At 63.4% G+C, this 907793-nt stretch carries 826 protein-coding genes, 8 tRNA genes, 2 other RNA genes, 23 pseudogenes and 2 riboswitches (2 of these 861 running past the window's edge); of the genes and pseudogenes, 459 read left to right on the plus strand and 400 right to left on the minus strand.

The window, feature by feature from the left end; translation table 11 throughout:
- The 9 genes from AC1RUK_RS05320 to AC1RUK_RS05360 all read right to left on the minus strand — a co-directional run.
- Positions 1-21, minus strand: partial view of a 4-hydroxyproline epimerase gene (locus tag AC1RUK_RS05320; RefSeq protein WP_481836484.1) — the 5' end (the start) only. 978 nt of this gene lie to the left of the window's left edge; the window shows 21 of its 999 coding nt (coding positions 1-21); the start codon lies at positions 19-21; the stop codon falls past the left edge of the window.
- Positions 22-38: 17 nt separating this feature from the next.
- Positions 39-893: an ABC transporter permease gene (locus AC1RUK_RS05325; protein WP_436173935.1), complete on the minus strand. Its 855-nt coding sequence runs from the start codon at positions 891-893 to the stop codon at positions 39-41.
- Complete coding sequence (locus AC1RUK_RS05330; protein WP_481836483.1) at positions 893-1738, minus strand: ABC transporter permease; 846 nt, start codon at positions 1736-1738, stop codon at positions 893-895. Before AC1RUK_RS05330 ends, AC1RUK_RS05325 begins: the two co-directional genes overlap by 1 nt.
- Positions 1739-1752: 14 nt before the next feature.
- Positions 1753-2829, minus strand: a complete 1077-nt coding sequence (locus AC1RUK_RS05335) for a quaternary amine ABC transporter ATP-binding protein (protein ID WP_481836482.1) — start codon at positions 2827-2829, stop codon at positions 1753-1755.
- Positions 2830-2919: 90 nt separating this feature from the next.
- Positions 2920-3771 carry a glycine betaine ABC transporter substrate-binding protein gene (locus AC1RUK_RS05340; RefSeq protein ID WP_481836481.1) on the minus strand — a complete coding sequence of 284 codons (852 nt, stop codon included), beginning with the start codon at positions 3769-3771 and terminating at the stop codon, positions 2920-2922.
- A gap of 81 nt (positions 3772-3852) precedes the next feature.
- Positions 3853-5184: an NAD(P)/FAD-dependent oxidoreductase gene (locus AC1RUK_RS05345; RefSeq protein ID WP_481836480.1), complete on the minus strand. Its 1332-nt coding sequence runs from the start codon at positions 5182-5184 to the stop codon at positions 3853-3855.
- Positions 5181-6698: an aldehyde dehydrogenase gene (locus AC1RUK_RS05350; RefSeq protein ID WP_481836479.1), complete on the minus strand. Its 1518-nt coding sequence runs from the start codon at positions 6696-6698 to the stop codon at positions 5181-5183. Before AC1RUK_RS05350 ends, AC1RUK_RS05345 begins: the two co-directional genes overlap by 4 nt.
- Positions 6691-7602 (minus strand): dihydrodipicolinate synthase family protein, encoded by a 912-nt coding sequence (locus AC1RUK_RS05355; protein WP_481836478.1) that lies wholly within the window; start codon positions 7600-7602, stop codon positions 6691-6693. Before AC1RUK_RS05355 ends, AC1RUK_RS05350 begins: the two co-directional genes overlap by 8 nt.
- Complete coding sequence (locus tag AC1RUK_RS05360; RefSeq protein ID WP_436172744.1) at positions 7599-8309, minus strand: GntR family transcriptional regulator; 711 nt, start codon at positions 8307-8309, stop codon at positions 7599-7601. Before AC1RUK_RS05360 ends, AC1RUK_RS05355 begins: the two co-directional genes overlap by 4 nt.
- A 289-nt stretch (positions 8310-8598) precedes the next feature.
- Here AC1RUK_RS05360 and AC1RUK_RS05365 point away from each other — a divergent pair, with 289 nt between their 5' ends.
- The gene (locus AC1RUK_RS05365) at positions 8599-9639 is read left to right on the plus strand and encodes a proline racemase family protein (protein WP_481836477.1); all 1041 of its coding nucleotides are present in this window, start codon (positions 8599-8601) and stop codon (positions 9637-9639) included.
- Positions 9640-9707: 68 nt separating this feature from the next.
- Here AC1RUK_RS05365 and AC1RUK_RS05370 read toward each other — a convergent pair whose 3' ends face one another.
- From AC1RUK_RS05370 to AC1RUK_RS05390, 5 genes are all read right to left on the minus strand, one after another.
- Positions 9708-11384, minus strand: coding sequence for a GNAT family N-acetyltransferase (locus tag AC1RUK_RS05370; protein ID WP_481836476.1), 1677 nt, complete (start codon positions 11382-11384; stop codon positions 9708-9710).
- Between the two features lie 33 nt (positions 11385-11417).
- The gene (locus AC1RUK_RS05375; RefSeq protein WP_481836475.1) at positions 11418-12758 is read right to left on the minus strand and encodes an HlyD family type I secretion periplasmic adaptor subunit; all 1341 of its coding nucleotides are present in this window, start codon (positions 12756-12758) and stop codon (positions 11418-11420) included.
- A 14-nt stretch (positions 12759-12772) separates the two neighbouring features.
- Complete coding sequence (locus AC1RUK_RS05380; RefSeq protein WP_481836474.1) at positions 12773-15583, minus strand: type I secretion system permease/ATPase; 2811 nt, start codon at positions 15581-15583, stop codon at positions 12773-12775.
- A gap of 21 nt (positions 15584-15604) precedes the next feature.
- The gene (locus AC1RUK_RS05385) at positions 15605-17650 is read right to left on the minus strand and encodes a type I secretion protein (RefSeq protein ID WP_481836473.1); all 2046 of its coding nucleotides are present in this window, start codon (positions 17648-17650) and stop codon (positions 15605-15607) included.
- Positions 17651-17779: 129 nt separating this feature from the next.
- Positions 17780-19630 (minus strand): hypothetical protein, encoded by a 1851-nt coding sequence (locus AC1RUK_RS05390; RefSeq protein WP_481836472.1) that lies wholly within the window; start codon positions 19628-19630, stop codon positions 17780-17782.
- A gap of 606 nt (positions 19631-20236) precedes the next feature.
- Between AC1RUK_RS05390 and AC1RUK_RS05395 the strand changes: the two genes are divergently transcribed.
- Together AC1RUK_RS05395 and AC1RUK_RS05400 are read left to right on the plus strand one after the other, a co-directional pair.
- The gene (locus AC1RUK_RS05395; RefSeq protein WP_481836471.1) at positions 20237-21019 is read left to right on the plus strand and encodes a helix-turn-helix transcriptional regulator; all 783 of its coding nucleotides are present in this window, start codon (positions 20237-20239) and stop codon (positions 21017-21019) included.
- A gap of 7 nt (positions 21020-21026) precedes the next feature.
- The gene (locus AC1RUK_RS05400) at positions 21027-21509 is read left to right on the plus strand and encodes a hypothetical protein (protein WP_481836470.1); all 483 of its coding nucleotides are present in this window, start codon (positions 21027-21029) and stop codon (positions 21507-21509) included.
- 119 nt (positions 21510-21628) lie between these two features.
- On the opposite strand, the gene AC1RUK_RS05405 is transcribed toward AC1RUK_RS05400, so the two are convergent.
- The gene (locus AC1RUK_RS05405; protein ID WP_481840199.1) at positions 21629-23140 is read right to left on the minus strand and encodes a GNAT family N-acetyltransferase; all 1512 of its coding nucleotides are present in this window, start codon (positions 23138-23140) and stop codon (positions 21629-21631) included.
- Between the two features lie 429 nt (positions 23141-23569).
- Positions 23570-24094 carry a transglutaminase-like cysteine peptidase gene (locus AC1RUK_RS05410; RefSeq protein ID WP_425374492.1) on the minus strand — a complete coding sequence of 175 codons (525 nt, stop codon included), beginning with the start codon at positions 24092-24094 and terminating at the stop codon, positions 23570-23572.
- A gap of 441 nt (positions 24095-24535) precedes the next feature.
- Between AC1RUK_RS05410 and AC1RUK_RS05415 the strand changes: the two genes are divergently transcribed.
- Together AC1RUK_RS05415 and AC1RUK_RS05420 are read left to right on the plus strand one after the other, a co-directional pair.
- Complete coding sequence (locus AC1RUK_RS05415) at positions 24536-24967, plus strand: hypothetical protein (RefSeq protein ID WP_481836468.1); 432 nt, start codon at positions 24536-24538, stop codon at positions 24965-24967.
- An 88-nt stretch (positions 24968-25055) separates the two neighbouring features.
- Positions 25056-25541 carry a hypothetical protein gene (locus AC1RUK_RS05420; protein WP_481836467.1) on the plus strand — a complete coding sequence of 162 codons (486 nt, stop codon included), beginning with the start codon at positions 25056-25058 and terminating at the stop codon, positions 25539-25541.
- Here the strand turns inward: AC1RUK_RS05420 and AC1RUK_RS05425 are convergent, their stop codons facing one another.
- The 5 genes from AC1RUK_RS05425 to AC1RUK_RS05445 all read right to left on the minus strand — a co-directional run bounded on the left by AC1RUK_RS05425 (position 25542) and on the right by AC1RUK_RS05445 (position 30840).
- Positions 25542-25823 (minus strand): hypothetical protein, encoded by a 282-nt coding sequence (locus AC1RUK_RS05425; RefSeq protein ID WP_481836466.1) that lies wholly within the window; start codon positions 25821-25823, stop codon positions 25542-25544.
- A 365-nt stretch (positions 25824-26188) separates the two neighbouring features.
- Complete coding sequence (locus AC1RUK_RS05430) at positions 26189-27298, minus strand: alcohol dehydrogenase family protein (RefSeq protein WP_481836465.1); 1110 nt, start codon at positions 27296-27298, stop codon at positions 26189-26191.
- A 9-nt stretch (positions 27299-27307) separates the two neighbouring features.
- Positions 27308-28687, minus strand: coding sequence for an aspartate aminotransferase family protein (locus AC1RUK_RS05435; protein ID WP_481840200.1), 1380 nt, complete (start codon positions 28685-28687; stop codon positions 27308-27310).
- Between the two features lie 36 nt (positions 28688-28723).
- On the minus strand, positions 28724-30217 hold the full coding sequence (locus tag AC1RUK_RS05440; protein ID WP_481836463.1) for an NAD-dependent succinate-semialdehyde dehydrogenase: 1494 nt from the start codon (positions 30215-30217) through the stop codon (positions 28724-28726).
- Positions 30218-30348: 131 nt separating this feature from the next.
- Positions 30349-30840 carry an Lrp/AsnC family transcriptional regulator gene (locus AC1RUK_RS05445; RefSeq protein WP_120013821.1) on the minus strand — a complete coding sequence of 164 codons (492 nt, stop codon included), beginning with the start codon at positions 30838-30840 and terminating at the stop codon, positions 30349-30351.
- A gap of 83 nt (positions 30841-30923) precedes the next feature.
- Here AC1RUK_RS05445 and ehuR point away from each other — a divergent pair, with 83 nt between their 5' ends.
- The 10 genes from ehuR to doeB all read left to right on the plus strand — a co-directional run bounded on the left by ehuR (position 30924) and on the right by doeB (position 40709).
- Entirely contained in the window at positions 30924-32309 is a 1386-nt protein-coding gene (ehuR, locus tag AC1RUK_RS05450; protein WP_481836462.1) for a MocR-like ectoine utilization transcription factor EhuR, read from the plus strand.
- Positions 32310-32466: 157 nt separating this feature from the next.
- Positions 32467-33252 (plus strand): ectoine/hydroxyectoine ABC transporter ATP-binding protein EhuA, encoded by a 786-nt coding sequence (gene ehuA, locus AC1RUK_RS05455; protein WP_210328934.1) that lies wholly within the window; start codon positions 32467-32469, stop codon positions 33250-33252.
- A 131-nt stretch (positions 33253-33383) separates the two neighbouring features.
- A complete protein-coding gene (ehuB, locus tag AC1RUK_RS05460; protein ID WP_481839570.1) occupies positions 33384-34217 on the plus strand; it encodes an ectoine/hydroxyectoine ABC transporter substrate-binding protein EhuB in 834 nt (277 codons plus the stop codon).
- 167 nt (positions 34218-34384) lie between these two features.
- On the plus strand, positions 34385-35044 hold the full coding sequence (gene ehuC / locus AC1RUK_RS05465) for an ectoine/hydroxyectoine ABC transporter permease subunit EhuC (protein WP_481836461.1): 660 nt from the start codon (positions 34385-34387) through the stop codon (positions 35042-35044).
- A gap of 16 nt (positions 35045-35060) precedes the next feature.
- Positions 35061-35720 (plus strand): ectoine/hydroxyectoine ABC transporter permease subunit EhuD, encoded by a 660-nt coding sequence (ehuD, locus tag AC1RUK_RS05470; protein WP_481836460.1) that lies wholly within the window; start codon positions 35061-35063, stop codon positions 35718-35720.
- Positions 35721-35725: 5 nt separating this feature from the next.
- Complete coding sequence (gene eutA, locus AC1RUK_RS05475; RefSeq protein WP_481836459.1) at positions 35726-36499, plus strand: ectoine utilization protein EutA; 774 nt, start codon at positions 35726-35728, stop codon at positions 36497-36499.
- A 4-nt stretch (positions 36500-36503) separates the two neighbouring features.
- Positions 36504-37496: a hydroxyectoine utilization dehydratase EutB gene (eutB, locus tag AC1RUK_RS05480; protein WP_481836458.1), complete on the plus strand. Its 993-nt coding sequence runs from the start codon at positions 36504-36506 to the stop codon at positions 37494-37496.
- Positions 37493-38485 carry a cyclodeaminase gene (locus AC1RUK_RS05485; protein ID WP_481836457.1) on the plus strand — a complete coding sequence of 331 codons (993 nt, stop codon included), beginning with the start codon at positions 37493-37495 and terminating at the stop codon, positions 38483-38485. The genes eutB and AC1RUK_RS05485 overlap by 4 nt, the downstream gene beginning before the upstream one ends.
- Positions 38486-38523: 38 nt before the next feature.
- A complete protein-coding gene (doeA, locus tag AC1RUK_RS05490) occupies positions 38524-39702 on the plus strand; it encodes an ectoine hydrolase DoeA (RefSeq protein ID WP_481836456.1) in 1179 nt (392 codons plus the stop codon).
- A 5-nt stretch (positions 39703-39707) separates the two neighbouring features.
- Complete coding sequence (gene doeB, locus AC1RUK_RS05495; RefSeq protein WP_481836455.1) at positions 39708-40709, plus strand: N(2)-acetyl-L-2,4-diaminobutanoate deacetylase DoeB; 1002 nt, start codon at positions 39708-39710, stop codon at positions 40707-40709.
- Positions 40710-40808: 99 nt separating this feature from the next.
- Here doeB and AC1RUK_RS05500 read toward each other — a convergent pair whose 3' ends face one another.
- On the minus strand, positions 40809-42026 hold the full coding sequence (locus tag AC1RUK_RS05500) for an NAD(P)/FAD-dependent oxidoreductase (protein ID WP_481836454.1): 1218 nt from the start codon (positions 42024-42026) through the stop codon (positions 40809-40811).
- A 14-nt stretch (positions 42027-42040) separates the two neighbouring features.
- Positions 42041-42805 carry an HpcH/HpaI aldolase family protein gene (locus AC1RUK_RS05505; RefSeq protein ID WP_481836453.1) on the minus strand — a complete coding sequence of 255 codons (765 nt, stop codon included), beginning with the start codon at positions 42803-42805 and terminating at the stop codon, positions 42041-42043.
- 110 nt (positions 42806-42915) lie between these two features.
- Here AC1RUK_RS05505 and AC1RUK_RS05510 point away from each other — a divergent pair, with 110 nt between their 5' ends.
- The 20 genes from AC1RUK_RS05510 to AC1RUK_RS05605 all read left to right on the plus strand — a co-directional run bounded on the left by AC1RUK_RS05510 (position 42916) and on the right by AC1RUK_RS05605 (position 64601).
- Positions 42916-43806 carry a 2-hydroxy-3-oxopropionate reductase gene (locus AC1RUK_RS05510; RefSeq protein WP_481836452.1) on the plus strand — a complete coding sequence of 297 codons (891 nt, stop codon included), beginning with the start codon at positions 42916-42918 and terminating at the stop codon, positions 43804-43806.
- Entirely contained in the window at positions 43803-44624 is an 822-nt protein-coding gene (locus AC1RUK_RS05515) for a shikimate dehydrogenase family protein (RefSeq protein ID WP_481836451.1), read from the plus strand. The genes AC1RUK_RS05510 and AC1RUK_RS05515 overlap by 4 nt, the downstream gene beginning before the upstream one ends.
- Complete coding sequence (locus tag AC1RUK_RS05520; RefSeq protein WP_481836450.1) at positions 44617-45423, plus strand: SDR family NAD(P)-dependent oxidoreductase; 807 nt, start codon at positions 44617-44619, stop codon at positions 45421-45423. The genes AC1RUK_RS05515 and AC1RUK_RS05520 overlap by 8 nt, the downstream gene beginning before the upstream one ends.
- An 11-nt stretch (positions 45424-45434) precedes the next feature.
- Positions 45435-45782, plus strand: a complete 348-nt coding sequence (locus AC1RUK_RS05525) for a RidA family protein (RefSeq protein ID WP_481836449.1) — start codon at positions 45435-45437, stop codon at positions 45780-45782.
- 76 nt (positions 45783-45858) lie between these two features.
- Entirely contained in the window at positions 45859-46647 is a 789-nt protein-coding gene (locus AC1RUK_RS05530; protein WP_436172712.1) for a FadR/GntR family transcriptional regulator, read from the plus strand.
- 289 nt (positions 46648-46936) lie between these two features.
- Entirely contained in the window at positions 46937-47650 is a 714-nt protein-coding gene (locus AC1RUK_RS05535; protein WP_481836448.1) for an SDR family oxidoreductase, read from the plus strand.
- A gap of 10 nt (positions 47651-47660) precedes the next feature.
- A complete protein-coding gene (locus AC1RUK_RS05540; RefSeq protein ID WP_481836447.1) occupies positions 47661-48410 on the plus strand; it encodes an SDR family NAD(P)-dependent oxidoreductase in 750 nt (249 codons plus the stop codon).
- 77 nt (positions 48411-48487) lie between these two features.
- A complete protein-coding gene (locus AC1RUK_RS05545) occupies positions 48488-49438 on the plus strand; it encodes a LysR substrate-binding domain-containing protein (RefSeq protein WP_481840201.1) in 951 nt (316 codons plus the stop codon).
- 73 nt (positions 49439-49511) lie between these two features.
- Positions 49512-50549: an amino acid ABC transporter substrate-binding protein gene (locus AC1RUK_RS05550; RefSeq protein WP_481836446.1), complete on the plus strand. Its 1038-nt coding sequence runs from the start codon at positions 49512-49514 to the stop codon at positions 50547-50549.
- A gap of 57 nt (positions 50550-50606) precedes the next feature.
- A complete protein-coding gene (locus AC1RUK_RS05555) occupies positions 50607-51770 on the plus strand; it encodes an ABC transporter permease subunit (RefSeq protein ID WP_481836445.1) in 1164 nt (387 codons plus the stop codon).
- Between the two features lie 3 nt (positions 51771-51773).
- Complete coding sequence (locus AC1RUK_RS05560; RefSeq protein ID WP_481836444.1) at positions 51774-52853, plus strand: amino acid ABC transporter permease; 1080 nt, start codon at positions 51774-51776, stop codon at positions 52851-52853.
- A gap of 11 nt (positions 52854-52864) precedes the next feature.
- Positions 52865-53629, plus strand: coding sequence for an amino acid ABC transporter ATP-binding protein (locus AC1RUK_RS05565; protein WP_481839569.1), 765 nt, complete (start codon positions 52865-52867; stop codon positions 53627-53629).
- Positions 53630-53638: 9 nt separating this feature from the next.
- Positions 53639-55120 carry an FAD-binding oxidoreductase gene (locus AC1RUK_RS05570; protein WP_481836443.1) on the plus strand — a complete coding sequence of 494 codons (1482 nt, stop codon included), beginning with the start codon at positions 53639-53641 and terminating at the stop codon, positions 55118-55120.
- 175 nt (positions 55121-55295) lie between these two features.
- Complete coding sequence (locus AC1RUK_RS05575; RefSeq protein ID WP_481836442.1) at positions 55296-56966, plus strand: thiamine pyrophosphate-binding protein; 1671 nt, start codon at positions 55296-55298, stop codon at positions 56964-56966.
- Positions 56963-59059, plus strand: coding sequence for a hydantoinase/oxoprolinase family protein (locus tag AC1RUK_RS05580; protein ID WP_481836441.1), 2097 nt, complete (start codon positions 56963-56965; stop codon positions 59057-59059). Before AC1RUK_RS05575 ends, AC1RUK_RS05580 begins: the two co-directional genes overlap by 4 nt.
- Entirely contained in the window at positions 59056-60675 is a 1620-nt protein-coding gene (locus AC1RUK_RS05585) for a hydantoinase B/oxoprolinase family protein (RefSeq protein ID WP_481836440.1), read from the plus strand. Before AC1RUK_RS05580 ends, AC1RUK_RS05585 begins: the two co-directional genes overlap by 4 nt.
- Entirely contained in the window at positions 60672-61874 is a 1203-nt protein-coding gene (locus tag AC1RUK_RS05590; protein WP_481836439.1) for a pyridoxal phosphate-dependent aminotransferase, read from the plus strand. Before AC1RUK_RS05585 ends, AC1RUK_RS05590 begins: the two co-directional genes overlap by 4 nt.
- Before the next feature lie 3 nt (positions 61875-61877).
- On the plus strand, positions 61878-62693 hold the full coding sequence (locus AC1RUK_RS05595) for an NAD-dependent epimerase/dehydratase family protein (RefSeq protein ID WP_481836438.1): 816 nt from the start codon (positions 61878-61880) through the stop codon (positions 62691-62693).
- Complete coding sequence (locus tag AC1RUK_RS05600) at positions 62690-63895, plus strand: NAD(P)/FAD-dependent oxidoreductase (RefSeq protein WP_481836437.1); 1206 nt, start codon at positions 62690-62692, stop codon at positions 63893-63895. Before AC1RUK_RS05595 ends, AC1RUK_RS05600 begins: the two co-directional genes overlap by 4 nt.
- Positions 63896-64139: 244 nt before the next feature.
- Positions 64140-64601: an ABC transporter permease gene (locus AC1RUK_RS05605; RefSeq protein WP_481839568.1), complete on the plus strand. Its 462-nt coding sequence runs from the start codon at positions 64140-64142 to the stop codon at positions 64599-64601.
- A 56-nt stretch (positions 64602-64657) separates the two neighbouring features.
- Here the strand turns inward: AC1RUK_RS05605 and dhaL (AC1RUK_RS05610) are convergent, their stop codons facing one another.
- The 8 genes from dhaL (AC1RUK_RS05610) to AC1RUK_RS05645 all read right to left on the minus strand — a co-directional run bounded on the left by dhaL (AC1RUK_RS05610) (position 64658) and on the right by AC1RUK_RS05645 (position 73802).
- Positions 64658-65314 (minus strand): dihydroxyacetone kinase subunit DhaL, encoded by a 657-nt coding sequence (dhaL, locus tag AC1RUK_RS05610; RefSeq protein WP_481836436.1) that lies wholly within the window; start codon positions 65312-65314, stop codon positions 64658-64660.
- Positions 65315-65377: 63 nt separating this feature from the next.
- Positions 65378-67474 carry a bifunctional sugar-binding transcriptional regulator/dihydroxyacetone kinase subunit DhaK gene (locus AC1RUK_RS05615; protein WP_481836435.1) on the minus strand — a complete coding sequence of 699 codons (2097 nt, stop codon included), beginning with the start codon at positions 67472-67474 and terminating at the stop codon, positions 65378-65380.
- Between the two features lie 160 nt (positions 67475-67634).
- Positions 67635-68297, minus strand: coding sequence for a dihydroxyacetone kinase subunit DhaL (gene dhaL / locus AC1RUK_RS05620; protein WP_481836434.1), 663 nt, complete (start codon positions 68295-68297; stop codon positions 67635-67637).
- Between the two features lie 11 nt (positions 68298-68308).
- The gene (locus tag AC1RUK_RS05625; RefSeq protein WP_481836433.1) at positions 68309-69301 is read right to left on the minus strand and encodes a dihydroxyacetone kinase subunit DhaK; all 993 of its coding nucleotides are present in this window, start codon (positions 69299-69301) and stop codon (positions 68309-68311) included.
- A gap of 22 nt (positions 69302-69323) precedes the next feature.
- The gene (locus AC1RUK_RS05630; protein ID WP_481836432.1) at positions 69324-70094 is read right to left on the minus strand and encodes an SDR family oxidoreductase; all 771 of its coding nucleotides are present in this window, start codon (positions 70092-70094) and stop codon (positions 69324-69326) included.
- Positions 70095-70156: 62 nt separating this feature from the next.
- Entirely contained in the window at positions 70157-71143 is a 987-nt protein-coding gene (locus AC1RUK_RS05635; RefSeq protein WP_404278881.1) for a substrate-binding domain-containing protein, read from the minus strand.
- A gap of 135 nt (positions 71144-71278) precedes the next feature.
- Positions 71279-72283, minus strand: a complete 1005-nt coding sequence (locus AC1RUK_RS05640) for an ABC transporter permease (protein ID WP_481836431.1) — start codon at positions 72281-72283, stop codon at positions 71279-71281.
- Between the two features lie 40 nt (positions 72284-72323).
- On the minus strand, positions 72324-73802 hold the full coding sequence (locus tag AC1RUK_RS05645; protein WP_481836430.1) for a sugar ABC transporter ATP-binding protein: 1479 nt from the start codon (positions 73800-73802) through the stop codon (positions 72324-72326).
- A gap of 256 nt (positions 73803-74058) precedes the next feature.
- On the opposite strand from AC1RUK_RS05645, the gene AC1RUK_RS05650 reads away from it, so the two are divergent.
- From AC1RUK_RS05650 to AC1RUK_RS05660, 3 genes are all read left to right on the plus strand, one after another.
- Entirely contained in the window at positions 74059-75456 is a 1398-nt protein-coding gene (locus AC1RUK_RS05650) for an FAD-binding oxidoreductase (RefSeq protein ID WP_481836429.1), read from the plus strand.
- Between the two features lie 530 nt (positions 75457-75986).
- On the plus strand, positions 75987-78536 hold the full coding sequence (locus tag AC1RUK_RS05655) for a caspase family protein (RefSeq protein WP_481836428.1): 2550 nt from the start codon (positions 75987-75989) through the stop codon (positions 78534-78536).
- Positions 78533-78838 (plus strand): hypothetical protein, encoded by a 306-nt coding sequence (locus AC1RUK_RS05660; RefSeq protein ID WP_481836427.1) that lies wholly within the window; start codon positions 78533-78535, stop codon positions 78836-78838. Before AC1RUK_RS05655 ends, AC1RUK_RS05660 begins: the two co-directional genes overlap by 4 nt.
- A gap of 207 nt (positions 78839-79045) precedes the next feature.
- On the opposite strand, the gene AC1RUK_RS05665 is transcribed toward AC1RUK_RS05660, so the two are convergent.
- A complete protein-coding gene (locus AC1RUK_RS05665; RefSeq protein WP_481839567.1) occupies positions 79046-79627 on the minus strand; it encodes a DUF6931 family protein in 582 nt (193 codons plus the stop codon).
- A 181-nt stretch (positions 79628-79808) separates the two neighbouring features.
- Between AC1RUK_RS05665 and AC1RUK_RS05670 the strand changes: the two genes are divergently transcribed.
- Complete coding sequence (locus AC1RUK_RS05670; protein WP_481839566.1) at positions 79809-80345, plus strand: OmpA family protein; 537 nt, start codon at positions 79809-79811, stop codon at positions 80343-80345.
- A 48-nt stretch (positions 80346-80393) separates the two neighbouring features.
- Here AC1RUK_RS05670 and AC1RUK_RS05675 read toward each other — a convergent pair whose 3' ends face one another.
- The 8 genes from AC1RUK_RS05675 to tagH (AC1RUK_RS05710) form a co-directional block, all read right to left on the minus strand.
- Positions 80394-82040 (minus strand): caspase family protein, encoded by a 1647-nt coding sequence (locus tag AC1RUK_RS05675; RefSeq protein WP_481836426.1) that lies wholly within the window; start codon positions 82038-82040, stop codon positions 80394-80396.
- 212 nt (positions 82041-82252) lie between these two features.
- The gene (locus AC1RUK_RS05680; protein ID WP_481836425.1) at positions 82253-84616 is read right to left on the minus strand and encodes a M23 family metallopeptidase; all 2364 of its coding nucleotides are present in this window, start codon (positions 84614-84616) and stop codon (positions 82253-82255) included.
- A complete protein-coding gene (locus AC1RUK_RS05685; RefSeq protein ID WP_192182784.1) occupies positions 84613-85023 on the minus strand; it encodes a DUF1036 domain-containing protein in 411 nt (136 codons plus the stop codon). Before AC1RUK_RS05685 ends, AC1RUK_RS05680 begins: the two co-directional genes overlap by 4 nt.
- A gap of 165 nt (positions 85024-85188) precedes the next feature.
- Positions 85189-87588, minus strand: coding sequence for a serine/threonine-protein kinase (locus tag AC1RUK_RS05690; RefSeq protein WP_481836424.1), 2400 nt, complete (start codon positions 87586-87588; stop codon positions 85189-85191).
- On the minus strand, positions 87588-88367 hold the full coding sequence (locus AC1RUK_RS05695; protein WP_481836423.1) for a PP2C family protein-serine/threonine phosphatase: 780 nt from the start codon (positions 88365-88367) through the stop codon (positions 87588-87590). Before AC1RUK_RS05695 ends, AC1RUK_RS05690 begins: the two co-directional genes overlap by 1 nt.
- 153 nt (positions 88368-88520) lie before the next feature.
- Positions 88521-92069 carry a type VI secretion system membrane subunit TssM gene (tssM, locus tag AC1RUK_RS05700; protein WP_481836422.1) on the minus strand — a complete coding sequence of 1183 codons (3549 nt, stop codon included), beginning with the start codon at positions 92067-92069 and terminating at the stop codon, positions 88521-88523.
- Positions 92070-92094: 25 nt separating this feature from the next.
- On the minus strand, positions 92095-93597 hold the full coding sequence (gene tssL / locus AC1RUK_RS05705) for a type VI secretion system protein TssL, long form (RefSeq protein WP_481836421.1): 1503 nt from the start codon (positions 93595-93597) through the stop codon (positions 92095-92097).
- A 320-nt stretch (positions 93598-93917) separates the two neighbouring features.
- A complete protein-coding gene (gene tagH / locus AC1RUK_RS05710; RefSeq protein ID WP_481836420.1) occupies positions 93918-94961 on the minus strand; it encodes a type VI secretion system-associated FHA domain protein TagH in 1044 nt (347 codons plus the stop codon).
- Between the two features lie 289 nt (positions 94962-95250).
- Here tagH (AC1RUK_RS05710) and AC1RUK_RS05715 point away from each other — a divergent pair, with 289 nt between their 5' ends.
- The 3 genes from AC1RUK_RS05715 to AC1RUK_RS05725 are packed head-to-tail and all read left to right on the plus strand — an operon-like array spanning position 95251 to position 98355.
- On the plus strand, positions 95251-97578 hold the full coding sequence (locus AC1RUK_RS05715; RefSeq protein ID WP_481836419.1) for a type VI secretion system Vgr family protein: 2328 nt from the start codon (positions 95251-95253) through the stop codon (positions 97576-97578).
- A gap of 13 nt (positions 97579-97591) precedes the next feature.
- The gene (locus tag AC1RUK_RS05720; protein WP_436172677.1) at positions 97592-98014 is read left to right on the plus strand and encodes a DUF6484 domain-containing protein; all 423 of its coding nucleotides are present in this window, start codon (positions 97592-97594) and stop codon (positions 98012-98014) included.
- Positions 98014-98355, plus strand: coding sequence for a hypothetical protein (locus tag AC1RUK_RS05725; RefSeq protein WP_436172676.1), 342 nt, complete (start codon positions 98014-98016; stop codon positions 98353-98355). The genes AC1RUK_RS05720 and AC1RUK_RS05725 overlap by 1 nt, the downstream gene beginning before the upstream one ends.
- Here AC1RUK_RS05725 and AC1RUK_RS05730 read toward each other — a convergent pair whose 3' ends face one another.
- From AC1RUK_RS05730 to tssA, 17 genes and pseudogenes are all read right to left on the minus strand, one after another.
- Positions 98356-99267 carry a hypothetical protein gene (locus tag AC1RUK_RS05730; RefSeq protein WP_481836418.1) on the minus strand — a complete coding sequence of 304 codons (912 nt, stop codon included), beginning with the start codon at positions 99265-99267 and terminating at the stop codon, positions 98356-98358.
- 9 nt (positions 99268-99276) lie between these two features.
- The gene (locus tag AC1RUK_RS05735) at positions 99277-100248 is read right to left on the minus strand and encodes a DUF4150 domain-containing protein (RefSeq protein ID WP_481836417.1); all 972 of its coding nucleotides are present in this window, start codon (positions 100246-100248) and stop codon (positions 99277-99279) included.
- Positions 100248-101267 carry a beta-ketoacyl synthase N-terminal-like domain-containing protein gene (locus AC1RUK_RS05740; protein WP_436172673.1) on the minus strand — a complete coding sequence of 340 codons (1020 nt, stop codon included), beginning with the start codon at positions 101265-101267 and terminating at the stop codon, positions 100248-100250. Before AC1RUK_RS05740 ends, AC1RUK_RS05735 begins: the two co-directional genes overlap by 1 nt.
- Positions 101264-102361, minus strand: a complete 1098-nt coding sequence (locus AC1RUK_RS05745; RefSeq protein ID WP_481836416.1) for a DUF2169 family type VI secretion system accessory protein — start codon at positions 102359-102361, stop codon at positions 101264-101266. Before AC1RUK_RS05745 ends, AC1RUK_RS05740 begins: the two co-directional genes overlap by 4 nt.
- A complete protein-coding gene (gene tagF, locus AC1RUK_RS05750) occupies positions 102361-102888 on the minus strand; it encodes a type VI secretion system-associated protein TagF (protein WP_481836415.1) in 528 nt (175 codons plus the stop codon). Before tagF ends, AC1RUK_RS05745 begins: the two co-directional genes overlap by 1 nt.
- Positions 102885-106424, minus strand: coding sequence for a type VI secretion system membrane subunit TssM (gene tssM / locus AC1RUK_RS05755; protein ID WP_481836414.1), 3540 nt, complete (start codon positions 106422-106424; stop codon positions 102885-102887). Before tssM (AC1RUK_RS05755) ends, tagF begins: the two co-directional genes overlap by 4 nt.
- 1 nt (position 106425) lies before the next feature.
- A complete protein-coding gene (icmH, locus tag AC1RUK_RS05760) occupies positions 106426-107754 on the minus strand; it encodes a type IVB secretion system protein IcmH/DotU (protein ID WP_481836413.1) in 1329 nt (442 codons plus the stop codon).
- Between the two features lie 4 nt (positions 107755-107758).
- Positions 107759-109093, minus strand: a complete 1335-nt coding sequence (gene tssK, locus AC1RUK_RS05765) for a type VI secretion system baseplate subunit TssK (protein ID WP_481836412.1) — start codon at positions 109091-109093, stop codon at positions 107759-107761.
- 39 nt (positions 109094-109132) lie between these two features.
- Complete coding sequence (gene tssJ, locus AC1RUK_RS05770; protein WP_436172667.1) at positions 109133-109585, minus strand: type VI secretion system lipoprotein TssJ; 453 nt, start codon at positions 109583-109585, stop codon at positions 109133-109135.
- A 2-nt stretch (positions 109586-109587) separates the two neighbouring features.
- Positions 109588-110973, minus strand: coding sequence for a type VI secretion system-associated FHA domain protein TagH (tagH, locus tag AC1RUK_RS05775; RefSeq protein WP_481836411.1), 1386 nt, complete (start codon positions 110971-110973; stop codon positions 109588-109590).
- Positions 110970-112038 (minus strand): annotated as a pseudogene (tssG, locus tag AC1RUK_RS05780) (type VI secretion system baseplate subunit TssG). Before tssG ends, tagH (AC1RUK_RS05775) begins: the two are co-directional and overlap by 4 nt.
- On the minus strand, positions 112002-113876 hold the full coding sequence (gene tssF / locus AC1RUK_RS05785) for a type VI secretion system baseplate subunit TssF (RefSeq protein WP_481836409.1): 1875 nt from the start codon (positions 113874-113876) through the stop codon (positions 112002-112004). The pseudogene tssG and the gene tssF overlap by 37 nt, the downstream one beginning before the upstream one ends.
- A 1-nt stretch (position 113877) precedes the next feature.
- On the minus strand, positions 113878-114636 hold the full coding sequence (tssE, locus tag AC1RUK_RS05790) for a type VI secretion system baseplate subunit TssE (protein WP_481839565.1): 759 nt from the start codon (positions 114634-114636) through the stop codon (positions 113878-113880).
- The gene (locus AC1RUK_RS05795) at positions 114623-115078 is read right to left on the minus strand and encodes an Hcp family type VI secretion system effector (protein WP_436172663.1); all 456 of its coding nucleotides are present in this window, start codon (positions 115076-115078) and stop codon (positions 114623-114625) included. Before AC1RUK_RS05795 ends, tssE begins: the two co-directional genes overlap by 14 nt.
- 47 nt (positions 115079-115125) lie before the next feature.
- Positions 115126-116631 (minus strand): type VI secretion system contractile sheath large subunit, encoded by a 1506-nt coding sequence (gene tssC, locus AC1RUK_RS05800; protein WP_436172662.1) that lies wholly within the window; start codon positions 116629-116631, stop codon positions 115126-115128.
- Between the two features lie 3 nt (positions 116632-116634).
- Positions 116635-117174, minus strand: a complete 540-nt coding sequence (tssB, locus tag AC1RUK_RS05805) for a type VI secretion system contractile sheath small subunit (protein WP_436172661.1) — start codon at positions 117172-117174, stop codon at positions 116635-116637.
- A 6-nt stretch (positions 117175-117180) separates the two neighbouring features.
- Positions 117181-118353 carry a type VI secretion system protein TssA gene (gene tssA, locus AC1RUK_RS05810; RefSeq protein WP_481836408.1) on the minus strand — a complete coding sequence of 391 codons (1173 nt, stop codon included), beginning with the start codon at positions 118351-118353 and terminating at the stop codon, positions 117181-117183.
- A 333-nt stretch (positions 118354-118686) separates the two neighbouring features.
- Here tssA and tssH point away from each other — a divergent pair, with 333 nt between their 5' ends.
- The gene (gene tssH / locus AC1RUK_RS05815; protein WP_481836407.1) at positions 118687-121536 is read left to right on the plus strand and encodes a type VI secretion system ATPase TssH; all 2850 of its coding nucleotides are present in this window, start codon (positions 118687-118689) and stop codon (positions 121534-121536) included.
- 65 nt (positions 121537-121601) lie between these two features.
- On the opposite strand, the gene ftsZ (AC1RUK_RS05820) is transcribed toward tssH, so the two are convergent.
- Entirely contained in the window at positions 121602-122609 is a 1008-nt protein-coding gene (ftsZ, locus tag AC1RUK_RS05820) for a cell division protein FtsZ (protein WP_481836406.1), read from the minus strand.
- A gap of 531 nt (positions 122610-123140) precedes the next feature.
- On the opposite strand from ftsZ (AC1RUK_RS05820), the gene AC1RUK_RS05825 reads away from it, so the two are divergent.
- Positions 123141-123800, plus strand: a complete 660-nt coding sequence (locus AC1RUK_RS05825; protein ID WP_481840202.1) for a hypothetical protein — start codon at positions 123141-123143, stop codon at positions 123798-123800.
- A gap of 3 nt (positions 123801-123803) precedes the next feature.
- On the opposite strand, the gene AC1RUK_RS05830 is transcribed toward AC1RUK_RS05825, so the two are convergent.
- The 3 genes from AC1RUK_RS05830 to AC1RUK_RS05840 are packed head-to-tail and all read right to left on the minus strand — an operon-like array spanning position 123804 to position 128699.
- Positions 123804-125333, minus strand: a complete 1530-nt coding sequence (locus tag AC1RUK_RS05830; protein WP_481836404.1) for a hypothetical protein — start codon at positions 125331-125333, stop codon at positions 123804-123806.
- A gap of 60 nt (positions 125334-125393) precedes the next feature.
- The gene (locus tag AC1RUK_RS05835; RefSeq protein WP_481836403.1) at positions 125394-126533 is read right to left on the minus strand and encodes a glycoside hydrolase family 5 protein; all 1140 of its coding nucleotides are present in this window, start codon (positions 126531-126533) and stop codon (positions 125394-125396) included.
- 3 nt (positions 126534-126536) lie between these two features.
- Positions 126537-128699, minus strand: a complete 2163-nt coding sequence (locus AC1RUK_RS05840; protein ID WP_481840203.1) for a GumC family protein — start codon at positions 128697-128699, stop codon at positions 126537-126539.
- 313 nt (positions 128700-129012) lie between these two features.
- Here AC1RUK_RS05840 and AC1RUK_RS05845 point away from each other — a divergent pair, with 313 nt between their 5' ends.
- Together AC1RUK_RS05845 and AC1RUK_RS05850 are read left to right on the plus strand one after the other, a co-directional pair.
- The gene (locus AC1RUK_RS05845) at positions 129013-130356 is read left to right on the plus strand and encodes a lipopolysaccharide biosynthesis protein (RefSeq protein WP_481836401.1); all 1344 of its coding nucleotides are present in this window, start codon (positions 129013-129015) and stop codon (positions 130354-130356) included.
- On the plus strand, positions 130353-131447 hold the full coding sequence (locus AC1RUK_RS05850; RefSeq protein ID WP_481836400.1) for a glycosyltransferase family 4 protein: 1095 nt from the start codon (positions 130353-130355) through the stop codon (positions 131445-131447). The genes AC1RUK_RS05845 and AC1RUK_RS05850 overlap by 4 nt, the downstream gene beginning before the upstream one ends.
- Here the strand turns inward: AC1RUK_RS05850 and AC1RUK_RS05855 are convergent.
- Positions 131433-132911, minus strand: coding sequence for a glucosamine inositolphosphorylceramide transferase family protein (locus AC1RUK_RS05855; RefSeq protein ID WP_481836399.1), 1479 nt, complete (start codon positions 132909-132911; stop codon positions 131433-131435). The genes AC1RUK_RS05850 and AC1RUK_RS05855 overlap by 15 nt on opposite strands.
- A gap of 291 nt (positions 132912-133202) precedes the next feature.
- Here AC1RUK_RS05855 and AC1RUK_RS05860 point away from each other — a divergent pair, with 291 nt between their 5' ends.
- Positions 133203-134357 carry a GNAT family N-acetyltransferase gene (locus AC1RUK_RS05860; protein WP_481836398.1) on the plus strand — a complete coding sequence of 385 codons (1155 nt, stop codon included), beginning with the start codon at positions 133203-133205 and terminating at the stop codon, positions 134355-134357.
- 76 nt (positions 134358-134433) lie between these two features.
- On the opposite strand, the gene AC1RUK_RS05865 is transcribed toward AC1RUK_RS05860, so the two are convergent.
- The 6 genes from AC1RUK_RS05865 to AC1RUK_RS05890 form a co-directional block, all read right to left on the minus strand.
- Positions 134434-135660 carry an FAD-dependent oxidoreductase gene (locus AC1RUK_RS05865; RefSeq protein WP_481836397.1) on the minus strand — a complete coding sequence of 409 codons (1227 nt, stop codon included), beginning with the start codon at positions 135658-135660 and terminating at the stop codon, positions 134434-134436.
- Positions 135657-136394, minus strand: coding sequence for a WecB/TagA/CpsF family glycosyltransferase (locus AC1RUK_RS05870; RefSeq protein WP_436173929.1), 738 nt, complete (start codon positions 136392-136394; stop codon positions 135657-135659). The genes AC1RUK_RS05865 and AC1RUK_RS05870 overlap by 4 nt, the downstream gene beginning before the upstream one ends.
- Positions 136395-136786: 392 nt before the next feature.
- Positions 136787-138124 (minus strand): HlyD family type I secretion periplasmic adaptor subunit, encoded by a 1338-nt coding sequence (locus tag AC1RUK_RS05875; protein ID WP_481836396.1) that lies wholly within the window; start codon positions 138122-138124, stop codon positions 136787-136789.
- Positions 138125-138143: 19 nt separating this feature from the next.
- Positions 138144-139817, minus strand: a complete 1674-nt coding sequence (locus AC1RUK_RS05880; RefSeq protein ID WP_481836395.1) for a type I secretion system permease/ATPase — start codon at positions 139815-139817, stop codon at positions 138144-138146.
- 192 nt (positions 139818-140009) lie between these two features.
- The gene (locus tag AC1RUK_RS05885) at positions 140010-143603 is read right to left on the minus strand and encodes a beta strand repeat-containing protein (protein WP_481836394.1); all 3594 of its coding nucleotides are present in this window, start codon (positions 143601-143603) and stop codon (positions 140010-140012) included.
- A 625-nt stretch (positions 143604-144228) separates the two neighbouring features.
- Positions 144229-144378 carry a hypothetical protein gene (locus tag AC1RUK_RS05890; RefSeq protein ID WP_481836393.1) on the minus strand — a complete coding sequence of 50 codons (150 nt, stop codon included), beginning with the start codon at positions 144376-144378 and terminating at the stop codon, positions 144229-144231.
- Between the two features lie 454 nt (positions 144379-144832).
- Here AC1RUK_RS05890 and AC1RUK_RS05895 point away from each other — a divergent pair, with 454 nt between their 5' ends.
- The 4 genes from AC1RUK_RS05895 to otsB all read left to right on the plus strand — a co-directional run bounded on the left by AC1RUK_RS05895 (position 144833) and on the right by otsB (position 150829).
- Entirely contained in the window at positions 144833-145894 is a 1062-nt protein-coding gene (locus AC1RUK_RS05895; protein WP_481836392.1) for a glycosyltransferase family 4 protein, read from the plus strand.
- Between the two features lie 50 nt (positions 145895-145944).
- Positions 145945-148107, plus strand: a complete 2163-nt coding sequence (locus AC1RUK_RS05900; RefSeq protein ID WP_481836391.1) for an amylo-alpha-1,6-glucosidase — start codon at positions 145945-145947, stop codon at positions 148105-148107.
- A 161-nt stretch (positions 148108-148268) separates the two neighbouring features.
- Positions 148269-150056 carry an alpha,alpha-trehalose-phosphate synthase (UDP-forming) gene (locus AC1RUK_RS05905; protein WP_436172633.1) on the plus strand — a complete coding sequence of 596 codons (1788 nt, stop codon included), beginning with the start codon at positions 148269-148271 and terminating at the stop codon, positions 150054-150056.
- Positions 150053-150829, plus strand: a complete 777-nt coding sequence (gene otsB / locus AC1RUK_RS05910; RefSeq protein ID WP_481836390.1) for a trehalose-phosphatase — start codon at positions 150053-150055, stop codon at positions 150827-150829. The genes AC1RUK_RS05905 and otsB overlap by 4 nt, the downstream gene beginning before the upstream one ends.
- 2 nt (positions 150830-150831) lie before the next feature.
- Here otsB and AC1RUK_RS05915 read toward each other — a convergent pair whose 3' ends face one another.
- The 8 genes from AC1RUK_RS05915 to AC1RUK_RS05950 form a co-directional block, all read right to left on the minus strand.
- The gene (locus AC1RUK_RS05915; protein WP_481836389.1) at positions 150832-151908 is read right to left on the minus strand and encodes an ABC transporter ATP-binding protein; all 1077 of its coding nucleotides are present in this window, start codon (positions 151906-151908) and stop codon (positions 150832-150834) included.
- Positions 151905-152705, minus strand: a complete 801-nt coding sequence (locus tag AC1RUK_RS05920) for an ABC transporter permease (protein WP_481836388.1) — start codon at positions 152703-152705, stop codon at positions 151905-151907. Before AC1RUK_RS05920 ends, AC1RUK_RS05915 begins: the two co-directional genes overlap by 4 nt.
- Position 152706: 1 nt before the next feature.
- Positions 152707-153567: an ABC transporter permease gene (locus AC1RUK_RS05925; RefSeq protein WP_481836387.1), complete on the minus strand. Its 861-nt coding sequence runs from the start codon at positions 153565-153567 to the stop codon at positions 152707-152709.
- A gap of 66 nt (positions 153568-153633) precedes the next feature.
- A complete protein-coding gene (locus tag AC1RUK_RS05930; protein ID WP_481836386.1) occupies positions 153634-154638 on the minus strand; it encodes an ABC transporter substrate-binding protein in 1005 nt (334 codons plus the stop codon).
- Between the two features lie 81 nt (positions 154639-154719).
- Complete coding sequence (locus AC1RUK_RS05935; protein ID WP_481836385.1) at positions 154720-156192, minus strand: aldehyde dehydrogenase; 1473 nt, start codon at positions 156190-156192, stop codon at positions 154720-154722.
- On the minus strand, positions 156189-157241 hold the full coding sequence (locus AC1RUK_RS05940; RefSeq protein WP_481836384.1) for an LLM class flavin-dependent oxidoreductase: 1053 nt from the start codon (positions 157239-157241) through the stop codon (positions 156189-156191). The genes AC1RUK_RS05935 and AC1RUK_RS05940 overlap by 4 nt, the downstream gene beginning before the upstream one ends.
- A gap of 5 nt (positions 157242-157246) precedes the next feature.
- Positions 157247-159034, minus strand: a complete 1788-nt coding sequence (locus AC1RUK_RS05945) for an alpha/beta fold hydrolase (protein ID WP_481836383.1) — start codon at positions 159032-159034, stop codon at positions 157247-157249.
- The gene (locus AC1RUK_RS05950; RefSeq protein WP_481836382.1) at positions 159027-159614 is read right to left on the minus strand and encodes an amino acid synthesis family protein; all 588 of its coding nucleotides are present in this window, start codon (positions 159612-159614) and stop codon (positions 159027-159029) included. The genes AC1RUK_RS05945 and AC1RUK_RS05950 overlap by 8 nt, the downstream gene beginning before the upstream one ends.
- Positions 159615-159755: 141 nt before the next feature.
- Between AC1RUK_RS05950 and AC1RUK_RS05955 the strand changes: the two genes are divergently transcribed.
- On the plus strand, positions 159756-160436 hold the full coding sequence (locus AC1RUK_RS05955; protein WP_481836381.1) for a GntR family transcriptional regulator: 681 nt from the start codon (positions 159756-159758) through the stop codon (positions 160434-160436).
- 49 nt (positions 160437-160485) lie between these two features.
- Here AC1RUK_RS05955 and AC1RUK_RS05960 read toward each other — a convergent pair whose 3' ends face one another.
- Complete coding sequence (locus AC1RUK_RS05960; RefSeq protein WP_481836380.1) at positions 160486-161517, minus strand: hydroxyacid dehydrogenase; 1032 nt, start codon at positions 161515-161517, stop codon at positions 160486-160488.
- A 141-nt stretch (positions 161518-161658) separates the two neighbouring features.
- On the opposite strand from AC1RUK_RS05960, the gene AC1RUK_RS05965 reads away from it, so the two are divergent.
- From AC1RUK_RS05965 to AC1RUK_RS06010, 10 genes are all read left to right on the plus strand, one after another.
- A complete protein-coding gene (locus AC1RUK_RS05965; protein WP_481836379.1) occupies positions 161659-162726 on the plus strand; it encodes a LacI family DNA-binding transcriptional regulator in 1068 nt (355 codons plus the stop codon).
- A gap of 75 nt (positions 162727-162801) precedes the next feature.
- Entirely contained in the window at positions 162802-163791 is a 990-nt protein-coding gene (locus AC1RUK_RS05970; RefSeq protein WP_481836378.1) for a sugar ABC transporter substrate-binding protein, read from the plus strand.
- A gap of 125 nt (positions 163792-163916) precedes the next feature.
- Positions 163917-164909 (plus strand): ABC transporter permease, encoded by a 993-nt coding sequence (locus AC1RUK_RS05975; protein ID WP_481836377.1) that lies wholly within the window; start codon positions 163917-163919, stop codon positions 164907-164909.
- Positions 164906-165682, plus strand: coding sequence for an ATP-binding cassette domain-containing protein (locus tag AC1RUK_RS05980; protein ID WP_481836376.1), 777 nt, complete (start codon positions 164906-164908; stop codon positions 165680-165682). Before AC1RUK_RS05975 ends, AC1RUK_RS05980 begins: the two co-directional genes overlap by 4 nt.
- Before the next feature lie 4 nt (positions 165683-165686).
- Complete coding sequence (locus tag AC1RUK_RS05985; RefSeq protein WP_481840204.1) at positions 165687-166541, plus strand: sugar phosphate isomerase/epimerase family protein; 855 nt, start codon at positions 165687-165689, stop codon at positions 166539-166541.
- 207 nt (positions 166542-166748) lie between these two features.
- Positions 166749-167921: an ABC transporter substrate-binding protein gene (locus AC1RUK_RS05990; RefSeq protein WP_481836374.1), complete on the plus strand. Its 1173-nt coding sequence runs from the start codon at positions 166749-166751 to the stop codon at positions 167919-167921.
- Positions 167922-167998: 77 nt separating this feature from the next.
- Positions 167999-168859, plus strand: coding sequence for a branched-chain amino acid ABC transporter permease (locus AC1RUK_RS05995; RefSeq protein WP_481836373.1), 861 nt, complete (start codon positions 167999-168001; stop codon positions 168857-168859).
- Between the two features lie 3 nt (positions 168860-168862).
- A complete protein-coding gene (locus tag AC1RUK_RS06000; protein ID WP_481836372.1) occupies positions 168863-169864 on the plus strand; it encodes a branched-chain amino acid ABC transporter permease in 1002 nt (333 codons plus the stop codon).
- Complete coding sequence (locus AC1RUK_RS06005) at positions 169861-170625, plus strand: ABC transporter ATP-binding protein (protein WP_481836371.1); 765 nt, start codon at positions 169861-169863, stop codon at positions 170623-170625. Before AC1RUK_RS06000 ends, AC1RUK_RS06005 begins: the two co-directional genes overlap by 4 nt.
- A complete protein-coding gene (locus tag AC1RUK_RS06010) occupies positions 170606-171334 on the plus strand; it encodes an ABC transporter ATP-binding protein (RefSeq protein ID WP_481836370.1) in 729 nt (242 codons plus the stop codon). The genes AC1RUK_RS06005 and AC1RUK_RS06010 overlap by 20 nt, the downstream gene beginning before the upstream one ends.
- A gap of 91 nt (positions 171335-171425) precedes the next feature.
- Here the strand turns inward: AC1RUK_RS06010 and pcaQ are convergent, their stop codons facing one another.
- On the minus strand, positions 171426-172343 hold the full coding sequence (gene pcaQ / locus AC1RUK_RS06015) for a pca operon transcription factor PcaQ (protein ID WP_481836369.1): 918 nt from the start codon (positions 172341-172343) through the stop codon (positions 171426-171428).
- Between the two features lie 92 nt (positions 172344-172435).
- Between pcaQ and pcaD the strand changes: the two genes are divergently transcribed.
- From pcaD to pobA, 6 genes are read left to right on the plus strand one after another with little or no spacing between them, the layout of a single operon-like run.
- A complete protein-coding gene (pcaD, locus tag AC1RUK_RS06020; RefSeq protein ID WP_481836368.1) occupies positions 172436-173245 on the plus strand; it encodes a 3-oxoadipate enol-lactonase in 810 nt (269 codons plus the stop codon).
- Positions 173238-173648: a 4-carboxymuconolactone decarboxylase gene (gene pcaC / locus AC1RUK_RS06025; RefSeq protein ID WP_481836367.1), complete on the plus strand. Its 411-nt coding sequence runs from the start codon at positions 173238-173240 to the stop codon at positions 173646-173648. The genes pcaD and pcaC overlap by 8 nt, the downstream gene beginning before the upstream one ends.
- On the plus strand, positions 173641-174393 hold the full coding sequence (pcaH, locus tag AC1RUK_RS06030; protein ID WP_481836366.1) for a protocatechuate 3,4-dioxygenase subunit beta: 753 nt from the start codon (positions 173641-173643) through the stop codon (positions 174391-174393). The genes pcaC and pcaH overlap by 8 nt, the downstream gene beginning before the upstream one ends.
- The gene (gene pcaG, locus AC1RUK_RS06035; protein ID WP_481836365.1) at positions 174393-175007 is read left to right on the plus strand and encodes a protocatechuate 3,4-dioxygenase subunit alpha; all 615 of its coding nucleotides are present in this window, start codon (positions 174393-174395) and stop codon (positions 175005-175007) included. Before pcaH ends, pcaG begins: the two co-directional genes overlap by 1 nt.
- Positions 175008-175020: 13 nt before the next feature.
- A complete protein-coding gene (locus tag AC1RUK_RS06040; RefSeq protein ID WP_481836364.1) occupies positions 175021-176073 on the plus strand; it encodes a 3-carboxy-cis,cis-muconate cycloisomerase in 1053 nt (350 codons plus the stop codon).
- Positions 176073-177245: a 4-hydroxybenzoate 3-monooxygenase gene (pobA, locus tag AC1RUK_RS06045; RefSeq protein ID WP_481836363.1), complete on the plus strand. Its 1173-nt coding sequence runs from the start codon at positions 176073-176075 to the stop codon at positions 177243-177245. The genes AC1RUK_RS06040 and pobA overlap by 1 nt, the downstream gene beginning before the upstream one ends.
- 14 nt (positions 177246-177259) lie before the next feature.
- Here pobA and pcaF read toward each other — a convergent pair whose 3' ends face one another.
- The 3 genes from pcaF to AC1RUK_RS06060 are packed head-to-tail and all read right to left on the minus strand — an operon-like array spanning position 177260 to position 180123.
- On the minus strand, positions 177260-178465 hold the full coding sequence (pcaF, locus tag AC1RUK_RS06050) for a 3-oxoadipyl-CoA thiolase (RefSeq protein ID WP_481836362.1): 1206 nt from the start codon (positions 178463-178465) through the stop codon (positions 177260-177262).
- Complete coding sequence (locus AC1RUK_RS06055) at positions 178466-179269, minus strand: CoA-transferase subunit beta (RefSeq protein WP_481836361.1); 804 nt, start codon at positions 179267-179269, stop codon at positions 178466-178468.
- On the minus strand, positions 179266-180123 hold the full coding sequence (locus tag AC1RUK_RS06060) for a CoA transferase subunit A (RefSeq protein ID WP_481836360.1): 858 nt from the start codon (positions 180121-180123) through the stop codon (positions 179266-179268). Before AC1RUK_RS06060 ends, AC1RUK_RS06055 begins: the two co-directional genes overlap by 4 nt.
- Before the next feature lie 121 nt (positions 180124-180244).
- Between AC1RUK_RS06060 and AC1RUK_RS06065 the strand changes: the two genes are divergently transcribed.
- The 13 genes from AC1RUK_RS06065 to AC1RUK_RS06125 all read left to right on the plus strand — a co-directional run bounded on the left by AC1RUK_RS06065 (position 180245) and on the right by AC1RUK_RS06125 (position 192327).
- Complete coding sequence (locus tag AC1RUK_RS06065) at positions 180245-181015, plus strand: IclR family transcriptional regulator domain-containing protein (RefSeq protein WP_481836359.1); 771 nt, start codon at positions 180245-180247, stop codon at positions 181013-181015.
- A gap of 170 nt (positions 181016-181185) precedes the next feature.
- Complete coding sequence (locus AC1RUK_RS06070) at positions 181186-181911, plus strand: GntR family transcriptional regulator (protein WP_023687928.1); 726 nt, start codon at positions 181186-181188, stop codon at positions 181909-181911.
- A gap of 3 nt (positions 181912-181914) precedes the next feature.
- On the plus strand, positions 181915-182955 hold the full coding sequence (locus AC1RUK_RS06075) for an ADP-ribosylglycohydrolase family protein (protein ID WP_481840205.1): 1041 nt from the start codon (positions 181915-181917) through the stop codon (positions 182953-182955).
- Positions 182952-183926, plus strand: coding sequence for a PfkB family carbohydrate kinase (locus AC1RUK_RS06080; RefSeq protein WP_481836357.1), 975 nt, complete (start codon positions 182952-182954; stop codon positions 183924-183926). The genes AC1RUK_RS06075 and AC1RUK_RS06080 overlap by 4 nt, the downstream gene beginning before the upstream one ends.
- 38 nt (positions 183927-183964) lie before the next feature.
- Entirely contained in the window at positions 183965-185026 is a 1062-nt protein-coding gene (locus AC1RUK_RS06085; protein ID WP_481836356.1) for an ABC transporter substrate-binding protein, read from the plus strand.
- Between the two features lie 66 nt (positions 185027-185092).
- Positions 185093-185962, plus strand: a complete 870-nt coding sequence (locus tag AC1RUK_RS06090; RefSeq protein WP_436172598.1) for an ABC transporter permease — start codon at positions 185093-185095, stop codon at positions 185960-185962.
- Positions 185962-186750 (plus strand): ABC transporter permease, encoded by a 789-nt coding sequence (locus AC1RUK_RS06095; RefSeq protein WP_481836355.1) that lies wholly within the window; start codon positions 185962-185964, stop codon positions 186748-186750. The genes AC1RUK_RS06090 and AC1RUK_RS06095 overlap by 1 nt, the downstream gene beginning before the upstream one ends.
- A complete protein-coding gene (locus AC1RUK_RS06100; protein ID WP_481836354.1) occupies positions 186750-187817 on the plus strand; it encodes an ABC transporter ATP-binding protein in 1068 nt (355 codons plus the stop codon). The genes AC1RUK_RS06095 and AC1RUK_RS06100 overlap by 1 nt, the downstream gene beginning before the upstream one ends.
- Before the next feature lie 134 nt (positions 187818-187951).
- Positions 187952-189040, plus strand: a complete 1089-nt coding sequence (locus AC1RUK_RS06105) for a Gfo/Idh/MocA family protein (protein WP_481836353.1) — start codon at positions 187952-187954, stop codon at positions 189038-189040.
- 57 nt (positions 189041-189097) lie between these two features.
- The gene (locus AC1RUK_RS06110; protein ID WP_481836352.1) at positions 189098-190012 is read left to right on the plus strand and encodes a sugar phosphate isomerase/epimerase family protein; all 915 of its coding nucleotides are present in this window, start codon (positions 189098-189100) and stop codon (positions 190010-190012) included.
- Positions 190013-190029: 17 nt separating this feature from the next.
- A complete protein-coding gene (locus AC1RUK_RS06115; RefSeq protein ID WP_481839564.1) occupies positions 190030-191124 on the plus strand; it encodes a fatty acid desaturase family protein in 1095 nt (364 codons plus the stop codon).
- A gap of 51 nt (positions 191125-191175) precedes the next feature.
- A complete protein-coding gene (locus tag AC1RUK_RS06120; RefSeq protein ID WP_481836351.1) occupies positions 191176-191490 on the plus strand; it encodes a MocE family 2Fe-2S type ferredoxin in 315 nt (104 codons plus the stop codon).
- A gap of 33 nt (positions 191491-191523) precedes the next feature.
- On the plus strand, positions 191524-192327 hold the full coding sequence (locus AC1RUK_RS06125) for a 3-methyl-2-oxobutanoate hydroxymethyltransferase (RefSeq protein WP_481836350.1): 804 nt from the start codon (positions 191524-191526) through the stop codon (positions 192325-192327).
- A gap of 38 nt (positions 192328-192365) precedes the next feature.
- Here the strand turns inward: AC1RUK_RS06125 and AC1RUK_RS06130 are convergent, their stop codons facing one another.
- A complete protein-coding gene (locus tag AC1RUK_RS06130; protein WP_481836349.1) occupies positions 192366-193847 on the minus strand; it encodes an HAL/PAL/TAL family ammonia-lyase in 1482 nt (493 codons plus the stop codon).
- Complete coding sequence (locus tag AC1RUK_RS06135; RefSeq protein WP_481836348.1) at positions 193844-194845, minus strand: ornithine cyclodeaminase family protein; 1002 nt, start codon at positions 194843-194845, stop codon at positions 193844-193846. The genes AC1RUK_RS06130 and AC1RUK_RS06135 overlap by 4 nt, the downstream gene beginning before the upstream one ends.
- A gap of 115 nt (positions 194846-194960) precedes the next feature.
- Here AC1RUK_RS06135 and AC1RUK_RS06140 point away from each other — a divergent pair, with 115 nt between their 5' ends.
- Positions 194961-196394 (plus strand): DHA2 family efflux MFS transporter permease subunit, encoded by a 1434-nt coding sequence (locus tag AC1RUK_RS06140; protein ID WP_481836347.1) that lies wholly within the window; start codon positions 194961-194963, stop codon positions 196392-196394.
- A 101-nt stretch (positions 196395-196495) separates the two neighbouring features.
- Here AC1RUK_RS06140 and AC1RUK_RS06145 read toward each other — a convergent pair whose 3' ends face one another.
- From AC1RUK_RS06145 to AC1RUK_RS06195, 11 genes are all read right to left on the minus strand, one after another.
- Positions 196496-197383, minus strand: a complete 888-nt coding sequence (locus AC1RUK_RS06145) for an amidohydrolase family protein (RefSeq protein ID WP_481839563.1) — start codon at positions 197381-197383, stop codon at positions 196496-196498.
- Between the two features lie 11 nt (positions 197384-197394).
- A complete protein-coding gene (locus AC1RUK_RS06150; RefSeq protein ID WP_481839562.1) occupies positions 197395-198480 on the minus strand; it encodes a vWA domain-containing protein in 1086 nt (361 codons plus the stop codon).
- Positions 198481-198515: 35 nt separating this feature from the next.
- On the minus strand, positions 198516-199397 hold the full coding sequence (locus AC1RUK_RS06155; protein ID WP_481836346.1) for an AAA family ATPase: 882 nt from the start codon (positions 199395-199397) through the stop codon (positions 198516-198518).
- A gap of 8 nt (positions 199398-199405) precedes the next feature.
- Positions 199406-200410 (minus strand): xanthine dehydrogenase family protein molybdopterin-binding subunit, encoded by a 1005-nt coding sequence (locus tag AC1RUK_RS06160; protein ID WP_481836345.1) that lies wholly within the window; start codon positions 200408-200410, stop codon positions 199406-199408.
- A gap of 1 nt (position 200411) precedes the next feature.
- On the minus strand, positions 200412-201779 hold the full coding sequence (locus AC1RUK_RS06165; RefSeq protein WP_481836344.1) for a xanthine dehydrogenase family protein molybdopterin-binding subunit: 1368 nt from the start codon (positions 201777-201779) through the stop codon (positions 200412-200414).
- Between the two features lie 10 nt (positions 201780-201789).
- Positions 201790-202272 (minus strand): (2Fe-2S)-binding protein, encoded by a 483-nt coding sequence (locus AC1RUK_RS06170; protein ID WP_481836343.1) that lies wholly within the window; start codon positions 202270-202272, stop codon positions 201790-201792.
- Between the two features lie 59 nt (positions 202273-202331).
- Positions 202332-203126, minus strand: coding sequence for an FAD binding domain-containing protein (locus tag AC1RUK_RS06175; RefSeq protein WP_481836342.1), 795 nt, complete (start codon positions 203124-203126; stop codon positions 202332-202334).
- 31 nt (positions 203127-203157) lie between these two features.
- Positions 203158-203601: an SRPBCC family protein gene (locus AC1RUK_RS06180; RefSeq protein WP_481836341.1), complete on the minus strand. Its 444-nt coding sequence runs from the start codon at positions 203599-203601 to the stop codon at positions 203158-203160.
- 114 nt (positions 203602-203715) lie between these two features.
- Positions 203716-204543 (minus strand): helix-turn-helix domain-containing protein, encoded by an 828-nt coding sequence (locus AC1RUK_RS06185; protein WP_481836340.1) that lies wholly within the window; start codon positions 204541-204543, stop codon positions 203716-203718.
- Positions 204544-204813: 270 nt separating this feature from the next.
- A complete protein-coding gene (locus AC1RUK_RS06190) occupies positions 204814-205812 on the minus strand; it encodes an ABC transporter permease (protein WP_436172580.1) in 999 nt (332 codons plus the stop codon).
- Positions 205813-205888: 76 nt separating this feature from the next.
- The gene (locus AC1RUK_RS06195; protein ID WP_006202797.1) at positions 205889-206632 is read right to left on the minus strand and encodes an ATP-binding cassette domain-containing protein; all 744 of its coding nucleotides are present in this window, start codon (positions 206630-206632) and stop codon (positions 205889-205891) included.
- Positions 206633-207081: 449 nt separating this feature from the next.
- Here AC1RUK_RS06195 and AC1RUK_RS06200 point away from each other — a divergent pair, with 449 nt between their 5' ends.
- Positions 207082-208071, plus strand: a complete 990-nt coding sequence (locus AC1RUK_RS06200) for a sugar-binding protein (RefSeq protein ID WP_481836339.1) — start codon at positions 207082-207084, stop codon at positions 208069-208071.
- Positions 208072-208260: 189 nt separating this feature from the next.
- Complete coding sequence (locus tag AC1RUK_RS06205; protein WP_481836338.1) at positions 208261-209058, plus strand: FadR/GntR family transcriptional regulator; 798 nt, start codon at positions 208261-208263, stop codon at positions 209056-209058.
- A gap of 27 nt (positions 209059-209085) precedes the next feature.
- On the opposite strand, the gene AC1RUK_RS06210 is transcribed toward AC1RUK_RS06205, so the two are convergent.
- The gene (locus AC1RUK_RS06210) at positions 209086-210024 is read right to left on the minus strand and encodes an NAD(P)-dependent oxidoreductase (protein ID WP_481836337.1); all 939 of its coding nucleotides are present in this window, start codon (positions 210022-210024) and stop codon (positions 209086-209088) included.
- 117 nt (positions 210025-210141) lie between these two features.
- On the opposite strand from AC1RUK_RS06210, the gene AC1RUK_RS06215 reads away from it, so the two are divergent.
- Together AC1RUK_RS06215 and AC1RUK_RS06220 are read left to right on the plus strand one after the other, a co-directional pair.
- Positions 210142-211032, plus strand: a complete 891-nt coding sequence (locus tag AC1RUK_RS06215) for an NAD-dependent epimerase/dehydratase family protein (protein ID WP_481836336.1) — start codon at positions 210142-210144, stop codon at positions 211030-211032.
- A gap of 108 nt (positions 211033-211140) precedes the next feature.
- On the plus strand, positions 211141-211917 hold the full coding sequence (locus tag AC1RUK_RS06220) for a FadR/GntR family transcriptional regulator (protein ID WP_436173924.1): 777 nt from the start codon (positions 211141-211143) through the stop codon (positions 211915-211917).
- A 71-nt stretch (positions 211918-211988) separates the two neighbouring features.
- Here AC1RUK_RS06220 and AC1RUK_RS06225 read toward each other — a convergent pair whose 3' ends face one another.
- Entirely contained in the window at positions 211989-212921 is a 933-nt protein-coding gene (locus AC1RUK_RS06225) for a GlxA family transcriptional regulator (protein ID WP_481836335.1), read from the minus strand.
- Between the two features lie 221 nt (positions 212922-213142).
- Here AC1RUK_RS06225 and AC1RUK_RS06230 point away from each other — a divergent pair, with 221 nt between their 5' ends.
- Together AC1RUK_RS06230 and AC1RUK_RS06235 are read left to right on the plus strand one after the other, a co-directional pair.
- Complete coding sequence (locus AC1RUK_RS06230; protein WP_481836334.1) at positions 213143-215140, plus strand: oxidoreductase; 1998 nt, start codon at positions 213143-213145, stop codon at positions 215138-215140.
- 155 nt (positions 215141-215295) lie between these two features.
- Positions 215296-216948 carry an ABC transporter substrate-binding protein gene (locus AC1RUK_RS06235; protein WP_481836333.1) on the plus strand — a complete coding sequence of 551 codons (1653 nt, stop codon included), beginning with the start codon at positions 215296-215298 and terminating at the stop codon, positions 216946-216948.
- A 153-nt stretch (positions 216949-217101) separates the two neighbouring features.
- Here AC1RUK_RS06235 and AC1RUK_RS06240 read toward each other — a convergent pair.
- Positions 217102-217383, minus strand: a pseudogene (locus AC1RUK_RS06240) (DUF3175 domain-containing protein); the annotation flags it as partial.
- Between the two features lie 174 nt (positions 217384-217557).
- Here AC1RUK_RS06240 and AC1RUK_RS06245 point away from each other — a divergent pair.
- From AC1RUK_RS06245 to AC1RUK_RS06275, 7 genes are all read left to right on the plus strand, one after another.
- A complete protein-coding gene (locus AC1RUK_RS06245) occupies positions 217558-218790 on the plus strand; it encodes an MFS transporter (protein WP_481836332.1) in 1233 nt (410 codons plus the stop codon).
- 152 nt (positions 218791-218942) lie between these two features.
- Positions 218943-219971 (plus strand): HTH-type transcriptional regulator GntR, encoded by a 1029-nt coding sequence (gene gntR, locus AC1RUK_RS06250; protein ID WP_436172571.1) that lies wholly within the window; start codon positions 218943-218945, stop codon positions 219969-219971.
- 304 nt (positions 219972-220275) lie between these two features.
- Positions 220276-221400: a sugar ABC transporter substrate-binding protein gene (locus AC1RUK_RS06255; RefSeq protein WP_481836331.1), complete on the plus strand. Its 1125-nt coding sequence runs from the start codon at positions 220276-220278 to the stop codon at positions 221398-221400.
- A gap of 79 nt (positions 221401-221479) precedes the next feature.
- Positions 221480-223027, plus strand: coding sequence for a sugar ABC transporter ATP-binding protein (locus tag AC1RUK_RS06260; RefSeq protein ID WP_481836330.1), 1548 nt, complete (start codon positions 221480-221482; stop codon positions 223025-223027).
- Positions 223024-224004 carry an ABC transporter permease gene (locus AC1RUK_RS06265; protein WP_481836329.1) on the plus strand — a complete coding sequence of 327 codons (981 nt, stop codon included), beginning with the start codon at positions 223024-223026 and terminating at the stop codon, positions 224002-224004. The genes AC1RUK_RS06260 and AC1RUK_RS06265 overlap by 4 nt, the downstream gene beginning before the upstream one ends.
- The gene (locus tag AC1RUK_RS06270) at positions 224001-224987 is read left to right on the plus strand and encodes an ABC transporter permease (protein ID WP_481836328.1); all 987 of its coding nucleotides are present in this window, start codon (positions 224001-224003) and stop codon (positions 224985-224987) included. Before AC1RUK_RS06265 ends, AC1RUK_RS06270 begins: the two co-directional genes overlap by 4 nt.
- A 3-nt stretch (positions 224988-224990) precedes the next feature.
- On the plus strand, positions 224991-225551 hold the full coding sequence (locus tag AC1RUK_RS06275) for a gluconokinase (protein ID WP_481836327.1): 561 nt from the start codon (positions 224991-224993) through the stop codon (positions 225549-225551).
- Here the strand turns inward: AC1RUK_RS06275 and AC1RUK_RS06280 are convergent.
- From AC1RUK_RS06280 to AC1RUK_RS06325, 10 genes are all read right to left on the minus strand, one after another.
- Positions 225546-226694 carry a hypothetical protein gene (locus AC1RUK_RS06280; protein ID WP_481836326.1) on the minus strand — a complete coding sequence of 383 codons (1149 nt, stop codon included), beginning with the start codon at positions 226692-226694 and terminating at the stop codon, positions 225546-225548. The two genes, AC1RUK_RS06275 and AC1RUK_RS06280, sit on opposite strands and share 6 nt — an antisense overlap.
- 121 nt (positions 226695-226815) lie before the next feature.
- Positions 226816-227265, minus strand: a complete 450-nt coding sequence (locus AC1RUK_RS06285) for an RrF2 family transcriptional regulator (RefSeq protein WP_006202816.1) — start codon at positions 227263-227265, stop codon at positions 226816-226818.
- A 251-nt stretch (positions 227266-227516) separates the two neighbouring features.
- Positions 227517-228503, minus strand: a complete 987-nt coding sequence (locus tag AC1RUK_RS06290) for a sulfate ABC transporter substrate-binding protein (protein WP_481836325.1) — start codon at positions 228501-228503, stop codon at positions 227517-227519.
- Between the two features lie 263 nt (positions 228504-228766).
- The gene (locus AC1RUK_RS06295) at positions 228767-229807 is read right to left on the minus strand and encodes a sulfate/molybdate ABC transporter ATP-binding protein (RefSeq protein ID WP_481836324.1); all 1041 of its coding nucleotides are present in this window, start codon (positions 229805-229807) and stop codon (positions 228767-228769) included.
- A gap of 13 nt (positions 229808-229820) precedes the next feature.
- Positions 229821-230705, minus strand: a complete 885-nt coding sequence (gene cysW, locus AC1RUK_RS06300) for a sulfate ABC transporter permease subunit CysW (RefSeq protein WP_436172562.1) — start codon at positions 230703-230705, stop codon at positions 229821-229823.
- Entirely contained in the window at positions 230698-231549 is an 852-nt protein-coding gene (cysT, locus tag AC1RUK_RS06305) for a sulfate ABC transporter permease subunit CysT (protein ID WP_481836323.1), read from the minus strand. Before cysT ends, cysW begins: the two co-directional genes overlap by 8 nt.
- A 74-nt stretch (positions 231550-231623) precedes the next feature.
- A complete protein-coding gene (locus AC1RUK_RS06310) occupies positions 231624-232652 on the minus strand; it encodes a sulfate ABC transporter substrate-binding protein (RefSeq protein ID WP_481836322.1) in 1029 nt (342 codons plus the stop codon).
- Positions 232653-232879: 227 nt separating this feature from the next.
- Positions 232880-233611 carry a M15 family metallopeptidase gene (locus tag AC1RUK_RS06315; RefSeq protein ID WP_481836321.1) on the minus strand — a complete coding sequence of 244 codons (732 nt, stop codon included), beginning with the start codon at positions 233609-233611 and terminating at the stop codon, positions 232880-232882.
- A gap of 63 nt (positions 233612-233674) precedes the next feature.
- Positions 233675-235780 (minus strand): penicillin-binding protein 1C, encoded by a 2106-nt coding sequence (gene pbpC / locus AC1RUK_RS06320; protein WP_481839561.1) that lies wholly within the window; start codon positions 235778-235780, stop codon positions 233675-233677.
- 198 nt (positions 235781-235978) lie between these two features.
- Positions 235979-241462, minus strand: a complete 5484-nt coding sequence (locus AC1RUK_RS06325) for an alpha-2-macroglobulin family protein (protein ID WP_481836320.1) — start codon at positions 241460-241462, stop codon at positions 235979-235981.
- A 280-nt stretch (positions 241463-241742) separates the two neighbouring features.
- On the opposite strand from AC1RUK_RS06325, the gene AC1RUK_RS06330 reads away from it, so the two are divergent.
- From AC1RUK_RS06330 to AC1RUK_RS06355, 6 genes are all read left to right on the plus strand, one after another.
- On the plus strand, positions 241743-243671 hold the full coding sequence (locus AC1RUK_RS06330; RefSeq protein WP_481836319.1) for an autotransporter assembly complex protein TamA: 1929 nt from the start codon (positions 241743-241745) through the stop codon (positions 243669-243671).
- Positions 243672-243674: 3 nt separating this feature from the next.
- On the plus strand, positions 243675-249725 hold the full coding sequence (locus tag AC1RUK_RS06335) for a translocation/assembly module TamB domain-containing protein (protein WP_481836318.1): 6051 nt from the start codon (positions 243675-243677) through the stop codon (positions 249723-249725).
- A 286-nt stretch (positions 249726-250011) separates the two neighbouring features.
- The gene (locus AC1RUK_RS06340; protein WP_481836317.1) at positions 250012-251664 is read left to right on the plus strand and encodes an ABC transporter substrate-binding protein; all 1653 of its coding nucleotides are present in this window, start codon (positions 250012-250014) and stop codon (positions 251662-251664) included.
- Between the two features lie 227 nt (positions 251665-251891).
- On the plus strand, positions 251892-252926 hold the full coding sequence (locus tag AC1RUK_RS06345) for an ABC transporter permease (RefSeq protein ID WP_436172554.1): 1035 nt from the start codon (positions 251892-251894) through the stop codon (positions 252924-252926).
- Positions 252927-252938: 12 nt separating this feature from the next.
- The gene (locus AC1RUK_RS06350) at positions 252939-254096 is read left to right on the plus strand and encodes an ABC transporter permease (RefSeq protein WP_481840206.1); all 1158 of its coding nucleotides are present in this window, start codon (positions 252939-252941) and stop codon (positions 254094-254096) included.
- Between the two features lie 52 nt (positions 254097-254148).
- Entirely contained in the window at positions 254149-256353 is a 2205-nt protein-coding gene (locus AC1RUK_RS06355) for a dipeptide ABC transporter ATP-binding protein (protein ID WP_481836316.1), read from the plus strand.
- A 21-nt stretch (positions 256354-256374) separates the two neighbouring features.
- Here the strand turns inward: AC1RUK_RS06355 and AC1RUK_RS06360 are convergent, their stop codons facing one another.
- On the minus strand, positions 256375-256965 hold the full coding sequence (locus AC1RUK_RS06360) for a transglycosylase SLT domain-containing protein (protein ID WP_481836315.1): 591 nt from the start codon (positions 256963-256965) through the stop codon (positions 256375-256377).
- Between the two features lie 205 nt (positions 256966-257170).
- Here AC1RUK_RS06360 and AC1RUK_RS06365 point away from each other — a divergent pair, with 205 nt between their 5' ends.
- Complete coding sequence (locus AC1RUK_RS06365; RefSeq protein ID WP_481836314.1) at positions 257171-258709, plus strand: trimethylamine methyltransferase family protein; 1539 nt, start codon at positions 257171-257173, stop codon at positions 258707-258709.
- 64 nt (positions 258710-258773) lie between these two features.
- On the plus strand, positions 258774-261200 hold the full coding sequence (locus AC1RUK_RS06370; RefSeq protein ID WP_481836313.1) for a GcvT family protein: 2427 nt from the start codon (positions 258774-258776) through the stop codon (positions 261198-261200).
- A gap of 27 nt (positions 261201-261227) precedes the next feature.
- Here AC1RUK_RS06370 and AC1RUK_RS06375 read toward each other — a convergent pair whose 3' ends face one another.
- Positions 261228-261620: a DoxX family protein gene (locus AC1RUK_RS06375; protein ID WP_481836312.1), complete on the minus strand. Its 393-nt coding sequence runs from the start codon at positions 261618-261620 to the stop codon at positions 261228-261230.
- Between the two features lie 206 nt (positions 261621-261826).
- On the opposite strand from AC1RUK_RS06375, the gene AC1RUK_RS06380 reads away from it, so the two are divergent.
- A complete protein-coding gene (locus AC1RUK_RS06380; protein ID WP_481836311.1) occupies positions 261827-262315 on the plus strand; it encodes a hypothetical protein in 489 nt (162 codons plus the stop codon).
- Between the two features lie 128 nt (positions 262316-262443).
- Here AC1RUK_RS06380 and AC1RUK_RS06385 read toward each other — a convergent pair whose 3' ends face one another.
- Positions 262444-263220: a VOC family protein gene (locus tag AC1RUK_RS06385; protein WP_481836310.1), complete on the minus strand. Its 777-nt coding sequence runs from the start codon at positions 263218-263220 to the stop codon at positions 262444-262446.
- Between the two features lie 174 nt (positions 263221-263394).
- On the opposite strand from AC1RUK_RS06385, the gene AC1RUK_RS06390 reads away from it, so the two are divergent.
- From AC1RUK_RS06390 to AC1RUK_RS06420, 7 genes are all read left to right on the plus strand, one after another.
- The gene (locus AC1RUK_RS06390) at positions 263395-264123 is read left to right on the plus strand and encodes a gamma-glutamylcyclotransferase (RefSeq protein WP_481836309.1); all 729 of its coding nucleotides are present in this window, start codon (positions 263395-263397) and stop codon (positions 264121-264123) included.
- Between the two features lie 112 nt (positions 264124-264235).
- A complete protein-coding gene (locus AC1RUK_RS06395; RefSeq protein ID WP_481836308.1) occupies positions 264236-265600 on the plus strand; it encodes an NAD(P)-dependent oxidoreductase in 1365 nt (454 codons plus the stop codon).
- Between the two features lie 2 nt (positions 265601-265602).
- Entirely contained in the window at positions 265603-266916 is a 1314-nt protein-coding gene (gene preA / locus AC1RUK_RS06400) for an NAD-dependent dihydropyrimidine dehydrogenase subunit PreA (protein ID WP_481836307.1), read from the plus strand.
- A 130-nt stretch (positions 266917-267046) separates the two neighbouring features.
- Complete coding sequence (locus tag AC1RUK_RS06405) at positions 267047-267565, plus strand: RrF2 family transcriptional regulator (protein ID WP_481836306.1); 519 nt, start codon at positions 267047-267049, stop codon at positions 267563-267565.
- A 13-nt stretch (positions 267566-267578) separates the two neighbouring features.
- Positions 267579-268037 (plus strand): carboxymuconolactone decarboxylase family protein, encoded by a 459-nt coding sequence (locus tag AC1RUK_RS06410; protein ID WP_481836305.1) that lies wholly within the window; start codon positions 267579-267581, stop codon positions 268035-268037.
- A gap of 67 nt (positions 268038-268104) precedes the next feature.
- The gene (locus AC1RUK_RS06415) at positions 268105-268482 is read left to right on the plus strand and encodes a DoxX family protein (protein ID WP_481836304.1); all 378 of its coding nucleotides are present in this window, start codon (positions 268105-268107) and stop codon (positions 268480-268482) included.
- A gap of 97 nt (positions 268483-268579) precedes the next feature.
- The gene (locus tag AC1RUK_RS06420) at positions 268580-269074 is read left to right on the plus strand and encodes a DUF3592 domain-containing protein (protein WP_481836303.1); all 495 of its coding nucleotides are present in this window, start codon (positions 268580-268582) and stop codon (positions 269072-269074) included.
- A 36-nt stretch (positions 269075-269110) separates the two neighbouring features.
- On the opposite strand, the gene AC1RUK_RS06425 is transcribed toward AC1RUK_RS06420, so the two are convergent.
- Together AC1RUK_RS06425 and AC1RUK_RS06430 are read right to left on the minus strand one after the other, a co-directional pair.
- Positions 269111-269833: an SDR family oxidoreductase gene (locus tag AC1RUK_RS06425; RefSeq protein WP_481836302.1), complete on the minus strand. Its 723-nt coding sequence runs from the start codon at positions 269831-269833 to the stop codon at positions 269111-269113.
- Positions 269830-270675, minus strand: a complete 846-nt coding sequence (locus AC1RUK_RS06430; protein ID WP_481836301.1) for an SDR family oxidoreductase — start codon at positions 270673-270675, stop codon at positions 269830-269832. Before AC1RUK_RS06430 ends, AC1RUK_RS06425 begins: the two co-directional genes overlap by 4 nt.
- A 102-nt stretch (positions 270676-270777) precedes the next feature.
- On the opposite strand from AC1RUK_RS06430, the gene AC1RUK_RS06435 reads away from it, so the two are divergent.
- Positions 270778-271650 carry a helix-turn-helix transcriptional regulator gene (locus AC1RUK_RS06435; protein ID WP_481836300.1) on the plus strand — a complete coding sequence of 291 codons (873 nt, stop codon included), beginning with the start codon at positions 270778-270780 and terminating at the stop codon, positions 271648-271650.
- 13 nt (positions 271651-271663) lie between these two features.
- Here the strand turns inward: AC1RUK_RS06435 and AC1RUK_RS06440 are convergent, their stop codons facing one another.
- The gene (locus AC1RUK_RS06440; RefSeq protein WP_404275405.1) at positions 271664-272293 is read right to left on the minus strand and encodes a TetR family transcriptional regulator C-terminal domain-containing protein; all 630 of its coding nucleotides are present in this window, start codon (positions 272291-272293) and stop codon (positions 271664-271666) included.
- 254 nt (positions 272294-272547) lie between these two features.
- Between AC1RUK_RS06440 and aptA the strand changes: the two genes are divergently transcribed.
- From aptA to AC1RUK_RS06470, 6 genes are all read left to right on the plus strand, one after another.
- Entirely contained in the window at positions 272548-273876 is a 1329-nt protein-coding gene (gene aptA / locus AC1RUK_RS06445; RefSeq protein ID WP_481836299.1) for an omega-aminotransferase AptA, read from the plus strand.
- 70 nt (positions 273877-273946) lie between these two features.
- Complete coding sequence (locus AC1RUK_RS06450) at positions 273947-275197, plus strand: Zn-dependent hydrolase (RefSeq protein WP_481836298.1); 1251 nt, start codon at positions 273947-273949, stop codon at positions 275195-275197.
- Positions 275194-275610 (plus strand): contact-dependent growth inhibition system immunity protein, encoded by a 417-nt coding sequence (locus AC1RUK_RS06455; protein ID WP_481836297.1) that lies wholly within the window; start codon positions 275194-275196, stop codon positions 275608-275610. Before AC1RUK_RS06450 ends, AC1RUK_RS06455 begins: the two co-directional genes overlap by 4 nt.
- 47 nt (positions 275611-275657) lie before the next feature.
- A complete protein-coding gene (gene hydA, locus AC1RUK_RS06460) occupies positions 275658-277109 on the plus strand; it encodes a dihydropyrimidinase (protein ID WP_481836296.1) in 1452 nt (483 codons plus the stop codon).
- Between the two features lie 2 nt (positions 277110-277111).
- Entirely contained in the window at positions 277112-277483 is a 372-nt protein-coding gene (locus tag AC1RUK_RS06465; RefSeq protein WP_481836295.1) for a hypothetical protein, read from the plus strand.
- Positions 277484-277503: 20 nt separating this feature from the next.
- Positions 277504-277881 (plus strand): hypothetical protein, encoded by a 378-nt coding sequence (locus tag AC1RUK_RS06470; RefSeq protein ID WP_481836294.1) that lies wholly within the window; start codon positions 277504-277506, stop codon positions 277879-277881.
- A gap of 23 nt (positions 277882-277904) precedes the next feature.
- On the opposite strand, the gene AC1RUK_RS06475 is transcribed toward AC1RUK_RS06470, so the two are convergent.
- Positions 277905-278309, minus strand: a complete 405-nt coding sequence (locus tag AC1RUK_RS06475; protein WP_436172530.1) for a cupin domain-containing protein — start codon at positions 278307-278309, stop codon at positions 277905-277907.
- Positions 278310-278425: 116 nt separating this feature from the next.
- Between AC1RUK_RS06475 and AC1RUK_RS06480 the strand changes: the two genes are divergently transcribed.
- Genes AC1RUK_RS06480 through AC1RUK_RS06495 form a run of 4 tightly spaced genes read left to right on the plus strand, consistent with a single transcriptional unit; the run spans position 278426 to position 282263 of the window.
- A complete protein-coding gene (locus AC1RUK_RS06480) occupies positions 278426-279217 on the plus strand; it encodes an ABC transporter ATP-binding protein (RefSeq protein ID WP_481836293.1) in 792 nt (263 codons plus the stop codon).
- Positions 279218-279220: 3 nt separating this feature from the next.
- Entirely contained in the window at positions 279221-280099 is an 879-nt protein-coding gene (locus tag AC1RUK_RS06485) for an ABC transporter permease (protein ID WP_481836292.1), read from the plus strand.
- Positions 280096-281250, plus strand: a complete 1155-nt coding sequence (locus tag AC1RUK_RS06490; protein WP_481836291.1) for an ABC transporter permease — start codon at positions 280096-280098, stop codon at positions 281248-281250. The genes AC1RUK_RS06485 and AC1RUK_RS06490 overlap by 4 nt, the downstream gene beginning before the upstream one ends.
- 41 nt (positions 281251-281291) lie before the next feature.
- Positions 281292-282263: an ABC transporter substrate-binding protein gene (locus AC1RUK_RS06495; RefSeq protein WP_481836290.1), complete on the plus strand. Its 972-nt coding sequence runs from the start codon at positions 281292-281294 to the stop codon at positions 282261-282263.
- A 51-nt stretch (positions 282264-282314) separates the two neighbouring features.
- On the opposite strand, the gene AC1RUK_RS06500 is transcribed toward AC1RUK_RS06495, so the two are convergent.
- Complete coding sequence (locus tag AC1RUK_RS06500) at positions 282315-282773, minus strand: Lrp/AsnC family transcriptional regulator (RefSeq protein WP_436172526.1); 459 nt, start codon at positions 282771-282773, stop codon at positions 282315-282317.
- Between the two features lie 122 nt (positions 282774-282895).
- Between AC1RUK_RS06500 and AC1RUK_RS06505 the strand changes: the two genes are divergently transcribed.
- Positions 282896-284179, plus strand: coding sequence for a cystathionine gamma-synthase family protein (locus AC1RUK_RS06505; RefSeq protein ID WP_481836289.1), 1284 nt, complete (start codon positions 282896-282898; stop codon positions 284177-284179).
- Between the two features lie 147 nt (positions 284180-284326).
- Complete coding sequence (locus AC1RUK_RS06510) at positions 284327-284782, plus strand: CHRD domain-containing protein (RefSeq protein ID WP_481836288.1); 456 nt, start codon at positions 284327-284329, stop codon at positions 284780-284782.
- A 43-nt stretch (positions 284783-284825) separates the two neighbouring features.
- On the opposite strand, the gene AC1RUK_RS06515 is transcribed toward AC1RUK_RS06510, so the two are convergent.
- The 3 genes from AC1RUK_RS06515 to AC1RUK_RS06525 form a co-directional block, all read right to left on the minus strand.
- Entirely contained in the window at positions 284826-286475 is a 1650-nt protein-coding gene (locus AC1RUK_RS06515; protein WP_481836287.1) for a thiamine pyrophosphate-binding protein, read from the minus strand.
- Positions 286472-287647 (minus strand): CaiB/BaiF CoA transferase family protein, encoded by a 1176-nt coding sequence (locus AC1RUK_RS06520; RefSeq protein ID WP_481836286.1) that lies wholly within the window; start codon positions 287645-287647, stop codon positions 286472-286474. The genes AC1RUK_RS06515 and AC1RUK_RS06520 overlap by 4 nt, the downstream gene beginning before the upstream one ends.
- A 79-nt stretch (positions 287648-287726) precedes the next feature.
- On the minus strand, positions 287727-288659 hold the full coding sequence (locus tag AC1RUK_RS06525; RefSeq protein WP_481836285.1) for an alpha/beta fold hydrolase: 933 nt from the start codon (positions 288657-288659) through the stop codon (positions 287727-287729).
- Between the two features lie 188 nt (positions 288660-288847).
- Here AC1RUK_RS06525 and AC1RUK_RS06530 point away from each other — a divergent pair, with 188 nt between their 5' ends.
- From AC1RUK_RS06530 to AC1RUK_RS06545, 4 genes are all read left to right on the plus strand, one after another.
- Positions 288848-289858: a ribonuclease T2 family protein gene (locus AC1RUK_RS06530; protein WP_481836284.1), complete on the plus strand. Its 1011-nt coding sequence runs from the start codon at positions 288848-288850 to the stop codon at positions 289856-289858.
- Between the two features lie 181 nt (positions 289859-290039).
- Entirely contained in the window at positions 290040-291689 is a 1650-nt protein-coding gene (gene ettA / locus AC1RUK_RS06535) for an energy-dependent translational throttle protein EttA (RefSeq protein ID WP_006204177.1), read from the plus strand.
- Between the two features lie 47 nt (positions 291690-291736).
- A complete protein-coding gene (gene tam, locus AC1RUK_RS06540) occupies positions 291737-292504 on the plus strand; it encodes a trans-aconitate 2-methyltransferase (RefSeq protein WP_481836283.1) in 768 nt (255 codons plus the stop codon).
- 144 nt (positions 292505-292648) lie between these two features.
- Positions 292649-293770, plus strand: coding sequence for a beta-ketoacyl-ACP synthase III (locus tag AC1RUK_RS06545; protein WP_481836282.1), 1122 nt, complete (start codon positions 292649-292651; stop codon positions 293768-293770).
- Here AC1RUK_RS06545 and AC1RUK_RS06550 read toward each other — a convergent pair.
- Positions 293767-294333 (minus strand): methyltransferase family protein, encoded by a 567-nt coding sequence (locus AC1RUK_RS06550; protein ID WP_481836281.1) that lies wholly within the window; start codon positions 294331-294333, stop codon positions 293767-293769. The genes AC1RUK_RS06545 and AC1RUK_RS06550 overlap by 4 nt on opposite strands.
- Positions 294334-294542: 209 nt before the next feature.
- Here AC1RUK_RS06550 and AC1RUK_RS06555 point away from each other — a divergent pair.
- Both AC1RUK_RS06555 and AC1RUK_RS06560 read left to right on the plus strand, forming a co-directional pair.
- Positions 294543-294932 (plus strand): annotated as a pseudogene (locus tag AC1RUK_RS06555) (MOSC domain-containing protein); the annotation flags it as partial.
- 70 nt (positions 294933-295002) lie between these two features.
- Positions 295003-296535, plus strand: coding sequence for a recombinase family protein (locus tag AC1RUK_RS06560; RefSeq protein ID WP_481836280.1), 1533 nt, complete (start codon positions 295003-295005; stop codon positions 296533-296535).
- Between the two features lie 45 nt (positions 296536-296580).
- Here AC1RUK_RS06560 and AC1RUK_RS06565 read toward each other — a convergent pair whose 3' ends face one another.
- Entirely contained in the window at positions 296581-296895 is a 315-nt protein-coding gene (locus AC1RUK_RS06565) for a hypothetical protein (RefSeq protein WP_481836279.1), read from the minus strand.
- Positions 296896-297053: 158 nt separating this feature from the next.
- Here AC1RUK_RS06565 and AC1RUK_RS06570 point away from each other — a divergent pair, with 158 nt between their 5' ends.
- The 3 genes and pseudogenes from AC1RUK_RS06570 to AC1RUK_RS06580 all read left to right on the plus strand — a co-directional run.
- Complete coding sequence (locus AC1RUK_RS06570) at positions 297054-297374, plus strand: hypothetical protein (RefSeq protein WP_481836278.1); 321 nt, start codon at positions 297054-297056, stop codon at positions 297372-297374.
- A 606-nt stretch (positions 297375-297980) separates the two neighbouring features.
- A complete protein-coding gene (locus AC1RUK_RS06575; RefSeq protein WP_481836277.1) occupies positions 297981-298175 on the plus strand; it encodes a hypothetical protein in 195 nt (64 codons plus the stop codon).
- Positions 298176-298212: 37 nt separating this feature from the next.
- Positions 298213-298464: pseudogene (locus tag AC1RUK_RS06580) on the plus strand (MOSC domain-containing protein); the annotation flags it as partial.
- Between the two features lie 115 nt (positions 298465-298579).
- Here the strand turns inward: AC1RUK_RS06580 and AC1RUK_RS06585 are convergent.
- Both AC1RUK_RS06585 and AC1RUK_RS06590 read right to left on the minus strand, forming a co-directional pair.
- Positions 298580-299422: an SDR family oxidoreductase gene (locus AC1RUK_RS06585; protein WP_481836276.1), complete on the minus strand. Its 843-nt coding sequence runs from the start codon at positions 299420-299422 to the stop codon at positions 298580-298582.
- A 150-nt stretch (positions 299423-299572) separates the two neighbouring features.
- Positions 299573-300535, minus strand: a pseudogene (locus AC1RUK_RS06590) (aminotransferase class IV).
- 150 nt (positions 300536-300685) lie between these two features.
- Between AC1RUK_RS06590 and AC1RUK_RS06595 the strand changes: the two are divergent.
- Positions 300686-301198, plus strand: a complete 513-nt coding sequence (locus tag AC1RUK_RS06595) for a hypothetical protein (protein WP_481836275.1) — start codon at positions 300686-300688, stop codon at positions 301196-301198.
- A 132-nt stretch (positions 301199-301330) separates the two neighbouring features.
- Here the strand turns inward: AC1RUK_RS06595 and AC1RUK_RS06600 are convergent, their stop codons facing one another.
- Positions 301331-301645 carry a DUF2293 domain-containing protein gene (locus AC1RUK_RS06600; protein WP_481836274.1) on the minus strand — a complete coding sequence of 105 codons (315 nt, stop codon included), beginning with the start codon at positions 301643-301645 and terminating at the stop codon, positions 301331-301333.
- Positions 301642-302148, minus strand: a complete 507-nt coding sequence (tsaA, locus tag AC1RUK_RS06605; RefSeq protein ID WP_481839560.1) for a tRNA (N6-threonylcarbamoyladenosine(37)-N6)-methyltransferase TrmO — start codon at positions 302146-302148, stop codon at positions 301642-301644. Before tsaA ends, AC1RUK_RS06600 begins: the two co-directional genes overlap by 4 nt.
- 146 nt (positions 302149-302294) lie before the next feature.
- Here tsaA and AC1RUK_RS06610 point away from each other — a divergent pair, with 146 nt between their 5' ends.
- Positions 302295-303317, plus strand: a complete 1023-nt coding sequence (locus AC1RUK_RS06610; protein ID WP_481836273.1) for an ArsR/SmtB family transcription factor — start codon at positions 302295-302297, stop codon at positions 303315-303317.
- Positions 303317-304234 carry a methylenetetrahydrofolate reductase [NAD(P)H] gene (metF, locus tag AC1RUK_RS06615; protein WP_481836272.1) on the plus strand — a complete coding sequence of 306 codons (918 nt, stop codon included), beginning with the start codon at positions 303317-303319 and terminating at the stop codon, positions 304232-304234. Before AC1RUK_RS06610 ends, metF begins: the two co-directional genes overlap by 1 nt.
- A gap of 509 nt (positions 304235-304743) precedes the next feature.
- Here metF and AC1RUK_RS06620 read toward each other — a convergent pair.
- A complete protein-coding gene (locus tag AC1RUK_RS06620) occupies positions 304744-305661 on the minus strand; it encodes a DMT family transporter (protein WP_481836271.1) in 918 nt (305 codons plus the stop codon).
- A gap of 217 nt (positions 305662-305878) precedes the next feature.
- On the opposite strand from AC1RUK_RS06620, the gene AC1RUK_RS06625 reads away from it, so the two are divergent.
- Entirely contained in the window at positions 305879-307099 is a 1221-nt protein-coding gene (locus AC1RUK_RS06625; protein ID WP_481836270.1) for an alanine racemase, read from the plus strand.
- Between the two features lie 48 nt (positions 307100-307147).
- Here the strand turns inward: AC1RUK_RS06625 and AC1RUK_RS06630 are convergent, their stop codons facing one another.
- Both AC1RUK_RS06630 and AC1RUK_RS06635 read right to left on the minus strand, forming a co-directional pair.
- Positions 307148-308326 carry a lytic murein transglycosylase gene (locus AC1RUK_RS06630; RefSeq protein ID WP_481836269.1) on the minus strand — a complete coding sequence of 393 codons (1179 nt, stop codon included), beginning with the start codon at positions 308324-308326 and terminating at the stop codon, positions 307148-307150.
- Positions 308327-308456: 130 nt separating this feature from the next.
- Positions 308457-309257: a glycoside hydrolase family 25 protein gene (locus AC1RUK_RS06635; protein ID WP_481836268.1), complete on the minus strand. Its 801-nt coding sequence runs from the start codon at positions 309255-309257 to the stop codon at positions 308457-308459.
- 235 nt (positions 309258-309492) lie between these two features.
- Between AC1RUK_RS06635 and AC1RUK_RS06640 the strand changes: the two genes are divergently transcribed.
- Positions 309493-310872 (plus strand): serine hydrolase domain-containing protein, encoded by a 1380-nt coding sequence (locus tag AC1RUK_RS06640; protein WP_481836267.1) that lies wholly within the window; start codon positions 309493-309495, stop codon positions 310870-310872.
- On the opposite strand, the gene AC1RUK_RS06645 is transcribed toward AC1RUK_RS06640, so the two are convergent.
- Genes AC1RUK_RS06645 through AC1RUK_RS06655 form a run of 3 tightly spaced genes read right to left on the minus strand, consistent with a single transcriptional unit; the run spans position 310869 to position 316475 of the window.
- Entirely contained in the window at positions 310869-311537 is a 669-nt protein-coding gene (locus tag AC1RUK_RS06645; RefSeq protein ID WP_481840207.1) for a class I SAM-dependent methyltransferase, read from the minus strand. The genes AC1RUK_RS06640 and AC1RUK_RS06645 overlap by 4 nt on opposite strands.
- Entirely contained in the window at positions 311534-312832 is a 1299-nt protein-coding gene (locus tag AC1RUK_RS06650) for a BtaA family protein (protein ID WP_481836265.1), read from the minus strand. Before AC1RUK_RS06650 ends, AC1RUK_RS06645 begins: the two co-directional genes overlap by 4 nt.
- A 31-nt stretch (positions 312833-312863) precedes the next feature.
- On the minus strand, positions 312864-316475 hold the full coding sequence (locus AC1RUK_RS06655) for a hydantoinase B/oxoprolinase family protein (protein WP_481836264.1): 3612 nt from the start codon (positions 316473-316475) through the stop codon (positions 312864-312866).
- A 179-nt stretch (positions 316476-316654) separates the two neighbouring features.
- Here AC1RUK_RS06655 and AC1RUK_RS06660 point away from each other — a divergent pair, with 179 nt between their 5' ends.
- The 5 genes from AC1RUK_RS06660 to rnpB all read left to right on the plus strand — a co-directional run bounded on the left by AC1RUK_RS06660 (position 316655) and on the right by rnpB (position 319908).
- Positions 316655-316852, plus strand: a complete 198-nt coding sequence (locus tag AC1RUK_RS06660) for a hypothetical protein (protein WP_436172501.1) — start codon at positions 316655-316657, stop codon at positions 316850-316852.
- A 191-nt stretch (positions 316853-317043) separates the two neighbouring features.
- A complete protein-coding gene (locus AC1RUK_RS06665; RefSeq protein WP_436172500.1) occupies positions 317044-317763 on the plus strand; it encodes a TerB family tellurite resistance protein in 720 nt (239 codons plus the stop codon).
- Positions 317760-318527: an N-acetylmuramoyl-L-alanine amidase gene (locus tag AC1RUK_RS06670; RefSeq protein WP_481836263.1), complete on the plus strand. Its 768-nt coding sequence runs from the start codon at positions 317760-317762 to the stop codon at positions 318525-318527. The genes AC1RUK_RS06665 and AC1RUK_RS06670 overlap by 4 nt, the downstream gene beginning before the upstream one ends.
- Before the next feature lie 184 nt (positions 318528-318711).
- Complete coding sequence (locus tag AC1RUK_RS06675) at positions 318712-319422, plus strand: lytic transglycosylase domain-containing protein (RefSeq protein WP_436172498.1); 711 nt, start codon at positions 318712-318714, stop codon at positions 319420-319422.
- A gap of 64 nt (positions 319423-319486) precedes the next feature.
- Positions 319487-319908, plus strand: an RNA gene (gene rnpB, locus AC1RUK_RS06680) — RNase P RNA component class A.
- A 112-nt stretch (positions 319909-320020) separates the two neighbouring features.
- On the opposite strand, the gene AC1RUK_RS06685 is transcribed toward rnpB, so the two are convergent.
- On the minus strand, positions 320021-321136 hold the full coding sequence (locus AC1RUK_RS06685; protein ID WP_481836262.1) for a cystathionine gamma-lyase: 1116 nt from the start codon (positions 321134-321136) through the stop codon (positions 320021-320023).
- A 407-nt stretch (positions 321137-321543) separates the two neighbouring features.
- Here AC1RUK_RS06685 and mraZ point away from each other — a divergent pair, with 407 nt between their 5' ends.
- The 23 genes from mraZ to AC1RUK_RS06800 all read left to right on the plus strand — a co-directional run bounded on the left by mraZ (position 321544) and on the right by AC1RUK_RS06800 (position 348607).
- Positions 321544-322002, plus strand: a complete 459-nt coding sequence (mraZ, locus tag AC1RUK_RS06690; RefSeq protein WP_481836261.1) for a division/cell wall cluster transcriptional repressor MraZ — start codon at positions 321544-321546, stop codon at positions 322000-322002.
- Positions 321999-323015: a 16S rRNA (cytosine(1402)-N(4))-methyltransferase RsmH gene (rsmH, locus tag AC1RUK_RS06695; protein WP_481836260.1), complete on the plus strand. Its 1017-nt coding sequence runs from the start codon at positions 321999-322001 to the stop codon at positions 323013-323015. Before mraZ ends, rsmH begins: the two co-directional genes overlap by 4 nt.
- A 4-nt stretch (positions 323016-323019) precedes the next feature.
- On the plus strand, positions 323020-323415 hold the full coding sequence (ftsL, locus tag AC1RUK_RS06700; RefSeq protein ID WP_120012533.1) for a cell division protein FtsL: 396 nt from the start codon (positions 323020-323022) through the stop codon (positions 323413-323415).
- A 32-nt stretch (positions 323416-323447) separates the two neighbouring features.
- On the plus strand, positions 323448-325157 hold the full coding sequence (locus AC1RUK_RS06705) for a peptidoglycan D,D-transpeptidase FtsI family protein (protein WP_481839559.1): 1710 nt from the start codon (positions 323448-323450) through the stop codon (positions 325155-325157).
- 54 nt (positions 325158-325211) lie between these two features.
- Positions 325212-326666, plus strand: coding sequence for a UDP-N-acetylmuramoyl-L-alanyl-D-glutamate--2,6-diaminopimelate ligase (locus AC1RUK_RS06710; protein WP_481836259.1), 1455 nt, complete (start codon positions 325212-325214; stop codon positions 326664-326666).
- Positions 326663-328096 carry a UDP-N-acetylmuramoylalanyl-D-glutamyl-2,6-diaminopimelate--D-alanyl-D-alanine ligase gene (locus tag AC1RUK_RS06715; protein WP_481836258.1) on the plus strand — a complete coding sequence of 478 codons (1434 nt, stop codon included), beginning with the start codon at positions 326663-326665 and terminating at the stop codon, positions 328094-328096. The genes AC1RUK_RS06710 and AC1RUK_RS06715 overlap by 4 nt, the downstream gene beginning before the upstream one ends.
- Positions 328097-328120: 24 nt before the next feature.
- A complete protein-coding gene (gene mraY, locus AC1RUK_RS06720) occupies positions 328121-329203 on the plus strand; it encodes a phospho-N-acetylmuramoyl-pentapeptide-transferase (RefSeq protein ID WP_481836257.1) in 1083 nt (360 codons plus the stop codon).
- Between the two features lie 8 nt (positions 329204-329211).
- Positions 329212-330612, plus strand: coding sequence for a UDP-N-acetylmuramoyl-L-alanine--D-glutamate ligase (gene murD, locus AC1RUK_RS06725; RefSeq protein ID WP_481836256.1), 1401 nt, complete (start codon positions 329212-329214; stop codon positions 330610-330612).
- Positions 330612-331763, plus strand: a complete 1152-nt coding sequence (ftsW, locus tag AC1RUK_RS06730) for a putative lipid II flippase FtsW (protein WP_481836255.1) — start codon at positions 330612-330614, stop codon at positions 331761-331763. The genes murD and ftsW overlap by 1 nt, the downstream gene beginning before the upstream one ends.
- Position 331764: 1 nt before the next feature.
- The gene (gene murG, locus AC1RUK_RS06735; protein ID WP_481836254.1) at positions 331765-332889 is read left to right on the plus strand and encodes an undecaprenyldiphospho-muramoylpentapeptide beta-N-acetylglucosaminyltransferase; all 1125 of its coding nucleotides are present in this window, start codon (positions 331765-331767) and stop codon (positions 332887-332889) included.
- Positions 332886-334292 (plus strand): UDP-N-acetylmuramate--L-alanine ligase, encoded by a 1407-nt coding sequence (gene murC, locus AC1RUK_RS06740; RefSeq protein WP_481836253.1) that lies wholly within the window; start codon positions 332886-332888, stop codon positions 334290-334292. Before murG ends, murC begins: the two co-directional genes overlap by 4 nt.
- The gene (gene murB / locus AC1RUK_RS06745; protein WP_481836252.1) at positions 334289-335254 is read left to right on the plus strand and encodes a UDP-N-acetylmuramate dehydrogenase; all 966 of its coding nucleotides are present in this window, start codon (positions 334289-334291) and stop codon (positions 335252-335254) included. The genes murC and murB overlap by 4 nt, the downstream gene beginning before the upstream one ends.
- Before the next feature lie 309 nt (positions 335255-335563).
- On the plus strand, positions 335564-336490 hold the full coding sequence (locus tag AC1RUK_RS06750) for a D-alanine--D-alanine ligase (RefSeq protein ID WP_481836251.1): 927 nt from the start codon (positions 335564-335566) through the stop codon (positions 336488-336490).
- Complete coding sequence (locus AC1RUK_RS06755) at positions 336478-337419, plus strand: cell division protein FtsQ/DivIB (protein ID WP_481836250.1); 942 nt, start codon at positions 336478-336480, stop codon at positions 337417-337419. Before AC1RUK_RS06750 ends, AC1RUK_RS06755 begins: the two co-directional genes overlap by 13 nt.
- Positions 337416-338723, plus strand: coding sequence for a cell division protein FtsA (gene ftsA / locus AC1RUK_RS06760; protein ID WP_481836249.1), 1308 nt, complete (start codon positions 337416-337418; stop codon positions 338721-338723). The genes AC1RUK_RS06755 and ftsA overlap by 4 nt, the downstream gene beginning before the upstream one ends.
- Before the next feature lie 67 nt (positions 338724-338790).
- Positions 338791-340452: a cell division protein FtsZ gene (ftsZ, locus tag AC1RUK_RS06765; RefSeq protein ID WP_481836248.1), complete on the plus strand. Its 1662-nt coding sequence runs from the start codon at positions 338791-338793 to the stop codon at positions 340450-340452.
- A 281-nt stretch (positions 340453-340733) separates the two neighbouring features.
- Positions 340734-341681, plus strand: coding sequence for a UDP-3-O-acyl-N-acetylglucosamine deacetylase (lpxC, locus tag AC1RUK_RS06770; RefSeq protein ID WP_481836247.1), 948 nt, complete (start codon positions 340734-340736; stop codon positions 341679-341681).
- Between the two features lie 217 nt (positions 341682-341898).
- Positions 341899-342768: an outer membrane protein assembly factor BamD gene (locus AC1RUK_RS06775; RefSeq protein WP_006204873.1), complete on the plus strand. Its 870-nt coding sequence runs from the start codon at positions 341899-341901 to the stop codon at positions 342766-342768.
- Positions 342768-344441, plus strand: coding sequence for a DNA repair protein RecN (gene recN / locus AC1RUK_RS06780; protein WP_481839558.1), 1674 nt, complete (start codon positions 342768-342770; stop codon positions 344439-344441). Before AC1RUK_RS06775 ends, recN begins: the two co-directional genes overlap by 1 nt.
- Before the next feature lie 142 nt (positions 344442-344583).
- Positions 344584-346791: an NAD-dependent DNA ligase LigA gene (gene ligA / locus AC1RUK_RS06785; RefSeq protein ID WP_481836246.1), complete on the plus strand. Its 2208-nt coding sequence runs from the start codon at positions 344584-344586 to the stop codon at positions 346789-346791.
- Positions 346791-347477, plus strand: coding sequence for a DUF2461 domain-containing protein (locus AC1RUK_RS06790; protein WP_481836245.1), 687 nt, complete (start codon positions 346791-346793; stop codon positions 347475-347477). The genes ligA and AC1RUK_RS06790 overlap by 1 nt, the downstream gene beginning before the upstream one ends.
- 108 nt (positions 347478-347585) lie before the next feature.
- Positions 347586-348314, plus strand: a complete 729-nt coding sequence (locus AC1RUK_RS06795; RefSeq protein WP_481836244.1) for an AzlC family ABC transporter permease — start codon at positions 347586-347588, stop codon at positions 348312-348314.
- A complete protein-coding gene (locus tag AC1RUK_RS06800; RefSeq protein WP_481836243.1) occupies positions 348311-348607 on the plus strand; it encodes an AzlD family protein in 297 nt (98 codons plus the stop codon). The genes AC1RUK_RS06795 and AC1RUK_RS06800 overlap by 4 nt, the downstream gene beginning before the upstream one ends.
- A gap of 3 nt (positions 348608-348610) precedes the next feature.
- On the opposite strand, the gene AC1RUK_RS06805 is transcribed toward AC1RUK_RS06800, so the two are convergent.
- From AC1RUK_RS06805 to AC1RUK_RS06815, 3 genes are all read right to left on the minus strand, one after another.
- Positions 348611-350455 carry an aminopeptidase P family protein gene (locus AC1RUK_RS06805; RefSeq protein ID WP_481840208.1) on the minus strand — a complete coding sequence of 615 codons (1845 nt, stop codon included), beginning with the start codon at positions 350453-350455 and terminating at the stop codon, positions 348611-348613.
- Between the two features lie 97 nt (positions 350456-350552).
- Positions 350553-351425 (minus strand): 50S ribosomal protein L11 methyltransferase, encoded by an 873-nt coding sequence (locus tag AC1RUK_RS06810; RefSeq protein WP_481836241.1) that lies wholly within the window; start codon positions 351423-351425, stop codon positions 350553-350555.
- A gap of 86 nt (positions 351426-351511) precedes the next feature.
- Entirely contained in the window at positions 351512-352087 is a 576-nt protein-coding gene (locus AC1RUK_RS06815) for an SCO family protein (protein ID WP_481836240.1), read from the minus strand.
- A 207-nt stretch (positions 352088-352294) separates the two neighbouring features.
- Between AC1RUK_RS06815 and AC1RUK_RS06820 the strand changes: the two genes are divergently transcribed.
- The 3 genes from AC1RUK_RS06820 (at position 352295) to AC1RUK_RS06830 (ending at position 354206) form a co-directional block, all read left to right on the plus strand.
- Positions 352295-352783 carry a CreA family protein gene (locus AC1RUK_RS06820; RefSeq protein WP_481836239.1) on the plus strand — a complete coding sequence of 163 codons (489 nt, stop codon included), beginning with the start codon at positions 352295-352297 and terminating at the stop codon, positions 352781-352783.
- Between the two features lie 70 nt (positions 352784-352853).
- Complete coding sequence (locus AC1RUK_RS06825) at positions 352854-353495, plus strand: DapH/DapD/GlmU-related protein (protein WP_481836238.1); 642 nt, start codon at positions 352854-352856, stop codon at positions 353493-353495.
- A 282-nt stretch (positions 353496-353777) separates the two neighbouring features.
- The gene (locus AC1RUK_RS06830) at positions 353778-354206 is read left to right on the plus strand and encodes a low affinity iron permease family protein (protein WP_481836237.1); all 429 of its coding nucleotides are present in this window, start codon (positions 353778-353780) and stop codon (positions 354204-354206) included.
- Positions 354207-354209: 3 nt separating this feature from the next.
- On the opposite strand, the gene AC1RUK_RS06835 is transcribed toward AC1RUK_RS06830, so the two are convergent.
- Positions 354210-355076 (minus strand): SDR family NAD(P)-dependent oxidoreductase, encoded by an 867-nt coding sequence (locus AC1RUK_RS06835; RefSeq protein ID WP_481836236.1) that lies wholly within the window; start codon positions 355074-355076, stop codon positions 354210-354212.
- Positions 355077-355209: 133 nt separating this feature from the next.
- Between AC1RUK_RS06835 and AC1RUK_RS06840 the strand changes: the two genes are divergently transcribed.
- Positions 355210-355491, plus strand: a complete 282-nt coding sequence (locus tag AC1RUK_RS06840; protein WP_481836235.1) for a hypothetical protein — start codon at positions 355210-355212, stop codon at positions 355489-355491.
- Positions 355492-355497: 6 nt separating this feature from the next.
- On the opposite strand, the gene AC1RUK_RS06845 is transcribed toward AC1RUK_RS06840, so the two are convergent.
- Positions 355498-356073: a TMEM175 family protein gene (locus AC1RUK_RS06845; protein ID WP_481836234.1), complete on the minus strand. Its 576-nt coding sequence runs from the start codon at positions 356071-356073 to the stop codon at positions 355498-355500.
- A 152-nt stretch (positions 356074-356225) separates the two neighbouring features.
- On the opposite strand from AC1RUK_RS06845, the gene AC1RUK_RS06850 reads away from it, so the two are divergent.
- Positions 356226-357434 carry an MFS transporter gene (locus AC1RUK_RS06850; RefSeq protein WP_481836233.1) on the plus strand — a complete coding sequence of 403 codons (1209 nt, stop codon included), beginning with the start codon at positions 356226-356228 and terminating at the stop codon, positions 357432-357434.
- 3 nt (positions 357435-357437) lie between these two features.
- Here the strand turns inward: AC1RUK_RS06850 and AC1RUK_RS06855 are convergent, their stop codons facing one another.
- Complete coding sequence (locus tag AC1RUK_RS06855) at positions 357438-358910, minus strand: MATE family efflux transporter (RefSeq protein WP_481836232.1); 1473 nt, start codon at positions 358908-358910, stop codon at positions 357438-357440.
- Positions 358911-359118: 208 nt separating this feature from the next.
- Here AC1RUK_RS06855 and AC1RUK_RS06860 point away from each other — a divergent pair, with 208 nt between their 5' ends.
- Complete coding sequence (locus AC1RUK_RS06860) at positions 359119-359913, plus strand: L,D-transpeptidase (protein WP_481836231.1); 795 nt, start codon at positions 359119-359121, stop codon at positions 359911-359913.
- Between the two features lie 78 nt (positions 359914-359991).
- Here AC1RUK_RS06860 and AC1RUK_RS06865 read toward each other — a convergent pair.
- Together AC1RUK_RS06865 and AC1RUK_RS06870 are read right to left on the minus strand one after the other, a co-directional pair.
- Positions 359992-361459, minus strand: a pseudogene (locus AC1RUK_RS06865) (esterase-like activity of phytase family protein).
- A gap of 154 nt (positions 361460-361613) precedes the next feature.
- Positions 361614-362639, minus strand: a complete 1026-nt coding sequence (locus AC1RUK_RS06870) for a LacI family DNA-binding transcriptional regulator (protein ID WP_481836230.1) — start codon at positions 362637-362639, stop codon at positions 361614-361616.
- A 195-nt stretch (positions 362640-362834) separates the two neighbouring features.
- On the opposite strand from AC1RUK_RS06870, the gene AC1RUK_RS06875 reads away from it, so the two are divergent.
- From AC1RUK_RS06875 to AC1RUK_RS06895, 5 genes are all read left to right on the plus strand, one after another.
- A complete protein-coding gene (locus AC1RUK_RS06875) occupies positions 362835-363866 on the plus strand; it encodes a Gfo/Idh/MocA family protein (protein WP_481836229.1) in 1032 nt (343 codons plus the stop codon).
- Positions 363863-364771, plus strand: a complete 909-nt coding sequence (locus tag AC1RUK_RS06880) for a sugar phosphate isomerase/epimerase family protein (protein WP_481836228.1) — start codon at positions 363863-363865, stop codon at positions 364769-364771. Before AC1RUK_RS06875 ends, AC1RUK_RS06880 begins: the two co-directional genes overlap by 4 nt.
- Positions 364772-364876: 105 nt before the next feature.
- Positions 364877-365884 (plus strand): substrate-binding domain-containing protein, encoded by a 1008-nt coding sequence (locus AC1RUK_RS06885; RefSeq protein ID WP_481836227.1) that lies wholly within the window; start codon positions 364877-364879, stop codon positions 365882-365884.
- 64 nt (positions 365885-365948) lie between these two features.
- Positions 365949-366746, plus strand: a complete 798-nt coding sequence (locus tag AC1RUK_RS06890) for an ATP-binding cassette domain-containing protein (RefSeq protein WP_481836226.1) — start codon at positions 365949-365951, stop codon at positions 366744-366746.
- Positions 366743-367792 (plus strand): ABC transporter permease, encoded by a 1050-nt coding sequence (locus AC1RUK_RS06895; RefSeq protein WP_481836225.1) that lies wholly within the window; start codon positions 366743-366745, stop codon positions 367790-367792. Before AC1RUK_RS06890 ends, AC1RUK_RS06895 begins: the two co-directional genes overlap by 4 nt.
- A 40-nt stretch (positions 367793-367832) precedes the next feature.
- On the opposite strand, the gene AC1RUK_RS06900 is transcribed toward AC1RUK_RS06895, so the two are convergent.
- The 3 genes from AC1RUK_RS06900 to AC1RUK_RS06910 all read right to left on the minus strand — a co-directional run bounded on the left by AC1RUK_RS06900 (position 367833) and on the right by AC1RUK_RS06910 (position 373745).
- Entirely contained in the window at positions 367833-370517 is a 2685-nt protein-coding gene (locus AC1RUK_RS06900; protein WP_481836224.1) for an ATP-dependent helicase, read from the minus strand.
- Between the two features lie 138 nt (positions 370518-370655).
- Complete coding sequence (locus AC1RUK_RS06905) at positions 370656-371939, minus strand: flavin-containing monooxygenase (RefSeq protein WP_481836223.1); 1284 nt, start codon at positions 371937-371939, stop codon at positions 370656-370658.
- Positions 371940-372104: 165 nt separating this feature from the next.
- Positions 372105-373745: a helix-turn-helix transcriptional regulator gene (locus AC1RUK_RS06910; RefSeq protein ID WP_481836222.1), complete on the minus strand. Its 1641-nt coding sequence runs from the start codon at positions 373743-373745 to the stop codon at positions 372105-372107.
- Positions 373746-374010: 265 nt separating this feature from the next.
- Here AC1RUK_RS06910 and AC1RUK_RS06915 point away from each other — a divergent pair, with 265 nt between their 5' ends.
- Positions 374011-376323 carry a glucose/quinate/shikimate family membrane-bound PQQ-dependent dehydrogenase gene (locus AC1RUK_RS06915; RefSeq protein ID WP_481836221.1) on the plus strand — a complete coding sequence of 771 codons (2313 nt, stop codon included), beginning with the start codon at positions 374011-374013 and terminating at the stop codon, positions 376321-376323.
- 24 nt (positions 376324-376347) lie between these two features.
- Here the strand turns inward: AC1RUK_RS06915 and AC1RUK_RS06920 are convergent, their stop codons facing one another.
- Positions 376348-377142, minus strand: coding sequence for a methyltransferase domain-containing protein (locus AC1RUK_RS06920; protein ID WP_481836220.1), 795 nt, complete (start codon positions 377140-377142; stop codon positions 376348-376350).
- A 9-nt stretch (positions 377143-377151) separates the two neighbouring features.
- Positions 377152-378525, minus strand: coding sequence for a cytochrome P450 (locus AC1RUK_RS06925; protein ID WP_481836219.1), 1374 nt, complete (start codon positions 378523-378525; stop codon positions 377152-377154).
- Positions 378526-378767: 242 nt separating this feature from the next.
- Between AC1RUK_RS06925 and AC1RUK_RS06930 the strand changes: the two genes are divergently transcribed.
- Positions 378768-379670: a dienelactone hydrolase family protein gene (locus AC1RUK_RS06930; RefSeq protein ID WP_436172450.1), complete on the plus strand. Its 903-nt coding sequence runs from the start codon at positions 378768-378770 to the stop codon at positions 379668-379670.
- Between the two features lie 4 nt (positions 379671-379674).
- On the opposite strand, the gene AC1RUK_RS06935 is transcribed toward AC1RUK_RS06930, so the two are convergent.
- A complete protein-coding gene (locus tag AC1RUK_RS06935) occupies positions 379675-380580 on the minus strand; it encodes an EamA family transporter (RefSeq protein ID WP_481836218.1) in 906 nt (301 codons plus the stop codon).
- Between the two features lie 89 nt (positions 380581-380669).
- Between AC1RUK_RS06935 and AC1RUK_RS06940 the strand changes: the two genes are divergently transcribed.
- Positions 380670-381149 carry an Lrp/AsnC family transcriptional regulator gene (locus tag AC1RUK_RS06940; RefSeq protein ID WP_481836217.1) on the plus strand — a complete coding sequence of 160 codons (480 nt, stop codon included), beginning with the start codon at positions 380670-380672 and terminating at the stop codon, positions 381147-381149.
- Between the two features lie 143 nt (positions 381150-381292).
- On the opposite strand, the gene AC1RUK_RS06945 is transcribed toward AC1RUK_RS06940, so the two are convergent.
- From AC1RUK_RS06945 to AC1RUK_RS06955, 3 genes are all read right to left on the minus strand, one after another.
- Positions 381293-381823: a hypothetical protein gene (locus AC1RUK_RS06945; RefSeq protein ID WP_481836216.1), complete on the minus strand. Its 531-nt coding sequence runs from the start codon at positions 381821-381823 to the stop codon at positions 381293-381295.
- Positions 381824-381974: 151 nt separating this feature from the next.
- The gene (locus tag AC1RUK_RS06950) at positions 381975-382172 is read right to left on the minus strand and encodes a hypothetical protein (RefSeq protein ID WP_013531006.1); all 198 of its coding nucleotides are present in this window, start codon (positions 382170-382172) and stop codon (positions 381975-381977) included.
- Between the two features lie 143 nt (positions 382173-382315).
- Positions 382316-382801 (minus strand): thioesterase family protein, encoded by a 486-nt coding sequence (locus AC1RUK_RS06955; protein ID WP_481836215.1) that lies wholly within the window; start codon positions 382799-382801, stop codon positions 382316-382318.
- A gap of 101 nt (positions 382802-382902) precedes the next feature.
- On the opposite strand from AC1RUK_RS06955, the gene AC1RUK_RS06960 reads away from it, so the two are divergent.
- The 3 genes from AC1RUK_RS06960 (at position 382903) to AC1RUK_RS06970 (ending at position 388881) form a co-directional block, all read left to right on the plus strand.
- Positions 382903-384321, plus strand: coding sequence for an FAD-binding oxidoreductase (locus AC1RUK_RS06960; RefSeq protein WP_481836214.1), 1419 nt, complete (start codon positions 382903-382905; stop codon positions 384319-384321).
- Entirely contained in the window at positions 384322-384822 is a 501-nt protein-coding gene (locus tag AC1RUK_RS06965) for a hypothetical protein (protein WP_481836213.1), read from the plus strand.
- A 69-nt stretch (positions 384823-384891) separates the two neighbouring features.
- Positions 384892-388881 carry an AsmA family protein gene (locus AC1RUK_RS06970; RefSeq protein WP_481836212.1) on the plus strand — a complete coding sequence of 1330 codons (3990 nt, stop codon included), beginning with the start codon at positions 384892-384894 and terminating at the stop codon, positions 388879-388881.
- Positions 388882-388929: 48 nt separating this feature from the next.
- Here AC1RUK_RS06970 and AC1RUK_RS06975 read toward each other — a convergent pair whose 3' ends face one another.
- From AC1RUK_RS06975 to AC1RUK_RS06990, 4 genes are all read right to left on the minus strand, one after another.
- Positions 388930-389160, minus strand: coding sequence for a ribbon-helix-helix domain-containing protein (locus AC1RUK_RS06975; protein WP_481836211.1), 231 nt, complete (start codon positions 389158-389160; stop codon positions 388930-388932).
- A 10-nt stretch (positions 389161-389170) separates the two neighbouring features.
- Positions 389171-389368, minus strand: a complete 198-nt coding sequence (locus tag AC1RUK_RS06980) for a DUF4169 family protein (RefSeq protein WP_481836210.1) — start codon at positions 389366-389368, stop codon at positions 389171-389173.
- A gap of 18 nt (positions 389369-389386) precedes the next feature.
- Positions 389387-389920, minus strand: coding sequence for an SspB family protein (locus AC1RUK_RS06985; RefSeq protein ID WP_481836209.1), 534 nt, complete (start codon positions 389918-389920; stop codon positions 389387-389389).
- 118 nt (positions 389921-390038) lie between these two features.
- Positions 390039-390728, minus strand: a complete 690-nt coding sequence (locus AC1RUK_RS06990) for a TetR/AcrR family transcriptional regulator (protein WP_481836208.1) — start codon at positions 390726-390728, stop codon at positions 390039-390041.
- Between the two features lie 209 nt (positions 390729-390937).
- On the opposite strand from AC1RUK_RS06990, the gene AC1RUK_RS06995 reads away from it, so the two are divergent.
- On the plus strand, positions 390938-392143 hold the full coding sequence (locus tag AC1RUK_RS06995) for a multidrug effflux MFS transporter (RefSeq protein ID WP_481836207.1): 1206 nt from the start codon (positions 390938-390940) through the stop codon (positions 392141-392143).
- 137 nt (positions 392144-392280) lie between these two features.
- Here AC1RUK_RS06995 and ssrA read toward each other — a convergent pair.
- Positions 392281-392640: a transfer-messenger RNA gene (ssrA, locus tag AC1RUK_RS07000) on the minus strand.
- Positions 392641-392808: 168 nt separating this feature from the next.
- Here ssrA and AC1RUK_RS07005 point away from each other — a divergent pair.
- Together AC1RUK_RS07005 and AC1RUK_RS07010 are read left to right on the plus strand one after the other, a co-directional pair.
- The gene (locus tag AC1RUK_RS07005; RefSeq protein ID WP_481836206.1) at positions 392809-393120 is read left to right on the plus strand and encodes a DUF2853 family protein; all 312 of its coding nucleotides are present in this window, start codon (positions 392809-392811) and stop codon (positions 393118-393120) included.
- A 352-nt stretch (positions 393121-393472) separates the two neighbouring features.
- Positions 393473-394268 (plus strand): annotated as a pseudogene (locus tag AC1RUK_RS07010) (thymidylate synthase).
- A gap of 169 nt (positions 394269-394437) precedes the next feature.
- Here AC1RUK_RS07010 and AC1RUK_RS07015 read toward each other — a convergent pair.
- Positions 394438-394644 (minus strand): TOBE domain-containing protein, encoded by a 207-nt coding sequence (locus tag AC1RUK_RS07015; RefSeq protein ID WP_481836205.1) that lies wholly within the window; start codon positions 394642-394644, stop codon positions 394438-394440.
- Positions 394645-394805: 161 nt separating this feature from the next.
- On the opposite strand from AC1RUK_RS07015, the gene modA reads away from it, so the two are divergent.
- From modA to AC1RUK_RS07035, 4 genes are all read left to right on the plus strand, one after another.
- Complete coding sequence (modA, locus tag AC1RUK_RS07020) at positions 394806-395594, plus strand: molybdate ABC transporter substrate-binding protein (protein WP_481836204.1); 789 nt, start codon at positions 394806-394808, stop codon at positions 395592-395594.
- A 16-nt stretch (positions 395595-395610) separates the two neighbouring features.
- A complete protein-coding gene (gene modB / locus AC1RUK_RS07025) occupies positions 395611-396315 on the plus strand; it encodes a molybdate ABC transporter permease subunit (protein WP_436172435.1) in 705 nt (234 codons plus the stop codon).
- Positions 396312-397424: a molybdenum ABC transporter ATP-binding protein gene (modC, locus tag AC1RUK_RS07030; RefSeq protein ID WP_481836203.1), complete on the plus strand. Its 1113-nt coding sequence runs from the start codon at positions 396312-396314 to the stop codon at positions 397422-397424. Before modB ends, modC begins: the two co-directional genes overlap by 4 nt.
- An 85-nt stretch (positions 397425-397509) precedes the next feature.
- Positions 397510-397851 carry a winged helix-turn-helix domain-containing protein gene (locus AC1RUK_RS07035; protein WP_006204924.1) on the plus strand — a complete coding sequence of 114 codons (342 nt, stop codon included), beginning with the start codon at positions 397510-397512 and terminating at the stop codon, positions 397849-397851.
- A gap of 54 nt (positions 397852-397905) precedes the next feature.
- On the opposite strand, the gene AC1RUK_RS07040 is transcribed toward AC1RUK_RS07035, so the two are convergent.
- From AC1RUK_RS07040 to AC1RUK_RS07070, 7 genes are all read right to left on the minus strand, one after another.
- On the minus strand, positions 397906-398865 hold the full coding sequence (locus AC1RUK_RS07040; protein WP_436172433.1) for a D-ribose ABC transporter substrate-binding protein: 960 nt from the start codon (positions 398863-398865) through the stop codon (positions 397906-397908).
- 32 nt (positions 398866-398897) lie between these two features.
- Positions 398898-400055 (minus strand): ABC transporter permease, encoded by a 1158-nt coding sequence (locus AC1RUK_RS07045; RefSeq protein WP_481836202.1) that lies wholly within the window; start codon positions 400053-400055, stop codon positions 398898-398900.
- Positions 400018-401598 carry a sugar ABC transporter ATP-binding protein gene (locus AC1RUK_RS07050; protein ID WP_481836201.1) on the minus strand — a complete coding sequence of 527 codons (1581 nt, stop codon included), beginning with the start codon at positions 401596-401598 and terminating at the stop codon, positions 400018-400020. Before AC1RUK_RS07050 ends, AC1RUK_RS07045 begins: the two co-directional genes overlap by 38 nt.
- Positions 401595-402254 (minus strand): DUF2291 family protein, encoded by a 660-nt coding sequence (locus AC1RUK_RS07055; protein ID WP_481836200.1) that lies wholly within the window; start codon positions 402252-402254, stop codon positions 401595-401597. Before AC1RUK_RS07055 ends, AC1RUK_RS07050 begins: the two co-directional genes overlap by 4 nt.
- Before the next feature lie 321 nt (positions 402255-402575).
- Positions 402576-404321: a glycerol-3-phosphate dehydrogenase/oxidase gene (locus AC1RUK_RS07060; RefSeq protein ID WP_481836199.1), complete on the minus strand. Its 1746-nt coding sequence runs from the start codon at positions 404319-404321 to the stop codon at positions 402576-402578.
- Complete coding sequence (locus AC1RUK_RS07065; RefSeq protein ID WP_436172428.1) at positions 404318-405094, minus strand: DeoR/GlpR family DNA-binding transcription regulator; 777 nt, start codon at positions 405092-405094, stop codon at positions 404318-404320. Before AC1RUK_RS07065 ends, AC1RUK_RS07060 begins: the two co-directional genes overlap by 4 nt.
- Positions 405091-406626, minus strand: a complete 1536-nt coding sequence (locus AC1RUK_RS07070) for an FGGY-family carbohydrate kinase (RefSeq protein WP_481836198.1) — start codon at positions 406624-406626, stop codon at positions 405091-405093. Before AC1RUK_RS07070 ends, AC1RUK_RS07065 begins: the two co-directional genes overlap by 4 nt.
- On the opposite strand from AC1RUK_RS07070, the gene AC1RUK_RS07075 reads away from it, so the two are divergent.
- The gene (locus AC1RUK_RS07075; RefSeq protein WP_481836197.1) at positions 406625-406792 is read left to right on the plus strand and encodes a hypothetical protein; all 168 of its coding nucleotides are present in this window, start codon (positions 406625-406627) and stop codon (positions 406790-406792) included. The two genes, AC1RUK_RS07070 and AC1RUK_RS07075, sit on opposite strands and share 2 nt — an antisense overlap.
- A gap of 174 nt (positions 406793-406966) precedes the next feature.
- On the opposite strand, the gene cobF is transcribed toward AC1RUK_RS07075, so the two are convergent.
- A complete protein-coding gene (gene cobF / locus AC1RUK_RS07080) occupies positions 406967-407743 on the minus strand; it encodes a precorrin-6A synthase (deacetylating) (protein ID WP_481836196.1) in 777 nt (258 codons plus the stop codon).
- Between the two features lie 260 nt (positions 407744-408003).
- On the opposite strand from cobF, the gene AC1RUK_RS07085 reads away from it, so the two are divergent.
- The 5 genes from AC1RUK_RS07085 (at position 408004) to AC1RUK_RS07105 (ending at position 412601) form a co-directional block, all read left to right on the plus strand.
- Positions 408004-408522 carry a dihydrofolate reductase gene (locus AC1RUK_RS07085; RefSeq protein WP_481836195.1) on the plus strand — a complete coding sequence of 173 codons (519 nt, stop codon included), beginning with the start codon at positions 408004-408006 and terminating at the stop codon, positions 408520-408522.
- A 146-nt stretch (positions 408523-408668) separates the two neighbouring features.
- Positions 408669-409781, plus strand: a complete 1113-nt coding sequence (gene hflK, locus AC1RUK_RS07090) for an FtsH protease activity modulator HflK (protein WP_481836194.1) — start codon at positions 408669-408671, stop codon at positions 409779-409781.
- Positions 409781-410731, plus strand: a complete 951-nt coding sequence (hflC, locus tag AC1RUK_RS07095) for a protease modulator HflC (protein ID WP_436172422.1) — start codon at positions 409781-409783, stop codon at positions 410729-410731. The genes hflK and hflC overlap by 1 nt, the downstream gene beginning before the upstream one ends.
- 6 nt (positions 410732-410737) lie before the next feature.
- Positions 410738-410923, plus strand: coding sequence for a DUF2065 domain-containing protein (locus AC1RUK_RS07100; protein ID WP_006204937.1), 186 nt, complete (start codon positions 410738-410740; stop codon positions 410921-410923).
- Positions 410924-411083: 160 nt separating this feature from the next.
- Positions 411084-412601: a DegQ family serine endoprotease gene (locus tag AC1RUK_RS07105; RefSeq protein WP_436172421.1), complete on the plus strand. Its 1518-nt coding sequence runs from the start codon at positions 411084-411086 to the stop codon at positions 412599-412601.
- 47 nt (positions 412602-412648) lie between these two features.
- Here the strand turns inward: AC1RUK_RS07105 and AC1RUK_RS07110 are convergent, their stop codons facing one another.
- Positions 412649-413221, minus strand: a complete 573-nt coding sequence (locus AC1RUK_RS07110) for a GNAT family N-acetyltransferase (RefSeq protein ID WP_481836193.1) — start codon at positions 413219-413221, stop codon at positions 412649-412651.
- 143 nt (positions 413222-413364) lie between these two features.
- Positions 413365-414252 carry a phosphoserine phosphatase SerB gene (gene serB / locus AC1RUK_RS07115; RefSeq protein ID WP_481836192.1) on the minus strand — a complete coding sequence of 296 codons (888 nt, stop codon included), beginning with the start codon at positions 414250-414252 and terminating at the stop codon, positions 413365-413367.
- Here serB and miaA point away from each other — a divergent pair.
- Positions 414242-415210: a tRNA (adenosine(37)-N6)-dimethylallyltransferase MiaA gene (gene miaA, locus AC1RUK_RS07120; RefSeq protein ID WP_481839556.1), complete on the plus strand. Its 969-nt coding sequence runs from the start codon at positions 414242-414244 to the stop codon at positions 415208-415210. The two genes, serB and miaA, sit on opposite strands and share 11 nt — an antisense overlap.
- Before the next feature lie 130 nt (positions 415211-415340).
- Positions 415341-416132 carry a GGDEF domain-containing protein gene (locus tag AC1RUK_RS07125; protein WP_481836191.1) on the plus strand — a complete coding sequence of 264 codons (792 nt, stop codon included), beginning with the start codon at positions 415341-415343 and terminating at the stop codon, positions 416130-416132.
- A gap of 189 nt (positions 416133-416321) precedes the next feature.
- Here the strand turns inward: AC1RUK_RS07125 and AC1RUK_RS07130 are convergent, their stop codons facing one another.
- Positions 416322-418154, minus strand: a complete 1833-nt coding sequence (locus AC1RUK_RS07130) for an ATP-binding protein (protein ID WP_481836190.1) — start codon at positions 418152-418154, stop codon at positions 416322-416324.
- Between the two features lie 153 nt (positions 418155-418307).
- Here AC1RUK_RS07130 and AC1RUK_RS07135 point away from each other — a divergent pair, with 153 nt between their 5' ends.
- From AC1RUK_RS07135 to AC1RUK_RS07145, 3 genes are all read left to right on the plus strand, one after another.
- Positions 418308-418874: a helix-turn-helix domain-containing protein gene (locus tag AC1RUK_RS07135; RefSeq protein ID WP_481836189.1), complete on the plus strand. Its 567-nt coding sequence runs from the start codon at positions 418308-418310 to the stop codon at positions 418872-418874.
- A gap of 4 nt (positions 418875-418878) precedes the next feature.
- Positions 418879-419187, plus strand: a complete 309-nt coding sequence (locus AC1RUK_RS07140) for a hypothetical protein (protein WP_481836188.1) — start codon at positions 418879-418881, stop codon at positions 419185-419187.
- 67 nt (positions 419188-419254) lie between these two features.
- Positions 419255-419782: a GNAT family N-acetyltransferase gene (locus AC1RUK_RS07145; RefSeq protein ID WP_481836187.1), complete on the plus strand. Its 528-nt coding sequence runs from the start codon at positions 419255-419257 to the stop codon at positions 419780-419782.
- 2 nt (positions 419783-419784) lie between these two features.
- On the opposite strand, the gene AC1RUK_RS07150 is transcribed toward AC1RUK_RS07145, so the two are convergent.
- Positions 419785-420666, minus strand: coding sequence for a LysR family transcriptional regulator (locus tag AC1RUK_RS07150; RefSeq protein WP_481836186.1), 882 nt, complete (start codon positions 420664-420666; stop codon positions 419785-419787).
- Between the two features lie 104 nt (positions 420667-420770).
- Between AC1RUK_RS07150 and tmpA the strand changes: the two genes are divergently transcribed.
- Positions 420771-421922, plus strand: coding sequence for a 2-trimethylaminoethylphosphonate dioxygenase (tmpA, locus tag AC1RUK_RS07155; RefSeq protein ID WP_481836185.1), 1152 nt, complete (start codon positions 420771-420773; stop codon positions 421920-421922).
- The gene (gene tmpB / locus AC1RUK_RS07160; protein WP_481836184.1) at positions 421919-422503 is read left to right on the plus strand and encodes a (R)-1-hydroxy-2-trimethylaminoethylphosphonate oxygenase; all 585 of its coding nucleotides are present in this window, start codon (positions 421919-421921) and stop codon (positions 422501-422503) included. The genes tmpA and tmpB overlap by 4 nt, the downstream gene beginning before the upstream one ends.
- Before the next feature lie 8 nt (positions 422504-422511).
- On the opposite strand, the gene AC1RUK_RS07165 is transcribed toward tmpB, so the two are convergent.
- Positions 422512-422874: a hypothetical protein gene (locus AC1RUK_RS07165; RefSeq protein ID WP_481840209.1), complete on the minus strand. Its 363-nt coding sequence runs from the start codon at positions 422872-422874 to the stop codon at positions 422512-422514.
- A 348-nt stretch (positions 422875-423222) separates the two neighbouring features.
- Here AC1RUK_RS07165 and AC1RUK_RS07170 point away from each other — a divergent pair, with 348 nt between their 5' ends.
- A complete protein-coding gene (locus tag AC1RUK_RS07170; RefSeq protein WP_481836182.1) occupies positions 423223-424383 on the plus strand; it encodes a PcfJ domain-containing protein in 1161 nt (386 codons plus the stop codon).
- Between the two features lie 61 nt (positions 424384-424444).
- Here the strand turns inward: AC1RUK_RS07170 and AC1RUK_RS07175 are convergent, their stop codons facing one another.
- Entirely contained in the window at positions 424445-426247 is a 1803-nt protein-coding gene (locus tag AC1RUK_RS07175; protein WP_481836181.1) for an NAD(P)/FAD-dependent oxidoreductase, read from the minus strand.
- A 338-nt stretch (positions 426248-426585) separates the two neighbouring features.
- Between AC1RUK_RS07175 and AC1RUK_RS07180 the strand changes: the two genes are divergently transcribed.
- The 10 genes from AC1RUK_RS07180 (at position 426586) to AC1RUK_RS07225 (ending at position 438821) form a co-directional block, all read left to right on the plus strand.
- Complete coding sequence (locus AC1RUK_RS07180) at positions 426586-427773, plus strand: DUF6600 domain-containing protein (protein ID WP_481836180.1); 1188 nt, start codon at positions 426586-426588, stop codon at positions 427771-427773.
- 285 nt (positions 427774-428058) lie between these two features.
- The gene (locus AC1RUK_RS07185; RefSeq protein ID WP_246800937.1) at positions 428059-429810 is read left to right on the plus strand and encodes an acetolactate synthase 3 large subunit; all 1752 of its coding nucleotides are present in this window, start codon (positions 428059-428061) and stop codon (positions 429808-429810) included.
- 81 nt (positions 429811-429891) lie between these two features.
- Positions 429892-430464, plus strand: coding sequence for an acetolactate synthase small subunit (gene ilvN / locus AC1RUK_RS07190; protein WP_436172405.1), 573 nt, complete (start codon positions 429892-429894; stop codon positions 430462-430464).
- Between the two features lie 130 nt (positions 430465-430594).
- Positions 430595-431191: a LysE family translocator gene (locus AC1RUK_RS07195; protein WP_481836179.1), complete on the plus strand. Its 597-nt coding sequence runs from the start codon at positions 430595-430597 to the stop codon at positions 431189-431191.
- 226 nt (positions 431192-431417) lie between these two features.
- Positions 431418-432704, plus strand: coding sequence for an efflux RND transporter periplasmic adaptor subunit (locus AC1RUK_RS07200; protein ID WP_481836178.1), 1287 nt, complete (start codon positions 431418-431420; stop codon positions 432702-432704).
- Positions 432701-435865 carry an efflux RND transporter permease subunit gene (locus AC1RUK_RS07205; protein ID WP_481836177.1) on the plus strand — a complete coding sequence of 1055 codons (3165 nt, stop codon included), beginning with the start codon at positions 432701-432703 and terminating at the stop codon, positions 435863-435865. The genes AC1RUK_RS07200 and AC1RUK_RS07205 overlap by 4 nt, the downstream gene beginning before the upstream one ends.
- A 74-nt stretch (positions 435866-435939) precedes the next feature.
- Positions 435940-436545, plus strand: a complete 606-nt coding sequence (gene nthA / locus AC1RUK_RS07210; protein WP_481836176.1) for a nitrile hydratase subunit alpha — start codon at positions 435940-435942, stop codon at positions 436543-436545.
- Complete coding sequence (gene nthB / locus AC1RUK_RS07215; protein ID WP_481836175.1) at positions 436542-437201, plus strand: nitrile hydratase subunit beta; 660 nt, start codon at positions 436542-436544, stop codon at positions 437199-437201. The genes nthA and nthB overlap by 4 nt, the downstream gene beginning before the upstream one ends.
- The gene (locus AC1RUK_RS07220; RefSeq protein WP_481836174.1) at positions 437188-437544 is read left to right on the plus strand and encodes a nitrile hydratase accessory protein; all 357 of its coding nucleotides are present in this window, start codon (positions 437188-437190) and stop codon (positions 437542-437544) included. The genes nthB and AC1RUK_RS07220 overlap by 14 nt, the downstream gene beginning before the upstream one ends.
- A 149-nt stretch (positions 437545-437693) precedes the next feature.
- Positions 437694-438821, plus strand: coding sequence for an ATP-dependent DNA helicase (locus tag AC1RUK_RS07225; protein ID WP_481839555.1), 1128 nt, complete (start codon positions 437694-437696; stop codon positions 438819-438821).
- On the opposite strand, the gene AC1RUK_RS07230 is transcribed toward AC1RUK_RS07225, so the two are convergent.
- Positions 438822-439226 carry a SpoIIAA family protein gene (locus AC1RUK_RS07230; RefSeq protein ID WP_481836173.1) on the minus strand — a complete coding sequence of 135 codons (405 nt, stop codon included), beginning with the start codon at positions 439224-439226 and terminating at the stop codon, positions 438822-438824.
- A gap of 107 nt (positions 439227-439333) precedes the next feature.
- On the opposite strand from AC1RUK_RS07230, the gene AC1RUK_RS07235 reads away from it, so the two are divergent.
- The 3 genes from AC1RUK_RS07235 (at position 439334) to AC1RUK_RS07245 (ending at position 443170) form a co-directional block, all read left to right on the plus strand.
- Complete coding sequence (locus tag AC1RUK_RS07235) at positions 439334-440074, plus strand: pyridoxine 5'-phosphate synthase (protein WP_481836172.1); 741 nt, start codon at positions 439334-439336, stop codon at positions 440072-440074.
- Between the two features lie 103 nt (positions 440075-440177).
- Entirely contained in the window at positions 440178-442097 is a 1920-nt protein-coding gene (locus AC1RUK_RS07240) for a potassium transporter Kup (protein WP_481836171.1), read from the plus strand.
- Positions 442098-442129: 32 nt separating this feature from the next.
- On the plus strand, positions 442130-443170 hold the full coding sequence (locus AC1RUK_RS07245; RefSeq protein WP_481836170.1) for an SDR family oxidoreductase: 1041 nt from the start codon (positions 442130-442132) through the stop codon (positions 443168-443170).
- Positions 443171-443213: 43 nt separating this feature from the next.
- On the opposite strand, the gene AC1RUK_RS07250 is transcribed toward AC1RUK_RS07245, so the two are convergent.
- Entirely contained in the window at positions 443214-444107 is an 894-nt protein-coding gene (locus tag AC1RUK_RS07250; RefSeq protein WP_481836169.1) for an SDR family oxidoreductase, read from the minus strand.
- A 138-nt stretch (positions 444108-444245) separates the two neighbouring features.
- On the opposite strand from AC1RUK_RS07250, the gene AC1RUK_RS07255 reads away from it, so the two are divergent.
- The gene (locus tag AC1RUK_RS07255) at positions 444246-444650 is read left to right on the plus strand and encodes a winged helix-turn-helix transcriptional regulator (protein ID WP_481836168.1); all 405 of its coding nucleotides are present in this window, start codon (positions 444246-444248) and stop codon (positions 444648-444650) included.
- Between the two features lie 89 nt (positions 444651-444739).
- Positions 444740-445999, plus strand: a complete 1260-nt coding sequence (locus AC1RUK_RS07260) for an FAD-dependent oxidoreductase (RefSeq protein ID WP_481836167.1) — start codon at positions 444740-444742, stop codon at positions 445997-445999.
- A gap of 27 nt (positions 446000-446026) precedes the next feature.
- Here the strand turns inward: AC1RUK_RS07260 and AC1RUK_RS07265 are convergent, their stop codons facing one another.
- Positions 446027-446695 carry a hypothetical protein gene (locus tag AC1RUK_RS07265; protein ID WP_481836166.1) on the minus strand — a complete coding sequence of 223 codons (669 nt, stop codon included), beginning with the start codon at positions 446693-446695 and terminating at the stop codon, positions 446027-446029.
- Positions 446696-446833: 138 nt separating this feature from the next.
- Positions 446834-447622 carry a glutathione S-transferase family protein gene (locus AC1RUK_RS07270; RefSeq protein WP_481836165.1) on the minus strand — a complete coding sequence of 263 codons (789 nt, stop codon included), beginning with the start codon at positions 447620-447622 and terminating at the stop codon, positions 446834-446836.
- Positions 447623-447720: 98 nt separating this feature from the next.
- Between AC1RUK_RS07270 and AC1RUK_RS07275 the strand changes: the two genes are divergently transcribed.
- From AC1RUK_RS07275 to ilvC, 3 genes are all read left to right on the plus strand, one after another.
- Positions 447721-448179 carry a MarR family winged helix-turn-helix transcriptional regulator gene (locus AC1RUK_RS07275; RefSeq protein WP_481836164.1) on the plus strand — a complete coding sequence of 153 codons (459 nt, stop codon included), beginning with the start codon at positions 447721-447723 and terminating at the stop codon, positions 448177-448179.
- Between the two features lie 166 nt (positions 448180-448345).
- Positions 448346-448996 (plus strand): TetR/AcrR family transcriptional regulator, encoded by a 651-nt coding sequence (locus AC1RUK_RS07280; protein ID WP_481839554.1) that lies wholly within the window; start codon positions 448346-448348, stop codon positions 448994-448996.
- A 23-nt stretch (positions 448997-449019) separates the two neighbouring features.
- Positions 449020-450039, plus strand: a complete 1020-nt coding sequence (gene ilvC / locus AC1RUK_RS07285) for a ketol-acid reductoisomerase (protein ID WP_481836163.1) — start codon at positions 449020-449022, stop codon at positions 450037-450039.
- A gap of 283 nt (positions 450040-450322) precedes the next feature.
- On the opposite strand, the gene AC1RUK_RS07290 is transcribed toward ilvC, so the two are convergent.
- Positions 450323-450946, minus strand: a complete 624-nt coding sequence (locus AC1RUK_RS07290) for a BA14K family protein (RefSeq protein WP_481836162.1) — start codon at positions 450944-450946, stop codon at positions 450323-450325.
- 155 nt (positions 450947-451101) lie between these two features.
- Here AC1RUK_RS07290 and AC1RUK_RS07295 point away from each other — a divergent pair, with 155 nt between their 5' ends.
- Positions 451102-452214, plus strand: coding sequence for an endonuclease/exonuclease/phosphatase family protein (locus tag AC1RUK_RS07295; protein ID WP_481836161.1), 1113 nt, complete (start codon positions 451102-451104; stop codon positions 452212-452214).
- 11 nt (positions 452215-452225) lie between these two features.
- Positions 452226-453005, plus strand: a complete 780-nt coding sequence (locus tag AC1RUK_RS07300) for a hypothetical protein (RefSeq protein WP_481836160.1) — start codon at positions 452226-452228, stop codon at positions 453003-453005.
- Here AC1RUK_RS07300 and AC1RUK_RS07305 read toward each other — a convergent pair.
- The gene (locus AC1RUK_RS07305) at positions 452985-454106 is read right to left on the minus strand and encodes a 1-aminocyclopropane-1-carboxylate deaminase (RefSeq protein WP_481836159.1); all 1122 of its coding nucleotides are present in this window, start codon (positions 454104-454106) and stop codon (positions 452985-452987) included. The genes AC1RUK_RS07300 and AC1RUK_RS07305 overlap by 21 nt on opposite strands.
- A 148-nt stretch (positions 454107-454254) precedes the next feature.
- Between AC1RUK_RS07305 and AC1RUK_RS07310 the strand changes: the two genes are divergently transcribed.
- The gene (locus AC1RUK_RS07310) at positions 454255-454731 is read left to right on the plus strand and encodes an Lrp/AsnC family transcriptional regulator (protein WP_481836158.1); all 477 of its coding nucleotides are present in this window, start codon (positions 454255-454257) and stop codon (positions 454729-454731) included.
- Positions 454732-454767: 36 nt separating this feature from the next.
- Here AC1RUK_RS07310 and AC1RUK_RS07315 read toward each other — a convergent pair whose 3' ends face one another.
- From AC1RUK_RS07315 to AC1RUK_RS07330, 4 genes are all read right to left on the minus strand, one after another.
- Positions 454768-455010 (minus strand): hypothetical protein, encoded by a 243-nt coding sequence (locus tag AC1RUK_RS07315; protein ID WP_481836157.1) that lies wholly within the window; start codon positions 455008-455010, stop codon positions 454768-454770.
- Between the two features lie 135 nt (positions 455011-455145).
- Positions 455146-456363, minus strand: coding sequence for an ABC transporter permease (locus tag AC1RUK_RS07320; RefSeq protein ID WP_436172381.1), 1218 nt, complete (start codon positions 456361-456363; stop codon positions 455146-455148).
- Positions 456364-456463: 100 nt separating this feature from the next.
- Positions 456464-457216, minus strand: coding sequence for an ABC transporter ATP-binding protein (locus AC1RUK_RS07325; RefSeq protein WP_481836156.1), 753 nt, complete (start codon positions 457214-457216; stop codon positions 456464-456466).
- Positions 457173-458465 (minus strand): efflux RND transporter periplasmic adaptor subunit, encoded by a 1293-nt coding sequence (locus tag AC1RUK_RS07330; protein WP_481836155.1) that lies wholly within the window; start codon positions 458463-458465, stop codon positions 457173-457175. Before AC1RUK_RS07330 ends, AC1RUK_RS07325 begins: the two co-directional genes overlap by 44 nt.
- A gap of 113 nt (positions 458466-458578) precedes the next feature.
- Here AC1RUK_RS07330 and AC1RUK_RS07335 point away from each other — a divergent pair, with 113 nt between their 5' ends.
- Positions 458579-459490, plus strand: a complete 912-nt coding sequence (locus AC1RUK_RS07335) for a PhzF family phenazine biosynthesis protein (RefSeq protein WP_436172378.1) — start codon at positions 458579-458581, stop codon at positions 459488-459490.
- Between the two features lie 103 nt (positions 459491-459593).
- Positions 459594-459669 (plus strand) — tRNA-Lys (locus AC1RUK_RS07340).
- Positions 459670-460126: 457 nt separating this feature from the next.
- Here AC1RUK_RS07340 and cobT read toward each other — a convergent pair.
- Genes cobT through cbiE form a run of 7 tightly spaced genes read right to left on the minus strand, consistent with a single transcriptional unit; the run spans position 460127 to position 466449 of the window.
- Positions 460127-461137, minus strand: a complete 1011-nt coding sequence (gene cobT, locus AC1RUK_RS07345) for a nicotinate-nucleotide--dimethylbenzimidazole phosphoribosyltransferase (RefSeq protein WP_481836154.1) — start codon at positions 461135-461137, stop codon at positions 460127-460129.
- A 24-nt stretch (positions 461138-461161) separates the two neighbouring features.
- Entirely contained in the window at positions 461162-461938 is a 777-nt protein-coding gene (locus AC1RUK_RS07350; protein ID WP_481836153.1) for an adenosylcobinamide-GDP ribazoletransferase, read from the minus strand.
- 3 nt (positions 461939-461941) lie between these two features.
- The gene (locus tag AC1RUK_RS07355; RefSeq protein WP_481836152.1) at positions 461942-463252 is read right to left on the minus strand and encodes a cobyrinic acid a,c-diamide synthase CobB; all 1311 of its coding nucleotides are present in this window, start codon (positions 463250-463252) and stop codon (positions 461942-461944) included.
- Positions 463249-464067, minus strand: a complete 819-nt coding sequence (gene cobA / locus AC1RUK_RS07360) for a uroporphyrinogen-III C-methyltransferase (RefSeq protein WP_481836151.1) — start codon at positions 464065-464067, stop codon at positions 463249-463251. The genes AC1RUK_RS07355 and cobA overlap by 4 nt, the downstream gene beginning before the upstream one ends.
- A complete protein-coding gene (gene cobM, locus AC1RUK_RS07365; protein ID WP_481836150.1) occupies positions 464064-464828 on the minus strand; it encodes a precorrin-4 C(11)-methyltransferase in 765 nt (254 codons plus the stop codon). Before cobM ends, cobA begins: the two co-directional genes overlap by 4 nt.
- The gene (locus tag AC1RUK_RS07370) at positions 464825-465211 is read right to left on the minus strand and encodes a cobalamin biosynthesis protein (protein ID WP_481836149.1); all 387 of its coding nucleotides are present in this window, start codon (positions 465209-465211) and stop codon (positions 464825-464827) included. The genes cobM and AC1RUK_RS07370 overlap by 4 nt, the downstream gene beginning before the upstream one ends.
- Complete coding sequence (cbiE, locus tag AC1RUK_RS07375; RefSeq protein WP_481836148.1) at positions 465208-466449, minus strand: precorrin-6y C5,15-methyltransferase (decarboxylating) subunit CbiE; 1242 nt, start codon at positions 466447-466449, stop codon at positions 465208-465210. Before cbiE ends, AC1RUK_RS07370 begins: the two co-directional genes overlap by 4 nt.
- A gap of 1 nt (position 466450) precedes the next feature.
- Between cbiE and AC1RUK_RS07380 the strand changes: the two genes are divergently transcribed.
- Positions 466451-467218 (plus strand): cobalt-precorrin-6A reductase, encoded by a 768-nt coding sequence (locus tag AC1RUK_RS07380; RefSeq protein WP_481839553.1) that lies wholly within the window; start codon positions 466451-466453, stop codon positions 467216-467218.
- On the opposite strand, the gene AC1RUK_RS07385 is transcribed toward AC1RUK_RS07380, so the two are convergent.
- The 8 genes from AC1RUK_RS07385 to AC1RUK_RS07420 form a co-directional block, all read right to left on the minus strand.
- Entirely contained in the window at positions 467182-467946 is a 765-nt protein-coding gene (locus AC1RUK_RS07385) for a precorrin-3B C(17)-methyltransferase (protein WP_481836147.1), read from the minus strand. The two genes, AC1RUK_RS07380 and AC1RUK_RS07385, sit on opposite strands and share 37 nt — an antisense overlap.
- Entirely contained in the window at positions 467943-468701 is a 759-nt protein-coding gene (locus AC1RUK_RS07390; RefSeq protein WP_481836146.1) for a precorrin-2 C(20)-methyltransferase, read from the minus strand. Before AC1RUK_RS07390 ends, AC1RUK_RS07385 begins: the two co-directional genes overlap by 4 nt.
- Positions 468698-469330, minus strand: coding sequence for a precorrin-8X methylmutase (locus AC1RUK_RS07395; protein WP_481836145.1), 633 nt, complete (start codon positions 469328-469330; stop codon positions 468698-468700). The genes AC1RUK_RS07390 and AC1RUK_RS07395 overlap by 4 nt, the downstream gene beginning before the upstream one ends.
- Positions 469331-469332: 2 nt before the next feature.
- Positions 469333-470694 carry a precorrin-3B synthase gene (cobG, locus tag AC1RUK_RS07400; RefSeq protein WP_481836144.1) on the minus strand — a complete coding sequence of 454 codons (1362 nt, stop codon included), beginning with the start codon at positions 470692-470694 and terminating at the stop codon, positions 469333-469335.
- Complete coding sequence (cobN, locus tag AC1RUK_RS07405) at positions 470691-474089, minus strand: cobaltochelatase subunit CobN (protein ID WP_481836143.1); 3399 nt, start codon at positions 474087-474089, stop codon at positions 470691-470693. Before cobN ends, cobG begins: the two co-directional genes overlap by 4 nt.
- Before the next feature lie 17 nt (positions 474090-474106).
- A complete protein-coding gene (gene cobW, locus AC1RUK_RS07410; RefSeq protein WP_481836142.1) occupies positions 474107-475159 on the minus strand; it encodes a cobalamin biosynthesis protein CobW in 1053 nt (350 codons plus the stop codon).
- A 2-nt stretch (positions 475160-475161) separates the two neighbouring features.
- Positions 475162-475590, minus strand: a complete 429-nt coding sequence (locus tag AC1RUK_RS07415; protein ID WP_481836141.1) for a DUF1636 family protein — start codon at positions 475588-475590, stop codon at positions 475162-475164.
- A gap of 39 nt (positions 475591-475629) precedes the next feature.
- Positions 475630-475835: riboswitch (cobalamin riboswitch) on the minus strand.
- A gap of 29 nt (positions 475836-475864) precedes the next feature.
- Complete coding sequence (locus AC1RUK_RS07420; RefSeq protein ID WP_481836140.1) at positions 475865-477064, minus strand: winged helix-turn-helix domain-containing protein; 1200 nt, start codon at positions 477062-477064, stop codon at positions 475865-475867.
- 334 nt (positions 477065-477398) lie between these two features.
- Here AC1RUK_RS07420 and AC1RUK_RS07425 point away from each other — a divergent pair, with 334 nt between their 5' ends.
- The 26 genes from AC1RUK_RS07425 (at position 477399) to AC1RUK_RS07550 (ending at position 503561) form a co-directional block, all read left to right on the plus strand.
- Positions 477399-477764, plus strand: coding sequence for an NADH-quinone oxidoreductase subunit A (locus AC1RUK_RS07425; protein WP_006203254.1), 366 nt, complete (start codon positions 477399-477401; stop codon positions 477762-477764).
- On the plus strand, positions 477755-478336 hold the full coding sequence (locus tag AC1RUK_RS07430; RefSeq protein ID WP_006203252.1) for a NuoB/complex I 20 kDa subunit family protein: 582 nt from the start codon (positions 477755-477757) through the stop codon (positions 478334-478336). Before AC1RUK_RS07425 ends, AC1RUK_RS07430 begins: the two co-directional genes overlap by 10 nt.
- Before the next feature lie 4 nt (positions 478337-478340).
- Entirely contained in the window at positions 478341-478943 is a 603-nt protein-coding gene (locus AC1RUK_RS07435; RefSeq protein WP_481836139.1) for an NADH-quinone oxidoreductase subunit C, read from the plus strand.
- Positions 478944-479028: 85 nt separating this feature from the next.
- Entirely contained in the window at positions 479029-479355 is a 327-nt protein-coding gene (locus tag AC1RUK_RS07440; RefSeq protein WP_481839552.1) for a four helix bundle protein, read from the plus strand.
- A 65-nt stretch (positions 479356-479420) separates the two neighbouring features.
- Complete coding sequence (locus tag AC1RUK_RS07445; protein ID WP_192180959.1) at positions 479421-480611, plus strand: NADH-quinone oxidoreductase subunit D; 1191 nt, start codon at positions 479421-479423, stop codon at positions 480609-480611.
- Positions 480612-481889, plus strand: a complete 1278-nt coding sequence (locus AC1RUK_RS07450) for an NADH-quinone oxidoreductase subunit E (RefSeq protein WP_481836138.1) — start codon at positions 480612-480614, stop codon at positions 481887-481889. It begins immediately after the preceding gene.
- 10 nt (positions 481890-481899) lie between these two features.
- Positions 481900-483204: an NADH-quinone oxidoreductase subunit NuoF gene (gene nuoF, locus AC1RUK_RS07455; RefSeq protein ID WP_006203247.1), complete on the plus strand. Its 1305-nt coding sequence runs from the start codon at positions 481900-481902 to the stop codon at positions 483202-483204.
- Positions 483205-483279: 75 nt separating this feature from the next.
- On the plus strand, positions 483280-483993 hold the full coding sequence (locus tag AC1RUK_RS07460) for a helix-hairpin-helix domain-containing protein (RefSeq protein ID WP_481836137.1): 714 nt from the start codon (positions 483280-483282) through the stop codon (positions 483991-483993).
- Between the two features lie 3 nt (positions 483994-483996).
- Positions 483997-484308 (plus strand): pentapeptide repeat-containing protein, encoded by a 312-nt coding sequence (locus tag AC1RUK_RS07465; RefSeq protein WP_436172340.1) that lies wholly within the window; start codon positions 483997-483999, stop codon positions 484306-484308.
- A complete protein-coding gene (gene nuoG / locus AC1RUK_RS07470) occupies positions 484308-486389 on the plus strand; it encodes an NADH-quinone oxidoreductase subunit NuoG (RefSeq protein ID WP_481836136.1) in 2082 nt (693 codons plus the stop codon). The genes AC1RUK_RS07465 and nuoG overlap by 1 nt, the downstream gene beginning before the upstream one ends.
- Before the next feature lie 2 nt (positions 486390-486391).
- Positions 486392-487435, plus strand: coding sequence for an NADH-quinone oxidoreductase subunit NuoH (nuoH, locus tag AC1RUK_RS07475; protein ID WP_481836135.1), 1044 nt, complete (start codon positions 486392-486394; stop codon positions 487433-487435).
- On the plus strand, positions 487435-487926 hold the full coding sequence (nuoI, locus tag AC1RUK_RS07480) for an NADH-quinone oxidoreductase subunit NuoI (protein ID WP_481836134.1): 492 nt from the start codon (positions 487435-487437) through the stop codon (positions 487924-487926). The genes nuoH and nuoI overlap by 1 nt, the downstream gene beginning before the upstream one ends.
- Before the next feature lie 240 nt (positions 487927-488166).
- Positions 488167-488787, plus strand: coding sequence for an NADH-quinone oxidoreductase subunit J (locus AC1RUK_RS07485; protein WP_481836133.1), 621 nt, complete (start codon positions 488167-488169; stop codon positions 488785-488787).
- Between the two features lies 1 nt (position 488788).
- Positions 488789-489097, plus strand: a complete 309-nt coding sequence (gene nuoK, locus AC1RUK_RS07490) for an NADH-quinone oxidoreductase subunit NuoK (protein ID WP_023798863.1) — start codon at positions 488789-488791, stop codon at positions 489095-489097.
- A gap of 11 nt (positions 489098-489108) precedes the next feature.
- Positions 489109-491082, plus strand: a complete 1974-nt coding sequence (gene nuoL, locus AC1RUK_RS07495) for an NADH-quinone oxidoreductase subunit L (RefSeq protein WP_481836132.1) — start codon at positions 489109-489111, stop codon at positions 491080-491082.
- Positions 491082-492587 carry an NADH-quinone oxidoreductase subunit M gene (locus tag AC1RUK_RS07500; RefSeq protein WP_436172335.1) on the plus strand — a complete coding sequence of 502 codons (1506 nt, stop codon included), beginning with the start codon at positions 491082-491084 and terminating at the stop codon, positions 492585-492587. Before nuoL ends, AC1RUK_RS07500 begins: the two co-directional genes overlap by 1 nt.
- A gap of 18 nt (positions 492588-492605) precedes the next feature.
- Positions 492606-494042 (plus strand): NADH-quinone oxidoreductase subunit NuoN, encoded by a 1437-nt coding sequence (gene nuoN, locus AC1RUK_RS07505; protein WP_481836131.1) that lies wholly within the window; start codon positions 492606-492608, stop codon positions 494040-494042.
- A 4-nt stretch (positions 494043-494046) separates the two neighbouring features.
- On the plus strand, positions 494047-494868 hold the full coding sequence (locus AC1RUK_RS07510; RefSeq protein ID WP_481836130.1) for a biotin--[acetyl-CoA-carboxylase] ligase: 822 nt from the start codon (positions 494047-494049) through the stop codon (positions 494866-494868).
- A gap of 20 nt (positions 494869-494888) precedes the next feature.
- Positions 494889-496559, plus strand: a complete 1671-nt coding sequence (locus tag AC1RUK_RS07515) for a ribonuclease J (RefSeq protein WP_481836129.1) — start codon at positions 494889-494891, stop codon at positions 496557-496559.
- A gap of 122 nt (positions 496560-496681) precedes the next feature.
- On the plus strand, positions 496682-497086 hold the full coding sequence (gene mce, locus AC1RUK_RS07520; RefSeq protein ID WP_481836128.1) for a methylmalonyl-CoA epimerase: 405 nt from the start codon (positions 496682-496684) through the stop codon (positions 497084-497086).
- On the plus strand, positions 497083-497367 hold the full coding sequence (locus AC1RUK_RS07525; RefSeq protein WP_192180974.1) for a DUF1467 family protein: 285 nt from the start codon (positions 497083-497085) through the stop codon (positions 497365-497367). The genes mce and AC1RUK_RS07525 overlap by 4 nt, the downstream gene beginning before the upstream one ends.
- A 644-nt stretch (positions 497368-498011) precedes the next feature.
- Positions 498012-499340, plus strand: a complete 1329-nt coding sequence (gene proS / locus AC1RUK_RS07530; protein WP_481836127.1) for a proline--tRNA ligase — start codon at positions 498012-498014, stop codon at positions 499338-499340.
- Entirely contained in the window at positions 499337-500623 is a 1287-nt protein-coding gene (locus AC1RUK_RS07535) for a lipoprotein-releasing ABC transporter permease subunit (protein ID WP_481836126.1), read from the plus strand. Before proS ends, AC1RUK_RS07535 begins: the two co-directional genes overlap by 4 nt.
- Complete coding sequence (locus AC1RUK_RS07540) at positions 500620-501303, plus strand: ABC transporter ATP-binding protein (protein WP_436172326.1); 684 nt, start codon at positions 500620-500622, stop codon at positions 501301-501303. The genes AC1RUK_RS07535 and AC1RUK_RS07540 overlap by 4 nt, the downstream gene beginning before the upstream one ends.
- A 498-nt stretch (positions 501304-501801) precedes the next feature.
- Positions 501802-502281, plus strand: coding sequence for an endonuclease domain-containing protein (locus AC1RUK_RS07545; RefSeq protein WP_481836125.1), 480 nt, complete (start codon positions 501802-501804; stop codon positions 502279-502281).
- A 29-nt stretch (positions 502282-502310) separates the two neighbouring features.
- Positions 502311-503561, plus strand: a complete 1251-nt coding sequence (locus tag AC1RUK_RS07550) for a zinc metalloprotease (RefSeq protein ID WP_481836124.1) — start codon at positions 502311-502313, stop codon at positions 503559-503561.
- A 21-nt stretch (positions 503562-503582) separates the two neighbouring features.
- Here AC1RUK_RS07550 and lipB read toward each other — a convergent pair whose 3' ends face one another.
- Positions 503583-504326: a lipoyl(octanoyl) transferase LipB gene (gene lipB, locus AC1RUK_RS07555; protein WP_481836123.1), complete on the minus strand. Its 744-nt coding sequence runs from the start codon at positions 504324-504326 to the stop codon at positions 503583-503585.
- Positions 504327-504596: 270 nt separating this feature from the next.
- On the opposite strand from lipB, the gene AC1RUK_RS07560 reads away from it, so the two are divergent.
- Together AC1RUK_RS07560 and AC1RUK_RS07565 are read left to right on the plus strand one after the other, a co-directional pair.
- A tRNA-Leu gene (locus AC1RUK_RS07560) sits at positions 504597-504681 on the plus strand.
- Positions 504682-504962: 281 nt separating this feature from the next.
- Positions 504963-507401: a GcvT family protein gene (locus AC1RUK_RS07565; RefSeq protein ID WP_481840210.1), complete on the plus strand. Its 2439-nt coding sequence runs from the start codon at positions 504963-504965 to the stop codon at positions 507399-507401.
- A gap of 139 nt (positions 507402-507540) precedes the next feature.
- On the opposite strand, the gene AC1RUK_RS07570 is transcribed toward AC1RUK_RS07565, so the two are convergent.
- From AC1RUK_RS07570 to AC1RUK_RS07600, 7 genes are all read right to left on the minus strand, one after another.
- Complete coding sequence (locus AC1RUK_RS07570) at positions 507541-510225, minus strand: phosphoenolpyruvate carboxylase (protein ID WP_481836121.1); 2685 nt, start codon at positions 510223-510225, stop codon at positions 507541-507543.
- 64 nt (positions 510226-510289) lie between these two features.
- Entirely contained in the window at positions 510290-511189 is a 900-nt protein-coding gene (gene sucD / locus AC1RUK_RS07575; RefSeq protein ID WP_481836120.1) for a succinate--CoA ligase subunit alpha, read from the minus strand.
- 11 nt (positions 511190-511200) lie between these two features.
- A complete protein-coding gene (locus AC1RUK_RS07580; protein ID WP_481836119.1) occupies positions 511201-512385 on the minus strand; it encodes a malate--CoA ligase subunit beta in 1185 nt (394 codons plus the stop codon).
- A gap of 18 nt (positions 512386-512403) precedes the next feature.
- A complete protein-coding gene (locus AC1RUK_RS07585) occupies positions 512404-513366 on the minus strand; it encodes an HpcH/HpaI aldolase/citrate lyase family protein (RefSeq protein WP_006203222.1) in 963 nt (320 codons plus the stop codon).
- 14 nt (positions 513367-513380) lie between these two features.
- Positions 513381-514571: an aminotransferase class V-fold PLP-dependent enzyme gene (locus AC1RUK_RS07590; RefSeq protein ID WP_481836118.1), complete on the minus strand. Its 1191-nt coding sequence runs from the start codon at positions 514569-514571 to the stop codon at positions 513381-513383.
- Positions 514572-514696: 125 nt separating this feature from the next.
- Complete coding sequence (locus tag AC1RUK_RS07595; protein WP_481836117.1) at positions 514697-515428, minus strand: LuxR C-terminal-related transcriptional regulator; 732 nt, start codon at positions 515426-515428, stop codon at positions 514697-514699.
- Between the two features lie 352 nt (positions 515429-515780).
- Positions 515781-516377, minus strand: a complete 597-nt coding sequence (locus tag AC1RUK_RS07600) for a hypothetical protein (protein WP_481840211.1) — start codon at positions 516375-516377, stop codon at positions 515781-515783.
- A gap of 76 nt (positions 516378-516453) precedes the next feature.
- Here AC1RUK_RS07600 and AC1RUK_RS07605 point away from each other — a divergent pair, with 76 nt between their 5' ends.
- The 3 genes from AC1RUK_RS07605 to AC1RUK_RS07615 all read left to right on the plus strand — a co-directional run bounded on the left by AC1RUK_RS07605 (position 516454) and on the right by AC1RUK_RS07615 (position 518824).
- Positions 516454-516663 carry a phosphatase PAP2 family protein gene (locus tag AC1RUK_RS07605; RefSeq protein WP_481840301.1) on the plus strand — a complete coding sequence of 70 codons (210 nt, stop codon included), beginning with the start codon at positions 516454-516456 and terminating at the stop codon, positions 516661-516663.
- A gap of 215 nt (positions 516664-516878) precedes the next feature.
- Positions 516879-518297: a magnesium transporter gene (mgtE, locus tag AC1RUK_RS07610; RefSeq protein ID WP_481836115.1), complete on the plus strand. Its 1419-nt coding sequence runs from the start codon at positions 516879-516881 to the stop codon at positions 518295-518297.
- A gap of 140 nt (positions 518298-518437) precedes the next feature.
- Positions 518438-518824 (plus strand): MerR family transcriptional regulator, encoded by a 387-nt coding sequence (locus AC1RUK_RS07615; RefSeq protein ID WP_006203215.1) that lies wholly within the window; start codon positions 518438-518440, stop codon positions 518822-518824.
- A gap of 161 nt (positions 518825-518985) precedes the next feature.
- Here the strand turns inward: AC1RUK_RS07615 and AC1RUK_RS07620 are convergent, their stop codons facing one another.
- Positions 518986-519462 (minus strand): methyltransferase family protein, encoded by a 477-nt coding sequence (locus tag AC1RUK_RS07620; protein WP_481836114.1) that lies wholly within the window; start codon positions 519460-519462, stop codon positions 518986-518988.
- Entirely contained in the window at positions 519459-520463 is a 1005-nt protein-coding gene (locus AC1RUK_RS07625; protein WP_481836113.1) for an acetyltransferase domain-containing protein, read from the minus strand. The genes AC1RUK_RS07620 and AC1RUK_RS07625 overlap by 4 nt, the downstream gene beginning before the upstream one ends.
- A 257-nt stretch (positions 520464-520720) precedes the next feature.
- Between AC1RUK_RS07625 and AC1RUK_RS07630 the strand changes: the two genes are divergently transcribed.
- Complete coding sequence (locus tag AC1RUK_RS07630; protein ID WP_481840212.1) at positions 520721-521920, plus strand: MFS transporter; 1200 nt, start codon at positions 520721-520723, stop codon at positions 521918-521920.
- Here the strand turns inward: AC1RUK_RS07630 and AC1RUK_RS07635 are convergent.
- Positions 521912-523096, minus strand: coding sequence for an aromatic ring-hydroxylating oxygenase subunit alpha (locus AC1RUK_RS07635; RefSeq protein ID WP_481836111.1), 1185 nt, complete (start codon positions 523094-523096; stop codon positions 521912-521914). The two genes, AC1RUK_RS07630 and AC1RUK_RS07635, sit on opposite strands and share 9 nt — an antisense overlap.
- Positions 523097-523243: 147 nt before the next feature.
- Here AC1RUK_RS07635 and AC1RUK_RS07640 point away from each other — a divergent pair, with 147 nt between their 5' ends.
- The 6 genes from AC1RUK_RS07640 to AC1RUK_RS07665 all read left to right on the plus strand — a co-directional run bounded on the left by AC1RUK_RS07640 (position 523244) and on the right by AC1RUK_RS07665 (position 526781).
- Positions 523244-523936 (plus strand): gamma-glutamylcyclotransferase, encoded by a 693-nt coding sequence (locus AC1RUK_RS07640; RefSeq protein ID WP_481836110.1) that lies wholly within the window; start codon positions 523244-523246, stop codon positions 523934-523936.
- Positions 523937-524105: 169 nt separating this feature from the next.
- Positions 524106-524302, plus strand: a riboswitch (cobalamin riboswitch).
- 36 nt (positions 524303-524338) lie between these two features.
- Positions 524339-524518, plus strand: coding sequence for a CbtB domain-containing protein (locus AC1RUK_RS07645; protein WP_481836109.1), 180 nt, complete (start codon positions 524339-524341; stop codon positions 524516-524518).
- 15 nt (positions 524519-524533) lie between these two features.
- Entirely contained in the window at positions 524534-525316 is a 783-nt protein-coding gene (locus AC1RUK_RS07650; protein WP_481836108.1) for a CbtA family protein, read from the plus strand.
- Positions 525309-525824, plus strand: a complete 516-nt coding sequence (gene cobU / locus AC1RUK_RS07655; protein ID WP_481836107.1) for a bifunctional adenosylcobinamide kinase/adenosylcobinamide-phosphate guanylyltransferase — start codon at positions 525309-525311, stop codon at positions 525822-525824. The genes AC1RUK_RS07650 and cobU overlap by 8 nt, the downstream gene beginning before the upstream one ends.
- Position 525825: 1 nt before the next feature.
- Entirely contained in the window at positions 525826-526440 is a 615-nt protein-coding gene (gene cobO, locus AC1RUK_RS07660; RefSeq protein WP_481836106.1) for a cob(I)yrinic acid a,c-diamide adenosyltransferase, read from the plus strand.
- 26 nt (positions 526441-526466) lie between these two features.
- Positions 526467-526781: a hypothetical protein gene (locus tag AC1RUK_RS07665; protein ID WP_481836105.1), complete on the plus strand. Its 315-nt coding sequence runs from the start codon at positions 526467-526469 to the stop codon at positions 526779-526781.
- Between the two features lie 15 nt (positions 526782-526796).
- On the opposite strand, the pseudogene cbiB reads toward AC1RUK_RS07665, so the two are convergent.
- Positions 526797-527781: pseudogene (cbiB, locus tag AC1RUK_RS07670) on the minus strand (adenosylcobinamide-phosphate synthase CbiB).
- Between cbiB and cobD the strand changes: the two are divergent.
- Positions 527780-528835 carry a threonine-phosphate decarboxylase CobD gene (cobD, locus tag AC1RUK_RS07675; RefSeq protein ID WP_481836103.1) on the plus strand — a complete coding sequence of 352 codons (1056 nt, stop codon included), beginning with the start codon at positions 527780-527782 and terminating at the stop codon, positions 528833-528835. The pseudogene cbiB and the gene cobD overlap by 2 nt on opposite strands.
- Positions 528832-529341 (plus strand): tyrosine phosphatase family protein, encoded by a 510-nt coding sequence (locus tag AC1RUK_RS07680; RefSeq protein ID WP_481840213.1) that lies wholly within the window; start codon positions 528832-528834, stop codon positions 529339-529341. The genes cobD and AC1RUK_RS07680 overlap by 4 nt, the downstream gene beginning before the upstream one ends.
- Positions 529342-529460: 119 nt before the next feature.
- Here the strand turns inward: AC1RUK_RS07680 and AC1RUK_RS07685 are convergent, their stop codons facing one another.
- Together AC1RUK_RS07685 and AC1RUK_RS07690 are read right to left on the minus strand one after the other, a co-directional pair.
- Complete coding sequence (locus tag AC1RUK_RS07685; RefSeq protein ID WP_481836101.1) at positions 529461-530264, minus strand: creatininase family protein; 804 nt, start codon at positions 530262-530264, stop codon at positions 529461-529463.
- A gap of 52 nt (positions 530265-530316) precedes the next feature.
- Positions 530317-530700, minus strand: a complete 384-nt coding sequence (locus tag AC1RUK_RS07690) for a RidA family protein (RefSeq protein ID WP_481836100.1) — start codon at positions 530698-530700, stop codon at positions 530317-530319.
- A gap of 255 nt (positions 530701-530955) precedes the next feature.
- Between AC1RUK_RS07690 and AC1RUK_RS07695 the strand changes: the two genes are divergently transcribed.
- From AC1RUK_RS07695 to AC1RUK_RS07730, 8 genes are all read left to right on the plus strand, one after another.
- Positions 530956-531960, plus strand: a complete 1005-nt coding sequence (locus AC1RUK_RS07695) for an ABC transporter substrate-binding protein (protein WP_481836099.1) — start codon at positions 530956-530958, stop codon at positions 531958-531960.
- 2 nt (positions 531961-531962) lie between these two features.
- On the plus strand, positions 531963-532793 hold the full coding sequence (locus AC1RUK_RS07700) for an ABC transporter ATP-binding protein (RefSeq protein ID WP_481836098.1): 831 nt from the start codon (positions 531963-531965) through the stop codon (positions 532791-532793).
- Positions 532780-533631, plus strand: coding sequence for an ABC transporter permease (locus tag AC1RUK_RS07705; protein ID WP_481836097.1), 852 nt, complete (start codon positions 532780-532782; stop codon positions 533629-533631). The genes AC1RUK_RS07700 and AC1RUK_RS07705 overlap by 14 nt, the downstream gene beginning before the upstream one ends.
- A gap of 33 nt (positions 533632-533664) precedes the next feature.
- Complete coding sequence (locus AC1RUK_RS07710) at positions 533665-534966, plus strand: cytosine deaminase (RefSeq protein ID WP_481836096.1); 1302 nt, start codon at positions 533665-533667, stop codon at positions 534964-534966.
- Positions 534963-536363, plus strand: a complete 1401-nt coding sequence (locus AC1RUK_RS07715) for an FAD-binding oxidoreductase (protein ID WP_481836095.1) — start codon at positions 534963-534965, stop codon at positions 536361-536363. The genes AC1RUK_RS07710 and AC1RUK_RS07715 overlap by 4 nt, the downstream gene beginning before the upstream one ends.
- On the plus strand, positions 536363-536944 hold the full coding sequence (locus AC1RUK_RS07720) for an NAD(P)H-dependent oxidoreductase (RefSeq protein WP_481836094.1): 582 nt from the start codon (positions 536363-536365) through the stop codon (positions 536942-536944). Before AC1RUK_RS07715 ends, AC1RUK_RS07720 begins: the two co-directional genes overlap by 1 nt.
- The gene (locus tag AC1RUK_RS07725; RefSeq protein ID WP_481836093.1) at positions 536944-537531 is read left to right on the plus strand and encodes an NAD(P)H-dependent oxidoreductase; all 588 of its coding nucleotides are present in this window, start codon (positions 536944-536946) and stop codon (positions 537529-537531) included. The genes AC1RUK_RS07720 and AC1RUK_RS07725 overlap by 1 nt, the downstream gene beginning before the upstream one ends.
- A gap of 87 nt (positions 537532-537618) precedes the next feature.
- A protein-coding gene (locus tag AC1RUK_RS07730; protein ID WP_436173611.1) for an IS630 family transposase occupies positions 537619-538567 on the plus strand; the annotation gives its coding sequence in 2 pieces (ribosomal slippage) (positions 537619-537954 and positions 537956-538567; 948 coding nt in all).
- Positions 538568-538713: 146 nt separating this feature from the next.
- Here AC1RUK_RS07730 and AC1RUK_RS07735 read toward each other — a convergent pair.
- The 6 genes from AC1RUK_RS07735 to AC1RUK_RS07760 all read right to left on the minus strand — a co-directional run bounded on the left by AC1RUK_RS07735 (position 538714) and on the right by AC1RUK_RS07760 (position 547598).
- Positions 538714-539856 carry an NAD(P)/FAD-dependent oxidoreductase gene (locus AC1RUK_RS07735; RefSeq protein ID WP_481836092.1) on the minus strand — a complete coding sequence of 381 codons (1143 nt, stop codon included), beginning with the start codon at positions 539854-539856 and terminating at the stop codon, positions 538714-538716.
- A gap of 155 nt (positions 539857-540011) precedes the next feature.
- Positions 540012-542462, minus strand: coding sequence for a GcvT family protein (locus AC1RUK_RS07740; RefSeq protein ID WP_481836091.1), 2451 nt, complete (start codon positions 542460-542462; stop codon positions 540012-540014).
- Positions 542459-543640: a pyridoxal phosphate-dependent aminotransferase gene (locus tag AC1RUK_RS07745; protein WP_481836090.1), complete on the minus strand. Its 1182-nt coding sequence runs from the start codon at positions 543638-543640 to the stop codon at positions 542459-542461. Before AC1RUK_RS07745 ends, AC1RUK_RS07740 begins: the two co-directional genes overlap by 4 nt.
- Positions 543640-544539: a homocysteine S-methyltransferase family protein gene (locus tag AC1RUK_RS07750; protein WP_481836089.1), complete on the minus strand. Its 900-nt coding sequence runs from the start codon at positions 544537-544539 to the stop codon at positions 543640-543642. Before AC1RUK_RS07750 ends, AC1RUK_RS07745 begins: the two co-directional genes overlap by 1 nt.
- Entirely contained in the window at positions 544536-546989 is a 2454-nt protein-coding gene (locus tag AC1RUK_RS07755) for a GcvT family protein (protein ID WP_481836088.1), read from the minus strand. The genes AC1RUK_RS07750 and AC1RUK_RS07755 overlap by 4 nt, the downstream gene beginning before the upstream one ends.
- A 21-nt stretch (positions 546990-547010) precedes the next feature.
- Positions 547011-547598, minus strand: a complete 588-nt coding sequence (locus tag AC1RUK_RS07760; RefSeq protein WP_481836087.1) for a helix-turn-helix domain-containing protein — start codon at positions 547596-547598, stop codon at positions 547011-547013.
- A 240-nt stretch (positions 547599-547838) separates the two neighbouring features.
- Here AC1RUK_RS07760 and AC1RUK_RS07765 point away from each other — a divergent pair, with 240 nt between their 5' ends.
- Both AC1RUK_RS07765 and AC1RUK_RS07770 read left to right on the plus strand, forming a co-directional pair.
- Positions 547839-548540, plus strand: a complete 702-nt coding sequence (locus tag AC1RUK_RS07765) for a nitroreductase (protein ID WP_481836086.1) — start codon at positions 547839-547841, stop codon at positions 548538-548540.
- Positions 548541-548609: 69 nt separating this feature from the next.
- Entirely contained in the window at positions 548610-549446 is an 837-nt protein-coding gene (locus tag AC1RUK_RS07770; protein ID WP_481836085.1) for an arylamine N-acetyltransferase family protein, read from the plus strand.
- A gap of 111 nt (positions 549447-549557) precedes the next feature.
- On the opposite strand, the gene AC1RUK_RS07775 is transcribed toward AC1RUK_RS07770, so the two are convergent.
- Genes AC1RUK_RS07775 through AC1RUK_RS07790 form a run of 4 tightly spaced genes read right to left on the minus strand, consistent with a single transcriptional unit; the run spans position 549558 to position 554693 of the window.
- Positions 549558-550145, minus strand: coding sequence for a sarcosine oxidase subunit gamma (locus tag AC1RUK_RS07775; RefSeq protein ID WP_481836084.1), 588 nt, complete (start codon positions 550143-550145; stop codon positions 549558-549560).
- Entirely contained in the window at positions 550138-553131 is a 2994-nt protein-coding gene (locus tag AC1RUK_RS07780) for a sarcosine oxidase subunit alpha (protein WP_481836083.1), read from the minus strand. Before AC1RUK_RS07780 ends, AC1RUK_RS07775 begins: the two co-directional genes overlap by 8 nt.
- The gene (locus AC1RUK_RS07785) at positions 553128-553421 is read right to left on the minus strand and encodes a sarcosine oxidase subunit delta (protein WP_120012855.1); all 294 of its coding nucleotides are present in this window, start codon (positions 553419-553421) and stop codon (positions 553128-553130) included. Before AC1RUK_RS07785 ends, AC1RUK_RS07780 begins: the two co-directional genes overlap by 4 nt.
- A 12-nt stretch (positions 553422-553433) precedes the next feature.
- A complete protein-coding gene (locus AC1RUK_RS07790) occupies positions 553434-554693 on the minus strand; it encodes a sarcosine oxidase subunit beta (protein ID WP_436172284.1) in 1260 nt (419 codons plus the stop codon).
- Positions 554694-554923: 230 nt separating this feature from the next.
- Between AC1RUK_RS07790 and AC1RUK_RS07795 the strand changes: the two genes are divergently transcribed.
- The 11 genes from AC1RUK_RS07795 (at position 554924) to AC1RUK_RS07845 (ending at position 569512) form a co-directional block, all read left to right on the plus strand.
- Positions 554924-557407 carry a mechanosensitive ion channel family protein gene (locus AC1RUK_RS07795; protein ID WP_481836082.1) on the plus strand — a complete coding sequence of 828 codons (2484 nt, stop codon included), beginning with the start codon at positions 554924-554926 and terminating at the stop codon, positions 557405-557407.
- 172 nt (positions 557408-557579) lie between these two features.
- Positions 557580-557843, plus strand: a complete 264-nt coding sequence (locus AC1RUK_RS07800; protein WP_481836081.1) for a hypothetical protein — start codon at positions 557580-557582, stop codon at positions 557841-557843.
- 246 nt (positions 557844-558089) lie between these two features.
- Positions 558090-559523, plus strand: a complete 1434-nt coding sequence (locus tag AC1RUK_RS07805) for a UbiA family prenyltransferase (RefSeq protein WP_481836080.1) — start codon at positions 558090-558092, stop codon at positions 559521-559523.
- A gap of 2 nt (positions 559524-559525) precedes the next feature.
- Complete coding sequence (locus AC1RUK_RS07810) at positions 559526-560878, plus strand: FAD-binding oxidoreductase (protein WP_481836079.1); 1353 nt, start codon at positions 559526-559528, stop codon at positions 560876-560878.
- 122 nt (positions 560879-561000) lie between these two features.
- Positions 561001-561432, plus strand: coding sequence for an EamA family transporter (locus AC1RUK_RS07815; protein ID WP_481836078.1), 432 nt, complete (start codon positions 561001-561003; stop codon positions 561430-561432).
- Positions 561429-562436, plus strand: a complete 1008-nt coding sequence (locus AC1RUK_RS07820; RefSeq protein WP_481840214.1) for an NAD-dependent epimerase/dehydratase family protein — start codon at positions 561429-561431, stop codon at positions 562434-562436. Before AC1RUK_RS07815 ends, AC1RUK_RS07820 begins: the two co-directional genes overlap by 4 nt.
- Before the next feature lie 29 nt (positions 562437-562465).
- Positions 562466-563938 carry an aspartate aminotransferase family protein gene (locus AC1RUK_RS07825; RefSeq protein ID WP_481836076.1) on the plus strand — a complete coding sequence of 491 codons (1473 nt, stop codon included), beginning with the start codon at positions 562466-562468 and terminating at the stop codon, positions 563936-563938.
- An 8-nt stretch (positions 563939-563946) separates the two neighbouring features.
- Positions 563947-565173 carry a hypothetical protein gene (locus AC1RUK_RS07830; protein WP_481836075.1) on the plus strand — a complete coding sequence of 409 codons (1227 nt, stop codon included), beginning with the start codon at positions 563947-563949 and terminating at the stop codon, positions 565171-565173.
- Positions 565174-565485: 312 nt separating this feature from the next.
- On the plus strand, positions 565486-568047 hold the full coding sequence (locus tag AC1RUK_RS07835) for a GcvT family protein (protein WP_481836074.1): 2562 nt from the start codon (positions 565486-565488) through the stop codon (positions 568045-568047).
- Positions 568048-568169: 122 nt separating this feature from the next.
- Positions 568170-569018 (plus strand): DUF1194 domain-containing protein, encoded by an 849-nt coding sequence (locus AC1RUK_RS07840; protein WP_481836073.1) that lies wholly within the window; start codon positions 568170-568172, stop codon positions 569016-569018.
- 146 nt (positions 569019-569164) lie between these two features.
- The gene (locus AC1RUK_RS07845) at positions 569165-569512 is read left to right on the plus strand and encodes a peptidase inhibitor family I36 protein (RefSeq protein ID WP_481840215.1); all 348 of its coding nucleotides are present in this window, start codon (positions 569165-569167) and stop codon (positions 569510-569512) included.
- A 142-nt stretch (positions 569513-569654) separates the two neighbouring features.
- Here AC1RUK_RS07845 and AC1RUK_RS07850 read toward each other — a convergent pair whose 3' ends face one another.
- The 3 genes from AC1RUK_RS07850 to AC1RUK_RS07860 form a co-directional block, all read right to left on the minus strand.
- Positions 569655-570593: a GlxA family transcriptional regulator gene (locus AC1RUK_RS07850; protein ID WP_436173917.1), complete on the minus strand. Its 939-nt coding sequence runs from the start codon at positions 570591-570593 to the stop codon at positions 569655-569657.
- 339 nt (positions 570594-570932) lie between these two features.
- Positions 570933-571067, minus strand: coding sequence for a hypothetical protein (locus AC1RUK_RS07855; protein ID WP_081482193.1), 135 nt, complete (start codon positions 571065-571067; stop codon positions 570933-570935).
- 330 nt (positions 571068-571397) lie between these two features.
- The gene (locus AC1RUK_RS07860; RefSeq protein ID WP_436172271.1) at positions 571398-571583 is read right to left on the minus strand and encodes a hypothetical protein; all 186 of its coding nucleotides are present in this window, start codon (positions 571581-571583) and stop codon (positions 571398-571400) included.
- Between AC1RUK_RS07860 and AC1RUK_RS07865 the strand changes: the two genes are divergently transcribed.
- Positions 571568-571774, plus strand: coding sequence for a hypothetical protein (locus AC1RUK_RS07865; protein WP_481836071.1), 207 nt, complete (start codon positions 571568-571570; stop codon positions 571772-571774). The two genes, AC1RUK_RS07860 and AC1RUK_RS07865, sit on opposite strands and share 16 nt — an antisense overlap.
- Before the next feature lie 12 nt (positions 571775-571786).
- Complete coding sequence (locus AC1RUK_RS07870) at positions 571787-572686, plus strand: LysR substrate-binding domain-containing protein (RefSeq protein ID WP_436172270.1); 900 nt, start codon at positions 571787-571789, stop codon at positions 572684-572686.
- A 94-nt stretch (positions 572687-572780) separates the two neighbouring features.
- Here the strand turns inward: AC1RUK_RS07870 and AC1RUK_RS07875 are convergent, their stop codons facing one another.
- From AC1RUK_RS07875 to AC1RUK_RS07915, 9 genes are all read right to left on the minus strand, one after another.
- Entirely contained in the window at positions 572781-573728 is a 948-nt protein-coding gene (locus tag AC1RUK_RS07875; protein WP_481836070.1) for an alpha/beta hydrolase fold domain-containing protein, read from the minus strand.
- A gap of 237 nt (positions 573729-573965) precedes the next feature.
- Positions 573966-574151, minus strand: a complete 186-nt coding sequence (locus AC1RUK_RS07880; protein ID WP_481836069.1) for a hypothetical protein — start codon at positions 574149-574151, stop codon at positions 573966-573968.
- A 188-nt stretch (positions 574152-574339) separates the two neighbouring features.
- Positions 574340-576469 carry an ASKHA domain-containing protein gene (locus AC1RUK_RS07885; protein ID WP_481836068.1) on the minus strand — a complete coding sequence of 710 codons (2130 nt, stop codon included), beginning with the start codon at positions 576467-576469 and terminating at the stop codon, positions 574340-574342.
- The gene (locus AC1RUK_RS07890; RefSeq protein ID WP_006203333.1) at positions 576420-577394 is read right to left on the minus strand and encodes a methyltetrahydrofolate cobalamin methyltransferase; all 975 of its coding nucleotides are present in this window, start codon (positions 577392-577394) and stop codon (positions 576420-576422) included. The genes AC1RUK_RS07885 and AC1RUK_RS07890 overlap by 50 nt, the downstream gene beginning before the upstream one ends.
- A gap of 80 nt (positions 577395-577474) precedes the next feature.
- Complete coding sequence (locus tag AC1RUK_RS07895; RefSeq protein WP_481836067.1) at positions 577475-578566, minus strand: methylenetetrahydrofolate reductase; 1092 nt, start codon at positions 578564-578566, stop codon at positions 577475-577477.
- Positions 578563-579186, minus strand: coding sequence for a methylenetetrahydrofolate reductase C-terminal domain-containing protein (locus AC1RUK_RS07900; protein ID WP_481836066.1), 624 nt, complete (start codon positions 579184-579186; stop codon positions 578563-578565). Before AC1RUK_RS07900 ends, AC1RUK_RS07895 begins: the two co-directional genes overlap by 4 nt.
- Positions 579179-579481: a virulence factor gene (locus tag AC1RUK_RS07905; protein ID WP_481836065.1), complete on the minus strand. Its 303-nt coding sequence runs from the start codon at positions 579479-579481 to the stop codon at positions 579179-579181. Before AC1RUK_RS07905 ends, AC1RUK_RS07900 begins: the two co-directional genes overlap by 8 nt.
- A gap of 137 nt (positions 579482-579618) precedes the next feature.
- Positions 579619-580401, minus strand: coding sequence for a formyl transferase (locus AC1RUK_RS07910; RefSeq protein ID WP_481836064.1), 783 nt, complete (start codon positions 580399-580401; stop codon positions 579619-579621).
- 104 nt (positions 580402-580505) lie between these two features.
- Positions 580506-581081, minus strand: coding sequence for a DUF4893 domain-containing protein (locus AC1RUK_RS07915; RefSeq protein ID WP_481836063.1), 576 nt, complete (start codon positions 581079-581081; stop codon positions 580506-580508).
- 123 nt (positions 581082-581204) lie between these two features.
- Between AC1RUK_RS07915 and AC1RUK_RS07920 the strand changes: the two genes are divergently transcribed.
- The gene (locus AC1RUK_RS07920; RefSeq protein ID WP_481836062.1) at positions 581205-582119 is read left to right on the plus strand and encodes an NAD-dependent epimerase/dehydratase family protein; all 915 of its coding nucleotides are present in this window, start codon (positions 581205-581207) and stop codon (positions 582117-582119) included.
- Here the strand turns inward: AC1RUK_RS07920 and AC1RUK_RS07925 are convergent.
- Positions 582116-582742: a DUF1638 domain-containing protein gene (locus AC1RUK_RS07925; protein WP_481836061.1), complete on the minus strand. Its 627-nt coding sequence runs from the start codon at positions 582740-582742 to the stop codon at positions 582116-582118. The two genes, AC1RUK_RS07920 and AC1RUK_RS07925, sit on opposite strands and share 4 nt — an antisense overlap.
- A 64-nt stretch (positions 582743-582806) precedes the next feature.
- Here AC1RUK_RS07925 and AC1RUK_RS07930 point away from each other — a divergent pair, with 64 nt between their 5' ends.
- Positions 582807-582947, plus strand: coding sequence for an EncA/B family entericidin (locus AC1RUK_RS07930; RefSeq protein WP_436172260.1), 141 nt, complete (start codon positions 582807-582809; stop codon positions 582945-582947).
- A gap of 73 nt (positions 582948-583020) precedes the next feature.
- Here AC1RUK_RS07930 and AC1RUK_RS07935 read toward each other — a convergent pair whose 3' ends face one another.
- Entirely contained in the window at positions 583021-583719 is a 699-nt protein-coding gene (locus AC1RUK_RS07935; RefSeq protein ID WP_436172259.1) for a corrinoid protein, read from the minus strand.
- A 275-nt stretch (positions 583720-583994) separates the two neighbouring features.
- Between AC1RUK_RS07935 and AC1RUK_RS07940 the strand changes: the two genes are divergently transcribed.
- The 3 genes from AC1RUK_RS07940 (at position 583995) to AC1RUK_RS07950 (ending at position 587176) form a co-directional block, all read left to right on the plus strand.
- Positions 583995-585569, plus strand: a complete 1575-nt coding sequence (locus tag AC1RUK_RS07940) for a trimethylamine methyltransferase family protein (protein WP_481836060.1) — start codon at positions 583995-583997, stop codon at positions 585567-585569.
- 96 nt (positions 585570-585665) lie between these two features.
- Entirely contained in the window at positions 585666-586343 is a 678-nt protein-coding gene (locus tag AC1RUK_RS07945) for a hypothetical protein (protein WP_481836059.1), read from the plus strand.
- Between the two features lie 101 nt (positions 586344-586444).
- Positions 586445-587176 (plus strand): dienelactone hydrolase family protein, encoded by a 732-nt coding sequence (locus tag AC1RUK_RS07950; protein ID WP_481836058.1) that lies wholly within the window; start codon positions 586445-586447, stop codon positions 587174-587176.
- A gap of 25 nt (positions 587177-587201) precedes the next feature.
- Here the strand turns inward: AC1RUK_RS07950 and AC1RUK_RS07955 are convergent, their stop codons facing one another.
- The 6 genes from AC1RUK_RS07955 to AC1RUK_RS07980 form a co-directional block, all read right to left on the minus strand.
- Positions 587202-587609: a DUF1801 domain-containing protein gene (locus tag AC1RUK_RS07955; protein ID WP_481836057.1), complete on the minus strand. Its 408-nt coding sequence runs from the start codon at positions 587607-587609 to the stop codon at positions 587202-587204.
- A gap of 34 nt (positions 587610-587643) precedes the next feature.
- Positions 587644-588093 (minus strand): DUF1801 domain-containing protein, encoded by a 450-nt coding sequence (locus tag AC1RUK_RS07960; RefSeq protein WP_481836056.1) that lies wholly within the window; start codon positions 588091-588093, stop codon positions 587644-587646.
- A gap of 8 nt (positions 588094-588101) precedes the next feature.
- Complete coding sequence (locus AC1RUK_RS07965; RefSeq protein WP_481836055.1) at positions 588102-588323, minus strand: hypothetical protein; 222 nt, start codon at positions 588321-588323, stop codon at positions 588102-588104.
- Between the two features lie 37 nt (positions 588324-588360).
- Positions 588361-588753, minus strand: coding sequence for a VOC family protein (locus AC1RUK_RS07970; protein ID WP_481836054.1), 393 nt, complete (start codon positions 588751-588753; stop codon positions 588361-588363).
- A 79-nt stretch (positions 588754-588832) separates the two neighbouring features.
- On the minus strand, positions 588833-589243 hold the full coding sequence (locus AC1RUK_RS07975; RefSeq protein ID WP_436172251.1) for an SRPBCC family protein: 411 nt from the start codon (positions 589241-589243) through the stop codon (positions 588833-588835).
- Positions 589240-589563, minus strand: coding sequence for an ArsR/SmtB family transcription factor (locus AC1RUK_RS07980; protein ID WP_481836053.1), 324 nt, complete (start codon positions 589561-589563; stop codon positions 589240-589242). The genes AC1RUK_RS07975 and AC1RUK_RS07980 overlap by 4 nt, the downstream gene beginning before the upstream one ends.
- Positions 589564-589733: 170 nt before the next feature.
- Here AC1RUK_RS07980 and AC1RUK_RS07985 point away from each other — a divergent pair, with 170 nt between their 5' ends.
- From AC1RUK_RS07985 to AC1RUK_RS07995, 3 genes are all read left to right on the plus strand, one after another.
- On the plus strand, positions 589734-590294 hold the full coding sequence (locus tag AC1RUK_RS07985; RefSeq protein ID WP_481839551.1) for an RNA polymerase sigma factor: 561 nt from the start codon (positions 589734-589736) through the stop codon (positions 590292-590294).
- Between the two features lie 2 nt (positions 590295-590296).
- Positions 590297-592405: a vWA domain-containing protein gene (locus tag AC1RUK_RS07990; protein ID WP_481836052.1), complete on the plus strand. Its 2109-nt coding sequence runs from the start codon at positions 590297-590299 to the stop codon at positions 592403-592405.
- A 303-nt stretch (positions 592406-592708) separates the two neighbouring features.
- Entirely contained in the window at positions 592709-592891 is a 183-nt protein-coding gene (locus AC1RUK_RS07995) for a hypothetical protein (RefSeq protein ID WP_481836051.1), read from the plus strand.
- A 32-nt stretch (positions 592892-592923) separates the two neighbouring features.
- Here the strand turns inward: AC1RUK_RS07995 and bmt are convergent, their stop codons facing one another.
- Together bmt and AC1RUK_RS08005 are read right to left on the minus strand one after the other, a co-directional pair.
- Positions 592924-593940, minus strand: a complete 1017-nt coding sequence (gene bmt, locus AC1RUK_RS08000; RefSeq protein WP_481836050.1) for a betaine--homocysteine S-methyltransferase — start codon at positions 593938-593940, stop codon at positions 592924-592926.
- Between the two features lie 87 nt (positions 593941-594027).
- A complete protein-coding gene (locus tag AC1RUK_RS08005) occupies positions 594028-594870 on the minus strand; it encodes a helix-turn-helix domain-containing protein (protein WP_481836049.1) in 843 nt (280 codons plus the stop codon).
- A 228-nt stretch (positions 594871-595098) separates the two neighbouring features.
- On the opposite strand from AC1RUK_RS08005, the gene AC1RUK_RS08010 reads away from it, so the two are divergent.
- Both AC1RUK_RS08010 and AC1RUK_RS08015 read left to right on the plus strand, forming a co-directional pair.
- Entirely contained in the window at positions 595099-596109 is a 1011-nt protein-coding gene (locus AC1RUK_RS08010) for a fatty acid desaturase (protein WP_481836048.1), read from the plus strand.
- 84 nt (positions 596110-596193) lie between these two features.
- On the plus strand, positions 596194-596994 hold the full coding sequence (locus AC1RUK_RS08015) for a phosphate/phosphite/phosphonate ABC transporter substrate-binding protein (RefSeq protein ID WP_481836047.1): 801 nt from the start codon (positions 596194-596196) through the stop codon (positions 596992-596994).
- Positions 596995-596996: 2 nt separating this feature from the next.
- On the opposite strand, the gene AC1RUK_RS08020 is transcribed toward AC1RUK_RS08015, so the two are convergent.
- The 3 genes from AC1RUK_RS08020 to AC1RUK_RS08030 all read right to left on the minus strand — a co-directional run bounded on the left by AC1RUK_RS08020 (position 596997) and on the right by AC1RUK_RS08030 (position 602605).
- Positions 596997-598352 (minus strand): M24 family metallopeptidase, encoded by a 1356-nt coding sequence (locus AC1RUK_RS08020; RefSeq protein ID WP_481836046.1) that lies wholly within the window; start codon positions 598350-598352, stop codon positions 596997-596999.
- A 9-nt stretch (positions 598353-598361) separates the two neighbouring features.
- Complete coding sequence (locus AC1RUK_RS08025) at positions 598362-600932, minus strand: GcvT family protein (protein ID WP_481836045.1); 2571 nt, start codon at positions 600930-600932, stop codon at positions 598362-598364.
- A 95-nt stretch (positions 600933-601027) separates the two neighbouring features.
- Positions 601028-602605, minus strand: a complete 1578-nt coding sequence (locus AC1RUK_RS08030) for a trimethylamine methyltransferase family protein (RefSeq protein ID WP_481836044.1) — start codon at positions 602603-602605, stop codon at positions 601028-601030.
- A gap of 249 nt (positions 602606-602854) precedes the next feature.
- Between AC1RUK_RS08030 and AC1RUK_RS08035 the strand changes: the two genes are divergently transcribed.
- The 5 genes from AC1RUK_RS08035 to AC1RUK_RS08055 all read left to right on the plus strand — a co-directional run bounded on the left by AC1RUK_RS08035 (position 602855) and on the right by AC1RUK_RS08055 (position 609088).
- Positions 602855-604030, plus strand: a complete 1176-nt coding sequence (locus AC1RUK_RS08035; protein WP_481836043.1) for an MFS transporter — start codon at positions 602855-602857, stop codon at positions 604028-604030.
- A 75-nt stretch (positions 604031-604105) separates the two neighbouring features.
- A complete protein-coding gene (locus AC1RUK_RS08040; protein ID WP_481836042.1) occupies positions 604106-605266 on the plus strand; it encodes an MFS transporter in 1161 nt (386 codons plus the stop codon).
- A 106-nt stretch (positions 605267-605372) separates the two neighbouring features.
- On the plus strand, positions 605373-607448 hold the full coding sequence (locus AC1RUK_RS08045) for a prolyl oligopeptidase family serine peptidase (protein WP_481836041.1): 2076 nt from the start codon (positions 605373-605375) through the stop codon (positions 607446-607448).
- Positions 607449-607532: 84 nt separating this feature from the next.
- A complete protein-coding gene (locus AC1RUK_RS08050; RefSeq protein ID WP_436172215.1) occupies positions 607533-607655 on the plus strand; it encodes a capsid protein in 123 nt (40 codons plus the stop codon).
- 53 nt (positions 607656-607708) lie between these two features.
- Entirely contained in the window at positions 607709-609088 is a 1380-nt protein-coding gene (locus tag AC1RUK_RS08055; protein ID WP_481836040.1) for an aspartate aminotransferase family protein, read from the plus strand.
- A 318-nt stretch (positions 609089-609406) separates the two neighbouring features.
- On the opposite strand, the gene mmsB is transcribed toward AC1RUK_RS08055, so the two are convergent.
- A complete protein-coding gene (gene mmsB, locus AC1RUK_RS08060) occupies positions 609407-610291 on the minus strand; it encodes a 3-hydroxyisobutyrate dehydrogenase (protein ID WP_481836039.1) in 885 nt (294 codons plus the stop codon).
- A gap of 20 nt (positions 610292-610311) precedes the next feature.
- Complete coding sequence (locus AC1RUK_RS08065) at positions 610312-611478, minus strand: isobutyryl-CoA dehydrogenase (protein WP_481836038.1); 1167 nt, start codon at positions 611476-611478, stop codon at positions 610312-610314.
- Positions 611479-611625: 147 nt separating this feature from the next.
- On the opposite strand from AC1RUK_RS08065, the gene AC1RUK_RS08070 reads away from it, so the two are divergent.
- On the plus strand, positions 611626-612240 hold the full coding sequence (locus tag AC1RUK_RS08070) for a dimethylsulfonioproprionate lyase family protein (protein WP_481836037.1): 615 nt from the start codon (positions 611626-611628) through the stop codon (positions 612238-612240).
- Positions 612240-613715 (plus strand): cobyric acid synthase, encoded by a 1476-nt coding sequence (locus tag AC1RUK_RS08075; RefSeq protein ID WP_481836036.1) that lies wholly within the window; start codon positions 612240-612242, stop codon positions 613713-613715. Before AC1RUK_RS08070 ends, AC1RUK_RS08075 begins: the two co-directional genes overlap by 1 nt.
- A 4-nt stretch (positions 613716-613719) precedes the next feature.
- On the opposite strand, the gene AC1RUK_RS08080 is transcribed toward AC1RUK_RS08075, so the two are convergent.
- The 3 genes from AC1RUK_RS08080 to AC1RUK_RS08090 all read right to left on the minus strand — a co-directional run bounded on the left by AC1RUK_RS08080 (position 613720) and on the right by AC1RUK_RS08090 (position 615400).
- Positions 613720-614139 carry a VOC family protein gene (locus AC1RUK_RS08080; protein ID WP_481836035.1) on the minus strand — a complete coding sequence of 140 codons (420 nt, stop codon included), beginning with the start codon at positions 614137-614139 and terminating at the stop codon, positions 613720-613722.
- Positions 614140-614214: 75 nt separating this feature from the next.
- A complete protein-coding gene (locus AC1RUK_RS08085) occupies positions 614215-614985 on the minus strand; it encodes a helix-turn-helix domain-containing protein (protein ID WP_481839550.1) in 771 nt (256 codons plus the stop codon).
- 244 nt (positions 614986-615229) lie between these two features.
- On the minus strand, positions 615230-615400 hold the full coding sequence (locus AC1RUK_RS08090) for a hypothetical protein (RefSeq protein ID WP_481836034.1): 171 nt from the start codon (positions 615398-615400) through the stop codon (positions 615230-615232).
- A 221-nt stretch (positions 615401-615621) separates the two neighbouring features.
- Here AC1RUK_RS08090 and AC1RUK_RS08095 point away from each other — a divergent pair, with 221 nt between their 5' ends.
- Positions 615622-616053 carry a TerB family tellurite resistance protein gene (locus AC1RUK_RS08095; protein WP_436172208.1) on the plus strand — a complete coding sequence of 144 codons (432 nt, stop codon included), beginning with the start codon at positions 615622-615624 and terminating at the stop codon, positions 616051-616053.
- Between the two features lie 18 nt (positions 616054-616071).
- On the opposite strand, the gene AC1RUK_RS08100 is transcribed toward AC1RUK_RS08095, so the two are convergent.
- From AC1RUK_RS08100 to AC1RUK_RS08120, 5 genes are all read right to left on the minus strand, one after another.
- Positions 616072-617694: an ABC transporter ATP-binding protein gene (locus AC1RUK_RS08100; RefSeq protein ID WP_481836033.1), complete on the minus strand. Its 1623-nt coding sequence runs from the start codon at positions 617692-617694 to the stop codon at positions 616072-616074.
- Positions 617691-618560, minus strand: a complete 870-nt coding sequence (locus AC1RUK_RS08105; RefSeq protein WP_481836032.1) for an ABC transporter permease — start codon at positions 618558-618560, stop codon at positions 617691-617693. The genes AC1RUK_RS08100 and AC1RUK_RS08105 overlap by 4 nt, the downstream gene beginning before the upstream one ends.
- Positions 618557-619504: an ABC transporter permease gene (locus AC1RUK_RS08110; RefSeq protein ID WP_481836031.1), complete on the minus strand. Its 948-nt coding sequence runs from the start codon at positions 619502-619504 to the stop codon at positions 618557-618559. The genes AC1RUK_RS08105 and AC1RUK_RS08110 overlap by 4 nt, the downstream gene beginning before the upstream one ends.
- A gap of 253 nt (positions 619505-619757) precedes the next feature.
- Complete coding sequence (locus AC1RUK_RS08115) at positions 619758-621236, minus strand: ABC transporter substrate-binding protein (protein ID WP_481836030.1); 1479 nt, start codon at positions 621234-621236, stop codon at positions 619758-619760.
- 141 nt (positions 621237-621377) lie between these two features.
- Complete coding sequence (locus AC1RUK_RS08120) at positions 621378-622658, minus strand: acetylornithine deacetylase/succinyl-diaminopimelate desuccinylase family protein (protein WP_481836029.1); 1281 nt, start codon at positions 622656-622658, stop codon at positions 621378-621380.
- Positions 622659-622879: 221 nt separating this feature from the next.
- Between AC1RUK_RS08120 and AC1RUK_RS08125 the strand changes: the two genes are divergently transcribed.
- Positions 622880-623311 (plus strand): L,D-transpeptidase, encoded by a 432-nt coding sequence (locus AC1RUK_RS08125; RefSeq protein WP_481836028.1) that lies wholly within the window; start codon positions 622880-622882, stop codon positions 623309-623311.
- A gap of 124 nt (positions 623312-623435) precedes the next feature.
- Here AC1RUK_RS08125 and AC1RUK_RS08130 read toward each other — a convergent pair whose 3' ends face one another.
- The 9 genes from AC1RUK_RS08130 to AC1RUK_RS08170 form a co-directional block, all read right to left on the minus strand.
- The gene (locus AC1RUK_RS08130) at positions 623436-624431 is read right to left on the minus strand and encodes a lipid A biosynthesis lauroyl acyltransferase (RefSeq protein WP_481836027.1); all 996 of its coding nucleotides are present in this window, start codon (positions 624429-624431) and stop codon (positions 623436-623438) included.
- Positions 624432-624433: 2 nt separating this feature from the next.
- Positions 624434-625462: a zinc-binding dehydrogenase gene (locus AC1RUK_RS08135; protein ID WP_481836026.1), complete on the minus strand. Its 1029-nt coding sequence runs from the start codon at positions 625460-625462 to the stop codon at positions 624434-624436.
- Positions 625463-625498: 36 nt separating this feature from the next.
- Positions 625499-626770 carry a beta-ketoacyl-ACP synthase gene (locus tag AC1RUK_RS08140; protein WP_481836025.1) on the minus strand — a complete coding sequence of 424 codons (1272 nt, stop codon included), beginning with the start codon at positions 626768-626770 and terminating at the stop codon, positions 625499-625501.
- Positions 626771-626857: 87 nt separating this feature from the next.
- A complete protein-coding gene (locus AC1RUK_RS08145) occupies positions 626858-628048 on the minus strand; it encodes a beta-ketoacyl-ACP synthase (protein WP_481836024.1) in 1191 nt (396 codons plus the stop codon).
- A gap of 56 nt (positions 628049-628104) precedes the next feature.
- Complete coding sequence (locus AC1RUK_RS08150; RefSeq protein ID WP_126054139.1) at positions 628105-628386, minus strand: acyl carrier protein; 282 nt, start codon at positions 628384-628386, stop codon at positions 628105-628107.
- A 178-nt stretch (positions 628387-628564) separates the two neighbouring features.
- Complete coding sequence (locus AC1RUK_RS08155) at positions 628565-629704, minus strand: slipin family protein (protein ID WP_481836023.1); 1140 nt, start codon at positions 629702-629704, stop codon at positions 628565-628567.
- 375 nt (positions 629705-630079) lie between these two features.
- Positions 630080-630147 (minus strand) — tRNA-Asn (locus AC1RUK_RS08160).
- A gap of 1 nt (position 630148) precedes the next feature.
- Positions 630149-630222 (minus strand) — tRNA-OTHER (locus tag AC1RUK_RS08165).
- A 228-nt stretch (positions 630223-630450) separates the two neighbouring features.
- Positions 630451-630999 (minus strand): histidine phosphatase family protein, encoded by a 549-nt coding sequence (locus AC1RUK_RS08170; protein ID WP_436172197.1) that lies wholly within the window; start codon positions 630997-630999, stop codon positions 630451-630453.
- 166 nt (positions 631000-631165) lie between these two features.
- Between AC1RUK_RS08170 and AC1RUK_RS08175 the strand changes: the two are divergent.
- Positions 631166-632004: pseudogene (locus tag AC1RUK_RS08175) on the plus strand (ATP-dependent DNA ligase).
- Positions 632005-632048: 44 nt separating this feature from the next.
- Here AC1RUK_RS08175 and AC1RUK_RS08180 read toward each other — a convergent pair.
- Positions 632049-632318: a hypothetical protein gene (locus AC1RUK_RS08180; RefSeq protein WP_481836022.1), complete on the minus strand. Its 270-nt coding sequence runs from the start codon at positions 632316-632318 to the stop codon at positions 632049-632051.
- 1375 nt (positions 632319-633693) lie between these two features.
- Here AC1RUK_RS08180 and AC1RUK_RS08185 point away from each other — a divergent pair.
- The 3 genes from AC1RUK_RS08185 to AC1RUK_RS08195 all read left to right on the plus strand — a co-directional run bounded on the left by AC1RUK_RS08185 (position 633694) and on the right by AC1RUK_RS08195 (position 634412).
- Positions 633694-633948, plus strand: coding sequence for a hypothetical protein (locus AC1RUK_RS08185; protein WP_481836021.1), 255 nt, complete (start codon positions 633694-633696; stop codon positions 633946-633948).
- On the plus strand, positions 633945-634118 hold the full coding sequence (locus AC1RUK_RS08190; RefSeq protein ID WP_481836020.1) for a hypothetical protein: 174 nt from the start codon (positions 633945-633947) through the stop codon (positions 634116-634118). Before AC1RUK_RS08185 ends, AC1RUK_RS08190 begins: the two co-directional genes overlap by 4 nt.
- Before the next feature lie 78 nt (positions 634119-634196).
- Positions 634197-634412 carry a hypothetical protein gene (locus AC1RUK_RS08195; protein WP_481836019.1) on the plus strand — a complete coding sequence of 72 codons (216 nt, stop codon included), beginning with the start codon at positions 634197-634199 and terminating at the stop codon, positions 634410-634412.
- Positions 634413-635416: 1004 nt separating this feature from the next.
- Here AC1RUK_RS08195 and AC1RUK_RS08200 read toward each other — a convergent pair.
- The 3 genes and pseudogenes from AC1RUK_RS08200 to AC1RUK_RS08210 form a co-directional block, all read right to left on the minus strand.
- Positions 635417-635563: a hypothetical protein gene (locus AC1RUK_RS08200; protein WP_481836018.1), complete on the minus strand. Its 147-nt coding sequence runs from the start codon at positions 635561-635563 to the stop codon at positions 635417-635419.
- Positions 635564-635777: 214 nt separating this feature from the next.
- Positions 635778-636179, minus strand: coding sequence for a hypothetical protein (locus AC1RUK_RS08205; protein ID WP_481836017.1), 402 nt, complete (start codon positions 636177-636179; stop codon positions 635778-635780).
- A gap of 118 nt (positions 636180-636297) precedes the next feature.
- Positions 636298-636381: pseudogene (locus AC1RUK_RS08210) on the minus strand (transcriptional regulator); the annotation flags it as partial.
- A gap of 214 nt (positions 636382-636595) precedes the next feature.
- Between AC1RUK_RS08210 and AC1RUK_RS08215 the strand changes: the two are divergent.
- The 3 genes from AC1RUK_RS08215 to AC1RUK_RS08225 all read left to right on the plus strand — a co-directional run bounded on the left by AC1RUK_RS08215 (position 636596) and on the right by AC1RUK_RS08225 (position 640342).
- Complete coding sequence (locus AC1RUK_RS08215) at positions 636596-637546, plus strand: AEC family transporter (RefSeq protein WP_481836016.1); 951 nt, start codon at positions 636596-636598, stop codon at positions 637544-637546.
- Positions 637547-637748: 202 nt separating this feature from the next.
- The gene (locus AC1RUK_RS08220) at positions 637749-639206 is read left to right on the plus strand and encodes an NAD-dependent succinate-semialdehyde dehydrogenase (RefSeq protein WP_481836015.1); all 1458 of its coding nucleotides are present in this window, start codon (positions 637749-637751) and stop codon (positions 639204-639206) included.
- Positions 639207-639316: 110 nt separating this feature from the next.
- Positions 639317-640342: an aldose epimerase family protein gene (locus AC1RUK_RS08225; RefSeq protein WP_481836014.1), complete on the plus strand. Its 1026-nt coding sequence runs from the start codon at positions 639317-639319 to the stop codon at positions 640340-640342.
- On the opposite strand, the gene AC1RUK_RS08230 is transcribed toward AC1RUK_RS08225, so the two are convergent.
- Positions 640339-641253 (minus strand): sugar kinase, encoded by a 915-nt coding sequence (locus tag AC1RUK_RS08230; RefSeq protein ID WP_481836013.1) that lies wholly within the window; start codon positions 641251-641253, stop codon positions 640339-640341. The two genes, AC1RUK_RS08225 and AC1RUK_RS08230, sit on opposite strands and share 4 nt — an antisense overlap.
- A gap of 151 nt (positions 641254-641404) precedes the next feature.
- On the opposite strand from AC1RUK_RS08230, the gene AC1RUK_RS08235 reads away from it, so the two are divergent.
- Positions 641405-641848 (plus strand): FixH family protein, encoded by a 444-nt coding sequence (locus AC1RUK_RS08235; RefSeq protein WP_436172192.1) that lies wholly within the window; start codon positions 641405-641407, stop codon positions 641846-641848.
- 5 nt (positions 641849-641853) lie between these two features.
- A complete protein-coding gene (locus AC1RUK_RS08240; protein WP_481836012.1) occupies positions 641854-643056 on the plus strand; it encodes a cytochrome-c peroxidase in 1203 nt (400 codons plus the stop codon).
- Between the two features lies 1 nt (position 643057).
- Here AC1RUK_RS08240 and AC1RUK_RS08245 read toward each other — a convergent pair whose 3' ends face one another.
- A complete protein-coding gene (locus tag AC1RUK_RS08245) occupies positions 643058-643510 on the minus strand; it encodes an Lrp/AsnC family transcriptional regulator (RefSeq protein ID WP_008876371.1) in 453 nt (150 codons plus the stop codon).
- A gap of 162 nt (positions 643511-643672) precedes the next feature.
- Between AC1RUK_RS08245 and putA the strand changes: the two genes are divergently transcribed.
- Both putA and AC1RUK_RS08255 read left to right on the plus strand, forming a co-directional pair.
- Positions 643673-647284 (plus strand): bifunctional proline dehydrogenase/L-glutamate gamma-semialdehyde dehydrogenase PutA, encoded by a 3612-nt coding sequence (putA, locus tag AC1RUK_RS08250; RefSeq protein WP_481836011.1) that lies wholly within the window; start codon positions 643673-643675, stop codon positions 647282-647284.
- 60 nt (positions 647285-647344) lie between these two features.
- The gene (locus AC1RUK_RS08255; RefSeq protein ID WP_481836010.1) at positions 647345-648433 is read left to right on the plus strand and encodes a glycosyltransferase; all 1089 of its coding nucleotides are present in this window, start codon (positions 647345-647347) and stop codon (positions 648431-648433) included.
- 20 nt (positions 648434-648453) lie between these two features.
- Here AC1RUK_RS08255 and AC1RUK_RS08260 read toward each other — a convergent pair whose 3' ends face one another.
- From AC1RUK_RS08260 to AC1RUK_RS08295, 8 genes are all read right to left on the minus strand, one after another.
- Complete coding sequence (locus tag AC1RUK_RS08260; RefSeq protein ID WP_481836009.1) at positions 648454-648825, minus strand: bleomycin resistance protein; 372 nt, start codon at positions 648823-648825, stop codon at positions 648454-648456.
- 1 nt (position 648826) lies between these two features.
- Entirely contained in the window at positions 648827-649141 is a 315-nt protein-coding gene (gene hmuQ, locus AC1RUK_RS08265) for a heme-degrading protein HmuQ (RefSeq protein WP_481836008.1), read from the minus strand.
- Between the two features lie 66 nt (positions 649142-649207).
- The gene (locus AC1RUK_RS08270; protein WP_481836007.1) at positions 649208-650182 is read right to left on the minus strand and encodes an energy transducer TonB family protein; all 975 of its coding nucleotides are present in this window, start codon (positions 650180-650182) and stop codon (positions 649208-649210) included.
- A 148-nt stretch (positions 650183-650330) separates the two neighbouring features.
- Complete coding sequence (tolA, locus tag AC1RUK_RS08275; protein WP_481836006.1) at positions 650331-651656, minus strand: cell envelope integrity protein TolA; 1326 nt, start codon at positions 651654-651656, stop codon at positions 650331-650333.
- 45 nt (positions 651657-651701) lie between these two features.
- Positions 651702-652127 (minus strand): hypothetical protein, encoded by a 426-nt coding sequence (locus AC1RUK_RS08280; protein WP_481839549.1) that lies wholly within the window; start codon positions 652125-652127, stop codon positions 651702-651704.
- A 23-nt stretch (positions 652128-652150) separates the two neighbouring features.
- Positions 652151-653137 carry a TonB-dependent receptor domain-containing protein gene (locus AC1RUK_RS08285; protein WP_481836005.1) on the minus strand — a complete coding sequence of 329 codons (987 nt, stop codon included), beginning with the start codon at positions 653135-653137 and terminating at the stop codon, positions 652151-652153.
- 21 nt (positions 653138-653158) lie between these two features.
- Positions 653159-653776, minus strand: a complete 618-nt coding sequence (locus AC1RUK_RS08290; protein WP_481836004.1) for a TonB-dependent receptor — start codon at positions 653774-653776, stop codon at positions 653159-653161.
- Positions 653712-654260 carry a TonB-dependent receptor plug domain-containing protein gene (locus tag AC1RUK_RS08295; RefSeq protein ID WP_481836003.1) on the minus strand — a complete coding sequence of 183 codons (549 nt, stop codon included), beginning with the start codon at positions 654258-654260 and terminating at the stop codon, positions 653712-653714. The genes AC1RUK_RS08290 and AC1RUK_RS08295 overlap by 65 nt, the downstream gene beginning before the upstream one ends.
- A 201-nt stretch (positions 654261-654461) precedes the next feature.
- On the opposite strand from AC1RUK_RS08295, the gene hemP reads away from it, so the two are divergent.
- The 5 genes and pseudogenes from hemP (at position 654462) to AC1RUK_RS08320 (ending at position 658582) form a co-directional block, all read left to right on the plus strand.
- Positions 654462-654668 carry a hemin uptake protein HemP gene (hemP, locus tag AC1RUK_RS08300; protein WP_436172183.1) on the plus strand — a complete coding sequence of 69 codons (207 nt, stop codon included), beginning with the start codon at positions 654462-654464 and terminating at the stop codon, positions 654666-654668.
- 27 nt (positions 654669-654695) lie between these two features.
- A complete protein-coding gene (locus AC1RUK_RS08305) occupies positions 654696-655757 on the plus strand; it encodes a hemin-degrading factor (RefSeq protein ID WP_481836002.1) in 1062 nt (353 codons plus the stop codon).
- A gap of 11 nt (positions 655758-655768) precedes the next feature.
- Positions 655769-656670, plus strand: a pseudogene (locus AC1RUK_RS08310) (heme/hemin ABC transporter substrate-binding protein).
- 10 nt (positions 656671-656680) lie between these two features.
- Positions 656681-657786 (plus strand): annotated as a pseudogene (locus AC1RUK_RS08315) (FecCD family ABC transporter permease).
- Positions 657787-657793: 7 nt separating this feature from the next.
- Positions 657794-658582 carry a heme ABC transporter ATP-binding protein gene (locus AC1RUK_RS08320; protein ID WP_481836001.1) on the plus strand — a complete coding sequence of 263 codons (789 nt, stop codon included), beginning with the start codon at positions 657794-657796 and terminating at the stop codon, positions 658580-658582.
- 11 nt (positions 658583-658593) lie between these two features.
- Here AC1RUK_RS08320 and rirA read toward each other — a convergent pair whose 3' ends face one another.
- Positions 658594-659055, minus strand: a complete 462-nt coding sequence (rirA, locus tag AC1RUK_RS08325) for an iron-responsive transcriptional regulator RirA (protein WP_481836000.1) — start codon at positions 659053-659055, stop codon at positions 658594-658596.
- A gap of 204 nt (positions 659056-659259) precedes the next feature.
- On the opposite strand from rirA, the gene AC1RUK_RS08330 reads away from it, so the two are divergent.
- From AC1RUK_RS08330 to AC1RUK_RS08340, 3 genes are all read left to right on the plus strand, one after another.
- Positions 659260-660564, plus strand: coding sequence for a DUF445 domain-containing protein (locus AC1RUK_RS08330; RefSeq protein ID WP_481835999.1), 1305 nt, complete (start codon positions 659260-659262; stop codon positions 660562-660564).
- A 68-nt stretch (positions 660565-660632) separates the two neighbouring features.
- Positions 660633-661061: a phasin family protein gene (locus AC1RUK_RS08335; protein ID WP_481840216.1), complete on the plus strand. Its 429-nt coding sequence runs from the start codon at positions 660633-660635 to the stop codon at positions 661059-661061.
- 221 nt (positions 661062-661282) lie between these two features.
- A complete protein-coding gene (locus AC1RUK_RS08340) occupies positions 661283-661780 on the plus strand; it encodes a MaoC family dehydratase (protein ID WP_481835998.1) in 498 nt (165 codons plus the stop codon).
- Positions 661781-661784: 4 nt separating this feature from the next.
- On the opposite strand, the gene AC1RUK_RS08345 is transcribed toward AC1RUK_RS08340, so the two are convergent.
- Entirely contained in the window at positions 661785-663233 is a 1449-nt protein-coding gene (locus tag AC1RUK_RS08345; RefSeq protein WP_481835997.1) for an MFS transporter, read from the minus strand.
- A gap of 131 nt (positions 663234-663364) precedes the next feature.
- Between AC1RUK_RS08345 and AC1RUK_RS08350 the strand changes: the two genes are divergently transcribed.
- Complete coding sequence (locus AC1RUK_RS08350; protein WP_481835996.1) at positions 663365-664258, plus strand: LysR family transcriptional regulator; 894 nt, start codon at positions 663365-663367, stop codon at positions 664256-664258.
- A gap of 15 nt (positions 664259-664273) precedes the next feature.
- Here AC1RUK_RS08350 and AC1RUK_RS08355 read toward each other — a convergent pair whose 3' ends face one another.
- A complete protein-coding gene (locus AC1RUK_RS08355; protein ID WP_481835995.1) occupies positions 664274-665677 on the minus strand; it encodes an aminotransferase-like domain-containing protein in 1404 nt (467 codons plus the stop codon).
- Between the two features lie 102 nt (positions 665678-665779).
- Between AC1RUK_RS08355 and AC1RUK_RS08360 the strand changes: the two genes are divergently transcribed.
- Positions 665780-666670, plus strand: a complete 891-nt coding sequence (locus AC1RUK_RS08360; RefSeq protein WP_481835994.1) for a DMT family transporter — start codon at positions 665780-665782, stop codon at positions 666668-666670.
- A gap of 15 nt (positions 666671-666685) precedes the next feature.
- Here the strand turns inward: AC1RUK_RS08360 and AC1RUK_RS08365 are convergent, their stop codons facing one another.
- Genes AC1RUK_RS08365 through AC1RUK_RS08375 form a run of 3 tightly spaced genes read right to left on the minus strand, consistent with a single transcriptional unit; the run spans position 666686 to position 669116 of the window.
- On the minus strand, positions 666686-667729 hold the full coding sequence (locus AC1RUK_RS08365) for a zinc-dependent alcohol dehydrogenase family protein (protein ID WP_481835993.1): 1044 nt from the start codon (positions 667727-667729) through the stop codon (positions 666686-666688).
- A gap of 33 nt (positions 667730-667762) precedes the next feature.
- Positions 667763-668413: a maleylacetoacetate isomerase gene (gene maiA / locus AC1RUK_RS08370; protein WP_481835992.1), complete on the minus strand. Its 651-nt coding sequence runs from the start codon at positions 668411-668413 to the stop codon at positions 667763-667765.
- A gap of 4 nt (positions 668414-668417) precedes the next feature.
- Positions 668418-669116: a fumarylacetoacetate hydrolase family protein gene (locus AC1RUK_RS08375; protein WP_481835991.1), complete on the minus strand. Its 699-nt coding sequence runs from the start codon at positions 669114-669116 to the stop codon at positions 668418-668420.
- A 160-nt stretch (positions 669117-669276) separates the two neighbouring features.
- Here AC1RUK_RS08375 and AC1RUK_RS08380 point away from each other — a divergent pair, with 160 nt between their 5' ends.
- Positions 669277-669960, plus strand: coding sequence for a response regulator (locus tag AC1RUK_RS08380; RefSeq protein ID WP_436172167.1), 684 nt, complete (start codon positions 669277-669279; stop codon positions 669958-669960).
- Between the two features lie 59 nt (positions 669961-670019).
- On the opposite strand, the gene AC1RUK_RS08385 is transcribed toward AC1RUK_RS08380, so the two are convergent.
- Genes AC1RUK_RS08385 through AC1RUK_RS08395 form a run of 3 tightly spaced genes read right to left on the minus strand, consistent with a single transcriptional unit; the run spans position 670020 to position 673068 of the window.
- A complete protein-coding gene (locus tag AC1RUK_RS08385) occupies positions 670020-670433 on the minus strand; it encodes an Imm8 family immunity protein (protein ID WP_481835990.1) in 414 nt (137 codons plus the stop codon).
- A gap of 40 nt (positions 670434-670473) precedes the next feature.
- Positions 670474-671817 (minus strand): ATP-binding response regulator, encoded by a 1344-nt coding sequence (locus tag AC1RUK_RS08390; RefSeq protein ID WP_481835989.1) that lies wholly within the window; start codon positions 671815-671817, stop codon positions 670474-670476.
- Between the two features lie 12 nt (positions 671818-671829).
- Entirely contained in the window at positions 671830-673068 is a 1239-nt protein-coding gene (locus AC1RUK_RS08395; RefSeq protein ID WP_481835988.1) for an FIST N-terminal domain-containing protein, read from the minus strand.
- Positions 673069-673283: 215 nt separating this feature from the next.
- On the opposite strand from AC1RUK_RS08395, the gene AC1RUK_RS08400 reads away from it, so the two are divergent.
- From AC1RUK_RS08400 to AC1RUK_RS08410, 3 genes are all read left to right on the plus strand, one after another.
- Positions 673284-673784: a (2Fe-2S)-binding protein gene (locus AC1RUK_RS08400; RefSeq protein ID WP_481835987.1), complete on the plus strand. Its 501-nt coding sequence runs from the start codon at positions 673284-673286 to the stop codon at positions 673782-673784.
- A 129-nt stretch (positions 673785-673913) separates the two neighbouring features.
- Complete coding sequence (locus AC1RUK_RS08405) at positions 673914-676265, plus strand: xanthine dehydrogenase family protein molybdopterin-binding subunit (protein ID WP_481835986.1); 2352 nt, start codon at positions 673914-673916, stop codon at positions 676263-676265.
- A gap of 122 nt (positions 676266-676387) precedes the next feature.
- Positions 676388-677185 (plus strand): FAD binding domain-containing protein, encoded by a 798-nt coding sequence (locus tag AC1RUK_RS08410; protein ID WP_481835985.1) that lies wholly within the window; start codon positions 676388-676390, stop codon positions 677183-677185.
- A gap of 73 nt (positions 677186-677258) precedes the next feature.
- On the opposite strand, the gene AC1RUK_RS08415 is transcribed toward AC1RUK_RS08410, so the two are convergent.
- From AC1RUK_RS08415 to AC1RUK_RS08425, 3 genes are all read right to left on the minus strand, one after another.
- Positions 677259-677747 (minus strand): SRPBCC family protein, encoded by a 489-nt coding sequence (locus AC1RUK_RS08415; protein ID WP_481835984.1) that lies wholly within the window; start codon positions 677745-677747, stop codon positions 677259-677261.
- Positions 677748-677825: 78 nt separating this feature from the next.
- Positions 677826-678320 carry a GNAT family N-acetyltransferase gene (locus tag AC1RUK_RS08420; RefSeq protein WP_481835983.1) on the minus strand — a complete coding sequence of 165 codons (495 nt, stop codon included), beginning with the start codon at positions 678318-678320 and terminating at the stop codon, positions 677826-677828.
- Positions 678317-679075 (minus strand): copper homeostasis protein CutC, encoded by a 759-nt coding sequence (locus AC1RUK_RS08425; protein ID WP_481835982.1) that lies wholly within the window; start codon positions 679073-679075, stop codon positions 678317-678319. Before AC1RUK_RS08425 ends, AC1RUK_RS08420 begins: the two co-directional genes overlap by 4 nt.
- A 222-nt stretch (positions 679076-679297) precedes the next feature.
- Between AC1RUK_RS08425 and AC1RUK_RS08430 the strand changes: the two are divergent.
- Positions 679298-679752, plus strand: a pseudogene (locus AC1RUK_RS08430) (carboxymuconolactone decarboxylase family protein).
- Positions 679753-679839: 87 nt separating this feature from the next.
- Here AC1RUK_RS08430 and AC1RUK_RS08435 read toward each other — a convergent pair.
- Together AC1RUK_RS08435 and AC1RUK_RS08440 are read right to left on the minus strand one after the other, a co-directional pair.
- Positions 679840-680271, minus strand: coding sequence for a cupin domain-containing protein (locus AC1RUK_RS08435; RefSeq protein WP_481835981.1), 432 nt, complete (start codon positions 680269-680271; stop codon positions 679840-679842).
- A 425-nt stretch (positions 680272-680696) separates the two neighbouring features.
- A complete protein-coding gene (locus AC1RUK_RS08440) occupies positions 680697-681188 on the minus strand; it encodes a hypothetical protein (protein WP_481835980.1) in 492 nt (163 codons plus the stop codon).
- Between the two features lie 290 nt (positions 681189-681478).
- Between AC1RUK_RS08440 and AC1RUK_RS08445 the strand changes: the two genes are divergently transcribed.
- Together AC1RUK_RS08445 and AC1RUK_RS08450 are read left to right on the plus strand one after the other, a co-directional pair.
- Positions 681479-681709, plus strand: a complete 231-nt coding sequence (locus AC1RUK_RS08445) for a type IV toxin-antitoxin system AbiEi family antitoxin domain-containing protein (RefSeq protein ID WP_481835979.1) — start codon at positions 681479-681481, stop codon at positions 681707-681709.
- Between the two features lie 323 nt (positions 681710-682032).
- Positions 682033-682410: pseudogene (locus AC1RUK_RS08450) on the plus strand (LysR substrate-binding domain-containing protein); the annotation flags it as partial.
- A gap of 45 nt (positions 682411-682455) precedes the next feature.
- Here the strand turns inward: AC1RUK_RS08450 and AC1RUK_RS08455 are convergent.
- The 7 genes from AC1RUK_RS08455 to AC1RUK_RS08485 form a co-directional block, all read right to left on the minus strand.
- Positions 682456-683526 (minus strand): ABC transporter ATP-binding protein, encoded by a 1071-nt coding sequence (locus AC1RUK_RS08455; protein ID WP_481835978.1) that lies wholly within the window; start codon positions 683524-683526, stop codon positions 682456-682458.
- Positions 683526-685637, minus strand: a complete 2112-nt coding sequence (locus AC1RUK_RS08460) for an ADP-ribosylglycohydrolase family protein (RefSeq protein WP_481835977.1) — start codon at positions 685635-685637, stop codon at positions 683526-683528. The genes AC1RUK_RS08455 and AC1RUK_RS08460 overlap by 1 nt, the downstream gene beginning before the upstream one ends.
- A 22-nt stretch (positions 685638-685659) precedes the next feature.
- A complete protein-coding gene (locus tag AC1RUK_RS08465) occupies positions 685660-686493 on the minus strand; it encodes a carbohydrate ABC transporter permease (RefSeq protein WP_481835976.1) in 834 nt (277 codons plus the stop codon).
- Positions 686490-687335, minus strand: coding sequence for a carbohydrate ABC transporter permease (locus tag AC1RUK_RS08470; protein WP_481835975.1), 846 nt, complete (start codon positions 687333-687335; stop codon positions 686490-686492). Before AC1RUK_RS08470 ends, AC1RUK_RS08465 begins: the two co-directional genes overlap by 4 nt.
- Positions 687336-687388: 53 nt before the next feature.
- Positions 687389-688708 (minus strand): ABC transporter substrate-binding protein, encoded by a 1320-nt coding sequence (locus AC1RUK_RS08475; RefSeq protein ID WP_481835974.1) that lies wholly within the window; start codon positions 688706-688708, stop codon positions 687389-687391.
- A 37-nt stretch (positions 688709-688745) separates the two neighbouring features.
- The gene (locus AC1RUK_RS08480) at positions 688746-689762 is read right to left on the minus strand and encodes a LacI family DNA-binding transcriptional regulator (protein ID WP_481835973.1); all 1017 of its coding nucleotides are present in this window, start codon (positions 689760-689762) and stop codon (positions 688746-688748) included.
- Positions 689763-689946: 184 nt separating this feature from the next.
- Positions 689947-691506, minus strand: a complete 1560-nt coding sequence (locus AC1RUK_RS08485; RefSeq protein WP_481835972.1) for a winged helix-turn-helix domain-containing protein — start codon at positions 691504-691506, stop codon at positions 689947-689949.
- A gap of 188 nt (positions 691507-691694) precedes the next feature.
- On the opposite strand from AC1RUK_RS08485, the pseudogene AC1RUK_RS08490 reads away from it, so the two are divergent.
- Positions 691695-692383 (plus strand): annotated as a pseudogene (locus tag AC1RUK_RS08490) (alpha/beta hydrolase).
- 130 nt (positions 692384-692513) lie between these two features.
- Here AC1RUK_RS08490 and AC1RUK_RS08495 read toward each other — a convergent pair.
- The 3 genes from AC1RUK_RS08495 to AC1RUK_RS08505 form a co-directional block, all read right to left on the minus strand.
- Positions 692514-693401, minus strand: coding sequence for an SMP-30/gluconolactonase/LRE family protein (locus tag AC1RUK_RS08495; RefSeq protein WP_481835971.1), 888 nt, complete (start codon positions 693399-693401; stop codon positions 692514-692516).
- A gap of 36 nt (positions 693402-693437) precedes the next feature.
- Positions 693438-694208, minus strand: coding sequence for an SDR family oxidoreductase (locus AC1RUK_RS08500; RefSeq protein WP_481835970.1), 771 nt, complete (start codon positions 694206-694208; stop codon positions 693438-693440).
- Positions 694209-694408: 200 nt separating this feature from the next.
- Complete coding sequence (locus AC1RUK_RS08505; RefSeq protein WP_481835969.1) at positions 694409-695185, minus strand: SDR family NAD(P)-dependent oxidoreductase; 777 nt, start codon at positions 695183-695185, stop codon at positions 694409-694411.
- 170 nt (positions 695186-695355) lie between these two features.
- On the opposite strand from AC1RUK_RS08505, the gene AC1RUK_RS08510 reads away from it, so the two are divergent.
- A complete protein-coding gene (locus AC1RUK_RS08510; protein ID WP_481840217.1) occupies positions 695356-696837 on the plus strand; it encodes a flavin-containing monooxygenase in 1482 nt (493 codons plus the stop codon).
- Between the two features lie 9 nt (positions 696838-696846).
- Here AC1RUK_RS08510 and AC1RUK_RS08515 read toward each other — a convergent pair whose 3' ends face one another.
- Positions 696847-697926 (minus strand): helix-turn-helix transcriptional regulator, encoded by a 1080-nt coding sequence (locus AC1RUK_RS08515; RefSeq protein WP_481835967.1) that lies wholly within the window; start codon positions 697924-697926, stop codon positions 696847-696849.
- Between the two features lie 85 nt (positions 697927-698011).
- On the opposite strand from AC1RUK_RS08515, the gene betI reads away from it, so the two are divergent.
- The 6 genes from betI (at position 698012) to AC1RUK_RS08545 (ending at position 704154) form a co-directional block, all read left to right on the plus strand.
- A complete protein-coding gene (betI, locus tag AC1RUK_RS08520) occupies positions 698012-698644 on the plus strand; it encodes a choline-binding transcriptional repressor BetI (RefSeq protein ID WP_481839548.1) in 633 nt (210 codons plus the stop codon).
- A 124-nt stretch (positions 698645-698768) separates the two neighbouring features.
- Complete coding sequence (locus AC1RUK_RS08525; RefSeq protein ID WP_481835966.1) at positions 698769-699575, plus strand: SDR family oxidoreductase; 807 nt, start codon at positions 698769-698771, stop codon at positions 699573-699575.
- A 66-nt stretch (positions 699576-699641) separates the two neighbouring features.
- Positions 699642-700580 carry an ABC transporter substrate-binding protein gene (locus tag AC1RUK_RS08530; protein WP_481835965.1) on the plus strand — a complete coding sequence of 313 codons (939 nt, stop codon included), beginning with the start codon at positions 699642-699644 and terminating at the stop codon, positions 700578-700580.
- A 74-nt stretch (positions 700581-700654) separates the two neighbouring features.
- Entirely contained in the window at positions 700655-701761 is a 1107-nt protein-coding gene (locus tag AC1RUK_RS08535; RefSeq protein WP_481835964.1) for a quaternary amine ABC transporter ATP-binding protein, read from the plus strand.
- Positions 701762-701940: 179 nt separating this feature from the next.
- A complete protein-coding gene (locus tag AC1RUK_RS08540; protein WP_481835963.1) occupies positions 701941-703851 on the plus strand; it encodes an ABC transporter permease in 1911 nt (636 codons plus the stop codon).
- Between the two features lie 72 nt (positions 703852-703923).
- Positions 703924-704154: a hypothetical protein gene (locus tag AC1RUK_RS08545; RefSeq protein WP_481835962.1), complete on the plus strand. Its 231-nt coding sequence runs from the start codon at positions 703924-703926 to the stop codon at positions 704152-704154.
- A gap of 44 nt (positions 704155-704198) precedes the next feature.
- Here AC1RUK_RS08545 and AC1RUK_RS08550 read toward each other — a convergent pair whose 3' ends face one another.
- Both AC1RUK_RS08550 and AC1RUK_RS08555 read right to left on the minus strand, forming a co-directional pair.
- Positions 704199-704492, minus strand: coding sequence for an Atu4866 domain-containing protein (locus AC1RUK_RS08550; RefSeq protein WP_481839547.1), 294 nt, complete (start codon positions 704490-704492; stop codon positions 704199-704201).
- A 148-nt stretch (positions 704493-704640) separates the two neighbouring features.
- The gene (locus AC1RUK_RS08555; protein WP_481835961.1) at positions 704641-705201 is read right to left on the minus strand and encodes a hypothetical protein; all 561 of its coding nucleotides are present in this window, start codon (positions 705199-705201) and stop codon (positions 704641-704643) included.
- A 135-nt stretch (positions 705202-705336) separates the two neighbouring features.
- Between AC1RUK_RS08555 and AC1RUK_RS08560 the strand changes: the two genes are divergently transcribed.
- Positions 705337-706248 (plus strand): LysR family transcriptional regulator, encoded by a 912-nt coding sequence (locus AC1RUK_RS08560; protein ID WP_481839546.1) that lies wholly within the window; start codon positions 705337-705339, stop codon positions 706246-706248.
- Positions 706249-706727: 479 nt separating this feature from the next.
- Here AC1RUK_RS08560 and AC1RUK_RS08565 read toward each other — a convergent pair.
- Positions 706728-707027 (minus strand): annotated as a pseudogene (locus tag AC1RUK_RS08565) (alpha/beta fold hydrolase); the annotation flags it as partial.
- 314 nt (positions 707028-707341) lie between these two features.
- Here AC1RUK_RS08565 and AC1RUK_RS08570 point away from each other — a divergent pair.
- From AC1RUK_RS08570 to AC1RUK_RS08590, 5 genes and pseudogenes are all read left to right on the plus strand, one after another.
- A complete protein-coding gene (locus AC1RUK_RS08570; RefSeq protein WP_481835960.1) occupies positions 707342-707998 on the plus strand; it encodes a GntR family transcriptional regulator in 657 nt (218 codons plus the stop codon).
- Between the two features lie 247 nt (positions 707999-708245).
- Positions 708246-708368, plus strand: a pseudogene (locus tag AC1RUK_RS08575) (flavin reductase family protein); the annotation flags it as partial.
- Positions 708369-708465: 97 nt separating this feature from the next.
- Positions 708466-708669 (plus strand): flavin reductase family protein, encoded by a 204-nt coding sequence (locus tag AC1RUK_RS08580; RefSeq protein WP_481839545.1) that lies wholly within the window; start codon positions 708466-708468, stop codon positions 708667-708669.
- Positions 708670-708683: 14 nt separating this feature from the next.
- A complete protein-coding gene (locus tag AC1RUK_RS08585) occupies positions 708684-710171 on the plus strand; it encodes a 4-hydroxyphenylacetate 3-hydroxylase family protein (RefSeq protein ID WP_481839544.1) in 1488 nt (495 codons plus the stop codon).
- Between the two features lie 8 nt (positions 710172-710179).
- The gene (locus AC1RUK_RS08590) at positions 710180-710560 is read left to right on the plus strand and encodes a cupin (RefSeq protein ID WP_481835959.1); all 381 of its coding nucleotides are present in this window, start codon (positions 710180-710182) and stop codon (positions 710558-710560) included.
- A gap of 428 nt (positions 710561-710988) precedes the next feature.
- Here AC1RUK_RS08590 and kduD read toward each other — a convergent pair whose 3' ends face one another.
- The 8 genes from kduD to bglB all read right to left on the minus strand — a co-directional run bounded on the left by kduD (position 710989) and on the right by bglB (position 720805).
- A complete protein-coding gene (gene kduD, locus AC1RUK_RS08595) occupies positions 710989-711759 on the minus strand; it encodes a 2-dehydro-3-deoxy-D-gluconate 5-dehydrogenase KduD (protein WP_481835958.1) in 771 nt (256 codons plus the stop codon).
- Positions 711731-712816: an ABC transporter ATP-binding protein gene (locus AC1RUK_RS08600; RefSeq protein WP_481835957.1), complete on the minus strand. Its 1086-nt coding sequence runs from the start codon at positions 712814-712816 to the stop codon at positions 711731-711733. The genes kduD and AC1RUK_RS08600 overlap by 29 nt, the downstream gene beginning before the upstream one ends.
- A 10-nt stretch (positions 712817-712826) precedes the next feature.
- Complete coding sequence (locus AC1RUK_RS08605; protein ID WP_481835956.1) at positions 712827-713879, minus strand: carbohydrate ABC transporter permease; 1053 nt, start codon at positions 713877-713879, stop codon at positions 712827-712829.
- Positions 713876-714904, minus strand: coding sequence for a carbohydrate ABC transporter permease (locus AC1RUK_RS08610; RefSeq protein WP_481835955.1), 1029 nt, complete (start codon positions 714902-714904; stop codon positions 713876-713878). The genes AC1RUK_RS08605 and AC1RUK_RS08610 overlap by 4 nt, the downstream gene beginning before the upstream one ends.
- Positions 714905-715041: 137 nt before the next feature.
- Positions 715042-716310, minus strand: a complete 1269-nt coding sequence (locus tag AC1RUK_RS08615) for an ABC transporter substrate-binding protein (RefSeq protein ID WP_481835954.1) — start codon at positions 716308-716310, stop codon at positions 715042-715044.
- 81 nt (positions 716311-716391) lie between these two features.
- Positions 716392-718875, minus strand: a complete 2484-nt coding sequence (locus AC1RUK_RS08620) for a hypothetical protein (protein WP_481835953.1) — start codon at positions 718873-718875, stop codon at positions 716392-716394.
- On the minus strand, positions 718872-719708 hold the full coding sequence (kduI, locus tag AC1RUK_RS08625) for a 5-dehydro-4-deoxy-D-glucuronate isomerase (protein WP_481835952.1): 837 nt from the start codon (positions 719706-719708) through the stop codon (positions 718872-718874). The genes AC1RUK_RS08620 and kduI overlap by 4 nt, the downstream gene beginning before the upstream one ends.
- Positions 719705-720805: a beta-galactosidase BglB gene (gene bglB, locus AC1RUK_RS08630; RefSeq protein WP_481835951.1), complete on the minus strand. Its 1101-nt coding sequence runs from the start codon at positions 720803-720805 to the stop codon at positions 719705-719707. The genes kduI and bglB overlap by 4 nt, the downstream gene beginning before the upstream one ends.
- A 113-nt stretch (positions 720806-720918) precedes the next feature.
- On the opposite strand from bglB, the gene AC1RUK_RS08635 reads away from it, so the two are divergent.
- A complete protein-coding gene (locus tag AC1RUK_RS08635) occupies positions 720919-721980 on the plus strand; it encodes a LacI family DNA-binding transcriptional regulator (protein WP_481839543.1) in 1062 nt (353 codons plus the stop codon).
- A gap of 159 nt (positions 721981-722139) precedes the next feature.
- Here the strand turns inward: AC1RUK_RS08635 and AC1RUK_RS08640 are convergent.
- Positions 722140-722278: pseudogene (locus AC1RUK_RS08640) on the minus strand (JAB domain-containing protein); the annotation flags it as partial.
- A gap of 306 nt (positions 722279-722584) precedes the next feature.
- The gene (locus AC1RUK_RS08645) at positions 722585-724318 is read right to left on the minus strand and encodes an adenylate/guanylate cyclase domain-containing protein (RefSeq protein ID WP_481835950.1); all 1734 of its coding nucleotides are present in this window, start codon (positions 724316-724318) and stop codon (positions 722585-722587) included.
- A gap of 447 nt (positions 724319-724765) precedes the next feature.
- On the opposite strand from AC1RUK_RS08645, the gene AC1RUK_RS08650 reads away from it, so the two are divergent.
- Entirely contained in the window at positions 724766-725047 is a 282-nt protein-coding gene (locus AC1RUK_RS08650) for a hypothetical protein (RefSeq protein WP_481835949.1), read from the plus strand.
- 430 nt (positions 725048-725477) lie between these two features.
- Here AC1RUK_RS08650 and AC1RUK_RS08655 read toward each other — a convergent pair.
- The 7 genes and pseudogenes from AC1RUK_RS08655 to AC1RUK_RS08685 form a co-directional block, all read right to left on the minus strand.
- Positions 725478-726409, minus strand: a pseudogene (locus AC1RUK_RS08655) (DDE-type integrase/transposase/recombinase).
- 295 nt (positions 726410-726704) lie between these two features.
- A complete protein-coding gene (locus AC1RUK_RS08660) occupies positions 726705-726920 on the minus strand; it encodes a hypothetical protein (RefSeq protein WP_481835948.1) in 216 nt (71 codons plus the stop codon).
- 77 nt (positions 726921-726997) lie between these two features.
- On the minus strand, positions 726998-727162 hold the full coding sequence (locus tag AC1RUK_RS08665) for a hypothetical protein (protein WP_481835947.1): 165 nt from the start codon (positions 727160-727162) through the stop codon (positions 726998-727000).
- Between the two features lie 85 nt (positions 727163-727247).
- Positions 727248-727670, minus strand: coding sequence for a hypothetical protein (locus AC1RUK_RS08670; RefSeq protein ID WP_481835946.1), 423 nt, complete (start codon positions 727668-727670; stop codon positions 727248-727250).
- 658 nt (positions 727671-728328) lie between these two features.
- A complete protein-coding gene (locus AC1RUK_RS08675) occupies positions 728329-728559 on the minus strand; it encodes a DUF6894 family protein (RefSeq protein ID WP_481835945.1) in 231 nt (76 codons plus the stop codon).
- Between the two features lie 69 nt (positions 728560-728628).
- Complete coding sequence (locus AC1RUK_RS08680; protein WP_481835944.1) at positions 728629-728817, minus strand: hypothetical protein; 189 nt, start codon at positions 728815-728817, stop codon at positions 728629-728631.
- A 144-nt stretch (positions 728818-728961) separates the two neighbouring features.
- Positions 728962-729429, minus strand: coding sequence for a hypothetical protein (locus AC1RUK_RS08685; RefSeq protein WP_481835943.1), 468 nt, complete (start codon positions 729427-729429; stop codon positions 728962-728964).
- A 142-nt stretch (positions 729430-729571) separates the two neighbouring features.
- On the opposite strand from AC1RUK_RS08685, the gene metH reads away from it, so the two are divergent.
- Complete coding sequence (gene metH, locus AC1RUK_RS08690; protein ID WP_481835942.1) at positions 729572-733381, plus strand: methionine synthase; 3810 nt, start codon at positions 729572-729574, stop codon at positions 733379-733381.
- A 411-nt stretch (positions 733382-733792) separates the two neighbouring features.
- On the opposite strand, the gene AC1RUK_RS08695 is transcribed toward metH, so the two are convergent.
- Complete coding sequence (locus tag AC1RUK_RS08695; RefSeq protein ID WP_125007292.1) at positions 733793-734215, minus strand: CBS domain-containing protein; 423 nt, start codon at positions 734213-734215, stop codon at positions 733793-733795.
- Between the two features lie 441 nt (positions 734216-734656).
- Positions 734657-734911 (minus strand): hypothetical protein, encoded by a 255-nt coding sequence (locus tag AC1RUK_RS08700; RefSeq protein WP_481835941.1) that lies wholly within the window; start codon positions 734909-734911, stop codon positions 734657-734659.
- Positions 734912-735059: 148 nt separating this feature from the next.
- Between AC1RUK_RS08700 and AC1RUK_RS08705 the strand changes: the two are divergent.
- Both AC1RUK_RS08705 and AC1RUK_RS08710 read left to right on the plus strand, forming a co-directional pair.
- Positions 735060-735464 (plus strand): annotated as a pseudogene (locus AC1RUK_RS08705) (FAD-dependent oxidoreductase); the annotation flags it as partial.
- Between the two features lie 197 nt (positions 735465-735661).
- Complete coding sequence (locus tag AC1RUK_RS08710; protein ID WP_481835940.1) at positions 735662-736132, plus strand: phasin; 471 nt, start codon at positions 735662-735664, stop codon at positions 736130-736132.
- A 409-nt stretch (positions 736133-736541) separates the two neighbouring features.
- Here the strand turns inward: AC1RUK_RS08710 and AC1RUK_RS08715 are convergent.
- A pseudogene (locus AC1RUK_RS08715) lies at positions 736542-736868 on the minus strand (GYD domain-containing protein).
- 445 nt (positions 736869-737313) lie between these two features.
- On the opposite strand from AC1RUK_RS08715, the gene AC1RUK_RS08720 reads away from it, so the two are divergent.
- Positions 737314-738099 carry a GGDEF domain-containing protein gene (locus tag AC1RUK_RS08720; RefSeq protein ID WP_481835939.1) on the plus strand — a complete coding sequence of 262 codons (786 nt, stop codon included), beginning with the start codon at positions 737314-737316 and terminating at the stop codon, positions 738097-738099.
- Positions 738100-738420: 321 nt separating this feature from the next.
- Here AC1RUK_RS08720 and AC1RUK_RS08725 read toward each other — a convergent pair whose 3' ends face one another.
- Complete coding sequence (locus tag AC1RUK_RS08725) at positions 738421-738555, minus strand: ribbon-helix-helix domain-containing protein (protein WP_280110126.1); 135 nt, start codon at positions 738553-738555, stop codon at positions 738421-738423.
- A gap of 395 nt (positions 738556-738950) precedes the next feature.
- Between AC1RUK_RS08725 and AC1RUK_RS08730 the strand changes: the two genes are divergently transcribed.
- On the plus strand, positions 738951-739673 hold the full coding sequence (locus AC1RUK_RS08730) for a gamma-glutamylcyclotransferase (RefSeq protein WP_481835938.1): 723 nt from the start codon (positions 738951-738953) through the stop codon (positions 739671-739673).
- Positions 739674-740003: 330 nt separating this feature from the next.
- Positions 740004-740468 carry a lipocalin-like domain-containing protein gene (locus AC1RUK_RS08735; protein WP_481835937.1) on the plus strand — a complete coding sequence of 155 codons (465 nt, stop codon included), beginning with the start codon at positions 740004-740006 and terminating at the stop codon, positions 740466-740468.
- A 244-nt stretch (positions 740469-740712) separates the two neighbouring features.
- Here the strand turns inward: AC1RUK_RS08735 and AC1RUK_RS08740 are convergent, their stop codons facing one another.
- The 6 genes from AC1RUK_RS08740 to AC1RUK_RS08765 all read right to left on the minus strand — a co-directional run bounded on the left by AC1RUK_RS08740 (position 740713) and on the right by AC1RUK_RS08765 (position 746071).
- The gene (locus AC1RUK_RS08740; RefSeq protein ID WP_481835936.1) at positions 740713-741963 is read right to left on the minus strand and encodes an MFS transporter; all 1251 of its coding nucleotides are present in this window, start codon (positions 741961-741963) and stop codon (positions 740713-740715) included.
- Between the two features lie 10 nt (positions 741964-741973).
- Complete coding sequence (locus AC1RUK_RS08745) at positions 741974-742426, minus strand: MaoC family dehydratase (protein WP_481835935.1); 453 nt, start codon at positions 742424-742426, stop codon at positions 741974-741976.
- Positions 742423-743706: an NAD(P)/FAD-dependent oxidoreductase gene (locus tag AC1RUK_RS08750; protein ID WP_481835934.1), complete on the minus strand. Its 1284-nt coding sequence runs from the start codon at positions 743704-743706 to the stop codon at positions 742423-742425. Before AC1RUK_RS08750 ends, AC1RUK_RS08745 begins: the two co-directional genes overlap by 4 nt.
- 11 nt (positions 743707-743717) lie before the next feature.
- The gene (locus AC1RUK_RS08755; RefSeq protein WP_481835933.1) at positions 743718-744944 is read right to left on the minus strand and encodes a flavin-containing monooxygenase; all 1227 of its coding nucleotides are present in this window, start codon (positions 744942-744944) and stop codon (positions 743718-743720) included.
- 66 nt (positions 744945-745010) lie between these two features.
- Positions 745011-745589 carry an OsmC family protein gene (locus AC1RUK_RS08760; RefSeq protein ID WP_481835932.1) on the minus strand — a complete coding sequence of 193 codons (579 nt, stop codon included), beginning with the start codon at positions 745587-745589 and terminating at the stop codon, positions 745011-745013.
- A gap of 245 nt (positions 745590-745834) precedes the next feature.
- Positions 745835-746071 carry a DUF1127 domain-containing protein gene (locus AC1RUK_RS08765; RefSeq protein WP_481835931.1) on the minus strand — a complete coding sequence of 79 codons (237 nt, stop codon included), beginning with the start codon at positions 746069-746071 and terminating at the stop codon, positions 745835-745837.
- A 601-nt stretch (positions 746072-746672) separates the two neighbouring features.
- Between AC1RUK_RS08765 and AC1RUK_RS08770 the strand changes: the two are divergent.
- A pseudogene (locus AC1RUK_RS08770) lies at positions 746673-747422 on the plus strand (helix-turn-helix domain-containing protein); the annotation flags it as partial.
- A 976-nt stretch (positions 747423-748398) separates the two neighbouring features.
- On the plus strand, positions 748399-749115 hold the full coding sequence (locus tag AC1RUK_RS08775) for a pentapeptide repeat-containing protein (protein ID WP_481840218.1): 717 nt from the start codon (positions 748399-748401) through the stop codon (positions 749113-749115).
- A 713-nt stretch (positions 749116-749828) separates the two neighbouring features.
- On the opposite strand, the gene AC1RUK_RS08780 is transcribed toward AC1RUK_RS08775, so the two are convergent.
- Together AC1RUK_RS08780 and AC1RUK_RS08785 are read right to left on the minus strand one after the other, a co-directional pair.
- The gene (locus tag AC1RUK_RS08780; protein ID WP_436171927.1) at positions 749829-750023 is read right to left on the minus strand and encodes a hypothetical protein; all 195 of its coding nucleotides are present in this window, start codon (positions 750021-750023) and stop codon (positions 749829-749831) included.
- A 229-nt stretch (positions 750024-750252) separates the two neighbouring features.
- A tRNA-Asn gene (locus AC1RUK_RS08785) sits at positions 750253-750327 on the minus strand.
- 220 nt (positions 750328-750547) lie between these two features.
- On the opposite strand from AC1RUK_RS08785, the gene AC1RUK_RS08790 reads away from it, so the two are divergent.
- The 10 genes from AC1RUK_RS08790 to AC1RUK_RS08835 all read left to right on the plus strand — a co-directional run bounded on the left by AC1RUK_RS08790 (position 750548) and on the right by AC1RUK_RS08835 (position 762242).
- The gene (locus tag AC1RUK_RS08790; protein ID WP_481835929.1) at positions 750548-750805 is read left to right on the plus strand and encodes a hypothetical protein; all 258 of its coding nucleotides are present in this window, start codon (positions 750548-750550) and stop codon (positions 750803-750805) included.
- 137 nt (positions 750806-750942) lie between these two features.
- Positions 750943-751016, plus strand: a tRNA-Cys gene (locus AC1RUK_RS08795).
- A 105-nt stretch (positions 751017-751121) separates the two neighbouring features.
- A complete protein-coding gene (locus tag AC1RUK_RS08800; protein ID WP_481835928.1) occupies positions 751122-751793 on the plus strand; it encodes a protein-L-isoaspartate O-methyltransferase family protein in 672 nt (223 codons plus the stop codon).
- A 184-nt stretch (positions 751794-751977) separates the two neighbouring features.
- Positions 751978-753366 (plus strand): TolC family outer membrane protein, encoded by a 1389-nt coding sequence (locus tag AC1RUK_RS08805; protein WP_436172121.1) that lies wholly within the window; start codon positions 751978-751980, stop codon positions 753364-753366.
- Between the two features lie 247 nt (positions 753367-753613).
- Positions 753614-754465 carry a PopZ family protein gene (locus tag AC1RUK_RS08810; RefSeq protein ID WP_481835927.1) on the plus strand — a complete coding sequence of 284 codons (852 nt, stop codon included), beginning with the start codon at positions 753614-753616 and terminating at the stop codon, positions 754463-754465.
- A 151-nt stretch (positions 754466-754616) separates the two neighbouring features.
- Complete coding sequence (locus AC1RUK_RS08815; RefSeq protein ID WP_481835926.1) at positions 754617-754913, plus strand: hypothetical protein; 297 nt, start codon at positions 754617-754619, stop codon at positions 754911-754913.
- A gap of 116 nt (positions 754914-755029) precedes the next feature.
- Positions 755030-757813, plus strand: coding sequence for a valine--tRNA ligase (locus tag AC1RUK_RS08820; protein WP_481840219.1), 2784 nt, complete (start codon positions 755030-755032; stop codon positions 757811-757813).
- Positions 757814-758174: 361 nt separating this feature from the next.
- Entirely contained in the window at positions 758175-759416 is a 1242-nt protein-coding gene (locus AC1RUK_RS08825) for an OmpP1/FadL family transporter (protein WP_481840220.1), read from the plus strand.
- Between the two features lie 290 nt (positions 759417-759706).
- Complete coding sequence (gene ilvD / locus AC1RUK_RS08830; protein ID WP_481835923.1) at positions 759707-761431, plus strand: dihydroxy-acid dehydratase; 1725 nt, start codon at positions 759707-759709, stop codon at positions 761429-761431.
- Complete coding sequence (locus AC1RUK_RS08835) at positions 761418-762242, plus strand: tetratricopeptide repeat protein (protein ID WP_481835922.1); 825 nt, start codon at positions 761418-761420, stop codon at positions 762240-762242. Before ilvD ends, AC1RUK_RS08835 begins: the two co-directional genes overlap by 14 nt.
- Positions 762243-762369: 127 nt before the next feature.
- On the opposite strand, the gene AC1RUK_RS08840 is transcribed toward AC1RUK_RS08835, so the two are convergent.
- The 5 genes from AC1RUK_RS08840 to erpA all read right to left on the minus strand — a co-directional run bounded on the left by AC1RUK_RS08840 (position 762370) and on the right by erpA (position 764823).
- Positions 762370-762621, minus strand: coding sequence for a hypothetical protein (locus AC1RUK_RS08840; RefSeq protein ID WP_481840221.1), 252 nt, complete (start codon positions 762619-762621; stop codon positions 762370-762372).
- Positions 762622-762764: 143 nt separating this feature from the next.
- The gene (xth, locus tag AC1RUK_RS08845; protein ID WP_481835920.1) at positions 762765-763559 is read right to left on the minus strand and encodes an exodeoxyribonuclease III; all 795 of its coding nucleotides are present in this window, start codon (positions 763557-763559) and stop codon (positions 762765-762767) included.
- Between the two features lie 7 nt (positions 763560-763566).
- Positions 763567-763956 carry a VOC family protein gene (locus AC1RUK_RS08850; protein WP_481835919.1) on the minus strand — a complete coding sequence of 130 codons (390 nt, stop codon included), beginning with the start codon at positions 763954-763956 and terminating at the stop codon, positions 763567-763569.
- A gap of 2 nt (positions 763957-763958) precedes the next feature.
- On the minus strand, positions 763959-764471 hold the full coding sequence (locus tag AC1RUK_RS08855; protein ID WP_481835918.1) for a hypothetical protein: 513 nt from the start codon (positions 764469-764471) through the stop codon (positions 763959-763961).
- A gap of 4 nt (positions 764472-764475) precedes the next feature.
- Positions 764476-764823 (minus strand): iron-sulfur cluster insertion protein ErpA, encoded by a 348-nt coding sequence (gene erpA / locus AC1RUK_RS08860; protein ID WP_481835917.1) that lies wholly within the window; start codon positions 764821-764823, stop codon positions 764476-764478.
- Positions 764824-764893: 70 nt separating this feature from the next.
- Between erpA and AC1RUK_RS08865 the strand changes: the two genes are divergently transcribed.
- From AC1RUK_RS08865 to AC1RUK_RS08925, 13 genes are all read left to right on the plus strand, one after another.
- Entirely contained in the window at positions 764894-766123 is a 1230-nt protein-coding gene (locus AC1RUK_RS08865) for a deoxyguanosinetriphosphate triphosphohydrolase (protein ID WP_481835916.1), read from the plus strand.
- A gap of 61 nt (positions 766124-766184) precedes the next feature.
- The gene (gene argS / locus AC1RUK_RS08870; RefSeq protein ID WP_481835915.1) at positions 766185-767942 is read left to right on the plus strand and encodes an arginine--tRNA ligase; all 1758 of its coding nucleotides are present in this window, start codon (positions 766185-766187) and stop codon (positions 767940-767942) included.
- A 103-nt stretch (positions 767943-768045) separates the two neighbouring features.
- Positions 768046-771540, plus strand: a complete 3495-nt coding sequence (locus AC1RUK_RS08875) for an SPOR domain-containing protein (protein ID WP_481835914.1) — start codon at positions 768046-768048, stop codon at positions 771538-771540.
- A 135-nt stretch (positions 771541-771675) separates the two neighbouring features.
- On the plus strand, positions 771676-772695 hold the full coding sequence (gene nagZ, locus AC1RUK_RS08880; RefSeq protein ID WP_481835913.1) for a beta-N-acetylhexosaminidase: 1020 nt from the start codon (positions 771676-771678) through the stop codon (positions 772693-772695).
- Positions 772696-772759: 64 nt separating this feature from the next.
- Positions 772760-773560, plus strand: a complete 801-nt coding sequence (locus tag AC1RUK_RS08885; protein WP_481840302.1) for a segregation and condensation protein A — start codon at positions 772760-772762, stop codon at positions 773558-773560.
- The gene (scpB, locus tag AC1RUK_RS08890; RefSeq protein ID WP_481835912.1) at positions 773557-774312 is read left to right on the plus strand and encodes an SMC-Scp complex subunit ScpB; all 756 of its coding nucleotides are present in this window, start codon (positions 773557-773559) and stop codon (positions 774310-774312) included. The genes AC1RUK_RS08885 and scpB overlap by 4 nt, the downstream gene beginning before the upstream one ends.
- 179 nt (positions 774313-774491) lie before the next feature.
- Positions 774492-774713: a twin-arginine translocase TatA/TatE family subunit gene (locus AC1RUK_RS08895; RefSeq protein ID WP_006203465.1), complete on the plus strand. Its 222-nt coding sequence runs from the start codon at positions 774492-774494 to the stop codon at positions 774711-774713.
- Between the two features lie 85 nt (positions 774714-774798).
- On the plus strand, positions 774799-775527 hold the full coding sequence (gene tatB / locus AC1RUK_RS08900) for a Sec-independent protein translocase protein TatB (protein WP_481835911.1): 729 nt from the start codon (positions 774799-774801) through the stop codon (positions 775525-775527).
- On the plus strand, positions 775524-776399 hold the full coding sequence (gene tatC, locus AC1RUK_RS08905; RefSeq protein ID WP_481835910.1) for a twin-arginine translocase subunit TatC: 876 nt from the start codon (positions 775524-775526) through the stop codon (positions 776397-776399). The genes tatB and tatC overlap by 4 nt, the downstream gene beginning before the upstream one ends.
- A gap of 175 nt (positions 776400-776574) precedes the next feature.
- Positions 776575-777879 (plus strand): serine--tRNA ligase, encoded by a 1305-nt coding sequence (gene serS / locus AC1RUK_RS08910; protein WP_481835909.1) that lies wholly within the window; start codon positions 776575-776577, stop codon positions 777877-777879.
- Positions 777879-778637: a 5'/3'-nucleotidase SurE gene (surE, locus tag AC1RUK_RS08915; protein ID WP_006203469.1), complete on the plus strand. Its 759-nt coding sequence runs from the start codon at positions 777879-777881 to the stop codon at positions 778635-778637. Before serS ends, surE begins: the two co-directional genes overlap by 1 nt.
- A complete protein-coding gene (locus AC1RUK_RS08920; protein WP_481835908.1) occupies positions 778634-779287 on the plus strand; it encodes a protein-L-isoaspartate(D-aspartate) O-methyltransferase in 654 nt (217 codons plus the stop codon). The genes surE and AC1RUK_RS08920 overlap by 4 nt, the downstream gene beginning before the upstream one ends.
- A 142-nt stretch (positions 779288-779429) precedes the next feature.
- On the plus strand, positions 779430-780959 hold the full coding sequence (locus AC1RUK_RS08925; RefSeq protein ID WP_481840222.1) for a peptidoglycan DD-metalloendopeptidase family protein: 1530 nt from the start codon (positions 779430-779432) through the stop codon (positions 780957-780959).
- Between the two features lie 99 nt (positions 780960-781058).
- On the opposite strand, the gene AC1RUK_RS08930 is transcribed toward AC1RUK_RS08925, so the two are convergent.
- Together AC1RUK_RS08930 and AC1RUK_RS08935 are read right to left on the minus strand one after the other, a co-directional pair.
- Positions 781059-781889 (minus strand): isocitrate lyase/PEP mutase family protein, encoded by an 831-nt coding sequence (locus AC1RUK_RS08930; RefSeq protein WP_481835906.1) that lies wholly within the window; start codon positions 781887-781889, stop codon positions 781059-781061.
- A 134-nt stretch (positions 781890-782023) separates the two neighbouring features.
- Complete coding sequence (locus AC1RUK_RS08935) at positions 782024-782899, minus strand: ATP-binding protein (protein ID WP_481835905.1); 876 nt, start codon at positions 782897-782899, stop codon at positions 782024-782026.
- Between the two features lie 272 nt (positions 782900-783171).
- Between AC1RUK_RS08935 and yajC the strand changes: the two genes are divergently transcribed.
- The 6 genes from yajC to AC1RUK_RS08965 all read left to right on the plus strand — a co-directional run bounded on the left by yajC (position 783172) and on the right by AC1RUK_RS08965 (position 788817).
- Positions 783172-783507, plus strand: coding sequence for a preprotein translocase subunit YajC (gene yajC, locus AC1RUK_RS08940; RefSeq protein WP_120017843.1), 336 nt, complete (start codon positions 783172-783174; stop codon positions 783505-783507).
- 52 nt (positions 783508-783559) lie between these two features.
- Positions 783560-786112, plus strand: coding sequence for a protein translocase subunit SecDF (gene secDF / locus AC1RUK_RS08945; protein WP_481835904.1), 2553 nt, complete (start codon positions 783560-783562; stop codon positions 786110-786112).
- An 11-nt stretch (positions 786113-786123) separates the two neighbouring features.
- Positions 786124-786513 carry an Mth938-like domain-containing protein gene (locus AC1RUK_RS08950; RefSeq protein ID WP_481835903.1) on the plus strand — a complete coding sequence of 130 codons (390 nt, stop codon included), beginning with the start codon at positions 786124-786126 and terminating at the stop codon, positions 786511-786513.
- Between the two features lie 26 nt (positions 786514-786539).
- The gene (locus AC1RUK_RS08955) at positions 786540-787355 is read left to right on the plus strand and encodes a phytoene/squalene synthase family protein (RefSeq protein ID WP_481839541.1); all 816 of its coding nucleotides are present in this window, start codon (positions 786540-786542) and stop codon (positions 787353-787355) included.
- 83 nt (positions 787356-787438) lie between these two features.
- Positions 787439-787867 carry a hypothetical protein gene (locus tag AC1RUK_RS08960; RefSeq protein WP_481835902.1) on the plus strand — a complete coding sequence of 143 codons (429 nt, stop codon included), beginning with the start codon at positions 787439-787441 and terminating at the stop codon, positions 787865-787867.
- Positions 787867-788817, plus strand: coding sequence for a sterol desaturase family protein (locus tag AC1RUK_RS08965; protein ID WP_481835901.1), 951 nt, complete (start codon positions 787867-787869; stop codon positions 788815-788817). Before AC1RUK_RS08960 ends, AC1RUK_RS08965 begins: the two co-directional genes overlap by 1 nt.
- Before the next feature lie 6 nt (positions 788818-788823).
- On the opposite strand, the gene trmFO is transcribed toward AC1RUK_RS08965, so the two are convergent.
- The 3 genes from trmFO to AC1RUK_RS08980 all read right to left on the minus strand — a co-directional run bounded on the left by trmFO (position 788824) and on the right by AC1RUK_RS08980 (position 790945).
- Entirely contained in the window at positions 788824-790242 is a 1419-nt protein-coding gene (gene trmFO / locus AC1RUK_RS08970) for a methylenetetrahydrofolate--tRNA-(uracil(54)-C(5))-methyltransferase (FADH(2)-oxidizing) TrmFO (RefSeq protein ID WP_481835900.1), read from the minus strand.
- Positions 790243-790612: 370 nt separating this feature from the next.
- Positions 790613-790753: a DUF1127 domain-containing protein gene (locus AC1RUK_RS08975; RefSeq protein ID WP_481835899.1), complete on the minus strand. Its 141-nt coding sequence runs from the start codon at positions 790751-790753 to the stop codon at positions 790613-790615.
- A 51-nt stretch (positions 790754-790804) separates the two neighbouring features.
- The gene (locus AC1RUK_RS08980) at positions 790805-790945 is read right to left on the minus strand and encodes a DUF1127 domain-containing protein (protein WP_006203483.1); all 141 of its coding nucleotides are present in this window, start codon (positions 790943-790945) and stop codon (positions 790805-790807) included.
- Positions 790946-791181: 236 nt separating this feature from the next.
- On the opposite strand from AC1RUK_RS08980, the gene AC1RUK_RS08985 reads away from it, so the two are divergent.
- Positions 791182-792300 carry a DUF2157 domain-containing protein gene (locus AC1RUK_RS08985; protein WP_481835898.1) on the plus strand — a complete coding sequence of 373 codons (1119 nt, stop codon included), beginning with the start codon at positions 791182-791184 and terminating at the stop codon, positions 792298-792300.
- Positions 792297-792881 carry a GDYXXLXY domain-containing protein gene (locus AC1RUK_RS08990; protein ID WP_481835897.1) on the plus strand — a complete coding sequence of 195 codons (585 nt, stop codon included), beginning with the start codon at positions 792297-792299 and terminating at the stop codon, positions 792879-792881. Before AC1RUK_RS08985 ends, AC1RUK_RS08990 begins: the two co-directional genes overlap by 4 nt.
- Positions 792882-793057: 176 nt before the next feature.
- On the opposite strand, the gene AC1RUK_RS08995 is transcribed toward AC1RUK_RS08990, so the two are convergent.
- Positions 793058-793142 (minus strand) — tRNA-Leu (locus AC1RUK_RS08995).
- Positions 793143-793475: 333 nt separating this feature from the next.
- Between AC1RUK_RS08995 and tig the strand changes: the two genes are divergently transcribed.
- The 5 genes and pseudogenes from tig (at position 793476) to AC1RUK_RS09020 (ending at position 798360) form a co-directional block, all read left to right on the plus strand.
- On the plus strand, positions 793476-794951 hold the full coding sequence (gene tig, locus AC1RUK_RS09000) for a trigger factor (RefSeq protein WP_481835896.1): 1476 nt from the start codon (positions 793476-793478) through the stop codon (positions 794949-794951).
- A gap of 176 nt (positions 794952-795127) precedes the next feature.
- Positions 795128-795646, plus strand: a complete 519-nt coding sequence (locus AC1RUK_RS09005; protein WP_481835895.1) for a hypothetical protein — start codon at positions 795128-795130, stop codon at positions 795644-795646.
- Between the two features lie 177 nt (positions 795647-795823).
- Complete coding sequence (locus tag AC1RUK_RS09010) at positions 795824-796204, plus strand: c-type cytochrome (RefSeq protein ID WP_436172089.1); 381 nt, start codon at positions 795824-795826, stop codon at positions 796202-796204.
- Positions 796205-796225: 21 nt separating this feature from the next.
- Positions 796226-797162: pseudogene (locus AC1RUK_RS09015) on the plus strand (heme o synthase).
- Between the two features lie 379 nt (positions 797163-797541).
- Positions 797542-798360: a DUF2189 domain-containing protein gene (locus AC1RUK_RS09020; protein WP_481835894.1), complete on the plus strand. Its 819-nt coding sequence runs from the start codon at positions 797542-797544 to the stop codon at positions 798358-798360.
- Between the two features lie 60 nt (positions 798361-798420).
- Here AC1RUK_RS09020 and AC1RUK_RS09025 read toward each other — a convergent pair whose 3' ends face one another.
- The 9 genes from AC1RUK_RS09025 to map form a co-directional block, all read right to left on the minus strand.
- Positions 798421-798894 (minus strand): aminoacyl-tRNA deacylase, encoded by a 474-nt coding sequence (locus tag AC1RUK_RS09025; protein ID WP_436172086.1) that lies wholly within the window; start codon positions 798892-798894, stop codon positions 798421-798423.
- 179 nt (positions 798895-799073) lie between these two features.
- Positions 799074-799472, minus strand: a complete 399-nt coding sequence (locus AC1RUK_RS09030; protein WP_436172085.1) for a cytochrome C oxidase subunit IV family protein — start codon at positions 799470-799472, stop codon at positions 799074-799076.
- 9 nt (positions 799473-799481) lie between these two features.
- Complete coding sequence (locus tag AC1RUK_RS09035; protein ID WP_436172084.1) at positions 799482-800204, minus strand: heme-copper oxidase subunit III family protein; 723 nt, start codon at positions 800202-800204, stop codon at positions 799482-799484.
- 12 nt (positions 800205-800216) lie between these two features.
- Positions 800217-800921: a cytochrome c oxidase subunit 3 gene (locus AC1RUK_RS09040; RefSeq protein WP_436172083.1), complete on the minus strand. Its 705-nt coding sequence runs from the start codon at positions 800919-800921 to the stop codon at positions 800217-800219.
- Positions 800918-802687, minus strand: coding sequence for a cytochrome c oxidase subunit I (gene ctaD / locus AC1RUK_RS09045; RefSeq protein WP_481835893.1), 1770 nt, complete (start codon positions 802685-802687; stop codon positions 800918-800920). Before ctaD ends, AC1RUK_RS09040 begins: the two co-directional genes overlap by 4 nt.
- 20 nt (positions 802688-802707) lie before the next feature.
- Complete coding sequence (coxB, locus tag AC1RUK_RS09050) at positions 802708-803592, minus strand: cytochrome c oxidase subunit II (RefSeq protein ID WP_481835892.1); 885 nt, start codon at positions 803590-803592, stop codon at positions 802708-802710.
- 143 nt (positions 803593-803735) lie between these two features.
- Positions 803736-804485: a RadC family protein gene (gene radC, locus AC1RUK_RS09055; RefSeq protein WP_481835891.1), complete on the minus strand. Its 750-nt coding sequence runs from the start codon at positions 804483-804485 to the stop codon at positions 803736-803738.
- 125 nt (positions 804486-804610) lie between these two features.
- A complete protein-coding gene (locus AC1RUK_RS09060) occupies positions 804611-805381 on the minus strand; it encodes a TIGR01458 family HAD-type hydrolase (protein ID WP_481835890.1) in 771 nt (256 codons plus the stop codon).
- Positions 805382-805455: 74 nt separating this feature from the next.
- Positions 805456-806283 (minus strand): type I methionyl aminopeptidase, encoded by an 828-nt coding sequence (map, locus tag AC1RUK_RS09065; RefSeq protein ID WP_481835889.1) that lies wholly within the window; start codon positions 806281-806283, stop codon positions 805456-805458.
- 132 nt (positions 806284-806415) lie between these two features.
- Here map and AC1RUK_RS09070 point away from each other — a divergent pair, with 132 nt between their 5' ends.
- From AC1RUK_RS09070 to AC1RUK_RS09080, 3 genes are all read left to right on the plus strand, one after another.
- Positions 806416-806658, plus strand: a complete 243-nt coding sequence (locus tag AC1RUK_RS09070) for a hypothetical protein (RefSeq protein WP_481835888.1) — start codon at positions 806416-806418, stop codon at positions 806656-806658.
- Positions 806659-806793: 135 nt separating this feature from the next.
- Positions 806794-807090 (plus strand): DUF982 domain-containing protein, encoded by a 297-nt coding sequence (locus AC1RUK_RS09075; protein WP_436172056.1) that lies wholly within the window; start codon positions 806794-806796, stop codon positions 807088-807090.
- A 121-nt stretch (positions 807091-807211) separates the two neighbouring features.
- Positions 807212-807508: a DUF6074 family protein gene (locus tag AC1RUK_RS09080; protein ID WP_481835887.1), complete on the plus strand. Its 297-nt coding sequence runs from the start codon at positions 807212-807214 to the stop codon at positions 807506-807508.
- 59 nt (positions 807509-807567) lie between these two features.
- Here AC1RUK_RS09080 and AC1RUK_RS09085 read toward each other — a convergent pair whose 3' ends face one another.
- The 5 genes from AC1RUK_RS09085 to AC1RUK_RS09105 all read right to left on the minus strand — a co-directional run bounded on the left by AC1RUK_RS09085 (position 807568) and on the right by AC1RUK_RS09105 (position 814525).
- A complete protein-coding gene (locus AC1RUK_RS09085; protein WP_481839540.1) occupies positions 807568-809037 on the minus strand; it encodes an efflux transporter outer membrane subunit in 1470 nt (489 codons plus the stop codon).
- Positions 809038-809239: 202 nt separating this feature from the next.
- Positions 809240-812356: an efflux RND transporter permease subunit gene (locus AC1RUK_RS09090; protein ID WP_481835886.1), complete on the minus strand. Its 3117-nt coding sequence runs from the start codon at positions 812354-812356 to the stop codon at positions 809240-809242.
- A complete protein-coding gene (locus AC1RUK_RS09095; protein WP_481835885.1) occupies positions 812353-813510 on the minus strand; it encodes an efflux RND transporter periplasmic adaptor subunit in 1158 nt (385 codons plus the stop codon). Before AC1RUK_RS09095 ends, AC1RUK_RS09090 begins: the two co-directional genes overlap by 4 nt.
- Positions 813491-813715 (minus strand): hypothetical protein, encoded by a 225-nt coding sequence (locus AC1RUK_RS09100; RefSeq protein ID WP_481840223.1) that lies wholly within the window; start codon positions 813713-813715, stop codon positions 813491-813493. Before AC1RUK_RS09100 ends, AC1RUK_RS09095 begins: the two co-directional genes overlap by 20 nt.
- A gap of 111 nt (positions 813716-813826) precedes the next feature.
- On the minus strand, positions 813827-814525 hold the full coding sequence (locus AC1RUK_RS09105; RefSeq protein WP_481835883.1) for a hypothetical protein: 699 nt from the start codon (positions 814523-814525) through the stop codon (positions 813827-813829).
- A gap of 213 nt (positions 814526-814738) precedes the next feature.
- On the opposite strand from AC1RUK_RS09105, the gene AC1RUK_RS09110 reads away from it, so the two are divergent.
- The 5 genes from AC1RUK_RS09110 to AC1RUK_RS09130 all read left to right on the plus strand — a co-directional run bounded on the left by AC1RUK_RS09110 (position 814739) and on the right by AC1RUK_RS09130 (position 819994).
- A complete protein-coding gene (locus AC1RUK_RS09110) occupies positions 814739-815464 on the plus strand; it encodes a response regulator (RefSeq protein ID WP_481835882.1) in 726 nt (241 codons plus the stop codon).
- Positions 815461-816708, plus strand: a complete 1248-nt coding sequence (locus AC1RUK_RS09115) for an ATP-binding protein (protein ID WP_481835881.1) — start codon at positions 815461-815463, stop codon at positions 816706-816708. The genes AC1RUK_RS09110 and AC1RUK_RS09115 overlap by 4 nt, the downstream gene beginning before the upstream one ends.
- 196 nt (positions 816709-816904) lie before the next feature.
- The gene (locus tag AC1RUK_RS09120) at positions 816905-817150 is read left to right on the plus strand and encodes a hypothetical protein (RefSeq protein WP_481835880.1); all 246 of its coding nucleotides are present in this window, start codon (positions 816905-816907) and stop codon (positions 817148-817150) included.
- 1512 nt (positions 817151-818662) lie between these two features.
- On the plus strand, positions 818663-818794 hold the full coding sequence (locus tag AC1RUK_RS09125; RefSeq protein WP_481835879.1) for a hypothetical protein: 132 nt from the start codon (positions 818663-818665) through the stop codon (positions 818792-818794).
- 1035 nt (positions 818795-819829) lie between these two features.
- On the plus strand, positions 819830-819994 hold the full coding sequence (locus AC1RUK_RS09130; RefSeq protein ID WP_404281932.1) for a hypothetical protein: 165 nt from the start codon (positions 819830-819832) through the stop codon (positions 819992-819994).
- Positions 819995-821335: 1341 nt separating this feature from the next.
- On the opposite strand, the gene AC1RUK_RS09135 is transcribed toward AC1RUK_RS09130, so the two are convergent.
- The 3 genes from AC1RUK_RS09135 to AC1RUK_RS09145 form a co-directional block, all read right to left on the minus strand.
- A complete protein-coding gene (locus tag AC1RUK_RS09135; RefSeq protein WP_481835878.1) occupies positions 821336-821863 on the minus strand; it encodes a helix-turn-helix domain-containing protein in 528 nt (175 codons plus the stop codon).
- 121 nt (positions 821864-821984) lie between these two features.
- Positions 821985-823238 (minus strand): MgtC/SapB family protein, encoded by a 1254-nt coding sequence (locus tag AC1RUK_RS09140; RefSeq protein WP_481835877.1) that lies wholly within the window; start codon positions 823236-823238, stop codon positions 821985-821987.
- Between the two features lie 10 nt (positions 823239-823248).
- Entirely contained in the window at positions 823249-823695 is a 447-nt protein-coding gene (locus AC1RUK_RS09145; protein ID WP_481835876.1) for a pyridoxamine 5'-phosphate oxidase family protein, read from the minus strand.
- 180 nt (positions 823696-823875) lie between these two features.
- Here AC1RUK_RS09145 and AC1RUK_RS09150 point away from each other — a divergent pair, with 180 nt between their 5' ends.
- The gene (locus tag AC1RUK_RS09150) at positions 823876-824100 is read left to right on the plus strand and encodes a hypothetical protein (protein WP_436172043.1); all 225 of its coding nucleotides are present in this window, start codon (positions 823876-823878) and stop codon (positions 824098-824100) included.
- Here AC1RUK_RS09150 and fixJ read toward each other — a convergent pair.
- Both fixJ and AC1RUK_RS09160 read right to left on the minus strand, forming a co-directional pair.
- Positions 824097-824711, minus strand: a complete 615-nt coding sequence (gene fixJ, locus AC1RUK_RS09155; RefSeq protein ID WP_436172042.1) for a response regulator FixJ — start codon at positions 824709-824711, stop codon at positions 824097-824099. The genes AC1RUK_RS09150 and fixJ overlap by 4 nt on opposite strands.
- Complete coding sequence (locus AC1RUK_RS09160; RefSeq protein ID WP_481839539.1) at positions 824698-826188, minus strand: PAS domain S-box protein; 1491 nt, start codon at positions 826186-826188, stop codon at positions 824698-824700. Before AC1RUK_RS09160 ends, fixJ begins: the two co-directional genes overlap by 14 nt.
- Before the next feature lie 251 nt (positions 826189-826439).
- Between AC1RUK_RS09160 and AC1RUK_RS09165 the strand changes: the two genes are divergently transcribed.
- From AC1RUK_RS09165 to AC1RUK_RS09175, 3 genes are all read left to right on the plus strand, one after another.
- Positions 826440-827252, plus strand: a complete 813-nt coding sequence (locus tag AC1RUK_RS09165) for a universal stress protein (protein WP_481835875.1) — start codon at positions 826440-826442, stop codon at positions 827250-827252.
- 176 nt (positions 827253-827428) lie between these two features.
- Positions 827429-827764, plus strand: a complete 336-nt coding sequence (locus AC1RUK_RS09170; protein WP_436172040.1) for a DUF6455 family protein — start codon at positions 827429-827431, stop codon at positions 827762-827764.
- Positions 827765-827846: 82 nt separating this feature from the next.
- The gene (locus AC1RUK_RS09175) at positions 827847-828395 is read left to right on the plus strand and encodes a hypothetical protein (protein WP_481835874.1); all 549 of its coding nucleotides are present in this window, start codon (positions 827847-827849) and stop codon (positions 828393-828395) included.
- Between the two features lie 76 nt (positions 828396-828471).
- Here AC1RUK_RS09175 and AC1RUK_RS09180 read toward each other — a convergent pair whose 3' ends face one another.
- The 9 genes from AC1RUK_RS09180 to ccoN form a co-directional block, all read right to left on the minus strand.
- Positions 828472-829170 carry a CBS domain-containing protein gene (locus AC1RUK_RS09180; protein ID WP_481835873.1) on the minus strand — a complete coding sequence of 233 codons (699 nt, stop codon included), beginning with the start codon at positions 829168-829170 and terminating at the stop codon, positions 828472-828474.
- Between the two features lie 87 nt (positions 829171-829257).
- A complete protein-coding gene (gene ccoS / locus AC1RUK_RS09185) occupies positions 829258-829410 on the minus strand; it encodes a cbb3-type cytochrome oxidase assembly protein CcoS (protein ID WP_481835872.1) in 153 nt (50 codons plus the stop codon).
- Positions 829407-831698: a heavy metal translocating P-type ATPase gene (locus AC1RUK_RS09190; RefSeq protein WP_481835871.1), complete on the minus strand. Its 2292-nt coding sequence runs from the start codon at positions 831696-831698 to the stop codon at positions 829407-829409. The genes ccoS and AC1RUK_RS09190 overlap by 4 nt, the downstream gene beginning before the upstream one ends.
- Positions 831695-832192, minus strand: coding sequence for a FixH family protein (locus AC1RUK_RS09195; RefSeq protein ID WP_481835870.1), 498 nt, complete (start codon positions 832190-832192; stop codon positions 831695-831697). The genes AC1RUK_RS09190 and AC1RUK_RS09195 overlap by 4 nt, the downstream gene beginning before the upstream one ends.
- Positions 832189-833748, minus strand: a complete 1560-nt coding sequence (ccoG, locus tag AC1RUK_RS09200; RefSeq protein WP_481835869.1) for a cytochrome c oxidase accessory protein CcoG — start codon at positions 833746-833748, stop codon at positions 832189-832191. Before ccoG ends, AC1RUK_RS09195 begins: the two co-directional genes overlap by 4 nt.
- Positions 833749-833923: 175 nt before the next feature.
- Positions 833924-834787, minus strand: coding sequence for a cytochrome-c oxidase, cbb3-type subunit III (gene ccoP, locus AC1RUK_RS09205; RefSeq protein WP_481835868.1), 864 nt, complete (start codon positions 834785-834787; stop codon positions 833924-833926).
- A 2-nt stretch (positions 834788-834789) separates the two neighbouring features.
- Positions 834790-834939, minus strand: coding sequence for a cbb3-type cytochrome c oxidase subunit 3 (locus tag AC1RUK_RS09210; RefSeq protein ID WP_481835867.1), 150 nt, complete (start codon positions 834937-834939; stop codon positions 834790-834792).
- 11 nt (positions 834940-834950) lie between these two features.
- Positions 834951-835682, minus strand: a complete 732-nt coding sequence (gene ccoO / locus AC1RUK_RS09215) for a cytochrome-c oxidase, cbb3-type subunit II (protein ID WP_481835866.1) — start codon at positions 835680-835682, stop codon at positions 834951-834953.
- Positions 835683-835693: 11 nt separating this feature from the next.
- On the minus strand, positions 835694-837304 hold the full coding sequence (gene ccoN / locus AC1RUK_RS09220) for a cytochrome-c oxidase, cbb3-type subunit I (protein ID WP_481835865.1): 1611 nt from the start codon (positions 837302-837304) through the stop codon (positions 835694-835696).
- A gap of 248 nt (positions 837305-837552) precedes the next feature.
- Between ccoN and AC1RUK_RS09225 the strand changes: the two genes are divergently transcribed.
- The gene (locus AC1RUK_RS09225; protein WP_481835864.1) at positions 837553-837969 is read left to right on the plus strand and encodes a hemerythrin domain-containing protein; all 417 of its coding nucleotides are present in this window, start codon (positions 837553-837555) and stop codon (positions 837967-837969) included.
- Between the two features lie 32 nt (positions 837970-838001).
- Here AC1RUK_RS09225 and AC1RUK_RS09230 read toward each other — a convergent pair whose 3' ends face one another.
- Entirely contained in the window at positions 838002-838730 is a 729-nt protein-coding gene (locus AC1RUK_RS09230; RefSeq protein WP_481835863.1) for a Crp/Fnr family transcriptional regulator, read from the minus strand.
- 136 nt (positions 838731-838866) lie between these two features.
- Here AC1RUK_RS09230 and hemN point away from each other — a divergent pair, with 136 nt between their 5' ends.
- A complete protein-coding gene (gene hemN / locus AC1RUK_RS09235; protein WP_481835862.1) occupies positions 838867-840240 on the plus strand; it encodes an oxygen-independent coproporphyrinogen III oxidase in 1374 nt (457 codons plus the stop codon).
- A 26-nt stretch (positions 840241-840266) separates the two neighbouring features.
- On the opposite strand, the gene AC1RUK_RS09240 is transcribed toward hemN, so the two are convergent.
- The 6 genes from AC1RUK_RS09240 to AC1RUK_RS09265 form a co-directional block, all read right to left on the minus strand.
- On the minus strand, positions 840267-840698 hold the full coding sequence (locus AC1RUK_RS09240) for a potassium channel family protein (RefSeq protein WP_436172027.1): 432 nt from the start codon (positions 840696-840698) through the stop codon (positions 840267-840269).
- A gap of 102 nt (positions 840699-840800) precedes the next feature.
- Positions 840801-841250, minus strand: a complete 450-nt coding sequence (locus tag AC1RUK_RS09245) for a group III truncated hemoglobin (protein ID WP_481839538.1) — start codon at positions 841248-841250, stop codon at positions 840801-840803.
- A gap of 21 nt (positions 841251-841271) precedes the next feature.
- A complete protein-coding gene (locus AC1RUK_RS09250) occupies positions 841272-842144 on the minus strand; it encodes an SUMF1/EgtB/PvdO family nonheme iron enzyme (protein ID WP_481835861.1) in 873 nt (290 codons plus the stop codon).
- Between the two features lie 72 nt (positions 842145-842216).
- Entirely contained in the window at positions 842217-843320 is a 1104-nt protein-coding gene (gene nirK / locus AC1RUK_RS09255; protein ID WP_481840224.1) for a copper-containing nitrite reductase, read from the minus strand.
- A gap of 301 nt (positions 843321-843621) precedes the next feature.
- Positions 843622-844068 carry a pseudoazurin gene (locus tag AC1RUK_RS09260; RefSeq protein ID WP_481835859.1) on the minus strand — a complete coding sequence of 149 codons (447 nt, stop codon included), beginning with the start codon at positions 844066-844068 and terminating at the stop codon, positions 843622-843624.
- A 133-nt stretch (positions 844069-844201) separates the two neighbouring features.
- The gene (locus AC1RUK_RS09265) at positions 844202-845452 is read right to left on the minus strand and encodes an NnrS family protein (protein WP_481835858.1); all 1251 of its coding nucleotides are present in this window, start codon (positions 845450-845452) and stop codon (positions 844202-844204) included.
- 206 nt (positions 845453-845658) lie between these two features.
- On the opposite strand from AC1RUK_RS09265, the gene AC1RUK_RS09270 reads away from it, so the two are divergent.
- The gene (locus tag AC1RUK_RS09270) at positions 845659-846363 is read left to right on the plus strand and encodes a Crp/Fnr family transcriptional regulator (protein ID WP_481835857.1); all 705 of its coding nucleotides are present in this window, start codon (positions 845659-845661) and stop codon (positions 846361-846363) included.
- Here AC1RUK_RS09270 and AC1RUK_RS09275 read toward each other — a convergent pair.
- The 4 genes from AC1RUK_RS09275 to AC1RUK_RS09290 all read right to left on the minus strand — a co-directional run bounded on the left by AC1RUK_RS09275 (position 846360) and on the right by AC1RUK_RS09290 (position 849711).
- Positions 846360-846575 carry a DUF1858 domain-containing protein gene (locus AC1RUK_RS09275; RefSeq protein ID WP_481835856.1) on the minus strand — a complete coding sequence of 72 codons (216 nt, stop codon included), beginning with the start codon at positions 846573-846575 and terminating at the stop codon, positions 846360-846362. The genes AC1RUK_RS09270 and AC1RUK_RS09275 overlap by 4 nt on opposite strands.
- Positions 846576-846671: 96 nt before the next feature.
- A complete protein-coding gene (locus tag AC1RUK_RS09280; RefSeq protein WP_481835855.1) occupies positions 846672-847010 on the minus strand; it encodes a DUF779 domain-containing protein in 339 nt (112 codons plus the stop codon).
- A gap of 67 nt (positions 847011-847077) precedes the next feature.
- Entirely contained in the window at positions 847078-848595 is a 1518-nt protein-coding gene (gene adh / locus AC1RUK_RS09285; protein WP_481835854.1) for an aldehyde dehydrogenase, read from the minus strand.
- 147 nt (positions 848596-848742) lie between these two features.
- On the minus strand, positions 848743-849711 hold the full coding sequence (locus tag AC1RUK_RS09290) for a helix-turn-helix domain-containing protein (RefSeq protein ID WP_481835853.1): 969 nt from the start codon (positions 849709-849711) through the stop codon (positions 848743-848745).
- A gap of 1044 nt (positions 849712-850755) precedes the next feature.
- Here AC1RUK_RS09290 and AC1RUK_RS09295 point away from each other — a divergent pair.
- The 4 genes from AC1RUK_RS09295 (at position 850756) to AC1RUK_RS09310 (ending at position 853790) form a co-directional block, all read left to right on the plus strand.
- A complete protein-coding gene (locus AC1RUK_RS09295; RefSeq protein ID WP_481835852.1) occupies positions 850756-850944 on the plus strand; it encodes a hypothetical protein in 189 nt (62 codons plus the stop codon).
- A gap of 712 nt (positions 850945-851656) precedes the next feature.
- Complete coding sequence (locus AC1RUK_RS09300; protein ID WP_481840225.1) at positions 851657-852931, plus strand: tyrosine-type recombinase/integrase; 1275 nt, start codon at positions 851657-851659, stop codon at positions 852929-852931.
- The gene (locus AC1RUK_RS09305; protein WP_481835850.1) at positions 852928-853506 is read left to right on the plus strand and encodes a hypothetical protein; all 579 of its coding nucleotides are present in this window, start codon (positions 852928-852930) and stop codon (positions 853504-853506) included. Before AC1RUK_RS09300 ends, AC1RUK_RS09305 begins: the two co-directional genes overlap by 4 nt.
- 77 nt (positions 853507-853583) lie before the next feature.
- Positions 853584-853790: a helix-turn-helix transcriptional regulator gene (locus AC1RUK_RS09310; RefSeq protein WP_481835849.1), complete on the plus strand. Its 207-nt coding sequence runs from the start codon at positions 853584-853586 to the stop codon at positions 853788-853790.
- A 4-nt stretch (positions 853791-853794) separates the two neighbouring features.
- Here AC1RUK_RS09310 and AC1RUK_RS09315 read toward each other — a convergent pair whose 3' ends face one another.
- On the minus strand, positions 853795-854109 hold the full coding sequence (locus AC1RUK_RS09315) for a hypothetical protein (protein ID WP_481835848.1): 315 nt from the start codon (positions 854107-854109) through the stop codon (positions 853795-853797).
- A gap of 261 nt (positions 854110-854370) precedes the next feature.
- Between AC1RUK_RS09315 and AC1RUK_RS09320 the strand changes: the two genes are divergently transcribed.
- The 15 genes from AC1RUK_RS09320 to AC1RUK_RS09390 all read left to right on the plus strand — a co-directional run bounded on the left by AC1RUK_RS09320 (position 854371) and on the right by AC1RUK_RS09390 (position 864299).
- Positions 854371-854895, plus strand: coding sequence for a hypothetical protein (locus AC1RUK_RS09320; RefSeq protein WP_481835847.1), 525 nt, complete (start codon positions 854371-854373; stop codon positions 854893-854895).
- Entirely contained in the window at positions 854892-856082 is a 1191-nt protein-coding gene (locus AC1RUK_RS09325) for a hypothetical protein (RefSeq protein ID WP_481835846.1), read from the plus strand. The genes AC1RUK_RS09320 and AC1RUK_RS09325 overlap by 4 nt, the downstream gene beginning before the upstream one ends.
- A gap of 1 nt (position 856083) precedes the next feature.
- On the plus strand, positions 856084-856389 hold the full coding sequence (locus AC1RUK_RS09330; protein ID WP_481835845.1) for a hypothetical protein: 306 nt from the start codon (positions 856084-856086) through the stop codon (positions 856387-856389).
- Between the two features lie 84 nt (positions 856390-856473).
- The gene (locus tag AC1RUK_RS09335) at positions 856474-857001 is read left to right on the plus strand and encodes a hypothetical protein (RefSeq protein WP_481835844.1); all 528 of its coding nucleotides are present in this window, start codon (positions 856474-856476) and stop codon (positions 856999-857001) included.
- Between the two features lie 4 nt (positions 857002-857005).
- Positions 857006-857683, plus strand: coding sequence for an ATP-dependent Clp protease proteolytic subunit (locus tag AC1RUK_RS09340; protein WP_481835843.1), 678 nt, complete (start codon positions 857006-857008; stop codon positions 857681-857683).
- A complete protein-coding gene (locus AC1RUK_RS09345; RefSeq protein WP_481835842.1) occupies positions 857680-857838 on the plus strand; it encodes a hypothetical protein in 159 nt (52 codons plus the stop codon). Before AC1RUK_RS09340 ends, AC1RUK_RS09345 begins: the two co-directional genes overlap by 4 nt.
- Positions 857835-858587, plus strand: coding sequence for a hypothetical protein (locus AC1RUK_RS09350; RefSeq protein ID WP_481835841.1), 753 nt, complete (start codon positions 857835-857837; stop codon positions 858585-858587). Before AC1RUK_RS09345 ends, AC1RUK_RS09350 begins: the two co-directional genes overlap by 4 nt.
- On the plus strand, positions 858584-858835 hold the full coding sequence (locus AC1RUK_RS09355; RefSeq protein WP_481835840.1) for a hypothetical protein: 252 nt from the start codon (positions 858584-858586) through the stop codon (positions 858833-858835). Before AC1RUK_RS09350 ends, AC1RUK_RS09355 begins: the two co-directional genes overlap by 4 nt.
- 133 nt (positions 858836-858968) lie before the next feature.
- The gene (locus AC1RUK_RS09360; RefSeq protein WP_481835839.1) at positions 858969-859379 is read left to right on the plus strand and encodes a P27 family phage terminase small subunit; all 411 of its coding nucleotides are present in this window, start codon (positions 858969-858971) and stop codon (positions 859377-859379) included.
- Positions 859376-859612, plus strand: coding sequence for a hypothetical protein (locus AC1RUK_RS09365; RefSeq protein ID WP_481835838.1), 237 nt, complete (start codon positions 859376-859378; stop codon positions 859610-859612). Before AC1RUK_RS09360 ends, AC1RUK_RS09365 begins: the two co-directional genes overlap by 4 nt.
- Positions 859609-861141: a terminase large subunit gene (locus AC1RUK_RS09370; RefSeq protein ID WP_481835837.1), complete on the plus strand. Its 1533-nt coding sequence runs from the start codon at positions 859609-859611 to the stop codon at positions 861139-861141. The genes AC1RUK_RS09365 and AC1RUK_RS09370 overlap by 4 nt, the downstream gene beginning before the upstream one ends.
- A gap of 5 nt (positions 861142-861146) precedes the next feature.
- Positions 861147-861497 (plus strand): HNH endonuclease, encoded by a 351-nt coding sequence (locus tag AC1RUK_RS09375; protein WP_481835836.1) that lies wholly within the window; start codon positions 861147-861149, stop codon positions 861495-861497.
- Positions 861494-861889, plus strand: coding sequence for an HK97 family phage prohead protease (locus tag AC1RUK_RS09380; protein WP_481835835.1), 396 nt, complete (start codon positions 861494-861496; stop codon positions 861887-861889). The genes AC1RUK_RS09375 and AC1RUK_RS09380 overlap by 4 nt, the downstream gene beginning before the upstream one ends.
- A complete protein-coding gene (locus tag AC1RUK_RS09385; RefSeq protein WP_481835834.1) occupies positions 861890-863617 on the plus strand; it encodes a hypothetical protein in 1728 nt (575 codons plus the stop codon). It begins immediately after the preceding gene.
- Positions 863618-863630: 13 nt separating this feature from the next.
- Positions 863631-864299 (plus strand): LamG domain-containing protein, encoded by a 669-nt coding sequence (locus AC1RUK_RS09390; protein WP_481835833.1) that lies wholly within the window; start codon positions 863631-863633, stop codon positions 864297-864299.
- On the opposite strand, the gene AC1RUK_RS09395 is transcribed toward AC1RUK_RS09390, so the two are convergent.
- A complete protein-coding gene (locus AC1RUK_RS09395; RefSeq protein WP_481835832.1) occupies positions 864296-864454 on the minus strand; it encodes a hypothetical protein in 159 nt (52 codons plus the stop codon). The two genes, AC1RUK_RS09390 and AC1RUK_RS09395, sit on opposite strands and share 4 nt — an antisense overlap.
- Positions 864455-865151: 697 nt before the next feature.
- Here AC1RUK_RS09395 and AC1RUK_RS09400 point away from each other — a divergent pair.
- Positions 865152-865406 carry a hypothetical protein gene (locus tag AC1RUK_RS09400; protein ID WP_481835831.1) on the plus strand — a complete coding sequence of 85 codons (255 nt, stop codon included), beginning with the start codon at positions 865152-865154 and terminating at the stop codon, positions 865404-865406.
- Positions 865407-865439: 33 nt separating this feature from the next.
- Here the strand turns inward: AC1RUK_RS09400 and AC1RUK_RS09405 are convergent, their stop codons facing one another.
- Both AC1RUK_RS09405 and AC1RUK_RS09410 read right to left on the minus strand, forming a co-directional pair.
- Entirely contained in the window at positions 865440-865796 is a 357-nt protein-coding gene (locus AC1RUK_RS09405) for a c-type cytochrome (protein WP_481835830.1), read from the minus strand.
- A gap of 207 nt (positions 865797-866003) precedes the next feature.
- Positions 866004-866321 (minus strand): hypothetical protein, encoded by a 318-nt coding sequence (locus tag AC1RUK_RS09410; RefSeq protein ID WP_481835829.1) that lies wholly within the window; start codon positions 866319-866321, stop codon positions 866004-866006.
- Positions 866322-866665: 344 nt separating this feature from the next.
- Here AC1RUK_RS09410 and AC1RUK_RS09415 point away from each other — a divergent pair, with 344 nt between their 5' ends.
- Positions 866666-867121, plus strand: a complete 456-nt coding sequence (locus tag AC1RUK_RS09415) for a hypothetical protein (RefSeq protein WP_481835828.1) — start codon at positions 866666-866668, stop codon at positions 867119-867121.
- Positions 867118-867441: a hypothetical protein gene (locus AC1RUK_RS09420; RefSeq protein WP_481835827.1), complete on the plus strand. Its 324-nt coding sequence runs from the start codon at positions 867118-867120 to the stop codon at positions 867439-867441. The genes AC1RUK_RS09415 and AC1RUK_RS09420 overlap by 4 nt, the downstream gene beginning before the upstream one ends.
- A 501-nt stretch (positions 867442-867942) precedes the next feature.
- Here the strand turns inward: AC1RUK_RS09420 and AC1RUK_RS09425 are convergent.
- The 3 genes from AC1RUK_RS09425 to AC1RUK_RS09435 form a co-directional block, all read right to left on the minus strand.
- Positions 867943-868017, minus strand: a tRNA-Glu gene (locus AC1RUK_RS09425).
- Between the two features lie 178 nt (positions 868018-868195).
- Positions 868196-869338: a YcbK family protein gene (locus tag AC1RUK_RS09430; RefSeq protein WP_481835826.1), complete on the minus strand. Its 1143-nt coding sequence runs from the start codon at positions 869336-869338 to the stop codon at positions 868196-868198.
- A gap of 325 nt (positions 869339-869663) precedes the next feature.
- Positions 869664-871499 carry a PHA/PHB synthase family protein gene (locus tag AC1RUK_RS09435; protein ID WP_481835825.1) on the minus strand — a complete coding sequence of 612 codons (1836 nt, stop codon included), beginning with the start codon at positions 871497-871499 and terminating at the stop codon, positions 869664-869666.
- Positions 871500-871596: 97 nt separating this feature from the next.
- Here AC1RUK_RS09435 and AC1RUK_RS09440 point away from each other — a divergent pair, with 97 nt between their 5' ends.
- The 5 genes from AC1RUK_RS09440 (at position 871597) to recJ (ending at position 877610) form a co-directional block, all read left to right on the plus strand.
- Positions 871597-872004 (plus strand): hypothetical protein, encoded by a 408-nt coding sequence (locus tag AC1RUK_RS09440; protein WP_436172014.1) that lies wholly within the window; start codon positions 871597-871599, stop codon positions 872002-872004.
- A gap of 47 nt (positions 872005-872051) precedes the next feature.
- Complete coding sequence (locus tag AC1RUK_RS09445) at positions 872052-873269, plus strand: LL-diaminopimelate aminotransferase (protein ID WP_436172013.1); 1218 nt, start codon at positions 872052-872054, stop codon at positions 873267-873269.
- 46 nt (positions 873270-873315) lie between these two features.
- On the plus strand, positions 873316-874629 hold the full coding sequence (locus AC1RUK_RS09450; RefSeq protein WP_481835824.1) for a homoserine dehydrogenase: 1314 nt from the start codon (positions 873316-873318) through the stop codon (positions 874627-874629).
- Between the two features lie 146 nt (positions 874630-874775).
- Complete coding sequence (glpX, locus tag AC1RUK_RS09455) at positions 874776-875759, plus strand: class II fructose-bisphosphatase (RefSeq protein WP_481835823.1); 984 nt, start codon at positions 874776-874778, stop codon at positions 875757-875759.
- Positions 875760-875825: 66 nt separating this feature from the next.
- The gene (gene recJ / locus AC1RUK_RS09460; RefSeq protein ID WP_481835822.1) at positions 875826-877610 is read left to right on the plus strand and encodes a single-stranded-DNA-specific exonuclease RecJ; all 1785 of its coding nucleotides are present in this window, start codon (positions 875826-875828) and stop codon (positions 877608-877610) included.
- Positions 877611-877731: 121 nt separating this feature from the next.
- Here the strand turns inward: recJ and AC1RUK_RS09465 are convergent, their stop codons facing one another.
- From AC1RUK_RS09465 to folE, 3 genes are all read right to left on the minus strand, one after another.
- Positions 877732-878697: a patatin family protein gene (locus AC1RUK_RS09465; protein ID WP_481839537.1), complete on the minus strand. Its 966-nt coding sequence runs from the start codon at positions 878695-878697 to the stop codon at positions 877732-877734.
- Positions 878698-878782: 85 nt separating this feature from the next.
- Positions 878783-879241 (minus strand): phosphoribosyl-AMP cyclohydrolase, encoded by a 459-nt coding sequence (gene hisI / locus AC1RUK_RS09470; protein ID WP_436173906.1) that lies wholly within the window; start codon positions 879239-879241, stop codon positions 878783-878785.
- Positions 879242-879328: 87 nt separating this feature from the next.
- Positions 879329-879964: a GTP cyclohydrolase I FolE gene (gene folE / locus AC1RUK_RS09475; protein WP_436172009.1), complete on the minus strand. Its 636-nt coding sequence runs from the start codon at positions 879962-879964 to the stop codon at positions 879329-879331.
- A gap of 239 nt (positions 879965-880203) precedes the next feature.
- Here folE and AC1RUK_RS09480 point away from each other — a divergent pair, with 239 nt between their 5' ends.
- A complete protein-coding gene (locus tag AC1RUK_RS09480; protein WP_006201636.1) occupies positions 880204-880650 on the plus strand; it encodes an iron-sulfur cluster assembly scaffold protein in 447 nt (148 codons plus the stop codon).
- Here the strand turns inward: AC1RUK_RS09480 and AC1RUK_RS09485 are convergent.
- Entirely contained in the window at positions 880647-881561 is a 915-nt protein-coding gene (locus AC1RUK_RS09485) for a LysR substrate-binding domain-containing protein (protein WP_481840226.1), read from the minus strand. The two genes, AC1RUK_RS09480 and AC1RUK_RS09485, sit on opposite strands and share 4 nt — an antisense overlap.
- A 307-nt stretch (positions 881562-881868) precedes the next feature.
- Between AC1RUK_RS09485 and AC1RUK_RS09490 the strand changes: the two genes are divergently transcribed.
- From AC1RUK_RS09490 to AC1RUK_RS09510, 5 genes are all read left to right on the plus strand, one after another.
- Positions 881869-882024, plus strand: a complete 156-nt coding sequence (locus AC1RUK_RS09490; protein ID WP_481835821.1) for a hypothetical protein — start codon at positions 881869-881871, stop codon at positions 882022-882024.
- A gap of 134 nt (positions 882025-882158) precedes the next feature.
- Positions 882159-882533, plus strand: a complete 375-nt coding sequence (gene yidD / locus AC1RUK_RS09495) for a membrane protein insertion efficiency factor YidD (protein ID WP_436172006.1) — start codon at positions 882159-882161, stop codon at positions 882531-882533.
- Positions 882534-882678: 145 nt separating this feature from the next.
- A complete protein-coding gene (gene blaOXA, locus AC1RUK_RS09500; protein ID WP_481835820.1) occupies positions 882679-883497 on the plus strand; it encodes a class D beta-lactamase in 819 nt (272 codons plus the stop codon).
- 113 nt (positions 883498-883610) lie between these two features.
- Positions 883611-885587, plus strand: coding sequence for a threonine--tRNA ligase (gene thrS, locus AC1RUK_RS09505; protein WP_481835819.1), 1977 nt, complete (start codon positions 883611-883613; stop codon positions 885585-885587).
- Between the two features lie 84 nt (positions 885588-885671).
- Positions 885672-886610 (plus strand): lysophospholipid acyltransferase family protein, encoded by a 939-nt coding sequence (locus AC1RUK_RS09510; protein WP_481835818.1) that lies wholly within the window; start codon positions 885672-885674, stop codon positions 886608-886610.
- Between the two features lie 12 nt (positions 886611-886622).
- Here AC1RUK_RS09510 and AC1RUK_RS09515 read toward each other — a convergent pair whose 3' ends face one another.
- Positions 886623-887588, minus strand: coding sequence for an RgsD C-terminal domain-containing protein (locus tag AC1RUK_RS09515; RefSeq protein WP_481835817.1), 966 nt, complete (start codon positions 887586-887588; stop codon positions 886623-886625).
- The gene (locus AC1RUK_RS09520; RefSeq protein ID WP_139032197.1) at positions 887581-887760 is read right to left on the minus strand and encodes a hypothetical protein; all 180 of its coding nucleotides are present in this window, start codon (positions 887758-887760) and stop codon (positions 887581-887583) included. Before AC1RUK_RS09520 ends, AC1RUK_RS09515 begins: the two co-directional genes overlap by 8 nt.
- Between AC1RUK_RS09520 and AC1RUK_RS09525 the strand changes: the two genes are divergently transcribed.
- From AC1RUK_RS09525 to AC1RUK_RS09535, 3 genes are all read left to right on the plus strand, one after another.
- Positions 887744-888328 (plus strand): nitroreductase family protein, encoded by a 585-nt coding sequence (locus tag AC1RUK_RS09525; protein WP_436172001.1) that lies wholly within the window; start codon positions 887744-887746, stop codon positions 888326-888328. The genes AC1RUK_RS09520 and AC1RUK_RS09525 overlap by 17 nt on opposite strands.
- 7 nt (positions 888329-888335) lie before the next feature.
- Complete coding sequence (locus tag AC1RUK_RS09530) at positions 888336-888944, plus strand: flavin reductase family protein (protein ID WP_481835816.1); 609 nt, start codon at positions 888336-888338, stop codon at positions 888942-888944.
- Between the two features lie 125 nt (positions 888945-889069).
- Positions 889070-889744 (plus strand): methyltransferase family protein, encoded by a 675-nt coding sequence (locus tag AC1RUK_RS09535; protein ID WP_481835815.1) that lies wholly within the window; start codon positions 889070-889072, stop codon positions 889742-889744.
- 12 nt (positions 889745-889756) lie between these two features.
- On the opposite strand, the gene AC1RUK_RS09540 is transcribed toward AC1RUK_RS09535, so the two are convergent.
- Together AC1RUK_RS09540 and AC1RUK_RS09545 are read right to left on the minus strand one after the other, a co-directional pair.
- Positions 889757-890638 (minus strand): HpcH/HpaI aldolase/citrate lyase family protein, encoded by an 882-nt coding sequence (locus tag AC1RUK_RS09540; protein WP_481835814.1) that lies wholly within the window; start codon positions 890636-890638, stop codon positions 889757-889759.
- A 3-nt stretch (positions 890639-890641) separates the two neighbouring features.
- Complete coding sequence (locus AC1RUK_RS09545; protein ID WP_436171997.1) at positions 890642-891094, minus strand: MaoC family dehydratase; 453 nt, start codon at positions 891092-891094, stop codon at positions 890642-890644.
- Positions 891095-891245: 151 nt separating this feature from the next.
- Between AC1RUK_RS09545 and AC1RUK_RS09550 the strand changes: the two genes are divergently transcribed.
- Positions 891246-892367, plus strand: coding sequence for a DUF2336 domain-containing protein (locus AC1RUK_RS09550; RefSeq protein WP_481835813.1), 1122 nt, complete (start codon positions 891246-891248; stop codon positions 892365-892367).
- 150 nt (positions 892368-892517) lie between these two features.
- On the opposite strand, the gene AC1RUK_RS09555 is transcribed toward AC1RUK_RS09550, so the two are convergent.
- Together AC1RUK_RS09555 and parE are read right to left on the minus strand one after the other, a co-directional pair.
- On the minus strand, positions 892518-894578 hold the full coding sequence (locus tag AC1RUK_RS09555; RefSeq protein ID WP_481835812.1) for an FUSC family protein: 2061 nt from the start codon (positions 894576-894578) through the stop codon (positions 892518-892520).
- Positions 894579-894621: 43 nt separating this feature from the next.
- Positions 894622-896676: a DNA topoisomerase IV subunit B gene (gene parE, locus AC1RUK_RS09560; RefSeq protein WP_481835811.1), complete on the minus strand. Its 2055-nt coding sequence runs from the start codon at positions 896674-896676 to the stop codon at positions 894622-894624.
- A 233-nt stretch (positions 896677-896909) separates the two neighbouring features.
- Here parE and cpaB point away from each other — a divergent pair, with 233 nt between their 5' ends.
- From cpaB to AC1RUK_RS09605, 9 genes are all read left to right on the plus strand, one after another.
- Entirely contained in the window at positions 896910-897845 is a 936-nt protein-coding gene (gene cpaB / locus AC1RUK_RS09565; protein ID WP_481835810.1) for a Flp pilus assembly protein CpaB, read from the plus strand.
- A 28-nt stretch (positions 897846-897873) separates the two neighbouring features.
- Entirely contained in the window at positions 897874-899325 is a 1452-nt protein-coding gene (locus AC1RUK_RS09570) for a type II and III secretion system protein family protein (protein ID WP_481835809.1), read from the plus strand.
- A gap of 4 nt (positions 899326-899329) precedes the next feature.
- Complete coding sequence (locus tag AC1RUK_RS09575; protein WP_481835808.1) at positions 899330-899599, plus strand: hypothetical protein; 270 nt, start codon at positions 899330-899332, stop codon at positions 899597-899599.
- A 33-nt stretch (positions 899600-899632) separates the two neighbouring features.
- Positions 899633-900847 (plus strand): CpaE/TadZ family protein, encoded by a 1215-nt coding sequence (locus tag AC1RUK_RS09580; protein ID WP_481840227.1) that lies wholly within the window; start codon positions 899633-899635, stop codon positions 900845-900847.
- Positions 900844-902265: a TadA family conjugal transfer-associated ATPase gene (locus AC1RUK_RS09585; RefSeq protein ID WP_481835806.1), complete on the plus strand. Its 1422-nt coding sequence runs from the start codon at positions 900844-900846 to the stop codon at positions 902263-902265. Before AC1RUK_RS09580 ends, AC1RUK_RS09585 begins: the two co-directional genes overlap by 4 nt.
- 3 nt (positions 902266-902268) lie before the next feature.
- Positions 902269-903234, plus strand: a complete 966-nt coding sequence (locus AC1RUK_RS09590) for a type II secretion system F family protein (RefSeq protein WP_436171988.1) — start codon at positions 902269-902271, stop codon at positions 903232-903234.
- A 1-nt stretch (position 903235) separates the two neighbouring features.
- Complete coding sequence (locus tag AC1RUK_RS09595) at positions 903236-904198, plus strand: type II secretion system F family protein (RefSeq protein WP_481835805.1); 963 nt, start codon at positions 903236-903238, stop codon at positions 904196-904198.
- A gap of 161 nt (positions 904199-904359) precedes the next feature.
- Positions 904360-904806: a tetratricopeptide repeat protein gene (locus AC1RUK_RS09600; RefSeq protein WP_481839536.1), complete on the plus strand. Its 447-nt coding sequence runs from the start codon at positions 904360-904362 to the stop codon at positions 904804-904806.
- Positions 904807-904973: 167 nt separating this feature from the next.
- Complete coding sequence (locus tag AC1RUK_RS09605; RefSeq protein WP_481835804.1) at positions 904974-906143, plus strand: GGDEF domain-containing protein; 1170 nt, start codon at positions 904974-904976, stop codon at positions 906141-906143.
- Positions 906144-906157: 14 nt separating this feature from the next.
- On the opposite strand, the gene gcvP is transcribed toward AC1RUK_RS09605, so the two are convergent.
- Positions 906158-907793 carry the 3' portion of an aminomethyl-transferring glycine dehydrogenase gene (gene gcvP / locus AC1RUK_RS09610; protein WP_481835803.1) on the minus strand. Its footprint extends 1175 nt past the window's final position, so only the last 1636 of its 2811 coding nucleotides appear in the window; the start codon falls outside the window, past its right edge; the stop codon is at positions 906158-906160.

Below are 907793 nucleotides of genomic sequence, written 5' to 3' on the forward strand. Positions count from 1 at the left end.
GCAGAAGAAACTGCGGCGCATGGTATTCCCTTTGCGGTTCAGGCGGCCTTGCCTGGTCTCTGGCGGCGCTGCAGCACGCCCCTGGAGACCCTGTCGAGGAGAATGGCGACGGCAACGATCGACAGTCCGGCCCGCAGGCCCAGGCCCATTTCCATTCGCGTCAATCCCCGCGTCACCTCGGCTCCAAGACCGCCTGCTCCGACGAGGCCCGCCAGCACGACCATCGCCAGCGACAGGAGGATGCACTGGTTGAGACCGACCAGGAGTGTCGGCGTCGCCGAGGGGATTTCGATCTTGAACAGGATCGACCGCGGCGAAGTCCCGGTCGCATGGCCGAGTTCCAGGAGGTCCTTCGGCACCTGGTTGAAGGCCAGGGTGGTCAGGCGCAGCATCGGAGGTATGCCGTAGACGATCGTCGCGATGATCGCCGGAACACGGCCGAGACTGAAGATCATGACGGCAGGGATGAGATAGACCCACGGCGGCACGGTCTGCATGATGTCCAGCACGGGTCGGATCCCGGCCTCGAATTTCTTGTACCGTGATGCCAATATGCCGAGCGGGAAGGCGATCGACACGGAAATGATCACCGCCACCGTCACCAACGCCAGCGTCTGCATCGAGGCGGTCCAAAACCCCGCCAGCAAGCAGAATACAAGTGAAATGGCTGTCACCACCGAGACCCGAACGCTGACGAAGAAAGCGGCGAGAAGGACAGCCACGGCGATCATCGCGTAGGGAGGTGGGTAGAGCAGAACGGCTTCGATGCCCCCCAGCACCGCCTCGATCAGCTTGGTCACCGCATCGAAGAACGGATGGAAGTTCTTGTTCAGCCAATCCACGGCTGGGGCTAGGTAGGCGCCCGGCGAAAACTGGAGCAGATCGGGGTCCATCATGCGCCTCCCTTGGCGCGGCGCGCCGCGCTCTGCGTGAGCCTGTCGAGCACCATGGTCAGGATGACGATTGCGATCGCGGCGTTGATTGAAGTGGCGATGTCGAGCGTGCGCACGGCCGAATAGATCGTCTCTCCGAGACCTCCCGAACCGACGATGCCGGCGATGACGACCATGCCGAAAGCCATCATCAGGCTCTGGTTGATCCCCGCCATCACGCTTGGAATGGCGAAAGGAAGCCTGATCTTGATGAACATCTGCCAGGGTGTCAGACCACTTGCCTGGCCGAGCTCGACGAATTCGAGCGGTGTCATGCGGATACCCAGGGACGTGAGCCGGATGGCGGGAGGCATGGCCACGATGAACGTGGCGACAAGCGCGGTCGCGGGCCCATAACCGAGCAGCGCGATTGCAGGAAGCAGATAGATGTAAGGCGGCAGGGTCTGGATCAGATCGAGCACCGGCTCGAGAAACCGGTCGAACGACCTGACGAAGCCCGCCACGATGCCGGTGGGAATGCCGACGAAAAGGGCCAGGATGGTAGCGGTGATCACCAGGGCCAATGTGCTCATGGTTTCCGTCCAGAGGCCCATCACCGCGCAAAAAATGATCGCAAGTCCCGCGAGGACGCCGGACAAAGCGCTGATCAATCGCCATCCGAGCAGGGCTGCGATGATGGCGATTACATGAAACGGTGCCAGCTGCAGAAGCCACAGGACGCCGTCATAGGTTCCTTCAAGCACGCTCCGGACGAATTCAAACAACCATTCGCCGTTGTCGCTGATCCAGCCGAGCGCGGCATCCGTCGAGGTATCGAACGTGTCCGTAATGACTGAAATGTCCATTTGCTCCTCCTGACCTAGCCCGCAGGCTTGCCGGCGACACCGCGGAGCAGACCACGGATCGTTACGACACCGACGATGGCTCCATTCTCGACGACCGCGACCGCGTCTCGATCGGACTGCATGGTCAGGTCGATGAGCTCGCCGATATCGGCCTCCGGCGACGTCCGAGGAAGTGCATCCACGTCGCCATGCGGTTGCGCACTCTTGAATTCGGCGACGGGCCGCATCACGGAGTGCGCCTTGACCAGGTGAATCCTGGATATGCCCGCCACGAAATCGGAGACGTAGTCGTCAGCGGGTTTGGTTACGATTTCCTCGGCCGTGCCGACCTGGACGATGACACCGTCCTTCATGATGGCGATCCGGTCGCCAATGCGGATGGCTTCCTCGAGGTCGTGGGTGATGAAGACGGCGGACTTGCCGAGCGACTTGGTCAGCTGTCGGAATTCGTCCTGCAATTGGCGGCGGATCAGCGGGTCGAGGGCGCTGAACGGCTCGTCCATGAGGATGATTTCGGGATCTGCCGCTATGGCCCTTGCGAGGCCAACGCGCTGCTGCATGCCGCCGGACAGTTCCCTGGGATAGCGCGACGTCCAGTCTGCAAGCCCAACCTTTTCGAGGGCCTCGCGGGCGATCCTGTGGCGCTCCTCTTTCGCAACGCCCTGGGCCTCAAGACCGAAAGCGGCATTCTCGAGAACCGTCCTGTGGGGGAGAAGTGCAACGCTCTGAAACACCATGCCGATGTTGCGGGCGCGCATATCGCGGAGCTCCGCCGCATTCAGCCTGGCGATCTCCTTGCCTTTCACCGTAATCTTGCCGAGGCTCGGTTCGATCAGTCGGTTAAGGAGGCGGATCAGCGTCGACTTGCCACTCCCCGAGAGGCCCATGATGCAGAAGATTTCGCCGCGGCGGACCTGGAGGCTGGCGTCGGAAACGCCCACCACGCAATCAAATTCCTGCAGCACCTGCTTCTTGGAAAGACCACGCTCGGAGATGGCCTTGACGGCGGCCTGAGCGCGGCCACCGAAAATCTTCCATACTGACTGACAGTCGACCAGCACTTCGTTGGAGTCATTCATTGCAGTGTTCATTGCGTTCCCCATGGGCCGGTTTGGCGGTGGCCTTCATGTTTCGTAGTTCCACGGCGAGCCGCCGATATCGGCGGCCCGCCGTTTCGGCAATTATTCGGCCTTGATGTTCTCCCAGCGCTTGAGGAGGTCGGCATGGCTGTCGGTCCAGTCCTTGATGGCCTCGTCCATGGTCTTGCCCTCGTTGACCGCGCCATTGATTGCGGTGATATCGGCAAGCGGGACATAGACGCTGGCGATGACTTCGCGAGCGTGCGGGTTGTCAGCGGAGAAGCCCTTCTTGCCGATCCAGTAGTAGCTCTGCGGCGGCGGGAAGATGCCCTTCGGGTCCTTGAGGAACTTGACGTCATACTTCTGCATCATCCAGGAAGGTTCCCAGATCGTGACGGCGATCCATTCCTTGCGGTCGACGGCCGATTTGAGTGCAGCGGTCATCGCGGCGGTGCTGCCTTCGACAAGCTGGAGCTTGAGGTCATAGGCTTTGACCGCGTTTGCAGTGTCTCGCATCAGACCCGATCCAGGCTCGATGCCGACAAGCTTGCCGTCGAACTTGTCTGCGTTGTCATTCAGCTGGTCCGTGGAGTCGATCGTCACGTACTTCGGCACGGCGATGGCTTGGAACAGGCCATGCGAAACCGGAGAGATTTTCTCGAGGCGGTTCTTGTTCTTGTCCCAGTAGTCCTGGGCGACATAGTCGGTCTGCGAGGCGAGGATCTGGATGTCACCCTTGGTCAGCGCGGCGTAGGCGATACCCCACTCGGAAAAATCCACCACCTTGACGGTGTAGCCCGAGTCTTCGAGCACCTTCTTGGTGATGCCGGTGATGGGGGTGAGGTCCTCCCAGGACATCGTGCCCACGGTAATGGTTTTTTCCTCCGCCTGAGCAGAAAGCATGGTCATACCGACCATCGCGGCAGCGCAGAGCGCTTTCCACAACGTCTTCATTTTACTCACTCCTTATTTTTGTTCCCATTTTCGTTTGAAGACTTCGCGGTCGGCTCAGTCTCCATATTGCGCGGCGAGGGCTCATCCCTCGCGGCCTGCACGCAATTCCTGCCATCGGATCACGGCGTTGGCGCCGAGCCATGTGAGCGGCTCCGGGGGGAGGCGCGCGGGCTCCGGCTGATCCGAGAATTCGTCGAGCATGTCCGAGCGGGTACCGGTCGCCAGATCGGCGGCCATGACGCCCGCAAGCGTGCTTTTCACGGTCCCAAGACCGTTCTCGCAGCACGCGGAGTAGAGGCCTTCTTCGATTTCGCCGAAGGCGGGCACATGGTTCCGGCTAAGGCAAAGCCGCCCGGCCCAGACGTGCTCGAACAGCACGTCCTTGAGCTCCGGAAACCTGGCGTCCAGGGACGTCCGCTGCTCGGCGGCGATCCTGGCCAGGCGTTTCTCGCCCACTTGAACAGTCCAGTCGTAAGTGAACCGGGTCCGGATCACGATACGCGAGGATCCATCGGTGGTGATCTTCCTGACTGTCGCACCCATCGGATCAGCCGGAAGCAACGCCCACCTGTCCTTGCCAGTGGACCGCGAGGTGAAGGGGGCAGTCATCGATGCGTAGGTGAAGATGTGCATCAAGCGGCCGCGGAAGTGGCCGAAATCCTCGATGTGGCCATTGATGCCCAGGATGACTTTCGGTGCCGTGACGCTTCCGTTGCGCGACACGGCCTTCCACATCCCGCCCCGGCACTCGAGCTTGAGCACCGGCGAGTGCTCGAAGATGTCGGCCTTCGATGCCAGCCCCGCCGCGAAGCCGCGTATATAGTCGGCGGGCTGGATCATCACGGCGCCCGGCGTGTAGAGACCTCCGAGATAGTAGGACGATCCGGTGATCTCCCGCATCTCGCCGGCATCCAGGAAGCGGTGCTCCTCGCCGATGCCTTTGAGCGAGCGGCCGTAATTCGCGTTGAGCTTCATTCCGCGCTCTGTCGCCGCGGCATTGATCTTGCCCGACGGATCGAAGGTGCGCTCGGACATGCCGTATTCCGCCGCGACGTCGGCGGCGAAAGAGATCGCAAAACGGTTCTGAGCGATCTCCACTCTCGTCGCGGTCTCGTCGGCGACGGAGTACTCGCCCGAGGACAGATTATGCGGCACGTCGATCATGTAGCCGGAGTTCCGGCCCGAGGTGCCTTTGGCGATCTCTCCCGCCTCCAGCACGACGATCTTGTCGTCAGGCCGGAGTTGAGACAGCCGCCGCGCGGCGGAGAGGCCGGCGAAGCCCCCACCGATGATCAGCCAGTCGGCCGACACGTCGCCGTCGAGCGTCCGGACGGGGAAACTGCGTTTGCTGATCGCCTCCCAGCCCGAGGTTCCGGATTCCGCCGGAAGACGCTTGACGACGATTTCGTTCATCGGATGGTCTCGTCGACCGAACGGTCCGAGACGTCGATCCAGACCGTCTTCAATTCACAATAGTTGTCATGCGCGAAAACCGACTTGTCGCGCCCGCCGAAACCGGATTCCTTGTAGCCGCCGAACGGTGTCGTCGCGTCGCCTTCGCCGAAGCAGTTGACGGTCACGACGCCCGCCCGGATCTCGCGCGAAAGCTTGATCGCCTTGCGCAGGCTTCCAGTGTAGACGGACGCGGTCAGGCCATAGTTGGTGTCGTTGGCGAGAGCCACGGCTTCGGCAAGGGAATTGAACGTCGTGACCGAAAGGATCGGCCCGAAAATCTCCTCCTGAAACAGGCGGCTCGAAGGCGTGACACCGTCGACGACGGTCGGCTCGATGTAGATACCCTTGTGCGTGCCGCCGCCATGGACGACGGAGAGCTTTTCGGTCTTCACGTCGCCGAGGAAGGATTTCACCTTCTCGAAATGGCTCTTGCTGACCAGCGCGCCGATGCGATTTTCCGGGTCGAGCGGGTCGCCCGTCTTCCACTCGCGCATGTAGGCGCCGATCCGCTGCAGCAACTCGTCCTTGATCTTGGCGTGGACGATGAGCCGCGATGTGGCCGAGCAGTTCTCGCCCATGTTCCAGAACGCGCCGTTGACCACCTGTTCGGCGACCAAGTCGAGGTCTTCGGCATCCTCCAGAACCACGGCCGGGTTCTTGCCGCCGCATTCGAGGACGACGCGCTTGAGATTGGAGTCCGCTGCGTAGCGCAGGAAGCGCCGACCCGTCGGCGTCGATCCGGTGAACGCCACCATGTCGACGCCCATATGCATGCCGATCGGCTCCCCGACTTCCTTGCCGCCACCGGTGACAACATTGAAGACGCCCGCCGGGATACCCGCCTCATGCGCCAATTCGGCGACACGAAGCGTGGTCAGCGTTGTCTCCTGGGCCGGCTTCACGACCACCGAGCATCCGGCGGCAAGCGCAGGACCGATTTTCCAAGCCAGCATCAGCAGCGGAAAGTTCCACGGCAGGACGCAGCCGACGACGCCGACTGGTTCGCGTACGACCATGGTCAGCGCGTTCGACCCCACGGGGGCCGTGTTGTCATAGAGCTTGTCGATCAGTTCGGCATGCCAACGGATGGTATGGATCGTATCCGGAATATCGACGGTCTGGCATTCGCGGACGGGCTTGCCGCTGTCGAGGCTCTCCATGACCGCAAGTTCGTGGCGGTTGCGCTCCAAGAGTTTCGCGAATTTGAGCAGCACAGCCTTGCGTTCGCCAGGCGAGCGGAGATGCCAGCGGCCGTCGTCGAAAGCTTGCCTGGCCTTGGCCACGGCGAGGTCGACGTCGGTAGCGTCGCACGCCGCGATCTCGGCAAGTGTGTCGCCCGTCGCCGGATTGGTCGTCTTGAATGTCTTGCCGGAATTCGCAGGACGGAACGCCCCGTCGATGAAGGCATTGGTCGGAAACTGGATGTCTGCGGCGAGCGCCTTGTATTCGGCAGCGGTCAAAGGTTCATGCATGGTTTGCTCCCGACGTGATCTGGGCGACCGTGCGCTTCAAGGTGGCGACGACAGTCTGGAGAGTTCGCTTTTCTTCCGAATTGAGGGGACGCAGCGGCGCCCGCACCGGGCCTGCGTTCAGGCCGATCAGCTCGCAGCCGTGTTTGATCGACTGGACGAACTTCCCGCATTCGAGGAAATCCATGAGCGGCAGCATCGCGGTCATGATGGCGCGGCCCTTGTCGAAGTTCCTTTCGAGCACGCAGGCTTCGTAGAGCGCGACATGCTCGCGCGGGAGAAAATTGGAACCGGCGCAGACCCAGCTCCTGGCGCCCCATGCAAAGAATTCGAGCGCCTGGTCGTCCCAGCCGCAAGAGAGCGAGATATGGGGGAACTTTCGCGCCAGCAAATGGAGGTTCCTCGCCTCGCCGGAGCTCTCCTTGATGGCCACGACGTTCCGGGATTTGCCGACGCGGGAGAAATAGTCCTCCCTCATCGTCACCCCCATGCGGGCCGGGTAGTTGTAGAGCATGATCGGAAGGTTCGCCGCGCGGTCGACCGTAAGCGCGTGGACCGCATTCTCGCGCTCCGTCGGCAAGGCATATGGAGGCGACGACACGAGAATGGCGTCGGCGCCGATCTCCTTCGCCGCCTTGGCATATTCGACCGAGTCTTCGGTCCTGGTGGCGCCCGTTCCGATGATGAGCGGAAGCCGGGTGCCAATCACTTCCTTGGCATAGGCGGCGAGATCGAAGCGCTCCTGGGCGCTCTGGGCATAGTATTCACCCGTCGATCCGCCAACGATGATGCCGTGCACCCGGGCTTCGATCAGCGCCTCGAGCACCGCCGCGAAGCCGTCACGATCTATCTGCCCGTCTGGGCCGAGAGGTGTGATGGCCGGAGTGTAGATACCTTCGAACTTCAAGACGATTTCTCCATCGATCGGGCAGGCGTTTCGACAAGCGCGTCCGCCTTCATTCCTTGCGGTGCGATGAACATTTCCATGTTCTCGCGCGACAGTTCCCAGTGTTCGAAAACAAGATCGACGACCGTGTCCTCGTCGTGCGAGCCGATGGCTGCGATGAAGCCATCATGGTGGTCCACGGCGAGCACGAGGCGGCGGCGCATGTCATCGTTGCGGGGCCGGAAGAAGGTGTGGCCGATCCGGGCGTGGTCGATCAGGAGCCGGCCGAGGCTCGGCTGCAGGTAGGCATTGCCCGACATCTCGCCGATGATCTCGTGGAAGCGATTGTTCTCGAGGACCATGGAGAGCGCGTCGCCGGTGACGCTTGCCGTACGGAACCGTTCCTGCGTGTCCTTGAGCTCTGAAAGCTGCTTGGGCTTGAAGTTTTGCACCGCAAGGCGGCCGATCGCGGCATAGATCATCGGCGCGACCAGGAAGAAGTGCCTGAGCGTCTGATGGTTCATGGGGATGACGCGCGCGCCGCGGTTGGCCCGGATATCGATGTAGCCTTCACCCTCGAGCCGACGAAAAATCTCGCGAACCGGGGTTCGGGAGAGACCGTAGCGTTCGCTCAGGCTCACTTCGTCCAGATCCTGATCGGGGTCGAGTTCCATCGTCAGAATCTGACGCTTCAGATCGTCGTAAAGACCGTTCTTTCCGCTCTTCACCGAGGCCTCCTGCTGTCTGAATTCTCGCGACAACGGCTTCCATCGACCGTGTCGACGGCAGGGAATTCGCACATGCAGATGCGCGAGTCAAGAAATTGTATAAGCTGTGTACACATTATTTATACACAGAGAGTACAATTGAGGCTCGGCATGGACCATCGACGGCTGGTGCCAATGGCGCTATGCGACCGAAGAATTCCGTGTTCTCAAGAGGGCTGCGATTCAGGACTCGGCGCAGCTATCCGCGCTACTTGCCAGGCAGACAGGCCTTGGCCGACAGGGAGCTACAATGCGTACGAAAACCAGCATTCGTGTCGTCGGCTGCCATGCCGAAGGTGAAGTCGGTGACGTCATCGTGGGCGGCGTCCTGCCGCCGGCGGGGCGTACGATGATGGAGAAGATGATCACGATGGAACGTGATCACGACCATATAAGGCGGATGCTGATCTGCGAGCCGCGCGGCAGCGTCGCGCGGCACGTCAACCTGCTGGTTCCATCGACGCGTGACGATTGCGTCGCGGGCGCCATCATCATGGAGCCGACGGAATACCCTCCGATGTCCGGTTCCAATACGATCTGCGTCTCCACGGTCCTGCTTGAGACCGGCATGGTGCCGATGCAGGAGCCCGAGACACGCTTCAAGCTCGACATGCCGGGCGGCGTTATCGAGGTGCGCGCCGAATGCCGCGACGGCAAATGCGTCTCGATCACCTTGCGCAACGCGCCTGCCTTTGCCGAACGTCTCGACGCCAGCATCGAGGTCGAGGGGCTTGGCACGCTCACGGTCGACATCGCCTATGGCGGCATGTTCTACGCCATCGTCGATGCCAGGGCGCTCGGTTTCTCGGTCGCCCCCGACGAGGCGCGCGAGCTGGCGGTGGCCGGCGAGAGGATAAGACGGGCCGCGCGCGAACAGCTTGATGTCGTCCATCCGGAATTCGACCATGTGCGCGGCGTGTCGATCGTGCAGTTCGCCATGCCGTTCCAGGGCCCCGGCAACGTCACCCGCAACACCTGCATCGTCTCGCCGGGACGCTCCGACCGCAGCCCGACTGGAACCGGCACGTCGGCCCGCATGGCCGTGCTGCAGGCTCGAGGCTTGATGGGCATCGGCGACGTATTGATCCATGAATCGATCATCGGCTCGCGCTTCACCGGCAAGATTGTGGAGCTGACGGAAATCGGCGACCGCAAGGCGATCGTTCCGGAGATCACCGGCCGAGCCTGGATCACCGGTGAACATGCCTATTATCTCGATCCGACGGACCCATACCCGCAAGGCTACGTGCTGTCGGACACGTGGGGCACTTCCACCTCGGTGAAGCAGTAGGCCTGCCGACGGCCGGCCTCGCCAAAGCCAGAAGCATGAGGCGGTGGACGATCAGGGTCTGAACCGCTCTAGCCGGCAGGGCCGATGGGAATCGGCCCTCTCGCGAGAGACAGGATCGATGCGTTAGCGCTTGCTTGCGCAAACATCGGCGCCTCCGCCTTCACCGGATCCCGCCTGATGTAGCAGGGGTTCGCATCCTGCTTCAGTTTTTGCAGCTGCACGCGTGCCTTGGCGCGAAGCAGCGGGTCTACGGGACCTTCGGATCGATCCTGCACCGCGCTCAAGACTTTCGCTGCCTCGTCCAGTTGCTGGAGCTGCGCCAGGCTGCGGCCAAGGCCGTATTGGGCTCCGGGAAGATCCGGATTGAGCTCCAGGACCTTGCGGAAGGCGTCCGCGGCCTCGGCATGGCGACTGAGCGCCTGAAGTTCAACGGCAAGCCTCGACCATGCCTTGATCGATTTTGGTGCGATGTCCACGAGTGCGCCGAAGGTATCGGCGGCTGACCAATGATCTGCTTTGGCCGCGAGCAATTGACCCAATCCGTACAAGGTACGCGCGTGGCGAGGGTCGATCTCGAGAATCTGGCGATAGGCGGTTTCGGCGTTGGCCAGTTTGCCCGCCTCGTGAAATTTGGTCGCCTGCTCAAGCACGCTTGCCACGGATCTGGCGTCAAGCCGGTCACCGAGATTGCGGCCCGTTTTGGTCTTGACCAGAACACAATGAATCCTGGTCTCGTCGACACCGAATGAATATTTGTAGGACTCGTTGCCGCGCAGGAAATCATAGCTGCGGAAGCCCTGCTCGATCGCACGACGAATGCAATAGGCATGCAGCACAAGTCCCGGTGGGATTTCGTTGGCGGTCTCGTCACGTCCGGCGAGGTGGAAGAGCATCGCCTTTTTGACCGGATCGACCAGGAACGCCAAGCCTGCGAGCGGTTTGTCGTGGTGCCAGAGAATGGGCAGGAACAGCGTCCCGCTCTCGAAGGCATCCTTGAACAATATCCGGTTGGACCTCAACAAGCCGGGCAGAAGGTTGCCCTTCCGCGGCGCCCATTTGATGCGCCACATTTCGAGGATGATGCCGATGTCGCGGTCGATCGTCGAGGCGTCGGCATGGGTGATGCGAAATTCGTCCGACCCGTCCAGTTTGCGCAGGAAGCGCCTGATCTTCTGGCGCGTGTTTGAACTGATCTTCTGCTCGAGATAAGTGTCCCAATCCCCCGGCAGGTTGGTGGCCGGGCAGATGCAGTTGTCGACATTGTCGGTCTTGTTGATGCGCTGCATCCTTTGAGCGGTCAGCCGCTTGTCGGCAAGGTTGTCGAGCAGCAGGCGGCGCCGCTTCTCCGACATGCGCAGATTTTCGAGATGCAGCTTGGCCCAGTTCATCTTCATGAGATGTTTGGCAAGCGCCGGGATCGCGCGGTCGGCAAAGCCTGGTGCGCAAACGATGCCCGTATAGTCGGCCGCGTAGTTTGCGCCCATGTTGATTTCGTTGTGGCAAAAGCCGGTCTTCTTGTTCAGCCTGGTGCGCAGCCGCAACGGCAGCAGGGCGACATAGGGAGACCCTTGCGGTCCCGACCGGGCCGCCAGGATGGACCAGGCGCCTTCAAAACGGCGAAGATAGGACGACAGGAACGTCCAGGACAGAAAGAACTGGGCTTCTGGGTCCTTCTCGTAAAGATCGTCCCAGTTCTGCCTGAGCCCGTTGAGGCCCTCCCGTGTCGTGATGACGTCGATATGCATGGTTTCCCCCGAATTTGTCCCTGTTTGCGAAGCTCACTGTTCCATGAATGCCCTGGCCATGCTGTCGGCGATCGGCTTCGTCAGATAGCTGAAGAACGTCCGCGACTCGGTTTGCACCAGTATTTCGGCAGGCATGCCCGGCGTCGGCGTAAAGCCGTGTGCCTTCGCCAGTTCGCTTGCCGGCAAGCGAACGCGCGCCAGATAGACCTCCTTTGGTGTGGGGCCACTCATCTCAGGCAGCGCGTCGGCCGAGACGTAGTAGACCTCGCCTTCCAGAACCGGCGTGGTGCGCCGGTTGAGCGCGATCAGCCTTATCGAGGCCTGTTGCCCGACCTTGACGTTGTCGATGTCGGTGCGAGGGACCTGCGCCTCGATGACCAAAGGCACGTCTGAAGGCAGGATCTCGAGGATGGCCTTGCCGCTCTCGATGACGCCGCCGGCGGTGTGGTAATGCATGCGTATGATCGTGCCGGGCACGGGCGCATTGATGGTGACACGGCGAAGCACATTCTGCGCCTCGCGTGACTGCTCGCGCACCGCGTCCAGTTCGGCCTCCAGACTCTGCAATTCCTGGAGCGCTGCCTGGCGATAGGCGTCCTTCGTCTGGGTGATCTGCTGCTCGAACCTGATGATCTGTTCGCGGTTCTCGGAAACTTCCGCCACCATTTTGCCGATCTGGCCGTCCGCGTCCGCCATTGCGCGCTGGATCGCCTTCACCTCGGTTCCGCGGATCAAGCCCTGGTCGAGAAGCTTTTTCTTGCCCTGATATTCCTCCTTGAGGAATTGCAATTGCCGCCGGACCGACGAGATCTGCTCCTCGATCCCTTCGTTGCGGAATTCCATCGCTTTCTTGTTCTGATCGAACAGCCCTATCTCGCTGTCACGCTTGCGTCCCGCAGCCTCGAAGTTGAGCTGCTGGCTCTCCATGATCGGCGTGACTTCCGGGTCGTGCCGGTTGTCGAGGATGATCGATGGAAACTGGATCCCGGCGCTGCCTTGCACCTCGGCATTCAAGCGGGCGGCGATCGCCTCGAGCCTGGCCTTTCGCAGGAACAATTGCCGTTCGTTGGTCTGGGCGGCGGTTTCGTCAAGCCTGACCAGCGGCTGATCCAGGCTGACATGGTCGCCTTCGCTGACCAGGATTTCCTTGATGATGCCGCCTTCGAGATGCTGAATGACCTTGTTTTGCCCCGTGGCAACGAAACTGCCCTGAGCAACGATGGCGGATGCCAGCGGCGCCGTGAAAGCCCATGTGCCGAAGCCGCCGAAGGCCACCGAGATGAGCAGGACGCCAACCACGGTCTGTTTCCAGATCGAGCGTGGCACCTCGGAGTACCACTGCATGTCGTGAACTTTTGCGATCTCGGTTGTCATTTTTGATTGCCCGGCTACTGGATCTGATGACCAAACGCCCCGCCTTCGATGCTCAGCCCGCGGGTCGCCAATGCCTGCAGCACATCCTGGCGCATGCCGAACAGGGCAACGGTGCCGTTGACGAGCAGGAGGATCTTGTCGACGCTCTTGAGCAGGGACGGGCGCTGGGTGATGGTGATGACCGTGATCTTGTGCTCCTTGGCGTGCTGCAGTGCGCGCTCGAGCGCCGCGTCACCCGCCGAGTCCAGGTTCGAGTTCGGCTCGTCGAGCACGACCAGGCGAGGATTGCCGAAAAACGCGCGGGCGAGGGCGACACGCTGCTTCTGTCCACCGGATAGCGGCGCGCCGTCGGCAGCCACGAAGGTCTCGTAGCCGTGCGGCAAGGTGGAGATCATTTCGTGGACGTCTGCCAGTGCTGCGGCCTGATAGATTTCGGCATCGGTCGCGTCATCGCGCATGCGGGCGATGTTGGCCTTGATGGAGGCCGGAAACAGCTGAACGTCCTGTGGCAGATAACCGATGTTTTCGCCAAACTGGCGCGGGTCCCAATTGCGCAGATCCATCAGGTCCAGACGGACGTTGCCTGATGTGGGCAGGATCGAGCCGACCAGCATCTTGCCCAGTGTCGTCTTGCCGGCGCCCGAATTGCCGATGATCGCCAAGGAGTCGCCCGGCGAAAGCGCGAACGAGATGCCGTTGAGCACGACGCGCTTGGTTCCCTGGGGCACGAAGAGAAGGCGTTCGACGTCGAGACGGCCCTCGGGACGGGGCAGGTTCAATCGTTCGAAATTGAGCGGGGACGACTGCAGAAGCGAAGCAATCCGGCCGTAGGCGGCGCGGGAATGCACGACCTGGTTCCAGCCCTCGATGGCGCCTTCGATCGGACCCAGAGCCCGACCGGCGATGATCGATGCGGCAATGACCATGCCGCCGGTGAGATGGCCTTCGATCGACAGATGAGCGCCCCAGCCAAGCATCGTCACCTGGGTCAGAAGCCGCACCGCCTTCGAGATCGAAGCAAAGACGATGTTGCGATCCTGTGCGATCACCTGTGCGCGAAGGGAGTTTGCCGTGTCCTTGCCCCAGATCCGCACCGCCTCGGGAATCATGGCCAGCGCGTTGATGATCTGGGAGTTGCGCGACATCGAATCGAGATGGATGTTGGCCTTGCTCTGATGCGCATTCGCCTCGCCGAAGGCCGCCGCCGTCGCGCGCTGGTTGAGAAGCGTGATCAGCAGGAGCAGCAGCGCCGAGGCCATGACGATGAAGCCCTGGTGCGGGTGGATGAGAAACACCGCCAGCATCATGAAGGGAGCCATGGGCGCGTCGAGGAACGACAGCAGCGTGCCGGATGTCAGGAATGTCCTCAGCTGCTGCAGGTCACCCAGGACCTGATACTCTTTGCCGTTGCTGTTAAGGGAGGCTCTCGCCGCGGCACTGAGGATCGGCGCGCCCAGCTGGGCCGCGACCTCGACCGCCGTGCGCATCAGGATGAAGCGGCGAAGCGCATCGAACACCGCCTGCAAGACCACCGCGCCGACAATCACCACCGTCAGCATGATCAAGGTGTCGGCGGAACGGCTGGTAAGAACGCGATCCGAGATCTGGAAGAGATAGATCGGGATCGCCAGGACCAGCACATTGCACGCGACCGTGAACAGCATGACGATGAGCAGGTTTTTCTTGACCGCTCGCAACCCGGCCTTGAGAGAAGCGCCGAAATCGACCGGGCCGAGGCGCTTGTGAAAGACGCCGCCGCCACCGCCACCTCCGCCGCCGCGCCGGCCGCTGTCGTCGTCGCCGCCGGGAGGGGACCCGCCCTGGTGCGGTTCCTTGGCCTTTATCGGACCGGTGTCGCCTTCTATGACGATCATGCCCGGTGTTTTGGGGACGTCCTTCATCTCGGATGTCTTGGGAGCGCCAGGTGTCCCGGGAGCAGCAGGTGCTGTCTTGGCCTGCGGTTCAAGAGGCCGTTGCTGCGCAGGCTCCGGTTTGGCTGCTGACGCGGTCGAGATGCCTTGGTTCTGTGCCGGCGAAGCCGCCCTTGGCTCTGGCTCTGGCGCTGGTCGCGGGAACCTGCTCTCGCGTGGTGGCGCGGGCTCGGGCAAAGCCGCGGCATTGATCTCCCTGGGGCCGGCCATGGTGCTCTGGCTCGGTTGCCGGGCTGGCTCCGGGCGGGTTGGCTGACCGGGGGATTCAGCGGTCGCCTTGTCGCTGGCGGGCACCGGCTTCGGAGTTGGCACGGTGGCCGGTGCCGTCGCACCATCGGGACGCGCCTGGCCGGACAGGCCGCTTGAACGCGCGGTTGTCTGTCCCGCTGAAATCGTTTTGTCCTCGGGCCGCCTCTCCTGCATGGCAGGGGCGGGCGCGGCAGGATCGGCCGCCGGCCTATTCGCCGCCATGGCTTGCGGGGCCGCGGCTGGGCTCGCCGCCGTGTTGGTTGGCTTGATCTCGCCGCCGCTTGGCGCAGGCGCAAGCTTCGCAGCGACGGGAGGCGCCGATGCTCCGACGGCTGGCGCCATCCTGGCCTGGGAGGCGGCGGCAGGCGGTTTGGCCTGCTCTGCCGGATTGCGGGATTGGGGCAGAGCCCGATCCTGCTCGACCTTCGCCGCCGGCTGGGCTGCGACGTCGTGCAGCTGGTCGACGACGGTGTCCATTGCCTTGATGGTCCGGTCGATGACCCGCTCATGCTGCTGCAAGGCGCCCGAAAGTGTCTTGCGGGGTGCCGCGGAACTCGGGTTTTGCGGTGCCTGGTCGCCCTCTTGCAAGGCTGCTTCCAGATCCTCGGCAAACGTCTCCCAAGCCAGGTCGCGATCGTCGGTCATGATATCCCCCCGGATCTCAGATCAGCCCAAAATTGTCTGCATGCCGTCCGCCTGGACGTGGTCCGGCGTCGGCACGATCGGATGGTCTATCTGCGCGTCATCGTCGGTGGTGTCGTCGGCCAGGAAGGCGACCGCTTCGTTCACCAGCGCGTCCGGATTCTGCCCGCCGAGCTCCGGATCGCACGAGATGATGTCTGCCTGGATCAGGATTTCCTGCGAGTAGTGCTCGCCGCCCACATACGTCTTGTCGGTCCCGTCGACGTCGACGATGCCGGCAAAGTTTGCCACCTGGTTGCCGCCAGTGGTGACTGTCCACTCCGCTTCGGGGTGGGCGACGAACTGGTTCATCGCCAAGGCAACCTGGTCGCTGTCGCCCAGCACATTCGTCTGGGAGACGTATTGCACATTGAGCAGGTCGCCCGAAATGTAGAGGACCCGCAAGGTACCGATACCGGCGAAGGCTTCGTCGTTGAGGATGTCGCCAGGACCGCCGGCCTTGCCGGCCGCCATATCCTGGGCCGCCTGCAGATAGGAGTTCGGCAATGCCTCGAAATTGTTCTGCCCGCCGACATTGACGATCGTGGCGTCGTTCCAGAGCAGGTTCCCGGCGGTCGAGTGGGATCCCTCTCCGGACGTCTCGAAGCCATCCACCGCGCCGATGAGATCGTTGTCGATCAGGACGTTGAGCTGATGGATGATGTTGGCGTCATAGATGTTTCCGCCGATGATGATCAGGTCGTAGTACTGGCCCAGCTGATTGATCGATATATCGTTTATCTGAGTGTTGTCGCCGGTGCTCACCATGGTCCTGACGCCGGATGAGGACAGGATCGAGGTGTCGTTGTCCGTCATGAAGCTGTATTGCTCGAGCCAGTTCATGATGATCAGGTCGCCGGTGACCTGCGTCACCACCCAGGCGGCGGGGAAGCCGTCCGCCGCGGTTGGCGCTTCGCTGCCGGCCGACGGATCGATGTGCTTGAACATCGCGATGTTGAAGCTCTCGTCGGGCGCGTTGCCCAGCGCCCACCCGTTCAGGCTGGAGGAGCCCGCATCGGTGTCGCAGCTCGCGTTGATTTGAATGATGGCATTGATTTCATAGCTGTTTCCGACAGCGGCGACGACAGACGTCGTTGTCCAGTTGTTCGTCATGACGGCCGAGTTGATCAGCGTGTTGCCGCCGGCGTCCAACTCGACGCCAGGGTTCAGCAAGCCGTTGCCCCAACCCGACATGAAGTCGGAGGAGTCCGGAGGCGTGTTGTAGTCGTCCTTGTCGGCGCCTTCCCCGGTTCCGTCGGAGTCGTCGTTCTGTTCCTTGAGGATGTTGAGATGGTCCTCCGCCTTCGGCGCGTCGGCTTCGTCGACCAGCTGTCCATTGACGTAGGTTCCTTGGATCGGCCCCGAAGCCGCGTCCGCGTGCACCACGAAAACGCTCGCTTCGCCATCATAGCTGTCGGAATAGGCGGCGATACGCTCGCTTGCCGTGATGACGGTGGTGGCGATGTCCTCGGCGGAGCCCGGCCGTGCCAGATCATCGAGCGGCGACAGTTCCGCCGCGGTGTTCATCAGGGACACCATCTGGCTGCCATCGTCGAGCGTCGGGGTGAATATCAGGCCGTGTCCTCCAGCGCCGACATAGTCGTTGTCGGACAGGCGGATCTCCTGGTTGATGTGAATGGCGACCTCGCCGGGAGGTTCGATGTGCGGCAGGATCATGTGGCCGCCGAACCCCGGCAAATGCGGGATGTGAAACAGGTGGTGGCCAGGGCTCAAATGGCCGGCGTTCGGAATTTCGGGAGGCGTGTACCAGAAGCTCGTGCTGACAGTGTACGGCACCAGTTCCGGCTTGAGCCCCATATACGGAACGTGCGGATCGAAATCGTCCAGCGTATAGGGCGCCTTGACGTTTATGTTCGTGCTGGGAAGGTCGGGGTTCTCTTCCTCGACGGCCTCGGCAATCTTGAAGTCGTCGTAGGTCTTTAGCTGCCGTGCTTCCTCGACCGAGATTTCGAGCATTCCTATAAAGTGCGAGATAGCTTCGGTGATCTTGTCCAGCTGCATGGAATACACGGTAGCCTCCGTATCTTGAGATCATTCGCGCTCGGTCGGGCGGCATGTCTCCCGGATGGAAGGACTGCGCGGAAAACTCCGCGCAGTCCGTAGCTGTCTGACTTCCTGAGAAATCAGTCGTGCAACCAATTACGCACCATTGTTGTCGCCGGCGTCTTCGCCAGTCAGCGTGTTGGTGAAGTTGCCGCCAACCACGGTCTGATCGACCAGGTTTTCTTGCAGGTTGGCGCCCATCACGATCTGCTGGTTGAAGGCACTGACGTCGATCAGGCCGTCGGCCGAGGCATGGCTGGTGCCGGTCACGAAGCCGTCATCGCCATTGTTCGAGCCCCAGGTCCCGCCGTCGCCGCCGGCACCGCCATCGCCATTGTAGGCGTAGCCGCCAGTGCCACCGGCACCGCCGTCACCAGCGAGGGTGAACCCACCCTTGGCATCGCCGCCGGTACCATCGGCCCATGCACCGCTCAGTGCATGACCGCCGTCGCCGCCAAACGCCCCTGCGAAGCCGCCGAGGCTGTCGCCACCGGTCGCGTCGCCACTGGTGGCCGCGCCACCGGTTCCGTCGCCGCCCGTGCCGCCAGCACCACCGGTGCCTGCACCCACGCCTGCGCCGTAGCCGGCACCGTATCCTGCGCCGAGGGCATCGCCGCCATATGATTCGGAGTTGCCGCCATCGGCATCGGCATTGCCGCCGTCCGACTTGGCGTTGCCGCCGTCAGCATCGGCACCGCCGCCGCCGCCGCCGCCACCACCACCGCCGCCACCACCGGTGGCATCGCCAGCGTCGCTCTTGGCGTCGCCGCCTTCACCGTAGTTCAGGAGCGATAGCTTGCCATCGACATCGAGGCCGTCGCCGCCATCCGACTTGGCGTCGCCGCCAGTCACATCGCCGCCATTGCCGCCGTCGCCGCCATTGCCGCCATCAGCCTTGGCATCGCCGCCATCGGCCTTGGAGTCACCGGCTTCCGCCTTGGCATCGCCGCCGTCTTCCGACTTGGCATCGCCAGCTTCGGCCGCGCCGACGCCGAGACCGAGGCCGAGACCGAGGCCGAGCCCGAGGCCATCGCCGCCGTTGGCGTTGCCGCCATCGCCGGTGCCGCCCTTGGCGTCGCCGCTATCGCCGTCGCCCGCCTTGGAGTCGCCGCCGTCGGCCTTGTTGTCGCTCTTGGAGTCGCCACCGATGGCCGCACTGAGCGCCAGGCCACCCTTGCCGTCGCCGGCTTCGGCGTCGCCGCCCTTGGCGTCGCCGCCATTGCCGCCTTCGCCGCCATTGGCCTTGGCGTCATCGCCGCCATCGCCGCCGCCGCCGCCAGCCGAGATGCCGTCGCCGGCGCTGGATTCGCCACCCTTGGCGTTCAGATCAAGCTTGAAATCGGCGTCGTTCTTGACGGTCGCGTTGTCGAGCTTGTCGTTGTCGTACATGTTCAGGGTCTGGTTGATGATCGACGCGGTGTTGGTTCCGGCGCCGGTCATCGAATTGTTCAGGATGTCCTTGAAGGTGACGTCGTCACCAGGATCATAAGTGACGTTGCCGTCCTTGTTGTTGATCATGGTGTCGATTTTCATGTCGCCGTTGGCGTAGATATCGGCGAAGTCGTCATCGGAGTTTCCGAGCTCACCTTCGAGCTTGATGCCAACGTCGACGTCGACGTCGACCTTGGTCTCGTTGACGTTCTTGTTCTCGTTCGAGTTTTCGTTCTTGGACTCGTTCGAGTTCTTGTTCTCGTTCTCGTTCGAGGACTTGTTCTCGTTCTCGTTCGAGGACTTGTTGTCGTTCTGGTTCTCGTTTTCGCTCTTGTTCTCGTTTTCGTTCGACGCCTTGTTCTCGTTTTCGTTCTCGTTCTTGGCGTCGTTGGTGTTCTGGTTCTTGTTTTCGTTCTCGTTCTCGTTTTCGCCGCCGCCGTCACCGATATCGAATTCGCTGTCGACGATCTGCAAACCGAATGCATTGATGTTGTTCTTGTCGAGGTCGAGAGACATGATCGTGTCCTCAGTTGAGGCCGCGACTGCCGGACCGCATTCTTCTCTTACGCGGTCTTGAGCTGTTCGCGGACGTTGCGTTTAATGCGGTGAATGGATTGTCGGACCGAGGGGACTGAGGTCCGAAATCCGACTTTCATCATAAGTTTGCTTGAGTACCTCCCGTTGACTGGGGAGGGGCAGCTCGATCAGGCAATGCTCGGCCATCGCGCCAGACCTCAAAGATCCGGTCGCTCAGCTACGGCAAAGCCTGGGAGCTCCCCGCTCCTTGTATTGAACACGGGAAGTTTGTGGCCACAGGAGGCTGATTGTAAGCTGACAGTTCGGGCTAGCCCGTTCAATGGAATGGGGCGAAGGGTATTGCAGCTGTCAAATAACCCTGAATTCCGCAATGATTTGCGGTCGCTGTCGTGCCGTTGGACGCCGCCCGCTGTCGAAGCGACGGGGCAAACCGGCAATAGCTCCTCCGAACTATATCAGGCAGGGCTAACTTAGTGTATAAGTCGTTAAGGCTAGCTGTTTTGCGGGGTAGAGGCCCGCGATATCGAAGAAGGAAAAAAACGAGACCAGACAGTGGTCTAAAGTGGTCTAGGTGGGGTGGCAACCATGTCAAACGTCAATAAGCGTAGCACCGTGGGTAGCGGTGCGGGAGAGAGTTGGGCTCGCAGAATTCTACTGACAGTTTCCTCGGCCGACAGCTTTCCGGAATGTCTTGTATACGCAATCGAGAGGGAATTTCCCTTCATAGCGGTGGAACAGGCTACAAGCCTGGAAGCCGCATGCACCACGTTCGAGCATCCCGTTTGCTTGATACTTGTCGACACTGAATTCCTGGACAGGATCGGCGACCATGCCGCCGATCTCATGCGGCTTCATTCGGCGGCACCTGTCGTTCTGGTGCAACACGACAGCCGCGCTCCTGTTTCCGTCCAGGAGGTCTTCGATTCGAAAATCGTGCGCAGTGTCCTGCCGATGGACCTGAAACTTGATGTCTGGCTTTCCGTCATCAGGCTCGTGCTTCGCGGCGGAGAGTATTTTCCGCTGGCCATGTTTCAGTCCCATGCGAAGGGCTCTTCCGACAAAGCTCCGGATGCCGGGCGGGCTCTTCAAGCGGCGAGCAGCGATGGTGGTTTCGATGAGATGGGCGAGCTGACCGAACGGGAATTTCAGATTCTCGAGATGGTCGCTCGGGGATTGCAGAACAAGATCATCGCCGCGGCGCTGCGTCTTTCCGAACATACGGTCAAGATCCATCTGCACAATATCATCACCAAACTCGGCGCCCACAACAGGACCGAGGCGGCTGCGATATTCCATGATCGAAAGGGTACGTTTCTCAACGACATGGAACGAGCAAGGCCGCCGCGCCTGTCTCAATCTTCGCTCTGATTCGACGATGCCCCGCTTTCAGGAGGTCCTGCTCCTCGTTGGCCAGTTGAATTACACCTGGACCAACACTGAAAGCCTGTTGATTTATCTAATTGCCGGCCTGGCGAAGGTCGACAAGGAAACGGCAATCATCATTTTCCTGACGCTGAACACAACTCGGGCACGGATCGAGCTGGTCGAGCGGCTGGCGAAGATGCCGAAAACGTCGGCGCCATGCCGCCAGGCAGTCCTGACTGTTACCGACAAACTTACACGTCAAGCGAAGTTGCGAAATAAATACAGCCATTGCATTTATTCGTTCGATGAAACCGGGAATCATGCAAGCACGCAACTGATGCGCATCGTGGATGGGAAAGACGAGGTAAGGTACGGCAAGATTGAAGAGATAGACGAAAAGGAAATAAATAAAATACACGAATCTATCGATCGCATAAGAGATATAAACAAAGATATATGGTCCATTGTTGAAGAGAATTCATTCCCGAAGTGAGGCGTTGCGTATCTTCGGCGGTGCCGAAGCCCCCAGGGTCAGAAGCTCAAGATGATCCCAGATGGGCCCTGCCGCGCAGGCGATCCGGCGGGCCATCGCGCCTTTCGTCCGGGCCGCATCTACTCCGCAGCGCTCGCGACATGCCGAAAGGTTTTCAACACTGTGTCGCGCAGGGCGAGAGCCTGGCTGTGGCCCGGCTCCAGCCCGATACAGTCATCCAGACTTGCGAGTCCTTCCTCGACGCGGTCGAGCTTCACCAGGGCGAGACCACGATTGTAGTGTGCAGCAGGGACGTCGGGCCTGATGTCTATCGCCAGGCTGATCTGCCGTTCCGCGTCCTCATATCTGCGCTGCTGGAGGCAAATCACGCCGAGGAGATAGCGCACATCAAAATGCCCGGGCTCAATGTCCAGGATCGCGCGATACATCTTTTCCGCCTCAGCCAGCTTTCCGGCTTGGTGCAGGCCGGCGGCGGCGTTGAGATCTTGCGGCAGGCGGGACCGGCGCGCGGTATCCAGCTGCTGAAGCAGCTGAAGTGCCCCGGCATGGTCCGGATCGGCATCCAGGATCTGCCGGCAGGCGCGAGCGGCGCCTTCGAGGTCGCCCGCCTGATGGAGCGCTTTTGCTCTGGCGAGCACGACGGACAGGCTCCGGCCCTCCAGCCTTTCGCGAAGATTGCGCCGTGTCGCCGTGCTCACGAGAAGGCATTCGACCCTGCGCTCGAGACCGCCGAAATCATATTTGTAAGAAAAGTCCCCGGTCTGCAGATCATAGACGGCAAAGCCGCTCTGAATGGCCCAGCGTATGCTGTAGAGATGAAGCGCAAAGCCGGGCGCCGGTTTTTTGATCTCGAGATCACGCCCATTGAGCATGCCGATCAGCGTCCGGTTTTTCCGATCGATCAAGGTGGCCTGCGCGCCGATCGGGTTGTCACCCTGCCAGAGGACGGGAAGATAGAGGGCATCATCCTCGAAAGCGCACCGCAGCATGTTGCGGAAATTGGTCATCATGGCCTGCGGCAGGCCCGGGTGATACCGCGCCGCCAGCTTGGCGCCCCACTGGTTTTCCCAGAACTGAAGAAGCGTCTGCAGGTCGCGTTCCAGCGTCGCGGCGGTGACATCGGTGACCCGATACTCGGTCGCATCGTCGATTGCCCTCAGCGTGCGCCTCGCGGTCTTGCGCGTCGCGGCACCGAGCCTTTCGTTGAGGAATTGTTCCCAATCGCCGGGCAGATTCACATAGACGTAGATGTCATGATCGATGTTATCGCCGTCGTCCGGCCGCCTTACCTTGCCGGTCTGGAATTCGGGGGCGGCAAATTCCCCCAGAAACGCGTCCAGCCGCCGCTGCGACGCAAAGATGTTCTCGAGGTGCAGCCTGGCCCAGCTCAGCTGCTTGGTGTGTTCGGCGAATGCGCGGATGACGGCATCCTGAACGTCCGGATCGCAGATGAAGCCGGCGTAACCGGCGAAGTAGCCGCCTCCGGTCCGCAGCTCGTTGTGGAATGCGCCGTCCCTGGCCCTCTCGGTTCGAAGCTGCAGGGGGAAGAAGCCGAGATAGCCGGATGCCCCGTCTTCTCTTGCGGCCAGAACGATCCATTGGTAGCGAAGTCGCTTGAACCAGCCCGCCATCCATGTCCAGGACATGAAATACTGAGCTTCGGGATCCGCCTCATAGACCGCATCCCAATTGCCTCGCAGCTGAACGAGAGTATCGAAGCTATCGATGACATCCACACGCATGGCGTTGACCTGTGCTCAAAGAGCGTCGGCAAGAGGCGCTGGTCGCGGTACTGAGCTATTTCCCCCGAACCCTTGGCAAAGCCAAGGAATTGCTCTTCATGGTCCCATGGCGGGATTGGCCTTGCAAGACGATCAAACGATTGAGGGATCGCGAGACAGCCAGCCACGAAATCCTGCCGTCAGACCGTCAGGCAATACAGGCTATTTGGCTCGGGCAGCCGACCGGAGCGGTTCGGCTTTCGAAGCGCCAAATCGCTATAAATGTTTGTTTTTACGCAATTCCGGACGAAACCGCTGCGCACTTTTCCTGAAACTGCCCTAGGAGTCGATCTGCGTCCACTTGCCGTTTTCCGACTGGGACTGCCGGGCAAAGTAGTGATAGGAGGTCTGCGACCAATTCCTGACAGCGCCGCTGCGATTGTCGAGGATCAGGTCGCCCTTGTCGGTGCGAACGGTAAGCACCGTGTGTCCCTGGCCGCCAAGCGTCACCACCGTCAGCAGAAGGGCTGAGGCAGGCCAGCCGCGCTTCATGAGCTCGCTCTTCTTCAGGATCGCGAAATCCTCGCAATCGCCTTCTTTCGTCGGGATGCGCCAATCGTCGGCGCTGCCGGCGGAAGGGTCGCTCCGCTCTTTGATCCTGGCGTTGACGGAACTGTTCACGGCCTGCAGTTCAGCCCGGCGCGCCGGTGTGAGCTTAACCTGCTTTACCTGCCCACCGGTGCTGCAGAGCCGTGGCTGCCGGGCGCAGAAGGGACGAAAGGCGGGCGGTGCAAAGGCATAGCCTTTGGTGACCATCATGGCCGCGCTGCCGGAGGTTTGCATGGTTTCGCTGCAGCCGGCCATGGCCAAGGCTGCGGCAATGAGCGCCGCCAAACGAATCACGTTCCGTCCCCTCGAGTTCGTGGTCGGAGATCATGTTCGAGGAATATGGTAAATCAACGTCCGCCAATAGCGTTTGCACGGGTTCTAAAACAATGTATACTTAACAATATGTTTCCGATGGTCGGAAACTTTGATATAGCGCCCAGTTTGGGGACGGGAGCGCCTTTTTTCCCTTAGGAGGAAGAAATGCACCTGTACTCAACCTGCGCGAGCAGGGTTCGCACAACCTTGCTTGTTTCAACCGCACTCTTGGCGGCGACTTTTGTACTCCCAGCATCAGCACAGAATGGCCCTAGGCCGCGGATGACGGCTGCGCAATGCCAGCCGCTGACGGAATCCAACTACGCGCTTTGCTGCATCGCGAGCAATCGCAGCAGTATTCTGAGCCGTGCACAAATCGCAATGTGCCCACCGATCACGACGGCTCTCATCGCAGCCGCTCTCAGCGACGGTGAAGGCGGCGGATCCGGCGGGTCCGGCGGGTCCGGCGGCTCCGGTGGTGGCGGCTCCGGTGGTGGCGGCGATGGCGGCGGCGGAGATGGCGGCGGTGGCTCTGGTGGCTCCGGTGGTGGTTCGGGCAGTTCCGGTGGCAGCGGCGGCTCGGGCGGTTCGGGCGGCGACGGCGGTTCTGGCGGCAGCGGCGGCGGCAGTGGTGGCTCCGGCGGCGACGGCGGTTCGGGTGACTCCGGCAGCGGCAGTGGTGGCTCCGGCGGCTCCGGTGGCTCGGGCGGCAGCTCTGGTAGCGGCGGTTCTGGCGGCAGCGGCGGTTCGGGCGGCTCCGGCGGCGGCGGTGGTTCAGGCGGCAGCGGCGGCTCGGGCGGTAGCGGCGGCTGAGCCTGCCAGCGTACCGCAATCCAATGGAATTCGGGGTGGGCGCCTGCATGGGCGCCCACCTTGTCGTTTGGGTCCTTCGCCGCGGCGCGTGACGAACAAATCCCTTTTTGAGCTCAACCGCCGGCAACCGATGGCTGTGATCCCAACTCCGGCCTTGCCGGCGTTGCGCCTGATGTGGGCGCCGGCCTTTCCGACAGCCGGCTCATTTCGGGGAAATTGGGGATTCCGCGGAAACGGAGCTTTTCATTTCCGATCAGTCGTGATTGATTTTTTGAGCGTTCGTGTTGCGCAGGATAGCCGGAGGGGCTTTGTGCGACTGATCTCGATCATGGTTGAACTTGGTGTGATTGTTGGCAGCCTCGGCCTCGAGACCGAGGCGCAGTGCCGCAATCTGGCGGTGATGGCCACCACGTCAATCCCTGACCCGGCTGAAGCCTTGCGTCTTCAGGAAGAACTGGCGGCCCAGTTTTCCTTACTTTCCTACGGCTCCGGTCTGGGAGCCGAACTCTCACCGCATTGGGACGAAATGCTCGATCTGGTCGAACTGGTGCGCTGCGCCTCCAGCTTGAACTGATCAAACCGAACTGTCGTGCCTGGCGTAGCTGGGGCCGAGAGAGCCTTGGAGCCTCGGCAGTCGGATCGGTTTGACCAACAAGGTTATTGGATCAGGACCAACCCTGACACTGCGCTGCGGTCTCGCCATCGCCAACCCCTTCTCCAGGGCATCCTGAAGACTTGTCGTATAGTGCGCGGTGTCTTCGAGGCCGAAGAAGAAGTTTATGCGATGGGTTTCGCCCCTCTTGCTCATGACAATCCCCGCCGCCCGGAGCGCTTCCTGAACTGTCTTGTACGTCATAGCCACGGTTAACTCCCTGCCGAGTACGTTAAGGTCGCTCTTTTCTGTAACGAAACGGTGACGCTGACTGTGAAACAGGCAACACAGTCCACCCTTGGCTGGACTTTGCACTTCCGCCACCCGGACCTCGCCGCCCGCAAACAGGCGTTTCCAACGACGTGCCGTGGACGATACAAACCTGTTGGGGCCGTACGTGCAGAACGCCGGCATGAGCGGGCAGGAAACCGCTGCCGGTCCACGACCGACAGCCTGGGCACGGGTTGTTGCCAACCTTCAGCGAGCGCCGGCTCCTGCTGCGTTTCGCGGGAGTTTCACTGAGGCCTCACACTGAGCGTCGCGCAGTCGGCCAGAAGCCCGGCCGTTGCTCAGAGAAAGGTCTTTCCGTTCCACATTGCGTCCGGCACCACCACCAGCTTGCCGACGAAATCCTTGGCGATGAAATCGGCCTGTGCGCGGTGGAAATCGGAGAGCTTGTAGACGCCACCAACCAGCGGCCGAATTTTTTGGGCCTCGATGTAGCGCACGATGCGGCGGAAATCCGCCCGTGTGCCCTGGCTCGAGCCGTGGAGCTGTAGCTGCTTGAGATACATGGTGCGAAGATCGAGCTGCACCACCGGCCCGGCAATCGCGCCCGCCGTCGTGTAGCGGCCTTCCGGCCGCAAAATACGCAGCAAATCGTTGAATATCGCGCCGCCGACCAGGTCAGCGACGACATCGATCGGCTTGCCGCCGGTCGCCTCGTTCACGGCAGCCGGCAGTTCTGCGACACCACGGGTGATGACCGCTTCGGCGCCGATGTCGAGCACCGCCTGCTCCTTGCCTTTGCCGACCACGGCATAGGGGATGGCGCCGCGCGCTCGCGCCAGTTGCACGATGCCCGAACCGACGCCACCCGACGCACCGGTGACCAGCACGCGCTCGCCGGCCTTCAGCGCGGCGCGCTCCAGCATCTGCTCGCCGGTGAGGTAGGCGCAGCAGAAGGTGGCGAGCTCGATGTCGCTCATTTCGGTGTCGACGACATGCGCGTTCTCGGCCGGCACCGCCTGGTACTCGGCATAACCACCGTCGCGGCCATGGCCCATATAGTCGATGTCGGCGAGTGAATCGTCGTCGCGATTGTAGATGGAGAAGTCGACCATCACCCGCTCGCCGAGACGAGCAGGCGAGACCCCGTCTCCAACGGCGGCGATGGTGCCCACCGTATCGGTGCCTTGGATGCGCGGAAATGTCAGCGTGTTGCCCTGGCGCCGCCATGTCGACACCGCCGCCGCATCCTCCTCCGTGCCATAGGCACCCTGCCGCACCCAGACATCGGTGTTGTTCATGCCGCAGGCACTGACCTTGACCAGAACCTCACCGGCAGCGGGCGAGGGCACTTTCACGTCGGTGCGGTAGACGAGTTTTTCCGGTCCGCCGTGTCCGGTCAAAAGCACGGCGGCCATTGTAGCGGGGAGGGTTTTGGTCATGGTGTTCATGGGTCGATTTCAAAGGTTGGCAAACACGCTCTTCACGGCATCCACCGTCTTCGCCACCACGATATCGGCCTCTTCGCGGGTCAGGCAGAGCGGCGGCGCGAAGCCGAGGATATCGCCTTGCGGCATAGCCCGGCCGATGACGCCGCGTTCGGCGAGCGCTCCAGCAATCTGCGGCCCAATCTTCTGCGAGGCATCGAAGAACACCCGGTCGTCGCGGTCCTTGACGAATTCGACCGCCGCCAGCATGCCGTCGCCGCGCACTTCGCCGACATTTCTGTGGCCGCCAACGGCCTTGGCAAGCTCGGCGCGGAAATAGGCGCCGGTCTCGCCGGCGTTTTTCACCAAGTCCATCTCGTCGATCAGTTCGAGATTGGCGACCCCTGCGGCAACGCAGATCGGATGCGCTGAATAGGTCCAGCCATGGCCGAGGGAACCGAGCTTGTCGGAACCCTGCGCCAGCACCTGCCACATCTTGTCGGCGACGATGACGCCCGACAGCGGCGCATAGGCCGAGGTCAGGCCCTTGGCGATGGTGATGAGATCCGGCTTGATGCCGTAGTGGTCGGAGCCGAACATCGTGCCCAGCCGGCCGAAGCCAGTCACCACCTCGTCGGCGACCAGCAGCACGTCGTATTTCTTCAGCACCGTCTGGATTTTTTCCCAATAGCCGGCCGGCGGCGGCACGATGCCGCCAGTGCCGAGGATCGGCTCGCCGATGAAGGCGGCGACCGTATCCGGCCCTTCGGCGAGGATCATCTCCTCGAGCTTGTCGGCGCAATATTGCGAGAACTGCTCCTCGCTCTGTGAACGGTCGGAGCGGCGGAAATAGTAGGGCGCTTCGGTATGCAGGATCGGCGTGCGCGGCAGGTCGAAGGTGTTGTGGAACAGGTCGAGCCCGGTCAGCGATCCGGTCATGACGCCGGAGCCGTGATAGCCGCGCCAGCGCGAGATGATCTTCTTCTTCTCCGGCCGCCCCAGCACATTGTTGTAGTACCAGATCAGCTTGATGTTGGTCTCGTTGGCGTCGGAACCTGAGAGGCCGAAATAGACCCTCGACATGCCCTCTGGTGCCCGGTCGATGATCATCTTGGCAAGTGTGATTGAGGCCTCGGTGCCGTGGCCGACATAGGCATGGTAATAGGCGAGGTTCCTGGCCTGGGCGGCAATCGCATCCGATATCTTCTGGCGACCATAGCCGACATTGACGCAATAGAGGCCGGCGAAGGCATCGATGCTCTTCTTGCCATTGTTGTCCCAGACGGTGACGCCCTCGCCACCAACCATGACGCGGGCCGGCAATTCACCACGCGCGTGCATGCCCATATGGGTCGAGGGATGGAAGAAGTGGTCGCGGTCCCAGGCGGCGAGTTCGTTGGACTGTTCGAGCATCTTTTTACTCCTTAGGAAAAAATCACCCGGGTGGCGCTACGCGACGTCGAGGCAGAGATACTTCAGATCGGTGAAGGCTTCGAGCCCGTGGCGTGAGCCTTCGCGGCCAATGCCGGACTGCTTGACGCCGCCGAACGGGACCGGCGCGCCGGTGATCTTGACCCGGTTGACGGCGACCATGCCGTAGTCGAGCGCGCGGCCAAGGCGCAGCTGACGGGCGCCATTTTCGGTCACGACATAGGCGACGAGGCCGTATTCGGTGGCATTGGCGCGAGCGACGACTTCGTCCTCGCTGTCGAACGGCGTCACCGCCGCGACCGGCCCAAAAGTCTCCTCGCGCATGATAAGCGCCTCGTCGGGCACATCGATAAGCAGGGTCGGCTGGTAGAACAGCGGCCCCGCCACATGGCGCTTGCCGCCCGCAAGGCAGCGCGCGCCGAGGGTAAGGGCGTCAACGACCTGCTCTTCGACCTTGCTGACGGCACGCTCGTGCATCAGCGGCCCGATGTCGGTTTCGTCGGCAAGCCCGTTGCCCGTCTGCAGCGCCTCGATGCGGAGCGCAAAGGCGACGCAGAACCGGTCGTAGACCGGCCGCTGCACATAGATGCGGTTGGCGGCGAGGCAATCCTGGCCCGAGGTGGCGAATTTGGCGTCGATCGCGATCGCCACCGCTTTGTCGACATCGGCGTCGTCGAAGACGATCAGCGGCGCATGGCCACCAATCTCCATCACCAGCCGCTTCATCGTCGACGCACTTTGCGCGGCGATCAGCCTGCCGATTTCGGTCGAGCCGGTGAAGCTCATGGCGCGCACGCGCGGGTCCTCGCACATACGCCCGACAATGGTCGAAGCCTTGCCAGTGACCACATTGAAGACGCCGGCAGGCAGCCCGGCGCGCTCGCCGAGTTCGGCCAGCGCCAGCGCCGACAGCGGCGTTTCAGAGGAGGGATGGGCGACGATGGCGCAGCCGGCGGCAAGCGCCGCGGCCGCCTTGCGGGTCAGCATCGCCGACGGAAAGTTCCACGGCGTGACGACGCCGACGACGCCGACCGGCTCGCGCCGCACCATCATCTCGGCGCCAGGCAAATGGCTGGTGACGCTCTCGGCGTTGAGACGCTTTGCCTCTTCCGCATACCACTCGACGAAGGAGGCGGCGTAGTTGATCTCGCCAATCGACTCCCTCAGCGGTTTGCCTTGTTCCAGCGTCATCAGCAGCGCCAGATCCTCGTTTGCGGCGAGGATCAGCTCGAACCATTTTCGCAATATCCTGGCGCGCTCTTGCGGCAGCAGCGCCCGCCAGGCCGGAAAGGCGCGCGAAGCGGCATTGATCGCTTTCGTTGTCTGCCCGGCATCGAGCGCGGCGACGAAGGCGACGGTGGCGCCGGTCGCCGGATCGGTAACTTCAAAGCTTTCCGCTGCCTCGCTTGCCGTCCAGTGGCCGTCGACATAGGCGAGCTCGCGCAACAGCCGGCGGTCGGCGAGGCGGTCGAGCGCTTCAAGGCGGTTCGTGCGGGCAAAATGCGCGGACATCGATCAAGTCTCCCGGTGCCGATGGCGATGCGGAAAGACTATTCGCGCGGGGCAGACAGAGAGACTGTTTCAGCGTCGGCGCGTAGAGAGATTGTCTCTATTCGTCCCGCGAAGCAGACAATCTCTCTGCCTCACGCTTGTAGCGGCAGCAGATCGGCCACCGGCAGCACTGTCTCGTCCTTCACCGTCTTGGTGACGATGTAGGTGAAGTAGCGGTCAATGCCGATCTCGCGCTCGAGCAAAGCATCGACCAGCCGCTGATAGGCGTCGATGTCGCGTGCCATCACCTTCAGCACATAGTCGACGCCGCCGCCGACCGACCAGCAGGCGACGATCTCCGGGATGTCGCGGATGACGCGTTCGAAGCGGTCGAAGTCGGCCTGGCGGTGGCTGGCCAATGTCACCTCCATCAAGACGGTGGCAACCGGGGCGACGGCGCGCATGGCGATCGAGGCATGGTAGCCAGAGACGATGCCGGCCTTTTCCAGTTTGCGCAGCCGCATCCAGCACGGCGTCGGCGACAGACCGACCTTGTCGGCCAGTGCCAGCTTGGTGATGCGCCCGTCGCGCTGGATGGCGTCGAGGATTTTGAGGTCGATCGGATCGAGTTTGGCTGCGGCCATGGGCGTCCACTTTTTGCTGCCCGCCACCATGGGGGCGCATGATTTCGATTGTCAATTGCACTGATTTCGATCTCTAATAAGTCATGACATTGTGGCAGCCAGATCCCGCGCTCATTCGCCGCCCGGCCTACCAGTCGCTGGCCGACCAGTTCGCCCGCGCCATCCATGACGGGCGGCTTGCCAACGGCGCCCGGCTGCCGACGCATCGCCGGCTGGCCGACGAGCTGAAACTGTCGGTGCAGACGGTGAGCCGCGCCTATGAGGAATTGATCCGCCGCGGGCTGATCTCCGGTGAGATCGGCCGCGGCAGCTTTGTGCAGACGCAGCGTCGCGAGCCGGAGCCGCCTTATCTGCCGGAGCGGCTGGGCGAGGTCATCGACCTGTCGATCCTGAAGCCGGTCTGCGAGCCGATGCATCTGGAGCGGCTGAAGCAGGCGCTGGGCTGGCTGGCCGAGAACCTGCCGTCGAGCTCGGCGCTGTCGTTCCGCCCGAACATGGTGTTTCCGCGCCATCGGGCGGTGGCGGTGGAATGGCTAAAACTATGCGGCCTCGAAGCCTCGCCGCAGAACATCAGCCTGACCAACGGCGCCACCGCCGGCATGACGGTGGCGCTGATGAGCGTGGCGCCGCCCGGCTCGACGGTCGCCACCGAGGCCATCGGCCACCACACGCTGGTGCCGCTCGCCCGCTACCTCGGCTTCAACCTCGAGGGTCTGCCGATCGACGGCAACGGCCTCATCCCGGAAGCGCTCGACGAAGCCTGCAGGCTCTCCGATATCCGCGCCGTGTTCGTGCAGCCTTCGGTGATCAACCCGACGGCGACGCTGATGGATGCCACACGGCGCGAGCAGATTGCAGCCGTCGCGCGCAAGCACGACATCGCCATCATCGAGAACGATGTGCTGGGGCCGCTGGTCGAAGACCGGCCGCCGCCGGTTGCTGCCTACGCGCCCGAGCGAACGCTCTACGTCACCTCCTTCACCAAGATCACCGTGCCTGGCCTTCGTATTGGCTATCTCGCCGCGCCCGACCGCTATGTCGCGGCGGTGGCCAACCGCCACCTCGTCTCCAACTGGATGGCGACGCCGCTGGTGGCCGAGATCGCCACGAAATGGGTGACCGACGGCACGGCGATGGAGCTGGTGCGCTGGCAGCGATCGGCGCTCATGCGGCGCCGGGACATCGCGGCGGAAGTGCTGGCCGGTGTCGACTACCGCGCCCATCGCGACGGGTTGCATCTGTGGCTCGAGCTTCCCGGCGACCGGGCTGAAGAGAGCTTTGTCTCGCAGGCCCGCTTGCGAGGGGTGGCGATTGCGCCAGGAACATCCTTCCGCATTGCGGAAGCGCCCTGGCATCCTGCCGTGCGCATCTCGCTGGGATCGACCACCGAAGGGGAACTGCGCGCGGGCTTGAGCGTTGTCGCCAAGCTTCTGCTCGGCGATCCGGAGCATCTCCTGCTCGCCATCTGATGCATACCGCCCAAAACCGCTGCGCGCCTTTGGGCACAAATTGCCCTGAAATTGGGCGGCACCGGAAATATTGTCATGATATTATTTTCCTAATTGACATGATTTCGCGCGTTCCGCATCGTTAAGGGCATAGGCTTCTCCAGAACGGGGAAATTGATTGCCCGCACCCATCATCAAGGTCGACGCCATTTCGAAGAGCTTCGGCGCGTTCAAGGTTCTGGACGGCCTGTCGATGCAGGTCATGCCCGGCGAGAAGCTGGCGCTGATCGGCCCGTCCGGCTCCGGCAAGACGACGATCCTGCGCATCCTGATGACACTGGAGAAGATCGACGGCGGCCATATCCAGATCGACGGCGAGCAGCTCTATCACATGGAGCGCAACGGCCAGTTGCTGGCCGCCGACGAGCGGCATCTGGCCAAGATGCGGCAGAAGATCGGCATGGTCTTCCAGCTGTTCAACCTGTTCCCGCACAAATGCGTCATGGACAACGTTACCCTGGCGCCGATGCTGACCAAGGGTATGGCGCGCGCCGCCGCCGAAAAGCGGGCGATGGAATTGCTCGACATGGTCGGCATGGCCGACAAGGCGAAGGCGATGCCGGCGCAGCTTTCCGGCGGCCAGAAGCAGCGCGTCGCGATTGCCCGCGCACTGGCGCTGTCGCCAAAGATCATGCTGTTCGACGAAGTCACTTCGGCACTCGATCCTGAGCTGGTCGAGGAGGTGTTGAACGTCATGCGCAAGCTCGCCGCCGAGACCGACATGACGATGCTTTTGGTCACCCACGAGATGGGCTTCGCCCACGACTTCGCCGACCGGGTGCTGTTCTTCGATCGCGGCAGGATCGTCGAGGAAGGCAAGCCCGACGAGATTTTCCGCCACCCCAAGCAGGAGCGCACGCAGGGCTTCCTGAAGAAGATCATCGCGGCCGGACACCGTGTCTGACTGCCTATGCAATAGGCGACAAAGTCGTCCTTCAAAAGGCGGCAACGCCGTCCTCTAGGCGGCGCAAGCCGCCGCAAAACAAACCAAGAAGACAGAACAAGGAGTTGGGAACAGTGAAGAAACTTGGCATTCTGGCCGGCGTCGCCGGCCTTGCACTGACGGCCGTTCTTGCGGCCTCGAGCGCCGGATCGGCCGACGACAGCAAGCTCGAGCAGTTGAAGGCGCAGGGCTTTGCCCGTGTCGCCATCGCCAACGAGCCGCCCTATACGGCGGTCGCCGCCGACGGCAAGGTCTCGGGCGCGGCACCCGACGTGGCGCGCGAGATCTTCAAGCGCCTCGGCGTCGGCGACATCGTCGCCTCGATCTCGGAATATGGCGCCATGATCCCCGGCTTGCAGGCCGGCCGCTTCGACGTTGTCACAGCTGGCTTGTTCATGAAGCCGGAGCGCTGTGCGGCGGTCGCCTATTCCGAGCCGGTGCTGTGCGACGCCGAGGCGATGCTGGTCAAGAAGGGCAATCCGAAGGGCTTCAAGAGCTATGAGGATGTCGCCAAGGACACCAGCGCCACCATCGGCGCGCCGGGCGGCGGCACCGAAGAGAAGCTGGCGCTCAATGCCGGCGTGCCGCGCGAGCGCGTCATCGTCGTGCCGGACGGCCAGAGCGGCCTGAAGATGCTGCAGGATGGCCGCATCGATGCCTATTCGCTCCCCGTTCTGTCGATCAACGACCTGGTCAAGAAGGCCAACGATCCGAACCTCGAAGTCATCGCCCCGGTGCAAGGCGCGCCGGTCTACTGCGACGGCGCCGCCTTCAAGAAAGGCGACGAGGCGCTGCGCGACGCCTATGATGTCGAACTCGCCAAGCTGAAGAAGTCGGGCGAGTTCGCCAAGATCATCGAGCCCTACGGCTTCTCGGCCGCAGCGGCGATGTCGACGACGCGCGACAAGCTCTGCGCGGCGAAGTAGGGCGCCATCTTCCTTCTCCCCGTTCATGGGGAGACGGTGTCACCAAGTGACGGATGAGGGGCAGCACCAGGTTCTGCCAGGCTGGCTCCGCCCCTCATCTGCCTGCCGGCATCTTTCCCCGCGAAGGGGGGAAGGGGCTAAGTTCAAACGTTGGAAACTTCTGATATATGACCCAGTGGTCCGGCTATCTCGGCCTGATATTGCAGGGAGCGCTTGTCACCATCGAGCTGACGCTGATGGGATCGGTGCTCGCCCTGATCATGGCCTTTCTGGCCGGCATGGGGCGGCTGTCGCGCTTCTTCGTGCTGCGAGCGCTCGCCACCGCCTATATCGAATTCTTCCGTGGCACCTCGATCTTCGTGCAGCTGTTCTGGGTCTATTTCGTGCTGCCTCTTGCCGGCATATCGCTGACGCCGCTGCAGGCCGGCGTGCTGGCGCTGGGCTTGAATGTCGGCGCCTATGCCGCCGAAGTGGTGCGCGGCGCCATCCAGTCGGTCGGCCGCGAGCAATATGAGGCTTGCATCGCGCTCAATCTTGGCCGCTGGCAAGGCATGCGCCATGTCATCCTGCCGCAGGCGCTGCTGGTCATGCTGCCGACCTTCGGCAACAACGCCATTGAGTTGCTCAAGGCGACCTCGGTCGTGTCGCTGATCTCGCTCGCGGACCTCACCTTCCAGGCGCAGGTCGTACGCTCTCAGACCGGCAACACGCTGATGCCGTTCACGACCATTCTGATCATCTATTTCGTGCTGGCGCTGATCATCTCGTGGGGCGTGCGCTCGCTGGAACGCCGCATGGCGCGCGGCCTCGACGGAGTGCGCGTGTGATGGAGTGGACCCTGTAATGGATTGGGATTGGAACTTTGTCAGGGAGATCCTGCCGACGCTGATCCAGGGGGTGAAGATCACCATCCTGGCGACGCTGCTCGGCTCGGCGCTGGCGGCGATCGTCGGCCTGGCGATCGCACTGGCGCGGCGCTCGCCAAATCGGGCCGTATCGCGCAGCGTCGGCTTCCTTGCCGAATTCATCCGCGGCACGCCGCTGCTGGTGCAGCTCTATTTCATCTTCTACGTGCTGCCGGATTTCGGCATCCTGTTGCCGCCGCTGGTGGCCGGCGTCATCGGTCTCGGCCTGCACTACGGCACCTACACGGCGGAAGTCTATCGCGCCGGCATCGATAATGTGCCGCGCGGCCAGTGGGAAGCCGCCAAGGCCTGCAATCTGAGCGCCGGCCAGACCTGGTCCCACATCATCATCCCGCAGGCGATCCCGCCGATGATCCCGGCTTTGGCCAATTACTTCATCGCCATGTTCAAGGAGACGCCGCTGCTGTCGGCGATCACCGTGCTGGAACTGATGAACCAGGCCAAGAGCGTCGCCAACACCTACTATCGCTATATCGAGCCAATGACGCTGGTCGGCGCCTTCTTCCTGATCATCAGCCTTTTCTCGGTCGTGCTGCTGCGCTGGCTGGAACATCGCTACGGCAAGATCGAGAGGTAGTTTTTATGAAACTGCTGCAAGAGATCAGACTGATGCCGACCAGGCCGGCGCTCGACGCGCGTCCGCTGGAGAAGCGCGTCGGCTTGATCATCCTTGCCACCGACCACACCAGCGAACCGGATTTCCGCCGCATGGTGGCGGGCGAGCGGATCGGCGTCTATGTTGCCCGCATTCCTTACGCCAATCCGACCACGCCCGAAAATTTGCGCAAGATGCAGCCGGAGCTGTCGGCGGGCGCCGCGCTCATCCTGCCGGACGAGCCGCTCGACGCCATCTGCTATTCCTGCACTTCGGCGTCGGTGGTGATAGGCGATGCCGAGATCGAGGCGGCGGTCCAGGCCGCCAAGCCGGGCGTACCTGTCGTCACGCCACCCATGGCCGGAGTGCGCGGGCTGAAAGCGCTGGGCGCGAAAAAGATCAGCATCCTCACGCCTTACACCATCGAGACCAGCCGGCCGATGGCAACCTATTTCGCCGAGCGCGGCTTCGACATATTGAGCTTCTCTTGTCTTGGCTTCGAGGACGACCGCGAGATGGCCCGCATTGCGCCGGCCGCACTCATCGAGCTGGCCCGGGAAGCGACGCATGCCGAGGCCGATGCGTTGTTTGTCTCCTGCACGGCACTGCGGGCAGCCCTCGCGGTGCCCGGCATGGAACAGGCGATCGGTCTCCCCGTTGTCACCAGCAACCAGGCCAGTGCCTGGAACTGCCTGCGGCTTTGTGGCGACGACAAGCCGCGTCCCGAATTCGGCCGGCTGATGACGCTGCCGCTTGGTTGATAAGATGACAGAGGTCACGCTTCAGCATATTCGCGCAGCGCGCGACCGCATTGCCGGCAAGGTCGAGCAGACGGCGACTGCGCTTTCCCTGAGTCTTTCCGAGCACTTGAGCACACAGGTTTACCTCAAGCTCGAGCATCGCCAGACCACCGGCAGCTTCAAGCTGCGTGGCGCATCGAACGCCATCGCCTCGCTAAGCCCTGAACAGAAGTCGCGCGGTGTCGTTGCCGCTTCGACCGGCAATCACGGCCGTGCACTCGCCTATGCAGCCAAGCTCGAAGGCATGCGTGCCGTGATCTGCATGTCGCGGCTGGTGCCCGAAAACAAGCTCGACGCCATCCGCCGCCTCGGCGCCGAGATCCGCATCGTCGGCAACAGCCAGGACGACGCGCAGCAGGAGGTCGATCGGCTGGTCGGGGAGGAGGGCCTGGTAATGCTGCCGCCTTTCGATCATCCCGACATCATCGCTGGGCAGGGGTCGCTGGGGCTGGAGATCATCGAGCAGGTTTCGGACGCGGCAACGGTGCTGGTGCCGCTGTCCGGCGGTGGGCTGGCCTCGGGCGTTGCGGCTGCCGTCAAGGGCGTCAGCCCGAGGACAAAAGTCATCGGCGTTTCGATGGCGCGGGGGGCGGCCATGAAGGCGAGCCTCGATGCCGCCCGCCCGGTGCAGGTCGAGGAATTGCCGACGCTGGCGGATTCGCTCGGCGGCGGTATCGGCCTCGAAAACCGGCTGACCTTCGCCATGTGCCGCGACCTGCTCGACGATGTTATCCTGCTCAGCGAAAACGAAATCGCCGCCGGCATCCGTCATGCCTATGAGCAGGAACGCGAGATCGTCGAAGGCGCCGGCGCGGTCGGCATCGCCGCTCTGCTTGCCGGCAAGGTCAAAGCCAGCGGCCCCACGGTGCTCATCCTGTCCGGCCGCAACATCGATATGACGCTGCACCGCCGGATCGTCTGCGGCGAGGCGCCATCAACCGTGGAGAGCGCAGCATGAGCCGGATGACCATCCTCACCGAAGCCGAACTGCGCACGATCGTGAAGCTCGATCTCGATGCGGTCGCGTGCGTCGAGAACGCATTCCGCGCGCTTGCCACCTTGCCGGTGGCGATGCCGCCGATCCTGCGCCTCGACATTCCTGAGCATCGCGGCGAGGTCGATGTGAAGACCGCCTATGTGCCGGGTCTGGAAAGCTTTGCCATCAAGATCAGCCCCGGCTTTTTCGACAATCCGAAAATCGGCCTGCCCAGCGGCAACGGCATGATGGTGCTCTTGTCGGCGAAGACAGGGTTGGTCGAGGCGCTGCTGCTCGACAATGGCTACCTGACCGATGTCCGCACCGCTGCCGCCGGCGCGGTGGCGGCGAAGCATCTTTCGCGCACCGATTCTTCGGTCGCCGCGATCTTCGGTGCCGGCGTCCAGGCCGGGCTGCAGCTTCAGGCACTGAGGCTGGTGCGACCGATCGAAGAAGCCCGCATCTGGGCGCGCGATGCTGCCAAGGCGGAAGCCACCGCCGCCGACCTGCGCAAGAAGTTGAGCATCATGGTGCGCGCCGAGCCCGATGCCGCAAAGGCGGCTGCCGGCGCCGACATCATTGTCACCACCACACCGTCGACCGAGCCGCTGATCAAGGCCGGTTTCATCGTGGCCGGCCAGCACATCACCGCGATGGGCTCGGACGCCGAGCACAAGAACGAGATCGCGCCGGCGATCCTGCGCATGGCCGATCTCTATGTCGCCGACAGCGCCAAGCAGACGCGGCGCCTCGGCGAGTTGCACCATGCCATCTCCGCCGGCGTGATGGCTGAAGACGCCGATGTGACCGAACTTGGCCAGATCATCGCCGGCGAAAAGCACGGCCGGCGCACGCCCGCCGACATCACCATCGCCGACCTCACCGGCACCGGCGTGCAGGATACGGCGATTGCCACGCTGGCTCGCGACCGCGCGCGGGCGGCCAAATCTGGAACCATTTTCGAAAGCTGATGCTGGCCGCGAGGCCCAACAAACGAGGATCAAGAACAATGCAGCCCAGCTTGAAATTCTCGCGCGGCGAATATGCGGAGCGCCTCGCCAAGACCCGTAAGGCTATGGCGGCCAAGGGCGTCGATCTGCTGATCGTCAGCGACCCCTCGAATATGGCCTGGCTGACCGGCTATGACGGCTGGTCGTTCTATGTGCACCAGGCGGTCATCGTGCCGCCGTCGGGCGAGCCGGTCTGGTATGGCCGCGGCCAGGACGCCAACGGCGCCAAGCGCACCGCCTATCTCGCGCATGACAACATCGTCGGCTACCCCGACCACTATGTGCAGTCGACCGAGCGCCATCCGATGGATTTTCTCTCGCAGGTGCTTGCCGATCGCGGCTGGGGCAAACTGACCGTCGGCGTCGAGATGGACAATTACTGGTTCTCGGCGGCTGCCTTCGCCTCGCTGCAGAAGCACCTGCCCAACGCGCGCTTCGTCGATGCCACTGCGCTGGTCAATTGGCAGCGTGCGGTGAAGAGCCCGACCGAGATCGACTATATGTGCAAGGCCGCCCGCATCGTCGAAGCCATGCACCAGCGCATCGTCAACAAGATCGAGGTCGGCATGCGCAAATGCGATCTGGTCGCCGAGATCTACGATGCCGGCACGCGCGGTGTCGACGGTATCGGTGGCGACTATCCTGCGATCGTGCCGCTGCTGCCGTCGGGCGCCGATGCCTCGGCGCCGCATCTGACCTGGGACGACAAGCCGATGAAGTCGGGCGAGGGCACCTTCTTCGAGATCGCCGGCTGCTACCACCGCTACCACTGCCCGCTATCGCGAACCGTCTTCCTCGGCAAGCCGACGCAGGAATTCCTCGATGCCGAAAAGGCGACGCTGGAAGGCATGGACGCCGGGCTTGCCGCGGCAAAGCCTGGCAACACCTGCGAGGACATTGCCAACGCCTTCTTCGCCGTTTTGAAGAAATACGGCATCGTCAAGGACAACCGCACCGGCTATCCGATCGGCCTGTCCTATCCGCCGGACTGGGGCGAGCGCACGATGAGCCTGCGCCCCGGCGACCGCACCGAGCTCAAGCCCGGCATGACCTTCCATTTCATGACCGGCCTGTGGCTGGAAACGATGGGGCTGGAGATCACCGAATCCATCCTGATCACCGAGACCGGCGTCGAATGCCTGGCCAATGTGCCGCGCAAGCTGGTGGTGAAGGATTGAGTCCGATGTCCAGCGTTCGCCCATCTCCGATCGCCCCGACCGTCGATTTCGACAAGGACGGCGTCCAGCACGGCTTTTTGCGCCTGCCCTACAGCCGCGACGATTCTGCCTGGGGTTCGGTGATGATCCCGATCTGCGTCATCCGCAACGGTAAGGGACCGGCGGCGCTGCTCACCGGCGGCAACCATGGTGACGAATATGAGGGGCCGCTGGCGCTCTACGAGCTTGCCCGCACGCTCGACCCGAAGGAGGTCGGCGGCACGGTGATCATCGTGCCGGCGATGAACTATCCGGCCTTCCGCGCCGGCACCCGCACCTCGCCGATCGACAAGGGCAATCTCAACCGCAGCTTTCCCGGCCGCCCGGATGGCACGGTGACCGAGAAGATCGCCGACTATTTCCAGCGCGAGCTTTTGCCACGCACCGACATCGCGCTCGACTTCCACTCCGGCGGCAGGACGCTCGACTTCGTGCCGTTCTGCGCCGCCCATATCCGCCCCGACAAGGTACTGGAAGCCAAGGGCTTCGCAGCAGTGGAAGCATTCTCGGCACCATGGTCGATGAAGATGCTGGAGATCGACGCGGTCGGCATGTTCGACACCGCCGCCGAAGAGATGGGCAAGTTGTTCATCACCACCGAGTTGGGAGGAGGCGGGACGTCCCGCGCGGAGACCGTGCGGATCGCCAGGCGCGGCGTGATCAATTTGCTGCGCCATGCCGGCATCGTTTCTGGTGCGGTCGAGAAGGCCAGAACCCAATGGCTCTATATGCCGTCGGGCGATTGCTTCTCCTTCACCGAGGACGACGGCATGATCGAAACGATGGCCGATCTCGGCGAGACGGTGGAAGAGGGGCAGGTGCTGGCACGCATCCATTCCGTCGGCCGTACGGGTGTCGCGCCGCACGAGATCAGGGCTAAAATGTCGGGCCTGCTGGCGGCGCGGCATTTTCCCGGCTTGGTCAAGGCTGGCGATTGTGCCGCCGTCGTGGCCGTGCTGGTCGGTTGACGATTTTCCGATGAAGGCCCGTCATGGCCGGGCAAGAGTCCGCATGCGCGTCAAACAGCACACGGATCTTTCGCTGAGGCGCCAGCGCATTTCGGAAATTCAGATCACCGCTTCCTCGAGGAAAGGCTCGTTGCGCGGGATCCTTTCGTAGCCGAAGGGCGACAGGTCGAGCGTCTGGAAGGTGCCGTGAACGATCAGTTCGGATACCGCGCGACCGACGGCCGGCGATTGCTGCAGTCCATGCCCGGAGAAACCATTGGCGAACATGAAGTTCGTCACCTCCGGATGGAAGCCGACGATGCCGTTGTGGTCTAGCATGTTGTATTCATAGTGGCCGGTCCAGCTTGTCTGGACCTTCAAGGCATCGAATGCGGGAATGCGATGCCAAAGGGCAGGCCAGATCCGCTCTTCGAACTCCTCATGGTGCATCTCGAAATCGTCGTAGTCCGCCGGGCCATCGTCGAGCGGCGTATTGCCGGTCAGGAAAAGCTCCCCCTCCGGCCGTACGAAAGTGCCCGAGAGGTCGATCACGTTTGGCATCCGGCCGGGGATCGGCGTGGCGCTCGAAAAGACGAAACTGTATCGCTTGTAAGGCGCGACCGGGATCGACAGCCCTGCCATAGCGGCCACCTGCTGGGCACGCGGACCGGCCGCATCGACAAGCGTTCCGCATGAAATGATCTGGCCGGTCGCCAGCCTTGCCGCGAGTACCTTTCCGCCCGCGACGTCCAGTCCGGCCACGGCGTTGTCAATGTACTCCACGCCCGAGGCACGCGCCGCGCGGCGGAAGCCATTGAGCAGGCCCATCGAATCGAACCAGCCTTCGTCGCGCGATCCCCAGGCGCCGCCGCCGAGATCCTCGACGTTGAGCCAGGGAAAGCGGTCCTTCAGCGGGCCCGGTTCGAGGAACAGCGTATGGGCTCCAAGGCTGCGCTGCAGGTCGACGCGGGCGCGCGCTGCGTCCACGCCCTCGGGTGAGCAGCAATAGAGATAGCCATGTTCGCGGAAGCCGAGGTCGGGTGCCGGCTCGCCCGTGAAGAAGGGCGCCATGCGCTCGGCAAAGCCACGGATGATGTCGATACCGAACTGGCTGATCTTGACGTTGATCGGGTTCGAATATTGCTGGCGGATCGCACTGGTGGACAGCGCCGTCGAGGAGAACTCGTAGCTGCTGTCGCGCTCGACCACCAGGATCGATGCGCTGGCGCCGAGCGCCTGGCTGAGCCAATAGGCGATCGACGACCCGACCGCCGCACCACCGACGATGACGATGTCGTAGCCGGCGCGGGCAGGGGCCTTGTAGGGCGGAATGGCCATGACGTGGGCTCTTGTCAGTGATTGAAGGAAGCGATCAGGGCGTCGGAGCCGCGCGCCAGGAGGCCGAGATCCGAACCGACTGCGACCATGGTGAAACCGTCCGCAATATAGCGGTCGGCATCGGCCTTCGCGGGCGCCAGTATACCGCTTGCCTTGCCGGCCTCGGCGGCCGCCTGCCGCACCAACGAAATTGCCTGCTGCACGTGCTCGGCGCCTGGATTGCCCATGGCGCCCATATTGGTCGACAAGTCGCCGGGGCCGACGAACAGGACGTCGACGCCGTCCACTGCCGCGATCTCCGCTGCGTTGGCAACGCCGTTTTCGCATTCGATCTGCACGGCGAGCAACTGCTGCTTGCGGGCATTGGCATGATAGCCTGCAATGCGGCCGAAGGCATTGGCACGATGGCCGACGGAGAAGCCACGGAAGCCGAGTGGCGCGTAGCTCATCGCGGCGACGATCGTGCGGGCTTGGTCAGCCGAGCGCACATTGGGGATCATCAGGCTGCGAGCGCCGATATCCATTGCTTGCTTGATCAGGTTCGGGTCATCCGACGGCAGGCGCACGACGCCTTCGCAGGTAAAGCCGCCAAGCACCTGGAGTTGTGCCATCACGCTGCGCAGATCGTTGGGGCTGTGCTCGCCGTCAATCAGCAGCCAACCAGCGCCTGAGCCCGCGACGACTTCCGTCGTCAGGGCGGACGCCAGCGAACACCAGACGCCGATATGCGGCCGTCGGTCGGCCACGGCCGCTTTCAAGGGATTTGGGCGCTCCTGCATTTCGTCGGACTCCAGCAAAACATGGCTTGAAATTTGTATGATGTCATATATCATATCTATACCGAGCCGCAACTCATCTTGCAGGCCGTGTCGCGAAAAAAGGTGGAAGCATGAGGATCGGCTTTATCGGGCTGGGCGTGATGGGCGCTCCGATGGCGCGCCATCTGGCTGCCGCGGGGCACGAGATCGTCACCGTTCTCAACCGGTCGCCCCTGCCAGCTGATCTTGAAGCGGTCGTGGTCGCATCGGCGGCGGAGGTGGCCAGCCGATCCGAGGTCGTCATCACCATGCTGCCCGATACGCCTGACGTCGAACGCGTGCTGTTCGGCAAGGATGGCGTCGCCGAAGGGATATCCGCAGGTACTTTGGTCATCGACATGAGCTCGATCAGCCCGATCGCCACCGAGCGTTGCGCGGCAAAGCTTCGTAAGGCCGGCGCAGGCTATCTCGACGCTCCGGTTTCCGGGGGCGAGGTCGGCGCCAAGGCGGCAAGTCTTACCATCATGGTGGGCGGCCCGAAGATCGAATTCGAGCGCGCGCTGCCGATCTTCGAGACGCTGGGCAAGAACATCACCCTGATCGGCGAGCGCAACGGCGCCGGGCAGACCTGCAAGATTGCCAACCAGATCATCGTCGCTCTCAACATCGAAGCGGTGGCCGAGGCGCTTGTCTTCGCCAGCAAGGCCGGCTGCGATCCAGCGACGGTGCGCACAGCGCTGATGGGCGGCTTCGCGTCCTCGCGCGTGCTCGAAGTGCATGGCGAGCGGATGATTTCACGCAGCTTCGCGCCCGGGTTTCGGATTCGCCTGCACCAGAAGGATCTGGGTCTGGCCCTGGAAAGCGCACGCGCCCTCGGCGTCGCGCTGCCGAACACGGCCACGGCGCAGGAACTGATGAACGCCTGCTCGGCACGAGAGGGCGGCGCGGACGCGGACCATTCCTCCCTGGTGCGGGCGCTGGAAGCGCTGAGCGGCCACGAATTGTCGAACGAAAGGGTATGAATACGATGCGCGGAACCGGCAAGGCGGATGTTTTCGTGATGCTGGCCCATCCTGTGGGTCATGCGAAAAGTCCCGGAATGTTCAACGAGATCTTCGAACAGAAGGGCCTCGACAGCCTGATGGTCCCGTTGAGCTGCCGTCCAGAGGATTTCGAGACATTCTGGGCAGGTATCACCGCCGCCGAGAATATTCGCGGCGTCATCATTTCGGTGCCGTACAAGACGGCGGTCTACCACAAATGCGCCGCCGCGCATGATCGGGCAGCACGCGTGCAGAGCGCCAATTCGGTCCGCCGCCAGGCCGATGGCACCTGGTATGCCGACAATTTCGATGGCGTCGGTTTCATCGACGGATTGAAGGCGGGCGGCCATCAGATCGCCGGCCGGCGCATCCTGCAGGTGGGGGCAGGGGGCGCGGGCGCCTCGCTGGCCTACTGCCTCGCCGAAGCCGGTGCCGAGGAGATCCGCCTGGCCGACATCGATGCCGACCGGGCCGGGAAACTGGCGGTGCTGGTTGCCAAGGCTTTTCCGAAGTGCCGGATACAGGTCGGCGCTGCCGATCCATCAGGCATGCATATGGCGATCAACGCAACGCCGGTAGGAATGCACGCGAGCGATCCATTGCCGCTGGATGTCAGCAAGCTGACGCCGGACATGACGGTCGTGGACATCATCATGGAACCGGCTGAGACGGCCTTGCTCCGCGCGGGGCGCGAACGAGGCTGCCGTATCCAGCCGGGGCGTCCGATGATGGATTTCCAGGTCCGCGGCATGTCGGAGTTCTTCGACATCGAGCGCAAGGACCGCGGCAATGGCTGAGATGCAAACGGCCGTCGTGATCGGCGGCACCTCGGGTATCGGCCGCGCGATTGCCTTGCGCTTTGCCGAGGAAGGCTTGCGTGTCGCCGTGTCGGGGCGCGATACGGCACGCGGCAATGCCGTCGCGGCCGCTTGCGAAGCCGCCGGTGCCCCCGCCGCCCGATTTTTCGAGACGGATGTCGGCAATGCCGCTTCGGTCGAAGCGCTGGCACGGTCCGTCGAAGACGCATTCGGCGTGCCGCATGTCGTCGTCAACTGCGCCGGCATGCTGCAGAGCGGCAAGCGCGTCCTCGACCAGGGCCTGGACGAGGACGAGAAGATGTGGCGCGTGAACTATCGCGGCACGCTGCTCGGCTGCCAGGTGTTCGGCAGGCTGATGTCGGCCGCCGGACGCGGCGCCATCCTGAATGTCGGCTCGCTTGCGTCGTTCGCGCCGCTTTCGCTTCCGGCCTATACGCCCGGCAAGCACGCGGTGCTGGCACTGACGCAAATCCTTGCCGCCGAACTCGGCCCGCAAGGCGTGCGGGTGAACGCGGTCGCGCCCGGCTACACGCTGTCGGACGGGCTGAAGGCCAAGATCGCCAGCGGTGAGCGCAACCCCGACGCCATCAGGGCCACCACGGCGCTGCGCCGCTTCGTCGATCCGCGCGACGTGGCGGAGGCTGCCTGGTTCCTGTGCTCGGAGCGCGCCGCGTCGATCACCGGCGTGACCTTACCGGTCGATGCCGGCTGGCTCGTCCAGGCGCCCTATGCGCAGTACCTGCAAGGCAATCCGATCCGCCCCACTCCCAGTGCATGACGAGGAAGCCAATGAACGCTATCCAACGGTTTGAATTCGACACGCGCATCCATCACGGCGTCATCCACAATGGCACGCTCTATCTGACCGGGCAGGTCGCCATGCCCGGCCAGTCCGCGGCAAACCAGATGCGCGAAGTGCTCGGCAAGATCGACGCGCTGCTGGCCAAGGCCGTCACCGACAAGACACGCATCCTGCATGTGCAGATGTGGCTGGACGACATCCGCGATTTCGACGAGGTCAACGCAGTCTGGGACGCCTGGATGCCGAAAGAGCATGCGCCGGCCCGCTCGTCCGGCGAAGGCCGGATGGCGAAACCCGGCATGCTGGTCGAGTTGATCGTGACGGCTGCGATTTGAAAGGCCTTGCCGGTTGGGGCATCATCCCGGCATTCGGACCTTTCATTTGGCATCCGGGCATGGTGGAAGGAGACCGATGACCAAGCGCAAGCCACTTTCCACCGTCGTGGCCGAAAGTCTGTCGGAGAAGATACGCTCAGGCAGGCTGCAACCCGGCGCGCAATTGCCGACCGAGGCCGAGCTTTGCGCCGAATATGATGTCAGCCGCACCGTTGTCCGCGAAGCCGTGGCGCGGCTGCGCTCGGAAGGCATGGTGATTCCTCAGCAGGGCCGCGGCATGTTCGTCAGCGAGGCGCCGGCGCCGCGCAATTTCTCGATACCGCAGGACGCGCTCAAGACCTTGCCGGAAACCGTGTCTCTGCTGGAACTGCGGCTGAGCGTCGAAGTGGAGGCCGCCGGGCTCTGCGCCGAGCGCCGGACGCAAGCAGAGGCCGTCGCCATTCGCAAATTGATGGAGCAAGTCGACGCCCGCAATGAGGATCCCGGCGCGATGCCGGTCCACTATGATTACGATTTTCACCTGGCCATCGCCAAATCCGCGCGCAACGAGTTCATCCACGGCTTCCTGGAATATTTGCGCCCCGTCATCGTGCCGCGCTTCCAGCTTGGTCACGTGGTGGTTCCCGAACTCAAGGATGCGTACTATGCGCGCATCCACAGCGAGCATCGAAAGGTCGTCGAAGCCATCGAGAAGCAGGATGGCCGCGCCGCGCGGGACGCCATGCGCAAGCATCTTCAAAACAGTCTCGAGCGTGTCCGTGCGCTTGCGCTGGCCTCCGGCGTCGAAACGACGGACGCGGCTCAGAAGGCCGCCGCGGCCTCGCTTTTCTCCGATCTGAAAGGGTCGGCTGCCTCGACGCGTTGATCATGTGGAAGCTGTCTTGCCACCATGTGCCGGCAGGCGGTTTCTCGACCAATGGCAAAGCCAGGTTTTCGCTGAAGACGGTTGGTCACGGGCGATTCTGCAAAGGAAAGGGCGAACGATAGCTGCAAGATGCCTGACTTTTGCGGGGATGCAGCATTTGCGGACCGCAGTGCAGCAATGTAGTGCCATTGGTCGATGAGAAAGCTTATCTTTCCTTTTTCCTGGTTTTCTTGGTTTCACTGTGCCGGCTAAAGCCACACACTGACCTCCAGAAAACGGGGAAGCCCACGTGACGACAGCCTTCATCACAGGAGCGACGAGCGGCATCGGGCGAGCGATGGCGGTGGCGCTGAGCGAGGCCGGCTACGATGTCTACGCCGTCGGCCGCAGCAAGAGTGCGCTGGAGGAATTGCGGGCCACACGACCCGGGATCACGCCGATCGCCGTCGATGTCACCGACCGGGAGGCGCTCGAGGCCGTGGTGAGCGATCTGCACATAGACGTGCTGATCAACAATGCCGGTGTGATGCCGCCGTTGGGCAATTTCGCCGACATGAACATATCGGACATCGACACCACGCTGGAGGTCAACCTCAGTTCGGCGATCCTGCTCACCCGGCTTGTCGTGCCGCAGATGCGCGATCGCGGGGCAGGGCACATTCTGTTCACCGGCTCCTCGGCCGGCCATGCCGCCTTTCCGAATGTAGCCGTCTATTCCGCGACCAAGGCGGCGATCGCGGGCTTTGCCGCGGCACTGCGGGCCGATCTGTCCAGCCACGGCATCCGCGTGACGGAGATCGTTCCGGGTCGGGTCGAGACGCAGCTCTACAAGGACATCCTCGACGCCAAGGCCCGGGCCGCCATGTACGCCGGCAATATCGCGGTCCAGCCGGAAGACGTGGCCCGGATGGTCGTGGCCCTGCTTGGTTTGCCCGCCTGGGCCGACGTTACCCGTTTCGACATTATGCCAACCCGCCCGACCACCCCGAGCGGCAGCAAGTAAGGACATAGGAATGAAGGGTCTTTCAATACTCATCGTTGGTGGCGGTTCCGGCCTCGGCGCGCTTCTGGCCCGCATGGCGGTCGAGGACGGCGCTTCGGCAGTCGGCATCATAGACATCAACCCGGAAGCGGCTGAAGCAGCACTTGAACCGGCGCGCGCAAAAGGCCTGCCGATGGCCTTTGCCAAATGCGACATCCAGGTCGGGCCGCAGTGCCACGCCGCCTTCGATTCAATCGCTGCGAAGCTGGGGCGCATCGACACGGTGATCAACTCCGCCGCGATCTATCCCCGCCGGCCGCTGCTCGAAATCAGCGACGCCGAATGGGACGCCTCCAACGGCATCAATATCAAGGGCACGTACCACATGATGGTGGCGGCCGTCAGGCATATGCAGTCGCAGGAGCCCAAGGCCGAGATTCGCGGGCGCATCGTCAACCTGACGTCGGTGGACGCCTTCAAGGCGCATCCGCAGAACGCCCACTATGCGGCAACGAAGGCTGCGGTGGTCAGCCTCACCCGCTCCTTCGCGCATCACGTCGCCAAGGACGGTATCCTCGTCAATTCCGTGGCTCCCGCCGGCATGGCGACCGAGCGCGCGGCCGCTCTCGGCTTCCTGGATGAACTGGCCAAGGCGAGCCCGCTCGGCCGCGGCGCGCAGCCAACGGAAATCGCCGAATGGGTGCTGATGGCCGGTGGCCCCAAGAACACCTACATGACTGGTGAAAACATAATTGTTTCAGGTGGTTACATCTACGCTTGAGGTCAGTGATCTGGCCGCCGTGACCGTGACGTGCCGTGCGTGATGGAGTTCGAAAACCGGAAGGAGTTGAACGAACGATGACTGGCAAGCCGCGCCTTCCGCCGCTGAATGCCCTGCGGGTTTTTCACGCGGTCGCGCGGCACAAGAGCTTTCGGCAGGCCGCCGACGAGTTGCTGGTGACGCCTCAGGCTGTCGGGCAGCAGATCAAGCTGCTGGAGGATACGCTGCAGGTGACCCTGTTCGAGCGCAAGGGGCGCTCGATCGAGTTGACCGAGTTGGCGATCCTGCTGTCGCACTACGTCAAGGCTGGATTCGACGAGTTTGCCGAAGGGGTGCGCCGGGTCACCAAATCCACCTACCGGGATCGCATCAATCTCAATGCGAGCCCGTATTTCGCCACCCACTATCTGCTGCCGCGGCTGTCGCTGTTCCGCGAGATATTGCCGGGCGCCGATCTTCGGCTGACGACAATGGTCGATCTGCCCGACTTCGGACGCGACGATGTCGATATGACGGTGCAATGGGGGTATGGCGGCTGGTCCGACTACGACACGACGCTGCTTGTACCGGACCCGAAGATCATCTGCTGCACGCCGGCGATCGGCGGGCAGATCGGATCGGCGAAGGACCTTACCCGCTTCACGCTGCTGGATACGGTGAAGTCGAAGCGCTTCTGGCCTGACATCCTGCGGCACCTGGGCGTCGAGCTGGCGGATGGCGACCGCAGCATCGGCTTCGACGACGCCGCGACGATGCGGCGCGCGACGCTGCAGGGCATCGGCATCGGGCTCGTGTCGGTCATGGACGCCGAAGAAGATTTGCGATCGGGCGTGCTCGTCGCGCCGCTTGGGCGCGACGCGCTTGTCGACATGAAAGAGGAGGAAATACCGGGCTTTTACCTGGTCGTGCCCAGAGGGCACCTGCGCGTGAAGGCCGTCGCTGCCCTGCACCGATGGCTGACGCAACAAGATTGGGATAGCGATCTGAAGATCTCTGCCCTGCCGAAGCCGACACCCCTTCTCGATTGAAGGCGGCTTTCAACCCGGGCTCGACAGCCCCAACAACAGAAAAAACCAACAACCTCAACAGCGGAGAATGACTATGCAGTTTCTCAAATGGGGGGCGGCTGCCGCCCTTGCGCTCAGCCTTGTCCAGATTTCGGCGCCGGCTCAAGCCGCCGGCGGCAAGACGCTCGAAACCATCAAGGCGCGCGGCGTGCTCAATTGCACCGGCCATGACGGCTCGTATCTCGGGTTTGCCGAAGTTGACGACAAGGGTAACTGGAAGGGCATGGACATCGACCTTTGCCGGGCCGTGGCCACGGCCGTCTTCGGTGATCCGGCGAAACTGAAGATCGTGCCGATCAGCTGGGCACAGCGTTGGCCGTCGCTTCAGTCGGGCGACGTCGACATCGTCATCAAGGCTTCCGGCGGCACGCTGAGCCGTGACACGGAACTGGGGCTCCAGTTCTCGATGTCGTACTACCTCGGCACGACCAAGGTGATGGCGCACAAGGAGCTCAACCTGAAGTCGCTCAAGGATGCGCAGGGCGGCACGATCTGCATCCCGGCAGGCACGACCATCGAACAGCAGGTCGCGGCCTACAGCCAGAAGATCGGAATCAAGCTCGAGCCGGTCGTCATCGAAAAGACGGAAGAGCTCGAACAGGCTTACTTCTCCGGCCGTTGCGACCTCTATGCGCAATGGGGTCCGGTGCTGGCCATCGCACGCGTGGCCAAGGGCAAGGTCGAAGACCATGTGATCCTGCCTGACGTGATCGCGGTCGAGCCGGAGGTCATGATCCTGCGGCAGGGCGACGACAATTGGGTCGACGTCGCCAACTGGACGCTCAGCGCCCTGCTGTTCGCGGAGCAGGAAGGCATCACCTCCAAGAATGTCGACGAGATCAAGGCCAAGCCGACGTCGCCGGCGGTCGCCAAGTTCCTGGGCGCCGCACCGGGCATGGGCAAGGGTCTCGGCCTGCCCGACGATTGGGCCTACAACGTCATCAAGAAGGTCGGAAACTACTCGGAGATCTTCGATCGCGATCTGGGCAAGGACTCGCCCTACAAGATGGATCGTGACCTGACCAATCTGTGGAACAATGGCGGCGTTCTGTTCCCGCTGGTGGTCGACTGACGCATAGCCGGCTCCGCCAACGCGGAGCCGGCCCTCCCTCCCAGGAAAGGTCGGTCGATGTTTAAGCTGCTGAGAAATCAGAAGGTTCGCAATGCATTGCTGCAGGCGCTCTATGTCGGCGCGCTCGGCGCGCTGGTTCTCTCCGGCACCCTGATCGCGCGGCAGAATCTCGCCGCCCAGGGCATCACCTCCGGGTTCGACTTCCTGTTCAAGTCGACTGGTTGGGATCTGGGCTTCTCGCTTCTGCCGGCATCGGCCAATGATCCCTATTGGTGGTATTTCCTGATCGGCATCCTCAACACGCTGTTTCTTGGCAGCTTCGGTCTCGCGCTGGCGACGCTGGTCGGAATGATCGTAGGTCTTGCACAGACGTCCGCGAATGATCTGGCGAAGCTGCTCGGCCGCACCTATGTGGATGTCTTTCGAAACATCCCTCTGATTCTGCAGGTGTTTTTCTGGTACGCGCTGATCACGCATCTGCCGACGCCACGCAACGCGCATGAGGCCTGGGGCTTCCTCCTCAGCAGCCGCGGGCTCTACGTGCCGGCGCCGAACGTCGGCGGGCTGGCACTGCTGGCGGCTTCGTTGGGCGTGGTCGCGGCAATCGTCCTGCCGATCTGGCTGGGCCGAACATCCCTGCTCAGCCGTCCACTGGATCAACGATTCTCGGTGCAGCTTGCGGCCGTTGCAGCCGCGCTCGCCTGCGCTGTGCTCTTTCTGTTTGTCGGGCGTTTGCCCGACAGCCCTTTGCTGGATCTGCCATCACTGCAAGGCTTGAACCTGCGAGGTGGCCTGCGCATCCCGCCCGAGTTTTCCGCACTCGTCGTGGCCATCGCTATCTATGGTGGCTCCTATATCGGCGAGATCGTGCGCGGCGGCTTCAAGGCCGTCGGCAAAGGCCAGGTGGAGGCCGCCAGTTCGCTGGGGCTCACACCCTGGCAGGTTTTCACGCTTGTCCGGCTGCCGCTCGCGCTGCGCGCCATGCTGCCGATCCTGGCCAACCAGTATGTCTGGCTGATGAAGGCCACCACGATGGGCATAGCGGTCGGCTTCACCGACTTCTTCATGATCACGGCGCTGACAATCAACCATTCCGGCCAGACCCTCGAAGCGATCGGCATTTTGATGGCCGGCTTCCTGTTCATCAATTTGAGCCTGGCGGCTCTGTTCAACCGCATCAACAAAGCGATCGCCCTCAAGGGCAATCAACTGAGGGGATGAGAGATGGAAATGGTCGTTGTCGCTCCGCCTGCCTCAGGAAAACTTGAGGATCTGAAGAGACGCTTCTTCGCGACGCCTCTTCAGGCCGTGATTTCACTGCTCTCCCTCTCGGTGATTGTCTTTCTGGTCTGGAAGCTGCTGAACTGGGCTGTCTTCTCCGCGGTGTTCGATGCCAGCGGAGGGGCGGACGCCTGCCATGCGGCATCCGGCGCCTGCTGGTCGGTCATCGCGGCCCGGTGGCGCATCATCTTTTTCGGACTGTACCCCTATGAGGAACAATGGCGCTCGGCGCTTGCCTGCGTCACGGTCGTGGCCATGACGGTGCTGAGCTGCATTCCCGCCTTCTGGACGGGACGTCGCATCGCGCTCGTTTGGGGGGCCGGAGCGGCCGTCTTCTATGTGCTGATGAAAGGCGGTCTGCTTGGCCTGAGCTTCGTCGGCGAGGAAATGTGGGGTGGGCTTGCGCTGACGCTCTTCATCTTCGTGACGACCTGCCTGGTTGGCTTTCCGCTGGCAATCTGCCTGGCCCTGCTGCGCCGCTCCGAACTGCCCTGGATATCGCGCACGACGGGCCTCATCATCGATGGCGTGCGGTCGCTTCCGCTGATCTCGATCCTGTTCACCTTCGCGATCGTTCTGCCCTTTGCGCTGCCGCAATGGCTGCAGGGCGACAAGCTCTACCGGGTCATTCTCGGCTCGGCGCTGTTCTTCTCCGCCTATCAGGCCGAGATCGTAAGGGGCGGCATGCAGGGTGTTCCGAGAGGACAGGAGGAGGCCGCGATGGCGCTCGGCCTCAGCTATTGGCACCGCATCAGCCGCATCCTCCTGCCGCAGGCAATGCGTAACGCGTTGCCGGCAACGATCAACCAGTTCGTGATCTCGTTCAAGGAGACGTCCCTGGTGGTCATCGTCGGTTTCTTCGAGATACTGGCTTCCGGCAATGCCGCCTACGGAACCGGCGAATGGCGGTTCGCTTATGTCGAGGTCTACGCCTTCATCGCCCTCATCTACTTCGTTTTCGTCTTCAGCCTGTCCCGCTACGGCGCCTTCCTTGAACGGCGCATGTCGGTCGGCGAGCGATAAAGGATTTCATGATGACCGTTCCAACTGCCTATAGCACACAGGAAATAGCCGTCCGGGTCGAAGGCATGAGCAAATATTACGGCACCTTCCATGCGCTGCGTGACACTAACCTGACCGTCGCTCGCGGAGAGAAGATCGTCGTGTGCGGTCCCTCCGGCTCCGGCAAATCCACGATGATCCGCTGCATCAACCGGCTGGAGGAACACAATGCCGGCAGCATCGAGGTGCTTGGCACCGAACTGAACGACGATGTCGGAAACATCGACGAGATACGGCGCGAAGTCGGCATGGTGTTCCAGCACTTCAACCTGTTTCCGCATATGACGGTGCTCGAGAACTGCCTGCTCGCGCCGATGCTGGTGCGCAAGATGCCCCGCGCTGAAGCTGAAGCGATGGCGCGGCGCTATCTGGAGAAGGTCCGCATCCCCGAACAAGCCGCAAAATATCCCGGCCAACTTTCAGGCGGCCAGCAACAGCGAGTCGCTATCGCGCGTTCGCTGTGCATGCAGCCGCAGATCATGCTTTTCGACGAGCCGACATCCGCGCTGGATCCGGAAATGATTTCGGAAGTGCTGGATGTGATGGTCACGCTCGCCTCCGAAGGCATGACGATGATCTGCGTCACCCATGAGATGGGCTTTGCGCGGCGGGTTGCGGACCGGGTGATTTTCATGGACGCGGGCGAGATTGTCGAAGAGGCGCCGCCGGAAATCTTCTTCACATCGGCCAAAAGCGAACGAACGCAACTGTTCCTGTCCCAGGTTCTGGGGCATTGATCTGGCTCCATGCCGCATGGATACGATGCGGCGCATGTGAGCCTCCCGCATTCATACAGATTGTCTCATGATCGATCCCGTCTCTGCCTTGTCGAATGTTCTTGGTGCGAAAGGCTGGCTTTCGGGCGGCGATGTCGAGCCTATCGATGGGACTGGCTGCGCCGCTACGGAGCGGCTCCGCTGGGCGTCGCTCGTCCAGCAAACACACAGGAGGTGGCGCGGGTCGTCGAAATCTGCCGTGAGGCGGGCGTGGCCGCGGTGCCCCAGGGTGGCAACACCGGCCTGTGCGGTGGTGCCGTCGCGCACGAAGCCGGTGCCGTGATCCTGTCGCTCTCCCGCATGACCGCGATGGAGAAGCCGGACCTCGCGAGCGGTTCGATCGTTGTCGAAGCCGGCGTGGTTCTATCCGCGCTGCACGAGGCCCTGGAGCTGCATGGTCTGATCTTTCCCATGCATCTCGGTGCCGAAGGCAGCGCCAGGATCGGCGGGTTGATCGGCACTAATGCCGGCGGCAGCTACGCCTTGCGCTACGGCATGATGCAGGACCTTGTCCTCGGCCTCGAAGTCGTCCTCGCCGACGGCACGGTGTGGAACGGGCTGCGCTCCGTGCAGAAGGACAATGCCGGCTACCAGCTGCGCAAGCTGTTCTGCGGCTCGGAAGGCACGCTGGGCATTGTGACGCGCGCGGTGCTGAAGCTTTATCCGGCGCCCAAGCAGCGGACGACGGCGCTGCTTACCTTCGCCGATTGCGGCGCGGCGGTCTCCTTCGGAACATATTTGAGGGGCGAAGCCGGCGAGTTCCTTTCCGGCCTTGAGTTCTTCTCCGATTTCGGCCTCAAGCTGGTCCTGAAGCATTTGGCGGACGTTTCCTTTCCGCTGGAAACCAGGGGCGGGGTCCACCTTCTGGCCGAACTCGCGTCGAGCTCGGCCAGGGTTCCGCTGGATGAGATCCTGACTGCGGCGCTGGAGTGGGGCATGGAGCAGGACCTGGTGATCGATGGTGCGCTTGCAATGTCGGATGCCCAAAGGGCGCACTTCTGGCATCTGCGCGAGGAGCAACCGGAAGGCCAGCGGCTGGAGGGGCAGCAGCTCAAGCACGACATTTCTGTGCCGCCTGGCAAGATCGCCGAATTCATCGAGACAGGGGAGGCGATGTGCAGCAAGATCCTGCCGGGCGTGCGCATCAATCCCTTCGGCCATCTTGGCGACGGCAATATCCACTACAACCTGACCCCTCCCGAAGGACACAGCGACTTTGCCGACAAGGCGTTGGAGCTCGGCCAGGCGCTGGCCTCGCTGGCCACGGAAATGGGCGGCAGCTTTGCCGCCGAGCATGGTCTCGGCCGCTCGAAGATCGTGCTAGCCGACACCAACAGAAGTCCGGTGGAGCGAAACTTGATGGCGGTCGTGAAAGATGCCCTGGATCCGTCAGGCCTGATGAATCCGGGCGTTCTGATCTCTTCCGTCAAGGAAAGAAAAACTTTCCAATAGATGAGATTTCTTGATTTCGCCGCATCTCGCCAGCGTGCAGGTTAAAGACGGCAGGATGTCTTTTTCCAAGATTCCTCCATTCACCCCGTTGCCGGTTTGACCTGCCGGGCAGGGACGATCCAAACTCGTTAGGCGGCTGTCACGCCCTTCCGCCGGCCATTGAGAAAGTTGATGCATGATGCGCAATGGAGGCCAGCTTCTTGTCGAGTGCCTGATGGCGTTGGGCGCGACCAAGAGTTTCGGCGTGCCCGGAGAAAGCTACCTGGCTGTTCTTGACGCATTGCACGACACCGAAGGCAGATTGGACTACGTGCTCTGCCGCAACGAAGGCGGCGCTGCGTTCATGGCTTCGGCCTATGGCAAGCTGACCGGCTCTCCGGGTATCTGCTTCGTGACGCGCGGTCCCGGCGCCACCAATGCCGGCATCGGCGTGCATACCGCCATGCAGGACAGTTCGCCGATGCTGCTGTTCGTCGGCCAGGTGGGCACGGACATGAAGGGCCGCGAGGCGTTCCAGGAGGTCGACTATCGCGCGGTGTTCGGCACGCTGGCGAAATGGGCGGTCGAGATCGACGAGGTTTCGCGCCTTCCCGAGATCGTGGCGAGGGCATGGACGACGGCGTTGACCGGGCGACCTGGCCCGGTCGTCGTGGCGCTGCCGGAGGACATGCTGACCACCATGACGGACGCCGCTCCGCTCAGCGGACCGGCTGCCATGTTTGAACCTGCTGCCGCCCCGGAGGCGGTTGCAACAACCCATGCAATGCTTGCCGCGGCGCGCCGGCCGGTCATCCTGATCGGTGGCGCCAACTGGACCGCCGAGGGACGCACCGCGCTGCGGACCTTCACCGAGGCTTCCGATATTCCGGTGGTAGCGGCCTTCCGGTTCCAGGATCAATTCGACAATGGCTCGCCGGTTTTCGTCGGCGAGGCCGGCGTGGGCATGGTGCCTCACGTCAAGGCGCTGATCCGCGAAGCCGACGTGATCCTGGCCATCAATGTGCGCTTCGGAGAGATGACGACGGACGGCTACACCTTGCTGTCGGTACCCGAGCCAAGCCAGAAATTGATCCACGTCCATGCGTCGGATCGCGAGATCGGCAAGGTCTACATTCCCGCGATCGGCATCCATGCCGGCCCCAATGCATTTGCCAAGGCGTTGACCCCGATTGAGGGCGAGTGGGCCGAATGGCGTGCCAAGGCCAGGGCAAGCTACGAAGGCGCGTTCAAGGCGCCGGCCCAGCCTGGTCCGGTCGACATGGTCGAGGTCAGCGCATGGCTGCGCGACAACCTGCCCGACGATGTGATCCTGACCAATGGCGCCGGCAATTTCACGGTGTGGCCGAACAAGTTCTTCAAGTTCGGCCCCAAGGCGCGGCTGCTCGCCCCGCAGTCCGGCGCGATGGGCTATGGCCTGCCGGCAGCGATTGCCGCGAAGGTGGCGTTTCCCGACCGCACGGTCGTCTGCTTTGCCGGCGACGGCGATTTCCAGATGAATTGCCAGGAGCTCGGGACTGCCATGCAGGCCGGCGCGCAGCCCATCGTGCTCATCCTGAACAATGGCATCTACGGCACGATCCGCGCGCATCAGGAGCGGCACTATCCGGCGCGTGTCTCGGGAACGAATATCGAGAACCCGGATTTCGTCGGTCTTGCAAGATCCTACCGCTTCCATTCCGAACGCGTCGAATCCACCGCGGATTTCGCTGACGCATTCGGGCGGGCGCTGGCATCGCCGACGGGCGCGGTTCTGGAACTCGTTATTTCCCCCGAGGCGCTGACCCCGCGCCAGACCCTTTCCCAGATGCGCGAGGCGGCACTCGCTTCGCAGAAGGCCAAGGCATGACCACCAGGACAGACGACATCCGTCTCGGCGCCGACATCGGCGGGACCTTCACGGACATCGCGCTCGATGTGCGCGGAACGATCTTTTCGACCAAGGTGCTCACCACCTATTCGGCGCCCGAGCAGGCGATCCTCGATGGCATCGCCATCGTCGTGCGCGATGCAAAGATCTCGGCCACGGACATCGGTATCGTCATCCACGGCACGACATTGGCGACCAACGCGCTCATAGAGCGGCGCGGCGCCAAGACGGCTCTGGTGACGACCGAGGGTTTCCGCGATGTGATCGAGATGCGGACCGAGAACCGCTTCGAGCAGTACGACCTCAACCTGAAACTGCCGACGCCGCTGATTCCGCGCGAGCATCGCTTTACGGTCAAGGGCCGTATCGGCGCCGAAGGCCAGGAATTGCAGCCGCTGGACGAAGCCGCCCTGGAAGAGATCGCCGACCAGATCGCCGCAGGCGGTTTCGGCGCGGTCGCGATCGGTTTCATCCATTCCTACATGAACCCGGCGCATGAGCAGCGAGCCAGGCAGATCCTGGCGCGGAAGCTGGACATTCCGATTTCCGTCAGCGCCGAAGTCTCGCCGCAGATGCGGGAGTTCGAGCGCTTCAACACGGTCTGCGCCAACGCCTATGTCCGTCCGCAGATGGCGAGCTACCTCGCCCGGCTGCAGACGCGGCTGAAGGACATGGGCGCGGATTGTCCCGTCTTCATGATCCATTCGGGCGGCGGATTGATCTCGGTCGAAACGGCGTCCGAATTTCCGGTGCGGCTGGTCGAATCCGGACCGGCCGGCGGTGCCATCTTCGCCGCCGACATCGCCCGGCGTTTCGATCTCGACACCGTCGTCTCCTACGACATGGGCGGAACGACCGCGAAGATCTGCCTGATCGAGGATTACGCGCCGCAGACGGCCAGGACCTTCGAAGTCGCGCGCACCTACCGGTTCTGCAAGGGTTCCGGCATGCCGATCTCGATCCCGGTGATCGAGATGATCGAGATCGGCGCCGGCGGCGGCTCTATCGCCTGGGTCGATGCGATGGGACGCATCCAGACCGGCCCGGAAAGTGCCGGTTCCGAACCGGGGCCAGCCTGCTACGGGCGCGGCGGCGCGCGGCCTGCGATCACCGACGCCGATCTGGTGCTAGGCAAGCTCGACCCCGACAATTTCGCCGGCGGCGCCATCAAGCTCGATGCTGCGGCCTCGCAAGGCGCGATCACGCGCGATGTTGGCGCGCGCCTGTCGCTCAACCCACTGTCGGCCGCCTTCGGCATCAGCGAGGTGGTGGACGAGAACATGGCCAATGCCGCCCGCGTCCACGCGGTCGAGAACGGCAAGAACATCTCCGACAATGTCATGATCGCCTTCGGTGGCGCAGCACCGCTGCACGCGGCGCGGCTCTGCGAAAAGCTCGGTCTCGACCAATGCCTGGTGCCGCAGGGTGCCGGCGTTGGCTCGGCGATCGGCTTCCTCAAGGCGCCCTTCGGCTACGAGGCGCTGGCGTCCAAACTGATGCGGCTTTCGCAATTCAAGGTGGACGAGGTAAACGCGCTGCTTGACGACCTCAAGGCTTCGGCAGAGAGCTTCGTGCGTGCCGGCACCAGCGGCAAGATCTTGCGCGAGATCACGGCCTTCATGCGCTATGCGGGCCAGGGCTGGGAAATCCCTGTCGCTCTGCCCGACAAGCCTTTCGGCGAGGACGCCGCCGCCACCCTGGCGGATGCCTTCCGCAAGAATTACGAGCGCTTTTTCGGCCGCGCCATCGACGGGCTCGACGGGCTCGAGATCGAGGTCGTCACCTGGTCTGTCAAAGCGAGCGATGAGCGGCCGGCTTCCGCAAAGCACAAGATCACCACCGGCACGCGCAACGTGCCGGTCGCGGTGACGCGGGAGGTTTTCGATCCGGGAACCGGGACGATGCAGACAACGGCGATTGTCGAACGCACCAGTCTCTCGGCGGGCGACCGCGTGAAGGGGCCGGCCGTGATCGTGGAGCGAGAGACCTCGACGGTCGTCACCACACCGTTCGACGCCGTCATGCAGAGCGACGGCGCCATCCTGATGATCCGCAAGGAGAGCGCGGCATGAGCGACATTGGCGAAATCCGCATGCAGGTCATGTGGAACCGGCTGATCTCCGTTGTCGAGGAGCAGGCGCTGACCCTGCTGCGCACGGCCTTTTCGACGTCCGTACGCGAGTCCGGCGACCTGTCCGCCGGCGTGTTCAATCCGCGCGGCGAAATGCTGGCGCAAGCGGTGACCGGCACGCCCGGGCATGTGAACACCATGGCCGAAGCCGTGCTGCAGTTCATGAACGAGATCCCGCGCGAGGAGATGTACGAGGGCGACACTTATGTCACCAACGATCCCTGGCAGGGGACCGGCCATCTTCACGATATCACGATGGTCTCGCCGTCGTTCCTGAACGGCGAACTCGTCGCCTTCTTTGCCTGCACCGCCCATGTCGTCGATGTCGGCGGGCGAGGTTTTGGCGCCGACGGCAAGTCGGTCTACGAGGAAGGCATCCAGATCCCGATCATGAAGTTCGCCGAGAAGGGCGTGGTCAACCGCGATCTGGTGAAGATCCTGCGCTGCAACGTCCGCGAACCGAACCAGGTTGTCGGCGATTTCTATTCGCTTGCCGCCTGCAACGAGGTCGGCCATCGGCGGCTCGTCGGCATGATGACGGAGATCGGCCTGACATCGCTCGATGGTCTCGGCGCGTTCATCTTCTCGCGCACGCATAACGCCATGCTGGAACGGATCAAGGCTCTGCCGAAGGGGACATGGTCCAACGAACTGGTCACGGACGGTTACGACGACCCGGTCAAGTTGGCGGCAGCCGTTTCGGCGCATGACGACCATCTCAATGTCGACTTCTCCGGCAGCGCGCCGATGAGCCGCTGGGGCATCAACGTGCCCATCATCTACACCAAGGCCTATGCCTGCTACGCGCTGAAATGCGTCGTTGCGCCCGATATTCCCAACAACGCCGCCTCGCTGGCGTTCTTCACCGTGTCGTCACCCACGAACATCCTGAACGCGGCCCGGCCGGCGCCGGTATCGCTGAGGCATGTCATCGGTCACATGGTTCCCGATCTCGTGCTTGGCGCGATGGCCCAGGCACTGCCCGGCAAGATCCTGGCGGAAGGTGCCGCCGCGCTGTGGAACATCCATATCTCGGCCCGGCCGGTCGCCGGCGGCGCCGGCCGTCGGGCCGAGGTGCTGATGTTCAATTCCGGCGGCATGGGCGCTCGTCCCGAACTGGACGGCCTGTCGGCAACAGCCTTCCCCTCCGGCGTTCACACGATGCCGATCGAGGCGACGGAGCATACCGGCCCGATCGTCATCTGGCGCAAGGAGCTCCGTCCTGGCTCGGGCGGCGATGGCGAGTTTCGCGGCGGTCTCGGCCAGGTCCTGGAAATCAGTGCTCTTGACGGACATGAGTTCGATTTCTCGGCCATGTTCGACCGCGTCAAGCATCCGGCAAAAGGCCGCAACGGCGGCAAGGACGGCCAAGCCGGCGTGGTCAAGCTGGATGATGGCACGCTGATGCGACCGAAAGGATGGCAGCATGTGCCGGAAGGACGCCGGCTGATCCTGGAGTTGCCGGGCGGCGGCGGCTATGGCGATCCGGCCAAGCGCAGCGCCGAGGCGAGGACGCAGGACCAATCCAGGGGATATGTTACGGAGGACGGCAAATGAGCTACATTTCCTCGCGTCTGTCCGTGGTCAAGCCGTCGGCTTCGATGGCGGCGTCCCAGGCCGCCAAGGCGCTGAGGGCCAAAGGCGTCGATGTCATCGATCTTGGCCTCGGCGAACCGGATTTTCCGACGCCTGCCCACATCACCGAAGCGGCTTATGCGGCCGCAAAGGCTGGCCAGACCCTCTACACTGCAGCGGCCGGAACGCCGGAAGTGCGCGAGGCCGTAGCGGCAAAATTCAGGCGCGAAAACGGGCTGGACTACACCGCCGACGACATCGTCGTGGCCAACGGCGCCAAGCAGATCATCTTCAACGCCTTGATGGCGACGCTGGAAAGCGGTGACGAGGTGATCCTGCCGGCGCCCTATTTCGTGTCCTATCCCGAGATGGTCAAGCTCTTGGGCGGCTCGCCGGTCGTCGTCGAATGCCCCGAGGCGACCGGGTTCAGGCTCAAGCCCGAACTGCTCGAGCGGGCGATCACGCCGAGGACCAAATGGCTGTTCCTGAACATGCCGAGCAACCCGTCGGGAGCGGTCTATTCCGAGCCGGAGTTGAAGGCCCTCGGCAGCGTCCTGGCCAGACACAGCCAAGTGCTGGTGCTGTCCGACGAGATCTATGAGCACATCATCTTCGATGGTCGTGAATTCGTGTCGTTCGGCAAGGCTTGTCCGGAGCTGAAGGACCGAAGCCTGATCGTCAACGGCGTCGCCAAGGCCTATGCGATGACCGGCTGGCGTGTCGGCTACGCCGCCGGGCCGGCACCGCTGGTCAAGGCGATGTCGACCATCCAGAGCCAGTCGGTCACCTCGGTGTGCTCGATCGCCCAGGCGGCGACGGTCGCCGCGCTGAACGGCCCGCAAGATGAGGTGGCCCGGTTCCGTCAAGCCTTCGAAGTGCGCAGGAACCTGGTCGTCGATGGCATCAGGCGCATCAACGGCCTGACGCTGCCGCCGCCGGAAGGCGCCTTCTATGCCTATATCGGCTGCGCCAGCCTGATCGGCCGCAAGACGCCCAAGGGCGTCGTGCTCGAAGACGACACCGCCGTTGCGAGCTATCTCCTGAATGAGGGCCGCGTGGCCTCTGTGCCCGGTGCCGCCTACGGACTTTCACCCTATTTCCGCATCTCCACCGCCACCAGCGAGGAGGTGCTTGCCGAAGCGATCGCGCGGATCAATGCCGCCGTCGCGCAAGTGGAGTAGACCATGCCTCAGTACGAACGCATCCTGATCACCGGCGCGGCCGGCCGCCTTGGCTCGGAACTGCGAAAGGGGCTGGTGCCGCTGGCAAAGACGATCCGCCTGGCAGGCCGCGAACCGTTCGGTGATCTTGCTCCGCACGAGGAAGAAGCGGTCTTCGATCTCGCCGACATGGAGGCGACGATCGCGGCCACCAAGGACTGCGACGCGATCGTGCATTTCGGCGGGGCGCCGCTCGAATGCGCCTGGCAGACCATCCTGGATTCCAGCATCCGCGGCTCCTACCACATCTATGAAGGCGCGCGGAAACATGGCGTCAAGCGCGTCATCTACGCTTCCTCGGTGCACGCCATCGGCTACCACGAGGTCGAAGCCCACATCTCGGTCGACGCGCCAGTGCGCCCCGACAGCCTGTATGGCGTGTCGAAGAATTTCGTCGAAAGCCTGAGCCGGCTCTATTGGGACAAATTCGGCATCGAGACGGTGTGCCTGCGCATCTTCTCGTCATTCCCCGAGCCGGCCGACCGGCGCATGCTGTGGTCGTACCTTTCCTTCGCCGATTGCGTCCGCCTCGTCGAGGCCTCGCTCACCGCGCCACGTGTCGGCCACACGATCTCGTTCGGCATTTCCGACAACAAACTGAAAATGGTCGACAACAGCGGCGCGAACCATCTCGGATTTAATCCGCAGGACAACGCGGAGCCATTCCGCGCGGCGGTCGAGGCAAGGACGCCGGTTCCGGATCCGAAGACGCCGTCGGTGAAATATCTGGGCGGCTGGTTCTGCGAACTCGGGCATCCGGACGACGAGCCCAAATCGTGAAGCAGAGTTACGATGTCGTCATTGTCGGCGGGGCCGTGATCGGCTCCGCCGTCGCCTATTTCCTGGCTGCCAATCCGGACTTCTCGGGGTCGGTCCTGGTGGTCGAGATGGATCCGACCTATGCGAAGGCGTCGACCTCGCTGTCGTCGTCGTCGATCCGCAACCAGTTCTCCAACCCGATAAACGTCCGCATCAGCCAGTTCGGCACCGAATTCATCCGCAACTTCGCCGACACCATGCAGGTGGGATCCGATAGACCCGATCTCGCCTTTCACGAGGGCGGCTACCTGTTCCTCGCCAACACCGAGGACCAGGCACAGACGCTGCGCGAAAACCATGCCGTGCAGCGGGCCTGCGGCGCGGACGTGGTGCTTTGGCAACGCGATGAAGTGGCCGCCGCCTTTCCGCATCTGAATGCCGACGACATCGTGCTGGCCTCCTATGGCCAGTCCGGCGAAGGCTGGTTCAACAACACCGGCCTGATGTACGGCTTCAAGAACAAGGCGCGGTCGCTGGGCGTCGACTACGTCACCGACGAAGTGGTGGCCATCGGCCGCCAGGGCGGCAAGATCACCGATGTCACCTTGAAATCCGGCGCGGTGATTTCGGCCGGCGTGCTGGTCAATGCCTCCGGTCCCCGGGCGGCGCTCACCGCCTGCATGGCAGGGCTCGATGTTCCCGTGGAGCCGCGCAAGCGCACCTTGTTCGTGTTCGACTGTGCACAGTCTCCCGAGGGGTCGGCTGCCGTAAACCAGGGCCGGCTGCCGCTGATGATCGACCCATCCGGCGTGTTCTGCCGGCCGGAAGGCCGCTTCTTTCTAACCGGGTGTCCGCCGGTGGAAGACCCGTGTTCCGACTGGGATGATTTCGAGCCGCGCTACGACGAGTTCGAGGAGATCATCTGGCCGGCGCTGGCGGCGCGTTCCCCCGCCTTCGAGGCGATCAAGGCCGTGAACCAGTGGGCCGGGCACTATGATTTCAACACGCTCGACCACAATCTTGTCGTCGGCCCCCATCCCGAGGTCAAGAACTTCATCTTCGCCAACGGCTTCTCCGGACACGGTCTGCAGCAGGGGCCGGCGGCCGGTCGCGGCGTGGCGGAACTCATCGTCCATGGCGGCTTTCGAACGCTAGACCTGTCTGAGGTCGGCTACGAGCGCATCGTTGAGAACCGTCCGTTCCTCGAAAAGGCTGTCATCTGAACCTGGCGTCGTGATCGGGCCGGTCACGACGTTGCCGCGCGACCGTGGCTGGCTGGCGCCGCTGCAGCCGTCTGGCGCCCATGTCAGGTCTTGCAAAAGTCCAGTCCTGCCCACCTGTAGACGCACCAGTCGAAAAATCCGATCGCCGTGGCGGTTCCAGCCGCGTCGCAGTCGCGGGGGGCAAGTCGCCTTGCGGGCCTACAGGCTTTGGTAGCCAGCTTGTGAAACGGCGTATCTGGTGCCGATGATCGCGCCCGTCGTCATTGTCGGCGTCGGCATGTATTTCGTGTTTTCGATGACCGGGCTGACCGCCACCTATCCGGGCCTCGTGCTGGCGCACACCGCACTCGCAACGCCGTTCGTGGTGGTGACCGTTTCTGCCGCGCTGACCAGTTTCGACCGCCGCCTTCTATGGGCCGCGGCCAGCATGGGCGCCACGCCGCTGCTGGCGTTCAGGCGCGTGACGCTTCCGGCGATCGGCCCCGGCATCGCATCCGGCGCGCTGTGTGCCTTTGCGACTTCGCTCGATGAAGTGGTCGTGACGGTTTTCCTGGCCGGGCCGGGGCAGCGCACCTTGCCAAGGGAGATGTTCACGGTTGCGCGCGACACGATGACACCGACCATTGCGGCCGCCGCCACTGTCCTGATCGTGGCGTCGGTATTCCTGCTTGCGGTTTCCGCACCGGTTTCGCGGCGCAAACTATAGCTGTCGCCGATCGGACGGCGAAATCCACCGTTCAACCTTCTTGGCCACGCCGAAGACTATCTCGCCGGTTCGCCTTCGCCAAAGGTGTCCTTCATCGCCCGCAGGATGATGACGGCCGAGGCGGCACCCGGGTCCATGTGCCCCAGGGACCGCTCGCCGAGCCTGGCCGCCCTGCCGCGAGCCGCGACCATCGACCGGGTCGAATTCGCGCCGGCTTCGGCAGCCTCCAGGATGCTGTTCCACATCTCCGGGCATCCGGCCGAACGAGCGCGTGCGTTGACGGCCGCTTCCGTCGCGGGGATCCAGGCATCCAGCATCGTCTTGTCGCCGCGCTGTCCCTTGCCGCGCTCCCTGATGCCGGTGGTCATGGCCTCGACGATCATCGCCTGATCGTTGCCCGAGAGGCATTCATCCTGTTTGAGCGCTTGTGCCGCCCGCCGGAAAGCTGTCGCATAGAGCGGCCCCGTAGAGGCGCCGACGGCGTCGAGAAAAGCCGACGCGGCAGCCGTAAAAACCTCCGACGGCAGCGTGTCGTCGAGGTTGAGCTTGGCCAGTTCCGCGTTTACCGCCATGAAGCCGAGCGACATGGTGATGCCGTGGTCGGCGTCGCCGATGGCGCCATCCAGGTCCGAGAGGTGGTCCTTACCCGCCTCGATCGCGATCGATATGCGATAGAACATCCGGCTCAGGCGTCGCGCCGCATTGTCCGACATCGTGTTCCTCCCAAGTTCAAGCAGGATGCCGCCCGTCTTCACGGGGGCGCCTATTCCCTATCTTCAACCAACCCGCAGGACGGCCGTGTCGCAAGGGTGATGCAACAATTCTGTAAGTTCGGAGTCGAGGTGCATGACCGTTATCGACGCGCCGACCATGTCGAGCGAGGTGCAGTAATGTCCCACCCAGTTCGCTTCTATCGCGATGTCCTTGGCGCTCAGCCGCTGCTCGACACGCCTGAAGAGAATGTACAGTTCCATCAGCGGCGTTGCGCCAAATGAATTGACCAGCACCGCGACACGGTCTCCCGCCGCCGGCTTCATTTCCGAAAAGATGCGGTCCATGATCCGGTCGGTGATCGCGTCGGCGCTCATCATCCTTTCGCGGATGACGCCGGGCTCGCCGTGGATGCCCATGCCGATCTCGATGTCGTCGGGGCCGATCTCGAAATTGTGGCGGCGGGTCTGCGGCATGGAGCAAGGTTCCAGCGCGACGCCCATGGTGAAGGTACGCGCATTGGCCTTGCGGGTGACGGCCTCGCAGGCGTCAAGCGACAATCCACGGTCGCAGGCGGCCCCGGCAATCTTGAACATGAAGAAGTTGCCGGCAACGCCGCGCCGGCCCTCTTTGTCCTCGAGTGGAGATGAGGCGATATCGTCCGTCGTCACCACCGTGCGGACCTCGATGTTGTGTTCCGCCGCGATCTCGGCCGCCATCTCGAAATTCATCACGTCGCCGGCATAGTTGCCGTAGACGAAGAGCACGCCTTGCCCGCCCGATGCGGCATTGGCGCACTGGAAGATCGTGCCGGGAGGCGGTGACGAAAAGATGTTGCCGACGGCAACTGCGTCGGCGAGGCCCTTGCCGACATAGCCGAGAAAGCAGGGCTCGTGCCCGGTGCCGCCGCCGACTACAAGACCCACTTTGCCAGGCCTCGGTCCGGTGCGGGCGACGAGGGCGCGATGCGACCCCTTGATCGGCATGACATAGGCGGCGTTGGCCTTCACCACGCCGTCGAGCATTTCCTCGACGACATCATTGGGATCGTTGAGGAATTTCTTGGTGTGGGTGCGGTAGTTGCTGGGCAGGGCCACCGTGTTGTCGACCCTTGGGCGTTGCGAGAGCTTCTGGTCGAGTTCCGTCACGCCGTCGGCATTCAGGATGCCGCGGCCGGTGGCGGCGTCGGTGATGAGCACGTTGACGTAGCCGCCGCGCAGTGTCGCCAGGATGGCGGGCACCTTGTCGAAACCGCCGGCGACCGCGATCCGCAAGCTGATGGCCTTCAGCATGTCGAGCGAGATGCCGATCGTGCGGTCGTCCAGCGGCCCGGCAACCGGATGGCCTTGCCCGTCGATGAAGCGGCCGGCGACGACGCCGACGGCGTCCTTGGCGAGATATTGCTGCAGCGAAACCGATTCAAAGAAGCCGCTGGTGTGGATCGTCGAATTCGGGCGCAGCGACGAGATGCCGAACAGCGCCTTGTTGGCTTTGGCAAGCGCACCGAACTGGCTCTGGATCAGCGGCTCGCGCAACAGCATATCGCAAACCTCGGCCGTGGAAACGACCGCTGGCGCCGTGATGTTGATCAGCTTCGCCTTGACCGCCCCGGCGATGGCTGAGGCGCAGAGCTCCGGCGTATAGGCGAAGCTGGCGGCTGTCCCGCCGGTGGCCTGGACGACCGTAACGTCCTGAAGGCCGGGCACCGATGCTTGCTCCGCGATCGCCAGGATCGTCCGCCCCCAGGCAACGGCGAGCGTGTCACCGGATTTCAAGAGCTTGGCAAGCGCCTGCGCCGCTGCCCCGCCAAGCCGATCGATCAGCGGCCGCGTATTGTCGTCGCTCGGCACGACGAGACAGTCATGCAGGCCGAAGTGGCGTTTGAGTTCCTGCGCTATCGACAGCGAACTCAGCCGTGACGGCTCGAGCGAGATATTGACGATGCCGCGGGCGCGGGCGTCGGCCAGATAGCTGTTCACCGTCGCGCGCGAAATGCCCATGATCTCGGCGATGTCGCCTTGCGTCATGTGATCTTCGTAGTAGAGCCAGCAGGCCCAGACATACGGGTCGTCGCCGTAGCGCAGCGGAATGGGCTCGGTGCCGGCTTCGGCGCTCACTCGCGTGGTTCCGCTCTTGCGCGCCGATGATGCCTTTACAGTCATGCTGCCAGGTTTCCCCGAATCCAAGATCGGTCGCCAAGATGAGCGTAAATGGCGGAACACTCAATCTTGGCCTGATGGGGCTTGGTCCGATCGGGCACCAACCCGGCTTCCGGCTGGGAATCAGCCGGAAGCCAGTGCTCGGGAGGAGCCCTGTTCGTGTTCAGCGTCCCGCGGTCGCGGACAGCTGCAGTTTCTGCTTGGCGCCATGCGCCAGGGTTTCCAGGATCAAGGCGCAGGACGTGGCGCCGGCGTCGAGGACACCGACCGAGCGCTCGCCGAGACGGCTGGCGCGGCCGACCCGCGCCACCAGATCCTTTGTGCTGTCACGGCCTTTTTCAGCCGCGACGACCAGTGCATCCAGGGCTTCCGGGAACGGCTTGCCGCCGGCATTGGCGGCGTCGAAGGCCTCGATGGCCGGGACGAGCGTGTCGAGCAGCGTCTTGTCGCCGACCTTGGCCGAGCCGATCGACTGGATACCGTCGAGACCGTTGGTGAGCATGGCGCTGAACGTCCTGGCATCGATCGACGGGGAACCCTCGATCGTTTCGGCGAATTGCGTGAACATGACGCCATAGAGCGGACCCATCGAGCCGCCGATCTCGGTCATCAGCACGGTGCCCAGCGTGTCAAAGGCCGTGGCCAGCGACATGTCGTTGCCCCGGATCCTGTCCGCCGCCATGCCGAAACCCTTGGCCATGTTGACACCGTGGTCGCCGTCACCGATCTTGCCGTCGATCTCGCTGAGATAGGCCCGGTTCTCGATGATCCTGTCGGCCAGCGAGAGAACGATGTCGCCGGCGGACGCGTTTTCAAACTGCTGCATGCGCCTGTTTCCTAAAGCCTTGCCGGACAATCGACATCGACGTCCAGCAATCGTTTCAGCTCGGTGTCGAGCGCCATGACCGTCAGCGTGGCGCCGACCATTTCCAGCGAGGTGAAATAGTTGCCGATATAGGTCTTGTGGATGGTCAAGCCGCGTCCTGTGATCTCCGTCTCGATCGTGTCGTTGAGGATGTAGAGTTCGTTGACCGGGGTTGCGCCGAGGCCGGACACAAGCACCGCCACTTCGGTTCCGGCCGCAAGCGCATGATCGTCGAGGACGACCTTGACCATCTCGCGGGCTATTTCAGCTGCCGGCTTCAGCGGCTCGACCCGCACACCCGGTTCACCGTGGTGGCCGATGCCGACTTCCATCGTGCCCGGCTCGATCAGGAAATTGGGATGCCCGACCGCCGGCAGCGTGCACGGGCCAAGTCCGACGCCGATCGAACGGCAATTGTCGATCGCCCGTTGCGCTATCGCCTGCACCTCCTCGAGGCCGGCGCCTAGCGCGGCCTTGGCGCCGGCGCATTTCCACATGAAGATCTCGCCGGCGACGCCGCGGCGCTTCTCGCGCTCTTCCGGCGGCGCCGAGCAGACATCGTCGTTGGCGACGACGGTCGCGATCTCGATGTCTTCCTTGGCCGCGAGCTTGATGGCCATTTTCACGTTCATGTTGTCGCCGGCATAATTGCCGTACAGGCAGACGACACCCTTGCCGCCATTGGCCTCCCGCGCGGCGTCGAGGAAGCTCTTTGCGGTCGGCGACGAGAAGAGTTCGCCGACCGCGACCGCGTCCAGCATGTTGCGGCCGGTATAGCCGATGAAGGCGGGTTCGTGGCCGGAGCCGCCGCCGGTGATCACGCCAACCTTGCCGCCGACCGGCGCATGGCGGGCGGCGATGACGCGCGGGTTGCTGCCCAGCCTGACCAGGTCGGCGTGCGCCTTGACAAAGCCCTTGACCGTATCCTCGACGACCTCGTCGGGATTGTTGATGAACCGCTGCATTGTTACTCCAATCCTTCGCCGCTCAGACAATGGTGTAGCCGCCGTCGACCAGGAGGTCGGCGCCGTTGATCATGTCGGCGCCGTTCGACGCCAGGAACACCGCCGCCGCGGCGATCTCCTGCGGAAAAGCAAAGCGCCCGGTCGGAATGCGCTGCTTCAGCGCCTCGCCGCGCGGGTTGTCCCAGGCCTTCCTGCCGAGGTCGGTGAGCACCACGGTCGGCGAAATCGTGTTGACCGTGATGCCGTGCTTGCCCCATTCGGCGGCAAGCGTCTTCGACAGGCCGATGACGCCGAATTTCGAGGCGCAATAGGCGGCATGCTGGTCGATCGCGACGCTGCCGGCCTGCGAGGCCATGTTGATGATCTTGCCACCCTTGCCGGCCTTGATCAGGGCGCGCCCGGCAGCCTGGCAGACAAGGAACGTTCCCTTGAGATTGACGTCGATCGTCCTGTCCCAGGCGTCGAGGCTGAGTTCCTCGGCGGGAGCAAGGATGGCGACGCCTGCGCTGTTGACGACGATGTCGATTTGGCCGAAAGCCGCCTGCGCGGCGGCGATCACCGCCTCCACCGACTGTGGATCGGCCACATCGCAGGCGAAGGATTTCGCGCCGTTGCCGAGTTCGTCGGCCTTCGCTCTCGCAACCGATTCATTGATATCGATCACGCCGACGACGGCCCCTTTCGCTGCAAATGCCGAGGCAATGGCGCTGCCGATGCCGGAGGCGCCGCCGGTGACCAGGGCGACCTTGCCGCCCAGCGAAAAATTGAGATCGACATCTATTGAATCGGTCATGGTTCTCTTCTTCCAGTCCTGATGGAAAGTGGGGCGGGCGGACAGCCCGCCCCACTTTTGTATCACTTGCGCGTCGCAAGCAGCTGGTCGACGTTCTCAGCCGTCACCGGTGTCCACGGGACATTGTAGATCTTCTCCTTGCCGTCGTTCCACGGCATGTCCTTGTAGGTTGTCCAGATGTCGGACTGGGGCTTGTAGTCACCCTTCTTGGCATTGAAGATTGCGAGGTCGAGCGCGCCTTGAGCCTGGGCGCGCGCGTCCTGGAGGATCGAGGTCATTTCGCCGGCCTTGACGGCGTGGAGCGCGTCGGTGATGCCGTCGATGCCGGCAATGGCGAAGCTCTTGACGTCAAGGCCGGCGGCCTTGATCGCTTCGATCGCGCCGAGGGCCATTTCGTCGTTCTGGCCGATCACGCCGTTGATCTGCTTCGGGTGGGCGGTCAGCCAGTTCTCCATCAAGGTCTGGGCTTCAGCGCGCGACCAGTTTGCCGTCTGGTCCTCGAGAACCTTGACGTCAGGGCATTCGGCAAGCGCCTTCTTGTTGCCTTCGAGGCGGGAAATCTGCGCGGACTGGCCGACCGGCCCCTCGAGGATGACGACATTGCCCTTGCAGCCGATCTTGTCGAGCACGGTCTTGGCTTCCATGTAGCCCGAGATCGTGTCGTCTGATCCGACATAGGAGGTCAGCAGATCGGAATTGACGCGCGTGTTCGAGCCGATCACCGGAATGCCGGCGTCAGCGGCCGACTGTACGGCGGCGGCGCCGGCGTCGACGTCGATCGGCGCGAAGATGATCGCGTTGTATTTCTGCGTGACCATCGTCTTGAACTGGTCCTGCTGGACCAGCGCATCATAGCGGCCGTCAAAGACCGTCAGCTCGACCTCGCCGCTCTTGACGGCCGGGTGTTCCTGAAGCGCCGCGGCCCAGATCTGCATGAATTCCGCATTCAACCCGTAGGGTGCTGCACCTATCTTGATCTTCTCCTGCGCCATCGCAGACGAGGCCAGCAGCGCGGTCGCGGATGCGAGCGCAATCATCCATCTTTTCATTTTGTTACCTCCACTAAGTGAGCGACCGACATGGTTCGCCTTTCAACGGACGCGCGTGATGCAGGTCCGGTGCCTGAAGGGGCGTTTGTCGAGCATCGATATTGCCAAAGCGGAATCCGCTTTAGGTCCAATGCTCTAAGCCCCGTAGTTCCTCTTCTGGTCGAGCATCACGGCGCCAACGATCAGGGCGCCCTTGAGCACTTGCTGGTAGTAGGATTGGATACCCATGAGATCGAGGCCGTTGTTCATGACGCCGATGATCAGCGCCCCGATCAATGTGCCGGTGACCCGGCCGACGCCTCCGGAAAGACTGGTTCCGCCGATCACCACCGCCGCGATCGCGTCGAGTTCATAGGCGATGCCGGCCTGGGGAAGTGCTGAACCGGTGCGGGCGCTGAGCAGCATTCCGGCGAAACCGGCAAGCCCGCCGGAGATGACATAGACGACGAACTGGATGCGGGTGATGTTGATGCCCGAGGTCCTCGCCGCATGCGGGTTGCCGCCGACGGCATAGATGTAGCGGCCGAAACGGGTCCGGTTCAGGATCCACCACGAGACGGCGAACACGATCGCGAGAATGATGACCGGCGCGGGTATGCCGAAGACGTCGCCCGTGCCGATCCAGCGGAAGGCCGGCGTCAGCGCGGGGACGGGACGGCCTCCGCCGTAGATCAGGGTCAGCCCGCGCGCCGCCGAGAGCATGCCCAGCGTCGTGACGAAGGCCGGCACTGAAAAGCGCGACACGATCAAGCCGGAGACGGCGCCGCAGGCAATGCCGACCAGCAGGCCGATGCCGAGCCCCAGGGCGACGGGGTAGGGCGCGCCGGAAATTCCGGCGGTCGCGGAGCTGGTGACGAAACTGGCGCTGACGATGCCGGCCAGCGCGACAACCGAGCCGACCGAGAGATCGATGCCGCGGGTGAGGATGACGAAGGTCATGCCGATGGCGAGGACGCCGTTGATCGAGGTCTGCAGCAGCACGTTCGAGATGTTGCCGGCGGTCAGGAAGAACTCGTTCGAGACCGACAGAACCGCCACCAGGATCAGGAAGGCGAGGAAGATGCCGTATTCCTGGAGCAACAGCCGGCGCTGCTCGGAACCCAGCCAGCCCTTCGCTTTCTTGTCGTCGCCAACCGACATTACTGACTCCTCTGCCATTGAGCGAACGCCCTGTCCCGGTTCAGGTTGAAAGGTGGACGAGTGATTGGGCATCCGTTTCCTCCCGGCTGAAGATTCCGGCGCTCCTGCCGGCCCGCATCACCATGATCCGGTCCGACATGCCGAGAACTTCGTCGATTTCAGACGAGATCATCACCACCGTGCCGCCGGCGGCGGCGAAGTCGCTGATGATCCGATAGATTTCACGCTTGGCGCCGACGTCGACGCCGCGGGTCGGCTCGTCCAGCAGCAGGACTTTCGGGTTGCGCAGGAACCATTTGCCGAGCACCACCTTCTGCTGGTTGCCTCCCGAAAGACCGGAGACCGGCATGGTGTCGCGCGCCGCCTTGATCTGGAACTGCTCGCGCATGTCGCGGCTTGCCCGCGCCTCGCGCGCCCGATCCATGGCAAAGGCCGGGCTCATTTCGGGCAGGCTCGCCATGCAGATGTTGGCGCGCACGGAGTCGGAGAGATTGAGACCGGTCAGCTTGCGATCCTCGGTGACCAGCGCCAGCCCAAGCGCCATGGCGTCCGCCGGCTTTGAGATGGTGACCTCGGCGCCGTCGACCGCAACACGTCCCGCCGACGGTTTGTCGAGCCCGAACAGGCAGTTGAAGATTTCCGTTCGCCCGGCGCCCATCAGGCCGTAGATGCCGAAGATCTCGCCCTTCCGGACCGAGAAGGAGATATCCTCGATCTTGTTCTGGCAAGAGAGCGCGGCGACCTCGATGCCGGTTTCCGGCGTCGGCGCGTTGGTCTTGACGTACTCCTCCGACAGCTCGCGTCCGACGATCATGCGGATCAGGCCGGGCCGGTCGATGTCCGCAAGCGCGCCGCTGCCGACATAGGCGCCGTCGCGGAAGACCGTGTAGGAATCGGCGATCTGGAAAATCTCCGACAGGCGGTGGGAAACATAGACGATGCCGCGGCCTTGCGCCTGCAGGCGGCGGATCGCGTCGAAGAGGTGCCGGGCCTCGCGCTCGCCGATCGCCGACGTCGGCTCATCCATGAAGATGACCTCCGCGTCATGACTGAGCGCCTTGGCGATCTCGACCAGCTGCATCTGCGCGACCGAGAGGTTCATCATGTAGCTTGTGGCGCGAATATCGAATTCGAGATCGTCCAGCAGCCTTTGCGCGGACCGGTTCATGGCGCGAAAATCGATGCCGCCGAACCGCGCCTTGGCCTCGCGGCCGAGATAGATATTTTCGGCGACCGTCATGTGGGGAACGGGGCTGAGCTCCTGTTCGATGATGGCAATGCCCGAGGCCAGTGCGTCGGCCGGGCTTGCGAATTCCACCTCCTTGCCGCGACGGCGGATTGCGCCGGCATCGCGTTTGAAGATGCCCATCAATATCTTGAGAAAGGTCGACTTGCCGGCGCCGTTGCCGCCGCAGAGCGCATGAACCGTGCCGGCCCGAAGCTGAAAGCGGCCGTCGCGCAAGGCTGCGACGCCACCAAAGGACTTTTTCAGCCCTTCCACCTCGAGCAAAAGCTCCACGTCGTTATCCTCCCAGGCATTCGGCAACCCCTTTGGGGGGCGATCGACACCAGAGCTCCCCGTCTCATATGCCAATGCTGACAATAGTCAGTTGATGATCGACAAATGTCAAGTGAATGATTTTACGATGCCCGGATTGACGGCTTTCCGCCGTGCGTCCAACCTCATTGGCAAGCGTTTTTCATGCAGCACAGACCCAGGCCCCGCCTCCAGGCAGGACGCCGGGAACAGGCTTCTTCCAGGACATCCAGAGCTTATGACGCGACCGGTGGAACAGCTTCTTTCCCAGCTCCATGCGCGGTTCGACACCGCTTCTGTGCTGGTCGGTGACGCGGTCGATCCGCGTTACAGCGACGACCTTTCCGGAAAGAATGGAGTGCGCCCGGAACTCGTCCTGCGTCCGCGCACCACGGCAGAGGTGGCTGAGATGCTGCGGCTCTGCAACGGCATCGGGCAGCGGCTTGTCGTCCATGGCGGCCGCACCGGCCTTGCCGGTGCGGCCCGCGTCGAGCCGGGCGAGGCGGTGCTATCGCTGGAGCGGATGACCGCGATCGAGGCGCCCGACCGCGAGGCGGCGACGATCGTCGCCGAAGCCGGCGTGCCGCTGCAGGTGGTTCAGGATGTGGCCGATATGGCCGGCCTGCTGTTCGGCGTCGATATCGGGGCGCGGGGCACGGCTACCGTCGGCGGCAATGTCGCCACCAATGCCGGCGGTATTCGCGTGCTGCGCTACGGCATGTACCGCGCGCAGGTGCTGGGTCTGGAAGCGGTGCTGGCGGACGGCTCTATCCTGACCTCGCTCAAGGGCCTGCCTAAGGACAATTCCGGCTACGATCTCAACCAGCTCTTCATCGGCAGCGAAGGCACGCTGGGCGTGGTCACGCGCGCCTGCCTGCGGCTGCACCCGAAGCCGGTCACGGAGGTCAACGCCTTCTGCGCGCTGGCCTCGCTCGAAGCGGCAATCGCGCTGCTCGGGCTGCTCAGGCAAAGGCTCGGGCCGTTGCTCTCGGCCTACGAGGTGAACTTTTCGCCACTCTACGGCGCCATGGTCGCCGGCATGCCGGCGCCGGCGCCGCTGCCAGTCGGTTCGCCCGTCTATGTGCTGGCCGAAATACAGGGCACCGAGCCCGACCGGGACGGCGAGCGGTTCGCCGCGGTGTTGATGCAGGCCGTCGAGGAGGGCGTGATCGATGACGTGGTCGTCTCGCAGTCTCCGCGCGAGTTCCGGTCGCTGTGGGACGTGCGAGAAGACGCCAACCGTTTCCTGTTTTCGATCGAGGGCCTGGTCGGCGTCGACATCGGCATCCCGCTGTCGCGGATGTCAGCGTTTCTTCGAGAGGCGGAAGCCGCGATCCGCACCGTCGACCGCAATGCCGAGATCTATATCTTCGGCCATCTTGGCGACGGCAATCTCCACTATCAGGTGCAGACCAGCGAGCCGGCATTGGCCTATGATATCGTCTATCGGGGCGTGGCCGCCGCTGGCGGCGCCGTCTCGGCCGAACACGGCATCGGCCTCGACAAGAAGAAGTGGCTGCACCTGGTGCGCAGCGAGGCCGAGATCGCCGCCATGCGGCGCCTGAAGGCGGCCTTCGATCCGAACAACATCCTCAATCCCGGGCGCATCTTTGACGCCGCGCCTCGAGGTTTCTGACCTCCCGGCAGATCGAGCATCAGCTTGAAAATGCGGTCCATCACTGCCTGTCGCGCATGCCGCGAGCTTGTGGATGCGCTGCGCAGGTGCTTTTGTGCGTCGCGCAGGTGGGGAAGGGGCAATCATGGGGCGGGGATCTGACCGGCAGCCGGAGAATTCTGCTCGGGCACATCTTAAGTGAGGACGGGGGCCGGCCTCCCGGCGAGGCATCGCCTCGTGCTGGCCCGGCTGGTGTTCGCCACCCGAACTTCCTGCGGCGGCCGCACAAGGGCATTGTCCGGCTCTATGCCGACGCGTTGCGCTCCAAATGCATGAAGGACGGCGCCGGTGCGCTCGAATCCGTCGACATCATTGCGGACAGCCCGGCTCTGAGCTAATTTAGAGCCTGATCAGACGAGGAATGTGCCCGCTGTCGCGACGGCTTTTCTCTCTCTTTTCCTGTCTCGGCAGATTGTGACCTTTTTAACAGACCTCGATACCGCAAGCTGCGTTCTTGTGGTCTCCGGGTAATTGCAGTTAAGGGATCTGCCATGCTCCGATGCTGCGCGCTCATTGCAGCCTTGATCCTCGCGGGCTTCACGGCGTTCGAAGCTCGCGCCGATCGAAGGGTTGCCTTTGTCATCGGCAATTCCGACTACCGGGACATTCCGGCGCTGAAGAACCCGGACAAGGATGCCGAGGACGTATCCAAAACGTTTCGGCTGGCCGGTTTCGAGGTCTTCGTCGCCAAGGATCTTACCAAGCTCCAATTCGAGGAGCAGTTTCGCAACTATCTCTCGGCGGCGGACGGCGCGGATCTGTCGGTCGTCTATTATTCAGGCCATGGTTTTCAGGTCGGTGGTGAAAATTTTCTGATCCCGGTCGATGCTTCGTTAAAAAAGGCGGCGGACATCGAGGTACAGGCCATCAAGCTCAACGATGTGCTGGAGCAGTTGCGTTCGAAGTCGAAGATCCAGGTGATCATCCTCGATGCCTGCCGCAACAATCCATTTCCGCGCAAGGACTATTGGCTGAGGGACCAGCTTCTCACCGCAGGCAATACCGGCCTTGCGCAGGTGCGGAGCTCGCTGAACACCTTGATTGCCTTTGCCACCGAACCCGGGGCGGTTGCCTATGACGGCACCGGCGACCTCAGCCCGTTCTCGGCCGCTTTCTCGCGTCGCGCGCTCGCGCCGAACCAGGAAATCCGCACGGTCATGGCGGCGGTGCGCCGGGATGTGGTCGAGGCCACGAAAGGCCTGCAGGTTCCCTGGGAAAACTCGTCGCTGATCGACGAGGTCGTGTTCATGCGCCGGAGCAACCGCCCATCGCTGCCGCCGGTGCTGGAGAAGGTTGTGCTGTCGGGGGTCGGCCCGGTCGATCTCGGCCTGCCGGAACCAGTCGATGTCGACGGTGGAACGATCACCGTGAGTATCGAGAGACCACCCGCGCTCGGGCGCCTGATGCTGGACGGCAAGCCTGTCGAGGCGGGCGAGCCGATCCAGGGCAGGGACCTGCCGCGCCTGAAGATGGATGTCCCCAAGGGTGTCGCCGCGCAGGACGAGGTGGACATGCTGGCCTATGCCACGCATGACAATTGGGGCGGCCAGGCCCAGGGCATACTGGTGTTCCGCGTCAAGAGCGGCGAAGGCGCCGAGGGCCAGCAGGTCATGGCTTCGCTCGAGGCCGAGCAGAAGCAGCAGGTGCTGGAGCGCGGCATTCACATCACCGGTGCGGCCGAAGCGATCGAAAACCGTGACATCGATGTTCCCGTCGGCGTGGGCCCGGTTGCACTGAACCTGGATTTCCCGACTGACGATCCGGCGGTCAGCCTGAAGGTTTCGGGGTATCCAGCAACGGGAACGCTCTCGCTGCCGGATCGAACCCTGTCGCCCGAATCGAGCCTGGTGGCCGGTGAAGTCGACCATTTGCGCTACGAACCCCAGATCGGCGCCGGCGCGCCGGTCACGGTCGGCTTCGAGATCCGGGCGGACGCCAGCTCGTCCAAGCCCGCCACGATGAAACTGTCGCCGAGGGTCGACCCCTGCGATACGGCCGCCGGAGAACCGCTCGACCTGCAGGGCGTCGTCCCCGGCCTGCTGCCGAATGAAATAGGCGCCAAGGCGGTGGAAGTCTGCGAGGCCGCGGTGAAGGCTTATCCGGATGTGCCGCGCTTCCGCTACGAACTGGGGCGCGCGCTGCTTGCGGCCGGCAAGGTCGAGGAAGCGAAGAAGGCCGTCGAGGAGGCCGCCAAGAAGGGACACGTGCGCGCCGTGTTCGAACTCGGCTACATGTATGCGACCGGAACCGGAATGGCCACCGACCGCACCCAGGCCAACGCCCTCTACAAGGCGGCGGCCGACAAGGGCGATCCCTATGGCATGACGTCCTGGGGCCGCGCCCTGTTCAATGGCTATGGCGTCAAGCCTGATACGGCCAAGGGCCTGGATCTGCTGCTCAAGGCGGCGGCGATGGGGCATACCTACGCCATGAACGATCTCGCCGCGATCTTCACCGAGGGCCGCAACGGCGTGACCGCCGATGCGGCTCGTGCCGTCGCCTTCCTGGAGGCCGGCGTGCAGCGGCAGGACATGTATTCGATGAATCTGCTCGGCCGCAATTACCTCAGCGGTCAGGGCGTGGAGAAAGACCCGAAGCAGGCGCAGGCGCTTTTCCAGAAGTCCATGGACCTCGGCCAACCCTACGCTCCGGCCAGCCTTGCGCGCATGTACCGCGATGGCGTCGGCGTGGAGCAGGACCTCGGCGAAGCGCAAAGACTGTTCGAGCTGGCAACCGCGCGAGGCGATCAGTCCGGTGCCTATGACCGCGCGGCCCTCGAAATGCAGAAAGGCGACAGCGCCGATCAGGCACTCGCCGTGCGTTTCCTCGCATTCGCAGTCGCGCTCGATCTGCGCAAGGAGTTGCCGGACGCGCCGAAGATACTGGCGCAATTTGGAGCGAAGCCGAAAACGGCGGCGCTGAAAGAGCTGCGCCAGGAACTCAAGTCGAAGATTCCCGCGTCCGGTTCGGTGGACGCCCAATTGGTCAAGGTGGCCAGGCGAGTCTGGGAAGAAGCCAATCCGCGTCGGGATGTGTTTTGATCAACTGGGAGGCAATGGTGGGCAGGACATCGAAGCAGGCAATCATCGGAACAATTTTGTCCGGCCTTGTGGCAGGGCTCATGGGTTGTACGTCCTTGATGCCCCAGCCTGAACCTACGCCGCTGGTGGCGAAGCCCCAGCCGAAGGTCGTTCGCGCGGTGCCGCCGCCAAAGGTCGTCAAGCAGAAGAAGGTGGTCAAGCCGGTTGAGGAGTCACAGCCGGTTGAGGAAAACCCTGTAAAGCCGCCCATCGTTCCTACAGGTGGAGGCGGAAGCGGCGGTGGCGGTGGCGGTTGGGGATGATTGCAGGCAACCTGTAATCTTGGCGCTCAAGCTGAGCTGACTTCAGGATCGTTTTCTCGAAATCGCGCCTGAGCGGAATTTTCACGCTTTCGCGGTGATCAGCGCATCTGCCCGCCAAGCAGGTGCAGGTGCTCTTTGCTCGCCGCTTGGTGTTGGTATCGGGGCGGCTGTCTTGGCCGGGCGCTCCATGTTCGAAATCGGGCAGAACTAATACGTGGCCGCTGATTGGTGCAGCGCCTCGATTTCCGCCATCTGGATGCCCATCTCGACAAAGGCGGAGAGAACGGCAAAACGGTCATCGAGAGCGACGCGCGCCAGGCCGGCCAGAACCCCTGCGTTGACGGCGTGGGCGGCTGGGAAGGGTTGCAGGTCCGATGCCGCTGCCGGGTCCGTGGCCGCCGGGCCGATATCATCCCATCCCGCGGCCAGGGCGATCCAGCCGCCCGGCGTTGCCGGCTGCATTGCGGCGGCCGTGCTCACCGCCGCGCGATGGTGGGGACTGTCGGGTTCGCCGACCCGATCGCGAACCAATGCAAGCAGTTCCTGGTCATTCCCGTCGAGCAGTTCGGTCAGATGGCTCAGGCACTCATGCGCCCACCAGAGTGCGGCCCGCTCGGGAAGCAGATAGGCGCAGAACGTGATCGCCTCCTCCGGCACGCGGCCGGCGAGGAGGGCGCGGCAGAACTCGATCGAAGCCTGTTCGGTCGGCGCTGTGCGCATGTCCCTGGCAATAGCGGGACAAGCCATGAAAAGATCCCGTGCCGTTTTGAATCGGAGCCCGTTGGCCATGGCCGCCACGCTTTCCCTCAGGAACATCCGCCACTCAAGCGCCGGGCGGGGCGCGGGTCAAGTCTCTCCTTTGGCTAGGTCGCGGCCCGCGAGCCGTGTGCGTTTGTTCACAGACAATCGCCGCAAGATTTGGTATAGTCCGCGGCCGATGAAATCGGATGCTCAGACAGGAGTAACCGCAATGCATTTCGGCAGTTCAGCCCTCGTGTTGGCGGTCGTGGTTTTTGCGACCCACGCCTCCGCTGATCCAACTCAGAAATCGGAAGACATCGTGAAGTTCTTTGCCGGAGCAGGCGATCTCGGCGCGGCGCGCGGCATCTGCGTCGGCACCGAGGAAGAGTGCAGCAGCAAGAGCGAGACGAACAACGCGCCGGCCAAGAAATCCAGCCTCGACATGCTGATCAATTTCGGGCTGGATTCCGCCGACCTCGACGCGACCGCCCGCTCCGAGCTCGACGAGTTCGCCAAGGCGCTGAAAGACAGCCGGCTCAGCACTCTAAGCTTCGTCGTCGAAGGCTACACCGATGCATCCGGCTCGGCCCGATACAACGACGGACTGTCGCAACGAAGGGCACAATCGGTGACCGCCTTCCTGACGTCCAGCGGCGTCGACGTCGCTCGCATCAAGGCGATTGGCATGGGCGAAAACAATCCGCGCGCTGCCAATCCCTATGATCCGGCCAACCGGCGGGTGGAGATGCGCATAAGCGCGCAATAGCCAGCGCCGGCGCGTATCGCGCCGGGCTGTCGAACAGAGCCCGGTCCGTCAGTTCTTGTTGAGCACGCCGCCCACCGCCACGCCGGTGCCGAAGATCAGCGCCTTGGTCAGGAAGTCGTTGTTGTTGTTCTCAGGCGGCGGGGAGTCTTCCCGCCCGACCAAGGTATCGCGGTTGGTGCGCTTCTTCTGAACGACCTGCTGTTGCTTCTTGCGGGGCTTCTGTGCCACCGGCTTTTGCGCGCGGGCCTTCTGCACCGACTGCTTTTTCGGCTGCGCCGGACGAGCCTGATCGGCGGCATGTCTGGCGCGCACGGCGTCCATCATCGGATCCGTCTGGATGACCAGGAACGCCAGTTGCTCCTGCGTCAGGAAGGTGGTCGGCGGCAGCCCGTTCTTCTCCTGCCAGTCGCCGATCGCCTGGCGGGTCTTGGGCCCGATGTTTCCGTCGACGCCACCAAGTTCGTTGCCCAGCGCTTCGACGCGCAACTGCAGGTCGATGCGACCCTCGCGATCGAGACCGATGGCGCTTTCCGTCACCTCGGAACCGAGCGCCTGTTTCATGTCGTCCGAAATGCCGACCGATGTTCGCACGGCCGAGCCGGAGTTGGCGTTCGTTTCGTCCGTATCGAGTGCCGCGACCTGCCGGTCTTCGGTCTTGGGGTCGTTCAATTCATCGATGCTCAGCCGCGCCACGGTGGCGAAGCGGCCACTCGGAAACTGCTCGAGATAGGCTTCGTAGAACGGCACCGAGTTGCGCTTGGAGGCTTCATCCCAGAGGCGCTGCTCGACTTCCCAGGACGGAGGTTCACCAACCACCAGGGCGGGAGCGGCTCCCGACGCGGCGCCTCCTGCGTCGGTGGCCGGCTTTGCCGCGGGCGCCACGACGACAGGTTTGCCGATGAAGACCTCGCGCCCCAGCGATGCGTTGTGCCATGGCCGCTGGCGACCCTTGGTGGTCTCGGTCACTTCGCCGCGCACGCGCGTCAGCGCGCTCTGGATCTCAATGCCTGGTTCGGTCAGGTGCCTGGCGAGCGCGGTGGAGTAGGGACTGTTGACGCCGTTGCCGTCGAAGGCAATGGCGCCCGGATCCGTTGCGTAGGCAATCAGGATGCCGCCGGTGCCGACGCCTTCCGATCTTGCTTCGATCGGCGCCAGGCCTGAGCCCAGCGAGCGCGACTTCGGCAGCGAGGCAGCCAGCGTCCTGGCGAGCGGGTTGTCGCGGCAGGCATCGAGGATGATGACGCCGATTGCAGGGTCGGACGGCAATGCCGCCATGAACTCGTCGATCTGGACTGTACGGGTCTTGAGATAGGCGGGCGACGTCAGTTCGGCGTCGACCGGAATGAGGAAATTCTTGCCGTCGACCTGCATGCCGTGGCCGGCATAGAAAATGACGGCAAGGTCGGCATCGTAGGATTGCTCGGTGAACCGGCTGATCAGGCTGTGCATGCCCGCATTGTCCTGATCCACCCCCTCGATCACCTCGAAGCCGGCATTGCGCAGGGTCGATGCGATCAGGTGGGCATCGTTGGCGGGATTGGGCAAGGCAACCGCATGGACGTATTTGCTGTTGCCGATTACCAGCGCCACGCGTTTGGTGTCGGGCGCGGCAGCATCGGGTGTTGCAGCCTGGGCGCCAAGCGTGGCCAGGACAAACAGGACAATTCCGCTCACAAGGACGGCGAACGCTTTCATGGATCAGCCCTCCGCCCCACAGGGGCGCGCTATTGGTGTCTGCGCATGCTAAACTTTCACTAGCGACACAGTCGCTTCTGCCAAAATGGCTCTTGGCTGTATGTGACCTCGACCACAGTTTTGGTTCACAAAGAGCCCGAAAAAAGTTCGTTATTGTAACACTTGGCGGCAGGAACACCAACGATGACGGCGAAACGCTGCAAGGGGCAGGCTCAAAGTGTCTTCTGAATCGAGCCTATGAGGGCCGTAACGGCCTGCTTGTATTTTTCGAACTCCGGCGATGTCTGGCGGATTTCCACCGTGGTCGTTCCCTGGCCCGTCCCGGTCGTCGGCGGGAGCTTGCGTCCCATTTTCCTTTCGGCCCAGTCGACGACGTAACTGGCGGACTTGCCGGTGAGGAACGGGTTGGCCTGGATGACGGCCGACCCGAGCACGGCGCTCAATTGCGACGACCCCGGCGCCGCCAACACCTGATGCGCGCCTTCCATGCCGAGAAAATGGCAGAGATAGAGCCGGCCGGCAGTGATCTGGTGGCCGCGGGCCCTGAGATAGGCTTCGCCTTCGCGCGCCAGGTTGCGCACCATCTCGCGCGAAAGCGTGGCATCGTAGCGCAGCGCAAGCAGATCGGCGGTCGACAGCGTGCGGGCGAGATCGGGACGGTAGGTGTTCATCATCCGGATCCAGGTCTTTGATATGAACTGGCCGGCGCCGGTTGCCGAAGACAGCGGATTCTTGGCGCGGGCACTGCCGCCGCTTTCGACATGGACGATACGGTCGGTCAGCGTTTCGACGGCAGGATCGCTCGTTGTTGCGATCGCCGCGGTCACCGTGCCGAGCGGATCGATCGCCTGGCCGTTCTGATAGAGTTCGAAATGCAGATGCGGTCCGGTCGACAGGCCGGTGGTGCCGATATAGCCGATGATGTCGCCGGCCTTCACCTTGGTGCCGACACCGCTCGCGATCGCGAATTTCTGCATATGCGCGTAGCGCGTCTCGCGCCCGTTGCCGTTCGCGATCTTCACCAGATTGCCGTAGCCGCCGCCATCGCCCTGGAAGGTGATCTCGCCATCGAAGGCGGCGGCGATCGGTGTCCCCACGGGAGCTGCCCAATCGACGCCCTTGTGGATGCGAACCACGCCCAGAATCGGGTGCTTGCGCGGGCCGAAAGTCGACGTCATAACGCCGTTGACCGGCGTGACCATGCCGTTGGTGACCGTCAGCGAGCGCACTTGATCGTCGCCGCCGACGCAGGCGAACTGGCCGTCGCTCTGCTGGAAGACGAAACAGTCGAGGCTTTTTTCCGTACCTTGCACTCCGACATACAAGACCCGCCCGTCGGTCTCACTCTTGCCGCGCGGCGTCTGCGAATAGATCAGCACCAGACGCTGGTCCTCGCTGGCGAAGGCATCCAGGTCCTGTCCTCTCGACAGATACATGATCGCTTCGCCGATCACGCCGGTCGGAACCTTGTTGCGCGCGGCTGTCGAATAGATTGCGTCGAGCAGGCGATACTGCCGCTTGTGCGTGCCTTCCTCCTGTGCCCCCGAATAGTTGAACAGATCCTCGCGCACCCAGGGGTCGACGCCCGATACGAACGCACCCGCGGCGTTGCGCGTCAGCGTGCCGACAAAGATGTTCTTGGCGTAGATCGAAACCTGCATCAGCGACATCGTCGCCGTCTCGCGCGTCGGCCTGAACCCGCGCATGGCGACGACATAGCCCGGCTCCAGGCCGTCGCGGTTGAACACGGTTTTAAGGGCTTCTCCCGCCTGCCTGGCATCCTCGGCGGAGAAATGCGCGTCGAGCGCAACGCTATCCAGGCTGCGGTCGTTGAGGATCTTCACGAACGTGTCTTCGGTCGCCTCGAAGCGCTGGTACTCGCTGGTGACGGTCGCGACGCTGGTGTTGTTTTCGATCTGGGTCTTCTGGAAGGCGGGAAGGGCGGCCTCGCCGGCATCGATCGTTTCGCCCCAGCCGGCTTCGGGATCGTCGGCGTCTGCCTGCGGCTGCGCACTGGCCGGAGCCTCTCCCCCTGCCGGCGATGGCTGAAGCTCGTTCTGCAGGTCGCTGGCTGGCGCGTCGCTGGACGGCACGTCGCCGGACGGTGGCGGCACGGTCTGCCGCTGCGCCTGGAAGAATGCGAAATCCTCTTGCGTCGACGGTATGGTGGTCATGAATTTTTCGCTGGCGCTGAGCATCACGTCCGACAGGATTTCGATCTGCGGAGAGACGCCGGCCTGATCGAGCTCCGCCGGCCGTGAGATCGACTGGGCCTTCGACGAGGTGTCGGCATCGGGGGCAAGGGTGATCCACATCGGGTCCCCGGCAAGATCGATGATGGCGGGCACGTAGACCGACGCATCGGCCGGCACGTCGTCGGCGCCTTCGACGGCATGCAGTTCCTCGTCCTCGTCGCCGAAGGACCAGTAGTCCGCGGTGAGATAGAAGCCGACGCCCAGCGAAATCACCGCGAGCACGGCAAAGCCGGCAGCGAACCTCAGCCACAGCCTGCGCCTGCGAAGCGCCAGGCGTGCCTGCTTCTTTGCCTTGAAGCTGGTGTCGATGCTGTGCGTCACGGATTGCGTCCGGTCAGGAAAAACGTCCACCGCGCCTGTTCGAGCGTGTCGACTTCGAGAAAGCCCGCGGCGATATGGCCGCGCTGCCAGCATTCATCGATGCCGCGGATCGAGAAGCGCCGCCGCTCGATGCACATTTCGGTCGACCCGTTCAGGATCGCATGACCGAAGACGTCGGTCGCATAGATGTAGACGTAGCGGTTGGTCAGCTCCTCGCGGATGACGTTCACGCACTGGTTCGCGCCGATGGTCCACCAGCCGTCGGTCTGGTCGGCATTGTCGACCTTCTGGCCGACGGCGAGATTGACGACATCGAGCGTCTGGTTGCAGACGGTGAATTCGGCGCGCGCGGGATTGGATGACAGGATGGCCAGCAGTGCCGCGCCCAGGATCACGGCAAGTTTCATGCGAGCGGTCAGCAGCGCTCTATCTCTTTGTTTTGACGCAATTCCGGACGGAAAACCGCTACGCACTTTTCCTGGAATTGCTCTAGCCCAAGCACGCTGTTGCTTGGGCGAGGGGGCGAGCGGGAAGGAAGAACGCATGCGGCGGAGTTCCATCGGGCGCCCATGCTACCCGCCGAGCCGGAAATATTTGGCGGTGGCGGAGAATTCGGATCCGCTGGCCTCGATCTCCTCGAGAATCTTGGGCAGCACGACCGAGGCCGGCGTCGGCGCGGAGAAGGCCGCCGCCTGGATGTCCTGCGGGCCGGTGATCACCAGGATGATCTGCGGCACGGCCTTGCCGGCCGCCTTGTCGGCGGCGCCGAGGCCGATCGGGATTTTGAAGGTCGCCTTGTCCGATTGCACGACCATGCGGTCGTCGAGGTTGAAGGCCATGCCCTTGTGGTCGATCAGCAGCACGCTGGAGACCAGGCCGCCATGCGTCACCAGCGTGCCGCCAATCGGCGAGCCGTCCGGCACCGATGTCCGGTCGAGAACGAGTTCCGGCTTGTCGGTGGCGGTCCGGCCTAGAAAGCCCAGGAAACTGGTAATCTCGCACTGGGTCGGTTCGATGAGGCGGACGCTGATGTCAGGTTCGACATGGAATCTCGCCTGGAAGTCTTGCAGCATGCGCTCGAAGGGCTGGACTTCCGTGCCAAATCCCTCGATCGCAGCGGACTTGTCGGTCGCCGCCGTCAGGGTCGCATAGAAGCAGTCGCCGCCGCTGAAGTCGCGCACCCAGGTGGCGCGCAGCGCCATCGCGCCGACGGGGGGCGGTGCCGGCGGCGTTTCCGGCTTGGGCACGTTCAGGGCGACATCTGTGTCCGGCAGGTTGGCTACAGGCGGTTCGGCCGGTTGCGCCAGTGCGGTCGTGGCTTCCGGCTGGCCTGCCTCGGGTTCGGATACTTGCGCCGTTGCCTTGGGCTTCGCCGGCTGGCTGGCCGGTTGCTCGGGCTCCTTGGTCACCACGATATCCGGCTGGGGCTGGGGCGGCGGCGAAACTTTCTCAGGTGGCGGAACTGGAGCGACCGTGGCGGGCGGCGCAACCGTCTCCTGGCTGTCGCGGGGCACGGTCTCCGGTTGGGGTGCTGGCGGCGCTTTTTCGGTTGGCGCTTGCGTCTCGGTTGCCGTCGGCTTCGGGGTTTCCTCGACCGGTGGGAGAGGTTCGGCCGGCTGCGCAGGCTCCGGCTTTTGGCCGGCCGCGGCATCTGCCGGAACTTCAGCTGGCGGTGCCGTTGTCTGCGCTGGAGGCTGCTCTGGCGGTGTCGGCTTTGCCGATTCCGGCGCGTTGGACGCGCTATCGGACGGGGCCGGCTTTGGTGCCTCCGGCACCGAAAGCGTTGTCTTGCCGGCAGGCGGTGGTGGCGCCGGTGTCAGGATGCCGCTGAGATAGACGCCTGCCCCCGATACCACGGCCAACGCCGCCACGGCGGCGATCGTAAAGGTTAGGGTTTTCGAAGATTTCCCTTGTGCAGCAGGCACGACCGCGCGCGGGGCGGCCGCCGAAGGCCTCGGTTCGGACAGGTGCGCCGGCCGCACATGCGGAACGAAGCGCTGTCCGCCGGGAGCCGTTGAAGGCTGTTCCTGGGCCTTGGAGCCAGGCGCCAGTGTTCCTCCGGCTCGCGGCAAGCGCGGTGCAAACGAGGCCGGCGGCGCCGTTGCTTCGCTATCGGTGTCGTCGCGCGTCATCCTGGCGATTTCCGCCATGCTGGCCGGCCGGCCGCGCGGATCCGGCTGCAGCATCGCTTCGACAATGTCCCTGAAATCGGCATCGATGTCGGAGAGGTCGGGGACGGTCCGGCGCTTTTCCACGATCTCGAACTGGGAGCCGCTCATGTCGATCGGCTTGCCGCGCAGCGCCGCGGCCAGCACCAGTCCCAGGCTGTAGATATCGGACTGCTCGCTGACATCGCCGCTGTAGAGGCCAAGCTGCTCGGGCGAAACGTAATTGTACTTTCCCGCGAACTTTCCGCCGATCAGCGTCTCGCCGCCCACCGTGGCCGAGCGCGCGATGCCGAAATCGATGATCTTGGCGCGGTCGACCCGGCCGCCCGGCAGGATGATGTTATCGGGAGAGAGATCGCGGTGTATGGCTCCGGCCTGGTGCACCGCGCTCAGGCCGGAGGCGAGGCGATGGCAGAGCTTGCGCACGTCCTGCAGCGCCATGGCGCCGCGCCGCATGACGTCGAACAGCGATTCACCGTCGACGAACTCCATGGCGAGGTAGGGACGGCCGATGCCTGGATCGATGGTGAAGACGTGATAGCGAACGACCGCGTCATGCGACAGGTGATTGAGGATCGACGCTTCCTTCTTGAACAGGGACAGGATCGTCTGGTCGCGGGCGAACTCGGGCAAGACAATCTTGATCGCGACATGGTCGCCGGTCTGGATGTTGTGGCCACGGTAGACCTCGCCCATGCCGCCGAATGCAATGCGCTCGTCGAGTTCGTAGATGCCGCTGAGCTGCGTGCCCACGCCGGTGCTGGCCAGGTTCGGCGAGATTCGCGTCTTGTCGTCGGGGCTCATCAGCCGCTATTCCCCGCTCTGGACCGGTCCGGATGCAGCGTCTGCCCGTTGCGCGCATCTCCGATCCTCACCAGCACGATGGTGACATTATCCGTTCCGCCGCGCGCCAGCACCGTTTGAAGCAGGCTTTCGCATGCCGCGCGCGGTTTGCCCGACACCGCGGCAGCCTCGATCTCGGCGTCGGAGACATGCGCGGTCAACCCATCGGTGCCCAGCACGAAAATGTCGCCCGGCATGAGCTCGCCCTGCTGGAAATCGATGACGACATCATCGCTGACACCGACCGCGTGGGTGATGACATTGCGGCGCGGCCAGGTCAGCGCTTCGGCTTCGCTGATGACGCCGCGGTCGAGAAGCTCCTGAACCTCGGTATGGTCCCTCGAAACCTGCGAGATCGTGGCGTTGCGGATCAGATAGATGCGGCTGTCGCCTGCCCACAGGCAGGCAAAGCGTCCATCCATCGCCAGAAGGGCGGCGAAGGTAGAGCCGATGGTAATGCCGCGCGTTCGCGATATCCGGCGGATTTCGGCATTGGCCCGGCTCAGCCTGTCCTCGAAGCGTGCACGAAGATCCGGTGCGGAACTTGCTATACCGATCGTTGCCAGATGATCGACGATGCTGGCCGAAGCAACCTCTCCGGCCTCGTGTCCACCCATGCCGTCGGCCACCACCCAGAGGCCGGTTTGCGGCTCGACCAGATAGTTGTCCTCATTGTGCTCGCGCACACAGCCCTTGTGACTGACGCCGAAGCTTTCAAAGGGAAGGGCGACATTGTTCAATTTGCCACCAAGCGCTTCTCAAGCGTCCTCTGTGGCGCACCGTCGGGCGCTCGCATGCGCCAGTCTGCCACAAGCACGAACATTAGAGTATCGAAATCAAGGCACGGAGGTCCGTGGACCGGGCAGGGTATCGTCAAGGGCTGAAAGGCCATCTCAAAACGCTTTCGGGCAGCTGAACGCGGAAAGGGCGGGAAGAAGGAAGGGGTTGGGTCCAGAGCCGGCCTGCAACGTATAGGCGACATCGCGTCCGCCGATCACGAAGCGCGCCTCCATATTGCCTTCGCTGCCGGTGATGGCCGCCTTGTCCAGCAGCCGCTTCAGCGCCCACGGACCGTCGAATTTGATGGCGGATTCGCGGCCCGGCATCTCCGGCGTGAGGCTGAGGCTGGCGGACGAGGACGCCGTGCCGTTCGGCCAGGCCACCGTGCTCGGCGTGTTGCCCGCCTGGCTGCTCTGGACGGTCTGTCCGTCGACGTCGAGCACCGCCGCATCGGCGTCGCCATGCAGTGAAAACGGCGTGAAGGTGATGCTGATCGAGGGCACCGATCCGCCCAGCGGGAAAAAGGCGGTGCGGATTTCCGCAGCCAGCTGGAAGTCCTTCAAGGTCGACTTCGAGAGGTCGCGTCCGAAGCGCGCATCCTGTTTCCAGCTCCAGTCCTGGCCGGTCATGTCGATCAGCGAAGCGAGATTCTGCGCGAAGAAGCGGTCCATCACGCCGCCCGGCGCGAACAGTTTGGCAAAATCCGCCATCGCAATGTCCTCAGTGCCATTGCTGGCAAAGGGATAGCGGCCGTTGACCACCTCCTCGCAGGGCTGCGTGACCGTCTGTTCGAGCGTCTGGTTCAGATTCGCCACCGAGGTCTCGGTGACGTTGCCCTCGAACTCGTCGGCCGTCGCATTGACCATCCGGGCAAGCTGCTTGGGCAGACGCGAGACATTGGCGCGCAGCGTGGCGATCTGCAGCTGCAGGTTCGCGTTGATGTGTTCCGTCTGCGAAGGGACGTCGGCCGCCAGTTTCAGACTCTGGTGGATGTCACGGAAATTCTGGGTCAGCGCATCGATCGGGCGGCGCCCGGCAGGGCCGCTCACCAGAGCCTGGAACGACCTGAACTGCGCCTCGATGTTGGCGCCGGGATGCTGGCCCTGTGTACCCGCGGCCCCCGTGCCGGCGCGGCTTTGCGATTTTCCGCTACCGATCTGTAAGCCGATGCGAGACAGGCCCCTGGCGAAATCCGCAGTGTCCTGCGGCTGGTTTCGAGCCGCGCCTGCGTCGGCCTCGCTGCCTGGGTCAGGATATCGGGTCAGAGCCGTTTCGTCGGCGATCGCGGTAAAAAGACGGTCGATCGGCGAGCCTAGCGATGAGGCAGCGGACAGCGCAATATAGTTCGGCTTGTCCTTCAGCATCGCCTTGAATCTCAGTTGGTCGAGAATGGCGTTCCATGCCGTGGCGAATTCCTTGCCGTAGCGGTCGAGGAGTTCGGGGCCGAGCTTGAGCAATTCCTGGTCGATGCCACCCTGCTCGCCGCCGCCACCCAGAACCCATTGGTCGTCGACGAGCATCTGGGCAATGCGCGAGAGCTGCCCGAGGTAGAAGTCGGTGAAGCCGGCATGCGTGTAGAGACCGGGAACGCGAAGATCCGACAGCTCGCTGCCATCGATGCGCTCGAACAGCAGCTGTGCTTCCGGGCCGGCTTTCGCGGCTACGGAAAAATCCTGCAGCGCCGCTGCGTAGATCGCCGATTTGATCAAGGCCGTGGCACGATCGGCAAGGCTCATGCGTCCGAGCGAGCGCTGCGCGGCTTCGACCAGCGGCCGGTTGAGTTCGAAGACCGGATCATAGGCGTCGTCCAGCGCAAGCATGGCGCGCAGATGCTTTTCGAGTTGCGCCCGTCCCTCGCGGTTGTTTTCGCCCGGATACCGGTTCTGCTCCCAATCCTGCCTCATCCAGGAAACGATCAGCTCATCGTCGACCTTCGGCGCCTTGCCGCCCAGCATCAGATAGATTTTCAACGGTTCGTAGAGCGCGGCAGGATCGGCCATCTTGGCCTGGATCGTGCGCTCGGCCTGGATGAGCAGCCGCGAGCGGAAGGTTCGTTCCAGCGCCTGCCGGTAGGCCGCCTTTGATGCCGAGAGCAGTCTTTCGCGCTGGCTGAGGCCGAAGGTTTCCTCGACTGGTGCCGGCACCTCACTGGTCTCATACCCTGTAGGCAGGTTGCGTAGCTGGTCGAGGGGGCCGATGACGTTTTCGAGGTCGACATCGGTAACCGTCGTGCTCTTGAGCAGCGCTTCCGCCGTCTGGCGATATTGGCTGATGGCCTGCGCGGTGGAGCCGATCAGCGATCTGTTGGCGGTGAAGCTCAGCGCCAGCGTGCCAAGAACCGCGGCCGCAATCAGCGCGATCGCGCCAAAGCCGCCATATCTGGCGATCGCCGCGCGTCGCTCCGCCGCCCTGTCGTAGGAGACCCAGCCGGACTCGGCGAAAATGACGTCGGTCAGCAGGTCATGCAGAAAGAAGCTCTTGCCGGTGCCGGAAAGATGCGCCTGGGAGCTGCTGCCGAAACTGCGGCCGATCGTGCCCAGCAGCTGATCGATCGGTGTTCCCTCCTGCGTGCCCGACGAGAAATAGAGGCCGCGCAGGGTGACGTTCACCTGGCTGCGGGCCGGATCGAATATGCCGGTGACAAACCCGGCAATCCGGCTCCTCAGCGCGGCGAATTGCGCCGGAAAGCCGAAGATGGCGATGCGCGCGACCGGATCTGCCTCTTCCTGGAGGCGGTCGGGGATCTCTTCCGCCAGGTGACTTGCCAGGTGGTCGAATTCCGCGGCGGCCTCGCCGGCCATGTTCCTGTTGCGATCCGCTGTCTGGAAAGTCGCACCCCAGACCTTGCGCCGGCGCGCTTCGTCGAAATCGCCGAAATAGTCCATGAAGCCGGAGACAAGATCGGCCTTGGTGAAAAGCAGATACACCGGAAACTGGATCTTCAGTGTCTCGTAGACTTCGCGCAGACGACTGCGGATCTCCGTGACATGGGCTTCGAGTTTCTGATCGTCGAGGCTGATGAGATCGGCCAGACTAATTGCCAGGATGACGCCGTTGATCGGTTGCCTGGTGCGGTGTGTCTTGAGCAGCGACAGGAAGGCGAGCCAGCTGCTCTTGTCGCGTTGCGCGTCGGACTCCTGCATCGTGTAGCGCCCGGCGGTGTCGATCAGCACGGCCTCGTCGGTGAACCACCAGTCGCAGGACCGCGTGCCGCCGACGCCGGCCACCGGCTGGGCATCGCCCGAACCGGCAAGCGGAAACTTCAGGCCCGAATTGACCAGCGCCGTGGTCTTGCCTGCGCCTGGCGGGCCGATGACGATGTACCAGGGGATCTCGTAGAGGAAATTGCGCTTGCCGCTCGACCGCTTGAGCGTCTCGATCGCCTCGTTCATGCGCGCTTCGAGCACTTGCGAGTCGTCAATCCTGTCGCGGCTGCCGGCAATCGCGGTTTCGAGCGCTTTTTGCGCCTTTCGCCTTTTCCAGAAACGCCAGCCCCAGGAGAGCGCCGCGATTGCCACGATCACGCTGATGATCGTCGCGCGCAGCCAGACAGGACCCAGCGGGCGGGTATCGGCGAAACGGATCAAGGGCCCGGCAAACCACACGGCGGCCGAAAAGCCGGCCAGCGCGAGGATGCTGACTATCCGCAGCAGCCAGCCCATCAGCGGCGCCTCCAGCGCGGCGCGCTCACAGTGTTTCCTCGCGCGGGATCATCACGTCGACACGGCGGTTCCTGGCGCGGCCTTCCGGTGTCGCATTGTCGGCGATCGGCTCGTCTTCGCCCTTGCCGTCGACCGTGATCCGCGAAGCGTCCTTGAATTGCGGTGCGATGATGGTTTCGACGGCCTTCGCCCGGGCGACGGAGAGGTCGAAGTTGGATTTGAACGCGCTCGATTTGCGCGGCTTCACGTTGTCGGTATGGCCGACGATCCTGATTGGCCCCGGTTCGGCGCTCAGGGCTGCGGCGATGTCTGCGGCAATCGCCATGAATTCGGGCTTCAATTCGGCCTTGCCGGGCTGGAACAACACCAGATTGTTAATTTCGATGACGATGAAGTCGCCCTTCGTGCCGACGCTTAGGCCGCCGCCCTCGACTTCCTTGGCCAGTGCCGCGCGGATGCGGTCGAGCTGGGTGGTGACGGCGGGCGGAGCGACTTTCACCGGCTTGGTCAGCGGCGCCACGCTGGCGCGCTCTATGGTGATCGGCCTCGACGGATTGAGCGCCAGCAACTCGCCGGCGAGCGCGTCGCCCTCATTGGTGATGACGACCCGCAAGGCGAAGAATGCCGCCGTCAGCAGTGCAGTCGCGGCGGCGGCAACGGCCCAGAGCGGCAGCCGCGCGGAGGGCTGCGCCATCGTCGCCGCCAGGCCTTGCCAGTGGGGCGATATATCCTCGCCGTCACGCGGCTTGAAGTAGCGAAGCGTCTCATAGACGTCGCGCCGGACGCGTTCGAGATTGTTGTCCTCGCGCGGCAACCCCCGATACTGGCCCTCGAACCCGAGCGACAGGCAGGCATGCATCAGTTCGAGCAGGTCGTAATGCGTTTCCGGCTTGGCCAGGACCTTGTTCAGCGCCTCGTAGAAGCCGGTACCGGTGGGTTCGACATGGAAGAAACGCGACACCATGCCGTGCCGCGCCCAGGTCTCCTCTTTGGGCCAGGGCAGGTTGCCGACGAGATCGTCGACGGTTTCGCAAAGAGCAAATTTCGCGATCCGCGCATCCTCATTGGCGACGCCGGATTTCTCGATTGTCCGGCCGAACTTTTCGATCGCTTCGGCGATGTGTTCGGCCAGCGGCTCCGCCTGCCTTTCGACCGGGATAAGCCTGAACTGGCCAAGCAGCATCAGCAAGGGTGCCGCCGCGGCGAGGATCGGGTTTTGGGCCGCATATTTGACGCTGTCGGCGGCATCGATCAGCACAGCCTGCTGCAAGGCAGGCGCAGCCGCGGAAGCGCCTATTGCGCCTGCCGCTCCGGGTGGCGCCCCTTGATAGATCACAGTTCCGGATGTCCAGCCCACCGGCGCATGGCTGCCGACGCCTGGATCGAAGACCGTTGATTGCTTGACCTGCGCCGGCTGCCCGCCATCGGCGCCGGGTTCCTGGGGAACCGGCGCCGGTTTGCGCTCGCGCCGCGGCGCGCGAATGACGGTCTTGCCCGCGGGGCCGAAAGGATCGTCCTTCGAGCTCATTGCCGATCCGCTGCGCGGCACCTGCGTTCGCGCCAGATCGGCGCGAAACGGTCCCTGGTCAGGTGCAGGAAATGCGGCCTCCGCTGACGAGGGCAGTGTCCGGAGGAAGATTGGCTACAGAACGCTATCCCGCCGTAACATGACATTTGCCGCAGACCCCCAGGTCAATCAGCCGTACCCGCTTGGCGAACTGTCGTATGTGATCGTAATCTCAGAGATCGTCGATGGGAAGGACGCAGTAGGCCGAGGAGATTGTTCTTCGCCTGCCGGGCGTCTGGCATGGTTTCCGGGATCTTGCGACAGGGTTGCAAATTGCCGGTCTATTTCTGCTTGTCGGCCTTGGCATAGGCTTCGCTGAAATAGGCCAGGAACACATCCAGCATGCCGTTTTCGTGGGCTTCCTCCATGGTCCGCCATGTCGCGACAAGGGCATCCCAAGCCTGGCTTTTCTTCGACGTGAACGAGGTAGGAGGCAGCTTCCTGGCCACTGCTTCTGGCGACAAATCGTCAAGCAGCCGGGAGAGCGCCGCCTGCATGGCGGTATAGGTGGCGAATTCATGCGTCTTCAGATCGCGGAAGGCGTCTTCGATGCTGTGCCGGGCGTCGAGATAGCCGGCCCTGCGCCGCGCGAACATGATTTCAAGGATGTCGTCGGTTCCAGGCACGAATTTCAGGGGATTGTTGTCCGTGGCGCTGATCATCGTGCGGTGCATGCTCTTGGCCAGGATTTTCGCGGCCGCGCGGGCTTTCAGCAGCATCGCCAGTTCCTCGACCACCGTGCGCAGCACCGCGCCGATCTCGGCGGCAACCTCATGTGGATCACGCGATTGAAGCAGGTCCGGCGAGATGCCCGCCGCGATGGCAATTTCGCGCAGCACCTCGTCTCTTGTCGAGGGGAGGGACACGGGCTGCAGCGACGGTGCCGCCACCGGCGCTCGCTCCGCCGGGCTGAAAGAAGGCCTGTCCGCGAAATCCAGCGGCCGGCCCGTTGGGCTCGGCATTTCCCGTTGCGTCGAGCCATGGCCTTGAGGATGACCGGTCGCGGCGCGCTCGTCGTCGATCGATACGAAAATGACATAGCGGCCGATCAGCAGCCGATCACCATGACCGAGCCGATGCGGGCCGGCCATGCGCTGGCTCGATCCGTTGATGAAGGTCCCGTTGCGCGAGACATCGTAAAGCCAGAACGCACCTGCCTGGTAGCGGACCTCGCAGTGCCGGCCGGAGATGAACTTGTCCGGGTCGGACAAGGTCCAGTCGCAATTTTCGCGGCCGATCTCGAAACTGCGATCGCGGGCAGCGTAGCCGGTCGAAATGTCGGCGGGCAAGGCGTCGACGTTATTGATCTGGAGACTGATGAACATCCGAACTAGCCGCAGACCGCTGATTGATACTTCGCCATTCTAGCAGCTTGTGAGCATGGCGGGACAGCCGCGTTTCAGCCGGTCGATCGCTCGAGCTTGTTATCGGTTTCAAAACGGCTTCAGGGCAAGGTTCGGGCGCTGCTTCTTCTTTTGGTCGGCGGGAAAACATATGGTAGGTTGAACAAGGCCTTGTGTGGCGGCCCAAGAAGCTTCCGAACGTGATGCGCTTAACATAGCGGGAACTTCAAATCCTTCACACTGGCGGCCGCGTCCTGGAGGGGCACGACCCATGCCGAACGAACGTGCCACGGTTGTGCAGACGCCGGTTGGCGCCGAACTGTTGACGTTTACCCATCTTGTCGGGCGCGATGAGATCAGCCGCTGTTTCGCCTATACGGTGGGTTTCGTCAGCACCAGCCACGATGTCGACCCGCTGAAGATGCTGGGAGGCGCCGTTTCGGTCGAAGGTGAATCCGATCCGAAACGCTGGTTCAGCGGGCTCATATCCGAGTTTCGGCTGACCCGAATCGAGGACCGGCTGGCCTATTATGAAGCGGTCGTCAGGCCGTGGTTCTGGTTTCTCGGCAACACCACCGATTGCCGTATTTTCCAGAAGAAAAGCGTCCCCGACATCGTCAAAGAGGTCTTCAACGAATCCGGCATCGCGGATTTCAGTCTGCGCCTGCAAGGGTCTTATCCGCCGCGCGAATACTGCGTGCAATATGACGAGACCGATCTGGATTTCGTGCAGCGGCTGCTCGAGCATGAAGGCATCCTGTATTTCTTCGAGCATGACGACGGCAAGCATACGCTTGTGCTCACCGATGCGATGAGCAAGCTGAAACCGGCGCCGGGCTACGAGAAAGTGCCGTATCATTTCGAAGGCCAGGGCTCGCGGCGCGACGTCGAATACATCACCGATTGGATTCCGGGCAGTTCGGTGCGGCCGGGCGCCTACGTCCACACCGACTATGATTTCGAGAAGCCGGGCGCCAGCCTCATGGCCAAGTCTGCGCAGCCGTTCGGTCACAAGCAGGCCGCGGGCGAGAATTACCGCAACCCCGGTGCGCATCTCGAATTGGGGCGGGGCGACAAGCTGGCTGCGATCCGGCGCGAGGAAATTCAGGCCGTTCACCAGCGCATTTCAGCAGTTGGAACGGTGCGCGGCCTGTTTTCGGGCTGCACGTTCAACCTGGAAGGCTTTCCGCGCGAGGACCAGAACCAGGAATATCTGGTGGTCAGCGCCGAATACAGGCTGTTCGACCCCGGCTACAGGGCCCTTGCCGACGTCGGCAGCGAGAACTTCAAGGTGATCCTCGGACTGGCGCCGACCGCCGTGCCCTATCGTCCGCCACGCATTACGCCGCGGCCGATCATGCGCGGGCCGCAGACGGCGACGGTGGTCGGCCCATCCGGGCAGGAAATCTTCACCGACAAATACGCGCGGGTGAAGGTGCAGTTCCATTGGGACCGCCTGGGCAAGAAGGACGAGAACAGCTCCTGCTTCGTGCGGGTCTCGCAGACCTGGGCCGGCAGCAACTGGGGCTTCATCCAGATACCGCGCATCGGCCAGGAGGTCATCGTCGACTTTATCGAGGGCGACCCCGACCTGCCGATCATCACCGGCCGGGTCTACAACGCCTCGCAGATGCCGCCCTACGGGCTGCCGGGCAACGCGACGCAATCCGGCTGGAAGTCGGACTCTTCACTCGGTGGCGGCGGCTACAACGAGCTGATGTTCGAGGACAAGGCCGGCTCCGAACTGGTCAACTTCCAGGCGCAGAAGGACCACAAGCTCCTCATCAAGAACGACCGCACCAAGTTGGTCCAGCACGACCAGTCGGACCGCATCGACCACGACGCCAAGCACTCCGTCGGCCACAACCTCGACGAGGACGTCGGCAACAACAAGACCGTCAAGGTCGGCGTCGACCAGACGACGAATATCGGCAACAACGATACCGAGACAGTGGGCGTCAACCGCTCGTTGACGGTGGGCTCGAACGAGACGATCGGCATTGGATCGAATTCGACGGAAACGATCGGCATCGCGCACACGCAAACGGTGGGCGCGGTACAAACGATCACCGTCGGCGCGGCTAGGGTCGACAGTGTCGGAGCATCCGAGACCCGAACCGTGGGTGGCCCGCAAGCGAATACAATCGGCGCCTCGCGCTCGGTGACGGTGGGAGCAGCGCAGAGCCACGACATCGGGGCAGCGGATAGTTGGAACATCGCGGCGGCGCAGAGCGTGCAGATAGGTGCCGGCCAGACGATCAAGATCGCCAAGGATCAGGGTAGCGATATTGGTGCGGGGCGCTCGGCCAAGATCGCCAAGGATGACGTGACTGAGGTTGGTGGCAATCGTGCACTCAAGATTGCCAAGAAGAGTTTGGTGGAAATTGGCGAGGATGGCGGGATCAAAGTCGGCAAGACTTTGTCGATCGAGGCTCGCGACGCAATCGTTATCAAATGCGGATCGGCTGCGATCGGCATGAAGAAGGATGGGACGATCACCATAGAGGGAAAAGACATTACCATCATCGGATCAGGTGAAGTCGAGGTAAAGGCGTCGAAGAATATCACCATGAAGGGCAGCAAGATTAATCAGAACTAAGAGACGGTGCAGAATGGCTAGGACGGTAGCGAAAATTGAAGGCGTCGTAATCGGGATATTTCTAGGATTTGATGAAGGCGCCCCGCTGGTCGTTTTTCCCGGCAACCCGGAGCTGACAGCCCTTCCGGCGCGCAGCCTCACTGAACTGACATCTTCCATGATCGGCTCGGAAATCGCGCTGCTGTTCCAGGGAGGCGACCCACGAATGCCCTTGATCGTCGGGCGTATTGTCGATCCTGTCCGCAAATCGTCTGGGCGGGTCATTCGGGACGGTGAAAGTGTGCACATCAATGCCGACGAACGGCTTGAGCTGCGTTGTGGCAAGGCTTCCATTGTCATGGAAAAGGACGGTCACATAACGATTCGCGGTACCTACCTTGTCAGTCACGCAAGTGCATCGAACCGCATTCGTGGCGGTTCGATCAATTTGAACTAATGCCCGTTCCGGTGCTTCGCGAGATCGTGCGCCAGCACGCGGAGATGGCCGCCTTCCTTTGGACCGTCTACGATTACCATTTGCTTCATCCGGAAGAGAATCCCGACATGGATGAAGATCGCTTGGCGCGATTGATCGAGCGGCTGGAGGCGCACCTGGACGGCTTACGCGTCGCGGGAGATTTTGGTCGCGAGATAGCTGAAGAGCGATTGGCCGAATATCCCGAGGCAGGCGAATTGTTTGTCGTCAGGATGCTTCAGCCCACGGTTCAACCGATTGCTGTCACCCAGCTCGATATTGTGACGGTGCGGAAATATTTGGCGGCCAATCTGCCGCGTTAATTACTGGATCAATCGAAGGTCGGTGCCGTCGTAATCAAGTTGTAGCGAGTTCCATTTCTTGCCGTCGAAGCGCCAGGCAATGCCGCCTCCGACAAGATAAAGATATTCGGCGTCCGAACGCATATCCCAGCCAGTACCGGCCGGGTGGAATTGGACGAGCTGGTTGCCTTGCTCTCGGTAGATGCCAAACTCGCTGTCACCCCAATATATCTCACCCTGAAACTGGTGAACGCAGAAAAATCTGCTCTTCGGTGCCTCTAATTCAATCATCTCCTCGTTTACCACGCGGATACATGTCCCATCGTTCCCGCAGGCACGAACAACGCCGTCCGGCGTTACGAAAACGCCCCAAAGATCGTTTTCGATGGGCAGATCGATTGCCTGCCATCTGTCTTCAGTCAGCCGCTGCAGGGTTCCAGCCTGCCCTACGCAGTGGATGAGGTCACGCCGTGGTCCGTGAACGTCACGCAAGCGATGCGGGCGATCGGGTTTCAAGGCCGACCAGGCATTTCCGTCAAACGCCCACGACTGCCCTTTGTCTCCAACCAAGAGAGTGAGACCGTCATCGTAGGACCACACGCGTTGCATCAAATTCTTTGCAACCTTCGTCGAAATCCAGCCGCCATTGCGGTAACGCCAGACCACCCTTCCCACCTCAAGGGCAAAAAGGTTGGCTAGGCTTGGGGAGGTGAGGGATGCAAGCCAGTCGGCCACTTTGAAGGTTTGGCTCTGTGTTCCGGGGGCGAAACTACTCACTTCGAAAACGACGGAATAGGCAACGTCATGATCCTGCGTCCCCAGTTCGAAGAGTAGGGCGCAGTGGTCACGTCCAAATGGAACAATCTGCATACATTGCGCGTGGTAGCGCGGATCCCGTAGGATAAGTTCAATGTCGTCGGTGAATTTGCTCACGGGTAACTCCTACCGGGTCATGGCTCTAACGTCTTTGATGCTCACGGGCGGCTTGCCGGTTGCTTTTCTGTGCTCATTGATTTTTTCCTGAATGTGAGCAAGGAAAACTGCGACCAAACAGGCTGCTACTCTTGCTTTCTCCGCAGCGGATTTGCCGGCCATATTCTCATGGTTTTCCGCCGACGCCTCTGCGCAGGTGTCCGTGAATTCACCTAAGTTTGGATCATCATTTTTCAGGCTGTCACGACAGACCTTACTCTTGTCGTAGTGGTCCGTTCCGGTGGTCTGGCCATTTCTGATGCCACTGGGTTTGCTGTCGCCCTTGGTCCATTTGGAGTGCATGCACAGGCAGGGCGCGTCGTCGCATTTATAGTTTTTAAACTTGGCCTTGGTTTTGTTGCGATTGCCCGAGACCGCCATGAATTGATTTTCCACATAGTGCTCCGACCATTCCCCTTTCTTGCTATCACATGGGCTGTCGCCATGGCGGTGAAGAACCATGTCGTTTCGGGTCAGGATCGTCTTGCATGAGACGCCATCCACTTCCCACTGCGCCGCATGCACCATGGGTGGGGTGTTTGCTTGCGGGGAAGCGTGGTTGTTCGTCGCAAGATCCGTATGGCGAACAACTGGTTCGCCATCGAATTTCACGTCGCTTGACCAGGAATTGAAGTACTCCTTGCCGGTATTCTTGGAAGTTATGACGCCCTTCTTTGCAGCGCATCCAGCCTCCGTGCCCGATGTCTTGGTCAGGTAGGATTGGTTCTTGATGTTGACGGTCTTGTTGGCGATTTTGACCGTACCTGTTCCTTTGTCGGTGTCCGACGCGAAGCCAAAACTCGGGTAAGGGACCGGTACGCCCGGCGGCGTAGCGGGATTTTCTGGTGGAGTGAAGCAGACGTCCGGAAACGCCCCCAAAGTCTTTGCGTCGACGGCTTTGCCGGAGATTTCCAGACTATTGGCAAAAACGTTCGTCGACATCAGCTTGCAACCGCGAAAATGGCGGCGCCGCAAGCGCCACCGTCGCTGGAAGCCTCGATAAGAACTGGATTGCCCTTGTCATAACCTTTCCGGACTGCAGTCCATGCCATTCCCATCATCATTGGCACGACCGCCGCGCCTACATTGCCGACAAATTCGGTTGGCGACCATAGATCCTGGAAGGCATCGCGCCCTCGGATCAGTCGCAACGACGCCAATGCGGTCTGCTTGAACCAGTATTGCTCGCCAACGAGATCGGAGATCCGGTAGCCAAGCCTGTTCATTTCGATGCCCGTCTGGTCCAGCGCGGCGCGGTAGGCAGTCGTCATGCCGTCGCCTCGAAGAGGACGATCTTCCTTGTTATAAATTGTGGCAAGCTCACGGGCCAAACCGAGCCCAGTCAAGCGTAGCGTCCTGTTGCTGCGTTGCGACAACAAGACTGCCGCAGCTGCTTCGCCTGGGATGAAGCCGTTTGGATTTTGCGGCGCAAGGACGCGGTTCTCGCCGATGTAGTGGCGGATGGTCTCGGAGGTTAGGTAGCTGTCGACGCCCACGATCATGATGTAGGGCGTTTCGCCCGATGCGATGAGGCGTCTTGCTTGCTCGAGAGCGACATGGCCGGAGGGGCGACCGTGCGCAACGACCCTGGAACGCGAATAGGCCTCGATTTCCACGATATCAGCGATGCGTCGCAACAGATTGGAGGCATTGCGGACTGGATTACCTGGCCGACCTTCTTCACCGATGCACAGGATCAGCGCCGTTTGACCGCGCGCCTCAGGAGCCTTGCTGAACGCTTCGACGATGGCCCCCGATGCAAGATGTGCGATGCGCTTCTCCGCGATCCAGGTTCGCGGCAACGGCACTGGTGCGCCGATCAGCCAGCCGCCACGCGGACCACGAAACCGTGTCTCTTGGAACCCGTCTAGTTTGGCACGCATAGCAGCACACGACGATGGGGCGTCGAGCCCCACGGCCGTAACCATGCCGATCGAGACGATTTCAACCGACCCGGTCATGCGTTGCTATCCGTAGGTATTTTCAGGTTGGCGCGGATGTATTCCTTGCCTCTGTCCATCGCGCGCAACATCGACTCGCTCGGCGGGCCGACCCAGCACTCGGTAAACTCCAGGATCGTCCGCTGGATCCGATGCGAGATACGCCAGACCAATGAAAGCCGCCGGTTCTCCGCATCGACAAGGATCGTATCCGGCAACACACTTCCATCGAACACCCGATGCTGCTGTTTGAATAGCGTCATTGAGAGCCCAGTCGAAGGCAGACGAAAGCCCAGCCGACCTTCCGGTGTAAGATTGATGAGTTGCACGTCTTCGCCGCCTCGGGGCAGGTCGATCTGCTGATCCGGCGGCGCCATCTGGAAATAGCGCTCGTCGAAGTCTGGCGGCAGGAACGGAAAGATGTTGGCCACCCAGTTGTCGTCGTAGGTGCCGCCATATTCGATGCGGCCTGGCCAGCCGCGGCCCATCGGGCCGAAACTCATGGGCTTGTAATCGCCAAAGGGCGAGCGAATGTCCTCGCCGACCGCTTGCGTATTCGGCAGCCGCAAGCCGGGAATGAGGCGCTGGTTCTTCGTGCGTGACCAGCCGGTTCCGACCGGGTTGTATTTGTAGCTGGCGGGTAGTTTGTCCTCCGGGTCCAGCCTGTCAACGCCGCCCCAGGCAACGTCGTAGGAGATCGGCAGTTTCAGGAAGGGTTGCGGCGCGGTCGCAGTAAAGACCGGGCCGATGGAGCGCCATTCGCGGTGGCCGACAACCTCGAAGAGCTTCGACCAATTGCCCACCTTGATGCCGACCGGCACGCGCTCGGCTGGCCTGCCGTTTGGCGCATAGGCGCAGCCGTTGGCAATCACATCGCAGCGCGGCTTGCGAAAGGCGAAATCAGTCTCCCAATGCGTCGCCGAATAGCCGGGCTCGCCGGTCTGCGTGTCGGCCATGACCAGCGGCACTTGTTCCGCCGATTTCTGCACCAGGCCGCCTGGCGTCGAGGGGAAATCGAATGTGCCCTTCACCACCACGACGATCCACTCATGGCCGGCCTTGTCCATGCCCATGGTGAATTCGTGCGGATACCCCATCTGGTTCCAGATCTGCATCAGCTGGTCTCCACGCTGGCGGCGAAGATCTGCTCCAGCGTCACTTCTGGCGACAGCGGGTCGATGTCGAAGATGTCCGAGCGGCTTGTCCACATGACCAGATCACTGACAACCTCGTCGCCCGGCTCGACAGACGGCACCGGCAATGCGGACAGTGCTGCATCCAGTTCGTCCGGCGTCAGCTCGCCCTGTTGGGCGGCGACCGCCGTGTCCTCGATCCTGGCGAACCATGCATCGGCGTGAGCCAGTTGCAAGGAAGCTTCGGAGAGCTGCGCGACAACACTCAATGGGAATTGCCTGCCGACCCTGTCGGCGCTCTGCAGAACAATACCTGCCGATGCGCCGAAAGTGGCCGGGCCGGCTAGAAAGCGCAGCGCGGTGTTGCGCGGCCAGGAGTCCGAGCCGATCAGCGGGACGAGATGCTGCGCCAGCCAGCGGTCCCACACGCGAACAAACTCCCCCGTCAGCCGCCGCGTCACGAAATCGCCGGTGGCGGGCATTTTGCCGTAGATGCCAGGCAGGATCATATCTGTGGCGGACATGTGAATTTCTTGAACATTTCCAGGTTGTAGGGGTTCTCGACGCTTGCCGCCTTGAGCTCGAAATCGGCGTACATGCCTTTCGTGCCGAGCCGCAGGCTGTAGACGTCGGACAGCGAGGTTCCGGTGAAACGGCCGCCCTTCAACATCCTCAGCCAGGCCCAGCTGCCGGTCTCGTTGAGCATGATTTCGGGCGAGCCGTCGATCGGCTGGAAGGCGAGCGAGATTACTCCGGTGCCGTCCTTGCCGGGCCAGGTCATCGGTTGCGGCCGCGTCGCGTTGTTGTAGTAGACGAGGCTCTGGCCATCGAGATTGAGCGTCACACGCGTGACGTTGGGAGACAGGTCCTTCGGTTCGAGCGTGAAGCTCATCACCGGACCTGTGCCGCCGGGGAAAAGGTCGTCGCGGATGCGCCTTGCCTGTTCGAATGCCGCCAGCGCCGCAGGGTCGAGGCCGAAATCGGCGCGCCATTTCCATGGCTGGCTGGCAGTGTCGACATAGCTGATCAAATGGTCGTTGGTGAAGGCGTCGATCAGGCCGGCCGGCCCGAACAGGCGGGCGAAATCGCGGACATTGACGTCCACCGCACTCTCCGGGCTGAAGGGATAGCGGTCGTTGAGCGCCGCCTGGCAGAACGGCAGGATGTCGGCGCGCCAGATGGCGTTGAGCTCCGAGGTGACCGCCTTCTGCGTCAGGCCGCTGGTGTCGCCGGCGATGCCGCCGAGCCAGTCGTCGATCGGATCGGGCAGGATCTGCGCCTGCCTGGCGACCGCTCCGGTCAGCTCGGCCAGTCCACCCTGCTTCTTGATCGCGTCCTGCGGGTCCGGATTGGCGGTGACCGTCTGCAGCACGTTGGACAGTGCCGTCAGCGCCACCACGGCGGCGTCGAGCGCCGGCGGCTGGCCGTCGACCTCGGCGATCGCACCCTTGAGCGGCTTGAAGTGTTCGGCCACCAGGCTGCCGGTCAGGTCCACCTGGTCGGCGGAGCCGGCACGCGGCAGCAGCTTTGCGCCTGTCTTCACGACTTTGCCCAGCTTGCCGAGCTTGCTGAGCAGTTTCGAGCCGCCCTTCGCGGCCGCCTTGTTATCTCCCGCGGGCGCCTCATCCGACCGGGTCAGGTCGGTCTCCTGCATCACCGCCGTCAGCAGCCGCTTCAGCGCGGAGTCGGCGCTCGAAAGGTCCTTCAGGTTTTCGCTGGCGACATTGAGATCGCTCAGAGGTGCCAGCCTCATGTCGCGCAGGAAACTGTCCCATTGCGCGATGTAGTCGTCGTAGTAGAGCTTCAGAATGTCCTCCGACAGTGCCGAGACCGAGGTTTCGGAATTCTCCGAGCAGCCGCCGGCGAACACCGCGCGATCGAGTGCGGCCTGGGCGGCGACATCCTCGACCCGGTCGAGAATGGCATCGTGGAAGCCGGCATAGGTGAATGCGCCGGAAACGCCGACGCGAAGCGTCTTGTCGGAACGGCGGGCAAAGACCTTGGCGCCGTTGGGGCCGGCGAAATTGGCGGGGATCCATTCCTTGACCGCGGCCACTTCCGGGTCGGCCAACAGCTGCTTGTATGCGCGCTGCGGCAGCGAAATCGTGCACACCGTCTTCAGCGCTTCGGCGACCAGAGCCTTGTCGGGCGCTATGTAGTTGTCGTCGACCGCCATGCGGCGGATCGCGGCAAGCTGATGCTCCTCCGCATCAGTGGTCGGAAAGGGCGGCGCGGGCGCGAATTCGGGCAGGCTGTTCACCCACCAGTTCTGCGCGAAATCGGCATCCATCTGCGACAGGCCGGTCATCATGCGATAGGTCTTCAGCGCGCCGAGCATGAAATCCGGATCGCGGATCTGCCGCCACATCGTCGCCTCGAGCAGCGCCACCATATGCGGCTCCAGCACGTTGCGCAGCGCGTGGTCGTAAGTGTCGTCCTGGGCCCGCACCAGTTCCGCCGAGGCCGAAGGGCCAAGCAGATCCTGGACTGCATCCGGCGGCGCCGTGCGCGCGGTCGCGACCTCATCCATGGCGCCGAGGGCACCGTCGATGGCAGGCTGTTCCACCGACGGCGGGTTCGCGCCGGCCGTGGTCAGCGGCGCCTGCAGCGCCTCGAACTGGCCGGCCTGGGCCGTGATCGCATTGCGGTTGTCAAAGTAGGACCAGGTGAACAGCCCGCCGGCAAGCAAGGCCGCCGCCGTACACGCGGCGGCGGCGCCGCGCCAGATCCAGGTGCGGCGGCGCTGCGCCAGCGGATCGAAGGTACCGAGACCGGCCTCCTTGAAGATGACCTCGGTCAAAAGGTTCTTCAGGAAGAAGCTGCGTTTTTCGACCCTTGGCGCGGGCATGGCGCGTCGCGGCGGCAGACCGAACGAGGACGACAATGCCGCGGTCAGCCGGTCGATGGGTGCGCCTTCCTGGGTCGCCGACGTCAGATAGAGGCCGCGCAGCCAGGCGGCTTCTTCGTAGCGGCTTTCGCCGAACATCGCCTCGATCAGCACCTGGATCGGTTCGGAGAGGCTGGCAAGCTGGGCGGGAAAGCGGAAGATCTCGGCGCGCGAGGCGAGCTTGTCCTCGTCCTCCAAGCGCGGCACCAGCCGCCGCTCGAGTTCGGCCGCGAGCGTCGTGATTTCCCGTTCGATCATCTTGGCGTCGACGCGTGCATCGAGCGCGAAGGTCGTCCCCCACACCTGCTCGCGCGAGGCCGTCGACAGGCCGCCGAAGAAAGGCTCGAAGCCCTTGATCAGGTCGGCCTTGGTCAGCATCAGATAGACCGGCAGCCGGATCTCGAGCCGGTCGTTGAGTTCGGCAAGCCGGCGCCGGATCTTGCGGCCATGTGCCTTGATGGCTTCGTCGCCCTCGGAAAGCGTGTCGATCGACAGTGCCACGATGACACCGTTCAGCGCGCGACGGCCACGGTGCTTCTTCAGCAGGTCGAGGAAGCCCAGCCACTCCGTCGCATCGACGTCGGGCTGGCTTTCCTGCTGGACATAGCGGCCGGCGGTGTCGATCAGAACCGCGTTCTCCGAGAAGAACCAGTCGCAATTGCGGGTGCCGCCAACGCCTTGCAAATCATCGGTCAGGTCGATCGGAAAGGTGAGCCCGGACTGCCTGAGCGCCGTGGTCTTGCCGGTGGCCGGCGGCCCGACGATCACATACCACGGCATCTCGCGCAGGAACTTGCGCCCGCCCAGCTTGCGCCGCTTCAGCTCGGCCATCACCTCGGCGAACTTGGCGCCGACGGCGGCGACGTTTTCTTCGCCGGGGCCGAGCGGCTTTTCCACCACGGGCGCCGCGATCTCGGCGACGAACAGGCGGTTGGCGCGGATGGCGCGGCGCTGGGCAACGATCAGCCAGATCAGCCAGAAGATGACCAGCAGCGCGATGATGACGATACGCACATTGTCCGAGGCGAACGGCTCATAGGCGCCGACCTTGACGATCGGGCCGAACACCCAGATCACCAGCGAAAGCAGCGTGATGCCGATCAGCGTCCACAGCCAGCGCGATGTCAGGACCGCCCAGAGGAAGCGCAGGATGAACATGTCACAGCCTCTTCTCGACCAGCACCTCGACGCGCCGGTTCAAGGCCCGACCCTCGCGCGTGCTGTCGTCGGCCACCGGATCGGTGGCCGCGCGGCCTTCGGAACGAACGCGGTCCTGCGGCACACCGTTCTGCACCAGCATCTCGGCAATGGTCGCCGCGCGCTCTTCCGACAGCCGCTGGTTGGTAGAGAGCGGGTTGGATCTCTGCAGGGGAATGCTGTCGGTGTGGCCGACCACGGTGATCTTGCCGATCAGCTCCTGATTGGCGAGGATCACCGTGGCGATCGACCCGATCAGCGGTTCAAAACCTTCCGTCAACGTCGCCCGTGACGACTGGAACAGTTCGGGGTTGGAGGCCTGAATGACCAGCTTGGCCAGCGAGACGCTCTCGGTGCCACTGAGTGCCTTCTTGAGGTCGGCCGGCGCGCCGGCCTCGAATTCCGGCAGCAACGCAAAATCCACGGTCACCGCCTCCGGTGGCGGTTCGTCGACTTTCGGCGCAGCGCGGGTGATGTCGGCGCGGCTGGGCGGCGGCAGCGCGCGAACCAGCGCCGAAAGCTCGACCGCCTGGCTGCTCAGTCCCATCGACAGCCCGACATGGATTGCGGTGGCGATGACAGCAGCGCCGAGCGCCATCACCCAGATCGGGACGATGAAGCGCTGCGGCTCGTCGGAGGCGATCACGCCCTTCCAGTTTGGCGACAGCGGCGCGCCTTCGGCGTCGGCATCGCGCAGGAAGCGTGCCGCCGCCACGCGCACAGCATTGATCGAGCGGTCGCCCGAGCGGCCGGGCACGCGGTATTTGCCGCGGAAGCCGAGCGCCAGGCAATGGTATTGCAGCTCCAGCAGTTCGCGGTCCCGGTTCGGGTGGCGTTCCAGCTCGTCGAGACGGGTGAAGAACTGCGTGCCGGCATCGACGTCGCCGCGCAGCATGACCACAAGCGGCTGACGCGGCCATGCGCTGGCGCCGCCCCATGGCGTGTTCAGCGCCAGGTCGTCGAGCAAGGCCGCCACCACCCACGCCGCCTGATCGGCCCGCTCCATCGACGACCCCGCCGCCATTGCCGTGTCGCGGGCGCGAACCAGTTCGTCGAGCAGCCGGGTGCGCAACGCTTCCGGGTTTTCCGGCGGCAGCGCGCTTTCAAGTTCGGGCGCGAATTCGAGCAAGGGCGCGAATGCGTTGACGAGTGCATTCGGGTGCGCACGCGCGCGCTTGACCGGCGCACCCGGCAGCAGCGGCGCCATCGGCCGCGGCATCGGCGCGCCGGTCAGCCGAATGCGGGTGCGTTCGCGATCCTCCGACAGTCCGAAAGGATCATCCCGGCTCATGATCTCACCTGTTCACCGAATAGCAGTCCACCTGCGGCTCGCTCGGCAATACGCCGGAGACGCCGATGACGAAGCCGGGAGCGTCGAGCAGCGATGCCCAATGCTCGCTCTTCTGGTCCAGCTCCAGGCAGAGCCGGTCGCCGTCGTAGGGGATTTCGCGGGGCTGCGAATGCAGTGGCTTCAGCGGAATGCCCGGCAGGCGCGATTTCCACAGACCCTCGAACTGGTCGGCCGAGCCGACGGTGGCCTGATTGACGAATATCTTGCGCAAGGCATCCTCCGACAGCTCGGAGCCGACCCGGATGACGATGCGGCTGGCGACCAGCAGCTTCGGGTTGTCGATGCGGATTTTCCAGACATTGGTCGAATGCCGCATGACGGGCAGGGCGCGCGATTTCGGCTCGATGTAACGCAGGCTGAGGATGAGCGAGCGCAACGCATCCGCCAGCGCCGAATAGGCGGGGCCGGGCGCCATGTGATCGTAGGCGGGCAGTTCGCCCAGCCGCCGCGCGCTCGAGCCATAGGTCGCCATCGAACCGGCGAGACCGGCAAGCTCCAGGTAAAGCTCTGCCGGATGGAAGACATCCTGCGCCAGCATGTGCGCCAGCCGCGGGCGCGCAGCATTGGCGAGGTTGAGCATCAAGAGGTCTTCGACGCTGCGCCCCGGTCCGCCCAGCACCATCTTGCCATGCGCCTCGGCGATCTGGTCTAGGCCGGTGACGACTTCCAGAAGCAATTGCCGGTACCAGGCCACGGCACCCGTTGTCAGTGTCGGCGGCAGGAACGTCTCGTCCAGCGAGACGCCGCCATCGGCCCGCACCCCTTTGACGTCGGCTATGGGCAGAGCAGTGTAGCCACCGACCGATTTGCCGGGGGCAAGCAGCAGCGCCTGCGGGCGGGCGATTTCGATTTCTTCCGCGTCCGATCCGCCCTGCACGGCGTCGCGGACCGAAACGATCCGCCCGTGATAGCGTGCCCCGGCGGATGGCGCGTGCGCCGGGTCGAAGCCGACGCCGCCGGCAGGCTCGAGCGGCAGGGCGACCAGAACGGCTCCGGCACCGGTGTCGGCGGTGACCGGCAGCGGTCGCGGCGCGTCCATCAGATCCGGAATGGAGAAAGGTGTGCCGTCCGGAAAGATGCCCCGCGCCGACAGGATGGACACCTGGCCGGCATCGAGCAAGGCCTGGTCCAGCGTCAGCTGGGTGAAGCCGAACGTATGCAGTTGCCCGGCCTGCAACGCGCCGCGCACGGTCGCCTCGAAGAACCGGTCCTGCTGCTGGAAATGCTGGGTCCGCAGAAAAAGCCCTTCGGACCACAGCACCCTGTTTGCATCGCTCATGCCGCTACTTCCTGCATTGAGCACCCCTTGCCCTGGCCGCTAGGCAGATATGCCGCCGCTGCCAAGCGTGACGTTGACGGTGAATTTCGACCCGGCCGAGACCGACTTGGTTGTCCGCCAGTTTCGTCCGCCAGGCTCGCGAATAAGGGCAACGAAGCCCAAGGCAGCCGCGTCCGGCTCGACGGTGATGGTTTTTGACGCGGACTTTCCCGGTCCGACGGACATCTGGTCGGATCCGATGAGATCGCCGGCCAGCGCCGAACCGGCATCGCCCTGCAAGGCAAAATAATCGGCCGAATTAAACTTGCCGGTGCTGCGCAGCCGCATCACCAGGACCGTCACCGGCCGGTCGCCGCCGCCTGGTCCCGGGTTCATGCCGGCCGCGCCGGTCAGGTTGACCGTGATCACGGACGGTTTCGGCGGGCCGCTCTGGCAAGCCGCAAGCAGCCCGGTCGCACCCAGGGCAATGACAAATTCGCGTCGATCGATCATGTCTACTCCTCCTCATATGCGTCACGAAAATCAGCGCCGATTTCGCCAAGGAAGCTCTTCTCCGCGCTCTCGGCGATTTCACGATGGCGTTTCTGGTAAAGTTCCCACAGCTTGGCGCCACGCCCGCCCGAAAGCAGGGTGCCGATCGCGGAATTCGATTTCAGCTCTTCCTCGATCATCGCCGGGTCGAAGCGGTCGATCATCTGGCGCAACGCTGCCTGCACGCCGCGCCAGGCGCGCACGTGATGCTGCGCAAGATCGCGGACCGCATCGGCGATCGCCGCTTCACCGGCAAGAAATCCGGGGCTGCGCTCGGCGATAATGGTCACGATCGCGTCGTCGACCGTCGGCAGGAATTTGAGCGGATTGACCTCTGAGGCGCCGACCATCGTCTGGGCGACGCGGGCATTGCCCTTTTCCTCGGCGCGCTTGCGCAGAAGCTGCATCAGGCCTTCCATCATCAGCCGGTATTCGCGCCCGAATTTCTCCATTTCGGCGATGGTGTCGCGTCCTGGGAAATCGGCTTCCTCGACGCCCATTCCGCGCAGGAATGCGCTGCGAAGCGCCATGTCCTCCTGCGGTGCCGCTGCCGGCGGGCGGGCAGGCCGGGAAGCGGCGGCCTGGCGGGGCGGGGGAGGTGGCTCCGGCGCCTGCACGGGCAAATCCCACGGGTTCGTCGGTTGCGGCCGTTCGGCGGCGTGCTCTCGCTGGCCGCCTGGTGAGGCGCCGTTTGCCGAGACGGATGGCTCGGCCGGTCCGAAGCCGAAATCGTCCTCGAATGCCGGCGGCTTCGGCGAAGCGGGCTCAGCCGCGCCGTTGAGCGATGGCAGCGGGTCGAGGCTGAACGGGTCGTCGAAGGCCGGGGAATTGTGCTGGTCCGTGTTGGCACGCTCGAAGGCGCCGGGCACCGGCTGCTCGAACGGGTTCGGCAGATCGGCCGGCCGCGGCCGTCGCGGCTCCTCCTCGGTCCTGGCCGAGAAGAAATCGTCGTGGCCGATGCTCACCGGCCCGCGCGACGGAGGCGGCGACCGTTCCGGCATGGCCTGGCTGGCGGCGGGCGAGGGGCCGGCCGGTGTCTGCAGATCGACATGCAAGACATAGTCGCCCAGCCGCAGCCGCATGCCGCTCATCAGACGCGTCGACTTGCCGGTGCCAAGCGGGCTGACGGAATCGTTTATAAACAGCCCGCTGCTCGACGTGTCGGTTACGAAATACCCATCCTGCCCACCAGTGATCTTGCAATGGGCACGCGAGACGAACATGTCGGGATCGTCGATTTGCCAGCCCGCGTCCGCACTGCGTCCGATCACCAGCTCACCCTCGTCCAGCCGGGTCTGCCGCACCGCCTGGGTGCGTGGGCCTTGCTCCAGCGTCAGCAGCAGACTCATGCCGCGACCTCCGCCATGTCCGGCCGCCATCCGACGATCGTCCGCAGCCGCAGATCGTCAGCATCTCCCCTTTCGGCGGGCCGCGCAAGCCAGGCGGTCCGGGCGAGCTGGACGGTTCCGATACGCGGTGGCGGCACTGCCTCGCGCGCCAGCACGATGCGCAGGTCGACGTCGAGCGTTTCCCCGATCATCTCGCGAACCGCCTGCTTGAACAGTTTCAGACGCTGGCCACCCGGCAGGAACGCCTTGAAGTCCTGAAATCCGAGCGGGCCGACGCGCAATTCGATCCGGCTCTGGCGGCTGAAAACGCGCGGGCCGATCGTCGCCCCGCGACCCAGCGCCGCGTGGGCCTTGGCCACGCGGGTCTGGAATGCCGCCGGTATGGTGATCCAGACGGCAACGAACTCCTTGATCTGGACCGGCACCTTGAACGCTTCCGCCAGGAATAGCGTCAGCCGCTCCGGGCCGTCGACCTGGCTGGCCAGAGATCCGGCCTGGCGAAGCTTCACCGTGTCGAGATCGGGATCCTGGGTGCCGGGAAGTCCGATCCCCGCCATTGCCTGGAGCATGGCGCGGACGCGGCCACCGACAGCGCGTTCGACCTGCACCGCCGGATGCGCATCCGCCCATGCCCGGTAGTAAAGGGCGATCATGCGGTGCTGAAGAATGTTGACGAAGTCCACGAACGTCGTGTCGCTGGTCTGCTGCGCCTCGGCGCCGGTGAACCAGCGCTGCGACAGACGATCGAGCACCCAGCGTGTCAAATGCAGCGGCATGGGCCCCTCAGGTCCCAACAGGCCGAGATTTGCCACCGTAACCCGCGCCGGTGCCTTGTCGTCCGCCTCGCGGAAACCAACGACATCCCTGGCGGAGAAGCTGAGACGCACATGCTGTCCCAGCCTTGCCGGCTCGCGGGCCGGCTGGCCGGAATAGCCGAACAGGCCGCCCTTCTGTTCGAGTTCGGCGCAACAGCTCGAAGAAGTCGAACGCCTCGGACAGCCTCCCGGCCTGGTCCGGCTCGACCTTGTCTAGATCAGGTAGCGATTGCCGGGCGTCATCGGCCATGGCACATCCTCCTGCTTCTGCAACAGCCGCGTGCGGGTCCGCACAAAGCCGTTTATGCCGGCGTGACGGGCAAACAGCCGGGCAAGCAGGCCCGAAAGCAGCAGCGTGCTTTGCCCCGCCAGGACCGACTGGTCCACATGCAACGTCACTTCCGTGCCGCGTCCGAAACACATCGGCCCGTCGATCTGCAGCCGTTCGATGACCGGGCGCGAGTCGATGCGGACGATCGAATGCACGTTGCGGGCGAGGCTCGGATCGCCGCGGTCGGCATAGAGATCAAGGAGTGCGTGCAGCGGGTCGATGCCGCGACCTTCCTTGGCAAGGCTGAGGAAGTTGAGCGCCAGCTGCGCCACCAGCCGCCAGGCAAGATTGTCGGTCCGGGATTCGCCCTCGGCGCCGGCCGGCAGTGCCGCGGGGATCGCCGGCTGCGGCGGGCGCAACGCACCGAGCAGCCTGACCGTCTCTACCGGATCGGCGGTCTCCAGGGTCAAGGTCGGGTTGTCGTCCAAGATCGGCAGATCGCGATTGGTGCAAAGGGCCTTGATGTCGAGCCGCTTCAGCGGCCGGTTCGCCGGGCTTGCGACCGGACGCGAAACCGCCAGGAACACGTCGTCGCCCGTGTAGGAAGTGCGGGTCAGGCCGTCGCGCCGTTCATCCTCGGTCGCCCGGCGAGGGCGCCGTTCGGTCGAGTAGACCCAGCCGCTGCCGCGGTTCTGCCCCAGGCTGAACAATTCGGGGATTTCGGCGTCGTTGCCTTCCGTGTCGGCGTCCTCGACGCGGGTGACCCGATAGATTTCGAAGTCCCGCGCCCTTGTGCGGTCGGCGTGCAGCACCTGCCGCGTCTTGCGCGCATCGAGTTCGATGACGTTGCACTCTCTTTCGAAGAGATTGATGATCGGTGTCGCGAAGAGTTCGAAGTCCGCCGGTGCCAGGTCGGCAAGCTCGGGCACCGGGCGCCGGAACAGGAAGATAATCTCGATCCCGGCCTCGCATTTGCGCACGACCGGCTGCAGCCCTGAAACGCGCACATAGTGGAAGCGCTCGGGCATCATGAAATATTCGCGCAGCAGGCGGTAGCCTTCGAATGTCGGACGGGTGCGGGGCATCAAGGCTTCGTCGTCGCCGATGCCGACCATTTCGGCTTCGGGCAGGGGCGATATCGGATTGGTCTTGCCTTCCGCGCGCGCGCCGAGCGCCGAACAGGCGCCGAAGATGGCGTCAAAGATCAGCGGCGCCTTGGTGCGCCCGGCAAAATAGAGATCGAGCCGGTCGAGTGCCAGTTCGTTGAGCTTGCCCTTTCCGGTGCGGGCCAATGCGATGCGCAACGCCGCCACTCCGGCAACGCCGCCGACCGGCCCGATGCCGGCCGCCGCCAGTCCGCTTCGATCCTGGAAATAGCTGACCGAAGTCACCGCGATCGGCCATAGCGTGACCTCCTGCCCGGTGGTGAAGGTGCAGCGCGTCGACAGGCCGGGTTGCAGGCTGGAGACCAGCCGTGTGCCCCGCTTGACGACATGGCCGGCAATCATCGACTGGACCTGCTGGCCGGGTTTCAGCACCGCCATCGCCGTTGCCGGCGCCGGTGTGACCAGATCGGGATAGAGGACGTCGAGCACGCTGCGTGAAAACCGCGAGCGTTCCGCATCGACCTTGAGCCGGGTGCGCGCGGCAAGGAAGGCAACGCCATCCAGCAGCCGCTCGACATAGGGGTCGGGGCAGGGGACCGTATCGAGCGAAAGATTGCGCGCCACCGCCGGATGCATGTCGGCGAATTCCGCCGCGAGCGCACGGATGTGGGTCAGTTCCTCCTCGTAATATTCTACGAAGACCCGATCCATCTCAGCTGTCCCTAAGCTCGGTCCGCGCCAGGCCGTTGTCGAGATTGACGGTGGTGCGCAGCCGCATCCGTTCCGGCGTCGGCGTCATGATCAGCACGGCGTCTATCTCGATCTTCAGGCCTGCGGTCTTGTCGCCAAGGGTGACCGTGACCGTTGTCGCGCTCTCCTTCAGGCGCGGCTCGAACGTGGCAAGGACGGAGCGGATCTCGCGCGCCAGCACATCGCGATCGAAGTCCCGCGACGAGCGGCCCGAGAAAGAGGGCACGCCATAATTGACCACGCTGCGGCGCACCTCCGGAAAATCGGCGAGCGACGGCGGGTTGTCCGCGGCCTGTTCGTTTTCGAGGTCAGAAAGAAGCGGCGTGGCTTCGAACCGTTCGGTGTTGAACAAGGCCTCGATATCGCGCCGCACGGCTTCTCTCAGCACGCGCGCCGACACCACCACGCCGCGGCTTTCGATCTCCGCGCGGTGCTGGGTCTGGAAGACCAGCCGGTGCAGACGCCGTTTCTGGTCCGGCGTCAGCTCCGCGTCGGCGTCGATGTGCCGCGCACTGCCCGTAACGAGCGTTTCCACCCGGTCCGCGCCAAGATCGTCCAGCAAGACCTGGCGCAGCCCGTCTATTTCGGATGCCAGGCCCGGCAGGTCGTTGACGAGGCGGTCCCAAAGAGAGGGCTGGACCGCCTCGCGCTTCGCCCGTGAACTGCCGGCCTGTGGTTTTTCCGTGCCGGGACGCTTTGCGCGCGTCTCACTTGCCGACATAGACATCCATTTCGATTTCGTCATCCTTGTCGTAGACGAACTTGATCTTCTTGTAGGCGAAGCTGACCTCCTCCTCGATCAAGTCTTCCTCGTCCTCAGCCTGCGACATGTCGTATTCCATGACCGAGGCGTCGGTGAGGGTAACGACCAGGTAGTCGCTGGTCTCGCCGTCGATCGTTCGGCGGGCGGAGAACACGACTTCGTCCAGCGCCTTGTTGTCGAACAGCGCCTTTTTCAGATAGGGCGACGCCTTGTCGTAGTGTTTGGTGAACTTGATCATGCCCATGGACACGCGGCCACGGCGTGAGAGCGAATTCGGGTCATAGGGTGCGACCATCTTGTAGTCGACGCCATGGATTTCGATCTCGTCTTCATGGCCGTCGCGCGTGCTGGGGCCCTTGATATCCGGAACTTTCAGAAAACCATCGATTTTCACTGGCATTGTCTTTCTCCACCGCTTTCAAACAAAACAAGATGTGGTTGCTGCAATCACGTCTTCACGGACGGTAATTCCGACACCAGCCTGAGCGAGGCGTTGATGCCCTCGAGCTGGTAGTGCGGACGCAGATAGAAGCGAGCATTGTAGTAGCCCGGCCGCCCCTCCACGCTGTCGACCTGGACCTCGGCCGCGGCAAGCGGGCGCTTGGCGCGCGCCTTGTCGTCGGCGAAGGCCGGGTTGGCCAGCACGTAGCGGTTGATCCACTCGGTCAACCAGATCTGCATGTCGGAGCGTTCCTTGAACGATCCGATCTTGTCGCGCGCAATCGCCTTGAGGTAGTGCGCAAAGCGCGAAACCGGGAAAAGATAGGGCAGGTTGGCGCTCAGCCGCTCGTTCGACTGTGCGTCGGGATCGACCAGGCGTCCGGCACGCGTCTCGTCGTCCTGCAGCGAATGCGCTCCGATGAAGGCCGCCAGATCGGTGTTCTTGCGATGCAGGATCGGCATCAGGCCGAGCTTGGCCAGTTCCGCCTCGCGCCGGTCGTCGATGGCGACCTCCGTCGGGCATTTCATCGCGATCGAGCCGTCGTCGGTCGGGAAGGAGTGCACTGGCAGGTTGATCACCGTGCCGCCGTTCTCGACGCCGCGGATCTGCGTGCCCCAGCCATAGAGCTTGTGGCTCCGGTTGATGTTGACGCCCATCGGGAAGGCGGCGTTCATCCAGACATATTTGTTGTGATCGGCTTGCACCTCTTCCTCGAAGGTGAAGCCCTTCACCGGAACGGTATCCGTGCCATAGGGAAGCCGCGCCAGCACACGTGGCATGGTCAGGCCGATGTAGCGCGCGTCCTCGCTCTCGCGCAGCGATTGCCACGAGGCATAGGCCGGGTTCGACACGATCATCTGCAGGTCCTGCGGGTTCGGCAGTTCCTGCCAGCTGTCCATGCGGAACAGGCGCGGCGAGGCGGCGGCGATGAACGGCGTATGCGCGGAGGCGCAGATGCCCGATATGTTGCGCAGCAGGCCGACGTCACGCGGATGGTTCGAGAATTCGTAGGCGCCGACAATGCAGCCGATAGGCTCGCCGCCGAGCATCGAATACTCGTCCGTATAGACCTTCTTGAAGATCGGGCTCTGGTCCCACATCTGGCCTTCATAGTCTTCGAGCGTGTCGGCCAGTTGCTCCTTGGAGACGTTCATCACCCGGATCTTCAGCTTCTGATCCGTCTCGGTGTTGTTGATGAGATACCAGAGGCCGCGCCAGGTGCCTTCCATCTCGCGCACTTCCGGCGCATGCAGGATCTCGTTGACCTGCTCGGTCAGCATCTTGTCAATGCCTGATATCAGCGACTTGATCGACTTGATCGCATTGGACGAGATGGTTGTGGTCTCAGAGCGCGATTGCGCCGCGAGCGCGAGGTTGCGCACGAGTTGCTGCAGCTTCTCGCTGTCGTCCTTCTTGACCTTGAAGTCCTTTTCGAGGAGGCCGCTGAATTCTCCAAGGTCGATGGCTTCCGCCTCTGCGGCGGCTGGTGCGGTCTTTTGCTGTTCGGCCATGATTTACTCCCCAACTTTGTCGTCGTCGGACATTGCCTGGCCGGCGATCTTGCTCAGAAGCGGCTCATTGTTCAGCAATTGCGCGATGCGCTTTTCGGCATCGACGCGGCCGTCCATGAAGCCGAGCAGTTCCTCGAGCTGACGACGCATCTTGAGGATCTCGGCCAATTGCGGGACCTGCGCGGCGATCTTGTCCGGCGCGAAATCGCCCATCTTGGTGAAGGTGAGATCAAGCGCCATTTCCTCGTCGCGCTCCTGGCCTTCGACCTGCGGCAGCGTGTTCTTCACCCGCGCCTTCACGCGCGGCCCGAGCGCTTCCATGAATTTGGGGAAGCGGTTGGCGTCGGTCTCGACGAAGGCGCGGTCGAGCACCGATTTCGACGCTTCCTTGGTCTGTGAAGCGCCGGAAAGGTCGGCCATCACGCCCATGACAAACGGCAGTTCGATCGTCGTCGGGCTGCCGTAGGTTTCCACGTCGTAGGCGATCTGCACCCGCGGCGCGCGATTTCGTTCGATGACCTTCGCTTTGCTTTCGGCTGGCATGTGTTGCTACCTTTCATCCTTCTGAGCGGCCTTCTTGGCGTCGGGAACGCCGGCCAGGAGCCGGAATTCCTTCAGCCCTGAAGGGGCGAGATCTTCCATCAGTTCAACAAAATCCATGTGCACCATGCGGCGCACGCGGCGGGCCAGATGCGGGATCGGGCTCGACGGTTCGGTGCGGTCGTAGAAGGCGACCACAAGGTCGAGGCATTTCACGACGTCGTCGCGCGAGGAGATCCGGTCGGGCAGGCCAGTGCTGCCGGGCTCCGCGTAGCTTGCCACACTTGCCATCGTATCGGCTCCATGACCGTTTCGAGCAGGCATTGCCGGTTCGGCCGGCGCCGGGGCCGACTTTGCCGCGCCATTCGCCGCGGCCCCGGCGGCCGCATTGCGTTCGAGCGTCGTCAGCAAACGCTGCAGAAACCGCTTTAATTCCGGGACAGGGGCACCGCCTTCGAGACGGGCGCTGAGTGCGGCCTCGACCGCATCAAGGGCTGCGATCGCGGCGCGGGCGTCGGCGACGAGCGACGTCATCTCGGCACCGGCTTGATCCGCTTGTGCCGCGCAGCCGCTGCGCACGCGGTTGAGGAGCTGGCTGTGGGCGCCGGCCAGCGCCGCCTTTTCGGCCGTATTCAACCCCGAGGCGGCTTCCTGAAGCATGACGCGCTCGTCGAGCGCGGCCTGTTCCAGGTCGCGTCCGCTGATCGGTCCGATGCCGCGCGGCGCAAAAAGCGTCATCTGGCGCAGGTCCGCAAGCAATCCGTCCTGGCCGTTTTGCAGGTCGGCCAAGGCGTTGAGACGACGCAAGGCGGCATCGCGCGGCGAAGCGCTCGGCCGCAACGCCGGATGCATCGTGTCCCAATATTGGTCGATGCTTTGTGCAACAAGGCTCAGGCCAAGCGTCAGTCCGGCCAGTTTCTCTTCATTGGCCAGCGCCCGCGCGACGATGACAAGCAGGCGCAGGTCGCGGCCATGGCCGCGCAGTTCTTCCGCCTTGTCGAGCACGGCAGGCCAGTCGACTGGAATGGTGGATTCGACTGGCTTGTTGTGGCCCTCCTGGACGACCTTGACCTGCGGTTCGGTGAGCCGTTCGATCTCGTGAAAGGCAGGATCGTTGCGCAAGTCTTCCCCTGACGGGTTTTCACCGTTCAAAGGATTCAGCCAGAGTGCGAGATCAATCACACGAACCCCCAGCAAGCGGCCCTGAGACCTGCGTGATCAAACATTTATCACACTGCGTCACTTTATCACAATTCAGCAACTGCTCAAAACTAACGGAAGCTAAACGCGACCATTTTCGGTGACCGGAACCTGTCGTGATTGCCGAACCCCGTATGTGAAATGCATCGCATAGGCGCGAGCAATTTCATGTTTGTTTTCGCGGGGATGCGGGGCGTTCCGTGAAATGCCAGACACCGCCCGAATCGGCGCATGGGCGGCTCATTCGTCGCGTGCTTTGTCAAGTTGCTGCTTATGTGGCAGGGTATCGGCTGGCAGGTTTCAGGAGCAGGTTCGATGGAACAGCGCCGGTCATCGCAGAGCTTCAAGCGCAAGGAACTGGTCGCTAAGCTCAACCCTGTCGGCGTCCGCGCCTTCAAGGCTGCGGCCGACACGGCCAAGATGCGCGGCAATCCCTATGTCGAACTCGTCCATTTCGTTCAGCAACTGGTGCTTTCGGAGCGCTCGGACGTGCAGATGATCATCGCCGACGCTGAGATTGATGTCGGCCGGCTAACGGCTGACATGACCCGCGCCGTCGACAAGCTCCCTTATGGCGCGACCTCGGTGGAGGAGTTTTCCGACCATATCTTTCACGCCATCCAGGAAGGCTGGAACCTGGCGGCGCTGGAATTCGGTGTCGAAGAGGTGCGCAGTTCGCACATCCTGCTTGCTTGCCTGAAGACGCCGGTGCTGGAAGGCCTTGTGTCGAAAATCAGCGCGGAATTCGACAAGGTCGATGCCGACGCCGTCATCAAGCGCTTTGCCGAGGTGACGGAAGGTTCGCTCGAAGCGGGCGAAGCTCCGACGGCGCCCGCCACCGAGACGCCAATGAAACGGGGTCCGGGCGGGGACTCGGCGCTGGCCAAATATGCCACCAACCTGACCCAGCGTGCCGGCGACGGCAAGATCGATCCGGTCGTCGGCCGCGATCCGGAGATCAGGCAGATCGTCGACATTCTGATGCGACGCCGGCAAAACAACCCGATCCTCACTGGCGAGGCGGGGGTCGGCAAAACGGCCGTGGTCGAGGGCTTTGCGCTCCGCATCGCCCAGGGCGACGTGCCCCCGACGCTGCAGAATGTCAGCGTGCATATGCTCGACGTCGGGCTGATGCAGGCGGGCGCCAGCGTGAAGGGCGAATTCGAGAAACGGCTGAAGGCGGTCATCGACGAGGTGCAGTCGTCCGAAAAGCCGATCATTCTGTTCATCGACGAAGCTCATACGCTGATCGGCGCCGGCGGAGCGGCCGGAACCGGCGATGCGGCCAATCTGCTGAAGCCGGCGCTGGCGCGCGGCGAGCTTCGCACGATCGCGGCAACGACCTGGGCCGAATACAAGCAGCATATCGAGAAGGATCCGGCCCTGACGCGCCGTTTCCAGGTGGTCAAGATCGACGAACCGTCGGAGGCGGTGGCCGTTCTCATGCTGCGCGGCGTGGCGGGCGTTCTCGAGCAGCATCACAAGGTGCAGATACTGGACGAGGCGATCGAGGCGGCAGTCGGCCTGTCGCACCGCTATATCCCGGCACGGCAGCTGCCGGACAAGGCAGTGAGCCTGCTCGATACCGCCTGCGCCCGGGTGGCGATATCGCAGCACGCCACGCCGGCCGAGGTCGAGGATATATTGCGCCGCCGCCAGGCGCTGGAGGTCGAGAACGGCATCATCGGCCGCGAGGCAGCGATCGGCATCGAGGTGACCGAGCGGCAGGCGCGGGTCGACGCCGGACTTGCCGAAACCGAAGGTACGCTTGCGGCCGCGCAAGCACGCTGGGAGCGGGAAAAGGCGCTGGTGGCCGAAATCCTCGACCTGCGCGCCAGGCTGCGCGGCGAGGGCGTGCCGCTCGATGCGGTGGCGACGGAAGAGGCGGGGGCTGAAACAGCGGCTGCAGACACAGCAGGGGCGAACGTGTCCGAGGCCAAGGCGCCCGAGAACACGGCTGCCGATGCCAACGCCCCGAAGACCAAGGCCTCGAAAGCCAAGGCTTCCGAGACGGAAGCGCCGAAGACCGAAAAGTCCGAGGCCGAGACCGCAACAGCTGGGTCGCCTGCGCCTGATCCCGCCGCCGATCTCGCGCGGCTGCGCGAATTGATGGCGGAACTCGCCGAAGCGCAAGGCGAGACGCCGCTGATCCTGCCATCGGTCGACCGCAATGCGGTGGCTGCCGTGGTGCAGGACTGGACCGGTATCCCGACCGGACGGATGCTGTCCAGCCAGACCGAAAAGGCACTGCGGCTGGCCAGCACCTTGTCCGAGCGCGTGGTCGGCCAGGACCATGCCATGGAGATGATCGCCAAACGCGTGCAGACCAGCCGCGCCGGCCTCGGCGCGCCGGAAAAGCCGGTCGGCGTGTTCCTGCTCTGCGGCCCCTCCGGCGTCGGCAAGACCGAAACCGCGCTGGCGCTGGCCGAGACGCTCTATGGTGGCGAGCAGAACCTGATCTCGATCAACATGTCCGAATTTCAGGAGGCGCATACGGTCTCGACGCTCAAGGGCGCACCGCCCGGCTATGTCGGCTACGGCAAGGGCGGCATCCTGACCGAGGCGGTGCGCCGCAAACCCTATTCGGTGATCCTGCTCGACGAGGTCGAGAAGGCGCATCCGGACGTGCACGAGATCTTCTTCCAGGTCTTCGACAAGGGCATGATGGACGACAGCGAAGGCCGGCGGATCGATTTCAAGAACACGCTGATCCTGCTCACCTCCAATGTCGGCTCCGAAGTCATCATGGACCGCACCAGGAACGGCACGGTACGGGCCGGGCTCGACGATCTGGACACGGCGCTGCGCAGCCCGCTGCTCAAGGTTTTCCCGGCGGCCTTCCTCGGCCGTGTGGTGACCATTCCCTATTATCCGCTCTCGGATGCGATGATCGAGGCGATCACCCGCCACCAGTTCGCCAAGATCGCGCGCCGGCTGCGGGCCACCAACGATGCCGAACTGGTGATCGGCGACGGCGTCATGGACCTGGTCAAGGCGCGCTGCACCGAGATCGAATCCGGCGGGCGGATGATCGACGCCATCCTGACCAACACGCTGCTGCCGGAACTGAGCCGCGGCGTGCTGAATCGCTCGCTCGAGGGCGAAAAGATGACGAAAGTGACGGTTGGCGCTTCATCGGACGGGTTTACTTATTCTTTCGAGTAGGCATTTCTTCCGGGATATCTTCCTGCCGCAGGAAATGCACTGTCACTAAAGGTTACGAGCCACGCTCAGTTCGTATGAATTGCCGATCCCGCAAAGGCCGGTATCTCAAGCCCCTGCCGCAATCCCGTGGCGACGACCGAGACCCTGAATTTTCCAGCCAGCGACCGGTCGAATATGGCGCCGACGATGATGTCGGCGTCGGCGTCGACCTCCTCGCGGATGCGGGTGGCGGCTTCGTCGACTTCGAACAGCGTCATGTCCATGCCGCCCGAGATCGAGACCAGGACGCCCTTGGCGCCGATCATGGAGGCTTCGTCGAGAAGCGGGTTGGCGATTGCCGCTTCGGCGGCCTTCTTGGCGCGGTCTTCCCCGGCTGCTTCGCCGGTGCCCATCATGGCGCGGCCCATGTCGCGCATCACCGATTTCACATCGGCGAAGTCGAGGTTGATCAGCCCTTCCTTGACGATGAGGTCGGTGATGCAGCCGACGCCGGCATACAGGACGCGATCAGCCATGGCGAAAGCGTCGGCGAAGGTCGTCTTGGCGTCGGCGATCCTGAACAGGTTCTGGTTCGGGATGACGATCACCGTATCGGCGCATTCGCGTAGCCGCTCGATGCCCTCTTCGGCCGATTGCATGCGGCGTTTTCCCTCGAAGGTGAACGGCTTGGTGACAACAGCGACCGTCAGGATGCCTGCCTTGCGCGCGGCATGCGCTATGATCGGTGCCGCGCCCGTTCCGGTTCCGCCGCCCATGCCCGCGGTCACAAAGCACATATGCGTTCCCGCAAGGTGGTCCATGATCTCGTCGATGGATTCTTCGGCTGCCGCACGGCCGACCTCGGGCAGGGAGCCGGCGCCCAGGCCTTCGGTGATATGGGCTCCCAACTGGATCAGCCGCGACGACTTCGACATGGTGAGTGCCTGGGCGTCGGTGTTGGCGACGATGAACTCCGCGCCCTGCAGGCCCTCGGCAATCATGTTGTTGACCGCGTTGCCGCCGCCACCGCCGACGCCGACGACGGTTATCTTCGGCCGCATCTCCGAGATTACGGGCCTTGTCGCGGTGTTCATTTGCCGTTTCTCCCTGGAACGGACCCGGCGCAGGGGTCGACATCTATTTGCGGCACGGGGGCGAAAGCTTGCTGGTGGGCGAATCAGAACCCGATGGCCATGAGACAGGGAATCAGAGGCTGGACACCGCCGCAAGTCCGATGTGCCTGATCGATCCGCCGGGCCGATGGCCGGCGTGGCGGCCGATCTGCGTTTGAGGGGCGGGTGGGTGACATTTTTTCCCAAAAGGGGGCAGGGATTGTTAATGGTTATACACTATTATGGCTTCGGGGTGAAATATATCTAATTAACTTGGCAGTATTCTTGAGTTGATTATGGCCGTACTTGGCGCGCCCCCTGCCGATCTTAATTGTCGACCAATCCAAGAAAGTGATTGGGAAGGCGTGGTCGATTGCCTGCGCAGGGGCTTTCCGATGAGCAGCCGCAATTACTGGAAGCAAGCGCTGACCCGTTTGTCCGAGCGACCCGCGGTCGACGATTTCCCGCGCTACGGCTTTGCGCTCGAGTTCATCCGGGCGGATCGTGGGGGTCGTGCTCACCCTCTATGCCCGCTACCAGGGCGACGAAATCCGCTGCAACATTTCAAGCTGGTCCGTGGACGCCGGGTTTCGTCCCTATGCCATGAAGTTGATCTGGCCGGTTCTCAAACGCAGGGACGTGACCTACACGAACATTTCGCCGGCACCCTCGACATTGAACGCCGACAAGGCGCTCGGCTTTCGCCTGTTTGCCAGCGGCCAGTTCGCCTTCCTGCCCGCCTTGAGTTCGGCGCAAGCGTCATGTCGCGTGCTTGAAGTCCGCCCCGACCTTGCCGAAATGGCGATGCTGTCCGGCAGCGAGAGATACATACTCCTGGAGCATGCCGCGCTGGGTTGCCTCTCGCTGATCTGCATTCGCGACGGAGCGGCCTTTCCGTTGGTGTTGAGGTCGCGCCGGATATTGCACGGTCTCGTCCCCTGCTCCCAGATCGTCTATTGCCGTTCTCTCGCTGACCTGAGCGGCTGCGCCGGCGCCATGGGGCGCTTTCTCCTGCGACGCGGAACCTTGCTTTGCCTCGTCGACGCCAATGAGCCGATCCCGGGTTTGTTCGGCCGCTACTTCCCAAGGAAGGGGCTGAAGTACTTCAGAGGTCCGAAACCGCCTTCGCCCGGCGATCTGACCTTCACCGAACTGGTGATATTCGGCCCCTGAAAGTCAGCCTTGCAGCCTGGGCCTCGCCGCCGCCATCTCCCGCCAGCGCGTTCCGAGCGAAACACCGACGAGCAGCAGGCAGAAGCTGAGAGCGAGAGGCGAGTAGAATGCCTCTTCCTGCAGCACGGCATTGGCCGAAATGGTGACAATGCCGACAAAGCCAAACAGGAAATTCAGGTCGCCGGTTTCGATCAGCTGCCGCCGGGCCGCCACGGCGAGCGCCACCAGGAAGCCAAAGAAAACCAGGCTGCCTATTCCCATCTGGTAAAGCATGACGCCGACGGCGCTTTCGACGGGGACCGACGCGGCGCCTTCCGCCTGGGCGGTTGACCAGCTGAGATTGATGCTGGTGCTCGACAGATTGCCGCCCAGCCCCAGTCCCTGGCCAAGCGGGTTGGCCAGGAAGTCGCGTATGCCCGCCGCCAGGCCGAGCACGTGATAGTCGCCATGGGTAGCGCCATAGGCAATTGCCGCGGTTGTCCAGACCACGGCCAGGGCGACGACACCCGCAAGCGTCAGATCGGTGCGGGAAGGGCTATGGAACAGGCGCACGCAGAGCGCGACGAGCAGCATGAATGTCGCGCCCTTGGAGCCGATGACGAGCAGCAGCGGCAAGGCGGCGATGGGCAGCAGCCAGCGGCCCCTGAAGAGAAGCCAGGCCGATATGATGCTGAGCGCATAGGCATAGCTGATCGAATGAAAGTTCGGACCGCCGATGCGAAAGACGCTGGGCAGGATGTCGTTGAAGAACGGCGTGTTGAAGAAGGTCGTCGTCATTACGTCCTCAAGCCCGCGGAAAACGAAGCCGGTTTCCTTGAGCGCCTTCTCCCACACGCCGGTCTCGATCTGCCGCGCGATGTTGCGTTCGATGTAGAGGTCGCCATGAAAGAGGCCGAGGAAGTTCATCGTGAAGGTCAGTTCCACATAGCCGTAGATGACCGCGCCGGTGCCAAGCCACAGCATGCTCTTGCGCAGGTCGATGGGATAGAGACTGGCGGCCAGGACCGCGATGTGGAAGCAGGCGAGCGGCGTGATCGTGTTGCGGAAGTAGACGACCGCGTCCTTGGGGCCGCCATGCACGACGCCCAATGCAAAATAGAAACAGATCGTCCCGCACAGCACGATGCTCAGCAGCAGCCAGCCGCGCAATTCGGTCAGGGCGCGCACGCGGTGCTGAAACGACGCCGCCAGGAAAATGCAGAAGGCGGTCATCAGGATGATGAAGTTCGTACCGCGCAGCGCGTCGAACGTGTCGTTGTCGGGGATGTAAGGCGTGTACCACGCGACCATGAGGTTCTGGTAGAGAAAGGCGCAGATGATCACGACAGGAATACCCGCGGGCACTGCATTCGAGACGATCAACGTCAGTATGAACGTCGCGACAATCCCGAACGGCGTCCACACCGCAAAGGCCGAAACGCCGAGCGCAACGACGATGAGCGCCATCGAGACGTGCAGCAGGGCCTCGGCGCTCGATGCGTCCGGCGCTCGCGCGCCTAGCCCGGCAGGCGTATATGTCCCTGTGATGCTCATTGCCGGTCCGCTTTGATCCTTGCCTGCGTCAGCGTGCAGCCATGGCGTCTGTTGTCCATTTCAGCCGCCGCCTTCGTCTCCGAGCAGGGCGGCAATCATCTGAGGATCGAACCCCTCGGTGCTTTGCCTGCTGGCGATGAAGCCAAAACCCTGATCGAGCTCCCAATGGGCCCAGCCGATACGGTTTGCCTCGGCCGCCTCGCGCACGGCGCGCACCCATGACGCGCGGCTTTCTGGATCCACGCAGAAATTGAGCACGCCGAACTCGTTCAGGATGACCGGGCAGTTATGGGCACTGGACCATCGCCCGAGTTCGGCGAAGTCCGCAGCGATCCGCGCCGCCGTCCAGGGGTCTGACAGTTCCTTCTCCACCAGGGAGGCAGCCTCTTCGTCGCCTGCTTCCCGCAATCTGGAGACAAGCGCGCGCACCTGCGGCATGTCCTTTGTCGCGGGAAAGGGCAGGTTGGCGATGCGGGCGAGCGGTGATGTATCCCAGTCCTCGCATTGATGGGTGAATGCCATGGGCGCGTAGTAGTGGATGGCTGCGATCTGCCTGTCGTCGGCCAAGGGCGGCGTGTCGGCTATCTCCCATATGCCCTGGAAGCGTGCCGGGCCCCAGACCAAAGTGTGGAGCGCACATTTGGCGCGCAACGTCTCGGCGAGCTGTTGGCGCAGCTCAAGCCATGCGGCGCGCTCCATGGGCGGCTCGTTCAACAGTTCCGGGTAGACCGAATTCGTCGGCAGGTCGGCGATGACGGCGCGCAGGGCCATCCAGGCCTGGACCACCCGCCTGGCCGCATTTGCCGGATCATGCTCGAAAGCCGCATGAAGATCGCCGGAAGGATGCATGTCCACCAGAACGGCGAAGCCCAGCCCGACAAGGTCCGTGATCCCGTCGCGGATGCCGCGGAGCACCGCCCGGTCGCCTGCCGAGACAAGGTCGCCGTTCACCGGCAGACGGATCGTTTCGAACCCGGCCTGCCGCAGCTTTTGCAGCGTCGCCGTGGCCGGAGCGATACCTTCCTCGCGTTCGAACCATCCGGGAAGATTGAAGCCACGCGACGGAACGGCGCGAGCAGGCGTTGCCGGCAGCGCGGTCGAGACGGAGAAGGGGAGGGTCGCGAGCAAGGTCCCGCCAGCAAGCGCCAGCGCGCGCCGCCGTGACACGACCGGCGGCGATGCCTGCTCCATCGCCCGCATGGATCAGCTCCTCGCGACGGAACTGCGGCGCCATTCGCCGGCCCCAGACGCGACATCGGGCATTGCCTTTGCCCCGGCGGGCTTTGCGCTATCGATCACAAGAGTGGCGCTACGTTCGATCTGGCCGGCGCCGAGATGCTGCTCAAGCAGGCCGGCGGCCCCCGACGCAGACTCCGAGGGGCTCAGCGCGAAAAGCATGAGATCGGCTCTTGCGAAGATCTCCCGATCCCAACCGTTCTCACCAAGGGATGGGGCAATCACGAGCACGAAATCGAACGCGCTCCCGGCCTCAGTCAGAATGCCGCGCAGGGAATGGCGATCCCGGGGTTCCGGACCCTTCTCCACAGCCGGACCGCATACGACCGTGCGCAGGCCGCTCGCGCCATCGATGAACAGGCCGGGTCCGTAGCCAGCACGGTGCGGCTGGCCTCCGATTTCAATCACAAGCACATTCTGCTCGGCCTGCTGGAGACCCATCCCGACCATGGCGCCCGCAAGCCTTGCGTCAACACTGCTGCGCGTGGAGGAAACCAGGAGCACGAAGGGTTTGGGGTGGTCGCTAAGGCGCTGGAGTATTTGCCGCATGAGCTTCAGCACGCCCAAAGAAAGCGCGTCGTTGCCGGCTTGAAACAGTGACTTCCTCAGCGCCTTGATGCTTGAATGCGCCGCACCGCCGGCGACCCCCGGCAGGCGGTATTCGCCGAAATTGGCTGGCAACGGACGAGACGCGGCGCGTGCGCCGTCCTTTCTTGGCTCGCTCGACTCGATCGCCAGCGGCACCTCTTCGCGAGGGCTCTGCGGGTCATCCTCGGGCTTGCGGACCGGTCCGAGCGCGAGAGCGATACCGCATCCGGCAATGAGGCCCAAAAAGGCGCTGACCGGCAGGAGCAGGGCCGGCTTCGGCCAGGTCGGCTGCAGCGGCGCGGAGGCGGCGCTGATCGTGCGCGCCTCGGATGTCTGGACACCCTGCATCTGCGACGTTTCCTGCGCGCGCTTCAGGAAGTCGTCGAGCACGGTGCGGGCGGCCTGGGCCTTGGAGTCCAGCTGCCGCAGTTGCACCTGTGCGATGTTCGAGTTCGTGGACTGCTGGCGCAGGGCCTCGAGCTTGGCCTGCAGCTTCGCGACATTCTGGGCGGCGAGATCATAGCTGGCCTTCAGCTGCTGTCTTATCCGCTCCGCTTCGGCGGCCATCAGCCGGTTCATGCGATCGAGCTCCGACCTGAGCCGCGCAATGGCCGGATGACGAGGCCCATACATGGTTTCGAGATTGGCGAGCTCTGCCGCGCGCTGGTTATAGTCGTCGCGCAATTTGACGGCAGAATTGGAGAAAAGGATTTCCGCCAGCTTGGCCAGGCCGGCCGGCGAGGTGCCTGCGGCCAGCGCCTGATTGTATCGGTCCCGCGCCTGATCGGCGTCGCCCTGTGCGGTTATCAGCTGCGCCGTGAGCTGGTCGAGCTGCGACTGCAACGTGCCGCCATCGGCCGACCCCAGGATCTCGTGCTCCGACTTGAAATCCTCGACCGCGCGCTCGGCGTCGCTGACGTCCTTCTGAAGACCCTTGATCCTGTCATTGAGGAGAGAATTCACGTCGCTGTTGGCGGTTTCGCGCTCGCCGGCGAGGCCCGTTCTGTAGCGAGTGACGATGGCGTTGGCGATGCGCGCGGCCTTGTCCGGCGACGGCGATGTGAAGGAGACGTTGATGACATAGGTCAGTCCTTCGCGATCCACCGATACCGCTTTTTGAAAGCGCTTGAAGGCCGCGTCCGGTGAGGGGCCGCGGCCCGCTCCAAACATCGACAAGACACGCGAAACCAGGCCTTTGCCTGAAAACTCCGGATCGTTTTGAAACCCCTCTTTGTCGAACACTGCCCCCAGCAAGTCCTGCGATTCGATCACGAAGACCTGGCTTGCAATGGCGGCACTGTCGGCGCCGATCCCGGGAAGAACGTCGTTGAAATTGGTCGCGCGCGAATCGCGCGGGTCGATCAATATCGAGGCGGTCGCCGTATAGCTCGGGCTCGTCACGGCAAGATAAAGCAGTGCAAGCAGCAGCGCCGCGCCGGCGACGGCAAGCACCATGACGCGTCGCCCCCACAGGACTGCCCATAGCGGTCCTATGTCGAACAAAGGTGGAAGCGTGCGATCGTCGGTTCTGGCTGGCGTCATCGTTTTCCTCTGCAGAGCGCGCCTTCCGGCCTTACTCTACACCGCCAGTATTCAGAATTATCGTTAGTCTTCCGTTAAGGTTACCGCACCCAGTGCTCAAATTAACAAACTGGTGACGGTAACCATGCGGAGCGTTCGCGCTGGCGCGATCGCTGGCTTTTGCTCTATTGAGAGACAGGTTTCAGCGTCGGCTCGCCTGCCGCGGGGGTAAGGGCATCGCCGAACGCCACAGGGGCCGACGTTGGACGAAAACATAAGCAATCGCAGCGCGATATCGGGCGCCGACACCAGTCCTGCAGCCGACGATATGCGCATGTCCATCGCGACGCTCGCCAGGAACGGCGCCGTGGCGGGCGTGATCAAGCTCGCCAGCGCCGGCCTGTCCTTCCTGATGTTCGTTGCCGTGGCGATGGTGATGGATGGAAGGCAGTTCGGCCTCTACAGCGCAACCTATGCCGGCGCCAGCCTGGTTTCCTTCTTCGCGTCGGTGGGGCAGCAGAGCACCGTGCTGAGGTTCTGGCCGCAATATGTCGGCCTCGGCGACCATAGCTCGGCGCATGGCATGATGGCTCGCGCCATCCTCGTCGCGCTCGCCGGGCTCGTTGGCTCCAGCCTGCTTATCCTCATGGTCGGATTCTTGCCGTTCATTGGCAAAGGCACGCCGGAATGGCTCTCGCTGTGCGTGGCCGCCGCGGTCCTGTCGTTCGCGCTCGGCTGGTCGGAATTCACGTCCGGCGCTTTCCGCGCCAAGAACGCGCTCATATCCGGTCTGCTGCCGCGCGACATCATCTGGCGTGCAGGCACGATTGCCGCCATTGCCGCTTGCCATTCCATGCAAATCGAGATGAGCGCAGTCGCGGCGACCTATCTGACTGCCTTGCTGCTCATCCTTTCGGTTGTTCCGCAGTCGCTGCTTCTCGTGCGCGACACGGTGCGCGCCAAGCGTGGCCCACTCACGGAGGGGCAAAAGAGGGAATTCAAGACCGTGACGCTTGGTCTATGGGGCGTCACCTCGCTGCCGCCGGCGCTCGGCCAGGTGAGCACTCTGCTTGTGGCCGTGATCCTGGGACCTGAGGCTGCCGGCGCAATCTTCGTCGCCGACCGGACGACGCGTTTCGTGGCGCTTGCGCTCAACGGCATCAATCAGGCGCTCGCACCGCAGATTTCGAGCGCCTTCTACAGCGGCGACAGGGCGCATGTTCAGCGCATCACCAATCTCGCCGCGCTCGGCAGCTTTGCAATTGCACTCTGCGTGCTGGCGGCGTTCTGGATTTTCGGTGGCTTCATCCTGTCAATGTTCAATCCGACCTATGACACGCCCACCATGCGGGCAACACTCGTCATCTTCGGCATAGGCGCAACGTTTGCCACGGCTTGCGGGCCAATCGAAATCCTCCTGCAGCTGACCGGTCTGCAGCATGCGCTGTTCAAGGTCCTGGTTGTCGTCAACATATTGGGGCTCGGCGCGACGGCGGTAACGACGTATTTCTTTGGACCCATTGGCGCGGCAGTCAGCATCGCCGGTACGGTCATCGCCTGGACCGCCATTGCCGTATCGATCGCACGGCGCAGAATAGGCATAAATCCATCGGTCTTCGGCTTCACGATGGCGAGAGCTGCGCCCGTTCCCAGCGTGATGCTGAAAGGTCGTACGTGAAGATCATTCAGGTACAGACCCAGGCGGAGGCCGCGGGCGCGCAACGCATTTCCGACATTGTGGGCGAAGGCTTGCGGGCGCGCGGGCACGACGTGCGCACCGTTTTCATGTATCGCAAGACGGACGCCTTCGATGCCGATCCTTATGCGGATTTCGTCCTCACCGAGAGCCCAAGGGGACTGCCGGGGCAGATCCGGGCAGCCATTGGTCTCGCAACCTATCTGCGCAAGGCGCGGCCGGACGCCGTCATCACCTATCAGCATTACGGCAATATCTTCGGCACGGTCGGCGCCCGCCTGGCGGGCGTCCGGAAGATCATCGCCAACCAGAGCGGTTCGCCGCACACCAAAGGGGTGATGGGCGTCCTCTCCCAGATCGACAGGCTGATGGGCGTGATTGGCCTCTACCGGACGAATGTCGTCAACTCGGCCTGGACGGAAGCGCAATTCAGTCATTATCCGCAAGCCTATCGGCGGCGCTTGCGGCGCATCGATCATGGCGTTGCCGCACCGCCTGAAGACTTCGACAAGGCGGCAGCCCGTGCTTCCTTTGGCTTGCCTCAGAATGCATGGCTCGCCGTCTCGTCCGGCCGGCTGACGCAACAGAAGAACCAGATCGCGCTGGTTGGGGCGCTCGACCAGCTGCCGGATATCCATGTCGCGATTGCCGGTGTCGGGCCGGAGCGGGACACGCTTGTCGCCTTGGCCAAAAGCTGGGGGGTAGCGGACCGGCTGCATCTGGTCGGCGAGGTTCCCCCGGCGCGTATTTTCGAATTCCTGGCGGCAGGCGACATCTACGCGTTTCCGTCGTTGAATGAGACCTTCGGTCTTGCCTGCGTCGAAGCGGCAATTTCCGGTTTGCCTGTCGTCGCGAACGACCTCGCCGTCATGCGGGAGGTGCTGGCTACCGAGGATGGCGAGACCGCGGCGATCTTCGTCGAGGACGACGCCACCGGCATGGCCAAGGGGCTGGCAGACTTGATGGCCGGGCCAGAAATCATGGCCAGACTTTCAGCGGCAGGGCGGCGGCTCAAGGACAAATACGCGCCGGCCAGGATGTGCGCGGGCTACGAGGCGCTACTTCTTTCCTGAGCGCCTTCGCACCGCCGCTATGCCGTCGATCACTTCCAACGTGCCCGAGCGATTGAGCGTGTGGATTTTCGGATAGGGCCAGTCGCCATCGGTGTCGATCGGCCGGGGCGCCGACAGCCGCACCGTCTGCTGGTCGAGTTCCAACAGTTCGCACAGGCCGAGCCCGCCGCCATAGCCGAGCGTTCCGTCCTGGACCGGGAGCAAGACACGGCCCTCAGTGTTGCGAATGAAAGCGCCGCCTGGACGAGCCATGCGATGGTCTATCAAGATCGGGTTCATGCGATGGGGTTTCCACGGGCCGGCGAGCGCGGGAGACGAGAAAACCACCAGCGTGTCGGAGGTGCTTCCATAACCGTCACGATCCGTGGCGAACAGCCAAAGCAGTCCGCCATGCTCGAGCAGCGTCGCGTCGGAAATCTCGCCTTCGACCAACACGGTCTCGGCGATCCAGCCGTCCGGGAAGGCCGAGGCGCGGTAAAGCGTGAGCCTGCCGCTGGCGCTCGCCTCGGGAAGCATCCAGATCGCGCCGTCGCGCTCGAACACCTGCGGATAGGAGAGATGGTGCGGCTCTTCCAGAACGACGCGCAGCGCCTCGGGGGCGCCGGCTGCGTCAAACGGAACGACGGAGATGACGGCCTTGCCGGTCGCATGGGGATAGTCCTCAACGAACAGGAATGACCGGCCCTGCCACTGGAACGGGAACGGATCGGCATAGAAGTGGTCGCCCGGGTCAGGCAGGACCGACCAGCCGAGGCCAAGCCCGCCCGTGTTCGCCACGCCTGGCGCAGCGGTAAAGCGGTAGCCGACGCGCCAATGCGCGTGGCGGAAGCCTATGCGCCGAATGATCTCCCGGCCAAGCCGCGGCAGCGCCGAGCCCAGATAGGCAGACGCGAATTGCATCGCCGTGCCGCTGCGGCGGGCTCCAGGCGTGTCTTGCCCCCACGGAAGCCGGTCTTCAGCAAATGCCCGAACCACCGAGACGACCAAGGTGATGGCGCGGGCAAGCACGTCCTCGCTGCCAAGTGCCGCCGATTCCCGCTTGTCCACCATCGGCCGTGCCAAGCCCACCACTGTCTTCTTGTCGAGGACGGCTTCGATCAAAGGCAGCTTTCCGGCCGCGACCGCGCTTGCCGCGGAGAGATCAGACCCGGATCCGTCGAACAGGAGGCCGACAGTCGGGACATCCGATGGGGCAGCGTTGCCGGCAAGGTCCAGCCTTAGCTCGGCGGGCCGGCGGCTGCTCCGTGCCTCGATCTCATGCAGCGAGGCGGCAAGGTTGGGGCGGCGCCGTCGAAACAGGCGCTGTTCAAAAGCAAGGGCGGCTTTTGCCGCCATCGGCCAGTTTGCTGCTCCGGGCTGATGGCGCACAGCCACATCGTGGCCGTCCGCCTGCAGCCGCTCTATGGCGACCTTCTGCCACAGGCGGGGGCTCGATTGCGGAACAATCACCTCGATCGACAGCATGTCATTCCCGTCCGGCTGTAATGGTGTTCGGGTTCCAGACACTTGAAAAGAAATGATTTGGCCGAAAAAGCTTACATTGGAGTTACATTCAAAGTCCGGCTGCGTGGTTCATGAGAAAATAAACTGTCGACCGACCCATCTCGAACCAGCCGCGGAGGGCACATTCTAAGACAGATTTGCAACCAGGGATCGATCTTTCGCATATACCAAGTTTCCAACAATCCTTGCGATTGGCCTTGACGCGGACCGCAAGACGTCGTCGATAGATCAAGCCCAGCCGGTTCGGATCACATGTTTGAAGTCACTGCCGAGGATTCGTTCGATTTCCGTTCGAAGGAATATGCCGAACTCTTCGCCAGTTCGGGGGCGACCGCTTTTCAGCATCCAATATGGCTGAGCCAGCTCTATGAGAGGATCGTGCGGCAAGGCGCTGCCACGCCACTTGTCATCGTCGTGCGAAACGGTGCGGGCGGAAAGCTCGCGATGGTTTTGCCCTTGGTCAGGCGCCGGTACACACTGCTCAAAGTGGTCGAATTCGCCGACATGCGCGTTTCCGACTACGTATCACCAGTCGCCGACGAGGAGACCTTCTCGCGTATCGTGGCGGACAGTCGAGCGGTTGCCGCGATCCGAAGGCATCTGAAGCCTTACGATCTCCTGCGCATCGGCAAACTGGCGGACCGCTCATTGGCGATCGAGCGGCTCCTTGGCATCGACAAGCGCGAAAGCATGGGCATGAGCGCTTACTCCAGCAAGCTGGAGCCGACATTCGCCGCCTGGCGCGAGCACCAGCTCGACCAATCCTACCGCAAGGAGCTCGACAAGAAATCCCGGCAGCTCGGCCGAATAGGAGAGGCGCGCTTCGCATGCGCTGACAACGTCGCCGCCATCCGCACGACTTTCGATGCGCTCAAAATCTATCGCGGCAAGCGCTTCGATGGCAGCAACGGCCCCGCCGACCTGCTGCAGCTGCCGTCCTATTTCGATTTCTACCTGGCTGTGGCGACCGAAGGGTGCGGCGGTTTCGCTCGCACCTATACTTTCTGGATGAACGATCGGGCAATCGCCGGCGCGCTTGGCCTCGAGCACCGCGGCTCGCTGCTTGTCATTCTCGGCGGCTTCGACGAGGCTGGCTACAGGAAGCAGTCGATCGGCAGCTTGATGTTCGAACAGATCGCCCGCGACTGTATCGAGCGCGGCGACCATTCCCTCGATTTCACCATCGGCGACGAACCCTACAAGCGCATCTTCGGCGGCCGGCCATCACCGATGTGGCAGATCTTCCGAGCCGGCAGTCCGCTCGGCCTGGCGGCACATCTGACGGTCGAGAAATTGCCGGCGGCCAAAGCGCTGGCGCGGCGCGTGCTCGGTTCGCACGGGAAGAAGGCCGCACCTGGCCATGTGGTGACGTCGCCAGCCTCCACCGACGAGGTGGCTGGGCCTTGAGGTCGGAACGAGCCCAAGGCGCGCCTCCCAAAACCACTGCGTAGTTTGGGCGACAGATTAGCTGATTGGTCTGCGATCACGCCACGGGTTCGACTGCGGGCTTTCTGAGGTTGCGCAGCCTGGCGGCGAAAGCGGGGCTTAGATTGTCGATCTCGTGCATGATGCGGCGGCGGCTGAAGTGAATTTGCCGGCGCGCGCGCCAGCGCATGTCGGTGTCGATGGTCAGGCTGCGGCGAAAATGCGCCAGCTGGAGACCATGCTCGTCCATCGCCTGCTTTACCGGATCGGCGTAGAAGGTCGCGATCTTTGCAGCGGCCATACCGGGTGAGGCAAGCCATTGCGGCACATGCACGGTGCATAGGCGCTCGACATCGGTGAGCAGCCGGCTGACGCCCGTTCCGGCCGCCGGACAGGATGTCTGGTAGGCATCGCCGATCAGGACGGCCCCGTCGCGCACGCAGTTCTCGGCGACGGTGATGTCGGTGAGCCAGCTCTCGACCCGGTCGATCACTTCGAAATCGCCGAATGCCTTGACCAGACCCGGCAGCGTTTCGATGAGCGTTTGCCTGGGATTGTCGCGCAGCGCCTTGACCCAAGGGTCACGATGTTCGCGGAAAACGAAGAGATTGGCGCGGGTGACGTCGGCGGCGGGGAACAGGTTCAGATAGTCGATGCCGTCGGAAACCCGTTCGCCGTAGTAGGTGAGGGCGGGATGCCGAAAGGCGCTTGTTCCCACCGGGCGAAGATTGAAGCCGAAGGTCAGCGACTGGCGCTGGTGGACGAACTTGCGCTCGACACCAAGGTCGCGGCGCAGAATGTCACCCATGCCGGTGGCCAAAACGAGAAGCCGCGCCGTCACGTCGCCGTGTCCGAGGATCGACACACGCTGGCGTTCCGGGCCTGCCTCCAGTCCGCTCACGCGACCAGCGATGAAGCGCACGGTGTCGGGCAGTTCGGCCCGCATTGCGGCGACGAGGTCATCGTAGAAAATGCCGTAGTGCCGGGCGTGCGTGCGGTCGAGCATGCGCCCCTTGCGTATGTTGACGATTTCGTCGAATGCCACGGCCGCCGCGGAAAGCCCGTCCAGAAGACCGATCCGGCGCAGTTTTTCGATCTGGTCGCCGGCGATCTTCTCGACGCGGAATTCGCGCGGAAAGACCTGATGGCGGTCGATCAGCGTGACGTGGTAACCGGACCGCCCGAGCACGTTTGCCGCCAGCGTGCCGGAAAGCCCGCCGCCGACTATGACTATCTCCGTGTCGGTTCCGGCAGGCAGCGGACGGTGGGAACGCTCGGCTGTCATCTGGAATACCTCAATATGGCGTAGATGGCTTGGGGACTTGTGGTGAAATAGCGCCAGAAAAGCCGGCGCGGCTCCATCAGCGCACGCCACAGCCACTCGAATCCGGCCTTCTGTATCCACAGGGGCGCGCGTCGGACCTTGCCGGCGATATGGTCGAAAAGCCCGCCCGACGTCTTGATCACCCCGACATTCTGGAGTCGCGATGCAAAGTCGCGGACGAAGATCTGCTCGCGCGGAACACCGAGGCCCAGCCACAAAATGTCGGGCGCAAGCGCGTTGATCTCGTCGAGCTTCTTTTCAAGCGCCTGGCCGGCAAGGAAGCCGTGGCAATGCCCGACGATGCGCAGGCCAGGGTATCTGGCTTTGACGCTCGCAACCGCCTTGTCGTTCTCGGCCTCTGTCGACCCGAGCAGATAGAAGGTCGTGCCTTCCTGCTCGGCGAGCTCGGCCACATCGTGAAAGAGGTCGGTGGTGGCTACCCGCTCCGGCAAATGCCTGCTGCACAGCAGGCGTGAGGCGAAAACAAGCGGCTGGCCGTCGGCGAAGATCTGGTCGGCCTCGCGGAAGAGGACGGCGACGTCCACATTCGCGAGCGCCTGCGCGATGACGTCGCCATTGGCGGAGGTGAAATAATAGGGACGGCTGCTGCGGATGTGCCCACGCGCCGCGGCGATCATCAAGCGCGCGGCATTTGGCCGGTCGATCACCGTGATCGGCAGCCCGCCAAGCTGCACGGTTGGAAGATCGAGAAGGCTTTCCTGGAAACGAGCCAGATCTTGCCGCGCGACATCAGTCGCGCTTGCGGGCCTGGCTGAACGTTGACGATGCGAACGGGGAGACTGGGTTGCGGACGTCGCGGCTTGCGCGGAACCGGGGGGCCCGGATCCACTTGTCGTGGCCTCATCTCCTCCAAAATTCCTTGGAGAGGTCTCTGAAATTTTGCGCATAGAAAAACTGCCCCATCCCCAGTATATCCAACCTACCCCCTTGCTTGGCACAATAAGTAAAAATATCGGAAAGTTAAGCGATATATTAACAATTAGTTAATATGTACATTTTGTCTAAAAGTTTAGATATCCCGAGCGAATGGGAAGGTCTGCGCGATCATCTGCCGGCCGCCGAGGTTCTATTTCTGGCGGAAGGCGGAGTGAAACGAGGTGAGCAGCGGGCCCAGTATATAGTCGAGGGCGGTGCGCTCCTCGGTGACGATCATCACCGAAGCCGGCATGCCAGGGTAAAGCGCGATCTGCGGCGCCGCGGCCAGTTCGGCCGGATCGACCGCGATGTCGGCGACATAGTAGGGGAAGCCGGTCTTGCTGTCGGTGATGCGATCTGCCGAAATGCGGGTGACGCGTCCGTGGATGATCGGTATCGAACGCTGATTGTAGGAGGTAAAGCGAACTTCGGCCGTCATGTCGGAGCGCAGGTTGGATATGTCCTCGACGCGAACCTGCGCCTGGACGATCAGCGAATTCTGCGTGGGCACGATGTCGAGGATCGTCTGCCCCGGGGCGACGATCGCGCCGATCGAAAAGACGCTGAGATCCATCACCTGGCCGTCATAGGGCGAGCGAACCTCGGCACGGTCCATGGCGGCCTGGGCGGCGAACATCTTCGGCACGAGGTCCGCCAGGCCGGATTGCGCATCGATCAGCATGGCGGAAAGCTTGGCCCGGCGCTCATTGGTCAATTGGGCGATTTGGCTTTCCAGCTCGGCCTTCGCCTGACGGCTTCCGGCGATCGCCCCCAGATTCTCGTCGATCAGGCCCTGCAGGTCCGAGGCGGATCTGTCCAGTTGCAAAATGCGCGGCCGCGTCGTCAGGCCGGCCTTGAGGAGCTTCGACAGGCTGACTTTTTCGTCGATCGTCGATTGCAGCTGGGCCCGGAAGGATTCGACGCGGGCCTGCTTGCCCTGGATCTGTTCATCAAGCTCGGCAATCCGCCGCTGCAGGATCTGCTTGGCGCCGGCCATCGAGGCGCGCTGGCTTTCCAGGTCGGCGATCTGGTTTGCCATGGCATCCTTGAGATAGGGCTCGTGCTCCTTGAGGATATCCTGCGGGAAGGCAACTGCCCCGCTGCCATCCAGCTCGGCCTTGATCCTGGCGTCGGTGGCGCGCAGGAGCGCATATTGCTGGGCGTAGAGGTTGAACTCGGAGCGAATCCTGGTGTCGTCGAGGACCAGCATGACCTGGTCCGCCTTGACGATGTCGCCGTCCTTGACCCGAATTTCCTTCACCGTTCCGCCGTCGAAGTGCTGAACGCTCTTGCGGTTGCCTTCCACCTTGACGACCGCATCGGCCAGGACGGCGCCGTTCAGCGGGGCAAAGGCGGCCCAGCCGCCGAAGACGCCAAAGAAGGCGACGATGATCAGCAGGCCGATATAGGCCGGCACCCGGATGGAATCCGGGGCCGGGATGACGGCTTCGCCGGGCAGGCTTCGGTAGATGAGGGCGCTGTCGCTCAACGGTCACTCCTCAGGCAGGTCATTGGGTTGCCACCGCAATTGTAGTCGCACGCTGATTGAGCCGTGCCACGATCTCGTTCCTCATGCCGAAGGCTTCGACGGCGCCGTCCCGCAGCAGCAGGATCTTGTCGACATTTGCCAGCGTCGAAGGCCGATGCGAAACGATGATCACCGTGCTGCCGCGACGCTTGAGCTCGATCGCGCACTCGCTCAGCGCACGGTCGCCATCGGCGTCGAGATTGGAGCTCGGCTCATCGAGAACGATCAGGTTGGGCGTGCCGAACACCGCCCGGGCAAGCGCGATCCGCTGACGGTATCCTCCCGACAGGACGGCGCCGCCTTCGCCGATCTGCGTCTCGTAGCCTTGCGGCAGGCGGATGATCATGTCGTGCACGCCGGCGAGCCGCGCGGCCTCGATCACCTCCTGGTCGACATTGGTCTTGAAGCGTCCGATGTTGGCAGCGACGGTGTCGGAAAACAGCTCGATGTCCTGCGGCAGGTAGCCGATGTGGTCGCCGAGCGCGTCGCGCCCCCAATGCGACAGATCGGCGCCGTCCAGCCTGACGGTGCCGCGGCTGGGCTGCATGACGCCCGCGAGGTGACGCGCCAGTGTCGACTTGCCGGCGCCCGAGGGGCCGACGATGCCCAGCGCCTCGCCTGCCTCCAGCCGAAACGATACGTCCCGCAGAAGCACCTTCTGCTGGCTGGGAATGGCAAAGCTGACCTGTTCGACCGAAATCTTACCGGTGGGCTTCGGCAGATTGAACGATCTTTCGCTCTGTGCACCGCCGTCGATCAGTTTGTGAACCCTCGCCAGTGCCGCCCGCGCAAGGACCAGGTTGCGCCAGAGGCCGACGATCTGTTCGACGGGCTGCAAGCCTTTGCCCAGCAATATGCTGGCCGCGAACATCGAACCGGCCGTGGTCTGCCGTTCGATCACCAGATAGGCGCCGAGGCCGAGGATCAGCGACTGCATGGTCAGGCGCAGGAATCGGATCACCCCCGACATCAGGGCGGCGCGGTCGCTGGCCTGCGTCTGACGCCGAAGCGCCAGGCTGCGGTCGCGCCCCCAGCGGCGGATGAGGCCGTCGATCATGCCCATGGCGCGAATGACTTCCGAGTTCCTCAGGCTCATCTCGGTGAAATTGTAGTTGGCCGTCGCCAGGTCGTTGGCCTGCTTCAGCGGCGCGCGCACCAGATATTCATTGATCACCGCCATGGCGACGAGCAGCAGGGACGAGCCGAGCGCGAAGAAGCCCAGCCAGGGGTGCAGCAGGAAGATGATGGCGATGTAGATGGGCGACCATGGCAGGTCGAACAGCGCATTGATGCCCATGCCGGTGATGACCTGCCGGAACGTGTCGAAGTCACGCACCGGCTGGCTCTGCGAGGAGCCAGACTGCGAGGTCTCGACCGACGCGGCCACGATCCTCGCCGACAGCAGCCGGTCGAGCCGCACGCTGGCGCGCGTCAGGATCGTGGCACGCATGAGATCGAGGCCCGCCAGCGCAAGGAAAGCCGCAAGCAGCGCGATGGTCAGCATCACCAGCGTGGTTGCGCTGCCGCTGGTCACCACCCGGTCGTAGATCTGCAGCATATAGAGCGGGGAGGCGAGATAGAGCAGGTTGATCGCCAGGCTGAACCCTGCCGCGATCAGGAAATAATGGCGGCACGCCAGCAGGGCGTCCTTCACGATCTGCGATTTTCTGTCGAGACTCAAATACCCAGCGGAGAACCGCCCCCCTGTCCACCTGTATGCCGATACTACTCCCGATCCTTCAGCCGGCCATGCAGCCCGTCGATATTCCTGTCGTAAACCTTAACGCGCAGGCTGGATCAGGAAATGCTACGGGAGGTGAGCCGCAACGCGGCTCACCTCCCGGGTTCAAAGCACGAAGTCGCTCGCCGTCAGTCCAAGTCCCGTGCCTGTCAGTGTGATCTGGAAATCGGCTGTTGCGTTGCCGTTGACATCGGCGCGGACAATGGTGTTGCCGCCGACTTCCGACCAGGTGATGCTGTTGGCGACGGTGGCCGCATTCTGCCCTCCGAACAGGAAAGCCTGGTCGCCGCCGCCGGCAACGGCGTCGATCGAGAACAGGTCGATCTTGTCGGTGCCGTGCACGAAAGCGGTGATGGTGTCATTGGCAGCCGATGCGGGCGAATCCGAAACGGCTGATCCGTAGTAGAAAGTGTCGGCTCCCAAGCCACCGGTGAGTGTGTCGGTGCCAGCGCCGCCAACGAGCCTGTCATTGCCGTCGCCGCCGTTCAAGGTGTCGTTCCCATCCTGGCCGAACAGCGTGTCATTGCCCGCCAGGCCGAAAATTTGGTCCGCCCCGCTATTGCCGTAAAGGACGTCGTCTCCGCCAATGGCGCCATTGAGGCTATCCGAAGAATTGCCGTTGCTACCGGTTATGACCTGGAACGTCTCGCTATACTGATAGGCGGGCCCGGCCGGATCGCCGACCTGTGTTGCCTGCACGGTGATGGAATACACCTTGCTCGGCGACAGGTCTCCCGAGCTCAGCGTGCTGCCGGTGATCGAGAACAGTCCCACGTTCGATTGCGAGGTGATGCTGTAGACAAAGCCGCCGGAATCCGGGTCGGTCGCGGTCAGTGCTCCCGAGAAATTGAACGTGTTGAAATTCACGTCCCCAGCGGGAATGCTGGGCGTGAGCTGGATGTCGGTGGGCGCAAAGCGCGGCGGCGCGTCGCTGGCGCCATTGATGGTTATCGAGACCAGCTTTTCCGTGCCGTCCTCGGAGAAGACGGTAAAGCTGTCGTTCAACGACTGGCCGTCATTGAGCGCGTTGACCGTCGGGTTCAAGTTGTCGAGCGTATAGGTCCAGACGCCGGCGGCGGTCATGGTGTAGGTTCCGTAGCCGAGCGCGCTGGTTGTCGCGGAATTGACGGCCTGGAACGAGTCCGTGGTATTGTCGACATCGGTAGACAGCAGGTCACCGGTTGCGGTCGGCGTGCCGCCGCCGTTGGAAGTGCCCGCTTCGACGACCGTCCCGGCTGCGGTGCCGGTGATCACCGCGGCGTCGTTGGCGCCATGGATGGTGACGTCGATCACCTGCTGTGTGCCGTCGACGGTTGTGACCGTCACCAGCTCATGCAGCGTGGTGTTCGCTCCGGTGCTGTTGAGCGCCTGAACGGCCGCGTTGTTGTCGTCGAGCGTATAGCTCCAGCTGCCGTTCGCATCGATCGAGAAGGTGCCGTAGGTCTTGGCGACGGCAGCCTGCACGTTGAAGGTCGGTGCATTGTCGACGTCGGTCGCATTGAGATCGCCGGAGGCTGAGGCATCGCCCGGCGTGCCATTGGCGACACCGCTCTTTTCCGTGACGGATGTGTCCTCGGCTCCGTTGACCGTGATCACCGCCGCGTCGTTGGCGCCGTTGATCGAGATGACGATCACCTGCTGGGTGCCGTCGGAGGTCTGCACGGTGATGGTGTCGGTGAGCGCCGGATCGCCGGCGTTGAGCGCCTGGACGGCGGCGTCGTCCTCGTCGAGCGCATAGCTCCATTCGCCGGCGGCATTGATCGACAGCGTGCCGTGGGCACCGTTGCTGACCACCGAGAAGTCGGTGTCGCTGTCGACATCGCTGGCATCGAGATCGCCGGTGGCCGGCGAGGTGCCGGCCGTGGCGTTGGCGACGCCGGAGGCTTCCGTCACCGAGCCGCTGTCATCGCCGGTGATCACCGCCGCGTCGTTGGCGCCGTTGATCGAGATGTCGATCACCTGCTGGGTGCCGTCGGAGGTCTGCACGGTGATGGTGTCGGTGAGCGCCGGATCGCCGGCGTTGAGCGCCTGGACGGCGGCGTCGTCCTCGTCGAGCGCATAGCTCCATTCGCCGGCGGCATTGATCGACAGCGTGCCGTGGGCACCGTTGCTGACCACCGAGAAGTCGGTGTCGCTGTCGACATCGCTGGCATCGAGATCGCCGGTGGCCGGCGAGGTGCCGGCCGTGGCGTTGGCGACGCCGGAGGCTTCCGTCACCGAGCCGCTGTCATCGCCGGTGATCACCGCCGCGTCGTTGGCGCCGTTGATCGAGATGTCGATCACCTGCTGGGTGCCGTCGGAGGTCTGCACGGTGATGGTGTCGGTGAGCGCCGGATCGCCGGCGTTGAGCGCCTGGACGGCGGCGTCGTCCTCGTCGAGCGCATAGCTCCATTCGCCGGCGGCATTGATCGACAGCGTGCCGTGGGCACCGTTGCTGACCACCGAGAAGTCGGTGTCGCTGTCGACATCGCTGGCATCGAGATCGCCGGTGGCCGGCGAGGTGCCGGCCGTGGCGTTGGCGACGCCGGAGGCTTCCGTCACCGAGCCCTCGATGTCGCCGGTGATCTCCGCGGCGTCGTTGGTCCCCAGAATGTCGATATGCACCGTAGTGTGGGTGCCGTCGGCGCTCACCACATCGAAATCCTCGACATAGTGCTGGCCGGCAACGAATTCGTCGTGCGCCGAACTCGCCGTGTAGGTCCAGGCGCCTGCCGCATCGATGTCGAAGGTGCCGTATGTGCCGGAGGTTCCCACCTGGGCGACGAAGGTCTCCGAGCTGTCGACGTCCGAGATGGTGAGTGTGCCGGAGGTCGAGATGTCGGCCGCCGTGTCACCTTCCGTCAGGTTGCGGACGTCCGCCGAGAGCACGGCGGCGTCGTTGGTGCCGGTAATATTGACGACGATATTGTAACTCGCGGTGCCGTCCACCGACGTCACCGTCAGCGTGTCGGTCACAGCCTGGCCTTGCGTCAGCGGGTCGGCAAGCGCCTGGTTGAGCGCATAGGTCCATGCGCCGGTCGTCGCATTGAATGCGAAGGTGCCATAGGTGCCCTGAAGGCTTGCAGGGTTCTGGAAATGGTTCTGACCGGCGTCGACATCCGTCAGGATCAGCTGTCCTTGAGCGCTGGGATCGTTGAGCGTTCCGTTGGCGACGCCGCCGGCTTCCACCACGGTCTGGTCAGCGCCCGGGGCCACGGTGATCGTCGCGCCGTCATTGCTGCCCTGAATGTTGACCGACACGCTGGCCCAGCTCAGCGTTCCGTTGCCGAGCTTGATCGCATAGGTGAACGTCTCGTTGATGCTGTCGTCGGCACCCATGGCCTGCAGGCTGGAGAACCCATTTAGCTGCAGATACTGGCTAAGGTTCATCTCGACCTTGCCATTGTTGATGCGGATGAAGACGCCGCCGCCGATGTCTTCCCAGGTAGAGACGCCGCTCACTTGGGCGTCTGCCGTCGTCAGGTCGAGCGGCGCGTATTGCTTGGTGGCAGTCGGGGCGGAAGTCCCGTCGTCAATCGAATAGAGGGTCTTTGCGTTTCCACCCAGATCATTCTGCATCACGTCCAGCAGGATGATGGACTGTTCTGCCGACACGATGACGACCGTGTCCTCGGTGTAGTTGAGGATGTCATCCTTTGCCTGCGGCGTATTGGAAAATGACGTCGTGGTTCCACCGGCGCCGGTGATTTGAGTAGCCATGTTAACCCCCACTTGTTCGTTGTCGAACAGACGCCCCCGTCTGCCTCACTGAGCCTGCGAGCGACTGGCCGCTTCCTTTCGAAAGAAGCTCTTCGCGGCCGGCATGCACGTTCTGGCAGACATCCCTGTCTGCAAGTTCAGTGGAGTTGGCTCCAAACGTGCTGTCGCGCGCGCCAGCACGAGGATGGCGGCACACAGACCGATGGTGGCTCAAGCGTGATGATCGCGACGACATTGACGTCGCTTTGCGTTTCCCCAACCCCAAATAGCGTCGTCTAGCCCGTTGGTTGCCAGTCGGGGGCCATTTTTGCGGCGCTTATATTAGGACATTGTTAACCCTTCCTGAGAGGAAGCGTCAACAACCAACATAGCATAACAGTTAATATCTGGGGGCAACGTCCGTTCCGGCGCATCGCCACAGGACCAGCCGCACCGTGACCGGAAGCATCCGGAATATATCCGCGGCGCACGACTCCCGAATTGGAATAGACGGCTAGCAGATCAGCTTGCCCTCATCGTTTCTTTCTTTGTGCGCCAAGAAAGCGAAGATTGACCGGAAACAGCTGCACGAAGGGGGTCGACCAGGCCGCAGCGCCGATCCCGATCCTGCCTTGGGCAGATCGGACTAGCCCCCCGCCAGCGACAGGCCGCGGGCGCGCTCGCGCAGCAGGGCCAGCAATTCGCCTCGCCGGGCTTCCGGCGTGTCGACGGGCAGGACGAAACACAGCGTCTTGTTGATGGCGCCGTGGCCGTCTGGATCGGTGCTGCCATGCACCAGGTGAAGCGGTCGGCGAGGGCGGCGGTTTCGCTGTAGCCTTGCCGGCGCGCCAGCGCGACGTCGGCGAAGAATTCCTCGGGCGCGATGATGCGGCCGTCGGGCAGCTTGTAGTCGCCGGCGCAGACGAGAAGACAGGCGGTTGCCGCGACACGGCGACCGACGGGTTTTCTCGTGCCGACCCTGCACGTCCGGACACAACCACAGAAGGGGAACAATCATGATGAAACCATCGTTTTTCGCATCCGCCAGCGCCCTTTGCCTCGACTGGATAGGGGCGGCGTTGTCCGCTTGAGCACGCCGACACAGCCAGCGTCGGTGCGGCGATCGGGAATGCCGTGCGATGGCGTTCTGATGGATGCCGGTGCGGTTTCTCGCCGCGGCGTCGACACCTGGCAGGAACGATCTGCCGGTTGACGCATTTTGGCCGTGCGCCATTTAACCGAGGAAGATCATGAGAATTGCCCATGTCGCGCCGCTTTACGAGTCGGTTCCGCCCAGGCTTTATGGCGGTACTGAGCGCATCGTTTCCTACCTTACCGAGGCGCTGGTCGATCTCGGCCATGAGGTGACGCTGTTTGCCAGCGGCGACAGCCGGACTTCGGCGAAGCTGGTGCCCGGGCGCGAATGCGCGCTTCGGCTCGATCCGCGGCCGAAGAAATCCGAAGTGGCGGCGCATCTTGCGATGCTGGCGGAAGTCCGGGAGCGGGCTGACCAGTTCGACGTCATGCATTTTCATCTCAGCCATTTCCTGCATTTTCCCTTCTTCCAGGATATGGCGGAGCGAACGGTGACGACACCGCATGGCAGGCTGGATTATGTCGACCTGGCGCCGGCCTATCGGCGCTTCCCGCGCTTCCCGATGATCTCCATCTCGCACAGCCAAAGGGCAGGGCTGGCCAGCGCCAACTGGCTGGCGACGATCCAGCATGGGCTGCCGGTCGATATCTACGAGCCGATTTTCGAGACGGAGGCTGAAGAGCCTTACCTTGCCTTCCTTGGCCGGCTTTCGCGCGACAAGCGGCCGGACCGCGCCATCGAGATCGCCAGGCGTTCGGGGTTGAGGCTGAAGCTTGCGGCCAAGATCGGCGACGACGACCGCGCCTATTTCCACGAAATGGTCGAGCCGCTGATCGACGGCGACCGCGTCGACTATGTCGGCGAGATCGCCGAAGGTGAGAAGGCTGAATTCCTCGGCAGGGCTGCAGGCCTGCTCTTCCCCATCGACTGGCCGGAGCCATTCGGTCTTGCGCCGATCGAGGCCATGGCTTGCGGCACGCCGTCGATCGCCTGGAACTGCGGCGCCTTGCCGGAGATCATCGACCAAGGCGTGACCGGCTTTGTCGTCAATTCCATGGACGAGGCGGTGGCGGCAGTGCCAGCACTGCTTCAACTCGACAGGCGAAAGGTGAGGGCCGCCTTCGAAAAGCGGTTTTCCGCCCAGAGAATGGCCCGAGACTATGTGGCCGCCTATGTGCGTCTGCTCGCCGGCTCAGCCGAAGCGAAGGCCTCGTGAGCGATGGCGCTGGATCGGGGCGCGGGGGAGCAACAGGAAAGATGTGACGGATGACAGAACTCGACGAGCGCAAGCTCGATCCCGCCGTGGCCCTTGCCTCCCTGGACGAGACCGCGCCACGCGAGCCGCATCGGCTGTTCGCGCTTAAGCAGGGCGATTGCTTTGCTGTCGCTGATGCCTATGGCGATATCAGAGGCGCCGGCGACGGGTTCTTCCGCGACGACACGCGCGTGCTGTCGGAGTTCAGGCTGACCGTCGGCGGCAGGCAGACATCGCTGCTCGGCGCCTCGCTCAGCCAGGACAATGTTCTGTTCACCAGCAATCTCACCAACCTGCCGATGCAGAGCGTTGGCGGCCGCGACATTCCGCAGGGCGCGATCCATATCGAGCGTGTCAGGTTGCTGTGGCAGGACCGGCTGTTCGAGCGCATCACGCTTTCCAATTACAGCCAGGAAACCTCGGCCATTCGTGTCTCGCTGCACTTCGCCGCCGATTTCCGCGACATGTTCGAAGTGCGCGGCTCGACAAGGGTGAAGCGCGGGATGGCGCATGCGGCCGAGATGGATGCGACATCGGTGCTGCTTCGCTATGACGGATTGGACGGGCTGGCGCGGCTGTCGGCCATCTCGTTCTCGCAGGCGCCCGATCAGCTGACGGAGAGCCGCGCTGATTTCCTGATTGCGGTGACGAAACGCAGCAGCAAGGTGCTCTATATCGAGGTCGGTCCGGAGGTGGCGGAAACGCCCGACCGCGACCGTTTCCGCGCCGCCGCGGCGCGCGCCCGCTTCGGCATGCGGGCCAAGCGCCGCCACGGCGCCACGGTGCACAGTTCGGGCCGCGTCTTCAACGATTGGGTCGAGCGCGCCCGTGCCGATGTGGCGTTGCTCACCACCGAGCTTGTGACAGGACCCTACCCCTATGCCGGCATACCCTGGTTTTCGACGGCATTCGGCCGCGACGGCGTGATCTCGGCGCTGCAGATGCTGTGGCTCAACCCCGGCCTGGCGCGCGGCGTGCTCGCCTTCCTCGCCCAGCATCAGGCGACCGAGACCTCGCCTTTCAGCGACTCGCAGCCGGGCAAGATCATGCACGAGACCCGCAAGGGCGAAATGGCGGCGCTGCGCGAACTTCCCTTCGGCCGCTACTATGGCGGGGTCGACACGACACCGCTCTACATCCATCTCGCCTGCGCCTATGCGGACCGCACTGGCGACATGGACTTCATCGACAGGCTGTGGCCGTCGCTCACTGCTGCCGCCGAATGGACGGAGGAGGCGAGCCGGGCGACCGGCTTCGTCACCTATCAGCGTGCCGCCGAATCCGGCCTCGCCAACCAGGGCTGGAAGGACAGTTTTGACTCGGTCTTCCACGCCGACGGCCGCATTCCCAAAGGCCCGATCGCGCTCGTCGAAGTGCAAGGCTATGTCTTTGCCGCCTTCCGTGGCCTGGCGGCACTTGCGCGCCGCCGCGGCGGGTACGCAGAGGCCGAGCATTGGGAGAGCCGCGCCGAAGAAATGCGAAGCGCCGTCGAGCGTGACTTTTGGCTGGACGATCTCGGCTTCTATGCGCTGGCGCTCGACGGCGCCGGCGAACCCTGCAAGGTCAGGACGTCGAATGCCGGGCATCTGCTCTTCGTCGGGCTGCCCGAGCCGGCGCGGGCGCAGTTGGTCGCCGACCAGCTTTTGTCCGCGTCCTTCCACTCGGGCTGGGGACTGCGGACGCTCGCCGACGATGCCGTGTTCTTCAACCCGATGTCCTATCACAACGGATCGATTTGGCCGCATGACACCGCCATCTGCGGCGTCGGCCTCGCCCGCTATGGCGAACGCGAAAGCGTGGTCCGGCTGATGAGCGGCACGTTCGAGTCCGCTGTGCATTTCAACATGCGGCTGCCGGAGCTGTTCTGCGGTTTTACCCGCGCGCCCGGCGAAGCCCCGATCGCCTATCCGGTCGCCTGCCTGCCGCAGGCCTGGTCGGCGGGCTCGGCCTTCATGCTGATGCAGGCCTGTCTCGGCCTGGAGATCGACGGCTGGGACGGCGAAATCCGCGTCACCCGTCCGAGACTGCCGATCGGCATCGATACGCTCACGCTGCGGCATCTCAATGTCGGCGAAATGGCTGTCGACCTGACATTCCAGCGCGTCGGCGACCGGGTCGTAGCCTTTCTCGCCGATCGACATGAAGGGTTGGTGCCGCTGATCGTGCGAACGTAGGCGGGCCACTCGCGCGGGATCGGAAAATGTCGGAACCGATCGTCCGTTTGTGCGTTGCACAACCATACCGCCTCACGGCGGCCTGTCGCCGCCTGACGGTGGCGGAGACGAAACAAGAAGAATGAGGCCTGCATCAGGCCCGGTGGCGAGTTGGCGTTTCAATGACAGATTATGGCAGCGACTTACTATGGATCGCGATCCTGGCAAGTCTCGGACTTTCCGCTCTGGCGGTGTTTTTCTCGATATCCCGGCGACAGCGCACCCACGCCCCCGCCACGTACACCGCGGGCGAGGACGTGGCTTCCGAAGCGGCGCGCAAGGTGCTCAGGGAATTCGAGAAGAACGGCCAGTCGGTCGATGCGGCGCTGGTCACATGGTCACCCGAAACCTTGCGCAAGATCCTCACCGAAGACCTGCCGGAGGCGCAGGTCATCGTGGTCTCGAACCGCGAACCCTATATCCACAACGTCAAGGGCGATGGCGTCGAGCTGGTGGTGCCGGCCAGCGGACTGGTCTCGGCACTGGAGCCGATTACCCGCGCCTGCAGCGGCACCTGGATCGCCTATGGGGGCGGCACCGCGGACCGACAGATGGTCGACGAGGACGACCGGGTGCAGGTGCCGCCCGGCAACCCCTCCTACGCGCTGCGCAGGGTCTGGCTGACGGAGGAGGAATATCAAGGTTACTATCTGGGCTTTGCCAATGAGGGCCTGTGGCCGCTCTGCCATATCGCCTTCACCCGGCCGATTTTTCGCGAGTCGGATTGGGAGGCCTATGAGGCGGCCAACCGCAAATTCGCCGAAACGGTAGTCGCAGAAGCGCGCAACGAACGGCCGATCGTTCTGGTCCAGGACTACCACTTCGCGCTGCTGCCGCGGATGATCCGCGAACGGCTGCCCGAGGCGATCGTTATCACCTTCTGGCACATCCCCTGGCCGAATTCGGAAGTGTTCAGCATCTGCCCATGGCGGGAGCGCATCCTCGACGGGCTGCTCGGCAGCTCGATCATCGGCTTCCACACCCAGTTCCATGCCAATAATTTCACCGAAAGCGTCGACCGCTTCCTGGAAAGTCGAATCGAGCGGGCGGATGCAGCGATCTCCTATGGCGGCCAGACAACTTTGGTCCATGCCTATCCGATCTCGATCGAATGGCCGGTGGAGCTCCTGGCCAGGCTGCCGGATGTCGAAGACTGCCGCGCCCGTATCCGTGACAGGTTCGGGCTGCCTGCCGACGTGAAGCTGTGCGTCGGCGTCGAGCGCCTTGACTACACGAAGGGCATACTCGATCGCTTCCACGCGCTGGAGGAGTTGTTTACCCGTCATCCGGAATGGATCGGGAAGGTGGCGTTCCTGCAGATCGCTGCCCCCAGCCGGGGCACGTTGCCGGCCTACAAGCAGCTCCACGACGAGTGCCTGCGCTATGTCGACGAGCTCAATCAGCGCTTTGGCCATGACGGCTACAAACCTGTCGTCATGGTCGCCGAACATCATTCGCAAAGCGCGGTCTACGAAATCTATCGCGCCGCCGATATCTGTATGGTCACCAGCCTGCATGACGGCATGAACCTCGTCGCCAAGGAATTCGTCGCCGCGCGCGACGACGAACAGGGCGTGCTTTTGCTCAGCACGTTCGCAGGCGCTTCGCGTGAGCTGCTGGAGGCGATGATCGTGAACCCCTACGACGCGGCCATGATGAGGGACGTGCTGCTGCAGGCGCTGACCATGACGGGCGAAGAGCAGCGCGAACGCATGCGGCGCATGCGCGAGATCGTGCGCGACAACAACGTCTATCGCTGGGCCGGCAGTATGCTCATGGATGCGGCCCGCCTGCGCAAGCGCAGTGAGCTTGACCGGGTCACAGCCGTCGCCGAGCGCTCGGCGAACGCAAACGTCGACAATGTCGTCTCCATGGTCGAGCGCAAACGCATGGCGGCCGGACTACGATGAGGATTGCAAAGCCGATGATACCGAATCTGCCGGAAGGGGAGTGGGCCCTTTTCCTCGACATAGACGGCACCTTGCTCGAACACGCCGCGCATCCGGACAGCGTCTCGGTCAGCGATGAGTTGCGCCAGCTCATGCAAACGATGGAGCGGCGACTGGACGGTGCCGTCGCCTTTGTCACTGGACGCTCGGTTTCCGCGGTGGACCGGCTGTTCCATCCCCTGAAGATGCGCGTCGCCGGCCTCTACGGGCTGGAGCACCGGCTGATGCCCGACGGTCCGGTCGAGGCCGCGGACGAGCCGGCCGACATCGCCGCATTGGCCGACGAGATCGAAGCCGAACTCGGCAAGGGCGTCTATGTCGAACGCAAGGGTCCGGTGCTGGCGGTCCATACGCGCGCCGCACCGCATCTGCTGGCGCGGGCAACCAGGCTGGTCGAGATGGCGCTGGACCGGCTGCCCGAGGGATATCGGGTGATCGCCGGCAATGCCGGGGTGGAACTGATGCCGCTCGAAGCCGCCAAGGGAGCGGCCATCCGGCGCTTCATGGAAATCCCGCCCTTCATCGGCCGGCGCCCGGTGTTCCTCGGCGACGATACGTCGGACGAGAACGGCTTCGAGACCGTCAATGGCGAGGATGGGGTCTCGATCCGGATCAAGCCGCGCGGGCCGACGGCCGCTCGCCATGTCATTGCCGACGTCGCCGATGCCATCGCCTGGCTTCAGGCCAATTTCGGCGATCCCGCCAGGCAAGCGGGCCGCGATGCCGCCGAATAAGCTCAGACGGGAAACAGGAAGGCGGCGCCCGGATCGAAAAAGACCTGCCGGCGGCTCGGTGTGGCATCTTGCGAAGCCATGGCGGCGGAGGTCGGCCTGATGTCGATCTCCTGTCCGGTGGTGGTGCGCGCAACGATGCGCCGGCGTTCGCCATAAAAGGCGATGTCGACGACGTCGACGGTGAGTTCGGCGCTCGCCGGGTTCCGCTCCAGGCGAAACGCCTCGGGACGGATCATCAATCTGGTCTTTTGTCCCCGTTCGAAACTGCCATTGGCGCTTATGCCTGAGACGAGCGAGCCATCGGCAAGGCGAATGGTGGCCGCGCCGCCGACGGTTTCAAGATGTTCGGCAGCGAGGAAGTTCGAGTTGCCGATGAAGCCGGCCACGAAATCGGTCGCCGGCCTGAGATAAAGATCCTCGCCGGTGCCGGTCTGCTCGATGCGCCCGTCCTTGAACAGCGCAATCCGGTCCGACAGGTGCAGTGCTTCTTCCTGGTCGTGGGTGACGTAGAGAATGGTGACGCCGGTCTCGCGATGGATGCGGCGGATTTCGGCCTGGATTTCCTCGCGCAGCTTCTTGTCGAGCGCCGAAAGCGGCTCGTCCATCAACAGGATCGGCGGATCGTAGGCGAGCGCGCGGGCGAGCGCGACGCGCTGCTGCTGGCCGCCCGACAGCGCGCCGGGCAGCCTTTCGGCAAAGCTCTCCAGCCGCACCAGGGCCAGCATGTCGGCGACTTTCTTCTTCACCTCGGCATCGGGCCGGCGGCGAACGCGAAGTGGAAAGGCGACGTTCTCGGCGACGCTCAGATGCGGAAACAGCGTGTAGCGCTGGAACACCATGCCAATGTTGCGCTTGTGCGACGGAACGCTGAGCAGCGACTTGCCCCTGAGCAGGACGTCGCCGGAGCTCGGATCCTGGAAACCGGCAATGGCATAGAGCGTTGTCGACTTTCCCGAGCCGGATGGCCCGAGAAAGGTCAGGAATTCCCCCTTGGGAATATCCAGCGTCACATCATGAACGGCCGTGAAGGCACCGAATGCCTTGCGCAATTTGCGGATCGAGAGGAAGGGCTGGGTCATGTCTTGAACTTTCGGCGCAGCAGGGCCGCCACGATCATCAGGGCAAGGGTCAGGCCGACCAGCAGGCTGGAGGCGGCGGCAATCACCGGGCTGAGATCGGCCCGCAGACTGCCCCAGATCTTGACCGGCAAGGTCTGCAAGGTCGGGCTCGCCATGAAGATCGCGACGACGACTTCATCCCACGAAGCGAGGAAGGAAAAGATCGCGGCGGAGAAAATGCCGATCCGGATCGAGGGCAGGGTGATCCTGAGCTTGGCCTGGAGCGGGCTCGCGCCGCAGACGATTGCCGCGTCCTCGATCGACTTGTCGAAGCCTTCGAGCGCGGTGGCGATCGGGATGATGGCGAAGGGGAGCGCCAGCACGGTGTGGGCGACGACGAAGCCGATGGTGGTGCCCCCCAGCCCGAGCCGGAGGAAGAAGGCGTAGATGGCGATGGCAAACACCACGACCGGCAGCACCATGGGGGTCAGCAAGAGGCCGCGCAGGATTTCGCGCCCACGGAAATTACCGCGCACCAGCGCGAAGGAAGCAAGCAGCCCGATCAGCACGGCAAGAATTGCCGTCAACGCGGCGATGCGGGCGCTGGTCAGTGCTGCTTGGAGCCAGGACGGATCGGCGAACAATTCCTGATACCATTTCAGCGTCCAGCCGGGTGGCGGGAAAGCCAGCCAGCGCGACGAGCCGAACGAAAGCAGCACGATGAACACCACCGGCAGGAGCAGGAAGGCGGCGACGAGCGCGGTGAAGCCGAGCAGGGCAGTCTTCGGCCATCCCATGCGGTCGTAGTCGAGCAGCATCTTAGATGCCTCCCGTGGCGCGTCTGGCGCCGACGAGGCGCAGTTGCAGCGCGTAGAGCGCCATGGTGACGACCAGCAGGATGAAGGCCGCGGCGCTGCCCAGCCCCCAGTTGAGCAGCGACTGGATCAGTTGCGCGATCATCTCGGCGAGCATCATGTTCGAGGTGCCGCCGAGCAGTGCTGGGGTGACGAAATAGCCGAGCGACATGACGAACACCATCAGGCCGCCGGCGGCGATGCCGGGCAGCGACAGCGGCAGGAGGATGCGGCGGAAGGCCTGGAAGGGGCTGGCGCCGCAAAGGGCTGCGGCACGCAGCGTCATCGGATCGATGGCCCGCAAGGTGCCGACCAGCGGCAGGATCATGAACGGCAGCATGATATAGACCATGCCGATGGTGACGCCGGTGAGATTGTTGATGAGCGGCAGCGGCTGGTCGATGACGCCGATGGCCATCAGCGCCCGGTTGATGACGCCGGTGCGCTGCAGCAGGACCATCCAGGCATAGGTGCGGGTGAGAAGATTGGTCCACATCGACAGGATGATGATGCCGAACATGATCGAGGCGAGCGCCGGCGGCATGATGGCCAGCATCCAGGCAACCGGAAAGGCGACGAGGACGGTGACGATGGTGACAACCGCGGCGACCAGGAAGGTGTTGAAGAAGACGCGCACATAGGTGCCGTCGCCGAGCAGCGCCGCATAGTTCTGCAGGCCGGGCGCGGGGTCGGTGACGCTACGCAAGAGCAAGGCGAGCACCGGGACGACGAAGAAAAGCCCGATCAGCGTCAGTGCCGGCAGCAGGCCGCCAAGGCCTGCCGGCATCCGCATTGTCGCAATGCTCTGCTCAGTTTCCACCGACATGGCGTTACCCGGGTTGCGGAGCGGGGCGACCGGGGCCGTCCCGCTCCTTGTCACGAGAGGGTGGCGCTACTTCGCCTGCCAGGCGTACCAGCGCTCGGCAATGGCGTCGCGGTTGGCGGCCCAGTAGCTCATGTCGAGATTGATCTGACCTTCGACATGGGCGTCGGGCAGCGACTTCACCGCATCGGCGGGCATCTCGGCCTTTGCCTTGGTGTTGATTGGCGCATAGCCGCTCGCTTCGGCGAAGTTCGCCTGGCCGGCCGGGCTGCTTGCCGCGGCCAGGAACTTCATGGCCGCGTCCTTGTTCTTGGCGCCCTTCGGCACGACCAGCACGTCGGCGGCGGTCAGGTTCTGGTTCCAGGACACGCCGACATCGGCGCCGTCCTTCTCCAGCGCGAAGACGCGGCCGTTCCAGAGTTGACCGAACGCGGCCTCGCCGGAAGCGATCAGCTGCTGCGATTCCGCACCGCCGCCCCACCAGACGATGTCCGACTTGATGGTGTCGAGCTTCTTGAAGGCGCGGTCGAGATCGAGCGGATAGAGCTTGTCGGCCGGCACGCCGTCGGCGAGCAGCGCGATCTCGATGACGCCCGGCGCCGACCATTTGTAGAAGGTGCGCTTGCCCGGATATTTCTTCAGGTCGAACATGTCGGCCCAGCCCGCCGGCTCGCCGGAGACGGTGCCCTTGTTCCAGGCGAGCACAAAGGAATAGTAGAAGCTGCCAACGGCATGGTCGGTGGTGAAGCGCGGGTCGAGATCGGCCTTCGGCACGGCGTTGAAGTCGATCGGTTCGAGCAGTCCATCCTTGGCCGCCTTGATGGCGAAATCCATCTCGACGTCGACCACGTCCCAGTTGACGCTGCCGGCGTCGACCATGGCCTTCAGCTTGCCGTAGTCGGTCGGGCCGTCCTGCAGCACCTTGATGCCGGATGCGGCCGAAAATGGTTCCGCCCAGGATTTGGTCTGTGCTTCCTGGGTCGTCCCGCCCCAGCTGGTGAAGACCATGTCCTCGGCCTTTGCAGCCGTGGTTGCCAGAAGTCCGGCAAGGATGCCGGCGAAGATCAGTTTCATGTCGTTCTCCTCTGTTTGTTGTCGTTGTTCATTGCACTGCCGGATCGTTCTTGCCCGGCCGTGTTCGCTGGTCCGCGGCGGCTACCGCATGACGAAAGGATCGGGGATCGGCTCGTCCGAGGTGCGGATCCAGACTGATTTCGAGCGCGTGTAGTCGCGGATGGCGTCCATGCCACCCTCGCGGCCGAGGCCGGACAGGCCATAGCCGCCGAACGGAACCAGCGGCGAGACGGCGCGGTAGGTGTTGATCCAGACGACGCCGGCGTGGATACAGCGGGCCATGCGATGCGCCCTGGCGAGATTGGTGGTGAAGACGCCGGAGGCGAGCCCGAAGGGCGTGTCGTTGGCAAGCGACAACGCCTCCTCTTCGGTGTCGAAGGCCAGCACGCTCAGCACCGGTCCGAACAGTTCCTCGCGCACGCAGGCCAAGGTCTGATCCGCTGCCTCGATGATCGTTGGCGCGTAGTAGAATCCATCAGTCTTGCCCTGTGGTCGCGCGCCGCCGGTGACCAGCCGGCCGCCGCCGGCAAGGCTTTCGGTAACGATTTTCTCGATCCGCTCGCGCTGGCGCAAGGTGGCGAGCGGCCCCATTTCGGTGACGGGATCCTGCGGGTCGCCGATGGTGATGGCTTCGGCCTTGCGCTTCAGGCCAGCGAGAAATTCGTCCTTGACCGAACGCTCGACCAGCAGCCGCGAGCCGGCGACGCAGCTTTGGCCGGTGGCGGCAAAGATGCCAGCGACGACGGCGTTGGCAGCGCTGTCCAGGTCGGCATCGGCGAAGACGACGACTGGGCTCTTGCCGCCAAGTTCGAGCGTCGTGTAGGCGAGATTTTCGGCGGTGTTGATGACGATCTGCCGGGCGGTCGAGGGACCGCCGGTGAAGGCGACGCGGGCGACGAGCGGATGGCTGGTCAGGCGGTGGCCGCAATCATGGCCGAAGCCAGTCAGGATGCTCACGGTGCCGGCGGGAAATCCGGCTTGGTGGACGAGTTCGGCGAAGGCGAGCAGCGGAGCCGGACCATCCTCGGATGCCTTGAGAACGACGGTACAGCCCGCGGCCAGCGCCGGGCCGAGCTTGACCGCCGACAGGAAGAGCTGCGAATTCCACGGCACGACGGCGGCGACCACGCCGATCGGCTCCGGCCGGATCGTCACCTCCATGTCGGCCTTGTCGATCGGAACGAACGAGCCTTCGTGCTTGTCGGCCAGCCCGCCATAATAGCGGTAGTAGTCGCCGACATACGCGATCTGGGCGCGGGTCTCGCGGATGATCTTGCCGGTGTCACGCGTCTCGAGTTCGGCCAGCCGATTGGCGTTGGCGACCACCAGATCGCCGAGCCGCACCAGCAGCTTGCCGCGTGCCGTCGCCGTCATCGACGCCCAGGGGCCGGAGCGCAGCGCCCGACGCGCGGCATCGACCGCGCGATCGACATCGGCCACGCTGGCGGCTGGCATCTCGGCCCATTGTGCGCCCGTCGACGGATCGATGCTGTCGAAGGTCGTCGCGGCCTCGACGAACTGGCCGTCGATGTAGTTTTTGAATGCGGTGCTCATCGCGGCCCCGCTTCCTGGAAAGCCGGCATCACCTTGTCGATGAAGAGCCGCAGCGACTTCTTCTTGCGCTGGTGCGAGAGGCCGCTATCGATCCAGATCGAATACTGGTCGTAGCCCTGCGCTTCATAGATCTTCAGCCTGGCGATCACCTCGTCGGCTTCGCCGATGACAAGGTTCTGCCGGATCTTTTCCGGCGCATATTGCGGCATGGCCGCGATCTCGGTCGCCGTCAGCGTCTCCAATATGCCCTGGCGTACCGGCTTCTTGTTCTGGAACCAGGCGCCGAACTGGCAGTAGAATTGCGACAGGTCCTGCGTCAGGCGATCGGCATCGGCTGCGTCCTCGGCCACGAATGTATGCATCAGGAGCATGATCTCAGGCCGTGCTATCTCGGGATGGGCAGCGCAAGCCGCATTGAAGCGCTCCATCAGGCTCGCCACTTCGCCATCGCCGGAGGCAAGCGGCGTCACCTGCACATTGCATTTGTTGGCCACGGCAAAGTCGTGGGAGTTGGGGTCGCGTGCCGCCACCCAGATCGGCGGATAGGGTTTTTGCAGCGGCTTTGGCGACGAGGTCGTCGCAGGGAACGACCAGAACTCGCCCGAAAGTTCGAAATCACCGTCCCACAGGCCGCGCAGCGCCGGGATCATCTCGCGCATGCGCTGACCCGCGCCCCACGCGTCCAGGCCGGGGAAGAGCCGCTCGTATTCATAGCTGTAGGCGCCGCGCGCAATGCCGATGTCGAGCCGACCGCCGGTGATCACGTCGGCCATCGCCGCTTCGCCTGCAAGCTTGATCGGGTGCCAGAAGGGCGCGACGATGGTTCCGGTGCCGAGCCGGATGGTGCTGGTCTTCGCGCCAAGATAGGCGATGTTGATGAACGGGTTCGGCGAGATGGTGAATTCCATGCCGTGGTGCTCGCCGATCCAGGCCGTCTCGAAGCCCGCCTGCTCGGCCAGCAGCACCAGTTCCTCCAGTTCGGCGACGAGCTCGGAATGCGGCTTCGTCAGATCCGAGCGTTCCATGTGGACGAAAAGCGAAAACTTCATCGGCTTCACCTGCGACCGGATTGAAGGGCAGCGGACGGGGCGGGTCTGGCCAGCGGCCGGACCTCACCTTCCACCTCGTTGCCGACATAGACGCCAAATGCATCTTCGGTGCGTTCGCGCACATAGCGGGTCAGCATCGAGCGAACCGCCGGGTCGGCGATCCTGAGACCGGCGATCTGGTCGATGTCGACAAGCCTGACCAGACGATCGCCGGAGGCGGGAGCGTCAACCGTTCCCCGGTAGTAGACATGCGAGCGCGACGGATCCGCCGCATCATCCCAGACGGCGAACAGGAAGCCGAGCTGTGCGCCGATACTTTCCGCGGCAAGGCGCCCCTTGAGGCTGCGGGCATCCTGCGGCGTGCCCAGCCCGCGGCCTGCCGGCAATTCGTGGAAGCCATCCGGTGTTTCGAAGAACAGCACGCGGCCTTCGTTTTCGAGGATGGCGCCGACTTCGGTTCCTTGAGGTGCTGCCGCCAGCGCCTCCTGGCTGAGGCCCGGCGTGACATAGGTGCCGCGGCAGTAGCCGAGCGGCTGCGCCCCATTGTGGGTGAAGTCGCGCACGCGGCCGATAAGGATCGAATGGTCACCGGCGTCGACCAGTTGCTCCATGCCGCAATCGAACACGGCGACCGAACCGTCGATCAAGGGATTGCCGGTCTGTCCGGATTGCCACGCCACGGCCGCGAACTTGTCGGCGGCTTTGGATGCAAAGATGCCGGATTCGGTTTTTTGCGCCTCCGACAGGATGTTGATGGCGAAGCCTCTGGAGGTCGAGAAGGCCCGATGCCCCAGCGCCTTCTTGGCAATGCAGACAAGCACCAGCGGCGGCTCGAGCGAGACCGAGGTGAAGGAGTTGGCGGTGAAGCCGCGCGGTTCGCCTTCCGCGCCGATCGTCGTCACGATGGTGACGCCGGTCAGGAAGGAGCCGAGCGCGCGCCGAAATTCGGTGGCGTCGAAAGCAGGGGACGTGCCGCCGGAAGCATCCGCCGTGCTGTCGAGAAACGCCCTGATATGGTGAGTCACCTCTTCGGGCGAAGCGATTGTCATCATGTGCTTTTCGCCGCTCAGAACCAGGCATTGGCCGTTTGGCGCAAGCCGCGCCATCGCCGCCGACATGGCTGGCGTGGAATTCCTGTCTTCCGATCCGGTCATGAACAGGGCTGGGGCGGCAAGGCCGGCCAGACGTTCGACATGCTCGGTGTCGGCCCGGGCAAACAGGCGGTAGGTGCGAGCGTAACCTTGCGCGTCGACGCTTTCGAGCGCGGTGCGCGCGGTTTCGGCAGCGCCGACGAGATCGGCCGGGATCGGATCGCCGAACCAGCGGGCGATCGTCGCGGCGATGGCCTGGGGATCGCCGTGACCGCCGAGCGCGGCCGCGCGCTCGCGCACCGCCTGCGCCAGGGCCGCAGGGCGGCGGAAGACCGCGTTGAGGCAGACGACGGAACTCACTCGGGACGGCGCGCGAAGTGCAATCTCCTGGGCGACCAGCGCGCCCATGGAATGGCCGACCACGGTTACGGAAGCGAGGCCGAGATGGTCGAGCAAGGCGATTGCCTGGTCGGCAAAGTCCGTCAACTCGGCATTTTCCGGCGGCAGAGGTGAGACGCCGTGGCCGAGCATATCGATGGCGACGACATCGTGGCGGTCTTTCATCATCTCGATCTGAGGCTGCCAGATCGCGGCATTCATGCCGACGCCGTGGATGAACAGCACCGGCGCGCCGGAACCGGCGCGGATGAAGCCGGTGCCGTCGGGAGCCGTGCCTCGGATCAAGGCGGCGACGTCAGCCATGCAAATCTCCGACCTCCTTGAGATCCTGGTAGCGGTCGCCGATGCGGTGGTGCGGGCGGCCGCCGATGGAGGCGCCGAGCGCCACCACCAGTTCGTCGGGGGCGGGTGCGTCGCCGATCTGGAAATGCACCGTCAGATAGTGGGAGCGGCGGCCCTCGTCGTTCTTGTCCATCAGCGGGATCATGATCGGCGTGTTCGGCCCGCCGCGCAGATTGGTAAAGGCGAGATAGGTCTTGGCGCCGACGGCGCGGCGATAGTGATTGCCGAAATGCAGCGTGTGGATCAGCGCCGATGCATGCTCGATCTCGCCTGACGTGCCGCAGATGGCGGCCTTGCCATAGCCTTCGATCGCTTCGCCGGAGCCGGCGACAGCGATGATTTCCCGCGTCAGCATTTCGCCCAGGACGGGAGCGAAGGCGCGGATTTCGGGAGACAGGTCCTCGGTGAAGCCGCGTCCGGCCCAGGGGTTGGTCAGCACCGCGGCGACACCGATCAGGCGCAACGGCCGTGGCGCCGTCTTGCCGCCCTCGATCAAGGTGTTCTCGATGTAGGTGACGGTCTTTCGAATGGCCGGTTTCATCAGAAATCCTCGGTCGCGATGGCGCCATGCAACGCCGTCATCACTGGATCGTCTTATGGTATACCATGCTATGGAGCGCCAAGAACCTTGTCAACCGGTCATGGAATCTGTTTTGTGGCATTGCCAGGAGGCGGAGGAAAAATGTCAGACGATACGCTGCGGATCGACCGCTCCGCCAAGACGCTGAGAACGCTGGCGCTGGAGCGCATGCGCGAGGCAATCATGGACTTCCATTTCCAGCCGGGCGAGCGGCTGGTCGAGCGGCCGCTTTGCGACCAGCTTGGCGTCAGCCGGTCTGTCGTGCGCGAGGTCCTGCGGCAGCTCGAAGCGGAAGGCCTGGTGCAGATGATCCCGGGTCATGGGCCGGCCGTGGCCAAGCCCGATCTCGGCCGCACCGACGAGATCTATGAATTGCGGGCCTTGCTGGAGGGCATCGCCGCGCGAGCCTGCGCCACGTCGGCCACCGACGGGCAGATCGCTTTGCTGGACAGCGCGCTGGCCAATTTGTTCGATGCATGGGCATCGGGCCAGCCGGTCGAGGTGATGCGGGCGACGGCCAGGTTCTATGAGGTGCTGTTCGAGGCAGCCGACAAGCGCATCGCCTGGGAAATCGTCAACGGGCTGAATGTCCGCATCAACCAGCTTCGGTCCATGACCATCGCCTCGGAGAATCGCCGTGAACCGGCGATCGCAGAAATGACCGAGATCATGGATGCCATCCGCTCACGCAAGCCAGAAGAGGCCGAGGCTGCGGCGCGGCGGCATGTCGAATCCGCCTGGAGGATCGCGCGCAACGCGCTTCGGCTCGGCTCCCTCGACTGACATTAGCCCGATCTTGCGGGCGGCATTGTCGAGCCGCGATCGGCTTGGGCTAGTTCTTGTCCACCGGCTTCGAACGCATCCGTGAAACCGTCTCGCGCTCGGCGCGCTTGGAGCGCAGCGGCGGCAGGCCGCGGTCGATCAGGTCCATGTCCTCCAGCACCATCTCGCCCATGCGCTTGAAAGCGATGTCGAGCGCGCCGGCGCGGTGGGCCGAGCGCAGGAAACCGGGCAGGGCGCGCACCGGGTGGTCTTGAGCCAGCGGTTCTTCCGGGAAGACGTCGCTGGCGGCGACGATGTGGCCGCTGCGGACGGCGCCCATCAGCGCCGAAAAATCGACGACGCCGGCGCGGCTGAGCAGGATGAAGGCTGCCCCCTCGCGCATTTTCGCGAGGGCGTCGGCGTCGAGAAAGCCCTGGTTCTCGCTGGTCACCGAAGCGACGACGAAGACGAAGTCGCTCTGCGACAGCACCTGGTCGAGCGAGGCCGGCTCAACACCATTGTCGATGAGGATCGACGGCGGCAGCCAGGGGTCGAAGACTTTTGTCCTGGTGCGGAAGCCGGACAGCAGGCGGTTCAACGCGCGGCCAAGGTCGCCGAAGCCGATGATGCCGACATCGGCGCGCGACAGCAGTCGTGCCTTCTGGTTGCCGTCGCCGCCCCATAGCTCCTTGCCCTGCCGGAAGGCGAGGTCGGCATCGACGATATTGCGTGCCAGATTGAGCGCCATGGCAAGGCCAAGCTCGGCGACTGGCTCGGCAAACACCAGGCCGGTGGTGACGACATGGATGCCGCGCGCAAACAGCGTCTCGTAAGGCATGTTGTTGAGGAGGTTGGTCTCGACATTGAAGACGCAGCGCAGCGCCTTCAGGCTTTCCAGTGTCTCCGGCGAGATCGGTGGCTGGCCGACAATGTAGCGCGCCTCGGCGAGCACATCCGGCGGCAACCCGGCGACGCCTTCGGGCGTTGTCTCGACGATGCTATATTTCTTGCGAAAAAGCGCCAACTGCGGCGGGGTGAAGATCAGGTCGAGCGTGCGGGGCTCGGGCGCGCTGATGACCAGCGGCAAAGCATTGTCGGGCATGATGCTCCTCCCGGCGCGATCATATCACGCCATTCACATCTGTGTTTTACTCAGGATTAAACGATTTACAACTGCGAAAAATCGATTTATCGATTACATCAGCGAGGCGGCAGGAGGTTACCTGCCCTCGGGAGGAGGATAATGGCGCATCGGGAGCATCGGCGTTCGTCGATCCACGACGTGGCTAGCCGCGCCGGCGTATCCGCCGCCACGGTCTCCAAGGTTCTGGCGGGCGTCACCACGGTGAAGCCCGAAAATGCGCAGCGTGTCTTCGATGCCGTCGAGCACTTGGGCTACCGTGTCGATCCGCTGGCTTCCGACATGCGGCGGGCGAAGCGCCGCATCATCGGCGCCATCATGCCCGAATTCGAGAGCGAATTCTTCGGCCAGATGGTCAGCGAACTCGAGGGCCTCGCCGAGCAGCGCGGCTACACGCTGGTGGCTGCCTCCAGCCGTGAATCGGAAGCACGCGAGAAGGAGATCCTTGCGCGCATGCATGACTGGCGCGTCGCGGGCGTGGTGCTGGCGCCGGTGCGCAACGAGCATGGCCCGGCGGCCGGCTTCATGAAGGCCAATGGCATGACGGGCGTGCTGATCGACCGGGTGCTTGCCGACGATGCCTTCGACACGGTCTCGGCCGATAGCGCTGCCGCCAGCGCCGAAGTGGCGCGCGAACTGATCGGCAAGGGCCACCGCCATATCCTGGTCATCGGCCTTGGTCAGCAGGCGGCGACGGTGCGCGCGCGTCTCGACGGGTTTCGCGCCAAGGCGCTGGAACTGGTGCCGGAGGTGCGGATCGACGTCGTGCTTTCGGAGAGCGAGGTCGAGCCGCTGCGCGCGTTGCTGCGCGACTATTTCGACAAGAGCGCCAATGGGGGCGAACGCCCGACGGCGGTCTATTCGCTGTTCCTCAAGGGCACGCTGGTGGCGCTGTCGGAATTCCGCCGGCGCGGCTGGCATTGCCCGGATGACATCTCGCTGGTCGGCTTCGACGATGCCGAATGGATGCAGGTGACATGGCCGGCCATCGCCGCCGTGGTGCAGCCAGTCCGGCAGATCGCCGCCCAGGCGATGGATGTCTTGTTTGCAAGGATCGATGGCGGGGAAGGCCCGTCCAAGGCGCGGCTCGAGCCTTGCAAGGTTTTGATGCGGGAATCCGTTGGCTCGCCAGGCAGCGGCCCGCATTCCGGGGGAGGAAACCGACAATAGCCCCCATTGTCGACAACGGAGTGGCGCCGCACCTGGCTTTGGCTCGTGGCGCCTGACATCAACAGGGAGGAAGAGATGAAAGCATTGGTTCTGAAGATAAATCGATTTACTCTTGCCCTAGGCGTCGCCCTGGCGGTTTCGGCCATCGGCGCGGCCAGGGCGGAGGACGGCGAATACGGCGTGCTGATGAAGACGCTGGCCAATCCGTTCTGGGGTGCGATGGGGCAGGGCGTCGAGGACGGCGCCAAGGAAGCCGGCGTGAAGTATTTCCAGCAGGCGGCCGAAAGCGACCAGGCGGCCGAGCCGCAACTCAATCTCTGCAACACCATGCTCGAGCGCAAGCCGGTGGCGATGATCACCGCCGCCATCAACTCCACCAATCTGCTGCCCTGCCTCAAGGCGGCGCAGGGTGCCGGCATCAAGGTCGTCGACCTGGATGGCAATCTCGATCCGGCGGTGCTCGACAAGGAAGGCATCAAGATCACCTTCCGCATCGGCTCCGACAATGTCGCGGCTGGCGGGCAGGGGGCCGAATATCTCGTCTCCAAGCTCGGCAAGGACGCCAAGGGCCCGGTGCTGGTGATCGAAGGCCTGTCCGGCAACATCACCGGCGAAAAGCGCGCCAAGGGTTTTGCCGACAAGCTGAAGGAACTGGCGCCGGGTCTGGAAGTCGTTGCCTCGCTGCCCGGCGACTGGGATCGCGGCAAGGCCGCATCGATCGCCACCGACACGCTGACCGCGCATCCCGACCTCGTCGCCATCTTCTGCGCCAATGACGGCATGGCGCTGGGCGCGGTGGAATCGGTCTACGCCGCCGGCAAGGGCGAGCAGGTGACGATCATCGGCGTCGACGGCAATTCGGACGCGGTCAAGTCGATCAAGGAAGGCCGGCTCAACGCCTCGGTGGCGCAGCTTCCTTATCTGGTCGGCAAGCAGGCGGTCGAGAACGTCAAGAAGGCGATCGCCGGTGAAAAGGTCGAGGAAAACATCGCCGTGCCGACGCTGGTGCTGACCAAGGACGTGCTCGACGCCGGCAAGGAGCCGATGCTGGAATATGTGAAGTAGGAAGGAAAAAGGGCAGTAGGGCAGTAAGGTAGTAGGGGAAAGCAAGCGGTTTGTACCGCTCGGACCAGATCTCCTATTCACCTGCTGCCTTACTGCCCTACTGCCCTCTCTAAAGGTGCAAAGAAATGGCTTCCGAAATGGCGCAGCCCGGTTTCTGGGCTCGGGTGCAGCGCGCATCCGTCGAGCGGCTCCACATCAGGCTGGAATCGCTGGTGGTGCTCCTGGCACTCAGCGCGGCGATGGCGGTGATGTCGCCATACTTCCTGTCGCTCAGCAATTTTCTCAATATCCTGCTGGCGACATCGACGATTGGCGTACTGGCGATCGCGGCCACCTTCGTCATCGGCTCCGGCGGGCTCGACCTGTCGCTCGGCTCGGTCATGGGGCTGGCGGGCGTCGCCGGCGCCTTCGTTGCCGTCAATCTCGGCTGGCCGTCGGTGTTCGCGGTCGTTGCCTGCATTCTCGCTGGTGCCATTGCGGGCTACATTAACGGACAGCTGGTCACCCGCGCCTTCGTGCCTGCCTTCATCGTCACGCTCGGCATGCTCGGCCTGGCGCGCGGGCTTGCTTTGGTCGTTTCGCAGGGCAGGGCGATCTACGGTCTGCCCGCGGCCATCGTCTATATCGGCCAAGGGCGGCCGTTCGGCATTCCGATGCCGGTGATCATCTTGGTGCTGACGGCAATCGTCGCGCATTGCGTGCTCGCCTATACGCGCTTCGGCCGCCACACGCTGGCGCTCGGCGACAGCGAGGGTGCGGCGCGCGCCGCCGGCATCCGCGTCGAACACCATCGCCGCATCATCTACACGCTGTCCGGGGCGCTCGCCGGCCTTGCCGGCCTGCTGTTCACCGCACGCGTCAATGCCGGAGACCCGACCGCCGGCATCAATTACGAGCTGACTGCGATCACAGCGGCGATCATCGGCGGCACCAATCTGTTCGGCGGCCGCGCCTCGATCCTCGGCACGATGATCGGCGCGCTGATCATGGGTGTGCTGCAGAACGGGCTGACGCTGCTTGCGGTGCAGGCCTATTACCAGCAGATGGCGATCGGCGCCGTGCTGATCCTGGCCGTGTTCATCGACCAGTATCAGGTCCGCAAGGAGTCGCGCGTATGACCCTTCTGTCGCTCCACGGCATCCGCAAGAGCTTCGGCCCGGTCGACGTGCTGCATGGCGTCGACCTTTCGGTCGCGGCCGGCGAAGTCGTCGGCCTCGTCGGCGACAATGGCGCCGGCAAGTCGACGCTGATGAAGACCATCACTGGCATCTACCGGGCCGATTCCGGCTCGATCGAATTCGACGGCAAGGACATCCTCGCGCTCGACCCGGGCCAGCGGCGCGAACTCGGCATCGAGATGATCTACCAGGACCTGTCTTTGGCCAAGCAGCAGGACGTGGCGGCGAACATCTTCCTCGGCCGCGAGCCGACCAAGAGGGTGTTCGGCCTGTTTCCGGGCTTCGTCGACAAGGCCGAGATGGACCGCCAGGCGGCGAAAATGATCGAGCGGCTCGGCGCCCATCTGCCGTCGATCAACCGCTCGGTCGGCTCGTTCTCGGGCGGCCAGCAGCAGACGGTGGCGATCGCCCGGGCGCTGACCTTCAACCCGAAGCTGGTGATCATGGACGAGCCGACCGCCGCGCTTGCCGTGCGCGAGGTGCAGAGCGTGCTCGACCTGATCCGCCGGCTGAGATCGGAAGGCATCGCCGTCATCCTGATCTCGCACCGGCTGAACGACGTGCTATCGGTCACCGACCGCATCGTGGTGCTGCGCCACGGGCGGGCCGATGCCGACCTCGTCACCGCCAAGACCAACATGAACGAAGTCGTCAGCCGCATCGTCGGCGGTGGCGATACCAGCGCCGCGGCGGCGCATGAACAACGAGGCTGACCTGATGAATACTTTTGGACTGCACACTTTCGCCATCGCCCCGGTCTGGGATCTCGCCCGCATCGAGCCGCAGATGGACCGGCTGAAGGAATACGGCATCGGCCTGATGGAAATCCCGCTGCTCAGGCCGGAAGAGATCGACACCAAGCGCACGCGCGCCTTTGCCAGCCACTACGGCGTCGAACTGATCCCATCGCTCGGCCTGCCGCGCGGGCTCGACGTGGTCGAGCGGCCGGAAGAGGCACTCGATTTCCTCGAACCGGCCTTCAAGGTCTGCAACGAGGTCGGCGCCGAAGCGCTCGGCGGCGTCACCTATGGCACGATCGGCAAGACCACCGGGCGGGCGCCGACGCGCAAGGAAATCGACGGCATGTGCCGCTTCCTCGAACGGGCGGCGAAGGCGGCGAAGTCACGCGGCCTGAAGCTCGGCATCGAGCCTTGCAACCGCTACGAGACGCATCTGATCAATCGCGGCATTGACGCGACGAGGATCATCGAGCGCATCGGCGCCCCCAACATCTTCATCCACCTCGACACCTACCACATGCATATCGAGGAGGAGAGCTTTGCCGCCGGCTTCGAGGCCGCCGCACCCTTCCTTGGCTATGTGCATGTGTCGGAGGCCAATCGCGGCGTGCCGGGACGCGGCATGCTCAACTGGGCGGCCTGCATGAAGGCGATCGCCGACATCGGCTACCAGGGGCCGATCACACTGGAAAGCATGAACCATGTCGATGTCGACATTGCCGGCGGCCTGGCGGTTTGGCGCCCGGTGGCGGAAGACCCGCGCGATGTCATCGAGGTCGGCCTGCCTTTCCTGCGCGAGGAAGCGCGCAAGGCCGGGCTGACGCTCGGATAGACACTGTCGCACCACTCCTCTCGTTTCAGTGGCGACCGAAAGCAGCGCCGGCGGAAACGATGGCCGCCTTCGCTTCGGATTCCCTATCCAGGAGGTTAGCAATCGACGACTTATTTTCATTTTACATTACCATTTCTGCATGAGAGACCAGACCAATGCGGTCGAAAACCCTGCTGGAGGCTGGGTGGCTGCTGAGGGAGGAAAGTCATGAAACGCATGCTTCTGGCCGCGGTGGCGGCAATAGCACTTAGCGGAGCCGCCGGTGCGGAGACGATCAAGGTCGGCGTGGTCGGGCCGTTCTCCGGTCCTTTCGCCATCCAGGGCAAGAATTTCAAGGCCGGCATAGACGCCTGGATGGCATTGAACGGTGCGAAGGTCGGCGACGACGACGTCGAAATCGTCTATCGCGACCTTCCGGCCGCCAACCCCGCGCAGGCCAAGGCGCTCGCCCAGGATCTGGTCGTCAAGGAGAGCGTTCAGTATCTCGCCGGGTTCTATTTTACGCCCGATGCCATGGCCGTCACGCCGCTTCTCGAGCAGGCGAACGTGCCGATGGTGATCATGAACGCGGCCACGTCGGCGATCGTGACCAAGAGCCCGCTGGTCGTGCGCACCTCCTTCACGCTCTGGCAGACTTCTGTGCCGATGGCAAAGGTGGCGACCGCGCGCGGCATCAAGAAGGTCATCACCGTGGTCAGTGACTACGGACCGGGTGTCGATGCCGAGACGGCCTTCGCTACCACCTTCAAGGCGGATGGCGGCGAGATCGTCGAGTCGGTTCGCATGCCGCTTTCGACGACCGATTTCAGCCCGATCATGCAGCGGGTGAAGGATTCCGGCGCCGAGGCGGTGTTTGCGTTCCTGCCGTCCGGACCAACCACTCTCGGCTTCCTGAAGTCCTATAACGAGAACGGCCTCAAGGGAGCCGGCATCCAGTTCCTGGCGCCTGGCGACCTGACGCAGGAATCCGATCTGCCGGCGCTGGGCGATACCGCTCTCGGGGTGACGACCACCTTCCATTATTCCGTCGCGCATGACTCGCCCGAGAACAAGAAGTTCGTCGAGGCGGCGCGCGCCGCGATCGGCAATCCGGCCGAGCTGTCCTTCCCATCGGTCGGCGCCTATGATGGCATGCGGGTGATCTACAAGATGATCGAAGCGACAGGGGGCAAGCAGGATGCCGCCAAGGCCGTGGATGCGGTCAAGGGAATGGCGTGGGAGTCCCCGCGCGGACCAGTGTCGATCGATCCCGAAAGCCGCCACCTCACGCAGAACATCTACTTGCGGGAGGTCGCCAAGGCCGCGGACGGCACCTACTACAACAAGGAGATCCAGACGTTCGCGAACATGACCGATCCCGGTCTCGCTGCCGCCAAGTAACCTTGCCGAGGCGAGCCCCCAGCCGCCAGATCCATGTCCGCGGGCGGCTGTCCGCCGGCAAGCCCTCGGAGTGAGACATGCAGAGCGTGCTCAGCATCGCGGTCGACGCCCTTGCCTACGGCATGGTGCTGTTCGTCATCTCGATCGGCCTGTCGATGACGATGGGTCTGATGCGGGTGGTGAATCTGGCGCACGGCGCCTTCGCGATGGTCGGCGGCTATCTTGCCTCCTATGCGGTGCGTGATCTTGGCCTGGGCTATGTCGCCGGTGTCGTGCTGGCGGTGGCCGGCACCATCGTGATTGCGGCTCCGATCGAGCGCCTGCTGTACCGCCGCATCTATAACAAGCCGGAACTCATCCAGGTGCTCATGACGATCGGCATCACGTTCTGCGTCATCGGCATCTCGAATTATCTGTTCGGGCCGACGCTGAAGACCATCCCGCTGCCCGCCACGCTGAGCGGACCGGTCGATCTCGGCTTTCGCTCGATTGCCGCGCACAAGCTGTTTGCGATCCTGTGCGGCCTCGCCGTCGCAGCGGCCCTCTGGTACCTCGTCGAGCGGACGCCCTTCGGGGTGAAGCTGCGCGCCTCGGTGGACAACGCGCCGATGGCAGCCGCGCTCGGCGTCAGGACGAAATCCGTCTATGCGGCGAGCTTCGCGATCGCGGTCGGCCTTGCCGCGTTCGGCGGCATCGTGGGCGCCGAACTGCTGCCGATCGAGCCTTATTACGCGCTGCGCTACATGGTGACCTTCCTCGTCGTCGTTTCGGTCGGCGGAGCCGGTTCGATCGGCGGCGCGTTGCTTGCCTGCCTGGTACTTGGCGCGGTCGACACGACGGGACGTTACCTGGTGCCGGAATATGGAGAGTTCTTCTTCTACCTTGCCGTGATCGCCATCGTTTGCGCGTTTCCGCGCGGCCTTCTTGGAAGGGCCTGAGGGATGAACGCCGATCATCATGCGAGCGTTTCCGCGCAAATCGCCAGACCGCGGTTCTCTGCTTCGGTTGACTGGATTGGCCTTGCGGCGATCCTGGCGGCCGCGGTCGTCGGCTATCTGCTGTTTCCCAACAATCTCGCGCTGCTCACGCGCGTCATCGGCATCGTCATGCTGGTGCTGTCGGTCGATCTCGTCACAGGCTTCTGCGGGGTGGCGACGCTCGGCCACGCCGCGCTGTTCGGCGCGGGGGCCTATGCCGCCGGCATCGCCGCCGCGCATTTCGGCATAACCGACCCGATCGCCATGATCGCGGCGGGCGCCGGAGGCGGCGCGGTCGCCGGCCTCATATCCGGCTTCGTCGTCCTGCGCGGCTACGGGCTCGGGCAACTCGTGCTTTCGATCGCCATCGTCAATCTCTTTCACGAGGCGGCCAACAAGACCGCCAGTTGGACAGGCGGCAGCGATGGCTTGACGGACATAGCGCCCAGCCCGCTGTTCGGCGTTTTCGCGTTCGATCTTTGGGGACGCACCGCCTATGCGCTGGGGATAGCGTTGCTGGTGATCGTCTTCTTCCTGCTGCAGCGTCTGTCGCGCTCCCCGTTTGGCATGCTTTGCCGCGGCATCCGGCAGGACCCGATCCGGGTTGCGGCTATGGGCGCGTCGGTCAACAGGACGCTGCTCAAGATGTACGTCATCTCAGGCGCGGTTGCCGGCGTCGGCGGCGGCCTCAACGCGATCTCCACCCAGGTGGTGGGGCTCGACAGCCTGAGCTTCACCCTCTCGGCGCAGGCGCTGGTGATGCTGGTGCTTGGCGGCACCGGATCGCTCTACGGCGCGATCATCGGGACGGTCGTTTTCATGCTGTTCGAGGATTTCGTTTCCGCCGCCAATCCGTTTCACTGGCTGACGATCATGGGTGCGCTGCTGGTCGGTGTCGTGCTGTTTGCGCCGCGCGGCATTTTTGGCACGGCTGCACAGCTGTTCGATCGCTGGAGACGGCGATGACCGCGGTGTTCGAGGTCGAGCGGCTGAACAAGGCCTTCGGCGGGCTGGCGGTGACCCAGGCCGTCTCGCTGACGATGGCGCCCGGCGACCGCGTGGCGCTGATCGGGCCAAACGGCGCCGGCAAGACCACTTTCGTCAATCTCGTCACCGGCCATCTGAAACCGGATTCAGGGGTCGTCCGCCTCGCCGGCGAGCAGCTCAACGGCATGAAGCCGATGCAGCGCGTGCAACGCGGCCTCGTGCGATCCTTCCAGGTCACTCGCCTGTTTCCGGAGATGACGCCGCGGGAACATCTCGCACTCGCCGTCCTGCAGCGCCAGGGCCGTACCGGCCGCCTGTTCGGCACGTTCTGGTCGATGCCTGAAGTCCTCGAAGAGATCGAGGTGCTGCTGCGCACGCTTGGCCTGGAGGCGGCCGCCGATCGCAAGGTGGCGGAAATCGCTTACGGGCAGCAGCGGCTGCTGGAGATCGCCCTCGCGCTGGCGTTGAGACCGAAAGTCCTGTTGTTGGACGAACCCGCAGCCGGTGTTCCGCAAAGCGAAACGCCGCGCATCGAGTTAGCACTTGCCGGGCTCCCCGCCGATCTGGCGGTGCTCATGATCGAGCACGACATGGATCTGGTGTTCCGTTTCGCCAAACGGGTCATCGTCCTGGCCGCAGGCGCGATCATCTTCGACGGCGCGCCGGGCGACGTGACGAAGGATGCGCGCGTACGCGAGGCCTATCTCGGGAGCTATGCCGATGACCGCAGCGCCGCTTGAGATATCGGGGCTGACCGCCGGCTACGGTCAGACCCGCGTGCTCGAAGATGTGTCTTTCGTTGCGCCTGCTGGCGCCCGGCTGGCAGTGCTCGGACGAAACGGCGTCGGCAAGTCGACGCTGCTCGCCACGATCGCCGGCCAGACGCGGCGCCATGCCGGAGAGATCAGACTGGGGGGCGTCGATATCGTCGGCAAGGACAGCGCCTCGCGCGCCTGGCTGGGCCTCGGCTACGTGCCGCAGGAACGCGGCATCTTCCCGTCGCTGACCGTGGAGGAGAACCTTTTCGTCGGGCTGAAGGATCGCCCGCGATCGGCCGTGGACGAGGCATACGCCATGTTCCCCCGGCTGAAGGAGCGTCGGCGCAATCGCGGCAACCAGCTCTCGGGTGGTGAACAGCAGATGCTGACGACGGCGCGCACCATCCTCGGCCGTCCATCCGTCCTCATGCTTGACGAACCGCTCGAGGGACTGGCTCCGGTGATCTGCGACGAGCTCATGGCGGCGCTGATGCGGCTCGCTTCCGGCGGCGAAATGACCATCCTGCTCGTCGAGCAAAGGATCCGAGCCGCATTGGACTTCGCCGATCAGGTGCTCATCCTCGAGCGCGGCCGGATCGCCTGGGCGGGGACGCCGGCGAGACTGCGCGCCAGCCCGCAAACCATCGAGAGGCTGCTCGGCGTTGCCGCGATGCCGCATTCGGTCGCATAAGCAATTCCAGGAAAAGTGTGTAGCGGTTTTCCGTCCGGAATTGCGCAAAGACAAAGAGCAATTCCCGGAAAAGGGCGGGCGCTCGCGAGCGTCAGGCGTGGTGGCTGGCCGCCTCGCGAATCGTCTGCAGCAGGATGGTGAAGGCCGGCGAGGGAGCGGTGTCGGTGCGCATCGTCAGCCCGACCGGCCCCTTGGTCTCCTCGGTGTTGACAGGCAAGGCGACGAAGGCGCCGCTTGATAACTCGTTGGCGACGACGCCTGCCGAGATGATCCAGACAGCATTGCTTTGGCGCATGAAGGAACGGCCGAAGGAGTCCGAGACGGTCTCGATCTCAGTCGCCGGCGCCGTCATGCCGTTGGTGATGAACAGGCGGTCGACGAAGGGGCGGATCACCGATTCCCGCGTTGGCATCAGCACCGGGAATTCGTCGAGCCGCGCGAATACGTCCTGGCCAGGCTCGAGCAGCGGATGGCCGGCCCGCACCACGAACAGCACCTGCTCGGAATAGAGATGCTCGAAGAAGAAGCCGGTCATGTTTTCCGGCGCCGCGAGCCGGCCGACGACAAGGTCGAGCGCGCCGACGCGCAATTGCTCGAGCAGCACCGCATTTTCGCCGGTGACGATCTTGATCGCGGCGCCGGTGTTCTCGCTCAGGAACAGGCTCATGGCGAGCGGCATCACCCGCGCCGACACCGTCGGCAGTGCGCCGATGCGGATCGGGTGGCGGTTGATGGCGCCGTCCTGGCGGACGGAATCGACGCCGCGCTTTAGCGCCGTGATCGCCGTGCCGGCATGGCCGAGGAAGATCTCGCCGAGCCGCGTCACCCTTATGCCGCGGCCGTCGCGCTCAACGACGGCGATGCCTAAAGCCTCTTCCAGTTCGCGCAATGTCTTGGTCACCGCGGGTGCGCTGACATGCAGGAAATCGGCTGCCCGCGCCACGCTGCCTTGCCGTGCGACCTCGAGGAACGCCTGCAGGTGTCTGATGCGGATGCGGCTTTCGGCCATTGTTCGATAACCCTCAAGTTAATGAAATGCCGCAAAATATCATTTTACCGAACCAAACACCTAGTGCAATGTGCCGGTGGAGGATCGAAATCGTGCCATTCGTCAGCATCGGCGGCATCACGCTGCATCACCGCTACAGCCCGGCGACTGGTAATGCGCGCCCGGTCGTGTTCATCAATTCGCTGGGCACCGACTTTCGGATCTGGGACGAAATTGTCTCGGCGCTTGATCGTGAAATGCCTCTGCTCGTCTACGACAAGCGCGGCCACGGGCTCTCCGACATCGGCGGCATCCGCTCGATCGACGATCATGTCGACGATCTCTGCGGCCTCATCGATCACCTCGGTCTTGGCAAGGTCGTGCTGTGCGGCCTGTCGGTGGGCGGACTCATCGCCCAAGGGTTTTATGCGCGGCGCCCCGAAGGTGTCGAAGGCCTTATCCTGTCAGACACGGCGCACAAGATCGGCACGGCGGACAGCTGGAACACGCGCATTGCAACGGTCGAAAGCAAGGGCATCCAGGAGATCGCCGACGGGGTGCTCAAAATGTGGTTCACCCCCGCCTTCCATTCGGCGCGCTCGGCCGAGCTCGACGGCTATTGGAACATGCTGACCAGGCAGGCGCTCGCCGGCTATGCCGGGACCTGCGCTGCCATTCGTGACGCTGATTTCACCGAGGCCGTGCGCCGCATCGCGGTGCCGACGCTTTGCGTCGTCGGCGACCAGGACGGCTCGACGCCGCCCGAGCTTGTGCGCTCGCTGGCCGAACTCATCCCCGGCGCGCGCTTCGAGGTGATCCGCGACGCCGGGCACATTCCCTGCGTCGAGCAGCCCGAGGCGCTGACCGCGCTGATCCGCGACTTTGTCGCCTCGCTTGCCGATGGAAAGCAAACTCATGGATGAAGTGTCGAAGAACCCAAATGCGTTCCACACCGGACTGTCGGTCAGGCGATCGGTGCTCGGCGATCCGCATGTCGACCGCGCCGAGGACGCCGCCACCGATTTCGACCGGCCGTTCCAGCACCTGATCACCGAGGCTGCCTGGGGAACGGTGTGGGCGCGCCCCGGCTGGTCGAAGCGCGAGCGTTCGATCGTGACGCTGGCGCTGCTGGCGGCACTCGGCCATGATGAGGAGGTGGCCATGCATGTGCGCGCCACCGCCAACACCGGCGCTTCGCGCGACGATATCTGCGAGGCGTTCCTGCATGTCGCGATCTATGCCGGCGTGCCGGCGGCCAATCGCGCCTTCAAGATCGCCAAGGAGGTGTTTTCGGAAATGGACGGAGGCAAGAGCGCCCATGCCTGAGGCCGGATCGAACCGGATGCCGGAGACCGGTGCCTTCTTCCAGCGCGACCGGACATGGCACCCGCCGGTGCTGACGCCGGACTACAAGACCTCGGTGCTGCGCTCGCCGCAGAAGGCGCTGCTTGCCTTCGACAACACCGCGTCGGAACTGACCGGGCCGGTGTTCGGCCATGCCATGCTCGGCGAGCTCGACAATGATCTGATCCACAATTTCGCCAGGCCCGGCGAAAGCGCCATCGGCGAGCGCATCATCGTCTATGGGCGGGTGCTCGACGAGCGGGGCAAGGGCGTGCCGGGCGCGCTGCTCGAATTCTGGCAGGCCAATTCGGGCGGCCGTTACCGCCACAAGAAGGACGGCTATTTGGCGCCGCTCGATCCGAATTTCGGCGGTTGCGGCCGCATCATCACCGGCGAGGATGGCGGCTATGCCTTTCGTACCGTCAAGCCAGGACCTTATCCCTGGCCGAACGGGCCCAATGACTGGCGGCCTTCGCACATCCACTTTTCGATCTTCGGCCACGCCTTCGCGCAGCGGCTGATCACGCAGATGTACTTCGAGGGTGATCCGCTGATCTGGCAATGCCCCATCGTGCGCGGCATTCGCGACAAGGCGGCAATCGAGACGCTGATCGCGGCTTTGGACATGCAGGCGACGATCCCGATGGATGCGCGCGCCTATAAGTTCGACATCGTGCTGCGCGGACGGCGCGCCTCGCTGTTTGAGAACCGGCCGGAGGGCAATTGATGACGCAGTCGCTCGACCGTCTCAAGGAAAGCCCCTCGCAGACCGCGGGCCCTTATGTGCATATCGGGCTGACGCCGAATTTCTGCGGCATCGGCGGCGTCTATCAGTGTGATCTCGGCGCTTCGATGGTCAACGAGAAGACGAAGGGCGAGCGGATCGGGCTCGAGATCCGGGTGCTCGACGGCACTGGCACGCCGCTCAGGGACGCGCTGATCGAGATCTGGCAGGCCGATGCCGATGGGCTCTACAGTTCGCCGGCCGAATTGCGCGGCGTTGCCGATCCGGATTTTCTGGGTTGGGGCCGCTGCCCGAGCGACATGGAAACCGGGCTCTGCACCTTCCAGACGATCAAGCCCGGCCGCGTGCCGTTCCGCGACGGCCGGCTGATGGCGCCGCATGTCAGCCTGTGGATCGTGGCGCGCGGCATCAATATCGGCCTGCACACACGACTTCATTTTTCCGACGAGGCAAAGGCCAATGCCGAGGACCCAATCCTTGCCCGCATCGAGCAGCGCGTGCGGGTACCGACGCTGATCGCCGAGCGCAAGGGCGACAGCTACATTTTCGATGTCCATCTGCAGGGCGAGAAGGAGACGGTCTTCTTCGACAGCTGACCGTGACTGCCGCATGACCGTATCGCCTTTCGACCATCCGCTGCTGTCCGGTCTTCTCGGTGACGAGGAGGCGGCGCGGCATTTTTCCGTGGAAGCGGAAATCGCCGCGATGCTCACCTTCGAGCGTGCGCTGGCGGAGGCCGAGGCCGAAAGTGGCGTCATCGCCAGCGATGCCGCTGCGGCGATCGCATCGGTGCTGGTTTCATTCCGGCCCGATACCGCGAGGCTACGAGCAGGCGTCGCCAGGGACGGTGTCGCGGGTCCCGAACTGGTGCGCCTGATCAAGGCGGCGGTCGGCGAACCGCACAATGCCTTCGTCCATTTCGGCGCGACCAGCCAGGATGTCATCGACACTGCGCTGATGCTTCGGCTGAAACCCATCGTCGAGCATCTCGGTCTGCTGTTGACCGAAAACATCGTGCGGTTTGCTTCTCTCGAAGAGCAGTTCGGTGGCAGGGCGCTGATGGCGATGACACGCATGCAGCCGGCAACCTCTGTTCATGTATCGGACCGTGTCAGGGCATGGCGCGCGCCGCTGCAGCGGCACCGGCAGCGGTTGTCGGAACAGTCCGCGCGTCTGCTCGTGGTGCAGTTGGGCGGTGCTGCGGGTACGCTGGAAAGGCTTGGCAAGAAGGCGGATGTTGTGCGGACAGCACTTGCCGCCAAGCTCGGCCTTGGCGACGCGCCGCAATGGCATAGCCAGCGCGACGCGCTTGCCGATTTCGCCGGCTGGCTGTCGCTGGTGACGGGCAGCCTCGGCAAGTTCGGGCAGGATATCGCGCTGATGGCGCAGGCTGGCACCGATATCGCGCTGTCGGGCGGCGGCGGCTCGTCGGCCATGCCGCACAAGCAGAACCCGGTGAAGGCCGAGGCGCTGGTGGCGCTGGCCCGCTTCAACGCCACCCAGCTTGCCGGCATGCACCAGGCGCTGGTGCATGAACAGGAGCGATCAGGCGCTGCCTGGACACTGGAATGGCTGCTGTTGCCGCAAATGGTGATGGCGACTGCCGCCGCGCTGCGGCTCGCCGCGGAACTTGCCGGACAGATCGAAAGTTTCGGACACTGATGCGCACCCAAGTTTTGATTGTCGGCTCCGGGCCGTCCGGCCTGCTGCTCGGCCAGCTTCTCGCCACCATCGGTGTCGAGACGGTCATCCTCGAGCGGTCGAGCCGCGAGCATGTGCTTGGCCGCGTGCGGGCAGGGGTGCTCGAACAGGGCACGGTCGACCTGCTCGGGGAGGCAGGCGTCGCCGCCCGACTGCATGCCGAGGGGTTGCCGCATTCCGGCATCTCGCTGGCCTTCGACGGACGCCTGCATCGCATCGATCTTGCGGCACTCACCGGCGGCAAGCATGTCACCGTCTACGGCCAGACCGAAGTGACGCATGATCTGATGGACAAGCGCGAGGCGACTGGGCTCGTCACGGTCTACGAGGCCGCCAATGTCGCGTTGCATGATTTCGATGGCAAGACGCCTTTCGTGACCTACGACAAGGATGGCGTCGGCCATCGCATCGACTGCGACTTCATCGCCGGCTGCGACGGCTATCACGGGGTCAGCCGCAAGTCGGTGCCCGAAGGCGCGCTGAAAACCTTCGAACGGCAGTATCCGTTCGGCTGGCTTGGCGTGCTGGCGGAGGTGCCGCCGGCCGACCACGAACTGGTTTACGCCAATCACGAGAGAGGCTTTGCGCTGTGCTCGATGCGCTCCACGCACCGCAGCCGCTACTATGTGCAGTGCCCGCTGGACGACCGTGTCGAGTCATGGTCGGACGACCGCTTCTGGGACGAGTTGCGCCGGCGCTTGCCGCCGCAGACCGCGGCTGCCGTCGTCTCCGGGCCGTCCTTCGAAAAGTCGATTGCGCCGTTGCGTTCCTTCGTCGCCGAGCCGATGCGCTTCGGCAGGCTGTTCCTGGTCGGCGACGCCGCCCACATCGTGCCGCCAACCGGCGCCAAGGGATTAAACCTTGCCGCGAGCGATGTGCGCTATCTCTTTGCTGGGCTTCGCGAATTTTATCAGGACAAGTCGCAGGCAGGGTTAGATGCCTATTCCGGCAAGGCGCTCGCGCGGGTCTGGAAAGCAGTGCGCTTTTCCTGGTGGATGACGACGATGCTGCATCGGTTTCCCGATACGGGCGAATTCGGCCAGCGCATCCAGGAGGCCGAACTCGACTATCTCGTGCATTCGCAGGCGGCATCGACCGCGCTGGCGGAGAATTATGTCGGCCTGCCTTATTGAACCGGTAGAAACCGTCACACCCGTTCGAGCGCGATCGCAATGCCCTGGCCGACGCCGATGCACATGGTGGCCAAAGCATAGCGGCCGCCGCGTTCGCGAAGCTCGAGCGCCGCGGTGCCGGTGATGCGGGCGCCGGACATGCCGAGCGGGTGGCCAAGCGCGATGGCGCCGCCATTCGGATTGACGTGCTCCGCGTCCTCGGCAATGCCGAGTTGGCGGAGCACTGCGATGCCCTGGGAGGCAAAAGCTTCGTTGAGTTCCACGATATCGAACTGCTGCGGCGTCAGGCCAAGGCGGGCGCAGAGCTTCTGTGTTGCCGGGGCAGGGCCAATGCCCATGATGCGCGGCGCCACACCGGCGGCGGCACCGCCGAGGATGCGGGCGATCGGCGTCAGGCCATGTTTCTTGGCCGCGGCTTCCGAAGCGATGATGAGGGCCGCCGCGCCGTCATTGACGCCGGACGCGTTGCCGGCGGTCACCGTGCCGCCTTGCCGGAACGGCGTCGGCAGTTTTGCCAGCGCTTCGATCGTGGTGCCTGCGCGGGGATGTTCATCTTTGCCGACAACAACCGCATCGCCCTTGCGCTGCGGGATCGTTACCGGCGTGATTTCTCTAGCCAGCCGGCCATTGGCTTGAGCGGTGACCGCCTTGTCCTGGCTGCGCACGGCGAAAGCGTCCTGGTCGGCGCGCGAGACGGAAAAATCCTCGGCGACGTTCTCGCCCGTTTCCGGCATGGAATCGACGCCGTATTGCTTCTTCATCAGCGGGTTGACGAAGCGCCAGCCGATGGTGGTGTCGTGGATCTCGGCATTGCGCGAAAACGCGGTGTCAGCCTTGGGCATGACGAAGGGCGCGCGGCTCATCGATTCGACGCCGCCGGCAAGCATCAGCTCGGCCTCACCGGATTTGATGGCGCGCGCGGCGATGGTGACGGCGTCCATGCCCGAGCCGCAGAGACGATTGACGGTCGAGCCGGGAATGTCCTGGGGCAGGCCGGCGAGCAGCAGCGCCATGCGTGCGACATTGCGGTTGTCCTCGCCGGCCTGGTTGGCGCAGCCATAGACGACGTCGTCGATCGCCTGCCGATCGATACCGGGATTGCGTTCGACCAGCGCCTTCAGCGGGATGGCGCCGAGATCATCAGCGCGCACCGAGGACAGCGCGCCGCCGAAGCGGCCGATCGGCGTGCGGATGTAGTCGCAGATAAAGGCCTCGGCCATCTATGCAGCTTTCTCTTTCGCGGTTCCCTCATGCGCGGCCTTGGTGCGGGCCTGCAGGTCGCGCAGCGTTTTCAGTTCGAGTTCCGTCGGTGCCGGCGTTTCGTCAAGCGCATCGGCGAACTTGACCGTCCAGCCACAGGTCGCCTGGACCTGTTCGCGAGTGACGCCGGGATGCAGGGATACGACGGTGAATTCCTTGGTCACCGGATCCGGCTTCCAGATGGCGAGGTCGGTGATCAGCAATGTCGGGCCTGCAGTGTCGATGCCGAGGCGCTGGCGGTGATCGCCGCCCTCGCCATGCCCGAAGGAGGTGAAGAAATCGATCTTTTCGACCATGCCGCGCTTGGTCTGCGCCATTGTGATGTAGATCTCTCTCGACGAGGTGGCGATCTCCGGCGCACCGCCGCCGCCGGGAAGCCGGGTCTTCGGATGCGCATAGTCACCGATGACGGTGGTGTTGATGTTGCCGAATTTGTCGAGTTGGGCCGCGCCCAGGAAGCCGATCGAGATGCGGCCGCCCTGCAGCCAGTAGCGGAACATCTCCGGCACAGCGACGGTGGTGACCGCCGTCTCGCAGAGTTCGCCGTCACCGATCGACAGCGGCAGCACGTCGGGCGCGGTGCCGATGGTGCCGCTTTCGTAGATTAGCGTGATGAATGGCGCATGCGTCAGCCGCGCGACGTTGCAGGCGGCCGACGGCGCGCCGATGCCGACGAAGCAGACATCGTCGTTCTTCAGCGCCCGGCTGGCGGCGATCGTCATCATCTCGTTGGGGGTGAAGCCCAGTTTTTGGTCCTCGCTCATGCCGCAGGCCTCAGATGTTCGACGCGCGCGGCGAAATCGCCGGCCGTGCTTTCGATGACGTTCTTCTGCATCCACGCCCGGAAGTGGTCGCGGTCGGCGGCGATCTCGTCCCATTCGAGATAAGCGGCGTTGTCGCGGACATAATAGCCATGCGTGTAGGACGGATGCGAGCCGCCTGGAACGACCGATATGGCGGAGATCGTCCAGTTCGGCAGCACCGTCAAATTGGGATGGAGATCAGCGAAGCTGTCGACCACTTCCTCGACCGTCACCACAGCGCGCTTGGCCGCCAGCACCGCTTCCTTCTGGATGCCTATGATGCCTTCGACCAGCACATTGCCTTTGCGGTCGGCCTTCTGCGCATGGATGAAGCTGACGTCGGGACGGATGGCCGGAACGGCGGCGAGCACCTCGCCGGTAAACGGGCAGGTCACCGATCGGATGTTCGGGTTGACCGACGCCAGACCGGCGCCGCGATAGCCGCGGAACACCGCGCAAGGCAGGCCGGCGGCGCCTGCCTCATAGGCGTTGGCCATGCCGGCGTGGCTGTGCTCTTCAATCTCGATCGATCGGGGAAAACCGTTCTCGATGGCGTCACGGGCGCGCCTGAGCAAACCGACGCCGGGATTGCCGACATAGGAGAAGATGATCTTCTTCGCCATGCCCATGCCGATCATCTGGTCGTAGATCAGGTCGGGGGTCATGCGGATCAGGGTCAGGTCGCGAAATCCCTGGCGGATCGCCTCATGCGCCGCAGCCGTCGGGATCAGATGGGTAAAGCCTTCGAAGGCGACCGTGTCGCCATCATGCAGGTTCTCGGCCACGGCCTCTTTGAGGGGCAGGAACTTCACCATCGCGGCAACTCCGGACTTTGAAAAAGTTCGTATTGCGAACATTTGTTTGCTATGAGATACTTTTTATGCCGGATGATCGCGTGGAGTCAATCCCGACGCGGCGTGCGTTTGCGGAGGCTGGATGGAAGAGGAAGGTGTTTCGCGGGATCACGTCGGCTCGCTCGAACGCGGGCTGGCAGTGATGGAAATCCTGGCCCGGCATCCCGCCGGCATGACGCTGACCGAAATGGCGGAGGAGGCGGGGCTAACCCGCGCCGGTGCTCGCCGCTTCCTGCTGACGCTGACCGCGACCGGCTATGCGACACAATCCGGCCGGTTGTTTTCGCTGTCGCCGCGGCTGCTGACCGTCGCCCGCACCTGGCTCGGCGGCGCGTCGCTGTGGACCTTCGCGGCGCCCATCATGCGCGAGGTGGCGGGGCAGTTCGACGAGGCCTGCAACGCGGCGGTGCTGTCGGGCAAGGATGTGGTCTACGTTGCCCGCATTCCCGGCCGCCGCATCCTCAGCGTGTCGCTCGATGTCGGTACAAGGCTGCCGGCATATTGCACCTCGATGGGGCGCGTCCTGCTTTCAGGCCTGGCGCCGGATGCGCTGGAAACCTTCCTCGCTGAGGCCAGGATCGAGCGAAGGACGCCGAAGACCATCGTCAAACGGGATTTGCTGGCCAAGGCCATTCACAAGGCCAGGGCGGACGACTTCGCCATTGTCGATGAAGAGCTGGAACTTGGCCTGCGCTCGATCGCCGTGCCGATCAACGACCGCACCGGGAGGACGGTGGCAGCGATTAATGTCTCGACCCAATCCGCGCGCTTTTCCGTCGAGGCGATGGAGCGCAAGATCCTGCCCGCACTGCTTCGGGCAAAGCAGCGCGTCGAGGAGTTTTTCTTCGTCTGAGCAATAGGCCGCGACCAATCCTGCCGCGCCGGAAGTCGGCTACGATTTGCCCCCATCTCAGCTAAGCAGGATCTGACCACCGAGAGCACCTGTGGATTCCCGGCGATTGACGTCGTCCTTCAAATGCAATATTGAACAGGATTATACAGGTTCACTGAACAGGTACCCATATGAAGCGGCGCGCGGTTCAACTGTCTCCCGGCACGGGCAAGCCCGAGCAGATCGCCACCGTTCTCGAACATGAAATCCGCTCCGGCGTGCTCGGTTTCGGTGACCGCCTGCAAAGCGAGAACGAACTCGTCCAGCGCTTTTCCGTCAGCCGCAACACGGTCCGCAAGGGCCTTGAGGAGCTATCCAGCCGCGGACTGATCACCACCAAGGTTGGCATCGGCTCCTTCGTCACCTTCGACGGCAAGCCGGTCGACGACTCCATCGGCTGGTCGCGGGCGCTGGCCAATGCGGGCGCCAATGCCGAGACGCGGACGCTGCGTCTGGAGGTCATCGAGGACGCCGATCTCGCCGCGCTGCTTGGCATCGAAAGCCCGTTCTTCATCGCCGTCGACCGGGTGCGCACCAACGCCAGCGACGGCCATGCCATTTCGATCGAGCGCAGCCGCCTGCCGCTGTCGCCAGAGCTTGAGGACGTGCCGCTGCGTGGCTTGCGCGAAGGCTCGCTGCACCAGACGTTGCGCGGCGCCGGCCTCATTCCCGATCATGGCGAGGAATGGGTCGGCATCGAAATGCTGAATGCCGAGGATGCGGCCATTCTCGGTTGCCCGCAAGGCACGCCCTTCCTGCGCGGTCGCAGGCTGACGCGCGCGGCTGATGACCGGCCGATCGAATATGTCACCAGTCTGCTCAACCCAGCGCATTTCGCGCTGCATATGAGATTCTGAGCGATGCCGGACACCGCCAAGGATATGCTCGATCGCGCCATGGGCGCGCTTGTCGGTGGCGCGCTCGGAGATGCGCTCGGCATGCCGACACAGCTTTTGTCGCCGGCCCGCATTGCTGAACTCTACGGCCATGTCGAGGACTACATCGCGCCTTTCGCCGATCATCCGGTGTCCAAGGGCCTGGAGGCTGGTACAATCACCGACGATACCGAACAGGCGCTGCTGCTCGGCCGCATTCTCGTCGAATCCGGTGATCGCTTCGACCATGCACGCTGGGTCAATGCGCTGCTCGACTGGGAGCGCGACGTCAAGGCGCGCGGCAGCTACGACTTGCTCGGACCGTCGACCAAGCGCGCCATCGATGCCATCAATGACGGGGTTCCTCCCGAGGAGGCGGGGAGCGGCGGCGACACCAATGGCGCGGCGATGCGCATCGCGCCGGTCGGCATCATGATGCCCCTGGAGCCGCTCGAGGCGCTGGTCGCCAAGGTGGCTGAGACCTGCCAAGCCACCCACAACACCACGATCGCCATCGCCTCGGCCGCCGCTGTCGCCGCTGCCGTCAGCCGCGGCGTTGCCGGTGGCGACTGGCGCGCCGCGTCCGACAGTGCCGTCGCGGCGGCTCGGCAGGGTGCCGCGCTCGGACACTGGGTCACCGGCGGCGACATCGCCGCGCGCATCGTCTGGGCGCAGGACCTTGTGCGCGGCAGAACGATGACGGACGCAATCCGGCTCATCGTCGATCTGGTCGGCACCGGCGTCGCCAGCCAGGAATCGGTTCCGGCGGCCTTCGCCGTGCTCGAGGTCGCCGCAGGCGATCCCTGGCAGGCAGCCGTCATCAGCGCCAATCTTGGCGGCGACACAGACACGATCGGCGCCATCGCCGCCGGCATGGCCGGCGCCTGCGTCGGCTTTTCCCGTTTGCCGCAAGAGCGCATCGCCAGGCTCGTCGGCATCGACATCGGGCAGGTTCGTACGCTCGCTGCCGACCTTGTCGCGGCGCGTGCAGCGAAGACCAAGTCCGGCAAGGATGCCGCGGCATGAGCGGGCGCCTCGTCCATATCGGCAGCGCCGTGGTTGACCATGTCTACCGCATCGACGCCTTGCCGGCGCCGGGCACGGAGAAGACCGCGTCGAGCTATGCGCAGGTCGCTGGCGGCGGCTTCAACATGATGGTCGCGGCCGGCCGCACCGGCATGAAAGTGGTCTTCGGCGGCCAGCTCGGCAGCGGACCCAACGGTGACTTTTTGCGCGCTGCCTTCGCCGTCGAAGGTATCGAAACGCTGACGCCGGCGTCACCCGTGATGGACAGTGGCAATTGTGTCGCCATGATCAGCAGCGATGCGGAGCGGACATTCGTGTCGTGGCCCGGCGCCGAGAGCGTGCTCAGCCTTGATATGATGGCGCCTGTGCAAACCTCGACGGGAGACTGGGTTTTTGCCTCCGGCTATACGCTGAGCTATCCCGGCAGCCGCGATGCGCTGGCCGACTGGATCGAAGCGCTGCCGGCAAACATCCCCTTCGTCTTCGACCCCACGCCGGTCATCGCGGACATTCCGCGTGCCGTTCTCGACCGGGTGCTTGCCCGCACCAGCTGGCTGAGCTGCAACGCGACGGAAGCGGCCGAGATTGCTGGTCCAGGCAGTGTCGAGGCACTCGCCGCCCGGCTGCTGTCCAGCCATTGCCCAAAGGCCGAAGGCGTCGTCATCCGCGCCGGCGCGAAGGGCTGCTTCGAGCGGCTGGCCGACGGCGACACGCAGACGGTTCCCGGGTTCAAGGTCGATGCAATCGACACCAATGGCGCCGGTGACACCCATATCGGCGCCTTCGTCAGCGCGCTGTCGCGCGGCGTGCCGGCATTCGAAGCGGCGCGCTACGCCAATGCGGCGGCGGCACTTTCGGTTACCCGGCACGGCGGATCGTCGGCGCCGAACAACCAGGAGATCCAGGAATTCCTCAGCCATGACGATCGATCGTCGACCGTGCATGGCCGGAAGCAAGAGGCCACGTCTTAACAAGCCTGCGAAGCGGGCAAACAATGAGAGGAACGAACATGCGCATGCCCAAACTGACTGTCCTGCTGACGGCGACCGCCGTCTTCACCTCCGTGATCACGCTGGCCGCCAGTGCGGCCGAAGTGCATGTGCTCAACTGGAAGGGCTACGGCGCCGACGAGCCGTGGGCGATCGCCGCCTTCGAGAAGGCGACCGGCAACAAGGTCGTCAACGACTTCTTCAATTCCGAACAAGAAATGCTGACCAAGCTCAGGACCAATCCGGGTCTCTACGACGTCGTCATGATCAACGCCGCCTTCAACGACCAGGCGATGGCGGAGAAGCTGATCCAGCCGATCGATGTGTCGAAACTTCCCAACTATGCCGACATCAGCGCGGACAAGGCGGGTTCGCCGATGCTCGACCATGACGGCAAGGTCTATGGCGTGCCGTGGGTGTGGGGCCTGACGGCTCTGGCCATCAACGAAAAATCCTTCGACAAGCCGCCGACGAGCATCGCCGAGATGTGGGATGCCGCGCACAAGGGCCGTGTCGTCATCCGCGACGACGCCGTCGAAGCGGTCCAGTTTGGCGCCATCGCCACCGGCCAGAACATCAACGACATCAAGGATATGGAGGCGGTCAAGGCGAAGCTCACCTCGCTGATGCCGCAGATCAAGACGTTCTGGAGCTCGGAGAACGACTGGAACCAGATGGTGGCGTCCAACCAGATCGACATCGGCACCTATTGGAGCGGCTCGGCCGACCGTGCCAAGACCCACTTCAAGCTGCCGGTCTCGCTGGTCATTCCGCAGGAGGGCGCCGTCGCCTGGCTCGATGCCTTTTCCATCCCGGTGGGTTCCAAGAATGTCGAGGGCGCCGGGGCCTTCATCAACTACATGATCGACCCGACATTCTATGTCGAATGGGTCACCAAGGTCGGTGCGCCGGTGTCGGCCAACACCAAGGCGGTCGCCGCACTTCCCGAGGACGCGTTCAACCGCAAGGTCATGGGTGACCCCGAGGTGGCCAAGCGCATCCAGTTCCAGGCGCCGATCACCGACGCGCAGCGCGAGGCCTATCTGGCGCTCTGGCAGCAGCTCAAGGTCGACGTGAAGTAAGTCGACGTCGGACCAGCCGGCGATCCTCGCCGGCTGGTCCTTCCGATCCTGGGGAGGAGAGGCATCATGGCAGCACAGGTTGCGACCGCGTCACGCAGCGGGCTGAGATCGGCCTTGCCGCTGCTTGCGCCTGCCTATCTGTGGCTGACGGTGGCGATCTTCCTGCCTTTGTCGGCCATGGTCTTTTTCTCGTTCATGACCGACCTGCCGCTGTCGGGAAAGCCGTGGGCGTTCACGCTCGGCAACTACGCCGCCTTCTTCTCGCAAAGCCTCTATCTGACGCTGCTTCTGGCCTCACTACGCCTCGGCCTCGAGGTGACGCTATGGTGTATCGTCATCGGCTATCCCGCCGCCTACGTGCTGGCCAAGGTGCTGAAGGGGCGAAGCCGCGAGGCGATCTTCCTGCTCGTCATCCTGCCGTTCTGGTCGAACGGGCTGGTGCGCATCTTTTCCTGGGCGATGGTGCTGCGCGAGGGCGGCATTCTCGACACGGCGCTCAACGCTGTGCTGCCGTTCAAGATCAACATCGACCTGATGTATTCCTATCCGGCCGTCATCATCGGCCTGGTGCACTCCTACGTGCCCTACATGGTGCTGACCTGTTATCTCACGCTGCAGGCCATCGATGACTCGCTGATCGAGGCCGGGCGCTCGCTCGGCGCGACGCGGCTGCAAGTGCTGAAACGCATTATCATCCCGCTCTCGATGCCGGGGCTGGTGGCGGGCGCAGCACTCATCTTCGTGCCGGTCGTCGGCTCGTTCATGGAGCCGCGCATCCTCGGCGGGCGCACCGGTACCTTCTACGGTACGGTGATCGAGGACCAGTTCGTCGCCGTGTTCAACTGGCCGCTTGGCGCAGCCTTGTCCTTTATCCTGCTGGCTGTGGTGCTGGTGATCCTGGCGGTCGCCTCGCCGGTGCTGCGGAGGGCTGGCTGATGGCGACGACACGCATCCTCGAAGGGCTCGGCCGGTTCTACATCTGGCTGCTGCTCGCCTTCCTCTATCTGCCGATCATCATCATGGCGCTGATGTCGTTCAACGTCTCGCCCTTCTACCAAATGCCGTTCGAATGGACGACGGAATGGTATGCATCGCTGTGGCAGAACGACCAGCTGATCGCGGCCACCTGGAACAGCATCGAGATCGCTATCATCACCACCATCATCTGCACGGTGCTCGGCTCGGCAGCATCGCTGGCGCTCTACCGTTATGACTTCCGCGGCAAGAAATTCCTGCAGGCGCTGCTGTTTCCGCCGATCGCCATTCCGTGGCTGATCACCGGCACGGCGATGCTGATCTTCTTCTTCGGCATCGGCATCGGGCGCGGCCTGTTTGCCATCCTGCTCGGCCATGTCGCGCTGGCGCTGCCCTATGTCATCGTCGTCGTCTCTGCCCGGCTGCAGACCTTCGCGCCGGAGCTGGAAGAGGCGGCGCGCTCGCTCGGCGCCAACCAGTGGCAGGTGACGAGCCGCGTGACGCTGCCCTGGATCATGCCCGGTGTGATTGCCGGCGGGTTGTTCGCCTTCGCCGTGTCGTTCGACCAGTTCGTCGTCTCCTACTTCCTGTCGACGCCGGGACAGACGACGCTGCCGGTCGAAATCTATGCCGCGATCCGCAAGGGCTTTACGCCCGAGATCAACGCGGTCTCGACGATCATCATCGTCGTGTCGATGGCGCTGATGCTGCTCACGGCGCGCTTCTTCAAATTCGGCGGAGAGAAATAATGGCCGGCGTGCAGGTATCGAACGTCTCCCGCAGCTTTGGCGCGCACAAGGCGCTGGACGACGTCTCCATCGATTTCGCCGATGGCGGCTTCTATGCGCTGCTCGGCCCGTCGGGCAGTGGCAAGACCACGCTGCTGCGGCAGATTGCCGGCTTCGACTTTCCCGACTCCGGCCGCATTGCCATTGGTGGCGAGAGCGTCGAGCGCGTGCCGGTCGAGAAGCGGCGTATCGGCATGGTGTTCCAGAACTATGCGCTGTTTCCCAATATGAGCGTTGCCGACAACGTCGCCTTCGGCCTGTCGGTGCGTGGCGAGGCCAAGGCAGTGATTGCCAGCGAAGTGCAGCGCGCGCTTGACCTGGTGCAACTCGGCAAGCTCGGCGGCCGGCGACCGCACCAGCTCTCCGGCGGCCAGCGCCAGCGCGTGGCGCTCGCCCGTGCGATCGTCACCAAGCCGCGGGTGCTCTTGCTCGACGAGCCACTCGGCGCGCTCGACAAGGCACTGCGCGTCGACATGCAGATCGAATTGAAACGCATCCAGCGCGAGATCGGCATCACCACCATCTTCGTCACCCACGACCAGGAAGAAGCGCTGACGATGAGCGACCGCATCGGCATATTGCGCGATGGCAGGCTGGTGCAGGAAGGCCCGCCCGAGGAGATCTACGATCAACCGAAGAGCGAATTCGCCGCCACCTTCCTCGGCGACGCCAACATCTTTCGCGGCGACACCACCGGTAACGGCATCAGGCTCCCCGATGGCACGGCGATTGCTGCAGGCGCGGGCGCAAAGCTCTCCGCCGGCGCCAAGGCCAGCTGTGCCGTGCGGCCTGAGCGCATCCGTATCGCCACCTATGCCGGAGCTCAGGATGCCGCCGATGCGAACATGCTGAAGGGCCAGGTTTCCAAGCGCATCTTCGCCGGCAACAACAGCACCTATTTTGTCGAGCGCAACGGCCAGACGCTGAAGGTCATCGTCCAGAATACCGGCATCGACAGGCTGGCCGAGGGCCAACAGGTGGTGCTGCGCTGGACGCCGGAGAGCACGGTGCTGATCGCCACGAGCTAGCGGGCAATGTCCGCGTGGCCGATCGGCCCCGATGTCGGAACTGCCGCTGTCCTTCCCTGATGGGAAATGATGGTGCGGGCCTTGGCCGATTCAGAGGCCAAGGCGTTATATCCAGTCCTCGACGGGAGGAATGGATGGCAAGCATGGGTTTCGAACCGGATGTGAAGGTTCGCACCAGCGAATACCGGATCGGCTGCATCGGCGCCGGCATGATCATGGCCGAATGCCATCTCGCTGCCTACGAGCAAGCCGGGTTCTCGGTGGTGGCGATCGCCTCGCGGACCAGGGCCAGTGCCCAGAAGGTGGCCAAGCGCTGGGGCATCCCGACCGTCCACGACACGCCGGAACAACTGATCGCGGATCCAGAGGTGGAGATCGTCGATCTTGCCTTTCCGCCCGACCAGCAGCCGGCGCTGATCCGCCATGCGCTGAAGCAGAAGCACATCAAGGCGATCCTGGCGCAGAAGCCGCTGGCACTGTCGGTCGAGGAGGCGGTCAAGCTGCGCGACGAAGCGGCGAAGTCCGGTAAGATCCTCTCGGTCAACCAGAACATGCGCTACGACCAGTCGATGCGCGTCTTGAAGCAGATCATCGACAGCGGCGCACTGGGCGACATCGTCTTCGCGCAGATCGACATGCACGCGATCCCACACTGGCAGACCTTCCTCGCCGACTACGACCGGCTGACGCTTGCCAATATGAGCGTGCATCATCTCGACGTGCTGCGCTTCCTGTTCGGCGATCCTCAGGAGATCACCACCTTGACGCGCAAGGATCCGCGCACGCGGTTCGAGCACTCCGACGGCATCACGGTTTCGACGCTGCGTTTTCCCTCAGGCGTGCTCGCCGTATCGCTCGAGGATGTCTGGTCCGGTCCGCGCCAGGAGGGCTACCGGGACGACCAGCACATCAACTGGCGTGTCGACGGCACCAAAGGTGTGGCCAAGGGTACGATCGGCTGGCCGAAGGGCGTGGCCTCGACACTGACCTATGCCTCGACAGAGACGACAGGCGGCGAATGGGTGACGCCCCGCTGGGACACGATGTGGTTCCCGCATGCCTTCATCGGCGTGATGGAACAGCTGCAGCATGCCCTGAAGACCGGAACGCCACCGGCGCTGTCCGTCGCCGACAACGTCAAGACCATGGCTCTGGTCGAGGCCGGCTATCGCTCCATGGCGGAAGGCCGCACGATCAAGCTGTCCGAGATATCGACTGACTGAACATCAGGCCGCGGAATAGCGTGGCGGCTGAATCGCTTACCGGGAGGACTTCACCTCATGATGCAAGCAGGTATCTTCACAGGCTATTTCCCCTACGAGCTGGAGGAAGTCGCAAGGCACATCCGCGCTCTCGATTTCAACACGGTGCAGCTCGACCTGCATTTCAAGGATATCGACCTCTCTGCCGGGCAGATCACGAAGGACAAGGCAAGAAAGGTCCGTGACACATTCCGCGACCACAATTTGCCGATCTGCTGCGTGTCGGGCTACACGAACATCATCCATCCGGACAAGGCCGAACGCGAGAGGCGGCTTGCCTATCTCAAGGAGATCATCCGCAACGCGCGCGACTTCGGTTCGCCTTACGTGATCTCGGAGACTGGCACCTACAACACCGAGTCCGACTGGGTGCATCACCCCAAGAACAAGACCGAGGAAGGGTTCGAGGAATGCCGCAAGGTGATCTCCGACCTCGCTCAGACCGCCTATGACCATGGCGCGGTGTTCCTGCTCGAAACCTATGTCAACAACGTCGTCGGTTCGGTCGAGGAGACGGTGAAGATGTTCGCCCAGGTCGACCACCCCGGCCTCGGCCTGTTGATGGATCCGACCAACTATTTCGAAGCGCACAACATCGATCGTATGGACCAGGTGCTGAACCAGGTGTTCGACACGCTGACCGACAAGATCAGGATCGCGCACGCCAAGGATGTCAAGCGCGCGGGCAGCGACAAGTCGGAGAAGCATGCCGACATCGGCGACGACGACGCGCATGAGGGGTTGACGTTCCGCGGCGTCGGCGAGATCGAACTGCCGGCACCCGGTCTCGGCTCGCTCAACTATGACCTTTATCTGAAGCGGCTCAGCGAGAAGCACCCGAACATCCCGGTCATCATCGAGCATCTGACCGAAGACGACGTGCCGCGCGCCAAGATTTTTCTGGACGGAAAGTTCCGCGCCAACGGTCTTTGATGACCGAACGGGAGCTCATGATGGCGGCTGGCAAGACAAAGCGCGATTACAGCCTGGTCGGCGAAAGCACCCGCCGGGCAATCGAGACCGGGCTGGCCTCGGCCGAGTGGTATCACACGGATGTATCCCGCAAGGCGATGAAGGAGTTGATGCAGCGTTCCGACGGCCCGGCGATCCGCGACACGATCATCTGGATCGCCGCCATATTGGGCTCCGCCGCCGGGATCATCTGGTTCTGGGGTTCCTGGTGGGTCGTGCCGTTCCTGTTCGTCTACGGGGTGCTCTACGGCTCGTCCAGCGATTCACGCTGGCACGAATGCGGCCACGGCACCGCCTTCCGCACGCGCTGGATGAACGATGTCGTCTACCAGATCGCCAGCTTCATGGTGATGCGCAATCCGGTGGCCTGGCGCTGGAGTCATGCCCGCCACCACACCGACACCATCATCGTCGGCCGCGACGCCGAGATCGCGGTGATGCGGCCGCCGGACCTCTTGAAGGCGGGACTAGCCGTCACCGGCATCCTCGATTTCCGCTACTCGCTGCCGGCACTGGTGCGCCAGGCGTTGGGCAGGCTGTCGGACGACGAGAAGAGCTACGTTCCCGAGATGGAACAGGCCAAGGCCGTCACCGCCGCGCGCTGGCATGTCGCCATCTACATCGCGACGATCGCTCTTGCGATCGCGCTGAGATCATGGCTGCCGCTGGCGCTGATCGGCCTGCCGCGCCTCTACGGCACCTGGCACATGGTGATGACCGGCCTGCTGCAGCATATCGGGCTCGCCGACAATGTGGTCGACCACCGGCTGAATACCCGCACCGTCTACATGAACCCGATCAGCCGGTTCATCTACTGGAACATGAACTATCATGTCGAACACCACATGTTCCCGATGGTGCCCTATCACGCGCTGCCCAGGCTGCACGAGCTAGTCAAGCACGATCTGCCCGTGGCGAACCCATCGATATGGCATGCCTATCGCGAGGTCTGGCCGGTCCTGTTCAGGCAGCTCAAATACGAGGACTATTACCTCAAGCGCGAATTGCCGCCGACGGCCAGGCCCTATCGCGGCGAGTTCCACGAGGTCGATATGTCGGCGGCGGCAGAATAGTTTGGCCGTGGCTCACCCGGTCGCGCGGGCCAGAACCACGAGGAGGCGGAAATGGCGGAATGGGTCGAAGCGTGCGCCGTGGACGATGTCGACGAAGAGGATGTGATCCGCTTCGATCACGGCGGCCGCACCTTTGCGATCTACCGCTCGCCGGACGATCAGTTCTTCGCCACGGACGGGTTCTGCACGCATGAGAAGGCGCATCTCGCCGACGGTCTCGTCATGGACGAGATCATCGAATGCCCCAAGCACAATGGCCGCTTCAACTACAAGACCGGGCAGGCCAGGGGGGCGCCGGTGTGCGTCAACCTCAGGACCTACCTGGCCAAGGTCGAGGCCGGCAAGGTCATGATCGAGATCGATTGATCGCCCGCACCAAACCACAAGGAACCCAGTTCGATGAGCCGTAAGAGACCGACGATCGCAGATCTGCGCGCCATGAAGGGCAAACGGCAGCTGACCATGCTGCGCGTGCTGACGATAGACGAGGCCGAAGCCGCCGAGCGGGCCGGCGTCGACATCGTCTCGGTGCCGCCGGAGCTGGTGCTCAACCCTCAGTATCGCGATGCGGCGCCGAGCCTGTTCACCATGCCGGGCGAGAACTTCTTCGAGATCGGCACCGCAGACGATTTCGTGCGCTGGGCGTTCCGCCTCTACAAGGCCGGCGCCGACGCGGTTTATTGCAGCGCCGGCTACGCCACAATCAGGCGGATGGCGGACGACGCGATCCCCGTCATCGGCCATGTCGGCCTGATCCCGTCGCGCGCCACCTGGACTGGCGGCTTCAAGGCCGTTGGCAAGACCGCCGATACCGCCATGCAGGTATTCGAGGCGGTCAAGCAGTTGGAGGCTGCAGGCGCGATCGGCGCCGAGATCGAGGTGGTGCCGGTCGAGGTGGCCAAGGCGATCTCGGAACGCACCTCGCTGATCATGCTGTCGATGGGGGCAGGCACAGGCTGCGACGCGCAGTATCTGTTCGCCGACGACATACTCGGCCAGAACCGCGGCCACATGCCCCGCCATTCCAAGGCCTACCGCAATTTCGCCGCCGAATACGACAGGCTGCAGGCGGAGCGCATCGCTGCCTTCTCGGAGTATGTCGCCGACGTCAACAGCGGAGCGTACCCGGAAGACAGGCACATCGTGCACATGGACCCGAACGAACTCAGCCTGTTCACGAAGAGGGTCGATGGCGCGGCCTGAGCGCGCGGGCCCGCCGTGGTTCGGCTCACTGGCCGCAGTTACGCCTGCCAGCCGCCCTTGGCGAGCGCGGCGTAGAGCGCCTCGGCCTCGACGCCGAGCGGCCTGTCTTCGGTGAGTTTCGGCACGTGCGCGCGCACCGCCGCATGGATCACGCCGGTGGCCGGCGCCAACGTCAGCCCATCGCGCAGGTCTATCGCCTGTGCGGCGGCCATCAGTTCGAAGGCAATCAACCGCCGCCACAGCGCGATCATGTCGGCGCATTTCGAAACGGCCAGCAGAGTTTGCGTGGCATGGTCCTCGACGCCTTCCGACACAGGCAGAAAGTCCAGCATCACCGGATTGGCCTTGTGACGGATGGCGGCCAGGATCGCCGCCACCGTCTTTTGCAACGGCACGAAGCCGGCCGAGGCGCCGCCGAGCGGCGAGAGATATTTGGGCAGGCCGTTGCGGCCCGAGCCGGTAAGCTGGATGAAGCGGGCGGCGCAGGCCGCCGCACTTTGAGCGATCGCCAGGCCCAGCGTCTCGAAGGCCAATGCCAGCGACGCGGTGTGGAAATTGCCGGTCGACAGCACAAATTCGTCTTCGCCCAGCACCAGCGGATTGTCGGCAGCCGAATTGAGCTCGATCTCGGTCGCCAGCCGCGCGTGATCGATCGCCTGGATCAACGCGCCGTGGATCGACGGCATGCAGCGGATCGACAGTGGATCCTGCAAGGTCGTCGGCGTGGGGGGCTCGTGGCGGGCAAGCAGTTCGCGCAGGCCCTTTGCCGCCAGCTGCTGGCAGGCGGCAGGCCGTGCCAGATGCAGGCGCGGATCGAGGATGGTGTGGTTGGCGCCGATGCCTTCCATAGTCAGAGCGCCGGCCTGCTGCTGTTGCGCGAAGGCGGAGAGCGCGTCGGTGAGCGCCAGCGCGCTGCTGCCGGTGGAGACGGCCGAGGCATTGATCAGCGACAGCCCGTCCTTGGGCGCCAGGCTGACGGGGGCGAGGCGCGCCATCATCAGCGCCTTGGCCGAGGGCATGCGTCGGCCCTGATAGTCGGCTTCGCCTTCGCCGATCAGCATGCGGCCGAGTGCTGCCATGAGCACCAGATCGCCGGCGCCGATCGAAGCCAGCGACGGCATGACCGGATGAACACCGGCATTGAGCGCGTCGAGCAAGGCCACGAAAACATGCGGCGACAGGCCGGAGCCGCCCGCCGCAAGCATCGCCACCCGGGCAAACATGACGGCGCGCACGGTTTCGAAGGGCAAAGGCTCGCCGACCGCACCGCTGCGGCCATCGAGGAGCTGGCGCTGGAAGGCGCTGGCGTCGCCGCTGACCGACGTACCGAGATTGGCGCCGAGCCCGGTGTTGAGACCGTAGATCTGCTGGCCGGCGGCCGCTGCGTCATCGAGCACCTTGCGCGCCTTGACCAGCCGCTCCAGGACGGTGGGCGTGACTTCCACCTTACATCCCTCGCGGGCGACGGATGCGACGTCCTCGATGCTGACGCCGGCGCCGGTGAGAACGAGCGGGCTCATGCGAAACGCAACCTTTGGCCGATGCCTTGCGCCTGGGCCTTGGCCAACATCGCCTTGCCGAGTGCTATGTCGGAGAGCGACAGGCCGCGATGCCAGAACAGGATCGTCTCGCCGTCGCTCTGGCGTCCGGCTTTCAGCCCGGCGGCGATCTGGCCGAGTTCGGCATGCAGCGTCTGCACGCTCAGCCTTCCCGTCTCGACATGGGCGCGCAGCGAACCGAACTTGCCGGCCTTGCACTGGCCCCAGTCGTCGACGACGATCTTCTGCATGATGTCGGTCAGCGACAGCTCCACTGCGCTCATCGTGCCGTAGGGTACGACCAGCGCGCCACGCTTGATCCATTCGGTCTTGAGCAGCGGCTGCGGTTCCGGCAGCCGCGAGGCCTCGACGACGATGTCGGCACCTTCCACGCAGGTCTTCCAGTCGGCCACCGCCGTGACCGGCTTGCCAAGGTCGGCGGCCAGTTTGGCGGCAAAGCCGTCGCGGCTTTCGGGCCGGCGCGAATGGACGCGGATCTCGTTGAAATCGAAGAGATGATCGAGCAGGCGCACATTCCAGTAGGCGGTGCCGCGTGCGCCGATATGGGCGAGCACCTTCGATGTCTTCTTCGCCAGATGTTTCGCGCCGATGGCGGTGATCGCGCCGGTGCGCATGTCGGTGATGACGGTGGCGTCCAGGATCGCGCGCGGCGTACCGGTGCGCGGATCGAAGAGGTTCAGGATGCCGAACTCCGAGGGCAGGCCGTGCTTGTAGTTGTCGACATAGTCGCCGACGATCTTTACGCCGGCCGCGTCGAGCGGCGCAACGTAGCCGCGCAGAACATTGAAATGGCCATGGAAGGACGGGTCGGGCTCGAGATGGACACGCGGCTCGATCACCGTCTGGCCGTTACCCTGGGCGACAAGCCCGGCCTCGACCGCGCCGATGATTTCGGCATCGGTCATGGCAAGCGCCTCGATGTCGAGGGCGTTGAGGTAGTCGATATAGATGGGCTTCATGCGTGCGTAGTCCCCGGGGAGCCCCCTTCATGCATAGCAGGCGGCGAGGCGACACGAAAGTTTGTTAGTCAATATCTGGACGCAGTCGGCCAAATGCTGTTCAAACCGGTTCGTCATGACTGCCATCCCCGAGAGTGAAGTTTCGCCAAGAACGGCCACGAATTCGCGGCGCGTGGCGCTGATCGTCGCCATCGCCTTCTTCATGCAGCTGCTGGATTCGACGATCATCTCGACCTCGCTGCCGCAGATGGGAGCCAGCTTCGGCGTGCCGGCGGTGGCGATGAGCATCGGCATCACCGTCTACATGCTGACCATGGCGGTGTTCGTGCCGTTGTCCGGCTGGCTGGCAGACCGTTTCGGGGCGCGCAACATCTTCCTTGTGGCGATAGCGCTGTTCACGCTGGCCTCGATCGCCTGCGGCTTCTCGGAGAATTTGGCCGAATTCGTCGCTGCGCGCGCGGTGCAGGGCCTCGGCAGTGCATTGATGACGCCGGTCGGCCGCATCCTGGTGCTGCGCAACGCCTCCAAATCGGAATTGCTCAACGCCACCGCGCTGATCACCTGGCCGGCGCTGTTTGCACCGGTGGTCGGGCCGGTGCTCGGTGGCTTCATCACCACTGCGCTCTCCTGGCACTGGAACTTCTTCATCAACATTCCGCTTGGGCTGGCCGGCCTGGTGCTGGTCGCCCGCTTCGTTCCCGGCGACCGCGAAGCCGACCCAAAGCCGCTCGACTGGCCGGGCTTTTTCCTGACTTCGGCGGGGCTCGCCTGCCTGCTCTATGGCCTCGAGCGCATCGCGCATCCGGAAGATGGCGTCTTGCCGACCGTCATGCTGCTCGCCCTTGGCATGCTGGTCGGCTGGCTGGCTGTGCGCCACCTGTTACGCACGCCGTATCCGCTGCTCGACCTTGCGTCGTTCAAGGTGCTGACCTTCGCCCTCTCGACACTGTCGGCCGGCACCGTCTTCCGGGTGGCGATCAACGCCACGCCGTTCCTATTGCCGCTGCTGTTCCAGGTCGGCTTCGGCCTCAGCCCGATCGATGCCGGTATGATGATCCTCGCCTATTTCCTCGGCAATCTCGGCATGAAGGCGGTGACGACACCGACGCTGAGACGCTTCGGTTTTCGCTCGGTGATGGTCGTCAACGGCGTGGTCGCCTCTCTGTCGATCATCGCCTGCGCGGCGATCTCGCCGCAGACGCCGCAAGCGCTGGTGGTGGCGCTGATGCTGATCGCCGGCCTGTCGCGCTCCATGCAGTTCACCGCGCTCAACACGCTGGCCTTCGCCGACATCGCGGCCACGCATCGCAGTTCCGCGGCGACGCTGTCCAGCATGCTGCAGCAGGTGGCGATGCTGTTCGGCGTCGCGGTCGCGGCGGCGATCCTCAATTTGTCGCAGATCGCGAGAGGCCGACCGGAACTCGATCTCGTCGACTTTCGTATAGCCTTCCTCGCGATCGGCGTGATCGGGCTGGTGGCCGCGTTCCGTTTCCTGGCACTGCCGCGCGGCGCGGGCGCCGAGGTTTCGGGGCACGCCCAGGAGAATTGACGTCGAATTTTTCGCACCGGCGCAGACATAAATCTCGGTTCCCGATTGAAGTGACTCGCCCGCCCTTCGGGCCCCACAAGGGGAGAAGGTAAGGTGGCGCGTTACACCGGCCGATACACGTTCTCCGCCGTGTTCCAGAAGATATCCGCCTCTGCCCCCGCGCCATGTTTCGCTACTGCTGCGCGGTGCGCCTTGATCAGTTCGGCGTGGCTGGTCCAGAGTTTCTCGACCGGAAAGTTCGAGCCGAACATCAGGTGTTCCGAGCCAAGGATATCGATCGCATTGTCGACGATGTAGCCGATCAGCGCCGGGTCGTTGCGGTGGACGAAGGTGCCGAGGCCGGAGAGCTTGGCGTAGAAATTGGGCGCGGCGGACAAAGTGCGCAGGCCGGCCTTCCAGGCCTCCGTGGCTTCCGGCTCCGTGCCGGTCAGCATGCCGGCATGGGTGAGGATGAAATTGGTCTCGGGATTCTCGCCGACCAGCGTCAGCCCGTCCTTCATCTGTGCCGGGAAAAGCTGCAGATCGAAGGACAGGCCATAGTCTTTCAGCCGCGCCACATTTGCCCGTACCTTGGGGTCGATGACCTGGTCGGCGGATGAGGCGAAGCGGAAGGCCGTCGTCTCGTGCCAGTGCAACTGCATGCGCACGCCGCGCAGCAGCGGGTATTTCATCAGGCGATCGATCTGATGGCGGACATCGTCCACCGTCATGTCGGCATAACCGACGATGGCATGCGGCCAGCCGGTTTCGTCCGCTGTCTTCTGCAGGAAGGCGACTTCGTTTTCGAAGTCTTCCTTCGCCCAGTTGGCCTGGACGTATACAGCCTTTTCAACGCCGGCGCCCCGCTGGTCGGCCAAGAATTCCTCGATCGGATAGTCGCGGCGGATCGGCTCGTAGGGGCCGAAGATGCGCGGCACCATCGGTCCGACCAGCCAGGGCAGGTCCTTTTGGCGCCAGATGTGGAAATGCGCGTCGATCGCTTTCTGCATCACGAAACCCTCTACCAGATGGCTGCGGCTGCCGGGGCGGGGCGGGCGAGCGACAGGATGAAATCGGTGAGGCTGTTCATTGACGAGCCATCGACCAGGTCGTCGAGCACCGGCAGGATGGCGCGAAGTGCTGCCGTCGCCGGCCGAAAGCGCGGATCGCCAGCCAGCGGTGTCGCCAGCGAAAGCCGGAAGGCGCGGGCGCTCAGCCGGCGCATCGCCGTCTCCAGCTCGGCATGGTCGCCGCGCTCCAGCGCGTCCGACAGGATAACCACCGCTGCCCCGCGCGCAAAAGCGGAAAAGCGCGGCACCGAGAGGAAGGCGAGCAGCGTCGGTCCCATGCGGGTGCCTCCGTCCCAGTCGTCGACCTGCGCTGCCGCCCGGGCCAGCGCCTGGTCGCGGTTGCGGATGCGCAGCGCCCCGGTGATGCGGGTCAGCCGCGTGCCGAAGGTGAAGATCTCGGCGCGGCCCGCGTCCTGGACGGCCGCGTGCGCCAGTTTGAGATAGTCCGCGGTGTGGAGCTTCATCGAGCCGGAGACATCGATCAAAAGCAGCAGCTTGCGCGGCACGGTCTGGCGGCGGCGCAGCAGCGGCCAGGGGATGTCGCCATCGGCGCTGACGATTTCACTCAGCGACCGGCGCAGGTCGAGCGTGCCGTGCGAGCGGGTGCGTACGGTGCGGAAGGAACGGCGGGCGGGCAAGGCAGAAGCGAGCTTGCGGCGGAAGGGGGCGAGGCTGTCGCTGTCACGCTGGAAGTCGCGGCTGCTCAACCGTTCGATCGCCGAGGAAAGTTCGCCGCCTTTCTCCTGGCGGGCGGTCCGGTTCTCCTTCTCGCGCATGCCGCGATCATCCTTGATGCGAGTTTCTTCGTCGTTTTCGCCGTCGATCGAAGTTCGGACGTCGCCATAGAAATAGCTGCGAAAATGCGCCTCGAATTCGGCGCGGCGGTCGGGCGAGGGGGCAAGCGTGGCCAATGCTGCCTCGCGAATATCGGCCATCGAGCGCGGCCCGAGCAACGTCACCGCCTGCATGAAGCTGGAGATCTGCTCCGGCGCGATGGCAAAGCCGCAGTGGCGCAGCAACCGGCCGAAGCCGAGCATGGGTTCCGCGGCGCGGGATAAGTTCGCGGCGGGTCTCACGCCAGCGCCTCCTCGACAATTCGGCCAAGCTCCGGTGCTATCGCAGACAGGTCCTCCTCGTCCTTGATCAGCACGCCGATGGCGCGGCGGAAGGCTTCGGGCCACGGGCTGCCGCCCTTTTCGAGGATGGTGGCGGCATTGGCCCATTCGACCGCTTCGGCGATGCCAGGGGGCTTCGCCAAGGGGCGGGCGCGGATCGACTGCACGGCGTTGGCCACGGCCTGCGCAGTCGCCTCTGCCACGTCGCCGGCGCGCAGCATGATGATCTCGGCCTCGCGCGCGGCGTCGGGATAGCCGATCCAGTGGTAGACACAGCGCCGGCGCAGCGCTTCGGCAAGCTCGCGGGTGCGGTTGGAGGTCAGGATGACGATCGGCTGCGTGGAGGCGCGGATGGTGCCGCGCTCGGGGATGCTGATCTGGAAATCGGAGAGGAATTCGAGCAGCAGCGCCTCGAACTCATGGTCGGAGCGGTCGATCTCATCGACCAGCAGCACGCGCTGGTCGGGCGCCCGCAGCACCTGCAGCAGCGGTCGTGCGATCAGGAAGCGGTCGTCATAGATGTCGATCTCGTGCTCGCCGGCGTGGCGGATGGCGAGCAACTGGCGCTGGTAGTTCCACTCGTAGAGCGCATGCGCGGCGTCGATGCCTTCGTAGCATTGCAGCCGCACCAGTTCGCGGCCAAGCAGTTCGGCGATGGCCTTGGCCGCTTCCGTCTTGCCGACGCCGGGTGCGCCTTCGAGCAGCAGCGGCTTGCCCAGCCGGATCGCCAGGAAGATGGCGGTCGAAAGGCTGTCATCGGCAAGGTAACGCGAGGCGGCGAGCCGCGATGCCACCGCCTCGGGCGAGGGCGCGACAGTCTCGGCGCTTGGATCAGGCATTTCGACCCTCAGCCCGCGGCCTGCGCTTTGAGCGCGCGCAGGATGCGCTCCGGCGTGATCGGCAGCGTGTCGATGCGCACGCCGACGGCGTCGAAGACGGCGTTGGCCACGGCGGGGATCTGCGGGTTGGCGCACATTTCGCCCGGCCCCTTGGCGCCAAACGGTCCGTCGGCCGACGGCCGTTCCAGCACGATGATCTCGGTTTTGGCAAGGTCGCCCGGCCCCGGCATCAGATACTGGTTGAAGTCTGTGCCGCCATGGTCGCGGTTCGGATAATAGGGCTCGGTGGTCTCATAGAGCGCGTGGCTGATGCCCATCCACGAACCACCGACCAGCTGCTGCTCGACCATTTTCGGGTTCAGTGCGCGGCCGATCTCGAAGATGTTCTTGACTGTCAGCACGGTGACTTCGCCGGTCTCGTCGTCGACCTCGACCTCGGCCACCGTGCAGGCATGCGCGTAGCAGGTCGACGGCTTCATCGCGCCGGTCTCTTTCTCCGGATAGGAGCGCGGGATCAAAAACATGCCGCGACCGGAGATCGAGCGGCCGCGCTTGAAGTGCGCCGACAGCGCGACATCGAAGATCGAGATCGACTTCTGCGGCGCGCCCTTGACCAGGATGTTGCCCTGGCCATCGGTTTCGAGGTCCGAGGCGTTCACTTCCAATTCTTCGGCCGCCACCTCCAGCATCACCTGGCGGGCTTCCTTGGCGGCCTGGATAACGGCATTGCCGGCGCGGTGGGTGCCGCGCGAGGCGAAGGTGCCCATGCAGTGCGGGCCGGTGTCGGTGTCGGCGGTGTCGACGATGACGCGGTCGGTCGGCACGCCGATGGTCTCGGCGCAGATCTGCGCCATGATCTGCTTCATGCCCTGGCCGAGATCGACTGAAGACAGCGTTACCATGAAATTGCCGGTCGGCGTCGAATGCACCAACGCCTGGGTCGGGTCGCCGCCGAGGTTCATGCCGGTTGGATAGTTGATCGCGGCGACGCCGCGTCCGCGCCTGATCGCCATCTCAAGCTCCCTTCGTATAGGAGGACATGGCCATGTACTTCTCCGCCACCGGCCAGTTGGCGGCGCGCGAGGCTTCCTGCATGCATTCGATCAGCGCAGCGCCCTCGGTCGGCTGGCGATGCGCCTTCATGTCGCCGTCGCGATAGGCGTTGATGAAGCGGAATTCGAGCGGATCCATGCCGATCAGCCGTGCCAGCTTGTCCATCTGCACCTCCAGCGCGAAGTCACCGATGGTGACGCCGAAGCCGCGCATGGCGGAGGAGGGAGTGCGGTTGGTGTAGACGCAATAGGTGTCGATCCAGACGTTGGGGATCGTATAAGGGCCGGGATAGTGGGCGGCGCCCTTCTGCGCGCCATAGGGTGAATGGCGCGAATAGGCGCCGGCATCGGTGTAACCGGTCACCTTGCGGGCGACGATGCGGCCATCCTTCATGACGCCGTCCTTGATGACGACCTTCTCGGCGGCGCGCGGCGAGGAGATCTGCATCTCTTCCTCGCGACTGTAGATGAAACAGACCGGGCGTCCGGTTAGTTTAGCACCGAGGATGGTGACCGGCTCGACGATGACGTCGACCTTGCCGCCGAAACCACCGCCGACCGTGCCGCCGACGAAATGCAATTTGCTGCCCGGCATCTGCAGGATGATCGAAGCGTTGTCGAGGGTGAAGAACATCGCCTGCGTGTTGGTGTAGCAGGTGAAGCGGTCGTTGCTCTCGGGCACCACCACGCAGCCCGTCGTCTCGGTCGGCGCGTGCTCGATCGGCGAGGACTGGTAGCTCTGTTCGAGGATGTGATCGGCGCCGGCGAAGCCAGCCTCGACATCGCCGAAGCGCACCTTGCGGCATTCACCGCTGTCGTAGAGGTAGTGGTTCTGGCCGTGATACTCGTTGACGATCGGCGCGCCGGGTTTCAGCGCCTCCTCCATGTCGAACACGGCCGGCAGCACCTCGTAGTCGACGTTGACCTTGGCGGCTGCCTCCTGCGCGGCGCGCTCGGTCTCGGCCAGCACCGCCACCACGGCCTCGCCCTTCCAGCGCACCTTGCCGTCGGCGAGCACCGTTTCGTCCTCGGGGCCGATCTGGATCAGGATCAGGATGGTGTAGACATTGTGCGGCACATCCTTGGCGGTGAGGATCTTCACCACGCCCGGATGCTTCTCGGCCTCCGTTGTGTCGATGGAGCGGATGCGGGCGTGGTGGTGCGGGCTGCGCACCATCTTCAGATGCAGCATGCCGGGAAAGTTGCGATCGGCGAAATAGGCGGTCTTGCCGGTGACATGACCAGGGGAATCGAGCCGCGGCCGGGGCTGGCCGATCTCGTTGAGGCCGTCCTTGCGGACATCGGCGAAATAGCTCTTGCGCAGTTCCATTTTGCTTCCCTCAGGCCGCGTTCTGCGAATTGGCGCGCGCGGCGGTCAGCACCGCCTGGATAATCGGCTCGTAGCCGGTGCAGCGGCAGATATTGCCCGACAAGGCCTCGACCACCTCCTCGCGGCTGGGATCGGGCGTCTGGTCGAGCAGCACCTTGGCGGCCATGATCATGCCCGGCGTGCAGAAACCGCATTGCGTGGCGAAGGCGTCGAGGAAGGCGCGCTGCAGCGGATGCAACACACCGCCTTCGGCGAGGCCCGACGTCGTCCGGATGTCGGCGCCATTGCAGGTTTCTGCCAGCGTCAGGCAAGAGAGCCGGAGTTCGCCGTCAATGATGACCGAGCAGGCGCCGCAGGTGCCCTGATGGCAACCGCCTTTCGGCGAGGTGTCGCCGATCTTATCTCTCAGCGCGTGGAGCAGCGTCGTGCCGCTGTCGACGAATTCGGCCTTTTCCGAGCCGTTGAGCGTGAATTGAACCGGGACCTTTGCCATTTTTTCCTCCCAGCGCGCCTGCCCGAACCATCGGGCAAGCGCGCGCCCCCCGACAGTGATTAGCCAAGCAGCAGCCGGCCGAGATGGACCGGCAGGACTTGCGTGCGATACCAGGCGCTGGCGATCGGATCGGTGATCGGCGACGTGCCTTCGCCGGCGACGGCGAGTGCCGGCGCGATCTCCTCGGCCGTCAATTGGCAGCCGAGCAGCGCCTTCTCGGCCGCCCTGGCGCGCATCGGCCGGTCGGCCATGCAGCCAAGGGCGATCCGTACGGACGTCACCGTGCCGTCGGCCGTCCGTTGCAGATGCGTGGCGATGCTCAGCACCGAAACCCCTTTCGGCTTGACCCGCGACACTTTGAGAAAGCGGAAGCTCTCCGCGCGGGGCAAAACGAAGGTGACCCCGGTGACGATGGCGCAGCTGGTGTCGCGCCCGGCCAGGAAGGTCTGGATCGGCACCTCGCTGTCTTCGGTGACAATAATGGCATCCAGCGCAAGCAGCGCGACGGTGAAGTCGCCATAGGGCGCCGGCGCGAACAGATTGCCGCCGACGGTCGCCATGTTGCGGATCGCCGGACCGCCGACGGCGCGGGCGGCAGGTGCAAGCTGTGCGAGGTCCGGATGGCGGGCAATCGCCGCCATGGTAACCGAGGCGCCGAGCCGCACCTCGCCACCGGAAGCGGTAATCGCCGACAGGGAGGGTTCCGTGACGCGGACAAGGCTGGACACGGAAACATCGCCTTCATTCGCCGCGCGCACGACCAGCGTGCCACCGCCGAGATAGCGCGTGCCGGCGGCCATCAGCGCTGCATTGGCATCCTTCACCGCCGAGAACGTCTGGAGGGTAAGCGCCATGGCACGCTCCTTGTTTCAGCCCAGTTCAAATTCAGCTTTGCCCGGCGAAGTGGGTTTTCAGGGCATTGAAGCCGCCCTGGAAAACGTTGGCGCCCATGCCTTCGGCGAGCTTGTCGGCCTCTTCCGGAGCCGCGTCGAAGCTCGCCGTCCATTCGGCATAGGTGCGGTCGCCGTCGGTGACGCGCCGCAACTGCAGCGTCGCCTTGTGGTTGGTGATCGGCTGCGGCGTTTCGAGGATAGAATAGCTGACGAGGAAATTCTGCTCGGAAAAATCGAGAAGCTTTTCACGGATGCGAGCGCCGCTGACGAGCTGGAAATTGCGCACGCAGCCGATCGCGCTTGCGTCCTTGCCGTCCTCAATATTGCTTTCGACCATGCGCGGGTGCCAGCTCGGCAGGCCGTTGAAGTCGCGTATTAGCGCCCAGACCTTTTCGACTGGCGCGTCGATGACGCTGGATATGGTGACCTTGGCCATAAGCTCGTTCCCTTGCGAACACATCTGCATCAAGGGTAGGGCGGTGCGCCCGGCTGTGCTTATCAATGCGTCTTGAGCGCGTATCAAATAGTCTGAAAAAGGGCCCCGCCCGGTTCAGGCTGCTGCCCGCGCGGCCTCGCGGTAGAGCGTCGGCGGGACGCCGACATGGTCGCGGAAGAAGCGCGAGAAATTGCCCTGGGTGGTGAAGCCGAGATTGCAGGCGACCGAGATCAGCGGCGCCTCCGACCACTGCAATTGCCGCACCGCTTCCTCCATGCGCAGCGTGTTCCAGTAGACGTTGGGCGTCAGATTGGTCTGTTCCTTGAACAGGGCGAAGAAATGCGGCCGCGACAAGCCGACGCTGCGCGCGACGTCGTCGAAGCAGATGCGCTCGCAGACATTGGCCTTCATCAGCTGGATCGCCTTGCGGACACGGAAATCCTGCATGGTGTTGACGCGGCCGCGCGACACTAGCGGGGCTGAGGCATCGGCGGCGTCGAGCACGCTGTCGATAAAGCGTTCGATCTCGTAGTTGGCGACGTCGTCGATGCTCTCATTGTCGCTGAGGTGATCGAGCAGGCTGGCCGCCGCCTGGTGCAGCCACGGCTCCAGCGTGATCGCCGCCTGTGCGAACAGCGGTGCCGACGAGGGCAGGTCGCGGCGCCGGCGGGCCCAGTCGGGATCGATGTAGAAGGCAAGGAACAGGCCCGGCCTGCCGTCGTGGGACAGAGCATGGCTGTGCGGCTGGAAGGAGTTGATGCCGGCCGCGGTGGTCGGGCCGAGCCGCACCGTCTCGCGGCCGATGGTCATCTCGCCTGCCGTGCCTTCCAGCCAGATGATGAGATGGGCCTCGACATGGGCATGGGTGACGAAGTCATTGGCGACATTCAGGACAGAAACATGTCCGAACCGGCCCCAGTAGAGCCTGATCGCTTCCGTCATGTGTATATCCTCCCGCAGGCGACTGGCCTCCCTTCGCCTGCAGGGGGATAGTGCGGCGGACGCCGTGCCTGCGTCAAGGCGCGGGCACGGCGGGTCAAGCCTGCCTTGGTTCGTGGCGGCGGATTTTCAGACTGAGCGATAGGGCCGGATGGGAATGACGGCCCAGGAGCAAGAGCATGATCCCGAAAAGTGGGAGCCGGTTTTCGGAAAAGATCATGCTCAAACAAAAAGATAGAGCGCCATCCCGATTCCATCGGGATGGAACAGGCTCTAATCGTTGCGCCTGAAGTTGCGGATGCGGTCGAACAGCACGGCCAGCAGGATGGCGCCGCCGATGAACACGCCTTGCCAAAAGGCATTGATGCCGAGCAGGCCAAGGCTGTTGCGGATCACCTCGATCAGTGCCGCGCCGACGATGGCCCCAAAAGCGGTGCCGACACCGCCGGCAAGATTGGCGCCGCCAATGACGGTGGCGGCGATCACCTGAAGCTCCATGCCTGTGCCGAGATTGGTGGTGACGGCGCCCAGCCAGCCGGTCTGGATGATGCCGGCGATGCCCGCTGCCAGCGCCGAGATCATATAGACCGCGACCTTGATCTGGCGCACGGGAACGCCGGTAAGCGTCGCCGCGTGCTCATTGCCACCGATGGCGAAAATGTGGCGGCCAAACTTGGTCCAGCGCAAGGTGAAGCCGGTGATCAGCGCCAGCAGGATCATGTAGAGCACCGGGTTGGCGATGCCGAATACCCAGGCGCCGCCGCCGAGTGCCAGAAGCTTGTCGTGGTCCGGTCCGAACTGGAAGACGACCGTGTTGTTGGAGGCGACCATGGCCAGGCTGCGCGCGATCGACAGCATGCCGAGCGTCACCACGAAGGGCGGAAAGCCGAGATAGGCGATCAATATGCCGTTGAAGGCGCCGATGATCAGCGCCGTCGCGATCGAGACGGCGATCCCGACCTCGATGCCGTAGCCGGCATGCATGGTGACCGCCAGCACCATCGAGCATAGGCAAAGCACCGAGCCGACCGACAGGTCGATGCCGCCGGTGATGATGACGAAGGTCATGCCGAGCGCGATGATGGCGACGAAGGTGATGTTGCGGGTGATGTTGTAGAGGTTCTTCTGCGTGGCGAAGGCATCGGTGGCAAACGACAGGAACAGACAAGCGAGGATGACGGCGATCACCACCCAGAAGGTCTGGCTGGCAAATATCCGTGACAGCAAGGTGTGCTGTTTCTGCGCGATCGTCTGATCAAGGGTGACTGCCATTATCGACCTTTCCTGGCGGTGGCGGACAGCGCCAAACCGGCGCATTCGCAGCTGCGAAATCCCCAATGCACCAATTTCACAATACCTGTTCGATGGCGCCGGTGATCAGCCCGGTGACTTCCTCGGGCGAACTCGACGCGATCGTCTTGTCGGCGACCTTCCTGCCGCGCCGCATGACGATGACGCGGTCGGCAACGTCAAAGACGTCGGGCATACGGTGGCTGATCAGCACGACCGCGATGCCCTGGTCGCGCAGATGGCGGATCAGGTTCAGCACTTCGGCTACCTGGCGCACCGAAATCGCCGCCGTCGGCTCGTCCATCAGCACGATCTTGGCCTGAGACAGCATGGTGCGAGCGATCGCCACCGCTTGCCGCTGGCCGCCTGACATCTGCTTGACGAGGTCGCGCGGTCGGGTCTCCGACTTCAGTTCAGCGAAGATCTGACCGGCGCGCTTGTACATCGCCGCATAGTCGAGGATGCGGAACGGTCCGACGCCGCGGCGCAATTCGCGGCCGAGATAGACGTTGGCGGCGGCGGTCAGATTGTTGCACAGCGCCAGGTCCTGGTGGACGATCTCGATGCCGTGCTGGCGCGCCTCCACCGGCTTGTGCAGGATCAGCTCCTTGCCGTCCATCTGCATGGTGCCGTGGCTCGGGCGGAAATTGCCGGCGATCATCTTGACCAGCGTCGACTTGCCGGCGCCGTTGTCGCCCATCAGGCCGACGACCTGCCCAGGCTCGATCGACAGCGACACGTCGTTGACCGCCTGGATGGCGCCGAAATGCTTCGAGATGTTGGTGAGTTCGAGAACCGCCACCAGCCTTCATGCCTCCCATGTTTCCAGCCTGCGGCTCCGCCGCGGCTTCGCTCTCCCCAGCTCCTCCCGGGGACGGCGATTTCACGCATTTACGCGAATGCTCATGCAAGCGTCAATCATTTGTCGGACGAATTGAACGCATGTTTTTCCAAAAATCCGTTTTGTAGGACAAATAGCAATTGACGTTGGCAGCGCGCCGATATTAGCTAAGCGTCGGAGGAGATTATGCCGATCCATCGGCCGGTTCGCCCGATGGCTCAGCGGAGGTTATGGGTCCCGGGACTCGGCAATGCCCTTTTGGGGGGCGCCGTCCAGGACCGCATCTGGAAATGCTTATCGACCTGGCCTTGCGGCAAGAGTGCTCGTGAAACGACCCTCTGTCATCGCTCGGTCCGGGTTGATCTGTGTGGCGGGCACGCCGTGCCCGTCTGTTTCAAGGGAGGACTGACATGAGGAAATCACTTTTGCTCGCCGCTGCCGCCGTCATGGCGTTGGGCGCCGGGCCGGCTTTGGCCAAGAAACAGCTCGTTATCGTCGTGAAAGGTCTCGACAATCCGTTCTTCGAAGCCATCCACCAGGGCTGCGAGAAGTGGAACAAGGAAAACGCCAGCTCGGAATATGAGTGCTTCTACACTGGCCCGGCGTCGACCTCCGACGAGGCCGGCGAGGCCCAGATCGTCCAGGACATGCTGAGCAAGGCCGATACGGTGGCGATGGCGATTTCGCCGTCCAACGCGCCACTGATCGCGCAGACGATCAAGAGCGCCAATCCGTCGATCCCGATCATGACCATCGACGCTGACCTTGCCAAGGAAGATGCGGCGCTGCGCAAGACCTATCTCGGCACCGACAACTATCTGATGGGTCACAAGATCGGCGAGTACATCAAGAAGGGCAAGCCGAACGGTGGCAAGATCTGCACAATCGAAGGCAATCCCGCCGCCGACAACATCCTGCGCCGTGCGCAAGGCATGCGCGACGCGCTTTCGGGCAAGGAAGGCCTCGCGGCGCTCGCCGGCGAAGGTGGCTGGACGGAAGTCGCCGGCTGCCCGGTGTTCACCAATGACGACGGCGCCAAGGGCGTGCAGGCGATGACCGACATCCTCGCCGCCAACCCCGACCTCGACGCTTTCGGCATCATGGGCGGCTGGCCGCTGTTCGGCGCGCCGCAACCCTACCGCGATCTGTTCAAGCCGATGGCCGACAAGATCGCCAGCAACGCCTTCGTCATCGGCGCCGCCGACACGATCGGCGACGAAGTGGCGATCGCTCGTGAGGGCCTCGTCACCGCACTGGTTGGCCAGCGGCCGTTCGAAATGGGCTACAAGGCGCCATCGGTGATGATCGACCTGATCGAAGGCAAGAAGGTCGACGATCCGGTCTTCACCGGTCTCGACGAATGCACCAAGGACACGGTCGACACCTGCATTCAGAAGTAGGCCTCGATCTTGGGGCGCCCTTCGACGGGCGCCCCGTCACTCCTCAGGAATAAGGACAAGGCAGCATTGTCGGGGCGGCATGCTCCGGCTTTGACGCGCCCACAGGTTTTGCTTTTCGGCAACGAAATAAGCGAGCGCGGACAATTCCGGACAGTTTCCCAGCGACAGACTGCCGATGCCGGAACGCCGATGCCGGACAACAAGTCAAGAAAGCGATCCGCCAGGGCAGGGGCGCCAGCCAGCCCCCCTCCAGCGAGCCCTCCCGCTGTCGCCGTTCGACGGCCAGATGTTGCATGGAACCCGGGCTCCAGCGTGCATGCCTCGCTGGCCAGCGAGATCGGTCTTCGGATCGTGCGTGGCGACTATCCGCCGGGCACCATCCTGCCCAACGAAGCCAAATGGTCGGAAACCTTCAATGTCAGCCGTTCGGCGGTGCGCGAGGCGATCAAGATGCTGATGGCGAAGAGCCTTCTGGCATCGCGGCCCAAGATCGGCAGCTGGGTCGAGCCGAAGGAGCGCTGGAACCTGCTCGACCGCGACGTTCTCGCCTGGTACGCGACCGCGCCGGACCGCGAATTGTTCCTGCGCACCGTGCAGGAATTCCGCCACATCATCGAACCGGAAGCCAGCGCCTACGCCGCCATGCGGCGCAGCGAAGAACAGATGGCGGAGATCAGCCAGGCCTGCCGGGAGATGGGGCAAGCCACCAATTTGCAGGAGCGCACGCGCGCCGACACGCGCTTCCACCTTGCCATCCTGCGTGCTTCCGGCAACGACCTGCTGGTGCCACTCGGCGTGCTGATCGAATCGGCGCTCGACCACCTGTTCGTGTTCGTCACCCGCGAGACCAGCGACCAGCGTCTGGCGCAGAAACTGCACGAGGCGATCGAAAAGAACATCCGGCTGCAGCGGCCTGATGCGGCGCGCAACGCCGTGCGCAGGCTGCTCGCCAACACCGACGAGGTGATCGGGCGATCGCGGCGGTGACACGCTCGCGATCTCAAGGAGAGCGCCTCAGATCGTCTGCTTCTTGCCGTCCTTGCTCGGCATCAGGTCGACGCCGTTGACCTTGGCGACATGCGTCGCCAGCATCGGCACGAACTGTTCAGTTGGCCCGGCGGCGAAGGCGCCGGCGAATGAATTCTTGGTGGCGTTGCCGAGCGGATTGGCGATGCCGGCAGCGCCCGCCATCGATTCGAGATAGGTGAGGTCCTTGAAGGCGTTGGCGATGGTGAATTTATGGGCGTCTCGATCGCCTTCCAGCGTCCAGCGCATGAAGGTCTGGTAGAAGCCGCAATCCATGCGGCCGTTGCGGATGACACTGTCGAAACGCGGCGGCGAGATGCCGACCTTTTCGGCCAATGCAAGCGCTTCGGAATAGATCGCCGCATAGCCCAGCGAAATGAAATTGTTGAGCAATTTCATGCGGTGGCCATCGCCGGTGCCGCCGATATGGACGATGCGCCCGGCCCAAGTCTCCAACACAGGCTTGATGCGGGCGAAGAGCGCGTCGGAGGCTCCGACCATGGTGTCGAGCGTGCCTTCCCAGGCCTCCTTCGGCGTGCGGCTGAGCGGCGCGTCGACATAGTCGACGCCAAGCGCCTCGAGCTCGGCGGCAAGGGCTATCGTGGAGACCGGATCCGACGTCGAGCAATCGACGACGACAGAGCCTTTCTTCAGGCCTTCCTTCAGCCCGCCGGGGCCGCGTATGATGGCCTCGACCTCGCGCGATCCGGTGACGCAGATGAAGACGATGTCGGATGCGGCGGCGACCTCGTTCGATGTCGCCGCTTCCTTGGCACCGCGGCCGAGCAGGTCCTCCGCCGGCTTGCGGTTCTTGCGGCCGAGGAATGTCAGCGCATAGCCCTTGTCGACGATGTTCTTGGCGATGCCGTGCCCCATCAGGCCAAGGCCGATGAAACCAATCTTCTCGCGGGCGGCGGTCGTGCTCATGTCGTTTCGTCCTGTCTGAAATTATCGATAATGGCGCCGTCGTTCTTGCCGCATGCGGTTGCAGAATGCAATATTGTCTGACAATACACATAATCCCCAAGCAATGTGGAGAGCAAAATGACGAAGCGGATCATGTTCACCGGCGGCAGCGGCAAGGCTGGACGCCATGTCGTGCAATATCTTGTCGAGCATGGCTGCCAGGTGCTCAACATCGACACCAAGCCGCTCGACAATCCCAAGGTGCGCACTTTGATCACCGACATCACCGACAGCGGCCAGGTGTTCAACGCGCTGTCCAGCTATATGGGCCTGCACGAATTTGACCCGTCCCTGCGTCCGCAGCCGGTCGATGCCGTGGTGCATTTCGCCGCCATTCCGCGCATCATGATCACGACCGACAACGAGGTGTTCCGCATCAACGCGCTTGGCACCTACAATGTCATCGAAGCAGCGGTGAAGCTCGGCATCCGCAAGGTGGTGATCGCCTCCAGCGAGACGACCTATGGCGTGGTGTTCGCCAACGAGCCGCGCGACCCCAAATATTTTCCGCTCGACGAGGAGTACGACGTCGATCCGATGGACAGCTACGCCCTGTCCAAGGTCGTCAACGAGCAGACGGCGCGCGCGTTCGCGCAGCGCAACAGCACCGACATCTATGCCTTGCGCATCGGCAACGTCATCGAGCCGCATGAATATTCGCTGTTCCCGAAATGGTTTGCCGATCCGGGCTTCCGCAAGCGGATCGCCTGGAGCTATGTCGACGCGCGCGACCTTGGCCAGATCACCTTGCGCGCCGTCGAGAAGGACGGGCTCGGCTACCAGGTGTTCAACGCCGCCAATGACGACACCTCGTCCGATCTGCCGACCGCCGAGCTTTTGCAGCGCTTCTACTCCAACGTGCCGGTCAAGGCTGAACTCGGCGAATACGAGACGCTGCTCTCCAACCGCAAGGCACGCGACATGCTCGGCTTCCGCCCCGAACATAGCTGGCGCAAATACGTCAAATAGGCCCGGCAGGGGCATGATACCGGACTGATCTGTGCACAGCCGCCCGCATTGCGCTCCGGCGCATGTCGGCGGCTTGACAGCTTTCGAAATCCAGACTTTGTGAAACACATGCGGGACGGCAAGCCGAACAGCGAAAAGACACCGGCGAAGACGGCATCCGCCGAGCGTCCGGCTGCCGTTCGGCGGGCCGATGCGGCGCGAATTCCGGGCTCCAGCGTGCATGCCTCTTTGGCCAGCGAGATCGGTCTTCGAATCGTGCGCGGCGACTATCCGCCAGGCACCATCCTGCCCAATGAAGCCAAATGGTCGGAGACCTTCGACGTCAGCCGCTCGGCGGTGCGCGAGGCGATCAAGATGCTGATGGCCAAGAGCCTTCTGGCGTCCCGCCCGAAGATCGGCAGCTGGGTCGAGCCGAAGGAGCGCTGGAACCTGCTCGACCGCGACGTGCTCGCCTGGTACGCGACCTCGCCCGACCGCGAAGTGTTCCTGAAGACGGTGCAGGAATTCCGCCACATCATCGAGCCGGAGGCGACCGCCTATGCCGCCATGCGGCGCACAGACGAGCAGATGGCCGAGATCAGCCAGGCCTGCCGGGAGATGGGCGAGGCCCCGAGCCTGCAGGAGCGCACCCGCGCCGACACCCGCTTCCACCTTGCCATATTGAGGGCTTCCGGCAACGACCTGCTGGTGCCGCTCGGCGTGCTGATCGAATCGGCGTTCGATCATCTGTTCGCCTATACGACGCGTGAGCTGGACGACCTGCAGCATGCGCAGAAGCTGCACGAGGCAATCGAGAAGAACATCCGCCTGCAGCGGCCGGATGCGGCGCGCGCCGCGGTGCGCAAGCTGCTCGCCAACACCGACGACGTCATCAAGTCGAGATAGGCGCGAGCCCGGACCGGCATCGCCCGTCGCCGCCAGTGCCAGACTAAGGTCCGAGTGGTCGCTGCGTCACTCTATTCGCCTGATACCACAGCATCTTTCTGCATAATTCGCCTGAACTCCCGAGGAGTCATCGAATAGTGCTTCTTGAATGCGCTGCAGAAATGCGCGGTGTCGCTGAAACCTGTTTCGTAGGCGATTTCGGTCACGCTGCGCCGTCGACTGTTCAGGAGTTCGCGCGCCGCCATCATGCGAATCTGTCGCCAGAACGCTGCAGGGGCCATCTGCAGGTCGGCATGGAAGGCGCGGTTCAATCGTGTTTTTGTGGCGTTCAGCGATAGCGCCAGATCCTCGATCGAACATGGCGAATCGATGCGGGTCTCCATCGTCTTCACGGCCTCCACCGTCAGCCGCGCGGCGCTGCCAAGGGCTTCCTCGTATGGCTTCGCCTTGAGGACGATGCGAGATTCTTCCGGTTTGAAGAGGAGGTAGTTCAGTGCTTTCCGGGCCCGGCCCGCATCACTGTATCGCGCGATCAGGAACGCCGCGATGTCGATGGCGACGATGCTGCCCGGGCATGTGATGATGTTGCCATCGATGACATAATTCTGGCTCGTCGCGGGATTGCTGTTTGGGAACCTTCTCAAGAACTCGCCCAAAGTATCGAAATGCAATGCGCATTCGCGATGCTCCAGGAGCCCTGCCTGTGCCAGGACGAAGCTGCCTGTGCATAGACCGATAATAGGGATTCCGCGGGCGTTCACGGCACGAAGATACTCAAACGTCGCCGGATGAATGCCTGCAAGATCAGGTATCAAACCGCCGCACACCGCGATGCAATCGTAGACCTCGGGATCGTCCAGGTTCCCTGCCGGCGTCATTTCCAGTCCGCAGCTGGCGCGCAGGGGTGACGGCCCCGCCGAGATGAAGTCCCAGGCGAAATAGATCTGGCGGCTATGGTCCTGCTTGTCCGCGGCAAGTCGAAGAGCGTCGACAAAGCTGGCCATCGGCGTCAGCGTGAAGCTCGGACAAAGGATCAAGCCGACGCGAAGGTAAGGAAGGGCCGTTCGGTTTGGCACCCTTAGCGTAGATGTCAACGCGCGCTCCCAATCCGCCTCCCGATTCAAATGTTATGAAAAATGAGTTGGAATCACAATCCTCCCGTGTCACGCGCCGCTATCATATTAGTCATACCCAACCTGTGTCCACGAGTCCGGACAGATTGAGCATGACTGCGAAGCCGGCCTTTCATAGGGTTCTCGAGCCGCTCCAATTGCGCCACAAGACGCTGCGCAATCGCATAAATTTCGGTGCGCACACCGCGAACATGGCAGAGGATGGACTGCCCGGCTCGCGCCACCTGGGCTACTACCGGGAACGTGCCCGAGGGGGCGCAGCCATGATCGTGGTCGAGCCGATGCCGGTTCATCAGACCGCCCGTCTGACGCGAGGCAATTTCCGCCATGACGATGACGCCGTAATCCCCGGATTCAAGGCCATTACCGAGGCATGCAAAGCCGAGGGAGCGGTCATGGTTCATCAGCTCTATCATGTCGGACAGCATGGGGATTTCGACAATTCGTACAGCGCGAACTGGTCCCCCTCCGGGCTCCCGTCCTATCACGACGGCGACGGCAGTCACCGCATGCGAGAAGCTGAGATCGAGGAGATAATCGAGGGCTTCGTTCGCGCGGCGGTGCGGGCGAAGGCGTGTGGCTTCGATGGGGTGGAACTGTTCGGGCCCTACAACTCGCTCATCGAGCAGTTCTGGCTGCCCTGGTCAAACCGCCGCGACGATCGATGGGGCGGCTCGTTCGAGAACAGGATGCGGTTCTCGACTGAGATCACCTCGCGCATCCGTGCGGCTGCTGGAGACGAATTCATTATCGGGCTCGCCTCAAGCATCGATACCTCAGTCGACGTCGGGATGGGTACTGCACTTCTCCAGGAAATCGCCGCGTACCACGATACGCGCGCTCTGATCGACTACATCACTTGCGGTACCGGCAGCTATTTCGACCACGCCTCAGTCATACCCACGTTTCTCTTCGCCGACAAACTCGGCGCGCCTCATGCGCAGGCGCTGAAGGAGGTCTGCAAGCACATACGCGTCCAGGCAGAGAGCCACATCCGAACGCCCAAGAACGCAAATGAGGTCATATCATCGCGACAGGCGGACATGGTCAGTATCGTGCGAGGCCAGATCGCGGATCCGTACTGGGTCAAGAAGGTTGCGAGCGGTCGTGACACCGAGGTCCGGGGCTGCATCTCCTGCAATCAAATGTGCTGGGGAAGACGCTCGAGGGACTACTGGATCTCGTGCCTCGTCAATCCGTCGGCCGGCCGCGAATTCGAATGGGGAGGCGACACCTTCATCCCTGCCACGACATCGAAGCGCGTGCTGGTGGTGGGAGGCGGACCGGCCGGACTTGAAGCGGCTCGCGTCGCGGCCGAGCGCGGCCATAGCGTGACGCTCGCAGAAGCCGCCTCGCAACTCGGCGGACAGTTCAGGCTGGCCGGCATGCAACCGCGCCGGGCGCAGATATTGGAATTGATCGATTGGTACGAACAGCAGTTGACCAGGCTGGGCGTACGCCTGCTGCTCAATGCGCCGCTCGACGCTGCGGAGATCGCCGGGCACGACGTCGATGAAATTATCATCGCGACCGGTTCGCAACCTGCCGGGACAGGCTTCCAGCGCGGCTTGCCAGGGCAGGATCGTCTGCCAGGGATGGATTTGCCAAATGTCTGGTCCGTCGAGGACGTGATGACGAGGACGGCGCGGCTGGGCGACCATGTCCTTCTCATCGACGACACGGGCGACTGGCGCGGGCTTGGCACGGCCCTCGAAATCGTAGCGCGCGGACACCGTGTGACGGTTGTCACGGCATGGTCGGTCCTCGGCCGTTACCTGCAGCGAACGGAAAGCGACGGCGTTGCGCGAGCTCGGCTGAAGATCGGGGGCGGTGATTGGATAACAGACACGGTGGTCAAGGAATGGCACGGCGACTGCGCGACAGTCAGGTGCCATCACGATGGGGCCGAAACCGTGATCAAGGCCGACACCCTCGTTCTTGCGACCACCAACGTCTCGGACACATGGGTGCTGGACGAACTCGCGGAGCAGATACCCGCATTGCAACCGAAGGTAATCGGCGACGCCTTGGCGCCGCGGCTAGCTGTGGCGGCAATCTACGAGGGGAGGGTGCTCGGCCAATCCATCTAGACTGCGGCCAACTGCCAGATGGCAGACCAGATCCTCGGCCGACCAGGCGCGGCTTTCGTGCAGTGACGGTCCTGAGATTCGAGACCCGGGCGGAATATCCCGGGGTTCAACGTTGGTTGGGCAATGCGTTAAACACAAACAATGGGAGATCCAAAATGAAGTTTTTCAGAAGCGGCGGAACCCGCGTTCCGGAAGCAGTCACGAGCATGGCCAAGGACGTTCGCGAGGGCCTTATGGACCGGCGCGAGTTCCTCGCAATGGCCAGCACCTTCGGCGCATCGACTGCGCTGGCCTACAGCATGGTCGGCCTGGCTGTGCCGGTCCCCGCCTTTGCCGAAGAAGGCAAGAAGGGCGGAACGCTTCGCGTTGCCATGGTCGTGAAGCAACAGAAAGACCCGCGTACCTATGATTGGGTCGAGATGGCCAATATCAGCCGCACCTGGCTGGAGCCGCTGGTCAAATACACCCGCGAATTCACTTTCGAGCCGATCCTTCTGGAGAGTTGGGAAGTCAACGGCGACGCCACCGAATACGTGCTCCATGTCCGCAAGGGCGTAACCTGGAATAATGGCGACGCGTTCAATGCCGACGACGTCGTCTACAATTTCAACCGGTGGTGCGACAAGAAGGCGTCAGGCAATTCCATGGCGGCACGCGTCAACAGCCTGATCGACCAGAACACCGGCAAGGCGCGCGAGGGCGGCATTACCAAGGTCGATGACCACACGGTCAAGCTCTCGCTCGGCGCTTCGGATATCGCGCTGATCGCCAACCTTACCGATTATCCTGCCTTGGTCGTGCACCGCAATTTTGACGCCGATGGCGCCGACCCGGCCACAAAACCGATTGGTACGGGTGCATTCGAGCTCGTCTCCTACGATGTTGGCCAAAAGGCAGTCGTCAAGCGGCGCGAGAACGGCAAGTGGTGGGGTGGAGAGGCGCTGCTCGATGGGGTCGAGTTCATCGACTATGGCACCGATCCAAACGCAATGGTGAACGCCTTCGAGTCGGGAGAGGTCGATCTCAACAATGAAACCGGGGCGGACTATGTCGAGATCCTGGACGGGCTTGGACTCAAGAAAACAGAGATCCAGACGGCGACTACGCTCGTTGCGCGCACCAACGTCACGCAAAAGCCCTACGACGACAAGCGGGTGCGCAACGCGCTCCAGATGGCAGTCGACAACAACGTCGTGCTTCAACTCGGCTACGCCGGGCGCGGCACAGTGGGCGAAAATCATCATGTCAGCCCAATTCATCCCGAATACTTCCCCCTGCCTCAGAAAGCTCGCGATGTGGTAGGGGCCAAGAAACTCATGGCCGAGGCCGGCCAGGCCGATTTCGAGCATGAGCTGATCACCGTGGACGATGATTGGAACAAGAGCACCGGGGATGCGATCGCTGCCCAGCTTCGCGACGCGGGCATCAAGGTCAAGCGCACAGTCCTGCCTGGCTCGACCTTCTGGAACGACTGGACGAAGTATCCTTACTCCCTGACGGTTTGGTACATGCGCCCGCTTGGAGTCCAGGTTCTGGCGTTGGCCTATCGTTCCGGCGAGGCCTGGAACGAGACAAGCTACTCCAATCCGGAGTTCGACAAGAAGCTCCAGGAGGCGCTGTCGGTGAGCGCCCCCGAAAAACGCCGTGAGGTGATGAAGGAGGTCGAGGCCATCATTCAGGACTCGGGGATCATCATCCAGCCCTATTGGCAAAAGCTCTACAATCACATGAGTGAGAAGGTGAAGAACTACTCCATCCACCCAACATTCCAGATAGATCTGCAGAAGGTCTGGCTGGAACAGGCCTGACGCTTTGGCATCCTTGACTTAGAGCAATTCCAGGAAAAGTGCATAGCGGTTTTCCGTCCGGAATTGCGTAAAAACAGAGAGCTAGAGGCCAAGTGGCGGCTGCGAAATGCCCTTCCTTCGGAAGGAAGATTTCGCAATGTCGCTGCTTTGGTCCTGTTTTGGGCGCCCAAACGCGGCGCGCAGTTCGTCCTTTGCCTCCTCCAGCACCTTCCGGCGCTCCTGCGGCAGGTTCTTGCCGGCGCGGTTGATGTAGAAATTCAGCATCGACATGGCGGACTGGAACGGCTCGGCCTTGCGGCGGTCGCTGTGCTCGGCCGATCGCTTGAGCGAGTCCGCGATCTTCTTGGCGTCATCGGATTCGAAGATGTGCTCCTCAAGGTCAATCGCATCGCTGTGCTCGGTCACTTCGGCCGACCATTTTCTTTTCGCTGTCATGACAGGAACTCCTTGCGTGTCGGGAAACGTCAGGCGGTGCGGCGGGTTCCCGCAATCGCTGAAGCCGCATTCCTGGCGTCACGGAATTGCTGGTCGTGGCGCTGCTCGCAGCGGCGAATGCGCCGATAGTGGCGCGGAACCGGTCGATGTGCAGCAGCGCGGACAGGAAACGCCTTGACCCCAATCGTCTCCAGCCAGACGAGCAGCCCTGGCATCGACAGCGCCTATGCATGGACTCGGCTCGGCATTTCGATGCTGCTGTCGACGATCGGCGGTGTCGGCATGTGGGCGGTGGTCGTGGTGCTGCCCGCCGTGCAGGCGGAATTCGGCGTCGATCGTGCCGCTGCTTCGGTGCCCTACACCGCGACCATGGTCGGCTTCGCCGCCGGCAATGTCCTGGTCGGACGCGCCATTGACCGCATGGGCTACTGGATCCCCGCGCTGATCGCGGCGATCGCGCTCGGCGCCGGTTTCCTTTTGGCGTCGCTGACCACATCGATCCTTCAGTTCACGCTTGTCCAAGGGCTGCTGATCGGCGTCGGCACGTCGGCGATCTTCGGGCCGCTGATCGCCGATATCTCGCACTGGTTCAGCCGCCGCCGTGGCGTCGCGGTGACAGCGGCGGCCTCCGGCAACTACCTCGCCGGCGCGATCTGGCCGTTCGTGATGCCGATGCTCATGAAGGAAGAAGGCTGGCGCTTCACCTATGCCGCGATCGGCGTCGTCTGCATCGCCACCATGGTGCCGCTGGTGCTGATGCTGAGGCGTGGCGCGCCCCGCGAAGCCGCGCCTGGTTCGCCCGGCAGTCGGCCCGTCCGGCCGATCTCGCTGTCGCCTGCGGCTCTGCAGGTGCTGCTGGTGATCGCCGGTTTCGGCTGCTGCATGGCGATGTCGATGCCGCAGGTTCATATCGTCGCCTATTGCATGGATCTCGGCTACGGCGTGGCGCATGGCGCCGACATGCTGTCGATTATGCTGGCGGCCGGCGTGGTCAGCCGGCTCGCGTCCGGCTTCCTTGCTGATCGCTTCGGTGCGGTAAAGACACTGCTGATCGGCTCGGTGCTGCAATGCCTGTCGCTGCTGTTCTACATCCCCTTTGACGGGCTTGCCTCGCTCTACGTCGTGTCGCTGGTCTTCGGCCTGTCGCAGGGCGGCATCGTGCCTTGTTATGCGATCATCGTGCGCGACTACATGCCGGCGAAAGAAGCCGGCCAGCGTGTCGGCATCGTCATGATGGCGACCATCTTCGGCATGGCGGTCGGCGGCTGGATGTCGGGCTGGATCTACGACCTCACCGGCTCCTATGCCGCCGCGTTCCTCAACGGCATCGCCTGGAACCTGGTGAACCTTGCCGCCATCTTGCTCCTCATGTGGAAGGCGCAGCGCAGCGCGGTGGCGATGGCCTGAGGGCTGACGCCAACCGGCTCGATATCCCAGCCGCCCAGCCGGGCCATTGGCTTGACAATGGGCAAGCGCTGCGCGACGCCAAGCTGACACGGCGTGGCGAGGGAAGCCGGAATGGACATGGCGACAAGGGTGATGCTGCCGGGAACAAGGCCGTGAGCAAACCGCGCTCGCGCCGTGGCGGCGGCCGGCCCACCATCGCCGATGTGGCGCGCAAGGCCGGCGTCGGCGCCATCACCGTATCGCGGGCGCTGCGCGAACCGGGGCGCGTCTCGGAGGACCTGCGCCGCCAGATCCAGGCTGCCGTCGACGAACTTGGCTATGTGCCCGACCCGAACGCGCGTGCGCTGGCCTCGGCACGCGCCGAAGTGTTCGGCGTGCTGGTGCCGTCGCTGACCAACAACGTCTTCGCCGAAGTCGTGCGCGGCATCTACGACAGCCTGTCGGACAGTCCGTTCCGCATCCAGCTCGGCAACACCCACTATTCCGGCCTCGAGGAGGAGCGTCTGCTACAGGTTTTCGGCCCGCAGCGACCTGCGGCGCTGATCGTGGCGGGCATCGACCAGACGCCGACATCGCGCAGATTGCTCGAGACGGCCGGCTGTCCGGTGGTGCAGGTGATGGAGACCGGGCCTGATCCGGTCGACATGCTGGTCGGCTTCTCGCATCTCGACGGCGGCCGCGCCGCAACCGAGCACATGATCGAAGCGGGTTACCGCCGGATCGGATTCATCGGCGCGCGCATGGATCCGCGCTCGCAGCGGCGGCTGGCCGGCTATCGCGCGGCGATGGAGACAGCCGGCCTGTTCGACCCTCGGCTGGTGACAACCACGCCGGTGCCCTCCAGCGTACCGCTCGGCCGCGAACTGTTCCGCGACGCGCTGGCCAAAATGCCGACGCTCGATGGGGTTTTCTGCAACAATGACGACATCGCTCTCGGTGTGCTGTTCGAGTGTCACCGTGCCGCCATTGCCGTGCCGAAGACCATCGGCATTACCGGCTTCAACGACCTCGACATGATGCAGTCGGCGTTCCCGTCGATCACCAGCATCCGCACGCCCCGCTATGAAATCGGCCGGCGCGCGGTTGCCATGGCGCTGGCGGCGATCTCGGGAAAAAGGCCGGAGGAGCGGATTGTCGACCTTGGTTTCGAGCTCAGGCGCCGCGAGAGCACAGCGCGTTGAAACACGCAGAAGCGACTGTGCGAATGCCGGTTTACACACAATCGTGGTAGCGCTACCATCTTGCCCGAGCGGAAACTGACAACAAAGGCAAAGCCTGTTTATTATACATAAGCGACAGCTTAAGCTTGTTTATTATGTATAATATGATAGTTTTCGACTTCGCCTGAGGGCGACGGAGGAGGGGAGCGGGTCGGCTTGCGGCCACCCGAAAGGCGCGGTTGGCAAGGCGGGAGGTGCCTTGGCCAAGTCAGGCGCGAGACGTCACGACACATACCAACAAGAACTGCAACCGGGAGGAATATCGATGATCAAGTCACTCGTTGGTGGCATCGTTGCCGCCACTGCATTCGTCATGTTGAGTTCGTCGGCGATCGCCGAACCTGAAATCGTCAAGGGACCGGCTGCCGAAGCGGACTGCTTCGCGCCCTGGGCGGCCGACACGCAGTTCTTCAAGTTCCCCAAGAAGGAAGGCCCCTATCGCATCGCGCTGGCCAACGGCTACATCGCCAACACCTGGCGCATCCAGATGATCCAGACGGCCAAGGCCTATGCCGCACAGAAGGACGTCGCGGCAAAATTGAAGGAATTCAAGGTCGTATCGACCGGTGAGGACGTGCCGGCGCAGATTTCGGCGATCAACAACTTCATCGATTCCGGTTTTGACGCCATCGTCGTCAACGCACAGAACCCGACCGCTTTCGGGCCAGTCATCAAGCGCGCCAAGGAAGCCGGCGTCGTACTCGTCGCCTTCGACAACATCCTCGACACCAAGGACGCCATCAACGTCAATGTCGACCAGAAGGGCCTTGGCGAGTTGTGGGCCAGCTGGCTGGTCAAGCATGTGCCGAACGGCGGCAAGGTGCTCGAAGTGCGCGGCGTTGCCGGCACCTCGGTCGACACTGATCGCCACAACGGCATCCATGAAGTTCTCGACGCCTCCGGCAAGAAGTGGGAGGTGACCGAAGTCGTCGGCAAGTGGGACGATGGCGTGGCGCAGAAGGCCACGGCCGACGCCATCGCCACCAACGGCCCCTTCGACGCCATCACCGGACAGGGCGGCGACACCGGCATCGTCCAGGCGATGATCGACGCCAAGCATGCTTTCGTGCCGTTCGGCGGCGAGACCGAGAACGGCTTCCGCAAGTTCTGCGCGGCGCATGCCGCCGACGGGCTGAAATGCTCTTCGGCCGGCACCGGTCCTGCCCAGGTGGCGGTTGCCATCAAGACGGCGATCGCCGCGCTCGAGGGTCAGGTCGTGCCGCAATCGGTCAAGCTGCCTTTGGCCATCGTCGAGGATCCGAACTTCAAGGAAGGCCAGGACTACTTCCCCGACCAGTCCGACAATTTCTTCGTCGGCAATGCCTTCCCGACCTGCGGCATCAACTTCACTGCGCAGGAAATCATGGGCCAGACCAAGGCGGACCAATAGACTGCACACCCGGCGCCGCGGGATTTTCCGCGGCGCCGGTCGTTTGCCATCTCAATCGTAAAACTGCCTCGGAGGGCCGATGGACGGTGCGGTTCCGCTCTTTCGCATGGAAGGCATTTCCAAGCGCTATGGCGGCGTGCGGGCACTGGAAAAGGCCGAGCTTTCGGTCACACCAGGCAGCATCCACGCCATCCTCGGTGAAAATGGCGCCGGCAAATCGACGCTGATCAAGGTCATGGCCGGCGTCGTCGCGCCCGACGAGGGCCGCATGATGCTGGACGGAAGCGAGGTGACCTTTGCCTCGCCGGCGGCGGCCAACAAGGCGGGCATCGTCTGCATCTTCCAGGAACTGTCGCTGGTCCCCGAGCTCAGCGTCGCCGACAACGTCTTCATCTCCGATCCGCCGACGCGTTTCGGCATGATCGACCGCAAGGCGCAGCGGCGCATCGCGGAAGAAGCGCTGGCGCGGGCGGGCGGCGCCGACATCCATCCGCTGGCGCTGGTCAAGGATCTTCCGCTTTCAAGGCGGCAGATGGTTGAGATCGCCAAGGCCCTGGCCAGGAAGCCGCGTATCCTCATCCTCGACGAGGCAACCTCGGCGCTGACCGCGACCGATGTCGCCAGGGTCTTCGGCGTGCTGAAGCGGCTGCGGGAGGAGGGGCTGGCGCTGCTCTACATCTCGCACCGGATGAATGAGATCGCCGAGCTTGCCGACCAGTGCACGGTGTTCCGCAACGGCCGCAACGTTGCCTCCTATGCGGCCGGTTCGAAGAGCGACAACGAAGTCGTCGAGCTGATGATCGGCCGGGAATACAGCCATATCTTTCCGCCGAAGCCGGTGCGCGCCTCGTCCGCCGCCGCGCCGGTTGTGGAAGCGCGAAAACTGTCCTGGGCCGACCGGCTGGACAATGTCTCGCTGACGGTTGGGGCAGGCGAGGTCGTCGGCCTCGGCGGTCTCGACGGCCAGGGCCAGCGCGAGCTGCTGCTTGCCTTCTTCGGCGTGCTGCGCGGCCTTTCCGGCCAGATCCTGATCGACGGCAGACCGGTGGCGATCGCCAGCCCGGCGGCGGCGCGCGACGACCGGATCGGCATGGCGCTGATCCCGGAAGACCGCAAGACCGAAGGCCTGATGCTGCCGATGACGGTGCGCGAGAACCTCTCCTTCGCCGCACTCGACCGGCTGTCCAAGGCGGGCGTCATCGACCGCGCCGCCGAACAGCGGCTGATCGACGACATGGTGGGATTGCTGGCGATCAAGACGGCAGGCCTCGACATTCCGGTCGGGGCGCTGTCCGGCGGCAACCAGCAGAAGGTCGTCATCGCCAAATGGCTCATGCGGCAGCCGCGCATCATCCTGCTCAACGATCCGACGCGCGGCATCGATGTCGGCACCAAACAGGAGCTCTATCAACTGATGCGCAAGCTTGCCGACGCAGGTGCTGCGATCCTGTTCTATTCGACCGACTATGACGAGCTGATCGGCTGCTGCGACCGCGTGCTGGTGCTCTATGACGGCGCGGTCAAGCGTGAGCTGGTCGGTGCCGAGATCACCGAGCGGGCGCTGATTGCCAGCGCACTCAACATCCACGGCGAGAACGCCGGCCCAAGACAGGGAGCGGACACGTGAAAGATTGGCGCTACTGGCTTGCCGAACAGCGCGGAACGCTGCTGGCTTTCGGCATCTTCATCGTCATGTTCGTCATCTACACCGCGAACCATCCGGCGGGCTTCACCGCCAATGTCGTGCAGACAGCCTCGAACAAGGGCGTGCTGCTCGCCTTCGTCGCTATGGCGCAGACGCTGGTGGTGATCACCGCCGGCATCGACCTCTCGGTCGGCATGATCTTCACGCTGACCAATTGCCTGGCGTCCTGGCTGGTCATCGGCACCGGCATCGAGACTGCTTTCGGCGTCATAGCCGTGCTCGGCACCGGGCTGCTCTGCGGGGCGATCAATGGAGCCATCGTCATCTATGGACGCCTACAGCCGATCGTCGCCACCATCGCCACGGGTGCCGTCTATTTCGGCATCGCACTGCTGCTCAGGCCGTTTCCCGGCGGCTCGGTCAACGAGGATCTTGCCGACGCGCTGACCGGGCGCCTGTTCGGCGTCGTGCCGGCGAGCCTGGTGGTGTTGCTCGCCGTCGTGCTTGTCGTCTGGGTGCCGTTCAGCCGCTCGGTGCTCGGCCGCGCGGCTTACGCTGCGGGCTCGTCGGAAACGGCCGCCTACATGTCTGGGGTGCCGATCCGCCGTGGAAAATTCGCCGCCTATGCCCTTGCCGGGCTGCTGGCGGCGATCGGCGGGCTGTTCCTGACCTTCTTCACCTATACGGGCGATGCCGCCTATGCCAGCGGCAACGCTTACACGCTGTTTTCGATCGCCGCCGTGGTGCTCGGCGGGGTCTCGTTGTTCGGCGGCAAGGGCAGCGCCATCGGCGCGATCTTCGGCGCGCTCGCCTTCCGCACCATCGGCGACCTGCTCTTCGTCTTCGACTTCGATCCGCTCTGGCAGCCGCTGTTCCAGGGCGTTATCCTTTTGATCGCCGTCAGCCTCGGCGCCTTCGCCCTTTTCAGAGTCCGTAACCGGCTGGAGTGGTTCCTGTGAGCGAGACGACGATGGGCGGCATCGCCAACCGTATGCCCAAATTCATCCGCCGCGCCGATCCGGCCGTCGTCACAGCCTTTGCCTGCATCGTGCTTTTGCTGTTCCTCGGCAGCCTCTATTCGCGCAGTTTCCTGTCGCCGGAATATCTCTTGCAGCAGCTCAAGGTGGCGTCGTTCCTCGGGGTCGTTGCCACCGGAATGATGCTGGTCATCCTGCTCGGCCAGATCGACCTGTCGGTGCCGTGGTCGGTGGCGGTCGGCGCCATGATGGCCTGCGCGGCTGCCGCTTACGGTCCCGTCGGCGTGGCGCTCGCTATCCCATTCGGCATTTTCTGCGGGGTTGCGATCGGCATCGTCAACGGCATCGGCGTCGCCTATCTGCGCATTCCCTCGATGATCATCACTTTGGCCACCAACGCCGTCGCGCAAGGACTGATGGTGGTCTACACCGGAGGCTTCTCGCCACAGGATTCGGCGACGGGAGCGATGCGCTATCTGGCGACCGGCTTCGCCATTCCGGCTGTTCCCAACGCCGTCATCATCTGGGCGCTGATCGGCGCTGCCACGGTCTTCGTACTGACCCGCACCGGCTTCGGCCGCACCGTCTACGGCATCGGCAACCGCGAGCGCGCCGCCTATCTGTCCGGCATCGACACGCGTCGCGTGGTGATGATCGCCTTTGCCGTTTCCGGTGGCCTCTCTGCCTTCGGCGGCGTGCTGCTGGCCGGCTATGCCTCCAAGGCGGCGCAATCGATGGGCGATGCCTATCTGCTGCCGTCGATCGCCGCGGTGGTGCTCGGCGGCACCTCGATCCTTGGCGGTCGCGGTTCCTATCTCGGCACCGTGGCCGGCGTGATCCTGATCACGCTGCTGCAATCCATTCTTTCGGTCATGCAGATGCCGGAGGCGGGGCGGCAGATCATCTACGGTGTCGTCATCGTCGCCATGCTGCTGCTCTACGGCCGCGCGCCGGCAAGCCGCTGAGCCGTGGACGAGAAGGCAACACAGCCGGCACCGGCGCGAGCAGATGATGCTCGGCAGGTGTCGGCCATCGTGGTGATGGGGGTCGCCGGCTGCGGCAAGTCGGCCGTCGGCGAGGCGCTGGCCGAAACCTTGGGAGCAGTGTTCGTCGAAGGCGACAGGTTGCATCCGCCGGAAAACGTCGCCCTGATGGCGAGCGGCGAACCGCTCACCGATGCGCTGCGCGCAGGCTGGCTCGACGCCATCGGCCAGCGCATCGCCGGCTCCGTCGCCGGCGGACAAAGCGTCGTCGCCGCCTGCTCGGCGCTGAAGCGCAGCTATCGCGACCGGTTGCGCGGTTTTTGCGCCGACATCGTTTTCGTCTATCTGGAGGTCGACCGCGAAACCGCCTGGCAGCGCGTCGGCCAGCGCAAGGGGCATTTCATGCCGGCAAGCCTGGTCGACAGCCAGTTCGCCATACTGGAAGCGCCGGCGGCGGATGAACGCGCCCTGACGCTCGACGGAACCGGCCGCCTCTCCGACATCGTCACCAGGACCGTCGGCCTGCTGGACGGCAAGACCTCATGAGGTGCCGGTCTCGACTTCCGTCACGTCCGAGCGCTCGGTGAGCCTCGGCGCGGCGGACCATGCCATCATCTGCTCCGGATGCAGCTTCAGCGCTTCGAGGAAGCGGTCGCGCTTGAGCAAAATGTAGCCAGCCTGCAGTTCCAGGTTCTTTGCCGCCATGTCCTTCGTCGCGGGCATGGTTGATGTCGGTTTCTGCGCCGCCACGAGTTCGGGACTGATGACAGCCCGGTAGTCGCGGAAGGCGACGATCTCGAAGGTCGACATGGCAAACAGCGCCGTGCCGCCTCTGGCGGCGAAGTTCGCCGGCGCCGAGGCCAGATGAGCCCAGCCGCTTTCGCCGATGGCGGCCTCGGTGAATGTCGATCCGGCGTGGATGGTGTTGGTCATCAGGATGATGCCGTTTTCCCTGAGGATCCTTTGCATGCGCACGGTCACCTGATAGGCGTCGCCGCGCTCGAACACGACCCGGCTCTTCAGGAAGCGGTTCTCCACCGCGACCAGCGGCCGGTTCAGAAAGCGCAGGCCGAAAATCGTGTCCGAGAAGCCGTGGAAATCGACGCTCACCTGGTGGGCATCGACGCCGGCTTCATGCAATGCGCGCTTGCCGATGATGGTCTGGGCGGTGAACTGATCGCACCAGATGATCGCGCCGCGGCCGCGCTTCAGCGCAGCAACCAGGCCGTCAAGCCCCTCCAGCCGGATCGTCGGCGACCAGCCGAAGCCAGTCAGGTGCGCGGCAAGCAGTAGCTGCCGGCGATGGGTAGCGGCAAGCAGGCCCCGGAACAGCGCCTCCGCGTCGATGCCGTTGCCAAGCACCGCGCGGACCGCCGCGGCGTAACGCGAAAAGTCCTTGCGGATATGCCGCTTCAACCGGAGCTTCGAAGTCCAGCCGCAGATTGATGCCCACCAGGCGACCGGCAGCACCGCGGCGACACCGAGATAGAAGCCGAGCAGCAGGCTTTCGCGCAAATCCCGGTTCGAGAAGCGGCGCAGCTTGCCGGGCCTGACCAGCTTGCGGCTGAAGAACCGCACCGGCTCGCCGCGCTCCGGGACGAGCACGTCGGAGATGATTTCAGTGTGGTAGCTGGCGGCGGATGGTGCGCGGTTGGCCCTGCGGGATTTTCCGAACCACGGCAGCTTCATCCGATCGGTGTCTCGCCTGTTCCTGGGTTGCGTCCGAAAAGCCTCTACTGCGTCCGCAGCAGTGACGCAATCGGGCGCCAGCCGGAGTGTCGGGAGCCGAACAGATGGAAAGGCACTTTGGTCAGATCTGTGACGTCAGTTCGACCGGGAAATCGTCATTGTCGGCGTCGCGCATGGCGGCGAGGCTGCGGTTGTCCAGCACCTCGGCGATCGCCTGGCGCACCTCCAGCATCATGTGCCGAACCTGGCACGTGGCTTCGTCGCAATCCTCGCAGCGCTGGTACTGCGTGCGGCTGGCGCAAGGGATCGGCGCCAGCGGTCCGTCGAGGACGCGCACGACATGGCCGATCTTGATCTCGGAGGCCGGCCGGGCGAGGCGATAGCCGCCTTCCTTGCCCTTGCGGCTCTGGACGAAGCCGGCATTGCGCAGTTCGCCCAGAATGGCGTCGAGGAATTTCTTCGGGATGTTGTTGGCGACGGCGATGTCGTTGACAAACGCAAGCTGGCCGACCGGCAGGCCAGAAAGATGCACGAGGGCCTTGAGGCCGTATTTGCCCTTTTTTGTCAGCATGCCAAGATCAACCCGTGAAGCCCCAACCACCCGCATCTGGCGGTTGTTTGTGTGTAAATCATGACGTCTTGGGTCGCGCACTGCTGTTTCGCGAGACAATCCGCCCGGCGGCACGTTAGGCACAAACGCACTGATTCTTTGTAACGTTTTTCACAGATGACGCCGGGATTTTGCCGGAGACGGATTGCCGGCGCATGAAACGAAGACAGGCGGCAAAGCCGGCTGTCTTGCTCAGTCCATGAGGCAACGGTCTAGCGGCTGCCGTAGACCTGGTCGAGCAGGCCGCCGGCGGCAAAGTGCTCGGCCTGCACCATGGCCCAGCCGCCGAAGACCTCGTCCACCGTCAGCAGGCGGACATTGGGGAAGTCGGCCTTGTACTTGGCGGCCACAGCCGCATCTCGGGCTCGCAGGCCGTTGCGGGCGGCGATGTCTTGGCCCTCCGGCGTATAGAGGAAGTCGAGATAGGACTTGGCGAGATCGTGCGTGCCGTGCTCGTCTGCGACCTTGTCGACGATGGCCACCGGGAATTCCGCCAGCAGGCTGACCGAGGGCGTGACCTGCTCGAATTTATCGTCGCCATATTCCTTGCGGATGCCGCGCGTTTCAGACTCGAAGGTGATCAGCACGTCGCCGATCTCGCGCTGCACGAAGGTCGTGGTGGCCGCGCGTCCGCCGGTGTCGAAGATCGGCACGTTGTTGAACAGCTTGGTGACGAACTCCTTCACCTTGGCATCGTCGCCCTTGAAGGCTTCCCTGGCGTAGGCGGTGGCCGCAAGATAGGTGTAGCGCGCGTTGCCCGACGTCTTCGGATTGGGGAAGATCACCTGGACGTCGTCGCGCACGAGATCGTTCCAGTCATTGATGTGCTTGGGGTTGCCGGCGCGCACCAGGAAGGACGGCAGCGAATAAAAAGGCGAGGCGTTGTCGGGGAAATCCTTCTGCCAGTCGGCGGCGACGAGGCCTTTCTTGACCAGGAAATCGACATCGATGACCTGGTTGAAAGTGACCACGTCAGCCTCCAGTCCTTCGGCGATGGCGCGTGCCTGGGCGGACGTTCCGGCATGCGACTGGTCGATGGTCACGCCGGGGTGCCCGGCGATGAAAGCCTTGTTGACTTCGACGAACAGTTCGCGGCCGACGTCGTAGGAGGCATTCAGCAGCCTGTCGGCCGACCAGGCTTGCGAGGATGTGAGGACGAGGGCGGCGAGCGCTGCAGCGCCAAGCAAAAATCGCTTCATGAAAACAGGCTCCTTGAGAATGTCCCGAGACTAGAGCAATTCCGGACGGAAAACCGCTACGCACTTTTCCTGGAATTGCTCTAAGGGCGCAAGCATAGCCGGGTAGAGCCCGCCACGACGAGACATGCGATCAGGGCTACTGGTGCAGCAGCCGGAAAGAATATCGCCGAAACAGCCGGTTGATAGGATTTTCTTTCAAGCAGAGTCAAACCGGCATCACGGCGGTCGGCCTTGCTGCTCGGCGGAGAATTCCCGGCGTCGGTCTAGGAAGCCGGAAAGAGCTTCCAGCGTCTGGGGCGGAACGCCACCCGGCTCTTCTGCGCCGCAGGATGGTCGACCGGCAGTTCGATCTCGACCCGTTGGCGCTCGCCGCCGATTTCGAGTTCCACGCGCCTGGTGCCGGCGACGCGGCGGCTGGCGGCGACGGTGCCGGCGATGCAACCGCTGCAGCCGTCGAGCAATTCGACATCGTGCGGGCGGAAGTACAGCATCGCTTCACCGGAAGGTGCATGCGGCGCCGACAGCCCGATCGGACGGTCGGCGAGCCAGATATCGCCGTTCTCGACCTTGACGGGAAGCGAGCTGGATTCGCCGATGAAGCCATAGACGAAGGGCGAGTTCGGCGTGTCGTAGATCTCGTCGGCGCTGCCGACCTGCTCGATGCGGCCCTGGCTCATCACCACCACGCGGTCGGCAAGCTCCAGCGCTTCCTCCTGGTCGTGGGTGACGAACACCGTGGTGTGGCCGGTGGCGTCGTGGATCTCGCGCAGCCAGCGGCGCAGTTCCCGGCGCACCTGGGCATCGAGGGCGCCGAACGGCTCGTCGAGCAACAGCACCTTGGGTTCGATCGCCATGGCGCGCGCCAGCGCCACGCGCTGGCGCTGGCCGCCCGAAAGCTGCGCCGGGTAGCGCTTTTCCAGCCCCGTTAGCTGGACGAGGTCGAGAAGCTCGGATGCGCGGCGGCGGATCTCCTGCTTCGGCGGGCGCGACGGCCCGTGCCGGACCTTGAGACCGAAGCCGATATTGTCGGCGACCGTCATATGCCGGAACAGCGCGTAGTGCTGGAAGACGAAGCCGACATTGCGCTCCTGGATCGACTTCTGCGATGCGTCCTCGTCGCCGAAGAAGATCGCCCCTTTGGTCGGCCGCTCCAGCCCGGCGATCAGCCGGAGCAGGGTGGTCTTGCCGGAGCCGGACGGCCCGAGCAGCGCGATCAGCTCGCCGGACTTGATGTCGAGCGATACGTCGTGGAGGGCCGGAAACCGGTCAAACTCCTTGCGCACGTTGGCAACGCGAACTTCCATCAACCGTCCCTTTTCAGTGTCCGCGCGTCGCGGCGATCTCGGCGCCGTAGCGCATCTCGAGAAGTGTTTTCAAGACCAGCGTGACCAGCGCAAGGCCGGCAAGCAGCGAAGCCACGGCAAAGGCGCCGACGGCATTGTACTCGTTGTAGAGGATTTCGACGTGCAGCGGCATGGTGTTGGTCAGGCCGCGTATGTGCCCCGACACCACCGACACCGCGCCGAACTCGCCCATGGCGCGGGCATTGCAGAGCAGCACGCCGTAGAGCAATCCCCATTTGACGTTGGGCAACGTCACGTACCAGAAGGTCTGCCAGCCATTGGCGCCGAGCGAAAGCGCTGCCTCCTCATCGCCATTGCCCTGTTCCTGCATCAGCGGGATCAGCTCGCGGGCGACGAAGGGGAAGGTGACGAAGACGGTGGCGAGCACGATGCCGGGCACGGCAAACAGGATGGCGATGCCATGCGCCTTCAGCCAGGCGCCGAGCAATCCTTGAGCGCCGAACAGCAGCACATAGACCAGGCCGGAAATGACCGGCGAGACCGAAAACGGCAGGTCGATGAGCGTGGTCAGGAAGGCCTTGCCCTTGAATTCGAACTTGGCGATCGCCCAGGCCGCCGAGATGCCGAAGACGATGTTGAGCGGCACCGAGATCGCCGCCACCAGCAGTGTCAGGCGGATCGCCGAGCGCGTGTCGGGGCTGGCCAGCGCCTCCGTGTAGGCACCGACGCCCTTGGCCAGGGCTTCGTTGAAGACGACGATCAACGGCAGGAGCAGGAAGACGCCCAGGAAGGCGAAGGCCACGGCCATCAGCACCGCCCGCACCGGCCGGCTTTCGGTCACCGCCGCCGACTGGCTTTCGTGATGCGGCTCGTAGGATTTGATCTCGGGGTCAGCCATAGCGTTTGCGGCTCCACGACTGCACCAGGTTGACGACGAGCAGCATCAGGAACGACAGCGCCAGCATGATCGCGGCGATCGCGGTCGCCGCAGGGTAGTTGTACTCCTCCAGCCGAATGACGATCAGCAGCGGCGCGATCTCCGACTTGAACGGCAGATTGCCGGCGATGAAGATGACGGAGCCGTATTCGCCGACGCCGCGCGCAAAGGCAAGCGAGAAGCCGGTAACGATCGCCGGGGCCAGGCCGGGAAACAGGATGCGGGTGATGATCTGGAAACGGCTGGCGCCGAGCGTGGCGGCTGCCTCCTCCACCTCTTTGTCGATCTCCTCCATGATCGGCTGCACCGTGCGCACGACGAAGGGCAGGCCGATGAAGACCAGTGCAATGATGATGCCGAGCGGCGTGTAGGCGACCTTGATGCCGAGCGGCATCAGCAATTTGCCGATCCAGCCGTTGGGCGCATAGAGCGTAGTGAGCGCGATGCCGGCGACCGCGGTGGGCAGCGCGAAGGGCAGGTCGACCATGGCATCGACGATGCGGCGGCCGGGAAAGCGGTAGCGCACCAGCACCCAGGCGACCAGCGTGCCGAAGACGACGTTGATTGCAGCGGCGGCGAAGGCGGTGCCGAAGCTGATTTCGAGCGCGTTGATGGTGCGGCGATCGGCGACGATCGCCCAGAAATCGGTCCAGCCGAGCGCGGCCGAGCGCCAGACTAGCCCCGAGAGGGGGATGAGGATGATGAGCGTGAGGTAGGCAAGCGAGAAGCCGAGCGTCAATCCGAAACCCGGAATGACGCTCGGCTGTCTGAACCGCCACCCCGCCTGGGCGGGTGCTGTGGTCATGGAATTCTGGTTCGTCCCTTCTTATTCAGACCAGATTGCCGTCAGTGACATCGCGGCCTTGCGGCCGCCGCGCCTCACTGGGCCGGCTTGTAGATCTGGTCGAATATACCACCGTCGCCGAAATGGTAAGGCTGTGCCTTCTTCCAACCGCCAAAAAGCGGATCGTCGATGGTGACCAGCTTGATCGCGGGCAGTTTGGCGAGGTCTTCCGCCGGCACCAAATCGGGCTTTGCCGGACGATAGTGGTTCTTGGCGATCAGCGTTTGACCTTCCTTGGAGTAGAGCCAGCCCAGATAGGCCTCCGCGACCTTGCGCGTGCCCTTGGCATCGACATTGGAGTCCACCACCGCGACCGGCGGCTCGGCCAGGATCGAGGTTGGCGGATAGACGATGTCGAAATTGTCGGCGCCGAATTCGTCAAGCGCCAGATAGGCCTCGTTCTCCCAGGCGATCAGCACGTCGCCGAGGCCCTTTTGCGCGAAGGTCACGGTTGAGCCGCGCGCGCCGGTGTCGAGCACCGGGACATTGGAATAGAGCTTGCCGACGAATTCCTTGGTCTTGGCTTCGTCGCCGCCATCATTGGCGTTGGCATAGGCCCAGGCCGCGAGGTAGTTCCAGCGCGCGCCGCCCGAGGTTTTCGGGTTCGGCGTGATAACCTGGACGCCTTCCTTGACCAGGTCGCTCCAGTCATGGATGCCCTTCGGGTTGCCCTTGCGGACCAGGAAGATGATGGTCGAGGTGTAGGGGGCGGAATTGTTCTCGAATTTCGTGCGCCAGTCGGGATTGATCTTCTGCGACTTGGAGACGATGGCGTTGATGTCGCCTTCGAGCGCCAGCGTCACCACGTCGGCATCGAGGCCGTCGATCACGGCGCGGGCCTGGGCGCCGGAGCCGCCATGCGACTGCTGGATGGTCACGGTCTCGCCGGTCTCGGCCTTCCAGTGGGCGGCGAAGGCCTCGTCATAGACCTTGTAGAGCTCGCGTGTCGGGTCATAGGACACGTTGAGAAGGGTCGTGTCGGCAAACGCGAAACCGAGCGTGCCGAACTGGACAGATGTGGCGACCAGTGCGCCGAGCAGTTTCCTGAAATGAGGGTTGGTCATTTCCGCCTCCGTTGATGATGGCCGAACTCTACCGAATTGATAGAAATTAGATGCATTCAACGTTGCCTTTTTTGCCCTCTTGAAGCAATTTTTCGCTGGGTATCGACCTCTTGAGGAAACATTTTCCTCATATTAGCCCGTGTCGATTCCGCGTCGGTTCGACGCTATTTAGAAATCAGGTGAACCGAGGCAAGGCCGCGCGACAAGAGGTTGGTGGCGACCGGTTCCTATTCCGCGCTGACGGGAAAGTCGAAACGCTGTTTCGGAAACGGTTCGTTTGCCAGCGTGAAGTGCCACCATTCGCGGGCATAGTTCTTGAACCCGCCGGCGCGCATCGCCTCGAGGAGCTTTCTGCGGTTTGCCGTCGCGTCGCTGGTAAGCGGGCGGTGGGCGGTTTCGCTCGCCGGATCGAAGCAGTCGAAACCGGTGCCGAAGTCGAGCGTGTCGGCGTCGGGTGTGCCGCAGGCGGGCTTCGCTGCGCTTCTGTGGTCGGCATGGGCGATGGCGACGTCGACGGTCGAGCCACGCGAATGGGTGGACAGTTCGCCGATATAGCCTTTGGCGATGAGGTCGTTGCGCTTGACCGCCGGATACCATTGCGGATCGGACGGTCCGCCCTTTCCTGTCCATTCGCCCATATCGGCGACGGCGCGCGCAGGTCGATAACAGTCGAAGACGACCAGCGTCAGCCCTTCGGGAGCGAGCACTTTTTGCACGCTGGATAGAGCTGCCGCCGCCCGCCGGGTGAGGATGCAGACCGGGGCATCATAGCCCTTCGCCTTGCGGTGCAGGAAATTTTCGAGACCGGCATATCGGATGTCCTGGCGGATCGAGGGATCGACATCGGCGAGACGGACGAAGCCGGCGGGGAGGTCGGCGGCGGAGGCGGGGAGGGTGACTGTCAACAGAGTGACGAGGACAGCGGTAATCTTGCGCAGGGCGCACTTCGGAACAGACATGGGTGAGTATCTTGCTATCCACTCACTCATGGAAAACCAATGCCGTGAATCGCTTGGCGCCGTCTATTCAACGAACACCTTCACGCTGGCCGCGCGTCCAGCGGCGTCGATCACGGTGAGCGTCGAATAGCCGGCGCCGTCGGGCAGCCAGGTCGCGGTGCGGCGGCGGTCGATGCCGGTCAGCGGCTTGCCGTTGGCCAGCCAGCGGAACGGGGCGCGGCCGCCCTGCAGCTTCAGCACCAGCGGCGAGGCATCGGCCGAGTTGGCGCCGAGATCGACGCGGGCGCCGTCGGGTGGAAAGATGATCGTCGGCGCGGGTTCGCTCGGCGCTGCCTGCGCCAACCCCTCGGTGACGGCGCCGAAGCGCGCCAGCGTCACCGGCAGATCCTCACGCCTGGGACTGAACACACCGGCCGGCCGTCCCGGCAGCGGCACGGTGGCGAGGCCGGAGCGGACGAAGCCTTCGAACAGGATCGGCGCTGCCGAGACATAGCCGGAGAGACCGGGCACGGCGCCGGCATCGGCGCGGCCGACCCAGACACCCAGCACGTAGCGGCCGTCGAAGCCGACCGACCAGGCATCGCGGTAACCATAGGAGGTGCCGGTCTTGTAGGCGATGCCGCGTTGGGAGGCGCCCTCGGGTGGCTTGACGCCCGACAATATGTCGGTGATCTGCCAGTTCGCCTGGTCGTCGAGGATGGTGGCGGTGGAGCGTTCGGCATTGGCCGGCTCGGTGCCGTCATGCAGCGTGTGCGCTTTGCCGCCATTGGCGAGCCCCGTATAGAGCTGGACGAGGTCGCGCAGGGTCACGCCGACGCCGCCAAGGCCGATCGCCAGGCCCGGCGCCTCGTTGACCGGCAGCACCGGGCTGACGCCGGCCTGGCGGAAGCGCGCCGTCAGCCGCGCCGGGCCGACCGCGTCGAGCACGCGGATCGCCGGCACGTTGAGCGACAGTTGCAGCGCCTGCCGGATGCTGACATCGCCCTGGTAGCCCATGTCGAAATTCTTCGGCCGGTAGCCGGAGAAATCCGCCGGGCTGTCCTCGATGATGGTCTCTTGCGCCACCAGCCCCTGCTCGAAGGCGAGGCCGTAGATGAACGGCTTCAGCGTCGAACCCGGCGAGCGGATGATCCTGGTCATGTCGATCCAGCCGGAGCGGCTGGCGTCGAAGAAATCGGCCGAACCGACCTCGCCGAGGATGTCGCCGGTGCGGGAGTCGGCCATCACCATGGCCACCGACAGGCGCGGGCCGAGCTTGCTGGCGGCGTCCTTGGCCACCTGCTCCAGCCCTTCCTGGACACTTTTGCGGATCGTCAGTTGCAGCGGCTTGCCGGGCACGGCATTGGGCAGCAAGGCATAGGCGGCGTGGGCCGCAAGCGCCGGCAATTTGCGGCGCAAACCCGAAACATCGTCGAGCGCGGCGCGGGCGGCCTCGCGTTCGCCGAGCAGACCTGATGAAACCATGCGGGTCAGCACACGGTCGCGGGCGGCGTGCGCAATGCCGAGGTTGCGGTCGGGCCGCCGCCTTTCCGGCAATTGCGGGAGCGCGACGAGCAGGGCGGCTTCCGAGACAGTGAGCCGCTTCGGCTCCTTGCCGAAATAGGCGAGCGAGGCGGCGCGCACGCCTTCGAGATTGCCGCCATAGGGCGCCAGCGTCAGATAGCGCTCGAGGATCTGTTGCTTGGAGAGCCGCCGCTCGATCTGGATGGCGCGCAGCATCTGCTTGATCTTGGAGCCGAGGCTGCGGCTGTCGCGCGGCTCGATCAGCCGGGCAAGCTGCATCGACAGCGTCGAGCCGCCGGAGACGATGTGGCCATTGCTGACGAACTGGCCGGCGGCGCGGGCCAGCGCCAGCACGTCGACGCCGTCATGGTCCCAAAAGCGCTTGTCCTCATAGGCGACCAGCATGTCGACGAACTGCTTGTCGACCTGGTCGAGGCGGGTTTCGAGCCGCCAATAACCGTCCGGCGTGGCGAAGGCGCGCAGCAACTGGCCGTCGCGATCCTGCACTTCGGTCGACACCGTGAGCTTTTCGGGCAGCGGCGGCGGAAAGGCGCGATCGAGCTGCCAGAGAGAAGCAACAGCGATTGCCGCAAAGCCTACGAGGGAAGCTGCGGCGATACCTGTTCGGCGGAGAAATTTCCTCGAGAGCACGGTGCCGCCCCTCATTGCCCTGCCGGGCATTTCTCCCCGTATAGAGACGGGGAGAAAGTGGCCTGCGCAGAGGTCTTCGCCAATTTCCAACGTTGCGGAAGAGGCGCCGACGATCGCAGCAACGCCCTTCTCCCCGTCCCTATACGGGGAGAAGGTGCCGGCAGGCGGATGAGGGGCAGCGCCATCGCCATGTTCCTGTTCGCCATCTTTGCCTTACGGTGCCTTGACCTCCATCATGCCGGTGGCGGTGCGGGCCGAGTATTGCGGCCGGTACATGTCCTCCACCGTTGCCGCCGGATGAGCGTAGGTACCCGGCGTCACCGCGCGCACGACATAGGCCAGCGCGATGCTGCGGTCGCCGTCGCCGTCATTCGGGTTGAACGCCGCGACGAAACGGTCGTCGCGGAATTCGAGATGGGCGGCATCGGTCTGTGCCAGCCAGGAGAAGTTCGACAATTGGGCGCTGGAGACCAGGCCGGGATTGTCGATCTCGAAGCCGGCCGGCAACAGATCGGTGATCAGCAAGCGCGACGGCCACTTGTTCTGCTCGTAGACCTTGAGCACAACCACGTAGCGTTCGTTCTGCTTGACCTCGGTGACGTTGGCCTCGGTGCCGTCGAGCTTGTAGTAGGTGCGCTCGATGGTGAAGCCGTCGCCGCCGGCCGGCAGCGGCTCGACCGGCGAGGCCACCGTGGTGACGACCGCCTGCAGCGGGGTCTTGCCGGTGTTGGCGATGGTAAGCGGGCTTTCGGCCACGGCGCTGCCGGTGAACCGGTCGGAATAACCGCCGGCATGCGACGCGCCATTCACCGTCAGCGTGATCGAGTCGTTGCCTTCCTTCAGCGCACGCGCCGCCAAAAGCATCCAGGACTCGTCCTGCGTGCTCGTCCAGCGGGCGTCGGCGCGCTTCCTCGCCACCAGATTGACAAGCGCCGGCACGATGGTCGGCACCGGCTTCGATTCCGCCGCCAGCGCCAGTATCGCGGCGCCGTCACGCAACGGCGAGCCGTAATCCGACCGGTAGTAGTCGTAGTCGGTGGCCGACTGGGCCAGCCGCAGTGCCGCCTGGAAGGTGGCTTCCGAGCGCTGCGTATCGCCGTAGAGGGCCAGGCTCGCCGCCAACTGAGCGACGGCCATTGGGCTGGTGAAGGCTTCGAGCTGTGTGTCGGCGTAGTAGCGCAGGTCGCCGACCGAAGCCTTCTTGTTGCGGGCCAGGACATAGAGCGCGTAGGCGATTTCGCTGCCGCGACTCTGGACGTCCTGATCGTAGCCGAGCGAGTTCTGCAGATTGTTAAGCGCCTGGCTCATCGCCAGTGCAGGCACGTCGTATTTCTGCTCGCGCGCCCGGGTCAGGAAGTCGCTGACATAGGCATCCAGCCAGAGATCGCCGGAGCCCGGGCCCCACAGGCCGAAGCTGCCGGCCGAGGCCTGGTAGCTCAGCACCTTGTAGATGGCTTCCTGGATGCGGTTATGCAGGTCCGGGTCGCTGGCCATGCCGACGCCTGACGCCAATTCGTTGACGTAGAGCAGCGGCAAGGCACGGCTGGTCGTCTGCTCGGCGCAGCCATAGGGGTAGCGGTCGAGCGTCATCAGCAGCGATGGCACGTCGAAGGCTGCCGTCTGCGAAACGCCAACACTGACGGACGCGCCGTCGAGCAGGCTTGCCGCCAGCAGTTCCTTGTCGACGCGCAGCGCGCCGACATTGGGTTTGAGGTCGACCACCAGGCGGGTGGTGACCGGCAATTGCGGCGGCCGCACCGGGACATAGAGCGTCTGCTCGACCTTGGTGCCGTCGGCATGGGCGAGCTTGATGGTCAGCGAAGCATTGCCGGCGGTCTTGGCGATCAGCGGCACGGTCAGCGTCTGGCGCTTGCCCTGGGCGAGCGTCAGTTTCTCAGGCAACGGCTTGTCGCCGGTCGACAGATCGCCTGTCGTGTCGATCGACAGGGCATAATCGCCGGCCGGACCGTCCGTGTCGGCAATGTCGAGCCGCATGACGGCGGCATCGCCGGGCGCCAGGAAGCGCGGCAGGCCGGCGGTGATCACAATCGGATCGCGCACGATGACGTCGGACTGGGCATGGCCGACCGCTTCCTTGGTCCAGGCGACGGCCATGACGCGCACGGTGCCGTTGAACTGCGGAATGTCGAAGTCGACCCTGGCCTTGCCGTCGGCATCGAGCTGGACCGTGCCGGAGAAGAAGGCGACCAGCTTTTCGGTCGGCGGACTGCCTTGCGCCTGCAAATTGGCGCCGTCGCCGCCGGTGCGCAACTTGCCGGTGGTGCCGAGCGAGCCGTCGATCAGGCGGCCATAGAGGTCGCGGATCTCAAGCCCGAGCATGCGCTGGCCGAAGAACCAGTTCTCCGGGTCCGGCGCCTTGTAGTTGGTGAGGTTGAGGATGCCGACATCGACGGCGGCGACCATGACATAGGCATTGCTGCCGGGCTGCACGCCGGCGACCGAGACCGGGATCGACAGCTGCTGGCGCGGCATCGTCTTGTCGGGCGGCGTCAGGGTGACGGCGAGCTTTTTCGAGCCCGGATCGACGTTCAGCCATTTCACGCCGATGGCGCGCGCCGGCATGCGCGTTTCCTGCGCATCGCCCGGCCTGAACAGCGTCGCGGTGATGTAGGCGCCGGCACCCCAGTCGTCGCCGACCGGGATGTCGACGGTGCTGCCGCCGACCGGCACCGTGGCGGTGACGGTCTTCAGCAGTTTGTCGGCGCCGATGGTGACCAGCAGTTCGCCGGCAAAGTGCGGCGAGACCTTGAGCTTGGCCACTTCGCCCGCCGCATAGGTGTCCTTGTCGAGGGCGATTTCGAGGCCATCAGGCGTTTCTGTGGTGGTGGAGGAGACATACCAGCCGCCGTCGAACTCATAGCTGGTCGCCGGTCCTTCAGGATCGGCGGTTTCGACCTGCAGCCGGTAGCGGCCCCAGTCGACCGGCAGCGACACGGTCGCCTCGCCATCGGCGGCAAGGTCGACCTGGCCGTTGGCCACCGACTTGGTGAAGGTCACCGGCTCATAGTTCCAGGAATTGTTGGAGCGGTACCACTGGTAATTGCGTTCCACCTTGACCAGCGTCCACAGCGCGCCTTTCAGCGCCTCGCGCTTGCCGTCGGGATCGACGGCAATCAGGCTGAACTTGGCGGTGCCGCCTTGCGGCACCTCGTCATTGTCGAAATCCGGCCGGATGCCGATCATGTGGCCTTGCGGGCGGATGCCGATCTCGAGCGAGCGCTCGACGGCGCGGCCGCCGGTTTCGCGCATCCTGACCGTGACCTTGGCGTCGACCAGTTTGGTGGTCGAGGGCAATTGGTCGACGGAGACCGGGAAGGTCGCCTTGCCGTCTTCGCCGATCACGGGCAGGCCGGTAAACGGGGTCACCGAGGGTTCGGCCGACTGCTCGTCGGCGAGACCGAAGGAATAGCCCTTGAAGCGGTCCCAGTCGCGGGCGGTCGACAGCGTCAACTCGCCTTCGAGTGCCAGGCCAGCTGCCGGCGCGCCATAGAGGAAGCGGCCGTCGACGGTGACGTTGGCGGTCTCGCCCTGTGCGATCTCCTTCTTGTCGGCGGAGAGGTCGAACTCGATGCGATCCGGCACGAAATCCTCGACCAGGAACATCTGGCTGGCGACCGCCGCCTGCTTGGGATCGGTGTAGATCGACACGGTCCAGGTGCCGCGCATGGCGTTGGGTTCGAGCGGCAGGTCGACGGCATGGCCGCCGGCCGATGCGCCGTCGCTGACGATGCGGCGGTTCTCGACGCCGTCAGGACGCGTGAAGATGAAGGTCAGCGGCAGGTTCTCGACCGCCTTGGCGGCGCCGTCGCGGGCGAGCGCCGCGACATGGACATCCTCGCCGGCGCGGTAGATGCCGCGCTCGGTCCAGGCATAGACGTCGAGCGCGCCCGGCGCCGGGCGCCCCGAGACGCCGCGGTCGGACAGGTCGAAGCCGGCCCGGCCCATATCCAGAAAGACGAAGTCGTTGTCGCCCTGCTTGGCCATCAGGACGGCCGGCACCATACCGCCGTCGCCGCGCGTCAGGCCGGGGTTGAAGACTGCACGGCCTTCGGCGTCGGTGGTGGCGGTGCCGAGGATCTCGTTGTTGCGGGCGAGCAGGGTGAGCTCGGCGCCCGATATCGGCTTGGCGGTTCCCAGCGATCGGGCAAAGACGTTGAGACCGTCCTGCCCCGTATAGGTCGACAGGCCGATGTCGGAGACGACGAACCATTGCGTGGCCCGCGAATTATACTCGTCGCTCTTGTCGTCCACCGCCTGCGCGGTCAGCACATAGACGCCCGGCTTGCGCTGCGGCAGGGCCTCATCGACCGGGAAGGAGGTTGTGACCTCCTTGTTGAGATCGTTGGCGATGTCGAGCTGGCCTTCCCAGACCGGCTCGCCCATCTGGTCGGAGATGTTGGAAAGGTCGTAGCCGTCGAGCTGCTTCAGGAACTGATAGCCGGACAGAAGCTGCGTCAGCGAACGGTCGCCGATGCGGTAAAGCTTCATCTTGGCGGCGGCCATGTTGACGGTGACGACCGGAATGCCGCGGCGCGCGCCGGCCGGCAGCACGAAGCTGTCGCCGGTGAAGCGGGCCGACGGCGCGCGGTCCTGCACATAGATCGACAGCACCACGGGTACGGAAATCACCTCGCCGATGGCCGCCGGCAGGCCGGTGCGGAAGGTCACTTCATAGTGCTGGCCATGTTCCAGCCCTTCGACGCAGATCTGCTTGTCCTTGGCTTCGACGCCCTTCGGCGGCGCATTGTCGACGGTGACGAACTGGGCATAGTCGACGCCGGTCTTGACCAGATCCTCGGAAAACTGCGCGCAGATGCGCGGCGCGCTGGTGTCGGCGTCGACCGTGTGATCGATGACGCGGAAGCCCTTGCGCGACTTGAGGTCAGCATAGTCGGCCTGGACCGAAGGCGAAGCGACCAGCGCGAGGCTGGCTTCATAGGCCTGAAGCGCGGGACGGTAGAGGTCGCGGCGGTCAAGCCCGGAGCCGAGCAGCGCCAGCACCTCGGCGCGCGTCCTGGTGGTGCGCAGGAGCTTGTAGGCGTTGAAGCCGGCGGAGGTGGCGTTTGCCGGCAAGGTCGATGCTTCGGAGGTGTTGGAGGCCGGCTGCACCGCAAGCGTCTCGCGCGCCAGATCCAGCCAGAGGTAGCCATCATCGGGCAATACCGAAACCGCGGCCTCGTATTTCTGCATGGCGGAGCGATGGTCGCCGGTCAGCGACGACTGCTCGGCCGCCGACTTGAGTGCCGTCAGCCCTTCGGTCGGCTTGTCATAGGCCGGATCGGTCAGCTTGTTGCGGTATTGCTGGGCCTGGTCGGCCATCCAGCTGGGGAAGAAGGCGAGCTCCGGCGGCGCGCCGATATCGGGATCGCCGTCGACATTGGCGACCTTACCCGCGACGGCACCGTTGAAGGTTTTCAGCTGGTTATAGTCGGATTTGAGGAAACACCATTTGGCCTTGGTGTTGTAGGTGAAGGCGCGGCAGGCCGGATCGCCCAGGCAGGTCGTCTTGCACTGGTCGAGGCTGACATTCTGGTCGGAGCGGAGATCGAAACCGAAATAGTCGGAATTGTCGGTCGTTACGATTCGCCGGGCTTCGGCCGCTTGCGCGACGCTTCCCAAGGCGAAAAAGAGAAGGATAAGGAAGAAAGACAGACCACGAGCCGCGCGCATTGCCATTACACCCTCCAGACAGTGCTTACGTCCCGGCATGTTCAAGCTTCAGTCAGGCTTGTCAACACAAGGACGCGGCAGGTTCCGCCTGCCAACGGTTTCCTTTCCGGCCGAGAGCCGGTATCGGATAGAACCTCCATAGGACAGGGGATCACGCATTCTTGCGACGACGCAGAAGGTGTGAATTCCAAGCCCTGTCTATTTCAGACAATTGGATTGTGGCCCCTTTACGAGCACTTCAGAACTTCATTCCAATTTTAGCATTGCAAGCTAGGTTAGATTTGTAATGTCGGCGCATGAAAGGCATATGTCGGGAGGAACCGCGCGGCTGCGCGGGCTTCCGCGCGTCCTGCTTTTCGCGCTGATGTGTTCCATCATACCTGTCGTCGAAACCCGGAATGCCGCTGCTTTCGAGCTTTTCGGCATCAAATTGTGGGGCTCGTCGAACGACGAGGATGCCGATATCGTCGACCCGCTGCGCTACGCCGTGACCATCGAGGCGACCGACGCCGACAAGGATCTGGTCAAGAAACTCGAAAACGCCTCGACGCTGAAAGCCGACGAAGAACGTCCGGTGTCCGGTTCGCTCGGCCTGCTGGCCAAGGCGCGCAGCGACCGGGAGCAACTGGTTGCCGCCCTTTATGCGGATGCCCGCTACGAAGGCATCGTCACCATCACCATCCAAGGCAAGCAGCTCGACGAATTGCCGCCGGACGCCGAATTCACCGGGCCGCAGCCGATCCCGGTGGTGGTCACGGTGACGCCTGGGCCGAAATTCACGTTGGGCAACATCAGGCTGGAAGGCGACGCGGCTGGGCTGGCGAGTGCCGATTTCGGGCTGATCGCCGGCGGCGATGCCGGATCGGGCGCCGTGCTCAAGGCCGAAGCGCTGATCATCCGGGCACTGAAGCAGGAAGGCAGGCCGCTGGCCAAGGTCACGGGCAGCCATATCGTTGCCGACCATGCGACCTCGACGCTCGACGTCACGCTGACCGTGGCGGCCGGACCAGTGGCCGGCTATGGCGACACGACGGTGGAGGGCACCGAGAAGGTCGACCGCGATTTCACCGAATACATGACCGGCCTGAAGCGCGGCCGCCAGTATTCGCCCGACGAGATCGACGACGCGCGCGACCGGCTGCTCGGGCTGGAAGTGTTCAACAGCGTGACGCTGAAGGAAGGCGACGGCCTCGACGCCGACGGCAACATCCCGATCGACGTCCAGGTCAGCGAGCGCAAGCCGCGCTATTTTGGCCTCGGCGGTACCTTCTCCAACACCGAAGGCCTGGGGCTGGAAGGCTATTGGGGCCACCGCAACCTGTTCGGCCAGGCCGAAAAGCTGCGCATCGACGGCGCAATCAGCGGTATCGGCAGCAATGAATTCACCGGACTCAACTACAATGCCGGCATCATGTTCGAAAAGCCGGGCGTCATAGGGCCGGCGTCGAAATTCTTTGCCAGCTTCAGAACAATACTTGAGCATCCCGACGCGTACGACAACTTCTCTGTCAAGGGCAGCACGGGCTTGTCTTACGAACTGGACCAGAGGCAGACGGTTTCCGCGGAAGCCGCGCTCGAGTATTCGAAGATCGACGATGCATTCGGCAAGCACACCTATCTGATTGCGAGCGTCCCGCTGCAATATGTCTACGACAGTCGCGATTATCGACTGAATCCGACGAAAGGTTTCAGGGTTCTGGCTTATGCCGAACCGAGCTACGACTTTTTGAGTGGCGCGGCTTTCGTCAAGCTGAGGGGCGAGGGATCAGCCTATCAATCGCTCGACTCGGCCTCAAGGTTCATCTTCGCCGAACGTGTCGCCGTCGGCTCGATCGTCGGCACCAGCCTCGAGAACGTTCCGGCCAATCGCCGCTTCTATTCCGGCGGCGGCGGCTCGGTGCGCGGCTATGCCTATCAGGGCATCGGCCCGAAGGACATCGACGGGCAGCCGATCGGCGGGCTCTCCCTCTTCGAAACCTCGGTCGAGATGCGTATCGCCGTCACCGATACGATCGGCATCGTGCCATTCGTCGATGCCGGCACTGTCTCGACGAAGTCCTTCCCGGACTTTTCCGACATGAAGGTCGGCGCCGGCGTCGGCGTGCGCTATCTGACGCCATTCGGTCCGCTGCGGGTCGACGCGGCGATCCCGCTCAACCGCGATCCGGGCGACCCGCGTTTCGGCATCTATGCCGGCATCGGTCAGGCGTTCTGAGCCATGAAGACGTTCTGGCGCATCTTCCGCATTGTTCTTTACACGCTGCTCATCGTGGTGGCGGCGGCGGTCGGCGCGTTGGTCGTGCTGACCAAGACCGAGCGCGGCCGCGACAACCTCGCCGGCATCGTCTCGCATCTTGCGTCGAGCGATGACCGAAAGGTCACCGTCAGCGGCATAGATGGCATCTGGTCGGGGGCGCTCAGGCTCGACCATGTCGTGCTGGAAGACCGCAACGGCGCCTGGCTGGTGGCCCGCAAGGTCGCCGTCGACTGGTCGCCGCTGGCGCTTCTGTCGAAGAGTTTTGATGCCGAGCGCATCGGCGCCGAGCGCATCGAACTGGCGCGGTTGCCGGCGGCGAGCGCGCAGCCTAGCCAGAGCGGGACCACAACGCTGCCGGTTTCACTCGACATTGGGCAGATCGATCTTCCCGAGATTGCGCTCGGCCAGGAACTCTCCGGCAGCGGCATCGCCGAGCTTGCGGCGAAAGGGTCGGTCAAGGCAAATGCCTCGCCGCTGGCTGTCGAGACAGTGCTCGCCATCACGCGCCATGACGGCAAGCAGGGCAATGTCGATGCCAAGGTCCATTTCGCGCCCGCCGACAACAAGCTCGACCTCGATCTCAAGGCATCAGAGCCAGCCGGCGGCATCATTGCCAATCTGCTCAAATTGCCCGACGCGCCGCCGGTCGACATCATTGTCTCGGGGACGGGGCCGCTGGCCAACTGGAGCGGCATCGGCACCTTCGTCGTCGACGGCCAGATCGTCACCCAGCTCACCGGCCGCCACCAGCTCAGCGACCAAGGCAATCATGTCGAGGCCAAGGGCGACGGAGATTTCGGGCGTTTCCTGCCGGAGAAGCTGAAGCCGCTGTTTGTTGGCAAGACCAGCTTCGACCTTGCCGGCACCGCGACGCCGGCCGGCGGCGTCGACATCGAGCGCGCCACGATCGAAAGCGACGCCGTGCATGGCACCGCCGCGGGCAGGGTCGATCCCAAGGGCGCGAGCGACCTTTCGGTGGAGCTTGCCGCCAAGGGTGAGCCCGTGCTGCTCGACGTCGGCACCAAGGCGCAGCCGGTTACCGTGGCGGTGAAAAACGCGACCGCCCGCGCCTTTGGCGACGGCAAGGCGCCGATGGTCGATATCGGCGCGTCGCTGGTTTCGGTGGCGGCAGGCGGCACGCAGCTCAACGATCTGGCGGCGCAGATCCATTCCGACGGCTTCGACATTGAGAACCGCAGCGGACCGGTCAGCATCAAGCTCTCGGCCGGCGGCCTGAAGACCGATGTCGCGACGCTGACGCCGCTGGTGACCGGCAAGCTGGCGGCCGATCTCGCCGGCAAGGTCAGCAAGGACGAGATTTCGCTCGACCAGGGAACGTTGCGCAGCGACGCGCTCAATGCCTCGCTGACGGCCACTCTGTCGCTGACCGACCTGGCGATGAAGCTGAAAATGAACGCCGATGCGGTTTCATCGGCGCTGCCGCCTCAGATCAGCTCCGTGCTCGGCGAGCGGGTGACGTTCTCGGCGACCGCGACGCGCGACCCGCAAGGCTCGTTCGCCGCCAATTCACTCGAATTGACCTCCGGTTCGCTCAAGGCCAGCGGCACCGCCAGCGCCCAAGGCAGCGACATCCAGGCCGACATCAAGGGTACGCTCGGCGACGTTTCGGTGCTGTCGCAACTGGCCGGCGTGCCTCTCGCCGGCGGCGCCGACTTCGCGCTGACGGCAAGCGGCGCGCGCTGGGCGCCGGACTTTTCCGTTTCGGCCAACAGCGCCAGCCTGACGGCGTCGGGCCGCACGGTCAAAGACATCAAACTGACTGCATCGGGGAAGGCTGATGTCGCCAGTCCCGCGGCGGATGTCTCGCTGACCGGGTCGGTCGACGGCCAGGCGCTCGACATCAAGGCGGCGCTGGTGACGAGCGACGGCAAGCGATCCATCAAGGGGCTCAGCCTGTCGCTTGGCGACAACAAGGTTTCGGGCGACCTTGTGCTCGATGACAAGCTGCTGCCGCTCGGCACGCTGACGCTATCTGCCCCCGATATCGCGCCGCTGGCTTCGCTTGCCGGTCAGGCGGCGGCCGGCGATATCGGCGGAGCCATTGCCTTCGCCAAGGACGGCGAGGCTCCGACCGTCACCATCAATGCGGCCAGTACAACGATCTCGCGCGGCGAGGTGGCGGCGAAGGCGATCACCGTCAACGCGCTGATCGCCAACTATCTCAAGAGCCCGGCGATCTCCGGTACGATCAAGGCCGACAGCGTGACATCGGGAACGACTGTCATCAGCGGCATTGGCGTCGACCTGAAGCGCGATGGCGACTGGACCAATTTCACCGGTGGCGCGACGATCGCCGGCATCCCGGCTATCGCCGCCGGCCGCGCCAAGATCGCCGGTGGCACGACCAGCATTGAGATCGCTTCGGGCGAGGCAACCGTTCGCGGCATCAAGGCCGCCATCGCCAGCCCGTCAAATCTCTCCATCGCCAATGGCGTGACCAGCATCGAGCGACTGGTGGTCGATGTCGGCGGTGGCGCGGTGACGCTCTCCGGCACTGCGGGTCAGACGCTCGACCTGGCGGCAATTTTCTCCGCGCTGCCGGCAGCGCTTGCCAATGATTTCTCCCCCGGCCTCGACGCTGCGGGGACACTCGATGGCACGGCGCAGGTGACGGGATCGCCGGCTAACCCCGACATCCGCTTCAATATCCAGCTCGCCGGCGCCGAGACCAGTCAGACCCGGCAGGCTGGGCTCGGACCGCTCAACCTCAATGCCGCCGGCGGCTTCACAGCCGCCGGCGGGATCGCCATCAATCACGCGACGCTTGCCGGCGACAAGATCTCCGGCAAGGCCGTCGGCACGATCAACCCGAATGGCGCCAGCGATTTCGCGCTCGACCTGACATCGACCGGTCCCAGCCTGCCGCTGTCGCTCGGCAGCACCGAAAGTCCGATCAAGCTCGAGTTGCAGGCGTTGTCGGTGAAGGCGGCGGGGCAAGGCATGCGGCCGAGGCTGGATATTTCGGCAGCGCTGCCCTCGGTCGCCACCAACCACGCCAAGGTCGAAGGCATCGCGCTGGCGCTGCATTCCGACGCCTTCGACGTCAAGAGCCGTACCGGACCGATCTCGGGTACGGTGACGGCGGACAAGATAGGACTGGACAACCCGACCATCGCGCCGCTGATCGCCGGCAAGATCATCGCAAAAGTCGCCGGCAGCCTTGCCGCGGATGCCATCACCATCGACAGCGGCTCGGTGCAGGGTGCAGCACTCGACAGCGCTTTCAACGGCCGGGTTTCCCTGGCCGACGGCGCCATCGACCTCAATCTCAAGGCGGACGCCCTTTCGGCGGCTTTGCCGGCGGCGGCGCGCGGCGTGCTGGCCGATCGGACGCAACTCAGCGCGACGCTGAAGCGCGACGCGCACGGCAATGTCAGCGCAAGCCCGGTCACGCTGGCGTCTGGTGCGCTGACCGCCAATGGGCAGGCAAGCCTCGCCGACAACAAGCTCAGCGCCGACATCAAGGGCGCACTATCAGATATCTCGCTGCTGTCGAAAGACGCCAAGGGCGCCATTGCTTTCGCGCTGAATGTGCAAGGCGCGAGCCTGGCGCCGGACCTGTCGCTGACGGTCGACAGCGACCGGCTTTTGGTCGCGGACCGCGAGATCACCGGCCTGAAGCTGACCGCCACCGGCAAGGCCGATGCCGCCAATCCGGCCGCCAATGTGCAACTGACCGGCAATGTCGCCGGGCAAGCGCTGCAAGGCAGCGCGGTGCTGGCGACGACGGACGGCAAGAGCGCCATCAACGGACTGCTGCTGTCGCTGGGCAAGAACCGGATCTCCGGCGACCTTGCGCTCGACCAGGCCTTCGTGCCCGAAGGCACGGTGGCGCTCGACCTGCCCGATATCGGGCCGCTGGCCGCACTGGCGCTGGAAAAAGCCGAAGGCGATGTGCGTGGCACGATTGTCTTCTCGAAGAGCGGCAACGCGCCACAAGTCGCTATCAAGGCGACAACCGGTTCGCTCTCGCGCGGCGATTTGGTGGCGAAAACCGTTTCCATCGACGCGCTGATCGCCAACTATCTTGCCGCGCCGGTGATCTCCGGCAAGATCCGCGCCGACAGTGTCACTTCCGGCGGCACCGTCATCCGCGGCATCGATGTCGATTTGAAGCGCGACGGCGACTGGACCGGCTTTTCCGGCGGCGCCACCGTCAAGGACATTCCGGCCAGGGCCGTCGGCCGGGTGAAGGTGGCCAATGGCACGACGACCATCGAGCTCACTTCCGGGCAGGCGACGATGCAAGGGATCAAGGCGGCGATCGCACAGGCCTCGACCATCAGCATCGCCAATGGAACGACGAGCCTGGACAGGCTGGTGCTCAACCTCGGCGGCGGCACGGCGACGGTAACCGGCAAGGTCGGGCAGGCGCTCGACATCAATGCCACATTGGCCAAGGTGCCGGCCTCGCTCGCCAACAGTTTCTCACGCGGCCTCGATGCCGCCGGCTCGATCTCCGGCACGGTCAAGGTGACAGGCGCACCAGCCAATCCAAGCCTTGCGTTCAAAATCGATGCAGGCGGTGTGCAGACCTCGCAGACCCGCGGCGCCGGCCTTGGCGGCATGAACATTTCCTCGTCAGGAACGTTCGCCGGCAAGAAACTTACCTTTGACGTCAACATCAGTGACGGGGCCGGTCTTGGCCTCAAGGGCGGCGGCTCGGTGACCATTGCGGGCGCGCCGGCTCTAGTGCTCGACTTTTCCGGCAAGGTGCCGTTTTCCTTCCTTGCCGCCAAGCTTGCCGCGCAAGGCCTGTCATTGAACGGCACTGCCAATGTCAATGTGCAAGTGCGCGGCACGGCGACGTCGCCGGTCATCGGCGGCACGGTCAGCACGTCAGGTGCCCGCCTGGTCGATGCGCGCTCTGGCCTTGCCGTCAACGACATCGCCGCCGACGTCTCGATCGGCGCCGGCGTCGCCCGGATTAATCGCCTGACCGGCACGCTGTCGACGCGCGGCAGCCTTTCGGCCAGCGGCACGGTCGGCATCAATCCTGCGCAAGGGTTCCCGGCCGACTTGTCGGTCAAGCTAACCGACGGCCGCTACACCGACGGCAGGGTGGTCACGGCCAATCTCGGTGGCGACTTGACCATCAAGGGACCGCTCGCCTCGGCGCCGGTGATTTCGGGAACCATCAACCTGGCCAAGACCGTCATCACCGTGCCTGAGAAGCTGCCGGGGTCGCTGTCGGCGCTCGACGTCAAGCACAAGAACGCACCCGGCGCCGTGCGGGCGCAGGACAAGGCGCTGCGCCCACCAACGACAAGCGGCGGCGGTGGCGGCAGCGGGCTTGCCCTCGACGTCACGGTCAACGCGCCGAACCAGATCTTCATCCAGGGCAGGGGCGTCGATGCCGAGCTTGGCGGTTCGCTGAAGCTCACCGGCCCGGCGTCGTCGCCGCATGCGGTCGGCACCTTCACCTTGCAGCGCGGGCGGCTGTCGATCCTCGCCAAACGGCTGACCTTCACCGAGGGCACGGTCGGCTTCTCGGGCTCGCTGGTGCCTTATCTCAACCTGACGGCAACATCGACGACGAGCAGCGCCACCGTCACCATCGTGGTGTCGGGCGAGGCGACCAATCCGAAATTCACCTTCTCGTCCGTGCCGGCCCTGCCGGAGGACGAGGTGCTGGCACAGCTGATCTTCGGCCGCTCGATGTCGAACCTGTCGCCGCTGCAGATCGCCCAGCTTGCCGAAGCCGCGGGGCAACTGGCTGGCGTCGGCGGCTCGACGTCGCTGCTCGAAAACCTGCGCAGCGCGATCGGCGTCGACGACCTCGACGTCACCACGGACGAGAAGGGCGGCACGGCCGTCTCGGCCGGCAAATACCTCAACGACCGCACCTATGTGACGATCCAGAAGGGTGACAAGCCGGGTTCGGGCAAGGCGACCATCGATCTCAATGTCGGGCGCGGCGTCAAATTGCGCGGCGAAGCCAACGATGCAGGGGAAGCCAAGGGCGGCATCTTCTACGAGCGCGAATACTGAAATCGGCGACGATCGCGGGCGTCGGGAGGTGCAACCCTGGCGCAAACTCAAGGATCGGCTGGCGCTGTCCTATCCCGTTTGAATGTCTCATTTTAATCGCGCGCCGGGATTCGAACGGAATCTTCCGGGCAGTAGCAATTTTGCGTCAAGACTGTCGCTATCACGCGAACTGCCCTCCTTCCAAAGTTGCACATTCGCTAACATGTTCCCAGTCCGTGTCGGTCTTTGACATCACGGCGCGGATGCGGAATGTTAAAAGGCAGAAAGCCAACAATGGGAGTCAGTCATGGCAATCTACAAAAGCAACGGTGACCGCGTTCCGGATCATATCCTGGCAATGGCCGAAGAAGCCAAGGCAGGCAAGATGGACCGCCGCGAATTCCTCGCCCTGGCCAGCGTCTTCGGCGCGTCCACGGCAATGGCCTACGGCATGCTCGGTCTGGCCGACCCGACGCCGGCCAAGGCGGAAGAAGTACAGGGCAAGAAGGGCGGCATCCTGAAGGTCGCGCAGTGGATCAAGGACCCCAAGGATCCACGCAAGGCCGATTGGTCGGAAATCGCCAATGCCGAGCGCCAGGCGCTCGAGCCGCTGGTCAAGTACACGACCGAATACACGTTCCGCCCCTATCTGCTCGAAAGCTGGGACATCAACGACGACGCCACCGAATACACGCTGCATGTGCGCAAGGGCGTGACCTGGTCGAACGGCGATGCATTTACCGCCGATGACGTGATCTTCAACCTCAAGCGCTGGGGCGACAAGAAAGCCGACGGCAACTCCATGCCAGGCCGTCTCGGCTCGCTGGTCAAGGACGACAAGCTGGACGAAAGCGCCGTGACCAAAGTCGACGATCACACCATCAAGCTGAAGCTGGGCAAGGCCGATATCGCGCTCATCCCGAACATGTGCGACTATCCAGGCCTCATCGTTCACAAGACCTTCGACGAGAAGGGCGGCGACTTCAAGGCCTGCCCGATCGGCACCGGCCCGTTCGAACTCGTCTCCTACGATGTCGGCCAGAAGGTGGTCTACAAACGCCGCGAAGACAACAAGTGGTGGGATGGCGAGGTCTTCCTCGACGGCGTCGAGTTCATCGACTACGGCACCGATCCGGCGGCGATGGTCAGCGCCTTCGAAGCCGGCGAAATACACACCAACTACGAAACCTCGGCCGACTACGTGTCGATCCTCGACGGCATGGATCTGGCGAAGTCCGAGGTGGTCACCGCGGCGACCATCGTCTGCCGCACCAACGTGGCCAACAAGCCTTACGATGACCAGAAGGTGCGTCAGGCGCTGCAACTCGGCGTCGACAACGCTGTCGTCCTCCAGCTCGGCTACGGCAATGCCGGGACTGTCGCCGAGAACCATCATGTCTGCGCGATTCACCCGGAATATTACGAATTGCCGAAAATCGCGCGCGACCCCGCCAAGGCCAAAGCCATGATGGCGGAAGCGGGACAGGCGGATTTCGAGCATGAGCTGATCACGGCCGACGAGGACTGGAACAAGAACACCGGCGATGCGATCGCCGCACAGCTGCGCGACGCCGGCATCAAGGTGAAGCGCACGGTGTTGCCGGGCTCGACGTTCTGGAACGACTGGACCAAGTATCCGCTGTCGATGACCACCTGGAACATGCGGCCGCTCGGCGTCCAGGTTCTGGCGATCGGCTACCGCACCGGCGAAGCCTGGAACGAGACAGCCTGGTCGAATCCTGAATGGGATACCAAGCTCAACGCCGCGCTTTCGGTCGCCGATGCCGCCAAGCGCAAGGAGATGATGAAGGACATCGAGCAGACCCTGCAGGACTCCGGCATCATCATCCAGCCCTTCTGGCGCAAGCTCTACAGCCACTCGGTCAAGGCGGTGCAGAACTACAAGATGCACCCGACATACGAGCGCGACTACGGCAAGGTCTGGCTCGAGCAGGCATGATCGGATCGATCGGGGAGGGGGCGGTTCGCCCCTTCCCCATCACTCCTCGCATGGTTCCAGAACCGGAAGCCGGCGCAGCAGAAAGTTGCGGACTCTTCGGGAAAGATCATGCAATAAAACAGGGTTGATCGCATCCGACGGCCGGTTTGACAGCCAACTCTGCCGGCAACGGTAGAGCTGGTTTTCGAAGCTGGCTCCAACCCCAACCAGACCGGCAGGGGACCGCCATGCTTTCTTTCGTTATCAGGCGCCTGGGCACCATGGCATTGACGATGCTGTGCCTGACGATCATCGTCTTCTTCCTGATCAACCTCGATCCGAATTTGAAGAAGCTGGCGATCAGCCAAACTGAAATGCACACGTCCGCCGAGCAGCTCGAAAGCTGGCTGGTGGAACACGGCTACCGCCAGAACTTCTTCGTCCGCTATGGCCAATGGCTCGGCGTAATGCCCAAGCAGCCGGTCACCGATCCCGCGACAGGCAAGCCGACCCAGCGGTTCTCCTTTTGCAACGACCCGCTTGTGCCGACATATTCCGGTATCCTGCAGGGCGATTTCGGCTGCTCGACCAAGTTCAAGACCACGGTGGCGTCGAAGCTGTTCCCGGCGCTCAGTGCCACCGGCATCCTGATGCTCTGCGTCCTGTTGGTCATGATACCGATCTCGCTGCTGACCGGCATCCTTGCCGGCATGCGTGAGGGTTCGCGAACGGACCGGACGCTATCGGTCGCCTCGATCGCCTCGACGGCGACGCCCGAATATGTGTCGGGCGTCATCTTCACCGTCATCTTCGCCTCCTGGCTAGGCTGGCTGAACGGTTCGGCGGCCTCGGCCAGCCAGGGCATCACTTTCTACAATTTCACGCTGCCGGTGATGACGCTGGCGATCTACGGCATCGGCTATATTGCGCGCATGACTCGCGCCTCGATGGTCGAGGTGATGACGCAGCAATATATCCGCACCGCGCGGTTGAAGGGCCTCTCCTTCGGCAGCGTCGTGGTCAAGCACGCGCTACGCAACGCGCTGATCGCGCCGTTCACCGTCATCATGTTGCAGTTCCCCTGGCTGCTCACCGGCGTCGTCATCGTCGAAGTGATGTTCCGCTACCAGGGTTTTGGCTACACGCTGAAAGAGGCGGCCGAAAACAACGACATCGACCTTTTGCTCGGCTGTTCGCTGGTCTCGGTGTTCATCGTGCTGATCACGCAGCTCATTTCAGACGTCGGCTACGCGTTTCTCAATCCGCGTATCAGAGTGCAGTAGGGGATCGGGCGGATGCAGGTCGAATATATCAGCGCCTTCAATGTCATCCTCGGTGTGATCGGGCGGTTCTGGCCGGTCTGGATCGCTCTTGCCATCGTCATGGGCGCGAGCTTCGCCTACAAGAAGAAGCTCGGCCTCTACGGCCAGCTGTTTGACAGCGGCGTCGGCATCGTCGGCGTCGGCATTTGCCTGTTCTGGCTGTTCACGGCGATCTTCGCCTCGACCGTCGCGCCCTTCGACCCGCTCGCCCAGGTGCCGGTCATGAAGGACGCGCTGCCGGGCGGGATCGAGCCGGTATCGAAGCTCATCTACTATTTCGGCGGCGACAAGCTGGCCCGCGACGTGTTCTCCCGCATGGTCTTTGGCAGCCAGATCGTGCTGATCATCGCGCCGGCGGCGACCGGCTTTGCGCTGATGGTCGGCATCACGCTCGGCCTGCCGGCCGGCTATTATGGCGGCAAGATCGACACCGTGCTGTCTTTCCTCGCCAATCTGGTGCTGGCCTTCCCGGTCATCCTTCTGTTCTACCTGCTGGTGACGCCGGGCATCATGGACACGCCGATCCCCTATGCGATGGCCGGGCTGTTCTTCCTGTTCCCGATCATCTTCTTCAGCGTGCTGTTCTGGACGCGCTACAAGAACCGGCCCGACCGGCTCTACATCCTTCTCGGCATCACCCTGATCGTCGGCGGCTGGCTCTATGCCGGCCTTGTCTTCGATGCCGATCCGCTGAGGATCGTCCACATCGATCCCAACCAGCTCAACATCTTCGTGGCGGTGGTGTTCGCCTCCAGCCCCGGCGTGTTCCGCATCGTGCGCGGCCTGACCATGGACATCAAGACGCGCGACTATGTGGCGGCGGCGCAGACGCGCGGTGAATCACCCTGGTACATCATGCTGTGGGAGATCCTGCCCAATGCACGCGGACCGCTGATCGTCGATGGCTGCCTGCGCATCGGCTACACCACGATCCTGCTCGGCACGCTGGGTTATTTCGGCCTCGGACTGGCGCCGGAAAGCCCGGACTGGGGCACCGCGATCAAGGACGCCAGCCGCCTGCTGCGGTCCTTCATCCACCCGGCTTTGCCGCCGACGATCGCGCTGATGTCGTTCGTGCTGGGGCTCAACCTGTTGGCCAACTCGCTGCGTGAACAATCGATGAAAGACTGACGGACGGGTCTTCGACCCGACGTGCCTGACAAAATATGGATTGGAGCGACCCATGAATGAGGCAGTTCGAAATCCCGGCAAGCCGACCAGTGGGCCGATCATCGAGATCGAGAACCTGTCGATTTCGTTCTTCACCCGCAAAGGCGAAATACCGGCCGTCATGGATTTCTCCTGCACGGTCATGCCCGGCGAAGCGATGGGCATCGTCGGCGAATCCGGTTGCGGCAAGTCGACTGTGTCGCTCGGCATCATGCGCGACCTCTCCAACATCGGAAAGATCGTCGGCGGCCGGATCAAGTTCCAGGGCAAGGACATGGGCGAGCTGTCCGACGAGGAGCTGCGCGCCATCCGCGGCAATAAGATCGCCATGATCTACCAGGAGCCGATGGCGAGCCTCAATCCGGCGATGAAGGTCGGCCAGCAATTGATGGAAGTGCCGCTGATCCACGACAAGGTGTCGAAGGAGGAGGCTTACAGCCGAGCGCTCGACATGGTGCGCTCGGTCAGGCTGCCCGATCCCGAGCGCATGATGCGTTCCTATCCGCACCAGCTTTCCGGCGGCCAGCAGCAGCGCATCGTCATCGCCATGGCGCTGCTGTCGAAGCCGGCGCTACTTCTGCTCGACGAGCCGACGACGGCGCTCGACGTGACGGTGGAAGCCGGCATCGTCGACCTGGTCAAGGGGCTCGGCGAGAAGTTCGGCACGTCGATGATCTTCGTGTCGCACAATCTCGGCCTGATCCTGGAGACCTGCGACCGCATCACGGTGATGTATTCGGGCGAAGCGGTGGAGACCGGCAAGATCAAGGATGTCTTCGACCGGATGCGCCATCCCTATACGCAAGGCCTGTTCCGCTCGATCCCGCTGCCCGGCGCCGACAAGAATTCACGGCCGCTGATCTCGATCCCCGGGCAGTTGCCGCTGCCGCACGAGCGGCCGAAGGGCTGCAATTTCGGCCCACGCTGCCACCATTTCGTCGAGGGCGTCTGCAACGCCGCCGAAATCCCGATGATCGAGGTCGAGGGTCACGAAGGGCATTTCTCGCGCTGCGTGCGCTTCAACGAGATCGACTGGGAAGCGCTGCCGCCGGGCGCCAAGAAGGTCAACGAGCGCGTTGTGCCCGGCGCGCCGGTGCTCAAGATCGAGGATCTGAGGAAATACTACAAGGTCGGCGGCAGCGAGGTGTTCGGTTCGAGCGAAGGCCGCGTCGTCAAGGCCAATGAGACGATCTCCTTCATGGCGCGCGAATCCGAGACAGTGGCCATCGTCGGTGAGTCCGGCTGCGGAAAGTCGACGCTGGCCAAGGTGCTGCTCGGTCTGGAAACGGCAAGTTCCGGCAGCGTGACGCTCGGCAACACGGAAATCCAGTCGACCGGCATCGAAAAGCGCAGCGTCGAGACGGTGTCGTCGATCCAGATGGTGTTCCAGAATCCGTTCGACACGCTCAATCCCAGCCACACGGTCGGCTCGCAGATCATCCGCACGCTGGAAAAATTCAATGTCGGCAACAATGTCGCCGAGCGCCGCAAGCGGATGCTCGAACTGCTCGACCTGGTGAAGCTGCCGCGGGCGTTCGAGACCCGCAAGCCGCGTCAGCTGTCAGGCGGGCAGAAGCAGCGCATCGGCGTGGCACGCGCCTTTGCCGGCGACGCCAAGGTGGTGGTGGCCGACGAGCCGGTCTCGGCGCTCGACGTGTCGGTGCAGGCTGCGGTGACCGAACTCTTGATGGACATCCAGCGCAAGAACAAGACGACGATGCTGTTCATCAGCCACGACCTCTCCGTCGTGCGCTACATCGCCGACCGCGTCGTCGTCATGTATCTCGGCTATATCGTCGAGCAGGGCACGACCGACCAGATCTTCGCACCGCCCTATCACCCCTATACCGAGGCGCTGCTGTCGGCGATCCCGATCGCCGACACCAGCGTGGTCAAGAAGCACATCGTGCTGGAAGGCGACATCCCGTCGGCGATGAACCCGCCAACCGGGTGCCCGTTCCAGACGCGCTGCGGCTACAAGAAGCTGGTGCCGGACAATCTGTGCGAGACCAAGGTGCCGCCGGTGAAGAACCTCGGCGACGGCCATATGAGCCTGTGCTGGCTTGCCGACGACGTGCTGGCCAAGATGGAGCCGGTGATCAAGTTCGACAAGGAGCACGCCGCGCATGAGGGCGTGCCGGAAGACGCGCCGCAGGTGACGAAAGCGCAACCGGCTGCCGCCAAGCCCAGACGCCCGAGTGGCAAGAAGCCGAACTGACGGATCGAGGTTAAAGGCCGTTCAGTTGCCGCATTGCCGCAACTGTGCGGCGTAATCCTGCGCCATCTTTTCGGTCGCCCGCGCATAGCCCTGTACGCCGGCGTCGCCGCGGTTGCCGCGGCCATAGGCGGTCCAGCCGAGATAGTAGGCCAGATAGAGATTGTAGGTGTCGTTGCGCGCGACGCCGAGCGTGTCCGATGTCTTGGAATGATACCAGCCGACGAAATCGACGGCGTCGGCAAATTTTGTCCGCCGCGCCGCCCAGTTGCCGGTTTCGCTCTGGTATTGCGCCCAGGTGCCGTCCAGCGCCTGCGAGAATCCTGTGGCCGAGGAGACGTGCTTCCACGGGATGAAGCCCAGGAGCTTGGTGCGCGGCGGTCTGGCGTTGCTCTTGAAGCCGGATTCCTTGCGCACAGTCGCCATCAGCACGGGAACCGGTATGCCGTATTTCTGCTCGGCGCGCTCGGCCGCCGCCTGCCAGTTGTCGAACCAGCCGTCATTCTGGTCGAAGACGGCGCAGACATCGTTGATATGGCTCGGCGGCGTCGCGCAGGCGGAAAGCGCCAGCAGCACGGTGACAGCTACGATTTTACTAAAACTCGACCTACGCATTGGCAGACGAATAGGCCGAAAACATAAAGGGATTCTTGCAGCGTTTCTTAACGGCCCGCGCCCATGTGGATCGGTATCGATATTTCGACCTGCTCTGCCGTTTTTGTTTCCATGGAATTTCGGAAATGCCGCATTGGCTAAAATCTCGCCGGCAAACGACGGATTTCTGACATCGCTATTGCCGCGCCGGCGCTTTGATGGGGCCATGACCGAACCAAGACGCAAACGCGGCGCCGAGCGAACCAGCAACAGGGGCCCGGCCGCCATCCCGCAACTGCCGCTGAGACGGGTGACCAATCCCTATCCGCCGATGGCCATGCTCTCGGCGGACCAGATCGAGGCGATCCATGAAGCTGCGATGCACATTCTGGAGAATTTCGGTATCGAGGTGATGAGCCCGCGGGCGCTGTCGCTGTTCGAGAAGGCTGGGGCCAAGGTCGATCACGCGACGGCGAATGTCCGCATCGATCGCGGCATGGTCGAGGAAGCGCTGAAGACGACGCGTTCTACCTATACGCTGAAGCCGCGCAATCCGGCCCAGGCCATCCATCTCGGCGGCAACACGATCAACTTCACGCTGGTCGCCGGGCCACCCAATGTGCACGACATGGAGCGCGGCCGCCGCGCCGGCAATCTGCGCGACTATTCCGATCTCACCCGGCTGGCACAGCATTTCAACTGCATCCACATGCTCGGCAACCAGGTCTGCGCGCCGGTCGAACTGCCGGCCAATTCCCGCCACCTCGATACCTATTTCACCAATCTGACGCTGACCGACAAAAGCTTCCATGTCTCGGCGATCGGCAGGGGTAGGGCGCTGGACGGCATCGAGATGATGGCGATTGCGCGGGGCCTGAGCCTTGAGCAGATGCGCGACGATCCCGGCATCACCACCATCATCTCGGTCAACTCGCCGCGCCGCTTCGACGAGATGATGGCCGAAGGGCTGATGACCATGGCCGAGTTCGGCCAGTCTGTCGCGGTGACGCCGTTCACGCTGATGGGGGCGATGAGCCCGGTGACGCTGGCCGGCGCATTGGCGCAGCAAAACGCCGAGGCGCTGTTCGGCGTGGTGCTGACGCAGCTTGTGCGACCCGGCGCGCCGGTGATGTATGGCGCCTTCACCTCCAATGTCGACATGAAGTCGGGCGCGCCGGCCTTCGGCACGCCAGAGAACACCAAAGCCAACATCGCCTCAGGGCAATTGGCGCGGCGCTACAATCTGCCCTACCGCACCACGCCGGGTTCGGCCTCCAATGCCGCCGACGCGCAAGGCGCCTATGAGACGCTGATGGCGCTGTGGGGCGCGGTGCTCGGCCACGGCAACCTCGTCTACCACGCCGCCGGCTGGCAGGAGGGTGGGCTGACGGCGTCGTTCGAAAAGCTCATCATCGATGTCGAGATGATCCAGCACATGATGGAGTTTTTGCGCCCGATCGTGGTCGATGAGGCCGAGCTTGCGGTCGAGGCCCTGGGCGCGGTGCCGACTGGCGGCCATTTCTTCGGCGAGCCACACACGCTGGAGCGCTATGCGACTGCCTTCTACCAGCCGATGCTGTCCAACTGGCAGAATTATGAAGCCTGGCAGGAGGCCGGCGGGCTCGATACGACGGCGCGCGCGACGCGGCTGTGGAAGAAGGCGCTGGAAGACTATGTCGAGCCGATGATGGATGTCGCCGTGCGCGAGGCGCTGGAAGCCTATGTGGCCAAGCGCAAGGAAGCGATCGGGCAGGGCGAGCCGTGAGACCACAATCCTCCCATCCCGATTCACTTCATCCATCCAACTCACTGAAATAACGAGAAAAACCATGAAGTCGCATGCAAAGGTCGTGGTCATTGGCGGTGGCGTCGTCGGATGTTCCGTGCTCTTCCATCTCGCCCGCCATGGCTGGACCGATGTCGTGCTTCTCGAGCGCGACGAACTGACCTCGGGCTCGACCTGGCACGCGGCCGGTGGCATGCACACGATCAATGGCGACCCCAACGTCGCCAAGCTGCAGAAGTACACGATCTCGCTCTACAAGGAGATCGAGGAGCTGTCGGGACAGGCGACCGGCGTGCACCTGACCGGCGGCGTGCTGCTGGCGGCGACCGAGGCGCGGCTCGACTGGCTGCGCGGCGTCGTCGCCAAGGGCCGCTATCTCGGCATCGACCTCGAGGAGATCTCGGCCCAAGAGGCGGCCGAACTGATGCCGCTGCTCGATCCGAAACAGTTCGTCGGCGCGGTGCGCAACAAGGAGGACGGTCATCTCGATCCGTCCGGAGTGACGCATGCTTACGCCAAGGCCGCGCGCAAACTCGGCGCCGAGGTCGAGCGCTTCACCAAGGTGGAGGACATTGTGCGACGGCGCGACGGGCTGTGGCGCGTCCTCACCAACAAGGGCGAGGTGGTGGCCGAGCATGTCGTGAATGCCGGCGGTCTGTGGGCGCGCGAGGTCGGTCGCATGGTGGGGCTGGAACTGCCGGTGCTGGCGATGGAGCACATGTATCTGATCACCGAGGACATGCCGGAGGTCGCCGCCTGGAACGCCAAGACCGGCACCGAGATCATCCACGCGGTCGATTTCGACGGCGAGCTCTATCTCCGCCAGGAGCGCGGCGGCATGCTGATGGGCACATACGAGAAGGCCAACAAGCCGTGGTCCGAGTTCCAGACGCCATGGAATTTCGGCCATGAGTTGCTGGAACCGGACATCGACCGCATCGCGCCGTCGCTGGAGGTCGGCTTCCGGCATTTCCCAGCCTTCCAGAACACCGGCATCAAGCAGATCATCAACGGGCCTTTCACCTTCGCGCCCGACGGCAATCCGCTGGTCGGGCCGGTGCGCGGCCTGCCGGGCTTCTGGGTCGCCTGCGGCGTGATGGCGGGATTCTCGCAAGGCGGCGGCGTTGGTCTCGCGCTGTCGAACTGGATGATCGAGGGCGATCCGGGTGCCGACATCTGGGCGATGGACGTTTCGCGTTACGGCGACTGGGCGACGATGGCCTACACCAACGCCAAGGTGCGCGAGAATTATTCGCGGCGCTTCTCGATCCGCTTCCCCAATGAGGAATTGCCGGCCGCGCGGTCGCTGAAGACGACGCCGGTCTACGACCTTTTGTCAGCCAAAGGCGCGCAGTGGGGTGTCTCCTATGGGCTGGAGGTACCGCTCTGGTATGCGCCTGAAGGCGTCAAGGATGAGTTCTCGTGGCGGCGTTCGAGCGATTTTTCCCACGTCGCCCGCGAGGTCGCGTCGGTTCGTGGGAGCGTCGGCCTGGCGGAGATTTCGAACTTTGCCAAATACAAAGTCACGGGCGAGGGGGCGGCAGCCTGGCTCGACCGCCTACTTGCCTGCAAGCTGCCGAAACCCGGCCGCATGACGCTGGCGCCGATGCTGAAGGAGGACGGCAGGCTGATCGGCGATTTCACCCTGGCCAATATCGGCGACGGTGAATGGTTCATCGCCGGGTCCGGCATCGCCGAGCAATACCATATGCGCTGGTTCGAGGCGCATCTGCCTGCCGACGGTTCGGTTCGCATTGAGGCGCTGGGGCAAAAACTCACGGGTCTCGCAATCGCCGGACCGAAGGCGCGAGAGGTGCTGGCGAAAGTCACCCGCGCGGGTGTCTCCAATTCTGCGTTTCCCTTCATGGCAGTCGCAAAAATGGATATCGGCATGGCGCCGTGCCTGGTGGGCCGCGTCAGCTACACTGGCGACCTCGGCTATGAGATCTGGGTGGCGCCGGAATATCAGCGCGCCGCGTTCCAGGCACTGATGGCGGCCGGCGAGGAATTCGGCATCGGCCTGTTCGGCTCGCGTGCGCTCAATTCGCTCAGGCTGGAGAAGAATTACGGCTCATGGGCGCGCGAATACCGGCCGATCTACGGACCGCTGGAGGCCGGGCTCGATCGCTTCGTCGCCTACGGCAAGGAGGCAGATTTCATCGGAAAGCAAGCGGCGCTTGCCGAGCGCAAGCAAGGCGGCAGCCTGCGTTTGCGAGCCTTCATCGTCGAGACTGATGACGCCGATGTCATCGGCGACGAGCCGATCTGGTTCGACGGCGCCGTACGTGGTTGGGTCACCTCGGGCGGCTATGCGCACCATTCGAAAAAATCCGTCGCCATCGGCTATGTGCCGAAGGAGATTGCCGACGAGAGCGACGGTTTCGAGATCGAGCTTCTGGGTAAGCGCCATGCTGCGCGCATGCAGGCGACGCCGCTGTTCGATGCGAATTTCGAGCGGATGCGCGCCTGATCAGAGACGCGCATCTTCTCGGCCTGCTCAGGCGCTGCGGCGGTTGTCGAGCGCGAAGGCGCCGGCGCCGGCAAACACCAGATAGAAGAAGATGAAGCAGAACGAGATCGCCGCATCGCCGCCATTGTTGACGGGGAAGAAGTCGCGCGGCATGTGCGCCATGAAATAGGCGATCGCCATCTCGCCGCAGAGCAGGAACGCCACCGGCCGGGTGAAAAGCCCCAGCGCCAGCAGGATGCCGCCGACGAATTCGAGGATGGCGGCGATGAGCGTCAGCCCGGTCAAGGTGCCCGCATGCTCGCCGACCGGGAAATTTGACAGTTTCTGCGAGCCGTGCTCGATGAACTGCAGCGCCGTCATGATGCGCAGCGCGCCCAGAGCCTGCGGTTGAAATCTGGCGAGACCTTCAAAAAGCTTCATCTAAAACTCCATTTTTCGAACCCTTCCGGCCCGGCCATAGATTACCGCCCGGCAATGGACCATTCACTTCCCATGGCCTGCCATCAACAATCGGTGATTGAAATGTTCCCCAGGCTGATACTCCATATTTTTCTCGCTAGGATTGTGTTGTTATCGCTATGGTTGTAATGATGTAGATGCTCCAAACCATGTGGGTCCCCCTTGCCATGAAAAAAATCGTCATCAGCCTATTCGCAATCCTTGCAGGCACCAGCTTCGCCATGGCGGACGATGCCGGCTGCGCCGCCTTCAAATGGCCGGTGACGCGGGAGCAGGCGCTGTTTGCGGAGGCACAAGCGGAACAGTCCGGAACCGCGCTTGCAGTCGGCACGGCCGCGGACGTTTCTTTGGAGCCGATCGACACAGTTACCTTCGAGGTTGCGCCTGAACGGCCTCCGGCGTCTGGCACCTTTGGCGCGACCGGCAGCCTGGTTGTCCCGCCCGAAGGAACAATCCAGATAACCCTGTCCGACGAGGCCTGGATCGATGTCATTCAAGACGGCCATGCCATGAAGTCGGTGGGCTTCAGCGGCGTAAAGACATGCCCGGGCATCCGCAAGAGTGTGCGCTTCAAGCTGTCCGCCGGTCCGGCCACTATCCAGCTCAGCGGTGCCAAGCAGGCGAACCTTAAGGTCGCGGTGTTGGCGCCGGAGTAATCTCAAAGAGCATTAGGCCGGCGGGACGGCGCCTCCCTCTATCCTGCCGGACATCTCCCCCACTTGCGGTGTTTAGACCGGGGAGATCGGCAGTTGCTGCCGGTTTCGCCAATCTCGGCACGACGCTGCTACCGCACCGGCGCCATCAGCGCGAAATGTGCGCCTTGCGGATCCTGGCACTGCACGATCCAGCTGCCGCCGGGAACCTCCATCGGACCCATCAGGATCTTGCCGCCATTGTCGGTGACGCGCTTGGCCGCCGCATCGATGGCCGGCACGTTGAAATAGAACTGCCAGACTGGCACCGGGATCTGTTCGGGTTTGTTCATCATGCCGCCGCCGGATTCGGGGCCGGCCGCAAACGTCTGGTAGATGCCCATCGGCCCCATATCCATGGCATCGCCCTTCTCCCAGCCGAACTGACCGGAATAGAAATCGAAGGCGGCCTTCCAGTCCGACGTATAGAGCTCGTGCCAGCCTATATGGCCGGGCGTGTTGGCCGGCACCGGCGGTTGGTCGGGGCCGTTCGGTTGCAGGAGCATGAAGGTAGCACCCTGCGGGTCGGCGACGACGGCAAAGCGGCCGACGCCCGGAATGTCATCGGGTGCGCGATGAACCTTGCCACCGGCATCCTTCAGCGATTGCGTCGCGGCGTCGACATCCCTGGTGTGGACATAGCCGAGCCAAGCCGGTGGCATGCCCATCTTGGCCGCGTCCTCCGGCAGGGTCATCAGCCCGCCGACGCCGCGCTCGCCGACATTCATGACGATGTAGCGCGGCATGCCGGGCGCCATGTCGAAGGGCTGTGCGGTCCAGCCAACGACGGCGGTGTAGAAGGCCTCGGCGGCGTCGAGGTCGGTGGTCATCAATTCGTACCAGAAGAAGCGCATCGGGGATTGGGGCATTGTCGGTCTCCTCACCGTTTCATGCATCGATCGCGGTCGATCCATCCTAAGACGATCTCGACGACAGAAATCCGACATCTGGGCCAGAAATCGACGACGGCAAGACGCGGCACTTCTCAATCTTGCGCGCTTGGCGGTTTTCGACTTTGCTTGCCCGTCATTGAGGGGTTGTCCATGCGCCAGATGTCGCTCACGCCGGACCTTGTCGCACTGTGCCATCGGGAGGAGGTTGATCCTGGCCCCGATGGCAGTTGGACGCAGTTGAACGATGACGATTTCCAAACCCTGGCCATACGCTTGTCCGGCGAAGCCGATGAGGGGCCGCTGTGGGTGTTCGCGTATGGTTCGCTGATCTGGAAACCGGCCTTCGATTCCGTCGAGCGGCAACGCGCCACCGCCTATGGCTGGCATCGCTCCTTCTGCCTCGACATGGTCCGCTGGCGCGGCAGCATCGCGCAGCCCGGATTGATGATGGCGCTCGAACGGGGCGGGCGATGCGATGGCGTGATCTACCGTCTGCCCGAAGGTGAGAAGCCGGCGCAAATCGAAAGGCTGTTGCGGCGCGAGATCGATGATCACGAGAGCATCGGCTCGGTGCGATGGGTTCCGGTGCGCACGGCGCATGGGACGTTGCGGGCGCTGGGTTTCTGGGTCGGGGTGACCGGCAGGGGCACCTCGCTCAACCAGCCGCTGGAGAAAGTGGCAGGGGTGCTGGCAAGGGCCTGCGGGCATGTCGGGTCGGGAGCGGAATATCTCTACAACACGGTCAGCCACCTCGAGGAATTCGGCATCCGCGACCGCAATCTGTGGCGGCTGCAGTCCTTGGTCGCGGACGAAATCAGGTCGATCCATGGCCATGTTGAGACCGGTGTTCAGTCCGTGTCGGCAGTTCCTATAACATGACTATAATTATCATGTTTTATTGAAGCTTTTCAGCGACTTGGCCGAAAATTGACCAATTGATAAAAAAATAAAACGTGCTAGCCTTCCCCAAACGAAAACAAGGGGAACCGGAATGGCGACTGGTCATTTCAAGGAAGGCATTGCCGGCGGCCGGCTGTCATCCGAGCAATACGCCGACAATTTTTCCGACCTGCATCCGCCGCTCGATCATCACGAGGCGCTGGTCGAATCTGATCGCTGCTACTTCTGCTACGATGCGCCGTGCATGAACGCGTGCCCGACCTCGATCGACATCCCGCTGTTCATCCGCCAGATCTCGACCGGCAATCCGATTGGCTCGGCCAAGACGATCTTCGACCAGAACATCCTGGGCGGCATGTGCGCCCGCGTCTGCCCGACCGAGACGCTGTGCGAGGAAGTCTGCGTGCGAGAGGTGGCGGAGGGCAAGCCGGTGCAGATCGGCCGCCTGCAGCGCTACGCCACCGATGTCGCGATGAGCGAGAACAAGCAGTTCTACACGCGCCCGGAGCCGACCGGAAAAACGGTCGCCGTGGTCGGCGCCGGACCGGCGGGGCTTGCGGCCGCGCACAGGCTCGCCCGCCATGGTCACGAGGTGACCATCCTGGAGGCGCGGCCAAAGGCCGGCGGTCTCAATGAATATGGCATTGCCGCCTACAAGAGCGTCGACAATTTCGCCCAGGCCGAGGTCGATTATGTGACCTCGATCGGCGGCATCGACATCCAGAACGGCAAGGCGCTCGGCCGCGACTATCAACTGTCGGACCTGATCCGCAATTACGACGCGGTGTTCCTCGGCATGGGGCTTGGCGGCGTCAATGCGCTGCGCGCCGATGGCGAGGAGGCAGACGGTGTGACCAATGCGGTCGAGTTCATCGCCGAACTTCGCCAGGCCAGCGACCTTTCCGGCCTGCCGGTCGGCCGGCGTGTCGTCGTCATCGGCGGCGGCATGACGGCGATCGACGCCGCGGTACAGTCGAAGCTGCTCGGCGCCGAGGAGGTGACGATCTGCTACCGGCGCGGCCAGGAACATATGAATGCTTCAGGCTTCGAACAGGATCTGGCCGCCGCCAATGGCGTCACCATCCGCCACTGGCTGCAGCCGAAGCGCGTCATTGCCGAGGGTGGCAAGGTGTCGGGCATCGAGCTCGAATACACGGCGATGAACGGCGACAAGCTCGCCGGCACCGGCGAGACACTGACGCTCGTCGCCGACCAGGTGTTCAAGGCGATCGGCCAGAGTTTTGTGCCGGCTGCGCTCAACGGCAGCGGGGCGTCGATCGAGCTGGAGGCCGGTCGCATCAAGGTCGATACCCAAGGCCGGACGTCCCTGGCCAAGGTCTGGGCCGGCGGCGATTGCATTTTCGGCGGTGACGACCTCACCGTCTCGGCCGTGGCGCAAGGCCGCGACGCGGCGGAATCTATCAACCGGGCACTGACCTCGAACGGGAGGGCATGAGCATGGCAGATACCAGAAACAATTTCGTCGGCATCAAATCGCCAAATCCGTTCTGGCTGGCTTCGGCACCGCCGACCGACAAGGCCTACAACGTCATCCGCGCCTTCAAGGCGGGCTGGGGCGGCGTCGTCTGGAAGACGCTTGGCGAGGAAGGTCCGCCGGTCGTCAACGTCAATGGTCCGCGCTATGGTGCGATCTGGGGTGCGGACCGCCGCCTGCTCGGCCTCAACAACATCGAGTTGATCACCGACCGTGACCTGCAGGTCAATCTGCGCGAGATCAAGCAGGTCAAGAAGGACTGGCCCGACCGCGCCATTGTCGTCTCGCTGATGGTGCCGTGCGTCGAGGATGCCTGGAAGGCGATCCTGCCGGTGGTCGAGGAGACGGAGGCCGACGGCATCGAGCTCAATTTCGGCTGTCCGCACGGCATGTCGGAGCGCGGTATGGGCGCGGCGGTCGGCCAGGTGCCGGAATACATCGAGATGGTGGTGCGCTGGTGCAAGCAAAACACCCGCATGCCGGTCATCACCAAGCTGACGCCCAACATCACCGACGTGCGCAAGCCGGCGCGGGCGGCGCTCTCCGGCGGCACCGATGCTGTGTCGCTGATCAACACCATCAATTCGATCACCGGTGTCGACCTCGACAGCTTCGCGCCGCAGCCGACCATCGACGGCAAGGGTTCGCATGGCGGCTATTGCGGCCCGGCGGTGAAGCCGATCGCCATGAACATGGTGGCCGAGATCGCCCGTGATCCCGAAACGCATGGCTTGCCGATCTCCGGCATTGGCGGCATCACCACCTGGCGCGACGCGGCCGAATTCATGGCGCTCGGGGCCGGCAATGTGCAGGTCTGTACGGCGGCGATGACCTATGGCTTCAAGATCGTGCAGGAGATGATTGCCGGTCTGGAGAACTGGATGGACGAGAAGGGCCATGCCTCGCTCGACGACATTGTCGGCCGTGCCACGCCCAATGTCACCGACTGGCAGTATCTCAACCTTAACTATGTCGCCAAGGCGCATATCGACCAGGATGCCTGCATCAAGTGCGGCCGCTGCCACATTGCCTGCGAGGACACCTCGCACCAGGCGATCACCAGCATGGTCGACGGCAAGCGGCATTTCGAGGTGATCGAGGCCGAATGCGTCGGCTGCAATTTGTGCGTCAATGTCTGTCCGGTGGAAAACTGCATCACCATGGAGCCGCTGGCGGCTGGCGCGATGGACCAGCGCACCGGCAAGCCGGTGTCGCCGGTCTATGCCAACTGGACCACGCATCCGAACAACCCGATGGCCAAGGTGGCGGCGGAGTAAAGTCGCCTCAACGTCATAGGGCGAGGGCAATGAGGCAGCGGCGCCTGCGGGCGCCGCTGCTTTTTTTGATTGCTATTGCGGATAAATACTATCCATGATAAAAGATATCCATGAATAGGAGATTGGCACGATGAGGCTGGGTGAGGGCGTTGAGGCGGCGATCCACTGCGCCGCGATGCTTGCCGGCGTGGATGGCGCGGCGACCATGCCGGGCGCCGCCATGGCCGAGTCCTTCGGCCTTTCGCCGAGCTATCTGCTGAAGCATCTCAATCAGCTCGCGGCCTCCGGCATTCTGGAATCGGTGCCGGGGCCGGCGGGCGGCTACCGGCTGGCACGGCCGGCCGAGCGCATAACACTGCTCGATATCGTGCTAGCCGTTGAAGGGCGCGAGCCGGCTTTCCGCTGCGGCGAGATCCGCCAGCGCGGTCCGACAACACTCGACGCTTCGGCCTATGTGAAGCCGTGCGGCATCAATGTAGCGATGCTGAAGGCGGAGCGCGCTTATCGCACGGCACTTGCCGAGGCAAAGCTGTCCGACATCGTGGCGGGATACGTGAGCGATGCCGATCCTCGTTCGGTTGCCGCGGGCTGCGCCTTTGTCGCCCGCCATCAGCGGCCGCAAAAATCCAGTTCAACCAAGCAAGCGTGAAAGGGTAAAGACGATGAAACAGAGGCTGCAGTTCTTCACCAAGGCGCCGGAGATCATGAAGGCGGTGTCGGCGCTCAACAAGGCGGTCGACGAGTGTGGGCTCGAGGAAAGCCTGCTGCACCTGATCAAGCTCAGGGCATCGCAGATCAATGGCTGTTCCTATTGCGTCGAGATGCACAGCCGCGAGGCCAGGCGCGACGGCGAGACCGAGCAGCGGCTCTATCTGGTTTCGGCCTGGAAGGAATCGCCGCTGTTTTCCGAGCGCGAACACGCCGCCTTCGCCTGGACCGAAGCGGTGACCAAGATCGCCGACACCGGTGTCTCGGACGGCCTCTATGCAAGGACACTCGAGCATTTCTCCGAAGAGGAACTGGTCAAGCTGTCCATCGCGATCGGCATGATCAACACCTGGAACCGGCTTTGCGTGCCGTTCCAGGCCATTCACCCGATGCCGGCGGCGAAAGCCGCCTAAGGCCGAGCCGGCGCGCGGGCCTGCAGAGGCAGGTCCGCGCGCCTTTTTTCGTTTGGGGACAAGCACCATGCTCGCAAGTTTTCAGAATGAGATTCTGGTTGCCGCCCGCCTGTTGCTTGGCGGCGCCTTCGTCTTTGCCGGCCTGCGCAACGTCGTGAACGCGGCCTTCCTGACCCAGCTGATGACAGCGCGCGGCGTGCCGCAGGCGGGGCTGGCGCTTTGGCTCGGCATTGCACTGCAGATCGTCGCCGGCGGCCTCATTGTGGCGGGCATCTGGTCCGCACTTGCTGCCGCAGGCCTGATCCTGTTCCTGATCGTCGCGACGACCATGTTCGACAATTTCTGGGATCATCAGGGACCCGAGCGAGCGGCTCGCATCAACGGCTTTATCGCCAATGTCGCCCTGACCGGCGGCTTCCTGTCGCTGATGGCGCAGCCGCTTTGACAAGTTGGCGGCGCAGACGGGTCATTCGTCGCCCGCATTAATCGCTTCGTCGCGAATGCCTGATAGGATTGGCGCAGTATCGCTTGTCGGAGCCTTTATGGAGCAAAGCTGGAACAGCTTTTGGGGGAGCGTTTCGCAGGCCTTCCACCACGCGCTGTCGCCGTTTCGGGCGATCGCCGAAGCATTCGGCTATTTCCCCACCGACATGCAGATCTGGTGCTTCCTGTGCGGCGTCTTTGTCCTCGTGCTCGTCGTCCCCCACACCTATGGCGATCTGGTGCTGCGCCGCCGCCGTGCCTATGCGACAGGCAAGGTGGTGAAGATCGACATTTCGGACGACGCGCCCAACACCCCGACCATCGAGTTCACCGATCGTCAGGGGCGCATCTGGCGCTTCGACTCGAACCTGCCGGTCAATGACGCAACCGGTTCGGTCGGGGCGGCGGTCGAGGTGATGTATGATCCCCAACGTCCGAACCGTGCGCGCGAAGCCGGGCGGCCGGTCATGAAGGCGCTTCACACGGCGATCTGGTATACGATCGTGGCGGGCCTGATGGCGCTGGCCTTCTGGCCAGGCCTGACGTCCAACTGAGCCCCCGCTCTCAGGAAGGCATCCTCGCCGTGCCGCTCACGCGGCATATCGCAGGCCTCCGTCGCAGGTCAGGACCTGGCCGGTGACGAAGCCGTTGGAGACGAGGAAGGCGATAGCGTCGGCGACATCCTCGGCGCGACCGATCCGTCCGACCGGCGTTTTCCCGGCATACTCGGTGAACACCGCCTGCCGCTGCTCATCAGGCAGGAAATGCCACCAGGGCGTATCGATGACGCCCGGCGCCACGACATTGACGCGCAGCGGCTTGAGCTCCACCGCCAGGATCGGCACCACGGTCAGCAACATGCCGTTCACCGCATCGATGCCGGCAACGCCCGGTGCCGCCAGTTGTGCCGACACCGCCGAGATGAAGGTGACCGAGCCGTTCTTGTTCAGGGTTGGCAAGGCCGCCTGCAGGCAAGAGAGCTGCGGCCGGACTTTCTCGTCGACGCCGCCGCCGATGTCAGCAAGGTCGAGCGTTTCGAACGGACCAATTCCCTTGCCGCCGCTGGCGGCCAGGACAAGATGATCGAAGGGTCCGAGGGCTTCGAAGAATTGACCAACCTTGTCCGGTTGGCCGGCATCGAAGGCAGCCTTGTCGACAGCGCCGCCAAGGCTTTGCCAGGCGCTGTTGAGCCTTTCCTGGTTGCGCCCCGTGATGGTCACCCTCATGTTCGGGCCAAGCAGCTTCTGCGCCGTGGCGAGGCCGATGCCGGAAGAGCCGCCGATGATCACGACACGTTCATTCTTCTCGCTCATGAATGCTTTTCCTTCGAAGTGGTGGAAGCGAGGCCGACAAGATCGAGGCTCAGTTCCCGCAATTGCTGTCTTGCCTCGGCGTCATAGCCTTGCGCATCGGCGCGGGATTCCCGCAGACCGTCGAAATAGAGGCCGCTTCTGCCTTCGAGATCAGGCGACGTCGCCTGGTTGAGGATGGCGTCCGCGCCTTGCTCGACCGAACTCCACGGTGTGACGCCGGCCTGCTGGACCATGGTCGTGTCCATGTAGCTCGCCGGGTGCAGGGCGTTGACGGTGACGCCGGTGCCTTTCAACTCTTCGGCCAGACCGATGGTGAACAGGATCTGCGCCAGCTTGCTCTGGCAGTAGGCGCGCACGCCGTCATAGGTGCGGGTCAGCATGACATCGCTGAAATCGATCGCCTGCTGGCCGGCTGAGGCGACGTTGACGATGCGCGAAGGCGCGCTGGCCTCAAGCAGCGGCAGCAGCTCTGTGGTCAACAGGAAGCCGGCGAGATAGTTGACGGCAAAGCGCAGTTCGTAGCCATCGGCGCTGACCTGCCGCTTCGCGCCCTGGGCGGCGGTGCCGATGCCGGCATTGTTGATGAGGATGTCGAGCCGGTCGGTCCTGGCGCGCACGGCTTCAGCGAGGCGGCGGACCTCGGCCAGCGAGGCGAGGTCGGCAACGAGGAACTCGGCCTTGCCGCCGGCGGCTTCGATCGCGGCGACCACCGCCTTGCCGCGCGCCGCATCTCGGCCATGCACCAGAACTCGTGCGCCCGCAGCGCCCAGCCTCTCCGCGACGACGCGACCGACACCGTCGGTCGAACCGGTGATGAGAACGGTCTTGTCTTTCAGGTCCATATTCAGAGCCTCCATATTTTGCTCTGAACGCAAGATGGGGCACCGGGCGCCGCGCAAACAGTTCAAACTTTATCCTGGTATCGATACTGCTATACTGGACTTATGGATGCTCCCGCCCACTCTCCCGATGACAGCCGCCGGCGCGAGCTTGGCGCCTTCCTGCGTTCGCGCCGCGAACGACTTTCGCCTTCGGCCACCGGTATCGCGGCAGGCGCGCGACGGCGCACGCCCGGCCTGCGGCGCGAAGAGGTGGCGATGATCGCTGGCGTTGGCACGACCTGGTACACCTGGCTGGAGCAGGGCAGGGACGTGCGTCCTTCCGTCGAGGTGCTGGCGGCGTTGTGCGAGGCGCTACGGCTCGATGCCGCCGAAAAGCGGCACTTGTTCATTCTTGCGGGCCGCCAGCAGCCGGAGCGTCGTGCCGTGGTGCCCGAAAGGGTGGACGGCCCTTTGTTGCACATGCTGCAAAGCCTTGTCTTGCAACCTGCCTATGTCGTCGGGCGGCGCTGGGACGTGCTGGCCTGGAACCCGGCGGCCGTCGCCGTGTTCGGCGACTATGGCTTGCTGGAGGGCGATGCCCGCAACATCGTCCATATGGTCTTCACCAACCCGCACCACCGCCACCTGCTTGTCGATTGGGAGCAACTGGCGCGCTCAGTGCTTGCCTCGTTCCGGGCCGAGAGCGCGAAATATGTTGGCGATCCGGATTTCGAACGGCTGATCGAGTTGATGACACGCTCAAGTCCGGAATTCTGGGCATGGTGGCCGCAGCGCGATGTGGCGCGCAAATTGTCGGGGGTGAAGCATGTCCGGCACCCGAGCGCCGGCGCGATGGCCTTCGAGCATATGAGCCTTTCGATCGATGACGGCTCGGATATGCGGCTGATCGTCTACACGCCGCTCGCCGAGCAGAACTCGATCGCCAAGCTGCAGACATTGCTGAATGCACTGCCGGCCGAGCGGCGCAGCGCCTGATTTCTACCCGAGGCTAGCCTTTCGGCTTCAGCCCTTCGATGAACAATTGCTCCAGGAACCTCGCGGCGTCCTCGAAGCGGCCGTCGCCGCCGCGGTCGGCGCCGAGCACGGCACGGACCTGGACATCGAAATCGGCATAATGCTGCGTCGTCGCCCAGATCGAGAAGATCAGGTGCCAAGGATCGGTGCGGACAATCTTGCCGGCGCGCATCCAGCCCTTGATGATGGCCGCCTTCTCGTCGACCAGCGTCTTCAGTTCGCCTTCCAGCAGCGGCATGATGCGTGGCGCGCCTTGCAGGATCTCGTTGGCGAACAGACGGCTCTCGCGCGGGAAGTCGCGCGCCATTTCGAGCTTGCGCCGGATGTAGCTGCGCAGTTCGGTCAAGGGATCGCCGATGTCGTCGAGTTCGCGCAGCGGGGCCAGCCAGGTCGCGAGCAGCCGCTCCATCAGCGTTTCGTGAATATCCTCCTTGCGGCGGAAATAGTAGAGCAGGTTCGGTTTCGACATGCCGGCGGCTTCGGCGATCTGGTCGATGGTCGAGCCGCGAAACCCGTTGGTGGAGAAGACTTCGAGCGCGGCTTCCAGGATCAGCTCGCGCTTTTCCTGCTGGATGCGGGTGCGGCGAGGGGCAGAGCCTTCCATGGCGTCCGTCACCCCCGCAAACCTTCGTCGCGGGAGCCATCTGGACCAATTCTCTGGACCAGTTTTTCCCCGGCCTGTGGAGCGCGCTTCCGATACCGCATTTCCGCTAGTAGTCCCTTGACCGCCGACATGGCGGTGCTAACGTTTGTCCAATCGGTCAAAATTTGCGTAGCACGAAAACGTCGCGAAGACCAAGTGTTGGGAAGACCAAGCGTTAGCCGCACCGAAACAGGTTACAAGGGGAAGTCTTGGTCATGTCCAACCGGCTGAAAGTCACGCCGAACGATCTCAGCGCATTCTGGATGCCGTTCACGGCAAACCGACAGTTCAAGCAGGCCCCACGCATGTTCGTGTCCGCCAAGGACATGCATTACACGACCAGCGATGGACGCAAGGTGCTCGACGGCACCGCCGGTCTCTGGTGCGTCAATGCCGGCCATTGCCGTCCGAAGATCACCGAGGCGATCCAGCACCAGGCGGCCGAGCTCGACTATGCGCCGGCCTTCCAGATGGGCCATCCGATCGTGTTCGAACTGGCGAATCGGCTGGTCGACATCGCGCCGAAGGGTATGGACCATGTCTTCTTCACCAATTCCGGCTCGGAATCGGTCGACACCGCGCTGAAGATGGCGATCGCCTACCATCGTGCCAAGGGCGAGGGCGCGCGCACCCGGCTGATCGGCCGCGAGCGCGGCTATCACGGCGTCAATTTCGGCGGCATTTCGGTCGGCGGCATCGTCACCAATCGCAAGATGTTCGGCACGCTGCTCGGCGGCGTCGACCACATGCCGCACACGCATCTGCCGGAGAAGAATGCGTTCTCCAAGGGCGTGCCGGAGCATGGCGCGGAACTCGCCAACGAGCTGGAGCGCATCGTCGCCCTGCATGACGCCTCGACCATCGCGGCCGTCATCGTCGAGCCGGTCGCCGGTTCCACCGGCGTCATCCTGCCGCCGAAGGGCTATCTGCAGAAGCTGCGCGAGATCTGCACCAAGCACGGCATCCTGTTGATCTTCGACGAGGTCATCACCGGTTTCGGCCGCCTCGGCGCGCCATTCGCCGCCGACTATTTCGGCGTCACGCCCGACATCATGACGACGGCCAAGGGTGTCTCCAACGGCGTCATCCCGATGGGTGCGGTGTTCGTGAAGAAGGAGATCCACGACGCCTTCATGACCGGCCCCGACCATATGATCGAGTTCTTTCATGGCTACACCTATTCAGGCAATCCGATCGCCTGTGCGGCGGCCTTGGGTACGCTCGACACCTACAAGGAAGAGGGGCTTTTGACCCGCGGCGAGGAACTGGCGCCCTATTGGGAAGACGCGCTGCACTCGCTGAAGGGTGAGCCGAACGTCATCGATATCAGAAACATCGGCCTGATCGGCGCGATCGAACTGGCGCCGATCGCCGGACAGCCGACCAAGCGGGCCTTCTCGGCCTTCGTCAAGGCATTTGAGCGCGGCGCGCTGATCCGCACCACCGGCGACATCATCGCGCTGTCGCCGCCGCTGATCATCACCAAGGGCCAGATCAACGAACTGATCGACCATGTGCGGGACGTGCTGAGGTCGATAGACTAAACTTGCCTTGTCCGGTCGGTCGGCGTCGGGAACCGCCGGCCGACCGGGTAATCAAATGAGAGGACTTTGAATGGCCGCCCCCGGCGAGAATCTGCGAGTGAATTCAGATCGTTTGTGGGATTCCATCATGGAGATGGCGAAGATTGGCCCCGGCATTGCCGGCGGCAACAATCGCCAGACCGTGACCGACGAGGACGGCGAGGGCCGGCATCTGTTCAAGCGCTGGTGCGAGGCGGCCGGGCTCGAAATTGGCCTCGACGCGATGGGCACCATGTTTGCCCGCCGCGAAGGCACCGACCCAAGCCTGCCGCCGGTCTATGTCGGCAGCCATCTCGACACCCAGCCGACCGGCGGCAAATATGACGGCGTGCTCGGCGTGCTCGGCGGACTCGAAGTCGTGCGCTCGCTCAACGATCTCGGCATCAAGACCAAACACCCGATCGTCGTCACCAATTGGACCAACGAAGAAGGCGCGCGCTTCGCCCCGGCGATGATGGCGTCTGGTGTCTTCGCCGGCGTGCTCGACCAGGCCGACGTCTACGAACATGTCGACAAGGACGGCAAGAAGTTCGGCGAAGAGCTCGAGCGCATCGGCTGGAAAGGCACCGAAAAGGTCGGCGAGCGCAAGATCCACGCCTTCTTCGAACTGCATATCGAGCAGGGGCCGATCCTCGAGGACGAGGGCATCGACATTGGCGTCGTCACCCATGGCCAAGGCCTGAAATGGCTGCAGGTGACGCTGACCGGCAAGGAGGCGCATACCGGCTCGACGCCGATGCCGAAGCGCCGCAATGCCGGGCTCGGCATGGCGCGCGTGATCGAACTGGTGCATGAGATCGCCATGGACTACCAGCCGGACGCCGTCGGCGCGGTTGGCCACATGCAGGTTTATCCGAACTCGCGCAACATCATTGCCGGGCGCACCGTCTTCACCATCGACATCCGTTCACCGGAAAAAGAGGTGCTGGACACGATGGACGCCCGCATCCGCGAGGGCATCGACACGATCTGCGATGCGCTCGACATCAAATATCAAATCGAGCAGGTCGGCCATTTCGACCCGGTCACCTTCGACAGTAACTGCGTCAAGGCGATCCGTGATGCCGCCGAGCGGCTGGGTTACACGCATCGCAACATCGTCTCCGGTGCCGGCCACGACGCCTGCTGGATCAACCGCGTCGCGCCCACCGCAATGGTGATGTGCCCCTGCGTCGACGGCCTCAGCCATAACGAGGCCGAGGAGATCTCCAAGGAATGGGCAGCGGCCGGCGCCGACGTGCTGTTCCACGCAGTTGTGGAGACGGCGGGGATCGTGGCGTGAAGCCGCGGCGCAACCTTGACGAGGACCGAACGCTAAGGGTCCTGATAGGTTGGTCCCGCCCGAAATCGTCCTATCCTTCGTCGCTGGTGGAAAGATGTGAGGCCGCGCTCGACACACCTTTGGGGCAACTTTCGACCGAACAGTTGCGGCTCCTCATCGGCCAAAAGATCGGACTGGAATTTCTCGTCGAGAAAGCAATTGACCTGATTGAAATGGATCCACTGGTGCATGGTAATTTCTATGACGGGGATTTGATTTCGATGTGTCAAAAAATTGCTGCCCCGTTCTGGGCGACGCGTCCCGATCTTTGGTTTCGTTTGAACGGGGCTTTGGAAGGTTTCGATCGGAAGGTCGAAGCGGTGAACGAACATAGAGCCGAGTTCATGGCCGCAAATCCTTATGGAGCCAGATGACGCTGCAAAAGCCTGGCTATAAGGTGGAAGAACAGGGGAACAAGAGAATGTCGAAAGTCATCAAGAACGGCACCGTCGTTACCGCTGACCGCACCTGGAAGGCCGACGTGCTGTTCAAGCACGGCAAGATCATCGCCATCGGACCGGACCTGCATGGCGACCACGAGTTCGACGCCACCGGCTGCTATGTGATGCCGGGCGGCATCGATCCGCACACCCATCTCGAAATGCCGTTCATGGGCACTTATTCGGCCGACGATTTCGAGTCCGGCACCCGCGCGGCCCTCTCCGGCGGCACGACGATGGTGGTCGATTTCTGCCTGCCGTCGCCGAAGCAGTCGCTGCTCGAAGCCTTGCAGATGTGGGACAACAAGACGTCGAAGGCGTCCTGCGACTATTCCTTCCACATGGCGATCACCTGGTGGGGCAAGCAGGTGTTCGACGAGATGGCCACGGTCGTCGACAAGGGCATCACCTCGTTCAAGCATTTCATGGCCTACAAGGGCGCGCTGATGGTCGACGACGACGAGATGTATGCGTCGTTCCAGCGCTGCGCCGACCTCGGCGCGCTGCCGCTGGTCCATGCCGAGAACGGTGACGTGGTCGCGGCCCTTTCGCAGAAGCTGCTCGCCGCCGGCAACAATGGTCCCGAGGGGCATGCCTATTCGCGCCCGCCGGAAGTGGAAGGCGAGGCGACCAACCGCGCCATCATGATCGCCGACATGGCCGGCGTGCCGCTCTATGTCGTGCATGTTTCCTGCGAACAGGCGCATGAGGCCATCCGTCGCGCGCGGCAGAAGGGCATGCGCGTCTTCGGCGAGCCGCTGATCCAGCACCTGACGCTCGACGAGAGCGAATATTTCAACAAGGACTGGGACCATGCGGCGCGCCGCGTGATGAGCCCGCCCTTTCGCAACAAATTGCACCAGGATTCGCTGTGGGCCGGCCTGCAGGCCGGATCGCTGCAGGTGGTGGCGACCGACCATTGCGCCTTCACCACCAAGCAGAAACGCAATGGCGTCGGCGATTTCACCAAGATCCCGAACGGTACCGGCGGCCTCGAGGATCGCTTGCCGATGCTGTGGACCACCGGCGTCAACACCGGACGGCTGACGATGAACGAGTTCGTCGCGGTGACCTCGACCAACATCGCCAAGATCCTCAACATGTATCCGAAGAAGGGCGCCATCGTCGAAGGGGCGGATGCCGACATCGTGGTCTGGGACCCGAAGCGCAAGAAGAAGATCACCTCGAAGAAGCAGCAGTCGGTGATCGACTACAACGTCTTTGAAGGTTTCGAGGTGACCGGCCTGCCGCGCTTCGTGTTCTCGCGCGGCGAGCTGTCGATCGAGGAAGCCGAGGTCAAGGCCAAGCCCGGCCATGGCGAGTTCGTCGCCCGGGAGCCGAACGCTGCGGTCAACCGGGCGCTGTCGACGTGGAAGGACATCACCGCGCCCCGCAAGGTGGAACGCACGGGCATCCCGGCGACCGGAGTTTGAGCTTGGCGAACCCGGCAACGCTCATCTCGTTGGTCGTGGCGACCGTCATCGCTTGTCCGGCAACAGCGGCAGGCGTGCTGGCCGGCTCCTGGGCCAATGATGCCGGTTGTGCCGGCGTAAAGGCCGGCTATCAAGACGGCGATGACTACATAGTGCTGACCGCCGAAGGCATCGAGACCTATGGCAGCGGCTGCCGGTTCGCGCAGCAATTGATCTCGGCGCCCGGCACGCAATCGCTCAGTTCGACCTGTTCCGCCGAGGGTGAGGATGGGACGACTGTCGAAATCGTCGAGGTCACCAACAAGGGAGCGGACGGGTTTTTCGTGACCATTCCCGGCCTTCAGGAACTAGGGCCGCTGCAGTCGTGTTCGTGATGTTGGGCTGGGGGTTGGGCATGCGCGGTTTTGGTCTGGCTCTTGCCACGGCTGTCGTTCTGGCGGCCAGCCATGCTTCGGCCGTTGGCATCGACCTGTCGAAACCCTATGGCAACAAGTCCGGCTGCATCAATAAGAACGGCCAGGAGGTCTATGCCGAGGAAATGCTGCTCCTGACCGCCAAGGAATTCATCACCGCGGCCAGCGCCTGCACCTTCACCGAGAAGAAGGCACAGTCCGATGGGTCACTGGTGGTCAAATCCATGTGCGCGACGGAAGGCGAGGAAGGTCAGTCGCCGATACTGCTCACCATCAGGCGCAGCCCCAAGAACGCCAAGAAGCTGGTGATCGCCGACGAGGACGGCAACGTCATGGGAGAAGTCTCCCGGTGCCGATGACGGCGAGATCCCTTCCTTCAGGGTCAGGCGACCAGTGCATCCAGTTCCGGCAGCAGGACGACGCTTTCCTGTTCGTTGGGATCGGTGCGGGCGATGACCGCCGAAGCCGGGCTGCCGCTCAGATTGGCGGGCAAATGCGGGACGCCGGCCGGGATGTAGAAGAGATCGCCGGCCTTGACCAGTATCTGCTGCTCAAGCCGGTCGCCATACCAGGTGTGGACCTCGCCGGAGAGCACGTAGATCGCCGTCTCATGGCTTTCATGCATGTGCGCCTTGGCGCGGGCGCCGGGCGGCATGGAGAGAAGATGCATGCAGATGCCGGAAGAGCCGACGGTCTCGGCGGCGATGCCGGCGAAGTAGCTCAGCCCCTGCTTGCCTTCATAAGAGCTTTCAGGGCGGATAAGATGACAAGTGGGTTTAGGCGACATCGGGGAAACTCTGGGCGTCGATCTGATGGGACAGGACGAGTGGAAAACAACGCAATCACAAAATCAACGGGATTCCAGCCAGCGCGGCAGCGATGCGGCGAGGCAGGCTGCGGCCTATGACAGGGACTTCGCCAGCCGTCGTTTCGGCAAGCAAGCTCGGCCTCACGTTCCAGACCAATGATGGTCCGGTGCAGGCGCTGTCCGATGTCGACCTCACCATCGGCAAGGGCGAATTCGTCTCCTTCATTGGGCCATCCGGCTGCGGCAAGACGACCTTGTTGCGCGTCATTGCCGATCTGGAGAAGCCGACCGCGGGAACGATCTCGATCAATGGGATGACAGCGGAAGAGGCCCGCGAAAAGCGCGCCTACGGCTATGTCTTTCAGGCGGCGGCGCTTTTCCCGTGGCGCACGATCGAGCGGAACGTGGGGCTGCCGCTTGAGATCATTGGCCTTTCCAAGGCGGAGCAGGCCGAGCGCATCGAGCGCACGCTGGAACTGGTCAACCTGTCCGGCTTCGAGAAGAAATATCCCTGGCAGCTCTCCGGCGGCATGCAGCAGCGCGCCTCGATCGCGCGTGCGCTCGCCTTCGATGCCGACCTGCTTTTGATGGACGAGCCGTTCGGGGCTCTGGACGAGATTGTGCGCGACCATCTCAACAAGCAATTGCTGGAATTGTGGGAACGGACCAACAAGACCATCTGCTTCGTCACGCACTCCATTCCCGAGGCGGTGTATCTATCGACACGTATCGTCGTCATGTCGCCGCGTCCGGGCCGCGTCAGCGACATCATCGAATCGACGCTGCCGAAAAAGCGGCCGCTCCACATACGCGAGACGCCGGAATTCTTGGCGATCGCGGCGCGCGTGCGTGATGGCCTGAGGGCCGGCCATTCCTACGAGGATTGAGGAATGGATTCCTTTCGCGACAAGATTGTTCCGGTGACCTCGATCCTCGCGGGGCTTGTGGTCGTCTGGTATGTCTTCGCCGTCATCCTCAACACGCCGTTCCAGCGTGATCTCGACCGGCGCGCCAACGAGGCGCCAGGCGCCGTCGAATTCATCGGCAAGACGCTGTCGCAGCCGAAGCCGACGCTGCCGGCTCCGCATCAGGTGGCGGTGAACTTCTTCGAGAACACCTTCCTGCGGCCTGTCACCTCGAACCGCAGCCTGGTCTATAATGCCTGGGTAACGTTGTCGTCGACGCTGCTCGGCTTCGCCTTCGGCACTGCGCTCGGTATCGTTATCGCAGTCGGCATCGTGCATGTGGCAACGCTCGAGCGCAGCCTGATGCCGTGGATCATCGCCTCGCAAACCATTCCGATCCTGGCGGTGGCGCCGATGATCATCGTCGTGCTGGCGGCGGTAGGCATCACGGGCCTGATCCCCAAGGCGCTGATCTCGACCTATCTGTCGTTCTTCCCCGTGGCGGTCGGCATGGTCAAGGGGCTGCGCTCGCCCGAACTCATGAATCTCGATTTGATGCACACCTACAATGCCAGCCGCGCGCAGACCTTCTGGAAATTGCGTGTGCCGGCCTCGGTGCCGTTCCTGTTCACCTCGATGAAGGTGGCGGTTGCAGCAAGCCTGGTCGGCGCCATTGTCGGCGAATTGCCGACCGGTGCGGTCGCCGGCATCGGCGCCAAGCTGCTCGCAGGCGCCTATTACAGCCAGTCCATCGACATCTGGTCGGCGCTGGTCGCGGGCTCGGTGGTGGCGGCACTCCTGGTCATGGTGGTCGGCATTGCCGGCCGCCTCGTCGACCGCGCCATGGGCGGGAGGGCGGCATGAACTTGCTGAAACCCTCCTGGCAAGCGGTGCTGGCGGTCGCGCTGTGCCTGATTGCGGTCGCACTCGGCGCGATGACAAAGCCGGAAGCGGCGGCGTTGGCGCAGCCCGAAGCGCCTTTCGACTATCCCTATCTTGTGACGAAGGGACTGATGTTCGGCCTCCTGCTGATTGCAGCGCTTATCTCGATGACCAAGCTGCCGGCCATCGTTGAAGCTCTGGTGCTGTTCGTCGGCGCGCATCTCGCCGCCTGGCTGTTGATCACGGGCATCAATGGGTTCGAAGGCACGGCATTGGCGCCGTATTTCCTGTTGCTGGCCGCCGCCTGGCTGCTCGGCTGGCGCTGCGTGGCGGTGCTGTCTTCCCTGCGCCCTGTCGCGAATTGGGCGAAGACGGCACTTCGCCTGATCATCCCCGCCATCTTCGGCGCCTGGATCCTGATCCTTTGGGAAGCGATCACGCGTGGCGCCGGCATTCCCTTCATCCTGTTGCCGCCGCCAAGCGCCATCGGCGCACGCATTGCCAGTTCGCTGCCGGTGCTTGGGGCGGACGTCAGGCAAACCATCTTCAAGGCGGTGATCTTCGGTTATGTCGTCGGCAGCGGCGCGGGCTTCATCGCGGCTATCGCGGCCGACCGCGTGCCGTTCCTGCGGCGTGGCCTGCTGCCGATCGGCAACATGGTCTCGGCGCTGCCGATCATCGGCGTCGCCCCCATCATGGTGATGTGGTTCGGTTTCGACTGGCAGTCCAAGGCGGCGGTCGTCATCATCATGACCTTCTTCCCGATGCTGGTGAACACGGTCGCCGGGCTTGCCGCCTCCGGCCATATGGAGCGCGACCTGATGCGCACCTATGCGTCGGGCTACTGGCAGACGCTGGTCAAACTGCGGCTGCCGGCGGCCGCGCCCTTCATCTTCAACGCGCTGAAGATCAACTCGACGCTGGCGCTGATCGGCGCCATCGTCGCGGAGTTCTTCGGCACGCCTGTCGTCGGCATGGGATTCCGCATTTCGACCGAGGTCGGGCGGATGAACATCGACATGGTCTGGGCCGAAATCGCAGTTGCAGCACTTGCGGGTTCGGTCTTTTATGGCGTGGTCGCTCTTTTCGAGAGAGCCGTCACGTTTTGGCATCCCTCTGTCCGTGGTGGATAGGGGCGGTGGGTTTAAGGGCACTAACTTCAGAGGGTAAAAACATGAAAAGACTGATTATTCCTGTTCTGGCCGGCGCGATGTCGCTAGCCGCATTCCAGGCGATGGCCGCCGACAAGGTGTCGCTGCAGCTGAAATGGGTCACGCAGGCCCAGTTCGCCGGCTACTACGTCGCCAAGGCCAAGGGCTTCTATGAGGCCGAAGGCCTCGACGTCGATATCAAGCCGGGCGGCCCCGATATTGCGCCCGAGCAGGTGATCGCCGGCGGCGGCGCAGACGTCATCGTCGACTGGATGGGCGGAGCACTGGCCGCGCGCGAAAAGGGCGTGCCGCTGGTCAACATCGCCCAGCCGTTCAAGAAGGCCGGCATGGAGCTGGTCTGCCCGAAGGACGGCCCGATCAAGACCGAAGCCGACTTCAAGGGCCACACGCTCGGCGTCTGGTTCTTCGGCAACGAGTATCCGTTCTACGCCTGGATGAACAAGCTCGGCCTGAAGACAGAAGGCGGCCCGGACGGTGTCACTGTGCTCAAGCAGAGCTTTGACGTGCAGCCGCTGATCCAGAAGCAGGCCGACTGCATTTCAGTCATGACCTACAACGAGTACTGGCAGCTGATCGATGCCGGCTACAAGCCGGACCAATTGATCGTGTTCAACTACTCGGCCATGGGCAACGACCTGCTCGAGGACGGGCTCTATGCCTCCGAGGACAAGCTCAAGGATCCGGCCTTCGAGGACAAGATGGTGCGCTTCGTGCGCGCCTCGATGAAGGGCTGGAAATACGCCGTCGACAATTCCGACGAGGCGGCCGGCATCGTCATGGACAATGGCGGCCAGGATGAAAACCACCAGAAGCGGATGATGGGCGAGGTTGCCAAGCTGATCGACAATGCCGACGGCAAGCTCGATCCGGCGACCTATGAGCGCACCGCCAAGGCGCTGCTCGACCAGAAGATCATCACCAAGGAGCCTAGCGGCGCTTACACGACCGCGATCACCGACAAGGCGATCAAGTAGGCCTGCCTGAGCAAGGATACTGATCTTTAAAGCGGCGCCTCTGGCCAAGTGTCAGAGGCGCCGTTCCTTTATGGTGTTCATGACGAAGCTGGTCTCGATCGAGGCGACGCATTTCAGCCGCGCGATCTTTTCCTTGATGAAACGCTCGTACTGCTCGAGGCCACCTGTCACCACCTTCAGCACATAGTCGCGCGAACCGGTCACGAGGTGGCATTCCAGCACCTCTTCCCAGCCACGGATGGCGTCCTCGAACATGACGATCTCGTCCTCGTTCTGACGGCTGAGCCGGACAGTGGCGATGGCGACCATGGTCCAGCCGAAAGCGGCCGGATCGACCAGCGTGGTGTAGCCTCTGATGACGCCGGCTTCCTCCAACCGCCGCACGCGCCTTAGGCAGGGTGACGGCGACAGGCCGATCCGCTCGGCAAGCTCGTTGTTGGTGATGCGGGCATCGGCTTGCAGTTCACGCAGAATCTTGCGGTCGAAATCGTCGGCTATTTTCTGCTGCACTCTGCGTCTCCTGAGGCAATTTCTTGCGAGACTGCAGCCATACCAGCCCAAAAATAGCAAGGACTGCACGATCGAGATGGCATAAATTGCCGTGCGATACTTCTCGAAAAGCAGGAAAAGTTATGACCGCGCCACGCCCTTCGAAAACCCATATCGGCAACCACAAGCTCCACCCGGAGACGCTGATGCTGAGCTATGGCTTCGATCCGCAGCTTTCGGAGGGCGCCGTCAAGCCGCCGGTGTTCCTCACCTCGACCTTCGTGTTCAAGTCGGCGGAAGAGGGGCGGGATTTCTTCGACTACACCTCCGGCCGCAAGGAACCGCCGAGCGGCACGACTTCCGGCCTGGTCTATTCGCGCTTCAACCATCCCAACAGCGAAATCGTCGAGGACCGACTGGCGGTCTATGAGGGGACGGATGCCTGCATCCTGTTCTCGTCCGGCATGTCGGCGATCGCGACGACACTGCTGGCCTATGCTCGTCCGGGCGACGTCATCCTGCATTCGCAGCCGCTCTATGGAGGCACCGAGACGCTGCTGACGCGCACGCTTGCCGGCTTCGGCATCGGCGCTGTCGGTTTCGCGGACGGCGTCGACGAGGCGGCGGTGCGCGCGGCTGCCGACGCTGCAGTCGCGAAGGGCCGCGTCTCGGTGATCCTGATCGAGACGCCGTCAAATCCGACCAACAGCCTGGTCGATATCGTGCTGATGCGGACGATCGCCGACGAGCTCGGCGCCAGGCAAGGGTCGACGCCGATCATCGTCTGCGACAACACGCTGCTCGGCCCGGTGTTCCAGAGGCCTATCGAACATGGCGCCGATGTTTCCGTCTATTCGCTGACCAAATATGTCGGCGGCCATTCCGACCTGATCGCAGGGGCTGCCATGGGCGGCAAGGCGGTCACCAAGCCGATCAAGGCGCTGCGCGGCGCGATCGGCACGCAGCTCGACCCGCATTCCTGCTGGATGCTCGGCCGTTCGCTGGAGACACTGTCGATCCGCATGGAGCGGGCGAACGACAATGCGCGCCTGGTCGCCGAATTCCTGCGCGATCATGCCAAGGTCGAGAAGGTACATTATCTGCCGTTCCTGGGCGAGGATACGCCTGCAGGCCGCGCCTATCGGTTACAGTGCAGCGGCGCCGGCTCGACATTCTCCTTCGATATTCGCGGCGGCCAGAAAGCGGCCTTCGCCTTTCTGAACGGCCTGCAGATCTTCAAGCTGGCGGTAAGCCTCGGCGGAACCGAATCGCTGGCCAGCCACCCGGCGGCCATGACCCATTCGGGCATTCCCTTCGACGTGCGCCAGCGCATCGGCGTGCTTGAGACCACGGTCAGGCTGTCCATCGGTGTCGAGCACCCCGACGACCTGATCGCCGACCTGACGCAGGCGCTGGCAGCCGTCTGATCATTGCCTTCGCGGAAATCCGGAAAAGGGCAGGCGATTGCCCTTTCTGCGATGTCACATCGGCGTTACCCCGGGAAACATCCGTTCGGTAAACCGTTATGCCGGTGCATCCATTTCAAGGATGATACGCCCCAACGGAGATCTTTCATGCGCATCCAGTCCCTCGCGCCGACATTGTCGGCGCTCGCCGTTTCGACGGCTTTCCTGTTCGCATCGCCGGCCCTGGCCGAAACGGTGAAGATGAAAGCGACGCTCGACGGCGGTCAGCAGAACCCGGCGGTGACCACCAAGGGGAAGGGCACAGCGACGCTGACGTTTGACACCACCAGCAAGAAGCTCAGCTGGAACGTGAAATATTCCGGTCTCAGCGGCGCGGCGACGGCGGCGCACATCCATGGTCCGGCCGCAATGGGCGAGAACGCAGGCGTGGCGATCCCCTTCAAGGGCAAGCTGAAGAGCCCGATCAAGGGGTCGGCAGTCCTGACCGACGACCAGGCTGCCGATCTGATGGCCGGCAAGGACTATGTCAACATCCATACCGCCGCCAACAAGGACGGCGAGATCCGCGGGCAAATCGAGAAAGCGGCGGCAGCGGCGATGTAGTTCTGTCGGCAGAACGGGGCGGGCGACCGCCCCTTTTTGCTGCTTACGCCTTGTCGCGGATCTGCGTCATCGTGCGGGTCGGCGTGATCGCCTCCGGGTCGAGCCTGATCTCGACGATCGCCGGTTTGCCGCTGGCGCGGGCACGTTCGAAGGCCGGGGCGAAATCGGCGGTCTTTTCGACGGTCTCGCCATGGCCGCCATAGGCTCGAGCGAGCGCCGCGAAGTCGGGATTCTTGAGGTCCGTTGCGACGACGCGGCCCGGATATTCGCGTTCTTGGTGCATGCGGATGGTGCCGTAGATGCCGTTGTTGACGACCACGACGACGATCGGCAGGTCGTATTGCACGGCGGTGGCGAATTCCTGCCCGTTCATCAGGAAGCAGCCATCGCCGGCGAAGGCGACCACGGTGCGATCCGGATAAAGTTCCTTGGCGGCGACCGCCGCCGGCGTGCCGTAGCCCATCGAACCGGAGGTGGGTGCGGCCTGCGTGGCAAAGCGGCGGAAGCGGTGGAAGCGATGCACCCAGGTGGCGTAGTTGCCGGCGCCATTGGTGAGGATGGCGTCGTCGGGCAGCACCTTTTCCAGATAGTTCATGATCGGCCCCATTTGGACGGAACCGGGACCGCTTTCCGGCGGCGTCGACCAGTCGAGATAGGCGGCGTGCAGCTTAGGTGTCTCGTCTGCCCAGGTTGTCGTCGCGGACGGCCTGCGTTTGGCGAAGGCTTCAACGAAGGCGGACGGCGAGGCGTTGATCGCCAGCGCCGGCCGGTAGACGCGGCCGAGCTCGCCGGCGTCGGCATGAACATGGACCAGCGTCTGGTCGGGATAGGGGCTTTTCAGCAGCGTGTAGTCGGAGGAAGGCATTTCGCCCATGCGCCCGCCGATGAGCAGCACGAGATCGGCCTGCTTGATCGCGGTCGCCAGCTTCGGATTGATGCCGATACCGACATCGCCGGCATAGTTCGGGTGCAGATGATCGAACAGCATCTGGCGGCGGAAGGAACAGCCGACCGGGAGCGACCATGCCTCGGCGATCGTGCGCATCTGCGCCACTGAGTTAGCATCCCAGCGCGTGCCGCCAAGGATGACGAAGGGGCACTTGGCCTTGGTCAGGAGCGTTTGTAGCGCCTCGAGTTCTGCCTCGCCCGGTCGCGTTTCGACGGGGGTATGGGCGATGGCGGCAGGCGCCTCGACCAGACTGGTCAGCATGTCCTCGGGCAGCGAAATGACCACCGGGCCGGGACGGCCGGACGTTGCCGCGGCAAAGGCGCGGGTGACGAATTCGGGGATGCGTGCGGCATCGTCGATCTCGACCACCCATTTGGCGATGTCGCCGAAGAAGCGCTTGTAGTCCACCTCCTGGAAAGCCTCGCGCTCCTTGGCGTGGCTGGCCACCTGGCCGATGAACAGGATGACGGGAACCGAATCCTGCATGGCGATGTGGATGCCGGCAGACGCATTGGTGGCGCCGGGGCCGCGGGTGACGAAGCAGATGCCGGGTCTGCCAGTCAGGCGGCCATGGCAGTCGGCCATCATCGCGGCACCGCCCTCCTGACGGCAGACGATGGTGCGGATCGCTGAATCGTGCAGCGCGTCGAGCACCGCCAGGTAGGATTCACCCGGCACGCAATAGATGCGGTCGGTGCCGTTGGCTTCCAGCGCGTCGACGATCAGTTGTCCGCCTGTCTTCATTGTCCCGACGTCTCCAGTTCGGCAAGGATCTCTTCGGTGTGTTCGCCAAGACGCGGCGAGGGGCGTTCATAGATGAGCGGAGTACCGGACATCACCATCGGCGCCCGCACCGAGGGCAAGACATTGCCATGACCATCTTCCAGGTCGAGGCGCATGCCGCGCGCGATCGTCTGCGGATCGGCAAACATCTGGCCGATGGTGTTGATCGGGCTTGCCGGCACGCTTGCGGCCTCCAGTTTCGCCAGCAGCGGATCGCGATCGATATTCTTCAGCGTCTCGATCATGCGCTCGCGCAGTTTCGCACGGTTGGCGACACGGGCGGGATTGGTGGCGAAATCGGGATTGGCAGGCAAATCGTCGAGGCCGACGGCAGCGCAGAACTTGGCGAACTGGCCATCATTGCCGACTGCCAGGATGATATGGCCATCCCTGACCGGCACCACCTCGTAGGGTGCGATGTTCATATGCGCATTGCCCATCTGCACCGGCGATTTGCCGGACACCAGATAGTTGAGGTTCTGGTTGCCGAGCGCCGAGATCTGGCTGTCAAAGAGCGCCATGTCGATATGCTGGCCTTCGCCGGTCTTTTCGGCATGGCGAAGCGCCGCCTGGATTGCGATCACCGAATAAAGTCCGGTGAAGAGATCCGAGATGGCGACGCCGGCCTTCTGTGGCTCGCGGCCGGCCTCGCCGGTGATCGACATCATGCCGGCCATGGCCTGGATGATGAAGTCGTAGCCGGCGCGCGGCGCGTAAGGTCCGTCCTGGCCGAACCCGGTGATCGAGCAATAGACCAGGCGGGGGTTGATCTTGCGCAGGCTGTCATAGTCGAGCCCATACTTCCTGAGGCCGCCAAGCTTGAAGTTCTCGATCATCACGTCTGCCGTCGCGACCAGCCGGCGCACCGTCTCGGCGCCTTCGGGCGTCGAGAAATCGACGGCGATGGAACGCTTGCCGCGATTGCAGGAATGGTAGTAGGCGGCCGACAAGTTCTCGCCGTCATGGCTCATGACGAAGGGCGGCCCCCATTTGCGGGTGTCGTCGCCGCCATCGGGGCTTTCGACCTTGATGACGTCGGCGCCGAGATCGGCCAGCAACTGCCCGGCCCACGGCCCGGCAAGGATGCGGGCAAGTTCGATTACGCGGATGCCTTTCAGGGGAGGCTCAGTCATGGATCACCAAATTGGTCGGAACCGCAGCCTCTACCAACCCCTGTCGCCGCTGTCACGAGCCTTGCGCTGGGCCAAGCCCTCATCGCTTCAGGACAGTTTCGGCCCATGCCGCGAAGTCATTCATGACGACGTCCCGATTGACCTCGTTCAGGCTTTCGTGGCGGGTCTCGGCGTAAACCTTTGAAACCAGATTCGAAAAACCCATCCCGCGCATGCGTTTCGCGAGGTGGCCGACCGCCTTGCCGTAGTCGGATGCAGGATCTTTCTCGCCGCCGACCAGGTTTACAAAGAGGTCGCAGCGCACGCTGGCAAAGCTCGAGTCCTTGCCGCCGTGCTGTGCCATGTTGACCACGTCGCGCCACATCGACACCGAGGCATCCCAGCCGCACAGCGGGTCGGCGATGTATTTCGCCACTTCGGCCTCGTCGCGCGACAGCCAGTCGAACAGCGTCTTGTGGTTGGGTACCGCCTTGCCCCAGGCCTGGAAGGTCAGCCTCGGCAATATGCGCGACGGCACGTCGGAACCGAGCCGGAATCGTTCCCAGGCCAGGATGGCGAGTGCCAACTGGCCGAGCAGGCCTTGCGAGAAATTGCCGTTCCAGATCGCGGCGGCATGGATGCGCGCTGAGTGCGCCAAGACAAAATTGAGCGCGACGGACGCGCCCATCGAATGGCCGAAGACGATGACCGGCAGGCCGGGTTGCTCCGTGGCAATGAAGTCGTGGATGGCGTTGACATCGGCGACGACCTTGGCAACGCCATCCTTGTCCGCAAACCGGCTCAGCGGGGCATCGGGCGCCTTGGTGGCGCCGTGGCCACGATGGTCGTGAGCGTAGACGTGAAAACCGCGCTCGCTAAGGAAATCGGCGAAGCGCGCGTAGCGCGCGGCATGCTCGGCCAGGCCGTGATTGATCTGAACGACCGCGCGCGGCTGGCCGTCGGCGTGCTTTACATAAAGGTTGAGATCAGCGCCGGTCGGCGATTTGACCAGGCGCTGTTGGCTGAATGGCATTGTCGCTTGGTCCCCCTCGCGCCTTTCGCGCTCACAAGAGTTTTGTTTGCGCCGACGCCGGTTTTGCGTCAATCCGGCACGGCGATTCCGAGTTGTGAATGTTTCTTGATCTTGTGGCGCGCTATCGCAATTCTGACACGGAGACAAAGGCAGTGTGTGGCGCAGTATCTTCCAGCCGGGGCAAGGGTATGCGGACAGTTTTTGCTTTCGTTTTGGCCCTTTTGGTCGCCTCGCTGGCCGGTGCCGCGCATGCCGACGTCAAGATGAGCGGCTCCTTCGTGGCCGACACCGCCTGTCCGGCGACGCAAGCGATCAAGAGCCGCAAGAACCCCGGCAATGTCTCGACCGAGACCGGACAGAGCTACCAGCTGCTCGCCGGCAACAAGGACACTCCGACGCATTATCTCATCCTGGTGCCGGGCGCCGATCCGGAACGCCGCTGGGTGAAGATCAGCTGCGGCCACGTCACCGGCGGCAGTGCCGCCACCACGCCGGCGCCGGCCGATCAGACCAAGCCGTCGGCTCCGGCCTCTGGAAGACCTGAATATGTCTTCGCGCTGAGCTGGCAGCCGGCTTTCTGCGAAACCAAGTCCAACAAGACAGAATGCCAGGCGCAGGCCCCGGCCGGGTTCGAGGCGACGCATTTCACCTTGCATGGGTTGTGGCCGCAGCCGAATGGCAATTTCTATTGCCAGGTGGCGGCAAGTGACAAGGCCAATGACAACCCGGCCCATTGGCGGGACCTGCCGCCGGTCAACCTCGATGCGGATACGCGAGCGGAGCTTGATCAGGTGATGCCGGGCACCAAGTCCGATCTCGAAAGACATGAATGGATCAAGCATGGCACCTGCTACGGCAAGGGCCAGCAGGAGTATTTTGCCGACGCGCTGAACCTGATGCGCGTGGTGAACGCGTCGCCGGTGCGCGAGCTTTTCACCAAGAATGTCGGCAAGCAAGTGACGTCGGACCAGATCCGCAACGCCTTCGACAGCACCTTCGGCGCCGGAGCAGGCGACAGGGTCCGGGTGTCCTGCCTGGTCGACCCGTCGAGCGGCAGGCGCCTGATCGGCGAACTGACGCTCGGCCTGGCCGGCCCGATCGGCCCGAACAGCTCGCTCGGCGACCTGATGCAGGCTTCGGCGCCGACGACCAAGGCTGGCTGCCCAAAGGGCACGGTCGACCCGATCGGCTTCCAATAGGCAGGTTGGGCTGTCGTTCCACCCGCTGCTGGCGTCAGCCGCCGATGCCGCGCACCTGGCGAAAGCTTCGGGAATGACCGGAGGCCTGCGAAAGCGATTGCCGTTCGGCCCGGCATCGCCTACATAGCGCGCAACCTCCATTCAATCCGACATTTTCGGTCAACTATCAGGGAAAGCGCGCGTGGCACGCCAGTTCATCTATCACATGGCCGGCCTCAACAAGGCCTACGGCACCAAGAAGGTGCTCGAGAATATCCATCTGTCCTTCTACCCCGACGCCAAGATCGGCATCCTCGGCCCCAACGGCGCCGGCAAGTCGACGATCCTAAAGATCATGGCCGGCATCGACAAGGACTGGAACGGCGAGGCGTGGCTGGCCGAGGGGGCGACCGTCGGCTATCTGGCGCAGGAGCCGGCGCTCGATGCGAAGAAGACCGTGTTCGAGAACGTCATGGAAGGCGTTGCCGCCAAGACCGCCATCATCGAGCGCTACAACGAACTGATGATGAACTATTCCGACGAGACGGCGGACGAGTCGGCCAAGCTCCAGGACGAGATGGACCGGCTGAATCTCTGGGATCTCGAACAGCAGGTCGAGATGGCGATGGAAGCGCTGGGCTGCCCGCCCAAGGATTCTGAAGTCACCAAGCTGTCAGGCGGCGAGCGCCGCCGCGTCGCGCTCTGCCAGCTGCTGCTGCGTCAGCCTGACCTTTTGCTGCTCGACGAACCGACCAACCATCTCGACGCCGAAACCACGGCGTGGCTGGAAAAGCATCTGCGCGCCTATCCAGGCGCGGTGATGATCATCACCCACGACCGCTACTTCCTCGACAATGTCACCGGCTGGATCCTCGAGCTCGACCGCGGCCGCGGCATTCCCTATGAGGGCAACTACACCAAATACCTCGAAGCCAAGGCCAAGCGGCTCAAGCAGGAAGGCCGCGAGGACGACGCCCGCCAGCGCGCCATCGGCCGCGAACGCGAGTGGATCCAGTCCAGCCCAAAGGCCCGCCAGACCAAGTCGAAGGCGCGTATCAAGGCGTTCGAGGATCTGCTGGTCGCCGCCGACAGCCGCCGCCCGACCGACACGCAGATCGTCATTCCGCATGGCGAGCGCCTCGGCAATGTGGTGATCGAGGTCGCCGACCTGTCGAAGGGCTTTGGCGACACGCTGTTGATCGAGGGCCTGGAATTCAAGCTGCCGCCGGGCGGTATCGTCGGCGTCATCGGCCCGAACGGCGCCGGCAAGACGACGCTGTTCAAGATGATCACCGGCCAGGAAAAGCCTGACGCCGGCACGATCCGCGTCGGCGAGACGGTCAAGCTCGGCTATGTCGACCAGAGCCGCGACGCACTCGATCCGTCGAAGACCGTGTGGGAAGAGATCTCGGGCGGCGCCGAAGTGGTCAAGCTCGGCAAGTACGAGGCCAACACCCGCGCCTATTGCTCGTCGTTCAACTTCCGCGGCCAGGACCAGCAGCAGAAGGTCGGCAATCTGTCGGGCGGTCAGCGCAACCGCGTGCATCTGGCCAAGATGTTGAAGACCGGCGGCAATGTGCTGCTGCTCGACGAACCGACCAACGATCTCGATACGGAAACGCTGGCGGCGCTCGAAGACGCGCTGGAAAGCTTCGCCGGCTGCGCCGTCATCATCTCGCACGACCGTATGTTCCTCGACCGTCTGGCGACGCACATCCTCGCCTTCGAGGGCGACAGCCATGTCGAGTGGTTCGAGGGCAATTTCGAGGACTACGAGCAGGACAAGATCCGCCGGCTCGGGCCGGACGCAGTCAATCCGCACCGGATGACGTATAAGAGGCTGACGCGATAGGATATTTGTCGGGGCGGCGAATTCTCAAGATGATCTGAGGAGCTGACATGGCTGACTGGTCCGCCGCCCAATATCTGAAGTTCGAGGATGAGCGCACGCGCCCGGCGCGCGATCTGGTCGCGCAAGTGCCGGTGGATTTCCCACGACGGGTCGTCGACATCGGCTGCGGCCCGGGCAATTCGACCGAGCTTCTGGTCAAGCGGTGGCCGGATGCCCAGATCAGCGGCTTCGACACTTCGCCCGACATGATCGAGAAGGCGAGGGCTCGCCTGCCTGATGTCACCTTCGAACTGTCGGACGCGGCAACATGGCAGCCGGCGCAACCGGTCGACGTGATTTTCGCCAATGCGGTGTTCCAGTGGCTGCCGGAGCATCCGGCTGTGTTCCAGCGGCTGACAGGGTTCTTGGCGCCGGGCGGCGCGCTTGCCATTCAGATGCCGGACAATCTCGGCGAGCCTTCGCACCAGTTGATGCGCGACACGGCGGCGGAGATGCCGTTTTCCGCAAAGCTCAAGGGCGCGGCGCGCGGACAACTGCCGCCGGTTTCGTTCTACTATGACCTTCTGTCGCCGCTCGCGGACCGGCTCGAAATCTGGCACACGATCTACAACCATCCGCTGGCCGATGCTGAAGCGATCGTCGAATGGGTGAAGTCGACAGGCTTGAAGCCTTTCCTCGATCCACTCGCCGCGGACGAGAAGACCATGTTCCTCGACCATTACACGGCCAAGATCGCAGAGGCCTATCCGAGGACGGCGGATGGCAAGGTCCTGCTGCGCTTCCCCCGTATCTTCATCGTCGCCAAGCGGGCCTGACCGCGTGTCGGTCAACTCACCGCGATAGCAACGGGAAATGGCGGTTTAAGCTGGCATAAACCGGCTAAATGCGACAAGGGTTGCACCGGGCCGTCTATGCGCCCACATCAAGCCCGCAACGCCCGCGCATGGGACGGATTGGAAATGCATCGCGTCATCATCAGCGGCATCGGCGTCGAAATCCCTGAACCCAAGATCACCAATCAAGAACTGGTCGCCAGCTTCAACGCCTGGGTCGACATGGAGAATGCGCGCCGCTCCGTTACGGGCGAGACGCTGCTGCAGAAGTCGGACAGCGACTTCATCGTCCATGCCTCGGGCGTCCAGACCCGCCATGTGATCGAGCGGGAAGGCATTCTCGACCCGACGCGGATGGCGCCGCGCATACCGGCGCGGCCCGACGATGCGCTGTCGCTGCAGGCTGAGTTCGGCGTTGCTTCGGCCAGGAAGGCGCTCGACCATGCCGGGTTGAAGCCGTCCGATATCGACCTGGTGATCTGCTCGGCCTCGCACCACCAGCGGCCCTATCCGGCGATCGCCATCGAGATGCAGCAAGCCCTGGGCACCAAAGGCGCCGGCTTCGATATGGGGCTTGGCTGCTCGTCGGCCGCGGCGGCGCTGCACATCGCCGTCAATCTGGTGCGGGCCGGCGCGCACAAGCGCGTGCTGGTGACGACGCCGGAGATCATCACCGGCCATCTCAATTTCCGCGACCGGCAGACGCATTTCATATTCGGCGATGCTTCGGTGTCGATGGTGGTCGAGGGGCTCGACCAGGGCGAGAAGCGGCCGGGGCGTTTCCAGGTGCTCGACACCCGCACCTGGACGCAGATGTCGAACAACATCCGCACCAATCTCGGCTACCACACGCGCACCGCCCAGGATGATCCCTACATGATCAATCTGGAGGGCAATCTGATCAAGCAGGTCGGTAACAAGGTGTTCAAGGAAGTCACCGTCGCCGGCCACAAATTCATCGTCGAATTCCTGGCCGAGCACGGGCTGACGCCGCAAGGCATCCGCCGCTTCTGGCTGCATCAGGCCAATGCGCGCATGAACGCCATGATCCTGAAACTCGCCTTCGGCCATGAGGTCGATCATGATCGCGCGCCGATGGTGCTGGAGCGCCTTGGCAACACCGCCGGCGCCGGCGCCATCATCGCGCTGTCCGAGAACCACGCCGACATGAAGCCCGGCGACTACGGCCTGCTCTGTGCCTTCGGCGCGGGATATTCGATCGGCGGCGCGCTGCTGCGCATGCTTTAGTTCGGCGCGAACGGCACCAGCATTGGCACCCGCCTGGCGTAATCGTCGTAGGCGGTGCCCAGCTCGCCGCGCAGGAACTGTTCCTCCAGCCTTGCCTTCACAACGGCACCGATGGTGAGCAGGGCGGCACCGGCAATGCCCCATACCGTCCCCTTGGCCGCCATGGTGCCAAGGACCGCCAGCAGCAGGCCGGTGTAGATCGGGTGCCGGACCAGGCCATAGGGTCCTGTGTCGACCACGTGGTGATCCGCCTTGGCGGTGATGGTGCCCGACCACAGCCGGCCGAGATGCAGCCTGGCCCACCAGGAGAAGACGAGGCCGGTCGCGATCAGCGCAACGCAGATCCAGGCCTCGGTGAGGTTGGGCGTCCAGAGCCGCAGCAGGCCGGCATAGCCGTGCGCCGGAACGAACAGCAGGATCGTACCGAACAGCCACAGGATGCGATAGCGAAGTTCCGTCTGCAAGCCGGCGCGCTTCTTAACGGGGTCGGACCAGAAGGCGGCCACGAGCCAGGACACGACCCAGATCAGCCAAAGTGCTGCGATCGCAGGTGCGGGATGCATGATGAACGTCTCCTCCGAGCGCCAGTATCAAGTCGACGCAGCACGGCGGCAATACGGGGCCGAGCCTGCGGATGCGCGATTGGCGGTAAGAAGATCGTGATCGGTGAAGCATCCCATCAGCCGGCTCGATCGGATCATCAGCGCTTTGGACTGGACCCGATCCACAGGCTGCGGCTAATTGCGGTTCGTCTTGCAGAAGGAATGAAGCCATGGCGGATCTCTTTGCCGAGACCGAAAATCCGGTCGAAATCCTGCCGGCGCGAAAGCTCGCGGCGAAAGTGGCGGCGCTCTACGTCGCGCCGTTCGATCACTTCGAAACGCGACCGGTGGAAGAATTGCAACTCGGCTTCGACGGCATCGACGGTGATTTCCATGCCGGCGCCACGCGGCGCTCCGGCGGGCGTGAGCCCTGGTATCCGCGCGGCACCGAGATGCGCAACGAACGCCAATTGTCGATCGTGGCGGCGGACGAACTCGCCATTGTGGCTGAGCGGATGAGCCTCAAGGAGATCAAGCCGGAATGGATCGGCGCCAATCTGCTGATCGAGGGCGTGCCGCAGCTTTCCATGCTGCCCTCGGGCACGCTGCTGTTTTTCAAGAGTGACCAGATAGACCTTCAATCCTAAGCGTGGTATGGAGGGGTCCAATTCAGCGGGGACCCTTCCAGCCATGCTAAAGACCAGACCCAAGGCATTCTCTTACGTTCGCTTCTCGACACCCGAACAAAGCCAGGGCGACAGCCTTAGACGGCAGACCGAGAAGGCCCAAGCGTATGCAGCCAAGCACGGCCTTGTGCTGGACGATATGCTGCACATGCAGGACCTAGGGAAGTCCGCTTTCGATGGCGCGAACCTAGGACCGCTCTCCGCGCTTGGGAACTTCCTTGACCTTGTCCAGCACCGCGACATCCCGAGAGGCTCATATCTCTTGGTCGAGAATGTCGACCGATTGTCTCGGGCTGACATCCTGCAAGCGAACAATCTATTCACTCAGCTTCTACTGGGTGGCATCACCATCGTCACCCTCAGCAACGAGAAGGCGTATTCCCAAGAGAGCCTAACGACCGACCCATTCGGCATCTTTGAGATTGTCCTAGGCTTCCTTCGGTCGAACGAGGAGAGCCGGGTCAAAGCCGGTAGGCTCAAGGATGTATGGGCAGAGAAGCGGCGTAAGGCGCGTGAAGGCGGGCATAAGCTGACCCGTCTGGGTCCCCCTTGGCTCACACCGGGGCCGGACTTTAGGGTGATCGAGGAGCGGGCTGAGGTGGTCCGGCGCATATACCAGATGACGCTGGACGGAATGGGTCAGGCCGGGATCGCTGGGGTGTTGAACCGGGAGGGCGTCGAGACGTTCCCGTCAACCTCCTCTCCCACCAAACAGGCAGCCCAGTATTGGGGTGGGTCCCCCATCAGCAAGCTCCTTAGGAACGAGGCTGTTGTCGGTCGTCTTAGAACCAAGGCCATGCCCGACCCGATAGACGGCTACTTCCCCGCAATTATCGACACGGAGACATGGGCGCGAACACGGGCCGTCATAGGTGGCCGACGCTCGTTCAGTAGCGATAGGAAGGCCGGAAGTCTTCTCGCCGGTATTGGCCGTTGCCACCATGCCGGATGCGACGGGTCCTTGATCAGGAAGGGTAGTCGACCAACCCACAACGGGACAACACCGGGGAACTCTTACCTTGTCTGCTCAAAGGCCCGCTATGGGGCGGCGGGTCATCCTTACTGGTCCATCCGGTATGAGCCGGTCGAGGAGGCTATCGTCTCCAGCCGGTACAAGTTCATTGCTGACCTTCCGTCCCCGGATGATGCAATTCAAGACGAGTGGGACCGGCTACTGGGGCAGGAGGAAGGGCTTACAGACGCAATCGACGTCATTGTTGACGACCTCAAGCGTTCACCATCAGCCGCGCTCATGGAGGCTGTCAGGGCCACCGAGCGGGAACGCGATGCGGTGCGGCTGAAGATGGTCGAGGTAGGCGAGCGGGTCAGCGCATCGATGGGGAACCGATTGCAGAACCAAGCGGCAGACCTCCACGACCGATTGGGGGAGGGTGACTTCAGGGCAGCTAATGCACTGCTCAGAAGCCTCTTTGCGGCCGCGACATTGGACCCCGATGCGGGGACCCTTCGGTTGGCATGGAAACACGCCCCCGGTGAAGAGGCGGGGTTCATGTATGCGTGGCCGAAGGGGGCATAGGGGTCATGCGGAAGGTGTTCAACCCGTAGCGTCTAAGGCGCGACCTCAGAGTAGAAGCGCCCGAACCACAGCTATGCAAATCAGCGCCGCCCCGGCCATGTCTATTGCCAGCCCAAGGGGGTGTTGTTCTCTCGTTTGGATCGTCAATATACCGCCGGGGACATAGGCCGTAGCGGGTATGAAGGCCTGTCTCTTAGGGTGATTTATCCACTCGCCAAACCCCACGAAAGTGAACCCGAGAAACGAGAGTATACAATTCACATTGCCCGCCGTGATGCTGGCTATCAACGCGACCACACCCGCAACGATCAAACCCTTGTACCAGTAGTCAAGCTCAAGTCCTGAAAGTGGATTGCTCATGGCCCTCACCCTGTGTTGATTTGCCAGACTACCATCCCCATGTGGCCCGTCACCTAGGAATGTTTCTGGATAAAAATCCGCGCGGGCCATCAGATAAGACGCACACGCGCAAAACCCCCCTGCCACCCCCTCGGGTTTCCCTGTGCGTGAGCCTTCAGATGCACGTTAAGGCGACCGTTGGCACGGCTTTCCCCCAAGCTGATCCCGTCAGCGACTGCCTTATGTCGCCCTGTTTGCTCCTTTCCGGGGTGACTGCGAGGTTCGATGAACTGGAGGTTCAGGTAGTCGAGGCAGCCTTCACGCAACACATTGAACGCAACGTGCTGGGGCCTGTCGGGCTCACCATGGACCAGTGGCAGGAACACATTGCGGAGGAAGACTTCCCCGCGTTCCGCCGTGCTGTCGTGGCCGGTGACTGGTCCCGTCTGATCGACCACGCGAGGGCCGCAGCGAAGATGCGCCTCGACATGGGCCTGTAGGGTCCGCACAGCTTCCCCGGAGGGGGTTAGGTCGCCACTACGGCAACCACCAAGCCCCAAGCTCGAAGCCCTCTCCGGGGCCTCTTATCAAACACCATCAGAACGCTGTGCGGTACGACCGCCAGAGCGCGTTCGTGGTCTCGCCGGTACGATCTACCGTCCAGAGACAATCGCCCCTCAGCGGGGCATATCGCAAAGGAGCAAATGCTACATATCGAATATCGAGGATCATACACTGCCGCCACCATTCTATGGGGCGAGGAAATCGAGAGGACCACGACGCGCAAGGACCCGGTTCCGGTCTTGTGCCGGGAACTGGTCAAACGCGGGGTCGACCCCAGCGAGCCGGTCAGGGTCACCATAGGGGACGTGCCAATGTGGAAGCGAGACCGCACCATAGGCGCATGGGCGAGGATCGACGTTACGGACAGCGACGTGACCGGGCTGCGAACAGTGAAGTATCGCCCATTTCCGGGAAGGCTCCGCTAAGGGAACTATCCCGCTAACGCATTGAATTTATTTGATTTGACGGCCTCTACCCTTCACCCGTATCTCTCTCGGCACGACCGCCTCAACGGTTGAGCGGAGCAACAGGAGCAACGGCAAATGCAGAACTTCATTACGATCAAGACCAGCAAGACCGAGATTGGCATCAACGGCCTTCGGGACTGGTATCTTCAGACACACTTCGGGCGCTACAGGATCGAACGCTATAGGGACCTTGACGGGGTCATTAGGTGGACCCGGACAGACACCGTGAGGGAAGCTGAGGAGCGCGAGGAGTACCTAAGGGCGGCTTGACGTGAGACCGTCCTCGGTCGAAGAGCCTGCGGGGAGGTCCAGCCGGCTACTCTTCTTCAGGGGTGGCGTGACGATCAAGGTCGATGCGCAGAACGGACCCTGCCGCATTGCCGGGCGCTCGGTCGCGGAGAATGCCGGGATGGCCGACCACGAGGCCGGCGCGCTGGCCTTTCCAAAGGCGGCGAAGCGGCTGCGCGGCCTTGTCGCCTGGGTGGAAAAGCCGGGCACGATTGTTGCCGGCGAGGAGATCTCGGTGCGCGTGCCCGAGCAGTGGATCTACCGGGCCTAGTTTCCACAATAGGGAGAGGCTGCGCCGTGAGGCGACGCAGCCGGATCTAGAGCATGATCCCGAAAAGTGGAATCCGGTTTTCGGAAAAGATCATGCTCAAGAAGAAAGATAGGCGTCAGGCCGCCTTGCGGTTCTTGTTTTCGCCTTGCGCCATGATGGAAACGTGATCCCACTTTTCCCAGGTGGCGATGCGGTTGGCGTATTCTTGGCGGATCATCGGCAGGCCGCCGTCACCGAAGAACACCCTGAGCGGTGGCTCGGCCGCATCGACGATCTCAAGCATCGCCGGCCCGGTGGCCTCAGGATCGCCAGGGACAGCGTGGCTGCGGCGCTCGGCCATGGCCGAGCGGGCGGGCGCGTAGGCCTCGATGGCTTTGGAAACCTTGGCCGACGGCCCGGCCCAGTCGGTGGAGAAACCGCCCGGCTCGACAAGCGTGACATGGATGCCGAATTCCGCGACCTCGAGGCTGAGCGTCTGGCTAAACGCCTCCAGCGCCCACTTCGAGGCGTGGTAGAGGCCGAGCGAGGCGAAGGCGTTCACGCCGCCGATCGACGAGATCTGGATGATGTGGCCGGAACGCTGCGCCCGCATGATCGGCAAAGCGGCCTGGGTGACCCAAAGCGCGCCGAACACATTGGTCTCGATCTGGTCGCGGGCTTCCTGTTCGCTGACTTCCTCGATGGCGCCGAAATGACCATAGCCGGCATTGTTGATGACGACGTCGAGCCGCCCAAAGCGCTTGTGCGCCTCGGCAATCGCGGCATCGACGGCCTTCTTGTCGGTGACGTCGAGCTTAATCGCGGCGATGTTGTCGCCATATTTGGTGACGAGATCGGCGAGCGTGCCGGCGTCACGGGCCGTCGCCGCAACTCGGTCGCCGCGTGCGAGCGCCGCCTCGGCCCAAACGCGGCCAAAGCCCTTCGACGATCCGGTGATGAACCAAACCTTGCTTGTCATGATCTGAGATCCTTGCCCATGCGAGCCGTGAATTTTGGATGGAAACGGAGGCTTCTCCGTTTTTGCCATATACGGTGCATCCCGTAATTTTCCAGAGGCGGAGGAGATTCTTTTTGGCCAGGACGTCCTGTTGAACAGGACACCTGTTGATCAGGGATAGCGTACCGGGCTCGACCAGGCCGGGTCTTCGTGCCGTTGCCAATAGAGCGCCATCAGCTGGCTGGTGATCGGGCCGACCTTGCCGTCGGCGACCGGGGCGCCATCGATCACGGTTACCGGCATGATGCCGCCGGCGGTCGAGGTGATGAAAACTTCATCGGCTGCCTTCAACGCGGCGACGCTGACGTCGGCGGCCGAAGCGGCAAGCCCTGCCTCGGCGCAGAGGTCGAAGACGGTGCGCCTTGTGATACCGGGCAGCACGCCGACGGCCGGCGTTTTCAACGTTCCGTCCTTGACGCAGAACACGTTGAAGCCAGGGCCCTCGGCAACATTGCCGTTGAAGTCGAGGACCAACGCCGTCTCGGCGCCGCGATCCTAGGCGTCGTAGAGGCCGCGCACCAGGTCGAGCCAGTGGTAGTTCTTGATCGACGGGTCAATCGAGGCCGGCGGGATGCGCACCTTGTCGCTGATCGCCACATTGAGCCCACGCTGCAACTGCTCGGCATTGGCGACCGAGCCGAAGGGCACGGCGAAGGCCATGAAGCGATTGATTGCCTGGCGCGGGTCGCGGCTGAAGGTCGGCGAAGCGCCGCGCGTGCACAGCATTTCGACATAGGCGGCGCGGTGGCCTGACAGCGCGACGCAATTGTACAGGATCTCGGCGACGCCGTCGCGGTCGAACGGGATCGCCATGCGCAGCTTCTCCAACCCGCCGAAGAAGCGGTCGAGATGCAGGTCGAGACGGAAGAAGCGGCCGTTCCAGACATGCACCGTGTCGTAGGTGGCGTCCGAATGCAGAAAACCCCAATCCAGCACCGAGATCTTGGCCTGCGACATCGGCAGATACTGGCCATCGAGGAAGGCGACGCCGTCGGGGTAGGAATGCGGGTCGATGTGGCGCTCGGAAAGAGGCGGCAGCGGCATGGCTCGCTCCGTTGCAACGTTTCGGCTCATCGCAAACTCTCCTTGTCCATGGCCCGATCCATGGTCAGCCTAGCGCCGCTCAGCGGGTTACATAGAGCCACCTAAGCGGCGCTCTTTGTTCTAGGTGGAATATTGGTTTTCCCTTACGGTTGCCGGCGAGACTGTCAGGCCGGAGGGGACATGGACAGGCATACAGGGCTTGGTGCAATCATCTTTGCGATGATCGTTTTCGTTAGCAGCGGCGAAGCCTTCGCCCAGTGCACGCGCGAAGGCGAGGAGCTATGTCAAAGCGGCCAGACATATCGCTGCGAGAAGACGGGCAGCGAGTTGACGCCGATCTTCCAGAACGTCCCTTGCGTGGTGAATGTGCCATCCTTGACCGGCACCTGGGTCGGCAATGGCCATCAAAGCCCGGCCGGGGCTGCCGGCGCTGACTGGTCGATTGCCATGACCATCAACGACAGTGGCGCGTCGATCGACTATCCGTCGCTCAGTTGCGGTGGATCTCTGACCCAGCTTTCCAGGGACGACAGCTCGGCGGAGTTCCGTGAGAGCATCACCTATGGTCAGGACAAGTGCGTCGATGGCGGCACGATCACCGTCAGGTTCTTCAAGGGAAACCTGTCCTGGGTCTGGGTCGGCCAGGCGGATGGCCAGCCCTATAACGCCGTCGCCGTGCTGACCCGGCAGTAGCGGCTCCTAGAGCCCGTTCCATCCCGATGGCATCGGGATGGCGCTCTATCTCTTTGTTTGAGCATGATCTTTTCCGAAACCGGATCCTACTTTCTGCTACGCTGACCTCCGGTTCGGGATCATGCTCTGGCGCTATTCCTCCTCGTCGTCGGAATCGAGCAGGCGCGTGGCGCGCCAGCGGGTCAGCACGATGTTGGTCTGTTCGATGACGAAGAAACGCGCCGAGTCGCGGTCGTAGCCTTCCGCCAGCAGCTTTTCGTAGTCGGTGTGGACGTGACGGATATGGGCGATGGTTGCCAGCCAGACGGAAATCGACGACGGCAGATTGTGCAAATGCGCCCTGCCGGCGTCGGCACGGATTTTTTCGATGTCGGCATAGGGCGCCAGCGGCAAAAGCGTGGTCAGCGCCTTGGCGATGGCGCGGCGGCGGTTGGTCGGCGCTTTCATGGCTCGTCCCGCCCGGCAATGGTCGCATCGGCAAACGAGTCGGTCGAGGCGAAGTACGGCTTGATGTCGATGACGGGCGTGCCGTCGAGCACGTCGATGGCGTCGAGTTCGATGCGGCCGCTGCCGATGTCGAGCCCGACGAGTTTCGCCACATGCAAGCCGACAGGGTTCGGCCGGGCAGGCGAGCGCAGCGAGAAAACGCCTTTCGGTTCAGTGGCATGGCGGGGTTTCTGCACAATCAGAGTCCGCGGCGCATGATGGAGCCAGGACAGGATGATGATGTGGCTGGCGCGTTCCAATCCCGGCAGACCGTCGCGATAAGGTGGGTCGACCAGCAGTGTGGCACCGCGGCCTGCCTCCCGCGCGGCCTTCATGTTCTTGGGGCAGGTTTCCCGGCTCGTCCATGGCGAGGCGATGCGACCGATGAAGACGACATGGCCATCCGGCGGCATATCGGCCGGATCGGTTTCCAGAAGCCTTTCGCCGCTGCGCGTCTCGAACATGGTCTTCGCCTCGTTCATTCGAAAACCGCTTTCCGTCTGCGGGTCATGCATGCGTCATTTTCTTGTCAGGAAGCGACATGGGCCTTGCATGGTTGTCAAATTCGACATAAACATATGTTTATATCTTTTTCATAAGAGAAGCGCTCATGCATGTCTCGCTCGACACAATGGTGGATACTCTGAAGGCGGCGGCCGAATCGAGCCGGCTCCGTATTCTGGCACTCTTGTCGCGCGGCGACCTTACCGTTTCCGATCTTACCGAAATCCTCGGCCAGTCGCAGCCGCGCGTGTCGCGCCACCTCAAGCTGCTTTTGGAGGCCGGGCTGATCGGTCGTTACCAGGAGGGCTCCTGGGCCTTCTTCCGGCTTTCGGATACGGATTCGGCCCGTGATTTCGTGATCAGGCTGATCTCAGGTATCCGCGGCGCCGATCCGCAGATCGAGCGCGACCTCGAGCGGCTGGCGTCGGTCAAGCGCAAGCGCCAGGACCGCGCCGCCGAATACTTTTCCGAGAACGCCGCGAGTTGGGATCATATCCGCTCGCTGCACGTGCCGGATCGCGCCGTGGAAGCGGCGCTGCTGAAGCTGGTCGGCAAGCGGCCGTTCCAGTCGATGCTTGACCTTGGCACCGGCACCGGGCGGCTACTTGAAATCTTTTCGCCGCTTTACCGGCGCGGCGTCGGCATCGACATGTCGCGCGAGATGCTGACCGTGGCGCGCGCCAATCTCGACAAGGCCGGCGTTTCGAATGCGCAGGTGCGGCAGGGCGATATCTTCGCGCCGCCCGTCGAGCGCGACGCCTTCGATCTCGTCACCATCCATCAGGTGCTGCACTATCTCGATGATCCGGCCCGCGCCATCCGCGAGGCGGCAAGGCTGCTGCGCCCGGCGGGCCGGCTGGTGATCGTCGATTTCGCGCCGCATACGCTGGAGTTCCTGCGCGACCAGCACGCGCATGCCAGGCTCGGCTTTTCCGACCGGCAGATCGCCGAGTGGTTCGCCGAGGCAGGGCTCGCGCTCGAAGACAGCCAGGAGTTCGAGCCGCGCGGCGGCAACGAGGCCAGGCTCACGGTCAAGCTGTGGCTCGGCCGCGACCGCCGCATGCTGATCGCCGACCCGTCCAATGACAGCCAACCCAGCCAAGCGTACCCGATGGGGGAAATAGCCTGATGAACCAGTTCCGCTTTTCCCGCCGCCCCGACATCGGCGACAAAGTCCGGGTTTCGTTCGAATTCTTCCCGCCGAAGACCGACGAGATGGAGGCGAGGCTGTGGGACACCGTCACCCGGCTGGAGCCGCTCAAGCCGAAATTCGTCTCGGTGACCTATGGCGCCGGCGGCTCGACCCGCGAGCGCACGGCCCGCACGGTCAAGCGCATCCTCAACGAAACGACGCTGACGCCAGCGGCGCACATGACCTGCGTCGATGCGGCCCGCGATCAGGTCGACGCCGTTGTCCGGGAATTCGCCGACATGGGCGTCACCCGCTTCGTCGCCTTGCGCGGCGATCCGGCCGCAGGCGTCGGCACCGCCTACAGGCCGCATCCCGACGGCTACGCCAACGGCGCCGAGCTGGTCGGGGCGCTGAAGAGCGCCGGTGATTTCGACATTTCGGTTTCAGCCTATCCGGAGAAGCATCCGGAAAGCCCGGACTTTGCAACCGACTTCGACATGCTGAAGCGCAAGGCCGACAATGGGGCGACGCGGGCAATCACCCAGTTCTTCTTCGACAACGATCTCTACGAGCGCTATGTGGAGCGGGCGCGGCGCGCTGGCATCTACATCCCGATCGTGCCGGGCATTCTGCCGGTGCATAATTTCACCCAGGTCGCCAATTTCTCGGCGCGTTGCGGCGCGCTGGTGCCGGCATGGCTGGCCGAGCGCTTCGACGGGCTGCAGAACGATCCGCAGACGCATGCGCTGGTCGCCTCAGCCGTGGCGGCCGAGCAGGTGCTCGACCTGGTCGAACGCGGCGTCAGCGACTTCCACTTCTACACCATGAACCGGGCCGACCTGGTGTTTGCCATTTGCCACATGATTGGCATCCGCTCGCATGAGGCCGAGGTGGCGGGATCAGCGGCGGCCTGAACTTTGTCGCGGCATGAAATGCAAAAGGCCGGGTAAAAACCCGGCCTCTCGAAATTGGTTGACTATCAGCTGCTGTTTTCTTCCGCTCTGGCGGTTACGGAAGAACACCTATGATAAGGGCGCCGATGAATGCGAACGCTGCACAAATCATCAATGCGTTGATTGGCCTCGTCAGTCCCATGTCATAGCCTCCTCTTAAAGAGCTATGTCCAGAGTCTAGGGTCATTTGTGCAACAGGCAAGCGGAAAACGTGCTGCAATGCGACATGATTGTGGGTTTTGCGACCTGGCTTTCGGCGTTAGGCATTGAAACTCTTCGGCAAAAGCCGGCTCAAGGGTTGTGAATAAATTGTGGCGCGCCCGCGGCGGAAGCGAGGCATGGCAGCGCTACCGCGTCCGCCCGAAAATGGAATTCGACCTTTACAGCGCTGATTTCGGTTCGGAAAGCACGATGCGAGAGTCAATCAAAGTGTTTAGATCGTCCCCTTCCGCGTCCAAATGAGGACAGCATCAACGTCGCCCGAACAGGCGTCCATCTATCGTCACCAGCCCAAACGCGATCAGCGCCATGCCGCCGATTTCGAACGGTTCAAGTCGTTCGCCGAGGAACAGGAAGCCGAGCAGCATGGCACTTGCCGGCACGATCAGGGTGACCAGCGAGGCGTTGGTGGCGCCGGCCGAGGCGACGAGGTTGAAATAGAGGATGTAGGCGAAGGCGGTGGAAAGCAGCGCCAGCGCCAGCACTGCCGCCCAGACCGGCGGCGAAGCCGAGAACAGGCCGGCTGGGCCGTAGGCGACGAGCACGACCGGGATCATGATGATGGTCGAGGCGGTCAATTGCCCGGTGGCGATGATCGGCGAGGGCACGCCCTTGAAGCGGCGGGCGATCATCAGCGCGACGGCATAGGACAACGAGGCGCCGATCAGCGCGAACTTCGCCCAGACCGGACCGCCGAGCCCGGCAAGCAGGCCCGGACCGATCATCACCGCCGTGCCGGTGATGCCGAGCGCTATGCCGGCAAGCTTGTTCCAGGACAGCTTTTCGTCGCTGGTCAGGGCGTTGGCGAGGATCAGCGTCCAGAACGGCGTCGTTGAGTTGAGCACCGAGGCGAGGCCGGCGCCGAGCTCGGTCTGGCCGGCGAAGATCAGCGAGAAAGGAACGACATTGTTGGCGAGCGCCAGCAGGAAGAACAGGCCGGCATGTGGGAAGGCGAGACGAAAGGACGGGCCGCGCCAGCCGAGATAGAGCTGGAGGGCGAGCGCCGCGATGGCGACGCGAAACAGCACCAGCACCAGTGGAGGCAATTCCGACACGGCGATGCGGGCAAAGAAGAACGAACCGCCCCAGATGGCGCCCAGCAGCAGAAGCTGTCCCCAGTCCTTGAGCACCATCGGTCCGCGCACCGTGGCGGTTGCGGCTGTCGCCATGTGAATGTCCTCCCAGACGCCGAATGCCAAGCCCATCCGGCATGTGATCAAGCCATATCCGCTCCCGCGGCAAGGGCCACCCGAAACCCGATCGATGGCGTAGCATTGCTTGGAATCCCCGTAGCGCCGTGCCGTCAGAGGTGCGAGACACAGAATTGTTTTCTTTAGCCGCTAGCTTGGATTAATTGTGCGCAGCCAAGGTTCAGGGGATTCGTCCATGCAGCGATTCGAAAATGCCCGTGAGGCAGCGCTGGCGCTTCGTCCGGACGATCCGGTCTACTGCTTCCGGCCGGAGGTTTTGAAGACCGACGCCAGACAGTTCATGGGCATGTTCCCCGGCAAGACCGCCTATGCGGTCAAGACCAATGGCGAGCAGATTGTGCTGAAGGCGCTGGTCGAAGCCGGCGTCACCGCCTTCGATGTCGCTTCGCCCGGCGAATTCGCCGCCGTGCGCGCCGTCTCACCCGATGCCGAGATGCTCTACATGCATCCGATCAAGGCGCAGTCGGATATCAAGCTGGCGCTGGAGAAATACGGCATCCGCGTCATCTCGCTCGATCATGAGGACGAGATCACCAAGCTGACACGGGTGGTGCGGGCGCTCGACATCGACCCCGGCGCCATTACCGTGTTCGTCCGCATGCAGACGAAGGGATCGGCGGCCTACGAATTGTCGAAGAAGTTCGGCGCCGGGCCGGCCTATGCGGTGGAACTCGCCGAGCGGCTGAACCGCACCGGCTACAAGGTCGGACTCTGCTTCCATGTCGGCAGCCAGATCGAGGATCCCGACACCTATGAGCGTGCGCTGGCCTCGGCCGACTGGGTGCGCAACCGCGTCTCCTTCGACATTGCCGGCCTCGATGTCGGCGGCGGTTTTCCGGCCGAATACGGCCACGATCCCAACCGCAAGCAGATCGAGATGCCGTCGCTCGGCCAAATCATGTCGCGGCTTTCGGGCGACCTGAAGGAATATCAGTTCGACCAGATCCCGCTGGTGGCGGAGCCTGGCCGGGTGATCGTGGCGCGCTGCCTGTCGCTGATCGTGCGCGTGCTGTTGCGCAAGGGCAAACGGCTCTACATCAATGACGGCATCTGGGCGTCGCTGTCTGATTCATGGACCGGCAAGATCACGCTGCCGGCGCGTTTCATTCCCGATCCGGCGATCCGCTCTCGCAATGGCGGGGAAAAGAACATCGTGCCGTTCAAGGTGTGCGGCGCGACCTGCGATTCCGTCGACATCCTGTCGCGGCCGTTCTGGCTGCCGGAAACCGTCGACACCGGCGACTGGATCGAAATCGGTCATATCGGCGCCTATTCGCTGTCGCTGAGGACCCGCTTCAACGGCTTCTACCCCGACACCTTCGTCGAGGTGACGACGCCGTTCGACGAAGGCGATGCCCCGGAGGGATTTGCAAGTTTGGAGACGATGGCTGATTAGTGAGTAGTAAAAACCCGCTGAGGCGAGTGCACTCACTACTCACTACTATTACAGTCTCGCCAGCAGATCCGGCGTCGGCCAGCCATCCACGGGCAACCCAAGGCGCATCTGTTCCTTGCGGATGGCTTCGCGGGTGTTCGTGCCGAGGATGCCGTCGACCGTGCCGACGTCGTAGCCTCTGGCCTCGAGCTTGGTCTGGAGTGCCTTCATCTGGTCGCCGCTGAGACCGGATTCAGGGGTGCGCGGGTCGAATTGCGGCGCGCCGGCGAGCCGCGCGGCGAGGCTTGCCGCGGTCAGCGCATAGGTGAAGGACTGGTTCCACTCGAGATAGACGTCGAAATTGTCGTAGGCGAGGAAGGCCGGCCCCTTGCGGCCCATTGGCAGCGCCAGACCCGCCTTCAGGCCGTTGTCGATAAGCGGCGTGCCGTTCGGGTTGGTGACACCCCACTGAGCCCATTGTGACAGCGGCAGCTTGTTGGTGCGGCCGGTCTGGTCCCAAGGCATATCGTCGGGCACGCGCACTTCCTCGATCCAGGGCTGGTCGCGTTTCCAGCCGCGCGACAGGATCTTGTTGGCCGTGGTCATGATCACGTCCGGTACGCTGCCGCGCAGGTCGACCACGCCGTCACCGTCGCCGTCGACGCCACGCGTGAGATAGTCGGACGGCAGGATCTGCGTCTGGCCGATCTCGCCGGCCCAGGCGCCGGTGACGTCGGCCGGCACGACACCGCGGTCGATCAGCGTCAGCAGCGGCACCAGCTGGGGCCGGAAAAGCTGCGGCCGGCGACAGTCATGCGCGAGTGTGACCAGCGCGCTCAGGGTATGGAAATCGCCCTGCACGGCGCCGAAATCGGTCTCCAGCGCCCAGAAAGCGGCGATGACCGGTGCTTGGACGCCGAACTGCTGGTCGGCGCGGGCAAACACGTCGACGTATTTCTTCAGATTGGCCGCGCCCTGCTTCAGCCGATAGGCCGAGATCATGCGGTTCGAGAACTGGATGAAGGTCTGGGAAAACACACCCTGGGCACGATCGCGCGCCAGCACCTTGTCGTCGATGCTGGCAGCTTCCAGCGCATCGAGGCCGTGAGCGCCGACGCCAGCCGACTTGGCTTCGGTCGCCACGCCCTGCTTCCATGCCTCGAACTCGCCGCCGCATTCCTGCGCCGCCGCCGGCAACGCCGTGGCGCACAGGATGAGCGCCGCGAGGGCTTTGGAACGCAGTCGCATCAGCTTCCTTCCGAAACCAGGTGCTCGAGCATCCTTTGCGCGTCCATTTCGAACGCGCGGCGCTCTGGATTATCAGCGGGTGCAGACAATCGCCGCCGGCTGTGTCGAAAAGCAGGCGCGGGCCCCGGTGTCAACGGGTGTTCTGCCGCAGCCACTTGTTCCAGGCGGCTTCGGAGCCGTTGAAGACGTTGATGTCGGATTTACCGGTCATGCCGGGAACGATACCGGTGCCGGTGTACTGCCAGAAGGTAAAGGGGTGGCTGCCGTATTTCTGACGCGGATGGCCGGCGACCGAGCGCAGCCAATAGGGATAGCCGCGGAAGGACGACAGGCCGTTGTCGTCGAAGAAGTCGACCGAGGTGTAGATGATCGGCTTCTTGCCGTAGTGCCGCTCGACGATTTCAAGGAAGGTGCCCATCTCCGAGCGCACCGTCGCGGCGTCCGGGCGCAGCCTGCAGGTCGGCGATTTTGGGTTCCATTCCATATCCAGCACCGGCGGCATGGCCGAACGGTCGACGGGCACGTTTGCGATGAACCAGCGCGCCTGCGTGGCGGCGGGCGTGCAGAAATAGAAGAAATGATAGGCCGCGCGGGGTATGCCCGCAGCCCTGGTGCGTGCCCAGTGCTCGTTGAAATACTCGTCGAAGCGGTCGCCGCCCTCGGTCGCCTTGATGAAGGCGAAGGAGATGCCGCTTGCCTTGGCCGCCGGCCAGTCGACCGAGGTCTGGTATTTGGAGACATCGGTGCCATGTACCGCATAGTTCCACGGCGCGCCGCTGTCCCATTCATGTGGCTTGGAATCCTCGAAACGCGGTGCACGCACCGCGATTGTCGGGTTGCTGGCCGAGGATGGCGACAGCGGCGAGAGATCGTCCACGGTCGAGCAGGCGCCCAACAGCGTCAGCATGATGAGAGCCGCGAGACGGCGCATCTCTCTACTCCTGAACCGGGTTCAGCCGGTCGCTGATGGGTCGTTTCTGCTGGTGCCCCTTCGATCTGGCCCCGCCGGACGATCACCCCACAGGATCGTCCGCCTTCTTTATGTGATCGCCGAACATGGTTGATATCAGGTTGACGGCGCTCGACAAGAACAGAAGATCTTGCCGAAGCAATGTCGGCAAATCGATGACATAAATCGAGCGCGAAAACACCGGGGGATGGAAAAGATGCGGATCGTCGTCAAGATCGTCAAATGGCTGCTCGGCCTGATCGTGCTGGCGGTAGCTGCCCTGTTTGCCTGGCTCTATATCGCGCCGCCGGAATTGATCCGCGTCGGTTCGGGCTATTCGGCCAAGATCGTCTGCTCGAACGTCTTCATTGCTGGGCGCGACGCCAATGAAGTGCTCGCCGTCGACGTGCAAGCGCCGGGCCATCCGCTGCTCAGGCTGATGAAGGTGCAGGTCGACAAGGAACGCGGGATGGTTTCGGCAGGCTTGTTCGGTGTGCTCGGCAGAAGTGTCGCCGTTGCGCGTGACGGACTGGGCTGCGCGTCGGTTCCGGATGGCAACACCGGCAAAGCGAGGCAGGCGGTGACCTATGCCGAACCCGCCGCCACCAGGCAGGATGCGCTGTGGCCGGAAGGCGAGCGAGTCGACGCCTCGCAGGCACCGGAAATCGCGAAAATACTGGACGACGCGGGCATGGTCGGCACCGGCATGCGGGCGGTGGTGGTGGTCAAGAACGGCCGCATTGTCGGCGAGCGCTACGGCGACGGCTTTTCGCAAAAGACGCCGCTGCTCGGCTGGTCGATGACCAAGACGGTCAACGCTGCGATCCTCGGCACGCTGGTCAAGGACGGCAAGATGGCGGTGACCAGCCAGAGCCTGTTCGAGCCGTGGAAAGCCGATGGCCGCGCTGCCATCAGCCTCGCCGACATGATGGCGATGTCGAGCGGGCTGGAGTTCAACGAGGACTATGGTGACGTCGCCGATGTGACGCGCATGCTCTATCTGGAACCGGACATGGCGGGCTTTGCCGAATCGAAGCCGCTAACCAGTGAAGTGGGCAAAGTGTTCTCCTATTCGAGCGGCACCGCGGTGATGCTGTCGCGCCTCTGGCAGGATGCAGTTGGCGACAAGGACACGGCGCTGACCTGGCCGAGAACGGCACTGTTCGAGCCGCTCGGCATGCACAGCGCGGTGCTCGAAACCGACGAGCAGGGCACTTTCGTCGGCTCGTCTTATCTCTATGCCACGGCGCATGACTGGGCGCGTTTCGGCCAATTCCTGCTGCAGGGCGGAGTCTGGAACGGCAAGGACATCCTGCCGACCGGTTTCGTCGACTGGATGTGGGAGCCTGCACCGGCCTCGAAGGTCTATGGCAGGGGCCAGGTGTGGATCGAGGCACCGGGCGATGAGGAAAACCCGGGCGCCGGCGTCGCGGCCGGCCTGCCCAAGGATACCTATTGGATGGAAGGGCATGACGGGCAGACCGTCGCCATCGTTCCCTCAGAACAGCTGGTGGTGGTGCGGCTCGGGCTGACGCCGGCCAAGCTCGGCTATCGACCGCAGACGATGCTGGGGGCGCTGGTCAAGGCGCTTCACTAGCCTTTTGGCTGCCGGATCACGGCGAGCCATGCATAGCCGCGATAAAGCGTGCGAAAACGGAAGGTTGAACCGGTTCGTTCGAACTCCGATTCCAGGACGTCGCGCAGGGATTCGCGCGGCGCGACGTGGAATTTCCTCAGCCAGCCGCGCAGCAAGGTCCGGAACCAGCCAGGCAGGTCATCCTGCTGACCGAAATCGACGACATGCAGCGAGCCGCCAGGCGCAAGCGTGGCGAGTGCGGCCGAAACGGTCTTCTCCCAGCCGGGGATCATCGACAGCGAATAGGACACGAAGATGCGGTCGAAACTCTCGATGCCGAACAGCGCCCTGGCGTCGAAATCGGTAGCGTCGCCCCGCGCCAGTGCGACGCGGTCGGACAGGCCTTCGCGGGCGAAGGCTGCTGTGGCTGTTTCCAGCATCTCGGCCGAGATATCGAGGCCGAAGAAGCGGGCGTCGGGATAGCGGCGGGCGGCCAGCACAATGTTGCGGCCGGTGCCGCAGCCGAGTTCGAGCACCGTGCCACCGGGCGGCACGTCCAGCCCGGCGATCATCTGGTCGCGGCCGAGCAGATAGTATTTGCGGGTCAGGTCGTAGATATGGCGCTGCCAGCGATAGACGCCGTCCATCAGTTCGGCATGGTTGGCCGGCAGCTCGCTCGCGCTCATGCGGGCCGCTTCACATAGAGGTGGAAGCCGCCATAGATGGCCGAGCGGTCACGGGTCGAGAATTCGCGCGAGGCCTCGTCCTCGTAGCTCCACTGGTCGAGCAGCGAATTGGAGACGCGGCCAGGCAGCAGGCTGGGCTCGGCGGCGGTGCGGAATATGACGCGGGCGCCGATCGATGCCGTGCGCGTGATCTCGGCCCACAGCGCATTGAGCTGGTCGTCCGTCATCCAGTCCTGCGCATCGAGCAGGATGAAACGGTCGACCGTGCCGGCATCCTTGCCTGCAAGGAATTCGATCAGGTTGGCGTGGTGGATGGCGACACGATCGACATTGTTGCGGATCGTCGTGTAGTTGCGCTTTTCGAGATAGGCGGGAAGGGCGGCTTCCCCGGGCTCGGGATAGCGGCGGGCAAAGGCCTGCCAGGCGAAATAGTTGGTGTTCAGTGGAAAATCGCAGGCGAGCTTTTCCAGCCGGGCTTTCAGGACGCTCGCCATGGTGCCATCGCCGGAGGTGATCAACGAATCGTATTGCGCCGGCGGAATGCCCAGGCCGAACAGCGAGGCTTTTCGCGACGTCGCCCATTTCAGCAGCGGCTTTTCGAAGACCGGCGCCAGCTCCTCGTTGAAGAAGCGGCGCTGCTCGCCGATGTTCCTGGCCTGCATAATGCCAGCCGGGTCGACGCCGAAGAATTTGCCGACGCGGTGGCCCATGGCGATGAACAGGCCGAGCAGGCCGGTCTGGTAGAAATTGTGGTCGAAGACGGCAATGCGGCGGCGTCCGCGCCAGTTGCGGCGCTCCCAGTAGTGGCGGCTGACCAGATCGAGATGCGGCGCGATGAAACGGTCGTAGGCTTCCGAATTGTGACTGGTGTCGGCGGCGCCGAAGAAGCGGAACAGATCGCCCTGCGACGGCAAATGCCGCACCGCCTCGAGCTTCATGCGGTTCAGCGCGATGTGGGCCGCGTTAAGGTCGACGGCATCGATCCGCTCCGGCGAGCGCGTAAGGTAGGCCAGGATGTTGCAGCCGCCCGACGCGATGGTGACGACGCGATGACCGTGGCCAAGCTGCATGGCCTCCATGTCGACATCGGGATCTTCCCAGATCTGCGGGTAGACGAGGCCGGAGAAGAGGAAAGCGAAGAGCCGCTCGGAAAGGCCGGCCTTCGACAGCGGGCGGTTCTGGTAGACGGCTTTTCCAACTTCCTTGCCGCGGCGAAAAACCAGATCTCCGGAAACGTCCGTCATGGCAAGGTGATTCCCCATTTGCGTTGGCGCAAGCGGGTAGCGCAGCGTCATGACAGCCCCGTGACAGGCTGTTGACGCCAAATCAGGCCTTGCCGAACCCGCCCGGCGTCGGCGTCGTCAGGACGACGGCCTCGCCGGCGTCGAGCACGGTCTGGTCGCAGGCCTTCAGCACCTCGACCGAGCCGTTGTTGCGGCGGACCTTGGTCGAGCCGGGCTCGCCGTCGCTACCGCCGTTCAAGCCTTGTGGCGGGCGGTTGCGGTGCGAGGACAGGATTGCGCATTCCATCTTTTCGAGGAAGCGGATGGTGCGCTTGGTACCGTCGCCGGCACCCCATTTGCCCTTGCCGCCGGAACCCTCGCGGATGTGAAAATCCTCGAGCAGGACGGGAAAGCGCAATTCCAGCACTTCCGGATCGGTGAGGCGCGAATTGGTCATATGGGTGTGGACGCCTGACGTGCCAGCGAAACCGCGGCCGGAATTCATCCGGCCAGCCGGTGAGCCCGAGCAGATCGTCTCGTAGTACTGATATTTTTTGTTGCCGAAGGTCAGGTTGTTCATCGTGCCTTGCGCGTTGGCCATCGCCCCCATGGCGCCGAACAACGCGTTGGTGACATGCTGCGAGGTCTCGACATTGCCGGCGACGACGGCAGCGGGGTAGGCGGGCTTCAGCATGCAGCCGTCCGGGATGATGATGTTGATGGGCCTGAGGCACCCGGCATTCATCGGGATCATGTCCTCGACCATGACGCGGAAGGCATAGAGCACGGCGGCGCGGGCGACCGGCTCCGGTGCATTGAAATTGTTCTTCATCACCGGCGACGTGCCGGTGAAGTCGACCGTCGCCTCGCGCTTTTGCCGGTCGACCGTGATCTTCACCTTGATCACCTGGCCGGTGTCGGTCGGATATTCGTATTGCGAACTGTCCGGCAGGCGCTCCAGCACGCGGCGCACGCTCTCGGCGGCATTGTCCTGGACATGGCCCATATAGGCCTCGACGACATCAAGGCCGAAATGCGCGACCATCTTGCGCAGTTCGGCGACGCCCTTTTCGTTGGCGGCGATCTGCGCCTTGAGATCGGCGATGTTCTGGTGCGGATTGCGGGCCGGGTAGGGGTGGTCGGTGAGCAGCGTTTCCAACGCGGTCTCGCGGAATTCTCCGCGATCGACGATGCGGAAATTGTCGAACAGCACGCCTTCCTCGTCGACCGTTGTAGCGAGCGGCGTCATCGAGCCGGGAGCGGTGCCGCCGACATCGGCATGGTGGCCGCGCGACGCCGCCCAGAACAGGATTTCCTTCTTCGCGTCGTCGAACACCGGCGTCACCACCGTGATATCGGGCAGATGCGTGCCGCCATTGTAGGGCGCGTTGAGGGCGAAGACGTCGCCGGGGTGGATGTCGCCTGAGTTCAGGCGGATGATCGTTTCGACCGAGCGGTCCATGGAACCGAGATGCACCGGCATGTGCGGCGCATTGGCGACCAGCGCGCCATGGCGGTCGAACACCGCGCATGAAAAGTCCAGCCGCTCCTTGATGTTGACGGAATAGGCGGTGTTCTGCAGCGTCACGCCCATCTGCTCGGCGATCGACATGAAGAGGTTGTTGAAGACCTCCAGCATGACCGGATCGGCGACGGTGCCGAGCGCCGCCTGGCGGCGCTTCTTTTCGATGCGGCGCAAAAGTACATGGTTCCTGGCGGTGATTTCGGCCTGCCAGCCGGGCTCGACGACGATGGTCTGGTTAGGCTCGATGACCAAGGTCGGGCCGGAAACCCTGTTGCCCGGCTTGAACGCCTCGCGGCGGAAGACGCCGGTGTCGCGCCATTCGCCCTCGGCGAAGATTTTGCGAGTCTCGGAAGGACTTACGACAAGATCTTCCGTTTCTGATTCACCTTCATCGCGGCCGCCGCCGCCGGTATCGGTGCCTTCGACGCCAACGGACTCCACGATCATCGGCTTGTCCTCGTAGACGAAGCCGAACTGACCCTTGTGGGCCGCCTCGAAATCGCTTCTGGCTCGCGCAATCGAGCCGTGTTCGAAGTTCACCGGCAATGCCGTGTCGGTGCCGTCATAGCGGATCTGCAGTACCGGCTTCGAGGCGACGGCGTCTTCACCAATGCCTTGCGCGGCGAGCTCTTCGATGACGGCTTTTCGCAATGTCGCGATGAGGTCGTCGATAGCCGGCAGGGATCCTTCCGCCAGAGGCTGCAGCAGCGCCTGCTGGCGCGAGGCAAAGACTGACGACAGGCCGATGCCGTAGGCCGAGAGCAGTCCAGAGAAGGGATGCATCAGCACCGCCTCCATGCCGAGCGCGTCGGCGACGAGGCAGGCATGCTGGCCGCCGGCGCCGCCGAAGCAGTTCAACAGATATTCGGTGACGTCATAGCCGCGTTGAACGGAAATCTTCTTGATGGCGTTGGCCATGTTCTCGACGGCAATGGTGACGAAGCCTTCGGCGACGGCTTCCGGCGAGCGGCCGTCGCCGATTTCGGCAGCGAGCGTGGTGAATCTTTTGCGCACGGTCTCGACGTCGAGCGGCTCGTTCTGGCCAGGCCCGAAGATCGCCGGGAAGAAGTCGGGCTGCAGCTTGCCGAGCATCACATTGGCGTCGGTAACGGCGAGCGGGCCGCCGCGCCGGTACGCGGCGGGACCGGGATTGGCGCCGGCCGAATCCGGCCCGGCGCGGAAGCGACCGGCCTCATAGTGCAGGATCGAGCCGCCGCCGGCGGCTACGGTGTGGATGCGCATCATCGGCGCACGGATGCGTACACCGGCAACCTCGGTGTCGAAGGCGCGTTCGTACTCGCCGTCATAGTGAGCGACATCGGTCGAGGTGCCGCCCATGTCGAAGCCGATGACTTTTTCAAAGCCGGCGAGCTTCGCCGTTTCGACCATGCCGACGACACCGCCGGCCGGGCCGGAGAGAAGCGCGTCCTTGCCCTGGAACATGTCGGCGGCGGTAAGGCCGCCGGACGACATCATGAACATCAGGCGAGGGCCGTCGCCAAGCTCCCCGGCCACCCTTTGCACATACCTCGACAGGATCGGCGACAGATAGGCGTCGACGACAGCGGTGTCGCCGCGGCCGACCAGCTTGATCAGCGGCGACACCTCATGGCTGACCGAGACCTGGCCGAAGCCGAGCTTGCGGCAGACCTTCGCCACGGCCTTTTCATGGTCTGGATATTTCCAGGCATGCATGAAGACGATGGCCACTGCATCGATGCCATCGGCTTTCGCCTGCTCGATGGCCGGGCGGCAAGCGGCAATATCGAGCAGTCGTTCGACGCGGCCATCGGCACGCACGCGCTCGTCGATCTCGATGACCCGCTCGTAGAGCTGTTCGGGCAGGATGATCTCCTTGGCGAAGATGTCCGGCCGCGCCTGGTAGGCGATCCTCAGCGCGTCGCGAAAGCCCTTGGTGATGAGCAGCAGCACGCGGTCGCCCTTGCGCTCCAGAAGCGCATTGGTGGCGACGGTGGTGCCCATCTTGATGTCGCCGACCAGCCCCGACGGTGTAGGTGCACCGGATTTCAGCCCGAGCAGGTCGCGAATGCCCTGGATGGCTGCATCGGCATAGGCCTCGGGGTTTTCCGAGAGGAGTTTTCTGGGATGCAGCCCGCCTTGCGGGTCACGGCCGATGACATCGGTGAAAGTGCCGCCGCGATCGATCCAGAAGTCCCATTTTTCGGTCATCGCAGCTCCCGGCATTTCTCTTGTTTCATCTGTTAGTTCGCCATTCGTCGGACGGCAATCACCAAGCTATCTGAAGATGTTACATGCGGAAACGCAACGTTACGAAACTCATGGCCAGCTGATGCATTTTCTCTTCGACCGCTCACAGGAACGTGAGCGTTTGTTGAAGGAGAGATGTGATGAAGAAACTCATTCTTGCGTCGCTTTCGGCGCTTGCCCTGCTTGGGGTGGCAGCGTGCAGCGACAGCGGCACAGACAACACCACAACGCAGAGCACAAATCCGCCGGCAGCCGAGCAGCCGATGCAGCCTGCCGCCCCGGCAGCTCCTGACGCTACGAAGCCTGCCGAACCGGCTCCGGCAGCACCTGCGCAGTAGTATGAGATGAGCGGAAAGGCCGGCATCAAGCCGGCCTTTTCCTGCCAGAATACCCGCATTGCGAGCGAGCGCTATAGCGCTCGGTTGCATGGCAAGGGTTGGGTTGCTTCGTCAGGCGTTCCGCAAATCGATCGGGCCTGCGGCACTGTCTTCGCTTGATAGCGGTGGTCGGTTCGCACTAAGTAGCCCTTATGTCGATTTGGGACCGCCTCGGCGACTTCATCACACGCGTTTCGTCTTCAGCGTCGTCAGGCGTCGCCGATGTCGTGGAGGCGGTGCGGACCGTTTTCTCCGGTGACCCGGATCTGCGGCGCCGTGTCGCCTTTTCGGTGGCGATGATCGCGCTGTCGGCCAAGATGGCCAAAGCCGACGGTATCGTCACCCAGAACGAGGTGCGCGCCTTCCAGGAAATATTCGAGGTTCCGCCGAAGGAGACGCGCAACGTCGCGCGTCTTTACGATCTGGCCAAGCGGGACGTCGCCGGGTTCGAAATCTACGCTGCGCGCATGGCGCAGTTGTGCGGCTCGGGCCATGCGAACTGCATGATGCTTGAGGACATACTCGACGGCCTCTTCCACATAGCCAAGGCCGACGGGCTGATCCACGAACGCGAAGGCCTGTTCCTGCACCGCATCGCCCAGATTTTCCGGATCGACGAGGCACATTACCAGAGTATCCTGGCGCGGCACGTCGATCTCGGTGCAGCCGATCCCTATGTCGTGCTCGGCATCGAGCGCGGAAAACCATTCGAGGAGATCAGGAAACGCTACCGCAAGCTGGTTTCCGACAATCATCCCGACCGGCTGATCGCACGCGGACTGCCGCAGGAATTCATCAAGATCGCCACGACCAGGGTCGCGGCGATCAACGCCGCCTATGAGATGATCGAGCGGGGTCTACGGCACGTATGAGCGGTTTCCTGTCCGACGAGCCGAGCGTCGAGGTCAGGGTATCGCCGAATTTCGGCCTGCGGCGCGACACGCTCAAGCCCGACATGATCGTGCTGCACTATACCGGTATGGCAACGGGGGCCGGTGCCGAGGCATGGCTGTGCGATCCGTCGAGCGAGGTTTCCGCCCACTATCTCGTCCATGAGGATGGCCGCGTCGTCCAGATGGTGAGGGAAAGCGACCGCGCATGGCATGCCGGCAAGAGCTCGTGGTTCGGGCACACCGACATCAACTCCTGTTCGGTCGGCATCGAGATCGTCAATCCCGGCCATTCACTCGGCTATCCCGCTTTCCCAAAGCGGCAGATCACAGCCGTAACCGGCCTGTGCGCCGGGATCGTCCGGCGCCATTCCATTCCGGCGCAAAGGGTGCTGGCCCATTCCGACGTCGCGCCGGGGCGCAAGATCGATCCGGGCGAAAAATTCCCCTGGAAAGCCCTGTTCGCGGCCGGTGTAGGCCACCTCGTCCCTGCGGCGCCGGTCAGGCGGGGTACCGTGCTCAAGGCAGGCGATACGGGCCCGGAAGTCGAGGCGCTGCAGTCGATGCTGGCGGTCTATGGCTACGGGGTTGAGATATCAGGTGCGTTCGACCGGCAGACCGAGATCGTGGTCGAAGCCTTTCAGCGGCATTTCCGCCCGCGCCTTGTCGACGGCGTGGCCGACGGCTCGACGATCCGCACGCTGCAAAGGCTGCTGGCTTCCGCTAAGGCAATGCCGTCGAAGTAATCCTTTTTGAGTCGATAAATTACAATCTGTCACGCAAAGTGACTTGCACCGCCTTCTTTGCCGCCAATTCGGCCCTCAAAGGCGAGCCGTGCAAATTATCGGACCTTTATCCCCCCGGATGTACCGATATTGATTGGTGTAGCCGCGTGAAGTTCTTCGCGCGGTTCAAACAGAACAGGACCCCATGCAGAAATTGACCGTTTTAACGGCAGCTGTTGCTGCCGGTGTAATGACTTTTGCCATCGGTGCGGCGAATGGCGCACCACTGAGCCAGAGGGCAGACCAGGGATTCTCCGCCGTACCCGCCAAGACTGCCCTGCCGAAAGCGGCTCAGGCAGCAAAAGCCAAGAGGACGGCCACTGCGAAGGTCGAAAAGGCAGCTGCGGTGAAGGCTCGAAAGTCGAAGGCCAAGCGGCATGTGAAGCGCAACAGGAAGAGCATCGACCTGACGACGACGGCATCGATCCGCCCGCAGAATGTCGCAGTGACTGCAGCGGCACCAGCCGAGACCGGCCAGTATTCGGCGATCATCGCCCGCTATGCGGCGGCCGAAGGCGTGCCGATGTCGCTGGCCAAGGCCGTGATCAAGATCGAGAGCAACTACCGGCCGAACATTGTCGGCGGCGCCGGCGAGATCGGCCTGATGCAGATCAAGCCGGCGACGGCGCGCATGATGGGCTATACCGGCTCGGTCAAGGGACTGTTCAACCCCGACACCAACATCAAATACGGCATGAAGTACCTTGCCATGGCGCGGGGCCTCGGTGGCGGTACCACTTGCGGCACGATCCTGAAGTACAATGCCGGCCACGCCGCCAAACGCATGAACCCGGTGTCGGCGGCCTATTGCAGCAAGGTGAAGGTGCAGATGGCCGCGCTTGGGACACCCGCGTGACCGGCCAGGCATAAGCTGCTTTTTTCGTTTGCGTTTTCAGGCGTGAACCCCTTTATACGCTCTGCCAGCTGGCCGGGCGGCCGCACCCGCGAAGCCGAAAGGCTGCGGGTGAGGAAAGTCCGGGCTCCATGGAGACACGGTGCCGGTTAATGGCCGGCGGGGGCGACCCCAGGGAAAGTGCCACAGAAAGCAAACCGCCACGGCATCCGGTGTCCGCAAGGCCACCGGGATCCGCGGCAAGGGTGAAAGGGTGGGGTAAGAGCCCACCGCGCGACTGGCAACAGGAGCGGCACGGTAAACCCCACCGGGAGCAAGACCGAATAGGGGCGGTGCGAGGGGAAACCCTCGAGGGCTGTTTCCAGCTCACCGTCCGGGTAGGTTGCGTGAGGCGCATGGCAACATGCGCCCAAGATGAATGGCCGCCACGTTCTCGGGCCGCAAGGCGCGAGGGCCATACAGAACCCGGCTTACAGGCCAGCTGGCAATTTCTCCCGCAATTTCTTGGTTCAAACGAAATCCTTTTGATTTCGGTGGCTTGCGCCTTCGGGCGCAGCTGTCGCTACATAGAAGCCGATGACGTCGGCTCGTAGTGGATTTGTCAATCGCGGATTCTGTCCAGCGATGCTTCGATCGCCTGCCAAAGCTCCTCCACCGGCTCGCAGCCGACCGACAGGCGCACGAAACCGGGAGGCACGGCGTCTCCGCGTTTGGCGCGCCGTTCGGCGGAGGTGTGAACGCCGCCGAAGGAGGTCGCCGCCTCAATCAGCGGGCAGTTGTTGATGAATGCCTCGGCCTTCTCTTCCGAGGCCAGTTCGAACGAGACGAGAAAGCCGAAGCGTTCCATCTGGGCGCGGGCAAGATTGTGCGACGGATCGCCTTCCAGCCCAGGAAAGCGCAGCCCGCTTACGGCGCGATGATCCTTCAGCCTTTGCGCGATGATCTCCGCCGAAGAACACATGCGGTCGAAACGCACGTCCAGCGTTTCGAGGCCGCGATGCACCAGCCACGCCTCGAACGGTCCAGGGATGGCGCCTGACATCTCTCGCCAGCCGGTCACGGCAGCGATGATGTCGTCGCTGCGGCTGGCGACGTGGCCGAACAGCACGTCGGAATGGCCGTTGGTCGCTTTGGTGTCGGCGGAGACGACGATGTCGGCGCCGAGGTCGAGCGGGCGCTGGCCGAAGGGCGTCATCGCCGTGTTGTCGGCAACGAGGATCGCGCCGGCTTCGTGGGCGGCCTTGGCGACAGCGGCGATATCGCAAATATCCAGTTGCGGGTTCGAAGGGGTCTCGACGAAAGCCAGGCGATAGCCGGCGAAGCCACCGTCGAGAAAGGTCGATGTCGGCCGCAGGTCATAGGCAACACCGAATGGCTTGAGGAAGCCTTCGGCCAGCGCTCGCGTGGCGTGATAGCCGTCCGATGGCAAAAGCACACGGTCGCCGGACTTCAGAAGCGCGAAAAAAATCGCCGAGATCGCGGCCATTCCGGACGGGAAGCCGATGCATCGGGCGTTTTCCAGATGACCAAGGGCGTGCTCGACGGCATCCCAGGTCGGATTGCTGTAGCGGCCATATTCATTGAAACCGGTCGCATCCCCTGGCGTGTGAAAGATGGCGGCCATGGTCAGCGACAAGGGGATCGGGTCGCCCGTAGCGAATCCGCTGTTGCGCAAATGGGCAAGCGCCGCGGCGCGCGACCTGGCTGTTTCGGACATAGATCTCACACCCTGCTGCCAACGGAAGAAGACCGGGTGACGCTATGCGTGCCAACGGGTTGCAGCAAGCGCCCTCCGGTTGGGCCACGGGGCTCTAAACCCTTCGTTAGGCTTAATAGAGGATAAAGACGGGAGTGCCGTCACAGCTGCGTTCCCAGGTTGTCGCGCGCACGTTTGTGAAGCCTGTTCCCGTTGACGCCCATAGTGCCCCATGATATCCCATTCTGATACCAAAGCCTTCGTTCCGCGTCAGGGTGAAGCGTACGCCAATCGGGCAGCCGCGGCGGCTGCGCGTTTGCGGTTTTTTGCCTCGGTGGACGGAGCGAGTTTTCGGAAGGGACCGCGCTGCGGCGGTGCGGGCGAAACGATGGAGAGGGGTGCGGCGGCGGAAGCGGCTGTAGCGCGTAATGGACCGGTTTCTGTCAAGCGCGGTGAACAGGATCGATGCGAAGGGACGGGTCTCCGTTCCGGCGCATTTCCGCTCGGTCGTGCAGAAACGCGGCTATTCGGACCTCTATGCGTTGCGCTGCCTGGATATCCCGGCCATGGATGTCGGCGGCCTCGACCTGCTCGACCGCTACGAGCAGCGCATCGCGCAGGAGGATCCCTTCCTGCAGGCGGCGGACGACATGTCCTTCTTCTGCCATGGCGACGGGTCGTTCCTGAAACTGGACCAGGACGGCCGTATCACGATGACCGATTTCATCCGCGAGCATACCGGCATTTCGGCGGAAGTGGCCTTTGTCGGTCGCGGCAACTTCTTCCAGATCTGGGAGCCGGGGCGGCTTGCCGCCTATGGAGCGCAGGCGCGCGCCCGGCTTTTGCAGCTTCGGCAGGGGACGAAGCCTGGGGAGCGACCGGAATGATGGTGGGCGACGGCGATGATCTTCACGCCGTTGGCGGACCAGTCCGTCACATTCCGGTCCTCCTTGCCGAAGTGCTGGAGGCGCTTTCGCCCAAAGCGGGTGACATGGTCGTCGACGGCACGTTCGGCGCCGGCGGCTACACCAAAGCCATTCTTGCGACCGGTGCTTCGGTCGTGGCCATCGACCGCGATCCCGATGCCATCGCGGCTGGTCGCGTTCTCGAACAGCAATCGGGTGGCCGGCTGCGGCTGGTGCAGGCGCCGTTCTCGACACTCGACGACCATGTCGAAAGCGCCGACGGCGTCGTGCTCGACATCGGCGTCTCTTCCATGCAACTCGACCAGGCCGAGCGCGGCTTCTCGTTCCGCAACGATGGACCACTCGACATGCGGATGGCGCAGGCTGGGCTCAGCGCGGCAGACGTCGTCAACAGCTTCAAGGCGGGAGACCTTGCGCGCATCTTCGGCTTTCTGGGCGAGGAGCGTCACGCCGGCCGCATCGCCCGTATGATCGAGAGCCGCCGCGAAAAGCGGCCGTTCGAGCGCACGCTCGACCTCGCCGACGCCATCGAGACGCATATCGGCCGGGCGCCGAAGGACAAGATCCATCCGGCGACACGCGTCTTCCAGGCGTTGCGCATCTTCGTCAATGACGAGCTTGGCGAACTGGCCAAGGCGCTGTTTGCGGCCGAGCGTGCGCTTAAGCCCGGTGGGCGGCTGGCGGTGGTGACGTTCCATTCGCTGGAGGACCGCATCGTCAAGCGCTTCATCGCCGACCGCTCCGATGCGGCGAGCGGCTCGCGCCACATGCCGGAGGCGCAGGCGCGCCTGGCGACTTTTCGCAAGGCCGGCGGTGGCGTGACGGCGGGCGATGCCGAGATCGCAGCCAACCCGCGAGCACGTTCGGCCAGGCTGCGCGCGGCAATCCGCACCGAGGCGCCGGCGCGCGGCGGCGATTTTTCGATTTTCGGCCTTCCAAAGCTTCCCGGCATCGACCTGCCAGGAGAGAGGTGAGCACGTGTTTCGTACCAGCGACATAGTCCTTATCGCGGTCATGGTCTCGGCGGCCGCCCTGACCTACAAGACCAAGCGCGAGGCCGAGGAACAATTGGCCGCGGTGCAGAAGATCCAGGCGCAGATCCACTATGAGGAGGACACGATCGACCTTCTGAAGGCGGATTGGAGCCTGCTCACCCAACCGTCGCGCCTGCAGAAGCTGGCCGAAATCTACAAGTCGCAGCTGGGACTCGAGCCGGTCAATGCGCGCCAGATCGTCGGCCTCGACGATCTTCCGGCAAAGCCGGTCAATATCGAGGACCTTTCATCCCAGCGGCTGGGCGGCATGGCCGACAATTCCGGCAAAGGACCTTCGGGCGGCAAGGATCCCGTGGTGACCGGAGGCATCGTCCAATGATCGCCAGACTTCCAGCAATGATCAGACTTCCAATGATCGGCGGGCTGCTGAAGCGTCGCGCCAGGCTCGGCGAAGACAGCTCGATCGTCGTCGAGGGTGCCCGCAAGGCGACCGGCGGCAAGGCCAGGACGCGCATCGTCATGACGATGGCGGTGTTCTTCGGCATCTATTCGGCCATCGCCGGCAGGCTGGTCTATCTCGGCTTCCAGAATCCCGACATGTCGGGTGGGCCGCAGAGCCGGGTGACCGCGTCGCGGCCCGATATCGTCGATCGCAACGGCGAGGTGCTGGCGACCGACATCAAGACGGCCTCGCTGTTTGCCGAGCCGCGCCGCATCGTCGACGCCGACGAGGCGATCGAGAAGCTCTCGACTGTGCTTCCCGAGATCGACTACGAACAGACCTATCACAAGCTGAAGAGCGGCGCCGGCTTCGTCTGGCTGCAGCGGCAGCTGACACCGAAGCAGCAGGCTGACATCATGCAGCTCGGCATCCCCGGCTTTGGCTTCCGTACCGAAAAACGCCGCTTCTATCCTGCCGGCGAGACCTCGTCCTACATCGTCGGTCTCACCAACATCGACAACCAGGGTATCTCCGGCATGGAGAAATATGTCGACGAGCAGGGTCTGACCGACCTTCAGGCGTCGGGCTTGGCGGTGGCCAGGGACCTGAAGCCGGTGCAGCTCTCGATCGACCTGCGCGTCCAGCACATCGTGCGCGACGAGGTCGCCACCGGCATGGAACGCTTCCACGCCATCGCCGCCGGCGCCGTCGTGCTCAACGTCAAGACCGGCGAAGTGCTGGCGATGGCTTCGGTGCCGGACTTCGACCCCAACAATCCCTACAATGCCCAGGACAAGGACCGGTTGAACCGCATGTCGGCGGGCCTCTACGAGATGGGTTCGACGTTCAAGAGCTTCACCACCGCCATGGCGCTGGATTCAGGCAAGGTGACCCTGGAGAGCCGGTTCGACGCCTCGCGTCCGATCAGGATCGGCCATCAGACCATTCATGACTTCCACGGCAAGGGCCGCGTGCTGTCGGTGCCGGAGGTGTTCATCTATTCCTCCAATATCGGTTCGGCCAAGGAGGCCGAAGCGGTGGGCATCGAAGGGCATCGCGAATTCCTGCATCGCCTCGGCATTCTCGAGAAGATGCAGACCGAACTCCCCGAAGTCGCGCGTCCGACCGAGCCCAAGGTGTGGAAACAGGTCAATTCGATTACCATCGCCTTCGGCCACGGCGTGTCGACGACCCCGCTGCAGACCGCCGTCGGCTGCGCCGCGCTGATGAATGGCGGCTACCTGATCGAGCCGACATTCCTGCCGCGCACGCAGGAGGAAGCGATGACGGTGGCCAAGAAAGTGGTCAGCGAAAAGACCGTCGAGGGCATGCGCTATCTCTATGCGCTCAACGCCGAGAAGGGCTCGGGCAAAAGCGCCAGGGTCCCGGGCTATCGCGTTGGCGGCAAGACCGGAACGGCGGAGAAGGTCGTCAACGGCCGCTACTCGAAGGACAAGAATTTCAATGCCTTCGTCGCCGCTTTCCCGATGGACGATCCGCAATACATCGTGCTGACGATCGCCGACGAGCCGAAGCCGGAAAAGCCCGGCATGGGCGCCACCGCGGGTTCGAATGCGGGCATCATGGCGGGCAATATCATCCGGCGCGCGGCTTCAATGCTTGGCGTGAAGCCAGATTTCAGCCATGAAAATGGTGCAACGCTGGTTTCCTATCAGTGATTCTTGGGGCGCGCCGGCAACTGCGCGCTATTTTGTTGCGATGAACGGGTTTCGATGCAGCTGAAAGAACTAGCCGGTATCCTGCCTGTCGAGGGAACAGCTTCCCTCGACCTGGAGGTGACCGGGATCTCCTCGGATTCCCGCCAGGTAGAACCGGGCGTCGTCTTTTTCGCGCTCACCGGTACCAAGGCGGATGGCGCGGCCTATGCAGAGGATGCCGCGAAGCGCGGCGCAGCAGTGATCGTGGCGGCCAAGTCCAGCGCCATTGCCGGGCTGTCGGTCCCGGTTCTTGCCGTCGACGACCCGCGCCTGGCGCTGGCGCTGAGCGCCGCCCGCTTCTTTGGCAGGCAGCCTGAGACCATGGTGGCGGTGACGGGCACCAGCGGCAAGACGTCGGTCGCCGCCTTCACACGGCAGATCTGGGAGCAGGCCGGCCTTGCCGCCGCTTCGATCGGCACCACCGGCGTGGTGGCGCCCGGCCGCAACGACTATGGTTCGCTGACCACGCCCGACCCGGTGGCGCTTCACCAGCTGTTGCGCGAACTTGCGGATGCCGGCGTCACCCACGCGTCGATGGAGGCCTCCAGCCATGGCCTTGACCAGCGCCGGCTGGACGGCGTCAAGCTCGCCGCCGGCGGCTTCACCAATCTCGGCCGCGACCACATGGACTATCACCCGACCGTCGAGGAGTATCACCAGGCGAAATTGCGCCTGTTCGACACGCTGCTGCCCAAGGGTGCGCCGGCGGTCATCTTCGCCGACGACCCGTGGTCGACGCCGACGATTCATGCGGCGCGGGCGGCCGGGCTCGAGGTGCTGACAGTGGGTCGTCACGGCGATTTCCTCAGGCTGAAGCGGGTCGAGCATGAGCGCCATCGCCAGCGCGCCGAAGTCGAGGCCGACGGCGTGCTGCACGAAATCGACCTGCCGCTGGCCGGCGATTTCCAGATCGCGAACGCGCTGGTTTCTGCGGGTCTGGCCATTTCTACTGGAACCCCGACCGCCAAGGCTCTGATCGCATTGGAGAAATTGAAGGGGGCCCCGGGCCGGCTCGATCTCGTCGGCACCACCGCCAATGGTGCACCCGTCTATGTCGATTACGCCCACAAGCCGGACGCGCTGGAAAACGTGCTCGCTTCGGTGCGGCCGTTCACCACCGGCCGCGTCATCGTGGTCTTCGGCTGCGGCGGTGATCGCGACCGGGGCAAGCGGCCGATCATGGGCGAGATCGCCACTCGCCTGGCCGATGTTGTCATCGTCACCGACGACAATCCGCGTTCGGAAGTCCCGGAAACGATCCGCGCCGCGATCCTGGCAGCCGCGCCCGGCGCCATCGAGATTGGCGACCGCCGCAAGGCGATCCACGAGGCGGTGGCCATGCTGCACGCCGGCGATACGCTGATCGTGGCCGGCAAGGGTCACGAGGAAGGCCAGACCATCGGCGCCGAGACGTTGCATTTCTCCGACCACGAGGAAGTCCGTGCGGCGCTCAGGGAGCGCGCCGCATGACTTTCCTGTGGTCCTCCGAAGCGCTGGTCGATGCCATGGGCGGCCGGCCGATCGGCCCGATGCCGGAGGGCATATCCGGCATTTCGATCGACAGCCGCAGCCTGAAGCCGGGGGACGCCTTCTTCGCCATCAAGGGCGAGGCGATGGATGGCCATGATTTCGCGACAGCCGCCGTCAAGGCCGGCGCCGGCGTGCTGGTCGTCGCCGAGGGCAAATTGCCGTCGCTGGGGCGCCTGACCGCGCCGATGATCGTCGTCCAGGACGTGCTCGCCGCGCTGGAAGAGCTCGGCGTCGCGGCCCGCGCGCGCTCCAACGCCAGGATCATCGCGGTGACCGGCTCGGCCGGCAAGACCACCACCAAGGAAGCGCTGCGCCACGTGCTGTCGGCGGTCGGCAAGGTGCACGCCTCGGCGCAGTCGTTCAACAACCATTGGGGCGTGCCGCTGACGCTGGCGCGGATGCCCGCCGATTGCGATCATGCCGTGTTCGAGATCGGCATGAACCATCCGGACGAAATCCGGCCGCTGGTCAAGATGGTCCGCCCGCATGTCGCCATCGTCACGCTGATCGCAGCGGCGCATCTCGGCTTCTTCAAAAATCTCGACGAAATCGCCAAGGCCAAGGCTGAGATCTTCGAGGGGCTGGAACCGGACGGCGCCGCCCTGCTCAACCGCGACGACGGGCGCTGGAAACTGTTGGACAAGATGGCAAGGGCCGCCGGTGTCGAGCATGTCTTCGGCTTCGGCGAAAACGCCCGCTCGACCTTCAGACTGATCAAATGCGAACTGCATGCCGACCATTCCATGATCACCGCCAGGATCGGCGGGCAGGACGTCGCCGCCCGCATCGGTGCGCCCGGCCGACACATGGTGCAGAATGTGCTGGCCGTGCTGGGCGCGGCGCAACTGGTCGGCGCCGATATCGGCACGGTGGCCTCGGCGCTGGCCAACCTCTCGGCTGAGCGCGGCCGCGGCAAGCGCCACATATTGCGCCATCCGAAAGGGCCGATCACGCTGATCGACGAAAGTTACAACGCCAATCCGGCCTCGATGCAGGCGGCGATGGCGCTGCTCAACGCAACGCCTGTGTCGGGCGAGGGCAGGCGCATCGCCGTGCTCGGCGACATGCTCGAGCTCGGCGACCATTCGGCGAAGCTGCACGCAGCCCTTGCCGATCTGATCGTCGGCACCGAAACGCGCACGGTCTTTCTCGGCGGCCCTGAAATGCGGGCATTGGCGGACATCTTGCCCGACGATATCGAAACGCAGTATCGCGCCGGCGCCGAGGAATTGAAGCCGCTGCTGCTGTCGGCGTTGAAGCCTGGCGACGTGGTGATGGTCAAATCGTCGAAAGGCATCGGTTTTTCAAAGCTGGTCGAGGCTTTGCTCGGCAAATTTCCGGCGCAAGCCACAACCATTGAACAGACCTAAGGCCGGCCCGGGGGACGGAGTTTCATGTTCACATTGCTCGTCGATTTCGCGGACAAGATCTCGGTCTTCAACGTCTTCCGCTACATCACCTTCCGCACCGGCGGGGCGCTGATCACCTCGGTGCTGATCGTCTTCATCTTCGGGCCGACCATCATCAATTCGCTCAGGCTGCGGCAGGGCAAGGGCCAGCCGATCCGCGCCGATGGGCCGCAGACACATTTCAAGAAAGCCGGCACGCCGACCATGGGCGGGCTGATGATCCTTTGCGGCATCATCGGCTCGTCGCTTTTGTGGGCAAACCTTTCCAGCATCTATGTCTGGGTGGTGATGCTGGTGACGCTCGGCTTCGGTTCGATCGGTTTCTACGACGACTATCTGAAGGTGACCAAGCAGTCGCATCTGGGCTTTTCCGGCAAGGCAAGGCTGGCGCTCGAATTCATCATCGCCGGCATCGCCGCCTGGGTGATCATGCATAATGGCCAGGCGCCGTTCTCGTCGTCGCTGACCTTCCCCTTCGCCAAGGAATTCATCGTCAATCTCGGCTGGTTCTTCGTGCCGTTCTCCTGCTTCGTCATCGTTGGCGCCGGCAATGCGGTGAACCTGACCGATGGACTCGATGGACTGGCGATCGTGCCGATCATGATCGCTGCGGCCTCCTTCGGCGTCATCGCCTATCTCTCCGGCAATGCGGTGTTCGCCGAATATCTGCAGATCCATTTTGTCCCCGGCACCGGCGAACTGGCGGTCGTGCTCGGCGCGGTCATCGGCGCCGGCCTCGGTTTCCTGTGGTTCAACGCCCCGCCGGCGGCGATCTTCATGGGCGACACCGGCTCGCTGGCGATGGGCGGCCTGATCGGCACCGTCGCGGTGGCGACCAAGCACGAGATCGTCCTGGTCATCGTCGGCGGCCTGTTCGTGGTGGAGATCCTGTCTGTCATCATCCAGGTCGGCTACTTCAAGATGACCGGCAAGCGCGTGTTCCTGATGGCGCCGATCCATCACCATTTCGAAAAGCTCGGCTGGACCGAAAGCCAGGTGGTGATCCGCTTCTGGATCATCGCGGTGATCCTGGCGCTGGTCGGCCTGTCGACCCTCAAGCTCAGATAGGACGCCGCTTGATCCCCGCCTCATCCTTCGCAGGTAAGCGTGTCTCGCTCTTCGGGCTCGGCGGTTCGGGGATCGCCACCGCGCATGCGCTGATCGCCGGCGGGGCCGAGATCCTTGCCTGGGACGACAATCCGGACAGCGTCGCCAAGGCAGCGGCGGCGGGTATCGCGACGAAAGACCTGCGTGGCGCCAGCTGGGCCGGGTTTTCCGCCTTCGTGCTGTCGCCCGGTGTGCCGTTGACGCATCCGAAGCCGCACTGGGCAGTGGAGCTCGCACGCGGTGCAGGCGTCGAGGTGATCGGCGACATCGAGCTGTTCTGCCGCGAGCGGATTTTGCGTGCGCCTGAGGCACCGTTCATTGCCATCACCGGCACGAACGGCAAGTCGACGACGACGGCGCTGACGGCGCATATCCTGAAATCGGCCGGACGGGACACGCAGATGGGCGGCAATATCGGCCGTGCCATCATGACGCTCGATCCGCCAGAGGCGGGCCGGCATTACGTCGTGGAATGCTCGTCCTACCAGATCGACCTCGCGCCCTCAATCAATCCGACGGCCGGCATCCTGCTCAATTTGACGCCGGACCATCTCGACCGGCACGGCACCATGCAGCACTACGCCTCGATCAAGGAGCGGCTGGTGGCCGGCAGCGAGACCGCGATCGTCGGCGTAGACGATTCCTGGTGCGCCCAGATCGCCGACCGGCTGGAGCGGGCGGGCAGGCAGGTCATCCGCATTTCCAAGCGCCTGCCGCTGACCGACGGCTATTTCGCCGACGGCGGCAATCTGATGGAAGCAATAAATGGCCGCTACAGCCGCGTCGCCTTCCTCGATGGCATCGGCTCGCTGCGCGGCCAGCATAACGCGCAGAATGCACTGGCCGCGGTCGCCGCCTGCCTGAAGGTCGGATTGGAGCTGGGCGAGATCCAGGCCGGGCTGGAGAGCTTTCCCGGGCTGGCTCACCGCATGGAGCAGGTCGGCCGCAAGGACCATGTGCTGTTCATCAACGATTCCAAGGCGACCAACGCCGATGCGGCCGCACCGGCACTGTCGAGTTTCTCGCGCATCTACTGGATTGCCGGCGGACTGCCCAAGGAAGGCGGCATCGAGCCGCTGCGCGGCTTCTTTCCGCGCATCGCCAAGGCCTATCTGATCGGCGAGGCAGCACCGGCCTTCTCGGCGACGCTCGGCGAGGCCGTGCCTTACGAGATTTCTGGCACGCTGGCGGCCGCGGTCGCGCATGCGGCCAACGACGCCGCGCGCGACGACGGCGGCGAGGCGGTGGTGCTTTTGTCGCCGGCTTGCGCCAGTTTCGACCAGTTCAAGAATTTCGAAGTGCGCGGCGAAGCCTTCAGGCAAGCTGCGAGCGCTATAGATGGTGTGAAACCCATCGGAGGGTCACGATAATGCAAAGCCGTCTCGACAAAAGTCCGGTTGCGACCTGGTGGTGGACGATCGATCGCTGGTTCCTGGCGGCGTTCCTGTCACTGATGGGGCTGGGCATCGTGCTGTCCTTCGCGGCGAGCCCGGCAGTGGCCGAACGCATCGGCCTCGACAGCTTCCACTTCGCCACCAGGCAGATCATCTTCACCATACCGGCGCTGGGCGTGATGCTGGCCGTCTCCTTTCTGGAGTCGAGGCAGATCCGGCGCACGGCGCTGGCGATGCTGTGCATCATGCTCGTGCTGATGGTCGTGGTGCTCTACATCGGCGTCGAGGTGAAGGGAGCCCGGCGCTGGATATCGCTTGCCGGGCTGTCGATCCAGCCGTCGGAATTCCTGAAGCCGGCCTTCGTCATCGTCTGTGCCTGGTTGTTCGCCGAACACAAGCGCCAGCCGGACATTCCCGGCAATCTGTTTGCCATGCTGCTGCTGATCCTGGTCATCTCGCTTCTGGTCGCCCAGCCGGATCTCGGTCAGACCATGCTGGTGACCGGCACCTGGGGCGTGATGTTCTTCATGGCAGGCCTGCCATGGATGTGGATCATTGCGCTTGGCGTAACCGGCGCCAGCGGCCTGTTTGCCGCCTACACCGTGTTCCCGCACGTCGCCGCCCGCATCGACAAATTCTTGACCGGCGAGGGCGATACTTTCCAGGTCGACATGGGGCGCGAGGCGCTGATCAATGGCGGCTGGTTCGGCGTCGGCCCGGGTGAGGGCACAGTCAAGCGGGTCATTCCCGACAGCCACGCCGACTTCGTCTTTTCGGTCGCCGGCGAGGAGTTCGGGCTGATCATGTGCTTCTTCATCATGTCGATCTTCGCCTTCATCGTGCTGCGCGGCCTCAACACGGCGCTGAAGGAACAGGACGATTTCACGCGCTATGCCGTCGGTGGGCTGGTCACCGTCTTTGGCCTGCAGTCGGTCATCAACATGTGCGTCAACCTGCAGCTCATGCCGGCCAAGGGCATGACGCTGCCGTTCATCTCCTATGGCGGCTCCTCGCAGATCGCCATCGCGATCTCGATGGGCATGGTGCTGGCTTTGACGCGCAAGCGGCCGGAAAAGCGCAAGCAGATGGGCTTTGCGTTCTCTCAGCGCGCCATGCCGGCGGAGTGAGATGTCGAGGGGTGTGATCCTTCTGGCGGCCGGCGGCACGGGTGGTCATCTCTTCCCGGCCGAGGCGTTGGCGCACGAGCTGAACGAGCGCGGCTGGACGGTGCATCTGGCCACCGACCATCGTGTCGAGCGTTTTTCCAGCCATTTTCCGGGCGCCGTCCACCCGATCCAGTCGGCGACCCTGGGTTCGAAGAATCCCATCGCGGTCATCGGCGCCTTCTGGAAGATCTGGCGCGGGGTGCGGCAGGCTTCCGCCATCATCGCCCGATTCAAGCCGGAAGCCGTCGTCGGCTTTGGCGGCTATCCGACGCTGCCACCGCTCTATGCGGCGACAAGGCGCAAGGTGCCGACGCTGATCCATGAGCAGAACGCGGTGATGGGCCGCGCCAACCGGGCGCTGGCCGCCCGTGTCGACGCCATCGCCGGCGGCTTCCTGCGCGAGGATGAAAGTGCAGCGGGTGCCAAGACGGTGACCACGGGCAACCCGGTCAGGCCGCAAGTGCTGGAGGCAGCAAGGACGCCCTACATCGCCTCGACTGGCGAGGAACCCTTCCGGTTCCTGGTGTTCGGCGGCAGCCAGGGCGCGCAGTTCTTCTCCGATGCGGTGCCGGCGGCCATCGGGCTGCTGACGGAGCCTCAGCGCAAGCGGCTGGCGATAACCCAGCAGGCGCGCGCGGAGGATGTGGCGCGGGTCAAGTCGGCCTATGCCGCCCTTGGGGTCGACGCGCAGGTCTTGCCGTTCTTCACCGACATGGCGGCGCGGATGGCGGCGGCGCATCTGGTGATGTCACGCTCGGGTGCCTCCACGGTCTCGGAAATCGCCGTCATCGGCCGGCCGGCGCTGCTGGTGCCCTATCCGCACGCGCTTGACCATGACCAGGCGGCCAATGCGGCGGCCCTTGCGGCCGCAGACGGGGCCGAGGTGCATCCGCAATCCACGCTTTCGCCCGAGCGCATCGCTGCGCTCGTTGGCGGGCTGATGGACGACCCCGACAGGCTGACGGCCATGGCCGCTGCCGCCAGATCGGCCGGAAAACCGGACGCGGCGCGGTTGCTCGCCGATCTGACAGAGGCTATTGCGTCCAGGAAAACCGTTTCGGATTTCAGGAAGGGGACGCACGCATGAAGATGCCGCAGACGATCGGCCTTGTGCATTTCATCGGCATTGGCGGCATCGGCATGAGCGGCATCGCCGAGGTGCTGCACAATCTCGGCTACAGGGTGCAGGGGTCCGACCAGGCCGACAGCGCCAATGTACAACGGCTGCGCGACAAGGGCATCGAATGCTTCGTCGGCCACAGGGAAGAAAACCTCGGCGATGCCGAAGTGGTGGTCGTCTCGACCGCGATCAAGAAGTCCAACCCGGAGCTGAAGGCGGCGCGCGAGAAGCTGCTGCCCGTCGTGCGGCGCGCCGAGATGCTGGCCGAACTGATGCGCTTCCGCCAGGCGGTGGCGATTGGCGGCACCCATGGCAAGACGACGACGACGTCGATGGTGGCGACGCTGCTCGAAGCCGGCGGGCTCGACCCGACGGTGATCAATGGCGGCATCATCAATGCCTATGGCACCAATGCCCGCATGGGCGACGGCGAGTGGATGGTGGTCGAGGCCGACGAGAGCGACGGCACCTTCCTCAAGCTGCCGGCCGAGATTGCCGTGGTCACCAACATCGATCCCGAACATCTCGACCACTATGGCAGTTTCGACAAGGTGCGCGAGGCGTTTCGCCAGTTCGTCGAGAACGTGCCGTTCTATGGTTTCGGCGTGATGTGCACCGACCATCCGGAAGTGCAGGCGCTGGTCGGCAGCATCGAGGACCGGCGCGTCATCACCTATGGCGAGAACGCACAGGCCGACGTTCGCTTCACCAACCACCGCATGGCCGGCGCCATATCGGAGTTCGATGTGGTGATCCGCGACCGCAAAGGCCGCGGCCAGACGACGATATCAGGCCTGCGCCTGCCGATGCCCGGCCGCCACAATGTTTCCAACGCGACGGCGGCGATCGCGGTCGCGCATGAGCTCGGCCTGTCGGCAGAGGCGATCAAGAAGGGCCTGTCGTCCTTCGCCGGCGTCAAGCGGCGCTTCACCCATACCGGTTCGTGGAACGGCGTCGAGGTGTTCGACGATTACGGCCACCATCCGGTCGAGATCACGGCGGTGCTGAAGGCGGCGCGCAGCGCCACCGCTGGCCGCGTCATCGCGATTGCCCAGCCGCATCGCTTCACCCGGCTGCACGATCTGTTCAACGAATTCTCGGTCTGCTTCAACGATGCCGATACGGTCATGGTGGCGCCCGTTTATGCGGCGGGCGAGGAGCCGATCGACGGCGTGACCTCGGAGGCGCTGGTGTCGCGCATTCGCGCCGGCGGCCATCGCGACGCGCGCTACATCGAGGGCCCTGCCGCGATTGCGCCGGTCATCCGCGAACTGGCCAAGCCAGGCGACTTCGTCGTCTTCCTCGGCGCCGGCAATATCACCCAATGGGCCTATATGTTGCCCAAGGAACTTGGCGGGACAGTCACATGATGCGCGGCCAGGCGTTGATCGACAAGCTTGGTGACCGGCTTGCCGGCCTGCGCGGCCGCATCACGCCCAATGCCGAGATGGACAAGATCACCTGGTTCCGCGCCGGCGGGCTTGCGGAGGCGCTGTTCCAGCCGGCCGACGAAGAGGATCTCGCTGAGTTCCTGCGGGCGGTTCCCGAAGACATTCCGCTGATGGTCGTCGGCGTCGGCTCGAACCTCCTGGTGCGCGACGGCGGCATTCCCGGCTTCGTCGTCCGTCTTTCGGCGAAAGGGTTCGGCGAGGCCGAAGTCATCGGGCCAACCTCCATCAAGGCAGGTGCGGCGACGCCGGACAAGCGGGTCGCCGCCGTCGCTTATGAGGCTGGCATTGGCGGCTTTCATTTCTATTACGGCATTCCCGGCGCCGTAGGCGGGGCACTCAGGATGAACGCAGGCGCCAATGGCGTCGAGACGCGCGAGCGCGTCGTCGAGGTGCGGGCGCTCGACCGCAAGGGCAATGTCCATACGCTCAGCAATGCCGACATGGGCTATGCCTACCGCCATTCGTCGGCGCCTTCGGGCCTGATCTTCACTTCGGCGACTTTCGAAGGAACCTTGCAGGACCAGGCGGTGATCAAGGCGGCGATGGATTCCGTGCAGAACCATCGCGAGACGGTGCAGCCGATCCGCGAGAAGACCGGCGGCTCGACCTTCAAGAATCCGGAGGGCACTTCGGCCTGGAAGGAGATCGACAAGGCCGGCTGCCGCGGGCTGATGATCGGCGGCGCGCAGATGTCGCCGATGCACTGCAACTTCATGATAAACACCGGAACCGCCACCGGCTACGACCTCGAATATCTCGGCGAAACGGTGCGGGCGCGCGTGCTTGAAAATTCGGGCATCCGGCTGCAGTGGGAAATCAAACGCCTCGGCGATTTCCGGCCGGGCCATGCCGTGCAGGAATTTCTCGGGCAGCTGCTCTAAGGCGCATTAGCGCAAGCTGAAGTTCATGTGATGCATTAACTTCATGCGGCCCGAATACCCGCGCAACCGTTGCCCTAAAGACTCACAACACGGTTTTCGCTGCCGTTTTCGCGGAAAGTGAATCTCTCGGATTCATAAGCACTTGCCAGAGAATCAACTCTCTGATTCTCTGCCCTAAAGCGTTTCCTGATTTGAGTCGTTCGACGCGTCACCCGCGTTTTCCGTCTGGGGGGCAACCTGCCGGGAGACTCGGACTCAATGTTGCGGAAATATTGGCTGCGGACCCGCCGTGAGAGGGGATGACGGGAAATGAAAAGTAAGCATGTGGCCGTCCTCCTGGGTGGATTCTCGTCGGAGCGGCCCGTGTCTCTGTCCTCGGGGAAAGCGTGTGCCGATGCGCTTGAGAAGGAAGGTTACGAGGTCACCCGCGTCGATGTTGCGCGCGATGTCGGTGCCGTGCTTGCTGCACTCAAGCCCGATGTCGTCTTCAACGCGCTGCATGGTCCATTCGGCGAGGACGGCACCATCCAGGGTATCCTCGAATATCTGGCCATTCCCTACACCCATTCCGGCGTGCTCGCCTCGGCGCTTGCCATGAACAAGGAACTGGCCAAGAAGGTCGCCAAGGCGGCTGGCGTTCCGGTGGCGGAATCGAAAGTGACCAACCGCTTCGCCATCCAGAACAAGCATCCGATGAAGCCGCCCTACGTGGTCAAGCCGGTCAATGAAGGATCGAGCTTCGGCGTCGTCATCGTGCATGAGGGGCAGTCGCATCCGCCGCAGGTCATCGGCTCGTCCGAATGGAAGTACGGCGATACCGTCATGGTCGAGCGCTACGTGCATGGGCGTGAGCTGACCTGCGCGGTGATGGGCGACGTGGCGCTCGGCGTCTGCGAGATCATCCCGACCGGCCATTCCTTCTACGACTACGATTCAAAATACGTCGCGGGCGGATCAAAACACGAAACCCCTGCTAAAATTTCACCGAATATTTACCAAAAAATACAGACACTGGCGCTCAAGGCTCACCAAGCTATCGGTTGCCGGGGCGTCTCCCGGTCGGACTTCCGTTACGACGACCGTCACTCCGAGAACGGCGAGGTTGTCTGGCTCGAGGTCAACACCCAGCCGGGCATGACGCCGACGTCTCTGGTGCCCGAAATCGCCGCGCATGCGGGGCATTCGTTCGGCGATTTGTTGAGTTGGATGGTGGAGGACGCTTCGTGTCTGCGTTGAGGTGGGGCCAGGGCAAGGGGGCGGGCGCGACTGGGCCGACGCTGTTCGGCATGCCGCTGTCGTTCGACCATTTCGTGCTGCCGCGGCTGCTTCGCCGGCCGGTGCGCGTACTTGCGCGCCTGGGCGAGGGCGAGTTCACTGCGCCGCCTTTCGCTGCCGCCATCCTGTCGGCCGTGCTCATCGGATCGGGCAGCGCTTACGGCGCCTATCTTGGCGGCTACACTGACAGCATCGTCCAGGGCATCACTGCCCGCACGGGCTTCGCCGTCGACCAGATCAAGGTGGTCGGCAATCGCGAAACCTCCGAGATCGACATACTGGACCGGCTTCAGCTCGACGGCTGGACCTCGCTGATCGGCTTCGACGCCGAAGCCGCGCGCGAGCGTATCGCGACGCTGCCCTGGGTCGAGGTCGCCGCGGTGCGCAAGGTCTATCCGCATACGCTGGAAGTGCGCATCGAGGAGCGTGAGCCGTTCGCGCTCTGGCAGCAGGGCAATACGCTTTCGGTCATCGAGCGGTCCGGCGAGGTGATTGCGCCGTTCTCGGGCGGCAAGCAGGCTTTGCTGCCGCTGATCATCGGCACCGGCGCGCCGGCAAAGGCCCCGGATTTCCTAGCCAAGATCAAGAAATATCCAGAACTGGCGGCGCGGGTCAAAGGTTATATCCGCATTGGCGAACGGCGCTGGGACCTGAAGCTCGAGAACGGCATCGCGATCAAGCTGCCGGAGGATGGCGAGGATCAGGCGATCGCCGATCTGGTCAGGATGGACCATGACAACGGGCTTTTGACGCGCGACATCGCCGCCGTCGACATGCGCCTGTCCGACCGTCTCGTCGTGCAGCTGACGCCGGAAGCGGCGACGCAGCGCGAAGCGGCGCTGAACGAAAAGCCGCAGAAGCTGAAGCGCAAGCCGGAGACGAAGATATGAGCTGGCTTGGCGGCAACAATGATGCCTCCTCGCGCCGCTCCGGCACATTGACGGTGCTGGATGTCGGTTCGAGCAAGGTTTGCTGCGTGGTGGCGAAGCTGAAGCCGCGCGACGACGGCAAGCTGTTGCGTGGGCGTTCGCACCGCATCCAGGTGATCGGCATCGGCCACCAGAAATCGCAAGGCGTGAAGTCGGGTGTCGTCGTCGATCTCGATCGCGCCGAGCATGCCATCCGTCTCGCCGTCGACGCCGCCGAGCGCATGGCGGGGCTGACGGTGGATTCGCTGATCGTCAACATGACGGCCGGCCGGCTGAAGAGCGAGGCCTTCTCGGCCACCATCAACCTTGGCGGCCATCAGGCCGACGAGGCCGATATCAGGCGCGTGCTGGCCGCCGGTGCCAAGCAGGCGCTCAAGACCGAGCGCGAGGTGATCCATTCGCTTCCCGTCGGCTTCTCGCTGGATTCCGAGCGCGGCGTGCGCGATCCGCGCGGCATGGTCGGTGAATCGCTCGGCGTCGACATGCATGTGCTGACCGGCGATGCGGCACCGCTGCGCAATCTGGAACTCTGCATCAACCGCTCGCATCTGTCGGTCGAGCGCATGGTGGCGACGCCCTATGCCAGCGGGCTTGCGGCCCTGGTCGACGACGAGCTCGAAATGGGCGCTGCCTGCATCGACATGGGCGGCGGCACGACGACGATCTCGGTGTTCTCCGAAGGCAAGTTCGTCCATGGCGACGCCATCGCCATCGGCGGCAACCATGTGACGCTGGATATGGCCAAGGGCCTGTCGACCTCGCTCGACGCGGCCGAGCGGCTCAAGGTGATGCATGGCTCGGCGCTGCCCGGCAGTGCCGACGACCGCGACCTGGTTTCGATCCAGCCGATCGGCGAGGAGGGCGAGATACCGCTGCAGGTGCCGCGTTCGATGATGACGCGCATCATCCGCGCCCGCATCGACGAAACGCTCGAACTGCTGCGCGACCGGCTGAACAAGTCCGGCTACGGCAACGCCGTCGGCAAGCGCGTTGTGCTCACCGGCGGCGCCAGCCAGCTTTCCGGCCTGCCGGAAGCGGCGCGCCGCATTCTCGGGCGCAATGTGCGCATCGGCCGCCCGCTCGGCGTGGCGGGCCTGCCGGAAGCGGCGAAGGGGCCGGCATTCTCGACCCCGGTCGGGCTTCTGATCTATCCGCAGATGGCGAGCTTCGAGAGCCATCCTGCGAAAGGAATTTCCGGTCTCAGGATGACCGGGACGGGCGGAAAACTGCATCGCATGAGTCAGTGGTTGAGAGACAGTTTCTAAATTGACGGGGACAGCCCCATAGGCGGCCGCAGCGGCGAAGCGGCGGGAAAGGCAAAGGACGGAGACAATGACGATCAATCTGCAAAAGCCGGACATCACCGAGCTGAAGCCACGCATCACCGTGTTCGGTGTCGGCGGCGGCGGCGGCAATGCGGTCAACAACATGATCACCGCCGGCTTGCGCGGTGTCGAGTTCGTGGTGGCCAACACCGACGCCCAGGCCTTGACCATGTCGAAGGCGGAGCGGCTGATCCAGCTCGGCGCGCATGTCACCGAGGGGCTCGGTGCCGGATCGCAGCCGGAAGTCGGACGCGCGGCGGCCGAGGAGTGCATCGACGAGATCATCGATCATCTCTCCAACACCCATATGTGCTTCGTCACCGCCGGCATGGGCGGCGGCACCGGCACGGGTGCTGCTCCGGTGGTTGCACGAGCCGCGCGCGAAAAGGGCATCCTCACCGTCGGTGTCGTCACCAAGCCGTTCCATTTCGAAGGCCAGCGCCGCATGAAGACGGCCGACCTGGGCATCGAGGAACTGCAGAAATGCGTCGATACGCTGATCGTCATCCCCAACCAGAACCTGTTCCGGCTGGCCAATGACAAGACCACCTTCGCCGATGCCTTCGCCATGGCCGACCAGGTGCTCTACTCCGGCGTCGCCTGCATCACCGACCTGATGGTCAAGGAAGGCCTGATCAATCTCGATTTCGCCGACGTCCGTTCGGTGATGCGCGAGATGGGCAAGGCGATGATGGGCACGGGCGAAGCTTCGGGCGAGGGCCGCGCCATGGCGGCCGCCGAGGCGGCGATCGCCAACCCGCTGCTCGACGAGACCTCGATGAAGGGCGCCAAGGGCCTGCTGATCTCGATCACCGGCGGCCGCGACCTGACGCTGTTCGAGGTCGACGAGGCCGCGACCCGTATCCGCGAAGAGGTCGACCAGGACGCCAACATCATCCTCGGCGCCACGTTCGACGAAGAGCTCGAAGGCGTGATCCGCGTCTCGGTGGTGGCCACCGGCATCGACAAGTCGGCGGCCGAAATCGCCGCGGCGCCGATCTCGATCCGCGCTGCGCCGCAAAAGCCGGTCAGCCGCCCGGCAGCCGCGATCGCGGAAAGCCGTCCGGCGCCGGTCCAGCAGACGGCCTACGAGCCGCGTGCGGTCGATCCGGTGGCCGAAGCCATCCAGCTTGCCGAGGCCAATGCGGCCGCCATGGCGCAGCCGCGCCCGGCGCCGATGGCGCATGCGGAAGATTTCCGTCCGCAGAGCAAGATCTTCCAGGCGCCGCCTGCCCAGCCGCAGCCGGTGGTTCAGCAGCAGATCGTGCAGACCGCACCGCTGCGGGAAATGCCGCAGCCGGTTGCCGCCGCACCGCAGCGCATGCCGCGCGTCGAGGACTTTCCGCCGGTGGTGAAGGCGGAAGTGGAAGCCAAGAGCCGCCCGGCCGACCATGAGAATGGCGGACCGATGGGCCTGCTCAAGCGTCTGACCAACGGGCTGACACGTCGCGAGGAAGAGCCTGCACGGTTGCAGCCGGCGCAGCCGCGCGAGCCGAAGCTGCGCCAGGCGGCACCGGAAGTGCGCCGTCTTGCCAGCCAGGATCCGCAGCTCTACGCGCCGCGCCGCGGGCAGCTGGACGACCAGGGCCGGCTGACGCCGCAAAGCCGGGCTGTGCAGGAAGACGACCAGCTGGAGATTCCGGCTTTCCTGCGCCGTCAGGCGAACTGACCTGTTGACGGTCCGTAACTATTGTTAACAGGCAGACAAGCGATTGTTTGCCTGTTAACGCAAAAAGAAGTTGTAAAACAGAGTGTTACGAGAGGTGTCTCGCTCCAGGTTGCGGTTACAGCAGGAAAGAAACCGTGATTTGGAGTCTCCCAGCCGGACCACTATCTTCGCCCGGATTACCTTCGGTTTGCCGGGATTCGGGGAGTTGGCCCTGCCTGCCGATCACTTCAAGAGCCGCGCGCCCTCAGGGCTGATGAAGCGGACGACGGCAGTTTGGGCTTATGGGGTTTGTCTTGCAAGACTATCAGACGACACTTAAATCGCGTGCAACGCTGACGGGTACCGGCGTTCACAGCGGCAAGCCCGTTACCGTTCATTTCCTGCCCGCGGACGCCGACACCGGCATCCTCTTCCAGCTTACAAATGGCGGCGAGAGCCGCGAGTTCCGCGCTCTTGTCTCCGAAGTCGGCGCGACCGATCTCTGCACCATGCTGGGTGATCCGGCGGGCGAGCATATCGGCACTGTCGAGCATCTGATGGCGACGGTCTTCGGTCTTGGCCTCGACAATCTCATTATCGAGATCGACGGGCCCGAAGTCCCGATCCTCGACGGCAGCGCGATCGCGTTCGTGGAAGCCTTCGATCAGGCCGGCGTCGAAACGCTCCCGGTCAAGCGCCGCTATATAAGGGTGGTCAAGCCGGTTCGCATCGAGAACGGCGCGTCCTGGGCGGAGTTCCGGCCGTACGACGGCACCCGCTTCGAGATCGAGATCGATTTCGAAAGCCCGGCGATCGGCCGCCAGTTGTTCGCGTCCGACATCAACCCCGACATTTTCCGCCGCGACATCGCGCGCGCCCGCACCTTCGGCTTCATGAAGGATGTCGAGCGGCTGTGGGCGGCCGGCTATGCGCTCGGCTCGTCGCTCGAAAACTCGCTGGTGATCGGCGACGACAACCGCGTCATCAACATGGGCGGCTTGCGCTATCACAATGAGTTCGCGCGCCACAAGACGCTGGACGCGATGGGCGACCTGGCGCTGGCCGGCGCCCGCTTCATCGGCTGCTTCCGCTCCTATCGCGGCGGCCACAGGATGAATGCGGCGGCTTTGCGGCGGCTTTTGTCCGACCGTTCGGCGTTCGAGGTCGTCGAGACGACGCGTCGCGAACGCGGCCGGAGCGCCGAGATGAGCGCCGTCAGCGCGCCCGTCTATGCGCCCTGGATGATCTGATTCTTAACGATTTTCTGACTTGCTGGCGGCTGGCCTGTGTTGCATGGATGCATCACGGGTTGGTGAAATCATACGATCACGGGCCCACCGCCAAACCGCCACAAAAATGTGCGATTGGCCGGAGATAGCGTTGCCGGGCAAGGCGGTTATGGTTTATGGCTGCTGCCCCAGACCCGAAATGACGACTGAAATGACGCCGAAAGGGCGGAATCCAATCATGTTCTTCAAGCGAGTTGGTCAATCGAAAGCGCCGCATAGGGCTGTTTTCCTGGCGCTTTCGGTGGTTGTCCCATCGCTCTTCCTGTCGGCCTGCATGTCGTCCGAGAAAGACGTCGACCTGTCGACCTATGTCGACCAGACCGAACCGGCCGACGTTCTCTACAACCAGGGCCTCGCCAATCTGAACGCCGGCCGTCTGGACGAGGCGAGCAAGAAGTTCGACGCCGTCGACCGCCAGCACCCCTATTCGGAATTCGCCCGCAAATCGATGGTGATGGGCGCCTTCGCCGACTACCGCGCAGGCCACTATGACGAGGCGATCGGCTCGGCCAAGCGCTATCTGACGCTCTACCCGTCGACAGACGATGCCGCCTACGCGCAGTACATCATCGGGCTTAGCTACTACCGGCAGATCAAGGACGTCACCCAGGACCAGAAGGAAGCGCGGCAGACCGTGCAGACCATGCAGGATCTGGTGACGCGCTGGCCGACGTCCGAATATGTCGACGACGCCAAGGAGAAGATCCGCTTTGCCACCGACCAGCTGGCCGGCAAGGAGATGCAGATCGGCCGCTACTATCTCGAGCGCCGCGAGTACATCGCCGCTGTCAAGCGGTTCCGCAATGTGGTCGAGAACTATTCCAATACGCGCCATGTCGAGGAAGCGCTGGCACGCCTGACCGAGAGCTACTATGCAATGGGGCTGACGTCGGAAGCGCAGACCGCGGCGGCAGTGCTCGGCACCAACTATCCCGACAGCCAGTGGTACAAGGATTCCTACAAGCTCCTGCAGAGCAACGGGCTTCAGCCGCGTGAGAATGCCGGGTCGTGGATCTCCAAGGCCGGGAAGCTGATCACCGGCGCCTGATGCTTTCCAGGCTGTCGATCCGCGATATCGTTCTGATCGAGAAGCTGGACATCGACTTCCTGCCCGGCCTCTCCGTGCTGACGGGCGAAACCGGCGCCGGAAAATCCATCCTGCTCGACGCGTTGTCGCTGGCGCTTGGCGCCCGCGGCGATGCTTCGCTGGTTCGCCACGGCGCGGCACAGGGCCAGGTCATCGCGGTGTTCGACGTGCCGCGCAACCATCCGGCCCGCGCGTTGCTTGCCGAAAACGCCATTGAGGACGACGGCGACATCATCCTGCGCCGGGTGCAGACGGCCGATGGCCGCACGCGCGTCTTTGTCAACGACCAGCCGTCCAGCGTCACCCTGATGCGCGACATCGGCCATGCGCTGGTCGAGATCCACGGCCAGCATGACGAGCGGGCGCTGGTCGATCCGGGCGCCCATCGCGACTTGCTGGACAGTTTCGGCGGCCATCTTGGTGCCGCCCGCGCGACGGGCGAGGCGTGGCGGTACTGGCGAAGCTGCGAGCAGGACTTTGCCAAACACCGCGCCAAGGTCGAGGCGGCGGCGCGCGAGGCCGACTACCTCCGCGCCTCGGTCGCGGAACTGGCCAGGCTCGATCCCCAGCCGGGCGAAGAGACCGAGCTCGCGGAACTACGCGCCACGATGATGCGGGCGGAGAAGATCGCCTCGGAAATCCATGATGCGCAGGACGTGCTGTCAGGGCCGTCCTCACCGCTGCCGCAACTGGCGAGCCTTCTGCGGCGGCTGCAGCGCAAGGTGAGCGAAGCGCCCGGTCTGCTCGACGATGTGGTCAAGTCGCTCGACGAGGCAATGCTGTCGCTCGACGCGGCGCAGTCGGGTGTTGAGGCAGCACTGCGCGCCACCGAATATGACCCGCAGCGGCTGGAGAAGGCGGAGGAGCGGCTGTTTTCGCTGCGTGCCGCCTCGCGCAAGCACAGCGTGGCGGTCGACGATCTGGCGCAGCTGCGCGACACGATGGCCGCCGACCTCGCGGATCTCGATGCCGGCGAAGAACGCCTGCATGGGCTGGAGAAGCAGGCCGCCGCGGCGCGCGAGGCCTACGACATTTCCGCCGCACAGCTGTCCTCGCTTCGCCATGCCGCGGCGTCCGGGCTGACCAAGGCGGCGATGGCCGAATTGCCGGCGCTGAAGCTCGAACGGGCAGAGTTCATCGTCTCGATGGCCAGCGACGCCGAAAGCCGCATGGAAGAGGGCATCGACCAGGTCGAGTTCTGGGTGCGCACCAACCCCGGCACAAGGCCCGGCCCGATGATGAAGGTCGCTTCCGGCGGCGAGCTTTCGCGCTTCCTTTTGGCGCTGAAGGTGGCGCTGGCCGATCGCGGCTCGGCGCCGACGCTGGTCTTCGACGAGATCGACACCGGTGTCGGCGGTGCCGTGGCGGATGCGATCGGCCAACGACTGGCGCGGCTGTCGACGCGCGTTCAGGTGCTGTCCGTGACCCATGCGCCGCAAGTGGCGGCGCGCGCGGCGACGCATTTCCTGATCTCCAAATCCGGCGGCACCGACAAGGTTGCCACCGGCATCGCCGAAATGGACCGGGCGGCGCGCCAGGAGGAGATCGCGCGCATGCTGGCGGGCGCCACCATCACCGACGAGGCCCGCGCGGCGGCCGAGCGGCTGCTGCGCGAGAATACAGCCGCGGCTTAGCGAAGCGTAAAGTCCGGCACTCCGGACATGAGTCAGGATATGGCTCCATCCCGCTGTTCAGGAATGATTTTCTGTGCCTGGTCTCTCCCTCCTGGGAGAATCCTGTTCTATTGTGTCGCGCCACGTTCAGGGAACAAAAAACATGTCGGAAAAACCTGTCGATTCGCTCAGCGAAAGCGAGGCCGTCAGTGAGCTGGAGCGGCTGGCGGCGGAGATCGCCGAGCACGACCGGCGCTATCACACCGAGGACGCGCCGACGATCTCGGACGCCGAGTATGACGCGCTGGCGCGGCGCAACCTCGCCATCGAGGAACGGTTCCCCGGTCTGGTGCGCGAGGATTCGCCCTCGCGCAGGGTGGGCGCGCCGCCGGCGGAGGGCTTCGCCAAGGTGCGCCACGCGGTGCCGATGCTCAGCCTCGCCAAGGCCTATACCGACGCGGACGTTACCGACTTCATCGAACGCGGCCGGCGATTCTTCGACCGCGACAAGGATCTGGACATCGCCTTCACGGCTGAACCGAAGATCGACGGGCTGTCGGCTTCGCTGCGTTATGAAGGCGGCGTGTTCGTGCAGGGCGCAACGCGCGGCGACGGCGCCGTCGGCGAGGATATCACTGCCAATCTCAAGACGATCGCCGACATCCCCAAGACGCTAAAGGGCTCGGGCTGGCCTGAGACGATCGAAATACGTGGCGAGGTCTACATGACCTATGCGGAGTTCGAGGCGCTGAAGCAACGTTCGGCTGCGGCCGGTGGCCAGGACTACGTCAATCCGCGCAACACGGCGGCGGGGTCGCTGCGCCAGAAGGATGCATCGGTCACCGCCAGCCGCAACCTCAAATTCTTCGCCTATGCCTGGGGTTATACGTCAGAGGATCCGGCTCCGACCCAGTATGGGTCAGTGCAAAAGTTCGCAGATTGGGGCTTCAAGGTCAGCCCGCTGATGGTGCGGGCAAAATCGGTCGAGGAGTTGGTCGCGCACTACCATTTGATCGAGGAGCAGCGCTCGTCGCTGGGCTACGACATAGACGGCGTCGTCTACAAGGTCGACCAGCTGGAACTGCAGCGCAGATGGGGTTTCGTCACCGGCGAACCGCGCTGGGCCGTTGCGCACAAATTCCCGGCCGAACAGGCGATGACGACCGTGCAAAAGATCGACATCCAGGTCGGCCGTACCGGCACGCTGGCGCCGGTTGCGCGGCTGGCGCCCGTCACGGTCGGCGGCGTGGTGGTCGAAAACGTCACGCTTCACAATGAAGACTACATCAAGGGCCTGGATAGCACCGGCCAGCCGATCCGCGACGGCATCGACATACGCATCGGCGACACGGTGGTGATCCAGCGGGCGGGGGATGTCATCCCGCAAATCGTCAGCGTCGTCATCGACAAACGTCCGCCTGATGCCGCGCCTTACGAATTCCCGCATGCCTGTCCGATCTGCGGCTCATCCGCGACGCGCGAGATCAACGACAAGACCGGCAAGGAAGATTCACGCCGGCGCTGCACCGGCGAGTTGATCTGCGCCGCGCAGGCCGTGGAAGGACTGCGCCACTTCGTGTCACGCGGTGCCATGGATATTGAAGGGCTGGGCGCCGAGAACATCGACACCTTCTTCAATGCGGGATTGATCAAGACAGCCGCCGATATCTTCACGCTCAAGGAACGTCGTCCCGCCGTCACCAAGGCGCTGGCCGAGCGGCGCGAGGAGCAGGCCAGGCAGCGCGAGGAAGCATCCGGCAAGACGCGCAAGAATGTGCGAAGTGTCGAGGACCGCAACTATGAAGGCCTCGACAAGCTTTTTGCAGCCATCGACTCCCGCCGCGAGCCGGAGCTCGACCGTTTCATCTTCGCGCTGGGCATCCGCCATATCGGTGATACGACGGCGTCCGTGCTTGCCCGGACCTTTTCGACCATCGAGGAGCTGATCCGAATCGGCAAGGAGACAGCGGCGGCGGCCGATCCGCACAGCGTTTTCCCGTCGATCAACGGCATCGGCGACACGGTGATCGGCGCGCTCCGCGATTTCTTCGGCAATGAACGCAATGACGACGTGCTTGATGCGCTGCTCAAGCAGGTCAAGCCGAAGCCTTACGTCGTGGACGTCTCAGCCGGTAGCGAAGTCGCCGGCAAGACGATCGTGTTCACCGGCACGCTGGAAAAGGTGACGCGCTCCGAAGCCAAGGCGATGGCTGAACGTCTCGGCGCCAAGGTCGCGGGCTCGGTTTCCGCGAAGACCGACCTGGTGGTGGCGGGCCCAGGCGCCGGCTCCAAGCTGAAGGTTGCCACCGATCTCGGCATCGAGGTGATCGACGAGGACACCTGGTTGCAACGGATCGGCAGGGGCGCCTGATGGCCGGCGCATTCAAGGGGTTCGGGCAGAAAGCTATTCCGTTCCTGAAGGCGCTCGATTTCCACCAGAGCCGGGAATGGTTCCAGGAGAACCGGGCGCTCTACGAAAGCGAACTCCACGAGCCGTTCTGCGATCTCGTCGAGACGCTCTCCGAGCGTTTCCTGGCTGCGGGGCTGGGTCTGCGCGGCGACCGCAAGAAATCGCTGTTCAGGATCAACCGCGATGTGCGCTTCTCCAAGGACAAGCGGCCCTACAACCAGCACCTTTCCGCGATCCTGTCGCCCGACGGCACCAAGATGGAGCTGGGCGTGTTCTTCGTTTACATAGGGCTCGACCGCTGCTTTGCCGGCGTTGCATGGTGGCAGCCGGGGCCGGAGCTGCTCCAGGCGATGCGCAAGGCCATCACGACGAAGCCGGCCGCATTCCGCGCCCTGGTGGCGGCGCTGAAGAAGAACCGGCTCGAAATCGACACGGAAGGCTGCCTGAAACGCGCACCGCGTGGGTTCGAGGATGTCACCGAAGCCGATCTTGCCCAGGCGATCCGCAACCGGCATTTCGCTGTCCGGCACAATTTCGATCCCGCGACGATCCATACGCCGGCGCTGGTCGACGACCTCGTCGATTTCACCTTGCGCGCCAGGCCGCTGCTCGACTGGGGCAGGGCGATCCAGGGCAAAGCTGGATAACACCACCACGCCCCGGCGATCATTTCCGCTGATCGTTTGGCTCAAGCGAATTGGTGTGACAAGGAAGCCGGCGCTCCCTACATACGGCCCTTCGGGAAGGAGTGGCCTATGGCTGTGGAAGCGATCTCCGAGGGCAGCGCGAAGAGCGAATTCTGGGACGGTGTGCGGCTGAGCATGCCGGTCGTGGTCGCGTCGGCGCCGTTTGCCGTGTTGTTCGGGGCGATTGCCGTCGACAACGGATTTTCCGTGCTGGAAGCCTTCCTGATGAGCGCCCTGGTCTTCGGCGGCGCCAGCCAGATGGTTGGCATCGAACTGTTCGGCCAGCATGTCGCGCCCTGGCTGATCGTGCTGTCGATCTTCGCCGTCAATTTCCGCCATGTGCTCTATTCCGCCGGCCTTGGCAGACGCATCTCGCATTGGCCTGTCATCCAGCAGGCGATCGGCTATTTCATCATGACCGATCCGCAGTACGCCGTGGCCGAGGCGAGGGCGGCGTCAGGCAAGACGGTCGGCTTCGTCTGGTATCTGGGGCTCGGCCTGCCGGTCTATGTGTTCTGGGTGGTCGAAAGCGCGCTCGGCGCGGTGTTCGGCAAGCTAATCCCCGACACGCATGCGCTGGGCATCGATTTCCTGCTGCCGATCTATTTCCTCGGACTGGTCATGGGCTTCCGCAAGCGGCCGCTCTGGCTGCCTGTGGTCATGGCCAGCGCCGTCGCCTCTATCATCGCCTACAAGACGGTTGGTTCGCCCTGGCACGTTTCGATCGGCGCGATCGCCGGCGTGCTTTTGGCGGTCATCCTGCCGCCGCACCATAGCGGCGTGGGGGAACGGCCATGAGCACCACCTTGTGGATCATCATCGCCGGCGCGATCGCGACTTATCTCACCCGCGTCGGCGGCCACCTCGTCATCTCGCGCTTCGAGAGCGTTCATCCTCGCGTCGAAGCCGGGCTGAATGCCGTGCCCGCGGCGGTGCTGACGACATTGGTCGCGCCGGCGGCTCTTGGCGCCGGGCCGGCTGAATGGGCGGCGCTGGTCGTCACCGCATTGGCGTCGCTGCGCGGCGGTCTGATGGCGATGTTCCTTGCTGGCGCCGCCGTGCTGATCCTGGCGCGGCAGTTCGTCGGGTAGACATCAGATCTTGGCGTCGTGCGGCAGCGGTGCCGTAACCTTCTCCAGCCAGGCCAGCGTCTCACCCTCGAGCATCGGTCCGATCTCGGCCAGCACGCGCGCATGATACTCGTCGAGCCAGTGCAGTTCGTCGCGCGTCAAAAGGTCGGTGCGGATCAATCGCTTGTCGATCGGCGCCAGCGTCAGCGTCTCGAAATCGTGCATGGCGATGTCGCCGCCCTCTACCGGTTCGGCCGCGGTCACCAGTACGAGATTCTCGATGCGGATGCCGTAAGAACCTTCCTTGTAATAGCCGGGCTCGTTGGAGAGCATCATGCCGGCGAGCAGCTTTTCGGTCCCGGTGCGGGCGATTCGTTGCGGGCCCTCGTGCACGGCGAGATAAGAGCCGACGCCGTGGCCGGTGCCGTGGGCGAAGTCGCAGCCATGTTTCCACAGCGCCATGCGCGCCACCGCGTCGATCTCTGAGCCGCGAGTGCCGGTGGGGAAGCGCAGCATGGAAATGCCGATCATGCCCTTCAGCACCAGCGTGAAGCGCTCGCGCATCTCTTCGGTCGGCGTGCCGATCGGCACGGTGCGGGTGATGTCGGTGGTGCCGTCCTGGTACTGGCCACCGGAATCGAGCAGGAACAGCTCGCCATCGGCGAGTTTGCGGCTGGTGGCGCGGGACACGCGGTAATGCATGATGGCACCGTTCGGGCCGGCGCCCGAGATGGTGTCGAAGGAGACGTCGCGCAGCGGCATCTGCGTTTCCTCGCCGGTCTGCCGGCGTGTCTCCTCCAGCCTGGTGACGACGGCGATCTCGTCGAGCGTGCCCGGCTTCTGGCGATCGAGCCAGCAGAGCAGCTTGGCGATGGCGGCGCCGTCGCGGCGGTGCGCGGCGCGGCTGCCGTTGATCTCGGCCGGGTTCTTGGTGGCGCGCGGAATGCGGGCAGGATCGGGCGCGGCAACGACGGTGCCGCCATTGTCCTCGACCAGCATCTTAAGCTTCTCCGCCGCCAGCACCGGGTCGAGCGCGATTTTTGCACCACCCTTGGCAAGGGCTGCGATCGCCGCCTCGAACTCGCCGGGTTCGTGCAGGTCGGCAAGCTGGGTGAGATAGGCGGCGACGGTGCGCGAGAATTTGCGCTGGTCCATGAACAGCTGGTGCGAGCCATCGGCGGCAAGCACGGCAAAGCCGAGCGCCAGCGGCGTGTGCGGCACGTCGCCGCCGCGAATGTTGAAGGCCCAGGCGATCGAGGAGGGATCGGTCAGCACCGCGTGCGTGGCGCCATCCTTGCCGATCGCAGCTGCCAACCGCACCAGCTTGTCCTTGGCCAGTTCGCCGGCAAAGCCGATCGGGTGGATCTCGACCGGCGCTCGCGGTGGTTCGGGCTGGTCCTTCCAGATGACGTCGATCGGGTTCTCCTCGAGCGGCACCAGAACCGCGTCGGATTGCTCAGCCGAGGTTTTCAGCGCCTTGACCTCGCTCAGCGTATGCAGCCAGGGGTCGAAGCCGAGCCTGGCACCCTTGCCGAGATTGTCCTTGATCCAGCTGGCGGGCGGGTTGTCGACGAGGCTCTCGATCGCAAAAATGTCGAGATTGACCTCGCTGCGCACCTGCAGTGTGTAGCGCCCGTCGACGAACATGAAGGCGCGGGCGGCGAGCACGATGGCGACGCCGGCCGAACCGCTGAAGCCGGTCAGCCATTTCAGCCGCGCCGAGCGGTCGGCGACATATTCGCCCTGGTGCTCGTCGGCGCGAGGCACGATGAAACCATCCAGGCCATTGGCCGCCAGCCATTGGCGCAGCAGCGCCACACGCGGCTTGCCGACAGCTGGATCGCCAGCGGAATCAAAGGTCTGGAACATGGCGGCGTCTCCGTCGAATGCTTACCGCGACCGTAGCGCATAGCCCCGGAAACCGGAATCGATTTCAGCAGGGCCAGATGGGTCGGATCGGGTTGGATTACCGCTTGAGGTGGATCGTCACCCACCCTTCGCGGTGCAAGGTCCGGACATGGCGGAATTGCTGGCCGACATAGGCCGAGACCACCGCGTCGCGCTGGCGGTCGAGAATGCCCGAGAGCACGATCGAGCCGCCCAGCGATATATGCCTGGCCATTTCCGGCGCCAGCCGCATCAGCGGCCGCGCCAATATGTTGGCGACGATGAGGTCGAAGGGCGCGCGCGCACCAAAGATCGGGTGGTGGAAGCCAGGCGCCGCCACCGTTTCGACCAGCGCCTTGACGTGGTTGAGGCGGGCATTGGCGGCGGCGACTTTGACGGCGACCGGATCGATATCGGTCGCCAGCACCGGAATATGCGCAAGTTTTGCCAGCGCGATCGCCAGCACGGCGCTGCCGGTGCCGAGGTCGAGCGCATTCGCCGGATGCTCGCGGCGCACGACCTTTTCCAGCATTTCCAGGCAGCCGGATGTGGTGCCGTGATGGCCGGTGCCGAAGGCAAGGCCGGCCTCGATCTCGATGGCGAGGTCGCCGCTGCGGCGCTTGCCGCGGTCATGCGCGCCATGGACGACGAAACGCCCGGCGCGCACCGGCTTCAGCCCTTCCAGGGAGCGCGCCACCCAGTCGACATCAGGCAGCGTTTCGCGCTCGATCGGTTTTGTCAGGGCGAGCCCGGCAAGAATGTCTTTCACCCTTGCCTCGACCGCGTCGACGTCGCTGTCGGCATAGAGCGACACTTCGTGGATGTCGCGATCCTCGTCGACCTCGAGCACGGCGATCGGCAGGCCCTCATCTTCGAAGGTGGCGCCGAGCGCCGCGAAGATACGCTCGGCCTCGATCTTGCCGGTGGTGAAGTAGAGCCGCGTCTGCGTCATGACGCTGTTTCTTGCTTGAGCATGATCTTTTCCGAAAACCGGTTCCCACTTTTCGCTGACGCGGTCCTTCGGTTCGGGATCATGCTCTAGCCCGCCGCCAGCCGCTTCAGCTTGGCGATGGCCGTGTCCGGGCTTTCGCCATAGGCGATAGTGCCGGAGAATTCACCCTTGGCATTCAGCAGCAGCACCGAGGCGGTGTGGTCCATCGTGTAGTCGCCGTCGCCGGTGTCGACCTTCTTCCAGTAGATGCTGAAGCCTTTGGCCATGGCATGAACCTTGTCCGGGTCGCCGGTGATGCCGACGATGCGATCGGAGAAATTGCTGACATAGGTGTTCATCACCTGAGGCGTGTCGCGCTCCGGGTCGACGGTCACGAAATAGGCATTCAGGTTCTTGCCGCTGTCGCCCATCGCCTTCAGCCAGCCAGCCAGCTCAAAGAGCGTGGTCGGGCACACTTCCGGGCAATGGGTGAAGCCGAAGAAGACGACGCTCGGGTGGCCCCTGAACGCGGCTTCAGTGATCGGGGCGCCGTTCTGGTCGACCAGCGTGAACGGCGTCCCGAACGGCTCGCCGCCATAGTGGCCGCGATACCAGTCGAAGGTGAGCCAGCCGATGCCCGCCGCCATCAGGACGAGAATGCCGACCAGGATTGAACGCATCATCAATGGGTGTCCGTCGTGATTGTCGTGGCACGCACCGGATCGGCGCGGAAAGCCCTTGTTCGGTGAACAGTCTTAACGGTTTGGTGTGGCGCACGCAAAGATGTCGCGTTGCCGCAACCGGGCAAGAGGTGTGGAGACGATCTGCTTGCAAAGTCCCGCCGCCCGTCCCACCTGAGGTCGGCAAAACGCGAACCGCAGGAGGCTCATTTGCGAAAACTGATCGGCGGCGCCCTGGCCGCATGCCTTGTCCTTGGCGCCGGTGTGGCGGCTGCGGACGAAGTGGGCAAGGTCGGCGTCGACTGGCTCGGCAACGACATCATCGTCGAGGCGATCAAGGATCCGAAGGTGGAGGGCGTCACCTGTCACGTCTCCTATTTCGATCGCGGCGTCATCGACCGCCTGCAGAAGGGCAACTGGTTCGAGGACCCGTCCGATTCCTCGATCTCCTGCCGCCAGACCGGGCCGATCACCATCGGCGACATCGACATGAGCGAGGGCGGCGAGGAGGTCTTCAAGCAAGGCATCAGCCTGATCTGGAAGAAGCAGGTGGTGAACCGCATCTACGACAAGACCAACGAGACGCTGATCTATCTGTCGCATTCGCGCCAGGTCCAGGACGGTTCAGCGAAGATGTCCGTCACCACCGTGCCGCTCTACGGCCAGAAGGTGGTGTGGACCAAAGGCAAGCCGAAATAGGCTCTGGCAACAGCTGACGGACGATTGGTCCCGCTTGCGGGACCAATCGCTCGGGCGTAAAGCCGCCGGTATGGACCGTCCCGAAAACCTTGTCCTGAAGGATCCCGAGCCGCGCATTCATCCGACCGCGGAGTTGAAGGCGTGCAAGCTCGGTCGCTACGTCTCGATCGGCGAACGGGTCGTGCTGCGCGAGGTGACGGTCGGTGACTTCTCCTATTTCGAGCGCCATGCGGAAGCGATCTACACGACGATCGGCAAGTTCTGCTCGATTGCCGCCAACAGCCGCATCAATGCACTGGAACATCCAATCGAGCGGCTGACACAGCACAAGGTCAGCTACCGGCCGAACGAGTATTTCCGCTGGCTGGGCGTCGACGCGGGCTTCCGTGAGCGACGACAGGCAAAGTCAGTCAGCATCGGCCACGATGTCTGGATCGGCCACGGCGCGGTGATCATGCCGGGAGTGACGATCGGCAATGGCGCCATTGTCGGCGCCAACGCGGTGGTGACGCGCGATGTGCCGGCCTATGCGATCGTCGCAGGCGTTCCGGCGAAACCGCTGCGCCAGCGCTTCGCCCCCGGCATTGCGGCGCGGATCGAACGCCTGGCGTGGTGGGACTGGGCGCCGGAGAGGCTCGCCCGGGCCGTGCCCGACATGCAGGCTTTGCCGATCGAGGCCTTCCTCGACCGCTGGGAAAACGATGCGCCTTGACCTTGTGGGATAAAACCCCTTCCGCCATGCGGGGGTGGCGCAGCGGAAGGGGCAGGAGGTAAACCCGCCGTAAGGCGGAAGGAACAGGCTTGCGACCTGCACCGGCACTATGGCAGCAAACCCATAAGGCGGTTTTTCCCGGTGCCACGCTTTGCGCGTGTATCCGATTGTGGCCGGCGAAATGGCGCTGGGCGGGAACCGGAACAGTCGCCGTTAGTTTCTGATTGCGCAATGAATTCCGTCTGCAGCCGAACTCATGTCGCCAATCGTCGAGGTCTTTGGATGATCGAGAAGCTTTTCACACGGATCGCCAACATGGTCGCGCATCTTGCCGGGCTGCCGCTGACATTTGCCGCCTGCTGCCTGATCATCGTCGCCTGGGCGGTGACCGGGCCGATCTTCGGCTTTTCCGACACCTGGCAGCTGATCATCAACACCGGCACCACGATCGTCACCTTCCTGATGGTGTTCCTGATCCAGAACACCCAGAACCGCGACGGCGCGGCGATCCAGGCCAAGCTCGATGAGTTGATCCGGGTCGGCCGGGCTCACAACACCTTCATCGGTATCGAGCATTTGACCGAAACCGAGGTCGAGGAAATCCGCGCCAAATGCGAACAGGCGGCAAAACGGCATGACCGCAAAATCGCCGACATGGCCGCCAAGAAGGCGGTGGCCCAGAAGCGCGGCGCCAAAAGCCAGGCGGCGTGAACGTCAGTCGTTCATGAAGGCCGCGAAGGCGTCCTTGTGGTCCGGATGCCAGCGTGACAGAGCAGGGCGGTTTTCGATGATGTCGCCGATCGCCCAGGCCATGCGTTTTTCATCCGTCGGCCGCGCCACTTCGTTGTCGGGACAGAGGATGTAGAAGTCGCCACGCTTGAGCGATGCCAGCATGAAATCGATGACCTGCTCGCCGGTCCAGGCGCCGGCCGGTTTTTCCACCGCGCCTTCGGTCAGGCCGGTAAAGGTGAAGCCGGGGATGAGCAGATGGGCCGAGAGCTTGGCGCCCGGCTCGTTGCGCAAGGCATGCGCGAGGCCCTCGGTGAAAGTCTTCAGGCCTGATTTGGAGACGTTGTAGGCGAGGTTGCCGGGCGGCGTGGTTATGCCCTGTTTGGAGCCGGTGTTGACGATCAGGCCAGGCTTGCCCGATGCCAGCATGGCCGGCGCAAAGGCCTCGACGCCATGGACGACGCCCCAGAAATTGATGTCGAGCAGCCGCTTCCAGGCATCGCGGTTTTCCCAGGGTTTTCCCGGATTGTCGCCGACGCCGGCATTGTTCATCAGCAGCGACACGCCGCCGAAGAGATCGAGCGCCTTCTGCGCCAGCCGCTCGACCTCGTCCGCCTCCGCGACGTCGGTGGCGACGGCGAGCACGGCATCCTCGCCGGCGATCGCGGCGACCGCCAAACGGGCCGCGTCGAGGCGAGCGCCGCCGATGTCGGCCAGCACGATCTTCATGCCCATCGAGGCCAGCCGCTTGGCCGCGGCAAGGCCGATGCCGCTGGCGCTGCCGGTGATGACAGCGAGATTACCGGAGGCGAGGGCGGGCAAAGCGGTCTGGATTTCGGCGTCGCTGGTCATGATTTTGTCCTTGTTCGGCGTTGCGCCGAACTTAGCGTCCGATGCGGCCCAGGCAAGCCTCTTGCGGCCTCTTCGGGTTGACCACATCGGCACGCGCTGCGCATGTTGCGCGAACTGAGGAAGGATTTGCCGATTGACCGACTGGATCGAGATCCTGAAGGAGCAGACCGCCACCGGCGACCAGATGGGCCGCGAGGTGCCGCAGATGCTTGCCAATCCCGAGATCAGCGAGGCGCAAGTGAAGACGCTGTTTTCGGCACTGGAAAAACAGGCCGAGTTCGTCGAGAAACTGCGCATGGCGCTGGAAAAATTCGGCCATGATTTCCCGATCATCAAGGCGGCCGAACGGCTGGAGGAGCGCTATGCGGACCTTGCCGCGTCGGTCGCCGAAAAGCTGAAGGCGATGCGAAAATAGCGGCGGCTATTTTTCGATCAGCCTTTCGAAGCGCCTGTCCGGCACGAACCAGATCACCGCCACCGCCACGTAAATGGCGACGCCGATCCATTGATTGACGAAGGTAAGCAGCACGCCGGCGATGTAGAGCGCCAGCGAGATCTTGCCCTTGCTGTCGTGGCCGACTGCTTTTGCGAAGGTCGTATCGGCGCCGTGCAGGTGGCGCAGCGTGATGACGAGAATGGTGTAGGCGACCGCACAAAGCGCAAGGTCGACGCCATAGACGGCGACAGGCACCGGCGCGAAATGGTTCTCGCCCATGAAGGCCGTGGTCACCGGCATCAGCGACAGCCAGAACAGAAGGTTGAGATTGGCCCACAGCACGCGGCCGTCGATGCGCTGAACTGTGTGGAACATGTTGTGCAGATTGTTCCAGTAGATGCCGACGTTGATGAAGGACAGCACGTAGCTGAAGAAGACCGGCCACAGAGGCGCCAGGGTGGAAAAATCCTCGCCATGCGGCACCTTCAGTTCCAGCACCATGATGGTGATGATGATGGCGACGACGCCATCGGTGAACGCTTCGACTCGTCCCTTGCCCATGATTCCTCCCCTGCAGACTGGCGGAAGTTACGAGAGGATTTGGCCGAGCGCCATACTGCCAAAATTGTCAGGAGCGCGTTCGGCAACCGGAACGGCCATCCCCAAATAGGCGTTAGGCGGGTATCCCCCAAAAAAGCAAAGTAGAGGTCGAAATGACCATCCACGCCGAAACCATGACGAGAGACAACGAACTCGGCGGTGGCGCTGCAATCGCCGCTGTCGCTGCAATGATCGCGGTGCTTTTCGCTGGCAGCACGGCACTGACGCCGCTTTACATCATCTACAAGCAAGCCTTCGGTTTCTCGCAGATCACGCTGACGCTGGTTTACGCCGTCTATGTGGTCGGCAATCTCGGAGCATTGCTGATGTTCGGACGTTTGTCCGACGTCATTGGCCGCCGTGCTGCCGCGCTGGCGTCAATGGTGATTGCGGTGGTCAGCGCATCGTTGTTTTTGTTCGCCGAGAACGTCGCCTGGCTCGATGTGGCCCGGATCCTGAGCGGCCTCGGCGTAGGTATCGGCGCGGGAACCGGCACTGCCTGGCTCGCCGAGATGGTCGAAAGCGAGGACAAGTCGCGCGCCGCCATCATTGCCACCAGCACCAATTTCGTCGGGCTCGGGCTTGGCGCGCTGGTTTCGGGCTTGCTGGCCGAATACGCACCCTGGCCACTGAGGCTGACATTCACCGTCTATCTCGCCGTGCTTGTCGTGGTCTCGGCGCTGATCTGGCGCACGCGCGAGACCGTGGCGCGGCCGGGGCGGCTGGCCGATGTTTCGATGCGGCCTCGACTTTCCATCCCTGGTGATATCCGCGCGGCTTTCGTGGCGCCCGCCGTGACCGGCTTCGGCGCCATGGCGTTGGTCGGCTTCTACGCGGCGTTGGCGCCGAGTATCCTGGCGCAGCAACTGCATGTGACCAGCCGCGCGGAAGCCGGCGCGCTGTTCTTCGAATTGTCGATCGTGACCGCCGCGACCATTGTGGCGACGGCGCGGCTGCCGAGCCGCGCCAGCATGCTGGCGGCCCTGGTGCTCATGGTGCCGACGGTTGTGCTGGTGGTGGCGGCGCAGATACTTGCTTCCATGGCTGTGATGATCGCCGGAACCGCCCTGTGCGGCGTGGCGGCAGCGCTCGGCTATCGGGGCGGCCTGCAAGTGGTGAACCAGATCGCGCCGGCCGACCGTCGCGCCGAAGTGGTGTCGGCCTTCTTCGTCTGCTGCTTCTGCGGCAACGCATTACCGGTCATCGGCATTGGCCTTCTGTCAAGCTGGACAAGTGCCACGACGGCAAGCCTCGCCTTCGCAGGCATGATCACCATCTTCTCACTCGTGGCGCTGGGGTTTGGCGCAAAATACGCACGCTGAGCATCAACCGTTCGGCGTCTCTGGTGCCATGTTGGCGCGCTGGCGCGGCACGCCGAGACCGGTGTCCGGCGGTTCGCCGGCGGCCGGCCTGTTCTCGATCATGTGCATGGTGCGCCAGCCGCCGAAACGGTAATAGGCGGCGGCGAGCGCCAGCGAGGTGATCGAGCCGGCCGGAAAGCTCCACCACAGCGCTTCCTCGCCGATCACGCTCCGGAAGAAATAGGCAAAGCCGGTTCGCACGATCAGCACCGAGATCACCAGGATGATCAGCGGCGGCATCACCGCGCCGGTGGCGCGCACGGTGGCGAACAGCACGATGGTGACGCCAAACAGGATGAACGACCAGGACGCGACATTGTTGATGTGGGCCGCGATGTCGATGGCCGCGCTGTCGGTGCTGAGGAACAGGCTGAGGATTGAGCGGTCGAAGAGGAACAGCAGGTAGACCAGCGCGCCGGTCAGCACGAGGTTGAAGCCGACGCCGGAGGCGGCGATCCGGCCGATGCGGTCCCAGCGCCCGGCGCCGACATTTTGCGCCGCCATCGAAGACACGGCGGCGCCGATGGCCAAAGCCGGCATCTGGATGTAGGTCCAGAGCTGCGCGGCGATGCCGTAGCCGGCGGCAACCCGCGAGCCGTAGGAATTGACGATGCCCATCACCGTCAGCGCGGCGGCCGAGATAACGATCATCTGCAGGCCCATCGGCACGCCCTTGAAAACGACGATCCTGAGCAGCGCCGGGTCCGGCCGCAGCAAAGCGAGATTGGCGCCGGCGAGTCTGAGCGGATGCTTGCGGGCATAGAGCACGACGAGGATGGCGATCACACTCACCGTCTGGCCGATCAGCGTCGCGGTGGCCGACCCGGCGATGCCGAGCTCGGGGAAGGGGCCGATGCCGCGGATGAGCAGCGGGTTCAAGACGATGTCGAGCACGACGGCCAGCGCCATGAAGGAGAAAGGCGTGCGCGAATCGCCGGCGCCGCGCAGCACTGTCATGACGAAGGACAAGAGGTTCATCATCGGCACGGCGATGAAGATGATGCGCAGATAGGAGCGCGCCAGCGGCAGCGCGTCAGCCGGCGTTCCCAGCGTGTTCAGGATGGCGTCGACCCAGATCCAGCCGCAGACGGCGAACAGCAGCGAGATGAGGAAGAAGAAGGTGGCGCTGGTGCCGACGATGCGCCGTGCCTCGGCAAGGTCACGGGCGCCGACCGATTGCGCGACCAGGATGGTCGCCGCCATGCCGATGCCGAACACGGTGCCGAGGATCAGGAACAGCACCAGATTGGCATTGGAGGTGGCGGTCAGCGCCGCTTCGCCAAGGAAGCGGCCGACCCAGACGGCGTTGATCGAGCCATTGAGCGACTGCAGCACGTTGGAGCCCAGCACCGGCAAGGCGAACAAGAGCAGCGTGCGCGGGATCGGGCCGCTGGTCAGGTCGGCGGGGCGCCGGCGCGTGGGTATTTTTTCGTCCATGGCTGGCAACTCGGCGAAGGCGTATCAGGGCCGGTCCGCGACGATTGCCGATTCAACGGGACAGGTCGATGGGGCGCCGGAAACGGTGGCCTCAGGTCTTCTGGCGTGCCTTGATCTAATCATGTTCTCAAAGCTTCCGGAATGGGATACTGGTGCTTGTGGGGTGGGGCGCATCCTTACCAGATGTCATGGATAAGCCGGGGGGTTCATGTCCGATATTCCGCTGTTTTTTGAGCGCCTGAACCGGCGCTCGTTTCTCGGTGCATCCGCTTTGGGCGCGGCCTCCGTGGCTCTTTCGGCGTGCACCACGACCGACGTGGTGACGCCGCCAGCGGCGGCGCCGCCCCCGCCGAGCGACTCGGCTTTCGGCGCTGCCACAAACATGTATGCGGCGCGCGTCGACGAGGGCTATCAACTGCCGGCGATCCCGGTGTCCAAGCTCGATCCGAAGTTCGTGCGCCAGATCGCGCCCGACCCGACCGGAGAAAAACCCGGCACGATCGTCGTCGATACCTCCGAGCATTTTCTCTATCTGGTGCGCGATGGCGGCACGGCGATCCGCTACGGCGTCAGCCTCGGCAAGGCCGGTTTCGGATGGACCGGCAGCGCCGTGGTTCAGGCGAGGAAGAAGTGGCCGGTCTGGACGCCGCCGCCGGAAATGATCCAGCGCCGACCGGAACTGGCGAAATACAAGGACGGCATGCCGCCTGGCCCGCAGAGCCCGCTGGGCGCGCGTGCGCTGTATCTGTTCCGCGACGGCAAGGACACGATGTACCGGCTGCACGGCACGCCGGAGTGGGATTCCATCGGCAAGAACGCCTCGTCCGGCTGTGTGCGCTTCATGAACCAGGACATCATCGACCTCTACAGCCGGGTCAACGGCGTCGCGCAGGTCTACGTGCGCCCGAACCTGTCGGCCGCCGGGAAGATGACGGCAGTGTCGAACAGGACGGCCGAGCCGATCGATGCCGGTGTGCCAAGGGACGCGGAGATATTGAAGTAGGTGCCTTCACAGCATTGCCGACGTCGACAAACGACTTGAAGGCGGACGCGCTGATCGCGTCCGCCTTCAAGGATGCAGCTAGTTCGTGGCGAGGTTCGGCAGCGTGACCTGATAAACCAGGAACATGGTGTCGACGTCGGCGCCGTCCTCGGCCTTGTAAGGCGCGCCGACCTGGAAGCCGTCCTGGGTCATGAAGTCGTTGTCGTTGGCGACGAACAGGAAATAGTCGTTTGGCAGCTTCGGATCGAGAACGCTGACCAGCGACATCGCCTCCCACTTCTCAGACAGGTTGTTCTTGTCGTTCGGCTTGCCATTGTGCAGGCCGAAGCGGTCGAGCTCGGCCTTGTCGTTCAGGTCGATGAACGGCGTCAGCTTGGCCGGCGTCACCGACGGGTCGAGCACGCCCTTGGGCGCCACCGGCTTGTCGGCGGCGTCGAAGGGGCCGCCGGCGATGTCGGTCGCCGCCGAGAGATCGACGGACATTGATCTTGCGCAGAAGCAACTCATCGCCCTTCACGCCCTGGCCGTTGCCGCTGTCGCGCGTCAGCATCAGGAAGGTCTTGTCCGACAGCGCGACGATCTCGCTCTGCGCCGCCACCTTGGTCTTGTCCTTGGCGTCCTTGAACACCGGCAGCGGCACGATGTATTCGTGCGCCAGCTTGAGATGGGCGAGGTCGGAGGCGTCATAGACCAGCGCCCTGGTGTTCTGGCGCGTCGAACCGGAATCGCCGCCATCCTGGCGCGGCGCGGATTGCAGCACGGCGATCAGGAACTTGCCGTCCGGCGTCATCGCCATGCCTTCGAGGCCCTGGTTGTTCTGGCGGCCGGTCTCGGGATCCTTCGGATCGGGCTCGGCGGCACCAGGGCCGGGATTGTCCGAGGCGAAATTCGGCGCGCCGTGGCGCATCGGCACGAGTGCGGCCGGCGGCTGGGTGGCCGACATCAAATGGCCGTCGGCCGAGAAGCGGTAGATGTTCGGGCCATATTCGTCGGAGATGAACATGGTACCGTCGGGCAGGTGCACGATCGCTTCGTTGTCGAGCGCCAGCTTGCCATTGTCGGCCTGCGGCAGGATCGGCATATCGCCGGCGGCGGGACGCACGCCGTTAAGCGGGTCGAGGCCGGTGGCATCGGCGCCCTTGTTGTCGGTCAGCAGCATCGAGTCGGCGAGCGTCGCCTTGACGCCGGACTGTTCCTGGCCGGCGGCAGGTGCCGCGCCGGGTGCGGTCGGGGCAAGCTCGATGGAAATGGTGTTGAGGCGTGGCCGGTAGTCGGTGGTGCCGACGACATTGTAACCGCGGTCCGGCAGCAGCCACAGCGAACCCTTGTAGCCGGTCGCGTCATGGGTCCAGCCCTTGGTGTCGATCGCCATGCCCGAACCGGAGCCGAAGGTCTCGCCGAACTTGTCCTTCAGGTTGGCCGGGATGCGGCCGACGCCGACCAGCCCCTTGTTGACATAGGCGACGCCATCGGCGAGCGCCGGCGTCAGGGCGGTGAACAGAGCAAGTGCCGCGCCGAGTGCGACGGTCCGGTTGAGATGTTTCATGGATATCCCCTTGTGACAAAGCAGCCCGGAGCAGGCGTCGCATCGGCGCCAGCACCTTTCCGCCAAGCGGTCTAGGACGCGAACATGATACTTGCGTGACAGGGCGGGGGCGCCTCTTCCTTCTCCCCCTGCGGGAGAAGAAAGAGGCGTCAAGTTAGTCGCTGTCCCGCGCAATCAACTCCAGCGGCCAGACCTCGCGCATGATGCGTGGGCCTTCCTCGCCGGCGAAGGCGGGGAGCGAGGCCAGCAGCATTTCGGCCAGCCTTTGTCCCATCGGCTCCAGCGACGGGCGGAAGCCGGTCAGCGCCGGTGAGAAATAGCGGCAGAGCGGGGTGTCGACGATGACGATCACGGCGATGTCGTGGCCGGGCCTGATGCCCATCTCGGCCATCGCCTTGCAGCCGCCGAGCGCCATGGCGTCATTGTTGAAGATGATGGCGGTGGGCCGGTCTTTTGCGAGCATCACGCGCGGCGTCACCGAATAGCCGCCGGCTTCGTTGATGAAGCCGTCGGCGATCAGGTTGGGATCGACCTCGATGCCGTGCCGGCGCAAGGCCTTGCGATAGCCGGCGAGGAACAGGTGGCCGAAATTGAGGTCGAGGGAGGGGCGGATGGCGGCGATGCGGCGGTGGCCGCGCGCGACCAGCCGGTCGACGGCATCGGCGCCGGCCTTTTCGAAGTCGAGGTCGAGCGAGGGATAGGCCGTGCCGCCGGAGCGGCTGCGACCGAGCGTGGCGAAGGGGAAACCGGCCTCGGTCAGATAGTCGATGCGCTCGTCCTCGCGCCGCGTCCAGGCCAGCACAACGGCGTCGGCGCGGCGCGTCTCGACGACGCGGCGCAGGCGCTCCTGCTGATAGTCGCCCGGCGCGCCCATCACCACGATCAGGTCGAGGCCGCTCTCTGCGAGCCTGGCCTGCAGCCCAATCAGGAAGGGAATGAAGAATGGCTCGCCATATTGCTGGTCGCCCGGATGCGGCTGCAGCATGAAGGCGATCGAATGGGTCGAGCCGCGGCGCAGACTGCGGCCGGACTGGTTTGGCGAATAGTTCAGCTTCTTGGCCGCTTCGAGCACGCGCTGGCGCGTGTCGGCATTGACGTCGGCACGGCCGTTGAGCGCCCGCGACACGGTGCCGATCGAAATGTTCAGGTGACGTGCAAGGTCGTGGATGCTGGACGCCAAAGACTTTCTCCCCCGACCTTCGCTAGCATTGGCCGGTGCTGAGGCCAAGGCGATAAGACGATTTTCGCGAGCGGCCAATTGACATTCTACTCCATCGGGTGTGTTGTCGTAAACGTTTACGGAAAAACGTTTACGGTGATGCCGTGGATGCCGTGGCTTCGGTCTGGAGGGACCGAACGGGAGGAGGAGCGCTGGATGATCAATGTCGTCCTCGTCGGCTGTGGCGCGATGAGCAAGCACTGGCTCGATGCTATAAGGCAGAGCGACGGGCTCGCGATTGTCGGCCTTGTCGATCTCGACGCCGAGCGGGCGAAGGCGAGGGCGCGCGAGTACGAACTCACCGGTGCCGTCATCGGAACCAGCCTCGACGCAGTCCTCGACCAGACCAGGCCCGACGCGGTGTTCGACGTTGTGGTTCCCGCGGCGCGGCGCGAGGTTGCGCTATCCGCCTTTGCGCATAATTGCCATCTCTTGACCGAAAAGCCGCTGGCCGACAGCCCGGAGAATGCGCGCGCCATCGTCGAGGCCGCGCGCCGCGCTGGGCGTGTCCATGCCGTCGTGCAGAACCGCCGCTATGTCGCCAATGTCAGGCGCATCAGGCGCTTTCTGGACTCTGGCGCCATTGGGGCCGCGACCAGCATCCACGCCGACTTTTTCGTCGCACCGCATTTCGGCGGCTTTCGCGAGGAGATGGCGCATGTCCTGCTTTTAGACATGGCAATCCACACATTCGACGCCGCCCGCTACATGGTCGGCGGCGAGCCGGCCAGTGTCTTTTGCCAGGAATGGGAGCCGGCCAATTCCTGGTACCGGCAGGGGTCGTCGGCCAATGCCGTCTTCGATCTCGGCGGCGGCAAGGTCTTTACCTATGCCGGTTCCTGGTGCGCCGCAGGTTTCCGCACCAGTTGGGAGGGCAGCTGGCGCATCGTCGCCGAGCACGGCAGCCTGCTCTGGGACGGTCATGACGCGCTGACGGCGGAAGTTGTGCTGCCGGTCCGCGACGGCCTGTTCGACAAAACCGAGCCGATTGAAGTGCCGCCGCTCGACCCCGCCGACCGCGTCAACGGCCATCTCGGCATCATCAGGGATTTCATGCACGCCATCGAGACCGGCACCGAGCCGGAAACGCGGGGCGCAGACAACATCAAGAGCCTGGCCATGGTCTTCGGCGCGATCGAAAGCGCCGAGACCGGAGGCCGCGTGGCGATCACACAGGAAGCACAATGATGCCAAACCCGCTTCTCGACATCCGCATCGGCACCATGGTGCGGGCCAATCTCGACGACCCGGCGGCCTACATCAGAGAGATCCTGCCACTCGGCTTCGAGAGCATCCAGCCCTTCTTCTGGCAGACGCTGGGCGGCAAGGATCTGCCGCGGCTGGCTGGCCAGATCCGCGAGGCGATCGGCGACGCCGACGTCACCGTGTCCTCGATCGGCGTGTTCGGCAATCCGCTGGAGAGCGGCGATGTCGATCGCGGCGTGCTGAAGGCCTGGGAAACGGTCATCGACAATGCGCATCTGTTCGGCACTTCCACGGTCAGCGGCTTCACCGGCCGCCTCCGCGGCAAGCCGCTGACGGACAGCCTGCCGCGCTACCGCGAAGTGTGGGGGCCGCTGGCCAAGCGTGCCGCCGACAAGGGCGTGCGCATCGCTTTCGAGAATTGCGCCATGGATGGCAACTGGGCTGGCGGCGACTGGAACATCGCCCACAATCCGGATGCCTGGGAGTTGATGTTCAACGAATTGCCAGACGACAATCTGGGCCTCGAATGGGAGCCCTGCCACCAGCTCGTCTATCTGATCGACCCGATGCCGCAGATCCGCAAATGGGCGCCGCGTATCTTCCACGTCCACGGCAAGGACGCGACGGTGCGCTGGGACGTGATCCGCGAGCATGGCGTGTTTGGCCGCCTGCCGTTCGTGCAGATGCGCACGCCTGGTTTCGGCGACAGCGACTGGACCAGGGTGATCAGCGAATTGCGGCTGGCCGGCTACAAGGGCGCCATCGACATCGAGGGCTGGCACGACCCGGTCTATCGCGGCGATCTGGAGATCACCGGGCAGGTCCGCGCGCTGGAATACCTCCAGCAATGCAGGGGAGGTGCCAGCTACCTGCCAAATCCAATGTGAGGATTGGCCGGCGGGAGGAGCCGGCCGGCCAGGAACTGCGGCGCCAAGCCGAAGCCATCGTCGAAAAGCCCTCGGCTTGCGAGGGACCAAAAGGGAGGAACGTGCATGAGCATCGCGAAGAGAACGACACTTCTGCGCACGAGCGTCGTGGCGGCGGCCACGGCACTGTGCGCCGCCATCTCCACTCTGCCGGCGCAGGCGCTCGACGCCCAATGGTGCAAGGATGTCCACATCCGCTTCTTCGTCGGTGGCGCCGAGGGCGACGCCTTCGGCACCATCGTCTATAATGGCGCCAAGCAGGCGGCCGCCGATCTCGGGCCGAAGGTCGACTACATCTTCTCGGGCTGGGACGTCGAAAAGATGGTGCAGCAATTGCGCGAAGCGGTCGCGGTCAAGCCCGGCGGCATCGCCATGATGGGCCATCCGGGCGATGCCTCGATCATGCCGCTGGCCGAACAGGCGCACAAGGACGGCATCAAGATGATGTACCAGAACGTGCCGGTGCCGAAGGTGGTGGCGGCGTTCGGCGGCGGATATGTCGGCGCGCAGCAGGAACAGCAAGGCCGCGCACTCGGCGCCGAGGCGTTCAAACTGGCCGGGCTGAAGGCCGGCGACAAGGCGATCATGATCGGCCCGTTCGAAAACGAGAGTCGGGGCGCACGCGAGCGTGGGACAGTCGCCGCACTGAAAGAGGCCGGCATCGAGGTCGTTCAAATCAATTCTCAAACCGAGTGGGCAGCCGATCCGAATCTCGCGATCCCGGTGATCACCGCCGCGCTGCTCAACAATCCCGGTGTCAAGGCCGTCGGTTATCCCGGCGGGCAGATGCTGGGCAACGTGCCGACATACATGCAGGCCGCAGGAAGGAAGCCCGGCGACATCTTCAACTTCGGCTTCGACACCAGCCCGCAGATCGTCGAGGCCTTCAAGGGCGGCTGGGTGCAACTGACGGCCGACCAGCAGCCGTTCCTGCAAGGCTATCTGCCGATCCTCAGCCTCTGCCAGCAAGTGGTGCTGGGCCTGGCGCCGATGAATGTCGACACCGGTGCCGGCTTCGTCACGCCGCAGAACTACGAGATCGTCTCCGAGCTCGCCAAGCAGGCGCTGCGCTGACCCGTAACCTCGGCATGCCGGTCGGACAGGCCCGACCGGCAGCCGGAACCAAGCGAGGACCGCCATGGCCGAACCCATCATCGAACTGCGCGACATCAGCAAATCCTACGGCCAGGTCTATGCGCTTGGCGGGGTCAATCTCAGCGTCGACCGCGGCGAGGTGGTCGGACTGATCGGCGACAACGGCGCCGGCAAGTCGACGTTGATCAAGATCCTGTCCGGCGTCGTCAAGCCGACCAGCGGCGAAATCCTCGTCCGCGGCAAGCCGGTGACCGGATGGAGTGCCGCGCGCTCGCGCGACGCCGGCATCGAAACAGTGTTCCAGGACCGGGCGCTGGCCGTGCAGCAGACTATCGTGCGCAACATCTTCATGGGCCGCGAACTCACCGGCTTCCTCGGCTGGCTGAAGGTCAACAAGGAGATCGAGGAGGCGAGCCGGCTGATGCGCGAGATCGGCTTCACCTCAAAGGTGTTCACGCCGCATTCGATCGTCGGCCAGCTTTCGGGCGGCGAACGCCAGGGCGTGGCGATCGCACGCGCCATCTACAAGCAGGCGGAGCTGATCATCCTCGACGAGCCAACAACCGCGCTGTCGCTGACCGAAACCGCCAAGGTGTTTCACTTCGTGCGCCAGGTGCGGGCCAGCGGCCGCTCGATCCTGTTTATCGGCCACAACATCCATCATGTCTTCGACATCGCCGACCGTTTTGTGGTGCTCGATCGCGGCAAGGTGGCGCTGACCGCCGATCGCAGTGAGGTCAAGTCGGCCGAGGATCTGATCAACTTCATGGAAGACGTGGCACACCCAGGCGGGCTGGCGGGGCTGCATGACGCCGGCGAAACGGAGCAGCGAGTGCGATGAGCAAGACCATGGAACCCGATCTGCAGAATCCTCTCGGCCTCCCGCGTGGCGAACCGGCCCGGACAGAATGGAAGCACCCATCCGACCACTGGCTGCGCGGTTTCGGTCTCGACAACCGCGCTTCGCTTGGCACGCTCGGCGTGTTCATCGTCATGATGGCGGTGTTCATGATCGCCAACCCGACCGTCTTCACCACCTGGTACCTCTACAGGTCGGTGCTCACCACGCTGCCGGTGGCGCTGTTCGTGGTAGTGCCGCTGGTCTTCGTCGTCACCTGCGGCGAGATCGACCTGTCGTTTCCGGCGACGATGGGGTTTGCCTCCTGGGTCTTCGCCCTGGTGGTGCAGGCCGGCTACGATCCGTTCCTCGGCATTGCCGCCGCAATCGTCACCGGCACGCTGCTCGGCTTCCTGGTCGGGTCGCTCGTCGTCTATGGCGGGCTGTCGTCGCTGATCGCCACGCTCGGCATGAATTTCCTGCTGCGCGGCCTGATCCAGATCATCAACGAGGGCAAGTCGATGGCGCTGACCGGCCTGGCCGACAGCTGGGCCTACACGATCTTCTCCAGCCAGCTCTACGGCATCCCGGTGCAGATATTCTGGGCCATCGGCTTCGTCGTGCTGTCGGCGATGCTCTACAACCGCCACCGCTTCGGCGCGCAGGTGAGGGTGGTCGGCGACAACCCGGACAGCGCCCAGCAGATGGGCATCGACGTGAAGCGCGTGCGGGTGAAAGTGTTTGTCTTCGTCGGCATTGGGGCGGCGATCGCCGGCACGTTTTCGGTGATGATAAACTTTACCTGGTGGCCGACGGCAGGCGACGGCTATCTCTTGCCGGTGCTGGCCTCGGTGTTCGTCGGCGGCACGCCGACCTGGGGCGGCATCGGCACGGTGGTCGGCGGTGCGATCGGCGCGGTCACCGTGTCGTTCATCCAGACAGGTGTCGTGGCGGCGGGATTGAGCGGCTTCTACGTGCAGTTCTTCAACGGGCTGATCATCATCCTGTCGCTGCTCGGCCACAAATGGAACCAGGCAAGGTATCGGTAGGGCTGCTTGTTCAGACAGCCGCCCGGTCAGCGGCGGCTGCTCACACCCCGGTGACAAAACCGTCCAGGACGCGTTTCTGGCCGGCCTTGTCGAAGTCGATGGTCAGCTTGTTGCCTTCGATGGCCGAGATGTTGCCGTTGCCGAATTTCTGGTGGAAGACGCGGTCGCCGACGCTGAAGGCTGACGGTGTGTCGGCAACGGATTTGGCGACCAGCTCGCCGTCGATGGTGCGGCCCTTGACCGAGGTGCGACCGGCGCCGTAGCCGGAGTCGGTTTCGCCATAGCCGATGCGCTCGACCTGGTGGCCGGAACGGGAACCCCAGTTGCGGTCGGTCGCTTCGGTGCGGTTGGCTTGAGCGCGCTGCCAGCCGGGCGTTGCATAGGTGTTGGAGAAGCTTCCCGTCTTTTCCTCGCCGACGGTGTCGAAGCGCGAGGCGCCGTAGGGGTTCTGGCGGCCACCCCGGCCCGAGGCGAACGAGCCGCCGCCATAGGAATTGCCGTAGCCGCCGTAGGAATTGCCGCTTTCGGCGACGTCGATATGGGCTTCCGGCAGTTCCTCGAGGAAGCGTGACGGGATGGTCGATTGCCACAGGCCGTGGATGAGGCGGTTGGAGACGAACCAGAGGTGCAGGTTCTTCTTGGCGCGGGTCAGCCCGACATAGGCCAGCCGGCGCTCTTCCTCCAGGCCGGAGCGGCCGCCTTCATCCAGCGCGCGCTGGTGCGGAAACAGGCCGTCCTCCCAGCCAGGGAGGAAAACGGTCTCGAATTCGAGGCCTTTGGCCGAATGCAGCGTCATGATGCTGACGGCGTCGAGCCCGGCATTCTGCTCGGCGTCCATGACCAGCGCGACATGTTCGAGGAAGGAGCGCAGCGATTCATACTCCTCCATGGAGCGGATCAGCTCCTTGAGGTTTTCCAGCCGACCGGGCGCTTCCGCCGAGCGGTCGTTCTTCCACATGTCGGTGTAGCCGCCCTCCTCGAGAATGGTCTCGGCGAGTTCGGTGTGCGGGGTGGTTTCCAGCGCCTTCTGCCAGCGCTCGAAATTGGCGGCGACTTCGCGCAGTGCGGCGCGCGGCTTCGGCTTCAGTTCGTCGCTCTCGGCGAGCTTGGCGGCGGCCTCCAGCATCGGAATACGGAGTGCGCGCGCCGTGTCGTGGATCTGGCGGATGGTGGCTTCGCCGAGGCCGCGCTTCGGCACGTTGACGATGCGCTCGAAGGCGAGGTCGTCGGCGCCTTGCGCGACGACGCGGAAGAAGGCCATGGCGTCACGGATTTCCAGCCGTTCATAGAAGCGCGGGCCGCCGATGACGCGGTGGTTGAGGCCGATCTCCATGAAGCGGTCCTCGAAGGCGCGCATCTGGAAGGAGGCGCGGACAAGGATGGCCATGTCGTTCAGCTTATGCTTCTGGCGCTGGTAGGCCTCGATGGTCTCGCCGACAGCGCGGGCCTCTTCCCCTGAATCCCAGGCGGCATGGACATGCACCTTGTCGTCCTCGGGCTCGTCGCGGTCGGTGAACAGCGTCTTGCCGAAGCGGCCCTCATTGTTTGCGATGAGATGCGAGGCGGCGCCGAGGATGTGCGCGGTCGAGCGGTAGTTGCGCTCCAGCCGAATGATGGTCGCGCCGGGAAAATCCTTATCGAAGCGCAGGATGTTGTCGACCTCGGCGCCACGCCAGCCATAGATGGATTGGTCGTCGTCGCCGACGCAGCAGATGTTTACTCTGTTGTCGCTCACGGGCTGTTCCGCGCCTGCCGGCGCGGGCCCGACCCCTCTTTTTTGCGCGCCTTCGGCGTCGCGGGAGTGGCCTCGCAAAGGCTCGGACGCCCGGTCGGGCTTGCGGCCTTCGGCCGGGAGCCCAGTTGAGGAATGTACAAAACCACGTGCTTCGGGCCGTTGCGCCAGCAGGCGCAGCCACATGTATTGGGCGGTGTTGGTGTCCTGGTACTCGTCGACGAGGATGTATTTGAAGCGCTTGTGGTATTCCTTCAGCACGTCCGGATAGGCGCGGAAGATGCGGATCGGGTGGCACAAGAGATCGCCGAAGTCGCAGGCGTTCAGCGTCTGCAGCCGCTCCTGATAGGCCTTATAGAGTTCGCGGCCCTTGCCGTTGGCGAAGCTGCGGGCATCGCCCTCGGGGATGTCGGCCGGACCAAGGCCCTTGTTCTTCCAGCCATCGATCATTTGGGCGAACTGCTTGGCCGGCCAGCGCTTGTCGTCCAATCCCTCGGCCTGGATGATCTGCTTGATCAGGCGCACGACATCGTCGGTGTCGAGGATGGTGAAATCGGATTTGAGCCCGGCGAGTTCCGCATGGCGGCGCAGCAGCTTGACGCCGATCGAGTGGAAGGTGCCGAGCCACGGCATGCCCTCGACATTGCCTTCGCCGATCAGGATGCCGATGCGCTGCTTCATCTCGCGCGCGGCCTTGTTGGTGAAGGTGACGGCAAGGATCTGTGAGGGGAAGGCCTTGCCGGTGGCGAGGATGTGGGTAATGCGGGTGGTGAGCACCCGGGTCTTGCCGGTACCGGCCCCGGCCAGCACCAGAACCGGGCCTTCGGTGGTTTCCACCGCCAGCCGCTGCTCGGGGTTCAATCCCTTCAGATAGTCGGGCGCGCTGTTCTGACCGCTGCGGGCGGCCATGGCGCGCGCGGCGATGCCGGACGGGGCCGCGGGCCGCGCATTCGGTTCGTCAAAAAAGGGCATGTCTTCCGAAAAGCCGGACATTGCCCCCGAATGTAGTGATTCGGCAGCGAAAGGCCAGAAGTGTCTCCGTTTTGTTCTGGTTTGGAGGCGCAATTGCCGGGAGCCGTGCGAATATTGTCGCCCGGCGCCCGACAATCCGCACAAGGGCGCCCTTGCGGCCTACTTGGCGGCAACCCGCATCCGCTCGCTGATCTTGTCCGCCACATAACCGGCATCGCGTGCTGCACCGTGGATCATGGTGGAAGACGTCGAGTGCTGGAAATGCAGGCCGCAGACATAGAGGCCGGGTTCGCCGTCCACGGCGCCGCGATACTGCTTCACCCGGCCGGTGTCGTCGAAGATCGGCAGCTTGATCCAATCCAGCCCGGCCCGGAAACCGGTGCACCAGATGACGTTCGAAACGTCGAGAAGCTGGCCGTCGTCGAGCATCGGCTTGCCGTCACGGACGCCGGCGACGCGGGAGACCCGGCGGACGCCCGCGGCATCCAGATCTTGCGGCTTGACCCGGATCAGCGGCAGGCCATGCGACAGCTGCTGTGGCTTGGCCCTACGGCCCATCGGCGTGTCGACCGTGAGCAGCCGATGGAAAACGATGCGGAGGACGACCGGCAGCACCAGACGCATGGCGAAATAGCCATTGTAGGCAACCGGGATGTGGCCCGGATGTCGGCCGGCCAGCCAGACCTGGTGCGTGGGCGCGAGATCCATGGCGATTTCCGCACCGGAATTGCTGGCACCAACCAGCAGCACGCTGCCCGGATTGAGCTGCCCGGGGTTCTTGTAGACGCCCGAGTGAAATTGCCGGATCGACGGATCGAGCGACGCCGCGAAATCCGGGATCTTCGGCTTCTGGTAGCTCGAGGCCGCGGCCACGACATGCCCGGCGACGTACCGGGTCTGGCCGGCAGTGACGATGTAGCGATCGCCGGAACGAGTCACCTCGTCGACCTTGACGCCAGTGCGTACCGGTAAGGAAAACTTCCTGGCGTAGGCTTCTAGGTAATCCGCCATTTCGTCCTTGGTCGGGAAGGAATAGCGGGCGGCGGGGAAGGGCATGCCGGCCAGCCCGTCAAAACGCGCCGGCGTGAACAGGCGCAGCGAATCCCAGCGCGAACGCCAGATGTCGCCGACGCGTTCGCGTACCTCCAGGATGACGAACTTCACGCCCCTGTGGGCCAGATGGTAGCCGACGGACAGGCCGTTCTGGCCGGCGCCGATCACGACGACATCGACATGCTCCTCCCTGAGCGCGGGCCGCCTCTCATCGCCCGATGGCGCTTGGCCGCCCGCTGCCTGCAGGGTGCCAGCCTCCAGTTGCATGAACGCCGCGCCTTGTTCCAGCAATGCGCCGGCGCGCACCTTGGTCTCGGTGATGCCGACGCGGCGGCCCTGCTGGTTCAGTGCGGGGCTTGAGGTCGGACGAGGTGTCGAAATCTGGTTCATGATCGCTCCATGCGGTTTTCGTCAGCCATGGAGCGAAAATAGCGATCCGGCGCGGCGGCGCTTCGGGGAGACACCCCACGACGAAAAGAAGCGGCATGGGGATTTTCCCCCATGCGTCACGCGATCATTCGGATCGTCGTGCACGCGATCTCTCGGATCGTCGAGTCAGAGGAGCCCGTTCTGGAAGGCGTAGGCTGTCGCGGCGGCGCGTGAATTGACCGCCAGCTTGTCGAAGATGTTGCTGACGTGCCGGTCGACGGTCTTTTCGCTGAGACCGAGGTCTGTGGCGATCAGCCTGTTTGTCTTGCCGGTAGCGACAAGGCCGAGGACCTCGATCTCGCGCCGCGTCAGGCCATGCGAAGGTGACGTTGTCGGCCGGATCAGCAGATCGACGCGGGCGAGGTCGGGCGCGGCGCCAAGTGCGGCGAAAATCGACCTGGCGGCCTCGAATTCCAGCTCGGCCCCGTCCTCGTCGCCAAGCATGCGGCACGCTTGGCCGGCCAGCACGCGCAGACGCGCCTCAAGATAGGGAGCGCCGGCGCGCTGCCAGGTCGTCAGCGCGGCGCGGACGTGGCCAAGCGCGGCCGCGGCGTCACCTCCAGCCATTTCGATCTGGCCTCTCGCTTGCGAGGCCATCGCGACGAGGATCTCGGTAGCGAAGCGGCCGGCGATCGCCTCCAGCTCTGCGCAGGCTTCGCGCGCCTCGTCGACAGCGCCCGCGGCCATCGTGATCTCGACCAGTGCCGGCAGCAGACGGGCACGGCCGAGCGGAGCCTTGGTCGTAGCAAGCACACGGCGAATGGTTGCCGCCGCCTGTTCGGAGCGGCCCTGCATGAGGCGCAGCAGCGCCATGCCGGGCTGCGGCTCGAGTCCGAGCCGGCTGGCGGTGCGGTAGAGGTCCTCGGCGGCGGCGAACTCGCCGCGCAGCCGATGGATTTCGGCCTCCTGGTAAGCCGCCCCAGCTGCCGCTTCGTTGCTGGTGGTGTGGGCCAGCGACAGTGTGGCGCGGCGTGCCTCTGCGATGGACTCCTGCCAGGCGCCGTTCAACTCCATGATCTCGGCCCGATGCAACAGGCAGACGCCGTTGAACTGAACCAGTTGCGGCTGGGTTCCGCACCAGTTCGACAGCGCCTCGGTCCATTCGCGTGAACGCTCGAACGCATAGACCTGCCGGCACGCGGCGATGAGGTTGCAGTAGATGAGGCCGGTGACAATGGGTGACAGCTTGCCGTCGGCAGCCGGCAGCATGGCCTCGTCGAGCGAGGCGATGCCTTCCTCGACCCGGCCCTGCCGCACCAGCGCGCGGCCGAGATAGCATCTGGCGAAGGCGATCAGGTCGATGTCGCAACAGCGTTCGCCGATCGCCAGCGACTGTCTTGCCAGCGTCTCCGATGCCGGGTCGTTGCCGGTCATGATTTCCTTTTGGGCCGCCAGAAGCACCAGATAGCCATGCGCCGCGCATTCGCGGCCAAAGCCATCCGCCAGGCGCTGCGCCTGCTGGATAATGGCGGTTGCGTGGCCTTCCTCGCCCAACGTCAGAAGCCGGAAGCCACGGAAGAACGCCCAATACGCCGCCTGGTCGTCACGGCCGGCTTCGATGTGCATGTTGAAGAGACGCTCGCCGGCGGCGAAGATATCCTGATCGCGGTCCAGCATGCCGGCCGTCCAGAGCAGCCGTTCGAGGTCTTCCGCGCCGAGAGGCGTGATCTCGTCGGTTGCCCGCAGCAGCTCGAATGCATCCGCCCATGCCCGCTGTCCATAGGCGTGGCGGGCCCGTTCGAGCAACGAGGCGGCATCGGCTTTCATAGGCAAAGCATAGCATTGCCCGATAACGGGCAGAAGAATGGCAACCGGCATCCCGGTCATTTCGACGTGAGCAGCAACAGGACCGAAGCACATGCCAGAACGATGCCCGCAGTATCAAAACATACTGTCCTGCTAATTTGACACCTCGCGCCGCCGGGCGGAAAACTGCGGCGGCGAGATGAATCAGAATCGAAAGCGGGCTGCGTTTCCATTTCGTGACGGCGGTTTCCGGCCGCTCGCCTGCTGCGCTTGAAGGAGTGTCGTTATGGCAACCGTCCTCACCGCCGTGGTCCTTGCTCTCATCGGTCTGGTACTTGGCGGCGGCGGCATCTGGTTGGCGTCGCTCGGCGGCAGTTGGTACTACGTCATCACCGGTCTCGGCTTCCTGATCACCGCCTGGCTGCTCTACGGGCGCAAATCCATCGCGCTTTGGCTCTACGCGGCGATCGTCATCGGCACGCTGTGCTGGGCGGTCTGGGAGATTGGCTTCGACTGGTGGGAGCTCGGGCCGCGCGGCGGTATCATCGTGCTTCTGGCGCTATGGCTGCTGACACCATGGGCGAGGCGAGGGCTCACCGGCCCCGACGGGCGGGCGCCGCTCATCCTGGCGGTGCTGGCCTCGCTGGCGGTGGCCGGCTATTCGATGACTGCCGATCCAAAGGACATCGCCGGTCAACTCAGCGCCGACAAGGTGACGCCGACGGCCGACCTTGGCGGCAATGTGCCTGAAGGCGAGTGGCACTTTTATGGCCGCACGCTCTATGGCCAGCGCTATTCGCCGCTCGACCAGATCACTCTGGACAATGTCGCTTCGCTGCAGCCGGCCTGGACCTACCGCACCGGCGACATAAAGGGGCCCGACGACATCGGCGAGACGACCTATCAGGTGACGCCGCTGAAAATCGGCGATGCGCTCTATGTCTGCACGCCGCACAATTTCGCCATCGCCATCGATGCCGCGACCGGCAAGGAGAAATGGCGCTACGATCCCAAGATCAAGCTGGACAAGGACCGCCAGCACCAGACCTGCCGCGGCGTGTCCTATTATGCCGACGCCAAGATCGCCGCCGGCCAGCCCTGCGCGGCGCGCGTCTACCTGCCGACCTCCGATGCGCGGCTGATCGCACTCGACGCCGCCAACGGCCAGGTCTGCCCGTCCTTTGCCGAAGGCGGCACGCTGAACCTGCTGACCGGCATGCCCTATCCCAAGTCGGGCTATTACTACTCGACCTCGGCGCCGCTGATATCGGGTGGCAAGATCATCGTCGGCGGCGCGGTCAACGACAATTATTCGACGGAGGAGCCATCCGGCGTCATCCGCGCCTTCGACGTCGACACAGGCGCTCTGCTGTGGAACTGGGATTCAGGCAATCCGGACCAGACGACGCCGCTGCCAACTGGCCAGACCTACACCAACAACTCGCCCAACATGTGGTCGACGCCGAGCGCCGACGAGAAGCTTGGCCTGCTCTATGTGCCGCTCGGCAACCAGACGCCGGACCAGCTCGGCATGGGCCGAAGCGCCAATGTCGAAAAATTCTCCTCCTCGATCACCGCGCTCGATCTCAACACCGGGCAATTGCGCTGGGTGCGGCAGACCGTGCATCACGACCTCTGGGACATGGATGTTCCGGCACAGCCGACGCTGGTCGATATCACCACGCCCAGTGGCGTCGTGCTGGCGCTGGTCGGGCCGACCAAGCAAGGCGACCTCTATGTACTCGACCGGCGCAGCGGCGAACCGATCGTTCCGGTCAAGGAAGTGCCGGCGCCGGGCGGCGCCATCGAGGGCGACCACACATCGCCGACGCAGCCGGAATCGGATCTCTCCTTCAACCCGAAGCCGCTGACCGGTGCCGACATGTGGGGCATCACCATGTTCGACCAGCTGGCCTGCCGCATCGAATTGCAGGGCTTGCGCTATGAAGGCCGCTATACGCCGCCCTCCGTGCAGGGTTCGCTGATCTACCCCGGCAATTTCGGTACCTTCAACTGGGGCGGCGTCGCGGTCGATCCGGTACGCCAGGTGATGTTCGGCATGCCGACCTATCTGGCGTTCAAGTCGCAGCTCATTCCGCGCGACCAGATGCCGCCGCCGGACGAAGGGCGCGGCAGCGAGCAAGGGCTCAACCGCAACGAGGGCGCGCCCTATGCGGTGGTGATGGGACCGTTCCTGTCGCCACTCGGCATTCCATGTCAGGCGCCGCCCTGGGGTTATGTGGCGGGCGTCGATCTCCGAACCGGCGAGATCGTTTACAAGCACCGCAACGGCACCGTCTACGACATGACGCCGCTGCCCTTGCCGTTCAAGGTCGGCGTGCCCGGCATTGGCGGGCCGATGATCACCGCCGGTGGCGTCGCTTTTCTGGGGGCCGCAGTCGACGACTATCTGCGCGCCTATGATCTGACATCAGGCAAGCAACTCTGGAAAGCCAGGCTGCCGGCCGGCGGCCAGTCGACGCCGATGACCTATACGGTCGCCGATGGGCGCCAGTTCGTGGTCATCGTTGCCGGCGGCCACGGCTCGGTCGGCACCAAGCCGGGTGATTATGTGATGGCCTATACACTCCCGAAATAGACGCTCGGACCGCGCTTGCGCGCCTCAAGGCTTTCGTGCCGAAACCAGCAGATAGGATTTTGAGACCGCACCGAAATATCCTGCGATGAGCCGGCAGACGGCGGCGCTGGCAAGCCTGGTGGTGAAGCTCATGGCGCCTTTGCGGTATTCCGACCCTGGCCATGCGACGAGGCTGCGGCGGAAGCCGCCGAGGCACTGATCGGTAGCGTCCTCGACGGCGATATCGGTGAAGCCCAAGGCGTCGAACTGCGCCTTGTAGGACGGAATGTCGGCGACGAGATTGGCTTTTGGCACGCCGAGGCGGTCGGAAATTCCGGACGCGAGCCTCCGGAACAGGATGTCGGACAGGACTAGCGCGCCGCTGGGCTTGAGCACGCGATGGGCCTCCGCAAGGAAGGCCGCGCGGGTGTCGAAGTGGAAAGCCGCCTCGACACAGATCACTGCGTCGAAGCTCTCGTCGGCAAAGTCGAGCGTGACGGCATCCATCTGCAGCACCGTCGCGCCGGGAGCATTTTGGCGGGCTGTCGCGACTTGAGCGGCCGAGATGTTGATGGCGGTGACCGCCTGCGGCGGATAGGAGAGCAGCAAATGCCTGGTCGAGGCGCCGAGCCCGCAGGCGACGTCCAGGATGGCGCCGCCCTTGCCTGGCAGCCGCGCCAGCAGCGTGTCGACCAACGCTTCGCTGGCCTCGCGCTGCGATGCCGCGCCGGTCGCCCAATAGCCGAAATTGTAGAAGCCGCTTCCGCCATAGTAGCGGCGCTGCTTGCTGCTTTTCATGACCCGGTCATAGATGCGGACCATGTTTTGCTGCGCGGTCATCGGCGGTTCCTATGTTAGCGCTGGAAGCGCGACCAGTTGGCGGAAGCGGCCGCGCGCCTGATCCGTACGGACAGGCTCACCGCGCTCTCGCATGATCACGTCGATGTTGCCAGTTGGCGCCAGTGTTATCCTGCTGCGATAAGCGATCCGCGCGGCGGGCGATAGCTCCACCGAGCGCTTCGACAGGATGGTCGCCAGGGCGATCTTCATCATCTGCAGTCCGAAGGTGATGCCAGGGCACATATGGCCGCCGGCGCCGAAGACGGGGTACTGGAACGGCAACGGTTTGATCGAGGCCCAGCGTCCCGGATGAAAGCTGTCGGGGTCCGTATAGAGCGAAGCATCGCGGTTGATGGTGAGCGCGCTGATCAGCACGCCTTCGTTCAGGGCGATGGGCTCGCCGCCAAGCATCGTTGCCCGGGTCGCTTTGCGCATCATCAGCGGCACCGGGGGGAAAAGCCGCATCGCCTCCTTTATCGTTGCATCGAGCAATGGCAAAGTCCCGATCCGGTCCATCGTCGCAGGCCTGCCGCCGAGGGCGCCGTCTATCTCGGCCACCAGGCTTGCCATGGCGTTGGGGTGCTGGGTGAGCAGGATCAGCGTCCAGGCCAGCGCATTCTGGCATGTGTCGTAGGCGGCGCCGAAGACGAAGCTGACAATGCCGCCGATCAGCGCGACGGAAGGTGGGCGACCCGCCTCGTCGGTGTTGTTGACCAGGATGGACAGGATGTCCTGCGCGTCCTTGTCGCCGCGCTTTTCCTCAGCCCAGGCCAGGATGGCGCGTTCCTGCGCCTCGGCTTCTCTAATCCAGCTGAAGAAGGCCGGACCCGGAACGATCCAGCTCGCCCGAATCTGGCGTGCGATCATCTCGGCGATTGGCATGGCGCGTTCGTGGTCGTCGCCGAACAGCAGGCCGATCGCCAGATGCTTGGCCATTGTCTTGGCGGCTTCGGTGAGCGCGAATGGCGTGCTGACCGGCCAGGTTGCGACCTGGTCGGCGGCTATGCGCGCCATTTCCGGGCTCATTGGCATGATTGCCGGGCGCTTGAGCGGTGGCGCGAACAGCTTGCGATAATGCTCGTGACGTTCGCCGCGCAGCCGCGTCATGCCATAGGAGAGCCGGTCCGACGCGTGTCCCCGTTTGCCGCGCGCATTGATCTGTATGTTGCGCCAGGTCTCGGTGTCGGACAGCATGGAGCGGTAGAGACCGGCGTCGGCGACCAAGAAGATGCGGCGCGGCTTTGCCGCGGTCGAATGCGGGTAGTCGACCTGGATGAATGGGCCGAAGGCGCTATGTGCGTTGTGTGCCGCCGCCAGCGGTTCGGCCGCGAAATGGGCCATCAGCCCAAGCGTGCGCCATTTCCCCACCCTGTTTGCCAGCATATCCCACCCAAGCTCGGCATAGCCGCAAGACTACGGCTGTTCCCCCACCTGCACCCTACAGCATCGTCTGCGAAAGTCGGAACCGATTTTCGCAGACGCAACGGGAGAATTGCCGGCCTTGGTTCAGGGTAGCCCAACTGACGTCCGGTTTACTGCGACAACCGCCTCACTGATCCGGGACTGGACCATGCCGGCCTCGACCCTATCTTGCGCAGCGAGGTCATACCGACGAGGAGCCTGCCATGACAAAATCCGCCACCAGCCCCGAAGCCGCCAGGCCAGCCATCACCCAGGCGATGATCGATGCCTATGACGAATACACGCACCTGACGCTCGACCGCCGCCGCTTCATGGAACAGTTGACCAGGCTTGCCGGATCGGGCGCCGCGGCCGCCACGATCGTGCCGCTGCTGGCGGCAAATTCCGCCCAGGCGGCGATCGTGGCCGAGGACGATCCGCGGGTGAAGGGCGAGGACATAACCTATCCCGGCAGCGGCGGCGAGATGAAGGGTTATCAGGTCAAGCCGGCGGACCAGGCCGGCAAGCTCGGCACCGTCATCGTGGTGCATGAGAACAGGGGGCTCAATCCGCATATCAAGGACGTGGCGCGGCGCGTGGCTCTGGACGGGTTCGTGGCGCTGGCGCCGGACTTTTTGTCGCCGCTCGGCGGCACGCCAGGCGACGAGGACAAGGCGCGCGACATGTTCACGAAGCTCGATGCGGCTGGGGTCACCGCCAATGCGGTGGCGACAGTCGCTTATCTCAAGGGCGACAAGGACGGCAACGGCAAGGTTGGCGCGGTCGGCTTCTGCTGGGGCGGTGGTACGGTGAACACGCTCGCTGTCAATTCGCCGGACCTCAGTGCCGGGGTCGCCTATTACGGCATGCAGCCGAAAGCCGAGGACGTGCCGAAGATCAAGGCGGCGCTGCTGCTGCACTATGCGGGGCTGGACGAGCGCATCGACGCCGGCATCGATGCCTACAAGAAGGCGCTCGATGCGGCTCACGTCGAATACACGGTCTACGTCTATGACGGCGTCAATCATGCATTCAACAACGACACCTCGGCGGCGCGCTACGACAAGAAGGCGGCGGATCTGGCCTGGGGACGGACGATTGCTTTCCTGAAGGAGAAGCTCGCGTAGCCGATTACTTTGGCGCCGGTCTGTGCAAGGCGACGCCGGCGACGACCAGCGTGATGCCGAGGCAGTCGGTGAGGCTGGGGATCTGGCGAAGCACGATGACGCCGATCAGTGTCGCTGTGACCGGCAGCAACGACAGCATCAGCGCGAAGCTCGCGCGCGGCAGTCGCGACATGGCGAGTTGGTCGCAGATGTAGGGGATGACCGACGAGCAGATGCCGACGCCGATGGCGGCCAACAGCAGTGGCGGCGACGAAAAGGCCGGCAGCGCGTCGGTGAAACCGATGGGCTGCACCATAAAGAAGGCGATCGCCATGGCCGCGCCAAGCGCAGCGATGCCGCCGCCAGCGCCTGAAGCGGCGATGCGGTGGCCGAGCACGATGTAGCAGACGAACAGCGCGCCGTTGAGGAAGGCCCAAAACAGGCCAACCGGATCATCGGACCATTTGACGTCGATCAGGAGCAAGGTGCCGATGACGGCCACGGCAAGCGCGGCGAGATTGCGCTGGCTGCGCAGGCCGGCGAGCGCAACGCCGATGGTGCCGACGAATTCGATCGCCGCCACCAGCGAAATCGGCAAGCGGTCCAGCGCCAGGTAGAACGAACAGTTCATGACCGCCAGGCAGGCGCCGAAGGCCAGAAGCAGCAGCCGTGCCGACCGGTCGGCGCGGGCGAAGACCGACCACGGCCGGGTCAGCGGCGCAAAGACGAGGGCGGCGGTGGCCACGCGCAACCACGCCATGCCGAGCACGCCGACATGCGGGAAAAGCAGCACGGCAAAGGCCGGTCCGAGATAGTGGAACACGGCGCTGACGCCGAACCAGACATGTGGCGGCAGGGAGGCCGCCATCGTGCCGAAGGCAGGGCCGGCGAGGGCAGGGTGCGTGGCTGGAGCTTGCGTTCGATCTTTCATGGGATCAGTATCGCAGGCGGATTTTTCGATTTATATGGATGATGATCGACTTTCTCGATCATGACCTTTCTGGATGCAAGGAGTTTTCCTTGAAACGCCTTCGAAACGAAAATCCCGAGCTCGACGCGGCAGACCTGAAGATCCTGCGGCTACTGGAAAAGGATGCGCGCACCAGCACAGCCGAACTGGCGCGCGCCGTCGGCCTGTCGGCGCCGAGCGTGGCCGAGCGCATCAAAAGGCTGCAGGAGAACGGCGTCATCGAGACCTATACGGTCCGGATCAATCCGGCCGCCCTCGGCATGAAGCTGTCGGCATGGCTGCGCATCAGGCCGGTGCCGGGGCAGTTGGCAGTCGTTGCCGACATCATCCGCGACCTGCCCGAGATCGCGCAATGCGACCGGGTGACCGGCGAGGACTGCTTCATTGCGCTCGCCCATGTCGGCTCGGTGGCCGAGCTCGAACGGGTGATCGACCGCATCATTCCCTTTGCGATGACCAACACCGCGATCATCCAGTCGTCGCCGGTGATAGCGCGTTCACCGCTGGAGGCGCTCAAGCGCCCGCCCTGATGTTCAACAGAGAGGCGATCATTCATAAGTGAGTTGGCAACAGCCACGTATCTCGATCGCCCCCTTTCTGACGCTGTGGTCAATGCCTTGGTCGAGGCGGCAGCGGTTGCACTGGAGCAGAGCCGGAAGCCGCAAGAAGACGCTTAAGCTCGGACTGCCGTATGGAGGGCGCGCAGAGGAAAGTCTGCATCAACGGAAGCTAGGTCATTCACCAGCATAACGGCGGCCTCGCCTTCTGCATCAGGCACTTCGGCAGCCATAGCAGCCAACCAAACCACGCGACCTGGGACTCGGGCGGCCCAGCGTGATGCACCAGACAAACCCTTCATATTGTCCTCGTGGGCGATCAACGGCCGATCGTCGCAATCGCCGTCAAGGGATGTTCGCGCCATGTCACACAGCGTTGCCAAGTCACGGGCGATACTCGCGAGGTCCCTTCGCGAGGCCGCTGCCTCTTCAAGCAGCGCTAGGCAGGCGTGCAGAAAAGCAAGGAGAGCCTGATGCCCGCCACCTGGTGCGGCGACGCGGCGGCGAAGCGCATCCAGAACGACGGTCAACTCGCAAATGCTGCGTTTACTGGAATGCCTGCGCCGGAAGAATTCAAGTCTATCGGCGATCGCCGCCGCCCATATCGGCAATCCTGCTTCGATTCCAAATAGCGAGCCGTTCGCCATCCTGCATCTCCATTGCGCAATCCATATCGGCAGGGATTATACAATGCAATTCTCCGACGCTGTAACCGTCGCGGGAACGCGTTGGCTCGATGGAGAGTAGGTGCCGGCAAGCGGATGAGGCAGCGCGGCCGGGAGCTATTTCACAATGACGTCAGGCGTGCCCACGCTTCATGCGCGCCTGCTTCAGGATGGCGCGCCAGCGGATCATGTCGAAGGGGATCGGCTCGTTGTTGTTGGCGATATGAAAGATCTCGTTGTTGACGTTCTTCAGCGAGCGCCAGAAATCATAGTCGGTGATGCGTGGATCGGCGGCCAGCCTGTCCACCTCGACCTTGATGTCGGTTTTCATGCACGTTCCTCGAACCGCCTTGCCCGCCGCCGGTACCGCAACCCGATGCGTACGTTTTCAAACGCCTCGCTGAGTCGTTCAACGACTCAATTGGCTTGTTCACGTTAAAACCTCGGTAAGGTTAACGTGGGCGCCAGGCAGCTTCAAGCAGTCTTGCGGCGAATCCCGATCGAGCGGCCGGCGCGTTCCGGCATCGGCAGCGCGGCATGGGCTGATCGCATCGCTTCCACCCTGGCAAGCACGTCGGCCGGGAAGGGCGCCACCTTCGGCCCGGACATGTCGACATGCAGCGACAGCGATTCGGAGGTGGCGGCGAGCCAGCCGTCGACATGGCGGATTTCCTGGTAGACGCGGAGCCGCTTGTCGTCATGGTCGATGAGCTGGAAGGAGACCACGACCTTGTGCTCCAGGTGCAGTTCCTGAACGTAGCAGACATGGACTTCGGCCGTGTAGATGGTCAGCCGCCGCTCCTTGGCGTAGTTCGGCCCCATCCCCATCATCTCGAAGGCGTCGTCCGAGCAGCGGTCGAACAGCACGTTGTAATAGGCCATGTTGAGATGGCCGTTGTAGTCGATCCAGTCCTTCTCGATATCCATGGCCCGAGATACGAAAGGGGCGGGGTTTGGCATCTTGTTTTCCTTCTGGATAGCTGGACAGGGCGTGGCAGGTGAGACTACGCATCCATAGCTGCACAACAAGGGTGGCCGCTGGTCCATTCGCGGAGGAATTCATGGCTCTGAGCGACCTCAATCCGGTCGAGCGCAACGAGGAGGGCATTGCCGCCGTGCTCGGCATCCTCAAGCAGACGCTCGGCGAGCGCTTCCAGACCGGCGAGGCGATCCGCGCCCAGCATGCCCACACCACCACCTATATCCCGACGCAGGCACCTGATGGCGTCGCCTTTGTCGAGACAACGGCAGAAGTGCAGGAGATCGTGCGCGCCTGTGCCACGCACCGCGTGCCGGTGATCGCCTTCGGTGTCGGCTCGTCGCTCGAGGGCCACACCAACGCGCCGGGTGGCGGCATTTCCATCGACACGTCGCGGATGAACCGCATCCTTTCGGTCAATCCACAGGATCTCGATTGCACCGTCGAGCCCGGCGTGACGCGTGAGGACCTCAACCGGCATCTGCGCGACACCGGCCTGTTCTTCCCGATCGACCCTGGCGCCAATGCCTCGCTCGGCGGCATGGCGGCGACACGGGCGTCGGGAACCAACGCCGTGCGCTACGGCACGATGCGCGAGAACGTGCTGTCGCTGACGGCGGTCATGGCCGATGGCGAGGCGGTGACGACCGGCAAGCGCGCCAAGAAAAGTTCGGCCGGCTACGACCTGACGCGGCTCTTGGTCGGCTCGGAAGGCACGCTTGGCATCATCACCGCGCTGACGCTGAAGCTGCAGGGCATTCCGCAGGCGATCTCCGGCGGCGTCTGCCCGTTTCCCAGCCTGGAAGCGGCCTGCAATGCGGTGATCGCGACCATCCAGATGGGCATTCCCGTGGCGCGCATCGAACTGGTCAACGCGTTGCAGATGCGGGCGATGAAGAACTATTCCAAGCTCGACTATCCGGAGAGCCCGTGCCTGTTCGTCGAATTCCACGGCAGCGACGCGGGCGTTGCCGAGCAGGCGGAGACCTTCGGCATGATCGCCGAGGAGAATGGCGGCGGGCCGTTCCTGTGGACCAGCGTCGCCGAGGAGCGGACGAAACTGTGGAAGGCCAGGCACGATGCCTATTGGTCGTCGCTGACGCTGCGGCCCGGCGCCAAGGGGCTGTCGACCGATGTCTGCGTGCCGATATCGCGCTTTGCCGAATGCGTCACCGAGACTGAGGCCGACATCGCCGAGATGGGGCTGGTCGCGCCGATCGTCGGCCATGCCGGCGACGGCAATTTCCATGTGCTGGTGCTGATGGATGTCGACAACCCACAGGAGATCGCGCTGGCGGAGAAATTCGTCGCCAGGCTGAACATGCGGGCGATCGCCATGGAAGGCACCTGCACCGGCGAGCACGGCATCGGGCAAGGCAAGATCGGCTTCCTGCGCCACGAGCTCGGCCACGGCGTCGACATCATGCGCACGATCAAGCAGGCGCTCGATCCGCTCAACATCATGAACCCGGGCAAGATATTGCCTGGCACCGACCATTAGATGTCGACGGTCGAGACACTGCTGCCGATCGAGGTGCCGCCGTCGTCCGCCGGCGCGTCATTGCCTCACGTCTTCGCGGATGAAGACAGGCTGCTCATCGCCTATCTCGCCAACCTTCCGGATCCGTCATTCGATGGCACGAATCCGCGCTCGGTTTCGGCTACGATGGACAACCAGACTGTCGCGATACTGGCGGTCGATCCCTATCTGGCACTGCAATTTGGCCCGCCGAACGACGAAGCCATCAGCGGGCACCGTCTTTATGGGCTGGGCTTGCAACCCTATTCCGCATTCGAGGTTCTCAACTCTTCATGGATAGGTTCCCTGGAAAAGGCAAATAGAGTTCACTCGCGCCACACGCCGGATCTGTTTTCGGCCTATCGGCATTTCATCCTGACGTTCCACGACTCGACGCTGGAGTTCATCGCCCGGAGCTTTTCGACCAGCCTTCATGAGGGAGCGGTTTTGGCCGTGCTGGTGGAGACTGTCGGACGCGGCTGAATTGCCTCTTTATAGACACGCGGATGCGGGTAGAGTGCGGCTGATTTTCAATCAACCCAATCGGAGCAGATGCTCGCACGCCTGTTCGTGATCTTCGGTGGCCTTTTCGTGCTGGTGCTGTGCGCGGCGCTGGTGGTGCCACATTTCGTCGACTGGACAGGCTACCGTGCCGATTTCGAGCGCGAGGCGAGCGCCATTCTCGGCCGCAAGGTCACCGTGCAAGGTGACGCCACGGCAAGGCTCCTGCCGTTTCCTTCGGTGACCTTTTCCAATGTCGCGGTTGCCGGCGGTCCAGACGGCCAGCCGGCGATGACCGTCGAGACATTTTCGATGGATGCGGAGCTGGCGCCGTTCCTGAGCGGCGAGGTGCTGATCTTCGACATGCGGCTGGTGCGGCCGAAGGCGACGATCGATATCGCCGCCGACGGCACGATCGACTGGGCGATGCGGCCGAAGTCACCCTTCAACCAGATATCGATCGAGAAGCTGACGGTGACCGAAGGAGAGGTCGCGCTGCGCCATGCCGCCGGCGGGCGCGATCATCTGATTTCCGAGATCAACTCGACCATCTCGGCTAGGTCGCTCGCCGGGCCATGGCGGATGGACGGTTCGCTGCGCTTCGACGGCCTGCGCACGGAGGTCATCGCGTCGACCGGCAAGGCGGAGGGCAATGGCCAGATGCGGCTGCGGCTCAAGGCCGATCCGGACGCCTATCCGCTGGTCATCGAGACCGACGGCAATGCCGGCATCGTCAAGGGCGCCGCGGTCTATTCGGGTCAGTTCAGGATCTCGGCTGCCGACAAAAATGGCTCCGACAAGAATAATGCCGACAAGAACTCGGCCGAGCTGCGCGGCACCGACGGCGAGACGGTGAAGGTCTCAACCGGCAAGCCGGATCCCGGCTTCCGGCTGAACGGCAAGTTCTCGCTCGATCACCACAAACTTTCCTTCGATGAGTTCCGCTTCGAGACCGGGCCGCTCGACAATCCCTATACGGCCGACGGCAAGGCTTCGGTCGATCTCGGGATCGATCCGCGCTTCTCGATCGAAGCCAGTGGCGCGCAGGTGCAGTTCGACGAGGCCGTGGGTGCCGCCGGTGCCGGGCTGACCCTGTCGCAGCGGGTCGACGCGTTGGAGCGGGCGCTGTTGCAAATGCCAAAGCCGACCATACCAGGCACCGTCGACGTCAAGCTGCCGGCAGTGGTGGCTGGTGACACGACAGTGCGCGACGTGCATCTGTCGGCCGAGCCGACCGATGGCGGCTGGTCGGTGAAGTCGCTGGCCGCGACGCTGCCCGGCCGCGCCACGCTGGAAGCCAACGGCATGCTCAGCGTCCAGGATCATTTCGGTTTCACCGGCTCGCTGCTGCTCGCCGTGGCGCAGCCTTCCGGCTTTGCCGCCTGGCTGTCGAAGGATGTCGACGAGGCGATCCGCCGGCTGCCCGCCGCCGGCTTCAAGGCCAAGGTCGATCTCAGCGAGAAGCGCCAGGCGTTCAGCGATCTCGAACTGATCCTCGGCAAGGCGAAGTTTTCCGGCCGCATCGATTCCAGCCAGCCCGACGACGCCAGACCGTCGGTGCTGATGCGGCTGGAGGGCGGCGAGCTCGATGTCGACGGGCTGACGGCCTTCGCCTCGATCTTCGTCAGCGACAAGGGCGCCAACCGCTTTTCCGACCGCGATCTCGATTTCCAGATCAAGGCCGGGCCGGTCAGCGCCGGCGGCCTGACCGCCGACACGGTCGATACGGCGCTGAGGCTGCGCCAGGGCCTGCTTGAAATCGATAGACTGTCGGTCGGCGGACTGGCCGGCGCCTCGATCAGCGCCACCGGCCGGATCAAGGATTTCCCGGCGAGCCCGACCGGCAAGCTCGACGCCTCGGTGGTCGCCGTCGATCTGAAGCCGCTGGTCGATGTCGCCACGCAGCACTATCCTGGCAATGAGGTGCTGAAGGGCCTGGCGGCCCGTGCGGCCGCCTATCCCGAGCTGTTCCAGGACGCCCGCATCGATCTGGTGACAAGTGCCGCGGACAATGGCGACGGCACGACGGGACTGGCGGTGAGCGCGCAGGGCAAGGCCGGCGGCTCGGCCTTTTCGGCATCGCTTTCCGGCAAGGGGGCGGCCGACAAGCTTCTCGAGGCGCCGGTGATGCTGACATTCAATGCCAGGAATGGCGACGCCACGGCGCTGCTCGCGCTCTATGGATTGCCGGCGCTGCCGCTTGGCATGCTTGGCCAGGCAACCACCGATATCTCTGCGAAAGGCACGTTTGGCGGTGGCCTTGCGACGAGCTTCAACCTTACGGGCGATGATTTCAAGGCGGCGTTCGAGGGAACGGTTGCCGAGACGCCGCAGGGAGCGACCGCAAAGGGCAAGATCAGCCTCGATGCCGCCGACATCGAACCATGGCTGATGACGACCGGCGTCGGATTGCCAGGCATGGGCACCGGCATGTCGGCGACGCTGACGTCACAGGCCGACTATGGCAATGGTCTGCTGGTGCTGGACGAGCTCAGCGGTGCCCTCAACGAAGCGGCGGTTTCAGGCGACGTCAATGTCGACGTGAAGGACGGGGTGCCTCATCTGGCCGGGGCGCTGGTGCTCGACGAACTTGACCTCGACCCGATGGCGGTGGCGCTGTTCGGTGACCAGTCCTTCCTTGCCGACAGGAGTGCCTGGCCGACGGCGCCGTTCAGCCAGAAGTCCAACCTGCCGTTCACCGCCGATCTCGACCTTACCACCGCGGCACTTGCCGCCGGCCCGTTCGCCACCGCCTATGACGCAGCGCTGTCGCTGAAGCTCGACCAGGAGGGCATGCGCGTTTCCGATCTCAAGGCCAAGCTCTTCGGCGGCGCGCTGACCGGCCTGTTCGAACTGAAGAACAATGACGGCACCGGGCTTTTCTCCGGCCAGATGAAACTTGCCGGCGGCGACCTCTTGGCCGTGCTGCCGGGGGGCGGCTTGAGCGGCAGCGGCGATGTCTCGACGACGCTGTCGACCAGCGGCAAATCGGTCGATGCCATGGTGGCGGCGCTGTCCGGCTCCGGCACGGCAGCGCTGAAGGGCCTCACAATCGCCGGCGTCAATCCCGATGCCTTCGGCGCCTTCATCGCCAAGGCCGATGCGATCGGACGCGATATCGATGCGGCCAAGACCGCCGGCTTCGCGCATGAGATCGCCGCCGACGGCAGTTTTGCGGCGGGTGACACCGACATTGCCTTCACGCTTGCCGGCGGCATTCTGCGGGCGCCGCCGATCAGTCTCGAAAATCCGGCGGCGACACTATCCGCCGATATCTCTGCGGATCTGAACGCCAGCACCGTCGACGCAAGAGGGTCGATCATCTACCGGCCCGGTGACGAGGCGCTGGTCGGCTCCGACCCGGCGGTGAACTTCAGCGTTGAGGGTCCGCTCGGTGCCGCCAAGCGCCAGTTCGACAGCGAACCGCTGGCGCAGTTCCTGACGCAGCGCGCGCTGGAGAAGGAGCAGCAGCGGGTCGAAGCGATGCAGGCGGCGCTGCTGGAGAAGCAGCGGCTGCGGCGCGAGGTGCGCTACTACGCCGCCCTGCAGACCGAACGCGACAGGGCAGCTGAGGAATTGCGGCGGCAAGAGGAAGAGGCACGGCTGCAGGCCGAGGCCAAGGCAAAGGCTGAAGCCGAGGCAAAAGCCCAGGCCGAAGCCGAAGCACAAGCCAAGGCGGAGGCTGACGCCAAGGCGCAAGCGGAAGCGGATGCCAAAGCCAAGGCCGATGCCGAAGCTCAAGCCGAGGCGGACGCGAAAGCCAAGACCGATGCCGATGCGAAGGCCAAGGCGGAGCAACAGGCAGCCGAGGACGCGGCCAAGGCACAGGCCGCTGAGCAACGCCGGAAGGCGGAGGAGGCGACGCGGATCGCTTCGGAAGAAAAGGCTAGGCTCGAAGCCAAACGCAAGGCCGCCGAGCAGGCATCCAAGGTCGACCGCTCACTTCCCGGCGTCAATGACAATTCGGCTCCAGCGACACCGAAGCCCAAGGCCAATCCGTTCACGATCGACAATCTGCTGAAGTCGCTGGACGGCGGATGAAGCGGTTCAGCTTTGGATGGAATTGCCGACCCGCTCTGACTCTTTCTGTTAAGGCGAACCGCTCATCCCTCGCTTCGCCCAGTCCAGCACATGGAGCCTGAGCGCCGAGGAGAGGTTGGCGTCGCGCGGGCGGGTTTCGTCGATTTCGGCGACCAAAGCGGCAAGCGTCAGTTTGCGCGCCGCGGCGATGGCGACGAGATCGTCATAAAAAGGCTTTTCGAGCGAATAGCTGGTGCGGTGGCCGCGGATCGTCACCGAGCGTTTTTCGACCGGGCTCACGTGAACGCGCTCACTTGTCGTCGCGATTGCCGGGCGTTTCGCGACGATGGCCGGCGATGAATTTCTCGGCCTTGTCGGACGTCAGCCGGTCACGCTGTCGATCGGCCCTGGACCGGCCATGCAGCGCCCGGTTCTGTTCGGCCAGCCGTTCCTTCTCGGTCCGCGCCTTCTGCTTGCGGGCCTGGCGGAGATTGACGACGTCGCCCATGTCGCGCCGCCCTTCGGATCACTTCTTGCGGAAGGCGTCGAGGGATACGACGTCGGCGCCCTTGCCGGCGGCATCAGCCGCAGCAGGCTTCTTCTCGGCCTCGGCGGCTGCCTTCTTCTTTGTCTCCGGCTTCTTCTCGACGACGGCGAGCGGTTCGGGAGCCGGTGCCGCCGGCTCGTCCTCTGCCGCGCCATCCGTCTTGACGTCGAATTCGAGTTCGAAATTGACGGACGGATCATAGAAACCGCGCACGGCGGAGAAGGGGATTTCGAGTTTTTCCGGCACGTCGGAGAAGGACAGTCCGACCTCGAAGCCGGTGTCGGTCACTTTCAGGTCCCAGTACTGGAACTGGATGACGATGGTCATCTGCTCGGGATAGCGCTCGCGCAGTCGCGAAGACACGCGCACGCCCGGCGCGCCGGTGAGGAACGTTATGAAGAAATGATGGTTGCCGGGAAGGCCGGTGCGCGCGACTTCGGCCAGGACCTTGCGCATGACGCCGCGCAACGCCTCCTGGGCCAGAATGTCGTAGCGGATGTGGTCGTCGGCCATGTGGCGATCAGGTTCCGTTGAATCGTCCGCCTAGCTGTAATCAAGCTTGAGCGCGGCGTAAACCGGATATAGATCGCAGCCGCCTCGAAGCGAAGGCCATTGGCGACGATTTAGAGACTCAGGCGCTGACGAGCGCGCTTCTTTTGGCTGGGTGGCTCGCACTCTTCTGTTTGCCGAAGGCGCTGAGGAAGGTGCGCACGCCGTTGGTGGCGGACTGAAGCACCTCTTCGTCCTCAGGCATGCCACCGAGCATGAAGGTTATCTGCAACTCGGCGTTGATCAGCGCGAGAAACTGGCGTGCCGCCACGTCGGGATCCTCAATCGCGAGGTGACCGGCATAGGCGAGACGGGCGAAGCGGGCGGCGAGCGCCGACCAGGTCCGGCCCGGCCCCTGTTCGCGCCATTCGGCAAAGAGCTCGGGATAGCGCTCGCCCTCGGTCTGGATCAGCTTGCGCAGGAACCTGCCGTCACGATTGCAGATGCAGTTGCGGTTCATGCGCATGGCGAAGGCGATCAGATCGGCTTCGAGGTTGCCGGGCTGGTCGGGGAAGGTGGCGATGGTGGCGAAGATGCCGGCGTTGCAGCGCTCGGTGAGGTCGCGGACCACGGCAACGAAGAGCTTTTCCTTGTCGCCATGGTGGTTGTAAACCGTCTGGCGCGATACTCCGGCCTCGGCCGCGATCAGGTCGATATTGGCGCCGGCAAAGCCCTCGCGGCAGAAGACCGAGGCAGCAGCCTCGACAACCGAAATGCGTTTTGCCTCGTGGCTGCGTGGCGGGAAAGTGTCAGGAGAAACGCCGAGCTTCATAAAAATCTATATAGCGGTGATTGACGAATTAGACAAGAGTGTCTAATTTTGTGGACATAACATAAGGACATTCCACTCCTGAGAGTCGAATGAATTCGCTCTAGAGACGAACGAGTTCGCTCTGAGGTGTCGGAGTGTTACGGGATGGAACGTCCTGGGGTTAGACGCCGGGTTCTCGGCAGCAACCAGATTCGAAAGAAGCCTTTATCATGAGTCCCAAATTCCTCCGCATCGCGGTCGTGCTTGGCCTGTTGTCCGCCATCGGCCCGTTCGCCATCGACATGTACCTCCCGGCGCTGCCTTCGATCGGCGAGGATTTGCACGCCGGCACCTCGGCCGTGCAGATGAGCCTGCTGATCTTCTTCCTGTCGATGGGTTTCGGCCAGATCGTGGTCGGACCGATCTCCGACATGGTCGGGCGCAAGCTGCCGCTCTATGGCGGTCTTGCGCTGTTCATGGTCGGCGGCGTCGGCTCGGCGCTGGCGCCTTCGATCGAGTGGCTGATCGCCTTCCGCTTCCTGCAAGGGCTCGGCGCCAGCGCCGGCATGGCGGTGCCGCGTGCCATCGTGCGCGACCTGCACACCGGCAACGAAGCCGCCAAGCTGATGTCCCTGCTGATGCTGGTGTTTTCGGTGTCGCCGATCCTGGCGCCGCTGACCGGCAGCCAGATCATCGAGACGTTCGGCTGGCGCGCCGTGTTCTGGACGGTGACCGGCGCGGCAGCACTCGCCACCATCCTGCTCGCGACTTCGCTTAAGGAGACACGCCCGGTCGAAGAGCGCGCCGGCTCCTCCTTCGGCACCGCTCTTTCCGGTTACCGCTTCCTGATGGGCGACCGCAACTTCCTTGGCCTGGTGGCGATCGCCGGCTTCGGCATTGCGAGCTTCTTCGTCTATCTGTCGAGCTCGTCCTTCATCCTGATCGACCATTACGGGCTGTCGCCTTCGGTCTACAGCGTGTTCTTCTCGATCAATGCGGTCGCCTTCATCGGCATGTCGCAGATGACCGGAATGCTGGCCGAGCGGTTTGGTCTTAGGCGCGTCGTGCGTGTCGCGGTGACCGGCTATGCAACAACCATGGTCTTGCTGTTCGCCATCATGGCGACGGGTGTCGACCGGCTCGACGTGATGGCGGCGCTGCTGTTCGTCGGCTACGGCTTCCTCGGCCTGGTCATCCCGACGACGTCGGTGCTGGCCATGGAGGAGCATGGCGAGATCGCCGGCACGGCCTCGGCGCTGATGGGCACGCTGCACTTTGCCATCGGCGCTCTTGCCATGGGCGTCGCCGGCCTGTTCTTCGACGGCACGCCGCTGCCGATGGTGGCCGGCATCACGCTCTGCGCGGTGATCTCGTTCACATTGGCAAAGGTCACGCTCGGCCGTTCGCGCGAAGCCGTCGAGGCACCGGCGGAATAACTGACATCCATGGAAACAAAGAGGCCGGGTCATTCCCGGCCTTTTTTTGCGCCTGTCGCAGCAGTGTCTCATTCTGGCGCCAGGCGTGCGAAAGCCAAGCCAGAAAGGCCTTTGAGATGCATGTGCTGAGGGAGAGAAGTGGAGGTTTCTGTTGCCAGGTACCTCCGAACCCCGCCTAGAAGTGCGAACCTCTAGGGCTTGATTTGAAGCGTTCGCACTGCATTAAGCAGCGAGACGAGCTTCCGCATAGTTGTCGTTGGCAACTATAAGTTTAGCCCGATGACGGTGGTACAATGCCGGGCAAAAGTACGATCTTTACACCTTCGTCGATCCTATTTCGCCCCCAGCAAAAGCCGCTCTTTTGAAAGAGCGGTTTTTGGTGGAGGCGCCGGGTACCGCCCCCGGGTCCGAACGGCTTATTTCATCGCCCATTTATCGCCATAGTCGGTCAAGCCGACAAAACGAATATAGGGGCCGATCGTGGAAAATGAAAGGCCGCAATGTCCTTTCGTGCATGTGTCAAATTGGATCGTTGAGGGTTGACTTGCTTGCGCGCTCAACCGAAGCTTCCGAGCGGTGAGGAGTTTCAGCCTAGCGCACAAGTTGTTTCAGCGCGCCACAACCCTCATCGACCGGATCCGTGGCGCCGACGAGGGGAATTTTTCATGGCCGACTATCTCGCAGACGTGAAGAAGTACGACGCCGGCGCCAGCGCTGATGCGGTCGACAAGATCGTGAAGCATCTGGGCATTGCGCTGCGCAACCGGGATTCTTCGCTGGTGTCCTGCACCGATCCCAAGGAACTGGAACGCGTCAGGGAGAACTGGGCCGCGAAGAAGCTCGGCGTCGCCGACGCCAGCAAAGCCGACGCGTCGATCGAAAAGACCTGCAAGGCCATGGCCGCCGACAACACCAAAAGCCGGGTGACCTTCTACTATCTGGTCGCGAAAGATCTGGGCAAGCTCGGCGCCCTCTGATCGGTCACGCGTCAAATTGTGAAGGTTGGCGTCGCAGTTTGAAGTTGCACCTCACCGGGCGCCGGCGCAGCCCCTCATTGCCCTGCCGGGCATTTCTCCCCGTATAGTGACGGGGAGAAATGGGCTGGCTGCAATGCTGGCGTCCTACTTGCAACGCTGGTGCTTTGCGAAACCGTCGATGAGAGCGCCCCTCTCCCCGTCACTATACGGGGAGAGGATGCCGGCAGGCAGGTGAGGGGCAGCGCTGACGCCCACTGAAATGATGGGAGCAGCGACGCTTGTGCCGTTCTGGTGTGTTCGACAGGCTGTCTGGCGGCTATAATGCGTGCAATCCCGAATCGAGGCCAAGCCGATGCGCCAGTATCTCGACCTGTTGAAGCATGTGCTGGAAAACGGCGTCGATCGCGGCGACCGCACCGGCACGGGTACGCGTGGGGTGTTCGGCCACCAGATGCGCTTCGACCTCTCGCGTGGCTTTCCTGTCACCACCACCAAGAAGCTGCATCTGAAGTCGATCATCCATGAGCTTCTGTGGTTCCTGGCCGGCGACACCAACATCAAATACCTCAACGATAACGGCGTCTCCATCTGGGACGAATGGGCCGACGAGAATGGCGATCTCGGCCCGGTCTACGGCAAGCAGTGGCGCTCCTGGCCGGACGGCCATGGCGGCGCCATCGACCAGATTGCGAAATCTTCTGAAGGAGATACGCAAGAATCCTAATTCTCGCAGGCTGATCGTTTCGGCGTGGAACCCGGCCGAGGTGGAAGCGATGGCGCTGCCACCCTGCCACTGCCTGTTCCAGTTCTACGTCTCGGAGGGCAGGCTCTCCTGCCAACTCTACCAGCGTTCGGCCGATATCTTCCTCGGCGTTCCCTTCAATATCGCCTCCTATGCGCTGCTGACTTTGATGGTGGCGCAGGTGACGGGGCTGAAGCCCGGCGATTTCGTTCATACGCTCGGCGATGCGCATCTTTATTCGAACCATTTCGAACAGGCGCGCGAACAGTTGCAGCGCACGCCCAAGGCGCTGCCGACGATGTGGATCAATCCGGAGGTCAAGGACCTCTTCGCCTTCCGCTTCGAAGACTTCCGGCTGGAGAACTACTTCGCCGATGCGTCGATCAAGGCGCCGATCGCCGTCTAAGTATGTTGATATTCAGGTGATGCCGGCCTGCAAATGGCGACTTCCTGCGCTTCCGGTGCTCACGTACGAAAAGTACGCTCCGCTCCGGTTCTCGGAACCCACCATTTTCGACTCGGCCTGACCTGAATCTCAACACACCTTAGGTCGCAATGTCGGGATACAGTCGCAGTCAGTCGATGCCGACCATGACGTCCGATGCTTTGATCACGGCATAGGCCGGCTTGCCCTTTTCGAGCTTGAGATCGTCCACAGCTTCGTTGGTGATCGAAGCGGTGACGACGGCGCCGCCGATGTCGATGCGGACATGCGAAGTGGTGGCTCCCTTGACGATCTCGATGATCGTTCCCTTGAGAGTGTTGCGGGCGCTGATCTTCACAGGAGGCTCCGTCGCTCTATCCGGTAAAGGTCATCGTAGGCCGAGAAACCCCCGGCATACAATGCCGTAGCCCGCAAAAGGCCTTTCCTTGTTATATTCATCCGGATATATCGACTGCAGCCTTTCAGCCGAACGGATTTTCAAACCCTGGGAGAATTTTCATGCTTGATTTCGGGTTGAAGGCAATCGCCATCGGCGGGCTGACGGCAACTTTGATGGCTGCGGTGCCGGCGGCTCACGCGGAAGACAAGGTCATCGTGTTTGCCGCGGCCAGCCTCAAGGGCGGCCTCGATGCCGTCAACAGGGCCTGCGCGGTCGATGTCGGCGAAGCGGCGACCATTTCCTATGCGGCAAGTTCGGCGCTGGCCAAGCAGATCGAGGGCGGCGCGCCGGCCGATGTCTTCATCTCGGCCGACCTCGACTGGATGAAGTATCTCTCCGACAAGAAGCTGACCAAGCCCGACACCGAAGTGAAGCTGCTCGGCAACCAGATCGTGCTGGTGGCGCCGAAGGATTCCAAGGCTGAGACCAAGATCGAAAAAGGTTTTGATCTCGCCAGGCTGATCGGCGACGGCAGGCTCGCCATGGGCGATATCAAGGCGGTGCCGGCCGGCAAGTATGGCAAGGCCGCGCTTGAATCACTCGGCGTGTGGTCCTCGGTCGAGGGCAAGGTGGCGCAGGCCGAGAACGTGCGGGCGGCACTCAAGCTGGTCTCGACCGGCGAGGCAGTGCTCGGCATTGTCTACGCCACCGACGCGCATGCCGACAAGGGCGTCAAGGTGGTCGGCACCTTCCCCGAGGATTCGCACCCGCCGATCGTCTATCCGGTTGCCCAGACCGCGGATTCGAAGGACAAGGACACACCGGCCTTCCTGAAATGCCTTGAGTCCGCCAAGGCGGCCGAGCTTTTCAAGGCGCAGGGTTTCACCATCCTGGCGCCGAGCAACTGAGGCACGACACCAAGGCATGAACTGGCTGCTGGACCTCACTCCCGACGAATGGAATGCGGTCCGGCTGTCGATCAAGGTGGCGACGGTGGCGATGATCGCGAGCCTGCCGCCCGGCATATTGATCGCGCTGGTGCTGGCGCGCGGCCAGTTCTGGGGCAAGACCCTGCTCAATGGGCTGGTCCACCTGCCGCTGATCCTGCCGCCGGTGGTGACCGGCTATTTGCTGCTTTTGACCTTCGGCAGGCGCGGTCCGGCCGGCGCATTCATGGCCGAGCATTTCGGCATTGTGTTTTCCTTTCGCTGGACGGGCGCAGCACTCGCCTGCGGCATCATGGGTTTTCCCTTGATGGTGCGGGCGATCCGACTGTCGGTCGAGGCGGTCGATCGCAGGATGGAAGCGGCGGCCGGCACGCTCGGCGCCAACCCGCTTTGGGTGTTCGCCACCATCACGCTGCCGCTGATCCTGCCCGGGCTGATCGCAGGCGCCATCCTGTCCTTTGCCAAGGCGATGGGCGAATTCGGCGCCACGATCACCTTCGTCTCCAACATCCCCAACGAAACGCAGACGCTGCCGTCGGCGATCTACACCTTCACCCAGGTGCCAGGCGGCGATGAAGGCGCGCTCAGGCTGACGCTGATTTCGATCGTCATCTCGATGGCGGCGCTTGTCGCCTCGGAGGTGCTGGCACGGCGCGTCGGCCGGCGGATGGACATCGAATGACGGTCCTGGTCGACATCAGCCACCGGCTCGGCGCTTTCGGGGTCGACGCCAGTTTCGAGAGTGCCGGCCGGCTGACGGCCCTATTTGGGCCGTCAGGTTCCGGCAAGACGACGCTGATCAACCTGATCGCCGGGCTGATCCGGCCCGACAGGGGCCGGATCGCGGTCGACGGCCGTGTGCTGGTCGACACCGATGCGGGCCTCTTCGTGCCGAAGCACAAGCGGCGCATCGGCATGGTGTTCCAGGATGCGCGGTTGTTTCCGCATATGAGCGTGGCCAGCAATCTGCGCTATGGCCGCTGGTTCACGCCGGCAACGGAGCGCTATGCGGACTTCAATGCGGTGGTCGAGTTGCTCGGCATCGGCCATCTGCTCGACCGGCGGCCGGCAAAGCTGTCGGGCGGCGAAAAGCAGCGCGTGGCGATCGGCCGGGCGCTCCTTGCAAGCCCGAAATTGCTTTTGATGGACGAGCCGCTGGCTTCGCTGGACGAGGCGCGCAAGGCCGAGATCCTGCCCTATATCGAACGACTGCGCGACGAGACGAAGATCCCGATCGTCTATGTCAGCCATTCCGTCGCCGAAGTGGCGCGGCTGGCCAGCGACGTTGTGGTGCTGGCGCAAGGCCAGGTCGCGGCCTCAGGAGCGACCGGAGCAATCATGCAGCGGCTCGACCTTTTGCCCGCCGAAGAGCGCGGCGAGGGCGGTGCGGTGCTGGACACCAAGATGCTGCGCCACGATGAGGCCTTCGGCATGAGCGTGCTTGGCTCGTTGGCGGGCGAGATCCGTGTGCCGCGCCTGGCGGTGCCGGTCGGGGCGCCGGTCCGCATCCGCATTCGTGCCCGCGACGTCATGATTGCCACCGAACCGCCGGTTGGCCTCAGCGCGCTCAACATATTGCCGGGAACGATCGTGGCCGTCAGGCCGGGCATGGGGCCTACGGTGGAAATCGCTATCGATTGCAATGGCGCAATCGTGCTGGCGCGCATCACCGAGCAGTCGAAACACACGCTGCGGCTCAGGCTTGGCGGCAAGGTCTTTGCCGTGATCAAGACGGTGAGCTTCGACAGCGCGACCACCGGCGCCGGGCTGCCGATCGAGGCCGATGGGTGACCAAAGGACAATATCGCTATGTTGCTTTGGAATAGCGATATGGCCGCAGAAGGGCTAGTCTGGACGTGACAGCGGAGAACAGGACATGCCGTCGCTGAGTTTGCGCATAAACCTCGATCCGGATGGGCGCGTCGGGCCCGGCAAGATCGAGCTTCTGGAGCAGATCGCCGCCTTCGGCTCGATCTCGGCCGCGGCACGCCGCATGGAGATGTCCTACAAACATGCCTGGGATCTGGTCGAGGACATGAACCGGGTGTTCGGCAAGCCACTGGTGGCGGCGCAGACCGGCGGCAGGAAGGGCGGCGGCGCGCAGCTGACCGCGGTAGGGCTGGCGGTCGTCAGCCGCTTCCGGGCGATAGAGCGGGCGGCGACATCGGCTGCGGCGACGCATATGGAGGCGCTGCAGGCGGAAATCGACGCGGGCTGAATGGCCTGCAGGGGGCAGGTGAGGGGTGACCCGAAGGGCACCCCTCGTCCGACATTACTCCGAGAGCGTGAACGGAGCGGTGTACTTGTCGACATTGTCCTTGGTGATGAGCAGGCAGTCGAAGAGCTGCTTCTCGGTCGCAGCTCCGGTCTTGCCGGTCTTGATGAAGGAATCGGCCTGCTGCACGGCCTTGGCCGAGTAGACGGCCACCGGCTGCAGCACCGTATATTGCAGGTCGCCTGCCTTGATGGCGGCGACGGCGTCCGGCGAACCGTCGAAGCCGCCGACCTTGATGCTCGACAGCTTTCCGGCTTCCTTCAGCGCGGCGATCGCGCCGAGCGCCATTTCGTCATTGCCGCTGGTCACGCCGATGATGTCGGGGTGGGCCTGCAGCAGGCTCTGCATCTTGTCGTGGCCCTGGGTGCGGTCCCAGTTGGCGACTTCGGAGCCGACCTTCTTGAGATCTGGATACTGGCTGATCACGGTCTCGTAGCCGTTCGAGCGCGTGGCGGCATTGTTGTCGGAGGGCGCACCCAGCAGTTCGACAAAATTGCCCTTCTCGCCGATATCGGTCACCCATTGCTGGCCGCCGAGTGCAGCACCCTGTGCGTTGTTCGAGACGAGCTGCGCCTTGGCGAGACCTTCCTGGTTGATCTCGGCATTGACGAGGAAGACCGGGATGTTGGCGGCGATCGCCTTCTTCACCGCGCCGATCGAGCCGCTGGCGTCAGCGGGGTCGAGGATGATCGCCACGGACTTGTTGGTGATCGCGGTGTCGATCAGCTTGCTCTCGGTGTTGGTGTCGGCCTTCGAGGCGCCGACGGTCGCGGTGTAGCCAAGCTTTTCGGCTTCGGCCTTGGCGACGTTGCCTTCGGTGAGCCAGTAGGGGTTGGCGGGATCGATGACGATGATCGAGATCAGGCCTTCGGCCGATGCCGCGGTTACCGATCCGGCGAGGATCGGGGCGGCGAAGGCGAGCGTCGAGAGCATCAGAATTCGGGCACTGCGATACATGGAGTTCCTCCTTTGGTTGGCAATCGTGCCGGTCAACCGGCAGTCTTCTCGAGAGCGGGATCGGCCGTTTGGGCCTTGTCCTTTTGTGGAGAAGTTGGGGGGCTGTCGGCCGAGCTCGGGAGCTTGACGCGGCGGCGATACTGGATGGCGTTGAGCAGCACCGCCAACACGATGACCGCGCCGGTGAACACTGTCTGCCAGTAGGCGGAGACGCCGATGATGACGAGGCCGTCGGACAGGAAGCCGATGACGAAGGCGCCGACCAGCGTGCCGCGGATATTGCCGCGGCCACCGGTGAGCGCGGCGCCGCCGATGACGACGGCCGCAATGGCGGTGAGCTCGTATGAGGTGCCGGCGGTCGGTCCGGCCGAGGTCAGTTCGGACGACAGGATGAGGCCTGCCACCGAAGCGCAAATGCCGGAGAGCATGTAGACCGAGACCTGCACTCGCTTGACCGGCACGCCGGAGAGTTCGGCGGCACGCTCATTGCCGCCGGAGGCATAGAGCCAGCGGCCGAAGGCGGTGCGGTTGAGGATGATGCTGCCGATGAGGGCGATGACGGCCATGACCAGCACGCCGACGGGGATGTCGAGCAGTCGGTTGAAGCCCAGCCACTCGAAGCCTGTGTTGCCGAGCTCCGGCTTGCCGCCGAGATCGTTGTAGGTGAGGCCGTTGGTCATCAAAAGTGCGGCGCCGCGCACCACGTAGAGCATGCCGAGCGTGGCGACGAAGGCCGGCACCTTAAGCCAGGCGATGAGCACGCCGTTGACCAGGCCGACGAGCGCGCCAAGCACGCATACCAGCACCGCGACGACCCAGACCGGCGGGTAGAGGATGACGCCGAGCGCGGTCAGCTGGACGCCCTGCATGAAGAAACCGGCGACCACGCCGGAGAAGCCGAGCGTCGAGCCGACCGAGAGGTCGATGCCGCCATTGAGGATGACCAGCAGCATGCCGACCGCCAGGATGCCGAAGATGGCGACATGCGAGGCCATGGTCAGGAAATTGGCGACCGAGAAGTAATAGGGGGACAACAACGAGAAGACGATGATGATGGCGATCAGTGCGAAGAAGGCGCGGCCCTCCAGCAGCAGCTTGGCCAGACTGAAACCGTCGCCCGATGCCCTCGGACGGGAGCGGCTGCGATCGGGGCTAGCGTCGGTCACGGTGATGGCTCCTGTGTTCTTCATGGTCGGAGACCACGGCCTCGCCGGAAGCGGCCATGATCTCCTCCTTCGTGGCGTCGGCGCCGAACTCGGCCGAGATCCTGCCGCGACGCATGACGATGATGCGGTGCGCGATGCTCAGGCACTCGGTGACTTCCGAGGTCGAGAACACGACGGCGAGACCACGTGCTGCGCGCTCGCTGAGCAGCCGGAACACTTCCGCCTTGGCGCCGATGTCGATGCCCCGGCTGGGTTCGTCCAGCAGCATGACCTTGGGGCTGGTGGTCAGCATCTTGCCGATGACCACCTTCTGCTGGTTGCCGCCGGACAGCGATCCGATCGGCGCGCCGCCGCCCGCCGTCTTGACGCGTACGTCGCGGATAGAGCCATCGACCAGCGATCGCTCTTGCGAGCGGGACAAGAACATCCCCTTGACGAAGGCGCCGATGCTGGCGAGCGACAGGTTCGCACCGACCGACATCGTCTGGACAAGACCGTCGCGCTGGCGGTCCTCGGGCACCAGCACCAGCCCTCTGGCAATGCGCTCGGCTATGCTGAGCCGGGAGATGTCATTGCCTTCGAGCAGGATGCGTCCGCCAGCGGCTGACAGGCGCCCGGCAATGCATTCGAGCAATTCCGTGCGTCCGGCGCCCATCAGCCCGTAGATGCAGACGATCTCGCCGCTGCGGACATCGAGCGACAGCCTGTCGACGACCAGGCGTTCCGAACTCGAGACATCGGCGACGCTGACTTCGTCGACCGACAAGGCAATCTCACCGAAGGCATGGCCGGTGGGTGGGGTGCCCAGGTCGAAATTCTCGCCCACCATGTTGCGGACGATCCATTCGAGATTGATGTGCCTGGCATTGGCAGTCGCGGTGATCGATCCGTCCCGCAGCACCACGGCGTAGTCGGTGATCTGCAGCGCCTCTTCGAGGTGGTGCGAGATGTAAACGATCGAGACGGCGCGCGCCGTCAGGTCGCGGATCACCTTGAACAGCACTTCCACCTCGGTCGCGCTCAGCGCCGAAGTCGGCTCGTCCATGATCAGGATGCGCGAATCCACCGAGAGCGCGCGGGCGATCTCGACGATCTGTTGCTGCCCCAGGCGCAGGTCCTGCACCAGCGTCAGCGGATCGATGTCTTCCTCGAGGTCGGCCATCAGTTGTCGCGTCTGGCGGGCCTCCTCGGCGAAGTCGACGCCGGTTGCGCCGGGTATCTCCCGGCCCATGAAGATGTTGTCGCGCACGCTCAGATTGGGGGCGAGGCTGAGCTCCTGATGGATGATCGAGATGCCGCGATCGCGGGCATCGGAAGACGAGGAGAAAGTGACGGATTTTCCGTCGAGTTCGATGCTCCCAGATGTCGGCGTCGTCACGCCGGACAGGATTTTCATTAATGTCGATTTGCCGGCGCCGTTCTCGCCGAACAGCGTCGTGACCTTGCCGCGGTGGATGTCGAAATTGACGCCCTTGAGGGCATGCGTGCCGCCATAGGTCTTAACGATGTTGCGGGCCGCAAGCACGGTGTCGCCGGCCGCAGGCTCGAATTCGGGCGCCGCATTCATTGGACGCTCAGCTTCACGGGCGTGACCAGCCAGCCCTTGGGATTGATCAGCTTGAAGACGCCGACGACCGAGATGGTCTTGCCGCTGAGCTTGGTGTTGTCGATGGTCGACAGCACCTGCTTCTTCATCTCGTTGTTCAGGGCCGAGCCCGCGTTCTGATACTCGATCTGGTTGATGAACTGGCCGAATGTGATAGCGCCGGTGGCGTCGCGCAGATCGGTGCCGCTGATCGCCGGGCCGGTCTGCACGCGAACGACCAGGGTATCTGGCACGTCGGCGACCTTGACGGTGTAGATGCCGGACTTTCCCTCGCCGACGACGCCTGAGAATTTGACCGAGAATTCGGTGCCGACATTGGCCGGCACGCCATATTGCTTCTCCGCAGCCGCCTTGTCCTTGGCGATGGCCGAAGCCAGAGTAGGGGCATCGATGGCACGCTGCTCGACAGCGGACTGGACGTTCGGGAATTCAGCCTTGCCGAACGCCTCCGGCGAAAAGGCGGCCTTGCGCGTGTCTTCGTCCGAGCCGATCGTGACGATTTTGGTGTCGAGGATCATCGCGGCGAGCACGACCAGCACACCGGCCGCAAGGACAAACCAGCGAACATTCGAGGCCGGTCGCCGGTTCATCGTGGGGGTGGCAGGCTGCGAACTCATGATGTGACGACCTGTGCTGTCGTGGCGGTCAGGGATGGCATTTCGCTGCGGTGGCGCGAGGCGCCGCTGAAGCCGCTATGCGGGCAGTGTGCATCGAAAACCTCCCACGCCGCGCTCCCAAGACGCAATCGACCATACCGTGATGTTAAATTACCGTCAATGACTGTGATACTTTCCCCGCAATGTAACATATGCGTGAGCAATCTTTGATTGCAATCTGTCACAACGTATTGTTTTTGTTTGCTTTTCATAAGTCGATGCAATATCTCACGAACGCTGTGATGCTGCGGGCTTTGCGGCGCTGGTGAGGCCATATCGTCCTCAGGCCTGTTTGGCGCGGTCGTCCGCGCTTCGCGCGTGGCGGTCGGGTCGCAGTCGCATCAAATTGTTGCCCCCGAGCTGAGCGACGACGGCATCGATTTCCTCGCTTGTCCGTTGCCGGTTCCAGCCGAGCGCCTGGCCGGCAACCGAGGCGATCTGCTGCAGGTCGCTTGTCGTCAGGGAGCCGCTGATTGCCAGGGTCGTGCGCCGCATGACGATGTCAGCGAGATGTTCGACGAATTCGTTGCGAACGATGTAGTCGATCTCGGACAGGCTGTAGTCGTTCGAATCCGGCAAGCGGTCTGCATTGCTGGATGCGCTCCGGTGGCGCGCAATCAGGGATGCGCTTGCTCCATAGCGCGACAGCAGTTGGTCGAGGCGGGCCACGTCGATGCCGGACGTCGCGGCGGCATCGGCCAGCCAGGCCGCGCGCGCCGCTGCGTCCATCGGAAAATCCTTGCCGCCGCCGATCGGCATCGATTGCGTGCTCGCCTTGCGCTTGTTGCCCAGGCGGTCGAGCACGGTGTCGGCGACCTCCTCGGCAAAGCCGCGAAACGTCGTCCACTTGCCGCCGATCAGCGAGATGATCGGGAAGGGCCTCGAAAGATCCGGCTCGGCGACAGGGGCCGAATGATCCCGGCTGATCAGGCCGGGGATCGAGGAGTCGGATGAGGGCAGGGGCCTGATCCCGCTATAGGCATAGACGATCTGGTCGCGTTCGAAGCTCATGCCGGGCAGGAGCGTGCGCACGCTTTCGAGCAGGTAGTCGATTTCCTCGGGCTCGCAACGGACCGTGTCGGGGTTGTCGGCCGGAAGGTCCGTCGAACCGACGAGCGCTTTGCCGAGATAGTCGTAGACCAGGCAGATGCGGCCGTCGTCGGCCTCGAAATAGAGCATGCGCCCGGCCAGGCTCTTCACCAGCGCGTCGTGCTTCAGGAGGATGTGCGAGCCCTTGGTTCCACCGATCATTTTCGACGGTGCGCCAAGTGCATCGTTGACGTGATCGATCCATGGGCCGGCGGCGTTGACGACCAGCTTCGGCCGCAGCGAAAAGGCGCTCCCATTGTCCCGTCTGAACGTCAGCACCCCGTTCGAAGAGGAGATCAGCGACGCGTAGTTGGCGGCGCTGGAGCCTGAATTGGCTTCCAGCCCGTCAGCGATCAGTTCGACCACCAGCCGCTCAGGGTGGCTGATCTTGGCGTCGTAGTAGGTGCCGGTGGCGACGATCGATGCGGTCAGCGCCGGCATGTCGCGCAGAGCCTTGCTTCGCCCGACCAGCCGGTGGCGCGGCATCACCCGGTGCCGTGAGCCGTAGAAGTCATAGATCATCAGGCCGATCTTGATCAGGATGGCGCCGCGGCTGCGCGGCGCGCTGGTCGAGCCGAGAAGCGTGCGCAGCGCCGCCCACATGCCCTTGCCCCAGGAAAAGATCGGGATGACGGTGGGCAGCGGGCTGACATAATGCGGCGCGTTCTTGAGCAGCAGATTGCGCTCCAGCGTCGACTGCGCCACCAGACCGAACTCGCCGGTTTCCAGATATTTCAGGCCACCATGGATCAGGCGCGAGGGCGCGGCACTGGTGCCCGAGCCGAAATCCGCCTTGTCGACGATAAAGCAGTTGACGCCTTGCGCGCAGAGATCGCGGAACAGGCCGGCCCCGTTGATGCCGGCACCGAGAATGACGACATCGACATCGCCGGCCTTGCTGGCCAGAGCATCCTCCCGGTTTTCGTCGGGTAGCTTCATGGCGTCTTTGTCTTGACGATGCGCAGCCTGACGCCGGCCTGCTCAAGCGTTTGCGCGTGCTTGTCGCTTATGCCGTCGGTGACCAGGACCGCCTCGAAGCTGGTCAGCTCGTCGAGCACATGCAAGGCGACCTTGTCGAATTTGGAATGGTCGACAAGCAGCACGCGCTTGATCGCCGCGGCCATCATCGCCTGCTTGACCCGCACCACATGCTGATCCTGGATGAAGGCCGTGGTGCCGCTGATCGCCGAAGCCGAGCAGATCAAAAGGTTGGCGCGCAGCCGCGAGATCGCGTTCTCGCAGACGATGCCGATATAGGCGTTGTAGGTGCGGTGGTACTGGCCGCCGAGGCAGATGAAGTCGATGTCGTCGACATTGGTCAGGAGTGCCGCGGTCGAGACGCTGTTGGTGATGACGGTCAGCGGCTTGACCTCGAGCAGCAGCGGCGCGACTGCGTTCGCAGTGGTCGAATCGTCCAGGATCACCGCTTGCCCAGGCTCGACATAGTCCATGGCGGCGCGGGCCAACGCGTCCTTTTCGGCCCGGCCCACCGTCACCCGGTAACGGAAGGCGCTTTCATAGAGGCCGGACGGCTGGACGGTGACGGCGCCATGCAGCTTTCTGAGCACGCCCTGATGCGCCAGCTGGTCGATGTGGCGGTGGATCGTCATGCGCGACACGCCGAAATGCTCGACCAGATCGTCGATGCGCACCTGGCCGAGCTTGATGACGTATTCGGCGATCTCTTCGCGCCGTTCGTCGGCCTTGATCATTCCGCACCCCCCATGCTTTGCCCCGCAAGGCTTTCGATCTCCGCCCATTTCGGCCTGAGCTGCTCGGCAATGCGGCCGTAAAGAGAGTACCGCTCGTCGAAAACGGCGCTACGCGCTGGGTCCGGCAGATACTGCCGGCTCACCGTGCAGGTCGCGCGCGCGCCCTCCTGAGGCGAGGCGAACAGGCCGACCGCAGCACCGGCGCAAAGTGCGGCGCCAAAGGCCGCCGCCTCATCGGTCGAGGTCACGCTGACCGGAACCTTGAGCACGTCGGCGAACATCTGTGCGAGGGCCGGATTGCGCGAGCCGCCGCCGGTCAGCCGCACCTCGCGGACGGCAAAGCCGTCACGCAAGGCTTCGACATGGGTGCGGTGGTTGAAGACGATGCCTTCCAGCACCGCCTTCAGCATGTCGCCGCGGTCATGCCAGCCGCGCAGACCGACGAAGCTGGCGCTAGCGGTATTGCCGTAGGGCGAGCCGAACAGATAGGGGTGGAAGAGGAGGGTCGACGGCTTGTTCAGCGCCGCGCCGATTTCCGCCGACAGCATTTCGTGAATCGAGCCTCCGGTCCTTTTGGCTTCCTCCTGCTCGGCACGGCAGAGCGTGTCGAGGAACCAGTCGTAATTCGCTGTCGAGGCCGGCGAGATCGACATGTTGTTCCAGCGCCCGGGATCGATGGCGTTGCGGCAGAACCAGCGCTGGTCGACCCTCGGTTCGCTGGAGATCACTTCGTTGATCGAATAGGTGCCGGCGACGATGCTGACCACACCGTCCTCATGGCCGCCAATGCCGAGCGCCGAGGCGGTGACGTCATGCAGGCCGCAGGCGACGGGCGTGCCTTCGGCGAGCCCGGTCAGTGCTGCCGCCTCGGCGGTGACGTAGCCGGCGATGTCGGCCGGATGCAGAGCCGGCGGCACGGCCGCGAACAGCTCTTCCAGGCCGAAGACGCGCATCGCGTCGGGCGCGTAGCCTTGCGTGCGCATCGCGGTGAACGAGGTGCTCGCCTCCGTCAGGTCGGTGGCAATAGTACCGGTCAGGCAGAAGCGCAGCCAGTCCTTGCAACCGACGATATGGCCGATCCGGTCGAAACGCTCCGGCGCGTGCTTTTTCAGCCAGGCGAGCAGCGCCGAGGGCGCGGAGGCATGCGGGACCTGGCCGGTGAGGGCAAGCGCCTCGGAGAAGACCGGGCTCTTCGACCAAGCATCGACAATGTCGCCGGCGCGGCTGTCGAGCGACAATATGCCAGGGCCGAGCGGCCGGCGCTCCTTGTCGAGCAGATAGAGCCCGTCGCCGTGCGCGGTCGCCGCCACCGCCTTGATGTCGCGAGCCGGCCGGCCGCTGAGCGCGATCGCTTCGCCGATCGCCTCGGCGGTCGCTTGCCAGAGGCCCGCCATGTCGCGCTCGACCCAGCGCGGCTGCGGCATCGACTGCGGCACGCGACGCCGTGCCACCGACAGTTGCGAACCGTCGGCGTCGAAGACCACCGCCTTCGTCACCGTCAGGCCGTTGTCGATTCCAAGCAGGCAGGCCATGATCTTTGTTCAGCGCCTGCCGCTACGCGTTGCGATTTGGTCCCGAACAATGGTGGCGCTGAGCATCATGGAACTATCCTCGCCGGGATTCGCGGCTGCCGAATTCGACCACCGGATGAACAGCGGCGGGATTCGAACCAACACAACTGACCATACAATTCTGTGAATTTAACGTCAATATGTGTGATATCTGCCGGAACGTCGCTTTCCGCGAGGCAGGGATAAGGTTATCAAACCAGCATAAAATGCTGTTTTTTCTGACTCTTGCGAGTTACCGACCCGTCTCGCCGATCATGTTACCCCGCGCGAGGCCGAGAGCTGGAGCAAGGGAGGGCTCTCGCTAGTTGTCCTGCGGCTCGCCGGGTTTGCGCAGCAGATAGGTGTCCATGATCCAGCCCTTTTCCTGACGGGCTTTTTCCCGGACTTCGGCGATTTCCTTGCCGACATCGCCGAGGCGGCCGGACATGACGATCTCGTCGGGCGTGCCGAGATAGGCGCCCCAGTGGATGATCAGGTCCTCGTCATCCAGCGTATTGAAGGCGCATTTGCCGTCGAGCATGACCACGGTGCTGCCGGCATTGTCCGGCATGCCTTCCTGTGTCAGGCGGCGGCCGGTGGTGATCAGCACTGGGTCGCCGATGCGGTTCAGCGCCATTTTGTGGCTTGCGGCCAGCGCCTGGACGGCGGTGATGCCCGGAATGACCTCGAGTTCGAAATCGACATTGCCCCGCAAACGCACGCGTTCGAGGATGCGCAGCGCGCTGTCGTAGAGCGAGGGATCGCCCCAGATCAGGAAGGCGCCGCAGCCGCCATCGGAAAGCTCGTCACGGATCAGGCTCTCATAGATCGCGGCGATCGCCTCGTGCCAGTCGTCCACGGTCGCGCGATAGGAGGGTGATGGCTCGGCCCGCACCGGCACGTCGAACTCGACGCGGCGCGAGTTGGGGTTGGTGACGAAGCGGTCGCAGATTTGCCGGCGCAATTCGGCGAGATCGTTTTTCTTGGCGCCCTTGTCGGGAATGAACAGCACCTCGGCGCGGTTCAAGCCGTTGATGGCCTGGACCGTCATGTGCTCGGGATTGCCGGCGCCGATGCCGATGACGAGAAGCTTGCGCATGGGCGAAGTCCTGCCCGATCGGGACGCCGGTGTCCAGACAGGCATGGGACAAGCGTCCGTGGCTGCGCGAATGGCTTTGAAACGCCACATTGAAACGGCTAGATGTGAAGCGCATCCGGGGTCATGCCTTGGATTGTCGCCGAAGGGGGGTCCATGTTCCGCTATGTCCTGACCGCAGCGCTGGCGCTTTCGGCCGCGCCGGCCTTCGCCAACGAACCGTCGGACGACAATGGCGGCGGCGAAGGTGGGAACGGCGGCTGATGGACATCGCGATCTATGTTGCCATCGCCAAAAACGGCGTGATCGGCCGCGATGGCGGGCTGCCATGGCGGCTGTCCACCGATCTCAAGCGCTTCAAGGCCGACACGATGGGCAAGCCTATCATCATGGGCCGCAAGACCTATGAAGGCATCGGCCGACCGCTGCCTGGCCGTCTCAACATCGTGGTGACACGCGACAAGGCCTGGCGGGCCGAGGGCGTCGAAATCGCCAACTCGCTCGACGAGGCGATCAAGCTCGCCAATGTGCGCGGCCGCTGCATGGCCGGCGCCGACGAGATCTGCGTGGTCGGCGGCGGCGAGATCTATGGCCAGGCGCTTCCGCTGGCCGACCGCCTGCATGTCACCCATGTGCTGGCTTCGGTCGACGGTGACGCGCATTTCCCGCCGATCGACCCCGAGACATGGGACATTGTCAGCGCCGAGGACGTTCCGGCAGGCGAGAAAGACAGCCACGCGACACGCTATACGGTCTATGAACGGCGCCGCGACACGCATTGAAGACAACAAAGGGTCGCGAAGGGCCCAAAACGGACGGCCGGGCAGCAGATCGCGTTGAAAGCGAGCCTTGGCGTCCCTATAGAAGAACAATATTGGATTTGCGCCGTCAGGCCGGTGCCGAGGGAATTCCAAGCGAAAGGACATTCATGCCCTGGAACGACAAGAGCGGTGGCGGCGGCCCATGGGGTGGCGGCGGCAATCAGGGACCCTGGGGGCAGGGACCCAAGGGACCGAGCGGCCCGCAAGGGTCACCTCCCGATCTGGAAGACATCATCCGGCGCGGCCAGGACAGATTGCGGCGGGCCTTGCCAGGCGGCGGCGGCGCCAGCCCGGCCGTATTCGCGCTGATCGCCGCGGCACTTGTCGTGCTGTGGGCGTTCAAGGCGGTCTATACTGTGCAGCCGGATGAGGTCGCGGTCGAACTGCGCTTCGGCAAGCCGAAGACTGAGCTTTCCCAGCCCGGCCTGCATTTCCATTGGTGGCCTGTCGAAACGGTCGAGACCGCCAACATCGCCGAGCAGCTCGTCGATATCGGCGGCGGCGGCGCGACGAGTGGCAACACGTCCGGGCTGATGCTTACCGGCGATCAGAACATCGTCAACGTGCAGTTCTCGGTGGCCTACCAGGTCTCGGATCCGAGGGCGTATCTGTTCGACGTCTCCGATCCGGACGGCATGCTGCGCCAGGTGGCCGAAAGCGCCATGCGCGAGGCCGTCGGCCGCCGGCCGGCCCAGGACATTTTCCGCGACGACCGCCAGGGTATTGCCGCATCGGTGCGCGAGATCATCCAGACGACGCTGGACGGCTACAAAGCCGGCCTCAACGTCAACGCTATTTCGATCGAGGATGCCGCGCCACCGCGCGAGGTGGCCGATGCCTTCGACGAGGTGCAGCGCGCCGAGCAGGACGAGGACAAGTTCGTCGAGCAGGCCAACCAATATTCCAACCAGAAGCTCGGCCAGGCGCGCGGCGAGGCAGCCCAGATCCGCGAAGACGCGGCCGCCTACAAGAACCGTGTCGTGCAGGAGGCCGAAGGCGAGGCGCAGCGCTTCATCTCGGTCTATGACGAATATGCCAAGGCGCCGGAGGTGACGCGCAAGCGGCTCTACCTGGAAACGATGGAGAGGGTGCTGAAGGATTCGAACAAGGTCATCGTCGAGCAGGGCAACGGGCAGGGGGTCGTTCCCTACCTGCCGCTGCCGGCACTGCAGCAGAAGGCGCCGGCTCCCCTTGGCGCCACGACGGGAGGAACCCAGTGATGGCCAACCGTCTCCCCATCATCGCCGTCGTCGCGGCAGTCATCCTGTTCCTGCTCTATTCGTCGGTTTTCGTGGTCAATGCGCGCCAGCAGGCGCTCGTGCTGAGGTTCGGCGAGATCGTCGACGTCAAGAATGAACCGGGCATCTATTTCAAGGCGCCGTTCGCCTTCTTCGATGCCGACAGCGTGCAGCTGATCGAGAACCGTGTGCTGCGCTTCGATCTCGACAACATCCGCGTCCAGGTGTCGGGCGGCAAGTTCTACGAGGTCGACGCCTTCATCGCCTATCGCATCTCGGACCCGCGTGTGTTCCGTGCGGCGGTTTCGGGTCAGATCGAACTGGCCGAGGCACGGCTGCGGACGCGTCTCGATGCAGCACTTCGCCGTGTCTACGGTCTGCGCGATTTCGAAGCGGCGCTCTCGGAAGAGCGCGCCGTGATGATGCGCGAGGTGCGCGATCAGCTGCGGCCCGACGCCACGTCGCTCGGCCTGCAGATCGAGGATGTGCGCATTCGCCGGACCGATCTGACCGCCGAGGTTTCGCAGCAGACCTTCGACCGCATGAAGGCCGAACGCCTGGCCGAAGCCGAGCGGCTGAGGGCGCGAGGCAATGAGGCGGCACAGCGCATCAAGGCCCGCGCCGACCGCGAAGTGGTCGAGATCGTCGCCGAGGCGCAGAAGGAATCGGAAATCCTGCGCGGCGAGGGCGAAGCCCAGCGCAGCGCGACCTTCGCGGCAGCCTACCAGCGTGATCCGGCCTTCTTCGATTTCTACCGCTCGATGAATGCCTATGGTACGGCGCTGGACAACACCGGCACGACGATGGTGCTGTCGCCGGAATCCGAGTTCTTCCGCTACTTCCGCGATCCGAGCAGCAAGGAAGCACCGGCGACGCCAACGGCGCCGCAACCAGCGCCCGCGCCGGCGGCGCAGCCAGGCACCGGCCAGTAACGGCCGGTGCAGGATTTTCTGGCAGCCATAGGTCTGGTCCTCGTTGTCGAGGGCCTGATCTATGGCGGCTTTCCGAACCTCGCCAAGAGACTGGCCGGCGAGGTGCTGTCGATGCCCGAGAATGCGCTGCGCATAGCCGGGCTGGCAGCGATTGCCATCGGCGTCGGCATCGTCTGGCTGGTGCGCGGCTGACGATGGCCATAGGTGTCGGGGAAATGAGTCCCGGCGTAACGGAGGATTTATCCTCAGCCGATAGTCATAGCCGCAAACGTGCCGTATTTCTTGCCAACATGACGCGACGCGGCGTTTTTGCGGAAGCGCTCTACTTTTCAGAAACACCCGGAGGCCCTCGATGACAACCAAGACCGTTCTGCGCGCTGCGAGGCGGACATTTGTCGCCGGCGCCGCCGCGCTTCTCGTCGGCTCGCTTGCCGTCCCGTCTTTCGTGACGCCGACGATCGCCGCCGACGGACCGGCTTCGGTCGCCGACCTGGCCCAGGGGCTGCTTGGCGCGGTGGTCAACATCTCGACGTCGCAGACGGTGAAAGGCTCGGAAGGACCGGGCGCGGTGCCGATGCCGCAATTGCCAGAAGGCTCACCCTTCCAGGATTTCTTCGACGACTTCTTCAAGAACCGCGGCGGCGACAAGGATGGTGGCGCCCAGAAGGTGCAGTCGCTGGGCTCGGGCTTCGTGATCGACGCCGAGCAGGGCATCGTCGTGACCAACAACCACGTCATCGCCGATGCCGACGATATCGAGGTGAATTTCTCCGACGGCGTGACGCTGAAGGCGACGCTGGTCGGCACCGACACCAAGACCGACGTCGCAGTGCTGAAGGTCGATCCGAAGGGCCACAAGCTGACGGCTGTGAAGTTCGGCGATTCCACCAAGATGCGGGTCGGCGACTGGGTGATGGCGATCGGCAATCCGTTCGGCCTCGGCGGCACGGTGACGGTCGGCATCGTCTCGGCGCGCAACCGCGACATCAATTCCGGCCCCTATGACGACTTCATCCAGACCGACGCCGCCATCAATCGCGGCAATTCCGGCGGACCGCTGTTCAACAGCGTCGGCGAGGTCATCGGCATCAACACGGCGATCATCTCGCCATCGGGCGGCTCGATCGGCATCGGCTTCTCCATTCCCGCGCAGCTCGCCTCGGGTGTCGTCGACCAGCTTCGCCAGTTCGGCGAGACGCGGCGCGGCTGGCTCGGTGTGCGCATCCAGCCGGTGACGGACGACATTGCCGAAAGCCTCGGCATGGCGACCGCCAAGGGCGCGCTGGTGGCCGGCGTCATCAAGGGCGGACCGGTCGACAACGGCACCATCCTGGCCGGCGACGTCATCATCAAGTTCGACGGCAAGGACATCAACGAGATGCGCGACCTGCCGCGCGTCGTCGCCGAAAGCCCGGTCGGCAAGGCGGTCGACGTTATCATCGTGCGCAAGGGCGTCGAGCAGACAGTGAAGGTCACGCTCGGCCGGCTCGAGGATGGCGAGAAGCTGGCCAGCGGCGAAGACGGCAACACCGATCCGGGCAGTGGTGACGACAAGGCGCCTGCGGTTTCGACGGCGTCCGTGCTCGGCATGACCATCGGCGAGCTGAACGACGAGACGCGGACGAAATTCGGCATCGCCGCCGATGTGACGGGGGTCGTCATCACCGACGTCACCAAGGATTCGGCCGCGGCCGAACGCGGCATCCAGCCCGGCGAGGTGATCACCGAGATCGCGCAGGAATCCGTCGCGACCCCGAAGGACGTCATGGATCGGATCGGCGCGCTTAAGGAGCAGGGCCGCAAGAACGCGCTCTTGATGCTGGCGTCGAAGACCGGTGAGTTGCGGTTCGTGACGATCCGGATGGATTGAGTCCGGAAAAGCCAGCAATAGTCTGATTTGAAAAAGAAAAAGGGCGGCTAACGAGCCGCCCTTTTTTGTGCCTGCCAGTCTTGGCGCGACAGCCTGTAGAGGACGTGCCGCTTGAGCTGAGGGTGGCTCTCCGGAATGCCTGGATGATCGAAGTCGCTTGATGGGTCGGCGTGCATGCCGAGGCGTTTCATGACGGCGGTGGAGCGATGGTTGTTGGCCACGGCGAAGGAGACGATCTCCTCGAGATCAAGCGTTTCGAAGCCATAGGCGAGCCAGGCCTCGGCCGCCTCTGTGACATAGCCCTTGCCCCAGAATTCGGGCGCCAGCCGCCAGCCGATCTCTATCGTGCCGGCCGGCAGGGAGGGCACATGATCGGTGTCGAGGAGGCCGACAAAGCCGATGCACTCGCCGGTGGCCGCGATCTCGGCTGCGGAGAAACCGTAACCATCCTCCGCGATCCAGTCCCTGAATTCGTCCATCTTGGCATCCGCCGCCGCACGGTCGCGCCGAAACGGAAAGAACTCCATGACGTGTTCGTCGGAGTTGATGCGGTGGAACAGCGCGCGGTCGCGCTCCTCCCAGTTGCGCAGGATCAGGCGCTCGGTGCGCATCGGTTTCATTTGAGACCTCTTGATAATTCTACTCCGACGGACATCTGACGCAGCTTTCTGCGCTTCCGGTGCTCACGGACTCAAATGTCCGCTCCGCTCCGGTTCTCGACAGCCGCGCCACCTGTCTCGCCGGAGCGAATTCTTAAGAGGTCTCACAAGACAAACTCATCTTGCCGGTAGCCCTGCAGATAGAGCAGCGCGGTGAGGTCGGCATGATCGATGCGGACCTTGGCCTCCGCCGCTACGGTGGGCTTGGCGTGCAGGGCGACGCCGGTGCCGGCGAGGCGGATCATGTCGAGGTCGTTGGCGCCGTCGCCGACGGCGATGGCATCGGCCGGCGTCAGGCCGAGACGGGCGGCAGTTTCGAGCAGCGCTTCAGCCTTGGCGGCGCGGCCGAGGATCGGCTCGGCGACGAGCCCCATGAAGTGGCCGTTCTCCTCGATCAGCCGGTTGGCGCGGTTTTCCTGGAAGCCGAGCATGGCGGCGATGCGGCTGGTGAAGACATCGAAGCCGCCGGAGACCAACGCGGTCCAGGCGCCGTTGGCGCGCATGGTCTGGACAAGCGCGCGCCCGCCGGAAGCCAGCGTCAGCCGGTTGGCGATGATGCGGTCGACGACCGCCGTGTCGAGACCCTTCAGCAGGCTTACGCGCTCGCGCAAGGCTGGCTCGAAGGCGATCTCGCCGTTCATCGACCGCGCCGTGATCGCCGCGACGCGATCCTTGACGCCGATCTCTTCGGCCAGTTCGTCGATGCATTCCTGGTCGATCATGGTCGAATCCATGTCGGCCAGCAGGATCTTCTTGCGCCTGCCGTCGGCCGGTTGGACGATCACGTCGACCGGCTCCGAGGCCAAAGCGAGGCGCAGGCCGGCGGCTACTTCAGCGGCCTCGGCGGTATTCGGCAAAACGAGATCGCAGGCGATGTCTTCGGCCAGCCAGTGAACAGCGCTTGCGCCGACCGAGTGTGAGGCCATATTCGCAAGCGTGGCCGACACGGCGCGGCCTTCGGGATGGGATACAAGCGTGGCGATCAGCGGCATCGTAAATTCCGGCGGGCAGGCGGGCGAGGGCCGAGTGAAGAACGCGATCCTGATAGCCGGGCCGACCGCCAGCGGCAAGTCGGCGCTTGCGCTCGATCTCGCCGAACGCAGTGGCGGCGTCATCGTCAACACGGATTCCATGCAGGGTTATTCCGTGCTTGACGTGCTGACGGCACGCCCGAGTGCTGCCGAGCTCGCCCGCGTACCGCATTTTCTCTACGGCCATGTTCATCCATCCGTCGCCTATTCCACCGGCGCCTGGCTGCGCGACGTGACGAAGCTGATCGAGGACGGCACGTTCTCCGAACGGCCGGACGGAACGTTCTCCGAACGGCCGGTGATTTTCGTCGGCGGCACCGGGCTTTACTTCAGGGCGCTTGCGGAAGGGATTTCGGATATGCCCGAGATTCCGCCAGCGATCCGCGACCGCTGGCGTTACGAATTGAAGGAGCAGGGCGCGGCCAGGCTGCACAGCATCCTGCTGCGCGAGGATTCGGCGGTCGCAATGCAGCTGAAACCGACCGACAGCCAGCGCATCGTGCGGGCGCTGGAAGTGCTTGACGCATCGGGCCGCTCCATTGCGGAATGGCAGGCGGCGCGCGGCCGGCCGCTGATCGACCGCGACAGCGCGCGCTTCATGGTGATCGAGCCGGACCGGGCGGAACTGGTCGAGCGGATCGAGGCGCGGTTCGACCGGATGCTGGACAGGGGTGCGCTGGACGAGGTCAAGCGGCTGGTGGCTCTCGGCCTCGATCCGGATCTCCCGGCGATGAAGGCGATCGGCGTTCGCGAACTGCAGGCGGCAATGGCCGGGCAGATGGGTTTTCCCGAGGCGATCGAGCGCGCCAAGATCGCGACGCGGCAATATGCCAAGCGTCAGGCGACCTGGTTTCGGCATCAGCTGGGGCCAGAATGGCAACGATTGCATCCGTCCGATGGCGCGGCGCTCCCAGTTTGATGCCGTGTTCCCAATGCAATCAGAAAACTGAAAACAAAACCGGAGTTTCCCGCCCAGGTTGTTCTGATTAACCCTCCGTAAGGCGGCGGCATGTCATAAAGTCGATGGGCAGTTTTGCTACGGGGAGCAAATGCGTTTCCATAAGGCGGAATCCGCATTTTTCGTGTTTATTTTCGTGATCCTGGCCGCCGGCCTGGTGACGCTGCACGCCTATGGTCTTCTGCAAGGCATCGCGACCGACCTGGATGCGGCCTCGCGCATCGAAAAGATCGTCTATCTCAACAAGTTGTTGTTTGCGACCGGCGTGCTTCTGGCAACGGCGCTGTTCTTCGGCGTCTTCTTTATCTACCCGATGATCCGCGGTCAGGCGACGGAAGAAGGCAAGCTGCGCGCCATGACGGTCTCGCTCAGCGCGCGCTCGGAGACGCTGGAGCACGCGGCGCTCACTGACGGCCTGACCGGCATGCAGAACCGCCGCTATTTCGACGATGCGCTGAAGGAATATCTCGAGGAGTTCGGCCGTATCGAGAAACCGGTCGGACTGATGATCCTCGACCTCGACCACTTCAAGCAGGTCAACGACACGCATGGCCACGATGTCGGCGACGAAGTGCTGAAGGCGGTCGCCGGTTGCCTGAAGGGCATGACCCGCTATCACGACGTGGTGGCGCGGCTCGGCGGCGAGGAGTTCGCCGTTGTCACGCCGAACATGGACGCCGAACTGCTCTCCAAATTCGCCGAACGCATCCGCAAGGCGATCGCCAATATGTCGGTGCTATCAGGCAATGTCCGCCTGAAGATTACCACCAGCGTCGGCCTTGCCGTCTGGGACCGCAAGGAAACGGCCGAGGATTTCTACCGCCGCGCCGACCGCCAGCTCTACGAAGCCAAGAGGCAGGGACGCAATCGCGTCTGCGCCTAAAATCCCGAAGAGGAATTCATGAGGCCGGCCGACTGACGCAGCTTTCTCGACTTCCGGTGCTCTCCGCTCCGGGTTCTCGAAAGCCACGTCATTCGATCCGGCCTGATGAATTCCCTTTCGGGATTTACCCACGCTTGCCAACGAAGCTGAGCTCGTTCAGCTTAAATCCGTTCAGCAAAAGCCGTTGGCTCAATCGTTCTGCGGGCGCAGGCCGAACGTCGACGGCTTGAGGCCGTAGCGCAGGTCGAAATCGTCGTCCGGCTGCATGCGCGGGGTGGTGGCCGGCTTGCGGTAGTCGGGGTCGCCGGCCTGGCGGCCGCTATCGACGACCTCGGCGAAGGCCATCTGCTGCTGCGGTTTCGGCACGTTGCGCAGCCGTTCGACGATCGCCGCGAGATCGACGTCGTCGCCGGTCTCGGACGTCGAGGCCTGCTCGCGCTTGCCCGTGCCGGGGATCAGATCCTGTGGCAGTTTTTCGAATTTCAGCCGCATCGTCGTCGCCACGCCCTCGCCGAAGGCGATTGCCTCGCGCTGGCCCATGGAAGACAGGAAGGCGAGCGTCGAGGCCGAGGAATCGGCGATCGCCGAACGGATGATCGCCTGGTCCTGCTCATTGGCGAGCCGCATGGCGAAGAAGGTCGAGCATTGCGACAGGATGGTGGGATCGAGTTCGCCCGGACGCTGGGTGACGACGCCGAGATAGCAGCCGTATTTGCGGCCTTCCTTGGCGATGCGCGACAGCGCGTGCCTGGTCGGCGCAAAGCCGAGGCGCGGATCGGCTGGCATGTAGCGGTGCGCCTCCTCGCACAGCAGCAGCAGCTGCAGCTTGCCTTCACTCCACAAAGCGAGGTCGAAGGCCAGACGCGCCAGAACCGAGCAGACGGAGTTGACCACTTCTGACGGCATGCCGGCCATCTCGAAGCAGGTCACCGGGCGGCCATGGTGCGGCACGCGGAAGATGTTGCCGATCGTCTCGTGGATCGTGTCCTCGATCAGGCGCGAGTTGAACATGAATCGGTAGCGCGGATCGGACGCCGCCGATTCGATGCGCGTCTTCAGCGATTTGAGGATTGGGCGGTCGTTCTTGCTTTCCAGCATGCCAATGCGCTCGTCGATCTGCTTGATGAGATCGACGATACGGTAGGGCACCGGCGTATCGGCGGTCAGCGCGTCGCTGCCGCGCCTCAGATAGGTGCCAGAACCCGGATTGCGATAGAGGTTCTTGGCGGCGGGGATGAGATCGCGCAAGGCATCGACTTCTTCCGCCACCGTCTCACGGCCGCGAAACAGCACCTCGGCGAATTCCTCGAGCCTGAACATCCAGAAGGGCAGGTCCAGCGTCTTCGAATCGACCCTGACGCAATGTTCGGGCAGCGAGGCGGCAAACTCGTTGTGCGGGTCGAGAATGAGGATGCGCAGGTCAGGCCGGGCGGCGATCGACTTGCGCAAGAGCAGCGAGACGGCAGTGGATTTGCCGACGCCGGTGGTGCCGACAATGGCGAAGTGGCGCGCCAGCGTGTCGTCGATGGCGATGTTGGCGTCGATCGCCTCGTCCTGCGACAGCGTGCCGATGGTGATCGAATGACGCCCGGCGAGATCGTACACCGCCTGCAGGTCGCGACTGCGGATGCGGTGGGCGATGGCGCCGATATGCGGATAGGTGGTGATACCGCGATCGAAGACCGGCTTGGCGCCTGGCTCGGTGGCATCGCGCACTTCGCCGATGAGCTCGATGCTGACCTCGATCGGGTTCTGGCCCTCATTGCTCCAGGCGCGGTCCGACTTGCCGATTTCATAGACAAGGCCGACGGTTCGCGTCGAGCCGAGATTGATCGAGATCATCTTGCCGACCGTCCACAGGCCGGTGATCGCGCCTTCAATGTCGTCGGCATAGGCACTGATGGTGGCGCGCGCGCCGTCGCATTGCACGACGTTGCCCAGGATGCGCTTGTCGTTCTGTTCCGCGTGGCGGCGCTCCTGCGAGGTCGGTTCTCCGACGGAGGCTTCGCGTTCGACAAACATAAGCGGTCTGATCCCCATTCCCAGCAACATCCACCCTACACAAATGGGGTTAAAGCCGGGTGAGGTCGGATGGTGTAGGCGGCGTTAAGGCTGGCACGAAAATTCAATCTATCGGCCTCTTTTCCTCACGGTTGATTTCGGTATATTGAACGAATGAATGATATAGCGAACGATATTTCCTCCAGCATCGGCAAAAGGATACGCTCCGAAAGGGCCCTGCGCGACTGGTCGCTGGCGGAACTGGCGGAGCGGTCGGACGTCTCCAAAGCCATGCTCAGCACCATAGAGCGCGGCAAGACCAGCCCGACCGCGGCACTGCTGGTGCGCATCGCCGCGGCCTTCGGCATGACGCTTTCCGCGCTCATTGCGCGTGCGGAACTGCAAGGCGGCGGCCTGTTGCGCGAAAGCGAGCAGCCGGTATGGCGCGACCCCGATACGGGTTATGTCCGGCGCCACCTCTCGCCGGTATCGGACATGCCGCTCGAACTGATCAAGGTGCGGCTGCCGGCCGGTGCCAGGGTCAGCTTCCCGGCAGCGTCCTATGCCTTCATCAAGCAGCAGATCTGGCTGATCGGCGGGCGGCTCGATTTCACCGAAGGTGACGTCGTGCACAATCTGCAGCCCGGTGACTGCCTGGCGCTCGGCGCGCCGTCCGACTGCACCTTCCACGCCTCGGGACCGGAGGCAGCCGACTATGTGGTTGCGCTGGTCAGGGGGTGATCGCGTGGCTCGACGTCCCAAGCGCTCCGACAATGGCGGGCCGCCGCTCGACGACTATGACGGCCCGCCTTGGGGTAAGGGCGATGCCTTTGTTTTCCTCGCCTGGCAGGCAGCCCATGCGAAAGCCTGGAAAGCGCCGAGCCGCGAAATCATGCTGATGCGGCTGGACAAGGCCGAGCGGCTCGGTCTGACCTATGAGGAGTACACGCTCGAAATCCTCGAGCGCGGCCGGCACCTGCAGGAGGAGGATACCGAGCGCATCGCCGAGATCCGCCGGGCGCGGAAGCGAAGGCGCTTCAACCACTTCGAATGACGGCGACCTCGAACAGCTATCTCGCCACGCCTCCGAACAATCGCTACTTGAGGGATACGTCACAGCTATGAGCCCCATCGAAATCAAGGTTCTGAGCCATGGCGCGAAAACCCTGAAAATGCTTGCTGACATGCTGGTCCAAACGGTTGCCGCCGGCGGGTCGGTCAGCTTCATGCATCCGCTGGCCCGACAGGCGGCGGAGGCGTTCTGGGACCAGTCCCTTGGGGCGGCGGCGCGCGGCGAAAGGGCTGTGCTGGGCGCGTGGGATGACAAAACTCTGGTCGGCACCGTCACCTTGCTGCTCGACTTTCCTCCCAACCAGCCGCACCGGGCCGAGATCGCCAAGCTGATGACCCGGCTCGCCCATCGCGGCAAGGGCGTGGCGACCCACTTGATGCGGGCCGCGGAGGACCTTGCTATTGAGAAGGGCCGGACCCTGCTGGTGCTGGACACGGCGACCGAGGAAGGCGCTTCCGGTCTCTATGAGAAACTCGGGTTCACGCTCGCCGGCGAAATCCCGGACTTTGCCTTGAAACCGCATGGCGGTCTGACCGGCACGCTTATCTACTGGAAGCGCATCGGCGGGCCGCGCTGACTTTACGTCGACGCCGCGTCGGCGAGGCGCGACAAAAGCCACTGCCGGAAGTCTTGTTCGGCGCGCGTCAGCGGTGCGGCCGACGCTCGCGTCAGGAAATGCCCAGAGCTGCTCGAGAGTTCGAAGTCGGAGAGCCTCACCAGATGCTTGCTGGCGAGTGCGGCGTCGATCAATGGTCGCGAACCCAGCAGCACGCCGGCACCAGCCCTGGCTGCCTCCATGGCGGCGACGAAACTGTCGAAGCGATGCGAGCGCCTGGGGTGCCCCGGCACGCCGGCGGCGGCGAACCATTCCGCCCACATTTCACGTGCTCCAGCGACCAGAAGCAGCGGCAGCGAGGTCCAGTCGGCATTGCCGGCGAGGGCCGGGGAGGCCACCGGCACCAGCCGCTCGATGGTCAGCCTGTCGGCTTCGCGGCCGGGAAAGGCGCCGTTGCCGAAGCGAATGTCGAGCGCCAGGCCCGGCTGATCGTAATCCGTCGGCCGATGGATCGTCACCATGTCGAGCTGGATCTGTGGAAGCGCCTTCGCGAGATCGGGTAGCGAAGGCACCAACACCAGCAGCGCAAAGGAGATCGGCACCCGGACGGTGACGGTCTGAATTGCGCGCGGCTCGAACAGTTCCCGTGTGCTGTTGCCGATGGTGGCGAATGCCGACTGGATGTGGGGCAGGTAGGCAGCGCCCTCCGGCGAAAGGGCGACGCCACGGGCGAGCCGTGAAAACAGCCGGACCTTCAATCGTTCCTCGAGAGACCGGATGTGCTGGCTGACGGCCGCCTGTGTCAGGCCAAGCTCGGTCGCCGCGGCCGTAAAATTCGACAGCCGCGCCGCCGCCTCGAAACTGCGCAGCCAATCGAGAGGGGGCAAAGTCGGAGTTCGAGCCATTAGCTTTCTATGGTCATTGGCCAAAAAATCATAATTTGAATTATGCCTGTCAGGCGGCCAGCATGCAATCGAACCCTGCGGATCAAGCAATAGGAACGGGATACATGCTGACCCACGCGCTCATCGGCGACGAAGGAAGAACGATCGAACTTGGCTGGGAAGACGGGACGCGCACCCGCTTTCACGCAGTATGGCTGCGCGACAATGCACTCGACGACAAGACGCGTAGCGCCGGCAACGGCCAACGACTGATCACCATTCTCGACATTCCGGCCGATACGCGCATCGGCACGGCTCAGATCAAGCCCGGTGCCCTGGAGCTCAGCTTCGCGCCCGAAGGAAAGGCGGTCAGCTTTCCCGCGGAATGGCTTGGCGCGCACGCCTACGACCGCGTCGAGCTGCGCAAAGGGGGCTGGACGAGCGATGCGGTCGAGCGCTGGACCAAGGCCACCATGCAGGCTTCGGTGCCGCGCGCCAACTACGCCGCCGCCAACCATGATCGCCAAACCCTGCGCGAATGGCTTTCGGCTGTGAGGCGCTTCGGCTTTGCGGTGATGGACGGGGTGCCCACAGAATCCGGTGCACTGTGCAAAGTGTCCGATCTGTTCGGCTATATCAGGGAGACCAATTACGGCCGCTGGTTCGAGGTGCGCGCCGAGGTCAATCCGAGCAACCTGGCCTACACCAATCTCGGCCTTCAGGCGCACACCGACAATCCCTATCGCGATCCGGTGCCGACGCTGCAGATCCTGGCCTGCATCGAGAACACGGTGGAGGGCGGCGAGTCCAGCGTCGTCGATGGCTTCGCGGTCGCCGAGGCACTGCAGAGCGAGGACCCGGAAGGGTTCCGCCTGCTGAGCTCCTATCCGGCGCGCTTCGAATATGCCGGCTCGTCGGGCGTGCGGCTGCAGGCCAAGCGGCCGATGATCGAGCTTGGACCCGATGGCGAACTGCTCTGTATTCGCTTCAACAACCGCTCGCTGGCGCCGACGGTCGACGTGCCCTTCGCCGAGATGGGCAAATACTATGCGGCCTATCGCCGGTTCGCCGAACTGATCGAGGATCCCCGTTTCGAAGTGACGTTCAAGCTCGAAGCCGGGCAGGCCTTCATCGTCGACAACACCCGCGTCATGCATGCGCGCAAGGCGTTTTCCGGCACCGGCAAGCGCTGGCTGCAAGGCTGTTACGCAGACAAGGACGGCCTGCTGTCGACGCTTGCGGCGATCGAACACGGGTTCAGGGAGGCGGCGGAATGAGCGGCCAGGACCTGAACGCGGACAACATTGTCGAGTTCATCGCTGACATTTTTGAACGCCGGGGCGCCGAATCCTATCTCGGCGAGCCGGTGACGATGGCCGAGCATATGCTGCAAGGGGCGTGGCTCGCCGAGCAGGACGGCGCACCTGACGTCCTGGTGGCGGCCGCGCTGCTGCACGACATCGGCCACTACACCAGCGAGTTCGGCACCTACTCGCCCGACGATGTCGAGGACAAGCACCATGACGAGGCCGGCGGCGAAGTGCTGGCGCCGTTCTTCCCGCCGGTGATCGTCGAATGCGTCAGGCTGCACGTCTCGGCCAAGCGCTATCTCTGCGCCACCGATCCGACCTATTTCGGCAAGCTCTCGCAGGCCTCCGTCCACACGCTGTCGCTGCAGGGTGGGCCGATGAGCGCCGAGGAGCTGGCGGAGTTCCGCAAGAACCCGTTCCACGAAGAAGCGGTGCGCGTCCGCATCTGGGATGAGGGCGGCAAGGTCGCCAACATGAAGACACGGACCTTTCGCGATTACGTGCCGCTACTGCAGCGGGTCGTCCGCGAGTTCCGTGATCGCGACTGACGCAACCCTCACTGGAGAAGACAGCCCATGTGCTTCTGCTTCGACGGCGAAAACGCGGTGACTGCATACCGGCCGGATGACTGCCGCGAGCGCCTGCCGGCCGCAAGCGATCGCGTCTCGCTGCCGATCGCTTCCGCGGCGAGCCCGGCCGGCTCGCCGGTTCGTTCGAACCCATCGATGGCAAGCACGTTCGCCGTCTTGCTGTTGCGCTTGTTCCGATGTATTAGCCGCGCCCAATATGCGGCCTTCCTTTTCATTTGCCGCACCGTATCGACCACACTTTTGATGGAGGCGACGATGAGATCTTGTTCACACGTTTTGCGCCTCCGCGGCGGACGGTCGGCTGGCTCGCGCCACAGCGGGTTCCCCACTTCCTGACAATCTGACGACCGGCGCGCTGCGATGCGGGGTCATCGTCTGTACGCGGTTCGCCGTGTCGTAACGTTCCATCCAAACGGTGGGGAGCCGAGAGTTCTCCGCCGACGATGGCGGCTGCTCATAGGCCTGAGATGCGCTTTCGCAACACCCTCTCAGCCCATTGTAAACATTGAAGGAATGGCTCTTGCGTCGAGTTCGCTGCGAGCGTAGAGACGCCGCCCATTCCTAACCCGTCTTCCTGAAAGGAGACCCGTCAATGTCCCGGCAATCCAGATCGACACAGACCGTGCCGACGCTGGAATTGCGTGCGGCTGACAGGGTTCCAATCAGGAAGAACGGCCATGGCAAAGTCCATGATCCAGCGCAGGCAGGACGCCGAGCGCGAGCGCATCGAAGCATATGCCGCAACGCTGCGTCGGGTTTCCCACGTCGCGCGTCCCGCTCCGGATTTCGAGCGGGCGCTTGATGAGGCGCGCCGGGGCTTTGCCGGCGTCGCTATCCGCGATGGCGCGCTGTGGCGTCCGAAGCTGAAGACGCGCGACCGCGCGCGCCTGCGGCTGGCCGCGGCGCGCCATCTCTATGCGCGCTACCCGGTCTCGGTCGCGCTCGAGGCCGTCTGGCTGGACGCTTCGGGGCTGGATGCCAACGAGGTCGCGCTCCGCAAGGCCTGGTATGTCGCGGTCGCGCGTGGCGACTCGCTCTACAAGGCGGGCGCCAATGCGTGGCTGTCGCGCAAGGAGGTGCATTGCTTCCTGAACGCGGCCGGCGATTTCACCTTCGACGAGGCGTTCTGGTTGGCGATCGTGCGGTCCTACACGGATGATCCCGGGTTGGCAGCCCGCCTTGCGCGGACCAAGATCGCGCGCACGCCGCGCGGCGAGCTGGCCTTCTGGCGCGAGGTGACGCGGTTCTTCTGCGGGCATCCGGCGTCGAAGGAGGAGATCGACGATCTCTGCGACTACATAGGCGCCATGCACCAGCGCGACGCCGCCTACAGCCTGAAGGGCCGCACGCTCGCCTCGCTGCGCCGGCAGATGTTGGAATGGCACCGCGACATTGCCGCGATCGAACGCATAGAGGCAATGCGCCGCCGCGCTGCCGGGCGGGCTCCACGTACTGCCGGACCGCAGTCGGAGAGCCGCGCCTGGGACGGCTCGCGTCTCGAGGACTGGGAGTGGAAGCCGTCGGCCAAGGAGGCGAAGGCGCATGGCGAACGCTTCTTCGTTCGCCAGCTGAAGACGGCCGAGGATCTGGTTGCCGAGAGCCGGGCGATGCATCACTGCGTCTCGATGTACGCGGCGAAATGCATCGCCGGCAATGCCTCGATCTGGGTGCTGCGGCGCACGGCGCTCGGCAAGATCGAGCGGCTGCTGACGATCGAGCTCGACCCGCAAAACTGTGCGGTGCAGGTGCGCGGTTTCGGCAATCGCGTCGCCACGCCGGAGGAGCGCAAGATCGTCGAGCGCTGGGCCAAGGCCAGGGGCGTGGTGCTCAGGGCCTGAAAACGGAAGACCCCGCGCGGCGGAAACGCCGCGCGGGGTACGCCTCTTTGTGGGTAGCGGACTATCCCTTGTGGTGCGCCTGCTGTAGCCCGTAGACCGGCGTCGGGATGCCTTCATGCCGCGCCTTCAGTTGCAGCGACAGGAACTGCGAATAGTGGCGCGACTGGTGCAGGTTGCCGCCGTGGAACCACAGCGCTTCCTGCTGTGTCGGCTTCCACATGTTGCGCAATTCGCCTTCCCAGGGGCCCGGGTCCTTGGTGGTGCAGGAGCCGAGACCCCAGCATTTGCCGACCTTGTCGGCGACCTCCCGGGAGATCAGGTCGGCCGCCCAACCATTCATCGAGCCGTAGCCGGTGGCATAGACGATGAGGTCGGCCGGCAGTTCCGATCCGTCACTGAGCAGGACCGAATGCTCCTTGATCTCCTTCACCTCAACGCCGCTCTTCAGCTTGATCGAACCGTCGATGATCAGGTCGGACGCGCCGACGTCGATGTAGTATCCCGAGCCGCGCCTGAGATACTTCATGAACAGGCCGGAATCGTCATCACCCCAGTCGAGCATGAAGCCGGCCTTCTCCAGGCCCTTGTAGAAGTCGGCATCGCGCTTCTTCATCTCGGCATAGGCCGGGATCTGGAATTCATGCAGGATCTTGTAGGGCAGGGAAGCAAAGATGAGGTCGGCCTTGGCCGTGGTCATGCCTCCTTGCACGGCTTTTTCCGAGTAGAGCGAACCGAGCCCGATTTCCATCAGCGTGTCGGATCTGGAGATATGCGTGGTCGAGCGCTGCACCATGGTGACATCGGCGCCGGCCTCCCAAAGCGCCGCGGCAATGTCGTGGGCTGAATTGTTCGAGCCGATGACGACGGTGCGCTTGCCAGCATAGGCATCGGGGCCGGTGTGCTGCGAGGAATGGTGCTGATCGCCCTTGAAGCTGTCCATGCCCTTGAAGTTCGGCATGTTGGCCTTGCCGGATTGTCCGGTCGCCAGCACCAGCTGCTTCGGCTTCAGCGTGATGTCCTTGCCGTCGCGGTGGACGATGACGGTCCATTCCTTCTTCTTGTCGTCGTAGGTGGCGCTCTTGGCCTCGGTCGAGGACCAGTAATTCAGCTCCATGACCTTGGTGTACATTTCCAGCCAGTCGCCGATCTTGTCCTTGGGCGAGAAGACGGGCCAGTTCTTCGGGAAATCGATATAGGGCAGATGGTCGTACCAGACCGGGTCGTGCAGGCAGAGCGACTTGTAGCGCTTGCGCCAGCTGTCGCCGGCGCGCTCGTTCTTCTCGACGATGATGGTCGGTACGCCGAGCTGCCGCAGCCGGGCGCCGAGCGCGATGCCGCCCTGGCCACCGCCGATGATCAGCGTGTGCGGCTGCGTCTTGAAGCCTAACTCGGCCGCCTCTCTCTCGCGCTCTTCCTTCCAGGTCGGACGGTTCTTGCCATGGCCATGCTTGGCGCCAATCGGCCGGGCGAAGCCGGCCGGCTCCTCGTGGCCCTTCAACTCGACCATGGTGGTGAGCAGCGTCCAGATCTTGCCGTCCTTCAGCCTGATGTGGCCGAAGCCGCGCGCCGCTTCCGTCTCGAAGCTGATCCAGCCTTCGAGCAGTCCGTCGCTTTCCGTGGCATCCTCGCCTTCGGCGATCGCCCAGTTCGAGGGTTTCGTCTTCGCCAGTTGGCTCAGCAGCATATCGCGCACCTGGTCGCGGCCTTCCATAGTCTTGATGTTCCAGGTGAAGGTGACGAGATCGCGCCAGTAGCAGTCGTCCTGAAAGCAGGCGACGGCCTTGTCGATATCGCCGGCGGCGAGAGCCTTGCCGAATTTGTCGAGCAGGTCGGCAAGCTTCTTGTTCGGGGCCTTTTCCAGCATCAGTTTCCTCCGGGTCTTGGGATCGCTTCTTGGGTGAGCGCGTGGCGGGGGCATTGTCCGGCGCGGCGAAAGTATTTCGCCAAAACCGCCATCGCGTCACGCCCTCCAATAGTTTGGCGCGTTTTCAATGGTTTGATGGGAACGCAGACGGTTTGCGCCGCTTCTTATGGGCACCGGGCAGGCGGTGCTCGAAAACAGGACGAACGTCCTGTTGGTCGCGAGATCGTGATTGCCCTGTGCCGCAATGCAGCCACGCTGGGCGCTGACAACCGAGAGGCAGGGACGATGCGGGCACGGGGCGGTTCGTGGATGCGGAAACTCTGGAGCGCGTTATGCAAATGTCTTCGATCAACCCGGTCGCCTTGCGTGCACGGGCGGCGGCCATCGCCCTGGCCCTGGCGCTCGCTGGAAGCCTGGGCAGTCCGCTGCTTGCGCCGGCCTCCGAGGCGGCGCATGCAGCGGTGATCTCCGTGATCGTCCGGGAACGGCTCTCAAACTATGGTGGATGGCGAACCTCCAACCGCTTCGGTGAAGTGTGGGTTCCGTCCGTGCGGTCCGAATGGCGGCCCTACACCGAAGGCCGCTGGGTCTGGACCGACGACGGCTGGTATTGGGAGTCGGCCGAGCCGTTCGGCGACATTGTCTATCACTATGGCCGCTGGGCCTATGATCCGGAGTTCGGCTGGGTCTGGGTCGCCGGCTATGAATGGGCACCGGCCTGGGTGGTCTGGCGACAGGGCGGCGATGATATCGGCTGGGCTCCGGCGCCGCCACGTGATGGCGATGTCGTGTTCAACGAGGACTGGTGGTGCTTCGCGCCGGTGGCGGCGATCGGCGCAGCCGACCTTGTAACCGTGGTTAGGCCCGTCAGGGAAAACGTCACCATCATCCGCAACACGACGATCATCAACCAGACGGTGGTCGTGAACAATGCGCCGCGCGTTCGGCTCGGCAACCAGGTGGTTGCGATCAATGCCGGTCCCCGCCTGCAGCGGCTTCCCCAATCGGTGGTGACATCGATCAGGGCGGCGAAGGTGGTTCCGCCGCGCAAGGGCGTCATTGCCGAGGCCCGGCTCGATCCATCGAAGGGCGAGGCGATCAAGAAGCTGAACGGCAACCCGATGTCCGGGGCGCCTGCAATCGCCAACGCACCAAATGTTTCCGGCCAAGGGCCAAAAAAGCTGTCGGGCGGCAAGACGATTTCGCCTGCGGCTTCGGTTGCCGAGGTAACGCAGAACCCGCACGACAAGAAGCGCAAGCGGATGACCGCCGGCAATGCACAAGCCCAGATGCCGCAAGCTCATGGCGGCGGCAGGCGCGTCACTGTGCAGTCGGCACCCGGAAAGGTGCCGCCGCAGCAGCGTCTGGCGCATGCGCCCCAGAAGCAGTTCAGCCGCCAGCAAATGCTGGCGATGCACGCGCCACCGCATCATGGCACGCAGAGGGTCGCGCCGCATCGCCCGCCGATGGCGAAGAAGGCGCAGAAATGCGATCCGCGCGTTTCGCATTGCAAGCCGCCCCGATGATTGCCTCCTCAACGGATCGCCCCGGCGGCCGGCGTCATTTTTGCCGTTGACAGGCCGGCTTTCCCGCCTCTAGTGTCCGCGACCATGAAAACGGCACTCATTCTCGTAGGAAAGCGCGTGGGCAAGGCGGTGTAACCGCCGGGCGAAAACCTCCCATGCGCAACACACAGGCTCCCTCGGGGGCCTTTTTTATTGCCCGAAACACGACTAAACGACCAGCAATCGCCAGATGGCGGACAGCACGGGACCAGACCGATGAGCAATGGACAGAGTGAGCGGCGCGAAATGACGGGCGCCGAAATGGTGGTGCAGGCGCTGAAGGACAACGGCGTCAAGCACGTCTTCGGCTATCCGGGTGGCGCCGTTCTCCCGATCTACGATGAAATCTTCCAGCAGGACGAGGTCGAGCACATCCTCGTCCGCCATGAGCAGGGGGCGGGCCATGCGGCGGAAGGCTATGCGCGCTCGACCGGCAAGGCCGGCGTCATGCTGGTGACCTCGGGGCCTGGCGCCACCAATGCGGTGACGCCGCTGCAGGATGCGCTGATGGACTCGATCCCGCTCGTCTGCCTGACCGGGCAGGTGCCGACTTCGCTGATCGGCTCCGACGCGTTCCAGGAATGCGACACCGTCGGCATCACGCGCCCCTGCACCAAGCACAACTGGCTGGTGAAGGACGTCAACGAACTGGCCGCGACCATCCACGAGGCTTTCCATGTCGCGACCACCGGGCGTCCCGGCCCGGTCGTGGTCGACATCCCGAAGGACGTGCAGTTCGCCAAGGGCATGTATGTGCCGCCGCAGACGGCGCCGCGCACCAGCTACCAGCCGAAGGTCCAGGGCGACCTCGACAAGGTCAAGGCAGCGGTCGAATTGATGGCCGGTGCCAAAAGGCCGATCATCTATTCGGGCGGCGGTGTCATCAACTCCGGCTCCGAGGCCAGCCATCTGCTGCGCGAACTGGTCGACCTGACCGGCTTTCCCATCACCTCGACGCTGATGGGGCTCGGCGCCTATCCGGCTTCCGGCAAGAACTGGGTCGGCATGCTCGGCATGCACGGCACCTACGAGGCCAACATGGCCATGCATGATTGCGATGTGATGATCTGCATCGGCGCGCGCTTCGACGACCGCATCACCGGCCGGCTCAACGCGTTCTCGCCGAATTCGAAGAAGATCCACATCGACATCGATCCGTCGTCGATCAACAAGAACGTCCACACCGACGTGCCGATCATCGGTGATGTCGGCCGGGTTCTGGAGGATCTGGTGCGGCTGTGGCGGGCAAGCGCCAAGGCCGACAAGAAGGCGCTGCACCCCTGGTGGGAGCAGATCGCCAAATGGCGCGCGCGGGACTCGCTCGCCTACAAGATGAACCACGACGTGATCATGCCGCAATACGCCATCCAGCGGCTCTATGCGCTGACCAAGGACATGGACACCTACATCACCACCGAGGTCGGCCAGCACCAGATGTGGGCGGCGCAGCACTATCATTTCGAGAAGCCGAACCGCTGGATGACCTCCGGTGGGCTGGGCACGATGGGCTATGGCCTGCCGGCCGCGCTCGGCGTCCAGATCGCGCATCCCAACGCACTGGTCATCGACATCGCCGGAGATGCCTCGGTGCAGATGACGATGCAGGAGATGAGCACGGCGGTGCAGTACAATGCGCCGATCAAGATCTTCATCCTCAACAACCAGTATATGGGCATGGTTCGGCAGTGGCAGCAGCTGCTGCACGGCAACCGGTTGTCGCATTCCTATACCGAGGCGATGCCTGACTTCGTCAAGCTGGCCGAGGCCTATGGCGGCCACGGCATTCGCTGCGACAAGCCGGACGAGCTGGACGACGCGATCAAGGAGATGATTTCGGTGAAGAAGCCGGTGCTGTTCGACTGCCGGGTGGCGACGCTCGCCAACTGCTTCCCGATGATCCCGTCGGGCAAGGCGCATAACGAGATGCTCCTGCCCGACGAGGCCACCGACGAGGCCGTGGCCAACGCCATCGACGCCAAGGGCAGGGAACTGGTGTGATATCAGCCGAGGCAGGGCTGTCGGAAGAAGCCGTGCGGAAACAGAGAATTAGCTCAAAAGTCTGAAATCGAGATTCATGTCATGAACGCACAGCTACAGCCGACCGGCTCCGCCTATTTCATCGCCAAGGAAACGGAAAAGCCCGAAAACCACACGCTTTCCGTGCTGGTCGACAACGAGCCGGGCGTGCTTGCCCGGGTCATCGGCCTGTTTTCCGGGCGCGGCTACAACATCGAGAGCCTCACCGTCTCCGAGACCGAGCACGAAAAACACCTGTCGCGCATCACCATCGTGACGCGCGGCACGCCGCATGTGCTGGAGCAGATCAAGCATCAGCTCGAGCGCATCGTGCCGGTGCACCGCGTCGTCGACCTCACCGTGCGCTCGCGCGAGCTTGGCCAGGAGCGGCCGCTGGAGCGGGAACTGGCGCTGGTCAAGGTCGCCGGCACCGGCGAGGCCCGGGTCGAGGCGCTCAGGCTCGCCGACGCCTTCCGCGCCAGCGTCATCGACGCCAACACCGAGCATTTCATTTTCGAGATCACCGGCAAGGGCTCCAAGCTCGACCAGTTCATCGCCATCATGAAGCCGCTCGGCCTGGTCGAAATCTGTCGCACCGGCGTGGCGGCGATGAACCGCGGCCCGCAAGGGATGTAGCGCCCCGGCGCCTCGCGCCGGCTAACCGCTTTTCAAGTCCTGATTGCCTGGCCTGCCTGCCGCTCCGCGGTGGCCTTTGTGCGTCCGGCGAGAAAGGACAATATTGTTGACCTAATCTTGGGAGGAAGTCATGTCGTTCGAAGCGTTCCTGGCGCTTTTGGTCTATGCCTTCGTTACCTCGGTCACGCCCGGACCGAACAATCTCATGCTGCTGGCCTCGGGCGTGAATTTCGGCTTTGTGAGAACCGTGCCGCACATGCTGGGCATCGGCATCGGTTTTCTCATTCTATTGCTTGCCGTCGGTTTTGGACTTGGCGCGGTGCTGACGGCGTTTCCCATGCTGCACACCGGATTGAAGATCGCCGGCGGCGTCTATTTGCTCTATCTCGCCTGGAAGATCGCCATGTCGCGCTCGATGGCTAGCAAGGGCGAGGCGCAGGCAAATCCGATGCGGTTCATCGATGCCGCCGCGTTCCAGTGGGTCAACCCCAAGGCCTGGGTGATGGCGATCACTGCCATGGCCGTCTACACCAATCCCAATCATCCGTTCCTGTCGGTGGTGCTGATCTCGATGGCGTTCGCCATCGTCAACCTGCCGAGCGTTTCGGTGTGGGCTGGTTTCGGCACCGCGCTGCGCGGTTTTCTGTCGGATCCGATGCGGCTGAAATGGTTCAACATCGCCATGGGCGTGCTGCTGGCGGCAACTCTGTGGCCGATGCTGCGCTAAGGCGGGCTGATATTCAGGTGATGCCGGCCTGACCTGAATCTCAGCACACCTTGGTTCAGTTGCTTCGTTATTGTGCAGTGCACATTAAATCTTCGTAATGCCGTGTTTTGGCCCTTTTCCGACAAAGGCGTGTCCTATCTATTCGGCGAATTCGCGGCGCGGAGCCGTGATTTGAGCTGGAACAAGACCACCGGGTTCGGCGTGTCGGATGAGAGGCTTGTTGTCGATGCGCGCAAAAATCCTCCTTGCGGTGATTGCGGTGATCTGCCTGGCAGCGGCCGGTCTCTATCTTTCGCCCACGGCCATGGGCAAGGTCCAGCAACTGATTTCGGGCCAGCAGGCGGCGGCGACGGACAAGACCGCCAAGGCTTCGGACAAGCCGGCAGCCGGTGCCAGCGGCGCCCGCTCGGCTTCGATCGTTGCCGCGACGGCCACGACGGCGGACTTCCCCATCCGCCGCTATGCCATCGGCTTCGTGTCTTCGCCGGCGGTGGTCAGTATCAACGCCCGGGTATCCAGCCAGATCGTGGCGATCGCGGTCAAGGACGGCCAGATGGTGAAGGCCGGCGACCTTTTGTTGTCGCTCGACGACCGTGCCTTGAAGGCACAGTTGGCCAAGGACCAGGCGACGCTCGTCAAGGACCAGGCGCTGCTCGCCAGCGCCACGGCGGATCTTCAGCGCGCCAAGGACCTTGTCGCCAAGCAGGCCGGCACGCAGCAGACCTACGATCAGGCACTGGCGGCGCAGAAGGCCGCGGCCGCAACCATCGATGCCGACAAGGCGACGATCGATGCCGATACCGTCCAGTTGAGCTACGCCACCATCTCGGCGCCGATCTCCGGCAGGCTCGGTGCCGTCAATGTCTCGGTCGGCGATCTCGTTACCACCAGCAACGGCGGCAGCACCACGACGCCGCTCGTCACCATCACGCAGATGGACCCGCTGCAAGTCAACTTCAACCTGCCTGAAAGCAACCTCGCCCTGCTGCACAAGGCCTTGGCCTCGCCGCAGAAGGGGTCCGTGACGCTGACCAAGGATGGCGACCCGACGCCGATCGGCAAGGGCACGCTGGATTTCGTCGATTCCAGCGTCGACACGGCGTCCGGCACCATCGCCACCAGGGCCAGCATACCAAACCCCGACCTTTCGCTGTGGCCTGGCCAGTATGTGAATGTCGTGCTCGACGCCGGCACGATGCCGCAAATGACCTCGGTTCCGACGGTTGCGGTGCAGCCCAGCCAGAAGGGGCCGTTCGTCTATGTGGTCAAGCCGGACAACACCGTCGAGATGCGGCCGGTGCAGGTGGCGCTGACCGAAGGCGACAACAGCGCCATCAGCCAGGGGCTGAAAAGCGGTGAGAGGGTTGTCACCGAAGGCCAGACCAGGCTGAAGGACGGCGCTGCCGTGCATGAAGGCAAGGCTTCGGCCGGCACCGGCGATCAGGCAGCTCCCAAGGTGGCGCAAGCCGACAAGGCGAGCGGTGCCGACAAGGCCGGCGAGGCGCGCCCATGATTTCCGAATTCTGCATTCGCAGGCCCGTCGCCACCCTTCTGATGTCGTTCGCCCTCGTGCTGGGCGGACTGTTCGCTTACAAATTCCTGCCCGTGGCAGCACTGCCCAGCGCCGAATTTCCAGTCGTCAACGTTTCGGCCCAGTTGGCTGGCGCCTCGCCGGAGACCATGGCGACCTCGGTGGCGACGCCGCTGATCAAACAGTTCGCCACCATTGCCGGCATCGATTCGATCTCGACCACCAACTCACTCGGCTCAACGTCGATCGCCATCCAGTTCGTGCTCAACCGCGATATCGACGCGGCGGCGGCCGACGTGCAAGCGGCGATTGCGCGCACCCAGAAATCGCTGCCGCCGCAGATGACGGCGCCGCCGAGCTATCGCAAGGTCAATCCGGCCGATGCGCCGATCCTGCTGATGTCGCTGGTCAGCGACACCGTTCCGCTGACCGACCTCGATGCGTTCGCCGACAACGTGATCTCGCCGTCGCTGTCGACGATCGACGGCGTCGCGCAGGTATCCATTTACGGCCAGCAGAAATACGCGGTGCGCATCCAGATCGATCCGACCGCGCTTGCCGCGCGCGGCATTTCCATCGACCAGCTGCAGGCGGCGGTTGCGTCGGCCAACAGCAACACGCCGCTCGGCGTTCTGCAGAACAACAAGCAGCAGCTGACCATCACCGCCAACACCCAGCTGACCAACGCTGCGGGCTTCTCCAACCTCATCATCGCCACCAAAGACGGTCACCCGGTACGGCTGGGCGAGGTGACCCGCGTCGTCGATTCGGTGCAGACCACGACGACGGCGAGTTGGTATGACGGCACGCGCGCCATCATCATGGCCGTGCAGCGCCAGCCCGACGCCAACACCGTCGACGTCGTCGACAAGGTCAAGGCGATGCTGCCGTCCTTCGAGGACCAGATGCCGGCCGCCGCCAGCATCAAGTTGCTCAACGACCGTTCGACCTCGATCCGTCAGGCCGTCGACGACGTGCAGTTCACGCTGCTGTTGACCATCGCGCTGGTAGTCATGGTGATCTTTGTGTTCCTGCGCCGGGTGACGGCGACCATCATCCCGGCCGTGGCGGTGCCGATCTCGCTGATCGCCACGCTCGGCGCGATGTTCCTGTTCGGCTTTTCGATCGACAACATCTCGCTGATGGGACTGACGCTGGCGGTCGGCCTCGTCGTCGACGATGCCATCGTCATGCTGGAGAACATCTTCCGCCATATGGAGGAGGATGGGCTCTCGGCCTTCGATGCGTCGCTGAAAGGCGCGCGTGAGATCGGCTTCACCATCATCTCGATCTCGATCTCGCTGGTGGCGGTTTTCATCCCTGTGCTTTTGATGGGCGGCGTGATCGGCCGCATCTTCAACGAGTTCGCCGTCGTGGTGACGGTCGCCATCCTGGCGTCGATGTTCGTCTCGCTGACACTGACCCCGATGCTTTGTTCGCGGTTGCTTTCGGTGACCAAGGCCGACCGCGAGGCGCACGGCGATGGCCACAGGCGCGATTTCATCACGCGGGGCTACGACCGGATCTTGAGCTTCTGCCTGCGGCACACCTTCCTGGTGTTCCTGGTCTTCATCGGAACCGCGGCAGCGTCGGTGTGGCTGATCCAGGTCTCGCCGAAGGGCTTCTTCCCGCAGGAGGATATCGGCCAGATATCGGTGACGACCATCGCGCGCCAGGACATCTCGTTTGACGCCATGGCGAAGCTGCAAGGGCAGGTGGCCAGCGTCTTCTCGCATTCGCCCTATGTCGACCATGTGGCGTGGTCGGCGGGCAGTGGCAACAATGCGCTCAACCAGGGGCAGCTCTTCGTCCAGCTCAAGGGCAAGGACCAGCGGCCCGACATCGAGAAGGTGCTTTCGGATCTAAGGCGACAGCTGGCCGGCGTGGCCGGTATCGAGACCTACATGCAGCCGGTGCAGAACTTGAGGCTGGGTTCACGGTCGTCGGCCAGCGCCTACCAGCTTGTGGTTCAGGGCCTCGATACCGGCCAGACCGATATCTGGGCGCAGAAGATGAATGACGCGATGGCGGCCGACCATGCGACCTTCACCGACGTCACCAGCGACCTCCAGAACAATGCACTGCAGGCGACGCTGGTGGTGGATCGCGACAAAGCCGCGCAGCTCGGCATCGACACCGACACGCTGCGCTCAGCCCTCTATGGCGGGTTCGGCACCGATCAGGTTTCGACGATCTTCGGTTCGGCCGACAGCTACGAAGTCATCACCGAGCTCGATCCCAAGATCGAATGGTCGCCCGAGCGGATGCTCGCTATCCAGATGAGGACGGCGAGCGGTAGTCTGGTTCCGCTTGGCGCCTTCGCCCGGGTCGATCGCACGGCCGGCGCCTTGACGGTCAACCAACTCGGCCAGCTTCCGGCCGTGACCATCTCCTACAATCTGCCACAGGGCGTGGCGCTGGGCGACAGCGTAACGCGCATCAACGCGCTCAAAGAGCAGATCGGTATGCCGACGGCGATCTCGACGACCTTTGCCGGCACGGCCAAGACCTTCCAGGATTCGCTCGCCAATCAGGGCCTGCTGATCGGCGGCTCGATCCTGACCATCTATATCGTGCTCGGCATGCTCTATGAGAGCTTCATCCATCCGCTCACAATCCTGACCGGCCTGCCATCGGCGGTGCTCGGTGCGGTGGTCGCGCTGCGGTTTGCCGGCATGGACCTTTCGGTCATCGCGGTGATCGGCATCCTGATGCTGATTGGCATCGTGAAGAAGAACGGCATCATGATGGTCGACGTCGCGCTGGAACTCCGACGAGAAGGCATGTCGGCGACGGAGTCCATCCACAAGGCCTGCCTGATGCGTTTTCGTCCGATCATGATGACGACGCTGGCCGCGCTGATGGGCACGTTCCCGATCGCGCTCGGCACCGGCGCCAGCGCCGAATTGCGCCAGCCGCTCGGCGTCGCGGTCGTCGGTGGCCTGCTTGCCTCGCAGGCGCTGACACTCTTCGTCACGCCGGTGGTCTATGTCTACATGGAGCATTTCTCCGGCTGGCTGCTCAGCTTCTTTTCGAAGAAAAGCCGACCGACGCTGCGGGCGGTCGAGGCTGTCGAGCAGCCGTCGCTGTTCGATCGCGACGAAGAACAGGACATCGAACCCCAGAAGGCGGCGGCCGAATAGTATCGACCGGGTGAGGAGGCGCTGGCCCAAGGCGTCGCGCTTGCGGCCGGGCTCCGGCGATCGTATTTTGTGTCATGTCCCATGATCATGACCACGACAACGAGCTCGATCCTTTCGCCGCGCGGGTGCGCGCGCTGGAAACGATCCTGACCGAGAAAGGCCTGATCGATCCGGCCGCCATCGACGTCATTGTCGACGCCTACGAGACAAAAATCGGCCCGCGCAACGGCGCCAGGGTGGTGGCGAAGGCCTGGGTCGACCCGGAGTTCGCCGCCTGGCTGAAGCGCGATGCGACGGCGGCGGTCGCCTCGCTCAGCTATACCGGTCGTCAGGGCGAGCACATGCAGGCGGTGTTCAACACAGAGGAGACGCACAACCTCGTCGTCTGCACGCTGTGCTCCTGCTATCCGTGGTCGGTGCTCGGCCTGCCGCCGGTCTGGTACAAGGCGCCGCCCTACCGCTCGCGCGCGGTGATCGATCCGCGCGGCGTGCTGGAGGAATTCGGCCTGACTTTGCCGTCCGACACAAAGATCCGCGTCTGGGATTCGACCGCCGAGCTGCGCTATCTGGTCGTGCCGATGCGGCCGGGAGGAACAGAAGGCTGGAGCGAGGAGCGGCTGGCCGAACTGGTGACACGCGATGCGATGATCGGCACCGGCCTGGCGAAGGAACCGGCATGAACGGGCCGCACGACCTTGGCGGGCAGATGGGTTTCGGGCCGGTCGCGCCCGAAAGGGACGAGCCTTACTTCCATGCGGATTGGGAGAAGCGCGCGCTTGGCGTGACGCTTACCGCCGGCGCCATGGGCGCCTGGAATATCGACGAGAGCCGGCATGCGCGCGAATCGCTGCACCCGGCCGACTACTATGCCTCGAGCTACTACCAGATCTGGATCAAGGCGCTAGAGGTGCTGCTCAAGCGGCACGGTTTCATCAGCGACCGCGATCTGGCCGCAGGCAAGGCGCTTGATCCGGCAGCCACACCCAAAAGGGTGCTGAAGGCCGAAAAAGTGTCGGCGGCATTGGCCAGGGGCGGTCCCTGCGACCGGCCGGTTGCGATTCCGGCGCGGTTCAAGGCCGGCGACCTCGTGCGCACCAAGAATTTCCATCCGGAGGGCCATACGCGGCTGCCGCGCTATGCGCGTGGCAAGCAAGGCACCGTCGAGGCGGTGCGCGACGGCTTCGTCTTTCCCGACAGCAACGCACATGGCCGGGGCGAGAACCCGCAATGGGTCTACACGGTGGTTTTCGACGGCGGGGAGATCTGGGGCGAGGGCGCCGACCCGACACTGACCGTCTCCATCGACGCCTGGGAGAGCTATCTTGAGCCGGCATGAGGGCGCCGCCGGATTGCCGGCGGGTTTCGACCAGCCGGTGTTCGCCGAGCCATGGCAGGCCGAAGCCTTCGCCATGACGGTGGCGCTGCACGAAAAAGGCCTGTTTTCCTGGAGCGAATGGGCTGATGCCTTGTCCGCCGAAGTCAAGAAACCCGGCGCTGCAAGCGACGGCCACGACTACTATGAGCACTGGCTGGCGGCGCTGGAAAGCCTGCTGTCGGCCAAGGGCGTTGCCGGCAAAGGCGATGTGGATGCGCTTGCCGGTGCCTGGGAGCGCGCGGCGCATGCGACGCCGCACGGCAAGCCGATCCTGCTGGAGAATGATCCAGGGGCGAGCGAATAGGTCGTGGCGGATCTATCAGTTTGTTCTCTTTACGTTCTGATAGTCGTCTGCTAGCCTTTGAACTTGGAGGCGGGCAAACCTGCCGCCGTTGACAGTGGTGGTTGGCAACCGATCTTGTCTTTCCCTTGCGAATCCGGTCTTTCGCGCTGATGGAATTCTCTCCCCAACAGGATGATGCCCTGAAGGCGGTTGCGCGCTGGCTCAAGGAGGGCCGGCCGCAGCTGTTCCGGCTGTTCGGCTATGCGGGCACCGGCAAGACGACGCTGGCGCGCTATTTCGCCGAGCATGTCGACGGCCAGGTACAGTTCGCCGCCTTCACCGGCAAGGCGGCGCAGGTGCTGCGCTCCAAGGGGGCGACCAACGCCCGCACCATCCATTCGCTGATCTACAGGCCCAAGGGCGAGGAATCGGTATCGGACGAGGTGACCGGCAAGACCTCGATTTCGCCGACCTTCTCGCTCAACCGGCAGAGCCCGATCTCGCGGGCCAAGTTGGTCATCATCGATGAATGCTCGATGGTCGACGAACAGCTCGGCCGCGACCTGATGAGCTTCGGCACGCCGATCCTGGTGCTCGGCGATCCCGGCCAGTTGCCGCCGATCTCGGGCGGCGGCTTCTTCACCGACCACGAACCGGACGCGCTGCTCACCGAAATCCATCGCCAGGCGCGCGACAATCCGATCATCCGGCTGGCGCTGGACGTGCGCGAGGGCCGCGAATTCATGCGCGGCGACTACGGCGCGGCGCAGGTCATCGGCAAGGAAGACGTCAACCAGGAGCTGGTGCTGAAGGCGGACCAGGTGCTGGTCGGCACCAACCGCACGCGCCGGCGCTATAACCAGCGGCTGCGCGAACTGAAGGGTTTCAATGCCGATTACCCACAAGCGGGCGACAAGCTGGTCTGCCTGCGCAACGATCCGGCCAAAGGCCTGCTCAACGGTTCGCTGTGGAAGGTGATGACCTCGTCGCGCGAGACGGTGAAGCCGGGCATCAACCTGCTGGTCTCGCCGGAAGAGGACGATCCGGACCGCGGCGTTGCCAAGATCAAGCTGCTCAAGGCGGCGTTCGAGGACCCGGATGCCGAGATTCCCTGGCAGCAGAAGAAGCGCTTCGACGATTTCGACTATGGCTACGCGCTGACCGTGCACAAGGCGCAGGGCTCGCAATGGAACGAGATCGTGCTGTTCGACGAAAGCTGGGCGTTCAAGGAAACCCGCCAGCGCTGGCTCTACACCGCAATCACCCGCGCGGCCGAACGGCTGACGATCGTCCGATGATCATGACGGCTTGGCCGGCCTGGCGCCGAGCCAGCGCCATGCCGCCGCTTCGTCCTCCCGGTCGAAATGCCTGAGTTCGAAAGGCGGCGGCGTGGCGAAGAATCCCTGCGCATAGGGGATCCAGTCCGGGTCGCCCACCGCGGCGCAGCGGCGGATATGCTCCAGGGCGTGCGCCGTGCCTTGTCTGGCGGTTTCGTCGGACACGTGGGGCCAGTCGACGCCGTCGTGGTCGATCAGGCGCACCAGCACGTCCAGTTTCGGATGGAGCGCATAGGCGGCCTCCAGCAGTCCGAACAGGTTTTCCGCGTCGGCGGCCGCGACATGGCCGACGATATCGACAGCGAAAAGGTCGTCACGGTCGGTGTCGATGCGGCGCACCGCCGGCACGGCGTCGAGAAAATTCAAGGGCTGTTCCTTTCGCGGTTCATCCCCTTGGAACACCGGAAACCCTCTGTCTGTTCCCGACAAAGGCGCTATAGATGCGCCCCGTCTGTGAAACTGGACCCGAAGCCATGCCCGCAAAGCTCTCCGTCAACCTCAATGCCATCGCCATGCTGCGCAACCGGCGCGACCTGCCATGGCCGAGCGTCATCGGGCTCGGGCGCCTCGCTCTCTCCGCCGGCGCGCATGGGTTGACGGTGCATCCGCGACCCGATGAGCGGCATACGCGGCACTCCGATTTGCCGGAGATCAGGGCCCTTATCGACGATGAGTTCCCCAAGGCCGAGTTCAACATAGAGGGCTATCCGTCGGAGGATTTCCTGGCGCTTGTGGAAAAGCACCAGCCGGAACAGGTGACGCTTGTGCCCGACGACCCGGCCCAGGCCACGTCGGACCATGGCTGGAACTTCGCAACGGACGCCGCATTCCTCACTCCGATCGTCAAACGCCTGAAAAAGGCAGGTGTGCGCGTGTCGTTGTTTTCCGATTCGGACCCGGACGGCGCCAGGATCGCGCGCAATATCGGCGCCGACCGGATCGAGCTTTACACGGGGCCGTATGGCAGCTGCCATTCCGATTCCGCCAAGGCGGCCAAGGAATTGGAAAGATTGGGAAAAACCGCGGATGCAGCACTTGCGGCGGGCCTGCAGGTCAATGCCGGGCACGATCTCACGGTGAACAACCTGCCGGCGCTGGCCAAGCGCATTCCGGCATTGGCCGAAGTGTCGATCGGACATGGGTTGACAGCCGATGCGTTGGAGTATGGCATGGCCGGCACGGTGGGGCGGTTTCTCAGGGCTTGCGGATGGTAAAGAGGCAAGCCCCGCGTTGCCGGCATGGAAGCCATAACGTTGGGGCACTTGATATTGCATTGCAGCAAGCGTAGAGCACCGCGCGATTATCGGAGTGTCGTTTATGGCCCTTGCCAACACTGGTAGTGAGGCAGAAACCGTCGACCAATCGAGCCATCCTGAAGTCGAGCAGCATAGCACCAAGGTGCTGATGCTGGGCGCGCTTGGCGTGGTTTATGGCGACATCGGCACCAGTCCGATCTATGCGTTTCGTGAGGCATTGCATGCGTCGTCCGGCGGCGATGTCGCCGAGCGCGGCGATATTCTCGGCGTGCTGTCGCTGATCATCTGGTCGCTGACGATCATCGTCACCATCAAATACATCATGTTCGTGCTGCGCGCCGACAACCGCGGCGAGGGCGGCGTGCTGTCGCTGATGGCGCTGGCGCGCGGCAGTTTCCCGACGCGGTCGGCGGTCATCCTCGGCGTCGGCATCGTCGGCGCCTCGCTGTTCTTTGGTGACGCCGTCATCACGCCGGCAATCTCGGTGCTTTCCGCGGTCGAGGGCATGAATGTCGTCACGCCGACGTTTCAGCCCTATGTGGTGCCGCTGACATTGCTCATTCTCGCCATGGTGTTCGCGGTGCAGCGGTTCGGCACGGGCGGCGTGGGCCTGGTGTTCGGCCCGGTGACGGCCGTATGGTTCCTGGCCATCGGGCTTTCCGGCCTCAACCACATCATCGACGACCCGGAAATCCTGCTGGCGGTCAGCCCGCACTATATCGTCGCCTTCCTGATCAATTCGCCTGACGTCGCCTTCGTCACGATCGGTGCTATCTTCCTGGCCGTCACCGGCGCCGAGGCGCTCTATGCCGATCTCGGCCATTTCGGGCGCAAGCCGATCGTGCTCGCCTGGCTGGCGATCGTGTTCCCTTGCCTGCTGCTCAACTATGCCGGGCAGGGCGCGTTCGTGCTGGCGCATGGTGGCGTCGTCGGCCATCCCTTCTTCGAGATGAACCAGGGATGGACGCTTATCCCGATGGTGGTGCTGGCGACGGCGGCAACCGTGATCGCCAGCCAGGCGGTGATTTCCGGCGCCTTTTCGCTGACCAGGCAGGCGGTGCAGCTCAACATGCTGCCGCGGCTCGAAATCCTGCACACGTCGGAAAAACAATCCGGCCAGATCTACATGCCGCGCGTCAATCTGCTGCTGGCGCTGACGGTGATGCTTCTGGTCGTCGGTTTCGGCGAATCGAGCCGGCTTGCCTCGGCCTACGGCATTTCGGTCACCGGCAACATGCTGGTGACGACGGTGCTGCTCTACGTCATCATGACCCGTATCTGGAAATGGCGGCTCTGGGTGGCAATCGCGATGACGGCGTTGTTCGTCTTCATCGATATCGGCTTCTTTGCCTCCAACATCGTCAAGGTCTTCGAAGGCGGCTGGGCGTCGCTGGCAGTGGCCTTCACCGTCGTGCTCGCCATGTGGACCTGGGTGCGCGGCAGCCGCTATCTGTTCGACAAGACCCGCCGCAACGAGATCCCGCTCGATTTCCTGGCCGGCAATCTGTTGAAGAAAAAGCCGCAGCTGGTGTCGGGCACGGCCGTGTTCCTGACCAGCGATCCGCTGAGCGCGCCGACCGCGTTGATGCACAGCCTGAAGCACTACAAGGTGCTGCATGAGCAGAACGTCATCCTTTCGGTGGTGACGGCGCCGCAGCCGGTGGTGCCCGACAGCGACCGCGTCAAGATGGAGACGGTCAACGAGCTGTTCATGCGGGTGACGCTGAACTTCGGCTATATGGAACAGCCGAACATTCCGCGCGCGCTGGCGATCTGCCGCAAGCAGGGTTGGAAGTTCGACATCATGACGACGTCCTTCTTCCTGTCGCGGCGTTCGCTCAAGGCCTCGCCCAATTCCGGCATGCCGGTGTGGCAGGACAAGCTGTTCATCGGACTGGCGCGCACGGCGGCGGATGCGACCGAGTATTTCCAGATCCCGACCGGGCGCGTTGTCGAGATCGGCACGCAGGTGGCAATTTGATGGGCTCAAACTAGATCATCGAGGAGGCGGGCATGAGCGGCGAATTGGTGCTTGTGTCCGGCGGATCTGGCTTCCTCGGCGTTCACTGCATCGTGGCTCTGCTGGATGCAGGCTACCGCGTGCGCACGACGGTGCGGTCCAGCAAGCGCGAAGCCGATGTTGTGGCGATGCTGAAGGCCGGCGGTGCCGAACCGGGCGATGCGCTCTCCTTTGCCCACGCCGATCTCATGGCCGACGCAGGCTGGCCGCAAGCCGTTGCCGGCTGCGACTATGTCCTCCATGTCGCCTCGCCGTTTCCGTCCGGCGTGCCGAAACATGAGGACGATCTGATCGTTCCTGCCCGCGAAGGCGCGCTGCGGGTGCTGCGTGCGGCGCGAGATGCCGGCGTCAGGCGCGTCGTGCTCACGTCCTCCTTTGCTGCCGTCGGCTATGGCCAGACGCCAATTGCCGGACGCCCGTTCACGGAGGAGAACTGGACCAATCTGGCTGACAAGGTGAGCGCCTACGTGAAATCGAAGACGCTGGCGGAGCGGGCCGCGTGGGATTTCATTGCCGGTCAAGGCGGCGCCTTGGAGCTGGCAGTCGTCAATCCAGTCGGGATTTTCGGGCCGGTTCTGGGGCCCGACCATTCGACCTCAACAGAATTCATAGGACGCCTGCTGGATGGCGCGATGCCGGGTCTGCCGCGCATGCTGTTCGGCGTGGTCGATGTGCGGGACGTGGCGGACCTGCATCTGCGCGCCATGACCAACCCCGCAGCCAAGGGCGAACGTTTCCTGGCCATCAGCGGGGATTTCATGACGATGCTGGAGATCGCACAGACGCTGAAAGCTCGGTTGGGCGATGCAGCGTCGCGCGTGCCGACAAGAGTGCTGCCGGATTGGCTGGTGAGGCTCGTCGGCCTGTTCGACGGGCAAGCGGCCCAGATCGTGACGGAGTTGGGCAAGGCAAGGAACGCAACGAGTGCGAAGGCCATGCGCCTGCTGGGCTGGGCGCCGCGTTCGCGGGAAGACGCGCTGGTTGCGACCGGCGAAAGCCTGATCCGGCTGGGGCTGACCAAGACATCGAAATAGTGGTGCGGGAAGCCGACCTATCCGGCTTCCCGCACCACAGGCTTCAACTGGCCAAGGCGGATTTGTTCGCCTCGAGGAACTCTCTCAGCGTTTGCGGTTTCCTGCCCGAAAGCGTCTCTATCGCGTCGGTCACCATGGCGATGCGGCCCGAGCGCGTGTTGGCGTCGAAGGAAACGATGACGCGCGCGAATTCCTCGGGAACGCCGGCCGCCTTCACGCCCTCGGTCAAGGCCTCGTCGGGCAGTTGGATGACGTCCAGCGGTTTGCCGATGACTTCACTGACCAGGGCGGCGATCTCGGCCGTCGTATGCGCCTGCGGGCCGGTCAGCGTGTAGGTCTTGCTTTCGGTAGAGCCGGAAGCGAGGCCGGCGGCGATGGCTGCCGCCATGTCGTCGCGCGCGCCATGGGCAATGCGGCCGTCGCCCGCGGACGTGTACCACTGTCCCGAGGCGATTGCGTGCGGCAGCGCCATGAACAGGTTCTCCTGATACCAGCCGTTGCGGAAGATCGTATAGGGGATGCCGCTGGCCTTGATCGCCTGCTCGGTGCCGTAGTGGTCGCCGGCAAACAGGACCGGCGATTCCGGCTCAGGGTTGGGCATCGAGGTGTAGAGCAGGTGCGAAACGCCGGCCTTTTTGGCCGCAGCGACGGCAGTCTCGTGCTGCTTCAGGCGCTTGCCGGTTTTGAGATCGAGATCGCCGGTCGAAATGATCAATACCCTGTCGGCGCCCTTGAAGGCGCTTTCCAGCGAGGCCGCGTCGCTGAAGTCGGCGGCCCTGACAACGACGCCGCGCGCCGCCAAATCGGCTAGGCCTTCGGGATTGCGCGTGGTGGCGATGATCCGCGCCGGCGCAACTTTGTGCGCGTCCAGGAGATAATGGATGACACCGCGGCCAAGCTGGCCTGAGGCGCCGGTGACGAGAAGGGTTTCGGTCATCGGGGGATATCCTGATTTTGCGCCGAAGCGGCGGGTGCCGTGGCGGTCTCAAAAAGAGACCAGCTCTAAAATAGGAATTGACCTGTTGCCGTAAAGAAGGCAGTTTTTCGGGAGGTAGGCACACGCAGGGAACCAGCGATGGACGGCAAGATCGTCAATCTGCAATCGAAGCTCGAGATCTACAAAGCCATGACGGATGGCGGCAATTTCGCTGATTGCCCGGTTCGCGACGTCATGCGGGGCATCAATGGCAAATGGAGCCCGTTGCTGGTCATGGCGCTGGCGGAAAAGCCCTATCGCTTCGGGGAGCTGCGCCGGCTGGTTCCCGACATCTCGCAGCGCATGCTCACGCAGACGCTGCATGAGCTGCAACGTGATGGCTACGTGCATCGCGAGGTGTTCCCGACCAGACCACCTGGTGTCGAATACAGCCTGACCGACCTCGGACGGTCGATGTTCCATCCCTTGTATCAACTCGTCCAATGGGCCGAGCTCAACCATGAGGCCGTGCGCGAAGCGCGCGCTACCTTCGACGCTGCTTAGGCCTGAGCTCGTCTTTCGAAGCGTCAAAGCGCCGAGTTGATTTGGCGATGCCCCTGAGGGATTGTGCCGCCGGTTGGGTTGGGCGGGCAATGGAAAAATCACTCGACATCGCGATTGCCGGCGCCGGGCCGGCGGGGCTGGCCATGGCGCTCTACCTGAGACGCGCCGGGCACCGCGTCACCGTCTTCGAGCGCTTCGACGAACCGAAGCCGGTCGGTTCGGGGCTGATCCTGCAGCCGACCGGGCTGACCGTGCTTGCCGATCTCGGCCTGCTCGACGACATCCTGGCACTTGGCAGCCGCATCGATCGCCTGCAGGGGGCGGATGCCACGTCAGGCCGCACCGTGCTCGCCGTCCGCTACGATGCGCAGCGTGGCCGCCGTTTCGGACTGGCGGTGCACCGTGCCGCGCTGTTCGGCGTGCTCTTCCGTGCCGCCAAGCGCGAGGCGATCGCCATCGAAACCAGTGTCGAGATCGACGCGCTGGAGACCGGCGAACGCGTGACGCTCGCCTGTGCCAACGGAAGAAGGATCGGACCCTTCGATCTGGTCGTCGACGCCAGCGGTTCGCGCTCGAAGCTGCGCCAGTGCCTGAGTGGTCCAGGCGAGGTGCGCTCGCTGGCCTATGGCGCGTTCTGGGCCTCGCTCGGCTGGCGTGGCGAGGGCTTTGACGAAAACGCGCTGCTGCAGCGCTACGACAGGGCCAGCGTCATGGTCGGCGTGCTGCCGATCGGCCGGCCGGAACCCGGCGCGGAAAGGATGGCAGCCTTCTTCTGGAGCCTGAAGCCGGCGGACGCCGAAAGCGTGCGGGCCGCGGGGCTCGACGCCTGGAAGGCGAGGGTGGTCAGCCTGTGGCCCGAGTGCGAGGCATTCACCAGCCAGATCGACAGTTTCGACCAGCTTTCTCTGGCGCGCTATGGCCATCATACGATGAGGCTGCCGGCCGGCCGTCGGCTGGCGATCATCGGCGACGCCGCGCATTCGACCAGTCCGCAGCTCGGGCAAGGGGCGAACATGGCGCTGCTCGACGCGGCAGCGCTCAGCCACGCGCTGGCGCGAACGGGCAGCGTCGAGGCCGCACTGGAGGTCTATGCTTGGGCGAGGCGCTGGCATGTGCGCGTCTTCCAGGCGTTATCGCTGGCGCTGACGCCGTTCTACCAGTCGGACTCACTGGTGATGCCGTTTGTCCGCGATCGGCTGGTGGCGACGGTCGCGAAAATCCCGCCGGTACCGCAGTTCCTGGCGTCGATGGTGGCCGGAACGGTGATCGATCCGTTCAGGCGGATCGGGCTAGAGGAGGCGCGATGGTCGAGAATGAGCGATCGTGACGAACAGGTCACAAACCCCTAGTTGGTCGAGCGCTAGCGCTGCGCAAAACTATTGTCGAGGCACAACTGGCGGAACCGAATTCCAAAATACAGGATGTGCAGGCAGGAGCTGGCCACCGTTTTTGTGCACGAGTGTCAGTATCGAGTTTACGATCTCATGCGCCGGAACGCTTAGCAAATTGCATTGGATATGAGCTTCGTCGACTTTACGTCGCCGCAACAAGGGGTAGCCGAGCCGAAAGGATTTCGGCAAGGGTGCAGGCTCGCGCATCCGTAAGGACACTCCCCAATAGCCAGCCCCTCCCAATATTGGTTTTGCACTCAAAATGTCAGACCATTTAGCCAATAGACCGGAGCGACTATCCGACAAACCATCACTGTCAACAATCAAGGCTGGCTTTCCAAGGCCGGCGTCCAGGAAGGAAAATGTGGCTGCCGCAGATAGAAACGGCACCCAATAAAGCCCGAACAGCTGCAGCAGCGCCATCGCCACCTTCTCGAATAGAGTGCGGCTGCCTTCGGGGTCATGGACAAAGAAGGTCAACAAGGGCAACAGCATCACCAGTGCGCAAAATGCCCAGAAAAGGCCCATCAAAATATACTTGCTACGGCTGCAACGAGCTGCAATCGGAAGCCGAACGGACAACGGGGGAACAACGGATTTTCGAAACGTTGGTATCCCCGGAATGAGGACGATGTCCTTTTTATCCACCAACATCGACGAGTTCCGATTTCGCTTTGATTGGGTCGAGATCGTCTTCATAGAACGAAACTGATGAACGGTTTCATTTCATAGTTTTTCAAATGCCGCTTGTCTCCATGGCCAAAGGTCCGTCACAGACACCCGCAGCGATGCTCATGCGGACCGGACTCGCGGAAGCGCGGTGGCCTGATCGCCCTGCCGAATGAGTTTCGAGAGATAGGAAGCCTTGGCCCGCAGGAAGGCTTCGAGGCGTTGCGGATAGTCCGGGTCGACAGCCTGCTTGATAGATTGCCGCGCGCTCAGCGCCTCGCGCCACGCCCGGACAAGCGGCTTTCCATCCAGGATGCCGAAATCGCCAAGCCGGTCGAAGACGTCGAAATAGCGGAAGACCGGCCCATAGACGGCGTCGACGAGTGAGAAGCGCTCGCCGGCGAACCACGGTCCTGGGGCGGTGCGATCGGCCAGTTCGGCCTCGAGCCGATCGAACATCGCCGATAGGGATTCGCTTTCGGCACGGAAGGCGGTCTCGCTGGACGCGGAATAGAACCGGCCGATGGCATTCAAGATGGCCGAGCCGAACTCGATCCAGGCGCGGTGCCGGGCGCGGGCAAAGGGGTCGGCAGGGTGGAGCGGATTGGCCTCGGTCTCCTCCAGGAATTCGAGGATGACGGCGGATTCGAAGATCACCGTCTCCTCGCCATGTTGCCGGACGCGCAGCAGCGGCACCTTGCCGAGCGGCGATATCGCCTTGAACCAGGCCGGCTTGTTGGCGAGGTCGATGGTGACGCGTTCGAACGGCACGCCTTTTTCGGCAAGCGAAATCGCCGCGCGCTGCACATAGGGACAGAGATGATGGCTGACCAGGATGAGCTTGTCGGTCGCCTTGGCGACCAGGCTGCCCGTATCCGGGATGTCGGTGACCCTGCAGATTTCATGCTTCATCGGATTGTTTCCCAAGTTGATGCAGTTGCATCTATATAGATGCATGTGCTTCTATGGTCAAGCTTGATGCAATTGCATCTATCTTCTATGCTGCTCGCATGATCGAGAAAGCCACACCTTCGCCCGAGGCCATCAAGGCTTGGGCCCGCCTGATGCGCGTCTCGCGCCAGCTCGTGGAAAAGGCTGAGGATGCGCTGAAGGAGGGCGGCCTCCCGCCGCTCGCCTGGTACGACGTGCTGCATGAGCTTGCCGAAGCGGGCGAGGGCGGGTTGCGGCCGTTCCAGCTGATCGAGCGGACGCTGTTTGCGCAGTACAACATCTCGCGGCTGCTGGCGCGGCTCGAAGCCGACGGCCTGGTCGAGAAGCTGCCAGTTGCCGATGACGGCCGCGGCCAGACCATCCGCATCACCGACGAGGGACGCGAAACGCGCCGCCGCATGTGGGCCTTCTATGGCAAGTCGATCGCCGATCTGGTTGGCGCCCGGCTTTCGGCAGCAGACCTCGAGACATTGGCAGGCCTGCTCGGGCAGCTGCGCCATCCACCCGCCGACGACTGAGCCTGGCCGGCACCGATCGCCTATCGCGCCCCGTTCGCCCATCGCCGTCGATTATTTCCATTTTGGCTCTTGCGTCGGCAAGCGCTTTGGGCAATATGCCGAACCGTAACGTACGGTACGCACCTCGGGTGAAGCACCCAATCGTTGGGCAGGAAGAAAAAGATTGTTGCAGGCAAGCGTCGATATCGACACCAGCGAAGCCCTGACGGAGCGGCAGAAGGCCGTGCTGGATGCAGCGCTGCGCCTGCTGGTCGAGGAGGGCGATAACCTGACCATGACCGCGGTGGCGCGGCGGGCGAGCTGCTCCAAGGAAACGCTCTACAAATGGTTCGGCGATCGCGACGGGCTGCTGACGGCGACGGTGCAGTGGCAGGCCTCCAAGGTGCGTGTGGCGCCGGTCGACGGCAAGGGGCTCGGCCTCGCTTCGCTGACCGCGAGCCTGGAGCGCTTCGCTTCCGACTGGCTCAAGGTGATCTCGAGCGACACCTCGATCGCGCTCAACCGGGTGGCGATCAGCCATGCCGGATCGGGCAAGGACAACCTTGGCGCCGTGGTGCTGGAGAATGGCCGCTTCGCTTTGGCAAGGCGCCTGAAGCCGGTGCTGGAAGCAGGTCGTCAGGCCGGGCTTCTCGACTTTTCGGATGCCGAGACGGCGTTCCGGAGCTTTTTCGGGCTGGTCGCCCGCGACGTGCAGATCCGCCTGCTGCTCGGCGACCGGCTGGAATTGACTGAGGCGACAATCGGCGGCGATGCCGCCCGGGCGACGCAACAGTTTCTCGCTCTTTTCGGAGCAAAAACCGGGCCACAAGGCCTCTGATACCAAACGGGAAGGAAGACGAAATGCGTGTCTATTACGATCGCGATGCCGATCTCAACCTGATCAAGGGCAAGAAGGTCGCCATCATCGGCTATGGCAGCCAGGGCAGGGCGCATGCGCTCAACCTCAAGGATTCCGGCGCCAAGGACATCGCCATCGGCCTCAAGGCCGGCTCGGCGACCGCCAACAAGGTCGAGGCCGACGGTCTCAAGGTGATGAGCGTGGCGGAAGCCGCCAAATGGGCCGACCTGATGATGATGGCGACGCCCGACGAATTGCAGGCCGACATCTACAGATCAGAGATTGCGCCGAACATCCGCGACGGTGCGGCGATCGCTTTCGCACACGGCCTCAATGTGCATTTTGGCCTGATCGAGCCAAAGGCGTCGGTCGACGTCGTCATGATCGCGCCGAAGGGCCCGGGACATACGGTGCGCGGCGAATACCAGAAGGGCGGCGGCGTGCCGTGCCTGGTCGCGGTCAACCAGGACGCCTCGGGCAACGCGCTCGATCTGGCGCTCTCCTACGCCTGCGGCGTCGGTGGTGGCCGTTCGGGCATCATCGAGACCAATTTCCGCGAGGAATGCGAGACCGATCTGTTCGGCGAACAGGTTGTGCTGTGCGGCGGACTGGTCGAACTGATCCGCGCCGGCTTCGAGACGCTGGTGGAAGCCGGCTACGCCCCGGAAATGGCCTACTTCGAGTGCCTGCACGAGGTCAAGCTGATCGTCGACCTGATCTATGAGGGCGGCATCGCCAACATGAACTACTCGATCTCGAACACCGCCGAGTGGGGCGAGTATGTCTCGGGCCCGCGCATCATCACCGCCGACACCAAGGCCGAGATGAAGCGCGTGCTGAAGGACATCCAGACGGGAAAATTCACCTCGGAATGGATGCAGGAATACCGCGCCGGCATGTCGCGCTTCAAGGGCATCCGCCGCAACAACGACAGCCACCAGATCGAGGAAGTCGGCGCCAAGCTGCGGGCGATGATGCCGTGGATTTCCAAGAACAAGCTGGTCGACAAGGCCAAGAACTAAAGTCCGGACTCAGTCGTACCTCAATCTGGTTCACTGCGAGTTGGTCGCAGTGAGCTAGTCGAGGCGATACACCAGCACATCGTGCGGGATCCCCAGGGGCGATCGTCGCTCGGGAGCGCTTCGATCAGACCAGTCGATAAACCGGCCTGATAAACATAGCGTTATCGTCGGCGGCGAAACGATTTCGCGGTGCCCTGGCCGGACAAAGAACAGTTCAGAAGAAGGCTGAGCCAGACGGAAACGGCGCCGCGAGGGGCGGCGCCGTCTGGAATGCATCAGTCGATCAGCTATAGGGCGACCAGCATTGCCGGCGCGGGCCGTTATAGGGTTGGAACGTGTTGTCCCAGGTGCGATACGACCGGTAACGATTGTAGCACCAGCGGACATGGGCGCTCGAACCGTTGTTGTAGTAGCCCTGGTTGTAGTAGCCCCGGTTGTTGTAGTAGCCCTGGTTGTAGTAGCCCTGGTACAGGCTGCCAAGGCCGAACCCAAGGCCCAAACCGAGAAGCGCGGCGGCGCCGTTGTCGTCGTCGTAGTAACGGCCGTAATAGCCGCCACCGTAGTAACGGCCGTAATTGCCGCCACCGTAGTACCGGCCACGATTATGGCGCCAGTGCCGCCCACCGTTCCAGTTGCCACGGTTCCAATTGCCACGGTTCCAATTGCCACGGTTCCAATTGCCACGGTTCCAGTTCCGGGCTCCTGAGAAATTACGGCCACGCATCCAGACTTCATTATTGCCGCCAGCCCAGCCATCGCGCACCGGCACGATTTCGCGTGCCGCGGCAGCAGTTGGGAGCGGGACGTCAGGCTGAATGGGCCCGGCCATGGAAGGCGCCGAGAGGCCGGAAACAAGACCCAAGGCCAACATGCCCGATCGAATGGTAGTCAAAAAGAGCGGTTTCATTTCACTCTCCGAAGATTCAGGCCCCACGCTCAGAGTAACCCTAATCATGGACCTTTGCGTCTGAACGGAAGATGAACGGAAAGGTTCCATCAACCATGAATGGGCATCGCCCAGCCCCCTTGTTTTCGGCTGCGCTTGCAGGCAAAGGTCACCGCATGTCGCTGCGCCTCGCCACCTTCAATGTCGAGAACCTGATGAACAGGTTCGATTTTTCCGGATACCGCAACCAGCTCAATGAAGACCGCACGCTAGCGCTCTTCGACATCCAGAGTGAGGCCGAATACAGGATGCTGGAGCAGGCGCGGGCGATCGCGCAATCCGACGACACGCGCCAGCTGACGGCACTGGCCATCGCGGCCACCCGCGCCGACATCATCTGCATGCAGGAGGTCGACAATGTCGAGGCGCTGAAGGCCTTCGAATACGGCTATCTGTTCAAGATGGTGGGGGAGGGCTACCGGCAGAAATACACCACGGCCGGCAATGATTCACGCGGCATCGATGTGGCCGTGATGATGCGCAGCGAGACCGCGCAGGGCCAGCCGATCGAATTCGTGCGCATGACCAGCCACGCCTACGTCACCTACGAGCAGTTCGGCCTGCACACGCCCGAACTGGCGGCACTCGGAAACCAGGCCAATGAGCGTATTTTCCGCCGCGACTGCCTCGAGATCGACGTGATTGTCGGCGGCGTGCCGCTGACGCTCTATCTCGTGCATTTCAAATCGATGGGCTCGCCACGCAATGGGCTCGACGGACGCGAGGCAACGATGCCGATCCGCATCGCCGAGGCGCAAGCGGTGCGCCGCATCATCGAGGAGCGTTTCGGCAAGGAGCATGCCGCCGACAAGCGCTGGGCGATCTGCGGCGACATGAACGATTACCGGCAGCGCGTGAAGATCGAGGGCGACAGTTTCGATGGCTACCGCTTCCAGGTGATCGACGAGAGCCAGTCCTGCATCAACGTTTTGATCGCCGGCGGCTTTTGCGAAAACGTCGTCGAGCGGCGGCCGGAGATGGACCGCTGGAGTTTCTATCACACGCGCGGGCCGCAGGAGCGGCATCTCTGCCAGCTCGACTACATCCTGTTGTCGAGGGGGCTGGCGGCGAAGAACGCGACAGCCGTTCCCGACATCATCCGCAGCGGCCAGCCCTGGCGCACCATCTTTCCGGCCGGCCAGGAGGTCGACCGCTTCCCGCGCGCCGGCTGGGACCGGCCGAAGGCGTCCGACCACTGCCCGGTGGCGATCACGCTGGACATGGCCTGAGGATCGCTCCGTTGAGCTTCGACCTGCCGCGCAATGTCATCCTGCCGGTCGACGCGGTCGACGTCTGGCTCGACCCCGGCCCGCATCCCTTCGAGCGCGACAATGCCGAGGCAATCGCCGAGAACTGGCGGCGCGAGATGGGCGCGAACCCGGCGCTGTTCGACGGCACCGTGGTGCTGCTTTCGGCGCTCGCCTACCGTGACAGCCGGCTGGTCGGGCGCTGCCATGCGGTGAACTACTCGACCTTCATGCTGTGGCGGCAGAACCGCCAGGGGACCGGCGCCGAGCACGCCTATGCCCATGCGATGCTGGTCGCCGGCGACGATGCGCTGGTGGCGATCCGCATGGGGGCGCATACGGTCAATGCCGGCCGCGTCTATTTCGCCGCCGGCTCGTTTGAACCGATCGATTTCCGCGACGGTCTTGTCGATGTCGATTTCAACATGATCCGCGAGGTGGGCGAGGAGACCGGGATCGATCTGTCGGGAGTGCAACGCGGCCAGCGCTACTACGCGCTATCCACGCCGAGCGGCACGGTGATCTTCCGCCGCTATCGGGTTGCCGAGCCGGCCGACGAGATCGCACGGCGTATCTCAGCTTTCGTTGCCGCTGAAGCCGACCCGGAGATCGAGGGGCCGGTGATCATCCGCCATGCCAAAGACCTGCCGGAAGGGTTGATGGGGCACATGAAGCCGCTCATCGAGTGGCACTTCGCGGGCAGTGACCAGGAGCCGAGCGGCGCCCCGCGTTTCGTTGACTGCCTGAACGGACTACGGAAAGAGCGGCGGTAGGGCGTCGTGCGGCACGCTTTTGCCGCTGCGAGGTTCGCCGCCAAGGACCGCTGCTGGTTTCGGCCGGTTCGGAAGGCTGGGGCCGTCGTCCTTGTAGTAATAGCTGTAGCCGTTGATGGCCGGCGCGCCACCGAGATGTGCATAGAGAACTCTTGAACCCTCGGGGAAGAAGCCTTTCCTGGTCAGATCGATCAGGCCCTGCATCGACTTTCCCTCGTATACCGGATCGGTGATCATGGCCTCCGTGCGGGCTGCCAGCCGGATCGCGTCGTTCGTGGCGTCCGACGGGACGCCGTAGGCCGGATAGGCATAGTCGGGATTGATCACGATTTCGTCGTCGCGGACAGCGCGGCCCAGCCCGACGAGGGCGGCGGTGTCGTCGACGATGCGCCGAACCTGCGCGCGAGTCTGATCGGGCGTCCCGGAGGCGTCGATGCCAATCACCCGGTCGGCGCGGTCTTGCGCGGAGAAGCCGACGATCATGCCGGCCTGCGTCGAACCGGTCACGACGCACACGATGATGTAGTCGAAGGTGAAGCCGAGCTCGGCTTCCTGCCTGGCCACTTCCTCGGCGAAGCCGACATAGCCCAGACCGCCAAACTTGTGCACCGAGGCGCCGGCCGGGATCGGATAGGGCTTGCCGCCCGCGTCCTTCACCGACTGGATGGCGTCCTCCCAGCTCTTGCGGATGCCGATGTCGAAGCCGTCGTCGACAAGCCGGCTGTCCGCTCCCATCAGGCGCGTCATCAGGATGTTTCCGACGCGATCGTAGACCGCATCAAAGTGGGGCACCCATTTCTCCTGGATCACCACGCACTTCATGCCGATCTTGGCGGCTGTCGCGGCGACCATGCGCGTATGGTTCGACTGAACGCCGCCAATCGACACCAGTGTGTCGGCGCCGCATGCGATCGCGTCCGGCACGATGTATTCGAGCTTTCGCAGTTTGTTTCCGCCCATCGCCAGCCCGGAATTGCAATCGTCGCGCTTGGCGTAGATTTGCACTTTTCCGCCCAGCGCCGCGCTCAGCCGTGGCAAATGCTCGATCGGCGTCGGACCGAAGGTCAGCGGATAGCGTTCGAATTTTTCGAGAAGTGACATCGGTTTGTCTCCGCCGCGATCGTTTTTCGATGGGCGAATGATAAACGGAATGGCGTGAAAGGTGCTCTCGAACCTTCCTCCCAAAAGCTTCGCATGCGGCGAAAATCTGCGATATGATTGATCTAATCGCCCACTGAGATCCATACAAATGGAAGAATCTTCCACTCAAGTTTTCGACCGCATCGACATCAAGATCCTGCGTGCCCTTCAGGCCGAGGGACGGCTGACGAATGCAGAGCTGGCGACCCGCGTGAATGTCAGCGCCGCCACCTGCCATCGGCGCACGCAACGCCTGTTCGAAGAGGGCTACATCACCGGGGTTAGGGCGGAGATCGCTCCCGCTGCGGTAGGACTGGGCGCGCTGGTGATGGTCGGCGTCGTGCTCGACCGCTCGACACCTGAAAGCTTCGCCGCTTTCGAGGAGGCCGTGCACAAGCTCAAGGAGGTCCTGGATTGCAATCTCGTGGCAGGCGACTTCGACTATCTGTTGAAGATAAGAGTTCGTGACATGGCGGATTTCAACAAGCTGCACGGGCAGAAGCTGATCGCGCTGCCTGGCGTTCGGCAAACCCGGACTTTCTTTGTCATGAAGGAGGTCAAAGAGAACGCGCGGCTACCGTTTTGACAGGCCGCTGGTCTCTGTTCTCATGTTGGCTGACGGTCAGCCTTGCCGCTTGTCCTGCGCCGCCTTGCTGTCGTTGCGGGCGGCGACGAAGAACAGGATGACGCCGAGACCCAGCAGCGCGCCCATCGCCATTCCCATGGTCTCACCGACGACCTGCTGGAACTCGGCGGTGACGCGATCGGGATTGGCCATGCCGTAGCGGGCGAGGTACAACCAGAGGCCTGCGAGGGCCGCCTCGATGATCACCAGCACCAGGACCAGCCGCGCCTTCTTGCTCATGTGCAATTCCTCCGCTCAAGGGCAATTGCACTACCATCGCGAGCCGTGCGGCGACAGTGGCGGCGCGGGGCGGAAACGTCAAAGTTTGTGCATAGCCGGATCGGAGCGCCGGGCACGTTTTCCGGCGCGGTCGCCCTATTCGTGCCTCAGCGCATCGATCGGATCGAGCCTCGCGCCGCGCAGGGCGGGGAAGAAGCCGAACACCATGCCGATCAGTGCCGAAAAGCCGACGGCGAGCAGGATGACCGCCGGGCTTGGCGCAAACGGGATGGTCAGCGCCACCGAGGCGATGCCGGCAAGCGCCAGGCCGATGAGGATGCCGATGATGCCGCCGAGCAGCGACAGCACCGTTGCCTCGACCAGGAACTGGATGAGGATGTGCTTCTCATGCGCGCCGATCGCCAGCCTGATGCCGATCTCGCGCGTGCGCTCGGTCACAGACACCAGCATGATGTTCATGATGCCGATGCCGCCGACCAGGAGGCTGACGCCGGCGACGGCACCCAGCATGCCGGTCATCGTCGTGGTGGCGCTGGCCATGGCGTCGGCGATCTGGGTCATGTCGCGGATCGAGAAATCGTCATCGCGGTCCGGCGTGATGCGGCGCGTGTCGCGCAAGATGTCCTCGACGCGCGGCTGCAACTCACTGGTCGGCGTCCGGTCGTCGGCGGCGATGTAGATGGAATCGATATCCCGGTTACCGGCGATACGGCGCTGGTAGGCGGCGAGCGGCATCAGCACGACATTGTCCTGGTCCTGGCCGAAGCCGGTGTAGCCCTTGGGCTCCAACAGGCCGATGATCTTGCAGGAGGTGCGGTTGACGCGGATGATCTCGCCCTCGGGGTCGCCGGCGCCGAAGAATTGCTGGCGCACCGTCTCGCCGACCAGGCAGACGCCGGTGCCCGAGCGGGTCTCGGAATCGCTGAACGGTCGGCCGGAAACCAACTTCCAGTCGCGGGCATCGAGATAGGCGCTGTCGGTGCCGGTGACGCCCGAGGTCAGGCTCTCGGTGCCGAAGATGACGCGCACCTGTTTTTGCGAGGCGGGCGAAATGGCGCGCGCGCCGCTGAGATGCGCGACCAGTGCTACAAGGTCCTTTTCGGCGAGCGGCCGGACCACCTGGTCGAGCCCGCCCGGTCCGCCGGGCCCGGCCGGACGGCCGGAACGGACAACGAGCAGATTGCTGCCGAGCTTGGAGATGTCGGCCTTGACCTTTTCGGTGGTGCCCGAGCCGATGGTCAGCATGGCGATGACGGCGGCGACGCCAATGACGATGCCGAGCAGCGTCAGGAACGAGCGCAGCACGTTGCGGCGGATGGAGATCAGCGAGAGGCGGACGGTTTCCCAGATCATCGCTAGAGCCTGCCATCCCGATAGAGCCGGGATGGGGCTCTATCCTCTTGCTTGGCCATGATCTTGTCCGAAAACCGGTTTCCACTTTTCGGGATCATGGCTAGGCCACCTCGAGGTTCTTGCTGTCGGAGGCGACATGGCCGTCGAGGAAGCGGATGGTGCGCTCGGCGTAGGCGGCGACATCGGCTTCGTGCGTGACCATGGCGACGGTCAGGCCAAGCTCGGCGTTCAGCCGTGTCAACAACTCCATGATCTCGTGCGTGCGGGCGGTGTCGAGATTGCCGGTCGGCTCGTCGGCGACAAGCAGCGTCGGCCTTGTGACGATGGCACGCGCGATCGCCACGCGCTGCTGCTGGCCGCCGGAGAGTTCGGCCGGCGTATGATGCTCGCGGCCGACAAGGCCGACCTCCGCCAGCGCCTGCATGGCAAGCGCGCGGCGCTCGCCTCTGGCCACGCCGCGATAGATCAGCGGCAGCTCGACATTTTCGGCCGCCGTGGTGCGCGGCAAAAGGTTGTAGCCCTGGAAGACGAAGCCGACATAGAGGTTGCGCAGCAAGGCGCGGCGATTGCGGTCGAGCCGCCCCGCGTCGATGCCTTCGAAACTGTAGGTACCTGCCGTCGGCGTGTCGAGGCAACCGATGACGTTCATCGCCGTCGATTTTCCCGAACCGGAAGGGCCCATGATGGCGACGAACTCGCCCTTGCGGATGGCGAGATCGACGCCGGCCAGCGCATGCACCCGGGCCTCGCCCTGGCCATAGCTTTTCCAGACCTTGTCGAAGCTGATGAGGACGGAGCCCGACACGGCGTCAGCTCCGCAGCTGCGAGCCGGTGATGACCTCGGCACCCTCATCCAGGCCCGAAATGATCTCGGTCAGTTCGCCGTCGGTGGAGCCGATCCTGACGTTGACGGCACGCGGCCGGCCGTTTTCCAGCACGTAGAGGGTGCGCGAGCCATCGGTCGGGGTCGTCGTGGCCTGGCGCTGGCGGTTGCCGCCGGGGCGGCCCATGCGGCCGGTGAACAGGTCGCTCAGGCTCCAGCTGCGGGCGTTGGCTTGCGCCGGCCGGTAGCGGAAGGCCGTGGACGGCACGGCAAGCACGCCCTTGGCCTGTTTGGTGACGACCGAGACAGTGGCGGTCATGCCGGGCCTGAGCAGAAGCTCGTTGTTGTCGACCTCGAGCCGCGCGTCATAGGTGACGACACCATCGGTGGTGACGGAGGCGTAGGAGATGTCGCGGATCTCGGCATCGAAGGGCCGGTCCGGGAAGGCGTCGACGGTGAAGCGCGCATGCTGGCCGGTCTTGACCGCGCCGATGTCGGCCTCGTCGACGGCAGCCTTCAATTCCATGTTCCTGAGGTCGGCGGCGATGACGAACAGCACCGGCGCCTGCAGCGAGGAGGCGACGGTCTGGCCGGGATCGACCGAGCGCGTCAGAACGATGCCGTCTATGGGGGCATAGATGGAGCTCTTGGCAAGGTCCGTCTGCTGCGCCTTGAGGTCGGCGTTGGCGATGGCAAGTTTGGCTTCGGCGCTGTCGAGCGCCGCCTTGGAGCGGTCACGGGTTGCAGTCGCGGCCTCGAGCGACTGGTCCGTCGCCATGCCGCGCTTGGTCAGCGCCGCCGCGCGCACAAGCGCCTTTTCGTTCTCGGCCAGGGTTACGGTGGCGTCCTCCAGACTTGCCGCTGCTGCCTTGGCGGAGGCCTGAGCACGCTCGATCTGCACCTCGAGCTTGGCGGTGTCGAGCGCCGCCAGCACGTCACCCTTCTTCACCTGCTGGTTCTCGTTGACCGAGACCGAACGGACGACGCCGGACAGTTCGCTGGAAATGTCGACCTGGGTGAGGGGCTGCAGCGTGCCGGTGGCGGAGACCGCAACGGTGAGGTCGGCAATGGCGGCCGGCACGGTCGTGTAGTCGATCTTGGCGGGCGCGCCGGCATACCATTGGTAGCCGCCGATGCCGGCGGCGACCGCGATCAGCGCCAGCAGCGCGTAGAGCCAGCTGCGGCGACGTTTCTTCCTCAGACCGCCTCGATCAAGCCCAAGCGCTGTCTCGATGGCGGAATCCGATTCCGCCTTTGGCGGATTGACAAGCTGGTCCAAGCTGGACCCCTATTGATGCGAAAGCGTCCCTGTAAGTGTACAGATCAGGCCTATTGGTTCGGATTTCAAATTAAATTTCGCTCATGTTGGGATCAAGGCGGAGGACTTCTGGCATGCAGCCTCGGAATTACTTGCTCTATGACGTGTTTACGACCGAGCGGCTGGCCGGCAACCCGCTGGCTGTCGTGCTGGATGGCAAGGGACTGGACACGGCCGCGATGCAGGCCATCGCGCGTGAGTTCAACCTGTCCGAAACGGTCTTCGCGCTGCCGCCCGACAATCCCAAGCACCGTGCCCGCATCCGCATCTTCACGCCTGACTACGAAATGCCGTTCGCCGGCCATCCGACCGTCGGCTCGGCGATCGCGCTCGCCGAACGGGCCGGGGATGGGGAGGCCGCCGGCATCTTCGTGCTGGAGGAAAATATCGGTCCGGTGCGCTGCGCCGTTAGCAAGCACGACGGCGCCACCTTCGCCGAGTTCGACCTGGCGAAGCTGCCGGAGCGGCTGGAACTGTCGGCCGAGCCGGAGGCGATCGGCGCCGCCCTTGGCCTCGCGCCGCACGAGATCGGCTTCGAGAATCATCGCGTCTCGTTCTGGTCGGCGGGCGTGCCTTACGTGACCATCCCCGTCGCCAATCTGGAGGCAGCCGCCCGGATAAAGCTGGACAACCAGGCGTGGTCAGAACTGGCGCCGCGCAAGAGCGACTGGGCCTTCGCCAGCCCCTATGTCTACTGCCGCGAGACGGTGAACCACGAAAGCGCTTTCCATGTCCGCATGATCGTGCCCGGCAACCCGTCTTATGAAGACCCCGCGACCGGTTCCGCGGCCGCCGCCTTCGCCGGCGCCATCATGCATTTCGACGGCCCGACGGACGGCATTTCGCAGCTGTGGATCGAACAGGGGCTGGAAATGGGCCGGCCGTCGCGCATCCGCCTCGAACTCAATGTCGAAGGCGGAAAACTGGCGTCCGCCCGCATCGGCGGCCATGCCATCAGGGTGGCGGAAGGCAAGCTTTTGGTTTGATTGTAAGCGGCTTGGTCGATTTGTCGGGAAATGATTCCGGCAGGGCTGGACATCCCCGGGATCGGCGGCTATATGCCCGCCGACGCCGGTTTTCCGGCCGAGTGGGTGCGTAGCTCAGTTGGTAGAGCAGCTGACTCTTAATCAGCGGGTCCACAGTTCAATCCTGTGCGCACCCACCAAATTTTTCAAAGACTTGGTGGAAAAGACCCTGGAACGATGGGGACGCGAGGCGGTTCGCGTCAAGCTGAGCGTTCTTGCTCAAAGGCCGCGTTTGCCGCGTCCAAAAAACGCGGCTTGATAGCCGCTTGCGCAAACCCGCGGTCGTTAACTTTAAGGTTAGGCAGTAAGGTTAATCGCACGTATGAGTTGCATACGGGAAAATTTGCTTTAAAAGTAGTGGCCGCGCTAGCCTTGGCGGGGCTTGGCTGGGTCCGAAAAACTAGCGCGACCTCTACCCGACGATGATCTGCCGTCGGATGTCTCAAATTAGGACAGCGTAGCTAACGAACGGTTAACGATGTTCTTGGCCCGTGATCTGCTGTTCACGGACCTTTTCGTCGTGCGAAAGCGTGGTCGCGAGAGCGGCCACGCTTGCTGTCTTCAAATGCATCGGCAGCGTTGAAACTCTGACCGGGTTTACTTTTCCGATACGCCGGCTTCCGCAAAGCTTGCCATGCGGGTGTGGCATTCAAGCGCCGAGCGGACGATATTGACCGCCAGACACGCGCCGGAGCCTTCGCCGAGCCGCATGCCGAGATCGAGCAGCGGCGGCAGGCCGAGCGCTTCGAGCAGGCGGCGGTGGCCGGATTCGGCCGAGACATGGGCGGCGATGGTGTGGGCGAGGCCGGTTGGGTGCAGCCTGGCAAGGGGAGCAGCCGCGGCGCTGCAGACAAAGCCGTCGAGCAGCACCGGCACATTGTTGTGGCGCGCGGCGAGCGTGGCGCCGAAGATGGCGGCAAGCTCGCGCCCGCCAAGCGTGGCGGCGATCTTCAGCGGATCGGCAAGCGCCGCGGCGTGGCGCTTCAGGCCGGCCTCAATGGCTGTGACCTTGCGCTTCAGGCCGGCATCGTCGACGCCGGTGCCGCGCCCGGTCCATTTCTCCGCACCGCCGCCGAACAGGGCGGCCGAAATCGCTGCCGCCGGCGTCGTGTTGCCGATGCCCATTTCGCCGAAGCAGACAAGGTCGATGTCGTTCGTCACCGCATCGTAGCCGGCCGACACGGCGGCGAGGAAAGCCGTCTCGTCCATCGCCGCCGCCTGCGTGAAATCGCCGGTTGGGTGGTCCAGATCGAGCGGAATGACGTCGAGCTCGGCGCCGGCGATGCGGGCAAGCTGGTTGATGGCAGCGCCGCCGCCGGCGAAATTCGCCACCATCTGCACGGTCACTTCGGACGGAAAGGCCGAGACGCCCTGCGCGGTGACGCCATGGTTGCCGGCGAAGACGAAGACTTTCACGCGGTCGAGCTTCGGCATATCGCGGCCCTGCCAGCGGGCGAGCCAAGCGGCTATGGTTTCGAGACGGCCGAGGCTGCCTTGCGGCTTGGTCAGCGTGTCCTGGCGGCGGGCGACGGCATTTGCCGCCGCATCGCTGCCGGCGGGCAGGTCGAGGCAAGCGGCGCGCAGTTCATCGAGCGATTTGAAGGGCATGGGGGCAAAATCTCCGAGGAAGAGTCAGGATAGGGAAACGGAAGCGACGAGCAGGATCGTGATCTCGCCCAGCTGCTGCAGGGCGCCGACCGTATCGCCGGTCTGGCCATCGATCTGGTTGAGGCAAAGGGCGCGGAACGCTGCAAACAGCAGGCCAAGCAGGATGACCGCGACAACAGCACCTCCCGGCCCGAGCAAGAGCAGCGGGACCGCGCCGAGCACGGCAGCGGCTATGGCGGTTTCGACCGAAACGGTGCCGGCGCCGGCCGAGAGGCCGTCGGACCGCGCTGAGGGCAAGAGATGCATGAAGGCGCCCAGCAAGCCGCGTGAGGCGGCGTGCGCGGCAATGAGCGCGAAGAGCGCCTGTGTGGGGTCGACGAGTTCCGAAAGTGCGCTCCAGCGGATCAGCAGCGACAGAGCCAGCGCCGATGCGCCGTAGGCGCCGATGCGGCTGTCGCGCATGATCTCCAGTTTCAGGCCGCGCGTCTTGCCGCCGCCAAAGCCATCGGCGACATCGGACAGCCCGTCCTCATGCAAACAGCCGGTGGTGAGCAAGGTTGCCGCCAAGGCAAGTGCCGCCGCCGGACCCATGGCAAGGCCAAACCGTTCCGCCGTCGCGTAGACGACCGCGCCGATCAGGCCGACGGCAAGGCCGGCGACAGGCGCGGCCCAGATCGCGGCGGCGAGGCTGCGGCCGCGAAAGTCGAAGACCGGCAGCGGCAGTCTTGTGAAGAAGACCAGGCAAAGCGCGATGTCGTCGAGGATTTGCCGCGGCGAAAGGGTCAAATTCCGAAGCTTCATGCCCTAGCCCCGCGCAATGGCATGGAAGAACGTGCCGCTGACATGGCCGCGCCGGTAGCCCGAGGCGCCGAGCGGGTTGCCCTGGCCGTCGGCAAGGTCGGCCAGCGGCTCGTCATTGCCGGCAGCAAGCATCTGCGCATAGTGGAACTCATGGCCACGGACCAGCGTGCCCTGGTCTCCCAGCGGACAATCGGCACGCAGCCGCGCCTCGCGGTAGCCGAGGTTCATCTTGCGCTTGGCGAAGCTGGTGGAGTGGCCGAGCAGGCCGAGCATTTTGTGCGTCTCGCCCGACGCGTCCTCCAGCGCTTCGCCCAGCACCATGAAGCCGCCGCACTCGCCGTGCACCGGCTTCGTTGCAGCGAAGCTCGCCATGCCGGCCCGGAAATTCCGGGCATCGGCAAGGCGGCCGGCATGAAGCTCCGGATAGCCACCCGGCAACCAGCAGACATCGCAACCGGCGTCGGGCGCCTCGTCGGCCAGCGGCGAGAAGGGGACGATCTCGGCGCCGGCCTTGCGCCAATAGGCGGCGACATGCGGGTAGAGGAAGGTGAAGGCGGCATCCTCCGCCAGCGCGATGCGCTGGCCGGGCGGTTGCAAGGCATCGCCGAAGCCACCAGGAGCCGGCGTGAAGGGCGCGGCCAGCGCCATGATGGCGTCGAGATCGAGCGAGCGCTCGACCATGTCGGCCAAAAGGTCGAGATGCGCCATCAGGTTCTCATATTCGCCGGCCTGGACGAGGCCGAGATGGCGCTCCGGCAGGTTGAGCGTGGGATCGCGCAGGATGGCGCCGACGACGGGCAGGCCGAGCGCCTCGATGGCGTCGCCGCAGAGCCGGCGATGGCGTTCGCTGCCGAGCCGGTTGAGCACGACGCCGGCCATGCGCACATCGGGATCATAGGTGGCAAAGCCCTTGGCCACCGCCGCGGCAGTCGTCGACTGTCCGGATACGTCGAGCACCAGCAGCACCGGCAGGCCGTAGAGCCGCGCCAGGTCGGCGGCCGAGCCGGAGCGTCCGGCAGGCGCGGGAATACCGTCGAACAGGCCCATGGCGCTTTCAAGGAAGATGAAATCGGCATCCTCGGTCGCGTTGCCGGCGAGCGCGTTGAGCAAGGCCGGCGACATCGCCCAGCTGTCCAGATTGACACCGGACAGACGCGTCGCGGCGGTGTGGAAGCCGGGGTCGATATAGTCGGGACCGGATTTGGCGCCACGCACCTTGACGCCGCGCCGCGCCAGCGCGCGCAGGATGCCTATCGTGACGCTGGTCTTGCCGGAACCCGAGCGCGGTGCGCCGATGATGATGGCGCGGGTCATGGCTCGCCCGCCAGTGCCGAGCGCATGGCGACGATGCCGCCGACGACGATCAGCGCCGGCGCGGTGAGCCCGGCCGCCGCTGCCTCTTCGGCGATGGTGGCTAAAGTGGCGACGACGATGCGCTCCTGCGGTGTCGTCGCGGACACGATTACCGCGGCCGGTGTCGACGGCGTCAGGCCGCCGTCGAGCAGGGAGGCTGCGATGACGGGCAGATTGGCCATGCCCATATAGACGACCACAGGCTGGCCGGTGCGGGCGATTGCCGCCCAGTCGAGGTCGTCTTCGGTGCCGGCGGCATGGCCGGTCGCCAGGATCACCGCCTTGTTGATGCCACGCATGGTGGCAGGGATGCCGGCCGCGGCGAGCGCGCTGAGGCCCGACGTCAGGCCGGTCAGGACGCGGAACGGGATGTTTTCCCGCGCCAGCGCCAAAGCCTCTTCGCCACCACGGCCGAAAATATAGGGGTCGCCGCCCTTCAGCCGGACGACTCTGCGGCCCTCTCGCGCCAGACGCACCAGCAAAGTGGTGATGTCGTCCTGTTTCATCGACGGCTGGCCACCGCGTTTGCCGGCATAGAAAAGCTCGGCGCCTTCGGCGACGGCAACGACATCGGGCGAGACCAGCGCATCGTAGACAAGCGCGTCGCATTGCCCGAGCGCGGCCAGCACTTCCAGCGTCAGGCAGCCGGGATCGCCGGGGCCGGCGCCCGCCAGCCAGACGTGTCCGGGCGCCAACTCGCTCGGCCTGAATTTCAGCCGCGCGAGCGCTTGCTCGACCGTTGCGTTTCCGCTCTTATGCTTGGCGCTGCCGCTCACAATCCGTCCCGTCCGCGAAAACGCCGCTGGTAGTGGGCGTCGTAAAGTGAACTCTCGCCAAAATCCCGCGCCGCCAGCGAACTGCCGACGAAGATGATCGCCGTGCGCTCCATCGGATCGGCGGCCAGCTGCGCCTCGATGGTCGCCAACGTGCCGGTCAGCACGCGCTCGTCCGGCCAGGAGGCGCGGAAGACGACCGCCACCGGGCAGTCGGCGCCATAGAGCGGCGTCAGCTCGGCGACGACGCGGTCGATGGCATGGATGGCGAGATGGATGGCAAGCGTGGCGCCGGTGCGACCGAAGCCGGCCAGCGTCTCTCCCGGCGGCATTTTCGAGGCGCGGCCAGAGACGCGGGTCAGCACCAGGCTTTGCGCGATTTCGGGAATGGTCAGTTCGCGGCGCAACGCTGCGGCAGCGGCGGCGAAGGAGGGCACGCCCGGCGTCAGCGTGTAGGGGATAGCGTGCTTCTCCAGCCGGCGGATCTGCTCGGCCACCGCGCTCCATACCGACAGGTCGCCGGAATGCAGGCGAGCGACATCGTGGCCAGCCTTGTGGGCGGCCAGATATTCGGCCTCGATCTCGTCCAGCGACATCGGGGCGGTGTCGATTATTTTTGTCCCCGGCGCGCAGTGCTGCAGCAATTCCGGTGCGACGATCGAGCCGGCATGGAGACAGACCGGACAACTGGCCAGCAGCCTTGCGCCGCGCAATGTGATGAGGTCGGCGGCGCCCGGACCGGCGCCGATGAAATGGACGGTCATGGCGCATCTCCGCTGATGGCGATGGCGCAGGTGACCGGACCGAGCACGGTGCGCGGCCCCAGCAGCTTTGCGCCTTTGCCGGCGGCGGCCAGCGCGGAGGTTTCGGAAACTGATGGCGTACCGGCATGCGCTTGCGACAGTTCGGAGCGGCTGAGCGTGCTGGATGATGCGGCCTTGAGGGCATCGTCCTCTACAACTATCACCGGGAGAGCGAGTTCGCGCCCGGCGGAGAAGATTGCCTCTTCGTCGCGTTTGAGCGGTGCGGTGGCCAACGCCGAAAGCGCCGTCATCGCCAGCCCGTGTGCTTCCAGGGCGGTCTCTATCGCCGCAAGCACCTCGCTTGCGTTGACGCCTTTGCGGCTGCCGATGCCTGCAACCATCATGGCTTCACCCAGCTCCATTGGGTGACAGGCATGGCCGGCCGCCAGGCTTGCATCGCGCCGACCGGAGAGGCGCGGGATATGGCAATGCGGGTCAGATCGCCGCCGTGCCTGGTGTGCTGGGCGAGGAGCAAAGCCTCCATCTCCAGCGTCACGGCATTGGCCACCAGCCGACCGCCGGAGGGCAACGCCTTGATGGCTGCGCCGAGCACGCCGGTATCGCTGCCACCGCCGCCGATGAAGATGGCATCGGGTGTATCCAGTTTGGCTAGCGCCTTCGGCGCCGAACTTTCCACGACGACAAGGCCGGGGACGCCGCAAGCAGCAGCGTTGCGATGAATGCGGGCAGCGCGGGTCGAATCGGCCTCGATAGCGATGGCGCGCATCGAGGGGTGGGCCAACATCCATTCGATGCCGATCGAGCCGGAACCGGCGCCGATATCCCACAGCAGTTCGCCGCGCCGCGGCGCCAGCGCCGACAGGGTCATGGCGCGGACCTCGCGCTTGGTGATCTGGCCGTCATGCTCGAAAAGATGATCGGCCAGGCCCGATGCGAGCGGCAGGATTCGGGCATCCGGCGTTGAGTCAACTTCGATCGCCAGCACGTTGAGCGGGTTGATATTTTCGAGATTGAACGCGTCGGCGCGGGTCGAACGCGCGTTTTCACGCGGACCGCCCAAGGCCTCCAGCATCGTCACCCGCGATGCGCCGAAGTTGAGTTCGGTCAGCAGCCGCGCGATCGCCGTCGGCGCATCGGCGTCGGAGGTCAGGGCAAGAATGCGGGTGCCGGGGTGCAGCAGCGGCCGGATCAAGTCGATCGAGTGGCCATGCAGGGAAATGGTCTCGATGTCCTGCAAGGGCCAGCCGAGGCGGGATGCGGCCAGCGAAAGCGACGATGGCGCGGGGATGACATGCATGTCCTGCGTCTTCACCTTGCGGGCGAGGGTGGCGCCAACGCCATGGAAGAACGGGTCGCCGGAGGCGAGCACGCAGACGTTCTTGCCGGCCAGCGCCAGCACGTCGCGCATGTCCGGGTCGAAGGGGGTAGGCCAGGCGCGGGCTTCGCCCTTGATGAGCGACGCCACCAGCGCAAGGTGGCGCTTGCCGCCAAAGACAAAGTCGGCGCCGGCGATCCGCCGCTTGGCCTCGTCGCCGAGACCCGTTACACCGTCCTCGCCGATGCCGATGATAGTGAGCCATCTTGAGTTGAGCTTGGCGCCGCGCGGACCTTCAGCAGGCATGATGACCCACCGCATTCTGATCCTCGGCGGAACCACCGAAGCCCGGCAGCTGGCGGGAAAGCTGGCTCTTCGCGCCGATCTTTCGGTCACGCTGTCGCTGGCCGGACGCACGGAAAGCCCGGTCGCGCAAGGCGTGCCCGTCCGAGCGGGAGGATTTGGCGGTGCGCACGGGCTGGCGGCGTATCTCAAGGAAGCCGGCACGGCTTTGCTGATCGATGCCACGCATCCCTATGCGGCGCAAATTTCGGCCAATGCGGCGCAAGCAGCGGACCTTTCCGGCGTACCGATCATGGCGCTCAGGCGTCCCGGCTGGGAGCCTGTCGAGGGCGATTGCTGGACGCTGGTCGATATCGTAGCCGAGGCAGCCAAGGCGCTCGGCGAGGCGCCGCGTCGCGTCTTTTTGGCGCTCGGTCGGCAAGAGGTGGCCGCCTTCGAGGCTGCTCCCCAACACCATTATCTCATCCGCAGCGTCGATCCGGTCGAGCCGAGGCTGGCGGTGCCCGATGCGACCTATCTGCTGGCGCGCGGGCCGTTTGGGGAGGCCGACGAACGCGCCCTGCTTGCCGAGCATGGCATCAACGTCATCGTCTCCAAGAACAGCGGCGGCGAGGCGACTTACGGCAAGATCGCGGCGGCGCGAGCGCTCGGCATCGAGGTGATCATGGTGCGCAGGCCGGCGCTGCCGGACGTTCCGTCGGCTGAAACCGTCGAAGCGCTCGCCGCGATGGTCGATCATTTTCTCGAACCCGTCGCGGAGCGCGGCGTGTAGACCAGCGACGGCCGCTCACCGCGGCGGATGATCCTGGTTTCCGGCGAGCCGATGATGATGCAGGTCGCCATGTCGGCCTTTTCCGCGTCGGCGTCGGCCAGCAAGAAAACCTCGATCCGCTCGTCGGGTCGGCCGGCGGCGCGGCCGAAGATGACCGGCGTCGTGCCGGGCAGGATGGCGGCCAGGCATTCGAAGGCACGGCCGAGCTGCCAGGGGCGCGCCTTGCTGATCGGATTGTAGAGCGCGATGACGAAGCCGGCGCCGGCGGCCGCCAGCAGGCGCAACTCGATCAGCTCCCACGGCTTGAGATTATCGGACAGCGAGATGGCGCAGAAATCATGGCCGAGCGGCGCGCCGATGCGGGCGGCAACGGCGAGCATGGCGGTGATGCCCGGCACGATGGCGACATCGACGGCGCGCCATTCGGCAGGGCCAGCCTCGATCGCCTCGCAGACGGCCGCCGCCATGGCGAAGACGCCGGGATCGCCGCCGGAGACGACGGCGACGTCATGGCCTTCGGCGGCTTTCACCAGCGCGTCCTTGGAGCGGGCAAGCTCTTCGCGATTGTCGGAGGCGACACGGGTCTGGTCCGGGCGCAGCTCGAGCCGGTCGAGATAGGGCTTGTAGCCGTAGAAGAATTTGGCTTTCGCAACGGCGCGGCTGGCCTCCGGCGTGACCTGGTCGGCATTGCCAGGCCCAAGGCCGATGACGGTGAGACGGCCGCTCATGGCTTGGCTCCCGTCGCACCGGGCCGGGCCGACCAGCCGGCGACCAGCACGATGGCGAAGTAGGGCGCCTTGTCGTCCTGCTTGTCGGCCAGCCGCATCGAGACGCTGCCCGGCATGGTGCCGCGCTCGACATAGACGGCCTTCGTCAGCTTGCCGGTCGCCTCCAGCGCCCGTCTGATCTTGGGCAGGTTGCGGCCAACCTTCATGATGACGGCGGCATCGGTGCCGGCAAGGCGGCGCGTCAGGTCGAACTCGCTCATCGTGCCCGGCAGCACGGTCAGCACGTCGTCGCCCTGGACGATCGGCAGTCCCGTTGCCGACCAGCAGCCGGACATGGCGGTGACGCCGGGAATGACCTCGGTCGGGAAGCGGTGCGCCAGCCTGACATGCAGATGCATATAGGACCCGTAGAAGAGCGGGTCGCCTTCCGAGAGCACCGCGACCATCCTTCCGGCATCGAGGTGCACGGCGACCGCCTCGGCCGACTGCTCGTAGAACTCGGTGATCTGCGAGCGGTAGTCGTCGTGATCCTTGTCGATCTCCGTCGTCACCGGATAGAGCAGCGGCAGTTCCAGCATATCCGGCCGGAAGCGCGCCTCGACGATGGCCCGCGCATTGCTGTTGTTGCCGCGCTTGGCGAAGTACGCCACGACATCGGCTTCAGCCAATGTCCGCGCGGCTTTCAGCGTCAGCAGTTCGGGGTCGCCGGGACCGGTGCCGACGCCAACCAGGCGGCCCTTTGCGATCGCGTTCACAGGCCCGGCCTCGCCAATGCGTTGAGCGCTGCGGCGGTCATGGCGCTGCCACCCAGCCTGCCGCGCACGATGGCGTAAGGCACACCATAGGAATTCTCGGCCAGCGCATCCTTGCATTCGGCAGCGCCGACGAAGCCGACCGGCATGCCGATGATGGCGGCCGGCTTCGGCGCGCCGTCGCGCAGTTTCTCCAGCAGGTAGAAGAGCGCGGTCGGCGCATTGCCGATGGCGACGACCGAACCGGCCATGCGCTCGCCCCACAGGTCGATCGCGGCGGCCGAGCGGGTGTTGCCGATCTCCCTGGCGATCTCGGTTGTGCGCGGATCGCGCAGGGTGCAGATCACCTCGTTGCCGGCCGGCAGCCGGGCGCGGGTGACGCCATGCGAAACCATCTCCGCATCGCAGAAGATCGGCGCACCGCCTGAAAGTGCGGCACGTGCGGCGGCAACGAAATCGCTGGAGAAGATGAAGTGCTGCGCCGCCTCGACCTGGCCGCAGGCATGGATCATGCGGATCGCGACATCGGCCTCGGCCTCCGAAAAGCGCGACAGGTCGGCCTCGGCGCGGATGATGGCGAAGGAGCGCTCGTAGATCGCCGTGCCGTCGTGGATATAGTCGTAGGCGGCCATGCTCATTCCTGTCGGTAAGCTTCTGCGATGCCGGCCGCGCCAAGCCTTGCCAGGCAGGCGGCGGCGGTCTCGCCCCGAAGTCGTTCTTTGCGGATTGCCGCTGCAACGCCGCCGATGCCGCGCGCGGCGTCATAGCCCGGCCTGTATCCGGCAGGAAGAGCCTTTGCCGTCGCGTCCACGACAAGTCCGGCTCCGTTTTCGTCACCAACCAATGTCAGCGCTGCTTTGCCCGGATGCGCGCAGCCCTTGGCGCAGCCGGATATGTGCAATGTAAGGGAGGCATCGAGGATGTCGGCGTTTTCCGCGGCGATGGTCTCGGCGATGTCGCGGGTGGAGATCTGGCCGGAGGCGCAGGCCGGCGTGCCGGGGCACGCGGCGATGCGCGTGCGGGGGTCGGCGGGGGTTGTGACGAAGCCGAGGGTGGTGGCTGCTTCTTGGAGTGGCGGGCAGGCGGCAGGCGCAAGGCCAAGGAAAAGTAAGGCGCGGCCCGGCGCCAGGCGGATTTCGGTGGCGCCTAGGGCGAGGGCCTGTTGCGTGAGATCGATGAGTTTCTGCGCTGGCATGCTGCCGTAGGGCAGGCCGATGCCGAGGGCGTGACTGGCCGCGGCCAGATCGAAGATGCCGACGGGCGAGCGGGCCGAAGGTGTCAGAGGAAAGCGTTCCTTCGCGCCCCCCGGCAGGACAGAGGGGGGCGTGAAGGAATGCCAACTTGCGAGGGATACTAACTGCCGCTCCGACAAATCCCGTGCGTGTGCCTCGCGGCCCTTTTCCGCAACCATCCGTAGAGCGGCGACGGCGGTGTCGCGGGCCACATCGCCCTCGACAATCGCAAGCGGCGTCGCATTCTGCCCGTCGCCCGCAACAGACACCCGCCACTGGATTCCCGCATCGGTCCGCGCTGCAACAAGCCTCACATCGGCCGTCACTGCATCCATGACCAACTGCCCGCCGCCGTCGACAACGACCGAAACCTTCGGCCCCAGCCGCTGCGCCAGCCCGGCTTCGTCAACTGCCGCCCGAATGTGCTCCGCCAACGACCGCGGGTCTGCGACCTCCTGCGGGTCGATGCCCGCCAGCGGTCCGGTCTCCACCGGTACGCCGGTGCGCACGGCAATGCCGAGCGCGTCGACCTCTCCGGCCAGCCGCCGCGCACTCTCCGCCGTCAATCCCCGTATCTGCAGACTGCCGCGCGCGGTGACTTCCATGATGCCGTTGCCGTGGCGCAGGGCGGATTCGCAGAGCCCGATCAGCGACTTCGGCGAAAGTCCTCCAGCGACTGGATTGAGCCGCACCAGCAGTCCGTCGCCGGTCTGCATCGGCTTGCTGAGGGCAGGGCAGGCGCCACGGCGGGAGAAGGCGTTCATGCCGCCACCCCTTGGGCTTCGGCGATCAGGGCGGCGAGATCGTCGTCGATCGAATTGCGCAGCGGGTGCCACAGCCCGCGCCGCCGTGCCGATTGGAACCGCTCGGCGATGACTTTGGCTGCCGCCGGGTTCTCGCGCAGGATGAAGGCGCGGACATCTGGATCGCCGAGATAGGCGTCATGCACGGCCTCGATCAGTGTGCCCGATATGGCCTGGGTGGTTTCGGCAAAGCCGACCAGCCGGTCGACCGTCTCGGCGAATTCCGAGGCGCCGCGCGGACCATGGCGCATCTGCCCGGCAATGAAGCGGGGATTGACCGCACGGGCCCGAACGACGCGAGATACGGCTTCCCCGACCGAGCGCGGCTTCGGTTTTTGCGGGTCCGTGGTGTCGAGAACGATGACGTCGGCGTTCTTGCCGAGGGCCGCAAGCGCTGCCGAAAAGCCGCCGATGAAGGCGACATCGGCGGAGCCTTCCAAAATGTCGCGGCCGGGGTCGTCGCTGGTGTGAACGAGGAGGTCGGCCTCGGCGATCCGGGTTTCGAAGGCTCCGGGCGCGGAGACCGCTTCGCCGTCGGCGCCGCCATAGGCGTGCGAGGTGGCGTCGAGATAGGCGCGGCCGATTTCTTCCCGCGCGGCCCAGTCGCCGCTCGACAAGAGATCCTCGACGCCGGCGCCATAGGTGCCGGGCGAGGTGCCGAAGATGCGCGGGCTGATCTTGCCCTCAATGCGGGTCCTGGCCGCCAGCGGGTTTTCCGAATCTTCCTCGTCGCGGGTGGCGACGGCATTGGCGGCGGCATCGATCAGGGCGATCTGGGTCGGGAACATGTCGCGGAACAGGCCCGATATGCGCCAGGTGACATCGACGCGCGGGCGGCCGAGCGTTGCCGGCGGGAGCACTTCGATACCGGTGACGCGGCCGGTCGCTGCGTCCCATTGCGGCCGGCAGCCCATCAGCGCCAGGCCCTGCGCGATCTCTTCGCCGCCGGTGCGCAACGACGCCGAGCCCCAGAGGTCGATGACTAAAGAGCGCGGCCAGTCGCCATGCGACTGCATATAGCTTCGCACCACTTCCTCGGCCGCCGCCTTGCCCAGATCGAAGGCGGTCGGAGTCGGCATGGTGCGCGGGTCCGAGGTAAACAGGTTGCGGCCGGTGGGCAGCACGTCGGATCGGCCGCGGGCCGGTGCGCCGGCCGGCCCGGCCGTGACGTGGTGGCCGTCGAGCGCCGCCAGAAGCGCTGACTTCTCGGCCGCCGCACTTTGCTTGCGCCGCGGATCGGCCTCGCCGTCAGGCGAGCGGCCATAGATATGCAGGCCGTCCTTGATGGCGAAGTCCTTGAGGTCGCAGAGCCAGGCGTCGATGCGGCGCAGCGCTTCGTCGGTAGCATCCGTCCTGGCGACACCGGCCTCGGCGGCAAGCCCGGTCTTCCGAGCGGTCTCGACGATCAGGCTCGCCAGCCGGTCGCGGCGGCGGCGGTCGAGACCGTCGGCCTGGGCATATTCGTCGACCAGGCGTTCAAGCTTGTGCTGGTTCTCGTCCAGCCCGGCGCCGGTCAGCGGCGGCGGCAGATGGCCAAGCGTGACGGCGGCAATGCGCCGCTTGGCTTGCGCCGCCTCGCCGGGGTTGGAGACGATGAAGGGATAGATGACGGGGAGTGCGCCGGTGACGATTTCCGGAAAGCAGGTCTCGCTGAGCGCGACGGTCTTGCCGGGCAGCCATTCCAGCGTGCCGTGGGCACCGACATGGATGAGGGCATGGACCCCCAGCGATTTGCGCAGCCACAGGCCAAAGGCGATCAGGGCATGGCGCGGGGGGAGCGTCGGGTCATGGTAGTCGGCGCGGCGATCGGTTGACCGGCCGCGGTCGGGGGCGAGTGCTACGGTGATGTTGCCGAAGGTCGCGGCGCGGAAGGGGAAGTGCTTTTCGCCTATCGGCTGCGAAGGTTTGCATTCTGTCGAGCCCAGGACAGAGGGGGGCGCATTGACGTGCGCTTCGTCTTTAGCCTTGCCCCACGCCGCCTCAATCGCATCGCGCGCCGTTTCGGGCAGCTCCGCCGAAAGGGCGAGGTAATCCTCCAAGGAAAGGCCATGGCCTCCCTTTTCCAGCACCTCCAGCAACTCGCGCGGCGATTGCGGAATCCCTTCAACGGCGTAGCCCTGTTCCCTGAGGTCGTGCAGCATGGCGAGCACGCTGGAGGGCACGTCGAGGCCGACGGCATAGCCGGTGCGGCCAGGGGCGCTGGGATAGTCCGGGATCAGGATGGCGAGCTTGCGCGTCGCGCGCGGCGCGCGCTGCAGGCGGATGAAGGCTTCGATGCGGCTCGCCACCTGCGCCACGCGATCACCTTCCGGCCGGTTGGCGAAGGCGCGGAAGGCCAGTGCCGGATCGGTTTCGCTTTCACCCTTGAAGGAAATGGCGCCGGCAAGGATGCGGCCGTCGAGTTCGGGCAGCACGACATGCATGGCGAGGTCGGCCGGCGTTAGGCCGCGCTGGTTCTTTTCCCAGACATCGCGGCGCGTCGTGGCGACGATGACCTGGAAGACTGGCACGCCAGCGCGGTCGAACAGGGTTTCGATACCGGGTTCGGCGCCGGAGGCGAAGGCGGTCGCGGTGACGATGGCGGCGGGGTTGAGCGCCGCCAGTGCCGTCTCGACAAAGGCGAGCGAGGCACGGTCCTTGAGGCTCGACACGAAGATGGGCACGGGTGCCATGCCGCGCGCTCTGAGTGCCTCGACGAGCGCGTCGATCGGCGCTACGTCGGCGGCAAGCAGCATCGAGCGGTAAAACAGGATGGGGATGACGGCGGCGCGGACATTCGAAAGGCCCGGCTTCTCCACGACGCCTCGTCCAGGCTCGTAAAATCCCGCCTTGGGCACCGCGACCGGCTCGGCGACTGCCGCATCCGATCCCGCCAACCGCGCCAGCCTCTGCATCAGCGCGCTCATATTCTCCGGCCCGCCTTCGCGGAAATAGCCGAGCAACGCATCGAGCTCCTCGCGGGGCAGCGTCGAGCCTTCGATCAGGCGAAAATCCTCGTCGTGGCTCTCGCCGGGCAGCAGCGCCAGTTTGATGCCGCGTTCGCGCGCGATTGCGGCGAGCTGGTCGCAGCCGTAGCGCCACCAGTCGTAGCCACCGAGGATGCGGACGAGGATGACCCTGGCATGTCGTGCCACGCTGTCGATCCAGAGATCGACGGACATCGGATGGCGCAAATCGCGAAGTGCGGCGAGCCGCATCGACGGCAGGCGCTCCGCGTCCGCCTTCCATGCCGCCGCCAGTCCGGAGAGATCGCTGTCGGTAAAGGACAGTGCCACGATATCCGCCGGCGTCTGCCGGAGATCGACAGGCTCGGCGAGGTCGTCGAGCGAGGCGGATGTTGTGGTGAGGATGTGCATCGCGGTTCGGATTTGCCTCAGCCGGCGAGGATACGCTCGATGGCCGGGCGGTTCAGCCCCTTCAAGCCGATGACGACGAGGCGCGAGCGGCGGTCATCTTGCGCCGTCCAGGCGCGGTCGTAATAGTGGTTGACGCGCGGTCCGACGGCCTGAAGCAGCAGCCGCATCGGCTTGCCACCGACCTCGACGAAGCCTTTGACGCGCAGCACGTTCTCTTCCTCGGCGGCGGTGGCGACGCGTTTCGCCAGCTCATCCGGATTGGCGATCGAGGGAATGTCGACAATGAACGTGTCGAAGTCGTCATGCTCGTGGTCGAATGCGCCGTCATGATGGGACTTGCGGTTCTCGATGTCGTCTTCGACGGCGAGACCGAGGCCGAGCAGTACGGAGGGATCGACCTTGCCCTGCGAGGTCGGCACGATCTTGACCGCGCGCGAAAGGTGCTCGCCGATGAGGGCATTGGCGCGGGCCGAACCGGCGGCGTCCATCAGATCGCTCTTCGACAGGATGATCAGGTCGGCACAGGCGACCTGATCCTCGAACACTTCCTCGACCGGGTCGTCGTGATCGAGCGTCTCGTCCTGGGCGCGCTGCGCCTGAAGGGCGTCCATGTCGTTGGCGACGCGGCCTTCGGCCAGGGCCGGCCCGTCGACCACGGCAATGACGCCGTCGACGGTGACACGGCTTTTGACGCTCGGCCACTGGAAGGCCTGGACGAGCGGCTTCGGCAAGGCCAGGCCCGAGGTTTCGATCAGGATGTGGTCGACCTTCGGCGTGCGCGACAGGATCTGGTCCAGCGCCGGGACGAAATCGTCGGCGACGGTGCAGCAGATGCAGCCATTGGCCAGTTCGACGATGTTCTCCTCCGGGCACGTGTCGATGCCGCAGCCTTTCAAAATCTCGCCGTCGATGCCGATGTCGCCGAACTCGTTGACGATGATGGCCAGCCGCTTGCCCTTGGCGTTTTCCAGCAGATGGCGGATCAGCGTCGTCTTGCCGGCGCCGAGGAAGCCGGTGACGACGGTGCAGGGGACGCGGGAGAGGTTGGCGGACGAATCTGGAGCGGTCATGGTCAGTCCTTCAGCAGATCAAGGGGAGGGATGCGGGCAACAAGGCCGCGCTTCAAGGAATCGGGGCGGCCGCGCCAGGGGATGAGGCCGTCGGTCGAGGTGGCGAAGAGCTTTGCGCCAGCGACGAGGTCGGCGCCGCTGGTGGTGGTCAGGTCGCCGAAGACGTAGCTCCAGCAGCCGTCGCGCAGGATCGCGGCGCTGAGGCGGCGCTTGCAATTGCCGAGGCATTCGACGGTCCGGATATGGAGGTCTTCGCCCGAAGCGGCGCGGCGCGTGTCTTCGGCGAGCAGCGCGCCGGCGCGGGGATGGGCGTCCGAGCCGGTCTCGTCACGACAGGAGGCGCAGACAATGATTGTGACGCCGGCGAGGGAATCGTCCCCGCCGGACAATATGTCCGCTGTCTCAGCCGAAAAACTGCTGTCGCGCTCCAAATCAGGCTCCTTGCCCGGAAAACCCGCCAGGCGATCGGATTCTTTATGTCTCAGACGGCAGGTCTCCTGGCTCGCGGGTCATCGCCTTGGGTAGCCGCCTTCCCGGGAACATCCCAGTGGTTTTCGGCTCAGGCTCGTCGCTTACAGTTGCGGGGACAGCCGCGGATTTGGGATTTTTGTCCCGCACCGCATTCCCTCTTGGCTCCTCCCTTTGCCGAGAGGAGACCGTCTGCAGCGGATTTAGGCTTGTAGGGATAGTTGTGTCAACGCGCGTCTACGACACGGCGATGTCGACAAGCGCCGGACCGAGGTCGCCCGCGGGCGTCACCTCGATGCGCTCAAGCCCGAGCCAGCCCTGCATCTGCTTCAATTCCTCGAAGAGCTGAGCGGCGGTTTCGGGTGGTGCGCCGGCCTCGGCGTAAGCAGCATGGACGCGCAGGACGCTGGCCGGGCGGTCGGCCTTGAGGTCGACGCGCGCGACAATCGTGTCGCCGAGCAGGAACGGCAGCACGTAATAGCCGTACTGGCGTTTTTCGGCGGGCGTGTAGATCTCGATGCGGTAGCGGAAGTCGAACAGCCTCTCCGCACGCGCCCGCTCGAAGACGACAGGGTCGAAGGGAGCCAGCAGGGCGCGGGCCTCGATGCGGCGCGGCAAACGGGCGTCCTTGTGCAGGTAAGCCGGCTTGTCCCAACCCTCGACCCGCATCGGCAGCAGCTCGCCCGTTTCGACCAGTTCCTCCAGCCGCCCCTTCATATCGGCTGGCGACAGGCGAAAGTAGTCGCGCAGGTCGCCGGCGGTTGCGACGCCATGGGCGCGCGCCGACATGCGCAGCAATTCGCGGTGTGCGTCCTCGGCCGCCGGCACCGGCAGGTCGAGGACCGCCTGCGGCAAGGCGCGTTCGGGCAGGTCGTAAAACCGCTCGAAGCCGCGACGCGACGCCGTGGTGATGCGGCCGGCCCAGAACAGCCATTCGAAGGCGTGTTTGGCGTGGCTCCAGCCCCACCAGCCGCCCGACCCCTTCTGGCCTTCCAGCGCGGAAGCGGCGATCGGGCCGCGATCGACGACTTCGCGGTAGATCTCCTCGATATAGGCGGCGTGTTCGCGGCCCCATTTGGCCAGCCCCAGATACATTTCGTCGCCGCGCTCGGCGCGCTGCATGCGCCAGCGCATCAGCGGATATGTCTCGACCGGCAGGAACGAGGCCTCGTGCGCCCAATATTCGAACACCGTGCGCTTGCGCGTCACGGCGGCATTGTCGAGCAAGGCGAGCGGGTAGGAACCAAGGCGTGAATAGAGCGGCATATAGTGGGCGCGCACCACCGCGCTGACGGAATCGATCTGCAGCAGGCCGGTACGGCTGAGCACGCGGGCCAGATGGCGGCGGTCGGGTGTTCCGCCCGGTCTCGGGTCGGTAAATCCCTGTGCTGCGAGCGCGACGCGCCGGGCCATGCCGAGCGAGATCTTTTCCTTCATGCAGACGTCGCCCTGATGCTGTTCAAGCCAAGCAAAAACCGATGATTCCTGGTCATGCTAGCAGGGTTTTGGCGGGATATGTGTCAGGAGAGAAAAGTGGAGTAAAAAGTGAAGGAAATCAAACAAGAGCGGATCGGACCAGTTTTCCGGGATATGCCGTCCAGCACCGCGTTTTGAACAAGGTTTGACTTGCTTCGCCGAAAGCGCTGCGCTAACCCTCGCCGCGTTGCAGCATAGGCCACCTAAAACGGTTCAGCGGTTAATCTGTCACGCTTCCGCATTAAGGTTGGTTGCTGTAATCAAAGTGGATTGACCGCCAACGGAAAGCCGCAGCATGAACGCACTTTTGAGTTCGTACCTGCCCATAGTCCTCTTCATCGGCGTGGCGCTGGTCGTCGGCCTGGCGCTGATCATTGCGCCGTTCCTGGTGGCCTACCGCAATCCCGATCCGGAAAAGCTCTCCGCCTATGAATGCGGCTTCAACTCCTTCGACGATGCCCGCATGAAGTTCGACATCCGCTTCTACCTGGTGTCGATCCTGTTCATCATCTTCGATCTGGAAGTGGCCTTCCTGTTTCCCTGGGCGGTGTCCTTCTCGAAGATCGGCATGCTCGGTTTCTGGTCGATGATGGTGTTTCTGGCGGTGCTGACCATCGGCTTTGCCTATGAATGGAAAAAAGGAGCGCTGGAATGGGATTGAACGACAGTTCCGGCACGCTCGTCGCACCGAAGCCCAAGGGCATCATCGACCCCAATACCGGTCGACCGGTCGGTTCCGACGATCCGTTCTTCCTCGAGATCAACAACGAGCTGGCCGACAAGGGTTTTCTCGTCACTTCGACCGAGGCGCTGATCACCTGGGCGCGCAGCGGCTCGCTGATGTTCATGACCTTCGGTCTCGCCTGCTGTGCCGTCGAGATGATCCATACCTCGATGCCGCGCTATGACTCGGAGCGGTTCGGCGTCGCGCCGCGCGCGTCGCCGCGCCAGTCCGACATCATGATCGTCGCCGGCACACTGACCAACAAGATGGCGCCGGCGCTGCGCAAGGTCTACGACCAGATGCCGGAGCCGCGCTACGTCATCTCGATGGGCTCCTGCGCCAATGGCGGCGGCTACTACCACTATTCCTATTCGGTGGTACGCGGCTGCGATCGCATCGTGCCGGTCGACATCTATGTGCCCGGCTGCCCGCCGAGCGCCGAAGCGCTGCTTTACGGCATTCTTCTGTTGCAGAAGAAGATCCGCCGCACCGGCACGATCGAACGGTGACCCCATGAGCCAGTCGTTGAACGAACTCTCGACCTATCTGGGCGAGAAGCTGGCTGGCAGGGTCGACAACGCCGTTCTGGCCTATGGCGAGCTTACCGTCTCGGTCGAGCCGGGCGACCTGATCGAGGTGGCGACCTTCCTGCGCGACGACCCGCGCTGCCAGTTCATCTCGATCATCGACGTCTGCGGCGCCGACTATCCGTCGCGGGCCAGGCGCTTCGACGTCGTCTATCATCTCCTGTCGCCGAAGCAGAATTTGCGCATCCGCATCAAGGTCCAGGCCGACGAGGAAACGATGGTGCCGTCGCTCACCGCCGTTTATCCCGGCGCCGACTGGTTCGAGCGCGAGACCTACGACCTCTATGGCGTGCTGTTTTCGGGCCATCCCGACCTGCGCCGCATCCTGACCGACTATGGTTTCGAAGGTCATCCGCTGCGCAAGGATTTCCCGCTGACCGGTTTTGTCGAGGTGCGCTACGACGACGAGGCCAAGCGCGTGATCTACGAGCCGGTGGAATTGAAGCAGGAATTTAGAAACTTCGACTTTTTGAGCCCGTGGGAGGGGACGGACTACGTCCTGCCGGGGGATGAGAAGGCGAAACAGTGAGTAGGGAAGTAGTGAGTAGTCAGTAGGGAAGGAATTGGAAAAAAGGATCGAATCTTATCGTGACCTGTTGGTGTGGCAATCGGCGATGGTGCTTGCCGAAAATTGCTATCGCCTCACCAAAGGTTTTCCGAAAGAAGAGATTTATGGAATGACCTCCCAGATGCGCCGCTCGGCGGTTTCGATCGCCGCCAACATCGCCGAAGGGTACGGTTGTGAGAATAGAGGTTCGTTCGGTCAGTTTCTGCGCATGGCGCAGGGGTCGCTGAAGGAACTGGAAACGCACATACTGCTGGCATGCCGGGTCGGTTTGCTGGAAAGAGACAATGAGACTGAACTGCTGCTGCGATGCGAAGAGATTGGAAAAATGATGCGATCTCTCATCAGAACGGTGCAGGCAAAGCAGGCGGAATAAGTAGGCATTGAGATTGATGATCACTACTCACTACTCACTACTGACTCTTCGCCAGAGGCGCCAGAATGGCTGAAACCTCCGTCCGCAACTTCAACATCAATTTCGGCCCGCAACATCCGGCGGCGCATGGCGTTTTGCGCCTCGTGCTGGAGCTTGACGGCGAAGTCGTCGATCGCGTCGATCCGCATATCGGGCTCTTGCATCGCGGCACGGAAAAGCTGATCGAGCACAAGACCTATCTGCAGGCGGTGCCTTATCTCGACCGGCTCGATTATTGCGCGCCGATGAACCAGGAGCATGCTTTTGCGCTCGCGGCCGAGCGCCTGCTCGGCATCGAGGTGCCGAAGCGCGGCCAGCTGATCCGCGTGCTCTATTCCGAGATCGGCCGCATCATGTCGCACATCCTCAATGTGACGACGCAGGCGCTGGACGTCGGTGCGCTGACGCCGCCACTGTGGGGCTTCGTCGAACGCGAAAAGCTGATGGTGTTCTACGAGCGCGCCTCCGGTTCGCGCATGCATGCGGCCTATTTCCGCCCCGGCGGCGTGCACCAGGACCTGCCGCAGAAGCTGGTCGAGGACATCGGCAAGTGGATCGATCCGTTCCTGAAGTCGCTCGACGATCTCGATGCGCTGCTCACCGGCAACCGCATCTTCAAGCAGCGCAATGTCGACATCGGCACGGTCTCGCTGGCCGATGCCTGGGCCTGGGGTTTTTCGGGCGTCATGGTGCGCGGCTCGGGCGCGGCCTGGGACCTGCGCAAATCGCAGCCCTATGAATGCTATCCGGAGATGGATTTCGACATTCCGATCGGCAAGAACGGCGACTGCTTCGACCGCTACCTCGTGCGCATGGAAGAGATGCGCCAGTCGGCGAAGATCATGCGCCAGTGCGTCGATCTGCTGCTCGGCAAGGAGGGCACCGGGCCGGTGTCGAACCTCGACGGCAAGGTCGTGCCGCCCAAGCGCCAGGCGATGAAGCGCTCGATGGAAGCGCTGATCCATCACTTCAAGCTCTACACCGAGGGCTACCGCGTGCCGGCCGGCGAGGTCTATGCGGCCGTCGAAGCGCCGAAGGGCGAGTTCGGCGTCTATCTCGTCTCCGACGGCACCAACAAGCCCTACCGCTGCAAGCTGCGCGCGCCAGGCTTTGCGCATCTGCAAGCCATGGACTTTTTGTGCCGCGGCCACATGCTGGCCGACGTCACCGCCGTTCTCGGCTCCCTCGACATCGTGTTTGGTGAGGTCGATCGCTAAATGTCAGTCCGCCGTCTCGCAGAGCAAGCCGTCCAGCCAGCCTCCTTCGCCTTCAATCGGGCGAATGCGGCGGCGGCCAAGCAATGGATCAAGAAATATCCGAAGGGCCGCGAGCAGTCGGCGATCATCCCCTTGCTGATGCTGGCGCAGGAGCAGGAAGGCTGGGTGACGAAGGCTGCGATCGAGACGATCTCCGACATGCTTGGCATGCCTCGAATCCGTGGGCTGGAAGTCGCGACCTTCTACACGCAGTACCAGCTCAACCCGGTCGGCACGCGTGCGCATATCCAGGTCTGCGGCACCACGCCCTGCATGTTGCGCGGTTCGGAAGCGCTGATGGATGTGTGCCGCTCGAAAATCCATCACGACCAGTTCCACACCAACGACAAGGGCACGCTGTCGTGGGAGGAGGTCGAATGCCTGGGCGCCTGCGTCAACGCGCCGATGGTGATGATCTTCAAGGACACGTTCGAGGATCTGACGCCTGAGCGGCTGGCCGAGATCATCGACCTCTACGGCGCTGGCAAGGGCGCCACGGTGACGCCAGGGCCGCAGAATGGCCGTACCACGTCCGAGCCGATCACCGGCCTGACCACGCTGACCAGCGAAAAGGCGATCCTCAAGTCGACGCGCGACAAGGAAGCCAAGGCGGCAACAAAGGCCGCCAAGGCGGCGCCGGATGCGATCGTCGCTGAGTCCGTGCCGGCGCCGGCTGCCGTCGTCGCACCGTCGAAGGCCAGCAAGCCGAAGACCGACGCGCTGGAAACCAGCCCGGCGTTGAAATCGCCTTCGCCGGTCAAGGTTGCGCCTGCCGTGGAAAAGGCAGCGAGCGTCTCGGCCCCGCTGCATTCGGCCGCCAACGCCAACAAGGCAGCGCCTGAAGTCGAAAAGGTTTCGAAACAGCGCAGCGGTCCGAAGAACAAAGCTGAGCCGGCGGCTGCCTTCAAGGCGCCGGAAGCCAAAGTGCCGGCGGCTAAACCCGCAAAACCGTCGCTCGACGACAAGAACCGCCCCGCCGGCATCGCCAAGCCGGCCCTGGTCGACGATCTCAAGCTGATTTCCGGTGTCGGCCCGAAGATCGAGGGCACCCTGCATTCGCTGGGCATCTTCACCTTCGCGCAAGTCTCGTCCTGGAAGAAGGCCGAGCGCGAATGGGTGGACGGCTATCTCAGCTTCCACGGCCGCATCGAGCGCGACGACTGGGTCAAGCAGGCCAAGGCGCTCGCCAAGGGCGGGGTCGCCGAATACATCCGCGTCTTCGGCAAGAAGCCGGTCTGAGGGACGAACAATGCTTCAGGACAAAGACCGCATCTTCAACAACATCTACGGCCGCTTCGACAAGTCGCTGGCCGGCGCGATTTCGCGCGGTGCTTGGGACAACACGCCCGGCATCATCGCCAAGGGGCGCGATTGGATCGTCAACGAGATGAAGGCGTCGGGCCTGCGCGGCCGCGGCGGCGCCGGCTTCCCGACCGGGCTGAAATGGTCGTTCATGCCCAAGCAGAGCGACGGCCGGCCGAGCTACCTCGTCGTCAATGCCGATGAATCCGAGCCCGGCACCTGCAAGGACCGCGACATACTGCGCCACGACCCGCACACCTTGGTCGAAGGCTGCCTGATCGCCGGCTTCGCCATGGGCGCAATTGCCGCCTACATCTATGTGCGCGGCGAGTTCATCCGGGAGCGCGAGGCGCTGCAGCGCGCCATCGACGAGGCCTATGAGGCCAAGCTGATCGGCAAGAACAATACGTCCGGCTACGATTTCGACATCTACATGCATCACGGCGCCGGCGCCTATATCTGCGGCGAGGAGACGGCGCTGCTCGAAAGCCTGGAAGGCAAGAAGGGCCAGCCCCGCCTGAAGCCGCCATTCCCGGCCAATGTCGGCCTCTACGGCTGCCCGACGACGGTCAACAATGTCGAGTCGATCGCGGTGGCGCCGACCATCCTGCGCCGCGGCGCGGCCTGGTTCTCGTCCTTCGGCCGGCCCAACAACGTCGGCACGAAGCTGTTCTGCATCTCGGGCCACGTCAACAATCCGTGCACCGTCGAAGAGGCGATGTCGATCCCGTTCCGCGAACTGATTGAGACGCATTGCGGCGGCATCCGCGGCGGCTGGGACAATCTTCTGGCGGTCATTCCGGGCGGCGCTTCGGTGCCGCTGGTGCCAGCCGAGCAGATCATCGACACGCCGATGGATTTCGACGCGTTGCGCGACCTGAAGTCGGGCCTCGGCACCGCGGCTGTCATCGTCATGGACAAATCGACCGATATCGTGAAGGCGATCGCCAGGCTTTCCTACTTCTACAAGCATGAGAGCTGCGGCCAGTGCACGCCGTGCCGCGAAGGCACCGGCTGGATGTGGCGGGTGATGGAACGGCTGGTGCGCGGCGAGGCGCAGAAGCGCGAGATCGACATGCTGCTCGACGTCACCAAGCAGGTCGAGGGCCACACGATCTGCGCGCTGGGCGATGCGGCGGCATGGCCGATCCAGGGCCTGATGCGGCATTTCCGTGGCGAGGTGGAGCGCCGCATCGACGAGTTTTCGCGCAACGCGCACCGGGCGGAGCCGGTGATGGTGGCTGCGGAATAGAAATCGAAATGCGGGCGAGAGCCCGAGACGAGGATACCGGGCGGGGCATACGAAGAAACGACCAGGAGACGACCGATGGCGCCGTATTCGATACCCTACCCAATGATGCCCGACATGGACCAGTTCGAGAAGATGAACCAGGACTTGACCAGGATGATGCCGAAGGAGATGGCAAGCGCCGTCAACCTTCTGGCGCATCCTGTCGCGAGCGCTGCGGCAATGTCGGCGCTCGGCTTTGGCTTTGCCAACCACGCCTTTGGCGTCTGGCTCGGCGCGCTAACCGGCGCGGCCGAGGCTTCGCAGCGGCTGTTCCAGCCGATCGTCGATGATTTCGAGGCAAGAAGCGAACAGTTTGCGGACGCCGCCGAAAGCTCTTCCAAGGCACGCAGGGCGACCAAGACGCTGATTGCCGAGGCACGGACCTTCGCCAGGGATGTGACCGACATTGCCGCCAACACTGTCGAGAAGACGCAGGACAGTGCCAGCGCCGATACGGTGCAAGGCGGTGCGGCGACCGGGCTGATGCCCGAGGATTTCAGGCAGCCCAAAGCCATGGAGCGGCCAGCGAAGCCGTCCGATCTCAAGGCGATATCGGGCATCGGTCCGAAGCTGGAGAAGGTTCTCAACGGCCTGGGCATCTGGACCCATGGACAGATCGCTGCCTGGACGCCCGAAGAGATCGCCTGGGTCGAGGATTATCTGTCGTTGGCCGGCCGCATCGGCCGTGACGACTGGACCCGCCAGGCGGCTGCACTTGTGCTGGCCGCCAAGGCCAAGAGGCAGGGGTAAGGCATGGAGGTCCACGACAAGCGTGACGTTCTCGACGTTCGCAATGCCATCGTCGCCAATTCGAGCTTCGATGACGTGAACATGTCGAACACGCAGTTCCACAACGTCAACCTGTCGGCGGCCCGGATCCAGCGCACCAACCTGACCAACGCCAAGGTGGAAGACGCAAATCTCTCGAATACGTTTTTCACCAATGTGAACATGAGCAACGTGAAGATAGAAAACGCAGAAGTCGCCGGCATGATGATCAATGGCATCAGCCTTGGCGACCTCATCCAGGCATATGAGACGGCGAAGACCGCCGGGGGCAATTGATGGCAAAGCTCAAGGTCGACGGGAAAGAGATCACTGTACCCGACCACTACACGCTGCTGCAGGCGGCCGAGGACGCGGGCGCGGAAGTGCCGCGCTTCTGCTTCCATGAGCGGCTGTCGATTGCCGGCAATTGCCGCATGTGCCTGATCGAGGTGAAGGGCGGGCCGCCCAAGCCGCAGGCCTCCTGCGCCATGGGCGTGCGCGACCTGCGCCCTGGCCCGAACGGCGAGACGCCGGAAATCTTCACCAACACGCCGATGGTCAAGAAGGCCCGCGAAGGCGTGATGGAATTCCTGCTGATCAACCATCCGCTCGACTGCCCGATCTGCGACCAGGGCGGCGAGTGCGACCTGCAGGACCAGGCGATGGCCTTCGGCGTCGATTCCTCGCGCTATCACGAGAACAAGCGCGCCGTCGAAGACAAGTATATCGGGCCGCTGGTCAAGACGGTGATGAACCGCTGCATCCACTGCACGCGCTGCGTCCGCTTCACCACCGAGGTCGCCGGCATTTCCGAGCTCGGCCTGATCGGCCGTGGCGAGGATGCCGAGATCACCACCTATCTCGAAAGCGCCATGACCTCGGAACTGCAGGGCAATGTCATCGACCTTTGCCCGGTCGGCGCGCTGACCTCGAAGCCCTTCGCCTTCCAGGCGCGGCCGTGGGAACTGACCAAGACCGAATCCATCGACGTGATGGACGCCGTCGGCTCGGCGATCCGCGTCGATAGCCGGGGCCGCGAAGTGATGCGCATCCTGCCGCGCGTCAACGAGGCGGTGAACGAGGAGTGGATTTCCGACAAGACCCGCTTCATCTGGGACGGCCTGCGCACGCAGCGCCTTGACCGCCCCTATGTGCGCAAGGACGGAAAGCTGGCACCGGCAAGCTGGGCGGAAGCCTTTGCCGCGATCAAGGAGCAGGTGTCGAAGACCGCGCCGGAAAAGATCGGCGCCATCGCCGGCGATCTCGCCGCGGTCGAGGAGATCTATGCGCTCAAGCTTCTGATGGCCGCGCTCGGTTCGAAGAATACCGACTGCCGCCAGGATGGCGCCGCCCTTGATCCATCGCTTGGCCGCGCCAGCTACATCTTCAACCCGACCATCGAGGGTATCGAGCAGGCCGACGCGGTGCTGATCATCGGCGCCAATCCGCGCTTCGAGGCCTCGGTGCTCAATGCCCGTATCCGCAAGCGCTGGCGCATCGGCAATCTGCCGGTCGGCGTCATCGGCGAGGTCGGCGACACGCGCTACGACTATGAGCAGCTGGGCGCCGGTCCGGATTCCCTGAAGGACCTGGCCGACGGCAACGGCAAGTTCTTCGAGGTGCTGAAGAAGGCGACGCATCCGCTGATCATTGTCGGGCAGGGCGCTTTGGCGCGCGCCGATGGTGCGGCCGTTCTCGGACAGGCGGCGAAGCTGGCAGCCGCCGTCAATGCCGCCCGGGCCGACTGGAACGGCTTTGCCGTGCTGCACAACGCGGCGGGCCGCGTCGGCGGCCTCGATCTCGGCTTCGTGCCGAGCGAGGGCGGCAAGAACGTCGCCGGTATGCTTGGCGGGACGGATCTCCTGTTCCTGCTCGGCGCCGACGAGATCGACATGGGCAAGACCGGCGGCGCCTTCGTCGTCTATATCGGCACCCATGGTGACCACGGCGCGCACCGCGCCAACGTCATCCTGCCGGCTGCCGCCTACACCGAAAAGTCGGGCACATACGTCAACACCGAAGGCCGGGTGCAGCAGACCAACCGCGCCGGCTTCGCGCCGGGCGATGCGCGCGAGGACTGGGCGATTCTGCGGGCGCTGTCGGATGTGCTGGGCAAGAAGCTTCCCTTCGATTCCTTGCCGCAGCTGCGCGCCAAGCTCTACGGCGAATATCCGCATCTTGCCCGCATAGACCAGGTTGCGGCCGGCAGCGCCGACGACATCGCCAAGGTGGCCAAGCTCGGCGGGCGGCTGAACAAGGGCAGCTTCACCTCGCCGGTGAAGGATTTCTACCTGACCAACCCGATCGCGCGGGCCTCTGCCGTGATGGCGGAATGCTCTGCGCTGGCCAAGAGCGGCTTCAAGCAGGCGGCGGAATAAGCATGGACACGTTCTTCTCCATCTATGTACTGCCGGCGCTGATCATCCTTCTGAAGTCGGTCGTGCTGATCGTCGTGCTGCTGATCGCGGTCGCCTATCTGCTTTATGCCGACCGCAAGATCTGGGCGGCGGTGCAGTTGCGCCGCGGCCCGAACGTCGTCGGCCCCTGGGGCACGCTGCAGGCTTTCGCCGACCTGTTGAAGTTCGTCTTCAAGGAACCGGTGATCCCGTCCGGCGCCAACAAGGGCGTGTTCCTGCTGGCACCTTTGGTATCGGCGGTGCTGGCGATCTCGGCCTGGGCCGTCATTCCGGTCAACCAGGGCTGGGCGATCGCCAACGTCAATGTCGGCATCCTCTACGTCTTCGCCATCTCCTCGCTCGAGGTCTATGGCGTGATCATGGGCGGCTGGGCGTCCAATTCGAAATATCCGTTCCTCGGCGCGCTGCGCTCGGCAGCGCAGATGGTGTCCTACGAAGTCTCGATCGGCTTCGTCATCGTCACCGTGCTGCTTTGCGTCGGCTCACTCAATCTGTCGGACATCGTGCTGTCGCAGCAGGATGGGCTGGGCACGCGGGTTGGCCTGCCCAACACCTTCCTCGACTGGCATTGGCTGTCGCTGTTTCCGATGTTCGTGGTCTTCTTCATCTCGGCTCTGGCCGAGACGAACCGTCCGCCTTTCGACCTGGTGGAGGCAGAATCGGAACTGGTCGCCGGCCACATGGTCGAATATTCGTCGACGCCGTTCCTGCTGTTCTTCCTTGGCGAGTATGTCGCCGTCGTCCTGATGTGCGCTTTAGCCACGATCTTGTTCCTCGGCGGCTGGCTGCCGCCCTTCGACTTCGCGCCGTTCACCTGGGTGCCGGGGCTGATCTGGTTCGTGCTCAAGGTCTGCCTGATGTTCTTCATGTTCTCGATGGTGAAGGCGTTCGTGCCGCGCTACCGCTACGACCAGCTGATGAGGCTGGGCTGGAAAGTGTTCCTGCCGATTTCGCTGGCGATGGTGGTGATCGTCGCTGCCTTCCTCAAGCTCACGGGGTTTGCGTGATGTCCGCTCTTTCCCAGGCCGCAAAATCGCTGCTGCTGCAGGAATTCGTCAGCGCCTTCTTCCTGTCGATGCGCCAGTTCTTCGCGCCGAAGGAGACGATCAACTATCCGCACGAGAAGGGGCCGATCAGCCCGCGCTTCCGTGGCGAGCATGCGCTGCGCCGTTATCCGAACGGCGAGGAACGCTGCATCGCCTGCAAGCTGTGCGAGGCGATCTGCCCGGCGCAGGCCATCACCATCGAGGCCGGCCCGCGCCGCAATGACGGCACGCGGCGCACCGTGCGCTACGACATCGACATGGTGAAGTGCATCTATTGCGGCTTCTGCCAGGAAGCCTGCCCGGTCGACGCCATCGTCGAAGGGCCGAATTTCGAGTTCGCGACGGAGACGCGCGAGGAGCTCTATTACGACAAGGACAGGCTGCTGGCGAATGGCGACCGCTGGGAGCGCGAACTGGCGCGCAACATCGTGCTGGACTCGCCCTACCGCTGACATTTGACGCATGGACGGGGCGAGGGGCCTCGTCCAGAGGATGATCCCGAAAAGTTGCAGACTTTTCGGACAAGATCATCCTCCGGAATGAAAGAGTGGCGCATGTTTCTTTCGATCGGGTCTTTCAACCCGATCGGAACATGCGCTAGGACAACGCGGCTTCGGCACCGGAGGCGGAACGAAGCAAGAGACAACGAACAGGACGAACGTCCTGTTTCGGACAGGAACCCGGGGGAACCCATGCTGAGTGGACTAGAGGCGGCCTTTTTCTACCTCTTCGCCTTTGTCGCCGTGGCATCGGCGTTCATGGTCATTTCGTCGCGCAACCCCGTGCATTCGGTGCTGTTCCTGATCCTGACCTTCTTCAACGCCGCCGGCCTGTTCATGCTGACCGGGGCCGAGTTCCTGGCGATGATCCTGCTCGTCGTCTATGTCGGCGCCGTCATGGTGCTGTTCCTGTTCGTCGTCATGATGCTCGACGTCGACTTCGCCGAGATGAAGGAAGGCGCGCTGCAATATGCGCCGATCGGCGCGCTGGTCGGGCTGATCCTGGCGGCGGAACTGATCGTCGTGCTCGGCGGCTACTCATTCGCGCCGCAACTGGCGGCGACGGTCGCAAAACCCATTCCGGACCTCGCCACGCGCTCGAACACGGCAGCGCTCGGCGACATCCTCTATACGGACTACCTTTACTACTTCCAGATTGCCGGCCTCGTGCTGCTGGTCGCCATGATCGGCGCCATCGTTCTGACGCTGCGCCACAAGCCGGGCGTCAAGCGGCAATCGATCGCGGCCCAGGTCGGCCGAACGCCGGCAACGGGCATGGAAATCCGCAAGGTCAAATCGGGCGAGGGCATCTGAGATGGTCGTCGGCATCGCACATTACCTCACCGTATCGGCGATCCTGTTCACGCTCGGCGTGTTCGGCATCTTCCTCAACCGCCGCAACATCATCGTCATCCTGATGTCGATCGAACTGATCCTGCTCGCGGTCAACATCAACTTCGTCGCCTTCTCGGCGGCGCTCGGCGATCTCGTCGGCCAGGTGTTCGCGCTGTTCGTGCTGACGGTCGCTGCCGCCGAAGCGGCCATCGGTCTTGCCATTCTTGTCGTCTTCTTCCGCAACCGCGGCTCGATCGCGGTCGAAGACGTGAACATGATGAAGGGTTGACGGAAACCACCATGTACCAGGCCATCGTCTTCCTTCCGCTGCTCGGCTTCCTGATCGTCGGCCTGTTCGGCAATTCGCTCGGCGCCAAGGCCTCCGAATACATCACTTCCGGTTTCCTGGTGATCTCGGCGGTGCTGTCGTGGGTTGCCTTCTTCTCGGTTGGTTTCGGCGGTGGCGAGGTGTTCACCGTGCCGGTGTTGCGCTGGATCCAGTCGGGCGGGCTCGACGCCGCATGGGCGCTCAGGATCGACACGCTGACGGTGGTGATGCTGGTCGTGGTCAACACGGTGTCGGCGCTGGTCCACATCTATTCGATCGGCTACATGCACCACGATCCGAACCGGCCGCGCTTCTTTGCCTATCTGTCGCTGTTCACCTTCGCCATGCTGATGCTGGTGACGGCGGACAATCTGGTGCAGATGTACTTCGGCTGGGAAGGCGTCGGCCTGGCGTCCTACCTGCTGATCGGCTTCTGGTACAAGAAACCGTCGGCCAATGCCGCGGCGATCAAGGCCTTCGTCGTCAACCGCGTCGGCGATTTCGGCTTCGCGCTTGGCATCTTCGGCGTGTTCGTGCTGTTCGGCTCGGTCAATCTTGGCACCATCTTTGCCAATGCGGCGACATTCGTTCCGGCCGAAGGCGCCGAGCATGGCGCGGCCGTGCTCACCTTCCTCGGCTATGCGCTGGACAAGCACTCGGCGATGACCGTGGTCTGCCTGCTGCTGTTCATGGGTGCCATGGGCAAGTCGGCGCAGGTGCCGCTGCACACCTGGCTGCCGGACGCGATGGAAGGCCCGACGCCGGTCTCGGCGCTGATCCACGCCGCGACGATGGTGACCGCCGGCGTGTTCATGCTGGCCAGGCTGTCGCCGCTGTTCGAGCTGTCGCATACGGCGCTGACGGTGGTGACCTTCATCGGTGCCTTCACCGCCTTCTTCGCGGCCACCGTCGGCCTCGTCCAGAACGACATCAAGCGCGTCATCGCCTATTCGACCTGTTCGCAGCTCGGCTACATGTTCGTGGCGCTCGGCGTCGGCGCCTATAGCGCGGCGATCTTCCATCTGTTCACGCACGCCTTTTTCAAGGCGCTGCTGTTCCTCGGCTCGGGCTCGGTCATCCATGCCGTCTCCGACGAGCAGGACATGCGCAAGATGGGCGGGCTGAGGACGCTCATCCCGAAGACCTACTGGATGATGGTTGTCGGCACGCTGGCGCTGACCGGCGTCGGCATTCCGGTGACGGTCATCGGCACCGCCGGCTTCTTCTCCAAGGACGCCATCATCGAAAGCGCCTTTGCCAGCCACAACATGTTTGCCGGCACCGCCTTCGTGCTGCTGGTCGTCGCCGCCTGCTTCACCTCTTTCTATTCCTGGCGGCTGATCTTCATGACCTTCCATGGCGAGCCGCGCGCCAGTCACGAGGTCATGCACCATGTCCATGAATCGCCGCCGGTGATGCTGGTGCCGCTGTTCATCCTGGCGGCGGGCGCGCTGTTTGCCGGCATCATCTTCCATGGCGCCTTCATCGGCGAAGGCTATGCCGAGTTCTGGAAGGCGTCGCTGTTCACGCTGCCGGACAACCACATCCTGCACGATATCCACGAACTGCCGCTGTGGGTCGAACTGGCGCCGTTCTTCGCCATGCTCATCGGCTTTGGCGTCGCCTGGAAGTTCTATATCCGCTCGCCGGAACTGCCCCGGAGCGTCGCCGCCAACCATCGCCTGCTCTACGCTTTCCTGCTCAACAAGTGGTATTTCGACGAGCTCTACGACGTCCTGTTCGTGCGACCGGCAAAGGCCCTCGGCAGGTTCCTGTGGAAGACCGGCGACGGCACGATCATCGACGGTCTCGGGCCTGACGGTGTTTCGGCGCGCGTCGTCGACGTCACCAACCGCGTCGTCAAGCTGCAGACCGGCTACCTCTATCACTATGCCTTCGCCATGCTGATCGGCGTTGCCGCACTCGTCACCTGGATGATGCTCTGATGACCGCCGTGCCAATTCTCTCGCTGGTCACCTTCCTGCCGCTGGTGGGTGTGCTGCTCATCCTGTTCATCAACGATGATAGCGAGAATGCACGCCGCAACATCCGCGCCATCGCGCTGTGGACGACGAGCATCACCTTCATCGTCTCGCTGTTCATCTGGACCGGCTTCGACAATTCGCAGGCCGGTTTCCAGTTCGTCGAGAAGTTCGCCTGGCTGGATTCCGGCATCTCCTACCATCTGGGCGTCGACGGCATCTCGATGCTGTTCGTCATCCTGACCACCTTCCTGATGCCGCTCTGCATCCTGGCGTCGTGGGAGTCGATCGAGAAGCGGGTCAAGGCCTACATGATCGCCTTCCTGCTGCTCGAGACGTTGATGATCGGCGTGTTCTGCGCGCTCGACATTGTACTGTTCTACGTCTTCTTCGAGGCCGGCCTGATCCCGATGTTCATCATCATCGGCGTGTGGGGCGGCAAGCGGCGTGTCTATGCCTCGTTCAAGTTCTTCCTCTATACGCTGGCCGGCTCGGTGCTGATGCTGCTCGCCATCATGGCGATGTTCTTCCAGTCGGGCACCACCGACATCCCGACGCTGCTGACGCACCAATTCCCAGCCAGCATGCAGACCTGGCTATGGCTGGCCTTCTTCGCCTCCTTCGCCGTGAAGATGCCGATGTGGCCGGTGCACACATGGCTGCCCGACGCGCACGTCGAGGCGCCGACGGCAGGCTCGGTCATCCTGGCCGCCATCCTGCTCAAGATGGGCGGGTACGGCTTCCTGCGCTTCTCGCTGCCGATGTTCCCGCTGGCGTCCGAAATGTTCGCACCGCTGGTGTTCACGCTGTCGGTCGTCGCCATCATCTACACCTCGCTGGTGGCGCTGATGCAGGAGGACATGAAGAAGCTGATCGCCTATTCGTCGGTCGCCCATATGGGCTTCGTCACCATGGGCATCTTCGCCATGAACCAGGAAGGTGTGCAGGGCGCAATCTTCCAGATGCTCAGCCACGGCCTCGTCTCCGGCGCGCTGTTCCTGTGCGTCGGCGTCATCTACGACCGCATGCACACGCGCGACATCGACGCCTATGGCGGGCTGGTCAACAACATGCCGAAATACGCCACCGTGTTCATGGTCTTCACCATGGCCAATGTCGGCCTGCCCGGCACCAGCGGCTTCGTCGGTGAATTCCTGACCATGCTCGGTGTGTTCCGGGTCAACACCTGGGTGGCGTTCTTCGCCGCCACCGGCGTCGTCCTGTCGGCCGCCTACGCGCTCTGGCTCTATCGCCGGGTGATCTTCGGTGCGCTGACCAAGGAGAGCCTGAAGGGCCTGCTGGATCTGTCGCCACGCGAGAAGGCGATCATCTACCCGCTGGTCGTGCTGGTCATCTTCTTCGGCGTCTATCCCGCCCCCGTCTTCGACGCAACGGCCGAATCGGTCAAGGCGCTCGTCACCAATGTCACCGCATCCATCGGCTCCGCGCAGACCGCGGCGGCGAACTGACCAGGGGTTTTGCGAACCATGACGCCGGACCTTTACTCCAGCCTTTCGCTCTCGACGCCAGAGCTGATCCTCGCCATCGGCGCGCTGGCGCTGCTAATGGTGGGCGCCTATTCGCGCTCCGACAGCACCAACGCGGTGACCGGCCTTGCCGTCGCCGTGCTGGTGGTGGCCGGACTATGGCTCGTCTCGTCTAGCGGGCAGGGCACCGCCTATGGCAGCGCCTTCGTCCAGGATCCGTTCGCGCGCTTCATGAAGATGCTGTCGCTGATCGGTTCGGCGGTGACGCTGGTCATGTCGATGCGCTTCGCCAAGCAAGAGCATTTCGACAAATTCGAATATCCGGTGCTGATCCTGCTCTGCACGCTCGGCATGATGCTGATGATCTCGGCCAACGGCATGATCGGGCTCTATCTCGGCCTCGAACTGCAATCGCTGGCGATCTACGTGCTGGCGGCGATCAATCGCGACAATCTGCGCTCGACCGAGGCTGGCCTGAAGTATTTTGTCCTTGGCGCGCTGTCGTCGGGCATGCTGCTTTACGGCATCACCCTCGTCTACGGCTACACCGGCAATACCGGCTTCCAGGAGATCGCCACCGCACTCGGCAGCGGCGAACGCCAGCTTGGCCTCGTCTTTGGCCTGGTTTTTGTGCTGGCCGGCCTTGCCTTCAAGATTTCGGCCGTGCCGTTCCACATGTGGACGCCCGACGTCTATGAAGGCGCGCCGACCCCGGTGACGGCCTTCCTCGCGGCGGCGCCGAAGATGGCGGCGATGGCGCTGATCGTGCGCGTCACCATGGGCGCCTTCAAGCCGATCGCGTCGGACTGGCAGCAGATCATCGTCTTCATCTCGATCGCCTCGATGGCGCTCGGCGCTTTCGCGGCCATCGGCCAGACCAACATCAAGCGGCTGATGGCCTATTCCTCGATCGGCCATATGGGCTACGCGCTGGTCGGCCTTGCCGCCAACAGCCAGGCCGGCGTGCGCGGCGTCGCCATCTACATGCTGATCTACCTGGTGATGACGCTCGGCACCTTCGCCTTCATCCTCGCCATGCGGCGCAAGGAAGGCAATGTCGAGCAGATCGGCGACCTCGCCGGCCTGTCGTCGACCAACCCGGTCATGGCGACGATCCTCACCATCCTGATGTTCTCGCTGGCCGGCATCCCGCCGCTCGCCGGCTTCTGGGGGAAGTGGTACGTCTTCCTCGCCGCCATCAACGCCAACCTCTATGCGCTGGCGATCATCGGCGTGCTGGCCTCTGTGGTGGGCGCCTACTATTACCTGCGCATCATCAAGATCATGTGGTTCGACGAGCCGGTCGGCGGCTTCGTGCCGATGGCCAGCGAACTGCGCCTCGTGCTCGGCGTCTCCGGCGCCTTCGTGCTGTTCTATGTGCTGATCGGCGGGCCGATCGGCACTTATGCCGAAGCCGCCGCCAAGACATTCTTCTGACGGGATGGCATTTCGGCTGGCTCCAACGGCAGCGTCGGAAGGGTTCCGGCTCGAGGCTCATGACACGGTCGGCTCGACCAACGCGCTGGCGCTCGCCCATGCGCGGGCGGGGGATCCGGGAAAGCTCTGGGTCGTCTCCAAGAAACAGGAAAGCGGGCGTGGCCGGCGCGGCCGCGTCTGGGCGACGCCGGAAGGCAATCTGGCGGCGACGCTGCTCATCGTCACCGGCGGTGAGCTTCGGCTTGCCGCGACGCTCGGCTTCGTCGCCGGACTGGCGCTGGCCGATGCGCTCGACGCCGTCGTGCCGCAAGGCAGGATCTCCATCGGCCTCGATGGCGCAAGCCAGGGGAAGAACCGCTTCGAGCTGAAATGGCCGAACGACGTGCTCGCCTCGGGCGCCAAGCTTGCCGGCATCCTGCTGGAATCGGCGATCCTCGAAGGCGGCCGCTTCGCGGTGGCGGTCGGCATCGGCGTCAATGTGGTGGCATACCCCGAGGATTTGCCTTATCCCGCGACATCGCTCAGAAAATTGGGGGCGACATGCGACGCCGAGACATTGTTCCTGGCGCTGTCGGATGCCTGGAGCGAGAACGCCCGGCTGTGGAGCGAAGGGCGCGGATTGTCGGCCATCCGGCAGCGCTGGCTGGCGCGGGCGGCGGGTTTGGGCAGCCAGGTTGCTGTCAGAATTGACGGTAATGTGGTGCGCGGGACGTTCGAGACCATTGACGAGGACTGCCGTTTCGTGATCCGCGACGATGAGGGGACTGTTGTGACGATCGCCGCCGGCGACGTGCATTTCGGTGCCGTTGCGTCGTCAGCGGTTTGACCGGCCAGGAAGGGAAGATCATGGCGAAAGCGGAAAACGCCGAACTCGTCTTCGTGCCGCTTGGCGGCGTTGGCGAGATCGGCATGAACTTCGCCCTCTACGGCTACGGGCCGGCCAATGCGCGCGAGTGGATCGTCGTCGATGTCGGCGTCACCTTCCCCGACGCCGCGCATCCGGGCGTCGACCTGATCCTGCCCGACACGCGCTTCATCGAGGAGAATCTCGCCAGCCTGCGCGGCATCGTCATCACCCACGCGCATGAAGACCACTACGGCGCGCTGCTCGACCTGTGGCCGAAGCTGAAGGCTCCGGTCTGGATGACGCCGTTCAGCGCGGGGCTGCTGGAAGCCAAGCGGCAAGGCGAGCAGGGCGCGCCGAAGATTCCGCTGACGATCTACCGGGCGGGCGAGACATTCACCGTCGGTCCGTTCGAGATCGAGGCCATTCCAGTCGCACACTCCATCCCCGAACCGATGTCGCTGGCAATCACCTCGCCGGCCGGCACTGTCATCCACACCGGCGACTGGAAAATCGATCCGGAACCGACCATCGGGCCGAAGACCGACGAGGCGCGCCTTCGCGCCTATGGCGACAAGGGCGTGCTGGCGCTGATCTGCGATTCCACCAATGCGCTGCGGGAAGGGGAGTCGCCGTCGGAAGTGGCGGTGGGCGAGGGCCTCAAGGGCGTCATCCAAAGCGCCAAGGGCCGCGTCGCCGTCACCACCTTCTCGTCCAATGTCGGGCGCATCGTTTCCATCGCCAAGGCGGCGCGCGATGCCGGCCGCCAGTGCCTGGTGCTCGGCCGCTCGCTGAAGCGCGTCATCGATGTCGCCGGCGAGCTCGGCTACATGGACGGGCTGCCGGAGTTCATCGCCGAGGAGGATTACGGCTTCATCCCGCGCGAGAACCTGGTCATCATCTGCACCGGCAGCCAGGGCGAGCCGCTGGCCGCACTTGCCAAGCTGTCGCGCGACGAGATGAAGTCGGTGTCGCTGACGGCAGGCGACACGGTGGTGTTTTCCTCGCGCACCATTCCCGGCAACGAGAAGGCGATCCTCGAGATCAAGAACCGCCTCATCGACCTCGGCATGAAGATCATCGAGGACGGCGATGCGCTGGTGCATGTCTCGGGGCATCCGCGCCGCAGCGAATTGCGCAAGATGTATGAATGGGTGCGGCCGCAGATCGGCGTGCCGGTGCATGGCGAAGCGGCGCATCTGGTGGCGCAGGGGTCCCTGATGTCGATGTCCGGCATCGGCCAGGTGGCGCAGGTGCGTGACGGCGACATGCTGAGGCTCTATCCGGGCGCGGCCACCATCATCGACCAGGTGCCGTTTGGCCGCATCTACAAGGACGGCCGGCTGATCGGCACCGACCAGGCGATGGGCATACGTGACCGGCGCAAGCTGTCCTTTGCCGGCCATGTCGCGGTCAATGTCGTGCTCGACGACAAATACGAGCTGGCCGGCGATCCCGACCTGGTCGCCATCGGCGTCGCCGAGGCTGATGCCAGTGGCGAAACGCTGGAAGACCTCATGCTCGATGCGGCAGTCGGCGCGGTGGACTCCATCCCCCGCCAGCGCCGAAAAGACCTCGACCTCGTGCAGGAGGCGGTGCGCCGTGCCGTGCGCGGTGCCGCAAACGAAGCCTGGGGCAAGAAGCCGTTGGTGACGGTGTTCGTCACGCGGTGAGGAATAAGGGAATAGGGCAGTAAGGCAGTACTGCAGTATGGGATAACGATACGGCACACCTCACGTCAGCTTTTCCCCTACCGCCTTACTGCCCTATTTCCCTACTGCCCAAAGGGAGCGCTATGCTCGGACGCCTGAACCATGTCGCGCTTGCCGTGCCGGACCTGGCCGCGGCGACGGCGGCCTATCGCGATACGCTCGGCGCCCGCGTGAGTGCGCCGCAGGCGTTGCCGGAGCATGGCGTGACGGTGGTGTTCGTCGATGTCGGCAACACCAAGATCGAGTTGCTGGAGCCGCTAGGCGCGGCTTCGCCGATCGCGGCATTCCTGGCGAAGAACCCGTCGGGCGGCATGCATCATGTGTGCTATGAGGTGGACGACATCCTGGCGGCGCGCGACAGTTTGCAGGCCAGCGGCGCGCGCGTGCTTGGCGACGGCAACCCCAGGACCGGCGCGCATGGCAAACCGGTGCTGTTCCTGCATCCCAAGGATTTTTTCGGCACGCTGGTCGAACTGGAGCAAGCATGAGCTGGGTTTCATTCACCGCTTTGTTCTTCGCCACCTGGTGGGTGGTGCTGTTCGCCGTACTGCCGTTCAGCGTGAAGACGCAGGACGACGACCATGATGTGACGCTGGGGACGGTTTCAAGCGCGCCGCGCGGGCCGCATATGCTGCGCGCCGTGATCAGAACGACGATCGCCACCGCGGTGCTGATGGGTATTTTCTACGGCCTGACGAGAGGGCTGGGGCTCAGCCTCGACGAAGTTCCGCACATCATCCCGGAAGCTGCGCAGACGCCGTCGCAATAGGCCCCTGGACGACAGTTTCGTGACGGGTGGGTTGGGCATCGCCCCCGGTCAAGGCAACCGGACCGGGATTGTGAGCCGGCGCATTGACGTAACGTCATGCAATTTGAGAACTGTTTGCGCTAAGCAGATGTTTGCACAAAAAAAATGCAAGGCACAAGGCCTTGCAATTTAAACGCGTCCGATCTGTTTCCGGTGTCCGGCGGCAGCGAGTAACCGCGCCTAGATCGCATCCTCCCAAGACTTTGACCGCGTAGGAGAGCAGATTTTTCTCTACCCTCTCGGTTATCGGGGCACACTAGCCTAAGCCGGATGAAAATGTCACGTAGAATTTTGCCCGGAAACAGGCAATCTCGTGCTGCACTGCACAATAGAATGGCATGCTTTGCTTGCAAATCGATCAACGCAGCCGGCGTAGCATTGCAGCTGCCGCGCATCCTTTGGCCGCGCCAAGGACGCTCCAGCGCTTTGCATCTCCGTATCGCGCTTTCCGAACCGCAAGGTCAGTGCGGCAAAAATCGATTCCCGATTGCGGGCCGAGGCGGCAGGTCGGGTTTCCATTCCGTCATGAAATAGCTATGAAGCCGGGGCAAGCAGCCTGCGTTGCGCCGATTCCGGCGCGGCCATCCTCTCTCACGGACCAGTCCATGCGTTTGTCGCGCTATTTCCTGCCTATTCTCAAAGAAAATCCGCGCGAGGCCGAGATCGTCTCGCACCGGCTGATGCTGCGCGCCGGCATGATCCGCCAGCAGGGGCAAGGCAGCTTTTCCTGGCTGCCGCTCGGCAAGCGGGTGCTGGACAAGGTTTGCCGGATCATCCGCGAGGAACAGGATCGGGCAGGGGCGCTGGAAATCCTGATGCCGACCATCCAGTCGGCCGATCTGTGGCGCGAAAGCGGCCGCTATGACGACTACGGCAAGGAGATGCTGCGCATCAAGGACCGGCAGGAGCGCGACATGCTCTACGGCCCGACCAATGAGGAGATGGTCACCGAGATTTTTCGCGCCTATGTGAAATCCTACAAGGACCTGCCGCTCAACCTCTACCACATACAGTGGAAGTTCCGCGACGAGGTGCGGCCGCGCTTCGGCGTCATGCGTTCGCGCGAATTCCTGATGAAGGACGCCTATTCCTTCGACCTCAACTATGAGGGCGCCAAGGCGGCCTATAACAGGATGTTCGTATCCTATCTCAGGACCTTCACCCGCATGGGCCTGCAGGCGATTCCGATGCGCGCCGACACCGGCCCGATCGGCGGCGATCTCAGCCATGAATTCATCATCCTGGCCGATACCGGCGAGAGCCAGGTCTACTGCCATCGCGACTATCTTTCGCTGGATGTGCCGGGCGCGAACACCGACTTTTCGAACGACGTCGAGATCGCCGACATCGTCAAGACATGGACGACGCCCTACGCCGCTACCGACGAGATGCATGACGAGGCGGCCTGGGAAAAGGTCGGCGACGGCGACCGGCTCTCGGCGCGCGGCATCGAGGTCGGCCACATCTTCCATTTCGGCGACAAATATTCGAAGCCCATGGGCGCCAAGGTGACCGGGCCCGACGGCAAGGATCATTTCGCCTCCGGCGGTTCCTACGGCATCGGGCCGTCGCGGCTGGTCGCGGCGATCATCGAGGCCAGCCATGACGACAACGGCATCATCTGGCCGGAAGCGGTGGCGCCGTTCGATGTCGGCCTGATCAACATGAAGGTCGGCGACGCCGACTGCGACCGCGTCAGCGGCGACCTCTATGCAGCACTGACCGCTGCCGGCAAGGACGTGCTCTACGACGACACCGACCAGCGGCCGGGCGGCAAGTTCGCCACCGCCGACCTGATCGGCCTGCCGTGGCAGGTGATCGTCGGACCGCGCGGTGTGGCCGCCGGCGAGGTCGAGATCAAGAACCGCAGGACCGGCGAGCGCGAGACGCTGCCGCTGGCGGAGGCGAAGAAACGCCTCGGTGCTGTCGCATGAGCGAAACCGCAGCAGCGAAGTCTCCGGCCGCCGGCGCCTTTTCGGGCTTCGAGCGCATGGTGGCGTGGCGCTATCTGCGCTCGCGGCGCAAGGAGACGGTGATCTCGGTCATCGCCTCGATCTCTTTCCTCGGCATCATGCTGGGCGTCGCGACGCTGATCGTCGTCATGGCCGTGATGAACGGATTCAGAGCCGAACTGTTGACGCGCATTCTCGGCGTCAACGGCCATCTGATCGTGCAGCCGCTGGACTCACCGCTTGAGGATTATGCGCAGGTCGCCGGCCGCATCAACGGCGCGCCCGGCGTCAAATACGCCATTCCGCTGATCGACGGCCAGGTGCTGGCGCAAGGCAATGTCGGCGGCGGCACCGGGGCGCTGGTGCGCGGCATACGCGGTGACGACCTCGGCAAGATCACCATCGTCGCCAACAACATCAAGCAGGGCTCCATCGCCGGCTTCGACGCCGGCGAGGGCGTCGCCATCGGCAAGCGCATGGCCGAAAACCTTGGCCTTGTGCTCGGCGACACCATCACGCTGATTTCCCCCGATGGCGACGTGACGCCGCTCGGCACCACGCCGCGCATGAAGGGCTACAAGATCACAGCGATCTTCGAGGTCGGCATGTCGGAGTATGACAGCTCCATCGTCTATATGCCGTTTTCGGAAGCCCAGCTCTATTTCAACATGGACGGGCGGGCGCAGACGATCGAGATCTATGTCGACAATCCCGACGATGTCGATGCGCTGAAGCCGCTGGTCGAGCAGGCGGCGCAGCGGCCGATCGACATCGTCGACTGGCGCCAGCGCAACGAGACGTTCTTCTCGGCGCTCCAGGTCGAGCGCAACGTGATGTTCATGATCCTGACGCTGATCGTGCTGGTGGCAGCGCTCAACATCATTTCGGGCCTGATCATGCTGGTGAAGGACAAGGGCCACGACATCGCCATCCTGCGCACCATGGGGGCTTCGCGCGGCGCCATCCTGCGCATCTTCCTGATGACGGGGGCGGCCATCGGCGTCACCGGCACCATCGCCGGCGTGCTGCTCGGCATCGTCATCTGCACCAACATCGAATCGATCCGCCAGTTCTTCTCCTGGATGACCGGCAGGATCCTGTTCAACCCCGAGCTCTATTTCCTCAGCCAGCTGCCGGCGAAGATGGATCCGCGCGAGACGACCTATGTCGTCATCATGGCGCTCGTGCTCTCCTTCCTGGCAACGGTGTTTCCGGCATGGCGGGCCGCCAGGCTCGATCCGGTCGAAGCCTTGAGGTACGAATGAAGGCCGAGACCCTTATCGAGCTGAAGAGCGTCGAGCGGCACTATGTCCAGGGACCGCGCAAGCTCACCATCCTCAATGGCGCCGATTTTTCGCTGAAGCGCGGCGAGATGGTGGCGCTGGTGGCGCCTTCAGGCACCGGCAAGTCGACATTGCTGCACACGGCCGGGCTGCTGGAGCGGCCTGACGCCGGCGACGTGATCCTTGCCGGGCGCGCGTGCGGCCGGCTTTCCGACGAGGAGCGTACGGCGATCCGCCGCAACGATGTCGGCTTCGTCTATCAGTTCCATCATTTGCTGCCGGAGTTTTCCGCCCTGGAGAACATCATGATGCCGCAGCTGATCAAGGGGCTGTCGCGCAAGGAAGCCGCCGAGCGGGCGGCGCAGCTGCTCGACTACATGCAGATCGGCAAGCGCGCGCATCACCGCCCGTCGGAACTCTCCGGCGGCGAACAGCAGCGCGTCGCCATCGCGCGCGCCGTCGCCAATGCACCGCTGGTGCTTTTGGCCGACGAGCCGACCGGCAACCTCGACCCGGTGACCGCTTCCTACGTGTTCGAGGCGCTGGAAGCGCTGGTCCGGCAATCGGGCCTGGCGGCGCTGATCGCCACCCACAACCACGAGCTGGCATCGCGCATGGACCGCCGGGTGACATTGGCCGAGGGCAAGGTTGTCCCGCTTTAGGGTGCATCGATATTCAGGTGAGGCCGGCCTGCGGATGGCGGGCTCGTCCGCTTCCGGTACTCGCGTACCCAAAAGTACGCTCCGCTCCGGTTCTCGGAACCCGCCGTTCTGGTCGCTTCGCGCCCGTCTTCGACTCCGGCTCGGCCTGACCTGAGTCTCGACGCGCCCTGGCCGGAGCGGCGGTGAACAGCCACCATACTTGCCCGTCAACCTTTCTTTAACCCTGCCGATCTGATCGCCGGAGATTCCATCGCTGGCACGGATTGCGGCCGTTGACATTCGAACAAAAATAGAACAAAATACGAACATACTAACAACTGGAGAGAGTTATGACCGATCTTGTTCAGGATGTTGTGTCGCTCGTGTGCATGAGCACGTTTCTGATTTCCATGGCGATCTGGATCGGAGCCATGTGAGGAGGGGTAAAGATGTGCGCCAACGCTGACGCCCCCCTCTCCCCGTTCTGCACGGGGAGAGGGTAAGGGTGAGGGGCGGCGCATGCGTGGACCGGAAATCGAGACGACGAAGCGGGCACGGCGACTGCGCCAATCGGACAACGACGCCGAAGGCGCACTTTGGTTGGAACTGCGCGACCGCAGACTGAACGGCCACGAATTCGTGCGGCAGTTTCCGATAGGCAGCTATTTTGCCGATTTTGCCTGCAGGGAGTGCCAGCTTGTTGTCGAGATCGATGGCAGTCAGCATGCCGATAACAAATATGACCAGATCAGGGATCGCTTCATGGTTTCAAATGATTGGTCCGTCCTCCGCTTTTGGAATGTTGACGTATTGAAGGATCGGGAGGAAGTGCTCGAAACCCGTCGCGCTGCCCCTCACCCTTACCCTCTCCCCGTGAAGAACGGGGAGAGGGGGCGCCAGCGTGGAGCCAGGTCCTTCGCCGACGTGCTGGCGCGGTCTTTTCTGGCAGGCGAGAATGGGGTTTTGCCGTTAAGCCTTTCTTGCCGCCCCGGACGCTAGGGTTCCTCGAAGACAGGGAGTAGCGTCACGTGTCGCCCATCGTCATGGCCATTCTGGTGGCCGGCAATCTCGGACTGATCTTTCTGCTGATGACCGTGCCGCTCGGGCTGCGCACGGTCAGGCTCAGCCGGCTGGTGGCGGCGGACCGCCACCGCCTCTGGCAGGCACTGTGGCCGCTTGGCAAGCATGCCGGCTGGTCGGGCGAGATCATCTCCGCCGAGGCGCTCGACCAGCAGGGCACGGCCCGGATCAAGCTGTCCTGGGAAGGGCGCGACGGGCAGCCGATCGAGCGCAAAATCATGCTCGAGGATGTCGCGGAAGGAAGTCGCTTTTCCATGCGGGTCGTCGATGACGCGTCGCTCGATGCGTCGTTCTGGGCCGACTATCGCGAAACCACGGAACTCGTTTCAGAGGAAAGAGGGACGCGGATTGTTCTCAGCCAGACCGACCGCTATCGCGGCGTCGCCTTCCTGGTCTTCCGCTACTTCGCCATGCGGCGTGAACTCGGCAAGCTGCAGGTCTGGGCCAGGACCGGACAGTATCGCAAAGGCGGCTGGTTCGAGCATCCGCTGAGCCAGGTCGGCTTTGCCGTCCTTTCGGCTTTCATCCTGTGGCCGTTCTTCGGTCTCAACCTCGGCGGCCTGGCGCTGGCCGCGATCCTGACCTCCGTGGTTGCCCTGCACGAGCTCGGCCACATGGCGGCATTCCGCCTGATGGGGCATCGCAGGGCGCGGATGATCTTCGTCCCGTTGCTCGGCGGCATCGCCATTGGCGGCAGGCCCTATGACAGCCGGTTCGAAGTCGCCTTCGTGGCGCTGATGGGCGCCGGGTTTTCGGCCTTCCTGGTGCCGGTGCTGATCGCCGCCAGCGGGTTTGCCAGGGGCGAGGGGCATTATCTCGCCGCGGCGCTGCTGGCCACGCTCGCCGGCTGCTCGGCCCTCTTCAACATCGCCAATCTGGTGCCGGTGTGGAAATTCGACGGCGGTCAGGTGCTGCGCCAGATCTGCCCCGGTCCGCTGGCGCTGGCGCTGGCATCGTTCTTCCTGCTCTCGGCCTTGCTGGCGCTCGGCTGGCGGGCCGGCTTTTCGTCCGGTTTCCTGCTGGCGGCCGGCGCCGTCTTTTCCGCGCTCAGCCTGCTGACCATGGGCAGTGCTGTGAAGCCGCGCCACGAGCTGAAGCCGATCCGCACCGTCGACCGTTTCGCCATGGCCGCGGCACTGCTGGCGGTGTTCGCCATCCACGGCTATGGCGTCCTGTGGGCGTCCGCGCTGCTGGCCTGAGCCGCGATCCCAGGGAAGACTTCAACCGGCCTTGCGGGCGGCCTCGACGCCCAAGGTCGTGGCCGGGCCGAACACCTCCTCGAAGGCGGATTTCAGCGCCAGGTCGAGATCGGCCATCGCTATGGGAAGGCCGAGGTCGACAAGGCTGGTGACGCCGTGCTCCGAAACACCGCAGGGCACGATGCCGCTGAAGTGGCCGAGCTCCGGCTCGACATTGATGGCGATGCCGTGAAAGCTCACCCAGCGCCGCAGCCTGATGCCGATGGCGGCGATCTTGTCCTCGGCTGGCGACCCATCGGCAAGCGGCGGGCGATCCGGCCGCACCACCCAGACGCCGACACGATCCTCACGCCGTTCACCGCGCACGTTGAAGGCGGCGAGCGTGCCGATGATCCATTGCTCGAGCGCCGCGACGAAGGCGCGGACATCCTCGCGCCGGCGCTTGAGGTCGAGCATGACATAGGCCACCCGCTGGCCCGGGCCATGATAGGTGTATTCGCCGCCGCGCCCGGCGGCAAAGACCGGAAAGCGGCCGGGCTCGATCAGGTCCTCGATGCGGGCGCTGGTGCCGGCCGTGTAGAGCGGCGGATGCTCGACCAGCCAGACCATCTCGCCGGCGGCACCACTGCGGATCGCCTCGGCGCGCGCCTCCATGAACGCCAGCGCGTCGGGATAGGCGGTCAGGCCAGGTTCGATGTGCCATTCGACCGGTGCGGAGCCGGGCAAAGGCAGGAACGACGTGGCGATCTGGCTGCGTTCTGTCATGGTCTATCTCGTCTGAAGCGTGCGTAGTTGAAGCTGCACTCCAGATGTTTGTCCGTGCCTGCCCGTGCCCCCAAAACTGCTCAGCGCTTGGGGGCAAAATGCATCAGCCCCTCATATGGCGGCAATCGGCACAAACGTCCAGTTGCCTGCATTTTCCGCAGCCGTGGAGCGTTGCGCCGATCCGCGGCGATTATTCCGCGCCGCGCACTTGTTTCGCCGGAAACGATTTGCTACAGGCCCCGAGCCGGTTCGTTCCGGCTCCTACCACGTGCGGTCGTGGCGGAATTGGTAGACGCGCAGCGTTGAGGTCGCTGTGGGGCAACCCGTGGAAGTTCGAGTCTTCTCGACCGCACCAGAATTTTTCGCGCTTTTTGCGCCTAGCGCGTTGTTTTGACAGCATAATTTCCACACTCGATTTTGCCGGACTTGCGCAAACGCCCCGTTTTGTGCCGCTAATCGCGCCACATACCAAGCCCCGACCGGCTTTTTGTAGGTGCGTTGATGGGTCGAAATCGAACCCGGATTGATGCCTGCGGCAACCCTGCAAGGAAAAAGCGCCGGCGCCGCAAATTGCGTGACTGGCAGTGTCGCGCTTGCCTATATGGCTCATGACAATCTCATCCAGGGGCATCGCGTATGTTGACTGACGTTCGTGCCGTGGTCGTCGGTGGCGGCTGTGTCGGCGCAGGCATTCTCTACGGCTTGGCGAAGCGCGGCTGGAGCGATGTCGCGCTGCTCGAGCGGACGCAGCTTACAGCCGGTTCGACATGGCATGCGGCGGGGCTCATACCCTCCTATGCGCGCAGCCTCAACGTCGGCCGCATGATCGCCAAATCCATCGAGATCTATGAGGGCCTCGAGGTCGAGACCGGCCAGAAGGTGGGTTGGCACAAATGCGGCCAGCTGCGCATTGCCAACACGCGCGACCGGCTCGATGAGTACCGCAGCTACATGGACGTCGCGGAGGCCCAGGGCGTACGGGCGCGGATCGTATCGCCGGTCGAGGCGCACGAGATCTGGCCGCTCCTCAACAACAGCGGCATGCTGGGTGCTCTCTACCATCCCGATGACGGCCACATCGCGCCCGCGGACGTGACCCAGGCCATGGCCAAGGGCGCGCGCGATCTCGGCGCAAAGATCCATCTCGGCACCGAAGTGACGGGTTTCGAGCGGATGCCGGGCGGCGACTGGAAGGTCAAGACCTCCCGCGGCGACATCGTCTGCGAGCACGTCATCCTTGCCACGGGCAATTATGCGCGCCAGACCGGCGCCATGCTGGGCCTCGACATTCCTGCAATCCCGATCGTGCATCAGTACTGGATCACCGACGCGGTGCCCGAGGTCGTGGAACGCAAGCGACAGGGCCTTCCGGAAATGCCGATCCTCAGGGACGAGGGTTACGAGGGCTATCTGCGCGAAGAGGGGGACGGGCTGATGTTCGGCCCCTATGAGCGCACCGAACAGCTCAAGCTGTTTGCCGAGAACGGCGTGCCGGAATGGTTCGGTGCCGACCTGCTCGATGAGGATTTCGACGCCGTTTCCTGGAACTGGGAGCGGGCAACGGAGCTGGTGCCCGCGCTCGGGCGCGTCGGCATAAAAAGGAATGTGCGAGGGCCTTTCCAGATGACGGCCGATGAGCTGCCGCTGATGGGGCCGGCCTGGGGACTTCAGAATGTCTGGCTCGCCGAAGGTGTACCGGGTGGCATCCTGTGGGGCGGAGCGATCGGCCATTATCTCTCCGAGCGGATTGTCGAAGGCGGCAACAGCATCGACACGGCGGAACTGGATCCGCGGCGCTTCGGCGACTATGCCAACAAGAGCTGGACCCGGGAGAAGGTGAAGGAAGCCTGGGGTAGCCACGCGGCACAGCACTATCCGGGCCAGGACATGCCGGCGGCACGACCGCAGAAAACGGCTCCGTCCTACGACCGCCTGACCCAGCTTGGCGCGGTGTGGGATGTGCTGAACGGCTGGGAAATGCCAAGCTGGTTCGCGCCCTCGGGCGTCGAGGCCCGCAATTCGTACAGCTGGCGCTGGACCGCCAAGGGCACCTATGTCGGCGAGGAGGTTCAGGCCGTCCGCCAAGCCGTCGGCCTGGTCGAAATGACGCCGATGACGAAGTTCGAAGTCAGCGGCCCGGGCGCCGAGCGCTGGCTCGACGGGATCCTTGCCAATCGCTTGCCGCGCCCCGGCCGCATCGCGCTTGCGCATCACCTGACGCCGGCCGGCGGCGTGCAGGCCGAATATGTGGTGGCGCGATTGCAGAGCGACCTGTTCTATCTCGTCTCGACGCCGCGCGCCGAGCGCTGGAACTATGACGACCTCAACCGGCTGCTGCCGAAGGACGGCAGCGTGCAGCTGCGCAACGTCACCAACGATCGCGGCAGCTTCACCGTGGTCGGGCCCAGGGCGCGCGACGTGCTGCAGCCGCTGACCGAGATCGATCTGTCGAACGAGGCTTTCCCCTGGTTCAGCGTGCAGTCGGCCACCGTCGGCCTTGCCAGCGACGTGCGGCTGATGCGCGTCAACTATTCGGGCGAACTCGGCTGGGAACTTTATCATCCGCTCTGCTATCAGCGGCACTTGCTGGATGCGCTTCTGGCGTCAGGTGAGGAGCACGGGCTCAGGCTGGTCGGGCTGCAGGCGCTGGAATCGCTGCGTCTCGACAAGTCTTTCCGCGCCATGTACCGCGACATGAACCTCGAACTGTCGGCCTGGGAGAGCGGCCTCGACCGCTTCGTGAGGCTCGACAAGGGAGACTTCATTGGCCGCGCATCCCTGGCCGCGAAGCAAAAGCAGGGCCCGGCATGCCGGATCGTCACGCTGTCCATCGACACGGACGGGGCGAGCGCCTTTGCCTATGAGGGCGTCTATCGCGATGGCAAGCTGGTCGGCCGCGTCACGTCGGCGGGTTACTCCTATACGTTTGGCCACGACATAGCGCTGGCGCTGCTGCCGCTGGAGTTCGGGACGCCAGGCACGGCGCTCGAGGTTTCAATCCTCGGCGAGCGCCGTCCGGCAAAGGTGATCGCCGACTCTCCCTATGACCCGGAGGGCGCGCGCGGGCGCATGTGAGGACCCCGGAGCACAGTAGTTCAGGCTAAAAACTGACGACGGAGGCGCGGAATCACGCCGCCTTCCTTCATCCGCGCCGTGGACGATCAGCCTCGGACGATGACGCGAGGTGACGTCGGTAGCTCGGCGAAAACCGGGCCTATCCCGTCCACCCAAGGCCAGCCGAGATGCAATTGATCGATACGAGCAGGGCGTCGGTCGCCCGCTTTTGATCCGCCGTGGCGGTATTTGCCCGAACTTCACGCAGCAGATCGACCTGCAGCCGGTGAATGTCGTCCATCTGTCGCCGCAGATTGTCGAAACGTCGCTTGAACATCGGAAAGCGCGCGGAAAGATCGCCTCCCGTGAGGTCACCAATCAGGCGTCGCGTCAACTCGTATTCGGCGGCGATGCGGGCATAGATTCGTCGGGCCGCATCGCTGTCGGCCACCAGGCCGGCGTAGAGCCGCGCGATCTCCATGTCGGACTGGTAAAGTGTCTTCTCGGCCTCGTCGACGATCAGGCGGAAGAAGCGCGAGTGCTCGAACATGCGGGCCAGAAGTTCGCGCCCGGCCACGCCGCGCACCGCGACGAAAGAGCTGAGTGCGCTGCCGATACCATACCAGCCGGTCAACAGATGACGGTTCTGGCTCCAGGCGAACACCCATGGAATGGCGCGCAGGTCGGCAATGCCGCCGGCGCCGAAACGGCGATCCGGCCTTGAGCCCATTTTCAGGAGCGCCAGTTCCGCGACCGGGCTCGCCTGGTTGAAATAATCGAGGAAGCCGGGCTCAGCCATCAGCCTGGCATAGGATGCCTGCGACATGCCTGCCAGCGCTTCCAGCGCTTCGTCGAACTCCGGCGTTTCCTTCGGCTCGACATCACCGGGCGATCCGACACTGTGGGCCAGCACGCCGGCGGCGAGAACCTCGAGCTGGTGGAGGCCGGTGCCGCGATTGGCGAATTTCGACGATACGACCTCGCCCTGCTCCGTCACCCGCATGGTTCTGGCGACAGTGCCTTGCGGCTGTGCCGCGATCGCCCGGCCGGTCGGCGCGCCGCCACGGCTGACGGAGCCGCCGCGACCGTGAAAGAAACTGATCCTGACGTTGTGCTTGCGCCCGACGGCGGCGAGGCGCTTTTGCGCTTTTGCCAGTTCCCAATTGGAAGCCAGGAAACCGCCGTCCTTGTTGGAATCCGAATAGCCAAGCATGATTTCCTGGCGCGCGCCGAAATCCCGCACCGTCCGCCTCACGAGCGAAACTTCTAGCAATCCATTCAGGATGCCAGGGGCGGCCTGTAGATCGGCGATGGTCTCGAACAATGGCACGATCCGCAGCCTGATTGTGCCGCCGCCACCGGGCGCGGTTGAAAGTCCGCAATATTGCGCCAGCAGATAGACCGCGAGCAGATCGTCGGTCGAGCGGGTCATGCTGAGAACGAAAGAGCCGACAGCGTCGGCATCCGAGCTCGAGATGTGCTCGCGGATGACGGAGAATGTCGAAAGCAGTTCACCTGCTTCAGGCGAGAGCCGGTCTGCGTCGATCTCCAGCCGCTCGCCCTGGCTGATGGCTGCGCGAATGCGCTCCGACCATTGCGGCGTGCCGACTCCGACCGGATCGGCGGGATTTGTCAGCGCAAAAAGCTCGGCCAGCACCCTGTTGACGACCGTGGAGTTCTGCCGGATGTCGAGCGAGACTGTACGGAAGCCGAAGCTTCCGACTTGCCAAAGCAGAGGCTGGACGAAACGCCCGGCTACCGCGCGCCCTCCGATCGCTTCGAGAACGCAAGTCAGCCCGTTCAGATCAGCACGAAACGCCTCCGCCGAGAGGTACGCCGCTGCACCGCCGTCGCGCGTGGCCACCAGCCGGGCAAGCAAGGCCGAAGCGAACTGGCGAAGCGGTTCGTCGGGGTTGCGGGCGGCGATCACGTGCGCCTGTCCGCTTTTATCAAGCGCCGTTTGCAGCACCGGCTTGAAGCTGGCCGGCAGGTCAATGACGTTCGAGCTGGCGCTGAGCACCTTCACCAGCCGCTGCATCTGCGTCAGATACCAGCCTATGGCGGCATTGCGGTATTCGGCCATGGCATGGGCTGTGACTGCGGCCGTCACATTTGGATTGCCATCGCGGTCGCCGCCGATCCACGACGCGTAGCGCATGAAGGAGGGAATTCTGACCGGCTCTCCCGGATAGTGACGCTCGAAGGCGCCTTGAAGCTTGCCATAGAGCTGCGGCGTCGCCTCGAAGATGACTTCGCGAAAGAAATGCAGGCCCCAGGCGATCTCGCGTTCAACCGTCGGGCGCTCCAGTCGTAGCTCGCCCGTCATCCACAGAAGCTCGATCTCGCTCTCCAGATCGGCGACCAACAGATCGCGTTCGCGCGGCGCCCAGCGCGGCTGGTCGAGCTCGGTCAGCTTGCGATAGATACGGCGGTGGATCTCCAGCACCGTGACGCGTTTGGCCTCCGTCGGGTGCGCGGTCATGGTCGGGCCGACGCAAAGCTCGTCGAGCGCCGCCTGGACTTTCGTCGCTGAGTGGCCGTTCGCTGCCATCTGCGCGATCACGCTAGCGAAGGATCCGGGCACTTCGTCGACACCCGCGCCTTGTTCGAGTTCGCGACGCGCCCGCATGGCAAGCAATTCGTCGGCAATCGTCAGCAACTGGAACCATACGCCGCTCGCCTGAAGCGCCGGGATGCGCTGCTCCACGGCGAGGGAGACAAGCGACCTGCGTCCGCTCAGAACGGCGGCGATCTCGGGCTCGCGCGCGCTTGCGACCTGGAGCAGCAAGCGCAACAAAAGGCTGCGCTCGTCCTCACGAAATCTGATGCGTCTGCTCTGTTCCAAACCGCTTTCCCATTCCGTCCGCATCGATTGCCGCCGTAGCCGCGCCCTGAATCGAGGGCGGCGATCACGCGGCCTTCTTCGTCCGGGACAGCGTTTCGGCCACGACCTCGCCGAAGGACGACGGCGTCGGCACGATGACGACACCGGCCTCTTTCAGGATTTCGACTTTCTCCTGCGCCGATTCGCCAAAGGCCGAGATGATCGCGCCGGCATGGCCCATGCGTCGGCCTTTCGGCGCGGAGAGACCGGCGATGTAGGCGATCAGGGGCTTGCGCATATTGTCGCGCGCCCAGAGCGCGGCTTCGGCCTCCTGCGGCCCGCCGATCTCGCCGATCATGACCACGGCGTCGGTGTCGTCGTCCTGCTCGAACAGCTTCAGCATGTCCTTGAAGGACGAGCCGTTGATCGGATCGCCGCCGATGCCGACGCTGGTCGAGACGCCGATGCCGAGCGCTTTCATCTGCGAGGCGGCCTCGTAGCCGAGCGTGCCCGAGCGGCCGACGATGCCGACGCGGCCGGGCAGGTAGATGTTGCCCGGCATGATGCCCATCAGCGCCTGTCCGGGCGTGATCACGCCGGCGCAGTTCGGCCCGATCAGCCGCATGCGGTCCTCGAAGCGGTAGCGCAGCATGTAGCGCTTGACCTGCATCATGTCCTGCGAGGGAATGCCGTCGGTGATGCAGACGCAGAGCTTTATGCCGGCATCCGCGGCTTCCATGATGGAATCGGCGGCAAAGGGCGGCGGCACGAAGACGATGCTGGCCTCGGCGCGGGTCTCGCGCACCGCGCCCTTGACCGTGTTGAAGATCGGCAGGCCGAGATGCTTCTGTCCGCCCTTGCCGGGTGTCACGCCGCCAACCAGTTTGGTGCCGTAGCGCTTCATGTCCCCGGCATGGAAGCTGCCGATCTTGCCGGTAAAACCCTGGACGATGACGCGCGTGCTGCGATTGAGCAGAATTGCCATTTCTCGACCCCTCAGTTTGCTTTTTGCTTGGCGGCCGCGCGCCAGGCGGCGACGGCTTTTTCGGCGGCTTCGGCAAGCGTCTCGGCGACGATCACCGACTCGCCGGAATCGGCCAGGATGCGGCGCCCTTCCTCGACCTTGGTGCCGGCCAGCCGCACCACCAGCGGCACGTTGACGCCGACCTCGCGGATCGCCTTGACGACGCCCTCGGCAACCCAGTCGCAGCGGTTGATGCCTGCAAAAATGTTGACCAGGATGGTCTCGACATTCTTGTCGCCCAACACGGCGCGAAACGATTTCGCCACCCGCTCGGGCGAGGCGCCGCCGCCGATGTCGAGGAAGTTGGCCGGCTCGCCGCCGGCGATCTTGATCATGTCCATCGTCGCCATGGCGAGGCCGGCGCCATTGATGATGCAGCCGATATTGCCGTCGAGGCCAACATAGGAGAGGCCGCGGTCGCTGGCGAAAGTCTCGCGCGGATCCTCCTGGCTCTTGTCGCGCAACTCGGAGATTTCCGGCCGGCGGAACAGCGCGTTCTCGTCGAACGACATCTTGGCGTCGAGCGCGACGAGGTTGCCGTCGCGGGTCACCACCAGCGGATTGATCTCCAGCATCGAGGCGTCGTAGTCGCGAAAGACCTGGTAGCAGCTGAAGATGGTTTCGGTCGCCTTGCCGATCAGGTTCTGGTCGAGACCCAGCCCGAAGGCGATCTCGCGCGCCTGGAAGCGCTGCATGCCGACGCCGGGATCGACGGTGGCGCGGATGATGGAATCAGGTTTTTTTTCAGAGATATCCTCGATCTCCATGCCGCCGGCGGCCGACGCCACGATCATGACGCGCTCCTCCTTGCGATCGAGGACGAAGCCGACATAGAGCTCCTGGGCGATGTCGACGGCTTCTTCGAGGTAGAGCCTGGAAATCAGCTTGCCGCGCGGCCCGGTCTGCTGGGTCACCAGCTTGCGGCCGAGCATGGCTTCGGCGGCGTTGGAGATCTCCTCGTCATTGGCGCACAGCTTGATGCCGCCGGCCTTGCCGCGGGCGCCGGAATGAACCTGCGCCTTCAGCACCCATTTGCCGCCGCCGATTTCCCTGGCACGATAGGTCGCCTGCTCGGGGCTGTAGGCGAGGCCGCCGCGCGGAACATGGACCCCATGTCGGGCGAGCAGTTCCTTGGCCTGATATTCGTGGATGTCCATTTTGTCCTCCCTGAACAGTCAATGCGTGGCGACGCGTGACTGGCTGGCGCGTTCAATCGCTTCGTTGACCACCAAAACATTCCGCGCCATGCGCTCCGACGCAGCGTCGATCATCTTGCCGTCGAGCGCCGCCGCTCCCTTGCCCGCCGCCTCGGCCTCCTTCAGCACTTCGAGGATGCGCCTGGCGCGCGTGACCTCTTTTTCCGGCGGCGAGAAGACGTCGTTGGCGAGCGCGATCTGCGAGGGGTGGATCGCCCATTTACCTTCGATGCCCAATGCCGCGGCGCGCCTCGCGCCGGCGATGTAGCCCTCCGGATCGGAGAAATCGCCGAACGGTCCGTCGATGGCGCGCAGGCCGTAGGCCCGGCAGGCAACGGTCATGCGCGACAGGGCGAAATGCCACTGGTCGCCGGGATAGTCAGGGTTGAGGCCGCCAATGTTGACGGTGCGCGCCTTGCAACTGGCGGCATAGTCGGCGACGCCGAAATGCATCGCCTCCAGCCGGCCAGGCGTTGCGGCGATCGCCTCGACATTGGCCATGCCGAGTGCTGTCTCGATCAGAGCTTCGAGGCCGACGCGGGTTTTGAAACCCTTGGCCATCTCGATCTGGTTGACCATGGCCTCGACCATGTAGAGGTCGGCCGGAACGCCGACCTTCGGCACCAGGATGGTGTCCAGCCGGTCGCCGGCCTGTTCCATCACGTCGACCACGTCGCGGTACATGTAATGGGTGTCGAGGCCGTTGATGCGCACCGAAACGGTCTTGCCCTTGGCGCGCCAGTCGATGTCATTGAGGGCCTGGATGATGTTCTTGCGGGCGCGTTCCTTGTCCGGCGGGGCAACGGCGTCCTCGATGTCGAGGAAGACGAAGTCGGCGGCGCTGTTCGCCGCCTTGTCGATCATTTCCGGGCTGGAGCCTGGAACCGCCAGTTCGCTGCGCTGCAGCCTCAGTTTCTTCAGGTGGTTGATGGTGTGGCTCATGGTGCGCTCCGGGATCAGGCGGCTTCGGCGATGGCGGACTGCGGCGAGCGGCGGAAATGCGCGATCGCAGCACCGACGCCGGAACCCGGCGCCAGCTTGACGCCGCAATCGAGCAGCGCCATCTCCGCCGCCGACAGCGAGGCCAGCACCATCACCTCGTTCAGCCAGCCGAGATGGCCGATGCGGAAGACCTTGCCGAACACCTTGTTGAGGCCGCCGCCGAGCGAGGTCTGGTACTTCTGGTACGCCTGCTTGACGACGTCGCCGCTGTCGATGCCTTCCGGCACGAGGATGGCGCTGACCGTGTCGGAGTGCCATTTCGGCGCCTTGGCGCAAAGCTTCAGGCCCCAGGCGTCGACGGCCTTGCGCACGCCTTCGGCGAGGCGATGGTGGCGAGCGAAGATATTGTCCAGCCCTTCCTCGGCGATCAGGTCGAGCGAGGCGCGCAGGCCGCGCAGCAGCTGCGTCGCCGGCGTGTAAGGGAAATAGCCGGCTTCGTTGGCGCGGATCATGTCCTCGAAGGAGAAGAAGCAGCGCCTGTGGGTTGCGGTGCGAGAGGCGACCAGCGCCTTCTTGCTGACCGACAGGAAGCCGAGACCAGCGGGCAACATGAAGCCCTTCTGCGAGCCGCTGACGGCGCAGTCGACGCCCCATTCCTCCTGGCGGAAATCGATCGAGCCGATCGACGATACGCCGTCGACGAAGAGCAGCGCTGGGTGGTTTGCGCCGTCGAGCGCGGCGCGGCAGCCGGCGACGTCGCTGGTGACGCCGGTGGCGGTCTCGTTCTGCGTGCAGAAAACCGCCTTGATGCGGTGCGCCTTGTCGGCCTTGAGCCTCTCCGCATAGAGGTCGAGCGGGACACCGGTTCCCCATTCGCAGTCGATCACGTCGACCTCGAAGCCGAGGCGTTCGGCCATGTCGACCCACAGATGCGAGAACTGGCCGAAGCGCGACATCAGCACGCGATCGCCGGGGCTCAGCACATTGGTCATCGCCGCTTCCCAGGCGCCGGTGCCGGACGAGGGATAGATGAAGACGCGGCCGGTTTCGTTCTTGAAGACCTTCTTGATGTCCTCGAACAGCGGCAGGGTGAGATCGGGGAACGAGGCGGCGCGCATGTCCTCCATCGGAAGGTTCATCGCTTGCCGGACCTGTTCGGGGATGTTGGTTGGCCCCGGAATGAAAAGATGGGTGAAGCCGGCCATGCTGCGAACTCTCCTCTGATCCAGCAAAACTGATGAGGGGAGTCTCGTTTTTACGGCGGCCGGCAACAACACCTTGTCGGGTAAGATCTCGCCGCGCGCGGGTGGGGCAAGCCTACCCGGTTGGCCTACCCGGTCGGCCTACCCGAATGGCTGCTCTGACTACGGCGCTTCTCGCTCGAATAGAGCGCGACAGCCATCGCCCGGTTGCGGACGTCGAGCTTGTCGTAGAGATTCTTGAGGTGGTACTTCACCGTGTTCTCGGAAATCCCTGTCCGCGTTGCGATCTGAAGGTTGGTCCAGCCGTCGGAAAGCACCGCCAGAAGCTCGCGCTCGCGAACCGTGAGCTGCGAAAGCGGCGTGTCGTTGACCTTGTTGATGTCGATATAAGGGATGCAGATGCGGCCATGCGCGACCGCCAGGATGGTCTCGAAGATGATCGGCGGGTCGTCGAACTGGAAGCAATAGCCATGCGCGCCGAGCCGCACGCATTGCTTGAGGATGCCGATATCATGGTCGTTGGAAAACACCGTGATCCGCACGTCGAGCCTGCGGCTCTGGATTTCCGCCAGGACATCGGCGCCGTCCATGTCGGCGAGCTTCCAGCCGATGACTGCGACGTCGAATTGCGGCTCTGCCGCCAGGTCCAGGAACTGCCTGCCGCTTTGGACGGAGCCGAAAAACGCGAAGCGTCCGTCGCATTCCAGCATCTCGCGCAGCGCCGATACCACGAGCGGATTGCGTTCGGCGACGACGACGCGAACGCGCCCCTCGCCGATTGCCTGGTTCGTTCTCTGCGGCTTGATCTTCAAGGGCTTCCGGTTGCTCTGGACCAATTTGCGGACGTTGGCGGGTTCCATCGCGTCTCTGGATCCCGCAACGGCAATTCTGCCCCAATGGCAAATGGGTGCTCTTTCCCCAGCGACATGCATTGTCGCGCTGCTTGAACCCGGTTCGCGTCACGCGGCAGGCTATCGACCTTGGCCTGACGTAGCGGAAAATAGTTGGATTTCGCTGCGCAGCCCGGATCGCTCAGTAACTCAAATGTAAGGTCGACGCGCTATTGCTGACCTGCAGCCTCCGGTCACGCATGTTCAATTTCGGCGGATCAGCATGTCCTTAACTTCTGAAGTCTCGGACTACAGTCCGGCCGGCAAATGGTCGGTGAGACTGGCCTTCTTCATCGGCACATATGTGCTGATCTCATTTTTCCTAAGTCCGCTGACTTTTCTCACTCTTGGCCAAATCTACGTCGACAAGTTCGCTCGTGCGGTCCCGATATTGCTGGTTGGCGGCGCCGCCGTCGCGGGGCTCCTTTTTGGCCGGGATGCGCCGACGAAATATGCAATCAACTGGGTTCGGACACGGTGGTGGAACTGCCTGCCGGTGCTCCTGTTCTTTCTCGCCGGCGTGACGGCGTTCTCCAACTTCAAGATCCTGATTCCGACGGTCCTTCCGTTTTACGCCGACACCTGGTTTGCCGATCTGGACGAGTGGATACACGGGACGGCACCCTGGGAACTGGCGCATCGCCTCGACAATGAGCTGTGGGCGCTTTTCACCTTCAATGCCTATGAGGTGCTTTGGTTCGCGCAATGGTTCGGCACGATCCTGTTGGTGGGCATGTGGTCGAACCCGATTGCACGCATCCGCTATCTTTGGGCAGTAGCCTTGACCATCTCGATCGTCGGCACCTTGCTGGCGCTTCTGCTTTCGTCGGCTGGTCCCATCTACTACGACCACTTTGTCGGCGGCGATCGCTTCAATGGTCTGCGGGTCGCCCTGTCCAGCCTCGAGTTCGAGCGTCATCGTGCGCGAATATGCCGACTATCTTTTGATGCTCTATACGACAGGAAATACAGGCATGGGGGGCGGCATTTCGGCCATGCCCAGCCTGCATGTGGCCCTTGTTGTGTTGAATGCCTTTTTTCTGTCTTCCCTAAACCGTTGGGTCGGCGCTGCCGGATGGATCTTCGCGGCCCTGATCATGTACGGGTCGGTATATACCGGTTGGCACTACGCTGTTGACGGCTACCTCGCCATCGCTGTGGTGTCAGTGATCTGGTGGGCGACCGGGCGCCTCGTGCGCGAATAGCAAGCGCCGCATTGCCGATTTCGATACGCGCGGGGTAGGGCGCGTTTCGCTTGATATTCCCATGCGTTAGAGCAAAAGCTTCTCAAGCCGAATCGTGCCGCCGCCCTATCTTCTGTCCGAGCACCGGAATTTGCCAAAACCGGTTTCCACTTTTCGGGATCATGCTCTAGACCTGACAAGCACCCTTTCCGGAATCGTAATAGCGGGAGGCGCTTGTGGAAGGCCAGAACGAACAGGACGCCCGGTCTGTTGAGGACGCTGACATCTATGGCGAAGACGGCGCCTTGCAGTCGTCGTTCCTGGCGCAGATCGGCGCGGCGATCGCCGATCGCGACACGCTGACGCTGAAGCGCGAAGTCGGCGACCTGCACCAGTCGGAACTCGGCGATCTGCTTGAAGCGCTTCATCCCGAGCAGCGCCGCGCGCTGGTCGAGCTGTTGGGCTCCGATTTCGACTTTTCCGCGCTGACCGAAGTCGACGAGGCGATCCGCCTCGACATCGTCGACAATTTGCCCAACGAGCAGATCGCGCAAGCGGTGCAGGAGCTCGATTCCGACGACGCCGTCTACATTCTGGAAGACCTCGACCAGGAGGATCAGGACGAGATCCTGTCGCAGCTGCCGTTCACCGAGCGGATCAGGCTGCGGCGTTCGCTGGACTATCCGGAAGAGACGGCCGGTCGCCGCATGCAGACGGAATTCGTCGCGGTGCCGCCGTTCTGGACCATCGGCCAGACCATCGACTACATGCGCGAGGACAAGAATCTTCCCGACCGCTTCAGCCAGATATTCGTCATCGATCCGAGCTTCAAGCTGCTTGGCGCCATCGATCTCGACCAGATATTGCGCGCCAAGCGCGCGGTGAAGGTCGAGGAGGTCATGCATGAGACAAGGCATGCCATCCCCGCCACCATGGACCAGGAAGAGGCGGCGCGGGAATTCGAACAGTACGACCTTCTCTCCGCCGCCGTCGTCGACGAGAACGAGCGGCTGGTCGGCGTGCTGACCATCGACGACGTGGTCGACGTCATCCAGCAGGAGGCCGAGGAGGACCTGATGCGAATGGGCGGCGTCGGCGACGAGGAATTGTCGGACACGGTCGCGGCGACATCGCGCTCGCGCGTGCCCTGGCTGCTGGTCAATCTCGGCACGGCCTTCATATCGGCCTCCGTCATTAGCATGTTCGGTGCGACGATCGAGGAAATGGTGGCTCTTGCCGCGCTGATGCCGATCGTCGCCTCGCTGGGCGGCAATGCCGGCACGCAGACGATGACAGTGACCGTGCGCGCGCTCGCCACACGCGACCTCGATATCTACAATGCCGGTCGCGTCATTCGCCGCGAGGTCATGGTCGGCATGCTGAATGGCATGGTCATTGCGACGATCCTCGGACTGGTCGCCGGCCTCTGGTTTAACAATCCCGATCTCGGTCTCGTCATCGCCGCCGCCATGATCGTCAACATGCTGGCCGCGGCACTCGGCGGCATCCTCATTCCGCTGTTCCTTGACAAGCTCGGCGCCGATCCGGCGATTTCGTCATCGATCTTCACGACGATGATTACCGACGTTATCGGGTTCCTCGCCTTCCTCAGCCTTGCCACATGGTGGTTGCATCTGGGCGCCGGGGCGGGATAAGTCGCTCAATTGACTTTTACGTAAATGCCGTGCGAGGCTCGTGCGGGGTTCCATGCCGACTCCGGCACGGACGGGTTTGATTGGGATGGCAGGCGGCTGCGCATGGCGGGCGTCCCGGCCATTCGGCATTGGGAGCGAGAATGCGGGAATATTATTCGATCACCGAACTGACCCGCGAATTCGACGTGTCGACGCGGACGCTGCGCTTCTATGAGGACGAGGGCCTGGTGCAGCCGGTGCGGCGCGGCCGCACCCGGCTGTTTCGTCCGTCGGACCGGCATCTGATCCGTCAGATCATGCGTGGCAAACGACTCGGCTTCTCGATCAACGAGATCCGCGAAATCATCCAGATGTACAAGGAGCCGCCCGGCGAGGTCGGCCAGCTCAAGCTGATGATCAAGCGCATCGAGGAAAAGCGCGAGGATCTCAGGCAGAAGCGCCGCGACCTCGAGGAGACGCTGGCCGAACTCGACCAGGCCGAAGAGTCGTGCGTCGAGCGGCTGGTAGAGCTCGGCGTCAACACCTGAGCGCGGCCGTTTTGATAATTCTACTCCGGCGGCCACCTAGCGTGGTTTTCTGCGCTTCCGATGCTCAGGTACCCAAATGTACGCTCCGCTCCGGTTCTCGAAAGCCGCTCTATCTGGCTCCCCAGAGCGAATTCTGAAAACGGCCTCGGCGAGCCCTGAACTCAAATCCAGCGCCGCACGCGTTTCGCGTAATCCCGGTATTTCTTGCCGAATTTAGCCGCCAGGATCTTTTCCTCCTTTTCGATCGCCATCTTCTGCGTTGCGAAGGCAGCGATGAAGCCCATGAGCAGGAACCAGGCGATCCCCGTGATGAAGGCGACGCCGATCAAAAGCAGCGTGTTGGCGAGATACATCGGGTTGCGGCTGACGGAGAAGGGGCCGGAGGTGACCAGATGGTCCGGCACGGCATTCGGATTGAATGTCGTCTTCGCCCGCAGCATGACGCGGATGGCGGTGAACCACAGCGCGGCGACGCCGAACAGCGCTACCCAGCCGGCGGCGAAGAGGATCTCGCCCAGGAGGTCGCCGATCCATGGCAGCGGATAGAGCAGGCCGAGCACGACGCTGATGATGATTGCCGCGACATAGATCAGCGGCGGCCATGGGATGAGCCCGGGTTTTGGCGTAACGTCGGTCATTGTTGGCCTCCCTCCATCAACGTGCTGTCGGTCTTGGCGGTGCAGACACCGGCGAGATCGCCCAGATGTGCTTTGAATTCCGGGGTCTGGTCGCCGTTGTAGAGCCGGTCGAATGTCGCTTCGTTCTGCAGCGTATCGAGCATGCAGACACAATAGCTGGAGCAGAACTGCGTGTCGCGCTGCTGCTCGCAGGATATCTGACAGGATTTCAGGAAGCTCACTTCGCGCGTTTCGACCGGCGCCGGCGCGATCTGCGAAAACAGCCAGACGGCGCCGAACAGCAAGGGCTGGTGGATCAGATAGAAGGCGAGGCTGTGCCGTCCGATGAAGACCAGCGGGTTCGACCAGCGGCCGGGCGCAAGGTTGGCGAGCCGGGCCAGCAAGCCGGACGTTGAAGCAAGTTTCGCCGCGGCTATGCCCGCGAGTACGGCGCCGAACCATGGGAACAGCGGCACATAGTCGTTGGAGCGCGGATTGGTGGCCGAGAGGCCGACCCACCACAGCGCCGGATGGTCGAAGAATTCGGATCGCAGATAGAATGGCGCTGCAATGACGAGCGCCGCAACGACGATCGTCAGCAGCGCCGGCAGCCGCAGAAAGGCAAGGCCGAGCAGGCTGGCCAGCGCGATCTCATGCAGGATGCCGAAGAAGATGACGCCGCCCGGCGTAGCGAAGTGGGTGACGGCCGATATGGCGATCGCGGCCACGGCGACCATGGCGAAACGCTTCCAGAAACCCGGCCAGCGGATTTGCCTGCCATGGGCGAGGAACAGGCTGACGCCGACCAGGAACAGGAAGGTCGAGGCGATGCAGCGCGCATAGATCTTCCACCAGCCGAAGGCGGTGAGACCGGGATCGGTATAGCCGAAATTTTCGAGATCCCAGGTGAAATGGTAGCTCGCCATGGCCAGCAGCGCGATGCCGCGCACGATGTCGATGGTTGTGATGCGCCTCGGCTTCGACGGGTCCTGAACGGGTTCTGCCGGCGTTTGAAGGCTCATGGGCTTGCATTCCGATTCACTGGTGCCAAACGACTATCACGGTTGCACCGGGCAAAAGAAGGCGGGCCGCCGCATCTGCGTCAATTCCCCGTTTGGCTTTCCTCCTTCCGGTTAGAGGCCGCGTCGGAATTCGCTTTAGGCCAGCGGCGGAAAGCCTTTGACCGGTTTCGCTTTTCGGCCTGAGCGGGTCGATTTCCTGCTACCGAGCAACCGTCGTCAGGACCAGATTGGCCGGCGATTCCACCGCCGGAGGGCGAATGTCCACTCATGTGCGTCATCCGATCTGGCTTCCGGCTCTCAGGCCGGCGGATGCGCGCACCTTCGCCTCGCTCTATGCGGTCGAATCCTTCGCGCGCGCCACGATTTCCAGCGTCATCCCGATCCAGGCCTACGAGATCCTGCACAACGAGCAGATCGTCTCGATGCTCTACACGATCGTGGCGCTGCTCGGGCTTTCGGTGACCTTGTTCATGCCGATGCTGATCCGCCGCTTTGCCCGGCGCTGGGTCTACACCGCCGGCGCCTGCCTGCTCGCCATCGGCTCGCTGTTCTTCGTCACGCATACGCTGACCGGGCAGCTCATCGGCATGCTCTGCCGCGTCATGGGTGCCAGTGCGCTGTCGATCACGCTCAACCTCTACATCATGGACCACATCCGCAAGACCGACTTCATGCAGGCGGAATCGCTGCGCATGGCTTGGTCGATGTTCGCCTGGACCGGCGGGCCGACGCTGGGAATCTTCCTCTACACCAGCTTCGGCATCTATGCAGCGCATGGCGCGGTCGTGGTCTTTGCCTCGGCGCTGCTGGTGCTGTTCTGGACCTACCGGCTCGGCGACAACCCATCGATCCGCCCCGGCAAGAGCCGGCCGGCCAATCCGCTCGCCAATATCGGCCGCTTCGTCGCGCAGCCCAGGCTGAGGCTCGCCTGGCTCATCGCCTTCGGCCGCTCATGCTTCTGGACGACGTTCTTCGTCTACGGGCCGCTGTTCATGGTGATCACCGGCGAGGGCGAACTCGCCGGCGGTCTGCTGGTGTCGGCCGGCAATGCGCTTCTGTTCACGGCGATTTTCTGGGGCAAGGCCGGAAAGCGCTACGGCGGCTGGCGGACAATGACCTTCGCCTATTTCGCCATGTCGGCGATGCTTCTGACGGCGGGTGCTGTCGGCGAAACCGCGCCGTTGCTCGCCGGTGCCTTCCTGCTGTGCGGCGCCTTCTTCACTATCGCGCTCGACGCAATCGGCTCGACCGCCTTCATGCGCTCGGTCAGGTTCTATGAGAGGGCGCAGATGGCGGCGGTCTATCGCACCTATCTCGACTTCTCCGAGCTGACGCCGCCGCTGGTCTACTCGGTGGTGCTGGCGTTTTTTGGCCTGGGCTCGGTCTTCGCCACGCTCGGCCTGCTGGCTGCTGCCTGCGGTTTTGTCACCTGGCGCTATTTGCCCAAGTCACTTTGATTGCGGCACACGCGCCGCATGCCGTTCGCGCACCCACTCGTGAAAACGATGCAGGTCATACTCCTCGGGCATCAACACGCCGGCCGCGTGGCGCAGCGAGCGCAGGCCTTTCTGGTTGACCTCGCAGATCGCCGCGTCCTCTTCCAGCACCTGCCTTCCGAAGGCAACGATGTTGTCGATGTCGGCCTGGGGCGCCGCCAGCACTTCGGCTGGAAACAGCCATTCGGCGGTGAGCTCGGTCCGCTCCGGGCCGAGCGGCGCCAGCCGCACCGTGCGGACATAGTCGACATGGCCGACGATGAACATCGACGGCAGGTTGGTGGCGTAAGTCTGGCCGGCGGCGCGCTCGGCCGGAGTCAGGCCGGCAAAGACCGGACCATGGACTTGGCCGTCGCGTGACCATGTCTCGGCTCCGGCGCGCAGGCCGCCGGAAAATTCCGGCGCGTCATTGTCGGCGTGACGGGCCCATTCGGGGTCGTCGTGCCGGCCCATCAGGCCGCGTCCATAGATCGGTACCAGCCGCGACAGGTCCTTGTGGACGCCGGGGCAGTGCAGGCACTCGTTGAAGTTTTCCCAAAAGATCTTCCAGTTGCAGTTCATCACCTTGCGCAGCACATGGCCGCTGACCAATGCCTCCAGCGGCCAGTTGGCGAGGTTGCCAGAAGCGGGATCGAAGGAAGCCTCCGCCGAGCCGTCTGCATCTTCGGCCAGATTGATGAAGACAAAGCCGCGCCACAACGACAGCGCCACGCGGTAGAGCGGGTGATCGGCCTTGTCGAAGCCTTCGGGCAGCGATTTCGAGGGCACGCGCACGAGATCGCCGCGCAGTGAATAGGACCAGGCGTGGTAGGGGCAAGTGATCAGCCGCGCCTTCAGCCGCCCCTCGCTCTCCTGGCAAAGCTGCGAGCCGCGATGCCGGCAGGTGTTGTGGAAGGCACGCAATTCGCCGGTCTCGTCGCGCAGCACGACGATCTCCTGGGTGCCGACACGAAAGGTCCTGAATGCCAGCGGCTGGGCAAGGTCTGCCTCGCGGCAGACCAGCAGCCAGCTTTTGTACCAGATGGCGTCGAGGTCGCGCCCGTAGGCCTCGGCGTCCCAATAGGTCGGTGACGGCAGCGTCGGCTCGAGCCGCGTCAAGCCATTGTAGAGGTCGCGTTCGGTCTGATCGGGCTGCATGGCCGGCTCCCTGGATGGCGCAGCCGACACCCGGCTGGAGCCTTTGTCAATTGCCGTGCACGGCCGCCATTGTGGCGCGCAATGGCGAACTTTAAGGTCGGTCCATCCCGCTCCGGCATTCCGGCCGGTCGCCCGAGGTTGCAGGTCATGTCCGCAAGAACGATGTCGCTCACGCAAGAGCTGGTCGCCCGCTGTTTTCGCGCGGTCGAGGATAGCGGACCGGACCCGGACGCGGCGCATCTGGACGACGGCGACTATGAGGCGATGGTGGACGCGCTGGAGACGGAACTGCCTGCCACCGGGCCGCTCTGGCTGTTCGGCTACGGTTCGCTGATCTGGAAACCCGAAATCGACCATGTCGAGGAGCGGGTCGCGGTGGCGCGCGGCTGGCACCGCTCCTTCTGCATGAAGATGACCCGCTGGCGCGGCACCAAGGATCAGCCCGGCCTGATGATGGCGCTGGATCGCGGCGGGCAATGCAAGGGCGTCGCCTTCCGGCTGGGCAATGACGATCGGCGCCGGCAACTCGACAAGCTTTTGCGGCGCGAAGTGACGCTGAAGCCGACCAGCTACCATCCGCGCGTGCTCAGGGTTGCGAGCGACAGCGGCCCACTGCGGGTGCTGGCCTTCGTCATCAACCGCAAGGGCACCACCTATGCCGGGCCGCTCGACGAGGACGAGGTGGTCGAAAGGCTGGCGATGTCGTGCGGGCACTGGGGATCCGGCGCCGACTATCTCTACAACACGGTCAAGAACCTGGAGCAGCGCGGCATTCATGATTCCCGTCTGTGGCGGCTGCAGCACCTGGTGGCCGAGCGGATCGCCATGTCGGATCGCTGACCTACTGCATGTCGCCCAAAAGTGCGCAGCGGTTTTGGGAAAACGACATGCATAAAACAAAGACCTAAAGCGCGTCGGCTGAATCCGTTTCGGCGCGATGCGCCTTAGGTGGCGCATTCGCGCTGGTAACGGGCGGAATTTGGTTTGCCGGAGGCAGTGATTCTGCCTATAGTCGCGCCCTGTCGTCGGTTCCATTAGGGACCAAGAGGGAATGCGGTGAGGGCTGAATTGTTGCCCGATGCCGTGGCTGCCCCCGCAACTGTGTGCGGTAGTCCTCCCCATAAGCCACTGGAGATTTTTCTTCGGGAAGGTGGGGAAGGGTGCTGATCCGCGAGCCAGGAGACCTGCCGGCGACAGGGAACTGACTTCTGTGCCCTCGGGTGGAGGGCGAAAGGACAAGATATGAATACCGCTTCGGTCTCACTCGGCGCTTCCGTCTCCTCGCAGTCGCGCCTCATGCAGCTGGCGCTTGCTGCATTTCTCGGCATTTTCGTCGTTGGCTTTGTCGGCTTCTCGCACATCGATGCGGTCCACAATGCCGCCCACGACTACCGCCATTCGATGGCGTTTCCCTGCCACTGACGAGGAATTGACATCATGAACCTGTTTCGCAACGTCGTGTTCATCGCGGCGATCGCCGGGCTTGTGGCCGGCGTCGTTCTCGCCTGCATGCAGGCCTATGCCACCGTGCCGCTCATTCTCAAGGCGGAAGTCTATGAACAGGCCGGCGGCGGCCACGAGCATGCCGCCGCGCCAGCAGCGCCCGCCGCGAGCGCCACGGACACCAATGCCATGAGCAGCGCCGCACCGGCGCCGACTGAGGCGGCCGCTCCGGCGGAGGACGAAGGCTGGGCGCCAGCCGACGGCTTCGAGCGCTTCGCCTTCAGTGTCGTCGCCAATGTTGTGACCGGCATCGGCTTCGCGCTGATCCTGGTTGCGGTTTCCGAGCTCGCCGGTGGCATCGGCAATTGGCGCCAGGGCGTGTTCTGGGGTCTGGCCGGCTTTGCCGTGTTCACGCTGGCGCCCAACCTTGGCCTGCCGCCCGAACTGCCGGCGATGCCGGCTGCCGACCTCGCCCAGCGCCAGATCTGGTGGTGGGCAACGGTGGCGGCGACGGCGGCCGGTCTCGGTCTGATCGCCTTCCGCAAGTCGCTGCCGCTGGCGATCCTGGCCGTGGTCCTGATCGTGGCACCGCATATTGTCGGCGCGCCGCAGCCGGACAGCTTCGAGACGCCGATCCCCGAAGGTCTGCATCACCAGTTCGTGGTGGCGGTGACGGTGACCAATCTGGTGTTCTGGCTGGTGCTCGGCGCCGTCGTTGGCGTGGTGCGCGGACGCTTCACCGGAACGGCGACCAGCCTGCGCGACAGCTTTGCCTGATCGCAAAGGATTGACCTTCATCATCGGCGGTGCGCGCTCCGGCAAGAGCGCGCATGCCGAATCCTTGGTGACGGCAGGGCCGGCGCCCTGGACCTATATCGCCACCGCTGAAGCCTATGACCAGGAGATGCGCGAACGCATCGCGCTGCACCGCTCGCGGCGTGGCGAAGGCTGGACGACCATCGATGCGCCGCTCGACTTGGCCGGCGCGCTCGCAGCTCTGCCCGATGGCCGGCCGGTGCTGATCGACTGCCTGACACTGTGGCTGACCAACCATATGCTGGCTGAACACGATCTTGACGCCCAATGCCGGCAACTGGCGGACGCGCTGTCGCGGCCGCGCGGACCGTGGTTCGTGGTGTCCAACGAAGTCGGCCAGGGTATCGTGCCGGACAATGCGCTTGCCCGCCGGTTCCGCGACGCCGCAGGCCGCCTCAACCAGCAGGTCGCCGCAGTTGCCGACACGGTGCTGCTGATGGTGGCGGGGCTGCCGCTGAAGGTGAAATGAGATGACCGATATCGATCCCAAGGACGAGGAACGCCATCGCGCCAAGATGGCCAAGCGCAAGGCGGTGCAGGACGCCGAGGTGGCGGGCAAGACGATCGAGAAGGGGCTGCTGATCGTCAACACCGGTCCGGGCAAGGGCAAGACCACCGCCGCGTTCGGGCTGGCGCTGCGGATGCTCGGCTACGGCAAGCGCGTCGGCGTCGTCCAGTTCATCAAAGGCAAATGGCATACCGGTGAAAAAGAGGCCTTTGCGGCGTTCGGCGACCGCGTCGTCTGGCATGCGATGGGCGAGGGTTTCACCTGGGAAACGCAGGACCTGAAGCGCGATATCGCCGCCGCCGAGGCCGCCTGGGCAAGGGCGCTCGAGCTGATGGCCGATCCGTCGATCAGCCTTGTGGTGCTCGACGAACTCAACATCGCGCTGCGCTACGACTATCTCGATCTCGACGGTGTGGTCGCGGCGCTGAAAGGCCGACGTGTAGACCTGCACGTGGTCGTCACCGGACGCAACGCCAAGCCGGCGCTGGTTGAGGCTGCCGACCTCGTCACCGAGATGGGCCTGACCAAGCACCATTTCGCGGCCGGCGTGAAGGCGCAGCAAGGGATCGAGTTCTGATCGCTTGGCAGCAGGAGGGTAGTCTGTTGGAACAAGCAGTGATCGTCTATCTTCTTCTCAGTGACGGTCAGTTTGGAACGTCGCAAGAACGAGCATCCATTCTCGCACTGGAAGATCGGCTGGAGCAAGTCGTCGGGAGCGCTTCGGTCGGTGAGCTTGATGGCGACGAGTTTGGCGACGGCAAATGCATCCTCTACATGTACGGGCCAGATGCCGAACGGCTTTTTGTCGTGATAGAACCTGTATTGAAATCTTCTCCCGCCGCCGCCGGTGGGTACGCGATCAAAAGGTTTGGCGAGGCAGCTGATTCAAGCGCAAGGGAAGTCCGAGTTACTTGGTAGCTCGGGGTTTCCGGATCATCCCGACGTTGACGCAACGATGACGATCGCCGAGATCACTCCAAACAGCGCTATCAGCAGATAGTCGGCGATCCGGTAGAGCTTCAGCGCCCGCCTGATATCGGTGCTGTCGGCCTCGCGCCGGCCGCCTTCGCCCATGAATGCATCGTCGACGACGCCGCCGCCGTAGCTGCGCGGCCCGGCCAGCGCCAGACCGAGCGCGCCGGCCATTGCCGCTTCCGGCCAGCCGGCATTGGGCGAGCGGTGCCTTCTCGCGTCGCGCCGCACGGCCTGCCAGGCGCCGCTCGGATCGGCGCCTTTGACGATGAAGGCGGCAAGCACGATCAGCAGCGCCGTCAGCCTGGAGGCCGGCAGGTTGATGAAATCGTCGAAACGAGCGGCCGCCCGACCGAAGGCCTCGTGGCGCGGGGTGCGGTGGCCGATCATCGAATTCGGCGGTGTTGGCGGCCTTGTAGGCGACGCCGCCGGCCAGCCCGCAGACACCGGTCCAGAAGGCGGGTGCGACGATGCCGTCGGAAAAATTCTCGGCCAGGCTCTCGATCGCGGCGCGGGCAACGCCCGGCTTGTCGAGCTTTTCCGGATCGCGGCCGACGATGCGCGAGACGGCGATGCGGCCGAGCGTCAGCCCGCCTGTATCGAGCGCATCGGCCACTGCCTCGACATGCTCGGCCAGGCTCTTCTGCGACAGAAGCGACGATGCCAGAATTGCCGTGATGAGCAGGCCGGCGGGAAAGATCTGCCAGAGCAGGATTTGCACGGCGAAAGCGATGGCCGCCGGCACCAGAACGATGACCAGCAATGCCTTGACGCCCCGGCGGCGACGCAGCGCGTCGGAATCAGTGGCGTGGTTGAGCCTGCGGTCGAGAAAGGATATCAGCCTGCCGAACCAGGTGACGGGATGGCCGATGGCGCGGAACAGCCCGTCCGGGTAACCCAGGGTGCGTTCAATGGCTAGCGACAGGAAGGCAATCAGGATCGACATGAAGCTTCTTGATGGAGCGATGGCAGCGGTGGATCATGGCGGAAGCCTTGGCCGGGCGAGCACGCTCTTCCCTCACGCGCCACAGCCTTTCGTCGACCTCTCGACGGGTATCAATCCGCACTCCTATCCGCTTTTCGAATTGCCCGCTACCACCCTGTCACGGTTGCCTGAAACCGCGCGAGCTCGTGAACTGGCCGAGGTCGCGGCGCGCGCCTATGGTGCGCCGTCGGCGGCGTATGTGGCGGCGGCACCGGGCACGCAGATCCTGTTGCCGCGTGTCGCCTCGCTGGTGAGTCCCGGCAAGGCTCTGGTGTTCGGGCCGACCTATGCCGAGCACAAGCGCGCCGCCGCGATCGCCGGCCATGCGGCGGCGGAGGTCGACGATTTCGAGGCGCTTGCCGGGGCCGATCTCGCCATCGTCGTCAATCCCAACAATCCCGACGGGCGCGTCGTCGAACGCGACCGGCTGCTCGAGCTCGCCGGAAGATTGCACGCCAAGGGCGGGCTGCTGGTCGTCGACGAGGCGTTCATGGATGTCGGCCCACGCGCCGAAAGCCTGGCCGGCGATGTCGGGCAGGGTGGTATCGTGGTGCTGCGCTCCTTCGGCAAGTTCTTTGGCCTTGCCGGCCTGCGGCTCGGCTTTGCCTTGGCCGACACGCTGACCGTCGACAGGCTGGAGGCGCAATTGGGCCCCTGGGCGGTCGCCGGTCCGGCGCTGGACTACGGCATCCGTGCGCTGGCCGACACGGATTGGCAGACCACCATGCGGCAGCGCCTGGCGCAGGATGCGGCGCGGCTCGACGCGCTGTTCGGCCGCTTCGATGTGCCTGTCGTCGGCGGAACGACGCTGTTCCGATATCTTCGGCTGTCCGATTCGGCCGAGTTGTTTTCGGCGCTTGGCGCGCGCGGCGTGCTGCTTCGGCATTTTGCCGACCGGCCACAGGTGCTGCGCGCCGGGCTGCCGGGTTCCGACGAGGAATGGCGGCGGCTCGAATCGGCGCTTGCCGACTGGGCCGCACGGCGCGACGATGGGCCGAAGGAGATCGCGCGATGATCCATGTCTGTTCGCTGGCGAAAGTCGAGGAGATCGTGGCGAGAACCGGCGCCGAGCGTCTGCTCTCGCTGCTTGCCGCCGGCACCGAAGTGATACGCCCGGCCTCGATCGCCAGGGAGAACCATTTGCATCTGGTGATGCACGACATTGCGGTGGCCCAGGAAGGCATGACCATGCCGGGCGAGGAGCACGTGCGCAACCTGCTCCAGTTCGCGCGCCAATGGGATCGCATGAAGCCCATGGTCGTCCATTGTTATGCCGGCATCAGCCGGTCGACCGCCTCGGCCTATATCATCGCGGCGGCACTTGCGCCGAAGCGCGACGAGGTTGAGTTGGCTGAGACGCTGCGTGCGCTGTCGCCCTCGGCGACGCCCAACCCGCGGCTGATCGCCGTCGCCGATGCGCTGCTCGACCGAAACGGCCGCATGATCGAGGCGATAGAGGCGATCGGGCGCGGCGCCGACGCTTTTGAGGGCAAGCCCTTCGAGCTCAAGATCGATGGCTAACGCCTCGCAGGACTTTTCTAGAGCGGTTCATCGTTTCACGGAAACGCCGAACCGCTCTATCTCTTTGTTTTGACGCAATTCCGGACGGAAAACCGTTTCACACTTTTCCTGGAATTGCTCTATGCCAGCCAGTCGGCGAGCTTTGCCTTGCGGACATCCTTCAACAGGCTGATGAAACCGTCGGCCTGATGCTCGGCGGTCAGCCGGCCTTTCTCGGCCGTGGCGATGCTGGCGTCGCCGACCACGCCGTTCGGGTTGAGGTCGCTGGCGATCCAGGCAAAGGCATGCGTGCCGGTGTGGCGCAGCAGCGCGAATTCCTTTTCGGCGCGGCTGACGTTGGAAACGAAATTGTCGGCCTTGCCCATGTCGACCAGATCCGGGCGGAAGTGCAGCATCAGCGAGGTCTCGACATCGCCGCCATGGATGCCGTGACGGTCCTCGAGCTCGGTGTACATGCCGGCTGGGCGGCCAAAGCGCTGCCAGCTCGTCTTCACCGCCAGCATCCTGGCGCGCACGCGCAACTCGCGCGTGATGATGCCCATGATCTCCTCATTGCCACCATGCGAGTTGACGACGACCAGCTTTCTCACGCCGGCCCTGGCGACTGACAGGCCAAGCTCGGTCCAGGCATCGACCAGGGTCGTCGCCGGGAGGGTGAGGGTACCTGGCGCATGCAAATGCTCGTTCGATTTGCCGACCGCCTGGACAGGCAGGATGCGGATGTCAAGATCGGCGGGAAGGCGGGCGATGACCGTTTCCAGCATGCCGTTCATGATCGAGGTGTCGGTCGAAACCGGCAGATGCGGACCGTGCTGCTCGATCGCCGCCACCGGCAGCACGGCGATCGTCGCCTCCGGGTCGATCGTGGCGTATTCGGTGGTCCGGTAGTCGCCCCACCAAACGCGTCTGTTTGCAACGGTCATGTTTGCCTCTTCCGTGTGACCGAGACCTAGCGCGCCAGACAGCGCCTGTCGATCATCCTGCGGCAATGACCTCGATCTCGACCTTGAATTCCGGCCGGGCGAAGCCGGAGACGATCATCAGCGTCGAGGCCGGCGCCGGGCTGGCGAAGAGTCGGTCGCGGACGTCCATATAGGGCCTGAGGTAGGCGCGGTCGGTGACATAGGCATTGATACGCACGACGTCCTGGAGCCCGAGCCCGGCCTCGCTGAGGATCGCCGCTATGTTCTGAAAGCAGAGTTCGGCCTGGGCGCCGGCATCCTCCGGGATCTGGTCATCAGCGGTGATAGCGACCTGGCCCGAACACAGCACCAGCCGGCTACTGGCAGGCACTTCGACGCCATGGCTGTAGCGGGCGAAGGGTGGCTTGATCGACTTCGGCGTGAGGAATTTGAACATGGCAATCTCCGGTTTGCGGCCAGCCTAAGGCCGGAACGCACACCCCTTCAAGATGCCGTGCATGGCATTGGGGCGATTGTGGACAGGCGTTCAAAAAATAGGCACGATGCCTCCCATACAGCATGACCCGTCATGGCTTGGCGCACGGTTGCTGCGCAAGCGGACGGCCCCCGGCGGTGGCATGTGTCTTGCTTCTTGAATCAATGGTGTCGAGCCCGGCGCGCGGCGCGCCGGAGCAAACAGAGGGTGGTGTCGATGTACGGAAAAGAGAAGATCACGGCGGGCGCAATCGTCCTGCTTGCCGCCAGCACGCTTGGTGCTGCGGCGAACGAGAAAGTCACTTTCGGCACCAACTGGCTGGCCGAGCCCGAGCATGGCGGCTACTACCAGGCGGTGGCCGACGGCACCTATGCCGCTTGCGGCCTCGACGTCACCATCTCGCAGGGCGGTCCGCAGGTCAGCGGGCGGCCGTTGCTGCTCGCCGGCAAGCTCGATTTCTACATGGGCGGCAATTTGCTGTCGGCCTTCGACGCCGTGCAGCAGGGCATTCCCATGCGCGTGGTGGCCGCCGACTTCCAGAAGGATCCACAGGTCATCATGTCCCAGCCGGGGCAGGGGCTGGACAAGTGGGAAGAACTGAAGAACGCCGAGCAGTACATCCTCGGCGACGAGGGCGCGCAGACCTTCTTCCAGTGGATGGTCACCGAGCTCGGCTTCGATGCCGCCAAGCGCGTGCCCTATACCTTCAACCCGGCGCCGTTCATCGCCAACAAGAAGTCGATCCAGCAGGGCTATGTCACCTCCGAGCCGTTCGCCGTGCAGAAGCAGGGCGGCTTTGTGCCGAACCAGTTCCTGCTCGCCGACTATGGCTGGGACACCTACGCGACGACAGTCGAGGTCATGCAGGACACGATCGACAAGCGGCCGGAGGTCGTCCAGTGCTTCGTCGATGGCTCGGCCAAGGGCTGGTACAACTACCTCTACGGCGACAACAAGGCCGCCAACGACATGATCAAGAAAGACAATCCGGACATGACGGATGAGCAGATCGCCTTCTCGATCGAGCAGCTGAAAAAATTCGGCGTGGTCGATTCCGGCGACACGGAAAAGCTCGGCATCGGCGCCATGACCGAAGCGCGCATCCAGAGCTTCTACGACAAGATGGTCAAGGCCAAGGTGGCGCAGCCCGGTATCGACATCAAGAAGGCCTATACGCTCGCCTTCATCAACAAGGGTGTCGGGCTGGACCTGAAGAAGTAATCGTGAAGCTGGAGACAGTGGCGCAGGCGCCTATGGTGGCATCGGGTGAAGGCCCGATGCTGCTGGCTTTGCGCAATGTCGGCAAGGTCTTTTCCAACGGCGTGACGGCGCTGAGCGACGTCGAACTCGCGATCCGCGAAGGCGATTTCCTCAGCCTTCTCGGGCCGTCGGGCTGCGGCAAGTCGACAGCGCTGCGGCTGATCGCCGGCCTGTCGACGCCGACCTCGGGCGTGCTCGACTGGCGCGGCCGCACTGGCGGCGATCGCACGAATATCGGCTTCGTCTTCCAGGAGCCGACGCTGCTGCCCTGGGCCAATGTCTTCGACAACATCTGGCTGCCGCTCAGGCTGAAAGGCGTATCGCGGGCCAAGGCGGCGCCGGCGGTGATGGAGATGCTGGCGCGCGTCCATCTTACCGGTTTCGAGTACGCCGTGCCGCGCGAACTGTCCGGCGGCATGAAGATGCGCGTCTCGATCGCCCGCGCCCTGGTGACCAAGCCGCGCATCCTCTTGATGGACGAGCCGTTCGCGGCCCTGGACGAGATCACCCGCTTCAAGCTCAACAACGATCTCCTGGAATTGTGGCAGGGCGAGCGCTTCACGGTCGTCTTCGTCACCCACAGCGTCTTCGAGAGCGTGTTCCTGTCAAATCGGGTGGTCGTGATGGCGGCGCGGCCGGGCCGGGTTTTTGCCGAACTTGCCGTCGATGCGCCCTATCCGCGCGACGAAGCGTTTCGCACCTCGCCCGACTATGCCGCGCTCTGTCGCCAGGCATCCGACGTGCTGGTGGGCGCCATCAACTCGACCGCTGGACCGCATCATGACGGCCATTGACGACAGCGTACTGAAGCTCGACCCCGAAGAGGCGCGCCGCGTGCGCCAGGAGCAGCTCGAGCGGATCGGCCGCTGGGTGCTGCCGCTGGCGATCATGATCCTGGCGATCTGGCTGTGGGATCGCGTCTGCGTCTGGAACGAGATTCCGAAATACATCCTGCCGCGTCCTGGCGTCGTGCTGCAGACGCTCTATGACGATGCCGGGCTGCTGTTCTCCTCGCTGCTGGTGACGCTCAGGATCACCTTCCTCAGCCTGCTTCTCGCCGTGATCGGCGGGGTCGGGCTGGCGGTGCTGTTCGCTCAATCGAAATGGGTGGAGATGTCGTTCTTCCCGTTCGCCATCGTGCTGCAGGTGACGCCGATCGTGGCGATCTTCCCGCTGATCAACATCTATGTCGACAACCAGACTGTGAAACTTCTGCTCTGCGCCTGGATCGTCGCCTTCTTCCCGATCCTGTCCAACACCACGCTCGGCCTCAACTCCGTCGACCGCAATCTGCGTGACATGTTCAAGCTCAACGGGGCGACCCGCTGGCAGCAATTGCGCTATCTCAGGCTGCCGGCGGCAATGCCTTATTTCCTCGGCGGGCTGAAGATCGCCGGCGGCCTGTCGTTGATCGGCGCCGTGGTGGCCGAGTTCGTCGCCGGCGCGCAGGGGCAGTCGTCCGGGCTTGCCTCGCGTATCATCGAGGCCGGCTACCGGCTCAACGCGCCGCGCCTGTTCGCGGCGCTTATTTTGATTTCGCTGACCGGCATACTGATCTTCCTGGTGCTGTCGCTGGTGTCGCATCTCATTTTGCGGCGCTGGCATGAGAGCGCGCTGAAGCAGGAGCGATAGGGTGGTTGCTCGTGTCGCCCAGGAGGGTGGAATTTGATCCCGGACACCGGCTCCTATCATCTCACCAACGTCCGGCTCCATGCATCGCTGGCGCCGGGCTTGGCCGCGGCCTTCGATAGCGACGGATTTGCCCTTGCCAACCTCGCCGTCGCCGAAGGACGAATTTCGTCCATCGCGGCTGCCAGCCGATCGAAGACGCCGGCTGATGCCATCGACCTTGGCGGCCGTATCGTGCTGCCGTGTTTCGTCGACTGCCACACCCATATCGACAAGGGCCATATCTGGCCCCGCAAACCCAATCCCGACGGCACCTTCATGGGCGCGCTCAATGCCACCGGCGCCGACCGCGCTGCGCGCTGGAGCGCCGAGGATGTGGCGCGCCGCATGGATTTCTCGCTGCGCTGCGCCTACGCGCACGGCACCAAGGCGTTGCGCACCCATCTCGACAGCGTCGCGCCGCAGGAGGAGATCTCCTGGCCGGTGTTCGAGGCGATGCGCGAGAGATGGCGCGGCCGCATCGAATTGCAGGCGGCCTGCCTGCTCGGCATCGAAGGCGTGCGCGAGACAAAATGGTTCGAGAGACTGGCGAAACGCGTCGCCGCGGCCAAGGGCGTGCTCGGCGTCGTCACCTACATGGTGCCCGATCTCGAGGAGCTTCTCGACAAGGTGTTCGCCGAGGCGATCAAGCATGGGCTCGACCTCGATTTCCATGCCGACGAGACCAACGATGTCGCGGCGATCTCGCTGAAGAAGATCGCTGAGGCGGCGCTCTGGAACGGTTTTGAGGGCAACATCCTGGTCGGCCATTGCTGTTCGCTGGCGCGCCAGCCGGATCTTGCTGTACTCGACACGCTGGACAAGGTGGCGAAGGCCGGCTTGGCGGTGGTGTCGCTGCCGATGTGCAATCTCTATCTGCAGGACCGGCGTGGCGACAACACGACGCCGCGCTGGCGCGGCGTGACGCTCCTGCACGAGATGAAGGCGCGCGGCATTCCGGTGGCGGTGGCCTCCGACAACACCCGCGATCCGTTCTATGCCTATGGCGATCTCGACATGCTCGAGGTCTACCGCATGGCGACGCGCATCCTGCATTTCGATCACCCGGTCGGCGATTGGCCGCAAGCGGTGGCGGCGACACCGGCCAAGGTGATGCGGCTCGACGGTTTTGGGACGCTTGCCGCCGGTGGCAATGCCGACTTCATCGTCTTCAAGGGGCGAAGCTGGACCGAATTGCTGTCGCGGCCGGAATCGGATCGCATCGTGGTGCGCGATGGCAAGGCGATCGACCGCAAGCTGCCCGACTATGCCGAACTCGACGAATTGATGGTGGGATGATGGATATTGCGGCGCTGAAGCGCGATCTCGACGGGCTGAAGATCGACGACCATCCGGCGATCGTCCAGCAGAAGAGCCGCGACTTCTACTGGTACAGCCCGGTGCTGAAACAGCAGCTCGACCATGTCACCGGCGACCTGATCGTGTCACCGAAGACCGAAGACGACGTGATCCGCGTGCTGACAGCCTGCCACCGGCATGGCGTTCCGGTGACGCCGCGCGGCAGCGGCACCGGCAATTACGGGCAGGCGATGCCGCTGTCCGGCGGCGTGGTGCTCAACCTCGCCGAGATGAACGCGGTCAAGGCGATCGCGCCGGGTCGCGTCGTGACTGGGCCTGGCGCGGTGCTGGCCGAGATAGACAAGGCGACACGGGTGCATTCCGCACAGGAGCTGCGCATGTCGCCGTCGACCTACAACACTGCCTCGATCGGCGGCTTCGTCGCCGGCGGTTCGGGCGGCGTTGGCTCGATCCGCTGGGGCGGGTTGCGCGATCTCGGCAACGTCATCCGGCTCAGGACGGTGACGATGGAGGCAGAGCCGCGCGTCATGGACCTCACCGGCGAGGACGTGCTGAAGGTCATGCACGCCTATGGCACCAACGGCATCATCACCGAAGTCGAGATGCCGCTGACGGCAAGCTATGACTGGATCGATGTCATCGTCGGTTTCGACGATTTTATGGACGCGGCCGGCTTCGGCAACGACCTCGCCATCCAGGACGGCATCTTGGCGAAGCTGATCACGCCGATCGCCGCGCCCATCCCTTACGATTATTTCAAGCGGCACCAAAAATACTTCCGGCGCGAGCAGAGCATCGTTGTGTGCATGATCGCGCCGCATGCGATGGATGCCTTTGTCGCCTTCGTCAGGAGCAGCAAGGGCGAGATCGTCTTTCGGGCCGACAAGGAGGCGGACCTCAAGGGACTGCCGCCGGCCTATGAATTGACCTGGAACCACACGACGCTACGCGCAATCAGGGTCGATCCGACGATCACCTACCTGCAGGCACGCTATCCGTCGCCGGATCATCTCGCCCACGTCAAGGCGATGGTCGATCGCTTCGGTGACGAGGTGCCGGCGCATCTGGAATTCATTCGCTTCGATGGTGCGATCGGCGCGGCCGGCCTGCCGCTGGTCCGCTTCACCACGGCCGAGCGGCTGGACGAGATCATCCGCATCCATGAAGACAATGGCTGCTGGATCTTCAATCCGCACCGCTACACGCTGGAAGAGGGCGGCATGAAGCAGACCGACGAGGTGCAGCTTGCCTTCAAGCGCGAGACCGATCCGCAAGGCCTGCTCAACCCCGGCAAGATGATCGCCTGGGAAAATCCTGATTATGACTACCGCTCGGGCAAGTCGTTCCTGTTCAAGGGACTGCAAAAGGCGGGCTGATGAAGATCCTGGTCCTCTACGCGCATCCCGTCGAGACCAGCTTCAATGCCGGCCTGCACCGGACGATCGTGGAGCGGCTGAAGGCGGCCGGCCATGCCGTCGACGATTGCGATCTCTATGCCGAGGATTTCGACCCGCGGCTGACGCGGGCCGAGCGGCTCGGCTATCACGACCAGCGCGGCGAGGGCGACGCTGCCGCCTTCTATGTCGAGCGCCTGCTGCGCGCCGAGGCGCTGGTATTGTCCTATCCGGTCTGGAACTTCGGCTTTCCGGCAATGCTGAAAGGTTTTTTCGACCGCGTCTTCCTGCCCGGCGTGTCGCTCAGGCTGGTCGACGGCAAGGTGCAGCCGTCGCTGCACAACATACGCAAGCTGGCCGCCGTCACCACCTATGGTGGCAGCCGGTTTCGCGCCATGCTGATGGGCGATCCGCCGCGCAAGCTGGTCAGCCGCATACTGCGCGCGACGATCAAGCCCGGTGCCTCCGTTTCCTATCTCGCGCATTATTCGATGAACCTGTCGACCGACGAAACGCGCCGGGCATTCATTGCCAAGGTCGGCGCCAACATGGACGCGTTCTGATGCGCGTGCTGGTGGTCTATTGCCATCCGGTGCCCGAAAGCTTCTGCGCCTCGATCCGCGACTGTGCTGTCGAGGTGCTGAAGGCGAGGGGCTGGGAGGTGCGGCTCCTCGACCTCTATGCCGAGGATTTCAATCCGGTGATGGGCTGCGACGAGCGGCGCTTCTACAATGAGCGCGCGCCGCAGGATCCGGCGCTCAAGCCGCATTTCGATCATCTTGGCTGGGCGCAGGCGATCCTGTTCGTCTATCCGACCTGGTGGTACGGGTTGCCGGCGATGCTGAAGGGCTGGCTCGACCGGGTGTGGGCGACCGACGTCGCCTTCAAGCTGCCGGCGGGAAAGGGGCGGATCAAGTCGCTGATGACCCATGTGACCAGGGTCGGCGTCATCACCACCTGCGGCGCGCCGACCTGGTGGAGCGTCGTCGTCGGCCAGCCGGGTCGCAAGACCATCCTGCGCGGCATGCGGGCGCTGTGCGCCACGCGCTGCCGCACGTTCTTCCTGGCGCACTACCTCATGGATTCCTCGACGCCGGCGACCAGGGCGGCATTTCTGGACAAGGTGCGGCGGAAGCTGGAGCGGTTCTAGAGCGTTTCATTTCTTGAGAGAATCGTAGGATTCCCAAAGCAGCTGGTTTGTGATTCAAGATGCTGGCTGGACGGAGGCCAGCGTCTGATGACACGAGCCCTTTCGAACGATCTTCGTGAGCGTGTTGTTGAAGCCGTCGGCACCGGCGAGAGCTGCCGTGTGGTGGCGTCGCGTTTTGGCGTCGCAGTGTCCTCGGTGGTGAAGTGGTCGCAGCGTTACCGTGCCACCGGCTCGGTTGCGCCGGGCAAGATGGGTGGACACCGCAAGCGTATTCTGGAGCCGCATCGGGCCTTCATCGTGGAGCGGATCAACCAGACCTCTGATCTGACGCTGCATCGGCTGAAGGATGAGTTGGCCGCACGCGGGGTGATGGTCTCGCACAACGCGGTCTGGGTGTTCTTGAGGCGCGAGGGCCTGAGCTTCAAAAAAAACGCTGTTCGCTCTTGAGCAGGCCCGAGCCGACATCGCTCGTCGCCGCCAGCGCTGGAGGTCGTGGCAGGGTCGCCTCGATCCGGCGCGTCTGGTCTTCATCGACGAGACGTGGATCAAGACCAACATGGCCCCACTTCGCGGCTGGGGGCCAAGGGGACAGCGCCTGCGCGGCTTTGCCCCACATGGCCATTGGCGAACCCTGACCTTCCTGGGCGCATTGCGCTGCGACGAACTCACCGCGCCATGCGTCTTCGACGGCCCGATCAACGGTGAATGCTTCCGCGCTTATGTCCGTCAGCAACTGCTCCCGACCCTGCGGCCAGGCGACATCGTGATCATGGACAATCTGGGCAGCCATAAATCTGCAGCCATCCGTCACGCCATCAAGGCCGCCGGCGCAAGGCTCTGGTTCCTGCCGCCCTATTCACCCGATCTCAACCCGATCGAGCAGACCTTCGCCAAGATCAAACATTGGATGCGCCACGCCCAGAAGCGAACTATCGAAGACACCTGGCGCCATCTCGGCACCCTCGTCGGAACAATCAAGCCAGACGAATGCGCAAACTACTTCAACAACGCTGGATACGCTTCCGTCAAAACATGAAGGAGTCTAGAGCGGTTCATCGTTTCATGGAAACGCAGAACCGCTCTATCTCTTTGTTTTGACGCAATTCCGGACGGAAAACCGTTTCACACGTTTCCTGGAATTGCTCTAGGCTCCTTGCCGTATCGGCTGTGGACCTTCGAACCTCACATCCCGAACCAGCGGGCGCGGCGGCTCGATCCAAAAACCTCCTTGTCCGCGCGCAAGGCAACCGACGGCTCGTGGTAGGTTCCGGTCGGCTTTGGGCCGGAGAAGAAATCCACCTCGACCTTGCCGATGCGTCCGCCGCCGAACTCGATGTAGCAGGTGCCGAAACCATCATATTGCGTTCCGCTGCCGATATTGCGCAGCCTGGCGATCAAGTCGCTGGCCACGGCGCGCGCGGCCCCTTCGGCGAACACACCGGCCTTCGGCGTGCCGGTGTTGGCGCCGTCGCCAACGGCGTAGACGCCGGCATATCGGGTTTCCAATGTCCGCGGATTGACCGGGATCCAGCCGTTCTCGGCCATGCCGCTGTCGATCACGACGTCGGGCACGCGATGCCTGGGGACGCCGAGGAACAGGTCGAATTGCATCTCCACCCCGTCGTCGAGAATGGCGACCTTCCTGGCATTGTCGATCGAGGCGACACGGCGGCCCGGGATGAAGCCGATATTGCGCTCGACGAAGGCCGCCACCAGCGCACGGGAGGTTTCGGGCGAGGGTGGCACCGGGCTCGGCAGCGGCAGCACGAAGCTGATCTCGCAGGCACCACGAACACCGCGATTGACCAGATAGTCGTGCAACATAAGGGCGCATTCGCTTGGTGCCGGCGGGCACTTGTACGGCGCGCCGCAAACCCCGACCAGGGCCTTTCCGCTGGTGAAGCTGGGCAGCACGTCGCGCAGGCGCTCGGCGCCGGCGACCGTATAGAATTCGTTGGCGCCCGCCAGCCCCGGCGTGGCGTCGAAATCATAGTCGGCGCCGAGAGCCACGATCAGGAAATCGGCCTCATGGACGCCGCCATCGGTGGTGACCCGTCGCCTTTCGGCATCGATGGTGGTGACCGTCTGCCTGAGCAGGCGCACGCCCGGTTTCACGAAGTCGCGGTACGGCATGCGCACCGCGTCCGCCGTCTTGTGGCCGAACATGACGTCGAGCTTGGAAAAGCCGAAGACGAAGGCGTCGCTCTTGTCGATCAAGGTCACGTCGATGTCCGCACCGAAAGTCTCGGACAACAGGGTGGTGAGTTCGAGGCCGCCGAAGCCCGCCCCAAGGACAAGGACGCGCGGCTTGCTTGCTGTGTTCATTTTCCCCTCTCATTGTGTCGTCGCATGCGAAGCGCGGTCTTGTGGCCGCCCAGCCTTATGCGATGCCGGTTGGGGCCAGTGCCGCAGCGTAGCAGTCTCCTCGGCAAAGGTAAGGAACATTTCGATCGGCGTGGGGGCGTAGCCAGCCAGCGCGGCTACATCCGCACCCGTTCCGCCCTCGGGTCGTACATCGGCTTCAGCGCGGCTTCGGCGGCGAAGCGTTCGCCGGCGATCTCGATCTCGTAGGACGAGGCCAGCACGTCCGCCTCGCTCTCGCCCTTGCAGGGCACGTAGCCCAACCCCACGGCGCCACCGAGATGATGCCCGTAATTGCCCGAGGTGATCGGGCCGACGATCTTGCCGTCGCGCAGGATCGCCTCATTGTGGAAGAGCAAGGGTTGCGGGTCTTTCAGCCGGAACTGGACAAGGCGTCGGTTCAATCCACTTTCCTTCTTCTTCAGCACTGCGTCGCGGCCAAGAAAATCGCCCTTGGCCGTCTTCACGGCGAAGCCGAGACCGGCTTCCAGCACATTGTCCTCGTCGGTGATGTCGTGGCCGAAATGGCGGAAAGCCTTTTCCATGCGGCAAGAGTCCAGCGTATGCAGGCCGCAGAGTTTCAGCCCGACGTCTGCGCCGGCCTCGGCGATCGCCTCGAAGACGTGCGCGGCCTGATCGGTCGAGACATAGAGCTCCCAGCCAAGTTCGCCGACATAGGTAACGCGGTGGGCGCGGGCCAGGCCCATGCCGATCTCGATCTCCTGAAACGTCCCGAACGGATTGGTCGCGTTGGAGAAATCGTTCGGGCTCACCTTCTGAATCAGTTTCCGTGCGTCCGGGCCCATCAGGCAGAGCACGGCTTCGGCAGCGGTGACGTCGGTGATGACGACGAATTCATCCGCAAGATGCCTGCGCAGCCAGGCGAGGTCGCGCTGCAGCGTAGCACCCGGCACGACGAGGAAGTAGGCGGTTTCCGACAAGCGCGAGACGGTGAGGTCGCTCTCGATGCCGCCGCGCTGGTTGAGCATCTGCGTGTACACGATCCTGCCCGGCGCGACGTCCATGTCGTTGGCGCAAAGCCTCTGCAGGAAGGCGCAGGCATCGCGGCCCTCGACGCGGATCTTGCCGAACGAGGTCATGTCGAACAGGCCGACGCCGTTCCTGACCGCCAGATGCTCCTCGCGCTGGTTGTCGAACCAGTTCTGCCGCTTCCAGGAATAGCGGTATTCGCGCTCCTGTCCCTCGCGGGCGAACCAGTTGGCACGCTCCCAGCCGGCAACCTCGCCGAACACGGCGCCACGCTCCTTCAACTGTTCATGCAAGGGCGAGCGGCGAACGCCGCGCGACGTCGCCATCTGCCGGTAGGGGAAATGGTCGGCATAGAGCAGGCCGAGCGTTTCGGAGACGCGTTCCTTCAGGTAGCGGCGGTTCTTCTGGAACGGCTGGGCGCGGCGGATGTCGACTTCCCAGAGGTCGAAAGGCGCCTCGCCATCGTTGATCCACTGCGCCAGCGCCATGCCGGCGCCGCCCGACGAAACAATGCCGATCGAATTGTAGCCGGTCGCCATCCAGTAGCCGGACAGTTCCGGCGCCTCGCCGAGATAATAGCGGTCGTCAGGCGTAAAACTCTCGGGACCGTTGAAGAAGGTATGGATGCCGGCGGTCGCCAGCATCGGCATTCGGTTGACGCCCATTTCGAGGATCGGCTCGAAATGCTCCATGTCCTCGGGCAACTGGTCGAAGCAGAAATCCTCGCGGATGCCATCCATGCCCCAGGGTTTTGCCACCGGCTCGAAAGCGCCGAGCATCATCTTGCCAGCGTCCTCCTTGTAGTAAGCGCATTCATCGGGCACGCGCAGCACCGGAAGGCGGGAGAGGCCCGGAATTGGTTCGGTGACCAGATAAAAATGCTCGCAGGCGTGCAGCGGGATGGTGACGCCGTTCTGCGCCCCGAGTTCGCGCGCCCACATGCCGGCGCAGTTGACGACGATGTCGGTATCGATCGTGCCTTGCTCTTCGCCCTGCGCCCAGGACACGCCGGTGACGCGACCATTTTTGGTGTGGACCTTGGTGACCTTCACATTCTCGATGATGGTCGCGCCGCGCTGACGCGCGCCTTTGGCCAGCGCCATGGCGATGTTGGCCGGGTCGCATTGGCCATCGAGCGGCAGGTGCACGGCGCCGACGACATCCGAAATGTTCAGATGCGGGTACATCTCTTTGACTTCGTTAGGCGAAATCTCGCGCACGTCGACATCGAAGGCGCGGGCGAGAGACGCCTGCCGGTAGATCTCGTGCTTGCGCTCCTCGGTCAGCGCGACGGTGATCGAGCCGACCTGGCGCATGCCGGTGCCGACTTCGGTCTCGGCTTCCAGCTTGACGTAGAGGTCGGCCGAGTATTTCGCCAGCCGGGTCATGTTCTGCGAACCGCGCAACTGGCCGATCAGGCCGGCGGCATGCCAGGTCGTGCCCGATGTCAGCTGCTTGCGCTCCAGCAGCACGATGTCGGTCCAGCCGAGCTTGGCCAGATGGTAGGCGACCGAACAGCCGGAGACGCCGCCGCCGATGATGACAGCCCTTGCCTTGGCCGGAATGGTCTTGGCGCTCATGCGGCCTCGCGGCGATAGCTGGATGCGAAACGGCGCAAGCGAAGGGCTGCTTCCTCCAGTACCGCCTTGGGCTGGCAGAGGCTGACGCGGATGTGGCCGGCGGCGGCCTCGCCGAAGCTTGAACCCGGCATCACGCCGACCTTTTCCTTGTCGAGGAAGGCCCAGGCAAATTTTTCGTCGTCCGGCTCGAGCGCTGATATGTCGAGCATGACAAACATGCCACCTGCAGAGCCGCGCACGGTGACGTTGTTCATGCCGCGCACGGCATCGAGCAGGACGGTGCGCCGCGCGGCATAGCGTTCGGCGATCTCCTTGACGCCATAGCCGTTTTCCAGCGCCTCGGCGCAAGCGATGCTGATGAAGGCCGGCAGGCCATAGGTGGTCACCAGATTGAGGTTGACCAGCAGCGAGATCATCGTCTCCGGCCCGGTCAGCCAGCCCATGCGCCAGCCGGTCATGCCGTGGCTCTTGGACATCGAGTTGATGACCAGCGTGCGTTCGGCCATGCCGGGCAGCGAGCGCGGCGAGATATGCTCGCCGCCGACCAGCGTCCAGTAGACCTCGTCCGACAGCAGCCAGAGATCATGTTCCCGGCATATTTGCGCCAGCTCTTCGAGGTGCTGGCGCGAATAGACCGCGCCCGTCGGGTTGTTCGGCGTGTTGATGAGGATGGCGCGCGTGTTCGGCCGGACTGCCGCGCGAATGTCGGCGGCGTGCGGCTGGAAACCATCCTCGGCTGGCGTCTCGACGACGGTGAAGTCGGCGCCGGCCGCGCTGAAGGTGTTGGGATAGGTGGCGTAGTAGGGGGCGACCACGATGGCATGGTCGCCCTTGTCGAGCACGGCCTGCACGGCGGCATAGAGCGCTGCCTGCCCGCCCGGCGTGGCGATGACCTGGTCGGGACTTGTGGCTACGCCCGTGCAAGCTGTCGAGGCCACTGCCATCGCCTTGCGCAGGCGCGGCAGGCCGGGAAGCGGCGTGTAGTGGTGATTGCTGCCGCGAACCGCGGTCACGCAGGCTTCGATGGTCTGGTCCGGCGTATCGAAGTCATGGTCGCCGACCGACAGCATGATGATGTCCTCGCCGGCGGCCTTGCGTGTCCAGGCGGCGAAGTGAACCTCCCAGCCGTCCTTGCCCGAAGGCACGATGCCGGTAATGCGCGATGATGGTCTGGGCATTATGCAACTCCCGAGATCTGGTAGCCGGCCTGTTCGAGCCGGTCGCGCAAGGCGCCGATGTGGGCCGGCCCGACTTCGCAGCAGCCGCCGACGATTTGGGCGCCGGCCTCGACCCAGCCGATCACCTGCTCGGCATAGGCCGCCGGATCGAGGTCGTGGCGCGCATGCAGCACCTCGACCGTGCCGCCATGCTTCAGCGCCTCGACCGAGGTGAAACCGTTGGCATAGGCACCGACCGGGCCGCCGAGCGCGATCAATTCGGGCAGCGCGGCGCTGACGGCTTCGGGCCGGCAGCAATTGATCAGCCGTGCGGCGAGCGGCAGACCGTCGAGCGCGTCCGATGCTGCCGCGATCGCTTCGCCACTGCGCAGGCGCGGGGCGCCGTGATCGGCGAGCGTCCACGACACCCAGACGGGCTTGCCGCTTTCGGATGCCGCGGTGACGGCGGCGCGCGCCTCGTCCGCCGAGGCCATGGTTTCGCACAGGAAGAGATCGACGCCGTCGGCCTGCTCAGCGACGATGCGGCGATAGGTGTCGAGCGTCTCCTGGTAGGAGATGGTCAGTGCCGGCGCATAGCTGCCGAACAATGGCGACAGGCAGCCGGCGATGGTTGCCTCTCCGGCTTGCTCGCAAGCCTGCCTTGCCAGCTCGATGCCGCGCCTTTGCAGCGGCTTGAACAGGTCTTGTGCTCCTTCCCGCGCGAGCCGCTCCGGTGTCGCCGAATAGGTGTTGATGGTGATGACGCGGGCGCCGGCACGGATGAATTCCGCATGCAGGTCGCGCACCAGATCCGGCTCGTCGATCAGCACCCTGGCCGACCACAGCGGCGTCGGCTCGGACTTGCTGCGGCGGACCAGTTCCTGGCCCATGCCGCCATCGGTGAGGATGACTTTTTTCATGCGCGCAGCCTTTCGTTCTTCGCATCCCACAGCGGTTCGTCCTTCTGCACGACGGCCTTGAAGCGGTCGCCGAAGATCTCGACCTCGACAGCGGTGCCGGGCTCGGTCAGGTCGGCGCGCAGCATGCCGAGCGCAATCGACTTGTCGATGCGATGGCCCCAGCCACCGGATGTGGTCTCGCCGACGATCTGGCCGTCATGCCAGAGCGTCGACATGTAGGGCGCGTCGCAATCGCCGGGGTTCTCGACGACCAGCGTGACAAAGCGTTTTTTTACGCCCTGCTGCTTCTCGTTCAGGAGTGCTGCCTTGCCGCGGAAGTCGGACTTTTCCCATTTGACGAAACGCTCCAGCCCGCCCTGCAGGATCGAATAGTCGGTCGACAGATCGCCCTTCCAGGCGCGGTAGCCCTTTTCCAGCCTGAGCGAATCCAGCGCGTACATGCCGAACGGTTTCAGGCCATGCTTGTGGCCTGCGGTCCAGACGGCGTCGAAGACAGCGGCGGTGTCGCCGACTTTGGTGTGGATCTCCCAGCCAAGCTCGCCGGCGAACGACACGCGCACCAGCTTCGCCCAGCGGCCGGCGATGCTGATCTCCTGATGGGTGAGCCAAGGGAGCGAAAGGTCGGCGGCGCAGACCTCGGCCAGGATGTTGCGCGAGTTGGGACCGGCGAGGATCTGCGTCGAATATTCCTCGGTCCGGTCGATCAGCTTGAATGACGCATCCTTGGGCATGCGCGACTTCAGCCACTCGAAATCATGCCATTGCGCCACCGCCGCTGTGATCAGCGTCATCTGGTCCTCGCCGTGGCGGACGACCGACATTTCGGTGACGATGCGGCCCTTGTCGTCTGAGAAATAGACGAGGCCGATACGGCCGGGCTTCGGCACCAGGCCGGTGACCTGGAGGCTCAGCCAATCGGCGGCACCCGGACCTTCGAGGTTAAAGCGCGAGAAGCCCGGCAGGTCCAAAATGCCGGCGGCGTCACGCACCGCCAGGCACTCTTCGCGTACGCGGTGCTGCCAGGGTCCGTCGCGACGGAAGGTGAGCGTCGATTCTTCCGAGACGTCGTCGCCAGCTTGCGCATACCACGTCGCGCGCTCCCAGCCATTGTAGGCGTCGAAGCAGCCGCCAAGTGCCTTGATGCGATCATGCAGCGGCGACAGCTTGCGGTCGCGCCCGGCCGGCCAGGCACGGCGCGGGAACTGGATGGCGTATTCGTTGCCGTAGATCTCCATGCCCTTGGCGACGCAATAGTCGGGTGCGGCGGCAAAGGAGGTGAAGCGGCGCGGGTCGCAGGACCACATGTCCCATTCCGTCTGGCCTTGCGTCACCCATTCGGCCAGCACCTTGCCGGCGCCGCCGCCCTGCGCGATGCCGAAGGTGAAGACGCAGGCCTCGAAGGCGTTGGGCACGCCGGGCATCGGACCGATCAGCGGGTTGCCGTCCGGCGCGTAGGGGATCGGTCCGTTGATGACCTTGGACAGGCCGGCGGTGCCGAGGATCGGCACGCGGACCACGGCGTCAGCGAGGTAGTGCTCGAGACGGTCGAGGTCGTCGGGGAACAATTGGAAGGAAAAATCCTCCGGCATCGGATCGTTGTGGGTCGCCCAATGCGCGCGGCAATTGCGCTCATAGGGGCCGAGATTCATGCCGGTCTTTTCCTGGCGCAAATAGTAGGAGGTGTCGACGTCGCGCAGCAGCGGCAGTTTCTTGCCTTGCTCCTTCGACCAGGCGGCGAGCTCGGGGATCTCCTCGAACAATATATACTGATGGCTCATCACCATCATCGGCACTTCGCGGCCGAACATTTTTCCGACCTCGGCGGCACGGTAGCCGGCGGCGTTGACGACGATCTCGCAGCGGATCTCGCCCTGCGCGGTTTGAACCACCCATTCATCGTTCTCCCGGCGCACGCCGGTGACCGGGCAGAAGCGGATGATTTTGGCGCCCATGTCGCGCGCGCCCTTGGCCAGCGCCTGGGTCAACTGCGCCGGATCGATGTCGCCATCGCTCGGGTCGTAGAGCGCGCCCTTCAGTTCATGCGTTTCGATGAACGGGTAGCGGCGCTTGATCTCGTCGAGGCCGACCACGTCGATCTCCATGCCCTGGTAGCGGCCCATGCCTTTGGCGCGCTGGAACTCCTGCATGCGCTCCTTGGTATGGGCGAGCCTGAGCGAGCCGGTGACGTGGTAGTTCATGGGATAGTCGACCGCGTCGGCCAACCCGCGATAGAGCTCGGTCGAATAGCGCTGCATGTTCATCAGCGACCATGACGAGGAGAAGGTCGGCACGTTGCCGGCGGCATGCCAGGTCGAGCCGGAGGTCAGCTCGTTCTTTTCCAGCAGTACGCAGTCGGTCCAGCCCGCCTTGGCGAGGTGATAGAGCGAAGAGGTGCCGACGACACCGCCCCCGATGATCACCACGCGTGCCGTGGTCGGCAAACCGGCCATGTTGCTCTCCCAAACATTCACTCAATAAACAGGTGGCGAAACCACCCAGATGACCACTGCCGGCTCGGCGCCGGGATTGCGCCAGCGGAACGGCTTGCCGTCGAAGCGAAAGGAGTCGCCCTCGGCAAGACGGTGCCAGACGCCCGATATTTCGATGTCGAAGGTGCCGGAGGCGACATAGCCGGCTTCCTCCGTCGGCCGACGCGCCTCGGTCTTCAATTCCGCACCCGGTGCGAAGACCGAACGCAGCATCTCGAAGCTACCGCCGAGATCGGGTGACAGAAGCTCCTCCACCAGTCCGGAATCGCTTGTGCCAAGCCTGCGGCGGTTGCCGGCGCGCACGACCACGCCGCGCTCCTTTTCGATCGGCACGTCGTGGCTGAAGAACAGGCTGACCGGCACGCCGAACAGGTCGGCGAAAGCCCTGAGGTCACCGAGCGAAGGGACCGACAGGCCGCGCTCGACCTGGCTGACCCAGCCGACGGAACGGCTGAGCCTGAGGCCGATCTCGGCCAGCGTCAGCCCGCGCGCCTTGCGCAGCGCGCGGATATCGCTGGCCAGCAGCCGTTCGCTGCTCTCCTGCTCCGATCTGACGGCGATTGAGGCCAAGCCATTCTCTCGATGAAAAATCCCAGACAAATTTCATCAGAGGTCAGCTCCATGAAAAAATCAAGGAGATTTTCACAAGACCACAAGATTTGCTTGCGCCGTTTTGACGGTTCATGCAAAGGCTCGGCCACGAACGGCGGGTGGGGACGTCCGGTCGAGGACCAGGTATTTGGAATTCGCGCATGGGTCCTATCCGGAAGCCGGTCCCGGTTTCCAAGGCCATGCGTCAAGGGACGGCCCATGCTGGAAAACAACGCTCGGATTGCCGAGGACGCGGCGATCGTAGACGAGGCGATCACGTCGCGCCGCTCGGTTCGCGCCTTCCTGCCCGACATGGTCGACGACGAGACCATCCGCGCCGTTCTCGCGGTGGCCGCCCGCGCGCCTTCGGGCACCAACATGCAGCCCTGGCGGGTCTATGTGACCAAGGGCGAGATCAAGCAGCGCATAACCGACGCCATCCTCAACTCGGGCATCCGCGCCGAGAAGGCCGAGTGGGACGAGTACCGCTATTATCCGACCCAGTTCTTTGAACCCTATCTCACCCGTCGGCGCGCCAACGGTTTCGGCCTCTACGGGGCGCTCGGCATCGGCCGGCGCGAGGTCGACAGGATGCGCGCCCAGCACGACCGCAACTTCGTCTTCTTCGACGCGCCGGTCGGCATGATCTTCACCATCGACCGGCGGCTGAACCAGGGCTCCTGGATCGACTACGGCATGTTCCTGCAGAACATCATGGTGGCGGCGCGAGGCAGGGGCCTGCACACCTGTCCGCAGGCGGCGTTCGCGCCCTATCACCGGCAGATCAGGCCGGTGCTCAACATTCCCGACGAAGAGATCGTCGTCTGCGGCATGGCGCTCGGCCATGAGGACACGTCCAAGCCCGAAAACGAATTCCGCACCGACCGCGTGCCGCTGGAAGAGTGGGTGACGTTCAGATGATAGGACCGGCCGATGGCGGTCGTTGCGCCGCCCATGCTACTGGACCTGTATTGCCCGAGGGAAACCACAATGCATCTGCAGGCCTATCTGGATCGCATTGGCTATCAAGGTCCCGTCGAGCCGACGCTGGAATGTCTGCGGCAGATTCATCTTCGCCAAGCCCTGAGCGTTCCCTACGAAAATATCGACGTGCAACTCGGCGTCTCCCTCGATCAGGATCTTGAAAAAATCTTCGAAAAAGTCGTCGGCAGAAGAAGGGGCGGATGGTGCTATGAGCTCAATGCCTTGCTCGGATGGGTGCTGTCGGAGATAGGGTTCGATGTCATGCGGGTCTCGGCTGGTGTTCTGAGGGACCAGCGCGGGGACGCCGCCCTGGGAAACCATCTGATCCTGCTGGTCCGGCTCGACCAGCTCTATCTTGTCGATCAAGGGCTGGGGGATGGTATTCGCGAGCCGATACCCTTGATGGCCGGAACGCATCGGCAAGGCGCATTGGCGTTCAGACTGGCAAAATTGACTGACGGCTATTGGCGATTTCACAGCCATTCCTTCGGTTACCCGCCGACCTTCGATTTCAGGGATGAGCTCGCGGACGAGGCTTTGCTCGCATCAAAATGCGCTGCGTTGCAAGAAGCGCCTGAATCAATTTTTGTGCAAAATCTTGCCTGCCAGATCATGGCTCTTGAAACGGTAACCTGCCTTACCGGCCGCGTTCTGCGGATCAAGTCGATTGAAGGGTCCACGAAGAGGCTGGTGGACTCGCAAGACGAATTCGCCGACATTCTCGACCGAATGTTCGGAATTCGTGATGTGGACGTTGGGCTGCTTTGGCCCAAAGTCGTTGCGCGTCATGACTTGCTTTTCGGCGACAGGCCGGTCGATCAGATCGACCTCACTGGCATGTGACTATTCGCTGGTGAGCGGCGACCCATGGCCGCTGACATAGGCGCCGTCCTGCGGCGTCAGCCGGGCACTCAGGCGGCAGATCGCCGGTCTGTAGGGCCAACCGTTTGCGGACTACTGCACTTCGTAGCCGACTTCTTCGCTGGCATGGCAGAGCGCCTTCCAGAACGAGCGGGCGAAGGAGCGGAACACATAGATGTCGAACTGGTCGGCGCCGGTGCGCTGGATCTGGGCAAACACGTCGTGATGGGTGGTCGATCGGCCGGCGCCGATCGGGAAGGCCGGCAGGGCGAAGTCGATGGCGAAGAATTTCGCCAGCACCCATTCCGCCTTCGGGCCGGCGATGCGGATGGCACTGCGGCCATGCGACAGGTCGGTCACGGTGCCGATGGCCGGCGTGACGACACTGGCAAAAGCCGCCGCCAGCCCTTCGGCCTCGTCGACCACGGTAAACTTTCCCGGCGCGAAGCCGAACACAGCCTTGACGCCATCGGTGACGCCGCCACCGGCGCCGTCGGGCAGGGCAAGGCCGGTGACGGTGCGGATGCCCGCCATCAGATGCTTCTCCTCGCCCGGCCATGCGGCAAGCTGCAGGATCGAGCCGGGTCTGGTCTCGGTCAGGATGATTTCGACGCCATGCTCGAAATTGCCGTGCGAGCCGGCTTGCAGCTCCGGCTCAAGCGGTGATTGGCGCTCAACCATGCATGCGGCTCCCGTCTGGATCGTAGAAGTGGTTGGAGACGATCTCGATCGGCCCGAACCGGTTGCGCAGCGGATCGGAGACAAAGGCGCGTGTGCCGTGCCGTGCCTTGCCGCCGCTGACCAGCGCCAGCGCGATGTGCTTGCCGAGCGCCGGCGAATAGCAGCAGGCGGTGATATGGCCGATGGAGCTGTGCGGATTGGCTTCGTCCAGTTCCTCGACGATATGCGCGCCGCCGTTGAGCGGCCGGTTGTCGAGCGAAACCAGGCCGACCAACTGCAGCCGGTCGGGGGCGATCAGACCCTCGCGGTCCATCATCGCCGAGCCGATGAAAGGCTTTTTCTTGGACAGCATCCAGTCGAGATGCAGGTCGCGCGCCGTGGTGCGGCCGTCGATCTCGGCGCCGGTGACATGGCCTTTCTCGATGCGCATCGTGCCCAGCGCCTCGAGCCCGTAGGTGACTAGCCCGAACGGCTTGCCGGCCTCGATCAAGGCTTCCCAGACATGGGTGCCGTAGCCGGCGCCGGAATAGACCTCGAAGGCCATTTCGCCGGAGAAGGAGAGCCGGCAGATCATGACGGGCACGCCCGCTATCTCGCCGCGTACGATGCCCATGAAGGGCAAGGTGGCGTTGTCGACTGCGGTCCCCTTGACGCAAGCGGCAAGGATCGCCCGCGCGTTCGGGCCGCCGATGGCAGCGCCCGCCCATTCGTCGGTGACCGAGGTGACTGTGACCTTCAGCTCCGGCCAGATGACATCGAGGAAATATTCCAGATGCTGCATCACCTTGCCGGCATTGGCCGTGGTGGTGGTCATCAGGAAATCCTGCTCGCCGAGCCGCCAGGTGGTGCCGTCGTCGAAGGCCAACCCGTCCTCGCGCAGCATCAGTCCGTAGCGGGCCTTGCCGACGGCGAGCGTCGAGAACATGTTGGTGTAGACGCGGTCGAGGAACTCGGCGGCGTCCGGCCCTTGCACGGCGATCTTGCCCAGCGTCGAGACGTCGACGATGCCGGCGCTGTCGCGGGTCGCCTTGGCTTCACGCACATAGGCCTGCTCGATCGTCTCGCCGGCAAGGCCGTAGATCATCGGGCGGTACCAGAGGCCGGCCGAATACATGGTCGCGCCATTGGCGATGTGCCAGTCATGCATCGGCGTCAGGCGCTCGGGCTTGAGGTCGCCGAAGCGTTCGGCAGCAAGAGAGCCAATCGACACCGCGGAGTAGGGCGGACGAAAGCGCGTGGTGCCAACTTCGGGGATCGGCTTGCCGAGCGCCTCGGCCATGATGGCGAGGCCCGGCACGTTGGAGCTTTTGCCCTGGTCGGTCGCCATGCCGAGCGTGGTGTAGCGCTTCAGGTGCTCGACCGAGACGAAGCCTTCGCGATGCGCGAGCCGCACATCTTCGGCCGTCACGTCGTGCTGGAAATCGACGAAGCTTTTGCCCTTGGCCTTGATCTCGAACACCGGCGCCGGATCGGGATCGCCGGGGGCGGCTTCCACGACCGGCAAGGCTGCTGGCGCGCCCGTTGCTCCGGCGGCGGAAAGCCCGGCGGTGCGGCCCTCGGCAATAGCCTCGGCGGTCGAGAAGCTGCCGGTGAAGGCGCCCGCGCCGACCCATTTCTGCGTCGGCTTCGGCGGCAGGAAGGCCTGGCGCTCGGCGTCCCACTCTGCCTTGGCGCCGGCCTGGCTGGCGAGGTGGATGGTCGGCGACCAGCCGCCCGACATCAGCAGGCAGTCGGCATGGATGCTGCGCGCATCGCCGGTCAGCGCGCCGCTCACCATGTCGAAACGCTGCACCTTGAGACCGGATAGCGCCTTGCCGCCTTCTGTGGCGACCACGGCGTGACCGGACAGGATCTCGGCTTCGGCCTCGGTGGCCAGCTTGCGCATCTCGCTCGCCAGGTCCTGGCGGACGTCGATGATGGCGACGATCGCAGCGCCCGCCGTCTTCAGCGCCAGCGCCGAGCGATAGGCGCTGTCATTGTTGGTGAACAGCGCGATCCTGTCGCCGGGCAGGACGCCATACTCGTTGGCGTAGCGTTCGGCGGCATGCGCCAGCATGACACCCGGCCGGTCGTTGCCGGGAAACACCAGCGGCCGCTCGAAGGAGCCGGTGGCCAGCACCACCGATTTGGCACGGATCGTCCAGTAGCGATGACGCGGCTCGCCCCTGGCCGGGGCTTCCTTGTGGTCGGTGACCCGCTCCAGCGCTGCCAGCGTGTTGCCGTCATAGTAGCCCCAGACTGTGGTGCGCGGCAGCAGACGGATATTGTCATGGCCTTCGAGCTGGCCGATGGCGCGCGCCGCCCAGTCGGCCGCCTGCATGCCGTCGATGGTCTCGCCGGACCAGTTGGCCGAGCCGCCGAAATTCGGCTCCAGCTCGCAGAGGATGACGCGCTGGCCTTGATCGGCCGCCGCCCTGGCGGCCATCAGCCCGGCCGGGCCGGAGCCGACCACCAGCACGTCGCAGAAGGCGTTCATGCGCTCGTAGCGCGATGTGTCGGCAGTGACGCCGGCCTTGCCGAGGCCGGCGGCGCGGCGGATGAAGTGCTCGCAGAACATCCAGAAGCGGGTGCCTTTCAGCGGGCCGATCACCGGACCCATGAAGGTCTTGTAGTAGAAGCCGGCCGACAGGATCTTGCCGCCGAGCTGGTTGATGGCGTTGACGTCCCAGGCAAGCGACGGGAAGCGGTTCTGGCTGACGGCTACCAGCCCGTCATAGATCTCGACCATGGTCGCGGCGATGTTCGGTTCGCGAACCTCGCCGCGCAGCACCGTCACCAGCGCGTTCGGCTCCTCGACGCCGGCAGTCAGTACGCCGCGCGGGCGATGATATTTGAACGAGCGCCCGAACAGCGTGACGCCATTGGCGAGCAGCGCCGAGGCCAGCGTGTCGCCGGCATAGCCGGTGTAGGGCGCGCCGTCGAAGGTGAAGCGGATGGTGCGCAGCCGGTCGACACGGCCGCCGGTTTCGGTACGGCGCGGGCTCACGACTTGGCCTCCAGCTTGTGCCGGGCGGCCTTGTGGTCGCCACGCGCGAAGCCGCTGCTCGAGATTTCATGCGTCAGCGTGTTGCGCACGACCCTGAGATGGGCGCGGCAGCCGCCGGAGTGCTGCCAGATTTCGTTGTGGTCGCCGGCCGGGTTCAGCCGGTCGTAGACATAGGCGTTCCAGGCGTCGAGATCCTGCGAGGCAGGCTGCGGGCGCTGGCGGTTGCCGTCGCCCTGATAGGTGAATTCGATGACGTCGCGCGGGCCGCAATAGGGGCAAGTGATCAGCATCTTATTTGGACCCTAATGCAGCCGAGGGGTGGCGCCCTGGCCTTTGTCGTCGATGACGAGGCCGCGATGGAAACGGTCGAGCGTGAAGGGCGCGTTGAAGTCGTGCGGCTCGTCCTTGGCGATGGTCCAGGCAAAGCACCAGCCGGAGGCCGGCGTCGCCTTGAAGCCGCCATAGCACCAGCCGCAGTTAAGATACATGCCGGGCAACGGGCCGGTGGTGATGATCGGCGAACCGTCCATCGTCATGTCGCAGACGCCGGCCCAAGAGCGCAGCATGCGCACACGGGCAAGACCCGGGAACAGCGCCAGCATCTCGCTCATCACTTCGTCGACGATCGGCAGATTGCCGCGCTGAGCATAGCTGTTGTAGCCGTCGAGATCGCCGCCATAGACGAGGCCGCCCTTGTCGGACTGCGACATGTAGAAATGGCCCATGCCGAAGGTCAGCACCGTGTCGATGAACGGTTTCAGCGATTCCGTCACGAAGGCCTGCAGCACATGGCTCTCGATCGGCATTTGGTCGATGCCGGCAAGCTGCATCACCCGCCCGGTGCTGCCGGCAACGGCCAGCGCCACCTTCTTGGCGCGGATCTCGCCGCGCGTCGTCGAGACGCCGGTGATGCGGTCGCCGTCGCGCAGGAAACCGGTGACCTCGCAGTTCTCGATAATGTCGACGCCGCGCCGGTCGGCGCCGCGCGCATAGCCCCAGGCGACGGCGTCGTGGCGGGCGGTGCCGGCGCGCGGCTGCATCAGCCCGCCGAAGATCGGGAAGCGCGCCGAGGCGGAAACGTCCAGCGCCGGCACCAGTCGCTTGATCTCGGCTACCGTCATCAGTTCGGCATCGACGCCGAGATGGCGCATGGCGTTGCCGCGGCGGGCATAGTCATCGAACTGGGCGGGGGTGTGCGCGAGGTTCAGGCAGCCGCGCTGCGAGAACATGACGTTGTAGTTGAGATCGTGCGAGAGATTCTCCCACATCTTCATCGAGTGCTCGTAGAACCGCGTGTTGGACGGCAGGAGATAGTTGGAGCGGACCGCCGTGGTGTTGCGGCCGACATTGCCGGAGCCGAGCCAGCCCTTTTCCAGCACCGCGACATTGGTGATGCCGTGCTCCTTGGCGAGGTAGTAGGCCGTCGACAGCCCATGCCCGCCACCGCCGATAACAATGACATCGTAGGACGCCTTCGGGTCCGGCTTGCGCCAGGCGGGCTTCCAGTCCTTGTTTCCGGTGAAAGCGTTCTTGAGGAGCGAAAAGGCGGAGTATTCGGCCATTCTTTTGGAGCCTGTCATGAGGTTCGGATGGGCCGCGCAGCAGCCATCCGTTTGTGCGATGCGGCAGACTATAGAGCAGGCCGCTGCCGCAAAGCCAAGATTGCGCCATCGCTTTTCGACTGGCCGACTCCGAAAGCGCGCCGCCCGGGATGGCTTGCCCCATCATATCAGCGTCTTTATCAAGGATGGGTTTTCAGAACCGGCCTTTGCCGCGAGTCGCCAGACAACAGATGTTTTTTCGATTGCTCCGCCTGATCCTGATCCTTGCGCTTGTCGTCGCGGCGCCGCCGTCGTTCGACGCGATGGCGCAGGCGATCGGCCAGGGCGCGGCCGGTTTGATCACCGACCAGCAGAAGGCCATCCAGGACCTGACCGCCAAGACCGACGGTCTCGAGAAGAAAATACAGCAGGACGGCGAGGACGACGCCACGCTGGTGGAGATCCGGCTGCAACTGGAGGAAATGTCTCGGGCAGCGCTGACCAGCGCGCTGGCCTTCCGTTCGCGCCTCACCGACATCAACAACCGGATCGAGACGCTGGGGCCGCCGCCGGCCGCGGGGCAGCCGCAAGAGCCCGACATCGTCACCGGCGAGCGGCAGGCGCTGGCGTCGGAAAAGGCCGAGATCAATGCCGTCATCGCTTCCGCGCAGAACCTGTCGATCCGCATCAGTGGCCTGATCGACAAGATCGGCAACATGCGCAGCGAGCTGTTCCGCAACCTTTTGACCAAACGCTATGAACTCTCCGACGCGCTGAGCCCGCAGGTCGTTTCCGACGCCCAGGACGAATACGCCAACCTTTACAGGGCCGTGTCGTCCTGGCTGGGCTTTGCCTTCAAGTTCAAGTTCAAGGCGATGCTTGCGGCGACCTTCATGGCGCTCGCGCTCGCAGTGGTGCTGCTGGTCGGCGGACGCCGCCTGTTCGGGCGCATCTTCGAAGGCGATGCGTCGGTCGAGGATCCTTCCTATCTCAGCCGGTTGTCGGTGGCGTTCTGGTCGACATTGCTGCCGACGCTGGCCGTCGGCGCCTTCCTCGCCTCGACGGTTTTCCTGTTCAACTATTACAATGTGTTGCGCGGCGATATCGGCGTCTTCCTCAACGCGCTGGCTGCCGTCATCGCGGTGGTGTTCTGTGTCAACCGGCTGACCAATGCGGCGTTGGAGCCGCGGCTGCCGAACTGGCGCTTGATACCGGTCGAGACCGGTCCGGCGCGCTGGCTGGTGCGGCTGACGACAGCCATGGCGATTGTCATCGGCGTCAACAATTTCCTGTCGGTGGTCAACGACAAGATGGGCTCGCCGCTGTCGGTCACCATCGTCAGAAGTTTTGTCGCCACGATCATCTTCGGCGTTATCCTGATCCTGATGGCGTTGCTGAAACCGTTCAAGGGGCGCGACGAAAGCTGGCGCCCTTGGCCGGCATGGCTGCGCTACACTGCCGTTGCGCTCGGTCTTTTCACCATCGCGGCGGCGCTGTTCGGCTATATCGGCCTCGCCCTTTTCGTCGCGCAGCAGGTCGTGGTCACCGGCACCATATTGATCACCGCCTATATCGGCTTTCTTTCGGCACGAGAGATCGGCGAGGAAGGCGGTTTCGCCGGCACCTCGATCGGGCGCTGGCTTTCCACCAATTCAAGCTACGAGGAAACCGCGCTCGACCAGCTTGGCCTGGTCGTCAGCATCGCCATCAACCTGATGATCGTGCTGGTGTTCCTGCCGCTGATCCTTTTGATGTGGGGGTTCCAGCCCGGCGACATCCAGGCCTGGGCCTACAAGCTGGCGACCGGCGTCTCCATCGGTTCGGTGACCATCTCGTTCCTTGGCATCCTCAGCGGCATCGTCGTTTTCGTCATCGGCTATTTCCTGACCCGCTGGTTCCAGGGCTGGCTCGACGGCTCGGTGATGGCGCGCGGCCGGGTCGACACCGGCGTGCGCAACTCGATCCGGCTGGCGGTCGGCTACGCCGGCGTCGCACTCGCAGCACTCGTCGGCGTCTCGGCGGCGGGCATCGACCTGTCCAACCTGGCGCTCGTTGCCGGTGCGCTTTCCCTGGGTATCGGCTTCGGCTTGCAGAATGTCGTCTCCAATTTCGTTTCGGGCCTGATCCTGCTCGCCGAGCGGCCGTTCAAGGTCGGCGACTGGATCGTTGCCGGCGAAATCAGCGGCACCGTCAAGAAGATCAGCGTGCGCGCCACCGAGATCGAGACGTTCCAGCGGCAGTCGGTGATCCTGCCCAATTCGAACCTGATCAACAACGCGGTCGGCAATTGGACGCACCGCAACAAGCTCGGCCGCGTCGACATCAAGGTCGGCGTCGCCTATGGCAGCGACGTCAAGCGGGTGCACGCCCTCCTGCTCGACATCGCGCGCGGCCATCCGCTGGTGCTGAAGAATCCGGAGCCGTTCGTGCTGTTCACCAATTTCGGGGCGGCGGCGCTCGAATTCGAGATCCGGGTCTTTCTTGCCGATGTGCTCAACGGCGCCATCGTGCAGAACGACATTCGCTTCACGGTTCTCGATGCTTTCGACAGCGAGCATATAGAGATCCCCTCGACGCCGCGCGCCGAGGTCAAGAAGCACCAGGCGTGGCCGATCGACGACGACAAGACCGAGGCCGAGTTCGCCGAGCGCGAGGAGGCGGAAGCCGCAGCCGCGGCCGAGAGGGAGCGCCTGGCGAAGTCGAAGCGCAAGAGCCGCAAGCCCGACCCGGATTAGGCCCATTGATCCCGGCCCACGAGCCCGCCTTCTCGTGCCGCGAAACCAATTGCGGCATGAATGCGGCATTCAGTTGCGGTTCAGCTTGCAAGTCATATAAGCTCGCATGCAAAGGGCGAGAATGCCTTGCAAAATGCAACCAGAGGCGGTGTGGAAACACCGATATTGCAAAATGTGGAAGTCTGTCGTCGCCGCCATCGCTTTTCTTGCCGTGGACGGTTCGGCTTTCGCCGCCAGCGCGGTCAACAAGGACGCCGAGACCCGGACGCTGATCGTGACCGAGGGCGGCGGCAAGACGGAGCTGGCGCTGGCCGCCGGCGAAACCGTGGAATTCTGCCCGAACGGCTGTTTCGTCACCTTGCCGAATGGTGACCTCGAAGCCCTGAACGGCTCCGAAACGGTCGAGATCTCGGGCGGCGTCGCCCGCATCAAGTAAACTTGCGGTAGCATCTCTTGCGAAGGCCGGGTAATGCCCGGCCTTTTATTGTTTCCGGCAGTACTTGTTTAACAATGACGCGGGAAATACCACCGCGCCGCCCGGCCACAACCGGGCGTTTTAACGATCGTTACGTCATCTCCCGCTACCGATACGAAGACGCCGAAACATGGCGCGGGTGTATCTGCACATGACCTCATCCGGACCGGCATTCGGTGTCATGCGCTTCAGGCAGGGCAGGAAAAAATGGACGCGAGGTCGGACAGGAACGCGATCCCTCTTGCGGTCGATCTCGACGGCACGCTGATTGCAACGGACCTTTTGTGGGAAGGCCTGTTCATCCTTCTCAAGAAGAACCCGCTCTATATTTTCCTGGTGCCGTTCTGGCTGGCCGGCGGCCCGGCACGGCTGAAACAGGCCATCGCCGACCGCATCGACATCGATCCGGCCTCGCTGCCCTACCGCGAGGTCCTGCTCGAGCGGCTGCGCAAGGAGCATGGCGAAGGACGCAAGATCGTGCTGGCGACAGGCACGCCGCGCAAATTCGCCGAGGCGATCGCCGCGCATCTCGGCATTTTCGATCGCGTGCTGGCGACCGACGGTCCGCACAATATGACGTCAGGCAGGAAGCGTGCCTCGCTTGTTGCCGCCTATGGCGATGGCGGTTTCGACTATGCCGGCAACAGCCGGCACGATGTCAGGGTGTTCGACGCCGCGCGCAGTGCGATCGTCGTGGCGCCCGACCGTCGCGCCGCGCGCTGGCAGGCCGCCCATGGCGCCGAGATGGTGCCGACGCCGAAGCCGACCCTCAAGACCTTCGTCAAGATGCTGCGCGTGCATCAATGGCTGAAGAACGTGCTGATCGCGGTGCCGATGGTGCTGTCGCACGAATATTTCAACATCGACATGATCTGGGAATGCGCGGTGGCGTTCGTCTCGTTCTGCGCGGTGGCGTCCGCCATCTACATCCTCAACGATTTCTTCGACCTCGCGCTCGACCGCAGGCATCCGACCAAGCGCAACCGGCCTTTCGCCAGCGGCGCGCTGTCGATCCCGTTCGGCATGGGTGCGATCCTGGCGCTGCTCTCGATCGGCATCGCCGCGGGCCTGTTTCTGTCGCTCGAATTCCTTGGCGTGCTCGGCGGTTACATAGTCGTCACGACGGCCTACTCGCTGTCGTTCAAACGCATGCTTCTGGTCGACGTGCTGACGCTAGCCGGCCTCTATTCGATCCGTGTGCTGGCGGGTGCGGCGGCGACCGGCGTCGACGTCTCGTTCTGGCTGCTCGCCTTCTCGATCTTCTTCTTCCTGTCGCTGGCGCTGGTGAAGCGCTATGTCGAATTGCGCACCACCGCCATTCCGGTCGGCGAGCGCATTGCCGGCCGTGGCTACCGCACCGAAGATCAGGAGATCGTCGCCCAGGCCGGCATGGCCTCGGCCTTTTCCTCCGCCCTGGTGCTGGCGCTCTATATGGACAGCGTCTCGGTGCGCGAACTCTATCCGCATCCCTGGCTGGTCTGGCCGCTGGCGCCGATCGTGCTCTATCTCACCATGCGCGTCTGGATCCTCGCCCGCCGCAACGAAATGCATGACGATCCTGTCGTCTTCATCATCCGCGACTGGCGCAGCCAGATCGTGGTGCTGATCGGTGCGGCGCTGCTGGTCGCCGGAGGCTGGTAGGGATGGCGGCGGAGCGCTTCGGAAGTTTCGGCCGCGCCACGCCGCCGACGCCGCGCGCAATTGCGGCTGATGAGGCCATCGCGCTGCTCAAGGGCCGCGCGGCGAAGAACGGCTCGCTGCTCGGCTATGGCAATGGCCGTTCCTATGGCGATTCCTGCCAGAACGAGACGGGCTCGGTTGTCGACATGCGGCCGCAGAACCGCATCCGCGCCTTCAATGCCGAGACCGGTGTTCTCGAAGCAGGCGCTGGCGTGCTCCTGTCCGACATCATCGCCCATGCCGCGCCCTACGGCTTCTTTCCGGCAGTGGTGCCCGGCACGCAGTTCGTCACGCTCGGCGGCGCCATTGCCAATGACGTTCATGGCAAGAACCATCATCGGCGCGGCACGTTCGGCTGCCATGTCGCTTCCTTCACGCTGCTGCGGTCCGACGGGCGCAGCTACCGCTGCTCGGACGCAAGCAATGCAAGGCTGTTCCAGGCGACGATCGGCGGCATGGGGCTGACCGGCCTGATCCTGTCGGCCTCGATCCGGCTGATGCGGGTGCCTTCGATCGACATCGTCGAGAAGGCGACGCCGTTTCGCGATCTCGGCGAATTCTTCGACCTGGCGGAAGCCGCCGACCAGGCCAATGAATATGCCGTCGCCTGGATCGACCAGCTTGCCGGCGGCCATGGCCGAGGGCGCGGCCTCTTGCTCACCGGCAACCATGCCGAGCATGGCTCCCACAAGGCTTCTCGCGCCGGCGGACGCCTTTCGGTGCCGTTGCAGCCGCCGTTCAATGTCCTCAACCGGCCATTCCTGACCGCCTTCAACACCGCCTATCGCTGGAAAAAGGGCCGCTCGCCGGCGCCGCGCCAGGTCGGCTACCAGGGCTTTTTCTTTCCGCTCGACGGCGTCGGAGACTGGAACCGGCTCTATGGTCCGAAAGGGCTGTTCCAGCATCAGAGCGTGGTGCCGGAAGACGTTGCCCGCCAAGCCGTGCCGGCGCTGCTGGAGGCAGCGAGACTGGCCGGGCAGGGATCGTTCCTCACCGTGCTAAAGCGCTTCGGCGCTGTCCGCTCGCCGGCGCTGCTTTCGTTCCCTCGTCCGGGCTATACGCTGACGCTGGATTTCCCCAACCGGGGTGAAAAGACGCTGAATCTGCTCAGGGAACTCGACCGTATCACCATCGAGGCGGGCGGCGCGGTCAATCCTTACAAGGATGCCCGGATGGGCGCCGAGACCTTCGCGGCGTCGTTCCCGGAATGGCAGCGGCTGGAAGCGCTCCGCGACCCTGCCTTCATGTCCGATTTCTGGGCGCGGACGGCGAAGCAACTGGATGCGCGGCGAGGAACGGTCGAGGCGGCGGAATAAATATAACTTGAATAAATCTTGGTAAATGAAACGTAAATGCCAATATTTACTCAAAACTTTCTCGCGACTTCACGAAATCTTTGCAGGTTTGTAGTAGGACCGCTGCAGGGCGGGTGGCAACCATGAAATACATCGTCTTCATTCTCTTTACGGTCATGACCAATGCCGCGGCGCAGCTGATGCTGAAGCAAGGCATGATGTCGCTCGGGCCGATTTCGTTCGAAGGCACCAATCCGCTTTTGAAGCTGCTGCAGATTGTCTTCAGCCCCTGGGTATTCTTTGGGCTGTGCACCTTCGTCATCTCGATGGCCTCGCACCTCTATGTGCTGTCCAAGGTCGAGCTTAGCTTCGCCTATCCGTTCCTCAGCCTTGCCTATGTCGCGGTCGCGATCTTCGCCTATTTCGTCTTCCGCGAAGACCTCAATGGCTGGCGCATTGCCGGCATCGCCTGCATCTGCGTCGGCACGGTGCTGATCGCGCAGAGTGGGCGCGGGCATGAGGAGGAAACGGCTTCCCTTTCGTCCGACAAGATTCACAGCGAGATCGTTCGATGAGACATGTGATTTTCGGCGGCGACGGTTTCGTCGGCCGTCATCTTGCTCCCAAGCTCGTGGCCGACGGCGAGGAGGTGGTCGTCGCCGACATCGTCAAGAGCGACCTGCCGCACTACCGTTTGGTCCGTTTCGTCAAATGCGACGTCACCGATCCGGCCTCGGTTGCCGCGGTCGGCCTCAAGGGCGACGACATGGTCTACAACCTCTCGGCGAAAATGCTGTCGCCGATCCAGGTGCGCGCCAAGCGCCACGATTTCTTCTTTCCGGTGAATTTCCACGGCACCGAGCACATCATGCAGGCGATGGACAAGGCCGGTGCCGCAAAGCTGGTCCACTACACGACCGACATGATCTACGGCCATACGGTGACGATGCCGATGACCGAGGAGCACCCGGTCGCGCCGCTCGGTGAATATGGCTGGTCGAAGCAGAGGACCGAGGAACTGGCGGCCGCATGGCGCAAGCGCGGCATGTCGATCTCCTTGTTCAGGCCGCGCCTTATCATCGGCCCCGGCCAACTCGGCATCCTCGAAAAACTGTTCAAGCTGATCGACTGGAATTTTCCGGTGCCGATGATCGGCTCGGGCAGGAACCCCTATCAGTTCATTTCGGTGTTCGATTGCGCCGAAGCGGCGCGCGCCGCCTGGAAGGCCGGCGTGCCGAACGAGGCCTATAATCTGGGTTCGCTCAACCCGCCGTCGGTGAAGAAATTGCTCGGCGACCTGATCAAGCATGCCGGGTCTAAATCGCTGCTGATCCCGACACCGGGGTGGGCCGTCAAGCGCACGCTAGACCTGCTCGACCTCATGAACCTGCCGATCATGGATCCTGAACAGTACCTCATCGCCGACGAGGAATGCGTGCTCGACGTGTCAAAGGCCGGGCGCCAGCTCGGCTGGGTGCCGCAATATCGCGACGAGGACATGCTGATCGCCGCCTACGGCGAATACCGCGCCAAGAAGGACGGCCACGCCGTCGCCGCCAGCCATGTGCCTGCCGAATAACGGGCCCCGCCGAACAGAGGATTTTTGAGATGACCGTCATGGCCAAACCCGAGCACACGAACGCGCGCACAATGGTCGCCGCGCCATCGCTGTCGCCCGCCACCATCGCCAAGCCCGACCTGATCAGCGTCGAGCAGGCGAAGACGATGGACGTGGCGCGGATGACCGACCTGTTCAAGGCGCATCTCAATCCGGGCCAGCTGCATTTCATGAAGCTGCTCGGCTTCCACAAGATCAAGATCGAGCGTGCCGAAGGCATGTTCTACATCGACCAGAACGGCCGTAAGATCCTCGATTTCTTCGGCGGCTTCGGCTCGCTGGCCTTTGGCCACAACCATCCGCGCATCCTCGAAGCGCGCCGCGAATTCCAGGAGGAAAAGCGCCAGGAAATCGCCATCGCCTTCATGTCGCAATATGCGGCGGCACTGGCGCACAACATCGCCAAATGCTCGCCCGGCGACCTCGACATGGTGTTCCTCGGCTCGTCCGGCTCGGAAGCGATGGAGGCGGCGGTCAAGCTCGCCGAGCGCGCCGCCGGTCCGAAGCGGCCGAAGGTCGTCTATGCCGAGAATTCCTTCCACGGCAAGACCAAGGGTGTGCTGGGCATCACCGACGGCCAGCTCTACCGCGCCGAGTTCAAGATGGCGGACAACACGGTCCGTATCCCCTTTGCCGACATCGAGGCGGTCGAGCGTGCCTTCCGCAGCGATCCCGAGATCGGCGTCATCGTGCTCGAGACCATCCAGGGCGGCGGCGGCATCATCCAGGCGCCGGCCGAATACTGGCAGAAGCTGCGAGCGCTGTGCGACCAGTATGGCGTGCTGTGGGTCGCCGACGAGGTCCAGTGCGGCTATGGCCGCTCGGGGCGCTTCTATGCCTTCGAGCACTACGGCGTCATTCCCGACGTGACGGCGCTGGCCAAGTCGCTCGGCGGCGGCAAGGCGGCGGTCGGCGCCATGATTGCCCGGCGCGAGATCTACATGAAGGCCTATGGCACGCCCAAGACGGCGATGATCCATGCCATGGCCACCTTCGGTGGCATGGGCGAGGCCTGCGTCACCTCGATCGAGGCGCTGAACGTGCTCTATGACGAGGGGCTGATCGATAATGCCGCCGCCACCGGCGATTATCTGCTGCAGCGGCTGCAGGCGCTGAAGGAGAAATATCCGAAGATCATCAAGGACGTGCGCGGCAAGGGCCTCATGCTCGGGCTTGAGTTCCACGACTTCTCGCAGACCTTGCCGATGGTGCTGCGGCCTGTCGTCAGCGTGCTCGACGACAAGCTGAAGGGTTCGCTGTCCGGCTTCGTCGGTGCGCTGCTGCTGCGTGACTATGACGTGCTCGTCGCCTTCACCGAATACAACCGCAACGTCATCCGTCTCGAGCCACCGCTGATCTGCCAGCGCGAGCATGTCGATCGTTTCGTCGATGCCTTCGACAGCCTGCTGTCGCGCGGCATCGTGTCGATCGTCAAGGATTTCGTCAAAAGCCAGGTTCGCTGAGTTCGACAATGCTGACCAAGTCGCCCGTTCCGAACAACCCGCTCGACCGGCTCACCGAAGCCGGTCTGGCGTGGGGCGAGGGGACCTATGCACGGTTCGCAGCACGCATTGGGGCCGTTGCCTTTTCGCTTTACATCCTGCTGACGGCGATGATGGCGTGGATCATGCCCGACGCCAACTGGGACATGCTGCCCTATCTGGCGATCGCCGAGGAAGGCAACTATCCCGACCCGCAGGCCTTGCACGACTATGCCTACAGGACGGTCAAGGCCGGCGTCTCGGCGGCCGACTACAAGATGCTGATCGATGATGGCGGCGGCTACCGCAGCCACATGGCGGAGAACGCCGCCGATTTCCATTCGCTGCTCGGCATGTACCGGATCAAGTTCCTCTATGCCGAAATCCTGTCGACCATGAGCTCGGTCATGCCGCCGGTCGAGGCGATGCGGGTGCTACAGGTATTCTCGGTGCTGTTGTTTGGCACTGTTGCGCTGCTCTGGTTGCGCGCTGAACGCGCGCTGGCACTGGCGCCGGTGGTCGGCGCGGTGCTGATCATGGCCGAATTCGGCGATGCGGCGCGGGCATTGACGCCGGACCTGCTCTGCTCGGCGCTGTTCCTCGGCGGGCTGCTTGCCTATGTGCGGGGACGCGAGGCGGCAACCGCAATCCTGCTCTTCCTCGCCTTCATGGCGCGGCCGGACAATATCGTTTTCCTTGCCATTTTCGCCGTGCTGCTGGTCGCGTTCCGGCAGAAGGCGTGGGGGGCGCTGGCCGGCTTTGCCGTCTCTTTCGTCGCCTATTTCGCCATCTCGCACTGGGCTCATCATCCCGGCTGGTGGCCGCATCTGTGGTTCTCCAGCATAGAGCAGCACTACAATATGGACGGTTTCGAGCCGCCATTTTCGCTCGCCGCCTATCTCAAGGCGTTCGCCGCCTCACTGCTTCGCGCCGTCAACATGAACAGCTGGGTCGGCGTCTCGGTGCTGGCCCTGGCCGGATGGTATGGGCTGGGCCGTGCCGGTTTCCGGCTCGACCGTCGCGCCGGCATCCTGCTCGCGGCACTGGTGCTCGGCGTGCTGGCGAAGTTCGCGGTCTTCCCGATCCACGACACGCGTATCTATTTCCCCAATCTGCTGCCACCCTATCTGCTGCTTGCCGCCCCGCTGATGGCATTGTGGGCATCGGCAAGTCCTCGCCGCGCTGCGCTCCACGCAATTCCCGGAGACAAGCCATAGGTTCGATGTCCAGCCTGGACAGCACGCTTTGTCGCTCGGCTTGCCCGCTGGGCTTCTCGATCGCGGACCGTCGCTGCGCGGCACGAAGTTCCTGGCCAAGGTGGCGCTGAAGGCGCGCTTCTGAGGCGGCAGACCGTTCCAGACGGTCAATGTCGGTGCCTGCGAAGCCTCTGACAGCGAGCTTGTGGGCTGGGTCGCGCCGTACCTGCGGCGTGTCGCAAACAGGCGGTAGCTCAACCGCCGTCCTCTGCATATTGTGCGCCAATCGAACGGGCGCCGGCGCGCCCGCATGTCATCTTGGAGTCGCGGGCAATGGCAGGGTTTCCGGAAAAGGCGAAGGTCGTCATCGTCGGGCTGGGCGGGATCGTGGGCGCATCGGTGGCCCATCACCTGATCGAGCGCGGCTGGAGCGATATTGTCGGCATCGACAAATCCGGCATTCCGACCGACATCGGTTCGACGGCGCACGCCTCCGACTTCTGCTACACGACCAGCCATGACTTCCTGTCCTGCTGGACGACGCTCTACTCGATCGATTTCTACGAGAAGATGGGCCATTACGCCCGCATCGGCGGTCTCGAGGTCGCCCGCGTCGGTGACGACGGCCGCATGGCCGAGATCAAACGCAAGATCGCTTCGGCCAAGGCCTTCGGTACCCGCGCCCGGCTGATCGAGCCGGCCGAGATCAAGCAGAAGTTCCCGCTGATCGAGGAAGAGATGGTGCAGGGCGGCCTGTGGGACCCCGATGCCGGCCTGGTCATCCCGCGCTCGCAGACGGTGGCCGGCAAGCTGGTCGACCAGGCGGAAGCGTCCGGCAAGCTCAAGGCGTCCGCCAACACCTCGGCCAGGTCGCTCATTGTCGAGAATGGCCGCATCAAGGGCGTGGTGACCGACCGCGGCACGATCATGGCCGACTATGTCGTCGTCTGCACCGGCATATGGGGCCGGCTGACCGCGGAAATGGTGGGCGAGGACCTGCCGGTGATGCCGATCGACCATCCGCTGACCTTCTTCGGCCCGTACACGGAATTTGCCGGCACCGGCAAGGAGATCGGCTGGCCGCTGCTGCGCGACCAGGGCAATTCGGCCTATATGCGCGACACCGGTGACCCCAAGACCGCCGAAGGCGGACAGATCGAGTGGGGCTACTACGAAGAGACCAATCCGCGCCTTTGCCATCCGCGCGACCTGCTGGAGAAGGACCAGGCGCGGCTGTCGCCCTCGCAGCGCGACCTCGACATGGAGCAGATCCTGGCGCCGCTCGAACGCGCCATGGAGCTGACGCCGATCCTCGGCGAACTCGGCTACAATGAAAGCCATTCCTTCAACGGCCTGCTGCAGGTGACGACCGATGGCGGCCCGTCGATGGGCGAGAGCCAGAACGTGAGGGGCCTCTGGTATGCCGTCGCCATCTGGGTCAAGGACGGCCCGGGCATGGGCAAGCTGATCGCCGACTGGATGACCGACGGCCGCACGTCGATAGACCACCACGCCATCGACTATTCGCGCTTCTATCCGCACCAGATGAAAGAGCAGTTCATCTGGGACCGCTGCACCGAGACGGCGATGAAGGTCTACAATCCGGCGGTGCATCCGCGCGAACCCTTCTCCAAGGGCCGTAACATCCGCCGCTCGCCGTTCTGGGAGCGCGAGAAGGAACTCGGCGGCTACTTCATGGAGCTCGGCGGCTGGGAGCGCGCCCATGGCTATGCCGCCAACGAGCATCTTCTGGAGAAGTATGGCAACCGCGTTCCGGTGCGCCAGGACGAGTGGGACAACCGCCATTTCTGGCGCGTCTCCAATGCCGAGCATCTCGCGATGAGCGAGGATTGCGGCATCGTCAACCTGTCGCATTTCTCCATGTACGACGTCGAAGGTCCGGACCATGTCGCGCTGCTTGAGTGGCTGTGCGCGGCCAAGGTCGGCGGCGACAACAACATCGGCAAAGGCATCTATACCCACTTCCTCGACGAGGAAGGCATGGTGCGGGCCGACTTCACGGTGATCCGCATGGCCGCCCGCTGCCGCGTGATCGACGGAGCCGACGCCGGGCCGCGCGACTTCCAGTATATGCGCCGCACCGCGCAGGATAAGGGCTTTGATGTCACCATCACCGACGTGACGGAAAAATTCGTCACCATCGGCATCTGGGGCCCGAACGCGCGGGCGACCCTGCAGAAGGTGGTCGAGAATCCGGACGGGCTCTCGATCGAAAATTTCCCCTTCGCCGCGATCAAGCCGGTCAAAATCGGGGGCAAGGACGTCACCGCCTTCCGCATCTCCTATGTCGGCGAGCAGGGCTGGGAGTTGCATATGCGCTACGAGGACGGGCTCGCCGTCTGGGACGCGCTGCGCTCGACCGGCGTCATGCCCTTCGGCGTCGAGACCTACGCCAACACCCGCCGCATGGAAAAGAGCCTGCGGCTGCAGAACGCCGATCTTCTGACCGAGTACAATCTGCTGGAAGCCGACCTTGCCCGTCCCAAGGTCAAGGAGAATGATTTCAGCGGCAAAGCCAAGCATGTGGAGTATCGCGCCCGCGCGCATCAGCCGGCCATGCTGTGCACGCTGGTGATGACGGATAATACCGATTCCAGGGGCGTTGCCCGCTATCCCGTGGGGACCCTGCCGGTGATGGACCCGGACACAGGCGAGACGCTCGTCGACGAGGTGGGCCGCCGGTCCTTCACCACATCGATCGCCTATGGCCCGACGATCGGCAAGAACATAGCGCTCGCCTATTTGCCATGGACGTATTGCCAGGAAGGTCGCAAGCTCAAAGTCGAGTATTTCGGCGAGACCTATCCGGTCGAGGTCGCTTCCGTCGGCTACAAGCCCCTCTACGACCCGGAGAACCTCAAGCCGCGCAGCTGATTTGTTGCCGACGCGCGGCGATAGCGGCGGCATACGGCGAACGCAAAGAACATGAGTGCAAAGCCCGGCATTCGGCCGGGCTTTTTGCTTTGTCGCCGGGCGATTCTCGCTTACCTTGGGGCATGTCCGCTTCTGGCCATGCAGGATATTTGCTTTCGAGCGCCGCCGCATTGGCGCTGTTGCTTGGCCTGACCTCGCGAACCCTCGCCGCGGAAAACGTCGACATCGAGTTGGTGCTGGCCGTCGACGTTTCGCTGTCGATGTCGCCGGACGAACTCGAAATCCAGCGCCACGGCTATTCGGCGGCGTTGACTCATGACAGCGTTCTGAAGGCCATTGCCGACGGTGCCTATGGCAAGATCGCCGTCACCTATGTCGAATGGGCCGGCGCCACCTGGCAGCAGGTCGTCGTGCCATGGACGGTGATCGCCAGTCGTGCCGACGCCGAGCGGGTGGCCGCGCAGCTTTCCGCTCATCCGCCGGGCAGCGCCCGGCGCACATCGATTTCCGGCGCGCTGCAGTTCGGCAGCGACCTTTTTGCCGAAAGCGGCTTCCAGGGTGCCAAGCGCGTCATCGACATTTCCGGTGACGGTCCCAACAACCAGGGCGCGCCGGTCAATTTCATCCGCGACCAGGTGATCAGGCAAGGCATCACCATCAACGGGCTGCCGCTGATGACGCGAGGCGGTTTCAGCGGTGCCTATGACGTCAACAATCTCGATCGCTATTACAGCGATTGTGTCATCGGCGGCCCCGGCGCTTTCATGATTCCGGTCAATGACTGGACGCAGTTTCCCGAAGCGATCCGCCGCAAGCTGGTGCTGGAACTTGCCGGCCCGGCCTCGCCGCAATGGGCGGCGGAAGAAGCTGATCATCCGCCTGTTGTCTTGGCGCAGGACATACCAGTCGCGGATTGCCAGGTGGGTGAGAAAATGTGGCGCGATCGCAGCTGGATGTTCGACGCCCGATAGCGCGCAGAGCGGACGCTCAATCTGCGCAATTTCCTTTCTTGGCTGATGCGGTGGGTTGCCTGTTTGGCCTGCGGAATGGCAAACTCGCATGCGCCGGGCGAGATCAGGCCGCAGGCGGCAAATGCGGTTTCAGGAGAAGAATGCTTATGAAGAAACTTGTCATCCTGACGGCTATTGCCTCGGTGCTTTGTGCCGGCACTGCCAGCGCCCAATATGAGGGTGAGACCGGCTGCGTCATGTTCGAGCATGCAAATTTTCGCGGCCGCGCGATTGAGATGGGGTCCAACAACTCGGTGAGTTTTCGCGGCGGCCAGTTCTGGAACGACCGCGTATCGTCGGTGATCGAGCGTCGCGGCTGCACGCTTGTCGCCTATGAAGATTCGAGGATGGGGGGCCAGTCGATCGAGCTCAATCGCAGGGTCCGTAATTTCGGCAACAGCGGCTGGAACGACACCATCTCGTCCGCCGAGTGTTATTGCGAGGACCGGTACTGAGGCAGGCCGCCTCAAGGGCGAACCCGGCAATGGTCTGACAGGGTAGGGCGGTTCATCGTTTCACGGAAACGCTCAACCGCTCTATCTGTTTGTTTGACGCAATTCCGGACGGAAAACCGCTTCACACTTTTCCTGGAATTGCTTAGGCCGCCAGTAGCTGCTTGCGGTCGACGCGCTCCTGCTGTGGCGAGCGGGCATAGAGCTCGCGGTAGCATTTGGAGAAGTGCGATGCCGAGACGAAGCCGCAGGCGACCGCGACTTCGACCACCGGCAGCGACGACTGGATCAAAAGGTGGCGGGCGCGGTCGAGCCGGATCTCGAGATAGTAGCGGGCAGGCGAACGGCCCATCTCGGTGCGGAACAGGCGCTCGATCTGCCGGCGCGACAGGTCGACATGGTCGGCGATCTCGATCAGCGACAGCGGCTCGGACAGGTTTGCTTCCATCAGTTCGATGATGGTCAGCACCTTGGAGTTCTGCACGCCGAGGCGGGCGCGCAGCGGCAGGCGCTGGCGATCGGTCGGGCTGCGCACGCGGTCGGTCAGCACCTGCTCGCACACCCGGTTGACGAGACTTTCGTCGAAATCGTCGCCGATCAGTTTCAGCATCATGTCGAGGGCGGCAGTGCCGCCGGCACAGGTGTAGATGTTCTGGTCGATCTCGAACAGGTCGGCAAACACATTGGCCTTGGGGAAGGCCTCGGAAAAGCCGGGCAGGTTCTCCCAATGGATGGCGCAGCGCTTGTTCGACAGCAGGCCGGCGGCGGCCAGGATGTGCGCGCCGGTGCAGAGCCCACCGACGGCGACGCCGCGATTGTATTCCTCGCGCAGCCAGGCAAAGGCCGACTTGTTCTGATAGCGCTCGACATTGACGCCGCTGCAGACGATCGCCATGTTCGGCCGATCCGGCCCAGCCATCTTCTTGCGCTCTTCCTCGAGCGAGGTGTTGACGGCGCATTCGACGCCGTTCGAGGCGCGCACCGGCTTGCCGTCGATGCTGGCGAGACGCCAGCGATAGGCTTCGTAGCCGAGCATCCGGTTGGCCGACCGCAACGGGTCGAGCGCCGTCGCAAAGGCGATCATGGTGAAATCGGGAACAAGGAAGAATACAAACGATCTTCTGATCGGATGCTTTACGGCATTCACGGGAAACCTCGCGCGGCCATGACGCGAACAGGATGTCGCGAACAGCATAGCGTCATCAGGAAAAACCATTCCTGTCAATCGGGTAGAGGGCTTTGCGGCAACTAAATTTGCGACATGGGTCGCAAATGGGCAATTGTCTTACGCGACGGGCAGGCCGAGCCAGCGGATCGGGCAATTGCCGGGCCGACTGGACGAAATAGAACGCCGCCCCGGCAGAACCGAAGCGGCGTCAAACTCGAAGCAGCGGCAGGGAGCGCTGCATTTGAAGTCGGTATCTCAGGCGACGAAGCCGAGGCGCGCCGCATTCATGGCGCCGGTCTGGCCAGGCATGGTCTTGGCAAGGCGCTGGCGCTCGAGAGCGGTCGTCAGGTTCATCTCGCGACGGGCGAAGAGGCGGGCAAAAAGCTTCATGTTCATCTCCATTCGGTTGCTCAGACGGGTCGCCTTCGCTTGATGGAGTGGGGCAGCTCGTTTGCTGGCGCTGATATAGGCTTGTGTGAGCAAAAACTAAATCGCAAATGCGAAGCACTTGATATGAAAAGCGACACGGATTGCGACATTGTTGGGCAAGCTGCCCAGAATTTACGATTATTTACAGTGCGTTAATTCGAAAAATGGGCTGCTATGCAAGTGCTTCATATGCGTCATGCAGCGGCGGCATGGCTGCAGAAATCGTTTGAATGCAAATAAAAAGGCCTGCCGGGTCTGCGCGGCAGGCCTTCAGACTTTGATACACACGATTTACTTCGCTCCAGCCCAGGATCCAACGCCGCTGCGTGCACCGGTCCTGGTGTCGGCGGCTTCGGGCCAGCCGATGTCCTTCTGCAGTTCGATCGGCAGCGAGCGGATGGCGCGTTCGGTCTGGTAGCGGGTGCGGGCTGCGCTGAATTCGGTCGCGAGGCGACCAATGGATGACAGGATGGACATTTTCATTCTCCTTCGTGTTGGGGCCGGAGCGGGCCGGCATGTTTCAACTTCATTTCATGTCGATTGCAGGTCTGCGTGGTGGTCGTTTCGTGACCGCTTTCGATGCCTGCTGCTTCGATGGAGTTGACTATCCTCCCAAAGTGATGTTCAATCAAACGAAATGGAATGATCGTTCACATCAGAAAAATTGAAGGCCGATCCCAATGAACGCCCCACTCAATCATCCACTGCCGCTGCTCGATCTCGATGTCCTGCGCACGTTCGTGGCCATTGCCGAGACCGGCAGCTTCACCACGGCCGCCAATGCGGTGTTCCGCACGCCGTCGGCCGTTTCCATGCAAATCAAGAAGCTCGAAGACATTCTCGGCCGCTCCGTATTCGCGCGCGACGCGCGTTCGGTGACGCTGACCACGGATGGCGAGATTCTGCTCGGCTATGCCCGCCGGCTGCTGTCGATCAACCGCGAGGTGGTGTCGAAGTTCATCATCCCAGACATTGTCGGCGTGGTGCGGCTAGGCTCGCCGGACGATTATGGCGAGCGCGTGCTGCCGCATGTGCTTAAGCGTTTCGCGCAGTCGCATCCGTCGATCGCGGTCGACGTCACCATCGACCAGAGCGTCAATTTGCGCCGGCGCATGGACGACCGTGCGCTCGACATCACGCTGCTCACCAACTCCTACAAGACCAGCGCACTCGGCGCCGAGGTGCTGCTCACCGAGCCGATCGTCTGGGCCGGCGCCAAGGGCGGCTGCGCGCATCTGCGCGAACCACTGCCGGTTTCGCTATGGGAAGAGGGCTGTGCCTGGCGGGCAGGGGCGCTCGAGGCGCTCGGCCGCGAGGGCCGCAACTATCGCATCGCCTATATGAGCGCGCACACGGCCGGCCAGCGCGCCGCCATCATGTCCGACCTGGCGGTGGCGCCGCTGCCGAAATCCTTCCTCGGCAACGACATGGTCGAGCTTTGCCCGAAGGACGGCATGCCCGATATCGGCACTTACAATCTCGCCATGGTGGTGGCGCCGGATGCCAGCGCACCAGTGAAGGCCGTCGCCGACCACATCCGTGCGACTTTCGAAGTGTTCAGGGAAACCGGCAAGTTCTGAATTTTGCGCTGCTACGAAAAAGCCCGCCTCGGCTCGATCGGGGCGGGCTTTTTGTCAAAGTGGTAACCTGGACGACGCAGTTGGCCCGTGATGGTCAGGTCGCGGCCTGACCCTGCAGCGACCATTGCCCGGCTTTCGCCCGCCGCGTCTTGGCCTCGCCGGCCAAAAACCTCACGATACTGTCCCTGGCGCGCCGCGCTTCGGGCATCTCGATCAGCGGCCAGACGTGGAACATGCCTTCCTCGTAGACGACTTCGACCTCGACGCCGGCGGCACGCGCCTTCTCGGCGAAGATCAAATTGTCGGGACTGAGCAGGTCGTGCGAGCCGGTCAGGAGCAGCGTTTTCGGCAAGACCGAGAGGTCGCCGTAGAGCGGGCTGATGTGCCAGTCGCTGCGGTCGATGCCGGCGCTGTAGAGCCGGACTGCCTCCATCCCGCCCGAAATGCCGAGCCAGGGATCATTGTGCTCGGCCTCGAACACTTCGGGGTTGGAGAGCGACATGTCGAGCCCGGGCGAGATCAGCACGTGGCGCGAGGGCAGGGGAAGGCCCTCTTCTGCGGCCATCATGGTCAGCACCACGGCCATGTTGCCGCCGGCAGAATCGCCCATGAAGACGATGTCCTCGGCGTTGGTCTCGTCCAGCATCCGCCGGTAAACGTCGCCGACCATGCCGAACATGGCGTGGAAATCGTGCTCGGGTGCGATGGGGTAGATCGGCACGGCAATGCCAAAACCAAGCCGCTCAGCCATCTCGGCGATCAGCCCCCAGTGATAGGAGGTGATCTGGAAGACATAGGCGCCGCCATGCAGATAGAGGATCCGCTTGTGCTCGCCAGCCTTGGGCGCGATGTCATAGACGGGGAAGCCGTTGACGCTGCGCTCGGCAATGTCGAGGCGGTGGCGCAGCGATGCCGGCGGATGGTGGTCCTCGGTCTTGCGCGCGTAAGCGATCCAGCGCTGCAGGTTTTCCGGGCTGGAAAAAGCCTTTTTGCGGCTATGCCTGAGGACAAAGGAAACGACGTGGCTTTTAAGACTGGGCATGCGGATACACGGACTTCGGCCGGAGCCGACTAAGAGAAATCCCCCACTCATCCGAAGATCGTATCTGCGCGAAAAATGTCAAGATTTGCGCCGGAACAACACGGTGGTGTGATCCGGTCTGCGGCAACATTCAGCGCCGGGGCAGCAGCGCCGCGCGCAGCTTGTTGTTGCTGGCCGCCGAGGCCGCGGAACGGCCCCGGCGGTTGCCGAGCAATTTGCATTTGTCGGCGAAGGTCATCAGCGCGCCGAACCCAGGAGCAGAGCCGAAAGGGTGGCCTGCACGTCATTGCGCGGCGAGATCCGCCAGCCGATGTCCTTCTGGATTTCGGGCGGCAGGCTGTTCAGTGCCCGGACCGACTTGCTCCTGCTGTGTGCATGCTTGATGGCCGCGCCATAGCGGCCGAGGCTTTCGAACATCGACATCTTCATCTCCCCTGGAGCGTTGCGGCGGCTGAAAGACATTTCCTGCCTGCCGTTCGATGCCGGTTGTATGCCCCGTGCGTGTATCTGGTGGATTTCACGAAAATGGCGGTTTGTTTCAGCTCGAGCTGATCCGGAAACATTCGCATGCAAATGAAATTGAACGAACCTGCCAGCTTAAGGCAGACGGCTTATTCCCGCCCGCGCCGTGCAGCGTGGCCTTCGCGCGAACGCCGGCGCGGCGTGGCGTCGCCGGCAACCCCGTCTTCGCTCACAGTCTTGCGCGGTGGCAGTTTGACCGCCGCCGACAGCTTCGGGAACGGGTCGACCTTGTTCGGCAGCGCCATCGCGTAGACGAAATGCTCCTGGAATTTCGGCTCCAGCGCGGTCTCGATCTTCTCGATGCGGCTCACCGTTTCCTCGATCTCGCGGCGGTAGCCGCGGTTGAGCAGCGCCATGCGGGCGCCGGCGCCGGCGGCATTGCCGACGGCCGAAACCTTGTCGAGGTCGCAGTCGGGGATCAGGCCCAGCACCATGGCGTATTTCGGATCGATGAACGAGCCGAAGGCGCCGGCGAAATGGATGCGGTCGACATGGTCGGCGTTCTGCTTTTCCATCAAAAGCTTGGTGCCGGCATAGAGCGCGGCCTTGGCAAGCTGGATGGCGCGCACGTCGGTCTGGGTGATGGTGATCTTGGGTTCGCCTTCCTTCAGCACGAAGGAGAATGTGCGGCCATTGGCGACCACGCGCGGCGAGCGCGCACCCAGCGACCCGTCGACGACGCCATCCTCGGAGATGATGCCGGCGAGATACATCTCGGCCACCACTTCGATGATGCCGGAGCCGCAGATGCCGGTGACACCGGTCGCCTGCACACTGTCGAGGAAGCCGGGTTCGTCGGACCACAGTTCCGAGCCGATGACGCGGTATTTCGGTTCCAGCGTTTCGGGATCGATGCGCACGCGCTCGATGGCGCCGGGGGCTGCGCGCTGGCCACCGGAGATTTCGGCGCCCTCGAAGGCGGGGCCGGTGGGCGAGGAGGCCGCCACCACGCGTGCCTTGTTGCCGAGCACGATCTCGGCATTGGTGCCGACATCGACGATCAGCATCATCTCGTCCTGGCGGTGCGGGCCTTCCGACAGCGTGACGGCCGCCGCATCGGCGCCGACATGGCCGGCGATGCAGGGCAGCATATAGAGACGCGCGCCCTGATTGAGCTTCAGGCCGATGTCCGACGCCTTGATGCGCACCGCGCCCGAGACGGCGAGTGCGAAGGGCGCGCCGCCGAGCTCGGTCGGGTCGATGCCGAGGAACAGATGGTGCATGATCGGATTGCCGACGAAGACAGAATCCAGGATATCGCCGCGCTGCACATTGCCTTCGGCGCAGACCTTGTCGACAAGGCCGGAGATCGCCTCGCGCACCGCCACCGTCATGCCTTCGCGGCCGTCCGGGTTCATCATCACGTAGGAGACGCGGCTCATCAGATCCTCGCCGAAGCGGATCTGCGGATTGGAGGTGCCCGACGAGGCGGCGACACGGCCCGACAGCAGCGACACAAGGTGCATGGCGATGGTGGTCGAGCCGATGTCACAGGCGAGCCCATAGGCCTCGTTCTTGAGGCCGGGCCAGAGTGCTATGACGCGGGCGATGTCGCTGTCGGCATCCTTGTGGATGGCGGCGGTCGCAGTCCAGTTGCCCTTGCGCAAAATGCCCTGCACCTGCGGCAGCAGGTAGAAGTCGAATTCGAGGCTCTTGAAGCCCCAGTCCTTCATCAAAGCGATCTTGAGGCGGTCGAGATCGCCGAGCGGCTTGTGCATGTCGGGCTCTTCGATTTCGACATAGCACATGCGGATCGCCGAATCGCGGGCGATCACCCTGGTGTCGGCGTCCTTGCGGATGGTCTGCGCATTGATGACCGTGTCCTGCGGCACGTCGATGACGAGGTCGCCGAGGATCTGCGCCGAACAGGACAGGCGGCGCCGTTCGGGCAGGCCGCGGACGCGCTCATAGCGCTCTTCCTTGGCGCCCTTGGGCGAGATGTGGTCGTTGGAGGAGGTGATCTTGTGCTTGGCGAAATTGCCTTCCTGCACCTCGATCTGACAGCGCCCACAAGTGGCGCGCCCGCCGCACACGCTCTCGACATAGACGCCGAGCTGGCGCGCGGCATCGAGCACCGGCGTGCCGACCGGAAACCGCCCGCGCTTGCCCGACGGCATGAACAGCACGAGCGGATCGGTGATGTTGGCAGGCGAGTTCACGATTGCGCGCTTATCCCCTGGCCATGCGGGCTTCACGGCCGCCGCGCCGGCGTCCGCCATTGCCGCCGCCTTCGCCCGGAGCGTTGACCGCGGTGGGCGCTGCGACCGCCTGGCCGCCTTCGGCCGGCTTGTAGTCCTTGTAGGTCCTGATCCAGTTGGTGCAGTTCTCGTCAGTGCCGTTCAGCACATTGGCGCCGCGCACGGCTTCCATTTCCTGCGGGCGCACCGGGTTCATGATCGCCGAGGTCATGCCGGCGCCGATCACCATCGGGATGAAGGCGGCGTTGATGCCGTGGCGATGCGGCAGGCCGAAGGAGATGTTGGAGAGGCCGCAAGTGGTGTTGACCTTGAGCTCTTCGCGCAGACGGCGCAGCAGCGCGAACACCTGGCGGCCGGCGTCGCCTAGCGCGCCGATCGGCATGACCAGCGGGTCGACGACGACGTCATGCGCCGGAATGCCGAAATCGGCGCAGCGCTGAACGATCTTCTTGGCGACGGCGAAGCGCACGTCCGGGTCCATCGAAATGCCGGTCTCGTCGTTGGAAATGGCGACGACCGGAACGTTGTACTTCTTGACCAGCGGCAGGATGGCTTCGAGCTTTTCCTCCTCGCCGGTGACGGAATTTACCAGCGGCCGGCCCTTGGCCACCTTGAGCGCCGCTTCGATGGCCGCGGTGACCGAGCTGTCGATCGACAGTGGCAGGTCGACCAGGCCCTGGACGATCTCCAACGTCTGCACCAGGAGCCCGGGTTCAGTCTCATTCGGGTTGACCGAGGTTACGCCGGCATTGACGTCGAGCATGGTGGCGCCGCAGGCGGCCTGTTCGAGCGCGTCCTTGATGACGGTCTCGAAATTGCCGACCACCATCTCGGCGGCCAGCTTTTTGCGGCCGGTCGGGTTGATGCGTTCGCCGATCACGCAGAAGGGCTGGTCGAAGCCAATGATGATTTCTCGTGTCGCCGAGGCGACGATGGTGCGGGTCATGAAATCTCTCCGTCGTGATATAAAGAGTTCTTTATATCGTTATCTGATTTCGTTCAAGCGAATGGTGACTGTTGGCGCCGTCAATGCGCCGTCTTCACCATATCCACCTGAGTTTCGGTAATCTCGTCGTGCAGTATGTGGCCGAGCCGGTCGGCGACCATCTGGTCGTCGCGGCGGATTTCTCGCTTCCATGGCTGGCGGCCCTTGAGCACGCCCGATTCATCGACGATCTCGGCGACATATTCCTCCTGGCGGTAGGCCATCACATGGACGCCGGATATGCCGGGGATTTCCTTCACCTCATTGATGATGTCGATGCAGAGCTGCTTGCCTTCCTTCTTCTGGTCCTGGGCGCCTTCCAGCCGCTTGATGATCGCGTCGGGGATATGGATGCCCGGCACGTTGGAGCGGATCCATTTGGCCGTCTTGGCCGAGGCCAGTGGCCCGACGCCGCACAGGATGAAGACTTTTTCGGTGTGGCCGAGATCGCGCGCCTTCTGCATGAAGGTTCTGAACATCGGCACGTCGAAACAGTACTGCGTCTGCACGAACTGCGCGCCGGCGGCGATCTTCTTGCCGAGATGGATCGGTCGGAAGTCGAAGGGCGGCGCGAACGGATTGACGGCGGCGCCGAGGAAGATCTGCGGCGGCGTCGTCAGCTTGCGGCCGGACAGGAACTTGCCGTTGTCACGCATGATGCGGCAGGTCTCGAGCAGCGACATGGAATCGAGGTCGAACACCGGCTTGGCACCGGGCTGGTCGCCGGCCTGCACGCCGTCGCCGGTCAGGCACAGCATGTTGGCGACGCCCATCGCAGCACCACCCAGCACGTCGCCCTGGATGGCGATGCGGTTCTTGTCGCGGCAGGCGATCTGCATGATCGGCGCATAGCCCATGCGGGTCAAAAGCGCGCAGATGCCGACCGAGGACATATGGCAGTTGGCGCCCGATGCATCGACGGCATTGATGGCGTCGACCCAGCCGTCGAAGATCTTGGCGCGGTTGTAGACGTCTTCCGGATCGGCACTGTCGGGCGGGTTGAGCTCGGTCGTCACCGCGAACTCGCCGCGCCGCAGCACGCGCTCCAGCCGGCCGCGCGAAGAGTGGCCGGGCAGGGGATCGAGCGGCAGGTGGATGCCGGCCGGGTTCTCGTCGGGCTGGCGGGCGATCATGCCGAGGCTCCGGTCTTGGGCGCCTGGGCGATTTCACGCGCGGCGGCCGCCTGCGCGGTGACCCGCAGCCAGGCGGAGGTCTCGCGCAGCGACTGGTCAACGGGCTTTTGCACGTCGAGGATCTTGTCGCCATGCACCATGTTCTGCGAGCCTTCCCAGGCCTTGACCCAGACGCAGGGCATATCGGGCTCGACCTCGCAATTGCCGTTGGCGCGCACGCCGCCGCAAGGGCCGTTGCGCAGCTGCTTCGGGCAGTTCATCGGGCAGGACATGCCGGTCGAGGACAACACGCACTGGCCGCACATGCGGCAGTCGAACATGAAACCCTTGACGCGCTTTTCGACGAACTTGATCGGGGCTTCGACGCGGCCGTAGCCGATGCCTTTCCACAACGGATGCAGCAGCAGGAACATGTCGGCGAAGCGGGAATAGAACCATTCGAGCAGGCGTGAATGGCGGATCGACCACAGCCGCACCGCAAACGAGCGCTGCACGCGCCGCTGCGGCGACACGTCGGCCGGCTTGTAGTCGGACTTCGGCGCTGCCTTCTTGACCAGAGTGGCCTGGGTAACCGGCTGGGTGACCCCTGGGCCATCCTTGACAGGAACAGTTTCAGACATGTTCTTTCCCGCCCGCCTTGACCAGAGCGACCAGCCGCTCACGGTCGTATTTCGCATCGAGCTCCTGAAAAGCCTTTTCGACCTCGGCTTCGAGATCGTCGCCGACCGGTACCGGATCGGCCTTGCGCCATTCAGCCAGGTAATCGTCGGTCCCGCCGGCGCCGGTGCGCATGGCGCACATGTCGATCGCCTCGGTGAAGCGCAGCGGCAGTTCGCGCTTGGCGTTCTGCCGGCCCTTCCTGACGATGACCTGGGCAGGAATGTCGCGCCAGTACACGACGATCAGATTGGCCATGAAATTCTCACTCCTCTAAGCATCGAGCATTGCCGCATGCGCATTGGGCCTGCTTGTTATGGGACGACGCGCGCGCATTCAAAAGCGACGCTATTGAATGCAGCAGAGGAAAGGCGAAATTCTTGGGAGTGATGTGGCTACCAGACCCGCTTGGTCACGCCGGTCCACAGATAGAACCAGATCGTCGGATGGTACCATTGCTTTGAGGACAGATCCGGATCTGACGTGGCAAGTTTCCCCGCCAGCGCGTCGCTGAGCGCCTCGACGCAGATGTCGTGCGAGAATGCCGCCTGGCGCAGCGCATAGCTCGAGATGGTGTCGCCCCGCTCCGGCCTGCCACGCGCCTGTTTCAGCACGCCGCCGGTGTCGACGCCGGCATCGACCAGATGCACGGTCGTGCCGAAGTTTTGCGCATCGCCCGAGGCCAGCGCCCAGTAGCCGCCATTCATGCCGCGATATTTCGGGGCGATGCCGGCATGATAGTTGAGAACCGGGCAAGGCATCTTCGCCAGCGTCTGCCTGGACAGCAGCCGGCAGCCGGCAAGCAGCACCACGCCCGGCTGGATGTCAGTGATCGCCTGCAGGCATTCCGGCGCGTTTGCCGACGGAACGTTGATGGTCGTCTGGCCGGGCTTCGGTTCGGTCTGGAGCTTCTGGTCGGCAATCAAGCGCGCCGCATGGCTGGCGAAAAAACGCTTGCAGAGCCGCGTCAGCACCATCGTGCCGAGTTGGCCGATGGCCTGTAACCAGCCTTGGCGGCGCGCCCGCCCCAGAAGCAATTGCTTTTTGGATTCAGGTGTTTCGAGGATGACGCTGACAGGGCCAAGCCGGTCGGCGATGGCGTTTATGATGGCCCAGATATGCGGTCCGCCTTCGGTGACGACGACGATCGGCCGTGGGTTTGCTTTCGACGGTTCCATGGTTTTCGACGTGCCTGGGGATGACCTGCTATCGGCAGGCAGGATGCTAGGCCGTTCGGGTTAATCCTTGGTGATCGCCACCCACCACGGGGTCGCGTCGCCGATCAGCGCTTGAATTCCATGATGTCGAGCTTCGATTCGTAGTAAGGCGCGGGGAATTCGATGCGCCATTCGCTGGCGCTGTTGCGGAAGGCATAGCCGACCTGGTCGCTTTGCGGACCGCTGCCGTAAGGCTTTGCCGGATCCTCGTTGACGGTGAAGGAGCCGAGATAGATGGCGCGTTTCTCGCCGTCGTCGAAGAAGCGGCCCTTGGTGCGCTGCGAGCCGCTCACCTTTTCCAGCCGCCAGCCGGAGCCGTCGTCGCTCACCTTGCAGTTGAACCAGCCATAGATGACGAGCGGGCTCAGTCCCCCGGCCTTGATGGTGCGGCACTTCCAGTTGCCGGTCAGATCCTTGTCGGAAAACGCCACCAGCGGCTTTGCCAGCAGTGCGTCGAGCTGCTTGACCTCGGCGGGTTCGCCGGCCTTGGCCTCATCGAGGGCTGCCTTGCGCGTCTCGCCATATTTGTCCAGCCGCGTCTTGTCGGCCGCGGTGATCAGTTTTTGCACCTCGCCGTCGGCGTGAGCCGGCAAGACGAGGGAGACGAGGCCGAGTGCGACAAGCAGGAGGCGAGGAGTCATTGGTGCTTTTCCCGGTTTGATGGCTGGAACAGCCTGTTTTTCCTTCTGGCGCACAACTTACCCGTTCGCGGCGACCTGTCATCCGTGCTTAACAGCATCGGGTCGAAAATGACGGTTTGATCGATGCGGATTTTGCTCACGGGATCGTCGGGCTGGTTGGGCAGCGCACCGGCACCGTGCCTGCGCGGCCTTGGACATGAGGTGATCGGGCTCGATCCGGTTTTGTCGTTGCAAACGCAAGTGGTGGGCTCGGTCGCCGACCGCGAGCTGGTCATGCGAACCGTCAAGGACAACCGCGTCGAAGCCATCATCCATAGCGGGGCGCTGCACAAGCCGAACATCGAGCACAATCACAATGAGGATTTCGTCGAAACCAATGTGCAGGGCACGCTCAACCTGCTCGATGCAGCGGTAGCGTGCGGCGTTCAGCGCTTCGTCTTCACCTCGACGACCTCGCTGATCTCCCAGGCGATCCGCGCCGGCTTCACCGGAGGCGCGCGCATGGCCGCCTGGCTGACGGAGGAGATGTCGCCCGAACCGCGCAACATCTACGGCGTCACCAAGCTTTCGGCCGAGCATCTGTGCCGTCTCTACCATATCGAGCACGGCCTGCCCGTCATCGTGCTGCGCACGGCGCGGTTCTTTCCCGAAGCCGACGACATGGCGCATGCGATCGAGCAGTCGGACGCCAACACCAAGGCCAATGAGCTGTTGTTTCGCCGGCTGACGGTGGAAGACGCGGCCGAAGCCCATGTCGCGGCGCTGGAAAAGGCGCAGCAGCTTGGCTTCGACATCTTCATCGTCTCGGCGCCGACGCCGTTCCAGCCGGAGGATTGCCAAGCGTTGATTGCAGACGCGCCGTCCGTTGTCGCGCGTTATTTTCCGGACTATCCGGCGCTCTATGCGCGAAAGGGCTGGACCATGTTCTCCTCGATCGACCGCGTCTACGACGCCTCGCGGGCGAGGGACAGGCTGGGCTTCGTCTGCGAGACGAGTTTTGCCGATGTGCTGGCCGCGCTTGCGGCGGAAACGGCCTAATAAGAAGCCGCCTCGGCCAGTTCCGCTGTCAGATCGCCATAGCCTGTCGAGCGACGCTCATAGGCAAGGCCGAGCATCTTGGCGGCTTTCTCGGCAACCTTGTCGAGCTCCGGATCGTCGGTCTGGGCGATATAGACCAGCTTCTCGTAATTGCCGAAATAGTCCTTGATCAGCTCAGGGTGCTTGTCGAGGCCGAGCGGCTTCATGAAGAAGGCGTCGAACTGCCGGCACAGGAAGTCGGTCATGTAGAACGACATCATGTCGTCGTCGGCGACTTTCGCGTAGGTGTCCATGCCCTGGTAGAAGGCGAAGCAATGCGGGCCGGCCATGCGCGCGACACCGTGCTTCTCGCAGACGCGGTCGAGCAGGCCGCCGGTGCCGCAATCGGCATAGCCGACGAATATGTGTTCGTAGCCGTCCGCCTTGGCCTTCTCGATCGCCTTGTCCATGGCCGGCGGGATACGGTCCGGATAGAAATGGAGCTCCGCCGGCAGGCAGGTCAACTCGAGATGATCCAGTTTGAGCTGTTCCTTGACGGCCAGAACTTCGCGCGCAATCATCCCGCAGGCGATGACGAGCAGCCTGTCCGTTTGATTCGGTTTCGTTTTTTGCGTCTTGGCCATGGAACCAGTCGAGCCGGCCTTCGTTGCTGTGGGGCTAATCTATCTGTTGAGGGAGACACCGTCCATGAAACTGCTACGCATCGCGCCTATTGCCATCCTTGCCTGCGCGCTGGCGCTTGCGGCCTGCGCGAACACTGTCCGTGGCGTCGGCAAGGATGTGAAATCGACGGCCAAGGCGGTCGAGGACACCGTCACCAAGCCCTGATCTTTCATCATCTGGGAACAAAAAAGCCGCGCTGCAAGGCGCGGCTTCTCGTTGTCCGTGCCGGGTTGGCCGTTCAGGCAGACGCGCGCACATTGTGCTTGCGCTTCATGAAATCCTTGGCGGTCTCGACCGCCACCGCCGCGTCGCGGCAATAGGCGTCGGCGCCGACGGCCTTGCCGAATTCCTCGTTGAGCGGCGCGCCGCCGACGAGAACGACATAGTCGTCGCGGATGCCCTTTTCCTTCATCGTGTCGATGACGACCTTCATGTAGGGCATGGTGGTGGTCAGCAGCGCCGACATGCCGATGATGTCCGGCTGGTGCTGCTCGATGGCGTCGAGGTATTTTTCGACCGCGTTGTTGATGCCGAGATCGATGACGTCGAAGCCGGCGCCCTCCATCATCATGCCGACGAGGTTCTTGCCGATGTCGTGGATGTCACCCTTGACGGTGCCGATCACCATCTTGCCCTGCTTCGGCGCGCCGGTGGCGGCGAGAAGCGGGCGCAGGATGAACATGCCGGCCTTCATCGCGTTGGCCGACAAAAGCACTTCCGGCACGAACAGGATGCCGTCGCGAAAATCCTCGCCGACGATGCGCATGCCCTCGACCAGCGCCTCGGTCAGCACCTTGTAGGGCGCCCAGCCGCGCCCGAGGAGGATCTGTGTGCCTTCCTCGATCTCTTCCTTCAACCCGTCATAAAGATCGTCGTGCATCTGCTGCACCAACTCGTCGTCGGAAAGCTCGGAAAGGATGATCTCGTCGTCGGACATTTTTATCCAGCTCCTCACGGCATCGCGACTGCGTCGCAAGGCACAACATATTTGCGTCCATACCTAACCCGCTAGGGGCGGGTATCCATAGCTGATTTGCGACTTCCCGCAAAAGGAAAGCGACCGCAAATCTATTGGAATTCTTGTCGATTTTGCGACAGGCGTTGGCGCTGGCTGGCCGTTTCGAATAGGGTGCATGGCTACGATCCGGGCAGGAGCGGCACGATGCGGCCGCAGCGGATTTCAGACAAGAACAGATTCAGGGAAGAACCACCATGAGCGAACACGCGGCAGTCGACCAGGAAGCGTCAAACGCGCGGCGCGGGCGCGGCGCCAGCGGCGGAGCGGCTGCCCGGCGGGCTGCGCGCTCGGGCGGCGGCCCAGGCACCCAGCTCACCTACATCAAGCGCAAGATCAACCTCTATGAGGTGCTGGACGAAGAAGGCCTGGCGCTGATCGAGAAGAACACCGACACGGTGTTGGAAGAAATCGGCATCATCTTCCGTGATGACGCCGAAGCACTGCAGCTCTGGAAAGAGGCCGGCGCCGACGTGAAGGGCGAGCGCGTGCATTTTCCCAAGGGGCTTTGCCGCTCGCTGCTCAAGACCGCGCCGTCGATCTACACCCAGCATGCCCGCAACCCCGAGCGCTCGGTGCAGATCGGCGGCAATGCCACCGTCTTCGCGCCGGTCTACGGGCCGCCCTTCGTGCGCGACCTCGACGGCAACCGCCGCTACGCGACGATCGAGGATTTCCAGAATTTCGTGAAGCTCGCCTATATGGCGCCGTCGATCCACCATTCGGGCGGCACGGTGTGCGAGCCGGTCGACGTGCCGGTCAACAAGCGCCATCTCGACATGGTCTACAGCCACATCAAATATTCCGACAAACCGTTCATGGGCTCGGTGACGGCGCCGGAGCGGGCCGAAGACACGGTGGCTATGGCCAAGATCGTGTTCGGCGATGATTTCGTCGAGAACAACACGGTGCTGACCAGCCTGATCAATGCCAATTCGCCGATGGTGTTCGACGAGACGATGCTCGGCGCGCTGAAAGTCTATTCGCGCCACAACCAGGCCTGCATCGTCACGCCGTTCATCCTGGCCGGCGCGATGAGCCCGGTTACCGTCGCCGGCACGCTGACGCAGGTGCTGGCCGAGGTGCTGGCCGGCGCCTCGTTCACGCAGCTGATCCGTCCCGGCGCGCCGGTGCTGTTCGGCACCTTCGCCTCGTCGATCTCGATGCAGTCGGGCGCGCCGACCTTCGGCACGCCGGAACCGTCTCTCGTGTCCTATGGCGCCGCGCAGCTTGCGCGCAGGCTCGGCCTGCCGTTCCGTACCGGCGGCTCGCTCTGCGCCTCGAAGATCCCGGACGCGCAGGCCGCCTATGAAAGCGCCAACACGCTGAATTCGACCATCCTTGCCGGCACCAACTTCGTGCTGCATTCGGCAGGCTGGCTCGAGGGCGGGCTCGCCTCGTGCTACGAAAAGTTCATGATGGACATCGACCAGCTCGGCATGACGCAGAAGTTTTCCGAAGGCGTCGACCTGTCGGAAAACGGCCAGGCGATGGACGCCATCCGTCAGGTCGGTCCGGGCAGCCACTATCTGGGCTGCGACCACACTCAGGCCAATTTCCAGACCGCTTTCTACCGCTCCAGCATCGCCGACAACAATTCCTACGAACAGTGGCTGGCCGAGGGCCAGAAGAGCGCGCCGCAGCGCGCCAATGAGCTCGCTCGCCGCTGGCTGGAGACTTATGAGGCGCCGCATCTCGATCAGGGCATCGATGACGGACTGAAGGACTTCATCGCCAGGAAGAAGGGGTCGATGCCCGACGCCTTCACCTGAAAGGAGCCCGAGTCAGGCGGGGCTAAAGTCGCCAACATCATCCACAAGGAAGTCTGGCGGAGCGCCTTCTCCGAACCGGACAAGAAGGGATGATGTTTGCGCGGCAAGATCGACAGCATCGTATCGGCGCTGGCGCGTGATGGCCTGATCCTGCGCGGCGGCTTCATCTTCGCCGATGGCGAGGAGGCCGCTTCCGGTCCGACAAGCCTGCCGGCCAGATCCGTCCTGTTGGTGGGGCAGGCGGGTGCCGAGCCATGGCCGCATTTCCTGTGTTGGCGGGAGAAGCAACCTCAGACGATGGCCAACCCGCTCGACACCTGGTCGCGCGCGGTGCTCGGCGCGGTGGCGGAAGAATTCGGTGCGCGTGCCGTCTCGCCTTCCGACCGGCCGTATCTCCCGTTCCAGCAATGGGCGATGCGGGCGGACGGGCTGAAGCCGTCGCCGCTTGGCATCCTCATGCATCCGCAATACGGGCTATGGCATGCCTATCGCGGCGCGCTGCTGTTCGAGGATGAGATCGCGCTTCCGGAAGCTCAGGAAGCGATTCACCTTTGCGACGCATGTGTCGAGAAGCCTTGCCTGAAATCCTGTCCGGTCGACGCCTATTCGCTGGATGGCTTTGCCTATCAGGCTTGTCTTGCACATGTCCGGGGGCAGGGCGTGCCATGCCGGACGGGTGGCTGCCTCGACCGTAATGCCTGTCCGTATGGCACGGCCTATCGCTATCCCCCCGACGTTCAGGCCTTTCACATGGCGAGTTTCGCCGGCCTGTAGAGCAGAAGCCAGCACGAAATCTTGAATGGGACGGCCAGCTTACGACTTGTCGTGAAGGCCCGTGCGGATATGTATCGCGCAACAAGGCAACGGAGCGCGTGATGGCGAAGCAGGACATTGAGATCAAGACCCAGGACGGCACGGCCAGAGCGAAGCTGTTTCGCCCGGCGGCTCCAGCCAAGGCCGGTGTCATCCTCTATATGGATGTCTTCGGCCCGCGTCCGGCGCTCGACCAGATGGCCGAGCGCCTCGCCGGGCATGGCTATGCCGTGCTGGTGCCCGATCTCTTTTATCGCAATGTGCCCTATGGCCCTTTCGACCCCAAGACGGCTTTTGGCGAGGAAAAGAGCAAGGCTGCGCTGTCGGCGTTGAGCGGTGGGACGACGCAAGACATGACCATCCGCGACGGTGGCGCGTTTCTCGATGCGCTGGCCGCCGAGGACATCACCGGACCAATAGGCGTTGTAGGCTATTGCATGGGCGGCGCGCGAGCGCTGAACGCGGCGGCGACCTATCCGGACCGCATCGCTGCCGCGGCCAGTTTCCATGGCGGCAATCTGGCCAGCGATGCCGCCGACAGCCCGCACCGCAAGGCGGCGTCGATGAAGGCGCGTGTCTATGTCGGCACATCCGGCATCGACCGCAGCTTCCCGCCGGAACAGTCGGCGCGGCTGGTCGAGGCGCTGCGGGTGGCGGAAGTCGACCATGTCATCGAGAACTATGTCGGCATGGCGCATGGCTGGTGCGTTCCGGACCATAGCGTCTATGATGCTGCCGGCGCCGAGCGCCACTGGAAACGGCTGACAACGCTGTTTGCGGAGACCCTTGCCTAGTCGCGCTATCGCGACGCGGCCTGTCTCACCGCGCTCGCACCGACGTGTTCAAGGCCACGGCGGCACGGATGAGCGCCTTCAGTGCTTCCTCGTTGATCGTCTCGCCTTCATGGAAGTCGATGGCGCGCCTGGTGTTGCCTTCGAGGCTGGAGTTGAAGAGACCGGATGGGTCTTCCAACGAGGCGCCCTTGGCGAAGGTCATCTTGACGACAGCCTTGTAGGTCTCGCCGGTGCAGATCATGCCGGCGTGCTCCCACACCGGAACGCCCCGCCATTTCCATTCCTCGACCACTTCGGGGTCGGCTTCCTTGATCAAGGCACGGAGCCGGCTGAGCATCTCGCCTCGCCAGTCGCCCAGCTCGATGATTCTCGCATCGATGAGCTGGGAGGGAGATTTCCCTCCGGTTCCTTCCGTCGAGCCGCTCTTCTTCATGGTGTCGTCGTTTCCTCCTTTGTTGTCGTGCCGCTCACATTCGTTCGCCAGGCAATTGGCTGGCTTGCTTCACCCAGGCGGTGAACTGGGCTTCGTCGAACTCGTCGTCCTCATGGATGTCGAGGTAGCGCGTGTCCTTGGTCTTGGAGGCACCAGGCGGAACAGGATGTAGCGACGCGCCACGGAAGAAAGCCACCTTGACGTATTTCGTGAAGCAATGGAGACCGAGGAACCAGCCCTGGCCCTCGATGCCATAGAGCGGCGAGTTCCATTTGACTGCCTTGTGCACGCCGGGAACGGTGCGCTCGATGAGCGCATCGAGACGGCGCCCGACGTCGCTCTTCCAGCCCGGCATGGCCGCGATGTAGGCCTGCACAGGGGCGTCGCCATAGGCCTTCGCGATCTGCGGATTGCCGCCCGAAAGCAGGGCCGGCTTCGTGCCGACCTGCTCGGGAAGCGTCGATTTCCCGTGCGCCTTGGCCATCGTGCCTCCTATCCGCCCGCGCGTTGCTCGTCGCGAGAACTGGCGGCATATGGCAGCACGAACATGTACAGGCCAGAAAACAGCAGCAGGAAGAGCGGCAGGAGCGGCGAATAGACCACCCAGGCGGGAGGCTCCCCTATTGCCATGACGACGAAGTTGGCGATGACGGTCACCGTAAAGATGATCGACAGCCAGCGGTGAATCTGGCGAATCCACTTGCTAAAGTTCAATGCGACCTCCTCTGAAAGATACGAACGCCGGGCTCGCCTACCAGCGCGCCAGCTGCGTGATCTGGACGAGATTGCCGCAGGTGTCGTTCAACTGGGCGATGGTCGAGCCGGTGACATCGGTCGGCGGCATGGCGAAACCCGCGCCGCGCCCCTTGATGCGCTCGTAGTCGCCCTTGATGTCGTCGGTAAAGAACATCACCGCGGGCTGGCCCTGCTTGAATATGGCTTGCTGGTAGGCCTTGGCTGCCGGGTTGTCGTTGAGCGCCAACTGCAGCTCGGTTCCTTCAAGCTCGTCGGGCGAGGCCACAGTCAGCCAGCGAAACGGCCCATTGCTGAAATCGGCTTTCTTGGTCAGGCCCAGCACGTCGGTGTAGAAGCCCAAAGCTTTTTCCTGGTCGTCTACGTAGATGCTGGTCAGCTTGATCTTCATCGTCTTTCCTCCATTGCTCTCGTGAGCGATGTACCGCTTGGTTGAACACGGGCGTGCTCTTGAGTTGTGCCGGCAGACTTCAGTCCAGCCGGGCGAGGACCTGCTCCAGGGCTGCAAAAAACCTCTGCCACCCGACCGTGGCGCCCTGGTAATATGGCCGTTGATCCGGCCGGAAGCCCGTCTGCTCCATGCGCAGGCGTGTCCCCGTGCTCGTGGGCGTGAGCGTCCAGGTGACCACGCTCTCGAGATCCTTGGTGTCCCACGTGTAGGACAACGTCTTGTTGGGCTCGACTGTCTGGACCTGGCAGTCGACGGCGCCCCAGTCTGCGCTAAGACTGAAACGGTGGTCCACGACTGGCTTGAAGCTGTTCTTCATGAGCCACTCCTCGATAAGGTGCGGTTGGGTGAGCGCGCGCCAGATCTTTTCCGGCGGAAAAGGGATTTCACGTTCGACAATGACGGCGCGGGTTTCGGTCGCAGTATTGGTCATTGGTCCATTCTTTTAAGCAGATCCTCGAGGTCGTCGAACCGGGTTTCCCAGAAGCCGGCCATCCGGCTTGTCCAGTCGATCAGCGGGGAAAGCGCGCCGAGTTGCGCGCTATAATGGGTCTGTCGTCCTTCATGGCGGTCGCGCACCAGGCCTGCTTGCCTCAGAACGCCGAGATGCTTTGAGACCGCCGGCTGCGAGACTCCGGACTGTGATGTCAGTGCCCCGACCGTCTGCTCTCCTTCCCGGCACAGGCGCTCGAATATAGCGCGCCGTGTCGGATCGGCGAGGGTTCTGAAGAGCACATCGTGAGCGTTCGGCATCTGGGATCGATAACCTGCTGGCTATTGATTGACGTATAACTGTCGGGATATGGATGAGTCAAGCCGGAACCTGCTCTGGGATGGCCATGGACACGATCCGATCGCTTCCCGAAAAAAATCTTTCCATCACCCCAAGGAATCGCCATTAGCCTGCGTCCAACAGGCAAATGATGGCGATGATGCTCGACGAAAGCGAAGCCTCCGACGCCGAGTTGATCGGGCGGGCGAAGGGCGGAGACAGGGGTGCTTTCAGCAAATTGCTCGAAAGGCACTACGGCTTCGTCTATCGCGCCGCCTATCGCTGGTGCGGCAGGAAGGCCGACGCCGAGGACATCGCCCAGGAAGTCTGTGTCAGGCTCGGCCGCGCGATTCGCGACTATCATGGCCGCGGCGCCTTCACGACATGGCTCTACACCATGACGCTGAACGCGGCGCGTGACATGATGCGCAAGACCGCCCGCGACACCGCCAAGACCGAAGCCTATGGCGTGCACGCGCTGATCTCGGGCGAGGCCGAAGCCGAGCCGGAGGATCCGGCCGAGGCGCTGTGGGCGGCGGTGCGCAAGCTGCCGGACAAGCAGCGCGACGCGGTGCTTCTGGTCTATGGCGAAGGCTTGAGCCACGCGGCCGCCGCCGAGGCGATGGCGATCTCGGAGACGACGGTTTCCTGGCACATCCATGAGGCGAAGAAACGGCTGAAGACGTTGATGCGTTCAGCCGGGGAAGTGTGACCATGGTCGACGACAACGAACTCGAGAGGCTGCGCGACATCGCAGCACCGGCACCCAGCGAGGATGCCAAGGCGCGCGCCTTCGCGGCCGCCATGCGCGCCTATGACCTCGAAGAAAATACTTTTGCCCCCGCCCAAGGATCGGTTGGCGGGCTTCGTCTCACAGAGCGAGCACAAAAGCTCTGGAGAGAGATCATGCAAAAGAAACTCATCGCCACGCCGGCCATTGCCGGGCTCGTCGCCCTGCCGATCGCCGGATACGCCACCTTCCATATGCTGAGGGAACAACCATCGACATTCGCCGGCGACGAGAAGATCACCGAAACGCTGGCCGACAAACCAGCGACCAACGGGCCGGCGACGGTCAAGTCGATGCCTGCCGAGGCCGACAAGCTGAAGAAAGACACCGACAGCGAAAGCCGCGACGCCGCGGAAGCACTGGTCGCGCCGGTTTCGCCGCCGAAATCCGAAGCGCAGGAAGTGGGTGGCCTGGTGCGGCAGGACGCGCTTCAACGCACCGAGCCGGCGCCCGCGCCGACGGCCAACGGTGTGGTTGCGCTGGACGGCGGCGCTGCAGCCCCCGCGGATGCCGCGCGGGGCCGCATGCCCGGCACGGCGGCCGAATCCAAGCTGATGGTGCAGCCTTCGACCGCGCCAGTAGACCAGTTGCTGCCGCAACAGGAAAACAACGATCGTGTCGAGGACTTCAAGACCAATCCGGTGCATGCCGCACTCGAGGATCCGGTTTCGACCTTCTCGATCGACGTCGACACCGCCTCTTATTCGTTCGTGCGGCGCTCGCTGAAGGAAGGGTACCTCCCGCAGGCCGATACGGTGCGCGTCGAGGAGATGGTCAACTACTTCCCCTACGACTGGAAGGGGCCGGACTCCGCATCGACGCCGTTCAACTCGACCGTCAGCGTCATGCCGACGCCGTGGAACGGGCACACCAAGCTGATGCACGTCGCCATCAAGGGCTTTGACGTCAAGCAGGTCGAGCAGCCCAAGGCCAATCTGGTGTTCCTGATCGACGTGTCGGGCTCGATGAACGAGCAGGACAAGCTGCCGCTTCTGCAGTCGGCCTTCAGGCTCCTCGTCAACAAGCTGAAGCCCGACGACACGGTCTCGATCGTGACCTATGCGGGCGAAGCCGGCACCGTCCTGGAGCCGACCAAGGTTGTCGAGAAGGACAAGATCCTTCATGCCATCGACACCTTGACGCCCGGCGGCAGCACAGCGGGCGAGGCGGGCATCAAGGAAGCCTACAGGCTGGCGCAAAAGTCCTTCGTCAAGGACGGCATCAACCGTGTGATGCTCGCCACAGACGGCGACTTCAATGTCGGGCAGACAGATGACGACGACCTGAAGCGATTGATCGAGCAGGAGCGCAAGACCGGCGTCTTCCTGTCGGTGTTCGGCTTCGGCCGCGGCAATTTGAACGATCAGATGATGCAGACCATCGCCCAGAACGGTAACGGCACCGCTGCCTATATCGACACGCTCGCCGAGGCCGAGAAGGTCCTGGTCGAGGATGCATCCTCGACTCTGTTCACCATCGCCAAGGACGTGAAGATCCAGGTCGAGTTCAACCCGAACAAGGTCTCGGAATACCGGCTGATCGGTTATGAAACCCGGGCGCTTAGCCGCGAGGATTTCAACAACGACCGCGTCGATGCCGGCGATATCGGCTCCGGTCATTCGGTGACGGCGATCTACGAGATCACGCCGAAGGGCGGCGGCGGCGAGCAGATCGACCCGCTGCGCTACGGCCAGGCAACGGTGAACAATGGCGGTGTCGCCAATGCGGACGAATATGCCTTCGTCAAGATCCGCTACAAGCTGCCCAACGAGGACGTTTCGAAGCTGATCACGACGCCGGTGACGTCCGCCAACGAGGTTGAGTCTTTCGACCAGGCCGGCACCGACCAGCGCTTCTCCGTCGCGGTCGCCGCCTTCGGCCAGAAGCTGCGCGACGAGGATGCCACCGCGAAGTTCGGCTACGACAAGATCATGGAGATTGCCACCGCCGCCCGAGGAGCCGACCCGTTTGGGTACAGGTCGGAATTCCTGTCGCTTGTGCGCCTTGCCTCGGCGCTGGGTGGTAACCGGTAGTGGCAATGACGGCCGGTTCCATTCAGACGGGGATCGTCTGATGGGGGGAACCGGCCTACGGGCGGGTGAGGCAGGCCGGCGGGGGAAACCTTGCCGGCCTTTTTTCGACTGGCACTGCCGGCAATCGTTAAATTGCGCGGCTTTTCCGGAACAGGATCGCAATCCCCTCTTGTTATGCAGGGCTAATGTACGGGCTTGTGGGGGCCGGAATTGCTGATCAGAGACATTGCGACTTCAATGCCGGCTGCACGGGACGTTCAGTCGACCGCCTCGTCGGCGCCTTCGCCGGAAGCCAGACGCATCATGGACGATGTCGATGCGGCGCGTAACACGGCGAAGTCGGCGCTGACCAATGATCGCTTTCGGGTCATGCTGGAGCAGATCAGCGACCCACAGTCGTCGGGAGCCCTGATGACAATGCGCAGCGATGCGGCCGGGACGGACTTCAAGTCGGCCCAGTCAAGCTACGCCGAAAACAGCGAATAGCCGAAACAGAAAACGGTCGGATCGAGATCGGATCAGGCCCGGCCGCGACGGCGTTCGCGGCGGGCTTCGCTCGTCTCGGCGGTGTTTGCCGTCGCCACCTTGTTGCGCATTGGGCCGATGCGCTCGACGATCGTCTCGACGGTCGGCCGATCCGCCTTGGTGTGCGCGTCCAGCGCCTTGCGCATGGCGGCAAGGTGCTGGAACGAGGTGCCGCAGCAACCGCCGACGATCTTTGCGCCGGCGTCGACGGCGAGCCGGACATAGTCGGCCATCAGCTCCGGCGTGCCGGAATAGTGGATCTCGGTGCCGCGGAATTCCGGGATGCCGCAGTTGCCCTTGACGATCACCGTTGCCTCCGGCTTCGCCTCGGTCATGTCGAGCAGCGACGCCAGGATGTCGGACGCGCCGACACCGCAATTGGCGCCAACGCCAAGCGGGCTTTGCGAAAGTCCGTCGACGACGCCGTGGATGTCCTTCGGCAGCAGGCCCATCATGGTGCGGCCGGCGGTGTCGAAGGAGCCGGTATAGGTGTAGGGCAGGCCGACGCGGATCGCCGCCTCGGCGGCGGCGCGGATTTCGTCCGGCGCCGACATCGTCTCGATCCAGGCGACTTCGGCGCCGCCAGCCTTGAGGCCTTCGATCTGTTCGGCGAAGGCGTCGACCGCCTCGTCATAGGTCATGGCGCCGAGCGGCACCAGCAATTCACCGGTCGGGCCGACCGAGCCGGCGACGATCACCTTGCGGCCGGCCTTGTCGGCAACCGCGCGGGCGATCTCGGCGGCGCGCTTGTTCAGCGCATGCACGCGGTCCTGCGCATGGTGCAGCTTCAGCCGGTGGCGCGTGCCGCCGAAGGAATTGGTCAGGATGATATCGGCGCCGGCATCGACAAAGTTCTGGTGCAGGCTGGTGATGGTGGCGGGCGCGGTTTCGTTCAGCAATTCCGGCGCCTCGCCGGCCTCGAGCCCCATCGCGAACAAATTGGTGCCGGTGGCGCCATCGGCGAGCAGAACGCCTTTTTCGGCAAGCAGCGCTTCGATCAGATTGGTCATGATGACATACGCCTTCCGGGATATCTGTGAGATAACGATATAAAGAACTCTTTATATGTCGTCAATGTCGAAGCAGGCCGCTTGCCATCAAAATCGCATGTCGGCCAGCCTTTGCGCGAAGGCAGCCGATTCATGAGCATTGATGTCGGCGGCGCGGATCAGATTGTCGAAATGGCTGGTCAAGGTGCGGATCGGCTGTGTTGCGTTCAGCACCAGATACATGTCGCCGACATAGATCGCGGCGCGATAGGGCCCGAAAATGGTGTAGGGGATCGAATAGCGCATACGCCCGTCGTAGAGGAACAGTCGGAAGGTGGGATAAAGGTCGTCGAGCAGCGTCGCCATATGCAGGAGCTGCTGGCGGCGGTCTGTCTCGGGGAAGCGATCCCACACGCCAAGACCGCGCGCGAAGATCTCCAGCGTGTGGCGCGGCATGCAGACTTCCATGTCGGTTTCCGGGCGGCGGTTGTAGTCGATGCGGTACTGGGTCTCGCCGGCCTGCGCCTCGCGGCTCTTGTTGGTGATGCCAGCCTCGTACTCGACCAGCGCTTCGGTGCGCAGCAGGTCCGGAATGCCCGCGGGCACATAGCGTATCTTGGTGCCCGCGGCCTCGGCATGCCATTTGGCGAGCAGCGTGCGGTCGAAGCCGTCGGGCGCCTCCTCGATCTCCAGGCTTTCGCGGATTTCGCCGGTGACGCCCTCGTCCTGGCTGAGGCCGAGCAGCCAGTCCAGCGACACTTTGAATTCGGCGGCGATGTTGAGCAGCGTCTCGGCGCGGGGCAGGCGAGTGGAGGCACCTGAGAGCAGTTGCGACAGCGCCGAACGGTCGATGCCCACCGCGGTCGCGAAGGCCGATTGGTTCAGCTCGGACCGTGTCAAGAGCATTTTCAGGCGCTCGCGGAAGATCGTCGACAGGTCACGTTTGTCCATAGTTTCGCTCCAGTAAGTGGGAGGAAAAAATTGCTCTGAGGCCGCCGGGATCAGGGCTCAGGCGTAAATGAATCCTCGCTGCTGTTTACAAAACATAACATATGCGGCTGAAAATTCGCAGTCGCAACAGTTTGTGCGCATTGTCGCGTTGCTGCAACGCGACACTCCTGACACAATGCTGTCAGGAATCAGAGGGGTTCCGGCGACTGAAAGGCAGTGGTCGATCGCATGACGAGCATAAGCAAGAAACGCAGCAGTGCACCGGCCATCGAATGGCCGACCGTGTTTCTCACCTTCTTCTGTTACGGTGTCTGGCTCGTCGCTGGCTTCCTTGTCTGGCCTTCCTATCCGATCCTGGCCCTCGCCATCCTGGCTTTTACCGCCGCACTGCAATCATCAATCATGCACGAAGTGTTGCACGGTCATCCGACGCGCAACGCACGGATCAACGAGGCCTTCGTCTTCCTGCCGATCGGCCTTGTCTGGCCATTTCGCCGGTTCAAGACCATTCATCTGCGGCATCATGCGGACGAGCGGCTGACCGATCCGCTGGACGATCCCGAAAGCTATTACAAGGCGCTCTGGCACCACGACGACTTGCCGCCGGCGATGAAATTCCTGCTGAAGATCAACAACACCATGGTTGGCCGTTTTATCTTTGGCCCCTGGCTGTCCTGTATCGGCTTCTTCATCGACGATGCCAAGCAGATTGCTGCCGGCGACAAGGCGATCCGCAAGGCCTGGCTGCTGCACGCCATCGGCCTCGCCGTAGTGTTGCCGGTCGTCAAGTTCGGCTTCGGCATTCCGCTGTGGCTCTACATTCTGGTGCCGGTGTGGCTCGGCCAATCGCTAATCTCGATCCGCACTTATGCCGAACACCAGTGGTCGGAACATCCCGAGGGACGCACGGTGATCGTCGAACGGTCGCCGCTGTCCTTTCTGTTCCTCAACAACAATCTGCATTTCGTCCATCACAAGAGCCCGACAGTGGCCTGGTACCGGCTGCCGAAGCTGTTCCGCGACCGTCGCGACGAGTGGCTTCGGATGAACAATGGCTATGCCTATCCGAACTATTTCGCGCTGCTCAAGGCGCATGCCTTCAAGGCCAAAGAGCCGATCGTTCACCCGGTGCTCAGGCGTGCGCCTGAGCCGGGCCGAGCGTTCAAGCCACGCGTCAGGGCGCGCAGTGTCTCCGGACTTGGCAGCGCGCCGGTTCCCGCCGAGCCGCCGAAGGAATGATTTTTGCGGCATTGCCGGCGGCGATGCCAGGCGGCTCGCACCCATGATCTTGTCAGTTTCCAACAATAGCGGTCCAATCCCGGCATGAGCGAATTCGTTGCGGCCTTGCCGATGTATGACTGGCCCGAAATGCGGGGCGAGGTCGACGCGCAATGGGCGTTGCTGCGCGACGCCTTCCGCAAAAAGGGCATCGACGCGCCCGAAGCGCTTGCCCGCGTCAATGGCGACCTGCCGCCAGTGCCGGGTGGTATCCGCGACGACGAGGGCAAGGTTATCGCGCCTGATCCGGTGACGCTGCCGCCGGACGAACTCGATTTTCACAGGCTCTGGCTGCACCCGGCGCTGCTCTTCGGGCAGACCTGCTGGGGGCCGATGGACCTCGGCCTGTCCGCGCATGTCCAGGTTATCGCCCAGCCGAGCTACGATGCCTATGAGGGCGGGCAGGGCGAGCTCTATTCCAGCGTGCTGGTGATGCGGGCGGATGGCGGGCCATCGGTTGCGTCGCCGGTTGACGGCACTCCGCTGATCCCGCTCGACCTCCTGCGCGGCAAGCGCTTTACCTTCAACGACACCGGCTCCATGTCCGGCTTCCTCGGACTGAAGCGCGATCTGGAGGCTATGGGCGAAAGCCTCGATCTCTTCGCGTCGCGCAGCCCGAGCGGCGGCCACCGGTCCTCGATCGTCGCCATCGCCGAAGGCAGGGCGGATGTCGCGGCTATCGACTGCGAGAGTTGGGCGCTGGCGCAGCGCTTCGAGCCGGCGGCGCGGCAGGTGAAGATCGTCGGCTGGACAGGCCGGCGCAAGGGCCTGCCGTTCATCACCGCCAGGACGACGCCGGACAAGACGGTGGCCGCCTTGCGGGAGGCCGTCGCGGGTCTCGGATAGGCTCAGCCCAGCAGGCGCTCGTCGAGCGGATAGTTCGAAAGCTGCTCGTTGCCGGTCTCGGTGATCAGGATCTGCTCCTCGATCTTGACGCCCTCGTGCCCGCCCAGTCGGCCGATGTAGCTTTCGACGCACAGCACCATGCCGGGTTCGATCACACCGTCCGGCGTATCCGCCGTCCAGTCGCTGGCGTGCGGCAGCGTCGGATACTCATCGGCCAGACCGACGCCGTGGTAAAGCACGCCGTAGCGGGTCGGGAAGCAATCGCCCGGCGGCACCGCCGAGCGTTCGACGAGGTCGCGGAAGGACGTGCCCGGCTGCATCAGCGCGGTGTTGTGAGCGATCTGGTCGGCGGAGATGCGGTAGAGATCACGCTGCACGTTCGTCGGTCTCCCGTCGCCGCAGAGCCAGGTGCGGGACAGGTCGGCGCAGAAACCGTAAGGGCCGATCAGGTCGGTGTCGAAGGCAACGAGGTCGCCGGCCTCGATGATGCGCGACGAGCTTTCCTGGAACCAGGGATTGGTGCGCGGACCGGATGACAGCAGCCGGGTCTCGATCCATTCGCCGCCGCGCGCGATGTTGCCGCGGTGCAGTTCGGCCCAAAGTTCGTTCTCGGAAATGCCCGGCTTCAGCGCCTGTTCCATTTCGCCCATCGCCGCTTCGCAAGCGACGATCGCCCGGCGCATGGCGAGAATCTCGTCCGGCGATTTGATCAGCCGCGCATTCTCCATCACAGCTTCGCCATTGCCGATCGTCACGCCCAGACGAGCGAGTTCCTCGACGCCTTCGGGATTGATGTGGTCGACCGCGATCCGGCCGTTGCCGCCGCCATGTTCCCTGACCAGATCGGCGATGCCGGCGGCCCAGCGGCGCACTTTCAGTTCGGTCAGTTCACCGCTGTAGAGATACATCCACGACACGGCCGGCCGTACCTCGTCGACGACGCCGGAATGGTCGGACAGGTGCTCGCAGGAAAAATAGTCGAACAGCACCACCGGGCCTTCGGTGGCGACGAAGCAGTGGCGGGTCGGGTTGTGTGCGACCCAGAGCTGCATGTTGGTCGAGTCGGTGGCGTAGCGGATGTTGATGGGGTCATAGAGCAGGGCTCCGGCATAGCCGCGGCGCTTCAGCTCGGCGCGGATGCGCTCGAGCCGGTATTTGCGCATCGCAGCCAAGTCGGGCGCGGCAATGCCTGCTGCTGCCCACTCGCCTTCGGCAGTCGCACCGTAGCCAAGAACATGCTGGTTGAGCGAAGCCGCCTTCTGGCGCGAGTCCTCGCGCAGCGCCTCGATCGAGCCGGGTTCGAACGGCATGATCTTGCGATGACGGCCAAAGCTGCCCTTTGGCACCGCGCTGTCCATGGTCGAACCTCAGGTCCGCATCTTCTCGCCGCTCGGGTCGAAAGGCGCTTCGACATTGATGCGGGCCGGACGGCGATGGCCGAGGATCTCGATCTCGAACAGGCCGGCACTTTCATCCTCGGCAAGGGCTGCCGGCACATAGCCTTGCGCCATCGACTTCTGGACATAGTGCGCATAGCCGCCCGAAGTGACCCAGCCGACCACACGCCAGTCGCCATCGACGATGCCGCGCACGGCGGACGCGCCTTCAGCGGCCTTCGATCCGCGCACTTCCTTGCCTGACGTGTCGAAGCGCGGCGCGCCGTAGCCATGCGGCTTTTCCACCGTGCCGTAGTCCTTGCTGACCTTGGCCCAGATCGGCTCGTCGCCCATGACGTCGGCGTCCGCCGCATCGACGATGAAGGAGACGCGGCGCAGTTTTGGCCCTTCGGCGTGCTCCTTCGCCGATGCCTCGCGACCGATGAAGTCGTTCTTCTCCAGCTTGATGAAGCGGTCCATCGAACCCTCGAACGGTCCGTAGATCGGGCGCAGTTCGCGGAACCAGGTCGGGAAGTTCTTCTCGAGGCGCATCGAGAGCAAAGCGCGCATGCCGAAATCGACCAGACCGAATTCCTCGCCGGCGTCCTTGATCGCCTTGTAGACCAGGCGCTGGTAGGCCGGCGCCATCCAGATCTCGTAGCCGAGGTCGCCGGTATAGGTGATGCGGTTGACCATGCAGGGCGCGCCGCCGACCGCCATCTCGCGGAAATCCATGAAGCGGAAAGCCTTGGTCGAGATGTCGACATCGACCAGCTTCTGCAGCAAGTCGCGGGATTTCGGCCCGGCGATCGACAGGCCGACCAGCGTCTGGTCGAAGCGGTGGATGCGGACAGAACCATCCTTCGGCAGATGCTTCTCGAACCAGCGCATGTGGTATTTTTGCGCGGCCGACGAGCCCCAGATCATGAAACGATCTTCGCCCGCCTTGGCGATGGTGAAGTCGCCGATCAGCTTGCCGAATTCGTTGACCATCGGCGTCAGCACGATGCGGCCGGTCTTCGGCATGCGATTGGTCATCAACCGGTTGAGGAAATCCTCGGCCACTGGTCCCGACACTTCGTATTTGGCGAAGTTGGCAATCTCGGTGACGCCGACCCTTTCACGGGTGGCGCGCACTTCCTCGCCGATCGGGCCGAAGTCGTTCGAGCGGTGGAAGGAGACGATGTCCTTCGGTTCCTTGCTCTTCGGCGCGAACCAGAGCGGGGTTTCCAGACCCCAGCTGTCGCCCATCACGGCGTTGTTGGCGAGCATGGTGTCGTAGAGCGGCGTCGTCTGGGCCGGCCGAGCGGCGGGCAGTTCCTCGTTGGGGAAGCGGATCGAGAAGCGGCGCGAATAGTTCTCGCGCACCTTGGCGTTGGTATAGCGCAAGCTCGCCCATTCGCCGAAGCGCGCAACGTCCATGCCCCAGACATCGAAGCCCGGATCGCCATGCACCATCCAGTTCGACAGCGCGAGGCCGACGCCGCCGCCCTGGCTGAAGCCGGCCATGACGGCGCAGGCGCACCAGAAATTGGTCAGGCCCTGCACCGGGCCGACCAGCGGGTTGCCGTCGAGCGCGAAGGTGAAGGGGCCGTTGATGATCTGCTTGATGCCGGCCTTCTCGATGCCGGGGAAATGCTTGAAGCCGATCTCCAGCGACGGCGCGATGCGGTCGATGTCGGGCTGCAGCAGCTCATGGCCGAAATCCCACGGCGTGTTGACCGGCGACCACGGCTTGCAGGCTTTTTCGTAGGTGCCGAGCAGGATGCCGTTGCGCTCCTGGCGGGTGTAGATCTCGCCCTTGAAGTCGAGCACTCCGATCATCTCGCGGCCGGTCGACTTGTTGAACTCTTCGACCTCCGGCATCGGCTCGGTGAGCAGGTACATGTGCTCCATGGCCAGGACCGGCAGTTCGACGCCGACCATGCGGCCGATCTCGCGTGCCCACAGTCCGCCGCAGTTGACGACATGCTCGGCCTTCACCGTGCCTTGCTCGGTGACGACGTTCCAGGTGCCGTCGACCTCCTGCGTCAGTTCGACGACGCGGTTGCGCAGCACGATCTCGGCGCCGAGCTTCTTCGCCGCCTTGGAATAGGCGATGGTGGTGCCGGAGGGATCGAGATGACCTTCGACCGGATCCCACATGGCGCCAACGAAATTGGTCTCGTCCATCAGCGGGAACATCGCCTTGGCTTCGGACGGCGTGATCAGTTCGGTGTCCATGCCGAGATAGCGGCCCTTGGCGTGGGCCAGCCGCAGGAAGTCCATGCGCTCGGGCGTGTCGGCCATCATCACGCCGCCGGTCAGGTGCAGCGAGCAGGACTGGCCGGAGATCTCCTCGATCTCCTTGTAGAGCTGCACTGTATAGGCCTGCAGCTTGGCGACGTTGGGGTCGCCGTTCAGCGTGTGGAAGCCGCCCGCCGCGTGCCAGGACGAGCCGGACGTCAGCTCCGAGCGCTCGATCAGCATGATGTCGGTCCAGCCGGCCTTGGCCAGGTGGTAGAGCACCGAGCAGCCGACGACACCGCCGCCGATGACTACCGCTTTTACATGAGATTTCATGAAGATAGATCCGTCTTTGCGTAAACTGAATCAGATGATTGGTCAGCGATGAGCCCGCGCCTCGACACGGAAGTCAATGCGCCGCTGCTTGTCGGTCAGAAATCGGTCGGCGCGCCGCCTTCGGCGCGGCGCTTGTCGACGAAGTCGTTGAGTTCCTCGCGGATCGCCGGGTCGATGTAAGGCTCCTCATAGGAAGCCAGCCGCTCCTTCCAGACCTTGTTTGCCTTCTCGATCGCCGTCGGCGACCCGGCTTCCGCCCAGGTTTCGAAATTGCGCCAGTCGGAAAGGATCGGCGCATAGAAGGCGGTCTTGTAACGGTCCTGCGTATGCTGGGTGCCGAAGAAATGGCCGCCCGGGCCGACCGACTGGATGGCGTCGAAGCCAAGGGCCTCCTCGGACAGGTCAAGAGGGGTCAGAAATTCGGCCACCATCTGCAACAGGTCGATGTCGAGGATGGTTTTTTCGTAGGAGCAGCGCAGGCCGCCTTCGAGCCAGCCTGCCGCATGCATCATCAGATTGCCGCCGCCCTGGATGGCGCCCCACAGCGAGAACACGCTTTCATAGGCGGCCTGCGCGTCGACCGTGTTGGCGGCGCAGGTGTTGGAGGTGCGGTAGGGGATGTTGTAGCGGCGGGCAAGCTGGCCGCCGACCAGCTGGGCCTTCATGTATTCGGGCGTGCCGAAGGCCGGCGCGCCGGACTTCATGTCGACATTGGAGGTGAAACCGCCATAGCCGACAGGCGCGCCCTTCCTCACCATCTGTGCGAAGGCGATGCCGGACAATGCCTCGGCGTTCTGCTGCACCAGCGCGCCGGCGATGGTCACCGGGGCCATCGCGCCGGAGAGCGTGAACGGCGTGACGATGACGACCTGGCCCTTGCTCGACATCTGGATGATGCCTTCCATCATCGGCACGTCGAGCTTGAGCGGCGAATTGGTGTTGATGATGGTGAAGACGGAGGGCTCTTCGAGCAACTGCTCGTGGCTGACGCCGCGGGCGATCCTGGCAATCTCGATGCCGTCGACATTGCGCTCCTTGCCGAGCGAATAGATGTGGAACACCTTGTCGGTGAGCAGGCTGAGGTCGCGGATGCATTCGAGGTGGCGGACCGACGGGTGGATGTCGATGGGCTCGACCGGGTAGCCGCCGGTGCAGTTCAGGATGTTGTGCATCTGCGTAAGCCGCAGGAAGTTGCGGTAGTCCGCCTGGTTGCCCGGCCGGCGGCCGCGATCGATGTCGGAGCAATTGGGCGCCGATGCCATCATCGAGATGATCAAATTGTTGCCGCCGAAGCGCACATTGTGCGCCGGGTTGCGGGCGTGGATGGTGAATTCCGGCGGGCAGTGCGAAACCAGGTCGAGGATCATGTCGCTGTCGAAGCGCACCCGCTCGCTGCCTTCGCGCACATCGGCGCCATGCGCCTTCATGATGCGCCGGGCTTCGTCGTGCAGCACGTCGACGCCGATCTCCCTGAGCACCCGCAAGGAGGCGAGGTGGATCGATTCCAACTCGTCATCGGACACCAGCTTGGTCGGCGTCAGCGGGTTTTTGAGCTGCCGGAAAGCCGGCTGTTCGAACGCCGCCGAGCCGCTGGCGCGCTTTCCCGCGCGGCCGCCGCGACGGGCGCGGTCGGTTGCCAGTGCCGGTTCGGCGGGGTGAAGGGCGGCGGTCATGAAAGGCCTCGTACGCTGCGATAATGCGGCGGCATAATGGACCGCCGGCTCTCCGGCCATTGCGGAGGCGGCGACCACTAGGGCGAGGGAAGCGACATGCCGGAAGGGGGCAGCAGGATTGCTGGTACCCGCGCCGCCCGGATGACTTGGCGCAGCGGATTTGCCGGTGCGGCCCTTCCTTTTCCCGGTTCGAGCCGCTAGCCGGATAGCATGCCGACCGCAGGGCGGGCGTTTTCACACGGATGGACAATGGTCGCGACCGATTCGAGCGATGGCGAGGCGGCAACGCAATGGTCAGCCCTTGCCGGCGTCACCGCGGCGCTCGCCATGTTCGGCGCCGCGCAAGGGTTGAGCTATCCGCTGTTCACGCTCTTGATGCAGCGGCAAGGCATGTCGCCGGCGCTGATCGGTCTTTCCGCCGCGATGATGCCGGTTGGCCTGATTCTCTCAGCGTCGTTCGTGCCGGCTGCCGTGCGGCGCTTCGGCGCACGCAATCTCGCCGTCGGCTGCTCGCTGGCCGGGGCGCTGTGCTTCCTGGCGATCGGCTACCTGCAGGACTGGGTCGCCTGGTTCGTCCTCCGCTTTCTCGTCGGCGTGGTCATCAACCCGCTCTATGTGCTTGGCGAGGTGTGGGCGCTGTCGCTGGCGCCGCCGTCGCGCCGCGGGAGGGTGATGGGGGTGTTCAATGCGCTGATGGGCGCCGGCTATGCGGCGGGGCCGCTGATCCTGATCACCGTCGGCGCCTCTGGATGGCCTCCGTTCATCGCTGCGATTGCAGGCTTTGCGCTCTGCGCGCTGATCCTGCGCGCTGTGTCGTCGAAGCTGACCGGTTTCGAGGAAGACGGCCAGGCTTCCGGCGGACTTGTCGGCTTCGCCAAGCTGGCGCCGGCGCTGCTGCTGGCGGTGCTGGTTTCGGCGGCGGTGCAGCAAAGCACCTATGCTTTGATCCCGGTCTTCGGCGCTGGCTATGATCTACCAGAGGCGAGACTGGCGGCGCTGGTGACGGCGCTGTCGGCCGGCAACATCCTGCTGCAGATCCCGCTTGGACTGATGGCCGAACGCTTCGGTGGCCGAGCGATGATCGTCTTTTGCGCGCTGGCGACGGCGGCTTGCGCGCTCTCGCTGCCCGTGCTGATCACGACGCCGATGGTCTGGCCGGTGCTGGTGGTGATGGGCGCTGTCGGCTACGGCGTCTATACGATGGCCCTGGTCGAGCTCGGCAGCCGGTTCAGGGGAACAGCACTTGTCGCCGGCAACGCCGCCTTCGCGCTGATGTGGGGCGCCGGCGGCATTGTCGGCCCGCCCGGCGCAGGCGCGCTGATGCAGGCGATCGGCCCGCTCGGCCTGCCTGTGGTGATCGCCGGGCTCGATGCGCTGCTGGTGGCGTTCGCGCTCTACCGCTCGGCCAGGCGCAAAAGCTCCTGACAGGCGTTGGCTGGAGCAAGCGGTTTTCGCCGGCGGGACTAACGGCCGTCGAGGCAACCCGCTAAGGCTGCCGCCATGGATCTGGCGGAAGCAAGCCGAGACGAACCGATGCAATGGGCGGCGATCACCGGCGTGATCGCGACCGTTTCGGTGTTCGCCATCGCGCAAGGGCTTTCCTATCCGCTGCTCAGCTTCATCCTGCAGCGCCAGGGCATCTCGCCGGCCATGATCGGGCTTTCGGCGGCGATGACGCCGGTCGGCTTCATCCTGTCGTCACCGCTGATCCCAGCGCTGGCGCGGCGGTTCGGGGCAGGGCGGACCGCACTGACCTGCGCTGCACTGTCGGCAATCGTGCTGGCGCTGATCGGTTGGACGCAGAATGTCTATCTGTGGTTTCCGCTGCGCTTCCTGATCGGCGTGGTCACCAACCCGCTTTATGTGCTGAGCGAAATCTGGGTGATCGCACTGGCGCCGCCGTCACGGCGCGGTCGCGTCATGGGCGTCTATTCGACGATCATTTCGGCCGGCTTCGCCGCCGGTCCGCTCTGCCTGCTTGCCGTCGGCACCGAGGGCTGGCCGCCGTTTCTGGTAGGAATTGCCGCCTTCGTCTTTTGCGGCGGCTGCCTGGCGCTGGTGCTGCCTCGGTTGCCTAAAGTCGACGAGGCCGGGCACCGGGTTTCGGTCATGGGGTTCATACCCCTGGCATGGCTGCTGCTGTCGGCGGTGGTCGTGGCCGCAGGCTTCGAACAGGGCGTGCTGGCGCTGCTGCCGGTCTATGGGACCCATTACGGCATTGCGGAAGCGCGCATGTCTGCGCTGTTGTCGATGATGATTGCCGGCAACATCGCCATGCAGGTGCCGCTGGGCTTGCTGGCAGAGCGGCTGACGGCACGGCTCGTGCGCTTCATCTGCGTGTCGCTGACCGTGCTCGGCTGCGCGCTGCTGCCGCTGCTCATCGAGACGCCGCTGATCTGGCCGTGCGTCTTCATCTGGGGCGCGGTTTCCTACGGCATCTACACGATGTCGATCATCGAGCTCGGCGAGCGCTTCACCGGCTCGGCGCTGGTCGCCGGCAACGCCGCCTTCTCGCTGATGTGGGGCGTCGGCGGCATCCTCGTGCCGCCGCTCACTGGCGGCGTCATGGATGTGATCGGCGCGTCCGGCTTGCCGCTGACGCTCGGCGCGATCTGCCTGGCACTGGCGGTGGCAACCGTTGCGCGACGGCGGATGGTGTGAAGGCAAAGCCGCTTTCGGTCGCGATGACCTTACGCCATCATCTTGAATGTGGACGCCTGCGACGCGATGTAGGCAAGGCCGCCTGACAATATCTCGGAGACCACGCGTGACCCAATCGACGACAAAACGCCAGACCGAAGCCGCCGGCGAAGACCCCTTCCTCTGGCTGGAGGACCGGAACGGCAAAGAGGCGCTCGACTGGGTGCATCGCCAGAATGAGGTCACGGTCGGCGAATTGCAGGGCGATCCGTCCTACCGGGCCGCGTTCGAAACCGCGCTCGACCTGATGACGGCCGAGGACAACATCGCCGTCGGCGCCGCGCTCAATGGCCATGTCTACAATTTCTGGCAAGACAGGACCAATGTGCTGGGCCTCTGGCGCCGCACCACGGTCGCCTCCTACAAGACCGACAAGCCGCAATGGGAGACGATCGTCGACTTCGACGTGCTCTCGGCCAAGGAAGGCGTGAAATGGGTGTTCAGTGGGGCCAGCCGCCTCTGCCCGGACTTCAATCTCTGCATGGTCTCGATGTCGCCGGATGGCGGCGATGCCAGCGAGATGCGCGAGTTCGACATCGCGGCGAAATCCTTCGTCGAGGACGGCTTTCGCGCGCCGGCCTCCAAATCGGGTTTTTCCTGGCTGGACAAGGATACGGTGATCGTCTCGGCCGCCTTCGAGGAGGAGGACAAGACCCAGTCCGGCTATCCGCGCGTGGTCAAGCTCTGGCGGCGCGGCACTAGGCTGCAGGACGCGACGCCGATCTTCGAGGCTGAGAAGCAGGATCTCGCGGCCGGCGGCGGGCTCGAGATCGACGGCGACAGGCGGCACCTGTTCCTTGCCCGCACCATCGACTTCTTCTCCTCGCACAGCTTCCTGCGCCTGCCTTCAGGCGAGAACAGGCGCATCCCGCTGCCGGACGACGTCACCGACACGGCGATCTTCAAGGGGCAGCTCATCTTCGGCGTGCGCAGCCCGTGGACCGCGCCGGACGGCACAGGCTGCCTGCCCGACGCTCTCTATTCGGTGGATTTCGAGCGTTGGATCGAAACCGGCGCGCTGGGGCCTGTCAAAACCGTGCTCGAGCCAGCGCACCGGGTCTCGATCGCCGGGCTCGCGCGCACAGAGGCGCGACTGTTCATCAACCTGATGGACAATGTGCGCGGCAAGGTCATTGCCTGCGACCGCGTGGGCAGCGGTTGGTCGCTCAAGCCAGTCGCACTACCCGAAAACGGCAATGTCGGCATCAGTCATGCCGAGCATTTTGGCGCCAGCGTGTCCTTCTCCTTCACCGATTTCCTGACCCCGAGCTCGATCATCTGGTCGGACAACGATGGCGAGACGCTGGCGACGGTGAAGTCGCAGCCGGCGCGTTTCGATGCTTCGCCCTATGTCTCCGAGCAGTTCGAGGCGCGCTCGAAGGACGGTACCATGATCCCGTATTTCGTCGTCCGGCGGCGCGACCAGAAAGGGCCGGTGCCGACGCTGCTCTACGGCTATGGCGGGTTCGAAGTGCCGCTGCTGCCCGGCTATGCCGGCGTGCGCGGCAGGCTATGGCTGGAGAAGGGCAATGCCTATGTGCAGGCCAACATCCGCGGCGGTGGCGAGTTCGGCCCGGCCTGGCACCAGGCGGCGCTCAAGGGCAACCGCCAGAACGCCTTCGATGATTTCGCCGCGGTGGCACAGGACGCCGTCAGGCGCGGGGTCGCCACCGCGGCTTCGCTCGGCATCCAAGGCGGCTCGAATGGCGGCCTGCTGACCGGCGTCTCGCTGACGCAGCGCCCGGAGCTGTTCGGCGCCGTCATCATCGACGTGCCGCTGCTCGACATGTTGCGCTACACCGAATTGCCGCCCGGCGCTTCGTGGATGGCCGAATATGGCGATCCCACGAAGCCGGAAGAGGCGGCCTGGCTTGGCGCCTATTCGCCCTATCAGCATGTCGAGGTCGACGCCGCCTATCCGCCGGTGCTCTTGACCACCTCGACCGCTGACGACCGCGTCCATCCCGGCCATGCCCGCAAGATGACGGCGCGGCTGCAGGCCGCCGGCCATGCGAAAGCGCTGTTCTTCGAGGAGACCGAGGGCGGGCATGGCGGGCGCGGCGACCGCCGGCCGCAGGCGGCGCAGGCCGCGATGCGCTATGTGTTTCTGCAAAGGGCACTGGAGCATCGGACCGAAAAGTGAAATCGGTTTTCGGATGATCCGATGCTCCTTCGAAAGACTTGGCACGGCTTGAACACAAGGCCTCAGGCGGCTTAAGGTGCCGCCATGGCTCTGATGAAGACATCCAGCGCATTCGGGGTGGCGGTGACGCCGTCACCGCGCACGCTGCGTGCCGAGCTTCTGCGCCTGTGCGCCCGCATCGGCTATTCGCCTCCGGCTCTCCTCTGACGAATCCGCCCCCGGCAGCTTGCCGGATTGATTCAAGAGGAAAGACCAAACTCATGACCTATCAGAACTATTCGCTGAAGCAGCTTCAGCAGATCGACGCCGCGCATCATCTGCATCCGTTCACCGACCACAAGGAACTGCGCGAGGCCGGCTCGCGGATCATCACCCATGCCAATGGGCCGTTCATCTACGACGCCGACGGGACCGAAATCCTCGACGGCATGGCCGGGCTGTGGTGCGTCAATGTCGGCTACGGCCGCGACGAACTGGCCGAAGCGGCCTACGCCCAGATGAAGGAACTGCCCTACTACAACTCCTTCTTCAAATGCTCGACGCCGACGCCGGTGCTCTTGTCCAAGAAGCTGGCGGAACTGGCGCCCAAGGGCGTCAGCCAGGTGTTTTACGGTTCCTCCGGCTCGGAGGCCAACGACACGGCGCTGCGGCTCGTGCGCCACTACTGGGCGCTGGAAGGCGAGCCGGAGAAGAACCGCATCATCTCGCGCAAGATGGGCTATCACGGCTCGACTATCGCCGGCACCTCGCTCGGCGGCATGGAGCCGATGCACAAGCAGCTCGGCGGCGCGGTGCCCAACATCGTGCATGTGATGATGCCCTATGCCTATGAGCTGGCGCTGGCCGGCGAGAGCGACCATGATTTCGGTCTGCGCGCCGCCAAGGCGGTCGAGGACGCCATCCTGGAAGCCGGCGCCGACAAGGTTGCCGCCTTCATCGGCGAGCCGGTGATGGGCGCGGGCGGGGTAAAAATCCCGCCGATGAGCTACTGGCCGGAAGTCCAGCGCATCTGCCGCAAATACGATGTGCTCTTGATGCTGGACGAGGTCATCACCGGCTATGGCCGCACCGGCGAGTGGTTCGCGGCACAGACCTTCGGCATCGAGCCCGACACCATCACCACGGCCAAGGCGCTGACCTCAGGCTACCAGCCGCTGTCGGCGCTGCTGGTCGGCGAGCGCATCGCCGCGACACTGGTCGAGAAGGGCGGCGAGTTCTATCACGGCTATACCTATTCCGGGCACCCCGTGGCCTGCGCCGTGGCGCTGAAGAACATCGAGATCATGGAGCGCGAAGGCTTGGTCGACCGCGTCAGGAACGACACCGGGCCTTACTTCGCGCAGGCCTTGCAGGAGCGCATCGCCGGGCACAATCTGGTCGGCGAGGTGCGTTCGATCGGGCTGATGGGTGCGATCGAGATCGTCAAGGACAAGGCGAGCAAGGAACGCTTCCTGCCGGCGGGCAGTGCCGCCGTGGTCGTGCGCGACTACGCCATCGCCCAAGGCATGATGCTGCGCGCCACCGGCGACACGATGATCCTGTCGCCGCCGCTGATCTGGACGCGCGAGACCGTCGACGTGGCCTGCGAACGCATCGCCAAGGCGCTCGATCTGGCGGAAGCGGACCTGCGCAAGCGGTAAGCGAACAATCGTCTGGCGCCTTCGGTGGGGGCGCCAGATGTTCCCTCGCGAAGCAGTGTTGCCAAACGCAAAAACCGCGCCCCACCGGGAACGCGGCTTTGCCAGATACGCATGGCGTTTCGCTACAAGAACACTTGCGAAACTTACGGGCTCCGGTACGCGAGACCTGATCCGGAGCGCCGGGCGGATGCGATATGTCCGCCTCGCTGTCCGTTTTATAGGCACATCGTTACCGGCCGGTTATCGAGAACTTAAGCAAATCTAAATTTGCGGTCTTTCCGTCGGAAAAGGCGAAAAAAGCGCTGTGAAATTCGAAACTTAATTAGAATTGCCGCGCAGGAAATTTATGATGCCGGAAAAATCGGCGCCGGCATTCCCTTGCGCATTGAACAGCGCGTAGAGCTGCGTCGCCTCGGCGCCGAGCGGCGTCACCGCGCCGGCGCCTTGGGCGGCCTCCTGTGACAGCTTCAGGTCCTTCAGCATGAGTGCGGCGGCAAAGCCGGGCTTGTAATCGCGGTTGGCAGGCGACGCCGGCACCGGGCCGGGCACCGGGCAATAGCTGGTCAGCGACCAGCATTGGCCCGACGAGGTCGAGGCGACGTCGAACAGCGCCTGGTGCGAAAGCCCGAGCTTTTCCGCAAGCACGAAGGCCTCCGCGACACCGACCATCGAGATGCCGAGGATCATGTTGTTGCAGATCTTGGCCGCCTGTCCGGCGCCGTCGCCGCCGCAATGAACGATGCGGCCGGCCATCGGCTTGAGGACCGGCTCGGCCGCCGCGAATGCGTCGTCCGAGCCGCCTGCCATGAATGTCAGCGTGCCGGCCGTGGCGCCGCCGGTGCCGCCGGAGACCGGCGCGTCGATCGACGCCAGCCCATGCTTGCTGGCGATGGCATGAGCCTTGCGCGCCGACTCGACGTCGATGGTCGAAGAATCGATGAACAGCGCGCCTTTCTTGGCCTTGGGCGCGATATCCTCATAGACCGACAGCACATGCTTGCCGGCCGGCAGCATGGTGATGACCGCATCGGCCTCCTTCACCGCGGCAACCGCATTGGCCATGATGACGACGCCATGCTCCCTGGCGATGGTCAGGTTCTCCGGCATCAGGTCGAAGCCGTGCACGGTATGCCCCGCCTTGACCAGATTGGCGGCCATCGGATTGCCCATGTTGCCGAGGCCGATGAAGGCGATGGTGGTCATCGAAATGTCTCCGGTTCTGCTCAGCGGCCGATCAGCGCGCGGGCGATGATGACCCGCATGATCTCGTTGGTGCCTTCGAGGATCTGGTGAACGCGCAGGTCTCGCACCAGCTTCTCGACGCCATAGTCGTGGAGGTAGCCGTAGCCGCCATGCAGTTGCAGGGCGTCATTGGCGACATTGAAACCGGTGTCGGTGACGAAGCGCTTGGCCATCGCCGACCATTTGCCGGCGTCCGGCGCCTTGCGGTCGAGTTTCGAGGCGGCAGTGTAAAGGAACATCCTGGCAGCCTGCAGTTCGGTCTCCATGTCGGCGAGCTTGAACTGCAGCGCCTGGAACTGGTTGATTTTCGAACCGAAGGCTTTGCGCTCCGCCGTGTAGGCCAGCGCCTTGTCGAGCGCCGATTGCGCGCCGCCCAGCGAGCAGGCGGCGATGTTCAACCGGCCGCCATCGAGGCCGGCCATGGCGATGCCGAAACCGGCGCCTTCGCCCGAAAGCAGGTTCTCAGCCGGCACCTTGCAGTCCTCGAAGATGACCTGGCGGGTCGACTGCATGTGCCAGCCCATCTTGTGCTCGTTGGCGCCGAAGGAAAGGCCTGGCGCATCCTTCGGCACGACGAAGGTGGAAATGCCCTTCGGTCCATCGGCGCCGGTGCGCGCCATGACGACATAGAGGTCGCTGTCGCCGGCGCCGGAGATGAACTGCTTGGCGCCGTTCAGCACATAGTCGCCGCCATTCTTGACCGCGCGCGTCTTCAGCGCCGCGGCATCCGAACCGGAACCAGGCTCGGTCAGGCAGTAGCTTGCCAGCCATTCCATAGACGTCAGCTTCGGCAAAAAGCGCTGTCGCTGCTCCTCGTTGCCGAAGCGGTCGATCATCGAAGCCACCATGTTGTGGATCGAGATGAAGGAGGAAAAGGCCGGGTCGGCGCGCGACAGCGCCTCGAAGATCAGCACGGCGTCGAGCCGCCCGAGCGCCGAGCCGCCGACATCGTCGCGGACATAGATGCCGCCAAGGCCGAGCGGGCCGGTCTCGCGGATCACATCGGCGGGGAAATGTTTCGCCCGGTCCCAGTCGAGCGCGTTGGGTGCGACGCGGTCGGCGGCGAAGGCTTGCGCCATCTCCTGGATGGCACGCTGCTCCTCGTTGAGTTCGAACTGGCTGGTGCTCGCATCGACCGCGGCGTCCATGGCGTGCTCCCTTTATGTCCTTGGCCAGCCAGTCTGCTGGCCTGTCGTTTTTGGCTTTGCGCGCCGCTCAATCTAGACCAATGATGCCGCCGCGCAACCCGACGATCGGCGAAGCGGCTGTGCGCGAGTGGATCAGCGGAGCATAGAGTGCCGACAAATTTCGATGACCTCCTCGATGGCTTCCATGAGTATCTGGAAACGGTGGACAGCCCGCTGGTGCGTGACGCCGTGGCGCAAATCGACTGGGACATGCCGGCCCGTGCGCTCGCGCCGCATGCGCTGCCTTGCCTTGACCAACTCGACCGTATCGTCGAGCTTGCTCCGGCCAACGGCAGGCCGCTGGCGCGGCTGCTGGCCCGGCGCCGGAACGAATTTCGCTGGGGGCAGACCTATAATGTGACCGATTTCGGCGCGGCATTCCTGGAAAAATATGGCTGGCTGGAGGTGTTCGGCACGCGCGGCCATTTCATCAATGACGAGGTCGCGGCCGGCCTGCTGATCCTCGGGCCGGGCATCGTCTATCCCGACCACCATCACATTGCCGAGGAGATCTACATACTGCTGACCGGCGGCACTGAATGGCGCATGGGCGAGGGTGGCTTTCGCGTTCGCGAGGCGGGCGAAGTGATTCATCACGCGTCCGACGTCAGCCACGCCATGCGGACGGGCAAGGAACCGCTGCTAGCGCTCTATATCTGGCGCGGCGGGCCGCTGGCGCAGAAGTCGACCATTCCCGGCACCGACGCGCAGGGCAGGGCGTGATGGCCAGAGCGATCATGTTGCAAGGCACCGGCTCGGATGTCGGCAAGACGGTGCTGGTCGCGGGCCTGTGCCGCGCGGCGAAGAAGCGCGGGCTGAAGGTGCGGCCGTTCAAGCCGCAGAACATGTCCAACAATGCCGCCGTCGCCGAGGTTCCCGGCGACAACCGTGCCGTCGGTGGCGAGATCGGCCGCGCGCAGTGGCTGCAGGCGATCGCCTGCGGTGTCGCGCCGTCGGTCCACATGAACCCTGTGCTGCTCAAGCCGCAGAGCGATATCGGTTCGCAGGTGGTGGTGCAGGGCAAGGTGTTCGGCGAGGCCAGGGCGCGCGACTACCAGGCGATGAAGGGCCGGCTGATGGACGCGGTGCTGGAGTCCTGGGCGAAGGTCGGCGAGGGCGCGGACCTCGTCATCGTCGAGGGCGCGGGCTCGCCGGCCGAGATCAATCTCAGAAGCCGCGACATCGCCAATATGGGTTTTGCGACGCGCGCCAACGTGCCGGTCATCCTGGTCGGCGACATCGATCGCGGCGGCGTCATCGCCTCGGTCGCCGGCACGCATCTGATCCTGCCGGAAGAGGACCGGCGCATGATCGCCGGCTACCTCATCAACAAGTTCCGCGGCGATGTCTCGCTGTTCGACGACGGCATCCAGGCGATCGAAAAATTCACCGGCTGGCGCTGCTTCGGCGTCGTGCCGTGGCTGAAGGCGGCGGCGCGGCTGCCGTCGGAGGATTCCGTGGTGCTCGAACGGCTGGCGTCCGGCGAGAAGCGTGCGCTGAAGGTGGCTGTGCCGATGCTTAGCCGCATCGCCAATTTCGACGACCTCGATCCGCTCAAGGCCGAACCGCAGGTCGAGGTCGTGTTCGTGCCGCCCGGCCAGCGTCTCCCGGAAGACGCCGGGCTGGTGGTTATTCCCGGCTCCAAGTCGACGATCGGCGATCTGCTGAAATTCCGCGACAATGGCTGGGATCGCGACCTTCTTGCGCATCGCAAACGCGGTGGCCATGTCGTCGGCATTTGCGGCGGCTTCCAGATGCTGGGCCGCATGGTGCGCGACCCCGACGGCATCGAAGGCAGTGTCACCGAGGCAGAAGGCCTCGGCCTGCTCGACTTCGAAACGGTGATGGAGCCGGAAAAGATCGTACGCAATTCCAGCGCCCGCTCGCTGCAGTTCGATCTGCCGCTCGAAGGCTACGAGATCCATCTCGGCCGCACCACCGGTCCCGATATGGCGCGGCCGTCGGCGATCATCAATGGCGTCGAGGACGGAGCGGTCTCCGCCGACGGCAAGGTGGTCGGCACCTATCTGCACGGGCTGTTTTCCGCCGACGCCTTCCGGACGAAATTCCTGGAAAGCCTTGGCGTCAGGGGTGGCGGCATCGACTATCGCGCCGAGGTCGAACGGGCGCTGGACGAGGTCGCGGCCGAACTGGAAACCCATCTCGACTGCGACGCGATTTTTGCGCTGGCTCGTTAGCTGCCTACGCCTTTTCGCCGGCCTTCGGCCAGTAGGTGCCGAAGGACCAGACATTGCCTTCGGGATCGCGGCAGATGAATTCGCGGCTGCCGTAATCGCGGTCGACAAGTTCCTGGATGATCGTGGCGCCGGCGTTCTTTGCTCGGGCATAAGCGGCGTCGGCATCCTCGACGGCGACATAGATCGACTTACCGCCGCCCGAGCCCGGCTCGCCGACCATCTTGCCGTAATCGTCGTCGCGCGCGGTGCCGAGCATGATCATCGACGAGCCGAAGACGAGTTCGGCGTGGTGCACAATGTCGCCCTCGCCATAGCGGGCGCGGACGGTGAAGCCGAAAGCATCGCCGAGCCAGTCGATCATTCTTGCCGCGTTCTTGTAGCGCAGGGCAGGGTAGAGCCGGGGTGCTTCGCTGGTCGTGGGCATCGGGGAACCTCCTTCAATTAGGGTTGGTCGATAACCCAGTCTGGGCGAAGGTCGCTGCGGCGTCTTGAAGAAATGTTACCAGGCGGCGATTGCGGTCGGCGTCTCGCCGGCCAGATCACGGAACTCGCGCACCAGATGCGCCTGGTCGGCATAGCCGCAATCGGCGGCGATGTCGGCCCAATCGCCGTTGTCCTGTCTCGACAGGCCAAGCGCACGGTTGAAGCGGACGATGCGCGACAACGTCTTCGGGCCGATGCCGACCGCATCGTAGAATTTCCCCGCAAGGTGCTTGCGGCTCCAGCCCAGCCTTCCAGCCAGCGTGGCGACGCGCATGCGCCCGCCGGAGGCGATGATGCTGTCATAGGCCCAGCCGATTTCGGCCTGCACGGGATACGTCGAGGCAAGCCGGGAAGAGACGAAACTCTCGGCAATGGCAAAGCGTGCGTTCCAGTCACGCGCATTGCCGAGCTTTTCGCGCAGCGCGATGCCTTCGATACCGAGCACGTCGTCGAGGCCGACCATACGGTCGGTCAATTCGCTCATCGGCTGGCCGAAGAAGCGGCGAGCGCCGAGCGGTGTGAAATTGATCTGCACGCAGCAGGCGCCGCCGAAGGATTTGATGACCACCGGCCCGGCAAAAAGGCCGGCGGCAAAACTGGCGAAGCGGTCATTGTCGCCGGGATCCTTGCCCAATCCGATGGCGAAGGGCTCGGCAAAGCTGATGACCAGCGGCACGGTCAGCGAGGCATATTCGACGTTGCGGAAATGGCCCGAGATCGTCTCGCGGTAGCCGCATATGTCGGTGACCACGCCCTGGAGCTGCGGGCCGGGCGGGCGACGCACCATCTCGAACCGGCTCGGATCAGGCTGTTCGCTATCGGCGGCCACGGCATCTCCTTCGGCAAGGAAACTAGCAGACCATGTGGCAAAATCAAAAGCGCCCGGCTTGGGACCGGGCGCTTCGGTTACCTGAGATCTTGAAGTGCTTGAAGCGTGTGGCGTCCGGAGAGATTCATGCGACGCGCTTCAAGCCTATGTCTTCATGCATGTCGTTGTCCCAAAACCGCTACGCACTTTTGGGCGACACGCATCAGGCGCCGCGCATCATGCAGCCGCCGGCAAGCACGATGTAGGCGATGAGCACAATCCAAATTGATGCGAGGGGAATAAACGCAAGAACGCCAAGAGCGGCGAGAACGCCGATGATGGCGATGACAAGGGCAATAATGAAAATAAGCTGAGTAGGTGCACTAAGATTCATGTGTGGTCCTCCAACATGATTCGTACGCCGGCATTCTATCAGGCGCGCAGTCATTCACCAATCAAGGTGCGCAGCGGATTCGCCGGGTTGGCCAGGCCAGCGCCACGCGGGGCCAGGAGGGTTTCGACTGGGAAGAAAATTGCGCGCGTTCGACGACGGCTACCCGTTTGCGCAAAGGCGATTCCGCGCTAACTATTGGACAGGAATTGGAAAGGGCTCTGATGGCGTTCGCATTGCTTGACCAGATACGCTCGATCTTCGAAGGCGATCCCGGCGTGCGCAAAGTCGCTGACGACCCGGTGCTGTCAGCGGAACTCTTGATGCTGTTTCGCATGATCCTGGCCGACGGCTCGGTCAGCGAGAGCGAAATGGTCGCCTTCCGCCGCATCTGCAAGGAGGCCTTTGGCATTCCCGAGGCCAGCATCGACAACGTCATCGAGTATCTCAACGAGTTCGGCTACGAGACCAATGGCTCGCAGGCCGTCGCGTTGTTCCGCGACCTCGACGTCGAGCGGCGCAAGCTGCTCGCCCGACACATGGCCGAGATCGCCAAGGCCAACTCGCAACTGGCCGAGAGCGAGGTGCGGCTGTTGCGGCGTACGCTGGATCTGCTCGACATCAGTCCGGTCGATGTGGTGAAGCCGGAAGAATAGGCCAGCATCGACGGCGGCTCACCCCTGTTCCTGCAGCCGCCGCGCGATTGCCCGATGCAAATCCGGGGCTGCGGCGACCAGGGCCTTGGCCGCCTCCGATTGCGGATGATCCAGCACCTCGCCTGTCTTGCCGCGCTCGACGATCCTGCCGTCATGCATGACCAGCACTTCGTCGGTGATGGCGCGGGCGACGGTCAGGTCGTGGGTGATGAACAGATAGGCGATGCCGAGCTTCTGGTTGAGCTCAGCGAACAGGTCAAGGATCTGGGCGCGGATCGAGACATCGAGCGCCGAGACCGGTTCGTCGGCAACCACCAGCTTCGGCCGGGTGATGATGGCGCGGGCGATCGACAGGCGTTGGCGCTGGCCGCCGGAAAACTCGTGCGGGTATTTGTCCATGTCGCGCGGGCTGAGGCCGACCTCGTGCAGCGCATGCGCCACCATCTCTCGGCGCTCCGCAGGCGCTGGCTTCTTGTCCAGCACATGCAGCGGTTCGGCCACCAGTTTCTCGACCTTCTGGCGCGGGTCGAAGGAGCCGTAAGGATCCTGGAACACCACCTGCATGTCGCGCCGCGCCGGCTTGAGTTCCGCCTCGCTCTTGCCGGTGATGGTTTCGCCGCGAAAGCGGATCGTTCCTGAAGTCGATTTGTCCAGTGCCAGGATCATGCGGGCGAGCGTGGACTTGCCGCAACCGGAGCGGCCGACCAGCGCCACCGACTGGCCGGGCGCTATCGACAAGGACACGTCGTCGACGGCGCGGACCGGTGTGGCGCGCTTGAACAGCGAGCTGCGGCGCCCATGATAGTCGCGCGACAAGCCTTCGACCTGAAGCAGTGGCTTGGCCGAGCCAGCAGCGTGCGTTCTGGGGCGGGCCGGCACATGCATCGAGGCCTGCGCCAATTGGCGCGTGTAGGGGTGGAGCTGTTCCGACAGTGTGCGCGCGGTATCGCCGGCCTCCATCACCTCGCCATGCCGCAGGATGGTGATGCGGTCGGCCATCTCGGTCACCACCGCGAGATCGTGCGAGATCAGCAGCAGGCCCATGCGGTTTTCCGCGACGAGATCGCGCAGCAGGTCGAGGATCTGCGCCTGCAGCACCACGTCGAGTGCCGTCGTCGGCTCGTCGGCGATCAAAAGCTTCGGCTTCAGCGCACAGGCGATGGCGATCACGACCCGCTGACGCTGGCCGCCGGAGAGCTCGTGCGGATAGCGAGACAGCGGGAATTGTGCTGCCGGTAGGCCGACCCGGTCGAGCATTTTTCGCGCCCGGTCCTCGGCCTCGGCGCGGCTTGACCTTGTGTGCCAGCGAATGCCTTCGGCCACCTGCTCGCCGATGGTCTTGACCGGGTTGAGCGCCGTCATCGGCTCCTGGAACACCATGCCGATGTCGTCGCCGCGCAGCGCGCACATCTGGTCTTCGCTCGCGGCAAGAATGTCGATGCCGTCGAAGGTCACGCGTCCGGTGGCGCGCGCCGCGAACGGCAGAAGCTGCATCACGGTCAGCGCCGTCATCGACTTGCCGGAGCCGGATTCGCCGACCAGCCCCATCACTTCGCCGGGCACGACGGAGAGGTCGACTCCCTTCAGGATCGGCGTGTCGCCGATCGCCAGCGACAGGTTCTCGATCTCGAGCAGGCTCATCGCTGCCGCCGCGATTTCGGGTCGAGGATGTCGGCGATGCCGTCGCCGAGCAAATTGAGGCCGAGCACGGTGACGACGATCGCCATGCCCGGGAAGATGGCCATCCACGGCGCCACCACCATGCGGGTCTGGGCGTCGAACAGCATGCGGCCCCAGCTTGGCATCGGCGGCTGGGCGCCGAGGCCGACATAGGAAAGCCCGGCCTCCGCGAGGATGCCAAGCGCAAACTGTATCGTGCCTTGCACCAGCAGCAGCGTGGCGATGTTGGGCAGGATGTGTTCGATCGTAATCAGCGTGTTGCCCTTGCCGGCGGCGCGCGCGGCGAGGATGAATTCGCGCGGCCAGATCGCCAGCGCGCCGGCACGGGCGACACGCGCAAACACCGGAATGTTGAAGATGCCGATGGCGATGATGGCATTGATGGCGCCAGGTCCGAAGATGGCGGTGATCATGATCGCCGAAAGCAGAGCCGGGAAGGCGAAGACGAGATCGTTCATGCGCATCAGCACTTCGTCGACGAGGCCGCCGCGCGCCGCGGCAAAGGCGCCGAGCGGCACGCCGGCGCCCATGCCGATGCCGACCGCGACCAGCGCCACTGCAATCGAGTTGCGGGCGCCGACCATGATCATCGACAGGATGTCGCGGCCGAAATGGTCGGTGCCGAACCAGTGCGTCAGCGACGGGCTTTGCGTCTTGTTCGATATCACCAGTCTGGTGACGTCGTAGGGCGTCCAGACATAGGAGAGGATCGCCACCGCCGCCACCAGCGCTGTGATGACGAGGCCGATGAGGAACGATCGACTGCGGAACGCCTTGGCCAGAATACCGGCAAGGGTCTCTTCGGGGATGTCGACGTGCAGCGTCATTGCCGGCTTCTCAGGCGCGGATCGACAACCGCATAGGAGAGGTCGACGAGGAGGTTGACGGCGATGACCGCGGCGACCAGCAGCATGACGACGCTTTCGACGACGATCAGGTCGCGCTGGGTGATGGCCTGGAACACCAGGCGTCCCAGGCCAGGCAGATAGAAGACATTCTCGATGATGATGGTGCCGGCGAGCAGGAAGGCGAATTGCAGCCCGAGAATGGTCAGCACCGGGATCATGGCGTTGCGCAGCGCATGCCGCCACAGCACCGCGCGATAGGGCAGGCCCTTGGCGCGGGCGGTGCGGATATAGTCCTCGTTGAGCACCTCGATCAGGGCCGAGCGGGCGACACGCGCCAGGATCGCCGCCTGCGGCAGAGCGAGCGCGACGGCCGGCAAAAGCAGCGACTTCAGTGCCGGCCACACACCGGCGCTCCAGCCCGGAAAGCCGCCCGCCGGCACCAGCCGCAGCCAGACGGCAAAGAGATAGATCAGCATCAGCGCGAACCAGAAGTTGGGCACGGCGACGCCGAACTGCGTGGCGCCCATGGCAATCGCATCGCCGGCCCGCCCGCGCCGGCTGGCGGAGTAGAGCCCGACCGGAATGGCAATGATTGTGGAGAGAGCGAGCGCGATCAGCGCCAGCGGCAGCGAGACGACGATGCGCTCGCGCACGAGATCGATGACCGGCACCGAATAGGTGTAGGAGCGGCCGAAATCGAGGCTGAGCAAGCCGCCGGCCCAGTGCAGGTAGCGTATGGGCAGCGGTGCGTTGAGGCCCATCTGGTTGCGCAGCACCTCGACCTGGTCGGCGCTGGCGTTCAGGCCCAGCATCAGCCGCGCCGGATCGCCGGGGATGATCTCCAGCACGGCGAACACCACCATCGAGGCCAGTACCAGCGTGGCGAGGGCGATGGCGAGGCGCTTGAGGAGGTAGGCGGTCATGGGAGACGCGGGACTGCTGTTCGGCCTGGTGCAACGAGCGCGCAAAGGTAGCGTTCCCGCCTGCCCCCTTCTGTCCTGCCGGACATCTCCTCCGATAGGGGGGAGATCGGCAGTTCCAGCGCTGGCGCTAATGCAGCGTTGAAAATTGGCGAAAACAGCGGCGAGAGCTCAATCTCCCCCCTTGCAGGGGAGATGTCCGGCAGGACAGAGGGGGGTGTGACAGAGCGCAGGCGTCGCCTTTTGGCCAACAGTCTCACTCGCTCCACTTCACCTTGGTCAGGTCATTCGCCTGGATCGGCGCATTCTCCCAAAGCCCCTGCAGCTTCGCATCCCACACACCAACCTTCGGCAATTCGTAGAGGAAACCGACCACGGCATCATCGGCGAGGATCTTCTGCGCCTGTCCCAGCAATTCCTTGCGCTTGGCCTCGTCGGAGGTGAGGTTGAGGTCGGCGATGATCTTGTCGAAGGCCGGATTGTCGTAGTTGAAGTAGTAGTCCTTGCGCGAATAGATATCGATGTCGTTGGGCTCGGTGTGCGAGACGATGGTCAGGTCGTAGTCCTTCTTGGTGAACACCTGATCCAGCCACTGCGCCCATTCGACAGGAATGATCTCCAGATCGATGCCGACGTCGCGAAGCTCCGAGGCGATGATCTCGCCGCCGAGCCGCGCATAGGAAGGCGGCGGCAATTTCAGCGTTGCCTTGAAGCCGCTTTCCAGGCCTGCCTCCTTCAAGAGTTCCTTGGCCTTGGCGACATCATGCGGATAGCGGCCGGTGAGGTCGACATAGTCCTTGTTGGCAGGTGACATGTGCGAGCCGATCGGCACGCCGAGCCCGGCCGAGGCACCGTCGATGATCGCCTTGCGGTCGAGCGCGTAGGAAATCGCCTGCCTGACCTGCAGCTTGTCGAAGGGCGGTTTCTTGTTGTTGATCGACAGGATGGTCTCGCCCTCGGTCGAGCCGATCACCACCTTGAAGCGCGGGTCGTCCTTGACCTGGGCGACGCTGTCGGGATCGAAGAACGGAAAGGCCTGAATGTCGCCGGAGAGCAGTGCCGGCACGGCCGCCGCGGCGTCCGGCACGATGCGGAACTCGGCCTTGTCGAGGGCCACGGGCGCGCCCCAGTAATTGTCGGATTTCACCACCGTGATCGACGAGCCCTTGGCCCAGCTCTGGAACTTGAACGGTCCGGTGCCGATCGGCTTTTCCTTGTTGGTGTCGGCGGATTCCGGCGCCACCATCACCGCGTCGCCCCAGCCCATATTGTAGAGGAAGGACCCTTGCGGGTTCTTCAGTGTCACCTTCACGGTCGCCGGGTCCACCACCTCGACCTTGTCTATGGCCGCGAACAGACCCTTCTGCGCATTGACGGAATTGTCGGCGCGGGCGCGGTCGAGCGAGAATTTCACGTCGTCGGCGTTGAAGTCGGTGCCGTCGTGGAATTTCACGCCGGTGTGCAGCTTGAAGGTGTAGACCTTGCCGTCATCGGAAATGGGCCAGCTCTCTGCGAGATCGGGCAGCACCTCGCCGTTCGGGCCGATGCGGGTCAGGCCCTCGAACACATTGGCGTAAAGCACCTCGTCGATCGCCGCCGCGGCACCCGCGGTCGGGTCGAGATGCGGCGGTTCGAGCGGGATGCCGATGACCAGATCGGTGCGCGCGGCAAATGACGAGGTGCTGGCGGCAAGCGCCAGGGCCGCAGCGGCAAGAATGGTTTTCCACAATTTCATCGTGCAACTCCCATATGCTCAAACCGGGTGGATAGAAGCGTGATTTCGAGGTGGAGTAAATTGCGTTTCGTGCTGCCGGGTAGCGCCAGGGGGAATGTTTTTCCTGCGTAGTCGATTGGCGCTGACCTCTTTGTTGGCGGATTATCCCGCGACCGTGCCGCGCAGCAGCACGTTGAGTCCGATTGCCATCACCTTGGCCGATTCCACCATATCGGCGATGCCTACCCATTCGTCGGGGCGGTGGGCGAGGTCGAGAATGCCCGGGCCATAGGCGATGCAGTCATAGATGTGGCCGATGCGGGCGATGTGCTTCTGGTCGTAGGTGCCGGGCGAAATCACATAATCCGGTTCACGGTCGAAGATTGCCATGATTCCTTGTGCTACCGCCTTCACCACCGGCGCGTCACGCTCGGTCATCAGCGGCAGCACCTCCATCAGGTCGCGGATCTCGTAGTCGAATTTCTTGCGCTCGCGCCTCAGCCGCTCGAGGATGCCGGTCACCTCGCTTTTGACCGTGGCAAGGTCCTCTTCGAGCAGGAAGCGGCGGTCGATGGTCAGCCGGCAGGAATCGGGCACGTTGGGCGAGGGCAGACCGGGGCGGAAATCCTCGGTCTGGCCGCCATGGATCGAGTTGATGTTCATGGTCGAGCGCCTGGCGCCCTCGGGTACGACCGGCATGCGCGTTATCTTGCGATCGAGGGCCGGAAACAATTCGTCCTCGAAAGCCTGCAGCACGGCGCCCATGTGGCGCACGGCATTGTCGCCGAGAAACGGCATCGAGCCATGCGCGATCTCGCCCTTGGTTTCGATCTCCGCCCACCAGACGCCGCGATGGCCGAGGCAGATGCGGTCCTTGTTCAGCGGCTCAGGGATGATGACGTGGTCGACCTTGGGTTTCGAGAAATAACCGAGCTTCGCCAGATGGGCGACGCCGCCGAAGCCGCCGGACTCTTCGTCGACCGTGCCTGATATCTCGATGGCGCCGGGAAAATCCGGGAAGACCTCCATGAAAACTTCGGCGGCGATGATGGAGGAGGCCAAGCCGCCCTTCATGTCGCAGGCGCCGCGGCCGTAGACCTTGCCGTCCTTCACCAGGCCGGCGAAAGGATCGACGCTCCAGCCTTCGCCGGCCTCGACCACGTCGATATGCGAGTTGAAATGCACGCAGGCGCCGGGCGAGCGGCCGTCGAAGCGGGCGACGACATTGACGCGCGGATAGCGGTCGGTGTCGCCGGGCGTGCCTTCGGCGCGGATGAACTCGGTTTCGAAGCCGCGCTTCCGCAGCCGCGCGCCAATGTATTCCGCGCACGGCCTGTAGGCCTCACCAGGCGGATTGATGGTCGGAAAGCGGATCAGCTCGGCGGTCAGCGCAACCAGGTCGTCGACGCGCTCGTCCACGGCCTTGAGGAGTCGTTCGTTCATTCCGGGATTTGAGCAGCGAACCGGGTCACTTTGCAAGCGTGATGCTGAAACCGCTGCAATTGCGTGTCGCCGCGGCAACTATGACGGGAAAATCGTTCAAATGCGCTGCTTTAGCTTGGCTAATTTATCAATGAGTGTGTGTTACTTCATTCACCTGCCATTAAAAGCATGAAAAACAGCGTGATGGCAGCGGGCAAGGGCAATCAAAGGGGTTTGATCGCATGAAAAAGACCGTTCTCATGGCGGCAATACTGGCAACGGCGCTGTTCGGCACTTCGATCGAGAGCAAGGCAGCCGCTCTCGTCGCCAGCATCGACATATCTTCGCAGACGATGACCGTCAGCCGCTATGGGCAGGTGGTTTACCGGTGGAGCGTATCCACCGCCCGCAGGGGCTACATTACGCCGCGCGGCAACTACCGGCCGCAATGGACGGCCCGGATGTGGTATTCGCGCAAATACGATATGTCGCCGATGCCGTATTCGGTGTTCTTCCGTGGCGGCTACGCCATCCACGGCACCGGCGCGGTGAAGTATCTCGGGCGTCCGGCGTCGCATGGCTGTGTGCGCCTGCACACCACCAATGCCGCGACCTTCTATTCGATGGTGAAGGAAGCCGGCTACGGCAACACGCGGATCGTCGTCACCGATTAAGCCCGGTTCGACGCTAGAGAGCGGTTCATCGTTTCACGGAAACGCAGATCCGCTCTATCTGTTTGTTTTGACGCAATTCCTGACGGAAAACCGTTTCACACCTTTCCTGGAATTGCTCTGGTGGCTACTGGCGGGCAGCGTCCATTGCCCGCCCGCGCTGGCGGCGACGCCGGCCGCTGATTTCCCACCTCTTGTGGAACCACATCCACTGTCCCGGATCCTCGCGCACCCAGCGCTCGACCACATCGGCGAGGAGCTGGGTGGTGGCCGGCACGTCGACGCTGCCACTTTCGGTGCGCGGCAAGGTCAGCTTGTCCTCGATATCGAGCCGGAACCGGTTGCCCGGTAGCCGCACGCAGCGCGCCGGATAGACGTCGCAATCATAGTGGCGGGCAAGCATGCCCAGCACCGGATTGCTTTGGCACGGGCGGCCGAAGAAGGTCGTTTCCAGCCCGCTCGAGAATTTCTGGTCGACCAGCACGCCGATATTGCCGCCATTCTCGAGGATCGCGGCGAGCGCGAATGAAGCGCCGGTGGAAGAGGGCAGCAGGGCCCCCATCGTCGAACGGCGGGTCGAATGGATGTAGTCGGCCAGATAGGGATTGTTGGGCGGGCGAAACAGCGCTGTGATCTTCATGCCGAAGGTGGCGGCGGCCACCGGCAGCAGTTCGAAATTGCCGAGATGGCCGGTGAACAGGATGTGCGGCTTTTCCTCGCTGGCGATCTCAAGGAAATGCTCGACGCCGCGAACCTCGACCCGGCCCGGCGTCGTCGCTTTCGGGTCGTAGTCGAAGAGCGCATCGAGGAAGATGTATTCGGCGGCAAGGCGCGCCATGTTGCCCCACATGTCCAGGGCGATGGCTTCGATCTCGGCATCGCTTTTCTCAGGATAGGCGAGACGCAGATTGCTGGTCGCGACGCGATGGCGCCCGACCAGCGGGCCGATGCGGCGGGCGACGCGGTCGGCGAAGTTGAGCGCACTGTCGGGCGGCAAGAGGCGCAGCAGCGAGATGATCGTCATCGCGACGCGTGCGACCAGCCAGTGCTCCATCTGGCGAAGCCGCCGGCCGTAGCGAAACGCCAGGTCCCTGCGGACTTTCTTGAAGGCTCTGCCGACCATTCCTAGTCGACGCGCAGGATGATCTTGCCGAACACGTCACGGCCTTCCATGCGCTTCAGCGCAGGGTCGATGTCGTCGAAGCCGACTTCGGTGTCGATCACCGGTGCGACCAGGCCCGCCGCCATCTTCTGCATGGCGTCGGCCATGTTTTCCATGCGGCAGCCGAAGGAGCCGAGCAGCTTCAGCTGCTGCTGGAAAAGCTGCATCAGGTTGATTTGCGTCGACACACCCGAAGTCGAGCCGCAGGTCACCAGGCGGCCACCGCGCTTCATGCACAGCATCGAGGCAGCAAAGGTATCGGCGCCGACATGTTCGAACACGACGTCGACGCCCTTCTTCTTGGTCAACTTGCGCACCACGCCCTCGAAACGGTCGTCGCGGTAGTTGATGACGTGGTCGGCGCCAAGCGCCTTCGCCTTGTCGATCTTGTCGTTCGAGCCGACCGTTGTGATCACGGTGCAGCCCATCTTCTTCGCCAGCTGGATGGCGGCGGAGCCTATGCCCGAGCCGCCGGCATGGACGAGGATCGTCTCGCCGGGCTGCAGTCGGGCATTATCGAACAGCATGTGCTCGACCGTGCCAAAGGTCACCGGTGCGACAGCGGCGCCGATCTCGCTGACCCCGGGCGGAGCGGGGACCAGAAGCCGCGCCGGCAGGTTGATCTTCTCCTGGGCAAAGCCGTCGAGGTGGAAGCCATGAACGCCGGAAACGTGCTCGCAGAGATTGTCGCGGCCTTCGCGGCAGGCGAGGCAAAGGCCGCAGGTGCGTGCGCCATAGATCGACACCAGTTGTCCGGGCAGAAGGCTGGAAACGCCGGGACCGACGGCTTCGACTTCGCCCGAGGCTTCAGCGCCGATGACCAGCGGCAGCTTGCGCTTGGCGAAGGCCATGCCGCGCCAGCCCCAGACGTCGATATGGTTCAGCGCCACGGCCTTGATGCGCAGCGTTACCTCGCCGAGCGAGGGCGGCGGGGGAGGCGGCAGGTCCACCGTTTCAAGACGGCGGTCCTCGATAAGTTGCAGTGCGCGCATGGAGCCTGTCGGATCTGTTGAGCGGAAAGCGCTCGCTTAGACCGGTTCCCGCGCCATGACAAGGCAAGTGTTCTGGCCGCCGAAGCCGAAGGAATTCGACAAGACGGTACCAACCTCGGCATTGCGCTTCTTGTTCGGCACCACGTCGAGCACGATCGCCGGATCGGGATTGTCGTAGTTGATGGTCGGCGGAATGACGCTTTCGCGCATGGTCATCAGCGAAAATGCCGCCTCGACCGCGCCGGCCGCCGACAGCGTGTGGCCGATCATCGACTTGTTCGACGAGATCGGCATCGAGCCGATGCGCTCGCCGAACACGGTCGACAGCGACAAATGCTCCATCTTGTCGTTTTCCGGCGTCGAGGTGCCGTGGGCGTTGACATAGTCGATCTCGTCTTCGCCAAGGCCGGCATCGGCGAGCGCGGCGCGCACCGCGGCGATTGCCGGCGACCCGTCGGGCTTGGAGCGGGTGCGGTGGAAATCGTCGGCCTTCTCGCCGCAGCCGCGCATGATGCCGAGAATGGTGGCGCCGCGGGCAAGGGCGGCCTCCAGCGATTCCAGCACCAGCGCGCCGGAGCCTTCGGCAAGCACAAACCCGTCGCGATCCTTGGAGAAGGGTTTTGAGGCCTTTTCGGGGATGTCGTTGTGGGTGGACAGCGCCGACAGCAGCGAGAAGCGGATCAGCGCCTCGGCAGTCGCCGAGCCGTCGGCGCCGATCGACAGCGCCTTGTCGCACTCGCCGCGGCGAATCGCCTCGACGCCGAGCTGGATCGCCGTGGCGCCGGAGGCACAGGCGGTCGACAGCGTGATCGGCAAGCCGCGCGTGCCGAAGCTGTCGGCCAGCCGGTCGGCGATCGAGCCGAACTGCGTGGTCTCGAAGATATCGAGTTCCTTCAGGGCGCGCGCGACGCGCAGTAGCCTTTCGGCGCCGGCGTCCTGCTTGTCGGAATTGTAGAGCGAAAAGCGGTCGGCCCAGTCGAGTTCGACCGGCGGCGAGGCGAGGAAAAGCGGTCCGCCGAAATCGCCGGAATCGAGACCGGCTTCCGCGACGGCTTCCCGCGCGGCGGTTTCGGCCAGCTCGTAGGTGAGGGGGCTGGAACCCTGCGAACTCGACGGCAGGAAGTCGACCATGCCGGAGATGCGGGTGTTCAGGTGATCGACTGGAAAGCGGGTGATCGGATGGATGCCGGATTTGCCCGATGTGAGTGCCGCCCAGTTGTCGGCCTTGCCGACGCCGAGCGACGTCACCACGCCGATACCGGTAACGGCGACGATTGGCCTGCCCATGTGATCGTTCAGATTGGCCATGTTTTGTCCTGACAGCCCTGGTCGGATATTTCTTGCTGGGCCATGATCTTATCCAAAAACCGGATTTCCACTTTTTGGGATCATGGTCTAGGCCGCTTTGATCAGCCCCATACCTTCGAATTGGTGATAGCCGATCGCCGTTGCAAGCACTGACCTGGGAACGCCAGCGAACGGCTTTTCGACCGTGGCATCGAAAGCGGGATAGGCGGCCTTGCGGTCGACGGCCAGCGCTGCGAGCGCCACGGCGAAGGGGAACTGCGCTTCCTTCATGTGGCCGGTCAGCGTCGAGAACGCGCGCGCGGCAATCGTCGGATGGGCGTCCAGCACGGCCTTCTCGGCGGCGGTAGCGGCATGGGCGCCGGAAGCACCTGAGATCGCGAGCAATTCACCGTCAGGCAATGCAGCCTGGCTGAGCAGCGTGGCGATCTCGGCATCGAGTTCGCCGAGCCGCCGCCTGGCGCGTCCGGACACGACCGGACCGAGTTCGGCGTAGATCTTGCGTCCACGGCTTTGCGCGTACTCGCGCTGCTCAAGCACCAGGAAGGCGCCGCCGGAGCCGGTCACCACGCCGCCGCCTTCGCCGCCCTGTCTTTGCCAGACCGGCTTCCAGGCGCCGCGATGCAAATAGCCGGCCAGTTCATAGCCAAGCAGCATGTCGGAATGTTCGGTCTGGAAGGCGCCGCCAACCAGCACATGCGTCGACTGTCCGGAGCGGATGCGCGCGGCGGCCGTCTCGACGGCGGCGACGCCGGCACCTTCCTCGCCCATGAAGGTGCGGGACGAGCCGGTGACCTTGTGGACGATGGAGATGTTGCCGGCGAGCAGGTTGGACAATTGCGCCAGGAACAAGGTCGGGCGCAATTCCGTGGTCAGCTTCTCGTTGAGCAGCACGTCGCGGTCGTTGCGGCTTTCCGAGGCGGCGAGGATCGCGGCATCGACCGCCTCGTCGCGCTCGCCACCGCCTGCGGCCACCACCATGTCCATGGTCGCGCAAAGCTCGTCATTGCCCTTGATGCCGGCATCGTCCAGCGCAAGGCCGGCGGAATAGGTGCCAAGCCTCTGCCAGGTCTCCATCTGCCGCTGATCGCCGCGCTTGGCGATCTGCAGGTTCCAGTCGATCTCGGGCAGCGGGTGGATGGTGTAAGGCGCAAAGCGCGCGGCCTCCAGCACCGGCTGCAGGCCCGGCTGGGCGAGCTTTAGCCAGTGCGCATCCGGACCTTCTCCCAGCGAAGAGACAAGGCCGATGCCGGTGATGACGACGTCGCGGGGGCTGTTCATGGGCGGCTTTGTGGGTCAGGCGGCAGAGCGCGTCAAGGTCACGCGCTCAGCAGACGTCAGGCGTTCTTGGCGGCGACCAGCGCGTCGATCTTGGCGCACAGGTTCTTCATGACGAAGTAATCGTCGGTCGAGGCCTTGCCGTCATTGACTTCCTGCGTCCACTTTTCCAGCGGCACCTTGATGCCGAATTCCTTGTCGATGGCAAAGACGATGTCGAGGAAATCGAGGCTGTCGATGCCGAGATCGTCGATGGTGTGGCTTTCGGGCGTGATCGTCTCGATATCGATCTCACTGGTGTCGGCGATGATCTTGGCGACTTTGTCGAACGTGGTGGACAAGGGCTCTTCCTTCGGTTGCGGGCGGAATCTGTCCGCATCTTGTTTGGGCGCTGTCTAATCGGTTTTTCCGGGCAGGAAAAGGCCTGATACGCCGGGCGCAGATGGGATGCCTCCCATGCAAAGACAAGAAGGGCCGCCGGTTTGCCCGGCGGCCCTTCCCATTTGACGTCGGGTCAGCTCAGTCGCGGAGCTTGACCAGGTCGTTCAGCAGCCCGCCCGTGCCGTTGTGGACGGTCAGCCGCTCGACCTTGCCGGCGATGGTCTCCAGAGCCTCGAGCTCCTTCAGGCGCAGCATCACCGGGTTCTCGGCCATCACCCGGGCCGTGTTGAGGAGGGAACGCGTCGCGTTCGTCTCCTCGCGGCGGCGGATGACGTTGGCCTCGGCCTGCTTTTCGGCCGAAACCACCTGGTTGAGGATTTCGCGCATCTCGCCCGGCAGGATGACATCCTTGAGCGCGATATCGCTGACCTCGACCCCGATCCCGGCCATGTCGGCGCGGACCTTGGCCGCCGCTTCCTCGTCGATCGTCACCTTCTTCTCGAGAATCTGATCGAGCGTCAGCGCGCCAAGCGTCTTGCGGAAGGCGTACTGCAGGGCGCGGTAGAGGGCTTCGGCGAAGTCCTTCACGGCGCTCACCGCCTTGACCGGATCGACGACCCGGTATTCGGCGGCGATATTGACGCGGATCGTGACGCGGTCCTTGGTCAGCACTTCCTGCCCGGCGACATCGAGCGACTGGCGCTTGAGGTCGACGACCTTCACCTGCACCATGCGTCCGACGCTCCAGAACGCATGCACGCCCGCCGTGAGCGTCCGCACAAGGACACCATCGACGAACAGCAGTCCGGCCTGGCCGTCGACGACCGGATGGACGGACATCAGTTCCGTCTTCCGGGCCTGGCCGAGCCGGCGCATGACCGCCGGATCAATCGCAAGATCGGCCGAGGCGTCGACCATCGTGACCTTCCACGGTCCGGCATCCGTCCACAGCACGAGCTTGCGGTCCGGCGCCAGGACGGCATGGAGATTGCCGTCACGCTCGATGACGGCGACATCCGTGCGCCCGGTGCGAACGACAGTGAAATGACGCGCGGCCACATCCGGGAGCTTGTCGAACAACGCCTTCTCGTACGCCGAAACGAATTCCGGGTTCTTCAGATCGTGCCGCGCGACTTCAAGGCTCTGGCGCCGGTTGGCGAGCCAGTGTTCGCCTGGCATCAGGACAGCCTTGATCTCACCCTTGTAGAGGGTGACGGCACGCTCGTTTTCCTTAACAAGGACGCGCTCGCGTCCAAGAACCTTATCGAGAATGGTCATTGTCTTACTCCTGTCGGGCATGGCCCCATGCGAGGCGTCAAGTCATGCGTCGATCTTCCTTTTCGTTTCTCGTTTCACGTCGTCTCTTGCTTCACGTCCCGGCTCGAATGATCCGGGGACCGGTGGCATCAATCCGCGGCGGGCCTTCGGGAGCGGATCGCGGGGCAGCGAAGCGGGCGCCGGAAGCCGAAGCCTCCCTTGCCGGCGACGCTGCGCCTTGATCGTCACCGCGGGCCTGGCCGCGAGCCGATGGCGTCAGACCTTTCGATGCGGCCTCGGCCCGAGGGCTTCGGCCGTCCGTCAGGTCTTTCGCATTCCGGTCCCCGGACCGTTTTTTCAGATAACACCACCCTAAGGTGTCGGCTTTCGAGGCCGTTGGAGAAGGAATCGAACCTTCGACAGTCAGATTAACGATCTGATGCTCTACCCAAACTGAGCTATCCGTGGTGTGGATGAAGGGACTCGAACCCTCGACCTCCGGACCCAAATCCGGCGCTCTCCCCCTGAGCTACACCCGCAATCCCAACACCCGAAACGGCGCCGTACACAGGGTGGCAAAGCCACCTGCGCGGGCGGAGGCGAAAGCTCCAACCGTTGTGCTCGCTTCGGTTTTCGTGACCGGGAGCGCGCCTATAGCCCCTGCGACGGGTTGTCGCAAGCGGCATTGTCGCGGCTTATTCGCGGCTTCTTTCGATGGTGGCATTTCGGCAACACATGCTCGGCGCCAGGCGGGGGCTTCGGTGCCGTCAGAAGGTGACGCGGCCGAGCACGCGCAGGCCGTCGCCTTGCGGCTCGACCACCACCGCTTCGCCCTCGCGCGGCGACACGCCGGTGAGGGCGACAATGTTCTCCAGATGGGTGACCAGGACCAGATTGTCGGACCCGGAATAGCCGCGGATCTCGGTCATCACCGCCGCCAGCTGCGCGGCTTTCTCCGCCGGATCGGTCTTCAGCAGATCAAGCGGCGCGAAGGGCTCGGGTTCGGCCTCGAAGGCGATGCGGGCGGTGTCGAGGCAGCGACAGTAGCGGCTGGAGAGCACGCGCTCGATCGGGGCGGCGCGCGCGGCGAACAGCGCGCCGATCCGGCTTGCCTGCTGCTGGCCGCGCGCCGACAAATTGAGCTGGGTCGGGCATTTGGCGATGTCGAAATTGGCCGGATCCGCGGTGCCGGTGACCATGGCGTGGCGCAGCAGCACGACATGCCCGCCGTCGCGCAGCAGCGCCCAGCCGGCATCCGTGGCGTGGGCCGCGGCGGGAACGACAAGCAGGAGCAGCGCCAGCAGAAATCGAACCATCAGTTATCTTTCTCCCGGTCACCGGCAGGTGGTCCGGTGACCGGCATATAGGGACGGCAAAGCCGGCTGAAAGACAAGTACGGGTCAAAGGGCCCGTTTCCGCACCATGCGGTTTGGAAGGGCAGGGCGATTGCGCCGCAATCAGGGCTCGCCTATCACGGGAAAAATGTCTCCGCCCGCTTTGGTCGAGAAGCCTCCTGAGGGGGACGCATGGATTCACGAAGTCAAATTCGACGGCTACCGTACCCAGATCATCATCGACGAAGCCGGCGTGCGCCTGTTCACTCGTCGCGGGCTGGACTGGACGTCCAAATACCGCGACCTCGCCAAGGCGGCCGGAGAGTTGGGTGTCGAGAGCGCGATCATCGACGGCGAAGTGATCGTGACCAATGACGCAGGCCTGTCCGACTTCAAGGCGCTTCGCAAGGCCATCACCCGGCGCCAGCACGACCTGTATTTCGTGGCCTTCGACCTGCTTCACCTCAACGGCCATGATCTTCGCGGCATGCCGCTCGAGGACCGCCGCGAGGTCCTGCAAGCCATGATCCCGGACGACGGTCGCATTCAGTTCAGCCAGGCGCTGCCGGGCGATGCCAAGGCAATCTTTGAGCTGGTCGACAAGGCGGTCTTGAGGGGATGGTGTCGAAGCGCAAGGACAGCAGATATCGCAGCGGCCCGTCAACCGCCTGGCTGAAGACGAAAGCTTTCACGATCGACGAATACGATCTGCTCGGCGTCGAGCGCGAGCCCGGCAAAGCGGCCTTTGCACTGATGGCCGAGCGCGGCACCGGCCGCTACGTCGGCAGCGCCTTCATCAACGCCAATCGGGAGATGCGGGAGCGGCTTTGGAAGCGCGTCCAGGAAGCCCCAGGACAGCCGCCAAAGGGCATGAAGCGGCCGGCGACTGTCTGGGTCAAGCCGGGGCTGATCGGGCGCGTCAAGCACCTGCGGGGCGAGGACGACTTGCGGCACGCTTCGCTGCAGGACTTTCGAGATGAAAGCTGATCCTTGCCGCCGCCGCCGCCCAACCCCGGCGGCGGGAATTCAAGTCACTTCGCCTGGCGGTCTTTCACATTCGCATGCTCGTTCGCCGCCTCGGTGTCGGTAGCCGGCGTCTGGGTGTCGGCACCTGTAAACGGGCTGCCCTGCCCAGGCGCGAGGTCGCCGCTATGGCCGGCCTTATTCTCCTGGAAGGGGTGGCCGTCAGGGCTGAGGCCATGCTGAAGAGCATTGAACAGATGGTCGTCCGCCTTGGCGAGGCCAGCGAAAGCGATGAGCGATGCCCCGGTGGCAGCAAGAATGAGCGTGTGCTTTTTCATTTTCTGGACTCCTTGTAAGGCCAGAACGAGCCGCAGCCGGACTGGCCGCTTCAACAAAGGGAATTCAAATCCCTTTTGCCTTACCCTCCGTTGGCTAAGGAGATAACGGCTCTCATGCCGGAATTATTCCGGCGCGCCCGACTTGTGTAGGTCTGGGAGTCTCGCGACCCAGAGAGCGATCTGACAGAGGCAGATGACTAGGCCTTGCGGCGCTTCGAAAGCGCCTGCCATAGCTCCGCTTCGTTCATGACCCCGTTCTGGAAAACGATGACGACTTCCTCGGCGAGAGTTCCCGCTGTTCCTTGTCTTTTAGGGCAAGGCGGCGCTCTCGGCACAGTTGGTCAAACACCCGCTGGAGCAACTCCAGATCGGCAGGCTCGAATACACCGCTGTAGCGTGTCAAAGCCATAAGGGCCGCCCTCAATGCCAACCCTGCCTTGTATTTTGCCACAGGCTACGCGGATTTCAATCGGGGCTTGAGGGGATCATCAGGCCGGAAGAATCCTAAACCCAGCCAGGAATTTGTTTTCTGCAGAATAGACAAGCGCCATGAGGCACGCGGCGAAGATGCACATCGCTATGACCAGCACGAGCCGTTCAAACTGAACGGACTTGACCCGCCTCTCGCCGTCGCCTGCCACAAAGTCCGATAGGACCTTTCCAACAGACGAGCCGCGTTCATGCCCGCACTTGGGGCATTTCTGGGTGCTTGAACCTATTACGAACGTGCATCCCGCACAGTTCACCAGCATCGGCCATCGCCCCCTTTGGCGAGAGGAAAATAGCACATGCAATTACGTGCGATAGGGAAATGGCGGCAGATGGTTAGCGCTACCCAGCCGTGGCGGACTCTCACTAGGGCGGTGCCACCAGAGAAGCGCCAGGACGCCCTTCAGGCCGCTTCGGCGTCGTGGGACAGCGGCCGGCAGGAATGGATTGGCGCCGGCCCATACAGGCCCACGGATGCCAACCGGTAGTGATGCCAGCTCGCCGGCGGGGTGAACCCGTCTTTTGCGCCTACGGCAAATAGATGAGCCCGTGTCTCCAATCGATGAAATGAAGATCATGTGGCCCGATGCTACTTAAAGGGACGGCAACCCGGTTTTGCGGCCCAAAAAGCCAGTTGGCTTTAGGGGTTAGGTATGAGCAAAACGACTCTCTGTGCTATCGCTATCCTCGCGATCAGCGTCGGCTATGCCGGAGCCACGGACCGTAAGGTCCCGCCGGTTTGCACCGCGTCAAGCCCACTCTTCGAGGTTCTAGGTGGCAAGTGTTTTCTCGTCAAAGGTTCGATGATCTATGGCGACATCGCCGATCTTTCCCAGATAATTCACTTGGGCCGGTAGCCAGGGGCACAGGCCGAGGATATCGGCTCATGGGCAAGGGCTGGACGTTCCAATCTCTGATCGATGCGAAGATGACGGTGACGGCGTATTGCCATTACTCGCCCTGCAACAACAGCAAACCACTGGATTTGGTGAAGCTTCGCGATCGATTCGGACGGGACGCGCCGGCAACGGCCGAAGACCTCGTTCGAAAGCTGAAATGCGGCAGATGTGGCGGCAGGACAGTCAGGCTGATCTATACGCCGGACACCACGCCAAACGCCTACCGGAAGGCAACGCAATGACCGACAAGCCGGCGACGACCTACGTCGTCAGCGTGTATGAAAAACCTTCGTGGCGCACCGTGCTGACCACCAGAGACAAGGCCGAAGCCGAGGCGTTTGAACAGGCGATGGTGCAGGACGGCGTCAAGGCACAGATCGAGGAGATCACCCCGAAGCAGAAGAGGCGCTAGCTGGCTGCCCGCTTTGCCGCCTTAATAAATGTTCATGGAAACGCGCCTAAAATACCCCTCTTGGGGAGCGCGTATTCATTGGCCTACAAAGACCCTCCGCGGCAGGATGCTTATCGCCTTGAGCGCGTCGACGGCGAAACGGTGGAAGGCATAGCCGTCTTTTACACGACGGCCGAAGCGAACGAGGTCATCAATCATCTGGACCGGCGCTACCGCTTGATGCTGGGCGACAGGCAGATATGGCCTCCTGATGATGGCAATCGTCACAATGAGACTCCACTTTTGGACGACTAGCATGAGCGCTGTCGCAATCGACTGGATATATCTTTCAGCCGACGGAACGTTTGTACCCGCCCAGTGTTATCACCATGATCCCCGCATAGGGATCATAAAGGGCCTTGCCCCTCTCGGCCCGAGTTTGAGTCCGCTGTCTCCCCGGCAGCGGACCCGACGCATTCAGCGATAGACGCGAAAATCAGATCATCTGTCGGAGCGGCTCGATCTGTGCCTCTCGGACGTCTCTGAGGGGTTCTCGGAGAGTCTAGCTGAACGCTGATCATGAAGCCGACCCGCGTTCTTTTTCGGCTTGTCAGCCTTGGCGATAATCAGCCTCTTCGCAATCTGGTAGTCGGCCCTGTTCGTCCGGTAGTCTTCTTTCTTGACTGACATCTTGATCACCTCACGGAGATCAACTCAGTCGGGTGCCAACTCGTTCCAGATGGCCTCTTTCTAGGCCGGCGACGGTTCAGCCAGCCAGCGCCAGGCCGATGCTGGGTTTTTGCGACGAGGAATGATCATGGCGTGACCTCGTCGCCCTCGTGTTAGAAATGTGATAAGGGTATGGCTAAATTAACAACTAGGGAGGCTATTCCAATGCGTTCCTTGGTCAGTCCCTTGAGTATTGCATTAACATTGTTTTGCGGCACAGCTTTTGGTCAAGAGGCACCAATTCCAGCACCATCAGGACCAGTCACTATCGGAACACGTAGTGATGGTAGCTTTATAATGCGCAGCGGGAATGAGGTAATCGGGGTAGCTAGGGATTGTTCAGGGTCAGGCTGGAAACTTCTTCGAGAAAGAGGATCTAGATGCCCCGGAGCCCCCGGAGCCCCCGGAGCCCAAGGAACCCAAGGAGCCCAAACTATGATGCGACCCAGCAGCAGTTACAAGATACGACGCAGATTCTAATACAGCCGTAGAGCGTTGACGCGCTTGGCTGGTCCAGCAAAGTCATCAACAGTTACCGTTGTTATTCTGGCAGAAGGTGGATTGTCGCCGTAATGCCGAAGGCAAAGCGCCTAGCCGGCGATCGCCATTCCGATGCCGACGCCAAGGCCCATAAGGAGCTTGCTGGCAAAGTCTAGGGCGATGACGCGGACGACGGCGCGCACGTCTCTGCGGGGCTGTGCGAGGGTGCGGGAGAGATCATCGAAGACCGTGTCCATCAGGGGGAGTCTAGATCGAAACCGGGAATCTGTGAATCCCCGGGTTGTTCACGGCGCAAAGCTTCGCCGCCACAAGCGCGCGCTTGATGATTTCACCAGGGGCAGTAACGGAGATCGCATCGATGATGCGGGATCCAGAGCGCGCCGACAACGCCACGACGCTAGCCGCAGCTATTGGCCGTTTCAGCCCTGTGGATATGGGACATCCAGCTAGCTAGAACGACAGATAAATGTTCACTCCCGAGCCAGGGTAGTAGCCTGGATAGTAGTGCTGATAGTACGGCTGATAGTACGGCCGATAGTATGGCCGATAGTAGTTACGGTAGCCGTAGTAGCGGCGTGGATAGCATGACCCGTAGTAGCGGCAAGACCGCCATGCGTACCCGTTATTCCAGTGGCGGCCATTCCGCCAGTAACGATTGCCGTTCCCGTTGTTCCAGTGACGGCCATTCCGCCAGTAACGATTGCCGTTCCCGTTTTTCCAGTGTTTGACGGGTTCGACCACGTCGGCCCGCATTTGCTCGGGTTTCTGCATGAACATCGGCGCGGCGTTGACCGGCAAGGCGAAAGATGCGGCCAAGATTGTGGCCGCTAGGGCTGATAAGAGCCTTTTCATCGCGGACTCCTCTGAATAGGAAGACGCAGTTGCTGGCTATCTAGTTTACGCCAAGGAGCCTGAACCGTCGATGAACAGCGGCGCGTCTACACGATGTCGGGTTTCAGGGTTGCATCGGTCATTTCCTCAGCCTCACACCCGCGCCGCCACCGTTCTCGGGGATGAACTCGACGCCGGCCGCTTCGAGGGCGGTGCGGATGGCGGCATCCTCTGACGTGCGCGTTCTGTTGGTCGTGGGTGCCGGTGCTGGTGGCGGCCTAACTCTCGGCGGGAGACGACAAACCCCGCTTCGGCGGGGTTTTTGTTGCGCATGATAATGGTGCTAGATAATAGAGTCGGTTTTTAGGAATATGCTTTGGAAGACGTATCCGAATTATAAAGATTATCGTTATATTTCAAGGCGTTGTATCAAATAAATGTCTCCGCTCATCGAAACCGTCCTCTTTGTCTTCAGCCTTGTCGCGCTCGGCTATCTGGTCGGGCTCACCGGCTATCTCAAGCCGGCGAGCGGCGAGGGCATTTCCGAATTCGCCATCAACGTGGCGATGCCACTGCTCTTGCTGCAGACAATGGTGAAGTCGGACTTCCATGGCGTGGCGCCATGGTCGTTGTGGGGCGCCTATTTCACGGCGTTCGCCATCACCTGGGCCGCCGGCCATCTGGTCACCACGCGAATGTTCGGGCGAGACGCCCGCGCCGGCGTGGTCGGCGGTGTTTCGTCGGCCTATTCCAATGTGGTCCTGCTGGGAGCCCCCTTCATCCTCGGCATTTTTGGACAGGACGGGTTCGAGGTATTGTCGCTGCTGGTTTCCATTCACCTGCCGGTCACGATGGCGGCCTCGATCATCCTGTTCGAGATGTTCGGCCGCAGCGGCAACGAGCCTGTGCATCCGCTGCGCGTCATCCAGAGCTTCTTATGGCGGCTGTTCGTCAATCCGCTGATCATCGGCATCTTGGTGGGGCTTGCCTGGCGTATCACTGGGGCGCCGCTGCCGGACCTGGTCATGCGGCTGGTCGATGCTCTGGCCGCCACGGCAGGGCCGGTGGCGCTGTTCGCGATGGGGCTCAGCCTGCGCCGCTTCGGCATCTCCGGCAATGTCCGGCCGGCGCTCGCTTTGTCGGCGTTGAAGCTGTTCCTGATGCCGGGGCTGGTGCTCGGCCTGGTCTGGCTGTTCGGCATGCCGCCATTGACGGCGAAGGTGGCGGTCCTGGTGGCAGCGCTGCCGTCCGGCATCAATACCTATCTCATCGCCGTGCAGTTCAACACCGGCCAGGCTCTGGCGTCGAACCAGATGACCATCGCCACCGCGAGCGCGGTGGTCACCACGGCGTTTTGGCTGACCGTAGTCGTCCACATTTTCGGGTAGGATCGTGTTCCCGGACGGGAGCCTGGCGAGCGCTGCTCTCGCCTTCTCTGGCCTAACCCCTATATGCCATATTGCGATTGCTTGCGGGGCTTGCCCTAGGTAAAGAGCAGTGCCCCAGCGTGCCGGCTTCGAGGCCATTGCGCACGCTCCACCGAAGAAATCAGCGACCGGCCCGCCACTTGCGCCGAACGGAGGTTAGACCATGCTTCAGAAAACCAGCCATTTCATGCGGCAGGCCAATCTCATCAACGGCGAATGGGTGCAGGCCGACAGCGGCCAGACGCTCGACGTCAACAACCCGGCCACCGGCCTCAAGATCGGCATCGTGCCGAAGTCGGGCAAGGCGGAGACCCGCCGTGCAATCGAAGCCGCCCATGAAGCCTTCAAGACCTGGCGCAAGACCACCGCGCTCGAGCGCTCGAAGCTGCTGCGCAAGCTGCATGACGCGATGATGGACAATCAGGACGTGCTGGCCGAACTCCTGACCATCGAGCAGGGCAAGTCGCTGTTCGAATCGAAGGGCGAGATCGGCTCGGCCGCGTCCTATATCCTCTGGTTCGCCGAGGAAGGCCGCCGCACCTATGGCGACGTCGTGCCGTCGCCGTGGGCGGACCGCCGCATCCTGGTGACCAAGGAGCCGGTCGGCGTCATCGCCGCCATCACGCCGTGGAATTTCCCATCCTCGATGCTCGCCCGCAAGCTCGGCCCGGCGCTGGCCGCCGGCTGCACCGCCGTGGTCAAGCCGGCGACGCAGACGCCCTATTCCGGCCTGGCCTGGGGTGCGCTCGCCGAGGAAGTCGGCTTCCCCAAGGGTGTCGTCAACATCCTGACCGGTGCTGCCGCCGAAATCGGCGACGAGATCTGCGCCAATCCGCTGGTGTCGAAGATCACCTTCACTGGCTCGACCGAGATCGGCAAGATGCTCATCCAGAAGTCGTCGGTGACCGTCAAGAAAGTGTCGATGGAGCTCGGCGGCAATGCGCCGTTCATCGTCTTCGACGACGCCGATATCGAGCGTGCCGTCGCCGGCGCGATCACTGCCAAGTACCGCAATTCGGGCCAGACCTGCGTTTGCACCAACCGCTTCCTGGTACAGGCCGGCGTCTATGACAAGTTCGTCGAGAAGCTGGCGGCCGCCAGCGACGGACTGAAGGTCGGTTCCGGCCTCGAAGAGGGCGTGCAGCAGGGGCCGCTGATCGACGAGAAGGCGGTCGAGAAGGTCGAGGAGCTGATCGCAGATGCGACCTCCAAGGGCGGCAAGGTCGTCGCCGGCGGCAAGCGCCATGCGCTCGGCGGTTCGTTCTTCCAGCCGACGGTGATCGCCAACGCGACGCCGAAGATGCGCTTCATGAAGGAAGAGATCTTTGGGCCGGTCGCGCCCGTGTTCAAGTTCGAGACCGAGGAAGAGGCCGTCGCTCTGGCCAACGACACCGAATTCGGCCTTGCCTGCTATTTCTACACCGGCGATCTCGGCCGTGCCTTCCGGGTCATGGAAGGGCTGAAATACGGCATGGTCGGCGTCAATGAGGGTCTCATCACCACGCCGGAAGCGCCGTTCGGCGGCGTCAAGGAATCGGGCCTCGGCAAGGAGGGCGGACATCAGGGCATCGAGGATTATCTCGACACCAAATATGTCTGCATCGGCGGCCTCGGCCTCTGATAGCCATCGGAAGAGTGGGGCAGGCGCAAACCTGCCCTTTCGATACGTCAAACCCGGCCGAAAGACGACAACCGGCCGAAGTCGATAGATCAACGAACTGACTTTCGGGCATGACGATGAAGGACGGCGAGGTCTTCGGTACGACGCAGGCGGGCGACGCCGTCCGCCGCTTCACCATCCGTGGCGGCGGCCTCACCGCCAACATCATCGGGCTTGGCGCAATCATCCAGGATCTGCGCCTCTCCGGACACGATGCGCCGCTGGTGCTGGGCTATGACCGTTTCGAGCCCTACGAGACCGACAGGGCGTTCTTCGGCGCGGTCGTCGGGCGCTACGCCAACCGCATCCGCGACGGCCGCTTCACCATTGCCGGCAATCGCTACCAGACGGAGCGCAACTTCCTCGACAAGCACACGCTGCATGGCGGCTCGCAAGGCTATTTCCGCCGGCCATGGACCGTCTCGCTGCATGGTAGGGATTTCGTCACACTGACCCTGCACGACCCCGACGGTACGATGGGCTTTCCGGGCGCGCTCGACGTGACCTGCACCTACCGGCTGAAGATCCCAGGAACGCTCAGCGTCGAGCTGACCGCGACCTCAGAGGAGCCGACGCTGTGCAATCTCGCGCAGCACTCCTATTTCAACCTCGACGATGGCGGCGCCGGCGACATCCTCGACCACCGGCTGATGCTCAATGCCGGCGCATACACGCCGATCGACGGCGAGATGATCCCGACCGGCGCGGTCAAGCCGGTGGACGGCACGCCCTTCGACTTCCGCCAGGCGCGGCCGCTGCGCATGGAAAGCGAGGGCGAGCAGCTTCCCTACGATCTGAATTTCTGCCTTGCCCCGACACGCGGGCCGTTGAAGCAGGCGTCCTGGGCACAAGGCGCGACTTCCAGCGTCGAGATGGAGGTGTGGACCACGGAGCCCGGCCTGCAGCTCTATACCGGTCAGTACCTGACGCCGTCCTCGCAAGGGCTGGACGGGCGCCAGTACAAGGCGTTCTCGGGCTTCTGCCTGGAAGCACAGGTCTGGCCGGATGCGCCGAACCGGCCCTATTTCCCGCAGGCGACGCTGTGGCCCGGGCAGATCTACCATCAGGTGACGGAATACCGGTTCCTTTTGCCTTAGGTTGCGAAAGCAGCCCTTAGGGTCTCGAATGGTGCCAGTGCGCCGCGCACCTGTACGACGGCGGCGGCGACGCGATGCGCGCGTTGTGCAGCCGCTTCGGGAGCGTGGCCGGCGAGCCGGGCAGCGAGGTAGCCGCCATTGAAGGAATCGCCGGCGCCGGTCGTGTCGACAGGGGTTGCGACATGCACCGCTGGAACCAGATGAAAGGCTCCGTTCGTCGCGATAAGCGCCGCTTCCTCGCCGTTCTTGACGACGACTTCGCCAACCAGCATTCCCAGCCGCTCAGCGGTCGCCTGCGGCGTGGTATCGCCAAACAGCATCTGCTCGTCGGGAAAGGTCGGCAGGGCGATGTCGGTGAGGGCAAGCGCTTCGAGGATTGCGACCTGCGCGTCCTCGCGATTGCGCCACAGGCGTGGCCGGTAATTGGGATCGAAGGCGACGAGCGAACCGGCAGCGCGGGCCTTGGCCACCGCCGCCAGCAATGTCTTGCGCGCGGCATCGTCCAGAATTGCGAGGGTGATTCCAGAAAAGTAGACAAGCGCCTGATCTTCAAGGCTTTTTGCCAGTGCGGCCGGATCCGAGGCAAGCTGCCTGGCGGCAGCGTCGGCGCGCCAGTAGGTGAAGGCACGTTCGGCGCCGGTCAGTGTGATGGCATAAAGGCCGGGCCGGGCGCCCGCGATGACCGGGCTCTGGCCGATGCCGATGCCATTTTCGGCGAAGAAAGCGATCTGCCCCTGCGAGAACGGGTCGTCGCCGAAGGCAGAAACGTAGGTTGCTGGTCGGTCGCTGCTCAGCGCATGCAGCGCCCATAGCGTGTTGAACGTGTCTCCGGCAAAGCCCATGCGCCAGTTCGGCCCAGCCTGGCCCGACAGCTCGAGCATGCACTCACCGACCGAGGCGATTCCCGCCATGTATCTCTCTCCAGATAATTTTGCTGCTGTAGCTTTTTGCGACCGGCAGCGCCATGCTTGGCGCAGGCCGTTTTTTGCGCCAGAAGCGTTTTCCCACAGCGGTGGGGACGCGATCCGCCCGCTACAACGTTGTCTTGGAAAAGGAACCGGTTTGGCATCCCTATGGCGTTATCTTCTCGCGGGCCTCGGTCTGGCCGCCTTGCTGGTCGGCATACTGGCGATCGTCTACCTGACCGCCCCGCAGACGGCGCCGGGTGCCGACACGTCGCGCTCGAAGACGACGGCGAACGGGCTGTTCGTCGCCAGTTTCCAACCGGAGCGCGGCGTCGTCAGGCAGGGCGAACTGCAATCCTGGCTGCTGACGCTGAAGACGGTCAAGGGTGTGCCGGTGGAGGGTGCTGCGATCACGGTTTCCGGCGGCATGCCGCTGCACAGTCACGGCCTGCCGACCAGCCCGCAGGCGACCGACTATCTGGGAGAGGGGCGCTACCGTATCGATGGGCTGAAATTCACCATGAGCGGCTGGTGGCAATTGCGTTTCGCCATTTCCGCGGCGGCCGGCTCCGATACGGTCGTCTTCAATTTGGTGCTGTGAACTAGATGAACCGCCGTCTCTTGTGTCTTCTCGTGCTGGCGGTGATGGCCATGATTGCCGGCTGCGGCAAGCCGGAGTTTTCCGATGCCGAGAAGAAAACCATTGCCTCGCTGGCGTTGAACACGTTGCCGGCGCTGAAGCCCGACACCACCAACCGTTTTGCCGACGTTCCAGCTGCCGCCGCACTTGGCTCGACGCTGTTCTTCGATCAGGGCATGAGCCGCGACGGCACGGTCTCCTGCTCGACCTGCCACAAGATCGACCGCCAGTTCCAGGACGACCTGCCGCAAGCAGTCGGCGTCGGCCGCACCAACCGCCGCACCATGCCGCTGGCCGGTGTCGCGCGCGATCCCTGGTTCTTCTGGGATGGGCGGCGCGACAGCCTGTGGGCTCAGGCGCTGACGCCGCTGGAAAATCCGCTTGAGCATGCGGGCAACCGCGCCGCCTTCGCGCATTACATCAAGAAGCGTTTCGGCGAGCGCTACGAGCGCATCTTCGGGCCGCTGCCTGATCTTTCGAGCGTGCCTGCCAATGCCAGCCCGCTCGGCACCGATGCCGAGAAGGCGGCATGGAAAACCATGCCCGCCAGCCAGGCCGAGGACGTCAATCGTGTCTTCGCCAATATCGGCAAGGCGATCGCCGCCTTCGAGCGATCCATCGAGCCGCCGCCGACACGCTTCGACCGCTTTGCCATCGACCTGTCATCGGGGGCAAAGCCGCAAGGCGACGACGCCTTTTCGGCGGAGGAGATCCTTGGGCTGAAACTGTTCATCGGCAAGGCCAATTGCGTGACCTGCCACAACGGCCCGCGCTTCAGCGACAACAGCTTTCACAACACCGGCGTGCCGCCGGTCGCGGACCTGCCGCCGGATCGCGGCCGCATCGACGCCGTGGCGCAGGTCGAGGCCGATCCCTTCAACTGCTTCGGCGCCTTTCGCGACGGCGACGACAACGCCTGTCGCGAGCTGCGCTTCATGGTCAAGACAGGACCGCAACTGATCCGCGCCTACAAGACGCCGTCTCTGCGAGGTGCAGCGACGCGACCGCCCTATATGCATGCCGGGCAGTTTTCCTCGCTCGAGGAGGTGGTGGCGCATTATTCGAAGGCGCCGGCAAGCGTCGAAGGCACGTCCGAAGTCCACCCGCTTGAGCTTTCGGACCGTGAACGAGCAGCCCTGGTGGCGTTTTTGAAGACGCTGGCCGAGTGAGTCAGCGGTCCTTGACAGTCTCCATCGCCACGAAGGTCGAGGTCTGGGCGACGTGGGGGAGCGCCGAGATGCGCTCGCCCAGCACACGGCGATAGGCGGCGATGTCGGTGGTGCGGACCTTGAGAAGATAGTCGAAGCTCGATGCCATCATGTGGCACTGTTCGATCTCCGGCACCGCCTGTACGGCGCGGTTGAAGGCGTCGAGGGCAGCTGAACGCGTGTCCGACAATTTCACCTGGACAAAGGCGACATGGCCTTCGCCCATGCGCTCGCGGTCGATGATCGCCTGATAGCCCCTGATGAAGCCGTCCTTCTCCAGCCGCTTGACCCGGGCCTGCACCGGCGTCTTCGACAGGCCGACCTTTGCCGCGAGTTCCGACATGGAAAGCCGCCCGTCGCGCGCCAGCGCCGACAGGATATTCCGGTCGATGCGGTCCAATTGGTCTTCGGTCATCGATTTTGTGGTCAAATTGGTGGGATACTGGCGCAAATGATAGATCAATCGATCTGCCTTGTCGATTTCTTTGGACCGACCGAAATCCTCAACTGTGCTAGTTTGCGCCATTCGGTCCGGTGACCGCCGGTCCGCTCCCTCTTGCTCGTTCACAGGACCGCCATGCCAGCGCTCGATGCCATCCGCCAGCAGATCCGTGCCAGCTATCTGCCAGACGAAGATCAGGCGGTGAAGCGGCTGGCCGAGGCGACAGAACTGTCGACGAAGGACCGCAACGCGATTTCGACCCGTGCCGCCGATCTGGTGCGGGCGGTGCGCGGCTCGTCCGATCCCAGGCTGATGGAAGTCTTTCTCTCCGCCTATGGCCTGTCGACCAAGGAAGGCGTGGCGCTGATGTGCCTGGCCGAGGCGCTACTGCGGGTGCCCGACACCGAGACGATGGACGACCTCATCGCCGACAAGATCGCGCCGCACGACTGGTCGGCGCATTCGGGCGGCTCGAGTTCGATCTTCGTCAACGCCTCGACGTGGGCGCTGATGCTGACCGGGCGCGTGCTCGACGAAGGCGAGGGTGGCATCGAAGGCACGCTGCGCGCCATGGTGCGCCGGCTCGGCGAACCGGTTATCCGCAAGGCGGTCGCAGCGGCGATGCGCGAAATGGGCGAGCAGTTCGTGCTTGGCCGCAGCATCGCCGAGGCCGTCAAGCGCGGCCGGCCGATGACGCAGAAGGGCTACCTCTATTCCTTCGACATGCTGGGCGAGGCGGCCCGCACCGAGGCCGACGCGTTGCGCTATCACAAGGCCTATGCCGACGCGATTTCCTCGCTCGACTCCGGTTCCAATGGGCCGGACATCCGCCAGAACCACGGCATCTCGGTCAAGCTGTCGGCGCTGCATCCGCGCTACGAGGTGGCGCAGAAAGACAAGATGCTGCCGGTCATGGCCGAGCGGCTGTTGTCGCTGGCGCTGGCGGCGCGGCATTCGCGCATGGGCCTCAACATCGACGCCGAGGAGGCCGATCGCCTCGATCTGTCGCTCGACGTCATCGAGCGCGTGCTGGCGGAACCGGAGCTCGCCGGCTGGAACGGCTTTGGCGTCGTCGTCCAGGCCTATGGTCCACGCGCGGCTTTCGTCATCGACTGGCTCTATGCACTGGCCAGGAAATACGACCGCACCATCATGGTGCGGCTGGTCAAGGGTGCCTATTGGGACACCGAGATCAAGCGGGCGCAGACGCTCGGGCTCGACGGCTATCCGGTCTTCACCCGCAAGGCCAACACCGACGTCTCCTACATTGCCTGCGCGAAGAAGCTGCTGTCGATGACCGACCGCATCTATCCGCAGTTCGCCACCCACAATGCCCATACCGTGGCCGCCATCCTGTCGATGGCGACGAACCGCGATGCCTTCGAGTTCCAGCGCCTGCACGGCATGGGCGAGGCGCTGCACGAGACGGTGCGCCAGGCCGAAGGCACGCGCTGCCGCATCTATGCGCCGGTCGGCGCCCATTCCGACCTTTTGGCCTATCTGGTCCGCCGGCTGCTGGAGAACGGCGCCAATTCCTCCTTCGTCCACCAGCTCACCGACGAGGAGGTCGAGCCCGAGGATATCGCCCGCGATCCGCTCGATACGGTGGAGCAACAGGGTCCGGCCGCCAATCCGGCAATCGCCCGGCCTTTTGCCATCTTTGGGGGTGGACGTCGCAACTCGAGGGGATTCGATATCACCGATACAGTGACGCTGGCCGCGATCGAAAAGGCGAAGGCGGAATTTGCCGGATCGGACCGCTGGCATGCCAAGCCGATCACCCGCGCCGCCGGCTACGGCAAGCAGCGCCCGGTTGCCAATCCAGCAAAGCCGGACGAAGTAGTGGGTTCGGTCCACGAGGCGGACGCCAAGCAGGTTGCGACCGCCGTGCGCATCGCGGTGGAGGCGCAGCCGGCATGGGCAAAACGTCCCGTCGCCGAGCGCGCCGCGATCCTCAACCGCGCTGCCGATCTCTACGAGGCCAATTCCGTCGAGTTCTTCGCGCTCGCCACCCGCGAGGCGGGCAAGTCACTCGCCGACGGCGTTGCCGAAGTGCGCGAGGCGGTCGACTTCCTGCGCTACTATGCGGCCGAGGCGGCGAATGCCGAGAGCGGCACGCAGGCGCGTGGCGCGATCGTCTGCATTTCGCCGTGGAATTTTCCACTCGCTATCTTCACCGGCCAGATCGCAGCCGCGCTGGTGACCGGCAATTCGGTGATCGCCAAGCCGGCCGAGCAGACACCCCTAATCGCCTTCCGCGCCGTCGAAATGCTGCGTGAGGCCGGCGTGCCTGAAGACGTCATCCAGCTGCTGCCGGGCGACGGTCCGTCGGTCGGTGGACCGCTGACGGCTGACCCGCGCATTGCCGGCGTCTGCTTCACCGGTTCGACCGAGGTCGCCAAGCTGATCGAGAAGCAACTGGCCGAGACCGCCGCGCCCGACGCCATGCTGATTGCCGAGACCGGCGGGCTGAACGCCATGATCGTCGATTCCACCGCACTGCCCGAACAGGCGGTGCGCGACATCCTCGCCTCGGCCTTCCAGAGCGCCGGTCAGCGCTGCTCGGCCTTGCGTGTGCTCTATGTGCAGAAGGACGTCGAGAAGAAGATGCTGGAGATGCTGAAGGGCGCCATGGAAGCGCTCAACCTCGGCAATCCGTGGCAGATTTCGACCGACGTCGGCCCGGTCATCGACGACGAGGCGCAGGCCTCGATCCAAGACTATTGTACGAAAATGGGCCAGCAGGGCCGGCTGATCGCCAAGCTCGAAGAGCCGAAGAGCGGCCGCTTTGTCGCGCCGCATGTGTTTCGGGTCAAAGGCATCGAGGAGATGGAGCGCGAGGTGTTCGGCCCGGTGCTGCACGTCGCCACGTTCGACGCCGACGAGATCGACGCCGTCATCGCCGCCATCAACCGCAAGGGCTATGGCCTGACTTTCGGCTTGCACACCCGCATCGAGGGCCGCGTCCAGCATTTCGTCGACGGTATCCATGCCGGCAACATCTATGTCAACCGCAACCAGATCGGCGCCGTGGTCGGCTCGCAGCCCTTCGGCGGCGAGGGGCTTTCCGGCACTGGGCCGAAGGCCGGCGGTCCGCACTATCTGAGGCGCTTCCGCAAGGGTCCGGAGGCTGGCACGCATTTGGAGGAAGGCCATAAGGTGACGGCGACCGAGCTTGCCGACAATCTGCCCGATCCGACGCTTGGCGGCTGGTCGACGCGGCCCGATCGCGTCGCCGTCCTGCGCAAGCATTTGCGCGGCAAGGGTGCTGCGGCCATAGGTGCTGCCGCCAGCATCGATTTCGGCCAGGTCGACCTGCCCGGGCCGACCGGCGAAGCCAACACGCTGTCGCTGTCGCCGCGTGGTCGGGTGCTCTGCCTGGGGCCGGATGTCGATACGCTGCTGGCCCAGGCCATCCAGGCGCTCGCCGCCGGCAACGCCGTGCTTGCGGTAGCGCCCGGTGCGCCGGCGGCACTGTCGGCGCTGACCGGCAAGGGCCTGCCGCTGGCGGCCATAGACGGCCGCCCTGATCCGGTCGAGGCACGTTCGCTGCGCGTCGACGTCGTCGCCTTCTCCGGCACGCCCGAGGCCGCGCGCATCGTGCGCAAGGTCATCGCCGAGCGCAGCGGCCCGATCGTGCCTTTGGTCAGCGAGGTGCTCAACCCGGCGGCCTATGCACATGAAAGGGCCGTCTGCGTCGACACCACGGCGGCGGGCGGAAATGCCAGCCTGCTGGCGGCCGCCTAGGTTTTCGTAATTCGCTCGCCTGCGTCGAGTTGCAAAGCAAAAGCTGCCGGATCAACATGGGTGGCAATTCGAGCGGGCGAGGCCGATCAGATGGAAGACACGTCTCCACCGTTTGAGCTGCCGCGCGTGGCGGTGGTCATCACCTCCTACAATTACCGCCCATACGTCGAACAGGCGATCCGATCGGTGTTGGCGCAGACCTACCGGAACTGGGACTGCGTCATCGTCGACGATGCCTCGACCGACGGCTCGGCCGAACATGTCCGCGAACTCCTCCAGGCGATTGGCGACCCGCGCCTGCGGCTGATCGCGCGCTCGGAGAATGGCGGGCAGATCGCGGGATTTCGCGATGGTTTTGCCGCGACCGACGGGCCTTTCGTTGCATTCCTCGATGCCGACGACATCTGGCTGCCGAATTTCTTGCTTGCGCATCTGTCGGCGCATCTCAACGCGACGCGATCGGCGTCGCTATCCAGCTCCGATGTTTTCTTCGTCGATAGCGAGCGGACCTTGCTCGCGAGCACCTATGTCGTGCTGCGCAAGCCGCGATCGGAACCGGAAGCGGCCGGGATCGGCATTCCGGCCTTCAGGCAGCTTGGCGCGATGGCTGGCGAGCTTGCCTATCAATCGGACCATCCGGTGACCTATTTCGGACCCGGCGCCTGTGGCTGGATGTGGGCGCCGACCTCGTCGATGGTTTTCCGGCGCGGTGCGCTGGAACCGGTTCTGGCGTTCCCGTTTCGGGTGATGATAGGGACTGACTATTTTGCCGCGACATGCGCGCATCTGGTTGCTGGCAGTCTGATCCTGTCCGAGAGCCTCGGCCTTTACCGACTGCATGGCGCCAACGCATCGGCTGGCGCTGCCTATGCCGGCGGCCATGTGCAGCAATCGCCGGCCTATCTTGCCCTTGAAGCGACCATGGGCGCGGATGTCCTCGATTATGTGCTGGCCCATGCGGAGCGGCTGCGCGCTATCAACGGCAGGGATTTCGTGCCCGGGTTCCTGACGCAGCATGTCAGGCGGTTCGGCACTCTGGCAGCCGATCCGCGGCTGACGCCGTTTCTCGGTCGCAAGGACCGCCGGCGACAGCTGCGCAAGCGCTTCACGCGGAGAGTGCGGCGGCTGTTCGGTTGGGCGCTACGCTGACACCGTTGCCCGGCGAAGCTTCAGATCTCTTCGGGTGCGCAGCCGAATTTCAGCAAATTGCCGTGCGGATCCCGGACGTAGAATTCCTTCATGTTCCATGGCCGCACGGTGAACGGGCTGAGCTTCTCGACGCCGCGCGCCGAAAATTCGGCGTGCAGCGCCGGCACCTCGCCACCCCTGATGTAGCAGGATGAAACTTCGGGCAGTTTGCGGTCGTCGCTCTTCCAGAAATGGATCTCGATTTCGCCGCGGCGAACGATCAGATAGTCGTCCATCCCCGGCCCGACGATGCCGAGACCGAGCTCGTCGCAATAGAAATCGCGCGTCGCCGCGATGTCGGGCGAGGGCAGGACCGGGATGCTGCGGGCCGGGTCGGCCGCGGGCGATGCCATCTCAGGCGCCCTCGACGACGGAAAAGCCCTCGAATTGCGGATGGCCGAGATAATGCACCTTCGATGTGCCGGCGTTGCGGTGCGCGGCGCGGAAATTCTCGGACTTGGTCCAGGCGATGAAATCCTCATGGCTTGCCCACACTGTATGCGAGGCAAAGAGCGTGTAGCCTTCCGCTTCGTTGGCCGGGCCGCGCAGCAGATGAAATTCCCTGAAACCCTTCATTTCCGAAAGGCTGGAATCGCGGTTCTTCCAGACGTCCTCGAAGGCGGTTTCCGAGCCGTTCTGGACCTTGAAGCGGTTCATGGCGATGTACATTGGGTTCCTTTCGGGATTGCGTATTGTGCTGTTTGATGGAGGTCCGAAACGACGAGGTCGAGGTTCTTAAAACGGACCGATCCGCGCTTTGAACACCCAACTTGACCTGCCGGTCTCGGGTGGAATGGGAGGGAACGGTGCTTGCTGGCGCACCAATGTCAAAGCGAATTGATCAAGCTCGGCAGAACCTGAACTTTCGGCAAGCTGCAAGTCGCTGATGCTGCCGTCGGCCATGACAACGAAAACGACCCTGGCATTGTTGCGAGCCTTCGCTTGCACGGATTTCGAAACGCGACGATTGGCGCGGGCAAGCTTCTTCTGAATTTCACCGCTGTAGCGGGATTCCATCGCATTGCCCGCCGCGGCCCGCTTTTTGCCTTTGCTGGAGATCAACGCCTGGTCGCGCTCCTCGCCATCTGCCGCGCCACGCGAATCGTTTGTTTTGCTTGTTCCTCCAAGCCCGGCTGTTGCGCTTGGCCTCGCGGTTGGGATCGGTGGCGGCTTTCCGGGATCGGCAGGAGGCGCCTCGGTGCTTTGCGTCTGGATCGCAGGCAATGCCGGCGGCTCACTGCTTGCAGCGACATTCTGGTCGTCCTGGCGTGGGGTGGCCGCTGTCAGTATGTCCGCAGCGTCCGTTGCCTGTTTGGCAGCTTCCGGCGGAGGGTTGGTCGCGGTCGCCTCCCTTGCCGGTTGAGGCGTGTCGGTCGGCGGGACGGGTCGAACTGGCTCGGGCCTGGCGGGTCGCGGATCGGGCACCAAGGTCACGTCCATCACGCCGGGTTCTTGGCCATCCAGAGCGCTGCCGACCACGTCGGCGCCCGATTGATCAGTGCCTTCAGACTGTATCGCATCCCTGGAATCGAACCTCCCGGCAGGTGTGATCAGAAACACCGCCGCAGCAGCGGCATGGAGCAGGCACGAGGCGATGATCGCTACCGTCCATTTACGGTTCGGGCCAGATGGCCGCGCGGGTGCAATCGGCTCGGCCGGCGGGATCGCCAGCTCGCTGCCGGCGTTGGGGAGGGGGCTGATTTCCTGCATGTCTCGCGGCGAGAACTGCCGCGAGCGACGTGGTATTGTCAAATCAAGATCAATTGCCGCACGTGGCTGGGCAAAGAAGCCGGCAGTGGCCAGGCAACAGTATTTCGGGCGAGGGCGGGTTCCAGTCCCGACGCGCATACCATCCGGATCAGCGCACGATGCCGAGCGGCAAGGTGAACGCCCAGCTCGATCGGCCGGCATCGGCCGGGATGGGGGGGAAGGGGGCTGCGCGGCGTATGACCGCGAGTGCAGCCGCGTCGAGTTCAGTCGACCCGGAACTGCGTGCGACGCGGATGCCGCCGACCCCGCCACTGGCGCTGACGACGAAGGTCACCTGCACATCGTTGCGCGCCTTCGCCCGCGCGGAACTAGGCATGTCGCGCAACGCGCGCCGCAGTTTGGCGGCCACTTTGCCCGGATAGTTGGACACGGACGCATTGCCAACGCCGGATTTCCCGCCGTGGCTTTTCGTCGTTGTCTTGCCGTCGGCCTCACCCTCGGCAACGCCGCGCCTGGCGTCGGCCGCATTCTGGCCGCCGGAGCCGGACTTGACCTGCTTGGCAGCCGCCTTTTCCGCATTCTTCTGCGCGCTAGCCTGTCTCTTTTGTGCTTCAGCCTTCTGCACCTTCTTGGTCGGCTTTTTCGCAGGCTCGGCTTTCCTGGGCTTCGCAGGTGGGGGCTTCTTTTCCGCAGGCGCCGGTTGCGGCTCCGTCTCAGCCGGAACCTTCTCGGAGGTTTCGACGGGTGGCGTTTTCTCGGGGGTCGTTTCGGTTGCCTGGACTGTCGTCGTCGACGGTTCCGCGGGCCTCTGAACGGCGTTGTCGTCTTCGACCGGCTGCAGCCGATCGACCGCCAGGATCTCAGGCAGGGGATTGACGATCGCGGCCGTCGCCGGCTCGTCGGGGACAGCATCGACTCGGTCGGGTGTGGAAGCGGGCCGATCCGGTGCCTCCCGCAGAGGCTCCAGCGTCGCCGTGTCCGGCGTCTCTGCTTCGGTGGTTTCGACCGGCTGGGTCGTTTCGGTCGCCGCAACCGGTTGCGCTTCCACAGTCTGCACTGGCCTTGGATCGAGCATGGTGACCAGCGTCACCTTGGTCGCCTCCGGCGGGGCTTCCGTCATGTCGCCGGCCGCCGACTGGTCCTCCGGCGCGTTGCCGAGCAACATGATGCCGGACTGGTCAGCGCCCTCGATCAGAACGGGCTCATCGCCTGTGGCAAGGAACGCCATTGCCGCCGCCGCGTGAAGGATGCAGGAGAAAACCACAGCGGCTTTCCATTCGCGCCTTGGCTGCCGTGTCTGCTTGACGCCCAGCGGCTCGGCCGGTGCCGTGGTCAGCTCACCGCTGGTATCGACGATATAGTTTTTCTCCGGCGTGTCGCGGAGCGAAGACTGCAGCGAGCCGTGCGGAATGGTGAAATCGGGATCGTCCGGCTCCTGCGGCAAAGCAAAAGGCCCGGCCAGGGGCCAGGCCATGGTGTTTTGCGAGAATGCCGGTTCCAGCCCCAACGTCGCACCCCCTCACAGGCCGAAGGCGATGCCGGTCTTGGTCGTGGTCTTCAGGCTGCGCAGGCATGTGGCCGGCTCGACGCCGGCGCCCACGCACTCCGTCGCGCTGTTGATCAGCACGCGGCCGAGCTTGGCGCAGTCGGTGCCGGCGAGATCGAAACGCGTCACCTTGGTCTTGCCGGCCGGCAGATCCTTGAAATCAAGGACGGTCAGCCGGTCGACCACGCCCGCATCGTTGAACAAGGCGATCTCGAACGCCGCCTTGGAAAGGTCGGCGCCGAGATTGTTGGCAACCACGAAGGTCAGCCGGCAACCTTTGTCGGAGGGTTGCGCGCCGTTGAGCTCGAGGGAGAGCCCCTGGCCCGGCGCGGTGCCCTCGGCATGCGCTGGGCTGACCACGGCGGCGACGACAGTCGCCGCGCTCAGGAAGTGCGTCATAGCCGCCGTGATTTTCATCATTCTCACCAGTCCAGTTGTTTTGCCAATGTCAGCTTGAAGGTTCGGCCCTTGGCGTAGTCGAGCGCCAATGCGTCGCGGTAGTAGGCGTTGAAGATGTTGTTGATGCCGAACTGCGCCTGCCAGCCCTCGAACTGGCCGGATTGCGGCTTCCACGAAGTGAAGACGTCCACAGTGGTCCAGGCATCCGCCGTCTTCGGCAAAGCGACCGTGCCCTGAATGCTGTTTGGAGTCTCGAATGCGTGGGTCACGCGGCCGCCGAACTCCAGGTCGCGATCCGGCAAGCGTCCGCCCAATGAAAACACGATCTTATGGGAGGGGATGGTCGTGAGTGGATTGCCGTAGGTCGAGCCGGGCACCAAGTTCTCGCCCTTCACGCCCGTATAGGCAAGGTTGGCGAAGACGTAGTCCGAATCATAGGCACCCTCTACCTCGACCCCGTAGATCCGTGCCTTGCCGACATTGTAGAAGTAGCTGGTGGCACCTGTTGCGGTCGTCTGGATGAGATCTTTGAGGTCATTGTAGAAGCCTGTGGTTTTCAAGCTCAGGGCATCGCCATCCTGGAGGATATCGTTGCCGGAGACGGTGAATCCCACCTCATAGTTGTTGGATTTTTCCTTTTTCAGGTCGAGGCTGATGCCCTTTGACCACGTATAGAGTTCGTCAAGCGTCGGCAGCCGTTCTGTATGGGCAATGGAGGCGAACACGCCGAAATTGTCGTTCAACTTGTAGAGCGCCGCGATCTTCGGCGACCACGCCTGATCGTTGACGTCAACCGCGTTGCCAAGCGACTCGGCGGCATCGCCGGGCTGGCGCCAGACGAAATCGCCGCGCATGCCGGCGATCAGCGTCAGTCTTTCATTCCAGACATATTCGTTCTGCACGAACGCGCCGAGCTTGTTGTCGGTGCCTTCCGGATGGGTGTTGATGGCGTGGCCGGTTCCGGTGACGAGCTGACTGACCCCGACGCGATCCTGATGGCTGGCCTGCACGCCATAGGTCAGGAAATTCTGTTAGGATTCGCCGGTGAACTCGGACGTGTTCTGTAGGCTGGCTTGCCAGGTGCGGTAGCCGTAGTCCGCATTGATGATGTTCGAGAAGCCGCCCAGCGTGCCGTTGCGCTGTTCCACGGCCGTGTCGGAATAGGAGATGCTTGCCTTGACGTCGAGCCAGGGATTGTCGCTGACCGGGTTCTCGTAGCTGAGGATCGCGGTGCTGTCGATGACATGGCGATCGACCGTGCCGAACACCGCCTGCGTGCCGGTCTGGGCGTAGGCCTGGTCGTCGGCATCGCTGTCCCAGCGCTGGTAGGAAAGCCGAACGGTCTGCTCGTTGTTGTCGCCGAATCGTGCCGTTCCCTTCACAAGCCCCGACCAGGCCTTGAAGTCGGAGCCGACAAGATTCGTGTCGTTGCCCAGCGTGATCTCGTCGGAAGTGCGATAATTGCCCGTCGCGAGGAGTTCCATATTGTCGTTGAGGCGGCGGGCGTAGATGGCCGAACCCAACAGCCCATTGCCGTTGGTCTCATAGGAGCTCTTCAGCCGCAGCGCGTTGTCCTTGCCTTCCTTAAGGAAGTCGGAAGCGTCCTTGGTGACGAAATTGATGACGCCACCGAGCGCGCCCGGAGCCATAAAGCGTCGAAGAGGCCGGTCCGCGCAGCACTTCGACCTTCTTGTAGAGCTCGGGATCCGAGAAGAAGGAGCCCATCCGGTACTGCTCGTAGAATTTCTGCGCGCCATCGACATTGACGATGATGCGGGAGCCGTCGGCCGAGTTCTCGGTGGAGCCGATGCCGCGAATGTTGAAGGCTTCGCCAAAGACACGTTCGCTGCCGACCATGGTTACGCCCGGTACGGATTTGAACAGCCCGCCGGTCGTTTCAGCCTGCTCACGATCGATATCCTCCTGATTGAGAACCGTCACCGCCTGCGGCGTGTTGATTGCGATCTTTTCTGCGCCCGCACCCAGCACGAGCCTCTGCAGTAGCGTCACGCGCCCCTTCTTTTCCGCTTCGTTCGTCTGCGTTTCCTGGGCTTTTGCGCCATGCATCCCAACAAATACCGTCACCGCCGCTCCGCTCAGCAGAGCAGCCGTATTCCTTGCCACCGGCCCCATCACCCCAACTCCAAATCCAGGTTCAATGCTGGCTGGCGCGGCGCTCGCTGGCATTTCTCATCGTGTCCGGCATCTTAAATGTTGACTCATTTAGTCCTGTATTGCACTGACTAGTAAACATGATTATTCGAGTCAAGAAATGAATCGGCATTTTACGCAGGCGCCCGGCCAGGTGGCCGGCACAGGAAAGGGACCGAACAGATGAACACGCATAACCCCAGTGACTTTCGCTATCGCGTCCGCCGTTCCGACGACAGTTCTGTCCGCTATGACCGGGTTCCATTGGCGGTGAGGACGTTGTCCAGCAACACGCTGTTCCAGGGCGAGCACGAGATCGGCATCGAACATCACGGCGCGCTCTACCGGCTGAAGATCACCCGCCAGGGCAAGCTGATCCTCAACAAGTAGGTTTCAGGAAAAGTAAGGGGCTAGGACATGGATCAGCGCGTGAAACCGTCGCCGCATGAAATCCGGCGGGCGCGGGAAGACAATCCCAAAACGCGCGAGCGCGATCTCGCCGCCCAGCTCGGCATTTCAGAGGCCGAGCTCGTCGCGGCGCATTGCGGCGACGGCGTCGTGCGCGTCGAGCCGCGTGTCAACGATCTTCTGACCGGCCTCGAGGTCGTGGGCGAGGTGATGGCGCTGACCCGCAACGAAAGCGCGGTGCACGAGAAGATCGGCATCTACGACAAGGTCGTCACCGGCAACCACAATGCCATGGTGTTGGGCGAGAACATCGACCTGCGCATCTTCCCGAAAATCTGGGCACACGGCTTTGCCGTCGAAAAGCGCGACGGCGGCGACATCCGTCGCAGCCTGCAGTTCTTCGACGCGGCAGGCGAGGCTGTGCACAAGGTGCACCTGCGGCCCGCATCCAACCTCTACGCCTATCAGAAACTGGTGGCGGGGCTGGAATTGTCGAACCAGGAACCGACCGTGGTGGTCTCGGCAAGCGGCGCCGAGGAGGAGAACGAGGTTCAGGGCGCCGTGGCCAGTGTCGACGATCTGCGCGACCGCTGGAGCAGGCTGACCGACGTGCACCAGTTCTTCGGCATGCTGAAGACGCTCAAGCTCAGTCGCCGCCAGGCGGTGCGCATGGTCGGCCAGGACTATGCCTGGCTGGTCGACAACGACGCCGTCGGCGCCATGTTCCACCACGCCGCCGCCGGTGAAATGCCGATCATGTGCTTTGTCGGCAATCGCGGCTGCATCCAGATCCATTCCGGCCCGGTCAGGTCGATCAAGCCGATGGGCCCGTGGATCAACGTGTTTGACGAGACCTTCCATCTGCATCTGCGAACCGACCACATCCACGAGGTCTGGGCCGTGCGCAAGCCGACCAAGGACGGCCATGTCACCTCGCTCGAGGTCTATGGCGCCGACGGCAGGATGATCATCCAGTTCTTCGGCAAGCGCCATGAAGGCGAGGGCGAACGCGACGACTGGCGGTTCCTGGCCGAGAACCTGCCACGCATTCCAAGCTCGACCGCAGCCTAAGGACGACGACAATGGCTTTATTTCCCAGGTTCTCGGGTTTGCTCAGGCTGACGCTCGGATCGGTGATCGGTCTGACGCTGGTCATGGCTCCGCCGTCGGCTCGTGCCGCCGAGATCATAGGCGTCTTTGCCGATACATCGAAGATCGCGGCAATCGGCGGCTCCATCACCGAGATCGTCTATGCGCTCGGCGAGCAGAGCCATCTGGTCGCCCGCGATTCGACCAGCCGCTATCCGGAGGCCGCACTCCAGCTGCCTGACGTCGGCTATATGCGCCAGCTGTCGCCGGAAGGCGTGCTGTCGGTCAATCCGTCGGGCATCCTGGCATTGCACGGCAGCGGCCCAAAGGAAGCCCTCGACGTGCTGAAAAAGTCGAGCATCCCCTTAATCGAGGTGCCCGATCGCTATGACCATGAGGGCATCCTCGAAAAGATCCGCATCGTCGGCAGGGCGATCGGCGCCGACGCCAAGGCCGCCGAACTGGCGGTCGAGACCGATGCCAAGCTGAAGGCAGCGGAAAAGCAGACCGCTTCGATCAAGGACCGCAAGCGCATCCTGTTCGTGCTGTCGATGCAAGGCGGCAAGATCCTGGCATCAGGCACCGATACCGCCGCCGACGGCATCATCAAGCTCGCCGGCGGGGTCAACGCGATCGAGGGCTTTTCCGGCTACAAATGTCCGACGAGGCTGTTGTCACCGCGAAGCCGGATGTGATCCTGATGATGAACAATGCCGGGCGTGCCACGCCAGACGAAGAACTGTTCGCCAATCCGGCCATTTCGTCGACGCCGGCCGGTGCCGCGCGCAAGCTGATCCGCATGGACGGCGGCTATCTGCTCGGCTTCGGGCCGCGCACGGCCAACGCCATCCACGACCTTGCCGTCTCGCTCTATGGCAGCCAGGTCACGGACTGAGCGGGTCATCATGGTCGATCATTCAATCGTCGCTGCGGCGGGAACGATGGCGGCTGCAATAGACGGAGACCGGTCACGACGCGCCCGCTTCGTGATCCTTGTGCTCTGCCTGGGGCTTGTCGTTGCCATGCTGTTGTCGCTGACATCAGGCGCTTCCGACGCGTCGGCCATCGGCGTCATCAGAGACTGGCTGTTCGGCGCGGTGCCGGGCGACCCGGCGCTGAGCGCCCGCGATCGTCTCATCGTCTATGACATCCGTCTGCCGCGCGTCATCCTGGGCGTGCTGATCGGGGCAGCACTCGCCGTGTCGGGCGCGGTGATGCAGGGGCTATTCCGCAATCCGCTGGCCGACCCCGGCCTGATCGGTGTCTCGGCGGGGTCGAGCCTCGGTGCGGTGGCCGTCATCGTGCTTGGCGCGACGGTGCTGGCGCCGCTCACGCTGGCATTCGGCACGCTCGCCTTGCCGCTGGCAGCCTTCTGCGGCGGGTTGGCGACGACCTTGCTGCTCTATCAGGTCGCGACACGGCAAGGCCGAACCTCGGTCGCAACCATGCTGCTTGCCGGCATCGCGCTGGCGGCGCTTGCCATGGCGCTGACCGGCATCCTGATCTTCATGGCCGACGACCGACAGCTGCGCGACCTCACCTTCTGGCAACTCGGCTCACTGGCTGGCGCGACCTGGCAGAAAATCGGTTCCGTCGGGCCGGTCATCGTGCTGGCGCTGGCGGCGATGCCGTTCCTGGCGCGTGGCCTCAATGGGCTGGCGCTCGGCGAAGCGTCCGCCGGCCATCTCGGCATTCCGGTCCAGCGGCTGAAATATACACCGCGATCGTCGGTGTCTCGGCAGCGGTCGGCGCATCCGTCGCGGTCAGCGGCGGCATCGGCTTCGTCGGCATCGTCGTGCCGCATCTGTTGCGCCTGCTGATCGGCCCCGACAATCGTTACCTGCTGCCGGCGTCGGCGCTGCTCGGCGCGTCGCTGCTGCTGCTGGCCGACGCCGTCGCGCGCACCATCGTGGCGCCCGCGGAACTGCCGATCGGCATCGTCACCGCGGCTGCCGGCGCGCCGTTCTTCCTCTGGATCCTGCTGCGCAAGCGCGGCGTCATCGACCTGTGAGTGCGTAATGATAGAAGCACGCGATGTCTCGGTGGCGATCGGCGGCAAGCGTATCGTGGCCGATGTCGATTTTGCCACGCGGCCGGGCGAGATCGCGGCCATCGTTGGCCCCAATGGATCTGGCAAGACGACCTTCCTCAAGGCATTGTCCGGCGATCTTGCCTATTCGGGCGCGGTCGCCATCAATGGTCGCGACTTGTCCGCGATGAAGCCGGTCGAGGCAGCGACGCTGCGCGCCGTGCTGCCGCAGGCAACGACGCTGTCCTTCCCCTTCACGGTGCGCGAGATTGTCAGGCTCGGCCTCCTCGGCGGGCGTTCGGGCGCGCTGCCCGGCGAAGACGATCGCCTGCCCGAGCGGGCGCTGGCGCGGGTCGACCTCGAGGGTTTTGCCGGGCGTTTCTACCAGGAGCTTTCAGGCGGCGAGCAGCAGCGCGTCCAGCTTGCGCGCGTGTTGTGCCAGGTCTGGGCGCCGGTGCTGGACGGCAAGCCGCGCTATCTGTTTCTCGACGAGCCGGTTTCCAGCCTCGACATCAAGCACCAGCTGATCATCATGAACATCGCTCGCGACTTTGCCAGACGCGGCGGCGGCGTGATCGCCATCCTGCACGACCTCAATCTGACGGCCATGTATGCAGACCGCATCCATGTCATGCATCGCGGACGGCTCGCCGCCGCCGGCGCGCCGCAAGACGTGCTCAGCGACGAGTTGATCGAGAAGGTCTTCGATTGCCGGCTGAGGGTCGGCGTGCTGCCGGCCGCGAATACGCCGTTCGTTCTGCCGCAGTCTGTGGCCTAGCCAAGCGAAAATCAGGCGGCTGGCGCGCGGCGCTCCAGCATGTCGATGCCGAGCAGATGCCGGACGTTCGGGCGCGCGGCCACCAGGTCGGCAATCGTGTAGCGCGACAGTACGGCAAAGAAGGCGTTGAGCGCCTCGCGCAGCGCCGAATTCAGCGCGCAGCTGTCGACCAGCGGGCATTCGGCCGCGTCGTTCTCGAAGCACTCGGCCATGGCGAAGCTCTCTTCCGTCACCCGCACGACGTCGAACAGGCTGATCTGCTCGGCGGCGCGGCCTAGCCTGACGCCGCCATTCCTGCCACGCACCGTCTCGACCAGGCCATTCTCCACCAGCGGCTGCAGGATCTTGAACAGGAAAAGCTCCGACACCGAATAGGCGGCTGCGATCTCGGGGATGCGGCTCAGCCGATCGTTGTTGGCGGCGCAATACATCAGGATGCGCATGGCGTAGTTGGTCTGGCGCGTAAGCCGCATTTTGTCCTCACGAAGCAGTAGCTTGGGTTCAATATGGCCTATACCTTGGAACAATTCCAGACTGGCGGCGTATAATAGATGAATAACCTCGTCAACTTTATGTGCATGACCGGGCGGACTTGTGACCCGGATGCCGTGTCGCGGGCATTTGGCCGGGACCGATCCTAAATAAGATCGCAACACCGATCAGGAGCGGCTCGACCCATGTCACCACCAGTCCAGGTTCTTGCACCGGCTGCCGCCGTTCGCATCGACATCGATGCCGAAACGAAGCTCTCAGCGCTGAGACGCACCAAGTTCGCGGCCACCGCAGCGCTCGTGCTCTGCGTCCTCATCTTCGCCCTGGCCAAGTCGTTCGAGGGCACCTACCCATGGCTTGGGTTTGTCGCTGCCTTTGCCGAGGCGGCGACCATCGGCGGGCTGGCCGACTGGTATGCGGTGGTGGCGCTGTTCAAGCGGCCGCTCGGCCTGCCGATCCCGCACACCGCCATCATCCCCGAAAATCAGAACCGCATCGCCGACAATCTCGGCCGCTTCATCGAGGTCAATTTCCTGGCGCCTGAGCCGGTGCGCGAGAAACTGGCCGAAGTGGACTTTTCCGCGCTCGTCGCCGACTGGCTGGCCGATGCCGAACGCGCGGCCGGCCTGTCGCGCTTCGTCGCCCGGCTGGTGCCGCAAACGCTCACAGCGGTCGAGCAATCCGGCCTGCGCGGCTTCGTCACCAGCCGCATGCTGGAGCAGATCGACAAGGTGCCGCTGGCGCCGCTGGCGGCCGAGTTGCTATCGGCGCTGACCGACGACCGCCGCCACCAGAAACTGTTCGACGAATTCACGAGGGTGATCGGCCGCTTCCTCAACGACGAGGAGGCGCTGGCAACCATGCGCGAGAAGATCCGCGAGGAACTGCCGTCGCTGTTCAACCTGTTTCGTGCCGACGCCTATCTTTTGAAGAAGATCGTCGCGTCCGCCGGCTCGCTGCTCGACGAGGTGCGGGCCGATCCCGATCACCCGATGCGCGCCGAATTCGACCGTTTCGCGCGGACCTTCATCGAGCGGCTGAGGACGTCCAAGCAATATGCCCGGCGTGCCGAGCAATTGAAGCGGGATTTCCTGGCCCGGCCGGAGGTGAAGGCACTGGCCGGCGACATGTGGGAGAGTCTCAGCCGGTTCATCGAGCAGGACGCCAAGGCACCGAATTCGATGATCCGCGCCCATCTCGCGGCCATGTTCGTCGAGGTCGGCCGCCATCTGGCCAGCGACGCGCAGATCAGGGCCGATATGAACCAGGGGTTCGTCGTGGCGCTGTCGTCCTTCGTCGAAAGCCAGAAGAGCGGCGTGTCGAAATTCATCGCCGACCAGGTCAGGCGCTGGGATCTTGCCCAGCTCACCCGGCTGATCGAAATGAACATCGGTCGGGATCTGCAATACATCCGCTTCAACGGCATGGTCATCGGCGGACTTGCGGGCATAACGCTTTATACGATGGAGCGATTGTTCCTCGTCAATTGACGCGGGCGTGTCATGCTCTATTCTTCCAAGAGGGTTAGTATTCACGGCAGACTGGGGAGCAAACGACTATGGCAAAACAACCGGAATCCAACTCGTTCCTGGACATGTTCAGCAGATTCGGCCGTGACCTGAAGGTGCCGAATGTCGATATAGAAGCGATCCTCAGCCACCATCGCAAGAACCTCGAAGCGCTGGAGAAGTCGGCCAGGGCGGGTGCGGCCGGGGCGACCTCGCTGCTCTCTAGGCAGCGCGAGATGCTGCAGGACACGCTGCGCGAAGTCGCCGATATGGCGCAGAACTACCGGGCGCCGGGCAATCCGCAGGAACTGATGGCAAAGCAGGCGGAGTTCGCGCGGAAATCCTTCGAGGCCGCGCTGAAGAATGCCGGCGAGGTGTCCGAGCTGGTCAGGAAATCCGGCACCGAATCCGTCGAGATCCTGCGCGAGCGCATCAAGGAAGCGATGGCGGAAATCCGCTCCGGCTACGAGAAGAAATAGTCGCTTCCGTACCAAAGCCGTTTTTCCCTGGTTCGATGATTGCCCTTGAAGCTGGGGATGAAGGCCATCGAGCAGCTGGAAATGTTCAGCCGCAGGCTTTTCGTGCGTGGAAATGAATCCCAACGCGGCCTGAGGATGATGAAGTGGAATCGCTCGCGGCGAATTGACAGAGACTGCCGGTTCGTGGTCCGGAGACAGGCGGAACGATCGGGAATGCAGGAATGACGGAAACACGGCCGAGGACGCCGCCGACCTTCGAGCAGCTGCGGACGATGGCCGGGCAGGAGCTTGGCGTGTCGGAGTGGACGACGGTCGACCAGCACCGCATCGACCAGTTCGCCGAATGCACGGGCGATCATCAGTGGATTCATGTCGACCCTGAAAGAGCGAAACGGCAAAGCCCGTTCCGCACCACGATCGCGCACGGCTATCTGACGCTGTCGATCATCGGTGCGCTGGCGCTCGGAATGGGCATCGTGCCCGAGAACACGCAGGCCGCCTTCAATTACGGCTTCGACAAGGTGCGCTTCCTGGCGCCGGTGCGGGTCGGCGCGCGCATCAGGCTGCGCACGACACTGCTGTCGATGGAGGACAAAGGTCCCGGGCAATATCTGATGAAGGCCGCCAACACGGTCGAGATCGAAGGCGAGCAGAAGCCGGCCTTGACCGCCGAGACGCTGGTCATGCTCTACGAGCGCCGCAAGCGGGCAGGGGCCTGAGCCCCTATGCCTGCTGCTGACGCTTCGCGACGGTGCGCCAGGAGAACACCGCGAGACCGAGCGCGACCAGCGCAAGCACCGTGGCCGTCTGGAAGGTGACCTGCATGCCCCGGGCAGCTTCCGCGGGCGCCAATATCGTATCGCCCGAGCCTCCAGCCGATGCGACGGCGAAGACGGCGCCCATCAACGATGCACCGGTGATCAAGCCAAGATTGCGCGACAGGTTGAGCAGGCCGGAAACGACACCACGCTCGCCAGCACCGACACCGGTCATAGCGGCTGCATTGTTGGACGTCTGGAACAGCGCGTAGCCGACGCAGGTGACGCTGATCGGAACGACATAGCTGGCGATGCCGAGTTTCGTCATGGCCAGCGACAGCAGGAAAGTGCCCGCGGCGAGGACGAGCAGGCCGGCGACCATCATCCTGTGTGCTCCAAAGCGATCGGCAAGGCGTCCGGCCAACAGCGCCGACAGGGTCGAGATCAGCGGGCCGGTCGACAGCACGAGACCGACCATTGCGGCATCCAGCTCGAGCCCACGAGACAGATAGAATGGCGCAACCACCAGGGTCGCCATCATCACGGTGGCAACGATGAGGCTTGTGGTGAGGCTGGTGCTCAGCTCGAGATCACGAAAGCTGGCGAGCTGGATCAACGGGCTTTTCACCTTCGTTTGTGCTCGGGCGAACAGAATGATGCCGATGCCGGCCGCCGCCAGCAGGCCGATATTGAGTGAGTCGAAGCTGCCTCTGCCAAGCGTCATGGCCAGCGCATACGCGGCCAGCGTCAGGGCAAACAGGATGGTGCCTATCGCATCGAATTCGCCTCGATCGGCTTGCGCGGTCTTAGCGCGGGCCGGCAGGGCACGCCAGGCTAGAGCGAAGGTCAGGATCCCCAGGGGGACATTGATGAGGAAAATTGCCCGCCAGCCGAAGCCGCCGATCAAAAGGCCGCCGAGCGACGGGCCGAGTGTCGTGCCGATCGCCGACATGGCGCCGAGCAGGCCCATGGCGCTGCCGGTTCTGGCCTTGGTCACCGTTTCCGCGACAAAGGCCAGCGTCAGGGCCATCATCAGCGCCACGCCAAGCCCCTGCATGGCCCGTGCGGCAATCAGCAGCCAAAGGGTCGGCGCCATGCCGCACAGCACCGAGGCGAGCGTGAACAGCGCGATGCCGCCAAGCAGCAACGGCCGGCGACCGAACATGTCGGCCAGCCGTCCGGCACTGACGATCAGTGTGGTGATGGCGAGCAGATAGGCGAGAACCACCCATTGCACGGCCTGGAACGATGCGCCGAACGTTTGCATCAGCGAGGGCAGGCCGACGCTGGCGATGCTGGTTCCGAGCGAGGACAGCAGCGTGGCAAGCGAAAGGCTTGCCAGCGCCCAGCCTGCGGATTGGGTCTGTTGCGACGCCGCCACGCGCTCGTCCCGATTTTGCTCAGCGATTGCCAAGGCGATCTCCTTTCTGTTCGCTCCAGAACCGGAGCTTTCGGAGATCTAGTCTTCTGACTGATATGGCGGAAGGCGCAGCATTTGCATCTTATTCATGCACAGAACGCCATGTCACGTGCTATGGTCCGCCGATGGCATTGCCCGATCTCAATTTGATCTTCGCTCTCGACATTCTGTTGACCGAAGGCAGCGTGGCGCGCGCCGCCCAGCGGCTGGGCCTCAGCCCCTCGGCAATGAGCCGGACGCTGGCGCGCCTGCGCGAGGCAACGGGCGATCCATTGCTGGTCCGCGCCGGCCGCGGCCTGGTGCCGACGCCGCGGGCACTGGAATTGCGCCAGCAGACAGGGCGTGTCGTTCAGGACGCGGAAGCGTTGTTGCGTCCGGCGAGGCTGCTCGACCTTTCACGTCTCGACCGGACGTTCACGCTGCGCACCAATGAAGGTTTCGTCGAGGAGTTCGGGCCTCGCCTTGTCGCCCGCATCGAAGCGGATGCGCCTGACGTGCGGCTGCGTTTTGCACCAAAGTCCGACAAGGACGTCACCTCGTTGCGCGAAGCGGCGATTGACCTGGAGATCGGCGTTGCCGGCGAAACCGGGCCTGAGGTGCGTATCCAGGCGCTGTTCCGCGACCGCTTCATCGGTGCGGTGCGGGCCGGGCATCCGCTGAACCAGGGCGCCATCACGCCGGAGCGCTTCGTGGCCGGCCGCCACATCAGCGTTTCCCGGCGTGGCCGCGAAAGAGGGCCGATCGACGAGGCCTTGAGCCAACTCGGATTGCAGCGGACTGTGGTGTGCATGGTCTCCGGCTTTTCGGCCGCACTTGCCATGGCGCGTGCTTCCGATCTGATCGCCAGCGTCCCCGAGCGGCATTCGCAAGGGGCACGTGCCGGCATGTTCAGCTTTCCCCTGCCGGTCACCACCTTGGAGGTCACCATCTCCATGCTCTGGCATCCGCGTCTCGATGCCGATCCGGCGCAACGCTGGCTGCGGGATTGTGTTCGGGAGGTTTGCGCGTCGTCCCGCTGACTGGTGACGACTAAATCAGCGTGACATCGCCGCTTCGAGCGTGGCGAAAATCCGCTCGTCTCCGCATTGGGCAACGTTGAAGCGCAGGAAATGGCTGGCGGTCTGCGACAGGCTGAAGGCATTGCCGGGCGCCAGCACGATGTTGGCGGCCAAAGCGCGGCGGGCCACTTCTGTCGCATCCACCCCATCCGGCAGGCTGCACCACAGGAACAGACCGGCCGGCTGCTCGATCCAGGGCGTGATGCCGATCGCCTTCAGGCGGGCGCTCGTTTCGCCCATGGCGCGCGAAAGCCGCGCCCGTAGCAAGTCCATGTGCTTGCGATAGCTGCCGTCCTTGAGCAGCGTCAGCACCAGGTCGGCCGCGAGCCGACCGCCGCCGAAGGTCGTGGCGATCTTGAGGTCGGTCAGTTGTTCGATCCAGTCGCGGGGCGCCGCGATGTAGCCACAGCGTACCGACGCCGAAAGCGTTTTGGAGAAGCTGCCGATATGGACGACCCGGCTAAGGCCATCGAACGCCGCAAGGCGCGGGGCAGGCGTGTGCTCGAAATCGGCGAAGATGTCGTCCTCGACGATTGTCAGATCCGACTGGTCGGCGAGCTTCAGCAGCCGATGCGCAGTGACTGGCGACAGGATCGCGCCGGTCGGATTGTGGATGGCGGAATTGGTGATGTAGAGGCGCGGCCGGTGTTCGGCCAGCGCCTGGGCGAACAGCTCGATATCAGGTCCTGACGGCGTGTAGGGAACGCTGACGACCTTGGCCCGGTGGGCGCGCAACAAGGCATGGAAGTTGAAATAGCAGGGGTCATCGACCAGCACCGTGTCGCCGGGTTCGAGCAGGAAGCGGCAGAGGAGGTCGATGGCCTGCGTGCCCGATTCCGTCAGCATGATCTGCTCTGGCGACGCCTCGATGCCGTGCCCGGCCATGCGTCGCGCGAGCAGATGGCGCAGAACCGGCAAACCGAGCGGCGTGCCGTAGTCCGCCAGCGTGACATCGTCGGCCCGCGCCACTGTGCGCAGCGCCCGGCGCAGTCCGGTCTGAGGCATCCACGAGGCCGGCAGCCAGCCGCAGCCAGGTTTGAGGGTCTCGTCGCCGGCCTCCAGCGACTGGCGCGAAACCCAGAGCGGATCGACAGCCCGGTCGAGCCGAGGGCCGATCTCGGCCAGCGAAAGTGGCGCCAGCGGTCCGGCGGCGTAGAAGCCGGAGCCCGGCCGCGAGCGGATCGTGCCTTCGGCGGCGAGCCGTTCATAGGCCTCGACCACGGTCGACTTTGACACCTGCATCGCGCCGGCGAAGGCCCGTATCGACGGCAGCCGCGCCCCAGGCGTCAGGGTGCGCGCGGCAATCCTGTGCCTGATCGCCGCCATGACCGCTTCGACAAGCGTTCCTTCGCTACCGGTTTTTGGATCTGATGTGTCCATCTGTACTTCTCGACGAGCCATAACAGTTTTGCCGAACTGTACCGTATTGTCTCTGGCAGCGCTATGCCCCGAACCTGTACGGGAGGGTAAACGGAGCGGATCATGGACAAGAGTTTGAACGGCTGGGTGAACGGCTTCATCGGCGTGCTGATCTTCAGCGGCTCGCTGCCGGCGACGCGCGTGGCGGTGATGGATTTCGATCCGACATTCCTGACGTCGGCCAGAGCGGCGATTGCCGGACTGCTTGGTCTGGCATTGCTGCTCCTGTTCCGCCAGAAACGTCCAGAGCGCGGGGATCTGCTGTCGCTGGTGGTCGTGGCGTTGGGCGTGGTGGTCGGCTTTCCCTTGCTGACCGCTCTGGCGCTCAAGCACGTAACCTCGGCCCATTCCATCATCTTCGTCGGCCTGCTGCCGCTGGCGACCGCGATCTTCGGCGTGCTGCGCGGTGGCGATCGGCCAAGGCCGGCCTTCTGGCTGTTCTCCTGCCTTGGCAGCGTGCTTGTTGTCGGCTTTGCCCTGAGCCAAGGCATGTCCGCCTCACCGATCGGCGATCTCCTGATGCTGTCGGCAATCATCGCCTGCGGGCTGGGCTACGCCGAGGGCGCGGTGCTGTCGCGCAAGCTCGGCGGCTGGCAGGTGATCTGCTGGGCGCTGGTGCTGTCGCTGCCGATCATGCTGGTGCTGACATTTGCGACGATGCCGCCATCCTTTGCCGACATCGGCTCCGGCGCGTGGATTGGCCTGGCCTATGTCTCGCTGTTCAGCATGCTGATCGGCTTCGTGTTCTGGTATCGCGGCCTGGCGCAAGGCGGCATTGCAGCGGTGGGGCAGTTGCAGTTGCTGCAGCCTTTCTTTGGTCTCGCGCTGGCGGCAACGCTGCTGCACGAGCAGGTAAGCCCGCTGATGCTTGTCGTTACGCTTGGCGTGGTGCTTTGCGTCGTTGGCGCCAAGAAATTCGCGAAGCAGGATTTGCCGCGCCGCGCGGCTGCGTAATGACGGAGTTGTCCGTCACGAGAACTTCGTCACCACACCGATGCCGATGCCTTCGAAGCCGCCCATCGCCATCAGTGCGGCGGGTGCCTCCTCGAGACTGATCTTCTTGCCGACCAGCAGTTCGGGCTTCAGCTTTCCGGTGCGGATCATCTCCATCATCGCCGGGTAGCGGTAGGCCTGCATGCCGTGGCTGCCGAGGATCTCGAGCTCGAAGGCGATCACCTTGTCCATCGGCACCTGCGGGCGGGCGTGCTCGGCCAGCATCAGGCCGACCTGCACGTGGCGGCCGCGCCGGCGCAGATTGGCAATCGAGTTGAACGAGGTGGTCGGGTGGCCGAGCGCGTCCATCGACATATGCGCGCCGCCATTGGTGATCTGCTTGACCGCCTTGACCACGTTGGGCGTCGTTGCGGCGTTGATCGTCGCCACCGCGCCGATCTTCTTGGCGAACTCCAGCTTCTCGTCGGTGAGGTCGATGGCGATGACATTGGCGCCCATCGAGCTGGCGATCATGATCGCCGACAGGCCGACGCCGCCGCAGCCATGCACGGCCACCCATTCGCCCGGTTTCACCCGGCCCTGGTCGACAATGGCTCGGAACGAGGTGACGAAACGGCAGCCGAGGCTGGCGGCGGTGGCGAAGTCCATCTCGTCCGGCAGGCGCACGAGGTTGGTGTCGGCATGGTCGATGGCGACATATTCGGCGAACGAGCCCCAGGCGGTGAAGCCAGGCTGCGTCTGGTGCTCGCAGACCTGGTGGTTGCCCGAGTTGCATTCGAAGCAACGGCCGCAGCCGACGGCGAACGGCACGGTGACGCGCTCGCCGGCCTTCCAGCGGGTCACCCGCTTGCCGGCGGCCACCACGACTCCGGCCAGCTCGTGGCCCGGCACATGCGGCAGGGTGATGCCGTCGTCATGGCCCATCCAGCCGTGCCAGTCGCTGCGGCAAAGCCCGGTTGCCTCGACCTTGATGACGACGCCTTCCGGTGCCGGTTTCGGATCGGGCACGGTCTGGATCGTCGGCGCCTCGCCGAATTTCTCGAAGACGACGGCTTTCATCGGCAACTCCTGTGCTCTGTCCCGATCTTGCGGCTATTCCGCGTCTATCTGATTCTCAGGCGCCGCCTTCTGGAAGGCTGGCAGCGCCATGCAGGCGGAATGAATGCGCGACATAGTGGGGTACGGCGTCATGTCGACGCCGAAGCGGGCGTTGTTGGTGACCTGGGCGACCAGGCAGATGTCGGCCAGTCCGGGCGTATCGCCGTGGCAGAATGTACCCGTCTGCGGCGATGAAGCCAGAATCTTTTCAAGCGGCTGGAAACCTTCGTTCACCCAGTGCCGGAACCAGTTGACGACGTCCTGGTCGCCGGCGCCGAACAGGGTGCGCAGCGAGGTCAGCACGCGCAGATTGTTCACCGGATGGATGTCGCAGGCGATCATCTGTGCCAGCATCCTGACGCGGGCTCGGCCAAGCGCATCCTTCGGCAGCAGCGGCGGTTCGGGCTTCGTCTCGTCCAGATATTCGATGATCGCCAGCGACTGCGTCAAAAGCGTACCGTCGCCCAGGATCAGCGCCGGCACCAGCCCCTGCGGATTGACGGCGAGATAGGCTGCTTCCAGATGCTCGCCGTGGCGCAGATGGTGCGGCACGTAATCGTAGGTCAGGCCCTTCATCTCCAGCGCGATCCGCACCCGGTAGGAGGTGGAGGAGCGGTAGTAGTTGTGAAGGACGAGGTCGCTCATCGGATCATGCTCTCGGCTGGCCGATGGTCAGTTCGATCGTGCCTATCCCGTCGACACCGCCGGTGATCGTCTGGCCCGGCCCGACCGCGCCGACGCCGGCCGGCGTGCCGGTGAAGATCAGGTCGCCCGGCTCCAGCCCCACCGCCTCACTGCAGATCGATACGATGTCGGCGATCGGCCAGATCAGTTCGGCAAGGTCGCCGTCCTGCCGGACCGCGCCGTCGACGGCCAGCCAGATGCGGCCTTTCTCGGGATGGCCTGAGGCCTGTGCCCGAACCAGCGGGCCGCACGGGGCCGAGCGGTCAAATGCCTTAGACCAGTCCCAGGGCCGCGCCGCCTTCTTGGCCTCGTCCTGAAGGTCGCGGCGGGTGAAGTCGATGCCGACGCCGTAACCCCAGACATGGTCGAGGGCCTGCGCGCGCGGAATGCGGAAGCCCGCCTTGCCGATCGCGGCGACCAGCTCGATCTCATGGTGCAGGTTCCTGGTCAGCGGCGGGTAGGGGATCGTCATGCCCGAATCAACCACCGCATCGGCGGGCTTGGTGAAGAAGAAGGGCGGGTCGCGCTCGTCATTGCCGAGTTCGCGGGCATGCGCCGCATAGTTGCGGCCGACGCAGAAGATGCGGCGTACCGCAAAACGTGCCTCAGAGCCCGCGACGGCCACCGAAGGGGTTGCGGGCAAGGGGAGGACGAATTCTGTCATGCACGGTTCTCTGCCAAAGCTATGGTTTTGTTCGCCGGCACATTCGGCCGATTTGGACGGCCGGGCAAGCGCCGGCCAAATATGGCGATGTACTATCTTGCAATAATCTGGCCATGGTCGCGGGATTATCCTATTCTGAGCGAAGTGAAGCGACCTCACCATGACCGCAGTCAACGATCGCGCCAGGTTTCTGATCATCGACGACCATCCGCTGTTTCGCGAGGCGCTGCACAGCGCCGTGCAGATGGCCTATCCGGACGTCGATACGGTCGAGGCGCGCTCGATCGCCGAGGCGCTCGATCTTCTGGCCGGCACAAAACTGTTCGACCTTGCGCTGCTCGACCTCAGCATGCCCGACGTGCATGGCTTCGACGGGCTGCTGCAGCTCAGGACCCGCCATCCGCGCCTGCCGGTGGTCATCGTCTCGGGCTATGAGGAGCCGAGGATCATTTCCGAGGCGCTGTCCTATGGCGCTGCCGGCTTCATCCCGAAATCGGCGCGCAAGAGCGATCTTGCCGCCGCCATCCGTTCAGTGATGGATGGCGCGATCTATGTGCCCGAAACCTATGAAGGCCAGCCGCCCGATGCCGACAGCGCCGACCGCGCCGACATGCTGCAGCGCCTGTCCAGATTGACACCGCAGCAACTCAGGGTGCTGCAGATGCTGCGCCAGGGCATGCTCAACAAGCAGATCGCCTATGAACTGCAGGTCGGCGAGACGACGGTCAAGGCACACGTCTCGGAGATCCTGCGCAAGCTCAACGTGTATAGCCGCACCCAGGCGGTGATCGAAGTGTCGAAGCTGGATAATGCGGAGTTGTTTCGGGATCAGGCGGGTTTTTGAGCGTCGCTTAGAAAATGCACTGTCGCGGTAATTCGAAATTCTTACACCGGAGGGGTAGTTTACATCCCCTCAAAATCCCATTCCATGATCTTTGAAAGCTCAGAAATACTCTCTCGAAAGTCCATTCTGTCGCAGCTAAATACCTTTTGATGGATATCCGATTTTATGAAAACAGGATCGAATTCATTGTATTTAAAGACTTTTCCACCATACGGCTCGGTGGCAGAATCGTCGATTAGTTTTTTGACCAGACTCCCAGTTATAATTGCAGAATCAAAAACCTCTTCAAAATTGTTTCCATCGAAGCCAATAGTTACTCGAATATTCAAATAAACGCTGGGCTGATTTGGCAAATCCCAAATATCTAAAAGCTTTCCTTCAACCAAAAGGTTCCGGCTATAAATATGTTTTATCACAATCATTTCGCTACCTGCACATGAATTACGGTGATAGTGCACTTTCTCCTTCGCCACCCGCCGCGGCTTCCAGATTTTCTGATTTGCTCGGCTGGCTCTAAGCCAGCAGATGCGCCAGCAGCGCGCGCAACTGCGCCGGCTGCAGCGGCTTTCGCATCAGCTCGATGCCGTCGGCGCGGGCGGCTTTGGCGACAATTTCTGAAGCGTCGGCGGTGACGATCAGGGCGGGAACCGGGCGGCCGAGATAGTCGCGGACCTCGGCGATGGTGGCGGTGCCGAGGTCGCCGCCGTCGAGATGCTGGTCGGCGATGACGATGTCCGGCACCCAGTCCGTATCGCCAAGCATGTCCAGCGCGTCGTCGGTCGAGGTCGCCGCGCGCACCACGCATTGCCAGCGCTCGAGCAGGGACGTCATCGCTTGCAGCACATCGGCGTCGTTCTCGACCAGCAGCACCTTGGTGCCGAACAGGCCGTAGCCGCGCGGCCGTTCCATGTCGGCGGCGCCGGCGATGACGTCGGCCGAAGCGCCGATGCCGACCGGCACGTCGATGTGAAAAATGGTGCCGCGGCCGACCTTCGACGAAAACGTCACGGGATGGCCAAGTGCTGCCGCCATGCGGCGCACGATGGCGAGGCCCAGTCCCAGCCCGCCGCCGGAAAGCCCGGTATCGGCGAGTGTCGTGCCGCCGCGGTGGAATTCCTCGAACACCGCCTCGCGCTGGTCGTCGGGGATGCCGCAGCCGGTGTCGGCGACATCGATGCGGATGATGTCGCCACGATGCCTGGTGCCAACGAGCACGCCGCCGGAGCGGGTGTAGCGTAGCGCATTGGACAGGATGTTCTGCAGGATACGGCGCAGCAGGGTGCGGTCGGACCGCACGACGGCGTTGACCGGCCGGAATTTTAGCGACAGCCCCTTCATCTCAGCCACAGGGAGAAAATCCGAGCGCAGCGAGGAGAACAGCGTCTCCAGGCTGACGTCGCCTGTATCGGGCTGCACGACGCCGGCGTCGAGCTTGGAAATGTCGAGCAGCGTGCGCAGCAGATCTTCCATCGTCTCCAGCGAGCGCTCGACCTGCCGCACCAGCTTCTTGCCTTCGTCGCTGGTCTGCAGTTCGGCCAGCGCCGAGACGGAGAGGTGGGCGGCGTTCAGCGGCTGCAGCACGTCATGGCTGGCGGCGGCCAGGAACCTGGTCTTGGACAGGTTCGCCAGTTCGGCGGTTTCCTTGGCGGCGCTGAGGTCGATGTTCGACTGTTCGAGCCGGCGCAAGGTCGAATGCAGTTCCTCGGTGCGCGTGCGCACCCGGTTCTCCAGCGAAATCGCGGTCTGGAACAGCGAGAAGGCATTGCCCTGCTGGTCCATCGAGCGCTCGACGCGGCTGACCAGCGCCGCGTTGATCTTCTTCAGCTTCTCCAGGTCGTTGATGTCTCTCAGCGGCATGAAAAAAAGATCCTATTCCGCCGCCTGGCGCTCGCCGAAGGCGATGCCGGTGAAGGTCTGGTTGAGGTGCATCGACCGGTACTGTTCGCCATAGGTGCCGAAGCCAATAACATTGTTGACCCGGTAGAGCTCCGAAATGTCGCGAAAGACCTGGCGGTTGCGGGCGTCGAGCCTTCGCAGCACGCAGTCGAAACCGAGGATCATGTCGATGCCGCCCAGCTTTTCCTCGACATCCTTAAGGGCTGCGCGCGTTGCTTCCACCATGTTCTTCGGCTGGGCGATAGAGAGCACGACGCCGTCGTCGATGGCGCAGAAGAACGACAGCGAGCCGTCGGCATGCATCCTCTGGATCGAGCGGCAATAATATTCGCCGCCGACCTTCACCACCACCGGGTGCGAGGCGAAGCTGAGCGGCGTCAGCGTCTGCGGGATGATGCCGACTGAAGCGGCATACTCCTCCGCGGCGTTGGTGGCGTTGAATTCGCGCACGATGCGGTGATCGGGATCGGACGCCGTCACCACCAGCTTCTCGTCGGTGGGGATGAAATTGTCGGTCTTGAAGACGTGGAACGGAATTTCCGTGGTGATCAGCACGATGATGGCGCTGTCTGAGGCGACCTTGCCGTTCGAGATCAGCCTGGTCGTCTCGAACTTCAGATCGTCGCCCGCCGAGCCGCCGATCAGCGGAATGTCGTCCAGCCCCCAATGGATGGCCGAGGTCACTGCTTCCTCGGCATAGGAGAGCCCGTCGATGAAGCAGAGCGCGAAGGTGCCCTTGGCCAGTGCGTGGCCGACGCGTCCGCGCAGCAGGCGCCTCAGTGCTGCGACTTCGCCGGTGATCCTGTCCATGCCCGACGAGGAGAGGTTGTCGACCATGATGCTGACCGTCGAAAACGACGCCGAAGGGAGCAGCAAGGCAAGGATGTGACCTTCCTCCAGACCTTGCGGCGTGATCTCGCCGGCGGTCGAACAGCCGGCATAGGCAAGCGACGGCGCGTGCGCCTTCAGCGCCTGGGACAGGGCTGTCGCCTCGACCAGGCTCTGGGAGAAGAACAGCAGCGCGAAGCCGGCGTCGATCGCTGCTGCTTCCGCCGCGATGGCCTGGGCGAAAGCATTGGTGTCGGGCTCATCCGTGGTGAGCGCCGAGAGGCCGCATGCGTAGCGCGTGCTCGAACTGGCCAGCTGCCTTCCTCCTGCAGGTCCTCCAACGCTGTTCTTGTGCGTGTCCGGTACGCGGGCGTTGCAGGGCATTGTTGTCTTCGGGGGTCGCTTTGGCAATGGGCCGGCCCCGTCAGGCGTGACCGAAAGTACAATATGCGGCGTTTCGGGCGAACTGCATTCTCGCGTCGTGGAGGGCGCAAGGCACTTTTCCCGTGCTTTGTGCGGTATAGGAATAGGCCGATAGCCGCAGCGTCCGGGCAACACCGGCGCCGGGACGACCAAGGTAAACTACCCAGGGAGGTTTCATGTCGGACGTATCGTTGATGGTGAACGGCAAGCGGGTCAGCGGCACTGCCGAAGACCGGACGCTGCTGGTTCATTTCTTGCGGGAAAATCTCGGCCTCACCGGGACGCATGTCGGCTGCGACACCTCGCAATGCGGCGCCTGCGTCGTGCATGTCGACGGCAGAGCGGTGAAGTCCTGCTCGATGCTCGCGGTGCAGGCCTCCGGGTCGAGCGTCGTGACGATCGAAGGGCTGGCAAACGGCGCGGACCTGCATCCGGTACAGGCGGCGTTCAAGGAACATCACGGCCTGCAATGCGGCTTCTGCACGCCCGGCATGATCATGACCGCGACCGACATGATCGCGCGCCACCCGGAAGGCCTCGACGAGGCGACCGTGCGCGCCGAACTGGAAGGCAATATCTGCCGCTGCACCGGCTACCACAACATCGTCAAGGCGATCCTCGCCGCATCGAAGACGATGGCCAAGGGAGCCAAGGGCAAGGCGAAACAAGCTGCTTAGGTAAGGGAATAGGGGAGTAGGGCAGTAGGGGAGTAGGGCAAAGGGCAATACGGAACATGGAGCCAATTTCCCTACTGCCATACTGCCCTACTCACCTACTCCCCTGCAATTTTGGGAGGAATTTCTGCGATGGGCATTGAAGGTGTTGGCGCTCGGGTCGCGCGCAAGGAAGACAAGAGGTTCATCACCGGCGCCGGCCGTTATGTCGACGACATGGTGGTTCCCGGCATGAAGCATGCGGCCTTCGTGCGCAGCCCGCACGCGCATGCGCAGATCAAGAAGATCGACGTCAAGAAGGCTCAGGCCATGCCCGGCGTCATCGGCGTCCTGACCGGCAAGGAGCTCAAGGCCGACGGCATCGGCAACCTCATCTGCGGCTGGATGATCCATTCCAAGGACGGCTCGCCGATGAAGATGGGCGCCTGGTCGCCGCTCGCCGTCGACAAGGTGCGCTATGTCGGCGACGCAGTCGTCATCGTGGTCGCGGAGACCAAGGGCCAGGCGCGCGATGCGGTCGAGGCGGTGGAGATCACCTACAAGGAACTGAAAGCCGTCGTCGATGCGACGAAGGCGCTCGAAAAGGGTGCGCCGCAGCTCCATCCGGAGGCCGAGAACAATTTGATCTTCGATTGGGAGATCGGCGACGCCAAGGCGACCGACGCAGCGATCAAGGCCGCCGCCCACGTCACCCGCATGAAGATCGTCAACAACCGGCTGGTGCCCAACGCCATGGAGCCTCGGGCCGCCCTTGGCCACTACGACAAGGCCGAGGACCACTATACCTGCTGGACGACGTCGCAGAACCCGCATGTCGCGCGGCTGGTGATGAGCGCCTTCTACAACATCGCGCCGGAAAACAAGTTGCGTGTCATTGCGCCTGATGTCGGCGGCGGCTTCGGCTCGAAGATCTACATCTATCCGGAAGAGATCGTCTGCCTGTGGGCGTCGAAGAAGACCGGCGTGCCGGTCAAATGGGTCGCCGACCGCACCGAAAGCTTCCTCTCCGACGCGCATGGCCGCGATCATGTCTCGACGGTGGAGATGGCCTTCGACAAAAACAACCGGATAACCGGTCTGAAAGTCGACACCATCGCCAATCTCGGCGCCTACATGTCGCTGTTCTCGTCCTGTGTGCCGACCTATCTCTATGCGACGCTGCTGTCGGGCCAGTACGACATTCCGGCGATCCACGCCAATGTACGCACGGTCTATACGAACACCGCGCCCGTCGACGCCTATCGCGGGGCAGGGCGGCCGGAAGCCACCTATCTGCTCGAGCGCACCATGGAGGCGGCGGCGCGCGAACTCGGCGTGTCGCCGGCGGAGCTGCGGAGGACGAACTTCATCACCTCCTTCCCGCATCAGACGCCGGTGATCATGAACTATGACGCCGGCGACTATGCCGCCTCGCTCGACGCGGCGATGAAGGCATCCGACTATGCCGGTTTTGCCAAGCGCAAGGCGGCTGCCGCCAAGAAGGGGTTGCTGCGCGGCATCGGCATGAGCTGCTACATCGAGGCCTGCGGCATCGCGCCGTCGGCGGCGGTCGGCTCGCTCGGCGCCGGTGTCGGCCTTTGGGAATCGGCCGAGGTGCGGGTCAACGCCGTCGGCACGATCGAGGTGCTGACCGGTTCGCACAGCCATGGCCAGGGCCATGAGACGACGTTCGCGCAATTGGTCAACGAGCGCTTCGGCGTGCCGATCGACAGCGTCTCGATCGTTCATGGCGACACCGACAAGGTGCAGATGGGCATGGGCACCTATGGCTCGCGCTCCGGCGCCGTCGGCATGTCGGCCATCGTCAAGGCGCTCGACAAGGTCGAGGCCAAGGCCAAGAAGATCGCCGCCCATTTGCTTGAAGCCGACGAGGGCGACATCGTCATCGAAAACGGGGCGCTGAAGGTTGCCGGCACTGACAAGAACATACCGTGGTTCCAGATGGCGCTTGCTGCCTACACCGCCCACAATCTGCCGAGCGGCATGGAGCCGGGGCTGAAGGAGACGGCGTTCTACGATCCGTCCAACTTCACCTTCCCGGCAGGCTGCTACATCTGCGAGGTCGAGATCGATCCGGAAACCGGCATGACCGAGATCGTCCAGTTCGTCGCGGCGGACGATTTCGGCAACATCATCAACCCGATGATCGTCGAGGGGCAGGTGCACGGCGGTATCGCCCAAGGCATCGGCCAGGCATTGCTGGAAGGCGCTCACTATGACGCCAGCGGACAATTGCTGACGGCAAGCTACATGGACTACACCATGCCGCGTGCCGACGACCTGCCGTCGTTCAAGGTCTCGACCTCGAACACGCCGTGCCCGAGCAATCCGCTCGGCATCAAGGGCTGCGGCGAGGCGGGCGCCATCGGATCGCCCCCGGCCGTCATCAACGCCATCACCGACGCCATCGGCATCACCGACATCGCCATGCCGGCCTCGCCGTCCACGGTCTGGGCAGCGATCCGCGCCGCGACGAAGCACTGAAACAGGAGTGGGTAGGAAGTAGTGAATGGTGAATGGAAGAGCGCTTTACCAAGGCGGCACCTGACCATTCACTACTGACTACTCACTATTCACCAAGCACTCTTCATCCAGGGGAGAATCCCATGTACGCAGTCAACTACCACCGCGCCACCTCGGTCGCCGACGCCGCCAAGCTGGTCAAGAGCGGCGACGCCAAGCTGTTGTCGGGCGGCATGACGCTGATCCCGGCGATGAAGACGCGGCTCGCAGCACCTTCCGACCTTGTCGATCTGTCCCGGATCAAGGAGCTGCAGGGCGTCAAGGTGTCGGGCAAGACCGTGACCATCGGCGCCGCCACCACGCACTACGATGTCGCCAATGACGAGAAGCTCAAAAAGGCCTGTCCGGCGCTTGCCCACATGGCGTCGCTGATCGGCGATCCGGCGGTGCGCCACAGGGGCACGATCGGCGGTTCGATCGCCAACAATGATCCGGCCGCCGACTATCCGGCAGCCCTGCTGGCGCTGGGGGCAACAATCGTCACCAACAAGCGTCAGATTGCCGCCGACAAGTTCTTCAAGGGTCTGTTCGAGACGGCGCTGAAGGAAGGCGAGATTATCACGGCGGTGAGCTTCAGCGCGCCGGCCAAGGCTGCCTATGAAAAGTTCCGCAATCCGGCATCGCGCTATGCGATCGTCGGCGTGTTCGTGGCCAAGGGCAAGGATGGGGTCAGTGCTGCCGTCACCGGTGCTGGTGATGACGGCGTCTTCCGCTCGAAGGAGATCGAGGCGGCACTGGCGAAAAATTTTGCCGCATCGGCGCTCGACGGTGTGAAAGTGCCGGCCAAGAATTTGATGACCGACATCCATGCCTCGGCGGACTATCGCGCCAATCTGATCGCGGTGATGGCTAAGCGCGCGGTGGCCGCCGCCAACGCCTGAGCGCTTGCAGGTCATGAATCGAGAAGGGGCCTTCGCGGCCCCTTTTCTTTGGTTCAGGGCTTGCGCAGTGCGATCAGGCCGCCCTGCTATTTTTCTGCTTGGCAAGATAACGGCGCAGGCCGGCCTCACCACGCGGCGTGGTCCAGCGATGGTTCCAGGCAAAGGCGTGGCGCAGGATCGGTGCCAGCAGTTTCAAGATCGGCCTCAGCACCGTCACCTGCCAGATCAGCTTGACATGGGTGCCGGTTCCGGAGCGCGACAGTTCCGCCCGCCAGAGCCCGTCGAAATCGCCAAAAGTCTTGACCACCACCAGCCGGCCAGGTTGGAGTTCGGCGGCCTCAACGATGAAGTTCAACTCGTAGGGCAAGGCGCCTCGGGCCCGGGCTCGTGCCCGCGAGCCGACGACGCCCTTGCCCTTCCTGTCGAGCGGCACGACCTCCTTGTAGACATCGCCCCACCAGAGCGGCAGCAGTTCGGCATCGGAGAGCACCTCCCACACCTCTTGCGGCGTCGCCTCGGGAATGTCCCAGCTCTCGTCGAAGCGGAAGACGTTGCTCGGCATGGTGTTTCGCCCCCGGCTGGCGGAAGCAATTACATTAGCCTTGGCTTGTTTGCAGCGCCAGTGCAGTTCACTGGCGGGTTAGCCGCCGATCTGTCGGGCGTAGTAGCGCACGGCCTTCTTGCCGCCATGGATCACCGCATCGCCGACCTCGGCAAAGCCGAGCGCGGCATGGAAGGCATCGGAGGCCGGATTGGGCGGATCGGCATTCACCTCGCAGGTGACGATGGTGTGGCCGGCGCGCGAAACCTGGTCGAACAGATCCTCGTAGAGCCGGCGGGCATGGCCACGGCCGCGCGCTTGCGCCGCGACGACCACCCGGTCGACATAGACGAAGCGCCGATAGCGCTCGCGGAACCAGAGGAAGTTCGGGCTGTCGTATCGGGCATCCTGGTCGAAGGTCATGATGAAGGCTTCGAGCGCGCCGATGCGGCGCGCGTAGAATGCTTCGCCGATCAGGAAGGACAGCCGCTCGGGCTCGAGCCACGACAGTTCGGCCGCATGCTCGTTGTTGAGCGCCAAGATGGCGGGTTCGTCCTCGGGCAAGACCCGGTCTATCGGCAAAGATGCGCTCATCGTCTGACAGCCGCGATGGTCGCCGCCACCAGTGCCTTGTCGGTGATGGTGGTGCGGTATTCGCGATCGAGGTCGGTGCCGCCCATGCCGACATGCGGATTGCGGTAGGCCATTAGGCTCGGCACGTCGGAGAGCGCGGCGAAATGCATTTCGCTCAGGCCGGTTTTTTTGAGCACCTCGGCGATGTTGTCGGGGGCGAGCGCACCGCAACCGAGGATGATGATGCGGTCGCCAGCCTGTCGGACAAGATCGGCCAGCAGGTCCGCCCCCTCCAGCGCCGTGTCGCGCTGGCCGCTGGTGAGCACGCGGCCGACCTTGCAGCGGATCAGGGTTTCAAGTGCCTCGGCCGCATCGCGCGTCATGTCGAAGGCGCGGTGGCAGGTGACGTTGAGCGAACCGGCCGCCTGCACCAGTCCGCTCATGCGCTGCTCGTCGATGGTACCGTCCGCATTGAGGCAGCCTACGACGACGCCGGCGGCGCCGAGATCGCGAAGCGCGCCGACATCGGCCAGCATCGAACGGTATTCCGCCTCGCTGTAGAGAAAGTCACCACCGCGCGGCCGCACGATGACATGGAAGGGAACGGTCGCAAGCTCGAGCGCGGCGCGAACCGTGCCGAGGCTCGGTGTAATGCCGCCTTCGACCAGGCTGGAGCAGAGTTCGACCCGGTCGGCGCCGGCGGCTTGCGCGGCGAGCAGCCCGTCAATGCCTTCGACGCACAGTTCGATCAGGGGCAGGCGTGCATTTCTGGCCAAGGGGCGATCCATTCATGATTGCTGACGGCCAGCCCTAGCATCGGGCCTGTCGTCGTTAAAGCAGCAATGATCGGTCCAACACGCGACAGGTGGCGCCTGGTCAGGGCCAGGCCATGCTTGACATATCCATAACTGAAGAGTTATGTATAATCCATAGCTGACGGGTTATTGGTTGCGTGACCGACGACCGTCCACCCGAAACAAATTGGAAGGAGACCAATCATGCAAGCACGACTGAAAAACCCGGTGATGCTGATTCCCGGCGCATTGCAGGCGCTGCTGGCACTGGACAAGTCGACGGAGGCCGCCGACGTGCCCTATGTGACGCGCAAGCTCGTCACCTGCGTGCCAGCCAGGTCAACGGCTGCAGCGTCTGCGTCGACATGCATGCGCGCGAACTGAAGAAGGCCGGCGAAAAGGACGAGCGTATCTTTGCCGTCTCCGCCTGGCGCGAAACGCCTTATTTCAACGATGCCGAACGCGCAGCCCTTGCGCTGGCCGAGGCGACCACCCGGCTGAGCGACCGTTCGGATGCGGTCCCCGACGATGTCTGGGACGAGGCCGCCCGGCACTATGATGAGAAGGGGCTGGCCGCGCTGGTCGTCCAGATCGCGCTCATCAATGCGTTCAACCGCCTCAACGCCGCCACCAGGCAGCCGGTCGGCGCCTGGGGCTAAAGCAGTTCCAGGAAAAGTGCGCAGCGGTTTTCCGTCCGGAATTGCGTGAAAACAAACCTTTGGAGCGGTTCGCCGCTCCAAGTGCGGCTACTGGCGCAGCACTGTGTTCTTGGCGCCTTGCTCGACCTGGTCGATGACCAAAAGCTTGACCGGGCCGTCGCCGACATTGGTGGCCTGGTGCCACTGGCCGATCATCTCGACGATGAAATCGCCCGCCTTGTAGGTGTTGCTCTTGCCGGTCTCGACATTCGTGACTTTGAGCGTCCCGGCCTCGACATAGGCATAGCGGGGAAATGGATGCTTGTGCACAGGCAAGGTCGCGCTCACCGCAATGTCGAAGGTCGAAACCAGGACCTGGACGTTTTTCTGCGGCAGCGTGATCGGCTGGCCGGAGGCCGTCTCCGTGCGATCGGCGAGCGGCGTCACGACGACCGGCGTTCCGCTGCTGTCCAGCGCCTCGGCGGTGTCTGCACAAAGCGCGGCGCAAAGCAGCAGCGCCGATGCCAGGATGTTTCGCATGGTTCCTCCCAAAGACACTGTCGCACCATTGCCCGGCGGGCATGCGCGTGCAAGCGCATCTCGCAAAGCCGAACAGGATAGGGGTGGCAAACCACCGTCGGGCGGAATGGCAGCGGATCCGGAATTTGAAAATCGATGCGATCGATTGATCGCCGCTTTTTCGAGGATGGCCGGCGCCGCAGGGGGCGGGGAGATTGGGGTTGCCTGGTGGCGCCGGCCACGCGGCGTCAAGTCCGCCGCTGAGCCAAGCATAGCAAAGTCCGCCGGATTGATTATTGCGCGATCGCGTAAGCCGGCCCTTCGGCCCTTGCGCAGCACCACAGGATGTCGGTCAAATCATTGCTCGTTTTGCGTGCCCGGCGCCCTCAGGCCTCGATCCCTTCGCCGGTACTCGGCATTGCCGCTCATGGCATCGATTTGTGGCGCTACTGCTTGGGAGGAGGGGCGCTCAATCGCCGGTAGGGGACGCCGTCGAAGACTGCTGTCACGAAATCGGCGACCGACATCTTGCGTTTGCGGCCGTCACTGCATTTGTAGACCGGCCAACCGTCATCGCTGCATTCGCTGGCGGCGCAGAAGCGGGCCAGGCAATTTCCGGTCGTCAGCCGGAAGCCGCCCGTGCCAGCAAAACCCTGCAACAGGCTGCCGTCCGCCGCCCGCCACGTCCGCGCACGGAACTCCGTGCGCAGGAGCCTTGGCTCGAGAGGAACCGCAAGGTCGTTTTCGCCGCCCCGCGCCGTCAGATTGAGACGATTGCGCGCCATTCCCGTCGTGTAGGCGGTTACCAGGTCCGATTCGCCTGCGTACGCTCTCGCCATGTCGGAGCGGTCGAGCAGATGGGACATGCGCGCGGCTGCCTCGACCGGCTTCGTCGCGTCATTGGCGCGACCATCGGAGATGAACGCGTGAGCGGCCAAGAGAGCCAGGGCGTGCCCTGCAAACCGATTCCTCACCATGGTCCAATGCCCCCATTGCATCCATTTGACATGGATTTCGGGCAATAGTTGCAGGAAACCGCCAGGAATCAAGGATTGCTTATGTCCGGCCAGGCAAAGGCACTATGCGTGCATATGCCGTATGCAACCGAATAGTCATCGGTTAGCAAGGTCTCTTAAGCCTTTGGAATTGTTGGCTCCCCGGGATCGACGAAGCGGCGAAATACGAATTCGCCATAGCGCTACGCCGAGACGCGCCACAGTCGCATCAAATGCGAAAACGTGATCAGGACCGCGCAGAAGCACTACGCCTTGCGGGTGGGCGGCCGCCGTCGCTCCGGAATCGCGCCGTTGCTCTAGCGCAAGAGCGCGGCGAGGTGCGGACCCGCGATCTCACCGACATCGGCATCCCACGGTGCTATCTCTCCCGGATGTGCGAGGAAGGGGTACTCGTGAAGGTCGGTTATGGGCGGTATCGAGCCGCTGCGTTTAAGGCGGCCTGACCTTCAGGCCGCGCCGAGTGCGCCATAGGATCGCGCCGCTTCGATGACCTCGGCAATCCGGCCTTCGCGAAACGCGTCGATCGGACGTAGGCCGCCGAGGCGAGGGACTGCTCGTGAAGGCCGCTTGACCCGTCGCGTTTGGGCTGTGTATGGACGGCTCTCCGTTGGCAAGGGTTCTATTTGAGCGCTCTGCAGTTGCTGGTTGGTGCGGCCATGTATCCGACCTGCAGGTGCGGCTCTCCATATGCCGCTGGCCATAATGCCATTCGCGCGGCTCAGGTCCCGATCGAAAGCTCGCACTCGAAGGTGCACGGCCCAATTGGGTTCTCCTGATCCGGCGGTATCAACCGGCTTTGTGCATTAGCTCCTGTCCGCCCTTTCCAACCTCGTCGGCGTTCGCTCGCCTTGTCTCGTTCCATGCGATGACCGGCTCGCTGACCAGCGCCATCAACTGCATGAAGGAAACCGACGCGCTGACCGTGCTCCCGCACAGCGTCGTTTTCGCCTTTCGCAAGGACAAGTCGATCACCGCGCTGCCGGTGGCAATCCCGCATCCCGAGCGAGCGCTAGGGCTGCTGCGGCTCGCCGATACGCCGCGCGCACCGGCCGTCGATGCTTTCGCAAGGCACATCCGCCAGAGCTTCGACAACCTCAAGCACCTGATCAAGCGCCATGAGCAGGCGGTGGTCTGGGGCATGTGAACTCCCACATGCTGCGCTTGAGACCTCGTTGTTTGCCGACAGGTTCTAAGTTAGCCGCCGTCCTGCGGTGTCGAACAGGCAGACGCGATCGGCCTGTGCCTGCAGCCAGATGATTTCGTCAGGCTGCATCCTGATCCGATCGTGAAACATCGTCACCACGGTCTGTCCCCCGACGGTCGCGGTCACCTGCGTTTCGGGGCCGAGGGGCTCAACGACCACGATGCGGGCCGGGATACCGGAGCCTGCCGGGGCGATGGCGAAATATTCCGGCCTGACGCCGTATACAGCTTCCGTACCGGATGGCCTTGAAACGCTGTCGGGCAGCGGCAGGATGATGCCGTCATTGGTCTTGAAGACCGGCCGGCCGACGGCGCTGTCGAAGTGACCCTTCAGCAGGTTCATCGCCGGCGAGCCGATGAATTCGGCAACGAACATGCTCTGTGGATCATCATAGAGGTCGAGCGGCCGGCCAACCTGTTCGACATGGCCGCCATTCATTACCACAATACGGTCGGCCATGGTCATGGCTTCGACCTGGTCATGCGTAACGTAGATCGTGGTCGTGGCAAGACGACGATGGAGGCTCTTGATCTCGGCACGCATGGCGACGCGCAGCTTTGCGTCGAGATTGGACAGGGGCTCATCGAACAGGAAGACCTGCGGTTTGCGCACGATCGATCGACCCATGGCCACGCGCTGGCGCTGGCCGCCCGACAGCTGGCGCGGGTAGCGCTCGAGAAGCGGCGTCAGCCCCAGTATCTCAGCGGCTTCCGCAACGCGCTTTTGCTTCTCCACTTTGGGCGCGCCGGCCAGCGTCAGGGAAAACGCCATGTTCTCGGCCACAGTCATATGCGGATAGAGCGCGTAGTTCTGGAACACCATCGAGATGTCGCGCTGCTTGGGAGCCAGGTCGTTGACGACCCGCCCGCCGATGCCGATCGTCCCGCCGGTGATGTTTTCCAGCCCCGCGATCATCCGCAGCAGCGTCGATTTTCCACAGCCGGACGGGCCGACGAGCACCACGAACTCGCCGTCGCGAATGTCGACAGAGACGCCATGAAGCACCTCAACCGGACCGTATGCCTTGCGGGCTTTGTCGATCGTGACGTTCGCCATCAGGCCGCTCCGATCCGGATTTCGTTGGACGACAGGGCGCCTTCGTGCACCAGCAGACCGATGCCGCCGTCGTGGAAAGCTTCCGGGCTGCTGTCTTCCACAAAAAGCGATATGCCGTCGGCCTCGAAAGTGATCCGGTCGCCCTTGGCCGCCACCTTCATCGATATCGACTTCTCGAATTCGGTGATGAAGGCGGTCTCGGCGAGCACCTCGGTGTTCTCGTCGCGGACGCGAACGATCTGCATCTTGCCGTCGCGGGTGACGCGGGCGCCGTAGTAGCGGCGCAGCCCCTGGGCCCGGATGGCGAGGCCGCCGTAATTGCCGAGATGCATCATCACATCGCCGGACGCCTGGTAATCGGCCCACTGCCGCGTGCCATGGATGATGATGCCTTCGCCGCTGTTCTGCGATATCCGGAATGCCGCCGGATAGCGCTTGGAGAAGAAGTCTGCGCCGTTGACCCAGGACAACCGCCAGAAATCGCCGTCGCCAGCCGGGCGCTTCAGCGTCAGCTCAGGTGTGCCATCCCACCTGACATAGTCGACAAGCAAGCGGCCATCGGCGCGCTTGCTTGTGCTGGAAATCGCCAGGCCGAGCTCGGCGATCGGCTGGCCGCCGGTGTCTGGCAAAGCCCATTCCAGAACGGCCTCCTTGCCAGGCTCGATGATCACCAAGGAACCATCGACATCGCGCAATTCGTCATGCTCGTCGTAAACGCGTGCCCGCAGTCTTACCCCGACGCCGCCACGGTTCTTTTGATCGGCTTTGACGCGAGCGCGCACGACCTGACCGGGATAGACAAGCGGTGTTGCCATCAGGTCGTAGGTGCGCATGTTGAGCATTTCGCGCGGCGAGAAGGTCGGGCTGGCAACGACTGCGACCTGCGTGGGGCCTAATGCCTCGTAGTCGATTGCGAGAGCACGGCTGCCCTCGAACTCGGCATTGCCGACGCGCACCGCGCGACTGACATCAAGGCCGGCTTGCGGCCTGAAGCCTTGCTGGCTGCCGGGCAGCGAGAAATGGAACTGCGCGCCGGTCTTCGGCGCGTCAAGCTTTTGGCTGCCGGCCAATTGCAGGCCGAGATTGGTGAGGAAATAGGTCTGGCGAACGGCGTCGTTGATCGAGTTGCCGCCATCGGCGGATGAGATCAGCATGCGGTCGGCGATCGGCCCGCGCCAGTCCGGGCCCTCGTCCAGCCCGTCGAGGCCGTTCATGATGCCGAGCAGGCAGCCGACATTGCCGGCATTGCAATCCGTATCCCAACCCGACGTGTTGACGATCATTTGTGCCTTCTGGAAATCCTGCGGCGCATAGAGCACGGCCATGATCATCAGCGCGTGGTTCGGCACGACATGGCAGTTGCCGGGATATTTGTCATAGCCGTAGTGGTCCTCGATCTTCTGACGTGTGTCGCGCCAATCCGGATGCGCCTTGTGCCAGGCCCTGATATCGGCGATCAGTTTGGCGATCAGGCAGTGCTCGGGTATCTGGCTGAGGCCGATATCGATCAGGTGGTCGATGTCTGACGAGCCGAAGGCTTCGGCCTCCATCGCCGCCCAGAGCATGGCGGCGTAAACGGATTCGCCATCATGGCTGACCTTGCCTGCCTGTTCGGCGAGCCTTGCGGCAAGCTCCGGCTGGCGCGGCGCGACCATGGCCCAGCCGTCGATGAAGATCTGCGCCCCGATCTGTTCGGCAACCGCCTGTCCATTGGTTGCGATCGAACCGGAGTGCGGGGCGGGCACGCCCTTCCTGAGGTTCAGCCATGCGGTGTGTTCGGTGGAATTGCCGTTGCCGCCCCACCACAGGATCGCGCGCTCCTCGACGATGTAGTTGAGCCAGGCCTTGCCGACTTCCTCTGCCGAGAGGCTTGCCTTGATACCGTAGTCCTCCAGCGCGCGAACGAAGGTGAAGGTGCCGGCGACATCGTCGTCCGTGACGACGAGCGGCTGGTTCAGGCGCTCATGCACGTAGTATTCGATCGGGCCGAGCTCATCCATGATCTTCTGGTACGTCCAGCCCTCGAAAGGGCGGCCGAGATAGACCCCCACCAGCTTGCCGAGGACGCCGGCATAGACGCGTTCGAGATAGTCGTTGGGAAACTGCATCATTCACTCCACAAGTCGAAAGGGATCAGCCCTTCACCGAGCCGCCGGCCATGCCCTCGATGAAACGCTTCTGCATGAAGACGAAGAGCAGGACGACAGGCACGACGATGATGAGGGCAGCGGCCATGATCTCGCCCCAGTCGGAGCTGTACTGGCCGGAGAGCAGATAGAAGGCGATGACCGCGGTGACGTTTTCCTGCTTCTGCAGGAAGGTTGTCGCTATCAGGAACTCGTTCCACGAATTGAGGCCGATGATGAGCGCAACCGTCAGGATGCCGGGCGAGACGATCGGCAGCATCACCCGCCAAAAGACCTGCCAGGAGGTGGCGCCATCGACGATCGCCGCTTCCTCGAGTTCCTTCGGAACCGCGATGAAGTAGGTTCTGAGCAGCATCACCGCGAAGGGGCTGTAAAGTGCCGTATAGATCAGCGCGACGCCGAAGATATTGTTGATCAGGCCAAGCTTGGCGAAGCCGAAATAGAGCGGGAAGATGTAGAGCTGGATCGGCGCCGTCGTCGTCGCGAGCAGGTAGAAGGTGAAGATCTTCCACGACTTGATCTTCTTGCGAGCCAACACATAGGCGGTCAGCGACGAGGTCGTACAGACCAGCACGATCGTCGTGCCGCTGACGACAAGCGAATTTACGAAGGTCTTCGAAAACTTCGCATGGTTCCAGGCATTGACGAAATTCTGCCAGCGGATCGGATCCGGGAGGCCCAGAGGGTTCTGGACGATCTCTGCGGCCGGCTTCAGGGAATTGAGCACCAGAAGCGCGATCGGAAACAGCGCGATGACGGCGAACAGGCCGAGAAGCGCATAGGAAACTGTCAGCGTCAGGCGGGCTTCGACAGGTCTCACTGCTCTCCCTCCCGCGTCTGGATGCGGACATAGAAGAACGTGCCCACCAGCCCGAACAGGCTGATGACGAGCGCTGCCGCTGCGGCCTGCCCGACATTCAGATCATAGAACGCCTTGCGGTAGGCGAGGGTGGACAGGAGTTCGCTCGAAAATGCCGGGCCGCCCTGGGTCATTATGTAGACGAAGTCGAAGGCGAGGAACGACCAGATCACCGTCATGATCATCATGAGTGTTATGGTCGGCCGAATGCCGGGCAACAGCACGTAGCGCATCATCTGGAAATAGGTGGCGCCCTCGATCCGCGCGGCCTCGATCTGCTCTTGCGGCACCTGGCGGAGCGCAGCAAAGAAGATGACGCAAAGAAAACCCCACCAGTGCCAGAGATCGACTGTCGCGACGCCGAACAGCGCAAGCGGCGGTTGCGTCAGCGGATTGGGGACCGGCATGCCGTATCTCTTGAGGATGCCGAAGATCCCGGTCACGGGGCTGTAGATCATGCCTTGCCAGACGCGCGCCGTGATGGCGGTGGCAATGACGACCGGCAGGAAATAAACGATCTGGAAGAAGTTGCTGCCGCGCCGCACGATCAGCAGCATCGATGCGGCAGCGAGGCCCATGAGGATCGGCACGGTCAGGAAGACGACCGTCCAAATGATGTTGTTGCCGAGCGCCGACCAGAAGACGTGATCGGCTGCCAACGCCCGAAAATTATCGAGGCCGGCAAAAGTCGGCGCTGAGATGCCGTCCCAATTGCAGAAGGCGAGAGCGACCGTCAAAAGTGCTGGAACCAGCACGATGACGACATTGATGATCATCGTCGGGACGATGTAGAGCCGATGCATGGAATTCCTCCGTGGGAGGGGCGGCGCATATCGCGCCGCCCCTCAGCGGTGTGTCAGGCGCGGGGCGGAATTGCAGGCACCTTGCCCGCGTCCTTTTCCTGCTTGAAGGTCTCGTCGAGCTTCTTGAGGAAATCGGCGGATGAGGTTTTCTTGAGCCAGACCTCTTCCATGCCGCTGACCAGATACGTGTCGGTCGCGGGCGGCAGGAAAGTCCACGTCGTATAGCCATACTTGCCCGCGCCCACGGCGGCGGACAGCTCCTTCATGGCTTCGGTGTAGAGCGGCAGCACCTTGTCCGAGAGCTTCACCTTGGAGAGATCCACTAGCGGCAGGTTCCATTCGCCTTGCCAGACCGAGTTCATCTTGCTGTAGAAATCGTCCTGGAACATGTAGTCGAGCACGGCGGCCGCACCGTCCGCGTTTTCCGACTTGGCATTGACCGAGAGTGTCGAGCCGATGCCGAGCGGAAAGATCGCATCGCCGGATGCGCTGGGAAAGCCGACAAAGCCCGGCTCGGCATTGTTGTCAGGGAAGTAGGGCTTGACGTTGGTGAAGCTCCAGGTGCCCGTAGGGGCCATGCCGGCCTGGCCGGTGGCAATCTGCGCAAAGGACTGCTCGAGGGTCAGCGAGAAGTAGTTCTCGCCGAAATAGCCCTTGTCCCACCACTCGGCCAGCTTGTCGATTGCCGCGACGAAGGCGGGATCGGTCCACTGAATGGCTCCGGTCAATGCCTTGTGGACGTTTTCCGGACCGGCGACCGAGTTGATGGCAATCGAGACATGCCACTCGTTCGCGGCACGCCAATCGGCATTGCCAGCGCCGAACGGTACGAGGCCCTTGCTCTTCATTTCGTCGGCAAGTGCTTCAAGTTCCGCAATCGTCGTCGGTGCTTTCCAACTGTTCTTCGCGAACAGCGTCTTGTTGTAGAAAAGCCCTAGCGTCTCATAGGTCTTGGCGAGCGCATAGAGCTTGTCCTGGTAGCGGCCGAGATCGAGGAACAGGGGCAGCAGCCGTTCGTTCCAGCCGAATTTCTTGGCATAATCGTCGAGGGGCAGGAGCTGTCCGGCCTGTGCCATGGCGGCGACATAACTCGGGCCTGCGGTGAAGACGACGTCGGGTCCGGTGCCCGAGAGCATCGCGACACGAAGCTGCTTGTCGAGATCCGAGCCGCGGAAATCGATGTTCAGGAGCTCTTGCGGATGGGCCACGTTGAACGGGTCCACCAGCAGATTCTTGAGATTGTCCTGGTTCTCTGGCGATGCCGATTCATACCAGAATGTCACAGGCTTCTGGTCGGCCGAAAAGGCGAGGCGCGGCAGGAGCGGCAGGCTTGCCAGACCAAGTCCGGCTTTCAGAATTGTACGGCGTTGCATGGTTTCTTCCTCCCAGGTTTTGTCAGACGGCCCGTAGCTAGATGGCTCGTGTCGAGCCTCGTTGGATAAGTTCAAACGGCATTTCCAGCGCGGTCCCCGCGCCGGTCTTCGTGCCGCGCAGCCGCTCCATCAGCGTCTGTGCCGCGCGCGCTCCCATTTGCCATTGAAACTGTGCAACCGTGGTCAGCGGCGGCGTGACCAGCTTCGCGGCAGGAATGTCATCGAAGCCGACGACGGCGATCTCCTTGGGTATCTCGATGTCGCGCTCGCGCAGCGCCTGCATGACGCCTATCGCCATCAGGTCATTCGCGGCGAATATTGCCGTCGGCTGAAATGTGCTTGCGAGTATGGCTTCGGCGGCGCGCGTACCGCCGATCTCCGAGAATTCCTCATCGATGATCACATGCTCCGGATATCCTGCCTTGGCGAGGGCCGAGCGGTAGCCGTCGATGCGTGTGCCCTGGGGGCCACCGCGGCCGGCTACCATGGCGATGCGCTGATGGCCCTGGCTGATCAGGTGATCCGTGACCGCAAGCGCCGCGGCCCGGCTGTCGACATAGATGTCGTCGACGACGATCTCGCCGCCGCGCTTCTTGGAAGACTCGATCCGCACCACCGGAACCCCGGCTTCGACCAGGGGACTGAAATCGTTGGCACGCAAGGTGAAGAAAACGCCGATCACGCCATCGACACGACCCTGCCGGGCCCAGTCGAGGAAGTGCCGCTCGCGTTCCGCTGTGCCATCCGTGTTGACCGCGATGACGTCGTAGCTCAGGCCGTCTGTCACCGATTGGATGCCGCGGATCAGCGACGGATAGAAAGGATTGGTGATGTCAGGCACGATGCAGGCGATGGTCATCGAACGGCTGGTCTTGAGCGCCTGCGCAAAGCGATTGGGGACGTAGCCAAGGTCCTTGGCGGCCTTGGTGATGCGGGCCCAGGTCTCCGCCGGGATCGAAGGAGCGCTGCCGCCGCCCAGCACCATGGAAACGGTGGCCTGCGAGACCCCCGCCGCTCTTGCCACATCCTTCTGCGTCGCCCTGCCGTTCGCCATGGTTCGCCTAGTGATACGTATTACTGATACGTATCACTAGGTAACTCTGTTTCCGTTGTCAAGCGCTTGGTGCGCTCAGGCTCCAGACGCGAAGCGTCAGCGAGCTACGCCTGCTTCAATTGGACGAAATCGGACGCCAATGGCTCCTGCGGGCCTCGACCTGGGCAGCGTGCCCCTTGGTTGGCTATCCCGGCAATCCCGCCATCCGCATGGCGTCGGTGACGTCATCGATGATGTCAGGCGCAAGTCCGACGGCGGCAGACCAGCGGCCGATGGTGAATTGCGGGTCGAGTGACAAGAGCCGCGTGGCCGCCGCTTTTGCCTCGTCGAGGCGACCGAGCCTGGCAAGCGGTGCCGCCAACCATCCGTGCAGGATGCTGAACCCAGGATTCAGTTCCACCGCCCGCCGCCCCGCTGTGATGGCCTGCTCGTGCCGGCCGGACAGGAAATTGCCGAAGCCGATGATGCCTTGCGGCACGCAGCTCATGGCGTCGAGCGGGCTCAGCCGCATCGCTTGCTCGCACCAGTCGATCGCCCGCGCCGCGTCGCCGCCATAGGCCACCGGCACGCAGCCGAAGACATAGACGAAGGCGCAGGACGCACTGAGTGTCAAAGCCTCTGCAAACGCCTCGTCGGCCAGCCCGCGGTCATGCTCCACCAGGCCGATGGTGAATCCGGCCAGAGCAAGCGCCATCGCATCGCCCGAGCCGTGCTCGATCGCCGCATGGGCATGGCGGATCGACTTTTCGCGGTTCTCCGCCTGCATGCCGCCGCGCACAAAGAGGCTTTGGTGCGCCCAGGCGGCAAAGCCGTGGGCGAGCGCGTAGGTCGGCTCGATGGCCAAAGCCTGGTCGAGCAGTGGCAGACCCTGGGCAGCACCTTGCGGCATGAAGGTGTAGACATCGGGTAGCGCGCGCAGCAGCAGGTCATAGGCGTCAAGGCTGTCGGGGCGCTTACGCCGGACGCGTTCGATCTCGGCCCGGCGCAAATTGGGCTCTATTGCGGCGACCACACTGATGGTGATCTCGTCCTGTAGCGCGAACACGTCTGTGAGGTCGCGGTCGTAGCGTTCGGCCCACAAATGGCTGCCGTCCTCGGCGTCGATGAGCTGGTTGGTGATGCGGACGCGGCTGCCTACCTTGCGCACGCTGCCCTCAAGCACATAGCGCACACCGAGTTCGTGCCCGACCTGCTTCACGTCCACCGCACGGCCCTTGTAGGTGAAGCTTGAATTTCGCGCGATGACGAACAGCCACCTTATGCGCGACAGGCCGGTGATGATGTCTTCGACCATGCCGTCGGCAAAATAATCCTGCTCGGGATCGCCGCTCAGGTTCACGAAGGGCAGCACGGCGATGGAGGGACGGGCGGGAATGCCTAGGCCGGGCTTCGGTTGCTCCAACGAGGCGATCGCCCCTGTTTCCGTCGTCTGGGCCTCCTCGCGCACGGTACCGACGAAGCGAAGACCTCTGCGCGGGATGGTGCGGATGAGGCGCTGCTCCTCGCCACTGTCGTGGAGCGCATTGCGGGCGGCGTTGATGCGGCTGGCGAGTGTGGCGTCCGAGACGATGCGCCCCTGCCAGATCGCATCGATCAGATCGTCCTTGCTGACCACCCGCTCGCGATGGCGGATCAGATATTGCAGCAGGTCGAACACCTGCGGCTCGACGGCGATCAGGTCGTTGCCGCGGCGCAGTTCGCGGCGATCACCATCCAGAGCGAAATCCTCAAAAAGATACGGCAAAATCATTCGCTCCAGACTGCGCGCGGCAATAGGCCGACACTGTAGCCGCGTCGTGGACCCAAAATCAAAGCGGTCTCAAGGTAAAATCAAGAGGTCCTGAAGGCCGCCTCAAAGCGCGCCCCTCAGCCCTGCCGCATAGTCCTCCTGCGACAAACGCTTCAATCAACGATCTGAAAAGGAGAACTCAAATGTCCAACACTGCAGCAAACTCGGTCGTGCTCGTGCATGGCGGCTTCGTCGATGGCTCCGGCTGGGACGGCGTCTACCACCAACTCAAGAAGGACGGCTTTGACGTCACCATCGTCCAGAACCCGACGACCTCGCTCGCCGATGACGTTGCCGTCACCAAGCGCGCCATCGCCGCCGCTCCCGGCAAGGTCATCCTGGTCGGCCATTCCTATGGCGGCGTCGTGGTGTCGGAAGCCGGCACCGATCCGAAGGTGGCAGCAGTCGTCTATATCGCGGCCTTCGCGCCGGACGCCGGCGAGTCGGTCTCGAGCCTGATCGCCAACCCGCCGCCCGGAGCGCCGGTGCCGCCGATCCTGCCGCCCGTCGATGGCTTCCTGATGCTCGACAAGGAGAAGTTCGCCGCCTCGTTCGCCGCCGATGTCCGTCCCTCACTCGCCTCCTTCATGGCGGACTCGCAGGTTCCGTGGGGTGTGCCCGCACTTGAAGGCAAGGTCACCGCTCCGGCCTGGAAGGTGAAGCCCAGCTGGTATCTCGTCGCCACCGACGACAAGATGATCCCGCCGCCGGCACAGCGCAACATGGCGAACCGTGCCGGCGCAACAACGGTGGAGGTGGCCACGCTGTCTACGTCTCCGATCCTGCAGCTGTCGCCAGCCTCATCAAGCAGGCCGCCGCCGGCAAGAACTGAACCCGCATCATCCGAGATCGATAGCCTGGGCGCCGCGGCGCCCAGGCTTCTTGCTGTGCCAGGGCCATCCGTGGCGCCCAAGGAATTTCGAATCAAGAAGACTGAAAAGCGATGCAAGGTTTCGACCGGACTAAAGCGAGACGACTGGTTCCGCCAAGCCAGGAGTATCGACAGGCCGCATGAAGACCGCACCGCCAACGTCGTCTGCCTTGGTTGCTTCCGTCGTGCTGTTGTTCCAACCCGTCGTTACAAACAGCGTCTTCAGTTCTGGCCCCCCGAAGCAGAGGCTTGTGACGAAGGTGGCCGGCAAATAGAGCGACTTTCGAAGCGTTCCCTTGGCATCAATGCATACGACTTTGCTGCCGCCATAGAGTGCGCACCAGACATTGCCGGCACTATCGACCGTCAGTCCGTCGGGCATTCCGTCATTGTTTGCAAAGGCGAAGAAGACCCGCCGGCCGGATATCATCCCGTTAGAGTCGAGATCATAAGTGAGGACACGGTGGCCGACCGTGTCACTGAAATAGAGCTTGCGATTGTCAGGCGAGAAAGTCGGGCCATTGCAGATAACAAAACCCTTGTCGGCCTCTTGTGCCGTGCCGTCTGATCGCATCCGGTAGAAGACTCCGTTGGGTTCCCTCTCCGAGAGGTCGTAGGTTCCGATCCAGTAGCGCCCGGCGCGGTCGACCTTGCCGTCATTGTAAACCAGGTTCGTTTGCCCGTTCTTTGGATCCGCGAAAAAGCGCGTCCTGCCAGTATAGGTGTCGAGGATATGAAGACCATGATCAACAGCGAGAAGGAGGCGACCCTTATCGGCGAAAACGAGCGATCCTATCGTCACCCCTGGAGCGATTTTCCAGCTTTCGACCTGAGTGCTGCCCCACTTTTGGCGATGCACGAGCGGACCGTAGAAATCGATCCAGTAAAGAGCTTGCTCCACCGGATGCCACAAAATGCTCTCGCCCAGTCGGTCTCGAGTTTGAGCACAGATTTGCCATTCTGAATTGCCCGTCGGCATGTCCTGGAGTCCTCTGGCCCATCGCGTATGTGAGCGTCAGCTTGCTATGTGGAACGTCTCAGTGTGGCCATCGACGGCGATTGCCTGGCCGCTCACCATCCTGGCGGCGGGCGAGGCGAGGAAGAGGCACATATCGGCGATCTCTTCGGGTTTCACGAAGCGCTTGATCGACTGGGACTGGACGTACTCCTTTTCGATGAGATCGAGCGAGATGCCGCGGCTCTCGGCTTCGGCCCTCATCACCTGCTGCATGCGTGCGCCGTCGACAGAGCCCGGACAAATTGCGTTGGCGCGCACACCGTAGGGTCCGAGCTCGACTGCGAGCGACTTGGTCAATCCGATTACCGCCCATTTGGCTGCGGCATAAGGTGTGCGAAGGCCATAGCCGTAGAGGCCGGCGGTCGAGGAGATATTGATGATGCTGCCCGATTGCTGGTCCTTCATGACAGGCGTGGCGCGCCTGGCACAGAGGAACTGCGCATCGAGACAGACGCTTAGACATTCGCGCCAGTCGTTAAGCTTGAGCTCCTCGACATAGCCGGTCGGCCCCTTGGTGCCGGCGTTGTTGATCAGGACATCGAGGCCGTTGAGATCGGCTATGGCATCATTGAACCAATGGTCGATCGCTTCCTCATCCGTCAGGTCGAGCCGCTTGGCGGCGATCTGTGGATACTTCTCTGTGACGTCGCCCAGCGCCCGCTCGTCGACATCGCAAATATGAACCTTGGCGCCATTGTCGGCGAACGCCTTCGCGATGGCCCATCCTATGCCTGAGCCGCCCGCCGTGATCATGACACGCTGAAGCATTTCTATCCTCCCGGTGGTCTTTGGCTTCTTCCTCGCCGTCGACCCGCATCGCCGCAAAATTGTCATCCCGCGCTTAGGGTCGGCGGCGGTGTTACCGACAGCGAGACCAAACGATTTGCTGAAGAAGCAGGTAGATCGGTATCCCGGCTAGTCGCGCGGCACGCAGATCGAGATTTCCCGGCTGCCGATGGTGCTTTCAGTCATCGTGAAAGCTCGCCGCCGTCGACCACGATGTTGGATCCGTTCACATAGGAACAGAGGCCCGAGCAGAGCGCCACGGCGACGGATGCAATCTCTTCGGGTTGCGCGAAACGGCCCATCGGGATGGCCGCCTCATAGCTGGCACGAATAGACCCGGCATCAGTTCCCGATTGCCGCGCGATATTGGCCGTCGTTGTTGCAACCATCTCCGTGTCGACGCTGCCAGGCGAAATCGTATTCACGCGGATACCCTGCGGCGCGAGTTCACCCACCAGCGTGTCCGCCAGCCTCAAGACGCCGGCCTTGGAGGCACAATAGGCTCCCCACAGTGGCCACCCCTTGAGGCCGTACTGCGAGGCGACAAGGACGACGTTTCCGCCCCGACGCAAATGGCGCGTCGCCTCTCGTGCGACCAAGAAAGTGCCGGTCAGGTTTACATCCAGCACGCGCCGGAACTGAGCTGCCGACATGTCAGCCAGCGGAGCGACAGCTCCAATGGCTGCTGCGTGGACGACATCATCGATGGGGCCGTCGGCCGCGACATCCATGAATGCACGCACGACAGAATCTTCATCTGCAACATCACAGCTGCGAACGGTTGCAGACGAATTGAGATCAAGGCGGACAACCGTCGCTCCGGCCTGGTCAAACGCATCGGCAATCGCCTTGCCAATTCCACGTGCCGCGCCCGTCACGACGGCACGGCGTCCGGCAAGAAGCGGTGGTATCTGGAACTTGGTGGCAGACCTCTCCTGCGGGGAGTGATTGATCGTCATTGAGAGGCTCCCGGCTAAGCGATTGTGGATGTGCCTGAAGCCTATTCAGAAGCCACCCCTCCAACAATGGTGCCGACGGTCACCATGAGTGGCGTGGTTCACTTCGACCAGCGTCACCATTTGAAGATGCCCTCGCGACAACGCATCCAAACCCTGTTGGCTCACAATTGATGGTGACCGTCGGCACCATTGTTGGCGCCGCAGAGCGTGAACTAGGTTTCTGGCACATCCACAATCGCTTTGCCGGGAGCATTGCCATGAAGCCTGATACTCTTCCCAAGTGCTGCATCATCGGAGCCGGCTGCAGCGGAATTGTCACCGCCAAGGCACTCGCCGAACGCGGCATCCCATTCGACTGGTTCGAAATGAGCGACCGGATTGGCGGCCAATGGGCATTCGAGAATCCGAACGGAAAGTCGGCGGCCTATCGCTCACTGCACATTGATACGTCGAAGTTGCAGCTTCAGCTTTCGGGCTTTCCGATGCCTGCCGACACGCCTCATTATCTGCACCACACGCAAGTGCTGGCCTATTTGACGGCCTATGTGGAGCACTTCGGCCTGTCAGGCAAAGTCAGGCTCAGCACGGAAGTCACCGAGGCCATTCGCGACGGTCAGGGAACATGGCAAATTCGCTTAGGCGACGGCCAGACGCGCTCTTATGATGCCCTGTTCGTCTGCAATGGGCATCATTGGGATTCCCGTCTGCCGGATCCCGCTTATCCAGGCCACTTCGACGGTACGCAGATCCACTCGCATGGCTATCGCGACCCTTTTACCCCCGTCGACTTCAGGGGCAAAAGCGTTCTCGTTGTCGGGATGGGCAATTCGGCAATGGACATCGCCACCGAGCTTTGCCCACGCCACATAACGAAGAAGCTTTTCGTGAGCACGCGTCGCGGCGCGCATATCTTTCCACGATTTCTCCTCGGAAAGCCGGCCGACAAGGGCAAGCTATATCCGTGGCTGCCGCTGTCATTGCAACGCTGGGTCGGTCGTCGGATATTCCATTTCGCAGTCGGCCACATGGAAGACTTCGGTCTGCCGAAGCCGGACCACCGCGCCTTCGAGGCGCATGTCTCGGTATCGGACACGTTCCCAACTCTGGTCGCTTCGGGCGATATCGAGATTCGGCCTGGGATCAGAGAGCTTGATGGCGATAGCGTCTTTTTCGAAGACGGACGTCGCGAAAAGATCGATATCATCGTCTGGGCCACCGGCTACAAGGTCAGTTTTCCATTCTTCGATCCGTCCTTTATATCGGCGCCCGGCAATCGGCTGCCGCTCTTCAAGCGCGTCCTCAAGCCCGGAATCCCGAACCTGTTCTTCATCGCCTTGGCTCAGCCCAGCATCACGCTGTTTGCGCTTGCCGATCGCCAGGCAAAATGGATCGCCGCCTACCTGTCTGGCGAATATGCATTGCCCGACATGGAAGAACAGGCACGCACGATCCTCGCCGACGAGAAGAAGCATATGGCGCGCTACTACGCTTCGGCGCGCCACACGATGCAGCTCGATCAGGACATCTATTTTGCCGAACTGGAAAGCGAACTGCGGCGAGGCCGAAAGCGAGCACGCGCGCTTGGCTTCGGGCGCACGCGGCTGCCGGTGCCCAGCGCTGCTAGGCTTGAGGTACCCTCTGCAGCCGAGTGACCAATGGTCTCATCTTCCATTTGCTCGCAGATGCTGCATGTAGGTGAGAAAAAGTTCTCTCTCGGTCGTGATGTCGAGCTTCTGGTAGAGGCGCAGACGATGGTTCTTGATGGTGCCGCGCTTGAGGCCGAGGCGGCTGGCGATGCTCGCGATCGGATGGCCTTCCAGAGTGAGTACCACAATTTGCCGCTCTCGGTGGGTAAGGCAGGCAAGCCAGCTGTCGTCTTGCCCATTCGGAGCTTGCAGGGCCGACACTTCCACCTGATCACACAGGCCCCCTGGAGCAGCGCCAAAATCCGTAGCCAATGGGGACCTGATGATGAACCGGCCATCGGGGAGCGATGTCTGTGTTCTGCCGGGTCTGGCCAGGTCCGCCAAAGCTTCGGCGAGCCCACCTTTTGGATCTGCCGCCAGCTTCCTCCAAGCGCGATTGACGGCAAGCTCCTTGCCGCTCCGATCGATCAGCCGGAACGGCTTTTCTGTCGAATGGTCGATCAATCCGCGGCTGATGATCGCCTTGAGATGCGCTTTGTGTAGCCCCGCCAAAAGAGGAAAAACACTCTCGATGCGAGCAACCTCGGCGGGAGTGAACTCACCTGTGGCCCGATCAAGAATGAGAGTCGGACTGGCTCCGCCGATCGGAGGTAAAAACACCGCGATTTCGTCGCTGATGCGCGCCGCGCGCAAAAATTCCAGGGCATAGCGGCTCTTCCACAATTCGGCGGGCGCCAATCCACGTAACGATTTGACGGCAGGCTCTGCGACAGTTCGCCAATAATGATGGAAAGGGTCAAACGCATACAAACCTGAGTCATACGGCGCTGCAACCTCAGTCCTGATTTCGCGAGGAATGACAAGATCGGGCGCGCCAAAACTTGAATAGCGGACCAACGAAAGGAGGTCGGCTTTCACCAATGAGGTCAGCACCTCGAGCAGCCTGTCATAGAAAGCCTCGCCACCTATGGCGGCGCTGGCCCGCTCCATGGCATCCCAAAATCTCGCCCCAGCCATGTCCCGTGGACGTTCGAAGGCGCTCAACGAAACGGCATGGTCTCGAATATCGGCACCTACCGGAGAAAGAACGTTCATGTCTCACCTCATTGGCTGGTTGTCCTGTAAATTGGTCATCCGGCCAATTGTTGATCCCTTTAGCCAACTATGTCAATGTCAGCGCATGAGCCTGACCAGAATAAGCGACATTCGACGCCGGGAACTGCGCCATGCGGCCTATGAGGTCCTCCAGGCAGAGGGAATGGGCGGGGCAACCATCGAAAAGGTTGCGCAGAGGGCGGGCGCGTCGAAAGGCATCGTCCACCACTATTTCAAAACCAAACAGGAACTGTTCGAGCATGCGATGCGGCACTCGAATGCTCTGCTGCGGGATGAGGTAATCCGCCTGATGCGCCTTGCTCGCAGCCCGGATCAGCGACTATGGGCGATCATCGAAGGCAATTTCAGCACCGCGTTCTTCACTCCCGGAATTTGTCGTGCCTGGCTTGCACTTTGCGCCGAAATCCCGCGCGAGCCACAGCTGGCGCGGATCCAACGCGTCGTGCACGCCCGCATGCATTCCAACTTGATGACCGCACTGTCGATACTCGTTCCGACAGACGAATGTGAAACCGTCGCGCTCGGCATAACGACACTCATCGATGGGCTTTGGCTGAGGCTTGGGTTGCATCCAGGTCAGCTGACCGCTTCGGAAGCACTGGTGCAAATGGCCGATTATCTGGCCCATCGCATCCCGCACATAGAATGGAACGACCATCTGTCCCGCGCTCTCGCTGCCAGTCAGCAAGCGCGCTAGTTGGGCTGCACTTATCGGCCCGCGACGACGAACGTCTGAACAAGGATGGTGACCGTTGGCACCATTGTTGGCGCCTGCGAGCGTGAATAGGCTTTGGGTCTCGACGAATTCGGAGGAGCACCTCGTGACGGGTCGGCTATCGGGCAAGGTAACCCTTATCTCTGGAGCCGCTTCCGGAATTGGTCGTGAAACCGCGCGTCTTTTCGCGCGCGAAGGCGGCGACGTATTTCTGGGTGATATCGACCCGGATAGAGGCGTGGCGGCTGCCGCAGAGATCGGCCCATCGGCGCACTTTGTCCCGCTCGACGTTACGCAAGAGCACTCATGGTCGGCGGCTCTCGACGCAGTGCTCAAATGCGCGGGCAGGATCGATATCCTGGTGAACTCGGCGGGCATATGGACTGGTGGCGATTTCATCAGCTGCTCCCTCGCTGAGTGGCAGCGAACGATGGATGTCAATGCCACTGGCACCTTCCTGGGCTGCCGTTGCGCAGTAGGCGCGATGAGAGCAACGGGCAATTCCGGCGCGATCGTGAATATCTCCTCAATCTACGGCAACATTGCCGCAGATGACGCGGTTGCCTACGCGGCGAGCAAGGGCGCTGTTCGGCTGTTGACCAAAGGCGTGGCGCTTTATTGCGCGGCTAACGCGCTGCCCATCCGATGCAATTCCGTTCACCCGACCTATGTCGATTCCGAAATGCTGGAACGGTTTGCAGAGGCCGTTGGCGGACGGGAGATGGAGGTCGCCAGACTGAGCAGCGTCGTTCCGATGCGCCAGCTACCGGTACCCTCGGATATCGCCGAAGCCATTCTCTTTCTCGCATCGGATGCGGCTCGATTGGTCACTGGGGCCGAACTGCCGGTCGATGGGGGCATGCTTGCCGGCATAGTCGCTCCCGCCAGCTTCTCGGCGCGGCTCGTGTCGTAGGCGGGAGCGAAGCGCGATGCGGTAACCGGCTCAAAGAAGACAACAAAACATGGGAGGATGTCGTTCATGCTTACCAATATCAAAGTTGCCCTGTGGGTCATCCCGATCAGCTTGGGTCTTGCGGTGGGGTCCGGCGCGATTGCGAAGCCAATAGGCGATACAAACTCGGCGATCAAAATCGCGATCAACGAATGGACAGGGCAGAACTTGACCGCGCACATTGCCGGCAAGCTGTTGGAAAAGCTCGGTTACAAAGTCGAATATGTGACAGCGGGTACGCTGCCGCAGTTCACCGGCATTGCGAGCGGCAGCCTGTCTCTCTCGCCGGAAGTCTGGCCCAGCAATCTCGGTGACGTCTATCCGAAGGCGAAGGCCGAAGGGAAGCTCGAGGAGATCGGCGAGCTTGGCCTGCAGAGCCGGGATGGCTGGATTTATACGGTCGACACCAAAGCCGTTTGTCCAGGGCTTCCCGATTGGACAGCATTGAAGAACCCGTCGTGTGTCCAGGCGCTGGCAACGCCAGAAACCTTCCCAAACGGGCGGCTGTTGGATTACCCCGCCGATTGGGGATCGGCGAGCGGTCCGGAACTGAAGAACGCCGAAATTCCCTTCACGACCGTGCCTGCCGGATCTGAAGGTTCTCTCATTGCCGAACTGCAGGCCGCGGCCGCGGCCCACAAGCCGTTGCTGATGCGCTTCTGGTCGCCGCATTGGGTTCTGGCAGAAGTGCCGGTCGAGTGGCTGAAGATGCCGCCTTGCGATGAAAGCAATCTGGCGGAGTGCATCGTTGCTCCGCCGGTGATCAAGGTGGTTTGGTCGGGGTTCGCCGAGAAATGGCCGGCGGGCTATGCCCTCATGAAATCGCTCCAGGTCCAGGCTGATGACCAGCAGAAAATGATCTACGCCGTGGACAAGCAGGGCAAGAATTTGGACCAGGCTGTCGACGGGTGGCTGGAACAGCATCAGAGCGATTGGCAGGACTGGCTGAAGGCAGCCCAGAATTGATCGCATGCAGTCAATCACAGGCCCAGCCACTGGCCTATGACATGTAGATAGAACTCTGAAGAGAACATTCGGTCATGATCAATTCTATCGATGGAGCAGGCTTTACGCGAGGGGCGGTGGGCGAGGCGCCCGCCAAGCTTCAATGTCGCAACATCTGGAAGATCTATGGGCAGCGGCCCGAGCGAGCGTTGGACCTGGCGCAGAAGACCACAGACTCACCTGAGGGGTTGAAGCGTCGGTTGGAAGCAACAGGACATTTCCTTGCCTTGGCGGATGTGAGTTTTGAAGTCCGGCAAGGCGAGATCTTCGTTGTCATGGGCCTTTCCGGGTCCGGCAAATCGACACTTGTGCGATGTCTGTCACGTCTGGTCGAACCAACAAGCGGCGAGGTTTGGTTGGGCGAGGAGAATCTACTGGCTGCCAGCGAGCGCCGAATGGTCGAAGTGCGCCGCAAGGTCATGGGGATGGTGTTCCAGAGCTTTGGTCTGCTGCCCCATCTCAATGTGCTCGACAATGTCGCGTTTCCGTTGCGCATGCAGGGTGTCGCGCCCATCGAACGAACCAAAAAAGGGCGCGAGATGATCGCTCTGGTGGGACTGCAGGGCCGGGAAGCCAGCATGCCGCATGAGCTTTCCGGCGGGCAGCAGCAACGTGTTGGCATCGCCCGATCGCTCGCCGTCGGGCCCGAATTATGGTTCCTCGATGAGCCTTTCTCGGCTCTCGATCCGCTGATCCGGCGCCAGATGCAGGACGAGTTTTTGCGGCTGCAGCGGCTGCTGCAGAAAACCATCGTGTTTATCACGCACGACATTCAGGAGGCTTTCCGGCTCGCTGATCGGATCGCGATCATGCGCGAAGGGCGCATCATCCAGATCGGCACACCTGCCGACATCATGCTCAATCCGGTCGACTCCTACGTCGCGAGTTTCACGGAAGAGGTGTCCCTGACGAAGGTGGTGACCGCCGGCTCCGTCATGGAAGAGCTCCCCGATAATTGGGCTGCAAGTCAGGGTCATGAGGTCGATGCGGCGATGCCGATTGAGGCGCTGCTGCCACACAGCATTGCGGGTACGCGAACATTTGTGATTACCCGCGAAGGGAAGGGACCGGTGGGCCTTCTCACATCCGACATCATAGCAAAAGTTCTGGCGAACGACGTAACCCGACGGGTGGCAGTGTGAGCACTCTGGAGGCCGTTCTGCTGCGGGTCGAAAGTCCGCACTTGCGATCCAGGCTGCAGTGGGTCTGGCTTTGCATTTTGGCTTTCACTGCGCTTTGCCTCACTCTGCGGACGGCCTGGCCCTGGCTCGTCGCCTATCCAAACGCTTGGATCTTGCCGATCTCAGCCGCGATAACCAGCATGTTTGACTTTCTCTTGCCCCTGCTGACCCCATTCTGCATGACGGTCGCAGGCGTGCTCGGTGCTGCACTGGAGGCTTGCGGGTCAGCCCTGCGTTGGATGCCCTGGCCGGCCATGCTTGCGTTCATGGCACTGCTCGGCTGGCTGGCCCGAGGTTGGCAACTGGCAGCCTTCACCGCGGCCGCGCTCAGCTATATTGTGCTCGCCGGCTATTGGCAGCAGGGCATGAACACCTTGTCCATGGTCGTTCTCGCGGTTCCGCTCGCTGTAAGCGCCGGTTTCTTCCTTGGCATAGGCGCACATTCCTCACGTTACGTCCGGAACGTGACGATGGTGGTGCTCGACTTGCTGCAGACGGTTCCGGCCTTCGCTTTCCTTATTCCGCTGCTGCTGCTCTTTGGGTTCGGACCGATCGTCGGCTTGATTGCGTGTGTGACGTATGCGATCGCGCCGATGGTTCATTGTACGATGCTTGGCCTCTCGCGCGTTCCAGTTTCCCTTCTTGAAGTAGGAAGCATGGCTGGTTGCACGCGATGGCAGCGATTCTGGAACGTCGTATTGCCGACCGCCAAGCGAGAAATTCTAACCGGCATCAACCAAACGACCATGGCCAGCTTCAGCATGGTGATCATGGCGGCGATCATCGGCGGCTTCAACGACGTCGGCTGGGAAGTCCTCAGTTCAATGCGCAAGGCAGAATTCGGCCAGAGCCTTTTGTCCGGTCTCGTGATCGCCGTGCTGGCGATGGTGGTTGATCGCATTACGTTCGGATTGGCTCAACCACGCGGCGCCTCCGGTCCGATCACGTCGCGAGACGCCGTTCGCGCGGCTACCTTTCTGGCGATACCATTGCTTGCTGGCATTTTGCTGCGTGGCTCGCCGACAAGCATGGGCTGGATCGATGGTGTCCAGGGTGTAATTGATCCAACTGTCTTGAATAATCTCGTGATCGATCTGGTGCGTGCTTTTTCAGCACCGCTGGACGCCTTCAAGGCCTTCGTCCTCTACCATTTCATGTTACCGCTCCGCATCGGTTTGGTGAGTGCTGTGACGCCCATGACCTGGGGCTTTGCCTGGACCCCCGAACTGGGTGCGCTTTATGGCGGAACGTCGCTGGCGCTGGCGGCCTGGCTCTGGATCAAAGGTCGGTGGGGCGTCGCAATCGCCGTTCTGATCGGGTCGACGTTGTTGCTGTTTGGATTCAACGGATTTCCCTGGCCGGCCTTCATCGCGGTCGTGACAGCTCTTGCCTGGTCGACTGGCGGATTGCGGTTGGCTGCCCTGGCCATGGTCGGAACGTCGTTCATCGTCACCACAGGCCACTATGTGCCACTCGGTCAGTCTCTGTATCTTTGTCTCCTTGCTGTGCTGATATGTATGTTCTGCGGCGGATTGCTCGGCGTCGCCGCGGCAAAGAGCGACCGGCTCTCGGCTATCCTGAGACCCTGTTGCGATGCGCTACAAACCATGCCGCAATTCATCTTTCTGATCCCGGCGTTGATGTTCTTTCAAGTGGGCGAACTCACCGGCCTGATTGCAATCGCGCTCTATGCAATCGTGCCACCAATTCGCTACGTCGAGCATGGGATAAGGGGCGTTCCAGCCGATCTTGTCGAGACGTCGCGGCAGATCGGATGCACCTCGTGGCAGAGCTTGATCCATGTCCAACTCCCGGTGGCTAAGCCGACTGTCGTTCTTGGTGTGAACCAAACGATCATGGCAGCCCTGTCGATGCTGCCCGTTGCGGCATTGGTTGGCACTAAGGACCTCGGTCAGCAGGTCTACATTGCATTGAGCAAAGCTGATGCGGGTCAAGGTTTGGTCGCCGGCTTGTCGATTGCGCTGGTTGCGATGATCTCAGATCGCATCATGCGGGCGACGGTCTCAGGGACCGGCAATTCGCGGGACTAGCGAGTTGCAGCCAGGCGAGAATGGTTCCTAGCGCCTGCATCCAGTCACTCCCCAAACGTTGAGAGCCCGAGCATGAACATAGACGGTATCTGCGATCCGCGCTTTTCTGGAGTGCGCGACCTCGTCCTTGCAAACGTTGCTCGGTACTGGGGGTTCTCGGAGCCCGAAATGACGCGCAAGTTGGTTGTCGCGACCTCCGGCAAGCGGGCTTTGACGCCCACCGCGCACAGCCTCATCAAGACCATGCACCGGCTCATCGCAGATTTGCGCATCGATGGGATCCTGTCACCGGACAGATCCTGAAAGGCGCAGAGTTCGGCCGCATGCCGCGAGGTGCCGATATCGCGTCAATGCTCCCGTCGAAGCACCATTCCTGCGTGATAGAGGACGCCGTCGACGAAGTCGCCGTCAGCAGTGAAGCCGGTGTCGTCCCAATAATCGATATGGTCGTTGGTAATTTTGTATCGGCCCTGGTAGGCGCTTTTCTTGGCCCCGCGCGCCTCGTCGTAGCGACCGTTGGGAAGCAGTTCGTGGCGAATGCGACTGTCCTGCGTGACCCACATGCCGGCATAGAGGTGATCTGTCATGGTGGTTTCTCCAGTTTTGAAAACGGCATGCCTGCTGGGCGAACCGAAGAGCATTGCGAGGACGACCATTGATGAGAACGGTATCCGTAACCTGCTCATGGAAATGCCGTCGTTAAGCTTACTCTGGCCAACGGAGGCCTAGCGCCGAAGACGGAGGCAGCCAGATTCATCGGCTGCCTCCGCAGCGAGACGTGGCGGCTGGTTACTGTCCCGTCTTGCCCAGAAACTTTTCGATGGTGTCGGGTTCGACGATCCAGGCGTAATTCAGTTCGTGATGGATCTTCCATGCTCCACCCACGCAGGTCCAACCGAGCTGCGAGCGTCCGTCGAAAGCAATGACCTTGCCATCGAGGCGATCGATGCGGCCGACGAAGCCGAGCGTCGTCGAGGCAACCTTGTCGCTGATGATGACATCATTGGCATCCGTCAGGCCGTGGTGAACGGACCGTGCGGCATTCTGCAGGTCTTCCCAATTAGCCCCGTAGCGGGCCGAGTCGCGGAACAGCTGAGAGCCTCCAGGCGCGAAATTGTCGTAGAAGACACCGTTGGTGTCCTTGAGGTCGTAGTAGCGGTTCAGCTTCTGGGAGAAGACAAACTTCGGGTCGCCTTCCTGGCGCTCCCAGCCTTTCATGATCCAGTCCTTGTGGAGTTGGAGGGGGCTCTCGGCGCCGGCCTGGGGGCAGGCGGCATCCTGCGCGGCAGCAGGTGCGGCGAAGGTGCAAGCAACCAAGCCGGCGGCGAGCATCGTTCTGAGATAGGTCATCGGAATTCCTTTCATAACCAACGTTTTCCTTGTCTTACCCACCAGTTCACCTGGTTGAGCAATGGGAAGGTAGACAACGGCGATTGTCGTGTGTATCCATCATAAGCTAATCACAATGGTTAGCAAGAATGGACAATAAAATTGGACCTGAACCTGTTGCCGATGTTCGTCGCGGTGGCGGAGGAAGCGAGTTTCACCGCTGCCGCCGACCGCCTCGGAGTTACCCGGTCCGCAATCAGCCAGGGAATAAGGCGTCTGGAAGATGCCTGCGGAATCGCGCTGGTGACCCGCACCACACGCAGCGTCCGCCTGACGGAGGCGGGCGGGCGTTTCCGCAACGCACTCTTGCGTCCCATGGCTGATGTCCAATCTGCCTTGGAGGAGGTTGCCGGTAACGCAAATCCGCATGGTTTGCTACGCATCGCGGTCACCTCAATCGCCGAAGAGTTTCTCTCAGGCCCTCTGATCGCTTCCTTTGCCAAGGCTTTTGCAAACGTCACAATCGACGTGACGGTCACCGACGACGCCTTCGACATCGTGGCCGCCGGTTTCGACGCCGGTGTGCGACTGGGAGATGTAATCGAGCAGGACATGGTGGCTGTCGCGCTGACGGAACCGCAGAGGGAAGCGGTCGTTGCTGCTCCAGACTATTTCGCGGCCCACGGGGTGCCCAAGCATCCGCGTGAACTGGTGCACCATCGATGTATTGGATGGCGTCCGTCACCCAGCGTGGCACCTTACCGTTGGGAGTTCGAACACGAGGGCGTAGCATTCGACGTCGCTGTCGAGCCCCAGGTGACGACCAATGACCTGCGTCTGATGATCCGCACTGCACTGGCAGGGGGCGGGATCACCTTCGCGTTGGAGGAGACCTTTCGCCCCTATGTTGAGCGTGGCGAATTGATATCAGTGCTGGACGCCTATCTACCGCCTTTCCCAGGCTTCTTTCTGTATTTTCCAAATCGCCGGAATATGGCGTCAAAGCTGCGCGCGCTGGTTGACCACGTTCAGCAGCACAGGCGGGATTCCGTGCGAGCTAAGGCTTAAGCCACGGCCGCTCGGCTGACGGGTGTTTCGCTTGCGCGAACCCGACCCAATCGAGTCTACCATTGCGCGTTGGCCGTGGTCGTTACTGCCCCGTCTGGCCCGATGACGCGAAGATTAAGGCCGCCGCCGTTGTCCGACGCTTCCATTGTCAGCCGGTCGCTGGTGCTTTCGTCCCGTGGGGATCGATCCGAAGAAATGCCGGTCGATGCTCGAGCGTGCATATAGCCACTCGATGGCCGAACTGAAAGTCTATGCCGAACACCTGCGAGACACTCGCGGTGGGAAAATGCGTGAGTTTAATCCCAGCCAAATCCGTTGACGAAGAAAGCGGAACGCGTCTCGCACGCCACCGATGCGTGTGGTTGGGCAGGATCTTCCGAACGAGGCACTGTCGTCCCGGCCATACTAGATGCCGAATTGTCCGTGGGGCGTAATCGTCTGCAGCGTTCTGTCATAGCTGCGGTCGCTGCCCGGGACTCCTCTCCCTGAGCGGCGGGCGAAGCAACGGAGGGGATTGGTGTCCCCAGATAGCCGAAACGCGACGGGGCGATGACCCGAAAGCCGTCCCGACGAGATCGGCAACGTTGGCCAAGCCCTGATCCCATTCGCCACCCGCACCGTGGATAGAAAGGAGCGGAATGCCATCGCCCCTATCAGCGTATTCGAGCGGTCCGGCGGCGGTTTTCACAACCTTGGGACAGGAAAACCAGTCCGCCGGCGGCCAGCACAACGATGGAGACCGCCAATAACAACCATCTGATCCCGACCATGACCGCCATTCTCGAAATCCACTTTGTGCCATCCTATTCGCTGGAGTCCGGGGCGCCTTGATGTACCTCAAACCGATCGCGACATGCTGGGGAAAGCCAGGAGCCACACCCAAACTGGACCTCCGATGCTAGTTTCCGCGTTTCCGATCTCTGAAAGCGTGGACCGGAAAAGGTGCGCCAATTCCTGACGTTTGCGCTCGGCGCAGCCAGGTCGTAAGTTGGCTTGAATCTCTTGGCGACAACATGTATACATGATGTCTATGAGTGAGCGACATCAATCACAACGCCCAGCGATTGGGCAACGCGCCGATGCTGCGCAGGACGTGGTCTACCGCTGGCTGAAGCAGCATGTGCTCACCTTGCCCAGCCGCGAGGGCACGTTCCTTACCGAGGCGGAGGTCTGCCGCGAGACGGGAACGTCGCGGACGCCGGTGCGCGAAGCGCTATTGCGGCTCGAAGCCGACGGCCTGCTGCAGATCTTGCCGAAGAAGGGCGCCTACGTTCCGCCGATCACCGAGGCGGAGATCGAAGCTGTCATGCAGGCCCGCGGCTTGGTGGAGGAGTGGTGCGCAGGGCGGGCAGCCGGCTTTGGTGACATGCTTGCGGCGGAACTCGACAGGCTGATCGCCCGACAGGTGGAGGTGCGGCACGATCCTGTTGCGTTCATCGAATGCGACCGGGACTTTCATCGTACGATCGTGCGCGCCGCCGGCAATCCGGTGCTCGCCGACTTCTATGAGAGCCTGCGGGACCGTCAGTTGCGGATGGGCGTGCATGCCATGACGATCTCCGGCGGGCGCGGCGACAGCGTGCTTGCCGAGCACGCAGCGATCGTCGAGGGCATACGCCGCGGACAGCCCGAGCAGGCGGCCGCGGCCGTCGCGCAGCATCTGGCGCGGACGCTCGTCGCCTTGCGGCTGCCGACTGCGGCAGGCTGGGGCTCGGTTGCAACCGCGCGTAGCGCGGCGGTGGCGCAGTAAGAGGGCGGCCGCGGCGTTCGCATCGGCGATGCGGCCGAACGGTCGAGACACACAGTGGCGGCGGGCAGTTGGTCAACGGAATTGGTGAATTGACTATTGTGACTTAACCAATCGGTGCCGAAAGGGCCGGAGCATGATCATCGAAAGAGAAACGGCTTTTGACGTGCGCGCGTTCCGGCAGGCGCTGGCACAGTTTCCAACCGGCGTCTGCGTCGTCACCTGTCTGGCCGACGGCGAGCAACTCGGCATGACGATGAGCTCGTTCAACTCGTTGTCGCTTGACCCGCCCCTCGTCCTGTTCAGCATCGATCGTCGTTCAGCCGGCATGCCGCTCTGGCAGAAGGCTGCCAGTTACACGGTCAACGTTCTCTCGGAAAACCAGAAGGACATTTCCAACCGCTTCGCGAAGCCGCTTTCCAACAAGTGGGAAGGGATGCGCTTCGAGCAGGGCGGGCTTTGGCGGCCCGGTGCTGCCCGGGGTGGCGGCGCTATTCGATTGCGAGCCGTGGGCCAGGCACGAAGCCGGCGACCACGTGCTGTTCATCGCCAGGGTGAAGCATTTCCGGTCCTTCGCCGACCGGCAGCCGCTGGTTTTCGGCAAGGGGCGCTACGCATCACTGCAGCCAACGGAGTTTGCGGCGCCGCTTTGGCCGCTCGACATCCACTACTGATCGCGGAGGGTAAGATGATCAAGACTGGGGCGCAGCATATCGAGATGCTGAGAGATGGCAGGCAAGTCTATATCGATGGCCAGGCGGCCGGCGACGTCACCGCGCATCCTGCCTTCCGCCAGACGATCCGGTCGGTCGGCACGCTCTACGACTTCCAGGCGCGGCCGGATAACCGGGCGTTGATGACCTTTGAAGTTCCCGAAAGCGGCGGGCAGCGGGCCAATCGCATCTGGCAGTTGCCGCGCAGCCATGCCGAGCTCGTCGAACGGCGCAAGGCGCTGGAGGCCTGGACGGAGCTTCATTACGGCTTTCTTGGCCGCGCCCCAGACCATGTCGCCTCCTGCATTTCCGGCATGTTCATGGGGATCGAGGTCTTCGAGGCCTATGACAAGGCGCGAGCCGCGGCACTTGCCGTTTATTACCGCTACGCCCGGGACAACGAACTCTATCTCACCTACGCCATCCTCAATCCGCAGGCCGACCGCTCGAAGTCCGCAGGTGAGCAGCAGGACCGCTTCCTCACCGCCGGCGTCGTCGACCAGGACGCAGCAGGCCTGACAATCCGCGGCGCCAAGATGCTGGCGACCGGCGGCATCATGGCAAACGAGGTGTTCGTCACCTGCATCCAGCCGCTGCGCGAAGGCGACGAGCCCTATGCTGTGTCCTTCGCCGTGCCGATGAATGCCGGCGGGCTAAAGATCCTGTCGCGCAAATCCTACGAGCAGAGCGCCGCCAGCGTCTTCGACAATCCACTCGCTAGCCGCTTCGACGAGAACGACGCCGTGCTCTACTTCGACGATGTGAAAGTTCCCTGGGACCGCGTCTTCATCAACCAGGATATCGCCATGTGCCAGCGGCAGTTCCATGCCACGCCGGCGCATGTCCTCCAGAATTACCAGGCGCAGGTCCGCCTGATGGTGAAGATGCGCTTCCTCGTCGGCATCGCCCGGCGTATCGCCGAGACCAACGGCGTCATCAACTTTCCGCAGGTGCGCGAGACGTTGGGAGCGCTCGCGGCACAGAACACCATGGTCGACGCGCTGGTGCATGCCATGGAGGTGAAGGGCCGCATGCACGGCGCCTATTTCGTGCCCGACGCCCATACACTCTATTCGGCTCAGGTGCTGACACAGCAGCTCTATGCCGGGGTGATCCTGACCTTGCGCGAACTGGCGGGTGGCGGACTGATCATGCTGCCGTCTTCCGTCCAGGATTTCGCCGATCCGGAGCTGTGCAGTCTGATTGAAAAGACACAGCAATCGCCCGTCACTTCGTCGGAGGGCCGGGTAAAATTCTTCAAGCTGGCCTGGGATGCGATCGGCTCGGAGTTCGCCTCGCGCCACACGCAATACGAGATGTTCTATGCCGGCGCCACCTTCGTGACTAAGGGACACAGCTTCCGCACCTTCGACTGGGACCGCTGCACGCAGCTCGTCGACCACATGCTTGACAGCTATTCGCTGGACGACGAGATCGACCGTGCCGCTCCGGTTGCCGCTTGAGGTTTGCCATGCCGATCCGAAAGGAACACAAGGAATTTCACACAATCGACATGACCGGCGAGGGCTGGCATTCGCCGCCTGGTTACCCGCCCGGCATCGAGCAGAAGATTCTTGCCGGCCGGCTTGACGACGCGGGCAAGACCGGGCACCGCACGCGGCTGCTGCGGTTTGCGCCGGGCGCCTATACAACGGTGCCGTTCGTGCATGAATACTGGGAAGAGGTCTATCTCGTATCGGGAGATCTCGTCATCGGCGGATCTTCGGTCGCAGAGCCGTCGCTGAGTTTTGCCCCGAACACCTACGCCTGCCGGCCGCCTGGCGTCTATCACGGCCCCTTCCGGTCGCATACCGGGTGCCTGCTGCTCGAGCTTCACTACTACGAGACTTGATTTTTTTCGAATGATGTCCGCGCGCCCAAGCGCCTGCGGACGCTCTCGCTAGTGCGCCACCGAGTCATACAACGTCTGGCAATATCCAAGTCTGGCAATATCCAACATCAAGGCCGTCAAAAAGTTACGCTTTTGATTTTAAAGGAAAAATCGCCGCAAAAAATATTTTGAGGTTTCACCAGCCATCGGGACGAATCGGGCTTCGTGGAGCAGAGACAAAGTCCTTTCACAGCGCAATCCTGCCGTGTGATTGTCTTTCACGATGTCGCCGCCGCACCTATGCTGACGGCTTTGCAAGCCTGGCGAGGGGAGGGCGCTAAGTTAACTTCCCACTGACTTAGATCGACTTCTCCCCATTTGCTTCGGACCGCGCGACACCGCGTGCCAGAGAGCTTTGAGTCGCTCGACGGGAACGGTCATCCCCCTTCCTATCTGACCAGCCAGCCACCATCGACGGGCAGAACGGTGCCTGTCACATAGCCGGACTCTTTGGCGACGAAGAACACAACCGCGGTGGCGAGATCGTTCGGCGTGCCCCAGCGTCCCATCGGAATGCGCGCGGAAATCTGGGCGTTGCGATCGGAGTTGTTGCGCAGTGCTTCGGTATTGTCGGTCGCCATGTAGCCGGGCGCGATGGCGTTGACCGTTATGCCGTGCACCGCAAGCTCGTTCGCCATCGCTTTTGTCAGCCCTGCGATGCCGTGCTTGGAAGCCGAATAGGCGGGCACGCGAATGCCCCCCTGGAACGTCAGCATCGAGGCGATATTGACGATCCGTCCCTTCCGTTTGGTTTCGACCATGTGGCGCGCCACGGCCTGCGAGAGCAGGAAGGCTGCCTTCAGGTTGACGTCGATGACGTCATCCCAATCCGTTTCGGAATAGTCGAGGAGGTCGGCGCGGCGGATGATGCCCGCATTGTTGATGAGAATATCGATGCCGCCGAATGCCGCGGCAGCTTCAGCGACCACTGCTTTCGCGTCGAACTTTTTGGAAAGATCGACCTCAAGCGCATGAAAGCGGCGGCCCGCCTGCCCGACGAGTTCGGCGGTTTCAGGCATGGGAGAAGAGCCGAGCGCAACGATATCGGCGCCGGCCCCGGCCAGCGCCAACGCCATTCCACGGCCGAGGCCTGTTCTCGCCCCGGTGATCAAAGCGATTTTTCCGGAGAGATCAAACAACGCGGTCAAGGCGCAGGCCATTCTCGTTGAATAGATGAAGCGGTGCTGCCGACAGCGACAGGCGCAGATCGGTCCCCGGCGTCAGATCGTGCTGGCCGGGTGCGACCACCAGAACCTTCTGGCCGGCAACGTCGGCGTGGATAACTGTTTCGGAGCCGAGTGCTTCCACAAGCTTGATCTTTGCCGGGATGCCGGCCGTGTCGGTGCCGAGCGTAATATGGTGTGGGCGGACGCCGATGGTTACGCGCGCGCCCATAGCAATGTGGGCGCCATTGACCGGAAGCTCGATCCGGTGGCTGCCGGGCAGCGCTGCGATCGCCTTGCTGGATCGCACGGATTCAATCGTTGCCTCGAGGAAATTCATGTGCGGCGAGCCGATGAAGCCGGCGACGAAGCGGTTTGCTGGCGAATTATAGAGTTCCAGCGGCGTGCCGATCTGCTCGATGCGGCCGGCGCGCAGCACGACGATGCGGTCCGCCAACGTCATCGCCTCGACCTGATCGTGCGTTACATAGATCATCGTGGCCGAAAGTCGGGCATGCAGTGCCGCTAGCTCGGCCCGGGTGGAGCCGCGCAGTTCGGCATCGAGGTTGGACAAAGGCTCATCGAGAAGGAAGGCGACCGGCCTCCTGACGATGGCGCGGCCGATCGCGACGCGCTGACGCTGGCCGCCCGAAAGCTGCCCCGGCCGCCGGTCGAGATAGGGCTCGATCTCCAGCATGCGCGCGGCTTCCCCGATGCGACCTGCGATTTCCGCCTTCGGCATTTTGGTGTTCTCGAGGCCGAAAGCGAGGTTTTGGCGCACGCTCATATGCGGATAGAGCGCGTAGGACTGGAACACCATGGCAAGCCCGCGGTCGGCAGCCGGTATGGCATTGACCTGCTTGCCATCGATAGCGAGGTCGCCACCCGTCGGCTTTTCGAGCCCGGCGATCAAGCGAAGCAGTGTCGACTTACCGCAGCCGGATGGACCGACAAACACGACGAGCTCGCCATCGGCGATCTCCAGATTGATGCCGTGGAGCACGTCGATCGCCCCGAAGGATTTTGCCACATTGGTAAGCTTGATATGACCCATGATGCACTCCTTATTTCAGTCCGGTGCCGGCAATGCCGGTGGTGATGAAGCGCTGCAGGAAGATGAAAACGAGAACGACCGGGATCATCGTCACGACCGTCATCGCCAGAATGAAATGCCACTGCACATTCAACTCGCCGGAATAGACGCTCAGGCCCACCTGAAGCGTGTAGAGCTCCTTGCGCGAGAGCACGATCAACGGCCAGAGGAAATCGTTCCAGCGCCAGACGACGGAGAAGATCGCGAGAACGGCAAGCGCGGGTGCGGTCAGTGGCAGGACGATGCGCCAGTAGATCTGCCATTCCGACGCCTTGTCCATGCGAGCCGCATCGATCAGCTCGTCGGGAATGGTCAGCATGTACTGGCGCAGAATGAACACGCCGGTCGGTGTCGCCACCGTCGGTAGAATCACGCCCCAGAGATTGTTGAAAAGACCAAGCGCCGAGACGATCGAGTAGAGCGGCACCATTATCACCGACAGGGGCACCATCAGCGTCGCAAGAATGAGCAGCATGGCAAATGTCCGCCCACGAAACTCGTATTTGCTCAGGGCAAAGGCGGCCATCGAATTGACGATCAAGGTAATCAGCGTCGCCGTCACAGTCACGAAGATGGAGTTCCAGAGATAGCGGACGAAATCGAAATGGGTGAAGGGCTCGCTGTAGTTCTCCATGGCGAAGGACATTTCGCGGACTGCGGTGCGCTGCGCGATATTGACCTTGATAATCTCGCCCGGTTTCTGCGGATCGACCATCTGGCTGACAAGGCCGATGCGCCGGACTTCGGCGAGCATTGCCTTGCTGCCATCCGCCAAGGTCACCTCGTAGAGATCGAGCGGCTTGTCATAGCCTTCGACCGTCACCTTCTGGGTGATATAGGGCAGTATGGTCGGCGGGAATTCCGCTAGTGCTGCCGGCGATTTGAACGAAGAGCCGACCAACCAGATGGCGGGGCCGAACATCACCAGCAGACCGCCGACGAGCCAGACCCAGGTGACGATATCCGTCCAGTGCCAGCTTTTGCCACCCTTGCGGCGAAAGATGAATTGCGCAACCCGGCTCATTTGCGGGCTCCCTTCTTGTCGCTGGACCGGCTGAGGCCAAGCTGTACTAGCGTCAGGACGACGAGGACCATGCCCATGAGGATCGAGGCAGCCGCGGCAAGCCCGGGATTGCGCAACTGCGTCGCAAAGCCGGTCTCGTAGATATACTGCGTGAGATAAAGCGTGCTTGTGCCGGGTCCGCCTCCCGTCAAGACGTAGACTTCGTCGAAGATCTGCACGGCGCGGATGAGAACCAGGACGATCACGACGAGAAGATTGGGCGCAAGCAGCGGTATCGTGATGCGCAGGAAGGCCCGGGTCGGCCGTGTGCCGTCCATTTCGGCCGCTTCGTAGAGATCCTTCGGGATGGCCTGCAGGCCGGCGAGCAGGATCAGCGTGTAGAACCCCATATGCGCCCAAATGGACACGCCCACCGTCGCGGCGAAAGCCCAGCTGCGATCGTTCAGCCAAGTATAGGGGTCGAAGCCGAGACCGTAGAGGCCGAAGTTCAGGAGGCCCTGGCGCTGAAGGATCCATTTCCAGATGAGCCCCACGACCACGGGCGAAAGCAATACGGGAAAGAAGAACACCGCCCGCCAAAAGCTGCGCGCCATCAGGTCGCGGTTGAGGATCAGCGCGGTGACGAGCGAAACGGCGATCATCAGTGTGACCTGGAGCAGAACGAACCAGCTGGTATTGCTGACGGCCGTCCAAAACGTGTCTTCTGCGCAGCTGTTGGGATTGAGGTAGTTCGCGCAGTCAAAGAGCCGGGCATACTGATCGCCGCCCACAAAGCTGCGGTCCGGCAGGAAGAGGGCTGTGCCGCCGGTCATCGAATAGGCGAAGTTAATGAAGAAGGGCAGAAGAACGAAGATGCCGAATATCAGCATGTTGGGCAGCAGGAAAAAGGCCGCCATGCCGCTGATCCCGGCGACCCTTTGAAGCCATCTCAGCGGCGCATCGATCAGCCCCATAACGAGGCGCACCGGAACCAGGACGGCCTCGGAGATCCCGGCCCAAGTCCTCTCGTGAACACCTGACATCATTGCCTACCTCCCTACTGCAGGCGGAAACTCCCGTTCCCGGCTGCTGTCGCGGTTGCAAATTGCTTCTCGAGAGCGGCGGACTGCACGCGCATGACGGTGGTATCAGGTTCGTCCTGTACTGCCACCCGCCCGTCCGGTTAGCCGCCCGAATCCTTGACCTTGGCCGCAATGTCAGCGTCGATACGCGTGAACGCTTCCTCAAGCGGCATTTCGCCCGCCGCAGCCTGGCTCACCCTGGTGACCAAGGCTGCATAGTAAGTGTCCGACCAGAACCAGCCGGGCAGTTTCCTAGCAGTGTCGGAGAGGGAAGATGTGGCGCCGACGAAGGTGTTCAGGGCCGCCTTTGCCTGGGCATCGTCCGTCTTGAAATCCAGCCCTTTTTCGATCACACCCTTGTGTGCGGGGAGAAACAGCGTGCGTTCGGAAAATTCCTTCACGATGTCCTCGCGTGCCAGGTAGTCCATCACCTTGGCGACTTCGGTCGGGTTCTTGGTGTATTTGATCGCGACCAGGCCAGCGCCCCCCGTCATGCCGGTGCAGTTAGCCGGTCCGCACGGGCTGCCGGTGGCAGCCCAATCGAAGTTCGTGCCGATCTTGGTGGAGAAGTTCGGCACCTGCCAGGAGCCGGAATAGTAATATGCGACCTGGCCGTTGATGAAGTCGTCCGCGCCGGCGCGGTAGGCTGAACCGGCCGCCGATACCCATACGTCCTTGCTCATCGTCCCGTCGGTGACCCAGCCGACGAACTTGGCGATGAACGCTTTGGCGCCTTCATCGAGCGGCGCGGGCTTTCCATCGGAGCCGATGTAGTTCGAGCCGTAGCTAAGATTGGGTGCGCTCAAACGGTGCCCGGACCGGTCAAGCGCCATGGCGAACGGCACCTGCTGGCTTTCGGCAACCTTCTTGGCCGCCTTTGCCCAATCGTCCCAGGTTGCGTCCTTTCCGGGTAAGGCAACGCCCGCTTGGTCGAACAGCGTCTTGTTGGCGAAGCCGCCGGTAAGGGTGATCTGGGTCATGAAGCCGGAAATCTGGTTGGTGCCATCCGGGCGCATCCAGTCGGCCTGGTCGCCGAAGTTCTTGTCCCAATAGGCTGCATCGGCGACCAACGGCCGAAGATCGAGCCAATGGTTGCTGAGCGCCTTCAGATTGGTGACGCGAGCGATATCCGGACCAGCGCCGGCTTCGAGCTGGACAGGTAGCTGTTCGCGCACCACCGTGTAGGACACGTTGTCGAGCACGACGTTGATACCTGGATTTTCCTTCATGAACCGGTCGAGCAGGTCTTTCAGCACCTCGCCCTCGTTACCGTCGGAATACCACATGATACGGACATCGCCGGCGATTGCGGCCGTCGATGTCAAAAGCCCGACGGCAAATGCCGCCAGCATTGTTCTGGTCCTTCGCATTGTCTTCCTCCTCTTGTACGCGAGCCCTTCTCCCGCTCGCAGATAGACGTCGCGCCGGCTTCCTGCGCCGGCGCTTCGCCGTTAATTGGCGGCCAGCATGGTGACCTCACCGGCAACCGTGAAATCCTTTGGCGAGACGGTGCGGCCTTCAGCCTCGACCGATCCATCCGGGCGAAACACCACCGTGCCATATTCCGGATCCTCGATGACGAGCGAACCGTCTTCTTTGTCATCAACCAAAACAGCCCCGAACCGAGCCTGCGCTGCTGTAAGGCTAGAGGCGTGGCAGACCCGCACGATCCAGCGTGTCTTGCGGCCGTATTGGCGAAGCTCGGCATTGGCGGACGGGCCGTCCTTGACAACAACGAAATTGGTGCTACCGCGCAGCATCATCGTTCCTCGTCCACTGCGCGCCAGCGCGAGGCTTCCCTCGACGCTGCTTTCATCGAATTCGGCGATCGGGAACCAGGCATGGGTGAAATCCGGCTGTTCATCGAAAGTAGAAAAATCGAGTACGGCCAGCCCTCGATACTGTTGGGCGCGTGGGAGGGTGCCGCAGCCGCCCCAGAAGGAGGGCCGGCCGTACCCGAACTGGATGGTCTCGCCGGGATGGTTGATCCAGACGGCGGCTTCCGGTCGCTCGCCGAGCCGCAAATGCAGCACCGTCTCCTGGTAGCCCCATTCTTTCCAGCGGTAATGGGCAGCGGAGCCGATGGCGAAATCGAGGCTCTTGTAATGGTAGAGCGCTGCGAAACTGTTTTCACCCTGGGCAAAACGCCATTCCTGATGCTGTTCGGCGCGATGACAGGCGACCGCGTCCAAGTCTTCCGATACGGTCAGGCCGTGATCGCGCAGGCAGACGGCAAGTTGCGGCAGCGCGTGAACGCGGCGGCCGTACCAGCCCTTGCCCCAGAGAAGACGTGCAACGCCGGAAAGCTCGAGCGAACGGCCGGCGCAGAGCGTGTGCTCGTAGGAGCGCCCTTGCGCTGCAGTGACCATGCCATGATGGGCGGATCGCGCGATGATCTCGCAAAGCCGGACGATGCCTTTCTTCGCCCTTTCAGCTATATCGGCATCGGGCGACAGGGCGGCGAGCGCGGTCAGGCCCTTGAGGTCGATTGGGAAATAGGGAGCGGAATTGAACTCCGCCATTTCCCAAGCCTCGAAATGGTCGAGCCATGCCCGAACGCGCGCCGCGCCGATGGCGCACTGCTCGGCACCGGTGCGGCCCGAGCGGGCGAAGGTCTTATCCGCTAGCAGATGTCCAGCCAGATAGGCCGAGGTATGGAAAAGCAGTGCATGGTTTTCCGAGAAATACCACTGTACGTCGTTTCCGGGCTCGTCCATCCAATAGCGGAAACCAAGGATCGCCTGGTCGATGCGGCTGCGCGTTTTTTCGCCAATGTCCTTGCCCCAGACGGTACGCGACCAGATCAGCGGGACCAGCGAGAAGTCGGCGCAGTCGTGACAATCCACGATCGAAGGCAGGATTTCCTCGATCATCGCATCGGTGTCGGCACCCCCCCGGCCGCTTGCCAGCCGCGCGAAGGCGCGAACCGTATCGCGTTCGGAAAATTCGGAGATCTCGTCCAGCGTTTCCGTGATGCGTTCGGCAAGCGCGGCAGGCGCGTCCCCCTGACGGCCGGCATGACAGATCTCCACACCGAGGGACCGTGAGGCGACAAAGTCGCCGGCCTTCAGGGTGATGCGGAAATGGCGGAAATCGGCGGGCGCATTTTCCGAAGGGCCAATTATGAGACGTGCTTCGCCGGCCTTGAGGACGAAATCAAAGTCGAAACGTTCGGTCGACATGAAGTCGCCCTCGACCGTGACATTGACCGCGACATCCACCGGCAAAGGTTCGGCGAGAAGAAGTGTGATGTCGCCTTCGAAGTAGGCCGTGCTGTCGAAGTGCATGCCTTCGAGGGCCGCCTCGATCGTCCCGGCGACCTTGCCGTCGATCGGCACGGGCACGGCAACGCTAGCCGTCGGACCCTCCAGATACTCAAGCTGGAAGAAATAGCGTGCGTCGCGCTCGGCAAGATCATCAAAGAAAATGGTGATCTCGTTCAGCCCGGCTCCCAGCGGCAGGTCGAATTCGACCTTTGCCTCGAGATTGCGGCTATAGGGTGCTATCCATCCGACCTCGGCGCCGTTCAGCCAGAGAACTGCGCCGCCGCAGGTTTCGAGGCGAACCTTTGCCGTCCCGGCCGTTTCGGCGGAAACGAAGGTGCGTGCCCAGGTGGCTAGCCGCGTCGGTCGAAACCAGAAGCCTGAGAGATCGAGCCGCGGCGAGCCAAAGGGCAGCCACCAGCGGGTAGCGGCGAAGGCGCCTCGCACATCAGGCCGCTTGCCCCGATAACGCTCGGCGAAAATCGTGCGGCAGGGATATTCGTGCGGAATAAAATTCTTGTGCTTGGTCAGGAAGAAGAATGGGTCCATCTCGCCCTTCATGGGCGCGTCTGGAACGTCGAAGCGCTCCTCGGCGATCAAGCCTAGCTGCCAGTAGCGGATGGCTTTGCCTGCCTTCAGGTCACGGTTCATAAGTGATGTTGCAGGGGTCATTTCAGGTCTGCCACGGCCACCGGGGCCACGTCGTTATATTCTTGGTTCTCTCCGGTCATGCCCCAGACGAAGGCATAGGGACCGGTGCCGGCGCCCATATGGATCGACCAGGCTGGCGATAGGACCGCGTCGCCATTGGCGACCACGAGATGACGCGTCTCCTCCGGGCGGCCCATCAAATGAATGATGCGATCCTCCGTCGCCATGTCGAAGTAGCAATAGGCCTCCATACGCCGCTCGTGCAGATGCGGCGGCAGAGTGTTCCAGACGCTGCCGTCGGCAAGGTCGGTGATGCCCATCAGCAGAAGGCACGAGGGCGCGACTTCCGGGTGGATGTACATGGCGAGGCGGCGCTTGTTCGACCGGCTGATATCGCCGAGTTCGACCGGCTTGGATTCCCCTTTTGTGATCAGGCGGTGGGGGATGTCCGCACCGGCCGGCACCGAATTCATGTAGAACCGGGCAGGGGTGTTCCCCGACAGGCTCGCCAGCGCAATCGTTCGGGCGCCGCGACCCACGTAGAGCACGTCACGGTTCTCGATCGTGAAGGACTGGCCGTCAACGCTCACGGTGCCCGTGCCGCCGAGATTGGCAATGCCCATTTCACGCGCAGACAGAAGATACGGCGTGCCGATCTCGGCGCCGGATCCAACGGTCACGCTCGTCGTCACCGGCATGGCCCCGCCCAGCAGCAGGCGATCGACATGTGTATAGGTGAAATTGACGGTATCCGCAGCGAACAGATCGGTGATCAGGAAAGCGTTGCGGAGTGTCTCCGTGTCGTAGCCTTTGATATCTTCCGGCGCCGCTCCATACAAAACCTTCATCGTCATGCCGCGTGTCCTTTTGTGCCGACGTGCTGCAGGCCCTCGGAAAGGCATAGGATTGCGAGGGCCTGCCCGTAACCGGTCGGTTGAATGGGAATATCCTTGTAGAATTGGAGATCATGGCCCATGCGCGTGCCATAGGAGACGTTGAGCACGGTGCCGGTCTCATCGATGTTGTCCATCACCAGCCGCAGCGCCTTCAAACCCGCCGCGTGCCAAGCCGGCGTGCCGATCCCGAGGCGATAGCCCTTGAGCAGCCCGTAGCCGATGCCGGCCGTCGCGGAAATCTCTTCATAGGAGGTGGGGTCGTCAAGCAATGTGCGCCATGCGCCTGAGGGCGCCTGAAGCGCAAGCAGCGCATCGACCTGAGCCACGAGAACGCCTTGCAGGAAGTCCTTTACCGGTTTGGCGACGTCCGCCAGATCGAAGAGATCAAGCATGCCGGCCGTGATCCAGGCATTGCCGCGCGCCCAGCGGGCCCGGGCGAAATTGTGCCGGCCTTCGAATGTCCAGCCATGGAACCACAAGCCGGTGTGCGTGTCGGCGAGGTAGCGGGCATGCACGAGGAATTGCCGCGATGCCTCGTCGACCAGTTCGCGCCGGCCGCTTGCCTGACCGTAGGACGCCAGGAACAGAGCCACCATGTAAAGAGTATCGTCCCAGAGTTCGTTGTTATTGACCTTGTCCGATACGTTGTGCTCGAAGCCGCCTTCCGGCGTTCGGCCAAGGTCGGACACCACACGGTTTGCCCAATCGTCGAGGATCGGTTGCCAGCGGGGATCGCGGGTTTTGGCCCAGAGCACCGATAGACCGAGCATTGGCGCGGTCGTGTTGACATTGAGCTGCGGCAGACCGACTTCGATACGGTCCCGATACCAGGCTTCGATGAGCTGGCGAAGATCGTCGCGGCCGGTGAAAAGCCAGAGCTTGATCAGGCCATATAGGCCGACGCCCTGCGGCCACTCCCAACTGTCGAAGCTGATGTAATCGCCGGCAGTTCCGTCCAGATTCGGTTCATGAAAGCGACCGTCGTGCTTGAGGCCGGTCGTTCCGGCGACAAGGCGATCGAGACCATTGCGAATGTCGCGGCCGTCTGGACCCATAGCATTTCCTCTACCGTGCAGCTCTTGTGGCGGCTCCGTGGCAGAACAAATGCATGACGATTTTACTTGCGCAACATGAAAATTTTTCTCATTTTGGCGCAAAGGATGGCGATATGGGTGCAAAACCGCTGCCCGGCAAACGTGGCAAGAAGAGTAAACGTGTGCGCCTGGAGGACATTGCCGAGGCCTGCGGGGTGTCGTTGAGTACCGCTTCGCGTGCGCTTGCGGGCGAGAAAGGCGTTCGGCCTGAAATCCGCCAGAAGGTTCTCCAGGCCGCCAAGATCGCCAATTACACAATCCCGACCGCGGTCGCAGGACAGAAGGTCATCCTTGCGGCATCGAGCGCGGCCATGATCGACTACGTGCGCAACCAATTTACGCTCTATGTCCTTGAAGGGTTGAACGAGCGCGCGCAGGCGCTTGGACTCGAAATTGTCACGCGCTCTATCGGCGACAAGAACGAGGAACTGGCTGTTCTGAAGGAGGCGCTGGACGATCCTCAGGTCGCTGGCTTGCTTTTTCTCACTGTCGATGACGAGGCCATGCTGGCCGCCACGCGCGGCTTCGACAAACCGGTCGTCCTTCTCAACGGCGACGATCCTTTCATGCGTCTTTCCAGCGTCACGCCCTGCAACCGCTCGAGCGCGCGGCTGGGCGCCGATCACCTGATTGAACTCGGCCACGAGCGCATCCTGTTCCTGATGCGGCCGGGTCGGCGCACCATCGAACGGCGCTACGAGGGCTGGAAGGATGCGCTGCTGCATCGCGGATTGCCGTTCGAAGAGGATCTCGTGGTTCCCGTCGAGGACTGGCTTCCGGAGCTTGCGGCGCAGGCGGTTGCTGCCCGGATCGCCGCCCGAGGTCTCGATTTCACCGCCATTCTGGCCGCCGGCGACAGCCTTGCCGTTGGTGCGATGATGGGCATTCAGCAGTCGGGGTTTTCAGTGCCCGGCGACGTTTCGGTAATGGGCATGGACGACCTCCCGCAGGCCGCTTTCCTCAAGCCGCCGCTGACGACCATGCATATTCCCATGCGCGAAATCGGTTCGGTGGCGCTCGACCTGCTGCGTGACAGCCTTTCCAGTCTTCCCATGCCCCCACGTCGTGTGGAACTCGCCTGCCATCTGGTCGAACGATCCTCCACGGCTCCATGCCGGCCGCTTCCAATCAAGTAGGTTTCTCTGCGCAGCCTGGGCGCTGTTTTGTCGCCGGAACAAGGCCACGCTTTCGGCAACGCACTGTTCAAACACGGATGATGCCGGTCACGATCGACAAGCCTATGCATTCGGGGCGTCATAGTGCTGGCGTGCCGCGACCTTCGGCTCGAGCCGCGCTCAGATCAGCAGCAGGGTCTTCATGCTGGCGTTGCCGTTCTTGCCGATGATGATGTGGTCATGAACGGCGATGCCCGAGCGGTTTGGCCGTCTCGATGACTAGTTTGGCCATCTCGATGTCTGCGCCCGACGGCGTCGGGTATGGGCGGTATCGAGCCGCTGAGTTGAAGGCAGTCTGACCTCCAGGCCGCGCCGAGTTCGCAAAGGATCGCGCCGCTTAGATGACCTCGCCAATCCGGCCTTCGCGGACGGCGTCGATCGGACGCGGGTTACGGCCGCTATCGTGCCGTCCGCGAAGGCCGCTTGACCCCGTCGCGTTTGGGGCCGACAGCCGACCGGCAGCGTTCGGTGTCCGGAAAGCAAGAGCGGACGCGCGGCGCGACAGGTGCAATGTCTGGAGTTGGACCCAACTCGGACTCTGCCATGTCTGGAAATTCACCGTACTTCATACGTTGATACCGCTCTTCCGGAACCCTTCGAGCCAGTGATCCCGATCCGCCTGTCGCGAGCACATTCGCATCCAAAATGTGATGACGGATTTCAAGTCGTGTCCCGGGGGCCGCTTTCGTTCATATTCCTTGACGGCGGCTCCCGCTTGGTCAGTTTGTCCTGTTTGCGCATACGCGGCAGCCAAGGCCAGGTATACGAGTGCAGGGATGTTCTGATAGGTCTCGTGAATCTCGATCACTTTCTCATAGTTGCGAAGCATATAGTGGCAGTCGCAGAGCTGATCGAGACGCTGATCATCGGAGGCGTAGGGTTCAAAGTGCTCTGACCTGGCGAACCACTCGAGAGCTTGCTCGGGTTCCCCTGTATAACTAAGTGCGCAACCCAGGACGTAAAGCGCAAACGGGTCGTTGGGGTTGAGGGTAACCGCGCGCTCGGCATATTTTCTAGCCAACCGGTGATCACCCGATATGTGGTACGTATACGCCGCATACGCGTTGACTGTCGGATTATTCTCATCGAGCGAAACGGCCTGCTGTGCGTGTTTTCTACCACGATTCAGCGTGCTTTCCGGCGGCAATCCCAAAATTAGGATTCCGAATACGCAAGTCATGCCGAGGCCGGCATGCGCCATGGCATAGTTGGCATCTGCCTTGACCGCCTTATCATACCAATCGAGTGCGATTGATAGGCCTTCTGTTAGATGCAAAAACGCCCAGCGGCCGCGAAGTTCACAGTCGTAAGCGGTGAGATTGTTTGGTGCCTTTCTTCGGAGATGCTCAACAGCAAAGCGATCGAGGCGGCCGGGAATCGCCGCGGAAATAGCCCGCACCAGTTCGTCTTGGACGATAAAGATGTCATCCAAGTCACGATCGTAACGCTCAGCCCAGAGATGATTTCCGGTAGCCGCTTCGATCAACTGGGCAGTCACTCGGACCCGATTGCTTGTCTTGCGAATGCTTCCTTCGACGACGTATTGCGCACCGAGTTCGCGTCCGATCCGCCGCACGTCAGTAGCTTTGTCGCGATACTGAAACGATGAGTTTCGAGCGATAACGAACAGCGAAGAGAAGCGGGATAATTCTGTGATGATGTCCTCGGTAATGCCATCGCTCAAGTATTGTTGCTCCTGATCGCCGCTCATATTGTCGAACGGGAGCACGGCGATCGTATGCTTCGTGGAGGCAGCTTCGGCCGGAAGAGGGCCCGCTACCCTCGTCCCCGTTCTCACCCGGTATGCCCGCACCGGCCGATCGATGTTTTTGAGTGTCTGCTCGCCCATATCTTCTATGACGCAGTCGACTTTGCCGCGGACCTCCTCATGCACCTTGCCCGAGATGCAAATGCCACTGGGTTCGGCCATGGCTTCAAGTCGCGCCGCGATGTTTACGCCATCGCCGAATATATCAGTACCCTCGCCAACGACTTCGCCGAGATTGATGCCGATACGCAATTTGATCTGCCGTTCCTCGGTCAGATCGGCGTTCGTCTCGGCCATTCCCTGCTGCAGGCCGAGCGCGCAGCGCAGCGCATTGACGGCACTGAGAAACTCTACCAACACGCCATCGCCCATAAACTTGACGATCCGCCCGCCGTTTTCGCGAACTAGCGGTTCGACGATATTCTTCCGTCGCTCCTTTAGCGCAGCGAGGGTCAGCGCTTCGTCCGCCGCCATGAGGCGGGAATAGCCGACCACATCGGCGACAAGAATGGCAGCGAGGCGGCGCTTCACGGTAGGTTCTCCTATCGGAGAGGGAGATTATCGGCCATTCCTCACAGAAGCGACAGCGATAAGAACGCCCGCAACTTCGGCTCCTGGCGCAATCACGACCGCGAACGTCATCGCCGCCATGTCCGCTTTTAGGAAATGGCAACGCAGGTGTTCGCGACCGACATGAGGCGCGAAGCAGACCTGCCCGATGTTTCATGCGCAAACGCCTGAGATGCGAGCGCCGCCATTAACCATCGATTAACTATCCGGTCGCCTTTAATTCAATTCTGCAGCATACTGATTTGGGTAGCGAGGCTGCTCAAGGAGACTGGAACAAGAGGGTAACCCTCCTGTTCGCGCACCTGCCACTTCATTCGTGCGCGACAGTCGAAATTGAATAAAAGAAGCGACGGGACACCGTCGTCTCATGGGGAGGCGCCAGCATCATGTTTGATGAGGAGCGCCAGAATGAAGATCGAAGACGCAGTTACGGCGGTCACGTCAGAAGCGAGCACGCTCATGTCTTGCCTCGGCCACCCCGTAGTCGCCTACCACGTCACGGAAATCATGAGGGAGGCAGACCTGGCACAGGCCCGCGAGATGCAGCTCGCGCTGATGCGACGAAGCATCGAGGCTCTTGTCGATGACGGCCTGGAAGGCGTCGCCGCCGAACATTTCGCATCCCAGTTCGACGGCCGCGTCGGCTTGACCTGGAGACTCCTGCACGCACCCGACGACGTGGCGCATTGATCAGGACCAGATCGGTCTTGGTCAAGCTCTGGCAAGGTCAGCTTCGAGGCGCGAAGCCGCTGATCGTCAGTATTTCCGCGCGGCAGCCGCCGATCCTGCGATTGCGGCTTGCGAGGAACAGGCATGGGCGGGCGAGGCCGATATTCTACGGCTTGGATTCATCGGTCCTCGATGCTCCGGCACTCCGAAAGCGGGACTAACGAGATCGAAGCGTAGTAAAAAATCGCACGTTGGCGCGCAATATCGCGCCATGGCGTAGAAAAGGCGATGGCTCGCCGGGACCGACGAAGCAGCGAAATACGAGTTCGCCATAGCGCTCCGCCGAGACGCGCCACAGCCGCATCAAATGCGAAAACGTGATCGTGACCGCGCAGAAGCACTACGCCTTGCGGGTGGGCGGCCGCCGTCGCTCCGGAATCGCGCCGTTGCTCTAGGTGTTCAGTCCCGAGGTCAAGTGGATTGGATCGAGTCTAAACCGGTCTGGCTGTTTGGCCCATGCCGTGCAGATGGCTTCGTAAGGTGTGAGGCCGTGAAGGGTCTTGAGGCGCCTGGCGAAGTTGTATCCGTCGAGGAAGGCAGCTAGGTGATTTTCGAGTTGGCGGTGGGTATCGTAGTGATACCGCCGGACGGACCTGACCGTTGGTCCATGGGTGGTTGGGCTGGTAAGACGGTGTTCGATGCCATGCCCCCAGCAGGCCCGGTCGAATGGATGGCCGCGCCAGCGCGCGGTAGGCCATCCCGGTTCTTGGGCAGGTCAGCGAACTGGATGCCGTTGTCGGTGAGCACGGTGTGGATTTTGTAAGGGACTGCTTCGACCAATTCGTCGAGGAAAGCTCTGGCGGTGACAGTGGTCGCCTTCTGCATCAGCCGAGCGAATGCAAACTTCGAGGTCCGGTCCACCGCCACGAATAGGTAGAGCTTACCCTCTTCGGTTCGGACCTCGGCGATGTCGATGTGGAAATAGCCGATCGGGTAGCGCTTGAAGGGCTGTTTGGCTGGCTTGTCGCCGGCGACCTCGGGCAGGCGGCTGATCCCGTGGCGCTGAAAGCAACGGTGCAAGGACGACCGCGTCAAGTGCGGGATCGTCGCTTGCAGCGCATAGAGACAGTCATCCAGAGGCAGCAGCGTGTGCTTGCGGAAAGCGACGGCCATTGCCTCTTCCTCAGCCGTCAGAACGGTGGAGCGTACAGTCTTCGGGCCCATCGGCGCGTCGTGGACGAAGGTCCGCTTGCGCCACTTGGCGACGGTCTTCTGATTTAGGCCGTGCTGCGTGGCGAGTTCCTTGAGCGGAGCCTTCGATCGCTGTATCGCTGCTCGGATGGCGTACGTGGTCGTGGCGCTGCCGTGGAGTATCTGTCCCATAACTTATCCCTCAATGAAGGATCAGCTTGACTGATTCCCCCACACTCTGGGACTAGACAGACGCACAAAATGCCCAGGGCGCCGATGGCTGCGATCAACCAGCACAGAAAGTCATTGCGGACGCCTAGGGCGACGTTTCCGCTGCTGCGATATCTCCTGGAATTGCAGCGCGACTGCGCTCGCAGCGAAACCTACGACCTGACGACAGACATCGTCGGCGCCTACAGCCTCGGTATCATCCATGCCGAGACAATGCCTGGCGAGCACTATCCGGCCGGTGGCGACGGCGCGCTAGCTATTCGTCCAAAAGTGCAGTCCCATTGTGACGATTGCCATCATCAGGAGGCCATATCTGCCTGTCGCCCAGCATCAAGCGGTAACGCCGGTCCAGATGTTTGATGACCTCGTTCGCTTCGGCCGTCGTGTAAAAGACGGCTACGCCTTCCACCGTTTCGCCATCGACGCGCTCAAGGCGATAGGCATCCTGCCGCGGAGTGTCTTTGTAGGCCAATGATAAGCGCTCCGAAGAGGGGCATTTTAGGCGCGTTTTCCATGAACATTTATTAAGGCGGCAAAGCGACCAGCTATCTAACGCTTCTTCGGCTTCGGCGTGATCGTCTCGACCCTCACCTTGTCGCCGATCTCCTTTGCCATCGCCAGCGCCTTGGCCTTATCCTTGGTGGTCAACACCGTCCGCCAATGTGGCTTTTCGAACACGCTCACGATGTAGGTTGTCACGGGCTTTTCAGTCATAAGAAATCCAAGAATACCATGCGGCCGGAAGCGCTTGGCAAAGGCCTCCGGCCAGGACTCGAACGCTGGCCGGGGAAGTATGATCCTAGGCAGGTATCAAGACGGCGATACGATGTATGCCGACCACCTTGCTTGTGTTGGTCGCCTCGTCGGTCTTGCCCTTGGTGCACGTGTATATTCCGCCTTCCTCGAGCTTGAATTCCTTGTCCGCTTTCTTGATCGTGAATGCACCAGCGGTAATCGTGCAGACCATGTCGTTGTCCATCATCATCGCAGGAGCGTGTGCACCGGGCTGAAACACGACGTCGACGATTGAAATGCTCTTGTAGGCAGGAATGTCGGAGTTTCCTGTGCCGACCTCCACAACTCTGACGCCCGGGGCAATCTCCTTGCCTTCCTTCGGGCCATACTTCTTGGTCTTCGCAGATGATACCAGGGTGAATAAAGGCGATACCGCGGCTGCCGTCACACCGAGTGCAATTGCAGACCTGCGATTCATGGTTTTCATCGCATCCTCCCGGATGTTGGTCGCGTTTGAATGTGCGGGACGGCTCGCATTTTAGCAGGTATGCATTTACTTGGCGCTTGGCATTTGTCTTGGCGCTGGCAACCGCTGCGGCCCTGTCAGTGGGCTTCCACGAAGGCCTTGCAGTTGGCTGAAGGTGGCGGGTTGATTTAGCTCGGCTCGTCGACTAGCTGCCGCGCCCGCGCCCTCAAAGGCTAGCGGGGCGCGGGCCGATTGGGTCACCCCCAACATGCAGCACCGGTTAGAGGCCGATGCTGCTATGTGAACAGTCATCGATCTCCGCAATCAATTCAACCGAGCCTGGGCTCCTCCGATTTGAGGGAGCAGAACGTGCCCCTTTTAGCCAGATTACCCGTAAGGCGAGGATGGCCTATAACCTTCGCCCACCGGCGAACCTACCCCGTTTTCCGGCTAGGCCCGGCGGTCAAAGCCTACGCCACCCCAGCCCCCGGCCGCCGGGCCGCTGGACATGCCTTCTCCTCAAAAAAGCCCGCCAGCCGGAGCCGGCGGGAAGGTACTGGAGTGTGACCAGGGTGTAGGCCCCTGGCACATTGCAAACGGTCTGCCCCGGCTTTTGTTTCGAGATTGCTAAAATAGCCTTCAGGAGACAGGGCCGGTGTAGCCGCCGGCTGAGTAGCGACTAAGCCGGCGTCGTGATGTCCAGTGTTAGGCTGACATGCAACAGCGGCCTGTGGTCATCGCGGATCTCGATCGAAAGTACGCTGTGTTCTGGCCGCTCGATACCTCTGGCTAGTTCAGCCAAGATTCTGATGGCTTCGAACCTAGCTGTTTCGAGGTCCGGTACCTCTGTTCCCTCTGTGTCGGGAACCAGCTTTTCGTTGTCGCGATAGTCGAAGTGGTAAATCGCCATTTGGCGAAACGCCCGCGCCGCTTGCTGGTTGCGGTACGAATTTAACCAAATCCAGAGGCGGGCTAGCGCCTACTTGCGGATGATCCAATTCAGCAAATCGGGATCGACCGTCGCTATGCCGGTGAAATCGCGGACCATTTGCGAGGCGTACTCCCGCCATCGATCCTCGGGGATATTATCTTCGATGACGGATTTGGTGAAAGTGCTGCGCAGGATATCGCAGTCGAAAGCCGATACCGAAACACCTGGCTTATCCATGATGCAACCTCCCATCCAAGGGCCGGAAACAGAATGGTGACTGAGGATTCATAAACCTTTCAGGTGTGGCTTCAATGGGATTCAACTGTACGTTTTTAACCGAGCGGCGCGACTGTGTTGCCCGTCTCTTTGGGCGCCCTAGTTCTAGCCGGCGGCGCTCCCAAGGTCCGCCGCGACAGTGGCCGACGCGGCAATGCTCATCCGGCAGCCGCGTCGGCCATTTTGTGAGCCCCCGCGCTGTCCCGGTTCCCGAAAATCCTGCAGCGAGGCATGGCGGAGGTCTTCTAGATGCTTCACACGGCCGATTAGCCCTGGCTTGACCCATTGCGTCGCCGGCCTCTTCATGCCCTTCGGCGCCGAGCCTGCTTGCTCCTGGACGCGCTCCCAGAGGAGTTCTCGCATCTCACGGTTTAAGGTGATGAAGGCCGAGCCGACATAGCGGGCTGTACCCCGCTCGGCCATCAGAGCGAATGCTGGTTTGCCAGCCTCGCGCTCGACGCCAAGCAGTTCGTATTCATCGATGCTGTAGGCTTTCGTCTTTAGCCATGCAGTCGGGTTACCGCTTCGGTATTTGCTGTCCTTGCGATGGATCCTGCGGGCCAGCGGCGTCATGGGAGCCAAGCCGGGAAGGACCACGTGACAGGGCAACGAGAATGAGGTGAAAATCTGCGTGACACTAAGGTCGAGAGGTCGTATGTTGACATAAAGATGTCTTTATGTGACTTAGGCGCGACTGTCGCCTTGAGGATGAAAAATGTCGCAAAGCTCCTCATCGCTGGATGACCTGTTCGGCCCCGTTGCGGCGAAGCCCGACGGTTCGGAAGTGCTTGCGGCGCTGACCGCGGCGGCGCGCGAACGCATCCTCATCCTCGACGGCGCCATGGGCACGCAGATCCAGGGTCTGGGGTTCGACGACAGCCAGTTTCGCGGTGAAGCGTTCGCCGGCTGTGCCTGTCACCAGCAAGGCAACAACGATCTGCTGATCCTGACCCAGCCGAAAGCGATCGAGGAGATCCACTACCGCTACGCCATCGCCGGCGCGGACATCCTCGAGACCAACACCTTCTCCTCGACCTCGATCGCCCAGGCCGATTATGGCATGGAGGATGCTGTCTACGCGCTGAACCGCGACGGCGCGCGGCTGGTGCGGCGAGCGGCGGAGAGGGCGCGGCAGGCGGACGGCAAGCGCCGCTTCGTCGCCGGTGCGCTCGGGCCGACCAACCGCACCGCCTCCATGTCTCCGGATGTCAACAATCCCGGCTACCGCGCCGTGACGTTCGACGATCTGCGGCTCGCCTATGGCGAGCAACTGCGCGGCCTGATCGACGGCGGTGCCGACATCATCCTGATCGAGACCATCTTCGACACGCTGAACGCCAAGGCGGCGATCTTCGCCTGCAACGAGATCTTCATCGAGAAGGGCGTGCACCTGCCGGCGATGATCTCCGGCACTATCACCGACCTGTCCGGCCGCACACTGTCCGGGCAGACGCCGACGGCCCTCTGGCACTCGGTGCGCCATGCCAGCCCCTTCACCATCGGCCTCAACTGCGCGCTCGGCGCCAACGCCATGCGCGAGCATCTGGCGGAGATTTCCGGTGTCGCCAATACGTTTGTCTGCGCCTATCCCAACGCCGGCCTGCCCAATGAATTCGGCCGGTATGACGAGAGCCCGGAGTTCATGGCCGCGCAGATCGAGGATTTCGCGCGCGAGGGACTGGTCAACGTCGTCGGCGGCTGCTGCGGCTCGACGCCCGATCACATCCGCGCCATTGCCGAGGCGGTGCGGAAATATCCGCCGCGCGCCATTCCGGACATCGAGCCGAAGATGCGCTTGTCCGGGCTGGAGCCGTTCACGCTGACCGACGAGATTCCCTTCGTCAATGTCGGCGAGCGGACCAATGTCACGGGATCGGCCAAGTTTCGGAAACTGATTACGGCGGGCGACTATGTCGCCGCGCTCGACGTGGCCCGCGACCAGGTCGCCAACGGCGCCCAGATCATCGACATCAACATGGACGAGGGGTTGATCGATTCGAAGAAGGCGATGGTAGAGTATCTCAACCTGATCGCCGCCGAGCCGGACATCGCGCGTGTTCCGGTGATGGTCGACAGTTCGAAATGGGAGATCATCGAGGCCGGGCTGAAATGCGTGCAGGGCAAGCCGCTGGTCAACTCCATCTCGATGAAGGAAGGCGAGGAGGCGTTCCTACACCACGCGAAACTCGTGCGCGCCTATGGCGCGGCCGTGGTCGTCATGGCCTTTGACGAAGACGGCCAGGCCGACACCAGGGCGCGCAAGGTCGAAATCTGCACCCGCGCCTACAAGCTTCTGACGGAACAGGCCGGCTTTCCGCCCGAAGACATTGTCTTCGATCCCAATGTCTTCGCGATCGCCACCGGCATCGAGGAGCACGACAATTACGGCGTCGACTTCATCGAGGCCACGGGCGAGGTCACCGCGACGCTGCCGCATGTCCACATTTCCGGCGGCGTGTCGAACCTCTCCTTCTCGTTCCGTGGCAACGAGCCGGTGCGCGAGGCCATGCATGCCGTGTTCCTTTACCATGCCATCCAGCGCGGCATGGACATGGGCATCGTCAATGCCGGCCAGCTTGCCGTCTACGACACGATCGAGCCGGAACTGCGCGAGGCCTGCGAGGATGTCGTGCTCAACCGCGCGCCCAAGGCCGGCGGCACCGCCACCGAACGCATGCTGGAGATCGCCGAGCGCTTCAAAGGCACCGCTAGCAAGGAGGGCAGGGAACGCGATCTTGCTTGGCGCGAATTGCCTGTCGAGCAGCGCATTTCCCATGCGCTGGTCAATGGCATCACCGAATTCATCGACGCCGATACCGAGGAGGCGCGGCTGGCGGCCGAGCGCCCGCTGCATGTCATCGAAGGTCCGCTGATGGCCGGCATGAATGTCGTCGGCGACCTGTTCGGCGCGGGAAAGATGTTCCTACCGCAAGTGGTGAAGTCCGCGCGGGTGATGAAACAGGCCGTCGCAGGACTCTTGCCGCACATGGAGGCCGAGAAGCTGGCCAACGCCGCCAATGGTGTGGACAATGGCGAGCGCCAGACGGCGGGCAAGATCCTGATGGCGACGGTGAAGGGCGATGTCCACGACATCGGCAAGAACATCGTCGGCGTCGTGCTGGCCTGCAACAATTACGAGATCATCGATCTCGGGGTCATGGCGCCGGCGGCAAGGATCCTGCAGACGGCGCGCGAGCAGAATGTGGACATCATCGGCCTGTCCGGCCTGATCACGCCGTCGCTGGACGAGATGGTGCACCTGGCCTCCGAGATGGAGCGCGAGGGTTTCGACATTCCGCTGCTGATCGGCGGTGCGACGACCAGCCGTGTGCACACGGCTGTGAAGATCCATCCGCGCTACACCAGGGGCCAGACGGTTTATGTCACCGACGCCAGCCGGGCGGTTGGCGTGGTCTCGTCCTTGCTGTCGAACGAGACCAAGGGCGGCTATGTCGACACCGTACGTGCGGAGTACAAGAAGGTCGCCGATGCTCATGCCCGCTCTGAAGCCGACAAGCAGCGGCTGCCGCTGGCCAAGGCGAGGGCCAATGCGCACAAGATTGACTGGTCGGTTTACGAGCCGCCGAAACCGTCCTTCCTCGGTGTGAAGGTCTTCGATGGCTGGGATCTCACGGAACTTGCGCGCTACATCGACTGGACGCCGTTCTTCCAAACCTGGGAGCTGAAGGGCCGGTATCCGAAAATCCTCGAAGACGAGGCGCAGGGAGCCGCGGCGCGCCAGCTGTTCGATGATGCGCAGGCGATGCTGAAGAAGGTCATCGGCGAAAAATGGTTCGCGCCACGCGGCGTTATCGGCTTCTGGCCGGCCAATGCCGCCGGCGACGACATCAGACTGTTCACGGATGGTGCGCGATCGCAGGAACTGGCGACTTTCTTCACCTTGCGCCAGCAACTGACCAAGCGCGACGGCAAGGCCAATGTCGCGCTGTCGGATTTTGTCGCCCCCTCGGAGAGTGGCAAGCCGGACTACATTGGTGGCTTCATCGTCACTGCCGGCATCGAGGAGGTGGCGATCGCCGAGCGTTTCGAGCGAGCCAATGACGATTATTCGTCGATCATGGTCAAGGCGCTGGCTGACCGCTTTGCCGAGGCCTTCGCCGAGCGCATGCACGAGAAGGTGCGCAAGGAATTCTGGGGCTATGCCGCAGATGAGAAGCTGGCACCGGACGAACTGATCGGCGAGCCCTATCGCGGCATCCGCCCAGCGCCTGGCTATCCGGCGCAGCCGGATCACACCGAGAAGGCGACGCTGTTCCGGTTGCTCGACGGCGAAGGCAATGCGGGCGTGAGCCTGACCGAAAGCTATGCGATGTGGCCGGGCTCCTCCGTGTCGGGCATCTATCTGTCGCATCCCGAGAGCTACTATTTCGGCGTCGCCAAGGTCGAGCGCGATCAGGTCGAGGATTACGCACGCCGCAAGGACATGCCATTGGCTGAGGTGGAGCGCTGGCTTGGACCGATCCTCAACTATGTTCCCGTGCCCTATGCCGAGGCGGCGGAATAGAGTCGAGAAGCACTGTCGTCTTTTGCTTCGGGCAGCGTCCTGTGAACGTCAGCCAGGCATCGGTGAATTTAGGCGATCGCCAGTTGCGCGATGTTTCGGATGCTCGGCGGCCGAGGCCCGTCGCTGCTGTCTGCGCCATCACTACGGACGCCGCTAAGGCGGCCATCGCTAGTCTAGGATTAAGTCCGCGAATTCCGACCCGATGTGATCGGGACCGCTCGCCGCCACAGTTATCCGATTGGGTAGTTGCGTATGCTCGATCGGCCGGCTGACAGTCAAATCGTCGACTTGAGCGGCCCGGCAAGGCCGAGAGCGGTTTTCACCAGCTTCGCGCAAGCCCGGTTGAGGCGTTCGATCGAGAGCGTGGGCGAAGCCCGACGGATATCGACTATCCGCCGGGCAAGCCGCCCTTCAGTGGTGATGGGCGGAAACGCTCTTGACGTATTCGGACACAAGTTCCCTCGGCGCCGACTGACCGACGTCGCCGACGCTGAGGATGCCGACCATTCGCATACTCTTGTTGATCACCGGCAACCTGCGGATTTTCAGTTCCTCCATGTGCCGCATGGCCTTGGCCAGATCGTCGTCTTCGCGGCAGCAGTGAATGCCGGTCGTCATGACATCGCGCGCCGTCGCGGTGCGGCTGTCGAAACCATCCTCCGCCAGTCCTTTGCAGACAATGTCGCGGTCGGTCACCATTCCGATCAGGCGGTCGTTCTCTCCGATGGGAATCGAACCGATATCCTCGGCTCGCATCAATTTCGCCAGTTCGGTGACAGCGGTTTCGGGGCTGACCCAGTCGACACCCTTGTGCATTGCGTCTTTGACTTTCATGGCGGACCTCCCTTTCTGAGGTTGGTGCATGTCCCCTCTGTCTCATTTTACCGCGGACTGGATTTTCTGGAAACATGAGGAGGCGCGCCGACACAGAACCGGTGGAGCTATCGACGAGTACGTTGAGCGCGTGCTGATCGCCGTTCTCTTCGAACGGTCCAGCCGCTATTTTTTCGGCGCCCACTGACTCCATGCTTTCGGCTAGAAAGGTTCCTCACATTCGACACTGCCAGTTACCGGCCCAAGCGGTGCGGATGCGGCGCTGGTTCAGCGCCATGGGATGTTTCGAAGGCTTGTGATACCGGATCGCCGGATGGACGGGATAGCCGGCCGAATGGCTTCGGCGAAGCGGCAGGTTCACGGATAGAGACGGCGCGCCCACGTGGCAGCCGCGTTGTCTACGCACAGTCTGGCGCTCAGGGGCTAGAGGATGGCACCTGGTCAAGTCATTCTCCGAAGGACCCAGAGCGACCGGCCGGCATGAGCGATCCCGGACAACAGTCGAAGGCGAGGATCATCTTTGAGCCGCTCAGCCTCGACCACATCAAGAAGCAGGACCTGCTGATCGGTCTCGTTGGCGTTCGGCGTAATCCACCAGCGCCCATCCTCGCCGCAAAGCCCGGCCTCCGGATGCTCCTGGAGGTATTCAATCGCATATTCGGCGTCCACTTTTCTCGGTGCCGCATCCACGGACATTTGCTCTTTCCTCCGCCGTCGGCGATCGCTTAGGGACTATACCTGATGATGGTGTCTGTTGCAGTGAGAACCCATCACGCCCAGCGGACGGATGGATCGGGCGCACTATCAGCTGCTGCCCGGCCGGCGCCCGGCGCCATTGCCGTGAAGGAACTACCGCGCCGGCAAAGCACCGGAGGATTGGATTCCGCTGCGCGGAGAAAGCTTTTACTCAAGGAACGATATCGACCTGCGTCTCAATGCGAACGTCGCGAGCTTCGATGCACGCTCTGGTGAAGTTGTGCTCGCAGACGGGGCTCGGGGCCCCTACGATAGGCTGCTCCTTGCAACCGAACCGGTGCGCCTGGCTATGCCCGGCGCTGATCAGTCACGCGTTTACACGCTGCGCTCGCTGGCAGATTGCAAGGCGATCATCGATCGAGCCACAACTGCACGCTGCGCCCTCGTGCTCGGCGCCAGTTTCATTGGCCTGGAAGTCGCCGCGGGCCTCCGGTGGCGCGACATCGAAGTTCATATCGTGGCCCCGGACAAGCTGCCCATGGAGCGGGTCCTGGAGCAAGTATCGGGAAAAAAATCGTAAGGTCATGTGGGTGGCCAGGTTCCGTTTCCGCCAGCGATTGCAGGCGCAGCCCTGCCTTCAGCGCTTGGTTACCGCAAGGGAAGAAATTCATGGTGCAATGCACAAAAATATTGCTATTGGGTTGTGTCGGTTTCATAAATGAACGGGGCTTTGGGGGTGTTCACTGAAGGATGGAAACTATGCCCACCACTGAAAAAACCCCTGATACCATTGAAGGCACCGCCTTACCGACCTTCGATCCGGCCAAGGCTACGGCCGAGTTCCGCGCTGCCGCTGAAAAGGGCGTCGAAAGGTCGAAAGAAGTTCTTACCAAATTCAAGGCCGGCTCTGAAGACGCCCAGAAGGCTCTTGAGTCGAGCGTCGAAACCGCCAAAGCCGTTGGCAGCGATCTGTCGCTGAAGACAATTGCCCTTCTGCGCGTCAATACTGAAGCCGCCTTCTCGCACTTTGAAGCCCTAATTGCCGTTAAGTCGCCTTCCGAATTCGTTGAACTGCAGACCGCCTTCGTCCGCAGCCAGGTTGAAATGGCGGTCGAGCAGGCCAAGGAACTCCAGGCCGTCACGACCAAAGCCGTCGAGGACGTATCCAAACCGATCAAGTCCGCCTTCGAGAAGGCGATCAAGGAACTCAAAGTCGCCTAGCTTTTTCTTGGGCGGAGCCTTGGTCGCTAGCCGCGCCTGATTTGCCGCATCTGGTCTCGTCGCGAAAACGGACAGAAAGGGCGGCAAATCGGCGGGGTGCACCCTAGGCTGAATCACCCCGGCGCCGCCGCCGTTCTCGGGGATGAACTCGACACCGGCGGCTGAAAGCGCCGCGCGGATCACCGCAAGGGGGGGGAACCGTTTGGGACTGTCAGATTCTCAGGCAGATCCGGCAGGCGCCGCTCGGGGCCGAGATGGCCAGCTCGGGCAAGACGCGAAGAGCCAAGATCAGCGAAGGCGAGAAGCGGGCGACGTAGGTATAGAGCAGGTCACAGGCATGCCTCAGGACGCGCGGGGCAGGACAGCGGCCGGCAAGAACGCACGCTGGCGGGGCTCAGTGGCCGGCCTTTTACGATCCCGGCGGGCGATACCGGATCGACTTCGCCTTCCCAAGAGCTTCCATAGTCTCTTCGACGCCTAGGAGGACGGTGGTCTCGTGAGAGCTGAGCGCTCCCCCCGCACCGATGGCAAGCACGACCGATGCCATCGACACGTTGTCTGGCGCCTCCCACAGATTCCAGCCATCATGCTCTCCGAAGGTGTACCAGAACCCGTGCACCTTTCCGCCCACCGACTCGATGTACGAACGGGCCGCCTCGCGTCGATCCTAGGGGTTTTTGATCAAGCGCGCCCAGGTCTCGGGCGTATAGCTGAATCGCGAGAGATACATTGGCATGATTCGCCTCTTGGGTCGCCGCCTAACCGGCTTGCGGGGTAGGTTCACCGGGTGACGAAATATGCGCTCAAGCTTTAAGCGCAATATCATCACCGCTTAGGCATCCAGGCTATGCATTGTTCGAGGCGTTCCAGCTGCGCTTTCTGCAAACGAAGCTCGTGACCTACGTTTTGCAACTTGGATTGCCTTTGGAAGCGGCCGCATTGATCAGTTCGCATTCAAGCTGAGCGATTCGATCTCGCACCTGCTGAGCTTCAGCCTGCCGTATGTCTCTAATCCAACCTGGGCCATGCATATTCAAGGGGATAGCATTTGAAAACTAACGCCGGCAGATTCGAAAAACTCGAATTTTAACCATCGCAAAAATCACCGCCCTCATCGAAGCCAGAATAATCTTAATCGACTTGGTAACGGCCTGTTCAGCGCCAATGTCTAAAGAAACAATATGACGCCGCGCGCCAAGCGTATTCTGGGCAAATCATTGATCGTGACGACAATTGCAGTCGTCGCGACTTTCGGTCTGTCGTTTACGGCTAGACTTGCGTTGCAGATGCCGATCGACTGGCTGAGTTGGGTCGAATGCACCTTCATTCCCATTCTGATCGGAATGCCGGTCAGCGCCTACATCTTCGCCCAGTCCGAAACGATCCAGGATACATGTGACAAGTTGGAGAGGTCGCATACGGCCCTGAAGGAGGCGCACGACAGGCTCACCTTCGTAACCAGCCACGATCAGATGACGGGGCTCCTTAGCCGCGGTGAATTCATCGCAAGGATGGACAGAAGCCGCGATGAAGGAGAATGCGACACGCTTCTCCTGATTGATCCAGATCACTTCTCCTCGATCAATGACGAGCACGGACATTCCAAGGGTGACGAGGCTCTGGTTCGGATCGCGAAGGCGCTCGTCTATACGACTCGCCCAGGCGACTCAATTGGCCGCCTTGGTGGGGAAGAGTTTGGGGTCTTGCTACGCGACGTGCGCAAAGAGCAGGCGATTACCATAGCGGAGAACATCCGTCGGCTTGTCGAAGGGGGGCCTTGGGTCAAAGGGCAACAAAATGGCGTGAGGGTGACTGTCAGCATCGGCGGTGCGGAAATCCCTCATAATGCAGATCCTCAGGATGTCCTCCGTGCTGCGGGGCGGTGCGTATTTGCAGCGAAACAACGTGGGCGGAACCGCGTTTCGTTCGACCATGAGGCAGCCAAGTTGCGAGTCATAACGCCGTAGCCGATCTCGCTTGGGAAACTGATGGAAAAGCACTCGGTGGTCTGGTTGTGCTGACAGTTTTAGGCGCGGCGGTGGCCATTGGTGCGATGTTCGCGACATCGACCGCGGTCCTGTACCAATACGGGCGACGCCGGCCCGCCATAGCAGCAAAAGTGGTCATCCCGCCGGTGCCAGGATCCGCATTGGACCTTTGCAAAGGACGGCGTGGGATTGTTTCTCAACCATCGCTCAACTCGCATGTTCGCGTGGATGGCAGAGTGGAGCAAGCCCTGGCGTGGAGGGATTGAGGAGGATACGGGCTTGAACTCAACGCTCGGTGGTTCACTCAGCCTTCAGCACCTGGTGCCTGGTCAGCCAGTCACGAATGATCAATCGAACGGCTTCAGGTCGCGAAACGTCATGTTCGGCAACAAATTGATCGACGCCAGCGAGCATGTCGGGTTGGAGGCGGACCATAATCAGCACCCCCTTTCCAGTTGGGGCTGGTCCGCGTTTCCTTGACGCCACAGCCAGGGATCAACCATGGGGATCGCGAGTATCGAGACCCCGCGGTGAAACCGATTGGTCGGATTGAATTGGTTCAAAGAGGCGAAAATGGATAGTCAATGCGTAGATGGCTATTTCACGTGCCTGGCTGCCGAAATCGAGGTGGGACGCAATCAACTCGCCGATGACCCGCGAGATGCCTACCGCCCCCCACCACTGCGGGATCGTCGGATTCTGGCGGGGCTGGCTGCATTGGCCGCAGTGTGGTTCGGGATCGTCACCTTAGGTCTCTTGGTAGGATGGTAGCTCGCGTCACCGGGGAATCGCCGATCACTCAAGCGAAGCCACGGTCGGCCAATTTTCGAGTGCCACGTCAACTGCGCCTGACGCCCGAACTGGTCGCGAGGGTCGCCCGCGATGTCGATGACCCTGGTCCCGTGCCAGGCCGGATCTACGCGACTGATGCTGACTACGAGGCCACGGCGCGCGCGCTCCTTTCCGCCCAACCGGTGAGCGGCGAGGTATGGGTTTTCGCGTATGGCTCACTGATCTGGAAACCAGCCTGCGATATCGTCGAGCAGCGGATCGCTATCGCGCGGGGCTGGCATCGTTCCTTCTGTCTTGGTTGGGACCGCCGTTTCCGTGGTACGAAAGAGCGGCCCGGCCTCATGTTGGCGCTCGACCGCGGCGGAACATGCAAGGGTGTCGTCCAGCTTCTGCCGCCGGACGCTGTCGAGGCCAACCTTGGCAAGCTCCTCCGTCGCGAGATGCTCACAAGGCCATCGCCCTTCCCGCCACGTTGGGTGAGCGCCGATACCACCGCTGGACCGCTACGCGCTATTGCCTTCGCAATTGATCGCAAAAGCGAAGCCTATGTCGGCGGACTATCAGCCGAGGAAGTCGCTGATGTACTTGCTACGGCGGTGGGCCACTGGGGGTCGATGGCTGACTACCTCCACAACACCGTCAAACATCTCGAAGGCCTGGCGATAGAAGATCGGCTCCTTTGGCGACTTCAGGAAATGGTTGCCGAGCGGATTGAGGTGGCCACAAGCGCTCGCCAGCAACCGGCTGCTGCGATGATCTAGGGCACATTCTTGACGTCCGCCGCTGCCTGAGGATGCCGAGCAAAACTGCAAACGGTGGTTTGCGGTTTGAATGCCCGGCAGGTTTCGATGATGCGGTGGGCAATCGACTACTGCAGGTTTCGACGCGGCGGCCGGGCCGTTCGGGCTAGGGATCGGAGCGTCAGATGTAAGCACACGCGACGTGACGGTGGCGGCATAGCCGTAGCCATCCCTAAACAACCGCCAGCGGTTAGCTGGTCGATGGACGACCTTTGCGAGAAGACGGCGCCGAAGCCGGGGCACGCGGGCCGTGTAGCGCGCGCGCTGCCAGGAAATAATGGAGGGTATACAATGGCTCAAGATACGCCAGTTAAACCGATCAGCCGCGATCTCCTTCTTGGAAGCTGGAAGATGACGTCGTGGATGACGAGAGACGTCGCGACTGGGGAGCGGCGAGAAGCACTGGGTCAGCATCCTCAAGGCACCGTCGTCTATACACCCGAGCGCGTCATCTTTTTTATACTTAGGAACAATCGCAAACGGCCCGAGCGGTTGCCGCCATCCGACGAAGAGAAGGTAGCGTTGTTCGACACGATGTTCGCCTATTCGGGCAGCTATACAGTCGAGCCGGATCGGGTCGTCCATCATGTCGACATGAGCTGGAATGAAGCATGGAGCGGCACAGAGCAGGTGCGGTTCTGCAATGTCGACGAACATACGCTGACTTACACCTCGCCCCCCGCCCAAAATCCGTTCGACGGGCGCGAGGTTGTTCACGAAGTGACGTATGTGCGAGAGAAGCGACCCGCCGAGTAGATTTGCCGGCTCTCTGCAGGTAGCGTTTCAGTGTCTCGGCACAGACCGCTGCGCATGAATCTAAAACTGAGACACTACCCAATGAAGCGGCGGCCGTCCGGCCTTAAATGCGAGATGTGCGCTTTCGGAGTAAGCGCACATGCTCTCCTGCTCGAAGGCGGACCGGCCTTCAACGAGTTGATCGCCCATGGCTGGGCCGTCGTCGCCGAGATTGCCGGATGGTGATCCGGCAAGACGGACGGGTTTACCGCTTGCCGCCCGCCATCTTTGCGGCGGCCGGCAAGCGCCGCAGCGATAACATCGCGGCGGCACCGATGATCGGTCCGGGCGCGAGCAGCAGGAACGCCCAGCGCCAGCTGCCAAGCAAGGCCGCGACGTGCGGCACCGACCAGATGGCAAGCACCGTCAAGGCAAAGCCGAGCCCAAGCTGCACCGACAGCGCGGTGCCGACAAATCGCCTATCGCCAAGTTCTGTCACCGCCGCCGAGAATTGCGCGGAATCACCGATGACCGAAACACCCCAGACGACGATGAGGAGTACGAACAGCCAAAGCGGTCCGTCGAAGACGAAACCGACGGTCAGCGCGCAAAAACCTGACACCATCATCATTCCGGCGGTCGTCAGGCTGCGGCCGATGCGGTCGGACAGCACGCCGCCGAGCAGGCAGCCGCCGACACCGGCAGCGATGGCCAGGAACGTCAGCAGCGACGCAAAGGCAGGCGAGGCCTGCTGCTGCGCCTCGAGGGCGGCGCGCGCATAGGCGAGCAGCCAGGTCCACATGGCGTAGAGTTCCAACATGTGGCCGAGATAGCCGATATTGACCAGTATCAGCGACCGGTCGCGGAAGATGGCGCCGATCTGGCGGGGGTCGAAGACCGCCTTGCCGAACGGATAGGGCCCCTCGCGGGCGAAGAACCAGAACAGGATCGAGCCGGCGAGGGTCGCTGCGGTCGCGGCCAGCACCACCAGCTGCCAGTCGAACGAACCGGTGAGCGCCCGGAACAGATGCGGCAGCGAGGATCCCAGTGTCAGCGCGCCGATGACGGCGCCGAGCGCCAGCCCTCGGCTGCGCACGAACCATGTCGAGACGAGCTTCAGTGCCGGCGGATAGACGCCGGCCAGCGCGACGCCGGTGATGATGCGCGCGGCAACGAGCCCGGCCGGCGCAGGCTGCAGCAGCAGGCAGGCATTGGCCGTCGCCGCCAGCAGGGCGGACATCGCCATCAGCCGGTTCAGCCTGACGATATCGGGCAGATTGACCAGGCTGGACGCCAGCGCGCCAGCGACGAAGCCGATCTGCACACCATTGGTCAGCCAGGCATCGATGGCCCCGGACAGGCGCCACGCCGCCTTCAGTTCGGGCACAATCGCGGTCGCCGAAAACCAGGTCGTCAGCGACAGCATGAGGGCCAGGCAAAGCAGGCTGAGCACGCCCCAGCGCTGCGCATCCCCGGCTAGGACGGCTGGTGTTGCGTCACTTCGCCAGAGCGCCATCTTCGGGCGCTCAGACCCTGGCCAGGGGCACGGTGAACACCGTTGCGGTGCCGGTGAGACAAATGTCGCCCGCCTCGTTGCGCACCGACGTTTCGATCTTGCAGATCGGCTTGTCGGGCCGCACCTCCTTGACCTCGACGCGGCCGGTGATCATTTCCCCGACACCGACCGCCTTGACGAATTTCCAGCCGACTTCGAGAAACACTGTGCCAGGGCCCGGAAGGTCCTCCGCCACCACTGCATTGAGGATGCCGGAGGTGACGCCGCCCTGGACGATCAGCTTGCCGAACACCGAAGCCTCGGCCAAAGCCTTGTCGTAGTGCAGCGGGTTGCGGTCGCCGGTCATTTCAGTGAACGCTTCGATGTCCTGTGGTCGCGTGCGCCGCGAGCGTTCGGCAAAGGCTCCCACCTGCGGCCGTCCCTTGATGACGCCGATCCAGCCGTCTTTCATATGTGCAGTCATGGTCCTATCCCCATTCGGTTGCGATGCGTGATCGAGCCGGCCGCGGCCGGCGGTTTGACCTGGCTTGCCGGCTGTCGATGGGCCGCCGGCCGTCCCTGGAAAAGGCGGGAAGAGGCGACGCCGCGGATCGGCATCTCCCGTTCGGCCAATGCCTGAACTTCTGCCTTCATCACCGCGCTGAAACGGCGGTGCTTCTCGCCGATGTCGCCGAGCGTCCAGTCGAAACCGGCAACGGCATCGGTCGTGTCGAGAACCTGGCTGGCGATCAGGTCGCGCTCGTGCTGGTAGGCTGCCAATGCCGCCTCGGAGCCGTCGAGAATGGCGTGCGCCAGGGCCTCGGCGTCGCGCAGCGCATCGGAAATGCCATGCGAGGTGATCGGATCGCGGAAGAAGCCTGCATCGCCGACCAGCGCCCAGCCCGGTCCATGCGCCTGGCGCAAGAAACCCGGCACGCCACGGAACACGTGCAGGCGGCTGTCCTTCGCCGCCCGGCTCGCTTGCACGGCGAGAGCCGGCGAAAGCGCGGCAAGCACGTCCATGCGGGCCTGTTCATGGTTGCCGCGGAACCGTTCGTCGAACAGCATTGTCGGCACCGACGCGACGATGCAGGCAACCCCGTCATTGGTCGGGATGAAGGAGCCGGCAATTCCGTCGCGGAAATACCAGTGGTAGCCGGCGCCGGGCTCGACCGGCGCGTAGCCGTAGACATGGGCGGCCGACACGGTGCCACGTTGCAGCACCTGTGCGTCGCGGGATCTGGCCACCAGCGAGCCGATGCCGTCGGCGCCGACCACGATGTCGGCGCTCACCCGCAGCAGCGCGCCGCCGGCAGCGTGGATCTCGACACCTCGCACGCGTCCTTGCGTATCGGCAAAGAGGTCGGCGACGGCCGTGTCGTGCAGGACTTCGGCGCCGGCCTTGCGCGCGGCATCGACGAGAATGCGGTCAAGCACGGTGCGCCGCGGCGCGATCAGGCCGGGAAGGTCGGGCCAGGCGCGGAGCGGAATGGTGATCTCCTCATCGCCATAGTGGAAGGTCGTCGCCTCGATCAGCGGCGTGCCCGCATCGATGAGCGGCTTGAGCAGCCCCCAGCGCGACAGCTGCAGCACGGCAGGCCGCATCAGCGCGTGGGTAGACAGCGTGTCCGAAGCGTAGGGCCTGCGGTCGATCGCCAGCACGCTGAGCCCGGCGCGGGAGAGCAGCATGGCTGTCGAAGCGCCGGCGCAGCGGGCGCCGATGATGATGGCGTCGAAATGGGCGCGTTTTGGGACGGTGTGCATGTTCATTGTCCTCAAGCGGCCTTGAGGCCGTAGCAATCGAGGTAGCGGGAGATCTCGGCGGCGATCGCTTGCGCATCAGTGCCAGCACCGCAGATGAAGTTGGAATCGCGCTTGCGCAGGAACCGGAAGCCGAGCGCGAAGAGGCCGGGAACGCTGGTGATGCCGTTACGATGCGCCAGCTCGCCATCGGGCCCGAGCGCAAACGGCTCCAGCCATCCAAAGGACCGCGCATAGCCCGTCGCCCAGATGACCGTGCCGATCGACCCGTCCGTCAGCGAAAGGCGCCGCGGATAGGTTGAAGGCACGACCACCGGCTCGCGGCGCATCGGCCGCGCGGCACCGGCAAAACGGTCGATCGCGCCGAGCAGCCGGGCCTGCTTCGCGTCCGCCGCCGCCACGCTTGCCGCGAGATCGCCAGCGAATCCGAAGGTGCCCTCGGCAATGGCTTGCACGTGCCCGGTCAGTTCGACACCGATTGCCTGCAGCGTGGCGAGGTCCACATTGGCCTTGTCCGGCCGGCCGGCGAGCTGCAGCGAAGGCTGGCGCCGGGCGCTTTCGGGATTTGCGAGGCCGTCAAGGCGCTGCGCCATGACGCCCATCTCGCAGAGCCACCAGAAGATGTCCTTGCCACGCCAGAGCCTGGGCAGACGGGTGTGCTTGCCGACCGAGAGCACCACCCGCCGGCCGGTGCGGGCCAGTTCGTCGGCGATCTGCACGCCGGAGGATGAGGCGCCGATCACCAGCACACCGCCCGGCGCCAATACGTCGGGACCGCAATAGTCGGAGGCATGAATGCTCCGCGGCTGCTTCTTGCCGTCGAGCGCGAACGGAATCATCGGCCTATCGCAATGTCCGGTCGCCACCACGACGGCTTTCGCCGACCAGTCGCCGGCGCCGGTGCGCAAGGCAAAGCCGCTGCCGTTTCGTTTGCAGGAGGTGACCTCGACGCCGCATTCGACCGGAGCCCGCCAGTGCCCGGCATAGGTTTCCAGGCTCTCGACAAAGGCGTCCCTGGTCATGAAGCCGTCGGGATCGGCGCCTGCATAGGGCGAGCCGGGCAGGCCGTTCAGCCAGTTCGGCGTCAACAGGCTGAGCGAGCGCCAGGTCTGCGAGCGCCAGCGTTCGCCGATGCGGCCGCGCTCCAGCACCGCATGCGCGATGCCCTTGTGGCCAAGGCAATGGCTGAGCGCAAGGCCCGCCTGCCCACCGCCGACGATGACGACGTCAGTCTGTTGCATGGTTTCGTTCCGTTGGATTCAGGGAGGCGGTCCGGACCTCTGTCCGGACCGTCTTTCAGCGTGTCGTCACTGGATGGTCTTGACCCCGACCGTGACTGGCACGCCTTTGGTCAGCACGTCGAAGACGGCCGAGCGCGCACGGGCCTGCTCAATCAGCTGGTTGAGCTTCTCGGTCGGTGCATCGCCTTCGACCTCGAAGGAAACAGCGATGTTCTGAAAGCCGTTGCGGACCTCATTGGAGATGCCGAGAATGCCGCGCAGGTCGATGTCGCCGTCGACCGAACACTTCACCTTGGTCAGCTTGATGCCGCGCGCGGCGGCAATGTTGGCGACGCCCGCCATTAGGCAGCTGGCCAGCGCGTGCAGTAGCCACTCGACCGGGGTAGGGGCGTTGTCGGCGCCGCACAGAACGCCCGGGTGGTCGCTGTCGGCATAAAAGGCCTCGGCATGCTTCAGTTCCTGGCCTGCGCCATGGAAGCCGAGCATGACGCTCTTGCTATGGGTGCCCTCGATCCATTCATTGTGGGCGCGGAACTGGAACTTCGCGAGCTCCGGCTGGCCGGCCACTGCGTTGATCGTCGCAAGCAGGTTCGGCGTGTCGACCCCGTTGAGAGGCAGCCTTGCAAGTTTCGTGTTCGGTTGCATTGTTCTCTACTCCAATGGTTGATGCGGCTTGTTTGCCGGACCGCCCTTCTATGAAGTCGAGGCGTTTGAAAGAGAGTGGGTGCGACCGTGGGAATTTCGATGCATGCGCGTGGAATCTGCATTGCACCCGCCGTGGAACCTGCGTTGCGGAGGAGGCCGAAACGCGCAAAACCCCGGCGATGCCGGGGTTTACATTGGCCTGCTGGCCGAGGTTAGCCGTCGAAGCAGCCCGGTCATCTGCCGCTTCAGCCATCCATCCCGTCCGTATGGGAGGGCACGGAGCGCACGCAGGTGTAATGGTCGATCTCCGAGCGGCTGATACCGAGGTCCTTGAGCATATAGTCAGGCATTGCATGCAGCGCGGCGCGCTCGCTGCGCATCTTCATGGCATGATACGCCTGGCGCAGGGCGTGGCCGGCGAAGCCGAGCAGGCCGAACTTCGTGCGGCCGGTTTTGTAACTTGCATGATCCATCGTCGTCATTGTCGTCTCCATCCTTGGCGACGCGACCATTCGCGCCGTCGATGGGAGGACAATGAAGGACGACCGGGGGAGCGAGCGTTGGAGTCCCCGTAGAATTTGACGTGGAATTCGTAGTGTTTCGACCGACGCCCCGTCGCCTTATTGCAGAAGACGCCTTGGCGGCGAGGTCGCCAGAGGCTCCGGAGCAATCGACCGACAGGCCCGAGCCGATCGCGATATCTCGATGGCGCTGGCAAGGGCGATCAAAACGCTGCCGATCAAAAGCCCACTTCCAAAGACATCTCTGGAACGATGGACAACCGACTGCGCGCGAATCTCTTACGTGCTTTCGGCTACGACGATACTGCCGCTGAATCTACGACGAGGGTTTGCGTGCCTGGGCGAGGGCAGCGCGCTAGGCTGGCCTACCACTGACTTCAATCGGCTTCTCTGCTGTTTGCCTGGCCATTCCAGCAGAAGCGAAGCGGATCGATGCGTTGGGGAAAATCGCACGCCGGCGCGCAGCATCGCGCCATGGCGTAGAATGCCCTTCCCGAGAGATGGGTGACAGTTCATTCCGGATAGATGGGTTACACTTTTGGCCCTTTGCAAGGAGAGCAAGGTGCCTTGGAAGGAGTGTAACGTCATGGAAGAGCGGCTGAAGTTCGTCGCCCGGCTGCTGGACGGCGAGAAGATGGCCGTGCTTTGCCGGGAGTTCGATATCTCGCGCAAGACCGGCTACAAGATCCTCGCGCGCTACAACGACAGCGGCCTGGAGGGGCTGACGGATCGATCGCGCCGACCTTACCGCCACGCCAATCAGCTTCCGTTTCAAATCGAGAAGCTGATTGTGCGCCTCAAGCAGGACAAGCCGACATGGGGTGCGCCGAAGATACGCGAACGGCTGGCTCGGCTGTATCCCGATGTGCACAGGCCTGCGATCTCGACGGTGCATGCGGTGCTCGACCGGCACGGTATGGTCGAGCGTCGCAAACGGCGCCGCAACAGGGCGACGGGGACACCGCTTTCAAACGGCTGTCGACCCAATGATCTGTGGTGTGCCGATTACAAGGGCGAGTTCATGCTCGCTGATCGTCGCTATTGCTATCCGTTGACGATCACCGACTTCGCCAGCCGTTATCTCATCGCCTGCGAGGCGCTGTCGACCACCAAGGAAGCCTATGCCTTCACCGTGTTCGAAAGCGTATTCAAGGAGTTCGGCCTGCCCTGCGCCATCCGTACCGACAATGGCGTTCCCTTCGCCAGCCCCAATGCGCTGTTCAACCTCAGCAAGCTGTCAGTCTGGTGGCTGCGCCTGGGCATCGACATCGAGCGCATCAAGCCGGGCTGCCCGCAGCAGAACGGGCGCCATGCTGCAATCGACCGCGGCGACGCTTCAGGCTTCACCAGTCGTGAAGACGCTATCGCGTTCTTCGGCGCGACCAGCAACGCGGGCTGCTTTCTCGATCTGACCATGGACCAGCGAGGGACCGTCGCCGATCTCCGCAGTCATCCCGACTTGGCGAACTACTTCACCGCGAGTGCGGTGGCCGGGCATGCACAGCAGCGTGAAGCCGAACCACGGTTCATCCTTGGCCGTACCAACCCGGAGCGCATCCCAACGCTCGCCGATTTGAAACCAGAGATCGCCGCGATCGAAACGGAGATAGCAAAGGTCGGCAACGCAAAGCCCCGCAAGCGGACACAGGCAGAGATCGACGCGATGTGGACCAAGGCCACCGACAAGGTGACCCATGACCTGCTCATAGTCGGCTCGCGATTCGGCTGCTGTCCGTGTGTTCATAAGCGTGAACTTAATTCAGAGATGCTGGCAATCAAGGCTTGGCTACACAATGCGAGACAGCGAGCTTACCGAGCGTCCCGGCAAGGGCTGGACGCCTTGGGCAAAGGGTCCAGGCGACCACGACATCGAAAAGGTCTGGTGGGCGGCGCGCGTGCTGTACTTCCCCAAGTTGAACGTCTCGACCTGGTTCGACGGTTCCGACGTCGTCGGAATCTGGCACTGGGGCTACCGCGGCGAGAAGTGGACCATGAAGGCGAAGCCGGCCGACCGGCAACCATTGCCGGAGGTGTACAGGCTGGCCCGTGAGGCTGAGAAGCAGCGGGAGCTCGACCTATACCGCCAACGTGTCGAGAAACGCTGCCTGCAGGCCACACAGAGCCGCCAAGAGACGCATGGACCGCATACGGTGCTGAACAGAAGGCAAGGGTGAACGCGCGCTAGTTCCGTGCTGGAATGAGCCGTGACGGCGGTCGTCACCGTGGCTCGAGTGTCAGCAGATGTGGTAAGGTTGATTGTCGGCAAGTAGCAGAGAGGTCCAGCAACAATGACTTTGAGACGAACCAGGGCTTACGGCGCATCCGGCTTGGTTCTATCGGTTTGCACTGTATTTGCTTGGCAGAACGCCACTGCCGCTCAAGATTGCGACGCAGCCGCGACGCCTGGCGTCAATTGGCAGGAGTGTGACAAAAAGCTTCTCATCCTAGAAGGACAGGACCTGAGCGGGGCGAACCTGTTCGGTGTTGATTTCACTTCGACCGACCTCAGGAACAGCAATCTCCTTGCGGCAAATTTTGAGAAGGCAACGCTTGTGCGTGCTTCCCTAGCCAACTCGACCGCCAAAGGCGCCCGGTTCGACAAAATCGAGGCCTACAGGACCGACTTCAGCCGTATGGACGCGCAGGGCGCTGTGTTTGCGAGCGCGGAAGTGCAGCGCTCGAATTTCCAAGACGCCAATCTGACCAATGTTGATTTCACAAAGGCGGAATTGGGGCGTGCGCAGTTCCATGACGCCAATATCAGCGGCAGCCGCTTTTCGTTTGCCAATCTCGCGCGGGCGGACTTCCGAGGAGCGACGTTCACCGCGCCGATAGACTTTGACCGCGCTTTTTTCTTTCTGACCCGTATCGAGGGCCTCGATCTTTCCAATTCGGCGGGTCTGTCCCAGTGGCAGCTCAACATGGCTTGCGGAGACGCCCGGACCGAGTTGCCTTCCGGCTTGACGAGGCCTGAAGATTGGCCCTGTCAATTCCAGCAGGAATAGTTGTCGGCAAGCGAACTGCGGCAATGCTGCACCCGACAGGATTCGAACCTGTAACTTCTGCCTTCGGAGGGCGCAGATCCTCCGCCAAAGTGGCACGTTTCTGCGGTACGGGTAAACTAAAGACCGGCGCTCACCGCTAAGGCGTGTTGTCGGTAGCCTTGCCATGTCAGCGTTGGGGCCAAGGATCAACAGGGACGAAACAATCGCCCGCTTCATCGAAATGTCCATCGGACGTTCCGTATCGACCAATATGCGCAAAAGAATGGCCGGAGCAGAGCGGCATGGGCGCGCCTATCTGCTGCTGCGCTAGCGCCTCTTCACCTTCGGCGTGATCTCTTCGATCTTCGCCTTAACGCCGTCCTGTGTGGCCGAACAGGGCTTTGAGCCGAAACGTTAGGCCAAGGCGCAGGGAAGCCAGCCAGCGCGTTCTTGCTGCTCTCTACAGCGGCGCCGAAGCGCCGCGCGCGTCTTACCGGCACATGCATTGGACGTAAGGGCAAGGTGCGATGAGCTGCCATTTTCGCCCGCTGCTACGGTGGCGGGCTTTCTTTATCTTGTGGCAGAAAAGTCACGCAGCTTGAATATGCAGAGCTTCAACCGGCGCGAGCTTATTATCCAACTAAGCGAGGAGTACCGTTGTTGACGGGCAAAGGGGACGCGCCCGACACTCCTCCCGAACTAGCGCCCGCCGCCTCCCGGTGGCGGGCTTTTTGTTAGCCCACTGCCCTCCGGCTGGACAGCAGGCGCCTGGTCTCGATGTAATCACGGGAAATCCCGATGTCGCTGAGCAGGTCGTCCGGTGACTCGGTCAGCTCGTCCATTGCCTTCAACCGCGCCTTCTGTTCGGCTCGGCGACTGAGCCAATCGACAAGGGGACTAACTGCGATAAGAGGAAGCTTCATAAGCATCCAAGTTACTCCTCACCGCTTGCAGGAACACCCCGCCTGCAAGCTAGGTCCGATGCGTCGATGCGTCTGTGACAAAACTCACATACCCCCGTTCGGCAAAAACTGCCCGGGCTAGGTCGCGGGCTTCTTCTTTTCTGGATTCGCAGCAAGCAATCGGGTCCGGCGTACCTATAGCGTACCTATCGCCAAAATCGGCGTTTTCGCTGTGTCGCTAAGTGCTTGAAAATGTTGGCTCCCCGGGCCGGATTCGAACCAGCGACCAACCGGTTAACAGCCGGTTGCTCTACCACTGAGCTACCGGGGAACAGCGCTCTCATGTGAGTGGCGCAGCCTATAGCAAACCCGTTTCGCCTTTGCAAAGAAGCATTTCGTATTTTTTCCGGGCTTTTTTGCATGGTGGTTTCTGGCAATCGCCGGCGGGGGCCCTCATATGAGCGGTTCTGCTCACTGCCGTAGAGCGAAAAGGCGGTTGCGGCATTTGCCGGCGGGTGTCTTTAATCACAGGAACTGGGTCTGGCTTCGACATGACTGCAGCAGGCGATCACGCACCAGTGCGGAAAATCACGGTCTTTGGCCGTGAATTCACCATGCCGCGCTCGCGCGCTCTCAGAATCGTCATCGGCGTCGTCCTGATCCTGGGCGGCATCCTCGGCTTCCTGCCTATCCTGGGCTTTTGGATGATTCCGATCGGATTGCTGGTGCTTTCCTATGAATTTGCGCTGGTGCGCCGCCACCGGCGCCGGCTTGTCGTGTGGTGGGAGCGCCGGCGCCGGCCGGATTGACCTGGCCAGCGGACCTTTCCAGATCAGCTGAAGGCGTATCGAGCCCCGACGAGGAAAGCGTCGGGAATGACGTGCGAGCGCTTGACGACTTTCTGCCGCCAACATATTGAGTCCGCTCGGAACGCCGGGAGCAACGAGGCCTCGTGGCGGAGTGGTTACGCAGAGGACTGCAAATCCTTGCACCCCGGTTCGATTCCGGGCGAGGCCTCCAGTTGCCTAGGCTCCCTTTGGGGCAGGGGTTCCGGTCGAATGAGCGGTCCTGGCGCGGCAAGCGCATTGGTTTTGGGCGCATTGGTTTGGGCGGATTGGTTGGAACATGAGCGCTGATTTCTCCGAACGACGCGTGAAGATGGTCGACGGCCAGATCCGCACCACGGACGTGACCAGCGCGCCGCTGCTCGATGCCATGCTTTCCGTGCCGCGCGAGGCCTTTGTCGGCGCGAACCAGCGCGATCTCGCCTATATCGACGAGGACATCCGCATTTCCGACGGCGCCAATGGCGGCGCGCGCTACCTGATGGAGCCTTCGCCGCTCGCTAAGCTGCTGCAGCTGGCCGAAATCGGCGCCGGCGATTCGGTGCTCGATGTCGGCTGCGGCACGGGCTATTCCTCGGCCCTGCTATCGCGGCTGGCGAGATCGGTTGTCGCTCTGGAGAGCGATCCGGCGCTGGCGGAAGCCGCCGGGTCGACGCTGTCGGCGCTGGGCTGCGACAATGTGGCCGTGGTCACCGCGCCGTTGGCGCAAGGTCATGCCGCCAAGGCAGCTTACGACGTGATCTTCATCGGCGGCAGTGTCGAGGACGTACCGGTCGCGCTGTTCGACCAGCTTTCCGAGGGCGGGCGTCTTGTCGCAGTCGAGGGACAGGGCAATTCGGGCGTAGCCCGGCTTTTTTTCAAATCCGGGGGGGTTGTAACCGGAAGACGCGCATTTAATGCGGCAATTAAGCCACTACCCGGATTTGAACGTATTCATGCGTTTGAATTCTGAGCGGTTTTGCCTTGCAGCGAAGGCGATGTCATGATCGCTTGCATTTGAACAATCGTTGCTGATTTGCATAACCGGGTATTTTGGGGGCAGTCAGCGGGGGAACGATATAAAAGCGCGGCGCCAGTTAATCGGAAGAGAGGCTGGTGTGGCGTAGTTCCCATGCAAAACGAATGAGGGATATCACGTGCCGTCCGTACGCAAGAGTGTTTTAGCCGCCATCCTCGTTTCCGCGACCGCGCTTTCGCCATTGAGCGCCTCCGCGGAAAGCATGACCGGCGCGCTTGCCAAGGCCTACCAGAACAATTCGCAGCTCAATTCCGCCCGTGCCGGCGTCCGCGTCACCGACGAGGGCGTGCCCATCGCCAAGTCGGGCTGGCGCCCGACGATTAACGGTTCGGCGAGCATTGACTACTCCAGCAGCCATCTCAATGGCACCAACCAGAGTGTGCGGCTGACCACCGGCAATTTCGGCGTCCAGATCGACCAGATGCTGTTCGACGGCTTCCAGACCAAGAATAATGTCGCGGCCGCCGAAGCGCAGGTTCGGGCCTCGGTCGAGAGCCTGCGCAACAACGAAGAGAACACCCTGTTCAACGCGGCAAGCGCCTACATGGATGTGATCCGCGACCGCCAGGTGGCGGTGCTGACGGAGCAGAACCTGCAGTTCCTGACCGAGCAGGCGCGCGCTGCGCGCTCGCGCTTCGAGGTCGGCGAGGGCACGCGCACCGACGTCGCCCAGGCCGACGCCTCGCGTTCTACCGCCGTGGCGCAGCTGAGTGCGGCCCGCGCGCAGGCGCTGGCCAGTGCCGCGACCTACCGCCAGATCGTCGGCGACGAGCCGGGCAAGCTCAAGGCAGCCTCGCCGCTGGCGAGGCTTTTGCCGTCGAGCCTCGACGCGGCGATCACCATCGCGTCCGCCGAGCACCCGGCCATCCTTGCCACCCAGCATCTGGTCGATGCGGCGGGGTTTTCGGTGAAGTCGCAAGAGGGTGCGCTGCTGCCGCAGCTTTCGGCCAATGCCGGCGTTTCCAGCGCCTATCGCAACACCGTTCCCGGCGTCCTGAGCACGCAGGACGGCACGACCAATTCGGCCAGCATCGGCGCGACGCTGACCATCCCGATCTATTCGGGCGGCCGCACCTCGGCACTGGTTCGCCAATCGAAGGAATCGCTCAGCCAGGCACGCATCGAAGTCGATGTCAGCCGCGACCAGGTGCGTCAGGCCGTGACCTCGGCATGGACGCAGTATACCGCCGCGCAGCAAAGCGTCGCCGCCAACAGGCAGGTCATTGCTGCCGCGCAACTGGCGCTCAACGGCGTCATCGAAGAGCGCAATGTCGGCCAGCGCACCACGCTCGACGTGCTGAACGCGCAGAACGCCGTCATCAGCGCCAAGATCAACTTTGCCGCCTCCGAGCGCGACGTGGTGGTGGCGAGCTACGCCATCCTGTCGGCAGTGGGGCGGCTGTCGGTCGATCGCCTGGCGCTGAATGTGGTGAAGTACAAGCCGGAAGAGCACTACAACGCCGTCAAGGACAAGTGGATCGGCCTGCGCACCCCGGACGGGCGCTGAGGCATCACAGCCGGGATTTTGGGAGCGCCGCGTATCCATGGATACGCGGCGCTTTTTCGTTGTTGAGCCCCTTGCTCAGCCGGCGGACTTTCCAGTTGGGCGCGCGAGCTAATCTGTTGAAATCCAACATCTCCCCAGAATGGGGATTCTCGAATGACGATCCGTCGGTTACCCTGTCGCCATGATTCGAATCCGGCTTTGCCGGAACGGAAATCGAGAACGGGTCACAAGGGCGGCGGATGTGACGATGGCAACGGCAAGCAGCGCTCAGCGCGAACCTTCCATGGAAGAAATACTGGCTTCCATCAGAAGGATCATCGAAGACAGCGACACCGGCCGCAAGCAGCCCGGTGATGCCGGCGAGTTGCGGCAAGATCTCCAGCCTGCGCCAGCCGCACCACCGGCGCCGGAAGTGGATGCGTTCCGCGCCGAGCTGCGCGCCGAAGCAGAGACCAGGAAGCCGGTTTCGCTGGCGGAGGTGCAGGCGCAGCTGGCGGCCGAGCCGGTCATAGCCCGCATGGAAACGGCCCGCATGGAAACCAGGGTGCGCCCAGAGGCGACTCCACCGGTCACGCCGAAGGCGCCGACGACGCTTGCCGAAGTGAGCGCCAGCATCGCCGCCGAGCCGAGTTCGGCCGAGCCGGCGACTGTCGTCGCCGAGACCAGCGATGCCATTGTTGCCGACTGGCGGCGCGAAATCGCCGCCGTGGGCGAAACGGCGAAGGCTGCGGGCACCGCCAGAACGGACAACGTCGAGGCGCGGACGTTTGACGCCGTACCGGAGGTCGAGATCGCCGAGGACGAACTCGCAGATGAACCTTTTTTCGAACCTGCCGCTTCCAGCGGCGGCATGGCCCGCCAGTCCGATGCCGTTGCCGCCCGTCCTGCGATCCTTTCCGAACACGCGGGCCGTCAGGTCGCCGCCGCCTTCGGCGAGCTTTCCGATGCCTTTGCCAGCCGCAGCAAGAAGACCTTCGACGAGATGGCCGAGGACATGCTGCGGCCAATGCTGCAGGACTGGCTGGACAACAATTTGCCGACGCTGGTCGAGCGGCTGGTCCGCGAGGAAATCGAGCGCGTCGCACGCGGCGCGCAATAGTCTGTCGGGTTGCTCGAAGTGACAGGCGCTGCCTTTGGGCGGCGTTTTGTCAGTTGGGTGCCCCCGCATTTCGTTGGGAGCAGGTGCCTGCTATCCATACTCGATGAGCCGCAAACGAGTTTACAGCTTCAGGTTGGGCGCAGAGGTGCCGATGCTGAGCGACGAAGAACATGCCGACGTCGTGCGTGATGCGCATGAAACGATAGATGCAGTCATGGCTTACCGCGCCAAAACCGGTGCATCCTTGGATGAGGCGCAAAAGGCGCTGCCTCATCCCTCTGCCGATCGATACTACAAGCTTACCGGTTTCAAATTGTGGACCGTCTATGACGTGTTCTATGTCCGCTGTTCCGACTATGGCAGCGATTGCCCGGACTGCGGCAAACCATACCGGACGCCAAAGGCAAAATTCTGCGCCGAATGCGGGCATGGACTTCCCGCAAAGTAACAGAACTCATTAGGCCAACTCAGGTGGAACAAACGCGCGGCGCTTGCGGTTGACTCGGCCCAGACCTTCCGATTTACACCGGACCCAGCAAATCCCGACAGCCCGGACCGCTTTCCATGCTTGAAAAAACCTACGACGCCAAAACCGTCGAGCCGAAGATCGCCAAAATCTGGGAAGAGGCCGACGCCTTCCGCGCCGGTGCGGGCGCGGAGGAGGGGGCTGAAGCCTTCACCATCGTCATCCCGCCGCCGAACGTCACCGGCTCGCTGCATATGGGCCACGCGCTCAACAACACGCTTCAAGACATATTGGTGCGCTTCGAGCGCATGCGCGGCAAGAACGTGCTGTGGCAGCCCGGCATGGACCATGCCGGCATCGCCACGCAGATGGTGGTCGAGCGCCAGCTGATGGAAAAGCAGATCCACCGCCGCGACCTTTCGCGCGAGGACTTCATCGAGAAGGTCTGGGAGTGGAAGGCCGAATCCGGTGGCGCGATCTTCAACCAGCTGAAGCGGCTCGGCGCCTCGGCCGACTGGTCGCGCGAACGCTTCACCATGGACGAGGGCCTGTCCAAGGCCGTCCTCGAAGTGTTCGTGACGCTCTACAAGGAAGGGCTGATCTACAAGGACAAGCGCCTTGTGAACTGGGATCCGAAGCTGCTTACGGCGATTTCCGACCTCGAGGTCGAGCAGCAGGAGGTCAACGGCAATCTCTGGCACTTCCGCTATCCCATCGAGGGCGTGGCCTTCGATCCGGAAAACCCGAAGACCTACATCACCGTGGCGACAACTCGTCCCGAGACGATGCTCGGCGACACGGCGGTGGCCGTCCATCCGGATGACGAGCGGTTCCGGCATCTGGTGGGAAAAAATGTCTTGCTGCCGATCGTCGGGAGAAAAATCCCGGTGGTGGCGGACGAATATTCCGATCCGGAAAAGGGCTCGGGCGCGGTCAAGATCACGCCGGCGCACGATTTCAACGATTTCGAGGTCGGCAAGCGCCACAAGCTGCCGGCGATCAACATCCTGACCGCCGAGGCGGCTGTGACGCTCAAGGACAATGAGGATTTCCTCGCCAGCCTCGAGGTGACGCCGGAGCGCCAGGCCGTCTGGGACGAGCTCGACGGCCTCGACCGTTTCGTCGCGCGCAAGAAGGTCGTCGAACTGATGGAGGCCGGCGGCTTCCTGGACAAGATCGAGCCGCATCGCCACACCGTGCCGCATGGCGACCGCGGCGGCGTGCCGATCGAGCCGTTCCTGACCGAGCAGTGGTATGCAAACGCGGCCGAACTCGCCAAGCCGGCGATCGCTTCGGTGCGCGAGGGCCGCACCAATTTCGTGCCCAGGAACTGGGAGAAGACCTATTTCGACTGGATGGAGAACATCCAGCCCTGGTGCATTTCGCGCCAGCTGTGGTGGGGCCACCAGATCCCGGCCTGGTACGGGCCGGACGGGCGCGTCTTCGTCGAGAAAACCGAGGAGGAAGCGCTCGCCGCGGCAATCGAGTATTATCTGGCGTTGGAAGGGCCGTGGAAGGCCTGGGTCGAGGACAAGCTCGAGAACTTCAAGCCGGGCGAGATCCTGACCCGCGACGAGGATGTGCTCGACACATGGTTTTCCTCGGCGCTGTGGCCGTTCTCGACGCTGGGCTGGCCGGATCAGACGCCAGAGCTCAAGACCTACTACCAGACCGACGTCCTGGTCACCGGCTTCGACATCATCTTCTTCTGGGTCGCCCGCATGATGATGATGGGCCTGCATTTCATGGACGAAGAGCCGTTCCACACCGTCTATGTCCATGCGCTGGTGCGCGACAAGAACGGGCAGAAGATGTCGAAGTCGAAAGGCAACGTCATCGATCCGCTCGATCTCATCGATGAGTATGGCGCCGATGCGCTGCGCTTCACCCTGACGGTGATGGCGGCGCAAGGCCGCGACGTGAAGCTCGACCCGGCCCGTATCGCCGGCTACCGCAACTTCGGCACCAAGCTGTGGAATGCGACGCGCTTTGCCGAGATGAACGAGGTCGCGCGCAATGACGATTTCTGGCTGAACGACGCCAAACTGGCGGTCAACCGCTGGATCCTGACCGAGCTGACGCGCGCCGCACGCGAGATCACCGACGGTATCACCTCATACCGCTTCAATGATGCGGCGGGTGCTGCGTATCGTTTCGTCTGGAACCTGTTCTGCGACTGGTACCTGGAGTTGCTGAAGCCGGTGTTCATGGGCACGGACGAGGCCGCCAAGGCCGAGAGCCGGGCCTGCGTCGCCTTCGTGCTCGACGAGATCTACAAGCTCCTGCATCCGATGATGCCGTTCATGACCGAGGAATTGTGGGCCGAGACCGCGGGCGAAGGCAAGGAGCGCGCCTCGCTGCTTTGCCACGCCGCCTGGCCGTCGCCGGACTTCGAGGACGCGGCCGCCGCCGCCGACATCAACTGGCTGGTCGATCTCGTCTCCGGCATCCGCTCCGTGCGCTCGGAAATGAATGTGCCGCCGGCGGCGATCGCGCCCCTGGTGGTGGTCGGCGCCAGCGAGGAAACGCACCAAAGGCTCGAACGCCATGCCTCCGCCATCCAGCGGCTGGCGCGGGTCGGCGACATTTCGCGGCAAGATGCCGCCCCCAAGGGCTCGGCGCAGATCGTGCTCAACGAGGCGACGATCTGCCTGCCGCTCGGCAGCCTGATCGACCTGGCCGCCGAGGCGGTGCGGCTGCAGAAGGAACTGGCCAAGGTGACCGAGGAGATCGCCCGCCTGCACAAGAAGCTGTCCAACGACAAATTCGTTGCCAGTGCGCCGGCCGAGATCGTGGAAGCCGAGCGTGAAAAACTCGCGGAATATCGCGAGGCGCAGGAGAAGCTTTCGGTGGCTCTCGCTCGCGTCCGCGATGCCGGCTGAGCGGCAAATTCGTGCCGTGCTCGAACGGCCTTGGCCGGCCGTTCGCTGCCTTAAAAACAGACATTCCGCTACGTTAATATTGACGTAAACGGAATGTTTTAGCCCCATTGTTGCCATAATGTAACAATTGGGCCAAATGCCCGCAAAAATGCCTGTTTTTGGGTCTTTTCGGGCCAATCTTTCAAATTTTTTCGGCCGATTTGGGTCGGTGAGACCATTTTAGGCCCCTGCCGTAAGGTCCATCACTTTGTCGAAAATGCGTTTGGCAAGGATGTACATGTACGCCCCGCGAATTCGTTGTTGCGCCGTTAACCCGAATTGGTTCTAGCTTGATGCACCGGTATTTTCGGGGAGGGAATTCATGAACTATTTGCGTCTCAAAGCACTGCTGGGGGCAGGGTGCTTTTCGATGGCTTTGATTGGGACGGTGGTGGTGCCGGCACATGCCGGCGGTATCGAGCGCGGTGGCTACGACATCGATCTTCTATTCGATCCGGCGCCGTTCGCCACGGAGGCCGAGGCCACCTTTGTGATGCCGCAACGCAAGCTCAAGAACGCGGTGGATACCGATCCGTTCAATGGCACCCTGACGGGTATGAGCACGGCCGATGACAGCGAGAGCTATTGGGTGCCACGCATCGGAGCCAAGGCAACCATCGGCTATGGCGTCGACTGTATGGTGGACTATTCCCAGCCGTGGGGGGCGCACACCGCACCCGGTCGGTGGAATGGCGCCCAGTCCAACATGGAAACCGATATCAAGAGCGACAACTACGCCGCGACCTGCTCCTACAAGATGGATGCTGGCAAGGGCCAGCTTCGCTTCATCGGCGGCGTCTTCTATCAGGAAGTCTATGGCTTCAAGGAAAGCCTTGTGTCGCCGCTGGTGCCCGATTTCGGCGGCACCGGTCGTGTCGATCTCAAGGGCACAGGCTGGGGCTGGCGCGCTGGCCTAGCTTACGAAATCCCAGAGATCGCGCTGCGCGCCAGCCTCGTCTACAACTCGCAGGTTAAGCTCGACAACCTCTCCGGTACGCTCGACCTGACGAATGTCGGCTCACTTGGCTTCCCGATCTATGGCAGCGCCTCGATGCCTAACTCGGTGGAAATGAAGCTCCAGTCCGGCATCGCACCTGGCTGGCTCGCCTTTGGGTCGATTAAGTGGGTAAACTGGAGCGTGTTGCAGAGCATTCCGATTTGTTCGCAGGCCTCCAAGGGTCTCGCGCCCTGCACGACGGTTTCCCCCTTTCCGGTTAGGATGACATCGCTTGATCTGATGTATCGCGACGGTTGGACGGTCACCACCGGCATCGGCCACAAGTTCAACGACCAGTGGAGCGGTGCAGGCCAGATTTCATGGGATCGTGGTACCTCACACGGCGTTGGCTCCCAGAGCGATACCTGGACTCTGGGTGGCGGTGTCGCCTATACGCCGAGCCCGAATGTCGAAATTCGCCTGGCCGGCGCGATCGGTGTGCTGACCAGCGGCCATTCCGGAACCTTGACCGACGAGAACGGCTATGTGGCCGGCACGGACGTCAGTTACGACTTTGGCAACGATCTGGTCACGGCCATTTCGGGCGGCGTCAAGATCAAGTTCTAAGTCTCTGGAAAGTCACATAAAAGGCCGGGCATCGCCCGGCCTTTTTTGTTTGAAGTGGTGACGCTGGACAGTGCCGGCAAGCGCCTGCGTTGCTTATGAGTCGCAGCATCGCCACCTCCTACGATTGTGACGTTTTAGCAACAGTTTATGAACAACCCCCGCGCTACAGTTCCGGTCGGAGGAATTGCCTATTTCCCGCCATAAACCCGGCGCACCTCGAATATGTCTCGGGACACGCGCCAAAAGGCTCGGCGATGGGGCAGGCCGCGCCGCCCGCGGCAAGGACGAGTATGGACGCCAAGGTAATCTCCAAGGCCAAGCTTCCCAGTCGCTACGTGACCGTCGGTCCGGCGCGTGCGCCGCACCGTTCCTACCTCTATGCGATGGGGCTGTCGGCGGCCGAGATCGCGCAGCCTCTGGTCGGTGTCGCCAGCTGCTGGAACGAGGCGGCGCCGTGCAACATTTCATTGATGCGCCAGGCGCAGGTGGTCAAGAAGGGCGTCGCGGCCGCCAGCGGCACGCCGCGCGAATTCTGCACCATCACCGTCACCGACGGCATCGCCATGGGCCACCAGGGCATGAAGTCGTCGCTGGTGTCGCGCGAGGTCATCGCCGATTCCGTCGAACTCACCATGCGCGGCCATTGCTATGACGCGCTGGTCGGCCTCGCCGGCTGCGACAAGTCGCTGCCCGGCATGATGATGGCCATGGTGCGGCTCAACGTGCCGTCGATCTTCATCTATGGCGGCTCGATCCTGCCCGGCAGCTATCGCGGCCGGCAGATCACGGTACAGGACGTGTTCGAGGCCGTCGGCCAGCATTCGGTCGGCACGATCAGTGACTCAGAACTGCTCGAGATCGAACAGGCCGCCTGTCCTTCGGCCGGTTCCTGCGGCGCCCAGTTCACCGCCAACACCATGGCCACAGTCGCCGAGGCGATCGGGCTGGCGCTGCCCTATTCTTGCGGCGCGCCGGCGCCCTATGAGATGCGCGACCGCTTCAATTTCGCCTCCGGCGAAAAGATCATGGAACTGATCGCCAAAAACATCCGGCCGCGCGACATCGTCACGCTGAAGGCGCTGGAGAATGCGGCGACCGTGGTTTCGGCCACCGGTGGTTCGACCAATGCGGCGCTGCACCTGCCGGCGATCGCGCATGAGGCCGGGATCAAGTTCGACCTGTTCGACGTCGCCGCGATCTTCGAGAAGACGCCTTATATCGCCGACCTCAAGCCGGGCGGCAAATATGTCGCCAAGGACATGTTCGAGGCCGGCGGCATTCCGCTCTTGATGAAGACGCTGCTCGACCATGGCTATCTGCATGGCGATTGCCTGACGGTGACTGGCCGCACTTTGGCCGAAAATATGCAGCACGTTGTCTGGAATGACAGCCAGGATGTGGTCCGTCCCGCCAACCGGCCAATTACCCAAACGGGCGGTGTGGTGGGCTTGAAGGGCAACCTTGCCCCCGAAGGCGCGATCGTGAAGGTCGCGGGCATGTCGGAACTGAAATTCTCGGGTCCGGCGCGTTGCTTCGATTCGGAAGAGGAGTGCTTCGAAGCGGTCACGCAGCGCAATTACAGGGAAGGCGAGGTTCTCGTCATCCGCTACGAGGGGCCGCGCGGCGGTCCGGGCATGCGCGAGATGCTGTCGACGACGGCGGCTCTCTACGGCCAGGGCATGGGCGGCAAGGTGGCGCTGATCACCGATGGACGCTTCTCCGGCGCGACGCGTGGCTTCTGCATCGGCCATGTCGGGCCGGAAGCAGCCGTCGGCGGCCCGATCGGGCTGCTGAAAGACGGCGACGTGATCTCGATCGATGCGGTCAACGGCACGATCGAGGTCGATCTGTCCGATGCGGAACTGGAGACGAGGGCGAAGAGTTGGAAGGCGCGCACGACCGACTATCAGTCGGGCGCGATCTGGAAATATGCGCAGACGGTTGGGTCGGCTCGCGACGGCGCGGTCACCCATCCCGGCGGTGCGAAAGAAACACATTGCTATGCGGATATCTGAGGTGTTGAGGTCGTCTGTCTTTTCGGCACTGGTCGCTGTAGCGACCTTGGGCGCCGCGGGCCAGGCCATGGCCTTCGACGACAAGGTGTTCGACGACAAGACTGGCGTGAAGCCGCAGTCCAGCCCGTGGGCGGTGTTCCAGTTCGGCTTCTCCGCCTACAAGAGCGGCCACAAGGAGCAGGCGGTCGAGGCCTACAAATATGCCGCCGAGAACGGCCAGATCGGCGCCACCTGGAAGCTCGCACGAATGTATGCCGAGGGCGACGGCGTGACCCGTGACGACTATGCGGCGTTCAAGTTCTTCTCAGAGATCGTCGACCAGGATGTCGAGCCGGGGTCGCCGGAGGAAAGCTACGTGTCGGATGCGCTGGTGGCGCTCGGCGACTATCTGCGGAAAGGCATTCCCGGCAGCCCGGTCGAGGAAAACGAAGTGGCGGCGCAGGAATATTACATGCGTGCGGCCGCCAACTACCGCAATCCGAATGCCCAGTTCGAGATGGGCCAGATGTTCCTGAAGGGCGAGGGCGGCGTCAAGGCGAGCGTCCGACAGGCTGGGCGCTGGTTCCAGCTCGCCGCCGAAAAGGGCCATGCCGGCGCCCAGGCGACGCTCGGCAACCTCCTGTTCCAGAGCGGCAAGATCGTGCGCGGGCTGGCGATGATGACGGCAGCGCTCGAACGCGCGGCACCGGCCGACCAGCCGTGGATCCGCAACATGCAGGAAGAGGCGTTTGCCGCCGCCGGCGAGGCCGACCGCCGTACGGCCATCTCGCTGGCCGACGACATCCTGACCAAGGGCGGCGACGACCAGTAAGGCGCCAACGACCGAACTGCCGAGATTCACGACGATCGCACGTTGACCGAAAGGCAAGCGATCCCTTCGCGCCCCCTCTGTCCTGCCGGACATCTCCCCCACAAGGGGAGATCGGCTCTCAGACAAATCAGTTTTCGGTCAACTCCGTCGGCACCAGGCTTGGCACCGGTGTCGAGATCGACGTGGGGTGTAGCCGCGGCGGTGTGTTTGCCGGGCAATCGTCGTGGATCTTGGTCCACGAGGTGTTGTTGAGCACCATCTCGCAGCGGGCGAGGTGGCTCTCATCACCCAGTGTCAGGCAGGCGACCTGACCAACCTGGAACGATTTGCCGTTGGCGAGGCATTCCTGCGCGGCGAGAACCGGCGTGGCACTTGCCATCGCGAGCCCGCAAACAATTGGGCGGAGAACGGATCGGATAGTCATGGGAACCCCGGCCACCATGATGATTTCGCATCAAACGCGCGATTTGTGGCGATAAGAGGTCCGCTTGGCTCGTGCTGGCGGGCGCCCGGCTGGGCCGCTCAGGCCGGCTGCAGTGCCAGGTCGATCGCCACCGGCACATGGTCGGACGGCTTTTCCCAGGCGCGCACATGCTTTTCGATCGAGGCCGAGGAGAAACGATTGGCGGCTTCGGGCGACAGCAGCAGATGGTCGATGCGGATGCCGTTGTTCTTCTGCCAGGCGCCGGCCTGATAGTCCCAGAAGGTGTAGACGTCGGCGGCGTCGGTGACGGCGCGCACCGCTTCGGTGAAGCCGAGATTTTTCAGCCGGCGGAAGGCCTGCCGGGTCTGCGGCTGGAACAGCGCGTCGCCCAGCCAGTTTTCCGGGAATTTTGCGTCGATCGGCTCGGGGATGACGTTGTAGTCGCCGGCCAGCACCAGCGCCTCTTCCAGCAACAGCCGTTGCTCGGCCCAGCGTTCCAGCCGCGCCATCCAGGACAGCTTGTAGGGAAACTTCTTCTCGTCATCGATCGGATTGCCGTTCGGCAGATAGAGCGAGGCAACGCGCAAAGCGCCCTTGTCGGTCGAGAACACGCCTTCGATGAAACGCGCCTGCTCGTCGGCGTCGTCGCCCGGCAGGCCGCGATTGACCTCGTCGAAGCGCAGCTTCGACAGGATGGCGACGCCATTGAAACCCTTCTGGCCATGGGTCTCGACATTGTAGCCCAGCGCCTCGATCTCGGCGCGCGGGAACTGCTCGTCGACGGTCTTGATCTCCTGCAGGCAGACGATGTCGGGCGCGCTTTCCGTGAGCCAATGGGTGAGGTTGCCGATACGGGCGCGAACGCCGTTGATGTTCCAGGTGACGATTTTCATGGCAGCCTCAGGAATCTGGCGGAAGACGTTCGACGAGACCGATCGTATTGCCTGCCGGGTCCTTTAGAAAGGCCATCCATTCGCTTTCCCCCGCCGTCCCGAACTGGCCCTCCGTATCACGATGGACGAGCGCCGGCGGCGCGGTGAAGGGAATGCCCGACGCCTTTGCTTCGGCGTGAAAGGCTTCGAGCCCCGCTATGTCGAGATAGACGATCCCCGCCGGCACGCCATCGGTGAAGAACAGGCGCACGTCGCCGGCCATGATGAAGGCGATGCCAGGCGGATCGTAGCGCGCGTGGACGCGCATGCCGAGCACGTCGCGCCAGAACGCTAGCGTGACGTCGAGATCGCGCCCGGCCGAGAGCGCGACCTGACGGACCGCGCCGATGACAGGCATGATCATTCACTCCCGGAAGATTGGGGTTCGGCATTTTCCGCGAGTATTTGCTCTATCATCCATCGCAGATGCGATGCCTGCTCGCGCGTTGCGTTCTCGTCCATCCAGTCACAGCCGTCGTAGAGGTCTCCAAGCCAGGGTGGGAAATCGTATTTATCCTCTATCGGCGACACCATGAGGCAGACCTGAATGGGTTCGATCTCGCCGTCAAGGTAACAGCGAATGCGTCTAAGAAACAGCTTGCGTGCTATCTCTCGCGCTTCCTTGGACCTGTCGTTGAACTCGGGAAAGCACCGTGCGATCAGCGACCTCAGATGGCCCTGCGCATTCTTGAGACTGCTGGCGTTGCGCGGGTTGCATCGCACGAGCTGCAGGTAATCAGCGTCTTCGGCGTAGTTCCGCGGTGCTGCGTGAAGGCCGGCCCAACTCAAAATATCGGCATCGGAAATCGCTTCTATCTCGCGAGCAATAAGGACCGTCATCGGATCCTCATCGCCCTCGAGAAACGGCTTCATGTCTTCAAATGGAGAAACTGGTGCCGCAGCCGCAGGAGGCGACCGCGTTCGGGTTCCTGATCTGGAACGACTGGCCCATCAGGTCGTCGACGAAATCGATCACCGAGCCGCCCATATAGACCAGTGACAGATCGTCGATGAGCACGGTGGCGCCGTCCTTCTCGATGGCCACGTCGTCGTCGTTGCGACTGTCGACCAGGTCGAACTTGTAGGAGAAGCCGGAGCAACCGCCGCCTTCAACGGAAACACGCAACGCCGTCTTGCCGGCTTCGCCCGAAACAATCTTGGCGATCCGCTTGGCAGCGGCGTCGGTCATCTCGACTTTCATGGCGGTCTTGGCATCCGCGCCCATGGGCGTCACCTTGCTTTCGGTTTCATATGATAGGTATGAAGCGCGGGGGGGCAAGTCAACTGGTGGATGAATGGGCGAGCGGCAAGACAGGGATGCTCTCGGCGACATCGGATTCGGCTATCGGCCGCGCGCGGCCTATGCCAGCGATCCGGCGCGCTCGCGCGGGCGGCTGTTCGACGAGCTGGAGAGCCCGACCCGCACGCCGTTCCAGCGCGACCGCGACCGCATCATCCATTCGACGGCCTTCCGCCGGCTGAAGCACAAGACGCAGGTGTTCGTCGCCCATGAGGGCGACCACTACCGCACAAGGCTTACGCATTCGATCGAGGTGGCGCAGATCGCGCGGGCGCTCGCGCGGGCGTTGCGCGGCGACGAGGATCTCGCCGAGGCGGTGGCGCTGGTGCATGATTTCGGCCACACGCCCTTCGGCCATACCGGCGAGGAGGCGCTGAACGAGAAGATGGCCGCCTGGGGCGGCTTCGACCACAATGCGCAGTCGCTGCGCGTGGTGACGCGGCTGGAGCGGCGCTATGCTGAGTTCGACGGGCTGAACCTGACCTGGGAAACGCTGGAAGGGCTGGTCAAGCACAACGGACCGCTGACGGACGCAAACGGAAAAGGGCTGAAAGGACCGGTGCCGCAAGCGATCCGCGACTATTCGGAACTGCACGACCTGGAACTCGACCGCTTCGCCGGCATCGAGGCGCAATGCGCGGCGATCGCCGACGACATCGCCTACAACACCCATGACATCGACGACGGTCTCAGATCGGGCTTCCTGACGCTCGACATGCTGGAAGGCGTCACCCTGCCGGGCTCGATCCTCCAAGGCGTGCGCGCGCGCTATCCGGCGCTCGATGTCGTGCGCACCGGGCACGAGCTGATGCGCCGGCAGATCACCATGATGGTCGAGGACGTGATTGCCTCCACCACCGCCAACGTCAAGCGCCTGAAACCGGAAAGCGCCGATGCGGTGCGGGCGGCGGGCGAGACGATGGTGACCTTCTCGGCCGGCATGGCCGCGACCGAGAAGGAACTGAAGGCCTTCCTTTACAAGTACCTCTACCGCCACGGCGAGGTGATGCGCGTGCGTGGCGATGCCGAACAGATCGTCAGGGATCTGTTCGACGTCTATTTCGCCGACCCACGAGCCATGCCCGACGGCTGGCGGGAAGGGCTCGACCGGGCGGAGGATCGCATCAAGGCGCGCAGCGTCGCCGATTTCCTGGCCGGGATGACAGACACCTATGCCCTCAAGGAGCATAGGCGCTTGTTTGACCATACGCCGGATTTAAGCTAGGGCGGGCGCGATTTTGCCGGCCAACGAGCCGGATTCCCTGCAAAGCCGCCAGAGCACACCCATGAATATCTTCGCCGATTTCACCGCGCGAATCATCAAAGCCGTCGAAGCCCTTGATTTGAAAGACAAGGATGGCGTTTCGCCGGACCTGTCGCGCATTGCTGTCGAGCCGCCGCGCGACGCCAGCCATGGCGATCTCGCGACCAATGCGGCGATGGTGCTGGCCAAGCCCACCGGGCAGAACCCGCGCGCGCTGGCTGAAAGACTGGCCGAGGCGCTGCGCACCGATGCCGACATCTCGGCTGCCGACGTCGCCGGTCCTGGCTTCGTCAATCTCAGGCTCAAGGACGGGTTCTGGCAGGCGCATCTTACGGCCTTGCTTGGCGAGGGCCGCAACTATGGCCGCTCGACCATCGGCGGCAACAGGAAGGCCAATGTCGAATATGTCTCGGCCAACCCGACCGGCCCGATGCACGTCGGCCATTGCCGGGGCGCCGTGGTCGGCGACACGCTGGCCAATCTGATGGCCTTCGCCGGTTACGACGTGACCAAGGAGTATGTCATCAACGATGCCGGCTCGCAGATCGACGTGCTCGGACGTTCGGTGATGCTGCGCTACCGCGAGGCGCTCGGCGAGACGATCGGCGAGATACCACCGGGTCTCTACCCCGGCGACTATCTCGTTCCGGTCGGCCAGGTGCTGGCCAAGGAATTCGGTCAGAAGCTGCTGCAGATGCCTGAGGACGAGGCGCTCGCCATCGTCAAGGACCGCACGATCGATGCGATGATGGCGATGATCCGCGACGACCTGGCGCTGCTCAACGTGCATCACGACGTGTTCTTCTCCGAGCGCACGCTGCATGCCGACCATGCCAGGAAGATCCGCGCGGCGATCAGCGACCTGACGCTGAAGGGGCATATCTACAAGGGCAAGCTGCCGCCGCCCAAAGGCGAGAAGCCGGACGACTGGGAAGACCGCGAGCAGACGCTGTTCCGCTCGACCGCGGTCGGCGACGACATGGATCGGGCGCTGGTCAAGTCCGACGGCTCGTTCACCTATTTTGCTGCCGACGTCGCCTATCTCAAGGACAAGGTCGACCGCAGCTTCGTCGACCTGATCTATGTGCTCGGCGCCGACCATGGCGGCTACGTCAAGCGGCTGGAGGCGCTGGCGCGCGCGATTGCCGGCGACGACGTCAAGCTCACCGTGCTGCTTTGCCAACTGGTGAAGCTGTTTCGTGACGGCCAGTTGGTTCAAATGGGAAAGCGGACCGGAAATTTCGTCACCCTTCGAGAGGTTATCGAGGAAGTCGGACGGGATGCAGTTCGCTTCATGATGCTCTACCGCAAGAACGATGCGCCGCTCGATTTCGATTTTGCCAAGGTGACCGAGCAGTCCAAGGACAATCCGGTGTTCTACGTTCAGTACGCCTCGGCGCGCTGCCATTCGGTGTTCCGGCAGGCGAGCGAGCAACTGGGCGAGGCCAATTTCGACCGCAACCGGCTGGCCGCGGCAGTGGCGTCGCTGACCGACGAGGGCGAAATCGGCCTGATCCGGAAGCTGGCTGAATATCCCCGGCTAATCGAATCCGCGGCCCTTGCGCTGGAGCCGCACAGGCTGGCATTCTACCTCTACGATCTCGCGTCCAGCTTCCATGGACATTGGAACCGGGGCACCGATAATCCCGACTTACGTTTTGTTAAGGTTAACGACCGACAATTGACGTATGCCAGACTAGGGCTGGTGCAGGCTGTATCGGACGTTTTGACGTCCGGCCTAACGCTTATTGGGGCTGATGCGCCCACGGAAATGCGTTAGGTTTGACTAAAAAACCTGTCACCTTTTGCCCACATTGCGCTGGTATGGGCCAACCCTGCGCGACGTCCATGGCGTCCGAATGTGTGCGAGTTCGGGAACAATAATGGCAGACAGAACCCAGCTGAGAGCAGCCGACCACAACGACATCGCTGACGATGATCCGTTCGCGGAACTGACCCGGATCATGGGTTTCGACCCACGCCAGCCGGTAAAGCCGCAGGCGCCTGCAGCGCCGAAGGCTGCTCCGGCCGACCAGCTTGCCGAAGAGGGTGATTTCGATATCGACCTCGAGAAGGAGCTGATGGGCGAATTCGGCGCCGATGAGGGCGCCCCGCAGCGCCAGGAGCCGGCTTTCGAATCCGTTGCCGCCAGGATGAACGACGAGCTTGCGGCTTCGCTCGAACAGGATTTCGTGTTCGACGACCCTGCGGATCACTTTGCGCCCGTCGCCGAGGTTGCCGCGCCGCAGGTCGAGGCTGCCTTCGGTGATGATTTCGATCAGGCGGTTGCCAACTCGCTGGAAGACGTGTCGCCGCTCGACGACGACCTGCCGATGGACGCCGAGCTTGCCGCGTCACTCGATCAGGAATTCCAGCTTGACGATCATCCCATGGTCGACACGGCCGAACATGGCGCAGCAGAGCACGCCGCGCCGGCGGTCGAAGCCGCATTCGATGACGACTTGGATAATGCCGTTTCCTTGTCGCTCGAGGACGAGCTGACACTCGACGATCATGCGCCGTTCGACGAAGAAGTGCCGGCGGAGGATCATCACGCCACTGCCGCTGTCGAACATCCGGCGCCGGTCCAGATTGCCGAGGAAGCCGTCCGCCAGATTCCCGAAGCCGAGTTTTCCGACCATTTCGACGAGGCGATGGCCGATGTCGATATGGGTATGGCCGACGTCGATATGGATTTCGATGTCCGTGCCGAAGAGCCCGCCGAAATCGATGAGCCCCTGGCTGTCGAAACACCTGTCGAGGTTGTCGAAGCACCTGTCGAGGCGGCTTATGTCGCCGAAGCCGACAATGACGATGTTCCCGAGCTTGCCGCACAGGACGCGTTTGACGACGATTTCGACCTCGGCACCGACGAGGCGCAGCCCGAGGCGGACGAAGAGCAGGTTGCCGAAACCCCCGCCGCGGAGCCGATGGCGCCCGCCGCGGTTGCGGCCGAGCCGGCAAAGCCGGTTGCCGCCGCAGACGATCGGAGCCTGGAAGATGAGCTGAATGCGCTGCTTGGCGCCATGACCGCGCGGCCGGTTCCCGTCGCCGCGAAGGAGCCCGCGCCGATTCAACAGCCGGCAGTCGTGGCGGAAACGGCCGCTGCCCAGCAGGCCGATCCCATCGAAGAACTCGATTGGAACCTTGACGAACATGAGCCTGCCGAGACGCAGCATCATGAGGCGGCCCAGGCTGTCGACGCCGATCTCGACATTGATCTCGCCGGCGAGCTCGATGGTGAGGATTTCAGGGCTGAGACTGTGGCAGCTCCCGACGTCGCGTTCGACGACGAGGCGTTCGATGCCGCCTTTGCCAGAGGTATCAACCTTGGTCATGATGAATCGGACCGTGGTCACGAAGAATCAGACCTTGGTCACGACCAGTCGAACCTAGGTCACGACCAGTCGGACCTTGGCCACGATGTACCGGACCGTGGTCACGATGTATCGGACCTTGGCCACGATGAAGCGGGGCGCACCGCTGTCGGGGAAGGCTTTGCCCATTCGGCGGACTGGATGCGCTCGACGCCGCCAGAACCGGCCCGTTCGTGGAGCCGGGTGACACCGGTCGCCGCTCCTCCGATGCAGGCTTCGTTCTCGGCCCAGCCTATGGCCTCGGCGCCGCCGGTTGCTTCAGCGCCGGTTTCCGCCGCGCCCGCGTACGAGCAGGAGTCGGTCGAAGAGGTCGCCGCCCAAGTCGAGCCCGAGCCGGTGCGGCACGAACAGCCTCGCTATGACGAGATGCCCGATGTCGAGACGGTCGACGTGCCGGAGCGCGTGGTCGCGCTGGCCGACGACCTCGATATTCCCGAGCTCAACTTCGAAGAGGATCAGCCGGCGTCGTCCGCCTATGACGATCTCGAGGCCGAATTCGCCGGTCTGTTGACCGAGATGAACGCCACCGAGGCGCCCGCGACACCGGCGCGCAGCACGGCCTATGAAGACGACACCTACAATGCCGGGTTCAAGCCGGGCTACGACCGAGGCGAGGCGCCCGCCTATGCGGCGAAGCCGGCCGAAGTGGCCGCCGCGACGGCGACCGCTTCCCACGCTGCTGCCGCGAGCAGCTTCGACATAAACAATCTCCCCGGTAGCAAGCCGGTTTCGCAGGCTGACGATTTCGCCGTCGACGAGCTCGACTACGATCCTGAACTGGACGAGGCGATGTCGGTGCCCGGTCTGGCCGAGCGCGAGGCTGCCAAGCCGCGCAGCCGCGGCCTGGTGGCCGCCGCGATCGTCGGCGCGGTGGCGATCGCCGGTGGCCTCGGCGCTTTTGCCTTGTCGCTGGGCGGCAAGGGCGGCAGCGAAGCGCCCGTGATCGTCAAGGCCGACAACGCGCCGATCAAGGTCAAGCCGGAAAACCCGGGCGGCGCCGTGGTGCCGAACCAGGACAACAAGGTCTATGACGCGGTGGCCAAGGGCACCAAGCCGGCTGAGCCTGTGCAGGAGAAGCTGGTCACCAACACCGAAGAGCCGGTGGACGTGAAAGCCAAGGAGCCAGAAAGCCGCGTCGTCGATCTTTCACCCGATGATACCGATGCCGCTCCCGGCACGGATGCAGCGGGCAATGCCCCCGCGGCCGCGATGCCAGGCGTGGAGGCATCCGGGAATGCCGATGCCGCGCCGGCGCCGAAATCCGAGGACCGCATCGCGCAGGTCTTGCAGGAGGCCGACAAGGGTACCAACCCGGAAGTCGCCGCCGTTGCGCCACGCAAGGTCAGGACCATGATGGTCAAGCCCGACGGCTCGCTGGTTCCGCGTGAGGATCCGGCGCAGGCGGCCCCGCAGGTTGCCGCGGCCGAACCGACCGATCCGGCACCGCAGCTTGTCGCTCCGGCGGCGCAGTCCGACGCGGGGCAGACCGGTACCGTGGCGCCCGCGACCGACCAGGCAAGCGATCAGCCGACCGATCAAACTGCTACCGACCAGGCCGAGACCGCCAAGCCGCTCGAGCCGGCGGCGGCCCCCACGCCGAAGGCCGAAGCCAAGGCCCAGTCCGCCAACACGCAGTCGGCGAACACGTCGGCCACGGTTCCGGTGCCGCCGCAGCGCCCATCCGACCAGCCGGTCGACGTGGTCGGTGAGGTCAAGCCCGACCAGGTCGCCTCCATATCGCCGACCGCGGCAGGTGGTGGTTCGTGGTCGATGCAGATCGCTTCGCAGCCGACGGTCGAGAGCGCCCAGTCGACCTACCAGGATCTGCAGCGCCGTTATGGCAGCGTGCTTTCCGGCCGCACCGCCAACATCGTCAAGGCCGAGATCGCCGGCAAGGGAACCTTCTACCGCGTCCGCGTTCCGGCGCAGTCGCGCAACGATGCGATCAATCTTTGCACCAGCTACAAGGCGGCCGGCGGCAACTGCTTCGTGTCGCGCTGATCAGCCAAAACCAACCCGAAAACCGGCGCAGCCGAAAGGCCGCGCCGGTTTTTTCATGTGGAGGGGATCGGGCATTCCGAAGCGAACGATCCGGGATGATTCCCTTTGCTCGCGCGAAGCCTTAAGCTTGTTGCCATGACCGAATCAAAATCCATGATCCTCGGCTGTGCCGGGAAATCGCTGACATCAGAGGAAATCCGCTTCTACCGCGGCGAGCGGCCCTGGGGTTTCATCCTGTTCGCCCGCAACATCGGCGACACCGAACAGATCCGCGATCTGGTCGCCTCGATGCGCGACTGCATCGGCCGCCCGGACGCTCCGGTGTTCATCGACCAGGAAGGCGGCCGGGTGCAGCGCCTGCGGCCGCCGCTGGCGCCGAACTATCCGGCCGGCGGCGCGCTCGGCGCGCTGTGGCGGAACGACCGCGAGGCAGGCACGCGCGCAGCCTGGCTGATGGCGCGGCTGCATGCCTTCGATCTGCTGCGCCTCGGCATCACCGCAGACTGCCTGCCGGTGCTCGACGTGCCGATCGAGGGCGCCAGCGACGTCATCGGCGCCCGCGCCTATGGCAAGGAGCCAGGTGCCGTCATCGAGCTTGGCCGCGCGGCGGCCGAGGGCCTGATGTCGGGCGGCGTGCTGCCGGTGATGAAGCACATTCCCGGGCACGGGCGGGCCTTTGCCGACACGCATTTCGAACTGCCGACCGTCGATACGCCCATGGATGAGCTGCGGCGGCATGATTTCGCCCCGTTCAAGGCGCTCAACCATCTGCCGATGGCGATGACGGCGCATGTCGTATATAGCGCCATCGATCCGAGCAATCCGGCGACGACCTCGGCAAAAGTCGTCAACGACATTATCCGCCGCGACATCGGCTTCGACGGGCTGTTGATGAGCGACGACACCTCGATGAAGGCACTTTCTGGGGATTTCCCGACAAAGGCGGCCGCGATCCTTGCGGCGGGCTGCGATCTCGTCCTTCACTGCAATGGCGTCTTCGAGGAGATGTCCGGCATTGCATCGCGGACCACGGGGCTTGAAGGCAAGTCGCTTGCGCGCGCCGAGCGGGCACTGACCTATATAAAGGACCGCGACGCGGCTGAAGAAACCGCGATACGCGCCGAGTTTGCCACCTATTTCGACGCGGTGGCCTGAGCAGAGGAAAGAGACGAAGGCAGTGGCGGAAACATTGGACAGCAAGGCCGCGAAGGCCGCACCGATGGACCGTCTGTGGGCCGAGAACGACAATTCCCGGCTGACCGGCGATCCGTCGCTGGTCGTCGACGTGGCCGGCTTCGAAGGCCCGCTCGATCTGCTTCTGCACCTGGCGCGCAACCAGAAGGTCGATCTGGCGCGCATCTCGATCCTGGCGCTGGCCGAGCAATATCTGGCCTTCGTCGAGAAGGTGAGGGTGCTGCGGCTGGAGCTTGCCGCCGACTATCTGGTGATGGCGGCGTGGCTTGCCTTCCTTAAGTCGAAGCTCCTGATCCCCAAGCAACCGGGCGAGGAAGGCGAGAGCGGCGAGGAACTGGCGGCCGTGCTGCAGTTCCGGCTGAAGCGGCTGGAAGCCATGCGCGACGCCTCGGCCAGGCTGGTCAACCGCAACCGGCTCGGCCGTGACGTGTTCGCGCGCGGCATGCCGGAAATGGTCATCATCGAGAAGCGCAACACTTACTCGGCCTCGCTCTACGATCTCTTGACCGCCTATGCGCAGCAGCGCCAGAAGCAGGCGATCAACAATGTGACGATCGCCAGGCGCGGCGTGTGGTCACTCAAGGACGCGCGCGACATCCTAATCAGACTGGTCGGGACGCTGCGCGACTGGGCGGCGCTGGACTCCTTCCTGATCGAGTATCTGTCCACGCCGGAAGAGCGGCGCACCGCAGTCGCCAGTTCGTTTGCCGCGACGCTCGAACTGGTGCGTGAAGGCAAAATGGAGATGCGGCAGGACCAAGTGTTCGCGCCGCTCTATCTGCGCGGCCGCGCGCAAGGCATCAAGGCAGTCGAGGTTGTAGCATGAGCGAACGCGCCAACGCTTCGGTCATTCCGTTCAAGGTCGAAGACGAGACCGAGGAAGGCGCCGTAGAGCAGGGGACGGTCGAGAATCCGGCCGAGCGGCTGCTTCTGTCGGAAGCCGTGCGCATGGCCGAGGCGATCATCTTCGCCAGCGCCCAGCCGGTCAGCGAGAAGCAATTGGCCGCGCGCCTGCCCGATGGCGTTAGCATTGCCGCGGCGATGGCCGATCTGCAGCAGATCTACGCCAAGCGCGGCGTCAATCTGGTGCGCGTCGACGATGCCTGGGCCTTCCGCACCGCCGGCGACCTCGCCTTCCTGATGAGCCGCGATACCGTTCAGCAGAGGAAGCTTTCGCGCGCGGCGCTCGAAGTGCTGGCGATCATCGCCTACCACCAGCCGGTGACGCGCGCCGAGATCGAGGACATCAGAGGCGTCGAAACCTCAAAGGGCACGCTGGACACGCTGATGGAAACGGAATGGGTGCGGATGCGCGGCCGGCGCAAGACGCCCGGCCGTCCCGTCACTTACGGCACCACTGAGAGCTTCCTCGACCATTTCGCGCTGGAGGAGATCCGCGACCTTCCCGGCATGGAGGAACTGAAGGGCGCCGGGCTGCTTTCCACGCGCATGCCGTCGAATTTCTCGGTGCCGCTGCCGCCGGCCGATCCGGATGCGCTGACCGAGGACGAGGATCCGCTGACCGACATCGATCTCGAGGAGCTTGGCCTGCTGACGCCGCGCGTCACGGAAGATTGACCGCAAGCCGCTGTCAAAAGCCGCTTTCCAGCTGTAGATGCGCCGATTGGTAGCGGGCCGCACCGCCGAAAATGCGTGACATCCGGCGCGCCTTCATAAACTTTGTCGCGGTTCTGTTTGAATCCCAACGCGAATGCGCATAGATCATCGCCAGGGAAACCGTTCGAGAGAGATTTGCAATGGGTTCATTTTCGATTTGGCACTGGCTGATCGTGCTGGTGATCGTGCTGCTGGTGTTCGGCCGCGGCAAGATTCCCGAGCTGATGGGCGACATGGCCAAGGGCATCAAGAGCTTCAAGAAGGGCATGGCCGACGACGAGGTTGCCGACGACAAGCGCACCGTCGAGCACCGGGCCGATGAAACCGTTTCGGCGGCGAAGGAAAAAGCCAGCAAGAGCTGAGCCCAAGGTTGTTGCTTTGTGCATGTCGTTGTCCCAAAACCGCGTCGCACTTTTGAGCGACATGCATTAGTCGGAACAGATTGCCATGTTTGAAGTCGGCTGGACCGAGATGCTGGTGATCGCGATCGTCATGATCGTGGTCGTCGGGCCGAAGGATTTGCCCAATATGCTGCGCACTTTCGGCCGCACGACGGCAAAGCTGCGCGCCATGGCCGCAGACTTCCAGAAGCAGTTCAACGAGGCGCTGAAGGAAGCCGAACTCGACGACGTCAAGAAGTCGGTCGATTCCCTTCGAGGCCTCAATCCGGCGGCCGAGATCCGCAAGCAGCTCAACCCGTTCGAGCAGGCGGCTGCCGATGTCCGCTCCGGCGTCGACGCGGTGATGAAGCCGAAGCCGGCCGTCGATCCCGCAGCGGCAGAGACGCCGCAGGCTGCCGAGCCGCTGAAGAACGGCGCCACGGTGATGCCCGGTGTCAACGGACCGGAAGCGGCGCCGGCCGCACCGATCTTTCCGGCGATGACCGACGACGCGGTGGTGACGCCGGTAGTGGCTGCAACGCCAGCGCCGCAAAAGGCGCCGGTAAAGAAGGCGGCGGCATCGAAGCAAGCCAAGGCTCCGGCGGCTAAAGCCAAGGCAGCACCGGCAAAGGCGGCCCCCGTGGCGAAGGCTTCGGCCAGGCCGGCAGCAGCGCCAACCAAGCCGGCGCCTGCAAAAGTTGCCAAGCCTGTAGCCGCCAAGCCGGCGACAAAGGCTGAGCCGAAGTCTGCGCCGGCGAAAAAGCCAGCGGCCAAGACGGCGGGAGCCGCCAAGTGAGCGTTTCGGACACGGAAAAGGACGAGATCGAAAAGTCGTCGGCCCCGCTGATGGAGCATCTGATAGAGCTGCGGCGGCGGCTGATCTGGTCGATCGGCGGCTTCTTCGTCGCCTTCCTCGTCTGCTTCTTCTTCGCTAAGCGGCTGTTCAACCTTCTGGTCATCCCATTCAAATGGGCGACGCAATGGGCGGGGCTCGACCCGCACAAGGTCGAGCTGATCTACACGGCGCCGCAGGAGTTCTTCTTCACCCAGGTCAAGCTCGCCATGTTCGGCGGCATGGTCATCGCGTTTCCGCTGATCGCCACGCAGATCTACAAATTCATCGCGCCCGGCCTCTACAAGAACGAGCGCAACGCCTTCCTGCCGTTCCTGATCGCCTCACCGATCCTGTTCCTGATGGGCGCGTCGCTGGTCTACTTCTTCTTCACGCCGATGGTGATGTGGTTCTTCCTCGCTATGCAGCAGGCCGGCACCAACGACCAGGTACAGATATCGCTGCTGCCGAAAGTGTCGGAATATCTCAGCCTGATCATGACGCTGATCTTCTCCTTCGGCCTGGTGTTCCAGCTGCCGGTGGTGACCAGCCTGATGACCAGGGTGGGCATGCTGTCGTCCAAGGCGTTGGTCGAGAAGCGCAGATGGGCGATCGTCATCGCCTTCGTGGTGGCGGCTGTGCTGACGCCGCCGGATCCGATGAGCCAGATCGGCCTCGCCATTCCGACCATCCTGCTCTATGAGGTCGCCATCTGGTCGGCGCGGCTGATCGAACGCAGCAAGGATCGGGACCGCCTGGCGCGCGAGAAACAGGACGCCGCGGCAGAAGTGGCGGAGAAGGCGGCGGACGCGTCCTCGACGCAGGCTCCTTCGTAGGCTACCGGAAAAAGACGCCAAGCCCGATCTTGCATCGATCAAGGATGCGGTTTACGCCCTCTGGCTGAAACGCATCGCTATCAAAGCGATGCGTTTCAGTTTGTTTGAAGCATGTCGTTGTCCCAAAACCGCTGCGCACTTTTGGGCGACATGCTACCCGAGGAGCGTTCAGACCATGCTTGACATCAAATGGATTCGCGACAACCCGAAGACCCTTGTCGACGCGCTGGTGAAGCGCTCGTGGTCGGGTGATGACGCGCAATCCACCGTTGATGATCTGATTGCCAGGGACGAGGCGCGGCGCGAGCATCTGACCGAACTGCAGACCAGGCAGGAACGCCGCAACGCCGCCTCGAAAGAGATCGGCAACGCGATGCGCTCGGGCGACGCAGCACTTGCCGAAAAGCTGAAGGCCGAGGTCGGCGAGATCAAGGCCTTCATCCAGAATGGCGAAGCACGCGAGCGCGAACTCGACAAGGCGCTGAACGATGCGCTGGCGGTGCTGCCCAATGTGCCGCTCGACGACGTGCCGGTCGGCAAGGACGAGCACGACAATGTCGTCAAGCGCACCGTCGGTACGGTGCCGACGCGGCCGAACTGGGTGAAGGAACATTTCGAAATCGGCGAAGCGCTCGGCATGATGGATTTCGAGCGCGCGGCGAAACTGTCGGGTTCGCGCTTCACGGTGCTGAAGAGCGGGCTGGCGCGGATGGAGCGTGCACTAGGCCAGTTCATGCTCGACCTGCACACAACCGAGCACGGTTATGTGGAAGTGATCCCGCCGCTGATGGTGCGCGACGAGGTTCTCTATGGCACCGGGCAGCTGCCGAAATTTGAGGATGACCTGTTCTTCATGCCGCACGGAGACAGCCGGCTGGGCTTGATCCCCACAGCCGAAGTCCCGCTCACAAATCTGGTACGCGAGGACATCACTGCGCACGAGAAGCTGCCACTTCGCTATACGGCACTGACGCCCTGCTTCCGCTCGGAAGCGGGCTCGGCAGGGCGTGATACGCGTGGCATGCTGCGCCAGCACCAGTTCTACAAGGTCGAACTGGTGTCGATCACCGATCAGGAGTCGTCAATCGCCGAGCACGAGCGGATGACTGCATGCGCCGAGGAAGTGCTGAAGCGGCTGGAACTGCCGTTCCGCACCATGACGCTGTGCACAGGCGACATGGGTTTTGGCGCGCGCAAGACCTACGATATCGAGGTCTGGCTGCCCGGCCAGAACGCCTATCGCGAGATCTCGTCCTGCTCGGTCTGCGGCGATTTCCAGGCCAGGCGCATGGACGCCCGCTACAAGGACAAGGACGGCAAGGGCAACCGCTTCGTCCACACGCTGAATGGTTCGGGCACCGCCGTCGGCCGCGCTCTTATTGCTGTCATCGAGAACTACCAGAATGAGGATGGCAGCGTAACCATTCCTGAAGCGCTTCGGCCTTACATGGGCGGTCTGGCAAAGATCGAATCGAAATAATGCGCATCCTGCTCACCAATGACGACGGCATCCATGCCGAGGGCCTGGCGTCGCTCGAGCGCATCGCGCGCACGCTCTCGGACGATGTCTGGGTGGTGGCGCCGGAACAGGACCAGTCCGGCTATGCGCATTCGCTGTCGATCTCGGAGCCGCTGCGGCTGCGCAAGATCGGCGAAAAGCATTTTGCCGTGCGCGGCACGCCGACCGATTGCGTCATCATGGGCGTGAAGAAGATCCTGCCGGGAGCGCCGGACCTGATCCTGTCCGGCGTCAATTCCGGCGCCAACATTGCCGACGACGTCACCTATTCCGGCACCGTTGCCGGGGCCATGGAAGGCGCGCTGCTCGGCATCCGCTCGATCGCGCTCAGCCAGGCCTACTCGTATGTCGGCGAGGATCGCGTCGTTCCCTACGAGACCACCGAGGCACTGGCGCCGGCGCTCCTCAACAAGCTTGTCGCCATGCCGCTGCCGGATGGCGTGCTGCTCAACGTCAACTTTCCGAACTGCCTTCCCGAAGAAGTCGCCGGCACAGTGGTCACATCGCAGGGCAAGCTCGTGCACAGCCTGTGGGTCGACGAGCGCCGCGACGGGCGCGGCCTGCCTTATTACTGGCTGCGCTTCGGCCGCGAGCCGGTCGAAGGCAAGAAGGGCACCGATCTCCACGCCATGCGCAACCGGCTGGTGTCGGTGACGCCGCTGCAGCTCGACCTCACCGCCCACGAAATCCGCGACCAACTGACCAAGGCACTTTCATGACCCTGCCACTCGACGACCGCGAAGGTTTTGCAGCCTTCCTGCTGCGCTTGCGCGGCCGGGGCGCGGTGCCGAAGGCCCTGATCGCCGCCTTCGAGGCGACACCGCGGCGTGGCTTTTTGTCCGGACAGTTTCATGCGATCGCCTGGTCGGACGGCATGCTGCCGATCGAGTGCGGCGAGGCGATCGAGGGCGCCGACCTGCAGGCTGCAGTACTCGCGGCTTTGGCCATCGAGCCGGGCAACCGGGTGCTCGAGATCGGCACCGGATCGGGCTATACGGCAGCGGTGATGTCGCGACTGGCGGCGCGCGTCGTCACCATCGACCGCTACAAGACGCTGACCGAGCAGGCCAGGCAGCGCTTCGAGGCGCTCGCCATCGGCAATGTCGTCGCCCGGCAGGCGGACGGTTCCAATGGATTGCCCAATGAAGGGCCGTTCGATCGTATCGTCGCCTGGGCGGCCTTCGACAGCCTGCCGCGTTTCCTGCTCGACCAGTTGTCGAGCGGCGGCATCGTCATCGCGCCGATCGGCCCGGAAGAGGGGGAGCAGGTGGTGGCCAAGCTGACCAAGGTCGGCAGCCGTTTCGAGCGCGAGGACATCGGCATCGTCCGGCTGCAGCCGATCCTGCGCAGCGTCGCCGCCGTCATATAGAATGATGCCGGTCCTGGACGCGGAACCGACCTCCCAAATGTTTTAAGAAAATTTTCGCCAGATTCTAAGGGGTTAACCGGCCAGTAACATTAACGCGCTTTAATCATGCCTAGTTTGTACCGGGTCTGTGCGGGTTAGTGCGATGCAATTCAGTGTTTTGAAGGCAAACGGACGCAATCTGGCGCGTGGCTGCGCCGTCCTCATGATTGCAGGCGCCGCCGCGGGATGCAGTTCCCAGGTCGCGCGATTCAACGGTGTCGACGACGTCTTCACCTCCTCGACCAACAACCAGCGCGCCATCATCAACAAACAGGATGCCGCCCAGCCCTATCCGGGCGATGTCGCGGCATCTCCCGCGCCGGTCGATGGCAGCCACACCCAGTCGGTCAGCCGCTCCAGCCTGGAACCGGTTTCGGTGCAGCAGTTGCCGCCGGTCTCTCAGCCGGCCCCGGCACTGGCGCCCGCCGCAAAGCCGGTGCGCACCGCCTCGGCCCCTGTGCTGGCGCCTCCCGCCACGCATGTCGACAGGACGACCACCGGCACTGTCGCCCCGGCGGCAAAGCCGTTCAAGGACGCGCAGCCCGATGCGCCGAAAATGGCGGCGGCGGGCGGCACGCCGCATGCAACCGAGATCGTGGTCAGGGACGGCGAGACCATCTCCGGCCTGGCGCAGCACTATAAGGTGCCGGCCGACGTGATCATGAAGGTCAACGGGCTGAGCGCGACCAAGGGATTGAAGACCGGCCAGAAGCTGGTCATCCCGGCCTATGCCTATTCGAGCAAGGCGTCGCAGTCGAAAATTGCCGACACCAAGCCGGCGAACAGCCCCAAGCCGCCGGCTACCGCGCCGGAGAAACTCGCAGTGCTGCCGCAGCAGCCGAAGCTCAAGGACGGCAAGTCCGCCGCGCAGGTCGACGCATCGGCCGCCGCAAGTGATCCGAAGAACGCCAAGCCTGTAACGCAGGCGGCCGCGGCCAAGCCGGCAGGCGCCGGCGGCACCTACACGGTCCAGCAAGGCGACTCGCTGTCCGCCATTGCCAGGAAGACCGGCGTCAGCGTGACCGCGCTCAAGCAGGCGAACGGCATGCAGGACGGGTTGCTGAAGATCGGCCAGACGCTGAAGGTTCCGGCCGACGGCACGGCGACGGTGGCTAGCGCCAAGCCGGTCAAGGTCGACCCGGTGACGACCGCGACCACGCAGCCGGCGGCCAAGCCGACCGAAACGCTTGCGTCCTACACGCCGCCGAAGAAGGATGCCAAGGTCATCCAGCAGGCCGAGGACGACGACGCGGTGGCGCCCGACGCCACCGGCATCGGCAAGATGCGCTGGCCGGTGCGCGGCCGCGTGATCTCCAGCTTCGGTTCCGGCAAGGACGGCGTCGACATAGCGGTTCCCGAGGGCACACCGGTCAAGGCGGCGGAAAACGGCGTCGTCATCTATGCCGGCGACGGGCTCAAGGAATTCGGCAACACGGTCCTGGTGCGCCACGAAAATGGGCTGGTCACCGTATACGGCCATGCCAGTTCGATCGAGGTGCAGCGCGGCCAGAAGGTCAAGCGCGGCCAGGAGATTGCGCTGTCGGGCATGAGCGGCACCACCAACTCGCCGAAGCTGCACTTCGAAGTGCGCAAGAACTCGGCCCCGGTCGATCCGTCGGGCTATCTCGAATAGAACAAAAAACGATTGCTGGCCGTCTGACCTCCAGTCCGGCCTGCCGGCTCAGCCCGTTCCGCAAGGGGCGGGCTTTTTCAGTCGCCAGCGGCGAGGCTCTCAAGCCTTCGTCGATCCGGTGAAGAAGCCCTCCAGTTCCGCGAAGCCCATGGCGTCCTCGGAAAACCGGAAGGTGCCTGCTGATCTCATTTCCCGCGCAGCGCGGACGAAGCTGCCAAAAGCAAGCCGTGCCAGCGCCGAGCCGACGCTGATGCGCTTGACGCCGGCGTCCGCCAGCTCGGCCACACCAAACGTCGCGCCGGGCATGCCCATCACGACATTGACCGGTTTCGTCACGGCGCCGCAGACGGTGCGGATCATGCCGAGGTCATGGAGGCCGGGCGCATAGAGCACGTCGGCTCCCGCCTCCTCGAACGCCTGCAATCTGCGAATGGTGTCATCCAGATCAGGGCGCCCCCACAGGAAGTTCTCGCAGCGTGCCGTCAGGATGAAATCATCCGACAGTGCGCGACGCGCCTGCGCGGCCGCCTCGATCCGTTCGACCGCGAGTGCAAAGTCGTAGATCGGGTCGTCGCGCCTTCCAGTATGGTCTTCGAGGGAACATCCGGCCAGGCCGATGCCGGCAGCGGCCTGGATTGTCTCGGCGGCACTTTGCGGACTGTCGCCGAAGCCTTTTTCGAGATCGGCCGAGACGGGGAGGGGTGTCGCCGCCGCGATGGCCCGGCAGTGGCTTAGGGTAGCCTCCCGCGAAACCTGCCCCTCGGCGACGCCAAGAGAGAACGCCATGCCGGCGCTGGTGGTGGCGAGGGCACGAAAACCCATGGTTGCGAGAATCCGTGCCGTGCCGATGTCCCAAGGATTGGGAATGACGAACGCGCCTGGTTCCTCATGAAGCCGGCGAAACGCCGCGCCCTTGCTTTCCAATTGCATTCCCCTTCAGCCTTTCGAGTCGATGGAGCCTGATGGAAAATGGCACAAGTTTTGGAACAAATAAAGAACACTGATGCAACACTCAGGCGCTTCTGACAGCCTGGTCGCATGCCTTCGGTTTCAGATGACCGTTGCTAGTCCTTGAGCGGCTTGCCGAGCCGGCCCGCCAGATCCTGGGTGAATTGCCAGGCGACGCGGCCGGAACGGCTGCCGCGTGTCGTTGCCCATTCCAGCGCCTCGGCGCGCAGCGTGTCGGGATCGATTGTCAGCCCGTGATGGCGGACATAGCCATCGATCATGTCGAGATATTCGTCCTGCGAGCATTTGTGGAAGCCGAGCCAGAGGCCGAAACGGTCGGAAAGCGAGACCTTTTCCTCGACCGCCTCGGACGGGTTGATGGCGGTGGAGCGCTCATTGTCGATCATGTCGCGCGGCAACAGATGCCGTCGGTTCGACGTCGCATAGAAGATGACATTGGCCGGGCGGCCCTCGACGCCGCCTTCGAGCGCCGCCTTCAGCGACTTGTAGGAGGTGTCGTCATGGTCGAACGACAGGTCGTCGCAAAACAGGATGAAGCGGCAGGGGGCCGCCTTCAGCAATGCCATCAGCTTCGGCAGCGTGTCGATGTCCTCGCGGTGGATTTCGATCAGCTTGAGCGGCAGGTCGAGCTTGTCGGAAGCGTTGACCGCGGCATGCACCGCCTTGACCAGCGAGGACTTGCCCATGCCGCGCGCGCCCCACAGCAGCACGTTGTTGGCGGCAAAGCCGGCGGCGAAGCGCTCGGTGTTGTCGACAAGGATGTCGCGCACGCGGTCGACGCCTCTGATCAGGCCGATGTCGACGCGATTGACCTTGCTCACCGGTTCCAGATAGCCGGGATCGGCCTGCCAGACGAAGCAATCTGCGGCGGCAATATCCGTCTGCGGCACCGGCGGCGGGGCGAGGCGGGCGACCGCCTCGATCAGGCGCTCGAGCTTCCGGTTCAGGGCGTCAATGGTGCTGTCGGTCATGTCTGGTCTTTTGTTCTGGCTTCAGGGCGCGCCGGGCGGAAATCCACTCTTTCGCGGCGGCATAAGAACCGGTTCCAACCTTTTGTTGGAGCATGATCTTTTCTGGAAGCCGCGTCCGACTTTCGGCGACCATGCTCTAACACGGGCTCAACGGCCGGAAAAGCGGCGGATTTGCCCGCCAGCGCAGTTGCATTGGGAACTTTACCGACTATATTCCGGCCAAATTTCGCGGGGCCGCTTTGTGGCGGTTTTCACCATCCAGGAGTTTCTTGATGTTCGTTACACCGGCATACGCCCAGGGCGTCGGCGCCTCGCCAGACATGTTCATCAGCATTTTGCCGTTTGTCCTGATTTTCGTGATCATGTATTTTCTAATCATCCGGCCGCAGCGCACGCAGCTGAAGAAGCGCCAGGAAATGCTCGCTGCGGTGCGCCGCGGCGATACGGTCGTGACCGGCGGCGGCTTCGTCGGCAAGGTGACCAAGGTGATCGACGACAACGAGCTCGAGATCGACCTCGGCGGCACCAAGGTGACCGCATTGCGTTCGACGATCGCCGACGTGCGCGTCAAGGGCGAGCCGGTGGCGAACCAGAACGCCAAGAAATAAGCCAATTCCAGGCGGAACGCTGCCGCTTGTACGCCTGAACGGACGATAACCAATGCTCTATTTCTCGCGCCTGAAGATGATCCTGATCTGGCTGGCCGTGGCCGCCACAGTGGTCCTCGCCGCGCCCAATCTGTTCCCCGCCAGCACATTGGCCAAGCTGCCTGACTGGGTACCGAAGCGGCAGATGACGCTCGGCCTCGATCTGCAGGGCGGCTCGCACATCCTGCTCAGGATGGATCCGAACGATCTGATCAAGGACCGGCTGCAGACGACGCGCGACGAGATCAGGACGCTGTTGCGCGACGCCAAGGTTGGCTATACCGGCCTGTCCGGATCGGGCCGCACCGTGCAGGTCCGCATCTCCGATCCCGCTCAGATCGATGCCGCCAAGACGGCGCTGAAGCCATTGACCACTCCGGTGGCAGCGGGTCTGTTCACCGGCGGCTCCGTCCAGGAGATGACACTGGATGACTCCGAGCCCGGCCTGCTCAAATTCTCGGTCACCGACGCCGGCATCAAATATCGCACGTCGACGGCGCTGACGCAGTCGATCGAAGTCGTCGAGCGCCGTGTCAACGAGCTCGGCACGACCGAACCGATCGTGCAGCGGCAAGGTGACGACCGCATCCTGGTCCAGGTGCCGGGCCTGCAAGATCCGCAACGGCTGAAAGAAATCCTCGGCCAGACCGCCAAGCTGACCTTCCAGTTGGTCGACCAGTCGATGCCGGTGCAGGATGCGCTCAACGCCCGCCCGCCGGCGGGCTCCTCGATCCTATACTCACAGGACGATCCGCCGGTTCCCTATCTGATCGAGAACCGCGTCATCGTTTCAGGTGAAAACCTGGCCGATGCGCAAGCAACGTTCAACTCCCAGACCAATGAGCCGGTGGTTTCGTTCACCTTCGATTCCAAGGGGGCGTCGCGCTTTGGCCAAGCGACATCCCAAAATGTCGGCAAGCCGTTTGCCATTGTTCTCGACAATCAGGTGATCTCGGCGCCAGTGATCCGTGAGCCAATCCTGGGCGGTTCCGGGCAGATTTCCGGCAATTTCACGGCCCAAAGCGCCAACGATCTGGCAGTGCTGTTGCGCGCCGGCGCGCTACCGGCGACGCTGACCGTGATCGAAGAGCGCACCGTCGGTCCGGGCCTCGGTCAGGATTCCATCCATGCCGGCAAGGTCGCCGGTATCATCGGTTCGATCTTGGTCGTGGCGTTCATGTTCGTCGCCTATGGCTTCCTAGGCTTCCTCGCCAACATCGCCCTGGCGGTGCATGTGGCGATGATCATCGCGCTGTTGTCGCTGCTGGGCGCCACACTGACCTTGCCTGGCATCGCCGGCATCGTGCTGACCATCGGCATGGCGGTCGATTCCAACGTTCTCATCTATGAGCGCATTCGCGAGGAGCGACGAAGCGGCCGCTCGGTGATCCAGGCGATCGACACCGGTTTCACCAAGGCTCTGGCGACCATCGTCGATTCGAACGTCACGGCGCTGATCGCGACAGTGGTGCTGTTCTGGATCGGCACCGGACCGGTGAAGGGGTTTGCCATCACCTTCGCCATCGGCATTCTGACCACTGTCTTCACCGCCTTCACCTTCACCCGGCTGCTGGTGTCGATCTGGCTGCGCCGCGCCCGCCCGAAGGAATTGCCGCGGGCACCGGTGACCTTCGTTCCGCCCGGCACGAAAATTCCGTTCATGGGCATCCGCCGCTGGACGTTCGCGCTGTCGACTGTGCTGTCGATCCTGTCTGTCGTGCTGTTCATGACCGTCGACATCAATTACGGCATCGACTTCAAGGGCGGCTCGCTGATCGAGGTGCAGGCCAAGAATGGCAACGCCGATCTTGCCGATATCCGGAGCAGGCTGACGGAGCTGAACATCGGCGAGGTGCAGGTGCAGCAGTTCGGCGAGCCGACCGACGTGCTTATACGCGTCGGCACGCAGGACGGTGGCGAGAACGCCGAACAGACGGTTATCGACAAGGTGCGTGGCGAACTGCAGGACCAGTATGATTTCCGCCGTGTCGAAGTGGTAGGGCCGACTGTCTCCGGCGAACTCGCCAAGCAAGGCACCATCGCCATGCTTGTCGCGCTGTTCGGCATCCTGGTCTATGTCTGGTTCCGCTTCGAATGGCAGTTCGCGGTCGGCGCCATCATTGCCACCGTGCACGATATCGTCATGACACTTGGCTTCTTCGTCATGACCGGTCTCGAATTCAACCAGTCGTCGCTGGCGGCGATCCTGACCATCATCGGCTATTCGTTGAACGATACGATCGTCGTTTATGACCGTGTCCGCGAGGATCTGCGAAAATACAAGAAGATGCCGTTGCCGCATTTGTTGAACAACGCCATCAACGAGACGCTGTCGAGAACGACGCTGACCGCGGTGACGACGATCCTGGCGCTTTTGGCGCTGGTGCTGTTCGGCGGCGAGGTGATCCGCTCGTTTACGCTGGCGATGCTGTTCGGCGTGGTCTTCGGCACCTATTCGTCGATCTTCATCGCTGCACCGCTGCTGATCCTGTTCAAGTTGCGGCCGCAGGCCGCGACCGCCGACGAGGAGAAGCCGGTGAACGGCGGCAAAGCCGTGGCGACCTGACGGCCACGCCAGTGGCCAAAGGCATCGTCATCCGCGAGGCGCATTTCCCCGGCCGGGCGCCGATCGAGGCTTATGGCAACGGCGGCTTCCGCTTCGCCGATATGTCGCATCGCGGCTCGCTGCTGTGCCTGCCGTCCGGCATCCATGGTTGGGAGCCAGCCGATCCGCTGGCGCTGACGGCGGCGGATTTCGGCAAGCTCCTGGCCGAGGTTGGCAAGGTCGAGATCCTGCTGGTCGGGACCGGCAAGGATCTGAGGCCATTGCCGGCGGCGTTGCGTGCGGCGCTGAAGGAGGCCGGCATTTCGGCGGACCCGATGTCGACCGGAGCCGCCGTGCGGACCTATAACGTCCTGCTGGCCGAGGAGCGAGCCGTGGCCGCAGCGCTCATCGCCGTCGACTGACAGTGTCTGATACCCTCAAAATCGTCATGGACGCGGTGCGCGCCGCCGACCATGACCGCTATGTCAGTGCGCTCTACGCGCCCGCCGACAGGCGCGACGCGCTGTTTTCGCTCTATGCCTTCAATGCCGAGATATCGGCCATACGCGACCGAATCCACGAGCCGTTGCCGGGTGAAGTGCGGCTGCAATGGTGGCGCGACGTCATTGCCGCCGAGGGGGAAGCCACCGGCAACCCGCTCGCCGACGCGCTGAAGGCGACGATTTCCGCTCACCGCCTGCCGACGTCCGCCTTCGACAACATGCTCGAAGCACGCATTTTCGATCTCTACGACGATCCGATGCCGTCGCGTACCCACCTCGAAGGCTATTGCGGCGAGACGGCAGCAGCGCTGATCCAGTTCGCGGCGATGGTGCTCGATCAGGTTGAGGCGCCGCGCTTCGCCGAACTTGCGGGAAGGGCGGGCTGCGCGCAGGCGATGACCGGTCTTTTGCTGCTGTTGCCGCTGCATCGTCGGCGTGGCCAATGCTTCGTGCCTGCGGATGTGCTTGCGGCGGCCGGCTCCTCGCCGGAAGAGTTCATCAAAGGCGACGGCGGTCCTGGCGCGCAACGCGGCGTGGCGGCGATGATCGCGTTGGCGCGGGAACATCTTGCGGCTTTCGAACAGGGGGCCTCGGCGTTGCCGGCGTCGCTGCGCGCGGCCTTCCTGCCGCTTGCGCTGTCTCGTGCCTATCTCGACAGGATGGAAAGCCATTCACCGCTCGATGGCGTGGTGCGGTTGTCGGCTTTGCACCGGCATTGGCTGCTGCTGCGTCGCGCATCGAAAGGCTGGTCGCCCCTTTGACGTAAACGTCAATCATGGTAGGACTCCCGCCGGGTCGAAGCTGAGCGCGAAAAACATCCGCCGGCCTGGAGGAGAAATCGTTCATGAGCCTGCCTGTGCTGGTCGCACTTGTCGTCTTTGGCATTGCGCTGTCGGTCGCGGCCGTGCATTTCACCGGCGGCACCAAGACCGCGACGCTCGCCGGTGCGGATCAGGCATTGAGCCGCTTCGCGGAGGATTTTCCCGATGAAGTGGCGACGACGGTTCGGTTGACGGCGGACGCCAGGACGGCGTTTCTCGATCTTCGGAATGGGCGCACCGGCATCGTCCACAGCATCGGCGACTGCTTTTTGACCCGCATCGTCACGGCCAGCGACATTGTTGCCCTGGATGTCAACGACAGCGGCGCCATTTCGCTCAAGCTTGCTGATTTCACTTGGAAGGGCGGTCGCTTCGCCTTCGCCGACAGGGCCGACACCGAGGCCGTCGCCGCTGCCTTGCGAAATCTCGATCAGGCCAGGGAGGCCGCGTGATGGACGATTACAATTTTCCGCAGGTCACCCAGCTTGCCATCCCGTTCTTCGTCGGCGCGATCCTGATCGAACTGTGGCTGGTGCGCACCGGCCGCGCCAAGGGTTCGTTCGAGACGCGCGACACGCTGGCCAGCCTGATGATGGGCACCGGCAATGTCGTCGCCGGGCTGCTGCTGGGAGTCGTCTCCTACTGGGCTCTGCTCTGGCTGTGGCAATTCCGGTTCTTCAATCTCGGCCTCTCGGTCTGGGTGTTCCTCGTCGCCTTCATGCTCGATGATCTGCGCTACTATGTCTATCACCGCATCGCGCATCGGGTGCGTTGGGTGTGGGCCGAACACGTCAACCACCATTCCAGCCAGCACTACAATCTGTCGACGGCGCTCAGGCAAAGCTGGACGGGGCTGTTCACCTTCATGTTCGTGCTGCAGGCGCCGCTGGTGCTGCTCGGTTTCCATCCGGCCGTCATCGCGTTCACCTTCGGCTTCAACCTGGTCTGGCAGTTCTGGATCCACACCGAGACCATCGGCAAGATGTGGGACTGGTTTGAATTCATCTTCAACACGCCATCGCATCACCGCGTCCATCACGCCACCAATCCGCGCTATCTCGACGCCAACTTTGCCGGCACGCTTATCATCTGGGACTGTATGTTCGGCACCTTCGTCGAGGAACTCGAGGAGGACCGGCCGCGCTACGGCATCGTCAAGAACATCGGCACCTTCAATCCGCTGAAAGTGGCTTTTCACGAGTGGATCGGCATGTTCGCGGACGCGTTCGCGCCCGGCCTTTCGCCGCGCCAGCGTCTGAATTACCTGATCAAGCCGCCGGGCTGGAGCCATGACGGCTCGCGTGAGACTTCGGAAAGTTTGAAGGCCGCCTATGTCAGGAGAAATCCTGGTGAGGCTGGCAAGCCAGGGCTACCGATGGCGGGTACAGAACCGGCGGAATAGGGGACGTTACTCCGCCGCTTCGGCTGTTTCCGTTTGCGCCGGCAGCCCCAGCCATTGGCGGCAATCGACACGCGCGCGCGACGTCACGGCGCGCCGCTTGGCAACAGTCTTGTCCTTGCCGCGCAGGCGTTTGCCCTCGGTCTTCGGGGCTTCCACGGGCGGAAACAGGCCGAAATTGACGTTCATCGGCTGGAATGAGCGTTTTCCCGGCTCGTCGTCGGAGACGATATGGCCGCCGGTGATGTGGTTGAGCAGCGCGCCGAAGGCGGTGGTCAGCGGCGGCAGCGATGGCACATGGCCGAGCCGTTCGGCGGCGGCGAAGCGCCCGGCCAGCAGGCCGATTGCAGCGCTCTCGACATAGCCTTCGCAGCCAGTGATCTGGCCGGCAAAGCGCAGGCCGGGCCGCGACTTCAGCTGCAGCGATTGATCGAGCAGGGTCGGCGAATTGATGTAGGTGTTGCGGTGCAGGCCGCCGAGGCGGGCAAAATCGGCATTCTCGAGCCCGGGGATGGTGCGGAAGACGCGCACCTGCTCGGCATGCTTCAGCTTGGTCTGGAAACCTACCATGTTGTAGAGCGTGCCCAGCGCGTTGTCCTGGCGGAGCTGGACGACGGCATAGGCTTTTACCGTCGGATTGTGGGCATTGGTCAGGCCCATCGGCTTCATCGGACCGTAGCGCAGCGTCTCGACGCCGCGCTCGGCCATCACCTCGATCGGCAGGCAGCCGTCGAAATAGGGCGTGCCTTCCCATTGTTTGAATTCGGTTTTCTGGCCCTCGACCAGCGCCTGCACGAAGGCCAGATACTGCTCCTTGTCCATCGGGCAGTTGATGTAGTCCTTGCCAGTGCCGCCGGGCCCGACCTTGTCGTAGCGCGACTGGAACCAGCAGATGTCCATGTCGATCGTGTCGATATGCACGATCGGCGCAATGGCGTCGAAGAAAGCCAGCGCATCGGCTCCGGTCGCTTCCGCGATCGACTGGGCAAGCCCAGGTGCGGTCAGCGGGCCGGTGGCGATGATCGCCTGGTCCCAGTCCGCCGGCGGCAGGCCCGGCACTTCCTCGCGCTGGATGGTGATGAGCGGGTGCGCTTCCAGCTTCCTGGTCACGGCTTGCGAAAATCCGTCGCGATCGACGGCCAGTGCGCCACCCGCGGGCACCTGGTTGGAGTCGCCGGCACTCATGATCAGCGACCCGGCGAGCCGCATTTCAGCATGCAGCAGGCCGACAGCGTTGCTTTCGGCATCGTCGGAACGGAAGGAATTGGAGCAGACGAGTTCGGCCAATCCGTCGGTCTTGTGCGCATCGGTGCCGCGAACCGGACGCATTTCATGCAGCACGACGGGAACACCGGCTTCGGCCGCCTGCCAGGCCGCTTCGGAGCCGGCGAGGCCGCCGCCGACGATGTGAATGGGGTTTTTGCTCATGAGCGCCGGAATAATCGCTTGTAGCTGCGATTGCAATTGGCCGGCTGGGCGGAGGAGCCGATGGGTCGGAAGCCTGGCCCAAAAAACACAACACCCGCCGGGGGAGGAGGTCCGGCGGGTGTCGTTTTGGTGGTCGATCCTCGGGAGGAGGTGAAGATCGACCGTATTCGTCATCGCCGGGGAGGAGGTCGGCTTTGACGAAATTCCTTTCGCCATTTTGAAAAGGGGCGAAACCCTTTTGGGAAACAACGCCCGCCGCGGGAGGAGGTGCGGCGGGCGCCGTTTTGCTGGTCAACCCTCGGGAGGAGGTGAAGGCTGACCGTATCCGTCAGGGTCGGGGAGGAGGTCGACCCTGACGAAATTCTTGTACTTAGAGCGCCTTGCGGGCGACGATCTTGATCTCGTCGCGGATGATGCCGAGATCATGGAGCTGGCGGTTCGAAAGGCGACCCAGCTCGTTAACGGTGTCGCGGTAGACGCGCCAGTTACGATAGTTGCGGATCAGGTTCATTGTCGTTCTCTTTTTCAAAACTGGTTCGGACCATTTGCGGCCCGAAGAGGATTAGACCGCCTTGCGGGCCACGTAGTGGATGTCGCTGCGGCCGATGCCGAGGTCGTTCAGTTCGCGGTTCGACAGGCGGCTCAGCTCGGAAACGGTGTTCCGGTAGCGGCGCCAGTTGCGATAGTTGCGGATCAGGTTCATGGTATTCTCGTTTCGTCTTTCTTTCGGATCATTCCGTCTTTCTGTATGCCGTGAAGATAGGTGGGGTCATATCGATTTAAAAGCGCTATCGCTGCATGGCAGCAATGCAAATTGTGCAATGCACCATTAACGCGCGTTCACGTCTCGAACACAAAGAAACCCGAATCGGAAAATGCCGTGGCGTCAGCGGCTTGGCCGGCTCGGCTGAAAAAAAGACCAAGCTTGGGGAAGATGACATGGCGAGCTATGCGTCACGGGCCAAATCGGACATTGCGCGATGGCTCGAGGCTGGCCTGATCGATGGGCCGACGGCCGACGCGTTAAGGCGCGACATCGAGGCCAATGAACGGAGGTCGCTGAGCTTCGGTTCGATCCTGGCGATGATGGCGGCACTGTTGTTTGGCGCCGCCATCCTGATCTTCGTCGCTGCCAACTGGGAGGCCATTCCGCGGCTGGCGCGGGTCGCCGCACTCTTCGCCATCATCCTGGCCGGCTATGTCGGTGGCGCACTGCTGAAGACACGCGACCACGCGGCGATCGGCGAGGCGCTCTGGATCATCGCTGCGGCGGCGTTCGGCGGATCGATCGCGCTGATCGGCCAGATGTATCACCTGACCGGCGACGAGGCATCGGCGCTGATCACCTGGGGTGCCGGCACGGCGCTGGCGGCGGTGGCATTGCGCTCGAATCCGCTGACCGTCGCTTCCGTCGGCATCGCCGATGCCTGGCTGTTCGTCAAAGGATTCGACTATTTCAAGCGTACGGAATTTCCGCATTTCTTCGTCGTCATGGCCATTGTGCTGTTCGCCATTTCGTTCTGGACCCGCAGCCAGGCGGCACGGCACCTGATCATCCTGTCGGTTCTCTGCTATCTCGTGCTGTTCGTGATTGACTACAGCACGCTGCAGGTCGCCATCCCGTTGGCGATCGTCTCGGCGCTGCTCTTTGCCGTGGCGGTCTTGGCCGCCGAGCCCGTCGACAGGATCGTCCAACTCGGCGGCCGGTTGCCCTTGCACGCCTTGATCGGTTTCCTCACGGGACTGGCGATGCTGCAGATGGAGCTGGCCGGCGACGCGAGCTACGACAGCGGCTTCGCCATTGCCTCGGCGATTGCGCTGGCCGGTATTGTCGCAGCGATCATGCTGGGCGGCCGCGAGAGCAGGGGCTTGCGGTGGGTTGCCTATGTGGGCTTCGCCTTCGAGCTCGCCCTCATCTATGTGGTGATGCTGCGGTCGATGCTCGACACCGCAGGCTTCTTCCTGGCCGCTGCAGTGCTTCTCGGTATCCTGGCGGTCGTCATCATCCAGATCGAGAAACGCATGAAGGCGCCGCGCGCCGAAGGAGTGGCAGCGTGATGACCGGGAAAAGACTTGTCATCTCGGCGCTGGTGCTGGCGGTTGTCCAGATCGGCTTTTTGAGCTGGATCATCGCCGGTAGGGCAGCGATCCTGCGCGACGGCAAGGAAGTGCTTTTGAAGGTCGAGCCGATCGATCCGCGCGACCTCTTGCGCGGCGACTATATTCGCCTTGGCTACGAGATATCGCGTATTCCGGTGAACATGATCGCCAACATCCCGGCCGACAAGTTCTCGAGCGACGACACCTCGATCGTCGTCAGGCTGAAGAAAGGCGCCGATGGCTATTGGCAGCCGACAACGGCCTGGTTCGGCCAGGCGCCGACGCCTGCCGCCTCCGATGAAACCGATATTGTCGGACACGTTGGCGAGGGTTGGAGTTTGCGCGAAGAGGGAGGTTCGATCGCGCCGGACTTCGGCATAGAGCGCTTTTATCTGCCGGAGGGCGAGGGCATGGCGATCCAGGACGACATGAGGGTGCGGCCGTTCGCTGTCCGTGTCGCGATCGCAGCCAACGGTACTCCACAGATCAAGGCGCTGATGGACGGCGACAAGACGTTGTTCGAGGAACCGCTTTATTAGACACGGCCAGCCGCTCCGCATGCTTGTCGCTCTTCGCCAGTCTCCGTGACCGTTCGTCTGGAACTCGAGTGAAGCATGACAATTGAACCGACGGCGCCGGCACGACATCAATCTCGACACTGTTTTGCGCGTCGCCTAGTAGGGGCTTTTCATTTGGCGAGCCGATGCTCAGTTTTTGGTGCGGATGAAGGGACTCGAACCCCCACGCCTTTCGGCACTGGAACCTAAATCCAGGGCGTCTACCAATTCCGCCACATCCGCGTCGCCCGGCAATCCCATGTAGCCATCATTCTGTCAATGTCAGAGCCAAAATGCCCGGTCAAACACGGAAACGCGAAGAGAGTTGAAAATTAGCCTCGCCTGTGACAAAAGGCGTGTCGAATGTGACGGGATGCGACGATCCGCTTCTGCAGAATGTGATAAGAAGTAGGAAAAACAAAGACTTATTCACATTTTGGAGCGCAGTTTGGGAGGATTTGACTACGGTCAAACCGCCAGGTTCCGTACCAAAAGCCATTTCCGGCAGGATTATACCGGCAGGCTGTGAACGGCAGAGGCCGTGGCAGTCTCATTGGTGAAAACAAAGGTTTTACGATGCAGGTCACCGAAACGCTCAACTCCGGTCTCAAGCGCGAGATCAAGATCACCGTGCCGGCCGGTGACATGGAAGCCAAGCTGATGGCGCGGCTTTCGGATGCCCGCAACAAGGTTCGCATCAACGGCTTCCGTCCCGGGAAGGTGCCGGTGCAGCACCTGCGCAAGGTCTACGGCAAGTCGTTCATGGCCGAAGTGGTCAACGAGATTCTTAACGATTCGACCCGTTCGATCATCACCGGGCGCGGCGAAAAGGCCGCCATGCAGCCCGAAGTGATCATGACCGAGGACGAGAAAGAGGCCGAGAAGATCCTGGCCGGCGGCGCCGACTTCGAGTTCCGCCTCAACTACGAGATCATCCCGGCGATCGAGATCAAGGATTTCTCCGACATCAAGGTGACGCGCCAGGTGTTCGACGTTCCGGATTCGGAAATCGACGAGCAGGTCAAGCGCATCGCTGAATCGGCACGCAGCTACGAGCCGAAAGCCGGCAAGGCCGCCGAGGGCGACCGCGTCAGCATTGACTATGTCGGCAAGATCGCCGGCGAGGCCTTCGCTGGCGGCGCCGGCAACGACCAGCCGCTGGTGCTCGGCTCCAAGGAATTCATCCCGGGCTTCGAGGACCAGCTGATCGGCGCCAAGGCCGGCGACGAGAAGCAGGTCACAGTAACCTTTCCGGAAAACTACCAGGCGGCGCATCTGGCCGGCAAGGAAGCGACCTTCGACGTCACCGTCAAGGAAGTGTCGATGCCCGGCGTGCTGGAGATCAATGACGAGACGGCCAAGAACCTCGGCCTGGAATCACTGGAGCGCCTGCGCGAAGTGGTCCGCGGCCAGATCGAGAACCAGTTCGGTTCGATGACGCGACAGAAGGTCAAGCGCCAGCTGCTCGACCAGCTCGACGCTTCCTATTCGTTCGAGGCGCCGTCGAAGCTGGTCGAAGCCGAGTTCAATAACATCTGGAGCCAGGTCAACCGCGATCTCGAAGCCGCCGGTCGTACCTTCGCCGACGAAGAGACGACGGAAGACGAGGCGCGCGCCGAATATATGCGGCTTGCCGAGCGCCGGGTGCGCCTCGGCCTGGTTCTGGCCGAGATCGGCGAGAAGGCCGGCGTCACCGTTTCGGACGAGGAATTGCAGCGCGGCCTGTTCGAGCAGGTGCGCCGTTATCCGGCCAACCAGCAGCAGGAAGCCTTCGAATTCTACCGCAGCAACCCCGAGGCGCTGAACACGCTGCGTGCGCCGATGTTCGAGGAGAAGGTCGTCGACCATCTACTCGGCCAGATTTCGGTTACCGACGTCAAGGTCAGCAAGGAAGAGCTGATGGCCGACGACGAGGAGGCCGAGACGGCCAAGGCCAAGCCGGCGAAGAAGGCCGCAGCAAAGAAGGCCGAGAAGCCTGAGACGGCCGACGACGCGGAAGAACCCAAGAAGAAGGCAGCGCCGAAGAAAAAGGCGGCCAAGGACGCCGAGTAATTCGGCACGTCAATCGAAATCGTGAAAGGCCGCCTTCGGGCGGCCTTTTTCGTGGCCGCGCCCTGTGGCCATGGTGCAACAGAGGCGCCCTCGAATGATGCCAGATGGCTGGCGATACGAAGCCTTGAACATTATCTGCGTTTTTGTTGCAAACCCGCGGGGTGTTGGAGGCATCGTTGAGGCTGTTCGTCGAAATGGGCGGCGTGGTGGCTGCGGCGCTCGTTCTTACTTCGCTGTGCGGCACGGCCGAGGCCGGCCTCGACAACTGGCGTTTCGACACCGGCAGCGACGGCCTGGCGACCGCCTCGCTCCATGCCAGCAACAAGCTCATCACCGGCGGCGGCGCGCTCAGCTACAGCCCGGTCCTGACCATCGCCTGCCGGGCGAGTGGCGAGCCGCGCTGGAGCGAATGGCTGCAGCTCAACGATGCGGTCTCGGCCAGCCGCAAGATCACCATGTCGATCACGCTCGACGGCGGCGGCAAATTCGATGAAAGCTGGTCCGTCGGCACGCGCGGCAGGATTCTGGTCAGGGACGGCGCCGATGGCGTCAAGCGGCTGGTTTCGGCAAACCGGCTCCTGCTGTCCTGGCGGTTCGGCCTGCTGGCGGGGAGAGGCGAGGCCGACTTCGACCTTGCCGGGCTTGGCGAGGCGGTCGACCAGATTGCCGGGACCTGCAATGCCGATCCGCCCTGATCATGCATCCTCCAACCGTTGATTGAGTTCTCTACCTGCTTGGAAGATTCCGTGGTATGTAGGTGCCGCAATTCCACAGGGGGGACGCGGATATTCCGCTCTGCCGAAATAGGGTGCGTGCCGGCGAAAGAACTGGCGCGCGCAGATCGTCCGAGGACGGATCAGGGAGGAAATGCCATGCGCGCAATCGCGTTCTTTGCCGTCGTTTTCGTCGCAACCTTCTTCGCAAGCCAATCGCAGGCACAGGATGCCGCCGCGGGCGAGAAGGTCTTCACGAAGTGCAAGGCCTGCCACGTCGCGGACGAGGACAAGAACAAGATCGGTCCGTCGCTGCATGGCGTCATGGGCCGAACGGCCGGTACGCATCCGGATTTCAAATATTCCGAAGCCATGGTCGCGGCCGGCACATCCGGCGTCAAATGGGACGAACCGACGCTGGCGACCTACCTTCACGATCCCAAGGGCATGGTGAAAGGCACCAAGATGGTGTTCCCGGGTCTCAAGAAGGACGAGGACGTCGCCAACGTCATCGCCTATCTGAAGCAGTTCTCACCGTAAGCCTGATCTTCACCGGCTGACATGTCGACCCGGGAAAGCCACCTCGAGGATACCGGCCCCCGCCTCTCGGAAGCGACGGCCGGGGATTTCTTCGCGCTTTTGAAACCACGTGTCATGGCGCTTGCCGTTTTCACGGCTTTCGTCGGCCTAATGGTGGCGCCGGTCATGATGAACCCGGTCATCGCCGTGATCGCAATCAGCGCCATCGCGGTTGGAGCCGGAGCGGCAGGGGCGCTCAACATGTGGTACGACGCGGATATCGATGCGTTGATGTCGCGCACCGCAAAGCGGCCGGTGCCGTCCGGCCGTGTCACGCCAGGCGAGGCGCTCGGCTTCGGCATGGTGCTTTCGGCGCTGTCGATCATGACGCTCGGCGTGCTGGTGGGATGGCTTGCCGCATCGCTGCTGGCCTTCACCATCTTCTTCTATGTCGTGATCTAATACGATGTGGCTGAAACGCTCGACGCCGCAGAACATCGTCATAGGCGGTGCCGCGGGCGCGCTTCCTCCTGTCATCGGCTGGGCGGCAGCCACCGGCACCGTGGGCGTCGAAAGCCTCATCCTGTTCCTGATCATCTTCCTCTGGACGCCGCCGCATTTCTGGGCGCTCGCGTTGTTCAAGGTCGGCGACTACGCCGCCGCGGGCATACCCATGATGCCGAACGTTGCCGGCGAAGCGTCGACGCGGAAACAGATCTTCGCTTATTCCCTGGTTCTGGCGCCGATCGGCGTGCTGCCGTGGCCCTTCGGTTTCGCCAGCGCTTATTTCGGGATCGCTTCGGCCGCATTGGGTGCCGGCTTCATCTGGCACGCGTGGAAGGTGCTGGCTGCCCCCGGCAAGGAGATGAGGCCTGCCAAGACGCTGTTTGCCTATTCGATCCTCTATCTCTTTGCGATCTTCGCGACGCTGCTTGCCGACACGATCGCAACGCGCGTGGTTGTTTCAGCCGGCGGTTGACGGCACGAGCGGTATTGCCGGGCTGCGCGCCGGGTTGTGGCGAGCGAGTCGCCCATGCTGCACTGAATATCCAGTATCCGGGCTCACGTCACATGGGCAGAGCGCAGAATCCCAGCAGCAACAGAATCACTATGCCGAGGCCCAGTATGAGAACAGTCCTTGTGTCCATGACATGACCTTCACCGTTCACCGGCATAGAATATCGAAGAAGGGCCTCCAGAGCTAGCGTGGTCGCCCCAGCCATCTTCAACAAAGGGCGACAAATCCCCTGCAGGAGAGTATGTTGTTTGCGGTGCAGGTCGCGGTTCGCGTGGCCCAGTCACGCTGAACGACGCACCGTGAAACCGCGACCTTACCGGACCTGGTCTGGAGGAACGGCATGACAAGTTTTCACGTGATTGCAGGCGCCAGCGAAACGCTGGAACACACCAAAATTCGAAAAATCGGTGTTTCCGACCTCTTTGATGCGCTCAGGCGGGGCGTCGACGATTTCATGGTCAAACCATCGCACATCGTTTTTCTCTGCCTGATCTATCCGCTGGTGGGTGTCGTGCTCGCCGCCTGGACATCGGGTGCCAATGCGCTGCCGCTGCTGTTTCCGCTGGTGTCCGGCTTTGCGCTCATCGGTCCGTTCGCGGCGATCGGCCTCTATGAGATCAGCCGCAGGCGGGAAGCCGGGCTCGATACTTCGTGGAGACACGCTTTCGAGGTCAGGAATTCTCCGGCGCTGCCGGCCATCGCGGCGGTCGGGATCATGCTGTTTTCGATCTTCATCGCCTGGCTTTTGACCGCGCAGCTGTTCTACCAGCAGCTCTTCGGTCCGGCGCCGCCGGCATCGATATCCAGCTTCATCAACGAAGTATTCGCCACCGGGCGCGGTTGGACGCTGATTATCCTGGGACACGCCATCGGCTTCGCCTTCGCTGTGGTCGTGCTGTGCACCACGGTGGTTGCTTTCCCGCTGCTGCTCGACCGTGACGTCGGCGCCTACGAAGCCATCCACACCTCGGTGCGCGTTGTGCTGGCGAACCCGATCGTCATGGCTGTGTGGGGGCTGATCGTCGCCGTCGCGCTGATCATCGGCTCGCTGCCGGTGTTTGCCGGGCTGGCCATCGTGCTGCCGGTCCTTGGCCATGCCACCTGGCATGTTTATCGCAAGGTGGTGGATTCGTCGCCGCCTGCCAGACCTGCCGATTGAGGACGTCCCGCCTGCCCGCACCGGCGAAAGGGCCGGTGCGGGCCGCCTGGCGAGGGCTTGTCAGTAAGCCGGATGGCTGAAGCGGGCTTGGCGTGCGTCCACGGTCAGGTCGCGGAAATCCTTGCCGCTGACATGCACCAGCGTCCTGTGGTCGCCGCCCTCGAAATAGACATCGTCGGCGGCACGAAGGCTCTCATCGACGATGACGGGCACATCGTAGGCCGCGCCGATCGGCGGGACGGCGCCGATGTCGCAATCGGCGAAAAGCAAAACCACTTCGTCTTCGGAGGCGAGACCAAGACGCCTGTCCATGACGTCCTGCAACGCGCCGAGTTCGATCCTGTGGGTGCTTGGAACCACGGCCAGCGCATAGCCAAGTTCGTGGTGAACGACCACCGATTTGGCCATGATGCTGCCCGGCACATGCGCGGCTATAGCGGACTGCCTGGTTGTGGATGTGCGGTGATGCGCGACGGTATCGTAGGAAATTCCCTTGCCGTCGATATAGTGCTTCAGTCTGTTGGCGATCGTCATCTTGGGCCTCCCTTGCCGGAGTTCGCGACGCGCGGGGAATGAGAGCAGTCATTCTCCCGATGTCGCTTCCGATATCTGGAAAATGGACCAGCCGCCGGTTGTTTCAAGGCAGCCGAACGGCAAGCAGCATCCGCGCACAACTGGAGTCGCGGCTACTGGATCTCACCCGGTTCTAGATTTCAGGGTCCGGCTCCGAAAAATGTCACCCGGGTGAGAAGCGTGTAGTCGGCTTCGAGGACCATCATGGCCACGAACACCAGCACCAGGATCGGCGGCAGGATGATCGCATAGGCCAGCGCCAGCCGTTCCCAGGCCATATGCATGAAGACGGCGACGATCAGCCCTGCCTTGAGCATCATGAAGATCAGGATCAGCGACCATCTGAGATAGCCGTGAATGCCTAAATAGTCGACCATGTAGGAGCAAGCGCTGAGGATGAACAGCCACGCCCAAACCACCAGATAGAGCTTGATCGGGTGTTCCTGATGGACCTCGGCGGTGGCAACGCCGGCGGTCGTCGCATCGTGGGCACCGTGCAGCTGGTGTTGCCCAAGGCCGTTTGCGGTTGCTTCAGCCATATTTTCCTCTCACCAAAGATAGAAGAAAGCGAAAATGAACACCCAGACCAGGTCGACGAAGTGCCAGTAGAGCCCCATGATCTCGACGTTCTCGTAGCGGCCCTTGCGGCTAGTGAAGAAGCCGGGCCGTCCGGTGTCATAGTCTCCGCGCCAGACCTTGCGTGCCACGATGATGAGGAAGATCACCCCGATCGTCACATGCGTGCCGTGGAAGCCGGTGATCATGAAGAAGGACGAGCCGAACTGCGCGGCACCCCAAGGGTTGCCCCAGGGTCTTACGCCTTCGGTGATCAGCTTGGTCCACTCAAAAGCCTGCATGCCAACGAAGGTCGCGCCGAGTGCCGCGGTCAGAAGCATCAGGATTGCAGTCTTGCGGCGGTCGCGGCGATAGCCGAAATTGACCGCCATGGCCATCGTTCCGCTGCTTGAGATCAGCACGAAGGTCATGATGGCGATCAGGATCAGCGGAATCTCCTCGCCGCCGATGCGAAGGGCAAAGACCTCGCTCGGATTGGGCCACGGCACGCGCGTCGAGATGCGCGCCGTCATGTAGGAGAGCAGGAAGCAGCCGAAGATGAAGGTGTCGCTGAGCAGGAAGATCCACATCATGGCCTTCCCCCAGGACACGTTCTTGAACGCCCGCTGATCCGAGGACCAGTCGGCGGCAATGCCTCGCAGGCCCGCCGGCCGGGGCGCCGCTTGGCCGCTATGCGTCAGTGTCGTTTCGGCCATCCGCTTGATCCCTTAGGTCAGCAATTGTCGGCAAATGTCGATGAACGTGGCGGCCCAGCCGGCCAGCAGCGCGAAGATGGCGAGCCAGATGAAAAGCAGGAAATGCCAGTACATGGCGCACAGTTCGACGCGCAGGCGCAGCCGCTCCGGCTTGGCCCCGTTCCAGGCACCGGCGGTGGTTCTGCCAAGACCGACCAGGCCTCCCACTATGTGCAGGCCATGCATGCCGGTTATCAGGTAGAAAAAGCTGTTGGCCGGATTGGAGCTCAGCAGATAGCCGTCGATGTCCAGTTCCCGCCATGCCATGAGCTGCCCGACCAGAAAGGCAAGCGCCGTGATCCCGGCCGTGGCAAGGCTGAGCCTGACCATGTCCAACTGGCCTCTTCGCGCCGCGACCACGGCGCATTGCAGCGCGATGCTGCTGAGCACCAGCACGCCGGTGTTGAGCCAGAGCAAGCGCGGCAGCGGCAGCGGCTGCCAGTCCGACAGCGCCATGCGCATGAAGTAGGCGCTGGTGAACAGCGCGAACAGGCAGCCGACAACGGCGAGGAAGACACCGAGGCCGATCTTGGCCGTCGGCAGCGCCGAGCGGTCCAGGGCGACAAAATCCCCGGCCATGCCTTCCTCCAGCCATGGCTTCGACATCAGCCTCTGATGGGAAAGCCACCATCCGGCAAAGCCGACGATCACGAGCAGGAAGACGAGGATGACGCTCATGCCGGCTCCCTGGAGGTGCCTAAGGAGCCCGGCACGTTCTGCGGAATGAAGTCCTCCTTGGCGCCCGGCACACTGTAGTCATAGGCCCAGCGATAGACGATCGGCAGGTCCTTGCCGAAATTGCCGTGCGCTGGCGGTGTTTCGGCTGTCTGCCATTCCAGGGTCGTTGCGCGCCAGGGATTGCCGCCGGCCTCGCGGCCATGGCGGATGCTCCAGATCAGGTTGAACAGGAACACGATCTGAGCAAAGCCGACCATGAACGCCATGATGCTGATGAACGAGTTCAGGTGGTGGGCCGATTCCGTCATTATCGTCATGTCGGTCAGTTCGGCGTAGCGCCGTGGCAGGCCCACCAGGCCAAGATAGTGCATGGGGAAGAAAATCAGATAAGCGCCGAGGAACGTGACCCAGAAATGGAACTGGCCGAGCGTCTCGTTCAGCATCCGACCGGTGACCTTCGGGTACCAGTGGTAGATCGCGCCGAAAATCACGAGGATCGGGGCGACGCCCATGACCATATGGAAATGAGCAACGACGAACATCGTGTCGGACAATGGAACGTCGACGACGACGTTGCCGAGAAACAGGCCGGTCAAGCCGCCATTGACGAAGGTGACGATGAAGGCCAAGGCAAAGAGCATCGGTATGGTGAGATGGATGTCGCCGCGCCACAGCGTCAGCACCCAATTGTAGACCTTGATGGCGGTCGGCACGGCGATGATCAATGTCGTGGTGGCGAAGAAGAACCCGAAATAGGGGTGCATGCCGCTGACATACATGTGGTGCGCCCAGACCACGAAGCTCAGCGCACCGATGCCGACGATCGCCCAGACCATCATCCGGTAGCCGAAGATATTCTTGCGCGCATGGGTACTGATCAGGTCGGATACGATGCCGAAGGCCGGCAGTGCCACGATGTAGACCTCGGGGTGGCCGAAGAACCAGAACAGATGCTGGAACAGGATCGGGCTGCCGCCGCTATGCTGCAGTTGTTCGCCCATCTCGACGATCGCCGGCATGAAGAAGGAGGTGCCGAGCGCACGGTCAAACAACATCATCACGCAGGCGACGAACAGCGCCGGGAAGGCGAGCAGCGCCATGACGGTGGCGGTGAAGATGCCCCAGACCGTCAGTGGCAGGCGCATCAGTGTCATGCCGCGCGTGCGGGCCTGCAGCACCGTCACGACATAGTTCAGGCCGCCCATGGTGAAGCCGATGATGAACAGGATCAAAGAGACCAGCATCAGGATGATGCCCCAGTCCTGGCCGCCTGGCGTGCCGGTCATGATGGCTTGCGGCGGGTAGAGCGTCCAGCCGGCACCCGTCGGTCCGCCGGGCGCAAAGAAGCTCGACACCAGAACCAGAACGGCGAGCAGGTAAATCCAGTAGCTGAGCATGTTGACATAGGGAAAAACCATGTCGCGAGCGCCGACCATCAGCGGGATCAGGTAATTGCCGAAGCCACCCAGGAAGAGCGCCGTGAGCAGGTAGATCACCATGATCATGCCGTGCATGGTGATGAACTGGTAATAGGCTTCCGGGGTGATGAAGTCGAACGTGCCGGGGAAGCCGAGCTGCAGCCGCATCAGCCAGGACAGCACCAGCGCCACCATGCCGATGGCCGTCGCCGTCGCCGAATACTGGATGGCGATGACCTTGGCGTCCTGCGAGAAAACGTACTTCGTCCACCAGCTGTGCGGGTGGTAAAGCTCCATTTCCCCGACTTCGGCCGTCGGGACAGCATCTGCAGGCGTGATATCGACCATAGGAACACCTCCGTGTCCTTTCAGCGGGCCTCGACCGTTTCGAGCTTTGCCGAAATCCTCGAACCTGACGCGACGGTTCCTGCCTGCGCCGGGTCTGCCGATCCTGTCTGCTGGGGCGCCGACAATTGCGCGAAAGTCTGCTGCTGGCCGAGCCAAGCCACATAATCTTCCGGCGTATCGACCATGACCACGCCATTCATCAAAGGATGCCCTTGGCCGCAAAGCTCGGCGCACAGGACCTGGAAGGTTCCGGTCCTGGTCGGGGTGAACCAGAAATAGGTGACGGAGCCCGGGATCATGTCCATCTTGGCGCGGAATTCCGGTACGTAGAAATCATGCAGCACATCGATCGAGCGCAACAACATCTTGACCGGCTTGCCGATCGGCAAATGCAGGTCGGCCGCTTCGACCACGACATCGTCCTGGCCGCTGGGATCGCTGGCGATGACGCCGAGCGGATTTTCAGCGGTGACCTCGCGGGTGTCGGAGGTGCCGAGCTTGCCGTCCTTGCCGGGCAAGCGGAAGCTCCACTGCCATTGCTGACCGACGACTTCGACCTCGGTCGCATCGCTTGGCACGTTGACGAAACGGCTCCAGACGAACAGGCCGGGAACCAGCAGGGCCGTGACCCCGACGGCGGTGACGATCGTCAGCCACGATTCGAGCCGCTTGTTCTCGGGCTCGTAAGCGGCGCGGTTGCCTTCCCGATGACGGAAGCGGAACACGCAATAGGCCATGAAAAGGACGACGGCGGCGAAGACGACGCCGGTGATCCAAAAGGTAATGATGATGGTGTTGTCGATATAGTCCCAGTTCGAGGCTATCGGCGTCCACCACCATGGGCTCAGCAGGTGAAACAGCACCGAGCCCACAACAATTAAAACGAGTACAAGCGCAATGGCCATGTCCCGTTCCTCCCGGCATTCCAGGGGCGCGAAGCCGTCCGGGGAAATGCCGCGCGCATCATAGCTTGATTTGCAATCGAAATTCTAGAGCCGGTTGTGGATGAGGCGAAAATGTCGACTTTGCCGCTGCGAATCTCTCGGGATCAAATCAGCAGCAGGCCCTTCATCGAGGCGTTGCCGTTCCTGCCGATGATGATGTGGTCGTGGACGGCGATGCCGAGCGGTTTGGCGGTGTCGATGATCAGCTTGGTCATCTCGATGTCGGCGCGCGACGGCGTCGGGTCGCCAGATGGGTGGTTGTGCACCAGGATGATGGCGCTGGCCGAGAGTTCCAGCGCGCGCTTGATCACCTCGCGCGGATAGACCGGGGTGTGGTCGACGGTGCCGACCTGCTGCACCTCGTCGGCGATCAGCACGTTCTTCTTGTCGAGGAACAGGATGCGGAACTGCTCGCGGTTCTCGAAGGCCATTGCCGAGCGGCAATAGTCGAGAAGCTGCGTCCAGTTGGACAGGACCTCGCGGCCGCGGATCTCCCCGCGCGCCATGCGCTGCGCGGCAGCGGCAATCACCTTCAGGTCAGCGGCGACGGCCGGACCGATTCCCTTGACTTCCTGGAGCAGCGCCACCGGTGCGCCGAACACTTCGGCCATCGACCCGAAGCGCGCCAGCAGGGCCTTGGCAACCGGCTTTGTGTCGGCGCGAGGAATCAGCCTGAAGAGCAGGAGCTCCAGCAATTCATAGTCGGGCAAAGCGTCAGGGGCTGCGGCGAAGCGCTCACGCAGGCGGTCGCGATGGCCGTGATAGTGCGGCTTTTCCACCGCCGCGGCCTTCACCGGCGGTTCGCTCCACCGCTCGGAGAAGAATCCCCGCTCGTCGTCGCCGCTTTTCCCCATCGACCGCCCATATCCAGCTGACCGGAACAGACAGTAGAGCATGATTCTAAAAGGGGAAACCGACTCGCGATGGTTTTCAAGAAGAGCCGCCAGACGACGATGAGCTTGAACCTCGGTCCGCGCGGTCAGTCTCGGCGCGCAATGATCCAGTCGGCTGCCGCCGCGAGATCGGCGACGGTTGCGGTCGGGCGCGGGTCAAAGCGTTTCTCGTCGCCTTGCCGGTATTTGCCTGTCCGCACCAGCAATGCACTCGAAATTCCGGCGCGCAGGGCGCCAGCTATATCGGCCTCGGCGTCGTCACCGACCATGATCGCCTGATCCGGCGGACAGTTCATGCTTGCCAGAGCCGACAGAAAGAATGCCGGCGACGGCTTGCCGAGAACGGTTGCGCGTTTCAGGGAGGCATATTCCAATGCCGTGACGAACGGCCCTGCATCGAGGCTGAGCGCACCGTCGGCATCTCGAAACGTTCGGTTGGTGGCAAGGGCCAGCAGTTCGGCCCCCGCGTTCAACTCGCGGAACGCATCATTCAGGACCATGTAGGTGAAGGCCTCGCCGGCATCGCCGACGATGACGGCCCGCTTGTGGCGAACCGGCAGTCCGAAAAAGTCCGGCTCAAGGCCGGGGTGAACCAACAGATATGGCGCACGGCCATTGCGAAGAAGCCATTCGCGTGCTGCGTGCGCCGGGGTGAAAACATCCGCTTTGGTGACGGTCAGTCCCAGCGTTTCCAGATGTTGGAGAACCATCTGCTTCGACGAACGTGTCGTATTGCTCACGAAGCGCACGGCCAAGCCGGCCTGGCGCAAACGCGCAACGGCATCAACCCCGCCCGGTATGGCGGTTTCGCCATCATAGATGACGCCTGCGAGATCGAGCAGCACGCCTCTGGTCATCGCTCCAGCATGGCGAGAAGTTCGCCCTGCGTCAAAGCCGGGCGGATGTCAGTCAGGCTTTTGGGCGATATTCATCAGCCCGGCAGGCCTGGGCGGTCGAGTTTTTTCGGCGACAGCGTGAAGATCTCGCAACCGGTGTCGGTGACGCCGATCGTGTGCTCGTACTGCGCCGACAGCGAGCGGTCGCGCGTCACCGCCGTCCAGCCGTCCGACAGCACCTTTACGTGCGGCCGGCCGAGATTGATCATCGGCTCGACGGTGAAGATCATGCCCGGCCGCATTTCCACGCCTTCATTGGCGCTGCCATAGTGCAGGATGTTCGGCGCGTCATGGAATAACTGGCCGACGCCGTGGCCGCAGAAGTCGCGCACCACCGAGCAGCGTTCGGCCTCGGCATAGGTCTGGATGGCGGCGCCGATGGCGCCGGTGCGGGCGCCGGGCCTGATCGCGGCGATGCCGCGCATCAGGCATTCGTGGGTGACCTCGAGCAGCCGTTCGGCGGCGCGCTTGATGGTGCCCACCGGATACATGCGCGAGGAATCGCCGTGCCAGCCGTCGAGGATGTAGGTGACGTCGATGTTGACGATGTCGCCGTCCTTCAACGGCTTGTTGTCGGGGATGCCATGGCAGACGACGTGGTTGATCGAGGTGCAGGACGATTTGGTGTAGCCGCGATAGTTGAGCGTCGCCGGCAGCGCGCCGTGGTCCATGCCGAATTCGAAGACGAAGCGGTCGATGGTCTCGGTGGTGACGCCCGGCTCGACCATCGGCACCAGCTCGTCGAGGCAGCGTGCGGTGAGGTCGCAGGCCTTGCGCATGCCGGCAAAACCCTCTTCGCCATAGAGGCGGATCTGGCCGGTGTTCCTGAGCGGTGCCGTGGCGGCGTCGAGATAGGTGACCATTTTGTCCGTCTGTCGAGTGGAGGCTCCAAATGTGAGCCGGCGCGAAAATCTTCCCAGATTTGGCACCGGAAGCCGCAAGGTTCAAGGAGGAACTGTCGGCGGCGGGCAAAGGTCGGCGATATTCTTGCCTTTGTGACCTCAGCCTGTCCGGCCGCAGCGCTTTCCTTTCGCAGACCTGGCTTCGGCCGCCTTGTTTCTTCGATCCAGGCGCTGATCTGTATCGGGACCGTCTATTGGGCGATCGCCGCAACGCTCGCCATGACAGGAACGGCGGCGCTGGTCTTCGCGGCCATCTTTGCGGTGCCGTCGTTCTATGTCCTGACGATCGTCGTTCGCATGGCCTATGACGCCGAAACCGACCCGGCAAACCAATGAGCCCGCGCTTCAGCGCCGGCCTCTTCGGGCCACTTCGACCGCACTGACGTCACATTTCTGGAGCACAAGCCGGCCAAAGCAACTTTCACGACGACCGGCGTTGCCGCGCGGTGGGGCCGGTTCGGGAGCGATGGAATGGACAGATTGCAATTCGAGGTGCCGGTGCGCATTGCGCCCGCGCCCGGCTTGCCGGTCGAGGAAATCTACAGCGTCGAACAGGCGCTCGATTTCCTGCAGAATTGGCCGGCTCGTCGGCAGGGCAAGATCCATGAGGCCGCCTTCAACGCCTGTTTCGGCGCCACGGTGGACGTGGTCAAGACCGAGGACGCCTGCCGGGCGTTCATGACGTTCTGCCGCGTCAGCGGCCTGCTGGCCAGGGACATGATGGTTCCCGGCAAGCGTGGCGGCGAGGCGAAGGGATTGAGGATCTAGTCCGAACACTTGGCTCTCCGGTCGTCCACCGTTTGCACTTGCCTCGACCTCGATATCCCACCGCAAAATTGACAATGGACTTCGCCGTTAAGGTTCTGTTTCCAACCTCGCAGCTAGGCCAGTGACCATAGAGCAGCGTGTGATTCGTTGCGTCAGTGTCGTGGTCCAGAAGATGTCGTCAGCAAACGTGCGAGCCTTTCCAATAGACCGGCAGATGGTCCTGGTTCGCGATGTTGCCGCCAAGCTCGGCAATTTGCATGGCGACACGGCCACTTCCTTCTGGAAGGCCACCGCACGCGAACTCCTCGACCTCGCGATCGGGTCTGGTCACGATGCTACTTCCGCCAGCAATGAAGTGCGCCGGTTTTTCGCCGCTGTTCAAAAAGAGATGCATATGCCGGCGGGTGAGGTGGCTTAGCCCATTGCCAATCTGAATTGCCCGATTGCTCCGCCAACTACGAAGCAGCTTGACGGTCCCTAGATGTCCTTGTCCTTCGGCGGTTTCGACGCCAGCCGCGGGCCGGTCTTGGCGTCTGCGATCTCGGGGCTTGAGCTGTCGATAGCGCCGTCCCAGCCGCCGCCAAGCGCCTTGTTGAGGGCAATGTAGTCGGTGGCAATCAGGACGCGGCTTTGCAGGAGAGCGTCTTCGGCCGAATAGAGCGAGCGCTCCGCGTCCAGCACATCGAGAAGGCTGGTCTCGCCGGACTTGAAGAGCATCCGCTCCAGACGTGCCGCGTCGCCATAGGATTTCGCGGAAGAAGCTAACTTGCCGTTCCTGATGCGCTCCTGCGTCAGCGAAACGCTGGCGTTTTCGACGTCTTCGAGCGCCGTCAGGACGGAGGCTTTGTAAGCGATGAAATATTGGTCGCGCTGCGCCTCGGCGACGTCGACGGCGGCCTGCAACTTGCCGGCATTGAACAGCGGCACGCTGAGCGTCGGCCCGAAGGACCAGCCGATGGTGGAGTTCTTGCCGAGATCGCCGAGCTTGAAGGCGGAGGTGTCGATGTCGCCGGTCAGACTGACGCTTGGATAGCGCGCCGCCTCGGCCTGACCGATCCTGACGGTGTATTCGGCATACTGCCGCTCGGCCATACGCACGTCCGGCCGCGAGAGCAGGATATCGGCGGGAACGCCGGTCGAGATGGGCAGGCGCGGCGAGGGTATCGGCGCGCCGCGCTTCAATCGCTCGGTCAGCGCGGCCGGCGGCCGGCCGGTGAGCACCGAAAGGCGGTGTACCGCTTCGGCATAGCTCGCCTCCAATGTCGGGACATCGGCTTCGGTGCTGCTTGCCTGTCCCTTCGCTTTGGCGACATCGGCCGCCGTCACCGTGCCGGCTTCGGCCATGCTGCGGGTCAGCTCCGCCGTCTGCCTTTGCGACGCGGCCGCGCGGCGGGCGAGCTGGATACGCGCCTGATAGCCGCGCGCTTGGGTGTAATTGGAGGCGACATCGCCGACCAGGATCAGCAGCGTCGAGCGCAATTCCTCTTGCGCGGCATCCATCCCGTAGCGGGCTGCCTCGACGCTCCTGCGATTCGCCCCGAACAGGTCCAGCTCCCAACTGGCGTCGAAACCGGACTGGAACTGGCTGTACGCATCGCTGGCGGCTCCGCCCGAAGTGGTCGCGGCCGTCTTGTTGCGCGTGGCCGATCCGGAGCTGTCGGCGGACGGGAACAATGTCGCGGCACTCTGGCGGTAACTGGCGCGTGCCTCGCGAATCCGGGCCTTGGCGGTGGCGACGTCGAGATTGCCGGCAACCGCTGCTTCGACAAGCGTGTTCAATTCGGGGTCGCGCAGCCGCTGCCACCATTTGGACAATTGCGCCGGCCTGGCGGCCGTGGCTTTCTTCTGGCTGCTCCACGCAGCCTGCATCGGCAGAAGCGGCTTTTGATAGTCCGGACCGACGACGCAGCCGGCCAGTGTGGTCGCCGCCAGCGCCACGGCGCTCAGCTGCCTCCAGGTCGACCGACTGGCCGGCGCCGAGCTTCGGCCGGTCGTCCGGCTATTGGAGTCCTTACGCGTCATATCTTACCCTCAACTAGCATTGGTCATGGCCCCCGGCCCGGTATCCGTCGATACGGCCGGGGCATTCGTGAGGCCGCTGTCGGGCGACAACGAAGCCATGATTGGGCAGGCTGCCTTGATTGTTCAGTCAGCTTGAGGCGTCTGCCGCTTGCCCTTTGGCGGCGGATCGTTCGACCAGCAGCTTGCCGAGATGGCGGGCGAGGAAGCGCTGGATGTCGTCCATGAAGGTGTAGACCACCGGCACGTAGACGAGGCTGAGGACGGTCGAGGACAGCAGGCCACCAACCACGGCGATGGCCATCGGCGCGCGTGTCTCGGCGTCGGCGCCGATGCCGAGCGCGATCGGCAGCATGCCGGCGCCCATGGCGATCGAGGTCATGACGATCGGCCGGGCGCGCTTGCGGGCGGCGTCAAGCAACGCCTCGAAGCGGCTGAGGCCGCGCTCCTTCTCGGCGAGCAGCGCGTATTCGACAAGCAGGATCGAGTTCTTGGCTGCAATGCCCATCAGCATCAGCAGGCCGATCAGTGGTGACATGCCAAGCGCCTTGCCGGTGATCAACAGGAAACCGAGCGCGCCGCCGACGGACAGCGGCAGCGCGACCAGGATGGTCACCGGCTGCACGAAGCTGCGGAACAGAAGAACAAGCGTCAGGTACATCAGCAGGATGCCGGCGGCGATGGCGGTGGCGAAGCCCGAGAACAGCTCCTGCATGCGGGCGGCGTCGCCGCGCGCCAGTTCGTGCACGCCGGCCGGCAGGTCCTGCATGACCGGCAAGGCGCGGATGGCCGTGGTCGCCTGGCCGAGGGTCAAGCCGGAAAGATCCGCCTCGATGGTCGCGCTGCGGCTGCGGTCGACCCGCGTGATGCTGTTCGGGCCGGCGTTGAAGCCGATGTCGGCGACGGCGCCCAGCGGCACAGTGCCCTTGCTGCCGGTCAGCGGCAGCACTGCGAGCTTCGCCGGATCGTCGATGGCGCCGTCCGGCAGGGTGACGACGATCGACACCTGGCGGTCGCCGAGATTGAATTTCGCCAGGCTGGTGTCGGTATCGCCAATGGTGGCGATCTTGACCGTCGCGGCGATCTCGGTCGGCGTGATGCCAAGTTCAGCCGCCTTGGCGCTGTCGGGACGCACGATGAGTTCCGGTTTGGTCGTGGCGGCGGTCGAGGTCGGGTTGATCAGGCCAGAAACCGACTTCATCTGATCGACCAGCGCATCGCTCGCCTTCTCAAGTGCTGTGCCATCGTCGCCGACCAGAGTGATCGACACTTTGGCACCGGAAAAGCCGTCGGCGCCGAACTGGATGCGGGCGCCCGCAATGTCGTTGAGCTTGGGCGAGGCTTCGGCCTCGAATTCCTGCTGGCTGGCTGTGCGCTCAGTGCGCGGCTTGAGATTGACGGTGACGGTGGCGGTGCGCACTTCCGCCGAGCTCGAGCCCTGGTTCGGCCCGCCGCCCGAGGTGGCCGCCGTGCCGATGGTGGCAAAGATGCTGTCGACCGCCGGCTCGTCCTTGAGGCGCTTGGTGATGCTTTGCACCACGGCCGTCGTCTGTTCGATCGTCGAGCCCGGCTGCAGTTCGACGGAGATCATCGAGCGGCCGCGATCGGCCGCTGCCATGAATTCGGTCGGCAGTTTCGTCGCCAGCGCCATCGAGCCGGCGAAGAAGGCAATGCCGGCGAACAGCGTGATCCAGCGGTGGTTCAGCGCCTTGCGCAGCAGCCAGAGATAGGTCGGCACCCAGGCTGGCGTATCCTCCTCGCTGTGGCCGCCGGCACGCACCAGATAGGCGCCCATCAGCGGCGTGAGCATACGCGCCACCAGCAGCGAGAACAGCACCGAGACGCAGACGGCGATGGCGAAGCTCAGGAAGAACTTTCCGGGAATGCCGGGCATGAAGGCCACCGGCAGGAACACGGCGACGATGGTCGCGGTGGTCGCCACCACGGCAAGCCCGATCTCGTCGGCCGCCTCAATCGCCGCCTGGTAGGCGCTGGCGCCGGTCTGGCGCATATGGCGCACGATGTTCTCGATCTCGACGATGGCGTCGTCGACAAGGATGCCGACCACCAGCGACAGGGCAAGCAGAGTGATGTTGCTGAGCGAGATGTCGAAGGCTGCCATTACGGCGAAGGTCGGGATCAGCGACAGCGGCATGGCGACAGCCGACACCAGCGTCGCTCTGATGTCACGCAGGAACAGCCAGACGACGCCGACCGCGAGCAGGGCGCCCATCCACAGCGCTTCGAGCGCTGCATCGTAGCTTTCCTGCACGAAGCCGGATGAGGAGGTGACCTCGGTGAATTTCGCAGTGGTGGTCTTGGCGCCCATTTCGGCGATTGTGGCGCGCGCGGCCTTGACGACATCGATCTCGCTCGATCCGACCGACCTATAGACGTTGAAGGCAACGACCTGCCTGCCGTCGAGATAGGCGGCCTGGCGCGGCTTTTCCCAGCTGTCCACCACGGTGCCGAGATCGGAGAGCTTGACATCGCCGGCGCCTGAAAGCGCGATGCGGGTGTCGGCCAGCGCCTCGACGCTCGTGGCGCTGGCCAGCGTGCGCACGGACTGTTCCTGGCCGCCGATTGCGGTGCGGCCGCCCGGCTGGTTGACGTTGTTGGAGGCGAGCGTCTGGCTGACATCGCCAGCGCTGATGCCGAGCGCCGCCAGGCGGTCGGGATCGAGTTCGACGCGGATGACCCGGTCGACGCCGCCGGAACGGGTGATCTTGGAGACGCCGTCTGCGCCGAGCAAGGCCTTGGCGACGTCGTTGTCGATGTACCAGCTCAACGCATCGGGCGACATGGACGGCGCCTCAACCACATAGGTCAGCACCGAATTGCCAGTCGCGTTGACCTTGGCCACCACCGGTGTCTGGGCCGCGGCCGGCAGGCTGGACTGCACTTCGGATACGGCGTTGCGGACGTCGTTGGTGGCGGTCTCGGGATCGGTGCCGAGGGTGAACTCGACCGTGGTGACGGAAGAACCCTCGCTGATCGAGGTCGAGACGTCGTCGACACCTTCGAGCGTCGCCACGGCATTCTCGACCACGCGCGCGACCTGCACCTCCATCTCGCTCGGCGCGGCACCCGGCTGCGCCACCGTCACGGTGACCGTCGGCAGGTCGATGTCGGGCATGTTGTTGGTGCGCAGCTGCATGAAGCCGTAGAGGCCGGCAATCGTCAGCGACAGGAACAGCACGATGGTCGGAACCGGGTTGCGGATCGACCAGGAGGAAATGGCGTTCATTGTGCGCTCTCCGTCGAAGGCGCGGCAGCGCCGGCGTTGGCCTCGGCGGAGGCGACGCGAACCAGATTGCCGTCGCTGAGGAATCCAGCGCCGGCGACGACGACACGATCGCCTTCCGACAGGCCGCTTTCGATCGCGACCCGGCCGCTCTGGCGTGCGCCGGTTGCGACGGCGCGCGCGCTGACCTTGCCAGCACCATCGACGACGAAGACCGCCGGCTTGCCGTCACGCCAGACAAGGGCTGCTTCGGCGACGCTGAGCTGTTGCGAAGCAGCGGTCGCTATCGACACGCGTGCGAACATGCCGGGCTTGAGGCCCGACCCTTCGCCGAGGCCGACATAGACGGTGGCGAGCCGCGTGGTCGAATTGACCGTCTGAGCAATCGAGGAAACGCTGCCGGCAAAGCTGCGGCCGGAGGCGTCGGTGACGCTAGCGGTCTGGCCAGCCGAGATCGCCGCCAGGTCCTTCTCTGGGACGAGGACGCCGACCTCCAGCCTGCCGTCGCGGATGATCTTCATCAGTTCGGTGCCGGCCTGAACGATCGAGCCGGCGACGGCAGGCTTGCTGGAGATGATGCCGTCGAAGGGGGCACGGATGGTCGTCCGGTCGAGTTCGGCTTGCAATCTCTCTGCGGCGGCCTCGGCCTGTTCGACCTGCGCCTGGCCGGTCTTGACGGCGGTTGCTTTCTCTTCCGCCGTCTCGGCGCTGACGGCGTTGCTGGCCAGCAACTTTTCGGCGCGCGCAGCGGAGGAGATCGCCGAGGTCAGCGTCGCTTGGGCTTGCGCGACCGCGGCCTTCTGCTCGGCGAGCTGGGCCTTGAGCAGCGAGGCGTCAAGGCGCGCGACGACATCGCCCGTCTTCACGCGGTCGCCCTCGGCCACCAGGATTTCGGTCAGGCGCAACCCGCTCTCTTCTGCACCGATCGTTGCTTCCTGCCAGGCAGCGACCGTGCCGGTGGCGCTGACGGAGGACGTGATGGCGTCGGAACGGACCGTCTCGGTGGAGACGGTCAGCGTGGCAGCCTGAACCGGCGCGGCCGCTTGCGCGGTGGGTTCGGCCGTGCCGCGGCCATAGGCGTTGAGCACCGCGACAACGCCGGCCGCGACCAAAACCGCTACGAGGAGAAGATGGCTCTTACGCAATTTTCTGGTCATGATCTTTAGTGCTCAAACGTGTGGAAATCGGAAGCGACAGGCGGTAGGCGGCGAAGCTCAGCCGGATCGCGCCCTTCAGCGTGTCCGCAAGCAGGGCCGGTGGCGTGACGCGGGTGCCATGACTGGTCGGCAGGACCGGACCGATCGGCAGGGACGGCGGACCCATCGACGCGATCAGCCGCAGCATCATCAGCGCTTCCCACATTGTCGTGCTTTCGTGGTTCGATGGCGGCCGGGCGAACCGGCCGCCATTTTGGGAGAAAGAGACCGGCCGGCCCGAGAACGGGTGGGTCAACGGGCCGGCCGGCGCAGCCGGTCAGAGTTGCTCGCCATCGCGGGGCGGCGGCAGCTGTCTGCCATGGCCAGGGAGACCTCCGGGGCCGGCTGCGTCGTCCGGCGGGCCGCCCCAAGGACCGGGGGGTGGTCCGTGCGGCCGTTCCGCCGAAGCGTGGATTTCGAGCTGTTCGGGCGTCAGCCTGGTGCGGAGTGCTGTGATCGCATCCTTCAGCTTGCCGGCTGCGACCGCGCGCTTCGTGATGTCGTCGGCGAGCCTTTCCTGACGGGCGAAGGGATCGCGCGGTGCCTGGGCCGCGCTGCCATCGGGGCCGGGCTTGCCGGCGTCGGGGCCGCGTCCACCGGAGCCGCCCGGGCCATGATCGGGCCGCGGTGGGGTCAGCGTCTCCTGCAGCGCGCTGGTGTAGTCGCGCCAGGCGTCGAGTTGCTCGGTCCGAATGCCAACCTTGGTTTCGAGCGCTGAAAGCCTAGCTGCCAGCATGAATTCCGGCGGCGGTCCCATGCGCTGCGCGCCGAAGCGCTGCGGGCCAAAACCTTCCGGCCCGTGCCGCATCGGCCCGTGCGCACCGGGTCGGGGCATCGGGGGCTGGTCCGGGCTGTCCTGCATGGCCACCATTGGCGGTTCGTCGCTGGAGGGGGCGCCAGGGTCGGCCTGCTGCGCCAGCGCCGGATGAATGGCCGCGACAGAGAAGAGGCCGAGGGCAAAAAGTCTGCTTCGCATGATGTTTTTCCTTTCCCACATGCTTCGGATGGCTGGAGGATAGGAGGCGTCTTTTGCCGCTTTGCTTCGGCGCGTTGCCGAAGGTTTCCACAAAAGGGAGATTTGTTTCCGAATGTTTCTGTTCGCCTGCCGGAAACATTCGGTTGCAATTTTCCATGCCGTTCGCCTGCGGCTCTCCCTATAATCAAAAGCGAACAGGCAACCGGGCAAAGAATGCAGGCACAATCCCATATCCTTGTCGTCGACGACGACCGCGAGATCAGGACGCTTCTCGGGCGCTATCTCGACGGGCAGGGCTTTCGCGTCTCAGAGGCGGCCGACCGGCGCGAATGCGAGCAGAAGCTCGGCACAGGCCAGTTCGACCTGATCGTGCTTGATGTCATGCTGCCCGACGGCTCGGGGCTCGATATCTGCCGCGCCTTGCGCGACCGAAAACCGCATATTCCGGTGATCCTGCTGACGGCGCTGAAGGAAGACGTCGACCGCATCATCGGGCTGGAGCTTGGCGCCGACGACTATCTCGGCAAGCCGTTCAATCCGCGCGAGCTCACCGCCCGTATCCGCGCCGTGCTGCGGCGCTCGGCGCCGGAAGAGGCCGCCCCGCCGCGTGTGCGCGTCTACCAGTTCGCCGGCTACCGGCTGGAACCGGATACGCGCAAGGTGACGGATGCCGAAGGCAGGCTTGTCGATCTTACCGGTGCCGAGTTCGACCTGCTGCAGGTCTTCCTCGACCGTCCCGGCCGGTTGCTGTCGCGCGACCAGCTTCTCGACCTGACGCAAGGCCGCGAGCGCGATCCGCTCGACCGTTCCGTCGACGTGCTGATGAGCCGGCTGCGCCGCAAGTTCGGCGATACGGGCGAAGGACCTCTGTTCAAGACCGTGCGCAATGGCGGCTACCAGCTCACCGCGCGCGTCGAGACTGCGGAGGCCGAGGCATGAAGTCGCTGCGCCGACGCCTGATCATCCTCTTGGTCGTTTCGATCGTCGGCGTCGTCGGCCTTGCAACGATCGTCGCCATCAAAGTGCTTGGCGGGCCGTCCCCCGAGTTGAGCATGGGTCCGGTCGCCCGACAGATCCAGTTGATGGTGCAACTGGTCCCGGGCCACGTGCCGGGCGCCGGCGACGCGCCGGTCAATGTGAGTGATCATCCCGCCGATGGCGTCGAAGACCAAAGGCACACGCATGTGCTCAACCACATCCTGCAAGAGATCGGCGTCAATGCGTCCGCGGTTGTAACCCGCAACATAGGCGGGCCCGGCATGGTCGCCTCCGTCGCCTTGCCCGAGAACCGATGGATGATCGTCGACGCCCCCGATTTCGGGCCGCCGCGAGATGCCTGGTTCGTGCTCTCGGGCTGGATCACGCTGATCGTGCTCGGCGCCACCGCGGTGTCGGTCTATTTCACCGCCGTGCTGGTGCGGCCGCTGGAGATGCTGGAGACCGCCGTCAGCAAGATCGGCTCGGACGGTGTGCTGGCGACGGTGCCTGAGGAAGGGTCGGCCGAGGTCAGGGCAACGGCGCATGCGCTAAACCAGCTCTCCGCCAGGCTGAAGACGGCGATGGAGAGCCGCATGCGCCTGGTCGCCGCCGCCGGGCATGATCTCAGAACACCGATGACGCGGATGCGGCTGCGGGCCGAATTCCTCGACGACGACCGCGACAAATGGCTTCACGACCTCGACGAGCTCGACCGCATCGCCGACAGCGCCATCCGGCTGGTGCGCGAGGAGGTCAACCAGGATGCGGTCGAGCCGGTCGACCTGGCAAAGCTGGTCCGCGAAATTGCCGCCGAAGTGCGGTCGCTCGGACATGCGGTATCGACCGATCATTTGGAAAAGGTCTCGGTCAGGGCAGGTTCGCTCGGCCTTCGCCGCGCCTTGCGCAATTTGATCGTCAACGCCGCCACGCACGGCAAGGGCTGCAGCGTTTCGCTGGCCGCCACCGGCGATCAGGCCGTGCTGACGATTGCCGACAGCGGCCCCGGCATCCCGCCGGAGTTGCTCGCCAAGGCGTTCGAGCCGTTCTTTCGCGTCGATCCCGGCCGCCGCCAGTCCGTTCCCGGCGCCGGCCTCGGTCTCGCCATCGCCAAGGAAATCATCGAGCGCTACGGCGGCACCATCACGCTGGAGAACCGGACGGGTGGCGGCCTTTCCCAGAAGGTGGTCTTTGCCGCTGTTTCCTAGGGCGGTCAGGCTTTGCGCCGTTCAGGAAGTGCTCGAGAGCAAACTGAAATGGCCAGCCGACACCCCGACTGGCTGGTGGTAACCGACGGCGAGTTGTCGCCGTGCCATCCGCCGTTCGCCTTGGCGGGCTCTTTGCAAGGTCAGTCTCGCAACAGCCAGCACGGTTATCATTGAACCGTCACCAGAGGAGGTCTCAATGGTTTCCGCGATTGCAAGTCAACATCGGCATATATCGGAAAATCAACTGAAGGCGGGAAAGCCGGAAACAGGTGAAGGATTTGCGCCGGGCAACAGCGCCGACAGCGTCGGACATCGCGCCAAGGCGATGGTTGCCGAAACCGGCGACACGGATCCTGGTGCGCAAGGTCGCGCGGCATCGACGATCGCCAGAATGGACATCACAGTCTTGACGCCGCCGCCCGAAGAAGCGCCAGCGGAGTAGGCTGGTAGGACCGCCGCTGACCAAGCAATTCCAGGAAAAGTGTGAAACGGTTTTCCGTCCGGAATTGCGTCAAAACAGAGAAATAGAGCGGTTCTGCGTTTCCGTGAAACGATGAACCGCTCAAGACGTGGCGTTGGCCAATGACGGCACCGACTGGAGGATGAAGAACGGCCTTCAGCGCGCGCCCGCGCGGCGCGCGCAGGCCGGACCGGGGCCGCGCATATAGTGGAGCTCCGGCCGGTAGCGCGGTGCAACGAATTCGCGAATGGCCGATGCCAAGCGAGTGATCAAAGCCCAATGTTCCGTCACCCAATCTCTGCAATACGCCGCTGCAGGAGGCTGTTCATTTCCGGTTTTTGTCTGGGCAATCCACAGTCTCGCGGCCATCGATGCGCTCCCTATGACCTTGTGACGCCCGGCGGACATGGTGGCAAAGTCCGCGACGCCGACGTCGATACGGTCTCGGGTGGTGGACCGCTCGAACAAAAGACCGAACCGGATTGGGTCGCAGTCAGAAATTCCCATGAGGTGACGGACGACCAGAGGGCTACCCCTACGGCGGTGGCCAAGAACACTGCGGGAAGGGCGAACAGAAGCTTACGCGACATCATTGTCCCAACCTCACACGCCGGTATCGATGTGGAACAAGGTCTTCGCGCCCGGCGTGTCTAAAGCTGTTGAAGCAAGAACCGTGCCACGCTTGCTCGGGTGCGACAGCTGTCAGGGCAAGATCGCGCGCTGGCGGGCTCCCTTGCGACCTTTAACCCGGTCTGAGCTGCAATCGATCCAACGCCAAGGAAGCTTGCCTTGCAGCGAAAGGGAACGAAATTCAGAGCGTTAGCGTTCAATAGGCGATGGCATTAGGTGGGGCTGTGCATGATGATGAGCTCTCTTCGTGAAAAGCCTACTCTTACATTCCACACAGAGGCGGAACGCCACGCCCGGCTCGAAAAGAACGCGCGTCTGAGGGAGCTTCGATCTCATGCGTCTTGGATAGTGCTCGATCCTGATGCTCCGTTTCATGATGAGATCGATTGTTCCGCCATCTTTGAGGAAAAGACTTCGCGCAAGTGGTAACCCTTCGGTAGTTGCGTGCGGGACGCCTCAGCCACGCAGGATGGGGGCCAGCCGGAAGTTGGCGCGGCTCTGGGACTGGAAGGCGCCGGCCCTGCCCCACAATGGGTCATTTGCCGCTGGCACCAGAATTGCAGCGTTAGCATCGCCGAGTCTTGGGGCTCGGCGATCAGGGGTGAGTGGGGCCCCGCCGCTTCGCAAATGGAGCGGCGGGGTTTTCTGCTCTATGGGCTATTTTAGCAACCCTGCAACAAAAGCCAGGGCGGACCGTTTGCAATTTGCCAGATACCACACTCTGGCTACCTCAGACCCTCCCGCTGGCTTCGGCCGGCGGGCTTTTTCGGGGAGACGAAGCCGCCCTGCAATGGAACGCAACTGAAGCTGCAGCGTTCAGTGTCTCGGCCCGACACGTCAGCTAGCGGATTTCGGCACCAGCAAATGAAAAAGGCCTACGAGAAACCCTCGCTCGTGAGGCGCGAGAAGCTCACCGAGATGACCGCTCAAATCGTCGTTTCGGGGGTGACCATCTTCACTGCAAATCAACCATCTGATGGTCGCTCGGCTGGCTGATCAGGCCTTGCTGCGCTTCGCGGCAGGGTCAACTCACTTTTCGTCTTTATAGGATTTGGCGGCCTCATCGATCTTTCGCCAATCGTTGCCGTGTCGACGCACAAGCTCTCTTGCCTGGTTCGGCGAGACGTCATGCATTTCGACAACGTGGCTCACTTCCGCCTCCTCGCCTTTTAGCGGGCGCGTGCGGGGCTTCCTAGGCGGCCGAGTTGCGTGATCTCGTCTTGGCATGAACACTCTCTCCGGCTCCGGGTTAACCGGCCAGCATTAGAAAGGTTTCATATAGGAGACGAGCTACTGTCTCGCCGGCAGCGCCAGCACCATGATCGCGATAGTGGTGCGGAACTGGGTTGTGGTATGTCGGCGAAAGGCCTGACACCCAGTGCAGTGTTAACCACGTTGCTATGTTAGGTCGAACCCACGGTGTGTCGTTGCCGTTGCGGACCATGGAAGATCACAAAGCGAGATTCCGCTATCGCCCCGAACCGTCGGGTACTTGGAGGGAGCACCTCCTTGTCGGTAGGACCTGGCAGCGCGCCAAGGTGGCCTGCGACCAGCTGAGGCGCATCTACGACAAAAGGCTGGAGGGTCGATCGCGTGGCAGCAGGGGAAGGCCCCCAGCCGATCCGGCAGACCGTGTCGACGATCTCATTTCATCCATCCGAAAGAGCCGCGGCTAGCCGAGAAACCGACGCGGATCGCTCATGGAAGATGGCCGGCGCCCATTGGGCGGGGGGCTTTGGGGTGAAAGGCGCCGGCCAGGCGGGCAATCAAGTCCGCGGCCTGGGTAAGCTAGCACATGGGCCGTCAGGACGTATGGCGTGATCGCGAAAGCCGTCCATGTCGCGCTGCTTGTAGCCAGACGGCGCCGACGAACATTAGAGCGGTGATGGCGGCGATGTAGACGCCGACGAAGGTCACCGAGCCCATTCCCGCCCCTGGACTAGCGTCGCGACCTGTATCGCAAACCAGATGAAGGGCACCGACGGGAACGGAAGTGCGGCGATCCGGTTTCAGAATTGGAGGAAACTGGACATGCAAAACAAAATCAAAGATCCGCCACCGAAGCCCGACCCGAAGAAAAAGACACCTGTCCGTCCCGACAAGGAAGCGTCGCCAGAGCCTGAGCATGTCGACCCGCCACCGCGCGATGTACGAGAGGCACCGGCGCCAAATCCAAACGGCGATAAGAAGTCCTGACCATCCGGCACGACGTAACGAAGCGCGTGAAGCGGACTACATTCCCGGACCTTTGAGCTGACCGTGAGGATCGTCGCGGGCATGGCAAGAGGATGCTAATATAGGTACGAAACGTGAAAACCGGGTTCACCACGCTTGGTCTCTGGGAACCTTTTATCCGCGAGCCGCTTTGTCTGCATGTCCCAAGCCGTCGAACCACCCATATTGCCAAAGGGTAGCCCAGATCGGGACGTCAACTGTGAAGTAGCCTTGGAAGTCGCATTTGCAGCCCTGGTGACCGCCTCGGAAGCGCAGGGGTGGACGCCACGCGAAACAGCTGCAGCGCTACTGACAATCGCTACGGAGCATGCCCAGCAGTTCAGGCTTGTGCCGGCTGAGCCGCCAAGGTGGCGAACGCGAAGAGGTATATTGATCGCGTGGGCCACGCTCGTCCTTTTGCTGTGTGCGGCCATCGTTTGGTGGCTGCTTAGGTGAGCGATCAATCGCGGCCGGCGTCGCACCACGGGAAGCGCCTGGCGGCGCCCGGCGAGCCTCTCAACCGAGGGCGCCGATCAGTTGAAAGGATCGTTGGCGTTGCTGTTCGGCTGCACGAACGGGTTGCTGTTGTGGTTGCGAACGCCGCACGACGATTTCGGCAACAGATCGCGGAGGGATTGCGGCATCCTATGCGGGATCCTGCTACAATCCCCCATGGCCCCCCGAATAGTGGTTGTCCTGGCGCTTCTTTTCGCCCTCGCCTACGGATTTGCAAAACTCGTGGAACGTTATGGCGGCGTTGGCGATCGGCCGTCGCCGTGTGAACAAGGGGCAACCCTTGATTGCCCCGACCCGAATACGTCGCCACCTGAACCTAAGCCTTCTTGAGCCTACCCCAGCGCCGCCGCGGGGAAAGTTGCCCGCTGTCACTCAGCCTTCAATACCTGGTGTCTGATCAACCAGTCGCGAATGATCATTCGCACGGCTTCAGGTCGCGAAACGCTGTGCTCGGCAACGAATTGATCGACGCCCGCGAGCATGTCCGGTTGAAGGCGGACCATAATCGGAACACCCTTACCAGTTGGGGCCGGACCGCGCCGTTTCTTTGATACCACGGTTTCTTGCTTTGACATAAAAACTCTGATATCAGAATTCCGGTTCTTGCGGAAGCACCAGGCCTCACACGAAACCGAATTGGAGAAGAATCCGATGCCGTGTGGATCGAAGTCATGAGCGCCGAGCAGAACGCCAAACCAGCGTAGGGCAGGGTGCGAAGGCTGCTGGGTAGGGGCTTGCGGTCGCCTTATGTGCCTCCACGCCTAGCTGCCAGGTTTCCTGCACGGTGACGGAGCCAGAACAAGTGGTTCACTCGCTCATATTTTGAAGGGCCTTGTGTTCGACGATTTCGACGCAGCGCAGGTTGAGCAGGCGAATGACGCCTCTTTCCTTGAGCTTGGTGAAAACGCGCGACACGGTCTCGATGGTGAGGCCGAGATAGTCGCCGATATCCATTCGCGACATGGGCAGCTCTACCTGACGCAGCCCCCCTTGGCGCTCTGCCATATCGACCAGGAACGCCGCGACGCGCTCGATGGCGTTCTGGCGACCGAGGACCAGGAGGTGTTCCTGTGCCCTTGTCAGGCCTTTGAGCGCCAACGGCAGCAGTTGACCAGACATGTCAGCCCCGGCAGCAAGACGGAATACGCGGACGCCGGTGGCGCTGATCGCTTCGGCGAAGAAATGATGCGTCGTGCCGGCTTCGAAGCCGAATGTCTCTCCGGCCAGGTGGAAGAAGCTGAGCGGCTGCAGCAGCGTGGGATGGAATACCTCCGACGGGTGCGGCTGAGGCGTCCGTGACTGTGCTGCGATTCGGGAGGTCGTGTAGGCGTGCATGGCTGTTTCCCCGGTTAATCCGTGCCACAGCAATCGCCCGAATCCGCAGGCTACGAAATTCGGTTATGTCCCTACGGGAAACTACCTAGAGCCAAATCACAGACGTGGTGGAGACCTGGGCTCAGACGCCAGACAGCAGCGCCATGGCGAAATAGCCGGCGGCGACTGCCATCAGAGTTGCGCCGGCCAGCGGCAGCCAGAACCTGATCGGGCCGGCAAATACCGCCAGTGACAGGCGGCCGATCGCATTTGCCGCCAGCGCTGCCAACACCGCCTCACCAATGGTCTCGACAGGGACCGACTGCCTGACCAGACGCAACGCACCGAGCACCGAGACATCAACATCGAACGTGCCCGCCAGTGCTGAGGTCGCCAGCAAACCACGGCTGCCGAATTGAGCAGCGAATGCGGCGTTCGCGGTCGCGACAACTGCGAAGAACAGGGCGAACAGCAGCAGCGGGCCCAGTTCGAATGGGTTGCGTGCCAATCCACTGCTTTTCGGATCTCCGCGTTCGCGGATCAATAGGAGTGCGCCGCAGGCAGCGAAAATGAGCGCGGCAGCAATCGCCGGGATGCCGACCGACACGAACACGCCGGGCTCGATGATCAGAACCACGGCGCAGACGCGGAGCACCGAAACCATCGCAGCCAGCGAAGCCGCCCCGGCGAGCGGCAGAGCATTGCCCGCCGATGTGGCGTTGCGGGCGAGCGCTGCTGTCACCGCAGTGGACGACACGATTGCTCCGACGAGCGAACTGACAAGCAGACCGCGTGTGGTTCCGAGAACGCGGACGGCAACGTAGCCGGCGAACGAAATCGATGCCATCAGCACCGTCAGGAACCAGATTTCCCAAGGGTTGAAGCCGCCCCAGGGATCCATCGTCCGGTTTGGCAGCAAGGGCAAGACGATCGCCGTCATCACCGCCAGGATCAGTGCCGAACGCAGTTCGATCCAGGTCAGTCGCTTCAAGAGCCCGTGCAGGATCTCGCGACTGGCAAGGACCGCCGCAAGTGCAGCCCCTCCGGCAGCTGAAACCCGGTAGTCACCAACAACCGAAAGCGCACCGAGTGCGAAAACGCCGAGCGCGGCGATCACTCCCGTAACACTGAAATCCTCGTCATGAGCCGCCTCGCGCGCCTTGTACCACGCAAAGATCGCGGCGAAGGCGACAAATCCCCCCACCAGCACCGACACCGCGCTAAGCGCTTCCGCCAGGGCAGCGAGAATACCGCCGAGCAGGCCGGATATGCCGAAAGTGCGAATTCCGGCCGTGCGGCTGCGGTCGGGAGCATCCCGCTCCCGCCAGCCACGCTCCAGTCCGACGAGCAGGCCAATTGCCAAGGCCAGTCCCAGCCGGGCGATGAGCGGATCCATGGGAGGCTGTTTACTCGCTCGCTTCCCTGCCTGATACCTGCTGGATCAGGATTCGAAAGAAGATATGCGGCGCGCTGTCCGAAATCGGAGGTATCACCGGCTTGAGGGCGCCTGGCTCCCACCAGTCGGGATGCTTGCTCAGCACTGACCAAGCATGATCGCGCTGAAGCTTGTGACCGACCCGGTCAGGCAGTTCTTCGTAGGAGCCGTCGACAATAACGCTCCTCCAACCTCGGCCTTGGCCTCGCTCATCGACTTGGACCGATACCAGCGGGTTAGCTCGCATCCAGTCGATCTTCTTGCCAGGCATTGAAAACGCATAGAGATGGTTGTCTGCGTGCGCATAGTACAACGGCACGACGTAGGGCTGCCCGTCCTTCGCGCACGCCAGGCGGCCGACACGATTTGCCGTCAGCAATCTCGTACATTCCAGGGCAGAAAGTGTGCGGATCAGCATCGCTGCGATGTCCTTCTTCTCGCGGCCATCCCGTGTCGCTGTTGCTGCCGCTTTGAATCATGGCAATCCCGGTGCTCTCGCTCCGGCTCACAGGCGGCGAAGCGCATAGTCGCGCATCCGGCAATTTCGGAAAATGATTCAGATCAAGGCGCGCTTGCTGTCTCTGCGCATCCTAGGGGGATGTGGAAGCCAATCCTAAGCGCTCCGTTTGGTCGCAGTCTCGAACTGGCCGTCTTCGACGAGGAGGGCGAGCATGCGCTCGTATTTCCCTGCGTGCGAGGGACGGAGGGCTGGAAGAATGCCGCGACGGGCGCACGCATCGACATCGGTCCGACCCATTGGCGCGACTGGGCGCCGGAGCGGTTTGCGGCCAGCAACAGCGACGGCTTTGGCGACCGTCCCTAGGCTTTGGCTTCCACGATCAGTGCCATGCGCACGAGATGCGACAGGCTGCTTGCACTCATCTTGCTCATGACGTTGGCGCGATGAATTTCGACCGTGCGCGGGCTGATTCCGAGATCGTAAGCGATCGTCTTGTTCGGCAGGCCCGACACCAGCCCGTCCAGCACCTGCCGCTCCCGCTCTGACAGCGTCGATAGACGGCCGTTGATTTCCGCGGATTGTGGGTGCGCTGCATTCGCCTGGTTCCGACTATCCAACGCCGAGCGGATCGCATCGATCAGGATCTCGTCGTCGAAAGGCTTCTCGATGAAATCCGCGGCTCCTTCCTTCATCGCCTGAACGGCGAGCGCCACATCGGCATGGCCCGTCATGACAATGACCGGAAGCCTGTGCCCGCGTGCTCTGAGCTGCCGCAGGAACTCGATGCCGTCGATACCCGGCATGCGCACATCGGTGACGATGCAGCCGTCGATATCGTCGGTCGCCGTGGCAAGAAAGGCTGTCGCGGATTCGTGCAGGCGTACGGCAAAGTCGGCGGTCGCCAGAAGAAAACCAAGCGACTTGCGAACCTCGACGTCATCGTCGACCACATGCACAAGATCATTGCCGGCCATTGGCGACTTCTTCCTTCTCAACGATACGCAACGTGAACCGAAAGGCGGTTCCTCCGGCCGGCATTGGCTCGGCCCATATGTGGCCGCCATGTGATTCGACGATGGTACGGCAAATTGACAGGCCGACACCCATCCCTTGCTTCTTGGTGGTGACGAACGGCTGGAAGAGCTGGGCCGAGACCTCGGGCGCAAGACCAGTGCCGGTATCGATCACGCTCACCTCGGCCATCCCGTCGTCCCGAGCGACGGTCACGACGTGCAGTTCACGGCGTGGGGCACCTTGCATGGCCTCGACCGCATTACGCATCAGGTTGAGCAGAACCTGCTGTATCTGGATGCGGTCGGTCAGGACCAGCTCGGCTGCAGGATCAAACCGGTAGCTGACGTGCACGTCTATTTCCCGTGCGCCGACCAGGGCCAGTGACGCGGCTTCTTCGATCAAGGCTGGCAGGCGTTCGACCTGACGCTCGCTTTCGCCTCTCGCGACGAAGTCGCGAAGGTGGCGGATCACATCTCCTGCCCGCAAGGCCTGTTCCGCCGCCTTTTCCACAGCCTCCCTCAACATCGGCGCGTTCTCTTCCGTGCTTCTTTCGAGAAGCCGGCGGCTGCCCCTGAGGTAGTTCGTGATCGCCGTCAGCGGCTGGTTGATCTCATGCGCCAGGGTCGAAGCCATTTCGCCGAGCGCGGTAAACCGCGCCATGTGGAGAAGCTCTTGCTGCTGCTCCTGTATTCTTGCCTCTGCACGGTGGCGTTCGGTCAGGTCGCGACAGAAGCCCGTAAAGAAGCGTCCGGTTCCCGGATGCATCTCGCCGACGGAAAGCTCCATGGGAAAGGTCGAGCCATCCTTGCGCATCCCCGTGACCGTGCGACCGAGTCCGATGATGCGGCGCTCTCCGGTCGTCAGGTAGCGCTGCAGGTAGGCGTCATGCTCGTCGCGATAGGGTGACGGCATCAGCAGGCTGACATTCTGACCTATGACTTCACTGGACTGGTAGCCGAATAACGTCTCGGCAGCCGTGCTGAAAGATTGAATGCGGGCTTGTTCGTCGATGACGACCATTGCGTCGGGCACCGTTGCCAGGATCGAACGCAAATGGTCCTCACGCAGCCGAAGCGCGGCGTTCGCAAAGGAGAGTTCGCTGACATCCGTGCCTTCGACGAAGATCGCGCTGACGCGGCCGTCGTCGGCTTTGATCGGCTGGTAGACGAAATCCAGGATGCGCTCTTCTACCGGCTCGTCGTCCTTGTTGCGAAGGCCGACCTTCACACCTTGGCCCCTGTATGGCTCGCCGGTCCTGTACACATGGTCCAGCTGCTCGAAGAACCCTTGACCTTCAAGCTCGGGAAGTGCCTCGCGCACCGACTGTCCAATCACCCGCCTGTCGCCGATCAGCCGTTGGTAAGCGGCATTGGTCAGTTCGAAGACATGGTCAGGCTCACGCATGAGCGCCATGAAGCCGGGTGCCTGCTCGAACATTTGTGACAGGACTGATTTCAGGATCGTCCGGTCGGCCGACAAAATAGGCGCTTCGTTTTGGCTCACCTGAGGTCCTTGGGTCCGGACGTCTGCAACAACGGCTAATTATCACTCCTCGCCGCACAAGCAAAACGGATCGAGGTCGACGTTTTTCGGATGCAATTGGCGGGTTCTTTGACGCGCATCAACGCACTGGGCGCCGTTGAATGCAATTCATTGGGCATTCCATCGCTTCAACCAAAGGCCCTGCAATGTCCTACAAGTCAATTATCGTGAACCTTGCCATAGACGCGGCTCCTGCGCCCATCGTGAAGTTGGGCGTAGAATTGGCCGAGCGCTTCGGCGCCCACCTTTACGGCCTGGCTGCCGCAGACGTTCCACCGCTGGTCGCCACAGGCAACGGTATGGTCTACGAAGGCGAGGTCATGCAGATCCAGCGAACCGAGATCGAAAAGCGGCTTGCCGGACTGCGGGACGAATTCGAGCGATTGGTTCCGGCATCGGTGAGCAGCGAATGGGGCCAAGCGGTCAGCAGTCCAACCCGCTTCCTGAGCATCTCCGCCCGAGCCGCCGACCTCATCGTTACCGGCGGTGGGGATGGAGAAAATGTCTACCGTGCCGTGGATATCGGCAGCCTTGCTCTCGGCACAGGCCGGCCAGTCCTCGTTGCCGCAAGCAATGTCGAACATGTTTTGGCAAAGACCGTGCTGGTCGCCTGGAAAGACACCAGGGAGGCGCGACGGGCGATAGCGGATGCATTGCCTTTCCTGGCCGGGGCCAACGAGGTCATCGTCGCCACCATCGATAACGACCGCGACGAAAGCGTCCGCGGCAGCCTCGCCGACATCGCGGCTTATCTCGAAAACCATGGCATCATGCCACGAACCGAACTGCTCACTGGCGAGGCTGATGGCGACCGGCTGCTGACGTTTGCGCGCTCGATCCATGCCGACCTGATCGTCTCCGGTGCCTACGGCCATAGCCGCCTACGGGAATGGGCTTTCGGCGGCGTCACCCGCACGCTGATCCAAGACAACGGCGTCAATCGCTTCCTGTCGTATTAAGGTCCGTCGAACCACATTCACCGAAGCCAAGCGCGCTCTAGTCGACGGCAGGAATTAGCCCCATCCGGCGCGCTCGCTTTCGTCAAAGATGGCGCTGCTTTCGCGCTCTGAAGTCGGCAACCGTCAACGCAACCGCTTGCAAGTTCCACTGCTCGAGTCGGTAACGGAGCATCCTGTTGACCGAGATCAATGTCGTCTGCCGCCAACGTAGCAATGATTGCCAAAATGCAGGAGTGAACGACATGACGTTTCTCGACTACCTGATTTCGATTGACGCCAGGACGGCCTTGATGGGCCGCATGATGCAGAGGCTCGGCGTCGACAGACAATTGAAGGTCGTGGCGGACCATGCAGCCGTCACCAATCGGGCGGTGGACCGCTGCCGCTCCTGCGGCCATCAGGACGAATGCGCGACCTGGCTCGACGAACACCAGCATGCCGATGATCCGCCGGATTACTGCCGCAACCGCGACTTGATCGCACGGCTTCAACACGGAGCCGGCCAACGCTAGAAAGGTCACCACAGATGCGTCTGACGGGTCGACGCAAACGGAACTTATGCCGATAGATTTGCATCCCATGGGACCAGGCAGTTTGGACAATCTATTTCTTCTAGAAGCATTTCTGCTCTTTATTGCGCCCGGGCCAACCAATGCTCTTTTGATGGCGGGTGCGGCCAAGCGAGAGAAGGCGATTGCACTCCTGGTCGCACAGGCCTGCGGATACGGGATCGCGGCAGCCTGCTGGTTTTCGCTGCGACCCTTGCTGCCATCCGGCGCCATCCAGGTACTTGAGCTGGTCGCGGCCCTATGGCTCGTAATTCTTGGCCTGCGCCTGATAGGCAGCGACCAGATCGACGCATCCGAAGACGGGGATAGCCTTTCTGTTATAGTAACTACTGCCCTCAATCCGAAAGCCTTTATCTATTGTCTGGCAATCGTGCCGGTGGACGCGAGGCCGTACGAACTGGGCTTCTTCTGGATTGTACTTTTGGTGACCACAGCTGCCACCGGGTCGATGTGGCTTTTGCTCGGTAGGCGGCTGAACGGAAGCAGAGAGATGGCAGACAGGGTCGCGGGCGCGGTGCTTATCGCATTCGCCTTGTTGTTGCTTCGACCATTAATAGCGGTAGCTGCGACTTAGGTTCAACGCGGACATTCTTCCAATTCGAATGTTGGGGTCACTCGATGCGGAGTCCGCAAATTCTTGTAGTGCTGAACTAAGAGACAAGCACCACCGACAGCGGCCCCGCGCAGAAAAGGTTATCCTTGACGGCCCTGACGCCGGCGACGTTTTCGGCGGCGACGATGGCTGCCTGGCGCTCGCGTTCGTCGAAGATCGCACCGCTCAGTTCCACCATTCCTTGGTCCACGGTCACGTCGATCATGTCCTTGCCGGCCCATTTCTGCCTCGCAAGCTCGGCAAGGATGGTCTGTCGGATCTGATCGTCGTCAATGACTGTCGAGCCAGCGTCCGGCAGGACACGGAGCAATGCTCGCAGAAGATCGGAGCGGGTGACGATGCCGACAACCTTGCCACCGTCGACGACCGGAACGCGTTTGACGTGATGGCGCGTCATCAGCTCGACCATCTCGGGCAGCGATGCGCCAAGGGATGCCGTGACGACATCCGCCGTCATCACCTCCTCGATACGCCGTCCGTTGGCTTGAACGTATTCTTCGGCGGCTCTTCCGGGGCTGACAAGAAACTCCAGCCAACGCGAGCGCTTGCGCCTGGTGCCGAGCTCTCCCCGGCACAGGAAATCGCCCTCGCTGACAATGCCGACCAGCGTGCCGTTGCTGCGAATGACCGGAAGGCCGCTGATCTTTTTGGAGAACATCAACCCTGCCGCATCGGAAATCGATGCCGTTGGTTCAATTCCGATGACCGGTGCGCTCATTATGGCTTTGGCTTGCATGCCTGACTCCTCCGACATCTATGGGGGCCATTATCGATGTCCTGTTAGGGACGTGCCTTGATCTGCATCACTTTCGACAACCAGACGTCACTTTTGCTGGTCGTCCCGGTCGATCAGAATCCGCTCCGCCGCGCCGTCGAGATCCTCGTATTGACCGCTCCTCAGCGCCCAAAGGAACCCGGACAGCCCAAGCGCGCCGAGGAATAGGGCCACAGGAATGAGGTAGGTGAGCGTCGTCATGAGGATCGTGCCAGCGCGCCGATGTCGGAGCGCCTGTCAGGCGCGGCGCTTCTTGCTGGGGCGTGCGGCCCAGACCCCTGCAGCCGCAGCGCGTTTGCGATCACCAGCAGCGAGGAGGCGGACATCGCGATCGCCGCGATCAGCGGCGTGACATGGCCGAGAATGGCGATCGGCACGGCAACGGCGTTGTAGACGATCGCAATGGCAAGGTTCTGGCGGATCAGCCGCCCAGCCTTGCGCGAGATGTCGAGGGCGAGGGGCACCGCCAGGAGGCTTTCGCGCAGGAAGACGAAATCGGCGGCATTGCGTCCGACATCGGCGGCGGTTGCCGGCGCGATCGAGACGTGCGCGGCCCCGAGGGCTGGCGTGTCGTTAAGCCCGTCGCCCACCATCAGAACCTTGTGGCCCGCGTTGGTCAGGGCTTCGATCCGCTCGACCTTGCCGGAGGGAAGCAGCGCCGGCGTGAAGCTCTCGATGTCCAACGTCCTCGCAACCTCGCCACAGGCATTGGCGATATCACCGGACAGCATCTCGACCGACACGCCGACATCCTTCAATTGCCCGACCGCCGCCCTGGCATCGGAGCGCGTCGCGTCTTCGAATGTGAAGGATGCGACGATCATCCCATTCTGCGAAAGCACCGTCCCGCCGAAGCCACCATATTTGCCTTCGCCACCGGTCCGAGCTTTCCATCCGGCCCAGCCGCGCCGGCCAAGACGCCATGTGCTGTCCGCGGTTGTGGCTTCGATGCCGAGACCCGGGTGCTCGCTGACAGCGTCCAGCTTCGGCTGGCCGGCAAATCCTGCGAAGGCGGCTATGGCCTTTGAGAACGGGTGACGGGAATGCGCGGCCATGTCGGCTGCCATCGCCAGCATCGCCGGATCGATGGACGACGCGTTGACCAGCCTGGGCTGGCCGAGCGTGAGAGTGCCGGTCTTGTCGAACACCGCGATGTCGATCGCTGCCAGGCGCTCCATGGCCGATCCGTCCTTGACCATGACGCCAGCTTCGAACAGGCGGCGCGCCGCGACCACTTGCACGATCGGCACGGCGAGGCCGAGCGCACATGGGCATGTGATGATGAGGACGGCAATGGCGATCGTCACTGCCTGGTGCCAGTCGCCGGCTGCCGCCATCCAGCCAAGGAACGTCACGAAGGCGGTGAGATGGACCACCGGCGCGTAGAGCGCCGAGACGCGGTCGGCGATCCGGCGGTAGTGCGCACGACCGCCTTCGGCGGCCTCCATCAGCCGGACCATTTCCGCCAGGAAGGATTCTTTTGCGGCAGCGGTCGCCTCGATGGTCAGCGGACCGGTAAGATTGAGCGTGCCGGCCTGAACCTGTTCCCCGGACGCCACGGTTCTCGGCGTGCTTTCGCCGGAAACCAGCGAGCAGTCGAGGTCCGACGTTCCTCGAATGATCCTGCCGTCGACAGGCACCCTTTCGCCGGCAGCGACCAGCAGCTGCATGCCCGGTTGGATCTCCTCGACAGGCAGGTAGTCGTTGCTGCCGTCATGGCGCAGCACCATGGCGCCGCGTGCCGCCAGCCGCGCCAGTCCATTGACCGCCGTCCGTGCCCGCTCGCGCATCACGTGATCCAGCGTGCGGCCAATCAGCAGGAAGAACAGTAGCGACACCGATGCGTCGAAATAGGCGTGCTCGCCGTGGGTCATCGTCTCGTAGAGGCTCATGGCATAGGCAAGAGAGACCCCGACCGCGATCGGCACGTCCATGTTCATGCGGCCGTGGCGCAGCGCATTCCAGGCAGAGCGGAAATAGATGCCGCCGGCGAAGGCAAGCGCCGGGATGGCGATCAATGCCGAGACCCAATGGAAGAGGTCCCGGGTCGCACCTTCAGCGCCGGACCAGACCGAGACCGAAAGCAGCATGATGTTGCCCGCGGCAAAGCCGGCAACGGCGACGGCGCGGATCAGTTCCGAGAGCGTCTTGTCCTTGCCGGCAGCCTCTGGATCGAACAGGTGCGCGTCATAGCCCAGCCGTCCAAGCGCGGCGACGAATGATGGAACCTCCTCGCCGCGCCACCGGACCGACACCCGTTTCGTCGACAAGTTGACGCGCGCGCCCTCGACGCGGTCGAGCTTTGCAAGCGCGGTCTCGATCGTCTGGATGCAGGCAGCGCAATGAACCGTCGGCACCGAAAGATCGGTCTGGCGAAGATCGTCGCCAAGCGATCGGCTCGCCAGCCTGACTTCTTGGCTGGATGGCAGGGCGGATATGCTGCTTTCCAGGTCCAACGCCATTTCAGCGCCCGGTGCACAACAGCTCATTGCAGCGCTCCATGGGAAATCATGATTCTACGGACGTCGCGATAGGGTTCCGCGAGACCGGCATCGGCGTCGATTTCGACAATCCAGACGCCATCTCTCGGCGTGTGTTGCGCGGCAAATTCCTGGCCCGCAACAGAGGCCAGAGTGACGGCCTTGTCCTCTGCCTCGTAGGCGGGGTGACGAAACAGAACCTTCACGGCGCGCAGGGGAACGGGCTTGCCGGCGGCATCGCTGAGGCCGTAGTGGACCTCGCCCCATGCGATCGTCAGTTTGCCGGTCCAGCCGAGTGCCGCTTGCGCACGTCCTTCCTCCGCTTTTCGGTTGAACTGCTGGCTGGCGACATAGGTGTTTTCGACGACGAGGCCAGTCCAGCTCTTGCTGGCCAGCGTCGCCATGGCCAGATTGACGCCAATCACCACCCCGAAGAAGCCGAGAATGATGAACAGCATGTGCCTGCCGGTGAATTCGCGGGATTTCGGCGAATGAGCGCTCATTTGGCGATCTCCGGAGCATTGAAGGTGGCTATGTATTCGGCGGACTCGAGCCCTGCCTTATCCTCGATCCGGAACGTGAAGCTCTGCGCTGTTCCCTCGATCTGATCCGCCGGTTGGCGCACGAAAACCTTCAGCGTCTTCAACCGGTCGGGATCGGCCAGGGTGGCGAAGGACCGTGCGGGAGGAAGATCGACGCCGACCGCGCTCATCTCGGCGCCCGGCAGGCCTTGCAAGGTGACGACGATCATCCTTGGCTCGGGGATCATGTTGAGCAGCTTGACGGTGTAGCCGTTGCGGATCGAGCCATCGGAGAGCGTCACGAATTGCGGGTTGCGATCGTGCAGGACGTTGAGCTCCAGCCGCTCACGGGTCAGCAGCGAATAGAGCAGCGCGAGCCCGACCGCCGACCAGGCGCCCAGATAGATGAAGGTGCGCAAGCGGAAAATCTTGCGAATATGGAAATGCGCCAATCTGTCAGAAAACTTGCCTTCATCCGTCCTGACAAGGGAGGGGTTCACCGGGGAGGAACCGCCCGCGGTCGCCACCGCCATGTTGGCGTTGTAGTCGGACAATGTCGCATAGGAGATCAGCCCGCGCTCCTTGCCAAGCTTGTCCATGACGCCGTCGCAGGCGTCGATGCAGAGCGCGCATGTGATGCATTCGAGCTGCTGGCCATCGCGAATGTCGATCCCCATCGGGCAGACGGCGACACAGGCATTGCAGTCGACGCAATCGCCGACAGGCTGGCCGGCCGCCCGGACCTTCTTGGCATGACGCGAACGAGGCTCGCCGCGCCAGTCGTTGTAGGTCACGGTGAGCGAATTCTCGTCGAGCATGGCAGCCTGGATGCGCGGCCAAGGGCACATGTAGGTGCAGACCTGCTCGCGCATCAGCCCGCCGAATGTGTAGGTGGTCGCCGTCAGCACGCTGATCGTCACGTAGGCGACCGGCGCGGCGGTGCCGGTGACGACCTGGCCGATCAGTGTCGGCGCGTCGGCGAAATAGAAGATCCAGGCGCCGCCGGTGGCTACCGCAATGACCACCCAGATGGCGTGCTTGGTTACGCGCAGCACCAGTTTGCGCGCCGTCCAGGGGCCGGCATCGAGCTTCATGCGGGCGTTGCGATCGCCTTCAATCGCCCGCTCTACCACGAGAAACAAGTCGACCCACACGGTTTGTGGACAGGTATAGCCGCACCACGCCCGGCCGACGGTGGACGTGATCAGGAAAAGACCGATGCCGGCCATCATCAGAAGGCCGGCGACATAGTAGAATTCCTGCGGCCAGATCTCGATGAAGAAGAAGTAGAAGCGGCGATTGGCAAGATCGAGCAGCACAGCCTGGTCGGGGGCAAACGCCCCGCGATCCCACCGCAACCAGGGCGTCAGGTAGTAGATGCCCAGCGTGATCGCCATCACCAGCCATTTGAAGCGGCGAAAGCTGCCTGAGGCGCGCTTGGGGAAGATCTTCTTGCGCGGGGCATAGAGCGGCTGCCTGATCCTGGCGGAATTGACCGCTTCGGCTTCGAACCGCTCTATTTGTGTCTGATCCAGCACCACTATCTCCACTCGCGCAACCGATGATCCTGCCCGTGTGAGCATTCTTGCCGTGGGGCGGGTCGCGTCGCGTTGATGCAGGTCAATCTTCAGATGTCGGAAAAAAAATCGAGGCCCGGCATTTGGCCGGGCCTCGTCGCTTGGGCGACCGAGGGCCGAGAACAGGCCCCGCCTCCTATTCTCCGCCGCCAAGCGAATGGACGTAGACAGCCAGCTCCTTGACCTTGGTCTCTCCGAGGCGACCGATCCAGGCCGGCATCACGCCGTGTTTCGGCGCGCGGACCTGGGCGGCGATCGCTGTTTCGCCGGATCCGTAGAACCAGATCGCATCAGTCAGGTCGGGCGCGCCAAACTCCTTGTTGCCTTTTGCGTTGGCGCCATGGCAGGCCACGCAATTTTCCGCGAAAACCTTGGCGCCGGGCTCGATCAGACTTGCATCGTGAACCGGGCCGGAGAGGCTGGCGACATAGGTACTGACCTGCGTGGCCTGCTCCGGCGTGATGATGTCGCCAAAGGCTGGCATCTCGGACTGGCGCGTATCGGGATCCGAGGCGAAGCGGATGCCGTGCGTGATCGTCTGCTGGATCTGCTCTGCGCTGCCACCCCACAGCCATTCGTCGTCATTGAGGTTGGGAAAGCCGGCTGAGCCTTGGGCGCCCGAGCCGTGGCACTGCACGCAGTTGACCTTGAACGCGGCACCACCGGCCGCGACCGCGAATTCGCGCAGCGCGTCGTCAGCAGCAATCTCGGAGACGGTCTTCGCCTGGATGGCGGCGACATACTTGCCTTTGGAGGCTTCGGCAGCCGCCAGGTCATTCTTGACATCGTTGCGGCTGGAATAGCCGAGCACTCCCTTCGTCGCGGAAGACAGCATCGGCCATGCCGGATAGGCGATGGTGTAGCCGGCCGCCCAGGCGATGGTGATGTAGAAGGTTATCACCCACCAGCGGGGAAGGGGGTTGTTGAGTTCCTTGATGCCGTCCCACTCATGGCCGGTCGTCGAGATGCCCGAGACGTCATCGATATCGTCTTTGCTCATGATCAGTCGTCCTTGAGAGGAATTCGGGCGGCCTCTTCGCTCAGCCTGCGACTGCCGGGGCGGAGCGCGAAAGCAATGCATCCTACGAAGAAGAGAGCCATTGCGAGCAGCGCCCAGCTATCGGCGAACTCCCGCATGAGGTTGTAATCCATGGTCATTCTCCTCAGCGGTAACCGGCGGCTTCGTCGTAGGTCTTGAAATCGACCAGCGTGCCGAGCATCTGGAGATAGGCGACCAGCGCATCCATCTCGGTGACCTGCTGCGGATTGCCGTCGAAGTCACCGATCCTGGCCTTCGGATAACGTTTCTCCAGGCCGGATGTGTCGGCACTCGGGTCGGCCTGTGCGATCACATCGGCATTGGCGCTGGCGATCATGTCATCGGAGTAGGGGACGCCAACGCGCGCGTTCGCAGCCAGGTGCGTCGAGAAATCCTTCACCTCGATCTGCGTGTCCTTCAGGAAGGCATAGCTCGGCATGATCGATTCCGGCACCACCGAGCGCGGGTCGGCAAGATGCTGGACGTGCCATTCGTTGGAGTAGCGGTCGCCGACCCGGGCAAGGTCAGGGCCGGTACGTTTCGAACCCCATTGGAACGGGTGGTCGTACATGGACTCGGCCGCCAGGCTGTAATGGCCGTAACGCTCGACTTCGTCGCGGAAAGGCCTGATCATCTGGCTGTGGCAGAGGTAACAGCCTTCGCGCACATAGATGTTGCGGCCTGCGAGCTCGAGCGGCGAATAGGGCCGCATGCCTTCGACCTTCTCGATCGTGTTGTCGAGGTAGAAGAGCGGCGCGATCTCGACGATACCGCCGACCGTCACCACGAGCAGCGAGCCAACGAGAAGAAGCGTGGCGTTCTTCTCGATGATTGCGTGTCTGTCCATCAAGCCCATTGTCTGGCTCCTTATTCGGCAGGCTGGAGGGCGGGCACGGAACCCGGCATCGGTAGTTCTTCGCGCTGGTATCCGAGGATGGTCATGGCGATGTTCCAGGCCATGATGAGCGCACCGGCGAGATACATGGCGCCGCCTGCGGCACGCATGACGTAGTAGGGATGCATGGCGGCTACGGTTTCGGCGAACGAGTAGACCAGGAAGCCCTGTTCATCGTATTCGCGCCACATCAGGCCCTGCATGATGCCGGAGACCCACATCACCGCCGCGTAGACGACGATGCCGAGTGTCGCCAACCAGAAGTGCCAGGTGACGAGCCGCAGCGAATAGAGCCGCTCGCGGTTCCAAAGCTTCGGCACCATGTAATAGATCGCGCCGAACGAGATCATGCCGACCCAGCCGAGCGCGCCGGAATGGACGTGGCCGATGGTCCAGTCCGTATAGTGGGACAGCGAGTTGACCGCCTTGATCGACATCATGGGACCTTCGAAGGTCGACATGCCGTAGAAGGCGATGGCCATCACCATCATGCGGATGATCGGATCGGTACGGATCTTGTCCCAGGCGCCGGACAGCGTCATCAGGCCATTGATCATGCCGCCCCAGGAAGGCATCCAGAGCATGATCGAAAACACCATGCCGAGCGTTTGCGCCCAGTCGGGCAGGGCGGTGTAGTGCAGGTGATGCGGCCCTGCCCAGATGTAGAGAAAGATGATCGCCCAGAAGTGGATGATCGACAGCCGGTAGGAATAGACCGGCCGGTTCGCCTGCTTGGGCACGAAATAATACATCATGCCGAGGAAGCCGGCGGTCAGGAAGAAGCCGACGGCATTGTGGCCGTACCACCATTGCGTCAGGGCGTCCTGGACACCGGAGAAGGCGGAGTAGCTCTTCGAGCCCAGGAAGGACGCGGGCATCGACAGGTTGTTGACCACATGCAGCATCGCGATGGTCACAATGAAGGACAGGTAGAACCAGTTGGCGACGTAGATGTGCGGTTCCTTGCGCCTCAGGATGGTGCCAAGGAAGAGCAGGAGGTAGGCGACCCAAACGATGGTCAGCCAGAGGTCCACATACCATTCGGGTTCGGCGTATTCGCGGCTCTCGGTGATGCCGAGCAGATAGCCGGTCGCGGCCATGACGATGAAAAGCTGATAGCCCCAGAACACGAACCAGGCGAGGTCGCCGCCGAAGAGCCGGGCGCGGCAGGTGCGCTGTACGACATACAATGACGTGCAAAGCAGCGCGTTGCCGCCGAAAGCAAAGACAACACCGGATGTGTGCAGCGGCCGCAGGCGGCCGAAATTGAACCAGGGCTCGATGTTGAGATCCGGGTAGGTAAGCTGCAGCGCAATGACCACGCCGACGAGCATGCCGACGACGCCCCAGAACATGGTGGCGATGGCGCCGTAGCGGACCGGCCCATCCATATAGGCCGAGGGATCAATCGGGGCGGATGCTGCAAAGCTGGTGTTGCGCAGAAGGACAACGACGAAGCCGAGCAGCACGAAGAACAGCACCCACATGTGCTGCCGGAAAGGCTCGTCGACACCAAAGCCGGCCGCCACCAGCGCCAGGAAGGTGAAGAAGCATAACAAGACAATTTCCGTGCCGAATTTCATGGCATGTCCCCGACCTTGGATTCCGGTTCGCGGACATCGATCCGCATCGACACCAATTCCGCAGTTGCTTCCGGGTCGCCTTGATCCAGGTCAAAGCTGCTTCGTTTTGGATTGGGCAGCGTCGGTCAGGCCAGGGAAGCGGGAGACTGTCATTGAACGGGGAGCGAGGACCGCCGTTGTTCGAAACGCGCAGCGAAAACGCGACGCCTGCGGATCGATCGGGCAGAGAGGCGATCCCGGCTGCGGTGATGAAGCGAGCGCACAGGGAAAAGCTGCGGCTTTGCGAGGCCCTGGAGAAGATCGCAGATGGCTTGCCGCGCGTCGATCGGCTGAAATGCCTGGGCGCGGCCAACGCCATCATCCCGTTGCTGCGCGACATCCATCACTATGAAGAGACGATCATCTTTCCGGCTTATGAGGCGGCCGTAAGCGGCGGAGAAGCCAATCTTGCCTCAACCCGCCGACTGCGCGCCGAGCATGTCGAAGACGAATGCTTTGCTGGCGAAGTTACGGAGATTCTGCTGGCAATCGGCCATGGCAAGGCGGTCGACAATGCCGAAGCCGTCGGCTTCATGCTGCGCGGCTTCTTCGAGGGCCTGCGACGGCACATCGCGTTTGAACGCGAGCACGTCTTGCCGAAGATCGGGATTGTCGATCCAGGCTAGATCCGCGATGGGTGCCGACTGCGCCGCCGGGTCTAGGCGCCGGAGCGCTGCTCCAGCCGGCTCAGATTGTCCACCGTCACATGCCGGTTGTTCTCGATCCGGATCACGCCGTCGGTTCGCAGCCTGGTCAACTGGCGGCTCACCGTCTCGATCGTCAGACCGAGGAAATCCGCGATATCGGCGCGTGTCAGTGGAAGTTCGAAAGTCGCCGCGTTGGCGGCCAGGTCAACCGCGGGATCGATGTTCCTCGCGATCATCAGCAGGAAGCTCGCCACCTTCTCGGACGCGGTCTTGCGCCCCAGCGTCACCATCCAGTCACGCGCTTCGTCGAGTTCGTCCAGCGCTTGCCTGAGCAGGCGATGCTCCAGCTGCGGCGATTCCTTCATCATCCGTTCGATGGCGGTCTTCGGAAACGAACAAAGGGAAACGGCCGTAGCCGCTTCCGCGTTCATCTCGCTTTCCGCCTTGAACGGCCTTCCTAGAAAGTCTGGCGCGAACTGGAGGCCGACAATCTGCTGGCGTCCGTCCGAAAGGCTCTTCGTCAGCTTCACCACGCCGGACAGCACGTTCGAATAGCTGTCGACGGTCTCAGCGTCGCCGACCAGTTCGACCCCCGGCTCGATCCTATGCCTAGACGAGGTCTTGGCGAGCCCGACAAGCTGGTCGGGATCAAGCGCGCCGCAGACACCGCGGTGCCGTGCCTCGCAGGACTGGCAAAGCACGGGGATGCTGGCACTGTGAACGTCCTGTCTGATGGTCATTTCGTCGTCCGGGATCAAACATGCCGGCAAGATACCACCGCTGCCTCGCGATATTTATTGCGTCAGTTTGTCCGTGCCCCGGCCGCCTTGATTGAAATCAAGGCTTCGTCATCGCGGCACGGGCAGATTGCCCGCCATGCAACAGACAGCAGCCAACGATACGCGCACGATCTCGACCGCTAGCCTGGGCGAGACCGTCCCGCGCTATACAAGTTATCCGACCGCCCCGCACTTCCACCCTGGTGTCGACGCCATAACGGTTCGCGGCTGGATGAACGCGCTCGAAGGCGATGATGAGATATCGCTATACCTGCATATTCCGTACTGCGACAGGTTGTGCTGGTTCTGCGCCTGCCACACCAAGCAGACACGGCACTATGCGCCCGTGGCAACTTTCCTGCGCTCGTTGCATAAGGAGATCGAGACGGTCGGTGACCTTGTGAGCGGGAAGGGCAGGGTGTGCGCCGTTCACTTCGGTGGTGGCTCGCCGACCATGCTAAAGCCGGAGGACATCCTGGCACTTGGGAAAGCCCTGAGGGATCGCTTCGATTTTCTCGACAATGCCGGTCTCAGCGTCGAAATCGATCCTAGCGACATGGATGAGGGCCGCCTCGACGCCTTCGCCGCGATCGGCATGACAAGAGCGAGCCTTGGCGTGCAGGATTTCGATCCCAAGGTGCAGAAGGCCATCAATCGCGAACAGAGCTTCCTGCTGACCAAGAGCGTGGTGGACGCGGTGCGCGCGCGGGGCGTGGATTCCGTAAACCTCGATCTGCTTTACGGACTGCCGCACCAGACCCTCGAGAGCGTCGCCGCGACCGTCGCCCAGGCGTTGACACTTGAACCGGACAGGTTGGCCCTGTTCGGCTATGCGCATGTCCCATGGTTCAAGAAACATCAGACGATGATCGATGAAGCCTGGCTGCCCGATTCTGCCGAACGGCTGGCACAATCGCAGCTCGCCGCGCGGCTGATCGTCGATGCAGGCTATGAGGCCTTGGGGCTCGATCATTTCGCCAAGCCGGACGATGGGCTCGCGATCGCAGCTCGCGTTGGCAATATCCGCCGCAATTTCCAAGGCTATACCGAAGACAATTGCGAAACCCTGATCGGTCTTGGACCATCGTCGATCAGCCGGTTCCGACAAGGTTACGCACAGAACATCGTTGCGACGGGCGAGTACGAAAAGGCTGTAAATTCGGGACAGTTGGCAACGGCGCGCGGTATCGAGTTCAGCGTCGATGATCTGGCGAGAGGATGGATCATCGAGCGCCTCATGTGCCATTTCGCCTTTTCGGCGATCGAACTGGTCGAACGCTTCGGCGACGTCGGGCAGAAACTCTTGGCCGCAGCAAGCCGTCTCGCCATCAACGGCGCAGACAGGTTGCTTCTGCTCGACGGTGAAAACTTCGTCGTGCCGCAGGAGAGCCGCCCGCTTGTCAGGATTGTGGCGGCGAAATTCGACAAATACCTTCAGACCGGGACGGGCAGACATTCCCTGGCTGTCTGAACGAGACGGCAGGGCCGATCGTCGCTCTAAAAGTGCTCGCCAGCCTTGAACGGGCCGATGCGCGTTCCGGCTGCGATCAGGTAGGCAGTCGACCAACCAATCAGAAGAAACCCGTTCACGCCCTCCAGCGCCGCCAGGACACGCCAGTCGTGGGCCGGCACCACGTCGCCATAGCCAACCGTCGAAAAGGTGATGGTCGAAAAATAAAGCGCGGTCTCAAAGTCCGGCAAAACGCCGAGCTGGCGGTACACACCGGCCCACAGCCAGACCTCGGCCGTCATGACTGCGAAGAGGCCCATGACCACGCTGATCATTGCGACGATCCGGCTTCGTCGTCCGTGCATGCGAAATCGCGCCACCAGATGTCCCATCGCATGGGTGACTGCTATGAGGCCAAAGGTGTGAATGAGGACCGTCAGGCTTATGACGAGAGTACCGACGAAGAGATTGAGAGCCATGCCAGGAGACTAGAATTTCGAGGGATGCTTTTCATTGCGCGAAATCAAAGGCGTTGGCCTTTCGAGCTTGGGGCAACCGGCCGAGTTTTCGCCAAGGCAAGCCTATTCGCCACCGACCGTTGCGGCGGGAGCGAGGCGAAAGAACATCGCGAGTTTCAGGCTTGTTGCGATCCGCTCGGCTCTGTCGACAAACACCGCCGCCAGCTCCGGATCAAAGAGTTCCGCCGTCGTCTTGGCGAACAAGGTCAGCCAGATCTCGAAATCGGCCTCGGTGACATCCTTGAGTTTCAAGTGCGCCGGCACCGGGCGTCCGTGATAGTCCCCGCTCTTCAGGATGACGGAACACCAGAAGTCCGTCATTTTCTCGAGATGAGGTTCCCAATCGCCGGTGATTTCGCGCGCGAAAATCGGCCCCAGACGCCCGTCGCTCCTGACCTTTGCGTAGAATTCGCGGACCAGTTTTCCGATCGAGGCTCGATCGACGCCGGCATGGTTCAAAGGCTGTTCCGCGACCGGGCGTGCCCGATCGGCCAAAGCTGGTTTCAACGTCATCATGCACTCTTGTTCATGCTGTCAGGAAAATCCCAGGCGCCGGAGGGCGACCTGCACAAGACCGGGTCGGTCGCGGACAAGCCGGAAACCCAGATTGTCGGGCGGCGTGCCGACAGCGCAACCGCCGCTCTTTCCGTCGCGGATGAAGTTCGACATGTAGGTGCGGTGGAAGCCCTCGACAGCGTGCACGCCGCAATTGTCGATCGATCTCGCGGTTCGCTTGCCATCCATATCAATCGTGGCATGGGAATAACATGTCGAGGTCCATTCCCAGACATTTCCGGCAACGTCCGCCAGGCCTTTTGAATTGGTGCCGAAGGCACCTTGAGCCCTCGGCTCTGGATCAGGTTTGCGTCCGAGCGCTGCCTCCAGGCGGTACTGTGTCAGCCACCGGCGCGCCGGGTTGTTCGGGTCGCTTTCGCCGCCTTCGATGTCACCCCGGAACCGTTCGCCGGCGGCATAAGCCCACTCGACATCCGTTGGCAGCCGCCATACCTCGCCTGTGCGGGCTGACAGCCAGGTCGCATAAGTTTCAGCATCGATGTGGCTGACGCCGGTGACCGGAATGTTGCCATTCCTGCGTGAGTCGGCGGGCTTGCAGGCGCCGTCCGCCACGCACCGCCCATATTCCGAATCGCTAACCTGGTACTTCATGATTTCCAGTTGCGCATCGATGGTTTCCTGCACGGTGGGCGCCGCGGCGGGACGGTTCTCCTTGAGGAATTCCCCAGGCAGTTGGTGATCAAACGAGCCGGGTCCCAGGGCAACCAGTTCGCTCACGGCTACCGGTTGGAGGACCTCCAACGATCTCTCGTCGAGCGCATGGGTTATGCCCATGCCGATCAGCGCGGCAGCCCCGATTGTTCCGAAGGTGAAGACAGGATCGAAGGACATGGCATCAAGTCCGGCCGCGAGTGCAACCCTTCGGCTTCGCCGCAGGGCTGCACTGAGGATCGGATCTCCCGTTTACGAGGCAATTGCCTTGGGCGCTTCGACCTGCATCATCAGATCGTCGTCCCAGGTTCCTTCGACCGTGAAGTGCGCGCTTGCGCCGAGTTCAACGGCCTCAATCAGATTGTGGTTCACATAGGCATAGATACCCGGTTGCAGGAATGTGTAGAGCGCCGCCCCAGCCGATCCGCCGCGGATGAACCAGGTTTCCAGATCCTTGGCCGGAGGGTTGGCGAACTTGCCCTGTTCCCAGACAAAGTCGCCATGACCGCCGATCAGGTGCGGACGCGTGTCGCGGTTGGCCTGCGAATGGACGATCAATATCGTTTCGCCGACCTTCGCCTTCATGGCGTTGTCGCCGGTCAGCGAACCTGCCTTGCCGTTGAACACCACATGCGTCGGGATCAGCCCGCGCATGACCTTCATGGTGTCGTCGTAGTTGTCGCCGGCCAACTCGTACTTCTTGAATTGCCCTTGCTCGTCGCGCGGGATGTAGAAGTCGTTCTCGCCGATGTAGTAGATGCGGTCGTAGTGGATGGGCTTGCCCTTGTCGTCCTTGAGGCCGTCACGCGGCAGGACCATCACTGCACCGCTCATCCCTGACACGACGTGCCACGGGATCATCGATCCTCCGGGTGCGCAGTGATAGACGAACGTTCCGGACCGGGTGGCCTTGAAGCGCAGCGTGACCTGTTCGCCGGGATTGACCAGCGTCAGTCCGCCGCCGCCGAGCGCGCCGGTGGCAGCATGGAAATCGATGTTGTGGGCGAGCGTATTGGTCTCGGGATTGATCAGTGTCAGCTCGATATAGTCGCCTTCATGCACGACCATCAAAGGACCGGGAACCGAGCCGTTGTAGGTCATCGCGTTGAGCTGCGTGCCGTCGGCATCGATGACCATCGGCTTCTCCTCGATCGTCATGGTGAATTCGACGACCTTTGGACCACCCTTGGCGACCTGGTCATGAGCGTGAACGAACGGCGGCGGGACCAAGGTCACCTTTTCACGGGGCAATCCGGCAACGTCCTTGGCACTTGCCACTGCGGGCATTGCACCGACGGTTGCGACCGCAGCTGCGGCAAGGACAGTTCCCAACAAAGCTTCGCGTCTCGTAAGCATTTCCATCTCCTTGGTTTCGGCCATTCGATTTCGTCAGAATAGTCTCGGCTCCGGCCAAGTCTTTGCGCTAGCGCAAACCCAATGGTATTGGCACGGTTTCTATTTTGGAGACCGGGTGCATGGACGCGAACGCCGAACCGGATGGGAAGGGCGCGTCTGTGGGAGATCAACCTGGAGCGGAAGGGATCGGCTCTGTGGCTCGAAGTCCCGAATGAAATAGGCCGGACCAGACCGCTCCTCCGGTCTGTCCGGCCTCTGCCTCCGGAAGATCGCGAACCGGAGGGCATCTGGGAAAAGCAGGTCAGTTGGAAGCAGTCTTGGTCGCTTCGGCGAACAGTTCGGCGAATACGGGTTTGGCCTTTCCGACCTGCTTGACGGCTTCCGCTGCTGCCAGGTTGACGGGCTTGCCGACGACGATCAGCGCCACCATGCCCATGCCGTAATGTGGAGCGCATTTGACGCCATAGACACCTTCCTGGTTCAGGGTCACCGTCACTTCCGCATTCGGCTTGCCTTTGAAAGCTTCAGCGCCGTCCGGAATCATGCCCTCGATGCTCTCGGCGTTGTGGGACTTGTCGGTCGGCACGAACTTGATCGTGTCGCCGGGCGCCGCCCGAACGAAGGCGGGCTGGAAAACCATCGAACCTTTTTCTCCCTTGTTGAGCATCTGCACGATGTGTTCTTCGGCATTTGCGGCGCCGGCGATAGAAAGCAGGGCGATGGCCGCGGCGATCAGGGGCAGTTTCATTTGGATGTCCTTTCTTGAGTTCGTCACGGCATCAACCGTTGCGCTCTTCTACTGGACCGGGAGACTTGATGATTTGCGCTGGCGCAAATTGGCGTGTGAAATGTGCAAGACATTCTCGGAGAGAGCTGCCGGTCTAGGGATCCGGTTCGATCGGTAGCCGGTTCCCGCCGATCTCCGGCCTCAAAACGGCGGCTCTCACCTGCCTCGTTTGCAAACGTGGTCGAACGAGCATCCCGCCGAACAGGCCCGCATAGCCGATGAAGGACGCGATCCATAGCGCCGCCGACGTATGGAGGAGCATCGATTGCGCCGGAGCGAATGCAGCTGCGATGCGAAAAATGGCGGCAACCACGATCGCGACAAAGACCGCACATGTGCCGATGCTTGCCCGAAGGTCGCGGCCTGTGTGTCCGAGCGTGGCTCGCGTCATGACGCCGAGCGTCATAGAGGCCACGGCTCCGACGCCGAATGCATGAATGCCGGCTATTGCAGGGATTTTCCCAGGAACGAAGATAGCAAGGCCGGCGAGCAAGAGACCGATCGGAACGAAGGCGAACGCGACGTGCAGGATCACCACCAGGGGATCGCGCAGCGTTCGGTCTCCAGCCCAACGGGCAAGCCGAACGGCATTGAGGATCGCCCCCGCGATCAGCATCGCCCCTGTGCCAGCACTATCTGGAAAGAAGGCCCAGGCCATCAATCCGGCCGCAGAGAGCGCGATCGTTCCCACATCGAACCTGCCGAACGGGACCGGCAGACGCCCCGGTTTCTTGCGCGCCAGCCAGTTTCGGGTGAAAGAAGGAACGATACGGCCGCCAATGATCATGATGAGGACGACCGCCGCGCCGAGACCGAGGCGGCGGCTTATGTCGGACATGCCTTGATAGTGCGCTTCGGCATGAAACATCATGTTCGCTGCCAGAAGCGCCGTCACAGGCAGCAGAACCTTGAGGTTTCGCCAGTTTCGGCCGGCGATGATTTCCGTTGCGGCGGCGACGGCGACCGCGAGAAGGAAAGCGCAGTCTATGACGGCGCCGAGCAACCAGCCTAGGTCCGCCGAAAAGGAGACGACGAACCGTCCCGCGCACCAGAGCAATGCGAGCGCCAGCAGGGGAAGGCCCTGCACGGGAAGACGTCCGGTCCAGTTCGGGATTGCAGTCAGCAGGAAGCCCGTCACAACTGCCGCCAGATAACCAAACAGCAACTCGTGGACATGCCAATCCACGGGCGAGAAGACGCTGGAGGTTGCGAGCCTGCCGTAAAACAAGGGCAGCCAGAACAGGATCGCCGCGCCGGCCTGCAGGGAGCCGAGGAGAAAGAATGGCCGGAAGCCGTAGGAGAGAACTGCCGGATAGGCACTTGGCCGAGTGCGTGGAATTGCCATGACATTCCTTCAAAGAGAAATTACAGGTGTCCCTGGCAGGTCATATCGACGGCTGCCACTTCGGTCGTTCTATCCCGGCTTGGCAGACGGAAATTTGCCGCTGCGCAAACAAGATCGGGAATTTCAGGGAAAGGCGGCCGGCGTGCACCTTGCCGCCCATACGGACCTGAATGCGTCGGCCTTGGTCAAGTTGGGGAGGAACGGAGTTGGGTAGCCTCGATCGCTCGCTGATTGCCGGGCTGTCCGTCTTCGAGGGCGTGGCCGCCACGGATCTCGACCGCATAATCGGCCAAGCCAAGGCGCTCCGGATTGCCAAGGACCAGCCGGTGTTCGAGCAGGAGCAGGAAGCTCATTCCTTCTTCCTGCTGCTCGACGGACATGTGCGCGTCGTGAAATCGACCCCGGACGGGCATGAGGTGACTGTGCGGTACATAAGTCCAGGCGAGTTGATGGGCATTGCCCATGCGCTTGGCCGCACCACCTATCCGGCGAATGCGATAGCTGCCGTCGATTGCGTGGCTCTTGCATGGCCAAGCCATCTATGGCCAACGCTCGCAGCAAATTTCCCCAGCTTCAGCGCCAACACATACAAGTCCGTGGGCGGCAGGCTGCAGGATGCCCATACGCGCGTCATCGAGATGGCCACCGAACAAGTGGAACAGCGCGTCGCCCATGCACTGCTCAAGCTGGTCAAGCAGGCGGGTAAGAAGACGGAGGAAGGCATCCTGATCGACTTCCCCATCTCACGCCAGGACATTGCCGAGATGACAGGAACGACGCTTCATACGGTGAGCCGCCTGCTCTCGGCATGGGAAGACCAAGGATTGGTCAAAAGCGGACGCCAGAAAGTCACCGTGGTCGAGCCTCACCGGCTCCTCTTGATCGCGGAAGGCCGTGCAGAGAAGAGCTAGTCGGAGTCGGTACTTTCGATTGCGGCCCGCAAATCGCTACTGAGTTGTTCCTCGTCCAGATCGTGCTCACGTGCAGCATCGGAAACGGTATGGAACGAAGCAATCGGGCAGCCGACGCAAAGCAGGCCGTGCTGGAGCACGACCCGGATGGCCGCCGGCGACCGGCTCATGATTTCGTCCATCGTCGCATCGTCGCTGAATTTGTGTTTCATGCTGCTTGTCCGCGCTTTGGAAGCGGACATCTTGCATCCGCTTTGCGGGATGCTCGTTGCGCTGAGACAAAGAGCAAGCAGCCCGATCCTCGTTTGTTACACCTGAATGGCGCAGATCGTCGACCGTGTCAGGAACCGCTTCTCCCGGCCGTTGTCCAGCGAGAACATGCCGCCGCGGCCAGGCACCACGTCGATAATGAGATCGGTGTGCTTCCAGGCCTCGAATTGCGAAGCGCCGATGTAGAACGGCGCGTCGCCGATGTAGCCGAGCAGCACATCCTGGTCGCCGACGATGAAGCCGGCACGCGGATAGCACATTGGCGAAGAGCCGTCGCAGCAGCCGCCGGATTGATGGAACAGCACCGGACCGTGCTCGGCAACGATCTCCGCGATCAGTTCAAGCGCTGCCGGCGTTGCCGTGACCTTCGCATGCATGGCTTTTTCGATTTCCAGACTTGGGGCGCGGCCCTTGCGGAGCCGCGCCTGTGAGCCAAAGAGGCGATCAGAAGAAGCCGAGCTTCTTCGGGCTATAGCTGACCAGCATGTTCTTGGTCTGCTGATAATGGTCGAGCATCATCTTGTGCGTCTCGCGGCCGATGCCGGACTGCTTGTAGCCGCCGAAGGCCGCATGCGCGGGATAGGCGTGGTAGCAGTTGGTCCAGACACGGCCGGCCTGGATCGCGCGGCCGAAGCGATAGGCGCGGTTGGCATCCCGCGTCCAGACGCCGGCGCCGAGGCCGTAGAGCGTATCGTTGGCTATGCTGAGCGCTTCGTCGTCGTCCTTGAAGGTGGTCACCGACACCACCGGCCCGAAGATCTCTTCCTGGAAGACGCGCATCTTGTTGTGGCCCTTGAACACGGTCGGCTTGACGTAGTAGCCGCCCGCCAGGTCGCCGGGCAGGACGTTGCGGGCGCCGCCGGTCAGCACTTCCGCGCCTTCCTGGCGGCCGATGTCGATGTAGGACAGGATCTTTTCCAGCTGCTCGGACGAGGCCTGGGCACCGATCATCGTCGCCGGGTCCAGCGGATCTCCCTGTACGATCGCCTCGACGCGCTTGAGGGCTCGTTCCATGAACCTGTCGTAGATCGATTCATGGATGAGCGCACGGCTCGGGCACGTGCAGACTTCGCCCTGGTTCAGCGCGAACATGACGAAGCCTTCGATCGCCTTGTCGAAGAAATCGTCGTCCTCGGCGACGACATCCTTGAAGAAGATGTTGGGCGACTTGCCGCCCAGTTCAAGCGTGACGGGGATCAGGTTCTGGCTGGCATATTGCATGATCAGCCGGCCCGTCGTGGTCTCGCCGGTAAAGGCGATCTTGGCAATGCGCGGCGAGGACGCCAGCGGCTTGCCGGCCTCGAGGCCGAAGCCGTTGACGATGTTGAGCACGCCCGGCGGCAGCAGATCGCCGATAAGATCGGCCCACAGCAAGATGGCTGCCGGGGTCTGCTCGGCGGGCTTCAGGACCACGCAGTTTCCGGCGGCGAGCGCGGGAGCGAGTTTCCAGCACGCCATCAGCAGCGGGAAGTTCCAGGGGATGATCTGGCCGACCACGCCGAGCGGCTCGTGGAAATGATAGGCGACAGTGTCGTCGTCGATCTGGGAAAGGCTGCCTTCCTGGCCACGCAAGGCGCCAGCGAAATAGCGGAAATGGTCGATGGCCAAAGGCAGGTCGGCCGCGGTCGTTTCACGGATCGGCTTGCCATTGTCCCAGGTTTCGGCGCGAGCGAGGAGATCGAGGTTTTCCTCCATGCGGTCGGCGATGCGGTTGAGGATGAGCGAGCGTTCGGCCACGCTGGTGCGTGCCCAAGCGTCTTTGGCGGCATGGGCCGCATCAAGGGCCGCCTCGATGTCCTGGGCGTCCGAACGCGCCACTTCGCACAGCAGCTGGCCGTTCACCGGCGAGAAGTTCTCGAAGTAGCGGCCAGAGTGCGGTTCCGCCCATTTGCCGCCGATGAAATTGCCGTAGCGCTTGTCGAAAGGCGCCTTGACCGAGCGTGAGAATTCAACCTTGTTCATGTGTCTTCCTCCCAAAACTGACGTCGCGGGATGCGACGCTCCGGAAGAGAGACTTGCGATTTCCGCCGCCATTGTCACCGGGCTGAGGACAGTGGCCGGGCGGGATGTGTCGCAGAACTGCGACAGTCAGGCGGGGATTCGAAAAGGTCAGTGAGACCGGTGGACATCCAGGCGGTTGAGCTTGCGATGAAGCGTCGCGCGGCTGATGCCAAGCGCCTGAGCCGCAGCCGAGACATTTCCGTCAGCGCGCGCCAGCGCCCGCTGGAGAACGCCGCGCTCGGCCTCGGCGAGAACTTCGGGGCCGCTCTCTGCCCAACCGAGCAGATCGGCTGCGGGCATCGGCTTGTCGAGACAACGTTGGGTAATTCCAAGCGCCAGGCGAGCCGACCGGGTCGCACCGACTACGAGGTCGTCCGCATCAACGGCGATCAGCGCGCCGGAGCCTTTGTCGGTCACCGGCGCCAAAAGAATTCGCGCCTTGGGAAACGCCATCCTGAAATTCTCTGCCTCGATCCGACGCACCGCGTCGACCACGGCCACCGAAATAAGACTGGCGAAGGCCTCGGTCAGATCAGCCCGGCAGGAAGAGACGTCAAGCGCCGCCACAAGATTCCCCTCATGATCGTAGATCGGGGCGGTGGTGCAGCTCAGCCCCGTGTTGCGCGTTTGAAAATGCTGGTCGCGGTGGATCGTCAGCGCCCGCTGCTCGACCAGACAGGTGCCGATACCGTTGGTACCCTGGCTCTCTTCGTTCCAGATGGAGCCAGTCCACAGCCCCCAGGAATGAAACGTCTCGTCATCCACTGGCGCGCCGCGCCGTTCTACCGGCACGCCGTTGCGATCGGCGAGCAGGACGCAGCATCCGACGCCGCCCACCGCTAGATAGAGCCGGTCCAGACTCGATTGAGCAGCCCGGACGAGTGGTTCGATGCGTTGCCGGGCCTCCCCCAATTCCGCCTCTGTCAGATAGCGTGGCGGGCTGCAATCGGCCGGATCGAGCCGATGCAAACTGGAAGACCGTCGCCAGGAGGCGACCAGCGCGGACTTCGCCGCGGCGTCCGAAGCGATCGCGGCCTGAATGCGGTCGGCATGATGACCGGATAGATCCTCACCCATGCTATCCTCCCAAATCCCAGCCTTGCCTTTTCAGCTTCTGGACCAAGGCTGCTTCAAGACAGGTAATGCTGGTTTAGTGTCAGGTTCCGCTTTCAATCTGCGCACTGTCAATCCGACAGAAGAATCATAAAGGGGAACATTTGCCATGTTCCCTTCCACCTCGCGATGTCCAACTCGTCCTCGCCGGCAACATGCTCTCAAGAATACAGAAGCCTACATGCTCGAAACTGGCATTTATTGATCGAGAGCAAAGTTCCAGCGAATTTCCGGCGTTCGGACTCGCAGGAGAGGTTGTCCTGGCGGTGATATGTCCGCACCGATAGCCTCCCAACGGACGATGCTTCCCGAACAGGCAGACCAACCTGCCTATGGCGACGAAACGGCAAAGCACGGCAAGCCCGGAGCCAACCCTAGATCTTCCGAGAAGACGAGCTCGCGGTCTTGCTGGCTCGGTCACTGGGCCGGCTTAGATAGCGAGGGTCGCAGAGCCATCACGAATGATGGCAGAGCGCGGGACCGGCCGCTATGTCGGCAGCGCCTTCAATCAACACCAATCGTGCGGGAGCGGTTGTGGAAGCGCGTCCAGGAGGCTCCAGGGCAGCCGCCAAAGGGCATGAAGCGGCCGGCGACTGTCTGGGTCAAGCCGGGGCTGATCGGCCGTGTGAAGCACCTACGCGGCGAGGACGATTTGCGGCATGCATCGCTGCAGGATTCCCGGGAGGAAGGCCGGTAGCTGCCGGCTGCCGATCGAACAGCAAACAGGGATCGACAGGCCGGCGCTCTAGGACGTGGCCTGTGCGATGCCTGGTGGCAAGCCGCACCGACCAGCTGCGGCTGGAAACTGGGTGAGTTCCCTCCGCCTTGAATCGTTTATCGCCGCATTAGGGTTCACGCAATTACGCCAAAATGAATAGGACGCCCTACCATTTCTACTATCGACAGGCGTAAAGGGCTGAAGACTTTGCAGTTCCCTGCCACGCACTGGGTCTGTACGATCATCGCGCCATTCGCCGGCCCACCAAGCTAAAAGATGGAGATTTCCATATGGAAGCAGCCGAATTGCGGGCGATTAGCGACACCCTCACACGGATTGTGAAGCCGGACATGACCCCCAAGCGATTGATCAAAGCGGCACGCAGGGTACATCCAAACGCCTCGAAGAAGAAAGTCGTTCGAGCGGCGTTCTTCTTAATCATTTCCCATGCGGATCGCGTCGGCAACTGGAGGAAATAGGAGGGTGGCATGCGAGAATTGCCATCCAACGTAGATCGTGTGAAAAGGCCGGTGCAGCGCCCTAGCCAAGCCCCAACTGCACCGGCCCTGCGAGACGTCGCATTTTATAGCAGATTAGCAATCCCTCAAATGAGACCTAGGGCCCAAGGTCGCTAAGCACAAAGACGTAAGGCGAGAATGGCCGGTGCAACGCGGGCTCACTGGGGGCGGGCGCCGCACCGGCCACTGCGGGTGGTGGCAACCAATTCCCCGCGCTGATTAATTTATGAGCACATTGCAGGACGCTCAATTAAGACTGAGTGCCCTAGTTTGCCGGGGTCCAAAGGGTCTAGTTCACCGGCCGCTGTTTCCCCATGATGTCGTGTCCATGTCGCGCGGATCCGCCGATAATCGCAGGAGAAACCCATCGAAGGCAACGAGGTGGTTCCGAGCTCACGCCGAATCTGTTCACGGAAATTCGCGGGCGTTTATTCGGTCGATATTCGACGGAAGAGAGTGAAAAGCAGCTAAGTATTTGAAAATTCTGGTACGCCCAAGGGGAATCGAACCCCTGTTACCGCCGTGAAAGGGCTTCTAAGTCGTCCAACGCTGTCTAGGCTGATTTATTGAACCCCTTGCAACATAAGGTTTCTTGCCCAGTTGCGTTTATGCTTGTCCAATGTCGTCCACGCCGGTATATTGGACAAAGTGTTGGACACGGCAGGGCAGGGACATGGCAAAGAGAGTTCGCGACGCTACGCTCGACAGCAAGGAAGCACGGGCGAAACTGAAGGCGCGAGGCAAGCCATATTACAAGAGCATCGGTCCCGGTCTTCACATCGGCTATCGCAAGGGCAAGGAGGCCGGCCGCTGGGTCGTCCGCATGTATGTCGGCGAGCAGAATTACAGGGTCGAGACGATCGCGGACGCCGACGACAAGCTCGATGCAGATGGCGCCAACATTCTTACTTTCTGGCAGGCGCAGGACAAGGCCAGGGAGCTCTACAAGCGTCTCTCAGGCGACGCCGGCACCATCTCGGGCGCCTACACCGTGAAAGAGGCCACAGACGACTACCTGCAGTGGATGGAGGGCAACCGGAAATCCTCCAAGGATGCACGGTATCGTGCCGAGGCTCTGATCTTGCCCGAGCTGGGCGAGGTCGACGTCTCCAAGCTCACGGCCAAACAGATTCGGAAGTGGCACGGCAAGGTTGCCGCGACCGCGCCGCGCCTGCGCACCAAGGCGGACGCCGAGCAGCGCTTCAGGGAACTGGCCGACGACGCGGAGTCCATCCGCCAGCGCCGGGCGACAGCAAATCGCGTCCTAACAATCCTGAAGGCGGCGCTGAACTATGCTTGGCGGGAAGGGAAGGCGGCATCGGACAGAGAGTGGCGCCGGGTCGAGCCGTTCGAGGATGTGGAAAGCGCCCGCGTTCACTATTTGACGATCGCCGAGGCGCAGCAACTCGTGAATGCGTCCAGCGGTGCCTTCCGGGATCTTGTGCAGGCCGCCCTGCAGACCGGCGCCCGTTACAGCGAACTCGCCCGACTTCGCGTCGAGGACTTTAACACCGACGTCGGCACTGCCACCATCAGGGCGAGCAAATCCGGCAAGGGCCGCCATGTCGTCCTGACCGATGAAGGCGCCGACCTGTTCAAGCAACTATCCCATGGCAAGCGTCATGGGCAATTGCTGCTGACCACGCCAGCCGGCGGCGTCTGGGAGAAGTCTCACCAGTTCCGGCCGATGAAGGAGGCCTGCAAGAACGCGAAGATCACCCCCGCGATCGGCTTCCATGGCCTACGCCACACATGGGCGAGCCTGTCTGTCATGAACGGCATGCCGCTTCTGGTCGTGGCGAAGAACCTTGGCCACACCGACACGCGAATGGTCGAAAAGCACTATGGACACCTCTCGCCGTCTTACGTCGCCGACGCGGTGAGGGCAGGGGCACCAAGGTTCGGCACGATCACGAAAAGCAACGTCGCCGACTTGCGGAGCGCATGAAGATGCAGAGCGTAGAGGAATATCTGAGGGAGTTCGTCGATGGGCAGTTGTCCATCTACGAAGAAAAGCTCGCGACAATCCGTGTGCAAGGCGGCGACGGACTGACACCTGAATTGCGAAAGCACATCGCTCGGCGTCATCCCAAGATCGCGGAAGGGCCAAAATGGGAACTCTATCTACTCGGCCGAAAATTGAAGGAACTGACCAGCGTCGCCGAGGTTGGCCACCGCCTGCACATTATCAGGATGGCGCTTGATTCTGGCGACCTGATCAGAGCCCATCAGGATCTCGCTGCCTTCGAGTCGGACAGGTCTTTTGTTGAAGGCCATTCGTACCAGCGTCCGTTGCGGACAGGGCTCAAGAGCCGCAGGAACCTCGACAACGCGCGAGCGTCGGCGAACGGTTCGCCAGTCGAGCAATTGCGACGGTGGAAGCAGCAGCAAGAAGCTTACGAAGATGAATTGAAGCGCGGTAAGCGGCCAGTAGCGGCATATGACAAGGCGGCCGAGAAATGCAAAGTCTCCCGCAGAACCATCCAGCGGACAGTTGAGTCCGGTCGAGGAAAACCAGCTTAAAAATCTTTGGACAGCGCATTAAGCTGTCCAATCGTGACCCGTCCATTGTCGGCCATCCTCGAACAAAGGAGACCGCGATGGATACGAATTTCGAAGCTTACTCGATCCCAGAGTTCTGCGTCGCTCACCGCATTTCCAGGGCCACATTCTATAACTTGCTGAAGGTTGGCCAGGGGCCGCGCACGATGCATGTCGGCGGTCGCGTTCTGGTCAGCAAGGAGGCCGGCGTCGAATGGCGTAGGGCTCGTGAAGCTGCCTCAACCACGGCAGGGGAGGCCGCATAATGGCCTACCTCGTTTCCGCTGCCGCCATCACCTTCGTGATCTTCATCATCGCCGGGTGGCTGGCATGAGCTTCGATCTCGAACACTCCGAAATCATCGCGCTCGGTGCTCGGCGCCTTGTCGAAGTGCCTCCGGCACAACGAGGCCACGCGGCGGTGCCGTGGCTCCGGTCTCAATTGCCAATGACCGCCGCCGAGGCGATCGAGGCGATCCGTTTGGCAAATTTGCTCAGGAGCGGAGGTCTCGATGATGGAGCCTCTTAAAAAGCGAAAGCCCGCCGGCCAGGGCGAGCTTCGCGAAGTCAAAATGGGAAACAGCAACGGCAACACTTCTAGCGAAAAAGGGCCTTCCCCGCAAGCACGGTGGAGAGAGGCGCACCCATTGGAGCGTTGGTCTCACGTCGCTGTTGCCAGTGCTATCCGACGCGGCATCTTGGTGAAGCCCACGTGCTGCGAAAAGTGCGGCGAAGCGAAACCGCTCGATGCTCACCACGATGATCACCGCTATGCCCTGGACGTGAAATTCTGGTGCAGGGCCTGTCACGTCCGACATCACGCGCGACTGCGCAAAGGCGGTCCAGCATGAGCCGTGACTTCCACCCGATTAATTCGGCGGTGTGGTCGTCGCCGGCCTTCCTTGCGCTCGACGACAGCGACAGCCGTCTCCTGCACTTCTACTTCATGACCGGCCCGCACCAGAACAGCAGCGGCTGTTGTCGCGTGCGAGAAGGCTATGCCCTGGCCGACTTGCGGTGGGCGCCGCAGCAATATCGGGCGGCGCTTGCCAACATCGTTGCGGGCAACCTCGTCCTGCACGATCCGGCAACGGAAGAAACCTATGTCCAGAAATGGTTCCAGCACAAAGGGAACATCCCGACAAACCAGTCCCATGCCATCGGCGTCATGAAGACAATCTCGCTCATCGACAGCGACAAAATCCGCGGTGCTGCTGAGGCCGACTTTATGGCGACCGCATGGGGCCGGAAGATTTCTCCTTCTGCAGACAATGAGGAAACGGGAAGCCCTCTCGACAGTCCCCTCACTCCTCTTGTGCAGTCGATTTCGCCGGCGTTGGCCAATTCCAGGCTGATGAGGAGGGGCACATGATGGTGAGCCTGTCGAGAGCCTCCGGACAGCCTGTCGACACAGAGAACTTAGAGGGAAAGGGAACTGAGAGCGAAAGCGAACTCAAACTTGAATCTGAAAAGAAGAAAAAAGAGAAAAAAAAAGAGATAGGCCATTCGCAAAAATTCGAGCCCGTCACCAGTGCCGCAGGGCTTTGGAGGGAAGAGGAGCCAGGACCGAACGTCGGCGCTCTTCCTGCTCACTGTCAGCGCTCACACAGGACTGGACTGAAGGTCGGCGCACCAACCTTCAACGCCATTTCCGCCCAGAAAGGTTTCGTTTCAGAAATTTCTACAGAAAGAAACAGTGCGGGGACGGCGGCCATATTGAGTCCGCCGGTCCATGGGCGCGTTTGCTTCAGCCAACCTGGCCAGCGCTTCTTCGACTTTTTGAGCCGCCGTGTCCGTGCGCTTGATGCGCCGTATCAACTGCCGCCTCAGCTTCGCGAGCATTTCGGCGCGATATACGTCCCCGTATCTCGCGGTTTCAAGGTGGAGGGTCGCAAGCCTCATGGGCGACGATTCCAATTGGGCAGCAGTAGAATTCGCGAATCCGCCTTTCGTTCCGTTGTCCGACCTTTCGCTGTCTGGCTGCTCCTACATATTGCTGCAGGGCCGGATCGGAGGCCGTGGCTTGTACGGAAGTGTTTGGCGTCTAAGTGGAACGTCGGCGGGCGACGTTCGGACCGGCTTGACAGCAGCAGTGGATTGAGCGGCGGCCGCACGCCTGCCGAGCAGCGCCGCCGACATTTTGGCGAGCTTCGATTTTATACCCAAGGACTCCTCCCGAGAGACCTACTCCAGCAGTTCGTTTCTACCACAGGTGGCGCCGCGCTCGCATTTAGATTTGCTAATTCAGGAACGCCGTCAGTGCCGGGGATCGATCTTCGTCAATCGCTCCTTGGCCTCGACCAGACGCCGTTGCGCAGACCGTATGCTGTCGCACAACGCGACACCGACGACGGCGCCGCAGTCCTGGTCCAGCAACTTATTCGTACGTTTGAGAGAGGTCTCAGCTCGTTTGACGCGCAGCCGAGCCTTAGCCCGTTCCAAGTTAAAAAAATCAAGCATTGTTCCGCGTTCGTGGTTGCAGTCCCTTCAATGGACCAACCCCTCCCGATGGCTTTTGTTCCTGCGACATGTTGGCCGATCACTGCGAGGCTCGGCTGACATGGCTGAGCGGAACAACCTCGCCAGCACGATGCGCGTCATGGCTACGAGCCTGGAGCGGTCGCCGCTCGACGCGAAGATCGACGTCGTCGTGACGGCCTGCCTGAAACGCGGGATCTTGGTGACGGCAGACGGCTATGTCCGGCAGGCCGACGCCGCAGCCCTGCTGGGTGTCTCACCGTTCACGCTTCGAAACCGGCGGCTCAATGGCGGCGTCGCAATCGCTTGCCGGCCAAACGGGCGAATCATCGAGTACGCCATCGCCGGCATCGCCCAAGCCCTGCTTGCCCGAGAAAAGTGCGTTTGAGCGTACCTAGCCGTACCGCCGCGAACTAGCCCGCCAGCGCCTCCGGTGGGAGAATCAGACCAACCAAATCAGGAGCCCGGCCAGATGCTTGCCCGCCTATCCAAGCCCACCGCGACAGACTTCGAAAAGGTGTTGGTGATACCGGATCGCCCGGCCGCGATCGGCGAGGCCGAAGCAGCACTTCAGGACGCCGCAGCAGCCCGCCAGGCAGCGCAGCGCCGCCACATCGAGGCGGGCCAGCGTCTTGCCTCCCAGCGCCTGGGCGAGCCGCCTACGATCACTCAGCACGACGTCGACGACATCGGCGCCGAACTGCAGCCGCTGTTCGCCGCTGAAGCCGAAGCGAGGGCTCGCCGCGACGAGGCCGTTCAAGCATACGAGGCAGGTCTTGTGCCGGCATTGGTCGAACCGCTTCGCCAGTATCGCGACGCCATCGCCGCCGCGCTCGACAACCTCGACGCGTTGCTCGCCGAAGGGCTGCGGTTCAATGCAAGGGCAAAGTATGCCGGCGTCGATCTGAAGCGGTTTGGCCATTTGCCGGGGTGCATTCCTCCGCTGACGCAGCATCTGGACATGGTCCGCAAAGTCTTCAACCACGCCAACCGGACCTGATGCGATGAACCCCGAAATCCTCGATCGGCTCGCCGCTCTTGAACAACAGGTAGGAGAGTTTCTGCCGGCGGCACTGGAGCGCAAGCGCGGTGCTTTGGAACCGTGCAGTTGGCTGTTCGGCGAAGTTAAAGCCAAGGCCGAAATTGACCGAAACGAAGCCCGTATGTCGGTCATCGAGATGGCCGAAATTTATGTGGTCGGCGACATCAACGACGCCCTGGCGCTGAACGTTCACGACCAGTTGGAGGCGGCTCGGCTCTCGCCGGCAATTAGCGTGTTTATCGACAGCCAAGGCGGCGATTTCGATGCAGCCGTCCGCATTCACCGCGCCATAAGGTGGCATCCCGGTGCCAAGGTGGCAAAGCTCGGCAAGCGCTGCATGTCGGCCGGCGTGCTCGTCTCAATGGCCTGCGACCACCGCACGGCGGAACAAGCCACGCAGTACATGCTGCACCTCACTGCCGATTGCCCAGATCCTCGCGATCGCTGGACCATGTACAGGCACATCGAGGCAGCGCGCCGGCTGCGGCAGACCGACAACTTGTACCTCAATGTCATCGCCGACCGCTCCGGCGCCGAGCTCGCTGCATTGGCGATCGAGGCCGCAAAGGACGAAGAGCAATCGCTTCAGTGGTGCCTAGAGCACGGTCTCATTCACGCGATCGAGGAGGCCGCCAAATGAAAAACCGCCAAGTGACACTCAACGGAGGCCCGCCGCCGCCGCGCAAGGAAGTCGCGGTTCCTCTCAAAGAGACCGAAGCCGAGCGCAAGCAGCGCCGCGCCATGGAAAAATATCGCCACGAGCGCGAAGTCGCCGCATGGAAGCGTACGAAATGACGAAGAAACCCGTCATCGTCGACCAGCGCCAGGCCGATCTCAGAAAGATCGACAAGGAGATCGAGCGCCTCGAAAAGCAGATTGCGGAGAAGAGCGCCGCGCTGGACGCTGACGTTCAGAAACATCTGAGCGAGATGAGCCGCACGCTACAGCAGCGCCTGGGCGAACAGATTCGCACGCTTCGCGGCCGGATCACCAAGCTTCACGACCAGCGCTTTGTCATCGAACTGGGCGATGACCTTGCCGAGCCCAAGCGGCAGCAGGCAGCGGCGCCTGCCAAGGTGCATCGAGAGTGGGAACTGGAGCCCGTGCAGGTGCCAGAATACCCATCTCTCGCCAGGACCGAGGAAAACCAGAAGACGTTCACCGAGACGTACGAGCGTTTCGTGGCAGGCTTCGCCTATCACAAGCAACTGTACCTGAAGAATGCTGGCTGCCACCCAGATGATCGGGCCCATCTGGACGCGCTCGCGATTGTCGCTGCCCAGAGCGAGGCCGGCCAAGCGTGGAATGGCCTTCGATGCGCGGCCATCGAGAAGCGTCTGGCCGAGATCGAGAGCAGAGCGACCCTGTCTTACAAGGGCGTCTGGCAACGAGATGCCGCTTACCAACATGGCGATGTCTGCACCCACCAAGGCAGTAGCTGGCATTGCGAACTTGATCACGCTCAGGGGCTACAGCCGGGAGAAGGACTCGGCTGGAAACTGATGGTGAAAAAGGGGCGCGACGGAAAGGACGCAAGGCCATGAGCAACGCCGCTGTCAACGACAATGACCCGAACAAGCCCGTCGCCGTCTACATCACAGGGAAAGGCGAGGACTGGGCAGGCGACCCGCAAGTCCTGGCCGCCACGCTGCGCGGCTGCTTCGCTCGGTTCGAGGAAGGTTTTGGCCGTCTGCCTGAAGAGAACGAAAGTCAGATGATTTGGGCTGCTGTGCAGCGCTATCACGGCGTGCCCGAGCAGCACATTGAGCCTCCAGAGATGAGGCAGCAGTGATGAGAAGCCTCGCAGACACCCACCGGGGGGCGATCACACCCCAGGGCGCCGGTTTCAAAGACCGCTTGCGATACCTGAGCACTTCGTTCTGGTCCTCCGGTTCAACCCGCGCGAATGTGGGAGGTGCTGATTAATGGGCGCTCGCGGACCTAAATCATCGGCAGCCCTTGCCATCGTCAGCCCGTCGCAACCCGGCACTGACTACTCGGCTTCCGTCAAGGCACCGGCCGCGCCGGCTCATCTGTCGGCCGCATCTCGCAAATGGTGGGACGAAGTCGTTCGCGAATACCAGCTTGAAAGCCACCATCTCCGGCTTTTGCAGGCCGCCTGCGAATCCTGGGAGCGAATGCAGCAAGCGAGGACCGCAATCGCCAAGCACGGGCTTACGTTCGTCGATGCGCAAGGCTGCCCGAAGGCGCGGCCGGAAGTGGCGATCGAGAGAGATGCGAAAGTCGGCTTTGCCCGGCTGATCAGGGAACTCGATCTTGATTTCGAGGCACCGGCCGAGAGCCCAAGATCGCCGGCCATTCGGAGCAACCGATGAAACGGCGCCCCGGCAAGAAGCGCGTCACCATCTCGGCAGCAGCCGTGGAGGCCTTCAAGGCTGGCGATCGTCAGTCGCTCGGGATGGCGCTTGGCGTTCGGCCGTGGGAACCGAATCCTCTCGATGTCGACGGGCCGCTGGCGCCGGAATGGGCAAGGCACGGTGGCACCGCATGGAGCCAGGCCTGGCCGGCATCCTGGGAACTTCGCCAGCAACTCGAGGCGGCGATATGATCACCCGCGCCGCGCGCAATATTCAGTGGATCGAGGACTTTTGTCGGGTTCCGGAAGGCAAGGATATCGGCAAGCCGATCCGGCTGCGGCAGTGGCAGAAGGACGATCTGCGCAAGATCTACGACAACCCGCACGGCACCCGCCTGGCGATCATTTCCTTCGGCAAGAAGAATGGGAAGACCTCGCTGGCCGGCTGTTTGCTGCTGTTGCACCTATGCGGACCGGAAGCGATTCCAAACACCCAGCTTCCCAGCACGGCTCAATCGAAAGAACAGGCGGCGGTGCTGTTCAACCTGGCCGCCAAAATGGTGCGGCTGAATCCTGAAATGGACGCATCCATCATCATCCGGGACACGATCAAGCAGTTGTTCTGCGTTGGCTTGGGGACGCTGTACAAGGCGCTTTCCGCCGACGCCTCTACCGCGCATGGCCAGTCGCCTATCTTCGCGGTGCACGACGAGCTCGGGCAGGTGCGCGGCCCGGTCTCGGAACTGTACAACGCCATCGAAAACGCCATGGGCGCGCACGAAGCGCCGATGTCGGTGATCATCTCGACGCAGGCACCGAACGACGCGGATCTGCTTTCGATCCTCATCGACGACGCGCTTGCCGGTCACGACCCGCATACCGTCATCAGCCTCTATTCGGCCGACATGGCGCTCGACCCGTTTTCAGACGAGGCACTGCTGCAGGCGAACCCGGCCTTCGATGACTTCCTCAACGCAAGCGAGGTGCGCAAGCAGGCCGAGAACGCCAAGCGGCTCCCGTCGCAGGAACCGCTGTTCCGGAACTACACCTTGAACCAACGCGTCGAGGCGTCGAGCCCGTTTATTTCTAGGGGCGCCTGGCAGGAGTGCGGGGCGCCGGTTGAGCAGGACTTCAAAGGCCGGCCGGTCTATGGCGGGCTCGATCTGTCGGACGTCAACGACCTCACCGCGCTGGTGCTGGTCGCTCCGTTCGATGGCGTCTGGAACGTCAAGCCAACGTTCTGGCTGCCTGGCACAAGCCTCCGTGAAAAAGCTCGATCCGACCGCGTTCCTTACGATCTTTGGGCCAAGGAAGGGCACCTTACGCCGACGCCAGGCCCGACCGTCGATTATGAGTTTGTCGCGAAGGCCCTGGAGGCTCTGTTCGACCGTCTCGACATTCGAAAGATAGCTTTCGACCGCTGGAATTGGCGGCATCTGAAACCATGGCTTTCCAAGGTCGGCTTCACCGAGGCACAGCTTGAAGGCGACAAAGCCGTATTCGAGCCGATGGGCCAGGGTTTTCAGTCGATGTCCCCGGCTCTACGGGAGCTCGAAAGCGCCATCCTCAACAAGAAGATCGCCCACGGCAACCATCCCGTGCTCGGCATGTGCGCGGCCAATGCCACGGTGCATATCGACCCCGCGGGGAATCGGAAGCTTTCGAAGATGAAGTCGCATGGTCGTATCGACGGCATGGTCGCGCTCGCCATGGCGATGAGCGTCGCCGGCACGCACAAGGAAGCGCCGAAACCGACCTATAAAATCATGTTTGTGGGGTAACGGAGATGGCCAGGAAAGACCGCCGCAGCCCCGAAGCCGGAGTGTACCGGAAGCTTTACCGCACCGCGCGCTGGCAGGCCATCAGGGCGGCACAACTGGCGAAGCATCCGCTGTGCCAAAAGTGCCTGCAACGCGGTCGCGTCGAGCGCGCCACGGTCTGTCACCACGTCGAGCCGGAGACGAAGAAGACGAATTTCTATGGCGGCCCGTTCCAGTCGGTCTGCCAGCCTTGCCACGACGGGCCAATCCAGTCCGAAGAGAAACGAGGCTTCTCCAACGAGATCGGCGTCGACGGCTGGCCGATCGATCCGTCCCATCCGGCGAACCGCAAACCGGGAACGAGGGCGAAAGCATGATGATCGCCGGCTACGCTTGCAAATATGGCGTCTGCTCCAATGACCATTTTGTTGTCTTGGCCGGCGCCTTCACTGGCCTGTTGAAGCGCGGTTTCTCGCCGAAGATGCTGTTCGAACACGACGGCGCGCCGGCTGGTCGATGGGTCAAGATCACCGAAGACGAGCATGGCCTTTTCGTCGTCGGCGAAGTGGTCGACAGGCACGCGATCCAAGAAGTTGAAGCCGGCCGTTGCAAGGGGCTGTCTCTCGGCCGTTTTGTCGGCGTTCGCGAACCGATTGCAGGCGGCCTTTCCCGATGCCGTGAGGTAATGGCGCTCCCTGAAATTTCGATCGTCTCGCGGCCGGGGATTCCCGGAGCATTGATCGAAGCAATTTCGATGGGGGCCTGCTGAATGTCGTCATCAGCAGGGATGGTCGGATACTGGAAAAACCCGTTTGCAACCGTCGAACCTGTCGTTCCGGAAGTCCCGGAGATCCAGACCACGCTTCCGACATCGGCCTATGGCCAGACCATCCCGGTTGTCTACGGCAAATGTCGTCTCCCAGCTGCATATATCTGGGTGCCGCCGATCCTGACGGTGACATCGACGCATGCCGAGTATTGGGGCGTGGTCAGGGGCACGGTCACATCCTCCTCGACCACGGCGAAGATGTCGGCCAGGCTACGCTTTGCCCGTCCGCTGGTTCCTAATTCGACATGGACAATGCGGAAGCTCTACGCCAACGGCAAGACGATTTACGACGGCTCGATCGGCTACAGGCAGAGTGGTCTAAGGTTCACCGCCTATGATGGCAGAAGCACTCAGCCGCGCGATCCGACCATGGTCAGCGAGGAAGGCGAAACTTTTGTCTCGGCCCATCGCGGCTATCTTGATATCGTGGTTGTCGATTTTGATATCGTTGGCCTTGGCGCGCCTCCAGTTTTCGAAGCCGAGTGGATTCAGGACGGCGGGACGACGCACGATTACGATACGTTCACCACGTTCTCAGGCTCGATCTTCTTCGACAATCTGCTTCCGGTCTGGGATCAGACCAAGGCCTATGGCTTCGACTACGGCGCCGTCTATCTCTACAGCATCCCCGCGGCCAAGCAGTATTTCACGTTCGACATACCGCCTGATGCCTATGGCTACTACGCCGCGTTCCGTTACAGCCGCGCGCTCGACAGGCTGATTTATCTCGGCAGCTTTACCGGCGTCGGTGGATGGGAGCCCGTCCTTATCGACGGCAGCACAGGCGCCATTGTTGCCACCTCCGGTGATTCCGCAACGTCGTCCACCGTGACCGGCGGCTGCCTGGCCGATGTGGGCGCAGGATCATCTCTCCTCGTCGGGTTTTCCAGCAATGTTCAGATATTTGCCTTCTATGCCACGCTTGAGACGATCGAGCGTAGCTACCAATCCATCGCTAGCTTTGGAGGCTACTCCTCCATTCAGTGCGTTACCCCCGGTGAAGTGCGCGGCAGTGACCTGGATTTCTGGTTTTGCGCCGACTCCGATCTGGTGAAAGTCACGCTCACCGCGCTCGGCACTTTCAAGAGTTCGACCGTCGTTGCCACCTTCTCCGATGCCTTGCGCTACGTCATCCGTGACGACGACGGCGATCTTGTTGTCTGGACCGATGCGGGAACGGTCAAGCGCATCAATGGCACCACGGGAGCGGTCGAATATACGAAAACCGTTCCCTACCAAATTCAGACCATCAGCTTTCGAGCCTTGGGCGCGCCAGACCTCCAGCGGCTAACTGAGGAACTGTATTTCACGACGGGTGGAGTGTCGTATTTCACCGACTTGAAAACCGGCCTCACACGATCTGTTTCCGGCGCCGATCCGTCACCCGTTATTTTCTTCTACGACGGAGAGAATGAGGTTGTTTTGACTACCAGCGCCGGCGCCCAACCACAGCGTCTTCGCGTGATTGCGGGCGGCGGCGAGCAGCGTCTGCTCTCCGATTTTCTCGTGGACTTGTTTGTCCACGGCGGTGGCTTCGATCCATCCGAGATCGTGGTGGAAAATGTTGATGATCTGATCCAAGGCGCCGTGGTCGACATCACGGCGAACGTCCGTGACATCGCGCGCTCGATCTGTGAGCCGTATTCAATTGCAATGTTTGAGCGCTGAAGGGAGCTAAAGCATGGCAATCAATTTCGCTGGCGGGACGGACCGCATTTCCTATGCGGACCCCAATTGGAATGACTTTACAGGCTGCATTTCATTCAGGCTGAAGACCACACAGACGACGGCAAACGCGGTGCCTCTGTCGATATGGACAAGCAGTTCGCGCCGTGGCGTTGGCTTCATTCTCAACAACATCGCAAACAAAATATCTGCGGTGGCGTATGATGTCAGTAATGCTCGGGTAGGTATCGTCAGCACGACCAGCATAAACGATGGCAACTGGCACACCATTGGGTTCAACTGGAATGGAGTTAACGGTGGCGGCAATGCTCTGTTCGTCGATGGCGTCTCGGAAGCCACCGCAAACTCGTCGGCGAATTGGTTCATTGACGTCGCCGGAACGCCGCTATGCCTTGGTGACAATATCGATGCTTTCTGGCCCAGCTACGCTGGCGACATCGCCGAAGTAGCTGTGTGGGTCGGCCGACAGTTGGATGTTGCTGAGCACGAAGCGCTTGGCCTACCCCGCAACGGCTTCTCGCCCGCCAAGATCGCTCCCCGCTACCTGAAGTTCCACGCCCCGTTGGTGCGACCGGCACGGGATAGGTTCGGTTCCACCATGACCGGCCCGACCGGAACGACCGTCAGCGATCATAGTTGTCGTGTCATCTACCCGGTGTTCTAACCGGCCAATGCCATGCCGATGGCGATGCCCAGCCCGATAGCGAGGCCGCCAGCGAGCTTGCCGGCCAAGTCTAGGGCGATGACGCTGAACAGCGCTCGCGCGTCTGTGCGGGGCGCCTGCAAGGCTTTGGAAAGGTCGTCGAACATCGCTTCCATGCCCAGATTCTAGATCGGAACCCGGCGAAAGTGAATCCCCACTGTCATGGCGTTATCGCACCAGTGCTTAGCGACCGCTAATTTAAGCCGTGTTGGTAAGGACAGCGGCTAGCCGAACGCGCGCTGGTGGGCTTCCTTGCGGACTGTAATGTCCAGCGGCCCGACGGCCGGGCTTTGTTGGGTGACTCGGTTCGACCGTCGGGCCTAACCGGCGAATGGGATAACGTTCGCCGGCTGAGACGACTGTAGGGCCATTCATAAACATCTGCTAATTTAGTAGCTACACCAGCATGTCCGCTAATGAACGTGCGCTAATATGGTGAACGAATGGTGAAGGCGGGCGGCCTGCGTACACGTCAATGACATCGTGTGAAAAGGCCGGTGCAGCGCCCTAGCCAAGCCCCGACCGCACCGGCCCTGCGAGACTAGTAACCCCGCCTGAACGCATTTTATAGCAGATTAGCAAGCTCTCAAATGAGACCTAGGTCACAGCGGCCCGACGGTTGGGGGCTGGGGCGCTTGGGCTTGACCGCCGGGCCTAACCGGCAGGCTCGCCGGCTGGCGAGGTTATAGGCCCGTCAATCATCGCGGATACTTGGCAAAACGGCGGTGTTTGGTTCCTCCATCCTCAAATCGGATGAGGCATGTGAGTCGAATTCGGCCAACTCTGGCGACGCTCGTCGCGCTATATCGGCTCATGGGCAAGGGCTGGACGTTCCAATCTCTGATCGACGCGAAGATGACGGTGATGGCGCACTGTCACAACTCGGCCTGTCACCATCGCCAATCGCTCGACCTCGCCAAGCTGCGGGACCGATTCGGCCCGGATGCACCAGCGATGGCCGACGACCTAGTTCCGAAGCTGAAATGCGCCAAGGGCGGCGGCAAGAAAGACGGGCTGATCTACACGCCAGACAGCACGCCGAACGCCTATCGGAAGGCAACGCAATGACCGACAAGCCGGTGACGACCTACATCGTGTCAGTCACTGCGGAGCTTCGACGGTAATCTTGATCGCGGAATAGTAAGCCGCAACATTGGCGATGTCTTCATCGCTCAGGTTCTTGACGACCGCCGACATCATTTGACTCTTGCGCTGTCCGATCTTGTAAGCCATCAGCGAGTGGACGAGATACTCGTACTTCTGCCCGGAGATATTGGGCGTGTAAGACAGTTTGCCGATGCCATCCTTGCCGTGGCACACTTGGCATTGCGTCATGACTTTCCGGCCGGCGATGCCGTCGCCTGCTGCCTGCACAAATGACGAGGTGACCACGAGGGCAGCCAGGCCAAGGATCAAACCACGCATACTATGCGCCCGGACGTGTTGAGTAAGTTTCATCGAAGTCCTCCCATCGGTTCGCGGCCTTTTTCCCCTTTGACCTGACGCAGAAATTAACTGCCGGTGCATCGCGCGAGTCCAGCAATTGGGGATTGTGTAAAACGATACACTCCGCGATCGCGTGTGCCTACATCCCGTTGTTTTCGATGATGCCGGCTTCGCCGTCGGGCAACTGAGCAGCAGTTGGCGCCGGGGATTTCTTCAGCCTCACCCCGGCGCCGCCGCCATTCTCGGCGATGAACTCGAAGGGATTGATAGGCGCATAGGTGGCTTATGCGCCTCGGTCAGGGTCGCGCCGGCCCGCCCACAATCCACTCGGACCGGTGCGGCCTGCCCATCCTGGCTGGCGCGCGTTACAATTCGCTCAATTCCTAGGCGCACCTTCTCGATCTGCGCGAAGGCTTCTGCCTCGGACTGCTTCTCGTATAACCTGATGTGCACGACGCCGTTGTCGATCACACGAACGAACGGCCTGCCGCCGGCCATGTCGAGTTCAACCGCCATTTTCCACGATTGATTGCCCATTGCCCCATACCCCTGCCCGCTGCAATCAGGCGCTTGCAAAGCCGGCCTGTCAACAACAGGGTTAACGCATGGTTAATGGCTGGGGAAGCGCCCCGGGCATCGACGGCGGAGGTCAATTCCATTGCCAACGTGATGACTTTTAAAGCAAGCCTGCCTCCGCAAGGGCGCGCTTGACGATTCGAGCGAACGGGCGCAGCGTAGGCGCACCGGTCGACAGTGGAAGCTGCCGACCGGCACTTGCCACCGGAAGCCTTGCAGGGCCTCGTAGTGACCGACACTAGATTTATCACCCCGGACACGATTCGCTAGGCGTTGCCTTTGGCTTCCCTCAACATTGAGAGGGAATGCACATGACTATGTTCACACGTCGGCAGGCGATGTCTGCCCTAGCCTCTATTCCGGCCATAGGAGGCGCAGGAAGCGCGCTTGCCTCGCCTGGTGTCTCGTTGCCATCCAGCATTGCCGAGGCGCCGGACGAGCGCGCCGTGCGACTGGCAGAGGAACTGTCGGCCGCGATGAACGGCTTCATGACACTGGCAGGCGATAAGCCCCATTGGGTTGCGCACGTCAAACCGTCATCCTACCCGAACCCGATCTGGTTTTCGCAGGACGCTACAGGCGCGCGGAGGCCTTCGACCTTTACCGAGAAGGTCGAAAACGTCAGGCGGGCTGCTGAGGCGCTTAAGCAGGCGATGACCGACCTTCACGGCGTTCCCTGCAAAATCGCAATTGGCAGCGATACCGATTGCATGGTCGTCATGACCGAAAAGGCGGTGCGGTACGCAGTGGAAATGTCATGAACGCCCACACGCCAATGACCCACCCTTACGACAATCTGAACGACCTCCACAGCGATATCAGGCACTTGTCGATCCTCATCAACGTCATCACAGAAAAGGCGCTAGAGTTTCCCGACATAGGCGACGTGACCGGCTTGCTTTGGATTGCCCGAGACTTGGCCGAGCGGATCGTCACCAACTCCGAAGACGTGTGCTCGAGCCAAAACATTTGTGAAGGCGAACTGATCAACCGGCCACTGTCAACGTTGACAGTGAGATGGCCCGCTGCCTCACGGTGGCGGGCTTTCTTTATCTTGTGGCAGAAAAGTCACGCGGCTTGAATATGCAGAGCTTCAACCGGCGCGCGCTTATTATCCAGCTAAGTGAGGCGTACCGTTGTTGTTCAAGGGCAAAGGGGCCGCGCCCGACAACTCCTCCCGAACTAGCGCCCGCCACCTGACCTCCCGGTGGCGGGCTTTTTTGTTAGGGGAGGTTCATCGGGTCGCTGATAGAGAACCAAACAATCTCGCCAGACGCCGTTCGGACCAAATACCAGCTTTTCGCGGTTTTCCGATCAAGCAGGATCGTGGTCTGCTGAGACTTTGAAGGATCCATATACAAAGAGGCCGAGCCTTGCGAAATCTCATATCGGGGCGGCTCGCTGTTTGAACAGCCGGCGAGAGCCGCAACAGCTAGGCCAAGTACCAGTTTTCGCATTTTTCCCCTCCAATCGCATGGGCGAGCGGAGTGTGGCAGGAATCACTCAACCCGACAAAGCCGGGCCGATATTGGCCAGATATTGGACAGGGGAGGGAAGATTTTAGCTAAGTGCTTGAAAAGTCTGGTACGCCCAAGGGGAATCGAACCCCTGTTACCGCCGTGAAAGGGCGGTGTCCTGACCGCTAGACGATGGGCGCGCTCAGATGAGCGGCTTATAATTGCGTTGTTCGCAGCCGGCAACCCGTCTGCCGCTGCCTGCGACAACTTTTTTCGACAGTGGCAAAAACAGCGTTCTTGGCTGTCGGGCCGAAGTTTCGCAGCCTTGCCCGGTCTTCGGAAACGTGTTCGGCAGAGTTTGCGCAGATCGGCGAAAAATCAGCCGGCGCTGCGCCTACGGCAGCGCCAGTTCCAGTCGCGCTCGGGGCCGACGTCGACATGGACGGATTCGGTGTGGCAGTAGGTGCCGACGCCGCCACGGCCCGGCATGGTGCGGATGTAGTTTGCCAGATCCCATTTGGAGACGCCTGGAACCTGGATGTCGGCGGCAGCGCAATACATGTGCAGCGAGTTCTTGGCGCCGTTGGCGCGGCGGTTGCGGGCCGGGTCGCGATAGCCCGAGGTGACGACCATCTTGCGGCCGTAATGGCCCTCGATCGTCTTCAGCACGCGCACCAGCGAGGGCTTCAGGCAGGCGACGTCGACGCTCTCGTTCTGCTTCAGCAGGCCGTTGGGGGCAAGGCGGGCAAGGCCAGCGGCGGAGGCCACCTGGTAGGCGCCGCCCTCGTCCTCGTTCAGATCGACGTCGCTTTCGTCGTCGAGGCCGGATTTGCGCTTGATCTCGAACAGCGCCGTCTGGCGCACGCCGGGCAGGGCGTCGGCACCGGTGATGTGGTTGCTATCGCCGCCGATCGAGGCAAGCTGCACCGGCTTTTCGGCCGGAGTGGCCGAGGCCAGCGTGATAATAGGCTTTGCCGGCGCCGCCGTGGCCTTGGCCTGCGCAGGCTGCTCGCCCGAGCGCGCGTTGACCAGCGGCGCCGGTGCCGCCGAGGCCGGTGTGGTGCTGAACAGCGAGGCGAGGAAACCCTTCTTCGGCGCGCTAACCTGCTGCGGCGCCTCGCCGGCCGTAACATAGACCTGATTGGTCGTTGCCGGGGCGGCGGCGGCTATGGCTTCCTGCTTCGACGCAGTCGTGGAAGCATCGGCGGCGGCGACCTTCTGCGCCACTGCGTCGGTCTCGGCGGCTGTCTGCGCCGGCTGCACCAGCGGCTGCGGCGTATTGCCGGCAACGGTGTCGGAACCGGCAGGTACGTTGATTGGGAAGGCCGCCCCGGGCTTGGTCACCGGCACAAAGGCGACCTTTTCAGGCAAAGGCTTGTCGCCCTCGCTCATCACGGTCGATGCCTCCGAAGAAGCTGATGTCACCTGCGTGGACGAATCGGTCGCGGTCGCCGTCGTGGCGCTGGAGGCCGCATTGATGTCGGCCGAGGTGGCGTTATAGCCTGGCATGCCGACGGACATTGTAGGGTCGCCGGCCGAGGTGCAGGACGCCAGAAGCACGGAGAAAAGCGCTGCCGCAATGCTGCGGCTTTCCCCTCGTGTGAGACGCCAACCTACTGATTTCAAAACAAAATTCCCCCTCGGTATCCGGCCGGTTCATCGTCGACTCGGCGCCTCGCGCTCCATCGCAATGCCCCTTGTTCCCCAACCGGAAACGGGACCTGTGTCAAATCTGCAAGCCTCGGATTTATTCGTTTGTAGAAGGCGAATTGAGGCTGCCGGATGGTTGACGACACCATTTCGGCCTGTTTTGACGAGCCGTCAACTCACCAGACATTACAGTCTGTTACACACGCACCTTGACATAGGTGCCCGGCGCATCACCCAAGGTTTTCATATGCTTGCCGGGTTTTCGGGCTGGCACGCGGGTGTTGTCCCGAGTCTCGACCCAGTGCTGCCAGTGCGTCCACCAGGAGCCAGGATGCTCCACCGCCGAAGCGAACCACTGGCCAAAGTCGCCCACCGGCTTGCCGCCGGTCCAGTACTGGTACTTCATCGACGCTGGCGGGTTGACGACGCCGGCAATGTGGCCGGAACCGGCCATCACATATTCGACCGGGCCGCCGAAATATTGCGAACCGAGGAACACCGAAAGCGCCGGCGCGATGTGGTCTTCCTTGGAGGCGAGGTTGTAGACCGGAATGGTGATGTCGGCGAGCGACACGATGCGGCCGGCAAGTTCCATCGTGCCTTTCGAGAGGTTGTTCTCGAGGTAGCAGTTGCGCAGATAGAAGGAATGGTTGGCGGCGGCCATGCGTGTTGAATCGGCGTTCCAGTAGAGCAGGTCGAAGGGCAGGGGATCCTTGCCGCGCATGTAGTTGTTGACGACATAGGGCCAGATCAGGTCGCCCGAGCGCAGCATGTTGAAGGCTGTCGCCATCTTGGTGCCGTCGAGATAACCCTTCTCGTTCATCGATTTTTCGACGGCCGCGACCTGGTCTTCGTCGACGAAGACTTTCAAGTCGCCGGCATAGGTGAAATCGACCTGGGTGGTGAAGAAGGTCGCCGATTTGACGCGGTCGTCGCCCTCCTGCGCCAGCAACGCCAATGCCGCCGCCAGCAGCGTGCCGCCGACGCAGTAGCCGATGGCGTTGACGTCCCTTTCGCCGGTGGCCTTCTCGACCATGTCGAGGCCGTATTGCAGGCCCTCGCGGATATAGGCCTCCCAGCTCTTGGTGCCGTGGCGCTCGTCCGGATTGATCCAGGAGATGACGAAGACGGTGTGGCCCTGCTCGACCGCCCAGCGGATGAAGGATTTCTGCGGGTTGAGATCGAGGATGTAGTACTTGTTGATCCAGGGCGGGCAGATCAGCAGGGGACGCTTGAGCACGGTCTCGGTCGCTGGATCATACTGGATGATCTCGGCGACATCACTACGGCCGACCACCTTGCCGGGCGTGGTGGCGACGTTCTTGCCGATCTCGAAGGGCGAATAGTCGGCCTGCCTGAGCTTCAGGTCGCCCTTGCCGGCGGCGATATCCTCGGCCAGCATCTTCATGCCGCGCACCAGGTTCTCGCCGTTGGAGGCAACCGTTTCGCGAAACAGCTCCGGATTGGTCAGGATGAAGTTCGACGGCGAGATCGCGTTGGACACCTGCTTGACGTAGAAGCTGGCCTTGTGGCGGGTGTGTTCGTCCAGCCCCTCGGCATGCTCGACCAGGTCGGCCGCCCAGCGCGAGGTGACGAGATAGGCCTGCTTGAGGAAATCGAAGAAGGCGTTGCGGCCCCATTCGGGATCCTGGAAGCGCTTGTCGCCGCGCTCCGGCTTGATCGCGTCGTCAGGCGCCTCGGCGTTGGGGCTGACGCGCTGGATGGCATTTGCCCAGACCGTCATGTAGCCGGCGAACAGACGCGTCTGCGCCTCCAACGCACGCTGCGGGTCGGCAAGCCAGTACTCGCTGAGCTTGGAGAAAGTCTTGACCATGTCGACCACGGGTTCGGCGACGTGGTCGCGCACCTCGCCCTTTTCGCGCGGCTCGGCCCAGGCGGAGGCGGCCTTGCCGGCCTGCTCGACCATGCGCGCCATGTTCAGCGCGAAGCGTTCCGGGTCCTTTACCAGATATTGCTCGACGGTCGAAGGTCCGCCATCTTCCGCTTTGCCCGAATCGGGTGTCTTGGACATGGTTCTCGGGGTTCCTCCCGGAGCGTTTTCTTGACATAGTATCATGGGACATTCGGCCGGGTCCAACACGCTCTAACCCGGCTGCCAGGAAAACAATATGACGATTAATATCGGCGAGACTGTTTTTTCGAGCGCTGTTGGTATTTGCCGCATCGCTGCCGCGATGGCCTTGCTGGGGGGCACCCTGCTTGCGGCCGGCGGTTGCGCCAGCAGCAACACCGGCAACACGGCGCCGGTCGCCCTCGTCGACGGCCCGAAAGACACCGGTTCCTATCCGAACCTCAACATCCCGCCGCAGGTGGCCGCCAAGCAACTGACGCCGGAGGAGACCAAGGCCAAGCTTGCCCAATTGAAGGGCGACCAGCAGGCGCAGCTCGGCAAGAGCGGCGGCACCGGTGCGAGCAATCCGGCGGCGCTGAACTCGCTGGCGAAGACCCATGGCGACGATACGCTGAAGCAGATCGAGACCAAATGCGATCCCGCCCTCGACCCTACCTGCAATTAGGGCTATATCGCGCGCCGAAAACACCTCTTTGAATGTCTGGAACTGACATGGAAGAATTTCACAAGGTCCGCCGGCTTCCGCCCTATGTCTTCGAGCAGGTCAACCGGCTGAAGGCCAGCGCCCGCTCGCGCGGCGCCGACATCATCGACCTTGGCATGGGCAATCCGGACCTGCCGACGCCGAAGGCGATCGTCGACAAATTGTGCGAAGTGGTGCGCGATCCGCGCACGCATCGCTATTCGTCGTCGCGCGGCATTCCGGGCCTGCGCCGCGCCCAGGCCGCCTACTATCAGCGCCGCTTCGGCGTGAAGCTCGACCCCGACACCCAGGTTGTGGCGACGCTGGGTTCGAAGGAAGGCTTCGCCAACATGGCGCAGGCGATCACCGCGCCCGGCGACGTGATCCTGTGCCCCAACCCAACCTATCCGATCCACGCCTTCGGCTTCATCATGTCCGGAGGCGTCATCCGCTCGCTGCAGGTCGAACCGGATGACGGCTTCATCCCGGCGGTCGAGCGCGGCATCCGTCATTCGATCCCGAAGCCGCTGGCGCTGATCCTCAACTACCCGTCGAACCCGACGGCGCTGGTCGCCTCGCTCGATTTCTACAAGGACGTGGTCGCCTTCGCCAAGAAGAACGACATCATCATCCTGTCGGACCTTGCCTATTCGGAGATCTATTTCGACGGCAACCCGCCGCCTTCGGTGCTGCAGGTTCCGGGCGCCATCGACGTCTGCGTCGAGTTCACCTCGATGTCGAAGACGTTTTCCATGCCCGGCTGGCGCATGGGCTTCGCGGTCGGCAACGAGCGGCTGATCTCGGCGCTGACGCGGGTCAAGTCCTATCTCGACTACGGCGCCTTCACGCCGATCCAGGTGGCGGCGGCGTATGCGCTCAATGGCGACGGCGCCGATATCGCCGAAGTGCGTGAGGTCTACCACAAGCGCCGCGACGTCATGGTCGACGCCTTCACCCGTGCCGGCTGGACCATCCCGGCGCCGGCTGCCTCGATGTTCGCCTGGGCGCCGATCCCGGAACCATTCCGCCATCTTGGCTCGCTCGAATTCTCGAAGCTGCTCATCGAGCACGCCGACGTGGCGGTGGCGCCGGGCGTCGGCTTCGGCGAGCATGGCGACGATCATGTGCGCATCGCACTCGTCGAGAACGAGCACCGGATCCGGCAGGCTGCCCGCAACATCAAGCGCTTCCTGGCGTCCAGCGCCAAGCAGCCCAACAATGTGGTGCCGCTCTCCGCGCACCGCTGAGTTTGCCTGACATCATCGAAACGAATTTTGAGGGGCGTCGCCGGACATGGCTGAAGCGTTGCGTGTTGGAATTGCCGGTCTCGGCACTGTCGGCGCCTCGGTGGCGCGCGTGCTCAGCGACAAGGCGTCGGAACTGACCCGCCAGTGCGGGCGCGACATCGTCGTCACTGCCGTCTCCGCCCGCGATCCGAAGCGCGACCGCGGTGTCGACCTTGGCTCGGCCGAGTGGTTCGACGACGCCGTGAAGATGGCGGAGAAGGCTGATATCGACGTCTTCGTCGAGCTGATCGGCGGCGACGAGGGGCCTGCGCTCGCGTCCGTGAAGGCGGCACTGGGAGCCGGCCGTCATGTCGTGACCGCCAACAAGGCGCTGCTGGCCAAGCACGGCGTGCAGCTTGCCGAGATCGCCGAGAAGAAGGGCGTTCTGCTCAACTACGAGGCGGCGGTGGCTGGCGGCATCCCGGTCATCAAGACGATGCGCGAGGCGATGGCCGGAAATTCCGTCACCCGCGTCTTCGGCATCCTCAACGGCACCTGCAACTACATCCTGACCCGCATGGAGGCCGAGGGCATCTCCTTCGACGCCTGCCTGAAGGACGCGCAGCGGCTGGGCTATGCCGAGGCCGATCCGACCTTCGACATCGAAGGCCATGATACGGCGCACAAGCTGTCGATCCTGACCAGCCTTGCCTTCGGCACCAAGATCGCCGCCAACGACATCTACATGGAAGGCATCTCCAACATCAGCCAGGCCGACATCCGCGCGGCCGGCGATCTCGGCTACCGCATCAAGCTGTTGGGCGTCGCCCAGCGCACCGACAGCGGCATCGAGCAGCGCGTGCACCCGACCATGGTGCCGACGGCCTCCGTCATCGCGCAGGTGCATGGCGTCACCAATGCGGTGGCGATCGAGACCGACATTTTGGGCGAATTGCTGCTTTCCGGCCCCGGCGCCGGCGGCAACGCCACGGCGTCAGCCGTCATCGGCGATATCGCCGACATCGCCAAGAGCCGGCCGGGCTTCCAGCATGGCCCGGTCTTTGGCCGTCCGGCCAAGGAATTGAAACCCTACAAGAAAGCGCAGATGCGCAGCCATGCCGGCGGCTATTTCATCCGGCTGACCGTGCATGACCGCATCGGCGTCTTTGCCGCGATCGCCAAGCGCATGGCCGACAACGATATCTCGCTGGAATCGATCGTCCAGCACGCGTCCGGGCCGGAAACAGACGCGCAGAAGACGGTGATCCTGGTCACCCACGAAACGACCGAAGCGGCGGTGCGCAAGGCTGTCGACGGCATCACCAAGGACGGCCATCTGACCGACAAGCCGCAGGTCATCCGCATCGAGCGCGCCGGATAAATTCAATCATATTCTGTCTTTAATCGATTGATATTGCTGCGATTTCGAAAAAAGTGACGTGGCAAGTCTTGCCGTTGTCATGGAGCTTTGACACAAGAAGCGGGCCTCTGGCGGGAGGCCAGCTTGGCAACGAGGATTTTCCATCGATGAATGTCGCCCAGAACATTGTCGCCGGTCTCGACCGGATACTCACCATGGAGCTGGTGCGTGTCACCGAACGGGCCGCGGTGGCCGCCGCCAGGCTGCGCGGGCGCGGCGACGAGAAGGCGGCCGACCAGGTCGCGGTCGACGCCATGCGCCATGAGCTCAACCGGCTCGCCATCAAGGGCACGGTGGTGATCGGCGAGGGCGAACGCGACGAGGCGCCGATGCTCTATATCGGCGAAGAGGTCGGCACCGGCAAAGGCCCGGCGGTCGATATCGCGCTCGATCCGCTCGAAGGCACGACGATCTGCGCCAAGAACCTGCCCAACGCGCTTGCCGTCATCGCGATTGCGGAAAAGGGCAGCCTTTTGTTTGCGCCCGACGTCTATATGGACAAGATCGCAATCGGCCCGGGTTATGCCGAAGGCGTCATCGCCATCGACGCCTCGCCGGCCGAAAACATCGCCAGCCTCGCCAAGGCCAAGGGCGTTTCGGTGTCCGAGATCACCGCCTGCATCCTCGACCGGCCGCGCCACGGCAGACTGATCGAGGCGGTGCGGGCGACGGGCGCGGCGATCCGGCTGATCGGCGACGGCGATGTCGCCGGCGTCATCCACACCACCGACCCGGAAGAGACCGGCATCGACATCTATCTCGGCACCGGCGGCGCGCCGGAAGGCGTGCTGGCCGCAGCCGCGTTGCGCTGCACCGGCGGCCAGATGCAGGGCCGGCTGATCCTCGACACGCCGGAGAAGGTGGCGCGCGCGGCCAAGATGGGTATCTCCGACCCGAAACGGATTTACCGGGCGCAGGACATGGCGCGCGGCGACGTGCTGTTTGCGGCAACCGGCGTCACCGACGGCAACATGCTCGATGGCGTCAAGTTCGGCCCCACCTACATCACCACGCATACGATCGTGCTGCGCTCGTCGTCGCGCACCGTGCGCGAGATCAAGGCACGCCACCAGGATCTGGAAAAGTTTTGATTCCTTCCTGCTTGGCCGTCGCCTATTGATGTCGTGACAGATGGCAATAGGCGGGCGGCGCGTCGCATGACGGGCGAGAAGAGGCTTTTCCTCGATATCAGGCAGTCGGCCACCGGTGTCTCCTGGGAGCACCGGCTGACCGAGCGGCAGGACATGACCGCACTTGCCATAGCGCAAGGCTACGGCGTGCCGGATATCGTCGCACGGGTGCTTGCCGGGCGGGGCGTGACCGCCGAGCAGACCGAGCGCTTCCTCGATCCGACGATCCGCGATCTCTTGCCGGATCCGGCATCGCTGACCGACATGGAGAAGGCCGCAGCCCGCATCGCCGGGGCCATCATCGCCAAGGAAAAGGTGGCGATCTTCGGCGACTACGATGTCGACGGCGCCGCGTCGTCGGCGCTGCTCAAGCGCTTTCTTGGGCATTTCTCGGTGCCGTCCGAAATCTACATACCGGACCGAATCTTCGAAGGTTACGGCCCCAACCCGGAGGCCATGCGCGACCTCATCTCGCGCGGCGCGACCCTGATCGTCACCGTCGACTGCGGCACCAACAGCGCCGTCTCCATCGACGCGGCGAGAGAGGCCGGCGCCGATGTCGTGGTGCTCGACCACCATCAGGTCGGCGGTCCGCTGCCGGCGGCGGATGCGGTGGTCAATCCCAATCGCGACGACGATCTTTCCGGGCAGGGCCATCTTTGCGCCGCCGGCGTCGTTTTTCTCACCCTGGTGCAGACGGCCAGGATCCTGCGCGGCCGGCTGCCGGATGCCACGCCACCGGATCTGCTTTCGCTGCTCGACCTGGTGGCGCTGGCCACCGTTTGCGACGTGGTGCCGCTGACCGGCGTCAACCGCGCCTTCGTGGTCAAAGGGTTGCAGGTGGCGCGCCAGCAGAAGAACGAGGGGCTGGCCGCCCTTGCGCGGGTGTCGCGCATCGGCGAGCCGATCAGCACCTTTCATCTCGCCTATCTGATCGGACCGCGCATCAATGCCGGCGGGCGCATCGGCGATGCCGCCCTCGGCAGCCGCCTGCTTGCCACCGACGATCCGGTCGAGGCCAACACGATTGCCGAGACGCTCGACCGGCTCAACCAGGAACGACAGCAGATGGAGCTGGAGATGCTGGCGCAGGCACGCGCCGAGGCCGATGCCGAGCTTGCCGGCGGCAACGGCCCGGCCGTCGTCGTCACCGCCAGCACCACTTGGCATCCGGGCATCGTCGGCCTGCTCGCCTCGCGGCTCAAGGACCACGCGCGCCGGCCGGCCTTCGCCATTGCCTTCAACGCCAATGGCGTCGGCACCGGCTCGGGACGCTCGGTGTCCGGCTTCGACCTCGGGCGGCTGGTGCGCGAGGCCGCCGATGCCGGGCTGATCGTCAAGGGCGGCGGCCACGGCATGGCGGCCGGCATCACGGTCGAGCGGGCAAAGCTCGGGGCGCTGAGAGCCTTCTTCGAGGAGCGTGCGGCGGCCGAAGTGTTTCGCCTGCAGGACGAGGAGAGCCTGGCCATCGACGGTGCGCTCGCCGCCGAGGGCGCCACACTTGCCCTGCTCGACGCGCTGGAAAAGGCCGGGCCGTTCGGCGCCGGCCATGTCGCGCCGGTCTTCGCACTGCCGCGCCACAAGCTGGCGGATGCGCGGCCGGTCGGGACCAACCACATCCGCGCCGAGCTGCAGTCGCAAAGCGGCGGCCGCATCCAGGCGATCGCCTTTCGCGCCGTCGATACCGCGCTCGGCGAATTCCTGTTCAAGAACCGCGGCAAGACGGTGCATGTCGCCGGTTCGCTGTCGGGCAATTACTGGAACGGGAACCGCACGGTGCAGTTCCGCATCACCGACGCCGCGATTGCCTGAGATCTGTGTGATCGTGAGCGAGAGCAATTCCAGGAAAAGTGCGTAGCGATTTTCCGTCCGGAATTGCGTAAAAACAACTACTTAGAGCGGGGCGGCGATTTCTATCAAAAGCTGAACCACTCTAGGCGAGAACCGTCTGCAGGCGGGTCAGTTCGGCGACCTGCGCCATCGTCGCCTGATAGCCAAGGCGGATCGCTTCGTCGGCGCGATGGAATTCGGTCAGGCCGACATGGCTGAGCTTGGGCTGCAGCGAGATGTCGGGCGGGTCACCCGCCAGCCTGGCGCGCGAAATGCGATCCTGGATGATGTTGAAGGCTTCGACCATGACCCCGGTGATGCCGAGGCGTGTGTGGTGCGCCTGGTGTTCAGACTGGCCGGCCCGCGGCGCGTCATTCTCCACGACCAGTTCGCCGGCGCTGTGCTTGATCACGGCGGCGCGGCCGAACAGGTCGTAGTGCAGGTTGACTGCGACAACCAGCGGCTGCTCGTAGGCGCGGCAGACCGAGACCGGCACCGGATTGACCAGCGCGCCGTCGACCAGCACGCGGCCGTTGCAGGTGACCGGCTCGAACACGCCGGGAAGTGCGTAGGAGGCGCGCATGGCGGTGATCAGCGAGCCGCTCGACAGCCAGATCTCATGGCCGGTGCGGATTTCGGAGGTGACACAGACGAAAGGCTTCGACAGGTCCTCGAAGCGGATGCCGGCCATGTGCTCGCGCAGCCTCGCGTCCAGCTTCATGCCGCCGAACAGACCGCTGCCGCGCAGATTGAGATCGAGAAGGCCGAAGATGCGCCGCTTGGTCAGGCTCCTGGCGAATTCCTCGAGATCATCCAGTTTGCCGGCAAGGTAGCAGCCGCCGACCAGTGCGCCGATCGAGGTGCCCGCGATCATCGACACTTCGATGCCGGCCTCGTCGAGCGCGCGCAGCACGCCGATATGGGCCCAGCCGCGCGCGCAGCCACCGCCGAGCGCCAATGAAATGCCTGTCTTCTTGCCAGGCTTCGTATCGGATGCGCCGCCGGACGAGGAGGGGCCGTTGGCCTCTCGAACGTCAGGTCTGCTACGCAATGACGCCCATTCGAGCATCATGATCTCCCCTTGTCCTACATCCCTTCTACAGTAAGGATGTTTGAGAATAGTGAATATTAGTGCTTTGTGAGTATCAAATGGTTCACACCGGCTTCCGATACGTTTGTTTCGTATCGAACAGCGGTTTGCTACCGTCGTCGGCAAGCGTCGCCTTGCCGTCGTTCAGCCCCACCGTCCGATAAAAACATGAACGTCGGCCGGTGTGACAAGTTGCGTCGTGGCCCAACACTTTGACGCGCAACCATATGGCATCCTGATCACAATCCGTGAGCATCTCGACGACGGTCTGGAGATTGCCCGAGGTCTCGCCCTTCTTCCACAGCGCGTTACGCGAGCGCGACCAGTAATGGGCGATGCCGGTCTCCAGCGTCAGCGCCAGCGCTTCGGCATTCATATGCGCGACCATCAGCAGCATGCCGTCGGCGGCATCGGTGACGACGACCGTGACAAGGCCATTGGCATCGAAGCGCGGTGAAAGGACACTACCTTCCTCCAGCGCTTTCTTGTCTGACGGAGCTTTGGGAAATTCCAGTGCCGACATCGCCGGATCTTCTTGTTTGACCATGATCTTGTCCAAAAACCGGTTTCCACTTTTTGGGATCATGGCCTAGCGGCCGGCGAGGGCCGATCAGACCCCGCCGCCGCGCACCATGGTGACAAAGCGGACCTGTTCTTCGGGCGTGTCCTTGAAGACGCCGGTGAAGGTCGAGGTCAGCGTGGTGGAGCCCTGTTTGCGGATGCCGCGCATGGCCATGCACATGTGCTCGGCTTCGATCATGACGGCGACGCCGCGCGGATTGAGCACGTCCTGGATGACGCTGGCGATCTGCGCAGTCATCGCTTCCTGCGTCTGCAGGCGATGGGCGAAGATGTCGACGACGCGCGCGATCTTGGACAAGCCGACGACCTTGCCGTCCGGCAGGTAGCCGACATGCGCCTTGCCGATGATCGGCACCATGTGATGCTCGCAATGCGAATGGAAACTTATGTCCCTGACGATGACGAGGTCGTCATAGCCGGCAACTTCCTCGAAGGTGCGGCCAAGCTCGTCGGCCGGGCACATGTCATAGCCGTTGAACATTTCGAGGAACGCCTTGGTGACGCGCTTCGGCGTGTCGATCAGGCCTTCACGCTCCGGATTGTCGCCGGTCCAGCGCAGCAGGGTGCGCACCGCAGCCTCGACCTCGGCTTCGCTCGGCCGGTCGGTGACCGGCTTTTCCATGTAAGTGGACTGAGGCATGAGTTTCTTGATGACGGCATCCATAAAGGCGTCTCCCGTAGTCCCTCTCTCAGGAGGGACGAGTTGAACGGACCACGACCTTTCGGGTGTAAGAAACTCGCGGTTTCCAGCCCTCAAGCGGCGTGAATTGATTTGAGCAAAGACGTGGCCTTTGGCTGCCTTGTCGATGCTCGACTGTGAGCATTATATATGGTCGTGCCGAGCGAATGAAAGACGCATCAGCGGCAATCGCTGTTCGCTCGGCGGCGACAGATTGGAAAAAAATGATCGACGACGTCTACAATGCGAAAATTCTGGGTTTTGCCGGAAATATCGCGCGGATCGGCCGGCTCGACCATCCGGATGCGACAGCACGGGCGCATTCCAAACTGTGCGGCTCGACCGTGACCGTCGATCTCAAGATGGATGACGGCGTCGTCACCGATTTCGCGCATGACGTGAAGGCCTGCGCGCTCGGCCAGGCGTCGTCTTCGATCATGGCCGAGCATGTCATCGGTGCCAGCGCGGACGAGTTGCGCGCGGTGCGCGAGACGATGCTGAAGATGCTGAAGGAAAACGGCGCGCCGCCGGAAGGCCGCTTCGCTGACCTCAGATATCTGGAGCCGGTGCGCGACTACAAGGCGCGTCACGCCTCGACGATGCTGACCTTCGACGCGGTGGTCGATGCGATCGGCCAAATCGAAAAGAAGCGCGCCGAAGAAGCAGCTTAAATTTCTTCTAGAGAACGCCGGCTATCGGCAAATTCGGCACGGATCCAGTCGGCGAAGGCCGCGGTCGGTCCGGGCAGGTTGCGCAAGCTCCTTGCCACCAGCCAGTAGGCGCCGGATGCGACGTCGATGTCGAAGGGCTTGATCAGCGCGCCGGATGCCAGTTCGTCCCTGACCAGCATGAGATCGCCCAACGCCACGCCATGGCCGAGCAGCGCCGCCTGCTTCGAAAGCGAGGTATCCGCAAACATAGGGCCGCGTGCGGGCGCGGCGTCGGCGGGCACGCCGGCCGCTTCGAACCAGCGCGCCCAGCCCTGGCGATTTTCCTCATGCAGCAGCGTGTAGCGGCCAAGGTCGATCGGCTTTTCCAGCGGCGGACCCGAGGCAAGCAGCGCCGGCGACAGGACCGGCGAGTCGACGGTTGAGCCAAGCCGCTCGGCCTCGCTGCGCGGCCATGAGGTGTTGTGTGCGCTGAAACGCAGAGCGAGCTCGGCCTGATCGCTGCGGAATTCGATGGGCCGTGGATCGACTTCGACGGAAACGTCGATATCGGGTCGCATTGCACGAAATCGATTGAGTCGTGGCACCAGCCATACGGCTGCAAGGGACGGTTCCACGCTGACGCGAACCACGGACTGGGCCGGCGTGACCACCATTTCCGAGAGCATGTTGTCGATATCGCCAAAACTTCTGACGAGCTGATCAAGCAGCCGCCGGCCGGCGTCGGTCAACTCGACGTGGCGATGATGGCGGAAAAACAGGGGCTGGTGCAGGAAGGTCTCGAGTTCGCGGATCTGGCGGCTGATCGCGGCTTGCGAAACATAAAGCTCCTCGGCCGCCCGGCTGAAACTCAGGTGCCTTCCGGCCGCCTCGAAACTCCTCAGTGCCGTCAGGGGCAGGCGTCCGCGCTTCATTCGGGAGCCTTCAGCCCGTCGGCGACCTTTGATGCAGTTTGACGGCCGGCATGCGTCTAGCTCCTTTCTCCGAGTTTACATCAAGCACACAAACCGCGCGAAATAACCCTACGGCCCGCTCAACACAGCAAGCATGAAGCCGCCATGGCCAAAGCCAGATCGCATAATGATTTCACATAATTGCATCGTCATCATGCAGCCCGGCAAACCTCGATATGCATAATCTCAAGTTATCCGAGGTGGAAATTATACTCGTTTGAAGACGAAGACCAGCGGCAGTCTAATCGATGCCAAAGGAGATACGGCCATGATCCAGTTCCTGGAGATTTTTGGTGACGTCATGCGGATCGCGACGTTTCAATGGTATGGCGAGAAGCGGCCACAAGCCGGACGCCGCGAACAAGGGCCGGCAAGTCCGACGCGCTGGGTATCCCCGGCAGATCGGCGTACGTTTCATCGTTGAGAGGCAGGACAGCCAGCATCGACAACCGGCATCACCAGAGGCCAGCCTCGACAAGGGCCAGCATCAACAGGGGATTGCGTTCTCTGCTCGAAGTCCACATTTATCCCGGGGCGAAACGCGATACGGAGAATGCGGTGCGCGACCATCATCGGCATGCGCATGCCGCAACGCCGGCCCGGCGCGGGCGCAATTGGCCGGGACCCTGGCGCAGGACGCCCGGCCGTATCCTCGGTACGTCGCTTGTGCGTCTCTACCAGCTGACGCTGTCCGGCTTTGTCGGCAATTCCTGCCGGCATCTGCCGACCTGTTCGGAATACGCGCATGAGGCGATCGCCCGCCACGGCCTGTGGGCCGGCGGCTGGATGGGGCTTTTCCGGGTGCTGCGCTGCGGGCCGTTCGGCACGCATGGCATCGACCGCGTGCCGGAGGCGCTGGCCGGGCGGTATGTCTGGTTCATGCCGTGGCGGTACTGGCGGATCGGCAAGATGCGTGGCGACCCTAAGGTCTGACTGATCCACGGGCCTATGAGCCGGCCGGTCTTTACGATCTGGTAGGGTTAACGCCAGCCTGCACAAAGACTGCGAATTTGAGACAAAATCGAGACAAGACGCCTCGCTAAGTCACTCCTGCCCACCGTCAGGAGAGAGACTGCCCATGCGCCAGATAGACCGCCTTCCATTCGTTTTTGCCATCGTTCTTTTTCTTCTGGCCTGGCTGTTTGGGTTCCCGATGCGGGCGCAGTCGGCGCCGCTCGACAATGTCGAATGCACGCTGATCCAGGATGAGGTGAGCGGTGAGACGCTTTATCGGGACGGCGTTTGCGACCAGCGTTTCAGTCCAGCCTCGACCTTCAAGGTGCCGCTCGCGCTCATCGGCTATGACGCCGGTATCCTCAGTGACGAGCATACGCCGAGCTGGGACTACAAGCCCGAGTTCAATGCGGTGAAGCGGGACCGGAAGACCGTCGATCCGACGATCTGGGAGCGCGATTCCGTTCTCTGGTATTCTCGCGAAATCATAAGCAGGTTCGGCAGCGAACGATTTGCCGGCTATGTATCGAAATTCGGCTATGGCAACATGGATGTCTCCGGCAATGCCGGCAAGAATGACGGCCTCACCCATTCTTGGGTGAATTCCTCGCTCGAGATATCGCCGGCCGAGCAGACGGCTTTTCTGCGCCGGTTGCTTGCCGGCAAAATGCCGGTGTCGGCCAGGGCTCATGAGATGACCAGGGCGATCATTCCGACCTTCCAGGCAGATGGCTGGATCGTGCAGGGCAAGACCGGCAGCACGAGGCTCGGCAATGGCGGCACCGACAAACGCTCACTTGGCTGGTTCGTCGGCTGGGCCGGGAAGGATGGCCGCCGGATCGTCTTTGCGCGGCTCGTCGTCGATACGAAGCGGACCGACATGCCGAAAGGCCTGGCGACGCGGGCGGCGTTCCTGAAGGATTTGCCCGATCTGATCAAATAGAACGGCCGCGCGACTTTACGGCGTCGGAATCTGCCCCTAAAAGGCTGCCGCCGCCGGACGCATCCGGCATTTCACCACCCGCGCTCGTTTGCGGGACTGGATAGGAGATATCTATGCTGAATTCCGTTTCCCTGACATTTCCCGATGGCTCCATCCGCGACTACGAAGCGGCGATGACCGGCGCCGGCCTGGCTGAATCGATCTCGAAGTCGCTGGCCAAGAAGGCTGTCGCCTACGCGATCGATGGCGTCGTGCGCGATCTGTCCGACCCGCTCGGCAAGTCCGGCAAGGTCGAGATCATCACGCGCGAGGACTCGCGCGCGCTGGAACTCATCCGCCACGACGCAGCACACGTGCTGGCCGAGGCCGTGCAGGAACTTTGGCCGGGAACGCAGGTGACCATCGGGCCGGTGATCGACAACGGGTTCTACTACGACTTCGCCCGCAACGAGCCGTTCACGCCCGACGATTTCCCGGTGATCGAGAAGAAGATGCGCGAGATCATCCTGCGCAACAAGCCGTTCACCAAGGAAGTCTGGCCGCGCGAGAAGGCGAAGAAGGTGTTTGCCGACAAGGGCGAGCGCTACAAGCTGGAGCTGATCGACGCCATTCCCGAGGACCAGGATCTCAAGATCTACGCGCAGGGCGACTGGTTCGATCTTTGTCGCGGCCCGCACATGGCCTCGACCGGGCAGATCGGCAACGCCTTCAAGTTGATGAAGGTGGCCGGCGCCTATTGGCGCGGCGACAGCAACAACCCGATGCTGACGCGCATCTACGGCACGGCCTGGGCCGACCAGGCGCAGCTCGACGCCTACCAGACGATGCTGGAGGAAGCCGAAAAGCGCGACCACCGAAAACTCGGCCGCGAGATGGACCTGTTCCATTTCCAGGAAGAGGGGCCGGGCGTCGTCTTCTGGCACGCCAAGGGCTGGAAGATGTTCCAGAACCTGGTCAACTACATGCGCCGCCGGCTGGACGAGCAGGGCTATCAGGAGGTGAACGCGCCGCAGGTGCTGGACAAGAGCCTGTGGGAGACATCGGGCCACTGGGGCTGGTATCGCGACGCGATGTTCAAGGTGACGGTCGCCGGCGACGACACCGACGACGACCGGGTGTTTGCGCTTAAGCCGATGAACTGTCCCGGCCATGTGCAGATATTCAAGCATGGGTTGAAATCTTATCGCGATATGCCCGTAAAGATTGCGGAATTCGGCAATGTGCATCGCTACGAGCCATCGGGTGCGCTGCATGGGCTGATGCGCGTCCGTGGCTTCACGCAGGACGATGCGCATATCTTCTGCACCGAGGAGCAGCTGGCCTCGGAATGCCTGCGCATCAACGATCTGATCCTGTCGACCTATGCCGATTTCGGCTTCGACGAGATCAGCGTGAAGCTGTCGACGCGGCCGGACAAGCGCGTCGGCACCGACGAGGCCTGGGATCATGCCGAGGAGATCATGAGCGGCGTGCTGGAGACGATCCGGACGCGCTCGGGCAACCGCATCAAGACCTCGATCAATCCGGGCGAGGGCGCCTTCTACGGTCCGAAATTCGAGTATGTGCTGAAGGACGCCATCGGCCGCGAATGGCAGTGCGGCACCACGCAAGTCGACTTCAACCTGCCGGAACGCTTCGGCGCCTTCTATATCGGCTCGGATTCCGAGAAGAAGCAGCCTGTGATGGTGCACCGCGCCATCTGCGGTTCGATGGAGCGTTTCCTCGGCATCCTGATCGAGAACTATTCCGGCCATTTCCCGCTGTGGTTCGCGCCGCTGCAGGTGGTGGTGGCGACGATCACCTCAGATGCCGACGATTACGCGATGAAGGTCGTAGGCCAGTTGAAGGCGGCCGGGCTGCTTGCCGAAGCCGACCTGCGCAACGAGAAGATCAACTACAAGGTCCGCGAGCATTCGCTGGCCAAGGTTCCGGTCATCCTCGTCTGCGGCAAGCGCGAGGCGGAGGAAGAGACGGTCAACATCCGCCGTCTTGGCTCTCGCGACCAGGAATCGCTCGGTCTGGCCGAGGCGATCAAACTGCTTTCCGACGAGGCGATAACGCCGGATCGCCGGCGCAAGCGCGCTGCCTGATCCGCATAGTCCCGACGAAATGGCGGTGGAGCGATCCACCGCCATTTTCACATGCCTGTCACGCCAAGCCTGTAACGAGCCGCCATGCTCAAGCTGAAACTGCGGGAAAGACCGTTTCCCGAGCTTTCCTACGCCAGTCCGCACCAGCCGGCGCTGACGCGCTGGTTTATCCATTCGATCGAAGGCCTGTCGGGGCGCGACCGCTTTGCGGCGCTCTATGATTTCTGGCGCCGGCAGGTGGCGCCGAGCGGCGAGCGCGTGTTCAGCCGCATGCTTGAACTGATCGACGTCAGGGTGCGGAGCACCGATCAATGGCCGCCGGCAAAATTGCCCGATACGCCGCTGGTCATCGTCGCCAACCATCCGTTCGGCATCGGCGACGGCATCGCCGTTCTGTCGCTGGCCGAGCAGCTCGGGCGGCCGTTCCGCGTCATGATCCACAAGGACCTACTCAAGATCCGCGAGATGGAACCCTATTCGCTGCCGATCGATTTTTCCGAGACCAAGGATGCGCTCAGGAACAACATGGCGGTGCGCCACGAGGCAGTGCGGCTGCTGAAGGAGGGCGTCACCATCGTCGTCTTCCCGGCCGGCGGCGTCGCCACCGCGCCGAAAGGCTTTGGCCGCGCGCGTGACCTGCCATGGAAGATGTTTCCGGCCCGTCTCGTCCAGGATGCCAGGGCATCGGTCATACCGATGCACTTCTCCGGCCAGAACGGGCGGCTGTTCCATCTGGTCAGCGGTCCGATGAACATGGCCGAGCGCGACGGACGGGTAGCAAAATTCGTCGGCAAGGCGTCACTGACGCTGCGCATTTCTCTGCTCATTCACGAATTCGCGCGGCTGTCCGGCAAGTCGATCGACGTGCGTGTCGGCGACGTTTTGAACTGGAGCGAACTGGAACCGCTGCGCGACCGCAAGGCCTTGCTCGAGCGCCTCTATCGCGGCGTCTTCGACCTGGCGCCGGCCGCGCCGCGCGGCCGCGTCCAATTCCTGCCGCGGCGCATGCGCAAGGCAGCCTGATTGGAGGTTCGCCTAATCGGCGCCTTCCTCGGGATCGATCGCCGAGGCTTCGGTGGCCAGAACCTCGATCTCCTGGTTCTGTCCGGCGACGACCGTGAAATCCTTCTGGTAGATGCGGTCGCGGTTCTTGGCGATGATGGTGTAGTCGCCTTCGGCCAGCACCATCGAGGCGAAGGCACCGACGGTTTCCTGGATCGGATCGCCGGATTCGTTGAGCAGCGACCAGGACGTGTCGGCGATCGCCTCGCCGCCGGCCTCGCGCACCAGCTTCATGGTCATCTCGGCCGCCCGGTGCTCGACGGTGGCTTCGGTAAGCTTGCCGGCCTCGACGCGGATGTCGGAGCGGATCACGGCATTGACCGAGCCATAGTTCGAGACGACGTGGTAGGTACCGGCATTCAGCCGCACGACGCTGTTCGGTTCGACATCGGGGATGATCAGCGCGTGCTCGCCATTGGCTTCGGTGCGCCCTTCATAGATCGAGAAACGCAGTTTCTTCGGCGGTATGTGCGCGCCGCCCGACAGGACGGCGTCGAGCTTGAGGCCGCCGGCATCGAGCACCAGGCTTTCGCGCCTGGCCTCCTTGCCGACGGTGATGCGCTTGGTGGCGCCGGCGCGTCCGTAGGAAGCGTGCACCAGATAGCTGCCGGGCTCGAGCTGGAACACGGCGGTGCCGCCATGGGCGGAGGCCACCATCGGCAGCTTGCCGTCGCTCGCGGCTTCAGGCTTGAAGACCCGCCAGACGATACCGCGCGTGATGTCGGTGCCCTTGTCCGTCAGCTGCGCCGAGAGCGTGATTGCGCCGCCGCTTCCCAACGCCAGCGACGTCTCGTTCTTGGGTGACGAATAGCTTGAGATTCCGGGAAGTTTGAGGTCGCTGATGCCATCCTTGGTCTGCGCGGAAGCAAGCGAAACCGGCGCCATGAACAGCACGGCGGCGAGCCAGACCAGGAAAAGACGCAGTGTCCCCTCAAACATGCCTTGCGTTGAAGCCCAAGGCGGTGGCAATTTCAAGGCTTAAGAGTCTGATCCGCTCTGCCGGAGGCTCTTCCTTCCGGCGCGCCGCGCCAATGCCCGAGCCGCCCGAATTCCCGATGGCGCGCTTCAGCTCACAGTTCAGGAGACTTGCGCCCATGGCGTCGCCGATCATCGACTTTCTGCTGACCCGAAATTCGGCGCCGATTCCCGAGCTGAGGGAGCCTGCGCCCGGAGACGCCGAGATCGCGACGATGATCGCCGCCGCCGCGCGTGTGCCAGACCATGGCCGGCTCGAGCCCTGGCGCTTCATCCTCTATCGCGGCGAGGCGCGCGTCGAGATCGGCAAGAAACTAGCAGCGCTTGCCGAACAGCGCGAAGGGCCGCTGCCGGAAGGCCGCCGCAACCAGGAGCTGGCACGCTTTTCGCGCGCGCCACTGGTGATCGGCGTGGTGTCGATCCCCCGGGAGAACCCCAAGATCCCGCAATGGGAAATGTTCCTGTCCGGCGGCATGGCGGCACTGAACCTGATGATCGCGGCCAATGCGCTGGGCTATGGCACCAACATGATCAGCAACTGGTATTCCGACGTGCCGGAGGGCAGGGCGATCCTGGGACTTGCGCCGCAGGAGCGCGTCGTCGGCTTCGTCCATATCGGCTCCTACCAGGGGCCGGCGCCGGAGCGGCCGCGACCCGATCCGGCAAAGCTCTATGCCGAGTATCAGGGGCCCTGGGCGGGTTAGGGAGAAAATGTTCTACGAACCGGCGAAAGGGCACGGGCTGCCGCACGATCCGTCCAAGGCGATCGTGGCGCCACGCCCGATCGGGTGGATTTCGACCTTGAACAGGGAAGGCAAGATCAACCTCGCGCCCTATTCCTTCTTCAACGCCTTTTCGACCCGGCCCTTCATCGTCTGGTTCTCGTCCGAGGGCGAAAAGGATAGCGCAAGCTTCGCCGAAGAGACGGGCGAGTTCGTCGCCAATCTGGTCAGCCGCGAGCTGGCGGAGAAGATGAACCGCACGGCGGTCGATGCGCCGCGCGGCGTCAGCGAATTCGACTATGCCGATCTCGCCATCGCGCCGTCGCGCCTCGTCGCGCCGCCGCGCGTGGCGGCGGCACCGGCGGCGCTCGAATGCCGGGTGACGGAAATCCTGCGGCCGAAGGCATTGGACGGTACCCAGACCAGTGCTGTCGTGGTCGCAGGTGAAGTCGTCGGCGTGCATATCGACGATGCTTTCCTGAATGACGGCAGGTTCGACATCGTCAGGGCGGGCAATGTCGGCCGGCTCGGCTATATGGACTATGCCAGCATCAGCGATATATTTTCGATGCGGCGGCCGCGCTGGGGAAAGGAGTAGAGCGGTTCAGCTTTTGATTGAATCGCCGACCCGCTCTAAGTATTTGTTTTTACGCGATCCCGGGCGCAAAACCGTTACACACTTTTCCTGGAATTGCTCTAGCGGATCGGGTCAGGAGGCATCTTGTGATCTCAAAGTTGATCCTGCAGACATTCGTGTGGTTCGGCGTCATGGGCGCCTTGCTCTTCCTGTCGGCCGGCACGCTGACCTGGCCGGGAGCCTGGGTGTATCTGGTGGTGATGGTTGGGCTCAGCCTTACCTTGGGCGTGTCGCTGGCCCGGCGCGATCCGGGCCTGATGAATGAGCGGCTGAGCCCGCCCATCCAGAAGAATCAAGCCGCGGCCGACAAGATCCTGCTGAGCGTGCTGCTGCTCGCCATGTTTGCCTGGCAGGCCCTCATGGGGCTGGACTACCGTTTCGGCTGGTCGGCGGTTCCCGTGTGGGCACAGGGCATCGGCTCGGCGATCCTGCTGCTCGGGATCTGGATCTGCTACCGCACGATGCTGGAGAACAGCTTCGCGGCGCCCGTCGTGAAGATCCAGGAAGAACGCGGACAGCACGTCATCACCACCGGCCCGTACAGCTACGTCCGCCATCCGATGTATGCCGGTGCCATTCTCTTCTTTGCCGGCACGGCGCTTCTGCTTGGTTCCTGGTGGGGGTTGGCGTCGGTGCTCGTGTTCGTCATTCTCCTGGCCGTCCGCATATTCATCGAGGAGAAGACGCTTCGGACCGGCCTTCAGGGCTATGACGACTACGCTGCAAACGTTCGTTACCGATTGATCCCGCTGGTCTGGTAGCGGGTCGAACGTTCAGGCGGAAATCCCAGCTGCCTTGGCGCGTGCCAGGAGCCGCTCGGCCAGCCGCAGATGCGGCCGGTCGACCATCTTGCCGTCAATGCCGACAACACCGGGATTTCCGGCCGCCGCGAATGCCTCGACGATGGCCTGGGAGTGTTTCACGGCCTCGACCGATGGCGTGAAGGCGGAGTTGATCACCGGCACCTGTGCCGGATGGATCGCCATCTTGCCGGTGAAGCCGTCACGCTCGGCCTCGATGCATTCGGCTTCGAAGGCGGCCATATCGCGAAAACCGGGGAAAACCGTGTCGATCGCGGCGACCTCGGCAGCGCCGGCGGCGAGGATGGTCATGGTACGGGCAAAGCGAAAGACATCGGTGTAGCGGCCGTTTTCGTCGCGCGCTGTGCGGGCTCCTATGGCCGCCGACAAATCTTCCGCGCCCCAGGTGAGGCCGACAAGCCGCGCGCTTGCCCCGGCATAGGTCGCAGCCGCCAGCACGCCCGCGGCCGTCTCGGTGATGATCGGCAGGATTTTGATCCCGCCATCCGGCAGGCCGTTTTCGGCCTCGTGCACCCTGAGTTTCGCCGAAAGCTGCTGGACATCCTGGCCGCTGTTCGACTTCGGCAGCATGATGCCGTCGGGTTTCGCCGGGATCAGGGCCGTGAGATCATCGTCGGTCAGGCCGGTCGATAGATCGTTGACCCGTACATAGATGGCAGACCTCGTCTGCTGCCTCTGGCTGGCGATGAAGCTGGCCGCAACCGCGCGCGCCGACGCCTTGTTCGCGGCCGCGACGGAATCCTCGAGGTCGACGATGATCACGTCGGCGCCGGCCCCAAATCCCTTTTCCAGTTTCTTTTCGGAATCGCCTGGAATGAAGAGCAGCGAGCGCATGCGTCAGGCCGCCTTTTTCATCATCATCGCCTGCCTCGTGCATTTGGCGACGAGAATGTCATCCTGGTTATAGGCGCGATGCTCGAACTCGACGATGCCGCGATCGGGCTTGGATTTGGACTCGCGTACCGAAACCACCGTGGTCTCGACGCGAATGGTGTCGCCATGGAAGACGGGATGCGGGAACACCGTTTCCTTCATGCCGAGATTGGCGACGGTGGTGCCGACGGTGATGTCGTTGACCGAGATTCCGATCATCAGCCCCAGCGTGAACAGCGAATTGACCAGCGGTCTGCCCCATTCGCTCTTGGCGGCAAAATCGAAATCGATATGCAGCGGCTGCGGGTTCAGCGTCATCACCGAAAACAGCATGTTGTCGCTTTCGGTGACGGTCTTGCGCAGCGTGTGCCGGAAGACACGGCCGACGACGAACTCTTCCAGATAAAGCCCGGCCATGGTCGATCTCCTCGCTTCCCGTTGCTTGATAGGCGTTGGCCGCGGCTCCATCAAGCCGGTTAAGGAACATGGTGAACGCTTCGTAAACCATTTCCGGCCTACGGTTCCATCGGGGCCAGGCGCGTTCTGGCAAGGGGCGTAAGCAGGCGGCATGGTTGTTTCGCATTTTCTGAAATGGATTGACACGGCGCGGGTCTCCGAGCGCGCTGCCGCGGCCAGCGCGCTGGCTCGCGCCTACATCAATTCCGACCTGCCCTTCGAGGACCGCTGCGCCGCCGAGGCCGCGCTGACGCTGCTGCTCGACGACGCATCGTCGAAGGTGCGGCTGGCGATTACCGAAGCGCTGTCGATGAGTCACCACGCGCCGCTGCAGATCATCAGTGCGCTCGCTTCCGACCAGCCGGAAGTGGCCGCCATGGTTCTGGCGCGTTCGCCGCTGCTTACCGACGCGGATCTGATCGACCGGGTCGCCGGTGGCCAGAAGGCGACGCAAAAGCTGATTGCCGACCGGCCTGTTGTCTCGATGTCGCTCGCGGCGGCCATCGCCGAGATCGGCGAGCCGGAGGCTTGCGCCGTGCTTCTCGCCAACAGCGGCGCCGACATCGCATCGCTCAGCTTCCGCCGCATGGCGGAGCGGCACGGCCACCTCGCCCTGGTGCGCGAAGCGCTGATATCGGATGCGCGCCTGCCCGCCGACTGCCGGCACATGCTGCTGGTCAAGCTCGGCGAAACGCTCAAGACATCGCCGCTGGTGCTGGCGCTGATGGGCGCCGCGCGGGCCGATCGCGTCATGCGCGATGCCTGCGTCAAGGCCTCTGTGACCTTGATCGAAGGCACGCGCGCCGAGGAGCACGCGGCGCTGATCGAACATCTCCGCTTGCGCGGCGATCTCACCGCAAGCTTCATCATCCGCACCATCGCGCATGGCAAGGTCGACTTCTTCGGCTCGGCGTTGGTGGCGCTCGCCCAGCAGTCCGAGCAACGGGTGAGGGCGCTGCTCGCCGGCGGGCACGACGTGGCGCTGCAAGCGCTGTTCCGCAACGCCGGCCTCGCCGCCGCCACCCATGGCATCATCCTTCGCGCGCTGAAAGTCTGGCGCGAGGTTGCCAACGGCAAGCGCGTCGCCGGCGTGCAGGAAGTCAGCTGGCTGATGCTGAAGGAACTCGGCGGCCAATCCGCCGAAGGCGATCTCGCCGGGCTGGTGAAGTCGATCCATCTCGAAGCGCTGCGTGAAAATGCGCGCGGCCACGCGCTGGCGATAGCAGCCGCCTAGGGTGTGCTGATATTCAGGTGATGCCGGCCTGCAACGATGACTTCCTGCGCTTCCGGTGCTCACGTACTTTAAGTACGCTCCGCTCCGGTTCTCGGAGGCCATCGTTTTCGACTCGGCCTGACCTGAATCTCAACACACCCTGTGCCGCGCCTAGGCCTTTGCGAAAAAATCCGGAAAATCCTCAATCGCCGCGGCGATGATGCGCAGCGAGGCTGCTACCTGAAGCATCTCGGCCGCGTCGCTGCGCTCGGCGATGCCGGCCGCATATTGCCTGGCGACCGCGACAGTCGCCGTTTGCGGCTCACCCGGTCTGCGAAACAGCAGCTCGCGTGCCAGCCCGCGCAGGAAGTTGGTGATCGAGAGCACAGTCTCCGGCGGGATCGCTGCACTTTGCTGGGCGCTACGCAGCCGCAGGATCTCAAGTCCTACGGTGACGGCGGCGATGCTGCCACCCAGGACGGCATCGCCTTGCTTGCCTGCGCGCTGCAGCTGCGGCATCAGCTGGTTGACCCGGTCGTAGGCAAGGCTTTCGAAGGCCGACCGCCGCGGTACGCGCTCGTGCAGGCAAAGGCGCGCCAGATCCTCCCGCATCGCCTGCAGGATACGGTTGACGGTGACCCAGGGGTCGGCGGGCAGCACGACGATGAAGACGCCGATTGCCAGCAGGATGCCAACCAGAATCGACGCCGATCCTGCGAAGAACGGTCCGGGGTCGTAGGTCATGGCCTGATGCGGGCTGAGGAAGGCGAAGAAGTTGATGGCGAAGGCGGTCGCCACGCCGACATGGCGCGGATTGGCCATGCCGAGTGCTGCCGGCACCATGATCGGCACGACGAAGACGACGAACCAGCCGAAGCCGGGCAGAGCGGGAAGGGCGATCTGACCGACGAGAAATGCGAAGGGTAGCGCGAGCAGCGTGCCCTTGAAGAAACCCCAGGCGGAGTCGACGGGATCCGGGCGGGCGGCGAACAGGCTGGAGACGACAGCGACGAGAATGACCGTGCCCGCCGCTTCCGACCATTTCGTCGTCAGCCAGAACGCCGCCACGAACAGCGTGGCAAGGGCGGCGCGCACCGCGTTGCGCCAGGCCGCGTGATAGTCTCGGTGCACGACCAGTGCCGGCTGGCGCCGGTCGCGCGAGGGGCGGGAAATGGGCGAGCGGAGCGCGTCCAGGCCGCGCAGCACCTGCTTCAGCGCCTCGGCGAAGTCGGCGGCGATGGTGAGGCGGGTGATGGCGCCCACTTTGTCGCCGTCTTGCCCGGCCGGCATTTCCGGTATCTGCCGCGCTTTGCCGGCGATTGCGTCGAGCCGCGCGACCCACGGTCCGGTGTCATCCAGCGCGCCCGGCTGTGCCGCCAGCTCGCCGACAAGAGCCTGCAGTTCGCTGCGCACCGGGATCAGCGCCACATTCTTCGGCGCGGCATGGGAGTGCAGCGCGCGTGCCGCAGACAGCGCCCACAGAAGCTGTCCGATCGTGCGCCTGACCGGGTGGGCGCGGGTGGCAAAACTTGGCGCTTCGAGCCTTGCATAGGTGCGCATCTCGGCGAGCGTCTGGGCGTCGGTGATCAGCTTGCGCTGGAGGCCGGCAAGCGCTGCCGTATCGCCGCCGGAAAAGGCGCCGCCGGCATAGGTGGCGAGATCGAGAATGCTGCGCTTCAGCCTGGAGATGATGGCGTCGGCCGCCAGTTTCGGCAGGATCAGCCGGCTGGTCACGCCAGCGCAGACAATGCCGAGCACGATTTCGGCGCAGCGCGCGACGGCGAGATCGACGACGAGGTGCGGCTGCCCGAAGGCAGGCAGGCCGATGATCATCGCAGTGTAGCCGGCAAGGGCTGCGCCATAGGCCTCCGGATTGCGCAGCAGCGACGAGACCAGCGTGCAGAGGCCAATCCACACCGCGAGCGCAGTGACCAGCAGCCAGGGATTGGTGCCGAACAGAGAGGTAACGCCGATCGCCGCCAGGCCGCCGGCCAGCGTGCCGAGCAGCCGGTAAAAACCTTTCGCCAGCACCATGCCGGCGACTGGCTGGGCGACGATGAAAACGGTCATCATCGCCCATTGCGGGTGGTCGAGCTTGAGCGCGTAGGCGGCGAGAAGCGCAATCAGCCCGGCCGAAACGGTGCGCAGCGCGAAAATCCAGTCCGAGCGCGTCGGCCGTGTCAGGCCGACGAATTTCGTGCCGATAAAATCGATTAGCTGCGCCCAGGTCACATGTCCGTCTCCGCGCTTGAGAGCAAGCTAGAACGACAGACGCTCAGATATCCAGTACGTCCGTTTCGGCGAATTCGGCGCGTTCCTGGATGAAGCGGAAGCGGGCTTCGGGCTTGGTGCCCATCAGCGCGTCGACCGCGTCCTTGGTCGCGGCCTCGGCGTCGATGACATCGACCCTGAGCAGCGTGCGCTTCCTCGGGTCCATGGTGGTCTCCTTGAGCTGCGCCGCCATCATCTCGCCCAGCCCCTTGAAGCGGCCGATCTCGACTTTGGCGCGCCCGGTGAATTCGGTGCGCAGCAGTTCGTCCTTGTGCGCGTCATCGCGCGCATAGGCGACCTTGCCGCCCTGGCGGATGGAATAGAGCGGCGGCACCGCCAGATAGAGATGGCCGCCGCGGACCAGGTTCGGCATTTCCTGATAGAAGAAGGTGATCAGCAGCGAGGCGATGTGGGCGCCGTCGACGTCGGCGTCGGTCATGATGATGACGCGGTCGTAGCGCAAATCCTCGTCGCGGTATTTCGACCGCGTACCGCAGCCCAGTGCCTGGACCAGGTCGGAGATCTGCTGGTTGGCGGCAAGCTTGTCGTTGCCGGCGCTGGCGACGTTGAGGATCTTGCCGCGCAGCGGCAGCACCGCCTGGCTGGCGCGGTCGCGTGCCTGCTTGGCCGAACCGCCAGCCGAGTCGCCCTCGACGATGAACAGTTCGGCGCCGGCGGCGGCATTCTGCGTGCAGTCGGCGAGCTTGCCCGGCAGCCGCAGCTTGCGCACCGCGCTCTTGCGCGACACTTCCTTTTCCTGGCGCCGGCGCACCCGCTCGTCGGCGCGCGCGATCACCCATTCGAGCAGTTTTGAGGCTTCCTGCGGATTGTCGGCCAGCCAATGGTCGAACGGGTCGCGGATGGCGGTCTCGACGATGCGCACCGCCTCGATTGTCGCCAGCCTGTCCTTGGTCTGGCCGACGAATTCGGGCTCGCGGATGAACACCGACAGCATGCCCGCCGCCGAGATCATCACGTCTTCCGAGGTGACGATCGAAGCGCGCTTGTTGCCGATGAGATCGGCATAGGCGCGAAGCCCGCGCGTCAGCACGTTGCGGAAGCCGGCCTCGTGCGTGCCGCCTTCGCCGGTCGGGATGGTATTGCAGTAGGAGTTGATGAAGCCGTCGCCGCCGAACCAGGTCACCGCCCATTCGAGCGAGCCATGGCCGCCTTGCTTGTCGCTCTTGCCGGCAAAGATTTCGCGCGTGACCTGGAATTCGTCGCCGAGCGATGCCTTGAGGTAGTCCTTCAAGCCGCCGGGGAAATGGAACTCGGCCTTGGCCGGCGTCTGATCCTTTTCCTTGATCAGCGAGGGATCGCAGCTCCAACGGATCTCGACGCCACCGAACAGATAGGCCTTCGAGCGCGTCATGCGATAAAGTCGCGCCGGTTCGAACGCCGCGCCCTTGCCGAAGATCTGCTCGTCGGGATGGAAACGGATTTTCGTGCCGCGCCGGTTGTGCACCTCGCCGAGCTGTTCCAGGCCGGTCACCGGAATGCCGCGCGAGAATTTCTGCCGATAGAGCTGCCGTCCGCGCGCGACCTCGACCTCGAGATGATCGGACAGCGCATTGACGACGGAGACGCCGACGCCATGCAGGCCGCCGGAGGTTTCATAGACCTTCGAGTCGAACTTGCCGCCCGAATGCAGCGTCGTCATGATCACTTCGAGCGCCGGCTTCTTGAATTTGGGGTGCGGGTCGACCGGAATGCCGCGGCCATTGTCGGTCACCGAGAGATAGCCGTCGGCGGAGAGCTCAACATCGATGAAGGTCGCGTGGCCGGCAACCGCCTCGTCCATCGAGTTGTCGATGACCTCGGCAAACAGATGGTGCATCGCCTTGTCGTTGGTGCCGCCAATATACATGCCCGGCCGGCGGCGCACCGGCTCCAACCCCTCCAGCACCTCGATGTCGGCGGCGCTGTAGCTCTCGCTGCCGTCACGCGAGGCGGCCGGACGCTTCGCCGCCTGGACCAGCGGATCGGCGGGGCGCGTCGGTGCGCGAGCCGGTTGCGGCTGCTTGTCCAGATCGCGAAAAAGGTCGTTGTTGTCGTCCATACTGGCCATAAAGTCCGGTGCTGCGAATCACCCCGCGATACTGCCACGCTTTTGGCGGGCGAACGAGGTTCCTGTTCCGTTCAGGGATCAAAGTGTCTCTTATTCCAAAACCATTCGATAACCAAGCAGGCGGAAATAGGTCGATGTGCGCATCACGGCGTTCCTGATTCTTTAACAATGACGCCTAGCGTAAGCGTCAACGAACAAAAGACCACGGGCGTCAGGGGTTTAGCGTGAGGGGCAAGGCCATAACCATGATCGGCATCGCCGCCGTTTTCGGCGCGATCTCGATCTTTGCCGCGGATTTCTGGGTCAAAAGCCAGGCAAAGGCCGATTCCGAGGAAAAAACGGCGTCAATCGTGGCGCCGGCGGCACCCAAGGTCGAGTTCAAGACCATCGTGGTGGCGAACGCGCCGCTGCGCTACGGCATGCAGATCGACCGCGCTCAGCTCAGCGAAATCCCGTGGCCGCAGGATTCCCTGCCGCAAGGCGCCTTCACCACCATCGGATCGTTGCTTGACGAAGGCAGCCGCGTGGTGCTGTCGCCGATCGAGATCAACGAGCCGGTGCTGCTCACCAAGCTGTCCGGGCCGAACGGCCGCGCGACGCTGTCCAACATGCTGTCGCCCGGCATGCGGGCGGTGACCATCCGCACCGACGAAATCGCCGGTGTCGGCGGTTTCGTGACACCGGGCGACCGGGTCGACGTCGTTTTGACGCGCGATGCCGGCGAAATCCAGGAAGTGGCCAAGAACGCGCAGGGTGCCGCCGGTTCGACCATCACCTCCGAGATCGTGGTGTCCGACGCCAAGGTGCTCAGCGTCGGCCAGGGCGCCGACGAGCGGCAGACCGCCCCGCAGGTCGCCAATTCCGTGACGCTCGAGGTGACGACCGACGGGGCGCAGAAAGTGGCGCTGGCCCGCACTGTCGGCACCTTGTCGCTGTCGCTTCGCTCGGCCAACGAAGACGGCGCAGGCAAGGATGGCCTGACCACCTTATCGTCCTTCGGCGGGTCGGTCGCATCCAACGTCCAGGCTGTAGCCGGATCGCTGTTCGATGCGGCCACCAAGGAGCCGGAGAAGCCGAAATTCAAGACGATCATCGTAACGCGCGGCACGCAGGCCGAGGAATACAAGGTTCCTTCTCCTTCGAAGGAACCGAATCAATAACCGGTGGGGACCGGACGGGGACAGTGCAATGTTTGGGCTGAATAACTATCGCTTGACGCTGGGGCTGCGCTTCGGACGCGCGCTCGTTGCGGCGGCCTCGCTGGCCGCGGCCGGAATGCTTGGCCTCAGCGCGCCGGCCATGGCCAACAACGACGTCGTCTACGTCTCGGCGACCAAGAACGCCTCGATCAAGGTGGCCAAGGGCAAACCGAAGACGATCATGACCAGCGCGGCCTTCTACCAGATCGTCATAGGCGATCCGGAGATCGCCAACGTCAATCCGCTGACCGACAAATCCTTTTACGTGTTGGGTAACAATCTCGGTACGACCGGCATCGCGCTGTTCGACGAGAACAAGCAGCTCGTCGGTACCGTCGATATCGAGGTGACGCTCGACACCGACCAGTTGGCAAGCACCATTCGCGCCAGCGTTCCTGACGCCAACATCAAGGTGGGCTCCGCCAACGGTCGCGTGGTGCTGTCGGGCGTGGCGGACGACGCGGTCGCCGCCGATAAGGCGAGCAAGATCGCCTCGCGCTTTTCCGGCAACGAGGAGGTGATTAACTCGGTCAACATCTCGTCGTCGCAGCAGGTTCAGCTCAATGTCCGCTTCGTCGAGATCAACCGCCAGGCCGGCCAGGAACTCGGTGCAAAATACGGGGCCAATTTCCAATTCGGCTTTGGTGGGCGCAGCATCACGCCGCTGCCAGAGGTGACGCCAGACACCGCAGGCACAGGCGAGATAATCGGCAATCTCCTGTCGAACGGCGTTTCGATCGATATCGCCATCAAGGCGCTGGAAGAGCGCGGCCTGGCGCGGCGGCTGGCCGAGCCGAACCTGATCGCCCGCTCCGGCGAAACGGCAAGTTTCCTCGCCGGTGGCGAGGTCCCGATTCCGGTCTCTCAAGAAAACGGCAACATCTCCGTCACTTACAAGAAATACGGCGTCAGCCTGGATTTCAAGCCCACCGTGCTCAAGGACGGGCTGGTCAGCCTGGACATAGCGCCCGAAGTATCCTCGATCGACCCGTCTGCCTCGGTCGCTGTCGGCAACGGCATTTCCGTTCCGGGCTTCATCGTGCGTCGGGCAAGCACATCGGTCGACCTGAAGAACGGCCAGAGCTTCATGATCGCCGGCCTGCTGCAGTCACAGAACGATATCACCACCTCGCGCATTCCCGGCATCGGCAAATTGCCCGTGCTTGGATCGCTGTTTTCCTCGAAATCCTATCTGCGGCGCGAGACTGACCTGGTGATCATCGTCACCCCCTATCTAGTCAAGCCGGTCGATCCCTCGAAAAAGCTCCTCGAGCCGACCGATGCTACGCAGCCGGCGAGCGATGCCGACTATTTTCTGAACAACACCGAGGAAGTGAAGGCGTCCACCGGCAACCGCTCGGCGACGCTGGCCGACGGCAGCGTTGCGCAGCCAGTTGCCGTCGCCACGGTCGGTCATTTCCTCGACTTGCCCAAGGATTGAAGCCATGCGTCTGGTTCCGGGACTATGCATCGTGCTGCTGCTTGCCGGCCTCTCCAGCGGCTGCACCAGCGACGACTATGTGCGCAGCGAAGGCGTGACGCCTGCCGCCGGCAATGCGCAGGCATCCAATACCGTCATGCAGATGGTCGATCCGTGGAAATACGGCGTCCAGAACACCAGGCTTCTGGTGCCGGCCCAGCGCGACACTCCCGGGAGCGGCGGTGCCGACGCGGCGGCCAGCGCGACGACGGCACCGACATCCACAACCAATTGATTTGATTTGTTACTGACCTGACGGGCTGACGACATGGCAAGCGGCATCAAGACCAAGAAGATCCTGCTCGTATCCACCGACAGGACGTTCCTGCAGGACACGCGCACGGCGTTCGCCGCGTCGGAGGTCATCGAGCTTTCGACAGTCGACAAGAACGTCACCGAGCTTCGCGGCGAGGTTCAGGAGGCCGATTTCGGCGCCCTTATCGTCGACATGGATGCGGCGAAGCTCGAGGAGATCGAGTCGCTGCAGCGCATCATGCGCCGGCTCGAGGGCCGTGTTCCGGTCGTCGTCGTCACGCAGGAGTTCAACGCCGCGGCGGTGCGCATCCTGGTGCAGCTCAAGGTCGCCGACTTCCTGGTCAAGCCGATCACCACCGCCGACCTGGTGCGCTCCGTCATCCGCGCGCTGCAGGGTCCGGGGCGGGAGGAGAACACCAAGTCGCAGATCTATACTTTCATGCCGGCAGCAGGCGGCGTCGGCACCACGACGCTCGCCCTGCAGACCGCGTTCCAGCTGCATCATTCGGTGACGCGGGGCGCCTCGACCTGCGTGGTCGACCTGAACTTCCAGCAGGGCGCCTGCGCCGAATATCTCGACCTCGAGCCGCGCTTCGACATCACCGAAATCGAGAACCAGCCCGAGCGCCTCGACCGGCAACTGCTCGATGTGATGCTGTCCAAGCATGCGAGCGGGCTCTGCGTGCTGGCGGCGCCGACGCGCCCGTCGGAAATGCGCTCCTTCAAGACCGACGTCGTGGTGCGCATGCTCGATCTCGTCTCGGCCTATTTCGACAATGTCGTGATCGACATGCCGCGCACCTGGTTCCCCTGGACGGAAACGGTGCTGCTCGGCTCCAACAAGCTCTATATCGTCGCCGAAATGACGGTGCCGTGCCTGCGCCACACGCAGAGGCTCATCCAGGCGGTCTATGAGACGGCCGGCAAGGAAGTGAAGCCGAACGTCATCGTCAACCGCTTCGAGCAGAAGATGTTCGACAATGGCATCAAGCATGCGGATGTGCAGGAAATCCTCGGCGAGCATTTCGTCGGCGGCATCTCGAACAATTACCGGCTGGTGCGCGAGGCGGTCGATCGTGGCGTGCCGCTGCACGAGATCGACCCGAATGCCAATGTCGTCAACGATCTGAAGAAAATCATCCTGCCGGAAGAAGCGGTCGCGACGCCCGAGAAATCGCGCTCGCTGTTCGGTATCGGCAAGGGATTGTTGAGGAGGAAAGCAGGATGATCAGCCGCTTTTCCACCCTGCAGAACCGCGACGCTCGGCCGCTGAGGGCGCCCGAGACCGCGCCGGTCACCCAGCACGCCGTGGTCATTCCGACGACCCGCAAGCCCGTCGCACCAAAGCCGGAGGCCGCACCGGCCAAGAGTGGCAACAAAGTGGGCGACGCGCGCGTTCGTATCCACCGGATGTTGCTCGAGGAGATCAACCTGGTCGCGCTGGAACGGCTGCCAAAGGACGAGATGCGCCGCCAGGTGCATGAATTCGTCTCCGAAAAGGCCCGCCAGGAGCGGATGGCGATCAATACCGTCGAGCTTGAAGCGCTGGTCGACGACATTGTCGACGAGATGGTCGGCCTCGGTCCGCTGGAGCCGCTGCTGAAGGATCCCGAGATCAACGATATCCTGATCAACGGCCACCAGAACTGCTTCGTCGAAAAACGCGGCAAGCTTCAGCAGGTGCACATCCCGTTCAAGGATGAGGCGCATCTGCTTAGAATCATTAACAAAATCGTTGCGGCCGTCGGCCGCCGCGTCGACGAATCGCAGCCCATGGTCGATGCGCGCATGCTGGACGGCTCGCGCTTCAATGCGGCGATCCGGCCGGTCGGCGTCGACGGGCCGCTGGTGTCGATCCGCAAATTCTCCAAGAACAAGCTTGGCTTGCACAGACTGGTCGAGTTCGGCGCCATCACCCAGAACATGGCAGAAGTGCTGGCGGCGGCCGTGCACGCCCGCAAGACCACCATCATTTCGGGCGGCACCGGCACCGGCAAGACGACGATGCTGAATGCGCTGTCGGCCTTCATTCCCGAAGATGAGCGGCTGATCACCATCGAGGACGCGGCCGAGCTTCAGCTGCAGCAGCCGCATGTGGCGCGCATGGAAACACGCCCGGCCAACATCGAAGGCCACGGCGAATTGAAGCAGCGCGACCTGGTCAAGAACGCGCTCCGCATGCGCCCCGACCGTGTCATCCTCGGCGAGTGCCGCGGCGAGGAAGCCTTCGACATGCTGCAGGCGATGAACACCGGCCATGAAGGCTCGATGGCGACGATCCACGCCAACACGCCGCGCGACGCCATCTCTCGCCTGGAGCAGATGCTCGGCATGACCGGCATGCCGATGACGGTGCAGTCGATCCGCAGCCAGATCGCCAGCGCCATCGACATCATCGTCCAGTTGACGCGCCTGTCCGACGGCAAGCGCAAGGTGACCAGCGTCGCCGAGGTGACCGGCATGGAAGGCGACGTCATCCAGATGCAGGAGATCTTCCGCTTCGTGCGCACCGGCATGGAGGCCGACGGCAAGATCCTCGGTCACTACGAGGCGACCGGCATCCGCCCGCGCTTTCTCGAAGATCTGCGCGCAATGGGCATCGAGTTCCCCGGACGCTATTTCGAGCCCGGCCGGCCGCAGGAGTAGCAGGTGTTCGAGGGCTTCAGCGCGATCTACGTCGTCTATGCCGCGGCCGCGCTCACCGGCATCATGATCGCTGAGGCCTGCTATCTGCTCTATGCCGGCCGCAGCGACAAGCGCACGGCGATCAACCGGCGCATGAAGCTGCAGGAAAACAAGATCAGCCAGGAGCAGGTGCTGATCCAACTGCGCAAGGAGCGGGGTCTCGAGGCCGGAGCGTCACGGTTTTCCCTCGACCAGTTCCGTGCGCTCCGCACCCAGTCCGGCATGGTCATGCCGTTGCCCAAATTCCTGACGATCACCTCCGGCGTGGCGTTCGCGCTGGCGCTGGTTGCCATCTGGTATGGCCTGCCGCTGCTGATGGGCCTGCTGCTTTTCGTCGTGCTGCTGCCGGTGCTGCCGGTGATGGTGATGCGCTCCCAGCGCAACCGCCGGCTGAAGCGGTTCGGCATGCAGTTGCCGGAGGCACTGGAGTTGATCACGCGCGGCCTGAAGGCCGGCCACCCCGTGCCGGTGGCGATCGCCATGGTGTCACGCGAAATGCCGGACCCGATCGGCACCGAATTCGGCGTCATTGCCGACGAGGTGACCTATGGCTCGGACCTGGTTTCAGCGTTGAACGCGCTGTTCGACCGCGTCGGCCATGAGGACCTTCCGCTGTTCGTCACCGCGGTGTCGATCCAGACCAGCTCGGGCGGCAATCTGCGCGAAATCCTCGATGGGCTGTCGATGACGATCCGCGACCGCGGCAAGCTGCGCCGCAAGGTGCGCGCCATTTCGACCGAAGGCCGCATGTCGGCCTACATCCTGACAGCGGTGCCGGCGCTGCTGTTTGCCGCCATCATGGTGCTGATGCCGCAGTTTTATCAAGACGTGTGGGATGAGGCGAAGACCTGGTACCTGCTTGGCGGCTCGATCTCCTGGCTGATGCTTGGCAACCTGATCATGTTCAAGATGTCGAACTTCAAATTCTGAAATGCAAAGCGTCATCGAATTCCTCGCCTCGCTTGCGCCAACGTCGCTGATACCGGTGGCGCTGCTGTTGCTTGTGCTGGGCGGCGGTGCGGTGGCGTGGCCGCTGGTCGCCGCGCAAGGCGACCGCAATGACGTCAAGCGCCGTCTGAAGGTGGAGGACAGCCAGGCGGTCGAGCGGACCGAAGCAGCGCCCAGAAAGAAGCCCAGCGCGGTGCGCGAGAAGGCGGTCAGGCAAGCGCAGGAATTCTACGCCAAGAGCGATCCGGAAAACGTCGCGCGGCTGCGCATGAAACTCATCCAGGCCGGCTATATGGAGCCGCGCGCGGTGGGCACGTTCTTCCTGATCCGCTTTGCCGCCTTTGTCGGCGCCGCCGTCGGCGCGTTTCTGATCAACCAGTGGATGGCCAGCGCCGATGCGACCATGACCAGCCGCTGGAGTTTCGTCATCCTGTCGGGAGCGGCCGGCTACTTCCTGCCGGGACTGGTGCTGAGCCAGAAGGTAAGCGAAAAGATGCGCGAGTACCGCAACGGCTTTCCCGACTTCATGGACCTGATGATCGTCTGCTCCGATGCCGGCATGAGCATGGAGGCCGGCATCGAGCGGGTTTCGAAAGAACTTGCCAAGACCTATCCGTCGCTCAGCCATAATCTGCAGATGGTGTCGCTGGAGTTGAGGGCCGGCCGCAGCCTCGACGACGCGCTGAAGGCGCTCGCCGATCGCCTTAGCCTCGACGAGGTGCGTTCCTTCGCCACGCTCCTGCAGCAGTCCAAGGAGCTTGGCACCAGCCTGTCGGGGGCGCTGCGCGTGTTTTCCGACGAAATGCGCCACAAGCGCATGTCGCTCGCCGAGGAGAAGGCGCATGCCTTGCCGGCCAAGATGTCGGTGCCGGTGACGGTCTGCATCCTGCCGGTGGTGCTGATGATCGCCATCATCCCGATCATCGTCAAAATGACGGCGGATTAGGATTTCGGGCTTTGCGACAAAAACGATCCTTGTTCGAAACCAAATTTTAGGCGCGTTTCGGCACCGAAGGTTAATCGCCTCCTTGTACAGTGCTTCCTGAAGAACGACCCGGCAAATCGGGCGATTGGGGCAGGGGCATGCGTCACAGAACTCTCACGGCAATGGCCGCGATGGCAGCCATCTTGATGATATCAGGTTGCACGTCGGCCAACGTCGACACGACCAAGACCACCGCTATCCAGCCAACGGCAAAAGACGTCAGCTCGTCCGACCTGGACCACGGCAAGGCGCAGTTCCGCGAGGCGAATTACGGCCTCGCCGAAAAGCACTTTCGCAAGGCCGTCGAGCTGAAGGCCGACAATGCCGAGGCATGGATGGGGCTCGCCGCTTCCTATGACGAACTTGGCCGTTTCGACTTCGCCGACCGTGCCTACGACCAGCTTTTGAAGGTTGCCGGCCGCAAGCCGCAGATCGTCAACAATATGGGCTATTCGCAGCTGTTGCGCGGCAACAAGAAGAAGGCGAGGGCGCTGCTCCTGGAGGCCAAAGCCCACATGGCCGACCAGACGGTGGTCGACGCCAATTTGGCGCTGCTGGCCAAGAGTTGATCGGCCTTCGCATCCGTAGCGTGCAGCGGCCCACCGAGACAGGACATCAACTCTTTGTAAACCCTGTCCGCAGGTTGGGCGGGAAACCTGACCAAAAATGGTATCTGCGGGCCGCCCCTGGCTTATGATGCAGTGCAACCAAGGATCGCAAAGGCTGCCGCGCACATATGTTGGATTTCAGTTCGCTCCTGCTCGCGGCGGCGCTGTCGGGTACGTGTCTCAGCATAACCCTGCTTGCAATCTGGTTCACCACGCCCATGGCGCGGTTTGTCCTGACCGTGGCGTGCGGCATGCTTGTCCTTGTCGCGCATGTGGTGCTGTTCTGGCAGTACGGCAGAGATCCAGGCCCCTTGCTGTGCCAGGCCGTGCTTGCGCTGCTCAGCCTGGGCTTTCTGATCATCTGCCTGTCGGCCATGCAGTATCTGGGCGTTGGCCACTATCGAAGCGTCGTCTTGCCGACCGTTGCGGCAATGGCCGTCTGCGCGGCTGTCACCTATTTCGGCCTCGATGGCGTCGGCTTCATCCTCACCTACGTTGCCGTGACGGCGCTGCTGACGGTGACCGGGGTACTGTTCTGGATCCAGGGCGGTCATGATCGCCGGATTCTCCTGGTCGTTTCGTTCCTCAGCGGCACCTGTGCTCTGTCCTTCGGACTGTGCGCCGCGATGCTGGTCGTCAACGGACAATGGGTGCTCGGCGTGGCGCCCGACAACTGGGCCGAACGATTGAATTCCGTCGTGGCGGTTGCCTGCATGACCGGTCTCGGCGCGTTGACGCTGTCGCTGCACCATTTGCAGGCGCAGATCGAATTGAAGGCCGAGACCTTGACCGACCCGCTGACCGGGCTGATGAACCGGCGCGCCCTGATGTCGCTCTATGGCGACCGCGCCTTCGGTCCGTTCATGTCCGTGGTCATGTTCGACCTCGATCATTTCAAGCGGACGAACGACGTGTTCGGCCATCCGGTCGGCGACAAGGTTCTGTGCCGCTTCGCCGCGGTTATCCGCAAGTATGGCAGGACCGGCGTCGACGCGTTTCGACTGGGCGGCGAGGAGTTCGCGCTGGTCATGTCGCGCATGACGGAAGAAAAGGCCTACGACTTTGCGAGCAAGATCGGCGTCGCCTTCGGCGCCGAAGTCGTGCCCACCCCGCGCGGCCCGTTGCGCAGCACCGTCAGCGGCGGCATCGGCTTCGGCGAGGTCGGCGGCAGCAGCCTCGAGGACGTGCTGGCGGAGGCCGACAAGGCGCTCTACGCGGCCAAGAACGCCGGGCGAAACCGCGTGCTTGTCTTGGACAAGGCGAGCAAGGCCGACGGGCCGGCCTTGCGTTCCGCCTGACCCGTCGCGCGAAATTATTCGGCGGCGCCCAGATATTCCGACAGCGGCGGGCAGGAGCAGACGAGGTTGCGGTCGCCGGCGACATTGTCGATGCGCGACACCGGCGGCCAGTATTTGGCTGATGTATCGGTGTCACCTGCCGGATAGGCGGCCTCCAGGCGCGAATAGGGATGCGACCACTCGGCGGCGAGCGCTTCCGCCGCGGTGTGCGGTGCGTTGACCAGAGGATTGTCGGCCAGCGGCCATTCGCCCTTCGCCACCTTGGCTGCTTCGCCGGCAATCGCGATCATCGCCTCGCAGAAGCGGTCGAGCTCGCGCTTGGGCTCGGACTCGGTCGGCTCGACCATCAGCGTGCCGGCGACCGGGAACGACATGGTCGGCGCATGGAAGCCATAGTCGATGAGACGCTTGGCGATATCGTCGACGCTGATGCCGGCGCTTTCCTTGAGCACGCGTGTGTCGAGGATGCACTCATGCGCGATTCGATCGTGCCTGCCCTTGTAGAGGAGCGGGAAGTGCGGCGCGAGCCGCGTCGCCACATAGTTGGCCGAGATGATGGCGGTTTCCGTGGCCTGCTTCAGGCCGGAAGCGCCCATCATGCGGATGTACATCCAGGTGATCGGCAGGATGGAAGTGCTGCCGAACGGTGCGGCCGCCACGGCATGCGCCGAGCCCTCGGTGACATGACCAGGCAGATAGGGCTGCAGATGCGCCTTGACGCCGATCGGGCCGACGCCCGGACCGCCGCCGCCATGCGGGATGCAGAAGGTCTTGTGCAGGTTCATGTGGCACACGTCGGCGCCGATATCGCCGGGGCGGGCGAGGCCGACCAGCGCGTTGAGGTTGGCGCCGTCGAAATAGACCTGCGCGCCATGCTCGTGGATGAGGGCGCAGAGGTGGCGCGCGCCTTCCTCATAGACGCCATGCGTCGAGGGATAGGTGAACATCAACGCCGCGAGATTCTTGGAATGCTCGTTGGCCTTGGCCCTCATATCGTCCATGTCGATATTGCCATCCTCGGAGCAGCGCACAACCACAACGCTCATGCCAGCCATCGCCGCGCTCGCCGGATTGGTGCCATGCGCGGAGGATGGGATCAGGCAGACGGTGCGATGGCCTTCGCCGCGCGAGCGGTGATAGGCGCGGATGGCGAGCAATCCGGCATATTCGCCCTGGCTGCCGGCGTTGGGCTGCAGGCTGACCGCGTCGAAACCGGTGATCTCCGACAGCCAGCCTTCCAACTCGCCGACCATGGCGCGGTAGCCCGCCGAATGGCTGGCCGGCGCGAAGGGATGCAGATTGGCGACGCTCGGCCAGCTCACCGGCATCATCTCGGCGGCGGCATTGAGCTTCATGGTGCAGGATCCCAGCGGGATCATGGCGCGGTCGAGCGCCAGGTCCTTGTCGGCCAGGCGGCGCAGGAAGCGCATCATCTCGGTTTCGGAGTGGTTTTCGTGGAAGACCGGTTGGCTGAGGAACTCCTTGCCGCGTGGTTTTCCGGGCAGGGTGCTGGCACCGGCAGCGCCGGCCTTGGCGCCGAACAGCGCGGCAATCGCCTCAAGATCGGCCTCGGTCGAGGTCTCGTCGAAGCTGATGCCGACATGGTCGGCGTCGATGGCGCGCAGCAGCCGGCCGGTTTTTTCGGCGGCG

It is taken from the genome of Mesorhizobium monacense, from assembly GCF_056781675.1.

Excerpts from the sequence above, each read along its gene's own strand:
- ccoP (WP_481835868.1), bottom strand. The coding sequence starts at position 834,787 with ATGAGCAAAGACGATATCGATGACGTCTCGGGCATCTCGACGACCGGC.
- surE (WP_006203469.1), top strand. The coding sequence starts at position 777,879 with ATGCGCATCCTGCTCACCAATGACGACGGCATCCATGCCGAGGGCCTG.
- AC1RUK_RS07650 (WP_481836108.1), top strand. The coding sequence starts at position 524,534 with ATGAACCTGTTTCGCAACGTCGTGTTCATCGCGGCGATCGCCGGGCTT.
- tssF (WP_481836409.1), bottom strand. The coding sequence starts at position 113,876 with ATGGATCGGGTCTTCGTAGAATATTACGAGGAGGAACTGACCCACATC.
- AC1RUK_RS07245 (WP_481836170.1), top strand. The coding sequence starts at position 442,130 with ATGAGCGGCGAATTGGTGCTTGTGTCCGGCGGATCTGGCTTCCTCGGC.
- AC1RUK_RS06135 (WP_481836348.1), bottom strand. The coding sequence starts at position 194,845 with ATGAAGCCCATCTATATCGACTACCTCAACGCCCTCGACATCGAGGCG.
- AC1RUK_RS09090 (WP_481835886.1), bottom strand. The coding sequence starts at position 812,356 with ATGAACGCCATTTCCTCCTGGTCGATCCGCAACCCGGTTCCGACCATC.
- AC1RUK_RS08260 (WP_481836009.1), bottom strand. The coding sequence starts at position 648,825 with ATGGCATCGCCCGCGGCCGACCCGGCCCGCAGCATCCCGGTCCTGCCC.
- AC1RUK_RS07625 (WP_481836113.1), bottom strand. The coding sequence starts at position 520,463 with ATGAGCCTTCAAACGCCGGCAGAACCCGTTCAGGACCCGTCGAAGCCG.
- AC1RUK_RS06125 (WP_481836350.1), top strand. The coding sequence starts at position 191,524 with ATGAGCCGTAAGAGACCGACGATCGCAGATCTGCGCGCCATGAAGGGC.
- AC1RUK_RS08670 (WP_481835946.1), bottom strand. The coding sequence starts at position 727,670 with ATGAAAACCATGAATCGCAGGTCTGCAATTGCACTCGGTGTGACGGCA.
- AC1RUK_RS07950 (WP_481836058.1), top strand. The coding sequence starts at position 586,445 with ATGGCGAAGCAGGACATTGAGATCAAGACCCAGGACGGCACGGCCAGA.
- AC1RUK_RS08350 (WP_481835996.1), top strand. The coding sequence starts at position 663,365 with ATGGCATTGCCCGATCTCAATTTGATCTTCGCTCTCGACATTCTGTTG.
- AC1RUK_RS05945 (WP_481836383.1), bottom strand. The coding sequence starts at position 159,034 with ATGGCTGACGTCGCCGCCTTGATCCGAGGCACGGCTCCCGACGGCACC.
- AC1RUK_RS05860 (WP_481836398.1), top strand. The coding sequence starts at position 133,203 with ATGTTTGAAGTCACTGCCGAGGATTCGTTCGATTTCCGTTCGAAGGAA.
- nuoL (WP_481836132.1), top strand. The coding sequence starts at position 489,109 with ATGTACCAGGCCATCGTCTTCCTTCCGCTGCTCGGCTTCCTGATCGTC.
- AC1RUK_RS06180 (WP_481836341.1), bottom strand. The coding sequence starts at position 203,601 with ATGGCCAAGGTCACCATATCCAGCGTCATCGACGCGCCAGTCGAAAAG.
- AC1RUK_RS05655 (WP_481836428.1), top strand. The coding sequence starts at position 75,987 with ATGCTCCGATGCTGCGCGCTCATTGCAGCCTTGATCCTCGCGGGCTTC.
- AC1RUK_RS07720 (WP_481836094.1), top strand. The coding sequence starts at position 536,363 with ATGAAGATCCTGGTCCTCTACGCGCATCCCGTCGAGACCAGCTTCAAT.
- AC1RUK_RS06635 (WP_481836268.1), bottom strand. The coding sequence starts at position 309,257 with ATGCGCCGTCTCGCGGCTCTCATCATGCTGACGCTGTTGGGCGCCTGC.
- AC1RUK_RS09150 (WP_436172043.1), top strand. The coding sequence starts at position 823,876 with ATGTGGAAGCCAATCCTAAGCGCTCCGTTTGGTCGCAGTCTCGAACTG.
- ftsZ (WP_481836248.1), top strand. The coding sequence starts at position 338,791 with ATGACGATCAATCTGCAAAAGCCGGACATCACCGAGCTGAAGCCACGC.
- rirA (WP_481836000.1), bottom strand. The coding sequence starts at position 659,055 with ATGCGGCTTACGCGCCAGACCAACTACGCCATGCGCATCCTGATGTAT.
- AC1RUK_RS08790 (WP_481835929.1), top strand. The coding sequence starts at position 750,548 with ATGACTGCAGCAGGCGATCACGCACCAGTGCGGAAAATCACGGTCTTT.
- AC1RUK_RS06140 (WP_481836347.1), top strand. The coding sequence starts at position 194,961 with ATGACTGCCATCCCCGAGAGTGAAGTTTCGCCAAGAACGGCCACGAAT.
- AC1RUK_RS06950 (WP_013531006.1), bottom strand. The coding sequence starts at position 382,172 with ATGAAAACCGACATCAAGGTCGAGGTGGACAGGCTGGCCGCCGATCCA.
- AC1RUK_RS09375 (WP_481835836.1), top strand. The coding sequence starts at position 861,147 with ATGGCCAGGAAAGACCGCCGCAGCCCCGAAGCCGGAGTGTACCGGAAG.
- AC1RUK_RS06815 (WP_481836240.1), bottom strand. The coding sequence starts at position 352,087 with ATGATGCGTTCAATCCTGGTCGGCATTCTCGTCCTGATGGCGGCGGGC.
- AC1RUK_RS05550 (WP_481836446.1), top strand. The coding sequence starts at position 49,512 with ATGCAGTTTCTCAAATGGGGGGCGGCTGCCGCCCTTGCGCTCAGCCTT.
- AC1RUK_RS07205 (WP_481836177.1), top strand. The coding sequence starts at position 432,701 with ATGATTTCCGAATTCTGCATTCGCAGGCCCGTCGCCACCCTTCTGATG.
- AC1RUK_RS07990 (WP_481836052.1), top strand. The coding sequence starts at position 590,297 with ATGGTCGACGACAACGAACTCGAGAGGCTGCGCGACATCGCAGCACCG.
- AC1RUK_RS06945 (WP_481836216.1), bottom strand. The coding sequence starts at position 381,823 with ATGGCGAACGGCTCGCTATTTGGAATCGAAGCAGGATTGCCGATATGG.
- AC1RUK_RS06825 (WP_481836238.1), top strand. The coding sequence starts at position 352,854 with ATGGACCGTCCCGAAAACCTTGTCCTGAAGGATCCCGAGCCGCGCATT.
- cobN (WP_481836143.1), bottom strand. The coding sequence starts at position 474,089 with ATGCACATCCTCACCACAACATCCGCCTCGCTCGACGACCTCGCCGAG.
- AC1RUK_RS09265 (WP_481835858.1), bottom strand. The coding sequence starts at position 845,452 with ATGGCAATTCCACGCACTCGGCCAAGTGCCTATCCGGCAGTTCTCTCC.
- AC1RUK_RS07765 (WP_481836086.1), top strand. The coding sequence starts at position 547,839 with ATGCTGGAAAACAACGCTCGGATTGCCGAGGACGCGGCGATCGTAGAC.
- AC1RUK_RS05865 (WP_481836397.1), bottom strand. The coding sequence starts at position 135,660 with ATGACAGCCGAGCGTTCCCACCGTCCGCTGCCTGCCGGAACCGACACG.
- AC1RUK_RS07985 (WP_481839551.1), top strand. The coding sequence starts at position 589,734 with ATGGCGATGATGCTCGACGAAAGCGAAGCCTCCGACGCCGAGTTGATC.
- rsmH (WP_481836260.1), top strand. The coding sequence starts at position 321,999 with ATGATGGTGGGCGACGGCGATGATCTTCACGCCGTTGGCGGACCAGTC.
- AC1RUK_RS06895 (WP_481836225.1), top strand. The coding sequence starts at position 366,743 with ATGAGCAAGACCATGGAACCCGATCTGCAGAATCCTCTCGGCCTCCCG.
- pcaH (WP_481836366.1), top strand. The coding sequence starts at position 173,641 with ATGCCTGAGGCCGGATCGAACCGGATGCCGGAGACCGGTGCCTTCTTC.
- AC1RUK_RS08205 (WP_481836017.1), bottom strand. The coding sequence starts at position 636,179 with ATGAAAAGGCTCTTATCAGCCCTAGCGGCCACAATCTTGGCCGCATCT.
- AC1RUK_RS05595 (WP_481836438.1), top strand. The coding sequence starts at position 61,878 with ATGCCTCAGTACGAACGCATCCTGATCACCGGCGCGGCCGGCCGCCTT.
- AC1RUK_RS09325 (WP_481835846.1), top strand. The coding sequence starts at position 854,892 with ATGATGGTGAGCCTGTCGAGAGCCTCCGGACAGCCTGTCGACACAGAG.
- AC1RUK_RS06380 (WP_481836311.1), top strand. The coding sequence starts at position 261,827 with ATGAAAAAAATCGTCATCAGCCTATTCGCAATCCTTGCAGGCACCAGC.
- AC1RUK_RS07295 (WP_481836161.1), top strand. The coding sequence starts at position 451,102 with ATGTCGCTGCGCCTCGCCACCTTCAATGTCGAGAACCTGATGAACAGG.
- yajC (WP_120017843.1), top strand. The coding sequence starts at position 783,172 with ATGTTCGTTACACCGGCATACGCCCAGGGCGTCGGCGCCTCGCCAGAC.
- AC1RUK_RS05405 (WP_481840199.1), bottom strand. The coding sequence starts at position 23,140 with ATGGCGGGCTGGTTCAAGCGACTTCGCTACCAATGGATCGTTCTGGCC.
- AC1RUK_RS09320 (WP_481835847.1), top strand. The coding sequence starts at position 854,371 with ATGAGCCGTGACTTCCACCCGATTAATTCGGCGGTGTGGTCGTCGCCG.
- AC1RUK_RS06370 (WP_481836313.1), top strand. The coding sequence starts at position 258,774 with ATGAAGTCGCATGCAAAGGTCGTGGTCATTGGCGGTGGCGTCGTCGGA.
- AC1RUK_RS08700 (WP_481835941.1), bottom strand. The coding sequence starts at position 734,911 with ATGTCCGTGGATGCGGCACCGAGAAAAGTGGACGCCGAATATGCGATT.
- tmpA (WP_481836185.1), top strand. The coding sequence starts at position 420,771 with ATGCTGACCCACGCGCTCATCGGCGACGAAGGAAGAACGATCGAACTT.
- AC1RUK_RS08635 (WP_481839543.1), top strand. The coding sequence starts at position 720,919 with ATGGGTGCAAAACCGCTGCCCGGCAAACGTGGCAAGAAGAGTAAACGT.
- AC1RUK_RS08810 (WP_481835927.1), top strand. The coding sequence starts at position 753,614 with ATGGCAACGGCAAGCAGCGCTCAGCGCGAACCTTCCATGGAAGAAATA.
- AC1RUK_RS06420 (WP_481836303.1), top strand. The coding sequence starts at position 268,580 with ATGGAGCAAAGCTGGAACAGCTTTTGGGGGAGCGTTTCGCAGGCCTTC.
- AC1RUK_RS06280 (WP_481836326.1), bottom strand. The coding sequence starts at position 226,694 with ATGAAGCTGCCGTGGTTCGGAAAATCCCGCAGGGCCAACCGCGCACCA.
- AC1RUK_RS09400 (WP_481835831.1), top strand. The coding sequence starts at position 865,152 with ATGGGCAAGGGCTGGACGTTCCAATCTCTGATCGACGCGAAGATGACG.
- AC1RUK_RS06430 (WP_481836301.1), bottom strand. The coding sequence starts at position 270,675 with ATGGACCTGAAAGACAAGACCGTTCTCATCACCGGTTCGACCGACGGT.
- AC1RUK_RS08825 (WP_481840220.1), top strand. The coding sequence starts at position 758,175 with ATGAACTATTTGCGTCTCAAAGCACTGCTGGGGGCAGGGTGCTTTTCG.
- AC1RUK_RS06650 (WP_481836265.1), bottom strand. The coding sequence starts at position 312,832 with ATGACGCTGCGCTACCCGCTTGCGCCAACGCAAATGGGGAATCACCTT.
- hflK (WP_481836194.1), top strand. The coding sequence starts at position 408,669 with ATGCCCTGGAACGACAAGAGCGGTGGCGGCGGCCCATGGGGTGGCGGC.
- AC1RUK_RS05580 (WP_481836441.1), top strand. The coding sequence starts at position 56,963 with ATGACCACCAGGACAGACGACATCCGTCTCGGCGCCGACATCGGCGGG.
- AC1RUK_RS09355 (WP_481835840.1), top strand. The coding sequence starts at position 858,584 with ATGAGCAACGCCGCTGTCAACGACAATGACCCGAACAAGCCCGTCGCC.
- AC1RUK_RS08390 (WP_481835989.1), bottom strand. The coding sequence starts at position 671,817 with ATGCCGCTGAGAGACATCAACGACCTGGAGAAGCTGAAGAAGATCAAC.
- AC1RUK_RS08665 (WP_481835947.1), bottom strand. The coding sequence starts at position 727,162 with ATGACTGAAAAGCCCGTGACAACCTACATCGTGAGCGTGTTCGAAAAG.
- AC1RUK_RS09230 (WP_481835863.1), bottom strand. The coding sequence starts at position 838,730 with ATGACCATCAGACAGGACGTTCACAGTGCCAGCATCCCCGTGCTTTGC.
- metF (WP_481836272.1), top strand. The coding sequence starts at position 303,317 with ATGAACCAGTTCCGCTTTTCCCGCCGCCCCGACATCGGCGACAAAGTC.
- tig (WP_481835896.1), top strand. The coding sequence starts at position 793,476 with ATGCAGGTCACCGAAACGCTCAACTCCGGTCTCAAGCGCGAGATCAAG.
- AC1RUK_RS08960 (WP_481835902.1), top strand. The coding sequence starts at position 787,439 with ATGAGCCTGCCTGTGCTGGTCGCACTTGTCGTCTTTGGCATTGCGCTG.
- AC1RUK_RS07200 (WP_481836178.1), top strand. The coding sequence starts at position 431,418 with ATGCGCGCAAAAATCCTCCTTGCGGTGATTGCGGTGATCTGCCTGGCA.
- AC1RUK_RS06080 (WP_481836357.1), top strand. The coding sequence starts at position 182,952 with ATGAGCGGGCGCCTCGTCCATATCGGCAGCGCCGTGGTTGACCATGTC.
- AC1RUK_RS08360 (WP_481835994.1), top strand. The coding sequence starts at position 665,780 with ATGGACAAGAGTTTGAACGGCTGGGTGAACGGCTTCATCGGCGTGCTG.
- bmt (WP_481836050.1), bottom strand. The coding sequence starts at position 593,940 with ATGACCAATCTGATCGAAGCGCTGCTTGCCGAAAAAGGCGTTCTGCTC.
- AC1RUK_RS08220 (WP_481836015.1), top strand. The coding sequence starts at position 637,749 with ATGCTTCAGAAAACCAGCCATTTCATGCGGCAGGCCAATCTCATCAAC.
- AC1RUK_RS05415 (WP_481836468.1), top strand. The coding sequence starts at position 24,536 with ATGTGCCCACCGATCACGACGGCTCTCATCGCAGCCGCTCTCAGCGAC.
- AC1RUK_RS07445 (WP_192180959.1), top strand. The coding sequence starts at position 479,421 with ATGGCTGAAACCTCCGTCCGCAACTTCAACATCAATTTCGGCCCGCAA.
- AC1RUK_RS06560 (WP_481836280.1), top strand. The coding sequence starts at position 295,003 with ATGCTAAAGACCAGACCCAAGGCATTCTCTTACGTTCGCTTCTCGACA.
- AC1RUK_RS07680 (WP_481840213.1), top strand. The coding sequence starts at position 528,832 with ATGATCCATGTCTGTTCGCTGGCGAAAGTCGAGGAGATCGTGGCGAGA.
- AC1RUK_RS07870 (WP_436172270.1), top strand. The coding sequence starts at position 571,787 with ATGAACGCCCCACTCAATCATCCACTGCCGCTGCTCGATCTCGATGTC.
- hemP (WP_436172183.1), top strand. The coding sequence starts at position 654,462 with ATGAACACGCATAACCCCAGTGACTTTCGCTATCGCGTCCGCCGTTCC.
- AC1RUK_RS08725 (WP_280110126.1), bottom strand. The coding sequence starts at position 738,555 with ATGGTCCGCCTCCAACCCGACATGCTCGCTGGCGTCGATCAATTTGTT.
- AC1RUK_RS06085 (WP_481836356.1), top strand. The coding sequence starts at position 183,965 with ATGCGCATGCCCAAACTGACTGTCCTGCTGACGGCGACCGCCGTCTTC.
- cobW (WP_481836142.1), bottom strand. The coding sequence starts at position 475,159 with ATGACCGCTCCAGATTCGTCCGCCAACCTCTCCCGCGTCCCCTGCACC.
- putA (WP_481836011.1), top strand. The coding sequence starts at position 643,673 with ATGCCAGCGCTCGATGCCATCCGCCAGCAGATCCGTGCCAGCTATCTG.
- AC1RUK_RS05900 (WP_481836391.1), top strand. The coding sequence starts at position 145,945 with ATGACAGAACTCGACGAGCGCAAGCTCGATCCCGCCGTGGCCCTTGCC.
- AC1RUK_RS06750 (WP_481836251.1), top strand. The coding sequence starts at position 335,564 with ATGAAAAGTAAGCATGTGGCCGTCCTCCTGGGTGGATTCTCGTCGGAG.
- AC1RUK_RS09410 (WP_481835829.1), bottom strand. The coding sequence starts at position 866,321 with ATGGGCAATCAATCGTGGAAAATGGCGGTTGAACTCGACATGGCCGGC.
- AC1RUK_RS09310 (WP_481835849.1), top strand. The coding sequence starts at position 853,584 with ATGGATACGAATTTCGAAGCTTACTCGATCCCAGAGTTCTGCGTCGCT.
- AC1RUK_RS08040 (WP_481836042.1), top strand. The coding sequence starts at position 604,106 with ATGGATCTGGCGGAAGCAAGCCGAGACGAACCGATGCAATGGGCGGCG.
- AC1RUK_RS07865 (WP_481836071.1), top strand. The coding sequence starts at position 571,568 with ATGACAGGATGGACATTTTCATTCTCCTTCGTGTTGGGGCCGGAGCGG.
- tssM (WP_481836414.1), bottom strand. The coding sequence starts at position 106,424 with ATGTTCATCCTGCGCTTCCTCTGGGCGGTCCTGACATCGCGCTGGCTG.
- AC1RUK_RS05570 (WP_481836443.1), top strand. The coding sequence starts at position 53,639 with ATGCCGCATGGATACGATGCGGCGCATGTGAGCCTCCCGCATTCATAC.
- mraZ (WP_481836261.1), top strand. The coding sequence starts at position 321,544 with ATGGACCGGTTTCTGTCAAGCGCGGTGAACAGGATCGATGCGAAGGGA.
- AC1RUK_RS07640 (WP_481836110.1), top strand. The coding sequence starts at position 523,244 with ATGTCCGCAAGAACGATGTCGCTCACGCAAGAGCTGGTCGCCCGCTGT.
- AC1RUK_RS07975 (WP_436172251.1), bottom strand. The coding sequence starts at position 589,243 with ATGACCAATACTGCGACCGAAACCCGCGCCGTCATTGTCGAACGTGAA.
- AC1RUK_RS05515 (WP_481836451.1), top strand. The coding sequence starts at position 43,803 with ATGAATACGATGCGCGGAACCGGCAAGGCGGATGTTTTCGTGATGCTG.
- AC1RUK_RS08685 (WP_481835943.1), bottom strand. The coding sequence starts at position 729,429 with ATGACGCCGCTGGCCCGCAGGATCCATCGCAAGGACAGCAAATACCGA.
- ehuR (WP_481836462.1), top strand. The coding sequence starts at position 30,924 with ATGACATTGTGGCAGCCAGATCCCGCGCTCATTCGCCGCCCGGCCTAC.
- AC1RUK_RS07035 (WP_006204924.1), top strand. The coding sequence starts at position 397,510 with ATGCCGTCGCTGAGTTTGCGCATAAACCTCGATCCGGATGGGCGCGTC.
- AC1RUK_RS07545 (WP_481836125.1), top strand. The coding sequence starts at position 501,802 with ATGCGTGGACCGGAAATCGAGACGACGAAGCGGGCACGGCGACTGCGC.
- AC1RUK_RS07060 (WP_481836199.1), bottom strand. The coding sequence starts at position 404,321 with ATGAAGCTACCCGACGAAAACCGGGAGGATGCTCTGGCCAGCAAGGCC.
- AC1RUK_RS09350 (WP_481835841.1), top strand. The coding sequence starts at position 857,835 with ATGACGAAGAAACCCGTCATCGTCGACCAGCGCCAGGCCGATCTCAGA.
- AC1RUK_RS07955 (WP_481836057.1), bottom strand. The coding sequence starts at position 587,609 with ATGAAGAAGAGCGGCTCGACGGAAGGAACCGGAGGGAAATCTCCCTCC.
- eutA (WP_481836459.1), top strand. The coding sequence starts at position 35,726 with ATGAAACTGCTGCAAGAGATCAGACTGATGCCGACCAGGCCGGCGCTC.
- AC1RUK_RS06850 (WP_481836233.1), top strand. The coding sequence starts at position 356,226 with ATGACCATCCACGCCGAAACCATGACGAGAGACAACGAACTCGGCGGT.
- AC1RUK_RS09465 (WP_481839537.1), bottom strand. The coding sequence starts at position 878,697 with ATGCTCGAATGGGCGTCATTGCGTAGCAGACCTGACGTTCGAGAGGCC.
- AC1RUK_RS06855 (WP_481836232.1), bottom strand. The coding sequence starts at position 358,910 with ATGGACGAAAAAATACCCACGCGCCGGCGCCCCGCCGACCTGACCAGC.
- AC1RUK_RS07055 (WP_481836200.1), bottom strand. The coding sequence starts at position 402,254 with ATGAGTTCGCAGCCTGCCACCCCCACGATGAACCGGCGACCGGCCTCG.
- AC1RUK_RS06885 (WP_481836227.1), top strand. The coding sequence starts at position 364,877 with ATGAGCATCGCGAAGAGAACGACACTTCTGCGCACGAGCGTCGTGGCG.
- mraY (WP_481836257.1), top strand. The coding sequence starts at position 328,121 with ATGTTCACATTGCTCGTCGATTTCGCGGACAAGATCTCGGTCTTCAAC.
- AC1RUK_RS08500 (WP_481835970.1), bottom strand. The coding sequence starts at position 694,208 with ATGCTTCAGCGTGTCATGATCACGGCGGGCGGCTCAGGCATAGGATGG.
- AC1RUK_RS09110 (WP_481835882.1), top strand. The coding sequence starts at position 814,739 with ATGCAGGCACAATCCCATATCCTTGTCGTCGACGACGACCGCGAGATC.
- AC1RUK_RS07050 (WP_481836201.1), bottom strand. The coding sequence starts at position 401,598 with ATGAATGCGGCGCCCGAATTCGAGCCTGCGGCCGGCGACACCGTGCTT.
- AC1RUK_RS08080 (WP_481836035.1), bottom strand. The coding sequence starts at position 614,139 with ATGCCCACGACCAGCGAAGCACCCCGGCTCTACCCTGCCCTGCGCTAC.
- AC1RUK_RS06585 (WP_481836276.1), bottom strand. The coding sequence starts at position 299,422 with ATGACAAGCAAGGTTTGGTTCATCACCGGATCGTCGAAGGGCTTTGGC.
- AC1RUK_RS06705 (WP_481839559.1), top strand. The coding sequence starts at position 323,448 with ATGATCGGCGGGCTGCTGAAGCGTCGCGCCAGGCTCGGCGAAGACAGC.
- AC1RUK_RS08185 (WP_481836021.1), top strand. The coding sequence starts at position 633,694 with ATGGGCAAGGGCTGGACGTTCCAATCTCTGATCGATGCGAAGATGACG.
- AC1RUK_RS08925 (WP_481840222.1), top strand. The coding sequence starts at position 779,430 with ATGCAATTCAGTGTTTTGAAGGCAAACGGACGCAATCTGGCGCGTGGC.
- AC1RUK_RS07600 (WP_481840211.1), bottom strand. The coding sequence starts at position 516,377 with ATGACGCTCGAACTCGAGGCTGGACAGGGCGACCCGCAGACCATTGAA.
- metH (WP_481835942.1), top strand. The coding sequence starts at position 729,572 with ATGTCGCAAAGCTCCTCATCGCTGGATGACCTGTTCGGCCCCGTTGCG.
- AC1RUK_RS07615 (WP_006203215.1), top strand. The coding sequence starts at position 518,438 with ATGCGGGAATATTATTCGATCACCGAACTGACCCGCGAATTCGACGTG.
- AC1RUK_RS06160 (WP_481836345.1), bottom strand. The coding sequence starts at position 200,410 with ATGGCGATCAGGCGCGGACGCGGCGTCGCCGCGATCAACTATCCAACC.
- AC1RUK_RS07875 (WP_481836070.1), bottom strand. The coding sequence starts at position 573,728 with ATGCCCAGTCTTAAAAGCCACGTCGTTTCCTTTGTCCTCAGGCATAGC.
- AC1RUK_RS08420 (WP_481835983.1), bottom strand. The coding sequence starts at position 678,320 with ATGAGCGCATCTTTGCCGATAGACCGGGTCTTGCCCGAGGACGAACCC.
- AC1RUK_RS06100 (WP_481836354.1), top strand. The coding sequence starts at position 186,750 with ATGGCCGGCGTGCAGGTATCGAACGTCTCCCGCAGCTTTGGCGCGCAC.
- AC1RUK_RS06575 (WP_481836277.1), top strand. The coding sequence starts at position 297,981 with ATGCAGAACTTCATTACGATCAAGACCAGCAAGACCGAGATTGGCATC.
- AC1RUK_RS06210 (WP_481836337.1), bottom strand. The coding sequence starts at position 210,024 with ATGAGCACGACCGCCGCCCGCGAGAAGATTGGTTTCATCGGCCTTGGC.
- ccoO (WP_481835866.1), bottom strand. The coding sequence starts at position 835,682 with ATGGGCTTGATGGACAGACACGCAATCATCGAGAAGAACGCCACGCTT.
- AC1RUK_RS06295 (WP_481836324.1), bottom strand. The coding sequence starts at position 229,807 with ATGGAAGTTCGCGTTGCCAACGTGCGCAAGGAGTTTGACCGGTTTCCG.
- tam (WP_481836283.1), top strand. The coding sequence starts at position 291,737 with ATGGCTGACTGGTCCGCCGCCCAATATCTGAAGTTCGAGGATGAGCGC.
- AC1RUK_RS08930 (WP_481835906.1), bottom strand. The coding sequence starts at position 781,889 with ATGCAATTGGAAAGCAAGGGCGCGGCGTTTCGCCGGCTTCATGAGGAA.
- AC1RUK_RS08190 (WP_481836020.1), top strand. The coding sequence starts at position 633,945 with ATGACCGACAAGCCGGCGACGACCTACGTCGTCAGCGTGTATGAAAAA.
- AC1RUK_RS07895 (WP_481836067.1), bottom strand. The coding sequence starts at position 578,566 with ATGATCGCCCGCCAGCCCGACGAGAACCCGGCCGGCATCCACCTGCCG.
- AC1RUK_RS05950 (WP_481836382.1), bottom strand. The coding sequence starts at position 159,614 with ATGAAACCGGCCATTCGAAAGACCGTCACCTACATCGAGAACACCTTG.
- tatB (WP_481835911.1), top strand. The coding sequence starts at position 774,799 with ATGTTTGAAGTCGGCTGGACCGAGATGCTGGTGATCGCGATCGTCATG.
- recJ (WP_481835822.1), top strand. The coding sequence starts at position 875,826 with ATGACGGGCGAGAAGAGGCTTTTCCTCGATATCAGGCAGTCGGCCACC.
- AC1RUK_RS05540 (WP_481836447.1), top strand. The coding sequence starts at position 47,661 with ATGAAGGGTCTTTCAATACTCATCGTTGGTGGCGGTTCCGGCCTCGGC.
- pcaQ (WP_481836369.1), bottom strand. The coding sequence starts at position 172,343 with ATGGCCGAAAGCCGCATCCGCATCAGACACCTGCAGGCGTTCCTCGAG.
- AC1RUK_RS06255 (WP_481836331.1), top strand. The coding sequence starts at position 220,276 with ATGATCAAGTCACTCGTTGGTGGCATCGTTGCCGCCACTGCATTCGTC.
- AC1RUK_RS06505 (WP_481836289.1), top strand. The coding sequence starts at position 282,896 with ATGACCGCGCCACGCCCTTCGAAAACCCATATCGGCAACCACAAGCTC.
- AC1RUK_RS06645 (WP_481840207.1), bottom strand. The coding sequence starts at position 311,537 with ATGAGCGCGAGCGAGCTGCCGGCCAACCATGCCGAACTGATGGACGGC.
- AC1RUK_RS09180 (WP_481835873.1), bottom strand. The coding sequence starts at position 829,170 with ATGCAAGCCAAAGCCATAATGAGCGCACCGGTCATCGGAATTGAACCA.
- AC1RUK_RS07915 (WP_481836063.1), bottom strand. The coding sequence starts at position 581,081 with ATGACTCCTCGCCTCCTGCTTGTCGCACTCGGCCTCGTCTCCCTCGTC.
- AC1RUK_RS06985 (WP_481836209.1), bottom strand. The coding sequence starts at position 389,920 with ATGGCCGACGACCACATCCGCTACGACATTCTGGCCCAGGAGGCGTTG.
- AC1RUK_RS08035 (WP_481836043.1), top strand. The coding sequence starts at position 602,855 with ATGGTCGCGACCGATTCGAGCGATGGCGAGGCGGCAACGCAATGGTCA.
- AC1RUK_RS05425 (WP_481836466.1), bottom strand. The coding sequence starts at position 25,823 with ATGACGTACAAGACAGTTCAGGAAGCGCTCCGGGCGGCGGGGATTGTC.
- AC1RUK_RS06910 (WP_481836222.1), bottom strand. The coding sequence starts at position 373,745 with ATGAAAGCCGATGCCGCCTCGTTGCTCGAACGGGCCCGCCACGCCTAT.
- AC1RUK_RS09145 (WP_481835876.1), bottom strand. The coding sequence starts at position 823,695 with ATGCTGATCCGCACACTTTCTGCCCTGGAATGTACGAGATTGCTGACG.
- sucD (WP_481836120.1), bottom strand. The coding sequence starts at position 511,189 with ATGGCAATTCTGCTCAATCGCAGCACGCGCGTCATCGTCCAGGGTTTT.
- AC1RUK_RS07175 (WP_481836181.1), bottom strand. The coding sequence starts at position 426,247 with ATGCTGGAAAAGGCCCCGAACAAGAAGCTTGCCGACCTGCTCGACAAA.
- AC1RUK_RS05380 (WP_481836474.1), bottom strand. The coding sequence starts at position 15,583 with ATGACCGACGATCGCGACCTGGCTTGGGAGACGTTTGCCGAGGATCTG.
- nuoK (WP_023798863.1), top strand. The coding sequence starts at position 488,789 with ATGGTCGTCGGCATCGCACATTACCTCACCGTATCGGCGATCCTGTTC.
- AC1RUK_RS06890 (WP_481836226.1), top strand. The coding sequence starts at position 365,949 with ATGGCCGAACCCATCATCGAACTGCGCGACATCAGCAAATCCTACGGC.
- dhaL (WP_481836436.1), bottom strand. The coding sequence starts at position 65,314 with ATGTCGGACAATGCGGCGCGACGCCTGAGCCGGATGTTCTATCGCATA.
- AC1RUK_RS07180 (WP_481836180.1), top strand. The coding sequence starts at position 426,586 with ATGTCTTCGATCAACCCGGTCGCCTTGCGTGCACGGGCGGCGGCCATC.
- ilvC (WP_481836163.1), top strand. The coding sequence starts at position 449,020 with ATGCGTGTCTATTACGATCGCGATGCCGATCTCAACCTGATCAAGGGC.
- AC1RUK_RS07825 (WP_481836076.1), top strand. The coding sequence starts at position 562,466 with ATGACCGTCATGGCCAAACCCGAGCACACGAACGCGCGCACAATGGTC.
- AC1RUK_RS06660 (WP_436172501.1), top strand. The coding sequence starts at position 316,655 with ATGAAGAAACTCATTCTTGCGTCGCTTTCGGCGCTTGCCCTGCTTGGG.
- AC1RUK_RS07265 (WP_481836166.1), bottom strand. The coding sequence starts at position 446,695 with ATGTTGGTGGATAAAAAGGACATCGTCCTCATTCCGGGGATACCAACG.
- tssM (WP_481836422.1), bottom strand. The coding sequence starts at position 92,069 with ATGGGCTGGCTGCTGCGGATAGTCAGCATCCTCGCGCTGGCCGGCTTT.
- mmsB (WP_481836039.1), bottom strand. The coding sequence starts at position 610,291 with ATGACCACCATCGCCTTCATCGGCCTCGGCAACATGGGCAATCCGATG.
- AC1RUK_RS05885 (WP_481836394.1), bottom strand. The coding sequence starts at position 143,603 with ATGGCTACTCAAATCACCGGCGCCGGTGGAACCACGACGTCATTTTCC.
- AC1RUK_RS07290 (WP_481836162.1), bottom strand. The coding sequence starts at position 450,946 with ATGAAACCGCTCTTTTTGACTACCATTCGATCGGGCATGTTGGCCTTG.
- AC1RUK_RS07145 (WP_481836187.1), top strand. The coding sequence starts at position 419,255 with ATGAGCCCCATCGAAATCAAGGTTCTGAGCCATGGCGCGAAAACCCTG.
- nagZ (WP_481835913.1), top strand. The coding sequence starts at position 771,676 with ATGACCGAATCAAAATCCATGATCCTCGGCTGTGCCGGGAAATCGCTG.
- AC1RUK_RS06625 (WP_481836270.1), top strand. The coding sequence starts at position 305,879 with ATGCAGCGATTCGAAAATGCCCGTGAGGCAGCGCTGGCGCTTCGTCCG.
- AC1RUK_RS05590 (WP_481836439.1), top strand. The coding sequence starts at position 60,672 with ATGAGCTACATTTCCTCGCGTCTGTCCGTGGTCAAGCCGTCGGCTTCG.
- AC1RUK_RS07830 (WP_481836075.1), top strand. The coding sequence starts at position 563,947 with ATGCTGACCAAGTCGCCCGTTCCGAACAACCCGCTCGACCGGCTCACC.
- AC1RUK_RS09100 (WP_481840223.1), bottom strand. The coding sequence starts at position 813,715 with ATGTGGGAAGCGCTGATGATGCTGCGGCTGATCGCGTCGATGGGTCCG.
- AC1RUK_RS07185 (WP_246800937.1), top strand. The coding sequence starts at position 428,059 with ATGACGGGCGCCGAAATGGTGGTGCAGGCGCTGAAGGACAACGGCGTC.
- AC1RUK_RS05430 (WP_481836465.1), bottom strand. The coding sequence starts at position 27,298 with ATGAACACCATGACCAAAACCCTCCCCGCTACAATGGCCGCCGTGCTT.
- hydA (WP_481836296.1), top strand. The coding sequence starts at position 275,658 with ATGTCGAAAGTCATCAAGAACGGCACCGTCGTTACCGCTGACCGCACC.
- AC1RUK_RS08720 (WP_481835939.1), top strand. The coding sequence starts at position 737,314 with ATGACGCCGCGCGCCAAGCGTATTCTGGGCAAATCATTGATCGTGACG.
- betI (WP_481839548.1), top strand. The coding sequence starts at position 698,012 with ATGAGCCTGACCAGAATAAGCGACATTCGACGCCGGGAACTGCGCCAT.
- AC1RUK_RS05615 (WP_481836435.1), bottom strand. The coding sequence starts at position 67,474 with ATGACTGTAAAGGCATCATCGGCGCGCAAGAGCGGAACCACGCGAGTG.
- AC1RUK_RS08155 (WP_481836023.1), bottom strand. The coding sequence starts at position 629,704 with ATGACCATTCTCGATAAGGTTCTTGGACGCGAGCGCGTCCTTGTTAAG.
- AC1RUK_RS05500 (WP_481836454.1), bottom strand. The coding sequence starts at position 42,026 with ATGGCCATTCCGCCCTACAAGGCCCCTGCCCGCGCCGGCTACGACATC.
- AC1RUK_RS07630 (WP_481840212.1), top strand. The coding sequence starts at position 520,721 with ATGTCCACTCATGTGCGTCATCCGATCTGGCTTCCGGCTCTCAGGCCG.
- AC1RUK_RS07845 (WP_481840215.1), top strand. The coding sequence starts at position 569,165 with ATGAAGAAACTTGTCATCCTGACGGCTATTGCCTCGGTGCTTTGTGCC.
- AC1RUK_RS07450 (WP_481836138.1), top strand. The coding sequence starts at position 480,612 with ATGTCAGTCCGCCGTCTCGCAGAGCAAGCCGTCCAGCCAGCCTCCTTC.
- AC1RUK_RS07715 (WP_481836095.1), top strand. The coding sequence starts at position 534,963 with ATGATGGATATTGCGGCGCTGAAGCGCGATCTCGACGGGCTGAAGATC.
- AC1RUK_RS06930 (WP_436172450.1), top strand. The coding sequence starts at position 378,768 with ATGACAAAATCCGCCACCAGCCCCGAAGCCGCCAGGCCAGCCATCACC.
- AC1RUK_RS08295 (WP_481836003.1), bottom strand. The coding sequence starts at position 654,260 with ATGGGGCCGGTGGCAAGGAATACGGCTGCTCTGCTGAGCGGAGCGGCG.
- AC1RUK_RS07960 (WP_481836056.1), bottom strand. The coding sequence starts at position 588,093 with ATGGCCAAGGCGCACGGGAAATCGACGCTTCCCGAGCAGGTCGGCACG.
- AC1RUK_RS06960 (WP_481836214.1), top strand. The coding sequence starts at position 382,903 with ATGGCTCTGAGCGACCTCAATCCGGTCGAGCGCAACGAGGAGGGCATT.
- AC1RUK_RS09240 (WP_436172027.1), bottom strand. The coding sequence starts at position 840,698 with ATGGCTCTCAATCTCTTCGTCGGTACTCTCGTCATAAGCCTGACGGTC.
- cobG (WP_481836144.1), bottom strand. The coding sequence starts at position 470,694 with ATGAACGCCTTCTCCCGCCGTGGCGCCTGCCCTGCCCTCAGCAAGCCG.
- AC1RUK_RS09405 (WP_481835830.1), bottom strand. The coding sequence starts at position 865,796 with ATGAAACTTACTCAACACGTCCGGGCGCATAGTATGCGTGGTTTGATC.
- tagF (WP_481836415.1), bottom strand. The coding sequence starts at position 102,888 with ATGATCCTGCCTGGCATCTACGGCAAAATGCCCGCCACCGGCGATTTC.
- AC1RUK_RS07525 (WP_192180974.1), top strand. The coding sequence starts at position 497,083 with ATGAGCTGGGTTTCATTCACCGCTTTGTTCTTCGCCACCTGGTGGGTG.
- AC1RUK_RS08100 (WP_481836033.1), bottom strand. The coding sequence starts at position 617,694 with ATGAGCCTGCTCGAGATCGAGAACCTGTCGCTGGCGATCGGCGACACG.
- AC1RUK_RS08745 (WP_481835935.1), bottom strand. The coding sequence starts at position 742,426 with ATGACTGCACATATGAAAGACGGCTGGATCGGCGTCATCAAGGGACGG.
- AC1RUK_RS08605 (WP_481835956.1), bottom strand. The coding sequence starts at position 713,879 with ATGAGCCGGGTTGCGCAATTCATCTTTCGCCGCAAGGGTGGCAAAAGC.
- AC1RUK_RS07815 (WP_481836078.1), top strand. The coding sequence starts at position 561,001 with ATGAAATACATCGTCTTCATTCTCTTTACGGTCATGACCAATGCCGCG.
- AC1RUK_RS07325 (WP_481836156.1), bottom strand. The coding sequence starts at position 457,216 with ATGAGGGTGCCGAGGTCATCACCGGCTCGCAGCTGCGGAGCTGACGCC.
- AC1RUK_RS06480 (WP_481836293.1), top strand. The coding sequence starts at position 278,426 with ATGACAGGGACTTCGCCAGCCGTCGTTTCGGCAAGCAAGCTCGGCCTC.
- ccoS (WP_481835872.1), bottom strand. The coding sequence starts at position 829,410 with ATGACGACGCTCACCTACCTCATTCCTGTGGCCCTATTCCTCGGCGCG.
- murB (WP_481836252.1), top strand. The coding sequence starts at position 334,289 with ATGATGCGCGGCCAGGCGTTGATCGACAAGCTTGGTGACCGGCTTGCC.
- AC1RUK_RS09370 (WP_481835837.1), top strand. The coding sequence starts at position 859,609 with ATGATCACCCGCGCCGCGCGCAATATTCAGTGGATCGAGGACTTTTGT.
- AC1RUK_RS07420 (WP_481836140.1), bottom strand. The coding sequence starts at position 477,064 with ATGAAGGAAAAGATCTCGCTCGGCATGGCCCGGCGCGTCGCGCTCGCA.
- AC1RUK_RS09420 (WP_481835827.1), top strand. The coding sequence starts at position 867,118 with ATGAACGCCCACACGCCAATGACCCACCCTTACGACAATCTGAACGAC.
- AC1RUK_RS05985 (WP_481840204.1), top strand. The coding sequence starts at position 165,687 with ATGAATACTTTTGGACTGCACACTTTCGCCATCGCCCCGGTCTGGGAT.
- AC1RUK_RS07620 (WP_481836114.1), bottom strand. The coding sequence starts at position 519,462 with ATGACCGACGTTACGCCAAAACCCGGGCTCATCCCATGGCCGCCGCTG.
- tssC (WP_436172662.1), bottom strand. The coding sequence starts at position 116,631 with ATGGCCGAACAGCAAAAGACCGCACCAGCCGCCGCAGAGGCGGAAGCC.
- AC1RUK_RS05685 (WP_192182784.1), bottom strand. The coding sequence starts at position 85,023 with ATGAAACTTGCCGTGATCCTGGGCGCGGCACTGCTGGCCATCCTGTCA.
- AC1RUK_RS05925 (WP_481836387.1), bottom strand. The coding sequence starts at position 153,567 with ATGTCGGTGGAAACTGAGCAGAGCATTGCGACAATGCGGATGCCGGCA.
- AC1RUK_RS09030 (WP_436172085.1), bottom strand. The coding sequence starts at position 799,472 with ATGGCTGAAGCAACCGCAAACGGCCTTGGGCAACACCAGCTGCACGGT.
- AC1RUK_RS09490 (WP_481835821.1), top strand. The coding sequence starts at position 881,869 with ATGATCCAGTTCCTGGAGATTTTTGGTGACGTCATGCGGATCGCGACG.
- AC1RUK_RS06330 (WP_481836319.1), top strand. The coding sequence starts at position 241,743 with ATGTCGGCGCATGAAAGGCATATGTCGGGAGGAACCGCGCGGCTGCGC.
- AC1RUK_RS06485 (WP_481836292.1), top strand. The coding sequence starts at position 279,221 with ATGGATTCCTTTCGCGACAAGATTGTTCCGGTGACCTCGATCCTCGCG.
- AC1RUK_RS06090 (WP_436172598.1), top strand. The coding sequence starts at position 185,093 with ATGGCAGCACAGGTTGCGACCGCGTCACGCAGCGGGCTGAGATCGGCC.
- pcaG (WP_481836365.1), top strand. The coding sequence starts at position 174,393 with ATGACGCAGTCGCTCGACCGTCTCAAGGAAAGCCCCTCGCAGACCGCG.
- AC1RUK_RS09550 (WP_481835813.1), top strand. The coding sequence starts at position 891,246 with ATGGTTGTTTCGCATTTTCTGAAATGGATTGACACGGCGCGGGTCTCC.
- AC1RUK_RS08180 (WP_481836022.1), bottom strand. The coding sequence starts at position 632,318 with ATGAAAAAGCACACGCTCATTCTTGCTGCCACCGGGGCATCGCTCATC.
- AC1RUK_RS08965 (WP_481835901.1), top strand. The coding sequence starts at position 787,867 with ATGGACGATTACAATTTTCCGCAGGTCACCCAGCTTGCCATCCCGTTC.
- AC1RUK_RS05585 (WP_481836440.1), top strand. The coding sequence starts at position 59,056 with ATGAGCGACATTGGCGAAATCCGCATGCAGGTCATGTGGAACCGGCTG.
- AC1RUK_RS08170 (WP_436172197.1), bottom strand. The coding sequence starts at position 630,999 with ATGGTTCGATTTCTGCTGGCGCTGCTCCTGCTTGTCGTTCCCGCCGCG.
- AC1RUK_RS09575 (WP_481835808.1), top strand. The coding sequence starts at position 899,330 with ATGCGTCTGGTTCCGGGACTATGCATCGTGCTGCTGCTTGCCGGCCTC.
- AC1RUK_RS05335 (WP_481836482.1), bottom strand. The coding sequence starts at position 2,829 with ATGAACACTGCAATGAATGACTCCAACGAAGTGCTGGTCGACTGTCAG.
- AC1RUK_RS08895 (WP_006203465.1), top strand. The coding sequence starts at position 774,492 with ATGGGTTCATTTTCGATTTGGCACTGGCTGATCGTGCTGGTGATCGTG.
- AC1RUK_RS06415 (WP_481836304.1), top strand. The coding sequence starts at position 268,105 with ATGCTCGCAAGTTTTCAGAATGAGATTCTGGTTGCCGCCCGCCTGTTG.
- AC1RUK_RS09605 (WP_481835804.1), top strand. The coding sequence starts at position 904,974 with ATGTTGGATTTCAGTTCGCTCCTGCTCGCGGCGGCGCTGTCGGGTACG.
- otsB (WP_481836390.1), top strand. The coding sequence starts at position 150,053 with ATGAGGATTGCAAAGCCGATGATACCGAATCTGCCGGAAGGGGAGTGG.
- tssK (WP_481836412.1), bottom strand. The coding sequence starts at position 109,093 with ATGAGCGATGCAAACAGGGTGCTGTGGTCCGAAGGGCTTTTTCTGCGG.
- AC1RUK_RS08125 (WP_481836028.1), top strand. The coding sequence starts at position 622,880 with ATGAAAAAGACCGTTCTCATGGCGGCAATACTGGCAACGGCGCTGTTC.
- AC1RUK_RS08600 (WP_481835957.1), bottom strand. The coding sequence starts at position 712,816 with ATGGGTCATATCAAGCTTACCAATGTGGCAAAATCCTTCGGGGCGATC.
- AC1RUK_RS05670 (WP_481839566.1), top strand. The coding sequence starts at position 79,809 with ATGCATTTCGGCAGTTCAGCCCTCGTGTTGGCGGTCGTGGTTTTTGCG.
- AC1RUK_RS05625 (WP_481836433.1), bottom strand. The coding sequence starts at position 69,301 with ATGCAGCGGTTCATCAACAATCCCGACGAGGTCGTCGAGGATACGGTC.
- AC1RUK_RS08130 (WP_481836027.1), bottom strand. The coding sequence starts at position 624,431 with ATGGTCGGCAGAGCCTTCAAGAAAGTCCGCAGGGACCTGGCGTTTCGC.
- AC1RUK_RS06520 (WP_481836286.1), bottom strand. The coding sequence starts at position 287,647 with ATGACTGAGCCTCCCCTGAAAGGCATCCGCGTAATCGAACTTGCCCGC.
- AC1RUK_RS09580 (WP_481840227.1), top strand. The coding sequence starts at position 899,633 with ATGGCAAGCGGCATCAAGACCAAGAAGATCCTGCTCGTATCCACCGAC.
- AC1RUK_RS05975 (WP_481836377.1), top strand. The coding sequence starts at position 163,917 with ATGGCTTCCGAAATGGCGCAGCCCGGTTTCTGGGCTCGGGTGCAGCGC.
- murG (WP_481836254.1), top strand. The coding sequence starts at position 331,765 with ATGTCGAGGGGTGTGATCCTTCTGGCGGCCGGCGGCACGGGTGGTCAT.
- AC1RUK_RS08445 (WP_481835979.1), top strand. The coding sequence starts at position 681,479 with ATGCGAAAACGTGATCAGGACCGCGCAGAAGCACTACGCCTTGCGGGT.
- AC1RUK_RS05960 (WP_481836380.1), bottom strand. The coding sequence starts at position 161,517 with ATGCCCGACAATGCTTTGCCGCTGGTCATCAGCGCGCCCGAGCCCCGC.
- AC1RUK_RS08415 (WP_481835984.1), bottom strand. The coding sequence starts at position 677,747 with ATGCCGAGCAACGTCTTCCGCTTCGACGAGAGCTGGGACATTCCCGAG.
- AC1RUK_RS07645 (WP_481836109.1), top strand. The coding sequence starts at position 524,339 with ATGAATACCGCTTCGGTCTCACTCGGCGCTTCCGTCTCCTCGCAGTCG.
- AC1RUK_RS07260 (WP_481836167.1), top strand. The coding sequence starts at position 444,740 with ATGGAAAAATCACTCGACATCGCGATTGCCGGCGCCGGGCCGGCGGGG.
- AC1RUK_RS06570 (WP_481836278.1), top strand. The coding sequence starts at position 297,054 with ATGCACGTTAAGGCGACCGTTGGCACGGCTTTCCCCCAAGCTGATCCC.
- AC1RUK_RS08675 (WP_481835945.1), bottom strand. The coding sequence starts at position 728,559 with ATGGCGATTTACCACTTCGACTATCGCGACAACGAAAAGCTGGTTCCC.
- AC1RUK_RS05640 (WP_481836431.1), bottom strand. The coding sequence starts at position 72,283 with ATGTCGGTTGGCGACGACAAGAAAGCGAAGGGCTGGCTGGGTTCCGAG.
- AC1RUK_RS05445 (WP_120013821.1), bottom strand. The coding sequence starts at position 30,840 with ATGGCCGCAGCCAAACTCGATCCGATCGACCTCAAAATCCTCGACGCC.
- AC1RUK_RS06980 (WP_481836210.1), bottom strand. The coding sequence starts at position 389,368 with ATGGGCGACGTCGTCAATCTCCGCCAGGCCCGCAAGCAGAAGGCGCGG.
- AC1RUK_RS07380 (WP_481839553.1), top strand. The coding sequence starts at position 466,451 with ATGACCCACCGCATTCTGATCCTCGGCGGAACCACCGAAGCCCGGCAG.
- AC1RUK_RS06715 (WP_481836258.1), top strand. The coding sequence starts at position 326,663 with ATGACTTTCCTGTGGTCCTCCGAAGCGCTGGTCGATGCCATGGGCGGC.
- AC1RUK_RS09290 (WP_481835853.1), bottom strand. The coding sequence starts at position 849,711 with ATGGGTGAGGATCTATCCGGTCATCATGCCGACCGCATTCAGGCCGCG.
- AC1RUK_RS07785 (WP_120012855.1), bottom strand. The coding sequence starts at position 553,421 with ATGCTGATCACTTGCCCCTATTGCGGCCCGCGCGACGTCATCGAATTC.
- AC1RUK_RS07225 (WP_481839555.1), top strand. The coding sequence starts at position 437,694 with ATGGAATTCTCTCCCCAACAGGATGATGCCCTGAAGGCGGTTGCGCGC.
- AC1RUK_RS09130 (WP_404281932.1), top strand. The coding sequence starts at position 819,830 with ATGCAAAACAAAATCAAAGATCCGCCACCGAAGCCCGACCCGAAGAAA.
- AC1RUK_RS08985 (WP_481835898.1), top strand. The coding sequence starts at position 791,182 with ATGGCGAGCTATGCGTCACGGGCCAAATCGGACATTGCGCGATGGCTC.
- AC1RUK_RS06130 (WP_481836349.1), bottom strand. The coding sequence starts at position 193,847 with ATGAGCCCGCTCGTTCTCACCGGCGCCGGCGTCAGCATCGAGGACGTC.
- AC1RUK_RS09525 (WP_436172001.1), top strand. The coding sequence starts at position 887,744 with ATGGCGTCGCCGATCATCGACTTTCTGCTGACCCGAAATTCGGCGCCG.
- AC1RUK_RS07395 (WP_481836145.1), bottom strand. The coding sequence starts at position 469,330 with ATGGCCGCCTACGACTATATCCACGACGGCACGGCGATCTACGAGCGC.
- AC1RUK_RS06610 (WP_481836273.1), top strand. The coding sequence starts at position 302,295 with ATGCATGTCTCGCTCGACACAATGGTGGATACTCTGAAGGCGGCGGCC.
- AC1RUK_RS07935 (WP_436172259.1), bottom strand. The coding sequence starts at position 583,719 with ATGTCCGACGACGAGATCATCCTTTCCGAGCTTTCCGACGACGAGTTG.
- hflC (WP_436172422.1), top strand. The coding sequence starts at position 409,781 with ATGGCCAACCGTCTCCCCATCATCGCCGTCGTCGCGGCAGTCATCCTG.
- AC1RUK_RS07540 (WP_436172326.1), top strand. The coding sequence starts at position 500,620 with ATGAAGGCCGAGACCCTTATCGAGCTGAAGAGCGTCGAGCGGCACTAT.
- cysW (WP_436172562.1), bottom strand. The coding sequence starts at position 230,705 with ATGGCTGACCCCGAGATCAAATCCTACGAGCCGCATCACGAAAGCCAG.
- AC1RUK_RS09515 (WP_481835817.1), bottom strand. The coding sequence starts at position 887,588 with ATGTTTGAGGGGACACTGCGTCTTTTCCTGGTCTGGCTCGCCGCCGTG.
- AC1RUK_RS09195 (WP_481835870.1), bottom strand. The coding sequence starts at position 832,192 with ATGAGCGCTCATTCGCCGAAATCCCGCGAATTCACCGGCAGGCACATG.
- modB (WP_436172435.1), top strand. The coding sequence starts at position 395,611 with ATGAACTGGCTGCTGGACCTCACTCCCGACGAATGGAATGCGGTCCGG.
- AC1RUK_RS06170 (WP_481836343.1), bottom strand. The coding sequence starts at position 202,272 with ATGGCAAAGGTCCCGGTTCAATTCACGCTCAACGGCTCGGAAAAGGCC.
- parE (WP_481835811.1), bottom strand. The coding sequence starts at position 896,676 with ATGGACGACAACAACGACCTTTTTCGCGATCTGGACAAGCAGCCGCAA.
- AC1RUK_RS06620 (WP_481836271.1), bottom strand. The coding sequence starts at position 305,661 with ATGGCGACAGCCGCAACCGCCACGGTGCGCGGACCGATGGTGCTCAAG.
- secDF (WP_481835904.1), top strand. The coding sequence starts at position 783,560 with ATGCTCTATTTCTCGCGCCTGAAGATGATCCTGATCTGGCTGGCCGTG.
- AC1RUK_RS08270 (WP_481836007.1), bottom strand. The coding sequence starts at position 650,182 with ATGCAGGAAATCAGCCCCCTCCCCAACGCCGGCAGCGAGCTGGCGATC.
- AC1RUK_RS09010 (WP_436172089.1), top strand. The coding sequence starts at position 795,824 with ATGCGCGCAATCGCGTTCTTTGCCGTCGTTTTCGTCGCAACCTTCTTC.
- AC1RUK_RS05545 (WP_481840201.1), top strand. The coding sequence starts at position 48,488 with ATGACTGGCAAGCCGCGCCTTCCGCCGCTGAATGCCCTGCGGGTTTTT.
- AC1RUK_RS07835 (WP_481836074.1), top strand. The coding sequence starts at position 565,486 with ATGGCAGGGTTTCCGGAAAAGGCGAAGGTCGTCATCGTCGGGCTGGGC.
- kduI (WP_481835952.1), bottom strand. The coding sequence starts at position 719,708 with ATGACGATGAAGGTTTTGTATGGAGCGGCGCCGGAAGATATCAAAGGC.
- preA (WP_481836307.1), top strand. The coding sequence starts at position 265,603 with ATGGCAGATACCAGAAACAATTTCGTCGGCATCAAATCGCCAAATCCG.
- blaOXA (WP_481835820.1), top strand. The coding sequence starts at position 882,679 with ATGCGCCAGATAGACCGCCTTCCATTCGTTTTTGCCATCGTTCTTTTT.
- AC1RUK_RS08410 (WP_481835985.1), top strand. The coding sequence starts at position 676,388 with ATGTACGCAGTCAACTACCACCGCGCCACCTCGGTCGCCGACGCCGCC.
- maiA (WP_481835992.1), bottom strand. The coding sequence starts at position 668,413 with ATGAGCGACCTCGTCCTTCACAACTACTACCGCTCCTCCACCTCCTAC.
- AC1RUK_RS06185 (WP_481836340.1), bottom strand. The coding sequence starts at position 204,543 with ATGACGGAAGCGATCAGGCTCTACTGGGGCCGGTTCGGACATGTTTCT.
- AC1RUK_RS07535 (WP_481836126.1), top strand. The coding sequence starts at position 499,337 with ATGAGCGAAACCGCAGCAGCGAAGTCTCCGGCCGCCGGCGCCTTTTCG.
- AC1RUK_RS08055 (WP_481836040.1), top strand. The coding sequence starts at position 607,709 with ATGACCTATCAGAACTATTCGCTGAAGCAGCTTCAGCAGATCGACGCC.
- ccoN (WP_481835865.1), bottom strand. The coding sequence starts at position 837,304 with ATGAAATTCGGCACGGAAATTGTCTTGTTATGCTTCTTCACCTTCCTG.
- AC1RUK_RS07805 (WP_481836080.1), top strand. The coding sequence starts at position 558,090 with ATGGACGCGAGGTCGGACAGGAACGCGATCCCTCTTGCGGTCGATCTC.
- AC1RUK_RS05845 (WP_481836401.1), top strand. The coding sequence starts at position 129,013 with ATGTCCATCGCGACGCTCGCCAGGAACGGCGCCGTGGCGGGCGTGATC.
- tssL (WP_481836421.1), bottom strand. The coding sequence starts at position 93,597 with ATGAGCTCGAAGGACGATCCTTTCGGCCCCGCGGGCAAGACCGTCATT.
- nuoG (WP_481836136.1), top strand. The coding sequence starts at position 484,308 with ATGGCAAAGCTCAAGGTCGACGGGAAAGAGATCACTGTACCCGACCAC.
- AC1RUK_RS06525 (WP_481836285.1), bottom strand. The coding sequence starts at position 288,659 with ATGCCATTCAGCCAACAGCGCCTGGTCAAATCGCCGACCGGCGCTGAT.
- AC1RUK_RS06360 (WP_481836315.1), bottom strand. The coding sequence starts at position 256,965 with ATGCGTAGGTCGAGTTTTAGTAAAATCGTAGCTGTCACCGTGCTGCTG.
- AC1RUK_RS08480 (WP_481835973.1), bottom strand. The coding sequence starts at position 689,762 with ATGGCGAACGGCAGGGCGACGCAGAAGGATGTGGCAAGAGCGGCGGGG.
- AC1RUK_RS07510 (WP_481836130.1), top strand. The coding sequence starts at position 494,047 with ATGGCATTTCGGCTGGCTCCAACGGCAGCGTCGGAAGGGTTCCGGCTC.
- AC1RUK_RS09275 (WP_481835856.1), bottom strand. The coding sequence starts at position 846,575 with ATGAAACACAAATTCAGCGACGATGCGACGATGGACGAAATCATGAGC.
- AC1RUK_RS06800 (WP_481836243.1), top strand. The coding sequence starts at position 348,311 with ATGAGCACCACCTTGTGGATCATCATCGCCGGCGCGATCGCGACTTAT.
- ehuC (WP_481836461.1), top strand. The coding sequence starts at position 34,385 with ATGACCCAGTGGTCCGGCTATCTCGGCCTGATATTGCAGGGAGCGCTT.
- doeA (WP_481836456.1), top strand. The coding sequence starts at position 38,524 with ATGCAGCCCAGCTTGAAATTCTCGCGCGGCGAATATGCGGAGCGCCTC.
- AC1RUK_RS06350 (WP_481840206.1), top strand. The coding sequence starts at position 252,939 with ATGCAGGTCGAATATATCAGCGCCTTCAATGTCATCCTCGGTGTGATC.
- AC1RUK_RS06955 (WP_481836215.1), bottom strand. The coding sequence starts at position 382,801 with ATGCCAAACCCCGCCCCTTTCGTATCTCGGGCCATGGATATCGAGAAG.
- AC1RUK_RS08495 (WP_481835971.1), bottom strand. The coding sequence starts at position 693,401 with ATGCCGACGGGCAATTCAGAATGGCAAATCTGTGCTCAAACTCGAGAC.
- AC1RUK_RS06055 (WP_481836361.1), bottom strand. The coding sequence starts at position 179,269 with ATGAGCGAGGACCAAAAACTGGGCTTCACCCCCAACGAGATGATGACG.
- AC1RUK_RS09530 (WP_481835816.1), top strand. The coding sequence starts at position 888,336 with ATGTTCTACGAACCGGCGAAAGGGCACGGGCTGCCGCACGATCCGTCC.
- AC1RUK_RS05485 (WP_481836457.1), top strand. The coding sequence starts at position 37,493 with ATGAGCCGGATGACCATCCTCACCGAAGCCGAACTGCGCACGATCGTG.
- trmFO (WP_481835900.1), bottom strand. The coding sequence starts at position 790,242 with ATGAGCAAAAACCCCATTCACATCGTCGGCGGCGGCCTCGCCGGCTCC.
- AC1RUK_RS09595 (WP_481835805.1), top strand. The coding sequence starts at position 903,236 with ATGCAAAGCGTCATCGAATTCCTCGCCTCGCTTGCGCCAACGTCGCTG.
- AC1RUK_RS09440 (WP_436172014.1), top strand. The coding sequence starts at position 871,597 with ATGACGATTAATATCGGCGAGACTGTTTTTTCGAGCGCTGTTGGTATT.
- AC1RUK_RS07690 (WP_481836100.1), bottom strand. The coding sequence starts at position 530,700 with ATGTTCAAATTCCTCACGCCGAAGTCGATCAAGCCACCCTTCGCCCGC.
- AC1RUK_RS07725 (WP_481836093.1), top strand. The coding sequence starts at position 536,944 with ATGCGCGTGCTGGTGGTCTATTGCCATCCGGTGCCCGAAAGCTTCTGC.
- AC1RUK_RS06335 (WP_481836318.1), top strand. The coding sequence starts at position 243,675 with ATGAAGACGTTCTGGCGCATCTTCCGCATTGTTCTTTACACGCTGCTC.
- AC1RUK_RS07275 (WP_481836164.1), top strand. The coding sequence starts at position 447,721 with ATGATCGAGAAAGCCACACCTTCGCCCGAGGCCATCAAGGCTTGGGCC.
- AC1RUK_RS09365 (WP_481835838.1), top strand. The coding sequence starts at position 859,376 with ATGAAACGGCGCCCCGGCAAGAAGCGCGTCACCATCTCGGCAGCAGCC.
- AC1RUK_RS05440 (WP_481836463.1), bottom strand. The coding sequence starts at position 30,217 with ATGTCCGCGCATTTTGCCCGCACGAACCGCCTTGAAGCGCTCGACCGC.
- AC1RUK_RS08395 (WP_481835988.1), bottom strand. The coding sequence starts at position 673,068 with ATGCCCTGCAACGCCCGCGTACCGGACACGCACAAGAACAGCGTTGGA.
- AC1RUK_RS06495 (WP_481836290.1), top strand. The coding sequence starts at position 281,292 with ATGAAAAGACTGATTATTCCTGTTCTGGCCGGCGCGATGTCGCTAGCC.
- AC1RUK_RS07800 (WP_481836081.1), top strand. The coding sequence starts at position 557,580 with ATGTGGAAGTCTGTCGTCGCCGCCATCGCTTTTCTTGCCGTGGACGGT.
- AC1RUK_RS08865 (WP_481835916.1), top strand. The coding sequence starts at position 764,894 with ATGGGCGAGCGGCAAGACAGGGATGCTCTCGGCGACATCGGATTCGGC.
- argS (WP_481835915.1), top strand. The coding sequence starts at position 766,185 with ATGAATATCTTCGCCGATTTCACCGCGCGAATCATCAAAGCCGTCGAA.
- AC1RUK_RS08290 (WP_481836004.1), bottom strand. The coding sequence starts at position 653,776 with ATGGCTCCGGGCGCGCTCGGTGGCGTCATCAATTTCGTCACCAAGGAC.
- AC1RUK_RS05400 (WP_481836470.1), top strand. The coding sequence starts at position 21,027 with ATGCCCCGCTTTCAGGAGGTCCTGCTCCTCGTTGGCCAGTTGAATTAC.
- AC1RUK_RS08735 (WP_481835937.1), top strand. The coding sequence starts at position 740,004 with ATGGCTCAAGATACGCCAGTTAAACCGATCAGCCGCGATCTCCTTCTT.
- AC1RUK_RS09260 (WP_481835859.1), bottom strand. The coding sequence starts at position 844,068 with ATGAAACTGCCCCTGATCGCCGCGGCCATCGCCCTGCTTTCTATCGCC.
- AC1RUK_RS08085 (WP_481839550.1), bottom strand. The coding sequence starts at position 614,985 with ATGGTGCGTCGCCCGCCCGGCCCGCAGCTCCAGGGCGTGGTCACCGAC.
- AC1RUK_RS08775 (WP_481840218.1), top strand. The coding sequence starts at position 748,399 with ATGACTTTGAGACGAACCAGGGCTTACGGCGCATCCGGCTTGGTTCTA.
- AC1RUK_RS08460 (WP_481835977.1), bottom strand. The coding sequence starts at position 685,637 with ATGATGCAGTTTCCCAACGACTATCTCGAACGCGTCTATGCCGGCGTC.
- AC1RUK_RS05560 (WP_481836444.1), top strand. The coding sequence starts at position 51,774 with ATGGAAATGGTCGTTGTCGCTCCGCCTGCCTCAGGAAAACTTGAGGAT.
- AC1RUK_RS09300 (WP_481840225.1), top strand. The coding sequence starts at position 851,657 with ATGGCAAAGAGAGTTCGCGACGCTACGCTCGACAGCAAGGAAGCACGG.
- AC1RUK_RS09330 (WP_481835845.1), top strand. The coding sequence starts at position 856,084 with ATGGCTGAGCGGAACAACCTCGCCAGCACGATGCGCGTCATGGCTACG.
- AC1RUK_RS05505 (WP_481836453.1), bottom strand. The coding sequence starts at position 42,805 with ATGCAGGAGCGCCCAAATCCCTTGAAAGCGGCCGTGGCCGACCGACGG.
- AC1RUK_RS07425 (WP_006203254.1), top strand. The coding sequence starts at position 477,399 with ATGAACGCACTTTTGAGTTCGTACCTGCCCATAGTCCTCTTCATCGGC.
- AC1RUK_RS05965 (WP_481836379.1), top strand. The coding sequence starts at position 161,659 with ATGGCGCATCGGGAGCATCGGCGTTCGTCGATCCACGACGTGGCTAGC.
- AC1RUK_RS07980 (WP_481836053.1), bottom strand. The coding sequence starts at position 589,563 with ATGCCGAACGCTCACGATGTGCTCTTCAGAACCCTCGCCGATCCGACA.
- AC1RUK_RS08555 (WP_481835961.1), bottom strand. The coding sequence starts at position 705,201 with ATGACCTATCTCAGAACGATGCTCGCCGCCGGCTTGGTTGCTTGCACC.
- AC1RUK_RS08610 (WP_481835955.1), bottom strand. The coding sequence starts at position 714,904 with ATGATGTCAGGTGTTCACGAGAGGACTTGGGCCGGGATCTCCGAGGCC.
- AC1RUK_RS08840 (WP_481840221.1), bottom strand. The coding sequence starts at position 762,621 with ATGGCAAGTGCCACGCCGGTTCTCGCCGCGCAGGAATGCCTCGCCAAC.
- AC1RUK_RS09385 (WP_481835834.1), top strand. The coding sequence starts at position 861,890 with ATGTCGTCATCAGCAGGGATGGTCGGATACTGGAAAAACCCGTTTGCA.
- AC1RUK_RS07110 (WP_481836193.1), bottom strand. The coding sequence starts at position 413,221 with ATGAAACCGATGCGCACCGAGCGCCTGATCCTGCGCAACTGGGAGGAG.
- AC1RUK_RS09570 (WP_481835809.1), top strand. The coding sequence starts at position 897,874 with ATGTTTGGGCTGAATAACTATCGCTTGACGCTGGGGCTGCGCTTCGGA.
- AC1RUK_RS08515 (WP_481835967.1), bottom strand. The coding sequence starts at position 697,926 with ATGAACGTTCTTTCTCCGGTAGGTGCCGATATTCGAGACCATGCCGTT.
- AC1RUK_RS05555 (WP_481836445.1), top strand. The coding sequence starts at position 50,607 with ATGTTTAAGCTGCTGAGAAATCAGAAGGTTCGCAATGCATTGCTGCAG.
- AC1RUK_RS08475 (WP_481835974.1), bottom strand. The coding sequence starts at position 688,708 with ATGCAACGCCGTACAATTCTGAAAGCCGGACTTGGTCTGGCAAGCCTG.
- ilvD (WP_481835923.1), top strand. The coding sequence starts at position 759,707 with ATGGACGCCAAGGTAATCTCCAAGGCCAAGCTTCCCAGTCGCTACGTG.
- AC1RUK_RS07735 (WP_481836092.1), bottom strand. The coding sequence starts at position 539,856 with ATGAACACAGCAAGCAAGCCGCGCGTCCTTGTCCTTGGGGCGGGCTTC.
- AC1RUK_RS06860 (WP_481836231.1), top strand. The coding sequence starts at position 359,119 with ATGTCCGATATTCCGCTGTTTTTTGAGCGCCTGAACCGGCGCTCGTTT.
- eutB (WP_481836458.1), top strand. The coding sequence starts at position 36,504 with ATGACAGAGGTCACGCTTCAGCATATTCGCGCAGCGCGCGACCGCATT.
- AC1RUK_RS05575 (WP_481836442.1), top strand. The coding sequence starts at position 55,296 with ATGATGCGCAATGGAGGCCAGCTTCTTGTCGAGTGCCTGATGGCGTTG.
- AC1RUK_RS09075 (WP_436172056.1), top strand. The coding sequence starts at position 806,794 with ATGGACAGATTGCAATTCGAGGTGCCGGTGCGCATTGCGCCCGCGCCC.
- AC1RUK_RS08015 (WP_481836047.1), top strand. The coding sequence starts at position 596,194 with ATGAGCGAATTCGTTGCGGCCTTGCCGATGTATGACTGGCCCGAAATG.
- AC1RUK_RS05325 (WP_436173935.1), bottom strand. The coding sequence starts at position 893 with ATGGACCCCGATCTGCTCCAGTTTTCGCCGGGCGCCTACCTAGCCCCA.
- AC1RUK_RS06385 (WP_481836310.1), bottom strand. The coding sequence starts at position 263,220 with ATGCCCCAATCCCCGATGCGCTTCTTCTGGTACGAATTGATGACCACC.
- ilvN (WP_436172405.1), top strand. The coding sequence starts at position 429,892 with ATGAACGCACAGCTACAGCCGACCGGCTCCGCCTATTTCATCGCCAAG.
- AC1RUK_RS05990 (WP_481836374.1), top strand. The coding sequence starts at position 166,749 with ATGAAACGCATGCTTCTGGCCGCGGTGGCGGCAATAGCACTTAGCGGA.
- AC1RUK_RS06285 (WP_006202816.1), bottom strand. The coding sequence starts at position 227,265 with ATGCTGACAAAAAAGGGCAAATACGGCCTCAAGGCCCTCGTGCATCTT.
- AC1RUK_RS07370 (WP_481836149.1), bottom strand. The coding sequence starts at position 465,211 with ATGATGGTTGCAGGCATCGGCAGCCGCAAAGGCGTCAACGCAAGCGAG.
- AC1RUK_RS07920 (WP_481836062.1), top strand. The coding sequence starts at position 581,205 with ATGCGGATTTTGCTCACGGGATCGTCGGGCTGGTTGGGCAGCGCACCG.
- AC1RUK_RS09190 (WP_481835871.1), bottom strand. The coding sequence starts at position 831,698 with ATGAGCTGTTGTGCACCGGGCGCTGAAATGGCGTTGGACCTGGAAAGC.
- AC1RUK_RS08305 (WP_481836002.1), top strand. The coding sequence starts at position 654,696 with ATGGATCAGCGCGTGAAACCGTCGCCGCATGAAATCCGGCGGGCGCGG.
- ligA (WP_481836246.1), top strand. The coding sequence starts at position 344,584 with ATGTCGGAAAAACCTGTCGATTCGCTCAGCGAAAGCGAGGCCGTCAGT.
- AC1RUK_RS06450 (WP_481836298.1), top strand. The coding sequence starts at position 273,947 with ATGGCCGCCCCCGGCGAGAATCTGCGAGTGAATTCAGATCGTTTGTGG.
- AC1RUK_RS09210 (WP_481835867.1), bottom strand. The coding sequence starts at position 834,939 with ATGGATTACAACCTCATGCGGGAGTTCGCCGATAGCTGGGCGCTGCTC.
- AC1RUK_RS05930 (WP_481836386.1), bottom strand. The coding sequence starts at position 154,638 with ATGAAACTGATCTTCGCCGGCATCCTTGCCGGACTTCTGGCAACCACG.
- AC1RUK_RS05995 (WP_481836373.1), top strand. The coding sequence starts at position 167,999 with ATGCAGAGCGTGCTCAGCATCGCGGTCGACGCCCTTGCCTACGGCATG.
- AC1RUK_RS09040 (WP_436172083.1), bottom strand. The coding sequence starts at position 800,921 with ATGAGCGTCATCCTCGTCTTCCTGCTCGTGATCGTCGGCTTTGCCGGA.
- AC1RUK_RS07355 (WP_481836152.1), bottom strand. The coding sequence starts at position 463,252 with ATGACCCGCGCCATCATCATCGGCGCACCGCGCTCGGGTTCCGGCAAG.
- AC1RUK_RS05345 (WP_481836480.1), bottom strand. The coding sequence starts at position 5,184 with ATGAACGAAATCGTCGTCAAGCGTCTTCCGGCGGAATCCGGAACCTCG.
- nuoN (WP_481836131.1), top strand. The coding sequence starts at position 492,606 with ATGACGCCGGACCTTTACTCCAGCCTTTCGCTCTCGACGCCAGAGCTG.
- AC1RUK_RS06470 (WP_481836294.1), top strand. The coding sequence starts at position 277,504 with ATGCGCGGTTTTGGTCTGGCTCTTGCCACGGCTGTCGTTCTGGCGGCC.
- AC1RUK_RS08020 (WP_481836046.1), bottom strand. The coding sequence starts at position 598,352 with ATGGACAGCGCGGTGCCAAAGGGCAGCTTTGGCCGTCATCGCAAGATC.
- AC1RUK_RS05745 (WP_481836416.1), bottom strand. The coding sequence starts at position 102,361 with ATGCAGATCTGGAACCAGATGGGGTATCCGCACGAATTCACCATGGGC.
- AC1RUK_RS05605 (WP_481839568.1), top strand. The coding sequence starts at position 64,140 with ATGATCGCGCCCGTCGTCATTGTCGGCGTCGGCATGTATTTCGTGTTT.
- lipB (WP_481836123.1), bottom strand. The coding sequence starts at position 504,326 with ATGACAGAACGCAGCCAGATCGCCACGTCGTTCCTGCCTTTGCCCGGC.
- AC1RUK_RS07605 (WP_481840301.1), top strand. The coding sequence starts at position 516,454 with ATGCCCAGCCTGCATGTGGCCCTTGTTGTGTTGAATGCCTTTTTTCTG.
- AC1RUK_RS06685 (WP_481836262.1), bottom strand. The coding sequence starts at position 321,136 with ATGTCCGAAACAGCCAGGTCGCGCGCCGCGGCGCTTGCCCATTTGCGC.
- AC1RUK_RS08505 (WP_481835969.1), bottom strand. The coding sequence starts at position 695,185 with ATGACGATCAATCACTCCCCGCAGGAGAGGTCTGCCACCAAGTTCCAG.
- recN (WP_481839558.1), top strand. The coding sequence starts at position 342,768 with ATGCTTTCCAGGCTGTCGATCCGCGATATCGTTCTGATCGAGAAGCTG.
- AC1RUK_RS05665 (WP_481839567.1), bottom strand. The coding sequence starts at position 79,627 with ATGGCCAACGGGCTCCGATTCAAAACGGCACGGGATCTTTTCATGGCT.
- AC1RUK_RS06230 (WP_481836334.1), top strand. The coding sequence starts at position 213,143 with ATGACTGCGAAGCCGGCCTTTCATAGGGTTCTCGAGCCGCTCCAATTG.
- AC1RUK_RS06830 (WP_481836237.1), top strand. The coding sequence starts at position 353,778 with ATGATCGAGAAGCTTTTCACACGGATCGCCAACATGGTCGCGCATCTT.
- AC1RUK_RS08010 (WP_481836048.1), top strand. The coding sequence starts at position 595,099 with ATGACGAGCATAAGCAAGAAACGCAGCAGTGCACCGGCCATCGAATGG.
- AC1RUK_RS06665 (WP_436172500.1), top strand. The coding sequence starts at position 317,044 with ATGTCGATTTGGGACCGCCTCGGCGACTTCATCACACGCGTTTCGTCT.
- AC1RUK_RS06935 (WP_481836218.1), bottom strand. The coding sequence starts at position 380,580 with ATGAAAGATCGAACGCAAGCTCCAGCCACGCACCCTGCCCTCGCCGGC.
- AC1RUK_RS09360 (WP_481835839.1), top strand. The coding sequence starts at position 858,969 with ATGGGCGCTCGCGGACCTAAATCATCGGCAGCCCTTGCCATCGTCAGC.
- AC1RUK_RS07695 (WP_481836099.1), top strand. The coding sequence starts at position 530,956 with ATGTACGGAAAAGAGAAGATCACGGCGGGCGCAATCGTCCTGCTTGCC.
- AC1RUK_RS07890 (WP_006203333.1), bottom strand. The coding sequence starts at position 577,394 with ATGACCCGCACCATCGTCGCCTCGGCGACACGAGAAATCATCATTGGC.
- AC1RUK_RS06165 (WP_481836344.1), bottom strand. The coding sequence starts at position 201,779 with ATGGAACTGCGCAAGAGCTATTTCGCCGATGTCCGCAAGGACGGCCTC.
- AC1RUK_RS05410 (WP_425374492.1), bottom strand. The coding sequence starts at position 24,094 with ATGGCCGGCTGCAGCGAAACCATGCAAACCTCCGGCAGCGCGGCCATG.
- AC1RUK_RS07995 (WP_481836051.1), top strand. The coding sequence starts at position 592,709 with ATGGACGATGTCGATGCGGCGCGTAACACGGCGAAGTCGGCGCTGACC.
- AC1RUK_RS06600 (WP_481836274.1), bottom strand. The coding sequence starts at position 301,645 with ATGAAAGCGCCGACCAACCGCCGCCGCGCCATCGCCAAGGCGCTGACC.
- AC1RUK_RS08405 (WP_481835986.1), top strand. The coding sequence starts at position 673,914 with ATGGGCATTGAAGGTGTTGGCGCTCGGGTCGCGCGCAAGGAAGACAAG.
- AC1RUK_RS08090 (WP_481836034.1), bottom strand. The coding sequence starts at position 615,400 with ATGAATCTTAGTGCACCTACTCAGCTTATTTTCATTATTGCCCTTGTC.
- nuoH (WP_481836135.1), top strand. The coding sequence starts at position 486,392 with ATGGACACGTTCTTCTCCATCTATGTACTGCCGGCGCTGATCATCCTT.
- AC1RUK_RS07770 (WP_481836085.1), top strand. The coding sequence starts at position 548,610 with ATGCATCTGCAGGCCTATCTGGATCGCATTGGCTATCAAGGTCCCGTC.
- AC1RUK_RS06835 (WP_481836236.1), bottom strand. The coding sequence starts at position 355,076 with ATGACCAGCGACGCCGAAATCCAGACCGCTTTGCCCGCCCTCGCCTCC.
- AC1RUK_RS06565 (WP_481836279.1), bottom strand. The coding sequence starts at position 296,895 with ATGAGCAATCCACTTTCAGGACTTGAGCTTGACTACTGGTACAAGGGT.
- AC1RUK_RS09540 (WP_481835814.1), bottom strand. The coding sequence starts at position 890,638 with ATGCGCTCGCTGCTCTTCATTCCAGGCGATTCCGAAAAGAAACTGGAA.
- AC1RUK_RS05365 (WP_481836477.1), top strand. The coding sequence starts at position 8,599 with ATGCGTACGAAAACCAGCATTCGTGTCGTCGGCTGCCATGCCGAAGGT.
- AC1RUK_RS05835 (WP_481836403.1), bottom strand. The coding sequence starts at position 126,533 with ATGCGGGCGATGGAGCAGGCATCGCCGCCGGTCGTGTCACGGCGGCGC.
- AC1RUK_RS06875 (WP_481836229.1), top strand. The coding sequence starts at position 362,835 with ATGATCAATGTCGTCCTCGTCGGCTGTGGCGCGATGAGCAAGCACTGG.
- coxB (WP_481835892.1), bottom strand. The coding sequence starts at position 803,592 with ATGGCCATTGCGCTTGTACTCGTTTTAATTGTTGTGGGCTCGGTGCTG.
- AC1RUK_RS07635 (WP_481836111.1), bottom strand. The coding sequence starts at position 523,096 with ATGCAGCCCGATCAGACCGAACGCGACCTCTACAATGGCTTGACGCGG.
- AC1RUK_RS08510 (WP_481840217.1), top strand. The coding sequence starts at position 695,356 with ATGGTGACCGTCGGCACCATTGTTGGCGCCGCAGAGCGTGAACTAGGT.
- AC1RUK_RS08380 (WP_436172167.1), top strand. The coding sequence starts at position 669,277 with ATGACCGCAGTCAACGATCGCGCCAGGTTTCTGATCATCGACGACCAT.
- AC1RUK_RS09250 (WP_481835861.1), bottom strand. The coding sequence starts at position 842,144 with ATGTCCTTCGATCCTGTCTTCACCTTCGGAACAATCGGGGCTGCCGCG.
- AC1RUK_RS09545 (WP_436171997.1), bottom strand. The coding sequence starts at position 891,094 with ATGGCCGGGCTTTATCTGGAAGAGTTCGTCGTCGGCCGTGTCTTCCGG.
- AC1RUK_RS06405 (WP_481836306.1), top strand. The coding sequence starts at position 267,047 with ATGAGGCTGGGTGAGGGCGTTGAGGCGGCGATCCACTGCGCCGCGATG.
- AC1RUK_RS06225 (WP_481836335.1), bottom strand. The coding sequence starts at position 212,921 with ATGGCCAGCTTTGTCGACGCTCTTCGACTTGCCGCGGACAAGCAGGAC.
- AC1RUK_RS08455 (WP_481835978.1), bottom strand. The coding sequence starts at position 683,526 with ATGGCGAACGTCACGATCGACAAAGCCCGCAAGGCATACGGTCCGGTT.
- AC1RUK_RS08110 (WP_481836031.1), bottom strand. The coding sequence starts at position 619,504 with ATGACCGCCTACCTCCTCAAGCGCCTCGCCATCGCCCTCGCCACGCTG.
- AC1RUK_RS06640 (WP_481836267.1), top strand. The coding sequence starts at position 309,493 with ATGCGGATCGTCGTCAAGATCGTCAAATGGCTGCTCGGCCTGATCGTG.
- AC1RUK_RS07590 (WP_481836118.1), bottom strand. The coding sequence starts at position 514,571 with ATGGCCGGCTTCACCCATCTTTTCATTCCGGGGCCAACCAACATCCCC.
- tssB (WP_436172661.1), bottom strand. The coding sequence starts at position 117,174 with ATGCCAGCCGAAAGCAAAGCGAAGGTCATCGAACGAAATCGCGCGCCG.
- icmH (WP_481836413.1), bottom strand. The coding sequence starts at position 107,754 with ATGAGCCGGGATGATCCTTTCGGACTGTCGGAGGATCGCGAACGCACC.
- AC1RUK_RS07250 (WP_481836169.1), bottom strand. The coding sequence starts at position 444,107 with ATGACCGAAACCCTTCTCGTCACCGGCGCCTCAGGCCAGCTTGGCCGC.
- nuoF (WP_006203247.1), top strand. The coding sequence starts at position 481,900 with ATGCTTCAGGACAAAGACCGCATCTTCAACAACATCTACGGCCGCTTC.
- AC1RUK_RS06060 (WP_481836360.1), bottom strand. The coding sequence starts at position 180,123 with ATGGTGAAGTTCCTGCCCCTCAAAGAGGCCGTGGCCGAGAACCTGCAT.
- AC1RUK_RS08920 (WP_481835908.1), top strand. The coding sequence starts at position 778,634 with ATGACCCTGCCACTCGACGACCGCGAAGGTTTTGCAGCCTTCCTGCTG.
- AC1RUK_RS08550 (WP_481839547.1), bottom strand. The coding sequence starts at position 704,492 with ATGCTCTTCGGTTCGCCCAGCAGGCATGCCGTTTTCAAAACTGGAGAA.
- AC1RUK_RS09020 (WP_481835894.1), top strand. The coding sequence starts at position 797,542 with ATGACAAGTTTTCACGTGATTGCAGGCGCCAGCGAAACGCTGGAACAC.
- AC1RUK_RS05935 (WP_481836385.1), bottom strand. The coding sequence starts at position 156,192 with ATGAGCACCGCATTCAAAAACTACATCGACGGCCAGTTCGTCGAGGCC.
- AC1RUK_RS07940 (WP_481836060.1), top strand. The coding sequence starts at position 583,995 with ATGAGCGAACACGCGGCAGTCGACCAGGAAGCGTCAAACGCGCGGCGC.
- AC1RUK_RS08320 (WP_481836001.1), top strand. The coding sequence starts at position 657,794 with ATGATAGAAGCACGCGATGTCTCGGTGGCGATCGGCGGCAAGCGTATC.
- AC1RUK_RS05905 (WP_436172633.1), top strand. The coding sequence starts at position 148,269 with ATGACAGATTATGGCAGCGACTTACTATGGATCGCGATCCTGGCAAGT.
- AC1RUK_RS07085 (WP_481836195.1), top strand. The coding sequence starts at position 408,004 with ATGGACATCGCGATCTATGTTGCCATCGCCAAAAACGGCGTGATCGGC.
- AC1RUK_RS05630 (WP_481836432.1), bottom strand. The coding sequence starts at position 70,094 with ATGACCGATTCAATAGATGTCGATCTCAATTTTTCGCTGGGCGGCAAG.
- AC1RUK_RS09345 (WP_481835842.1), top strand. The coding sequence starts at position 857,680 with ATGAAAAACCGCCAAGTGACACTCAACGGAGGCCCGCCGCCGCCGCGC.
- cysT (WP_481836323.1), bottom strand. The coding sequence starts at position 231,549 with ATGACCACAGCACCCGCCCAGGCGGGGTGGCGGTTCAGACAGCCGAGC.
- AC1RUK_RS06905 (WP_481836223.1), bottom strand. The coding sequence starts at position 371,939 with ATGAACCAGATTTCGACACCTCGTCCGACCTCAAGCCCCGCACTGAAC.
- AC1RUK_RS06065 (WP_481836359.1), top strand. The coding sequence starts at position 180,245 with ATGGAAGAGGAAGGTGTTTCGCGGGATCACGTCGGCTCGCTCGAACGC.
- AC1RUK_RS08815 (WP_481835926.1), top strand. The coding sequence starts at position 754,617 with ATGCTGAGCGACGAAGAACATGCCGACGTCGTGCGTGATGCGCATGAA.
- AC1RUK_RS06110 (WP_481836352.1), top strand. The coding sequence starts at position 189,098 with ATGATGCAAGCAGGTATCTTCACAGGCTATTTCCCCTACGAGCTGGAG.
- AC1RUK_RS08680 (WP_481835944.1), bottom strand. The coding sequence starts at position 728,817 with ATGGATAAGCCAGGTGTTTCGGTATCGGCTTTCGACTGCGATATCCTG.
- AC1RUK_RS06105 (WP_481836353.1), top strand. The coding sequence starts at position 187,952 with ATGGCAAGCATGGGTTTCGAACCGGATGTGAAGGTTCGCACCAGCGAA.
- AC1RUK_RS08095 (WP_436172208.1), top strand. The coding sequence starts at position 615,622 with ATGGCGTTCGCATTGCTTGACCAGATACGCTCGATCTTCGAAGGCGAT.
- AC1RUK_RS08850 (WP_481835919.1), bottom strand. The coding sequence starts at position 763,956 with ATGCCTGTCATCGGCGCGGTCCGTCAGGTCGCGCTCTCGGCCGGGCGC.
- AC1RUK_RS08855 (WP_481835918.1), bottom strand. The coding sequence starts at position 764,471 with ATGAAGCCGTTTCTCGAGGGCGATGAGGATCCGATGACGGTCCTTATT.
- AC1RUK_RS06710 (WP_481836259.1), top strand. The coding sequence starts at position 325,212 with ATGCAGCTGAAAGAACTAGCCGGTATCCTGCCTGTCGAGGGAACAGCT.
- pobA (WP_481836363.1), top strand. The coding sequence starts at position 176,073 with ATGCGCACCCAAGTTTTGATTGTCGGCTCCGGGCCGTCCGGCCTGCTG.
- AC1RUK_RS07745 (WP_481836090.1), bottom strand. The coding sequence starts at position 543,640 with ATGCCCAGACCATCATCGCGCATTACCGGCATCGTGCCTTCGGGCAAG.
- doeB (WP_481836455.1), top strand. The coding sequence starts at position 39,708 with ATGTCCAGCGTTCGCCCATCTCCGATCGCCCCGACCGTCGATTTCGAC.
- AC1RUK_RS06490 (WP_481836291.1), top strand. The coding sequence starts at position 280,096 with ATGAACTTGCTGAAACCCTCCTGGCAAGCGGTGCTGGCGGTCGCGCTG.
- AC1RUK_RS06190 (WP_436172580.1), bottom strand. The coding sequence starts at position 205,812 with ATGGCAGTCACCCTTGATCAGACGATCGCGCAGAAACAGCACACCTTG.
- AC1RUK_RS07350 (WP_481836153.1), bottom strand. The coding sequence starts at position 461,938 with ATGAAGCTTCGGAATTTGACCCTTTCGCCGCGGCAAATCCTCGACGAC.
- AC1RUK_RS07910 (WP_481836064.1), bottom strand. The coding sequence starts at position 580,401 with ATGGAACCGTCGAAAGCAAACCCACGGCCGATCGTCGTCGTCACCGAA.
- AC1RUK_RS09115 (WP_481835881.1), top strand. The coding sequence starts at position 815,461 with ATGAAGTCGCTGCGCCGACGCCTGATCATCCTCTTGGTCGTTTCGATC.
- tmpB (WP_481836184.1), top strand. The coding sequence starts at position 421,919 with ATGAGCGGCCAGGACCTGAACGCGGACAACATTGTCGAGTTCATCGCT.
- AC1RUK_RS05720 (WP_436172677.1), top strand. The coding sequence starts at position 97,592 with ATGGCTAGGACGGTAGCGAAAATTGAAGGCGTCGTAATCGGGATATTT.
- AC1RUK_RS08535 (WP_481835964.1), top strand. The coding sequence starts at position 700,655 with ATGATCAATTCTATCGATGGAGCAGGCTTTACGCGAGGGGCGGTGGGC.
- AC1RUK_RS06790 (WP_481836245.1), top strand. The coding sequence starts at position 346,791 with ATGGCCGGCGCATTCAAGGGGTTCGGGCAGAAAGCTATTCCGTTCCTG.
- tssE (WP_481839565.1), bottom strand. The coding sequence starts at position 114,636 with ATGTCGGCAAGTGAGACGCGCGCAAAGCGTCCCGGCACGGAAAAACCA.
- AC1RUK_RS06340 (WP_481836317.1), top strand. The coding sequence starts at position 250,012 with ATGGCAATCTACAAAAGCAACGGTGACCGCGTTCCGGATCATATCCTG.
- AC1RUK_RS07070 (WP_481836198.1), bottom strand. The coding sequence starts at position 406,626 with ATGGCCTGCCTGCTTGGAATCGACAACGGCCTGACGGTGACGAAGGCG.
- AC1RUK_RS08935 (WP_481835905.1), bottom strand. The coding sequence starts at position 782,899 with ATGACCGACAGCACCATTGACGCCCTGAACCGGAAGCTCGAGCGCCTG.
- cobF (WP_481836196.1), bottom strand. The coding sequence starts at position 407,743 with ATGCGCAAGCTTCTCGTCATCGGCATCGGCGCCGGCAATCCCGAGCAC.
- AC1RUK_RS06000 (WP_481836372.1), top strand. The coding sequence starts at position 168,863 with ATGAACGCCGATCATCATGCGAGCGTTTCCGCGCAAATCGCCAGACCG.
- AC1RUK_RS09430 (WP_481835826.1), bottom strand. The coding sequence starts at position 869,338 with ATGTCCGTCGGCATGCCAGGCTATAACGCCACCTCGGCCGACATCAAT.
- AC1RUK_RS06200 (WP_481836339.1), top strand. The coding sequence starts at position 207,082 with ATGAGGAAATCACTTTTGCTCGCCGCTGCCGCCGTCATGGCGTTGGGC.
- adh (WP_481835854.1), bottom strand. The coding sequence starts at position 848,595 with ATGAACAAGGTTGAATTCTCACGCTCGGTCAAGGCGCCTTTCGACAAG.
- AC1RUK_RS05370 (WP_481836476.1), bottom strand. The coding sequence starts at position 11,384 with ATGCATATCGACGTCATCACGACACGGGAGGGCCTCAACGGGCTCAGG.
- AC1RUK_RS07075 (WP_481836197.1), top strand. The coding sequence starts at position 406,625 with ATGATCTTTGTTCAGCGCCTGCCGCTACGCGTTGCGATTTGGTCCCGA.
- AC1RUK_RS08355 (WP_481835995.1), bottom strand. The coding sequence starts at position 665,677 with ATGGACACATCAGATCCAAAAACCGGTAGCGAAGGAACGCTTGTCGAA.
- AC1RUK_RS06440 (WP_404275405.1), bottom strand. The coding sequence starts at position 272,293 with ATGGAAGGCTCTGCCCCTCGCCGCACCCGCATCCAGCAGGAAAAGCGC.
- AC1RUK_RS09035 (WP_436172084.1), bottom strand. The coding sequence starts at position 800,204 with ATGGCCGAAACGACACTGACGCATAGCGGCCAAGCGGCGCCCCGGCCG.
- AC1RUK_RS08240 (WP_481836012.1), top strand. The coding sequence starts at position 641,854 with ATGAACCGCCGTCTCTTGTGTCTTCTCGTGCTGGCGGTGATGGCCATG.
- AC1RUK_RS07335 (WP_436172378.1), top strand. The coding sequence starts at position 458,579 with ATGCAGCCTCGGAATTACTTGCTCTATGACGTGTTTACGACCGAGCGG.
- tagH (WP_481836420.1), bottom strand. The coding sequence starts at position 94,961 with ATGTTCATCAGTCTCCAGATCAATAACGTCGACGCCTTGCCCGCCGAC.
- AC1RUK_RS09450 (WP_481835824.1), top strand. The coding sequence starts at position 873,316 with ATGGCTGAAGCGTTGCGTGTTGGAATTGCCGGTCTCGGCACTGTCGGC.
- AC1RUK_RS09600 (WP_481839536.1), top strand. The coding sequence starts at position 904,360 with ATGGCCGCGATGGCAGCCATCTTGATGATATCAGGTTGCACGTCGGCC.
- AC1RUK_RS06040 (WP_481836364.1), top strand. The coding sequence starts at position 175,021 with ATGACCGTATCGCCTTTCGACCATCCGCTGCTGTCCGGTCTTCTCGGT.
- AC1RUK_RS08780 (WP_436171927.1), bottom strand. The coding sequence starts at position 750,023 with ATGCTTATGAAGCTTCCTCTTATCGCAGTTAGTCCCCTTGTCGATTGG.
- AC1RUK_RS08755 (WP_481835933.1), bottom strand. The coding sequence starts at position 744,944 with ATGCAACAGACTGACGTCGTCATCGTCGGCGGTGGGCAGGCGGGCCTT.
- AC1RUK_RS09225 (WP_481835864.1), top strand. The coding sequence starts at position 837,553 with ATGAAGCGAGCGCACAGGGAAAAGCTGCGGCTTTGCGAGGCCCTGGAG.
- murC (WP_481836253.1), top strand. The coding sequence starts at position 332,886 with ATGAAGATGCCGCAGACGATCGGCCTTGTGCATTTCATCGGCATTGGC.
- AC1RUK_RS06995 (WP_481836207.1), top strand. The coding sequence starts at position 390,938 with ATGAGTCCCAAATTCCTCCGCATCGCGGTCGTGCTTGGCCTGTTGTCC.
- AC1RUK_RS05970 (WP_481836378.1), top strand. The coding sequence starts at position 162,802 with ATGAAAGCATTGGTTCTGAAGATAAATCGATTTACTCTTGCCCTAGGC.
- AC1RUK_RS07750 (WP_481836089.1), bottom strand. The coding sequence starts at position 544,539 with ATGAAAAAAGTCATCCTCACCGATGGCGGCATGGGCCAGGAACTGGTC.
- AC1RUK_RS06315 (WP_481836321.1), bottom strand. The coding sequence starts at position 233,611 with ATGTCTGTTCCGAAGTGCGCCCTGCGCAAGATTACCGCTGTCCTCGTC.
- AC1RUK_RS05330 (WP_481836483.1), bottom strand. The coding sequence starts at position 1,738 with ATGGACATTTCAGTCATTACGGACACGTTCGATACCTCGACGGATGCC.
- AC1RUK_RS05980 (WP_481836376.1), top strand. The coding sequence starts at position 164,906 with ATGACCCTTCTGTCGCTCCACGGCATCCGCAAGAGCTTCGGCCCGGTC.
- AC1RUK_RS07320 (WP_436172381.1), bottom strand. The coding sequence starts at position 456,363 with ATGATCTGGGAAACCGTCCGCCTCTCGCTGATCTCCATCCGCCGCAAC.
- AC1RUK_RS09305 (WP_481835850.1), top strand. The coding sequence starts at position 852,928 with ATGAAGATGCAGAGCGTAGAGGAATATCTGAGGGAGTTCGTCGATGGG.
- mce (WP_481836128.1), top strand. The coding sequence starts at position 496,682 with ATGCTCGGACGCCTGAACCATGTCGCGCTTGCCGTGCCGGACCTGGCC.
- AC1RUK_RS07515 (WP_481836129.1), top strand. The coding sequence starts at position 494,889 with ATGGCGAAAGCGGAAAACGCCGAACTCGTCTTCGTGCCGCTTGGCGGC.
- tsaA (WP_481839560.1), bottom strand. The coding sequence starts at position 302,148 with ATGTTCGAGACGCGCAGCGGCGAAAGGCTTCTGGAAACCGATCCGGCC.
- AC1RUK_RS09415 (WP_481835828.1), top strand. The coding sequence starts at position 866,666 with ATGCACATGACTATGTTCACACGTCGGCAGGCGATGTCTGCCCTAGCC.
- AC1RUK_RS07850 (WP_436173917.1), bottom strand. The coding sequence starts at position 570,593 with ATGATCGCCTTTGCGACGGCGCTCGACCCGTTGCGGTCGGCCAACCGG.
- bglB (WP_481835951.1), bottom strand. The coding sequence starts at position 720,805 with ATGGGTCCAGACGGCCGCGACATTCGCAATGGTCTCGATCGCCTTGTC.
- AC1RUK_RS09510 (WP_481835818.1), top strand. The coding sequence starts at position 885,672 with ATGCTCAAGCTGAAACTGCGGGAAAGACCGTTTCCCGAGCTTTCCTAC.
- AC1RUK_RS05795 (WP_436172663.1), bottom strand. The coding sequence starts at position 115,078 with ATGCCAGTGAAAATCGATGGTTTTCTGAAAGTTCCGGATATCAAGGGC.
- AC1RUK_RS05895 (WP_481836392.1), top strand. The coding sequence starts at position 144,833 with ATGAGAATTGCCCATGTCGCGCCGCTTTACGAGTCGGTTCCGCCCAGG.
- AC1RUK_RS08215 (WP_481836016.1), top strand. The coding sequence starts at position 636,596 with ATGTCTCCGCTCATCGAAACCGTCCTCTTTGTCTTCAGCCTTGTCGCG.
- AC1RUK_RS09165 (WP_481835875.1), top strand. The coding sequence starts at position 826,440 with ATGTCCTACAAGTCAATTATCGTGAACCTTGCCATAGACGCGGCTCCT.
- AC1RUK_RS07045 (WP_481836202.1), bottom strand. The coding sequence starts at position 400,055 with ATGAAGAACACAGGAGCCATCACCGTGACCGACGCTAGCCCCGATCGC.
- AC1RUK_RS08750 (WP_481835934.1), bottom strand. The coding sequence starts at position 743,706 with ATGCACACCGTCCCAAAACGCGCCCATTTCGACGCCATCATCATCGGC.
- AC1RUK_RS08590 (WP_481835959.1), top strand. The coding sequence starts at position 710,180 with ATGCCGATCCGAAAGGAACACAAGGAATTTCACACAATCGACATGACC.
- ctaD (WP_481835893.1), bottom strand. The coding sequence starts at position 802,687 with ATGGTCGATATCACGCCTGCAGATGCTGTCCCGACGGCCGAAGTCGGG.
- AC1RUK_RS09060 (WP_481835890.1), bottom strand. The coding sequence starts at position 805,381 with ATGACCAGAGGCGTGCTGCTCGATCTCGCAGGCGTCATCTATGATGGC.
- AC1RUK_RS06175 (WP_481836342.1), bottom strand. The coding sequence starts at position 203,126 with ATGGCGCTTACCCTCCAGACGTTCTCGGCGGTGAAGGATGCCAATGCA.
- AC1RUK_RS07860 (WP_436172271.1), bottom strand. The coding sequence starts at position 571,583 with ATGTCCATCCTGTCATCCATTGGTCGCCTCGCGACCGAATTCAGCGCA.
- map (WP_481835889.1), bottom strand. The coding sequence starts at position 806,283 with ATGGTCACCTATCTCGACGCCGCCACGGCACCGCTCAGGAACACCGGC.
- AC1RUK_RS05920 (WP_481836388.1), bottom strand. The coding sequence starts at position 152,705 with ATGCTGCTCGACTACGACCGCATGGGATGGCCGAAGACTGCCCTGCTC.
- AC1RUK_RS06675 (WP_436172498.1), top strand. The coding sequence starts at position 318,712 with ATGCAGAAATTGACCGTTTTAACGGCAGCTGTTGCTGCCGGTGTAATG.
- tssH (WP_481836407.1), top strand. The coding sequence starts at position 118,687 with ATGGAACAGCGCCGGTCATCGCAGAGCTTCAAGCGCAAGGAACTGGTC.
- AC1RUK_RS06365 (WP_481836314.1), top strand. The coding sequence starts at position 257,171 with ATGACCGAACCAAGACGCAAACGCGGCGCCGAGCGAACCAGCAACAGG.
- AC1RUK_RS08245 (WP_008876371.1), bottom strand. The coding sequence starts at position 643,510 with ATGACCGAAGACCAATTGGACCGCATCGACCGGAATATCCTGTCGGCG.
- AC1RUK_RS08075 (WP_481836036.1), top strand. The coding sequence starts at position 612,240 with ATGGCCAGAGCGATCATGTTGCAAGGCACCGGCTCGGATGTCGGCAAG.
- AC1RUK_RS06670 (WP_481836263.1), top strand. The coding sequence starts at position 317,760 with ATGAGCGGTTTCCTGTCCGACGAGCCGAGCGTCGAGGTCAGGGTATCG.
- AC1RUK_RS07810 (WP_481836079.1), top strand. The coding sequence starts at position 559,526 with ATGGCGGCGGAGCGCTTCGGAAGTTTCGGCCGCGCCACGCCGCCGACG.
- AC1RUK_RS07315 (WP_481836157.1), bottom strand. The coding sequence starts at position 455,010 with ATGAGCAAGAAGGCGCGGCTGGTCCTGGTGCTGGTGATCATCGAGGCG.
- AC1RUK_RS08115 (WP_481836030.1), bottom strand. The coding sequence starts at position 621,236 with ATGAAATTGTGGAAAACCATTCTTGCCGCTGCGGCCCTGGCGCTTGCC.
- proS (WP_481836127.1), top strand. The coding sequence starts at position 498,012 with ATGCGTTTGTCGCGCTATTTCCTGCCTATTCTCAAAGAAAATCCGCGC.
- AC1RUK_RS08740 (WP_481835936.1), bottom strand. The coding sequence starts at position 741,963 with ATGGCGCTCTGGCGAAGTGACGCAACACCAGCCGTCCTAGCCGGGGAT.
- aptA (WP_481836299.1), top strand. The coding sequence starts at position 272,548 with ATGTCCAACCGGCTGAAAGTCACGCCGAACGATCTCAGCGCATTCTGG.
- AC1RUK_RS07235 (WP_481836172.1), top strand. The coding sequence starts at position 439,334 with ATGCCCGCAAAGCTCTCCGTCAACCTCAATGCCATCGCCATGCTGCGC.
- AC1RUK_RS07125 (WP_481836191.1), top strand. The coding sequence starts at position 415,341 with ATGCGTTTCCATAAGGCGGAATCCGCATTTTTCGTGTTTATTTTCGTG.
- AC1RUK_RS08105 (WP_481836032.1), bottom strand. The coding sequence starts at position 618,560 with ATGACGCTGCACGTCGACATCCCCGAAGAGACCCTTGCCGGTATTCTG.
- AC1RUK_RS09480 (WP_006201636.1), top strand. The coding sequence starts at position 880,204 with ATGATCGACGACGTCTACAATGCGAAAATTCTGGGTTTTGCCGGAAAT.
- cobD (WP_481836103.1), top strand. The coding sequence starts at position 527,780 with ATGAAGCTTCTTGATGGAGCGATGGCAGCGGTGGATCATGGCGGAAGC.
- AC1RUK_RS05715 (WP_481836419.1), top strand. The coding sequence starts at position 95,251 with ATGCCGAACGAACGTGCCACGGTTGTGCAGACGCCGGTTGGCGCCGAA.
- AC1RUK_RS05375 (WP_481836475.1), bottom strand. The coding sequence starts at position 12,758 with ATGACAACCGAGATCGCAAAAGTTCACGACATGCAGTGGTACTCCGAG.
- AC1RUK_RS05855 (WP_481836399.1), bottom strand. The coding sequence starts at position 132,911 with ATGCTGTCGATCGAGGTGATTGTTCCGCAATCGAGCCCCCGCCTGTGG.
- AC1RUK_RS06075 (WP_481840205.1), top strand. The coding sequence starts at position 181,915 with ATGCCGGACACCGCCAAGGATATGCTCGATCGCGCCATGGGCGCGCTT.
- ftsW (WP_481836255.1), top strand. The coding sequence starts at position 330,612 with ATGCAAAGCCGTCTCGACAAAAGTCCGGTTGCGACCTGGTGGTGGACG.
- AC1RUK_RS08875 (WP_481835914.1), top strand. The coding sequence starts at position 768,046 with ATGGCAGACAGAACCCAGCTGAGAGCAGCCGACCACAACGACATCGCT.
- AC1RUK_RS08400 (WP_481835987.1), top strand. The coding sequence starts at position 673,284 with ATGTCGGACGTATCGTTGATGGTGAACGGCAAGCGGGTCAGCGGCACT.
- AC1RUK_RS06845 (WP_481836234.1), bottom strand. The coding sequence starts at position 356,073 with ATGGGCAAGGGACGAGTCGAAGCGTTCACCGATGGCGTCGTCGCCATC.
- AC1RUK_RS06965 (WP_481836213.1), top strand. The coding sequence starts at position 384,322 with ATGTCGACGGTCGAGACACTGCTGCCGATCGAGGTGCCGCCGTCGTCC.
- AC1RUK_RS09445 (WP_436172013.1), top strand. The coding sequence starts at position 872,052 with ATGGAAGAATTTCACAAGGTCCGCCGGCTTCCGCCCTATGTCTTCGAG.
- AC1RUK_RS09335 (WP_481835844.1), top strand. The coding sequence starts at position 856,474 with ATGCTTGCCCGCCTATCCAAGCCCACCGCGACAGACTTCGAAAAGGTG.
- AC1RUK_RS06220 (WP_436173924.1), top strand. The coding sequence starts at position 211,141 with ATGCGGGACGGCAAGCCGAACAGCGAAAAGACACCGGCGAAGACGGCA.
- AC1RUK_RS06915 (WP_481836221.1), top strand. The coding sequence starts at position 374,011 with ATGGCAACCGTCCTCACCGCCGTGGTCCTTGCTCTCATCGGTCTGGTA.
- AC1RUK_RS08145 (WP_481836024.1), bottom strand. The coding sequence starts at position 628,048 with ATGAACAGCCCCCGCGACGTCGTCATCACCGGCATCGGCCTTGTCTCT.
- AC1RUK_RS09120 (WP_481835880.1), top strand. The coding sequence starts at position 816,905 with ATGGTTTCCGCGATTGCAAGTCAACATCGGCATATATCGGAAAATCAA.
- AC1RUK_RS08330 (WP_481835999.1), top strand. The coding sequence starts at position 659,260 with ATGTCACCACCAGTCCAGGTTCTTGCACCGGCTGCCGCCGTTCGCATC.
- AC1RUK_RS05840 (WP_481840203.1), bottom strand. The coding sequence starts at position 128,699 with ATGACGCCAGCCAGAACCGACGATCGCACGCTTCCACCTTTGTTCGAC.
- AC1RUK_RS06410 (WP_481836305.1), top strand. The coding sequence starts at position 267,579 with ATGAAACAGAGGCTGCAGTTCTTCACCAAGGCGCCGGAGATCATGAAG.
- AC1RUK_RS07430 (WP_006203252.1), top strand. The coding sequence starts at position 477,755 with ATGGGATTGAACGACAGTTCCGGCACGCTCGTCGCACCGAAGCCCAAG.
- AC1RUK_RS06435 (WP_481836300.1), top strand. The coding sequence starts at position 270,778 with ATGGATGCTCCCGCCCACTCTCCCGATGACAGCCGCCGGCGCGAGCTT.
- cobO (WP_481836106.1), top strand. The coding sequence starts at position 525,826 with ATGACCGATATCGATCCCAAGGACGAGGAACGCCATCGCGCCAAGATG.
- AC1RUK_RS09585 (WP_481835806.1), top strand. The coding sequence starts at position 900,844 with ATGATCAGCCGCTTTTCCACCCTGCAGAACCGCGACGCTCGGCCGCTG.
- AC1RUK_RS08620 (WP_481835953.1), bottom strand. The coding sequence starts at position 718,875 with ATGACCCCTGCAACATCACTTATGAACCGTGACCTGAAGGCAGGCAAA.
- AC1RUK_RS06475 (WP_436172530.1), bottom strand. The coding sequence starts at position 278,309 with ATGTCGCCTAAACCCACTTGTCATCTTATCCGCCCTGAAAGCTCTTAT.
- AC1RUK_RS06070 (WP_023687928.1), top strand. The coding sequence starts at position 181,186 with ATGAAGCGGCGCGCGGTTCAACTGTCTCCCGGCACGGGCAAGCCCGAG.
- AC1RUK_RS06395 (WP_481836308.1), top strand. The coding sequence starts at position 264,236 with ATGGCGACTGGTCATTTCAAGGAAGGCATTGCCGGCGGCCGGCTGTCA.
- radC (WP_481835891.1), bottom strand. The coding sequence starts at position 804,485 with ATGGGGAAAAGCGGCGACGACGAGCGGGGATTCTTCTCCGAGCGGTGG.
- AC1RUK_RS05725 (WP_436172676.1), top strand. The coding sequence starts at position 98,014 with ATGCCCGTTCCGGTGCTTCGCGAGATCGTGCGCCAGCACGCGGAGATG.
- AC1RUK_RS06595 (WP_481836275.1), top strand. The coding sequence starts at position 300,686 with ATGGACAGGCATACAGGGCTTGGTGCAATCATCTTTGCGATGATCGTT.
- kduD (WP_481835958.1), bottom strand. The coding sequence starts at position 711,759 with ATGGCCTGCGCCTTGACCGCGTTGTTTGATCTCTCCGGAAAAATCGCT.
- AC1RUK_RS07595 (WP_481836117.1), bottom strand. The coding sequence starts at position 515,428 with ATGGAACCCGCCAACGTCCGCAAATTGGTCCAGAGCAACCGGAAGCCC.
- AC1RUK_RS09135 (WP_481835878.1), bottom strand. The coding sequence starts at position 821,863 with ATGCACGCCTACACGACCTCCCGAATCGCAGCACAGTCACGGACGCCT.
- AC1RUK_RS07310 (WP_481836158.1), top strand. The coding sequence starts at position 454,255 with ATGGAAGAATCTTCCACTCAAGTTTTCGACCGCATCGACATCAAGATC.
- AC1RUK_RS05510 (WP_481836452.1), top strand. The coding sequence starts at position 42,916 with ATGAGGATCGGCTTTATCGGGCTGGGCGTGATGGGCGCTCCGATGGCG.
- AC1RUK_RS07775 (WP_481836084.1), bottom strand. The coding sequence starts at position 550,145 with ATGGTTGAGCGCCAATCACCGCTTGAGCCGGAGCTGCAAGCCGGCTCG.
- AC1RUK_RS08800 (WP_481835928.1), top strand. The coding sequence starts at position 751,122 with ATGAGCGCTGATTTCTCCGAACGACGCGTGAAGATGGTCGACGGCCAG.
- AC1RUK_RS06920 (WP_481836220.1), bottom strand. The coding sequence starts at position 377,142 with ATGACCGCGCAGCAAAACATGGTCCGCATCTATGACCGGGTCATGAAA.
- AC1RUK_RS09340 (WP_481835843.1), top strand. The coding sequence starts at position 857,006 with ATGAACCCCGAAATCCTCGATCGGCTCGCCGCTCTTGAACAACAGGTA.
- pcaC (WP_481836367.1), top strand. The coding sequence starts at position 173,238 with ATGGATGAAGTGTCGAAGAACCCAAATGCGTTCCACACCGGACTGTCG.
- fixJ (WP_436172042.1), bottom strand. The coding sequence starts at position 824,711 with ATGGCCGGCAATGATCTTGTGCATGTGGTCGACGATGACGTCGAGGTT.
- AC1RUK_RS07500 (WP_436172335.1), top strand. The coding sequence starts at position 491,082 with ATGACCGCCGTGCCAATTCTCTCGCTGGTCACCTTCCTGCCGCTGGTG.
- AC1RUK_RS08030 (WP_481836044.1), bottom strand. The coding sequence starts at position 602,605 with ATGACCGCCGCCCTTCACCCCGCCGAACCGGCACTGGCAACCGACCGC.
- AC1RUK_RS06235 (WP_481836333.1), top strand. The coding sequence starts at position 215,296 with ATGAAGTTTTTCAGAAGCGGCGGAACCCGCGTTCCGGAAGCAGTCACG.
- AC1RUK_RS08065 (WP_481836038.1), bottom strand. The coding sequence starts at position 611,478 with ATGGACGCCGCGGTCGATGCGAGCACCAGCCAGTTCGAACTCAACGAG.
- AC1RUK_RS06145 (WP_481839563.1), bottom strand. The coding sequence starts at position 197,383 with ATGCAGAAAGCGATCGACGCGCATTTCCACATCTGGCGCCAAAAGGAC.
- AC1RUK_RS07900 (WP_481836066.1), bottom strand. The coding sequence starts at position 579,186 with ATGTCTGAAACTGTTCCTGTCAAGGATGGCCCAGGGGTCACCCAGCCG.
- AC1RUK_RS06010 (WP_481836370.1), top strand. The coding sequence starts at position 170,606 with ATGACCGCAGCGCCGCTTGAGATATCGGGGCTGACCGCCGGCTACGGT.
- AC1RUK_RS08005 (WP_481836049.1), bottom strand. The coding sequence starts at position 594,870 with ATGGACAAACGTGACCTGTCGACGATCTTCCGCGAGCGCCTGAAAATG.
- scpB (WP_481835912.1), top strand. The coding sequence starts at position 773,557 with ATGAGCGAACGCGCCAACGCTTCGGTCATTCCGTTCAAGGTCGAAGAC.
- AC1RUK_RS05340 (WP_481836481.1), bottom strand. The coding sequence starts at position 3,771 with ATGAAGACGTTGTGGAAAGCGCTCTGCGCTGCCGCGATGGTCGGTATG.
- AC1RUK_RS06345 (WP_436172554.1), top strand. The coding sequence starts at position 251,892 with ATGCTTTCTTTCGTTATCAGGCGCCTGGGCACCATGGCATTGACGATG.
- AC1RUK_RS05435 (WP_481840200.1), bottom strand. The coding sequence starts at position 28,687 with ATGCTCGAACAGTCCAACGAACTCGCCGCCTGGGACCGCGACCACTTC.
- AC1RUK_RS07885 (WP_481836068.1), bottom strand. The coding sequence starts at position 576,469 with ATGGCGGACGCCGGCGCGGCGGCCGTGAAGCCCGCATGGCCAGGGGAT.
- AC1RUK_RS06515 (WP_481836287.1), bottom strand. The coding sequence starts at position 286,475 with ATGAAGACAGGCGGACAACTGATCGTCGACGCGCTGGAAGCCAACGGC.
- hisI (WP_436173906.1), bottom strand. The coding sequence starts at position 879,241 with ATGTCGGCACTGGAATTTCCCAAAGCTCCGTCAGACAAGAAAGCGCTG.
- AC1RUK_RS08340 (WP_481835998.1), top strand. The coding sequence starts at position 661,283 with ATGACGGAAACACGGCCGAGGACGCCGCCGACCTTCGAGCAGCTGCGG.
- AC1RUK_RS05830 (WP_481836404.1), bottom strand. The coding sequence starts at position 125,333 with ATGAGCATCACAGGGACATATACGCCTGCCGGGCTAGGCGCGCGAGCG.
- AC1RUK_RS06095 (WP_481836355.1), top strand. The coding sequence starts at position 185,962 with ATGGCGACGACACGCATCCTCGAAGGGCTCGGCCGGTTCTACATCTGG.
- AC1RUK_RS09025 (WP_436172086.1), bottom strand. The coding sequence starts at position 798,894 with ATGACGATCGCCAACAGACTGAAGCACTATATCGACGGCAAGGGAATT.
- AC1RUK_RS07465 (WP_436172340.1), top strand. The coding sequence starts at position 483,997 with ATGGAGGTCCACGACAAGCGTGACGTTCTCGACGTTCGCAATGCCATC.
- AC1RUK_RS05520 (WP_481836450.1), top strand. The coding sequence starts at position 44,617 with ATGGCTGAGATGCAAACGGCCGTCGTGATCGGCGGCACCTCGGGTATC.
- AC1RUK_RS06205 (WP_481836338.1), top strand. The coding sequence starts at position 208,261 with ATGCCGGACAACAAGTCAAGAAAGCGATCCGCCAGGGCAGGGGCGCCA.
- AC1RUK_RS06425 (WP_481836302.1), bottom strand. The coding sequence starts at position 269,833 with ATGAGCGAGAAGAATGAACGTGTCGTGATCATCGGCGGCTCTTCCGGC.
- AC1RUK_RS09295 (WP_481835852.1), top strand. The coding sequence starts at position 850,756 with ATGGAAGCAGCCGAATTGCGGGCGATTAGCGACACCCTCACACGGATT.
- AC1RUK_RS08225 (WP_481836014.1), top strand. The coding sequence starts at position 639,317 with ATGACGATGAAGGACGGCGAGGTCTTCGGTACGACGCAGGCGGGCGAC.
- cobT (WP_481836154.1), bottom strand. The coding sequence starts at position 461,137 with ATGCCCTTCAAATCGCTCGATGAACTGCGCGCCGCTTGCCTCGACCTG.
- AC1RUK_RS06005 (WP_481836371.1), top strand. The coding sequence starts at position 169,861 with ATGACCGCGGTGTTCGAGGTCGAGCGGCTGAACAAGGCCTTCGGCGGG.
- AC1RUK_RS08760 (WP_481835932.1), bottom strand. The coding sequence starts at position 745,589 with ATGCAACCGAACACGAAACTTGCAAGGCTGCCTCTCAACGGGGTCGAC.
- pbpC (WP_481839561.1), bottom strand. The coding sequence starts at position 235,780 with ATGAGGGGCGGCACCGTGCTCTCGAGGAAATTTCTCCGCCGAACAGGT.
- AC1RUK_RS07855 (WP_081482193.1), bottom strand. The coding sequence starts at position 571,067 with ATGAAGCTTTTTGCCCGCCTCTTCGCCCGTCGCGAGATGAACCTGACG.
- AC1RUK_RS09245 (WP_481839538.1), bottom strand. The coding sequence starts at position 841,250 with ATGACGTTGAAACCAGCTTTGGCCGATCGGGCACGCCCGGTCGCGGAA.
- AC1RUK_RS05530 (WP_436172712.1), top strand. The coding sequence starts at position 45,859 with ATGACCAAGCGCAAGCCACTTTCCACCGTCGTGGCCGAAAGTCTGTCG.
- AC1RUK_RS08050 (WP_436172215.1), top strand. The coding sequence starts at position 607,533 with ATGGCTCTGATGAAGACATCCAGCGCATTCGGGGTGGCGGTGACGCCG.
- AC1RUK_RS09390 (WP_481835833.1), top strand. The coding sequence starts at position 863,631 with ATGGCAATCAATTTCGCTGGCGGGACGGACCGCATTTCCTATGCGGAC.
- tolA (WP_481836006.1), bottom strand. The coding sequence starts at position 651,656 with ATGGCCTGGCCCCTGGCCGGGCCTTTTGCTTTGCCGCAGGAGCCGGAC.
- AC1RUK_RS07135 (WP_481836189.1), top strand. The coding sequence starts at position 418,308 with ATGAATGATATAGCGAACGATATTTCCTCCAGCATCGGCAAAAGGATA.
- AC1RUK_RS08650 (WP_481835949.1), top strand. The coding sequence starts at position 724,766 with ATGAAGATCGAAGACGCAGTTACGGCGGTCACGTCAGAAGCGAGCACG.
- AC1RUK_RS08585 (WP_481839544.1), top strand. The coding sequence starts at position 708,684 with ATGATCAAGACTGGGGCGCAGCATATCGAGATGCTGAGAGATGGCAGG.
- AC1RUK_RS07740 (WP_481836091.1), bottom strand. The coding sequence starts at position 542,462 with ATGAGCGCCAAGACCATTCCGGCCAAGGCAAGGGCTGTCATCATCGGC.
- AC1RUK_RS09280 (WP_481835855.1), bottom strand. The coding sequence starts at position 847,010 with ATGCATGCGAAGGTCACGGCAACGCCGGCAGCGCTTGAACTGATCGCG.
- AC1RUK_RS05395 (WP_481836471.1), top strand. The coding sequence starts at position 20,237 with ATGTCAAACGTCAATAAGCGTAGCACCGTGGGTAGCGGTGCGGGAGAG.
- AC1RUK_RS06115 (WP_481839564.1), top strand. The coding sequence starts at position 190,030 with ATGATGGCGGCTGGCAAGACAAAGCGCGATTACAGCCTGGTCGGCGAA.
- AC1RUK_RS07005 (WP_481836206.1), top strand. The coding sequence starts at position 392,809 with ATGGCCGACTATCTCGCAGACGTGAAGAAGTACGACGCCGGCGCCAGC.
- AC1RUK_RS07040 (WP_436172433.1), bottom strand. The coding sequence starts at position 398,865 with ATGTATCGCAGTGCCCGAATTCTGATGCTCTCGACGCTCGCCTTCGCC.
- nirK (WP_481840224.1), bottom strand. The coding sequence starts at position 843,320 with ATGCTTACGAGACGCGAAGCTTTGTTGGGAACTGTCCTTGCCGCAGCT.
- AC1RUK_RS09520 (WP_139032197.1), bottom strand. The coding sequence starts at position 887,760 with ATGATCGGCGACGCCATGGGCGCAAGTCTCCTGAACTGTGAGCTGAAG.
- AC1RUK_RS06390 (WP_481836309.1), top strand. The coding sequence starts at position 263,395 with ATGCGCCAGATGTCGCTCACGCCGGACCTTGTCGCACTGTGCCATCGG.
- hemN (WP_481835862.1), top strand. The coding sequence starts at position 838,867 with ATGCAACAGACAGCAGCCAACGATACGCGCACGATCTCGACCGCTAGC.
- AC1RUK_RS07820 (WP_481840214.1), top strand. The coding sequence starts at position 561,429 with ATGAGACATGTGATTTTCGGCGGCGACGGTTTCGTCGGCCGTCATCTT.
- AC1RUK_RS07305 (WP_481836159.1), bottom strand. The coding sequence starts at position 454,106 with ATGTCACTTCTCGAAAAATTCGAACGCTATCCGCTGACCTTCGGTCCG.
- AC1RUK_RS09160 (WP_481839539.1), bottom strand. The coding sequence starts at position 826,188 with ATGTTCGAGCAGGCACCCGGCTTCATGGCGCTCATGCGTGAGCCTGAC.
- AC1RUK_RS08365 (WP_481835993.1), bottom strand. The coding sequence starts at position 667,729 with ATGAAAGCCGTCGTCTTCGAGAAATTCGGCGAGGCGCCGACGATCCAG.
- ftsA (WP_481836249.1), top strand. The coding sequence starts at position 337,416 with ATGAGCTGGCTTGGCGGCAACAATGATGCCTCCTCGCGCCGCTCCGGC.
- AC1RUK_RS06630 (WP_481836269.1), bottom strand. The coding sequence starts at position 308,326 with ATGCGACTGCGTTCCAAAGCCCTCGCGGCGCTCATCCTGTGCGCCACG.
- AC1RUK_RS08765 (WP_481835931.1), bottom strand. The coding sequence starts at position 746,071 with ATGACGACGATGGATCATGCAAGTTACAAAACCGGCCGCACGAAGTTC.
- AC1RUK_RS09395 (WP_481835832.1), bottom strand. The coding sequence starts at position 864,454 with ATGGAAGCGATGTTCGACGACCTTTCCAAAGCCTTGCAGGCGCCCCGC.
- AC1RUK_RS05350 (WP_481836479.1), bottom strand. The coding sequence starts at position 6,698 with ATGCATGAACCTTTGACCGCTGCCGAATACAAGGCGCTCGCCGCAGAC.
- AC1RUK_RS08975 (WP_481835899.1), bottom strand. The coding sequence starts at position 790,753 with ATGAACCTGATCCGCAACTATCGTAACTGGCGCGTCTACCGCGACACC.
- hmuQ (WP_481836008.1), bottom strand. The coding sequence starts at position 649,141 with ATGTACATCGCCATGAACCGCTTCAAGGTCCAGAACGGCTCGGAAACC.
- AC1RUK_RS07565 (WP_481840210.1), top strand. The coding sequence starts at position 504,963 with ATGTTGACTGACGTTCGTGCCGTGGTCGTCGGTGGCGGCTGTGTCGGC.
- AC1RUK_RS06310 (WP_481836322.1), bottom strand. The coding sequence starts at position 232,652 with ATGACCAACCCTCATTTCAGGAAACTGCTCGGCGCACTGGTCGCCACA.
- dhaL (WP_481836434.1), bottom strand. The coding sequence starts at position 68,297 with ATGCAGCAGTTTGAAAACGCGTCCGCCGGCGACATCGTTCTCTCGCTG.
- AC1RUK_RS07925 (WP_481836061.1), bottom strand. The coding sequence starts at position 582,742 with ATGGCCAAGACGCAAAAAACGAAACCGAATCAAACGGACAGGCTGCTC.
- AC1RUK_RS06290 (WP_481836325.1), bottom strand. The coding sequence starts at position 228,503 with ATGAAGCGATTTTTGCTTGGCGCTGCAGCGCTCGCCGCCCTCGTCCTC.
- AC1RUK_RS08435 (WP_481835981.1), bottom strand. The coding sequence starts at position 680,271 with ATGCGAAACATCCTGGCATCGGCGCTGCTGCTTTGCGCCGCGCTTTGT.
- xth (WP_481835920.1), bottom strand. The coding sequence starts at position 763,559 with ATGAAAATCGTCACCTGGAACATCAACGGCGTTCGCGCCCGTATCGGC.
- AC1RUK_RS07840 (WP_481836073.1), top strand. The coding sequence starts at position 568,170 with ATGTCCGCTTCTGGCCATGCAGGATATTTGCTTTCGAGCGCCGCCGCA.
- AC1RUK_RS06805 (WP_481840208.1), bottom strand. The coding sequence starts at position 350,455 with ATGTTCCAGACCTTTGATTCCGCTGGCGATCCAGCTGTCGGCAAGCCG.
- AC1RUK_RS06375 (WP_481836312.1), bottom strand. The coding sequence starts at position 261,620 with ATGAAGCTTTTTGAAGGTCTCGCCAGATTTCAACCGCAGGCTCTGGGC.
- pcaF (WP_481836362.1), bottom strand. The coding sequence starts at position 178,465 with ATGGCCGAGGCCTTTATCTGCGACTACATCCGCACGCCGATCGGCCGC.
- folE (WP_436172009.1), bottom strand. The coding sequence starts at position 879,964 with ATGGATGCCGTCATCAAGAAACTCATGCCTCAGTCCACTTACATGGAA.
- AC1RUK_RS08955 (WP_481839541.1), top strand. The coding sequence starts at position 786,540 with ATGGACGCGGTGCGCGCCGCCGACCATGACCGCTATGTCAGTGCGCTC.
- AC1RUK_RS06545 (WP_481836282.1), top strand. The coding sequence starts at position 292,649 with ATGCATCGCGTCATCATCAGCGGCATCGGCGTCGAAATCCCTGAACCC.
- AC1RUK_RS06120 (WP_481836351.1), top strand. The coding sequence starts at position 191,176 with ATGGCGGAATGGGTCGAAGCGTGCGCCGTGGACGATGTCGACGAAGAG.
- serS (WP_481835909.1), top strand. The coding sequence starts at position 776,575 with ATGCTTGACATCAAATGGATTCGCGACAACCCGAAGACCCTTGTCGAC.
- AC1RUK_RS07685 (WP_481836101.1), bottom strand. The coding sequence starts at position 530,264 with ATGACCGTTGCAAACAGACGCGTTTGGTGGGGCGACTACCGGACCACC.
- AC1RUK_RS06215 (WP_481836336.1), top strand. The coding sequence starts at position 210,142 with ATGACGAAGCGGATCATGTTCACCGGCGGCAGCGGCAAGGCTGGACGC.
- AC1RUK_RS05740 (WP_436172673.1), bottom strand. The coding sequence starts at position 101,267 with ATGACCGGGTCGGTTGAAATCGTCTCGATCGGCATGGTTACGGCCGTG.
- AC1RUK_RS06550 (WP_481836281.1), bottom strand. The coding sequence starts at position 294,333 with ATGCATCCCGCACCTGCGATCGCAGCACTTTGGCTGATCTGGGTCGTG.
- AC1RUK_RS08530 (WP_481835965.1), top strand. The coding sequence starts at position 699,642 with ATGCTTACCAATATCAAAGTTGCCCTGTGGGTCATCCCGATCAGCTTG.
- AC1RUK_RS07385 (WP_481836147.1), bottom strand. The coding sequence starts at position 467,946 with ATGAGCGGCCGTCTCACCGTCATCGGCCTTGGGCCTGGCAATGCCGAC.
- AC1RUK_RS07585 (WP_006203222.1), bottom strand. The coding sequence starts at position 513,366 with ATGAGCCACACCATCAACCACCTGAAGAAACTGAGGCTGCAGCGCAGC.
- AC1RUK_RS05940 (WP_481836384.1), bottom strand. The coding sequence starts at position 157,241 with ATGAAGTTTTCGCTTTTCGTCCACATGGAACGCTCGGATCTGACGAAG.
- AC1RUK_RS07270 (WP_481836165.1), bottom strand. The coding sequence starts at position 447,622 with ATGAAGCATGAAATCTGCAGGGTCACCGACATCCCGGATACGGGCAGC.
- AC1RUK_RS07705 (WP_481836097.1), top strand. The coding sequence starts at position 532,780 with ATGACGGCCATTGACGACAGCGTACTGAAGCTCGACCCCGAAGAGGCG.
- tagH (WP_481836411.1), bottom strand. The coding sequence starts at position 110,973 with ATGAGTCTGCTGCTGACGCTGGAGCAAGGCCCACGCACCCAGGCGGTG.
- AC1RUK_RS05390 (WP_481836472.1), bottom strand. The coding sequence starts at position 19,630 with ATGTCTCTCGACCTCGACAAGAACAACATCAATGCATTCGGTTTGCAG.
- AC1RUK_RS07485 (WP_481836133.1), top strand. The coding sequence starts at position 488,167 with ATGCTGAGTGGACTAGAGGCGGCCTTTTTCTACCTCTTCGCCTTTGTC.
- ftsZ (WP_481836406.1), bottom strand. The coding sequence starts at position 122,609 with ATGAACACCGCGACAAGGCCCGTAATCTCGGAGATGCGGCCGAAGATA.
- AC1RUK_RS05565 (WP_481839569.1), top strand. The coding sequence starts at position 52,865 with ATGACCGTTCCAACTGCCTATAGCACACAGGAAATAGCCGTCCGGGTC.
- cobM (WP_481836150.1), bottom strand. The coding sequence starts at position 464,828 with ATGACCGTCCATTTCATCGGCGCCGGTCCGGGCGCCGCCGACCTCATC.
- AC1RUK_RS08335 (WP_481840216.1), top strand. The coding sequence starts at position 660,633 with ATGGCAAAACAACCGGAATCCAACTCGTTCCTGGACATGTTCAGCAGA.
- AC1RUK_RS07930 (WP_436172260.1), top strand. The coding sequence starts at position 582,807 with ATGAAACTGCTACGCATCGCGCCTATTGCCATCCTTGCCTGCGCGCTG.
- AC1RUK_RS06155 (WP_481836346.1), bottom strand. The coding sequence starts at position 199,397 with ATGCCTGATCCAAGCGCCGAGACTGTCGCGCCCTCGCCCGAGGCGGTG.
- AC1RUK_RS06795 (WP_481836244.1), top strand. The coding sequence starts at position 347,586 with ATGGCTGTGGAAGCGATCTCCGAGGGCAGCGCGAAGAGCGAATTCTGG.
- AC1RUK_RS08120 (WP_481836029.1), bottom strand. The coding sequence starts at position 622,658 with ATGAACGAACGACTCCTCAAGGCCGTGGACGAGCGCGTCGACGACCTG.
- AC1RUK_RS07170 (WP_481836182.1), top strand. The coding sequence starts at position 423,223 with ATGGCAAAGTCCATGATCCAGCGCAGGCAGGACGCCGAGCGCGAGCGC.
- AC1RUK_RS05675 (WP_481836426.1), bottom strand. The coding sequence starts at position 82,040 with ATGAAAGCGTTCGCCGTCCTTGTGAGCGGAATTGTCCTGTTTGTCCTG.
- AC1RUK_RS06510 (WP_481836288.1), top strand. The coding sequence starts at position 284,327 with ATGCGCATCCAGTCCCTCGCGCCGACATTGTCGGCGCTCGCCGTTTCG.
- AC1RUK_RS09435 (WP_481835825.1), bottom strand. The coding sequence starts at position 871,499 with ATGTCCAAGACACCCGATTCGGGCAAAGCGGAAGATGGCGGACCTTCG.
- AC1RUK_RS05690 (WP_481836424.1), bottom strand. The coding sequence starts at position 87,588 with ATGAGCCCCGACGACAAGACGCGAATCTCGCCGAACCTGGCCAGCACC.
- AC1RUK_RS09125 (WP_481835879.1), top strand. The coding sequence starts at position 818,663 with ATGAAAAAGGCCTACGAGAAACCCTCGCTCGTGAGGCGCGAGAAGCTC.
- AC1RUK_RS08280 (WP_481839549.1), bottom strand. The coding sequence starts at position 652,127 with ATGACGCACTTCCTGAGCGCGGCGACTGTCGTCGCCGCCGTGGTCAGC.
- lpxC (WP_481836247.1), top strand. The coding sequence starts at position 340,734 with ATGGGGTTTGTCTTGCAAGACTATCAGACGACACTTAAATCGCGTGCA.
- AC1RUK_RS08230 (WP_481836013.1), bottom strand. The coding sequence starts at position 641,253 with ATGGCGGGAATCGCCTCGGTCGGTGAGTGCATGCTCGAGCTGTCGGGC.
- AC1RUK_RS08980 (WP_006203483.1), bottom strand. The coding sequence starts at position 790,945 with ATGAACCTGATCCGCAACTATCGCAACTGGCGCCGCTACCGGAACACC.
- AC1RUK_RS08140 (WP_481836025.1), bottom strand. The coding sequence starts at position 626,770 with ATGGCCAATCTGAACGATCACATGGGCAGGCCAATCGTCGCCGTTACC.
- AC1RUK_RS05915 (WP_481836389.1), bottom strand. The coding sequence starts at position 151,908 with ATGACCCAGCCCTTCCTCTCGATCCGCAAATTGCGCAAGGCATTCGGT.
- AC1RUK_RS07580 (WP_481836119.1), bottom strand. The coding sequence starts at position 512,385 with ATGGACATCCACGAATATCAGGCCAAGGAACTGCTCGCCCGACATGGG.
- cbiE (WP_481836148.1), bottom strand. The coding sequence starts at position 466,449 with ATGCCTGCTGAAGGTCCGCGCGGCGCCAAGCTCAACTCAAGATGGCTC.
- AC1RUK_RS06880 (WP_481836228.1), top strand. The coding sequence starts at position 363,863 with ATGATGCCAAACCCGCTTCTCGACATCCGCATCGGCACCATGGTGCGG.
- AC1RUK_RS06260 (WP_481836330.1), top strand. The coding sequence starts at position 221,480 with ATGGACGGTGCGGTTCCGCTCTTTCGCATGGAAGGCATTTCCAAGCGC.
- AC1RUK_RS05525 (WP_481836449.1), top strand. The coding sequence starts at position 45,435 with ATGAACGCTATCCAACGGTTTGAATTCGACACGCGCATCCATCACGGC.
- AC1RUK_RS08200 (WP_481836018.1), bottom strand. The coding sequence starts at position 635,563 with ATGGACACGGTCTTCGATGATCTCTCCCGCACCCTCGCACAGCCCCGC.
- AC1RUK_RS08545 (WP_481835962.1), top strand. The coding sequence starts at position 703,924 with ATGAACATAGACGGTATCTGCGATCCGCGCTTTTCTGGAGTGCGCGAC.
- AC1RUK_RS08835 (WP_481835922.1), top strand. The coding sequence starts at position 761,418 with ATGCGGATATCTGAGGTGTTGAGGTCGTCTGTCTTTTCGGCACTGGTC.
- AC1RUK_RS05650 (WP_481836429.1), top strand. The coding sequence starts at position 74,059 with ATGACGCGACCGGTGGAACAGCTTCTTTCCCAGCTCCATGCGCGGTTC.
- AC1RUK_RS06925 (WP_481836219.1), bottom strand. The coding sequence starts at position 378,525 with ATGCTGGCAAACAGGGTGGGGAAATGGCGCACGCTTGGGCTGATGGCC.
- tssJ (WP_436172667.1), bottom strand. The coding sequence starts at position 109,585 with ATGATCGATCGACGCGAATTTGTCATTGCCCTGGGTGCGACCGGGCTG.
- AC1RUK_RS07195 (WP_481836179.1), top strand. The coding sequence starts at position 430,595 with ATGTCGTTCGAAGCGTTCCTGGCGCTTTTGGTCTATGCCTTCGTTACC.
- AC1RUK_RS07150 (WP_481836186.1), bottom strand. The coding sequence starts at position 420,666 with ATGGCTCGAACTCCGACTTTGCCCCCTCTCGATTGGCTGCGCAGTTTC.
- AC1RUK_RS09485 (WP_481840226.1), bottom strand. The coding sequence starts at position 881,561 with ATGAAGCGCGGACGCCTGCCCCTGACGGCACTGAGGAGTTTCGAGGCG.
- AC1RUK_RS07795 (WP_481836082.1), top strand. The coding sequence starts at position 554,924 with ATGTTTTTTCGATTGCTCCGCCTGATCCTGATCCTTGCGCTTGTCGTC.
- modA (WP_481836204.1), top strand. The coding sequence starts at position 394,806 with ATGCTTGATTTCGGGTTGAAGGCAATCGCCATCGGCGGGCTGACGGCA.
- AC1RUK_RS07755 (WP_481836088.1), bottom strand. The coding sequence starts at position 546,989 with ATGGCCGGTTTGCCGACCACGGCACGCGTGGTGATCATCGGGGGCGGT.
- AC1RUK_RS08025 (WP_481836045.1), bottom strand. The coding sequence starts at position 600,932 with ATGAAATCTCATGTAAAAGCGGTAGTCATCGGCGGCGGTGTCGTCGGC.
- AC1RUK_RS07130 (WP_481836190.1), bottom strand. The coding sequence starts at position 418,154 with ATGTTTGTCGAACGCGAAGCCTCCGTCGGAGAACCGACCTCGCAGGAG.
- AC1RUK_RS07065 (WP_436172428.1), bottom strand. The coding sequence starts at position 405,094 with ATGATCAAGGCCGACGAACGGCGCGAAGAGATCGCCGAATACGTCATC.
- AC1RUK_RS06655 (WP_481836264.1), bottom strand. The coding sequence starts at position 316,475 with ATGACCGAAAAATGGGACTTCTGGATCGATCGCGGCGGCACTTTCACC.
- AC1RUK_RS08885 (WP_481840302.1), top strand. The coding sequence starts at position 772,760 with ATGGACCGTCTGTGGGCCGAGAACGACAATTCCCGGCTGACCGGCGAT.
- AC1RUK_RS09140 (WP_481835877.1), bottom strand. The coding sequence starts at position 823,238 with ATGGATCCGCTCATCGCCCGGCTGGGACTGGCCTTGGCAATTGGCCTG.
- AC1RUK_RS06810 (WP_481836241.1), bottom strand. The coding sequence starts at position 351,425 with ATGACGCAGACGCGGCTCTACTTCACCACCGGCAAGATCGAGGCCGAG.
- AC1RUK_RS08470 (WP_481835975.1), bottom strand. The coding sequence starts at position 687,335 with ATGCATCGGCTCTACATCGTCCCGACGATGATCATCAATGTCGTCATC.
- nthA (WP_481836176.1), top strand. The coding sequence starts at position 435,940 with ATGTCCCATGATCATGACCACGACAACGAGCTCGATCCTTTCGCCGCG.
- AC1RUK_RS06150 (WP_481839562.1), bottom strand. The coding sequence starts at position 198,480 with ATGCTCGGCTTCGGCCGGTTGCTGCGCCACTGCGGCTTTGCCATCGCG.
- AC1RUK_RS07460 (WP_481836137.1), top strand. The coding sequence starts at position 483,280 with ATGGCGCCGTATTCGATACCCTACCCAATGATGCCCGACATGGACCAG.
- AC1RUK_RS08820 (WP_481840219.1), top strand. The coding sequence starts at position 755,030 with ATGCTTGAAAAAACCTACGACGCCAAAACCGTCGAGCCGAAGATCGCC.
- AC1RUK_RS07905 (WP_481836065.1), bottom strand. The coding sequence starts at position 579,481 with ATGGCCAATCTGATCGTCGTGTACTGGCGCGACATTCCTGCCCAGGTC.
- AC1RUK_RS08375 (WP_481835991.1), bottom strand. The coding sequence starts at position 669,116 with ATGACAGAATTCGTCCTCCCCTTGCCCGCAACCCCTTCGGTGGCCGTC.
- serB (WP_481836192.1), bottom strand. The coding sequence starts at position 414,252 with ATGCCGCTGATCGCCACGCTTGTATCCCATCCCGAAGGCCGCGCCGTG.
- AC1RUK_RS06900 (WP_481836224.1), bottom strand. The coding sequence starts at position 370,517 with ATGTCCGGCTTTTCGGAAGACATGCCCTTTTTTGACGAACCGAATGCG.
- nuoI (WP_481836134.1), top strand. The coding sequence starts at position 487,435 with ATGTCCGCTCTTTCCCAGGCCGCAAAATCGCTGCTGCTGCAGGAATTC.
- AC1RUK_RS09380 (WP_481835835.1), top strand. The coding sequence starts at position 861,494 with ATGATGATCGCCGGCTACGCTTGCAAATATGGCGTCTGCTCCAATGAC.
- AC1RUK_RS08695 (WP_125007292.1), bottom strand. The coding sequence starts at position 734,215 with ATGAAAGTCAAAGACGCAATGCACAAGGGTGTCGACTGGGTCAGCCCC.
- AC1RUK_RS06325 (WP_481836320.1), bottom strand. The coding sequence starts at position 241,462 with ATGGCAATGCGCGCGGCTCGTGGTCTGTCTTTCTTCCTTATCCTTCTC.
- AC1RUK_RS07240 (WP_481836171.1), top strand. The coding sequence starts at position 440,178 with ATGGCCCTTGCCAACACTGGTAGTGAGGCAGAAACCGTCGACCAATCG.
- AC1RUK_RS07435 (WP_481836139.1), top strand. The coding sequence starts at position 478,341 with ATGAGCCAGTCGTTGAACGAACTCTCGACCTATCTGGGCGAGAAGCTG.
- AC1RUK_RS08540 (WP_481835963.1), top strand. The coding sequence starts at position 701,941 with ATGTTTGACTTTCTCTTGCCCCTGCTGACCCCATTCTGCATGACGGTC.
- AC1RUK_RS05635 (WP_404278881.1), bottom strand. The coding sequence starts at position 71,143 with ATGAAAAGATGGATGATTGCGCTCGCATCCGCGACCGCGCTGCTGGCC.
- AC1RUK_RS06355 (WP_481836316.1), top strand. The coding sequence starts at position 254,149 with ATGAATGAGGCAGTTCGAAATCCCGGCAAGCCGACCAGTGGGCCGATC.
- glpX (WP_481835823.1), top strand. The coding sequence starts at position 874,776 with ATGAATGTCGCCCAGAACATTGTCGCCGGTCTCGACCGGATACTCACC.
- AC1RUK_RS08615 (WP_481835954.1), bottom strand. The coding sequence starts at position 716,310 with ATGCGAAGGACCAGAACAATGCTGGCGGCATTTGCCGTCGGGCTTTTG.
- AC1RUK_RS08710 (WP_481835940.1), top strand. The coding sequence starts at position 735,662 with ATGGAAACTATGCCCACCACTGAAAAAACCCCTGATACCATTGAAGGC.
- AC1RUK_RS08135 (WP_481836026.1), bottom strand. The coding sequence starts at position 625,462 with ATGCGCGCACTGCAACTTATCGAGGACCGCCGTCTTGAAACGGTGGAC.
- AC1RUK_RS09095 (WP_481835885.1), bottom strand. The coding sequence starts at position 813,510 with ATGACCAGAAAATTGCGTAAGAGCCATCTTCTCCTCGTAGCGGTTTTG.
- AC1RUK_RS06970 (WP_481836212.1), top strand. The coding sequence starts at position 384,892 with ATGCTCGCACGCCTGTTCGTGATCTTCGGTGGCCTTTTCGTGCTGGTG.
- AC1RUK_RS07880 (WP_481836069.1), bottom strand. The coding sequence starts at position 574,151 with ATGTCGATGTTCGAAAGCCTCGGCCGCTATGGCGCGGCCATCAAGCAT.
- AC1RUK_RS07255 (WP_481836168.1), top strand. The coding sequence starts at position 444,246 with ATGGACGGCAAGATCGTCAATCTGCAATCGAAGCTCGAGATCTACAAA.
- modC (WP_481836203.1), top strand. The coding sequence starts at position 396,312 with ATGACGGTCCTGGTCGACATCAGCCACCGGCTCGGCGCTTTCGGGGTC.
- ehuD (WP_481836460.1), top strand. The coding sequence starts at position 35,061 with ATGGATTGGGATTGGAACTTTGTCAGGGAGATCCTGCCGACGCTGATC.
- AC1RUK_RS07790 (WP_436172284.1), bottom strand. The coding sequence starts at position 554,693 with ATGGCCGAATACTCCGCCTTTTCGCTCCTCAAGAACGCTTTCACCGGA.
- nthB (WP_481836175.1), top strand. The coding sequence starts at position 436,542 with ATGAACGGGCCGCACGACCTTGGCGGGCAGATGGGTTTCGGGCCGGTC.
- AC1RUK_RS07440 (WP_481839552.1), top strand. The coding sequence starts at position 479,029 with ATGGTGCTTGCCGAAAATTGCTATCGCCTCACCAAAGGTTTTCCGAAA.
- AC1RUK_RS07105 (WP_436172421.1), top strand. The coding sequence starts at position 411,084 with ATGACAACCAAGACCGTTCTGCGCGCTGCGAGGCGGACATTTGTCGCC.
- AC1RUK_RS07970 (WP_481836054.1), bottom strand. The coding sequence starts at position 588,753 with ATGAAGATCAAGCTGACCAGCATCTACGTAGACGACCAGGAAAAAGCT.
- AC1RUK_RS06775 (WP_006204873.1), top strand. The coding sequence starts at position 341,899 with ATGTTCTTCAAGCGAGTTGGTCAATCGAAAGCGCCGCATAGGGCTGTT.
- AC1RUK_RS05955 (WP_481836381.1), top strand. The coding sequence starts at position 159,756 with ATGTCAGACGATACGCTGCGGATCGACCGCTCCGCCAAGACGCTGAGA.
- AC1RUK_RS05735 (WP_481836417.1), bottom strand. The coding sequence starts at position 100,248 with ATGTCGACGAACGTTTTTGCCAATAGTCTGGAAATCTCCGGCAAAGCC.
- erpA (WP_481835917.1), bottom strand. The coding sequence starts at position 764,823 with ATGGGCGCGGATGCCAAGACCGCCATGAAAGTCGAGATGACCGACGCC.
- AC1RUK_RS06530 (WP_481836284.1), top strand. The coding sequence starts at position 288,848 with ATGCGGACAGTTTTTGCTTTCGTTTTGGCCCTTTTGGTCGCCTCGCTG.
- AC1RUK_RS06990 (WP_481836208.1), bottom strand. The coding sequence starts at position 390,728 with ATGAAGCTCGGCGTTTCTCCTGACACTTTCCCGCCACGCAGCCACGAG.
- thrS (WP_481835819.1), top strand. The coding sequence starts at position 883,611 with ATGCTGAATTCCGTTTCCCTGACATTTCCCGATGGCTCCATCCGCGAC.
- AC1RUK_RS09105 (WP_481835883.1), bottom strand. The coding sequence starts at position 814,525 with ATGCGAAGCAGACTTTTTGCCCTCGGCCTCTTCTCTGTCGCGGCCATT.